Source organism: Amycolatopsis sp. A1MSW2902 (assembly GCF_017312175.1).
Lineage (GTDB): Bacteria > Actinomycetota > Actinomycetes > Mycobacteriales > Pseudonocardiaceae > Amycolatopsis > Amycolatopsis nivea.
In genome coordinates this window covers 4,334,907-5,250,669 of record NZ_QJPO01000001.1, presented here as the reverse complement: position 1 = coordinate 5,250,669, position 915,763 = coordinate 4,334,907, and the positions used below count along the sequence as shown (strand labels likewise).

Here is a 915,763-nt window from a genome sequence, read left to right as displayed (position 1 = left end):
GGTCTCCCACGCACTCGTCGCGGGCAGCACGAGATCCGCTTGCTCCGCGGTCGGGTTGAGGAACAAATCCGTGTGGACAAAGAAATCCAACGCACGGAGAGCGTCCCGGCCTCGCGCGCTGTCACCGTGGGCCATGACCAGGTTGCCGCCGAAGTTGACCAGCGCCCGGGCCCGGTAGGGCACGCCGTCCAGCGCCGCGCGGTAGAGGTCCTCGCCGGTGACGAACTCGAACCGGGCGGGTCCGAGCGGACGCTCCCGCACCCCGATGGTCTTGGCGCGCTGCTCGGGCGCCAGCAGCTCCCGGCCGTCGACCGGGTTGGTCGGCACGGGCGTGAACAGCACGTTCCCGCCGGGCGCGTCGATGCATCCGGTGAGCGCGTAGAGCTGGCCGATGGCGCGTACGGTCTGGGTCGCGTTGCTGTGCTGCTCCAGCCCGCTCCAGGTGTAGAACGCGACCGGGCGGTGTTCCCAGAGCAGCCGGGCCGTGGCGACGATCTGCTCCGCGGGCACGCCGGTGATCTCCTCCGCGACCTCGGGCGGGTACTTCGCGCACTCCTCGGCGATCAGGTCCCAGACTCGGCGCGACGGGCTGACCCGTTTCGCCGCGTTGGTCCACCGTTCGACGAATTCCTTGTCGTACCAATCATTCTCGATCATCACGTGCGTGAGCGACAACGCCAGCGCCGCGTCCGTGCCGGGGCGGACGCGCAGCCATTCGTCGGCCTTGCTGGCCAGCCCGGCGCGCCGGGGATCGACCGCGACGAGCTTGGCCCCTCGCCGCAGCGCGGCGGTGGTCGCGGTGGCGTGCGCGAGCCGCGAGACCGACGGGTTGTAGCCCCAGTAGAGGATGCACTGCGCGTTCTCGAGATCGGGCAGGTAAGCGCCGGGGACCGGCTCGCCCCAGGTGTAGAGCGTGGCCAGGTGGCGGCCCCAGCCGCAGAGTTCCATATAGCTCACGAAGTTGGGACTCCCGAAGGCGCGCCGGAGCCGGGTCAGCCATTCGACGGTGTCCGACATCGCCGACGTCGAGGGCGAGGAACTGCCGAACACCACCGCTTCCGGACCCGATTCCTCCGCGATCGCGGTCAGCCGGGACGCGATCATCGCCAGTGCTTCGTCCCAGCTGACGCGCTCCCATCCGGGGTCGGCCGCACCTTTCGGAGCGGTGCGGCGAAGGGGATGCAGCAGCCGGTCCGGATGCGCGACGATCTCCGGCGCTGCCTTGCCTTTGACGCAGATCGCGGCACCGGTCGGATGGCCGGGCAGCGGGCGGAGCGCGAGCAGCCGCCCGTCCTCGACCGTCGCGGTAGCCCCGCACCTCGACACGCACAGCGGGCAGAACGTCGGCACCTCGGTCGCCATCGCGCACCTCCGGACTCTGCCTGGAAGTCGGGGCTGCCCCGTCCGGCGTAACAGCGGGAGTTTCAGTAGCGACTTTCCGGGGTGAACAACGCCGCGCCGGTGCGGTTGTCCGAGCTGGTCGCCACCCTGTCGCTGGTGGCCGATCTCGGCATGGGCCGCCCGATGGAGCGCGTGCTGCGGCAGACCGTGATCGCCCTGCGGCTGGCCGACGCGGCGGGCGCCGACGACAGCGTGCGCGCGGCGGCTTACTACACGTCGTTGCTGACCTGGGTGGGCTGCGCCGCCGACACCAGCGAGCTGGCCGAGCTGTTCGGCGACGAGACCGAGCTGTACGCCGACAGCCACGACGGCGACCTCGCCGGGGTCGCGATGGCGATGTTCGTCCTGCGGCACCTCGGGCGCGGCGGTCCGCGACTCCGCCGCGCCGCGCTCGTCGGCCGGTTCCTCGCGACGGCGGGCCGGTCGGTGCAGCAGGTCATGCAGGCGCACTGCCAAAGCGCGAGCGAACTGGCCGGACGGCTCGACCTCGGCGAGGACGTCTGCCGTCCGCTGCTGCAGTCCTTCGAACGCTGGGACGGCCGCGGCGTCCCCGGCGACGCCGGCGGCGCGGACCTCGACCCGGCCATCCGGCTGGTGCAACTCGCCGACAACGTCGAGGCTTTCCACGACAGCGCGGGCGTCGACGGCGCCGTCACCGTCGCCCGGGAACGCCGCGGCACCCAGTTCGATCCGGAGTTGGTCGACTGTTTTCTGAACCACCGCGGCGACATCCTGGCCGAACTGGACCGGATCCAGGCCTGGGACGAGGTGATCGCCCTCGACCCGAGGCTCGGCGCGCAGCTGACCGAGGACGAACTCGACCGCGCATTGCAGGCGTTCGCCGACTTCGCCGACCTCAAATCCCCGCCGCGGCTGGGGCATTCCCGCGGAGTCGCTTCGCTCGCCGCGGACGGCGCGACCCGGCTCGGTCTCCCGGCACCGGACGCCCGGCTGGTCCGGCGCGCGGGCTGGGTGCACGACATCGGGATGATCGGCGTCCCGAGCGCGATCTGGAACGCGACCCGGCCGTGGTCGCTCGCGCAGGCCGAACGCGCCCGCACGCATCCGTACCTGACCGAACGGATGCTCGCCGGAATGCCCGGCCTCGCCGCGGTCGCCCGCTGCGCGGCGCACCACCACGAACGCCTCGACGGTTCCGGTTACCCGCACGGGCTTTCCGGCGACGCCCTGCCGATGCCGTCCCGGGTTCTCGCCGCCGCCGACGTCTACCACGCACTCGGCGAACCACGTCCGCACCGCGCGCCGCTGGTTCCCGACGCGGCCGCGCAGGTGCTGACCGCCGAAGCCCGCGCCGGACGTCTCGATCCCGATGCGGTGAGCGCGGTTCTGGCAGCGGCGGGTCAGCGGGTCCGCCGGACGCCGGACGGGTTGACCGCGCGGGAGACCGAGGTCCTGCTGCACCTGGCTCGCGGACTCTCGAATCCGGAGATCGCCGCCGCGCTCACGGTGTCCCGCAAGACGGTTTCGACGCATCTGGAGCACATTTACGCGAAACTCGGGGTGACGACTCGGACGCAGGCCGCGTTGGTCGCGATGCGCCGCGGGCTGACCGGGTGAAAGATCGGGCAGTTGCCCGATCCCCGGCGGTGCGGCGCGCCGTAAACCTGAGGCATGACTACACAACTCCAGGCCTCCCGCATCTCCCGAGCGGGCGCCTTTATCGAAGCATTGAGCAGACAGGACTTCGCGCGGATGTCGTCCGCAATGGACAGTGCGGTGCGGCTGACCGCCCTGCTGCCGCCGGGATTGCGTGAATTCCACGGACCGGCCGAGATCACCGCCGCGTTCACCCACTGGTTCGGCGAGGTCGACGACTTCGAACTCGCCGAGGGCGAGGTGGACCGGGTCGGCCCGCGACTGCACCTGCGCTGGCGGGCACGAGTGCGAGCGGAACGGCTCGGCGAGGGGTGGTTCGCGGTGGAACAGCAGGCCTACGTGGACGACGACGCGGACGGGCAGTTCACGCGGATGGTGTTGCTGTGTTCCGGTTATTGCCCGGAGAGCGGGGCGCGCTGAGCGTGTTCTCGTGAGTGTTTACGCCGGTTCTAACCGGCATGAACACTCACGACCCCGCGCCCCTCACTCGGCCAGAACCGAAGTCTCCCAAGCGAACCCGTCCGGGTCCGTGATCCGTCCCGCGTCCCCGCCGACGGTCAGGAGGTGCGCGCCCGAGCCCTCTTCCGGCACCCCGGCGTCCTTCGCCAACGCCTTCCGGCCGTAAAGCGCCAGCTTGATCGGGCTCGTCTCGAATTCCACGTACTTGCGTCCGTAGCTCTTGCCGACCGCGAGCCCGTGCTGGACGTAGAACTGCTTGGTCGCCGCCACATCCGACGCGCCCAGCAGCAAAACCATCTGGTCGTATTCCCGGACCCCTGCGCCGGAGTCCTTCTTCGTGGAGGTCGCGACCTTCCAGATCGCGCCGTCGGGAGCCTGCACCACTCCGCCGAAACCCCACAGCGATTTGGCCGCCGGCTTCAGCGAGGTGGCACCCGCGGCGAGGGCAGCGTCCAGGTAAGCGACGGCGTTCGCAGGCTGGGAAACGGTGAGCGACAAGGTGAATCCGCGGAAACCGGTGCTCGGCGCGGAGGCCTGCCGGAAGCGGAGACGGTCGCCCAGGTCGAACGCAGCGGTGTAGAAGCGCTCGGCGGCGGCGACATCGGGAACGTCCAGGGTGACGAATTCGAAGGAGGTCATGCGGTAAACGCTAAATCCGGCGCCACCCCGGATGCTTCTTGATTCCTGATCGCTTACCGAGCCCGGGTCCCGGCCAGCCACGCTTCGCGCCGGCGCGGTGACGCTCGGGACAGCCAGGCGTCCTCGACGACCTCGGCTAGCTCCTGCCGCGTCAGCGAGCCCAGCTGCGCGGCGCGGATCAGCACCGACAGGTGGCCGTCGAAGTGCGGAGTGGTGAAAAACGGGCTGTCCGGGTCCTGGACCAGGGCCTGCTTGTCCGATTCGGACGGCACCCAGAACACGATCACGTCCGGATACCGCTCGCCGGTCTCCGGGTCGAAGGCGTCCGGCCGCGGCGTCCGGAAGAACACGAAAGACTTGCCGCCGACCTGGTAGACGGGGTTTTCCTTCGAGCCGCGCACCACCGTGACGTGGGGCATCCCCAGCGCCAGCTCGTGCACGTCCTCGACCCGCGCTCGCATGACCCCCCACGATACGTCAGGTATGAACAGGGCATGGTCACGCTGGATCGGCTCGTCAACGTCCTCGGTGGGTACGGCGCGCGGTTGTGCTGCTGTCCCGTCGCGCGCGAAACGGCGCTGCGGGACGTGGTGATGGACGACCCCGCCGACCCGCGCGAGTTGCGCGGCGACGTCTACCTCGCGGTCGGCGTCGATTCGGTGGCGGAAGCCGTCGAACGGGCCGCTCAAGCACGGGCTTCGGTGGTGCTGGTGCGGGGAGCGACGCCGCCGGGACCCGAGGTGGACAGCCAGGTCGCGGTGCTGCTCGTGGACCCGGAAGTGTCGTGGGGACAGCTCGCCGGCGTCGTCTACGGCCTGGTGCTCGAAGGTCGCGAGACGGAATCCGGTCGCGGGCCGACCGACTTGTTCGCGCTGGCCGACAGCCTCGCCGACGCACTCGGCAGCGCGGTCACCATCGAGGACCAGCTGTCGCGCGTGCTCGCGTACTCCAGCCGTCAGCAGGGCGCGGACCGCGTGCGGCTGGAGACGATCCTCGGGCGGCGAGTTCCGGACCAGGTGCGCGAGCTGTTCGAGCGCCGCGGAGTGTTCGCGCATCTCGCCGTTTCGGACGAGCCGTTGTTCGTCGAGGCCGATCCCGAGCACGGGCTCACCGGGCGCATGGTCGTCGCGGTCCGGGCCGGGCGCGAGACGCTCGGGTCGATCTGGGTGGAGTGCGAGGAGCCGCTGTCCGACGTCCGGCGCACCGTCCTGCACGACAGTTCCCGCACGGTCGGGCTGCATCTGCTGCGGTCGCGAGCGAGCGCCGACCTCGAACGGCAGGTCGAATCGGACCTGGTGATCCGCCTGCTGGAAGGCACTCCGGACGCGGCGGCCGTGCTGAGCAGGCTCGGTTTGCCGCCCGGCCGGTTCCGCGTGGTCGCGCTCCAGGCGCACATCGCCGACGAACGGCACGCCGCGCTGCTGCTCGCGTTCGAGCGCGCGACCACCGGGTTCGGCTGGTCACGGCCCGGCCGGAGCACGCTGTTCAGCAACACCGTCTACACCGTTCTGCCCGGTGAGGACGTCGAAACCGCCCGCGCGTGGATCGGCGGGATCCGCGACGCGCTGCCCGCGCAGGTCACGGTCGCGGCCGGGATCGGCGCGCCCGCGTCCACCGCGGACCTGCCCGCGAGCAGGCGGGAATCCGACGAGTGCCTCGCGCTGCACGACGTCCGCCCGAAACCCGGCGCGACCGTCGCGTACGACGAGTCCTGGGACGACATCCTGATCCTCCGTCTGCGCGCCGCGGCGGCAGCGGGACGAGCCCCGGCGCGCGGTCCGATCGCCGATCTGGCCCGGCACGACGCGGCCAACTCGACCAGCTATGTCGCAACCCTGCGCGCGTGGCTCGAGACCCAGGGCGATCTCACCGAGGCCGCCGAACGGCTCGGCGTGCACCCCAACACCATCCGCTACCGGCTGCGGAAGATGGCCGACGTGACGCCGCTGCGGCTCGATCTGCCCGCGAAACGGCTGGCGATGATCATCGAATTGGCCGTCGCCGATCCGCAGGATTGACCGATCCGGACAAACGGGCTTGATCCGTTTGGCCGAACTCGACAAAGCCCGTCCGCCGGATCCGGGTCATCCTGGCCGCACCAGCACAACGAGCGGCACCGGTTCGACGGAGGAACACATGGGCGATCTCGACCGGAAGGACGGCGGGCCGCGTTCGGCGATCGTGGTCGGCGCGGGCATCGTTGGCCTGTCGACCGCCTGGTTCCTGCAGGAACGCGGCGTGCGGGTGACCGTCGTCGACCGCGAGGGCATCGCGGCGGGCTCGTCCTGGGGCAACGCGGGCTGGCTTTCGCCCGGGCTCGCGATCCCGCTCAACGAACCCGCGGTCCTCCGCTACGGCCTGCGCACCCTGCTCGACCGGCAGGCTCCGCTGCACGTCCCGGCCACCCCGGACCCGCGGCTGTGGCAGTTCCTCGCCCGCTTCGCGGCGAACTGCACCCACCGGTCCTGGAACCGGGCGGTGCGCGCGAACCTGCCGTTCAACGAGGAATGCCTCGAAGCGTTCGACATCCTGACCGCGAACGGCGTGGACGCGCCGACCATCGACGCGCCCATCACCGCCCTGTTCGAGACTGCGGACAAGGCGCAAACGCTGGTCAAGGAACTGGACCGGCTCGGCGACGCCGGGCAGAAGGTGTCCTGGACCCAGCTCGCCGGACCGGAGCTGCGCGAGCACTTCCCGCAGGTCACCGACCGGATCGGGGCCGGCATCCGGCTCGACGGCCAGCGGTACGTCGACCCCGGCCGGTTCGTCGAATCGCTCGCCCGCGCGGTGGTCAGCCGAGGCGGCACGATCCGGCACCGGTTCGAGGTCGCCGCGATCCGCCGGCACGAGTACGCCTACACCGTCCTGTCGGCGAACGGGCAGACCGTCAACGCCAACGCCGTCGTGCTCGCGACCGGCGCTTGGCTGGGAGAGCTGGCGCGCAAGTGGGGCGTGCGCGTCCCGGTGCGCGCCGGCCGCGGGTACTCCTTCACCGTGCCGACCGACGAGCCGGTGCCGAGCCCGATGTACCTGCCCGACATCCGGGTCGCGTGCACGCCGTACCAAGGCGGGCTGCGGGTGGCCGGGACGATGGAGTTCCGCAAGCCGGACGACCCGCTGTACCCCGCCCGCGTCGACGCGATCATCGCCTCGGCCCGGCCGCTGCTCAAGGGCCTGCGCTGGGACGAGCGCACCGACGTCTGGGTCGGCTCGCGCCCGGTCAGCGCCGACGGGCGGCCGGTGATCGGCCGGACCGGCGCGCCCGGGATGTACGTCGCGGGCGGGCACGGCATGTGGGGCCTGTCCCACGGCGCGGTCACCGGGAAGCTGCTCGCCGAGCAGATGGTCACCGGCAGGCTCCCGGAAGCGCTGCGGCCGTTCGACCCGCTGCGGTGACCCGCGCGTGTCCGCCGAACCCGTCCCGCTGACCGGCGACGAGCACGCCGAACTGCTCTTCCTCCGCGCGGAGAACGCCTTGCTGCGCACCGAAAGGGACATCCTGGTGAAAGCAGCGGGCTGGTTCGCCGCCGACGCCGGCGTGCTCGACCGCCGCACCGAGCCCGAGCCCCGCTGACCGCCGCGGGACTCCTCGAAAGTCCGTGGGGGCTGGACGCCTCCTGCTTGCCCGGCCCCCACGGACGTCATCCGAAAGGCACCTCTCATGTCGACGACCTCTTCGCGTCCCTGGCTGACCGCCGACGCGCACGCCCGCCTCGCCGCGGAACTCGCTGACCTGCAACGCGAACCCGACCTCGACGAGGGCGCGGGCGAACACGACCGGCTCGACCGGCAGCAGCACCGGCAGGCGCGGATCCGGCAGCTCCAGGACCTGCTGCAGAACGCGGTCGTCGGCGAGGACCCGCCTGACGACGGGGTCGCCGAGCCGGGGATGGTCCTGACGGTCCGCTACGACGACGGCGGGACCGAGACGTTCCTGCTGGCCGCGCGCGACGAGGTGGGCGGCGGGCTGGAGGTGTACTCCCCGGATTCGCCGCTCGGGCGGGCGTTGCACGGTGCGAGGCCGGGGGAGCAGCGGGAGTACGAGGTGCCGAGCGGCGCGCTTGTGCGGGTGACGCTGGTCGAGGCTTATCCCTACGGCCGCTATCGAAACGACGGCTGAACCCCGCTTTGTGATTACCCTGACAGGTGTGACCGACGAAGAGCTCATCATCGAGTTCGCCCTCGCCCGGCTCGACAACCCGAGCCTCGACCTCGAGGAGGTCGCGGCGCTGCTCGTCCGCCGCGCCGGACCGGACCGGATGCTCGACTTCGCCGCGCGGAACCTCGAGACGCGCGGCGAACTGCGCGCCGCGATGTTCGAGTCGGCGGTCGAACACGTCTTACGCGTCGTCCTGACATTGCGCGGCCCGGCTGACTGAGCCGTGGACAATTCGCTGACCTGCGTGGACAGCCCCGGACATTGACCGTGGACAGCGAGCGGTTGAGGACAAAACGGACGGCGCGCTGGGATGAGTGCACCGGGATTTCCCGGCTGTAATCCATTCCGATTCGTCCGAGGGGAACACCCATGAAGATCGGCAAGACGCTGATGGCCGCCTCCGCGCTGGGGATCGCACTCGCCGGGATCGCCGCGCCTGCCGCGTCGGCGGACACCGCGGCTCCGGCGAGCGCGCAGAGCAAGCACACCGCGAGCATCAAGTGCACGAAGCCGTCCGGGAAGAAGGCCAACTACTCCTGGGGCGACGGGTTGACGAACGTCACCGTCTACTTCAACAACCACTGTTCGCACAAGGTGTCCGCGGGCATCGTGCTCAAGGACATGGACGGCGCGCTGAGCGTCCAGTGCATGACCACGAACGGCGGCACCAGCGGCAAGAAGAAGTTCCACATCGGCGCGGACCACACGGTCGCGCGCATCCAGAAGGGCTGCAAGCTCTGAGCCTCCGCGGCTGATTCGCCGGGCGGGCCCGGGGCTGCGCCGCCCCGGGCCGCCTGGCAACCTCCAAGGGTCGATGTCGATCATTGGAGGTGTCATGAGCGAGCCCGCGCCCGGGCAGCCCGGGGCCCGCCGGGGTCGCAAGCACATCGTGCCCGACGCCGGCTCGGGCCCGGTGGCCCGTTTCGCTTGCGCTCTGCTGGACCTGAAGCGGGAAGCGGGCGACCCGTCCTACGACCGCATGCGCACGGAACTCGGCGCGGCGGCGTCGAAGTCCGCCCTTTCGGCCGCCACGCGCGGCCGCAGCGCGCCGTCCTGGCCGACGACCTGGGAGTTCGTCCGCAGCCTCGCGGTGACCGGCCTCGGCCGCGACGAGGAGACGGTGCGCCGCGAGTGGCTGGCGCGCTGGGAAGAGGCGGCCGAGGGGCAGTCGGGGTGGGGCGCCGACTCGGCAGAAGGCGCTTCGTCCGCCGATCGGCCCGGTACGGGGGAGCGGATGCCGTCGGCGGGCGAACCTTCCTCCGCGCCGGAACCGCCGCCCGATGCCGATCCGGCTGTGCCCGCTCCGTCCGCCGTTCCCGCCGAACCGTCCGCCGTCCCCGCTGCGACCGCCGTTCCGGCTGCGTCCGCCGCCCCCGAACCGGCCGCCGTTCCCGCTGCATCCGCGGCCAAGGCCAAGACCCGCCGCTGGGGTTCGATCGTCGTCGCCGCGACCGTGCTGGTCGTCCTCGGACTCGTGGCCGCCGTCGTCGTCCTGGCCACACCGTCCGCCCGCGACAAGGAAGCCGCCGCCCCGCACTACCCGCTGCCCGGCGACTCGTCCGGCTTCGGCGGCGACGGCCTGCCCGGCGACGTCACCTTCCCGGACGGCGCGAAAGCCCGCTACGGCCAGACGTTCACGAAGATCTGGCGGCTGAAGAACACCGGCTCGGTCCCGTGGCGCAGCCGCTTCTTGCAGGTCGCGGGCGGCACCACCGTGCTGTGCCCGTCGCCGCCGCGCGTCCCGGTCCCGGACGCCGAGCCGGGGCAACTGGTGGAGGTGAGCGTCCCGGTGACGCCGACCGGCACCGGCGTCTGCCACGTCCTGTGGAAGATGGTCGACGAACGCGGCGCGCTCGTGTTCCCGGACCGGACCGGGATTTTCTATCAGGTGACCGTCACCGTGGAGTAGCCGAGAACGCGCCCGAAGTCCTTTTCGGACTGTCCACAATCGCGCGTCGCCGCAGGTCACCGCCCTGGGCAAGAAAATCGTACCCTTTTTCCCGTTCGCTCGTTCCGTTCCCGCTGATTCCATTGTGGACAATTTCCGCCCGCCCGGAACCCGGTCGCGGGACGAATTGGCGAACCGGGAATGGCGGCGTCGGCGACGGTAGCGGTCACATTGCGGAGGGTGGTCAACGAATACCCTCCGCAGGATCACTCCTCCGGGTGGAGCGAAGGGCAATCCGCCATCGGGGCCTCGGTTCCGGTAGCTCAGCGTGAGAAAACCGCGGAGCGAGCGCCGCGTTACATCACTCTTTAGTGGTGAAATTGCGATAATTGTGGTCACCGGAACCGGTGGGCGGGCGCGGTGCGCGACGGATCTTGGTTTGCGTTTCCCGGGCGTCTTGATAATGTCGCGGCCTGCCAGGGACCGACAGTTGTGCTCGGTCACGCGTGGATTCGGGGATCCGTGCGGCGGCTCCATTCTTGATGTTCGGAAGGACAATTCATGCGTTCTGCCCTGCTGCGCGGACGGACCGTCGCGGTCGCCGTTCCCGCGCTGGCTTTGCTCGCCGCCGCCGTCGCCCCGCCGGCGCTCGCCGCCGACGCGCCGGCCGGCTCGGCCTACGGCGCGTCCGCCTCGGTCTCGCTGCTGCCCGGCGTGCTCGGCGACAAGGGAATCACCGTCGACACCGGCAAGATCGCGCCCTCCTCGACCGAGGGCCCGGAGTCCGCGCAGGTGGTGAACGTGCCGCTGAAGGGCCTGGTCACGGCCAAGGTGATCAGCAGCTCGGCGAAGCAGGACGGCAGCAACGGCCCGGTCGACGCGAAGGCCTCGATCGTCGACGCCGCGCTCCCGGTGCTCGCCCCGCTCGCCGGCTCCACCCCCAAGGCCCGCGTGATCAGCTCCGAGTGCAAGTCCACCCCGGACGGCATCACCGCCTCGTCCGAGCTGGCCGGCCTCGACCTCGGCAAGATCGGCAAGCTCCCCGTGTCGACCAAGCCGAACCAGAAGCTCGGCATCGACGGCGTGCTGCAGGTGATCGTCAACGAGCAGATCAAGCACTCCGACGGCAGCCTCACCGTCAACGCGCTGCACGTCAAGCTGCTCGGCGGCGCCGCCACCGGCGCGCTCGGCAAGGGCGACATCGTCCTCGCCTCGGCCACCTGCGCCAAGGTCGCGGGCAACCCGACCACCACGCCGCCGACCACCCAGCCGAGCAAGCCGGGCACCCCGCCCGCCGAAGGCCCCGGACAGGTCACGGTCGTGCCGGTCGGCGCGCCGGAGACCGGCGACGGCACGCTGGCCGCGGTGACCGCCCGGTGACGCGTTCCCGGTTCGGGCTTTTCGCGCTGCTGCTGGCTTTCGTCGCGAACTTCGCCCTCCTCGGCTGCGGTTCGGCGGACCAGGCTCCGCAGGCCGCCGCCCCGGCGAGTTCCGCGGCGGCCGCGCAGCAGGTCGCGGACCCGGTCTCGCTCGACGTTCCCAGCATCGACGCGCATTCGTCACTGGTGCCGCTCGGCCTCAACGACGACAAGACCGTGCAGGTGCCGCCGGTGGACCAGCCGCTGCAGGCGGGCTGGTACCACTTCGGGCCCAAACCGGGCCAGGTCGGACCGGCGGTCGTCCTCGGCCACATCGACGGCAACCACCAGAAGGGCATTTTCTGGCGGCTGCACGAGATGAAGAAGGGCGACAAGGTCGTCATCGGCCGCAAGGACGGGTCGAAGGCCACGTTCACGGTGACCAAGGTGGACCAGATCGCGAAGAAGACGTTCCCCACCGAAGCCGTGTACGGCAACACGACCGACTCGCAGATCCGCCTGATCACGTGCGGCGGCGCGTTCGACGCCGAAAAGAAGAGCTATCTCGACAACATCATCGTGTACGGCACGCTCGACAGCTGAGCCGCACAGATACCGGGGCCTCGTCGTTTCGCGCTCGGGCGAAGCGGCGAGGCCCTTCTGTCATTCCCCGGAGAGCTCCTCGGTCGCGGCCCGGCCCGCTTCGGCGGTGCGGCGCAGAAACCCGGCGATCAGCATGAGTTCGTCTTCGGTGTACCCGGCGCACAGGTCGTCCATCGCCGAGTTCATCCCGCCGTACACCCGAAACAGTTCCTGCGTACGGCCCGGCACCGCCCGCACAGTGACCGCGCGCCGGTCGGCCGCGTCGGGATCCCGTTCGCGCACCACCCATCCGCCGCGCTGCAGGCGGTCGAGAATGCCGGTCACGGTCGCCGGGTGCAAACCAGCGCGGCGGGCGAGCGCGCTCGGGCTCAGCGGGCCGCCGGTCGAGATCAGTTCGAGGCAGTCGAGGTCGACGTCCTTGAGCTTCAGCCGCCCGCCGACCTGGTGGTTCAGCAGCGACAGCTGATTGCGCAATTCCCGCAGCGACTCCTTGAGGGCCACCGTGGTGCGCCGCCTGCGTCGCGCCGTCTCCGTCCCGGATGCTCCGGACGCCATCTGCTCCGCCCTCCCGTTTCTCGCTGGTCAGCGTAGCCGGGTCAGGCGGCGGCGAGCAGCGCTTCCCCGGCCGGGGTCAGCACGGCGGGCACCGGCTGCCCGAACGGCCCGGTTTCCCGCGCGCGCAGCAGACCGGCGCGCGCCAGCGCGTGCGCGGTGAACTGGTCGCTGCACGGCAGGCCGTCCACGAACAGATCCGGCTCGCAGCTGCAGGTCAGCCGCCCGCGCCCGGCGGCGACGGCACGCAGCATCGAGATCCCGCGGCGGGTGACAGTGGTGTCGGTGCTGTTCATGGCTGCCTCCTCGAAGCTCGCTCTCACCGATACGTCGAACGAGCCGCCCGGATTTCGACCTAACCTGACGGGGAAAAGCGGACCGGAAGAACACGGGAGCCCCCATGCTGATCGACGACCTGCACACCGTCCTGCCGGACGACCGGATCGTGCGGGACCCCGATGTGCTGCGCAGCTTCGCGCACGACGAGGCGGAGTGGGCCCCCTACGGCGAACCGGCGGTCCTGGTCCGCCCGCGCACCGCGGACGAGGTGCAGGCGACCGTGCGGCAATGCATCAAACACGGCACCCCAGTGGTCCCGCGCGGCGCGGGAACCGGACTGTCCGGCGGCGCGAACGCGTTGGCCGGCTGCGTCGTGCTGGCGACCGACCGGATGACCAAGATCAAGGAGATCGACCCGGTGGAGCGGCTCGCCGTCGTCGAACCCGGCGTGGTCAACGACGATCTCCGCGCGGCCTGCTCGGAACACGGGCTCTGGTATCCGCCGGACCCGGCCAGTTCGCCGTGGTCGACGATCGGCGGCAACGTCGCGACCAACGCGGGCGGCGTGTGCTGCGTGAAGTACGGCGTGACCCGCGACTACGTCCTCGGGCTGCAGGTCGTCACCGGCACCGGCGAACTCGTCCGGCTCGGCCGCCGCACCGCGAAGGGCGTCGCCGGGTACGACCTCGCGGGGCTGATGGTCGGTTCGGAAGGGACTCTCGGCGTCATCACCGAAATCACCGTGCGGCTGCGGGCGAAACGCGCGGCGGAGGCGACCGTCGCGGGCTACTTCGACTCGACGGTCGCGGCGGGGGAGGCAGCGGCGGCGATCCGTGCGGCCGGGATCGTGCCGTCGGCGCTGGAACTGGTGGACCGGCATTGCCTCGCCGCGGTCGACGCCTGGAAGAACATGGGCTTGTCCGCCGACGCGAACGTGGTGCTGCTCGGCCGCAGCGACGTGCCGGGCGGGCACGAGGCCGCGGTGATGGTGGAGTGCTTCGAGAAGGCGGGCGCGACCTGGGCCGCGCAGTCGACCGACGAGGCCGAGGCGGACGCGTTGTTCGCCGCCCGGCGGCTGGCGTACCCGGCGCTCGAACGGCTCGGTCCGGTGCTCACCGAGGACGTCTGCGTGCCGACGCATCTGGTGCCGGAAATGCTCGCCCGGATCGATCTGGCGGCGCAGCGGCACAATACGCAAATCGCCAATATCGCGCATATCGGCGACGGGAATCTGCATCCGCTGCTGATCACGCCGACCGGGGACGACGACGCGCAGCGCCGCGCGCAGGCCGCGTTCGACGACATCGTCGCCGACGCGCTCGAACTCGGCGGGACGGTGACCGGCGAGCACGGGGTGGGCCTGCTGAAGCGGCCCGGCCTCGAAAAGGAGCTGGGACCAGCGGTCCTCGACCTGCACCACGCGGTCAAGAACGCCCTCGACCCGCACGGGATCCTCAATCCCGGAAAGGTCGTCGGCGGTCCCGTCCAGCGGTAACTCGACCGAGTGAAAGTAAACAGTCCACAAAGGATAGTCATCCGTTTGTGACCCTTGTCTCCCAGTCGTTTTCTTTTGTTGGTTGCCTACCGCAAGCAACTTGCTTAGCCTAGCTAAGGGAACGGCTGGGAGAGGGGTTTTCGACAGTGGCGGAGCGCAGGACGTATTCGATCGCGGAACTCGGTCCGCGGTACAAGTGGATCGCGCTGTCCAACACGACGCTCGGGATGCTGATCGCGACGATCAACTCGTCCATCGTGCTGATCGCGCTGCCCGACATCTTCAAGGGCATCGGCATCAACCCCCTGGAACCGTCGAACACGAGCTACCTGCTGTGGATGATCATGGGCTTCCTCGTGGTCACCGCGGTGCTCGTGGTGGCGTTCGGCAGGCTCGGCGACATGTACGGCCGGGCCAGGATGTACAACCTCGGCTTCGCCGTCTTCACCGTTTCCTCGATCATGCTGGCGATCACCTGGTTCGACGGCGACGCGGCCGCGCTGTGGCTGATCGGCTGGCGGATCGTGCAGGGCGTCGGCGGCGCGTTCCTGATGGCGAACTCGTCGGCCATCCTCACCGACGCCTTCCCGGCCAACCAGCGCGGGCTCGCGCTCGGCATGAACGGCGTCGCGGCGATCGCGGGCTCGTTCCTCGGCCTCGTCGTCGGCGGCGTGCTCGCGCCGGTGAACTGGAACCTGATCTTCCTGGTGTCGGTGCCGTTCGGCGTCATCGGCACGATCTGGGCGTACGTCAAACTGCACGACACCGGCGTCCGCCAGCACGCGAAAATGGACTGGTGGGGCAACATCACCTTCGCGGTCGGCCTCATCGCGGTGCTGGTCGGGATCACCTACGGAATCCAGCCGTACGGCACGTCGCAGACCGGCTGGGGCAGCCCGATGGTGCTGTCCTGCCTGATCGGCGGGGTCGCGGTGCTGATCGCGTTCGTGGTGATCGAGACGAAGGTGCCGAACCCGCTGTTCCGGCTGTCGCTGTTCCGGATCCGCTCGTTCAGCTGGGGCAACCTGGCGAACCTGACCGCGTCGCTCGGGCGCGGCGGGCTGCAGTTCGTGCTGATCATCTGGCTGCAGGGAATCTGGTTGCCGCAGCACGGTTTCACCTTCGAGCAGACGCCGCTGTGGGCCGGGATCTACATGCTGCCGCTGACCATCGGCTTCCTGGTGGCCGCGCCGACGTCCGGCATCCTGTCCGACCGGATCGGCAGCCGCGCGCTCGCCTCCGGCGGCCTGGTCATCACCGCGCTCACGTTCCTGTTGCTGACGCTGCTGCCGGTGAACTTCGACTACTGGGCGTTCGCCGGGATCCTGCTGCTCAACGGCATCGGCATGGGCATGTTCTCCTCGCCGAACCGGGCCGAGGTGATGAACAGCCTCCCGGCCGACGCGCGAGGTTCCGGCGCGGGCATGATGACGACCTTCCAGAACGCGGCGATGGTGCTGTCGATCGGCTTCTTCTTCAGCCTGATCATCGCCGGCCTGTCGGACCACCTGCCGATCGCGATGTCGCAGGGCCTGACCCAGCACGGCGTCCCTGAGGCGGCCGCGCAGCAGGTCGCCCACCTGCCCGCGGTCGCGGTGCTGTTCGCGGCGTTCCTCGGATACAACCCGATCCAGCAGCTGCTCGGCGGCCAGCTCGCCCACCTGCCCGCCGATCAGGCGAGCTTCCTGACCGGACGCAGCTTCTTCCCGAACCTGATCTCGGGCCCGTTCCAAGACGGCCTCGCGGTGGCGTTCGGCTTCGCGATCGTGGTGTGCCTGGTCGGTGCGGTGGCGTCGCTGTTGACGAAGGACACGAAGAAGTCGTCGGAGTCGGTGGGCGAGGAACTGGCCGCGGTGGCCGGGGAATCCGGCGGCGGGCCTAGCGAGCTGGTGTCTCCCCGGAGCGATCGGTAGCGGGCCACAGCACGGCTTGGGCGACGATCACGTTCTCGCCGTTGAAGGTCAACGCGGGGCCCTCGTGCAGGCGATAGCCGAGCGCGAGGGCTTCGCTGACCCGGCGGCAGAAGGCAGCGTCGTCGGGACCGGTGAGGACTCGGTAGACGGGGAGACCGTCCGGGGGTGTGCTCATGCGGTCATGATGTCGTGGGCGGCGATGCCGGTTCTCACCGGAGTGCCGCTCACGAGGCCCTCCGCACCATCCACGCCGTCCCCAGCGCCCCCACCGCTCCCACGCTGATCGCCGCGAATCCCAGCCGGAACGCCGCGTCGACGTCCGGCAGCCGTCCCGCGATCAGCACCGCGAACACCGCGCCCCCGAGCGAGCCGCCCACCCGCAGCAGGATCGTCACCTGCGCGGCCGCGTCCGGAAGCCGGGACGGTTCAACAGTTTTGTAAGCCGCGATCCCCATCGGCATGCTCACCAAAGCCACCGAAGCCCCATACCCGGCAAGCAGAATCTGCACGAGAACACCAGGTGCGTCCACCGGCAGGAACGCGAACGGCACCGTGCACACCACCGCCAGCACCGCACCCACCAACGCGACCGGCGCGGCGCCGTACCGATCCACCGCTCGCCCAGTCACCGGCGCGATCGCTGCCGTAGCACCGGCGAAACCGAGCAAACTCAGACCGGTGTCAACGAAATCCAGGTGCCGACCCAGCTGGAAATACAGCGTCACCACGATCCCGCTGCCGAAGATCAGCGCCCCGTTGAAAGCGGCGGCGAGGCTGGCGGCACGGTAAAGCCGGTTGCGGTACAGGGAAAAGTCCAGCAGCGGACGCGGATGCCGTCGCCGCACGAACCACACCAGCAAAACGAGACCAGGCACCAGAATCGGCCACTCGAGTTGCCCGGTGTCGCCCCACGTCGTGATGGCGTAGAGGACCAACGGCAGCCCGGCAGCGATCAGGGCCAGGCCGACGAAATCGATCCCGCCAGGGTTCTCGCGGGAGCCGCGCGGCACGTACCGGAGGCCGAGGACCAGGCCGACCGCGCCGATCGGCAGGTTGATCAAGAACAGCCACGGCCACGAAAGCCCGTGCAGGATCAGGCCTCCGGCGAGCGGGCCGAGCGCGGGCGCGACGCTCACCGCGATCCCGAGCGTCGCCATCACCCGGCCCAGCCGTGCGGCGCCGACCTGTTGTCCCAGAACGGTTTGCCCGGCCGGGATCAGGACACCGCCCGCCAAGCCTTGCAGGAACCGGAAAGCGATGAGCAGCACGACGTCCGGCGCGGCCGCGCACAAGCCGGACGTCACGGTGAACGCGGCCAGCGCGACGAGCCACACGCGGCCGGCGCCGAAACGTCGCGCGAGCCAGCCGGTCAAGGGGAGCGACAGGGCGAGCGCGAGCAGGTAACCGCTCGCGACCCATTGCGTCACCGAGAGATCCGCGCCCAGATCGCTGCTGATCGAGTCGAGGCCGATCGTCACCACGGACGCGTCGAGTCCGCTCGCGAACGCGCCGAACACGATGATCCAGCAGATCCGCCACGTCGCGCGGTCGATCGGAGCGGCGACGGTGGTCATCGCGAAGCTCGCAAGGTGCGCAGCGCGGTCGACCAGTCGACAAGTTCCCCCAGCATCCGCGTCAGGATGCCTTCGTGGTGCTCGGCGGGAGTGAACGTGCCGGGCTCGGCCATGTCCGGGATGGCGAAGTCGGTGAACAGTCCCAGCGCGACTTGCGAGCGCACGCAGGCGACCTTCACCTCGGCGAGCGTCAACCGCAGGTGTTCCACCGCGCGCGTGCCGCCGTTGGTGCCGTAGCTGACGAAACCGGCGGCTTTGTCGGCCCATTCGGAAAACAGGAAGTCGATGGCGTTCTTGAGCGCCGCGGGCATGGAGTGGTTGTACTCGGGCGTCACGAAAACGAAGCCGTCGAAGCCGTCGATCAGTTCGGCCCAGCGCTGGGTGTGGTCGTTGCGGTAGCCGCCGAGCGCGGCGGGCAGCGGTTCGTCCAGGAACGGGAGGTCGATTTCGGCGAGGTCGAGCACCCGCACCTCGGCCCGGTCGCCGAGGAAGGCGGCGGCGCGGGCGCGGGTCCATTCGGCGACCTGCGTCGCCCGGCGGCCGGGACGGGTGCTTCCGGAGACGACGGCGATGCGAAGCGGAGAAGTCATGCCCCGAAGGTACAACGCTCGTTGTAGTTTTTGCAACGGTCGTTGTACTTCGGCATACTGAGCCGGTGCGGACGGACAAACAACGTGCTCTGCTCGACGGCGCCCTGCGGGTGTTCGCGCGGGACGGCTACTCGCGCGCCAGCATCGACGTGCTCGCGGCCGAGGCCGGCGTCTCGTCGCGGACGATCTACAACCACTACGGCGACAAGGCCGGGCTCTTCCGCGCCGTGATCCTGGACAGCTCGGACCGGGTCGCGCAGCGGCAGATCGCGGTCGCGGACAAGCTCCTCGGCCGGATCGCCGACCTGGAGGCCGACCTCGTCGAGTTCGGCCTCCAGTGGGCGAAACGCGATCCGGAAACCGAACCGCACTGGGCGCTGGTGCGCCAAATCCAGGCGGATCTGGACCACATCGCTCCGGAAACGGTCGCCGCGTGGAAGGAACGCGGCCCGACCCGGGTACGGCTGGCACTGGCCGGGCATCTCCGCAGGCTCGCCGCGGAAGGCCGCCTCGAGCTGGACGACCCGTCGCTGGCCGCGGTGCATCTCGTGCAGCTCACCGCGGGCAGCGCCGCCGCGGCCGAACCGGGGGAGGACTGGGAAGCGCTGGTCCGGTCCGGCGTCGGCGTCTTCCTGCGCGCTTACGCGCCGGGCGTCACCAGCCGAAGCTGACCGAGCGGATCTTCACCGGGTGCGAATCCTCGGATATCGATATGACGAGCTGAAGGGTTTTGCGGGCTGATGCTTACCTGTGCGGAGGTGGAGAAAGTTGTGATGGAGCCGCGTTGCGGGACAGTTTCCGTACCGGCGACTGGGCAAAGTTCTCCTGGTATGTGATAGCGACCGATTTCGCTCCGCGGAACAGCCAACGTGGTCTCTGCGCTTTCAGACCTGGCTTCGCCTGATTCGGTGGGTGCGCTCGCCCGGGCAATCGCTTGGCGGTCGCAGCGGTTTGCGGACTACGACGTCGCGCTGGAGGCGATGGATGCGTTGCTGCATATCGACACGCCTGAGTCGAGGGCGGTGATCGCTTCGTTGGTGGACGATGACCGTGTTCAGGTGCGTGAGCTGGCGCGGGATGTCGTGGCCAACCCCGACCAGTATTGGTGAGGCACGGGGTTTCGGCTCACGTACGCGGCCGGTTCGATCTCGGCCGGTGCGACGGCGTCTTCCTGCGGGCCTGCAGGCTCACCAGCCGAAGCTGACCGAGCGGATCTTCACCGGGTGCTTGGGCGCTCCGTCGAGCGGGCCGTTCGGGTCGGTCGGGATGATGCCGTCGGCGACCATCCGGTCGAGGACCTCCATGCCGCGCACCACCTTGCCGAGCACCGAGTAGTTCGCCGGGATGTGCGCGAACGAATGCACGATGAAGAACTCGCTGCCGTTGGTGCCCGGCCCCTGGTTGCCCATCGCGACGGTGCCGCGCTCGTAGGTCTCGGCACCGGTGACCTCGTCCGGGAACTTGTAGCCCGGTCCGCCCTTTTCGACCTCGTAGATGTCGCCGCACTGCAGGACGCCGAGGCGCGCGGAGTTCGACAGCCGCCAGCACTGCGAACGGTCGTAGAAGTGCTGCAGCACCAGGCTGGTCATGTTCGCGACGGCGCACGGGGCCGCCCCGGTGCGGTTGAGGCGCACGGTGACCGGGCCGTAGTTGTAGTGGAAGGTGACGTCGACCGTCCCGCGGGTGAACGCGAACGGCAGCGGACGCAGCACGGGACGCGCCGCCGGGTTGTCCGGCGTCGGCGTGAAGGTGCAGCTCACCACCGGCGGCTTCACCGAGGGGGCAGCGCTGGCCGGGGCCGCGGTGCACAGGGAAAGACCGGCGATGACGGCGGCCGCGAGCGCGGCCCAGCGTGGCTTCATGAGCCCGGAAACTAGCGAATCCGGGGCCGCCCGCGCCAGGGCTTACTTGCGCCAGGCGGTGCGGCTCTTGCGCAGGTCGAGCAGCAGGAGCAGGACGAGGAACGCGGCCAGTCCGACGAGCCACACGTTCTCGGTGTTGTTCTCGTGGTTGCCCTTGATCATCACCAGCAGGATCGCCGCGGACACCCAGCCCGCGATGCGGGTGGCCTTCGGGAACGAGCCGTGCCAGCCCCACTCCGCCGACGGCTCGTCGCGCGGGTCGACCTCGGGGCGCTTCTCGACCGCCTTGCCTGCCACGACCACTCCTTCAAACCGCCTGACGTTGTGCCCTCGCATGATCCCACACCGCTGGCCGCCACGCGGACACGACCCGGGCCATAATGCTTGCTGATGACTACTTCGCGAAGCATCCTCGTGCTGGGCTCCACCGGGTCCATCGGAACCCAGGCGCTCGACGTCGCCGCACGTAATCCGCATTTGTTCACCGTCTCCGGCCTCGCCGCCGGAGGTTCCGATCCGGCGGCGCTCGCCCAGCAAGCGATCGCGCACGAAGTAGCGGCCATCGCCGTGACGAAGCCCACGGCGGTCGAAGACGTGCAGCTCGCGCTGTACGCCGAGGCCCAGCGCAGGGGGTACGCGAAGGGCGAGTTCCGCCTCCCGCGCATCCTCGCCGGCGCGGACGCGGTGGCCGAGCTGATCGAATCGGTGCCGGTCGACGTCGTGCTCAACGGGCTGCCCGGTTCGCAGGGCCTCGACCCGACGCTGCGCGCGCTCGCCACCGGCGCGACGCTCGCGCTGGCCAACAAGGAATCCCTCATCGCAGGCGGTCCGCTGGTGCTCGCCGCGGCGAAGCCGGGACAGCTGGTGCCGGTCGACTCCGAGCATTCGGCGATGGCGCAGGCGCTGCGTTCCGGCGAGGACAACGAGGTCGCGCGGCTCGTGCTCACCGCGTCCGGCGGTCCGTTCCGGGGAAAGAAGCGCGCGGACCTCGGCGAGGTCACCGTCGAACAGGCGATGGCGCACCCGACGTGGTCGATGGGCCCGCTGATCACCATCAACTCGGCCACCCTGGTGAACAAGGGCCTGGAGCTGATCGAGGCGTCGCTGCTGTTCGGCATCGAACCCTCGCGGATCGACGTGACGGTGCACCCGCAGTCGATCGTGCACTCGATGGCCACCTTCACCGACGGCTCCACGATCGCCCAGGCCAGCCCGCCGGACATGCGGCTGCCGATCGCGCTGGCGCTGAACTGGCCGCATCGTGTGCCGGGCGCGGCCGCCGCGTGCTCCTGGGAGACCGCGGCGAGCTGGACCTTCGAACCGGTCGACAACGAGGCGTTCCCCGCAGTCGAGCTGGCTCGCGAAGCGGGTACCGCGGGCGGTTGCCTCCCCGCGGTCTACAACGCGGCGAACGAGGAATCGGTGGCCGCGTTCCTGGCGGGCAAGGCCAAGTTCCTGTCGATTGTGGACACGGTGACGCAGGTGGTGTCCGACGCGGACGAATGGCGGCGCGAACCCCGCGACGTCGCGGACGTGCTGGCCGCGGAGCAGTGGGCGCGCACCCGGGCCGCCGAGCTGCTGGGATGAGCGCGACCGGTGCGCGAAGCCGCGCCGGTCGATGCAACACTGGTTTCACGCTGGCGGCGGATACTTGAACCCGGAACTTTCTCGGGTGGTCTCACCGCCTGGAGCCGTGGAAGACGACGAACCTGCCGCCACCGCATCGCGGGCCGCGGCTGAGGGGTGAGGTGCAGGGCCCGTGCTTGCCTATGTGATCGGCGTGGTGCTCTTCGCGCTCGCGATCTGTGTTTCGGTCGCGTTGCACGAAGCGGGCCACATGGTCACCGCCCGGATGTTCGGGATGCGGGTCCGCCGGTACTTCGTCGGCTTCGGGCCCACGGTGTTCTCCTTCCGGCGCGGCGAGACCGAGTACGGCCTCAAGGCGATCCCGCTCGGCGGCTTCTGCGACATCGCGGGGATGACCGCGCTCGACGAGGTCACCGCGGAAGAGGCCCCGCGCGCGATGTGGCGGTTCAAGGCCTGGAAGCGGACCGTCGTGATGTCGGCCGGTTCCATCACGCACTTCCTGCTCGGCTTCATCGTGCTGTTCGTCATGGCCGCGACCATGGGCCTGCCGAACGTCGACCAGAAGCCGATCGTTTCGACCATTTCGGACTGCGTGCGCGGCGGCACCACGGTCGAGCAGGTCAACAACCCGGTCTGCCAGCCCGGCGACCCGGCCCCGGCGAAGAAGGCGGGCCTGCTGCCCGGCGACGTCGTGGTCTCGGTGGCGGGCAAGCCGACGCCGACCTGGGACGCGATGGTGACCCAGGTCAAGGCGGTCTCCGGGAAGGTCCCGGTGGTCGTGGACCGCGGCGGGAAGCAGGAGACGTTCGTCGTCGACGTGCCGAAGGTGACCCGCCCGGCCGCGAACGGCGGCACCGAATCGGTCGGCGCGGTCGGCGTCGGGGTCGCGCGGAGCATCCAGTACAGCCCGCTCGGCGCGTTCGGCGGCGCGGCGTCGTTCACCGGCGACATGTTCGCCCGCACGTGGGACGGCCTGATGGCCTTCCCGAAGCGCATCCCGGCGGTCTTCAACTCGATCTTCGGCGGCGAGCGCGACCCGGACACCCCGGTCAGCGTCGTCGGCGCGAGCAGGCTCGGCGGCGAGGCGGTCGAGGCCGGGCTGTGGCAGGTGTTCCTGCTGCTGCTGGCCAGCCTGAACTTCTTCATCGGCGTGTTCAACCTGCTGCCGCTGCTGCCGATGGACGGCGGGCACATCGCGATCGTCTGGTACGAGCGGGTCCGCGACTGGCTGCGCGGCCTGCGCGGCAAACCCGCGGGCGGCCCGGTCGACTACACGAAGCTGTCCGCGATCACGATGGTGTTAGTGGTCGTCGGCGGCGGCGTCACGCTGCTCACGGTGACGGCCGACATCGTCAATCCGATCCGCCTGCAGTAACCGCGCGCACCTGGCGGGTCACGCGCGCGTCCCCGGCCGCCCGACCGGGGGTAACGCTGCTCACCGCGTCGGCTGACTTCGTTGAACCGCGCCCGGGTGGGGTGGGTACGCTGGAAGCGTGACCGTCGCGTTAGGTATGCCCGCTCTGCCCCCGCCCGTTCTCGCCGAGCGTCGCAAGACCCGCCAGCTGATGGTGGGGTCGGTGGGGGTCGGCAGCGACCACCCGATCTCGGTGCAGTCGATGACCACGACGCTGACCTCCGACGTCAACGCCACCCTGCAGCAGATCGCCGAACTGACCGCGGCGGGCTGCGACATCGTGCGCGTCGCGTGCCCGTCGGCCGACGACGCCGAGGCGCTGCCCGCGATCGCGAAGAAATCGCAGATCCCGGTGATCGCCGACATCCACTTCCAGCCCAAGTACGTGTTCGCCGCGATCGAGGCCGGCTGCGCCGCGGTGCGGGTGAACCCGGGCAACATCCGCAAGTTCGACGACCAGGTCAAGGAAATCGCCCAGGCGGCGAAGGACCACGGCACGCCGATCCGGATCGGCGTCAACGCCGGGTCGCTGGACAAGCGGCTGCTGGAGAAATACGGCAAGGCCACCCCGGAAGCGCTCGCCGAATCGGCGATGTGGGAAGCCTCCCTGTTCGCCGAGCACGACTTCCACGACATCAAGATCTCGGTCAAGCACAACGACCCCGTCGTGATGGTCCGCGCCTATGAAATCCTCGCCGAACAGTGCGACTACCCGCTGCACCTCGGCGTCACCGAGGCCGGGCCCGCGTTCCAGGGCACCATCAAATCCGCCGTCGCGTTCGGCGCGCTGCTGCGCCAGGGCATCGGCGACACCATCCGGGTCTCGCTCTCCGCGCCGCCGGTCGAAGAGGTCAAGGTCGGCACCCAGATCCTGCAGTCGCTCAACCTGCGGCCCCGCAAGCTGGAGATCGTGTCCTGCCCGTCGTGCGGACGCGCCCAGGTCGACGTCTACACCCTCGCCGACCAGGTCACCGCAGGCCTCGAAGGCATGGAAATCCCGCTGCGCGTCGCGGTCATGGGCTGCGTCGTCAACGGCCCCGGCGAAGCCCGCGAAGCCGACCTCGGCGTCGCCTCCGGCAACGGCAAAGGCCAGATCTTCGTCAAGGGCGAAGTCATCAAAACCGTGCCCGAACACGCCATCGTGGAAACCCTCATCGAGGAAGCCATGCGGATCGCCGAGGAATCCGGCGAGTCGATCGGCGAGGGCGCGCCGAGCGTCACCGTCGGCTGAGTTTTCCCTGCGAAAGGGCTCCCCGGCTTCGGTCGGGGAGCCCTTTCTTTTTCAGCGGCGTTCCAGCAGGACGACCGGTACCTGCCTCCCGGAAGCGGCCTCGAACTCGGCGAATTTCGGAACCTGCGCGATCTGGTCCGCCCAGATCTTGGCGCGTTCCTCCCCGGCGGTCAGCCGTGCTTCGACCGGGATTTCCTCCGCGCCCGCCTCGATGACCGTCCGCGGATTCGCCATGAGATTGCGGTACCACGCGGGGTCGCGCGGACTGCCGCCGTGCGTGCCGAAGACCGCCCAGCTGTCGCCGACCGGCTGGTAGAACAGCGGGCTGATCCGCGCCTTCCCGGTTTTCGCCCCGACGTGGTGCACGAGGATCAGCGGCATCCCCTTTTCCGGAAACCCCGGCAGATACGGCGGAACTGGCCGGCCCGCGGCGAATTCCTCCGGACTGCTCCAGGCAACGTACCCGGCATTCTCCCGGAATTCGGCGCGAATCCGGACATTCCAGTCGTCGAGGGTGGGCACGGCATCTCCTTCACTAGGCGGAGCACTTGCTCCGCAAAGTAGCACATTAGACGGAGCACGTGCTCCGGGTAAGCGAGTATGCTCGGCACATGGCCGTGGCTGACCCGCAGACCCCCACCCGCCGTCGCGCCCTCCGTGCGGACGCGATCCGCAACCGGGAGGCGATCGTCGAAGCCGCCGCCGAGGTGATGGCGGAGCAGGGAGCCGCCGTAGACGTCCGCGAGATCGCTCGGCGCAGCGGGGTCGGCATGGGGACGCTGTACCGGCATTTCCCGAAGAAGGAAGACCTCGTCCGGACGGTCCTGGACCAGGACTTCTCCCGGTGGGCCGAGTCCGCGCGCCAGGCAGCCATCGAGGCGGACGACCCGTGGGCGGCGCTGACCGATTTCTATCGGCAGGCGTTGTCCGGCTGCGCCCGGCACCGCGCGATCATGGAGAGCTTCGCGCTGACGTGGACCGACCCCGATCCGACGGGGATCCCGCAACTCCGTGCGGTTCTGGAGGAGCTACGGGCGCGCGCGGAGGAGTTGCTGCGGCCCGGGGTGACGACGGATGATCTGGTGCTGCTGCTGATCTCGCTGGGGTACGCGGCGCAGTTCACGGACGCTTGCCGGCCGCACATGTGGAACCGGCTGCTGCGGGTTTCCCTCGACGGATTGCGGGCGGAGCATCGGGAGCCGTTGCCGGAAAGCTAGCCGCCGGGGGTGATTGTGAGCCCGTGGCGCGGATCCGGCACGGCGGCGAGCGCTGTCCTGACTGACGGCTGGGCGCAGAATTCGTCGCGGATCGCCTCGGTTCTGAAGGCGATCTCGAAGACGACGCCGCGTTCGTGCGTCCGCCAGGACCATCGCACGGCGCGGTCGATGATCGCGGCTTTGAGCAACGCGTCGGAGTAGGTGCGTCGCCAATCGCTCGCGGAGGATTCTCCGTCGAGCACTTCGATGGATAACCATGGATCCGACACTGCTTCAGGCCTTCCCCGCTTCGGCGTCGCTCAACAGAAGCAACGCGTAGTAAGCCAAGAAATGCTCCACCGCATACGGCCCCTCCGTAACCTGCGGCAGCCCAGCCTCCGCATGCTCGCGCGAAGCCGCCTCAATCACCGCGATCCGGCCGTCTCCCTCCGGCAACGCCGCTGCGATCCGTTGCCAGCACCACGCGCGGTGGAGGTTGAGCCCGTGCAGATGGGCGATCAACCCGTCGGAAGCGTCGGTCACCACCGCCGGGGTGAAGAGCGCCGCCGGGTTCCGCTCGCCGATCCCCGGCAGGAAACCCTCCAGCCAGGCACCGAAATCGGGTACCAGCTGGCTCATCAGCTCGGCTTCGGCCAGGGCGGGGCTGAGGAAGTCAGCGCCGGACGGTTCCCAAGCCCCGGGGTAGTCGCGGTCCTCCCCGAACCAGCGCCAGGCCGTTTCGGTGAGGACCTGCAGCAACTGCGGCTCGCCCCGGGAGGCCAGGTGCCGAGCGTAGGGAAGCGCACGAGAGAGCCCGAATGCGCCGTTCTCGTGCAGCCCGTACCGAATCGGGTACGTGACCTTCGGCAGCCAGTCGAGGAAGCGGGTCACGAAAAGCCTGCTCAACGGTTGAAGCGCCGCGGACCAGCGCGCGGCGTCCGGGTCGTCCCAGGTGGCGGTCTCGAACGTCAGCGCCAGCAGGATCGACCAGCCATACGGACGCTGGGTCGTACGGTGCTGCTCCGGCGCGAAGTAGGCGGCTTCGGCAGCCAACGCGGGCTCAGTCAGGTGCGCATTCAGCACGGCGCGGATCTCGTCGGCCGGGACGAGCGTCGGGTATCGGCGCAGCAGATGCACCAGCACCCAGAACATTTCCACGCACGAATGCCAGTCGAAGCTGCCGTAGAAGCAGGGGTGCAGCTCGCGGATCGCCGGGACGGGAGTGTCGTCGAGGCGCCAGTGGCTCTCGTAATGCGGATACTCGCGTACGACATTGGCCAGCGCGACTTCCGCCAACTCGCCGGCGTGCGCGACCATGTCAGCCGCGCAGGTGATGTTGGGCGGCTTCGCGGATCTGGATCCGGACGTTCTCCAGCGAAGCCGCGACCTCGTCGATCTGCCGGATCGCGATCTGCACCGAACCCTGGATGGCGGTCGCGGAGCCGGTTTCGCCGAGCAGGCCGAGCACCTGGGCCTGCAGGTCTTCCAGTTCGCCCTTGGTGGCGAGGGCGATTCCGGTCGGCACCTGGTCGGCGAGCAGTTCGAGCTGCTGCGCCTGTTCCTGGATCGTCATCGGGCTTCTCCTCATCGTGGGGACCGCTCTCCCGTGGTAGCAGAATTCGCCCGCATCGGGGCTAGCCTGGTCGCGTGAGTCACAGCTGGGCCGCCCGTCCGCCGCATCCGGTGCTGCGGGGCCTGGTCACGCGCTACGTCGGGTACGCGCAGGAGAACGTCACCCTCGAGGTGCACCGCGGGCTGCCCTCGCGGCACATCACGCTCGTGATCAGCCTCGAAGACCCGATCCGGTACGCCGGGCTGGCCGGGGCGGGAGCGCTGCAGAGCGTGGTCGGCGGCCTGCACACCGAACCCGCGCTGATCACGCAGGACCGGGTGCAACGCGGCGTGCAGCTGGAGCTGGACCCGCTGGGGGCGCGGACGCTGCTGGGCGTCACCGCCGCGGAGCTGACCGGCCGGGTAACCGACCTGGCCGACTTCGGCGGCGACCTCGCCCGTTTGCCGGACCGGCTGTCCGCGGCGGACGACTGGCGCACCCGGTTCGCGATCCTCGACGAGGTGCTGGCCGCGCGGGCGGTCGAGCGCGCCGAACAGCCGCCGGAGCTGGACCGCGCGTGGCACGAGCTGCGCCGCAGCGGCGGGCTGTTGCGAGTCGGCGAGCTGGCGAACGAGGTCGGCTGGAGCCGCCGTCACCTGGGGGAGCGGTTCCGCGCAGAGCTGGGATTGGCCCCGAAACAGGCAGCCCGCGTACTGCGATTCGAGCGGGCGGTGCGGTTGCTGCGTACCGGGCATCGCGATCTGGCTGGGATCGCTTATGCCGCAGGGTATTACGACCAGGCACACTTCTCGAACGAGTGGCGCGCGCTGGCGGGCTGTTCGCCGCGGACGTGGATGGCTGAGGAGCTCCCGTTTCTCGGTTATCAGACCGAGGACAGTTCCCTCTGAGGGAACAGCTTTCGTGACGCTGCCCGTTGTCTTGAAAGAACTTTCAAGACAACGAGTCCCAAGTGCGTCACTGCGTCGTGCTTGGGTCCGAGTTGCCCCGCTGCGGTATCTGCGTCGCGATGGCCGGTCGGCGCACGGCAAGACAGCCAAGCACGACGACCGCCCCGACGCCGACTAGCCCCCAGCTCCACGCTTGACGAGTGCCCTTCTCATCCGCACACGAGTCCGTGAAGTCCTCACTTGCCTGGTTATTGAGCAGCAAATCCGTGGGTACTCCGCCGAACGGAGCGCTCGAAGCGCAAGTGCCGGTTTCCCCGGCAACGGTCACCGATACCGGCACGATGAACAGTACAAGCCCGACGATGAACAGTGCTGCGCCGACAAGACCGGTGAACAACCGAGGGGCCATGACGCCTCCTGAATGGGGTGGTCTTGGCCAATGGGTCGAGTGAACTCGGCCGCGTGTTGCAACGGTGTAGCTGCCGGGGATGGCTGAGGAGCTCCCGTTTCTCCAAGACGAGTCGAAGACCGCCGCCGCAGAATCGGTGGCATGACTCCGCAACCGACAGTCTGGCCCGCTTTTCGTTACAACGACGCGCGCGGCGCGATCCGTTTCCTCGCTGACGTTCTCGGCTTCGAAGAAACCCTCGTGGTGCCCGGAGAGAACGGCGTCGCGCACGCCGAACTCCGCTGGCCCGAAGGCGGTGCGGTGATGCTCGGCAGCTGCGGCGGCCCAGCCGACGGCGTGCACGACGAGATGAAACCCGGCGCCAGCGCGGTGTACGTGGTCTCGGATCGGGTCGACGAGATCTACGCCCGCGTGCGCGAAGCCGGTGCCGAAATCAGCCTGGAGCTGCACGACACCGACTACGGCTCGCACACATTCACCGTCCGCGACCCCGAGGGGAACGCCTGGACGATCGGGAGTTACCGCGGCGCTTAGCCCTCGGGGTAGAAGACGAACAGCGTGCAGCCGGTCGCCGAAGCCGGGACGTGCCACGAACCCGCCGGGGCGTGGATGAACGTGCCGGCCGGGTAGTCGCGGGCGCCGTCGTTGAAGGTGCCGGACACGACGAAGACCTCTTCGGGACCGGGCTCGTGCACGTCGCGTTCGGGCCACGTGCTGCCGGGTTCGAACTCGACCACGTTGGCGTGCGCGCCGTTTTCGCCCTTCCACAGCGGGCGGAGACGGATGCCGGGGAACAGGTCCTTCACCGGGGCTTCGCCGGCCGGGACCGACGTGTAGCCCGGCTGGGCAAGGATTTCGGAGTGCATGACACCCAGGTTGGCTTCCCGTGCCCGCGCGGGACAGTGTCAGGAAAGACGTCATCGGGTACTTTCTTGCCATGCATCGTGTGGTCGCCCTCGTCCGGCCGGTGCAGTCGACGTTCGAACTCGGCTGCGGCGCCGAAGTGTTCGGCACGCCGAGAGACGGCGTGCCGCAGTACTACGAATTCGAGGTGTGCACCGAGAATCCCGGCCCGGTGCCGACGTCGGCCGGGTATGCGATGCACGTGTCCAACGGGCTCTCGAAGCTCGCCACGGCCGACACGGTGCTGATCCCGGGCTGGCTGCCGGTCGAGACGCCGCTTTCCCCGAAGGTGCGCCGGGCGTTGCTGAACGCGCACGAACGAGGCGCGCGGCTGGTCACGATCTGTTCGGGCGTCTTCGCGCTCGCGCAGACCGGACTGCTGGACGGAAGAACGGCGACAACGCACTGGGCGCGCGCCGAACAGCTGCGTCGGGATTTCCCGGCGGTGCACGTGGAACCGGACGTGCTGTACGTGGACCACGGGGACGTCGCGACGAGCGCGGGTGCGGGAGCGGGCATCGACCTGTGCCTGCACCTGGTCCGCCAGGATCACGGAGCGGCACACGCGGCGCTCGTCTCGCGGCACATGGTGATGCCGACGCATCGCGAGGGCGGGCAAGTGCAGTACGCGCCGCCGCAAGCGTCCGCGAACACGTTGGACGGGCTGCTCGACTGGGCGGGGGAGCGGTTGGGCACGCCGCTGTCGGTGGAGGATTTGGCTGCCCGCTTGCGGATTTCCCCGCGGACGCTGGCTCGCCGGTTCGCTGATCAGCTCGGGACGAGTCCGGGTGCGTGGCTGTTGTCGCGGCGGGTGGCCGAGGCGCGGCGGCTGCTGGAGGAGACGGACCTGCCGGTGGACGCGATCGCGGTGCGGGTCGGCCTGGCGTCGGCGGTGAACTTGCGACGTCGGTTCCGGGCGCAGGTAGGGACGACGCCGGGGGCCTACCGAAGGGCTTTCCGGATAGGGTGATCGGCGCGCACCGGCAGGGAGGTCCGGTACGCGCCGATCACCGGTTACGCGGTGGTGGCTTGCACCGTCACCGCGGGGCCGACGCCGTTTCCGGTCACGGCGGCGATGGTGAACGTGTACGCGGTGCCGGACTTCAACCCGTCCACGACGCGGGTCAGGCCCTTCTGGGTGGGCTGGCTGACGATCGTGTCGCGTCCGGTGACCTCGATGGTCCGGCCGTCGGACACGGTGATCCGGTAGCCGATCACCGGGGTCGACCCGGTTTCCGCCGGCGGCGTCCAGTGGATGCTCGCCGCGTCGGTGCTCGGCAGCGCCTTCGCCTTGGTCGGGACAGCAGCGAGCTGGGTGCCCGGCTGCGCGACGGTGACCGGCGCCGAAGGCAGCGACGGCAGGCCAACCCCGTACCGGTTGCGCGCCGCCACCGTGACCGTGTACGTCTGGCCGTCAGTCAGCTTCGGGATCACCGTGTACCCGGTGCGCGCGAAGTCCTTGGCAGACACTGAACTCGTGACACTGTGCTTGCCGTCCGACGCGGTCAGCAGGTAATCCTGCACCGGCGCACCGTTTTCCGCGACAGTCGGGTTCCAGGTCGCGTACAGCTGACCGGACACCGAGAACGTGCCGATCCGCGTCGGGGCCTGTGGAGCGGACGCGCCGTCGATGCGGCGGTTCAGCACCGAGCGGTGGCCCGGCTCGATCCCCGCGTTGTCCACAATGGACTTAGGTGCGGCGGCCGGGTTGTTCAACAGGTGGTTGCCCGAGGTGATGACGCCCTTCTTGTCGCCGTCCGGATCGCCCTGCTCCCAGTAGTTTCCGGAGATGACCGTCGGGTCGTTGTTGCCGAGCGAGTCACGGTAGTCGACGTGCGTGGAGGCCACGTTGGCGTACGCCGCGTGGTAAAGCACGTTGCCGGAAACGGTTTCGTAGGTGCAGCCGTTGTCGGTGTAGACCGACTTGCCGAGGCCCCACTGGTCGTAGATGACGTTCCCGGTCACCTTCTCGCCTTCGGCCTGCGACGGGCCGGTGATGCCCTGGGTGTAGATGCCGCCGCCGTCGTCGAGGGAAAGCATGTAGTCGTGGATCAGGTTGTCCGACACCACGTTGTTGCGCGAGACGTTCGGCGTCGCGGCCTGCTTGATCTTGTCCGGCCAGCCGCCCCAGCCCATCGAGATGCCGGAGTACGCGACGTGGTCGATCTGGTTGTGCGACACGACATTGTCCTGCGAGTACCCGTTGACGATCGGCACCCCGCCGGTGAATTCGCGCGGCATGCCGTACAGGTGGTTGTTGGTCACCTTCACCCGCGTCGTCAGGTCCGCGCCAGCGGCGGTGGGCTTGCTGACCCCGCCGATTTCGACGCCGTTGCCGGAGATGTCGGTGAACACGCTGTCGGACACGCTGCTGTCCTGCGCGCCCTCGCCGAGATCGAGCCCGGCCGCGCCGAGGTGCGCGAACACAGCGTCCCGGAATTCGATCCGGTGTCCGTGCGACATCGAGACGTTGCCGGGTTCCTTCGTCCAGTCCGCGTACGGGCAGGTGCCGCCGGGCGTGAACTGGCACAGGCCCTGCGTGGCCCAGCCGCGCTCGCCGGTGATCCGGTATCCGGCCTGGATTTCGGAGAAGCCTTCCGGCGACGACGGTTCGAGCCAGGTCGCGTAGGAGAACTGGATGCCGCGGAACGAGATGTCGTGGATCGGCGCTTCGGCGGTGCCGCGACCGTCCACGAGCTTCTCCAGCGCGGGCATCTCGACGTCGGCCCAGTGCAGGTTCTCGCCCTTGCGCGGAAGGTAGTACACGGTGTGCGCGGAGCGGTCGAGGTACCACTCGCCGGGCGTGTCCAGCAGCTCGAACGCATTCTCCACATAGGACGGTTGCCGTCCGTTGGTGAGATCGCCCGGGCCGACCATGTTGACCGAACGGCCGGGGATGTCGGCGAACATCACGCGCCGGGTCGAGTTGTCCCAGCACGGCTGCGCCATGGTGATCGTCGTGCCCTGCGCCGAGGCGACCGGGCAGCGCGGCTCGGTCCACTGGCCCAGGCCGTTGCGCTCGACGTTCCACAGCTCCTCGCCGCTGGTGTACACCAGTTCGAGGTCGCTCGGGTTCCGCCAGTGCGCCATGGTGTCCGCGGACGCGGTGTACCCGGTGTCAGTCGCCTTCACCGTGACCGGAAGCCGCCCGGACGCTCGCTGCGCGCGGACGCCGTCGACGTACAGCTGGCGAGTGTTGTCCAGCCCGGCGGGCGCGGGCGCGGAGTAGAGGCCGGGGCGTCCGGCGACCGGATGCCAGCCGGTGACCTGCTTGCCGCCGCTGACCACGGTGCCCGGCGAGCCCTGCCAGACGACCCGGTGGCCATTCGTGCCGGAATCGGAGGCGTCGAGTGCGAGCGGTTTGTCGAGCCGGTAGGTGCCGGAGGCGACGTGCACGGTCAGGTCGGAGTTCAGGTGCGCGGCGCGTTGCCGGACGAGCTGTTGGGCGCGGGGGAGCGTGCGCACCGGCGACCAGACGGCCCCGGAGCCGGAATCGTTGCCCCACGGCGAGACGTACACGTCCTGGCTGCCCGGCCACGCGGCCGCCGCACCGGCGGGCAGCAGCGCGGTCGCGGTCAGCGCCGCGACCGCGAGCCCGAGGGTGCGCGCTGGTCTGAACTTCATCCGGGACCTCCGTGTTCGCCAGTGAACGACGCTGGGGCGCGCCGCAAGAAAGATAGGATCTATTCGCGATCGTGTCGAGAGGTCTCCGACGGATATTCCCAGCATTCACGGTGGTGAACAGGGTTGATCCGGTCGGCGGGTTCCGTCCCGGCTAGCGGTCAGTGATCCGATGAATCATTGCTGCGGCCGCCGCGCCGCTTGTACAACGAAGCGATCCCCGGGAGAGGTGGTCGCGATGAAGCGAAGTCGGATCGGTGTGCTGGCCGCGGCGGTGGCGGTGCTGGCCGGAGCGCTGGCGGGAACAGCCGCCGCGGACAGTCAGTCGATCGAATCCTGGACGCCGGTGGCGAGAACGCCGCCGATGGGCTGGAGCAGCTGGAGCGCGCTGCGCCGGAAGTTCACCGAGGAAACGATCAAGGCGCAGGCAGACGTCATGCACGACCGGCTCGCCGCGTACGGCTACCGCTACATCAACATCGACGCGGGCTGGAACGACCACGTCGACGAATTCGGCCGCGTCGCGCCGGACCCGAAGAAGTTCCCCAACGGCATCGCGTCGCTGGCCCGGTACCTGCATCAGCGCGGCCTGAAATTCGGCATCTACCTGGTGCCCGGCGTCCCGGCGCAAGCGGTCGCGGCCGATTCGCCGATCGAGGGCACTCCGTACCGGGTGCACGACATCGTCATGGCGGGCGCGGGCAACACCGCGGACGACAAATCCGCGAAACTCGACTTCAGCAAGCCCGGCGCGGCCGCGTACGTCCGCTCGCAGGCGCGGCAGCTGGCGTCGTGGGGCGTCGACTACATCAAGATGGACTTCGTCGGACCCGGCGGGGGCAAGATCCCGGCGGACAACCGCGAGGACATCCGGCAGTGGCACGCGGCGATCCAGGCCACCGGCCGCCCGATCCACTTGGAACTGTCGAACTCGCTCAGCATCGCCGAGGCCGCGACCTGGCAGCGCTACAGCAACGGGTGGCGGATCGAGGGCGACATCGAGTGCTACTCGCACTGCGTCGGCCTCACGAACTGGGACGTGCGGGTCAAGCTGCGCTTCGCCGACGCTCCCAAGTGGACTGGCTTCGCGGGCCCCGGTCACTGGAACGACCTGGATTCCATCGAGATCGGCAACGGCGACGCGAACGGCATCACCCCGGACGAACGGCAGAGCGTCATGACGCTGTGGGTGATCGAGGCGTCGCCGCTGCTGCTCGGCACCGACCTGACCAAACTCGACCCGGACGACCTGAAACTGCTCACCAACCGCGAGGTGCTGGCCGTCGACCAGGCGGGACGGGCGGCGCGTCCGGTTTCGCAGGCGACCCAGCAGCAGGTGTGGTTCAGCCCCGACGGCCGCGGCGGGGTCACGGTCGCACTGTTCAACCTGGGCTCCACGGAGGCCCCGGTGACCGCGTCCTGGCAGGACCTGGGTCTGCGCGGCCCGGCGGCGGTGCGGGATCTGTGGACGCACCGGAACCTGGGCGTGAGCCGGGACAGCCTCACCGCGACGCTCGCGCCGCACGCTTCGCGGCTGCTGCACCTGGTCCCGCGGCATCACTGAGCTCCGCACGCGGCGGCCGCCGTCCGTGAAGGGCTCCTTCACGACCGGCTGCGGGTCGTGAGGGGAACCCTGCGGGAATCTGCGTCAGTGAGGGTGGCCCTCACGGACCTTGCCGTGCCCGGGCGTCCGTGAAGGGCTCCTTCACGGAATCTGATTCCCTCGGGGAGCCCTTCACGGATTCCCCGGGGAAGCTCCGGAGGCGCCCGGGCGGGGTGCCTCCGGAGCGCTCTTCTCTCGATTCGGGCACGGTCGGTGGCGGACCTCGCGGGGGCGCCGCCGTTCGGGTGCGAGGGCCGTTCATCTCAGCGTGTCGGCCGGCTCGCGTTCCGTTCACCCGGTTCATCTGGCACTCTGGACCCCGTGTTGCGGCTTGCAGGTGCACGGCTGCTCGATGATCGGGACTATCCGGCGGTGCGCGCTGCACTCGCCGCCGACCCGGTGGGCAGCTGCATGGTCAGCGCCCGGGTCGAGGCGGCCGGTCTCGACCCGTGGCGTCTTGGTGGCGAGCTGTGGGCGGCCGACGCCCGTCCGGTGCGCGCCGGACGGCTCACCGGGCTGTGCTTCGCCGGGCCCAACCTGATCCCGTTGCGCGGCAACGCTTCGGCGCTGCGGTCCTTCGCCGACCGGGCGCTGCGCCGCCAGCGCACCTGTTCTTCGCTCGTCGGGCCCGCGCCGCAGGTGCTCGGGCTCTGGGACGAGCTGTCCTCGGAATGGGGCCCGGCCCGCGAGGTGCGCGGCGACCAGCCGCTGATGGCGCTGGAAGGCGACCCGCTGGTGCCCGCCGACCCGCAGGTCCGCACCGTCCGGCCGCACGAACTCGACCGCTACCTCCCCGCAGCCGTCGCGATGTTCATCGAGGAGGTCGGCGTCGACCCGCGCGCGGGCGACGGCGGGGCCAGCTACCGCGCCCGGGTCAGCGAGCTGATCTCCACCGGCCGCGCGTTCGCCCGGTTCGAGGACGGCGAGGTCGTGTTCAAGGCCGAGATCGGCGCGATGTCCGCGCGGGTCGGCCAGATCCAGGGCGTGTGGGTGCACCCGGACCGGCGCGGCGGCGGGCTCGGCACCGCGGGCACCGCGGCGGTGGTGAACCGCCTGGTCCACGGCCTCGGCCGGACCGCGAGCCTGTACGTGAACGGGTTCAACGCGCCCGCGCTGGCGGCATACCGGCGGATCGGGTTCCAGCAGGTCGGCCAGTACGCGACGGTGCTGTTCTGAGCTGGCTGCGCCGCGGCCGGGCGAGGTCGTAGGCTGGGGGACATGTCCGTTCGCGCCCCGTTGAAGCCCGGCGTCCAGACGCCGCGCCGTGCCGTCCCCGCCGACATCGCCCGTCCCGAGTACGTGGACCGGCCGGCGCCGAAACGGGACACCGGCAACGGAGTGCGCACGCCCGAGGTCATCGAGGCGATGCGGGTCGCGTCGAAGATCGCCGCGCAGGCGCTCGAGGAGGGCGGCAAGGCGGTCAAGCCGGGTGCGACCACCGACGACATCGACAAGGTCGTGCACGAGTTCCTGCTCGACCACCGCGCGTACCCGTCCACGCTCGGCTACCGCGGCTACCCGAAGTCGTGCTGCACCTCGCTGAACGAGGTGATCTGCCACGGCATCCCGGACTCGACCGTGATCGAGGACGGCGACATCTGCAACATCGACGTGACGGCCTTCATCGGCGGCGTGCACGGCGACACCAACGCGACGTTCCTCGCCGGCGACGTCTCCGAGGAGGTACGGCTCCTGGTCGAGCGCACCCGCGAGGCGACCGCACGCGCGATCAAGGCAGTCCGCCCGGGCCGGCAGCTCAACGTGATCGGCCGCGTGATCGAGGCGTACGCGAAGCGCTTCGGCTACGGCGTGGTCCGCGACTTCACCGGCCACGGCGTCGGCCCGGCCTTCCACACCGCGCCGACGGTGCTGCACTACGAGGAGCCCTCGGTGCAGACGCTGATCGAAGAGGGCATGACCTTCACGATCGAGCCGATGATCACGCTCGGCACCATCGACTACGACCTGTGGGCCGACGACTGGACGGTCACCACGAAGGACAAGAAGTGGACGGCGCAGTTCGAGCACACCCTCGTGGTGACTGCTGACGGCGCGGAAATCCTGACGCTTCCGTAAGACGCCTCGTGAGCGGCGGTGCCGGTTCTAACCGGCGCCAGCACTCACGAGCCGCTGCGGGTTGCGTCGAGCTGGGCGGTCATGAGTGGCTATGCCGGTTAGAACCGGGATAGCCGCTCACGAGGCCTGACCAGCCACCGCAGCAGCCTTTGGTCCGCCTCCGCCGCACCGCCGCTCCGTGACAGTGCGTCGGTTGTCGTGAGCGCGTAGGCCGGTTCTAATCGGCCTACGCACTCACAAACCCTCGGCCCGCGCGATCAACTCGTCCAGGAACCCAGCCGCCTCCTCGGCAGCCCGCCCGGCGTCGCGCGCCTCGATCGCGTCCACCAGTTCCCGGTGCCGGATCATCTCCGCGTGCTCCGGATTGTCCGAAGTGGACGCCACGCTCGCGGTGATCGCCTCCATCAGGCCGCGGTAGAGCTCCAGCAGCAGCCCGTTGTGCCCGCACCGGACGACGACCTGGTGGAATTCCGCGTCGCTGCGGGCGAAATCGTCGAGGCGGCCCTCGTCCCAGTCGGTGTCGCGCCGGTTGAGCAGGACGCGCAGCTCAGCCAGGTCTTCCTCGGTGCGCGCGGTCGCGGCCAGCCGGGCGCCCTCGACCTCCAGCAGCCGCCGGACGTGCAGCACCTCGCGCAGTTCCGTCCCGCACAGGCGGCGGATCGCGCCGGACACCTCGCTCGTCGCGCGCACGTACGTGCCGTCACCCTGGCGGACTTCCAGGATCCCGGTGTGCGCCAGCGCGCGCACGGCCTCGCGGACCGTGTTGCGCCCGACGCCCAGCTGCGCGGACAGCTCCGGCTCGGTCGGGATCCGGTGCCCGATCGGCCATTCGCCCGCGGTGACCGCCTCGCGCAGCTGATCGATGACCTGGTCGACGAGTCCGGCGCGGCGGGTGGTGGCCAACGGCACAGCCTGATCCCTTCATCCAATCATCCTACGTATGGAATAGTAGCGCACATGCCCGCCGACTCCCGAGACGCTGCAGCCGTGTCCACCGCCACCTATTCCGACCGGCTCGAGCTCGAGCTGGAAGGCAGCATCGAGGAGGAGGTGCCGGCCGGTCGCCGTCCGGGCGTGGTGGCGGGCGGCGTGCTGCTGGCGGTCGCGGTGGTGCTGACGGCGATGAACCTGCGGCCGGCGATCACGAGCGTCGGTCCGCTGCTCGCGGAAATGCGCGGCAGCCTCGGCGCGTCCGCGGTGTGGGCGAGCATCCTGACGACCCTGCCCGGCCTCTGTTTCGCCGGTGCCGGATTGGCCGCGCCCGTGCTGTCGCGCCGCCTGGGCATCGGCCCGGCGATCGGCTTGGCGCTGGCGGTGCTGACCGCGGGCCTGGCGGTGCGGGTGCTCGACGGACCGTACGTCGTGCTCGGCGGCACGCTCGTCGCGACCGCGGGAATCGCGCTGGTCAACGTGCTGATCCCGGTGGTCATCAAGGATTCGTTCCCGGCTCGCGTCGGGCTCATGACCGGCGTCTACACCGCGGCGCTGCAGGGCGGCGGCGCGGCGGGTTCCGCGCTGAGCCCGCCGCTGGAATCGGCCCTCGGCGGCTGGCGCGCCGCGCTCGGCAGCTGGGGTGTTCTCTCGGCGATCGCGTTGGTGGCATGGCTGATCGCTTCGCGCGGCACCGGCCGTCCGCCGCGTCCGGCCGCGGGTTCCGCTCCCACCCGGTCGCTGATGCGCAGTCCGCTCGCGTGGATCGTCACGATCTTCTTCGGCCTGCAGTCGTTCATCGCCTACGTCGTGATGGGCTGGCTGCCGCAGGTGTTCATCGACTCGGGCGTCAGCAAGGCCGACGCCGGTCTGCTGCTCGGCCTGATCTCGGTGATCGCGGTGCCGATCAGCCTGGTGATCCCGCCGATCGCGGCGCGGCAGAAGAGCCAGAGCCCGTGGATCGTCGGCATGGGCGTCTTCGGCGCGGCCGGCATGCTGGGCCTCGTCATCGCGCCCGGGTTCTCGCCGCTGCTGTGGAGCATCCTGCTCGGCATCGGGATGAGCGTGTTCTCGCTGGCCCTGACGGTGATCGCGCTGCGAGCCCGGACCGGTGCCGAGACGGCGAGGCTGTCGGGAATGGCGCAGGGCTTCGGCTATCTGCTGGCCGCGGTGGGGCCGTTCGTGTTCGGCCTGCTGCACGACGCGACGGGCAGCTGGACGGTGTCGTTGATCGTGCTGCTCGTGGTGATGGTGACGCAGATGATCTTCGGTGCGCTGTCCGGGCGGCGCCGTTTCGTGTGAGGCTGGCGTGACTGTGTCACGCTGAGGCCATGACGGCGCGGCCACGACGGAGCGGCATGGTGAGCCGAGCGGTCTTCTTGTGCCTGATGGCCGTCGCCGGGGTCGCGCTGATGTGGTTCACCATCGACGTCTTTTTCGTGAGCTGGAAGCCGAAGTGCCAGCCCTCGCCGGAGGTGCGCTGCCAATGGGTGGACAGCGGGAAGACCGCGACCGTCGCCGACCAGTGGGATCAAAACGCCTTCATCGTGGCCGTCATGTTCGGTCTCAGCGTGTTTCTCATTGTCGCGCCTGTCTTTCTGGCGATCCGCGACGTCCTGCGCCGCCGGGACGAAAGCTTCGAGGCTCAGCTGCGCGGGTCGGATCCGCCGCGCAGCTGAACCTCTCTCAGCTCGCCAGCGCCGCCTCGGGCAGCTGGCCAGTGCGCCGGACGTCGTCCAGCGCGGCCACCGCGACCGCGAGGCATTCCGCGGCCCGTTCGGACGGCATCGCCCGAAGCTCCTCCAGCAACGCGAGCGTCGCGGCTGTCGTCCCGAGCTCGGCCCGCCGCACGGCGAACACCAGCTCGAGATCCGTCACGTCGGTCCAGCGAGCGGCCAGATTCTCCGCGGCCGCAACGATTTCCCCGGCGATCATGTCGGTCATGTCAGTCCCCGCACCTCCGCGGAGAACAGTAACAACGCGACATCCTTGTTACCCGATTCGGGAATCCCCGCCCCGGGTGATCAACTCTGGGTATCCCCGGAGTCAGTCCAGCGGCAGATTCAGCAGCGCGTTCTCCACCAGTTCCGGCATCGCCGGGTGGATCCAGTACTGCCCGCGCGCCATCGACCGCGCGTCGAGGCCGAAGCTCATCGCCTGGATCAGCGGCTGGATCACCGTCGACGCCTGCGGGCCGATGATGTGCGCGCCCAGCAGCTGCCCGGTCGCCGGATCGGCCAGCAGCTTCGCGAAACCGGAGGTGTCCTCCATCGCCCACCCGTAGGCGATGCCCGCGTAGTCCTGCTTCGAGACCACAAAGGACAGTCCGCGCTCGGTCGCCTGCGCCTCGGTCAGCCCGACCGACGCCACCTGCGGCGAGGTGAACACCGCGTGCGGCACGAACCGGTGGTCGGCCTTGATGCGGTCGTCCGGGTGCGCCAGATTGTGCTGCACCACGCGGGCTTCGTGGTTCGCGACGTGCTTCAGCTCCAGCGGCGACGAGATGTCCCCGAGCGCGTAGATGCCTTCGACGGACGTCTGCTGGTAGTCGTCCACCACGACGTGTCCGCGCTCGGTGGTGGCGACGCCGGTGGCGGCCACGTCGAGCAGATCCGAGTTCGGCTTGCGGCCGGTGGCGACCAGGATCAGGTCGGCCTCGACGGTCTCCGCGCCCTGCGGGCCTTCGAGATCCAGCGCGACCCCGTTGTCCGTGCTGCGCGCGCGAACCGTCTTGCGGTCCAGCCGGACGTCGAACCGCTGCGAAGCCAGTTCGGTGAACCGTGCGCTGACGTCCGCGTCCTCCTGGCGCAGCAGCGCGCCGGAACGGTTCACCATCGTGACCGCGACGCCGAACGACGCGAAGACGTGCGCGAACTCCGCCGCGATGTATCCGCCGCCGAGGATGACGATCCGCTCCGGCAGAGTGTCGAGCCGCATGACCGTGTCGGAGGTGTAGTAGCCGGTTTCGGCCAGCCCCGGCACGTCCGGGATCACCGGCCGTCCGCCCGCGGCGAGCACGAACCGGTCCGCGGTGACGACCTCGTCCGGACGGCCGTCGGCGAAGCTGACCCGCAGCTCCTTCATGCCGGTGAACCGGCCTTCGCCGCGGTAGACGTCGACGTTGCGGTTGTCCTCGTGGTTCTCGCGGTACTCCGCGCCGCCCTCGGCGATCGGGTCGATCCGGCCGAAGATCCGGTCGCGGATGTCCGGCCAGCGCACCGCGGTGAGCTCCTCGTCCACGCCGAAGCGCGAGCTGTGCGCGGGCGTCGCGGCGACGTCGGCGGCGTAGACGAACATCTTCGTCGGGATGCAGCCGACGTTCAGGCAGGTCCCGCCGAACACGCCTTTCTCGACGATGGCCGTCCGGAGGTCGGCGAACTCCGGCCCGAGGATCGAGTTTCCCGATCCGGTCCCGATGATCACCAGGTCGTAGTGCGGCACGGCGGTCCTTCCCGAAAGCGGTCTGCTGCCAGCCTAGTCAACCCCGGATGCCCGCCCCGGTGTTCCCGGCTCACTCGCCGTTGGCTGTGAAATGCATCCGGTCGACCGGCGACTTCCACGCCCCGCCCCACTGCCAGCCCGCCGCGGCGAACGCGCGCACGACCGGGCCGCCCGCGGTGACCATCCCCGGCCGCACGTTCGCGCGGTCGACGTAGGCGGACGCCAGTTCGGGGAGGACGAGGTCGTCCTTGGTGTAGGGGTTGCAGAACGGATTGACGTCCACCGCGAGCCCGTACGCGTGCGCGGACCAGTTCTTCTGCCCGCGCACCGGGCGGCAGACGAACGCGCTGGTGTCGTTGCCGTCGCCGGTCGGCGAGGCGTCGAGTTCGGCGGGGGAGGTGATGCGCATTTCCTCGATGGGGAACTGCTGCGCGTACAGCTCGCTGAACGCCTTGACCACCGCTGGAGCCGCGTCTTTATTCACCAAGAGCTCGCCGGTGTGCACGCGATGATCGAAGCCCCAGAAGGAAAGCGTGACGTAGCGGAGGTCGGCCGACGACACCGGACAGGCGGCTTGCCAGGTGCTGCGCTTGAGCACGGCGTCGGGGACGTCGGCGATCTTCGAGGTGTACGTCGTGCCGGACGGCGGCGGGAGGAAGTCCTGGGTCGGCAGCGAACGGTTCACCAGTTCGGGTGGAGTCGGCCGGATCTCGCCGAAGCCGTCCGGGCGGCGCGGCAGCGGATGAGCACCCACCTGCCAGGTGACGGCGGGCGCGCTCGTCGCTGTCCGAGTTGCCGGAAGTGTCGGACTGGGCGGTGCCGACGGCGCGCTCAACGGGCTCGGCGGGGGAGCCGCGGGGGTGCTGGTGGCACATCCGGCCAGCAGAAAGAGCGTCAGCGCGCCGGCCGTCGCGGCTGTTTTCCGTCGCATGCCCCCAGCTAAGCGAATGCGCTCGGTGTATAGAGACTCCACCCGTTCCAGTGACACCGTTTTGGGCTTGGCCCGTTTAGGGTAATCGCGGCCGTGTGTGCACGCGCCGGAGTCGGTTGATTCCCGTGCGCGTCCAGGCTGTGCCGTCGTAGTGCCGATGAAGGGAAAGCCCATGCCCGCGAAGTTCCGTCGTCCGGTCCTGCTCGCGGCGGGCTCGCTGCTCGCCGCCGCGATCGCGGTCCCGGTCGGCTCGGCCTGGGCGGCGACGCCGTCCGACCCGGGTTCGCACGCGCAGCCCCGGATCGTCGGCGGCAGCGAGGCTTCGCTGGCCGACCACCCGTACGCGGTCTACCTCACCGACCAGAGCGGCTCGCAGTTCTGCGGCGCGGTGATCGTGAGCCCGTCCGCGGTGGCGACAGCCGCGCACTGCGCGAAAGCCCTGCCGAAGTCGTCCGTCCACGTGGTCGCGGGCCGCCAGGACAAGCGGAGCAGCGACGGCGTGGAACTCGGCGTCTCGCGGGTCTGGGTGAACCCGGACTACAGCGACCCGACGAGGGGCGACGACATCGCGGTCCTCACCGTGCGCGGACGGCTGCCCTACCGCGCGGCGAAGGTCGCGGACAAGAGCGACCAGTCGCTGTACGCGGAAGGCACGCAGGCGACCGTGCTCGGCTGGGGACGGCTGTCCGAAGGCGGGGAGCGGTCGGACGTGCTGCGCAGCGCCCAGGTGCCGCTGGTCAGCGACTCCACGTGCAAGACGGCCTACGACACCTACGACCCGTCGAGCATGGTGTGCGCCGGCTACCCGCAGGGCGGCCAGGACGCCTGCCAGGGAGACTCCGGCGGCCCGCTCGTCGAGGGCGACACGCTGATCGGCATCGTGTCCTTCGGCGACGGCTGCGGAAAGCCGGGCAAGCCCGGGGTGTACACGCGGGTTTCGCAGTTCTCCGACGACATCGCGGCCCAGTCCCAGGCGCGGCTGTTCGGCTGAGCTGTGTTAAGCAAGGCGGCGTGACGACTCTGCACCGCGCCGCCGGGCCTGACCTCTCCGCGGCCGACCTGTACGCGATTCTCCGGCTGCGGTCGGACGTGTTCGTAGTGGAACAAGACTGCGTGTACGCCGACATCGACGGGCTCGATCTGCTTCCCGAGACGGAGCATTTCTGGGTGGCCTCCGATACCGAGGTTCTCGCGTGCCTGCGCGTCCTGGCCGAGCCAAGCGGCGGACGGCGCATCGGCCGCGTAGTGACGGCGAAGTCAGCCCGCGGCCAGGGTTTGGCGGCGCAACTGATGGCGGCTGCGCTGGACGGGGCGACCGGCGCGTTCGTACTGGACGCGCAGACCTATGCGCAGCAGCTCTACGCGCGGTTCGGTTTCGTGGCTGAGGGCGAGGAATTCCTCGAGGACGGGATCCCGCACATCACCATGCGCCGCCCGGCTTAACCGCGGGGCGCGGTCGCGGCGATCACCTTCACCGCGCGGTCGATGTCCGCCTCAGACAGATCCGCGCGGGCGGTAAGCCGCAGCCGGGAAACGCCGTCCGGCACCGCGGGCGGGCGGAAGCAGCCGACCTGAATCCCTTGCTCTGCACAGGCTTCCGCCCACGCGGTCGCTGCTTGCGGCGACGGCGTCCGAACCGCGACCACGGCAGCCTCCGGAAGGTCGACCGGCAGACCAGCGTGCTTCAGGCTCATCGCCAGGTTCCCGGCGTTCTCGATGACCTTCGCCGGCAGCTCCGGTTCGGACTTGAGCACCTGCAACGCCGTCAGCGCGGCAGCGGCACTGGCCGGCGCGAGAGCCGTGTCGAAGATGAAGCTGCGAGCCGTGTCGACGAGATGCCGGATCACACGGCGCGGACCGACCACTGCGCCGCCTTGCGCACCCAAGGCGTTGGAAAGCGTGAGCGTGGTGACGACGTCCGGCGCCGACGACAATCCCGCAGCGCTCACCGCGCCCCGTCCGCCTTCGCCGAGGACACCGAACCCGTGCGCGTCGTTGACGACCAGCGCAGCACTGTGCGCACGACAGATCTCGGCGAGTTCGCCCAGCGGCGCGACCTCACCGTCAGCGGAAAACACCGAGTCAGTAACCACAATCGCCCGCGGTTTGCGTCGAGTGGCCAGCGCGTGCTTGATCGCAGACGGCGTCGAGTGCTCGACAGCCGCGATGTCCGCGCGGGACAGCCGACAGCCTTCGACCAGCGACGTGTGGACGTATTTGTCGGTGACAATCGCCGATTCGGACCCGGACAGGGCGGTCACCGCGCCGAGGTTGGCGGCGAATCCGGAGGAGAAGACGAGCGCCGCCTGGGCCCCGCAGAAGCGGGCGAGTTCGTGTTCGAGTTCGACGTGCAGCTCGGTGGACCCGGTGAGAAGACGCGATCCAGTCGCCCCGGCCCCCCACCGCAACGCAGCCGCGGCGGCTGCCCCGGCGACGCGCTTGTCGCGCGCGAGGCCGAGGTAGTCGTTGCCAGCGAGGTCGAGCACGGAGTGCTGCGCAGGCCGAGGATTCATCCGCCGCGAGAGACCGGCTTCCGCCCGCCGCTGGCCTTCGGCTTCAATCCAGTCGAAGACGTTCTCAGGCGGCAGCGGCGGAGTGTCAGTCACTGAGGCAGTGTCGCATCCGGCTGGGCGCCGCGTTCCCCACCCCCGCCCGGGGACGGACGGGAAGCGGGGCAGGGCAACGGAAACAGACTGGTGGGTTGGGCGTGGTGGGCTCGGGCTCTCGTCGGCGGTGATCGGGCTGTCGGGGTGCGGGCTGGCTGGTGGAGCGGTGCTCCGACGAACGAGACCCGTGGTTCGGCTGCTGCTGTGTCGGAGCGGGTGGTCGGGGGTGCTGGCTAGCGCGTGACCCCCTGCTCAGCGGTGGCGGTACGAGCTGGCGGTGCGTGGTTTGGCGAGCGCGACGCCTCCTTGGCGAGGATCGTTGTGGCGGGGCGTGGGCTGGCTGGCGAGAGAGACCGGTGCTCGGCGGCGATCGCTGCGTCGGGGCGTGGCTGCCGGGAGTGCGGTGACCGCTGTGGATTGCCGGTACGCCCGGGGCTGGCCATTACTTGGGCACCATCGGTGTGTCGAGGCGCGCTTTGCGGCGTGGGGCTTTGCGGCGTGGGACTGGCTGCCGCGCGCGACCCCTGCTCGGCAACAGTCGCTGTCCCGGGGTGCGGGTTGGCGGAGCGTGGTTCGGTGGGCGAGATCCGCCCTCAGCGACGGCCGCCGTGTCGGGGTTCGGGCGCGGGCTGGCTGGCGCGCAAGATCCTGCTTCAAAGAAGACCGCTGCGTCGAAGCGCGACTGTCGCGGTGCGATGGCGTCACGGCCTGACGCCGAGCCCAGGCCCGGCCGCGGCATGCGACCTGGTTCAGCAGGCGGAGCCGGTCCGGAAACGAAGAACGGCCCCGCCGAAGCGGGGCCGTTCTCCATGGATCAATCAGGCGTCGTGACCGCGGCGCGGGCCGCGGCTCGGGCGGCCGAAGCCGCCGCCGGAGCGGGACTGCTGGCGGCTGCGGCTGTAGCCGCCACCGCCGCGGTTCTCGCGGGAGCCGTAGCCACCTTCGCGGGCGTAGCCGCCTTCGCGACCACCCTCGCGCGAGTAGCCGCCCTCGCGGGCGTAACCGCCTTCGCGGGAGCCCCGGCCGTCGTTCGAGCCGCGGTTGTAGCCGCCTTCGCGGGGACCGCGGTCCTCGCGCGAGCCGTAACCGCCGCGGTCTTCGCGCGAGCCGCGGTAGCCGCCGCCTTCGCGTCCGCCGCGGTAGCCGCCGCCCTCACGCGGGCCGCGGAAGCCGCCGCGGTCGCCGCCGAAGCCACGGCCGCCGGAGCGGCGCGGGGACTCCCGGCGACGCTCCACGACCGGCTCGCCGCTCGGCTCGCGGGCGCCGGTGATGCGGGACAGGTCGTCGTCGTGGGTGCGGATCATCGTGGTCTCGGCGCGCACGCCGGCCCGGTCGGTCATCCGGCGGACGGTGCGCCGCTGGTCGTGCGTCACCAAGGTGACGACGATGCCGGACGCGCCTGCCCGGGCCGTGCGGCCGGCGCGGTGCAGGTAGTCCTTGTGGTCCGCGGCCGGGTCGACGTGCAGCACCAGCGAGATGTCGTCGACGTGGATGCCGCGCGCGGCGACGTCGGTGGCCACCAGGACCGCCGCGTGGCCTTCCTTGAAGTCGGACAGGACGCGGTTGCGCTGGCCCTGGGTCTTGCCGCCGTGCAGGGCCACCGCGTGCACGCCGCTTTCGCGCAGCCGCTCGGTGAGCCGGTCCACGTGGTGCTTCGTGCGCACGAACATGATCGTGCGGCCCTCGCGGGCGCCGATCCGGGTGATGATGTCCTGCTTGTCGGAGTGCGACACCTGGAACAGGTGGTGGTCCATCGTGGTGACGCTCGCGGTCGACGGCGCGACCGAGTGCGTGACCGGGTCGGCCAGGTACTGCCGGACCAGCTTGTCGACGTCGCCGTCGAGCGTCGCGGAGAACAGCAGCCGCTGCCCGCCCGGAGGGGTGAGGTCCATGATCTCGCGGACCTGCGGCATGAAGCCCATGTCGGCCATCTGGTCGGCCTCGTCGAGCGCGATGAAGTTGCAGTCGCCGAGCGAGGCGGTGCCCTGGCGGACGTGGTCCGACAGCCGGCCCGGGGTGGCGATCAGCAGGTCGACGCCGCGGGCGAGCGATTCCGCCTGGCGGCCGAAGGACATGCCGCCGACCGCGGTGCGGCACCACAGGCCGAGGGACTTGGCGAGCGGCGTCAGCGAGTCGGCCACCTGCATGGCCAGCTCGCGGGTCGGCACCAGCACGAGCGCGCGGGGGCGCTTCGGGCGGGCCTTGCCGCCGTCGAGCCGGGCCAGGATGGCCAGGCCGAAGGCCAGCGTCTTGCCGGAGCCGGTCTGGGCGCGGCCCAGCACGTCGCGGCCGGCCAGGGCGTCCGGGATGGTCGCGGACTGGATCGGGAACGGCGCGTCGATGCCCGCCTCGGAAAGCGCCCGCAGCAGCGGCTCGGGCAGGCCCAGCTGGGCGAAGGTCTTCACGGCGGGGGTTTCCACCGTGTCGTCGTGGAGAACGTCTCCACCGGCCGGCCGGTGCCGCGGCTTGCGCTCGGGGCGGCCCGCGCGGGAGCGGGCGGACTGGCCGGAGTCGTACGTGATCGTCACAAATGCCTCTCGGACGTGGCACGTCGCAAGGAGGCCCGGGCTGCCCGCGCGCAGGCAGGGCAAGATGGTGTGGCGATGGGCGTTCACAGGGACGGACCCGGTGTGCCGAGCCATGGCATGGCACACCGACGGAAATTGCTTCGGATGGCCGCGAGTCCTTCTGCGGACTGTGGAGGCGACGGACACCAACTCATCCACGCCGCCGTTGCGGTCTTGACACACTCTACCTGAGAGAGAGCGGTTGCCCCGCACCCAGGTGCACGGTTGTGGGCGGGGTCGCAGGTGTGGCCTGTCGCACACCCGCGGCCCCGCCCGGGGACTCAGCCGAGACCGGCCGCGTTTTCCAGTTCCCGCACCAGGTCATCGGTGCCGGTGACCTGTTCGGACAGTCCGCGGCTGTGGAACCAGCCGGCGAGATTCGCGACGTCGCGGGCGAGGAATTCCCGGCCGCGCGGGTTCGCGATCACGTCGACCGCCTGGGGCAGGTCGATCACCATCAGGTGGCCTTCGTGCACCAGGAGGTTGTACGCGGACAGGTCGCCGTGCGCGAGTCCTTGCCCCGCCAGGAGTTCCAGCGCTGACACGGCCTGCTCCCACAGGTCGGCCAGCTCGTCCGGCCCGGGCCGCAGCTGAGCCAGCCGCGGCGCGGCGGTGCCGTCGGACTCGCCGAGGAACTCCAGCAGGATCTCGGTGCCGTGCCGCTGCACCGGATACGGCACCGGCGCGCCGATCGTCCACAAGCGACTGAGGACGGCGAACTCCGCCACCGCCCACTGTTCGGCGATCAGGTTGCGGCCGAACGAGGTGCGCCCGGCCATCGCCCGCATCTCGCGGGACCGGCGCATCCGCCTGCCCTCGAGATAACCCGCGTCGCGGTGGAACAGCTTGTGCTCGTCTGAGCGGTATCGCTTGGCTGCCAGCAGAACTCCGTCTTCTCCGGGAAGGTTGCGGCGCAGCAGATGCACGTCGGCTTCCTTGCCGGTCTTCAGCACGCCGAGGTCGGTGTCGACCGCGGCGAGTTCGGTGACCACCCAATCGGGCCGCGGATGCGGACCCTGGTCGGCGTCGTCCCAGTTGGTCCATCGGTCGGCGCCGTCGGGCAGTGCGGTTTCGGTGTAGGCGTCTTCGCGAAGCTGGGCGAGATGGACTCGCTCGGCTTCGGTGAGCCGTCCCCGGCGAGCGGGGGCGGGCCCGTCGTCGAAGCGGGGGCGACGGCGCATCCGGCGGTCGGTGTAGTCGGAAGCGTCGGAAAATTCGTCGAAATCGTGCTCGCGCACTGGTGGGTTCTCCTAGATGAGGGTGCCCACCGGGCGAGCGCGTGCTCTAGCCGAGGCGGGCGGGCGGAAGAAGGCAGGACAGCGCCCGGACAAACTCCACGACGCACCTCCCTTGCTTCCGGCAGCCGACGGCAACCCGCCGGACGCCGACTACCTTGCCGACCGTCTCGCGCTCGCGCAACTGATTTATTTTCGTGCCCGCTCGGCGCGCGAGTGCGGCGTTGGGGGCTTCTGGTTGTTGTTTCCTGGACTGGCCTAGGGGATCACTCCGTCTGGGTGGGTGGGGTGGCTCGTTGGTTGAGCCGCGTGACTGGACTGTTTCGCGCTCGCCTGCCGTGTGAGTGCGGGTCGGGAGCTTCTGGTCGTCGGCCCCGGGACTCGGCTGGGCGATCCGGGCGGGCGAGGGGCTTGGTTTGTCGGCTGGACTTCGTGACTGATCGTTTCGTGCCCTGCCTAGCGGGTGAGTGCAGTGTCTGGGTGTCGTTAACTGGCCCGCGCGGTTAGTCCGTCTCGGTGGTGAGGCGGCTCGGTTCGTCGGCAGGACCGGGTGACCTGTTTCGTTCACGACTGGCCGGGTGTGAGTGCGGTGTCGGGGAGCGTTTGGCGCACGCGGTCGCTCCATCTCGGTGGCGACGCGGCTCGGCTCCTCGGTGGGACCGCGCTACCGGTTCTTTCGTGCCAGCCTCCGTCAGAGTGCGGAGTCGAGCAGGTGTCGGATCTGGGTCTGGCGTATGGCTCGGGGCTCGGCTTGTCGGTTGGACAGCGTGGCTGGTCATTTCGCGCCTGCCCATCGCGCAAGGGCGGCGTCGAGGAGCTTCTGGTCGTCGCTTCCGGAACTTGCCCACACGATCACTCCGTCCGGGCGGACGAGGAGGCTCGGTTCGTCGGCTGGGTCGGCTACGCGGGTGAGCCGGTCGGTCAAGCCGGCGACTGCGAAGCGGCCGTCGGGGGAGCGGTCGATGAGGACGAAGCTGCCGTCGTGGGCGTGGTCGGCGAGGCGGGAGCCGGAGGTCAGGTCGACGTCTCCGGCGATCGACCCGACTGGGGCGGGGGACTCGTCGGCGACGTTGTAGTGCTGCAGGATTCCGGACGACAGCGCGACGATGCGGTTCATCGCGGCGGGCACTCGGAGCAGTTCGCCGCCGACGATGGTGCGGAGTTGTTCGGTGCGTTCGTCGCCGCGGAGGAGCGCGACTTGGGCGCGGGTCCAGTCGAGCACTGCTGCGCCGATGGGGTGGCGTTCGGTTTCGTAGGTGTCGAGCAATCCCGCCGGTGCCCAGCCTTGGACGGTCGCGGCGAGTTTCCAGCCGAGGTTTGCCGCGTCGCCCAGGCCGAGGTTCAGGCCCTGTCCGCCGAGCGGCGAGTGGACGTGTGCCGCGTCGCCGGCCAGGAATACGCGGCCGTGGCGGTAGTGCCGGGCCTGGCGCGCGTTGTCGGTGAAGCGCGTTGCCCGGCCCTGGATTCCGGTGATGGTGACCGGGACGCCGGTGACGTCGCGGACGGCTTCCTGCAGCTCTTCGACCGACACCGGGGCGTCGCGGTCTTCCGGCGGCTGCCGGAAGCGGCTGAGGAAGATGCGGCCGGGGACCGGGCCGTACGCGTAGACGCCGCGGGGTGTCCAGGTCCAGCCTGGGCGCAGGCCGGTCGCGTCTTCGAAGTCGGCGATGGCCTGGTAGCCGGTCATTTCCGGATCCGTGCCGTCGAACTCGATGCCGAGTTGCTTGCGGATGACGCTCCGCCCGCCGTCGGCCGCGACGAGCCAGCTCGCGGCGAACTCGCCCGCGCTCGTTTCGACTGTCACGGACTCGTCGGCGGCGCGCACGCCGTGCACTTCGACGCCGCGCCGGAGGTCGACGCCCAGCGTGGCGCAATGTTCGCCGAGCATCTGCTCGACTTCCTGCTGTGGCACTCCCAGCCCGTTCGACACCGCCCGGTGCGCGGCGAGCACGGGATCGCTCTGGTCGATCAGGTCGTTGTCGAACAGGAAACCCGCGAAGTGCCCGGCGGCCAGGAACCGGCGGCCGCCCCGTTTGGCCGCCTCGACCGTCGGGCCGAATTTGCCGACCGACGCGAGGAACCGCCGCTGCGCCGCCTCCGCCGCGGGCAGCAGGCCGCGCCGGTCGAGCAGTTCGGCGCTCGCGACGTTGACCGACCCGGCCTTGATGGTCGGATCCGGTTCCGGCAGCCGGTCCAGCACCGTCACCGCCACCCCGCGCAGCGCCAGCTCCCCGGCGAGGAACAGCCCGGTGGGCCCAGCCCCCGCGACGATCACCTCAGTCCGCTCCATGTCGTTCTCCCCTCTACCCTTGCCTGACGGCTTAACCAAGTGTGCTTACTGGGTAAGCTTATCAGGTAAAGATAACACGGAAGGGTGGACTCATGCCCAATCGCGGCGATCGAGGCGGAGCCAAGACGCGGGCGCGGATCGCCGAGATCGCGACCGGGCTGTTCCTCGAGCGTGGGTTCGACGTGGTCACGATCGCCGAGGTCGCCGCTGCGGCCGGGGTGTCCAAGGTGACGGTGTTTTCGCACTTCGAGCGCAAGGAAGACCTGCTCCTGGACCGCCTGCCGGAGGCGATCGACCTGGTGCGGTCGGCGGTCCGCGAACGGACTGGCGGCGTGGTGGACGCGCTCCGGCAGCTCGCGCTGACGCTGCAGGAAGAGGGGCACGTGCTGTCCGGCGTGGGCGGCGACATCGAGCCGCTGATGCGGACGGTCGCGGAGTCGCCCGCACTGATCGCGCGGCTGTGGGCGTTCGGGTACGAGATGGAAGCCGAACTGGCCGCGGAACTCGCCGCGGACGCGCGGTTCTCCGGGGACTCGACGCTGCTCGCGGCGTTGGTGGTGGCGGCTTACCGGACCGTGGCGGTGGAGACGATCCGGCGGCGGTTGGAGGGGGAGGATCTGGCTGAGCTGGCGGCGTCGCACCGGGAGCGGTTGACGCGGGCGTTCGACATGGTCGATCGCCTGGTCAGCGGCTGAGGCAGGCCGCTGCGTCCAGGTCTCGCCTCGGTCAGGGGGCGGCTGAGGCGGCGCTGGACGGAAATCCAGCGCCGCCTCCGGCAAATCAGCCGTTGACGAACGCGAGGTGCGCGGCGTCGTAGCGCTCGCCCGCGAAGTTCTCCGGCGCGGCGACCGCCTCGATCGCGGCGAGATCGTCGGTGGTGAGGTCTACCGTCAGAGCCGCGAGGTTTTCCTCCAGGTACTGCTTCCGCCGCGTGCCCGGGATCGGCACCACGTCCTCGCCGCGCGCCTGCACCCACGCGAGCGCCAGCTGTCCGGTCGTGACCTCCTTCGCGGCGGCCAGCTCCTCCAGCTTCGCCACGATCGCGAGGTTGCGGTCGAGGTTGCCGTCGGCGAAACGGGGCTGGTAGCGGCGCACGTCGTTGTCCGCCATCGTTTCGGTGGAGCGGTAGCGGCCGGTCAGGAAACCGCGGCCGAGCGGCGAGAACGGGACGATGCCGATGCCCAGTTCGCGGCAGGCCGGTGCGATTTCCGCCTCCAGGCCGCGGGTCCACAGCGACCATTCGCTCTGCAGCGCCGCGATCGGGTGCACCGCGTGGGCGCGCCGGACGGTCTGCGCGCTCGCCTCGGAAAGCCCTAGGTGGCGGACTTTCCCGGCCTGAACCAGCTCCGCCATCGCGCCGACGGTTTCCTCGATCGGCACGTCCGGATCGACTCGGTGCAGGTAGTACAGGTCGATGTGGTCGATGCCGAGCCGTCGCAGCGAGGCGTCGCAGGCCTGGTGCACGTAGGCGGCGTCGCCGCGGACCTTGGTCGGTTCGCCGAGGCGGTTCGCGATGCCGAATTTCGTGGCCAGCACGACCTCGTCGCGGCGGTCGGCGATCGCGCGGCCGATCAGTTCCTCGTTGTGTCCGGAGCCGTAAAAGTCAGAGGTGTCAAGGAAGTTCACCCCGAGGTCGACGGCGTGGCGCAGCGTCTCGATCGACTGCGCGTCGTCGGTCGCGCCGTAGCCGTGGCTCATTCCCATGCAGCCCAAGCCCTGTGCGGAAACCGTCAGGCCGCCGAGGTTCCGGGTCGGGACGTCGGTCATGGTCGCTCCTTCTGCGCTGGATCCTGTCTCCGGCGACGCTAAATCCTGGAGCGCGCTCCGGGTCAAGCATTAGGCTCGCGACGGTGGACTACGACGCGGTGATCGTCGGCGGCGGGCACAACGGGCTCGTCGCCGCTGCCTTTCTGGCCCGGGCCGGACGGTCGGTGCTGGTGCTCGAACGGCGTGCGGAGATCGGCGGCGCGGCGGTGTCGTTCCGCGCTTTCCCTGGCGTGGACGTCCAGCTTTCGCGCTATTCGTACCTGGTCAGCCTGCTGCCCCGGCGGATCGCGGCCGAGCTGGGCCTCGATGTCCAGCTGCGGAGGCGGCGGATGTCGTCCTATACCCCGGCCGGCGACGCGGGTCTCCTTGTCGACACGGGCGACGACGAGCGGGCCGGCGCGTCGTTTCGTGCGGTCACTGGGTCCACAAAGGACTATGCGGCCTGGCAACGGTTCTACGCCTCGGCCGCACGGGTGGCGGAGGCGACTTTCGATTCGCTGACCGAGCCGTTGCCGACGCGTGCTGAGCTGCGTCGACGGATTGGCGACGACGAGGCGTGGACGACGTTTTTCGAGTGTCCGGCAGGGGAAACGCTGCGCGAGCTGTTCGAGGACGACGTCGTGCGCGGCGTCGTGCTCACGGACGCGCTGATCGGCACTTTCGCCGCCGCGGACGACGATCAGCTTCGGCAGAACCGTTGCCTGCTCTATCACCTCATCGGCAACGGAACTGGCGACTGGGACGTCCCGGTCGGCGGAATGGGCGCGGTCACCGATGCGCTCGCCGATGCAGCCCGCCGCGCCGGGGCGATGCTGGTCACCGGCGCGGAGGTGCTGTCCGTGACGCCGGACGGAGAAGTTCGTTACCGCTCAGGCGATGCGGAACACGTGGTGGCCGGCGGGCATGTGCTGGCGAATGTCGCGCCGCGCACGCTCGCCCGGTTGCTCGGCGAGGAGCCCGCGGAGTCACCGGAGGGTGCGCAGCTGAAGGTGAACATGGTGCTGCGCCGGTTGCCTCGGTTGAGGGACACGGCGGTCGATCCGCGCGATGCGTTCGGCGGGACTTTCCACGTCAACGAATCGTTTGTCCAGCTCGAAACTGCTTGCCGGGAAGCTGCGGCGGGCCGGATCCCGACGGTGCCGCCGTGCGAGATCTACTGCCATTCGCTGACTGATCCGTCGATTCTCGGCCCGGCTGAGCGGGCGGCGGGCGTGCAGACACTGACGTTGTTCGGCCTGCACATGCCTGCTCGGCTGTTCGAGGCGGACAACGACAGGGCGCGGGCGGAGGCGTTGCGGGCGACGGTGGCGTCGCTGGACAGCGTGCTCGCGGAGCCGATCGAGGACTGTCTCCTGCTGGACGGCGACGGAAAACCGTGTATTGAAGCCAAAACGCCGCTGGATCTGGAGGCGGAGCTGGGATTGCCGCGCGGGCACATCTTCCATCGCGACCTGTCGTGGCCGTATGGCGATGAAGAGACGGCGGGGACCTGGGGCGTCGAGACCGGGCACGAGCGGGTGTTGCTGTGCGGGGCCGGCGCGGTCCGGGGCGGCGGGGTCAGTGGGATCCCCGGGCACAACGCGGCGATGGCGGTGCTCGGTCGACGTTTCGGCGGCGGACAGGCAGGGTGAAGACATGCGCGTGATCGTGATCGGCAGCGGAATCGGCGGGGCTTCGACGGCGTACCACCTGGCGCTGCGTGGAGCGGACGTCGTCGTGGTGGACGCGGACCGGGCCGGGGTGGCGACCGATGCCGGTGCCGGGATTGTCAGCCCTTGGACGTCTTCCTGGGACGAAGCGGTCTATCCGCTCGCGGCTGCTGCTGGGCGGTATTACCCGGCTTTGGCAGCCGAATTGAGCGAGGCTGGGCACGAATCGTCGTATGAGGTGGTCGGCGGGATGGTGGTGTCGGCTTCTGAAGGGGAGCTGACTGAGGCCTTTGACCGGCTTGCCGGGCGGGCGGCGGATGCGCCGGAGGCTGGGGTTGTCGAGCGGCTCGACGCCGGGCAGGCGCGGGAGCTTTTCCCGCCGTTGGCACCGGAACTGGCTGCGGTGCATTTGTCGGGGGCTGGGCGGGTGGACGGGCAGGTCCTGCGGCGTGCGCTGATCTCCGCGGCGATTGACCGGGGCGTTGAGTTCGTGACCGCTGAGGCTGCGTTGGAGCCTGGGCTGCGGGTGCGGGCTGGGGCGGAGGAGCTCTCCGGGGACGCGGTGGTGCTTGCCGCTGGGGCTTGGTCCGGGGAGGTGGCCGAGGCGCTGGGGGTGCCGGTGCCGGTTGTGCCGCAGCGGGGGCAGATCAGTCACTTTGATCTGCCGGGGGTGGAGACTGCTGGGTGGCCGGTGGTGTTGCCTCGGAGCAGCCATTACCTGCTGGCGTTTCCTGGTGGTCGGGTGGTGGCTGGGGCTACTCGGGAGAGTGGGGCCGGGTTTGACCATCGGGTGACTGCGGCTGGGCAGCGGGAAGTGCTGGAGCAGGCGTTGGCTGTTGCGCCTGGGTTAGGGAGTGCGGGGTTGGTGGAGACTCGGGTGGGGTTTCGGCCGGTTTCGCCCGACGGGTTGCCGTTGTTGGGGCAGGTGGCACCTGGGTTGTTTTTGGCTACTGGGTTTGGGCCGGCTGGGCTTACGTTGGGGCCGTTTGCCGGGAAGTTGGTGGCGGAGTTGGTTTTGGGGGCGGATGTTCCTGGGGAGTTGCTGGCTGGGTTTGGGGTGGGGAGGTTTTCTTGAATCGTGTTTGGCTCGTCGCCTGGCGGCGACATCGGCCTCTTGGTTGCGTGGGGCACCCCGAAGCTTGATTGTGCTGACGGTCGGTGGGTGCTTGTCAAGGCGGGAAAGATGCCTTGACAAGCACCCACCGACCGCAGATGAGCTTCGTATCGGGGTGCGGGGGAGGGCTGGGTGCCTCGCTCGTTGGGTGCGTCGGTGCGGGTGGTTAGTCGGTTAGTAGTTCTAGGGCGTGGTCGCCTGTGCGTTCTACTGTTAGGCCTGCTTTGGTGATTACGCGTACTAACTGGTCCACAGTGGACGGTTCGGTGCGCGAGGTGGCTAGTACTGCTGCCAGTTTTCCCTTGTAGGCCTTGTTGAAGTGGCTGACTGTGGTGCGGTTGCCGTTGGCGTCTTCGGTTACTACGCGGACGGTTACTGCGTCCGAAGGCAGCTTTGCGAAGGCTGCGTACGTGCCGGAGCGGAGGTCTACCAGCAGGCCTTCTACGTTGTGCAGTACTGGTTCCAGGACTGGCTTCCACAGGCCTCGTACGGTTCCCAGTGCGGGGACCGTGTTGCCGCCGGAGAGGCGGTAGGCGGGGATGGGGTCGGTTGCCGCTACGACGCCGAACAAGGACGACGTGACGGCCAGACGCTGTTGTGCTTTCGCTAGTCCGGCGCGGGTGAAGCTTTTGACGTCTAGTGCGTCGTAGAGGACGCCGGTGTAGCGGCGCAGGGCGGGCATCGTCGGGGAGGTCCAGAGCTGGGCGTTGCGGGTGACCTCGTCCGCTTGGCGCGCGGAGATGCCCAGTGCGGCGAGGCTCGCGGGGACGTCCGCCGCGAGTTCGACCAGGGCGTCGGCCAGTTTGGCGCGCACCGGGTTCAGCTCTCGGAACGACAATGCGTCCAGGTCCAGCGGCGCGCCTTTGCCGCCGTCGGCTTTGGTTTCTGAAGGGGGGAGGAGCACCAGCACCCCCGGAGCGTAACCGCCCGGTAATCCAGGTGCGGCGGCCGTGTGCCGGTCCTTACCCTGGCCGCATGGAACTCACCTGGCGCCCGCTCGCGCTCGCCGACGTCGAGGCCGTCACCCGGCTCTGCGCGGTCGCGGAGGAAACCGACCGGACCGGTGAGCATTGGGACGAGAGTGACGTGCGCCAGGAAATGTCGGGCCCGTCGGTCGACCTGCCCGGCGCGAGCATCGGAGCGTGGGACGGTTCGCGCCTGGTGAGCTACGCGCTGGTCATCCCGCGCGACGCCGCTGACCCGGTGCACCAGCCGCGCGTGGCGTCGCTGACCGACCCGGAGTACCGGACGGACGAGGTCGCTTCGGTGCTGACGGAGTGGCTCGTGCGCACGGCCCGGAGCGTCCACGCGCAGCACTTCCCGGACGCGAAGCTCGAACTCCACGCCGGTGCGCACGAGAACGAGCATTGGTACCTCTCGCTCCTCGAACGCGGCGGGTTCAAGCAGGAACGCACCTTCGTGGAGATGCGTGCGGACCTCACCTCGCTGCCCGCCGCACCGCCGCTCCCGGACGACCTTCCGCTGGTCACCTGCGAAGAGCGCTACGACGCCTTGGTTCTCGACGCGCGCAACGCCGCGTTCGCCGGTCACTGGGGCAGCACGTGGCTTTCGGCCGACGAGTGGAAGCACCGGTTCCGCGACAGCAAGGACTTCCAGCCGGCCTTGTCGTTCCTCCTCCTTTCCCCGGAGCGCGACCGGGTGGTGGCGTTCGTGATGTCGTCGTTCTTCGAGGCGGACGCACAGGCGACCGGGGTGCGGGAACTGCACGTCAACTACGTCGGAACCCTGGCGGAGGCCCGCGGGCGAGGACTGGCGTCGGCCCTGCTGGCCCACACCCTCGAAGCCGGTCGCGCGGCCGGTTTCGAGAGGTCGTCGCTGTCGGTGGACGTGGACAACACCCATCGCGCGCTCGCGGTGTACGAGCGGTGCGGGTACCGGACGGATGCACGCGTTTACGGGTACGTTTTGCCGCTCGACTGACCCGCTGGGGGCGGGGCTGCGGCGAGGGTCGGCGAGCAGGGGAGCTGCCCGACGACCGTTGCCCGCCGCGTGAGCGGACCGGCGGCTGCGCTCGCCCAGCCGCGCGCTCGCCTAGAACTCGCTCGCCCGGATGCGCTCGCCGCCGGTCGCGTTCGGTTCAGCGTGGCTCGTCGCCGTCCACGCCGATCCGTGCCGCCCACACCCGCCGTCGGCGCACCTCAGCCCCGCGCCTTCCAGCACCCGACCCGGGGACCCCTCACCACAGCCTCAATGCGCCCCCTTCGCCGACACGCAGAACACGTTCCCCTCCGGATCCTCCAGCACCGTCCACTCCAGCCCGGGCACCGAATGCCCTCCCCGCTCCACCGCGCCCAGCCCTACGAGCCGCCGGACCTCGGCTTCCCGGTCGTCCGCGCCGAAGTCCACGTGGACGCGGTTCTTCCCGGCCCTCGGCTCCGGCACCCGCTGGAAGCCCAGCCGAGGGCCGCCGGACGCCGGGTCCTCCAGCATCACGAACTCGCCGTAGTCCGCGGCCACCGAAACGCCCAGCGCCGCCGTCCAGAACTCCGCCAGGCGCTGCGGCTCGGCGCAGTCGACGGTGATCATGCCCATTTCCAAACCCATGCCCGCACGCTAACCGCGACCACCGACAAAAACGGCGTCCGCCGATAACCCGCATGCGTCGCGGCCAGGGGGTTGACTACTCTGTGCGAAACGTCTAAGGCCCGCTCAGCGCAGGGAGTTCCCAGTGATCACCAGGATGTCGTCGTTGTTCCTCCGCACGCTGCGCGAGGATCCGGCGGACGCCGAGGTACCCAGCCACCGGCTGCTGGTACGCGCCGGCTACGTCCGCCGGGTCGCCCCGGGTGGTTACTCGTGGCTGCCGCTCGGGCTGCGCGTGCTGCGGCGCGTCGAGGAGACCGTGCGCGAGGAGATGAACGCGATCGGCGCGCAGGAGATCCAGTTCCCCGCGCTGCTGCCCCGCGAACCCTACGAGGCCACCAACCGCTGGACCGAGTACGGCGACACGCTCTTCCGCCTCAAGGACCGCAAGGGAGCCGACTACCTCCTCGGCCCGACGCACGAGGAGCTGTTCGCGCTCACCGTGAAGGGCGAGTACAGCTCCTACAAGGACTTCCCGGTCACGCTCTACCAAATCCAGACCAAGTACCGCGACGAGGCGCGTCCCCGCGCGGGCATCCTGCGCGGCCGTGAGTTCGTCATGAAGGACTCCTACTCCTTCGACCTCGACGACGAGGGTCTCGCCAGCTCGTACCAGAAGCACCGCGACGCCTACATCAAGCTGTTCGACCGGCTCGGCATCGAGTACGTCATCGTGTCCGCCACGTCCGGCGCGATGGGCGGCTCGGCGTCCGAGGAGTTCCTGGCCGTCGCGGAGAACGGCGAGGACACCTTCGTCCGCAGCACCGAATCGGGCTACGCGGCGAACGTCGAAGCGGTCGTCACGCCCGCGCCCGCCGCGCGGCCGCTCGAAGGCCTGCCCGAGGCGCAGGTCCACCACACGCCGAACACGCCGACCATCGAGACCCTCGTCGCGTTCTTCAACGCCGCCGGGCTCGGCCGCGGTTTCACCGCGGCGGACACGCTGAAGAACGTCCTGGTCAAGACGCGCCAGCCGGGCGCGAAGGAGTGGGAGCTGCTCGGCATCGGCGTCCCGGGCGACCGCGAGGTGGACTTCAAGCGCCTCGAAGCCGCGCTCGAACCCGCCGAGGTGGAGCTGCTCGAAGAAGCCGACTTCGCGAAGAACCCGTTCCTCGTCAAGGGCTACATCGGCCCGAAGGCGTTGCAGGAGAACGGGGTCCGCTACCTCGTCGACCCGCGCGTGGTCGAGGGCACTGCCTGGCTGACCGGCGCCGACGAGCGCGACCACCACGTGCTCGACCTGGTCGTGGGCCGCGACTTCACCCCGGACGGCACCATCGAGGCCGCCGAGGTGCGCGAGGGCGACGCGTCGCCGGACGGGCACGGCACGCTCGTCGCCGCGCGCGGCATCGAGATCGGGCACATCTTCCAGCTCGGCCGCAAGTACACCGACGCCTTCGAGGTCGACGCGCTCGGCCCGGACTCCAAGCCGGTCCGCATCACCATGGGCTCCTACGGCGTCGGCGTCTCCCGCCTGGTCGCCGTGCTCGCCGAGCAGAACCACGACGAGCAGGGCCTCGTGTGGCCGCGCGAGGTGTCGCCGTTCGACGTGCACGTGGTCATCGCGGGCAAGGACGAGACGGTGCGCGAGGGCGCGGAGAAGATCGCCGCCGAGCTCGACGCCGCCGGTCTCGAAATCATCCTCGACGACCGCAAGGCCACCCCGGGCGTGAAGTTCGCCGACGCGGAGCTGGTCGGCGTCCCGACGATCCTCGTCGTCGGCCGCGGCCTCGCGAACGGGCTGGTCGAGGTCAAGGACCGGCGCACCGGCGAACGCGAGGAAATCGCCGTCGACTCGGTCGTCGACCACCTCGCGAAGCTCGTCCGCGGCTGAAACCGGTGGGCTGGTTCGGGCGCAACCGCCGCGACGACGGCGGGTACCGGGACAACGCCGCGCTGAGCGGCTTCGGCGGGTACGAGCCGTCCGACGCGCCGAAGTTCCCGAGCGCCGGGTACGGGAAACCGGACCCGGCACCGTCCGAACCAGCCCCGGAGCCGCGGGCCGACCCGATGCGGCAGTCCCTCACCCCGGCGCAGCTGCGGCGAGGGACGCCCCGCAAGACCAATCTCCGCCTGGTCAAGGCGGTCCCGATCGTCATCCTGATCGGGGTGTTCGGTTACAACGTCTTCTCCGCCAACAGCCGCCATTCCGCCCGCACGGACGACACTCCGCGCGCCCCGTACACCTACCAGCCGGACCCCCGCGTCGTCGTGCCGCCGGTGGTCGCGGGATGGCAGTCAGTGGCGGGCAAGGACGGCAGTTACGCGTACGACGTGCCGCCGTCCTGGGAACCGGCTCCGACCACGCTGCACGGCTGGGACCCGGTCGCCGGATCGCCCGGCATCAACCTGTCCACCAGCGCGTTCCTCGGCAAGCGCAGCTGCAAGGACGATCCGGTCGGCCAGATCGGCGGCTCGGGTTTCACTACCGAGAAGACCAGTGACGCCGCTGAAGCCGCCCGTAAGGCCGTCACCGACCTGGGCGTCAGCGCGTACACCGGCGAAGGCGCTCCGGCCGCGAAGGTGACGCCTGGTGCGCCGGAGAAGACCGAAGTCAAGATCGAGAACGAAAGCCGCGAGGGCACGCTCGTGGTCGCCGAGGTCGTCCCGAGCAACGCGCCGTGCCAGCCGAAGAGCGCGCTGGTCGGGGCGCTCGCGCTCACCGCCGGCGAAAAGTCGGCCGTGCTGGTCGCGTATTCCGAACAAGGCCGCCCGGGCTCCGCGTCCCGGGACGACCTCGTCCGGATTCTGCACAGTTACCGCGGCGTCCCGGCCGAGGACCGGTCCACGACCACGCCGCCGCCGACCACGCGCTGACGGCGCAGCGCCAGCTTCGCGAAGTCCATCAGCCCGGCGTTCGGCAGATACGCGCGGCCGAGCGCGATCCCGATCCGCGGCAGATCGGCCTCGTCGCGGTAAGCGAGGTACAGCGGCTCGTGCCGCGGCTGGAACTTCGCCTTGAACGCGTGCAGGGAACGGAATCCGTAGTACGGCTCCATCATCGAGCCCAGCGCGTCCAGCATCCGGTCGACCATCTGCCGCGGCGTGCTGTCGTTGCTGCGGACCAGCGGCGCGCCCGAGAGCGACACGAACTGCGCGCCCTCCTCGCGGAACGCCAGGCAGGCCGAGGCGATCAGGAACTCCATCACCGGCCGGAACCCGCCCGTGCGGCGGCGCATCACGTCGAGCGTCCAGCCGCCGACCTCGCCGTCGCCGGTGTGCACCGGCAGCCACGACGTCACGCCGTGCACCGTGCCGTCGGCGTCGACCGCGAGACCGACCCGGGTCGCCGGGTCCATCGCCTGGTCCACGCCGCCGAGCGTGAAGCCCATTTCCGGCAGGCCCTTGTCGCAGATCCACTCCTCGGACAGCGCGCGCACCTGGTCGCGGATCGACCACGGCTGCTCGGCCAGCCGCACCAGCCGGAACTCGATCCCGTCCTTCTTCGCGCGGTTCAGCGCGGTCCGCACGTCCTGCCACGCCTTGCCGCGGAATTCGAGGTTTTCCAAGTCCACCAACGTGTCCTCGGCGACCTGCACGTGCTGCCAGCCCAGTTTCGCGGTCTGCGCGGCGGTTCCCGCGGTCGCCGAGAAGACGCACGGCACGAGCCCGGTGTTCTCGCACATCGCGGCGAATTCCCGCAGCGTGCGGTCGCTCGTCCCGTCCGGCGCGACCGGGTCGCCGAGCGCCACCGCGACGCCGGCGTGCCGCTGGTAGGCCAGGTACGAAGCACCGTCGGAGGCGACGAAGTAGGTGTTCTGCGGCCACGTCGTCATCCACGAGATGGTGCTGCCGCCGTTGCGGCCCAGCAGAAGCCGGGCGAAGGCCGGGTCCGGGCCGCCGCGGAACAGCTTGCGCCGCCTGCGCCGCGAGGGCACGCGGAACGCGCGCCGCGCGGAGATCAGCAGCACCAGTTCCACGCCCCACAAGAGATTGTCCACAATGAACAGCGGCGGGTTGCTGAGTTCGGCTTCCTGCCGGACGACCTGCGTGATCGCGACGACCCCGGCCAGCACCGCCATCTGCGACGCGGCGAGCACGCACAGCGTGATCGCGCACCGCCAGGCGAACCGCGAACCCCGGCGCAGCCCGTTGAGGATCGGCACCGCGATGAGGCACAGCGGGATGAGTTCGTTGCCGGACATCGAGATCGAGTCGGACGAGCCGAACGGTCCGTCGCCGGGCACCAGCCACATCACCACTTCGGCGACGACCAGCAGCACCAGCCCGGCCGACGCGAGCAGCCGCCATTCGCGCAGCGACGGCTTGTTGGCGTTGCGCGCGGCGGGTCCGGCGAGGCGTCGGCCCAGCGGCAGCGCGAGAACGAGCGCGAAGAAATGCACGAGATCGGCGAGAGTGCCGACATAGACGATCGCCACCCCGGCGTACACGCACAGCCCGGCTCGCAGGCGCAGCCGCCACGGCGTCCGCAGGGTCGCGCTGGTGATGGCGATCGCGGCGAGCGCACCGCCGGAGAAGCCGACGTCGAGCGTGCCGGCGATCCGGTCGGCCCAGGCCCAGCCGGAATTGCGGGAAAGCTCGAGGAACTGCACCGCCACGACCGTCGACACCAATTGCCCGCCGATGGTCACCGCCATCGCGCGCCGGGTGCCGAGGTGCCATTCGGCGAATCCGGCCATCAGCGCGAAACTGCCCGCCATCGGCAGGTAGAACCACGGGCGCAGGGCGTAGAACGGGCCGGTGAACAGCGTCCACCAGCGTCCGTGTTCGAGCGAGGGAAGGCCGTAGGCGTAATAGTGGAAAGCGTGCTGGTGCTCTGCGGCGTGCCAGAGCGAACCGGTCGCGACCCCCACGATCAAGATGGCGAGCACCACGGTCGTCGTGAACGGAATCCGGTGCCACAGCACTGCTAGCCGCCCGCGTGCCTCTCCGGCCGTGAGGCCGGTTCCCCCCTGTGCGATCGTCATGGGGAAAGTTTGGCGCGGCGATCTTAAGCGGTCATCGGCCGTCGGACCTACTTCTCCCCCTAAGGGACTGCTACCCCAGGGGGACCCGACCCTGGTCCCAAGACTGACCCGCGGTGTGCGGCAACGCTCTCACCAGCGGAAAGGGGCTGGCGTTCGGCTAGTAAGCGGCGCCTCCGACCCGGAGTAGGGGTTGACGCCGAAAGCCGCCCGAACGAGTGATTCCGGTCGCTTGCTTCACGGGGTTCCGAGCACTGCCGCGCGGACGGCGGAAAGGTCGGCGAGATTCGGCAAAACCGCGTGCGCACCGGCTCCGGTCAGTTGTTCGGCGGAAAACCGGCCAGTAGCAACGCCGATCGCCACCGCGCCGTAATCGAGCGCGGCCTCGATGTCGTTCGGTGTGTCCCCGAGAATCACTACGGATTCAGCAGGAAATTCCGTGCCATGCTTCGTTTCCGCCGCTTTGACGGCGTGCGGGACGAGATCTGCGCGGCGGGCCGAAAGCGAACCGTAGCCGCCGATCTCCAGGTCGAGATGTTCGTCGAGACCGAGCGCGGCGAGTTTGTGCAGTGAGATCTCCGGCAGGTTCCCGGTGATGAGGCTCTGCACGACTCCCTCTCGGCCGGCGAAGTCAGCGAGCACGGCCGCTGCGCCGTCGAGCGCCCGGCCTGCCTCGGGCAGCGTTTCCCGGGCGCGTTCGACGGCCGCGATCAGCTCCCGCCACATCCGCTGGATGGTTTCCTCGTCCGGTTCGATTCCGTGCATCGCCAACACGTCGGCGGTGATCGCGCGTTCGGTCCGGCCGCCGAAGTCCGGGGGCGTGCGGAACTCCGCGCCGGTCGCGGCGGCGAGCGCCGTGCCGTACCAGCCGATGCCCAGTCCGGTGTAGTCGACGAGCGTGTGGTCGATGTCCCAGAGCACCAGCCGGTGCGTGCGAATGGCTGTCACGTCCGCGATGCTACGGCGGGCTCAGCCGGTGAGGTAGCTGAAGCGGACCCGGCGGACGGGGTTGTCGACGTTCGTGTCCACCAGGCACACCGACTGCCAGGTGCCGAGCAGCAGCACGCCGCTGAGCACCGGCACGGTCGCGTACGGCGGGAGGAACGCCGGGAGCACGTGGTCGCGGCCGTGCCCGCCGGTGCCGTGCTGGTGGCGCCAGCGGTTGTCGCGGGGGAGCAGGTCGTCGAGCGCGGCGAGGAGGTCGTCGTCGCTGCCCGCGCCGGTTTCCAGCACCGCGAGCCCGGCCGTCGCGTGCGGCACCCACACGTGCAGCAGGCCGTCGGTGGCGTCGGCGTCGCGCAGGAACTTCTCCGCTTCCCGGGTCAGGTTGTGCACGACCGCGGTGTTGCCGGTGTGCACCTCGATCTCGGTGGAGTACATCCCGTCAGCGTAGGCGTCAGGAATCGAGATAGCGGAGCACGGCGAGGACGCGCCGGTTGTGCCCGTCCGACGGCGGCAGGCCCAGCTTGCCGAAGATGCTCGTCACGTACTTTTCGACCGAGCCCGCGGACAGGAACGCCTCCGCCGCGATCGCCGAGTTCGACCGGCCCTGCGCCATCAACCCGAGGATCTCGCGTTCGCGCGGCGTCAGCTCGGCGAGCGGGCCGGCCTGGCCAGTGGTCGCGAACAACTGGCGGACGACTTCCGGATCGAGCACCGTCTCGCCGGCGGCGACGCGTTCCAGCGCGGTGAGGAAGTCCGACACCTCGGCGACGCGGTCCTTCAGCAGATAACCGACCGCTCCCGCTTCCCCGGCGAGGAGTTGCTTGGCGTAGTTGGTCTCGACGTACTGCGAGAACACCAGGATCGCGCACCCGGGCCGTTCGGCGCGCAGGTCGATCGCCGCGCGCAGGCCTTCGTCGGTGTGGGTCGGCGGCATTCGGATGTCCACAATGGACACATCGGGCCGGTGCTCGCGGACGGCGGCGCGGAGGTCGTCGGCGTTCTTCACCGCCGCGACTACCTCGTGGCCGCGCAGGCCCAGCAATTCGACGAGACCCTGGCGCAGGATGGCCGAGTCCTCCGCGATCACGATCCGCACGGTTTCCCCCTCATTTCACCGAGTTTAGCGGGGCAGCGGGAGCGTGGCGGTGACGACGGTCGGGCCGCCGGGCGGGCTCGACACGGTCAGTTCTCCGTCGGCGGGGCGGAGGCGTTCGGCGATGCCGGACAGTCCGCCGCCGGGGATGATCGCGGCGCCGCCGGAGCCGTGGTCGATTACGGTCAGGCGCAAGACGTCTTCGCGGTCTTCGACCAGGACAGTGCAGCGTCCGGCACCGTGTTTGGACGCGTTGGTCATGAGTTCGGCGGCGGCGAAGTAGACGATCGTTTCCAGCGAAGGTGGCGGACGGCGGCTCAGTTCCACGGTGACTGTCGCGGAGAAATCGGCGGAACTGGCCAATGTGGACAGTGCGAGGCTCAGGCCTTTGTCCAGTGCCGCGGGGTGGATGCCGCGGGCCAGGTCGCGCAGTTCGGTGAGGGCTTGTTTGGCGTTGCTGTGCGCGGCGTCGACCAGGGTGCGGATCTGGTCGAGGTTGACCTGGTCGGTGGCCAGTTCTTCCTTTGCCAGTCCCAGTTTCATGGCCATGGCGACCAGTTGGGCTTGGGCGCCGTCGTGGAGGTCGCGTTCGATGCGGCGGAGTTGTTCCGCTGCTTCGTCCAGGGCGGTGGCGCGGGTTTCTTCGAGGAAACGGACGCGTTCGCGCAGGCCTGGGTCGGCTACGAGCAGGCGGAGGAGGAGGCGGTCCACTCCGGCGACGAGGTGCACCACGGCGGGCCAGACGGCCAGGATCAGGATGCCGGAGACGCACCAGACCAGGGAGCCGATCCAGTTGTCGCTCTGGATGTTGAAGACGGGGAGGCCGTGGCCGGGTCTGGTCTCGAGGAGCCAGGTGAAGGGGTAGGTGAAGGAGGCCAGGCCGTAGAAGCCGAGGGTGCCGGTGCCCAGGAGGGCCAGGAGGGCGGTGGGGAGGCGGACCAGGAGGTAGGCGACGGAGCGCCAGGCTGTTCGGTCGGAGAGGCGGGCGGTTAGCCAGTTCCAGAGGCCTGGTTTGAGGGTGGTTCTCGGTGGGGGTGGGAGGGGGAGGTTGAGGAGTTTGGCGGCTAGGCGGCGGTGGAGGCTGCCTAGGAGTTTGGCGGTTTTCAGGACTGTGGTGAGGATTAACAGGCCTAGGAAGACTGGGGTTAGGGCTAGGCCGAGGGTTGTTCCTGCTAGGAGGATTATTACGGAGAGTAGTGGGAGTAGGCCGGTGGTGGCTATCCAGGTTGCTTCGGTCAGGGTTTGGCGGGGGGTGGCTGGCCAGAGGTGGCGGAGTTGGGCAGGGGTTGGGTGACCTGGGTGGGGTTGCTTGGTGGTGGTCACCTTCTGAGTTTGCCGGGTTGCGGGGGTGGCTGGTAGCGGGGTGGCCTGTGTTGTTGGGTGGGGGGTAGCCCTACCTCGTCGCCTGGCGGCGACATTGGTACGGGCGTGCGTGGGGCACCCCGAAGCTTGATTGTGTGAGGTTCCCCCGGTGTGCCGGACACTCTGATCCTTGGCTTTGGCCTGGGGAAGGATGTTGTTGTGTCTGGTTCGTCGAGGTATCCGGATGAGTTCCGGCGGGATGCGGTCGCGTTGGCGCGGTCGGCGTCTCGTCCGTTGGCGCAGGTGGCTCGTGAGCTGGGGGTGAATCACGAGACGCTGCGGACGTGGGTGCGGGCCGCCGACCGCGCCGACCAGGCAGCGGCGTCGGGCGGGGACGCGGCCGAGCGTGAACTGCGCGCGTTGCGCAAGCGGGTGGCCGAATTGGAGAAGGAAAAGGAGATCCTGCGCAAAGCGGCCGCCTATTTCGCGCAGGAGATGGATCGTTGACCCGCAGCTACCGGTTCATCTCCGAACACCGCGACGCCTACGGCGTCGCCCGGCTGTGCCGTGTCCTCGAGATCCGCCGCCCGGGGTTCTACGAATGGCTCGCCGCCGCCCCGGCCCGCGAGCAGCGGGCGTGGGAAGAGGAGCGGCTGGCGTCTGAGATCGCGGGGATCCACGCCGCCCATCACGGCGCCTACGGCAGTCCGCGGGTCACCGCCGAGTTGCGGCGGCGCGGCGAAGCGGTCAACCACAAACGGGTCGAGCGGGTCATGCGCGAGCGCGGCATCGCGGGGATCACCCGCCGCCGGTCGCGGTCGCTGACCAGGCCGGACAAGACCGCCGCCGCGCCGGACCTGATCTGCCGCGACTTCACCGCCGGCGCCCCCGGCATCCGGCTGGTCGGGGACATCACCTACCTGCCCACCGACGAAGGCTGGCTCTACCTGGCGACCGTGCTCGACCTGCACACCCGCGAAATCGTCGGGCACGCCCTCGCCCCGCACATGCGCGCCGACCTCGTCTGCGACGCGATCACCCTCGCCGCGGACCGCGGCCTGGTCAACGCGGGCACGGTGTTCCACTCCGACCGCGGCACCCAATACGCCTCCACGGAATTCCGCGCCACGCTGGCCGCGCACGGGATCCGGGCCTCGATGGGCCGGACCGGGTCCTGCTACGACAACGCCGCCGCCGAATCCTTCTTCGCCACCCTCAAAACCGAAATCGGCACCCGCTCCTGGACCACCCGCAACCACGCACGCCAAGCCGTTTTCGCCTACCTCGCCTACTACAACCACCACCGCCTGCACTCCACCCTCGACTACCGCACACCCCACGAAACCCGTTTGAGTTATCGTCACCACCACGCCCACGCGGCATGAAACCCGGTGACCGGTACCCGGGGGAAACCTCAGTGCTGACGGTCGGTGGGTGCTTGTCAAGGCGGGAAAGATGCCTTGACAAGCACCCACCGACCGCAGGGGAGCTTCGTATCGGGGTGCGGGGGAGGGCTGGGTGCCTCGCTCGTTGGGTGCACCGGTGCCTGTTTGGGGAGCTCTGGACGTGCGTGAGGGGAACCCTCGCGGAATCAGGGTTCCCCTCGCGCACTTGGGTTGGTCAGTCTGTTTTGGGGGGTTGGGTCAGGTTGGGGGCGTCTTCTTTTGCGCGTTGGGCTGCTTCGCGCATTTCGATCATGTCCGTGAACCAGTCGCCGGTTTCGCGGGCTATGTCGCGGACTGCTCCCGTGATGATCGTGGCGATGTTGCCGATGTGGGTGGCCGCGGACTCCGTCAGCTCCTGCACGGTGTCCTTGCCACTTTCGAATGGGCCGACCATGGGCTTCCTCAGGCTGCTCGGAGTTGCCGTTCCGGGTCCACGGTAGCGGGCGCCGCCGGTTTTCCGGGGAGGGCCAGCCGCGCGATCTTCTTCGCTACCGACCACAGCTGCTTGCGCAGGGGGCCGGTGTTGTAGGGCAGGCCGTAGCGTTCGCAGATTTCCCGCACCTCGCCCGCGATCTGCGGGTAGCGGCGGGCGGGCAGGTCCGGGAACAGGTGGTGTTCGATCTGGTGCGACAGGTTCCCCGACAGGATGTGGAACAGCGGGCCGCCGGTGATGTTCGCGGAGCCCAGGATCTGGCGCAGGTACCACTGGCCGCGCGATTCGTTCTCCGTTTCCTCCTCGGTGAAGCTCTCGACGTCCGCCGGGAAGTGGCCGCAGAAGATGATCGAGAACGCCCACAGGTTGCGGACCAGGTTGGCGCTCGCGTTGCCCAGCAGCGTCAGCGGCGCCAGCGGGCCGGTGAGCAGCGGGAACAGGACGTAGTCCTTGCCGATCTGGCGCGACGCCTTGCGGACGATCCGGCGCAGCACCGGCACGTTCTCCGCCCAGGTCCGCTCGCCCTTCACGACCCGCTCGACCTCCAGGTCGTGCAGCATCACGCCCCACTGGAACAGCAGCGCGAGCAGCGTCGCGTACACCGGGTTGCCCAGGTAGTACGGATGCCACTTCTGCGCCGGGTCCATCCGGAGGATTCCGTAGCCGACGTCGCGGTCCTTGTCGACGATGTTCGTGTACGTGTGGTGGATGTAGTTGTGCGAATGCCGCCAGTTCTCCGCCGGCGCGACGGTGTCCCATTCGAAGCGCTGCGAGCTCAGCTCCGGGATGCGCGTCCAGTCGTACTGGCCGTGCATCACGTTGTGGCCGATCTCCATGTTGTCCAGGATTTTCGCTGCCGACAGCGCCGCGACGCCGGCCAGCCACGCGGGCGGCAGGAAGCCGGCGAACAGCAGGCCGCGGCCGGTCACCTCCAGCGCGCGCTGGGTTTTGATGATCTTGCGGATGTACTCGAGGTCTTCCTCGCCGAGGTCGTCGACGATCCGCTGGCGCAGCGCGTCGAGTTCCCGGCCGAATTCCTCGACCTGTTCGGGGGTCAGGCGGTCCTGCAGACCGGTCATGATGCTTCCTCCGGTGGTCAGGCGTCGATTTCGACGTCCCCGACGGGGACGCTGACGCAGAGCTGGATTTCTTCGTTCTCCTCGCCGGAGACCTCGCCGGTGCGGGCGTTGCGGACGCGGCCGGCGGTTTTGAGCTGCGTGCAGGAGAAACAGATGCCCATCCGGCACCCGTGTTCCGGCGTCAGGCCCGCGTCCTCGGCCTGTTCGAGCAGCGGCTTGCCGGAGTTGTCGCACTCCCGGCCGCTGCGGGCGAAGCGCACCCGGCCTTCGGCGGCCTCTGCGGAGAAGGTCAGCGGCGCTGCCGTGAACTCTTCGGTGTGCAGTTGTGCACTCAACCCTTCGTTTTCGAAGAGTTCACGCGCGGCGGCCATCAGCGGAGCCGGGCCGCAGAGGAACGTCTCGGCCTCGCGGAACCACGGTGCGGCCTTCTCCAGGTGCTTGACGGAGAACAGGCCGTGCAGGTCGCCGCCGCTGCGGGCGTGGGTGTGCGCGTGGGCCACGCGGAACGCCGGGTGCCGGGCGGCGAGTTCGGCCAGTTCCTCCCGGTAGAGCGCGTCGGCGGGGGTGTTCGAGTAGTGCAGGAACACGATCTCGCCGGGATGTCCCTCGGCGACGAGCGTCCGGGCCATCGCGAGCACCGGCGTGATCCCGCTGCCGCCGCTCATCAGCACGATCCGGTCCGGCCGCGGCGACGGCAGGGTGAACTCGCCGTCCGCCGGCGAAAGGCCGACCACCGCGCCGACGGCGGTGTCCTGCAGATGCCGCGACACCAGGCCTTTCGGGTCGGCTTTCACGGTGAACTCCAGGTCACCGCTGCCCTGCGCGCCGCACGGCGAGTAGCAGCGGGTCCGGCGCACGCCGTCGATCTCCACCTGCATCCGCACGTACTGGCCGGCGCGGAAGCCCTGCCACGCCCGGCTCGGGCGCACCGTGAAGGTGACGGTGTCCGGCGTCTGATGCCGCACGGCGGTGACGCGGCCGCGGATCTCGCGCCGCACCAGCATCGGGTCGACCAGTTCGAGGTACCGGTCCGCGCCGTGCGGGGTGAGCAGCGCCTCGGCGAGCGAGACGAGTCCGCGCACGCGGCGCGGGAGCAGTGCGGTCATCACCCCTCCAGAAGTTGAGTGCACAGTCGTACACTGACTAGTGTGGGGGCAAGGCCCCGGGACCTGTCAACGCGGAAGCGAGGTGATGTGACGTGGGCCATGCGGCGATCGCCAGTACGCTGCTCGACGTGTCCGCAGCCGAGGAGCCGGCCGGCCCGGTGAGCCGGCAGGAGCGCAAACAGCGCACCCGTCAGGCGCTGCTCGACGCGGCGCTCGACCTGCTCGCCGACCGGAGTTTCGCCAGCCTTTCGCTGCGCGAGGTCGCGAAGGGCGCGGGCATCGTGCCGACGGCGTTCTACCGGCATTTCTCGTCGATGGAGGAGCTCGGCGTCGCGCTGGTCGAGGAGACCACGCGCACGCTGCGCGGCCTGCTCCGCGGCGCGCGCACCGAGCAGAGCGGCTACGGCGGGATGATCCGGGCTTCGGTGCACACGCTGCACCGGCACGTCCGCGAGCACGAGGACCACTTCCGGTTCGTCACGCGCGAGCGCTACGCCGGCGCCGGTGCGGTGTCCCGGGCGATCGCGATCGAGATGCGGATGTTCTCCAGCGACCTCGCACTGGACCTGGCGCGCTTCGATCCGCTGCGCACCTGGCCCACCGAGGACCTGCACCTGCTCGCCGACCTCATCGTCACCGCGATGCTCGGCACGGTCGCCGAACTGCTGGAAATCCGTCCCGGCGACACCGCCGCGGACGAGCGCACGTTGGCCGCGGCGGAAAAACGGCTCCGGATGATCCTGCTTGGGGTGCCGCACTGGCAGCCTTAGCGGCATGGCCTTCCTGCACCTGACCGCGATCATCGTCGACGACTACGACGAGGCGATCGCCTTCTTCACCCGCGCGCTCGGCTTCGACCTGGTCGAGGACTCGCCGTCGCTCACCAACGACGGCCGCCCCAAGCGGTGGGTGGTCGTCCGCCCGCCCGGCGGCGAAACCGGCATCCTGTTCGCTCAGGCCGACGGGGACCGGCAGTCCCGCGCGGTCGGCGACCAGCACGCCGGTCGCGTCGGGTTTTTCCTGCGGGTAGACGACTTCGCGGCCAGCTACGCGCGGATGCGGGACGCCGGGGTCGAGTTCCTCGGCGAACCGCGGACCGAGCCGTACGGCCAGGTCGTCGTGTTCCGCGACGTCGCGGGCAACCGCTGGGACCTGCTCGGACCGGCCGCTTCCTGAGCCTGTTCTACGATCCCGGGGTCCAGCAGATCGTGGAGGAACGCTATGCCGAGCGGGTCGGAAGTCCGAGCCGAATTCACCGACCCAGTGCTCAACCTGGCGTTCGACGAGGCGCTGCTGCGCGAGGGGCCGACCGCGCCGGTGGTGTGGTTGTGGCGCAACCCGGTGTGCGTCGTCGTCGGCCGCGGTCAGCGAATCGCCCGCGAAGTCCGCGTGGACGAATGCGCCCGGGACGGCGTTCCTGTGCTGCGGCGGGCCAGCGGCGGCGGCACGGTGTTCCACGACCCGGGCAATCTCAACGTGACGCTCGTGTTGCCCGGCCCCGCGCCGCGTCCGCTGGAGATGCTCGGCCTGGTGATGTCCGCCGCGGTGGAGAAACTCGGTCTGCCGGCCAGGATCGGCGACCGCGGGATCTTCGTCGGCGACGCGAAACTGTGCGGGTTCGCGGTGTTCCGGACCAAAGACGTGCTGCTGGCGCATTCGACGCTGCTGGTCGACACCGACGCCGCGCGCGTCGGCGCTTACCTCACCGGCCCGCCGCCGGACCCGAAGCCGCTGGATTCGCACCGGAGCAAGGTCGCGTCCCTGCTTGACCACGGCGTGCGGCTGCCGCTGGCGGAAGTGGAAGACACCGTCCGCGCGGCCGCGGCGGGACTGCTCGGCCCGCTCCCGCCGCGCGAACCGACGGCGGGGGAGTTGGAGCGGCAGCGGGCATTGCTGTGGAGCCGCTACGAATACCCGGACTGGCACGCCGAGGGACGCCAGCGTTCGTAATCGCTTTGCCCTGGCTGAAAGTGCGTGAGGGGAACCCTCAGGGAATCTGATTCCCTGAGGGTTCCCCTCACGGACGGATCAGGTTGCGGAGGAGGAGAACAGCACCTGCGGCACCGCGCTGGCCGCACGGCGGCGCGGCTTGGCCGTTGCCGGAGCGGCGGTCTTCGCCGGGGCGGTCTTCGCGGGTGCGGAGACCTTGGCGGTGGCGGTCTTCGCGGGTGCCGGTGCCTTGGCGGACGCGGTCTTTGCAGCTGCGGGTGCCTTGGCAGTCGAAGTCTTGGCAGGTGCCTTGGCCGTCGCGGTCTTCGCCGTCGTCGCGGCGGGAGTCTTGACCGCGGCGGTCTTCGCCGACTTGGGCGCGGACTTGGTCGCCGCGGCGCTCGTCGACTTCGCGGTGGTCTTGGCGGCGGCCTTCGTTGGCTTGGCGGCAGTCTTGCGCCCGGTCCCGGTCGCGCCACCCGCTCGGGCAGTCTTCGCCGCGGTCTTCGCGGTAGCGGCGGCAGCGGTCTTCTTGCCAGCAACGGCTTTCCCGCCCTTGCCCGCCGCGGCGGCCTTCTCCGCCACCGGCTTCGCCTCGGCCTTCTTCGCCCCGGCGACGAGCCGCGGCCGCAGCTTCCGCCCGCCCGTCCGGCGGCCTGCCTTGGCGTACCGCTCCAGCAACCGCCGGAGCGCGGCCGCGTTGCGGGCGCCGAGGTCGATGTCGTACTCGATGCCGTCCAGCGCGAACGCTACGGTCTCGGCCGCGCGTCCTCCGGTCAGGTCGTCCTGAGTGCGGACAGCAGTGTTCCTCGCCATGGGAGCCTCCCGTGCTCGATCGTGGTCGTGCGTGCAACCGGCACGGCGACGACCCGGATTTCGCGGTGCCGCCGGTTTCTTGCAGCTCTCGTACGAGAATACCGGCAGGCTTGCGCGAACCTGCGCGGTGGTGTGCGCTGGGGCAATGGCAGCAGAGACTTTCGACGTGGTGGTCATCGGGGCGGGTCCGGTCGGGGAAGTGGCCGCCGAACGGGCCGCCAAGGGCGGGCTGAAGGTGGCCCTGGTCGAACACGAACGGTTCGGCGGGGAGTGTTCGTACTGGGCGTGCATCCCGAGCAAGGCGTTGCTGCGCCCGGGAAACCTGCTCGCCGCGGCCAAGCGGATGCCCGGGGTGCCGATCGGCGACGCGCTCGACGCGGGCAAGGTGCTCGCCCGCCGCGACTGGTTCACCGGCAAGGGCGACGACTCCGGCCAGGTCGAATGGGCGCGCGGCGCGGGCATCGAACCTGTGCGCGGGTACGGCCGGATCAGCGGCGAACGCGAGGTCACGCTTGACGACGGCCGTGTTTTCGCCGCCCGGCACGCGGTGATCGTGTGCACCGGCAGCGTCCCGCGCACGCCGCGGATTCCGGGTCTGGACACCATCAAGCCGTGGGGTTCGCGGGAAGCGACGTCGGCGACCGAGGTGCCCGGACGGCTCGGCGTGCTCGGCGGCGGCGTGGTCGGCGTCGAGATGGCGCAGGCGTGGGCCCGGCTCGGCGCGCAGGTCGACCTCGTGATCACCGGCGAGCGCCCGCTGCCCCGGCTGCCGGAGTTCGCCGGAGACCTGGTCCTGGACGGATTGCGCGAGGCGGGCGTCCGCGTGCACGCGAACTCGGGCCTGAGCGAAGTGTCCAGTGTGGACGGTGGAACCCGGCTGAAGCTCTCCGACGGCGGGGAGATCGTCGTGGACGAACTCCTGGTCGCCACCGGCCGCGCGTCCGCGACCGGCACAATCGGGCTGGACGTCCTCGGTCTGCCCACCGACGGCCCGCTCCAGGTGGACGAAAGCGGCCGAGTGTCCGCTGTGGAGGGTGGCTGGCTGTACGGCGCGGGCGACGTCACCGGCCGCGCTTTGCTGACCCACCAGGGAAAATACGCCGCTCGCGTCGTCGGGGACTCGGTCGCCGCCCGCGCTCGCGGCGAGGAGATCTCGACGGAACCGTGGAGCCGCTACAGCGCGACCGCCGATCATCACGCGGTGCCGCAAGTGGTGTTCACCGACCCGGAAGTGACGTCAGTCGGCCTGACCGAGGCGCGCGACGGATCTGCCGACCGAGTGGTGGACATCGACATCGCGGTCGCCGGTTCGTCCTTGCACGCCGACGGGTACCAGGGCAAAGCGCGCATGGTCGTCGACACCGAACGCGGTGTCGTGCTGGGTGTCACGTTCGTCGGGCAGGACGTGGCGGAACTGCTGCATTCGGCGACCATCGCGGTCGTCGGCGAGGTGCCGCTGGACCGGTTGTGGCACGCGGTCCCCGCGTTCCCGACGATCAGCGAGGTGTGGCTGCGGCTGCTGGAGGCTTACGGACTCTGAATGTCGGTGCGGTCCGGTAGCGTCGGGGCATGACCAGTGCCCCCGTTCCCGGCCGGCGTGAACGCAAAAAGGCGGCGACCCGCCAGGCGCTGGCCGACGCTGCCCTGCGGATGTTCCTGGAGCGGGGCTACGACCAGGTGACCGTGCGCGAGATCGCCGACGCCGCCGACGTGTCCACCACCACGCTGATGAAGCACTTCCCGACGAAGGAAGCTCTCGTGTTCGACCGGGAGCCCGAGGTGGACGAGGCGCTGGTCTCGGCTGTCCGCGACCGGCCGGAGGGCATGTCGGTGCTGGAGGCGCTCCGCGCGCACATCCACGTGCGGGCGACCTCCGGCATCCGCGCGGAAGCCGAACCACTGCTGCGGCTGGTGCGGGAGACGCCCGCGCTTTCCGAGTACTGGCACAAGATGTGGATGGGACACGAGCACACGCTGAGCCGCGTGATCGCCGCGGAAACCGGTGCGCCGGAGGACGACCCGCGGTGCGCGGTGCTGGCTCATTTCGCACTGGAGACGGCCTCGCTGGCCGACCGCTCGGACGACCCGCCGCGGGTTGTCGACGTGGCGTTCGACCTGCTGGAGAACGGGTGGCAGTGAGTTGTTCGCTCGGTGCTGTGGTGGCGGTTGGTTGGTGAGTTGTTGGCGCGGTGCTGTGGTGGCGGTCGGTTGGTGAGCTGTTAGCTCAGTGCTGCGGCGGAGATCGGTTGGTGGGTCGTTCGCTCGGTGCTGCCGTGGCGGGCGGTCGGTGAGCTGCTGGCTCGGTGCTGTGGTGGCGGTCGGTTGGTGAGCTGTTAGCTCGGTGCTGCGGCGGAGATCGGTTGGTGAGTCGTTCGCGCGGTGCCGCCGTGGCGGTCGATTGCTGAGTCGTTCGCCGGGTGCGGTGGTGCCGTCCGGTTGCTGCGTCGTTCGCCGGGTGCCGTGGCGGCGGGCGATTGCTGAGGCGTTCCCTCAGGCCAGAAGTGGTGAACTGAACGCGGTCGGCCGCTGAGGCGTTCTCTCAGGACGGCAGCTGCAAGTCGAGCGCGCCTTTCGCCGCGCGGACGAGACCGGGATCGTCCGCAGTGGACGGTCCGGGCTGCCAGACCGCCTGCACGATCCGGACGCCCTTCCCGTCGATCTTGCTGGCGTAGGCGGCACCGTCGAACTGCGGCGGTCCCGAAGGCCACTTGCCGGTTTCCGTGGCGACGTCCAAGATCCCGCCGCCGCCCGGGTTGTCGGCGATCTGCTTGAGATGATCGGCCTGCCCGGCATCGGAAAACTCGACCACCGCGACGGTCACCGCGGCCGGCCGTCCGTCCACGAGAGCCGTGTAGCTCGCGCGGCGGACCGCGGAGCAGCTGGTCTGCTGGAGACTCGCCTGGACGTCCCCGAACGCGTGCGAGGCGCACTTCTGGTCGGCGCTGCTCGCGCGGGGTTCGAAGGTGAGAGTCGGGGCCGGCGGGGCGCTCGACTGGACACTGCTAGGCGCGGGACTTGGAACGCTGCTCGGCGGCGCACTGCTGACGGGCGCAGTGGCGGTGTCGTCTCCGCCGCTCGTCGCCACGACGATCGCCGACACCACCAGGACGACCAGCAAGACGATCGCCGCGATCGGCACCCACTTGACAGTCCGGGAGCCCGGTTTTCCAGGCCCGGCAGGGGAGTTCGGCCCAGCCGGGGAGTTCGGCCCGGCTCCGGCTGCTCCGGCACCGGTTCCCGCGGCGGTTGTCGCTGCTCCTGCCCCGGTTGCCCCGGTACCGGTCCCCGCGGAGGTTGCCGCTGCTCCCGCCCCGGTTCCCGCGGGGGTCGTCACTGCTCCTGCCCCGGCACGGTTTCCCACGGGGGTTGTCGCTGTGCCCGCCCCGGTTGCCCCGGTGCCGGTTCCTGGCGTGGCGGTTGCGGCTGAGCTTGCCCCGGTGCCGGGTCCGGCCATGACGGTTGCCGCAGCTCCTGCCCCGGCTGTCCCGGTGCCGGTTCCTGGCGTGGCGGTCGCGCGTGTTCCGGTCCCGGGTCCGGCCGCGGAGGGTGCACCTGCTCCCGCTCCGGTTGCCCCAGTCGCAGGTCCTGCCGCAGCGGTTGCCCCGGTCCCGGGACTGACTGCCTGCGATCCGGCACGGGGGCTGGCGGACGCCGTTGCGGCCGGAGCTGGTCGCGGGGGTTGGGGCCGACTGCTTGGCACGACCGGCGGAACGGCTCCGCGCGGACGTCCGGCAGGCTGCGGCTTCGCCGGGGACGGCATCTTCTCGGTCGGCGCCTCAGGCGGGTCCGCGGACTCGGTAGGCGCTTCGGAAAGCGACTCCAGTTCGATCGACGGAATCTCCGGGCGAGGCGGCCGCACCGCGATGATCTTCGGCCTCGGCACCGGGGGAGTGGCGGACTTCGGTGCGGCGGAAGGGTTGCTGGGGGAAGCAGCAGCCTTCGGCGTCGCGGTGCCAGCGGATCCCGACGTGGTCGCACCGGGGAAGACGGGAAGCCCTCGGACATCACCGGCACCGGCTGGAGTTTGCGGCCTCGCAGTGCCGCGGGGGACGGCCTCCGCGGTGGATGGAGCGGTACCGGGAGCGACAGCGTTCGATCCGGCGGCACCGGAAGGTGTTGTGCCGGGAGCGACGGTGTTCGATCCAGCGACACTGGATGGGGTTGCGCCGGACCCGACAGCATCGGCCCGAGCGGAGTTTCCCGGGCCTGGCGAGCCGGAACCGGCGACGGCCCCGGCCGGATCGGGCTTGGCGGCGGTTCCAGCAGGGCCGGATGTCGCCGCGGTGGCCGCAGCAGCTCCGAGCCCTGCAGTCGCAGCCCCAGCGGAGACTCCCGTTCCGACTGCAGCACCGGAGTTCGCGGCGGCAGTGCCATTGCTCGCCGGGCCAGTGTTGGCTGCGCTCGCGGCAGCAGCCGAACTAGCCGAAGCACCGCCAGCCACCCCCGCAGCCGCAGAACCAGCCGAACCCCCGGGAGACCGAGGCCCAGGAGGAACCGGAACGTCGTCCGCGAACCGGACGAACCCTTCCCCTCGCAGGACCTCGTCCGAAAGCTCCGGCGCGTCCGGAGCCAGCGCCGCGATCAGCGCGCGGGCCTGGTCCACCGAGCGCGGATGCCGGGCCGTGGCGAGGGAGACCGTCGCTGCCAGCATGGTCGTCGGCGTCGGGTGCAGGACGCGGACCGGGCCCGCGAGGTCGCCGGGGGGCTGGTCGACCGTCTCCACGTACGGGCCGACCGCCACGATCGTGCCGACTGGGCCTCCGCCTAGTTCCGCGATGCGGCGTTCGCATTCCTGGGACAGGTCGAGCGCTTCGGTGGCGGGGTTGACGTCGTCGCCGTGGACCAGGGGCCAGCCGTCCGCTTTCCACGGGCCGCTCAGCGGGGCTTCGAGGCGCAGGGCCGGGTCGGGCAGGTCGACGCCGATCACGACGAGCACGCCCGCGGGCAGCACCACGACCGCCTCGACCGGACGGTCTCCGGTCGGGCGGGCGCCGACGAGCGCTACGCCGCCGATCACCGTGCTCCCCCGGCCGAGGGAGGCCAGTGCGGCCCGCACGTCTTCCGCGACGCGCGAGGGCTGCTGCCCGAGACGGACCAGTCGCACCGAAATTCTCCTGTCGAATCCGCAGCGTTTCCGGTGCACCACGCTAGCGTGCCGGGCCGCCGGAACCGTGCTTCGCGCCCTCGCGTCGGCGTGGCTCACCACAATGGGTCGTCCGCTGCGACTTGTGGTGTTCATGTGGCCAAACGGCACGGTTGGGGTGCAGAATGTGCTACACAGGTCGGGAACTGCCGTGGAGGCTACGCAACCTGCGCAGGGTTCGAGAGGTCGTAGGGGAAGACGTCCCTCGTCGAACAAGCGGAGGTCAGCAGTGAGCACCCGTGGCAGCACCCGAGGCGTGGTGTACGTCCACTCGTCGCCGTCTGCGGTATGTCCGCACGTCGAGTGGGCGATTTCGGGCACCCTTGGTGCCCGTGTCGAGCTGAAGTGGACGGCCCAGCCGGCCAGTCCGGGACAGCTCCGGGCCGAATGCAGCTGGAGCGCGCCCGCAGGAACCGCGGGCAAACTCGCCGGCGCGCTCAAGGCGTGGCCGATGGTGCGCTTCGAAATCACCGAGGAACCCAGCGCGGGCGTCGACGGCGAGCGGTTCTGCTTCGCGCCCGGACTCGGGCTCTGGCACGGCCGCACCAGCGCCAACGGCGACATCGTCGTGGGCGAGGACCAGCTGCGCGCGCTCGTCAGCATGACCCGCGGCGGCGAAACCCTCGCGCACAAGCTCGACGAACTCCTCGCCGCGGCCTGGGACGAGGCGCTCGAGCCGTACCGGCACGCGGGCGACGGCGCCCCGGTCACCTGGCTGCACCAGGTCGGGTGAGCGGGGGCGGTACCCTCACCCGGGTGAGCGTTCACCCGGCCCCGCCTTCCCGTCAGCGGTGGTTGATCCCCGTGCTCGTGGTGGTCCTGTCCATCACCGTCGCCGGGGGTCTGCTCGCCCGCGAGCTGTACCGCCGCCCCGATTCGCCGCGTGCGGCCGACGGCGAAGCCATGGCTCCGTCCGCCACCACCAGCGGCGGTGCGGCCGACAAGTCTGGCGCGGTCGAGGTCGGGGCCACTCCGGACGCCGAGAACCACCCGCAGGACGACGCCGTCCGCACGGTGCTGAAGTCCTATTTCACAGCGGTGAACCAGAAGGACTACGAGGCCTGGGCGGAGACGGTCAGCGACGCTCGCCGCAGCAAGATGCCGGAGTACGACTTCCACCGGAGCTTCCAGTCCACTAAGGACGTCGACGTCATGCTGTACCGCATCGAACCGGGCGCGCAGGGGACGCTGCGGGCACTGGTTGGGTTCACCAGCACCCAGTCGCTCAACGAGGCCCCGGTCGACTTCCAGGAGAAGTGCATCCACTGGCGGCTCGTGCTGCCGCTGAAGTTCGAGCACGGCTCGTACCGGATCGACACCGTCGACGGCACCGCCACCGAACACGACAAGTGCTGAGAACCCGGTGAAACGCTGAAGGGCCCCGCGGAAGATTTCCGCGGGGCCCTTCAGCGTGAAAAGGACTCAGTTCGCCGGCGTGAACAGCAGCGCGGTGTTGTGCCCGCCGAAACCGAACGAGTTGGACAGCGCCGCGGCGAGTTCGACCTTGCGGTTCTCCCCGGCCACGACGTCGAGCTGCACCTTCGGGTCCAGTTCGGTGAGGTTCAGCGTCGCGGGAACGACGCCCTCGTACAGCGCGAGAATTGTCGCGATGCCCTCGACCGCGCCCGCCCCGCCGACAAGGTGGCCGAGCGCGCCCTTCGGAGCGGTGACCACCGGGTGCTCGCCGATCGCCGACCGGATCGCGGCCGCCTCGCCGATGTCGCCGACCACAGTGGACGTCGCGTGCGCGTTCACGTGGCCGACGTCCGAAGGGGACAGTCCGGCCATCGTCATCGCCGCGCGCATCGCCGCGATCTGCCCGATGCCCTCCGGGTGGTTGCCCGTGATGTGGTAGGCGTCGGACGTCAGGCCGTAGCCGGCCAGCTTCGCGTAGATCCGCGCGCCGCGGGCCTTCGCGCGGTCGGCCCGCTCGAGCACGACGACGCCGGAGCCCTCGCCGAGCACGAAGCCGTCGCGGCTCACGTCGAACGGACGCGACGCCGCGGCCGGGTCGTCGTTGCGCGTCGACACCGTGCGCGCCTGGGCGAACCCGGCGACGGTGATCGGGTGGATGCACGCCTCGGAACCGCCCGCGACCACCACGTCGGCCCGTCCGGACCGGATCATCTCGAAGCCGTTCGCGATGCCCTCGGCCCCGGACGCGCACGCCGACGCGGGCGAGTGCACCCCGGCCCGCGCCTTCAGGTCGATGCCCACGTGCGCGGCGGGCCCGTTCGGCATCAGCATCGGCACGGTCAGCGGCGACACCTTGCGAAGACCCTGCTGGTGCAACAGATCGTTCTGGGTCAGCAGGGTCACCGGCCCGCCGACCCCGGTGCCGATCGAGACGCCGAGGCGTTCCGGTTCGACGTCGGCGTGCCCGTCGGTCTGCTCGGCGAACCCGGCGTCGGCCCAGGCCTGACGGGCGGCGATGATCGCCACCTGCTCGCACCGGTCGAGCCGGCGGGCCTGCACGCGGGGCAGGATGTCGGTCGGCTCGACGGCGAGCTGCGCCGCGATCCGCACCGGCAGGTCCAGCTCCGCCGCCCAGTCCGCCTCGATCGTGCGGATCCCGCTGCGGCCGGCCAGCAGACCGTCCCAGGTGGACGCGACGTCCCCGCCGAGCGGCGTGGTCGCGCCCATTCCGGTGATCACGACGTCGATGTTGCTCATGGGTGTCTCCCCAAGGTCGGCTCCGGACCGGGGCCCGGGTACGAAGAGGACTTACTTCGAGTTGGCGGACACGTAGTTCACCGCGTCGCCGACGGTCTTCAGGTTGGCCAGCTCGTCGTCCGGGATCTTGACGCCGAACTTGTCCTCGGCCTGCACGGCGATCTCGACCATCGACAGCGAGTCGATGTCCAGGTCGTCCACGAACGACTTCTCGGCGGTGACGTCGTCCTGAGCCACGCCGGCGACCTCTTCGACGATCTCGGCGAGGCCGGCGAGAATCTCAGTGTTGTCAGCCATCGGTGTTGTTCCCTTCTCGGTTCTTCTGGAGGTCCGCTCGCGGGCACGGCGCCCGCGGGGGAAGTATCGCTCAGGGCAGGACGAACGCCTGCGCGGCATAGGAAAGCCCGGCTCCGAAGCCGACCGCCAGCACCACGTCGCCGCTTTTCGCCGTCCCCGCCTTGCGCATGTGGTCCAGCGCCATCGGGATCGAAGCGGACGAGGTGTTGCCCGAGTACTTGATGTCGTCGGCCACCACCATGTCCTCGCGCGCCCCCTTGGCGCGCAGCTTCTTGGCGATCGACTCGACGATCCGGAGGTTCGCCTGGTGCGGCGCCAGCACGTCCACATCGGACGGTTGCAGTCCGGCGGCTTCCAGCGCGCGCAGCGCGATCGGCGCGATCTGCGTGGTCGCCCAGCGGAAGACCGACTGGCCCTCCTGGTAGATCCACTGGTGGTCGCGCATGTAGATGAGGTCGACGAGGTCGCCCGCGCTGCCCCACACGACCGGGCCGATGCCCGGTTCGTCGGACCCGCCGACCACCGCGGCTCCCGCGCCGTCGGCGAAGATGATCGCGTTCGCGCGGTCGGTCGGGTCCACGACGTCGGTGAGCTTCTCCGCGCCGATCACGAGGACCTTCTTCGCCGAGCCCGCGCGCACGAGGTCGGAGGCGACGCCGAGGCCGTAGCAGAATCCGGCGCACGCGGCGTTGAGGTCGAACGCGCCGGGAGCGGCGACGCCGATCCGCGCGGCGACCTGCCCGGCCGCGTTCGGGATCTGGGAGGGCATGGTGCAGTTGGGGACGATGACCGTGTCCACTTCGGACGCGTCGAGGCCCGCGTCGGCGAGCGCTTCGGACCCGGCCGCGACGGCGTAGTCGACCAGCACGTCGTCCTTCTCGCCGAACCGCCGCTCGATGATGCCGACGCGGTCGCGGATCCACTGGTCGCTGGTGTCCATGACCTGCGACAGGTCGTCGTTCGTGACGATCCGGTCCGGCTGGTAGCTGCCGAAGCCGAGGATGCGGGCGGCGGGGGCGCCCTGGGCCAGGCGCAGGGTGGGGCGGGCGGTCACTGGGCGTCCTCCTCGCGCAGCGCCGCCAGCTCGGCGGGCGACTTCAGCGCGGTGGTAGTGGTGACGACGCCCTTGAGCTGCCGCTTGACCAGTCCGGTCAGGGTGCCCGCGGGCGCCAGTTCGACGGTGCGGTCCACGCCGAGCGAGACGAGCCCGTCCATGGTGAGGTCCCAGCGGACCGGGCGGGTCACCTGGGCGACGAGCCTGCGCAGGTACTCCGCGCCGCTCGTGACGACCTGACCGTCGGCATTGGACAGCAGCGGGCGCGTCGGGTCGGCCGGGGAGAGACCGGCGGCGTGCTCGCGCAGGGCGTCTTCCGCGGGGGCCATGTAGGGCGTGTGGAAGGCGCCGGCGACCTTGAGCGCACGGATCTTCGTGCCCTCCATCGGCTCGGCGATGATCTTCTCGATCGCGGCGGCGGACCCGGAAGCGACGATCTGCCCGGCCCCGTTGCGGTTCGCGGCGGCGAGGCCCTGGCTTTCCAGCCACGCGGCGACTTCCTCGGGATCGCCGAGCATCACCGCGGCCATCGACGTCGGTTCGAGCGCGCAGGCCTTGGCCATCTCGGCGCCGCGGACCGCGGCGAGCGCGACGGCGTCGGCCGGGCTGAGCACCCCGGCGATCGCGGCCGCGGCCAGCTCGCCGACGGAGTGGCCGGCGACCGGAGCGTCGTCGGCGACCGGGAGGTGCTCGAAGGACAGCAGGGACAGCGCGACGATCAGCGGCTGCGCGACAGCGGTGTCCTGGATCTCCTCGGCGCCGGCCTCGGTGCCGAGCCGGATCAGGTCGAGCCCGCAGCGGGCGGACCACTCTTCGACGCGCGCGCGGGCGCCGTCGAGCTCGAGCCACGGAGCGAGCATGCCGGGGGCTTGGGAACCCTGGCCGGGGGAGAGGACTGCAACTGTCACGCTGTCTATGAGACCACGGGACCCGTCGCGCTTCGGCTGCGGGCGGTCACCAAGTCCGCGCGGCGTTATTGGAGGAAACCTCCAAAGACCCGCCGGAGAACCCGGCCCTTAACCCATCCGCCTTGTGGGATTCAACCAGCGCTTGCCGTGAAGTCTGTCACCCGCCACGCGCTCGCCGTGTCCCTGTCACGCCGTGGTCGCGCCTCGGCTCGGAGGGGCGGAGCAGGATGCTCCCAATGTGGCATTGGGTGCGTCAGACGCACCGAACGCCGCATTGGGTGCGTGACATGCACCCAATGCCACATTGGGGTTTTTCAGCAGCGCGGCGTGCGGCGATGCGCGGGCGGCGTCGACCGGGCCGAAACGGGAGCGGCAATGCCCCGGCGCGCCTTGCTGGCCGGTGCTCGCAGCACCTCTTACTCACCGCGCACCGCGTTAGTGAGAAAACCGCACTGCGGCGATCACCAAAGCCCGCGGGCCCGGGCGAGTCTGCCCACCGTGAGCGCGACCCGCAGCACCAGTGCGTCGCGGGCGTCGGTCGGGTTGCGGCCGGTGAGTTCGGCGGCTTTGCGCAGCCGGTACCGGACCGTGTTCGGGTGCACGAACAGCGTTTGCGCGCAGCGTTCCAGCACCCCGCCGGTGTCCAGATAGGTCTCGACCGTGCGCTGCAGGGCGGCTCCGGCTTCTTCCAACGGCCGGGCCACGAGGTCGACCAGCAGCCGTTCCGCGCCGGGGTCGCCGGAGAGGGCTCGTTCGGGGAGGAGGTCGTCGGAGCGCACCGGACGCGGTGCGGCGGGCCAGCCGACCACCGCGCGCAGGCCGGACAGCGCCTCGGCCGCGCTGTGGTGCGCCTCGGCCAGCGTCGGCACCGTCGGACCGGCCACGACCGGGCCGTCGGCGAACACCGTTGACATCCGGGCCAGGATTTCGCGTTCCTTCGGCCCGCCCTCGGTGGGGCCGCCGATCACGATCACCAGCCGCGAGCCTTGCACCGACAGCAGTACCGCGCGGCCGACGCGGGCGGCGCGGGCGCGGACGTCGAAAACCACCGTCGGCGGGTCGTCCGACGGTGGATTTCCCACCAGCACAGTCGCCGCCGCGGCCGGATCCCACCCGAGCGCCGCGGCTCGCGAAAGGACGGATTCTTCGGCGTCCCCGCGGACGATTCCGTCGACCACGAGCGCTTCGAGCCGGGCGTCCCACGCGCCGCGCGCTTCCGCCGCCGCGGCGTAGGAATTGGCCGCGGCGAAAGCGATTTCCCTGCCGTAGCGCAGAATTCCTTCGATCAACGCGGCACGTTCGGCTTCCGACGCGGCGAATTCGGGGAGCTGCTCCTCGAACACCTCGATCGCGAGCCGCACCATCGCGACGGCCTGGCGCAGGCTGATCCAGCGCGACACTTCGGTCGGCGCGTCGCGGAAGGCCTCGGTGGTGAGCTTCAGCGCTTCTTTCGAATCCCGCAGCCACGCGACGAATCCGCTGGCCCCGGTCTGCGTGATCAGCAGAACGCTGGCGCGCTGGTCGGCGGGAAGCCGCGCGAACCACACCAGCCGGCGTTCCATTTCCGCGACGCTCGCGCTCGCCAGCCGCCCGGAGGCGTGCTCCAGGCTGCGCAGGGTTTTCGCGGACAGTCCGTGGTGCTTGCGCGCTGGGCGTCCCGTGGTGTCGGCCATGTCGGATCCGATCCTACGTGCCGCGCGCGACCCGCAACTTTAGGCGGATGCGACGGCGACCTCGGGCGGTGGGCGGCGCCTGGACGAAGTGCCTAGGATCCGGGGTGGGGTGGTAGGGGATCACCCCGCGCGAAAAAAGAACAGGGGGACGGGCCATGCCAGAGCCCGGACTGGAGATCGACGGGATCTCCAAACGGTACGGCGCCGTGGTGGCGCTCGAGAAAATGACGTTCGACGTGCGGCCGGGGGAGCTTTTCGGATTCGTCGGCAGCAACGGGGCGGGCAAAACGACCACCATGCGCATCGCGCTCGGGGTGCTGAGCGCCGACGCGGGCCAGGTGCGCTACGCGGGCGAGCCCATCACGCATGAAACGCGCCGGCAGATCGGTTACATGCCCGAGGAACGCGGCCTGTACCCGAAGATGAAGGTCGGCGAGCAGCTCACGTATCTGGCCCGGCTGCACGGAATGCCCGCCGCCGCGGCGAAGGCGTCGAGCGAACGGTGGACCGAACGCCTCGGCGTGGCCGCGCGCCGCGACGACGAGGTGCAGAAGCTCAGCCTCGGCAACCAGCAGCGCGTGCAGCTGGCCGCCGCGCTGGTGCACGAACCGCGGATTCTCGTGCTGGACGAACCGTTTTCCGGATTGGACCCGGTGGCCGTCGACGTGATGAGCGACGTGCTGAAGGAGAAGGCCGCCGAGGGCGTTCCGGTCGTGTTTTCCAGCCACCAGCTGGATTTGGTGGAACGGCTGTGCGACCGGATCGGGATTGTCCGGAGTGGACGGATGGAGGCGTCCGGCACGGTGGCGGAACTGCGCGCGGGCGGGACCGTCCGGCTGCTCGTCGACGCGCCGGAGGCTCCGGAAAGCTGGGCCGCCGCGCTGCCCGGCGTGACCGTGCTCGGCCGCAAGGGTTCGGTGACCGAACTGGAACTGGCTGACGGCGCCGACGACCAGGCGGTGCTGCGCGCCGCGCTGGCGACCGGCCCGGTGCGGGAATTCGCCCGCAAACTGCCGTCCCTGACCGAGTTGTTCCGTTCTGTCGTGTCCGAGCAGCAGGAGGCCGCGGCATGACCGGGTCGAACGTTCAGATGAGCCCGATGTCCGCGGTCGGCCTCGTCGCCGGGCGGGAAATCACCACGCGGGTCAATTCCAAGGCCTACCGCATCACCACGCTGGTGATGGTGGTCATCGTCGTCGGGCTGGCGCTGGTCTTCAAGCTCTTCAACGGCGGCGGGGGCGCCGACGCGACGGTCGGCTACGTGCCGGCCGCCTCGCCGCTGGCGCAGCCGCTGAGCGCGACGGCGAAGTCGATCGGCCAGACCGTCGCGACGCAGCAGGTGCCCGACGAGAAGACCGGCCAGGACAAGCTGCGGGACGGTTCGATCGACGCGCTGCTGGTGCAGGACGCGAAGCGGGTGCACGTCCAGGTGAAGAAGGACCTGGACGCGAAGCTGAAGAACACGTTCACCGTGCTCGAGGGGCAGCTGGCGCTCAACCAGCAGATCGAGTCCCTCGGCGGCGATCCGGCGAAGGTGCGCCAGGCGACCGCCGAGGCGACGATCGACGAACTGCCGCCGCTCGAGAAACCGTACGACTACAACGGGCAGCAGCTGGTGCTCGGCATCATCGCGGGAATCCTGATCTACCTCTCGCTGATGCTCAACGGGCAGAGCGTGGCCCAGGGCGTCGTAGAGGAGAAAACGTCCCGGGTGGTCGAGCTGTTGCTGTCGACGATCAAACCGTGGCAGCTGATGGCCGGGAAGGTGCTCGGCATCGGCGTCGTCGGGCTGATCCAGATGCTGGCGATCGGCGTGGCGGGCGTCGCGGCCGGACTCGGGTTCGGGGTGCTGACGATCTCGGTGAACGCCGCGGTCGGCACCGTGATCTGGCTGATCGTCTGGTACCTGCTCGGGTTCTTCATGTATTCGATCGTGTTCGCCGCTCTCGGCGCGCTGGTGTCGCGGCAGGAGGACGTGGGCGGCGCGACGATGCCCGCGCTGATGTTCGTGATCGCCGGGTACGTGGTGGGGATTTCGATCCTGCCGTCGAATCCGGGCAGCCCGCTGGCCGAGGTGCTGTCGCTGATCCCGGTGTTCGCGCCGACGCTGATGCCGATGCGGCTCGCGATGGGCGGCGTGCCGGTGTGGGAGGCGGTGCTGTCGGTGGGCCTGGTGATCGTGCTGATCCCGGCGCTGATCTGGCTGGCCGCGCGGATCTACCGCAACGCGGTGATGCGCACCGGCGCGAAGGTGAAGCTGCGGGACGCCCTGCGCGCGGCCTGACAGTGAAGTTACAGACGGCGGGCCGCGGCGGAATGCCGCGGCCCGCCGTTTGTGTTCCGAAGCCTCTACTCTCGGTGGACGCGTTGTCCCGGTGAGGGACCTGGGCAGCGGAGGCCCTAACCCACGTGGGTTAGCGGCATCGGGTGAGTTGCGTGAACGCCGCCCTCGCGAACCCGCCGTTCCGGCCACCCGGCCGAGCGCCCGTTAATGACCTTCGCGCGGCATCTCCGCCGGGCGCTATTGCCGCCGCGCGGTTATCCGGCACGTGTGCGGAAGGCTCGCGCAATTCGCCGCCGCGGGCTGTCGCGCGACGCGAATTCGCACCGCACAGACCGCTCCCGCACGGGATTCCCGTCCGGACATCTCCGCCGCCGTCCGCTGGTCGGCGCGCAAATCCGTCGGCGACTCGCCAATCGCCCGAACATGAAGGCCAGATGAACGGCGGAGAAAACCCGAACCGCATTCGTCTCGGAAGCGCCCGCGCGCGGCGATAAAGCGCGGAAAATGTTCGAGGCCGCTCGGCGCTTGCGGTTTTCGCTGCGCCGAGCGGCCTCGTCTCCCCGGTCCCCACCGGTAGGACAAGTATGGCGGCGATTGATCTTCCCGCGCCAGTCGTCTCACTCGATCGTGGTGCACAGCACTCGGGCGCAGTGGGTACCTGTCCTGCGACCCGGTGCGACAGGACGGTGCCGGAATCCACGTCGAACCGCGGCGAAGGGAGCCAGCGTGGGTGAACAACTCAAGGACGGACTCGGACAGGCCTGGAATCTGGTGGCCACGTTCGTCCCGAAACTCGTGGGTTTTCTGATCATCCTCTTGATCGGCTGGCTGATCGCGAAAGCCGTGTCCAAAGCGGTCGGGCTCGTTCTCGGAAAGCTCGGTTTCACGCGGATGGTGGAGAAGACCGGGCTGACCGGAATGGTGAAGGGCGCGAATCTCGACGCCACCGCGGTGCTCGTGAAACTCGTCTACTACTTCATTCTGCTGATCGCGCTGCAGCTGGCGTTCGGGGTGTTCGGGCAGTCGAACCCGGTGAGCCAGCTGCTGAACGACATCATCGCGTTCCTGCCGAGGATCCTGGTCGCGGTGGTGCTGATCATCGTCGCGGCGGCGATCGCGAAGGTCGTGCGGGACGTCGTCGCGGGCGCGCTGTCGGGCCGTTCGGCCGGGCGGCTGCTCAGCACGATCGCGTACTGGCTGGTGATGGCGTTCGGCATCATCGCGGCGCTGGGCCAGGTGAACATCGCGACGGCGGTGACCGGCCCGATCCTGATCGCGGTGCTGGCGACCGCGGGCGGCGTGATCGTGGTCGGCTTCGGCGGCGGCCTGATCAAGCCGGCCCAGGAACGCTGGGGCGGCTGGCTGGCGAACCTGCAGGGCCAGGTCGGCTCCGGCAACGGTGCGCGGGAGCAGGGCCAGGTGAGCGGGCAGCACGCGCACGCCGGGCAGGCCCGGACGCAGAGCTACCCGCAGTCGCAGTCGGGCAGCCTTCCGCAGCCGGGTGAGCAGACCCGCCAGATGCCCGCGGACGGCGGCCGCCCGCCGGAGCCGCCGACCCCGCCCGCCGGGTTCGGCCGCGTGGACCGCTGAGCGGAGGCCAGTCGAGCCGGGGATTCCGCTGACAGCGAGCTGATCCGCGGAGGTTCGCCGGCTCCGGGCCGTGCTGCTGACCGGATTCAAACCCGGCCGGCGGCTTCGCTGACGGCCTTCCCCGATCCGCGGGTCGGGGACAGGGGGCCGCGTTGCTTCGGCAGCGCGGCCCCGCGGTCTGCCCGCCGCCATTTTGCTCGTGGCGGTCGGCAAAGACGGCATGTAGGGCTGGGCTCGATCACCACAGTCGGCCCCGCCGCTCGGGCGATGGAGGCCCGGCGCCACCCCGGCGCCGGGCCTCCGCCATGTCCGGCTCCGGCGTCCACTCAGCGGGACTGTCTGCAGTCTCACATCGGCACGGGAATGGCGGCTCCGTGTTGCATGTTGGGAGGCGTAGATCGGAAGGGGTGCCGACGTGGACTTCCTGTTGCATCACGGCGTGACCGTGTTCGGCCAGTGGATCTCGATCGCCGAGCTGGCCGGGCAGGTGTTCGCGCTCGCGGTCGTGTTCCTCGCGCAGCGGCGGACGCTGTGGACCTGGCCGGTGCAGGTCGGCGCGACCGTCCTGCTCTTCTCCGTTTACGCGTCCGCGCATCTCGGCGGCCTCGCCGGACGGCAGGTCGCGATCCTGCTCATCTCGCTCTACGGCTGGTGGGCCTGGAACCGCAGGACCGACCCGGTGTACGGCGTCGTCGTGCGCAAGGGCCGCTGGACCGAGCGGTCCGTGATGCTCGGCGCGTTCGGGCTGGGCACGATCGCGATGGCGCTGACGCTCCAGGCACTCGACGCCTCGTGGGCGCCCTGGCCGGACGCCGCGATCTTCGTCGGGACGCTCGTCGCGTTCGCCGCGCAAGGCGTCGGGCTCGTGGAGTTCTGGGGCGTGTGGCTCGTGGTCGACGCGATCGGCGTGCCGCTGCAGATCAGCTCCGGCCTGTACTTCTCGGCCGCGATCTACATCGTCTTCGCCGCGCTGGTCGTCCACGGCTGGGTCACCTGGAACCGCTCGGCGCGCACCGCGGTGTCCGGCGGGAAAGCCGTCGCCGCGGCGCGCTGAGGTCAGGCGCCGAGCGCGAGCTGCCCGTCCGGGGTCAGCTCGGCCGGCGTCCACTGCCCGACCGGGCCGCCCAGCGCGGACACCGGGCGGACCAGGCCTTCCCGGACGAGATCGTGCGCGGTCGTCTGGTCGCAGCAGGGCAGGCCGTCGACCCTCAGATCCGGTTCGCAGCTGCGGGTGAGTTCGGCTCGGCCGGCGGCGATCGCGCGGAGCATCGCCAGCGCGCGGCGGTTCAGCGTGACGGACATGGTCTTTCCCCCTCGGATCTTCCGAAGGCAGGAGACGTGATGTCCGTCACTGGATACGCGCTTACGCCGACCGCACCAGTCCGCGCCGACGCCCCGCTCAGCGGAGCGTGGCGTGGGTGGGGCGCAGGTCGTCCACCCGCCGGACCCCGAGCAGCTGCATCGTGCGGATCATCTCGGTGCGCAGGATGTCCACGCAGCGCTGCACGCCGCGTTCGCCGCCCGCCATCAGGCCGTACAGGAACGCGCGGCCGATCAGCACCGCGTTCGCGCCGCGGGCGAGCGCGGCCACGATGTCGCCGCCGGACAGGATGCCGGTGTCGACCCAGACCTCGGCGCTGTCCTGGACCGCGTCCAGCGTCGCGGGCAGCAGCTCGATCGGCGTCGGGGCCCGGTCGAGCTGACGGCCGCCGTGGTTGGACAGCAGGACCGCGTCCGCGCCGTGTTTCACCACCTCGCGGGCGTCGTCGACGTTCTGCACGCCCTTGATCACGAGCTTGCCCGGCCAGGTCTGGCGCACCCAGTCGAGGTCGTCGAAGTTCAGCGTCGGGTCGAAGAGCTTGTCCAGCAGTTCCGCGACGGTGCCGCCGAACCGGTTGAGCGACGCGAAGTTCAGCGGCTCGGTGGTCAGCATGTTGAACCACCAGGCCGGATGCATCGCGCCGTCCACGAACGTCTTCAGCGTGATCGCGGGCGGGATGGTGAGGCCGTTGCGGACGTCGCGCAGCCGCTGGCCCGCGACCGGGGTGTCGACGGTCAGCAGGAGCGTGTCGTATCCGCTCTCCCACGCGCGATTCATCAGATCTTCGCCCGCGCCGTGGTCGCGCCACACGTACAGCTGGAACCACTTGCGCGCATCCGGCGCGGCGGCCGCGAGATCCTCGATCGACGTGGTGCCCATCGTCGAAAGCGCCATCGGCATGTTGTTGCGCTGCGCCACCCTGGCCACCGCGCGCTCGCCCTCGGTCTGCATCATCCGCGTGAACCCGGTGGGCGCGAACGCGAACGGCAGCGCCGAGCGCTTGCCGAGGATCTCCCTGCTGGTGTCCACATCGGACACGCCGCGCAGCACGTTGGGCTGGAATTCCACCCGGCGGTAGGCCTGCCGGGCGCGGCGCAGGCTGTCCTCGAGCTCGGCCGCGCCGTCGGTGTAGTCGAACGCCGCGCGCGGGGTCCGCTTGCGCGCGATCATCCGCAGGTCGGCGATCGTGTGCGCGCCGGCCAGGCGCCGGTCGGTCGGGTTGAGCACGATCGGCTTCGGCCGCAGGATCTCTTTGAGCTCGCTGGGCCGGGGCAGGCGACGCTGGGTCACGCTCGACCACCTTTCGTCAGGCATCCGGATACATCCGATGTCTACCTTAAGGCAGAGGCCCCTCCGGGAAATCGTCCCGGAGGGGCCTCCGCGGTCAGGCAGCGGTCACGCGTTGCCGGAGTCGGACGTCTGCGGCCCGGCGGCCGCCACGTCGTCGAGCCGGTAGCGGCGCGCCGCCTCGGCGACCTTCGCCTGGTCGAACTCGCCGCGCTTGGCGAGCGCGGAGAGCGCGCCGACGGTGATCGACTCGGCGTCCACCAGGAACTTGCGCCGCGCGGCCGGGCGGGTGTCGGAGAAGCCGAACCCGTCGGTGCCGAGCGTGAGCATGTCGGTGGGGACCCACGGGCGGATCATGTCCGGCACCGCGCGCATCCAGTCCGACACCGCCACGACCGGGCCGGAAACCTCGGCCAGCTTCTGCGTGACGTACGGAACCCGCGGCGTCTGGTCCGGGTGCAGCAGGTTCTCGTGGTCGATCTCGACCGCTTCGCGGCGCAGTTCGCCCCACGACGTCGCCGACCACACCGCGGCGCGCACGCCCCACTCCTCGGCCAGCATCTTCTGCGCCTTGAGCGCGTCCGGCATCGTGACGCCGGAGACCAGCACCTGGACCTCCGGACCGTCGCCCTCAGGGGCGTCGGCGTAGCGGTAGAGGCCCTTCAGGACGCCGTCGACGTCCAGGTTCTCCGGCTCGGCCGGCTGCTGGTACGGCTCGTTGTAGATGGTGATGTAGTAGAAGACGTTCTCGCCGTTGCCGTCCGGGCCGGTCTCGCCGTACATCCGGCGCAGGCCGTCCTTGACGATGTGGGCGATCTCGAACGAGTACGCCGGGTCGTACGCCACCACGGCCGGGTTCGTCGCCGCCAGCAGCAGCGAGTGCCCGTCCGCGTGCTGCAGACCCTCACCGGTGAGCGTGGTGCGGCCGGCGGTGGCTCCCAGCACGAAACCGCGGGCCATCTGGTCCGCCGCCGCGTACAGGCCGTCGCCGGTGCGCTGGAACCCGAACATCGAGTAGAAGATGTAAATCGGGATCATCGGCTCGCCGTGCGTCGCGTACGACGTGCCGACGGCGGTGAACGACGCGGTGGAACCCGCCTCGTTGATGCCCTCGTGCAGCAGCTGGCCCTTCTCGGACTCCTTGTACGCCAGCATCAGGCTCGCGTCGACCGAGGTGTAGGTCTGGCCGTGCGGGTTGTAGATCTTGGCGGTCGGGAACATCGAGTCGAGGCCGAACGTGCGCGCCTCGTCCGGGATGATCGGGACGATCCGCTTGCCGATCTCCGAGTCCTTCGCCAGCTCGCGGATGAGCCGGACGATCGCCATCGTGGTGGCGACCTCCTGCTTGCCCGAGCCCTTGCGGACGCCCTCGTAGACCTTGTCGCCGGGCAGCACGAGCGCCTTGGCGGTCTTCGGGCGGCGCTCCGGCAGGTACCCGCCCAGCGCCTTGCGGCGGCCGCGCATGTACTCGATCTCCGGCGAATCCGGGCCGGGGTGGAAGTACGGCGGCAGCTTCGGGTTCTTCTCGAGCTCCTCGTCGCTGATCGGGATCCGCTGCGCGTCCCGGAACAGCTTCAGGTCGTCGAGGGTGAGCTTCTTCATCTGGTGCGTGGCGTTGCGGCCCTCGAACGACGGGCCGAGGCCGTAGCCCTTGATGGTGTGGGCCAGGATCACCGTCGGCTGGCCGTGGTGCTCCATGGCCGCCTTGTACGCCGCGTACACCTTGCGGTAGTCGTGCCCGCCGCGCTTGAGGTTCCAGACGTCGGCGTCGGACAGGTCCTTGACCAGTTCCTTCGTCCGCGGGTCGCGGCCGAAGAAGTGCTCGCGGACGAAGGCGCCGTCGTTGGCCTTGTACGTCTGGTAGTCGCCGTCCGGCGTGACGTTCATCAGGTTGACCAGCGCGCCGTCGCGGTCGGCCGAGAGCAGCGCGTCCCACTCGCGGCCCCAGATGACCTTGATCACGTTCCAGCCCGCGCCGCGGAAGTAGGACTCCAGCTCCTGGATGATCTTGCCGTTGCCGCGCACCGGGCCGTCGAGCCGCTGCAGGTTGCAGTTGATCACGAAGGTCAGGTTGTCGAGGCCCTCGCCCGCGGCCACGTGGATCAGGCCGCGCGATTCGGCCTCGTCCATCTCGCCGTCGCCGAGGAACGCCCAGACGTGCTGGTCGGAGGTGTCCTTGATGCCGCGGTCGTGCAGGTAGCGGTTGAACCGCGCCTGGTAGATCGCGTTCATCGGGCCGAGGCCCATCGACACCGTCGGGTTCTCCCAGAACTCCGGCATCAGCCGCGGGTGCGGGTACGACGGCAGGCCGCCGCCCTCGCCCGCGTGGCTGTACTCCTGGCGGAACCCGTCGAGCTGCTGCTCGGAAAGGCGGCCCTCGAGGAACGCGCGGGCGTACATGCCGGGGGAGGCATGGCCCTGGAAGAAGACCTGGTCGCCGCCGCCGGAGTGGTCCTTGCCGCGGAAGAAGTGGTTGAAGCCGACCTCGTACAGCGCCGCCGACGAGGCGTAGGTGGAGATGTGGCCGCCGACGCCGACGCCCGGCCGCTGCGCGCGGTGCACCATGATCGCCGCGTTCCAGCGGATGTAGCGGCGGTAGCGGCGCTCGATCTCCTCGTCGCCCGGGAACCACGGCTCGTTCTCGGTGGGGATCGTGTTCACGTAGTCGGTCGACGTGAGCGCCGGGACGCCGACGTTGCGCTCCCGGGCGCGCTCGAGGATGCGCAGCATCAGGTACCTGGCCCGCTGCTGGCCCCCTCGCGCCAGCGCCTCGTCGAAGGAGTCCAGCCATTCGCTGGTCTCTTCCGGGTCGATGTCGGGAAGGTGCGCCGCGAGTCCGTCACGGATGACGCGTACGCGAGCCGGGGTCTCCTTGCCGGAGGCGCCGTCGTTCTGCGGGGCCAAGGGGTCTCCTTGTAGCTGGTTGTAGCCGTTGTAGCTGGTGGGCGGGAGTGCTCGCCGACGTCCATGGTCGTCCCGGTTGGGGTTCCCGTCACCTGTACTGCCCGGTAACATCGGCCGCCCGAGTGTCGCCACTCCCCGCGCACGGTGTATCGCGCGCGCGTTTTCTCTCCTCCACCCTAAAGGAGGCTCCCGGGGAGGGCTTCGCAGCGGTGGGTACTGAGTGCCACCCGGAGTCGGGCGGGGAGGCGGCAAGCCCCTACGCTGCAGACACGACTTGCCAAAGATCCGGTGTGGACGGTTGCGCGCAGCGCCGCGTCAGTGTTCGCTGTTCGACAACCGTGTATCCGAGTGCGGCGGACCTACCGCCGCGCTCCGTCGTAGTTGGAGGAGTGGAAGCAGTGGTCGCCGCGGGAGACGCAGGCAACGCCGGCGTCGCCGAGAGCCTTGGCATCAAGCCGGACATGGTGGTCCAGGAGATCGGCTGGGACGAGGACGTCGACGACGACGTCCGCGCGGCGATCGAGGAAACCATCGGCGGTGAGCTCCTCGACGAAGACGCGCAGGAGGTCATCGACGTTGTGCTGCTGTGGTGGCGCGACAACGACGGAGACCTCGGGGACGCGCTGGTCGACGCGCGAGGCCCGCTGGACGAGAACGGCGTGATCTGGGTGCTGACCCCGAAGACCGGGCAGCCCGGGCACGTCGAGCCCAGCGACATCGCCGAGGCGGTGCCCCAGGTCGGGCTCGCCCAGACGGCCAACATCAGCGTGGGCCCCGGCTGGCTGGGCACCCGGCTGGTGTCGCCGAAGTCCTCGAAGGCCAAGCAGCGCTGAGGCCGCGATAGGGTGGGCGGCACGCTCGTGTTCGCTCTGGAGAGGAATCGCCGGTATGGCCGTCGAGGTCGGTTCGCAGGCCCCTGACTTCACGCTCAACGACTACAACAAGCAGCCGGTCACGCTGTCGCAGTTCAAGGGCGACAAGCCGGTCCTGCTGGTGTTCTACCCGTTCGCTTTCAGCGGGATCTGCACCGGCGAGCTGTGCCAGCTGCGCGACGAGTTCGGCGACTACGACGGCAAGGGCGTCCAGGTGCTCGGCGTCTCGGTCGACACGCCGTTCTCGCTCAAGGCGTGGGCCGAGGTCGAGGGCTACCAGTTCCCGCTGCTGTCGGACTTCTGGCCGCACGGCGAGGTGGCGCAGAAGTACGGCGTGTTCAACGACCAGGCAGGGCTCGCCGTCCGCGGCACCTTCCTGATCGACACCGAAGGCGTGGTCCGCTTCGCCGAGGTCAACGCGCCGGGCGAGGCGCGCGACCAGGCCGGGTGGAAGAAGGCGGTCGAGGAACTGACCGCCTGAATTCTTTTCGCTCGCCGGGGCGGGGATTCCCCGTTCCGGCGCGCGGGCGCATAGCTCAGCGGGAGAGCACTCGGTTTACACCCGAGCGGTCGCAGGTTCGATCCCTGCTGCGCCCACCGTGCTCGAGCCGACCCCATCCGGTGAAAGCTTTACCGGATGGGGTCGGCTTGTTTTCGCCGCCTGGACTGGTGAGCATCCGGTGCGGTGTCCGCGGACGCAAGAGAAGGCCCCTTGAACCGGGATCCCCCATCGTTCCCGGCCCAAGAGGCCTTCTCGTTCCTCCCCTTGCCCCGTCGGGCCTGCCCCCTCGACAGGCCCGGCCGCAGCGCACTCCGCGGGTGTACGCGAGACAAGAGGCGGCTTCGGCGGCGCTGGATACTGCGCCAACCGGGTGATCTCACCGCGTGAGTGCGGCGACCTCTCCGACCAGCCGGTCGATCTCCTCGTCGGTGTTGTAGTAGTGCACCGACGCGCGCACCAGATCCGGCAATTGGCGGGCGGTGAAGTCGTACTGCGCCGACGGCGGGCGTGCCACGCTCGTGTTGATTTTCGCCGCGTTCAGCCGGTCCTTGATCTCGTACGCGGGCAGTCCGTCGACGCTGAAGGTCACGAGCCCGCATTTGCGCGCGCCCGCGTCGTGCACGGTGACTCGGTCCAGTTCGGCGAGGCGGGAGCGCAGGGTCGCGGCCAGGGCGGTGACGCGTTCTTCGATCGCGGGCAGGCCCCATTCCAGCGCGTAGTCCACGGCCGCGCCGAGGCCGAGTACCGCGGCGTAATCGCGTTCCCATACCTCGAACCGCTTGGCGGTCGGGTCGACGACGTACTCGGTGGGGGAGGTCCACTTGGCCGAGTGCAGGTCGAGCATCGCCGGTTCGAGACGGTCGCGCAGTCGCGGGTGCACGTACAGGAAGCCGGTGCCGCGCGGGCCGCGCAGGTACTTGCGGCCGGTGGTGGTCAGGGCGTCGCAGCCGATGCGTTCGACGTCGAGGTTCAGTTGTCCGGCCGACTGGCACGCGTCGAGCAGGAACGGGATGCCCGCCTCGCGCGCGACAGCGCCGATTTCCTCGGCGGGGTTCACCAGGCCGCCCTGGGTGGGCACGTGGGTCACCGCGATGAGCTTGACGTCGGAGTCGATGCGGCGGCGCAGGTCGGCGACGTCGAGTTGGCCGGTTTCGTCGTCGCCCACGACCTCGACGGTCGCTCCGGTGCGGCGCGCGATCTGGAGGTAGGCGATGGCGTTGCTGGCGTATTCGGCGCTCGCGGTGAGGATCCGGTCGCCCGGCCCGAACGGCAGCGCGTAGAAGATCGCCTGCCACGAGCGGGTGGCGTTGTCGCTGAGCGCGATGTCTTCCGGCGCGGCGTTGAGCAGCCGCGCGATCGAGGCGTACACGCCGTCGATGCGGTCCTTGGTCTGTTCGACCGCTTCGTAGCCGCCGAGCAGGGATTCGGTGCGCAGGTAGTCGATCACGGTGTCGGTGACGCGTGCGGGAGGGAGGGCGGAGCCGGCGTTGTTGAAGTGCGTGACTCCGACGCACCCTGGGGTTTCGGACCGTGCGCGGGCGACATCGAAAGAGCTGGCCATATGAACTGAATACAGTACGAGTGAACTGTGTGCAATACTCACCGCATGGGCAAGAGACTCCTGCGCGGTGAACTCATCGAGGAGATCACCGCGCGCGTCCTCGACGGACGGTTTCCCGCCGAGACCCGGATCAACGAGGTCCACCTGGCGAACGAGCTGGGTGTCTCCCGCACGCCGTTGCGCGAGGCGCTGATCGGACTGGCCGACCGCGGGCTGCTCGTCGCCGCTCCGGGGCGCGGATTCCTCGTCGCGCCACTCGATCCGCAGGAAGCGCGCCGGCTGTACCCGCTGATCGCCGAACTGGAAGCGCTCGCCCTGCGCTGGACGTCGCCGCTGGAACTCGCCTCGCTGCCGGACGCGCTCGACCGGATTTCCGACGAGATAGCCGATTCCTGCGATCTCCCGGCAGCCGACGACCGCTGGCACGCGCTGCTCACGTCTCGCTGCGGCAACCCCCATCTGCTGCGCTTGATCGAGCAGACAAAGCCATTGCTCAAACGCTACGAGACGGCATACTTCGGCGGGCGGGACCGAGCGGCGGAGAGCGTGGCCGAACACCGCGAGATCGCGGCGGCCTTGCGGGCGAACGATTTGCCCGGCGCGTCCGCGCTGCTGGTCCGGAACTGGGTGAAAGCGTTGACGTACTTGCAAGGGAGCTGAGCCGGTGCGGGTTTTCGCGCATCTTTCCGACATCCACCTCGACGGCAGCGAGCGCGCCGACGCACGGGCCGCCGCGGTGACGCAGTACCTGCGAAACCTCGAAGCGCCGGTCGACGCCGTGTTCGCCACCGGCGACATCGCCGATCACGGCCTGCCCGAGGAATACCGTCGCGCGGCCGAACTGCTGGACCTTCCGGTGCCCGTGGTGGTCTGCCCCGGCAACCACGACGTCCGCGCGCAGTTTCGCGAGGCGCTGTTGGGAGAGCCGGCTGGCGACGCACCGGTGAACTCCGCGACCAAGGTGGCCGATGTCCTGCTCGTGTCGTGCGATTCGACGATCCCGGGCAAGGGCGCGGGCTACCTCGCCGACGAGACGCTCGCCTGGCTGGACGACACGCTCGCCGGGCACGACGGTCCGTCGTTCGTCGCGTTCCACCACCCGCCGCTCGACGTCGGGGTGCCGCTGGTGGACGCGATCCGCCAGACCGGCGAAGACCGTCTCGCTGCCGTGCTGAAGCGGCATCCCGGCGTCGTGGCGCTGCTGTGCGGGCACGTGCACACCGGCGCGGCAACGGAGTTCGCGGGCGTGCCGGTGCGGATCGCGCCGGGCGTGGTGTCCGGATCACTGCTGCCGGTGGAACCCGGCGCGGGCCGCGGCTGGGACGAAGGCGGGCCGCTGGACTTCGACAGCCCGCCGTCGCTGCTGCTGCACGTGCTGCACGACGACGGCAGGCTGACGACGCATCAGCGCACGGTCACCGAGTAAAGACCGGCAGCGTGACCCGCGAGGGCCGGGTCTCGTCGTGGAACACCTCGAACCGGTTCGGCGTGCCGCGCACCGCGGACGAAACCCGTTCTCCCGTACCGTGATTGCGCGCGAACCGGGGGAACGCGCCGCCCGCGACCTGAACCCGCAACCGGTGCCCGCGACGGAAGCGGTACGCGGTCGGGTCGAGCTCCACCTCGGCCCGCACCACTCCGTCGGCGTCGGCTTCCGGCAGGCCGGGACGCAGCCGCAGGATCCCGTCGGTGACGTTGCGCGAGATGCCGCCGGGGTCGACGTCGCACAGCCGCACGTACACGTCGGCGTCGGCCAATTCGGTCCGCACGAACACCGTGGCGGACACGTCGCCGATCACGTCGACGTCGTGCACCAGCGGTTCGCCGGTGAACACCAGCACGTCGTCGCGCGCCTCGATCTCGGAATTGTCGCGCTGCTTGGACTTTCCCATCAGCAACGGCCCGCCGACGGCCGGGGTCGGGTCCGCCGGGTCGTAGGTGAAGGGCGTGGGCAGGGCCTCGCCGGGCACCGTTTCGCCGAGACCGCCGACCGGGCGCAGGTGTGCGTGGGTGGGTTCGGAAGCCGGCGGCCAGTGGTCGAAGTCGAGCCAGGTCGACGCCTTCTGCAGGAAGATCCGCACGGGGGAGCGCTGCAACTGGGTGCGGTCGTCGGCGAGGTGCGCGCGCAGGAAGCCGAGCTGGTCCTGGATCAGCACGCGGAAGCTGGCCGGTTCGCCGTGCGACCACGGGCCGACGGTGATCCGCGGCGACCGTCCGGCGTCCTGCAGCGTGCGGAAGTCCCGCATCTGCGCGCGGATGAACAGGTCGTACCAGCCGGTGACCATGCTGACCGGCACGTCGAGTTTCGCGACTTCGGCGCTGTGGTCGGACATCTGCCAGAAATCGTCGTCCGGGTCGGCGTGCTCGGTGACGTCCTGGAGGAACTGCACCGGCTTGCCGATCGCCGCCACGTCCGCGCCCGCGATCGGCAGGTACGCCATCGCACTGCGCGTGCGCCGCGTCTGCAACGGGTTCGGCAGCGCGGCGAACCGCTCCTCCTGCTTCCCGATCATCGCCGACCAGGACACCATGTTGTCGGCCGCGAGCACCCCGCCCGGATAGAACGTGCTGACGAATTCCGACGCGGTGATCCCGAGGCACATGGCTTCCAGCGGCGGATCGAGATACGGGCCGACTGCCCATTGCGTGTGGCCGAGATAGCTCGCGCCCGCCATCGCGATCCGCCCGTCGCACCAGGGTTGTGCTCGCAGCCATTCGACGGTGGCGATCCCGTCCTCGCGTTCAAGGTGGAACGGGCGGAATTCGCCTTCGGAGCCGAAGGTGCCGCGGGTGCTTTGCAAGACGGTTTGCAGGCCGTGGCGCGCGAAGGTTTCGCCGAAGAGCTTGGCGAGGGGGCCGGTGCGGCCGTAGGGGGTGCGGATCAGGACTACGGGGCCGTTCGTCAGGCCCGCCGGGGTGTAGCGGTCGGCTAGGAGGTGCACGCCGTTGTGCATCGGGACGCGGAGGCCCTTGGCTGCGGTCGGGGCCGGACCCTCGGCGGCGGGGAGACCGAGCAGTCGGTCGACGATTCGGTTCAGCACGTAATCGAACGTACGCGAGTCGCTACCGTTCCGCTCCTGCGGAGAAGGCGGTCCGTGAGGGGAACCCTGGGGGAATCAGCGGCTGTGCGGGTTCCCCTCACGGACTTAGGCGGCGAGTGCGTCCGTCACCTGGAGAGCGGGGTTGCGGAACGGGGCGAGCAGTTCCGGATCGACGCCTGCTCGTGCCAATGCCGCCGCGAGTACGGCAGGACGGGCTCGGTCGCCGCCGTCCGCGATCTTCAGCGCCACTGCGGTTCCGTCCGGCAACGCGGCGAGCTGCACGGCCTCGAAACCGTCCTTCGCGATCAGTCCCGGCACGGCCCGCATCAGCCGGGTGACGTCGCGTCGGCTCCCGGCCACCAGATCCGGATGTTGCCGGATCCCGTTGGCCACCAACGATTCCGGCGAACCCTCTGGCGCGGTCGCGATCCGCGAAGCAGCCTTCGCCAAACCTCGCAGAGACAGCGCGAACAGTGGCGCACCGCAGCCGTCCGTGGCTACGCGCGGCACGGTTTGCCCGGTCAGTTCCTCGACGGTTTCCCGGATCGCGCGCTGCAGCGGGTGTGCCGGATCGAGGTAACCGTCGACGTCCCACCGCTGCTCTTGGCAAACGGCCAGCATCGCGGCGTGCTTGCCGGAGCAGTTGTGCGCGAGTCGCGACGGCTGCCGTCCAGCAGCGATCCAGGCGTCCCGCTCGACCGGGTCGTAGGGCAGGTCAGCGGGGTTGCCCAGGTCGGTTTCGGTGAAGCCGCGGCTTTTCAGCACGGCGGCGGCTGCCTCGAGATGCCGCGGTTCGCCGGAGTGGCTGGCCGCGGCGATCGCGAAACCGGACGGGTCGAGGCGCAGTCCGAGCCGGGCCATCGCGGCGGCCTGCAACGGCTTCGCGGTCGAGCGCGGGTACATCGCGACGTCGGGGTCGCCCGCCTCGAACAGCGTCGAACCGTCGGGCGAGAGCACGACGACGGAACCGTGGTGGACGCCCTCGACCATGCCGTCGCGCAGAAGGTGGACCAGCGGGACGTGCCGCGGTTCGCGTTCCTGCGGGATCACGACGCCTCTGCCTTGTCGAACGCGCTCATGTCGATCCGCTTGCGCACGACGAACCAGCCGGCGACGAGCGCGACGACGATCACCGGCAGCGCCATCAGGGTGATCCGGCCGGTCTTGTCGAAGCCCATCAGCACGACGACCGCGGCGAGGAAGGCGAGCGTCGCGATTTCGGTGTAGGGCGAGAACGGCAGCCGGAAGTGCGGCCGGGTCACCTCGCCGCGCTTGGCCTTCCGCACGAACAGCAGGTGGCTGAGCACGATGATCGCCCAGGTGCCGAGGATGCCGACGGCGGCGAAGTTCAGCACGATCTCGAACGCGTCCTTCGGCACCACGTAGTTCAGCCCGACGCCGACCACGCACACCGACGACGTCAGCAGAATCCCGCCGTAGGGCACCTGGTTGCGGTTCATCACGCCGGTGAACTTCGGCGCGGACCCGGCCAGCGACATCGAGCGCAGGATCCGCCCGGTCGAGTACAGGCCGGAGTTGAGGCTCGACAGCGCGGCGGTCAGCACGACCAGGTTCATGATGCTGTCCGCGCCGGGCACGCCCAGTTTCGCCAGCACGGTGACGAACGGGCTCTGGTCGGCCGAGTAGGCGTCCCACGGCAGCAGCATCGCCAGCAGCACGACCGAGCCGACGTAGAACAGCGCGATCCGCCACATGATCGAGTTGATCGCCTTGGGCACGATCTTCTTCGGGTTCTCCGTTTCGCCCGCCGCGACGCCGACCAGTTCGCACGAGGCGTAGGCGAACACGACGCCCTGCACGATCAGGATCATCGGCACGATGCCCGCCGGGAACACGCCGCCGTGGTCGGAGATCAGCTGCGGGCCGGGGATGTGGCCGTCGATCGGATGCTGCGTCACCAGCAGGACGATGCCGACGATCAGGAACAGCACCAGCGCGGCGACCTTGACGATCGAGAACCAGAATTCCATCTCGCCGAACAGCTTCACCGACACAAGGTTCAGCGACAGCACGACCGCCAGCGCGATCAGCGCGAGCACCCACTGCGGGATCGGCGTGAAGAACGACCAGAAGTGCGCGTACAGCGCGATGGCGGTGATGTCCGCGATGCCGGTCGTCGACCAATTGAGGAAGTGCATCCAGCCCGCGACGTACGCGCCCTTCTCGCCCATGAACTCGCGCGCGTAGGACACGAACGCGCCGGACGACGGACGGTGCAGGATCAGTTCGCCGAGCGAGCGCACCACGAAGAACGCGAAGAGCCCGCACACCGCGTACACGATCGCGAGTGCCGGGCCGGCCTGTGCGAGCCGTCCGCCCGCGCCGAGGAACAGGCCGGTGCCGATCGCGCCGCCGATGGCGATCATGTTGATGTGCCGGGATTTCAGCGCCTTGTTGTATCCGGCGTCGCCCGCGTCGGCGGGACCCGCCTCGGCAGTGGCGGGCAGGGTTTCTTCACTCACGCGGTGGTACCTGTTTCTGCTTCGCCGGCGCGCGCCGGTCGGACGATCGTGGTCAGGGTCTTCTCGACGTGATCGAGATGCTCGGTCATCGCGGCCGCCGCCGCGTCTTCCTCGCCTTCGGCGATCGCCGTGACGATGCGCCGGTGCTCGACGTTCGACTGGGTGCGCCGTCCGCCGAGCTGGTTCAGGAACGCCGACTGGCGGGCCAGTGCGTCGCGGATCTCCTCGATCACCTTCGCGAACACCGGATTGCCAGATGCCCGTGCGATCGTGACGTGAAACTGTGAGTCGAGCGCCACCCAGGCGGCGTCCGCGGTCTCGGCGTCCATCCGGTCGACGAGATCGGCGAGCCGGGCGAGCTGGTCGGCGTCGCGGCGGCGCGCGGCGTACGCGGCCACCGGGACCTCGACGTGCCTGCGCACTTCGACCAGGTCGCGGGCCGAGTAGTCGCCGAACGTAGGGTTCTCCGGCGGGCCGCTCGCGGTGACGAACGTGCCGCGGCCGGTGCGGGACACGGTCAGCCCGAGCGCCTGCAGCCCGCGCAGCGCCTCGCGCACGACCGAGCGGCTGACCTCGAACTCCCTGCTCAGCGCGGCCTCCGACGGCAGCTGGTCGCCGATCGCGTACTCGCCGTGCTCGATCGCCTGCCGCAGATGGCCGAGGACGGCCTCCATCGCGCTGACGCGCCGGGGGAGCGGTCCGGCTGCCCGGCTGTCAGACAGGTTCACGCGACGGATCGTCGGTTCCGGCCCGGCCGCTGTCAAGCGGAGCCATGGCCCCTTGCTCGGCGGTTGTGGGCTGGTTCACGCTCCCGGGTGACTCTGGGCGGCCCGGCTGTCCGAGGCGCCGGTTTTTGTCGGTGCCGGGTGCGACCGTGTCCGGGTACTGAGGGGCGCACCGGCGATCACCACGCCGAACGCGCCCGGCGCGTCGGAGCCGCGCCCGGCCTACGAAAGAGAGAGGATCCAGACGGAGCGCTCAGACCGCGGCGGACTAGGGTGGACAGCCCGGGCCCGCCGCGTCGACCGGAGCCGGGAAGCCGTCTGCCTAGGGGAGGTTTTCGCTGGTGTCGAACGATTCTTTCGTCCACCTGCACGTCCACACCGAGTACTCCATGCTGGACGGTGCGGCGAAGATCGGTCCCCTTTTCGCGGAGGCGGCCCGGCTGAACATGCCGGCGGTCGGGATGACCGATCACGGGAACATGTACGGCGGCGACGAGTTTTATCAGACGTCGAAGAAGCACGGGATCAAGCCGATCATCGGGATCGAGGCGTACATCGCGCCGGAGTCGCGGTTTCACAAGAAGCCGGTGTTCTGGGGGCAGGCGTCGCAGCGGGGGTCGGACGAGTTCGGCGAGGGCGGCGACGTCTCGGGTGGCGGTGCGTACACGCACATGACGATGGTGGCGGGGAACGCGACGGGGTTGCGGAATCTGTTCAAGCTGTCGTCGCTGGCGTCGATTCAGGGGTATTACCGCAAGCCGCGGATGGACCGGGAGCTGATCGCGGAGAACGCGTCCGGGATCATCGCGACGACGGGGTGCCCGTCGGGCGAGGTGCAGACCCGGTTGCGGCTGGGCCAGCGGGAGGCGGCGATCCAGGCGGCCTCGGATTACAAGGACATCTTCGGGGCGGGGAACTTTTTCCTGGAGCTGATGGACCACGGGCTGCCGATCGAGCGGTCGGTGCGCGAGGGTTTGCTGGAGATCGGGAAGCTGCTGGACCTCCCGCCGCTGGCCACCAACGATTCGCACTATGTGACGAAGGACCAGGCGGACACGCACTCGGCGTTGCTGTGCGTGCAGGCGGGCAAGACGCTGAACGACCCGACGCGGTTCAAGTTCGACGGGGACGGTTATTTCCTGAAGTCCGCGGAGGAGATGCGCGAGTACTGGGACCGGGAGGTTCCGGGGGCGGCGGACAACACGTTGTTGATCGCGGAGCGGGTCGAGTCGTACGAGGACGTGTACACGCACAAGGACCGGATGCCGGTCTTCGACGTCCCTGAAGGACACACCGACGCTTCCTGGCTGCGCCACCAGGTGGCCGAGGGCCTCAAGTGGCGGTTCCCCGAAGGCATCCCGGACGGGTACGAGGAACGCTGCGACTACGAACTCGGCGTCATCGAGGGCAAGGGCTTCCCGTCCTACTTCCTCATCACCGCCGACCTCATCCAACACGCGCGGGAGGTCGGCATCCTGGTCGGCCCCGGCCGAGGGTCCGCCGCCGGCGCGCTCGTCGCGTACGCGCTCGGCATCACGAACCTCGACCCGATCCCGCAGAAGCTGCTGTTCGAGCGGTTCCTGAACCCGGAGCGCATGTCGATGCCCGATATCGACATCGACTTCGACGACCGCCGCCGCGGCGAGATGATCCGGTACGCCACCGACAAGTACGGCTCGGACCGGGTCGCCCAGGTGATCACCTTCGGCACGATTAAGACCAAGGCGGCGATCAAGGACTCCGCCCGCGTGCACTTCGGCCAGCCGGGCTACTCGATCGCGGACCGGATTTCGAAGGCGCTGCCGCCGCCGATCATGGCGAAGGACATCCCGCTGTCGGGCATCGTCGACTCGAAGCACGAGCGCTACGCCGAGGCCGCCGAGGTCCGCACGCTGGTCGAGACCGACGAAGAGTGCAAGACGATCTTCGACACCGCCCGCGGCCTCGAAGGCCTGATCCGCAACGCCGGCGTGCATGCCTGCGCGGTCATCATGTCGAGCGAGCCGCTCACCGACGCGATCCCGGTGTGGCAGCGCGACGACGGGTCGATCATCACCGGCTGGGACTATCCCTCCTGCGAGGCCATCGGCCTGCTGAAGATGGACTTCCTCGGCCTGCGCAACCTCACCGTCATCGGCGACGCGCTGGAGAACATCAAGGCCAACCGCGGCGAGGAGATCGACCTCGACCGGCTCGGCTTCGACGACCCCGAGGCGTACAAGCTCCTCGGCCGGGGCGACACGCTCGGCGTGTTCCAGCTCGACGGCGGCGCGATGCGCGACCTGCTGCGGCGCATGCAGCCGACCGGGTTCGAGGACATCATCGCGGTGCTCGCGCTGTACCGGCCCGGTCCGATGGGCATGAACGCGCACAACGACTACGCCGACCGCAAGAACAACCGGCAGCAGATCAAGCCGATCCACCCGCAGCTGGAGGAACCGCTGCGGGAGATCCTGTCCGAGACCTACGGCCTGATCGTCTACCAAGAGCAGATCATGCAGATCGCCCAGAAGGTCGCGGGTTACACGATGGGCCGAGCGGACACGCTCCGCCGCGCGATGGGCAAGAAGAAGAAGGAAGTCCTCGAGAAGGAGTACGAGGGCTTCGAAGAGGGCATGAAGTCCAGCCCGCTGGTCGAGGGCGGCTTCTCGCCGGAAGCGGTCAAGGCGCTGTGGGACACGATTCTCCCGTTCGCCGGGTACGCGTTCAACAAGTCGCACGCCGCCGCGTACGGCCTGATCGCGTACTGGACCGCCTACCTCAAGTCGAACTACACCGCGGAGTACATGGCCGCGCTGTTGACGTCGGTCGGCGACAACAAGGACAAGTCGGCGATCTACCTGTCGGAGTGCCGCCGGCTGGGGATCAAGGTGCTGCCGCCGGACGTGAACGAGTCGGCGTTGCGGTTCGCGGCCGTCGGGAACGACATCCGGTTCGGTCTGGGCGCGGTGCGCAACGTGGGCGCGAACGTGGTGGAGTCGATCATCAAGACGCGCGAGGAGAAGGGCAAGTACTCCTCGTTCACCGAGTTCCTGGACAAGTCGGAGCTGGTGGCCTGCAACAAGCGGGTGATCGAGTCGCTGATCAAGGCGGGCGCGTTCGATTCGATGGGGCACACGCGGCTGTCGATGATCCAGGTGCACGAGGACGCGGTGGAAGCCGTCGTCCCGCTCAAGCGCCAGGAAGCGATGGGCCAGTTCGACCTCTTCGGTTCGTTCGGAGCCGACGACGGAGACGCGGCCGAAGCAGCGCCGTCGTCCTCGCCGCTCGCGCACCTCAAGTTCGGCGAGGAGGAGTACCCGCGCAAGCAGCTCCTCGCCTACGAACGCGAAATGCTGGGCCTGTACGTGTCGGCGCACCCGCTCGACGGGGCCGAGCGCATCCTGCGCAAACACGCGCCGAAGCCGATCGCCGCGCTGCTCGCCGACCCGCCGAAGGAGGGCGAGGTCGTCATCTCCGGCCTGCTCACCTCGCTCGAGCGCCGGGTCAACAAGAAGGGCGAGCCCTGGGCGATCTGCACCGTCGAGGACATGGACGCCGCGCTCGAGGTGCTGTTCTTCGCCAAGGCGTACTCGATGTTCGCCGCGGACCTGGTCGAGGACAACGCGGTGCTGGTGAAGGGCCGGGTCAACTGGCGCGAGGACAAGATGTCGGTGTTCGGCGGCGGGCTCGTGCCGCTGGACCTGTCCGAGATCGGCAACGGCGACGAGGAACCGCCGCTGGTGCTGCTGGCCGCCGCGGAGAAGATCGACCAGGCCGTGGTCAGCGAGCTGAAGTCGACGCTGCTGGCGCACAAGGGCGATACGCCGGTGCACCTCAAGCTCGTCGGCAAGAACCAGACGGTCTTCGCGCTTTACGATTACCCGGTGAAGGTCAGTTCGATGCTCATCGGTGAGCTCAAGGGCATCCCTGGGATCACCGCCAACACCTGATGACCGGGGCGGAGCCGGATCCCCGCCGCTGGCGGGCGCTCGCGGTCACCCTCGCCGCCGGGTTCATGACGCTGCTGGACGTCAGCATCGTCAACACGGCTCTGCCCTCGATCCAGCGCGACCTGAACACCGGCGCGGGCACCATCCAGTGGGTGGTCTCGGGCTACGCGCTCGCCTTCGGCCTGGTCCTGGTCACCGGCGGCAGGCTCGGCGACGCGCTGGGCCGCCGCCGGATGTTCCTCATCGCGCTGGCCGCGTTCGTCGCGACGAGCGCGCTCGCCGGCGCGGCTCCGGACCCGGCGACCCTCGTCGCCGCCCGGTTGGCCCAGGGCTGCGCCGCGGGCATGCTGACGCCGCAGAACAGCGGCCTGATCCAGGATCTGTTCCACGGCGCGGAGCGCGGGCGGGCGTTCGGCATGTTCGGCGCGGTCGTCGGCATCTCCACCGCGGTCGGGCCGGTGCTCGGCGGCGTGATCCTCGCGCTGTTCGGCGACCCGGACGGCTGGCGGTGGGTGTTCTACGTGAACGTGCCGATCGGCGCGATCGCGTTCGGGCTCGCGATGAAGCTGCTGCCGCGCACAGACCGGCGAAAACTCCGGCTGCGCACGGAAATCGACTACGCCGGGATCGTGCTGCTGGCCGTCGCGGTGCTCGGGGTGCTGCTGCCGCTCGTGCAATCCGAACGGGGCGGGTTCGGCCGGTTCTGGTGGCTGTTCGGGGTGGCGATCGTCTTCGGCGCGGCCTTCGTGTGGTGGGAAAGGCGCGTCGTGCGCAAGAACCGGCCGCCGTTGCTGGACATCCGGCTCTTCACCGGCACTCCGGGCTACGCGAGCGGCGCGGCGGTCGGGGCACTGTACTTCTGCGGGTTCGCCGGGATCTGGCTGGTGTTCGCGCTCTTCTTCCAGCAGGGCCTCGGCTACACGCCGCTGCAGTCGGGGCTGGCTGTCACGCCGTTCGCGCTGAGCTCGGCCGTGACGGCGGCCGTCGCCGGACGGCTCGTGGCCCGGTTCGGCCGGAAGCTGACCGTCATGGGCCTGAGCATCGTCGCGCTCTCGCTGCTTTCGGTGGGATTGGTCGTGCAGCTGGTGCCGCCGTCGGCCGCGGGATTCGCGGTGGCCGGACCGTTGCTGATCGGCGGGATCGGCGGCGGGATGGTGATCTCGCCGAACACGACGCTCACGCTCGAATGCGTGCCGAACCGGCTGGCCGGCGTCGCCGGGGGAGCGCTGCAGACCGGCCAGCGGATCGGCACCGCGATCGGCACGGCCGTGCTGGCGTCGGTGTTCGAATCGGTGGTCGCGACCGCCGGGCACCAGACCGCGCTCACCGCGGCGATGTGCTGCGCGGGCGGGCTCACCCTGATCGCGCTGGCTTTCGCGACCCTGGAACTTCGCGCCCGCCGGCGGCGTGCCATCCTGACGGAGGACCAGCAAGCGGCGCAGTCCGCGGCGAATATTCACCGTACGTGACCACGCAACGCTGATCCTGCCTATTCGGTGAGCTACTTACCGCCACCAGGTGATACTCCATCCGGGTGACAGGTGACCTTCGCCCCTAGTGCTACTCAGAGCAACCGAGTAGACCTTATGGAGCCTTCAGAACGGCACTTTGGCTACCGACAGTGGCAATTCGCTCGATCGACCGGGGATGGGTCGATCGGTCGGACGGCCCGGGAGTCCGAAGTTCCGGGGAATGGACACCCGGAGTCGCATCCCGGTACGAAATTCGTCGGCGTCCGCGGGGGACCGTACGGCGAATCGCCGGGACACTGCCCGGAGTGGCAGGCCGAGTGCGTGCGAAGGCAACGGGGCGGGCCCGGGCGAGGGGGAACCGGGCCCGCCCGCCTTTCTTCTTCCCCGGCCTTCCCTCGGTTCCGTGAGGCTCCGGAACGCCGGGGCTGCCGCGCGCTTGACCTTCCCCTCGGGGCCGGCCCCACGCTCAGGGTGTTCCGAACGAGGGAGAACCCATGCCGGACCTGCTGACCATCGGCGCGTTCGCACGCCTGGCCCGCCTTTCGCCCAAAGCGCTGCGGCTGTACGACGAGACGAACCTGCTGCCGCCCGCCCGCGTCGACCCGGACACCGGCTACCGCTGGTACTCGCCGGACCAGCTCGAGCGGGCGCGCCGCGTCGTCCAGCTGCGCCGGATCGGGATGCCGCTGCCGCGGATCCGGACCGTCCTCGACCTGCCGCCGGAAGCGGCGGCGGCCGAGGTCCGCGCGTACTGGGACGAGCAGGAGCGGGAGTGGCGCGCCAAGCGGGAACTCGCCGGGTTCTTCCTCGACCGACTGGCCGGGAAGGAAACCCCGATGTACGACGTGTCCGTTCGCGAAATGCCCGCCCGCACGCTGCTCGTCACCTCCGAGCACCTGACCGCCGACCGGATCGGCGCATTCGCCGCCCCGCTGTTCGCGTTCTTCGGCGGCCCGGCGGTCCCGCGTCCGTCCGGTGATGCCGGACAGCCGTTCCTGCGCTACCACGGGGAAATCAGCGATGACAGCGACGGCCTGGTCGAATTCTGCTGTCCGATCGACCCCGACGGCGGGGACATCGCCTTCCCGGACATGACGCTCAGCAGCGACGACGCGGGCCGCGAGGCGTACGTCACCGTGCCGAAGGCGAACATGAATACCGCGCTCGGGGCCGAATCGCTGCACCGCTGGCTGACCGACCGGGACGTGCGGGCCGACTGGAAGCCGCGGCAGATCTTCCTCTGCGATCCCGGACAGGCCGCCCTCGACGATCCGGTCTTCGAACTGGCGGTCTGGCTGCGCTGAGGCGTCCGGTTTCACCCGGTTCCGGCTGCTCGGGATGTCGCGCTCGCGCCGCGCCGTCGATCATGTTGGGATGGCCGCGTTCTGCGGAAAGGGGAGCGCACATGGCCCACGAGTCAGTGCCGGGCAACCGGATCCGGGTGTGGTACCGGCCGATGCGACCACGCGACACCAGCGAAGGGCACCGCGCGTCGACGCCGCTGGAGCTGCTGTTCGACCTGTGTTTCGTGGTCGCCGTCGGCCAGGCTGCCGCGCAGCTGCACCACGCGCTTTCCGAGGGGCACGTCGGGCACGGGGTGCTCAGCTTCGGGATGGTGTTCTTCGCGATCTGGTGGGGCTGGCTGAACTTCAGCTGGTTCGCGTCGGCGTTCGACACCGACGACGTGCCTTATCGGCTGGCCACTCTCGTCCAGATCGGCGGCGGCCTCACCGTCGCGGCCGGCGTGGACAAAGCCTTCGAAGGCGACTTCACGATCGTGGTCATCGGGTACGTCCTGATGCGGTTGGCCGCGGTCACGCAGTGGCTTCGCGCGGCACGGCAGTCACCGGAAATCCGCACGACCGCGTACTTCTACGCGGCAGGCATCACGTTCTGCCAGATCCTGTGGATCGCCCGGCTGGCATTGCCCGGCACCGCGGGGTTCGTCGGCTTCTTCGTCGTGCTGGTCCTGGAACTCGCGGTGCCCGCGGTGGCGGAGGCGCGAACGACCACGCCGTGGCACTCGCACCACATCGCCGAGCGGTACGGGCTTTTCACGCTGATCGTGCTCGGCGAAACCGTGCTCAGCGCCACCAACGCGGTGAAGGAGGGGATCGCGGAGGGGGAGCACACCGGCGAGCTGGTGTCGCTGGCCGTCGCCGGCCTGGTCCTGGTGTTCTCGATGTGGTGGCTGTATTTCGACCAGCCGGGGCACGCCCGCCTCGAACGCGGCAACTCGCGGTGGACCGCGTTGAGCTGGGGGTACGGCCACTACCTGATTTTCGGTTCGGCCGCGGCGGTCGGCGCCGGGCTGGAACTGGCGGTCGGCTTCGACAGCGGGCAGGTGCACGTCAGCGGCATCGTGACCGCGCTGGCCGTGACGATCCCAGTCGCGGTCTTCCTGCTGAGCGTGTGGCTGCTGCACATCGGCCCGACGAACGAATGCCGCCCGATCGCGATCGGCTTCCCGGCGGCCGCGGTGCTCGTGCTCGCCGCGTCGTTCGGCCCGGCGCCGATCCACGTGACGGCGGCCCTCGCGGCAATCCTCGTCGGCGTCACGGTGATCGCGACGCACGGCGAGCGCAAGCCCGGCTGACCGGCTTCCGGCCGTGGCCGCCGTATCGACGCAGGTCAGCGGCTTGGCGCGAAAAAAGGGACCCCCCTGTTCGAGGGCTGTTTCGGGGCGTGTAATGTTCTCTTCGTCGCCAGGGAGACCGGGCGGCCGCCGGGAACACGAACCAAGCTCCCAAAGTAGTGGTAGAGTGGGTGGTCCCAAACCTCCGGAGCTGAACCAGCCCCCGACGAAGCCTTGAGCTTCCCAGGGTGTAGAGTTGGACTCCGGAAAAACAAAAGCTTGAAATAACGCATCGAGCTTGGCCTGGTTGATTCCGGGGCTGGTTCGGGGTGTGTTGCTTGAGAACTCAACAGTGTGCTAGTGAACTAAGCCAGTAGAGCTTATATGAAACCCCCTCGTCGGGGTTTCCTTTGAGAAATGATTGAGAAGTAGTCTCGATCGAACTTGAAGACATTGTTGGAGAGTTTGATCCTGGCTCAGGACGAACGCTGGCGGCGTGCTTAACACATGCAAGTCGAACGCTGAACCGGTTTCGGCCGGGGATGAGTGGCGAACGGGTGAGTAACACGTGGGTAATCTGCCCTGTACTCTGGGATAAGCCTGGGAAACTGGGTCTAATACCGGATATGACCTTTCACCGCATGGTGGGGGGTGGAAAGTTCCGGCGGTATGGGATGAACCCGCGGCCTATCAGCTTGTTGGTGGGGTAATGGCCTACCAAGGCGACGACGGGTAGCCGGCCTGAGAGGGTGACCGGCCACACTGGGACTGAGACACGGCCCAGACTCCTACGGGAGGCAGCAGTGGGGAATATTGCACAATGGGCGCAAGCCTGATGCAGCGACGCCGCGTGAGGGATGACGGCCTTCGGGTTGTAAACCTCTTTCGCCAGGGACGAAGCGCAAGTGACGGTACCTGGATAAGAAGCACCGGCTAACTACGTGCCAGCAGCCGCGGTAATACGTAGGGTGCGAGCGTTGTCCGGAATTATTGGGCGTAAAGAGCTCGTAGGCGGTTTGTCGCGTCGGCTGTGAAATCTGGAGGCTTAACCTTCAGCGTGCAGTCGATACGGGCAGACTTGAGTTCGGCAGGGGAGATTGGAATTCCTGGTGTAGCGGTGAAATGCGCAGATATCAGGAGGAACACCGGTGGCGAAGGCGGGTCTCTGGGCCGATACTGACGCTGAGGAGCGAAAGCGTGGGGAGCGAACAGGATTAGATACCCTGGTAGTCCACGCTGTAAACGTTGGGCGCTAGGTGTGGGCGACATTCCACGTTGTCCGTGCCGTAGCTAACGCATTAAGCGCCCCGCCTGGGGAGTACGGCCGCAAGGCTAAAACTCAAAGGAATTGACGGGGGCCCGCACAAGCGGCGGAGCATGTGGATTAATTCGATGCAACGCGAAGAACCTTACCTGGGCTTGACATGCGCCAGACATCCCCAGAGATGGGGCTTCCCTTGTGGTTGGTGTACAGGTGGTGCATGGCTGTCGTCAGCTCGTGTCGTGAGATGTTGGGTTAAGTCCCGCAACGAGCGCAACCCTTATCCTACGTTGCCAGCGCGTCATGGCGGGGACTCGTGGGAGACTGCCGGGGTCAACTCGGAGGAAGGTGGGGATGACGTCAAGTCATCATGCCCCTTATGTCCAGGGCTTCACACATGCTACAATGGCTGGTACAGAGGGCTGCGATACCGCGAGGTGGAGCGAATCCCTTAAAGCCGGTCTCAGTTCGGATCGCAGTCTGCAACTCGACTGCGTGAAGTCGGAGTCGCTAGTAATCGCAGATCAGCAACGCTGCGGTGAATACGTTCCCGGGCCTTGTACACACCGCCCGTCACGTCATGAAAGTCGGTAACACCCGAAGCCCATGGCCCAACCCGCAAGGGAGGGAGTGGTCGAAGGTGGGACTGGCGATTGGGACGAAGTCGTAACAAGGTAGCCGTACCGGAAGGTGCGGCTGGATCACCTCCTTTCTAAGGAGCACAACACATCCCGGCCACGGTCGGGAGTGGGCACGGTCTAACACCCGCGTGTGGTGTTGCCGGGCTTGCTCAAGGAATTGTGGAACTACTGGTTATCGCCGGCGACGGTGGATGATGTTCCTGCTCAGTACTGCGGCTTGCCGTGTGGAACGGGGGAGCGGAGTCCGGGTGGTCGGGTGTTCACTGCACGCTGTTGGGTCCTGAGGCAACACACGTTGTTTCTGGTGTGGTGTTTGAGAACTGTAGAGTGGATGCGAGCATCTTTGTGGTCAAGTTGTTAAGGGCACATGGTGGATGTCTTGGCTTCAGGAGCCGATGAAGGACGTGGGAGGCTGCGATATGCCTCGGGGAGCTGTCAACCGAGCTGTGATCCGAGGATTTCCGAATGGGGAAACCCAGCACCAGTGATGTGGTGTTACCCGCCGGTGAATATATAGCCGGTGCGGAGGGAACGCGGGGAAGTGAAACATCTCAGTACCCGCAGGAAGAGAAAACAAAAGTGATTCCGTGAGTAGTGGCGAGCGAAAGCGGAAGAGGCTAAACCGTTTGCATGTCAAGCTGTCAGGCGTTGTGCAGGCGGTGTTGTGGGACCCAGCGTCGAGGATCTGACAGTCCTCGGAATGTGCGCGCGTGTTAGTGGAACCGCTTGGGATGGCGGACCGGAGTGGGTGAGAGTCCCGTACGCGAAAACATGTTGCGTGTGTTTGTTTGGTGTTCCCGAGTAGCAGCGAGCTCGTGGAATTTGCTGTGAATCTGCCGGGACCACCCGGTAAGCCTAAATACTTCCTGAAGACCGATAGCGGACGAGTACCGTGAGGGAAAGATGAAAAGTACCCCGGGAGGGGAGTGAAAGAGTACCTGAAACCGTGTGCCTACAAGCCGTCAGAGCGTTTCGACGTGATGGCGTGCCTTTTGAAGAATGAGCCTGCGAGTTAGTGCTGCGTGGCGAGGTTAACCCGGGTGGGGTAGCCGTAGCGAAAGCGAGTCTGAATAGGGCGAAATAGTCGCGTGGTCTAGACCCGAAGCGGAGTGATCTACCCATGGCCAGGGTGAAGCGACGGTAAGACGTCGTGGAGGCCCGAACCCACTTAGGTTGAAAACTGAGGGGATGAGCTGTGGGTAGGGGTGAAAGGCCAATCAAACTCCGTGATAGCTGGTTCTCCCCGAAATGCATTTAGGTGCAGCGTCGCGTGTTTCTTGCCGGGGGTAGAGCTACTGGATGGTCTAGGGGCCTTACCGGGTTACCGAAATCAACCAAACTCCGAATACCGGTTAGTGAGAGCGCGGCAGTGAGACGGCGGGGGATAAGCTTCGTCGTCGAGAGGGAAACAGCCCAGAACACCAGCTAAGGCCCCTAAGTGTGTGCTCAGTGGGAAAGGATGTGGGATTGCCCAGACAACCAGGAGGTTGGCTTAGAAGCAGCCACCCTTGAAAGAGTGCGTAATAGCTCACTGGTCAAGTGGTCCTGCGCCGACAATGTAGCGGGGCTTAAGCACACCGCCGAAGCTGTGTCATTCACACAATACATCCGCAAGAGCTTTCGGGTTCTTGTGCAGTGGTGTGGATGGGTAGGGGAGCGTCCTGCATCCAGGGAAGCGGCCGCGGAAGCGAGTCGTGGAGGGTGCGGGAGTGAGAATGCAGGCATGAGTAGCGAATGCAGAGTGAGAAACTCTGCCGCCGGATGACCAAGGGTTCCTGGGCCAGGCTAATCCGCCCAGGGTAAGTCGGGACCTAAGGCGAGGCCGACAGGCGTAGTCGATGGACAACGGGTTGATATTCCCGTACCCGAGCATGTGCGCCCATGGCGAGGCGGTTGACACTAACCACCCGAAGCCGCGGTTGAAGTCTTCGGACGGAGGCCGTGTGTGGAGCGTGGGACCTGATTCCGTAGTAGTCAAGCGATGGGGTGACGCAGGAAGGTAGCTCCGCCAGGCGATGGTTGTCCTGGTGTAAGCGTGTAGGCCGTCATGTAGGCAAATCCGCATGGCATATAGGCTGAGACGTGATGCGTAGCCGTTTGAGGCGAAGTGGGTGATCCTATGCTGTCGAGAAAAGCCTCTAGTGAGTGCATGCACGGCCCGTACCCCAAACCAACACAGGTGGTCAGGTAGAGAATACCAAGGCGATCGGGTGAACTGTGGTTAAGGAACTCGGCAAAATGCCCCCGTAACTTCGGGAGAAGGGGGGCCAAGCACTGTGATACCCCTTGCGGGTGGAGCGGTGGTTGGCCGCAGAGACCAGCGGAAAGCGACTGTTTACTAAAAACACAGGTCCATGCGAAGTCGCAAGACGATGTATATGGACTGACGCCTGCCCGGTGCTGGAACGTTAAGAGGACCGGTTAACTCCTTTCGGGGGGTGAAGCTGAGAATTTAAGCGCCAGTAAACGGCGGTGGTAACTATAACCATCCTAAGGTAGCGAAATTCCTTGTCGGGTAAGTTCCGACCTGCACGAATGGCGTAACGACTTTCCGGCTGTCTCGACCACAGGCCCGGCGAAATTGCATTACGAGTAAAGATGCTCGTTACGCGCGGCAGGACGGAAAGACCCCGGGACCTTTACTATAGTTTGGTATTGGTTTTCGGTTCGGCTTGTGTAGGATAGGTGGGAGACTGTGAAGCGCTCACGCTAGTGGGTGTGGAGTCGTTGTTGAAATACCACTCTGGTCGGATTGGGAATCTGAACCTCGGACCATGATCTGGTTCAGGGACAGTGCCTGATGGGTAGTTTAACTGGGGCGGTTGCCTCCTAAAGGGTAACGGAGGCGCCCAAAGGTTCCCTCAGCCTGGTTGGCAATCAGGTGTCGAGTGCAAGTGCACAAGGGAGCTTGACTGTGAGACAGACATGTCGAGCAGGGACGAAAGTCGGGACTAGTGATCCGGCACCTCCTGGTGGAAGGGGTGTCGCTCAACGGATAAAAGGTACCCCGGGGATAACAGGCTGATCTTGCCCAAGAGTCCATATCGACGGCATGGTTTGGCACCTCGATGTCGGCTCGTCGCATCCTGGGGCCGGAGTAGGTCCCAAGGGTTGGGCTGTTCGCCCATTAAAGCGGCACGCGAGCTGGGTTTAGAACGTCGTGAGACAGTTCGGTCCCTATCCGCCGCGCGCGCAGGATACTTGAGGAAGGCTGTCCCTAGTACGAGAGGACCGGGACGGACGGACCTCTGGTGTGCCAGTTGTCACGCCAGTGGCATGGCTGGTTGGCTATGTTCGGAAGGGATAACCGCTGAAGGCATCTAAGCGGGAAGCCTGTTCCAAGATGAGGTATCCCACCCCATGTGGGTTAAGGCCCCCAAGAGACGATTGGGTTGATAGGCCAGAAATGGAAGCACAGTAATGTGTTGTCGAGTTGACTGGTACTAATAGGCCGAGGACTTGCCCACGAAGATGTTACGCATCCACTCTACGGTTCTGAAACACCACACCGGTCGCCCCTCGAGGGGTGGGTGTGTGTTGTTTCGGAGTGTTTCGGTGGTTTTAGCGTCAGGGAAACGCCCGGTCCCATTCCGAACCCGGAAGCTAAGCCTGACTGCGCCGATGGTACTGCAACCGAAGGGTTGTGGGAGAGTAGGACACCGCCGAACTTAACTTAAGAAAAAGGGGCGGGGCTCCGGTTGAGAATCTGAAAAGGTTTTCCCGGAGTCCCGCCTCTTTTTTTATGCCCAAAAAACCGGTGGACCGTGAGAACGGCCCGCCGCCCTCACTCCGGCCGGCGCAGCAAATACGTGTCCATGATCCACCCGTGCTGCTCCCGAGCCGCGGCCCGCGTCTCCCGGATCTTCGCCGCCAGCGCCTCGTCCAACGGCCCGGACAGCAGAATCTCGTCCGGGGTTCCGACGTACGCACCCCAGTAGATCCACAGCCCCTGATCCGCGTACTGATCGAACGTCGTGTGCGCGTCGAGCAGCACGAAGACGTCGTCGGCGTCACTCGGCCAGCCCTCGGCCAACCGGCGACCGGTCGTGAGCTGCACGGCGCGGCCGATCTGGTTCATCGTCGTGCGATGCCGGGCCACCAGCGCGGAGATGCTGCTGATCCCCGGCACGACCTCGTAGTCGAACGCCACGTTCCCGCGCGCCAGCACGGCCTCGATCAACGCGATGGTGCTGTCGTACAGCGCCGGGTCGCCCCAGACGAGGAACGCGCCGGTCTCGCCGTCGGCCAGTTCGTCGCGGATCAGCCGCTCGTAGACGTCGGTGCGGAGCTGATGCCAGTCAGCGACCGCGGTGCGGTAGTCGGCAGGCTTCCGGTCGCGATCGGGGTCCTTCGCGCTCACCACGCGATACCCCGGACGGCTCACGAACCGCTCCAGTATCTCCTGGCGCAGCTGCACCAGGTCGGCCTTCGCGCTGCCCTTGTCGAGCACGAAGAAGACGTCGACGCGATTGAGCCGGTCGACCGCCTGCATCGTGAGGTGTTCCGGGTCGCCGGCACCGATCCCGATCGCGTAGATCTTCCGCATCCTTGCAGTCTCTCCCGGCGGGTAACCGGGTTCACGACAGGGTCCCCTGGCATGCCGCTACCCCCTAGGGGTATAAAGGAGGAGCAAGCGGAGAGACGATAGGGAGTGTGGCGATGACCGAAACGACTTACACCGTCGAGGGCATGACGTGCGGGCACTGCGTCGGATCGGTGAAAGAGGAGGTAGGCGGCCTGGCCGGCGTGCAGACGGTCGACGTCGACCTCGCCACCGGCGCCGTGAAGGTCACCAGTGCGGAGCCGATCTCGCGCGAGGCCGTCGAGGCCGCGGTCGCTGAGGCCGGCTACCAGGTCGTCGCGTAAAAAGGAGTGACATGAGCACCACGACACCAGCCCCCGTGCAGTCGGTCGAACTCGCCATCGGCGGGATGACCTGCGCGTCGTGCGCTGCTCGGGTCGAACGGAAGCTCAACAAGGTCGACGGCGTCACCGCGAGCGTCAACTACGCGACCGAGAAGGCGCACGTCGAATACCCCTCCACGGTTTCGGTCGACGACCTGGTGGGCGTCGTCGAAGCGACTGGGTACACCGCGCAAGCGCCGCAACCGGAGAAGCCCGAAGAACCCGAACAGGACGAAACGCGGCCGCTGCGCGACCGGCTGCTGTACTCGGCGATCCTCACCGTGCCGGTGATCGTGCTGGCGATGGTCCCCGCGCTGCAGTTCACGAACTGGCAGTGGCTGTCGCTCACGCTCGCCGCGCCGGTCGTGGTCTGGGGCGCCTGGCCGTTCCACCGCGCCGCCTGGACCAACCTCCGGCACGGCGCGGCGACGATGGACACGCTGATCTCGCTCGGCGTCTCGGCCGCCACGCTGTGGTCGCTGTACGCGCTGTTCTTCGGCATGGCGGGCATGCCGGGCTTGCGGCACGGCTTCGAGTTCAGAGTGTCCGGGGGCTCGGGAACCGACAACATCTACCTCGAGGTCGCGGCGGGCGTCACCACGTTCATCCTCGCCGGACGCTACTTCGAGGCAAGGTCCAAGCGTCGCTCCGGCGCTGCGCTGCGGGCCCTGCTCGAACTCGGCGCGAAGGACGTGACGGTCCGGCGCGACGGCCGCGAGCAGCGGATCCCGGTCGACCAGCTTCGGGTCGGAGACACGTTCGTGGTGCGGCCCGGAGAGAAGATCGCTACCGACGGCGTGGTTACCGACGGTAGCTCGGCTGTCGACGTGAGCATGATTACCGGGGAATCCGTACCGGTCGAGGTCGCAGTGGGTGACGGCGTGACGGGCGCGACGGTGAACGTCGGCGGCCGGATCGCAGTGCGCGCGACACGGGTCGGCGCGGACACGCAGCTCGCGCAGATGGCCCGGCTCGTGGAGGAAGCACAGAACGGCAAGGCCGCGGTCCAGCGACTGGCCGACCGCGTCTCGGCGGTGTTCGTGCCGATCGTGCTGGTGCTGGCTGTGGGCACGCTGGTCACCTGGCTGCTGACCAGCGGAAACGTGACGGAGGCGTTCACCGCGGCGGTAGCGGTGCTGATCATCGCCTGCCCGTGCGCGCTGGGACTCGCCACCCCGACCGCCCTGCTGGTCGGCACCGGCCGCGGTGCCCAGCTCGGGATCCTCATCAAGGGCCCGGAGGTGCTCGAATCCACTCGCCGGGTCGACACCGTGGTGCTTGACAAGACCGGAACCGTCACGACCGGGCGAATGAGCCTGGTGGACATCCACGTCGGCGAGGGTGTCACGGAACGTGAACTGCTGCGCTACGCAGGGGCAGTCGAGCACGCCTCGGAGCACCCGATCGCGAAAGCAATCGCAGACGGCGCCCGCGAACGAGTCGGCGACCTCCCGTCGGCGACCGAGTTCCGCAACACCGAGGGCCTGGGCGTCTCCGGCCTCGTGGACGGCACCGCTGTCCTCGCCGGCCGCGCAGCCTTCCTGGCCGACTGGAGCGTGAAGGTCGACGACCAGCTGTCCTCGGCGAAGACCGCAGCAGAAGAACGAGGCGCGACGGCAGTCTTCGTCGCATGGGACGGCGTCGCCCGGGGTGTGCTGGTGGTCGCGGACACGATCAAGCCGACGTCCGCCCAAGCCGTCGCCGAACTCCGCGCGCTAGGCCTGAAGCCGGTCCTGCTGACCGGCGACAACGCCGGTGCCGCGCGAGCGATCGCCGACGCCGCGGGCATCACCGAGGTGGTCGCCGAGGTAATGCCCGAGGAAAAGGTGGCTGTAGTGAAACGCCTGCAAGCCGAAGGCCGAGTGGTGGCCATGGTGGGCGACGGCGTCAACGACGCAGCCGCCCTCGCCCAAGCCGACCTCGGCCTGGCGATGGGCACGGGAACGGACGCAGCGATCGAAGCCGGCGACCTGACGTTGGTCCGAGGAGACCTGCGCGCAGCAGTAGACGCGATCCGCCTGGCCCGGCGCACGCTGGGCACGATCAAGGGAAACCTGTTCTGGGCGTTCGCCTACAACGTCGCCGCACTGCCGCTGGCAGCGTTCGGCCTGCTCAACCCCATGATCGCAGGCGCGGCGATGGCCTTCTCGTCCGTATTCGTGGTGTCGAACAGTCTGCGCCTGCGGCGGTTCCGGGCTGCGTGATGTGCCTGGACCAGTGAGTGGCTTGGCCGGGCCGTGGTGGTGACTGTTTCGGTCAGCATGGTTTGCCTGCGGACGGGCCAGCGACTGCGATGGCCCCGGTCGGCTTGACCTGGCCGGGACCATCGCAGCGGCCGCGGCGGTCTCAGTCGGCTTTGATGTGCCTCGGGACCGCCAGCGGCCGTGCCGATTAGGGTCGGCGTGATGTGGCTGGGACCGGCGAGTGGCCGTGCCGGTTCGGGTCGGCGCGGTGCGCCTCGGACCAGCCAGCAGTTGTGACCGTTCGGCTTGGCCTGCTGTGCCTGGGATCGGTGAGCAGTTGTGACTGTTCGGATTGGCTTGCTGCGCCCGGGGTAGGCGAGCAGTCGCGACTGTTCGGATCGGCGTGGCGCGCCTGGGATTGGCGAGCGGTTGTGCCGGGTCGGCGTGGTGTGCCTGGGACCGGCGAGCGGTTGTGCCGGTTTCGGTCGGTGTGGTTGCGCCAGGAAACGGCCGACGGCGGTTCCGGGCGGCGTGGTGCAGCGAGGGACCGGCCAGCTTCTACGACGGTCGGGTTCGGCTTGGCTTAACGGCGACGGGCCAGCGGCGGGAGTTACCGCTGCTGGCCCGTTTTGCCGCCTGCCCTTGCTGCTGGCCTGCATGGCTGTCCGCGCTGATCGGTCCGGTCGTGGCAGCAGCCTTGCTGGCTCGCCCTGCACAGCCGGCGGGGAACTACCTCAGAACACCTCAGCCAGCCGGTAACCGCGGCGAGGGTCCGTTCACTCCGACTTCAGCCCATGCTTCTGAGCACCCGGACTTGTTCTCCGCCTGCGGCGGCGAAGCGCTTCTATGTCCTCTCGGCCTGGGAAACACCGGGCCGAGGTCGCGCCGGGGAAAACTACTTCAGGAACGCACCAACCGGGCGATCGCGTCCGAGGCCTCGCGCACCTTCAGGTCCGCTTCCTCCCCGCCCGCAGCCGCCGCTTGGACGACGCAAGTCGCCAGGTGCTCGTCGAGCAGCTCCAGCGAGAAGGACTGCAGCGCCTTCGTCGCCGCGGACACCTGCGTCAGGATGTCGATGCAGTACTTGTCCTCCTCGACCATGCGCTGCAGGCCGCGGATCTGCCCTTCGATCCGGCGAAGGCGCTTGAGGTAGGCCTCTCGTTCACTGCCGTAGCCGGTCATCGCACATCGTCCCTTTTTCTCGGCATCCCCGTTGGTTCACCGTCAAGTATACCCACCCGGCGTATCCGGGGCGGGCGTTCAGCCAGTGGTGGCGCCCTCAACGACTTCGCTCAGCGCAGAGGTCCGGCATCGGTCTGGCGCGGGTTGACGGCATCCTCGGTCCATCATCGCGGGCCACCCGGACGCCGAGACTATTCCGGCCGCTGTCGAGAGGTCGGAGTTTCGCGGTGGTTGCCCGCCGCGCCTGCCGTGCCTGCCGCGCGCGGGGCGTTCGGTCAATCGGGACGGCATCGGCGACGTCGGTGAGCGCACCGGTCCCGCCGTCGGACCAGCTCAAAGTCGGCGTTCGCGGTGGTTGACCGCAGAGCCGCTGTGCCAGGCGGGCCAGTGGTTAGCCCGTCGGGGCGGCCTCGGCGACTTCAGTGAGTGCGGAGGTACGTCGCTGATTCGGCACGGGGGTGCCGTCCGGGGCGAGGTCGGCGTTCGCGGTCGCCAGTAGTTCGCGGGCTCCGCGCAGGGCGGCTTTCACCCGTTGCTGGACAGCGGCGAGTTCGGCGACCCGCTGTTCGGCGTCGGCGACGATGCGGGTCGCGTGGTCGGTGGCTTGGCGGACGTGCGAGTCGGCTTCGGCGCGGGCGGCGGCGGTGCGGTCGGCGATTTCGCGGAGTGCGTCGATGCGGCGGTCGGCCAAGGTGCGCGTGAGGTGTTCTTCGAGCCGCTTGCGTTCCTTCGCCGCCGCTTCGTCTGCGGCTTGGCGTTCTTCGACTGCGCGGCGCAGCAGATCTTCGTGTTCTCGCCGCTGTTGCTCGCGATCCGCGGCGACAGCTTCGACGAGCGCGCGTTCCTTTTCGGTGAGGCGGACGGCTTCTGCCTTGGCGTCAGCGATGATCCGCGCGGCGGTGTCCTCGGCGCGGGCGGTGATCTCCGCGGCTTCCTCGCGCGTCAGCTCGACCATCCGGCGCGAGCGTTCCTGCAATGCGTCCGGCTCGATGGGGGTGCGGCTGATCCGGTCGACCGTCGCGCGCAGTTCGCGATTGCGCTCGGCGAGTTCGGCCGCCTGGTGTGCCGCGGCGTCGCGTTCCGCGGCGAGGCGCCGGAATTCCGCCTCGACCCACGTGACGAATTCTTCGACCTGGCCGCGCTGATAGCCGCGCCAAGCCGAGTCGAAGGACGGCCGGACGGCCATCAGGTCCTCGCCACCGCCAGGGGCCATGCTCTCACCTCCCATTTGGATGGTTTCTCCTCGGCGCTCGTTTTTCTTGCCGCACCGGGGTTTCCGCACTGCCTCCAGTGTGCCTGAAGTCCGGCGATCCGTGGGAGCCTGGGGCGGGTCAATCTTCGAGCGGGTCTTCGGAGCCTGTCGCAGTGCTTCGCACGCCGGGCAATTCGGCCAGTTCCGCGGTGAGGTCGGCAAGATCGCCGCGCCCCTGCAACAGCAATGTGACGACCGCGATCCGTTGCCCCTCTTCGGAAACTGTCTCGCGATCGACCGCCACCCGGTGGACTGCCCAGCCTCGATCGGTGCAAGCCGCGAGTACGGCCCGCAGCACGCCGTGCCCGTCGTTATAGCTCAACCGGAGGATCGGCGGCTGCCGCCGATGACGCGCGACGAACCGGGAAAGCGGCGGGAATCCGCGAGTGATCACGACGAGCCCGGCGGTGGTCGCGACGGCCAGCACCGGCAGTCCGGCACCGCACGCGACACCGACGGCCGCCGCGAGCCAGACGGTCGCCGCGGTCGTGAGGCCGCGCACCGCGTCGCGGCGCACGAAGATCAGCCCCCCGCCGACGAACCCGATGCCGGACACGATCTGCGCGGCGATCCGCGACGGGTCGAGCGCCACGTGCTCGATGCCGAGCAAATCGGCGAAACCGTATTTCGACACCAGCATGAAAACCGCCGACCCGACGCCGACCAGCGTGTGCGTGCGCAGGCCGGCCTGTTTGTTGCCGACCTCGCGCTCGATGCCGATCACCGTGCTCAGCAGCAGGGCGAGCAGCACCGGCGGCAGCAGTTCCCACTGTTCGCCGGTGGACCAGAGAGCATGCACGGACGTACCTCCTCGCCCGTCACAATGCCCGGCCCCCGGAGAGCCCGCGCGCCCGGCCCGGCCGGCACGCCTAAGCTCGGGCAATGGCCCGCTACTTCGACGTGCACCCGCAGAACCCGCAGCGCCGCGCGCTCTCCCAGGTGGTCGACCTGCTGCGCGACGACGGGCTCATCGCCTACCCGACCGACTCGTGCTTCGCGCTCGGCTGCCGCATCGGCAACCAGCAGGGGATGGAACGGATCCGCACCATCCGCAAGCTCGACCACCGGCACCACTTCACGCTCGTGTGCCAGGACTTCGCCCAGCTCGGCCAGTTCGTCCACATCGACAACGCGGTGTTCCGGGCGATCAAGGCCAGCACCCCCGGCGCGTACACGTTCATCCTCCCGGCGACGAAGGAAGTCCCGCGGCGGCTGCTGCACGCCAAGAAGAAGACCGTCGGCGTGCGGATCCCCGACCACGTGGTGACCCAGGAACTGCTCGGCGAACTGGGCGAGCCGATCCTGTCGAGCACGCTGCTGCTGCCCGATTCCGGCGAGCCCCTCACCCAGGGCTGGGAGATCAAGGAAGAACTCGACCACGTACTGGACGCCGTCATCGACTCCGGCGACTGCGGCGTGGAACCCACCACGGTGATCGACTTCTCCTCCGGAGAGGCGGAGGTCGTGCGGCACGGGGCAGGTGACCCGTCCCGGTTCGAGTGAACGGGGTCGTCATCGGTCTTGTCTCCTCCTGACGGGGTTGTGTTCGATCCTGCTGCGGGCGGCGGCTCCGGCCCGCTCGGCGCGACGGTTGTTGACGCGGTTTTGCTCGACTCGACGGTTGCTCCTGACAGCTTCTTGACGCGACGGTTCTTATCTGGGCGGCTATTGACACGGGCTGAATGAACCGACGCCTGCGGTGACGGCAGCTTGGAGCGACTGCCCTGCACATGCAGCGACCGTTCCGCCCGCGCCGCTCGGCTTGGGATGCTCGCGGCGAGGCTGCCAGCGCAGGTCGCGTGGCGGGCGATCGCCGCTCCGGCCTGCTGCGGACACGAGCGCGCACGCCAGCGCATGCCACTCGAAGTGCTGGCCACTCCAAGTCGGTCCGCGCATGCCACGCGAAGTGCCGACCACATCGGGTCGGTCGGCGCACGCTATGCGAAGTGCCGACCACGCCAGGTCGGTCGGCGCACGCTACGCGAAGTGCCGACTGCGCCAGGTCGGCGGACGACCGCGCAGGTCGCTAGCGGGCCTCCACCTCATGCAGGCTGCGGAAGGTTCTCGTCGCCCGAGGCACCGAGCACCCTCGGCGGCGACCCTCACAATCTGTTCGCACACCCAGCGTTCACGCACAGCCGGTAGCTGCTCCAGCGTGTCTGTTGACCCTGGTCCTGGCTCTCTGGACTTCTCTCGCACGCAGGAGCATGCCGTTGGCGTGGGCCGCAGCGATCCTCGCTGTCATCGGCGGCAGCTGCTGCGGTCTCGTTCAGGCACGAGCCGCGGTAGGTGCGGGCTGGCACGGTGGCGCGGTTCGACCTGGTCAGGAGAAGCAGCGGCGGATCGCATCCGGTGGGGTGCCGAAGCGGGCTGGCAAGGTACCGGCACCGAGGGTCCGCGCTCTCAGGTGTGTTCGATCAAGGCTCCTTTCATGCGTCGAAGGTGGGCAGCTTCAGTGCGCGGGGTGGGCGAACCCGAGCACCGTCGAAGAGATCACACAGTTGCCTCCGCAGGGGTGTTGAGCAGGCGAGACAGGGCGTCCGCGAGCGGGACCTCCGACGAGGAATGCCAGCCGACGATGGCGTCCGGCCGGAGCAGCAGCGCGCCGTCTGAAGGCAGTTCCGTCTCGGCCAGCCATGCCTCGTCCGCGACCGGGACGAGGCGGAGGCCTAGCCGGTTCGCTTCGGCCGTCCACCGAGCACTGTCCGGGCCGCAGAGCAAGGTGAGGCCAGGCATCGCCAAGTCCACTGTGGACGTCGTGGCGTCGAGCCAGGCGTGCGGCACCCGGGTGCCTGGGCGACCGGCCGGGGCATAGCGGTCTTCCGGTGCGGGACCGCGTCCGTCCGGGACGAAGGCACCCTGTTCGTATTGCACGCCGAACAGCGCGGCGAGCGGGTCGATGCGCGGCGCGTCGTCGCTGGTGATCGTGGCGAGCATCGTGCCGAGATGGCCGCTGGCCATGCTGGAGAACTCCGCCGTCGCGTACCCGATCGGGTACCGCTCGGTGTGGTAGGTGTCGAGCAGGGCAGGCGTCGCTGTGCCGGCCAGCACTGCGGCGAGCTTCCAGGCCAGGTTGGCTACGTCTGCGATCGCGGTATTCGCACCCGCGGCGGCCATCGGCGGCATGGCGTGCGCAGCGTCGCCGGCCAGGAAGACCCGTCCGGAGGAGAAGCGGTCGGCCACGTACATCCCTGATTCCCAATGCATCCGGCTGAGCACTTCCACCTCGAGGTCCGGCACGCCGACGACAGTGTGCAGCAACTCCCGCCAGCCGTCCTCGCCCAGGGAGTCCGACCCGGGGAAGTCGGAGGTGGAGAAGAGCCAGCGGTCGGTGCCGTTGACCGACACGAACGCGCCGGAGGCGGCCGGGTTTTCGATCCGACACAGGTTGAACGGTTTGTCCCGGACGAGCTCGGCGAGATCGGCGCGGAAACAGACGTCCAGGTTGTCGGCCAGGTGCCCGTGCCCGCTGCGCGTAATCCCGAGCGCGGTGCGGATCGGACTGCGCGCGCCGTCCGCCGCGATCAGATATTCGGCGCTGACCTGGTACGGCTCGCCGTCAGCCGGGCGCAGGTGGGCGGTGACCCCAGTGTCGTCCTGTTCGAACGACACCAGTTCGGTGCCGAAGCGAACCGACACGCCTCGCTCGACCGCGGCCTGCCTCAGCACCGGTTCCAGCACGTCTTGCGGGCACAACACGCTTGGCGCGGGGCTGAGGTCGGGCATTTTCGCGTGCTGGACGAGCCGTTCGCGCAAGGTATCGGTGACCTCCGGCCAGGTCGCGTCGGCCAGCGTGGTGCCGGAGAGCATCCCGGTGAACGACGCGAGCGGTGCGCTCGCTTGCTCGACCTGGTCCATGAGGCCGAGCCAGCGGAACACCTCGGTGCTGCGCGGGTTGAACCGGCGTGCTTTCGGCTGCGGGGACGTGCCAGCGTGCTTCTCGACCAGCACCGGCGCTACTCCCTCGCGGTGCAGCAGCAGCGCCGCGGTGAGTCCGGCGATCCCTCCGCCGCAGATCAGAACAGGAATTCGTGCAGTCATCTCATAACCCCCAGGGTCGTGTACGTCGTACATCTTGTGTACGTTGTACATGACGATGTACTGTGTACGCAAGCGGGCTGGAGACAGGGAGATGAATGGGAGATCAAGGGCCGACACCGCCGATTTGGCTGTTGCCTGAGCCGCCGGAACGCGGATGGGGCCTCGGACGAGTCGACATCGTCAACGCGGCCGTGCGCCTGGCCGACCACGGCGGCGCGGAGGCGCTCACGATGCGAGCAGTGGCGAAGGAGCTGGGCGCGTCCACGCCGATGTCGCTGTACCGCTACGTGCACAGCAAAGACGGTCTGGTGGACCTGATGCTGGACTTGGCGAACGGCGAGGTGCGCACCCCGGAAGTCCCGGGCGAGGACTGGCGGAGCGAGCTGACAGCCGTCGCGGTCGACACGTGGGCGATGACGAAGCGGCATCCGTGGTACGCGCGACTCGTGCACCAGCGACCTCCGGCGGGGCCGAACGCGAGCCGGCGGACCGAGTTCGTGCTGGCGACGTTCGACCGGCTGGGCCAGGACCTCGCGTCGGCGCTCGGGTACGCGCGGCTGCTCGACGGGTACGTCACCGGTCAGGCGCTGCAGTGGGCGGAAGAGCGGGCGATGTGGCAGCGCAACGCGTTCGTCGACGTGGTGGACGTGCAGCGGCAGGCGCGGGCTTGGTTCGGCGACGTCCCGTCGGAGGATGGGCCGTATCCGTTGCTCGTGCGGGTGCTGGAGAGCTTCCTGGCCGAGCGGCACGACGCGGCGGGTGAGACCAGTGCGGACGGTGCGGTTGGTGCGGACGGTGCTGGATCGGACGCGGAACCGGACGCATCGAGCCGGGCGGTTGGTGTCGGTAGTCCGGGTGCCCGGCCGGGTGCGGACGAGGCTGGGGCTGGCCGGGGTGCCGAGGTGGACCGCGAGGTTGCCGGGGCCGGTCGGGCGGTCGAGCCGGGCCGCCGGGGCTCGGGCCAGCAGGGCGTGGGCCAGGACGACACGGGTCGGCAGGACACGGAGCGACAGGCCTCAGACCGGCCGGGCTCAGGCCGGCCGGGCTCGGGTCGGCTGGGCTCAGGTCCGTCGGATTCGGGTCGGCCGGGCTCGGGTCAGGCGGCGGAGGCGCATGCTGCCGCTGACGCGCGGAAGGTCGCTGCGGCGGCGGCCGAGGACGCGCAGTTCGAGCTTGGCCTCGAATGTCTGCTGGACGGCATCGCCGCGCGGCTCCGCTGATCGCCGAGAGCCCGGAGTTGGTGAGTCGGGCCGCTGTCGGGGCCGCTCACGCGCGGAGCGTGCGGCTCACGGCTGCGGATCCAGCCGGGGAGGGTCGGCTGGGCGAGCCTTGGCGAAACGAAACGAAACGAAACGAAACGGAGCGGAGCGGAGCAGGCGGGAGGACCGGCGAATCTGGAACGGAACAAGTCCTGTCAAACGGCTGGGGTTGTGTGTTCCAGGAGGAAGACCCGGATTTCGCGGTGGGCGGCGCGTTCGGCGTAGCGGTCGTAGGCGGGCCAGTAGGAGGCGACTGCGTCCCACATTTCCTGGCGTTCGGCGTCTTTCATGAGACGGCCTCGGACCGGCACGGTGCGGCCGTGGACGGAGACTGTCGCGTCGGGGTGGGACAGGAGGTTTGCCGTCCAGGCGGGGTGGTGTTCGCCGCCCCAGTTGGAGCCGATTACTACGTATCCGCCGGGGCGTTCGACGTACAGCAGCGGGACCTGGCGTGGTTCGCCGGAGGCGCGGCCGATCGTGGTGAGCAGGAGGGTGCGCAATCCGACTGCCGCGCCTACGCCTACGCGGCCGCCGCTGATGCGGAGGAGCAGGCGGTCGGCGGGCATCATCGCTTGGCCGAACGCGGCGAATGCCTTGCTGCGGCCCAAACCGGCGAAGATCCTGCGCAATTCCATGGGGCGCAGCCTACGGGGCGGTGCGGGGGAGGCCGTCGCCCCGGCGGCTTGAGCGGGCCGTGCGGCGGGGTGGCAGTGGTGCCGGATGGACGGGTCGCGGAAAGCCGGCGGGTGGAGTCTTGCTCGCGGTCCGCGGCTATCTAGCAGCGGCGTACACCACCTGACTGCGCGGCTAGCTAGCAGTGTGGTCAGGTGGTGTGCGCGTGCGGCTGGTCAAGAGGTGACGATCGGTGCCTCAAGGTTTGGGTTCTTTCGGCAACCGTCCGGACGTGAGGCATCACAGTGGGACGGAGGCAAGGGGACCAGAGCTAGAACCCGCTCGTGGTCAGTTTCAGCAGGGCGTCGGTCAGCGCGGCCGCGTGTTCCACCAGGTAGAAATGGCCGCCTGGGTAGGTGGTCAAGGTGAAATCCCCGGTGGTGTGGGACGACCAAGCCTGTACGTCTTCTACGGGGGCGTGCGGGTCGGCGTCTCCGGTGTGGGCGTGGACGGGGGCGGCTAGCGGGCCTGGGCTTGGGCGGTAAGTCTCGACCGCGGTGTAGTCCGCGCGCAGGGCTGGCAGGAAGAGTTCTCGCAGTTCGGGGTCTCGCAAGACCTTCGGGTCGGTGCCTGCCAGGCCTTCGATCTCGGACAGCAAACCGTCGTCGTCTTGGAGGTGGACTTGTTCGTTGACCAGGCGGGACGGGGCTCGGCGGCCGGAGATGACTACTGCTTCCGCTGGGGTGCCTCGCGATTCCAGGCGCAGCCCTACCTCGTACGCGAGCGTCGCGCCCATGCTGTGGCCGAACAGCACTACCGGGAGGTCCAGCCACGCCAGCAGGGCTTGGGTGACGCCGTCCGCCAGTTCTTCGATGGTGCGCAAAGCCGGTTCGGCCATTCGGTCCTGGCGGCCGGGGTATTGCACCGCCAGCACGTCGACAGTGGGGGACAGCGCCTTCGACATCGGGTGGAAGAACGGCGCCGCGCCGCCTGCGTGCGGGAGGCACACCACGCGGGCGGGGGCGTCGTCGGCGGGGTGGAAGCGGCGTAGCCACGGGTCCGTCATGCGCGCGATTTTACCGGCGACCCCTGTCAGGAAAGGGGCAAGCGGTGGAATTCGATCTTTTCGTACGCGCTGGTGACGCCCGTTTCGAACAGCACTCCGACGGTGAAACGGTCTGCTTGGACCAGGTCGGAGTAACCGGCGGGGGCGTCGGCGAGAACGGTGGACGGGTGCCAGGTTTTGCCGCGGTCTGAGCTGGTCCTGAGTTGCATTGTGCGACGGGACGCCGGATCCGACGGGCCGGAATAGAGGAGTACGCGGCGGTTCGTTGTTTGCAGGACGCTGCCTTCTACTTTCGGGCCGGACAAGGTTGGCTGCACTTGGTAGGGGCGGGTCAGGGTGGCGCCGCCGTCGGTGCTGTAGGCGTCCAGGCGGTGTTCCGGGGCCGAGCCTTGGTTGCGGCTCGAGAAATACACCGTGCCGTCGGGGAGTTCGGTGGCGGTGGTTTCGTTGGGGGCGAGGACGCCGTCAGTCGGGTCGTCGGTGAAGCCGATGTGCCAGGTGCGGCCGTTGTCGTCGCTGTAGAGGTCGTGGCCGCCGTAGTACTTGGCTTCGGTTCCCACATCCGCGGAACCTGCGGGCGGGGCGCTCGAGTGGTTGGCGGGGACCACGATCCGCCCGGCGTGGCGGCCGTGTTTGAGGACGGTGGCGTGGCCGGGCGCGGTGGCGTACCAGCGCCAGGACGGGAGTTTCGTCGTGGCGGTGATGTCGCGGGCTGGGGTCCAGGTGAGGCCGTTGTCGGGGCTGCGTTGGACGAAAACCCGGCGGGTGTCTTGTGCGGACACGGTGCCGGACATGATGGCTTTTTCGCTGACGGGTCCGTTGTGGACAGTCAGGAGCACCAGGTCGCCGTTGCGGGCTACTGCGGGGGTCGGGTTTCCGGCGGTGGCCTCGCCGTTGCTGTCGACTACCCGCAGGTCGCCCCAGGTGCAGCCGCCGTCGCGGGAGGTTTTGGCTACGGTTTGGATCGCGCCGGAGTCGCCGGGGGAGTCGCGGCGGCCTTCGGCGAAGGCGATCAGCGAGCCGTTCGCTGCGCGGACCACCGCGGGGATGCGGAAGGTGTGGTAGCCCTCGGCGCCTGAGACGAACGGGGTCGACGACGTGCAGCTGCCGCTCGCGTGGGCGGGCGGGGTCGGGGTGAGGCTCAAGAGGGTTGCGGCGAGCGCAAGCGTGACTGTTCTCGGGAGCACCGGGGGACCGCCTCTCGCTCTGGACATGGGATGTCCGACGTCCTATGTCCGGAGAACTTAGATAGGTGGTCGCGCGGCGTCAAGACTCCGGATCGGTGGCGGTGGCGCGGGTGGGTTCCGGCTGAGGTGGTCGCGCGATGTCGAGGCTCTGGGGCGGTGGCGGTCGTGCGGGTGGGTTCCGGTCGAGGTGGTTGCGCGGTGTCAAGGCTCTGGATCGGTGGTGGTGCGGATGGCGTCGGTCGAGGTGGTTGCGCGGCGTCAGGGCTCTGGGTCGGTGGTGGTGGTGCGGGTGGGTTCCGGCTGAGGTGGTTGCGCGGTGTCAAGGCGCGGGATCGGTGGCGGTCGCGCGGATGGATCCGGCCGAGGCGGTTGCGGTGATCCGCAGCGGGGCGGTGCCGGTCGGGCGTACGCGCATGATTTCCGCAGCTACCGGGGCGGCCAGGTGGGTGCGCAGGGTCCGGCGCAGGCCGCGGGCGCCGTATATCGGGTCGAAGCCTTGATTGGCGAGGAGGTGGACGGCGGAGTCGTCTACTTGGAGGTCGACGCCGCGGCGGCGGAGTCTCGTGCGCAGCAGGTCGGTTTCGAGGCGGGCGACTTGTTCGATGGTGGTGCGGTCCAGTTCGTCGAAGATCACCGTTTCGTCGATGCGGTTCAGGAATTCCGGGTCGAAGAACGACTGGAGGGCTTTGTCGACCACGGTGCGGCGGGTGTGGCCGCGGTCCAGGAGCGAGCGCCAGCGGGAACCTCGGCGGCGGGCGAGTTCCTTTGAGCCCAGGTTCGAGGTGAGGAAGACGAAGCTGTTGCGGAAGGAGATTTTCTCCTGACCGTTCGCGAGGCGGAGGATTCCGTTGTCCAGTACGCCCAGGAGGGCGCGCAGAACAGTAGGGTGGGCTTTCTCCACCTCGTCGAAAAGGACGATTCCTGGGGTGTACGGGTCACCTTCCACAGTGGACCGGTCGAAGACGGTGAAGGCTTCCTTGCTTCCCGCGTATCCGGGCGGAGCACCGTTGAAGGAGGCTGCGTAGTGCTCTTGGGCGAGGGAGTTCATGTCCACTCGGCACAGGTCGTCCGGGCCGGAGCGCAGGGTGGCGGCGACCTGGCGGACCAGTTCGGTTTTGCCTACGCCGGTGGGGCCCAAAAGAAGAACTGTCGCGGGGGGACGGTCGGGTTCCGTCGTGCCTGCGCGGGCCAGGGTGATCGCGCGGACGACGGCGTCGATGGCCGGGTCTTGGCCCAGGACGCGGCTGCGCAGGTGTTGTGCGAGCGCTTCGGGAGTGTCCGGAGTGGACGGAGCGGGGGCGGCGGCCGGAGCGGCTGGCTGCCGGTTCCGGTTCTGGTCGTGGTACCTGTCGGTGATGAACGGCATGGTGTCCTTTCCCTGAACCGAAAAACCGGCAGCCAGCGGGGGATCAGGCCTGCTTGGTCTTTTCCGCGGGCAGCTGGCCGACCGGGCATTCGGCCACGCCGATCGTGCTGCGCGTGATGGCCTCGACGTTTTCCTGCGCCTTCTGCGCGTCGGTGACCCACGTGCGGTAGAACTCGAACGGGCAGTCCGCGACGCCCTTGTCGCCGTCACCGGCCGCGTGCACGCCCGAGTAACCGCGGTGCAGCAGTTTGAACAGGTGGTTCTGCGACTGGTCGTACTCGCGGGCGTCCCGGATCGCCGAGAGCGACAGCTGGGCGAACTGGATTCCGTATTCTTCCTCGCCGGTTTCGCCGAGCGTCCGGCCGTCGAAACCGATGATCGAGGAGTGGCCGAAATACGAGTACACGCCGTCGAATCCGGCCGCGTTGGCGACCGCGACGTAGCAGTTGTTGGCCCACGCCATGGCTTTCGCCATCAGCACCTGCTGGTCCTTCGCCGGGTACATGTAACCCTGGCAGCGGACGATCAGCTCGGCGCCCTTCATCGCGCAATCCCGCCAGATTTCCGGGTAATTGCCGTCGTCGCAGATGATCAGCGAAATTTTGAGCCCCTTCGGACCGTCCGTGACGTACGTCTGGTCGCCCGGGTACCAGCCCTCGATCGGGCACCACGGCAGGATTTTCCGGTACTTCTGCACGATCTCGCCGTGGTTGTCGATCAGCACCAAGGTGTTGTACGGCGGTTTGTTCGGGTGGTCCTCGTGCTGCTCGCCGGTGATCGAGAAAACGCCCCAGGTGTCGGCTTCGCGGCAGGCGGCGGAGAAGATCGCGGTCTCCTCGCCGGGGACGGTCGCCGCGGTGTCGTACATTTCCTGCTCGTCGTACATGATCCCCTGCGTCGAGTATTCGGGGAACACGACGAGGTCCATTCCGGGCAGGCCGCTCTTCATGCCGACCACCATGTCGGCGATCTTGCGCGCGTTGTCGAGCACCTCGGCCTTCGAATGCAGCCGCGGCATCTTGTAGTTCACGACCGCGATGCCGACCGTGTCCGGGCTCGAGGAAATGTCACCGTGTCGCATGGGATTTCTCCTTCTGGTGGAGGGTCAGGCCGCGGCCGCGGCGCGGTCGGGGACGGAGCGGGGCTGGCCGCGGAACCCGAGCACCGCGGCGAGGGCGACGAGCAGGATCGCGATCGCCGCCGCGATGAGGGCGGCGGTCGCGGTGGAGCGGTAGCCGCCGGTGAGCGCGAGGAACGCGGGCAGCGTGCAGGTCGGCTGGCTCAGCAGGACGGTCGTCCAGCCGGTGAACCGGGTCAGCTCCTCGCGGCCGAGCCCGAGCACGAGGAAGAACAGGCCCCACAGCAGAGCCCAGGACAGCCAGATGACGCCGAACACCGGATCGTCCTGCCGCCAGAACGCCAGGCCGGCGTACACGATCGCGGCGCCCGCGACGAACAGCGAGAACCAGCCGATGCCCTCGGGTTCGAGCCCGGCGAGGTTCGCGATCCCGACGTACAGGTAGGTGAAGCCGAACAGGAACAGCCCGGACGCGCCGAGGATCGCTTCGGAATCCCCGTGCGCCTGGATGATCAGCACCGTCGGCGTCACGCACTGCAGCCCGCCCACGAACAGATTCAGCGCGGCGGCCGACCGCGCGGGCACGCGCCCGAGCAGCATCAGCCCGTTGACCAGCAGTACCGCCCCGACGTAGAGCAGGCCGACGTTGTTCATCGCACGCTCCTCAGTTGGTACCAGATGAAATACTGTCAAGTGAAAATAAATGGGCGGACGGCGGGCGTCAAGAGCGGAGCGGGACGGGTCAGAGCCGGGTGATCGGATCGAAGTCGCAGCCTTGCGCGGCGGCGAGGTGCACGTGCTGGGCGGCTTGCTGGCCGTGGAATTCGACGGTGCCGCGCGGTCCGTCGTAGGCGACGCCGTCGATCGCGGCGTTGAAGGCGCGCATGTCCGGAGTGCCTGCCCGGCGGGCGAGTTCGGCGAGCGTATGCAAGCCCTCGTAACAGGATTCGGCCGCGTTGTTGAGCGGCGGCGCGGCCGGGCCGTGCAGGCGGACGTAGCGGCCGAGCAGGTCCATCGCGTCCGCGGTGACGAGGGAGCGGAAGTACGCGGCGGACGCGAAGAGGTTTCGGGTCGCTTCGGCTCCGCTGGCCAGCAGCATGTTTTCTTCCATCAGCGGACTGAACCGGAGCATCTGCTCGTGGAGGCCGCGCGCGGCGAACCGGCGGTTGAACCGGACCGCGTCCTGCCCGACGAACAGCATCAGAACGCCGTCGCACGCCGAGGTTTCGACGCGCCGGACGAGCCGGGCCATGTCGCCCGAGCCGAGTCCGACGAATGCTTCGCCGACGATCTGGAGATCGAGTTCCCTTGCGTAGCGCCGGATCGCGTCCGCGGAACCGCGCGGCCACACGTAATCGTCGCCCGCCACGAACCAGGTGCGCGCGCCGCAGTTGTCGCGCAGCCACCGCAGCGCGGGCTGGATCTGCACACGCGGGATTTCGCCGGAACAGTAGATGCCAGAACGACTTTCGCCGCCTTCGTAGAGCGACGTGTACACGTACGGAACGCGGTCGGCGAGGACCGGCGCGAGAGCGTTGCGGACCGAGGAAATGTGCCAACCGGTGACCGCGTCGACCTCGCCCGCGTCGACCAGCCGGCGCACGGCCGAGGCGACCTGGGCCGGGGGAGCGCCGCCGTCGACGACTTCCAGCGCGACCTCGCGACCGAGGATCCCGCCCGCGTCGTTGAGTTCCCGGACCGCGAGTTCGCTGATCGCCTCGCACGAGGGCCCGAAAAGGCCCGCCGGTCCCTGCAGCGGGACGACCAGCGCGACGCGCAACGCGCTCGCGCGGCTGGCGACTCCGAGTCCCATGCCGGCTCCGGGCTTCTTTGCCGGTTGACTTGCTTCCATTTGAAAGTCTTACAATGCGGAGGCATTTGCGCAAGGGCGGAACGAGGGCGGGCGAGATGAGGCAGGCACAGGCGGCCGAGGCGTCGCTGATCCGCGCGCTCACCCGCACCGCACGCGCGGTCACCCTGCGGATCGAGCCGCTGCTCAAACAGGAGGGGCTGTCGCTCGACGGCTGGCTGGTGCTGGACGCGCTCGCCGCCGGCGACGGGCTCACGATGACCGAACTCGCCGGGCGCACGCTGGTCACCGGGCCGACGCTGACGCGGGTGGTCGACCGGCTGGTCACCACCGCGGCCGCGTACCGCGAGGTCGACGCGGAGGACCGGCGGCGGGTCCGGGTGTATCTCGCGCCGCGCGGACGCAGTGCGCATCAGCGGGCGACGGCCCGGCTGGCGGAGGTCGAACGCGAACTGGATCCGGACGGCGGCGTGCTGACGGCGATCGTGAGCGTTGAAACCGGTTAGAACCGGCTTTGCCACTCACGACGGTGCTGGGTAAGGACTTTGATCAGCTCGTCCTTGCGCTCGGCCACTTCGGCGTGGCTGCCCATGATCCCGACCGCGGCGACGGTCCGGCCGTCCTCCACCACGGCGACGGACACGCCGTCCGCCTCGGTCGATGCGCTCGGCGCGGCGACCAGGCCTTCGGTGCGGATCCGGGTCAGGTCCTGCACGAAGCGTTCGACCAGTTCGGCATCCGCGGGCGGCAATGCGCCGATCTGCGGCCACAGGTCCCGGTTTTCCATGGCCGCCAGCAAGATCCAGCCGGTGGACGTGCGGATCGGCGAGCGGCGCACGAAACCTTCGGCGAGATACGCGTACCGCGGGTCGTGCGAGGCGTAGTCGACGTAATAGAGGTCGCTGCCCACCATGATCGCCAGCACCGCGGTCATCCCGGTTTCCTCGTGCAGCGCTTCGAGGTCCTCGTGCGACACCGTGGTGACGGTGGGGCGGCCGACCAGTCGGACGAGCAGGAACGGGGCCGGGCCGAGGGAGTAGCGGCGGTCGTGCTCGTCGAGGTAGCCGGTGGCGACGAGGCCGTTGACCAGGCCCTGGATCGAGCTCATCGGAGCGTCGAGCTCGCGTGCGAACTCGGTGAGCGTGACCCCGTTCCGGGAGCGCGCGGCCCGCTCCAGGATGGTCGACACCCGGTCGATCATCCGGTGGTGCGGCCTCGGGCGGCCGTCCGGCGTGGGGTGCGTCGGCATCGGTGCTTTCTCTCCTCGGGTGATCGGGAACTCTACCCGGACCTGCGGGTTGCGTAAATACGTATTTCGATGCCAGTATGCGTAGCGAGGAGGTGCGCTCGTGAGCATGCCACTGGACGGTGTCGTCGTCGCGGATTTCAGCCGGGTGCTGGCCGGTCCGCTGGCGTGCGTGAACTTGGCCGACCTCGGGGCGACGGTGATCAAGGTCGAACGGCCCGGCTCCGGGGACGACACGCGCGGCTGGGGACCGCCGTGGACCGCGCACTCCAGCTCGTACTTCGAATGCGCCAACCGGTCCAAGCAGTCCGTCGTGCTCGACCTCGGCGATCCGGACGACCTGGTGCTGGCGCGCGAACTCGCCCAGCGCGCCGACGTGCTCGTGGAGAACTTCCGGTCCGGCGCGCTGCAACGGCGCGGGCTCGACTACGAATCCGTCCGCGTGGGTAATCCCGGCATCGTGTACTGCTCGGTTTCCGGCTTCGGCGGCGACGCGGACCTGCCCGGCTACGACTTCCTCGTGCAGGCCATGGGCGGTCTGATGAGCGTCACCGGCACCGACGAACCGGCGAAGGTCGGCGTCGCGCTGGTCGACGTGCTCGCCGCGAAGGACGCCACCATCGGCATTCTCGCCGCGCTGCGGGCCCGCGAGCAGACCGGGCGGGGGCAGCGGGTCGAGGTGAATCTGCTGTCCAGTCTGCTCGGTTCGATGGCCAACCAGGCCTCGTCGTATCTCACGACCGGACGCGCGCCGCAGCGGATGGGCAACGCGCATCCGTCGATCGCGCCGTACGAAACGTTGCGCTGCAAGGACGACGTGCTCGCGTTGGCCTGCGGCAACGACGGGCAGTTCCGCAAGCTCGCCGAGGTGCTGGGCGCTCCGGAGCTGGCCGACGACGAGCGGTTCGCGACGAACGCCGAACGCGTGCGCAACCGTCCGGAGCTGCGCGCCGCGCTCGAACGGCAGCTCGGCACCGACACGGTGGCGGCGTGGGCCGCGCGGCTGACCGAGGTCGGCGTGCCCGCCGGCGCGGTCGGCGATCTCGCGGACGGGTTCAAGCTCGCGGAATCGCTCGGCCTCGCGCCCACCGTGCCGGTCGGCGACTCGCCGCCCCAGGTCCGTCACCCGATCGGCTATTCGGAGACGCCGGTCGCCCGCTACACCGCCCCGCCCCGGCTGGGGCAGCACAGCGACGAGATTCGCCGCTGGCTCGCAGAGGAGAAGAAATGAGCGCCACGAAGTCCCTGCCGCCGCTGGATCCGCGCGACCCCGCCGGGCTCGGCGACCTGTTCACCGAAGACGAGAAGGCGATCGCGGACGCGGTCCGCCGGGTCTGCGCCGACCGGATCGACCCGTACGTCGGCGACTGGTTCGAGCGCGGCGAACTGCCCGACGTCCGCGGTCTCGCCAAGGACCTCGGCTCGCTCGGGGTGCTCGGCATGCACCTGGAGGGCTACGGCTGCGCCGGGATGTCGGCGACCGAGTACGGCCTGGCCTGCCTGGAGCTGGAGGCGTCCGACTCGGGCATCCGCTCGCTGGTGTCGGTGCAGGGATCGCTCGCGATGTTCGCGATCTGGAAGTGGGGTTCGGAGGAGCAGAAGCAGCAGTGGCTGCCGTCGATGGCGGCGGGCGAGGCGATCGGCTGCTTCGGGCTGACCGAACCGGACGCCGGCTCGGACCCGGCGAGCATGCGCACCCGCGCGCGGCGCGACGGCGACGACTGGATCCTCGACGGCCGGAAGATGTGGATTACCAACGGAAGCGTCGCCGACGTCGCCGTGGTGTGGGCGCAGACCGACAAGGGCGTGCGCGGCTTCGTGGTGCCCACGGACACTCCGGGCTTCTCGGCGCCGGAGATCAAGCACAAGCTGTCGCTGCGCGCTTCGATCACCAGCGAGCTTGTCCTCGACGGCGTGCGGCTGCCCGCGGACGCGGTGCTGCCGGAGGTCACCGGGCTGAAGGGGCCGTTGAGCTGCCTCAACGAAGCCCGCTTCGGCATCGTCTGGGGCTCGGTGGGCGCGGCGCGTTCCTGCTTGCAGGCGGCGATGTCCTACGCCGAGGAGCGCACGCAGTTCGGGAAGCCGATCTCCGCGTTCCAGCTGACGCAGCAGAAACTTGTCGACATGACGCTCGAGTACACGAAGGCGTTGCTGCTGGCGATCCACTTGGGACGGCGCAAGGACGCCGGGGTGCTGCGACCGGAACAGGTCAGCCTCGGCAAGCTGAACAACGTCCGCGAGGCGATCGAGATCTGCCGCACCGCGCGCACGATCCTCGGCGCGAACGGGATTTCGCTGGAGTACCCGGTGATCCGGCACATGAACAACCTCGAATCGGTGCTCACCTACGAGGGCACCGTCGAGATGCACACGCTGGTGGTGGGTCAGGCGATCACCGGGCAGTCGGCTTTCCGCTGAGGGCTCCGCCGCGGGACGGCCATGGCCGCCAGCGCGGCGGCCGCGGCCAGCATCCCGAGCCCGGCGAGCGTCCAGCCGAGGAAGCCGAACGTCAGCACGAGCGGGACCAGCACGATCGGTCCGGTGATGCGGGCGAGCGCGGTGCTGGTGGCGAACAGCGCTTGGTACTGGCCCTGATGTCCTTCGGGGGCAAGGCTGAACGCGAGATGCCAGGCACCGGCGGAGGCGGTTGTTTCGGCGAGGGTGAGCAGGAGTGCGCCGACGAGTGCCAGGACTACCGGGTGCGCTGAAGCACTGAGCGAGCCGAAGACGGAGCAGGCGGCGATCAGGAAGATGCCTGCCACGGCAAGGGATCGGCGTGCGGTGCGGGCGTCGCGGACCTGGCGGCTGATCGGCAGTTGGAGCAGGACGACGAGGACGGTGTTGGCCAGCAGCACCACTGCGGACGTCCATTGTGGAGCGGAACTGCGCGTGACTATCCACAGTGGAAGCGTGACGCTGAGGATCGGCATGGTCAGCTGCGTGATCGCGGCCAGCAGCGTCAGGGTGACGTAACGGCGGTCGCGCAAGGCTGGCCAGCCGGTCTGGCGTTCGGTGGGCGCGTCCGGTCCGGCGTGCAGGTACAGCGCGGTGGCGAAGACGAACAATCCGGCGTCGACGAGGAAAACGGTGACCGCGTTGGTTCCGGCGGCCAGGACGAGTGCGCCGACGCCGGAGCCCGCGCCGATGCCGATGTTGACGGCGGTGTGCAGCAGGGCGCGGGCCCGGACGCGGCCTTCGGGAGCCACCACCGTCGCGACGACGGCTTGGCGGCCCGCCGCGAGCGCGCTCTGCCCGCAGGCGAAGAGCGCGCACGCGGCGATGTACAGCGGAACAGTGTGCGCGACGGCGAACAGCAGCAGGCCTGCGACCGCGGCGACGGTCGCCGCGGCGAGTGCGCGGCGGGCCCCGATCCGGTCCAGCAGCGTTCCGAACGGAACGGTGGTGGTCAGGCTCGTCGCGGCGCCGAGTGACAGCCCGAGCGCCACGATGCCCGCCGGCAGGCCGACCCTGGTGGTGAAGTGGACGGCGGACACGGCCAGTACCGCGCCGTCGCCCGCCGAGGTCAGAGCTTGGGCGGTGGCGAGCCGCCGGATCGCCGTGCGCGCGCTGGTCATGCCGGGCTGACCGACCAGCACCGGGTCGAGACGCCGACCGTGTTCCACATGTTGATGGCGGTGATGAGCGCGATCAGCGCGGCCGCGCCTTCCTCGCCGAATGCCGCGACGGCCTCGGAAACGGTCGACTCGGGCACGTGCGTCTCGGAGAGGCGCGTGACGTCCTCGGTGAGCGCGAACGCGGCCCGCTCGGCAGCGGTGAACAGGCCGGATTCCGCCCAGACCGCGAGAGCGTCGACCCGCTGAGCGGTGACGCCTTCCTTGCGCGCGGCCTGCGAGTGCATGTCGACGCAGTAGGCGCAGCCGTTGATCTGGGACGCGCGGAGGCGGACCAACTCGCGCAGGCCCGGGTCGATGCCCGCGTGGTCGAGCTGCTGGGTCGCGGCGTCGTCCAAAGTGCTCATCGCACGGGAGAAAATCGGGGCCAGCGCGTCGAAATCGAGGCGCTGGGGGATCGGGATCGTCGTTGTCATGGACCTAGATTAGGTCTCAAATGGACCGGGTTCCCGGCCAATCTGACGCTAATAACTCAGACCATTTGCCAGCGCGTCGGCGGCCAAAGCGAGGGCGCGCGTGGCGCGGGCGGACGACACCGCGCCGTAGCCGATGACGACTCCCGCGCGGTCCGGGTTGCCGCCGGGGGCGCGGTAGTCGGCGAGTCCTTCGAGGGCGACGCCGAACTGGCGGGCGGCGGCGAGCGCGCGTTCCTCGGCGGCTGCGTTCGGGAGTTCGACCAGGCACTGCAGACCCGCGGCGAGACCGCCGGGCCGCAGGTCCGGAGTGCGTTCGGCGAGGAGCTGGGCGAACAGTTCGCGGCGCGTCCGGAACGTGGCGCGGCGGCGGCGGACGGCGCGGTCGTACTCGTGGGAATCGAGGAAACGGGCGAGGACCTGCTGGTGCAGACCGCTGGGCGTGACGCCGCTGAGGCTGCGCTGCCGGAGCAACTCGGGGAGGAGGTCGGGCGGGGTCACGGCCCAGGCGACGCCGACGGCCGGGGCGAGGGCTTTGCTCGACGTGCCCAGGTACACGACGCGATCCGGCGCGAGGGCTTGGAGCGCGCCGATGCTGCGGCGGTCGTAGCGGAATTCGCCGTCGTAGTCGTCTTCCAGGATCAGCGCGTCGCGCGCATTGGCCCATTCGACGGCGGCTCGGCGGCGTTCCGGGGAGAGCGGGACGCCGGTCGGGAACTGGTGGGCCGGGGTGAGGAAGACCGCGTCGGCCTTCGTGCCGTCGAGGTCCGCGCCTTCCGCGTCCACCGGGATCGGGACGATGTCCAAACCGGACTCGGCGATGATGCGCCGGTGCCGTTCGTGCCCGTACTCCTCGACGGCGATCCGCTTGCCGCCGCGCGCGCGAATACTGCGGCAGGTCAACGAAAGCAGGTCGCCGAAGCCGCTGCCGATCACGATGTCCCCCGCGGTGACGCCGCGCGTGCGGGCCAGGTATCCGGCGAGGGTGTCGCGGAGTTCGGGCACTCCCTCGGGCGGTGCGTAGGCGAACGCGGAGACCGGCATTTCCGACAGCGCCCGCCGGGTTTGCGCGCTCTATTGGCTGCGCGGGAAGTCGCCGGCGTCGGCGAGGCCGCCGCGAAGTTCGTATTCCGGCGGCGATTGTTGTTGCGCGGCAGCCGGTTGCGCCTGCCGAGGGAACCCGGCGATCCACGTTCCGGCACCGACGCGGCTTTCCAGCCAGCCTTCGGCGGCGAGTCGCGAGTAGACCTCGGAGACAGTGCTGCGGGCGATGCCGAGGTCGGCGGCGAGTGCGCGCGAGGCGGGCAGCCGGGTGCCCACCGGGAGACGGCCGTCGACGACCGCGGCGCGCAAAGCCGTTTCGAGCGCGTGCGCTGGGCGGGTGGTGGACACGGGCAGGTAGAGGTCGAGCCCGTCGGCCGCCGATGCGCGCTTCATGGCCGGACTTTAGCCGCTTCGTCAGCGGAGAGCCTGCGCGATCCGCCCGCGCCGGGCGTGACCCGGCTCAAGCGACGAAGCGCTCGGCACGCGGAAACGCCCGGCCAGGACTGCCCGGCCGGGCGTTTCCGTTATGCGCGAACGTGTGCAGCGGTGATCAGCGCTGCGGACCCGGGTCGCTGAAGCTCGGTCGGCCGGTCTCGTTGTGTCCGGCGAACCGGCGCAGGTAGCCCGGCGCGGCGGGGTCGGTCAGCGAGATGTCGAACCAGCCGAACGCGGAGGCCGTTTCGCACGGTACCCGGCGGGTTTCGCCCGGGCCGAGCACGATCGTGCGGGCGGCACCGCGGCTGTAATCGTTGCGCAGCTTGAGTTTCCGGCGCTGCCGGCCCGGGTTCGTGACGGTCAGGGTCAGCAGCGGGGCACCGTAGTTGTTCGTGGACACCGAGACCTCGGGTTCGGTGGTGTCCGCGGTGGTGCCGGTGAACTGCGCGAGGTAACCGTTCGCGCCCGTGACGCGCAGGTCGTAGTTGCCGTGCTCGTCGGTGCCCGGTGCGCCGTCCCAGGTGTCGGTGAGGGTGTCATGCGCGGCGACCGTGTAGCGGCGGGGCGAGTCGCCGTGCGCGTAGACGTAGAAGTGTGCGCCCACGGTGCCGTCGTTGGCGAACCGCACCGAAACCGAGTGCCCGTCGCGCTTTCCGGCGAGCGCGGTGGTGAACCGGTACGGCAACGCCCGTGCGGGACGGACGCCCGGCTCCTGCTTCGGCATCGCCTGCGGCAGCTTCACCGAGAACGGCTGGTTCTTGCTCGGCAGCGGGGCGGGCGTGGGCGTGACGACCGGTTTGGTCTGCGGGCGGGAGAAGTCGAACGCCGAGGTGAGGTCGCCGCAGACGGACCGGCGCCACGCGCTGATGTTCGGCTCCGCCACGCCGAACCGGGCTTCGAGGAAACGCAGCACCGACGTGTGGTCGAAGGTTTCCGAGCAGACCCAGCCGCCGCGCGACCACGGCGACACGACGAACATCGGCACCCGGGAACCGAGCCCGGCCGGGTGCTTGCCGGCCAGCCGGTGGCCGCTCGGGCCGGTTCCGGTGCTCGGGCGCAGCTTGTCGAAGTCGAGGAACTCGTCGGCGAGGCTGGCCGAGAGCGCCCGCGACACGAGGCCGTCCGTGCCCGGCTGGTTCAGCAGCGGCGGCATCGGCGGGACGACGTGGTCGAAAAGGCCGTCGTTCTCGTCGTAGTTGACGAAGAAGACGGTCTTGCTCCACACCTCGGGGTTCGAGACGAGCGCGTCGAGGACGAGGTTCAGGTAGTACGCGCCGTCGCTGGCGGACGCGGCGGCGTGCTCGCTGTACTTGTACGGCGGGACGATCCAGGTGACCTGCGGCAGCTTCCCGGCCTGCACGTCGGCGCGGAACTCCTTGAGCGTGTGCGTCGAAACGCCCTGCTCGACCAGCGGGCCGGACGCCCCCTCCTGCGGGTGGTACTGCGCGAAGAACTCGAGGGAGTTGTCCGTGTAGTTGTCCGTCGGCTCGCCCGGGATGCCGCTGCCGCCCTGGTAAAGCTTCCAGGTGACGCCGGCCTTCTGCAGCCGCTCGGGGTAGGTGGTCCAGGTGTAGCCGTTGGTGTTCGCGCGCTCGTCCAGACCGGGACCGTTCGGCTTGGCGCCGAGCCGGTTCTGCGTGTCGATGGTGCCCGACCAGAGCATGATCCGGTTCGGCGCGGTGTCGGCGGGAACCGAGCAGTGGTAGGCGTCGCAGATGGTGAACGCCTCGGCCAGCGCGTAGTGGTAAGGCAGCTCGGAACGCTGCTGGTAGCACATGGTGAACACGTCCTGCTTCTCGTTCACCCAGCCGTCATAGCGTCCGCCGTTCCAGAGCGGCTCGCCGCTGCCCCAGCTGTGGTCGGTGCCGGCGATGTGCTCGCTGGTGCGCAGGGCGTCGAGCGGGAACGGCAGCACGTACTCGGCGTCGTCGGGCAGACCGCGGCCGTTGTAGCGGGAAGTACGCGTCTTCGCCGGCGGCTGGTAGAACACCGGCCGCCCGTTGGGCAGCAGGTGCGGCCGCGGGTCGCCGTAGCCGCGTACGCCGCGCATGGTGCCGAAGTAGTGGTCGAAGGACCGGTTCTCCTGCATGAGGACGACGACGTGCTCGACGTCCTCGATGGTCCCCGAGCGGCGGGCCGGTTCGACCGCGAGCGCCTTCCCGATGGACCCGGGCAGCAGCCCTCCGGCCGCCGCCCCGGCGAGCGAAGCGCCCGCCATGCCGAGAAAGTTCCGGCGACTCGTACCCGCCATGTCGTGTTCCTCCATGTGCTCGCGGCGAGACAGCGGTCGCCCGGATTTACCGGCCGCCGCTCGCCCGGGGGAGATCATGAACGAGCCGAGTGTCCCGGATCTGGCGCGCGGGTGAATACTTCCGGTTCGCCGCGACCGCGCCGGATCCCGGCAATCCGGACGCCACCCGCCCGTCACGCCGAGGGGCCGGTTGCCGGGCATTCCGGGCAAATGGCGAGTTAACCGCTCATAACGGCTCGGCTATTCGAGCTAACTTGCCCTGCGCGAACCATGTGCCTCGAACGCCGGTGGTTTCCTCTGGTGGGTCCGAAAACCGGGGGAACGGGGGATGCGGGGATGAGCGATCCGCTGTCCGGTGACGCCGGCGACGCGGCGGCGCGCGTGGACCGGATGGTGGCCGAGGCGAAGCAGAAAGCCCAGCGGTACCAAGCGATGCAGTCCGCGGTCGGGCAGGTCTCGGTGACCGAGACGGGCAAGGACGGTCTGGTCACGGTCACGGTCGACTCGGCGGGGAACGTGACCGATCTGCGGATCACCGATCAGGTCCGGGAATGCTCCGGGGCGCAGGTCGCCGCTGCGGTGCTGACGACTTTGCGGCGCGCGCAGGCGCGGTTGCCGGACCGGCTCGGCGAGGTCATGGCGGAGACGATCGGCGACGACCGGCAGACGATGGACACGATCGTCGGCAACTACCGGGCCAAGTTTCCCGAGCCGGAGCCGGAGGAACCGGATCCCGGCGAGGACCGCAACGTCCGGAATCTCGGCGGCCTCGAAGAGGAATCCGCGCCGAAGCCGCCTCCGGTGCGCAGGCCGCCCGGCGACTCCGACGACGGCGACGACGGCTTCGGCCAGTCCTTCATGACACGGGGATGATCCGATGGCAGGTGACGGTTCCGGCGGCTACGAGGTCCATCCGGACGATCTCGCCAAGCACGCGCAAGCGGTGGAGCAGGTCGGCAAAACGCTCGGGCAGGCGTTGGCCGCGGCGGAGCAGGTGACGGTGGGGGTGCAGGCGTACGGCCTGATCACCGGGCCGTTGTTCGTGCCGATCGTGCTCGCGGTGAGCGCGCCCGGGCTGGCGACGCTGGCGTTGGCGCAGCAGGCGATGGGCCAGGTGGCGCAAACGGTGAACCAGGCCGTGACGACGTATCAGACCGCTGAGCAGAACCACACGCAGACCATCAACGGCCTCGGGAAGAAGCTCTCGTGAGCAACCCGTTGGTGGCGCAGCGGCAGGACTCGACCACCTGGCACAGCGGGATCAACGTCCTCGACGACGCCGCGGGCGTGTACGACGGGGTGCAGTCCGGTTCGTGGATCGAAGGCGGGATCGCCGCGCTCGGCACCGGCCTGGACATGCTGACCATGGCGATGAACCCGGTCGGCACGCTGATCTCCTACGGGCTGAACTGGCTGATCGAGCACGTCAAACCGTTGCAGGACGCGCTGAACCAGCTGGCGGGCGACGGCGACCAGATCTCGGCGTACTCGCAGACCTGGAAGAACGTCGGCCAGGCCACGCAGCAGGCGGCGAAGGACCTCGCCGCGACCGTGCAGAAGGACACCGCGAACTGGAAGGGCGCGGCGGCCGACGCGTACCGGGCCAATATCGGCAAGAAGATCGACCACATCAACGCCGCCGCGACGTGCGCGAACACGATCAGCACGGTGGTCGAGGTCGTCGGCGTGATCACCGCCGCGGTGCGCTGCCTGGTCCGCGACATGATCACCCAGGCGGTCGGCGACTTCATCCAGGACGCGCTGGAGGAGGTGTGCTCGCTCGGGCTCGGCACGCCGGTCGTGGTGGCGCAGGTCGTCGAGCAGGTGTCGGCGTGGCTGGAGAAGATCGGCGCGCTGATCAAGAAGCTGATCAACTCGGTCGAGAAGCTGCGGCCGCTGATGTCGAAGCTCGAAGAGATCTTCGCGTCGATCAAGAAGGTGCTGGCCGAACTCCACGGCGGACGAGGCGAAGCCAGCGACGCGACCCACGTGTCGTCGGCCGAGGATCCGCACACTTCCCCGCACGGCAAGGAACCCGGCGGCGACGGAACGCAGGCCGCGCACGCCGACGATCCCGCTGCCGCGCCGGACGGGCACACCTCGCCGAGCGAGGCGCGCACCGGGAATCCGGACGGCGAAGGCTCGGTGCACGAGAACGGCGAGCCGCGCAAGGACGGCCGCTCCAACGATGGGAAATGCGAGGGCGGCGACCCGATCGACCTGGCCACCGGCGACATGCTGATGGTGCAGACCGACGTCGAACTGCCCGGCGCGCTGCCGCTCGTGGTGACCAGGGCGCACCTGTCCTCCTACCGCGCCGGCCGGTTTTTCGGTCCGTCCTGGGCCTCGACGCTGGACGAGCGGCTCGAGTCGGACGGCACGCGGATCTGGTACGCCGCCCCGGACGGCGTGCTGCTTGCGTACCCGGTCCCGCCCGAGGACGGTTCGCCGGTGCTGCCGGAGGAAGGCGCGCGGTGGCCGCTGGCGCGCACGCCGGACGGCGGCTACGCGATCGACTGCCGGGAACTCCGCCGTACGCTGAGTTTCTCGCCCTCGCACCAAGCCGGCGCGATCACCGTGCTGCCGCTCGCGTCGATCGCCGACCGCAACGGCGACCGGATCGACGTCGACCGCGACGAGAACGGCGTCCCGACTCTGCTCCGGCATTCGGGCGGGTACCGGATCGCGGTGGACAGCGGCAACGGGCTGGTGACCGGGCTTCGCCTGCTCGGCCCGGACGCCGGGGCCGGGATCGACCTGGTGCGCTACCGCTACGACGACGCGGGCCGGCTGGCCGAGATCCTCAACTCCTCGGGTCTGCCGGTCCGGTTCGAGTACGACAGCCACGGGCGCGTGGTCAAGTGGACCGATCGCAACGACCGTTGGTATGCCTACGTTTTCGACGAACTCGGCCGCTGCATCCGCACCGACGGCACCGGTGGCGCGCTGGCCTGTTCCATCGGCTACGACTCGGCGGCCCGGACGACGACCTACACCGATTCGCTGGGACAGGTCACCACTTACCACTTCAACGACGCGTGGCAGCTCGTCCGCGCGGTCGATCCCTTGGGACACACGGTTGTCACCGAGCGGGACCGGTACGACCGGCTGCTGTCGCGCACCGATCCGCTCGGGCAGACGACGCGGTTCCGCTATGACGAGGACGGCAGGCTGATCGCCGTCACCGACCCGGACGGCCGGACCACGACCGCCGAATATGACAGCGACGGCCAGCCGGTCGTGCTGACCGGGCCGGACGGGACGGTGTGGCGCAACGAGTACGACGAACGCGGCAATCTCGCCGCCGTCACCGATCCCGCGGGAGCGGTCACCCGGTACCACCTCGACAGCCGCGGGCATCCGGCCGGGCTGACCGACGCGCTCGGCCAGACCCGGCGTGTCGAATCCGACGCGGCGGGCCAACCGGTCGCGGTCACGGATTTTCTCGGCGCGACCACCCGCTACACCCGCGACGTGTTCGGCCGGATCAGCACGGTCACCGATCCGCTCGGCGGGATCACCCGGTTCTCCTGGACGGTCGAGGGCAAGCTGCTGTCCTGCACGCAGCCGGACGGGACCACCGAACACTGGCGGTACGACGGCGAGGGCAACGAGATCGCTTACGTCGACGCGCTCGGCCAGACCATCCGTACCGAGTACACCTTTTTCGACTCGCCGTCCGCGAAGATCGACGTCGACGGGTCCCGGCTGGAATTCGCGTACGACACCGAACTGCGCCTGCTATCCGTCACCGGTGCCCTCGGCCGAGTATGGCGGTACGACTACGACGCGGCGGGCAACCTGGTTTCGGAAACCGACTTCGGCGGGCGGACGTCGTCCTATGCCTACGACCCGGCCCGCCAGCTGATCGCGCGGACGAACGGAGCGGGCGAAGTCATGACGTTCCGCCACGACGCGCGGGGGAACGTCATCGAGAAGAGCGTCGGCGGCCGGGTCACGACGTACGAGTTCGACGCGGCCGATCAGCTGGTCCGGGCGGCCGGGCCGGACGCCGAACTGGTCCTCGAGCGGGACGCGCTCGGGCGGGTGCTCAGGGAAAGCTGCAACGGCCGGGCCGTCGAATCGGGGTACGACCTGCTCGGCAGGCGGATCCTGCGTGTGACCCCGGCCGGGGTGCGGACCGGCTGCGAGTACAACGGGAACGACCAGCCGGTGGTGGTCCGCACCGACGGCCACACGGTCCGGCTCAGCTACGACGCGGCCGGTCGCGAGGTCCGCCGTCAGCTCGGCGGCGGCGCGATGGTGAACCAGAGCTGGGACGCGAACCACCGCCTCGTCGGGCAGCAGGTCACCGACGCCTCCGCCCGGTCGCGTCAGCGGCGCGCCTACCACTACCGCGCGGACAGCGTCGTCACCAGTATTCAGGACCAACTCGCCGGTGCCCGGCAGTACGACCTCGACCGCTGGGGACGCGTCACCGCGGTGCGCGGGGCCGGATGGACGGAACGCTACGCCTACAACGAATTCGGCGATGTCAGCAGCGCCGAGTGGCCGGATCAGGACCCTGCCCCGCAGGGCGGTCGCGAATACGCGGGCGTCGTCCTTCGCCGCGGTGGCGCCGTGCATTACCGGCACGACGCGCAGGGCCGGATCGTCGAACGTTCCAGCCGCACGCTGTCCGGGCAGCGGCGGGTCTGGAGCTACACCTGGGATTCCGACGACCGGCTGACCGGCGTGACGACCCCGGACGGGACCAGGTGGCGCTACCGGCACGATCCGCTCGGGCGGCGGATCGCCAAGGAACGGCTCGGCCCGGACGGCGTGAGCGTGGCCGAAGAAACCGTTTTCGCCTGGGACGGCGTGCATCTCGTCGAACAGAGCACTCGTGCCGTCGACCGTCCGGACGTGACGACCACGACCTGGGACCGCGACGGGGTGCGTCCGGTGAGCCAGGTCGAACGCCGGACGGCGGCGGACGCTCCGCAACATGTGGTGGACGAACGGTTTTTCGCGATCGTCACCGACGTGCTCGGCACTCCCACCGAACTGGTCGACGAGAGCGGCGCCGTCGCGTGGCACGCGCGGCGCACCGTGTGGGGCGTCACCAGCCGGGCCCCGGACTCGACCGCCGACACGCCGCTGCGGTTCCCCGGGCAGTACTTCGATCCCGAAACCGGCTGGCACTACAACTACTTCCGGCATTACGACCCGGCCACCGCGGAGTACGCCAGCGCCGACCCGCTCGGTCTCGCCGGCGGTCCGAACCAGCGTTCGTACGCGATCAACCCGATGGCGTGGCTGGACTATCTCGGATTGCTGACGTGCAAGCAGAACGCCGCGATCCTGCGCAACAACATGGCGGCCGAGGGGCGCGCTCCCGCGCCGGGGGAGGCGGCGGCGCACATCGTGCCGTCGGGCGGGACCAAGAACCAGTGGGCGTGGGGCGCGAAGAGCCGGGATCTGCTGGACGCGCACAAGGTCGACATCAACGACCCGGCGAACGGCATTCCGCTGGGGCATCCGACGCCGCACAATTACACCCACCGCGGCGGATTTCACGAGAAGGTCTACAACCGGCTGCAGGGCGTCGTCGCACAGGGCCAGGCGCGCGGTCTCAGCCAGACCGCGATCGGCGGGCTGCTGCGGAACGAGTTGCGCGGCATCGGGAAATCGGTGCTGGGCGAGCTTTCCAGCGGCGCGCCGGGGCCTGGGGCATACTGGACCGCGTGATGGCCGACATCCCACGTGGCCGGGCGGTGTGCCGCCTGCTGCCGAGCGTGAGCGAAGCCCGCGGGGAGTATCGCGCGCTGACCATCGGGGGCGAGCTGACGAAGGTCGTCCGCTGGATGCTGTCGGGCTCCCCGGACGACTATCCGCGCGGGATCGTCGCGGAGTGGGTCGGCGACCCGGGCTGGCGGCCGGTCGAGTTCTCGCCGGGCGCGGACGAGGCTCCGATCGTCGGCCGCCGCGTCGCCGACGAGTTCCGCGCCGATTTCGAGGCTTCCGGAAGCTTGCTGCCGCTCATTGTCGACGGCAAGGAAAGCGACGAGTGGTTCCTCTTTCTCGTCGAGCAGGTCGTCGACTGCCTGGATCTCGGCGAGTCGTCCGAGCCGGAATGGGACGGGGTGATCCGGAAATCGGTGTTCCGCCCCGACGCGGTGCCCTCCGGCCTCCCGGTTTTCCGGGTTCCGCAGTCGACCAAGCTCTACTGGAACGAATGGGCGGCCGACCGCCTGCGGACCCTGGCCGCTCCCGACGTGGAAACCCGCCTCATCTGGTCGGCGGACCCCACCAGAACCCCGCACCCCGACCCCTGGAGCTTCTGACCGGCCAAGCCGTGCTCGAAGGACGTACGAAGTGACGACGTTGCGAGCCGACCTGAGCGCCTTGTTCGCGGCCGCCGAGCTGACCGACGTCGATGTCGACGCCGCGATCGCGGACGAGCACGTCCGTTCCGCCGCCTACCGCCGCGTCATCGCGGCGGACAGCACCGACCTTCGAGCGCTGGCAGCAGTGCTGGCACGGGACCCGGAACCGCTGACAGCCAAGACCGCAATAGTGAACCTGCTCGACCACATCGCAGAAAAAACCGCAGACCCGACCAAATTCCAGCAGCAAGCGGCAGACATCGTCACCGAAGCAGACCGCCTAGCACCGCCTAACGACCGCGCGTTCGTCCGCCAACGAGTACGAGACTGGCAACTGTGGCTGGACATCGAAAACGGCCAGCCCCCGGACGCCGCCGCCCTGTCCGCAGCGAGCGACTGGATGCAGCGACGCCTAGCCGATTTCTCCGCGTCCCCTCAGACCCTCGCCCTGCTAGCCGAACACGCCCGCACGAAGAAAACCCGACACACCGCCGCAACCAAAACAAACCCCCGCGCCTGACCCACACCAGCACCGACAAGACCGACGGAACCACACGCGACGGGGGGTCCGGGGGGCGAAGCCCCTCCGGGCGGGGCCTGGGGGTTGCACCCCCAGAAAACACGACGAGACGAGCAGGCCCGCGCTTTGTGCGGGCCTGCTCGCCTCGAGTCGAGTGGGCGATACTGGGATCGAACCAGTGACCTCTTCGGTGTGAACGAAGCGCTCTCCCCCTGAGCTAATCGCCCGTTGTGCAACGCACCAGCCTGGGGTGGACTGGAGTGCGCGATACTGGGATTGAACCAGTGACCTCTTCCGTGTCAGGGAAGCGCTCTCCCGCTGAGCTAATCGCGCTTGCTGCTGTGCAACGTGTCGTAAACATTAGCGGATGCCTCGGCGACGTCGCACGGGGGGCCCGGTTTACCGGACTTCGCTGGTCACTGTCCTGCGTGGACAGTCATGCGCACGCCTTCGGCCAGGCGGTAGGGGCGGGTGTCGACGATGGCGCCGAGCAGGCGGCGCAGGCGCGACACCTCGGCGCGGACGGTGACCAGGTGTTCGGCGTCTCCGTAGAGGGCGTGGCTGAGCGCGACCGCCGACAGGCCGTCGCGGCCGGCCTTTTCCAGGCGGACCAGGATTTCCGCGTGGCGTTTGGTGATCGGGCGGCGCCAGCCGGTGTCGCCTGCTTGGAGGCTCAGCAGGGGTGCGGGCGTGAGGTCCAGGTCGAGCCGGACGGTGCGGGCGGTGTCGGCGGGGCGGACGAGCCAGCCGTCGGCTACGGGTTCGGGGAGGCAGGCTCCGAGGCCGGGGACGGCGACGACCTGGCCCGCTTGGGGGGCGGCGATGCGTTCGCCCGCGGAGACGCCGACGCTGTGCGCGACCCAGCCGTCCTCGTCGACGACCAGGGCGGGGCCGGAGGAGAGGACAGGTTCAGCCATTTGGCGCAGTCGTTCGAGGCGCTGGCGGTGGGTGCGCCACAGTTGCGATTCGGCCAGCCGCTTGCCGGTTTCGACGAGGGCTCCGATGGCGGGGTGGAGGGTGAGCGCGGGGCCGCTGACGTCGATGACGCCGAGCAGTTCGCCGGTGCGCGGGTCGTGGATGGGCGAGGCGGTGCAGTACCACGGGTGCTGGTTCTGTTCGAAGTGTTCGCCGGCGAGCAGTTCGATCGGGGCGGCTTCGGCCAGGGCGGTGCCGATCGCGTTCGTGCCGACGCGGGATTCGGTCCATTCGGAGCCTTCGGTGAAGCCCAGCGTGTCCGCCTTGCGCCGGATGGCGGACGAGCCTTCGCGCCACAGGATGATGCCGTCGGCGTCGGTGACTACCAGCAGCATGTGCGCGGAATCGGAGGTCGCGCCGACGACCTGGCGGAGGTCTTCGATGACGTGCCGCAGCGGGGAGCCGTGCCTGCGGCGTTCGATCTCGTCGCCGGGCACCGAATCGCGGGCGTTCATCCCGTCGGCGGTGAGGCCGAGGCTCAGCACGCGGGACCAGGAACGCGAGACCAGCGGACGCGGCGGCACCGCGGGACGGCTGCCGCCGATGACGGCCTCGTGCATGCGGACCAGGTCGCGGGCGTGGGTGGGCAGGTTGCGGCCCGGAGGCACCGCACTGTGCACCACCACAGTCACCTCCCGCACCGTCGCGCTAGCCGCCCAGCGTAGGTGACCTGCGCCGATGTTTCCACGTACCGGGCGCGTGCAACACGCTGCAACCCTTGCCGCGCCCTGCGCCGGAGGAGTGTGATCGGCGCTACACCCACGACAGCGACGTCCGAGGAGTAGCGATGACACAGACAGTCGACCGGATCGCGGAGGCGAGCACGCCGCAGGCCCGGGTCGAGGACTGGCTGGCCCGGTTCGAGGCCGCGCTGGCCGCTCGCGACATCGAGGCTGCCTCGGCGTTGTTCGCCGTCGATTCCTATTGGCGCGACTTGGTTTCGTTCACGTGGAACCTCAAGACCGTCGAGGGCCGCGACGGGATCGCCGGCCTCCTCGGCGGCTGTCTGGAGACGACCGATCCGAGCGGCTTCCGCACGAGCGAACCGGCCACCGAGGCCGGCGGGGTCACCGAGGCGTGGATCGAGTTCGAGACCGCCGCCGGACGCGCGAAAGGGCATCTGCGGCTGAAGGAAGAAGGCGCGTGGACGCTGCTCACCAGCCTGCGCGAGCTGAAGGGCTTCGAGGAGTCGCAGCGCGAACGGCGGCCCAAGGGCGTCGAGCACGGCGTGGTCCGCGGCCGCCGGTCGTGGGCGGAGAAGCGGGCCGAGGAGCAGGAGACGCTCGGCTACGGCCGGCAGCCCTACGTCGTGGTGATCGGCGGCGGGCAGGGCGGGATCGCGCTCGGCGCCCGGCTGCGCCAGCTCGGCGTGCCGTCGCTGGTGGTGGAGCGCAACGACCGGCCCGGCGATTCGTGGCGCAAGCGGTACAAGAACCTCTGCCTGCACGACCCGGTCTGGTACGACCACCTGCCTTACCTGCCGTTCCCGGAGAACTGGCCGGTGTTCGCGCCGAAGGACAAGATCGCCGACTGGCTCGAGATGTACACGAAGCTGATGGAGGTGCCGTACTGGACGCGTTCGGCGGTCACCTCCGCGGTGTGGGACGACGACGCGAAGCAGTGGCACGTCACGGTCGACCGCGACGGCGAGCAGGTGGTTCTCACGCCGCGGCACGTCGTGTTCGCGACCGGGATGTCCGGCAAGCCGAATCTGCCGTCGTTCCCCGGCATGGACGAGTTCGAGGGCGACCAGCACCACTCGTCGCAGCACCCCGGACCGGACGCGTACGCGGGCAAGAAGGCGGTTGTCGTCGGCTCGAACAACTCGGCGCACGACATCTGCGCGGCGCTGTGGGAGCACGGCGCGGACGTGACGATGGTGCAGCGTTCGTCCACGCACATCGTGAAGTCGGATTCGCTGATGGACCTCGGCCTCGGCGACCTGTACTCGGAGCGTGCGCTCGCCGCGGGCGTCACCACCGAGAAGGCCGACCTGATCTTCGCGTCGATCCCGTACCGGATCATGCCGGAGTTCCAGATCCCGGTGTACCAGGCGATCCACGAGCGCGACAAGGACTTCTACGCCCGGCTCGAGGCGGCGGGCTTCAAGCACGACTGGGGCGACGACGGCTCCGGCCTGTTCATGAAGTACCTGCGCCGCGGCTCCGGCTACTACATCGACGTGGGCGCGTCGGAACTGGTCGCCAACGGCAGCATCAAGCTCGCGCACGGCCAGGTCGACCACCTGACCGCGAACTCGGTGGTGCTGTCAGACGGCACGGAGCTGGAAGCCGACGTGGTCGTCTACGCGACCGGCTACGGCTCGATGAACGGCTGGGTCGCCGACCTGGTCGGCCAGGAGACCGCGGACAAGGTCGGCAAATGCTGGGGACTGGGCTCGGAAACGACGAAGGACCCGGGCCCGTGGGAGGGCGAGCAGCGCAACATGTGGAAGCCCACCCAGCAGGAGGGATTGTGGTTCCACGGCGGGAATCTGCACCAGTCGCGGCATTACTCGCTGTATCTGGCGCTGCAGTTGAAGGCGCGCTTCGAAGGGCTTGAGACGCCGGTGTACGGGCTGCAGGACGTGCATCACCTGTCTTGAGCCCGGGAGAAAACCCGGTGGCTGCCTCGGGCGGTCACCGGGTTTTTTCGTGCAGGCCAGCCAAAAGCACGCGCATTCCGTCGGTGAACTCGGTTTCCGGATCGCTTCGCGCGGCGGCTTCGGCGATCTCCCGGAGCCCGGCGAACTCGTCGTGATCCAGTTCCGCGATCCGGTCGGCGGTCTCGGCGGAGCCCGCGTCGCGCGACAGGGGACCGGCCAGTTCGGCCTGGGCGAAGCCGGCCACGAAGGCGGACACCGTGCGGAACGCGACCAGCAGCTCGGCTCCGGATCGTCCGCTGCGGGCCAGTGCCCGGACCAGGGCCTCGGCGGGCCGCAGGGTCGGCAGGTCGAAGCTGCGGCGGGTCAGGATCAGCGGGATGGCGTGCGGATGCGCCCGCACCGCCCGCCACATTCCCTCGGCGACAGCGTGGACGTCGGCGCGCCAGTCGTCGGAGGGATCCGGCCAGGTCGCCGACGCCATCACCGCTTCCGTGACGAGGTGTTCCAGCCCGTCCCGGCCGTCGACGTAGTTGTAGATCGTCATCGGCCCGGTGCCGAGTTCGGTCGCGAGGCTGCGCATGGTCAGGCCGTCCAGCCCGGCGGCGTCGACCAGTGCGAGCGCGGCGGCCTGCAGCCGTTCGCGCGTGAACTTCCGCGGTGCGGGCATGCTTCTCCTTGATTAAGTACAAGGTACGTGTTTAGGCTAGGTTCACGTACAACGTACTTGATGGAGGGATCGTGCGCACTGCTTTCCGTTCCGGTCGCGACCAGTGCGCGGCCTGGCTGACCCTCCCGGACGGGGCGGGGCCGCATCCGGCCGTCGTGCTCGTGCACGGCGGCGGCGCGACCCACGAGATGATGCTCGGCCAGTACGAAACCTGGTTCTCCGCGGCGGGTTTCGCCGTGCTGGCGTTCGATTTCCGGCACCTCGGCGAGTCCGGCGGCGAGCCCCGGCAGCTGGTCAGCCAGCGCCGGTACGCCGAGGACGTCGACGCGGCGCTGGCATTCGCCCGCTCCCGGCCGGAGATCGACGCGAGCCGGATCGCGTTGTGGGGCACGTCGTTCGGGTCTAGTCACGTGCTCGCCGCGGCGGCGCGGCATCCGTCGGTGGCCGCGGCGGTCGTGCAGTGTCCGGTGTTCAGCGGCCGCGCCGTCGTCGCGCGAGCGGGGCTGCGGCACCTCGCGCGGTTCACCGGGCCGATCGTGTCGGACCTGGTGCGCTCCGCCTTGCGGCTGCCGCGCCGGTACGTTCCGCTGGTCGGCCGCCCGGGCGAGCTGGCCTTCGTGAATCAGCCCGGCGCGTTGGCGGGCTGGGAATCGGTGACGCCCGACGGCTATGAGTTCGACAACCGGATCACCGCCGCATCCGGGCTGGACATGGTGTTCTACAACGCCGCCGCGCAGGCCTCGCGGGTGCGGTGCCCGCTGCTGATCTGTGCTTGCGACCGCGAGAACCTCATCGATCCGTCGATCGCCGCCGCGGTGGCCGAGGACGCGCCGCGCGCCGTGCTGAAGCACTACGATGCGGATCACTTCACCGTCTACCATCCGCCTGTGGTCGAAAAGGTCGTCGCGGATCAGCTCGACTTCCTCGCCGTCCACCTGACCCAGTGAGGACGAGCGATGACGCGTATCCACGACCTGCTCCGCACCGCCCCGGCGGACGCTGTCGGCTGGACGGCCGGGTCCCGGGACCTCCGGTTCGGCGAGATGGACGCCTGGTCGGACCGGATCGCGGCCGATTTCCTGCGGCGGGGCGTGCGGCGCGGCGACCGGATCGCGGTCAACGGGCGCACCACGCCGGAATGGCTGGCGGTCTACTTCGCCGCGGCGAAGATCGGCGCCGTGGTCGTCGGATTGAGCCCTCGGTACCGGGAAACCGAATTCGCGCACATCCTGAACGATTCCGGCGCGCGTCTTGTGGTGACCGAACCTTCGGCGGGCGACGTCGATTTCCTTGCCCTGCTGGGAAACCTCGCGCTGCCGGGCGTTTCCGCGGCGACTTTCGCCGAAGTGGGCACTGCGGAGCCGGACGCCGACGCGCTGGCTGCTGCCTCGGCGGCAGTCGAGAAGGACGATCCGGTGATGATCATCTACACCTCCGGCACCACCGGTCGTCCCAAAGGCGCGACGCTGACGCATCGCGGCCAGCTGGCGTCCGCCGCCGCGGAAGCCGATCATCTGCAGTTGAGTGCCGACGACGTGTTGCCGGTCGCCGTTCCGCTGAACCACGTCAGCGGCATCACTTGCTGCATTCTGTCCGCGTTGGTCGCGCGCAGCCGGACAGTGCTGTTGCCGTCCTTCGACGCCGGTGCCGCCGCTGATCTGTTCCGGACGGCTGGCCTCACGATGTGGGTCGGTGTGCCGACGATGCACACGCTGCTGCTGAACCACGAGCGTTTCGCCGGTGTGGACACTTCGGCGATCCGCGTGGTCGTCACCGGTGGTGCGAACGCGGAACCTGCTTTGCTGCAACGCCTTACGGTTGCGTTCCCGAAGGCGACCGTGATGAATTTGTACGGGCTGAGCGAGGTGTCCGGTGCGGTGGTGATGACGCCGTGGAATGCCAGCACGGAAGCGACTGAACGCTCGATCGGCGTCCCTTTCCCCGGTGTGGAAGCAAAAATCGCGTCCCCGTCCGGAGAAGCCTTGCCGACTGGCGAGACCGGCGAATTGCTGTTCCGGACCCCGTCGATCATGGCTGGCTACCACAATCTGCCGGAGGAAACCGCCGCGGCGGTCGACGCGGACTGCTGGCTGCACACCGGCGACATGGCCCGCGCGGACGAGGACGGTTACCTGACGCTGCACGGCCGTGCCAAGGACATGTTCGTCCAAGGCGGATTCAACATTTACCCGGTCGAGGTGGAGAACGTCCTCGCCGCGCATCCCGGGGTGCTGCTGGCGGCCGGGGTCGGCGTGCCCGATCCGGTGCTGGGGGAGATCGGTCGGTATTACGTTGTCCCGGCAAAGGATTCGGCCATCACTGAGGCGGAGCTGAAGGAGTACTGCGCGGCGCAGGTGGCGGATTACAAGGTCCCGCGCCAGATCGTGCTCCGCGACAGCCTGCCGCTGACGCCGTCCGGGAAGGTGCAGAAAGCGGCGCTGCGCGCGGAAAACGGCTAGCGGTCAGACGTTCGCCTCGACCGCTTCTTGAATCACCCGCGCGGCGTCGGCGAACGCGTCCGGATTCGGCCCGGCGTAGTTGAGCCGGATGAAGCGTCCGGTCGGCTCGGCGGGGAACCATTCGTCGCCAGGGCCGATCACCACGCCGGCGGACTCGCAATCGCGGACCACGCGCGGCAGGTCGACCGTGCCGGGCAGCCGCGCCCAGAGGTTCAACCCGCCCTGCGGCACGGATTCCACTTGCACCGCGGGCGCGTGTTCGCGGAGACCGGCGAGCAGGAGGTCGCGGCGGGTCTTGAGCTGGTGCCGGACCCGGCGCAGGTGGGTGCGCCAGGCGGGCTGGGTCACGACGTCGAGCGCGACGGTCTGCAGCACCGTGCTGACGTACATCGATTCCGCCAGCGTGTCGACGAGAATCCGGTCGCGTGCCGGGCCGCGGGCGATCAGCGCGGCGACGCGGATCGCGGGGGAGACGCTCTTGGTGAGCGAGCGGAGGTAGACCACGTGGCCGTCGTCGTCGCGGCCCGCGAGCGGCTGCGGTTCCGCGGTGATGCCGAAATCGTGCGCGGAATCGTCCTCGATCAGGAAAGCGCCGTGCCGGCGGACGGTGTCGAGGACGCGGTCGGCGAGGTCGGGCTGCCACAGCGCGCCGGTCGGGCTGGCGAAGCTGGGCTGCGCGTAGAACGCCCGCGCGCCGGTTTGCTCGAACGTCCGGTCCAGCGCGTCGGGATCGGGTCCGTTCGGGCCGCTCGGCACCGGAACCACCGCGACGCCCGCTTTCGTCGCCGCGAGGATCGCGCCCCAGTACGTCGGGGATTCCAGCAGCAGCGGCTGCCCCGGCCCGACCAACGCGCGGAAGGCGGTGACCAGTCCGCTCTGGCTGCCCGGGGTGATCACGACGTCTCGCGGGTTCACCGGCGCGATCCCGGCCGGGGTCGCCGAGCGCAGTTCCGCGGCGAACCAGGCCTGCAGTTCGGGAACGCCCGCGGTCGGCGGCCGTCCGACCAGCGCCGCCGTCCGCGCGGCCCGGGAGAACGCGCTCCGGACGAGCCGCTCCGGCAGCAGCTCCGGGTCGAGGTATCCCGAATGAAGCGCTACTGTGCCCGTGGAGACCGATTGCAGCGACGCGGGCTGTTTGAGCGGCCCGTGCCCCGGGGTGCCGAGCGCCGCGGTCTGCCAGCCGTAGTCGCCGGACCCGGTGGCGGGCGCGGCGCGGACGAACGTGCCGACTCCCGGCAAACTCTCCACCAGTCCCTGGGAAGACAGGCTGCGCAGTGCTTTCTGGACCGTTACCGGACTGGCCGAATACCGCGCGACCAGCTCCCGCGACGAGGGCAGCTTCGCGCCCGCCGGGGCGGTGGCGATCCACTCGCGCAGTGTCGAAGCGATCCGGGAACTGCTATCGTCGGACATGAAACTGAAGGATAGCGCTACTCTCACCGCGGCACCGGCGCTACCCCGGGCCGGTCTCTGGTGGGGCCTGCTCGGTGTCGTGGCGTTCTCGTTCACCGTGCCGTTCACCCGGGTCGCGGTGGAAAACGGCGGCCTCTCGGCGATGTTCATTGGTTCCGGGCGGGCAGTGGTCGCCGCGGTGCTCGCGAGCGTCGCGCTGATCGCCACCAAACAACGCTTCCCGCGCGGCACGCAATGGTTTCGACTCGCCGTCGTCGCGGGCGGAGTGGTGATCGGCTTCCCGATGCTGACCTCGTACGCCCTCACCACAGCCTCCGCCAGCCACGGCGCCGTCGTCATCGCGCTGCTCCCCGCCGCGACGGCAGTAGTGGCGGTGCTCCGCACGCGCGAACGCCCACCCGCGACCTTCTGGGCCCTGGCCGCCGTCGGTGCCGTCGCGGCGATCGGCTTCGCCGTCCTGCAAGGCGGCGGCCTCAGCGGACTCCAATGGTCGGACGCGCTTTTCTTCGGCGCGGTACTGGCCGCCGCGGTGGGCTACGCAGAAGGCGGATTGCTCGCGCGGGAATTGGGCGCCTGGCAAACGGTTTCGTGGGCGCCGGTGGTCGCCTCGCCGTTGATGGTCGCGTTGACCGTCGTGTCGGTGGCGAACCACCCTCCACATGCGACAGTGGGCGAGTGGGCCGCTTTCGCCTATCTGGCGGTGGTGAGCATGTATCTGGGCTTCTTCGCGTGGTACCGGGGGCTGGGACTCGGGCCGATGACCCGGGTCAGCCAGGTGCAGTTGGTGCAGCCAGTGCTGAATCTGGCGTGGGCAGCGGTCTTCCTCGGCGAGGAACTGACCTGGCAGACCATGCTGGGCGGGCTGGCGGTGATCGTCTGCGCGGGGAGCGCGGTTCGGGTGCGGACTGCGCGGGGTTAGGCCCAGGCGGCCTGGTGACCGAACGGTTGTCGACGGGATGTAGTCCTGCGTACGCGAAGCAGTAGGCGAGTGCGTGGCCTTCGTAGAGGGCGGACAGCAGTACGCCCTGGTTGCCGCTCGTGGGGTTGGCGTACATGCCGTAGCAGGTCGTCCCTGCGGACAAACGCCTTGGTGACGCCGGGCATCTGCGGCGCGTAACCCCACGGCTGCGCGAGCACACACCCGCCGGGCACGTCGGTGGCCCACAGGGTGTGGACGACCGCGGGATCGAACGGGTCTTCCAGCATCTCGTCGTAGTCGCCGTCGACAACCTCGGCGTCGAGTCTGCGCACCGCTTCCGCGACGTCGACGCCCGCGACGCAGACGATGCCCAGCCCCTCGTAGTACGGATCGCCGAGCGCGCCGACCAGCCGACGGCTCTCCTCGACGGTCGCGATTTCCTCCTGCGTCAGCGAAAGTCCCGCGTCCGGCAGCTCCGGCACAGGGCTCGTGAGGCTCAGCCGGGCCGGTGACCAGCCCGACATCATCTCCAGCAACGGATCCGCGCCCGCGGCGACCAGGACGCGGGCATTGTCCGACCGGTGCGCGGCCACCGCCCGCCACAGCGCGGTGCGGCCGTACGACATCGCGTCCACGTCGTCCACCCAGCGCGCCAGTTCGGCCACGACCTCCGCGGAGCCGTACTTGGCCTCGGCGTGCAGTGGCGGGTCGTGAAGAAAACCGACGTTCGGGTCAGCACCCTCGTCCAACCGGGCCCGCACCTTGCCGAGATCCGTCCAGCTTTGCCAGCCGAACCCTCGCCACCCCTCGTCGCTCATGCCGAGCAGCATGTCGGATCAGGCGCGATACGCGCGACCGAGGTGATCCTGAAGCCGCGCATGGCGAAACTGGTAAACCGCCCCCGCCTGTCGCAGCACCCCGCGCTGGTACGCGTCGTCCAGAAACGCCGGTACCGCCCAAGGCAGACGGCCGGTCAGCGGCAGCCAGATGCGCGCCAGCAGCACCCACTGTCCCCAAGCCGTGAACGCCAGTGCATACGAGAGCCCGCCCCCGAGACCTCCGACGGCACCGATCAGCAGGCCCGACGACAGCGGCCACCGGAGCGGACCCAACGGACCCTGGAGAAGCTCCACCAGCAACGCACCACCGAAAGCGATCGAGAGAGCGACCGTCGGCACCAGAATGAGCAACTGCCGCAACGCTGTCGTGCGATTCGTGGCCAGCAGACCGAGCGGGGTGGCGGCCGAGCCGACGTCCAGCGGGATTTCCAGCGCTGCCATCAGCCCGAACACCAGTCCGGCCGCGAGCCCGAAGATGAGCCCGTAAACGAGCGTGGGCACGAGCATTTTCTCGGCGAGCGACTTGCCGTCCGGCGGAAAACCGAAGAGCAGGCCGTGCAAAGCCGTGTTGACCGGGCCGTATCCGAGGCCGATCACGAACCCGCCGAGCAGGGCGGCGCCGAGCCGGGCGGTGTAAGCGCGGAAGAACTGCCTGCCGGTCCGATGTCGTCCGCGCAGCCGGATCTGGACGCGCGACGGTTCGATTTTCCGGCCGCCGCACACGATCATCAGGCCGTGGACCAGCCCGAACGCCAGGCCGACCATCGGGCCGATCAGGAGTCCGTCCATCAACCCCGCGCGGAAGGTGAACGCGGTGCCGCGGTCGATGAGGTCGAGGGGGACGAAGACGAGCCAGTTCAGCACGGCGATAGCGAGCGTCGAAGCCATGACGAGAGCGAGGATTCGCGACGACCGGCGCAGCGAAGCGCCCAGCTGCCACCACGCCAGATCGTGCTCGTCGAGGTGGCCGACGTGCTGGGCCAGATAGCCCAGCCACCGCTGGGCGCGTTCGGGATCCCAGCTCCGGGCCGGGCGGGCGACGTGCGGGGGCCGGTGCTGGTAGACGGTCGGCACGAAGCTGGCGAGCAGGTGGTCTTCCAGCGCGTCCGAGGTCGGGAACCGGGCGGTGTCCAGCAAAACCGCCGGGTCCCGGCCGTCGCGGTAGACGGTTCGCGCGAGGACCACCATCAACGGTGTGCTCAGCGCGGTCGCCAAGGGTCCGTCCGGGCAATTGCGCAGTTCGGCGAGCACTGGGTCCCACCGGTCTCCGGCGCGGGAAGTCGTGCGGGGCAAGTAGTTGGCGACGTCGGCCGGGGTGAGGTCGAGCAGTTCCACGCCCGCGGTCGAGGTCGGCACATCCGTCGCGGCGACCGCGGTCGCGTACTCGGCGGGACGGCTGGTCAGCAGGAACGGCAGTGACGTGGCGCTGAGCGCGGCGAGTGCGGCGGCGTGCAATCCGGCGGCGATCTCGTCGAATCCGTCCAGAACCGGGAGGACGCACCCGGTTTCGACCAGCTCGGCGGCCAGCGGACCGGTCAGGCCGGGGTAATCGGGGTAGTCCTGCGGCAGGCGTTCGATCAGCCAATCCCGCAGCGTGCGGGCCGTCGGGTCCCACGAGCTGACGTTGAAGATCGTCGGCACCGGTTCGGCGGCGGTGCGCGTGCGGAGAAAGCCCAGCACGAACCGCAGTGTCAGGATTGTCTTCCCGGAACCGGCCTGGCCGAGGACCGTCAGGCGTCCGGACGGGATCCGCCGGTAGACGTTCGCGATGTCGTCCAGTTCGCCGTTCAAGTCCAGCGGTTCCGCGGTGCCGCCCGGCCGGACGCCGCGGATGTTGTCCCAGCGATCGGTCAGCCGCGGCGAAGCCGGCTGCCATCGCACCGGCAGCGGGAAAGGATCGTGGACGCGGCGCTGTTCTTCCTCGCGTTGCCAGCGAGAAGCGACCACCCGCGCGAACTGGTCCGCGGCGTCGGACAGCGCGCTCCGGATCCGCGGCGGCTCGGCCTCTTCCGGTGCGGGGGAGACGCCGAACTCGGCCAGCAGCGCGCGCCGTTCGGCCGTCGTGGTTCCCAGTGCGTCGGCCAGAAGTTTCACGGTGCCCATCCGCGGATCGATGGGTCTGCCGTTCTCGAGCCGCCGGATCGTGCTGACGCTCACCCCGGAACGCTCCGCCAACTGCTCTTGGGTCAACCCCGTCTGACGCCGCATTTCGCGCAGCAGAACGCCGGCCCGGCTCGTCACCGCGGAGACCCCTCACTATGCGCCCGCTTACCCCGGAACGAGCTTACCGCGCCGGCCGGTCATGCCTGACCGGCTTGTGCTCTGGTGCGGTGACCTGCGCGAACCCCACGATGATCGGGATCGGGTCACCTCGGCATCGGAGAGACATGGCCGCCGACTTCCGGTACTGGTGCGGCGAATGCGGCTACCGGACACCTTGGCTCACGCAGTCGCAGAGCGCGGAACAGCGAGCTCGGCATTACGCCCGGTGCCATCCCGGCGTTCCGCCAAGGGGGCAGGCGGAGCGCCGGCGGTCGAACAGCGGCGGGGTCGGCTGCTTGGTGCTGGTGGGCGTGCTGCTGCTGATCGTCGTGGCGGTGGCCGTCTGCCGGTACACGGCCAGGTAGTTCCGGAACCCTTTGAGCGAAGGAGAGAGTTTGTGCGCAGACTGAGACAGGCGGTTTCGATTCTGGCGAGCGCGGCTGTCGCCGTGGCGCTGGCCGCACCGGCGTCCGCGGCCGATGCCCACGCCGACACCCAGACTGTTCTCAACGGCTACCAAGCCCACGCCGGACCAGGCGCGGCCGTTTACGCGGGCAACGCGTCCGGGTCGTGGCATCTGTCGACGGGCAGCGCCACGATCACCGGCGCCGCGCGTCCCCTGGGGCCGGACGAGCATTTCCGCATCGCCAGCCAGACCAAGACCTTCACCGCCGCAGTCGTCCTGCAGTTGGTCGACGAGGGCAAGGTCGCGCTCGACGCGCCGATCGAGCGCTACCTGCCCGGCCTCGTCGACGGCAACGGCTACGACGGCAATCGGATCACCGTCCGGCAGCTCCTTCAGCACACCGCCGGAATCCCCGCCCCGGATGTCGTGGCGTGGGCGCAGAAAGCCGCCGGGCTGGTCAAACCGGACGGCAGCATCGGCCTGCACGATCTGGTCCAGGTCGGGCTGCGGAACTTCCCGCCCGCGTCCGCGCCCGGCACCAGCGTGCTCTACTCCAACCTGGGCTACCTGATCAACGGGCTGCTGATCGAGCAGGTCACCGGGATGTCCGTCGGCGACGCGATCACCACCCGGGTCATCGACCGGCTCGGACTGGCCCAGACCAGCTTCCCGCGCGCGGGCGACCGGTCCCTTCCCGCGCCGTACCTCCCCGGCTACCGCGGAGTCCGGGCGGGCCCGTTCTTCTTCTGGACCGAGACGACCTCGGCCCCAGTGATCTCCGAACCGTCGATCGAAAGCTCGGCCGGAGCGATCGTCTCGACACTGACGGATATGTCGAAGTTCTACCGAGCCCTGCTCGACGGCAAGGTCGTCTCGCCTGCCGCGCTGGCCGAGATGCGCCGGACGATCCAGGTCCCGGTGCACGATCCGGCCTACGTCGGCCTGGGCCTCGGACTGCAGGCCATCACGCTGTCCTGCGGCGGCGAAGCCTGGTTCCACAACGGCCTCGCGGCGTCCGGCTACACCTCGTGGACCGCGGCGACCGACGACGGCCGGTACGCCTCGATGATGACCAACGCGTGGGAGGAGACGAGTATCCGGCCCTCGCCTCTCGACGTGATCGACTCCGCTCTCTGCGGCAGCAGGCAGTGAACCCTACGAATCAAGGAGCGTGCGTGCGCACCCGACGTTTCCTCGCCGCGATCGCGGCGGTCGTCCTCGTGGTCACTGGGGCGGCCAGCGCCTCGGCCGAACCCGCCAAACGGGTCTTCAACTCGATGCAGATCCTGTTCGATCTCAACACCCCCGATCATTTCTGCACGATCGGCGCGGTCGGCACCGACAAGTACGACCGGAAGATCGCCGTGTCCGCGGGGCACTGCCTGGTGGACGCCCCCGGACAGCACTACTCCGACCGGGATATCCCGGAGAACATCGCACCGGTCTACGACCGCAACGACACCGGATTCGGCCCGATCGGCTACGTCCGGTACTTCAAGAACCGCGAGGGCTCGATGACGGGCCACCCGACGAAGGACTACATGATCATCGAGCTGGTGCCGTCGGTGACGCCGTCCTCGCAAGGGCCGTACCTCAAGCAGACCGGCGAACTCGAAGTCTCCGACGGGCAGCCCAGCCCGAACGCGCTCAATCCGTCGCTGAACAACGAACGCCTCCTCGGCGCCGCGCTGAACAACACCAACGAACTCGTGGTGTCGGGTCAGCTCGGCGTCTGGTACGGCCGCGTCACCAGCAACGCCAACGGCGTCTACCAGTCCTGGGCCAAGCACCAGGCGAACGACTCCGGCGGCCCGGCGATCTGGCACGTGCCCGGCACCGAATATCCCGGACAGGGCAACAACTTCCAGGCGGCCGGCCCGTGGGCGGGCATCACCAAGGCGATCATCCTCGGCGTCCCGCAGTACGTCTACACCAGTTCGGCGAACATCCTCGCCGACCTGCGCGCCCGCGACGCCGCGCACCCCGGCACCTATGGCGCCGGTTTCCACGTGACCCAGAACCCGTGACCCCGCGACCAGGGAAAGTGACCATGAGACTGTTGCTCAAGCGCGCACTGGTGTCCGCCGCGGCGGCGATGCTGGCCTTCACCAGCCCGGCCGTGCACGCCGACACCCCGGCCCTGCCGACCTTGACCGACGGCTTCGGCCTCACCCAGGTCGGGACCGCGCAGGGCACCCCCACCAACTTCGTCCTCACCGTGACGACCCCGGCGGTCGCGGGACAGCACCACATCCGCGTCATCGTCCCGAGCAGCTACTACGCCGACACCACCACGCGCTACCCGGTGTTCTACTTCCTGCACGGCGTCGGCGACGATCCGAGCAACCCGTACCTGGCCTATCCCGCGATGCTGGCCAGCCAGAAGATGATCACCGTGATCCCGGACGGCGGGCTCCGCGGCTGGTACACCGACTGGGTCCGCCAGGACACCGCGGCCGGGGCGCAGAAGTGGGAAACCTTCCATCTCGACCAGGTGATCCCGTTCATCGACGCCAACTTCCGCACCGTCGCGGCCAAATCGGGCCGGGCCGTCGGCGGGCTGTCCATGGGCGGGTTCGGCGCACTGCACTACGCCGAGGACCGTCCGGAGTTGTTCGCCCAGACCGTTTCGCTGTCCGGCGCGATCGACTTCAACCTGTACTGGGTCCGCACGGCGATCCGGGGCACGTTGTCCAACGTCGGGTTCGCCATGTCGGGCACGTCGGGCTCCGGCGAGGGCGCCGGCGGCAGCGGGTTCGGCCCGGCGGTGCCGACCGACTCCGCGTTCGGCTCGCTCAACGAGGCGGGCGACATGTCCGCGGCGCTGTCCCACGGCCCGGTCGTGAACGCCGGGAAACTCGCCGGCGTCGGCGTTTCGCTCTACACCGGGTCCGGCAACGGCAACCCGATCAACGTGCTGCTCGACGAACCGGCGTTCGCCGAGTCGGTCACCGAGGCCGCCCAGCAGAACCTGAAGGCGGCGCTGGACAAGGCCGGACACCCTTACTACGCCGTGGATTACGGCAACGGCAAGACCTGGGGACCGAACTGCCAAGGCAAGCACACGGCCGGCTGCTGGGGGCAGGACCTGGTGGACTACCTGCTGCGGCTGGAGCGGGCTTTCGCCGCCGCGTGAGGAAATGCTGGGGGTGCCCCGGACGGATCCGCTCCGTCCGGGGCCCTTGCGATCGAATATAACACTAACCGTTGCAAAACACTAACCGTTGTTGTTAAGTTGGCGGCATGAAAGCAGTGCGCTTCGCCGCCTATGGCGGCCCCGAAGTCCTTGAGTTGGACGAAGTCCCCGAACCCCACGCCGGACCCGGCCAGATCCGCGTCGCCGTGCGGGCGGCCGGCGTGAACCCGCACGATTGGCGCACTCGCGAGGGCCAGTTCCAGCGGATCCGCCCGATCGAACTGCCCTCCGGCGTCGGCCAGGACGCCTCCGGCGTGGTCGACGAGATCGGCGAAGGCGTCACCGGCATCGCGGTCGGGGACCCGGTGCTGGGCCGAGGCTCGAATACCTACGCCGAGTTCGCCGTGCTGCATTCCTGGGCGCCGTTGCCGTCCGGGCTGACCTTCGCCGAAGCCGCCGGATACCCGTCGGTGGTCGAGACCGCGCTCCGCGTCCTCCGGCTGGTGGGTGTCCAAACCGGACAGACGCTGCTGGTGAGCGGCGCCGCGGGCGGAGTCGGGTCGGCGGTGCTGCAGGTCGCCCGGGACCGGGGAATCAAGGTGATCGGCACGGCCAGCGCCGCGAATCAGGATTACCTGCGCAGCCTGGACGCCATCGCGACCACCTACGGCGAGGGCTGGGTCGACCGGGTGCGCCAGCTCGGCCAGGTCGACGCCGCCCTCGACCTCAACGGCACCGGGGTGATCCGCGGCCTGCTCGACCTGACCGGGGACCCGGACAAGGTGATCACGATCGCCGATCTGGAAGCCCCGATGCTGGGCATCCGGTTCGCCGGGACAGGCGGGAACATGCAGGAAGCCCTCGCGGAGACCGTCGACCTGATCGAGCGCGGCAAACTCCACATCCCGGTCGACAAGTCCTACCCGCTGGCCGAAGCTTCGGCGGCGCACGCGGACAGCCAGGCAGGACACACCCGTGGACGGCGGGTTCTGCTGGTCTGACTATCGCTCAACCGGCGATGCGCCGCACCTCGCCCGCGATCACCCGGGCGAACCGTTCGTGCGAAGCCACGCTGAAGTGCGTCCCGTCAGCTCCCGTCTCAGCCACGGTGGCCGCGTCGACAAACGTCGCGCCGCGCGCCGCCGCGAGTTTCGCGAGCGATCCGGCCAGTTGTAGCGCTTTCGCGGCCGATGTCGCGTCGTAGAAGGCTCCGTTGACGGCCGCGAAGTCCGGCGCGGTCACGTCGATGTGCGGCGGCGACACCAACACAACCTCCGGCGCGCGTCCGGCATCCGTCCTCCCGTGCGCGGCCACGTCGTCCAGCAGCCCGGCGATCGCGGCGACCACTTCCGCTGCCGTTCGCCCGAACTGGATCTTCAGGTCGTTGGTGCCGAGCATCAGCACGACGACGTCGATCGGGTTGTGGCTCAGCAACGCGGGCAGGAGGTAGGTGCGTCCGTTGCGGCCCGGCCGGTTCATCGATTCCGGGTAGTCGAGGTCGGTGGTCCGGCCGCCGAGGCCCTCCTCGAGCACGTGGTGTCCGCTGCCGAGGAGGGCCGCCAGCTGGCCGGTCCACCGGAGGTCCGCGGGCCACCGTCCCTTGTCCGTTTCCTCGGAACGCTGGCCGTAGGTGTTGGAATCGCCGTAGCAGAGCACGCTGATCATGCAGCTGCGCAACGCTATCGCCGGGCTGTTATTCCCGGGCGAGGCGCACCGAGCACCCGCTCCAGGTCAGCCGCGACGCGGAGCAGGAGCTCGTCGCGGTGGTGCGGAGCGACGAGCTGGACCGCGCACGGCAGGCCGTCCGGGCTGAGACCGGTGGGGACGCTGATCGCGGGATTGCCGGTGTCGTTGAACGGCGCGGTGAAGGCGATCGGGATCGTCCGCCGCTGGACGTCAGGGCCTTCCGCGGGCCAGGCGGTGGTCGGGGTGGTCGGGGTGAGGAGCAGGTCGCAGCGGTCGAAAAGTCCGGCGGCCCAGCGGTCTAGCTGCCCGCGGTATTCCCAGTAGCGCGAGAGTTCTGCTGTGGTGACGGAACTTCCGTGGTCGAGGAGGTCCGCGAACCAGGGCTCGAACCGGTCGCGGTGCGCGGCGAACTCCTCGGCGACCGCGGCGAACCGCTGGTAGGCAAGGACTTTCTGGCGCAGCTGGACGGCGGCCGGGAAGTCTTCAGCGTGTGGATGGACGATTTCGTCCTCCACGACGTCGTGGCCGAGTTCTCGCAGAACCTCGATCGTGCGGTCGACCGCGTGCAGCACCGCCGGTTCGGGCTCGGCGACGCCGAGGGTTCGGTGGACGACGATCCGCAGCGCAGGGGTCCGCTGCTCAAGCCCGTCCACATAGGACTTCGCCGGACGCGGAAGGGAGTACGGGTCTGCCGGGTCGAACCCCGCGGCGAGATCCAGGTGCAGCGCGGCGTCGCGCACCGTGCGGGTCATCGGCGTGAGACAGCTGTGCTGCGTCCAGGACGGAATCGCGGCCGGGCCGTGGGGAATGCGGCCGCGGGTCGGCTTGAACCCGACGATGCCGCAGAGCGCGGCGGGGATCCGGGTGGAACCGCCGCCGTCGCCTGCCGTGGCGAGGGAAACCAGCCCGGCGGCGGCGGCCGCGGCGGCCCCGCCGCTCGAACCGCCCGGCGACTTGTCGAGATTCCACGGGTTTCGGGTGATGCCAAAGGCTTCGTTGTGGGTCGCGATCGCGGCTCCCATCGGGGGAGCGTTGGTCTTGCCGATCACGATGGCCCCCGCCGCGCGAAGCCGGGCGACGTGGACGCTGTCGGAGGCGGCGGGCGGAGCGTCGCGGAAAGCTTTGGTCCCTCGGGTGGTGGGGAAACCTTCGGCGTCTTCGAGGTCTTTGACCGCGATCGGAAGTCCGGCGAGCGGCCCGGGCACGGCTCCGTGCGCGAGCCGGTCGGTCAGCGCCGTCGCCTCGTCGAGCGCGCGTTGGGGGTCGAGCGACACGACCGCGTTGAGGTCGCCGTTGATCGAGGCAATGCGGTCCAATGTGTGGCGCATGAGTTCGAGCGGCGAAAGTTCGCGAGTGCGGATCATCGCGGCGAGTTCGGTCGCGGCGGCGAAGGACAGGTCGGTCACGCGTGCTCCTGAGCCGGGCTGGTCGCTGGGCGGATGTTGGACGCTGGGGAAAGGCCGATGCGCGCGGCGTCGCGTTGCGGCCGGATAGCGAAAGCGGCGTAAGCGCCGGTCAGCACCATGATGGCGGCGCCGACGGCGAAAGCGGCCGGATAGCCGTAGTGGTCGATGAGGCTGCCGGTGACCGCGGGTGCGATGACCCCGGGCAGCGTGCTGATCGCGACAGCCAGCCCGAAAACCGTGCCCCGCTGCCGGACGGGCACGAGTTCGCCTGCCGTCAGGTACCCGAGCGGATAGGCGAGGCTGCCCGCCGCGAACGCGATCATGATCAGCACGACGCGCAGGCCGTCCGACGTCGTGAGAGGGAACAACGCCATACAGACACCGGCGAGCGCGACCGCGATCCCTTGCGTGGCACCGCGGGCCCACCGGCTCGAGACCCCGCGCCGGACGAGCCGGCCGGTCGCCGGGACGACGGTGAGGATCAGCACGATGCTCAGCGCGGCGTGCAGGCTGATCACCGTCGCCGAGGTCTTCGGGCCGAATCCGGCTTCGGTTTGCAGGTACGCGGGCAGCCAGGACGAGCCGAGCGCCAGCGACCAGTAAGCGCCGAAAGCACTGGCGAACCCGCCGAAAACCGTGCCGTTGAGCAGTAATTTGCGGTACGGGACACGTGCTGGTTCGGTGTTCGTGGCAGCCGCCGTCGGTGCGGCGTACGGCCCGTCGTGTCCGATCGGCAGCCACACGAGCGCCCAAAGTCCGGCGACCACCGCGAGAACGACGAACGCGGCCCGCCATCCGTAATCGGTGATGATCCAGGTGAGCAGCGGCGCGGCGACGAAGATCCCGGCCGAACCGCCGGTGAGCTGCAACGCGGTGGGCAAACTGCGGCGCTCGTCGGGAAACCATTTGTACAGTGCGTGCATGCTCATTCCGGACGCCGGGCCTTCGGCGGCGCCGAGCAGGACGCGGCTGGCGAACAGCGTCGGCACCGCGGCGAACGCGAGCACCGGCACCTGCGCGACGGCCCAGCACACCGCCAGCGCGAACAGGATCCAGCGGCTGGCGACCTTCGCGGAAAGCAGTCCGGCGGCGAGACTGGTGATGCTGAACAGCAGGTAGAAACTGCTCGCCAGCAGGCCGTAGGTGCTGTTGGACAGGTGCAATTCGCGCATGATCGGCACCGCGGCGAGCCCGAGCACCGCCTTGTCCGCGAAGTTGATGACCATGAAGACCGCGATGAGCGCGGTGACCGCCCAGGCCCGGCGGCGGATCGACCGGGGCGCGTCCGGGGACGGCGGCGCTGCGAAAGGCATGATCGGCTCCTTTGCCGGAATCAGATGACGCCGTCGCGGCGGAGGGTCGCGAGGTCGTCGTCGCGCAGGTCGAGCAGTTGGCGGAGAACGTCGTCGGTGTGCGCGCCGAGGCTGGGCCCGAGCGAGCTGATGCGTCCCGGGGTGGCGCTGAGCCGGGGGATCGGCGCGGCCATGGAAACCGTGCCGTGCTCCGGGTCCTCGACGTCGACGATGGTGCCGCGCTCGCGGTAGTGGACGTCTGCGGCGATGTCGGCGATCGTCATGATCGGCGAGGCCGGGATGCCCGCGTCGTTGAACACCCGCGTCGCCTCGTCCGCCGGCTGCTCGGCGACCCAGCCGGCGATGATCGCGTACAGCTCGTCGGCGTGCTCGGTGCGAGCGGCGCGGGTGGCGAACCGCGGATCGGCGGCGAGTTCCGGCCGGCCGATCACCGCGGCGAGCCGGCGGAACAACGGGTCGGTGCCGGCGTGGACGGAAATCCGCCGTCCGTCGGCGGTGTCGAAATCGCTGGCGGGCACCACGTGCGGATTGCGGTTGCCCATGCGGCGGCGCACCCGGCCGTTCGCCGAGAAGTCGAGCAACGCATCCTCGACCGCGCGGAACCCGGCCTCGTACAGGCCCAGATCCACGACCTGGCCGTTGCCTCCGTTGACGTCCCGCTCGTACAAGGCGACCATCGTCGCGAAAGCGGAAAGGTACGCGCCCATGTAGTCGATCACCGCGTAGCCGGACCGGACCGGAGCCCGTCCGGGTTCGCCGCTGACGTCGGTCAATCCGGCGAAGGCGCTGGCGATCCGGTCGAACGCGCCGCGGTCGCGGTAGGGGCCGGACAAGCCGTAGCCGGTCAGGTACACCAGCACCGCGCGGGGATTGAGCGCCTGCAGCGTTTCCGGGTCGAGGCCCCACTTCTCCAGCGTCGGCGGGCGGTAATTGGTGATCACGACGTCGAAGTGCGGCACCATCCGGCGCACCAGGTCCTGTCCGGCGGGCTGGCGCAGATCCACCGTGACCGACTTCTTGTTGCGGCCCTCCTGCAGCCACTGCAACGACCGGCCGCCCCGCTCGGCGGCCCGGCCGCGAGTGAAATCGCCGCGGCCCGGTTCCTCCACCTTCACCACCTCGGCGCCGAAATCGCCGAGGAACGTGGCCGTCACCGGCGCGGCCAGCACCGTCGCCACGTCCAGCACCCGCACGCCCCGCAACGGCAGCTCTGCTTCCACCACAACTCCCAACGAAGTGTTATTAACGAAACGTTGGTAACGAACCGTATAGAGTGGCCCGAGGCACAACAAGGCGTACTGACGAGTAACTTACGAGGGGACGGCGTGACCGAGCAGCCGAGCACCGCACCAACCCGACGCCGGCGGCGCAGCCGCGAGGAGACGAAGGCCGATCTGCTCGCCGCCGCCCTGCGGCTCCTTCGCCGCGACGGCGTGCTCGCGGGAATCAACCTCCGCGAGGTCGCCAAGGAGGCGGGCGTCAACCATGGGCAGATCTACGTGTACTTCGGCAGCCGCCAGGCACTGCTGCGCGCGGCGATCGCCCAGATGCTCGAACAAGACCGCCTTGACCCGAGCACACACTGGGAACAGCCCTTCGCTGAACGACGGCGAGCGATGTGGCACTGGGCGCTCCGGCAGCCGGACCTGGTCAAACTCGAAGCGCTGCTCGCCCTCGACGAGGACCCCGAACTAACCCCGTTCCCGGCGCTGGACCTCACCCGCCGCGCCCTGGAACGAGACAAGAGCGACGGCAGCCTCCCCGCCGACGCCGACGGAGAAGTCATGCACGCCATGGCTGCCGCCGCCTACTTCGGCTACTGCATCTTCCGCACGGCGTTCGCCCGGGACCTCGATGTGCCGCCGGAAGAACTCGACGCCCGGGCAGCCCGGGTCTACGACCAGATGGTGTCGGCGCTGGCCGCTCAGAAACCGGAGGGGTGAGCGGAAAGCCAGTCGGCGTGGCGACGTTTCAGTTCGTCGCGTTCGCCGGTCGTGGGCAGCAGGATGTCGGCACCTCCGTCGTACGGATGGTGCACGCGGTCAAACGACAAGCTGGCGATCATCACGTTGGCTGTGCCGTCGTCGGCAACGGTGCGGAGCAGGAGGTCCACCAGCCCCGTACGCCAACGTCGGCGGCCCGCGTAAAGATGGGTGTAGACGATGAATTCCGGGTCGGTCTCGCTCTCGTTCGCGCGCACGGTCGTCCAGTGCTCGGCACCTGGATTCCAGAGCGCGTGTCGCTCGGACAATGCCGGGGGCTCGGACGTCCCTGACCAGTCGGCGGTGACGATCCAGACCTCCTGCCCGCGGAACAATTCGTCCAGAACCGTGTTGTAGCGGTCGAGCACGATTTCGTACTCGGCGTCGGTGCCGGGATAGCGCTGGGATTCAGGCAGGCTGTGGAAACGCACCCATCGGTCGGGGTAGGCGTGCTTCAGGCCGTCGGCCAGCGGACTGCACTGGGGCCACTGCTCCCGCCACAACGCGGACAGCTTCACGCGGGCTCGTCGACTTGAGGCTCGCTGGCCCCGATCAGGCCGAGAATCGGCGCAGGCACGGGATAAACCCGCTCGACCGGCAGTTCCTCCCGCGCAGGATCGAGACGGCCATCGCTGACCTGGCGGTGGACCCGCTCCGCGAACGGGGTGATGTCCGTGATCCTGGTGATCCACTGGTCGAGATAGCGGTCGACAGCCTCGCCGGACAGCCCGATCTGGATAGCACGCCGGTTGAGCGGAGCGAGTGTCACCGATCGGTCCGGATCCCACTGAATCCGCACCGGACTGGCATTTTTGCGCTCAGCCCACTGCTGCTGGCTCGCGTAGGTCCCGGATTCGTAGCTGCTGAGGGCAGCGTGCGCGAGCGCCCATTCGAAGCCGTCCCGGGTGAGCTGGATTTCCAGGATCCGTTCCTGCCCCGGTTTGGCCGCCCACCCGGCGCGGTACATCATCCACAGGAACGAAGGCTTGATCCAGGTCATCCGCTCGCGCTTGAACGGTGCCACGAACGTCTGCGCTTCGACGGCCGCGCCGGCGATTTGCGGTGAGTACGCCTGATAGACGGTGATGGTCTGGTCGGTGAAACTGGCCCGCACGTCACGGCGAGGCATGCTTGGCGCGTCAGGTTTCGTGGGTGAGCGGTCGGGGATGAGCTGGCCGGGCACGTGCTTGCCTCCGTGGTCGTAACGAGAGACTCATTTTGCCTTGCTGGCAAGCGTTATGTCGCCTGAGAATTGGCGCGGGCCAGAAGGAGGGGGTTTGTTCAGTGAGTGAGGTTCGCCGGGTCACGCTTGATCCTTCGCAGGTCAAGCCGGGCTCGACGCTGCGGCCGATCGCGCGTTTCACAGTGGAGCGCGACGGAGTGGAACAGGCGTCGGCGGTGTTGGGACGGGCGGAGATCTTCGAGCGTGAACCCCTCGAGTACGTGGTTGCTCGGCTGTCTTGGCGAGAAGACGAGTCGAATGCGCGGGCCGTCGTGACCGCAGCGGTGGACGCGGCTCCGCCGGACGTTTCGGTCTACTTCCCGGTCAACGCCGCGGTGAGTTCCGACCACGCCGCGCGCCGAGACGTCGCGCAGGCGTGCGGGTTCGAGTTGTTCCAGGAGAAAGAGGGCTTCCGGTGGACCGACACCGGTCAGCCGCTCCCGGATTCCGCCGGAGTGCGGCTGGCACCGATGCCGCAGGTCGGGCGGGAGGCGTTCACCTCCGTGATCGGGCAATGCGTGGCCCAGACCCTGGACCGGACCGACGCCCTCGTGTTCGGCAGATACCAGCCGGAGCAATGGACCACCGCTTTCCTGGACCGTCACGCGTCCGACGCGGATGCCCAGTCGTGGTTGTACGCCGAGACAACAGACGGTGTGCCAGTCGGGTTCGTGGGCTTGGCCGAGCAGGAAGGGGATCCGAGGGTAGGCATGATCGTCCTGATCGGCGTCCTTCCGAAGCAGCGTGGCCATCGCTATGTCGACCAACTGCTGCTGGCGGCTTACCGCGCCGCCCGAACGCGCGGCTTCGCCACGGTCCGCTCTCTGGTCGATGTCGCCAACCACCCGATGATGGCAGCGATGGCCCGCTCCGGGGCGGATTCCGCTGCCGATCCATGGCACAGTTGGCTTTTCCGCACCGCGCCGCGTATTCCGTGATCACCCGCCAGCGAGGTAGGGGACAAGGGCGATGGTGCCAGCAGTGAGCGCCGCCGCGACCCCGAGCATGACCTGACTGCTGACGGTGCTGTGAAAGGCGGTGGCAGCGAAACTCCCGAGAGGGGTGGCTCCGAAAGTCAGGGCCCGAAAAACGCCGAGGACCTGGGCTCGCTGACCAGGGTTGGTGGCGCGTTGCCGCAGATTCATCGCCTGCACAGCCCACATCGCCCCGAACACGCTCCCCACGACCATGACAGGCGCGATAAGCCAAGGAGAGCGCAGCAACGGACTGAGGAACAGCAAAGCCCAGCCGATCCGAGTGAGCCGCATGATGCCGACGACTCCGAACAGCCGTTCAGCCCGGCTCGTGAGATACGCCCCGACGCCTGCTCCGGCCCCGACGAGTCCGGTAAGCACTCCGTAGGTCGCCGGGGTGAGACCGAGGCCGGTGTCGGAGTTGGCGTAGATGGCAAAGGCAGTCAGGTAAATGCCGTTGGCGATGCTGGTGAGACCGCTGATGGCGATAGCGGCTTTGAGGATCCGGCTTCGCCCCACGATCCGCAGGCCGCCCCGGACGTCGATCCTGCCCCTGGCCCCGCGCCGGCGCGGCCAAGGCTGCCGTACCGCGGCGATGCACAACGTCGAAACCCCGCAGAGCGTGCCCGACAGCAGCGACGCGGCCGAAGGCCAAACCGCGTAGGCCAGACCGGCGATCGGCGGTCCGAGGAACTGGTAGAAGACCCGAGTCGACACCGACAGCGCACCATTCGCGTCCGAGAGCCGTTCGCGGTCAACAAGTTCGGGGACAAGCGCTTCTGCCGCACCGTCGACAAACGTTTGGAGCACTCCCGAAGCGAAAACAGCCACGGCGAGAATCACGGCGGAAATGTGCCCGCTGGCGCTGACGACACCGACCGCGAGCATGATCGCCGCGCGCACGAGGTTGGCAACCTGGATCACGCGATGCGCGTCCATCCGATCCACGACGATTCCCGCGGGGATGGCCGCGACAAGCCACGGAATGCTCGCGAGAGTGAACAGGAGTCCGGCGAGGGCAGGGCTTTCCAGGGTATGGATGGCGAGAAGCGTCGCGCCGACAAGGAAAATGCCGTTGCCGGTGTCGGAGAGCGCGGTCGAGCACCACAAGCCAAGGAAACGCGCCCCGAGCCCACCCCTGTTCGGTTTGGCCATGCACTGACTCTGGCCAGAGACGATCAATGCTGTCAACGCTGATTGAGTCCACTATTGTCCGGTCATGGACGGCGAATGGATGACTGCGTCCGAGGCCGCGGAGAGACTGGGCGTCACTGTGCGCACCCTCTACGCCTACGCGAGCCGGGGAGTCCTGACCGCACAGCCCGTGCGCGGCGGTGGCGGCCGCCGTTCCCGTTACGAACGGGCACAGGTCGAGGCACTCGCCGTCCGGACGGCGAAACGAGAACGAGCGGGCCAGGTCGAGATTCGTGTCGAGACCGCTGTCACGGAACTAAAACCGTCGGGTGCGCTGACGTTTCGCGGTTATCCGGTCGAGGACTTGCTGGAGCGAAGTTTCGAGGACGTCGCGGAATTGCTCTGGACCGCGGAACTGCCCGCTGACCCGGTTTGCTGGCCGAGCGAGAACCACCTGGAGGCGACTCGCGTGCTCGCCGCGCTCCCCGAGACCGCGAGGGTGCTCGACAGGATGAGTGCGGTGGCAACGGTTCTGGGCATGGCGGATCCGGCACGACACGACCTCGGACCGGACGCTGTCGCCAACGTCGGCAGGCGGCTCATCCCGGCCATGGCCGCAGCGATCTCGGCGCCCTCGGATCCGCGTCCGCCCTCAGCGTCGGTCGCGGCCGCCATCACCGAGCGGCTCGCCCGCGACGACGGCCTTCCCTCGGCACCGATCGACCTGGCCCTGTGCCTGCTGGCCGACCACGAACTCGCGGCGTCCACCTTCGTCTCCCGGATCGCGGCCAGCGGCGGTGCGGATCCCTATGCCGTCGTGGACATCGGAATTCAAGCCATGCGATCGGTCGATCACGGCGGAACCGCCCGCGAGGTCCACCGAATGCTGCGTCGATGCGCGGAAGAAGGATTGTCCACTGTGGCCCCCGATGGCGTAGGCGAGTTGCCGGGATTCGGGCACCCGGTGTACACCGACTTCGATCCCCGGGCTCCGCATCTGCTGTCTGCTCTCGAGCGTGCCCACGCGGGCAGCGACCGCTGGAACCTCCTGCGAACGGTACTGGCTTCGGCAAGCCAACGCGGTCTGCCTGCACCGAATATCGACTTCGCGCTCGGTGCCATGGCTTGGCTCCACCACTGGCCCGAGGAAGCTCCGGTGGGATTGGTGGTCGTGGCCAGGACGGCAGGCTGGCTCGCCCACGCGGCCGAAGCTTACGAGCGACCGTCGCGGATCCGGCCCCGCGCGGTCTACCTCGGACCGCGGCACGCTCATCGCTGAACCCTGGCCTCGGTCATCGGTCGAGCGCGATTTCGACACCGAGCCCCTTGCTCACCACGCGCCGCAGCACCAACGCCGCCGTAGCGATGTCCTGGACTGCCACCCCGACTGAGTTGAACAGGGTGATCTCACTTTCCCTAGCCCGTCCGGGACAGACTCCCGCCAGCACTTCGCCCAGCTCGGTCGCCAGCTGCTCCTTGCTGATCACGCCCTCGTGCAGCGCGGTGAGCGTGGCACCCGACTCGGTCAACGCGGTATGCCTGCTGTCCACGACGACGCGGGCGCGCCGCAGGCATTCCGCGTCGATTTCGCGGTGGCGGGGGCGGGGCGGGGCGCCGACCACATTCAGATGCTGGCCCGCGCGCAGCCAGGTTCCGTGCACGATCGGGTCCACTGACGGGGTGAGCGTGCACACCACGTCGGCGGCCTGAACTGCTTCGGCAGGGGTGTCCGCCACGCGGATTTCGCACCCGGAATCGGCTGTCTCGTCCCGGAACGCCTGTGCGGTCGCGGGATTGCGGCTCCAGACCACCACTGTCCTGATCGGACGGACGCAGGAAATGGCCGCCAGGTGTGCTCGCGCCAGTGCACCGGCCCCGATCAAGCCGAGCACTGAGCTGTCCGGATTGGACAGTGCTCTGGTCGCTACCGCTGAAGCCGCCGCGGTGCGGTAGCGGGTGATGACCGCACCGTCCAACAGGGCTTCGGCGCGGCCGGTCGCGCTGTCGAGCAGAGTGATCGTCGACTGCTGGCGCGGCCTGCCTGCCGCCGGATTTCCTGGCAGGTCGGCCAGCAGTTTGACGCCCCCGGCACCGTCCACTGTGGCCGTCATCGGGACGAGAAGCCCGTCGTTGCCGGGGATCGGCGCGCACGAGCGGCCGGGCTGGGTGGCTCCGCCGAGCACGAGCTGGCGGTGCGCGTCCTCGACGGCGTCGATCACCTCGCGCAGGTCAAGGACTGCCTCGACATCCGAACGCGTCACGATGCGAACCATGTCTGCCTCACCGTTCGCCGGTCGCCGGAACCGGCTGGACTGTTTTCCTCGCCGGCGAAAGGATTTCGCGCGCCCGGCGGACGATCGGGATCTCGTGGTCGACCGGTTTGCCCGCATAGAGTGCGGACAAGCCCGCCGCGACCGCCGCGTTCACCGCGGCCGCGATCAGGCCGCTGTTGACCACTCCGCCGACCGGAGCCTTGCTGAAGTACAAGAACGCCACGGTGACGCAGCCCGCGATCAGCCCGACAGCCAGCGGGACCGCGCGCAGCTTGCGGAAGAACAGCACGCCGAGCCAGGCCGGCACCAGTTGCGCGGTCAGCGACAGCGCCAGGTTGAGGAACGTCAGCATGATCGAGGACGCGAACGTCGTCAGCGCCGCGGTGCCGACCAGGAACGCCGCCATGATCGGCTTGAGCCTGCCCTGCGCGGCCGCTTGCGAGCGCTTCGGCAGGATGTTGCGGGTGAGCACGCCGCTGAACATCAGCGCGTTGCCCGCCAGCACCAGCACCCCGGCCAGCCCGGCGCCCGCCGCGACGAGGCCCACGATCCAGTCCGGCGCGAGTTCGCGGGTCACCTCGAGAAAGACCGAATCGGCGTTGTGCAGGCCGGGCCTGGTCTGCAGGCCGTAATAGGCGGCGAAGACCAGCAACGGGTACATCAGCATGTACAACGGCATCCAGATCACGGACTTCTTCACCCCGGCCTCGGACCGCGCGGAGAACAGGAACTGCGCGGGAAGCGTGAGGTAGAACTGCAAGGACTGCATGAGAATCGTGGTCATCGCGAAGACCAGCCCGGCGCCGCCGACGGTGGCCAGCCGCGGCGCCGTTTCGACCACGGCGAAAACTCCGGGCACGCCCTTCGCCGCGATCACCGCCGCGATGCCGGCGAGCATGATGCCCAGCAGCATGAACACGTCTTTGACGATCGCGACGAACGCGGTCGAGCGCATGCCCGACGCGGCGACGTAGACGAACGCGATGACCCCCGCTCCGACGATCGCCTCCAGGCGGGTGACCGGGATGCCCAGTCCGGTGAGGACCGTCTGCAGCCCGATGAACTGGAAGATCGCCCACGGCACCAGCGCCAGCACGAACGAGACCGCGGTGAGCCGTTCCAGCAGCCGGTTGCGGTAGTGGCCGTACATGACGTCGGCGACGGTGACTGCGTCGTACGCCTTGCCCGCGCGCCACACGAGCGGAGCGAGGAAGTAGCCGAGGACGTAGCCCGCCAGGATGTAGCCGATGAACCAGATCCCGTAGGAGGCGCCTTTGGCGTAGATGCCGCCCGGGAAGCCGAGCATGGTGCCGATGCTGTAGATCTCACCCACCGCGAGGAAAAAGATCAACCGGCTCGGCAACGCCCTCCCGGCGACCAGCGTGGCGACCGCGCCCTTGCCGGTCCCGCCGCGGCGAGCGGCCAGCGCCACCCCGATCGACAACGCCATGACGACGGCGAATACCGCTGCGATCATTCTTCTCCGCCTTCCACTCGCCGGTACTGCGCACGATCGAAGAACCGCCACGACGCCCACAGGCAGAGCGTCGTCAGCGGCAGCCAAGCGAACAGCCACGCGAACACCAGTGGTATGCCGAATACGGTGGCGGTGCTCTGACTGCAGAGCGGCACGCCGACGAAGATCGCCAGCCCGGGCAGGCCGAGGGCGATCACGAGAGACCAGCGACTTCCGAGCATGAGACCTCCTGAAGCCTGGGACGGCACCCGCCGGGACGACAGCGGCCGGGTCGGTTGCCCGGCTCCGGATGCGGTGTCCCGGAGGCAATTTGGTATACCAGAACTACGGTAAGAGGGCGGCGAGGTCCAGCGACAGGTCCAGTTGTGAGCCAGATCTCAGTGCCAGATGGTAGGCCTGGCTGAGCGTCGCGGGTCTTCTGACTCCGGCGGTCGTCCGAATATTGCGATTCCCCGAAATGCTGCCGCGAGCGTATGGTCCCTCGTCGTCCCAGCCCCCCGGGAGGCTTCTGATGCTCGAAGAAGATTTCGTGCGCGATCTGCGAAAGCTGGCGCATGAGACCGGGCTGGAGGAGGATTCGTTCGAAAGCGGCCATGCTCGCTGGCGCGTATATTCCGCCGCCCTGCGGATTCCTGGCAGAGCCGACCAACTGATCTCAGTGCTCGGCCATGAGCCAGACGAGGCAATTGCTGTTTCGGTTGCCTTGAAGTGCCTGGAGGAGCTTCCCGAGTCGCTTCGCGAGATGGTGGCGAGCGCGCTTCCTGTTGGTAATTCACAAGAGTTCGTCAGAGCGCGCATGGCGGATCTGTCGGTTCTCGATGTGCTCGTTTCGCGGCCTGGTGATCAGGTGGAGCCAGCTTCGATGGAACGCTGGTCGCCGTGGCTGCAACTGCGGGCCGCGACCTCTTCCTCTCGGCAGCAAGTGCTCGAGTACCTGGCTTCCTCGGGGCGCACGAAACGAATCAGACAGACGGCACTAGCTCGGGCGAAGGAATTGAGCAGTTGAGATCAGTGTCGATCGCACTGATGCGTCAGTCTCCCGCAGCCTGGCGGTAGCCGACGAGACGCAATGCGTGATCGTCGTACGCGTACGCCAGCGCGTCCTCCGCGAGGTCGCCGTCCTCCCGGTACCAGACGGAAATGCCCATTCCCATGTCGAGAACCGCGTAAGACGCCAGCTTCGGCGAGCGCGTGTGGAACACCCCGGCCGCGGCGCCTTCTTCGATCAGTTCGCGGAATCCATTCTCGTAGCGGGTTCGCTGTGCCACCACCTGGTCATGCGGTTCCGGTTCCAGGTTACGGATTTCTCGCGTTCCCACGAAGGCTTCGAGCCGTCGTCGGGCGTGGAAGCGCACGTGGGCGTCCACCGCGCGGCGGAAGCGGTCTACTACGTCGTCGGTGCTTGCGGTCGCCTGGTCGAAGCCGTTCTGCAGGTCGCGCATCGTGGCGGTCATGATTTCGGCCAGCAGGTGCTGTTTCGAGGGCACGTGCTTGTAGATGCTGGGGCCGCGGATCCCGACGGCGGACCCGATGTCGGCCATCGTCGTCGCGAGGTAACCGCGTTCGGCGAACAGGGCGAGCGCCGCGTCCCGGATCTGGTCGATCCGCTCTTCGGAGCTCATGCTGCCGGGTAGGCGCGCAGGCCCGCCGCGACCAGTTCGGGGACGGCTTGCCCGACGGTGTCGAACCCGTCGCCGACGGTCTGCCCGGCCAGGTGCCGGGCGTGGATTCCTTCGGCGATCACCGCGATCTTGAAGTATCCGAGCGCCAGGTGGAAGTCCAGATCGGACAGATCGCGGCCGGATTCGCGTGCGTAGTACTGCGCCTGGGTTTCCCAGGACGGCAGGCGGTCGTCGGTGGACGCGGCGCCGCCCGGAAGGACCGGGGCGAAGGCCGGATCGCGGTACACGAGGCTCAGCGCCAGGTCGGCTAGCGGGTCGCCGAGCGTGGCCATTTCCCAGTCGACGACTGCCCGGACCTCGGCCGGGCGGCCGGTGCCGAGGATGGCGTTGTCGATGCGGAAGTCGCCGTGGACGATGGCGGCGCCGGACTCGGCGGGCACCGCGGCGGAGAGGCGGGCGTGCAGCGTCTGAAGGTCGTCGAGTTCGCGGGTCGCGACCCGTCGCCACTGGTCGGCCCAGCGGTCGACCTGACGCCGGAGATACCCGGCTGGCCTGCCCAGCCCGCCCAGGCCGACCTCGGCGTAGGGCACGGCGTGCAGCCGGGCCATGGTCGTCATCAGCGTCTCCGCGATTTCGGCGAGTTCGGCGTCGCTGAGCGGGTTCAGGTCGGCCGCGGTGCGCAGTGCCGGACCGTCCACATGCGACACGATGGAGAACGGCGTACCAAGCACCGCTGGATCTTCGCACAGGGCAACCGTCCGGGCGACGGGGACGGCGGTGTTCTGCAGGGCGTCGACAACCCGGTACTCGCGACCCATGTCGTGCGCGGACGGCGTCAAGCCGCCCAACGGCGGGCGGCGCAGCACCCATCGCACGCCGTCTGCGCGCAGCAGATACGTGAGGTTGGAACGGCCGCCGGACAGCAGTTCCGCTTCCACCGGGCTGGTGAAGCCGGGGACTGTGCGTCGCAGGTATGCCTCGAGCGCGGGTACGTCGAGGCCGACGGGCGAATCAGGCATCCGCGGCCGTCCTCGCCTGCTTGGCCGCGCGCTTGGCGATCGCCCAGCGGTGGGTCTCGGACGGGCCGTCGTAGATCCGGAACGGCCGGACCTCCCGCAGGAACCGGGACAGTGGCACATCGCCGGAAACGCCCAGCGAACCGCAGAGTTGCAGCGCGCGGTCGACCGTCCGGTACACCGCCTCGGCGGTGAAGGTCTTGGCGATCGAGACCGATTGCGCCGACGGCTGGTCCAGGTCGAGTTCCCAGCACGCGCGCAGGATCAGCGCGCGGGCCGCGGCGATGTCGATCTCGTTGTCGGCGATCATCTGCTGCGCCATGCCCAGTTCGGCCAGCCGGGAACCGAACAGCCGCCGTTCGTTGGCGCGCTCCAGCGCGATGTCCTGTGCCCGGCGGGCGATCCCGAGCCACCGCATGCAATGCGTGAGCCGGGCCGGGCCGAGCCGCACCTGCGCGTACTCGAAGCCCCGGTCGACCTCGCCGAGCACGGCGTCGTCCGGTACGAAGCAGTCGTCGAAGACGAGTTCGCAATGCCCGCCGTACAGCGACTCGTCGAGAGTCTCGATGTGACGCACCATCCGCATGCCGGGGTTGTCCGCGTCGACGAAGAACATCGTCGCGCCTCCGCGGTCGCCGGGCGCGCCGGACGTCCGGGCCATGCAGATGGCATAAGCGGCACCATCAGCGCCGGTGATAAACCATTTGCGGCCGTTGAGGACCCAGCCGCCCGCCGCCCGCGCCGCGTGGGTGGTCAGCGCGGCAGGATCCGCGCCCGCGCCCGGCGCCGGTTCGGTCATCGCGAAACACGACCGGACCGCGCCGGTCGCCAGCGGGCGGAGGTACCGCTCCCGCTGCTCCGGAGAGGCGATCCGCTCCAGCATGTGCATGTTGCCCTCGTCCGGCGCGGCGATGTTGAGCGCCAGCGGCCCGAGCAGGGAGTAACCGGCTTCCTCGAACACCGGGGCCCGTCCGCGCATGTCCAGCCCGTGGCCGCCGTACTCGGCGCTGACGTGCGGCGCGAAAACCTCGGCGTCCTTGGCGGCCTGCTGCAGCTTGCCGCGCACGGCTTCGCCCTCGTCGCCGGTCAGGACGCCGCTGGACGCTTTCTCCGCGTCGAGGACGGTGTCCTTGACCAGCCGCCTGGTCCGGTCCGCTAGAGCGAGCACCTCGGGGTCCTGCGCGAAATCGACGGCCATGCGGTCCTCCTGGCTAATTGAGATTAGCTGAGCGAGATCTAGGGCGTTAGTTGTCCGTCAGTGTAAGGCTAACGTACATTAGCTGCTCGCGGCGCCCGTCGCGAGGAAGGCGAAGGAGAGTGGCGTGATGTCGGTACTGGACCTGTTCCGGCTGGACGGCAAAGTCGCGGTGGTCACGGGGGCGAGTTCCGGGCTGGGCGCCGGATTCGCGCTCGCGTTGGCCGACGCGGGCGCGGACCTGGTCCTCGCCGCGCGCCGGACCGAACTCCTCGACCGGACGCGCGCCGCGGTGGCCGAACGGGGCAGGCGAGCGCTGGCCGTGGCGACCGACGTGCGCGACCCGCGTCAGTGCGACCGGCTCGTGGAGGCCGCGCTGGCCGAGTTCGGGCAGGTCGACGTGCTGGTCAACAACGCGGGCATCGGCACCGCGGTACCCGCGCTGCGCGAAGAACCGGACGAGTTCCGCAAGGTCATCGACGTCAACCTGAACGGCGCCTACTGGATGGCCCAGGCGTGCGGCCGCGCGATGGGACCGGGGTCGAGCATCGTGAACGTCGCCAGCGTGCTGGGGCTGATCAAATCCTATGTCCCGCAAGCCGCGTACGCCGCGAGCAAGGCCGGGCTCATCGGCCTGACCCGCGACCTGGCCCAGCAGTGGTCCGGCCGCAAGGGAATTCGCGTCAACGCGCTCGCGCCGGGCTATTTCCAGAGCGAGATGACCGCGGAAGTGCCGAGCGAGGGTCTGGCGGAGTTCATCCGCTCCACGAGCCCGCTCGCCCGGATGGGAGAACAACACGAACTGGACGCGGCGATGCTGTTCCTCGCGTCACCGGCGTCCGGCTACGTCACCGGCACGACACTCGCGGTCGACGGCGGAATGTCCATGCACTGACTGCGTCGCGGGGCGACCAGTCGGCGTGCGTACTGGACGCAGCACTCGGCTGTGGGTGTTCCAGGGGCGGCTGACCGCGGATACGTCCGTCTACTGTGGACGGACCTGCCCGGTGGCCGAGGTGCCTGCGGAGATGGCACGCCACGCCCGATGCGGCGGTCCGGGTCCTCCGCTCGCGGACAAGTCAGCCGCGAATTGGTTCTTCGAGGTTCGGCGCATGCGGACAGAGCGCCTTCACCGCCGCCGGCCTCATCAGCCTCGGGCGGGTCTCGACGATATCGGCGTGGCAGGCCGCGCCTTGTGTGAAGGGCGGGCACAATCTCGATGGTGATCACGGAGACTTCCTCGTCGTCAAGGAGCCCGGATCGCAACCGCGCAGCACTGAAGCTGGGTGGGGCAAGATAATCGCGACACGTTGAACCAGCAGGCTAAGGGAGTCTGAGCACCAGATGCCGCACCGCACCGTCCGACTCGCCACCGCTGCCGTCGCCACGATCGGCTTGCTCGCCGCCTCCGCCTGCGGCGGTGAGACCGGCGGGACCGGAGGAACTGCTCAGCCGCCGGCCAGCAGCCCGGCCGACAGCGGCGGCTCGGGGCCCAAGGTTCCGGCCCCTCTGCCTACCAAGGACTTGCTCGCCGATCCGTGCAGCGTGCTCAACGCCGCGGAGGCAGCACAGGTCGGTCTCAAGTATCCCGGCGAGAAGAGCTCCGGCGTGTTGAACGGGTGCCGCTGGACTTCCTCCGGAAGCAACCTGAACTTCGTCAACAACACGCCGATCGAGCAGAACAAGCGCGGGATCAGCGACATCTACGACCAGAAGGCCAAGCAGGCCTACTTCGAACCCACCACCGTCAACGGCTACCCGGCCGTCTTCGCCGGTACCGAGGACAGCCGCTCGAACGGCATCTGCACCCTCTGGGTCGGCGTCACCGACCAGCTCGCCGTCTCGGTCCTGCCGAACATCAGCATGGGTTCGAACAAGAAGGACCCCTGCAGCATCGCGAAGAAGTTCGCCACCGCGATGATCGGACATCTCCAGGCGGCGTCGTGATCGGCACTCGACCTCTGCGCGGGCTCAGGCGGGAAGCTCAGCTCGTCTTGTCCATGTCGTGGTCGGAGGGGATCCAGCGGTTACGCCTTCCGCTCGGCGGCGTCCGGCTTCTGGTCTCCCCGATGCGCTGATTCGACCAGCCTGATTACCAATCCAGCCCTGTTACGCGCTGGGCAGCTTCGGGTACGAGGAGCGCGGATACCCGCGTTCGCCTCCGCTGATGCGAGAGCGGGAAAGCTGGCTCTTGTCGTCGGAGCGGGCTAGCCCAATGTGGTTGGCGGCTAGGCGGCTTCGTCCGTTGCGGTGGTCTTTGTGGACGGTCGGTGCGATGGCGTTACCGGCTGGCGGGCGAGGTCGATGCCAAGGGTGAGTGCCCGGGTGACCGGCGGACTCTGGTCGGTTGGTCCGGCACCTCGGCGGCGCGCTGGTTCGCGGCTGGTCGCGGGGTGCTCGCGGTCAGTGATCGTGGGTGACGGGCGAGGTAGTGGAGTTTGCGGAGATGCCGCTGGACGAGCCCGGCGCGGCGCGCTTCCTCGAAGAGAACTCGGGCTGCTCGGTTCCGCGTTCGCCGGCTGGGACTGGGACGGTCGGACATAGGGGTTCCTGGCGTGGGTGAGCTGGCTGAGGGCAAGATCACGAGTGCGGTTCGACCTGGTTGAGGCGTCGTGATGCCGAGTGACGGCGGGGTGCTTCTGGACGGGCGGGAGTGCCGACTCGGGGCAATGCCTTGCCGGAGACGTCGGATGCGCTTCGACCGCGTCCGGCAAAGGTATGGGCCGGCTGATTTCCGGCCTTCGGCCGGGCCTGGCCAGGGATTCCCCTGACCAGGCCGTTTGTGCCCCCGGGAGGGCTGTATGCAGACGGTCCCCATGGGACCGTCTGCGGAGTGCCCCCGGCAGGACTCGAACCTGCGACCTAGAGATTAGAAGGCTCTTGCTCTATCCAGCTGAGCTACGAGGGCCCGGGTGGCTGACAGCTGCTGACCTCCAGCATGGGCAGCTTAGTCATCGCCAATCTCTCGATCGTTCGACACCGTCGAATCGTTTCAGCTTCCGTTCGTCGGATTTGCGGGTCTTCGGGGGCGGAATGCCACAGCGTGCGACGGTTCCGGTACGCACTGCGCGGGGGAGCGGCCCGCTGCTGCGGCTGGACTGGGGTTTGTGCAGCTTGCGCACCTGGATCTCCTGAGCGGGGCGGCGGGACGGGGTTCGGGGGCGGGCGGTGCGGCTGGACAGACTGTGGCGATCTTGTGATGTAAGGCGTCTGGCCAGGGCGGGGGCGATTGGGCGGTTCGGCGGTTGCGGTCGGTCTCCAGGGTGTTCGAGCGGTGCTGGACCACCTCGGCCCGGCAGGTGGGGGCGCGCACGAACTCGGACATCACGTCCGCGCACGTCAGGGCCCGTGTGTGAGCTCCTGCCGTCAGGTTCCGCGCGGGAATCTTGGCGTCAGGCAGGTCGGTCCTGCTGAGAGCAGCGGCCAGCCGCAGAGCACAGCAGACCTGCACCCGAACGGGGCCGAACCGCATGGGCCGCGGTGGAGGACAGGGAGCCTCGCCTCCCGCCCCCGGGTCGGGGGCCGGGAGCGGGAGACGAGGGGCCCGTGGGCGCAGTGGTTCCGGGCTGCGCGCCCACGGGCCTGGGGCCGCTCGGGGGTGCGGCCCCCGGGACAGGCGGCACTAAGGCTGCGAGTCGACTCGGCCTGGAGCGGCCTCGTTCGCCTGGCCCGGTCTCGGGAGGGCGGGGCTTATTCCCACACTTTCAGGGCACGCACCGCGAACGGGGACTGCGGGACGTACGTGCCACCGCCCGGATAGGTGATGAAATCGCCTTCCGTCGAACAGTCCGCTCCTTGGTAGATGGTGACGTCGCGGGTCATCCGGTTGACGAAGGAATGGCCTTGGAATCCCTCGGGCAGGGGAATGCAATCACCCGGATTTGCCGTGCGCAGGTCATAACTCTGCACGCCGCCCGAATAGGTTTCGGTATCCCACAGGCAGAACTCGCCCGCACCGCAGGCGGGAGCGGGCGGAACGGCCGGGGCGGCTTGGGCCAGGCCGGAAGTGGTCAGGAGACCGGCGGTGACCAGCAGCAATACCCCGGGCAGGCGGGACGCGGCGGCGGGCCGGGAGCGGCGGCCGGGGAACGGCAGGGACGGCAGCAGACGGCGGAACATCGTGGGAACTCCCCCTCAATCGAAGCGATGCCGGGCGAAGGAGCCGGCGGGTATCCCGGGAAACCGGGCATGTCTCCACCTTGGCGGGTTCCCCGTGATTTGTCTGCCCGCATTCCTACGTCTGTGGACAAGTAGTTTCGCGTCACCCGGACGAGACCTAGTTGTCCACAGATCGCCGAGCGGTCTTGCTAAATCGCGGCGGTGCTTTCCCGGACGGCCAGCGAGACCGGGAGTTCGACAGGCGGCGGAACTGGAGCGGCGGCGAGGAGGTCCATCACCAGTTCTCCAGCCACGCGGCCCTTGCCCGCGAGGTCTTGGCGCACGGTCGTGAGGGGTGGTTCAGACCACGCGGCTTGCGGGGTGTCGTCGAAGCCGACGATCGAAACGTCGGCAGGCACCCGCAGGCCCAGCCGATGGGCGGCGGCGATCGCGGCGAAGGCCAGCTGGTCGGACATGCACAGCAAGGCCGTCGGACGCACGGAAGCGGTCAGCAGGTCCGTCGCGGCGGCGCGGGCGGTTGAGGCGGAGAGCCAGGGGGCTTCGGTAATGGTGACGTCGGTGATTCCGGCGGCGGCCAGCGTGTCGAGGTATCCGGCGAGGCGTTCGCGGGTGCCGTGGAAAGGGCTGGTCACCGCAGAAAGACGCGGGGCGGCCAGGATTCCGAAGCGGCGATGGCCGAGTTCCACTAAATGGTGAGCGGCCAACGAAGCGCCGCCGCGGTCGTCGCAGCCGACTCGGGCCGTGTCGGGGAGGGGCGGCTGGTCGATGACCACCAGCGGCAAACCCCGGGTCCGCACGGCTTCCAGCGCGGGAGTGCCGTCGGCGAGGGAGTACGCCACGGCGATATCCGCTTGTGCGGCCAGCACTCGCGACGCGGGCGGGCCCTCCTGGGCCTCTCGGCCGGGCAGCAGCAACAGCGCGTTGCCGGTGGGTTCCACGGTTTTCGCGAGCGCGTCCAGGGTGATCGACAGCGCGGGGTCCGAGAAGGCCGCCGACAGCGACGAATCCAGCAGGAAAGCGATCGCGCCGGTGCGGCTCGTGGCGAGGCTGCGGGCGGTCGGGTTCGGGCCGGGGTAACCGAGTTCACCCGCCACCCGCAGAATCTGCTCCCGCAACTGCGCCGACAGCTGGTCAGGCCGGTTGTAGGCGTTCGACACAGTGGCGCGCGACACCCCGACCGCCTCCGCGACGTCGTCCAGCGTCGGGCGGCGGCGACGGCTGCTGGTCATCGGCGGAGCATAGAGGAAAGCGTTGCCGTGCACCGGATTCCGTCCGGGAACCCGCCTCGACCAGCGCAAACACCGCAAGCGAGCGTTCCGGCGCGAAACCCGGCGAGCGCCCCGCCCCGCGCACCGCCGCGTGCGCGACCGGCCTACTCTCGTACCGTGAGCTCGGAACCTGTGACGAAACCCGCCCCGAACCGCGGCCGCAAGACGAGCGTGCTCCCGCTGCTTTCGGTCGGAGTCGTGCTCGGCGCGGTCGTCGCGGTCGGGCTCGTCGCGCTCACCGGCGGCGCGGGCTACGTCATCGCCGGGCTGCCGGACCCGGGACTCGTCACCCGCTATGGCGTCACGGTCGTCCGGGTGCTCGCCGAAGCGGCGTCGGTGGTGTGCGTCGGCGGGCTGCTGCTGGCCGCTTTCCTCGTGCCGCCCCAGAAATCCGGCACGCTCGCGCCCGAGGGGTACGCCGCGGTCCGCACCGCCGGGATCGCCGCGTGGGTGTGGTTCGCCGCCTCGATCCTGTCCGTCGCCTTCACCGCCGCGGACAGCGCGGGCAAGCCGTTCGGCGACGTCCTTTCCCCGGACACCCTGCTGAGCCTCGTCGGCGCGATCGAACAGCCCAAGGCGTGGCTGTGGACGGCGCTGATCGCGATCCTGCTCGCCCTCGGCTGCCGCCTGGTGCTCAGCTGGGGCTGGACGGCGGTGCTGTTCTTCCTGTCCGTCGCCGGGCTCGTCCCGGTCGCGGTCACCGGGCACTCGGCCAGCGGCGGCTCGCACGACCTGGCCACCAACAGCCTGCTGTTCCACCTCGTCGCGGCCGCGCTGTGGGTCGGCGGGCTGCTCGCCGTGCTCGCGCTCGGCTGGCGCCGTCGCAGGAACCTCAGCCTCGCCGCGCAGCGGTTCTCCAAGCTAGCGCTGGTCTGCTGGGTCGTGATGGCGGTGTCCGGCATCGTCAACGCGCTGGTCCGGATCAACCTCGGCGACCTCTTCACCACCGACTACGGCCTGCTCGTCGTCGCCAAGATCGTCGCGCTGCTGCTGCTCGGCGTCTTCGGCCAGCAGCAGCGCAGCCGCGGCGTGGCCAACCTCGTCGACGGCAAGGGCGGCAGCCAGTTGCTGCGGCTCGCCGCCGTCGAGGTGCTGATCATGTTCGTCACCATCGGCATCGCCTCCGGCCTCGCCCGCACGCCGCCGCCCGCGGACGCGGTCACCCAGCCGGGCACCGTCGAACTCCTCATCGGCTACGACCTCCAGGGCCCGCCGACGTTCTGGCGGCTGCTCACCGACTGGCGGTTCGACCTGATCTACGGCACCCTCGCGATCGTTCTCGCCGGGCTCTACCTGGCCGGCGTGCGGCGGCTGCGCAAGCGCGGCGACACCTGGCCGGTCGGCCGGACCGTCGCATGGCTCGTCGGCTGCCTCGTGATCCTGCTGGCCACCTCGTCGGGCATCGGCCGGTACGCGCCCGCGATGTTCAGCGTGCACATGGGCACCCACATGCTGATGTCGATGGTCGCGCCGGTCCTGCTGGTGCTCGGCGGTCCGGTCACGCTCGCCCTGCGCGCGCTCCCGCCGGCCGGCCGCGAAGCCCCTCCCGGACCGCGCGAATGGCTGCTGGCCGCCGTCCATTCGCCGGTTTCGCGGTTCCTGACCAACCCGATCGTCGCCCTGCTGCTCTTCGTCGGGTCGTTCTACGCGCTGTACTTCTCCGGCCTCTTCGACAGCGCGCTCAACTACCACTGGGCGCACCTGGCGATGAACGCGCACTTCCTGCTCGTCGGCTACGTCTTCTACTGGCCGGTGATCGGCGTCGACCCTTCGCCGCGGCGGCTGCCGCCGATCGGGAAGCTCGGGATGATGTTCGGCGCCATGCCGTTCCACGCGTTCTTCGGCGTGATCCTGATGAACATGCAGACCGTGATCGGCCGCGAGTTCTACACGGCGCTGAAGCTGCCGTGGGTCGGCGACCTGCTGACCGACCAGCGCCTCGGCGGCGGCATCGCGTGGGCTTCGGGCGAGGTGCCGGTGCTGCTCGTGCTGATCGCGCTGCTGGTGCAGTGGGCCCGCCAGGACGAGCGCGAGGCGAAGCGGCGCGACCGGCGCGAGGAGACCACCGGCGGCGAAGAACTCGCCGCCTACAACGCGATGCTGAAGAACCTCGCCGAGGGCAAACGGGCGGAATGACTCCCCGGATTTGATATCGCCGGAGTGAGGACGACCTGACCCTCGGTAGCGCGGTGGTAACCGCCGTCAGGCCGCCGGAGGAGCCACTCTACGATCGGTGGCATGGCCGAGTTCATCTACACCATGAAGAAGGTGCGCAAGACCGTCGGGGACAAGGTGATCCTCGACGACGTGAGCACCGCGTTCTACCCCGGAGCCAAGATCGGCGTCGTGGGCCCGAACGGCGCCGGCAAGTCGACCGTTCTCAAGATCATGGCGGGGATCGAGCAGGCCAGCAACGGCGAGGCTTTCCTGCAGCCGGGCGCGAGCGTCGGCATCCTCATGCAGGAGCCGGAGCTGAACGAGGAGAAGACCGTCCGGCAGAACGTCGAGGAGGGCCTCGGCGAGACCAAGCAGAAGCTCGACCGCTACAACGAGATCGCCGAGCTGATGGCGACCGACTACAGCGACGCGCTGATGGAGGAGATGGGCCAGCTCCAGGAGGAGCTGGACCACGCCGACGCGTGGGAGCTCGACTCGACCGTCGAGCAGGCGATGGACGCGCTGCGCTGCCCGCCGCCGGACGAGCCGGTCACCCACCTCTCCGGCGGCGAGCGCCGCCGCGTCGCGCTGTGCAAGCTGCTGCTCTCCGCGCCCGACCTGCTGCTGCTCGACGAGCCCACCAACCACCTGGACGCCGAAAGCGTGCTGTGGCTGGAGCAGTTCCTGGCCACCTACAAGGGCGCCGTCCTCGCCGTCACCCACGACCGGTACTTCCTGGACAACGTCGCCGAGTGGATCATGGAGCTCGACCGCGGCCGCGTCGTCGGCTACGAGGGCAACTACTCCACCTACCTGGAGAAGAAGCGCGAGCGGCTCGAGGTCCAGGGCAAGAAGGACGCCAAGCTGGCCAAGCGGCTCAAGAGCGAGCTGGAATGGGTGCGGTCCAACGCCAAGGCGCGCCAGACCAAGTCCCGTTCCCGGCTCGACCGCTACGAGGAGATGGCCGCGGAGGCGGACAAGCACCGCAAGCTCGACTTCGAGGAGATCCAGATCCCGCCGGGCCCGCGGCTGGGCAGCGTCGTGGTCGAGGTCGAGAAGCTGCGCAAGGGCTTCGACGACCGGGTCCTCATCGACGGGCTCTCCTTCGACCTGCCGCGCAACGGCATCGTCGGCGTGATCGGCCCGAACGGCGTCGGCAAGACCACCCTGTTCAAGACCATCGTCGGGCTCGAGGAGCCGGACGGCGGCTCGGTCAAGATCGGCGAGACGGTCAAACTGTCCTATGTGGACCAGAGCCGCGGCGGGATCGACCCGAAGAAGACCGTGTGGGAGGTCGTGTCGGACAAGCTCGACTACATCCACGTCGGGCAGACCGAAATGCCCTCGCGCGCTTACGTGAGCGCGTTCGGCTTCAAGGGCCCGGACCAGCAGAAGCCGGCCGGCGTGCTGTCCGGCGGCGAGCGCAACCGGCTCAACCTCGCGCTGACGCTCAAAGAGGGCGGGAACCTGATCCTGCTGGACGAGCCGACGAACGACCTGGACGTCGAAACGCTGGGCTCGCTGGAGAACGCGCTCGAGCAGTTCCCCGGCTGCGCCGTCGTGATCTCCCACGACCGGTGGTTCCTCGACCGGGTCGCGACGCACATCCTCGCCTGGGAAGGCACCGACGAGGACCCGGCGAAGTGGTTCTGGTTCGAGGGCAACTTCGAGGGCTACGAGAAGAACAAGGTCGAGCGCCTCGGCGCCGAAGCGGCTCGTCCGCACCGGGTCACCCACCGCAAGTTGAAGCGCGACTGACCGGCGCGGGGGTCCCGAGTGGAAACCAGCAGGCACAACCGGCCCAGCCCGTTCGCGACCGCGGACGGGCGGCCCGCCGTTGCCAGTGGCGGGACCCTCGCCGACCTCGGTCGGCTCATCGACCGGGCGGAATCGCTCCGCTTCCGGGCGCCCGAGCTTTCGCTGGTCCTCGGCGAACGCTCGGCCGCGCTCGCGGAGGCGGCGGGCGCGGACGGGCACTGGATCCGGGCGGAAGCGCTCGTGGTGTCCGCGCGCGTGCGGACCGGGGCGCGGACGTCCACGGTCGGCCGCGCGGTCGCGGCTTTGCGCGCGGCCGAGCACGCCGGATACGCCACGACGGCGGCGCGGCTGCGCGTCGACCTCGCGGTGTGCTCGCGCAGCCTCGGCGTTCCGCTGATGGGGCTGGCCGCGCTGCGGCCGGTGCTGTCCGAGGACGTGCCGCCGTCGCTGCGCGCGGAAGCGCTGTGCCATCTCGTCGGGTGCCTCGCCCCGTTCGGCCGCAAGGCGGAACTGGACCGCGTGCTCGTCGAGGCGGACCGGCTGCTGGTGGCCGACGATTCGCTCGACGCGGACGACCGGCTGCTGATGCGGGCGTTGCTGCGCAACGGGACCGCGGCGCACCGGCGCCGGCACGGCGACCTCACCGCGGCCGCGGACGCCGCGCGGACCGGGCTCGGGTTCCTGGAGAAGATGGACCGGCCCGGCGACGACGGCGGTCTCGTCCGGATCCGGCTCGTGCTGCAGCTGGTCAGCACGCTGCTCGACCGCGGCGACGCGGACATGGCTTACGACATCGCCGAACCCGTGCTGCGGGAGCCGGTCCGGGCCGCCGGGGTCGCGCCCGCGGCGTGGCTGCGGCTGGCGGTGGCGACGCGCATTCATCTGCCTTCCGGCGCCGGTGACGCCGCCGCCGAGCTGGTGGGGGAGGCCGTCGCGGCCACCGACCGGCACGGGCTCGCGGCGGTCACCGCGCGGCTGTGGCTGGAACTGGCGCAGATCGAGGAACGGTTCGGCAGCGCGGAAGAGGCCATCGGATGCCTGCACCGCGCGCGGGCCGCGGAACACGTGCACGCGCGGGCCCGGCGCCAGGCGTGCGGGCTGATCGCGGGCGAGCTGGGCGCCGAGTCGGTCGCGTCGATGGACCTCGACGACGTCCTCGCCGCATCCGCCCCGCGCGACGGCCGCCCGGTGTCGATGGAGGTCGAGCCGAGGGTCGCGGCCGAGGAGACCTCGGTGATGCCGGCGATCCGGGACGTCCCCGCCGAGCGGCCGGACCCGGTCGCGGCTCCGCTGCCGGTCGTTCCGGCGCAGGTCGAGGTGCCTGTGGCACCGGTTTCGGCCGCGGCGTGGGTCGAGGCGGCGGAGAAGAAGCCGGCGTGGTCGTTCCGGCGGGCCGCGGCGGAGACGGAGGTCGAGCAGACCTCGGTGCTCCCGGCGATCCGGGAAGAGACCGAGGAGGCTCCGCGGACCGGCGGACGGCGGCGGGCCGAGGACCGCAAGTCGCCGGTGCTGCCGGGATGGGCGCGGCCGTTCGGGCGGAAGAGCGCCGACGCGCCCGCGCCGCGGAAGCGGGCGGCTGCGGAGCCGGTCAGCCGGACGGAGGCTTCGCGAGCGGCGTCGGGACGTCCGGCGCAGGTCGCCGAGAGCGCTGGGGCACGGCCTGCCGAGGTCGCTGAGGCCACGCCGGGTCGTCGCCGGGCGGAGACGGCGCAGCCTGCCGAGGAAACGGCGGTGCGCTGGCCGGAGAAGCCGCCTGCCGCGCGTCGGTCGGCGGAGGACGCGCCCGCTCGTCGGGAAGAGAAGACGAAGTCCGAGGAGCCGGTGCGGGCGGCTGCTGAAACGCGGCCCGAGACTCCTCGGCGCGCGGCGGAAGCGCAGGCTCCGGCCGAGGAGGCGCCGCGGTTCTCGCTGCGGATGCCGGATCTGTCGGACATCCTGCCGGAGCTACCGCTCGCCCCGGCTCCCGCGGACGAGCCCGCCGCGCCGTTGTGGGAAAGCGCCGAGTGGGCCAAGGAGGAAGCGGCCCGCCGCGACACCCGCGGCCGCAAGACCCGGCACGACGCCGAACACGGCTCGGTCGCCGCGAAGTCCGTACTGGACCGGCTGGGCATCACCGCGAGCGGCGGAGGCGGCGGACGGCGCCGGGCCGACGAGCCCGGACGTCCCGAATCCGCCGCGGCGGAACCGGACACCGCGGCGAAGGACAAGCCGGAGCTGGCCCCCGCGCCGCGGCCGGAGGAGCCGGAGCCTGCCGAGGAGCCCTGGCTGCCGCGGCTGCGGATGCCGCCGGCGCTGGACCCGCTGTCCGACATCGACGCGTGGACGCCGTCGGAGCAGCCGTTCCCGGAGGGCTACGCGCGAGCCATCGCGGAGGACGAACCGCCGCCGGACGCCGGACTCGCCGAACTGCTCGCCCGCGCCCTCGCCGAACACCAGGCGGGCACCGCGAGCGCGGCCGCGCTGGTGAAACGCCTCGGCCCGAACGACGAGCCGAAGCCGATCAACGGCCGAGCGACCGCGGACCGCCACCGCAACAACGGCGACTGACGCGCGCCGGAAAGTTCTTGCGCCGCAGGGGAAACGCTGGTTCGGCCGGGCAGATTCCGCAGCGGGACAACGATTCACGCGGACGCGACCTCGAGTGGTCCGTGAAGGACTCCTTGAGGGAATCAGATTCCCCCAGGGAGTCCTTCACGGACCGCTGTGGGAGGGCAGCCTGCTGGCGGAAAATCTCGCCGACGCGGAGAATCCCGCGGCTCCGGCATCGAGAGGTACGTGAGGGCCACCCTCACGTACCTCTGCGGGAGTGCACCGCGCCGGAGCGGAAGATCGTCCCGTTTTCCGCGCTGCGCCAAGCGGTTTTCCCACTCACTGGTTGGACGCGCCGCGACGAAGCAGCACAAGCCGCCCGCCCCGCCGATCTGCGAACGCCTCGCGGGCGCCCCATCCTGAAACCCGGCTCCCTCCGCAGCAACGGAAGAATTAGCCCGTACGGGTGGGAATTCTCGCAGGGGAGGGACGCAACCTTTTCCGTTCCCGCCGCGGGCGATACAGCCACTGAACCGATCCCGAAGCGGCCGCCGTGCCCGCGAAACCGGCGCTCCGGCCTCGTGCCAAGCCTTTTGCCGGAAACCGCCCTCGCCGAACCCGCCGGTAGCTGAACCGATCCCGCGCGAGCGCGGCGCCGGGGACCCCTGAAACGAACCTTAAGTCTTTCCCCGCCGCGCACAGGGGCGTCTCCGGGCGGATTAGGGTGAGGGATGTCCGGCACGTTGTGGTGACGGACGCATCTCGGTCTCGCATACTGGAGAGTTGCTCAATGAGCTCGACGGGAGTTTCGTCCCCGCCCGATGTCGGCACCGAAGCCGGCGCCGCCCGCCGCACGACAGCCAGCCCGGAGCAGATCCGGGACGAGCTGATCGACACCGCCGCGGCGCAGGCGCCGGAGATCGCGGACCTGATCCGCTTGTACTACCGGCACATCCCGGCCGACGAGATCGTCGGCGACGATCCGGTAGCGCTCGTCGGCGCGGTGCGGTCGCACCTGCAGCTGGCGAAGCAGCGCATGCCCGGGCGCCCGGCGGTCCGGCTGCTGAACCCGACCACCGCCGAGGACGGCTGGACGCGCGACGCGACCGTCGTGCAGGTCGTCACCGACGACATGCCCTACCTCGTGGACAGCGTCACCGCGGAGTTCGCCCGCGACGGCGTGCAGGTGCAGCGCATCGTGCACCCGATCGTCGTGGTGAGCCGCGGCCTGACCGGCGAGCTGGAGGGCCTGCACCTCGACGCCGACCCGGCCGATCCGCCGGCTGGCGCGTCCGCGGAATCGTGGATGCTGGTGGAGATCGACCTCGTCACCGACCCGCAGCGGGCACGCGAGCTGGACAACCGGCTGACGTCGGTGCTCGGCGACGTGCGCGAGGTCGTCGAGGACGCCGAGAAGATGGCGCAGACGGCCTGCTCGCTCGCGGAAATGCTGGAGCAGCACCCGCCGAAGCTGCCCAGCGGCGACGAGGTCACCGAGGGCGCGCGCCTGCTGCGCTGGCTCGCCGACGGCCACTTCACCTTCCTCGGCTACCGCAAGTACGAGCTGGTCGACAGCCCGCAGCCGGACAGCGACGAGCCCGCCCTGCGCGCTGTTCTCGCGTCCGGGCTGGGCGTGCTGCGCCAGGACAGCCTCGCCGCGCGCAGCCTCACCGCGGGCCCGGACAGCTCGGTCGACGCGCTCGCGCCGTCGCTGCTCGTGCTCACCCAGGCGAGCGCGCCGAGCACCGTGCACCGTCCGGTTTATCCGTATTACGTCGGCGTGAAGACGTTCGACGAGCACGGCAAGGTCTCCGGCGAGCACCGCTTCCTCGGCATGTTCACCACCACCGCGCTGCACGAGAACGTGCTCGACATCCCGGTGGTCGGCCAGCGCGTGCGCGAGGTGATCCACCGCGCCGGGTTCCCGATGGAGTCGTTCTCCGGCCAGCGGATGCTGGAGGTCCTGCAGAACTGGCCGCGCGCGGACCTGTTCTCCGCGGACACCGATTCGCTCTTCTACACCACCACCGGCGCGATCACCCTGTCCGACCGCCGCCGGCTGCGGCTGTTCCTGCGCCGCGACCCGTACGGCCGCTTCTACTCCTGCCTCGTCTACCTCCCGCGCGACCGCTACACCACGCGCTCGCGGCTGGCGATGCAGGAAGTGCTGCTGGAAGAACTCGAAGGCACGCAGCTGGAGTACAGCGCGCGCGTCGGCGAAACGCTGCTGGCGCAGGTGCACTTCATGGTGCACACCGACCCGTCGAACGCCCTCGAGCCGGACACGCTGCGGATCCAGGAACGCCTGAACACCGTTGTCCGCAGCTGGGACGACCGGCTGGTCGAGGCGATCATCGCCGAACGCCGCGAGCGCGTCGGCGACGGCGGCCCGATCGGGATGATGGGCGAGGAGTCCGCGGTCGACCGGGGCCAGCGCTTCGGCGCGGTGTTCCCCGAGGCGTACAAGGAAGACTTCACCGCCGAGGACGCGCTGGCCGACCTGGCCAAGCTCGACACCCTCGCGGACGAGGGCGACCTCGCGCTGTCGTTCTACCTGCCCGCCGACGCCGAACCCGGCGAGCGGCGGTTCAAGCTCTACCTGCGCGGCGAGGGCGTCACCCTGTCCAAGGTGCTGCCGGTGCTGCAGGCGATGGGCGTCGAGGTGGTGGACGAGCGGCCGTACGAGCTGTTCCGCGAGGACGGCGGGGCCAGCTGGATCTACGACTTCGGCCTGCGCGTCGACAAGAAGGGCCTCGAGGAAGCCGACGAGGCGGCGGCGGTCGAGGTGCGCGAGCGGTTCCAGGACGCGTTCCACGCGGCGTGGCGCGGCGACGCCGAGGTCGACGGCCTCAACGGGCTGGTCCTGCGCGCCGGGCTCACCTGGCGCCAGGCCGCGGTGCTGCGGGCGTACTCGCGTTACCTGCAGCAGGCGCGCAGCCCGTTCTCCCAGTCCTACATCCAGAACACGGTCGTCAAGCACACCGAGGTCGCGACGAAACTGGTGCGGCTCTTCGAAACCCGCTGCGACCCGCAACTGTCCGATGTGGACCGGAAGACGCACGAGGAATCGCTGACCGCCGAGATCTCCTCGATGGTCGACGAGGTCACGAGCCTCGACGAGGACCGGATCCTGCGCCGGATGCTCGCGGTCATCAACGCGACCCTGCGCACGAACTACCACGTGCGCGACGCCGACGGGAACCCGCGGCCGTACCTGGCGCTCAAGCTCGACCCGAGCGGCGTGCCGGAGCTGCCCGAGCCGCACCCGAAGTACGAGATCTTCGTGTACTCGCCGCGCGTCGAGGGCGTGCACCTGCGGTTCGGCGAGGTCGCCCGCGGCGGCCTGCGCTGGTCGGACCGGCAGGAGGACTTCCGCACCGAGATCCTGGGGCTGGTCAAGGCACAGGCGGTGAAGAACGCGGTGATCGTGCCGGTCGGCGCGAAGGGCGGCTTCGTGGTGAAGCGCCCGCCGCGGCCCACCGGCGACGCCGGGGTCGACCGCGACGCCCAGCTCGCCGAGGGCATCTCCTGCTACCGGATGTTCATCTCCGGCCTCCTGGACCTCACCGACAACCGCGTCGAGGGCGAGACCGTGCCCGCGCCGAACGTGGTGCGCCACGACGCCGACGACAGCTACCTGGTCGTCGCGGCGGACAAGGGCACCGCGAAGTTCTCCGACATCGCCAACGAGGTCTCGGCGCAGTACGGCTTCTGGCTGGGCGACGCGTTCGCCTCCGGCGGTTCGGTCGGCTACGACCACAAGGCCATGGGCATCACCGCCAAGGGCGCGTGGGAGAGCGTGAAGCGGCACTTCCGCGAGCTGGGCAAGGACACCCAGACCGAGGACTTCACCGTCGTCGGCATCGGCGACATGATGGGCGACGTCTTCGGCAACGGGATGCTGCTGTCCGAGCACATCCGGCTGGTCGCGGCGTTCAACCACATGCACGTCTTCCTCGACCCGAACCCGGACGCCGCGTCGTCCTACGCGGAGCGGCGGCGGCTGTTCGACCTGCCGCGCAGTTCGTGGGACGACTACGACCGTTCGCTGATCAGCGAGGGCGGCGGGATCTACCCGCGGTCGGCCAAGACCATCCCGATCACCCCGCAGGTCCGCGAGGCGCTCGGCCTCGACGAGGGCGTCACGAAGCTCGCGCCGATGGACCTGATCCAGGCGATCCTGCTGGCCCCGGTCGAACTGCTGTGGAACGGCGGCATCGGCACCTACGTCAAGGCCGAGAGCGAAAGCCAGGCCGCGGCGGGCGACAAGGCCAACGACGCGATCCGCGTCAACGGCAACCAGCTGCGCGTGAAGGTCGTCGGCGAGGGCGGCAACCTGGGCCTGACCCAGCTCGGCCGCATCGAATTCGCCCGCACCGGCGGCAAGATCAACACCGACGCGCTCGACAACTCGGCCGGCGTCGACTGCTCCGACCACGAAGTCAACATCAAGATCCTGCTGGACCACCTGGTGGCCGGCGGCGAGCTGGAGCACGCGCGGCGCAACGAGCTGCTCGGCGAGATGACCGACGAGGTCGGCTCGCTCGTGCTCGCGGACAACTACCGGCAGAACGCGGTGCTCGGCGTCAGCCGGGCGCACGCCGGGCCGATGGTGTCGGTGCACGCGCGGCAGGTGTCCGCGCTGGTCGCGAAGGGCGCGTTCGACCGCAAGCTGGAGGCGCTGCCGACCCCGTCGCAGTTCCGCGCGCTGGAGAAGGCGGGCGAGGGCCTGACCTCGCCGGAGCTGGCGACGCTGCTCGCGCACGTGAAGCTCGACCTCAAGGACGAGCTGCTCGCCTCCGACCTGCCCGAGTCCGAGGTGTTCACCCGCAGGCTGCCGGAGTACTTCCCGGCCCCGCTGCGGGAGCGGTTCGCCGCGGCGATCGCGCAGCACCCGCTGCGCCGCCAGATCATCACCACGCTCATTACCAACGAGCTGGTCGACGGCGGCGGCATCTCGTTCGTCTACCGCCTGATGGAGGAGATGAACGCGACCGCCACCGACGCGGTGCGCGCGTACGCGGTGGTCACGCACGTCTACGACCTGCCGAAGCTGTGGGCCGAGATCGACGCGCTGGACAACGTGGTGCCGACCGAAGTCGCGGACGGGATGGTGCTGGAGACGCGGCGGCTGCTCGATCGGGCCGCGCGCTGGTTCCTCACCAACCGCCCGCAGCCGCTCGCGCCGCTGGCCGAGATCAACCGGTTCGGCCCGGTGCTCGCGGAACTCGGCCCGAAGCTCGGCGAGCTGCTGCGCGGGCGCGAGCTGGAGTCGGTCGAGCAGGACGCGGCCGCGCTGGTCGACCAGGGCGTGCCCGCCGATCTCGCCCGCCGGGTGGCGCTGCTGCTGCACAGCTACGGCCTGCTCGACGTGGTCGAGGTGGCGGAGCTGGCCGAACAGCAGGTCGGGCTCGACGCGACGCACACCCCGGCGGACACCGCCGAGCTGTACTACGCGCTGTCGGACCACCTGGACATCGACAAGATGCTCACCGAGATCAGCGCGCTGGAACGCGGCAACCGCTGGCACGCCCTCGCCCGGCTCTCGCTGCGCGACGACGTGTACGGTTCCCTGCGCGCGATCGCGCTCGACGCACTGCGGCACAGCGACCAGGACCTGTCCGTCGACGAGCAGATCGAGCAATGGGAGAAGGCCAACGCGTCGCGGCTTTCGCGGGCGCGCGTGGCGCTGGACGAGATCACCCGTTCCGGGCGGCTCGACCTCGCGACGCTGTCCGTGGCCGCGCGCCAGATCCGGAGCACGGTGCGGTGACATTCGTTTCCCACGTCCAGCCGCGATGGTCGGACATGGACGTGTACGGGCACGTCAACCACGCGAACGTGGTGACGCTGCTCGAAGAGGCCCGGGTGCCCGTGCTGTTCGGCGAAGCCGAGCGCGCGGGGCTCACCGAACTGCCGAAGGGCGTCGTGGTCGTGAAGCTCGGGGTGCATTACCGCGCGCCGATCGTCGCGGCGCCCGGCCGCTCGGTGCGCGTGGAGATCACGCTCACCGAGCTGAAGGCCTCGACGGTGACGCTCGGGTACGTCGTGCGGACCGGTCCGGACGCGACCGATCCGGTCGCGGTCACCGCCGAGACCGTGCTGGCCCCGTACGACACGGCCAACCTCCGGCCGCGCCGGCTCAGCGACGAGGAATCCGAATTCCTCAAGCGGGTGCTGGCCGATGCCTGAGCTGCGGATTCCCGATCCGGGCGACCGGGAGACGCTCAGCGCGTTCGTGGCCCGCGCGGTGCGGCTGGACGGCACGACCGCCGTCCGGCTGCGCCGCCGGGGCGACGACGTCGTCGAGGCGTGGACGGCCACGCCGTTCGAGGTCCTCGCGACCCGCGCGGTGGCGGGGACGGTGACGCCGTCGGACGTCACGGTGTCCGGCAACGAACTGCTCGCGGCGCTCGCCGTCGCGGGCGGCGAGGTGATGGACCCGGGCCCGGCGCGCGACCTGCTGTGGCACGCCGAGCTGCCGGTGTCCGACCGGTGGCAGCAGGTCGACGAGCTGCCGGTCGACGTGGTGTCGGACCTGGCCGACCGCGGCGTCGCGCTCGCCCGCGACAACGCCGGTCCGCACGGCACGCCGCCCGCCTCGCTGATGGACCAGGCGGTGCTGACCGTCACCGGGGGAGACCTCGAGGTCAAGGTCCAGATGCGGTGCCTGTTCGCGCTGTCCGGGATGGGGCTGTTCGATTCGTCGATCGACGGCGACGTGGTCCGGGTGACCGCCACTGATTCGTGGCTGCGCCTCGACGCCCGTTACGGTGCGGTGCTGAAGCGGCGCCAAGCGTTGCTGCCGCTGCTGTTCTGACGATTCTGCTGGCGGGAGCCGTCCGGCGATGTCATCGTGAACCGCATGACCGAACCGGACGGCGACCCGACCGCGGACTTCCTCGCCGAGGTCCGGCCCGAGGAGACGCCGTGGCGCACCGACCGGCCCGCGGACGCCGATCCCGCGCCGGAAGCCGAACCCGCGCCAGGGCGTGCGCGGTCGGTGGTGCGCGCGGTCGGCGAGGCCGCGCCGTACGTCCAGGCGGGATTGTTCGCCGCGTGGGTGGCGACGTCGATCGCGGAGTCGGCCGACGGCGGCGATTTCGGCGGCCAATCGGGCTGAACCCGGCTGTCCTCAGTGGACAGTGTGCCGGGCGGATCGCCACGTCGAGCAAGGATTTCGCCGGCGGACGCGGCCGATCGAGCGATTTCCGCGGCGGCCAGACGGGTTGATCTCGGCTGCGGGCTTGTCCCAGCGGGTAGAGTCGGAGTCCGGTCCAGCTGCCGGATGCCCGATCCGGTGCGACCCCGATCATCGCGACCGCCGGCCTTCGCGCGAGGCGAAACCCCGGTTCGCTTGCTGCGCGAAGCGGAAGCGGCGGCGGAAGAGGAGACCCATGCTCCTGTCCGGTCCGGAACGCCCGATGTCCCTGCCCACCGCCGACGATCCGCAGGTCCTGCGGCAGGCGCTGGCCGCGTACGTGCGCGAGGTCGCCGCCGCGGTCGGAGTGTCGGTGGAGTGCACGTCGTGCGAGGTCACCGACACGATCACCGCGTACGTCGCGCTGAGCGGCCGGTCCCCGCGTTTCCCCGGCCGGGATCTGATGCTGTTGTGGACCATGCGGCAGGGCTGGTCGGTGGCGGTGGAGACGACGCCCGCCGAATCCCCGCAGCCGGTGGCCCAGCTGGGCGGCGACGTCACGCCCGCGCCGGAACGGGTGCGGCGGTTCGTCGCGGAGGTCGTGAGCTCGGCCGAGACGGCCGGGAAGCCGGGACCGGTGCTGGCGGTGTCCAGTCACGGCGACCTGCGGACCCGGCTCGAGGAGCGAGTCCGCAGGTCCTGACGGGCCCGCGACGCGAGATCAGCGGTCCGTGAGGGAATCGGATCCGTCCGGATTCCCCTCACGGACCACAAGAGACCGGACGCTCAGGCGGCCTTGAGCTTGCGGGCGAGGCGTTCGGGCCGGGGCCAGCGCACGTGCGAGGCCCAGCGGAACTTCTCGAACATCCAGATCAGCCGCGCGGAGATGTCGAGCTGGCCGCGGCCGACGCCGTGCCGGGCCCCGGTCGGGTCGGCGTGGTGGGAGTTGTGCCAGGACTCGCCGAAGGACGCGATCGCCAGCGGCCAGAAGTTCGCCGACCGGTCGCGCGCCTCGAACGGGCGCTCGCCGATCAGGTGGCACAGCGAGTTGACCGACCAGGTCACGTGGTGCAGCGCGGCGACCCGGACCAGCCCGGCCCAGAAGAACGCGGTGAGCGCGCCCCACCAGGTCATCGTGATGAGCCCGCCCAGCAGCGCGGGTCCCAGCAGCGTCGCGACGGTCAGCACCGGGAAGAGCCGGTCGATCCGCTTCAGGTCGGCGTCGTCGAGCAGGTCGGGGGCGAAGCGGCGCGGGTTGGTCCGGTCGCGGCCGAACAGCCAGCCCATGTGCGCGTGCCAGAAGCCCTTCGCGAGCGCGGCGGGCGACGTGCCGAAGCGCCACGGCGAATGCGGGTCGCCGTCGCGGTCGGAGTAGGCGTGGTGGCGGCGGTGGTCGGCGACCCAGTCGATCACCGGTCCCTGCATGGCCATGCTGCCCGCGACGGCGAGCGCGATCCGCAGCCCGCGGCGGGCGCGGAACGCGCCGTGGGTGAAGTACCGGTGGAAGCCGACGGTGATGCCGAGGCCGCTGACGCAGTAGAACGCGGCGGCGAGGCCGACGTCGAGCCAGCTCAGCCCCCAGCCCCAGGCGAGCGGGACCGCGACGGCGACGGCGAGAAGGGGGACGACCGCGAAGAGCTTCACCAGGAAGGCCTCGGTGCCGGTCTTGTGGCCGGCGAGCATGGGCTGCGGCGATTTCGGGGGACGCTGGACGGTGCTCTGGGTGTCGATGGGTAACGCTCCTACTCGAGCTGGTCCGGCCGCCGCGCTCTGCGGGGCCGAGGCCGATGCCGCGGCGCGGACCAGGCGGAAGGGGGCCGCCTCGGGGGTGCGCCGTGCGTTGCGTACTGGCCAGGCAGGGGAGGGCCTCAAGGCCAGTCGCGACCTGCCCTGGTCAACGGGTGATCTCGCGTCCGGGTTCCCGGAACGCGGAAGACCTTGTGCGGCCGGGAAAACTCACCGGGCCGCACCGGGGTGCCGAGCTGTTTCGGCTGCCGTGGGCGGAAAAGTCCGCTTCGGCGCGGGTCCCCTGGTGCGGAAAGCCTTCCGCACCAGGGGAAACACCGGGGAAACTCAGATGGCGCGAACGCCAGTGGCCTGCGGGCCCTTCTGGCCCTGGCCGACCTCGAACTCCACGCGCGCGTTCTCCTCAAGGCTGCGGAACCCGTTGCCCTGGATCTCGGAGTAGTGCACGAAGACGTCGGCGCTGCCGTCGTCCGGGCTGATGAACCCGAAGCCCTTTTCGGCGTTGAACCACTTCACGGTGCCTTGCGTCATAAAAACGATCTCCATCGGACTCACAACAGATGCCACCTCGGCATCCGGGCCTGGCAACCGACGGTGTGCCTTCCGAAAAGAGAAACACCACGCCCGCTACATCTTGCGAGCGTGGCTGCGGGACGTACCCACCGCACGAACACAAAACACGACCGTCTTCAGTAAAGCACGCCCGGGCCGGTCTCACCAGGGCCGTCGCCCGAAGGGTCCACTGTGGACGTCGCGACGCGCGCGGCGGGGACGGCTCGCGGGCAGGTCGGAGGCGGGGAGTAGCGTCAGCACCGTCGAGAAGTCTCATCGTGCGCCGGCGTTCGAGCCGGCGTCGTCCCCGGCGGGCCCGCCCCCGCGGTGCCGCCGGTGGCCCCTTCCACCTCGACGAGGAGCGACATGCGCTCGGAACGACGTCCGCTGTCCGCCGAAACCAGTGAATTCGCCCGTGCCCGGGTGTCCGCCGAACAGGACCTGCGCGTCCAGCAGGAGCACGCCGCCCGCACTGTCGCGGGGCACGCGCACGATGTCGATGACCTGCGGGGATTGCTCGCGATGCTCGGTCTGGAGGCGGGTGCTCGCGTCTGACCTGACCGGGGCGGCCGCCGGGTTTGGGCTATCCAAGCCAGGCGGCTGAATCCGGGGCCAGTCTGCCGTCGATCAGCGGGCTGCTGGTGAGCAGCACCTCTCCCGGCGGCAGGGCGATCGAGCTGGCCGAGGTGTTGAGCGCGCAGATCAGCCCGCCCCGGCCGAACAGGATCTGGGCGACCCTCAGGAACACCTTGCCCGCCCTGCCGAGATGCCGATGACCTGTGGGGATTGCTCGACATGCTCGGGCTGGAGGCGGGTGCGCGTCTGACCTGGGTTACCCGAGCCAGGCGGCTGAATCGGGCGCGAGTCTGCCGTCGATCAGCGGGCTGCTGGTGAGCAGCACCTCTCCCGGCGGGAGGGCGATCGAGCTGGCCGAGGTGTTGAGCGCGCAGATCAGCCCGCCCCGCCCGCGGCGGAACGCGAAACAGCCCGCGGGCGCGCCGAACCACTGCAGTTCGTCGCCGCCGCGGAACGCCGGGTGATGTTTGCGCAGTTCCACCGCGCGCCGGTACAGCGACAGCGTCGATTCCGGATCCTCGAGCTGCCGTTCCACGGTCAGCGACGCCCAGTCCGCGGGCATCGGCAGCCAGGTCTGCGCGGTGCGCGAGAACCCGTACGGCGGGAGCGTGCCCTCCCACGGCAGCGGCACGCGTTCGCCGTCGCGGCTGAATTCCGGGCCCTGTGAGCGGGCGCGCGGGTCGGTCATCGCTTCCAGCGGCAGGTCGGCGTTCGGCAGGCCCAGCTCTTCTCCCTGGTACAGATAGACCGCGCCGGGCAGGGCGAGTTCCACCAGCGCCATCGCGCGCGCCCGGCGGACCCCGGCCGCGCCGCCGCCGTAGCGGCTGGCCGCGCGCCAGACGTCGTGGTTGGACAGCGTCCAGGTCGCCGGTGCGCCCGCCGAACGCGGCACCGCCAGCGACCGCTCGATCGACGTGCGCACGGCGTCCGCGTCGAAGTGGGTGAGCACCAGGCGGAAGTTGAACGCCAGGTGAAGTTCGTCCGGCCGCAGGTACCGGGCCAGCCGCTCCTCGTCCTGTACCCAGATCTCGCCGACCGCCATCGCGTCCGGGTACTCGTCGAGCACCTTGCGGATCAGCTGGTGCACCTCGTGCACGCCGTCGTCGTCGAAGCGCGGGTCGCCCAGCACGCCGCCGCCGTGCGCGGGCGTGTCCGGGTCCATGTCGGGCAGCCCGGCGGGTTTGGCCATCCCGTGCGCGACGTCGATCCGGAAGCCGTCCACGCCCCGGTCGAGCCAGAACCGCAGGGTGCGCTCCAGATCGGCGCGGACGTCCGGATTGGCCCAGTTCAGGTCCGGCTGCTGCGGCGCGAACAGGTGCAGGTACCACTGCCCGTCCGGCACCCGCGTCCACGCCGGGCCGCCGAACACGCTGATCCAGTTGTTGGGCGGCTCCGCGCCGCCGGGGCCGCGGCCGTCGCGGAAGTGGTAGCGCTCCCGCTCCGGGCTGCCCGGCCCGGCGGCCAGCGCGGACTTGAACCACGCGTGCCGGTTGCTCGTGTGGTTCGGCACGACGTCCACGGTGACCCGGATGCCGCGCCGGTGCGCCTCGGTGAGCAGCACGTCGAAGTCGCCGAGGGTGCCGAACATCGGGTCGACGCCGCGCGGGTCGGCGACGTCGTAGCCGTGGTCGGCCATCGGCGAGGGGTAGAACGGCGTCAGCCACAGCGCGTCGACGCCCAGCAGCTCCAGGTAGCCGAGCTTGCTGCGGATGCCCTCGAGGTCGCCGATGCCGTCCTCGCCCGAATCGGCGAAGGACCGCACGTAGATCTCGTAGAACACCGCGTCCGACCACCACGACGGCCGCGGAAGGCGGTCCGGCCGCCGTCCCGCGACCCTGCGTCTCATCAGACGAAGCTGTTCATCATGCTGTGCGCGGCCATTTCCAGGTACGCCCACAGCTGGCTGAGGTACGGCTCGGGCAGGTTCTCCTCGTCGATCGCGATCCGGATGCAGCGCAGCCACGCGTCGCGCTCGATCGGGCCGATCTTGAACGGCGCGTGCCGCATCCGCAGCCGCGGGTGGCCGCGCTGGTCGGAGTAGGTGTGCGGACCGCCCCAGTACTGGATGAGGAACAGCCGGAACCGCTCCTCCGCCGGGCCGAGGTCCTCCTCCGGGTAGAGCGGGCGCAGCACCTCGTCGCGGGCCACTTCCTCGTAGAACCGCTTGATGATCCGGCGGAAGGTCGGTTCGCCGCCCACCGCCTCGTACAGGTTCGCCGGTTCCGGCTCGCTCACAGTCGACACACCTCCATCTTGCCCTGCCTCAGCTGCGCGGCGCGCCCGACTGCTTGTCCTGCATGGACGACAGCAACCGGCCGAGCGGCGGTTCGAAACCGGCCTCCTCCAGCGCGCCGAGCAACTGCCCGCGCAGCTTCCGCTGCACCGCCCACTGCTTGCCCGGTCGCACCTTGACCGTCAGGCGCAACACGATTCCCTCGGGCGTGACCTGTTCGACGCCGAGCATCTCCGGCGGCTCCAGCACGTTCACCGAGAGCGCGTCCGATTCGACCGCCTTCGTGGCCGCGCCGCTGAGCACCTCGGTGGCCTTGTCGACGTCCGCGGAGTAGCTCAGCGGGACGTCCACCACGGCGTAGGCAAAGCCCTGGCTCGAGTTGCCGACGCGCAGCACCTCGCCGTTGCGGACGTACCAGACGGTGCCCTTCAGGTCGCGCAGCGTGGTGATGCGCAGGCCGACCGCCTCGACGGTCCCGGTGGCCTCGCCGATGTCCACGACGTCGCCGACGCCGTACTGGTCCTCGATCATCATGAACATCCCGGAAAGGAAGTCCTTGACCAGGTTCTGCGCGCCGAACCCGAGCGCGACGCCGACGATGCCGGCCGAGGCGATGATCGGGGCCAGGTCGATGCCCAGTTCGCCCAGCACGAGGATGAACGCGAGGCCGTAGATCAGGAACGTCGCCATCGACTTCAGCACCGAGCCGATGGTCTTGGCGCGCTGCCTGCGGCGTTCCACCACAGCGGTGCCGAGCATCTCCGGCGCCCGTTCGCGCAGCGGTCTCAACAGCGACGGGATCTTGCCGTTGCTGCCCGAGGCCGGGAGCGTGGTGACCCGTTCGATGAGCCGCTTGGTGAGATAGCGCACCACGAACGCGATGACGAGGATCATGATGATCTTCAGCGGCTTGGTGACGAGCCAGCCCGCCGACGCGGCGAGCCACTCGTTGTGCGTGACCGAATAGACCTGGGCGCACCACGACCCGGTCTCGGAGATGCAGCTGGGCGGAGCGCTGAGCACGGCATTCACTGGCTGAGCTAGTCCTTTCTCGTTGCTTGTCCCGGCGGCGCGCAGGCGGCCGGCGAGTGGCCGCCGGGTCGCGGGTATGTGACACGTCACAGAACACGCGTGCGCCGGGGCCCTGATGTGTGGTCGACTATGCCTGCACCGGTGGAGGTGGTCGAGTGCCAGACCGACAACCCGTCCCCCTCGGCGGCGCCGGCCAAGCCATGGCCGAGCTGCCGCCGGAGGCGATCCTGCGTGCCTGCCCGGGAGGGTCCGCATCCGGCGGCTCCGTCCCGTCCGGGCCGGGGACCCGTCCAGGGGGAGCATCCCGTCCGCCCGGACAGCGTAGAGCCCGCGATCCGGTCGCCCCGGCGTGGGGGCGGCGCCGGGTCCTCCTGCTCAACGCCACTTTCGAGCCGCTGACCGCGGTGCCCATGCGGCGCGCGGTGGTGCTCGTCATGTGCGGCAAGGCGGAGGTCGTCCACGGCGATCCGGGCGGCGTCGAACTGCACGCCGCGACGGTGTCGCTGCCCGTTCCCTCGGTGATCCGGCTCAGCACGTACGTGCGGGTGCCGTACCGGGCGCAGGTGCCGCTCACCCGGGCCGGGCTGATGCACCGCGACCGGCACCGCTGCGCCTACTGCGGCGGCCGCGCGGAGACTATCGACCACGTCGTCCCGCGCAGCAAGGGAGGTCCGCACAGCTGGACCAACTGCGTCGCCTGCTGCGCGAAGTGCAACCACCGCAAGGCCGACCGGCTCCTGTCGGAGATCGGCTGGCGGCTGCGCGTGGTGCCGCGCGCCCCGCACGGCCCGCACTGGCGGCTGCTGGCGCATTCCAAAGAGGCCGATCCGCTGTGGCGGCCGTATCTCGGGTCGGCGGCCTAGCCGCCCGTTCCCGGACACGCCGGCGCCCCGGCTGCCTGTGCGGCGGCCGGGGCGAGCCGATGGACCGTGCTCGACGTCCCTGTTCCGGTGCTGGCGGTGCTCAGGCGGCGAGGCTGTAGTCGGCCTGGCAGGTGACGCGCGTGCCCATCGTGACCCGGGTGCCGCGCGTGACGCGAGTGCCGCGGGTGACCCGCGTGCCCATGGTGACGCGGGTTCCGGCGGTGACCCGGGTGCCGCGGGTGACGCGCGTGCCCATCGTGACGCGCGTGCCGCAGGTGACGCGCGTGCCGCAGGTGACGCGAGTGCCCCGGGTGACGCGGGTTCCGCGCGTGACGCGGGTGCCCATCGTGACGCGCGTGCCGGCCGTGACTCGGGTCCCGCGCGTAACGCGGGTTCCCCTGGTGACTCGAGTTCCCATGGTGACCCGGGTACCCATTGTCACGCGAGTGCCCGCGGTGACCCGGGTCCCGCGGGCGACCCGAGTGCCGCGCGTAACCCTGGTGCCGGACGTGACCCGCGTTCCGGGCACGAATCCGGTCTCGCTGGGTGACGAAATGGTCTCGGTGATCGCCTGAGTGGGGGGCTGGACGCTCTGCATGAGGTGTCCTCCTGGGACCGGTGCGTGACGGGCTGGGGCTGGGGAGGCGGGCACAAGGCCCGTACAGGTGAAAAAGCTACGAGGATTTCAAGGTTCGGACAAGCCGCTATCGCCCGGTACGGCCGCCTGTACGGCGAGTTGCCATCTTTCGGCCCGCAGCCCTTCGCCCCAACGTTCCAGCGGACGCGGGCCAAGCGGCGGACGGCGCCTCGGCGGCGACGAACGGTCGCCCCCGGTCGCCGGTGTCGCGCGGTGGCTGCCGGAGGCATCCGATACGCTCACCGGCGTGAACGTTGTCGAGACGATCCTGGTCTACGCGGTCATCCCCGGGGCCATTTACTTCGTGGTCGGCGCCGCGACCTTGCGGAAGAAGTTCTCGGGGACGCCGCGGTACCGGCCGGGGCAGCCGTGGGAGTACCCCGCTATGTGGTGGACCGCCAACCCGGACGGCGTAGGAGCCGGCCACGGCCCGGCGGTTGAAGTGAATGCGGCGCCCGCGGGCGCTTCGACGGCCGCAGGAGGCGCTCGTGGCAAGTGGTGAAGTGACCCAGACCGCGGTCGCGGAGAAGGACCTGGCCTTCGGCGAGGTCATCACCAACAGCGGCAGGCTGTCCGCGGCGAAAATGTACGAGCCCGCGGCCCCGACGAGCCCGTTCACGGTGCAGCAGCTCGCCCGCCTGGACGAGGCCCTCACCTTCGCGACGCGCGAAACGGGCCTCGACTTCAGCATCTACCTGGGCGACCTGGGCGAAGACACCCGGGCCGGCGCGGAAAAGCTGCACGCCGCCACCGACGACCCGACGAACGCGGTGCTGCTGGGAGTTTCGCCCGCCCAGCGCGCGATCGAGATCGTCACCGGCGAGCGCGCCCACTCCCGCCTCCCCGACCGAGGCGCGAACCTGGCCGTGGCGAGCATGGTGGCGTCCTTCAAGGAAGGCGACCTGACCGGCGGTCTGGTCAATGCCCTGCGCATGCTGAGCGACCAAGCTGGCCCCGCGCCGAAGCACTGATACATCCCACGCCAGAGCCGTCCCGCACTCAGCGGGACGGCTCTTTTACGTTCTGCCCTCCGGCGGTGCCGCCGTTCGTGAGGGCCACCCTCATTGACTCTGATTCCCCCAGGGTTCCCCTCACGACCCGCCACCCGTGCGTGAGGGCCTCCTTCACGGACTTGGATTCCCTCAAGGAGCCCTTCACGGGCCGCCTGCCCAGCTCGCCAGCCGCCGGATGCCGCCCCAATGCCACTTTGGGGCGCACGCCCCAATCCCCACGAGCTCAATCGCACCTGCCGCCGGAACGCACCCAACGCCACATTGGGTGCATCCCACGCACCGAACGCCACATTGGGTGCATCTGACGCACCCAATGCCACTTTGGGGCGCTAGCCGCACACCGCGAACCCCACCGCCACTAGCCCCAAACCGCGAACCCCAGCCGCACCGGTGCACCCAACCATCGAGGCACCCAGCCCCTCTACCGCAGCCGATGCACCCAACGAGCGAGGCACCCAGCCCCTCCCGCGCACCCCGATACGAAGCTCACCCCCGAACCGTCAGCACAATCAACCTTCGGGGTGCCCCACGCAACCAAAAGCCGATGTCGCCGCCAGGCGACGAGAAGTCAGACCTGACTGTCAAAATCCCGAGCAGCCAACGCCCGGACAATCCCAGCCCGCCCCTCGGAAACAAGCCGCCGCAACGCCGCCGGATGATCCCCTGCAAGCCACTCATCCGAAGCATTAACGGTCGCAGGCTCAACCGCCCAAGACGGATACAACCCAATCGCCGTCGGCTGAGCCCGCTCACTAGACCGCCGAGCCCAGACATCGTCAATAACCTCGAAGTACCGCTCAATATAATCCCCGAGCAAATGCTTCTGCCCCGGATGCGAGAACCCGGAAATCAACGCGTCAGAAACCGCATTAGGAATCTCGTCGTCGTAAATAGCCCGCTGCCAAGTATCCGCCTTAGCCTCAGCAGTAGGCTGCAACGCCCGAGACCGCTCCGCATGCCGCCGCCCAGCCGCAGTGTCGTCCCGCGCCTGCTCGGCATTGATCTCGTCCGCACCAGCCTTGCCGTGCGCCACCAGCGCCTGCAGCAACCGCCACCGCAAATCGGTGTCGACAGTGAGGCCCGGCAACGGCGCGGACCCGTCCAGCCACCCGGCGATTTCCGCCAGCATGTCCTCGCTCAACACCCCGCCGGCCAGCGAGTTCACAAACGCCAGCTGATGGTCCGACCCAGCCTCCGCGGTCCGGGCCAGCTCGAGCAACCGACCGCTGAACGCAGGCCAGCCCTCCGCCGCGGCCCACTTCTGGTCCGCATAAGAGTTGAGCGCCGTCTGCGCCTGCAGCAGCAACCGCTGCACGACCCCGACCTCGCTCTCGGCGTGAATCCCGCGCGCCACGAGCGTCACGAAGTCGCGGGCCTTCAGTTCGGCCTCGCGCGTCATCTCCCACGCGGCCGACCAGCACAGCGTGCGCGGCAGCGATTCGGTGATGTCGCCGATCCGGTCGATCAGCGTGGTCAGCGACGCCGGGTCGAGCCGCATCCGGCAGTAGGTCAGGTCGTCGTCGTTGACCAGCACGAGCTTGCCCGCGGCCTGGCCGACCAGGTCCGGAACCTCGGTGCGCTCGCCGGTGACGTCCAGTTCGACGCGGCGGGTGCGGACGATCTTGCCGTCGGCGTCCTCGTCGTACACGCCGACCGCGACGCGGTGCGTGCGCAGTTCGCCGGCGCCCGGCTTCGCGCCGGTCTGCACGACGGCGAACGACGCGAAGGTGCCGTCGGGTGCGATCTCGTAGCGCGGGCTGAGCGAGTTGAGGCCGGTGGTCTCCAGCCATTCCGCGCTCCACCACGAGAGGTCGCGGCCGGACGCTTCCTCCAGCGCGGCCAGCAGGTCGGCGAGCGTGGCGTTGCCCCACGCGTGCTTGCCGAAGTACACCTTGAGGCCGTCGAGGAAGTGCTCGATGCCCACGTAGGACACCAGCTGCTTCAGCACGCTCGCGCCCTTGGCGTAGGTGATGCCGTCGAAGTTGACCTCGACCGCGTGCAGGTCGACGATGTCGGCCGCGATCGGGTGCGTCGAGGGCAGCTGGTCCTGGCGGTAGGCCCAGGACTTCTCGATGTTCGCGAAGCTGGTCCAGGCGTTCTTGTACTCGGTCGCCTCGGCCTGGGCGAACACGCTCGCGAAGGTCGCGAACGACTCGTTCAGCCACAGGTCGTCCCACCAGCGCATGGTGACCAGGTCGCCGAACCACATGTGCGCCATCTCGTGCAGCAGCGTCTCGGCGCGGCGCTCGTAGGCGTAGCGGGTGACGCGGCTGCGGAAGACGTAGTCCTCGAGGAAGGTGACCGCGCCGGCGTTCTCCATCGCGCCCGCGTTGAACTCCGGCACGAACAGCTGGTCGTACTTGGAGAACGGGTACGGGGTGCCGAATTTCTCGTGGTAGAAGGCGAAACCCTGTTTGGTTTCGACGAACAGCCGCTCGGCGTCCATGTGCTCGGCGAGCGACGCGCGGCAGTAGATGCCGAGCGGGATGGTGCGGTGCTCGTCGCGGAACTCGTCGGTCCATTCCGCGTACGGGCCGGCGACGAGCGCCACCAGGTAGGTGGAGATGCGCTCGGATTCGGCGAACTGCGTGCGGCGCGCGCCGTCCTCGGTGTCCTCGGCGCTTTCGACGAGCGCGTTGGACACGACCTTCCAGTCGCGCGGGGCGTGCACCGCGAGCCGGTAGACGGACTTGAGGTCCGGCTGGTCGAAGCAGGCGAACATGCGCTTCGCGTCGGCGGTCTCGAACTGGGTGTAGAGGTAGACGCCGTCGTCGACCGGGTCGACGAACCGGTGCAGGCCCTCGCCGGTATTCATGTAGCGGCAGTCCGCGGTGACGACGAGTTCGTTCTCCGCGGCAAGGCCGGGCAGCGCGATGCCCTTTTCCTCGGCGTAGCCGCTGACGTCGAGCTCGGTGCCGTTCAGCACCGCGGAGCGGACGCCTTCGGCGACGAGGTCGATCCACGACGCTTCGCCGGGACGGCTGCTGGAGAACCGCACCGTGGTGGTGGAGCGGAACGTCTTCTCCCCGGGACGGCCGCTGCCGTCGGTCAGGTCCAGCTCGATGTCGTAGGACGACACGTCCAGCAGGCCGGAGCGCTGCTTGGCTTCGTCACGCGTCAGGTTGGGGGCGGGCACGGGCACCTCTGGTCTTCGGATCCGGTGGGCACGACGTTCAGCATCCAATCATGACGGGCCCGGAAGGGGCGACCAGGGAACAATGCGGAGGGGCCGCCGCGTTGGCTCGCAGTGCGGGGGTTGGCCCCGTCCCCGGCGAGCGCCGGGGAGCAGCCTCGCCGAGGAGCCCGTGAAAAATGACTGACTCGTCCCAGCCCACCACGGTGGACTTCTACTTCGACCCGATCTGCCCGTTCGCGTGGATCTCGTCGCGGTGGATCCTGGAAGTCGAGAAGCACCGCGAGCTGGACCTGACCTTCCGGGTGATGAGCCTGTCGGTGCTGAACGAAGGCCGCGAAGACCTGCCCGAGCGGTACAAGGAGCTGCTGAGCGAGGGCTGGGCGCCGGTCCGCGTCGCGACCGCGCTGGCGGAGACCCAGGGCCAGAAAGCCGTGCGCGACTTCTACACCGAGTTCGGCACCCGCTACCACAACCAGCACAACGAGGACCGCAAGCTCGTCATCAAGGAGGCGCTGGCCGCGATCGGCGCGCCTGCCGAACTCGCCGAGGCGGGCGAATCGACCGAATACGACGAGGCGCTGCGCAAGAGCCACCACGAGGGCATGGACCCGGTCGGCATGGACGTCGGCACGCCGACCATCCACGTCAACGGGAGCGCGTTCTTCGGCCCGGTGCTGTCGTCGATCCCGCGCGGCGAGGACGCGCTGAAGGTGTTCGACGGCGCGGTCGCGCTGGCGAGCTACCCGGACTTCTTCGAGCTCAAGCGCACCCGGACCGGGGACCTGAACTTCGACTGACGCGCGTTCGCGGGTGCTGGTCGCGGTTTCTCACGCGATCAGCACCCCAGCGCGGCCCTGGTGACGTCCTCGGGATACGGCGAGGTTTTCACCGCTTCCTCGAGCGGCGTCTTGGCGGTCTTCAGCTCGTGCAGCCGCAGCAACCCGTCGCGATGCGTCCGGACGAACGCCGCATCCACCGGGTCGCCGTGGCCGGGCACGACGACGCGCGGTTCGAGGGCGAGCAGCGCGTCCATTGCCGCGGCCCACGCGTCGAGGTGGTCGTCCGGGCCGAACGAGTACGCGGTGAAGCCGTGCGGGCCGTGTTCCACGACGTCTCCGGCGAAGACGACGTCCACGTCCGGCACGTGCACCAGCAGGTCGTGGTCGGTGTGCGCGACGCCGGGGTGCACGAGCGTGACGGTGCGGCCGCCGAGGTCGAGTTCGGCGCGGTCGGGTACCGGACGGTCCGGCGGCATGAGCCCGGTCCGTTCGATGGCGTCGGCGACTTCCGGCTTGCCTTCGTTGCGGTAGTGCGCGGCCCAGGTTTGCTTGTCAGTTTCGCCGTTTTTCAGCATGGCCTGCAGACAGCCGGGGTGGGCCCAGACGTCGCAGGGCAGGAACGGTGTGGTGCCGAAGGCGTGGTCGAAATGCGCGTGCGTGTAGACGACTGACCACGGCAGTTCGGTCAGCTCGCGGATCGCGGCGGAGAATTCGGCGCCCTGGTCGACGTCGCCGCGGGTGTCGATCACCAGGCACTTCTCCTGGCCGAGCACCAAGCCGGTCGTGAGGTCCAGTTCGTCGTACCGGCGGGCGAAAACCCGGTCGGCCACCTCGGTCCAGCTCATTGCCCCTCCAGGATTCCGCGCGACAGCCTCGCCACGCTAGCGCTGACGTCCTGCTGCGCGGCGAGAACGACGTCGTTTCCGTGGCCGGTCGCGGCGAGTTCCCGGCCGGAGGTGCAGGTGCGCAGCGCTGTCGGAACATCGGTGGCCGCGTAGGCGGCCGCGGCGAGCGCGGCTTCGGCGGACCACGAGCCGGGCAGCGCGCTGACGATCGCACCCGCGCCCAGCTGGTCCTCGACGCACGGTCGCAGCGGACCGAATTCCGCGCCTTCTCCGAACATGTCGACGCCCCAGCGTTCCCCGGCGGGAATGACGCCGATCGGCCGTCCGTCGGCGATTTCCCTGGCTTTCGCCGCGGTCGCCGACGCATTCCGCAGGCAACCGGCCAATACGTGCGCGCCGGTTTTCGCCGCGGCCGCGCAGAGCGTCGCACCATTGGGGGAGGGGAGGGCGAGCAGCGTGCCGGACGGGATCTCCGTCACAGAAGACGGCCGGAGCGTCCATTCCTCTTCGCCCGCGACCACCGCTCCCGCTCCGCGCGCCTCGGCGATCCCGCGTTCGTCGCGCCACCGCACCGGAAGCACGCGGCCGCCGCGACCGACGACGAGATCCGTTGTGGTGCTGAAGGAAAGCACGTCGACGATGATCAGCACGGCGCATTCCGGGCCGAGGATTTCGACGCCTTCGCCGCCCCATTCGAGTCGCACGTCCGTGCCGTGCTGCGCTGCGATGTCCACCCCCGGAGCATGCCGGGTCGGCGGCGAGATGGCACACTCCCGCTGTGCGTGTCTACTTGGGATCCGACCATGCCGGTTTCGAGCTGAAGAACCACCTTGTCCGCCACCTCGGCGAACAGGGGCACGAGGTGACCGACATCGGTCCGTTCGTCTACGACGCGGCCGACGACTACCCGGCGTTCTGCGTCGAAACCGCGCGCCGCGTGGCCGCCGACGAGGGCAGCCTCGGGATCGTCATCGGCGGGTCCGGCAACGGCGAGCAGATCGCCGCGAACAAGGTGCCGGGCATCCGCGCCGGGCTCGGCTGGAGCGTCGAAACCGCGCAGCTGACCCGGCAGCACAACCACGCCCAGGTGCTCGGCGTCGGCGCCCGGATGCACACCGAGGAGCAGGCGACCGAGATCGTCGAGGCGTTCCTGGCCACGCCGGTGGACCCGGCCGAGCGCCACACGCGGCGCGTGCAGCAGCTGCTCGACTACGAGCGCACCGGCACCCCGCCCGCCCTGCCGGAGGCCTGATGCCCGAGGGGCACACGCTCCATCGGCTGGCCCGTCTCCACAAACGCCGCTACGCAGGCGGACCGGTCGCGGTCAGCAGTCCGCAGGGCCGGTTCGCCGCGGAGGCGGAGAAACTCGACGGGCTGGTGCTCGTTTCCGCTGAGGCGTACGGGAAACACCTGTTCCACGACTACGGTCCGGCGGGGACAGTCCATGTCCACTTAGGTCTGTACGGCACCTTCGGCGAAGCGCCACTGCCGGAGACCGAGCCGGTCGGCCAGGTGCGGATGCGGCTCGTCGGCCGCACCCACTGGACCGATCTGCGCGGCCCGACCCGGTGCGAACTGCTGGATCCGGCGCAGGTCGACGCGATCAAGGCCCGCCTCGGCCCGGACCCGCTGCGCCGCGACGCGAAGCCGGATCGCGCGTGGGAGCGGATTTCGCGCTCGCGGACGACGATCGCCGCGTTGCTGATGGATCAGGCTGTGCTGGCCGGGGTCGGGAACGTTTATCGCGCGGAAGTGCTGTTCCGGCACGGGATTTCGCCGATGGTCCCCGGTCGGTCGCTGGACCGCGCGCTGTGGGACGACATGTGGGCGGACCTGGTGACGCTGATGCGCGCGGGGGTCCGGGTCGGCCGGATCGACACGGTCGCGCCCGAGCATTTGCCCGCAGCGATGGGACGCGCCCCCCGCGAGGATCGGCACGGGGGCGAGGTTTACGTGTACCGGCGGGCCGGGATGCCGTGTTTGATTTGCGGGACGCCGGTGGCGCAGAAGGAATTGGCGGCGCGCAATCTTTATTGGTGTCCGACCTGTCAGCCTGCGTGAGTTCGGCGGTTCGAAACGAGAGCAGTTCTCGTGTTTCTGCCCGCTTAGTGTTCGTCAACGCTCGATCGAGCGCAGGGCTTCCTGCGGTGTGCGGCCGGTCGCCTCGGCGAGGGCGGTGACCGCTCTCGCAGCCAGTGCGACCATATACAGCGCCGCTCGCAACGCGTCCTGGCGGACGGCGGCGTCGGTGAGGTTGTAGGTATCCGCGTCCTCGTCGGCGAGGTAGGCCGCCACGGCGTCCACCGTGGTCCGGTGCAGGTTCGACTGCTTCTTCCGTTCGCTGTCGGGCATCCGGCCAGTTTCCTCCTGCGGGAACGACAAAGGCCCCGCGGCACGCCTGCCACGGGGCCTTTCACCGGAGTCACCGGTCAGAAGTCGAAGCCTCCGCCGTCAAACCCGCCGCCATCGAAGCCGCCTCCGTCGAAACCTCCGCCGAAGTCCTGGCTTCCGTCGAAGCCCCCGCCGTCGAAGCCGCCGTCCGCTCCGTCCATGCCGCCGGCGTCCAGGGCGTCCGCCTGGCCCGCGTCGTAGCCGGATTCCCAGGCCGACGCGCTGGCGATGCCGCTCATGCCGGAGAACATCGCGCTGAACAGGAACATCGAGCCGAGGCCCCACGCGCCCGCCACGAGCGCGGGCTTCCACCACGGCTCGCTGTACCAGCCTTGCGGCACCGGGCGTCCCGCGACGCGGCCGCCGGGGTAGTAGTACGGCGTGTCCTGGCCGGGGTCGGGCGAGGCGGCGTAGCGCTGGCCCTCGACGTCCACCTCGCGGTGTTCGGTGACCTTGCCCGCGCGTTCGCGTTCGGCCTCGTCCGGCAGCGCCGGGCCGGGGTCCATGCCCATCGCCACGCGCGCGGCGCGCACGTAGTACAGGCCTTCGACGGCGGTTTCCTTCACCAGCCGGGCCTGTTCGACCGTCTTGGCCTGCTCCAGCTGCGAACCGGCGGCGTTGTAGCGCTCGCTCGCGTCGGCCATCGCCTGCTGGGAGGCGGTGTCGGTGCCGGTGATGTTGAGGACCTGGCCGCCGAGGCGTTCGACGAGGCGGCGCGCGTCGGCCTTGGCGTCCTCGAGCTGGCTCTGCTTGGCCGCGGCCTGCTTCCTGGCCAGGTACAACCCGCCTCCGACGATGACGACGACCAGCACGATCAGGAGGATCGCGGTGCCCATGGGTCACTCCGTGTCTCGATCTGACGCGACGGCCGGGCAGCCGTCTCTGAAACGGACAACGCGGACCGTGCGCGGAGAGTTCCCGGCGGCGCCGCCGATCGGGCGGTGGCCGACAAAACTAGAACACGTTATAGTCCGCGGCATGAAGTTCTCCTTGTCGATCGCGATGAGCCCGCTCGACCAGCTGACCGGGCTGGCCCGCGCCGCCGAGGAGGCCGGGTTCTCCTCGATCGTGCTGCCCGATTCGCTCTTCTACTCCGAGAAAGTGTCCGCCGACTATCCCTACACGCCCGACGGCAGCCGGTTCTGGGACGAGAACACGCCCTGGGCGGATCCGCTGGTCGCGACCGCCTCGATGGGCGCGGTGACCGAGCGGATCCGGTTCTACACGTCGGTGCTGAAACTCGGTTCGCGCAACCCGGTGCTGCTCGCCCGGCAGGTCAACTCGGTCGCCGCGCTGACCGGCGGGCGGTTCGGCCTCGGGCTGGGGATCGGCTGGTCGCCGGAGGAATTCGAATGGTGCGGCGCGCCGTATCAGCGGCGCGGCAAACGGTTCGACGAGGCCATCGAGGTGCTGCGGCTGATCCTCAGCGGCGACATGGTCGAATTCCACGGCGAGTTCTTCGACTTCGACAAGCTCAAGATGAGCCCGGCGCCGCCGTCGCGCGTGCCGTTCTACATCGGCGGGCACACCGACGTCGCGCTGCGCCGGGCCGCGCGCGTGGCGGACGGCTGGTCGTCCGCGATGATGACGCTCGACCAGCTGCGCGACACCATCGGCAAGCTCAAGGGCCTGCTCGCCGAGCGCGGGCGCGCCGACGACCCGTTCGAGTACCAGGCGGTGTGCGTCGACCGGTTCGGGCTCGACGGGTTCCGCGAACAGGCCGAGGCGGGCGTCACCGACGCGATCACCATGCCGTGGGTGTTCGAGGGCCACGGATTCGACGCGGACCTCGGCCCGAAGGTCGACGCGATCCGCAAGTTCGGCGACGAGATCATCGCGAAAATCGAGGAGTGACATGGGTGTCGAGGTCTGCTGGGACCCCGCGGCGAAGCAGCCGCCCGCGCGGGAAGCGGCGTTCAAGTCGATGACGGCGGCGACCGCCGGGGACAAGGACGGCTGGCTCGCGCTGTTCGCCCCGGACGCGGTCGTCGAGGATCCGGTCGGCCCGTCGATGTTCGACGAGGAGGGCAAGGGCCACCACGGCCCCGACGGGCTTTCCGCGTTCTGGGACAAGACGATCGGGAACGTCGAGAAGTTCGAGTTCGTGATCCGCGATTCGCACGCGGCGGGTTCGGAGGTCGCGAACGTCGGCACGATCACGACGTACCTGCCTGGCGGCTATCGCGTCGACACTGACGGGGTGTTCGTGTATCGGGTGAACGAGGACGGGTTGGTCGTTTCGATGCGGGCGTTCTGGGAGACGGAGCGGGCGATGGCGACGGCGCGGCAGGTTTGACGTCAGACTGGGTCGGTTTCGGCGAAGTCGAGAACGTGCGTGGTGATGAGGTCGGGCTGCTGAAGCGTTAGCGCGTGCGTGGTTCTCGGCACGATTTCCGTGCTGATGCGAGGATTCAGCTTCGCGACCCGGGCGGCGACCTCGGACGCGCGGTGGATATGGCTGCGTTCGCCGAGGACCAGGCGGACGGGGACTTCGATCGCGCGGAGTTCGTCGTCGGTGAAGACGTGCTGCGGCGGCAGGTGCGCCTTGTACTTCAGGCTGGCGAACAGCAGGGGCCGCAAGGTGCGCCGCACCGTCGGATCGCCGGCGACGATCCGGCGCTGGATCGCGGCGGGCAGCAGCCAGCGGAAGATCTCCCGGAAACTCCACAGGAGGAATTTCGGGACGCTGATCTCCGCGAAGCCGGCCGGTTCCAGGCCGATGACGCCCGCGATCCGGTCGGCGGAACGGGTCGCGAGGTTCAGCGCCAGGTACCCGCCGCGCGAAACCCCGGCCAGGTAAACCTTCTCGTGGCCGAGCGCGGCGAGGACTTCGGAAAGCCATGCGGCGAGGTCGTCGTCGGTGCTGACGGAGACGGTCTCGACCGAGTGGCCCGGTTCGCCGATCGAATCGACGGCGTAGACCGGATGGCGGGCGGCCAGCTCGGCGAGGTGCGGGTACCAGGACAGGGACGAGCCCATGATGCCGTGCAGCAGCACGATCGGCGTGCCGTGCCCGGGACCGCTGCGCCGGACGCGCGTGGGGCCGAACTTCGTCGGGATGTCCAGTTCCTCGGACGGAACCGGCCATTCTCGCAGGACTCGCGCGTAGACGGCGAAGTAGCGTTCTTGTGCTTCGCGGTCGGTGAAAGCTCCCGGCATCGTCCCTCCCCGAGACAGGTGCGCTTCCACCGTAGCAGCCCGGCAAGGGCCTCGGTCAGGAATTGTCCAGGCGCAGCAAGGTGTTCAGCAGGCTTCCGCCGGGCAGCCCCTCGTCGCCGAAGATCCGGTGCTGCACTTCGATCACGAGCGGCATCGCGGCGCGCAGGGCGGCTCCGCCGGAGTCGGTGACCTCGACGCGTTTGGCGCGGACGTCCTCGGCGCTGCGCGCGCGGGCGACGAATCCCTTGCGCTCCAGCGTTTTCAGGATCTGCGACACCTGCATCGGGTGGATGTCGCCGGACGTCGCGAGCCCGGACTGGGTCACCGGGCCGCCGGTGCGGTTGAGCCAGCCGGCGAGCGCGAGCGTCTGGAACTGCAGGTGCGTCAGGTCGAGCGGGGCGAGGGCCTGGTCGACCTCGCGCACGTAGCGGTGCACGACGCGCCACATGACGAATCCCACCGCGTTCTCGGGGGCGCCGAGCGAGGCGGTGGCGAAGAGTTCGGCGAGCGCGTCCTTGTCCATCGGGAGGCATCGTAGCGGTTGCCCGCAGATAGTAAACGCGTTTAGTATGAGACCGGACGGAGAGGAGCACGTCATGACTGACCTGCGGCTGGACTTCGGCCTGTACCGCTACGACAACACCCGCCCGCTGTTCGACGGCCGGGTCCGCTTCGAGGGCGTCGACGCGACCCTGCACACTGCCGACATCGTCTCGGACCTGTTCGAGCGGATGGTGCGGGGCAGGGAGTTCGCTGTCGCCGAACTGGGGCTCACGTTCTATCTGCGCACCCTGGGCCTGCCGGATCCGCCGTTCGTTGCGCTGCCGGTGTTCCCGAACCGGCAGTTCCGGCATTCGGCGATCTACGTCAACGCGCGCAGCGGCATCCGGGAGCCGCGCGATTTGATCGGCAAGACGATCGGCGAGTTCGCGACGTACGGGCACGACGCGGGCGTCGTCGCGAAAGGCATGCTGTCCGACGAGTACGGCGTGCGGCCGGAACAGAGCCGGTGGGTGATCGGCGGATTCGACTGGCCGATGGAGTGGTTCGATTTCGTTCCGCGACTGTATCCCGCGGAAGTGGAGGTGCGGCAGGCTCCGGCGGGGAAAGCGCTCGGGCCGATGCTGGAGAGCGGGGAGATCGACGCGTTCATTACCGCGGATCCGCCGCGCGGCATCCGGGAGGATTCGCCGGAGGTGGCCCGGTTGTTCCCGGATTACGTGCGGGTGGAGCGCGAATATTACCGGCGGACCGGTGTCCGGCCGATCATGCATGCGGTGGTCGTCCGGCGGGATCTGCTGGCGGAGCAACCAGGTTTGTCGGAGCGGCTGTATCGGGGGTTTGTCGAAGCGAAGGAAGTCGCGATGGCGGATTACCGGCGGGGGCGCATTTTCAATCACATGGGCGATGCCGGGATGGTGCCGTGGTTCAGTGCGTTGTACGACGAGAACCGCCGGTTGTTCGGGGAGGATTGGTGGCCGTACGGGATTGAGAAGAACCGGCGGTCGGTCGAGGCGTTCTTGCGGTGGCACTTCGAGCAGGGATTGTCGAAGAGGCTGATGAAGGTGGAGGATATTTTCGTTCCGGAATTGCTGGATACCTAGTCGTTGCGCTGGCATGCTTCCGGAGGTGGCGGACGAATGGTTCGAGTACGACGGCGAACTCGGCGAGACTGAACGCCGCTTTGTCGAGGCGCTGCGGATTCGCGCGGCTCATTGGCGCGCGAGCCCGCTCGACAGCCGAGTGGCTCCGCCCGACGCGGAGCTTCCGCTGATCGCTTCCCCGGACCTGTCCGATCCGGTCGCGCACTGCGTGCTCATGACCCTCGGGGTGCATCTGGACGGCCGGACCCTGCGCGGCGACGAGGTGCACAACCAGTTGTTCACCCTGCCGGACGAGCCGACCAAGCTGGCGTTCGCCGCCACCGGCGGGCCGGAAGAATTGGCGACGCGGGCGGCGAACTGGTTCGAAGCTGTTTTGCGTCGGCCGGTCGTGCGCTGCGAATGGACGCTCACGCGGCAGATCCACCTGTTCGCGGACACCGGGGAGATCGTCGGGGGCGGGGACGGCCGCAGGTTTTGCTCGCCTGGCCAGCTCGACCGGGTGGCCGCCACCGGTCGCCTCGACGGCGGACGCTGGGTCGACGCCGGAGGGTTCCGGCAGCCGGATCTCGTTGTCCGCGTCCGGTGATCAGGGCGGCCGCTGGGTCAGGTGCCGCGGCGCTCCGCGGTCAGCAGGTCGACCGCGCCCGGCCGGATGCTCACCGTCCATCCGTCCAGGGGAAAGCCGCTCGCGACGTTCACCTTCCGCGGCGGGCGGGTGCCCGGCTACGACCGTGACCGGTGCGCAGACGCTGGCCGAAGCGCTCGCAGCGCATCCTGGCGATCACGCCCGGGCTTTTCAGGTCTACGAGGCGAAACACCGGCGGCAGGTGGACCCGAAGCATCGGCGCGTCAACCTTGTCGCCGCGCTGCTCGTTCCGCGGACTCGGCACGGGCTGGCACTGCGCAATACCGTCGGCAGAGCGGTCGGCCTCATCACCCGAAACGCCGTGACTGCCAAGGAGAACAGCTGCCGGGACCTCGGTCAGGCGAGGCCCAGTTCCTCGCGCAACCCTTCCCACGCGATGACGTCGTCCTCGTTCCCGGTGTGTGGCGCGGAAAACCAGTCCGCGTACTCGCGCAGTTCGGAGAGCCGCCAGTCGAGGGCGAACAGTTCCAGCATTGCGGGGTCCAGACCCGGGGTGCCGGGCAGGTCGGCGTAGTCGCGTTCGCGCGGGGCGACGGCGAGGGTTTCCCAGTCGACCAGGCGCAGGCCGTCGGGCGTGGCGACCTGGTTGCCGTGGTGGGGTTCGCCGTGGGTTGGGACCCAGGAGCCGCGCCGGGAGGCGGCAAAAGCGGCCAGTTCGAGGTAGCGGTCGTTCCAGCGTTTGATCGCGTCGCCGCGGGACGCGAGGGCGGTGCGGGCTTCTTCGGCCAGCGGGCCGGACGTCCAGGGTTCGGCCGTGCGGGCGCGCAGTTCGTCGGCGAAGCCGGGGCCGACCTTTGGTGCCCACTCGCGCAGTCCGGCGGGCGGCGGGGTGCGGTGCAGGGCGTCGAGCGCGGCGAGGATTGCCGGTTTGTCGACCTCGTCTTCCGCGGGGCTGCGGCCGTCCAGCATTGGAGTGACGCTGAGCGCGCCGGCTCCGGTGTCGACGGTGAAGCGGCCGGACCGCGTCGGCACCGGGGCGCAGACGAACTCCAGTCCGGCGGCGGCCAGTTCGGCGGCGCTCGCGTAGGTGCTTTCCAGCGACGCTGCGGTGTGCCGGGGTTCGAGCTGGTCCAGCGTGACGAACAGGGAGTCGGCGCGCCAGTGGTGCGCGCCGAAACCCCAAGGCAGGTAAGCGATCTCGGAGACGGGCTGCCACTGTTCGGCGAGTGCGCGGGTGATGGTGTCGTCGGTGGGAAAGGCCGGTCGGGATCGCACAAAACGGATACTAGGCAGCGCTTCGCGGTGGGAGCAACGGAGTTTCTAGAACAGCTCGGTCCGGTAGTTTTCGTCGACCACGTCGTACAGGGCGCCGTTCACGAGGTCGCCGAGGCTGTTGTTGATTTTCTGCGCCTGTTCGGCGATGGAGAGGGTGTAGAAATCGCCGCCGAGGGTCGCCGCCTCGGCGAGTCCGCGGGTGTCGCCCTCCCACAGTTTCGCCCGGATGACGGCTTTTCCGCACTGACCGAACACTTCGCGCACGCGGACGACCGTCGCGAGGACTGCGGGTTTGTTGTCCGCGCTGAGCATGCTCAGCAGTTCCGGGTCGTCGGTGACGAAGGCGTCGCCGTTGACGCGGATCACCTCGCGCAGGCCGGGCACGAAGAACACGAGCCCGATCGACGAGGTGGCGGTGACGTTCTCGAAGGTGTCGGCGAGCTTGTTGCCGGGACGGTCGGGGATGGCGAGCGTCCACGGGTCGAGGACCCGCACCGAACCGGGCGGGTCGCCTTTCGGGCTGACGTCCATCAGGCCGTCCGCGCCGAAGGTGGCGGCGCAGAAGAACGGGCTGTGCGCGATGAACCGCATGGCGAATTCGCCGAGCTGCGGTTCCTTTTTCTCGGCGATGAACTGGTCCGGGAAACCGATGATCTCCCGGATGCGCGCCATGGTGATCGGCGCGTACGCGTCGGCCGCGGTGGTCATGGGCTCTCCCGTCACAGGTCGAGGACGAGGCGTGGGGTGCGGGCGCGGGACACGCAGACGAACATCCGGTCGCCTGCCGCTTGTTCGCTCGGGGAAAGGATGCCGTCGCGGTGGTCGGGGACGCCGTCGAGCACCTTGGTCTCGCACGAGCCGCAGATTCCGGACCGGCACGAGGTCACTGGGCGGATACCGGCCTTTTCCAGCGCGCTGACAATGCTTTCGTCAGCGGCGACGGACACGGTCTTCTTCGAGGCCGCGCATTCGATCTCGATCGGCTTGTTGTCCGCGGGAGGGGCCTGCGGGGCTTTGAAGCGTTCCAGGCGCAGTGCTTCGGCGGGCCAGTTCTCGGCCGCGGTGTCCAAATCGGACAGCAGCGAAGCCGGTCCGCAGGCGTAGACCTTCGCCCCGGCTTCGACGGGCTTTTCCAGTGCGGGCAACGAAATCCGGCCGATGGTGTCCGACGGATGGCAGTGCACGCGCTCGCCGTAGCCGCGGAGTTCGTTGAGGAACGGCATCGACGTGCTGGTGCGGCCGCCGAAGTACAGCTGCCAGTCGGCGCCCTTGGCCGCCGCGGTGCGGACCATCGGCAGGATCGGGGTGATGCCGATGCCGCCCGCCACGAAGACGTACGACTGGGCGGCGTGGAAGCCGAAATTGTTCCGCGGGCCCTTGATCGCGACGCGCTGGCCGGGGCGGAGAAACGCGTGCACGTATTCCGAGCCGCCGCGGCTCGCGCGTTCCCGGCGGACGCCGATCCGGTAGTACGCGCGTTCGCCGGGCGGACCGCAGAGCGAGTACTGCCGTTCGACGCCGTTCGGCAGCACGAGGTCGATGTGCGCGCCGGGCTCCCAGCTCGGCAGCGGTTTCCCGGTGACGTCCGCCAGGTCCAGCGAGACGACGCCGTCGGCTTCCCAGCGCAGCTGCCGGACGAAGACGTCCAGCTGCCCGGCGGTTCCGGCGTTCGAGGTCATCGGCTTCCCTCCCTTTGTTAACGTTGTTACTCCGCGCCTCGCCGAGAGTATTGGTAACATCGTTAACATGTCAACCGACACGAAACGGGCGGGAATCGCCGCGACGCGCGCCGAGCGGGCGGTGGCCGAGGCGCTGGACCTGGTCGACGCGGGCGGACTGGAGGCCCTCACCATGCGCCAGCTGGCCGACCGGATGGGGCTGCACCTGCCCGCGATCTACCGCCTGTTCGACGGCAAGGACGCGCTGATCGACGAGATGGCCGAGGCGATCCTCGCCGGCGCGGTCGCGAAGCTGCCCGCCGGGGACGGCGACTGGAAGAGCCGCGTGCGGAGCATGGCCGCCGGATTGCGCACGGCGCTGCTCGCGCATCGGGACGGGGCTCGGATCGTCGGCGGGAACTACGCGGCCAAGCGCAGCAATCTGACCTTTGTGGACAGTCTGCTCGGCGGCCTGCTGGCGTCCGGGCTGCCGCGCAAGCACGCGATATGGGCGACGAGCGCGGTTTTTTGCTTCGTGCTCGGCGAAACGCTCGAGGAACAGGGCGCGACCGGCGACGAGGTCGAGGTGCTGAAGAGCGTGCTGGGGGCGCGGAAGTACGTGCACCTGGAGGCGGGGCCGGTGGAGTCGATGCTCGATTTCGAGGAGCGGTTCCAGTTCGGGCTGGAGCTGCTGCTCGCCGGGGTGGACGCGGTGGCGGGGCGGCCCTAGTTACCGGCGGATTCCGTCCAGCAGGTAGGCGGTGCGCCGGTCGTAGGCGTCCCGGGCAGGCCGTTCGCCGTGCTTGAGGGCGAGGGCGTTGTCGACGACGAGCGCGTGGAGGTCGCCTGCGGTGAACTCCGGCCGCACCGCGCCAGCGGCCCGCGCCGCCGCGACCAGTTCTTCGTTCGCCTCGCTTCCGACCCGGCAGATCTCCATGAGCTGCGGCGAGTGCGGGTAGATCTGCAACAGGACGTCGTTGACGGCGGGCTGGCGGTACTGGAGGTCGCGCAGTTCGGTGAGGTAGTAGGCGATCTGCTCGCCGGTGTCGTCGATGGCCCGCGTCCGGTCGATGACGGCGAACAGTTCCGTCGCGACGACCTCTTCGATCACCGCCTCGATGAGCCCGATCCGGCCGCCGAACCGGTTGAAGATCGTGGCTTTGCTGACCCCCGCCGCTCGCGCGACCTCCTCCAGCGGGACCGTGAGGCCGCGGCCTTGGAAGGCGCCGATCGCGGCGGCGCGGATCTGCTCGGAATTGCGCCTGGCGTCGGCGCGCAGCCCGGACTCCGAAGGCACTGCGCCCTCCCTCTCGCTGTCGCCTCCCGGCGTAAGTTGACTCGCTTGGTCAGCTTACCTAAAGTCGGGAGAGGAGAAGTTGACCAGTGGGGTCAACTTAGATCTAGGGGCAGAAATGATCGTTGTCACCGGCGCTACCGGCGGGTTGGGCGGCACCACCGTCGAACACCTCCTCAAGCGCGTACCCGCCGACCAGATCGGCGTCAGCGTCCGGGATCCCGCGAAGGCGCAGCACTTCGCCGACCGCGGGGTGCGCGTGCGACAGGGTTCGTACGAGGACCCGGCCGCGCTGCGTGACGCGTTCGCCGGTGCTGAGCAGGTCCTTCTGGTGTCCGGCAACGACCCAGCCGCCGACATGGTCAGCCTGCATCGAGGCGCCGTCGACGCGGCTGTGGCGGCCGGGGTCCGGCGGATCGTCTACACGAGCCAGCACGGAGCTGTCCCCGGAAACCCGTACGGGCCGTCCGACATCCACATCGCCACCGAAGCGATACTGGCCGACTCCGGAGTCGCCTGGACCGCGCTGCGCAACGGCGCCTACGGCCCGCTTGACCAGGTGCTCGGTCCGTGGCAGGGGACCGGAGAGATCGCGCAACCGGAAGACGGGCCCGTCCCGTACACCGACCGTGCGGACATCGCCGAGGCCACTGCGGTTGTCCTCGCTGGAGCCCGCGTCATCGACGGCCCCGTCACGCTCGCCGCTCCGGCCGCGGTCACCTTCGACGACTTCGCCGGGATCGCTTCGCGGCTCACCGGTCGTAGCGTCAAACGTGTTGTCGTGGAAGACGAACGGTGGGTTGCCGACCAGGTCGCGCTCGGCGTCCCGGAACAGCTGGCCCGGCTGATGCTGACCTGGTACCAGGCTTCCCGCGCTGGTTATTTCGCCGAGCCCGGCACCCTGCTGACGGAGCTGCTCGGCCGCGAGCCGCGCTCGGTCGCGGAGCGGCTTGCCGTCAGCCTCGACCCGGCTGCGGGCTGATTCCCGCCACCGCGATCCGGAACAGCCGGCTGGCTTCGGCGGCCGGTTCCGGATGGCGTTCGGTCGTCAGCGTGATGCCGACGATTAGCGCGATCAGATCGCCGACCGTCACCTCCGGCGAGACGGCCCCGTCGCGAGCGGCGCGGGCCACTAGCGGCGCCGCGGACTCCTCCAGCGTCATCGAACAGGAGTTTCCGTGCGTCGGATCCGGCACGTCGTACGCGAGGGCGGCGGCGAGGCCGCGCGCGGTCACGCAGTAACTGACCACATCGTCCAGCCATTCCAGGAGTGCTCGGCGGCTATCGGCTTCCCCCGCTAGTTCTTGCGCACGCGCGGCCAACAGCGCGATCCGTTCCTGCGAAACGGCTTCCAGTAGTGCGTGCCGGGTGGGGAAGTGCCGTCGCACGGTCGCGGAGCCGACTCCGGCAGTGCGCGCGATCTGCTCCAGCGACGCGTTCGCCCCGTGCGCGGCGACCTCCGCCTCGGCCACCTCGAGAATCCGCGCGTAGTTGCGCCGCGCGTCCGCGCGCTGCTGGCCGGGCATGGCGTGACCTCCGGGTTTGCTAAGTGGCGGGCCCCGCCGTATCGTAGCGGACACGAAACGGCGGGCCCCGCCACTTAGCGTTCCCAGGGAGAATCATGAGTGAGGCAGCACCGGTACTGGTCGTCGGCGCGACGGGACGGCAGGGCGGCGCGACGGCGCGCGAGTTGCTGGCGGCGGGAGTTCCCGTCCGGGCGCTGGTCCGGGATCCGGCGGCGGACCGGGCGAAGGCGGTCGAGGCGGCGGGCGCGGAGCTCGTCGTCGGGGATTTGCTCGATCGGGACGGGCTGGCCCGGGCGGTGAAGGGCGTGCGGGCGGTGTTCAGCGTGCAGATGCCGGACATGAGCGGGGCCGAGCCGGATTTCGCCGGGGAGGTGACCCAGGCGGTGAATCTCATCGAGGCGGCGAAAGACGCGGGCGTGCCGCAGTTCGTGCACACCTCGGTGAGCGGCGCGGGATCGCCGGAGCTGGCCGACGAGCGCTGGGCGTTCCTGGCACCGGCGATGGAGGCGAAGGCAGCGATCCAGGATCGGCTCCGGGCGGCGGAATTCCCTCGGTGGACGTTGCTCAAGCCGGGGTTCTTCATGGAGAACTTCCTGCCGTCCATGCAGTACGTCTTCCCGCGCGGCATCGAGGGCGGTCTGGTGACGATCCTGTGTCCGGAAACCCGGTTGTCGCTGGCCGCGACTCGCGACATCGGCCGGGCGGCCGCGGCGGCGATCGCGGAACCGGAGCGGTTCCACCGGGTCGAACTGGAACTGGCGAGCGACTTCCGGTCGATGGCCGAGATCGCGCCGATCCTGTCCCGGGTGCTGGGCGTGCCGCTGCCTGTGCCGGACATGACCGTCGAGGAGGCGCTCGCCGCGGGGATGCCGCCGATGGGCTTCTCCCACGCGATGCTGAACGCGCTCGGGCAACCGGCGCGGCCCGAGTTCGCGCGGGAACTCGGGATTCCGCTGACCAGCTTCGAGGAATGGGCTGAGACGGCTACGTGGGCTTGAACGCTTGGCGCAGCAAGGATTCCAGATCCGGACGGGGCACGGGTCGTCGGTGTTGAGAGCACGGGACCCTCGTCGCCGTTCTGGCACGGCGGGCTGCTTTCCCGGTAGAAAGGAAAGATCATCGGGGAGGGAGTACCCAGTGAAGGTCCTTCTGTGTAAATTTGTCCCCATCGCGGCAGTCGCCGTCTTGGCAGTCACCTTGGCGCCGTCGGCAGCGGCGAGTCCGGCAGCTTCGCCCGAATGGCGCGTCGCCGATGGCCAGTTGCTCTGGACCGCGCCGAAACCGCTGTTCGGCGACGGTGCGGTGGAGTTCTGGTCCGGCGGCAAGCTGCTCGGCCGAGCCCAGCCGCGGGCCGACCTGCGGACGTTCTCGCTGCCAGCCGGCGGGATCCGCGATCTGCGCGGGCTGGAGGTGCGCGTCGGCGGCCGTTCGCTGACCAATCCGCCTCGCGCGACGGCGAAGCAACCGGCTGCGGTGCCGCTGCCCGAGCTGCCCGCTAATGCGGTGGATCCCGGTAAACCCGGGCAGTTCTCGACGGTCAAGGGCGAGTACTCGCTCGACCCGGTGCGGCTGCCGGGGCTGGACGGGCCGATCGAGATGCAGGGCCTGGTCGTCGCGCCCCGGCACGCGCCGGGGAACCGGCCGCTGGTGGTGTTCCTGCACGGCCGTCACCAGCCCTGCTACAACCCGGCCGATCCGGGCGACTACTCGACGGCCTGGCCGTGCAAGGCCGGGATGCTGCCGATCCCGAGCTACCGCGGCTACCTGCAGACCCAGGAATTGCTGGCGTCGCAGGGATTCGTGACAGTGTCCGTTTCGGCCGACGCGATCAACGCGCTCGACCACGCGGCCCAGGACGGCGGCGCGCAGGCCCGGTCGTCGCTGGTCCGGCTGCACCTGGCGCACTGGGCGGACTGGTCCGGCAGCGCGCGGGCGACCGCACCGCAGATCGTCCGGGATTCGCCGGCCGCGGATCTGTCTAATGTGTTGCTGGTGGGGCATTCCCGCGGCGGCGAGGGCGTCAACCGCGCGGCGATGGACAGCCTCTACCCGCCGCCGGGCGACACCGGGTTCTCCGGGCCGGTCCGGTGGAAGATCCGCGGCGACGTGCTCATCGCGCCGACCGTGTTCGGGTTCAACCCGGTGCCGGACGTCCCGTCGGTCACCTTCCTGCCCTCCTGCGACGGCGACGTTTCGAATCTTCAAGGGCAGCAATACGTCGACGGTACGCGCGGCGTCAGCCAGGGCACGGCTCTGCACAGCGCGCTGTACATCTCGGGCGCCAACCACAACTACTTCAACTCGGAATGGACGCCTGGTGTCGCGGTAGCCCCGGCGCAGGACGATTTCTTTTCCCCGCAGCCGGATCCGTACTGCTCGCCCGGCATGCCCGCGCGACTGACGGACGCGCAGCAGCGAGCGGTCGGCGCGACCTATGTCGCCGCTGCGGCGCATCTGTTTCAGAAGCACGATCTGCGCATGGAGCCGCTGCTGGACGGTTCCGGCGTGCGCGCGCCGTCCGCCGATCCGGCGCATGTGCTGGCGCACGCTCTCGGTGGCGCGCGGACCCCGATGCTGGTCCCGGATTCGTCGACCAAGGTCACCGGCAGCGGCGACGTCTGCCAGCAAGTGGGCCCGGACCGGCGGTGCCTCGTCGACTCCGGCGCGTCCAAATCGCCGCACTTCGTCGGGCTGGACGACGCTCCCGATCCGTCGCGGACCGCCGTGCACGTGCGCTCCGCGACGGCCGGGGTACCGGCGAAAATCCAGCTGCCGCAACCGGTTTCGCCGAACGGTGCGCGGGCGCTGGCGATGCGGCTCATCGCGCCGGAGAACGTCCCGGCCGAGTCGTTCGACGTCGCGGTCTTCGACACGCGGGGCAAACGCACGAAACTGGGTGCGGTGACGGTGGCCGGACTGGCCGGAAACGAACGCACGAAATCGTTCTGGGGCCAGGAAGTCCGGGTCCCGCTGCCGCCGCATCTGGAGGTGGCCAGCCTTGAGCTGACGCCGCGGACAGCGGGCGGTGAGGCGTGGCTGCTGGACGCGTACGCCTGGCGTCCCGGCCTGCCCGACCCGAACCCGGCTCCGCTGACCCGGATCGACCTGGGTTCGATAACGGTCAAGGAAGGCGATTCCGGCTCGAAGACGTACCAGATCCCGGTCACCGTGACCGGCGACGGCGGCGGTTCGCTGCGCGTCTTCCGGGCGGACACGGTCTCGCCGATGTCGGTGAAGTGGACCTATCAAGCGGTCGCGCTCGCGCCGGGACAGCACACGCTCGACCTGCCCGTGACGGTCGCCGGGAACACCCGGTGGAGCTGGCCGTACCGGATGCTGGCCGAGGTGCAGGCCACCCGCGGCACGGTGATCGGGTCGGCGGAGGGCTCGCTGAACGTCGAGAACGACGACCCGGCTCCGAAGATCAGCGTCGGGCAGTCCGAGGCGTCCGCGGTGGAGGGCAGTGCGCTGACGTGGCCGGTCCGGCTGTCCACCGCGGCCGATTCGGACGTCAGCGTGCTCGGGCAGGTGAAGGCGCCGAAGACCGGGCCGGAACTGATGACCTCGGACGTCGATCCGGAGTGGCTGATCGAGCACGGCCTCGATCCGGCGAAGAAGCAGCCGTTGTCGGAGACCGGGTTGACGGCGGTGGTGCAGATCCCGGCGGGCAAGACGAGCGGTGAGCTGACGATCCCGACTGTGCGGCACGACGGGGCGGACCCGGCGAAGCACGTGCTGCTGCAGGTGACGGGCGAGCCGAAGGAATCCGGCCCGGACGTGGACGTCACGGGGACGGTGACGGACGCGGGCTGAGGCCGGACCGCTCGGTCAATCCTCCTGCTCCGGGTTTCGGACCAGGAGGATTTTCCGTCCGCGCCTGCCGGTTTCGCGGAAACCGTGCCGCAGATAGAACGCGAGTGCTCGGGGGTTGACCTCGAGGACTTCGAGCACTAGCGGCTGTTTCCGCTCCGCCGCGACGTCGATCAGCCAGCGGAGCAGCCGTCCGCCGATTCCTTGGCCTTGGTAGCGCGGGTCGAGTTCGATCCGGCCGAGCCAGATCTCCGTCGGCCGGTACTCGACCGCGAGCAGGCCCGCGTCCGTGTCGTCGACCGTGATCACCTGCCACGTGCCAGGTGCGAAGGCGCGGTCGTGGTAACGGCGCTGGGTTTCGTCGTCCCAGCCCCAGATCGCGGCGACGTACTCGCCCAATGCGGCCCGGTGGACGCGGAAGCAGAAATCGCTGTCCGGGGCCGTTGTCGGACGCAGGCCGATCTCGCCTGGCATGCGTTCAGGGTAGCGCGGTCACTGGTCCTGGTTGCGCACCTTCGGCAGGATCCGCCGCGACGTCGATCAGCCAGCGGAGCCGCCGCCGATTCCTCGGCCTTGGTATCGCGGGTCGAGTTCGAAGGCGCGGTCGTGGTAACGGCGCTGGTTTTCGTCGTCCCAGCCCCAGATCGCGGCGACGTACTCGCCCACGCGGCCCGGTGCACGCGGAACAGAAATCGCTGTCCGCGGCCGGTCATCGGTCCTGGTTGCGGACCTTCGGCAGGATCCGCAGCATGGCGGTTCCCGCTGCCAGCAAAGCGAATCCCGCCAACAGGAGCCACAGGACGTTCACTCCGGTGAACGCGAGTCCGCCGGTCATTCCCGCGGCCGAGGCCGCGCCGATTTTCTGGTACATGGGTTCCCTCTTCCGTCCGGGTGTTCACCAGTTCTTGCGGGTGCGCAGGAGCGCGTCCGCGTATGCCTTGAGATGGCAGGCTTGCAGGAAATAATCGAGCACCAGCTCGTACATCGACGCGGCGAGCAGCATCCGGCGCCAGCCGCGGTAGCGCACGGTCACTACCCGCTCCACCACGAAGATCGCCGAGATGCCGAGCCACCACGGGTTGAGGTGCAGGCCGCCGTGGAACAGGGCGATCGCGAGGGCGGTCAGGTAGATCCCGCTGACCAGCACGCCCGCGATCGTCATCAGCTGCCTGCCCCAGTACCGCCATGTGACGCGGGTCAGTCCATATTGGACACAGTTCTCCACCGCGCCGCGCTTCCACCGCAGGCGTTGGGTCCACAGTGCACTCCAGCTCGTCATGACCTCAGTTTCCAGCGTGCACGCGCTGGGCGAGATCACCCGGTGGCCGAGGTGCAGCAGGGCGAAAGTGAGCTCGTTGTCCTCGGTGAGCACGGTGGTGTCGTAGATCCCACCGCGGCCGTCGCCCGCAGGCAACCGTTCGGCGAGCCGGGCAGCGGGGACCTCGCGGAGGGTGCGGACCCGGAACATCGCCGCGGTTCCGGTCAGCACCAGGCATTTTCCGCGCAGCCGGTGCACGTCGCGGGCGTAGCGGGCGTATTCGTTGCGCTGGAGGTGTCCGACGAAACCGCCGCCCGGTCCGCCGCGGAAGACTCCGCCTACGCCGCCGTATCCGTGGTCGAGGTGGTGCAGTGCGGTGCTGACGAACTGCGGGTCCAAAGTGGAATCGGCGTCCTGGACGAGGATCACGTCGTCCTCGTCCAGGCGCGGCAGCAGCCAGGCGAGCAGCTGGTTGAGGGCACCGGCCTTCTTGTGCGTGTTGTTTGTGGACGGTCGCACCCGGGCGCCGGCGATCGAAGCCACGGCGGCGGTGTTGTCGGTGCAGTTGTCGGTGACGACGAAAACCTCGTCGACGCTCCGGTCCTGTCCGCGCAGCGCGGCGACGGTGTGCGCGATCTGGGCTTCTTCGTCGTGCGCGGGGATGACGGCGACGACGCGCACGCTGCCGGAACGGTGCCGTCCGGTTCGTGGTTCGGCGAGCGTGGGTGCGGACATGAGCGGGGGTCCTCTGCGCGGAACTGCGACGTGGTGCGTCGCGCTTGACCCTTACTCTGTCGGCGGTCACGGAACGCTACATGAATCGTCCAGAGACCACCCGCGCGGGGGAGAATTTCCGCGAAACCTGTGTATTGCCTAGGGATTCTCAGTCTGCCGACTGGTCACTGTGCGTACCGGCTACTGAGACTGACGGTGCGTCCGCGGGGTCATCAGGCGGGCGATGAGCGGCGTCGAGCCGAGCCCGTGCAGGGCCACGCTGCCGAGGACGCAGACCACCGTCAGGGTCAGGACGAGGTCGCTCTCCTCGCCGGTCAGGCCGTTGATCGCCAGCAGTCCGAACACGACCGACGTCGTGCCGCGCGGGCCGAGCGCGCCGACGAGGAACCGGTCCCGGTGCGGCATCCGGGTCCGGCTCAGCGACAGCATCACCGGCACGATCCGCAGGACGGTCAGCGCGAGCAGGCAGAACACGACCGGCTGCCACGCGATGCCGAAGGACGCCACGACGACCGCGGCGCCGCCGACGACGAACCACATCGCCATGGTCAGGATCCCGGTGACCTCTTCGAGCAGTTGCAGGTCCTCCGACGGCCGGGCGAAGTGCTCGCGGGCGTGGCTGTCCGAAATGCGGAGGTGCCGTGCGGCGAAGGCGCGGTAGACGTAGCGGAAGGCGATCCCGCTGACGAAACAGGCGACGAATCCGTTGCCGTCGATGGCGACTGTCGCCGCGTAGGTCAGCAGGGGAGTCGTGAGGAGGGCGATGCGCCGTCCCTGTCCGGAAGTCCAGCCGGCGCGGACGGCGAGGAACAGCAGGATGCCGATCACCGTGCCGACGACGGCTCCGGCGACAATGGCTTTGATCGCGAACGGCAAAGCGGTCGCGAGCGCTTTCCCGGCGGTATTGGCCGTATTGTCGCTGCGCGCGAGAATGAGCGCGAAAAGGAACAGCGGCGAGACCAATCCGTCGTTGTAACCGCTTTCGACATTCAGCACGCTGCGCACTTGCGGCGTGAGAGTTCGGTCCCGCACGACGCGTTCCGCGGCGGCGAAATCACTCGGGATGACGATGCACGCGACGATCAGCAGCAACGGCCACGACAGACCCGGGAAGAACGCCCAGCCGGCCAGCATGGCCAGGCCGAGGCTCAGCGGCAGCGCGAAGAACAGCACCCGCGCGACGAGGCCCGGCGCGTGTCCCCACAGCCGTCCGCCGCGCACCTCGGTGGCATCGACGAAAAGCAGCATCGCGAGAATGAGTTCGGCGACGTGCTGCGCGATTTCGGTGTCGAAGACCTCGAGCAGTTTCGCCGGACTCGCGAACAACGCGGTCGCGGCCCCGCACAGCACCATCAGCACGGGCGCGGCGATGTTCCACCGGTCGAGTCGTTTGGCCGCGAGCGCGCGCAGCAGAACCGCGGTCGAGAGGACCAGCAGTGCGGTAATCATCGTTCGTGAGGCTCCACGGCTTTTGGTCGCGCCCAGCCGTCTTCGGCCGCTGACGCTCCACAGTGTACCGGCGGGGGCCGGCCGGGCCCGGCATTCCGGGTGTACGTCACGTCCACCCGGATTCGGTCGATGGTTGGACGATTCTGCGGGCTCCGCTCCCTAGCGTCGGGAACGCGGGTGTTCCGGCCCGCCTGACTCCGGAAGAAGGCCGTGATGACTGACGCTCTCATCATGGGCGGGATCCTGCTCGCCCTCGTTCTTTTCACCCAGGTGGGCCGCCATCGGCACAACCTGGTCATGGGCATCATGCCGTTCGTTTCGTGCACCGTCATCGGGGTCCTGTACTTCACCGGCGGGATCTCGCTCACCGCGCCGAACCTGACGGCCGGCCTGGTCGGGGCTGTCGTCGGCGGCGTCGCCGGCGCGGGGCTGATCGCGACCACGCGGGTGGAGCGCAGCCCGGACACCGGGCGCGTGCAGACCTGGGCGGGCTGGCCGTACCTGCTGATCTGGCTCGCCGTGCTGGGCGGGCGGCTGGTGTTCGTGTGGGCGGTGGAGAACGTGCGCCCGTTCGCGGTGAAGGTCGGCGAATTCCTGGTCAGCGCGCATCTGGACAAGGACGGTGTCGGCCTGTTCTTCGTGCTGATGGCGCTGGCGATGGTCGCGGTGCGGGCCGGCGGGGTGCTGTGGCGGTCCCGGCAGCTCGAAGCCGTCCGCGATGGGCAGCCGGTGCGGGCCTGACTACGCTGAGCTGCGAAGAAGCCCAAGGGGAGGGAATGCGATGACTCGGCTGCCGCTGGTCCTGATGCGGCTGCTCACGCCGGTCGCGTTCGTCGCGATTCTCGTCACCGCGCAGCCCCCGGCGGAGTGGGAGTGGGTGCCGCTGGTCGCTTCCTCGGCGAGCGGCCTGGCGTTCGGGGCGCTGGACCTTCGCTGGCCGCGGGCGGCGGTCGTGCTGCTTTCGCTGGCCGCGCTGTTCGGCACGGTCGTGGCGGTCGCGGACCCGAGTCTCACCGGACCGTCGCTGGTCTGCCTGTCCTTGCTCGTGTTGTCCTCGCTGGCGGCGATCACCCCGGCGGAGATCATCACGGTGGCTGCGGTCGTGGGGGTCGCAGCCGCCGTCGGCGGATACCTCGCCGGGCAGCCGGGCGAGCTCGTGGCGGGGAACGCGCTCGCGGTGGCCGTCGTGGTGCTGCTCGGGCTCAACCGGCGGCAGTACCGGGTGCAGGCACGGCAGGCCCGGGACCTGCTGGACCAGACCCGGCTCACCCAGGAGGCCGTCGCCCGGGGCGCGACGCTGGAGGAACGCGCCCGGCTCGCCCGGGAGGTCCACGACATCCAGGCGCATTCGCTCTCGGCGCTTTCGCTGCATTTGCAGGCCGCGGCGCGGTTGGTGGCCGAGTTGCCGTCCCCGGACGAAAAACTCGCCGCGTGCGTGCAGAAAGCCGGGCAGCTGGCGCAGGAAGGACTGATCGAGACTCGGCGGGCGGTCCACGCATTGCGCGGCGATCCGATGGCGTTGCCGGAGTTGTTCGGCTCGCTGCCGGACAACGCGTCGATCCAGGTGACCGGCGAACCGCGCGAACTCCCCGCGGACGTCACCCTGCTGCTGTACCGCACTGTCCAAGAAGGACTGTCCAATGCGCGCAAGCACGCGGCGGGTGCGCCGGTGTCGGTCGAACTGTCCTATCTGGACGGCGAAGTGACGATGACGGTCGTCAACCGGACGGGGTCCGGCAGCGGCCTGCCCGGTGCCGGATACGGGCTGACCGGTCTGCGCGAGCGCGCGGAGCTGGTCGGCGGCGAGGTGACCGCGGGCCCGGATGGCGCGGGCTGGCGGTTGTCGGTGAGGATCCCGGCATGACGATCGTGCGCGTGCTCGTGGCCGAGGACCAGCCCGCGGTGCGGGAGGGTTTGGTGCTGCTGGTCGGGTTGCTGCCGGAGATCGAGGTCGTCGGACAGGCGGGCGACGGGATCGCGGCGATCGAGGAGACCCTGCGGCTGCAGCCGGACGTCGTGCTGATGGACCTGGACCTCCCGCGCTGCGACGGGGCGGCGGCGACTAGGCGGATCGTCGCGGACCTGCCGGGCACCCGGGTCGTGGTGCTGACGACTTACGCGGACAGCGCGTCGATCGTGCGCGCACTGGACGCGGGCGCGGTCGGCTACGTGACGAAGGCGGCGAACGGCGACGAGATCGGCCGCGCCATTCACGCGGCGGCGGCCGGGCAGACCGTGATGGACCTGTCGGTGCAGCGGACATTGCTGGCCGCGGCCCGGCGCCCGGCCGCACCGCCGGAGGACGGGCTGACGGCGCGCGAGGTGGATGTGCTGAAGCTGGTCGCGGCGGGGCGGGGGAACCGGGAGATCGCGCGGGAACTGCAGGTCAGCGAGGCGACGGTGAAGACGCATGTGAACCGGATCTTCGCGAAGACCGGCTGCGGGACCCGGGCGCAGGCGGTGCGTTACGCGCATCAGCACGGCTACGCGGACTGAGCGACGACCTGGGTTCGCGGACAGTCAGCGGGCGAACCAGCCGGAGCGGAAGACCGGAGCCTCGCCCGCCACGGCGCGGCGGCACCAGTCCGCGACCGCCTCGCCGACCTCCGCCGGGCCGAGGGAGGACGTGTCGATCACGGTCATCGCCCAGTCCGGACCCGGGACGCGCCCGACCCAGCGGTCCCAGCGCATCTCCGGCCAGGCGTCCGTCGTGACAGCTTCCGGGAGATGACCCGGGTTGTGAGCGTGCGCGCGCAGCCACGCCGCGAATGCTTGGTTCGCGGGGCTCGGCTCGCCGCGGCGGGCGAGCCGAGCCAGGTGGGCCTCGTCGCTGAGGTCGAGCAGGCAGCCGGCGATGTCGATCCGGTCCGCGCTCGGCGCCGCCAGTGCTTCGCCGACCGGTATCGGATCGCCGGCCAGCAGCAGGTGCCTGCCTTCGGCTTCGAGCGCGATCGCGCGCTGCACCGCGATTTCCACCTGCTCCTGCCGCCACGCGACGGTCGGCACGGCCGGGATCGGGCCCAGCGTGCTCAGTTCGGCGGTCTCGTACGTTTCGCCGAGCAGAGGCCGCGCGTGCATGCGAGCGGTGGTTTTGCCGACGCAGGACGCGCCCGAGACAACCAGCAACATTGCCCTGACGCTAGGGCCTACTGCTCGGAACCTTCCACCGAATTTTCCCGCACGTACCGCGAAAGCGTCGCCGCGCCAACGCGTTCCACCGACACGCATTCCAGGTGCGCGGGTCCGGTGCCGTCCGGGAAAAGGCGGGTGCCGTGGCCCAAAATGGTGGGGAAGGTCAGCAGCCGGTACTCGTCGACGAGGTCCGCCGCCATCAGCGTGTGCACCACGCTCAGGCTGCCGGTGACGACGACGTCCCGCTCTTCCCGTTTCACCGCGTCGACCAGGTCGCCGTCGAGGACCGACGAGTTCTGCCACGCGCTGGTGTCGGTCAGCGTGCTGGTGGCGACCAGCTTGGGCACGGCGTTCATCCGCTGCGAGAACGGGTCGTCGCGGTGCGGCCACAGGTGCGAGAACAGCTCCCAGGTCTTGCGTCCGAGCAGCAGGACCCCGTCGTCCAGCGTGGCGCCGAGGCGGAATTTGTCGCCCGCGACGGACTCCGGGCCGTGCCGGAACGCCCAGCCGGCGTCCGGGGCACCGGAGGAGGCGTCCGGGTCGGACGAAATGCCGTCGAGGGTGGTGAAGGCGATGACGATGACGCTCATGGCGGAGATCCCTTCAATCGGTGTCGCCAGTACTTACCGGCGGCCCCGGCCGAACTCATCGGCGAATCTCAAAAAATCTTCGCCGGCAGGTCGAATGCCTGGAAAACGCGCGGATCGGCGAACACGGCGTTGTGCGAAATCCGCCCGTCGGCGACGGTGAAGACCTGGAGAGTGTGCAACTGGCCGTCGGGGGTGTAGGCGGCGAGCGCGGGCTGCCCGTTGGCGGTGAGGCCGCGGACGGTCCAGCCGACGCCGCGCATTTCGAAGACCCGGTGCATGAACCGGCCGTAGTCGTCGCTGCCGCGGAACCAGAGCGGGACCGGCGGCATTTCCAGGATCGCGTCGTCGGTGAGCAGCCGGACGAGCGCCTCGACGTCGGCGGCCTCGAAGGCTTGCGCGTACCGGTCGATCACGGCCTGGGTTTCCGCGTCGTCCGGTTCGGCGATCTCGTCCATCGCGCCCGCGTCGGCGAGCGCGGCGCGGGCGCGTTGCAGTGCGCTGTTGACCGCCGGAACGGTCGTCTCCAACTGGGTGGCGACCTCGGCCGCGCTGAATTCGAGCACCGACCGGAGCACGACGACCGCCCGTTGCCGCGCCGGGAGGACCTGGGTCGCGGCGACCCACGCCAGCCGCAGTCCGGCGCGGGTGTCGGCATCGCAGCGGGCGTCGGGGAACGGCTGCAGCCACGGGATGTCCATCGCCGGTTGCAGCGGCGCGCCCGGATCGTCGCTGGCGGCGCCGAGACCGGAGGGCAACGGACGCCGGGCCCGGCCTTCCAACGCGGTCAGGCAGACGTTCGTCGCGATCCGGTACAGCCAGGTCCGGACCGAAGCGCGGGCCGGGTCGTACCGGTCGCGGGCTTTCCACGCGCGCAGCAGCGTTTCCTGCACCAGATCCTCGGCCTCGTGGAACGAGCCGGCCATCCGGTAGCAGTAAGCGGTCAGTTCGCCGCGGTGCGATTCGAAGTCCACCGCGTCATCATCCGGCACGTGCGACGCTGAGGAAACGGTCGACCACGGGGTTGTTCTCGTGGTCGGTGCGCGAGATCGCTGAGACGGTGGAGAACGCGCCGGGGTCGGTGAGGGTGAGGTAGCGCAGTCCGGGCAGTTGCAAGGCGCGTAAGGCGTTGGGCACGATCGCGATGCCGGTGTCGGCGGCGACGAGACCGAGCATGGTCGGGAATTGGACGGCTTCCTGGACCACGCGCATCCGGAATCCGGCGCGCAGGCACAGCGTCTCGATGTGGTCGTGCAGCCGCGAGACGCGCGTGCGCGGGAAGGCGAGAAAAGGCTCGTCGGCCAGTTCCGCCATCTCGACGGTTTCCTTGTCCGCCAACGGATGCGTCTCGGACACGGCCACGATCAGCCGTTCGCGGCCCAGGGGGTGCACAGTCAGTCCGGCGGCTTCGCCGACCTCGCGGGCGATGCCGACGTCGAGCTGACCGTCGCCGAGCGCGGCGATTTGCGCGTCCGTAGTCGATTCGGTCAGTTCAAATCGGACGTTCGGCCATTGCCGGCGCATTTCCAGCACCGTGGCGGGCACGATTTCGAGCGCCGCTGAGCTGACGAACCCGATCCGCAGCAGTCCGAGTTCGCCCCGTGCGGCGTGGGCGACCGCGGTGAGGGCGTGTTGGCTGTCCGCGAGCACACGACGGCCTTCGGTCAGCAGCACACGGCCAGGTTCGGTCAGCTCGACGCTGCGGGTCGTCCGCAGGAGCAGCCGCACGGACAGCTCCTTCTCCAGCTTCGCGATCTGCTGGCTGAGCGCGGGCTGGGCGAGGTGCAGCCGTTCGGCGGCGCGGCGGAAGCTGCGTTCCTCGGCGACCGCGACGAAGTAGCGAAGCTGGCGGAGTTCCACGCCGCTGATAATGGTTCCTTATCAGTGAGTAGGCAATAGATACTTCACTCTGTGTTCCGCGCGACTTAGCGTCATGGACGACAAGCACCGTCGCGAACGTCGAGGAGCACCCGTGGATCACGCATTGTCGTTGCAGCACTTCGTAGCGGGACGGTGGGTTCCCGGCGACGGACCGGTCGCGCGGAGTATCGACCCGGCGGATCCCGCGCAGATCGTGGCCGAGTACCGGACGGCCGGTCCGGAACTGCTGGACGAGGCGGTGCGCGCGGCGGTGGCGGCGCAGCCGGAGTGGGATCACCAGGGCACCATCGCGCGCGGTCTCGTGCTGCGGCGGGCGGCGGAACTGCTCGCCCAGCGCGCCGAATCGGTGGCCGCGTTGATGACCCGCGAACAGGGCAAGACGCTGGCGGAATCGCGCGGCGAGGTGGCTGCCTCGGTCGAGACGCTGCACTATCACGCGGGCCGGGCGCGCAGTGCCGACGGCGTGCTCTACCCCTCCGGCAACCCGGACGAGGTCGTGCGGACCGTACGCCGTCCGCTGGGTGTCGTCGGCGTGATCACGCCGTGGAACTTCCCGGTGCAGATCCCGACGTGGAAGCTCGCGCCCGCGCTGCTGTGGGGCAACTCCGTGGTGTGGAAGCCGGCCAGCGACACGGTCGCGCTGGCGGTCGCGTTCGCCGAGATCCTGATCGAGGCCGGGGTGCCGGACGGCGTGCTCAACCTGCTGCTCGCGCCCGGATCGCTGGGCGCTGAGCTGGTGGAACGGCCGGAGCTGTCCGGCGTCACCTTCACCGGATCGGTGCCCGTGGGCCGGGCGATCCAGGCCGCGGTCGTGCCGCGCGGGGCGAAGGTACAGCTCGAACTCGGCGGGCACAGCGCGGCGATCGTCCTGCCCGACGCCGACCCGGCCCAGGCCGCCGCGGCGCTGGTCACCGCGTCGATGAGCGGGACCGGGCAGAAGTGCACGGCCGCCCGCCGGATCATCGCGGTCGGGGACGCCTACGACCGGCTGGTCGCCGAGCTGTCCGCGCGGGTCAAGGGCCTCGTGGTCGGCACGGGCACGACGCCGGGAGTCGAGATCGGGCCGTTGGTGTCCGCCCGGGCGGCGGAAGAGGTCGAGGGCGCGATCCAGCAGGCGGTCGACGAGGGCGCGACGGTGCTGGCCCGCGCGGACTGCCCGCAGGGCGGGGCGTTCGTCGCGCCGACCCTGCTGGCCGGGACGCCCGAACTGACGATCAGCCAGGAGGAAGTGTTCGGCCCGGTCGCCACCGTGCTGCGCGCCGCCGACCTGGACGAGGCGATCCGGCTCGCGAACGGCACCCGGTTCGGGCTCACCGCGGCGGTGTTCACCGACGACGAGCGCGCGGTGCGGCAGTGCCTGCGCGACCTGGACGCGGGCATCGTGAAGGTCAACGCGCCGAACACCGGGTCCGAGGTGCACGCGCCGTTCGGCGGTCTCAAGGACTCGTCGTTCCCGGCGCCCCGCGAGCAGAACGGCGAATCCGCCGCGGAGTTCTTCACCTGGACCAAAACCGCGTACCTGCGGACGTCCGCGCCCCGGGAACAATCGTGACCCGGCCCGCGGACACCGCGCTCGCCCCGGCGGAACTGGGCGCTGCCCGCTACACCCGGCACAGCTTCGCGCGGTCGTTCCTCCGCCAGGCGGCTCGGGAACGCTGGGCAGTGTCCCGCACCCGGTGGGAGTTCGACGGCAGCGGCCACGGCGAGGCGGTGTACCGGATCGATGCGGGCGGCACTCTGCTGCACTTCACGGTGTTTTCCACGGTACTGCAGGAAAACGAGCGCACTGACCGCGTGATCGCGAAGCGGTGGGATGTTACTGCCGCGCTGGTGGAAGGCCCAGTTCCGGACACTCGGATGGCAGAGCTGCGTCGTGAAGTACCACGGCAGGAAGCTGGCCGAGCCGACGCCGCCACGCTCGTGTGGACTCGGGCGAACCGGAGCGAACGGTTCTTCGAGTACGTCGCAGCTCAACTGGCCGCCGGTGAACAGCCAGACTGCGCCACGATGGGCGACAACTGCTACATCCTGCGCAGCACTGCCTTCTACAGCAACGGAAAGTTCGGTCTCGCTGACTTCGACCGGCTTGCCGAAATTCCGCCGCTACGGGTGCCGTATCGCGCGCAAATGCTGGCCGCGTGGCTGCTTCGCGAGTTCAGCTACGACCTGGTCGAGCATTGCGCCGCCCGGCGTAACCCTGCCGCGGCAAAGCTTTCCGGCGACTGGCGGCGGTATCTCGGCCTCGGGAACGCGACCGGACTCGGCATGGTCCCGTTCGTGGTGAACCATCCGCACATCCTCGACGCCTGGTGCTCGGCGAGGGAACTCCCGCTGGCCCATGCCCTCGACGCGGAGGCGGACGCCGGTGCGGTCCGGCGGGCGGGCGAACTGCTCGACCGCGCCCGCCGGTACTTCGCCGAACGCGACACCCTGACGACCGCGCCGTACCTGACCGGCCCCGAACTGGCTGAACGTCTCGCCGGAATCGCCTCGCTGCTCAGCGAATTCCCCGCGGGCGGCTTCCGGTGGCGGGACCTCGACGACCGAGCCGCGGAGTTCGGCGCCGAGGCCCGGGCCGTGCTGCACACCGTCCTGGTCGAACTGGACGACTCGCTCGACTCGGAGATCGAGCACCTGCTGACCTGTGACCAACGACGGCGCGTCGACCTCGCCCAGTCCTGCGGCGAGCTGCGCGACCTGCTCGCCGACCGGTATGACTGGACCCGCGAATTCGACTTCACCGACCCGAACGAGCAAGCGAGGTTCTGGTTCTCCGCCGAGGACAACGAAGAACCCCGGCGCGGCAACCGCGGCCAGGACCCGGGCGAATCGATGGAACACCCGATCGACATCGCCCGCGCCGTGCACGCCCTCCGGCACGACCTGGCCGCCGCCGACGCGGGCCGTTCGGTCGCGGAGTTCCTGCTGGAATTCCCGTGGCACCGGGGAATCGTCGCGCGCGTGCAGTCGGTCGCCGGGCTTCGCTACGGCGAGGTCCGCGCGAACCTGCTCGCCGACGATTTCCTCCCGCTGCACCTGCAGCGATTCCAGCTCGCCCTCTACGGCATGGAGAACTACAGCCCGCAATCGACCGACTGGTTGCGCGTCACGCTGTTCTCCGGCGCGCCCCGGGCGCGCGACGTCGAGTCCGGAGTGGACGACGACTGGCTGTTCACCCGCAAGCCCGGAAAGGAGTCCTGAGTGGACCCCCTGGAGCACGGCGACCTCACTGTCGTCGACGGACTGCAGATCAACAACTGGGACCGCAAAGTCCTGGAGGAACTGAAAGCGGGCGGCGTCACCGGGGTGAACGCGACCTGCGCGGTCTGGGAAGGCCCGCAGGAAACGCTGCGCGCGGTCGCGGACTGGTACGAACTCGCGCGGGACAACGCCGATCTGGTCGTCCTCGCCGGGAACGCCGACGACATCCGGCAGGCGAAGCGCGACGGCAGGCTCGCCGTGCTGCTCGGCTTCCAGAACACCTCGCCGTTCGGCGACGACTACCGGATGGTCGAGGTCTTCCACCGGCTCGGCGTGCGCATCGCGCAGCTGACCTACAACATCCAGAACCTTGTCGGCGGCGCCTGCTACGACGAGCACGATTCCGGGCTCACCGCGTACGGCCGGTTCATCGTCGCGGAAATGAACCGCGTCGGGATGCTGGTCGACCTGTCGCACGTCGGGAACCGCACGAGCCGCGACGCGATCGACGCCTCGGCCGGGCCGGTCGCGATCACGCACGCGAACCCGCTGTCCTTCGCGGATTCGCCGCGCAACAAGCCGGACGACGTCATCGACGCGCTCGCCGCGCGCGGCGGAGTGCTCGGCTGTTGCCTGTACCCCAACGTGATCGGCGGCGAGAAGACGACCCGGCGGCAGTTCTGCGAGATGGTCGCGGGGCTGGTCGAGCGGATCGGGCCGGACCACGTCGCGCTCGGCAGCGACTGCACGCGGAACTGGTCGCAGGACTACGTCGCCTGGCTGCGCAACGGCCGGTGGCGGCCCGCGTCGGCGGTGCCGGTGGAGCCGCAGTGGCCGGTGTGGCCGAACTGGTTCGGCGGGCCGGCCGATTTCCCGGTGCTCACCGAAGGATTGCTGGAAGTGGGCTTGGACGAGACCGTCGTGGCGCAGGTGCTGGGCGGCAACTGGCTCCGGCTGTTCGACACGGTCTTCCCTGGAGCCGGGCAATGACCGCGGCGAGGGCCGAGCGCGTCTCGGCGGCCGAAATCGTGCAGACTAGGGTTTCGGTCCGGGAGATCCACGAGGTTTCCCTGCGCGCCTTGCGGGCTTCGGGGCTGAGCAGCGGCGAGGCGGAGCACCTGGCCGAGGTCGTCGCGACCGCGGAGATCCACGAGGCTGCCGGGCTCGACGCCTTGACCATCGAGACGGCCCGGATCCCGGCCGGACGGGTCGGTCTCCGGCTGGAACATTGCGACGGGTACGCCGTGGCGCACGACCCGGCTTCGCGCGGCCCGCTGCAGGCTTTCGTGCCCGCCTGCGAAACGGCCGCCGTGGTGGGCACGTTGGTCGTGCCGGGAATGGCGGGCAGTCCGGTACTGGACTGGGCTGCTTTGGACATCGCCGAACGGGCCGGGCGGATACTGTCCCTTTCGGACGGTGGACACCGCACAGTCGTCACGCCCGGCGGGGATCTGCTGCGGCTCCCCGCCGCTGCCGAACCACGTCCGCCGGTCGCGGGATTGGTGATCCGCCCGCTGTCCGAGGTGCCGGACGCGCAGGTTATTTCCACCGCGGCGGAACGGAAACAGCGACATCGCGAAGCGGTCACCCATGGCGTGTCCGTGAAAACTCCATTGTGGACTCTCGCGTACTCGATCGCGCGCGGGTTCCTGATTCCGGACCACCGGGAGGGCCGATGACCTCGCGCGAGCTAGTGGCGCATCCGCACGGACCGCGGCCCTACGCCGGAGCCGCCGTGTTCGGCGGGGTGATCTGGGCGTGCGGGCAGGTCCCGGCACGGCGGGACGGCAGCGTCCCGGAAGGAATCGACGAGCAGGTGCGGGTCGCCCTCGACAACCTCGAGGACACCCTGCGGGCCGCGGGAGGGAGCCTGCGCACGCTGCTCAAACTGACGGTGTTCCTCGCCGACCTCGGCGAGTTCGACGCCTACCACCAGGCCTACCTCGACCGTTTCGCCGGCATCGACCTGCCGCCGCGGACCACGGTCCAGGTCGCCGGGTTCCGGGGGACGAAACGCATCGAGATCGACGCCGTGGCGGCGGTCGGCAGCGAGGAGACCAACCGACATGAAGACTGACCGCGCACCGGACAACGCTGTTCGGGCGACCCTGGATTCGGCCCGGCTCAACGGGTTCCACCGCAAGCTCGCGCTGTACTCGTCCGGCGGGCCGTTCCTGGACGGCTACATCCTCAGCATCATCGGCATCGCGCTGGTGCAGATCGGCCCGCAGTGGCAGATGGACTCGCTGTGGTCCGGCCTGATCGGCGCGTCCGCGCTGGTCGGCGTGTTCATCGGGGGAGCGGTGTTCGGCCCGCTCACCGACCGGATCGGCCGGAAGCTGATGTACACGATCGACCTGATCGCGATCATCGTGTGCTCGGTGCTGCAGTTCTTCGTCGCCGACGCCGCGCAATTGTTCGTGCTGCGGTTGCTGATCGGCATCGCGGTGGGCGCGGACTATCCGATCGCGACCGCGCTGGTCACCGAATTCGCGCCGAAAGCGTGGCGGGCGCGGCTGGTCGGCGGGCTGAACGCGATGTGGTTCGTCGGGGCCACCGTCGCCGCGTTCGTCGGGTTCTTCCTGCTGAACGTGGACCAGGGCTGGAAGTGGATGCTGCTGTCGTCGGCGGTGCCCGCGCTGCTGATCGTGATCGCCCGCACCAGCATTCCGGAATCGCCGCGCTGGCTGCACAGCAAGGGCCGCGACGCGGAAGCGCTGGAGGTGCTGCGCACGACGATCGGCGAGCACGCCACACTGGACGATCTCCCGGAAGCCGAAACGAAAACCCCGATGTCCGCGTTGTGGCGCGGCGGATATCTCAAGCGGGTCGTGTTCATCTCGATCTTCTGGACGTGCACGGTCGTCCCGTTGTTCGCGATCTACGCCTTCGGGCCGCAGATCCTCGAACTGTTCAACCTCGGCGGCGGAAACCTGTCGCACCTCGGCTACGGCCTGATCAATTTCTTCTTCTTCGTCGGCAATATCGCCGCGCTGCTGCTGGTGGACCGGCTCGGCCGCCGTCCCGTCCTGATCTGGGGCTTCGCGATTTCCGCGGCCGGACTGTTCTATCTCGGTCTGCAACCGGGCGCCGCGTTGTGGCTGATCGCGCTCGCCTTCGCGGTGTACGCGGTGTTCAACGGCGGACCGTCCATTCTGGAATGGATTTACCCGAACGAGCTGTTCCCGACGGAGGTCCGCGCGTCGGCGGTGGGGCTCTGCACCGGGATCAGCCGGATCGGCGCGGCAGTCGGCACCTTCGCGACACCGTGGGCGCTCACCAATCTCGGATTGTCGGCCACGATGTACATCGCCGCCGGAATCGCCGCGCTGGGCGCGATCGTGAGCGCGTTCATGGCCCCGGAGACCAAGAACGTCGATCTGCACGTGGCTTCTTCGCTCAGCTAGAACGGGAAACCGGGCCCGGCGCCGGGGAGGCGCGCCGGGCCCGGTGGCTTCAGTTCTTGTTGGTGCCCGGGGTGAGGACCTTGTCGATGACGAACACGGTCGCGTTCTTGGTCGGAATGTTCCCGCACAGGATCTTCGCGCCGTTGACGGTCATGTTCTCGCCCGAACCCTCGATCTTCAGCGGGCCGCCCGCGGTGTTGAGCGAGGTCACGGTGCCCGCAGCGGCGAGGCCCTTGGCGTCGTAGCGCTTGCCGACGACGTGGTACTGCAGGATCGGCGCGAGCTGGTTCGGGTTGGCCGCCAGTTCCTTGAACTTCGCGTCGCCGAGCGCGTTGAACGCCGGGTCGGCCGGGGCGAAGACGGTGATGGCCTGCTGGCTGTTGAGGGTGTCGACCAGGTTGGTGGCCTTGACCGCCGCGACCAGCTTGGTGAGCAGCGGGTTCGTCGAGGCCGCGGACGCGACCGGCTGCGGGCCCATCGAGTCGAGCGAACCCGGCGCGCTGCCCTGCGGGAGCTGGGAGCACGCGGGGCCGAACACGTCGGCGTTGGTGGTGACACCGGAGTCGCTGCTGGACATCGGCGCCGAGGACGGCATCGACGAGGGCATCGCCGACGGGGAGCTGCCCGAGGCGTTGTTGTCGGTGCTGGTGCCGCACGCGGTGAGGGCGAGGGCGGCAGCGGCGCCGATACCGGCGAGGCGAAGGGTCTTCACGGCAATTCTCCGTTCACAGTGGATTGTTCGACAGGGATTCGGCGCCGGCCCGGCACCGGATTGGTCAGGAAGCGATAAAAGTCGTGGAATGCCATCCGGTCGCCCCGTCGGGCACGGTTCCGGCGCGGGCTTCGGTCTGGGTGTAGCCGGAGTTGTCGGTCGCGCGCACGAAAACCTGGTGCGTGCCGGGCTTGACGGAAATCTGGGTCCACCACATCCGCCAGGTGTTCCGGTTCACCTCGGCGGACAAGGTGGCCGGCTGCCAGGGTCCGCCGTCCACTTTGGTCTCCACCTTGGCGATCCCGGTGTGCTGGGCCCAGGCGACGCCGGCGATCCGCACTGCCCCGGCCGGAACGGTGGCGAATCCCTTGGGCGTGTCGATCCGGGATTCGGTCTTGACCGGCGCCTGCTCGCCCCAGCCGCGGCGAAGCCAGTACGCCTGCCGGGCCTTCCACGTGGTGACCTCGATGTCGACCACCCATTTGACCGCCGAGACGTACCCGTAGAGCCCGGGAGTGACCAGCCGCGCGGGGAAACCGTGTTCCAGCGGCAGCGGTTCGCGGTTCATCCCGATCGCCAGCATCGCGCCGCGCGAACGGTCCAGCGCGGCCGCGACCGGGGTGCCGGACGTCCAACCGTCCACACTGGAGCAGAACAGCTGCTCCGCGCCCGGCTGGACCCCGGCTTCGGCCAGCAGATCCGCGAGATCGACGCCGACGAAGTTCGAAGTGGACACATAGTCGCCGCCGACCTCGTTGGACACGCACGTCATCGTCACCGTGCGCTCGACCAGCGGCCGGTCGCGGAGATCGCGGTAGCGGTACCGGATTTCCCGGTCGACCATCCCGTGGATCCGCAGGCTCCAGTCCTCGGTGCGCACCTGCGGAACCGACAACGCGGTGTCGACGCGGTAGAAGTTCCGGTTGGGCGTGAGGAACGCCGGGGTGCCGAGTTTGGCGAAATCCGCGTCGGCGGGAATGGGCGGAGCCGAAACCGCGGGCACGAGCGGCCCGACCGCCTCCCGGGACGCCGCGGCATCTCTCGTTCCGCTGATGGCCTGCCCGGCACCGCCGAGAACTCCGGCCCCGACGACCGTGCCGACGCTGCCGAGCAAGAACGACCGGCGCGACGAATCCGTCGCCTGCTGTCGCGCCGCGATTCGGTGCAGCAGCAGGAAAACCGCGACCCCGACGACGAGACTGACCAGCGGAGCCAGCAACGCGACCGCGGTCAGATCCGGCCGCGCGGCCACCGCGACCCCGCCGATCAGTCCAAACGCGACAATGATCGCGACACCCGGCCACGGCTTCCGCCGGGACAGCAGCCCCGCCGCCGCGGAGACGACGACCAGCACCGCCGCCATGCCGCCGAGCAGGACGGCTTTGTCGTAGGTGCCGAAGGTCCGCACCGCGAAGTCTTTCAGCGGCAGCGGCGTCAGGTCGATGGCTCCGTTGCCGACCGCGAGGTACGGCGAGGCGTTGACGTTGCCGAACGATGCAGCCAGGTGCCCGGCGGCCAGCGCCGAGAGCAAGGCGAGCACGCCGCACAGCGCTGCCGGAAGGAACCGCAGACGGGAGGTCATGCCAGGCATTCGCAGCCGGACCGGGCGCGGATGGGTGGGTATGCGTCACCCGTCCGGGGGTCCGCTCGGGCCTGTGGCGCCTTTCTCGGCGCATTTGCGTGATTTCGTGCGCAAGCGGCCGTTCCGTCGGCTAAATTCCCGGACGATCCCGGATGGAGCAGTCATTCGGGAGAATGGGGACACCGATGCGGCGAATGTTGATCACTGCGGCCTGTCTGGGGGTGCTGGCAGCCACGGCCGCGTGCGGCGGCGGGGCGGCCCCGGCCCTGCCCACCGACCAGGCCGGACCGGCCGGGCAGCCGCCCGCGTCGTCCGCCGAGCCGGAAGCGGTCACCGCCGATCCGCCGATGGCGTTCGACATGAGCAAGGGCGTCGCGCTGCCCCGCACGGCGCTGCAGGCCAACATGGGCGGCTCGGTCACGTCGAAGTTCATGACGCTGCGCGACCGCACCGGCTACATCATCGCCCCCGAATCGCTGAGCGCGGTCGACGTCCTCACCGGCCGGGAGAAGTGGAACACCAGGATCGAGGGCCCGGCCGCCGACCCGAACGCGCACAAGGGCCCGTTCGTCGAGCAGAGCGGACCGCGTCCGCCGCTGGTCACCGACCAGCTCGCCGTCGGAGCCGTCCCGCTGCGGATGCCCGAACAGGGCACGACGCCCGGCTACCTCGCGCTCGCCGTCATCGCGGTGAATCCGCAGACCGGGGCCAAGGTCTGGCAGACGAACACCAAGATCGCCGACGACCAGTACGGGATCAGCGGCGACCGTTCGGTCACGCACGTCGTCGCGGCCACCGGCAAGGCCGTGGTCGCCAGCTTCGCGCAGTCGGAGGGCAACCTCACCGTCGCGCTGGACCCGGCGACCGGGAAGCAGCTGTGGGTGCGCAAGGACTACGACGCGGGCAGCGTGAACGGCGACGTCGTCGTCGGGGTCGACTCGAATGTCGCCGAGAACGAGTCGATGGTCCAGGCGACCGCGCTCGACATCGCCACCGGCCAGCAGAAATGGGTCGGCGCCGCCAAATCGAGCGCGGTCGAGATCCTGCCCGCCGATCCGGCGATGGTGGTCCTGAAGGCCAACGAGTACAGCAGCGGCCACGCCTTCCTGAAGTTCCTCGACGCGGCGACCGGCGCGGAGAAGTTCTCCGTGGAAGGCACCCGGAACCTCGGCCCCGATTCCTACGGCGACTGCCTGTACGACGAGCAGTCGGTGCTCGCCTGCACCGACTCCGGCGTGCTGACCGCGTACGATGCGAAGGCCGGGACCAAACTGTGGAGCCTTCCGGACCAGGCCGCGAACCGCGTCGCGCCGGGCGGCCTGACCGTCGCCTGGCACGGCGCGCTGTACGGCTACACCAACGGAAGGCAGCCGATCGTCCTCGACGCCAAGACCGGCAAGGACCTGTCCACCGAGGTGGGCTTCGTGCCGGACTGGGTCAGCAAGTACGCCGCGGCGGGCGTCGACCAGGACGGCTCGCCGAAGGCTTATCCGGTCAAGAAGTAGCCGTCGCGCCATCCTCCGCGAGGATCTGCTCGCGGAGGATGTCTGCGTGCCCGCAGTGCTGTGCGAGTTCGCGCAGCACGTGCAGGTAGACGAACCGCAGCGGCAGCGGGCCGCGGCGGTTGCCGGGCAGGATGTCGGTCAGTTCGAGCGACGCGGTGGCTGCACGGGCGGCTTCGCACGCCTCGCGGTGCGCTTGCTGAATGGACGCGATGGTGTCGTCGTCGGTGAGGACGAACGATTCGTCGGGCGTCTCCGGGATCCCGATCTCGGCGCGCGAACGCCCGGTGACGGCCTCGTCGAACCAGACCTTCTCCACGAAGGTCACGTGTTTGACCAGCCCGAGCAGCGTGGTCTTCGACGGCACGAGCGACCGGCGGGCTTGCTCCTCGGTGAGCCCGTCGAGGCAGTGCTGGAGCGCTTCGCGGTGTTCGTCGATGAAGTAGTCGAACTGGGCCTTGGCGTGGTTGTCGATCGCTGATTCCATGGGCACGGACCCAGCTTGCCGGATGTCGGAATCCAGGTGAAGGAGCAGGCATGCCGTCGCTCGGCCTGTACTACCCGTGGACGCACTTCCAGAACGACAACTGGCTCAAGCTCGCGCTGCTGACCTGGGACCGGCTGGCCCGGATGCGCCCGCCCGCGGCGCCGGACCGCGACGGGGACCTCGTCCGCCGTCTCCGCGGGGAGACCGATTTCCTCGTGGAGACCGCGCCGAGCGCCGCCGTGCTGAACGTCGTCGCCGAGTCGTTCGGCGAGATTTTCGATGCCGATCCCGGCCGCCTGCTCGACCGCTACGGGCTGGACGAGCCGCGGGCGTGCGACGGAGACCCGAGCGGGCCGGGCTGGCGAGGGTACGCGCCGCCGATCACCCAGCACATGGTGATGGGGCCGCCGCCGGTCGAGGTGCTGACGGCGGTCCCGGTCGGCGGGCCGGGCGCGAAAATGACCGGTGGGCTCCGGGACGGGCTGATCCGGCTCGGCCTCGCGGTGCCGATGGACGGACAGTGGGTCGGTCTCGACCCGGAGCTGGCCTCCATCTACCTCGCGGTGCTGGCCGACGCGATGAGCCACCGCGAAGCGCTGTCGCCGGTCACCGACGACCCGCGCATGCATCACGCGACCGGTGCGCTGGACCGATTGGTGTCGCTGGTGTTCGACGAGCACGTTCCGGTGCCGGCGGTGGAGAACGTTTCCAGCGCCTACCTGCAGATCGCGCTCGAGACGGTGCTCGAACCGTCCCATGTGGACCGGGTGCCGGCGGAAAAGCTCATCAGCTTCCGGGAAAAGCACCGGGCCGAACTCGCCGCGTTCCAAGCGCACGTGGCGAGCCTCGGCCCGGAACTGCAAGCCGCCGCGGAAGCGGAGAACCTGGAAGTGGCGGCGGCGCACCTGCGTGCGTTGTACGAAACCCGGACCCGGCCGCAGCTGGACGAACTCCGCAAAGCGTTGCGCGGCATGGGCATCGAGGCGTCCGCGGGAACACTGGTGCAGAAGATCGACCTCAACGCGGCGGCAGGCACCGTGCTCGGCAGCGTCGCCGCGGCGGGCGGACAGCTTGCGGTAGCGGGTGCCGCGGTCGCCGTGACGCTCGTGCCTTATCTCGCGGGGAAGACGAAGGCGCGGCGGCAACAGGTGGCGCAATCGCCGGTGGCGTATTTGCTTGCGGCGGACCGCAAACTCACCGGACGCGCGCTGCTGCGGCGCGATCGCTAGGGGACGCGCGGTTCAGTGCGGCGCGGACCGGGTCTTCCCGGCATCGAGCCGAGCCAGCGCCGTTTCCACCCCGTTGACCTCCGCGAACCGGCCTTGGGCGCGGAAAAGATCGAGCGCTAGCTGCCACACCGAGCGAGCCTCGGCAGAGTCGCCCATTGCGCGGTGGGTGTGGCCGAGGTGTTCGAGGGTGTCGGCTTCCAGATAGGTGTTGCCGGATTCCCGGTACAGCGCAAGCGCTTCGCGATAGTGCTCGATGGCGTCGATGTGGCGGCCGGTGTGGTGGGCGATGTGCGCGAGGCTGTCGAGGACGTCGGCGACCGCCGGGTGGTTCGCAGTCCGGTACAGCTGGAGCGCGCGTTCGCAGTGGGGCCGGGCCTGCTCGTGCTGGCCGAGGAGGGTGAGATACCAGCCGACGCCGTTCTGGGCCTGCGCTTCCCACACCGGATTGCCGAGCGGGCGGAACAGTTCCAGCGAGCGCTGGGCGTGTTCGAGCGCGGCGCGCTGGTCGCCGTGCAGTTCCCAGGTTTGGGCGAGGTCGTGTTCGATGATCGCCCGCACGCGCTGGTCCTCGCCGCGGTCGGCCAGGTCCAGCGCTTCGGCCAGATGGGCGAGGGCGTCGTCGTGCCGGGCCCCGCGGGCGCAGGCCAGGCCGTAGCGGCGGTGCGCGAGGACGCGGGTTTCCGAAGTCCCGAGCGCGTCGGCGGCTTGCACCGCGATGGGCCAGACCGCGAGGTCTTCGTGCAGGAATCCGCGCCGGTAGTGATAGGCGGTCAGCGCCAAAGCGATCTGCCACGCGGGTTCGTGCCACCCGTGTGCGGAGGCGACGCGCTGGGCGTCGAGAAGGCAATCGTGGTCCGCGTCGAACCAGTCGAGAGCTTCGCCGGTGCTCGCCGGCGGATGCGGATAGGGATGGTCGTGTCCGGTGTCGATGCCGGGTGGGAGGACGCCGTGCGGATGCAGGACGCGGTTTCCGGCCAGCGCGGTGCCGGTGTAGTAGCCGATGACGCGTACCAGCGCCGCGGTGCGCGCCTCGGCGGAAAGGCTGGTGTGGGTCCTCGCGAAGAGGCGGACCAGGTCGTGCATCCGGTAGCGGCCGGGCGCGTCCTGCTCCACCAGTGAAACCCGTTCCAGCGCAAGGAGAATCGCCGCAGTGGCGTTCGGGGACAAGCCGGTGAGGTTGGCGGCCGCGCGGACGCTGATGTCCGGCCCGGGGGCGAGACCGAGCAATTCGAACACCTCGGCGTGCTGCGGCGGGAGAGCGCGCAAGGACCACGACAGGACTGCGGCGACGCTGGCATCGCCGTCGTCGAGCGCGCTCACGTCGGTGAGTTCGGCGGCCAGCGCGGCCAACGGGAAATCGGGGTGTTCGGCGGCCCGGGCGGCCAGGATTCCCAGTGCCAGCGGAGAACCGGCGCAGCGGGTGACGAGTTGTTCGGCGGCGTCGGGGTCGGCGTCGAGGTAGTCCGGGCCGAGCCGGTCGATCAGGACGCTTCGGGCGTGTGCCGCGGGCAGCGGCCGGACCGCCAGCGGGGTGGCGCCGTGCGTGGTGGTCAGGCTGGTCATGCGGTTGCGGCTGGTCACGACGACGGCGCAGCTCGGCTCGCCCGGCAGCAGCGGCGTGATCTGGCTGGGGTCGCGGGCGTTGTCGAGGACGACGAGGACGCGTTTTCCGGCGAGAAGGGTGCGGTAGAGCGCGGTCTGCGCGTCGGGTTCGGCCGGGATGGCGGAGCCGGTGACGCCGAGCGCGTGCAGAAAACCCCGCAACGCGACGTCGGGCGCGGTCGGGTCGCCGTCCGGGCTGAAGCCGCGCAGGTCGACGTAGAGGCGGCCGTCCGGGAACGCAGTCGCTTGCCGGTGGGCCCAGTGCAGCGCGAGGGCGGTTTTGCCCATTCCGCCACCGCCGTGCAGGACGGTGATGGGCACCGTGGCGTGTGGTTCGGCGAGGGTGTCGAGGTGCCGGAGTTCGTCTTCGCGACCGGCGAATCGCGGCGGCGGGGACGGGAGTTGCTGGGGGACCGGCGCGGCCCACGCCCGGAGCGGTGCGGGGCCGGGAGTTTGGGCGGCGAGGATTTCCTCGTGCACCGCGCGCAGGTGCGGCGACGGGTCGGCGCCGAGTTCGTCGACGAGCATCGTGCGGGTGCGCTGGTAGCGCGCGAGGGCTTCGTCGGTGCGGCCGCTGTGGTGCAGGGCGCGCATGAGGGCGGCGGCGATGCGTTCGTCCAGCGGGTATTCGTCCGCGCGCCGGGCCAGGAGACCGAGGACGGTGCCGTGCTGTCCGCGACGCAGCTGCCGGTCGGCGTAGTCGAGTTCGGCGGCAGTGCGCTGGCGGGCAAGGGAATGCCGGACGTTGTCGGCCCACGCCGAATCGACCCCGAGCAACGCGTCGCCCTGCCACCTGTCGAGGGCGCGTTCGTACAGCCGCGCGGCTTCGGCGTCGTCGGCGGTCGCGCGGGCTTGGCCGACCAGGTCGGTGAACTGGTGCAGATCGAGCGCGTCCGGACTGGGCAGCGGGATGACGTATCCGCCGGACCGCCGTTCGATCCCGCCGCCGTGCGGATGCAGGACCCGGCGCAGGCGGGCGACATAGGTCTGCAGCGCGTTCGCGACGCGGGACGGCGGATGCTCGCCCCACACCCGGGTCACGAGCTGATCGGCCGGAACGACGCGCCCGGCGTCGAGCAGCAACGCGGCCAGCACGAGCCGCTGCCGCGCGTGCCCGACCGCCAGCACCTCGCCGTCCGCGGTCGCGCCGACCTCGCCCAGCACCCGGAACTCCAGCGCCATCGCGTAGCCTCCCCGGTCCACCGGACGAGGCTAAAGCATTGCCGAGCGGGCATGAATCGAAAATGAGCCAGGCCCTTGTCGCGTCACCGCGATCCGGCGGCCACCAGCTTCGCCGTGATCGGTTCCAGCGCGGCGATCAACTCGTCGAGTTCGGCCGCCGACAGCGCTTCGTACGGCGCGGCGGCAAGCTCGTCGGTCAAGCTCTCGATGCGCTGCTTCACTTCACGGCCCGCGTCGGTGAACCGACCCTCCGCGTCGACGAGACCGCGTTCGCGCAAGCCGTCCATGATCGCGGCCAGCCGCTTCTTCGGCAGGTGATGCACGCGCCCGAACGACTCCGGCGGGTGGATGCCCATCTCCAGCGCGGACAGGATGTGCGCCTCCGCACCGCCGATCCGCGCGCTGACCAGCGCGGCGATGTGCCCGTCCCCGCGATGCTCGCGCAGCATGGTCGCCGAATGCCACAACCGTGCGACCGGATCGCTCGGCATCGGCAGCGTGCGCATCCCGGCGTACATCATCCGACCCACGGTGGGGGCGCTCGTCGCGGCTTTGGCGGTCAGGTCGGCGGCGCGCACCAGACCCGGGGAACCGGCGAGTTCGTCGCCGAGGATCCGGCGCACCGACGCGGCGCTGCCTCGTTCCCGCGCGGCGACGGAAGCCTCGCGCGGGATCGTCTCCCACGCGCTCGGGATGTGCCGCGCGGCCTCGCCTTCGGCGAAGTTGTAGAACGCCGCGTGGACGACCTCCGCCGGCACCCGCCCCAGCGGCGCCGCCCGGCTGGCGAAGTATCCGTCCCAATAGGTGCGGTGGCCGAGCGCGGCCAGTTCTTCGTTGCACTCGTCGGCGAAGAAGGTGACGAGGCAGATCGGCTCCAGGAGCTCGAACATGCGCCGGGCAGTGCTGGTCATCGCTGCATCATGCCAGCGTGGTGAGGAAAATATCGGCGATTTGCTCGCCGAGGTCGACCGACGCGACCGCGCCGTCCGGGCCGTTCTCCGCGGGGGAGCGAAGGACGACCTCCGCTCGGTACAGCCCGCGCCGGGTCATCACGTTGAGCGCGCGGGTCGGCTGATCGAGGGTGACGCTGACCGTGTCCTCCCCGGCGAACCGGAGCTGGTCGCCGCGCTCGAGATCCGTCACGGTCCCGTTGACGGTCAGCCGGAGCGGCCCGAGAGCGGTGAAAAGCCGGTCGATTCCCGGGAAAGACGAGAACGGCGCGTCTTCGAGAAGGTCCGCGACGCTGATCCGCCACCGGGAGGGATCGGCGTCGGCGGCGAGTTCGCGAGTGGTGCCTGCGCCGTTGCGCCAGGGGACCGGGGCGACTTCGGACGGGTTGAGCATCAGGGCATCTCACTCGTTCTCCGCGGCAGATGCAAACTCGCCGGGCGTCAAGCGGGGTTCACCGCGGCAACAGCGTGCGGACCGCGTCCGGGAATCCGGCCACTCCGTCCGGTCCGGACAGTGCCAGGTTGAAGAGAAACCCGGGCAGCAGCGCCAAAATCGCCTGCGCGAGCGCCTCGGCCGGCACACCGGTCCAGGCCCCGGCCTCCTGGCGGCTGCGCACGAGACCGGCCACCTCGGCACTCATCTCGGCCGACGCGGCGGCGAGGCGCTCGGCGAGTTCCGGATTGCGCTGGGCTTCCGACCAGACCAGCACCGCCATGCTCGCCAGTTCCCGGTCGCGGTGCAGGCCGGTGACGGCTTCCAGCAGCTCCGCCATCACCTCGCCGACCCCGCGCTCGCCGCCGCGGGCGAGGGCAGCGCGCAGCACCCCGGTGACGTCGTCGAGGTTCTGCGCGGCGACCGCGACGATCATGTCCTCCTTCTTCGGGAAGTACCGGTAAACCGCGCCCGCGGACTTGCCCGCCTCGGTGAAGACGTCCTGCATCGACGTGCGGTGGAAGCCGTCGCGGAGGAAGCAGCGGCGCGCGGCCGCCAGGATTTCCCCGCGCTGGTCGTCCTTGTACTGCTGACTCACCCTCGGCAACGTCCGCTCCTCGCCTTGACACCCGTCGCCGGGGCAGCCTAGCGTAAAAGAAAAGCGGATGTCCGTCCTCTTTTAACGTCAGGAGAGCCCCGCCATGCCCATGACTCCCGTCCCGGACGTCACGCTGACCCCGGTCGCGTCCTTCCCGGAGAAGTACTTCCCGGAAAACCTCGCCGTCCGCTCCGACGGTTCGGTGCTGGTCACCGTCCTCCTGCAGCAGGAGCTGTGGATCGTGCCGGAGCCGCGGCGACCCGTTCTCGTGCACCGCTTCGACCACCCCGTGACGGGGATCGTCGAGGTGCGGCCGGACGTCTTCGTGCTCAGCCTGACCGAGGGCTACACCACCCACGAATCGCATCTGGTGCGGCTCGACCTCACCGGCTGGACGCCCGGCGAACCGGTCGCCCCGGAGGTCGTCTTCACCTTCGACGACCGGGTACGCGCACTCAACGGCAGCTGCCTGCTCGGCAGTGGAGTGCTGGCCGTCGCCGACTGCTTCGCCGGGCTGATCTGGCGCGTCGACCTCGATGCCGACGCCCGTAGTGCGCGGGCCGGGGTCTGGCTGGCCCACGACACCATGGCCGACGACCCGGACGCCGAGATCGCCCCGCCGCGGCAGCCAGGCGTCAACGGCGTCCGGTACAGCGCGCGGACCGGCTACCTCTACTACACGTCCACCGCGCAGAAAGTCTTCATGCGAGTGCCGGTCGACCCAGAGACGCTAGACCCGGCCGGTGGCGCGGAATTCGTCGCCGCGATCGACAACGCCGACGACTTCGCCCTGGACGACGAGGCCGGATTCGCTTACGTGACAAGGCATCGAGCCAACACGCTCGACCGGGTGCCGCTCATTCCGCGGCACGGCAGCGAAGTCCGGCACATCGCGGGCGAGCCGTTCGACGAACGCCTGGTCGGGCCGTCCAGCGCGGCCTGGGTTCCGGGTCAGGAAGGGCGAGCCTTCTACGTCACCACGGACGGCGGCACGACCGCCCCGCCGGACGGGATCCTTCGCAACGCCATGCTGCTGCGGGCTGACCTGCATCCGTGACGCGCTTGGGGGAGGCGGTTTCGACGTGGATCAAGGCTTGCGCGCGACCCCGGCCAGCATCGCCGCCTCGCTCGGATCCGCGAAGTCGACCACCGGCGTATTGACCCCGCTTTCCTCGGGATGCCAGGCGGCGGTCCAGGTGACCCCCGGGTCCAGCATCTCGAAATCGCCGAACAGCGCGCGGATTTCCGCGTTCGAGCGCAGCACGTGCTTGCTGACATTGGTGTCGTACAGCTGGATCACCGCGCGCAACTGCCTGGCGATGTCCTCGGGCAATCCTTCGTGGGTGATCTGCGACAGCACGAGATACGACCCCGAGGGCAGCATTTCGCGGTACCGCGCGATGGCCTCCGGCCCGAGGTCGCGCCCGTCCGGGCCGGGCTGCTGGATGTGCAGGACCGCAGTGACCAGCAGCGCCAGCGGCTGCCCGGGATCGATGACGCCGGTGTCCGCGACGGACTGCCACAGTTCGTCCGGTTCGCGAAGATCACCCTGGATCACCGCGTGGCGTTCGGGATCCCCGTGGCGCTCCAGCAGGATCCGGGAATGCGCGACCGCCACGGGTTCGCGGTCGATGTAGACGACACGGGAATCCGGCGCGACCTCGTCGGCGATCTGGTGCACGTTGCCCATCGTCGGGACGCCGGACCCGATGTCGACGAACTGGCGCACGCCGAGACGCACGAGATGCCGCACCGCGCGGTGCAGGAACGCGCGGTTGGCCCGGGCGCAGTACATCCCGGCCGGGAAGGCGGAGAGGACCATCTTGCCGAACTCGCGGTCGATGGCCCAGTTGGCCGTGCCGCCGAGATACCAGTCGTAAACCCGCGCCACGCTGGGCCGGTCGAGGTCCACGCCCGGGATGGGCTCTTCAGGTCCTTGCGCCACGCCGCCTCCCCCGCAGTCGTGGCCCAATCGTAGCCAATCCGGCCGATCCCGCCGGACGGGCACGGCGGCGACCGCCGGCCCGGCGAGGGCGGTGGTCTGGACAACGCGGATATTCCTTGCGTGATCCACCGCGTTTTCGTTAATGGGAAACAGCGGTTCAGCGCCGGGGAATCGGCCGGTGATCGTCGTTGAGTAGGCTGCTGCCAACGACTTCATTGGGGGAGCGATGACTGAAGAAATCGAACCGGTGCGCCGGGCCGCCGTCCGTTTTCCGGGAATCAGCCCGAGAGCCTACGAACACCCGGTGGACCGCGGCGCGCTCGCCACGTTGCGCGCGATGCCCGGATTCGCCCAGGTGATCAAGGCCGTCTCCGGTTTCTACAACGAACGCGGCGAACGGCTGATGGCACTGGCGTCGTCGATTCGCGTGGGACCGAAGCAGTATCCGGAACTCGACCGGCTGCGCCACGAATGCGCCGAAACGCTCGATCTCCCCGCGGTGCCGAACCTGTTCGTCTACCAGGACCCGCGGCTGCAAGCGTCCGCGCTCGGCATGGACGAGCCGTTCATCCGGATCAGCACCGCGCTTGTCGACCAGCTGAGCCACGAATCGCTGCGGTTCGCCATCGGCCACGAAATGGGGCACGTGCTGTCCGGGCACGCGGTCTACCGCACGATCATGGTGCGCCTGATCAACCTCCAGATGTCGATGTCCTGGACGCCGGTCAGCGCGCTCGGCATCCGGGCGATCATCGCGGCGCTGAGCGAGTGGTACCGCAAGGCCGAACTGTCCTGCGACCGCGCGGGCCTGCTCTGCGGCCAGGACCCGACCGCCGCGCTGCGCGCGCAGATCCAGCTCGCCGGCGGCGTCGACCCGTCCCGCATCGACATCCCGTCCTTCCTCCAGCAGGGAGCGGAATACGAGGCGGGCGAAGACATCCGGGACAGCCTGCTGAAGCTGAAGTACGTCGAGACCGAAACCCACCCGTTCGCCGTGGTCCGGGCGACGCAGCTGCAGAAATGGGCCGCGTCCGAGGAGTACCGGGCGATCCTGACCGGCGAGTACCCGCGCCGGGACGACGACGCGCCCGCCACGGACTGGAAGGACGACCTGAAGTCCGCGGCGAAGTCGTACAAGGATTCCTGGACCGCCTCGGCGGACCCGCTGACGAAGGTCTTCACCGACGTCGGGGAGACGGTCGCGGACACCGCGAGCAAGGTGTGGGCCAAGTTCGGCGGGGGCTCGGAGAACGGCAACGCCTGAGCTCGGCTTCGCGCGGAAATTCGGAACCGGAAAAGGCCGCGGCGAAATAACTGACAATTCTTGTCTGCTCGGACGCTGACAAAGCACCGCATCTTAACCACGTATCCAGAGCCGGTGGAATGTGGGGTACGTCACCGCGTGCTGCGGTAATGGCGGCCTGATGTGCGCGATGGTATCTGCGGCGCGTCAGGGGATGGGGCGCGTCGGCAAACGGGGGAGGGGCATGCGGCAAACGGAGGAATGGCTTCCCGTGCCGCGGTGGATTCCCCGGCGTGGAGCGGCCGTAATCGGCGAGTGCGGAAAAGCCTCGCTGTTCTGTGGCCGGTAATCGGAGGAATTCAGCGTCCGAACGAAAGGGTTTCTTCATGGTGTTCAACCGGAAAGCTTCGCGCTTGGCCGGCTGTGTCGCCGGGGTGACCGCCGCGGGGCTGCTGGCCGCCGCGGCGCCGGCGAACGCGGTGGCCGGGGGTGCACCGGTCACCGGTGCCGCGGCGTCCTCGCTGGTCCGGCTCGCGATCGGGGGTGACGCGACCAGCGGCGGCCACGCCTGCACGGGAACCCTGGTTTCCTCGCAATGGATTCTGACGACCGCCTCGTGCCTCACCGGCAAGACCGGGGCGCACGCCGGCGACGGACTGGTCGACGGCGCGCCGCCTGCCGTCGCCGTGAACGCCGCGGTGACCGAAACCGGGAAGCCGACCCGGCAGATCGCCGTGGACCGCGTGGCGACGCGGACCGACCGCGACGTCGTGTTGCTGCGGCTGGTCGCGCCGGTTCTCGGGGCCAGCGCGGGGAGTCTCGCCGCGACGCCGCCGCCGTCGAGCGGGCAGGTGACGGTGGCCGGGTTCGGCCGCACGGCGACCGAATGGATCCCGGACGCTCCGCAGTCGGCTTCGCTGACCATCGCGGCCGGCGCACCGGAGCACGGACTGGCCCTCGAAGCGTCCGGCACGAGCGGCGTGTGCCGAGGCGACGCCGGAGCGCCGGTGTTCACTGCCGACGGGCGGATCACCGGCGTCATCACCGGTTCGTATCAGCACAACTGCCTCGGCGAGACTGCGACCAACCCGGCGGTCAGCGCCTCCCGGGTGGACGACCTCGGCGACTGGGTCACGGCGCACACCGTCGCGGGACACCACGGCCTGTACCGCGTCGACGCCAACGGGGCGGTCCTCGCCTATTCCGGCACCGGCAGTGCCTGGACGACCCTCGGCACCGGGTTCGACCGGGTTTACGCCGGGGAAAGCGCGGTGGTCGCGACCCGCGCCGACACCCACGACGTCTACCGCTACACCGGGACCCCCGGCCAGTGGGCGAAGATCGGCGGCCCGGGCGACGGATTCGTGGTCAACGCCGACGGCGTCTACGGCTACAACGGCGGCGGCGTCCTGCGCTGGACCGGCACCGGCTGGGAAACGGTCGGCCCCGCCGGGACCGCGTTCTACGCGGCCGGCCACCTGCTCGCCCGGACCGTGCCCGGCACCGGCGACCTCCACCTGATGACCGCACCCGGCACCTGGGTCAAGATCGGCACCTCCGGCAGCGGCTTCGCGATCAACGACGACGGCATCTACGGAGCCAACGGCGGCGGCGTGTACCACTGGACCGGCAGCGGCAGCGCCTGGGCGAGCGTCGGCAAGGCGCAGAGCGCGCTGTACGCGGGCGCGCACACGCTGCTCGGCATCGAACCGGCCACCAAGGACGTCAACCTGCTGACCGGCAACGGCTGGACCCGCATCGGCGGCTCCGGCGACGCGTTCGCGGCCAACGCCGACGGCGTGTACGGCATCAACAGCGGCGGCATCTACCGCTGGAACGCCCAGTCCGGCGGCTGGGCGGCGATCGGTCCGGCCACCCGGGCTCTCGCCACTGACTGATCCCGCGCACCGGCCGTGAAGGACCCCTTGCGGGACTGGGATTCCCGCATGGGGTCCTTCACAGACCGATGAGAAATCCTCCGCCCGGTCGTCAGTCCTGGTGACCCCCTCTCCGCGGTGGAAGGATCGACGACCATGAGCCCGCCGGACACCGACGACCCAGCGCGGTTCGCGCTGCTGACCGAGCGCCACCGGCGTGAGCTGCAAGTGCACTGCTACCGAATGCTCGCGAACTACGAAGACGCCCAGGACCTGACGCAGGAGACCTTCCTGCGAGCGTGGAACAAACGGGAGTCCTTCAACGGCCGTGCTGCGCTGCGAACCTGGCTGTACCGGATCGCGACCAACGCCTGCCTCGATTTCCTGGAAAAGCGCAACGACCGCACCCCCGTGCCGTCCGACCTCGCGGGCGCTGAGCTGCCGTACCTGCAGCCGTACCCCGACCGGATGCTCCCCGAAGACCCGCAGGAATCGGTGGTAGCACGGGAGACGATCGAGCTGGCGTTCATCGTCGCCGTCCAGCACCTGCCGCCGAGGCAACGTGCAGTCCTCATCATGCGCGACGTCCTAGGCTGGCCAGCGCCGAAAGCCGCGGAAGCCCTCGAGCTGACCGTCGCGTCGGTAACCAGCGCACTGCAACGGGCGCGCGTGACAATGCGCGAGCAACTACCCGCCCGCCGTCTGGACTGGCGCAGCCCGGCCATCCACGAACTGTCGCAAGACGAGCGCGCCGTGGTGAAGTCGTACATCGAAGCCCACGAACGCAACGACCTCGACCGCCTCATGTCCCTTCTCCGCGACGACCTGCGCTTCGCAATGCTGCCCGACCCCGGCACCGTGATCACAACGGCCCGGGACGCCGTCGACGGCTGGGTCTCCGGCGGCCTCTTCCAGCGCTACGACGACTGGCGCTGCATCGCCACGACGGTCAACCGCATGCCCGCCGCCGCGCTCTACCTCCGGACCGCCGACGACCCGGCGTACCGGCTGCTGAACCTCGCGGTCCTGCACATCGCCGACGGAAAGATCGCCGAACTCACCGGATTCGAGGTCGCCGACAAACCATGGCTGGGCCTGGCCGCGACCCTGTGATCACCGCCTGGTCGCGTAGCGGGTCAGCACGACGCCGCCGGGAAACGTCCGCGTCTCCACGAGATTCAGGTTCACCCAGCTGTCCAGCGCGCTGAAGAACGGCGTACCGCCACCCACCAGAACCGGATGGGTGACCACCGCGTACTCGTCGACCAGCCCCGCCCGCACAGCCGCCCCGGCGAGCGTCGCGCCGCCGACACTCAGCGGCCCACCGTCGCCTGCCTTGAGCCGCGCGATCTCGGTGACCGCGTTGCCCGCGAACAGCCGGGCGTTCCAGCCGACCTGTTCGATCGTCGAGGAGAACACCACCTTCGGAGTGTCCCGCCAGTTCCGCGCGAACTCGACCTCCGCCGCGGGTGCCCCCGGCTGCTGGTCGCCGGTCGGCCAGTAGGAACTCATCGCCTCCCACAGCTTGCGCCCGTAGAGCGACATGCTGTTCGCGCGCTCCTGATCAAGCCACCACTGGAACAACTCCTCACTCGGCGGCCCGCTCCAGCCGATGTCGTCTCCTGCCGCGGCGATGTAGCCGTCCAGCGTCAGGTTCATGCCGAAGATCAGTTTCCGGGTCATGTCAGCCTCCCTTGTGTGGCGATCGCACATATACAGACGGGCGGGGCGCGAAAACCTCATCGGGGGCTGTCAGGGCCAAGCTGGATCTCCATCAGCCCCACCACGACCTGGTCGCCGAGCCCAGCTCCGCCGGAGGCTCACCCCGCCCGGCGTCTTGGCGAGCCAGCACAGCCCGAGCCGGGGTGTCCAGTTGACTGCTTGGCAGTCGCGAACGACGCGGTCCACGGTCGTCTTCGACGGCAGCGGGCGGCCAGGGTTCGATGCCGGTGTCGCCGATCTCGCCCACGACCATCAGTCCTTTGCGGAGCAGGTAGCCGAGCACGGCGGCGAAGAACCTGGCGAAGCGATCGCTGTCTTCGGGAACCACCCGTGCTGTGTTGGTGATCAGCCAATCCAGCGAAACCCAGTCGTCGAGACCGTCCTCGATGGTCTCGACGACGAGCCGCTCGACATCATTCCGCGAGAACGGAAGCCTGCGCGCGGGAAACTGTTGCGATGAGCATCGCGACAATCGCAACGACGAGCCCGGCGACGCCACCCTCGACGTACAGCCTGAATGCGGGAGCGCACCCCGTGTCCTACACCCCCGCGGGATCTCGCGGCGGGCAGGGCGATTTGTGTCGGTGCGCACAAACGCTTCAGTGGGCCTCGCGAACGAATGGCGGAAAATTCTGACGGAAAGGCGTGGCATCTGGGCTCACGACATGCACCGATCGCCGGGGTTCCGACTAACCTCGTACCCGATCCTGCTCCCTCCTCTGGAGTGGTTGCGTCAACGGCCAGGTTGGGAGTGAAAATGACTAACTTTTCGAACTTCGACAGCCACGGCGACCTCTACTACGGAGGCGGCGTGGCTCGGTTCTCTTTCGGCTTGCTGGTGGTTTCCTCCCCGGACAGTGTTGACGACCACTCGAGCGGGGACCCCGCACGCGAAAATGTGCACGCTGGCAAGGATTCAGTGCACGTGCCCGTTCGTCAGTCGGCCAGCGGGCTGGTTGCTGTCGCGTGTGTCGAAGAGCCCGTCATTCCGGAGGGGCTCGCGCTGGTGCATCGCGGCGTGATTCAGCTGGCTCGATCGTCGATAGTGCTCTACGACCCCAACGGCCAGCTTCGTTTGGAATTGCCCGTGGAACGCGACTTGAACGCGATATCCGTCTACGGCGACGACCCCGCAGAACCAGCCGAGGTCGTCGTGGTGCTAGGCGTTCCCCGACAACACCGTCCGGTGGCCGCTTCCTGGGGCCCAGGAAATAACTAGACAGCCTTGAGAGAATATTGATGGGAGCGAATATGACGGATATCGAGCAGTTGATGGATAAGCTGTGCCGCGCAGGCGTCACGGTAATCCTCAAGGCGGACGACGACAGAATGAGGGAGGGCGGCAAGCCGTGGACGTTGGTGATGTCAGGCGCGGGCCTCGGAGGGCAGGGATTCATCCGCGCCGAAGCCGCCAGCCTCGACGACTGCCTGGAACAAGGCCTCAAGCGACTGCGCGCCGAGTGCGACGGCTTCGAATGGCTGGCTGAGATCCAGAGATGATCGGCTGTTAGCTTCAAAGATTAGTGGTTGGACTGGAGAAAAATGACCGATCTATTCGCATTGGTTGACGAGGCTGCTGCCTGGATATCCGATCGCCGAGCGAATTTGGAAGACCGTGACATGGGGTAATTGTAGATTCCGGCGGCGACCGCATCAATACCTTAGTATCTATATCAATCGATTACGGACATCGGATCAGTTAATTGATCTTATGGGCCGTCGGGGAGGCATCAGTTGATGCGCGCGGGTATTCTTCAAGGCATAGATCGAGATGACCACAGGGAAATCGGCTCGCGAGATGATCTGCAGCGCACGCTGAGCGAATTTGCGGCGTGGACCTCGTCGGGTGCATAGTCGAAACGGCCGCGGGTCGTCCGTGGACGAACTGAGTGTTCGGCAGGCGACTGGGCTGAGCAGAGAGGGCATCGCCATGGCTGGCGCGACCAAGCGCGAACTCAGGCCGTTGCGGTTTGGGGTGGCCGCTCCGACTGCGTCCGACCTGCCGCGATGACTTCACGGACCATGGCAGGCCGCAGAATAACCCGAATCCTCATCAGCACAACTACGAGCCCAATTCGACCGGCGGTTCGATGTCACGATCGAAGAAGGCGACACCTTTGGAGTATCCGTGATGGAAATAGTTGAGAAGGAGTTTCCGGAAGACGGTTATCCGGATTTGCGTGATATTGTTCCGCTGATTCCGGACAATGACTGGTGTTGGTGGGTGCTGGAGGTCGAAGCGCTGGGGCTGGCTGATTCGGTGATCGAAGAGCTCTTCGGTGAATGCGCGTCATCGCAGCCCGTGCGGCCCGGAATCACCTGGCCTGACGTCGTTCGCCTGGCGGCGGCGATAAGACAGTCGATTGACATGTTGCTGGTCGCCACCCGTTCCGAAGAAGACTATGTCAAGGAGGAGCTGGATCGCGACGATTTCTCGCGTTGCCTGGTGATGTTCCGGATCTTCGATTCCGGCGAAGCTTCTCTTGGCGTCAGCGATGATTTGGCAGGCGGTAAAGAGATCCTCGAGAGCTTCCTGGCATTGTGGGATAAGCGCTGAGCTTCCTGTTTTCGGGGTTGCTCGGATAGTAAAACCATGATGGAATGACCTGCATTCGGCTGGGTGTGGCGTACCTAGTTGAGTTGTTTTACGTATTTCGGCAGCTCGAACTGGACGTACTTGCAGGTCGGCAGTGTGTAGCGGAATCAGCCTGGTCCACGGCATGAGTGTTATGAGCTGAGTGCTACGACGGTCAGTCCATGATCGGAAAGGTGCGTAGGGCAATGGCTTGGCCCGTGCGCGAACGAGGGCTGACTGATTCTCGTAGCTAGGTCCGCGCTCGCTTCTGGAGAAAACCGGTGATGCATCCGGGTTAAGGGATGCATTACCGAGAGACCTAGCGAGGCAACGACGCAGTCGGCGTCGTTGCCTCGTCGGAGGAGCATGACCTTGATGCCGCTCGGCGAGAGCGGCGTGCTGCGGCGGCCGTCTCTGAGCCGCAGTCTGGTGGTGCTGTCGGTGTAGAAGTGGTGCGCGCGGGCATTGCCGGTCGCGGCGCTGAAGGGGCGGGTGCGCCATTTGCCGCCCTTTCCTCCTCTCCGCAAGCCAGTTGAACCACTCGCTCAACGCCAGGTAGTCGTTCGCGTTGCCAGACTGGTTGTGGAGAAGGCGATAGGCGATCCACCGCTTGACGTGGTTTCGGCTCGTAGTCCTCGGGTTCGTTCGGCTCCGGCGGAAAGGACGCGAGCCACGCGTCGGGGTCGTCGGCCTCCGGCGGTGCGACCGGATCGGCGAGCCAGATGTGGAAGAAGCGCACGGAGTCGCAGTAGCCGCGGATCGTGCGGGCTCTTGTTCTCTGCCTCGAGTGACATAGCCCACTCATTGACAACGCCTGCCAGGCCGGCGGAGCGAGAGTGAGGGCTCCGGTGCGCAGGTAAGAATCCTCAAATAGGAGTGTCACTGAGCGCTGTGCTAGCTCCCGCGCCGCGTCGGACGGCACGAAAAAGGGGCTGAACCCGCAGGTCCAGCCCCTCTCGGTCGGGATGACAGGATTTGAACCTGCGACCCTCCGCTCCCAAAGCGGATGCGCTACCAAGCTGCGCCACATCCCGGCACCCCCGAAGCCCGTGGTCCGGGAGCCTCATGAAGGCCTCCGGAACCCAGGTACCCGGGGGGTGTACGACCCACCCTAGCGGGCACGCTAAGCTTGCTTCGCTCCCGGGTCACCGAGGGCGCTGCGGGTGTAGCTCAATGGTAGAGCCCTAGTCTTCCAAACTAGCTACGCGGGTTCGATTCCCGTCACCCGCTCCAAGCACTTCCGAGTTCGAGGACGACGCCGCGTCCGCCTCCAGGCGGGCGGCGATCACGTCCAGCAACAGGTCAGTGTCCACCGGCTTCGTGATGTAGTCGTCCGCTCCCGAAGCCAGCGTGCGTTCGCGGTCTTCCTCCGTCGCCTTCGCTGTGACGGCGATCACCGGCAGGTCTTCGTGGGCCGCTTCGGCTCGGATTGCCGCGATGGTGGCGTTGCCGTCCAGTTCCGGCATCATCACGTCCATCAGCACCAACGCGGTGTCCTCGTGGCGTTCCAGCGCCCGGATTCCGGCCACGCCGGTGTCGGCGTAGATGACTTCCAGGCCCGCTTGTTCCAGGACCGCTGCGAGGGCGAAGACGTTGCGCAGGTCGTCGTCGACGATGAGGACCTTTTCGCCGTTGAAGCGTTTCGGGGCGCTGTTCGGTTCGGCCACGGTGATGGTGCTCGGCAGGACCGGCAGCTTCGGGGTCGGGCGCACGGGGGTCGTCGGGGCGATCAGGTTCGCGGCGCCGACCGGCAGGTACAGCGTGAAGGTGCTGCCCTTGCCGGGGACGCTGCTGACGCGCAGTTCGCCGCTCAACAGCTCGGTCAGCTGCTGGCTGATCGACAGGCCAAGGCCGGTGCCGCCGTACTTGCGGCTCGTCGTGCCGTCCGCTTGGCGGAAGGCGTCGAAGATGACTTCCAGCTTCTCCTCGGGGATGCCGATGCCGGTGTCCTCGACGCCGAACGCGATGATCCCGGCCGCCGAGCGCAGCGATTCCTGTTCGACTTCCTCGGGGTCTGCCATCCGGATGTGCAGGCGTACGCCGCCCTCGTCGGTGAATTTCGCGGCGTTCGACAGGAGGTTCCGGAGCACCTGCTGGAGGCGGTGTTCGTCGGTGTGGACGCTGCCCGGCACCGGCGGGTCGATCATGACGGCGAACTCCAGGCCCTTGTCCGCGGTCAGCGGGCGGCACAGCGATTCGACGTAGTTCACCAGCTCTGGCAGCGTCACGTCGGACATCTGCAGGTCCAGCTTCCCGGCCTCGACCTTCGCCAGGTCCAGGATGTCGTTGATCAGCTGCTGCAGGTCGGAACCCGCCGCCCAGATCGTCTTCGCGAACTGGATCTGCTTCTCCGTGAGGTTGCCCTCCGGGTTCTCCGACAGCAGTTTCGCCAGGATCAGCGCGCTGTTGAGCGGAGTTCGCAGCTCGTGCGACATGTTCGCCATGAATTCGTTCTTGTACTGCGACGCGACCGTCAGCTGCCCGGCCCGTTCCTCGAGCTCCTGGCGGGCCTGTTCGATCTCGATGTTCTTGACCTCGATGTCGCGGTTCTGCTGGGCCAGCAGCGCCGCCTTCTCGGCCAGTTCGGTGTTCGACCGGCGCAGTTCGCCCTGCTGGGCCTGCAGCTGCTCGGACCGCGCGCGCAGTTCCTGGGCCAGCCGCTGCGATTCGGTCAGCAGCGCTTCCGTGCGCGAGTTCGACAGGATCGTGTTCACGTTGACGCCGATCGTGTGCCGCAGCTGCTCCAGCAGGTCCAGGTGCACCGCGGAGAACTCGTTGACCGACGCCAGTTCCAGCACGCCGAGCACCTCGCCCTGGAACAGCACCGGCAGCACGATCACGTTGACCGGCGGGGCCGAGCCGAGCCCGGACGACACCAGCGCGTACTCCGGGGGAGCGCCGTTGACCAGTATCGTCCGCCGGTCCACCGCGGCCTGGCCGATCAGCGATTCGCCGAGCCGGAAGCGCAGGCCGGTGCGCGCCTGGGCGAGGCCGTAGGCGGCGATGCAGTCGAGCAGCTTGTCCGGGTCGCCGGCGTCCTCGTCGTCGTGCGCGATGAAGAACGCGCCCTGCTGCGCGCTCACCAGCGGGGCCAGCTCCGACAGGATCAGCGTCGCCACCGAAGCGAGGTCGCGGTGGCCCTGCATCCGCCCGGACAGCCGCGCCAGGTTCGTCTTCAGCCAGTCCTGTTCGCGGTTCGCGGAGGTGGTCTCCTTGAGGTTCGCGATCATCTGGTTGATGTTGTCCTTGAGGTCCGCCAGCTCGCCGGACGCGTCCACGGTGATGTGCCGCGTCAGATCGCCCGCGGTCACCGCCGTCGCGACCTGGCCGATCGCGCGGACCTGCGTGGTCAGGTTGCCCGCCAGCTGGTTCACGCTCTCGGTCAGCCGCTTCCAGGTGCCGGACACGCCTTCGACCTCGGCCTGACCGCCCAGCTTGCCCTCGGTGCCGACCTCCCGGGCGACCCGGGTGACCTCCGCGGCGAACGCGGACAGCTGGTCGACCATCGTGTTCATCGTGGTCTTGAGTTCCAGGATCTCGCCCCGGGCGTCGACGTCGATCTTGCGCGACAGGTCGCCGCGCGCGACCGCCGTCGTGACCTGCGAGATGTTCCGCACCTGGCTGGTCAGGTTGTGCGCCATGAAGTTGACGTTCTCGGTCAGGTCCTTCCACGTCCCGGCCACGCCGGGCACCCGCGCCTGACCGCCCAGGATGCCTTCCGTGCCGACCTCGCGGGCAACACGCGTCACCTCGTCGGCGAACGCGCGCAGCGTCTCGACCATGTCGTTCAGCGTTCCGGCCAGCGCCGCGACCTCGCCCGCCGCGTCGATGGAGATCTTCTTCGACAGGTCGCCGTTCGCCACCGCGCTCGCCATCGTGGCGATGCTCCGGACCTGCACGGTCAGGTTGTCGGCCATGACGTTCACGTTGTCGGTGAGGTCTTTCCAGATTCCCGCGACGCCCGGAACGCGCGCCTGGCCGCCCAGCCGTCCCTCGGTGCCGACCTCGCGGGCGACCCGGGTGACCTCGTCCGCGAAGGCGGACAGCTGGTCGACCATCGTGTTCAGGATGTTCTTGAGCTCCAGGATCTCGCCGCGCGCGTCGACGGTGATCTTCTGCGTCAGATCGCCGCGCGCCACGGCCGAGGTGACCTGGGAGATGTTCCGCACCTGGTCGGTGAGGTTGTTGGCCATGAAGTTGACGTTGTCGGTGAGGTCCTTCCAGGTCCCCGCCACGCCCGGCACGGTCGCCTGACCGCCCAGTTTTCCTTCCGTGCCAACCTCTCGCGACACTCGGGTGACTTCGTCGGCGAAGGACGAGAGCTGGTCGACCATCGTGTTCAGCGTCGTCTTCAGCTCGAGGATTTCGCCGCGTGCGTCGACCGCGATCTTCTTCGTCAGGTCGCCCCGCGCGACCGCCGTCGCGACCTGCGCGATGTTCCGGACCTGCGCGGTGAGGTTGTTGGCCATGAAGTTCACCGAGCCGGTGAGGTCGCGCCAGATGCCGGCGACCCCGGGCACGGTGGCCTGGCCGCCCAGCTGCCCTTCGGTGCCGACCTCGCGGGCGACTCGGGTGACCTCGTCGGCGAAGGACGAGAGCTGGTCGACCATCGTGTTCATCGTGGTCTTGAGCTCGAGGATCTCGCCCCGCGCGTCCACGGTGATCTTCTGCGTCAGGTCGCCCTTCGCGACCGCGGTGGTCACGTGCGAGATGTTGCGGACCTGGTCGGTCAGGTTGTCGGCCATCTGGTTGACCGAGTCGGTCAGGCCGCGCCACGTGCCGGCCGCGCCGGGGACCTCCGCCTGACCGCCGAGGCGGCCTTCGCTGCCGACCTCGCGGGCCACTCGGGTGACTTCGTCGGCGAAGGAGGAGAGCTGGTCGACCATCGTGTTCAGCGTCGTCTTCAGCTGCAGGATCTCGCCCCGCGCGTCGACGTCGATCTTCTTCGTCAGATCGCCCGCCGCGACCGCCGTGGCGACCTGCGAGATGTTGCGGACCTGGTCGGTCAGGTTGTCCGCCATCAGGTTCACCGAGTCGGTGAGGTCGCGCCAGGTGCCCGCCACGCCCGGCACGCGCGCCTGGCCGCCCAGGCGTCCCTCGGAACCGACTTCGCGCGACACCCGGGTGACCTCGTCGGCGAACGACGAGAGCTGGTCGACCATCGTGTTGATGGTGTTCTTGAGCTCGAGGATCTCGCCCCGGGCGTCGACGTTGATCTTCTGCGTCAGGTCGCCGCGGGCCACCGCGGTGGTGACCGAGGCGATGTTCCGGACCTGCTCGGTGAGGTTGTCTGCGAGGAAGTTGACCGAGTCGGTGAGGTCGCGCCACGTCCCGGCCACGCCGGGGACCTCGGCCTGACCGCCGAGGCGGCCCTCTCCGGCGATCTCCCGGGACAGCCGGATCACTTCGGCGGCGAACCGCGACAGCTGCGCGTTGAGGCCGTTCACGGTCTTCGCCAGCTCGGCGTACTGCCCGCGCAGCGGACGGCCGTCCAGCTGCAGCGCCATCGGCTGCGACAGATCGCCCTCGGCGACCGCGCCCAGCACCCGGTCCAGCTCCACGACCGGGCGGCTGACGTCCTCGATCAGGCCGTTGACCGTGTCGACCGCGGTGGCCCAGCCGCCGGGGCCGATCTCGGTGCGCACGCGTTCGGTGAGCTTGCCCTCCTGGCCCACCTCGCCGCGCACGCGCATGAGTTCCGTCACGAGCCGCTGGTTGCGCTCGGCGATGTCGTTGAACGCCGACGCGAGCCGGGCGGTGATCCCGTCGCCGTGCGCCACGAACCGCCGCCGGAAGTTGCCGTCCCCGAGGTCGTGGACCGCGGCGAGCAGCCGCTCCAGTGCCGCGACCTCGTTCGCCGGGACGGAATCCGGGTCAGGGGCCCCGGAGTTCCGGGGGCTCCCGGAAGCCTGGGGAGTCTCTGTCATCTCTGCCGACCTTCCCACCACGCGTGTGCCAGCCATGGTCGTCGACCCAGCCTGCCACGGTTCGCCCTACACTTCGACCCAGTCCGCCCGCGCACACTGTGCCAACCTGGAAGGACCAGGACCGTCAGGTCGACCCGGAGGCAGGAGGTTCGTGCATGGTGTCACGGCCCGCTCCGGCGTCGGCCCTGCCACCCGGCGCCGAGCTGCCCGGGCACGCCGGTTTCTGGCGCTCGGTGCTCGACGACGTCCAGGAGCCGGTGTTCCTCCAGGACCCGGAAGGCGCCCTGCGCTGGGCCAACGCGGCCGCGCAGCGGCTCGGCCCGGCCGAGCTCGTCGGCGTGACCGAGACCACCGGCAAGGTCGGCCACCGCCCGGCCAAGGTCCGCGCGCTGCCCGGCGGCTGGCGCGCCTGGACCGTGGTCGACGACGGCCGCCGCCGTCCCGAAGAGTTCCTCGCCGAGGCCGGTCCGAAACTGGCGCTCGCGCGCGGACGGCACGGCACCGCCCGGGTGATCGCCGAGCTGGCGGCGTCCGCGTTGGGCGATTGCGCCTTCGTGCTGCTGCCGACGACCCGCGGCCGCTGGGAATGGTGGAGCTGCACCGAGCACGGCGCGGCGGGCCACGGCCGGATCCGGCGGGTGCCGGCCCAGCTCGCACCCGTGGTCTCCGACGCGGTCACCGACGTCGCCCGGCCCGAGGTCCGCGCGGTGCCCGCGACCGAGGTCGCGGCCCTGCCCGCGGCGGTCGCCGAGCCGTTCGAGGGGCACCTCGAGGTGTCAGTGGTCTCGTTCGGCTCCGGCATGGCGGGCGCGGTGCTGCTCGGCAGGCGCGGCGAGCCCGCGTTCGGCCTCTCGCAAGGCGAAGCCGTCGAGGCGTTCGCGGACGCGGCCGGCACGGCGCTGGCCAACGCGCAGCGCTATGCCCGCCAGGAGGAAGCCACGCGCGGGCTCGAATCGACGTTGCTGCCGACGCCGCCCGCGCAGGTCGAGGGCGCGAATTTCGAGCTGTGGTACGAACCCGCGGGCGGGGTGCTGGGCGTCGGCGGCGATTTCTACGACGTCCTTTCTCGCGACGACGGCAGCGCATTCGTGGTGGTCGGCGACATCTGCGGAAAGGGCGCCGAGGCGGCCGCGCTGACCGGCCGCGTGCGGCATTCGCTGGCCGCGCTGCATCTGGTCGAACGCGACGGCCGGACGATGCTGCGGCTGCTCAACGAACTCCTGATCTCCGGCGGCAGCAACCGGTTCGCGACGCTCGTGCTCGGTTCGGTCGCGGCCGCCGAGTCCGGGCTCGACGTCACCCTCGCCTCCGGCGGCCATCCCGCCCCGCTCGTGCTGCGGCGCGGGGGAGGGGTCGAGGAGATCAGCGTGCCCGGCACGCTCGTCGGCGTGTCGCCGCAGGCCCGCTTCGCCGAGGCGACGACGCATCTGGACGAGGGCGACGTCTGCCTGCTCTACACCGACGGCGTCACCGAAGCCCGCAACCGCACGGAATCCACCGAACTGTTCGGCGACGAACGGCTCTACACGGTGCTGGAGGACTGCGTCGGGCAGCCGGCGCGCGAGGTCGTGCGCCGGTTGCGCGAGGCAGTGCGGGCCTGGCTCGGGAATTCCGGCCACGACGACATCGCGGTGCTGGCGATCGAGGCCGCGCCGCGTGCGGAGTAAGCACCGTTTTCCTTGCCCGGCACCGGAAAGCTACTTCCCGGGCTGGGTCTCCGGCTCCGGCGCTCGCTCCGGTTCCGGAACCGCCTCGGCGTCCGGTTTCGGCTCGGCCGTGCGGGCGGGTTCCGGGCGCTCGAAGTGTTCGCGGCACTGCCGTCCGAACCGGCGCGAGTGTGCGGTCATCGGTTCCACCTCCCCGGCTCGCCACCAGGATCGCGCGCCGGGACGGACTTCGCCACCGAATTGCGCCGCGTCAGCCGACCGGGTGGTCCGGTCTGTCTAATGTGGAGTCTTGTCGCTCGGCGGGCCCGTGACGGTGCTCCGGGGCGGTTTCGTTTGTCCCGGCGGGGTTTTCGGCGGCTTGCGGCCCGGCTGGCTCGTCGGGCTGGCCTGGCTTTCCGACGCCGGCGTGGTCTGGGCCGTCGTGCCAGGCGGAACCGTTGTGGTCTGCAGGGGCGGCGTCGCCGCGTTCGTCGAACGGACCGGCGGCGCGGACGGAGAATGCCGCGGAGCCTGGTCCGGCGAATCGGACGGAGCGGACGACGGCGGAGAAACCGGAATCGGTGCCGGGTCGGGGCCGGGCGCGGACCCGGTGCCGGGGCGAAGCGGAGAAACGAACAGCAGCGTCCCCGCCGCGATCAGCACGATCGGCAGGCCCGCCGCGAGCACCGCGCGCCGCCGCGAGACCTGGTGGCGGCGGCAGAAGACCGCCAGTCGCGTGGTGATCGGAAGCCGCAACGTTTCCGTGCCGCGCAACGCACGCGCCACGGCGGTCGCGGAGGGTCTTTCTTCCGGATCGCGCATGGTCATCGCGCGCAGAGTCCTCGCCAGCGGTTCCGGCGTGCCCGGCGGCACCCGCGGCGACCGATGCAGCCGCACCACCGCGGTTTCCGCTGCCGTGCCCGGGTATTCGCGGACGCCGGTGAGGCATTCCAGGAGGACGAGCCCGAGCGCGTACACGTCCGACGCCGGACCGGGGTGCTCGCCGAGCACCTGCTCCGGCGAGAGGTAAGCCGCCGTACCGACGACCGCGCCGGTGTCGGTCACGCGGGTCGCGTCCACGATGCGCGCGACGCCGAAGTCGGCGATCCGCGGGCCGTCCTCGGACATGAGGATGTTGGCGGGTTTGAGGTCGCGGTGGGTCACCTCGTGCGCGTGGACGTGGGCGAGCGCCTCGGCCAGCTGCGCGCCCAGTTCGACGACCCGGTCGGCGGGCAGCGGTCCGGAGCGCAGCCGTTCGGACAGGTTGGGCCCGTGCACGCAATCCATGACGAGGTAGGCGTACCCCTCGTCGACCCCGGCGTCGACGAACCCGACCAATCCCGGATGCCGCACCGCGCGCAGCGCCGCGATCTCCTGGTCCCGGCGGTTGCGGCCCAGTTCGACCGCTCCGGCGTGGAACAGCTTTACCGCGACCTCGGCACCGGTTTCGCGGTCCTCGCCGCGGTGCACGCAGGCGGTCGCGCCTTCGCCGATCCGCTCGCCCACCTCGTACCGGCCGGCCAGGACCAGCGGAGCGGGCCCGTACCGGCCCAGCGCGAACCGTCTCGCGGTCGTGCCCGCGTCCGAATCGCCAGCGCCGGTCATCGGTCACCTTTCCCCCCGGGTAGCAGGACAACTTACTCGCGGTCGGGCGAGGGCAAAAGCCGATCCGCGGTCCGGGTGAGGACGCACGAGGTCACGCCGCCGGGGCGGACCTCCCGGCGTTTCGCGAGTACAGTGGCAGCTGAGTACTACCGGCGCGCGCAATACTTGCAACCACATTGACCTGCGCCGATGCTGCTCGGGGCCCGCGGCCGCCCGCAACCGGGCCGTCTGGAGGAGGTGCACCATGTCGGTGTCGGACGACGCCGTCGAGGCGCGCGCGCAAGGCTGGCGGACGCTGGCGGCGCTGCACGCGCGGATCGAAGACCGGCTGAACCGCGCGCTGGAAAGCGAGCACGAGCTGTCGGTGAGCGAGTACACGGTGCTCGACGTGCTCGGCCGCCAGGACGGCTTCCACCTGCGGATGAGCCAGCTGGCCAACGCGGTGGTGCTGAGCCAGTCGGCGACGACCCGGCTGGTCACCCGGCTGGAGGAGCGCGGCCTGCTGTCGCGCTACCTGTGCCAGGACGACCGGCGCGGCATCTACACCGAGGTCACGCCGTCCGGGCAGAAGCTGCTGGCCGCCGCCCGCCCGACGCACGACACGGCGCTGTCCGCCGCGCTCGCCGAGGCGGAGGAGCTGCCGGAGCTGGCGCCCTTGGTCACCGCGCTGGGGTCGCTCACCTTCGCTGCTCAGTGACGTTCCGTGAAGGGCTCCTTGAGGGAACCAGATTCCCTCAAGGAGTCCTTCACGGACCGCGCATCCCGCATACCAGGCCAGCGGCACCTTCGAGGGGCGATCAGGGCCGCAGGCGGTGCAGGTCCCGGGGGAAGAGCGTCGCCCCGCGCACGTTCGCCACGCCGAGCACGCGCGCGACCCAGCGCTCCAGCCCGATCGCGAACCCGCCGTGCGGCGGCATGCCGTACGCGAACGCGTCGAGGTAGTCCGAGTACTGCCCGGCCGCCTCGCCGAGCACGGCGAGGTAGTCCGCGTGCCGGTGCAGCCGCTGGCCGCCGGTCACCAGTTCCAGGCCGCGGAAAAGCAGGTCGAAACTGTGCGACCGGGCCGGGTCCGCCGGGTCCGGATGGGTGTAGAACGGCCGTTTCGCCATCGGGTATCCGGTCACGAACAGGAATTCCGACCCGTGTTCCCGCTCGGCCCACGCGCACAGCCATCGTTCGTGCGCGGGCGCGAGGTCCGGTTCGCCGCGCGGGTCCTCGCCGGTGTTCCGGGCCAGAAGTTCTTGCGCCGCGGCGAAATCGATCGACGGGATCTCTTCCGGCACCACCGACGCGTCCGGTCCGGCCGAGGCGGCCATCTCCGCCACGACCTCGCGCAGCACGGCCATGACGTCGCGGTGGTCGGCGATGAAGCCCAGTTCCGCGTCGAGACTCGTGTACTGGGCCAGATGCCGTGCGGTGTCATGCGGTTCGGCCCGGAAAACCGGCCCTACCTCGTACACCCGCTCGAACACGCCGACCATGGCCTGTTTGAAGAACTGCGGCGACTGCGCGAGGTAAGCGGGACGGCCGAAGTAGTCGAGCTGGAACACATTCGCCCCGGATTCCGTCGCGGTGGCAACGATCTTCGGCGTATGAATCTCAGTGAATCCCTGCCTGTCCAACACTCGCCGAAACGCCGCGACACTGGCCGCGGCCACCTCGAATCGCCGCCGCAGCACCGGATGCCGCAACGCGACCGCGGCATTGTCCAGCACCACCGGCAAACCGGCGGCCACTTCGGGCCGATAAAGATCGAACGGCGGCCGCTTGTCCGGCGCGGACAGCACTTCCAAAACCGGTTCCCGCAGTTCGATTCCTTGCGGTGCCTGCGGATTGGCGACCACCTGCCCGGTGAGCCGCACGACGGTCTCCTCGGCGACCTCCGGCGGCTCGGCGAACACTGCCTGCGCAGTGCCGGACCGGTCGCGGACGACCAGGAACGCCACGGATTTCAGCACGCGCCGGCGGTGCACCCAGCCGGCGATCGTCACGGTGGAGCCCACGCGGTCACGCAGGCAGGCCACCGGGGTGCGGGTACTCATTCCTTCTCCTGAGCGCACTCGGCGACCCCTTGGGGGTGCGGGCGAGAAGGGACACTCGCGGTGCCACCGCACCTTCGCCGCCGAGTGGGCGGCCTCGTTCTGGCCGGGTGACGGCGGCCGGGCCGGCGGGGCATTTCCTCCCCGCACTCAGGAGTGTCTTCGCGCAGGGCCGCGACGCTGCCTTCTCACCGGCGGCAGCTCTCTGTCCCTCGCGGCGCCCTGCGCTACTCGTCTCCGTCAACGTGTTGCCCGCAACGGTAAAACACCGCCGCCGCCCGCGTCGCCTGATTTACCGGACGCCCAGCAGGTGCTCCAATGCCAGCTGGTTGAGCCGGGTGAAGTGGTAGCCGCGGCGGCCGGCCGCTTCGACGTCGAACTCGTCGGCGGCGAGATCGTCCAGGGTTTCGCCCTCGGACAGCGTCGGCGTCGCCAGCTCCGGCACCCGCGACGCGGCGAGCGCTTCGGCGACCTCCGGATCGGTGCGGAACGCACGGGCTTTCTCGCGCAGGATCAGGTAAGTGCGCATGTTCGCCGCCGCGGAAACCCAGACGTCCTCGGGATCCTCGGTCCGCAGCGGCTTGTAGTCGAAGTGCCGCGGGCCGTCGTAGCCGCCGTGCTCCAGGAGGTCGACGAGGAAGAACGCGCTGGTGAGATCGCCGTGCCCGAAGATCAGGTCCTGGTCGTACTTCGGGCCGTGCTGGCCGTTGAGGTCGAGGTGGAACAGCTTGCCCTGCCACAGCGCCTGCGCGATGCCGTGCACGAAGTTCAGCCCGGCCATCTGCTCGTGGCCGACCTCCGGGTTCAGCCCGAACAGCTCGGGCCGCTCCAGCTGCGAGATGAACCCGAGCGCGTGGCCGATCGTCGGCAGGAGGATGTCGCCGCGCGGTTCGTTCGGCTTCGGCTCCAGCGCGAACCGCAGGTCGTAGCCCTGCGAAACGGCGTAGTCGGCGAGGACGTCGAGCCCCTCCTTGTACCGGGCGAGCGCGGCGCGGACGTCTTTCGCCGCATCGGATTCCGCGCCTTCGCGGCCGCCCCACAGCACGTAGGTCTGCGCGCCGAGTTCGGCGGCGAGGTCGAGATTGCGCCGGACCTTGGTCAGCGCGTACCGCCGGATGTCGCGGTCGTTGCTGGTCAGGCCGCCGTCCTTGAAGACCGGGTGGCTGAACAGGTTCGTCGTCGCCATCGGCACGCGCAGGCCGGTTTCCTCGAGCGCGCGCTTGAACTTGGCGATCGCGGTGTCGCGGTCCGGTTCGGTGGCGAGGAGGTCGTCGTCGTGGAAGGTGACGCCGTACGCGCCCAGCTCGGCCAGCCGGTGCACGCTCTCGACCGGGTCGAGCGGCGGGCGCGTGGCGACGCCGAACGGGTCGGCCGCGGGCCAGCCGACGGTCCACAGTCCGAACGAAAATTTGTCTTCCGGCGCGGGGGCGTAGTCGGCCATGCCCGTCCCTTCATTTAGTTCACGTTGTAGACTAAATACTGCGCTACGGTCGTCCCGGCCGTCAAGAGCGGAGGTCTGCATGGAACCGGTCCGGCACGACGCGATGCGGGCGCGGAACCTCGAACTGGTGCTCGGCGAGATCAGCCGCGGCGGTCCGCTGACCCGCGCCGCGCTGGCGGAGCTGACCGGGCTGACCAAGTCGACGGTGTCCACTTTGGTCGGCTCGCTGCTGGACGCGGGCTTCCTGTCCGAGACCGCCGCCGTGCGCGCGGGGGAGCGCGGCCGGCCCGGGGTCGAGGTTTCGCTGAGCGGCGCGCGGATGGCTTCGCTGGGGCTCGAGGCCAATGTGGACTATCTCGCTGCCTGCGTCCTGGACTTGACCGGCACGGTCCGCCGGTCGGTTCGCATCGAGCGGGACAACCGCGGCGTGCCAGCGGAAACTGTGCTGAAGGCGGTGCGGGAACTGGCTTCCGCGGAGTTGGCCGAAGCGCGCGAGCTGGGCTTGACGGTCGCCGGTGCGGTGCTCGCGGTGTCCGGCCCGGTGCGGGACGGCGTGGTGCTGAGCGCGCCGAACCTCGGCTGGCGGAACGTTCCGGTCGAGCTGGAGCTGCCGGTGCCGGTTTCGGTGGACAACGAGGCGAATCTCGGTGCTCTCGGCGAGTTGTGGTTCGGTGCCGGGGCGGCGGATTTCCTTTACGTGTCCGGCGAGATCGGCATCGGCGCGGGCCTGGTCGTGGACTCGCGGTTGTTCCGCGGCACCGGCGGCGAACTGGGGCACGTGCTGGTTTCCCCGTCCGGGCCGTCCTGTCGCTGCGGTGCGGCGGGCTGTCTGGAGACCTACGCCGGGCAGGAAGCGATGCTCGCCGCGGCCGAAGTGTCCACAGTGGACGCTCTCGCCGCCGCTTTGGCCGCGGGCGACGACGCGGCGTTGTCAGCTGTTTCGGCGGCGGGGGAAGCTCTAGGGCTGGCGCTGGCGTCGGCGGTCAATCTCGTGGATGTGGACCGCGTGGTGCTCGGCGGCGTGTTCGGGCCGCTGTTTCCCTGGCTGGCACCCGCTGCGGAGGCTGTGTTGCGGACGCGGTTGACCGGCCTCCGCGGTTCGGTGCCGGTGCTGAGCCCGTCCGCACTCGGCGATTCCGCCGCGACGCTGGGTGCGGCGGGCCGCACCATCCACGGCGTTTTGGCTGATCCGGGGCCGTTCCTCGCCCGTTAGCCGAGGTTGTCGGCAAGCAGGGTCACGACGTCGCGCCAGGCTCGCTCGGCCTGCACCGGGTGATAGCCGACGCCGGGGAGGAGCCGCTGCTCCGGGCCGATCGGCGGGTGGTGGAACGCGTGCTGGGCGCCGCCGTAGACGGTGAGCCGCCAGTCGACGCCCGCCGCCTGCATCTCGGCGGCGAACGCGTCCCGTTGCGCGGCAGGCACGATCGGGTCCTCCGAGCCGACGCCCGCCCACACCGGGCAGCGGATGTTCGCTGCCTCGCCCGGACGGCCGGTGACCAGTCCGTTGATCGTGCCGATCGCGCGCAGGCCGACGCCCGCTCGGCCGAGTTCCAGCACGATCGCGCCGCCGGTGCCGTAGCCGATCCCGGCGATCCGGTCCGGGTCGTCGAGCAGCGGCAGGCAGCGCGCCAGCATCTCGTCGGGATCGGTGAACCAGCGGCCGCCGTGGATGTCGAACGCGAGGGCCACGTAACCGAGTTCGGCCAGCGCGTCGGCCCGTGCGCGCTGAAAGTCGTTAAGACCGGTGCCTTCCGGCCCGATCAGGACCGCGGGCCGAGGGCCGGTCCCGGCGGGAAGCGCGAGACGCCCGACCATGGTGAGGCCGTCGGCCGGGTATTCGACGGTGCGCGTCGTGACGGTCTCCATGAGAACCCACCGTAATGAGCGCCGGGGTCCGGCGGGGTGCTGTTCACCGTCGGCGGACACGTCCATTCAGGTGACCCTCTCGCGGCGCTCCTGGAAACATGTTAGGAAAGCTTCCTAACTAAAGGAGGATCCGGATGCGCAAGACGATGGTGCTCACCGCGGCCGTGCTCGCGGTGGCCGGAGCGGTGCCCGCGGTCGCGATGGCGGGCGACGGTCCGGCCGCGGATTCCCCTGGCTGGCATCCGAAAGCGCGCAACATCGTCTACATCCAGGGCGACGGCATGGGCGCGGCGCAGCGGGAGTTCGTCCGGCTCGCGACGACCGGCCGCAAGGGCGACCTGGTCATGAACCGGCTCCCGGTCACCGGCATGGTGCACACCGACCCCGACGACCCGGAAGAACTCGTCACCGACTCGGCCGCGGCGGCGACCGCGCTCGCCACCGGGCACAAGACCCGCAACGGCGCGGTCGGCCAGGACGCGCAGGGCCGCCGTCTGCTGACCGTGCTCGAGCAGGCGAAACGCGCCGGGAAGTCGACCGGCCTGGTCACCACCGCGCAGGTCACCGGGGCGTCGCCGGCCGCGTTCGCGTCCCACGTGCCGTCGCGGGATCTGCAGAGCGACATCGCGAAGCAGTACATCACCGAAAGCCGTCCGGAAGTCCTCCTCGGCGGCGGCGAAGATTGGTGGCTGCCGAAGGGCGATCCCGGCGCGTGGCCGGACAAGCCGGGCGAGGAAAGCCGCAGCACGCACGGAAACCTGATCGAGCAAGCGAAGCGCTCCGGCTACACCTACGTGCGGAACGCCAGCGAACTCGCCGCGACTCGCGCGCCGCGGCTGCTCGGACTGTTCGCGAACGAGGACATGGTCGACTACGGCCCGGACGGCAAGGGCGCGTACCAGCCGAAGGTCGCGTTGCCGGTGATGGCGAAGAAGGCGCTCGACACGCTTTCCGCCAACCCGCGCGGCTTCTTCCTGTTCCTGGAAGAAGAAGGCATCGACGGGATGTCCCACGAAAACAACGCCCACGGCGTCCTCGACGCGGGCCGGGCGCTCGACGCGGCTGTCGCCGAGGTGCTGCGCTTCACCCGCTCGCATCCGGACACCCTGGTGATCATCGGCGGCGACCACGAGACCGGCGGACTGGCCATCGAGAACACCGACGGCGCGCCCGAAGGCAACGAGGACGGCCCGTTTCCCGTTCCCGGCACCAAACTTTCGCTGACCGTCGACTGGACGAGCGGCGACCACAGCGGCGTGCCGACCCCGGTCACCGCGACCGGCCCCGGCTCGGACCGCCTCGACGGGACGCTGGACAACACCGACGTCTACCGCGCGATGGTCTCCGCCGCGCACCTTTCATGAGGCGAGATTCGTGACTCCGTCGTAGTCGTCGAGCGCGGCCGCTCCGGTGACGTCGTACTCCAGCAGCACCAACCCGCTGGGCGTGGCTTCGTGCCGGACGAGCCGCAACCCGGTCGCCGACACCGGATGCGGGAACTGCAGCCGTCCCGCCCCGAGCACCGTCGGCGTCATGACCAACCGGACCTTGTCCACGACTCCCGCGGACAGCAGGGTGTTGCCGAGCCGGGCGCTGCCGTGAATCTGCAGCTCCCGGCCCGGCTGCGCCTTGAGCTCGCGCACCGCGGTCGCCGGATCGCCGCGCAACACGGTGGTCGGGGCCCAATCGCCGGTTTCGAGCGTGTTCGACACGACGTACTTCGGCAGGGAGTTCATCCGCTCGGCGAACGGATCGTCCGGATCCGTGACCGCGGGCCAATCCCGCGCGAACGACGTGTACGTGCGGCGGCCGAACAGCAGTCCGTCCGCCAAATCCAGCCACTCCGACGCCCGCTGGACGAACGCCTGGTCGAGATGCGGGACGAACCAGCCGCCGCGGGAGAACTCGCCGCTGGTGTCCTCTGTGGACGATCCGGGCCCTTGGCTGACGCTGTCGAGCGTGACGAACGCGGTGAGGGAGATCTGCATCAGGCCTCGCTTTCCGCGACCCGGGCGAGCTGAGCCGTGACCGTGCCCCAGCCGTCCTCGAACCCGAGATCGGCGTGCCGTTCCCGGGCCGCCGGATCCCCGTGCCGGACGACGACGCGGTAATCCGTCCCGTCCGGATGATCCCGGAGGACGATCTCCGCCGTCATCGCGACCGGCTGCGGTTTCGCCGGCCGCCACGCGCTGTCGAGGGCATTCGTGAAAACGAGCCGCTCGTAGTCCTCGACCACGAGGAAGCACGCGTCGAGATGCGGGACGAAGGTGTCGCCGTCCTCGCTCATCCGCGTGACGAACGCACCCCCAGCGCGCACGTCCAGCTCCTCGACGCGGCACCGCAGCGGAGCGGGAATCCACCACTGGGCGAGGCTGGCCGGGTCGGTCCAGGCGTCCCAGACGCGTTTGCGGGGCGCGCGGATGACGCGGTCGAGGGAAAGATCGAGGTCGGGGTTCACGGCTGGTCCTCCTGGCTGGTGACGAACTGCTCGAGCCGGTCGGTGCGCCCGGCCCAGACGCGCCGCTGCTCGGCGAGCCAGTCCTCGACGAGCGCGAACCGCTCGCGGTTGAGGACGCACGTCCGCACCCGCCCGGACTTCTCGGTGCGGATCAGCCCGTGCGACTCGAGCATCCGCACGTGCTTCATGAAGGACGGCAACGTCATCGGCGCGTCGCCCGCGAGCTCCCCGACACTCGCCGGGCCCACCCCGAGCCGCCGCACGACAGCCCGCCGGGTCGGATCGGCGAGGGCGGAGAAGACCCCGTCGAGCGTGGTCGAATACTGAGCCATGGGGCTAAGTATTGCGGGCGGGGATGGTTAGCGCAAGAGCTAAGTGTTTCGGTCGCGGCGGGGACGGGGCTCGGCTCACGGTCGGAGTCCGACGGGGTGTCGGCGGCGGGGCGGGCGAGGCAGCTGGCCGGGCGGAATGCGAGATCCTGCGCGAAGCGGGGTCAGCTGGTCGCGCTCCGTGCGGAAGTGCCGAAGCTTCCGCTGCGTCAGGTCAAGCCGGGCGGACGATGTCGGCGCTCAAAGCCCAGCCTGCGAGGGGATCAGCTGTGCAACGGCCACCGCGAACCAAGACAACTCCGCCCGACCCGCGCGGTCCAGCGGAACAAAGCGGCAACCGAGGGAGTCGAACCCTGCGCGGCTTGTGAAGGCGGCGCTCCTGACCGGCCCTGACCCTTCGGCGGGCGACGGCTGCCATGCATTGCGTGTACCCGTTTCAACGCCCGCCCCAGCATCAGAATTCCCGCTTCACCCGAACGGGGCCTGCTGGCAGGCTGGGCGCATGGACGATCTTCTCCTCCGCCGCGTCCGGGTCGGGTTGCAGGGGCCGCTGGCCGACGTTCGGGTGCGCGACGGTGTCGTATCGGCTGTCGAGGAACCGGGCGCTGGGACCGGGTTCGCCGCCCGCGTGCTCGACGGGCACGGCGGCACGCTTCTGCCCGGGCTCGTCGACGCGCACGCGCACCTCGTGCAGTGGGCCGGATTCCGCAGGCGCATCCCGCTGGACGGTGCGCGATCCGCGGTGGGCGCGGTCGAATTGCTGATGGAGAAGCTGCTCGGTGCTCCGGCGGGGGAGCTCGTCGTCGGCGTCGGGTTCCGGGACGGGCTCTGGCCGGACCGGCCGCACAAGGATCTGCTGCAGCGCGCGCTCCCGGGCCGCGCGGTGGCGTTGTTCAGCGCGGATTTGCATACGTTGTGGCTCAGCCCGGCCGCGTTGAAGCTGATCGGCCGTGAGCATCCGACCGGCGTCCTGCTGGAGAACGACTGCATGAGCGCCACGGCCGCGTTGCCGTCCGCGCCGGTCGAGGTTCAGGACGCTTGGGTTGCCGATGCGCTGGCTGCCGCCGCGAAGCGGGGCGTGACGTCGGTGGTCGACTACGAATACGCGGACACGGTCACGGATTGGACCCGGCGGGCGGCCACGGCAAAGCCAGCGACGAGGGTTTCCTGTGTGATAGCAAGGTATTTGCTGGACGAGACCATCCAAAGAGGACACCGAACCGGGGACGTGCTCGACGCGGGCGAAGGGCTGCTCACGGTCGGCCCGTTCAAGCTGTTTGTCGACGGTTCGCTCAACACCCGCACCGCTTACTGCCACGATTCGTACCCGGGGTCCGGCGAAAACGGCCTGCTGGAGCTGCCGCCGGAGGAACTGGTGCCGTTGATGCGCCGCGCGCACGAGCACGGGCTGACCCCGGCGGTGCACGCGATCGGCGACCATGCCAACACCATCGCGCTGGACGCGTTCGCCGAGGTCGGCTGCCCGGGCCGGATCGAGCACGCGCAGTTGCTGCGGCCCGAGGACGTGCCGAGGTTCGCCGCGCTCGGGCTGGTCGCGAGTGTGCAGCCCGCGCACCAGCCCGACGACCGCGACGTCGCCGACCGGCATTGGCACGGCCGCACCGACCGCGCGTACGCCTACCGCGCCCTGCTCGAATCCGGCGCCCGGCTGGAACTCGGCTCGGACGCGCCGGTCGCGCCGCTCGATCCGTGGGACGGGATCGCCGCCGCGGTCGGCCGGACCGACGACGAGCGGCCGCCGTGGCATCCCGAACAGGCCATCCCGCTCGCCGACGCACTGGCCGCCTCCTCGGGCGGCCGCCGCGGCGTCCAGGTCGGCGACGTGGCCGATCTGGTCCTGACGGCGGCCGACCCGAGTGGACTGTCCACCAAGGAACTGCGGGAAATGCCGGTGTCCGCGACGATCGTGGCGGGGAGGCCGACGTATCTGGCCTAGACCGCGCGGGCGATGGCGATCGCGCCCTTGAGCCGTTCGCCCGCCTCGTAGAACATGTACTCCTTGCCGTTCATCGTGCCGAACGACGGGGCGGCGCACCGGCCGTTGTCCGGCGCGCCCGCGAGCGGAGCGTGGAAGACGCCGAGGTGCTCGCGTTTGCCGAAGTCGTTGCCGACCTCGGTGATCAGCATGTTCCCGCCGGCCTCGATGTTCTCGTGGTACACGACGTAGGTGGAATTGTTGCGCCGCACCACGGTCGGCGCGCCGATGTTGCTCGCACCGACTTCTTCGGGACGGATCAGCGGCGTCTGCGAGAACGTCCAGTCGCGAGCGTCGGCCGACCAGCCCCATCCGATGCTGCGTTGGTTGGCGGTGGTGTTGATCATGAACACCATCACGTACTTAGCGCCGCGCGAAGGCAGGTCGTGCTCGAACACCTTGGCGTAGGAGGTTTCGGTGGTGCCCTTGGGCAGCATCGACGTCGACAGCACCGTTTTGTCGTAGGTGAAGTGGATCCCGTCCTTTGACCGCGCGAGGCGAGTCGTGGTGTTCTCGCCGTGGAAATACAGCCACAGCTCGCGGGTCTGCTCGTGCCACAGGACGAACGGCGACGACACGTGCGACACGTCGTAGTGCGGCTTCCAGACGTTCTTGACGATCGGGTTGTGCGGGTATTCGACGAACGGCCCTTCGAGACTGTCCGCATAGGACAGACAGATGCCGCCCGGCGCGTCGTGCGGGGCGTAGTAGAGGTAATAGCGGCCGAGCGGGTTGGCGAGTTTGTCGTAGACACCGCGGATGCACGGGAAGATCACCTCGCGCCTCGCCGGCGGGTACTGCAGTTTGCTTTTGTCGAACGCGGTGCGCACGAAACGGTACTCCGGGAACCCGGCGGGCGCGGCGCTCGCGGTTCCGGTGCCGAGCAGGAGCAGCGCGGCCAGTGCGAAGCTCGCTCCGGCTGCGCCGCGCAGGGCGGTGCGGCGGGAAAGTTCGGTCATGCGGACGCTCCCTTTCATCGGCGGTTACCGGGAGCGACTCTTCGGGCGCCGCTGAGGCGCTGTCAAGGTGCTAATACGTATTAGTCCTTCGCTCCGGCAAAACAGGACAGAAACATCCCGGAAGCCTTGACGGTGCCGGGCCCGGCGCAGATCCTCGCCTAATCCGCATTAGCGCTCCTCGGAGGTGACCCGTGCCCGGCCGCAACCGCATGCCTCGCCAAGCCGACATCGCCCGCATCGCCGGGGTGTCCCAGGCGACGGTTTCGGTCGTGCTGGCGGGCAACCGGACCGTGCGGATGGCCGAGTCGACCCGCAGCCGGGTGCTGCGGGTGGCCGAGGAACTGGGCTACGTGCCGAATCCGGCGGCCACCCGGCTCGCGTCGGCGCGGGCGAATCTGCTCGGGCTGTACACCTTCCGCACGGCGTTCCCGACCGACGAGGCCGACGCGTACCACCCGATTCTCTCCGGCGTCGAGGAGGAAGCCGCGGCGCTGGGCCAGGATCTGATCCTGTTCACCGGCACGAGCGGGCCGCACGCGCGGCAGGAGGAGGCGATCCGCCGGACGCGGATGGCCGACGGCTGCCTGTTTTTCGGCAGGCACGTCCCGGAGGGACCGGTTTCGCGGCTCATGGCGTCCGGGTTCCCGCTGGTCTACATCGGACGCCGGCCGGAACTGGACGGACAGATCCCGTACATCGGCGCGGATTACGTCACCGCTTCGGCGCAAGTACTGGAGCGGCTGATCGACCTCGGCCACCGGGAAATCCGGTACGTGCGGGAGGCGGACGAGGCACCGTCCTCTGCGGACCGTCAGCTCGGCGTGCTGCGCGCGGCTCCGGACACGAAGATCGTCCGGCTCAACGGAAAGCCGGTTCCGATCCGGAAATGGCTCGACGAAGGCGTCACCGCGGTGGTTGTGGAAGGAACCGACACCGGTGCCGCGCACCGTGCGGTGCGGGCCGCGATCGACCAGGCCGGACTGTCCACTCCGGACGACCTGTCCCTCGCGGTGCTGGGCGGGACGGCGGGGACGAGCGGATTCGAGGTCCCGATGCGGGAAATGGGCCGGTTGGCCGTGCGCCTGCTCGTGGACCTCGTCACCGAGAAGACGACCACGCGGCAGCAGCTGCTGTGGTGCCCACCGGTGGCCGGCGAGGACGTCGGCGCACCACGATCCGATTAGGACAGAGCAATGGCTGAACTCGGCACGGAGATCCTCGTCGCGGGCGGCGGGGTGGGCGGCGTCGCCGCCGCGCTGGCCGCCGCGTCGGCAGGACACCGCGTCGTGCTGACCGAGGAGACCGACTGGCTCGGCGGCCAGTTCACCGCGCAGGCGGTGCCCCCGGACGAGAATCCCTGGATCGAACAGTTCGGCGGCACCGCGACGTATCGCCGGTTCCGCGAAGGGGTGCGCGACTATTACCGGCGGCATTACCCGTTGCGGGCCGAAGCGGCCGCGCTCACCGACCTGAACCCCGGGGCGGGGCGGGTCAGCAAGCTGTGCCACGAGCCGCGCGTCGCGCTCGCGGTGCTGGAATCGATGCTGGCCCCGCATCGCTCGTCCGGCCGGCTGACTGTCCTTTTGCGACACCGGCCGGTCGCGGCGGACGTCACCGGCGACCGTGTCGAGGCGGTCACCTTCGAAGGGCCGGACGGGAACCGCACGACGGTTCGCGCCGAGTACACATTGGACGCCACCGAAAACGGCGACCTCTTGCCCCTCACTGGAACCGAGTTCGCGATCGGGGCCGAAGCGCAGTCCGAGCACGGCGAACCGCACGCGCCGGAGCAGGCCGACCCGGGCAACCTCCAGGGCATCACCTACTGCTTCGTGCTGTCCCATCACGCGGGCGAGGACCACACGATCGACCGGCCGGAACTGTACGGCGTCTGGAGCGAATACCAGCCGGACTTCTGGCCCGGCCCGCTGCTCGGGTTCCTCGCCCCGGATCCCCGGTCGCTGGAGCCGGTGCCGCGGACCTTCGACCCGAACCCGGAGACGGATCCGCTCGCGGTGAGCGCCGACCAGAGCGCCGACGCCGGGGACAAGGAATTGTGGGGGTTCCGGCGGATCCTCGCGCGCAAACTGCACCAGCCGGGTGCGTTCGATTCCGACCTCACCCTGGTCAACTGGCCGCTCAACGACTACTGGCTGCGGCCCGCGCTGGAGATCGACGGGGTCACGACCGCCGCGGACGTGGCCCGCGCGCACTACGAGGCAAAACAGCTTTCGCTGTCGGTGTTGTACTGGCTGCAGACCGAGGCACCACGGCTGGACGGCGGCACCGGTTTCCCCGGCCTGAAGCTGCGCCCGGACGTGGTCGGCACCGACGACGGGCTGGCGAAGTCCGCGTACGTGCGCGAAGCGAGGCGGATCCGGGCGGTCACCACGGTCGTCGAACAGGACGTGTCGCTCGACATCCTCGGCCCGACCGGCCGCAAGCGGCGCGAGGATTCGGTCGGGGTCGGCAGTTACCGGATCGACCTTCACCCGTCGACCGCCGGGGACAGTTACCTCGACGTGCCGAGCGTCCCCTTCGAACTGCCGTTGGGCGCGCTGCTGCCGCAGCGGATGCGCAACCTGTTGCCCGCGGGAAAGAACATCGGCACCACGCACATCACCAACGGCTGTCACCGGTTGCATCCGGTGGAGTGGAACGTCGGCGAGGTCGCCGGCCACCTCGCCGGTTTCGCGCTGCGCGAAGGGCTGCAGCCGCACCAAATCCGCGAGGACCGGTTCGACGAGTTCGCCCGCGTGCTGGACCGCGCCGGGGTCGAACGGCGCTGGCCCGACGTCCGCGGCTACTGATCACGATTTCCCTCAGGAGGTGCGGACAATGGCGTTCCATCCCGGTCCCGTGCGCGTCGGCATCGACGTCGGCGGCACGTTCACCGACGCCGTCGCCGTCGACGCGCGGACGTTCGAACTGCTCGGCCAGGTGAAAGTGCCGACCAGCCACGACCACGAAGACGGCGTCGCCCACGGCATTCTCGAAGCGCTGGAGAAACTGCGGGCGGAGGTCGGCGCGGAGGACGTGTCGTTCCTCGCGCACGGCACCACCCAGGCGACGAACGCGTTGCTGGAAGGCGACGTCGCCACCGTCGGCATCGCCGGCGTGGGCACCGGTTTCGACGCGTTCGCCACCCGGCGGCTCACTGCGCTCGGCAAAATGGAATTGGCTCCCGGGCGGCGGATGCCGGTGCGGTTCGCCCCAGTCGCCGACCTCTCGGCGGCCGGGGACGCGGTCGACGACCTGGTCAAACAGGGTGCCGAGGTGATCGTCGCCGTCGAACCGTTCAGCGTGGACGATCCCGAGGGCGAGCGGGCGGTGACAGCCGCGGCGAGGGAACGCGGAGTCCTCGCGACGGCTACGCACGAGATAACCGGGCTGTACGGGCTGACCAAACGAGCCCGGACGGCCGTGCTGAACGCCGGGATCATGCCACGGATGGTGTCCACCGCGGACGTGGTCGAGGCCAGTGTGCAGCGGGCCGGGATCACCGCGCCGCTGATGGTCGTGCGCGGTGACGGCGGGGTGATGTCGCTGCCGGAGATGCGTCGCCGTCCGTTGCTGACGGCGTTGTCCGGCCCGGCCGCAGGCGTGGCCGGCGCGTTGATGGGGGAGAAGCTCAGCGAGGGCGTTTTCCTGGAAACGGGCGGGACTTCTACGGACATCAGCGTGATCCGGCGTGGTCGCGTCCAGGTACGGCACGCACATCTCGGCGGGCACGAGACGTACCTGCCCGCGCTCGATGTGCGGACGGTCGGCATCGGCGGCGGCTCGCTGATCCGGTTCTCCGGGCGTGCGGTGACCGAGGTCGGGCCCCGCAGCGCGCACATCGCGGGGCTGCCGTACGCGTGTTTCGAGCCGGTTTCCGCGTTGGCGGGGGCGAAGCTGGTCACGGTGTCGCCGAGGCCGGACGACCCGTCGGACTACGTCGCACTGGAGCTGTCCGGCGGTCGTCAGTGCGCGCTGACGCTCACTTGCGCGGCCAACGCGCTCGGCGTGGTCCCGGATGACGCCTATGCGCTCGCCGAGCGTGAATCGGCACGGCTGGCGATGGAACCGCTGGCCGCGGCGCTGGGGGTGACGGTCGACGAGGCCGCGCGGACGGTGCTGGAGCAGGCGGTCAAACCCGTCCGGACGGTCGTGGACGGACTGGTCGCCGAATACCGGCTGAACCGGCCGACGCTCGTCGGCGGCGGTGGCGGAGCCGCGGCAGTCACGCCGTTCCTCGGCGCGCAATCCTCCCACGACTGGCGGATCGCCGCGCACGCCGAAGTGATCAGCCCGCTCGGTGCGGCGCTAGCGCTGGTGCGGGAATCGGTGGAACGGATCGTGCCGAGTCCGTCCAATGCGGACATTCTCGCCGTGCGCACCGAGGCGGAATCCGCCGTCGTGGCCCAAGGCGCGGATCCCGCGGGCGTCGAAGTGGACGTGACAGTGGACCCGCAGCGCAACCTGGTGCGTGCGGTCGCCACCGGGGCTACCGAACTGCGCACCAAGGATCGAGCCTCCACTGTGGACGAAACAGCGGTACGGGCCGAGGTCGCGCGCAGCATCGGGGTCCAGCCGGGCGAAGTGCGGGAACTGGACGGCACCGCGAGGCACCGCGTCTTCGGCGCGAAAGCGCGACGTGCGGGATTCCTCGGACGGTTCGCCCGGCCCGTCGAGCAGATGCGCGTGGTCGACGGCGAGGGGGTGATCCGGTTGCACGGCACCGGCTCGGTCATCGAGCACACGGACGCCGGCTCCGCGCAAGCGCGCCTGGCGACGCTGGCCGACCAGCACACCCGTTACGGCGACGGCGGTTCCCAGGCGCCGGCGGTGTGGCTGCTGGTCGGGCCGAAGATCGCGGACCTGTCCGGCGTGCTCGACCGGGACCAGCTGGTCGCGCTGGCCGGAGCCGAGGTCAAGACCCGAGCGGCGGACGAGCCGGTCGTCCTGATCCTGGAGGACCGCCGGTGAACACCGATCTGGACCTGGCCGTCGACCTGCTGCGCGCGACGCCCACCCACGAGAACCGCAGCGAGGACCAGCTCCGCGAATGGGCCGCGATCGCCCTCGCCTACGGCGACGAACTGGCCGCCGGAACCGACGAAGACGTGCACGTCGTGGAGCGCGAGGGAGGGGTTCGCCGCGACGAGATCCTGGTCGCCGAACACCACGGAGGCACCGTCACGGTGTACACGGATTCCTTGACCCGACTGGCAAAACTCGCCGCTGAGCACGGGTACCAAGTCTCGCGCGAAGCGTTGCGAAAGGCTGCCGTCGCCCACGAGACGGCCCACCACCGCCTCGACGTCCGCGAGCTGAACCGGCGGCTCGGCCACACCGCGCTGCGGCTCGGCCCGTTCCGCGTGCGCGGCCACGTCGCCGGGGCCGAAGAGATCGCCGCACACCGCTTCGCCCACCGCCGCAGCGGCTTGAGCGTCAGCCCGCTGCTGCTCACCACCGCACTCGCGGGAGGGAACTGACCATGGGTATCGCGATTCTGGTCCTGATGACGGTCGGGGTGGTGCTGATGCTCACCCGGGTGCTGCCGACGGCGTTCGCGCTCGTGTTCCTCGCGATCGGCATCTCGCTGCTCGCCGGCGCGCCGCTGGCCGAGGGGAAGAACAGCATCCTCGCCGGTGTCTTGCAAACCGGCTCCGCGGCGTTGGCGTCCACGATGATCGCTGTGTTGCTCGGCTCGTGGCTCGGCACGCTGATGGACGAGACGGGCATCGCCGGCACGCTGGTGCGCAAGATCGTCGAATTCGGCGGCGAACGGCCGTCCGTGGTGGCGCTCGGCGTGTTCGCGGTGTCGATCCTGTGCGGCAGCATCACCGGCTCGGCCCCCGCCGCGATGCTCGCCGGGGTGGTCGGGATCCCGGCGATGATCGCGGTCGGCGTGCGCCCGGTCGCCGCGGGCGGCACCGTCCTGATGGGCATTTCCGCGGGCTCGCCGCTGGAACTCCCGGTGTGGCAGTTCCTCTCCGACGCGCTGGGCGCGCCGGTCGCCGACGTCAAGTCCGTCATGATCAAACTGTTCCCGATGGCGCTGGTGGTCGGCATCGGCTACGTCCTCGTCCAGACCCGCCGCGGCGCGCGGCACGCGTGGGCGGTGAAACTCGACCGGCCCCAGGCGCGCGTCCGACGCGGCGACGCGCCCTGGTACGCGCTGCTCACGCCGGTGCTGCCGATCGTGCTGGCGCTCGGGTTCGCGGTGCCGATCGTCCCGTCGTTGCTGGCCGGCGTGCTGTACGGGCTGGTCACCACCACGAAATGGGGCGAGCTGAACGGCCGCGCGCTGCGTTCGCTGTACAAGGCGTTCGACGTGGCCGCCCCGCCGATCGCGCTGTTCGTCGCGATCGGGATGCTGCTCGCGGCGGTGAAACTTCCCGGCGCCAAGAACGCGCTGACGCCGATCGTGTCGGCGATCAGCCCGTCCGGAGCCGTCTGGTTCGTGGTGGTGTTCGTGCTTCTCGTGCCGCTGTGCCTGTTCCGCGGGCCGCTCAATGTGTTCGGCCTCGGCGCTGGCGTCGCGGGCGTGCTGGTGACCGGCGGCATCTACCCGCTGTCCGCCGTGGTCGGGCTGATGGCGTCGTACAACCAGGTGTTCGGCGTGTCCGACCCGACCAGCACCCAGACGGTGTGGGCCGCGCAGTACTCCGGCGTGCGCCCGGAGCGGGCGATGGCCTCGACGCTGCCCTACACCTGGGTGGTCGCGCTCGGCGGCATGGTGCTCACCGCCGTGCTGTACCTGTGAATCACTTCCCGTGCGGGTCCGCGGCGTTGAGCATCGCCACCACCTGGTGGTAGTCGCCGCGGGCCTCGCCGTGCCGGAGGAATTTGACGTTCTCGACCTGGATCTCGGTCGCGTCCGGCTGCGTTTCGAGCAGCGTCATGACCTCGGCGACGAACGCGTCCAGCGGCATCGCGAACTCGCTTTCCTCCTGGCCGGGCAGGAGCGCGGTGCGCACGGACGGCGGCTCCAGTTCGACGACCTTCACCGAGGTGTCGGCCAGTTGCAGCCGCAGCGATTCGCTGAGCATGTGGATCGCGGCCTTCGACGCGTTGTAGCTCGGCGTGGCCTTCAGCGGCGCGAAGGCGAGGCCGGACGAAACGGTCAGGATGGTGGCGTCCGGACGGGTTTGCAGGTGCTCGACGAACGCGGCGATGAGCCGGATCGGGCCGAGGACGTTGGTGGTCACGGTCGCTTCCGCGCTGTCCACAAAGGACTCCGGGCGGTGCCAGTCCTCGACGCGCATGATGCCTGCCATCGGCACGAGCACGTTGAGGTCGGGATGCTTCGCGAGCACCTCCTTGGCCGCGGCTTCGATGCTCGCCGGATCGGTGGTGTCGATCTGGACGGTGTCGAGACCGGGGTGGTCGGCGGCGATCTGCGCGAGCAGTTCGGTGCGCCGCCCGCCGACGATGACGGTGTTGCCCTTTGCCCGCAGTTCGAGGGCGAGAGCGAGGCCGATGCCGCTGGTCGAGCCGGGGATGAAGACGGTGTTTCCGGTGATGTTCATGCCACTGAGTTTCGGCCGCCCGGCGTCGCGGCGGCAGAGAGCGCATATCGGGGGATCCGCGATCCCTGGCTGAGGCGCCAGACCGAGCCGATACTGGACCCATGGATCGAGCTGAGCTGGCTGCCTTCCTCCGCAGCCGTCGCGAGGGATTGCGGCCCGAGGACGTCGGGCTGCCCGCGGGCGCGCGGCGGCGGGCGGCGGGTCTGCGGCGGGAGGAGGTCGCGGCGCTGGCGGCGATGTCCACCGACTACTACACGCGGCTGGAGCAGCAACGCGGACCGCAGCCGAGCGAGCAGATGCTGGCCTCGCTGGCGAGGGCGTTGCGGCTCACCGACGACGAGCGCGACTACTTGTTCCACCTCGCGGGCCGCAACGCACCGTCGCCGATCGTCGCGGCCACGCACGTCGCGCCCGCGTTGATGCGGGTCCTCGACCGGCTGTCGGACACGCCCGCGCTCATCCTGTCGAACCTCGGCGAAGTGCTGGTGCAGAACCGCTTCGCGGAGGCGTTGTACGGGGACCGCTCGCAGTACACGGGTCTGGCGCGCAGCGAGATCTACCGGTGGTTCACCAACCCGGACGAGCGGCTCGTCTATCCGGCGCACGACCGGGACCGGCAAAGCCGCGCGCTGGTGGCGAACCTGCGGGTCGTGCACGGGTCGATGGGGCCGCGCTCGCGAGCGGGCGAACTGGTGCGCGCGTTGACCCGCGAGAGCCCGGAGTTCGCGCGAATCTGGGAAGAACACCAAGTGGCGAAACGGTTCGAGGACCACAAGGTGCTCGTGCATCCGCAGCTTGGCGAGATCGAGGTGGACTGCCAGGTGCTGTTCACCGAGGACCAGTCGCAGGCGTTGCTCGTGCTGACCGCGCCGCCGCGCAGCGAGGCGTTCGAGAAGATCCAGCTGCTCGGCGTGCTGGGGAACGAGCAGTTCGCCGGTTAACGCGGCAGCGGGCCGGTGTAGGCGTCGCGGGCTTTCTCCACGGCGGGCAGATGCTCGTCGGTCCATTCGGCGAGCGCGGCGAACACCGGCGACAGGCTCCGGCCGAGTTCGGTGATCTCGTACTCGACGCGCGGCGGCACCTCGGCGTAGTAGCGTCGCTCCACCAAGCCGTCGCGCTCGAGCTGCCGAAGCCGTTGCGTGAGCACCTTCCCGGTCGCGCCGAGCCGCCGTTCCAGTTCGCCGAACCGCACCGGACCGGATTGGCTGAGCGTCCACAGGATCGGGGTCGTCCACCGGCTGAACAGCAGGTCGACGGCAGGGCTGATCCGGCACGCGGCGAGCGGATCGGCCCCGGTCTGCGCGGTGGTGGTCATGCGGCTCCAATACTTTCCCTGGGGAACCTACTGTACGGCGGCTTTTAGCCTCGCTGTGTCGCTTTCGACCCCTAGCTGAGGAGCAAGTCATGATCGTCGTCACCGGTGCCACGGGCAACGTCGGCCGCCTGCTGGTCGAGTCCCTGACCGAAGCCGGGCACGCCGTGACCGCCGTTTCCCGCGGCGTGACGTCCCCGCCGCCGTCGCGGCCCGGCGTGACCCCGATGGTCGCGGACCTGGCGGACGCGGGCAGCCTGGTCCCTGCGCTGAAGGGCGCGGACGCGCTGTATCTGCTGGTCTCCGGCGCGGGCGCGCACGTCGATGGGCAAGCTGTCCTGCGGGCGGCGGCCGACGCTGGCGTCTCGCGGGTCGTCCTGCAGTCGTCGCAGGCCGCGGGAACCCGGCCGGAAGCGGTTTCGCACGCGCCGCTCGCCGCGTTGGAAGAGGCGGTGCGGTCTTCCGGTCTGGAGTGGACAGTCCTTCGCCCCGGCGGGTTCACCACCAATACCTTCGCGTGGATCCCGACGATTCGGGCCCAGCGCAAGGTCTTCTCGCCGTTCGGCGACGTCGCGCTCCCGGCCGTGGACCCGCTCGACATCGCCGAAGTCGCCGTGGCCGCCCTCACCGGGGACGGTCATGCCGGACAGACTTATGTCCTTACTGGACCGGAAGCGACGAGCCCGCGACAGCGTGCGGAGATCCTCGGTGCGGCCCTCGGCGAGCCGCTGGAATTCGTCGAGCTTGACCGTGCGCAGGCACGCGAGCAGATGGTGCAGCAGATGCCGGAACCGGTCGCCGACGGCACGCTCGACATCCTGGGCCAGCCGCTTCCGGAGGAGCTCCGCAGCAGCCCCGATGTCGAGAAGCTGCTCGGTCGTCCGGCGACTTCGTTCGCTTCCTGGGCCAGCCGCAGCGTCGACGCGTTCCGGTGATCAGAAGTCGCGCGAGTGCAGGAGGGAGCGCACGCGGAGTTGCCGGCGGGGCTCGTGGCGACGCAGCCCGTCGACGACCACGGCGACGCCGATCCACGTCGCCCCGGCGTCGGCGACCAGGGCTTGTGCGGCGAAGGCTTGGCCGCCGGTGTCGATCCAGTCGTCCACGAACAGCGCACGGTCGCCCGCTTGGAGCAGACTGCGGCGGAAGCCGAGCCGCAGGTGCCGGTCCTGGTAATCCGGCGGCGAGGTGCGCTGGAACCACCGGTCGGAATCGCAGGTCGGGTACCGGTTCTTGCGCACCTCGACGAAGCCCGCGCCGAATTCCACCGCGACCAGCGGACCGAGCAGGCACCCGCGGGATTCGGGGCCCAGCACGGCGTTCGGCTGCTCGTCGGCGAACAGCGCGGCGAGCGCCGGACCCAGTTCGCGCAGCAGTCCGGGCGCACGCCACCACCCCGTCGGGTCGGGGAAGCGGTGGCGGTCCGGCCCGTCCCCGAGCAAGACGGTGGCTTCGCGGATCCGGTCCGCCACAGTGCTCGTGCGCATGCGTCGATGGTCGCAGCGGCGTCCGCCCGAAGCGAGCGAATTACGGCTTGCGCGCCGCTCCGGCCAGGATCACCGAATGCGCCGGCGTCTCGAACTCCACCTGCGGCGCGCCCTCGCCGGACTCCTCCGGATGCCACGACGGCGTCCAGGTGAGCCCCGGTTCGAGCATCTCGAACGACCCGAACAGCGCCTGGATCTCCTCGCGCGAACGCCAGATCACCGGGCTGCTCGACCGGTCGTACAGCTGCTTCAGCTCGACCAGCCCGGCCTCCACGTCGGAGGGGACGCCCTGGTCGGTGATGTGCGAGATGCCGAGGAACGAGCCAGGGGCGAGCAGATCGCGGTACCGCGCGACGATGGACGGCCCGAGGTCCTCGGTGCCGCCGCTGTCCTCGGCGGGCGGCTGCTGGACGTGCAGCACCGCGATCAGCAGCAGCGCGAGCGGTTTCTCGACGTCGATCACGCCGGTCGCCGCGATCTGCTCCCACAGCCGTTCCGGATCGCGCATGTCGGCGTGGATCACCGCGTGCCGGTCGAGGTCGCCCGCCTCGCGCAGCAGGGTTTCCGAATGCGCGACGGCGACCGGTTCGTAGTCGACGTAGCAGACGTGGCTCTCGCCTGGCGCGAGTTCGTCGGCGACCTGGTGCGCGTGGCCCATGGTCGGCACGCCGGAGCCGATGTCGACGAACTGCCGCACGCCCTTTTTGACGAGGTGCCGCACGAGCCGGTGCAGGAACAGCCGGTTGGCCTTCGCGATGGGGCGGATCAGTGGGAACTCGCGGATCACCTCGTCGGCGAACTCCCGGTCGATCGTCCAGTTCGTGGTGCCGCCGAGGTAGTAGTCGTACACCCGCGCGACGCTCGGGTGGTCGAGGTCGACCCCGGGAGGCGGGAAGGGTTCGTCGGCCACCGGTGGCTGTTCCTTTCGTTCGGGACTGCGGGTCAGCGGGCGGGCGTCGCGCAGCGGCTCGCCCATTCCTTCAGGTACTGCAGGGACTGGTCGCGCGACAGGGTGGCGGCGAGCTGGGCTTCCCACGACTCCTCGTAGGAGGCGAACTCGTCCTGCCCCTGCGGCACGGTGATGAGCTTGACTTTGCTTTCCTGGTAAGCGAAATCGGGCAGGTCGGGATGGCCGAAGCGGAGGATGGTGAAGTCCTCGTCCGGGTAGGCGGCCGCGTCGCGCGGGAGGATCCGGACCTCGGCGAAGGGATGCGTCTCGACGATCCGGATCATGTGCTCGAGCTGATCGGTGGCGATGCTGGCCTTGGTGCCGTAGACGAGTTTCTCGATGCAGCTGTACTCCAGCATGAAGACCGTCCGCGGACCCGGGCAGGCGTCGAAAAGCCGTTGCCGCGCCTTGCGTTCGGCGACCCGGTCGGTGACCCGCTCCTGGCGGCTCGCCTGGAACTGCGCGAGCATGTAATACTCCGATTGGAGCAGTCCCGGGATGCGATTCCCGGTCCAGCTGAGGATTTCCGCCGCCGCCTGCTCGCGTTCGAGGATCTCGCGGAACCACTGCGGCGTGATCATCCTCCGCTCGGCACGCCGCGCGGACGGATCGTTGGCCTGGTTGAGCTCCCGCAGCTGATCGGCCTCGGCGGGCGGGACGGCCAGTACCTCGATGATCCGCTCGAGGTCGTCGGGCCGGGTGCCCGCCTTGCCGGACTCGATCTTCTGGATCTTGGGCTGCTTGCAGCCGATCCCGTCGGCGAGGTCGACCTGGGTCAGCCCGCGAGCGGTGCGCCACTTGAGGATCCGGGACCCCAGCCGGGAACGCTGGGTCCGCAGAGACGGCGGGGGCTGCCGGATCGGGGTGGTCACCAGGGGCTCCGTCATTTCGTCCAGGGGCCGATGTGAGAACCTCCGATGATAATGCGCCGACCCGGCGGGCAATACTCCGGGTCGGCGCCTTTTTCGCAAGGTTCCCGGCTTTTTCGGCAGAGCTGCGTTGTCGTGCCTGGTCAGCCGTCGAATTCCCCGCGCCGCACGGCCTCGACGAACCGCGCCCACTCGCCCCGGTCGAAGACCAGGACGGGAGAGTCGCCGATCTTGCTGTCCCGCACCCCGACCAGCCCGTGCTCGGCCAGGTTCACTTCGACGCAGTTGCCGGAATTAGGCCCGCAAGCAGCGGGTTTCCGCCAGGCATGGTCCGGAAAGCGCGCCGCCGGCCCAGCTGCCGGGGCGTGGGTCGGGTGCTGCTCGTGCTCGTGCGGGTCGTAGGCGTCCACTGCAACCCCTCGTTTTCTCGTTTTCGATGAGTGAATGGAATATTCCGCGAAGTACGGAATGTGTTCGGAATATTCCTGAGGGTAGTGGCCTGGTGGATCAATGGCGCGCTGTGCGGCGGGGATTTCACCTGAATGGACACTTCTCGTGCATTGGGTGGTGCTTTCGCACGTGCAATTTCGGGTTGGTGTTGTGGATTTCGTAGTTGAGGTGGGGTGGGGGGTGCTTTTTTCGTGGTTTTTTGCGGGGTGGAGGGGGTTGGGTGTCTGCAGTTGGTGACAGGTTGGGGGGCGGTTGAGGGGCTGAGCTGTTCGGCGGAGTCGTGTTTGCGCCACTGCGCGCGGTTGTCTTGGGGCGGCCTGCTGGACCGGGATCGTGGGGTCGGACTCTGCGGCCCGGTCGTGTGGGAGCGGAAGGCCGAAGGGGCAATGTTGGCCGCTCAGTGTCGAGGGATCGGGCCAAGCCAGGCGGGCGATCGAGAGCGTGGGGCGGGCAACCGTCGAGCCGGGCGGAGCCGCGTCGAGCAGCCGTGCCCGTGCGAGCCGAACTCGCGTAATCCCGAAGCGGCAGCGATCTCGGCTGCCGAGCCGTCAGCTGTCACCCGTCGCCAGTACTCGGCGCGACCCCAGAGTCAATCCCGGAACGGCAACCTCGTCTCCCGGTGCCCGGCCCTGCCCGACCGGGCACCGGGAGCGCAGAACGCGGGCGGCCCTGAGCCGCCGCCGGCGTCCGCTTCGAGGGTGGTCAGGTGCCCCGGTTCGCGGTGTGCCGCTTGTGCAGCACGGCGCCGGCGACGTGGACGAGGGCGACTCCGCTCGCGGTGGCCAGCCCGGCCAGGACGCCAGCAGTCGCGAAGACGATCGCGGTCGCCCCGGCGAGCAGCACCAGCAGGAGCGCGATCAGCTGCCACGGCTGAGTCCCGCCGTCCCGCTGCGCGGCCAGTTCGACCGCCGTCCGCGCGGTCTTCCACGACGGGTAGGCCGGTCTCGTAGTCGGCCGCGGCGACGGTACGACCGGGGCTGGCTGGGGCATGCCCGGTTCATGAAACGTCACGGTCACCCGGCCGGGGCGTTGACTCACGGCGACGGCATACGGTCTGTCGTCGCGGCTGTCCGGTTTTTCTGTCCGACGGCATGCCTGGCCTGCATTTTCCGCGCCAGGAACGGTCATTGCGCTTCCTTTCTTCTCCGCCGGAAAAGCGCCGGAACACAGTTCCCAGCCCGCCCCCGAGGGGAACTGGTTCCGGCGGCCGCGGCGGGCGTCCCGGGTATGGAATATTCCACCCTTTTAACCCCTCCTGCCTGCGGTGATGCCATCTTTGCATGCCCGTCGCCGATCGCGCTAACCCGGGGCGGGAAATTCTTCGCCGAAGCCGCCGTTCGTGGTGTTTGCGGAACGGGTATTCGCGATCTGCCGGACTATTCCAGGTGTTATCTGTCCGCACATATTCGACCCGATCGGATGAATGTGGCCCGAGGTCCACTTTGGGGTTCGCCGCCTTGATCAACCCGGCGAACGCGACGGGTGCGCTGCTACGGTGAGTGTCCGTCGCAGATGGGGGAGGGCATGGACGTACGGACCCTGGCTCGCGAGGAACGCGCCGACTTCGCGGACTTCCTCGAGACGCTCACGCCAGAGCAATGGGACCAGCCGACACTGTGCGCGGGCTGGAACGTTCGCTCGGTCGTCGCGCACGTCGTGAGCTACGACGAACTGAGCGGACGCCAGCTGGCGCAGCGGCTCGCCCGCGCGAGGCTGTCGCTGAGCCGAGCCAACGAAATCGGCCTCGCCGAATACCGGGTGCGCGCGCCGGAGGAGTTGATCGGCGTCATGCGTCGACACCCGCAGCCGGGACGGCTCCTGGGAAAATTTGGCGGGATGATCGGGTTTCTCGACGGTTTGATCCATCAACAGGACATCCGCCGCCCGCTCGGGCAGCCGAGGACGATCCCGGCGGCGCGGTTGCGCCGGGCACTGGACCTGTCGCTGCGCGCTCCGCCGATCGGGGTGTCGCGGCGGCTGACCGGTCTGCGCGCAGTCGCGACGGATTTGGACTGGACCTCCGGGACGGGCATCGAAGTCCGCGGCCCGGCGGAGGCTTTGCTGCTCGCGCTGGCAGGCCGTCGCGCGGCGGCGGACGATCTGAGCGGCCCGGGTCTCGACGTGCTGATCAGCCGCACCACCGTGGCTTGATCCGGCTGGGGTATCGACGCTGCATGACCACGCGGCCGCTTTCGGCGTGCCGATCAGACTTCGCTGCTGTGACGTCTTGCGCTACGGCCCTGGCCCAGACGCGGCTCCCGGGGTCCTGATCGACCCCCATCGTGTCGTGATCGTGCCCGCATCCTGGCAATTCGCGCCACGGTCGTGTGACAACCCGCGCGCGGGGGTTGCGTATGCGCTTGGCGACAGCAGTCATAGCGGCGACCGCACTCCGGAAAGCGAGGTGATGCCCGCGCGGACGCTCGCCGCCTTCCCCCTCGCGGCGCCCGTGACTGCTGCCGCGCCTCGCATCGCTGAAGCAGCACGGGCGCCGTAACGCTCGCGGCGGCGTCCGCTCTCCCCGGGGGTGTCACCATCTGGTGACACCTAACCCGGCGGTAACCCGCGCTCGCTCCCCGGCGTGCGCGGAAAGCCCTTGTGGCTAAGGGGAAATCCCGGTCCCGATGATCACCCGGAACGGGGGCTTGCGTTACGCGGCGGCGACATCGGAAATGGGACTCCAAGCACCACAAGGGGAGGAGTCCGGTGTTCAGATGGCAGCAGGCGGAAGGAAAACGGCACGCACTGGACGGGCCGTTCGCGCCGCGACCCGGGGAAACGTTCACCGCATTGTGCGGAGCCGAAGTCACGGTCGCCCGCAGCGACGTGCCACAGCTCGGCGGCCACTGGTTCGATCCGACGTGCCCTGACTGCGCGGAGGAATGGCTCCGCCAGGAGGGACAGGCCCGCTCGAGCGAAGAACGGTGCCTGGTGTGAACACTGCGGCGGGGCGGCTCCCGGTATTCGCTGGGGACAGCGCATGACCGGCCACTGGAGCAGACTGCCCGAGCAGCGCACGTCAGCAGTAGGGCTCACCGGCCCCGAGTTGGTTACCTGGATTCGGGACCTCCAAGCCACCCTCGCGTTGGATCTCGGGTTCCTGACCCGTGCGCTCGACGAACGATATCCGCGACCGGACGCGGTGCGGGATCTCGGCGAGCGACTTCTCGACCTCGGGCGGGCCTTGATCCGGCGGGCCGATCACCTCAACGAGATCGTCCTGGCTAGCCTGCCCGCGCACGGCTGGCTGCCGCAGGCGGGTGCGCCGGAGAACGCGGCTCGGCTGGCGCATCAAGTCGGGCGCCGTCCGTTGCGGTGCGGGCCGGTGTATCTCGGGTTGTGCGGGGCCGCGTGTTATCCGGTGTTCGGGCAGGATCCGCACGATCACACGAAACGGTACGCACGCTGCGCGGACTGCCAGAGCAAGGGCGGTGCGGCCATGCTTCGCGAGTGAAGGGGGCGCAACCGCAGCGGAACCGGTGAGCCACGGCGGGCGCGGACCAGAGCAACTCGGCCAGCGGCCGAAGCAGGGCGCGGACCGGAACACCCCGGCCAGGGGTCAAAGGAGGGCGCGAGCCGGAGCAACCCGGTCCGCGGCCGAAGCAGGGGCACGAGCCGGAACGACCCGGCCACCGGAGGAAGCAGGGCGCGAACCGGAACACCCCGGCCAGCGGTCAAAGCAGGGCACGCAAACCGGATCACCCAGCCGAAACCAGGCCGTCAACCCAGCATGTCCCGGGGTTTTCCGGTTTCCTGTACCGATGAGCGAGGAGACCTCCACCCGTTCCACCGAGCGGCTGTTCAAGATCGCGATCACGCTCAAGGGCCTCGACGGGGGCCTTCAGCTGATCGGGGCGCTGATCCTGGCGTTCATCCCCGCGACGGTCGTCACGGGGTTCGTCAACGCGGTCATCACCCGCGATCTGCTGGGCGACCCCTCCGGCACGCTGGCACGGCATCTGGAAACCGCTGCCGAGCACTTCGCCGGAGGGGGGACCAAGACGTTCGCCGTCGTCTACCTGCTGGCGCACGGGTTGCTCAAGCTCGCCCTCGTGTGGGCGCTCGCGCGCAAGTGGGTCCGCGCCTATCCGGTCGCGATGCTCGTGCTCGCGGCGTTCGTCGTGTACGAGATTTACCGCGCCTTCGAAACGCACTCCATCGCGCTGCCGTTCTTCGCGGCGCTCGACGCGGTGATCATCGTGCTCGTCTACCGCGAGTACCGGGCCCTCAAGCGCGAGCGCGCTTAGGCGGCGGTGTGCAGCCTCTCCGTGACCAGTGCGGCCACGTCGGGAGCTTCCACGAACAGCGCCGTCGCGTTGTCTCGGCCGCCCAGGGCGATGGCGGTGGCGACCAGCGCTGAGGCGCCGCGGGCCGGGTCGGCGAGGATTTCGTCGATCGTCGCGGGCGTGAGGACCTTGTGCACGCCGTCGCTGGTGAGCAGGAGGCCGCCGCTCGGGGTTTCCGTCGTGCCGATCTCCTCAGGCTTCGTCGTGCGGACGCTCGTGGTGACCAGGTGCTCCATCCGCGGCGAGTACGGCTGGTGCCGCGAGCGGAAGTACTCCGCCATCGTGTGGTCCCGCGTCAGCTTGTGGATCATCGACCCGTCCCACGCATACGCTCGCGCGTCGCCGACCCACGCGATCCGGTATCCGCCGGCGAACGGCATCGCCACCACGAGGACTGCGTCGCCAGTGCCGCCCAGCCGGTGAACTGCTTGCTGGGCCGCCAAAACCGCCTTGACCGGACCGGCTTCGACGGGAGTCCGTGCGGCGGCCGCGGCGGCGACCTGGGCGGCTCGCCCGGCGCCGGGGTCGTCCCCGACGCCGTCGGCGAGTGCGAAGGTGATTCCGCGCGCCCCAGCGGCCGCGTAGGCGCTCACCGCGTCGGCATTGCGCTCGCGCGGGCCCTGCTCGCTCGCGGTGTGCCAGCGTGGGTATGCGGCCATCGTGACCTCCCGGACGTTCGCGGCGGATGACTCTCCGTGCCTTCCAGAATGCGCCTCGTTCCTGGGAGGAGGCTGAGGATTTCCCGACTTACCGGGTGAGCTGGTAGACAGTTTCGCCACCGACCGTGGTCGCGGTGAAGTTCGCGGCCACCCACTCGGAGATGTCGTTCGACCCGCCGCCGGGACCGCCGCCCCGGCCGCCGTCCACGTAGTACGCCACTTCGCCCGCCGCGACGTACTGCTTGAACTGCTCCAGCGTCGGGGCCGGATCGCTGCCGTCCCAGCCGCCGATGCCCATCACCGACTTGCCGCTCGCCAGCTCCAGGCTCGCCGCCGACTGCGATCCGGTCGTCGCGGCTGCCCACTTCGTCGTCGTGCCGCCCAGCAGCTGGCCGACGGAACCGTTGGCCTCGTCCATCCCGCCGCCGAAACCGCCGCCCATTCCGCTGCTCCGAGGACCCGAAGTCGGGATAGAACCGCTGTGCGGCAAGGAAACCGTCTCCGCGGCGTACCCGGCGGTGCCGACCCCGAGCGTCAGGACGATCGCCGCCGCCAGGCCGACCAAGACGGTCCGCGTCCGCGGCACCCCGACCACCACGATGGTGCTCACGAGCAACCCCAGCACCACGATCACCCAGCGCAGCGCGGGCACCCAGTCCGGCGTCCGGTCGAGCAGGATGAAGTCCCACACCGCGGTCGCCGCGATCATCCCGCCCAGCACCGTCCGCGGCGCGGGGTGCGCCCGGCCGCGCCACAGCGCGTGCCCGGAAATCGCGACCAGCGCGGCGATCGCGGGCGCGAGCTGCACCGCGTAGTACGGGTGCACGGTGCCGCTCATGAAGCTGAACACCAGCCCGGTCACCAGCAGCCACCCGCCCCAGACCAGCAGCGACGCCCGGGTCCGGTCGGTGCGCGCGGCCCGCCGGGTGAACCACAGCCCGGCCGCCAGGCCGATCAGCGCGGCCGGCAGCAGCCACGAGACCTCCGTGCCGAAGCTCGCGCCGAACATCCGCCCGAGACCGGAGCTGCCGCCGAACGCGGTGTTCCCGCCGCCCTGGCCGCCGCCCATCCCGCCCATGCCGCCGCCGTTGCCCTGCCCGCCGAAGATCCGGCCGAGCCCGTTGTACCCGAGCGCCAGCTCCAGCAGGCTGTTCCCGGTCGACCCGCCGATGTACGGCCGCGAAGCCGAAGGCCAGAGCTCCACCAGCGCCACGAACCAGCCCGCCGACACGATTACCGCGATCCCTGCGTAAACCAAGTGCAGCAACCGTTTCCCGAGCCCGGTCGGCGCGGCGATCAGATAAGCCAGCGCGAACGCGGGCAGTACGAGGAACGCCTGCATCATCTTCGTCAGGAACCCGAAACCGATTGCCACGCCAGCGAAAACGAGCCACCGAGGGCTGGCCTTCTCGACCGCTCGCACCGTGCAGTACGCACCGGCGATCAGCAGCAGCGTGAGCAGCGCGTCCGGGTTGTTGAAGCGGAACATCAGCGCGGCGACCGGCGTCAGCGCGAGCATCGCCCCGGCCAGCAATCCCGGCAGCGGCCCGGAAACCCGGCGGACAGTCAGGTACAGCAACCCGACCGACCCGACGCCCATCAGCGCTTGCGGAGCGAGCACCGTGAAACTCGAGAACCCGAAGATGCGCGCGAAAGCCGTTCCCACCCACAACGCGGCAGGCGGTTTGTCGACAGTGATCACGTTCCCGGCGTCCAATGAGCCGAACAGCCACGCCTTCATGCTCTGCGTGCCCGATTGCACGGCCGCGGCGTAGAACGAGTTGCCGAACCCGGAAGCGGTCAGATCCCAGAAGTACAGGACGGCGGTGAGCGCCAGAAGGCCGAACACCGACGGACGGACCCAGCGAGGCTTCGCGCGGTCCGGCGCGTCCGGGACGGCAGGCCGGGCGGACAGGACAGTGCTCAAGACGACTCCTCGGTAGCGGTACGGCGCGGATTGAAGACCCAGCCCCGCAGCAGCAGGAAACGCAGCACCGTGGCGGCGAGGTTCGCCAGCACGAGCACGGTCGTCTCCAGGACGAGCCCGGGATGGGTGGTGTGGTTGAGCAGGGCGAGGGAACCGCTGGTCAGCGCCAGTCCGAGGCCGAACACGATGAGCCCCTCGAACTGGTGCCGCCCGGCTCCGGCCCGGCCGCGGACGCCGAACGTCACCCGCCGGTTCACCGCGGTGTTCGCGATCGCGGTGACGAGCAGCGCGGTGAAGTTGGCCGCCTGCGCGCCGACCATGGTCCGCAGCAGCAGGAAAAGCAACAGGTACGCGACGGTGCTGGCGACGCCGACCGCGGCGAACTGCACGAGTTGTTTGACCAGGCTCGGGGACACTCCGGGGGCCTCCACGCCGATCGGTTCGCGGCCGAGCTGTTCGCGCAGCCGGTGCACGGGGATCTCGCCGGTGAGGGTCGCGCGGGTGACCCTGGCGATGCCTTTGAGGTCTGCGGTGGCGGTCGCGATGAGGTCGACCGACGAGTCCGGGTCGTCGACCCAGTCCACCGGCACCTCGTGGATCCGCAGCCCGGCGCGCTGGGCGAGCACGAGCAGTTCGGTGTCGAAGAACCAGCCGGTGTCGCGGACGTGGGGGAGCAGCGCACGGGCGACGTCGGCGCGGATCGCCTTGAACCCGCATTGTGCGTCGGAGAATCTCGCCGCGAGCGTGCCGCGGAGGATCAGGTTGTAGCAGCGGGAGATGAACTCTCGCTTCGGCCCGCGGACCACCCGGGCGCCGCGGGCGAGGCGGCTGCCGATCGCGACGTCCGAATGTCCGGACAGCAACGGGGCGACGAGCGGGTCCAGCGCGGCGAGGTCGGTGGACAGGTCCACGTCCATGTAGGCCAGCACGGCGGCGTCCGAGGCGGACCACACGGCTTGCAGTGCGCGGCCGCGGCCCTTCTCGTCGAGGTGGTGCACTTCGACTTCAGGGAACTCGCGGGCCAGTTCTTCGGCTACGGCAAGGGTTTTGTCGGTGCTCGCGTTGTCCGCGACGGTGATCCGGTACGGATAGCCGGCGCGTTCGGCGAGGTGCGCCCGCAGTCTGCGGATGCACGGTTCGAGGTCGGCTTCCTCGTTGTAGACCGGGATGACGACGTCGAGCACGGGATGCGGGCCGCCGAGGCCGACCGGAGTCGTCCCGGGCCGCGGGGCGCCGCTGCGGGAGGGGACGGTGGCGTTCATGAGTTCACCGTCGTCCGCCGGGCTTTGGCCACGTTGTGGTGTTCCTGTGCCTGCGCTGTGCGACGTACGCCCGCTCGGGTGATCTTGGCCGCACGGCACGGAATCAGGCAGTCAGGTCATAGACGGTGACACCGTCCACTGTGGTCATTCGGTAGTTCTCGGCCACCCACTGGACGATCCGGGCGGCCGCGTCGCTTCCGCTGCCGGACCCGCGCATCGTCATGCCGTCGCCGAGGAAGTAGCGGATCTGTCCTTGCCGGACGTACTGCTCGAACTGCGCGAGCGTCGGATACGGGTCGGTGCCGTTGAAACCACCCACCGCGAGCACAGGTTCGCCGCTGCCGAGCTGGTATCCGGCGGCGTTGTTGGACCCGACGGTCGCCGCGGCCCACCGGTGGTCGCCGGATTGCCGCAGCAGTGCTGTCAGATTCGCGCCGGGCAGGGTGGTGCCGAGCAATCCGCCGCCTCCGCCGAACATTTGCCGGGTATTCGGTCCGGCGGACGGAATCGCGCCGCTGTGCGGAGTCGCCGCGGTGGCGAGGCTGTACGCGCCGGTTCCGGTGAGCAACACGACCAGGCCCAGCACCGCGGCGATCCGCCCGAAGTGCTGAACGAAAAACAGGGCGATAGCCGCCAAAAGCCCGAGAACGAGCACGGTCGGGGCAAGCCACGGTTGCCAAGAGCCGTCCAACAGCAGGTAACTCGTTACCGTCGTCAGCGCGACACCGCCGCTCAAAAGCCCGACCGCGGCCGGATTGCCGCGGATCCGCCACAACTGGACGGCGGCGGTCCCGACGAGCGCGGCGATCGCCGGGGCGAGCGCGACGGTGTAGTAGGGGTGGATGATCCCGCCCATGAAGCTGAACACCGCGGCGGTCACGATCAGCCAACCGCCCCAGAGCACCAGCGAAGCGCGACTGCGGTCGGTGCGCGGCGCGTAGCGGGTGAACCAGAGACCAGCGCCGAGCCCGAGCACCGCGGCGGGCAGCAGCCACGCGATACCGCCCGCCATCTCGCTGCCGAACAACCGGAACAGGCCGGTGCTGCCCCAACCGCCGCCCGGACTTCCGCCGACGCTTCCGGTCTCGTCGCCGGTGATGCGGCCGAAACCGTTGTAGCCCAAGGTGAGTTCAAACAGGCTGTTGTTCTGCGACCCGCCGATGTACGGCCGGTCCGCGGCCGGCCACAACGCCACGACGGCGAGATACCAGCCTGCCGAAACCACGACCGCACCCAGTCCAGCGAGCAGATGCAGCAGACGCTTGCCGAGGGCGATCGGTGTGGCGACGAGGTACGCGAGGGCGAAGGCGGGCAGGACGAGGAAAGCTTGCAGCATCTTGGCGAGGAAGCCGAATCCGATTGCCACGCCAGCGAAAACGAGCCATCGAGGGCTGGCTTTCTCGATTGCCCGCACCGTGAAGTAAGCAGCGGTGATCAGCAATAGCACCAGCAACGCGTCTGGGTTGTTGAAGCGGAAAATCAGCGCCGCAGCCGGGGTAAGAGTGAGTACCGCGCCAGCGAGCAATCCCGCAGCCGCGCCGGAGGTGCGCCGCACAGTCGCGTACAGCAGCCACGTGGAGCCCACACCCATTAACGCTTGTGGCACCAGGATGCTCCACGCGTTCACGCCGAACAGCCGCGCGGACAGGCTCATCACCCAGAGCGCGGCTGGCGTTTTGTCCACAGTGATGCCGTTGGCCGCGTCGGTGGAGCCGAAGAACAATGCCTTCCAACTCTGGGATCCGGCTTGCGCGGCAGCGGAGTAGAACGCGTTGGCCCAGCCGGAAGCGCTGAGATCCCACAGATACAGCGCGGCCGTGGCGACGAGCAGCAGCACGAGGGCCGGGCGCACCCATCTCGGTTCGGAGCGCTGTACCGGCGCGGCGGGAACGGCGGAATGGGTCGCGACTGCGGTCATGCGGCCAGCCTCGCGGGACGACCTGGGGCCGCGATGTGCCTACCCTGTGTGCCCGCTGTGGGACTTGCGGTCATCCACGGGCGGTGTGCGCTGAGCCGGAACCGCGATCGGCAGCCGCACGGCGAATTCCGTCTGGCCGGGGCGGCTCCGCATCGCGATGGTGCCGTGGTGCGCGGTCAGCACTGCGGACGCGATCGCCAGGCCCAATCCGGTCGAACCGGCTGCCCGCGACCGTGACGAATCCCCGCGGGCGAAGCGTTCGAACACCGCCGGCTGCAACTCCGGCGGGATGCCCGGGCCGTTGTCGGTCACGGTCACTATGGCGCTGCCGTCCGCGGATCTCGCGAGAGCGGTGCTGACCGTGGTGCCGGGCGGCGTGTGGACGCGGGCGTTCGCGAGCAGGTTCGCCAGAACCTGGTGCAGCCGTTGGACATCGCCAAGGACGAGGATCGGTTCGTCCGGCATCGCAAGTTGCCAGACGTGGTGCGGGCCGGCCACGTGCGCGTCGCCGACCGCGTCCGCGACCAAGCGGGTCAGGTCGACTTCGGCGACGTCCAGCGGGCGGCCCGCGTCCAGGCGGGCGAGCAGGAGGAGGTCTTCGACGAGCGCCGTCATGCGGTCGGCTTCGGACTCGATCCGGGTCATCGAATGCGCGACGTTCGGCGGGGCGTGGCTGCCGGACCGTCCGGCGAGTTCGGCGTACCCGCGGATCGCGGCGAGCGGCGTGCGCAGTTCGTGACTTGCGTCGGCGACGAACCGGCGGACGCGCAGTTCGCTGGCGTGCCGGGCTTCGAGGGCGGAGGAGATGTGGCCGAGCATGTGGTTCAGCGCCGCGCCGACCTGGCCGACTTCGGTGCGGGGGTCGGTGTCTTCGGCGGGGACTCGGACGGACAGGTCGACGTCGCCACGGTCGAGGGGGAGTTCGGAGACTCGGGAGGCGGTTTCCGCGACGCGCTCCAGCGGGCGGAGGGTTCGGCGGACGGCGAAGGCGCCTAGGAAAGCTGCGCCGGTTACTCCGGCGGCGGCTACGCCGAAGAGGATCAGGCCGACGGTCAGGAGGGTTTGTTGCATCGCGGCCAGGGGGACGCCGGTGATGACTACGCCGTCGGGGACTGGGAACGCGGTGAGGCGGTAGTCGCCCAGGGAGCCGATGGTGCGGGTGTAGGGGCGGCCGTTGGTGGGGAGGTCCTGCAGGGCTGTTAGTTCGTCTGGGGTGAGGGTTAGGCGTTGGCCGTGGGGGGAGAGCCAGCCGCCGGTGCCGTTGGTGCCGTCCGGGGAGAAGTGGGCGGTGACCGTGCCCGCGCCTTGGCCAGGGGCGTCGAGGGGGTTGCGTTCGCTGCCGGGCGGACCGGGGTGGGTGGCGAAGTCCAGGGCTCGGGCGGTGGCTGCGGAGAGCTGGGTGTCGGTTTGGGTCATGAGGAAGGCGCGGAGGGCGAATTCGCTGATCACGCCGATGGTCAGGCAGACGAGGGAGAGGAGGATTACTACGGAGACGGTCAGTTTTGTGCGCAGGGATTGCCGGGCCGGGCGGGCGGCGGCGAACCTTGCGCGGGGGGGCATGGTTTGAGGGTGCGGTTCGTCGGTGTGGGGGCGATGTGTGCTCGCTGTGAGTGGGCTGTGGGGGCGGCTCGTCGCCTGGCGGCGACATTGGCCCGATCTTGGTTGCGTGGGGCACCCCGAAGCTTGATTGTGCTGACGGTTCGTATCGGGGTGCGGGGGAGGTGTGGGTGCCTCGCTCGTTGGGTGCGCCGGTGCGGTTTGGGTTGGGCGGGGCTAGCGCCCCAATGCCACATTGGGTGCGTCAGACGCACCGAACGCCACATTGGGTGCGTCCCATGCACCCAATGCCGCATTGGGTGCATCGGCTGCGGGGGCGGGGCGGTCCGTGAAGGGCTCCTTGAGGGAATCTGAGTCCGTGAAGGAGCCCATCACGGGCGGCGAAGCCCGGAGGTCAGCCCAGGGAGCGGGCGGCGGCGGTTGCCTGGTCGGCGTACGAGCGTCCGAACAGGACTGTGTGCACCAGGAGCGGGAAGAGTTGATGCAGGGCGATTCGTTCTCGATAACCGTCGGCCAGTGGTGCGAACTCGTCGTAAGCGGCCACGATTCGCTCTAACTGTGGGCAGCCGAACAGGTGCAGCATCGCTAGATCGGTCTCTCGGTGGCCGCCGTGTGCGGCTGGGTCGATTAGTACTGCTCCGTGTGCGTCCCAGAGGACATTGCCGCTCCACAGATCCCCGTGCAGGCGGGACGGGGGTTCTGGTGGGCCAGCTACTGCCGGGATTCGGGTGCAGGCTCGTTCGAAGACGTTCGTATCAAGGATCTCGGCGGCCATTCGGACGTACGGGAGGATTCGGTATTCCGCGTACCATTCCGGCCACGAATCGCCTGGTGAGTTGCGCATCGGCGCGGTGCCGATCCAGGCGTCGGTCAAGCCGTCTGGGGGCGGGGCGCCGAAGGCTGGGGCTCCGGCTGCGTGCAGGCGCGCGAGGTTGCGGCCGAACTCCTCCGCGTGTGACGGCGTGCTCTCCGCCACTCGGTCCAGCACCAGCCACGTGTCGTCCGCGCCATGAACCCGGGGGATCCGGACCGCGTCCGCTTCGGCGAGCCAGCGGAGTCCGGCTGCTTCGGCTCGGGTCGCGCCGGGGGCGTGGCCGCGTTTCACTACCGCTTCGACGCGGTGGGCGCCGTCGGTCAGGGTGATCTCACTGAGGGTGCCTGAGGCGTCGTGTGAGTCCGTGTTCAAACCGGTGAGCCGCGCCGCCGCTGCGGCCGGACCTTCGTTCTGCTGACCGGAAACCACGTCCCGACGCTACGGGCGCGGATCGGAGCGCGCTGAGCGGCAGGTGACCCGCGGCCGGTCTTGTCAACCCTCTGGCCTAGACTCGGATATCCCGGTCAGCAGGTGACCGGGGCGGTCCCGAGGGACTGTCCGCCCCCATCGTTTACCGCTCGAGGAGAAGACCTTGAAGAGCACCGTCGAGCAGCTCAGCCCGACGCGAGTGAAGATCAATGTCGAGGTGCCGTTCGACGAGCTCAAGCCGAACTTCGACGCCGCGTACCGGAAGATCGCCCAGCAGGTGCGGGTCCCCGGTTTCCGTCCCGGCAAGGTCCCCGCTCGCGTCCTGGAAAGCCGGATCGGCCGCGCGCCGGTGCTCGACGAGGTCGTCAACGAGGCCATTCCGGCCAAGTACATCGAGGCCGTCCGCGCGGGCGAGGTCCGGACGCTCGGCCAGCCCGAGTTCGAGGTGACCAAGCTCGAGGACCGCGAGGTGCTGGAGTTCAGCGCCGAGGTCGACGTGCGGCCGGAGATCGAGCTGCCCGACCTCGCCGGCCTCGAGATCAGCGTCGACGACGTCGAGACCACCGACGAAGAGGTCGCCGAGCAGCTCGACGAGCTGCGCGCCCGCTTCGGCACGCTGACCGGCGTCGAGCGCCCGGCCCAGACCGGCGACTTCGTGTCGATCGACCTGTCGGCCAGCGTCGACGGCAAGGCCGTCGAAGAGGCCTCCACCACCGGCCTGTCCTACGAGATCGGCTCCGGCCAGCTCGTGGACGGCATCGACGAGGCCATCGTCGGCGCGAACGCGGGCGAGACCAAGGTGTTCACCACCAAGCTGGTCGCGGGCGAGTTCGCCGGCCAGGACGCCGAGGTCACCGTCACCGTGCAGTCGGTCAAGGAGCGCGAGCTGCCCGAGGCCGACGACGAGTTCGCCCAGCTGGCGAGCGAGTTCGACACGATCGACGAGCTGCGCGAGGACCTGCGCACCCGGCTCGGCCGCGTCAAGACGATGCAGCAGGGCGTCCAGGCGCGCGACAAGGTCCTCGAGATCCTCCTCGAGCGCACCGACGTGCCGCTGCCGGAGAAGGTCGTCGAGGCCGAGATCGAGAACCGCAAGCACGACGCGATTCACCCGTTCGACCACGACGAGGCGCAGTTCGCCAAGGCCCTCGAGGCCGAGGGCCGCACCCTCGACGAGTTCAACGCCGAGGTCAAGGAGGAGTCGGAGAAGGCCGTCCGCACGCAGCTGCTGCTGGACACCATCGCCGACAAGGAGAAGACGTCGGTCAACGACGGCGAGCTCACCGAGCGGATCATCTACCAGGCGCAGCGCTTCGGCGTCAGCCCGGACGAGTACGTGCAGCGGGCCCAGCAGTCCGGCCAGCTGACCGCGATCTACGCCGACGTCCGCCGCGGCAAGGCTCTCGCCTCCGTCGTGCGCGGCACCACGGTGAAGGACGCGTCCGGGTCCGAGGTCGACCTCAGCGAGCTGTTCGGCGCGGACGAGGAAGCCCCCGCCGAGGAGACGCAGGTCACCGAAGAAGCGGCGGCGACCCCCGCGGAGTAAAGCTGTAAGCGAACTTGGGCGGTGTCAGGCATTCTGCACCGCCCAAGTTCGTTAGGGTCGGTTGCAAGATCTCAAGCATCTGAACACGACAGCGGCGGCGCGGCCCTCCGGCCGGCCCGCCGCCGGTGAAAAGGCAGGCAGACGTGAAGCAGCACATGCCCGAGGGGCGGACCGGCACCGCGGGGCTCAACCTCACCGACTCGGTGTTCGAGCGGTTGCTCCAGGAGCGCATCGTCGTTCTCGGCTCCGAGGTCAACGACGAGGTCGCCAACCGGCTCACCGCGCAGCTCCTGCTGCTCGACGCGGACGACGCCGAATCGGACATCCGGTTCTACATCAACTCGCCGGGCGGCTCGGTGACCGCCGGGTTCGCGATCTACGACACCATGCAGCTGATCCGCCCGGACGTGGCGACCTACGCGATGGGCATGGCGGCCTCGATGGGGCAGTTCCTGCTCTCCTCGGGCACCCCCGGCAAGCGCTACGCGCTCCCGCACGCGCGCATCCTGATGCACCAGCCGTCCGCGGGCGTCGGCGGCACCGCCTCCGACATCGCGATCCAGGCGGACCTGTTCAACAAGTGGAAGCAGGAGCTCGCGAAGATCACCGCCGAGCAGACCGGCCAGACCACCGAGCAGATCATCAAGGACGGCGACCGCGACCGCTGGTTCACCGCGCAGGAGGCGAAGGACTACGGCTTCGTCGACCACGTGCTGACCCGCGACAGCGGCCTGACCTCGAGCAACTGAGCCCCGAAGCACCACACAGGAGAGCATCATGAGCAACTTCCGGCTCCCGGGTGACTTCCGGGCTCCGCAGACTCCTCAGTCGCGGTACATCCTCCCGTCCTACGTCGAGCGCACCAGCTACGGCGTGAAGGAGTCCAACCCGTACAACAAGCTGTACGAGGAGCGGACGATCTTCCTCGGCGTGCAGGTGGACGACGCGTCGGCCAACGACGTGATGGCCCAGCTGCTGCACCTCGAGCACGAGGACCCGGACCGCGACATCAGCATCTACATCAACAGCCCGGGCGGGTCGTTCACGTCGCTGATGGCGATCTACGACACCATGCAGTACATCCGGCCGGACATCTCGACCGTGTGCCTCGGCCAGGCCGCCTCGGCCGCCGCGGTGCTGCTGGCGGCGGGCACGCCGGGCAAGCGCATGGCGCTGCCGAACGCGCGCGTGCTGATCCACCAGCCCGCCACCGAGGGCACCTACGGGCAGGTCTCGGACCTGGAGATCCAGGCCAACGAGATCCAGCGCGTGCGCCGCCAGATGGAGGTCATCCTGGCGAAGCACACGAACAAGGAACCGGACGAGATCAAGGCCGACATCGAGCGGGACAAGATCCTCACCGCCGAAGAGGCGAAGGCCTACGGCCTGATCGACGAGGTGCTCCCGTACCGGAAGGCCTCGGCGAACTGACCGCGACGGGCCGGTGCGCGGCGAATCCGCGACGCGCACCGGTCCGCTGGTCTACTGTCGGTCGTCGACGAGCCCGAAGGGGTCGGGTGTTCCCGACCGCGCCTTCGGACGGGTACCGTCGATGGCAATGCGTGTTGGTCCCGGGAACGCCTGGCAGTCCCGGGACCGCCAGGAAGTAGTGCAGGTGCGCCCCGCGCACCGGAGGGGACGAGGTCAACGGCCATGGCACGGATCGGTGACGGCGGCGACCTGCTGAAGTGTTCTTTCTGCGGCAAGAGCCAGAAGCAGGTGAAGAAGCTCATTGCCGGGCCAGGGGTCTACATCTGCGATGAGTGCATCGACCTCTGCAACGAGATCATCGAAGAGGAGCTGGCCGAAGCCGGCGACGTGAAGCTCGACGAGCTGCCGAAGCCCGCCGACATCCACGAGTTCCTCGAGCAGTACATCATCGGCCAGGACGACGCGAAGAAGACGCTCGCGGTCGCGGTGTACAACCACTACAAGCGGATCCAGGCCGACGACAAGTCCGGGCCGAAGGACTCCAAGGACGAGCCGGTCGAGCTCGCCAAGTCGAACATCCTGATGCTCGGCCCCACCGGCTGCGGCAAGACCTACCTCGCGCAGACGCTGGCGAAGCTGCTGAACGTGCCGTTCGCGATCGCCGACGCCACCGCGCTCACCGAGGCGGGCTACGTCGGCGAGGACGTCGAGAACATCCTGCTGAAGCTGATCCAGGCGGCCGACTACGACGTCAAGCGCGCCGAGACCGGCATCATCTACATCGACGAGGTCGACAAGATCGCCCGCAAGAGCGAGAACCCGTCGATCACCCGCGACGTGTCCGGCGAGGGCGTGCAGCAGGCGCTGCTGAAGATCCTCGAGGGCACCACCGCGTCGGTGCCGCCCCAGGGCGGGCGCAAGCATCCGCACCAGGAATTCATCCAGATCGACACCACGAACGTGCTGTTCATCGTCGCGGGCGCGTTCGCCGGGCTGGAAAAGATCATCAACGAGCGGGTCGGCAAGCGCGGCCTCGGGTTCGGCGCGGAGATCCGCACCAAGGCCGAGATCGAGGGCAGCGACGTGTTCTCCGACACCATGCCGGAGGACCTGATCAAGTTCGGGCTGATCCCGGAGTTCATCGGCCGGCTCCCGGTCGTGGCGACGGTGAACCACCTGGACAAGGAATCGCTCGTCTCGATCCTGACGCAGCCCCGCAACGCGCTGGTGAAGCAGTACAAGAAGCTCTTCGAGATGGACAACGTCGAGCTGGAGTTCACCAAGACCGCGCTCGAGGCGATCGCCGACCAGGCCGTGCTCCGCGGCACCGGCGCCCGCGGCCTGCGCGCGATCATGGAGGAAGTCCTCCAGCCGGTCATGTACGACATCCCGAGCCGCGAGGACGTGGCGAAGGTCGTGATCACCGAGCAGACCGTGCGGGAGAACGTCAACCCCACGATCGTGGCTCGCCAGCCGTCGCGCCGCACCCGCAGCGAGCGCGGCGAGAAGTCGGCCTGACCCGGCGGCCGCCGGGCGTTAGCAGGAGTCGGCTGTCCGGGTGTCGGCGGCGGGCGCGATAATGGACAGGATGACAACCGTGCCGCTGACCGCACCCCGGGGGGACGACACTGCCGACCCCGGCGAAGCGGTACCCGCCGAGACCGAGCCTTCCGCCGCTCCGGTCGGCATTGTCGAGCTGAGCGAACGGGTCGCCGCGTCCGTGCTGACGCGCTTCCCGTGGCTGATCCGCGCGTCCGAGATCATGCTCACACTGTTCACGCTGGTCTGCCTGGTGGCGGTCGGCACCCGGCTGTCGGCGCTGCCGCTGCTGCCGATCCCGCTGTTCGCGGTGTCGTGGCTGTTCCTGCGCCGCCTGCGCTCGTCGGAGACCCGGGCACAACAGTTGCGGTGGTCGCTGCTGATGGCGCTGGCGGCGATGGTGGGGTTCTGGGTCATGTCCGTCGTGGCTCGCTGGGTCTCGTAATTTCTTCGCGGTAGGCGTCCTCCGCAGTGGAGGATGGCGCGGTGGATGCGGTCGTGCAGTGGGTGTGCACCTTGTGGACGAAGAAATCCCGCGGCGGTGCGGAGGCGGCTCGTCGCAATGCGGCCCCGATCGCCTGCGGGTGAAGCTGGAAACAAGGCCGCACGGGAATCCTCGCCGCTGGCGTCGCCCTCCGGCGCACCACCTGGCCTGCGGGAATGGCTGCGGTGGCAGGTGAATTACCGCTTGGTCGGTGTCTGCCGCGGGGGAGTGGCACTACCGGCTGGACACGCTGAACGTCGCGTACGGGCCAGTGTCGCCGGAACTGTTCCTCGAACTGGGGATTCTCCGCTGAGAAGGATCACGCCTTCTGTCGCAGATGCTTCCCCAAGAACCCCACCATGCTCGGCACCGTCGTCCGGAAGAACGTGTCGCTGTGCTTCCCGTGCGCCGTATACCCGATTGTCGGGTGCGTTTCCGCGATATACCGCCGCACCCCGGTGATGAACGGGTCCTCCGTGCCGCAGTAAACGGCCGTTGGGATGCCCTGCAGTGCTGACTGGTGGCGCAGCGGATCCAGCGACGTCCAGTCGTTCAGACCGGTGAAAATGCGGCGTTTCGCCATTTCCGGCCACGACGTGATCAGCGCCGGGGCGATCGCGGCGACCGCAGCGGGCGGTTGGCGGCGTTCGGCTCGGCGTCGGGCGTACAGGAGCGCTCCGAAACCGCCCATCGACACTCCGGCGCACGCGAACGGCTGGCCGTCCGTGCCGCCGAAGCCGCGGGCGCGCAGCCATTGCGGGACTTCTTCCAGCAGCATCGCCATCGGGTCGTCGCCCGGGCGGACCTGGTGCCAGTAGTTGTCGCCGCCGTCGACCGCGACGAAACCGTACGCCGGAACGGCTTTGCGGGCGACGTCGCTGCCCAACTGCTTGAGCAGTCCGCTCGGCGCGGCGGATCGCGCGGATCCGTGCAGGCCGTGCAGCATCAGCGACATCGGCAGGCCGGCCGGGGGCTTCTTGCTCGGCAGCAGGAAAACGAGGTCCACTTCCCGGCCGCGGGCGTGCGAATAGACGCGTTCCACCCGCATGCTGCCCAGCTGCGTCACCGGTGTCGACGACGTGACGCCCAGCGCCCGCTGCATGGCCTGGTTGAACGGGCACGACGCCGGTCGCGCTCCCCACCGCGAGCCCGGCGATGCCGAGGCCCGAAGCGCCCGCGATCAGCATGGACCGGCGGCTCACCCGCCTTCGGCCCTCAGTCTCCTCGGTCACCCGATCCCCCTCACCCATATAGCGTAAGACGTGAGGAAAGGACGAAACGTTGCCTTCTGAAGATCTTCACTCGGTTGTTGTGACCAGCCCCACGGACGCCCGGGCGGCGGCAGGGCGGTCTCCGAGCCCGACGACCAGCGTCACGCAGAGTGGTGCGAGCACCTCGGCCACCCCGCGGTCGCCCCGGCCGAAGTGGCCCAGCAACTCGAGGGTGACATAACCGTGCACCGCGCTCCACACCTGTGCGGCGACGGTGAGCGGGTCGCCTTGAAGCCGTCCGGAGTCGATGGTGCGGCCGACTGCGGCGACCATGCCGCGGAATGACGACGCCGCCTCGCTGTCCTCCTGGTCCTTCATCAGCTCGCCGACCGGCTGTCCGTGCGCGCCCGCCTCGCGGAACATGAGCGTGAACAGCTCCGGGTGCTCGACCGCGGTGCGGCGGTAGGCGAGCGCCAGCTGGTACAGATCGGCGACCGGGTCGTCGGTGCGCTCGACCGTCGCCATGTTCGCGATCAGCCGCCGGAACCCTTCTCGCGCAACGGCTTCGATGAGCGCGGCCATCCCGCCGAAGTGCGTGTACACCGCCATGGTGGACGCGCCGATCTCGGCCGCCAGCTTGCGGGCCTGCAGTGCTTCCGCGCCGCCGTCGGCCAGCAGCCGGATCGCCGCCTCGACCAGTTGCGTCCGCGCGTGTTCGCCCCGAGTCCGCTCGCTCATGCTTGCCAGTATCCCATAACCCTGTTATACCGGTGTCCATAACCACGTTATGGACGGAGCGGGTCATGGCGAATCACTTCCTCGAAGGCAACTTCGCGCCGGTCGAGCGCGAGTACACGAGCACCCGGCTGACGGTCACCGGCCAGCTGCCCGACTACCTCGACGGCCGCTACCTCCGGAACGGGCCGAATCCCGCCGACCCGGATCCCGAAACGCACCACTGGTTCCTCGGCCGCGGCATGGTGCACGGCGTACGCCTTCGCGACGGCCGGGCCGAGTGGTACCGCAGCCGCCGCGTCGGCACCGACGAGGGCGGGGCGAACACCAACGTCATCGGGCACGCCGGCCGCACGATCGCGCTGGTCGAGGGCGGGCTGCCGCAGTGGGAGCTCAGCGAGGAACTGGACACCCTGGGCGTCTGCGACTTCGGCGGCACCCTCTCCGGATACACCGCACACCCGAAGCGCGACCCGCGAACGGGTGAGCTGCACGCCGTTTCGTACCAATTCGGGCTCGGGAACCGGGTGCAGTATTCGGTGGTCGGCACCGACGGCCGGGCGCGGCGGACGGTCGACATCGAGGTCACCGGGGCGCCGATGATGCACGATTTCTCGCTCACCGAACGGTATGTCGTGTTCTACGACCTGCCGGTCACCTTCGATCCGGACCAGGCCCCGGTGCCGGTCGACGTGCCCGACCCGCTGACCGCGCGCACCGGCCGCGGTGTGAGTTCCTTGCCGTACCGGTGGAATCCGGACTACCCGGCGCGCATCGGCGTGATGCCGCGCGAGGGGGACAACGGCGACGTCCGCTGGTTCGACGTCGGCCAGTGCTACGTCTTCCACCCGCTCAACGCCTACGACGAGGACGACCGGATCGTGCTCGACGTGGTCCGGCACCCGAAGATGTTCGACCGCGCGCTGCACGGCCCGGCCGAGGGCGAGCCGACGCTCGACCGGTGGACCGTCGACCTCACGCTCGGGAAGGTCGTCGAGGAACGGATCGACGACCACGGCCAGGAGTTCCCGCGGGTGGACGAGCGGCTGGTCGGCCTGCCGCACCGGTACGGCTACGCGACGGCGCTCGACGACCGGTCGCGCAGCGTCGGCGCGGTGTACAAACACGACCTGCGCAAGGGTTCGGTCGATGCGCACCGCTTCGGGCCCGGCCGCGAACCGGGGGAGTTCGTGTTCGTTCCGTCCAGTGTGGATGCGGGCGAGGACGAAGGCGTGCTCATGGGCTACGTGTACGACGCGGCCGAGGCGCGCAGCGATCTCGTCCTGCTCGACGCGGGCACCCTCGAAACCGTCGCCGCGGTCCACCTGCCGGACCGCGTCCCGCACGGCTTCCACGGCAACTGGGTGCCCGCCGAAGCGTGATCAGGTGAGCAGCCGCTGGTCCCCGGTGTAGAGGTTCATGCTGTCGCCGCGCAGGAAACCGATGAGCGTCATGCCGTTCTCCTCGGCCAGTTCGACCGCGAGCGACGACGGCGCGGACACCGCGGCGAGCAGCCCGATGCCCGCCATCGCGGCCTTCTGCACGAGTTCGAACGAGGCGCGGCCGGAGACCAGCAGCCCCAGATCGGGCGCCGGGATCCGGCCCGCCTGCAGGGCCCAGCCGAGCACCTTGTCCACCGCGTTGTGCCGTCCGACGTCCTCGCGCACGACGACGAGCTCACCGTCCGAAGTGAACAGTCCGGCGGCGTGCAGGCCGCCGGTGGACGAGAACACCTTTTGCTTCTCCCGCAACCGATCCGGCATCTGCGAGAGCACGTCGGTCTTCACCGCGAACTCCGACGCGCCGGGGGAGAACCGGCTGCGCAGCTTCACCGCGTCGAGCGCGGCCTTGCCGCAGACGCCGCACGACGAGGTGGTGTAGAAGTTCCGCTCGACGCCGGTGTCCGGCGGAGCTACTCCTTCGGCGAGTGCGATGTCGAGCACGTTGTAGGTATTGCGGCCTTGGTCGTCGACGCCGTCGCAGTAGCGCGCCACGGCCACGTCCTCACGGGACCCCAGCACGCCCTCCGAGAGCAGGAAGCCGTGCGCGAGTTCGACGTCGTGGCCGGGCGTGCGCATTGTCACCGCCAGCGCCTTGCCGCCGACCCGCAGCTCAAGCGGTTCTTCGGCGGCCAGAGAGTCCGGCCTGCGCCGTTCGCCGGCCGCGGAGATCCGCCGTACCGGCCGTCGCACCGTCACTCTGCCCATCGCCTGCTCCACTCGTCCCGGTTGTCGTCTTCGGCGTCGAATTTTGTTGTCATCGACAAGACATTCTCAAGTCATTCGACAGTCATCCGGCGCAACGCCGAGGATCTGGTAAACCATTCCCAGCACCTCGTCACTGTTGGGAGGAGACCGCCGATGGCTGTCCCCGGCTTCCTTGCCCGTTCCCGCATCGTCGCACCGCCCGGCTGGACCCGCTGGCTCGTGCCGCCCGCTGCGCTGTCCATCCACCTGTCGATCGGCCAAGCCTACGCGTGGAGCGTCTTCAAGACGCCGCTGGAGAAGACCCTCGGACTGTCCGGCACGCAGTCCGGGCTGCCGTTCCAGCTCGGCATCGTGATGCTGGGGCTGTCCGCCGCGTTCGGCGGCACCCTGGTGGAGAAAAACGGTCCGCGCTGGGCCATGACCGTCGCCACGGTCTGTTTTTCCGCTGGGTTCCTGCTCGCTGCCCTCGGCGTCGCGACCGGGCAGTTCTGGCTCGTGGTGGCCGGCTACGGCGGGGTCGGCGGGATCGGCCTCGGCATCGGCTACATCTCGCCGGTGTCGACGCTGATCAAGTGGTTCCCGGACCGGCCGGGCATGGCCACCGGGATCGCGATCATGGGCTTCGGCGGCGGCGCGCTGATCGCGTCGCCGTGGTCGTCGGCGATGCTCGGCACCGCGCCTACGACCGGCGACATCGCGACGGCGTTCCTGATCCACGGGATCGTGTACGCGGTGTTCATGACGATGGGCGTGCTGATCGTCCGCGTCCCGGCCGACGACTGGCGTCCGGCGGGCGCGGTGAAGCAGGCCGCGGCCAAGCCGATGATCTCCACGGCGAACGTCTCGGCGGCGAACGCGCTGAAGACGCCGCAGTTCTGGTGTCTCTGGATTGTCTTGTGCCTCAACGTGACCGCGGGCATCGGCATCCTGGAGAAGGCCGCGCCGATGATCACCGACTTCTTCAAGGGCACCTCCGCGCCGGTCGGCGCCGCGTCCGCCGCCGGGTTCGTCGCGCTGCTCTCGCTGACCAACATGCTGGGCCGGTTCGTCTGGTCCTCTGCCTCGGATCTTGTGGGGCGCAAGAACATCTACCGGTTCTACCTCGGCGTCGGCGCGCTGCTGTACCTCGTGATCGCGCTGACCACGAACGGATCGAAGCTCGTGTTCGTGCTGTGCGCGATGCTGATCCTGTCCTTCTACGGCGGCGGGTTCTCGACGCTCCCGGCCTACCTCAAGGACCTGTTCGGCACCTACCAGGTCGGCGCGATCCACGGCAGGCTGCTGACCGCGTGGTCGGCGGCGGGCGTGCTCGGGCCGCTCATCGTGGACGGGATCGCGGACAGCCAGAAGGCGGCGGGCAAAACGGGGCCGGACCTCTACCAACTGTCGTTCTGGATCATGATCGGCCTGCTGGTGGTCGGGTTCGTCGCGAACGAATGCGTGCGCCCGGTGAAGGAGAAGTTCCACGAACCGGCCGGTGCGGCCGCGGTGGGGAGCGAGGCGTGATGACGAGTGCCGAGGGCCGTTCCGGCGGCCGGACCCTTCTGCTGGTGATCGCGTGGCTGTGGGTGCTCGCCCCGTTCGGCTACGGCGTGGTCGAGCTGATCCGGAAGGTGGTCGGGCTGTTCGGCGGCTGAGTCCCGCTGACCGGCACTGCCCGGAAATAAGCTCTGGACAAATGGTCAAGAGTCGTTGACCATTAGCCCCGTGACCGGGGATGACCAAGCGGGCTACGTCCCGCCGCACGACACTGTCCATGTCGAAACGACCGACCAGCTGCGCGCCGTGAGCAACGTCGTGCGGCACCGCGTGCTCGCGGTGCTGCGCGACGGGCCCGCGACGATCACGCAGGTCGCCGACCAGCTGGGGATCGCGAAAGGCAGTTCCAGCTACCACATGCGGGTGCTGGAACGGGCCGGGATCGTGCACGTGGTGCGCACGCGGAAGGTGCGCGGCGTGCTGGAGCGCTACTACGCGCACGTCGGCAAGAGCATCGAGCTGCCCGAACCCGCGGCGGGCCAGCGGGACGTGCTGCTGCAGCACGCGCTCGACGACCTCTCGACCGCGCCCGAGGGCTCGCACCGGTTCGTCCGGCTGCAGCACACGCGGATCAGCGAGACGCAGTTCGAGGAGTTCGAGCGCAGGCTGGCCGGGCTGCTCGACGAGCTGCGGGACGCGCGCAACGCCGACGAGGCCGCCGCCACCGTCGCGGTCGCGTTCTTCCGCCCGGGCCCCGGAGCGGCCCGATGACCAAGACGAAAATGCCTCCCGCGTTCAGTCGCTTGTGGACCGCCGCGACGGTCAGTTCCCTTGGCGACGGCGCGTATACCGCGGCGCTGCCCCTGCTGGCGCTGCTGCTGGACAGCGATCCGCTGGTGGTCAGCCTGGTGACGGTGGCGGTGCTCGCCCCGTATCCGGTGGCCGGGCTGTTCGCCGGGGCGCTGGTCGACCGCTGGGACCGGCGGCGCACGATGTGGCTCGCGGACCTGGCCCGGGCGGTGTTGCTGGCGGCGACGGTGGCCGCCGGCGCGTTCGGCTGGCTCAGCATTCCGGTCCTGTTCGTGGTCGCGTTCCTGCTCGGCACCGGCACGCTGTTCTTCGACACCGCCGCGCAGGCGTACCTGCCGGATTTGCTGGCGCGGGACCAGACCTTGCTTCGCCGCGCCAACGGCTATCTGCGCGGAGCGTCCACCGCGGCCGGGCAGTTCGCCGGGCCGCCGGTCGGGAGTTTCCTTTTCACCGTAGGGAGAACGCTGCCGTTCGCGGTGAACGCGCTGACGTACGTGGCCAGCGCGGTGCTGATCCGGACGCTGCCGCCGGCGCCGGTGCCGGAGCGCACGCCGGGCCGGTCGGTGTGGGCGGACTCGAAGGAGGGTTTCGCTTACGTGGTCAAGGATCGGCTGTTGCTCGGCCTCGCTTTGCGGCCCGCGGTCGGGAACCTGGCCTTCGGTGCGTTCGGGGCGGTCCTGGTGGTGTTCGCGAAGGACGCGCTGGGGCTCGATTCGGCTGGTTACGGCTTCCTGCTCGCGGTGGAAGCCGCCGGAGGACTGGTGGGCGCGATGGTGCTCGCCGGGCCGCTGGAGAAATGGCTGGGCACCGGCACCGCGCTCACCGTCACCGCGGTGATCGAGGGCGGCGCGGTCCTGGTCTTCGGTCTCGCCCGGGACCCGTGGCTCGCCGGGGCGATGTTCGCGCTGTGCGGCTGCGCGATGGCGACGACCATGGTGCTCGGCGGTTCGCTGCGCCAGGTCGTGGTGCCCGCACGGCTGATGGGCCGGGTCGCCGCGGCTTCGCGCCTGGTCTCGGCTTCGGCCGCACCGGCGGGCGCCGCACTGGGCGGCTGGCTCGCCGCGACGGCCGGAGTGCGAGTGCCTTACGTCGCGGCGGCTGGGGTGCTCGTGTCAATGACTTTGGTGACGATGAGCATGACGAGCAACAAGAAGATCGAAGAGGCGCTCGCGCGGGCGAAAGATTCCTTTACAGTTCGATCTGGCGCAGATTAAGAGCGTGCGGAGAGTCTGCGACAGTTGGGCGTTACTCGGCCGGATGCGCTAATCTGCGACGCTAATGGCAGAGCGCAGCCTCGCGTCGAAGATTACTGTGTGCACATGCGGTTGAGGCGTTCGGTGGCACTGAGTGCCAGGCTCTTACTTTGCCTAGATAGTACTTGACAGACTGGCTACTTCCGTCGGGTACGTCGTGGCGCATCGAAGAGAGAGTGGGGGCGGGCAGTGGCTGGTCGAGTTAGCGGAAGTCAGAATCGGGCCGCGGACATATCGATCGAGGTGGTTCCCTCGGGGGAATCCGGTGATCTGGCTCCGAAAAGGAGTATCTCGGAGAACTTCCGTCGACGTGCAGAGGAAGTATCGGACAGTATTGGACAGATTGCCGACGCGTTTCGTGTCCGTCTTGAAGACTCATTTAGCGGATCCGTGGATTCAGGTTGGGAAGTCGAGAAGATCGAGATAGGGTTCAACATCAGCGTCCGGGCTGAAACAGGTGTACTGATTGCCAAGGCGTCTGCTGGCGGAACCTTCTCGGCGAAAATAACCCTCGTCGGCAATGTGGAAAAAAATTGAGCCTCGCAATAGGTCGAATAACGTGCGCTGGGGCTGACAGGGGAACCGTATTCGCGGTAAACGAAAATTTTGCGCTAACCGCATTCCACTGCATAGGGAACAGGCGGAATGGGAAACGCAACCCGGGCCGAATCACTTGCCGATGGGAGCAAGGTGAAAACCGCGCCGTATTGAAAGACGTTAACCTCATCAACGATCTCGCATTGTTGCGCTTGGTTGGTGGTCTTCCTGAAAACATTGAACCGGTGGCGTTGAGCTCGGATGTCGAGGAGGGGGTCCGGTTCGTCGCTCCAGGGGCACCGGATGAGATCGATGGAGTATTCACATATGCTGCGTCCGGAGTCGTTACCTGGTTATCCAGTCTGTTGACGGACACCGGAGCTCGCGCAATACAGCTCTCCTGCACTGATGCGGTAGCCCGCTTGTCGCTCCACGGGCTTAGCGGTGCGCCCGTCCTGGTTGGTCCGAATCACCACGCGGTGGGGATTGTCCGCTGGAGCCCTGAAGACTCCGCGGATCCGGATCTTGCGGCAGGCGGCAGTGTTTTCGCCGCTCCTGTTTCGGCTGTTCTTGACGAATGGCCGATGCTATCGAATCTGAAAGCCGAGGTAAAAAGAAGCGGAGAAGATCAAGTTCGCAAGTTACTTTCGGCAACTGCCAGCGCGCCGTTGTCTGAAAGACTCGACTTAGTAGCCGATGTGCTGGTAAATCTCGATATTGGATTGCATTCGTCCGATATTCTGTCGCATCCGTTAAAGGGGGCAAATGTAGGAAGAATTGATATTCCACGCTGCTCGACCACGATCTGCGTCTGCCGAAATCTGGACCATCCGAGTGATTCTCGAGGAGCTGAATGGCATCTTTCCAGGCACCTCGTCGCACTTGACAGGTCCTCACGCGAGCGCTTTGTCGGGGTCGTCACTGACGGGAAGCGATGGCGTCTCTACCAGAGGCTAATGGACGGACTCCGTGAAGTGTCGTCTGCCAGCCTTACTATGACCGCGACAGGAACCATCGTGCCAGGAAGGCTGCGTAGTTGGCTCGAGGGTGTGCTCGCATCGGATTCGCATGCGACACCATCTCCTCGAGAAATAGCAGATAAATTGGGCGCTACCAGTCCTTCGTATTTAAGTGACATTGTTCAACTGCGCGAACTCTATCAGAAGCACCGGAAATCGCCAGGGGTGGTTCTCAAGCGATCGATGTGGGCAAAACTTCTGACAACTGCGTCTGGCGAGAATTTTCGTGATAATGACGAACTTTTTGTCGACCATACACTTCTGGTCGTTATGGCCGAGATTATCGGGCATGCCGTGCTGGGGTTTACTCCGGGAAATTTAGGCACGTCTGCAGCCGATGTTCTATCTGGAAAATTCTTTGAAGAAGCACAGATCGGCGGCGTTGTTGAGGCGGACTTCTTTGATTGGATTGCGGAGGTGCCCGGAGGCGATCTCTTTGTTAATAGGCTAGTTCGAAAGTTGGGTAGGTTTAATTGGTCAGAAGTGCGACATGACATTCTAAAGGTATTATACGAGTCGATAATTCCGCAAGATGTCAGGCATAGATTAGGTGAATATTACACTCCGGACTGGTTGGCGGAGGAAGTTATTTGCGACCGAGTTTCTGATCCTCTTAGCGAGAAGGTTCTTGACGCTAGCTGCGGTAGTGGGACATTTTTGTTTCACGCGGTGCGCCGTTGTATTGCGGCTGCCGTGGAATCCGGCGCAACAAACGCTGAAGCAATAAAGATATCGGTTGCAAATATAATGGGGTTCGATGTTCACCCGGTCGCGGTTACTTTGGCTCGGGTAACCTACTTGCTTGCGATAGGGGCGGACCGGCTTCGACAGCGTGAGCGTCCGGCATTCTCTGTTCCCGTATATTTAGGGGACTCCATTCGGTGGGGTGATGAAGCCAGCTTGTTCACGCATCGAGGTCTAAGTATACCCACAGACCTCGATCATGCCGATTTTGTCACCGACTCGTCGTTAATGTCCAATTATGAGGCGGCGTCGAAATTGGACTTCCCTGATGAGATAGTGGCAGATGCGGACAGCTTTGACAGGCTGGTAGCTGAACTTGCGCGACTTGCTACCGATAGAAAAAGGAACAGTGCGGTCCCTAGTCTGAAAGGCTTGTTGAAGAGGTTCTCCATTAAGAGTGAAGAGCATCGAAATATTTTGCGTGAAACCTTCTCTGTGATGTGCAGCCTTCACGATCAAGGAAGAAACCATATCTGGGGTTATTATATTAGAAACCTCGCTCGTCCGATATGGATGAATAGAAAGGAGAATCGGGTTGATGTGCTGGTGGGAAACCCGCCGTGGCTGGCGTATCGGTATATGACGGTTGAGCAGAAGCGATCTTTCCGCGCCATGGCGGACCAGCGAGGTTTATGGCATGGAGGAGGATTGGCGAGTAATCAAGACCTATCCGCATTGTTTACTGCGCGATGTATTGAATTGTATTTGAGAACTGGCGGGCTATTCGGTTATGTAATGCCGCTAAGTGTCTTGTCTCGCGGTCAGTACAAGTCTTTTCGGAGTGCCGACTTCTCGACGGCCGCTGCGGATGTTCGGGTAGCATTTGACCGGCCGTGGGATCTATCCCAGATAAAACCTGCCTTTTTCCCGCAGTCTGTTGGGGTCGTACTTGGTCGGCGCGTGGGTGAAATAAGTCCAGCTCGCAGGATGCCAGTTGAAGCAGAAGCGTGGTCTGGTCGATTCGATACGCAGGCGAGCTCGGCGGAGGCGGCGCGCGATCACGTCACTAGGATTCGGTCGGAAAAGATCGGACAATCGACTCCTTCTCCGTATAAGAGCAGTTTTAGAGAGGGTGCAACAGTCGTCCCCCGTCTTCTCTTCATGGTTGACAAAAAGGACGATGGACCGCTTGGTTCAGGGGCGGGCAGGTGTCGTGTGAAGAGCAGAAGGAGCTCGTTTGAAAAACGACCATGGAAGCACTTGCCTGGCATTGAAGAGACTATAGAGAGTCAGTTTATTCGGCCGCTATACACTGGTGAGTTCATTCTTCCTTATCGATCACTTAAGCCTGTGGACGCGATTGTTCCTTGGGATGGGAGTCGCCTTCTGGGGGCAACTGCCGAAGATGTTGATCTCTATCCTGGTTTGGCGAGATGGTGGAGGGCGGCCAATAAACTGTGGATGGAGAACCGGGCGAATGATAATCTTAGCCTCCTGGATCGTGTTGACTACCATCGTGGCTTGAGTCGGCAGTTTTCCGGGCGAAATATCCGCGTCGTTTACACGAAGAGTGGAATGTATATGGCTGCCGCGATGATAGTAGATCCTGAAGCGGTGATAGATCACAAGTTGTTTTGGGCCGATTTCGATGACCTTGACGAGGCGCGATTTCTCGTCTCCATTCTAAATTCGGAAGAGCTTCTCCGGTTGATTAAACCGCTGCAAGGGCGCGGCGAACACAACCCGCGAGACTTCGACAAGCATGTATTCAATGTTCCAATACCGAGGTTTGATCCAAAGAATCCTTTGCATCTTGACCTGGTGGATTTGGCGTTACGCGCACAAAATGTTGCTTCTGAGGTTGACGTTGCGCATGGATCATTTCAGGTAAAACGACGTAAGGTCCGGGATGCCCTAAGCCTTTCGGGGATTTCCGGTGAGATAGATGCTATCGTGAAGAAGGTCGTTTACCGGTAGTCGCTTCGCCTGGTCGAATGCTGTCGAGCAGGCTTTCTCGCGCGGACTCGACGTGGTGCTCGGCCACTTGGGCCAACCGCTCCCGGTCGCCGCTGCGAATCAGTTCCGCCAGTTCGCGATGCTCGGCGACCACCCGGGCCCGGTAATGCTCATGGCCGAGCGAAACCCGTTGCAGCTGAAAGAGAAACACCTGCGATCGCACCGCGTGCCACGCCTCGGTGAGGCGGCCGTTGCCCGCGGCGGCGTACACGCGGTCGTGGAACGCGATGTCCAGAGCCAGCAACTGCGGTCCGGGGGCCTTGATCCGCACCGCCTTCGCCAGATCGGCGACCAGCGCGTCCAAGGCGGCGAGATCCGTCTCGGTCGCGTTGGCGCGCGCGGTGACGGCGGCCAGCCGGTCGAGCGCGGCGCGGACCGAATAGACCTCGGTGACGTCCTCGGCGGTCACGTCGACCACCGTGGTCGGGCGATGCCAGCCGCACCGGACCAGGCCCTCCCGGGCGAGCTGGGAGATGCCCTCGCGGACTGAACCGCGGCTGATGTCCAGCGACGCGGCCAGTTCGACCTCGCGCAACGGCGCGCCAGGCCGGAAATGGCCGACGAAGATCGCTTCGCGCACCCGGTCGGCAGCCTCGTCGGCGAGCCCGCGGCGCGCCGCCTTCCTCAGGGGGGTGACTTCCACGTCCTAATGTTGACATTCGAACATCCGCCAGTCAACGTGGAGAGACCGATCCCCGCGCCGAAGGAGTGCCTCATGGCCGTCCGTCCCGCCTTCCACCTGGCCATACCGGTCGACGATCTGCCGAAAGCCCGCGAGTTCTACGGCGGCGTGCTCGGGCTGGCCGAGGGCCGCTCGGCGGACGCGTGGGTCGACTGGAACTTCCACGGCCACCAGGTCGTCACGCACGTGGTCCCGGGCGCTCGCGCGGAAGCGGGCCGCAATCCGGTCGACGGGCACGACGTGCCGGTGCCGCACTTCGGGCTGGTGCTCGACGTCGACACGTTCCACGACCTGGCCGGACGGCTGCGCGCGGCGGGCACCGAGTTCGTGATCGAGCCGTACCAGCGGTTCGCCGGGGAACCGGGGGAGCAGTGGACGATGTTCCTGCACGATCCGGCCGGGAACGCGCTGGAGTTCAAGGCTTTCCGCGACGAGACGCAGTTGTTCGCGAAATGAACGTCCTCGTCACCGGAGCCTCGCGCGGGATCGGCCGCGCCATCGCCGTCGCCTTCGCCACCCGGGGCGACCGGGTCGCTGTCCACTGTGGATCCAACCGGGAGGCCGCGCGCGAAACGCTCGAGGCGCTGCCCGGTTCCGGGCACGTCCTCGTGTCCGGCGACCTCGGCAACCCCGATGCCGCGCAGTGGATCGCCGACGTGGCCGAGGAACAGCTCGGCGGGGTCGACGTGCTGGTCAACAACGCCGCGGTCGGCACCACTCCGGCCACTCGCACGCCGATCGCTGAAATGTCCTACGCGGACTGGCAGGACGCGTGGCAGCGCACGCTCGACGTCAACCTCTACGGCGCGGCCAACGTGTCGTTCCACGTCGCACGCCACCTCATCGCCCGTGGCGTGCCCGGCCGGATCGTGAACATCGGATCGCGCGGGGCGTTCCGCGGCGAGCCCGAATACCTGCCGTACGGGGCGAGCAAAGCCGCGCTGCATGCGTTCGGCCAGTCGCTGGCGGTCCAGCTGGCGCCGCACGGGATTTCGGTCACCTCGGTGGCTCCGGGCTTCACCGCGACCGAGCGCGTCGCGGACCGGGTCACCGACGAGGTACGCGAGCAGAGCCCGTTCGGCCGGGTCGCCGAACCGGAGGAGATCGCCGAAGCGGTGGTGTTCCTGGCCTCGTCGGAGACGCCGTGGGCGTCCGGTTCGATCCTCGACATGAACGGAGCGTCGCACCTGCGCTGAGTTGTGAGCTGCGTCACGAATGCAGCATTTCGGGGCGGCCAGACGTCCAGAGGGGCGTGCGGATCGCAGGAAAAGTTATCGCCGGGGCGCTGTCGACGGTGGTGTTCGCCGGCACGGCTTACGGGTTCTCGACCCTGAGCGCGCTCGACGACATCACCCGCAGCGACGTCATCGGCGGCGGCGGATCGGTGGACGAGGGGCAGAAGCACGCCGACGGCGCGCTGGACATCCTGATGGTCGGCCGGGACTCGCGCAAAGGCCCGGACGGGCAGATGCTGCCGAAGAGCGTGCTGGAAGAACTGCGCGCCGGCGCGAACGGCGACGACCTCACCGACACGTTGATCGTGCTGCGGATCCCGGACGGGCAGCAGGAGGTCAAGGCGTTCTCCATCCCGCGCGACTCGTACGTCTCGATGCCCGGCGGGAAGGGCAAGATCAACGCCGCGTTCGGCCGGGGCAAGGCCGCCGAGGCCGCGAAACTGCGCGCGGCGGGCGAGACGGACAAGGACAAGATCGAGCAGGAGTCGATGACCGCGGCGCGCAAGGCGACGCGGCAGGCGGTCGAGGACCTCACCGGCGTCACCATCGACCACTACGCCGAGGTCAACCTGCTGAGCTTTTCCGAGATCAGCAAGGCCGTCGGCGGGGTCGAGGTGTGCTTGAAGCACGCCACCAAGGACGAGAACTCGGGCGCGGACTTCCCGGCGGGCAAACAGCGGCTTTCCGGCGGCGCCGCGCTCGCCTTCGTGCGGCAGCGCGACAACCTGCCCGGCACCGACTTCGGCCGGATGCGGCGGCAGCAGGTGTTCCTCGCCGCGATGGCGCACCAGGTGCTCTCGGCCGGGACGCTCGCCGACCCGGGCAAGCTGAGCGACCTCATCGACGCGGTGAAGAACTCGGTGGTGCTGGACCAGTCCTGGGACATTTTGGACTTCGTCAGCAAAATGCGCGGGGTGTCCGGCGGCGGCATCCAGTTCACGACGGTCCCGGTGGTCAACCCGGACTACCGCTACGACAAGTCCCATCCCACGGCGACCGCGGTGCAGGTGGACCCGGCGCAGGTGAAAGCGTTTGCGGCTGGGCTGGTCGGTGCCGCCCCGTCGTCGTCCGCGCCGCCCGCCGCACCGAAGGCAGCGGTGGAGATCTCCAACGCCGGCGGATCCTCCGGCCTGGCCGCGCGCGTCGCGGATGTGCTGAAGGGCAAGGGATTCGCCGCGACCGCCGCGGGCAACGCCCCGTCGCAGCGGACGTCGATCGTGCGCTACCCGGCCGCGCTCGCCGCCGAGGGCGCGGAAGTGGCGAAGGAGCTGGGCGGACTGTCCACAAAGGAATCAGCGGACGTTCCGGCAGGGCACATCCAGGTGGTGCTCGGGAAGGTCTACTCAGGACCGGGGGTGTCGGACGGCGGATCCGCGGCTGGTGTGCCGGTGAAAAGCGACCAGCCGCCGCCCGTCACGTCAGACGGTGACAACTGCATCGACTGACGCCTCGTGCGTGGCGATGCCGATTAGAACCGGCATCGCCACGCACGAGATCGTGGAGTCAGGGTGGTGCTACCGCGCTCGCTTCGGGGAGGCACCGACGGTCGCGTCGGCAGAGGTCGCGCGTGGTGGTGCGGTTCCAGCCGGATCGCCACGGCCTTCGAGGCCAGGCTTTCCATCACGGAATCGAGCGGCAGCAACGCATTCGCCTCGGGAAGCCCGCCGCTGCACACCGGTGATCCGTCGGATCCGCGACCGCGCGGAAGGGGGGCGCGTCGTGAGCGGCGATCGCGGTGCTGACCGGGATCGCCGCTCACGAGCAGGTCACGCGTGGTGGTGCGGCTCCAGCCGAATCACCACGGCCTTCGACACCGGCGTATTCGACTTCTCCGCCACAGAATCCAGCGGCACCAACGCATTCGCCTCCGGGAAGTACGCCGCCGCGCACCCCCGCGCTGTCGGGTAAGCCACCGCTCGGAAGCTGGGCGCCCGCCGATCCCCGTCTCGCCATTCCGAGACCAGATCCACGATCTCCCCGTCCGCGACCCCCAGCGCGGCCAGGTCGTCCGGGTGCACGAACACGACCCGTCGGCCGTCCTCGATGCCGCGGTAGCGGTCGGACAGGCCGTAAATCGTCGTGTTGTACTGGTCGTGGCTGCGCAGCGTCTGCAGCAGCAACCGGCCCTCGGGAACCTCGGGATACTCCAGCTCCGACACGGTGAACGTGCCCTTGCCGGTCGCCGTGCCAGTGAACTCCCGCGAGTCGCGCGGCGCGTGCGGCAACACGAAACCGTCCGGTTCGCGGACGCGGCGGTTGTAGTCGTGGCAGCCCGGCACCACCGCGGCGATACGGTCGCGGATCAGGTCGTAGTTCTTCTCGAACGACCGCCACGGCACTGAGTGGTCGGCGCCGAGCAGCTTCTCCGCCAGGCGGCACACGATGGCGACCTCGGACAGCAGGTCGTCGCTCGCCGGAGCCAGGCGGCCGCGCGAGGCGTGGACCTGCGACATCGAGTCCTCGACCGTCACGAACTGGCGGCCGGATTCCTGCTCGTCGCGTTCGGTGCGGCCGAGCGTCGGCAGGATCAGCGCGCTGCGGCCGGGCACGACGTGCGAGCGGTTGAGCTTCGTCGACACGTGCACGGTCAGCGAGCACGCCCGCAGCGCCTCCGCGGTCCGGTCCGAATCCGGGGTGGCGGAAGCGAAGTTGCCGCCCATCGCGAAGAACACCTTGCCGCGGCCGTCGAGCATCGCGCGGATCGAATCGACGGTGTCCCAGCCATGGTTGCGCGGCACGGTGATGCCGAACTCGCGGTCGAGGGCGTCCATGAACGGCTCGGGCATCTTCTCCCACACGCCCATGGTGCGGTCGCCTTGCACGTTCGAGTGGCCGCGGACCGGGCACAACCCCGCGCCCGGCTTGCCGATCATCCCGCGCACCAGCGCCAAGTTCACGACCTCGGCGATCGTCGGCACCGCGTGCTTGTGCTGGGTCAATCCCATCGCCCAGCAGTAGATCGTGCGCTCGGACGTCGCGATCATCCGCGCGATGTGCTCGATCTGCGCGCGTTCGAGGCCGGTCGCCTTCTCGGTCTCCGGCCAGTCGATCTCGCGCAGCTGCTTGGCCCAGTCCTCGAAGCCGTGCGTGGACTTCTCGACGAACTCACGGTCCACAATGGACCCGGGCGCGGCGTCCTCCCACTGCAGCAGCAGATGCCCGACCGCCTGGAACAGCGCGAGGTCGCCGCCGAGCCGGATCTGCGCGAACTCGTCGGCCAGCGGCGTGCCCTTGCCGACCACGCCGCGCACGTTCTGCGGGTTCTTGAACCGCATCAGCCCGGCTTCGGGCAGCGGGTTGACCGCGATGACCTTCGCGCCGTGCCCCTTCGCCTGCTCCAGCGCGGACAGCATCCGCGGGTGGTTCGTGCCCGGGTTCTGCCCCACGACCACGATCAGGTCGGCCTGGTGGATGTCGGCCAGCGACACCGAACCCTTGCCGATTCCGGTGGTCGCCGACAGCGCCGCGCCGGACGATTCGTGGCACATGTTCGAGCAGTCCGGCAGGTTGTTCGTGCCGTACGCGCGGACCAGCAGCTGGTACACGAACGCGGCCTCGTTGCTGGTGCGGCCGGACGTGTAGAAGATCGCCTCGTCCGGGCTCGACAGGCCGCGCAGCTCGTCGGCGATCAGGCCGAACGCGTCGTCCCAGGAGATCGGCTCGTAGTGCGAAGCGCCTTCACGCAACACCATCGGCTCGGTGAGCCGGCCCTGCTGCCCGAGCCAGTAGTCGGTGCGCTCGTTCAGTTCGGACACCGGATGCGCGGCGAAGAACTCCCGGCCGACCCGGCGTTTCGTCGCCTCCTCGGCGACCGCCTTCGCGCCGTTTTCGCAGAACTCCGCCATCTTGCGCTTCTCGCCGTCGACCTGCCGCGGCTCGGGCCACGCGCAGCCCGGGCAGTCGAAGCCGTCCCGCTGGTTCAGCAGCCGCAGCGTGCGCGCGGTGCGGACCGGGCCCATCTGCTCCACCCCGCGCGCGAGCGAGACCGCGACTCCCGGGATTCCGGCCGCCCAGCCTTTCGGCTTGCCCACTTCGAGGCGGGCTTCGTCCACGTCACCAGTCGGAGCTTCGCGAGTCATGGGCACATCGTCCGCCTTCGCGGCGCGGAACCCAAGATGGGGGTGGTCACACCGCCTCCCGCCGGTCCCGTTCGCGGCGTTCGGCCCGCAGCAGCGCGCGGTCCGCCGCGGTCACGATCAGCAGCAACCCGCTGGTCACGATCAGCACGACGGCCAGCCGGTGCAGCCCGCCGGAGTCGGCGTGCCCGCCATAGCACTGGGCGATGACCGTGGCCGCGACTATCGCGCCGAGGTATTGCGCGGTCCGGAAGAGCCCGCTCGCGGTGCCCATCGTCTCGGCCGGGGTTTCGCGGTAGAGCGTCGTCTGGTTGGCGACGCTGGTGAGCCCCTGGGCCAGGCCGAACAACGCGGCGAGCACGAGCAGCCAGATCAGCGCGGTGCCGTCGTTCACGAACAGCAGCGCGACGGATCCGGCCAAGAGCGCGGCGCCGACCAGCAGCAGCCGCAGCCGGACGCCGGTGGGCTTCCCGGACAGCGCGGCCGCGCCCACGGCGACCCCGGACATCGGCAGGAGCAGCAGCCCGGCAGCGGACTCGGCGAACCCGCGCGCCTCCTCGAGCCACTGCACGTAGCCGAACATGATGGTGTAGATCGCCAGGAAACTCAGTGCCTGCCGCAAATACGTGCGCAGGACCGGGCCGTTCGCGGCCAGCATCCGCAGGTCGATGAACGGCTTCCGGGCGCGCAGTTCGACCCTCGCGAAGAGCCCGCCGAGCACGATCGCCACGGCCAGCAGCCACAGATCGCCGATGCCCGGCTCCATCAGGTAGCACAGCAACACCAGCAGCGCGGCGGAAAACAGCGCGATCCCGGCGACGTCGATCCGCTCGGCCGGCTTCTCCGCCGGAGTGTCCTTGGGCACCCACAACAGGGTCAGCACGAGGGAAATCCCGGCGAGCGGCAGGTTCACCGCGAAGATCGCCGGCCAGCCGAAGAGCGCGATCAGCACGCCGCCGAGCGTCGGGCCGATCACCATGACCGTCTGCGCGGACATCGCCAGCACGGACAACACCCGCGCCGGAACGCCTTCGCCGATTTCGTCGGCGCGCCGGCGCAGGACCGCCATCGCGGCCGGGAACCCGGCGCAGGTGCCGATGCCGAGCACCGCACGGACGCCGGTGAGCCATTCGACCGAGATCGGGATCATCCCGGCGATCCCGGCCACCATCACGACGGACGCGCCGCCGAGCAGCACGCGCCGCGCGCCGTAGCGGTCGACCAGCAGTCCGACGACCGGCTGCCCGACCGCGGTGGCCAGGTACAACGACGAAATCAGCCAGGCCGTGCGGCCCGGGCCGGCGCCGAAGGCCTGTCCGATCGGGACGAGCGCGACGGCGATGAGCGTGGAGTTGATCGGATTGAGCACGGCGCTCGCGACCAGCGGGGTCACCAGGCGCGCGCCGAAACGGGATTTCGCGGGGGCGGTCGCGGTGTTCGTCAGTGCTCCTCGGGTTCAGGGGGTCAGCGCTGGGCGATCCGCTGCAGCAAGGGCAGCGCGCGCCGGACCGTTTCGAGTTCGTCCTCGGTCAATTCGTCGGTCAGCGCGGCGGCGAGCCATTCGTCGCGGTGCTGCCGGATGCCGATGACGGTCTTGGCGCCGAGATCGGAGAGCGAGATCACGACGCGCCTCCCGTCGGCCGGGTCGCGCGTGCGGTTCAGGTAGCCGAGCGAGTCGAGCACGCCGAGCGTCGCGGCCATGGACTGCTGCCGGACGTGCTCCGCGGCCGCCAGTTCGGCCTGGGTACCCGGACCTTCGCGGTGCAGCCGGTTGAGCACGGCGGTCTGCGTCGGCGTGAGGATCTCGGCGTTGTCGACCTGCCGCAGCCTGCGGTGCAGCTGGCCGACGACGCCGCGGATCCAGCCCGCGGACTCGGCGACGCGCGGGGGGACGGGCGGGTCATCGGACATAAGCACAGTCTAGCCTGTTGAGTCCAAGCTGTGCATCCTCGGCCGGAAAGACGTGAAGGGCTCCTTCGGGGAATCTGATTCCCCGAAGGAGCCCTTCACGGACTTCGAGCTAGAGCGGCTGGCTGCTGGTCTCGGCGGGGGAACCGAGCCCGACGATGTACCCGATCTTCTCGTCGTTGACCCCGATCGGCTGAACCTGGTGCACCACGACCGCCGCGGCGAGCAGCAGGACCAGGCCGACGATCGCCGCGATCCCGGGCCAGCGGCTGGGCGCCGCGCCGCCGCGGCCGTAGACAGGCGACGGAGCGTTGCGGCGTTCGCGCTTGCGCCGCTTCTTCATGTCCTTCTTGGCGCCGAGCCACGCGTCCCGCTGGGCGTGCTTGCGCCACTCCGGGTCCATGAGGTCCGGATGGGTTTCCATCCGGTCGTCCGGATCCTCCGGCCGAGTCATCGGCGCACCGCCTTTCCCCCTGCGTAACCCCGCCGCGGCGGGTTCGTAGACTTGTCCATTGTGACCGAGAACGCTCCGCAGCAGAAAACCGACCTTCCGGGTGCCTGGGACCCGGCCGCCGAGGAAGCCCCGATGTACGACCGCTGGGTAGCGGCCGGGTACTTCACGGCTGACGCTTCGTCGGAGAAGCCGCCGTTCTCGATCGTACTGCCGCCGCCGAACGTCACCGGCAGCCTGCACATGGGCCACGCGCTCAACCACACCCTGATGGACGCGATGAGCCGCCGCCGCCGGATGCAGGGCTACGAGGTGCTCTGGCTGCCGGGCATGGACCACGCGGGCATCGCGACGCAGAACGTCGTCGAGCGCCAGCTGGCCGGCGAGGGCCTCTCGCGCCACGACCTGGGCCGCGAGAAGTTCGTCGAGCGCGTCTGGGAGTGGAAGGCCGAGTACGGCGGCAAGATCCTCGGCCAGATGAAGCGCCTCGGCGACGGCGTCGACTGGTCGCGCGAGCGCTTCACCATGGACGAGAACCTGTCCAAGGCCGTCCAGACGGTGTTCAAGAACTTCTACGACGCCGGCCTCATCTACCGCGCCGAGCGGATCATCAACTGGTGCCCGCGCTGCCAGACGGCGCTGTCGGACATCGAGGTCGACCACAGCGACGACGACGGCGAACTCGTGTCGATCCGCTACGGCGACGGCGACGCCTCGATCGTCGTGGCCACCACCCGCGCGGAGACGATGCTCGGCGACACCGCGGTGGCCGTCCACCCGGACGACGAGCGGTACACGCACCTGGTCGGCACCGAGATCGAACTGCCGCTGACCGGCCGGAAGATCCCGGTGGTCGCCGACCGGCACGTCGACCCGGAGTTCGGCACCGGCGCGGTCAAGGTGACCCCGGCGCACGACCCGAACGACTTCGAGATCGGCCGCCGCCACGACCTGCCGATGCTGACCGTCATGAACGAGCGCGCCGAGGTCACCGTGCCCGGTCCGTTCGAGGGCCTCGACCGGTTCGAGGCGCGTCCCGCGGTGGTCGCCGCGCTGCGCGAGCAGGGCCGGATCGTCGCGGAGAAGCGGCCGTACGTGCACGCGGTCGGGCACTGCTCCCGCTGCGACACGGTCGTGGAGCCGCGGCTGTCGCTGCAGTGGTGGGTCAAGGTCGCCGAGCTGGCGCAGGCCGCGGGCGACGCGGTGCGCGACGGGCGGACGAAGATCCACCCGGCCGAACTCGAGAAGCGGTACTTCGACTGGGTCGACAACATGCACGACTGGACGATTTCCCGCCAGCTGTGGTGGGGGCACCGGATCCCGGTCTGGTACGGGCCGGACGGCGAGGTCGTGTGCGTGGGGCCGGACGAGCAGCCGCCGTCGGGCGAGGGCTGGACGCAGGATCCGGACGTGCTCGACACGTGGTTCTCGTCGGGGCTGTGGCCGATGTCGACCATGGGCTGGCCGGAGGAGACCGCGGACCTGGCGAAGTTCTATCCGACCAGCGTGCTGTCGACCGGCTACGACATCCTGTTCTTCTGGGTCGTCCGGATGATGATGTTCGGCGTGCAGGAGATGGACGGGCGGCAGCCGTTCGACCACGTCTACCTGCACGGGCTGATCCGCGACGCCAACGGCAAGAAGATGTCGAAGTCGCGCGGGAACGTCATCGACCCGCTGGAGTGGATGGACGCCTACGGGGCGGACGCCACCCGGTTCACGCTCGCGCGCGGGGCCAACCCGGGTGCGGACATGGCGCTGGCCGACGAGTGGGCTGCCGGGTCGCGGAACTTCTGCACGAAGCTGTGGAATGCCAGCAAGTTCGCGATGATGAACGGGGCGACGGTCGAGGGGTCGTTGCCGGACGCCGCTGAGCTGACCGAGTCGGATCGGTGGATTCTCGGGCGGCTGGCGGCGCTGGTGTCCGAAGTGGACGGGTTGTTCGAGGACTTCCAGTTCGCCAAGGTCGCCAATGCGCTGTACCAGTTCACGTGGAACGAGCTGTGTGACTGGTATCTGGAGCTGGCTAAGGTTCAGTTGTACCAAGGGGATTCCGCGCGGGTCGAGGCTACGCGGAAGGTCCTGGGGCATGTGCTGGACACTGTGCTTCGGTTGCTGCACCCGTTCGTTCCGTTTGTCACGGAGAAGCTGTGGACCGCCCTGACGGGTGGCGAGTCGTTGGTGATCGCGGCTTGGCCTTCGGCGGTTGAGGGGTATGCGGATCCGGTTGCTGATGCGCGGGTCGCTGATGTGCAGAAGCTGATCACCGAGATTCGGCGGTTCCGGGCTGACCAGGGGTTGAAGCCGGGGCAGAAGGTTGCGGCTCGGCTTTCCGGGGAGGCGTTTCCGGAGGGGCATTCTGGGGCGATTCGGTCGTTGGTGCGGCTTACTGAGCCTGAGGATGGGTTTTCGGTGAGTGCTTCGTTGGAGGTCGCGCTCGCTGGTGGCGTGGTGACTGTGGAGTTGGATACTTCCGGCACTATTGATGTTGCGGCTGAGCGGAAGCGGTTGGAGAAGGACCTCGGGGCTGCGCGGAAGGAATTGGCGCAGACTGAGGGGAAGTTGGGGAATGAGGCGTTTATCGCCAAGGCGCCGGAGCACGTGATCGAGAAGATCAAGGTGCGGCGGGAGACTGCGGTGGCCGATATTGGGCGGATTGAGGCTCGGTTGGCTGCGTTGCCTGCGTCTTAGGGGCGGGGGCTTAGGCGGCTCGTCGCCTGGCGGCGACATTGCGCCCACTTGGTTGCGTGGGGCACCCCGAAGCTGATTGTGATGACGGACGGCGGGTGCTTGTCAAGGCGGGAAAGATGCCTTGACAAGCACCCGCCGTCCGCATTTGGGCTTCGTATCGGGGTGCGGGGGTGGTGTGGGTGCCTCGCTTGTTGGGTGCACTGGTGCGGTTTAGGGCCGTGAGGGGCTCCCTGAGGGAATCAGATTCCCTCAGGGGGACCCTCACGGCGTTTTAGCGGAGTTGTTGGCGGATTACCTTTGCTTCGCCTGCCATTCCTGCGTAGAGCGGGTGGTAGGGGGCGGCGGCTAGCAGGTTCAGGTCTTTGCCGTTGATCCAGGCTACGCCTGGGCCTTTGCAGGCGTCGTGGCCGAAGGACGGGGTGTAGGTGTCCACATAGGACGATTGGCCGTCCGCTTCCACTGCGTTGCTCACTGCTGCGTTCAGGGCTTCTTCCACGCTCGAGAGCCAGGCGTAGTCGCCGTTCGCGAAGGGCAGGACGTTCGGGCAATAGCCTTCTGCGGGGGCGATGCGCGGGTAGCCGATGGCCAGCACCTTGGCGTGCGGCGAGCGGGCGTGGATTCCGGCCAGTACTTGCTGGATGGCTGCTTGCGTCTTGGGGAGCAGCGCCTTGATCGTGTCCACGCCGTCGACGGTGAAGTGCTTCTGGCACGGGTTTCCGGTCGGGTCCGAGGCGCGCAAGGTCGGGCAGGTGTCCACCAGTTTGCCGAACAGGCCCGAATCGTTGCCGCCGATGCCGACCGTCACCAGGTCGGTGTCGGAGCGCAGTGCGGAGAACTGCGGGGCGTTCTGGCCCAGCGGCACGCTTTGCGGGGCGGTCATGTGCGAGGTGTTCGCGCCGCCGCAGCTGACGTCGGTGAAGCGGTCCACGTCCAGGGAGGCCGCGACCATCGACGGGTAGTTGGACGTCGAGCGGAAGCAGCCGAACGGATCCAGCCTGGGCAGCGGGATGAGCGGGCCCGACGTGTACGAGTCGCCCAAGGCGACGTAATGACGGTAGTGCCGGGGCGCGGCGCTCGCGGCCGCTGCCGTCGACAGAAGCAGTGCGATGGCCGCGATCGCGGCCAGCACGATTCGGATGGTGCGCATGCGGAACCCGTCCTCCCTAGCGGTCGACCCGCTTTACCTTTCGGCACGCGGGGCGCGAGCGCTCTCCGCCGATCGGGTGGTCAGGGCGGCTTTTCACCCGGCTGCTGGGTGATCTGCGGGTTTCCGCCAGGTCAGCAGGTACCGCCAGAAGACCAGCGGGCGGACCGTGCTGCCGGGAAGCAGGCGGGCGGCGTCGCGGCGGACGTCGGTCAAGGGCGGGAATTCCATGTGCACCGGGGCCTTGGCGACCGGGTCCGGGCCGCCGTTGAGACGGTCGCCGGCGAAGACGATCAGCCTGGCCGCGAGGTTCGCGGGGACGGCGACGAGTTCGCGGGCGTAGTCGCCGGGGCGGCTCGGGCGGGCGCAGCCGAGGACGGCGAGGACGCCGCCGGGGGCGAGGGCGTCGCGCAGTCTCGCGACGGTTTCGAACGGGACGTGGTGCAGGGAGGCCAGGCACGAGATGTACGCGTACGCCTCGGGTTCCAGGGGGTCGGTTGTCACGTCTGCGCGGCGGTACTCCGCGGTGCCTGGTCCTGGCGAACCGGCGGACGTCGCGCGGGTGATCATTTCCGCCGACGTGTCGATGCCTTCGACGGTCATGCCGGCGGCGGCCAGCTTGCGGGCGAACCGGCCGTCGCCGCAGCCGACGTCCAGGGCGCGGCCGGGGCCCGGCGGCAGGAGGCGGAGCAGGGCCGGGTGGTAGTGATGGTTGTGGTCGAAGGGCATGCGCCCGACCTTGCCACGGATCCCTGCGGGCGCGATCACGCCGAAGCCCCGGGGCCGCTGGGCGCGAGGCGGCCCCGGGTACGCTCGACGGTGTGCCAGGCCGAACCTTTCGCCTGGTCTTCCCGGTCGCGCGACCGCGCCGGGACAGCGACTTCAAGGAGTGCACGAGTGCCGCGCGGTGAGGAGCCCGAGGAGACCCGGCGGCCGGATCTCGCCGATCCGGACAGTTTCGCGGGGGTCGACGAACTGGGCGCGCTCGCGCACAGCGACGACGAGGACGACCCGGGGAACGAGCTGGAGCCGGACCTCGACGCGCCGGACGCGGCCTACACCGTCGGCGGCGGTGCGCGCGGCGGGATCGGCGGCATCGGCCAGCTCGGCGACAACCTGGCGCTCGGCCCGGTCCCGGACCTGTCCGTCGAAGAGGGCACTGAGCTGCACGAACTCGACGACGAGGGCGCGCCCGCCGAGTTCGGCGACGAGAACGGCCCGGAGGCCCGCCGCGACCTGATGGCCGCCGAGGCCGAGCTGAACCAGCGCTGGCCGGAAACGAAGCTCGAACCGTCGCTCACCCGGATCCAGGCGCTGATGACGCTGCTCGGCGAGCCCAACCACGGCTACCCGGTGGTGCACGTCGCGGGCACGAACGGCAAGGGCTCGGTCGCGCGGATGGTCGATTCGCTGCTGACCCGGATGGGCCTGCGTTCGGGCCGCTACACCAGCCCGCACCTGCAGCTGGTCACCGAGCGGATCGCGCTCGACGGACGGCCGATCTCCGCCGCCCGCTACGCCGAGCTGTACCAGGACATCGCGCCGTACGTGGCGATGGTGGACGGCGCGAGCGAGGACGGCGTGCCGATGAGCAAGTTCGAGGTGCTCACCGGGATGGCGTTCGCGGCGTTCTCCGACGCGCCGGTCGAGGCCGCGGTGCTCGAGGCGGGCATGGGCGGCGCGTGGGACGCGACGAACGTCGCCGACGCCCAGGTCGCGGTCATCACGCCGATCGGGCTGGACCACACCGAATACCTCGGCCCGACCGCGGTCGACGCGGCCGCGGAGAAGGCCGGGATCATCAAGCCCGGGTCGGTCGCGGTGATCGGCGAGCAGGACCCCGAGGTGCTGAACGTCCTGCTGAAGCGCACGGTCGAGGTCGACGCCGCGGTGGCGCGCGCGGGCAGCGAGTTCGGCGTGCTCGAACGCGAGGTCGCGGTCGGCGGGCAAATGCTGAAGCTGCAGGGCCTCGGCGGCGTCTACGACGAGATCTTCCTGCCGCTGCACGGCGCGCACCAGGCGGCGAACGCGGCCCTCGCGCTGGCCGCGGTCGAGGCGTTTTTCGGGGCGGGCAAAGACAAGCAGCTCGTGATCGAGGCGGTGCGCGAGGCGTTCGCCGAGGTCGAGAACCCGGGCCGGCTCGAACGCGTGCGGGCCGCCCCGGCGGTGCTGGTCGACGCGGCGCACAACCCGATGGGCGCGCGGGCGCTCGCCACGACGATCACCGACGAGTTCAACTTCCGCCGGCTCGTCGCGGTCGTCGGCGTGCTGTCCGACAAGGACGCGCGCGGCATCCTGGACGCGCTGGAGCCGGTGGTCTCCGACGTCGTGGTCACGCGCAGTTCGTCGCCGCGGTCGCTGCCGGTCGAGGACCTGGCGGAACTGGCCGCGTCGATCTTCGGCGAGGACCGCGTGCTCGCCGAACCGGACTTGGAGACCGCGATCGAGACCGCGATCGGCCTCGTGGAGCAGAACGACGACCCGGAGGAACCGCTCGCGGGCAGCGGCGTGCTGGTGACCGGCTCCGTGGTCACCGCGGGCGACGCGCGGACGCTGTTCGGGAAGGAGCCAGCGTGAGCGAGACCCCGGAAACGCCCCAGCCGCCGGTGAAGCCGCCCGCGAAGGACCCGATGAAGGGCTTCCGCGGCGTCATGGCGGGCACGCTGATCATGGAAGCGATCACCGTCGCGCTCGCGCTGCCGGTGGTCGCCAAGCTCGGCGGCGGCATCACGAGCTTCACCGGCTGGACGGTCATCGCGCTGGCCGTGGTGCTGATCGTGCTGTGCGGGATGCTCAAGCACGTCTGGGCGGTGCCGGTGATCCTGCTGCTGCAGCTGGCGATCATCGGGATCGGGATCACCCAGCCCGCGATCGCGATCATCGGCGTCATCTTCCTGGCCGCGTTCGTGTGGTTCCTGTGGCTGCGCCGCGACGTCGCGCGCCGGATGGCGGCGGGCACGTTGCCGAGCCAGCAGCAGCCGCAGGCTTGAGCCGCGCGCGCTCCGCCGCCGCGCTCCCGCGAGGTGCGGCTCAGCGGTAGACGCTGACCTCGATCAGGTTCCGGTCCGGGTCGCGGAAGTACACGCTGCGGATCGGCCCGGTCGCGCCCGTGCGGTCGACCGGGCCCTCCTCGACCGGCACCCCGTGCGTCGCGAGGTCCTCGACGACCTGTTCCAGCGAATCGGCCGTGATCAGGCAAAGGTCCGCGCTGCCCGGCGTCGGCCGGTCCGCCTTCGGTTCGAACTCGTGCCCGGCCTCGTGCAGGTTGATCTTGCTGGCGCCGAACGTCAGCGCCCTGCGGCCGGCCCCGAACGTCACCTCGGTCATGCCGAGGACGCGCGTGTAGAAATCGACCGTCGCACCGAGGTCGGCGACGGTGAGGACGAGGTGGTCGAGCCGGTCGATGCGCATGGTTTCACCCTATTCCGATGTAACGGCCGGGCCGCCACGGCGACGGTGCAAGTGTGATCGTGGTGCGCGAGCTGAGCGTGGAGAACTGGGCGGAGTGGCGCGACCTCCGGCTGGCGGCGCTGCGCGAGGACCCGGGGGCGTTCAGCTCGACACTCGCGGACTGGCAAGGCGAAGGCGACGCCGAACCGCGCTGGCGGGCCCGGCTGCGCGACGTGTCGCTCAACGTCCTGGCCGACCTCGACGGCGTTCCGGCCGGGATGGTCAGCGGGCACCTTTCCGAACGCGGCGACAAAGCCGAGCTGCTGTCGATGTGGGTCGCCCCGCCGGCGCGCGGCAGGGGAGTCGGGGACGCGCTCGTCCGGGCCGTCGTGCGCTGGAGCGAAGGGCGCGGGGCGGGCGAGCTGGCGTTGCGCGTCGCGGGCGGCAACGAGCACGCCATGGCGCTGTACGAACGGCACGGGTTCGTGGAGCGTCCGCTGTCCGGACCGAGCGAGTGCGAGCACGAGATGGTTCGGGAAGCACACCGAGCGTGACGACCGGCTGTGAGCTTCCTCCTGCCGGGTGAGCCGTTCACCCGGCGGTCAGCCCGAGTTGGCCGCTTGGCCGTGGTCGCCGGATAGAACGGCCGCCATGACCGAAACGACCCCATCGCGGCGCTCCGTGCTCAAAGCCGGGATCGCCGTCCCCGCGCTCGCCGCGGCAGGCGGGCTGCTGCTGCCCGGCTCCGCGTCGGCCGCCCCGCTCGTCCGCCGTGACCGTCCGGTGCTCGCCCACGGCGTCGCGTCCGGGGACGTCACCACCGGCTCCGGCATCGTGTGGTCGCGGGCCGACCGCCCGGCGCGGCTGATGGTCGAGGTCGCGCGCGACCCGTCGTTCCGGCACGCCCGCCGGGTGCCCGGCCCGTTCGTCACGCCCGCCACCGGCGGCACCGGGAAGGTGCGCGTCGCCGGACTGGCCCCGGGCACCGAATACCACTACCGCGTCACCGCCGTGGACCTCGACGGCCGCAGCGCGAGCGAGCCGGTCGCCGGCCGGTTCGCCACCGCGCCGGTCGGCCGCGCGAACACGCGGATCCTGTGGAGCGGCGACGTCGTCGGCCAGAACTACGGCATCAACCCAGGACTCGGCGGCATGACGATCTTCTCCGCGATGGCCGACCGCCGCCCGGACCTCTTCCTGCACAGCGGCGACACGGTGTACGCAGACGGCCCGCTCACCGAAACCGTCACGCTCCCCGGCGGCGGGGGCACCTGGCACAACATCGTGACGCCGGAGAAGTCGAAGGTCGCCGAAACCCTCGACGAATACCGCGGCCAGCACGCCTACAACCGGCTCGACGCCAATTTCCGCCGGTTCGCCGCCGAGGTGCCCGCCTACGTCCAGTGGGATGACCACGAGGTGGTCAACAACTGGTATCCGGGCGAAATCCTCAACGACCGCCCCGAATACACCGAAAAACGCGCCGATGTGCTTGCCCAGCGCGCGTTCCAGGCGTTCCACGAATGGCATCCGATCGACCGCCGCCAGGCCGTCGACGGCCGGGTCTACCGGAGCTTCCGCTACGGCAGCCGGGTCGAGGTGTTCGTGCTCGACATGCGCACCTACCGCGACGCCAACACCTCGGACCAGACCAAACCCGGCCACATCCTCGGCGACGCGCAGGCCCGCTGGCTGGCCGACGGGCTCCGGCGCAGCACCGCGACCTGGAAGATCGTCCAGGCGGACATGCCGATCGGCCTCGTCGTGCCGGACGGCAAGGACATCGAGGCGGTCGCCAACGGCCTGCCCGGCGCGCCCGGCGGCCGCGAGACTGAACTGGCCTGGGTGCTGAACCAGATCTCGCGCCACCGCGTGCGCAATGTCGTGTGGCTGACCGCCGACGTGCACTACACCGCCGCGCACCATTATTCGCCCGAGCGCGCCGCGTTCCAGGACTTCGACCCGTTCTGGGAATTCGTCTCCGGGCCGCTCAACGCCGGCGCCTTCGGCCCGAACAAACTCGACCCGACCTTCGGCCCGGAAGCGGTGTTCGTGCACGCCCCGCAGACGCAGAATTCCTCGCCGGTGCAAGGGTTCCAGCACTTCGGCGAGGTGAATGTGGACGGTGCCAGCGGGGCGCTGACGGTCGACCTGCGCGACGCGACCGGGGCCTCGCTGTGGTCCAAGACGCTGCAGCCGCAGCGGCGCTGACCGGCCCGGCAGGCGCGTCGGATAGGCTCAGCGCCGAATAACACGAATCCGCACAAGGAGAAATACCGTCGTGACTGAACGCACGCTGGTCCTCGTCAAGCCCGATGGCGTCGCGCGCGGCCTCGTCGGCGAGGTCGTTTCGCGCATCGAGCGCAAGGGCCTGAAGCTGGCCGCGCTGGAACTGCGCACCGTCGAGCGCTCCGTCGCCGAGGAGCACTACGCGGAGCACAAGGAGCGCCCGTTCTTCGGCGACCTGCTGGAGTTCATCACGTCCGGCCCGCTCGTCGCGCTGGCCGTCGAGGGCCCGCGCGCGATCGCCGCGTTCCGCCAGCTCGCCGGCGGCACCGACCCGGTCGAGAAGGCCACCCCGGGCACCCTGCGCGGCGACTTCGCGCTGGAGACCCAGTACAACCTGGTGCACGGTTCGGACTCGCCGGAGTCGGCCGAGCGCGAGCTGAAGCTGTGGTTCCCGGACCTGTGATCCGGCTGAACCGGCATTGAACCGGCACTGACCCTCGCGGACGCCGGGCAGGGACTGCGGTCCCGGCCCGGCGTTCGTGTTTCCTGCCGCTTAATCCGCTGCCGGGGACTCGGCGCATCGGTTAACCTCCACCGGTGACTGCCCTGCCGCTGCCTCCGCGCGATTACCTGCCCCGCCTGCGCTCGCTCACCGAGGCCTTCGCCGCGGAAGCCGAGGGCGACCTGGACAATCCGGTTCCGTACTGCGGAGACTGGACCAAGCGCGACCTTGTCGCGCATCTGGGCAACGTGCACCGGTGGGCCGCCGGCATCGTCCGCACCGGAGAGCTGAGCAAGCAGGAATTCGACGTCACGCCCAGCGGCGACCTCGTGCCCTGGTACGCCGAGAGCGCGGCCGAACTGCTGGACGCGCTCGACGCGGCCGATCCCGCCGACGCGTGCTGGGTTTTCGGCGCTGCGGAGAAGACCAAGGCATTCTGGTTCCGCCGTCAGGTGCACGAAACTGCCGTGCATTTGGTCGACTTGTTCGGCGCACGCGGCGCAACGACCCGGCTTGATCCGCTGATCGCCGCGGACGGCGTCTTCGAGGTGCTGGGCACGATGCTGCCGCGCGTCGCGCGCTGGAAGCACGAGGTTCCACTGGCCGCGCCGATCACGTTGCGCACCACCGACACCGGGCATTCGTGGACCGTCGTGCCCGGCGAACCGCCCGAGCTGGGCGAGGGCGAAGCGGTGGCCACGGTCGCGGCGCCCGCGCAGGATTTGCTGGTGTCGCTGTGGAAGCGCACCGACGTGCAGCCGGAGATCGACGGCGACGAGGCCGTCGCGAAGGAGTTTCTCGCCGCGCGCATGACCCCCTGAGCGGATAATCCTGCGCCATTCAGGTCCCGTTCACCGCAGGGCCTTCCGGCGGTCGCGCCGATGGATTTGGCTGACCTGAGCCATTTTCGCGATCGTGGGGTACCTGGTGAAAAGATCAAGATCCGTGCTGCTCAGCGCCCTGCTGGTGCTGACGCTGGCCACGCCTGCGCATGCCGACCCGCTCTCCGCTCCGCTCGGCCCGCCGCCGGTCGAGAGCGCCTCCGCCTTCTCCTCGGCCCGGGAGGCCCCGGCGATCGCCGCGGCGCCCGCCGCCGACGACGGCCTCGAGACCAGCAGCGCCACCAACGCGGTGGCGCCTGGTCTGAACCTCACCCAGTTCGACCGCTTCGACCCGAAGGGCTGGATCCGCGGCGACGCGCTGAGCGTCGACCTCACCAGCAAGGTCCTGAAGCCGACTTACCTCAGCCCGGGCACCGTTTCCGCGCGCACCCCGCTGTCTCAGCAGGTCGCTCGCGCTGGTGCGGTCGCGGGTGTCAACGGCGATTTCTTCGATATCAACGCCTCCGGCGCGCCGCTAGGCGTCGGCATCGACAACGGCGAGCTGCACAACGCGCCCGCGTCCGGCCACAACACCACCGCGGCGATCACCGCGGAGGGACGCGCGAAGCTCGCCGACATCTTCCTCGAAGCGTCGGTCACGCTGCCGGACGGCCGAACTGTCCCCGCCACGAACTTCAACAGCCCGGTGCTCGGCAAGGACGCGCTCGGCGTCTACACGCCGCTCTGGGGCGCTTCGGCGCGCGCGACGTCGGTCGCCGGCGCGCAGAAGGTCATCGAGGTCGAGGTCCGCGATGGTGTGGTGACGCAGGTGCGTCCGAAGCCCGCGGACGGCCCGATTCCGGCGGGAAGCACGCTGCTGCTCGGTCGCGAAGCTGGTGCGGACGCGTTGTCGGCGTTGCGCGTCGGTGATCGCGTGGGCGTTTCGTACGCGCCGCGGACCGACGCGGGCAAGATCGCGGTCGCGGTCGGCGGGAACAAGACTCTGCTGAAGGACGGACAGCTCCAGCAGCTTGACGACGTCACCCTCGCGCCGCGTACCGGCGTCGGCTTTTCCGCTGACGGCAAGCGGATGTGGCTCGTCACGGTCGACGGTCGCCAGGCCGACAGCCGTGGGATGACGGAGCTGGAAATGGCCCGGCAGCTGAAGCGGCTCGGTGCCGACGACGCGATCAACCTCGACGGCGGAGGCTCCTCGACGCTGCTCGCGCGCAACGAAGGAGAGGCTGCGCCGTCGGTGCGCAACTCGCCTTCGGACGGCGGGGAACGCTTGGTGCCCAACGGCATCGGCTTCGCGACGGTGGCCGGGAGCGGACGGCTGACTGGCTTCTCGCCCGCCCCCGCGCAGGAGGGCGACAACTCGACCCGCGTGCTGTCCGGCCTGAGCCGCGCGCTCGTGCCGAACGGTCACGACGAGACGGGTGCCGCAGTGGCGTCGCGCCCGTTCTGGACCACGTCGAACCCGTTCCGCGGCACTGTCACGAAGAACGTTTTCACCGCGCAGCCCGACTTCCTGCACCCTGACGCGCGAGCCGACGTGACGGTCACCGCGCACCAGAACTTCGTGAACGGCCGCACGAAGCTGACCGTGCTGGGTAAGCCGGTGCGCCTCGGCGCGAGCACGAAGCAGGTCGCGCTTTCGGGTGCGGAGGCGCGCGGCGAGTTCCAGGTCTACGGCTACGACGCGGACGGTTACGGCACCTGGATCGAACCGTCGGACGTGAAGCTCGAATACGACCCCGCCGTGGTGAAGATCGAGCCGTCGGGCAAGGGTTTCGCAGTCACCGCGAAGACCGCTTCCGGGGCCACCGCGATCACCGTGCACGCGGGCGGGAAGACCATGCACCTGGCGGCGTCGGTGGGCACCGAAGCCAAGGTCGCCGCACCGCTGGCTGGCCCGGAAGGCTGGTCAGCCACGGTGTACCCGGCCGTTGTCGGCGCCGCGCTTTCGTCGGCAGAAGGTCGCAACGGCGGCAAGGGCCTGGCACTCGACTACCGGCTCACTGGCACGACTGCCACGCGCGCCGCTTATGTCAACGGTGCCAACCCGATCGCGGTTCCGGCTGGCACGCAGAAGATCGGCATGTGGATCAACGGCGACGGCAAGGGCTCCTGGATCCGCGCGGAACTCCGCGACGGCGCCAACACCGCGTCCATTGTGGACCTTGCGCTGAGTGTGAATTGGACCGGCTGGCGGTACGTGACCGCCGCGGTGCCCGCCGGATTGCCGGACGGGCAGCGCCTCACCCGGTTCTATGCCGTGGAAACCGCGGCGGGCAAGCAGTACGAGGGCAGACTGGTGTTCAACGACCTCACCTTCGAGGTCGCGCCGACCACGGCCGTGCCGCACGATCCGGCCGTCCCGGACCCGGCGCTGGTCACCAACGGAACCCTCGGCAAGGGCGGCCTGAAGATCGCGGTCGTCAGCGACGCCCAGTTCACCGCTGACGCTCCGGACGGCCCGCTCGTCGCCCAAGCACGCCGGGCACTGCGCGAGGCGGTTGCCGCGAAACCGGATCTCGTGCTGATCAACGGCGACTTCGTGGACCGCGGCACCGCGCCGGACTTCGTCTTGGCCCGCAAGATCATCACCGAAGAATTGGACGGCCGCGTCCCCTGGTACTACGTGCCCGGCAACCACGAAGCCGAGGGCGGCAACGGCCTGAAGAACTTCCAGGACGCGTTCGGGGAAACGCACCGCGTGGTCGACGTCCACGGCGTGCGGCTGATCCTGATGGATTCCTCGCGCGGCTCGCTGCGCGCGGGCGGATTCGACCAGGTGCGCATGCTGCGCGAGGCGCTCGACAACGCGGCGAAGGACCGTTCCGTGCGGGGTGTGGTCGTCGCGATGCACCACCCGGTGAAGGACCCGAGCCCGACCGGCAATTCGCAGCTGGGCGACCGGAAGGAGGCCGCGCTGCTGCAGACGTGGCTGACCGGTTTCGAGGAGAAGTCCGGAAAACCGGCCGCCTCGCTGGCTTCGCACGCGGGAGTGTTCGGCCTGTCGCGCACGGACGGCGTGCCGTATCTGGTGAACGGCAACTCGGGCAAGACCCCCGCCGCGGCCCCCGGCGACGGCGGCTTCGTCGGCTGGACCCTGGTGCGAGTGGACCCCTCGGACCGCGGCCAGCCGGTGCGCTTCGAAACGCGCCCGAACGTCGACGCGCTGACGGTGACCGGGCCGGGCACTCTTTCGTGGGGCGGCACCGGAAAGGTGACCGCCGCGGTGACGCAGGAGGGCCGGTCGATTCCGGTGGCGTACCCGGTGAGCGCGGCTTGGGGCGGTCGCGGCGTGCACATCGGCAGCTGGCCACCGGCGCCGTGGGATGTGGTGTCGCTCGACCCGGCCACCGGGACGGTGCGCGGGCTGCGTCCGGGAACGGCGGAGATCTCGGTGACGGTGAACGGGGTGTCCCGGTCGGTGTCGTTGACGGTGCGCTGAGTTTTTGAGGGGCGGGGCGGTCTTCGGGCCGCCCCGCCTTTTCGCTGGGCCGCGGGCTCGTCGTTTCCCCGTTCCCCGCCGGAGATCCACCCGGATGCCGTACCCGCGGCGGGGAAACCGGTCGAGAATTGTCGGTGCCTCCCTCTACTGTCGTTCCTCGTGGGAGAGTCGGCATCGGAACCAGCCCTCGTGCAAGCGAAGGCGCTGGTCAAACGGTTCGGAGAATTCGAGGCAGTCCGCGGCATCGACGTCGAGGTGCGGCGAGGGGAGGCGTTCGGCTTCCTCGGGCCCAACGGCGCGGGGAAGTCGTCGACGATGCGGATGATCGCGTGCGTGTCCCCGCGCAGCGACGGCGATCTGCGCGTCCTCGGCATGGACCCCAACGCGGACGGGCCGCGGATCCGCGCGCGCCTGGGCGTGGTGCCGCAGGAGGACAACCTCGACGTGGAGCTCACCGTCCGGCAGAACCTGCACGTTTACGGCCGCTATTTCGGCCTTTCCCGCGCCCACGTGCGGCGGAAGGCGGTCGAGCTGATGGAGTTCGCGCAGCTGTCCGACCGTGCCGAGAAACCGGTCGATTCCCTGTCCGGCGGCATGAAGCGGCGGCTCACCATCGCCCGGTCGCTGGTCAACGATCCGGAACTGCTGCTGCTCGACGAACCGACCACCGGGCTCGATCCGCAGGCACGGCATCTGTTGTGGGACCGGCTTTTCCGGCTCAAGGCCCGCGGCACCACGTTGATCGTCACTACCCATTACATGGACGAGGCAGAGCAGTTGTGCGACCGGCTCGTCGTCATGGACGGCGGCCGGATCGCCGCGGAAGGCTCGCCCGCCGACCTGATCGCGCGGCATTCCACCCGGGAAGTGGTCGAGCTCCGGTTCGCGCCGGGGGAGCAGCAGGACGCGGCCGACCGGCTCGACGGGCTGGCCGAGCGCGTCGAGGTCCTCCCGGACCGGGTGCTGCTCTACACGATGACCGGCGAGGCCACCCTCGAGCGCGCGCACGAACGCGGCCTGCGCCCGCTGTCGAGCCTCGTCCGGCGCAGTTCCCTGGAGGACGTCTTCCTCCGCCTCACCGGCCGGACGTTGGTGGACTGATGACCATTCCAGCCACCGGCCGCGTCGTCGGCCGGTTCCACGGCGCCTGGCTGCGCGTCGAGGGCTACTGGACCTGGTACCGCAGGCACTGGCTCAGCACGCTCTACTCCACCGGCCTGCAACCGGTGCTGTTCCTCGCCGCGATGGGGCTCGGGTTCGGCTCGCAGGTCAAGGCCGGTCCGGCGACCGGCGGGGTGTCGTACCTGGTGTACGTCGCCCCGGCGCTGCTCGTCGCCGGCGCCGCGCAGCAGGGCGTCAGCGAATCGAGTTATCCGGTCCTCAGCGGATTCAAATGGCAGAAGGACTATCTGGCGGTCACCGCGACGCCGGTGTCCCCGGGCCAGGTCCTCGGCGGGCACCAGATCTGGACCATGCTGCGGCTCGCCCTTTCCGGCACGGTCTACGCGCTCATCGCGTGGTTGTTCGGCGCCTGGGACAACGCGGGGGCGCTGCTGGTGGTCCTCGTCGGCGTCCTCACCGGGCTCGCGTGCGGATCGCTGATCGCCGGGCTGGCGGCGTGGACCTTCGACGAGGGACAGCGGTTCGGGCTGATCTTCCGGTTCGTCGTCATCCCGATGACCCTGTTCTCCGGCACGTTCTTCCCGATCACTCAGCTGCCGCTGTACCTGCGCTGGCTCGCCTGGATTTCCCCGCTGTGGCACGGCACCGAGCTTTCCCGAGCCGCCACGCTCGGCGGGAGGGAGCTGCTCCCGGTGCTCGGGCACCTTGCGTATCTGGCAGCACTGGTGGCGATCGGCTGGACGATCGCGCACCGCGGCTTCTACCGACGGCTGGTGGCGTGATGACCGACCTGCAAAGCGCCCCGATTCTCCCGCAGCGGCGCGGAATTCTGCTTCGAGTCTTGCCCGCGGGCATGTACAGCGGCCGCGCCACCGCGTTGATCGAACGCGCGCTCACCGTCTACGGACGGTCGTGGACGATGCTCGCGTCCGGCGCGCTCGAGCCGTTGTTCTACCTGCTCGCGTTCCAGGTCGGCTTCGGCAAACTGGTCACCACCGTGCCGGGGCCGGACGGGCAGCCGATGAGCTACGTCGCGTTCGTCGCGCCCGCGCTGCTGGCGTCGTCGGCGATGAACGGCGCGGTCTTCGAGTGCACGTACAACCTGTTCTTCAAACTGCGCTACGCCAAGACGTACGACGCGATGCTGTCGACCCCGGTCGGCCCGCTCGACGTCGCGCTCGGCGAGATCGCGTGGGCGATGATGCGCGGCGGCCTGTATTCGGTCGCGTTTCTGGCGGTCACCGGCGTCATGGGGCTGCTCACGTCGTGGTGGGCGCTGCTGCTCCTGCCCGCCGCGCTGCTCGTGTCGTTCGCGTTCGCGGCCATCAGCATCACGTTGGTCAGCTTCCTGAAGTCGACGTCGCAATTCGACTACATCCAGCTCGTCCTGATGCCGATGTTCCTGTTCTCCACCACGTTCTTCCCGATCACGGTCTACCCGGAGGCGCTGCAGTGGGCGGTCCGCTGCTTCCCGCTCTACCACGGGATCGAGCTGATGCGCGGGCTCGCGACCGGCATCTTCTCCTGGAGCATGCTCGGCAATCTGGCGTACCTGCTGGTGCTCGCCGCGATCGGGATCTGGGGCGCGACAAGGAGGATCGCGAAACTGCTGCTTACCTGAACACTGAACGCTGAACGCGGCTCAGCGAGCCGGGCTGGGCAGTCCGTTCTGCGCGGGCGCCACCGCGGTCCGGGCGTCGACGAGGCCGTGGCCGTAGAAGCCGTTGTATCCGTCGTAGCCGGAGCAGTAGGCGTCCTGGGCGCCGTCGCCGGTGAGGTCGTAGTCGTCCGGGCACGGCATGGACGTCGCGCGGGAGTCCAGCGCACGGCGCAGCTCGGCGGCCGTCCACGTGGGATGCACCGATTTGAGCAGCGCCAGCACCCCGGCGACGTGCGGCGCGGCCATCGACGTCCCGCACATCGGTGCGTAACCGCCCGGAACGGTCGAAACCACGCAGCGGTCGTCGTCGCCGCCCGGGGCCGTGACATCGACCACACCGAGCCCGTACGAGCTGTAGCTCGACTTCACCCGGTCCGGGCTGATCGCCGACGCCGTCACCACGTCCCGCAGCCCGGCCGGCAGCGCCTCGCACTTCCCGGCGGCGGACGGCGAACCCGAGCGGCCCGACGGCGTGAGGTCGACCGCCTCGTTGGTCGCGGCAGCGACGTTCAGCGTGCCCTGGGAAGTCGCGTACTCCACGGCTCGCGCCAGCACCTCGTGCACCACGCCGCGGTCGTTGCCGCGCACGCAGGACAGCGACCACGGGTTCACGAACCAGCTGCTGTTGGCGATCGGCAGATGCCGCGCCGCCGACCACATGATCCCGCAGACCGCCGCCTCGGGATCTGCGTAACCGCGGTCGTCGATCACCTTCACCGACGCGATCCGGACGCCCGGCGCGACGCCGGTGATGCCCTTGCGGTCGTCGGCCGCGGCGATGATGCCCGCGACGTGCGTGCCGTGCGCGGAGGTCGTCGGCTGCCACGCGGCCGGGCTCGGGTCCGGGACGCCAGTGAGACAACCCGCCGAATCGTCCGGGTCGATCGCGGCGGCGAGGTCGGGGTGTTTCGGGTCGACACCGGAGTCCAGGACGCCGACGACCACTGAGCGGCTGCCTTCGGTGACCTGGTGCGCGGCCGGAGCGCCGATCAGGTTCATGTCCCATTGCTGGGCGGACAGGTCTGTCGCGGGCACTCGCGCCGGGTCGCTGAGCGGGAGTGTGGCCCGAGCGGGCTGGGCGGCGGCGCCTGGCTGTTCGGCGGCCGTCCGGGTGGCTTGCGCGCTGAATGCCCGTTCCGGGCCGAGACGGTCCGCGAACGCCCGATCGGCTGACGTGACGACCGCCACGGAAATCTGCGGGTAGTAGCCGACGAGCTGCCCGCAGCCCGCGCTCGCCTGCTGGCGGGCGGAAGATTCCGGGGTCCCGCGGTCGAACGCGACGACGTAGCGCACCGCCCGCCCGCCCGAGGCGCATCCGGGGCTCGCGACGGCGGCGGGGGAGACCGCCGCGCAGCCGGCGAGGACCAGGAAGGAGCACACGGCCGCCCGCAGCGGCCGCGCCAGCACAGACACCGGACCTCCCACCGCGCGCAGGGTTGTGCCGGGCGCCCGCGCGAGCGCCCGAGCCCGCACGCTAACCACCCCGGGCCCGGCGCGACAAGCGAAGCGCGGAAGTTCGCCCGGGCGCATGATCGCGGCACGCCCGGGCGCCTGCCGCGGGACACCGACTACACCGGGTGTCCCCCCGGGTGTGGGATACTCGCGTTGGCCGCTGCGCCGACGGGCATCCCGCTCGCGTCGTGAGCGGCCCGGAGGAGTGCCGGACCGGCACCACGCGCGTCGCCCCCGGGAGGCCGGGTCAAGGTCGATGTCGTGGCGGGTGGCCCGGGGGTCGCGAGCAGGCCGGCACCCCGCCGAGCAGACCAGGAACCGAGCGGCCGCCGACCCGGCGGACCGCACGGCTGCCAGCAGGATTCCCGCCGCTGGTCACCACCACGGCGGGCACGGAACAGAAAGGGCCCCTGCGCGGCCGCGTCACCACCGGTGCGAACCGGCTGACGCGCCCGGGGGCGGAGGAGACATATGTCGAACGCGGACACACCCGCCGATCAGACCGGCGGGAATACCGTCGCACCCACGACCAGCAGGCTGGGCGAGCTGCCGCCGCGCATCCGCGTGCACGCGCTGGCGAAGCTGCTCGGCCTGAGCAGCCGCGACCTGCTCGGCAAGCTCGCCGAGCTGGGGGAGAGCCCCCGCAGCGCCCAGTCGAGCGTGACCAAGGAGGTCGCGCACCGCGTCGCGGTCATCCTCGACGCGGAGGCCGCGGGCGAGACCGGCGAAGCCGCCGAGACCGCCGTCGGCGCTGCCCCGGAGACCGCCGCCCCGGCCGCCGCCGAGCAGGCCAGCGACCAGGCGACCGCGGGAGCCCAGGTCGGCGATGCCGCCCAGACGGCCGCGGCCTCGGACGCCGCCGAGCAGGGCGGCGTTTCGCAGGAGAACGAGGCCCCGGAAGCCACCCAGGGTGCTGCAGCTCAGGCCACCGCGTCTCCGGAAGCGGCCGCCGACCAGGGCACTGCTTCGAGCGAATCCGCCGCCCCGGACGCCGCCGCGCAGGCGACGGGCACCGCGCCGGAAGCTGCCGCGAACGCGACGGGCACCGCCTCGGAAACCCCCGCGCCGGAAGCCGCCGCTGAGCAGAGCACCGCCTCGGAAGCCGCCGAGCAGCCCAGCGCCGCCGCCCCCGGCTGGTCGGCCCGCCCGTTCTCGGCCGAATCCGCCGAACCGGAAGCCGCTCAGGAGTCGGGCGAGAAGCGCACCCGGACCCGTCGCTCGCGCCGCGCCGTCGCGCCCGCGATCCCGGCCGACCAGCAGGAAACCGAGCAGGCCACCCCGGCCCGCGGCCCGGTGCACGTGCCGGTCTTCGCCGCGCCCTCGCCGGTCTTCCTGCCGCCCGAGCCCGCGCAGCAGACGCGGAGCAAGCCCGAGCCGCTGTTCGGCGTCGGCGAGGCTCCGGCGCAGGCCGAGCGTCCCGACCGCACCGCCGAAACCGCTGAGGAAGACACCTCCGGCGAAGCCCGCGACGAGCGTTCCGACGAGGACGGCGACGACGCGAGCGGCCGTCGCCGGCGGCGTCGCGGACGTCGCGGCCGCGGCCGGGGCAAGGGCGGCGACGAGGCCCAGTCCGAGAACGAGGACGAAACCACCGAAGACCAGCAGGACAAGGGTGCCAAAGACGGCGGCAAGGACGCCAAGGACACCAAGGACAAGACCGAAAAGCCGGACGAGGCGGGCGACGCCGAGGCGGAGTCCGACGACGACGCCGAGTCCGACGGCGGCAGCAAGCGCCGTCGCCGTCGCCGCCGTCGCAAGGGCGGGGACGACGACGGGGCCGAGACGACCGGCACCGACGACCCGCCGAACACCGTCACGCACGTCCGCCAGGCCAAGGCCGCCGAGGCCGAGCGCCCGGCGCGCGACGAGGTGCGCAGCGTCCGCGGCTCCACGCGGCTGGAGGCCAAGCGCCAGCGCCGCCGCGACGGCCGCGAGGCGGGCCGCCGCCGCGCCCCGATCCTGTCCGAGGCCGAATTCCTCGCCCGCCGCGAGTCGGTCGAGCGCACGATGGTCGTCGCCGAGAAGGGCGACTCCACGCAGATCGCCGTGCTCGAGGACGGGGTGCTGGTCGAGCACTTCCTGACGTCGTCGGGCACCGGCTCGATCGTCGGCAACGTCTACCTCGGCCGCGTCCAGAACGTGCTGCCCAGCATGGAGGCCGCGTTCATCGACATCGGCCGCGGCCGCAACGCCGTGCTCTACGCGGGCGAGGTCGACTGGGACTCGGCCGGGCTGGAAGGCAAGGCGCGCAAGATCGAGCAGGCGCTCTCCGCCGGCGACAGCGTCCTGGTGCAGGTCACCAAGGACCCGGTCGGGCACAAGGGCGCCCGGCTCACCACGCAGATCTCGCTGCCCGGCCGCTTCCTCGTCTACGTCCCCGCGGGCGGGGCCACCGGCATCTCCCGCAAGCTGCCGGAGAACGAGCGGCGCAGGCTCAAGGACATCCTCAAGCGGATCGTCCCGGAGGACGCGGGCGTCATCATCCGCACCGCGTCGGAAGGCATCGGCGAGGAGGAGCTGGGCCGCGACGTCGACCGGCTCAAGGCGCAGTGGGACGTCATCAAGGACAAGGCGGCGGCCGCTTCCGGCAAGAAGGGCAGCGCGCCGACCATGCTCTACGAAGAGCCGGACCTGCTGGTCAAGGTCGTGCGGGACCTCTTCACCGAGGACTTCGTCAAGCTGGAGGTCCAGGGCAGCCGGTCCTGGGACACCATCAACGACTACGTCCAGCACGTCGCGCCCGACCTCGCCGACCGGCTCAAGCGCTACACCGGCACCGGCGACGCGTTCGCCGACCACCGGATCGACGAGCAGATCACCAAGGCGCTCGACCGCAAGGTCTGGCTGCCCTCGGGCGGCTACCTGGTCATCGACCGCACCGAGGCGATGACCGTCATCGACGTCAACACCGGCAAGTTCACCGGCTCGGGCGGCAACCTCGAGGAGACGGTGACCCGCAACAACCTGGAGTCGGCGGAGGAGATCGTCCGCCAGCTGCGGCTGCGGGACATCGGCGGCATCATCGTCATCGACTTCATCGACATGGTGCTCGAGTCCAACCGCGAGCTGGTGCTGCGCAGGCTCACCGAATGCCTCGGCCGGGACCGCACGCGCCACCAGGTGGCCGAGGTCACGTCGCTCGGCCTCGTGCAGATGACGCGCAAGAAGATCGGCACCGGGCTGCTCGAGGCGTTCTCCACGCCGTGCGAGCACTGCAAGGGCCGCGGCGTCGTCGTGTCCACCGAACCGCAGCGCACCGGCGGCGGCAACGGGAACGGCCACAACGGCGGCAACGGGCACAACGGCCACAGCCACGGCGGCGGCGACACCAAGAGCTCGCGGCGCAACCGCGGCCGCGGCAAGGGCGAGGAGCAGCACCCCGAGCCCAAGCCGGAGCAGGCCGCCCCGGCCCCGACTCCGGTGCAGCGCGAGTCCGTGGTGTCGGCGGTGCAGGCCATGGCCAACGCGTCCAAGGCGAAGCACGAGCACCACGCTCCAGAGGCCGAAGCGGTGAAGCCGGCGGACCAGGAGACGGCCAAGCAGCCGGTCGAGCAGGCCGCCGCGCCGGACAAGGCCGAGGACAAGACGGAGGCCCCGGCCCCCGTCCAGCAGCCGGAAGCGAAGCAGCCGGAGCCCGCGGCCAGCCAGGCCGCGCCGGACGCGGAAGCCCCGAAGGAGGCCGCGGAAGCGGACTCCAGCGAAGAACCCGAGGTCGACGTCCCGGCCCCGGCCGTGCGCAGCACCCGGCGCCGTCCGCGCCGCGCCGCTTCGCGCCCGGCGGGGCCGCCGGTGAAGGCTTCGGACCAGAGTTGATCCACCACGGGTACCCCGGGTGCAGCAGCGCCCGGGGCCTCCCGTAACCTGTAGTACGGCTCATCGCAAGCATGAGTTGCTGCGCGAGCACCTGGACCGTCTTCGGGCGGGCCGGCCGCGCCAGCCCCCTAACCCATTGTCGAGTAATGCAGGAGACATCCGTGTCGGCGTACGCGATCGTCAAGACCGGCGGCAAGCAGTACAAGGTGGCCGTCGGCGACGTCGTCGAGGTCGAGAAGCTCGAGGGCGAGCCGGGCACCGAGCACACCTTCCCCGCCGTGCTGTTCGTGGACGGTGGCGAGGTCACCACGGACGCCGACGCGTTGGCGAAGGTCTCGGTCATCGGCAAGGTCGTCGAGCAGACCAAGGGTCCGAAGATCCGGATCCACAAGTTCAAGAACAAGACCGGCTACCACAAGCGCCAGGGTCACCGGCAGAAGCTGACCCGCGTCGAGGTCACCGGCATCTCCAAGTAGTTCTTCGGATCTTCGGGACTGAAGCTTTCAAGAAGGGGCATGAGCGATGGCTCACAAGAAGGGTGCGTCCAGCTCCCGCAACGGTCGTGATTCGAACGCCCAGCGACTGGGCGTGAAGCGCTTCGGCGGCCAGGAGGTGAACGCGGGCGAGATCCTGATCCGCCAGCGGGGCACCAAGTTCCACCCGGGCGTGAACGTCGGCCGTGGCGGCGACGATACGCTGTTCGCGCTCGCCGCCGGTGCGGTCGAGTTCGGCTCGAAGCGCGGCCGCAAGACGGTCAACATCGTGCCAGTCGAGGCGTAACGAGCTTTTTACGGGCGACGTGTGTCCGCGGAATACGCGGACCACGTCGCCCGTTACATGTCACCCGGGGGCCCGAGCCCCCGGACCCCCACGGTGCGGCCGCTGGCAGACCCAGCGTGGTCCGCACCGTTTTTGTTTCGTATGGCTTTTAGGTGAAGTGAGGCAGAACCATGGCGTCCCGGTTCGTGGACCGCGCGGTCATCCATCTGACCGCCGGGGACGGGGGAAACGGCTGTGCCTCGGTGCACCGCGAAAAGTTCAAGCCGCTCGGCGGCCCGGACGGCGGCAACGGCGGCAACGGCGGTGACGTCACCCTCGTCGTCGACGCCAACGTGCACACCCTCCTCGACTTCCACTTCCGCCCGCACGCCCGCGCCGGCAACGGCAAAATGGGCATGGGCAGCAACCGCAACGGCGCCGCCGGCGAGGGCCTGGAGATGAAGGTCCCGCCGGGCACCGTCGTGTTCACCGAGGACGGCGAACTCGTCGCGGACCTCACCAGCCCCGGCACCCGGTTCATCGCCGCGCAGGGCGGCCGCGGCGGGCTCGGCAACGCCGCGCTCGCGTCGAAGGCCCGCAAGGCGCCGGGGTTCGCGCTGCTCGGCGAGCCCGGCGAGAGCCGGAACCTCGTGCTGGAGCTGCGGTCGGTCGCCGACGTCGGCCTGCTCGGGTTCCCGTCAGCGGGCAAGTCGTCGCTGATTTCCGTGCTGTCCGCGGCGAAGCCGAAGATCGCCGACTACCCGTTCACCACGCTCGTGCCGAACCTCGGCGTCATCACCGCCGGGTCGTCGGTCTTCACGATGGCCGACGTGCCGGGCCTGATCCCGGGCGCGTCCGAGGGCCGCGGGCTCGGCCTGGACTTCCTGCGCCACATCGAACGCTGCGCCGTGCTGGTGCACGTGGTCGACTGCGCGACGCTGGAGCCGGGCCGCGATCCGCTGTCCGATGTGGACGCTCTCGAGGAGGAGCTGGCCCGCTACACGCCGGGGCTGGGCGGCAAGCTCGAGGAGCGCCCGCGCGTGGTGGTGCTGAACAAGATCGACATCCCGGAAGCGGCCGAGCTGGCCGAGTTCGTGCGTCCCGACCTGGAGGCGCGCGGGCTGCGCGTGTTCGAGGTCTCGACCGCGTCGCGCAAGGGCCTGAAGGAGCTGACCTTCGCGCTGGCGGAGGTCGTCGAGACCTATCGCGAAGCGCAGCCGGTGCTGGAGCCGGAGAAGATCGTGCTGCACCCGCTCGCGATCGACGACAGCGGGTTCACCGTCGAACGCGACCCGGAGGAAGAGGGCGGGTTCATCGTCCGCGGTGCGCGCCCGGAGCGGTGGATCCGGCAGACGAACTTCGCCAACGACGAGGCCGTCGGCTACCTGGCGGACCGGCTCAACCGGCTCGGCGTCGAGGAAGCGCTGGCGAAGAACGGCGCCCGCCCGGGCAGCCCGGTCACCATCGGCGACATCCAGTTCGAATGGCAGCCCTCCACCCCGGGCGTCGCGGTGCATCTGTCCGGCCGCGGCACGGACGTCCGGCTGGAGCGCACCGACCGCGTCAGCGCGTCCGACCGCAAGGAAGCCCGCCGGATCCGCCGCGACGGCACCGGCGAGGACGAGGACCTGGTCGAAGAGGAGACCACCCCGTCCATCGATGCCGAACTGGACGACGTGTGGGACGACGAGGAGCAGGCGGAGCGCGACCGGTGAGCGGCACGCGCCAGGAGATCGCGGAAGCCCGCCGGCTGGTCGTCAAGGTCGGTTCCTCGGCACTGACGACCGCGGGCAGCGGACTCGACGTTGCCCGGCTCGACGCCCTGGTGGACGCCATCGCGGACCGCGTCGCCCGCGACGCACAGATCGTCCTCGTGTCCTCGGGCGCGATCGGCGCCGGGCTCGCGCCGTTGAAGCTGGGCAAGCGCCCGCGCGACCTGGCCACCCAGCAGGCCGCGGCGAGCGTCGGGCAGCTCGCGCTGGCGCACGCGTACGCGGAATCGTTCGGCCGCTTCTCCCTGACCGTCGGCCAGGTGCTGCTCACTTCCGACGATGTCGTCCGTCGCTCGCATTACCGCAACGCGCAGCGCACGTTCTCCCGGCTGCTAGCGCTCGGCGCGGTGCCGGTCGTGAACGAGAACGACACCGTTGCCACGCAAGAGATCCGCTTCGGCGACAACGACCGGCTCGCTGCCCTCGTGGCGCACCTCGTCGGCGCCGACGCGCTGGTCCTGCTGTCCGATGTGGACGGTCTGTACGACGGCGACCCGCGAGACGGCGCGACCCGCAAGATCACCGAGGTGCGCGGCGAGTCCGATGTGGAGGGCATCGCGGTCGGCATGTCGTCCTCGGGCCTCGGCACCGGCGGCATGGTCTCGAAACTTTCCGCCGCGCGCACCGCGGCCGGCGCCGGAATCCCGGTGCTGCTGGCCGCCGCCGACGACGCCGGAGACGCACTGCGCGAGGCGAACGTGGGCACCGCGTTCGCGCCCGCCGACACCCGCCTGTCGGCCCGCCGCTTCTGGCTCGGGTACGCCGCAGACACCTCCGGCCGCCTCCGCTTGGACGACGGCGCCGTGCGAGCGATCTTGCGCCGCCGGTCGCTGCTGGCGGCGGGAATCACCGGTTTGGATGGCGATTTCGAGGCTGGAGATGTCGTCGATCTGGTGGATTCGGCGGATGTCCCGGTGGCGCGTGGTGTGGTCGGGTTCGATGCGGGGGAGTTGCCTGCGTTGATCGGCCGGTCGAGTCATGAGGTTCCGGTGGAGCATCGCCGGGAGGTTGTGCACGCGGACGACCTCGTGCCGCTGCGCCGCTAAGACCCCGAGAGGCACTGAGCTGCGCGGGCTGGTTCTGTACGAAGGACGACCACGGTGCCGTGCGAGCGATCCTGCGCCGCCGGTCGCTGCTGGCGGCGGGAATCACCGGTTTGGATGGCGATTTCGAGGCCGGTGATGTCGTCGATCTGGTGGATTCGGCGGATGTCCCGGTGGCGCGTGGTGTGGTCGGGTTCGATGCGGGGGAGTTGCCTGCGTTGATCGGCCGGTCGAGTCATGAGGTTCCGGTGGAGCATCGCCGGGAGGTTGTGCACGCGGACGACCTCGTGCCGCTGCGCCGCTAAGACCCCGAGAGATGCCGAGCAACGCGTGCGAGCTGCTCCGCGTAATACTCCACAAAGGACTCTGACGACGGATCCTCCCCGGTAAGCGCCTCGGCGATCCGGGGGAGCGACGTCGGCGCGCTCGCCGCCGCCATCAGCATCAGCAGCAGCGTCCGAGGGTCCACATCGGACGGGAAGTCGCCCGCTTCCTGCCGTGCCCGCATGTACTTGAGCTGCCCCTGCAGGAACTCGCGTTGCGACTCCGCCCCCGCCTCGCTCGGGGCGCCCTCGGCCATGTTCTCCCGCAGGAACAACCGCGCCTGGTCCTGGTCGGAGAGCCCGCTCCTGGCGAAATCCGTGACCACGTCCGCGAGCGGGCGGTCCGGCGTGGTCATCGCGGAGAACCCGGCGAACGGTTCGCTCGCCACCTCCGCGTACAGGCCTTCCTTGCCGCCGAAGTAGTACGAGATCAGCTGCTTGTTCACCCCCGCGCGCTGCGCGATGTCGCTCACCCGCGCGGCCGCGTACCCCTTGCTGCCGAACTCGGCCTTGGCCGCCTCGAAAATGCGCGCCTTCGTGCGCTCGGGATCGCGCTGGCGCTCACCGGGGCGCGGCGCGCGGCGCGGGGTGGTCTCGGACACCTGGGCAGCCTAACCGACGCAGTAATCATCCTGAAGGTTGACACAATCATCTACGAGGATGATTATGGAGACCGACCGAGAGGGGATGACCGTGAAAAAGATCAAGGTGGCAGTGGTAGGCGGCGGCACCGGCGGGTTGTGCCTCGCGCACGGCCTGTCGCGGGCCGGAGTCGAGGTGGCGGTGTACGAGCGCAGCCGCACCCGGACCGAGCGCCTGCAGGGCTACCGCGTGCACATCGCGCCGATGGGTTCCGCCGCGTTGCACGAGTGCCTCCCGCCTGCGGCGTGGGACCAGTTCCTGGCCACGACGGGGGTCAGCGAGGGCACGTTCGGCTTCGTCACCGAGAAAATGCGCGAGCTGGCGGTCTTCGACGCTCCACCCAGCGCTGACCCGACCGCCGCGCACCATTCGGTCAGCCGGATTTCGATGCACCAGGTCCTGTCGTCCGGATTGGACGGAATCCTCTGGTACGACAAGGAATTCGTGCGCTACGAGACTGATTCGAAGGGCGTCGGCCTGCACTTCGCGGACGGCACCACCGCCGAGGCGGACCTGGTCGTCGGCGCGGACGGTGCGAGCTCCCGCGTCCGTGCGCAACTGTTGCCGCACGCGAAGCGCGTGGATACCGGAATCCGGACTGTCATCGGCAAATTCCCGCTGACCGAAGCGGCTCGCACGCAGCTTCCGCGGCAGCTCGCGACGGCCCCCACGCTCGTGTTGCCCCCGCCCGGCTGCGGGATGTTCACCGCGCCGCACGAGTTTCCAGCGGCTTCGGTCAACGACGAGACCGCGGTCGTCGACCCGGTGCTGTTCGACAACACCGGCAGCTACGTGATGTGGTCCTACGGTGCGAAAGCTGAACGCTTCCCGGCCGATCTCGCCGAACTGGACGCTCCCGCCCTCCGTTCGCTGATCCTGGACCGGATCCGCGACTGGCATCCGGCGTTCAGCCGGCTGGTGCGGGATTCGCCGGACGGCACGGTGAGCATGCTGCCGATCCGCACGTCGGTGCCGGTCCGCGACTGGGAGACCGGCCCGGTCACCCTGCTCGGCGACGCCGTGCACAGCATGACGCCGTTCCGCGGCATCGGCGCGAACATCGCACTGCGCGACGCACAAGTGTTGTGCCGCAACCTTTCCCACGGCGGCGACGTGACCGCTGCGGTCGCCGACTACGAGCGGCAGATGCGGAAGTACGCGTACCCGCAAGTGCGTGGTTCGCTCCGCAGCGCTAAGCAGTTCGTGACGGAAAGCCGGTTCAGCCGCGGGTTGACGCGCGCGTCGATGACCGCGCTGGGAGCAGCCCTCTCGCTGCGACGGAAACTGCGCGGCTGACCTCAGCCCGCGCCATACCAGCGTCCGCCCGGCGGCATGGCGTACTCCGTGTACAGAAGGGCGGCCAGGGTTTGCCAGCCGGCTTTGTCGGCGGTGAACGTCCGGCCGCCCGGCGCGATCAGCACAGCCCGGCCGTTCGCGTCGGCGACCAGCGAGATCGGTATCCGGTACTCGTCGTAGTCGTGTCGCACGAGCCAGCGCCACCCGATCGTGAACCGGCGGCGGGCGGACACCGGATACCGCACGTCGACGTCGGAAACCCCGGTGCCCGCGATCGTCCACAGCGGAGTGACCCGAAGTCCGGCGAGATGCACGAGCTGCGGCTTCTTGCCGTCCGGTTCGAAGCGGTAGTACGGCCGCCTGCACCAGCGCTCCCAGCGAAGCCGCCGTCGTTCGCGGCGGATCGGGCCGTGCAGCCGGGACCGTGCTTCCTCCAGCAACGCGAGGGCACGGGCGTAGTCGGGATCGTTGCGGGACACGAGATCCTCCCCTCTCTCGCGCCCGAAGCTACTGACCCGGCCGGGGACCGGTCCCGCTCTGCTTGTCCACCAGCGACCGGAGCTGGAACTTCTGGATCTTGCCGCTGGCAGTCCGCGGGAGTTCCGGAAACAGTTCCACGCGCTCCGGCCAGTACTGCTTGGCGACGCCCTTTTCGGCGAGAAAACCGCGCAGCTTCTCCAGATCCAGGTGCGCGCCGGGTTTCAGCACGAGACAGGCGCACGCGCGTTCCTGAAGCCGCGGATCGGGGACCGCGACCACCGCGACCGCTTCGACGTCCGGATGTTCGTAAAGGACGTTCTCCACATACGCGACCGGGATGTTCTCGCCGCCGCGGATGATCACGTCCTTGGTGCGGCCGGCGATGCGGAGGTAGCCGTCGGCGTCGATGGTCGCGAGGTCGCCGGTGTCGAACCACTCGCCGGTGAAACTCTCGCGGGCCAGTTCGAGCCGTTCGGCGTAGCCGACGAACAGGAACGGCCCGGCGACCTGCAGGCGGCCCTCCGCGCCCGGCGGCAGTTCGGCCCCGTCCGCGTCGACGGTCCGGATCCGCATTCCGGGCCACGGATAACCGTCGGTGTCGATCAGCTTGTCGTCCGGATCGCCCGGGATGCCGAGCGTGACCAGCGCGTCTTCGCTCTGCCCCCAGCCGCCGAGCACGACGAGACCGGGCAGTTTCTGCCGCGCCTGCCGTACGAGCGCGCGGGGGATCGGTGCGCCCATGCAGCAGAACCGTTGCAGGGAACTGAGATCGTGGTCGGCGAGATTCGGCGCGGACAGCAGGTCGTGCAGGAACGGCGTGGCGGCCGAGGTGTAGGTGATGCCGTGCTCGGCGACCAGTTCCACGAACCGCGCGGCATCCCACACGTCTTGCAGCACGCAGGTCGCGCCGTTCTGCACGCCGAGCCTCGCGCCGTAAAGGAAACCGGTGAGATGCGCGAGCGTCGACGCCATGTGCAGGACGCTGTCGGAGGTGATGCCGAGCCGGTCGGGGAGCGGGTTGTTCGCGGCGACGGCCGTGTTGTGCGTGTGCATCACGCCCTTGGGCTCGCCGGTGGTGCCGGAGGTGAAGATCAGCAGGGTGACGTCGTTGGGATCAGGCCGCCACGACGGCAGCTCGTGCCGCTCTTCCCAAGGGGTCGCGGCGAACTCGTCCCAGGACGACCCGACCACCAGCACGTGCTCCAGGTCCGGCCACCGCGGACGGAGCCGCTCCGCCATCGCCGGATAGTCGAAACCGCGGAATTCCCGCGGCACCACCAGGATTTTCGACTTCGCGAGCGCCACCATGAAGCCGACCTCGCGGTCCCGGTAGATCGGGATGAGCGGATTGCTGACCGCGCCGATCCGGCTCGCCGCGTAGTGCACGACGATCCACTCGATCCGGTTCGGCAGCTGGAAGGACACGACGTCGCCAGGCCGGACGCCCAGTTCCAGCAGCCCGAGCGCGCACCGGTCGACCTCCTGTTTGAGCTGGCCGAACGTGACGCTGCGCTGCGAATCGACGAACGCGGTCTTGTCCGGCGCGGCCGCCGCGGCGTCGTCGAGATAGTCGGTGATGGTGCGGTTCGCCCAGTACCCGGCGCGGGTGTGGGCTTCGATCGTCTCGTCGTCGAGGATCGTCGCGAACATGGCGGGCTCCGGGTCAGCTCATGGTGAGGCCGCCGCTGACGCTGACGGTCTGGCCGGTGACGTAGGCGGCCTCGTCGGAGGCCAGGAAGGCGACCACGTTCGCGATGTCGGACGGCTGCGCGAGCCGCCGGAACGGGATGGCTTTCGTCAGTGCTTCGCGCAGCTTCGGGTTGTCGCCGCCGAGCGAGGCGAACAGTTCGGTGTCCGCGGGACCAGGGCAGACGACGTTGGCGTTGACCGTGCTGCGCGCCAGTTCCCGGGCGATCGACTTCGTGAACGCGATGATGCCGCCCTTCGCCGCCGAGTACACCGCCTCGCCCGACGAGCCGACGCGACCGGCGTCCGAGGCGATGTTGACCACGGACCCGAAACCCTGCTCGACCATCACCGGCAGCACTTCCCGGCAGGTGTTGAGCACGCCGTAGAGATTGATCTGCACGACGCGGTCCCAATCGGCGCGGTCGGACTCGACGAACGGACCCGCCTTGTCCCAGCCGGCGTTGTTGACCAGCACGTCGATCCGGCCGAACTGCGCGCGAACCTGCTCGACCGCGCCGGCGACGGATTCGGGGGAGGTGACGTCGGTCTTCACGCCGATCCCGCCGATCGCGGCCGCGGTTTCCTTCGCGGTGGTCTCGTTGATGTCGCTAACCACGACGGTCGCGCCCTCGGCGGCCAGCTTCTCGGCGATACCTCGGCCGATGCCCTGGCCCGCGCCGGTCACGATGACGACTTTGTCCTTGAGCATGGTGCTCTCCTTAGGGTGCGTAGGCGCGGCCGAGCAGGTTGCGCGCGATGACGAGCTTCGACACCTGCGCGGTGCCGTCGCCGATTTCGAGGCCGATCACGTCGCGAAGCCGTTGACCGACCGGGCTTTCGCTGGAGTACCCGAGGTGCCCGAACGTCAGCAGGCACTGGTGGATGGTCTCGGCGGCGAGCTTCGGCGCCCAGAACTTCGCCATCGCGGCCTCGGTGCTGTGCTCGGCGTCGTTGTCCTTGCGCCACAACGCCTCGTAACAGACGTGCCGGGCGCCGCGCAGGTACGTCGCCTGCTCAGCGAGCGGGAACGCGACGCCCTGAAACGTGCCGATCGGACTGCCGAACGCTTCGCGGTCGCGAGACCACTGCAACGCCTCGTCGACCGAAACCTGCGCTGCGCCAAGGCAGGCGAGCCCGATGATCGCGCGCGAGTAGTCGAAACCTTGCATCACGGAGACGAACCCCTGGCCTTCGCCGCCGACCAACGCTTCCTTCGGGACGGGCAGCCCGTCGAAGTGCAGGGAAGCGCGGCCGATCGCCCGGCTGCCGAGGTCGTCGAACGCTGCCCGCGAGACGTACGCGTCGTCCAGTTCGACCCAGAACGCGCTGACGCCGCGGGCACCGGGGCCGCCGGTACGGGCGAGCACGAGCGCGACGTCGGCGGACATACCCAGCGTGATCGACGTTTTCTCGCCGGTGAGCCGCCAGCCGTCGCCGTCCGGTTCGGCCTTCATCTCCAGCTTCGCGGCGTCGGTGCCGTGTCCGGGTTCGGTGATGCAGAACGCGGGCACGACCTCGCCGGACGCGATCGGCGGCAACCACGCGGCCTGCTGCTCCTCGGTCGCGTTGCGGGTGAGGATGTCGCTGACCAGCGCGCTGACGATGATCAGGTAAGCCGCGTTGAAGTCGCCGCGCGCGACCTCCTCGGCCGCCATCCCGGCGACGACCGCGCTGGCCTCCTGGCCGCCGTGTCGTTCCGGGATGCGCAAGCCGGTCAGGCCCATCGAGGCCAGGTCCGCGACGAGCTGGGGTCGCAGCTTCGCCGCTTTGTCGTCGGATTGGTAATGCGGTGCAAGGACTTTCGTCGCGAACCGGCGCAGCTCGTGCCGGTAAGCGTCCTCGTCGCCGGTGAAGGTGAAGTCCATGGTCAGTGCCAGTTCACGTGCGAGACGAAGTCCGGCTTGCGCTTCTCCGCAAACGCTTGCGCACCCTCCAAGCCCTCCGGCGAGGCAGTGAACAGATCGAGCGCGGACATGGCCAAATTGGACAGTCCGGCCTGGTGGTCGGTGTCCGCGTTGAAGGACTGCTTGAGAAAACGCAGTGCGGTCGGGCTTTTCTCGGCGGCTTCGTCGGCCCACGCCTTGGCGGTCTTGAGCAGTTCGCCCGGCGGGACGACGGCGTTGACCAGACCCATCCGCTCCGCCTCGGCCGCGTCGTACTGGCGGCAGAAGAACCAGATCTCGCGCGCCTTCTTCTCTCCGACGACCCGCGCGAGATAAGCCGAGCCGAACCCGGCGTCGAACGACCCGACCCGCGGACCGGCCTGGCCGAACCGCGCGGTCTCGCTGGCGATCGTGACGTCGCACAGGACGTGCAGCACGTGCCCGCCGCCGACCGCGACGCCGTTGACCGCGGCGATCACCGGCTTCGGGATGTCGCGGATGAGCTTGTGCAGGTTTCCGATCTCGAACATGCCGCTCTAGGTCGGGCCGTAGTCGCCGGTCTCCGCGCGCTGTTTGACGTCGCCGCCGGTGCAGAACGCCTTCTCGCCGGCGCCGGTGAGGATCACCGCCTGCACGTGCTTGTCCGCCCACGCCAAGCGGAACGCCTTGATCAGCTCGTCGACCGTCCGCCCGCGGAAGGCGTTGTAGCGCTCCGGCCGGTCGATCGTGACGACCGCGGCCGGACCGTCGATCTCGTACCGGATGTCCTCGAACTCCATCGTTCGCTCCCGTCTGTCGTCTGACCACGGTGACAAAATTTGACTGTAGAGTCAAGAGTTGAACTTACAGTCAACCGGTAGGCTTCCGGGACAGCGGAAAACCGGGAGGAGCAGGATGGGCGCGGTGAAACCGCCGTCCGAGCGCGTGCGGCGCAAGCGGGGCAAGCGGATCCAGGAGATCCTGACGGCGGCGGCCGAACTGTTCGGCGAACGCGGCTACGACGCGGTGAGCCTGGAGCACGTCGCCGAGCGCCTGGACGTCACGAAGGGCTCGCTGTACTACTACTTCTCCAGCAAGGACGAGCTGGGCACAGCGGCGATCGAGACGCTCGGCGACGAGTGGACGGCCCGGCTGGAGCAGTTGCTCGACCGCACCGAGGGCACGCCGGAAGCCCGGCTGCGCGCGCTAATCCACGAACACGTCACGATCGCGGTCAACGACTATCCGGCGGCGCTGCGGCTGTTCTTGATGCCGCGCGAGTGGCCGAGCGCGCAACGCGAGCGCATCAAGGAACTCCGCCTCCGCCACGACGCGCTTTTCCGCGCGCTGATCGAAGAGGGCGTGGCGAGCGGCGAGTTCACCGTCACCAGCGTCGACACCGTGCTGCAGTGCATGCACGCCGCGATGAGCCAGGCGCCGACGTGGTGCGGTGAACTGCCGTCCGCCGCGCGGGGGAAAGCCGTGGACGAGGTCGCCGATACGTTGCTGGCGCTCGTCCACATCGGACAGTCCGGATAGCTCGGACGGCGTGCTAGAGGCGGCGCGGGGCCTCGATGCCGAGCAACGCCAAGCCCTGCACGAGTGTGCGCGACGTGAGCGTGGCCAGCTGTACCCGCGAAGCGCGCAGCTCCGGCGTTTCCGCGATCAGCACCGGGCACTGTTCGTAGAAGCGCGAGAAGGTGACCGCGGTGTCGTACAGGTACGTACACAGCTTGTGCGGCGCGTACGCGGACGTCGCCGCGCTGATCGCTTCGCTGAACCGCAGCAGCGTCAGCGCGAGCGCGCGTTCCGCAGGCTCCTGAAGCAGGATCGGCGCGTCCTCGACGGGCTCTCCGGCTTTCGCGAGGATCGACTCGATCCGCGCGTGCGCGTACTGCAGGTAGACGGACGTGTTGCCGTCCTTGGCGAGCATGCGGTCCCAGTCGAACACGTAGTCGCGTTCGCGGTCGCTGGAAAGGTCGGCGTACTTCACCGCGCCGATCCCGACCGCGCGCGCGACTTCCTGCTGCTCTTCCTTGCTGAGTTCACTCCGCTCGGCAACGACTTCCGCGGCCTGCGCCACGGCTTCGTCGAGCAGGCTGGAGAGCTTGATCGTCTCGCCGGCGCGGGTGCGCATCACCTTGCCGTCCGCGCCGAGGATCGAGCCGAACCCGATGTGCTCGGCGTGCACGCCGTCGAGCCAGCCGGCCGCACGGGCCACCGCGAAGATCATCGCGAAGTGCTGCGCCTGCGGGGTGCCGACGACGTACAGCAGGTCGGTCGCGCCGCGTTCGGCGGTCCAATACCGGATGGTGGCGAGGTCGGTGGCCGCGTAGCCGTAGCCGCCGTCGCGCTTGCGGACGATTAGCGGGAGACGGTCGCCCTCGCGGTTGGTGAAGCCTTCCGGGAACACGCAGACCGCGCCGTCGCTGATCTCGGTGAGGCCGTCGGCCTCGAGTTCGTCGACGACTTCGCCCAGGTACGGGTTGTAGAAGCTCTCGCCGTAGATGTCGTCGTCGGTGAGCGTGATGCCGAGCTTGCGGTAGGCCGCGTTGAAGTGCCGTGTCGACTCATCGACGAGTTCCTGCCAGAAAGCGAGCGTGTCCGGGTCGCCGCCCTGGAGTTTCACCACCCGCTCGCGGGAGCGGGTCGCGAACGCCTCGTCGGCGTCGAACTTCCGGCGCGCGGCCTGGTAGAACGCGTTGAGGTCGCTGCGGTCGCCGGACGGTTCGTCCAGATGATGCTCGATGAGCATGCCGAACGGCGTGCCCCAGTCGCCGAGGTGGTTGTGCGGCAGCACCTCGTGCCCGACGAAGCGCAGCAACCTGCTGATCGCGTCGCCGAGCACCGTGGAACGCAGATGCCCGACGTGCATTTCCTTGGCGACGTTGGGACTGCTGTAGTCGAGCGCGACCCGGCGCGGCTGCTCGGCTTCGGCCACCCCGAGCCGGTCGTCGCGGGCCTGCTCGGCGACGCGCTGCTCGAGCCATTCGCGGCGCAGCACGAAGTTCAGGAATCCCGGCCCGGCGATCTCCGGCCGGTCGGCGACCCCGTCCAGCTCCAGGTTCTCGACGATCCCGGCCGCGACCTCGCGGGGCGGTTTGCCAAGCCGTTTGCCGAGGCTCATCGCCAGGTTGCACTGGTAGTCGACACCGTCGCGAGTGGACACCGCGATGAGCGCCGCGGACGGGTCGAGGTCGACGTCGAACGCGCGGCGGAGCGCTGCCACCACGCGTCGGGCCAGTTCCTCACTAACCTCGGGCTTGCGCACGGTGTCCCTCCTTCGCGTAGTCGATCGTTGAAGCCTACCGACCGCGCGCGAGCGGGTTTACCGCAGTTCACTGCCCTTCGTTTCGGGCATCCGGAGGATCACGAAGAACGCGATCGCCGCCCCGACAGCGACGTACCAGAAGAAGGCAGTGGCAGCACCAGCCGCGGACAGTGCGCTGAGCACGAGCGGCGCGGTCCCGCCGAACACGGCGACGGTCAGGTTGTACCAGGCGCCGATGCCGAGCCCGCGGAGTTCGGTGGGGAAGAGCTCGCTCATGATCGCCGGGGCGAGCGAGGTCATCGCGGTGTAGAGCGCGAGGCCGACGCAGAACACGATGAGCAGATTCCAAAATCCGGGCCGCACGAGGTAGGAGAGCGGGACGATCACGAGTGCCGTCGCGCCGGACCAGACCAGCAGCTGAGGCCGCCGCCCGTACCGGTCCGCGAGGGCGCCCATCGGATACTGGAGGACGACGAAGAGCGCGGTCGCGATGGAAAGCGCGAGGAAGGTGTCGACGTCGTTCGCGCCGCGCCCCTTGACGGCGAAGGACGTGAGGGCGCTGAAGAAGGTGTAGTAGCACAGCGTCGAGAGCATCGAGAACCCGATGAGCTGCCCGACCGCCTTGGGATGTTGGGTGATCGTGGTGAGCAACGGCCGCTCAACGCGTCGCGCGGTCTCCTTTTTCTCGTGGTACAGCTCGGTTTCCGCGAGACTGCGGCGCAGCCACAGCCCGACCAGCCCGAGCACCCCGCCGAGCAGGAACGGAATCCGCCAGCCGAACGAGCTGAGGTGCGCCTTGTCCATCGTGCGGGCGAGCACGAACCCGAGCACGGTCGCGATGAGGACCGCGGACCCGGTGGAGATGTAAAAGAACGAGGAGTAGCGCCCCCGGCGTTCCTTGGGCGCGACCTCGCCGAGGTACGCGGAAGCGTTGGAAACCTCGCCGCCGAGCGAAAGCCCCTGAGCGATCCGCGCGAGCAGGAGAAGAATCGGAGCCAGCCACCCGACCTGTGCGAACGTGGGCAGCAGCCCGATCGCGACCGACCCGCCCGCCATCAGCGAAATGGTGAGAATCATGGCGGGCTTGCGCCCGTGCACGTCGGCGAACCGCCCGAGCAGCACGCCGCCGAGCGGCCGGAAGAAGAACGCGAGCGCGTAAGTGGCGAACGTGTTGATCAGGGCGAGCGTTTCGTTGCCAGGAGGGAAGAACGCGCCGGCGAAGTAGATGCTGAAGGTCGCGTAGATCGTCCAGTCGAACCACTCGAGCGCATTGCCCGCACTGGCAGCGAACAACTTCCGCACCGGCAACCGATGCCGGGCAATGCCTTCGGTCGTCGAACCGGCCATCGGGCAACCTCCACACGTCCGCACGGGCGGAACGGGACTTTGCCAGAAATGCCCGGAGATCGGTAGATCTCGGGGAAGGATGGCAGTTGGTGCTTGTCCCACTGCGGTGTGTGACGCGGGATCGCCTTTGCTGCACGGGATCGTGCGGTGGCGCAGGCTGCGGAGGATCGTGCGATGGCGGAAGCTGCACAGGATCGTGCGGTGGTGAGGGCGCAGAGGATCGTGCGATGGCGGAAGCTGCACGGGCTCGTGCGGTGGTGCAGGCGTTGCCGCGCGGCAAATGCGCGGTGGCGCGGGCGCGCACGCCGCTTCGCGCGAGGCTGGCAGCCGGGCTGGTTGGCAGATGCTCGTCCCCGCCCCGCCCCGCCCCGCCCCGCCCCGCCCCGCCCCGCTTCGTTCGTGCGGCATCTCGGATCAGCCTGGCAGCCTTCGCTGTGCCTCGACCCGCGCTCGCAACCGCGGCGGGCAGCTCGTCGAGCGCGGGCTCACTTCACCCGGCTAGTCCCGGCCCGCCGCACTCGCCAGCCAGCAGCCGCCTTCGGCCATCCCAGCCAATCCCGCCTAGCCGCGAAGCCAATCTTGCCTAGCCGCTAAGCCGCCACCGCCCGGCCCCGCAGACAAGAGGGCACCCGCCAGCAACCGACCCGGCCGCCCCAGCAACCTCGCCCAGCCGCCCAGACCCAGCGCACCTCAAGCAGTGGTCGCCAACGCGAACGGCAACACCCCCTCCGCCCCGGCCCGGCGCAGCAGCCGTGCCGCCAGGGTCATCGTCCAGCCGGTGTCGATCAGGTCGTCCACCAGCAGCACCGGCCCGCGCGTCTGCGCGACGCTCGCCGCCACGTCCTCCGGCAGGCTCAACCTCCGCCACAGATCCGCCAGCCGCTGGGCGCTGTTCGCCTGCCGCGGCGGCGGTCCGGCCGACGCCAGTTCGCCCAGGTAATCCAGCCTGCCGATCGCCGACAGCTGCAGTGCGAGGCTGTCCACCAGTTGCGGCCGCGTCGCCGACGGGATCGCCACCACCGCCACCGGACGTTGCGCCCATTGCCATCCCGCGAGCACCTTCACGCACGCGTCGAACACCGAGTCGGGGACCTCGGCGTCCGGCGCGCCCGGTCCGAGCAGTTCGCGCAGCCGGCCGCCCCAGCCCACGTCCGTGAGCCTGCCCAGCACCTGCCCTGGCTCGGCCTGCTCCTCGGTTTTGATCCGGCCCGACAGCGGCACGTCGAGCCCTTTCATCCCGCTCGGCCACTGTTTGCGCGGCGCGACCTCGACCCCGGGCCGGTCCAGCCGTTCCCGCGTGGCACCCGCGATCTCGTCGGACACCGCCGTGCTCCAGTGCTCCCCGGTGCAGTTGTCGCACCGGCCGCACGGCACCGCCTCCGGATCGTCGAGCTGCCGCCGCAGATACTCCATCCGGCACCCGCTGGTGCGGATGTACCCGAGCATCGCCTCCTGCTCGGCCGCCCGCGCGACACCGACCCGTTCGTACCGCTCCCGGTCGTACTCCCACGGCTGCCCGGTGCTTTCCCAGCCGCCGCGCACCCGGCGCACCGCACCGTCCACATCGAGCACTTTCAGCACCATCTCCAGCCGGGACCGGGAAAGCTCGACCGACGGCTCCAGCGCGGCTGTCGAAAGTGGACGGTCGGCGTACGCGAGCGCGTTGAGCACCTGCGTGACGCGCAGCTCGTCCGGGAACGCCAGCGACCCGAAGTACGCCCAGATCGCCTTGTCCTCCCGCCCGGGCAGCAGCACCACCTCGGCCCGTTCGACGCCGCGGCCGGCGCGGCCGACCTGCTGGTAGTACGCGATCGGCGACGACGGCGCGCCGAGGTGCACCACGAACCCGAGGTCCGGCTTGTCGAACCCCATCCCGAGCGCCGATGTCGCGACCAGCGCCTTGACCCGGTTCTCCAGCAGGTCGTCCTCCGCGGCCTGGCGGTCGGCCGGATCGGTCTTCCCGGTGTAGGCGGCCACCGGATAACCGCGGTCGGACAGCAGCGCGGTGACGTCGTGCGCGGCGGCGACGGTGAGCGTGTAGATGATGCCCGACCCCGGCAGCTCCGCCAGGTGCTCGGCGAGCCAGGCCAGCCGCGCCTCGTCGCTGGGCAGTTCGGCCACGGCCAGCCGCAGGCTCTCCCGGTCGAGCGGACCGCGCAGGACGAGCGTGTCCGTCTCGCCGCCGATGCCGAGCTGCTCGGCGACATCGGTGGCCACCCGGTCGTTCGCGGTCGCGGTGGTGGCCAGCACCGGCACGCCTTCCGGCAGGTCGCCGAGCAGCGTGCGCAGCCGCCGGTAGTCCGGCCGGAAGTCGTGGCCCCAGTCCGAAATGCAGTGCGCCTCGTCCACCACCAGCAGGCCGGCGCTGGCGGTGAGCTTCGGCAGCACGCTGTCGCGGAAGTCCGGGTTGTTCAGCCGTTCCGGGCTGACCAGCAGCACGTCCACCTCGCCCGCGGCCACCGACGCCTGGACCTGGTCCCACTCCTGCGCGTTCGCCGAGTTGATGGTGGCCGCGTGGATCCCCGCCCTGGCGGCGGCGGAGATCTGGTTGCGCATCAGGGCGAGCAGCGGCGACACGATGACCGTCGGCCCCGCTCCCTGTTCCCGCAGCAGCGCGGTGGCCAGGAAGTACACCGCCGACTTGCCCCAGCCGGTGCGCTGCACGACGAGCGCGCGCCGGTGGTGCGCGACCAGTGCCTCGATGGCGGTCCACTGGTCTTCCCGGAGGGCGGCGTTGTCCCCGGCGAGCGCCCGGAGCAGGGTTTCCGCGCGGGTCCGGAGGTCTGGGGTGGTGTCGGTGATGTCCACGTCCCCCGGTCTACCCCATGCGCCCGACAATCCCGGAGCCGCCCGGACCGGAACGGACGGTTTCCGGCCGGAAACGCAGAGTTATGTGACTCATGTCACAACAGTAACCTAGCTCGCAGTCGCGACGGGGAGCCCTCGCGTGCCCGCGCGTATAGGCTCACCGGCTATGTCACCACGCCGGATCGGGGTCATGGGCGGCACCTTCGACCCCGTGCACCACGGCCACCTCGTCGCGGCCAGCGAGGTCCAGTCGCGGTTCGCGCTTGACGAGGTCATCTTCGTGCCGACCGGGCAGCCGTGGCAGAAGTCCGGCCGCCGCGTCACGCGCGCCGAGGACCGCTACCTGATGACGGTCATCGCCACCGCGTCCAACCCGGTCTTCTCGGTGAGCCGGGTCGACATCGACCGCGGCGGCCAGACCTACACCGTCGACACGCTGCGGGACCTGCACGAGGAATACCCGGACGACGAGCTGTTCTTCATCACCGGGGCCGACGCGCTCGAGCAGATCCTCACCTGGCACAAGGCCGACGAGCTGTTCGACTTCGCGCATTTCATCGGCGTCACCCGGCCGGGCTACCGGCTCAACTCGCACCATCTGCCGAGCGGCAAGGTGAGCCTGGTCGAGGTCACCGCGATGTCCATCTCGTCCACCGGATGCCGCGAACGCGTCGAGCGCGGCGAGCCGGTCTGGTACCTCGTGCCCGACGGCGTTGTGCGCTACATCGCCAAGAAGGACCTCTACCGCAAGGACGCCGAGGCCTGACCGGGTACCCTCATCCGGGCGTACCCGAAATCTTGAAGGAGCACTGTGGCAGCGACGTCCGAGGCACGGGACCTGGCGGTGGCGGCCGCGCACGCGGCGGCGGACAAGCTGGCCAGCGACGTGGTCGTCCTGGACGTGTCCGAGCAGCTCGTGATCACCGACGCGTTCGTGATCGCGTCCGCGGCGAACGAGCGGCAGGTCGGCGCGATCGTCGACAACGTCGAGGAGAAGCTCCGCATCGAGGGGCACAAGCCGGTGCGGCGCGAAGGCGCGCGCGAGGGCCGGTGGGTGCTGCTCGACTACGTGGACGTCGTCGTGCACGTCCAGCACGCGGACGAGCGCTCGTTCTACGGCCTCGAGCGGCTGTGGAAGGACTGCCCGCGGATCGAGGTCGAAGGGCTGGCCACGGTCCCCGCCGACGACACCGGCGACGCGGACGGCCCGGAGGCGTGAGCCCGCGGCGGCTGCTGCTCTGGCGGCACGGCGAGACGGACTACAACGCCGCCGGCCGCATGCAGGGACACCTCGATTCGGCGCTGACCCCGGTCGGCTGGAACCAGGCCCGCTTCGCCGTGCCCGCGCTCGCGCGGTTCGCGCCGGAGCTGGTGATCGCGTCCGACCTGCGCCGGGCCACCGACACCGCGACGGTGCTCACCGAGGCGATCGGCGTGCCGCTGCAGATCGACAAGCGGCTGCGCGAGACGCACCTCGGCGAGTGGCAGGGCCTGACCGGGGCCGAGGTCGACGAGGGCTACCCGGGCGACCGCGAGCTGTGGCGCAGCGACGCCGCGTGGGCCCCGCCGGGCGGCGAGTCCCGCGTCGAGGTGGCCGAACGCGCCGCCGAAGTGGTCGACGACCTGATGCAGCCGAACTCCGGAGCCGGGGAATCGGTCCTGCTCGCCTCGCACGGCGGCCTGATCCTCGCGCTGACGGCGAAGCTGCTCGGCCTTCCGGTCGAGGTCTGGCCGTCGCTCGGCGGGATCATGAACTGCCACTGGGTCGACCTCGGCCACCGCGAGGGGAAGTGGCGGTTGCACGCGTACAACGCGGGCATCACCGGCTGACCCGATGAGCCCGCAGCTGCTCGTCTTCGGCGATTCACTCTGTTTCCACGGCCCCGAGGGCCCTTGCGCGGCCGACGATCCGCGCCTGTGGCCCAACGTCGCCGCGAACGCGTTGTCCGGCCAAGCCGATCTCGTCGCAGGCATCGGCTGGACCGCACGCGACCTGTGGTGGTCTCTCACCGGCGACCCGCGCGTGTGGGCGGATCTGCGCCGCGTCGACGCTGTCGTGCTCGCTGTCGGCCACATGGACACACTGCCGTCGCCGTTGCCGACGTACTTGCGTCAGGGACTTCGCTACCTTCGCCCCGACGGCGTGCGTCGCGTTGTACGCGGTGCCTATCTCGCTGCACAGCCACGGTTGTCTGTCGTGATGCGCGGACGTCCTCGCGTGCTTCCTGCGCGGCTGACCGTGAGCTATCTGGACCAGTCTGTCGAAGCCTTGCGCGCGCTGCGGCCTGAGTTGCCTGTGTTCGGAATGCTGCCGTCGGTGCACCGCGCCGACGCGTACGGACGCGTACACACAGGACGCGCCGAAGCAGCCGCTGCGATCGCTTCGTGGGCCGCGCGCCGCGAAGTGCCGTTGCTCGACACGCCCGGCGTGGTTGGCGAACATGTCTTGAGCGGCGCGGGAAATCCCGACGGCATGCACTGGGGATGGGCCGGACACGAAGCGGTCGGCACCGCGATGGCGAAACTCGTTGCCCCGCACCTCGGCTCCGGCCACGTAGGCTGACGACGTGTCGGTCGCCGTGGTCACGGACTCCACCGCGCACCTGCCCGAAGGCTTCGCCGAGCGGCACTCGGTGCGGGTGGTGCCCCTGCATGTCCTCGTGGAAGGCGTCTGTTCGCTCGACGGCCTCGAGATGGGCCCCGCCGCGCTCGCGGAAGCGCTGGGGGAGCGCAAGATCGTCACGACTTCCCGGCCCACCCCGGCCGAGTTCGCCACCGCGTTTCGGGCCGCGCTCGACGCGGGTGCGGACGCGGTCGTGTCCGTGCACCTGTCGAGCGAGCTGTCCGGCACCTGGGAAGCCGCAGTGCTGGCAGCGGAAGAAGTCGGCTCGGACCGGGTGCGTGTCGTCGATTCCCGCACCACAGCGATGGGTTTGGGATTCGCTGCCCTGCACGCCGCGGACGCCGCCGCTTCCGGAGCCAGCCCGGCGGAAGTCGAAGAGGTCGCGACGAAAGCGGCCGAACGATCGTCGACGTTGTTCGTGGTAGAGACGTTGGAACACCTGCGCCGCGGCGGCCGGATCGGCTCGGCCGCGGCATTGCTCGGCACCGCGCTCGCGGTGAAACCGGTGCTGCACATGTCCGACGGCCGGATCCTGCCGCTCGAGAAAGTGCGCACGATGAACCGCGCGATCGGGCGGTTGGTCGAGTTGTCCGTGCAGGCAGCGGGGACCGGACCGGTCGAGCTGGCGGTGCATCATCTCGCCTCGCCGGAGCGGGCTGTCGAATTGGCGAACCGGCTCGAGGAAGCGATCCCGGGATGCGCCGGGGGATGCGTGGTGTCGGAGATCGGCGCGGTCATCGGCGCGCACACCGGGCCCGGCGTGCTCGGCGTGGTCGTGCAGCGCGCCTAGCTGGTTTCCTGGTTGCCGAATCGCTCGAGCAGGTGCCAGACGCGTTTGAGGTCTTGCTCGTCGTGGCCAGCGACTTTCCCGAGTATCCGTGGATCGAGACGCCCTTCCTCGGCGAGTTCGGCACCGAGCGCGGTGAACTCCCGCTACGACGGTTCCGCTGGCCCACCAGCCGCCATCGTGGCGACGTGGGCGACCGCGCGTTCCCAAGCCTCCACTCGAATCACGGCCAAGACATCGTGATCGTGCGCTCGAAGGTGAGGATCCGGCGCGCCGGAACGCGTTCGCCATCGGGACGTTGCCGAGATCTGTCGCCGTACGGATGCGACGAACGTCTTGTGCAGCAAGAATTCTGGTGCCCTCGGCGAGAATTTCGCCGAGGTAGCCATTGCCGCGATGCTCGGGCAGCGTGGCGACTCGCCATGCGGTAGGGCGCCAATTCGTCCTCGTAGTGCCGGATTACCGCTGCACGGGCGGACATCCGGGTCAGGTCGTCGCGGCTGTGCGCGTCGAGCGTTCCGTCCAAGCCGCGGATCTCTCGGAAGACCAGGCGGTTTGCGGCGGCGCGACCGGAGTCCGTGGCCGCCACTTGAAGCGCAACCGCTCGGCGAGCAGTCGCGCGCGGGTCTGTTCGAGCGCGCCCATCCGGTCTTCGACCGCGCTTCGGGTCTCGGCTTTTCCTCGCCAGTCAACGGGAATCATCCGGTTGCAGACCGGAGACCGGGTGCTGGCGGACGAGCGCGCCGGACGCGAACGCTTTTCGATCACCGGTGCCGCGCGCCAAACCCGCCAGTATGACCGCGTGCCCCGACAAAATCCGGCGCGGCACCTGAGCTGAAGGCCGAGTTGTCCCCAAGGGGCGGGTTGTCCACAGATCGCGCGGAACCCGCTCGCAGTCGGACCGGCCGACGCCTAGCGTCGATCGTGTGTTCGAGCCCTCCGCCCGAGACCAGGGCACTCCCGTCAACGTCAGGCTCACCTGGCTGGCCGACCAGCTGGCCGCGGTCCCGCACCTCAGCGGACCCGGCAGCGGGCCGGTCCGCCGCTGGCTGCCCCTCGGCCGTGCGGGCCGGTCGGCGCGCAGCCGGGCGAGTGTGTCGGCAACTGCAGACAGCCAGGAGGTGCCCGGCGGGGAACCGGATCCTCGCCTGCCCACAGGCATGGACGGCGCGGCGGTCCACTCAAGGCGGCACTCTCGCGCAGCAGGTCCGGAAGCTGCAGTTGCTGACAGTGCACCGCTACTGGGCGGCCAGCTGGCGGACGGTACGCCGCTCTTGCGGCCCACGGGTCGCAAAGCCCGGTTGTCTGCACTGGCCGACAACCCACCCCCGCCGGAAAGCTCCTTGCCCGGCGGCAAACTGGTCCGCAGCTGGCTGCCAGAACACATCGAGCATCGCCTGACCCGGCGCTGGCTCCCCGGTTCGACCGGCCTGCCCGGCTTCCTGGGCCGCCGGGGAATGATCTTCGCCCTGGCATTGCTGGCAGCCGCCGCCGTCATTGCCGGAGGCCTGGCCATCTTCGGCCGCTCGCCCGCAGCCGAGATCGCCCCGCCGCTCCCGACTGCCCGTGCGCAGGTGCCGCACGCGTCGAAGACGAACGAGAATCTGGTAATCAGCGTGGTCGGCCACGTGCGCTCGCCAGGGCTAGTCACCGTGCCGTCGGGTTCCCGCGTCGCCGACGCCCTCCGCGCGGCCGGCGGTGCCAACCCGGGCGTCGACCTGACCACGCTGAACCTCGCCCGCAGACTCACCGACGGCGAGCAGCTGGCGGTCGGCGTCCCAGCCGCGCAAGCGGCACCGGTCGGTTCAGGAGCCGCAGCCAGCAAGATCGACCTGAACTCCGCGACCGCCGAACAACTCGACAGCCTCCCAGGCGTCGGCGAGGTCACCGCCCGGCGCATCACCGACTGGCGCACGCAGCACGGCGGATTCTCGAGTGTGGAACAACTTCGCGACGTCGACGGCATTGGCGAGAGCAAGTTCCAAAAAATCCGCGAGCAGGTGACCGTCGGATGAAGCTGGAAACCGAGGAAACGGCCCGGCGCGACCACGATTTCCGTCTCGTCCCCGCTGCTGTCGCCGGATGGGTGGCCACCCTCGCCGGACTGCAACTCGGCTGGTGGATCGCGACAGCGATCGGTGCCGTAGCGGTGATCGGCGCGGCAGTGCTTCTAGTGCGCGGCCGTGCCAGATACCTCGGTGCCGGGGGAGCGCTGCTGCTGGTCGGACTCATTGCCGCAGTGCCAACCGCTCTGCGGATCCACGACGCATCATCCGACCCGTTGGGAGCCGCTGCCGCACATGGCGTCACAGCGACGCTGCGGGTCGAGATCAGCGAGCGCCCGCGGCCGATCCACCAAGCCGGATACGCCGACCAACAGGCGGGAACCCGGTCAGTGGCGATCCCGGCCCGAGTCGCAACGGCCACAGTGGACGGTCTGCCAGTCGAATCGACCGGCCGGGTTCTGTTGCTGGCACCGGTCGCGGAATGGAATCGTCTGCTGCCCGGCCAGGAGGTGACGACATCCGGTCGTCTCCTGCCCGCACGCGGCGGCGAACTAACCGCAGCAGTCCTCTCCGTGCGGGCCGCGCCAGCAGATATCGGTCCGGCACCGTGGTGGCAGCAAGCCGCCGCAGCTCTGCGGAACAGCTTGCATTCGCTGTGCGCGATCCTGCCGGAGGAACCCGCGGGCCTCCTGCCCGGACTGGTGCTAGGCGACACGAGCGCGTTGCCGCAACGGGTCGAAGGTGAGTTCAAAGCCTCCGGACTCACCCACTTGATGGCAGTGAGCGGTGGCAACCTTGTAATCATCGGCGGAGCCGTACTGCTGCTGTGCCGGTTGGTCCGAGCAGGTCCGAGATTTTCCGCAACAGCGGCTGGAGCCTGCCTAGTGGGATTTCTCGTCCTGGTGGGTCCTGAACCGAGTGTGGTGCGGGCTGGCGTAATGGGCGGCATCGGCCTGCTCGCGCTGGCCCTGGGACGGCGTGGTTCAGCGTTGCCCGCATTGGCCTTCGCCGTTTGTGTACTGGTGGCGTGGGATCCGACGATGGCGGGCAATTTCGGTTTCGCTCTTTCGGTTCTCGCCACGGCAGGGCTGGTGCTGCTCGCGCCGCGCTGGGCAGATTCGTTGGTGCGGCGGGGAGTCCCGCCCGGTTACGCCGAAGGGCTAGCCGTGCCGCTAGCCGCGTTCGTGGTCACCGCTCCCGTCATCGCCGGAATGGCGGGCACGGTCAGCCTGGTTTCGGTCGTGACCAATGTTCTTGCGGCACCAGTGGTCGCGCCGGTCACCGTGCTGGGAGTGCTGGCAACGGTCGTCGGCCCGTGGTGGCCAGGTGCGGGGCATCTGCTGATCCATCTAGCGGATCCGGAAGCCCGATGGCTGATCACCGTCGCCCGGCATGGCGCGAGAGCGCCGGGCGCGGCGCTCTCGTGGCCCGGAGGCTGGTGGGGAGGATTGTGCGCGGCGGTCCTGCTGGTCGCAATCGTGGTGGCGGCGCGGTTTCGCCGGCTGCGGCTGCTAGTGGCGATCGGACTGGTCGTCGTGCTGCTGACAGTCGTGCCGGCCAAAGTCTTGGTGCCTGGCTGGCCGCCGGACGGCTGGGCGATGGTGGAATGCGATGTCGGACAAGGAGATGCGGTCGTCCTGGCCACGGCCGAGCCTGGTCGCGCCGTGGTCGTCGACACCGGGCCGGAGCCAGGGCCGGTCGATGAATGCCTGCGGAGGCTGGGCGTCGAACGGGTGCCGTTGCTTGTGCTGAGTCACCTGCACGCGGACCACATCGGCGGTCTCGCCTCGGTATTCGACGGACGGGCGGTCGGGGCGATCGCGGTAGGGCCAGGGCGTGCGCCCGCGTGGGCGTGGCAGTCGGTCTCCGGCGAAGCGCGGCGTCGCGGCGTGCCACTGGTGCAGTTGAGCGACGGGCAGCGGCTGGAGTGGCCGGGGCTGTCGCTTGAGGTGATCGGTCCGCGCTACGCCACTACCCGTGCACCGGCGTTGCAGGACGGCACGATGATCAACAACAGTTCGGTCGTCCTGCGCGCCGACACCGCGGCTGGCCGGGTTCTGCTGACCGGAGACGTCGAGCTGGCGGCGCAGGCGGATCTGCTTGCCGAGGGCGTCGACCTGCGGGCAGACGTCCTGAAGGTGCCGCATCACGGGTCGAGGTATTCGCTGCCGCAGTTTCTCGCGGCGGTGCGGCCGCGCACGGCGCTGATCAGTGTCGGCGCGGGCAACGGATACGGACATCCGAGCAAGTCCACAGTGGACGTTCTCGGAACGATGGGAGTGCTGGTCACCCGGACCGATATCGACGGGGACACCGCCGTTCTGCCCGGAGGAAGCGGACCGGCGGTGGTGCGCCGGGGCGAGCCGCGGGGTCCGCCGCGGTAGTGCGGCGGACCCCGGGCCGGTGCGTCAGTAGCCGAGTGCCTTGGCGACGGCCGCGGCGGACGGCGGCACGGTGGCCTTCGGGCCGATGTGGTTCTCGACCGCGTCGAGGGTCTTGAGGCCGTCGCCGGTGATGAGGAGGACGGTTTCCGCGTCCGGGTCGAGCTTGCCGGTTTCGACGAGCTTCTTCGCGGTCGCCACGGTGACGCCGCCCGCGGTCTCGGTGAAGATGCCTTCGGTGCGCGCGAGCAGCCGAATGCCTTCGACGACCTCTTCGTCGGTGACGTCCTCGATCGCGCCGCCGGTGCGGTTGACCACGTCGAGCACGTACGGGCCGTCGGCCGGGTTGCCGATCGCGAGCGAACGGGCGATGGTGTCCGGCTTCACCGGCTGGACCACGTCGTGGCCGTTGCGGTACGCGGTGGAGACCGGCGAGCAGCCCGTGGCCTGCGCGCCGAACACCTTGTACGGGCTGGCGTCCACGAGACCGAGCTGGCCCAGCTCGCGGAAACCCTTGTCCACCTTGGTGAGCTGGGAACCGGAGGCGATCGGCACGACGATCTGCTCGGGGATGCGCCAGCCGAGCTGCTCGGCGACCTCGTAGGCGAGCGTCTTCGAGCCCTCGGAGTAGTACGGGCGGACGTTGACGTTCACGAACGCCCACTTCGGGTGCTCGCCGGCCAGTTCGGTGGCGAGCCGGTTCACGTCGTCGTAGTTGCCGTCGACGGCGATCAGGTCGCCGTCGTAGACCGCGGTGGTGAGGATCTTCGCGCGTTCGAGGTTCTTCGGGATCAGCACGACCGACCGCCAGCCGGCGCGGGCCGCCGCGGCGGCGGTCGCGTTGGCCAGGTTGCCGGTCGAGGGACACGCCAGGACCTCGAAACCGAACTCGCGGGCGGCCGCGAGCGCGACGGCGACCACGCGGTCCTTGAACGAGTGCGTGGGGTTGCCGGTGTCGTCCTTGACCCACACGCGCTTGAGGCCGAGCTCCTTCGCGAGCCGGTCGGCGCGCACGAGCCGGGTGCAGCCGGGTTCGGTGTTCGGGGTCTCCTCGACGGTCGAGGGGACGGGAAGGAGTTTCTTGTAACGCCAGATGTTGCGCGGGCCCGCCTCGATGTCCTCGCGGCGGACGCGGCCGAAGTCGTAGGCGACCTCGAGCGGCGAGAAGTCTTCGACGGAGACGAATTCCGGAGCGAGCGGCTGCCGGTGCCCTTCTTCCTTCGACACCAGTTCGACGGCCGGACCGAGGTCGATCGTCTTGTTGGCGGAGGTGGCGCTGAGGGCTGCAGTCATCGCGAGGTTCCTTTCCTCATCTGCCCCGCCGAAGCGGGCCGGAATTGGCACCGTGGTCGTCAGCTACCCCGCGATCGCGGGATGACAGGCTGTACGCCGGTTGCCGGGGCTTCGTCGGGCCGTTCCCTCTGCCCCTCTGGATGAGCGGTATTCGGTTGTCGGAGCGCCGGTGGGCGCGTCCTCGGCTACACCGTACGACATCCCGATCAGCTCGTGCCACGGAGGCGGCCCACATCACCGGAGCGGGCGGCCCGGCGGCCGGGTGAGAAGATGGCCGGGTGACCACCGCACCCGCGCCGCTGCACCTCGTCACGGGCGAGGAAGAACTGCTCATCGAACGGGCTGTGCGAGCGTCCCTCGACGCGGCCAAGGCCGCGGACCCGACGGCCGACCTCACGCGCATGCGGGTGTCCGATCTCACACCGCCTGTGCTGGCCGAGCTGGTGAGCCCGTCGCTGTTCGCCGAGGGGCGCGTGATCGTGCTGGAGTCGGCGCAGGACATCTCGCAGGAGCTGTCCGACGCGGTCCTCGCGTACGTGAAGGCGCCTGCCGACGGCATCGTCCTCGTGGTCGTGCACAGCGGCGGCGGGCGGAGCAAAGCCGCCAAAGCGCTGCCGGGCGCGTTGAAAAAGGCGGGCGCGGAAATCACCGAATGCCCGAAGCTCACCAAACCGGCCGAGCGCGAGGCGTTCGTCCGCAACGAGGTGCGCCGCGCGGGCGGCAAGATCGACGCCGCGGGCCTGATGGCGCTGCTCGACTCGGTCGGCTCGGACCTGCGCGAACTGTCCTCGGCGGCGACGCAGCTGGTCGCCGACACCGGGGGAGTCGTCGACGAGCGGGCGGTCCGCCGCTACCACACCGGACGCGCCGACGTGACCGGCTTCGCGGTGGCCGAGAAGGCCGTCGCGGGCGACCGGGCCGCCGCGATGGAGTCGCTGCAGTGGGCGATGCAGCTGGGCGTCCCGCACGTCCTGATCGCCGACGCGCTGGCCGACGCGGTGCGCACGATCGCTCGCGTGTCCGCGGCCGGGCGCGGCAACCCGAACCAGATGGCGGGCGAACTCGGCATGCCGCCGTGGAAGATCCGCAAGGCGCAAGGGCAGTCCCGCGGCTGGGGCCAGGACGGCCTGGCGACCGCGATGCGCGTCGTGGCGCGGCTGAACGCCGAGGTCAAGGGTGCGGCGGCCGACGCGAACTACGCGTTGCAGCGCGCGGTCCTCGACGTGGTCGCGGCCAAGGGAGACCGCTGACGTCCCGGCGCCGGGAACGCCTTGAGGAGAGCCGAGCCGGTCCCCAGGACACGGAAAGGCCCGGCAGCCGAAGCCGCCGGGCCTTTCCGAAAGACTGCGCTCAGAGCTGGTTCGCGCGCTTCGCGAGAGCCGACTTCTTGTTCGCGGCCTGGTTGGCGTGGATGACGCCCTTGGTGACGGCCTTGTCGAGCTTGCGAGCGGCGTCGCGCTGCAGTTCGAGGGCCTTGTCCTTGTCACCGGCTTCGGCGGCCTCGCGGAACTTGCGGATCGCGGTCTTCACCGAGGACCGGATCGCCAGGTTGCGCTGCCGCGCCTTCTCGTTCGTCGTGATGCGCTTGACCTGCGACTTGATGTTGGCCATGGAGGCGTTCCTCTTTCACTCGGTGAAGGTCGCTGCCGCGTTCGTGTGGCTCCGGATCAGTCCCGAGGGACTGCCGGGTTTCCTCCCTGACGGAATGCCGCACGGCAACAGTCGAAAATCTTAACAGCCCTGTTCGCGGCGTTGCCGACGGCCCCGGAGCAGGCAAACGCTCGGCATCGCGCCCCCGTCTCGGTTACGGTGGGGTCCGGTAGTGCCTAGGGTTCCGTCGCCTGCCCGTGGTCCCGCAGAGCGGGTCGCGAAGACAACGAGGGCGGGCGGGCCTGGTCCGAGCGGCACCTTCGGCGGGAGACAGAGCCCCGCCGTTCATCTGACGGGACAAAAGCCTGGAGGACCCGGTCTTCAGCGTGCGCTGAAAACCTGAAGGGGTCCGGATGAACACCACAGCCCTCGCCATGGTCCTCGTCGCCGCGGTCGTGCACGCCGTGTGGAACCTTGCCGCCAAACGGGTTTCCGGCGGCCCGCGGTTCGTCTGGCTATACTACACGGTTTCCGCGGCGGCGATGCTCCCGGTGATCGCGGTCGCGCTGGCCGTCGAACCGGAACGTCCACAGTGGACCTGGCTGCTCGCCGCCGCGGGCACCGCGGTCCTGCACGTGGCGTACGGGATCGTGCTGCAGCGCGGATACGAGGTCGGCGACCTGTCCATCGTCTACCCGCTGGCCCGCGGGACCGGGCCGCTGGTGTCGGTGCTCGTCGCTGTCACGGTCCTGGGCGAACGGCCTGGCGTGCTCGGGCTGATCGGGGCGTTCCTCGTCGTCGCGGGCGTCCTGGTGATCAGCCTCGGCGGCGGCACCGGCAACGCCCGGGCCCGCCGCGCGGGGGTGTTCTACGGCGTCGCCACCGGCGTCGTCATCGCCGCTTACACGCTCTGGGACGCGCACTCGGTCACGTCGCTCGGCGTGCCTCCGCTCGTCTACTTCGGCGGCGGCGCGATCGGCCAGAGCATCCTGCTTGCCCCGACCGCGGCGCGCGGCCGGTCGGAGATCAAGCGGCTGTGGCGCGACCATCGGCGCGAGGTGCTGATCGTCGGGCTCGCCTCGCCGGCCAGCTACCTGCTGGTCCTGTACGCCCTGCGGATCGCGCCGGTCAGCCTGGTCGCGCCGGCGCGCGAGCTGTCGATCGTCTTCGGCGGGGTCGCCGCCTGGCTCGTGCTCCGCGAGCGCAACGCGGTCCGCCGCCTCGCCGGATCGCTGGTCGTGCTGGCCGGGATCGCTGCGATTGCGGTCGCCTGAGCCGCTCGGGTAGGCAGGAACCATGGACGTACTGAGCAGCCGGGTGCTGATCCACCCCCGCGACCACGAGGTGTCCACCGCGTTCTACCGCGACGCCCTCGGCCTCGCGATCGAGCGCGAGTTCCCCGGCGGCACGCGGTTTTTCGCCGGCGGCGGGTCGATCGAGGTGGTCGGCACGGGCGAGGAGGGGCCCGGTCCGGACGTCAATCTGTTCCTGCAGGTCCGCGATCTCCCGGCGACCCTGGCCGAACTGGCCGGACGCGGGGTCGAACCGGTGCGCGAGGCCCGGCGCGAGCCGTGGGGCACCGACGAGGCGTGGATCGCCGACCCGGACGGGCTGCGGATCGTGCTCGTCGAGGTCCCGGAGGACCATCCGTTGCGCCGCGACAAGCGCTAGCCCGGTTTCACGGCCCGGAGCTGGGCGGCGAGCGCGGCGAATCCGGGCGGATCCCAGGTCCAGGTCTGCAGGTCGGTGAATCCCGCTGCGGCGGCTTCGTCGGCCAGTTCGTGCCGCGTCACCGGGAGCCACTTCTCGTGTGCCGAAAGCAGCAGCCGTCCGCCCGGCCGGAGCACGCGGAACAGCTCGGCGAAGGCCGCCGGGCGGTCTTCCCAGAACTGGACGTTGTTCACGGTCAGCACGACGTCGGCGGACGCGTCCGCGCAGCCGGTCCGGGCCGCGCTGCCCGCGCGCACCTCGGCGCGGTCTCCGCAGCGGTCCGTGCAGAGGTCGCGCATCTGCGGGGAGGGTTCGACGCCGATCACCTCGCCGGCGAGTTTGCTCGCCGCGTCGAGGCCGACCCCGGGCCCGGGGCCGACGACGAGAACGGTCTCGTCGGGTTCGAGGCGCGCCAGGTCGACGATGCGGTGTTCGGTCGTGGCGTTGCCGATCGCCATCAGCTTGCCGCCGAGCCTGCCCAGCAGCCCGCTGGGATGGCCGAAAGCCCGGTCGAGCGCGGCGTCGAGGACGCCGGGGCCGGGCGGCGAGGGGGAGGGTGAAGTGCTCATGCTTCGAGGTCATCACGAGACGGGCGGGGCCGCATCGGGGATGACCCCCACCCGCACCCGGAGGTCCATGGGACGATGGGGTACGGACATCCCCCACCATCCCGAGGACAGCCCGAGTGACAGCGCCCAAGACGTTCGCCGACACCACCTTCACGCCGCCGGAGTTGATCCGCAACTTCTGCATCATCGCCCACATCGACCACGGCAAGTCGACGCTGGCGGACCGGATGCTGCAGCTCACCGGCGTCGTCGAGGAGCGGGCCATGCGCGCGCAGTACCTCGACCGCATGGACATCGAGCGGGAACGCGGCATCACGATCAAGGCCCAGAACGTCCGGCTGCCGTGGCAGGTGGACGGCAAGGACCACGTCCTGCACCTGATCGACACGCCCGGCCACGTGGACTTCACCTACGAGGTCTCGCGGGCGCTCGAAGCCTGCGAGGGCGCGATCCTGCTGGTCGACGCCGCGCAGGGGATCGAGGCGCAGACGCTCGCGAACCTGTACCTCGCGCTCGAGAACGACCTGCACATCATCCCGGTGCTGAACAAGATCGACCTGCCCTCGGCGGACCCGGAGAAGTACGCGGCGGAGATCGCGCACATCATCGGCTGCGAGCCCTCGGACGTGCTGCGCGTGTCGGCGAAGACCGGCATGGGCGTGACCGAGCTGCTGGACGAGTGCGTGCGCCAGGTCCCGCCGCCGGTCGGCGACGCGGACGCGCCCGCCCGCGCGATGATCTTCGACTCGGTCTACGACACCTACCGCGGCGTCGTCACCTACATCCGCGTGGTGGACGGCAAGATCACGCCGCGCGAGAAGATCAAGATGATGTCGACCGGCGCGACGCACGAACTGCTCGAGGTCGGGATCATCTCGCCGGAGCCGAAGGCCAGCAAGGGACTCGGCGTCGGCGAGGTCGGCTACCTGATCACCGGCGTGAAGGACGTGCGCCAGTCGAAGGTCGGCGACACCGTGACGTCCGAGCGGCACGGCGCGACCGAACCGCTGGCCGGGTACCGCGAACCGAAGCCGATGGTGTTCTCCGGGCTGTACCCGGTGGACGGCTCGGACTACCCGGAACTGCGCGAGGCGCTGGAGAAGCTGCAGCTCAACGACGCCGCGCTGACCTACGAGCCGGAAACGTCGGTCGCACTGGGCTTCGGCTTCCGCTGCGGCTTCCTCGGCCTGCTGCACCTGGAGATCACCCGGGACCGGCTGGAGCGCGAGTTCGGCCTCGACCTGATCTCGACCGCGCCGAACGTCGTGTACCGCGTGGTGCTGGAGGACCGCAGCGAGGTCGTGGTCACGAACCCGTCGGACTGGCCGACCGGGCTCAAGATCGCCGAGGTGCACGAGCCGGTGTCGAAGGTGAGCATCCTCGCGCCGTCGGAGTTCGTCGGCACGATCATGGAGCTGTGCCAGGCGAAACGCGGCACGCTGCTGGGCATGGACTACCTGTCCGAGGACCGCGTCGAGCTGCGCTACACGATCCCGCTGGCGGAGATCATCTTCGACTTCTTCGACACGCTGAAGTCGCGCACGCGCGGCTACGCGTCGCTCGATTACGAGGAGTCCGGCGAGCAGGTGGCGGACCTGGTGAAGGTCGACATCCTCCTGCAGGGCGAGACGGTGGACGCGTTCTCCGCGATCGTGCACAAGGACGCCGCTTACACGTACGGAAACCGCATGGCGACGCGCCTGCGGGAACTGATTCCGCGCCAGCAGTTCGAGGTCCCGATCCAGGCGGCGATCGGCTCGCGGATCATCGCGCGCGAAACGATCCGTGCCATCCGCAAGGACGTGCTGGCCAAGTGCTACGGCGGCGACATCTCGCGGAAGCGGAAACTGCTGGAGAAGCAGAAGGAAGGCAAGAAGCGGATGAAAACCGTCGGCCGGGTGGAGGTGCCGCAGGAGGCGTTCGTCGCGGCACTGTCCACTGAGGACAACGGGAAGAACAAGAAGTAGCGTCACTTTCGGGTGAACGGCGGCTCCGGGTTTCCGGGGCCGCCGTTTTTTGTCGGTGGTGGCTGGTGTTCTTGGGTGCGACGGAAAGGACGTACTCATGACACTCACTGGCTGGCCTTCAGATTCACAACCGATGACCGTGCGGGATCTCGCCGCGCTCCCGGAGGACGGACGGCGGCACGAACTCGTCGACGGAGTGCTGTACGTCAGCCCCGCGCCGGGATTGCCGCACCAGCACGCGGTATTCCGGCTCTACGGGTTGCTGGAGTCGGGTTGTCCACCGGGAATGGACGTGGTCGGCGGTCCGTTCGCGGTGCGGTCCGGGGATCAGGTCGAACTCCGGCCGGATCTGGTGGTAGGCCGGGCCGGGGACTTCACCGATGCTGACCTGCCGGTGCCGCCGCTGCTTGTGGTCGAAGTGGTGTCGCCGAGCACCAGGATCCACGATCGCGTTACGAAGAAAGCGGTTTACGAGCGGATGGGCGTGCCGGACTACTGGGTGGTCGATCCGGCAGCGCTTTCTCTGACGGCATTCGAGCTGAGTGAGGACGGTTGTTATCAGCAGGTCGCGGAAATCGCTCGCGGGGAAACGTTCGAGACAGCGCGGCCGTTTCCGGTTCGAGTGGGGTTGGAGGCGCTTATGAACCGACGGTGATTCGGATCCGGCGGACGGGAGGGGAGTGGTGACTTGACGAGACGGTGCTGGTGACGGACCAGAGGTTTCGGCGACATCCGCGGAGGCGGTCGTGCGGAGTGCTGGCGGCGTGACCGGCGTTGGTCTGGCGGTGGGAAGAGGTCTCGCGCGGTCCTGGTGACGTTGTCGCGCGCGGTGGCGTGAGGTGTCTCAGGTGCGGTGCGCGCGGTCGCTTCTGTGCGGTGATGTGGCGTGACTCGGGCCGCAGCGCTGCGTGGTTCGCGTGTGGTGGCGCGGGGTGACTTGCGTGTGGTCGCGCTGCGTGGCTTGTGTGTGGCGGCCCAGGGTGTGTCTCGTGTGCGGCGGCGTTGGCGGCTCGCTTGTCATGGCGCGGGGTCGCTCATGTGGCTGGGCGAGGTGACGTGCGCGCTGTAGCTCTCGCGGGCGAAGCGTCCTGCCGTAGAGCCGGAGTTGGTTCGCGAGTCCGGCGGCCCTCACAGCCTTCGCGGGTCCGGCGGTGCTCGCGCGGGTCGAGCGGCGGGTTCGAGGTTGCCAGGTGACTCGCGGGTCTCCGTGAACGCAGCGGCTCAGCACTCCATGCCGCGATCAACTGCCCGGCGCGTCAACGGTCCCCGCTGGCCGCTCCAGCCGATGCGAAGGCCGTCGCATACCGCGACCGGCGTGACTGGGCTGGCCTGGCCTGGGCTGGGGACAGCTCAACCGTTCCCGATGATCTTGCCCACTTCCACGAACACCGCGGCCCGGCGTTCGGCGGCCATCACGCGGTCGTACTCCGCCCAGTCGTCGTGGGTGCCGGTGGCGGCGCGGAACACCTCGCGCAGCAGGGGCGGGAGGCCGTCGGCCGGGAAGCCGGGGTCGGGATCGTCCGGGCCGATCAGGCGGACCGGGCCGGTCACCGAGAGCCAGCGCCAGCCGCGGCGGAACGTGACGGTCGCGTGGCCGTTGCGGCGGAGCAGGGCGAGTTTGCGTGCGCCGCCGACGGCGACGAAGCCTACGCTCGGCTTGCCGGTCACCGGGTCGTCCAGGACGCCCGCGTTCACGACGGACGCGTGCACGGTGCCGTCGGCGCGGGTCGTGGCCACGGTGGCGAGGCCGTTCTCCTGCACCGTCAGCGCGCGGAGCTGTTCCAGGGTTGCCGTCATGCTTTTCTGCAACGCGGCGGCGGCCCGGCGCATTTCCGGTCCGGCACTAGGCTCGGGACATGTTCGATGATCTCGAGTTCCCGGTGATCGTGGCTCCGATGGCGGGCGGGCCGACGACTCCGCAGCTGGTCGGCGCCGTCACGGACGCGGGCGGGTTCGGTTTCCTCGCCGCGGGCTACCTCAGCCCAGAGACGCTGGACGCCCGGATCGCGCACACCGCCGACCTCACCGGGGGCCGGTTCGGCGTGAACCTGTTCGTCCCTGGCGGCCGGTCGGTGGCCGACCTCAGCGCGCACCGCGAACGGTTGCTCGCCGAGGCCGTCCGCTACGGAGTCGAACTCGGCGAACCGGCCTGGGACGACGACGAGTACCCGGCGAAGCTCGACCTCGTCGTGCGGCACCGGGTTCCGGTGGTGTCGTTCACCTTCGGCGCACCGACGTCCGCCGAGGTGCAGCGGATCCACGAGGCGGGCGGCAAGGTCGCGGTCACCGTCACGAATCCGGAGGAAGCCGACCTCGCTGCCGCGCGCGGAGCCGACGCACTGGTCGTGCAGGGCTTCGAAGCCGGCGGGCACCGCGGGCTGTTCACCGACGACCCGGGCAACCCGGCCGGCGGCGAGGAATACGGCCTGCTCGCGCTGCTGCGGTTGCTCGGCGCGCGGACGAGCTTGCCGCTGGTCGCCGCCGGGGGACTGGTCAACGGCGCCGACGTGGCGGCAGTGCTGGCCGCCGGTGCGTCGGCGGCGCAGTTGGGCACGGCATTCCTGCTCGCGACGGAAGCCGGCACCGGCGACACCCAGCGCCGCGCACTCGCCGAAGCCGGCCGGCCGACGGCGTTCACGCGCGCGTTCAGCGGACGTCCGGCGCGGGGCATGGTGAACCGCGTCCTGAGCGACCTCTCCGCCGACGCCCCCGCCGCCTACCCGCAACTGCACCACCTGAGCAAGCCAGTCCGCGGGGCGGCCGCAAAAGCCGGTGACCCGGAGGCGATGTCGCTGTGGGCTGGCCAGACGTACCCCCTCGCCGGTGACGGTTCGGCGGCCTCGATCGTGGCCCGCCTGCGCACCGAGGCAAAGGCGGCAGCGGAACGGCTCGACCGGTTGCGCTGAGACCTCCGGCGGCGAGGCCTGAGGCCGCGACGGCTTGGCCGGTTGCACTGATTGCCTGCTGCGGTGGGCAAAGGCCACGAGGGCTTGGCTGGTTGCTGCTGCGGTGGCAAGGGACGTGACGGTTTGGCTGGTTCCTGCTGCGGCGGGCAAGAGGCGTGACGGTTTGGCTGATTGCTGCTGTGGCGCGGCAAAGGGCGCGACGGGTTGGCGGGTTGCGTTGAGAGCCTGCTGCGGCGGCGCAGGGGTCACGACGGCTTGGCGGTCGAGTTGAGGATCTGCCGCGGCGAGGGTCGGGGTCGCGATGGCTTGGGCGGTTGCGTTGGAGAGCCCGCCGTGGCGAGGGCAGGGACCACAACGGCTTGGCGGTTACGTCCTCCAGCCGTGAGTCGGAGTTCCTGGCTGTGAGGTTCCAGCGCAATCAGGCCTTTGCGGGCTGACTCGGCAGCGGAGCGGATCGAGCAACTATGCGTGATCCAGCCTCGGAAAACTGTGGAGACGAAGTGCGCTCGTAGACCGGGAACGATGCCCGATCGTGCACGGACACCGCGCGAGTCCCCGAGCGGACGAGGCCCCAGGCCGACATCACCAGCAGCACAAAGAGAAACGCGGGGGACGCCACCAAAAGGCGTCCCCCGCATCACAACCCGCTCAACCAGGCGAAAGCGGTCAGTCCGAAGTGGACTTCAACCCGCCCGGCTCGTCGTCGCCGGAGCCGCGTTCCATTGCGGAGTGGCGTTTGCCGTAGGCGAAGTAGATGGCCATGCCGATCACGAACCAGATCGCGAAGCGCAGCCATGTTTCCGGCTTCAGGAACGTGATCAGCCAGATCGAGAACACCACTCCGATGATCGGGACCACCGGCATGCCGGGCGTCTTGAACGTGCGCGGGAGGTCCGGGCGCTTGTAGCGCAGCACGATCACCGCGATGCACACGACCACAAAAGCTAGCAGGATGCCGATGTTCGTCAGTTCCGCGGCCTCGCCGATGGGCAGCACGCCTGCGATCAACGCCGAAGCGCCGCCCAGGATCCACGTGATGCGGGACGGGACCTTGCGCACCGGATGGGTTTTCGAGAACCACTTCGGCAGCAGGCCGTCTCGGCTCATCGAGTAGCCCACGCGCGTCGCGCCCATCAGGAACGTGAACAGGACCGTCAGGATGCCGATGATCGCACCGACCGCGATGATCGCGCCCAGCCAGCCGAGGCCTACCTTCGCGAATGCGCTCGAGAAGGCCGCTTCCGGGTTGATGTCGGTGTACTTCACCATGCCGGTCAGGACCAGGCAGGCCAGCACGTACAGCACCATCGAGATCGCCAGCGAGTAGATGATCGCCTTCGGCATGTGCTTCTGGGAGTCCTGCGACTCCTCCGCCGCGGTGGACATGGCGTCATAGCCGAAGACCGCGAAGAATACCGTTGCCGCACCAGTGAAAGCGCCGCTCAGGCCGAATGGGAAGAAGTTGCTGTAGTTGCCGCTCTGGATGTGGAAGGCGCCGACCACGATCACCAGCAGCACCAGGCCGACCTTCAGATACACCAAGAGCGTTTCGAAGCGCGCCGCGTTTTTCATGCCCTGGTTGAGAATGAAGGCGATCAGCAGGCAGAGCAGCACCGCGAACAGGTTGACCTTGTAGGACCCGGACGGGACGCCCGCCGGTTCCGTACCTGGTGCGCCGGACATCCAGTGCGGCAGCGACACGTGCAGGAAGCCCAGCAGATCGTTGAAATAACCGGAAATCCCGATCGCGACCACGGACACGATCGCGGTGTACTCCAGCAGCAGGTCCCAGCCGATGAACCAGCCGACGATCTCGCCGAGCACCGCGTAGCCGTAGGTGTAGGCCGAACCCGCGCGCGGGATGAGGCCGGCGAACTCGGCGTAGGAGAACGCCGCCGCGGCGCTCGCGATGCCCGCGATCAGGAACGAGATCAGCACGGCCGGGCCCGCGGTCTTGTTCGCGACCGCCCCGGCGAGCGAGAAGATGCCCGCGCCGATGATGCCGCCGACGCCGATCGCGGTCAGTTGCCGCAGGCCGAGCGTGCGCTGCAGGCCGCTTTCGCCGACGCTCTCGATGGTTTCGATCGGCTTCCGCCGGAAGATCCCGGACCCGGAGCCCAGGTTAGGGCCGCCGCGCGGAGCTGACATCGATGTCTCCTCAGACTGGTGGTTCGCCGGACCCGGGTTCCGGGCCCTGGCAGGGCACCGTACCCGGAGGCGCCGCGCCTGTCACCGACTCCATAGTGTGACGATCTCGGCGGCCCTGCGTCACCCAGTCGCGGAATCGTCCTCGACGTCGCTGACCGTGGGCGCCGGGCGCGCGGCCGAGCGGACCGCGCCCGCGGCGAAGAACGCGAGCAGCTCCGCGACCTCGGCCGGGTCGTCCAGCTGCGGGCAGTGGCCCCAGTCCTCGCGGACGACGAGCCTGCTGTGCGGCACCAGGGTGTGCAGCTTCCGCCCGGACGCGGCCGTCACCAGCTTGTCCTTGCCGCACGCGACCGCGAGCAGCGGGATCTTGATCTGGTCGAGCCGGTAGGCGTCGGCCAGCTCCGCGACGAGCTGCCGGGCCTGTTCGAGCCGGGACGTGGTGGCCCGGTAGTCGGGGAACAGCGTGGTGAACCGCCGGACCTGGCCCGCGTCCGCGTGCCGCGAGTCGGCGTAGAGGATCCGCGGCACGAGCTGTTCGGCGACCGCGCGGACCAGGAAACCCGGCACCGGCAACGGAAGCGAGGAGTACAGCCGCAGCGGCAGCGGATTGCGCCCGACCGTGCGCACCAGCCACGAGTCGACGAAACCGGGCGCGGCGATCGACACCGCGCCGGTGGTCGGCAGCCGGTGGTTCTGCGCCGCGCGCAGGCTCATCGTGCCGCCGAGCGAGTTGCCCGCGAGCACGACCGGGCCGAGCACGGCCTGTTCGCGCACCACCGCGGCGGTGAACGCGTCGAGCTGGGGCAGCATCGGGCCGGGGCGCAGCGGCTGCGCGTCGCCGAAACCAGGAAGGTCGACGGCGATCGCGGCGATGCCCGCGGCGGCTAGTTCTCCGAGTACCGGACGCCACGTGTCGGCACTGTCGCAATACCCGTGGAGCAACACGAGCCGCGGAGCGCGCGGTTTCTCGGTGCCCTTGCGGCGCGTGCGCTTCGGTGCGGGGGCCTCGGCGACGGCGGGCCCGACCTCGAGCACGCGCGTGCGGATCCCGGCGAAGCGCCGGAACGACTCCCGGACGGGCGCCGGGTCGCTGGGGTGCCGGCCGCCCCGGTCGGCGGGTGCGGGCCGCTGCGTCGCGGTCATGTTCTCCAGGTTAACCGCCCAAGGTCGAGTTCTGGTGGAACTTCGGGGGTCACTATCTGATTGCGAAGCAGGGGTGTTGACGATTCACCGGAGAACAGGTAAAAGCGCTGGCCCAGGCTCGTTCGACGAACAAAAGCCCAGGCCAGCGCGGTGCGACCCGGATCAGCGGGTGAAGACGATCTTGCCCGCGGTCTCCCCGGCGGCCATCGCGGCGAATCCCGCGGGGGCCTCCGTGAGGGGGAGCTCGGTGCCGATCTGCGGCTTGATGCCCTTCAGGTCGAGGTAGGCGAGCAGGTCGGCCAGCTCGTCGCGGGTGCCCATCGTCGAGCCGAGGACCCGCAGCTGCAGGAAGAACACGCGCTGCAGGTCGGCCGACGGGTCGGGGCCGCTGGTCGAACCGGACACCACGACCACTCCGCCGGGCTTCAGCGACTTCAGCGTGTGTCCCCAGGTGGCCTTGCCGACGGTCTCGAACACCCCGTCCACCCGCTCGGGCAGCCGCGCGCCGGACTCGAACGTCTGGTGCGCGCCGACGCTCTCGGCCAGCGCGCGCTTCTCCTCGGTGCGCCCGGTGACCCACACGCGGAACCCGGCCGCGCGGCCGAGCGCGATCAGCGCGGTCGACACCCCGCCGGACGCGCCCTGCACCAGCATCGTCTGGCCGGGCCGCAGCCCCGACTTCACGAACAGCATCCGGTACGCGGTGAGCCACGCGGTGCCCATCGTCGCGCCCTCGGCGAAGCTCAGGCCGGCCGGCTTCGGCACCGCGTTGCGGGCCGGGACCACGACCTGGTCGGCGAACGTGCCCTGGTGCTTTTCGGTGAGCAGGGTGCGCTTCGGGTCGAGCGTGTCGTCGCCCTGCCAGCCCGGCGCGTTGATCACCGAGTGCAGCACGACCTCGGTGCCGTCGTCGAGCGTTCCCGCTCCGTCGCAGCCGAGGATCATCGGGAACTGGTCGGGCTTGATGCCGACGCCGCGCAAGGTCCACAGGTCGTGCATGTTCAGGCTGGCGGCTTTGACGTGCACCCGGACCCAGCCTTCGGGCGCCTCGGGTTCCGGCCGCTCGCCGACGACCAGCGAATCGAGCGGGGACTCGGCGTTGGGTTCCTGCGCGTATACGGCGAACATGGCAGCAACCTACCTCCCCTGCCCGACCCGGCGCAGTCGAGCGCGCGTAGGCTCACACTCGTGTTCGAGGGCTTGGCCAACTGGTGGGACGGGGTCGAGCTGTGGCTTGCCCAAGCCTGGTTCCCCGTGCAGTTCGTGCTGGTGATGGCGGTGCTTGTGCCGCTGTGCCTGCTCGCCGCGTGGGCCATCGACAAGCTGGTCGAACGCTTCGGCCGCTGGTTCGGCACGGCCCGTGACGACGACGGTCCCGGCCGCTCCTAAGCTGGCACACCATGGTCAACCGTAGGCGGATCACCGCTGCGCTCGTCGGTCTCCTCGTGCTGGTGCTCGGCGGGTGGCTCGTCAAGGAAACCGCCGGCTCCTCGGATTCGCCGGCGCCCTCGTCCTCGTCGGGCGCTCCCGCCGCCGCTTCCGGGAAGGTGCCGGGGGCGGACTCCAAGCTGCCGGTCAAACCGCTCTCCTCGCTGCCTTCGCAGGCGAAGGACACGTGGAACCTGATCCAAAAGGGCGGGCCCTACCCGTATCCGCGCAATGACGACGTCGTCTTCCAGAACCGGGAAAAGGTGCTTCCCGCGGAGAAGAACGGCTATTACCACGAGTACACCGTGAAAACGCCGGGCAGCCCGGACCGAGGGGCGCGCAGGCTGATCACGGGGGCGGGGAAAGAGTTGTATTACACAGCCGACCATTACGCGTCGTTCGTCGTTGTGGATCCCGCGCGGTGAGCGGGGAGACGGCGCAGGCCGCGGCGGACGCGGCGTTCGCGCGCGGGGCTTATCCGCACCGGGTCGACGGAACGCGGACGCTGGACAAGCTGTCGGCGCTGGACGCGATCGGCGAGGCGCTTTCCTTCCCGTCTTATTTCGGGCGGAATCTGGACGCCTTGTACGACATGCTCACGGATTTGTCGTGGCTGCCGGCCGGCGAGCACGTGCTGATCTGGACCGGGTCGGACGGGTTGAAGGCGGCCGAGCCCAAGGCATATCTGGCGGTGCGGAGCGTGCTTTCGGACGCGCAGCGGGCGATGGGCTCCGGGGCGCATCGGCTGACCTTGGTGCTGGTGGATTCTTGAGAAGCCGTGAGGGGAACCTCGGGGTTCCCCTCACGGGCAGCGTCAGTCCTGTGGGACCCAGTTCGGCTTGCGTTTCTGGGCGAAAGCCTGGATGCCTTCCTGTCCTTCCTCGCTCGCGAAGAAGCCCGCGGACAGAGCGTTCATGTCGGCGAAGCCTTCCGCCGGGGTCGCCGGGCGCGGACGGGCCAGCAGTTCCTTCGTGGCGGCCAGGGCCTTCGGGCCGCCGAGGGTCAGCGACTTGAGGTAGCCCTCGACCGTCTTGTCCAGGTCTTCCGCCGGGACGCAGGCGTTCAGCAGGCCGATCTCCACCGCGCGCTTCGCGTCGAAGACGTCGCCGGTCAGGAAGAGTTCGTGCGCGGCCCGGGCGTTCAGCCGCGGGAGCACCGTCAGGCTGATGACCGCGGGGATGACGCCGATCCGGACCTCCGAGAAGGCGAACGTCGCTTCCGGGACCGCGACCGCGATGTCGCACGCGGCGACCATGCCGATGCCGCCCGCGCGAGCCGGGCCCGCCAGCCGCGCGACGACCGGCTTCGGGCTCGTCCACAACTGGTCCAGGATCCGCGGGAACTCGTTCACGCCCTGGTCGGACGAACCGGCGCCGCGGGCCTCCTTCAAGTCCATGCCCGCGCAGAAGACCGGGCCGGTGTGGGTCAGCTGCACCACGCGCACCGCGTCGTCCTCGCGAGCCTTCGTCAGCGACTCGCTCAGTTCCCGCCGCAGCTGCGCCGACAGCGCGTTGCGGTTGTGCGGGGAGTCCAGGGTGATCGTGGCGATGCCGGCCGCCACCTCGTAGTGCACCAGTTCGTCAGCCATGCCTGACACTTTCGCACACCGTCCGTCCAGGAGCGGGTGTGAAGTTCATGCACGAAAACTCGTGCATGAAAACTCGTGCACCGCTACCTTGGGGGCATGGCAGAACCTCGTCGCGCTGATCTGAAGGCGCTCAAGGCGCTCGCGAACCCGTTGCGGCAGCGGATACTCGAGCTGCTGTCCTCGTCCGGACCGGCGACCTCCACGACGCTCGCCGAGCGGCTGGGCGTGACCAGCGGCGGGACCAGTTACAACCTGCGGGTCCTGGCGGAGAACGGGTTCGTCGAGGAGCTTCCGGAACGCGCGCGCGGGCGGGAGCGCTGGTGGCGTGCCGTGCCGCACGACCTGCGATTGCCGCCTGCCGAGGACGATCCGGCGAAGGCGGCGATCGGCGAGCTGCACCGGCTGTGGCTCGCGGGCGACACCGAACTGTACGAACGGTTCGAGCGCGAGCGGCCGCAGCTGGGGGAGTGGGCGGACGCGATCCCGTACTCGCGCGGCGCGATCACCGTGACCCTGGACGAGCTGGGCGACTTCTTCGAGGCGTATCTCGCTTTGCTGCGGCGGTATCAGCGGCCGGACGACGAGACGCCGGAGGGGGCGCGCCGGGTCGAGACGCGGATGCTCGCGTTCCCGGCTCCGGGCGGAGAGGAGGCAGTCCGGGACTGAATCCGAGGAAGGCCCTGGGTGCCGAGCGGCCACTCGGCACCCAGGAATAAGGGAAAACGCGCACGATCTCCCGAAGCAAGGAGAACACTTCATGCTGCCCTGGGGCAAATCGCGGCTCGCCGCCGCGATCCTCGTGCTGGGCTCGGTCCTGCCGACCGCCCAGCCGGTATCAGCACCACCGTCCGGCGACGTCCTCTTCACCGGTTCGGGCGGAATCACGTTGCACGGCACGGTATTCCGGCCGGACGGTCCGGCGAAATCCGCGATCGTCCTGCAAGGCGGTTCGGATTGGCGGACGCGGGACAACCTCCGCGTGCAGGCCGAGATGTTCAGGCGGCTCGGCGTCACGACGCTCGTGTACGACCGGCGTACCAGCGGTTATTCCAAGACCCAGCGCGATTACGGCGTGCTGGCCGACGATTTGGTCTCGGCGGTCCGCGCGTTGCGGGCGCGTTCGGGCGCCGCCGAGGTCGGCGTCTGGGGCGTCAGCGAGGGCGCGTGGGTCGCGCCGCTCGCCGCGACAAGGACGGCGGACATCTCGTATGTGATCACCGTCGGCGGATCCGGCATGGGTGGTGCCCGGCAGACCTCGTGGTATTGGGGCAATGTCCTTCGCCACCAAGGGATTTCCGGTTCGCTGCTGACGACATTGCCGGTGCGGGGAACGCGGTTCGCCGTCGGAGCGGGGCTGTTTCCCGAGGCGTACTACGACCCGGTGCCGGTGCTGCGACGGCTGAAACAGCCGATCCTGGCGTTGTGGGGCGACCTCGACATCAACCACGTACCGGTCGAGAGCTCGCGGATTTTCGCGGAAGCGTTGGCACAGCACCCGAATCACACGATCCGGTTCATCGCCGGCGGCGGGCCGGATCTGTACGCGACCAGCGACGCCGGGTTCGACCGGCTGCCTCGGGTCGTGCCGGGCTATCCGGCAGCGGTCGCGGATTGGCTGGCGGATCGGCAGGGCGTGCACGTCGAGACCGCGGCCTTCGCGCAGCGGCCGTCGGAAGCGTTCCCGCCGTTGGGGTGGTGGGAATCTGTTGCGGCGCAGGGGATTGCGCTCGCCCTGCTGCTGGCCGGGTTTGCGGTCGGCGGCGTGGTTGCCCTGATGCGTCGCCGGGGGACCAGATCGTCGCGGTGGCTGGCCGGACTGGGGACGGCGACGGTCGCCGGATTCGTCGGGATGCTCGGCTGGGCGCAGATGTCCGGGATGAAGGATCTCGGACCGGTCATCGGCGGACGGCCGTTGCCGTGGCTGGCGGTGCAGGTGCTGGCGGTCGCGACGGTGGCGGCGTGGGCGGTAACCCTTGCCGGGCTACGGAAACCGGACCGGCGGCGCGGGGCGATCGCGCCGCTCGCGGCCGGGCTGGTGTTCGTGCCGTGGGCGGTCTACTGGGGACTGGTGCTGCCGTGAACCGGTCGCGGCCACCCGGGCGCAGCGGGTGGCCGCGGTCCGGGTCAGCCGATGGTCGTGGTGGTGAAAACCGGGCTCGGGTTGGGGAAGCACGCCGTCGGCGCGGTCACGTCGCCGATGATGCTGCTCGCCACGGCCTTGAAGGTCAGGCCGGGGTCGCTGTAGCTGGTGCCGGACAGTTTCGTTTCGATCGTGCCGGAGTCGCCTGCCTTGAGGTGCGCGGTGATGGTCGGCAGTTCGAAGGTCGAACCGCCGGCGATCGGGCCGGGGAAGCTCAGCGTCGCGACGCCGTCGGCCACGCTGATCGTCGGCGCGGTGTCGCCGAGGCCGGAGCCGCCGGCGAGGTCGGCGCTGACGTAGGTCGAGTTGGCCGGGACGGGGAACTTCAGCGCGAAGGTGTTGATGTTCTTGACCTTGTTGCCGCCCACGTCGCTCGGGACGGTGTTGGGCGCAGGGTCGATGACGACGTCGAACGCGCCGCCGGGCGCGACCGTCGCGGGTGCGGTGACGTCGGCGTTCTGGGTCAGCGACACCTGCTGCGGGCCGACGACCGGTGCATCCGCCTGGCAGTCGAAGTTGATCGCGGTCGCGGCGGACGCCGGGGCCGCCAGCGCGAGCGGAAGGGCGGCGGCCGCCGTCAGCGCGGCCAGCCGGTAAAAGTGAGGTGCTTTCATCTGTGTGCTCCTACCTGCGGGTTTCACGGGGGAGAGAGAAAGCTGCGCAGCGATTAGAGAGTTACCGGCAAGTTAAGTAGCGCGTCAAGGATTGACCGTTCACAGCAGCGCACGGTGACGAAAAATGTGAATACTGCTCACCTTGTGGCGGTAACAGTGGGCTGATCGGCCGTTCGGGCCTACCGACGGTGGTCCGACAGGGCGAGCCAGGCCAGTTCCACCCAGCGCTGCCGGTCGGGCTCCGGAACGTCCGCGCCCGGCGAGGTGGCGAGGAGCAACCCGACGTCGTCCGCGGAGATTCCCGGCCGCAAGGCGTGCTCCCGATGGGCGGCGGTGATCAGGGATTCGATCGCGCGCGTGGCGTGCTGGCGCATCGCTTGCAGCGGCTCGGGAGACAGGTCCGAGAGCGCGGTGCGGAGAAGGCGTTCTTCGCTGAGATCGACGACGACGCGGCGGATCAGGCCGAGAAGCTCGTCGGCCGCGGCGGTCTGCTCGGCGGCGACGCGGGCGGCGGCGTTGTCGAGCACGTCGGCGATCGCGGTGCCGAGGTCTTCGGCGATTTCTCGCACCAGGTCCTGTTTGGTCGGGAAATGCCGGTAGAGAGTGCCGACGGCGACCCCGGCTTCGGCGGCGATCTCGTCCATTCCGGCCTCGGGTCCGCGAGTCACCAGCAATCGTCGCGCGGCCGCGAGGATCGCTGCCCGGTTTCGTGCCGCGTCTGCCCGCACTGCTCGCTCCTTGCCGACAAAGGTGAACTGATGGTTCACTATACAACATGAACGAGTGGTTCAGGTTGTCGGGCGGGCGCGTCGCGGTGGTCACTGGAGCGAACACCGGCCTCGGCTTCGCCACGGCCCTCGCATTGGCTGAGCACGGGGCCAGGGTCGTGCTGGCCTGCCGAGACGCGCGGAAAGCCCACGACGCGGCGAACCGGATCGGCCGGGGAGCCCAGGTCGTCCGGCTGGACCTGGCGTCGCTGGACTCCGTGCGGGAGGCGGCCGGCGAGCTGCGCGCCCGGCACGACCGGATCGACCTGCTGATCAACAACGCGGGCGTGACCAATGCGCCCGGCCGGACCGCGGACGGGTTCGAGATGCAGTTCGGGGTGAACCACCTCGGCCACTTCGCGTGGACCGCACTGCTGCTCGACCGGATGCTGGAAGTGCCGGGCTCGCGGGTGGTGACGGTCAGCAGCATCGGGCACCGGTTCGGCCGGATCGACCCGGAAGACCTGCGCGCGGCCAGCGGGTATCCGGCGTCGAAACTGGCCAATCTGTTGTTCGCCTACGAACTCGCGAAACGCTTGCGGGGCACCGAAACCGTCTCGCTGGCCGCGCATCCCGGCGGAGCGACTACCGAGATTTTCCGGCACTCGTCGTCCGTGTTCCGGGGCGCGAACCTGGCGATCGCGCGGCTGTTCGGGCGGACGCCCGCGATGGGTGCGTTGCCGACCCTGCGGGCGGTGACCGATCCCGGCGCGCGCAACGGCGAGTATTACGGCCCCGGCGGGCTTTTCGAGATCCGCGGCTACCCGGAGCTGGTCAAGTCCAGCGCGCGCTCGCACGACGCCGACCTGCAGAAGCGGTTGTGGGAGGCCTCGCTGTGGGCGACCGGGGTGGGCTGCCCGGTGTGAAGGTCAGGCGGCGGTGCGCAGCAGCCCGGAAATCGCGGCGGCGTACCGGCCGATCACCACGTCCGCCACGCGCGGGTCGTCCGCGAGCGGCTCGGCGATGAACGCGCCCGGGTCGGCCTCGCGGGCCAGCGCCGCGATCCGGTCCGGCAGCAGGCCGGGGGCCAGGAACCACGACGCCACCACGAGATGCCGCGCGCCGCGGTCGCGCAGCCGGGCCGCGGCGGCCGGGATGTCCGGCTGGGTCGCGCTGGCGAACGCCTCGCTGACCGGCAGGCCGAGCCGCTTTTCCCAGCGTGCGGCCACTCCGGCGACGACCGCGTTGGCCTCGGGGTTCGAGGAGCCGACCGCGCTCAGCAGCACCCCGGTTCCGCCGCGGCGGCGGGCTCCGGCGAGCCGGTCGAGGGCGACGGCTTCGAGAGCCGGGTCGGCGCCGAGCACGTCCGACACCCGGATCCGGAACCCGGGGCACTCCGCGGTCACCTCGTCGACCAGCGCGGGCAGGTCGACCCGGGCGTGAAAAGCGCTGCCCAGCAACAACGGCACGACGACCGCGGAGCGGTGCCCCTGTGCGTAAAGCCCGCGGAGCACGTCGGTGACCCGCGGCTCCGACAGGTCGAGGAACGACTCGTGCACGTCCAGCCCCGGCGCCTGCGCACGGACGACGTCGACCAGCGCCCGCACCGTCGCGGCGGAGCGGGGATCGCGACTGCCGTGCGCGACGGCGACCAGGGGCGGCGTCACGAGAATCGCTCGCCGACGAGACCGGCGGCGAGCGTGTCGCCGTCCTTCGGGTCGATCACCAGGAACGCGCCGGTGCGCGGGCTCACGCCGTAGTCGTCCACCGGCAGCGGCTCGGCCAGCTGCAGGCTGACGCTGCCGATGTCGTTGAGCTCCAGGCTTGCCGGAGAGTCCACACTGGACAGGGTCTGCTCGTCGAACCGGGCGTGCAACTCGGTGGCGAGCCCCTGCACGGTCCGGGCGCCGTGCTTGATCAGCACCCGCGCGCCGGTCTTGAGCGGCTTCGACGACAGCCAGCACAGCGTGCCGGTGATCTCGTCCGTGACCTCCGGCGACGCGTCGGCGGCCGCGATCAGGTCGCCTCGGCTGATGTCGATGTCGTCGGAGAGCAGCAGGGTCACCGAGGTGCCGGCGCCTGCTTCTTCCAACGGCCCGTCCGCGGTGTCGATCCGCTCGACGCGGCTGCGGATCCCTTGCGGCTGCACGACGATTTCGTCGCCCGGACGCACCGTTCCGGCGGCGATCTGGCCGGCGTAGCCGCGGTAGTCCGGATACTCGGCGGTGCGCGGGCGGATCACGTACTGCACCGGGAACCGCAGCGCCGAATCGTGCGGATCCGGTGCCACCGGCACGTTTTCGAGGTGCTCCAGCAGAGACGGGCCGTCGTACCACGGGGTCCGCTCGGACCGGGTCGCCACATTGTCGCCGACCAGCGCGGAAACCGGGATGGCGACGACGGACGCCGAGTCGTAGCCGAGGGATTCCGCGTGCGCGGTGAACTCCTTGGCGATGACGCTGAAGGTGTTCTCGTCGTAGTCGACGAGGTCGATCTTGTTCACCGCCAGCACCAGCTGCGGCACGCCGAGCAGCGCGAGCACGGCCGCGTGCCGCCGGGTCTGCTCGACCACGCCGTTGCGCGCGTCGACCAGCAGCACCGCGAGCTGCGCGGTGGACGCGCCGGTGACCGTGTTGCGCGTGTACTGCACGTGCCCCGGGGTGTCGGCGAGCACGAACGACCGCTTCGGCGTGGCGAAATACCGGTACGCGACGTCGATCGTGATGCCCTGTTCGCGCTCCGAGCGCAGGCCGTCGACGAGCAGCGAAAGGTCCGGAGTGGACAGTCCTTTGTCGACGGACGCGCGGGTGACCGCGTCGAGCTGGTCGGCGAGGACGGACTTGGTGTCGTACAGCAGCCGCCCGACCAGCGTGGACTTCCCGTCGTCCACGCTGCCCGCGGTGGCCAGCCTCAGCAGGCTCGACATCAGAAGTAGCCCTCCCGTTTGCGGTCTTCCATGGCCGCTTCGGACATCCGGTCGTCGGCGCGGGTGGCGCCGCGTTCGGTGAGCCGCGAAGCCTGGACCTCGGCGATCACTTCCTCCACAGTGGACGCCGTGGATTCGATCGCGCCGGTGCACGAACCGTCGCCGACGGTCCGGTAGCGCACGCTCAGCTCGCGCACGTCCTCGCCGGGACGCGGCCCGCCCCACGGGCCCTCGCTGAGCCACATGCCGTCGCGCTGGTAGACCGCGCGCTGGTGGGCGTAGTAAATCGAGGGCAGCTCGACCTTTTCCCGCGCGATGTAGTTCCACACGTCGGCCTCGGTCCAGTTGGACAGCGGGAACACGCGGACCTGCTCGCCGGGACGGTGCCGCCCGTTGTAGAGGTTCCACAGCTCGGGCCGCTGCCGACGCGGCTCCCACTGGCCGAAAGCGTTGCGCAGGCTGAAGATCCGCTCCTTCGCCCGCGCCCGCTCCTCGTCGCGGCGGCCGCCGCCGAAGACCGCGTCGAACTTGTTCTCCGCGATGGTTTCCAGCAGCGGCGTGGTCTGCAGCGGGTTGCGCAGGCCGTCGGCGCGTTCCTCGAGCCGCCCGTCGTCGATCCAGTCCTGGACCTTCGCGACGACCAGGCGCAGGCCGTGCTTTTCGACGACGCGGTCGCGGAACTCGAGGACCTCGTCGAAGTTGTGCCCGGTGTCCACGTGCAGCAGCGGGAACGGCACCGGCGCGGGCCAGAAGGCCTTGATCGCCAGGTGCAGCATCAGTGTCGAGTCCTTGCCGCCGGAGAACAGGATCACCGGCCGGTCGAACTCGCCCGCGACCTCGCGGAAGATGTGGATGGCCTCGGACTCAAGGGCGGCCAGGTTGTCGACAGCCGCGTCGGCCGCCGGTTCCAAAGTCGTCATGCGTCCTCTCTCAGCCGTGCAATCCGCACTCGGTCTTCGACTGCCCGGCCCACCGGCCGCTGCGCGGATCCTGCCCCGGCTCGACCTTCGCCGTGCAGGGCGCGCAGCCGATCGACAGGTAGCCGATCGACACCAGCGGGTTCTCCAGGATGCCGTTCTCGTGCAGGTAGCCGGTGAACTCGTCGTCGGTCCACGCCGCGATCGGGTTGATCTTCACCAGGCCGTTGCGCTCGTCCCAGGTGACGATCGGCGTGTTCGCGCGGGTCGGCGCGTCCACCCGGCGCACGCCGGTGACCCACGCCGAGTACTTGCCGAGCGTCTGCCGCAGCGGCACGACCTTGCGCAGGAAACAGCACTGCCCGGGGTCGCGTTCGTGCAGTTTCGGCCCGTACTCCGCGTCCTGTTCGGCGACGCTCTGCTCGGCCTGCGCGTTGACGATCCGCACGTCCGGGTACACCGTCTGCACCGCGTCGCGCACGCCGAGGGTTTCGGCGAAGTGGTAGCCGGTCTCCAGGAACAGCACGTCCACCGCGGGCTTGACCTTCGTGGCGAGGTCGATCAGGACCGCGTCCTGCATGTTCGACGCCACGATGAAGTCGTCGCCGAAGGTGTCGGCCGTCCAGCGCAGCGCCTCCTCGGCGGTCGCGTCGGCCAGTTCCTTTTCGGCGCGCTCGGCCAGCGCCCGGTAGTCCGCCACCGCGGTCACTGCAGCACCCCTTCGTCCGCCCGCAGCACCCACTGCGGGAAGCGTTCGCCCGGTTCGCGGCCCGCGACGTACGCGCGCACCACGCGTTCCACGTACTCGACCAGTTCGCCCGCGGTGACCTTGTGGCCGCGCAGCTTCCGGCCGAACCCGGCGTCGGCGCCGAGCCCGCCGCCGAGGTGCACCTGGAAGCCCTCGACCTGGTTGCCGTCGGCGTCGGTGACGATCTGGCCCTTGAGCCCGATGTCCGCGGTCTGCACGCGGGCGCAGGAGTTGGGGCAGCCGTTGAGGTGCACCGTCACCGGCGTTTCGAGCTGCGCGTTGATGTCGGCGAGCGACTTCTCCAGGTCCGCGACCAGCTGCTGCGCGCGCACCTTCGTCTCGACGATCGCGAGCTTGCAGAACTCCAGCCCGGTGCACGCCATCACGCTGCGCCGCCACGGCGACGGCTTGGTCTGCAGGCCCAGTTCGGCCAGTTCCGCTTGCAGCGCCGGGACTTCCGCCTCCGGCACGTCGAGCACGACCAGCTTCTGCAGCGGGGTCAGCCGCACCCGGCGCGACCCGGCGCGCTCGGCCGCGTCGGCGACCGCGACCAGGGTGCTGCCCGACACCCGGCCGGCGATCGGCGCGGCGCCGAGGTAGAACTTGCCGTCCTTCTGCTTGTGCACGCCGACGTGGTCGACCGGGACGGCCGGGTTCTGCACCGCCGGTCCGTCGATCAGCTTCCGCTTCAGGTACTGCGTTTCGAGAACTTCCCGGAATTTCTCCGGACCCCAGTCCTTGACCAGGAACTTCAGCCGCGCCCGCGAACGGAGCCGCCGGTAGCCGTAGTCGCGGAAGATGGAGACGACGCCTTCCCAGACGTCGGCCGCCTCGTCCAGCGGGACCCACACGCCGAGCCGCTGGGCGAGCATCGGGTTCGTGGACAGCCCGCCGCCGACCCACAGGTCGAGGCCGGGGCCGTGCTCGGGGTGGTCGACGCCGACGAAGGAGATGTCGTTGATCTCGTGCACGATGTCCGGCAGCCCGGAGATCGCGGTCTTGAACTTCCGCGGCAGATTCGAAAACCGCGGGTCGCCGATGTAGCGGCGGCGGATCTCCTCGAGCGCGGGCGAGGCGTCGAGCACCTCGTCCTCGGCGATCCCGGCGACCGGCGAACCGAGCATGCCGCGCGGGCTGTCGCCGCAGGCCTCGGTGGTGGTCAGGCCGACCGACTCGAGCCGCGACCAGATCGCGGGCACGTCCTCGATCCCGATCCAGTGGTACTGGATGTTCTGCCGGTCGGTGATGTCCGCGGTGTCGCGCGCGTGCTTCTGCGACAGCTCGCCGAGCACCCGCAGCTGCTCGGTGGTGAGCGCGCCGCCGTCGGTGCGGACGCGCATCATCAGGTACTTGTCTTCCAGCTCCTCCGGCTCCAGCTGCGCGGTGCGGCCGCCGTCGATGCCGGGCTTGCGCTGGGTGTAGAGGCCGAACCAGCGGAACCGGCCGCGCAGGTCGCCCGGGTCGATCGCGTCGAAGCCCCGGTGCGCGTAGATGTTCTCGATCCGCGCGCGGACGTTGAGCGGGTTGTCGTCCTTCTTCGACTGCTCGTTCGGGTTCAGCGGCTCCCGGTAGCCGAGCGCCCACTGGCCCTCGCCGCGCTTCTGGCGCGTCCGAGGCGTGCGGCCCTTCGCGGGCGTTTCACGCGGGGGTGCGGACATGGAGATCCTCCGGGCGGGGTTGTCGAGGCGGCTCCGCCGCGGCGTCGGCGCGGGCGGCAGCGGGCCGGTGGTCCAGGTGGTGGGCTGGGCAGGCTTGGCGCGGGAGTCAGCGAACAGGCCGGCAGAGCGCGCTCGCGACCCGGAGAAGGTCGACGTGGCGGCGCGCCACGAGAAGGACACCGGCAGGACTCACCGGCTCAGATTGCCACGCGGGCCGAACGTCGTCCAAGGGCGTCCGGATCGTGGGAGAAGGCTCACTCCAGCGGTGCGAAACCGTCCCGGATGTGCATGGGGCGGGCGATCTGCCAGGTCTTTCCCGTCTTTCGGACTCTTGGTGAGACGGTATCGGCGGCTTGGCGGCGGAGCGCGCGCCCGGCGTTGCATCGTTCGGCGGCCGAACTTTCCGCCGGGTGGCGCAGGGGCGCGCGGCGACCCGGGCGCGGCGGGGGAGAATGGACGTCGTGCCTGTTGCCGACACCCACCGTCCTTCCGCCGGACTGCCCGAGACCGCGCTCGCGGGCCTCGGCACCCGTCCGTTCGGCGTGTACGTCCACGTGCCGTTCTGCGCGACCCGCTGCGGTTACTGCGACTTCAACACCTACACCGCGGGCGAACTCGGCTCCGCCGCCTCGCCGCGGTCGTGGCTGGACGCGCTGCGCCGCGAGCTGGAGCTCGGTGCGGAAATCCTCGGCAACGCACCGCAGGCCGAAACGGTGTTCGTCGGCGGCGGGACCCCGTCCATGCTCGGCGCGGACGGGCTGGCCGAGGTGCTCGACGGCGTCCGGTCGGTGTTCGGGCTCGCGCCGGGCGCGGAGGTGACGACCGAATCGAACCCGGAGTCCACTTCGCCCGAGTTCTTCGCGGGCATCCGTGACGCGGGTTACACCCGGGTTTCGCTGGGCATGCAGTCCGCCGCCCGGCACGTGCTGAAGGTGCTCGACCGCGTGCACACGCCCGGCCGTCCGGTCGACGCCGCGCGCGAGGCCCGGGCCGCCGGGTTCGAGCACGTGAATCTCGACCTTATTTACGGCACGCCGGGGGAGCGCGTCGAAGACCTGCGCGCGTCGCTCGACGCGGTGCTTTCGGCGGGCGTCGACCACGTGTCGGCGTACGCGCTCATCGTGGAGGACGGCACGGCGCTGGCCCGCCGGGTGCGGCGCGGCGAACTGCCCGCACCGGACGACGACACGCTGGCCAGCTACTACGAGATGATCGACTCCGTCCTCGCCGGTGCGGGCCTGACCTGGTACGAGGTGTCGAACTGGGCGACCGGCGAGGCGGCGCGGTGCCGCCACAACCTCGGCTACTGGCAGGGCGGCGACTGGTGGGGCGCCGGGCCGGGCGCGCACAGCCACGTCGGCGGCGTGCGGTGGTGGAACGTCAAGCATCCCGCCAAGTACTCCAGCCTCCTCGCGCAGGGACAGAGCCCGGAAGCCGACCGCGAGGTGCTCACCCCGGAGGACCAGCACCTGGAGCGGATCATGCTGGAGCTTCGGATCTCCGACGGGCTGGCGCTGTCCGCGCTCGACGAAGCCGGAATGAAGGAGGCTCGGGCGGCCGCCGCGGAGGGCTTGCTCGAACAGTCCGATTTGGACAGTCGGGGCCGCGCGGTGCTCACGGATCGCGGCCGCCTGCTCGCGGATGCCGTGGTCCGGAGGCTCGCCGGCTGAATTTCCGCCCGCCGGGCATAAATTCGTCCGATCGTTTGTTGGACTAACCATACGAGCGAGGGAGACGCGTATGCCGCAGGCGGTCAGATACGGCGAACACGGCGGGATCGAAGTGCTGCAGCTGGCCGAAGTGCCCCGGCTGGTGCCGGAATCCGGACAGGTGCTCGTGCGGGTCCGGGCCGCGGGGATCAATCCGGGGGAAACGAAGATCCGGGTGGGTGCGCTGGCCGAGCGCTGGCCGTCCACTTTCCCGTCCGGGCAGGGCAGCGACCTGGCCGGAGTGGTGGCTGAACTGGGCCCGGACGTCGAGGAAATCCAGGTGGGGGACGAGGTCGTCGGCTTCGTGCACACCCGCTCCAGCCACGCCGAGTACGTGCTCGTCCCGGCGGAGCATCTCGTCCCGAAGCCGGACGGGCTGTCGTGGGAGGTCGCGGGCGGCTTGTTCGTGGCCGGAACGACCGCGTACGCCGCGGTCGGCGCGGTGTGCCCGCGCGAGGGCGAGACGATCGTCGTGTCCGGAGCCGCCGGAGGGGTCGGCTCGCTCGCCGTGCAACTGGCGAAGCTCACCGGCGCGACCGTCGTCGGCATTGCCGGCGAAGCGAACCACGAGTGGTTGCGCGAGCACGAGATCGTCCCGATCGCGTACGGCGAAGGGCTCGAAGAGCGGCTCCGCGAGCTGACCGGCGACCGGGTGGACGCGTTCATCGACACCTACGGCGACGGTTACGTCGAACTGGCCTTGCGTCTCGGCGTCTACCCCGGCCGGATCGACACGGTGGTCGACTTCGACGCCGCTGAGAAGTACCGGGTGAAGACCGAGGGCAACATCGCCGGCGCGAGCGCCGAGGTCATGCGCGACCTCGTCGCCTTGGCGGACAAGGGATTGCTCGAGGTCCCGATCGCCGCGACGTATCCGCTCGCGGAGGTCCAAGCCGCCTACCGCGAGCTGGAACAGGGACACGCGCGCGGAAAGATCGTGCTTACTTTCTGACCATCGCCGCCAGCCCGGCCACGAACGCCTCCAAGGCGAATTCGAGCCGGGCCTGGCTGGTGTCCGCGGTGAAGAATTCCCCGGCCTGCAACAGGTTCGGGAACGCGCTCGCGGGCAGCGACCGCATGTAGTCGGCCATCTGCCGCTCGCGTTCGCTCATTTTCTCCGGGTCGTAATCGCCGAACGTCCAGCCGCTCGCTTCGTAGGCGAATGCCTTGGTGTACGTGCTCAACGCGTCGCCGGCGAACACCGCCTGCCGCAGATCCAGGCCGCCCGCGCGCAGCAGCTGAAGCATGATTTCGCCCTGCCGCAACGAATTCGGGGTCACCGGGATCGGCGTCTGCCACGCGACCTTCGCGATGCCCGGATACGCCATCATCGCCCGGATCTGGTGCCGCACCTGCTCTTTGACCTGTTCGGTCCACCGCTGCGGATCCGGTTCCGGGCACGGCACCTCGCTCAGCGCCGCGTCGAGCATCAGCTCGTCCAGTTCCTCTTTGTTGGCCACGTACGCGTAAAGCGACGCGGGCCCGGTCTCCAGCTGCTGCGCGACCCGGCGCATCGAGACGGCGTCGATGCCCTCGGCGGCGAGGATTTCGAGCGCGGTTTTCACGATCAGTTCCTGCGACAGCATCTGCTTCGCGGCGCGCCGGCGCGGGCTCGGCGTCCGGCGCCACGGCGGGGGCGGTGCGGTCATTCCCGAAGCCTAGACGACCTCCGCGCTTGACGCGAACGGTGTTCGTGAGTACAACTGGACCTCGTACGCGAACGACGTTCGTTAAGGAGTGTCAGCATGTCGCAGCGCGAAGAAGTCCTGTCCGTCCTCACCCGCCTCGCCGACGCGTGGAACAGCGGCGACGCCACCGCCTACGGGAACCTGTTCACCGAAGACGCCGATTACGTGACGTTCTTCGGGTTCCGGTCCGAGGGCCGCCAGGCGATCGCGGACTCGCACCGGGAGCTGTTCCAGGGGCCGCTGAAAGGCTCGAAGCTCACCGGCTTCGGCGAACCGCGGGTGCGCTTCCTGCGGGACGACGTCGCGGTCATCGTGACCGGCGGCGGTTCGTCGCTGACCGGAGACGACGACCCGGCGGCGGAAGGCCGTGAAAGCACGCTGACCTACGTCCTGGTGCGGGGCGACGACGGGTGGCGGATCACCGCGTTCCAGAACACGCGGGTGTCGAAGCCGTGGGAAGCGTGAGGACGATCGTCGAGGTCTCCGGAGTCGTCTCGGCCGCGCCCGCGGAGGTGTTCGCGCGGCTGGAAAAGCGGTTGACCGCGGCGGACCGCTCGATGAAGCTGGAAGCGGATCGCGATCGCCGGTTCCTGGCCGCGCAAGGCGGCTGGTGGTACCGCGGCGAGTACGAGGTCGCCGACGACCCGGCCGGAGCCCGCGTCACGCACCGCGTCCGCAACGCCGCGACCGGGCAGTGGTGGGCGGTGCTGCTGGCGAACCGGTTCTTCCTCGGGTTCCGGGATCAGGTCAGCGCCGGATTCCTGGCGACGCTCGCCGAACTCGGGGACGGCGGCACTGGGCGGAACGGGTGAAGGCGCGTACCGTGGGAGCCGCGACTTAGGTAAACCTTACTGAAACAGGGGTGTTCGATGGCCGAAGGTCCGGCGCGCAAGGGGAGGACCGCGGTGCGGCTGGAGGTGCTGCGCAAGGAGCACCTCACGCCGCACATGATCCGGATCGTGGCCGGCGGCGAGGGGCTCAAGGATTTCCGCCCGAACGAGTTCACCGACGCGTACGTGAAGGTGATCTTCAAGGTGGCCGGGGTGGAGTATCCGGAGCCGTTCGACCTGAACCGGATCCGCGAAGAACTGCCGCGCGAGCACGCTCCGCGGCTGCGCACGTACACCGTCCGCTCGTACGACGAGGCCGCGGGCGAACTGGTGCTCGACTTCGTCGTGCACGGCGACGAGGGACTCGCCGGGCCGTGGGCGCAGCGCGCACAGCCGGGCGACGAGCTGCTGCTGGCCGGTCCGGGCGGGGCGTACGCGCCGCGCGCCGACGCCGGCTGGCATCTGCTGGTGGGCGACGAATCGGCGGTGCCCGCCATCGCCGCCGCGCTGGAGGCGCTCCCGGCGGGGGCGCGGGCGCACGTGTTCCTGCTCGTGGCGGACAAATCGGAGCACCAGCCGCTCGCGACCAAGGCCGACGCGCAGGTCACGTGGCTGCACCGCTCGGCGTCCGACGATCTGGTCGCCGCGGTGAAGGCGCTGCCGTGGCCGGACGAGGACGTGCACGCGTTCGTCCACGGCGAGGCCGGGTTCGTGCGGGAGTTGCGGCGGTACCTGTTCGACGAGCGCGGCGTCGCGCGGGACGCGGTGTCGCTGTCCGGATACTGGCGCGAGGGCAAGAACGACGAGGCCTGGCGCGAGGAAAAGGCGGCGGAGCGGAAAGCGGCCAGCCCGGCGTAAGGTCGCCGCCATGGCGACCGAGGTGAAGGTGGAGGCCGATCCGGCCGACGCGGGTTTCGACGGGGCACGACTGCAGCGGATCGACCGGCATTTCGCCCGGTACGTCGACGACGGCTTGCTGCCGGGCTTCCTCGCGGTGGTGAGCAGGCACGGCCGGATCGTGCACGTCGCGTCGCACGGCTCGCGCGACGTCGAGGCAGCCGCCCCGGTCGAAACCGACACGATCTGGCGGATCTTCTCGATGACGAAGCCGGTCACCTCGGTGGCGGCGATGACGTTCGTCGAGGAGGGCCTGATCGACCTCGCCGACCCGATTTCCCGGTGGCTGCCCGAATTCGCCGAGCCGCGGGTGTACGCGAAGGGTTCGGCGCTGGCTCCGGTCACCGAGCCGGCGACCGAACCGATCCGGTTGTGGCACCTGCTTTCGCACACCGCGGGCCTCACCTACGGCTTCCACCACACGCACCCGGTCGACGCGGTCTACCGGGCAGGCGGGTACGAATGGGGCACGCCGCCCGGGCTGGACCTGGCGGAATGCACCAAGGCATGGGCGCGGTTCCCGCTCGTGTTCCAGCCGGGCGCGGAATGGAACTACTCGGTGGCGAGCGACGTCCTCGGCCGCTTGGTCGAGGTGCTCGCGGGCAAGCCGCTCGACGAGGTGTTCGCCGAACGGATCTTCGGCCCGCTGGGCATGGAAGACACCGGGTTCTGGACTTCGGACACCGACCGGCTGGCGGCGTTGTACCTGCCCGCGCCGGGGACGAAGAAGCTGGTCCGCAACGACGCCTTCGGCGCGGTGGGCACGTCGCGTCCGGCATGCCTTTCGGGCGGCGGCGGCCTGGTCTCGACGGCGGCGGACTACCACCGGTTCACGCAAATGCTGCTGCGCCGCGGCGAACTCGACGGCGTGCGGGTGCTGAGCCCGCGCACGGTGGACCTGATGACGGCCAACCACCTGCCGGGCCATGTGGACCTGGAGGCGTACGGCCGCCCGCTGTTCGCGGAGATGCCTTTCGACGGGTACGGCTTCGGGCTGGGCTTCTCGGTCCTGATCGACTCGGTGAAGGCGAAAACCCTTGCCACGCCCGGCGAATACGCGTGGGGCGGGGCCGCGTCGACGGCGTTCTGGGCGGATCCGGACGAGGACCTGACGGTCGCGTTCTACACGCAGCTGCTGCCGTCGTCGACCCATCCGATCCGGCAGCAGCTGCGGCAGTTGGTGTACCAGGCGATGCTGGACTGATCAGGCGGTCAGCTTAGGGATCACCTGCGCCCCGTACGCGGCCATCGTCTCCTCCCGCTCGTCGTGCATCAGGTACAGCGCGAACTGGTCCACCCCCAGCTCCGCCAGTTCCTCCAGCCGCGCGATGTGCGCCGAGGCCGGGCCGAGCAGGCAGAACCGGTCGACGATCTCGTCCGGCACGAACGCGGTCGACGGGTTTCCTGCGCGGCCGTGGTGGGAGTAGTCGTAGCCTTCGCGCTCGCGGATGTAGTCGGTCAGCTCGTGCGGCACCGGGCCGGACGAGCCGTACCGGGCCACCAGGTCCGCGACGTGGTTGCCGACCATTCCGCCGAACCAGCGGAGCTGTTCCCGTTGGTGCGCCAGGTCTTCGCCGACGTACGCCGGGGCCGCGACGCAGATCGTGATCCCGCCGGGGTCGCGCCCTGCCGCCCGGGCGGCGTCCCGGACCGCGCCGATCGTCCAGCGGGCGATGGCCGGGTCGGCGCATTGCAGGATGAAGCCGTCCGCGTGCTCGCCGACGGTTTGCAGCGCCTTCGGGCCGTACCCGGCCATCCACATTTCCAGCCGTCCGCCGCGAATCCACGGGATCCGGACCGCGGTGTCGTTCATCGTGACTTCGCGGCCCTCGGCGAGATCCTTCACCACGCGCATGCATTCCCGCACCGTGGCCAAAGTGGACGGCGGACGGCCGACCACCCGGTGCGCCGAGTCGCCGCGCCCGATGCCGCACACCGTGCGGTTGCCGAACATGTCGTTGAGCGTCGCGAAGGTCGACGCCATCACCGACCAGTCCCGCGTGGCCGGGCTGGTCACCATCGGGCCCACGACCAGCGCGGACGTCGCTTCGAGGATCCGCGAGTAGATCACGAACGGTTCCTGCCACAGCACGCACGAGTCGAACGTCCAGCCGTACCGGAACCCGGCGTCCTCGGCGGCCTTCATCATCCGCACGACCTCCGCCGCGGGCGGGTCGGTCTGCAGCACGATCCCGAAATCCATCAGGAAACCCTCAATTCAGATACTGATTGAGTTCGCGGGACAAGAACTTTCCGTGCCCAGGGCTCCCGTGGAAACCGTCCGGAGAGACCACGACACGACCGCGCGAGAGGACAGTGTGGACCTTCCCGGTGAGCGAAAACCCTTCGTACGCCGAGTAGTCCACGTTCATGTGATGGGTCGCCGCGGACAGCGTCTGCGGCGCCGAAGGGTCGTACACCACGATGTCCGCGTCCGAACCCGCCGCGATCACGCCCTTGCGCGGGTACAGCCCGAACATCCGCGCGGGCGTCGCCGAGCACGTCTCGACCCAGCGGCCCAGCGAGATCTCGCCCGCGACGACACCCTGGTGCAGCAGGTCCATCCGGTGTTCGACGCCCGGCATCCCGTTCGGGATCGCCCGGAAATCGCCGCGCCCCAGCTCTTTCTGGTCCTTGAAGCAGAACGGGCAATGGTCGGTGGACACCACGGACAGGTCGTTCGTGCGCAGCCCGCGCCACAGGTCCGCCTGGTGCGATTTCTCCCGCAGCGGCGGCGAAGCGACGAACTTGGCGCCCTCGAAATCGGGTTTCGCCAGGTCCTCAATGGACAGATACAGATACTGCGGACAGGTCTCGGCGAAGACGTTCTGCCCGTTGTCCCGCACCTCGGCGACCGCGGCGAGCGCCTGCGCGGCCGACAAATGCACGATGTACAGCGGGGATCCGGTCACCTGGGCGAGCCGGATCGCTCGCGAGGTCGCCTCGCCTTCCAGTTCGGGCGGCCGGGTCAGGCCGTGCTGCACCGGGTCGGTGTGCCCGGCGGCGACCGCCTGCGCGGCCAGTTCGTCGATCGCGATGCCGTTTTCCGCGTGCATCATGATCGTCGCGCCGATTTCGCGCGCCTGCTGCATGGCGCGCAGGATTTCCCCGTCGGTGGAATAGAAAACGCCGGGGTAGGCCATGAACATCTTGAAACTGCCGACCCCGCCGTCGACGCACGCCCGCATTTCCTTGAGCGAGGAGTCGTTGACGTCCGACACGATCATGTGGAACCCGTAGTCGATCGCGCAGTTGCCGTCCGCTTTGACATGCCATTTGTCCAGCGTGGACAGCAGAGACGTGCCTTTGGCCTGCACGGCGAAGTCGATGATCGTCGTGGTCCCGCCCCACGCGGCGGCGATGGTGCCGGTCTCGAAGGAATCGACCGAATGCGTGCCGCCGAACGGCATTTCCATGTGCGTGTGCGCGTCGATCCCGCCGGGCAGCACGTACTTGCCGGTCGCGTCGATCGTTTCGTCGCCGGTCAGCGTGCCGGGCGCGCCGACCGCCGCGATGGTTTCGCCGTCCACCAGCACGTCGGCGGCCACCGCGCCGGACGGCGAAACGACTTGCCCGCCTTGGATGAGGGTAGTCATCAGGCCTCCGCGAGCGGGCCGTAGCTGTCCGGGCGGCGGTCGCGGTAGAACTGCCACAGATCGCGGACCTCGGCGAGCCGGCCCATGTCGAGGTCGCGGACCACGATCTCCTCTTCGGTGTCCGAAGCCGCCTCGCCGACGAGCTGGCCGCGTGGGTCCACAAAGTACGACTGGCCGTAGAAGTCGTTGTCGCCCAGCGGTTCCACGCCGACCCGGTTGATCGTGCCCACGTAGTACTCGTTCGCCACCGCGGCCGCCGGCTGCTCCAGCCGCCACAGGTACTCCGACAGGCCGCGGCTCGTCGCCGACGGGTTGAACACGATCTGCGCCCCGGCCAGCCCGAGCGCGCGCCAGCCTTCGGGGAAGTGCCGTTCGTAGCAGATGTACACGCCGATCCGGCCGACCGCGGTGTCGAAGACCGGGTAGCCGAGGTTGCCCGGCTTGAAGTAGAACTTCTCCCAGAAGCCCTTCACCTGCGGAATGTGGTTCTTGCGGTGCATTCCGAGGTATTTCCCGTCGGCGTCGATCACCGCCGCGGTGTTGTAGTAGACGCCCGGCTGTTCCTGTTCGTACATCGGCACCACGAGCACCACGCCGTGCCGCTCGGCGACCTCCTGCATGAGCTTCGTGGTGGGGCCGTCCGGGATCGCTTCGGTGTAGGAATAGAAATCCGCGTCCTGCACCTGGCAGAAATACGGGCCGTAGAACAGTTCCTGCAAGCACACCACCTGTGCGCCTTGCGAAGCCGCCTTGCCGATGGCGTCGACCGCGTTCGCGATCATCGACTCCTTGTCGCCTGTCCACCGCTGCTGGATCAAGCCGGCTCGGACCGTGTCAGACACTGGTTTCCTCCTCGTTCCGGTGCGCGTTCAAAGGAAGGCTGAACAGGATGTAGGCGACGAAGGCGCCGACAAATCCCATTGCCCAGTTGTAGTCGTACAAAGGTTTCAGGAACGGAATGAGCCCGTCCGCCGGGAACGGACCGCCGTAGGCCCCGCCGACCGCGAGCACCGCGCCGATCAGCGTCGCGACGAGCGCGCGCCAGTGCCAGCCCGCGGTGAACCAGTACTGCCCGCTCGGCAGGTACAGGTCGGCCAGCTTCAGCCGGGTCCGTTTCACGACCCAGTATCCGGCGACGAGCACCCCGGCGACCGCGCCGAGCAGGCCGCCGTAGAAGCCGAGCCAGGCGAAAATGTAGATGTCCGGGTCGGAGTAGAGCCGCCACGGCTGGATCAGGACGCCGATCACGCCGGTGATCAGGCCGCCGAGCGCGAAGGTGATCCGCTTCGGGAAGGCGTTGGAGAAATCGTAGGACGGGCTGACGACGTTCGCCGCCAGGTTGGCCGAGATCGTCGCCAGCACCAGCGCGACCAGCGCGACGACCACCACGACCGGGCTGGAGAACTTGTCCGCCAGCTGCGCCGGGTCCCAGATGTCCTGCCCGTAGAGCACGTGCCCGCCGGACGTGGTGAGGATGGCGACGATCGCGATGAACGTCATCGTCGTCGGCAGCCCGAGGATCTGGCCGCGCATCTGCTTGCGCTGGCTGCCGCCGAAGCGGGTGAAGTCCGGCATGTTCAGCGACAGCGTCGACCAGAACGCGATCATCGCCATCAGCGACGGCGCGAACACCTTCCAGAATCCCGGCCCCCAGCCGAGCTTCCCGTTGTCGTGCAGGATCGGGCCGAGCCCGCCCGCCTTCACCAGCACGTAGCCGAGCAGGATCAGGAACCCGACCGACACCAGCGGCGCGGTCCAGTTCTCGAACTTGCGGACCGCCTCCATGCCGCGCCAGATGATCAGCATCTGCAGCAGCCAGAACACCGCGAACGACAGCCACATCGTCCAGTGCTGCCCGGCGATCACCGCCGAATCGCGCCAGCCGGACCCGGCGAGCCGCCCGACGATCACGTAGATCGCCTCGCCGCCCACCCAGGTCTGGATGCCGAACCAGCCGCAGGCGATGAACGCGCGCAGCAGCGCGGCGAGGTTCGCGCCGCGCAGGCCGTAGAACGCGCGGGCGAACACCGGGAACGGGATGCCGTATTTGGTGCCGGCGTGGCTGTTGAGCAGCATCGGCGCGAGCACGATCAGGTTGCCGATGGTGATCGTGATCAGCGCCTGCAGCCAGTTCATGCCGAGCGCGATGAGCGACGCGGCCAGCGCATAAGAAGGGATGTTATGAGCCATCCCCATCCAGAGCGCGAAATAGTTGTAGGTCGTCCAGGTCCGCTTCTCGACCGGGACCGGAGCCAGTTCGTCGTTGAAGAACCGGCTGCCTCGCAGCGCCCGCACGTCGCCGAGGTCCACCCGGCTGTGCTCACGTGTCGTCGGCTCCATTGCGGAATCCTGCGCGCCGGGCGGGGGCCGGGGGCAGAGACAGACTGTTCACTGTTCGGCCGCCCTTGGCGCAGTCTGTCGATTGCGCCGAACCGCGCCGGGATGCATGACGTACGTCACAACCCGCTCGTGACGTCCGGGCAAAACGGCGGAAACATCTCCACCGGATCTCCACATCTCACCCGGATGGCCTCCACGGGGATTGCTTAAAGTCGGCGGCATGGACAACGGGGGAAGACGGGTGCTGGTCGTCGAGGACGACCTCACCATCGCCGCGTCGATCGATGCCCGGCTGAGCGCGGAAGGGTTCTCCGTGACGGTCGCGCACGACGGCCCCGCGGCGGTCGACGCCGAGGCGGCGACTAGTCCCGACCTGGTGGTTCTCGACGTGATGCTGCCCGGTTTCGACGGTCTCGAGGTGTGCCGCCGGATCCAGGCGCGCCGTCCGGTGCCGGTGCTCATGCTCACCGCGCGCGCCGACGAGACCGACCTGCTGGTGGGGCTCGGCGTCGGCGCGGACGACTACCTCACGAAGCCGTTCTCGATGCGCGTGCTGTCCGCGCGGATCCAGGCGCTGCTGCGGCGGGTGGAGCGGTCCTCGGCGGCGGCGGAGGAACGGATCGTGCTGGGGGATCTGGAGATCGACATCGCGGAACGGCGGGTTCGCCGAGGGGGCGAACCCGCCCAGCTGACGCCGATCGAATTCGACCTCCTGGTGCATTTCGCGCGCCGTCCGCGCGCGGTGCAGCCGAGGGAACGGCTGCTGAGCGAGGTGTGGGACTGGGACGTGCACGCGACCGGAGCCGGCACCCGGGCGGTGGACAGCCACATCAAGGCGCTGCGGAGGAAGCTCGGGGCCGACCTGATCCGGACGGTGCACGGGGTCGGGTACGCGCTGGAGGTTCCCGCGTGAAGCCGTTCGTCGCGAAGGCCGTCGATTTCCTGCCGAGACCGCTGGACCGGATCCGGTCGATCAAGCTGAAACTGGCGATCCTGATGGTCGCGTCCGGCGGGATCGCGTTCGCGTTCTTCCGCTACCAGATCGGCTGGCTGCCGCCGCGGACGACGGTGACCGCGGTGGTGATCGCGCTGCTGACGTCGCAGATCCTGGCGCACGGCATGACCAGGCCGCTGCGCGAGATGACGGCGGCCGCGCGGGCGATGGCGAAGGGCGATTACACCCGCCGGATCCGCGCCACCGCCCGCGACGAGGTCGGCTCGCTGGCCGCGGCGTTCAACCAGATGGCCGCCGACCTGTCCACCGCGGACCGGCAGCGCCGCGAACTGGTCGCGAACGTGTCGCACGAACTCCGGACGCCGATCACCGCGCTGAACGCCGTGCTGGAGAACCTCGTGGACGGCGTCGCTTCGCCGGATCCCGCGACGCTCCGCACGGCGTTGCACCAGACCGAACGCCTGGGGCGGCTGGTCACCGAACTGCTGGACCTGTCGCAGATCGACGCCGGAACGCTGCCGCTGGACCGTTCGCAGGTCGATCTCGAAGACCTGCTCGCCGAGGTCGCCGCGGAAGCGGAAGCCATGGCCGCGGCGGCAGGCCGGGGAGTCCGGTTCGCGATCTCGGTGACCCCGTCCGGCGCGACGGTGCCCGCCGACCGGGAACGGATCTACCAGGTGGTGCTGAACCTGCTGGAGAACGCCGCCCGGCACGGCCCGGCCGGGGGAGAGGTGGCGGTGCTGGCGCGGGTCGAGCCCGGGGAGGCGCGGATCGAGGTGCACGACCAGGGGCCGGGGATTCCGGAAGCCGACCGGGAACGGGTGTTCGAACGGTTCACCCGGGGAGAACGCGCTGGCGGCGGCGGGACCGGGCTGGGCTTGGCGATCGCGCGGTGGGTGGTCGAACTGCACGGGGGGACCGTCGCGGTGGTCGATCCGGTGCCTAGCGGAGGTCTTGCTGCTGGCGGCGGGCCCGGATGCCGGATCCGGGTGACCCTGCCCGCTTGAGCTGCTGGCCGCGCTCCCGCTGAGGTGAGTGAGGGTTCCCCGCACGGAATCTGATTCCCGCAGGGTTCCCCTCACGTACCGCCGAGGCGCGCGTATCGACAGGTGAGAATCCGCGCTCGCCGCACACACTGTGATTTGCTATCGCGAAGAGAGGTTCCATGTCCGAGCAGGTCCAGAATCACCCCGCGCATGCCGTTCCGCCGTGGCTGGTGCGAGTCGTCCGGCAGCCGGGGCCGAGACCGTTGTTCGAGCGGGCCGAAGCCGCGGTGCCCGTTGGGGCGAAGGTGGCCGCGCTGGCGGTCGCGGTCGTGGCGGCGGTCGTCGTGCCGGTGGACCGGCCCGGCATCGGCTGGGTGCTGGCGTTGCTGGTCGCGGCCGTGGTGCTCTTAGCGTGCGCGCGGCTGTCCGGGGCAGGAGAAGGAAAAGCGAGGCGTTGGGGGCAGGCGGGTTGGGCACTGCTGGCGATCGCGCTGCTCGCGGTGGGAGCCCTGCGCGCGGCCGAATGGTTGTTCGTCTTGTGCGGACTCGCGGCGGCAGTCGCGGCGTCGCTTGCCGTCGTCGGGAAGCGGACTGTGCACGGCACGACGTACGACGTGCTGGCCGTCCCGCTCGAAGCGTTCCGCGCGGTGCCGTGGCTGCTGCGCCGGAGCCCCCGGTCCGGTCGGCGACCGGGGCGGGCCCTCGGCGCGGTTCTGCTGTCCGGGCTGGTCCTGGTGGTGTTCCTGCCGTTGCTGATCACCTCGGACCCTCGCTTCGCGGAGTTCGTCGGCGGCCTCGTCCCGGAGGTGCGTCCCGGCTCGGCCGTCCAAGCCGCGCTGGTGTTCGGAGTGGGTTTCGCGGCGATGGCAGCGGTCTTCCTGATCTCCGCGGATCCCTTGCCCACTAGGGAAAACCGGACGACCACGGTCGGCGACCGGCTGTCCTGGACGTCCTCGCTGGGCACCTTGTCGGTCCTGTTCACCGCGTACGTCGGCGTGCAAGCGACCGCCCTTTTCGGCGGCACGGACTACGTCCTCCGCACCGACGGCCTCAGCTCGGCGGACTACGCACGCGGCGGTTTCTGGCAACTCTGCGCCTGCACCGTGCTGACCCTCGGCATCGTCGCCGCGGCCCTGCGCTGGGCCCCGAAAGCCACCCGCGCCGACCGGACGGTGTTGCGGGCACTGCTCGGCGCGCTGACCGTGCTGAGCCTGGTCGTGGTGCTGTCCGCATTGAGTCGCATGTGGACCTACCAGCAGGCCTACGGATTCACCGTGCTGCGGCTGCTGGTGGAGGTGTGCGAGATCTGGCTGGGCGTGGTGTTCGTCCTGATCGGGGCGACGCTGGGCACACTTCGCGCGAACTGGCTGCCCCGCGCGGCGATCGCGACCGCTGCGCTGGCGCTGCTGGGATTGGCCGCGGCGAACCCGGAATCGGCGATCACGACCGCCAACCTGGACCGGGCGGCGCAGGGCAAGCCGCTCGACCTCCGCTACCTGCGCCAGTTCTCCGCCGACGTGGCCCCGGTCGTGGCGGAACGCCGTCCCGACGCGGCGTGCCTGCTGCGCCCGATCGCCCGTGCGCTGCCCGATGATTCTTGGCCCGCCTGGAACCTGAGCCGTTCCCGGGCCCGGGAGATCCTCCGGGCCCAGGCCCCGTGCGAATGACGGGTCAGCTCCGTGGCACCGTCAGCCGCCAGCCGACCAGGGGGTTCTCGTCGGGGTTTTCGGCATCCGGCAGGTGCTCGGAGCGGCGCACCGCGCAGCGATGGCGCACCAGGTCGCGGCGCTCCGCCGGGGTCAGGTCCGCGTCTCCGAACGGGCTTTCCCCGTCGATGTCCGCGTTCGCGTCGACGTTGAACCGGTAGGCGTCCGCGGTCAGGTAGTCGCGGCGGAAATCGGTCTTCCACTGCGAATTGTGCCCCCAGCCGAGCGATCCGTCGCTGGTCGGCCGATGGCGGCGGAGGAACGAATCCTCCAGCGCCGACCGGTCCGCGATCCCCGCTGTCGCGTGCCGTTCCCCGGCCCGCACGACGACCCCGGCCCGGCCGAACAGCAGTTCGCCGAGCATGAGGCACGGCCACTGTTCGCCGGTGAGCTCGATGGGCTCGTCCGGATCATCGCTCTGGTCGACGGCCGCGATCTCGTGGAAGAACGGATCGAACCGGGCGACTTCCATCCGTCGCATGCCCAGCGCGGAGAAAAAGCCGACGTACTCGTCCGCGGTGACGCGCACTTCGTGGTCGGGCAGGTGCAATCGGTGCGCCCACGGCGTTGCGGCTCCGTCCGGGAGGCCGGACTGGAAGCCCAGCAACAGGAGATCGCTGATCCGGTGGAGCGCATACGCTTGCTCGAGCAGATCGCCCCAGACGTATTCCGTCCGCTGCCATTCTCCGCAGACCGCCAGCGGAGCCAGCATCTCGCGCGCGGCGGCATGCTCGCCGAGCCACGGGGACAGCACGTCGGAGAACAACGCCGAGCCGGAGTATTCGTGCACCGCGAAGTACAGCTCGCGCAGGGTCGTCGGGGTCATCACGACGACGCAGCCTACGGAGGACAGTGTCGGCGTCCCACCGAATTTCCCGCTGCGGCAACCGATTCCGGGGCCGCCGGAACCGATCGCGGCCGCCAGGACCTACAGCGCGAAGACCCCGTTCGACTGGCTGTCCGCCGCGCACTTGTTCGGGTACGTCGCCCGGTACGTGACCCGGGTGCCGTGCCAGCTGCCCAGCGCGGTGACGTCCACGGGGGAGTAGATCATCGTGCACTTCTGCCGGTGCGGCGTGATGCGGGCGAAATCGCCGTCGACCGCGGTGAGGGTCGCGCAGGCGGTGTCGCGGTGGCGGTGCGTGCCGCCGGTGGGGTCGCAGGTGAGGGACGCGCTCGTGACGCGCCCGGAGGTCTCGTGCACGGTCAGCTGCAGAACGGACTCCGGGACGTGCGGTGCGGCCAGGCCGCCGAACCCGATCAAGGCCGCTGCGACCGGAGCGAAGGAAGAGAACACCATACGAGGGATATCGGCACCGCGAACCCGATCACTGTGCTCCTCGTCCGGGTGGGTTTTCCTCGCTCGGACGGGTGGTGGCACCGAGGTCGTGCGCGAGCAATGCCACGTACAGCGACAACATCGACTCCGGATCTTCCAGTCGCACTCCCAGCACCTGTTCGATGCGGGCGAGTTGCTGGTAGTACGCCGTCCGCGAGGTGTGGGCAGCGACGGCCGCGGCGGACTTGTTGCCGCCATGCGCGCAGTAGTGCCGCAGCGCTGGGACGAGGCGACTGCCAGACGCAGCGTCGCGTTCGAGGAGCGGACCCAGCTCTCGCGCGGCGAAGGCGTGTACGCGCTCGTCGTCGGCGAGAAGGTGCAGGAGGCCGCGTAGTCGAACGTCCTTGAGACGGTGCAACGGTTGTCCGTCATCTTCGTCGAGCGCGGCGGCAGCGACGTGCGCGGCTTCGACCAAAGTGCGTTGCGCCTCAGCGGGTCCGGTGACAGTCGTGCCTACGCCGAGCGCGGCCGGCGCGGAAGCGCGCGCGTCGTGGATGTCGGTGGCTAGGCGCTGAAGGACGGCGTCCGCGTTGGCTTCCGGTGAGAGCGCGAGAAGCGCGCGTACGGCAGTCTCGTCCGTCGAAACCAGCGCGGACACCTTCGCCCGGCGCGTCGCGAGCGCGGTCGCTTCGGCCAGCTCGCGCAACAGTGGCGGCGTAGACAGCGTCGGGCGCGTAGTCGCAGTGATGCGTGGCCGTACCGCCAGGCCGACCAGCTGTCGTCCAGTCAGCGGCACGGCGAGCGCAGAAGAGCGCGCGAGGATCTCCGCGGTCGGCGCTGGCGAATTGAGCAGCTCGGTCAACACCGCGCGGTGCGCTTGCCGTTCGAGGGTGTCGGAGTCGCGCGCGACCAGACGGTGCACCGCGAGCGCGGACGCGGCTCGTTCGGCGACCACCTGGTACCGATGCGGTGGCGGCTCGGCGCACACGAGCACCAGCCGACCCCAGTCGTGGCCGCGCGCGCCGACCACGGTGACCAGCCAGCCCGCCGCCGAGTGGTACCCGGTGCGCTCGCCGACCTGCACCACTCGCGACCGCGCAGGCCAGCCGATCAGCAATTCGCCCGGATCCGTGCCCGCCGTGTCGTAGGCGAGGACTTCGTGTTCCAGCGTCTCCAGCACGACCGGCTGCTCGGTCAATCGCGCCACCTCGGCCAGCACCGCGGCGGGCTCAGCTCCCGCGACGGTCAATGACGTGAACGTCTCGTGCACCCGCTCCGCCGCCCGCAGCTCAGCGAGCTGCGCGTCCACGATCATCCCGTTCACTGCCTCGGTCACCGCGACGTAGCGCGTCTCGCGGGACAGCGTCACGAGCGGCAATCCGCGCTGCTCAGCCGCCGTGACCAGGGCGCGCGGCAGCCGGTCGTTCCAGTGCCGCACCAGCTCGACCACCAGGCCCGCGACGCCCACCTCGGCGAGATCGGCGACGTACCGGGTCAGCGTCGCGTCGTCGTCCGGGAGCGCGACCCCCGTGGTGAGCACGAGTTCTCCGCCGCGCAGCAGATGCGCGATGTCGGCGACCTCGGCCGCGTGCGCCCAGCGCACCCGCCGTTCGAGCCCGGTGCTGCCCGCGACCACGCGCGGACACCCTTGGCGCAGCACCGGCAACGCGAGCGCCTCGGCGACGGTCGGGTACATCGGTCCCCCTTGCTGGCCGGCAGGGCACAGACTGTACGGCGGAGAGGGGTAGTCCGTACACGTTGTCGATGGCGGACCCGCCCGTCTCGCCCGGAGACTCGGGGGCACCCGACCGGAAGGAGCGGACGTCGTGACCGACCGCATCAGCCATTGGATCGACGGCAAGCCGGTCGTCGGCACCGGACGCACCGGCGACGTGTACGACCCGGCGACCGGCCAGGTCAGCGCGCAGGTGGACTTCGCGGGGCCGGCCGAGGTGGACCAGGCGGTAGCCGCCGCGGCCGCTGCCTTGCCGGGCTGGCGGGGCACGTCGCTCGCCGGGCGCACGCGGGTGCTGTTCGCCTTCCGGGAGCTGCTCCAGGCGCGCAAACACGAGCTGGCGAAGATCGTGACGAGCGAGCACGGCAAGGTCGAATCGGACGCAGCGGGCGAGGTCGCGCGCGCGATCGAGAACGTCGAATACGCGTGCGGCGCGGCGCAAATGCTCAAGGGCGGGTTCAGCGAGAACGCCTCCACCGGCGTCGATGTGTACTCGATCGCGCAGCCGCTCGGCGTGGTCGGCGTGATCTCGCCGTTCAACTTCCCGGCGATGGTGCCGCTCTGGTTCGTGCCGAACGCGCTGGCGTGCGGCAACACCGTCGTGCTCAAACCGAGCGAGAAAGACCCGTCCGCGGCGCTGTTCATCGCGGAGCTTCTTGCCGAAGCGGGCCTGCCGTCCGGCGCGTTCAACGTGCTGCAGGGCGACAAAGTCGCGGTCGACGGACTTCTCGCGCACCCGGACGTCAAGGCGATCTCCTTCGTCGGTTCGACCCCGATCGCCCGCTACGTCTACGAAACCGGCACCAGCCACGGAAAGCGCGTCCAGGCGCTGGGCGGGGCGAAGAACCACATGGTCGTACTGCCGGACGCCGACCTCGACCTGGCCGCGGACGCCGCCGTGTCCGCCGGTTTCGGCTCGGCGGGCGAACGGTGCATGGCGGTTTCGGTAGTGGTCGCCGTCGAGCCGATCGCGGACGAACTGGTGGCCAAAATAGTGGACCGGATGCGGAAACTGCGCGTCGGGGACGGCCGCAAACCGTCGTCGGAGATGGGCCCGCTGGTGACCAGGGCGCACCACGAGCGAGTTGCGTCCTATGTGGACACCGGAGTGGCCGAAGGCGCGGAACTCGTGATGGACGGCCGGGGCGTGGAGGCAGACGGAGAGAACGACGGATTCTGGCTCGGCCCCACGCTTTTCGACCGCGTCACGCCCAGTATGGCGGTGTACACCGACGAAATCTTCGGCCCCGTCCTGTCCGTCGCCCGAACGACGAGCTTCGACGACGCGCTGGCGCTCATCAATGCCAACCCGTACGGCAACGGAACCGCCATCTTCACCGGCGACGGACGCGCCGCGCGCCGCTTCCAGAACGAGGTCGAGGTAGGCATGGTAGGCGTCAACGTCCCCATCCCGGTGCCCGTCGGCTACTACTCGTTCGGCGGCTGGAAGGACTCCCTGTTCGGCGACACGCACGCCTACGGACCAGAGGGATTCCACTTCTTCACGCGGACAAAGGTGGTCACATCGCGGTGGCCGGACACCTCGCACGCGGGGGTGAATCTGGGGTTCCCGAAGAACTCGTGACCCGGGCTCACCACACGCCGTTTTCGCCGACGATGCTCGCCACCGTGCCGCTGTTCCCGAGCAGGCACACCGCGACGACTCGCTCGTCCGCCAGCCGTTTGCCACGGGCCGGATTGACCGAATGAGTGCGGCCGCCCACGCGGAGCTGCCATTTTTCGGTGGTGCCCGGGCCGCGCGGGGTGTGCTTGAACCCGACCGGATAGTCGTCGGTGATCGGACCGGCGCCGAAATCGTGCACCGGCCCGGGCACGACCGTCAGCGGCGCGCGGCAGTCGGCGAACTGCCGCCGCCCGAACCGGACTGCCAGCACGAGGACGACCAGGGCGACCGCCACCGCCACCAACGCGGACGCGGTGAAGCCGGATTTGGCGACCGCGACGACCGCGATCGCCACCTCGATCGCGACGAACACCCAGATCGCCCAGAAGAACCAGCCGAGGACCTCGCCGCGCTGGCTCCGGTGCAGCCTCCCGGCGAGATTGGCGGCGGCGACCTCGCCGGGATCGGCTTTCGCGGTCACGCGGCGACCACGTTGACCAGGATTTTGCTGCGCGGGGTGAGGATCGCGGCGTTCGTGCGGTTGCCGAGCACACGCTGCCGCATGTCGTAGTCGAGCCGGTACGTCTTGCCGTGCACGACGAGATAAGTGAACTTGATCCGGTCGGTCATCTCGTACAGGTACATCGCGTGCTGTCCGCGCGGGGGGATCTTGGTGACGTGCCCGTAGTCGTGCGTCCAGCCGGGCACTACGTCGAGTTTGCCGCTGCGCACCTCTGCCAGTCGTCGCCAGATAAGTCGCCCGGGGAGCACGGCGAGCGCGAGGAAGAGCACCGTCAGCAGGTACACCGGCCAGTTCATCGACCAGTACGAGACCGGCGGGGTGCCGAGGTCGGTGTTCACCGCGTTCAGGCTCCGCAGTGCGTCGCCGCTCACGCCGATTCCGATCGGTGCCAGGACCGCGGCGGCGACGAACAGGACGATCCACACGACAGCCATCGAGAAGCCCGCGTTCAGGATCATTGTCCGCTGAGACGGATGCAGCCGGCCTTCCCGGTTGGCCTGGTCGGCGGCCGCCTGCACGGTTTCGCTGCTCACTCTCCAGTGCCGCCTTCGCCTTCGCCGGAGCCGCCTTCGGCCTTCTCGTGCTCCTTCTTGTAGGCCTCGGAGCCCTCGGCGTACCGGTCGTACTGCTCGTTCTCCTGCCTCCGGACTTCGGTGCCCGCTCCTGTGTAGTCGGCCATGGTGAACGGCGGCCGACCTCCCTCTTTCTGCCATTCCTGGAGCTTGAAGAACTTCCGCCCGTCCTCCGAATACGTCTCACCGGCGTGTTCGAAGTGCTCGCGGCCCGGCACCTTCTCCTTGGCCGAGTTGGTCCAGCGCTCGGCCTTGTCCGCGGCGCTCTCGGCCTTGCCCGCCTGCTTGAGGTCGCCGGCCTTCTTCTCCAGACCGGCAGCGATGTCCACGCTCTTGTCCGTGACCTTGCCCGCCGCCTTGCCGGCCTTCCGCAACGCGTTTGCCGCCTGCTCGATGGCGGCCTTCGACTTGCCCGCGCTCTCCGCGAGCTTGTCCAGCTTCTCCACGACCTTCGCGATCCGGGTGCCGATCTTCTCCGCCAGGATCCCGCCCTCGACGACGGTGTCGGCGATGAACGCGGCGACCGTGCCGCCGAAGGTGCACCACGACGACGCCAGCGCGGCGATGCCCTTGATGATCAACTCGCCGACGAACGACGAGATCATGTCGCGGATCAGCCCACGCTCGGTGCCGACCAGCGCGGCGGCCACGTTCATCCCGGTGGACGCGGCGCTCGCGTGCCCGGCCACGCCCCGAAGCGCGTTTGCGTAGTCCTTCGCGGTCTTCTGGTATGCCTCGCCGCCCTGGCCTTGGAAGTTCGGGGCGACCTTGCTCGCGGCCCGGTCGTACTGGTCCGCGCTCTCGGTCAGCTGCTTCGAGATGTTCGACCAGGTCACTGCCTTGGCGGTGACGGCCTCCGGGTTGCCCGCGAGCTGGTCGAGGCCTTCCTTGAGGAAGCTGATGTGTTCGATCAGCCAGCCCACCCCGGCGCTGGCCAGCGTGCCCAGCGGGTCCATCGCGGCGCCGAGCAGGTCGAGGCCGTCAGTGACGACGTCCACGCCGAAGTTGCCCCAGTCGCCGTGCCGGGCGTCGGTGAGCGTCGCCGCGACGTCGTTGAGCATGCCGGAGCCGGAGGTCTGGGCGTTGAGGTTGTCCAGCTCGTTCGAGGACGACCCCATGTTCGTGGTCAGGCCGCTCGGCGACTCCGACTTCGCGACCAGCGGGTTTTCCTGCGTCTCGGTCATTCCGGCAGCTCCTTGCCGAGGCCGTTGATGTGGCCGACGGTCTGCTTCTCGTGGTTGTCGTAATGATCGTGCGCCTGCTGCAGCCGGTCCGCGATGTCGTCGGCCTTGCCCGCCACGTCCTCGACGAAGGAGGAAGCGATCGACATCCAGATCTGCAGCGGCATCGCGAACACCTGGCCGACGATGCCGAACGCGTCGTCGCCGAACGTCTGCCCGGACTCGGTGGCCTGCGCCGCGGTGTGCACGCCCGCCGCGATGTCCTCGACCTCGCCCTTGTGCGCGCGCAGCGCCGGGAGGTCGACCTTCGATCCGTCTGCCATCAGTTCCTCCCCAGGAACGAGCCGCCGCCGTAGTAGTCGTCGTCGTCCGTCGGGTCCGGCGCCGGGCGGGCGGGGCGCGCGGGACGGGACGGCGGAGCGGTGGGAGGCGCGGAATCGTCCTGTGCGTCGAAAAATTGCGGCTGCGGCGGTGCGGGCGGGGCCGTTTCCTCCGGAACTTCCGGTTCCGGGATCTGTTCTTCGAGGAATTTCATCGCGTCGCTGTTCTCGCCGATCACCGGAGCCATGATCGCGGTCAGCTGCTGCGCCGCCTGGGCCTGGGCGCGTCGGGCGGTGGCCAGGACGGCGGCCGCGAGGGCGGCGCGGGGCATCTCGTCCGCGCGGGAGCCGAACTGGAGTTCCTGCAGCGCACCGGCGGTGTTGACGGTCGCGGTGACCGCGCCGTCCTGGCTCGTCGCGGTCGCCGACACGTGCTTCAGCCGTTCCTGGGCCTCCGCGGCCCGCTGCCGGATTTCGGCGATTTCGGGAGAAAGTGCGTTCATGTCGGCCACTGCTTTCGGATCGAGTGGTTCATAGTCTTTCCGAGGCAGAAAACCGGGTTCCGGTTCCCCGTGCAAGCGAAGTTCCGAGTTGCCCGGTTCGTCGCTATTAAAAATTGTTTGCCAGCCTTTTACTCCCGCTCGCCCGGACCGGAGGGCGCGCCGGGCACCGCCGGGTCCGTAAACTCGTTGTGAGTAGCAGGAGGACCGCGAAGGAGGTGCCGGTGGCGAACACGGACGAGCGTCGCTTCGAGGTGCTGCGCGCGATCGTCGCCGACTATGTCTCGAACCAGGAGCCGGTCGGGTCGAAGACGATCGTCGAGCGGCACAACCTGGGCGTTTCCAGTGCCACCGTGCGCAACGACATGGCCGCCCTGGAAGAAGAGGGGTACATCGCCCAGCCGCACACCAGCGCGGGCCGGATCCCGACCGACAAGGGGTACCGGCTGTTCGTCGACCGGCTTTCGGAGATCAAGCCGCTGTCGGCCGCCGAGCGGCGCGCGATCACCAGCTTCCTCGACTCCGGCACCGACCTCGACGACGTGCTGCGCCGGTCGGTCCGGCTGCTCGCGCAGCTCACCCGCCAGGTCGCGGTGGTGCAGTACCCGATGCTCACCAACACCGTGGCGCGCCACCTCGAGGTAGTCCCGCTCACGCCCGCGCGGCTCATGCTCGTGCTGATCACCGACTCCGGCCGGGTCGACCAGCGCACCGTCGACCTCGGCGACGTGGTCACCGAGGAGACCGTGCTGCGGCTGCGCACCGTGCTCAACGGCGCGCTCGCCGGGCGGCGGCTGGCCGACGCGGCGGCGAACGTGGCGGAGTTGCCCGAGGCCGCTCCGCCGGACCTGCGCGACCACCTCACCCGGATCTGCACCACACTGGTCGAATCGCTGGTCGAGCACCCGGAAGAGCGGATCGTGCTCGGCGGCACCGGCAACCTCACCCGCAACGTCGCGGACTTCCCCGGGTCGCTGCGTCAGGTGCTCGAAGCGCTCGAGGAACAGGTGGTGGTGCTGAAGCTGCTCGCCGCCGCCCGCAACCCCGGTGCGGTCACCGTGCTCATCGGTGAGGAAAATGAGGACGAGCAGATGCGCAGCACCTCGGTCGTGTCCATCGGCTACGGCCGGGACGACATGCTGCTCGGGGGGATGGGCGTCGTCGGGCCGACCAGGATGGACTACCCCGGCACGATCGCGGCGGTCCGAGCGGTCGCCAACTACGTGGGGCAGATCCTGTCCGGCCGCTGACCGGCGGCAGGCCGGGGACGTGGCGGAACACGAAGGAGAAGGCAGAGCAACGTGGCGAGGGACTACTACGGGATCCTCGGGGTGGCCAAGAACGCGAGCGATCAGGAGATCAAGCGCGCGTACCGCAAGCTGGCCCGTGAGCTGCACCCCGACGTGAACCCGTCGGAGGACGCCCAGCACCGCTTCGGCGAGGTGACCACCGCGTACGAGGTGCTCTCCGATCCGCAGAAGCGCAAGATCGTCGACCTCGGCGGCGACCCGATGGACGGGGGCGGCCGCGGCGGAGGCGGCGGCGACCCGTTCGCGGGCTTCGGCGGGCTCGGCGACATCATGGACGCCTTCTTCGGCGCCGCGGGCGGAGGCGGCGGACGGGGCCGCGGGCCGCGCAGCCGCGTGCAGCCCGGCTCCGACGCGCTGATCCGGCTCGGCCTCACCCTCGAGGAGTGCGCGACCGGCGTCGACCGCGAGATCACCGTCGACACCGCGATCGTCTGCGACCTGTGCCGCGGCGCGGGCACCGCCGAGGGCACCAGCACCAAGACCTGCGACACCTGCGGCGGGGCCGGCGAGGTCCAGTCCGTGCAGCGGTCGTTCCTCGGCCAGGTCGTCACCGCGCGCCCGTGCCCGGTGTGCCGCGGCTTCGGCGAGGTCATCCCCGACCCGTGCCGCCAGTGCGGCGGCGACGGCCGGATCCGGTCGCGGCGCGGCGTCACCGCGAAGATCCCGCCCGGCGTCGGCGACGGCATGCGGATCCGGCTGTCCGGCCAGGGCGAGGTCGGCCCCGGCGGCGGCCCGGCGGGCGACCTCTACGTCGAGATCGACGAGGCCCCGCACGAGGTGTTCGTCCGCGAGGGCAACGACCTGCACTGCAACTTCCGCATCCCGATGACCACCGCGGCGCTCGGCGCGACGGTCCCGATCGCCACCCTGGTCGACGGCGACTACGAACTCGACATCGAGCCCGGCACCCAGCCCAACACCGAACTGGTGCTCACCGGCAAGGGCATGCCGCGGCTGCGCTCGTCCGGCCGCGTCGACGGCCGCGGCGACCTGCACGTGCACATCGACGTCGTGGTGCCGACCAAGCTCGACGAGGCCCAGCGCGACCTGCTCGTCGACCTGGCCCAGCAGCGCGGCGAAGAGGTCCCGACGCTCGCCGCCAACGGCAGCAAGCACGGCGGCCTGTTCTCCAAGCTCCGCGCGAAGAACCGCTGACTGTGCCGGACACCACACTGCCGGTCTTCCTCGCCCCGGCGGTGCCCGCCGAAGGGCGGGCGCTGCTCGACGGCGAGGAAGCCCGGCACGCGGCCACCGTGCGCCGGCTGCGCGTGGGGGAGCAGCTCGTGCTCTCCGACGGCGCCGGCGCGATGGCCCGCTGCGCCGTGGACGCCGTCGAAGCGGGCCGGGCGGCCTCGGTCACGCTCACGGTTCTCGAGCGCTGGCAAGAAGAACCGCCCGCGCTGCGCGTCCACGTCGCCCAGGCCCTCGCCAAGGGCGACCGCGGGGAATTGGCCGTCGAACTGGCCACCGAAGCCGGCGCGGACGCGATCGTGCCCTGGCGCGCCGCCCGCAGCGTCGCCCGCTGGGACGACGGACCCCGCGGCGAGAAAGCCCTCGCCCGCTGGCGCGCCACCGCCCGCTCAGCGGCCAAACAAGCCCGCCGCGCCCACGTCCCCGCCGTCGCCGAACCAGTCGGCACCCGCGAGCTCGCACAGCTGGCCGCGACGATGTCCGCGACGCTCGTCCTCGAATCCGGCGTCACCAGCAAACTCGCCGACCTCGACCTCCCCGACGGCGGCGACCTCCTCCTCGTCGTCGGCCCCGAAGGCGGCATCACCGACGACGAACTCGCCGCCCTCGAACAAGCCGGAGCCACCACGGTCCGCCTCGGCCCGACCGTCCTCCGCACCTCCACCGCGGCCGCCGTCGCACTAGGCGCACTGGGCGTCCTCACCGGCCGCTGGCACTGACCGCCCGGCGCCCGCGAAACGCGGCAGAACCCCTAAACATCCGCACCAGGTGATGGCGCGCGGCAGTCCCGCCAGCTACTCTGCTTCGCAACGTGGGAACACGAGGGTTTCAGCCCGCCCCCACGCGGGCATTACCCTTGAGTACGCGAACCCATACCCCGCCGGGCACCTCCCCCCTCGGTCCGGCGGAGCCGCGGCGGCGGTGGAGCGACCCCCAGGCTCCACCGCGCCGCGGCGTCTTCGTATCGCCTGGCGGCGATCCTTCGCCGCCGCTGGTTCCGCCATTACTCCCGGGGGGCCGAGCCCCCCGGACCCCCACGGTGCGGTGGTTGCGTGGCGTGCGTTCGTCGCCTTGGCGAGTGGGGTGGTTGCGTGGCGTGCGTTCGTCGCCTTGGGGAGTGGGGGTTTGTAGGGTGTCGCGTATGAGTGATGCTGGCGCTGCGGAGACGTTGTTCGAGCGGATTATTGCTGGGGAGATTCCGGCGGATGTGGTGTATCAGGACGACGCCACGTTTGCGTTTCGGGACATCAATCCGCAGGCGCGGGTGCATGTGCTCGTGGTGCCTCGGAAGCGGTATCGGAACGTCGGGGAGTTGGCGGAGGCGGATCCGGAGTTGCTGTCCCAGGTGTTGTTGACGGCGCGGAAGGTTGCGGAGATCGAGGGGATCTCCGGCAGTGGGTATCGGGTGGTTTTCAACACTGATGCCGATGCCGGGCAGACGGTGTTTCATGTGCATGCCCATGTGCTCGGCGGGGAGCAGCTCGGGTTGTTCGGGAAGCCGCAGGCCGGGGTGCACTGAAACCGGGCTGCGAGCGGGTGTCGGGGACAAGTAGCATCTATGGGGTCCCTGTACGTCGACTTGCGAAGTGCGCAGAAAGCAGGACCGAGGCCACGTGGCCGGAACTGAGACGGGTGGAGCCGCCCGACCTGACAATCGGGTATCGGCCGAGGCACAGGTTCGATTCCCGATCCCGGAGGCGGCTCAGCTGAGCCTGCTGGGGTCCCGGGACGAGAACTTGCGGGTGGCCGAAGAACTGCTGGCTGCTGACGTGCACGTGCGCGGCAACGAGGTCACGCTGACCGGTGCCGCGGCCGATGTGGCGTTCGCGGAGCGGGTCTTCACCGAGCTGGTGCAGCTCGCCGGCGGCGGGCAGCAGGTCGGGCCGGACACGGTGCGGCGGACTGTGGGGATGCTGTCCAGCGGCGACGCGTCGCCCGCGGAGGTGCTGAGCCTCAACATCGTGTCGCGGCGCGGGAAGACCATCCGGCCCAAGACGCTGAACCAGAAGCGGTACGTCGACGCGATCGACAAGCACACGATCGTTTTCGGGATCGGGCCCGCCGGTACCGGCAAGACGTACCTCGCGATGGCGAAGGCCGTGCAGGCGTTGCAGGCCAAGCAGGTCACGCGGATCGTGCTGACGCGTCCGGCGGTCGAGGCCGGCGAGCGGCTCGGATACCTGCCGGGCACTTTGAACGAGAAGATCGACCCGTATCTGCGGCCGCTCTACGATGCGCTGCACGACATGGTCGAACCGGAGTCGATTCCGCGGCTGATGCAGGCGGGGACGATCGAAATCGCACCTCTCGCATATATGAGGGGTAGAACTCTGAATGACGCCTTCATCATCCTCGACGAGGCGCAGAACACCACGCCCGAGCAGATGAAGATGTTCCTCACCCGCCTCGGGTTCGGCGCGAAGATCGTCGTCACCGGCGACATCACCCAGATCGACCTCCCCGGCGGGCAGCGCAGCGGGCTCCGCGTCGTGCGCGACATCCTCGGCGGCGTCGAGGACCTGCACTTCGCCGAGCTCACCAGCCAGGACGTCGTCCGGCACAAACTGGTCGGCGACATCGTCGACGCGTACGAGAAGTGGCAGGCCGTGCAGGACGCGCAAGAGCAGCAGGCCGGCGGCTGGAAAGGCACCCGCCGATGAGCATCGAGATCGCCAACGAATCCGGCGTCGACGTCGACGAGGCGTCCATCGTCTCCGCCGCGCGCTACACGCTGGAGAAAATGGAGGTCAGCCCGCTCGCCGAGCTGTCCATCCTGTGCGTCACCCTCGAGGTGATGGAAGACCTCCACGAACGCTGGATGGACCTGCCCGGGCCCACCGACGTCATGGCCTTCCCGATGGACGAACTCGACTCCTCGCGCCGCCCCGACGCGCCCGACTCGTCCCCGGCGCTGCTCGGCGACATCGTGCTCTGCCCGGCGTTCGCGAAAGACCAGGCGAAAACCGCGGGCCACCGGCTGATCGACGAACTGCACCTGCTCACCGTCCACGGCTGCCTGCACCTCCTCGGCTACGACCACGCCGAACCCGCCGAGGAACGCGAGATGTTCGGGCTGCAGAAGCGGATCCTCGGCGAATTCCAGGCCGCGGTCGCCGCGCACCAGGCCCGCGACGCGCAACGCGACGTCGACGACCGCGTGCTCGGCATCGCCGGGCTCGACGCGCCGCGGCCCGGGGAAACGCCCTAGGCTCCGACGATGGGAAACCCCCCGGCACAGGTCGTCGTCGCGGTGACGCTGGTGCTGCTCGCGGGCGTGTTCGCCGCCGCGGACGCCGCGGTCGGCACGGTGTCGCAAGCCCGGGTCGACGGCCTCGTCCGCAACGGCCGCGTCGGAGCCCGCCAGCTCGCCGCGGTCGTCGCCGAACGCCGCAGGCACATCAACCTGCTGCTCCTGCTCCGACTGGCCTGCGAACTCACCGCCACGGTGCTGGTCACCGTGTCCTTCGTCGCCTGGTTCGACCGGCTGTGGCTCGCCATCCTGGTGTCCGCGGTCGTCATGGTCGTGGTCAGCTACGTCCTCATCGGCGTCGGCCCGCGCACCATCGGCCGCCAGCACCCGTACCGCGTCGGCACGATCGTCGCCGGGCCGGTCCGCGCCCTCGGCACGGTTCTCGGCCCGCTGTCGCGGCTGCTGATCGTGCTCGGCAACGCGATCACCCCCGGCCGCGGCTTCCGCGAAGGCCCGTTCACCTCCGAGGTCGAACTGCGCGAACTCGTCGACCTCGCCCAGGAACGCGGCGTCGTCGAGGACTCCGAACGCGAGATGATCCACTCGGTGTTCGAACTCGGCGACACCGTCGCCCGCGAGGTCATGGTGCCGCGCACCGAGATCGTGTGGATCGAACGCACCAAAACCGTGCGCCAGGCCCTCGCGCTCGCGCTGCGCACCGGCTTCACCCGGGTCCCGGTGATCGACGATTCGGTGGACGACATCGTCGGCGTGGTCAACATCAAAGACCTCATGCCCGAGTACATGGGCCCGGACGGGCCGAGCACGGTCGTCGGCGCGGTGATGAACCCGGCGAGCTTCGTGCCCGACTCCAAACGGCTCGACGAGCTGCTCAAGGAAATGCAGCGCACGCACAACCACATGGCGATCGCGGTGGACGAGTACGGCGGCACCGCCGGCCTGCTCACCATCGAGGACATCCTCGAGGAGATCGTCGGCGAGATCACCGACGAATCCGACGCCGACGAACGCCCCGAGGTCGAGGAGCTCGAGGACGGTTCGGTCCGCGTGTCGTCCCGGCTCGGCGTCGACGACCTCGGCGAACTGTTCGGCATCGACCTCGAAGACCACGACGTGGAGACCGTGGGCGGGCTGCTCGCCGAGCGACTGGGTAGGGTCCCGCTGCCGGGTGCCGAAGCCGAGGTCGCCGGTCTTCGGCTGTTCGCCGAAGGGGGCAAGGACCGCCGCGGCCGGATGCGCATCACCTCCGTGGTCGTCCGGCCGTCGTCGGCGCGCCCGCGCACCCGCCCGCCCCAGCCCGAAGAGCACGACAGGAGAGTCGAACATGCCTGACCTCGACGCCGAGGACCAGAAGCTGGTCACGCTGGCCCGTTCGGCCCGCGCCCGCAACGGCGCGGACGAAGGCGCCGCGGTCCGCGACACCGACGGCCGCACCTACGCCGCGACCACGGTCGACCAGCCGTCGTTCAAGCTCACCGCCGTGCAGGCCGCCGTCGCCGCCGCGCTGTCCAGCGGAGCCGAAGGCCTCGAAGCCGCCGCCGTGGTCACCGCGGACGCGCTGGTCGCCGAGGCGTCCGTGCACGCGGTCCGCGACGTGACCAAGACCGCGCCGATCATCTTCGCCGACCCGTCCGGCGCCGTCGTCGAGGTGCTGCAGTCGTGACCGAACCGCACCGTTCCGGTTTCGCCTGCTTCGTCGGCCGCCCCAACGCGGGCAAATCGACGCTCACGAACGCGCTCGTCGGCACGAAGGTCGCGATCACCTCCAGCAAGCCGCAGACCACCCGGCACGCCATCCGCGGCATCGTCCACCGCGACGACGCGCAGCTGGTGATCATCGACACCCCGGGCCTGCACCGTCCGCGCACGCTGCTCGGCCAGCGGCTCAACGACATCGTGCACGAGACCTGGTCCGAAGTGGACGTCGTCGGGTTCTGCGTGCCCGCCAACGAAAAAGTCGGCCCCGGCGACCGGTTCATCGCCGCCGAGCTGAAGAAGATCGCCCGGCGCACCCCGGTGATCGGCATCGTCACCAAGACCGACCTCGTGAAGCCGGAGCAGGTCGCCGAGCAGCTGGTCGCGCTGCAAGAGGTGATGGAGTTCGCCGACCTCGTGCCGGTGTCCGCCGTCGACGGTTTCCAGGTGCAGACGGTCGCCGACCTGCTGGTGCAGCGGCTGCCCGAAGGCCCGCAGCTGTACCCGGGCGGCGAGCTCACCGACGAGCCCGAGCAGACCCTCGTCGCCGAGCTGATCCGCGAAGCCGCGCTCGAAGGCGTCCGCGACGAACTGCCGCACTCCATCGCGGTGACCGTCGAGGAAATGCTGCCGCGCGAGGACCGCGACGACCTCATCGACATCCACGCGCTGCTGTACGTGGAACGCCCCAGCCAGAAGGGGATCATCCTCGGGCACAAGGGCGAACGGCTGCGCGAGGTCGGCGCGACCGCGCGCAAGCACATCGAGCGGCTGCTGGGCACGAAGGTGTACCTCGACCTGCACATCAAGGTCGCCAAGGATTGGCAGCGGGACCCGAAGCAGCTCCGCAGGCTGGGTTTCTGACCGGTTGTGGCCGTGCCCGGCGGCGCGGGCGGGTAACGTCGAGCCGAACCGCATCCGATTTGTCCAGGGGGACCGCATGACCGGCCCGTATCCGCCGCAGGGCCCGTACCCGCCGTCGTACGGTTACCCGCCGCAGTATCCGCCGCCGCCGGACAGCAACCTGGTGTGGGCGATCCTGGCGACGGTGTTCTGCTGTCTCCCGCTGGGGATCGTCGCGATCGTCAAGGCCAGCCAGGTGAACACCTTGTGGTACCAGGGATACGCGGCCGAAGCGCACCGCGCGGCGGACGAGGCGCGCAAGTGGGCGATGTGGTCGGCGCTCAGCATCGCCATCCTGATCGGGCTGTACGTGCTCGTCGCGATCATCGTGCTGGCGGTGGCCGGGAACGTGCTCTGGTGGCATTGAGCACCGTCTACACCGGACAGCCGGCGCGCGGAACCCGTGCGGTGGCAAGGGCTCTCGCGGGCCCGGCGGCCGCGGCGGGCGGCATCGGCCTCGCCTGCGTCGCGGTGTGGTTCGGCGATCCGACCACGCCCGGCGGCCCGCTTCCGGTGTGCCCGACCAAGCTGCTTTTCGGGATCGACTGCCCCGGCTGCGGCGGGCTCCGGATGGCCTACAGCGTGCTGCACGGCGATTTTTCCGCGGCACTGCACTACAACGCGGTAGCGCTGGTGTTCGCCGCGCTCTTCGCGTGGAGCGGTCTCGCCTGGACGATGGGACGCCTGCGCGGCCGGACGATGCGGTCCTGGCTGCACTGGCGCTGGACGCCGCACGTCGTCGCGGTCGTGTTCGTCCTGTGGTTCGTGGCGCGCAACGTTCCGTTCTCGCCGTTCACCGGCCTGTACGTCTGAGTTAGCCCCGTTTTCACTGTGCCTGGAACGGCTCCGGCGGCAGTGCCGTCTCACGCGTCACCCGATGCGGACACCTGCTCGGCCCGGCCTCGCCAGACGAGGTACGCTCCCGCGCACTGACGTGTCCACAGCGGACGCGGCCAGGCCCAGCTTGCTGCAACGAGGGGGACACTCGATGACCTATCCCTACGGTCAGTCCGGCGGACCGCCGTTCGGCGCGCCGCCGGGACAGCAGGCACCGGGGTACCCCCAGCCCGCCGGCTTCGGCCAGCCGTACGGCCGGGTCTACGCGGACTGGGGCCAGCGCGCCGGCGCCTATCTCATCGACTTCGCCCCGCTTCTCGGCGGGGTGCTGATCGCCCTGCTCGTGTCGCTGTTCTCCGGCGTCGGGGGCACGATCGTCTACCTCCTCGCGATTCTCGGCAGTCTCGCCTGGACGGTCTTCAACCGCTGGATCAACGGCGGCAACACCGGCCAGTCGCTGGGAAAGCGGATAGTCGGGATCAAACTCGTCAGCGAGGCCACCGGCGAACCGATCGGGGCCGGGATGGCGTTCGTCCGCGACCTCGCGCACGCGCTGGACAGCATGGCGTTCGCGCTCGGCTACCTGTGGCCGCTGTGGGACGACAAGGCGCAGACGTTCTCGGACAAGATCCTCAGCACCGTGGTGCTGCCCGCCGGTTCAGAGCCTTCGGGCGCGGCTGGTTTCGGGCAGGGCGGTTTCGGGCAGCCGGGCGGGTTTTCCGGCCAGCCAGGCGGGTTCGGTCAGCCGGGTCAGCCCGGCGGGTTCGGCCAGCCCGGCGGTTTTCCCGGTCAGCCGGGAGGTTTCCCGGGCACCGCGCCGCAGCCTGGTTTCGGGCAGCCCGCCTCGGGCGGCTTCCCCGCGCAGCCGGCGCCGAACGCCGGTTTTCCCGCCGCACCGCCCGGATTCGGGGCCCCGCAGCCGGGATTCGGTCAGCCGCCGGTCCCGGGAACCCCGCCGCAGCAAGGATTCGGCCAGCCGCAGCCCGCGTTCGGGCAGCCGGGCCAGCCGCAGCCGGGATTCGGGCAGCCGTCCGCGGGAGCGCCGCAGCCGGGCCCCACGCCGTTCGACCAGCCCGAGCCGACCCAGGTCGTGCGCCCGCCCGCGCCCCAGCAACCACCGTCCGAAGCGTTCGGCGCCGCTGAGCGCACCCAGGTCGTGCATCCGGCAGGCGAGCCGGAGGCGACGCAGATGATCAAGCCGGAATCGCCGAAGCCCGGTCCGGCCCAGTCCTGATCCGCACCGGATCACGGTAAGTACGAGGAACTCGGGGGAACCCAGATGACCAATCCCTACGGCCAGCCCCAGCAGCCCTACGGAGGCCAGCCGCAGCAGCCCTACGGCCAGCAGCCGTACCCGCAGTCCGGTGCGACGCCGGCGCAGCCGTACCCGCAGCAGCCCTACGGCCAGCCCGCCCCGTACGGCCAGCCCGCTTTCGGCGGCGCGCCCGGCGGCGACCTGAGCGCCATCAAGGACTACAAGGGCTGGGCGATCGGCTGCATCTTCCTGATGTGGATCCTCGCGATCTTCGCGATCATGAAGTCGAACGAAGTCCAGTCGTACAAGATGCAGGGCAACTACGCGATGGCCCAGCAGGCGTCGCAGACGACGAAGACCCTGTGCCTCATCGCCACCATCATCGGGGCGCTCGCCTGGGTCGTCGCGATCATCATGATCATCGTCGGCCTCGTGGCCGCGTCCGAGGTGCACAGCTACTACTGCACCGGCAGCTACTGCTGAACCAGGGTGTCCCGCCCCGGCGTCGCCCCCGAAGTGGGACGATGTCGGGGTGGTGAACCTCTACCGCGACACCGGGGTGGTGCTGCGCACGCACAAGCTGGGCGAGGCCGACCGGATCGTCACCCTGCTCACGAGGCGGCACGGCAAGGTCCGGGCCGTCGCGAAGGGCGTGCGGCGCACGTCGTCGCGGTTCGGGGCGCGGCTGGAGCCGTTCGGGCACGTGGACGTGCAGTTCTATCCCGGCCGGTCGCTCGACGTCATCACCCAGGTCGAGACCGTCGACGCGTTCGCGCTGCCGCTGGTGGCCGACTACCAGCGCTACACCGCGGCGTCGGCGATCGCGGAAACCGCGGACCGGCTCTCGGCCGAAGAGGGCGAGCCGGTCATGAAGCTGTACCTGCTGGTCGTGGGCGCGCTGCGGGCGCTGGCCGGCGGGCAGCGGGACGCGTCGCTGGTGCTCGACGCGTTCTTCCTCCGCGCCATGGCCTACGCGGGCTGGGCCCCGGCGATCACCGAATGCGCCCGCTGCGGCCTGCCCGGCCCGCACGCCGCGTTCAACGTCGCCGCGGGCGGCTCGATGTGCCCGGACTGCCGGATCGCCGGTTCGGTGCATCCCGCGCCCGAGGTGCTGACCCTGCTGGACGCGCTGCTGCAGGGGGAGTGGGCGGTCGCGGAATCGTCGCCGGGAATCACCCGCCGGGACGCGTCCGGCCTGGTCGCGGCGCATCTGCAGTGGCATCTGGAACGGCAGCTGCGGTCGCTCCCGCTCGTGGAGCGGCGTGCCCGGGAGGCCGCCGGGCCGGGCCCAGTAGGGTCGGCCGGGTAGGAAATCCATTCTTCAGGAGGCCGGGAGTGCTGCGCAGGGGACGGGAGACCCGCTCGGCGGGGTACGAGCTGCGGGCTCCGGATCCGCATCCCTCGGGCGCGAAGCCGCCGGAGATCCCGGCGGACCTGGTGCCGAAGCACGTCGCGCTCGTCATGGACGGCAACGGCCGCTGGGCCAACCAGCGCGGCCTGCCGCGGATCGAGGGCCACAAACGCGGCGAGGCCGTGATGATCGACGTCGCGAGCGGCGCGGTCGAACTCGGCGTGAAGTGGCTTTCGGTGTACGCCTTCTCGACGGAGAACTGGAAGCGCAGCCCCGAGGAAGTCCGGTTCCTCATGGGCTTCAACCGCGACACCATCCGCCGCCAGGTCGACTACCTCGGCTCGATCGGCGTGCGCATCCGGTGGGCCGGGCGGCGGCCGAAGCTGTGGGCGAGCGTGATCAAGGAACTGCAGGTCGCCGAAGAGAAGACCAAGAACAACACCAAGCTCAACATGACCATGTGCGTCAACTACGGCGGCCGGGCCGAACTGGGCGACGCGATGCGCCGGATCGGCCAGGACGTCGCGGCGGGCAGGATCAACCCGGACAAGATCGACGAGCGCACCATCGGGAAGTACCTGTACCAGCCGGAAATGCCGGACGTGGACCTGTTCCTCCGGCCGTCCGGGGAGCAGCGGACGTCGAACTTCCTGCTGTGGCAGTCGGCGTACGCGGAGATGGTCTACCAGGACACGCTGTTCCCGGACTTCGACCGGACCCACCTGTGGCAGGCGTGCCTCGACTTCGCGAAACGCGACCGCCGGTTCGGCGGCGCGGTGGACCAGGCAGGGAGCACGAAATGAGCACCGCGGAAGCCGCCGAGACCGGCGCACTGCTCACCCGGGCGCGCGAAGCACTGGAACGCTACCTGGAGGTCCACGTCGACGACGACGGCGCGATCACGTTCTCCCACGCGGACGTCCCGTGCGTCATCCAGGCCACCCGCCTCGCCGACGGCCTCACGGTGCTCAGCCTGACCTGCGTAGTGGCCTGGGACCTGCCCGACGACCCAGCTCTGGCGGTAGCCGTCGCCGAACGGGCCGGGCAGGGCCTGTTCGGGACCTTGGGCGTGGGCCACACGGAGCGCGGGGTGGACGTGACCCTGCGGTACGCCTTCCCGGCTGAGGGGATGGATCCTTCGCCGCTGGGGACGCTGCTGATGCTGGTGGTTTCGACTGCTTCGCAGCTGCGGACGGAGTTGCCTGGGGTGGAGGCCTGAGCCGGGTTTCGGCTGGGGTTGCGGTTTTCGCTTCGCTGCTGCTGTGGCGTCGGTCTGCGCGGTCTGGTGGCGGGTTGGCTGCCTGATTGGCTTCGCGCTTCCGCGGGTGTCGCTGCTGCCTGGGCTCTTGGTGAAATTCCCTTGGCCACACCACGTTTCGCGCCCTGCCTCGCCCGGACGGAACTCGCTGGCGCCTCGCCCGCACGTGCTTGTGCTGCATCACGGATCTCCTTAGCCGGGCCGAACTTCGCGCCTTGACCAGTTCGCCGTTGGCAGGTGCCCTGCTTGGCTTCCGCGTTCGCAGCCACTCCGCTATCCGTCTCGGCTGGGGTCGCGCGCCGGGCTGGAGTTCTGCCGTCTGTTCGGTGTGCGGCTTCGCTGCTCTTCTCTGCAGGCTGCTGCGCCACTCGTCCCGGCTTGGGCTGCGCTGCGTGCGAGCAATGCCGTTTGCGCAGTGTGCCGCTTCGCCGCCACGCTCGTCCGTCCTGGCTGTTGCGCTACTCGTCTTTGGTGTGGTTTGTGAGCTGGGTGCGGAGCCTTGCCCCTTGCTCGGAGGGCGGTTCACCGACAAGCACTTCGGTTCACGCAGTTCCGCCATTGGGTCGCACGCTTGACTGCACCTCTGTCGCCTGTCCGGTGTGCGGCTTCGCTGCCAAGCTTTCCTGTCCAGGCCACTCCGCTACTCGTCCCGGCTTGGGTTGCGTGCGGAGCCCCGCCACCCGCCCGGTGCGCCGCTTCGCTGCCAAGCCCTTCCGTCCAAGCCCCCCGCCCCGACCCCGCTCTCTCTCACCGCCCGCCCGGTGCGCCGCTTCGCTGCCAAGCCCTTCCGTCCAAGCCTCCCCGCCCCGACCCCGCCATCCCCGCACCGCCGCCCGTTTCCGCCCCTTCCTCCCTCCCAATCGGGTGACATTCACGCAAAACCGGCGCGAGGGGTCCCCTCGCACCACCGGCGGCTGGGGTTCTGTCGGACCCGGCTGGCATCATCGCCTTCGTGGAAACCCTTTCCAACAACGCCGCCGAGGAACGCCCTCGCACGCGGCGCTTCCGGATCAGCTCCATCGAGATCCTGTGCGCCGTCCTGCTGGTCGCGGTCCTGGCGCAAAGCAAGCTCCAAGACCTCTTCGACGTGCCCGCCCTGCGCACCGGATCCACCGTCTTCGTCGCGGTGTGCGTGCAGGCGCTGCCGTTCCTCGTGCTCGGCGTACTGATCAGCGGTGCGATCGCCGCCTTCGTGCCCGCCCGCGCGCTGGAGCGGGTGCTGCCGAAGAAAGCGTCGGCGGCGGTCGGCGTCGCCGGGCTGGCCGGAGTCGCCTTGCCCGGCTGCGAATGCGCGTCGGTTCCCGTCGCGCGCCGGTTGATCGGCCAAGGCGTCGCACCCGCCGCCGCGCTCACCTTCCTGCTCGCCGCGCCCGCGGTGAACCCCGTCGTGCTGGTGGCCACCGCGGTCGCGTTCCCCGGCCGTCCGGAAATGGTGTTCGCGCGGTTCGCCGGCTCGCTCGCCACCGCGATGGTGATGGGCTGGATCTGGGCCCGCTGGGGCAAGCTCTCCTGGATCACCGAACGGGCGCTGCGCCGCTTGCCCGATGTCGAATCGGGACAGCGATGGCGCGTATTCGCCGAAACCGCCCGCACCGACCTCGTGGAAGCAGGCGGATTCCTCGTCCTCGGCGCGCTGATTTCCGCTTCGCTCAACGTTCTCGTGCCTGCGAAGTGGTTTGAAGTGTTGTCCGGGCAGATCATCGTCGGCGTCGTGGTGATGGCGGTCCTAGCCGTGGTCCTCGCGTTGTGCAGTGAGGCCGACGCATTCGTCGCCGCGTCGCTCACCGCCGTGCCGTTGCTGCCGAAGTTGGTGTTCCTGGTGGTCGGCCCGGCCATCGACGTCAAGCTTTTCGCTTTGCAGACTGGCACTTTCGGCCGTTCCTTCGCCGCACGGTTCGCTCCGGTCACCTTCGTGGTGGCGATCGCGTGCGGGACCGTCGCGGGCGTGATCTTCCTCGGAGGCGTCCAATGAGGCGCGAAACCCAAAACGTCCTGCTGATCCTCCTGGGCGGCGCCCTGGTGAAGATCGCGCTCAACGGCGACTACCTGCGCTACGTAAAACCAGCCCAGCAACCATGGATCATCGCGGGCGGCGCAGTGATGCTCGTGCTGGGCGCGACAGCCATTATCCGCGACATCGCAGCCGCACGCGCCGCGGCGAAAGCAGCGAACGAATCCGAAGCAGGCACGGAACATCCAGACGCGCACGGCCACCACCATCACCCCGCGCGCTCAGCCTGGCTGCTCGTCGTCCCGGTACTGGCGGTGTTCCTGGTAGCCCCGCCCGCACTCGGCGCGGATTCGGTCACCCGCACCGAAGCACGCCTTCCCGCCAGCGCCGCGACCACCTCGGCAGCCGCGTTCCCGCCGCTCCCCGCCGGAGCAGTGGTGCCGATGGCGATGAACGAGGTCGTCACGCGCGCGGGCTGGGACGCCAACGGCACCATGAACGGACGCACCGTCGAGATCTCCGGCTTCGTCGTGCACACCGGAGGCCAAACCCTGTTGGCCCGCTTGGTAATCAGCTGCTGCGCAGCCGACGCGGCCCCCGTCACCGTGCACCTCAAAGGCGGCGGAGCCGACCGCTTCCCGAGCGACACCTGGCTGCGCGTCGCGGGCCAGATCGTCCCGGGCACCGCGACCCAGGCCAACGGCTACACGCCGGACCTGGTCCCGGTGACAGTCGAACGGATCACCGCGCCGAAGGATCCGTATGAATACTGAGAGGACCAACGCCGCCGACACGCCCGCCGCACCCGCCTCGGAACGCGGACCGCCGCCTCGGCCCGCCCGGTGCACCTGAGTTTCTTCGGCTGATCCCCGGAGCGTCCTGCTCGTGCGCTGTTTCAAGCCCGCCGCTTGACCAGCTCTCGAACGGACCCCGTCCACGGTCGGCCCGAGTTCCTCAGAGTTGCGAAACCCCGCGGCCCGACGGCCTCGCAGCGGCTCCGCTTGCCGGAAGCCTGCTCCGACCCCTGGACGCCCGCGTCTCCGCCCAGCCCGGAGCGATTCCGCCGCCGGACACCGGTCGGGTCGCCTGCCCGACGGGCCTGGCCGACGAGGGCTACGACGCGAACGTGGGTCACGTGCGGACGAGCCCCGACGCCGATAAGGGCCGAGACGCGAGCGTGGGCCACGCTGCAGACGAGGGCTGTGATGCCGACGAGGGCCGCGACGCGAGCGTAGGTCACGACACGGACGACGCCCGCGGTGCCGACGAGGGCCGTGACGCGGACGAAGGTCAGCTCGCGTGCTCGGCGCAGGTGCCGGTGATCTCCACGGTGTGGCTGATGTCGGTGAACCCGTGGTCCGCGGCGATCTTCTCCGCCCAGCGCTCCACCGCGGGACCCTCGACCTCAACCGTGCGCCCGCACACCCGGCACACCAGGTGATGGTGGTGGTGCGACGAGCACCGACGGTAGATGGCCTCGCCGGAGTCGGTGCGCAGCACGTCGATCTCGCCCGCCTCGGAGAGCGACTGCAGCGTCCGGTAGACGGTGGTCAGGCCGATGCCGTCGCCGCGCTTGCGGAGTTCGTCGTGGAGCTCCTGGGCCGAGCGGAAGTCGTCGACGGTGCTCAGCAGGTCGACCACCGCCGCACGCTGCTTCGTGGAGCGCCGGCCGGGCACCGGGACCGGTTTGGGGGCCGAGGACATCGTCACTTCCCTTCCTGCACGTGGGCGACCGCGTCGACGACGATGTGCGCCAAGTGGTCGTCCACCAGCCGGTAGACGACCTCGCGGCCGCGCCGCTCGCCCTGGACCACGCCCGCGGTCTTGAGAACGCGGAGGTGCTGGCTGATCAACGGCTGGGCGACGTCGAGTTCGTCCACGAGCTCGTGCACGCACCGGTCCGCCTCCCGCAACTGCAGCACGATAGCGATCCGCACCGGAGCGGCGAGCGCCCGGAGCAGTTCGCCGGCGTCGGCGAGCACGCCGGGAGGCATGACCGCAGGCCCGGAACTGGCGGGCCGCCCCGCCGAGCCGCCTGCGTCGACGGGATGCGGCGGGTCCGCGGACAGTTCTGCCTGACCGTCGGCGGCGGCCTCGTCCGCAGAAGTCGCGGGGTTCTCGGTTGCGCTCGGAGCTGGAGCGGCAGAACTGTCTGCCTCGATGTGGTCTGCGGCAACGTTCTTCACTGAGGCCTCGGCGTTCCTGGTCGTCGTCGGTCCCGGGGTGTCGGAGTCGCCCACAGCCGGGCTGTGGTGTTCTGCGAATGCCTCGGTCGTGGCGGAGTGCGGAGCTGCGGCGGTCGTCTCGTCCGCGGCTGCGTGGGCTGCTGAGGCCTCACCGCCGCCGGTCGATGCCGACGCTGGGGCGGCTGAGTCTGCAGCAGTCGCTTCTGCCGGGCCGGAGTGGTTCGCGGCCGAGGTCGCCGCAGTCGCGCCTGCGGCAGCCGAGCCCGCGGCAACCGAACCCGCCGAACCCGGAGACCCGGCCCCCATACCGTCGGACAGGGCGCTCGAAGGTGCCGACGTCATCGCTGCCTCCACTCGCGTCCCGCGTCCGCTCCGTCTCGCCGCGTCCCAGGGCCGGGCGCCGACCAGGGGACGGCGTTTCCGAAGCCGGATGTCATTGCCGATAACCTTCGCCGCCATCGTAGTGTTCCCTTCCCCGGGCGCGGTGATCGCCGGGGCCCGGGGGACCGGCGTTCCGGATTGACCCGATCGGGTGAGTTCGTGAAGATGTGGCTTGTCGGCTTCGCAAGTCGTGACGAACGGTGCAAGGTTGTCTCGGGGGCGATTCGTCGCGTCTCGTACAGTGGCGCATCGCTCGGGGTTGCCGGAGGGCAGTGGGGAGACATGACTCGTTTCGTGACGAAGGCCGCGGTGGCGGCCCTGGTGGCACTGCCGGCGCTGGCCTCGGCCGCCGCGGCGCAGACCCAGGCCGGGCAGGCCGTCGACGAGAAGACCGGTCCGGTGTCGTTCGCCAACGTGGCGTCCGTGCGCCTGGGCGGCGACCCGCAGCACGGCGGCGCGCTGATCACCGAGACCCAGCGGTCCCCGCTCACCCCGGGCCAGTCGCAGCTCGGCACGGACCGCGTGGCGGTGCCGAAGAACGACGGCGAGCGCAATACCTTCGGCCCGAACTACGAGATCGACCTCGGCAAGTACGCGGACAGCTCGGTCAGCCCGTACCCGCAGGGCATCGCGAGCCGCGACCACCAGGTCGTCGCCGCGCTGCAGACCACGCACGTGCCCACCGCCGTCGCGGAGACCAACTACGCGCTGCGCGACAACGGCCGCAAGCAGCTCAAGGCGGTCGGCAACACGATGCTGGTCCTCGAGGGCGCGCGCAGTTCGGTCGACTGCTCCGGCCCTGGCAAGGTCACTGGCACCACGACGGCCGCCCGCGTCTGGGTGCGCGGCGAGGACGACGTGCTGAAGCAGGTCGCGATGCCCGCCACCGGGGCACTCAGCGTCACCGGCCTCAAGATGGGCTCGCCCACCTCCGTGGCACAGAGCGACCCCGGCAAGACCACCTCCGACCTCGTCGTGTCCCGCGTTTCCGCGTTCGACCAGCTGATCAAGCAGGACGGCTGGCGCTCCGGCGACGTCACCGCGCAGGCCGGCTGGCGCGTCGAGATCACCACGCACGCGCGCGACGCCAAGAACACCAAGCTCAGCGACGTGCAGACCACCATGGTGCTCGGCGGCGTCAGCTGCTCGATCCCGAAGAACTTCGTCCCCGCGGCCGGCAACGGCTCGGGCAGCGGCGGCACCGTGCAGCAGCCGACCGTGCCCACCGAGGTCCCGGCCGGCTACCTCGGCCCGCAGGCCGCCGCGCCGTCCGACGACCTGCGCCTGCCGCTCGGCTTCGGCCTGCTCGGCGGCGGGCTGCTCTTCGGAGCCGCCGCGATCGTGCTCGGCCGGCGCCGCGCGGCGCGGGTCGTCCGCTCCCGCGGCGAATAGGGCCGTGCCGCGCACCGTGCTCACGGTCGCGTCGGCGGTGATCGCCGTCCTGGCGATCGCGGCCGGCGTGATCGTCCTGACCTGGGTGCCCGCGCCGAGCCCGGTCGCCGTCGCCGACCCGCCGCCCGGCTCGCTGCCGGGCGAGGACGGCGCGCCCGCCGAACTGCCCGCGGACGGCCAGGCGATCGGCCTGCAACGCCCCGGCAGCATCCGGCTGCCCGACGGCTCCGAGGCCCGGCTGAAGCGCACCGAGATCACCCAGAAAGGCATCCTGCCGATCCCGCGCGGCCTCGGCGACGCCGCGTGGTGGGGCGCCCGTCTCGGCGCGCAGCAGGGCGCGGCGGTGCTGTCCGGCCACGTCAACTGGGCCGGTACGAAGGGTCCCTTCGAGGACCTGTGGCGCGTCCGCACCGGCGACAACGTCAGCATCGTCGACGCGTCCGGCGGCCGCTGGCTCTACCGCGTCACCGGCGCCACCACGATCCCGAAAGAACAGCTGCCCGCGCAGGCCCCCGGCTGGTTCGCCCAGACCGGCCCGCACCGGCTGGTCCTGGTCACCTGCGGCGGCGACTACATCGGCGGCACCGAGGGTTACGACGAGAACCGGATCGTCACAGCGGACCTGGTCTCCCGGCCGGACTGAGCCGCCAGACCTGCGGGACCACCTGGCCGAGCTTCAGCGACCCCGCCCCGTCCAGCACGCCACGACTGCGCCGCCACCGCACCGCCAGACCTGCGGGACCGGCTGGCCGAGCTTCAGCGACCCCGGTCCGCCCCGCCCCGCCCCGCCCAGCACGCCGCGACCGCGGCGCCGCCGTCCCGCCAGCACGCTGCAGCCGCGCCGCCACCGCCCCACCAGCACGCTGCGGCCGCGCCGCGACTGCGCCGCCCAGCACGCCACGACCGCCGCGCGTGACGGGTCCCCTCATCCACGACCGCCCGCGAGCACCAAGATCGCGAACGCATCCGCCGTCCCGGCGAAAATCCGTGCAACCTCATCCCCGCCCCACCGCATGTCTCCCCAGAGAAACCTCCAGACCAGGGGAGCACGATGCAGGGGACACAGGCACAGCCAGCACGCAAACGCGGCGCGGTGATCGTCGTGAGCGCGGTCGTCGCGGTGGCGGCGGTCGTCGCCGCCGTGCTGATCTTCTTTACCGGCAACGACAATTCGGCGCAGCCGCCGCAGCAGACCGGCACCGCGCAGGTCGGTGCCGGCCAGCCCGGAAACAGCCAGGCAGGCAACACCCAGCCGGACCCCGGACAGACCCCAGGCACCGTCAAGCTGCCCGGCGGCGGGCAGGCGAAGCTGATCGCCGAGGAGGTCGGCGCGGACGGCGCGCTGCCGATCTCGAAGAGCCTCGGCGAAGCGGCCTGGTGGGGGTCCGGCCTCGGCGCCGCGCAAGGCGTCACGCTGCTGTCCGGGCACGTCAACTGGGCGGGCAAGTTCGGGCCGTTCCAGGAGCTCTGGAAGATGAAGGCGGGCCAGGTCGTCACCGTCGCCGACACCGCGGGCAAGCAGTGGGAGTACAAGATCGACGAGGTGCGCACGATCCACAAATCGGACCTGGCCGCCGAATCCGCGAAGCTCTTCGACCCCGACGGCCCGCACCGGCTGGTGCTCGTCACGTGCGGCGGCGACTACGTGGGCGGCCAGGAGGGCTACGACGACAACCGGGTCGTGACAGCCTCGCCGGTCACCCGTTCGTGACCTCCGACCTGCGCGGAGGCTCCCGGGACCGGCCGGATACGCTGGACCTTCCGATAACTGTCCCCGCATGCGTCCGGAGCGTGGAGTGCCCGCCAACAAAATCGAAACCGTCGTCAGTCTGTGCAAGCACCGTGGCTTCGTCTTCCCGTCGGGAGACATCTACGGCGGCACCAGGTCGGCGTGGGACTACGGGCCGCTCGGCGTTGAGCTGAAGGACAACATCAAGCGCCAGTGGTGGAAGACCGTCGTGCAGAGCCGCGAGGACGTGGTCGGCATCGACTCGTCGGTGATCCTGCCGCGCCAGGTCTGGGTCGCCTCGGGCCACGTGAACGTGTTCACCGACCCGCTGATCGAGTGCCTCTCGTGCCACAAGCGATTCCGGGCCGACCAGCTCGCCGAGGACTTCGAGGCGCGCACCGGCAAGACCACCACCGAGGACGACCTGTCCGAGGTGCCGTGCCCGAACTGCGGCACCCGCGGCAAGTACACCGAGCCGCGCGACTTCAACATGATGCTGAAGACGCACCTCGGCCCGGTCGAGACGGAGGAAGGCCTCGCGTACCTCCGCCCGGAGACCGCGCAGGGCATCTTCGTCAACTTCCTCAACGTGCAGAAGGCCTCGCGCAAGAAGCCGCCGTTCGGCATCGGCCAGATCGGCAAGTCCTTCCGCAACGAGATCACGCCGGGCAACTTCATCTTCCGCACGCGCGAGTTCGAGCAGATGGAGATGGAGTTCTTCGTCGAGCCGGGCGACGACGAGCAGTGGCACCAGTACTGGATCGACGCGCGCACCGACTGGTACAAGGACCTCGGCATCAAGGCCGAGAACCTGCGCCACTTCGAGCACCCGAAGGAAAAGCTCTCGCACTACGCGAAGCGCACCGTCGACATCGAATACCGGTTCGCGTTCAACGCCGGCCAGGAGTGGGGCGAGCTGGAAGGCATCGCCAACCGCACCGACTTCGACCTGACCACGCACTCGAACCACTCGGGCGTGGACCTGTCGTTCTTCGACCAGGCCTCGGGCCAGCGCTACCGGCCGTTCGTGATCGAGCCGGCCGCGGGCGTGGGCCGGTCGATGATGGCGTTCCTGGTCGACGCGTACGACGAGGAAGAGGTGCCGAACGCCAAGGGCGGCACCGACAAGCGCACCGTGCTGCACCTCGACCCGCGGCTCGCGCCGTTCAAGGCCGCGGTGCTGCCGCTGTCGCGCAACGCCGACCTGTCGCCGAAGGCACGCGACCTGGCCGCGCGGCTGCGCAAGCACTGGAACGTCGACTTCGACGACGCCCAGGCGATCGGCCGCCGCTACCGCCGCCAGGACGAGATCGGCACGCCGTACTGCGTCACGGTCGACTTCGACACACTCGAGGACAACGCGGTGACCATCCGCGAGCGCGACAGCATGAAGCAGGAGCGCATTTCGATCGACCAGGTCGAGTCGTACCTGGCCGGTCGCCTGCTCGGCTGCTGACCGCCGCGCAACCGTCCCGGACGGCCCCTTCCCGCACCCGCAGGGAGGGGCCGTTTGGCGTTTGCCCCCCGGCGCCCCTGACACCTGTCACGGTCGGGTCGTGACGCTCGGCCTGCGTACCGGCCGCCCGTGCGCGGCAGGCTTCATGCCATGGACAACACACAGGAAATCGCGGCGGGGGCGGCGATCCGGCTGGGCGGGATCGCCAAGCGCTACGGGGACGTGCGCGCGGTCAGCCACGTCGACCTGACCATCGCGCCTGGGGAAGTGGTGGCGCTGCTCGGGCCCAACGGGGCGGGCAAATCGACCACCGTCGACATGATTCTGGGGCTCACGAAACCCGACCAGGGCACCGTTTCGGTGTTCGGCCGGACGCCCGCCGACGCGGTGCGCGCGGGGATGATCGGCGCGATGCTGCAGGGCGGCACGTTGCTGGACGACCTGACCGTGCGGGAAACCGTCGGTCTCGTCGCGAAACTGCAACGCCGTCCGATGCCGGTGCGGGACGCGCTGCGTGCCGCCGGGGTCGAGGACATCGCCGATCGGCGGGCCAACAAGCTTTCCGGCGGGCAGAAGCAGCGGGTGCGCTTCGCGGTCGCGCTGGTGTCGAATCCGGATCTGCTCGTGCTGGACGAGCCGACCGCGGCGATGGACGTCGGCAGCAGGCGCGAGTTCTGGAAGTCGATGTACTCGTTCACCGACACCGGCCGCACCGTGCTGTTCGCGACCCATTACCTGGAAGAGGCCGAGGAATTCGCCGACCGGGTCGTGCTGATGCGGGCCGGGGAGATCGTCGCCGACGGGTCCGTCGCGGAGGTCCGCGCGCTCGCGGGCGGGCGCACCATCCGCGCGGTGCTGCCGGCCGGGGTCGACGACCAGCTGGTTTCGACGCTGCCCGCAGTCACCTCCTTCGAACTGCGCGGCGAGCGCGTCGCACTGTCCAGTTCGGACTCCGACACCACCTTGCGCGCGCTCCTCGCCGCGGTTCCGGCCGTGCGCGACATCGAGGTCGGCGCGGTCGGCCTCGAAGGCGCGTTCCTTTCCCTGACCTCCGACGAAACGGAAGAAGCAGTCCGATGAATCCCGCCTACCTGGTCGTCGAAACCCGCAGGCTGTTCCGCTCGCCGCGGTTCCTGATCTTCGTCGTCGCCTTCCCCGTCATCATGTTTCTCTTGCAGGCCACGGTGTTCACCGACAAATCCGCGGCGGACCACGTCGCGGTCGCGGGCGTGCTCATGGTCAACATGATGACCTTCGGCGCCTTCGCCGCGGCCATCACGAACGGTGCCCGGCTCGCCATCGAACGGGCGGGCGGCTGGCAGCGGCAACTCCGGCTAACTCCGCTGTCCGGCGCGGGCTACCTGGGCGGCAAAGCGCTGTCCGGGATGCTCGCCGGACTGCCCGCGCTGATCCTGGTGCCGGTCATCGCCGCCTTCTCCCAGGGCGTGCACCTCGACCCGGCGGGCTGGCTGCGGGTCTTCCTCGGCATTTTCCTGGGCACCATTCCGCTGGTGCTGCTCGGACTGCTGCTGGGCCAGTTTGGCACGCCGGAGTCGATGCAGCCGATCAGCATGATCGTCACCCTCGGCGTCGGCTTCCTCGGCGGGCTCTGGATCCCATTGGAGGGCATGCCGTCCTGGATGCACGACGTCGCGCAGCTCATGCCGACCTACTGGGTCCTCGGGCTGGTGCGGCCGGTCGTCGCGAACCAGCTGCTCGTGAGCCTGCCGACGGCGATCGGCGTGCTGGGCGCCTGGACGCTCGTGCTCGGGATTGTCGTGGTCAGGCGATACCGTAAGGACAGTGCCCGGGTTTGACCGGGCGGGGAGGGGAGAACGACGTGTGGCCGCTGGGACGGGAGGTGACGACCGGCGAGCCCGCCGCGCACCGGTTCGGGCTCAACGCCCGGTCGTCCTGGTGGGAAGACCCGCTGCCGGACCCGGGGCGCGGTCCGCACAAGGTCGGCTGGCCGCTCTTCTCCGCGGCGTTCCTGCTGCCGTTCCTGATCCCGGCCACCCGGGGCCTGATCGTGGACCCCGGGCCGCTGGGGATCCGGATCCTGCTCGGCGTGCTGCTCTACGCCTACGCGGCTTGTTACGCCTGGTTTCCCGCGATGTTCCGCCAGCCCCGGCGGGCGAAGCTCTGGTTCGGCGCGGGCATGCTGGCGCTGGGCCTGGTGTGCGCGCTGGTCACCGACGCCAGCCCGTACGTCGTGCTCTACGCGACCGCGACGCTGGCCTTCCTGTTCCCGGCCGCCTGGTCGGTGATCTTCAACGGGACGGCGCTGGGACTGCTGGTGCTCGTCCTGTGGCTGCGCGGGGATCTGTCCGAGCACCTCTCCGACGTCATCACGGTCGCCTCGGTGACGTCGGCGATGTTCTTCATGTCCAACCTGATCCGGGTGATCCGCAGGCTGGAGCTGGCGAACCAGGAGATCGGCACGCTCGCGGTCGCCAACGAACGCGAGCGGGTCGCCCGCGATCTGCACGATCTGCTCGGGCACAGCCTCACCACGATCACCGTCAAGTCCGGCCTGGCGCGGCGGGTGCTGGAAAGCTCCGGCGACATCGACCGGGCGGTGCAGGAGATCCGCGAGGTCGAGGGGCTCACGCGCTCGGCGCTGTCGGACGTGCGGGCGACGGTGTCGGAGTATCGCGAGGTGTCGCTGCCCGCGGAGATCGCCGGGGCGCGGGCGGCGTTGCGCGCGGCGGAGGTGGACGCCGACCTGCCGCACGCCGTCGACAACGTCCGGGCTGAATTGCAGAGCACGTTCGGTTACGTGCTGCGTGAGGCGATCACCAACGTGCTGCGGCATTCCGGGGCGAAACAGGTGAGAGTGCGGCTGGGGCGCGACTGGCTGGAGGTCGAGGACAACGGCCGCGCGACGGGCGATGTCGTGCCGGGCAACGGACTGCGCGGATTGTCCGAACGGGTGGCCGCGATCGGGGGCACGGTGACGGCGCGGGTGCGGCCCGGGGGAGGATGGGTCGTCCGGGCCGAGGTCCCGGAGCCGAGCCCGGACGGATCCGCCGTCGCGGTGCGGGCCGAACCCGCTGGAGGACTGGCGTGATCCGGGTGCTGCTGGCCGACGACCAGGCGATGGTGCGCGGAGCGCTGGCCACCGTGCTCGGCCTGGAAGCCGACATCGAGGTGGTGGCCCAGGTCGGCACCGGCGACGAGGTGGTGGCCGCCGCGAAGGAAACGGTGCCGGACGTCGCGCTGCTCGACGTGCAGATGCCCGGCATGGACGGCCTCACCGCCGCGGCCGAGCTGAAGACCGCGCTGCCGGCGTGCCGGGTGATCATCTGCACCACCTTCGGCCGCCCCGGCTACCTGGCCAGGGCGATGGCCGCGGGCGCGGCTGGGTTCGTGGTGAAGGACGCGCCGCCGGAACAGCTCGTCGAGGCGGTGCGCCGGGTCCACAGTGGACTGCGCGTGGTCGATCCGGCGCTGGCCGCGGAATCGCTCGCGACGGGAACCAGTCCGCTGACCGCGCGGGAACGCGACGTGCTCAGCGCGGCCAAGGACGGCAGTACGGTCGCGGACATCGCGAAGTCTCTTTTCCTGTCCGACGGAACTGTGCGCAACCACCTGTCGTCGGCGATCGGGAAGACGGGTGCGCGGACGCGCGCGGAGGCGGTGCGGCTCTCGGAGGAACGCGGCTGGCTTTAAACCTCGATCTGACATCGGGGTGCCTTTCCAGTGCCGGGCAGCGCCTCTGCGAGGATGGCCGCCATGGAGGCGTGGACAGGTCCTACTGCGGGAAACTGGGTGCGCCGCATCGTTTTCGGTGCGGTGCTGGCCCTCGTCGCGGTCATCGGGGGCACCGCGTTCCGCGTGTGGCAGGTCGCGCGCGAGAACGACCGGACGCCGGCCGACGCGATCGTCGTGCTGGGCGCGGCTCAGTACAACGGCAAGCCCTCGGAGATCTTCACCGCGCGGCTGGAGAAGGCGCGGCAGCTTTACGCCGACGGCGTCTCGAAGACTGTCATCACTGCCGGGGGCAAGAAGACCCGCGACAACTACACCGAGGCGACCGCGGGAGCGCGCTGGCTCACCAAACACGGCGTGCCGGAAGCCGCGACGCTTCCGGTCGGCGAGGGCAACGACACCCTGCGCAGCCTCCGCGCGGTCGCCGATCAGGTGAAAGCGCGCGGCTGGCGTTCGGTGGTGCTGGTGAGCGATCCGTGGCATTCCTACCGGTCGCGGACGATGTCCGAGGACCTCGGGCTGGAGGCGTGGACCGCGCCGACGCACAGCGGGCCGATCGTGCAGGAGCGCTCGACGCAGGTCCGCTACATCTTCCGGGAAACCGGCGCGCTGCTGTTCTACGAGCTGACCAAGTCGCCCGCCGACGACCTGTTCGGCACGACGATGGGCTGAATTGTCGGTCCCCGCGCCTAAGCTGACGGGGTGAGTGACGGCTACCGCGAGCACGACCGCGCCCGCGTGCTGGCCGAGGAACCCAAGGGCGCGGCGCTGGCCGGTGCGCGGCCGGACGGGCGCAGCGCGTTCGCCCGCGACCGCGCGCGGGTGCTGCATTCCGCCGCGCTGCGCAGGCTGGCGGGCAAAACGCAGGTGGTCGGGCCGGGCGAGGGCGCGGAGGTCAGCGGCGCGCCGCGGACCCGGCTCACGCATTCGCTGGAGGTCGCGCAGATCGGCCGCGGCATCGCCGAGGAGCTGGGCGCGGACCCGGACCTGGTCGACACCGCGGGGCTGGCGCACGACATCGGGCACCCGCCGTTCGGCCACAACGGCGAACGCGCGCTCGACCAGGCGGCCCAGGCGTGCGGCGGCTTCGAGGGCAACGCGCAGACGCTGCGCATCCTCACGAGGCTGGAACCCAAGGCGGTCGGGCCGGACGGCCGCACGGCGGGGCTCAACCTCACCCGGGCGTGTCTGGACGCCACCACGAAATATCCGTGGCCGCGCCGGTCCGGGGAGCCGAAATACGGCGTGTACCCGGACGACACCCCCGTGTTCGCCTGGATCCGCGAGGGCGCGCCGGGCCTGCGCCGGTGCCTGGAAGCGCAGATCATGGACTGGTCGGACGACGTGGCGTACTCGGTGCACGACGTCGAGGACGGGGTGCTGGCCGGGCGGATCCGGTTGCGGCTGCTGGCCGATCCGGAGGAACGCGCGGCGGTCGCCGAGGCCGCGGCACGGCATTTCTCCACGCTGTCGGTGTCCACTTTGGAGGGTGCGGCGAAAGAGCTGCTCGACCTGCCGGTGGTGGCCGAACTGGTGCGAGCGGAGCCGGACGGTTCGCTGCGCGCCCAGGTCGCGCTGAAGCGGCTCACCAGCGAACTGGTCGGCCGGTTCGCCTCGGCCGCGGTCACCGGCACTCGCGCGGGCTACGGCGAGGGCCCGCTCACCCGGTACGCGGCGCGGCTGGCGGTGCCGGAGCAGGTCGGGGCGGAGGTGGCGCTGCTCAAAGCGCTGGCGCTGCGGTACGTGATGAGCGATCGCCGCAGGCTGGCGATGCAGGACGGGCAACGGGAGGTGATCACCGAGCTGGTGGCGGCGCTCTGCCGCCGCGCGCCCGAGGCCCTGGACCCGCTGCTGGTGCCTGCCTGGAACGCGGCGACGGACGACGCGGCACGGTTGCGGGTGGTGGTGGACCAGGTGGCGTCGCTCACCGACGCGCAGGCATACGAATGGCACCGATGGCACACCGGACGGCACGGAACGGCGCCGCCTGCTGAACTGTGAGCTGCGGGAGCGGTGTCGTCTGCCGGACTGTGGGTCGCGGGGCGGTGCTGTCTGCCGAACCATGAGCTGCGTGGAGTGGTGCTGTCTACTGAGCCGTGAGCCGTGAGCCGGGGGACGGTGCTGTTGGACGAGCAGTGGGCCGCGGAGCGGTGCCGTTTGCCGAGTCGTGAGCTGCGGGAGCGGTGCTCGTCTGCCGGGCTTGTGAGTCGCGGAGCGGTGCCGCTTGCCGGGCTGTGAGCCGTGGAGTGGTGCTGTCTGCCGAGCCGTGAGCCGCGGGGCGGTGCCGCTTGCCGGGCCGTGGGCCGTGGAGCGGTGCTGTCTGCCGAGCGGTGAGCCGTGGAGCGGTGCTGTCTGCCGAGCGGTGAGCCGTGGAGCGGTGCTGTCTGCCGAGCCGTGAGCCGTGGTGCGGTGCTGTCTGCCGAGCCGTGAGCAGCGGAACGGCACCGCCTGCCGAACCGTGAGCCGTGGGACCACCCGTTCCGGTACGGTCGCCGCATGGCCCTGGACAGCCACCTCACTTTCACCCTGGCGTTGCACGGTGCGACCGCGCCCCCGGGAAGCGACGCGTGTCTCTCGCCGTACTCGGCGGCGAGTGCGCTCGGCCTCGCCCATCTGGCCGCCCGCGGCCGCACCGCGGACGAGCTCCGCGCGGTGCTGGGCGACGACCAGGGCGAGCTGCTGCGCGCCGCGGCCGAGCTGGGCGACGACGTTCAGCTGGCGGTCGCGAACACGCTCTGGGCGGCGGACCGGATCACCGTCGAGGACAGCTTCCAAGCCGAGCTCGTGCGCTGGCCCGGCGGCAAAGCCGAGACCGCGCCGTTCGAGACCGACCCCGAGGGTGCGCGCGAGCGGATCAACGCCGACGTGGACCAGACCACTCACGGCCTGATCCCGGAGCTGCTGCCCGAGGGCGCGATCCACCCGCACACGCGCGCCAGCCTGGTCAACGCGCTCTACCTGAAGACCGCCTGGCGGCACCCGTTCCCCGACGGGGCCACCGCGGACGCGGACTTCCACACGCCCGACGGCGTGCGCTCGGTGCCGACGATGCACCTGGACGAATCGGTCGGCTACGCGCACGAAAACGGCTGGCAGGTCGTCCGCCTGACGGCCGAGGGCGGGGTCGAGACGGTGGTCCTGCTGCCGGACGGCGACCTCGAGAGCGCTGAAGCCGCGCTCGACGGGCAGTCGTTGCGCGCGCTCGTGGAAAGCCCGAAGCAGCGCAAGATCCAGCTGTCGCTGCCCAAGATCTCTCTCGACGTGCGCGCCGACCTCGAACGGGCGTTGCAGGGCCTCGGCGTGCGCGAGCTGTTCACCGACGCCGCGGATCTCACCGGTCTCACGCCGGACCGTCCGCTGTGGGTGGACAGCATCCTGCACCAGGCCGTGCTCCGGCTGGACGAACAGGGCCTCGAAGGCGCGGCCGCCACCGCGGTCCAGATGCGCACGATGTCGCTCATCTCCGGCGAGCCGCTCGAGGTCCGGGTCGACCGGCCGTTCCTGCTGCTGGTGCGCCACGCCGAAACCGGCGCGGTGTACTTCTTCGCCCGGGTGGTGCGCCCCGCGTGAGCGTGTTCCGGCCCGAAGCAACCCCCGACGCGAAACCCGAAGCACCGCCTCGCGAACCCGGCGCGACCGCGGTCGCCGCCGCCGAACCGCGGATGCGCCGTTCCTGGGCCGACGCCGGGATCATCGGCGCGTACCTGGCGTTCTCCGTGCTGCTGTTCGGCGGCCTGTGGGCCGACCTCGGCCAGGGCTACCTGTGGAACAGCGCGTCGGACCAGAACCTGTGGGAATGGTTCTTCGACGTCACCGCGAAATCGGTGCAGCACCTGGAAAACCCGCTCACCAGCGGCCTGCAGAACTACCCGCTCGGCGTGAACATGATGGCCAACACGGCCATGCTGGGCGTCGGCATCCCGCTGACCCCGATCACGCTCGCCTTCGGCCCGACAGTCACCTGGGCGATCGTGCTCACCGGCAGTCTCGCCGGCAGCGCGGCGGCCTGGTACTGGGTGTTCTCGCGGCACCTCGTGCGGCACCGGGTGTCCGCGGCGATCGGCGGCGCGTTCGCCGGTTTCGCGCCGCCGATGATCTCGCACGCCAACGCGCATCCGAACTTCGTCGCGTGGTTCCTGCTGCCGTTCATCGCGCTCAAGGTGATCCAGCTGGCGCAGGGCAAGCGCCCGGTGCGCAACGGGATCTGGCTCGGCGTGCTCACCGCGTACCAGATTTTCCTCGGCGAAGAGCCGCTGCTGATCTTCGCGCTCGGCTTCCTGATCTTCGCGATCTCCTACTGCGTTTCGCGGCGTCGCGAGGTCAAGGCGATGGTGCGGCCGGTGCTGCTCGGCGGCGGCATCGCGGTGGTGCTGACGCTGGTGGTCGTCGCGTTCCCGCTGTGGTGGCAGTTCTTCGGCCCGGACAGCTACACCGGGCTGGAGCACGGCCAGGTCGGCAACGACACCGCCGCGATGACCCGGTTCGCGACCCAGTCGGTGTCCGGGCAGCCGGAGGCGGCGGCCGCGGTGTCGCTGAACCGCACCGAGGAGAACGCGTTCTTCGGCTGGCCGCTGATCGTGCTGATGGTCGTGGTGACAGTGTGGCTGTGGCGCGAGGTCGTGGCCCGGTCGCTGGCGATCTCGATGTTCCTGATGGCGTGGCTTTCGCTCGGCTCCGAGATCACCGTGCTGCACGAGAACACCGGCGTGCCTGGTCCGTGGAAACTGCTCGCGGACCTGCCGTTGTTCGAATCGCTGCTGGAATCGCGGCTGGCGATGGCGTGCGTGCCCGCCATCGGCGCGCTGCTGGCGATCGCGACCGACCGGGTGTTCTCCGCCGCCGCGAAGGGCGACCTGAAGCTGCCGGTACGGCTGATCTGGCTGGGGGCGGTCGCGGCCGTGCTGCTGCCGATCGCGCCGACCCAATTGCTGGTGCAGAAACGCCCGCCGACGCCCGCGTTCTTCGCCGACGGCACCTGGCAGACCTACGTCGCGCCCGGCGGCACCGTCGTGCCGGTGCCGCTGCCGAGTTCGGGGGAGTCCGAGCCGCTGCACTGGCAGATGGACGCGGGCCTGCGGTACGCGATGCCCGAGGGCTACTTCGTCGGACCGCAGGGACCGGACGACAAACGCGGCCGCTACGGCTCCTACCAGCGGCCGACCTCGACGCTGTTCGACCGGGTCCGCGACTCCAAGCAAGCGCAGGAGATCACCGACGCCGACCGGGACCAGGCGATCGAGGACCTGCGTTACTGGAACGCCAGCGTGCTCGTGCTGATCCCGCGCGAGCACAGCGACGCCTACCGCGCCACCGTCGACCTCCTGCTGCGCAAACCCGCGCAGTTCGTGGACGGCGTGTGGATCTGGGATGTGCGCCCGATCACCGGGCGCCGCTGACGCTGTCACATCTCGCGCGGCTGTCCCGTTCCTCCTTCGAACCACTCAGAAGGAGGACCCGACATGCCTCGTATCCCGGTCAAACGAGCCACCGACGGCGGCCCGGTGCTCAAGCTCTTCTACCGGATCGCCGGCAAGCGGTACGGCGCGGTTCCGGAGCCGATGGCCGTCGTGGCGCACCACCGCGGGCTGCTGCGGACCAGCATCGCGCACGAGCTGATGGCGGAGAAGGCGTCGAAGCACCTGCCCGCCAACGTGCGGGAGCTCGCGGTCTACCGCGTCGCCACGCAGATCGGCTGCTCGTGGTGCGTCGACTTCGGCACCATGCTGCAGCGGCACGAGGGCCTGGACATCGACCGGCTCAAGCACATCGACGAGTACGCGACGTCGCCGCTGTTCACCCGTCAGGAGCGGCTGGCGCTCGCGCTCGCCGACGCGATGTCCGGCCCGGCCGTCACGGTCACCGACGAGCAGATCGCCGAGCTGGTGGCCGAATTCGGCGAGAAGGGCGTGGTCGAGCTGACCTACCAGATCGGCCTGGAGAACTCGCGGGCGCGGATGAACAGCGCGCTCGGCATCGTCGACCAGGGCTTCACCTCGGGCGACGCCTGCCGGGTGCCGATGCCCTGACCGCGCGGCCCGGCCGGAGCGTCACTGCTCCGGCCGGGTGATGCGGGTGAGCTTGTCCGGGTTGACCTGGTCGTAGACGCCGACGATGCGGCCGTCGCGCAGGCTGAACGTCTGGACGCGCTCGTCGAGGGCCAGGTAGCCGTCGACCGCGGGCAGCTGCGGCAGCCACAGGCCGAGGTCGCCGTTGACGAGCACCGGCCGCCCGTTCGCCATCGTGCCCGGCGCGTACTTCGCCAGCACCCCGAGCACGAAGCGGGCGACCTTGTCCGGTCCGACGATCATCCGGCGGCTGGTGCGCGAGCGGCCGTCGGAATCGCCGATCATGACCACGTCCGGGTGCAGCAGTTCGGTGACCGCGCGGATGTCGCCCGCCAGCAGCGCGACGACGAACTTCTCCAGCACCGCCTGCTGCTGCGCCAGTTCGAGCCGGGCGGGCGGGTCGGAGTCCTCGACCGCGCGGCGGCCGCGCGAGGCGTGCTGGCGCGCGGCCGCCGGGCTGCAGCCCAGGACATCGGCGATCTCGGCGAACGGCACCGCGAACGCGTCGTGCAGCACGAACGCCACGCGCTGCTCGGGCGTGAGCCGGTCGAGCACCACCATCGCGGCCATCCGCAGGCCGTCGTCGCGCACCGCGGCCTCGAGCGGATCCTCGCTCGCCGGCGCGCCGAACGGCGTGACGATCGGTTCGGGCAGCCATTCGCCCACGTACTTCTCGCGCTGCACGGCCGCCGACCGCAGCCGGTCGAGGCAGATCCGCCCGACCACGGCGGTCAGCCAGCCGCGCAGGTCGCGGATCCCGGCGCGGCCGGCGTCGTCGAGCCCGGACAGCCGCAGCCAGGCCTCCTGCGCCGCGTCCTCGGCGTCCGCGCGGGTGCCGGTGAGCCGGTAGGCCGCTCTGATCAGGTGCGGCCGGTGGACGTCGAACTCGGCGGCGAAGTCCTCCAGCGCGGTCGTGGTGCCCATGTCCCGAGTGTGCCGCACGGCGCGGCGGCGGGGAGAACTATTGTGGTGCCGTGGCAGGACTGATTCGGGAGAGCGATATCGCGGAGGTGCGTGAGCGCAACCGGATCGACGAGGTCGTGGGGGAGTACGTCGCGCTGCGCCGTGCCGGCGGGGGCAGCCTGAAGGGCCTGTGCCCGTTCCACAACGAGAAGACCCCGTCGTTCAACGTGCGCCCCACTCACGGGACCTTCCACTGCTTCGGCTGTGGCGAGGGCGGCGACGTCATCAAGTTCATTCAGAAGATCGACCTCGTGTCGTTCGTGGAGGCGGTCGAGCGGCTCGCCGACCGCGTCGGGATCCGGCTGACCTACGAGGGCGGCGGCGCGTCGGTGCAGCGCGACCGCGGCACCCGGTCCCGGCTGATCGAGGCGCACCGCGCGGCGGCCGAGTTCTACGTCGAGCAGCTCGTGACCGACGAGGCGCGGGCGGCGCGGGACTTCCTGTCCGAGCGCGGTTTCGACGCCGCCGCGGCCAAGCAGTTCGGCTGCGGGTTCGCGCCCGGCGGCTGGGACAAGCTCACCAAGCACCTGCTCAACCGCGGGTTCGAGGTGAAGGAGCTGATCGCGTCCGGCCTGTCGAAGGAGGGCCAGCGCGGCCCGATGGACCGGTTCCACCGGCGGCTGGTGTGGCCGATCCGCGACGTCGGCAACGACGTGGTCGGCTTCGGCGCGCGGCGCCTGTTCGACGACGACCGGATCTCGGCGAAGTACCTCAACACCTCCGAAACGCAGATCTACAAGAAGTCGCAGGTCATGTTCGGCCTCGACCAGGCCAAGCGGGAGATCGCGAAACGGCACCAGGTCGTCGTGGTCGAGGGCTACACCGACGTGATGGCGATGCACGCGGCGGGCGTGCCGACCGCGGTCGCGTCCTCGGGCACCGCGTTCGGAGAGGACCACATGAAGGTCCTGCGGCGGCTGATGATGGACGACGACGCCTTCCGCGGCGAAGTCATCTTCACCTTCGACGGCGACGAGGCGGGCCAGAAAGCGGCGCTCAAGGCGTTCGAGGGCGACCAGACGTTCGCCGGGCAGACCTACATCGCGGTCGCGCCGGACGGGATGGACCCGTGCGAGCTGCGCATCGCGAAGGGCGACGCCGCGGTGCGCGACCTGGTGGCCCGGCGCACGCCGCTGTTCGAGTTCGTGATCAAGAGCATGCTGAAGCAGTTCGACCTGGATTCGGTCGACGGCCAGGTCGCCGCGCTGCAGAAGACCGTGCCGATGGTCGCCGCGATCAAGGACCGGGCGAGCCGGGACGGGTACGCGTCGAAGCTCGCCTGGTGGGTCGGCTGGCAGGACGTCGCGCAGGTGGTCAACCGGGTGCGCGGCGCGGCCGGGGCGGCGGCGCGGCGCGGTCCGGCCGAACCGCAGCAGCGGCGGTCCGCGGCCCGGCAGGAGGCCCCGGCGCCCGAGCCGGACAAGCAGGATCTGCCGCGTCCCGCGCCGAACGACCCCCGGTTCGTCGGGCAGCGCGAGGCGCTCAAGGCCGCGCTGCAGCAGCCCGCGATCGCCGGTCCGGAGTACGACTCGCTGCCCGAAGAAGCGTTCACGCACCCGGTGTACGTGGCGGTGCACCTGGCCGTGCTGAAGGCGGGCGGGGCGGCGTCCGGGCTCACCGGGCCCGCGCTGCTGGATGCCGCGTCGGCGCACTGTCCGGAAGGGACGGTCCGCCGCGTGCTCAGCGAACTGGCGGTGGAACCGTTGCGCGCCTTGGGAGAAGTGGACTCGCGCTACATCTCCGGCGTGCTCGCGGGCGTGCAGGAGAACCTCGTCGGCAGGCAGATCGGCGAGATCAAGTCGAAGCTGCAGCGGCTGTCGCCGGTCGAGGCCCCGGACGACTACCGGGCCCTGTTCGGCGACCTGGTCGCGCTGGAGCAGTACCGGAAGTCGCTGCGCGAGCAGGCGGCGAGCGGGTGGGAGTGACGTGGGACTGCTGAACCGGTTCTTCGGCGGCGGCGTGCCCCCGGGATTCCCCGGCACGCTGGACAAGGGCGAGGATCCGGTCGCCGCGGCCGCGGTCGAGGGCGGCGGGCACCTCGTGGTGACGTCGCTGGGCCTGTGGATCCCGTCCGGCGACGGCACGACGCGGCGGGTCGGCTGGCATCTGGTGGGCAAGGCGACCTGGGGCGACGGCGTGTTCACGCTGACCGAATCGGAGGAGACCGGGCGCGCGGGCGCGGTCGCGGTGCTGGCCGACCGCGAGCCGGTGCGGTTCCGGCTGCCGCAGCCGGGGAAGGTGCCGCAGCAGGTGCGTGTGCGCGTCGACGGCTCGGTGCGGGGACGGCACCGGCACGAGTTCCCCGAGGGCGGCGCGTGGTTCGTCCAGCGCAAGGTCCCCGGCCGCGACGGGGTGGAACTGCAGGTCCGCCCCGATCCGGGCACCGACCCGGCGCTGGTCGAGGCGGTCGCGGCGGAGGTCGCGGAGAAGCTGGCCAACCGGGGCGAGTAGCAGTACGCTCGTACTCAGTACGTATGTACTGTTTACTGGCGGGAGGCTGCTCATGTGGGATCCGGCGAAGTACCTCGACTACTCCGACCTGCGCGGCCGGCCGTTCTATGACCTGATCGGGCGAATCTCGGCGACCGAGCCCCGCCGGGTCGTCGACCTGGGGTGCGGCCCCGGCACGCTGACCCTCGACCTGGCGCTCCGCTGGCCCGACGCGGTGCTGGAAGCGATGGACAGCTCGCCGGAGATGGTCGCCGCGGCCCGCGAACGCGGGGTGGCCGCCGAGGTCGGCGACGTCCGGACGTGGACCCCGAAGCCGGACACCGACGTGGTCGTCTCGAACGCCGTCCTCCAGTGGGTGCCCGGACACGAAGACCTGCTGCGCCGGTGGGCCGCGGAACTCCCCGCCGGCGCGGTGCTGGCAGTGCAGGTCCCCGGCAACTTCTCGGCCCCCTCGCACGCCCTCAGCCGTCAGTTAGCCACTTCTCCGGCGTGGGCTTCCCGGCTGTCCTCGGTCACTCTGCGCGCCGAAGACGCCGTCGGCGAACCCCGCGACTACGCGAACCTCCTCGCCGACGCCGGATGCCTGGTCGACGCGTGGGAAACCACGTACGTGCAACAACTTTCCGGCCCGCGTGCCGTCCTGGAGTGGATCACCGGAACCGCACTCCGCCCCATCCGCGCCGCCCTGGGCGACGAGGACTGGGCGGCTTTCCAGGACGACCTGGCCCCGCTGCTGGACGAGGCCTACCCGCCACGCGCGGACGGGACCACGTGGTTCGAGTTCCGGCGGATCTTCTTCGTGGCCAAGATTCCCGGCTGATGTCGTACTGGAACACGAACGTCGCCCGTCATGCGGGCATCCTTCGTGCCGTGCCCGCTGGATGCGCGACCGCGCTGGACGTCGGCTGCGGAGACGGCCTGCTGGTGCGGAAACTGGCTGACGCGGTGCCGAAGGTCACCGGCATCGACAAGTCGCCGGAGATGGTGGCTCAGGCCCGTTCGCTGTCCGACGACACCTTCGTCGAGGGAGATTTTCTCTCCGCCGACCTCGGCGCCTACGACTTCGTCTGCTCAGTGGCCACCATCCACCACCTGGATTTCGAAGCCGCCCTCACCCGGATGCGGGACCTGCTGCACCCGGGCGGCGCACTGGTAGTCGTCGGCCTGGCCCGAGACGCGAGCGCGACGGACCGGGCAGCGACGATCGCGGCAGCACCGATCGTGCGAATCGCGAAGACAGTCCGCCGCGCCCACGGCCCGGAGGGCATGCCAGCGATGAAGCCGCGGATGAGCTACCGCGAGGTGCGCACGACAGCGCAGCGGTTGCTGCCAGGCGTGCGCTACCGCCGACACGTGCTGCGCCGGTACTCGCTTACCTGGCAAAAGCCGTCCTGAGCTGGGCTTGCTCAGCCGTTCCCGCGCCCGAACCTCTCGCCGAGCTTCGCCCGCGCCACCCCGGCGGCCCCCTGGACCATCGGATGGTCGGCCAGTTTGCGGTAGGTGCGCACGATCTGCTCGTACCGTCCCCGGCCGGCCTTGGTGCCCAGCACGTACCCCAGGCCCACGCCCAGCAGGAACTTCTTCATCAGCGGCCACACCTCTTCCTCAGCAGGACTTCCGACTGTCCATTGTCCAACACAACCGGCTCCCGTGCGGGGCCGCCGAAAACCCACCCCCCCTGTGCGAGGCGGGAACGGCATGGGCTAAAGTTCTTCCCGTCAGCCCGGAGAGATCCGGACCGGCGGAGCACGATCCCCTGTAGCTCAACTGGCAGAGCATTCGGCTGTTAACCGGAGGGTTCTTGGTTCGAGTCCAAGCGGGGGAGCTCAAAGCCCAGGTCTGAGACCTGGGCTTTTTTACTGCCCATGAGTGGGGGCGATTTAGTGTCGATTTTGACGGTCGTCCAGATGGCCGGCTGTCGAGCCGTTGGTGGTCGCCTGCAGTAGCCGGTGGCGCTTCGGAGACGTGGGACTCCGATGGCGCGCTTACCGCTATCGACACTGGAGTGGTTGGGCTCGCTCGATAGTCGATTCGTTTGTCGATGCGTGCACGCGACGTCCTCGAGCAGCTTCAGGTTGCTGATCGAGCCTTGGAACCGCGCGTGGCGTGGCGGGCGGGTCGTGGCCGCGTGAATGTCCCCGGTGCCTCGCTGCGCGGTTCGGGTGCGATGGTGGTGGGGTTCGTCGCGGACGAGTTGATCCGGCTGTCCGAAGGTCGTAGCCGTGTGGACGAGCCAGAGCCGTGATCGAGCGGTGGACTGGTTCGTCGTTCGGAGATCCCGTGTTGGGAGGTCAATCGCGGTGCAGCACGGCGCAGGGCCAGTAGCCGTCGCGCGGGGTTGCGGGTCATGGTCGCCGCGGTCATGCAGATCTGGGCGCGACGACCGCGCTGTCTGCGCTTGTCGTGCCGTGGTGGTATCGCGACCTGATCCAGCGTTTCTGGGGGTGAAGTCCCGCTCGGCGCTGCGGTTTTGCAGGCTTCCGGATTAGACAGCAGCGGCCTGAAGGCGTCGAAACTGTGCGTTCAGAATACGGGGATGTGTTGTTTCGGATTCGGTGCCGACTGTATTGAGTAAGATTCTTGACGGTCATGGCCTTATTGGTGAATTCAGTCGGCGTGCAGTTAGCTGGAGACGATGCGTCCGTGAGTTGTCCAATGGGTCGCGCAGCTTATGGCGTCGCTCCATACCGGTGGGGACCGCGTTGGCTGAGCGTCTCCGGCCTGCGGGAACAGCACTGCTGACCCTCTCACTGTCAGTGAGAATAGGGTCACTCTAAGTCTGCGGGTTGACGCTGGCAGGTCGAGAATGGCGTGGTCAACCCCTGTCGTTCGCTACCGTTGGGTGCCGTTCGCGGACGTTGCTCACGCACGTCTGCTCCAGGGTTGCTCCAGGAAAATTCGTGAGAATGCGCGCTACAAATCTGCTTGGCGCGGCTGCCGTCAGGCGGCCCATCTGTGCAGGCCAGCGTCTGCAGCAGATGAGGCAAGGTCTCGAACGGTTGAACTTCGAGTCGTTTGCGCTTGGCTTCACTGCGGTTGAGGCGACCTGGGGCGATCAGTTCCCGGGCCTGATCCGGTTCTGCGTAAGCCGATCGATCACCTGGCTCGGCAGGCAGCCGTTCTCGGTCACCCGCGCCGGTTGGGCGCTTGAACAGGTCGAGGTCTCAACGCGCCAGCTCAGTTCCCCGACCGCCGCCGGTCGCCGGCGGGCTGTGCGCGGACCGGAACCTGCACAAAGTGACCCCATGGTTGCTTATTGTGTGGTCCGATAGAGAGGGCGGCCGAGTACGGTGAGTGTTGGAGTGGGTCGTTTCCGTGGTGGACGGACCGGGGTTCCACATTGACGTCGACAAGGTGGCGGAAGCCGGGAGCGGGATCAGCCGAAGCGTCACAGACCAACAGGGGTTCCAGCTCCGCGGCCTCTGCGGTGATGTCGAGCTGTATGGCCACCAGGGTGTGCACGACGGGTTGATGGACTTCTTCACGCGATGGTCCGACGGCCTCGACATCCTCACCGACGACGCCGACAAGATCGGCGTCACCCTCACCAGAGCCGCGAACGCTTACCGCGGAATCGACGATGCGACAGCTCGGACCCTCCGGACCGATCCCGGCCAGCAGGCGGTCAATGATGGCTGAGCTCGGCCAAACCCAGGACCCAGCCGCCCTGATCCCCGGCAACCCGGAGGCGATCGAAGAGAACGCGCGCGTCCTGCAAGCGCGTGCCGGAGAAGCCGGCGGTGCGGCCGACGGCCTGAAAGCGATCGACACCGGCGCGTGGCAAGGCCCGGCCGCAACAGCATTCCACGACAAATTCTCGTACGAACCCGGAAAGTGGTACGCCGCGGCCGACTCCCTGCAGGCCGCCAGCGGGGCGCTGAACGACTACGCCGGCACGCTGCGATGGGCGCAAGCTCAGGCGGCCGAGGCCGTCTCGCTGTGGACTCAAGGCCAAGCCGCAACCCAGCAGGCCAAGGCGTCCTACGACCAGGCTACCGCGCAGGCACAGGCGAACAACCAGCCTCCGCCTGTCTTCGCCGATCCGGGTGAGACACAGCGGCAAGCCGCTCGGGACGCGCTCAACCGCGCTCGCGCCCAGCTCGCGGACAGCGGCAACATCACCGCGCAGACGCTGCGCGACCGTGCCGGTCAGGCGCCGCAGAAATCAGGCTGGCTCGACGACGTCGGGGATACGCTCGCGCAGGCCGGCGCGGATGTCGTCAACGCTATGGCATCGGCCGGGAACGCCATGCTCAACCACCCCCTGGATACCCTCGCGGCCGCGGGCGGCATCGGCCTGACCGTGATCAGCGGTGCGGGGGGAAGGCTTGGGCGGGGTCCTGGACGCGACCGGCGTCGGCGCGGTCGCCGGCGTACCGCTGAACGTCGTGTCTGCGGCGGGCATCGCGGCCGGGGTCTCGATGACGGGGGCAGCTGTCACGGATCTCGCAGGTCACGCCGCTGGCGACGACCGGGTTGAACCTCTCCAAGTCAACAGCAGCAGCGAGAGCGCGGGAAGTTCTGCAGCGGACTCGTCGCCGCCGGCGGGCGCACAGGACGGCTGGGCCTCCCGGCCGTCCAACAATGGCAAGGGAACCGTGTGGCAGAAACCGGGTTCCTCCGGTGACGCGAATTCCGTCCGAGTCATGGAACCCGGAGCGGATCCGCGATACCCGAACGGCTACGTCAAGTTCACCAACGAACACAACCAGCCTGTTAAGCTTGACGGCAAGCCGGGATCCAGGGCGGAAACCCATATCCCACGCAACGCAGACGGATCGTACCCGACCCCGAAAGGATGGTAGCCGTGAATCTCGGCCTTGAGGGAAAGAAGCTGCTCTCCATAACGGTCGAATACAGTGCCGTCCTGCATTTCTCCGACGACTACACGGCGCGCATCGAATCACCGTTCAGCTTCAATGTGCCAGGGAGAGAGTACAGTTTTTCCCCGGAGAGCGATCCGCAAGAATCATTTCAGCCGATGGATGTCTTGGTGTCTCAAGTCGTAGCGAAGTCCGATGCGGACGATTCTGGCACGTTGCGAATAGCGTTCGGCAACGGCGCTGCGATCCAGGCGGAGAAAGACGACGAATACGAAGCATGGACAGTATCCGGGCCTGACGGATTCCTGGTCGTCTCCATGCCTGGCGGAGAACTCGCAACCTGGGACGCCAAGCCCGACGCTCCTTGACGAGGTTCGCCCGCCGCGTGCGACGGCGAGAAGGTGGTCCGCTAAGGCGCGGATGGCGTGACATCGAGATAGCCGGGAGTATTGCGATCGAGTCGCTAGTGTTCGGCCCTGGCGAGCCTTTGCTGGACGACAGCGCCGAGTTCGGCAGATGGACGGATTGGCTCGGCGTCCCCCGGCACACGTTCTCCACTGTCTTGGGCACCGTCACGGCGGCAGGGTTGAACAACGCCGAGGCCTTCCCGATGCTGCGGCCCGGTCTCGGCCTCGCAGCCGAGCGGCAGCGGCGTGAGGTATGCCGGTGCCGGCGAGGCGATCGAGGGGAGCGACCTCTATCCGGGTGCCCGGCCGGCGTTGGCTGCCCTCCGCGCGAGCGCGGCGTGGGTGGGTGTTGCCGACAATCAGACAGAGAAGGCCGCTCGGCTGCTGCGCGCACTGGAGCTTCCATCGGCCGGGCCGTTGCAGGGGCTCGACGATCATGTGCAGGTCAGAATGTCTAGCAGTTGCGGTGTCCGCGTGAGGTGCGGGTTTCGCGATCAACGTCCGGGGCAGGGAGCTCGTGCGGTAGTTTGAGGACGGAGTGATGACGGGGCGTGGGGGCATCACATGGGGAGATCGGGTGACGGTTCTCCGCCTGACGCAGGCGAGGACGTGTCGGCCGGGAGGCACCGGATGCCAGTGCGGCGCGGGTTGGAACGGCTCGTCGGGCCCGAGGTACGCGAGGACGGCGGGTCTTGGGTACCGGTTCGAGCCTGTTGAAGTCGAGCAGTTGCGGCTCGTGCAAACGTCATTGCAGCGCATGGTCGACCACAACGTGATTGTGCAGCGGACCGCATACGCGTACCTCAACGCGCTGAAAAAAGCCAACGGAACGTATGCGCCGCTTGATGCTTGGCAAAGTGAATCCCGGAAAGCCCGCTCTTGGCGGCATGTATTAATAGGATATTGGTGACTCTTTCTCGATTTCGTCTTGCCCTGGCCGGTATCGCAGGCGTGGTGGCTGTCGGGGTCAGCGGGTGTTCCGAACCGACTCAGGGGACGGCAAGCCCGGTGCCTTCCGGTGCCAGCCAGAGTGGTTCGCCCTCGTCGTCGGGGAGCGACAATGTGGAGGCTCCGAGGGTTGCGGCTCCGGTCAATGTGGACAAGTACCTCGCGGATCCGTGCAGCATGTTGACACCGTCGCAGCTGTCCGCGTTGCAGCTGAGCCAGCCCGAGGCTGACAAGGCGTCCAGCAGCGTCGGCTGCGGTTGGCGGTTCAGCGACGGGTACACGGCCGTCAGCGCCACGTTTCTGACCACGGTCAAGAACGGCCTGACGAACACCTATCGGCAAAACGCTTTCGGTTATTACAAAGACGGTTACTTCGAGCCGACGGTCGTGAGCGGTTTTCCGGCCGTGCTGGCCAACACCGCGGACCGCCGCAGTCAAGGACAGGTGACCATGCTGGTCGGAGTGTCGGATCAGACCGAAATGCTGGTGCTGATCCAGGGCCCGCCCGGTAGCAACGCCACGACAGCGGCCACGAACGTGACCAAGGCTGTCCTGTCGACGATGCAAGGCAAGTAGTGAGCTTGCGGGGCGGTCGATGTCCGTGCAGTAGATGTACGACAACTTCGCGACCGGTGGCGGGTCGGACGGGTTGAGGCAGGCGGCCGCCTACGTCGCCTCGTCCAGGCACATTGCGAGGTCCGGGCCGCGACTTGCCGCCCTCGGAGGCACGCACAGGGACGGCGTCGCTGCACTTTGGTCCGGTCGCCGAGTTCTCGCGTCTGAATCATGCCAGCAGAAGGCGCGGCTTCCGCGCTGCCGCTTTTGTCGGTAGGCCGTGGCACGCATTGGCCAATGCATGAGAAAGACAGTCTCGACCCTCGAACGGACGCAGCGCACGAGAACCTCAGCCTGGTGTCCACCCCGGATTTGCTGGGCAGGTATGCGGCGATACTGCGGGAGCTGCGTGACCGCGGGGTCGTAAGAACCCGGAACGCGCTGCTGGGGGACTATGCCGAACACCTCGCGGCCAAGGCCTATGCCGGCGAGCTCGTACCGAATTCGGTCAAGTCCTACGACTTGCTCGCCGCGGACGGCCGCCGGATCCAGGTGAAAGCCCGGGCCATGGGGCCGGACACGCGGTCAGGCGCTGTCTTCTCCGCCTTCCGTTCCTTCGACTTCGACATCGCCGTGCTCATAGCCTTCGACAGCACGACCTACGAGCTGCGGTGGGCCCGTGAGGTGCCGGCCGCCGACATCGAAACCGCCGGACGGCATTCGTCCCATATCAACGGACGGCTGATCAGAATCAGCACTGGCGCCAAGCTCGGCGACGATGTCACTGCCCGGTTCAAGGATGTCATGTCCCATTAGCCGGGTTCCGGCAGTTGGCGGAGTCTGTGCCAGTGCATCCGAGGACGCGCGGCGCGAGCGGGTCGATTCCGGAGTGCTCGATGCGATTGCGATCTTGGGCCGAGTCCGGACGGCCCTGGGTGCCACGACCTCACCGGGGCCCGGTGTACGACGTAAGCACCGGAAATCTCTGCCTCCGCGGCCGCACCGGAACCGATCTGGCCAAAAATCCCCGAACGCCCTGTCGAGTCGCGGCCGATCCGTTCGTCTTCCTCTTGTCAACGCACCCACGGCCGTGGCGGGCACCCGCCGGGAACTCGGCTCCTTCTGGAAGGACACCACCCGATGAGCACCACCTCGCAAGATCCGACCGTCCTGCACTTCGACATCCTCGTCGACGTTCCCCTCGAGCGGGCCTTCCGCGTGTTCACCGAGCGGTTCGACGAGGTCAAGCCTCGCGAGCACAACCTCCTCGCGGTGCCGATCGAACGGACCGTGCTGGAGGCTGAGGCCGGTGGCACCGTGTACGACCTCGGTTCCGACGGCAGCCGGTGCACCTGGGCGCGGGTGCTTGCCTGCGAGCCGCCGGATCGGCTGGTTCTCAGCTGGGACATCAGCCCTCGCTGGCAGTTGGAGTCCGATCCCGGTCGTACCAGCGAGGTGGAGATCCGGTTCGTCGCCGAGGGGGCCGGGCGCACCCGGGTCGTGCTCGAGCATCGGCATCTCGACCGGCACGGCGAAGGCTGGGAGAGCTTCGCGGGCCTCGGCTCCGGTTCTGGCTGGCCGTTGTACCTCGACCGGTTCCGGGCCGCGACGGAGCGGGATGCCGCGGGAAGCTGACAACGTCCTTGCCGGGACTGATTCCGGCAAGGCGCGCGCGACATGGATGGCCCCGGCTGCGACGAGCGGTCGGGGCCATTGACCTTCGGCGTCGATTCCTTGTTCGCCGGTGCGGATTAATCGCGAAAAGAACTCCGGCGAAAGTGTTGATCATCATTCATCGGTCAATTCCGACACCGGCAACGGTAGCGAGCAAAGTCCTTGCTGGACAACGGGTTGCGCCACTCGAATGGGCGACTCCGACTGGTTGAGGAAAGTTTTACCCGCCCTATAAAAAAACGAACTGTTGCACAGTGAAACAGATCACCACCGCTGGATGGATACGGCATTTTTACGGCGATCACCGCTAACGTGAAGCCGTTCCCGCGCCCCGCGCATTTCGCTTCGGACGCGCCGCGCTGTTTCCATTCGGAGGTCGGACGAACGATGGGTGACCAGTCCCGGGCAAGCACTACGCCCGCGTCGGACGCGTTGTTGCGGCTGGGGCGGTATTTGACCCGGTCGAGCACCTCGCCGGACCTGCGCGCGGTGTATCGCACCGGCGGGCGCGAGGGTGACGTGTTCTACCGGGACCGCTGGAGTCACGACAAGATCGTCCCGTCCACGCACGGCGTCAACTGCACGGGGTCCTGCCGGTGGAAGGTCTACGTCAAGGACGGGATCATCACCTGGGAGAGCCAGGACCCGGACTATCCCTCGGTGGGCCCGGACCTGCCGGAATACGAACCCCGAGGCTGCCCGCGCGGTGCGTCGTTCTCCTGGTATTCCTATTCTCCGACCCGGGTGCGGTTCCCGTACGCCCGCGGCGTGCTGGTCGAGATGTACCGGACCGCGCGGGCCGGGCACGGTGATCCGGTGCGTGCTTGGGAGTCCATTGTGGACGACCCGATGAAGCGCCGGGCTTACCAGCGCGCCCGCGGGAAGGGCGGGCTGGTGCGGGTGAGCTGGGACGAGGCCGCCGAGATCGCCGCGGCGGCGCATGTGCACGCGATCGCGCGCTACGGGCCGGACCGGGTGGCCGGGTTTTCGCCGATTCCGGCGATGTCGCTGGTCTCGCACGCGGTCGGGTCCCGGTTCATAGCCTTGCTCGGCGCGCCGATGCTGTCGTTCTACGACTGGTACGCGGACCTGCCGGTCGCCTCGCCGCAGGTGTTCGGCGACCAGACCGACGTGCCCGAGTCCGCGGACTGGTGGGACGCGGCCTACCTGGTCATGTGGGGCTCCAACGTCCCGGTCACCCGCACCCCGGACGCGCACTGGATGACCGAAGCCCGCTACCGGGGCCAGAAGGTCGTGGTGGTATCGCCGGACTACGCGGACAACACCAAGTTCGCCGACGAATGGCTCGCCCCGCATCCGGGCACCGACGCGGCGCTCGCGATGGCGATGGGGCACGTGATCCTCACCGAGTTCTTCGTCGAGAAAGAAATCGATTACTTCGCCGATTACGCGCGCCGCTTCACCGATCTGCCCTTCCTGGTCACGCTGGAGGAGCGGGACGACGCGGCGGTGCCGGGGAAGTTCCTCACCGCCGCGGACCTCGGCCAGGACGTCGCCGAGGCGGCGTGGAAGACGGTCCTGCTGGACGACCGCACCGGGGAACCGGTGGTGCCCGGCGGCTCGCTGGGGTTCCGCTGGAACGACGAGGACGAGGGGCGCTGGAACCTCGACCTCGGCGACGTCGTCCCGCGGCTGACCCTGCTCGGCGAGGGGGAAACGGCCGAGGTCCTGCTGCCGAGGTTCGACGCGACGGACGGCTCCGGGGCGGTGCTGCGCCGGGGCGTGCCGGTGCGGCGCATCGGCGGCCGTGTGGTCACCACAGTGTTCGACCTGCTGCTCGCGCAGTACGGCGTGCGCCGCGCGGGGCTTCCCGGCAGCTGGCCGGAGTCGTACGCCGATCCGAGCCAACCGGGCACCCCGTCGTGGCAGGAGGAGATCACGTCGGTTCCGGCCGACCAGGTGACCCGGATCGCGCGCGAATTCGCCCGCACCGCCGAGGAATCCCGCGGCCGGTGCATGATCCTGATGGGGGCCGGGACCAACCACTGGTTCCACTCCGACACCGTGTACCGCACGTTCCTCGCGCTGCTGACCATGACCGGCTGCCAGGGCCGCAACGGCGGCGGCTGGGCGCATTACGTCGGCCAGGAGAAGGTGCGCCCGCTGACCGGGCACGCGACGCTGGCCGGCGCGCTGGACTGGGTCCGGCCGCCGCGGCACATGATCGGCACCGCCTACTGGTACCTGCACACCGGCCAGTGGCGCTACGACCGGATGCGCAACGACGCGCTGCTTTCCCCGCTGGCGACCGGGAAACTCGCCGGCACGTCAGCCGCCGACACGCTGGCGACCTCGGCCCGGCTCGGCTGGATGCCGTCGTACCCGACCTTCGACCGCAATCCGCTCGACCTGGTCGACGAGGCCGAGGCGGCCGGGGAGGACCCGGTGGAGCACGTCGTCGCGCGGGTCCGCAGCGGCGAGCTGGGGTTCGCCTGCGAGGACCCGGACGCGCCGGAGAACTGGCCGCGCGTGCTGACCGTCTGGCGATCGAATCTGCTGGGCTCCTCGGCGAAGGGGCACGAGTACTTCCTGCGTCATCTGCTCGGCACGGACGCGAACGTCCGCGCGGAAGAGGCGCCGCCGCAGCTGCGCCCGGAAACCGTTGCCTGGCGCGAAGAAACACCCGAGGGCAAGCTGGACCTGATGCTGGCGCTGGACTTCCGGATGACCAGCACCACCTTGTTCGCCGACGTCGTGCTGCCCGCCGCGACCTGGTACGAGAAGCACGACCTGTCGTCCACCGACATGCACCCGTTCGTGCATTCGTTCAACGCCGCGGTCGATCCGCCGTGGCAGACCCGGACCGACTTCGACGCCTTCCACACCATCGCGCGCCGGTTCAGCGAACTGGCCCGGGTCCACCTCGGCGTGCGCAAGGACCTGGTCGCCACGCCGATGCTGCACGACACCGCGGGCGAGACCGCGCAGCCCGGCGGCGTCGTCCGGGACTGGCGCGACGGCGAGACCGAGCCCGTTCCCGGCGTCACCTTCCCGGCGTTGACCGTGGTCGAACGCGATTATCCCGCGGTGGCCGCGAAACTGGCCACGCTGGGACCGCTGCTGGACGAACTCGGCACCGCCACCAAGGGCGTCGCCTACGACGTCCGGGAGGAACTGGCCTGGCTGGGCAAGAAAAACGGCCTCGCCCGCTCCGGTCCCGCCGAGGGAAGACCGCTGATCGACACCGACATCCGCGCCTCCGACGCGGTGCTCGCGCTCTCCGGCACCACGAACGGACGTCTTGCGGTGCAAGGGTTCGAACAGCTGGAGCGGCGGGTCGGGCAAGAGCTGGCGCACCTGGCCGCCGAGCACGAGGGCAAGCGGATCACCTTCGCCGACACCCGATCGCGCCCCGCCGCGGTGATCACCAGCCCGGAATGGTCGGGCAGCGAAAGCGGCGGACGGCGGTACTCGGCGTTCGTGATCAACGTCGAGCACCTCAAACCGTGGCACACGCTGACCGGACGGCAGCACTTCTTCCTCGACCACGACTGGATGCACGAACTCGGCGAGGCGCTGCCGGTCTACCGCCCGCCGCTGGACCTCAACCGGATCTTCGGCGACACCGGCGATTCGCCCGGCGAGGTGACCGTGCGGTACCTGACCCCGCACAGCAAATGGTCCATCCACTCCACCTACCAGGACAACCTGCACATGCTGACGCTGTCCCGGGGCGGCCAGACGATCTGGGTCAGCCCGGCGGACGCGGCGGCGATCGGCGTGCGCGACAACGACTGGGTCGAGGCGGTGAACCGCAACGGCGTGGTGGCGGCGCGCGCGATCGTGTCGCACCGGATGCCCGCGGGCACGGTGTTCATGTACCACGCCCAGGACCGCGCCGTGAACGTGCCGCGCACCGAGACGACCGGCAAACGCGGCGGCACCGGCAATTCGCTCACCCGGCTGCTGATGAAACCCACTCATCTGATCGGCGGCTACGCCCAGCTGACTTTCGGCTTCAACTACCTGGGGCCGACCGGAAACCAGCGCGACGAGGTCACCGTGCTCCGCCGCCGGGACCAGGAGGTGCGGTACTGATGAGGATCATGGCGCAGCTGGCCATGGTGATGAACCTGGACAAGTGCATCGGCTGCCACACCTGTTCGGTCACCTGCAAGCAGACGTGGACCAACCGGGCGGGCACCGAGTACGTGTGGTTCAACAACGTGGAAACCCGGCCGGGGCAAGGGTATCCGCGCCGTTACGAGGACCAGGAGAGCGGCAAGGGCGGCTGGGTCCGCACGCCCGGCGGCAAGCTGAAACTGCGCGCCGGCGGACGGTTGCGCAAGCTCGCCACCGTGTTCGCCAACCCGGATCTGCCGGAGATCGGCGACTACTACGAACCCTGGACCTACGAGTACCGCACGCTGCTCGACGCCCCGCTGGGCGACGACGTGCCGACCGCGGCACCGGTCTCCGCCGTGACCGGGCAGCCGATGCAGCCCTCCTGGGGCCCGAACTGGGACGACGACCTCGGCGGCTCGACCGAGCACGGCGTCGCGGACCCGGTGCTGGAACGCGTGCGGGACCAGGTCGGCGCGAAAGTGAAGATGGAGTTCGAGCAGAGCTTCATGTTCTACCTGCCGCGGATCTGCGAGCACTGCCTCAACCCCGCGTGCGTGGCCAGTTGCCCGTCCGGCGCGATGTACAAGCGCGAGGAGGACGGCATTGTCCTCGTCGACCAGGAACGCTGCCGCGGCTGGCGGATGTGCGTCACCGGCTGTCCGTACAAGAAGGTCTACTTCAACCACAAGACCGGCAAAGCGGAGAAGTGCACCTTCTGCTATCCGCGGGTGGAGGCCGGTCAGCCGACGGTGTGCTCGGAGACCTGCGTGGGCCGCCTGCGCTACCTCGGCGTGCTGCTCTACGACGCCGACCGGGTCGCCGAGGCGGCCGCGGTGCCCGACGAGCACGACCTGTACCCGGCGCAGCTGGACCTGCTGCTCGACCCGCACGATCCGGACGTGGTCCGGGCGGCCGAGCGGGCCGGGATCCCGCGCGACTGGATCGGCGCGGCCCAGCGGTCCCCGGTCTACCGGCTCATCCACGACTACCGGCTCGCGCTGCCGCTGCATCCGGAGTACCGGACCATGCCGATGGTCTGGTACGTCCCGCCGCTGTCCCCGGTGGCGGACGCGGTGTCCGGCAGCGGATTCGACGGCGAGGACGGGCACAACCTGTTCGGCGCGATCGACGCGCTGCGCATCCCGGTCGAGTACCTGGCCGAACTGTTCACCGCCGGGGACCCGGAACCGGTCCGCGCGTCGCTGCGCCGGCTCGCCGCGATGCGCTCCTACATGCGGTCGGTGACCCTCGGCCGGGAACCGGACGACCAGCTGGCCGCCGCGGTCGGCTTGGACGGGGAGCGGATGTTCGCCATGCACCGGCTGCTGGCGCTGGCCAAGTACGACGAGCGGTACGTCATCCCGACCGCGGGCATCGGACAGGCGCACGCACTGGAAAGCATTGCCACGCAATGCAGTCTCGACACCGACGGCGGACCCGGGATGGGCGGCGGCCCGGAGCCGGGGCAGGTCGACCTGCTGAGCTGGCGCGAAGGAGAACGGCCGGACGCGCTCTTCCCGACGCTTTCGCGCGGCGGTGACCGGTGAGGCTGTTTCGCCGCCATACCAAGGAAAACCGGCACCGCGGTGTCCTGCGCGCCGTGGCTGGCTGGTGCCTGCAATACCCGGACGATTCGGTACTGGGCAAGACGGAGTTGTTGCGCGCCGCGCTGAACGAGATCGCCGACGTCCCCGGCCGGGCCGAGCTGCTCCGGGTGCTCGACCATCTCGACGGCCCCGCGCCGGGCGAGCACTACGTCGAGGTCTTCGACCGCAAACCCCGGCGCACGCTGCACCTGACCTGGTACACCGACGGCGACACCCGCCGCCGCGGCAGCTCGCTGGCCGAACTGCGGCAGTACTACCGCGAACACGGCTTCGAACCAGCCGAGAACGAACTGCCCGATTTCCTTCCGGTGGTACTGGAATTCGCCGCCGCCGCCGATCCGGGCGCCGCTGACGAACTGCTCGCCCGGTTCCGCCCCGGGCTGGAACTGTTGCACCGCAACCTGATCAAGCTCGGCACGCCGTACCAGGACGCGATCGCCGCCGTGCTCGCGACGATCGCCGCGGCGGCCGCACCCCCTGTTCCGCAACCGCCGCGCGAACTGGTGGGACTCGACCCCTATCCGACCGGGAGCGCTCGATGACCAGCCTTGACGTGCTGTTGTGGGGAGCTGCCCCGTACGCCACCGTCGCGTTGCTGATCGGCGGCACCGTCTGGCGGTACCGCTACGACAAATTCGGCTGGACGAGCCGGTCCTCGCAGCTGCATGAATCGAAGCTGCTGCGGATCGGCAGCCCGCTGTTCCACTTCGGACTGCTGATGGTGCTCGGCGGGCACGTGCTCGGCCTGCTGGTCCCGAAGGGCCTCACCGAACTGCTCGGCGTCACCGAGGACAACTACCACCTGGTGTCGCTGGCCATGGGCACTGTCGCCGGGCTGGCCGCGCTCACCGGCCTCGGAGTGCTGGTGTGGCGGCGGTTGCGCACGCCAGCGGTCCGGGCGGGCACGAGCCGCAGCGACCGCGCGATGTACCCGGTGCTCGCGCTGGCGCTCCTGGCCGGAACCGCTACGACCGTCATCGACAACGGCTTTCGCGGCGGCTACGACTACCGCGAGACGATCGCGCCGTGGTTCCGGGGCGTCCTCACGCTGAATCCGCACCCGGAGCTGATGGCGCACGTGCCGGTGGACTACCAGCTCCACACCGCGCTCGGCATGGTGCTGTTCGCGCTGTGGCCGTTTTCCCGGCTGGTGCACGCGTTCAGCGCACCGGTGCACTATCTGCTGCGGCCGTACGTGGTGTACCGGCGGCGCGATCCCGGCCAGGTCGGGAACCGGGCCGCGCGGCGGGGGTGGGAGCCGACGGTTCGGCGCTGAGCCAGGTGTGCGCGGCGGGTCACTGGCCTTGCTGGGACGCGGCGGCGTGGGCGCCGAGGTCGTCGAGGGTCAACGGGTGCCGCGGCGGCTGTTCGAGCACGATCCGGCGGGTCGCGGTCAGGTCCGCGCCGACGTGCAGCAGTTCGCCGGGACGGAGGTTCTGCCAGCCGGGGTCTTCGTCCATGCGTTCGCTGGCGACCACGGCGGCGCGGTGCCGGGCGAGACCGCTGGACCGGGCCCGGATCCGGCCCGCCGCGCTCGCGTGTTCGAGGTGCCGGTCGCCGTGCGGGCCGCCTGCGCAACGCTGCAGGACGTAGAGGTCGTGCGTGTCGGGGTAGCGCAAGGCCCACAAGCCGTCCGCGGTAGTGAGAACGAGGTTGATCGCGTAGACCGGGAGATTCAGGGCGGCCCAGCGGGCGGCGGCGGTGATCCCGGCGCTCACGTCGCCGTCATGAGCGTCGATTTCTTGGGTGACCATAGCGAAGAAACGTTCGGAGTCGGTGTCGCCCTTGACGAGCTCCCGGTACTCGCCGAGCCGGGCTTCCAGCCGGGGGAGATCGCCGAGGACGCCGTTGTGGGCGAACAACCGGCCGTGCTGGGCGAACGGATGGGTGTTGGCCGGTTCGAGGCCGCCGGTCGAGGCGTAGCGGATGTGGGCGAGGAAGGTCGTTGACGCGCATTCCTTGGCCTCGCAGGCGAACTGTTTGTCCTCGTAGGCCGCGAATGGCTGTTTCCAGACCCGCGGCGTGCCTTGCTCGTCGAAGATGCCGAGCCCGGTCCCGTCCGGTTCGCGCCGGCTCTGGGCGGCGAGGCTGTCGGGCGCTTCGAGCAGCCAGAACGTGGCGTGCACGCGCTCCGGGGCAGCGGACAGACCAAACAGACGGCACATGCCGATCCCTTCCCGTCGCGGTTCGGTCCGTGGTTACCCGGGGGAATCGGCCTCAACCCTCGCGGGCGGTGGGCGTCCAGTGGCGGCGTGTTTCAGGAGATCCGCAAGCCCCAGCTCGCGATGTCCGTCGCGAGAGAGAGCAGTTCGGCGAGACCGGCTTCGTCCTCGCGCAGGGCATCGGGACGCCAGGCGAGGCTGAGCACGCCGTTCCAGCTCGCCCAAAGCACCGTGGCCGCTTTGCGCGCGTCGAGCGGGCGGATCGCGCCCTCGGCGATGCCGCGCTCGATCGCGTCGATCATGCGCGCGTTCTGCTCGTCGACGCGGTGCGCGAGGCGGGCCGCCGTTTCGGCCGCGGCGGGGTAGTTGCCGAGCGGGGCGGGGAACGCGAGCATCCGGAAGAACTCCGGCTGTTCGAGGTAGAACCGCAGGTACTGCTCGGCCGCGGCCTCCAGCTGTTCGATCGGGGAGCGGTCGGGCGTGTAGGCGCGGTCCATGTACTCGCGGTCGACATCGAGGGCCCGGTCGACGACGGCGGCGTGCAGCCCCGCCTTCGACCCGAAGTTGTTGTAGATCGACCCCACCGCGACACCGGCGCGCTCGGCGATCTCCTCGACCGTCGTCTCCTCGAACGGGCGACCCGCGAAGACCTTCTCGGCGGCTTTGAGCAAGGCGTCGATCGTCCGCTGCTTTCGGGGGTCGCGCGCCTTCGTGCCGCCGGTCGTCATCACGCCATCGTACGGCCGGTTTCTGCATCCATTGCAAGAACTCCCCGGCGCGTGCTACCTTCCGGAGACTTCTTGCAATCGTTACAAGAGTTGCGCGCCCTTCCGGCGGCGGAGGAGGAAACCCGATGTCCGAACTCCGCGAACGCGCCGACCAGGAAGCCGCTGAGCTCGTGGAACGGTTCGCCGAAGCCTGGAGCCGGATGGACCCGGACGCGTTCACCCCGCTGTTCCAGCCCGGCGTCCGGTTGGTCCACCCGCTCGAGCGCAACACCCGAGGCGTCGCCGAGGCGCGCGATTTCATGGCGCGGACCATGCACCTCGTCCCGGATCTGCGCTACGACGTCCAAGGCTGGGCGAGCGGCTCGGGTCAGGTGCTGATCTGGGGCCGCCTGTACGGAACGCTCGGCGGCAGCCCGATCGAATGGCCGCTTGTCGACCGGATCGTGGTCGAAGACGGATTGATCGCCGAGCGGACCGCCTACTTCGACCCGCTGGTGATCATCGGCGCCGTGTTGCGGCGCCCCCGCGCGTGGCTGCCCTACCTGGGCAATCGGCTGCGCAGGTTCGGTGCCGGACGCGGTCCAGGCAATCGCGGCGGCGGGGCATGAGCGACGCCGGATCCGCCCGCTCGGTGACGGTCGAGGGCGCGCGGCTCGCGTTCACCGAACTCGGCGATCCTTCCGCCGAACCGATCGTGCTGCTGCACGGCTATCCGGCCAACCGTCGCTCCTGGCGTCATCAGCTGCCCGGGCTCGCCGCGGAGCATCACGTCTTCGCGCTGGACTGGCTCGGCTGGGGCGAGTCGGAACGCCGCACGGACCTGTCCTTCGACTACGACACCGAGGTGAACCGCGTCGGACGGGTGCTCGACGCGCTCGGCATCGACGAATGCAACCTGTTCGGCCACGATTACGGCGGCTTTCTGTCCCTCGGCTTCGCGCAGCGTCACCCCGACCGCGTGCGGCGGCTCGCGATCCTCAACAGCCGCGCGCACCGCACTTTCGTACCGAAGTGGTACGCCGTGTTCTCGCTCGTCGGCATCCTGGGCCGCAGCCCGTTCGCCGCCGTGCCGCTCCCGCTGGAAACGATCAACCGGAGGGCCCTGCGCGGGCTTTTGCGCGCCGGTGTCTTCGATCGCGCGATACTGGACAGCTACCTGAACTGGATGTCCACTTCGGACGGTCGACGCTGGCTCCTGCACTTTTTCCGCGAATACCGGGTACCTGCCCGCCGGGAACTCGCTGAGGGCCTCGGCAAGATCCAGTGCCCCGCGGCGATTGTGTGGGGAACTGCGGACGAGTATCTCCGGATTTCTATCGCTGAAGAACTCGCCGCGCGGATCCCCGGGGCCGAGCTCACGTTGATTGAAGGGGCTGGGCATTTCGTGATGGAAGAGGCCCCGGACGCCGTGCTTGCCGCCCTGCGTGAGCTGTTGAGTGTCGAGAGTGGCCAGGTAAACTGGGAGAAATGAGTTTCCGGTTAGCGGCGTACGCCGTGTGCATCGAAAACGAATCGGTACTTCTCGCGCGTTACGTTTCGCCGAAGGGCGGAAGCCGCTGGACACTTCCCGGCGGCGGTGTCGAGCACGGGGAAGATCCGTTCGACGCGGTGATCCGCGAGGTTTCCGAGGAAACCGGGTGCGAGGCGGTGGTCGAACGCCTGCTGGGAGTGGATTCCCGGATCATCCCGGCGGCCGAGCGCCTGGTGCCGGATTCGGGTCCGCACCAGAATGTCGGGATTTTCTACCAGGCCCGGATCGTCGGCGGCGAGCTGCGGCCGGAGCCCAACGGCGAGACAGCCGAGTCAGTGTGGACGCCGCTGCCCGCCGTCGCCTCGCTCCGCCGGTCGGGCCTGGTCGACGTGGGCCTTTCCCTGGCCAGGACCAAACCGCCGACGGGCCACGTCGGACCCGTCGCGGTCGGCGGGCTGATCCAGCACTGACGGATCAGCCGCTGCGCGCATACCCCGCCGCAGGAGCGGGTACTGCTTGAGCGAGCGAGAGGGGACGGTGAACATGAACGTCAACAAGCTGCTGTACCGGCCGCTCGGCCTGCTGTTCGGCGTGCTGGGCGGGCTGGCCGCCAACGCGGTGTTCGAGCAGGTGTGGAAGCTGATCTCCGGCACTAAGAAGGCTCCGGAGCCAACCCAGAAAGAACGCGGCTGGGGAGAGGTGCTGCTGGCGGCATCTGTGCAGGGTGCGATCTTCGGAGTGGTCAAGGCCGCTGTCGATCGTGGCGGCGCGACGGGGTACGACAAGCTTACCGGCCAGTGGCCTGGGGATACTGAGAAGCACGACAAGGCTTGAGATCCGAAGACGCGCTAACGGCCACGGCCTGAGCCCGGCTCCCCAACCGGGCCCAGGCCGTGGTCTTTCAGGCGCAGATCACCTTGTCGATCAACGAATAGAAGGCCTCATTCGCGGGTCCGCGGCCGAACGTCAGCGAAGCTTCCACCCGGCGCTTTCCGTCCGCGCTGGTGAACGCGATCGTCCCGTACCCGGGGATTCCGCCGGTGTGCCCGAAAACCGGGATTCCGCACGGCGTGGTTCGGGTTTCCACTCCCAGCCCGTACTCCTCGGCCGCGGAGCGCGGGGTGGTCATCTCCTTCAGCAGCGGCGGCGGTAACAGCCGTCCCGCGGCCAGCGCTTGGACGAACTTGTCCAGGTCCGCCGTGGTGGAGATCATCTCGCCCGCGGCGCCGCCGAAGCTCGGGTTCAGTTCGGTGACGTCGACCAGTTTCCCGTTCATCTCCTGGTAGCCGTGTGCGTGCTTGCCCGGGATCCTGGTGCGGTCCCCGGGGACCAGCGTGTGGTGCATGCCCAGCGGGCGCAGGATCCGCTTGGTCACCGCGTCGCCCCACGCGTGTCCGGTGGTTCGCTCGATCAGCATGCCGAGCACGGTGTAGTTGGTGTTGGAATACGAGAACTTGCTGCCCGGCGGGAAATCGAGCGGCCGCGCGGTCGCGATGGCCACCAGTGATTCCGGCGAAAAGTGCTGGTAGCGGACTTTCTCCAGATCAGCGCCGTCCAACGAGATTGCCCGGAGATAGTTGTAAAGGCCGCTGGTGTGCTGCAGAAGCATCCGCACGGTGATCTCTTTGCCGCGCGGCAGGAGTCCGGGCAGGTAGTGCTCGACGGGCGTGTCGAGTTGGATCCGGTGTTCGGCGACGAGTTGCATCACTACGGTGGCTACGAACGTTTTGGTCGTGCTGCCGATCCGGAATCGCCCGGTGGGCGAGACCGGCCGCCGGGAGTCCAGTTCGGACACTCCGGCGGTCACGGTCCGGGAGTGTCCGTCGTGGACTGTCCGGATCTGCACGCCGGTCGCGCCTGCCGCGACCGTTTCTTCCGCGACGGTGCGGACGGGGTCAGCCGCGGCTGGCGTGGTGGGGGCGAGCAGGGCCGCGGTCAGGGCGAAGGGCACAGCGTTCAGCATTGGTTTCCTCGTTCAGTGTTGGCACTCAGCTGCAAAAGAACTTGTCGAGCACGGCGCGAGTCCAGTCGAAGTTCGGGCCCCGGCCCAACGTGACCGAAGCTTCGACGCGCCGTTTTCCGTCCGGGCTGGTGAACGCGACGGTCTGGAACCCCGGAATCCCGCCGGTGTGGCCGAAAACCCGCACTCCGCACGTGGTGGTCGGGGTGCGCAACCCGAGCCCGTATTCCTCGGTGGCGGAACGCGGGGTGGTCATCTGCTTCAGCAGATCCGGCGGCACCAGCCGCCCCGCCGCCAGCGCTCGGACGAACTTGTCCAGGTCCGCGGTGGTGGAGATGATTTCGCCGGCCGCCCAGGCCATGCTCGGGTTCAAGTCGGTGACGTCGACGAGTTTCCCGTTCATCTCCTGGTACCCGTGCGCGTGCGGGCCCGGGATCCCGGTGCGGTCCCCGGGAACCGACGTGTGGTGCAGGCCGAGTGGCCGCAGGATGCGTTGTGCCGCTTCGGTTCCCCACGCGTGCCCAGTGGTCCGCTCGATGAGCATCCCGAGCACGATGAAATTGGTGTTGGAGTAGGATTGCTTGCTGCCGGGCGGGAAGTCCAGCGGCTTGGCCGTCGAGAGCGCGACCATCGACTCCGGCGAACGGTGCTGGTACCGGATCTTTTCCAGGTCGGGCCCGAGCAGCGGGAGAGAGTCGGTGTAGTCGTAGAGGCCGCTGGTGTGCTGCAGGAGCATTCGCACGGTGATCTCTTCGCCGTGCGGCAGGAGTCCGGGCAGGTAATGCTCGACGGGCGCGTCGAGCTGGACGCGGTGTTCCGCTACGAGTTGCAGGACCACAGTGGACGTGAACATCTTTGTCGCGCTGCCGATCCGGAATCGTCCGGTCGGTGAGACCGGCCGTCGGGAGTCCAGTTCGGACACTCCGGCGGTCACGGAGCGGGAGTGTCCGTCGTGGACTGTCCGGATCTGCACGCCGGTCGCGCCGGACGCGACTATCTCCTGGGCGAGCGTGCGAACCGGGTCCGGAGCAGCGGTATTCGGCGCCAGCAGCGACGCGGCCAGCACCACCGGCACGGCGGTCAACATCGGCGTCAGCCCTTGCGGCGCGCGGCGAAGCGCACGATCAGGATCAGCAGGCACGCCACGGCGATTCCGCCGGAGGTCATCCGGAACATGGTGTCCAGCCCGGTGAAACCGCCGATCGAGTTGGTGGCGGCGCTGGCGGCGAAGATCAGGCAGAGCAGGGCGGTGACGGCCGGACCACCGGCCTGGCGGCTGCGGGAGGCTTCCATTTCCATGCCGACGACATTAGGAACCGCCGACGCACGCCGACATGCCTTCAACACCCGACTTCACGGTAGCGCCAGCGCTACCATGCTCGTTCGGGCCTGCCCGGTCGCGCAAGAACAGTGCGGTTCTCACGGTTCCTTCCTGACGGCCGCGGGCCCGGCTGATTATTCGGGGTTTCCGGTCGGAGGTGTCGCCGCATCCGCGGTCGGTAAAGTGATCCGCATGGCAGTGGGCCGGATCGTTTGTCTGCTTTTCGTCGCGGCCGTGCTGGGGTTCGAGAGTTTCGCGGGCGGCACGGTCCGGTGGGAGGAACTGCTCGCCGGGCTTGCCGGAGTCGGCCTCGCGGCGGCGCTGGTCCGCCGGTTTCCCTCCGCTGTCGTGGCTTGCGCGGTCGCTGTGGTGCTCGTGCTGTCGTTCGTGCCCGCGACGGCGGATCCCGTCCGGTTCTGGCCTTGGGCCGCCGTCGCCGGGTTCGCTTATCTCGCCGGGCGGTGGGGCGAGGATCGGCTGGGCGCGGTCGCCGCGGTGCTCGGCGCCGGTTTGCCGATCGTGGTGTTCGCCGAGGTCGCCGAGCGCGGATTCGGTGTCCTTCACGGTCTCTACCGCTGGTTCCTCCAGGTTCTCGTCGTCCTCGCGGTCGCGGGCGGTCCCTGGCTGACGGGACGCTACCGGCGTCAACGCGCGCGGCTCCACGCTGCCGGGCTCGAACGGGCCGCCTTGCTCGAGCGCAACCGGATCGCGCGGGAGATGCACGATTCCCTCGGCCACGAACTGGAACTTGTCGCACTTCGTGCGGCTGCGCTGGAAGTGGCCCCCGCGCTCGACGAGGACGTTCGCGTCCGCGCTGGTGAGGTGCGGGCTGGGGTCACCGCCGCGACTGAGCGGCTGCGCGAGATCATCGGGCTGCTCGGCGAGCCGGTGCCGGATCTCGATCGTCTCGTCACCCGCGCGCAAGCCGCTGGTCAGGAGGTCCGGCTGACCGTCACCGGTGTGCCGGTGAACGTCCCCGCCGTGTATCGCGTGGTGCGAGAGGGGCTCACCAACGCCGCGCGGCACGCGCCGGGTGCGCCGGTGACCGTGGACGTCGTCGCCGAGGGCGATACCACGACCGTCACGGTCGGAAATCCGGCCGATGTTCCGGATTCCAAGTCCGGGTTCGGCATCGCCGGGCTTCGGGAGATCGGGGAGGTCACGGCCGGGATGCGCGGCGACCGGTTCGTGCTGACCGTCGTCGTGCCGGCGGAGGGCCCTCGCCAGGAGCGGGAGCGGCCGCGGCTGTGGCGGCTCGTGCGGGTTCCGCTCGCGGCCGGCGGCGGGGTGCTCGTGCTCGCGCTCGGCCTGTACTTCGTGACCGGCACCGACAACCGGCTCGACCCGGCCGTGTTCGAGCGGCTGGTCGTCGGACAGTCCCAGGAGGACGTCGAGAAAATGTTGCCCCGCTTCCAGATGCTCGGCGATCCCGCGCCCGAACTGCCCGGGCCGGCCCGGGCGGCGGACTGCCGGCGCTACTGGGCGAGCGTCCAGACCGACGCGCGCCTGTTCTATCGCCTGTGCTTCGCCGACGGGCGGCTGGCGCTCAAGGAAACCGCGCCGCGGGCGGCGGTGTCGCGATGATCCGCGTCCTGCTCGCCGACGACGAACCGCTGACCCGCGCGGGCATCACCGCCGTGCTCGCCGCCGACCCGGAGATCGAGATCGTCGCGGAGGCAGGCGACGGGCGCGCGGCGGTCGAGCTGGCGATCGCGCACCGGCCCGACGTGGTTTTGCTGGACATCGTCATGCCGGTCCTCGACGGTCTCGCCGTGGCGGCCGAGCTGACCCGGACGGTCCCGACGGCAGGCGTGCTCATGCTGACCACGTTTTCCGCCGACGAGCAGATCGCGGCCGCGCTCGACGGCGGCGCCCGCGGGTTCCTGCTCAAGACCGGCGACCCGCGCGAGCTGTTCGCCGGGATCCGCGCGGTCGCGGACGGAGCCGCCTATCTCGCGCCGACGGTCGCGCACCGCGTCATCCAGCGGGTCCGGGGAAAGCGGCTCTCGAACGAGGCGCGGGCGCGCAAGGCGGTCGACGCGCTCACCCCGCGCGAACGGGAGGTGCTCGCCCTTGTCGGCGCCGGCCTGCCCAACGCCGAGATCGCCCGTCGCCTCCACGTCGTCGAGGGCACGGTGAAGGTGTTCGTCACGTCGATCCTGCGACGTCTCGAGGTCGCGAACCGGGTGCAGGCGGCGATCATCGCGCACGAGGCTGGGCTTCTATGACCTTCGGCTAGTCCGTCCGTTGCCCGGAGACAGATGCCGGGGTAGGGCCGCCGCGACGAATCTGGCCGCATGAGGAAAACCCTGATCGCTGTCGCTCTGATAGCGGCGGCTCTTGTCGGACAGGCGGGCGTGGCTGTCGCCAGTCCGGCCGCCATGAAGCTGCCCGCGCCCACCGGCCGGTACCCGGTAGGCACGAAGGAACTGCACCTCGTCGACCGGGACCGCATCGACCCGTGGACCGGCAAAGCCCGCGAGATGATGGTGTCGCTGTGGTATCCGTCAGCCGGGAACGGCAAACCCACCAGCCAGTTCTCGCCCGGCGTCGCGGACTACTACGACCGTCTCATCGGCCCGGGCTCCGCCGATTTCGCGAGCACCGTCACCCACTCGCGCACCGGAGCGATTCCGCTGCCTGTCCGCGAACAGGCCATCCTGTACTCGCCCGGTGCGATGCAATCCCGCTTCCTCGGCACCGCTCTGATCGAGGATCTGGCGAGCCGCGGATATCTCGTGATCGGCATGGACCACACGCCGATCGCGCCCGTCCAGTTCCCCGACCGGGTCGAGCTGCCGCAAGCCGGTCTCGACCCGGCGCAGGTGCTGGCCGAACGAGTACGCGACACGAGCTTCGTGCTCGACGAACTCGGACTGTCGCGGGTCGGCATGTTCGGCCACTCCATGGGCGGCTACACCACCGCCGACGCGATGATCGCCGACCCCAGGATCAAGGCGGGCATCAACCTCGACGGCAGCATGGACCCGCGCTACGGCAACGCCGCCCGGGTCGGCGTCACGCGCCCGTTCCTGCTCATGGGCGGCGGCACGAGCAGCGGGCGGCCCCGCAACCACCGGCACAACGACGACTGGGCCGCGTTCTGGGCCGCGTCGACCGGCTGGAAACGCGACGTGTACCTGCCCGACGCCGAACACATGAGCTTCACCGACGCGCAAGTCATGCTGCCGCAGGTCCCCGGCGACCACACAGCCATGATCGGCACCGTCGACCCCGCCGGAAGCCTTGCCGCGCAACGGAAATACGTCGCGGCCTTCTTCGATCTGCATCTGCGTGGCCGTTCCACGACTGTGTTCGACCGGGCGGCGCATCCGGTCGTGGAGCTGATCCCGTGATCGCCGAGCTGCTCGACGGGCTCGCGTCCTTGCCTCCGGCGGCGGTCACCGCGGTCGCGGGGGTTCTGGTGTTCGGCGAGTGCACGCTGGGGCTTGGGTTTATCGCGCCGGGTGAAACGGGCTTGTTTGTCCTGGGCACGACAGCGACGGCTCCGGACCGGTTCGTCGTCATGTGGCTGGTCACCACTGTGTGCGCCATCGCGGGCGACCTCCTCGGATACTGGCTGGGACGGCGATACGGGCCCTGGCTGCGACAGACCAAACTGGTGCGGCGGTACGGCGCGACGGCATGGGATCGCGCCGCGGACACACTGCGCCGGCGGGGCGCGTGGGCCGTGCTGATCGCGATCTTCCTCCCGGTGCTCCGGACGCTCGTCCCCGCGGCGGCGGGCACGTCGGGCTTGCCGCTGCGGAAGTTCCTGCCCGCCGTGGCTGTCGGGGCGACGGCCTGGTGCGCGCTGCACATCGCGATCGGCGCGGCCGCGGGCGAGGCGGCGCGGCAGATCGAAACCTGGGTCGGCCGGGGGAGTTGGATTCTTCTCGCCGTACTCGTGCTGGGCGCGGCGGGCATGGCGCTCCGCCGCGCTGCTCGGTCACGGGCGAACGTATGAGGCGCGTCTGCCGCTTAGGCTGGTCTGGCGGCAGCTTCGTCAGCCGGGGCGGTGCGCATGGAGGCGAACGCCGACGCCAGTGCGGCCGCGGTGAGTCCGACGCCGAACCACATGGCTCCGGTCAGTCCGACGTTGTTCGCGAACAGGCCGCCGAGCAGCGCGCCGAGGGCGATGGAGATGTTGTACCCCATGGTGTTCAACGACATCGCCGCTTCGAACGCGTCCGGGGCCGCGGCGAGGATCATGTTCACCTGGCAGAGATTGGCCGCGCCGAAGGCAATTCCCCACAACGCCACGGACACCGCGAGACCGGCCGCGTGATTGCCGACGAGGAGCAGTAGCAGCAGCGAGACGACGAGCCCGGCGCAGGAGACGACGAAGGTCGCCTTCATGTTCCTGGTGACGGTGTGGGCGGCGGCGAAGTTGCCCGCTGCGCCGCCGACGCCGAAGACGATCAGCAGGATGGTGATCAGACCGGGCGAGGCGGCCGCTTGGCCTTCCATGAACGGGCGGATAAAGGTGTACGCGCCGAAGTGGCCGAGCACGTATAGCGTGACGGTGATCATGACTGCGCGCAGGCGGCCGTTGCGCACCGGCAAGAGGAAGATCTCGCGGACGGGGATGGCGTCGGTCGAGGGAAGGGACGGAACCGCCGCGGCCACGAGCAAGCACACGACCGCGCTGAGCCCGGCCCAGATCGTGAATGTCGTGCGCCAGTCGGTGAGATCGGCGATGAAGGTGCCCAACGGCACGCCGACCACCGTGCCGATGGACATGCCCGACAGGACGACCGCGGCGGCGCGGCTGGCTTGGTCCGGCACCAGGCGCGTCGCCATGCTGACGCCGATCGCCCAGAAGACCCCGTGCGCGAAGCCCATGATCAACCGGGTCGCGAGGACCACGACGAAATCAGGCGAGTGCGCGGTGATCAGATTCCCGGCGGCGAGGACGACGAGCAGCGCGGCGAGCAGCGCCCGGCGGTCGACCCGGCGGGTCCAGGCCACGATGAACGGGACGCCGACGCCTGCGGAGACGCCGTATCCGGTCACGACCATCCCGGCGATGCCCACCGAGACGGCCAGCCCGCCGCTCATCGGAGTGAGGAGGCCGACGGGCATGAGTTCCGTGGTGACGAAGACGAACAGGCTCGCCGTGATGGCGGCGACGCCGAGCCATGCCCGCGAAGACGAGGGCGAGGCAGTGCTGGATGAGGACATGCTTCTTCCTGGATTCGGTGGTTCGCGGGGTATCCGGCTCGGTTGCGCTTCAGTGCGCCGAGCCCGTCAGTTCCGGAGACCGGGCGCTCCGGTGTCTCGGGAACTGCTTGTGCGAACCAGTCTCGCGACGACCGATTCATGAGTCCAACACAACCTTGTCATCCCATCTATCGTGATTCACGATGGATAGGTGGAGTTGCAGCAGATGCGGTACGTGGTCGCCGTCGCCGAGACCATGAGCTTCACCCGCGCCGCCGAGCGGTGCCTGGTGGTGCAATCCGCGCTGAGCCACCAGATCGCGCGTCTCGAACGCGAGCTCGGCGCCCGGCTGTTCGAACGAACCAGCAGGCGCGTGCGGATCACCCCCGCCGGAGAAGCGTTCCTGTCCGCGGCCCGCGAGAGCCTCAACGCGGCCGAACGGGCTGCCGCCGAGGTTTCCGCCGCCGTCGGCGAGGTGCGCGGGCGGCTGGCCGTCGGGTTGATCCCGACTGTTGCCGCGGTGGACATCCCCGACGCGCTGCGCAGATACCGCATCGAATACCCCCAGGTGCGCCTCGGCATCCGGGTCGGAGCCAGCGAAGACCTCGCTGACCAGGTCCGGCAGGGGATCATCGAGGTCGCCTTCCTCGGGCTTCCGACCTCGATGCGGCCCCAAGGAGTCAACGCACGCGAGCTGGCCCGTGACCGGCTCGTCGCCGTTGTCGCCCCGGATCACCCGCTCGCCGGGGAACGCACTGTCGATCTTCGCCGGCTCGCCACCGAGGTATTTATCGACTTGCCGCTCAACACCGCGGGCCGGAACCAGTCGGACGAGGCGTTCGCCGCGGCTGGTCTGAGCCGCGAAGTCGCGTTCGAGGTGACCACTGCCGACTTCATGATGGCCCGGCTTGTCCGGCAGGGCTTGGGAATCGCGATGCTGCCGTCGATGTATGTGCCCCAGCTGTCCGACCTGACCACGATCGAGATCACGGACGCTCCGACGCGCGTCGAATACCTCATCTGGGCCGATACGGGGTTGACCCCGGCGGCGACCGCGTTTCTCGAGATGCTGGAGCTGCCTCCGGAAAAGGACGGCTGAGCGCGGCTCCGCGCTCGACCGCTGCCGTGCGCGAAGTGACTACGCTGGGGGATCGAATCGACCGTTGACGATGGGGCAGTGTTGGAGAGAGACCCGGAGTGGCCACCCGACCGTCCCGTCGAACGGGTCACCCGGCGCCCGCCGCCTGAGCACCCGCCGTCGGAAGCCGGTCATCGCGGGCAGTTGCCGCAGCCGCCGCCGTCCGCGCCGCGATGGCCGCCGGTCCGCTCGTGGCGGCAGGAGCGCGGGCAGAACAGCATGCCGTTCGGCGCGCCGCCGCTGGCACCGGACGATCCGGACGCGACAGTGTTCATCCCGCGCGTCGGCGGGGTGCCCGCGAGTTCTAAGTGGCCGGTCGTCGATCCGGATGCGTTGCGCCCCTACGACTCGCTCGCCACCCAGATGCTGCCGCGGCTGCCCGCCGCCCCGCCCGGCGAAAGGCCGGGGCGCCCCGGCCGTCCGCCGCGGGTCGAGCCGAAGGCACCATCGATCGCCAAGTCGAGCGGGAAGATGGCCATCGCGTCGCTGGTCAGCCGGGTCACCGGATTCCTGTGGAAGATCATGCTCGTGTGGGCGGTCGGCACCGGCGTGGTCAACGACTCGTTCACGATCGCCAACACGTTGCCGAACAGCGTGTTCGAACTGCTGCTCGGCGGCGTGCTCAGCAGTGTCGTGATGCCGCTGATCGTGCGTTCGCAGGACGATCCCGACGGCGGCGCGGCGTACACGCAGCGCATGCTCACGATGGGACTGACGGTGCTGGGCGTGGGCACCGTCCTCGCCGTGGCGGCGGCACCCGCGCTGACCTCGCTGTACCTGGACCAGGGCGGGCACGCCAACTCCGAACTGACCAACGCGTTCGCCCGGCTGCTGCTGCCCGAGATCTTCTTCTACGGCGTTTTCGCGCTGGTGTCCGCGATCCTCAACGCCAAGCACATCTTCAGCCCGACGGCGTGGGCGCCGGTGATGAACAACGTCGTCGTCATCGCGACCCTGGCGTTGTTCATGCTCATGCCGGGCAAGATCTCGACCGATCCGGTGCGGATGGGCGACCCGAAGCTGCTCGTGCTCGGCATCGGCGTCACGCTGGGCATCGCCGTGCAGGCGGTGCTGCTGGTGCCGCCGCTGCTGCGGACGGGATTCCGCTTCAAGTGGCGCTGGGGCATCGACAAGCGGATGAAGGAGTTCGGCGGCCTCGCGCTGTGGATCCTCGGCTACGTAGCGATCAGCCTGGCCGGCCTCACCGTCAACACCCGGGTGCTGACCAGCGGCGACCCAGGCGGGGTGACCATCTACGCCAACGCCTGGCTGCTGTTCCAGCTGCCCTACGGCGTGATCGGGGTGTCCCTGCTGACCGCGATCATGCCGCGGCTGTCGCGCAACGCCGCGGACGGCGATGTCCGCAAGGTCGTGGCCGATCTTTCCTACGCGTCGCGCATCTCGACGGTGATGCTGGTGCCGATCGCCGCCGTGCTGACGGTGGTGGGCGGGTCGATCGGCATCGCATTGTTCAGCGGCGGCGCGAACTCCGTCGCCCAAGCGGGCAGGCTCGGCGAGGCACTGGCGGTCTCGTCGTTCGGGCTGCTGCCTTACGCGCTGGTCATGTTGCAGCTGCGGGTGTTCTACGCGATGAAGGACGCGCGCACGCCGACGCTGATCATGGTCGTGATGACCGTGGTGAAGGTTCCGCTGCTGTATCTGTGCCCGGTGTTGCTGGACGCGCACAGCATCGTGCTGGGCACCATGCTGGTGAACTCGCTGACGTTCGTGGTCGGCGCGATCCTGGGCCAGGTCTGGCTGTGGGTGAGCCTCGGCCACCTGCGCAGCAAGCGGGCGCTCGGGGTAATCCTGTTCACGCTGGTGGCGAGCGCACTCGGTGCCGCCGCGGCGCTGGCCGTCGGATGGCTCGTGCCGGACTTTGGGGGTCGGGCTACTGCGTGGGTGAAGCTGATTCTGCAGGGTCTGGTCGGGCTGGGGGTGTCGTTTGGGGTGCTGGCGGCGTTGAGGATTGAAGAGCTCGCGCCTGCGCGGAAGAGGCTTGCGCGGTTGGTTAAGCGGGGGGAGCGATCGACGGATGGGTAGTTCGGATTCAGCCGCCGCGCAGGTCGCTTATCTGCGGGAGCTGCGGACCTGTCCGTCCGCGGACGAGCTGGCTTTCGTGCGCATCCTCGCGAGGGATGCGCTGGGCCGCTTGAGCAGATCCTGAGCAATTGTCAGTCAGGGAGAGGCACACCGTAGTAGCTGTGGTATCCCTCTGACCAGCGCTCGACCGAGAACGAGTCGAAGTCTCGGGCTTCCTCGCACTCCGTCAGGTACTCCAGGGCCTCCCGAGCCAGCGTGGCCGGGTGAGCGCGGAGAAACGCCTTGGTTTCGTCCAATCCTGCCCCGCACAATAGTTGCACGTCAATCGAGCAGTGCGCGTCCCAGCCGGACTCTTTGGCCTCCCAGATAAGCAGCACGTCGTTCAGCGAGCCGTAGTGGAATAGCTGTATGCAACAGATTTTCATCAGTTCGGTGTTCGCGTCGAACCCGGCTTGCATCTCTGTCGCGAGGATGCCGCGGATCTCGTCCAACTGGCCGCCAGCGGGATGCAGTCCGTATCGCTCGAGAAGATCGTCCTCGGTCACCTGGCGGATCCTACGGCCGGAGCCGGGAAGGGCGCGCCTGATTTCGGACGGGAAAAGGAATCTCCCGGCAAGACGTGCATTCGCATCCCGTACCTGCGGGGGTGTGCCCGCCCGCCCGTGATCGGCCAAGCTGGGCTCGTGGCGACGTATCGGCAGGTGTTCGGCAGACCGGAGTTCCGGGCGCTGTTCGCGAGCATGGTGGTTTCGGTCGCGGGCGATCAGTTCGCGCGGGTGGCGTTGTCGTTGCTGGTCTTCGACCGGACGCGGTCGGCGGGCTGGACCGCGGGGGTCTACGCCTTGACGTACGTGCCGTCGATTTTCGCCGGTCCGTTGCTGTCGGGCCTGGCGGATCGGTGGCCTCGGCGGCGGGTCATGGTGGCGGCGGATCTGCTGCGTGCGGGGCTCGTCACGGTCATGGCGATTCCCGCGCTGCCGTTGCCTGCGGTCGCGGCGCTGCTGGTGGTGGTCCAGGCGGCTGGGGCACCGGGCAACGCGGCTCGGGCGGCGACGGCCGCGGCGGTTCTGCCGGGGGAGGAGTTCCTGCTGGGCAAAGGCGTGCTGGACACGGTGGTCCAGCTGGCGCAGGTGGCGGGGTTCGCGACGGGCGGGACGCTGGTCGCGTTTCTCGGTCCGGGGCAGGCGCTCGTCGCGGACGGGGTGACGTTCGTGGTGTCGGCTGCGGTGGTGCGGTTCGGCATCCGGGCGCGGCCGGCGCCAGGGGTGGCGGCCGCTGGGACGCGGCTGGGGCGGTGGTGGGCCGATCTGCGGGCCGGGACGGTGCTCGTCGTGCGGACGCCGCGGTTGCGTTCGCTGGTCGGATTGGCTTGTGTGGCCGGGTTTTACGTCACCGTCGAGGGGCTGGCGGCACCGTACGCGGAGTCGATCGGCGGGTCCGCTCAGGCAGTCGGGGTGCTGCTCGCGGCGAGTCCGGCGGGGACGGTGCTCGGGATGCTGATCGTGACGCGGCTGCCGTCGCCGGTGCGGATGCGGTTGCTCGGGCCGCTCGCGGTGGCGGCCAGCGTTCCGCTCGTGGTGTGCGCGATTCAACCGGGGCTGGCCGTGACAGCGGTCTTGTGGGGGCTGTCGGGCATGGCCAGCGCTTACCATCTGCCGGCGTCGGCGGCGTTCACGTTGGCGGTTCCCGACCATCGGCGGGCCCAGGCTTACGGACTCGCCGCGACCGCGTTGACGACCAGCCAAGGTGCCGGGATCGCGCTGGCCGGGCTCGCGGCGACCGCGGCCGGCCCGAGCACGGTCCTCGCCGTCGCCGGGGTGCTCGGCGTGCTGACGGCGATCGCGGCGGGAGCGGCTTGGAACCGCGCCCGCCGCGCTGCCGAACCGGGGTAGCGGATCAGCGGGCCCACTCGTTCCCGCGGCGGCCCCATTCGTTGCCTCGGCGGATCCATTCGTTGCCCTGGCAGCGGGTCCACTCGTTGCCGCGGGCGAAACGGGTCCATTCGTTGCCGGGTGCGTTGCGCATAGTGATGCCTTTCTCGCGGTGGTTGGTCCGACCGGCGTATCGACGGCCGGTGACAATGCGATTACCGTGATTAATCTTCGTTGACAGGGGCGGATACCAGCGTGACGGGAAAGAGTGGCAGACGCATAACGACGTGGGGATTGTGGTCCCTGCGGCGTCCCGCCCTGTGCCTGGTGCTCACGGTCGACGCCGTGGCGGTCGCGATCGCGGTGCTTTCGTCCCTGTCCGCCGCGATCACCCCGACGCAGTGGCTGTGGTTCGCCATCCTCACCGCGGCCGCGGTCGCGCATCTCGAGGCGGTCCGCACGATCGAGCGGCGTCGCGAGCAGGCGTCGAAGAAAGCGCCGTACACGAATCTCAAGAGCCTGTGGGTGTTCGCCGCGCTGCTGGTGCTGCCGCTGCCGCTCGTCATCGGCTTGACCGCGGTGTCGTATGTGTATTGCTGGTACCGGGTTTACGGGCCGACGATCCTGTTCCGGAAGTTCTATTCGGCCGCGACGTTCGTGCTCGCGTCGGCCGTCGCCTCCGCTGTCCTGGACGGTCCTCTGCTGCCGCACGACGTGTGGTCGCTGCTGCGCGTGGCCGCCGCGGCCGGGGTGTGGTGGCTGGTCAACTACGCCCTGGTCGTCGTCGCGATCGGGTGGTCGTCGCCCGAGAAACTGCCGATTCGGCAGGCGCTGGGGCATCCGGGCGACCAGCTGGTCGTCGCGTCGGCGCTGGGGCTCGGCGCGACCATGGCCGTCCTGCTGGTCCACGAGCCGTGGGCGCTGCCCGCTCCGATGATCGCCGTGCTGTGCGTGCACCGCGATCTACTGCTGCCCCAGTACTTGCGGGCGTCGCGCACGGATCAGAAAACGGGCCTGGCGACGCCGGTGTACTGGGCCGACGTCGTCACCGCTGCCCTCGACCGCGCGAAACTCAGCGAGACCGGCCTCGGCGTGCTTTTCCTGGACGTCGACAAGTTCAAAGCCATCAACGACACCTACGGGCACCCGGCGGGCGACCAGGCGATCCGCGCGGTCGCCGACCTGGTGCGCGCGGAAGTCCGGTCTCAGGATCTCGTCGCCCGCTATGGCGGGGACGAACTGGCGATCCTGCTGCCGGGCCTCGAACCGGGCCAGTTGCTGGCTGTCGCCGAGCGGATCTGCTCCCGGCTCGCGCGTACTCCGGTCGTGCTCACCGCCACTACGGACGGTCAGCCTCGCACGCTGTCCGGGGTGAGCACCTCGATGGGGGTGGCGTCGTATCCCGGCGACGGCATTTCGGTCGAACAACTGCTCATGTCGGCGGACGGTGCGTTGCTGCAGGCCAAGCAGAACGGCCGCAACCAGATCAGGGTCGCAGCAGCGGCGCCGGTGCGGGGGATGCATGGGATGTCCGAGATGCTGTCAGGGAAATCTCGGGAAGATCAGGGCAACGCGGTTGCGGATCATTCTCGTCAAATGCCCTGAATGCGACGCGATATGGCCGGCTGACGGTTCCTTCGGCCGGGACAATTTCGTTCAGTTCCAGCTGTTCCTGGACCTGTTGGGGGAATCCGAGATGAGCACCCCGTACGAGGAACTCGGTTCGCTTTAGCCGCCACCTGGAACGGCGCACGCTCCCGGTTCACTGGCTGGTGTGCGCCTCGCCGCGGACGCATGGTGGTCGGGCGGTACCCCGGTTCCCGCACCGTCCGTGGCGGCTTGACCTGCGCGGACGGGTCTCGTCACTCGGAAGGGGCTCTTGTGATGACCGCTGTCGCGCGCGGTAGCCGTTCACGTTGCTTGGCTGGGGACCACGGGGTCGCGCTGCGCTCGCTGCGCGCGGCGGCCGAGCACTACGCCGCGCTGGGCTGGCCGGTCCTGCCGGGGCCGGTGTGCGACGGGTTGACGACCTGGGATCCGGTCAGTTTCGAGCGGCTTGGCGGCCGGGAGTCGACGATGTCCCCGTCTGAGGCCACGGTCGATCGCCGGGTGGTTTCGAAATGGTGGGCCGTGCATCGGCAGGCGATTCTCGCCCCGGTAGGAGAGCATTTTGACGTCGTGCGCGCGCCGACACACCTAGGCTGGCGCGCCCTAGCCGCGTTCGACGGCGGGCGCCCGCTCGGCCCGATGGCGTTGTCGCCGCACGGAGCTTTTTTCTTCATCGAGCCCGGGACTTGCGGGGACTCCGAACTGGCGTCCGGGGTGGAGGTTCTTTCTCCGGGTGACCTCGTGGTACTTCCGCCGAGCCGGGTCGTCGCCGGGGTGGTGTGGTGGCGGATATCGCCGTTGGAGCGCGACTTGCTGGGTGACGGGGCCGGGATTTTACGGAAACTTGCCGAGCTTTCCGGCGAATCCGCGTAGGTCTCGCGCGCCGCACGCCGACTGGATGATTCGCGCCCGGCGCCATCGCCGAAGTCGACGGGGCGCGGGAGCGAGCGCGCTGAACTCCGGCACAAGTTGGGTCACTCGTCCAGGTGGTCTCGCGGTTGTCCTCGCGATGATCGGCTATCCGAGCGCGGACCGAATGCCGCGAGGGAAGCGAGGATAGCCATGACTGCCTGGTGGGGACTGGTGGGCTTGGCCGGACTGCCCGGGATCTTCGGCCTGATCCGCGCGTCGGCCAGACGGGACCCGCTGGCGCGCTATCCGACGGCGCGCGAACCCGCGGTCCCGAACGCCGACGCGGCGCACACCCCGTTGATGACGCCCCGGGTTACGCCGGAGATGCTGCATCGTGATGGGGGTCTGCCGGGTGGCGCGGGGGAGTCTGGCCGGGTTGTGCCGGAGATGTCGCGTCGTGACGGGGGTTCGGCGGGTGACGTGGCGGAGTCTGGCTGGGTCGCGCGGGAGATGCCGCGTCGCGATGGGGGTCTGCCGGGTGGCGCGGGGGAGTCTGGCCGGGTTGCGCCGGAGATGTCGCGTCGCGACGGGGGCCCGCCTGGTGGCGGGGCGAAGTCTGCCGGGGACATGCCGGAGGTGATGCGTCGCGATGGTGGCGAAGCGGAGTCTGCCCGGGGCGCGCCGGAAGTGCTGCGTCGCGACGTGGGCCCGCCGGGCGGTGAGGCGGAGTCTGCCGGGGGCACGGTGCCGCGGGCGAGGGCCGGTGACCACGATCGTCCGGTGCCGACTGCGGGGATTCGGCCGGAAGCGCCGCCGTCGGCAGGGCGGTTGCGTCGGACTGGTGCGCCGAAGTCATCGTCGGGTGGTCGGTCTGCGGTGCGGGAACCGTTGTCTCGCAGGCAAGTTGCCCGGCCTTCGTCTTCCGTAGCGCAGGATCGGGACGCAGCAGGGCTCGTTCCGACGCAGCCGTTCGCCGCTCCTTCGCGGCCGGACGGCGAGCCCGGGAAATCCGGAACCCTCGCTGGCGAATTGCCGCAGGCAGCTCCGGAACGTGCCGATGAGCCGTCGCCCGCAGCGGAGCAAAGGAGTCCGGGCAGGCGGCTGAGTGAGACGGCTCGTCAGTTGGCCGCCTCGGCCGTGCGGACCGTCCGGGAGCGTCGAGGCCAGTTCATCCGCATCATTCGAAAGGGGAATTCCCGATGACCGCTCAAGTACGCCGCCAGATCTGCGCTCTCGTTGCCGCGGCCGCGATCCCGCTCGCCGGGGCCGGGACCGCCGAGGCCGCCGTCGTGGCGCCTGGGACCGCGCAAGCGCAGAACACCGGCGACACCGCCAATGACGACCACGACAACGGCAACAACGGGTTGTGGGGTCTGCTCGGGTTAGTGGGCCTGCTCGGTCTCGCGGGTCTGGTGCGCCGCGGTCCGAAACCAGGCGCGATGGCGGGATATCCGGCCGCGCCGGATCGGCAGGCTCCGCCCGCGAATACCTATCCTCCCGCTGGTCCGCGACGTGAGCCGCCGGGGGTGTGAGGCTGACTTCCGGTTAGGCGGGGAGGGCCGCAGCGGGCTCCCGCCTCGCTGACGAAAGTTGCTGTGCGGGAACGGCTCGATTGCTCGGGCCGTTCCCTTGCGCACGAAGAAACCGCTGTCCGGCACGGTGATTCCGCGCTCGTACCTGGTGAACGCGCCGGCCGGGAGTGATGCGGGCCGCCAGCGCGTGGAGCGGCCGCCGGAAACGAGTTGTCCGCACGAAAAACACTGCCCCGGGCAGCAGTGTCCGTACGAGAAGCACCATCCCGGGCAGCAGCGTCCGCACGAAAAGCGCCGCCTCGGGCAGCGGTGTCCGCACGAAAAAGCGCCGCCCCGGGGCAGCAGTCGCCGGGGCGGCGGAAGTGGGTTACCGTGTCGAACACGCCGGGTGGGACCGGCATTGCCTCAGCCAGGGTCACCGGTCCCACCCGTGCCGACGTCGCGGGGCGTCGGGGCCGTCCGGGGCGCGGAACTGGAGTGTGCAGCTCTTTCCGCGCTCCGCACGCACCTCAGGACGCTGACGCGAACCGTCGGACTCCGTGCCTCGGCCTGCTTTCCGCACACACAGCGGGCGGCCTCGGCAGGAGGCTCAGCCGCCCTGGACGCTGCCGCCGTCGACGACGGCGCCCGAGGCGCAGTTGTACGGGGACTGGCCGGAGGCGCTGTTCTCGCCCGGCGACAGGATCGGCACGCCGATGCCGTTCAGCGAGTTGCGGACCGGGACCTGGACCCCGAGGACGTTCACGTCGTTGCCGCACAGGCCGAGCGTGCCGTTGACGTTGTGCGCCACGTCGGTGTTGTTCAGGTTCACCAAGCCGACCTGGCCGGGTCCGCCGTGGTGGTGCCCGTGGTGGTGGCCGTCCGCGGTGTCGGCGGCCGCGATGCCGCCGAACAGGAACGCGCCCGCTGCCATCGCGCCGGACACGAGACCGATCTTCTTCAGCATTCAGAACTCCTCTGGGAATTTCGGCGACCGGCGATGCCGATCGCGGACTCTGACGATTGCGTCAGCGGTCGCGGCAATGAAGGTGTGTGCTCCGCGGCCGGATGAGGAAAACGTACTGGCATTCCGGAGTCGTTTCCACCTCTCGCCACCATCGTGTCGGCCGCCGATCCGCTGACCGGGCTGCAAGGTCTCTTTCGGGTTTATCCGGGAGCGCTATTGTAATGGGGCCAACAACATTCGCTTCTCCTCGCCGGTCAAACATCGAGCCCAGCGGAATATGCGCATTCTCCGGAGATCAGAATATTCCGTGCACGCGAAAGGGCTCTGCGCCGCCGGGGACGGCGGCGCAGAGCTTCCGGAAACCGTTGCTACCGCGCGGGCCAGGCCTCCGCTTCCGCCGCGAGAGCGGTGGCGACGTCGAGTTCGCTCGAGCGCACTTGCGCGGCGAGCGTCCCCGGCCGCGGCTGGAGCAGCAGCCAGCCGGTGACGTCCTGGTCGGTGTAGCGCGGCGCTTCGTCGTCGCCGATGCCAAGGGCCGCAAAGTATTGCCGCGCGGCCCACGTTTCCGGGACCCACGCCCGTTCCCAGCGCAGCACGATCCGCGCGAGGTCGTTGCGCGGGTCGGCCGGATGGATAAGGCGGTCGCCGGCGATGGCGACCAGGCGCGGGGTGTAGGTGGCGCCCGGGGCGCCGATCATCAGGTGACTGTCCATTCCTCCCCCGAGTCCGCGGGCGGAGTTCGTCCGCCCGCGCGAAAAAAGCTGGGCATCAGCGGGGAAAGACGGCCGAGGGCGACGGCACCTCGCGGGCGCGTCCTTCCGCGGCTCTTGGCTGAACCGCTGCCGATAGTACGGATGCGCCGGACGCGGCGGAAACCGGCCCGGCGCAAGGGAAACCGGCCGTCGGGCGAGGCCGCGCGGCTCCGTCCGGCACGGCCTCCGATGGCTGCGGAAAACGCTGAGAAGGACTGCCGTGGCCACGGGATCCGGCGAAATGAGCGGAAAGCTCGCCGCAATTCTGAACCACGATCTCCTCTGCTTCCGGTGTGTTCCGGCGGAATGTCCGCCAGGCGCGGCCGATGCCGCATCCCCAGTGCCGGGAGCGAAACGGTTCGGGGTCGGTTCGCTCCCGGCAGTCTCGACAATATCGGGCGGTCCGGGGAGAAAGCACGCAATTTCCGGGAAAGCATTCCGAAGAGTGTCTTTTCGGCCGGTCAGGAAATTGCGCTGGTTACCCAGCTCCTTCGGGGGCGAAACTTCACGATCGGAGGGTCCTGAGTTCTGTTTTGTCCGATCAGCAACTACTGTGCGTAATGCACAGCAAAGGGCTGGTGCGCTCGCACCAGCCCTCCGCCGTGATTCCGGTCGTGCTCGACGGATCAGTCGAGGTCAGGCTCCCGGACGTCCGCCGCGGCTTCGGTCGAGTGGCTGTACGCGCCCGTCGGACCGGCCCCGACGTCCCAGGTCCGGTATCCCACTGCTCCGGGCACTGCGAGCGCGGCTACTCCGGCCGAAGTGGCGCTGTCCGGGCCCGCGGCGAGCTCCGATGCGCTGTACCAGGCGTGGTCGCGTCCGGCGTGGCTGCTCACCTGCGCCGAGGCGGCCCCTTCCGGACCGGCTGACGTGGCTTCGTCGTGATACGAGGAACCCCAGTCCCGGGATGCCTCGCGGATTTTGCGCACCGGGGCAGCGTCAGCAGTCCGCGCCGCGGCTTTCTTGGCCCGCGATGCTGGGGCGGCCTTGACCGGGGTCACGACGTGCTCCTTGCCCGGGGTCGCCGAGCGGACAGCGGAGGAAACCGGGGCCGAGGCCTGGGTGTGCACCGCGTCCTGCGCGGGCCAAAGCGGACGGACGACGTCCCCGCTCGTTTCCCGCGACCCGTGCAGCACAGCGGCGCCGCCGATGCCCGCGAGGCTGCCGTCGTGCTCGCTCCACCGGTTGCCCCACTCGTCGACGCCGGACTCGTGGTGCAGCACGCCCGCGCCGCCGATCCCCGCGAACACGGCCGACTCCTCCTCGCTGCTGGACTGGTTGGGCCACCAGCCCGTGGTGAGCGGCATTGTGTCGCCGGGGCCCTCGGCGGCCGCGGCGGTCCCGGGCAGGGCCAGGCACAGCGGAGCGAGGATCAAGCCGGACAGCAACGTCCGTTTCATCGACATGACAGTTCGTTTCCTTTCCAAGGGAAAGCGCCCGAAATGAAAGACGTGGAGCCGCGAACGAGCGCTGGGACGACCGGCGTTGCGCCGGGCCGGACTGACGTTACCCCTGGTCCCGCGCGAATTGCCGGCTCCGGAAAGCGATCCGCCCGCCCGGGTGCCCGCGCTTTCGTTCGGCAGCGGCGAAAAACCGGAGTTAACCTGGGGAAATCCTTTCCCGGCAAGGTAAACCGCCTTTCACGCCAGGGTGACGGAGGTTTCCGCGCGGTTCACCGGATCGGGAGGCGCGGCGTACACCCTTCCCAGTGGCAACCCCGCGACGAGCGGGCGATGTCGTTAGCGGGCAAAGACAATCGAGGGCATGTGTTCCTTACGCCGGGCCGGTGCCGCGCTCGCCGCCGTTCTGCTCAGCTTCGCCCACTGTCCGGCCGCGTCGGCTGCCAGCGCGCCGCAGCTCCTGCTGGGACAGGACTTTCCGGACCCCGACGTCGTCAAGACCGGCTCGGGATACTTCGCCTTCTCGACGACCACCGGGTCCGGCAAGGTCCCGGTGGCGAGCGCGCCCGCGCCGGAAGGCCCGTGGCGGATCGTCGGCGACGCGCTCGCGGCCGTGCCGAAGTGGGCGAAGCCGGAGGGCGGATTCTGGGCCCCGGACGTCACCGAGGCGGCGGACGGCACCTTCGTGCTGTACTTCGCCGCGACGCGCCTCCCGAACGGGCCGATGTGCCTCGGCACGGCGACTTCCGCACAGCCCGCGGGCCCGTACCAGCCGGACGGCGACGCGCCGCTCGTGTGCGTGCCCGAGGACGGCGGCGACATCGATCCGCAAACCTTCCTCGACGCCGACGGCACCCGGTACCTGCTGTACAAGGCGAATGGCTCCGCCTCGGGCCCGCCCGCCGCGATCTTTTCGCAGAAGCTGAGCCCGGACGGACGATCGCTGTCCGGTCCCCGCACCGAACTGCTGCGCGCGGACCTCGGCTCGGAGAAGAACGTGGTCGAGGCACCGACGATGGTGAAGACGCCTTCCCGGTACGTGCTTTTCTACTCCGCCGACACGTTCCAGAGTTCCGGCTATCACACCGGTTACGCCACCGCTCCGACTCTCGCCGGTACCTTTGTCAAGGCGGACGCGCCGTTTCTCTCCACTGAACGGCTCGGCGGCGCTGTCGACGGGCCGGGCGGCGCGGACGTGGTCGGCGGGAATATCTACTTCCACGGCTGGCTCAACGGCGGGCGGCAGGCGCGCGGGCTGTACCGGATGCCGATCAGCTTCCCGGGCGACGTCCCGCAACTTGGCTGAGCACAGCGGAAACGGCCGCCGCGGGGCAGATGCTCCGCGGCGGCCGCTGTCAGGCCGGCGTCAGTGGCCCTGAGCGGAGCCGCCGTCGACAGTTCCGGTTACCACACCGGTTACGCCACCGCGCCGACGCTCGCTGGCACCTTCGTCAAGGCGGATGCGCCGTTTCTCTCCACTGAACGGCTCGGCGGCGCCGTCGACGGACCGGGCGGCGCGGACGTGGTCGAGGGGAACATCTATTTCCACGGCTGGCTCAACGGCGGGCGGCAGGCGCGCGGGCTGTATCGGTTGCCGATCAGTTTCCCGGGCGACGTCCCGCAACTTGGCTGAGCACAGGGGAAACGGCCGCCGCGGGGCAGATGCTCCGCGGCGGCCGCTGTCAGGCCGGCGTCAGTGGCCCTGAGCCGAGCCGCCGTCGACGATCGTTCCGGAGGCGCAGTTGTACGGCGACTTGCCCGCGGCCTCGTTCTCGCCCGGTGACAGCACCGGAACGTTGATGCCCTGCGCGACGTCGCGCACCGGGACCTGCACGCCGAGCACGTTGACGTTGTTGTCGCACACGCCGCCGACGAGGTTCAGGTTGTGCACCGCGTCCAGGTTGTGCACGTTGCCGAGGCCGACCTGGTCGACCGGGTCGCCCGTCGCCGTGCCCCCGGCCGCGGAAGCCGATCCGCCGAGGACGGCCATGCCCGCGGCGAGCGCCGTGGCGACGAAACCGAGCTGCTTGATCACTGGTGAAAACTCCTTGCCAACAACAACCCGCCGCGTTTCGGCGGGAAGAAAACGGGCCGCGAATCCGGGATCGCGGCCGGGCGAACGGGGTTCGTGCTCCGGACGGGGCCGGTGCGCCCCTGGGCAGTGCTGCACCGGTCCCGCCCGGCCGGCGTCGCTCCGCGTCGCGGGCCCGCCGGGGCCGGCCCGGGAATGTCGGGCAGGTCCCGGCCCGAGCGGGCACGGACGACGCGGAGGCGAACTGCCGGACTTCGCGCCTCGGCCGGTTGCGCGTCCGGCCGGGTGCGAAGGATCAGTGGTGCTGTGTGCGGAGCTCGCGCTGTATTCCGAGCGAGCCGGGGGTTGCGGACGCGACTGTGCCCGGCGCGAAACCGGGGTTGTTCAGCATGGGAAGCGCTCCTAGCGGGATGGGCGATCACGTCGGGCGAAGTGCCGGTCCTGGGGTGCGTCGGGAAACCTACTGGCGCGAAGCGGGCGGCTTCCACTTCGTTCCACCATCGTGTCGGGTCGCGATTCTCTGACCGGGATTTCCGTAACCCAATGGGGGAAGCGGTTTTCCGGGCCGGGAAAGCGGACTATCCGGTCTCCTCCGGAAGGTGCCGCGGCACGTGCGCGCCCCGTTCTTCGACCCGGCGCATCACCGGCGCGGCCAGAATCCCGTGTATCAGCACGGAAAGCGCCACGGCCAGCGCGCCCACCCGCCACAGCTGGTCGGCGCCCGGCAGGTTGGCTTGGTGGAGTCCGTAGGCGAGGTAGTACAGCGTTCCGATGCCGCGCACGCCGAAGAACGCGATCGCGAGCGCGGCGCGTCCGCGGGCGGGGGAGCGGATGAGGGAACCGACCCCGGTGAGCGGCCGGATAACGAACACCGCGACGGCCGCGAAGAGGACTTCGAGCAGGGTCGTCCCGCGCAGCAGGCCGTCGCCGAGGGCGAAGCCCAGACCCAGCAGGGTGATGGCGACGAAGAGCCGTTCGAGCTGGCGGCCGAAGGTGTGCAGAACCTCGTGGTAGCCGTGCGAACGCTCACTGGTCCGCACGCACACGGCTGCGGTGAACACGGCGAGGAAACCGTTGCCGTGCAGCAGTTCCGCCACCGCGAACGGCAGGAAGGCCAGTGCCAGCAGCACCAATCCGTCGGAATATTCGGCCAGCCGGAACCGCGACGACGGGATGCGGAAGAACGCCCACGCCAGGAGCCGGCCGAGGGCGAGCCCGACCAGCACCCCGATCGGCAGCGGCAGCAGCACATCGGTGCCGATCGACACGTGGGTGCCCGCTAGCAGCAGCGCGACGAGGACGAACGGCATCGCGAGACCGTCGTTGAGGCCCGCTTCGGTGGTGAGGGTGAAGCGGATCTCGTTGTCCCGCGCCAGATCCGGCTCCACACCGGGGTCGGGGACTCCGACGTCGCCCGCGAGTACCGGGTCGGTGGGGGAGAGCGCGGAGCGGAGCAGCAGCGCGGCGGCGGGCGCGAGCCCGAGCCACCACCAGCCGAGCAGGGCGACCGCGGCGATCGAAAGCGGCATCGCGACGAACAGCAGCCGCCACGGCGACATCCATCTTCGCAGCCCGAACGGCCGGTCCACGGACAGGCCCGCACCCGCCAGCGCGAGCACGATGCCGAGCTGGGTGAAAGATTCCACCACGTCCGCGTGCTGGGCGGGCGAAGCCCAGTCGCCGAGGTAGGGCAGCGGCAGCAGGCCGAGCAGCAGCCCGGCGAGCACCATCACCAGCGGGGTGGAGAACGGGCGGTCGGCGACCAGTTTCGGCAGCACGGCCGCGGCGAGCGCGAGCAGTCCGGCGACGCCGAACAGGACCGGGAGCGGCGGCACCTCAGGCGGTCGCTGAGGTGTCGAAGCGAAGTCCCTCGTCGCCCGCGTCCACGCGCACTGCGGTGCCGGGCGCGACGTCGCCGGACAGCAGCCGGCTCGACAGCGGGTTGTCCACGTACCGCTGGATCGCCCGCCGCAGCGGCCGCGCGCCGAACTGCGGTTCGTAGCCCAGTTCGCTGATCCGCCGCACCGCCTCCGGCGTGAACTCGACGGTGAGGCCCTGCGCGTGCGCCCGTCGTTTCGTGCGCTCCAGCAGCAGTTCCGTGATCCGGTCGAGCTGGCCGGCTTCCAGGCGGCGGAAGACGACGATCTCGTCGATCCGGTTCAGGAACTCCGGGCGGAACGATTCGCGCAGCCGCCGCATGAGGCGTTCGCGCAGCTGGTCGCCGTCGCCGTCGGCGGGCTGGACGAAGCCGAGCGCGCCGTGGGACGAGCTGCCGACGAGGTCCGAGCCGAGGTTGCTGGTCATGATGAGGACCGTGTTGGCGAAGTTGACCGTGCGGCCGCGGCCGTCGGTGAGGCGACCGTCGTCGAGGACCTGCAGCAGCACGTTGAACAGGTCCGGATGCGCCTTCTCGACCTCGTCGAGCAGCACCACGGAGTACGGACGGCGCCGCACCGCCTCGGTGAGCTGGCCGGCGTCCTCGTACCCGACGTACCCGGGCGGCGAACCGATCAGCCTGCTGACGGTGTGCCGCTCGGAGTACTCGCTCATGTCGATGCGCACCATGCTGTCCTGGTCGCCGAACAGCGCCTCGGCCAGCGCCCGCGCGAGTTCCGTCTTGCCGACGCCGGTGGGGCCGAGGAACAGGAAGCTGCCGAACGGCCGGTCGGGCTCCGCGAGCCCGGCGCGGGACCGCCGCACCGCCTCGGCGACCGCGCGCACGGCGTCGTCCTGGCCGATCACGCGGTCGTGCAGGTGCTCCTCCAGGCCGAGCAGGCGCTCCCGCTCGGTCTCGGTGAGCCGCGTCGCGGGCACGCCGGTCAGCCGGGAGACGACCTCGGCGATGTCCGCGTCGGTGACCTCCACCGGGCCGCCCGGGCGCTCGACGGGTTGTTCGAGACGTTTCCGCACGTCAGCTGCCTCGTCGCGGAGCGAGGACGCGCGTTCGAAATCCTCCTCGGCGACGGCCTGGTCCTTCTCGCACTGCAGTTGGTCGAGCCTGGCCTGCAGCTCGCGCTGGCCGTCGGGCTTGGTCCGCGCGCGCAGCCGGACGCGAGCCCCGGCCTGGTCGATCAGGTCGATCGCCTTGTCCGGCAGGAACCGTTCGGTCAGGTACCGGTCGGACAGGTCGACGGCCGCCCGCAGCGCGTCGTCGGTGTAATGGACCTGGTGGTGGGCCTCGTAGCGGTCGCGGAGGCCGTGCAGGATCGACACGGCGTCCTCGACGGTCGGCTCGGGCACCAGGATCGGCTGGAACCGGCGTTCCAGCGCCGGATCGCGTTCGATGCCGGTGCGGTACTCGTCGAGTGTGGTCGCCCCGACGATGTGCAGCTCGCCGCGCGCGAGCGCCGGTTTCAGCATGTTCCCGGCGCCCTGGCCGCCGCTGCCCTCGCTCGCGCCGGCGCCGACGATCGTATGCAGCTCGTCGACGAACACGATCAGCTGGTCGCCGTGCTCGCGGATCTCCTTGAGCAGCGCGGACATCCGCTCCTCGAAATCGCCGCGGTAGCGCGTGCCGGCCACCATCGCGGTGAGGTCGAGCTGCACGACGTGGCGGCCGCTGAGGATGTCGGGCACGTCGTCGTCGGCGAGCCGCTGCGCGAGGCCTTCGACGATCGCGGTCTTGCCGACGCCCGCCTCGCCGATCAGCACGGGGTTGTTCTTGGTACGGCGGGAAAGCACCTCGACGGTCTGCTCGATCTCGTCGTCGCGGCCGATCACCGGGTCGATCCGGCCTTCGCGGGCGCGGGCGGTGAGGTCTTCGCCGTACTGGGCGAGCGTCGGGGTGTCCTGCAGCGGTGTGGGGCTGTCCGCGGCGGAATCCTGCCGGAGGCGGTCGGTGGTCACGCCTTCTTCCCGCAGGATGCGGCCCGCTTCGGACTCCTCGTTGGCGGCGAGCGCGGCCAGCAGGTGCTCGGGGCCGATGAACGGGGAGCCGAGCCCGCGGGCGAGCTGGTGGGCGTCGATCAGCGTGCGTTTCGCACCGGGTGCCAGCGCGGTCGCCGTGGTTTCGCCGTTGGCGGCGTGGTCGCGTTCGACGCGCCCGGCGACCTTGGCCGGGTCGACCCCGGCGCGGGTCAGCGCCTGCGCGGTGGCGGGCAGCTGGGTGGCGGCCCACAGCAGGTGCTGGGTGTCGACGTGCCGCCCGCCCCACGCGCCCGCGCGGTCCGCCGCCTCCGCGACGAGCCCGCGGGCCTGGTCGGTGAGCAGGCGCGCCACGTCGACCGAGTAGCCGCGGCGGCCGGGCGCGGCCTGGCCGAAGAACTGCGACAGGAACTGGTCGAAGGGGCTGTTGCCCTGGCCGGGCGGGAAAAATCCGGTCATCGGAGCGCTCACATCTCGGAATCGGGGTCAGGAGTCCGCTTACCCGCTGCCCGCGCCGGTAAACGGGCGCCGCCGGTCGTGCCTCCAGGCCGCACGTTTCGCGCTCCCGGCGTGCGGGCACCCGGGCGGTCGGAGGTGGTGGGATGTCCTCGAAGGACCGGCTGGCCGCGTACCGCGCCAAACGCGACCCGCGCCGGACCCCGGAGCCGAGCGGGGGCCGCGGGAACGCCGAACCGGTGTTCGTCGTCCAGCGGCACGACGCGAGCAGCCTGCACTTCGATTTCCGGTTGGAGATCGGCGGCGTCCTCGTCTCGTGGTCGGTGCCGAAGGGTCCGTCGCTGAATTCCTCGGACCGGCGGCTCGCCATCCGCACCGAGGACCACCCGCTCGACTACGCCCGGTTCGAGGGCACCATTCCCGCCGAGGAGTATGGCGGCGGCACCGTGATCGTGTGGGACACCGGCCCGTTCGACGTGCTCACCGACGACCCGGCCGACCAAGCCCTCGAAGACGGCCATCTCAAGGTCTGCCTGCACGGCGAGAAGCTGAAGGGCGCCTTCTCCCTGATCCGCCGCGACTCTTCCGGCCAGGAGCAGTGGCTGCTGATCAAAAAGGACGACGAGGGCGCCGACCGCCGCCGCAAACCCGCGAAGACCCAGCTCGAATCCGTGCTCACCGGACGCACCAACCGGGACCTCGAATGACTGGTCCTGGCTGGCGCGAGCCGACCCTCGCCACCCTCACCGACCGCCGCTTTTCCGACGAGGACTGGATCTACGAGCGCAAGCTCGACGGCGTACGCGCGATCTGCGTGCGCGACGGCGGCACGCCCACGCTGTACTCCCGCAACCGCAAGGTGATGGACAACGCGTACCCCGAGATCGTGGAAGCCCTTGCCGCGCAAGGCGGACCGCGATTCGTCGCGGACGGGGAGATCGTCGCGTTCGACGGGGACCAGACCAGTTTCGCCGCGCTCCAGCCGCGCATCCACCTGACCGATCCGGAGCGCGCCCGCGCGACCGGCGTGCGCGTGTACTACTACCTCTTCGACCTCCTGTACTACGACGAGCAGGACACCACGCCGCTTCCCCTGCGCGAGCGCAAGTCGATCCTGCGCGACGCCTTCACCTTCAAAGACCCGCTCCGCCTGTCCTCGCACCGCAACACCGAGGGCGAGAAGTACTTCGAGGAGGCGTGCCGCCGCGGCTGGGAGGGCGTGATCGCGAAACGCGCCGACGCGCCGTACCACCACGGCCGCTCGCCGGACTGGCTGAAGTTCAAGTGCCAGCAGGGGCAGGAGATGGTGATCGGCGGGTTCACCGCCCCGCAGGGCAGCCGCATCGGTTTCGGCGCGCTGCTGCTGGGCTACCACGAGAAGGGGCGGCTGCGGTACGCGGGCAAAGTCGGCACCGGGTTCGACCACCGGCTGTTGACCTCGCTGCACGCCGAACTGGTCCGGCGCGAAACGGACGGTTCGCCGTTCGCCGATCCGGTGCGAGAGCCGGGTGCGCGCTGGGTGCGGCCCGAGCTGGTCGCCCAGATCGGGTTCTCCGAGTGGACCCGCGACGGCCGGTTGCGGCACCCGAGGTTCACCGGCCTGCGCGAGGACAAGAAGCCGTCCGACGTGATCCGGGAGCACCCGTGAAGATTTCCCATCCTGACAAGGTTTTCTACCCCGCCGACGGTCTCACCAAGGGCGACGTCGTCGAGCATTACCGCACGGTCGCGCCCGCGATGCTGCCGCACCTGCGCGGCCGCCCCCTCACGCTGCGGCGGTACCCGGACGGCATCGAGTCCGAGGGGTGGTTCCAGAAGCATCCGGGCGAGCACTTCCCGTCGTGGCTGCGCACCGAACGCGTGCCGCGCCGGGGCGGCGGGACCGACGAGTACGTCGTGTGCGACGACGAGGATTCCCTGCTGTACCTGGCGGACCAGGGCACGGTGGAGTTCCACGTCTGGCTGTCTACTGTGGACGCTCCGGAGAGGCCGGACCTGCTGGTGCTCGATCTGGACCCGCCGGACGGCACCGACGTCGCCGACCTGCGCACCGCAGCCCGCCGCATCCGCGACCACTACGCCGACGCCGGTCTCGCCGCGTACCTCCAGGCCACCGGCGGACGCGGCTTCCACGTCGTGGCGCCCCTCGACGCCACGGCGACCACGGACGTGGTCCTGGAACTCTCCCGAGCCTTGGCGGACCGCATCGCCGCGGCCGACCCGGAGCACCTGACCACCGCCCAGCGCAAGGACCGGCGCGGCGACCGCGTCTTCGTGGACGCGAACCGCAACGGCTACGCCCAGACGTTCGTGGCCCCGTACTCCCTGCGCGCCCGCCCCGGCGCGGCGTCGGCGACCCCGCTGGACTGGACGGAACTCGGCAAGGCCGAGCCGAACGGCTGGGGCCCGGACAAGCTGCACCGGCGGCTGGCGCGCAAGGACGACCCGTGGCGCGGAATGGAGAAGGACGCCGGATCAGCGGAGAAGGCGCTGGAAAAGCTCAGCTGACCCGCCTTTCCCGCCACCGGGCTGTCCGTGAAGGACTCCTTGGGGGAATCAGATTCCTTCAAGGAGCCCTTCACGGACGACGTGCACCAGCGCCCGCGGCGATCAGACCCCGGAGACCTGCTGAATCCAGTCCCGCCCGGCGGCCACGCTGCCGTAGGTGGTGACGCTGGAGCGGTCGCTGGTGGAGCACACCCCGACCTGGATGCCGCCGTCGACCATCGGACCGCCCGAGTCGCCGCCCGCCACCGCGCCGTTCGGGGTGCTCGCCGTGATGGCCGGTCCGCCGGAGTTGTCGCTGTCCTGGGTGTTCGAGATCGTCACCTCGGCCTTTTTCAGCACGCTCGACTGGTGGTGGCCCTCGTCGGTGCTCTGCGTCGCGCCCCAGCCGTACACGGTGGCGCTGTCGCCTTCCTGCGCGTCGTCGGAGCTGCTGGCGAGGCGGGCGTACGTGCTGCCGCCGTCGGTGTTCAGCTTGATCAGCGCCAGGTCGCCGCCGGAGTAGACGTAGGTGGAGGCGGCCTTGGCGTGCACGCCGCCGCTGGCGCTGTTGGAACCGATGTACAGGTCGATGTCGGTGAGGCGCTGTCCGTTGTTGTCGTACATGCAGTGCTTCGCGGTGAGGACCCAGCGGCTGCCGATCAGGGTGCTGGTGCAGAAGAAGGTGTAGCCGTTCGCGTGGCCGTTGAAGCGCGTGATGTAGCCGGGGTTCTGCGCGGTGCTGCCGCCGATGATCGACGGCTGGGCGGCGGGGGCCGTCGGGCTCGCGGACGCGGGGGTCACGGCGAACGCGCCGAGCACCGCGCAGGAACCGGTCAGCACGGCGAGGGCCCGGGTGAGTGCGCGCATGTCGCTCCTTGGGGACAGTTTCCGATGGGGACGCTTCCGAACGTAAGCAGCGCGGCCGGGCGGCGGAATCCGCCGAACCGCCGGTGGCGGGCAAGCGGCGGCGACGCGACTTTCGGCGGGTTGCCAACCGGTGAACGGATGCCGAGAATCCGTCTCGACCGGTCCGTTTTTTCCAGGAGAGGCGAAATGCGGTTGTTCGCCCCGGCTCCGGGCGGGGAGCGGCTGGCCAAGGCACTGGCCGAGGGGCCCTTCGAACGCGCCCTGACGCTGGCGATCGAGCGCAGCGGCCTCGGGCTGGCGCGGCTGCGCGAACGGCTCGCGGCCTCGGGCGTGCCGGTCAGCACGACCACGCTCAGCTCCTGGCGCACCGGGCGCAGCCGTCCGGAACGGCCGGAATCGTTGCGGGCACTGGCTTTGCTCGAGCCGGTCCTGGACGTCCCGCCGGGGACGCTGCGCGCGCTGCTGGACCGGCCGCGCACCGGCTCCCCGGCCCCGCGCGCGGCGCGCTGGGACCGGTTGTGGGAGAACCGCAGCCTGCTTCCGATGGTGCTGAACTCGTTCGAGGACTCTTCGCCGGAATCGGTCAGCGTGCACGAAACCCTGCACGTCGACGCCGCGGGACGGATGCGCGGTCTCCACGTGCGGGAAGTGCTGCGGGCGCTGGACGAACCGGCGTTCGTGCGCATCGTCGCGCTGCGCGGGTTCACGCCCGGGCAGTCGCCGGCGCTGGTGTCCGCGCGGTATTGCCGGCCCGGCGTCGTGCGGACGACGCCGGAACAGGCGTTCTCAGTGACTGAACTCGTCCTCGACCATCCGCTGGCTCCTGGCGAGACGGGGATCGTCGAGTACCGGTTCGCGTTCCGCGACGAGGAACCGGATTCGCGCTACGACCGGCGGTTCCGGCTGCCGATCGCGGAACACCTGCTGGAAGTGCATTTCGATCCCGCGGCGCTGCCCGCGGAATGCGTGGCCTACCGGCAGGACTCGCCGTCCGGTCCGGAGCAGGAGACCGCCGAGGTCCGGTTGCGGCCCGGCGTGCCCGCCCACGTGATCCGGACCGGACAGGCGGCCGGGATTCACGGAATGCGGTGGCGGTGGTGATTTCGTGACCGTCCGCGATCCACTGCGGACGGCCGCGGTTTGTCCTTCTTGGACAGACAGTGCTTTCCGTTGGGAACAGAGCGCTTCGCGCGCGGTCCGCTACTGAGCGTTCGATTCTGCGCTGACTGGTGGGCGGCGCTGCGCTGTTCGGCGCAATTTCGATGTTCCTGGCGAGTAGGCAGTTTTGGCCGGAGCACCCGGGGTAGCCGACTCCACATGTTTCATCGGCCTGGCGAGAGTGGACGCGACGACGGCCGGAGGCGTGATGGCTGAAAACAGCCGGTCGCCCGCCGGGCTCATGCGCGACGCGCGTGCGGTGTTCGAGGAGCTGACCGAAAAGGACATCGAATCCGTGTCGGCGTTCACCCGGGACGGCGACGGATGGAAGCTGCTGGTCGAAGTGCTTGAGCTGGAACGGGTTCCGGACACCACCAGCCTGATGGCCACGTACTGCGTGCGGGTCGACGCACAGGGCGGCTTCCTCGGCTACGAGCAGGTCCGGAAGTACGCGCGCGGCCAGATCGACGCGTGAGGAAGGGAAGGCGATTTCATGACCATGGCGACCGGACGGCAGGGCCAGAACGGCCAGCTGCAACGCAGGCCGGGCACCGGAAACCTCTACGACATCCTCGAACTGATCCTGGACAAGGGTCTCGTGATCGACGCGTTCGTGCGGGTTTCGCTGGTGGGCATCGAATTGCTCACTGTGGACGCACGGATCGTCGTGGCCAGTGTGGACACTTATCTGCGGTTCGCCGAAGCGTGCAACCGGCTGGATCTCACCCGTGCTTCGAGTGCCACGACGCTGCCGGACTTGCTGGGCGAGGTGACCGAGAAAGGCGCCAAAGGGAAGTCCAAAGGCGCGTTGACCGGTGCGGTCGAGACGTTCGCCGAGCAGTTCCAGAAGTCCAGCGACAAGGACGAGAAGGACGAAGAGCCCGAAGAACGGCCGCGCGCTCGCAGCCGGCGCAGCAGTGCGAGGTCGAGCGAATGAGCACTTATCTGTACGGCATCACGTTCGCCGATCATCCCGCGGAAGTGGGCGATCTGCGCGGCGTCGGGCCGTCGCCGTCGCCCGCGCGGGTGCTGGCGGCCGGGGACGAGCTCCGTGCGGTGGTCGGCGATGTCGAGGGTGAACTGCGGGCGAAGCGCCGAGATCTTCTTGCCCACCAAGAGATCTTGCAGGCATTGTGCGAAAAGGGGCCGACGCTGCCGATGCGCTTCGGTGTCGTCGCGGACGACGACACCGCTGTCGCGGAGGAGATCGCGGCGAAAGCCGAGGTGTACACGGCTGCACTGCAACGCGTCCGTGGACACGTGGAGATGAACGTCAAAGTCTCGCACCGGGAAGGGGCCGTCCTCGGCCAGATTCTCGCCGGGGACGAGGAAATCCGGAACTTGGCCGCGACCTTGCGGGAGGACGCCGGTCGCGGGCAGGCGGAGCAGGTGCGGTTCGGCGAACTGGTCGCCGGACGGCTGGAGGAACGCGAAGGCGAGGACGCCAACGCGGTGCTGAGCTACCTGCTTCCGCTGGCGTCCGAGCATGCTCCGGGACCGCGGGTCGACGGATGCTTTTTCAACTGCTCGTTCCTGGTGCCGCAGCAGAAATTGGCGGAATTCCAGGACGCGGTGCAGCGGTTGACGACCCTGGTCGAGGAAGTGGCGGAGGTCCGCGCACAAGGACCGCTGCCTCCGTACAGCTTTACCGAGGACGAATAGTGGGACTGCTCGGCGAGATTCTCCTGCTTCCGCTGGCGCCGGTGCGGGGCGTGGTCTGGGTGACCGGGCAGGTCGTCGACGCCGCCGAGCAGGAGCAGATCGCGCAGCTGCAACGGGAGCTCGTTGCGCTGGAAAAGGAGCTGGTGGCCGGCGGGATCACCGAAGAGGAGTTCGACCGCAGAGAAGACGAAATACTCGATCTGCTCGAAGAATTCGACCGGGGGGTTGCCGGATGAACGGAGCGAACAGATGACACCGGGAATGAAGGTCGCGGCCGCCGTGGTCGGCGGTTACGTGCTCGGGAGACGGAAAAAAGCCAAACTGGCGATCACCATGGGCGCCTGGCTCGTCGGGCGGAAGCTGAACCTGGACCCGAAGAAGCTGCTGTCGGATGTCACGCGCGAGCTGGCTTCGTCGCCCGAACTGGCCGGGGTCCGCGATCAGGTGCGGGACGAGGTGCTGGGCGCGGGCAAGACCCTGGCCGCGGACATCCTGACGCACCAAGCGGGGCGGCTGGCCAGTTCGCTGCAAGAGCACACCGACACCCTGCGGGACAAGGCCGCTGGTCTGCCGGCGGCGGTCAGCGGTCGCGACGACTCGGACGATCAGGAGCCGGAAGACGCCGACGACAACGAGGACGGCGGTGCGGAAGAAAGCGAAACCCGGCCCCGTGCGCGCAAACGTCCGGCGAAACCGCGTGCGACGCAAGGGTCGCGCAAGTCGTCCGGCAGTTCGTCGAGTTCGACTTCGCGGAAACGGACGTCCTCGGGCGGCCGTACGCAGAAGCGCTCCTCGGGCACCTCGGGGGTGAACCGTGGCTGAATCCCGTTCTGACAAAGACGAACTCGGTCCCCTGGCGAAGCTTCGGGAACTGGCCTCGCGCAACCCTGCGACGGAACAACTGCTGCATGCCGGTGAGGAATACGCGCAGGCGAAGGCCGAACAGGTGATGTCCTCGGCGGGCAGCAAACTGGGCGAGGCGTCCCGGCGGCTGGTCGACGCGGGCGGCAGCGGCTCGCTGAAGGGATTGTTCAGCGCGGGCGAGAAGATCGCCGAAGGGAGATCCCCGGTGCGGGCGGCCGTCGAGGCCGGTGGCACCGCTCTCAAGAACTCGGTGTCGGGGCTGTTCGGCAAGCGCGGCAAAGGGTCCGGCGGCAAGAAGATCATCAACATCATCGAGGACATCGACATCGGCGTGCCGGTCCGCGAGGCGTACGACCAGTGGACCGAATTCCAGAAGTTCAGCAGTTTCGCCAAGGGCGTCACGAGCGCCGAGCAGACCGACGACACGACGTCGCAGTGGCGGTTCAAGATCTTCTGGTCGAATCGGTCGATGAAGGCCACGATCACCGAACAGATCCCCGACGAGCGGATCGCGTGGACCACCGACGGGGCCAAGGGCACGATCAAGGGCGTCGTGACCTTCCACGAACTCGCCCCGAGCCTGACGAAGGTCCTGCTGGTCATCGAGTACTACCCGGCCGGGCTGTTCGAGAAGACCGGCAACATCTGGCGCGCGCAGGGCCGCCGGGCGCGGCTGGACCTCAAGCACTTCCGCCGGTTCATCACGATGGCGGGGGAGGCCTCGGGCGACGGCTGGCGCGGCGAGATCCGCGACGGCGAGGTCGTGCGCTCCCCGGAGCAGGTGCGGGACGACGAGGGCGAGGACGGCGGCGAGGACGAACCGCGCGAGGAAGAGGACCGCGACGACGAGCCCGAGGACGAAGACCTTCCCGAGGAAGACGAGGACGACCTCGACGAGGAAGACGAAGAGGAAGACGACGAACCCGAGGACGAACGTCCTCGGGGCCGCCGCGCCGTCGCGGCGCGGTGACGAGGAGGCAGCAGATGAGCGAGTCCAGCCTGGCCGCCGGGAGACCGGCCGCCGTGTCCCGCCCGGGCGGTTCCGGCGGCGGCGCGAACCTCGCCGACATCCTGGAACGGGTGCTGGACAAGGGCATCGTGATCGCCGGGGACATCCAGGTCAACCTGCTCGACATCGAGCTGCTGACCATCAAGGTGCGGTTGCTGGTCGCGTCGGTCGAGCGGGCCAAGGAAATGGGCATCGACTGGTGGGAGCACGACCCGTCCCTGTCTTCGGGCTCGCAGCGCAAGGATCTGCTCGAGGAGAACGAACGACTGCGCGCGCAACTCGAACTCGCGCGGGGAGAGCGAGCGGAACAATGAGCTGGTATTGCTACGCAGTCACGGAATTCGCCGCGGAAAACCCGGCGGAGGGCATTGCCGGGCTCCGCGAGCAGCCGGTTTCCGCCATTTCCGAGGCCGGGCTGACCGCGCTGGCCAGCCCGGCTCCGGACGAAGGGTTCGACGAAGCGTCCTTGCAGCACCTTCCGTGGCTGGAAGAAATCGCCCGAGCGCACAACGCCGTCGTGGACGAGGTGAGCCGTCGGGCGGGCGTGCTGCCGCTGCGGATGGCGACGATCTACCGCGACGAGGGCCGGGTCCGGGAAATGCTCGCCGAGCATTCCGCGCAATTCTCGGAAGCGTTGCGCCGGGTCCGGGATCACGCCGAATGGGGCGTGAAGGTCTTCGCCTCGCTCCGCGCTGCCGAAGAGCCCGCCGCCGAAGCGCCCGCCGACGGACGGTCCTACTTGCGCCAACGACTCCGCCAACGCCAAGCGCGGGACACCCGGACGAACGAGGCGCTCGCGGTCGCCGAGCGAATCGAGCGGGAACTCGCGGAGCTGTCCGCGGACCTCCACCGGCACCGCACCCAGGACCCCGCCCTCACCGGCCGCGCCGACCGCAACATCCTCAACCTGGCCTGCCTGGTCCCCGACGCCGGCCGCGAACGCTTCCTGGAGCGGCTCGCGGACCTGCGGCAATCGGAGGTCGCCGGAGTCGAGGTCGAGGTCACCGGCCCGTGGGCCCCGTACTCCTTCGCGGGGATCTCGTGACGGGCGCGGTCGAGGAAACCGACCGGCTCGCCCTGGTCGACCTGCTGGACCGGCTGCTCGCCGGGGGCGTGGTGCTCACCGGCGACCGGGTGCTGTCGGTCGCCGAGGTCGATCTGGTGCACATCTCCCTGCGCGCGCTGATCACCTCGGTCCGCGAAGACTGCCCGGCGCCCTGGTGAAAGGAGGGCCGATGCCCAAGGCCGACGCGCTGGCCACCCGCCTCGAAACCGACGCGGACACGGTGGAACGCGACCTGATGAAGCTGGTCCTGACGATCATCGAACTGCTCCGGCAGCTGATGGAACGCCAGGCCCTGCGCCGCGTCGAGGAGGGCGGGCTGACCGAGGCGCAGGAGGAACGCCTCGGCCTGACCCTGATGCTGCTCGAAGAACGGCTGACCGAACTCCGGGACCGGTACGACCTTTCCGCCGCGGATTTGAACCTCGACCTCGGCCCGTTGGGGACGCTGTTGTGAGCGAGTGCGTGTGGTCGCGGTCCACGGCGGCAGGGGAGCCGGCAACCTGCCCTCGACCAGGCAGAGGTTTGGGCGCGGGGTGAGCGGGTATGGCGGCGGTATGCGACCGGCCGAGACGGAACCTATCCCGGAAACCGCCAGTGCGGTCCGGACGATCGCGCTGCGCGTCGACGGGACCGAGCACCGGCTCGCCGTGGACCCGCGCCGCACCCTCCTGGATCTGCTGCGGGAGCAGATCGGCAACTACAGCGCCAAGAAGGGCTGCGACCACGGCCAGTGCGGGGCCTGCACGGTTCTGCTCGACGGCCGCCGAGTCCTGTCGTGCTTGACCCTGGCGCTCACCTGCGACGGCACCGAAGTGACGACAGCCGCTGGCCTGGCCGAGGACGGCGAGCTGCATTCGCTGCAACAGTCGTTTGTGGACCATGACGGGTTCCAATGCGGCTATTGCACGCCCGGCCAAATCTGTTCCGCGGCCGGATTGCTGGCCGAGTTCGGCGACGGAGCGCCCAGCCACGTCACTAAGTCGGTGGCCGACACTCCGCAATGGACTGACGAGGAAATCTCCGAGCGGATGAGCGGAAACCTCTGCCGTTGCGGTGCCTACGCGGGGATCGTCGCGGCGATCCGCGAGGCGGGAGAGCAGCGATGAAGCCCTTCGCGTACGGCAAACCGGCGACCACGGCCGAGGCGGTGCGGGCAGTGGCGGCCGAACCGTCCGCGATGTTCCTCGCCGGCGGCACCAATCTCGTCGACCACCTGAAACTGGGGGTGGCACGCCCGGAGCGCATCGTCGACGTGACCGGCTTGATGTCGACCGAGATCCGCGAGAACGACGGCGAACTGGTGATCGGCGCGGGCGTCCGCAACAGCGACCTCGCGGCCGACCGGCGGGTCCGGGAACGGTATCCAGTGCTGGCCGAAGCGCTGCTGTCCGGAGCGTCGCCGCAGCTGCGGAACATGGCCACCGTCGGCGGGAACCCGTTGCAGCGCACCCGATGCGTCTACTTCCAGGACGTCACGACCCCGTGCAACAAGCGTTCACCCGGCACCGGCTGCTCGGCCCTCGGCGGCTACACGCGCCATCACGCGATCCTCGGCGCGTCCGAACAGTGCGTCGCGACGCATTCCTCCGACATGGCAGTGGCGATGGCGATGCTCGACGCGCGCGTCCACGTGCTCGGCCCGTCCGGAGAGCGGACGCTGCCCTTCGCGGACCTGCACCGCCTCCCCGGTGAGCACCCGGAACGCGACACCGTCCTCGAACACGGCGAACTGATCACCGACATCACGCTGCCCGCCACTTCCTGGTCGCGTCGTTCGACCTATCGCAAGGTGCGCGACCGAGCCTCCTACGCATTCGCGCTCGTCTCTGTCGCAGTTGGACTGTCCATTTCAGACGGTGTTATCGAAGAAGTCCGGCTGGCTTTCGGCGGCGTAGCGCACAAACCCTGGCGCGCCCAGCGGGCCGAGGAAGTCCTGCGCGGCAACCGGCCTAGCGCGGACGTCTTCCGCACGGCAGCCGATGCTGAACTCGCGGACGCCAAGGCGCTGGACGGCCTCGACGGAGGGAACGCGTTCAAGATCCCGCTCGCCGCCCGCACCCTGACCGCGGTGCTGCGCGACCTGACCACCGAGGAGCGCGACCGATGACCGGACTGCTCGAACCCCGGGCGATCGGACGCGGGCTCACCCGCCGCGACGGTCCGGCGAAAGTCACCGGAACCGCGCCGTACGCCTACGAACACCCCGCCGAAGCACCGCTGTACTGCCATCCGATTCAAGCAGCCATCGCCCGCGGCCGTTGCCTGCGGATAAGCGGCGTCGAAGCGGAAGCCCTCGACGGTGTCCGCGCGTTGATCACTCCCTTCACCGCCGAGCGGCTCGCCGACACCGACGACGCGGAACTCGCGGTGCTGCAGGATTGTGAAGTACCGTTTCGCGGCAGGGTGATCGGGCTGGTCTTGGCCGAGTCGTCCGAAACCGCGCGGCACGCGGCGGAACTCGTCGACGTCGAATACGAGACCGATCCCTTCGCCGCCGAGCTCAAGGCCGACGATCCCGACCTGTACCAGCCGGACAAGGTCAACCCGAGCTTCGCGACCGACACGAGCGAGGGCGACCTCGAGACCGCGTCCGCAGTGACCGTGGACCAGACCTACACCACGGCGATGTACCACAACAACCCGCTCGAACCGCACACGACGACGGCCTTGTGGGACGACGGCGTGCTGACGCTGTGGGATTCCACCCAAAGCGTCCACTCGGTACGGTCCACCGTGGCGAAGACCTTCGGCCTGCCCGCCGAGCGCGTCCGGGTGATCTGCCCTTACATCGGCGGCGGTTTCGGCTCGAAGGGGATGCCGCACGCCAACGTCGTGCTCGCCGCGCTGGCCGCCCGGACTGTGCCGGGCCCGTCCGGTGAAGCTCGCGCTGACCCGGCAGCAGATGTTCAGCCTGGCCGGGTACCGCACGCCGACGATCCAGCGGGTCCGCCTCGGCGCCGACCGCGACGGACGGCTGGAGTCGCTCGACATGGCCGTCGTCGAGCAGACCTCGCGGATCAAGGAATTCGCCGAGCAGACCGCGGTGCCCGCGCGGATGATGTACGCCGCGCGGAACCGGGCCACCAGTCACCGGCTCGCGCGGCTCGACGTGCCGGTGCCGTCGTGGATGCGCGCGCCGGGGGAGTGCCCGGGAATGTTCGGCCCGGAAGTCGCGATGGACGAACTCGCCGAAGCGCTCGGCATTGACCCGATTGAACTGCGGGTGCGCAACGAACCGGAGGAGGATCCGGAAACCGGCCTCCCGTTCTCTAGCCGACACTTGGTCGAATGCCTGCGCACCGGAGCCGAACGCTTCGGCTGGGACTCCCGGACGCGTGGTCGCCGAGACGGGCGATGGCTGGTCGGCAGCGGAGTCGCGGCTTCGGTGTACCCCGCGAAGCGGATGCCCGGATCGAGCGCGACGATCCGGTACGAGAAGGGCCGCTATACCGTCGAAATCGGCGCGGCCGACCTGGGGACGGGCGCGTGGACGATCCTGCCGCAGATCGCGGCGGACGCACTGGACGTGCCCGTCGATTCCGTCGACGTCCGGATCGGCGACACCGATCTCCCCAAAGCCACGGTGGCCGGCGGTTCGACCGGAACCGCTTCGTGGGGTTCCGCAGTGGTCGCGGCCGCGGAGGCGTTCCGGGACAAATACGGCTCGGACCCCGGTGACGGCGACGAGGCACAGGCCGACACCCCGAGAAACCCGGACGACAAGAAATACTCGACGTACGGGTTCGGAGCACAGTTCGCCGAGGCGCGCGTCGACGCCGACACGGGCGAAGTCCGGGTGTCGCGGCTGCACGGCACGTTCGCGGTCGGCCGGATCGTCAACCCGGTCACCGCGCGCTCGCAGCTGCTTGGCGGCATGGTCATGGGATTGTCGATGGCGCTGCACGAAAACAGCGTCCTCGACCCTCGGTTCGGGCATGTCGTCAATCACGACCTGGCCGAGTACCACATCGCGACCAACGCGGACGTGGAAGACCTGCGCGCGGACTGGCTCGACGAAACCGATCCGCACCTCAATCCGATGGGTAGCAAGGGAATCGGCGAAATCGGCATCGTCGGGACCGCGGCGGCGATCGCTAACGCGGTCCATCACGCGACGGGGGTCCGGGTGCGGGACCTGCCGATCACGCTCGACAAGCTCCTGCCGGGACTGCCCTGAGCAACGGCGTCACAGCGCGAAGGCGTGGTCGCCGCCGTCCGGAAGATGCCGGTCGAACCACGCGGCGGCTGCGTCGGCGACCTGCTCCAACGCGCCGGGCTCCTCGAACAGGTGCCCCGCCCCCGGCACCACCACGAGCTCCCGGTCGCCCGGCAACTGGGCCGCAGCCGCCTTGTTCAGCCTGCGCACGGTGTCGTCGTTGCCCCCGACGATCAGCAGCACCGGGCAACGCACCTCCGCCAAGACGTCCTCGGCCAGATCCGGCCTGCCGCCGCGGGAAACCACCGCCCGCACGACGTCCGGCCGGCTCGCCGCCGCGCTCAACGCCGCGGCGGCTCCCGTGCTGGCCCCGAACAGCCCCACCGGCAATCCGCCCGCCGCGGGATGCTGGCTGAGCTCGTCCAGCGCGCGCAGCAACCGGTCCCGCAGCAGCCCGATGTCGAAGCGCTGCCGGTCGTGCTCTTCCTGGCTGAGCAGGTCGAACAGCAGCGTCGCGTACCGGTGGTCCTGCAGGGTCCGGGCGACCGCCTGGTTGCGCGGGCTGTGCCGCGAACTGCCCGAGCCGTGCGCGAAAACCACCACCCCGGCAGCATCGGCGGGCACAGTCAACTCACCCTCGGCCGACGACGTCCCGGCGCCGACCGCGAACGGTTCCGTCATGGCTTCCTCCTGCCAGCGTCCGGAACCGGATATCCCGGCAGGGCGACGGCCAAACGGACGGCGGGTTAGCGTGGACCGATGCTGATCGAACATCGAGGACAACGCCCGGTGGTCCCGGAGTCGGCGTACGTCGCCCCGACCGCGGTGCTGTGCGGCGCAGTCGTCCTCGGCGAACGAGCCCGAATCCTGCACGGCGCGGTGCTGACCGCGGAAGACGGGGAGGTCCGCACCGGTTCGGACGTAGTGGTCATGGAGAACGCCCTGGTCCGCGGCCGGTCCGCACAGCCCGCGACACTCGGGGACGCAGTGCTGGTCGGACCGCACGCCCATGTCAACGGAGCCGTGATCGAAGACGAGGTGTTCGTCGCGACCGGAGCCTCGCTGTTCCCGGGTTCAGTCGCCGGCGCCGGGTCCGAACTGCGGATCAACAGCGTGCTGCACGTCAACTCCCGTCTCGAACCCGGCACGGTGCTTCCCATCGGCTGGATCGCCGCGGGGGACCCGGCCGAACTGTTCTCCCCGGACCGGCACGACGAGCTGTGGGAACTGCAGCGCACCCTGGATTTCCCGGGCACTGTCTACGGCACGCCGAGAGGCACCCCGATGCGCGAACTCATGCGCCGCCAAGCCGAGTTTTACGGCTCCCATCAAGGTGATCGTCTTCTTGACGAATGACGTCGACCGAAGCGAGCACCGTGCGGGCATCGCGCTGAAAGGCTTCGTCACCAACGATGTCGATGTCATTGGCCAAGCCGTCATCGGATTTGGCGACCCGTTCGACGAGATAGCGGCGCGGCGACGCGAGCGCCTCTCGCAGCAACGGCGCGGCGGGGGCAGCCGCGGACCCGAGTTCGGTGAGGTCTCGCGCGATACCGGGCCAGCGGCGACGGCTGCGCGTCCAGACCGACTGCAGGACGGCGACCACAGGCTCGGGATCGCCGCTGATCCGCCACAACGCGGTCGCGGCGTTTTGGTGCAGCCACCCGTATTCGTCGACACGATCGAGCAGCGCGCGCAACGCCGGAATCGTGGCTGCGGCGGCGGGTCCCAGGTCCCGCACGCCTGCCGCGGCCGCGCTGGCGGTGAAGTTGTCGTCCTTGCGCAACGCCCGAAGGATCACCGGCAGTGCGGTCTCGGCGTCCTTGTCCAGTTGCCACAGCGCCGTCGCGGCTCTGGCCGCGATTCCGTCGTCCGGGTTCTTGAGCAGCGGTCGCAGCAACGGAACAGCCTCGGCACCGGCGCCGATCTTGGTCAGGATCGAGGCGGCCTGCGCCGGATCGGATTCCAGCGCGGCCAGGACCTCCGGTGCTGCTTCGGCCGCGGCGGGCCCGATCTCGGCCAAGGAGTCGCACAGGGCTTCCCGGGCTCGGTCGTCGTTCTCGCCGAGACCTCGCAGGCGCTGCCGGATCAGCGGAACCAGTTCCGCGGCCGTCGGTCCCAGACCGGCGATGTGCGAATTGAGGTAGTTCGGCAGCGGATCCTGTTCGAGCAGCCACCGCAGCACCGGCAAGGCTCGGCTGTCGCCGATGCGGCACAGCGCGCGGATGGCCGGGCTGACGTCGCCGCCGCTGTACGGGGTCGGCATTGTCCACGCCAGGGAACCGGCCGGGGTGTACTCACCGGTGCGGGGAGCCGATTCGATGCAGGCCACGAGCGCGTCCGCGGCCGGAGCGGCGAGTTCGCCGATGATCGACAACGTGGTGGCGGCCCGCATGCGCAGCCTGGGCGGCGAGTCGTCCAGCTGGTCGCCGATCAGGGAGACCAGTTCGCGGTGGTCGCCTCGCCAGCCGAACAGCAGCGTCTGGGCGGCAAAGACAGCGTGGTAGCGCTGCGCCCAGTTCGCGGCGCGCAACTGCGCCGCGATGAATGCGGAGCGCGCGGCAACCCGGTCGCCGAACGCCCAGCTGACGTCCGTGACGAGGCGGTCTAGATGCGGCGCCGGCTCGCTGTTCCCGTAGCTGAGCCCACGCTGATGAAGCATGCCGCGCAAGGTTTCGGTGCTGACCGGATCCGGTCGCGGCGGCGGCGGTTCCTCAGCATAGGCAGCCTCCACCGCCGTGGTGAGTGCGGTGACGACCCCCGCTGGCACTTGCGCGGGCCCGATGCGGACGCGTTCGGTCAGCGCAGCGACCCGAACCCGGGCTGACTGCGCGCCGACGGCCATCGACTCCAACGCGGCACTGATCTCTCCGTCCGTGCCCAGCATGCCCGCCGCCTCGACGAGCGCGACCTGTACCTCGGCGTCGGACTCGATCGGCAGCCGGGCCAGTACCGCGGAGGTCACCCGGGCCAGATCGTCGCGGCAGCCGGGCAGCGCCCCGGCGACCGCCCGGCGCACCTCGCGATCGGGGTCCTCGAGCAAGCTCAGGAGGACCGGACCCGCCGCCGCGAGCGCCCGGGCCGCCTCCGCCGCGGGACCGGTGTTCGGCACTTCCCATCCCACGCCGCCGATGCTGGCGACCAGTTCCAGGACCCCGGCGCGGCCGGGCAACCCCGGCGTCGCCGCGGCTTCCAGCAGGAACGGCAGCGCGGCCACCGTGCAGTCGTACACGTCGAACTGGTGGTGGACCGCGCCCTCCATGCCGTCCAGCGCCCGCTCCCGCACCACCGGGTCAGGCGAAACCAGACCCCGGAGCAGGTCCGGGACATCGGTCGCCGGTCCGTACGCGTGCTTCATTCCCGCCCAGTCGATCTCGTCGAGACCAGAGAACACCGTCCACCCCGTTCCGGGCCGGGACCCCAGCCCGGCCGAGGGTGTGATCGACATCGGCGCATTCCCTGTTACGAGCAGGAGAATCCCTTGGACCCGCCGGAGTTGCCGCGGCTCGAGAAATGCCCTCCCCAACGGTGTGAGCGAATGATGCACTCCCACCCCCGCCCGGGTGGTAGTGATCAACCCCGCCGTCCGAAACGTCTTCGTATGTTGCACCGCAGCCGGGGAAACTCCCAGCCGCGCGGCCAACGCCGCAGCAGAGGACTCCGCCGCCAATGCGCACAGCAGCCGCGCCCGCGTCCGCCTCACCAGGCCGGTCAGCCGGTCCTCCCGGGTTCGACCCGGGCGCGCCTCCCCAGCGCGGCGCTGCGTCCAGGATGTGTCCCGGGCTTCCCAGACCGCGGGCGCTCAGCCGCGGATCACCTCGAACAGGCTGGTCCAGCTGTCCCGGCCGTGCCCGGCGGCGACCGCGCGGTCGTAGTGCTCCTTGACCGCGGCGGGCAGGGCCACGTCGATGCCCGCGTCCCGGCTCGCGGCGAGGATGTGGTCGGCCGTCGCGCCCATCATCTTGGCGTTCGCCTCGTCACCGGGGTGGCTGCCGCTGTCGACGTTCTTCGCCGCCTCGTCCAGCGACGTCTGCACCAGCGTCAGCAGCTCGTTCGCGTACGGCACCAGCGTCGCGGCGGACACCCCGGCGGTGCCGACGAGCGCGGCGGAGTGCAGGAACGCCGACAGCGTCGTGAGGAAAAGATCCAGCAACGACTGGTAATACAGCTGCGCCAGACCCGGATCCGCGCCTCGGTAGTCCGGCCGTCCGATGACGCGCAGGGCCGGTTCGATCCGCTCGAACGTCGGCTGCGCGCCGCTGTAGAACACGAACGCACCCTCGGTGCCGACGACCTGCGCAGGCACCATGATCCCGCCCGCGATCATCTCCGCACCGCGCGCGGCCAGCCATTCCGCGGCCACCCGGGTCCGCTCCGGCGTGTCCGAGCTGAGGTTCACTACGATTTTCCCGCGCAGCGCGTCCTCGGTCGGCGCGAGAATGTCGTACATCGCCTGATAATCAGTGAGACTGAGGATTACCAATTCGTTCGCGGCCAGCGCCTCCGCGACCGTTCCCGCGCGCTTCGCACCAGCGGCCACCACGTCGTCGGCGCGGCTTGCGGTGCGGTTCCACACCGTCACCTCGTGGCCCGCTGCCAGGTAGGACCGCACCATGGCCTGCCCCATCGGGCCGAGGCCGATCACTGTCACACTCACCAGAGTTCTCCTTATTTCTTCAGCAGTTCGATGACGCTCGTCAGGTTTTCCGCGCCGTGGCCGTCGGCGGCCCGGCGCAGGAGCAGCTGGTGCAGCGGCGCGAGCAGTTCGGAGCTGACACCCTGGTCAGCGGCGGCGATGGGCAGGTTTTCGAACGCGGCGGCCTGCATCCCCAGGTTCGAGACGACGTTCTGGGTGTAATCGCCGCTGTCGACCTCCACCGCGGCCTGCTGGACGAAGCTGCTCATCGCGGTCAGCCATCCGCTCAGCAACGGCGCGAATTCGACCGCCGAAAGCCCTTCGCTGCGGATCAGCGCGTAGGCTTGCAAGACGCCGGTGAACTGGCCATACATCCCCGACAGCAGCGCGAGATCGTGCAACGCCGCCAGCCCCGGGTCCTCGCCGACGTAGTTGCTGCCGCCGAACGCGTCGAACGCCGCGCGGTGCGTGTCGAACACTTCCTGGGGCCCGCTGTAGAACACGAACGCGCCCGGCCGCCCGATCATCGGCGGAACCGCCATGATGCCGCCGTCGAGGAACGCCCCGCCCTGCTCCGTTACCCATTTGGCCAGTTCCCGGGCCTGCCGAGGGGTGCCGTTGGTCAGGTTCACCACCGTCCGGCCCGCCAGCGAGGCCGTCTTGAGCACCTCGCGCACCGACGCGTCGTCCAGCAGGCAGACGATCACTAGTTCGCTCGCCGCGACCGCCTCAGCGGCCGCCCCCGCCGCCACCGCACCCCGCTCCACCAGCGGCTTCGTCTTGTCCGCAGAGCGGTTCCAGACCGTCACCGGCCGTCCCGCTTCAAGCAGCGCACCGGCCAGCGCGCTGCCCATCGCACCGAGCCCCAGCACGGTCGCCGAGGTCGCATTCCCGGACATGTCGTCCCTCCAGTTCGTTGATCTGCCGACCACGGTGCCGAGGGCCGCGCACGGTTCGCTGGGGGTCCGCGCACGGATGCGGTTACGGTGGATCCGTGCGATTCGGGATCCTGGGGCCCTTGGCCGTGAGCAGCGACGACGGCCGGCCGGTGCGGGTGCCCGAGGCCAAGGTCCGGACCCTGCTCGCGGTCCTGCTCGTGCACGAGGGCGCTCCGGTGTCGGCGGACCGGCTGGCCGACGACCTGTGGGGCGACCAGCTGCCCGGCAACCCGGTCAACACCCTGCAGACGAAGGTCTCGCAGCTGCGCCGTGCGCTCGAACGCGCCGAACCGGGGTCCGGCAGCGCGCTGGTGTTCCAGGCCCCCGGTTACGTCCTGCGGACCGAACCGGAAGCCGTGGACGTCGGACGCTTCCGGGCGTTGACCGCAGCGGCGGGCACGGCGGAAAACCCGCAGTCGAAGGCCGAATTGCTCACCGAAGCGCTGGCGTTGTGGCGAGGCCCGACGCTTGCTGAGTTCGCGGACGAAGCCTTCGCGCAGCCAGTGATTCAGCGGCTGGAAGAGGATCGCCTTGTCACGCAAGAAAACCTCGCCGACGCGCGGCTCGCGCTTGGCGAACATGCCGCGCTGACCGCGGAACTTGCCGACCTCGTCCGGCAGCATCCGTTGCGCGAACGGCTGCGTGCTCTCCAGATGCGCGCGCTTTATGCGGCGGGTCGGCAGAGCGAGGCGCTGGCCTCCTACGATGAACTCCGCCGCCGTCTCGCGGACGAGTTAGGTCTCGATCCCGGCCCCGAACTGACCGCGCTGCACCGGTCGATCCTGGCGCAGGACCCGGCTCTGACCGCCGTCGCGCCGCAGCTTCCGGTGCCGCTCACCGAACTGGTCGGCCGGACCGCCGCGACCAAGGCGGTCAGCACGCTCGTCCGCGAATCCCGGTTGGTGACGCTCACTGGACCTGGCGGCGTCGGCAAGACCCGGCTCGCGCTGGAGACCGCGCACCGGCTCGGCGGCGACTTCGCCGCGGGCGCGTGGCTTGTGGAGCTGACCGGCATGGACCGGCACGAATGCGCGCTGAGCCAGTGCCCGCCGATCGAATGGGTAGTGGAAGCGATCGCGGCGACGCTGGGCATCCGGGACGCGGCGGCGCCCGCGCAGGCGGATCCGGTGCAACGGCTGGCCGAGTCCTTGCGCGGCAAGGAAACCCTGATCGTCCTGGACAACTGCGAACAGCTGATCGAGCCGGTCGCCGAGACCGCCGCACGGCTGCTGGCGGACGCGCCCGGGCTGCGGATCCTCGCCACCAGCCGGGAACCGCTCGGGCTCGCCGGGGAGACCCAGTTCCCGGTACCGCCGCTGGATCACGACAGCGCCGCGCGGCTGTTCACCGCACGGGTCGCTGACAGTGGGTACACTGTGGACAGTGCCGACGCGGAGGCGGTCGCCGAGATTTGCCGGAAACTGGACGGATTGCCGCTGGCGCTCGAACTCGCCGCGACCCGCGTGCGCGCGTTGGGTGTACCGGAGTTGCTGCGCCGGCTGGACGATCGGTTCCGCCTGCTGGACACCATTCGCCGGGGTGTGCCCGCCCGGCAGCAGACTCTGCGCGCGATGATCGACTGGAGCTGGGAACTGCTGAGCGAGCCGGAACGCCTTGTGCTGCAACGGTTGTCGGTGCACACCGAGGATTGCTCGCTGGACGCGGCCGAGGCGGTCTGCGCGGGCGACGGCGTCGAGGAAGGTGAGGTGCTGGGTCTGCTGGCGAAGCTTGTCGACCGCTCGCTGGTCGTGCCAGCGAACGCGCGGTACCGGTTGCTTGAGTCGGTGGCAGTGTACGGCCTCGAACGGCTGCGCGACGCCGGTGAGGTCGAGAAGACGCGGCGTCGGCACGCGGAGTATTACGTCGAGTTCGCCGGTACCGCGGACGCCGGTCTCCGCGCGGGGGATCAACGGCGCTGGCTGCGGCGCCTCGACGCGGACCTGCCGAATCTCCGTGCCGCAGCGGAGAATCTGGCCGGTTGGGGGAGCGCCGACGACGCGTTGCGCTTGGCGAACCGGCTGGCGTGGTACCGATTCCTGCGCGGCCGGATGGCCGAGGCGATGCGCTCCCTGCGCGCCGCCCTCAGTTTGCCCGGCGGCGACGAGGACCTGCGCGTGGAAGCACAGGCGACGCTCACCGCACTCGGCATCCTCGCTGGCGACCGGCCGGACTGGCGCCCCGTGGCGGAGTTGCCGACGAGCCCTCGGGCCAAGTGGTTCATCGGCTACGCACTGTCCACAGTGGCCGATCTGCCCGGCGCGGAACCGCTGACCCTGGAGGCACTCGCCGCCTTCGAAGCGGCCGGCGACCGATGGGGGATCGCGGCGGCCAGCGGTGACCGCGCGAGCCAGGCCCTGTCGAGAGGCGATATCGCGGGAGCGTGGCGTTACGCCGATCGATGCGCGGAGTTGTTCGCCGAAATCGGCGACAAATGGGGTCAGCTGCAGGCGAACTTCGCACAGGGTGCACTCAGTTCCCTTGCCGGGAATTACGCGCGCGCTGAAGCGGTCCACATCGAAGGATTGCAGATCGCCGAGGAACTGGGCTTGTGGCCGGAAGCGTCGTACCAGCTGTCGTGGCTTGGGCGGATTGCCTTGCTGCGCAAGGAGTACGTCACCGCCCGCGAACTCCATGACCGGGCTCGCGAGGTCGCTGCGGAACACGGCTTCACGCCGGGGGAGATGTATGCGCTGACCGGACTGGCCCTCGGCGCCCGGCGCGAGGGCGACCTCGATCTCGCCGAACAGCATTTGCGGACGCTGCTCGAGTGGAACAAGCAGGTCGATTTCGAACCGGGGAACACGTTGATCCTCGCGGAACTCGGTTTCGTCGCCGAATTGCGCGGAGACGCGGAGACGGCGTTGCGACGGCAGCAGGAAGGGTACGAGATCGCGCACCGGACCGGCGATCCGCGAGCGATCGCGTTGTCGCTGGAGGGGCTAGCGGGTGCGCACGCCCTGGCCGGAGCAGCCCGCGAAGCCGCACGTTTGCTGGGCGCGGCCGCAGCTTCCCGTGCTGGGATCGGCGCACCGCTGCCTGCCGCGGAGCGCACTGACGTCGACCGGATTACCGCCCGCGCGAGCGAGGTCCTCGGCGCGGCGGAATTCGCGGCCGAGTTCCGCGCGGGCGGCGATCGGGAAGCGCTGCCTGCGGTCCGTGAAGGACTCCTTGAGGGAATCTGATTCCCTCAAGGAGTCCTTCACGGACCGTGGCTCGCGGCTCAGAAGACGGGCCGCCGGTTCCCGTGCCCGGTCGCCTGCTCGAAAGCGTGCGCGGCCCGCAACAGTCCTAGCTCGCCCCGCAGCGGCGCGATGATCTGCAGCCCCACCGGACGTCCGTCCTCGGTGAACCCGGCGGGCACCGACAGCGCCGGGCAGCCGGTCGCCGAGATCGAGTACGCCGAGCGCATCCACTCCAGATAGTCGTGCATCGGTTGCCCGGCAACGACTTCCGGGTACTCCCACTCCACCGGGAACGGCGGCACCTGGCTCACCGGCGCGAGCAACAGATCGTACTGCGTGAAGAACTCGCGCATCCCGGTGATGAGCTGCAGCTGCCGCGTCTGCGCGCGGGCGATGTCGGCACCGGAAAGCGTTGCGCCGAAAGCGATGTTGTCGGCGAGCGTCTGCTTCATCTTGTCCGGATGCTCTTCGAGCAGACCGCTGAACCCGGTGTGGAAGAGCCAGCCGCGCAGGGTGCGGAACACGTCGTCGGCCACCGCGAGGTCCGGGCAGGCCGGTTCGACGCGGCAGCCGAGTTCGGCGAACACCCGCACCGCCGGTTCCAGCACGGCGGTGACCGCCGGGTCGACCGGCAGCCCGCCGAGGTCCGGCGACCACGCCACGCGCAGCCCGGCGAGGTCGGCGTCGAGCGACCCGGCGAACGGCGCGGCGGGCTGGTCGAGCGCGATCGGGTTGCGCTCGTCGTACCCGGCGATCACCGACAGCAGCAGCGCGACGTCGGCGACCGTCCGGCCCATCGGCCCCTGCACGCCCAGCGCCTCCCAGGGCAGCGTCGCGGGCCAGGTCGGCACCCGGCCGGGCGACGGGCGCAGGCCGACGACGTTGCAGAACGACGCCGGATTGCGCAGCGAACCGCCCATGTCGCTGCCCTCGGCGAGCGGGTGCAGACCCGCGGCCAGTGCGGCCGCCGCCCCGCCGCTGCTGCCGCCCGCGGACAGCTCGCGCCGGTACGGGTTGCGCGTGGCCCCGAAAACCGGGTTCATCGTGTGCGAACCGGCCCCGAACTCCGGCGCGTTCGTCTTGCCGAGCGTGATCGCGCCCGCGTTCCGGATCCGCTCGACGACGAGCGTGTCGCTGTCGGGGACGTGGTCGGCGAAAATGGGGGATCCGTAGGTGGTGCGGACCCCGGCGACGTCGTGCGTGTCCTTGTGCGCTACCGGAATCCCGTGCAGCGGACCGACCTCCTCGCCGTGCGCGAGACGTTCGTCGGCGGCCGCGGCCTCGCTCAGCGCGCGCTCGGCGGTGAGCGTGACGATGGCGTTGATCTGCGGGTTGACCTGCTCGATCCGGTCGAGATGGGCCTGCAGCACCTCGCGCGCGGACAGCTCGCGGACACGCAGCCGCCGGGCCAGTTCGCGGGCGGGCAAGTAGCAGATCTCCTCAGCGCTCACTGGTTTCCTTCCTGACCCCGGTGTCCGTTCGCGACGTCAGCTTCGCGCGTGGTGCTGGGGTCAGACAAGACGTGCTCGACAAATGACGGAATCAGCCACAGTATTGGCTGATGACCGCACGGCTGGACCCGCTCGACCGCCGGATCGCCGGCGCGCTGCAAGTCGACGGCCGCGCGTCCTGGCGGCGGATCGCCGAGGTGCTGGACGCGCCGGAGCGCACGGTGGCCCGGCGCGGGACGCACCTGCTGCGCACCGGCGTCGTGACGGTTGTCGCCGTTTCGCCGCACGGCGTGCCGCTGCTGGTGCGCGGCCGCTGCCGGGCCGGGCTCGGCCGTCCCGCGGGCACCGCGCTCGCGGGACGGCCGGAGACGAGCTTCTGCTACCTGATCACCGGACAGGGCGAACTCGTCGCCGAGGTCTTCTGCGACCGCAACCGGCTGCCGACCTTCATGTTCGACGAGATGGCGGCAATCCCCGGCCTGCTCGATCTGACGGCCGATACCGTCACGCGGTACTACCGCACCATCCACGAATGGCAGCCCGGGCTGCTGAGCCCGGCCGAGACGGAGGCGATCTCGTCGCTTCCGCAGCCGACTCCGCAGCCCCGGCAGCCGGACGGCGTGGACTTCAGCAGCGACGAACGCGCCATCGTGCGCGCGTTGCGCGAGGACGGCCGGCGCACGCACGAGGAACTCGCCCGTGCCGCCGGGATCTCGGAATCGACCGTCCGCCGCCGGCTGGAGGCGTTGCGGCGGGAGGAAAAGGTGTTCATCCGGGCAGTGGTGGAACCGGCCGTGCTCGGCCTGCCGGTCGAGGCGCTGCTGTGGATCCGCTGCCGCCCGCACGACGTCGACGACATCGGCCGCGCCCTGCTGGGCTCGCCGTACGTGCGCTACGCGGCGGCGATGACGGGCGAGTATCAGCTGCTCGCTGACGTCACTCTGCCCGACATCGCCGCGTTGCACGAGTTCGTCGGCAGTTCCGGCTGGTCCCGGCAGGCGGATTCGGTGCACACCGGGGTGGTGCTGAAGGCGTTGAAGCGCAGCAGCGTCCTCGCACCCGAACTGCGCCCCTGACTGGTTAGACGAGTTCCTCCAGTCCGTTCAGCACCGACGGCAGCGCGCCGCGGTGCAGCACGCCGAGCCGCTGGGTCGCCCGGGTCAGCGCGACGTACAGCTCAGCCGCGCCGCGCGGTCCGTCCTCGAGAATCCGGTCCGGGTCCACCAGCAGCACAGCGTCGTACTCCAGCCCCTTCGTCTCCGACGCCGCGACCGCGCCCGGCACGTCCGGCGGCCCGATCACGACGCTCGTCCCTTCCCGGCCCGCCTCGGCACGGACGAATTCCTCGACCGCGGCGGGCAACTCGTCGTCGGAGACCTTCCGCGACCACGGCCGGACCCCGCACGCGCGCACCGATTCCGGCGGCTCGGCCCCCGGCGCGAACTCGGCCAGCACCGCCGCCGCGACGGCCATGATTTCCGCCGGGGTGCGGTAGTTGACGGTGAGCGAACGGTAGGCCCAGCGGCCCGGGACGTACGGATCCAGCATCGTGCCCCAGTCGAGCGCACCCGCCGCCGACCGCCGCTGCGCCAGGTCGCCGACCACCGTGAACGACCGGCTCGGGCACCGCCGCATCAGCGCCCGCCAGTCCATTTCGGACAGTTCCTGCGCCTCGTCGACCACGACGTGCCGGTAGGTCCAGTCCCGGTCCGCCGCGGCGCGTTCGGCGAGGTCGCGGGTGTCGTGCTCGACGAACCGCTCGGCCAGGTCGGTGTCGTAGAGCAGGTGCTCCGCGGACAGGCCGATGTCCTCGTCCATCTCCTCGCGGTCGAGCCGCATGATGTCCAGCACGCCGGCCGCGTACTCGGCCTCCGCCTCGCGCTCGGCGGCGTCCTCCTGCCGTTTCGCGCGGTCCGGAGCCTTGCCGAGGAGGTCGATCAGCTCGTCCAGGAGCGGGACGTCCGACACCGTCCAGGGCTCGCCCGGCTCGCGCAGCAGCGCCGGGTCGGCACCGGCCGCCTTGAGCCGCGCGGGGGAGGAGTACAGCGTGGTCAGCAGGCTTTCCGGGGTCAGAATCGGCCAGAGGCGGTCGATCGCCTTGACGAACGCGGGATCGGCGAGGAGTTCGTTGACGAGCGTGGAACGGAGGTCCTCCCATTCCTCCTTGTCGTCGCGGGTGAGCCAACCGCGCCCGATGCGGGACATGGCGCGTTCGGTGAGCACGTACGTGACGATCTCGACGAACACCGCCCGCGCCTCGTTGTGCGGCCGCCCGCTCTGCCGCGCCTCGTCGCGAGCCCACTCGGCGGTCGCCGCGTCGATCCGGACGGTGGTGTCGCGGAGCTCGATCAGCACGGGTTCGGCGGGCAGTTCCTGCCGGTCCGCGACCGCCGCGCGCAGGACGTCGAGCATCCGCAGAGACCCCTTGAACCGCGCGACCTCCGGCTCGTCCTCGGCGTGCGCGTGCAGCCCCGGGAGGAGACTGCCCGGGGTGGTGAACACCACGTCGGACTCGCCGAGCGACGGCAGCACGCGCCCGATGTGGTTCAGGAACGAGGGATTCGGCCCGAGAACGAGGACGCCGTGGCGCTCCATCCGCTCGCGCTGCGTGTACAGCAGATACGCGACGCGGTGGAGCGCCACGACGGTTTTCCCGGTTCCCGGCCCTCCCTCGATGACCAGGACGCCGGGATGGTCGAGCCGGATGATGCGGTCCTGCTCGGCCTGGATCGTCGCGACGATGTCCCGCATCCCCTCCCCGCGGGGCGCGTTGACCGCCGCGAGCAGGGCGTCGTTCTCCTCGCCGCTGCCGGGCGCGCCGAAGACCTCGTCGGTGAACGAGGTGACCTGCCGCCCGCGCGTGTGGAATTGCCGCCGTCGCCGCATGCCCTCGGGCGTCGCGGCGGTAGCGGTGTAAAACGCGCTCGACGCCGGCGCGCGCCAGTCGAGAAGAACGGGTTTGTACTCGTCGTCCTCGTCGAAAAGCCCGATCCGGCCGATGTAAGAATGGTCGCCTTCGACGGTGTCGAGCCGCCCGAAACACAACCCGGAGTCGGCAACCGAAAGCCGCCGCGTTTCGCGAGTGAGCGCGCGCACCTCGACGTCCCGCTCGCCCGGCGCCTCGTCGTTTCGTTTGAGGGCAGCGGTGTAGCGCTCCTTGGCCCTCCTGCGCTCCCCGTCGAGCCGCCGATAGAGCCCGGCGACGTAGTCCTGTTCGGACCGCAGTTCTTCTTCGTACCCCTGAGTTGACAAGTGCCCCTCGCTGCTGTTATTCTGAAACCAGATTCGGCGTGAACTTCTGATTGCTTGGTGAAGACGCGTCGATTTTTTATTGTCCACCTTCTGTCAAGTGGGCAGGCGGACTGGTGTTGTGCCGCGGTTTTCTCGCGTGGTGAGCTGAGCGGTCCGGGCTGGGTGGAGCGGGTCGGATCGGTGGGTCTGGCCTGGCGGGTGAAGCGGGCTTGTGCTGGCGGGTGAGCGGACTCGTGGCGGCTGACCTGTGCTGGCGGAGCCGCGCTGCCCGATCCGAGTTCGGCGGCCAGGTTCGCCGGATGGGCCGGGCGCACCGGCCAGAGCCGCGGCCTCGGTCCGCAGCCCGGAGGGGATCAGACCCGGCTCGAAGCCCGATCAGCGCGAACGACCCGCGCCTTTGCCTGACGCGGCCATTCGGTTCCGGCGTGGCGACCTTGCCCAGGGGGCGGTTTCCACCTGTGCTGACGGCTTTGCTCGGCGTGACGACGTGCGTTCGCTTGACGCGGCAATTCGGTCCGGTGTGGCGACCTTGCCCGAGCGGGTGATTCCACCTGCGGTGACGGCTTCGCTCGGCGCGACGACGCGCGTTCTCCTGACGCGGCCATTCGGCCCGGCGCGACGACCTCGCCCAGGCGGCGATTCCACCTGCGGTGACGGCCTCGCTCGGCGCGACGACGCTGCCCGAGGCGTGCGTTCCAGCCGCACGTGTGGCCAGCTGACATCCCTGAGCGCCCTCGCACGCGACGGTCACAGGGCGGCAGGTTGAGCGTCGAAGGCCGAGCCGAATCCCCGGGCTATTCCGTGGCGGGCACCCAGGCGCGAGCGCGCACCCAATTCCGCGCGCCTTCGTGCCCCAGGCGTTGCAGCGGCGGCAAAGGGCCCCGTTTCCGGCACCGGGCCACGGCGACGGCGAACGGTTCGGCCAAGCACAATCGGCCAGCCGAAACCGACCGGACGGCGGCGGTCGCGCCGAGTCGCGCGCATGCGCTCTCGGCAGCTGCGCCGGACGGATTCCCGGCGGCAGGACATCCCCGCACGTCTCAAAGCCCGATCGTGCGCACACCGATCCCACACTCGCTCCCGACAGCCGGATTCTCATGGTCGAGCAGCGATTCTGCGGCATCCCCCGGGGCTTGCGGCCAGCCCCGGGGTGCGCTATATCTTGAAAAGGGCGGGGGAAACATTTCTTGCAGCGCGGAATCCCGCGCGGTTCACGCCTGCGTCGCCGAAGCCCAGTTCCGTACCACCGGCCGATACCCCTCCGGTTTGTCGCCCACCTTCACGCCAGGGTTGATCAGCCACGACTGGTAGTCCGGCGTGAACATCCGGTACGGCCCGGCAGGCGGCACCTCGCTCGCGCGGTCCAGGGCGTCGCGCAGGTCGGCGGGCAGGGTGAAGTCGAGCGCGTGCATCGTCGCGTCCAGCTGCTCCGCGCTGCTCGCCCCAACAATCGCCGACGCGATGCCGGGCTGCGTCGCCACCCAGTTGATCGCGACCTGCGCCATCGTCACGTTCAGCTCGTCCGCGACCGTCTCAAGCGTCTTCAGCAGTTCCCACTGCTGCGCGGTCCAGGTCCCGGCCGCCACAGCGCCCTCGCCGGTCAAACGTCCCTCGCCGCTCAGGCCGTTCGACGAGCTGCGGTACTTCCCGCTCAGGAACCCGCTGCCGAGCGGGCTCCACGCGGTGATTCCCAAGCCCAGCTCCAGCCCCGCCGGGACGTGTTCCGTTTCGATCGTCCGCTCGACCAGCGAATACGGCAGCTGCAGACTGATCATCGGCGGCAGCGAATGCGCGTCGGCGAGAGTCTGCGCGCGGCTCGCGTACCAGGCAGGCACGTCCGACAGCCCGGCGTACCGGATCTTCCCCGCCCGCACCAGGTCGTCGAACGTGCGCAGCACCTCCTCGACCGGCGTGATCCGATCCCACGTGTGCAGCAGGAACAGGTCGAGATAGTCGGTGCCGAGCCGGCGCAGCGACGCCTCCACCGACCGGATCATGTGCTTGCGCCCGTTGCCGCCCGCGTTGGGATCGCCCGGGTCGACGCTGTTGGTGAACTTCGACGCCAGCACGAGCCGATCCCGGTTCCCCGTCTCGGCGATGAACTTGCCGAGCAGCCGCTCGCTCTCGCCCGCGGTGTAGAAGTCCGCGGTGTCGACGAAGTTGCCGCCCTCCTCGACGTACTTGCGGAAGATCGGCCGCGCCTCCTCCTCGGACTTCCCGTAAGCGGCGTGAAACCCGTCGACGCCGAAGTTCATCGTGCCGAGCGCGAGCCTGCTGACCCGCAATCCGGACCGGCCGAGCAGGTAATACTGGTCAAGAGACATCGGGGTCCTCACTCCGTTCCCGAAACACGCGCGGGCCGTGCCCGCCTGGCTCGGCCAGGGTGCCTTCGGAAAAATGGACCAGCAAGTCCAAACTTCAGGACGGCCGACGCAGGGGAAGCGCGGTGCGACCCGCAGGCGCCAGCCGATGCCGGTTGGGGGAGTGATCGTGGTCGAGGAGTTGCGCGGACCACTCGACCTGGAGCCACGACCGGCGACGGTGCTCTGTCCCGAGCTGATCGCGACGCACATCAGAACCACCGCACCGGCGAAGGAACCACCGGCGACCGCGAACTCCAGACCGAATGTTCCGGCCCGAATAATCCAGTCCCGAGACCTCGCTTCTCTTGCCCGCCAGGTATTTCCTCGAACGAGCACCCGCACGGATGGCGAATGCCTGGCACGCCTCGATAAGCGCTTCCCTAAACGAGCACCGCCCACCCCGCCCGCGGAAATCCGCCGTGCGAAGGCTCAGCTCGCTTCGCCCGGTCGAGCGCGCTCCGAACGAACATCGCCCAACCTGCCTCGCGCGATGCTGTTTGTCGATGGCCCGGCCCCACATCGCCGAGCCCTTCCCTGAGCGAAGCACCCCCACCTCCACCCGCCCCGCCGCACCCCTCCCCAGGACGTAGGCTGCGAGACATGCCGTCGAACATGATCAGCCTCCGCGGTGTGCGCACTCACAACCTGGCCGACGTGGACGTGGACATCCCCAAGCACCAGCTGGTCGCGGTCACCGGCGTTTCCGGGTCCGGCAAGTCGTCGCTCGCGTTCGCGACGCTGGCCGCCGAGTCGCGGCGGCAGTTGTACTCGACGATGCCCGCTTTCGTCCGCACGAAACTGCCGCACGATCCGGCTCCCGAGGCCAGTTCGCTGAGCGGCTTGACGACCGTCGTCGTGGTGGATCAGCGGCCGCTCGGGACGAATTCGCGATCCACGGTCGGCACCGCCACCGAGGTGTGGACCATGCTGCGGATGTTGTTCTCCCGCTTGGGCGAACCGTCCGCCGGGTACTCGCCCGCCTACTCGTTCAACGACCCGTCCGGCATGTGCCCGGCTTGCGCGGGGCTCGGCACGGTCACCGACATCGACGGCGAGCGGATGATCGACCGCGGCCGGTCGCTCAACGACGGGGCGATGGTCTTCCCGAGTTTCGCGGTCGGCAGCTGGATCTGGAAGCGCTATGTCTACTCGGGATTCTTCGACAACGATCTGCCGTTGCGGGAATGGCCTGAGGAACTGGTGCAGTTCCTGCTGCACGGCCCGACGCAGAAGCCGCCGAATCCGTTGCCGCGCTTCCCGGCCAGCGCGAAGTACCAGTCGATGGTGCCGCGGATCCGGCGGCTGCTCGTGGAACGCGAGGCCAAGATGGGTCCGGCGGTGCGGGCGGCCCTCGCCGACGTGACCCGGCAGCGGCCGTGTCCGGAGTGCGACGGCAGCAGGCTCGCTCCGGCCGCGCGGGAGAGCCTGATCAACGGGGTGTCCATTGTGGACCTCGGCTACCGCGACGCGGCGGGGCTGCTGGAATTCTGCGCCGGACTGGACCACGAGTGGGCGCGGCCGCTGGTGGCGGCGTTGCGGCTGCGGCTGGAATCGATGATCACGCTCGGCCTCGGGCATCTGCACTGCTACCGCGCGACGCCGACGCTCTCCGGCGGTGAATCGCAGCGGCTGAAACTGGTGCGGCACTTGGGATCGAGCCTCACCGACCTCACCTACGTCCTGGACGAACCGACCGACGGGCTGCATCCGGCCGACGTCGCGTCCCTCGTTGACGTACTACGGCGGCTGCGTGATCACGGCAACACAGTGCTGGTGGTGGACCACCACGAAGCGGTGATGGTCGCCGCGGACCATGTGATCGACCTCGGCCCGGGAGCCGGGGAAGCGGGCGGACGCGTGGTGTTCCACGGGCCGCCGGCGAAGCTGCGGAAGGCGGACACGACAACCGCGCGCGCGTTGCGCACCGGCGTCCGGATCAAGGACACGCTGCGGGAACCCGCCGGCTGGCTGCCGTTGCGCGGGCTGAATCGGCACACCCTGCGCGACATCGACGTCGACGTCCCGACAGGCGTGCTCACGGTGATCACCGGGGTGGCGGGGTCCGGGAAGTCGACGCTGGCGGGCGAACTCGCCGAGCGGCATCCGCGGTTCACGGTCGTCGACCAGAGCCAGATCGTCGCGACGAGCCGGTCGACGGTCGGCACCTGGCTCGGGCTCGCCGATCCGGTGCAGCGCGCGTTCGCCGAGGTGAGCGGCGAATCGCCGAAGCTGTTCAACCCGCGGTCGCAGGGCGGGTGCCCGGCCTGCCGCGGCACCGGCGTGCGGCGGACCGATCTGGCGTTCCTGGAGGACGTCGACACGCCGTGCGAGGAGTGCAACGCGACCGGATTCCGCGCCGAGGCACTGGAAACGCGGCTCGACGGACGAACGGTGCTCGAAGTGCTGGGCACGCCGGTGTCGGCGCTGGCGCGATACGTGCCGCATCCGGACGTGGTCCGGCTGGCTGCGCTGCTCGGCGAACTGGGCCTCGGGCACCTCGCGAGCGGCCGCACGCTCGACACGCTCTCCGGCGGTGAGCGGCAACGGCTGAAGCTCGCCCGCCAGCTCGACTCGACCAGCGACGATCTGCTCGTCGACGAACCCACCGCGGGCCTGCATCCCAGCGACACCACGCGGATGGTGGCGCTGCTGGACCGGCTCGTCGACGAGGGCCGGACGCTCGTCGTGGTCGAGCATTCGCTGCACGTCGTCGCGGCGGCGGACTGGGTGCTCGACCTCGGCCCCGGCGCGGGCGAGAACGGCGGCCAGGTGCTCTACACCGGCACGCCGAAGGGGCTCGCCGAGCACGACGGCGCGACCGGACGCTACTTCCGGGCCGCGCTCAGCGGTTAAGCCGACCCGCGCTGCCCTCCGGTTCCGTCCGTGAGGGCCACCCTGAGGGAATCAGATTCCCCCAGGGTGGCCCTCACGACCCGAAGCCAGGGAACCGGCGCGCCCCGGTCCCGCCCTGCCCGAGAACGTCGTCCGGATTCGAGTACGGACAGGATTTCAGCGACAGGCACCCGCAGCCGATGCAGTCGGAGAACCGGTCGCGCAGCGCGGTGAGCTCCTCGATCCGCTCGGTGAGGCGGTCGTGCCAGCGGCGGGAGATGCGCGCCCAGTCGCGTTTGGTGGGGATGCGCCGGTCCGGCAGTTCGGCGAGCGCGTCCTTGATCTCCTCCAGCGACACGCCGACGCGCTGCGCGGTCCGGATGAAGGCGATCATGCGCAGCGTGTCGCGCCGGTACTCGCGCCGGTTGCCGCTCGTGCGCCTGCTCGCGATGAGTCCGCGGCTCTCGTAGTAGTGCAGCGTCGGGACGCTCACACCGGCGCGTTCGGCGATCTGTCCCGGCTTCAGCCAGACGACCTCGCGCGTGATCTGGGGCATGGCAGCCCTTTCCGTGCTTGACCTCAAGTCCGCTTGATGAAGTCCACTGTAAGCACCGCCGGGCGGAAGGCGGCGATTGCGCGGGAAGGGAATTTTGTGCCGATTGCGACCCTGAGCATGGGGCCGACGTGCTGTGTCCGTGGTGCTGGACGGGAAATCGCAGCCTCGCGCAAACGATTGCGGGGTCCGCTGTCCCGCGGCTGCGGGAGCTGCTCGATCTGTGCGCCGCCGGACACGGTCGCGGCAAGGGGGTGCTGCGGATCGGCTGAGGAGAATTTAATTCGGTGGACGAGGCCCGCAGCGCGCGGTTATCGTTCGCCCGACCGTGACTCGACGCCAGGAGGTGAGCCCCATGAACGCTGTTTCGATGTGGGTGCTCCCCGTGTCGTCACGGTCGGGCGACTGACGTAGGGGTTGCCAGGAGCGCCTTGAGCAAAGGCACTCCGAAAGGTGACCATCATGGACACTGTGCGTTTCACCGCGGGCGAACCCGCGGTGAGCATCACCCGGGTCGAACCGGGACTCTGGCAGGCGTTGGACGACGGCAGGCTGGCCGGTCGCGCCGAAGCCACCACCCGGCCCGACGGACGGGTCTTCCTCAGCGTCGACGCCTGGCATCGCTCAGTCTTCGACCAGCTGGCCCGCGAGATGCTGGCCGCGCTGCCGGACCCGCTCCATACCGTGGTCGACGAAACCGACCGCGAACTGCTGGAGGGCTGGCAACGGGCCGGGCTGACAGTCCGGCGGCGCGAGTGGGAGTACGTCGTGCCCACGGATCCGCACGTCACCGGGCCGGTCGTGCTGCCGCCGGGCGTCACGGTCGTGCCCGCAGGATCCGCCGACGAGGGTCCGCTGCGCGAGCTCGACCGCGTCGTCCGCGCCGAGGTCGAGGCGAGCGTGGGCTGGTCGGAGATGCCGGCCGAGGTGCTGCCTCGACTGGCTGACGACACGATTGTGGATCCGTCGAAGTACGCCGTCGCTGTCGAGGACGGCGAGTACGTGGGTCTGCTCCGGGTGGTTCAGGTGACGCGCCTGCCCCGGATCGGGCTCATCGCCGTCCGCGCGGATCGGCAACGCCGCGGCATCGCACGCGGGTTGCTGCTGAACACGCTCGGCATCCTGCACCGAGCAGGAATCCCGACGGCCTCCGCCGAAGTGAATGAGGCCAACGAAGCGGCGACGGCGCTGTTCGAGGGCATCGGCGCGCGGCGGGCGAACAGCACGGTGGAGTTGATGCGCAATGGCCGGTAAGGGCGGGATCGAAGTCGAGGGAACCGTGGTCGAGTGCCTGCGCGACGCCCGGTTCACCGTCGAGCTGGCGAACGGGCACCACGTGCTGGCCCACATCAGCGGCAAGATCAGGAAGAACTTCATCAAGATCGTCCCGTTCGACCGGGTTTTGGTGGAGCTGAGCCCGTACGACCTCGACCGGGGCCGGATCCTGTTCCGGTACCGGAACTAGTCCGGTCCGCCCTTGCGGTTCCCGCCGGGACCGCAAGGGCGGTCAGCCCGTTTTCGCGGCGGCGAGCCGGGTCAGCGCGTCGCATTTCCGGCCGAAGTTCGCCACGATGTCGGCGCCGATGATCCGCACCATGACCGCGCGCAGAGGCGTGTCGAGGACAATGCGCTGGGTCAGCTCGGCCCCGTCGAGGACGGCCGCGACGCTCAGCCGGAGGTCCATCGTCCCGAGCGGAACCGGCTGGCGGAGCGTGTACTCGTGGCCGGGCCGCCAGCTCGTAAAAGTGAAGTCCTTCGCGATTTTCGCGTGCACGCCGCCGCGGAATCCGCCGCTGGGGTAAAGGAATCCGGTCGATCCCGTCGCGACCGGCCCGTGCAGGACGACGCGCGCGACGTCCGGGTCCCAGCGCGGCCAGTTCTCGACGTCGGCGAGGACGTCCCACAACGCGGCCGGGTCGACGGCGAGGGTGCGGGTGGAGGTTTTGTCCCAGGTCATGCCCCCGAACATATACGGAACTGGCAGTCTCGTAAACTGTGCTCCATGACGCACAACCGGCGCGGACGGCCGCGGGAGCAGGGGATCGACGCGGCGGTGCGAGCCGCGGTCAACGAACTGCTGGAGGAAGTCGGCTATCAGCGGTGCACGGTCGACGCGATCGCCGCGCGCGCCGGCGTCGGCAAGGCGGCGCTCTACCGGCGCTGGAAGTCCAAGGCAGAACTCGTCTTCGCCGCGGTCGTGCACGACGACGCCCTCGCGGCGCCGCCCGACACCGGCACCTTGCGCGGCGATGTAGCAGGCGTTCTCGCCGACATTCAGTCCGCTTTGGACGGACCGCAAGTACGCAACGCCTTGCCTGGCCTGCTCGCCGACCTCCGCGCCGAAGACGCACCCACCGCCCGGCTGGGCGAGTTGTTTTTGGTGCGAGAACGGGCTTACCTGACCGAAGTGCTCGACCGCGCGATCGCCCGCGGCGAACTGGCCCGGCGCCCTGAGATGTCAGTCGTGCACGCGATGCTGCTCGGTTCGGTTTTCGCCTGGCTGCACCTTCTGCGCGAACCAGTCCCGCCCGGCGGCCTGGCCGACGCTCTCGCGCCCGGCCTGTACGCCGCCATTGTCGAACTGGGCAGGTAATTTCCCCACGCGGCCTATCGTCGCCTCGGCCGAGGCGACGGCTTACGCCGGGCCAACTCGTCCGCGATTATCGCTTCCAGGCGCGTGTTCGCACTGCGAAGCACGCGGTATCCCCGAAATGCCACCACGATTACCGCAATCCCGACGACCGCGGCGACCGACACCACCGGCCCGTGCGAGACCAGCGCGTCGCGATAGTCGCGGGCGAGATAACCCAGCCCGAGCCCGGCAGCGAGCGCGTCGAGCAGCGCGAGCGGAACCCGTCCCAGGTTGCGCATGGCGGTTCTCCTCTCGGGACCCGACCCCCAGCAATCTAGGCGACCCCGAGGCCCCCGCGAGCGGTCTCGACCCGATCGGCCTACGCCCCCGGCCCGCGCGGGGCCTGTGCTAAGTTGACGTGAACTGGGGGGATCGACCTGCGGAAGCGAACCCAGGGGCCGGTAGCTCAGTTGGTTAGAGCAGGGGACTCATAATCCCTTGGCCGTCGGTTCGAGCCCGACCCGGCCCACTCTGCCTCCCCTTTTATAGGGTCTGACCTGCGAAAACAGCCTCGAAAACGATCTTGAAGCGAGGCCTCGCGGAGGCGCTGGAGACGAGCACAGCGCTGGTAACCCAAGGGATTGTTCGAGTAAGCCTGTTTTCATGACCGCCGTTGAGGCACCGCTAGAGGTGCTCGAGCCCGATGACATCCGGGAGCTTGTCTCGGACTGGAGAACGCACCTGAGGGCCAAGAACCGCGCCGACTCCACCATCGACGCCTACCTCGACAGCGTGGCCATGCTGGTCAACTACCTCGACGACGAAAGCATCTCGATGGTGGCTCCCGAGGTGGGTCGTCGAGAGCTGGAGCGGTATTTCGAATATCTTCGTCAACGGCCGAATTTCCGAACTGGCGAGTCGCTGTCGCACAGTTACATCGCAAAGCAGTACCGACACCTTCAGCAGTTCTGGCGCTGGCTCGACGATGTGGAAGAGATTGTCGAGTTGTCGCCGTTCTACAAAATGGAGGTCCCGCACGTTCCGGACAATCCGCCGACTGTCTTGCGTGAAAATGAGCTGAAGGCGCTGCTGGCCACTACGAAAGGGAAAGGTTTTGCCGAACTCCGGGACCGGGCGATCATTCTGGTACTGATCGACTGCGGAGTCCGGATCGGCGAACTGTCGCTGCTGACGGTGGCGAATCCAGCAGAGCAGGAGCGCGGCAGCTTTGATTTCGACGTCGACGTCGTCCGTGTTATGGGGAAAGGGCGTCGCGTGCGCGACGTGCCCTTCAACCCGGCGACCGCGGAAGCGCTCCGGCGCTACTTCCGCGCTCGCGTACGTCACCGGTACGGCAGGCGCACAGTGGCAGCCTGGCTCGGCCGCTATGGCGCGCTGAACGAGTGGGGCATCAGGTCGATGCTGGACCGTCGAGCTGAGCAAGCAGGCATCGGCCCGGTGTTCCCGCACCTCTTCCGGCACACGTGGGCGCACCGGTGCAAGCTGGCGGGCATGAGCGACGAGGCGATCATGCGGATCGCGGGCTGGCGCAGCCGCCAGATGCTCGAACGCTACGGGGCCTCCGCGGCGGATGAACGGGCGCAGGCAGCGCACCGCAAGCTGAACCTGGTTGGGGCGCTGCTCTAGCCGTCGGCGTTCCGGCCGTCTTGCTGGGCTCGGTGAGTGCGTCCGCGTGCCCGAGAGCTGCGGTAGGCCAGCCGTTGGAAGTATGCGCGTTTGGCGGCCAGTGCTTGCTTCTGCCGCGTTGCGTCGTCCATGACGCCTTCTGGATCCACCATCCGCTCGAATCGATCGAGCGCGGCTTTCCGCGCCGGCGCGGTCCGTGCTGCTCGGTCGGTGGTACGCGACCAGGACACGTGCGCGGCAGCGCGCGCTCGCATGGATCGTTGAGCAGGGGTCAGTCTTTGGTTCTCTGTTTTATGGCTGCCCATCTGGCCCTCCAGTCGGTGCGGAAGAGGCTGGGGAGGGGCAAGCGACGTGATCGACGGCGTTGACGTCCGCGCGACTCGAAGGCCTGCTTCGCGGGCGAAGCAGATGCCGTGAGGGAAGGGCGACCGGCTCGCCATTCGAATAGGTTTCGCTTGTGGTGCGCAGTATTTCGGCTGGGTGGCAGTTCGGACAGCGTCGGACGTCGCCGTTGTGGTCGGTGGTGGAGCGTGTGGCTATCGGGTCTCCGGGGCGTGCGTCGCACTGGCCGCAGGGCGGTGGAATGCGGATCGCCTCGCGCGGGACCGGATGGTTTATTGACGGTTCATGGATGGTTTGGCGGCAGGGCTTGCCCCTCGCCGGGCCATTGTTTGCCGCCCGTTCGGTCCCGTTTTGCCGCCCGCGCTGTTCTGCGGGAGGCAGTGCCTGCCCCTGGCTGGAGGCTTGGTATTCGTCGCCTGCGGCCCGGTCGGGGCTGTCGATCCGCTCTGGCGTCGTCATGCGCAGGTCGTAGCCGTTGGGCTGACGGTCGGCGCGCTGTACGTGGGCAGCGACGATTCGGGGGTCGGCCGGAACGATCAGGCCGAGCTTCTCCAAACCTCGGAGGGCGTAGCGGACCGAGCGTTCAGAGAGACGGGTGTATCCGGCGAGGGTGGTCAGAGACGGGAACGCGTTGCGACTGTCCGGGTCGGCGTGATTGGCCAGGCCGATCAAGACGACGGCGAGGCTGGACGAGTCACGCCGATCCACGGGGATACGGGCGTGCTTAAGCGCCCAGTTGATTGCTTCGATGCTCATGGCTTGCCTGCTCGCGGTCGCGTTTGGACTGCGCGCGACTGTGCTGTTGCCGCACACAGCTGGGTTAGGCGGATTGAGGAATTTCCCTCCGCCAGGGCGTTCTGAGCGGGGGCGCTTGCGCTCGGACTGAACTGGGTACGCGTTCGATTCGAATAATCGCTGCGGTCCAGGTCATGCCGACGCCTACACCGACGAGGGCGACGTGGTCGTCAGGCTGGACCGCGTCTCGTGCGAGCAGGTGTGTGAGACCGACGATCTGATCATTGGGACCTAGGTGTCCCCATTGACTGCCGACGTCGTGCAGCGTGCGTTCAGCGGGGATGCCGAGCGGGCGGAGACAGTGGGTGTCGAGCAGGTGGCGTCCATAGTGCGGCAGGAGAGTCCAAACCAGCTGATCGAGCGGCACGCGTGCGTCGGTCAGCGCACGGTCCATGACCGCGCGGATGCCTCGGGCATTGCGGGTCCTGATCGAGTCCGTACCGACCGCAGTGACGTACTGGAGTTTGCGTTCTCGGACGCGTTCCGGACCGGATTCGGTGGTTCCGGCGGGAAGGAATCGATGTTGTCCGCGGTGGAGCTGTTCCAGACTGGGGTCCGAGTAGGACGCGGTGGCCAGGACCCGCGCAAGTCCGGGGCGGTCGCCGAGGATGAGTGCTGAACCGCCGTCCCCGTATGCGATGCCGTGGTCGGCGGTGAGGTGGTCGAAAGCTGGCGGGCCGAACACTTCTCCGCCGGTGAGCATGAGGTGGTGGATGTCGTGGCTGCCGGTGAGGATGCGTGCACCGAGGTCGATGCCGCCGACGAGCGAATTCGACATCGCGTTGAGCTCTGCGGTGATGCCAGGACCGGCGGGCAGACCGAGCTTGGCGCGGATGTAGCTGGCGCGCGACCAGAAGTCGATGCCGCGGCTGCCGCGCCAGATGGCGCTGTGCAGATGCAGCTCGGGTACAGGGAGCGGCCCGTTGGTGAACTGCGCCAATGCGGAGAGCGCGGCAGTGCCCGCTTGAACAGCAAGATCCATGCCTGTCGTGCGCTGTGCGACTGAGATGGATTGCTGTCCAGTGGGATGGCCTTGATCTACGGGTACAAGTTCGCCGAGGGCTGCGCCGATGCCTCGGACGTGGAGCGATGGCCACCTCATGAGCGTTCCTCTGCGCGCAGGTCGGCTTCGATTGCGGCCATCGAGGTGTAGTAGGCGCGAAGTTGACTGCGGGTGATGCCTGCCTGGGCCGCGACTTCGTCAAGGCTGACAGGCGGCAGGCCGGGCTGGGATTGAGCGGTGAGAAGTTCGCGGGCGGCACGCAGGATCAGGGTCCGCACGGCTTCCTCCGTAGCGGGCTATTGCGCTGGCGGCACGTTTGTCAGCGCTGGAGGGAGGGGAGGGCGGGGCAGAGTGTGCCGGTTGTGGGAGCGGCTGTTGTTGTCAGCGGCGTCGGCGTGGGTTGCTCGCCCGGCGCTGGGTGATCCGCTCGAGGTGTTCTGCACGCAGGGCGACGGCGCGATCCGCGACAGTGTTCGAATGCTCATCGGCCGCGACTGTTCCGACGTCGAAGTCCGGGTCCGTGGTGATCGCTAGCAGCAGGACGGCGGCATTACGACTGAGGTTGACTACGGCGTAAGGCACTCCGACGGGAATATAGATGAGGTCGCCTATTGCAGGCAGAGCTGCGGCCATGGTCGGGCCGGACAGGACAGCGGCGTACCCGCTGAGCATGACCAAGGCGCTCTCGGCTGTGCGATGCCGTTGTGGCGGCAGGATGCGGCCGCCCGGAAGAAGGACCCGCGTCGCGGACATCCTCTCGACCGGAACTGTTGGTGCGTAGAGAATATGGGTGGTCAGACCTCCATCGGGCAACGGTCGGGTCTCGGCACCACGGGGGCGGCAATGCACGGCGAATATCGGCGCGGTCATGCCGTCCTCCCGGCCTTGTGATGGTGTGCGAACCGGCGGTGAGGTGTGTTGGCGAGGTTGCGGGCGAGCGCGGTGTTGGCTTCGGCGTCTTCCGGAGTGCGGCGGCCGTGGCCGCACGCTGCGGCGACGCTGGTGATGGGGCGTCCGAGGGCGTTCTCGGCGAGTTCGAGGGCTCGGGCTGATTCGGGTTTGTGGTGTTCGTCAACGAGTCCGGCGATGATCTCGACGTCGTCGGGGAGTCGGCGGAGGGCGCGGTAGTAGGCAGCGTTGGTGGAGGGTGCACTAGTTCCGGTGCACATGGGGATGTGCATGCGAGGGATGGGCAGCCGGAGCTGGGTCAGCTGGCGGTGGAGGGCTCGGATGACGCGGACGGCGAGGGCGAGGGTCGGCGGGGTGACCAGCGGTTCGTGGTTGAGGTCGCCGTGGCAGAGGTGGACGATCCAGGTCGCGTCGCGGGGGCTGTCGCGGATCATGCGGGTGATCTGTTCGGCCAGCAGCCCGGCTGCGGCGGATTGCATGGAGCGGGGCACGCGGTCGAGGAGGGTGAGGGTGGCCGGGGTCTCAAGCTGGAAGACGATCTCGTCGCCCCATCGGCGGTGGATGTCGTCGATGTCGTCCAGGAGTGCCTGGCGGAGGACGCCGAGGTTGGCGAGGGTGCGGAACGGGGCGCCGAAACAGATGTAGGCCAGGTCGAGCGGGCCCGGGATCGAGACTTGCGCGGGAGGCAGTTCGACAGGGCTGTCGAGGGAGCGGCGGGCGGCGATGACGGTGGCGGTGTGGCTGGCGCGGCGGAGGGACACGTCTTCGGGAGCGAGGCGGTGACCGGGCGCGATGCGGTAGCGGGGGTAGTCGTCGTAGCTGGTGGCGTCGCCGGTGCGGACGGGTTCGAGGGCCTCGACCTGCTCGAGGACGTAGAGCCAGTCGACGATCCATCGGGGGTCGGCGTCGCAGGGGAGCGTGGCGAGGGTGTAGCCACGGGTCTGGTCGAGCATCCACTGCATGCCTGCTTGCGGAGTTGGTGCCAGTTGCGGCGGCAGGGAGCCGACGAAGTGGATGGCGCGTGGCGTGCTGTCTGCGCTGGTGGTCTGTGTTTCGGGTTGTGTGGCGGTCATGCGTGTCCTCCCGAAGGCGTTTCGATGTGCGGGGTGACGGGGAGGGCGTCACGATGAAGGCGGTGCTGTGGTCCGCCCGGTTGGGAGCGGGGCGGACCACAGCGGGTGGGTCAGCCGGTGACAGGCAGGTGGCCGGGGCGCGGCGTGGGGGAGGGCGCGGGCCGGTATCCGGGGTGGCCGTGGTCCTGCCCGCGGTCGATGGGCTGGCCGCCGGGGCCGGGTTGTTCGGATGGTGCCGGGCGGTGGCCTGGCCGGGTGGGTTTGCCGGTCGGCTCGGGCGTTCCGGTGGGCTCGGGGTGCGTGGTGGGCGGCTGTTCGGTGGGCGGGGTGCCGGTGCCGCAGGAGACTGTCGCGACAGTGACGTTGATTGCCGGTGCTCCGGGGGTTTTCACGGTGATGGTGGCGGCGGTGGCGTGCGGGCCGCCCGACGCGCCGGGGGTGACGGTGAGGTTGCCGGTGGAGCGTGTCGGGGCTTTGACCGTGGTGACGCCGTTGCGGCAGGTGGCCGAGAACGGGCCGACGCTGGTGGTGCCGACTCGGACGCTGCTGACAGTTGCCTCGGCGATGCCCGCACCGGCGCGCAGGCTGATTCCGCTGGCGACTACGGCACCACTGGGGGAGGAGACGGATCCTCCGCCGGTTTTGACGCTGCCGCTGCTGGACACCGAGGGTGCTGGCCCGACTTTTTCTCCGCCGCTGACAGTGATCCCGGACGCGCTGGAACTTGACGTCGCGGCGATCGCGGCAGATTTCTGTGTCAGTGAGGTGGTTCCGAGCGCGATGGCAGTGGCGCCTGCGCCTGCTAACGCGACGCTGGCGGTGAGGATGAAGCGTTGTGACAGTGCGGGCATTTGCTGCTCCTTTGTGCAGGGTGTTCAGTGGATGAGGACGGGAGTGCCCAGCGGCACCTCGGCGGCCAGGCGCTGCAGCGCGTCGGCGGGGACGCGGATGCAGCCGTCGCTCGAGCCGGTTCCGTACGCACGGGGGTCTGGCCAGGTGTGGATGCCGGTCGTTCCGGGTCCGCCGCCGAAGGTTTCGTGGCTGGTCGAGTGGATGCCGAGCGGGAGGATCACCGGGCTGTAGGCCTGTTTCGGGTCGGTGAGGGACGCCATCACGAACGTGCGGCCGGGCGGGGTCGGTGCGGACTTCTTGCCGATGCCGACCGTCCAGGTGCCGACCAGCGTGGTGTCGCGCGTGAGCGTCAGGCGGAACGTCGCCCGGTCTACGTCGATCCGGAAGGGAGTGCGGCTGACAGTCAATGCGGTGTCCTGTGTGGACAGCCAGCCGACTGATCCGTTTGGGCGCGAGGGCAATAGGACCTGTACCCAGCCGTTCTCCCGTGCCACGACGGGAACCCACGTGTCGGAGCTGATCTCTCGCACCGGCAGTATCGCGAATGGCGCTGCCCCTGGGGCTCGGTAGAGCGGGACGGGCCATTGTGGATGCACGACAGTCCCGTCGGGTGCGTCGGCTTCGTTCACGTCTGTCGGTGCGCCTGCGAGTGTGGCGTAGGTGGTGGCCTGAGGGAGCGAATCGAGGTGCGCGACAGCTCGCGGCACGATCATCGGCACCGTCCGCGTGCCCGCTTCTGACGAGCCGTCGTCGGTCGCCGGAGGAACACCGACGAGAACGTTGCTCAGGTACATCGCCAGCAGTTGGCCGCACAGGATCGCGCCCGCCACCGCGAAGAGAGTGCGCCGGGAGATAGGCACGGGAATCGGCCTCCGTGGTGAGATCGGGAAGGGAAGCGGTGCGGGCCAGCCCCCTGACCGGGCCCGCACCGCCGGTTCACTTCGCAGCCAGCGCCGCGACGAAACCGCGGTCGGGCGTGCCGACGCCGGTGACGTTGTCCCAGCCCGGGCCGCTCTGCAGCGTCTGCGGGCGGGCGTCGAAGTCGACCAGGTACTGGCCCTGCTGGCCTGGCACCCCGGTCCCGGGGAGCCCGTGCATCGACGGGGTGAAGACGCCGGCCTTGGCGGGAGTGACGTCCCTGATTCCCTTGTGGAGGGCGTACAACGCGGGCGTCAGCAGCCCGCCTCGCGATCCGCGTGCCTGCTGTGCGTCGGCAGACAGCCCGGCGAGGATGGGTGCAGCGAGCGACGTGCCGCCGAAGGAGTACAGGCCGAACTGTCCTCGCGTCGTCTGTCCGACCAGGAAACCGGTGTAGGAGTCGGCCAGTGCTGCGATGTCCGGCACCGCACGGTGCCCACGGCTCGAGGATGCGGGCACGACGCCGTTCTGCCAATCCGGGGTGCCGTAGAGCGCGGACGTTCCGCCGCCAGCACCTCCGGCGAACGATCCGTCGGTGTTGCGCTGCGGGACCCACTTTCCGCCGGACAGGGTATTACCGCTGTTTTCCCACCCGGTCACGACGACGGGGTTGTTCTGCTGGTCGAGTCCGACGCTGGTGCCGCCGACCGCGGTCACCCAGGGGCTGGACGCGGGGAAGCTTGCGGTTGCGGACCCGGTAACCCCGGCGTTCGTGCCGGCGTCGCCGGTGGAAACCAGGATCGACTGACCTTGGATCGCGGCCTGCAAGGCAATGGAGTTGAACTGGTCCCGCACGGCAGGTGCCATGTTCCGCTCGCCGTCCGCATTGCCCCAGGAGAACGACAGGACGTCCGCGGAGTTCTCGGTCACCGCTTTCGTGACAGCGTCGTACAGGCCACCGAGGCAGGTTTTCGCCGCGTAGTAACGGATTTTCGCGTTCGGCGCGATCGAATGGGACGTCTGGACGTCGAGAGCTTGCTCGCCTGCCCACGAATCCGGATTGCACTGCTGCTGATCGGTGAACCCGCCGTCCGGCAGAACTGCGGTGTACTGGCCGGGTTTCAGCGGCGGCACGCCGACCTGGCTCGCGGCACGGTTGGCATCCTCGGCGACGGAGGATCCGTTGTAGGCGCCAACGATTCCGATGGTGGTGGCAGATCCCTGCTCGCCTGTGCCGAGCCCGTACATGGCACGCAACGAGGTGCCGTTGTAGCCGCACAGCGAGTTCGACTGCGCACCGGCGGGATATTTTTGCGGGACGTCGGTGTTGTTCTGCTCGCCCCACCAGCGAGCGCAGTGCTGGTCGGAGCCAGCGGCGTGCGGAGCGGTGTGCTGAGGCCGGATCGTCTTGCCGCTGTCGTCCAGTCCGATCACTGCCGTCACTGCTCCGTGCAGTGCGCTTGGAATCGTGACAGGAGTTTCCGGTGCGGTCAGCGTTCGGGCTGCACCGCCGACCTTGCTGCGGAACGAGGCCAGACGGGTGCCGAAGGCTTGCTCCAGGTCGCCGGTGCTGCCTTCGGCGTCGACGAACATCCTGTTCGGACTCGTGCCCGTGACCTTCAGTCCGACGCTTTTCAGCCAGTCCTGCACCTTGCGGACGGTGTCGTCGGTGGGGCCGAACCGATCGGTGAACTGCGCAGCGGTCAAGAAGCGGCCTCGTTCAGCTGCGCCCGGCGTCGATACCGCGGCAGCCAGGTGTTCGACGCCGCGAGCGTCTCGCAGCGACAGTGCGACCTGAACGCGGCGAACCGTCGACGCATCGGCCGCCGCGACCTTCGCGGACGGTGTTGCCCACGCTGGAGTGCTCCCGGCGATCGGGCTGCGATCGCCGTTTCCGTCCGGTGTTCCGTCGGCGATTGCCGGTGCCGCGACGGCTGACGCGAGCGTCAGGGCCGCGGCGAACACCGCAGTAGGCGGAGAAAAACGCATGAGTGTCCTTACTGTCGATTCAGAGCATGACAAATACGCGCCGGTCGACGGCGCAGAGCGAAAGAGAAGCGAATGATGAAAGGTGTCGCCGATTCTCGGCGAGATTTATTGATTTCTGTTCAGGCGGGACGGAACCGAAGGTGTTCTTGGTGGAGTCAAAAGGATAGCGGCGAATGACGAGGTGCTCGGCGGCCCTCGTGCACCATGCCAGAGTGGTCGTCGGGTGCTTGAATTCAGGCAGTTGTTCCGCGGATTGACGATGCTGCCGGAGCTCCGGGGAACGGCCGAGAATAAGCGGTAGCCCGATGCGTGCGGGTGCATCGCCGGCGCGACGTAGGTCGGCACGACAACTCCCGGGTCAGCGGTCGCCGGGCCTGGTGCGTCGCACCCTCCCTGATGCGACGGCCGCGACGGCCAACTCGGTGTAAACCTACCCGCCGTCGATCATTTGTCAACGGGTGAAGTCAAAATAACTGACGTAACGAGTGCGGGTCAGTCTCGCTCGTCGGACGACTTCTGGTCCTCGGAGATTGCCGAGAGGATCTCGATGAGCGCCTGCTTGTGAGCCCGTGAGGAGCCGTCGAGGGCGGGGCCGATCTCGCGCGCCTGGACGCTCTGCAGGCCGATCTGATTCATCAGCTCGAGGATCCGCCAGTCCGTCGCAGCGAGCTTTGTCTCGGTGTCCGCGAGGCCGGTGATGCGCTCCGCGGGCGTGGCGGGATCGAGTACGCGCGCGTGGATGCGCCAGAAGTCTGCGAATGCGTTCATCGCCGAGGCGCGCGGCATCGGGCGGATTCCGGTTCCCATGTTGCTGATGTGCTGGCGGCTGATCGAGATGCCACGCTGTGCCAGCAGCCAGTCCGCGATCGTCTGCGCCGAGGCTCGACGCGCCCGCAGCGCGGAGCGGTTTTCCTCGATGGCTCCGGGGTCGGTCACCGGCGCGCGGCCGCGGTCATAGTAGACAACCGATTCTTCGGTCAGCATGTGCGTGAAACGCTCGGCGAAGCTGTCGAGCGATAGAAGCACCCGGTAGAGCTCGGCCTGCTGGTCGGGGGTGCGCCGGGGAATCGGCGAATCCGCGGATCCGCGCGCGCTGCCGTCCTGGCCTGCAGGCTGCTCGTTCATCGGCCCCCTCCGGACGTGCTTGACAAGCTGTGTTGCGTCGCTACGCTGATCCGTGTCGTGACAACAACGCGCGACAAATATCCCATTAGCAGCCCTCCCTGGCAACAGCTGAAGGCGTCATGCCCTCCGAAAGGGGCATGAGGCAGTCAGCCGACGTCCAGGAGCAGCGAGATGGCTGGCTCGTCCGGCGGCACGGCCGCTCAACCCCAAACGCAAAGCAGTTCTTTCGCCACGCAGGCACCGCAGGACGGCATCGGTGTGCTTCGCGCACGGCTCGGACTGGTGGTGCCGATCTTGGGTGCGTCCGGGGGTGCTGGCGTAAGCGTGGTCGCCGCCGCGTTGTCCGATGTTCTGCAGTTGGCCGGGTACTCGGTGCTGCTTGCTGACACGGCGGGTCCGGTCCGGTCGGGACTCGGGCGGGCCGCGCGGGTGGACGGCCGTGTCGTCCGAGTTCCGGAACCGGCGGCACGAGTGCGGTTCTCCTGGCGGGCGCAAGCTCTGGTGGGACGCGTGGAGCATGCGGGACCGGACAAGTCGGTCGCGCCGTCGTTATGGTGGCTGCCTGGCGATCGCAGCGTGCAGGTCACGGTGGTCGACGTGGCGGGTGACGCGTGGGAATTGGCGTCGGACGTGCGGGTGGGCATCGGGCGTTGGCTGACGCTGGCTGTGTGTCCGTTGCTGGTGCTGCGTCCCACTGTTCCCGGGCTGGTGCAGGCGGAACAGGTCCTGGCTCGGCTTGAGCCGTGGATGCTGCGACGGGTGATCCCGCCGGTGGCGAATCTGGTGGTGTCAGGAACGCGGCGGTGGCCGCCGCGGGTTGCAGCGACAGCGGGGAACCGCGTTCACTCCATGTTGGACGGCACGGTCTTCGTGCCGTGCGAGAAGGGCATTGCGACAGGCGGGATCACCGCCGATGTCACGCCCGTGAAAATCCGCTCTGGCCTTGTTTCTCTGGTGCGTCGCTGGCGCGCGGCAGGCTGGCTGCCGCCCCCAGCGTGCCCCGCCAATCCTTCGTAGCACCAACACTTGTCGCCTTCCCCAGCGAAGCCCTCCCGCTTCCGCATCCCGGCCGTGCCTGGGTGCTGAGCAGGAGTCGCGATGTTCGCCCACGTGGTCTGGGGATGGATGGCCCACCTCGCCGATCTTCCGAACCCGGGACCCTCCACGCCTCCGGGTGCCGAGCAAATCCTGGGTCTGGTCGGCAATGTCAAGTGGGCAGCGGGAATCGCTTTGCTGGTGGGCTTCTTCATGGGCCTGGTGGTGTGGGCGGGTGGCCGATGGGTCGATCACCACCGCGCTGGCAAGGTCGGGCTGGTCATGATGCTGTGCGCGGTCGGTGGCGCGCTGCTGTACGGCATCGGCTGGACGGTCATCAACGGCTTCGCGGGGACCCCCAAATGACCGGGGCGGCCGACCGATCTATGGTCCGCGCCCGCAGGCGGCTCGGGGTGTCGGCGGTTCTGATCTTGCTTGGTGTCACTGCGCTTGTCGTCGTCGCGCATTCCCGGACGTCGTCGCTCGGTCAATCCGGCCCGCCGGAGGCATCGGGCATGGTTCGTCCGCAACCCGCGGAGTTGCCGGACAACACCGAGAGTGCACTGGCCGCTCGGCCGATGGTCTGGTTGCCAGCCTCCGCGGCGCAACCGCATTCCCAGGTGACCAGGACCGCCGGGCCCCCGATCGCTCTGCCGGCTCCGGCACTGCGAGCCGGGCGCTGGATCCCTGACGGTTTCCCGCCGAGCCCGGAGGGTGCCCTCGCCCAGCTGGTCGCGTTTAATCAGGCGGGGATGTCCGGCGGCGATCCTGACACCTACGACCGCGCCTACGCGCAATCCGCGCTGCCAGGTGCATCGTCGGTCGCCGATTCGGGCCTGCACGTCTTGCTGCACGAGTTCCGCAAAGCCGCTCAGCTGGCTTCTGGCGACACGACAGACGGGCTTACCGTGCGCTACGACGTCACCCACGGGCTGATCAAGGGCACCGCCGACGCCGGACGATACGTCGTGGCATGCACGCTCGGCCAATTCACCGCGGACTACCAGGGACAGGGAACGAGCGTCGGGGTCGGGGACTGCCAAGCTCTGCGCTGGACCGGAAACAGCTGGCGGATCAGCCCCGGTGCTCGGGCCGCCTACGCGCCGTCAGCCTGGCCTGGCACCACCGAAGCCGTCGATGCCGGGTACCGGCCGCTGAGCGGTGCGCGATGAACCCGATCGACTGGCTCTCCATCCTCGGAAACCTCGGCAAGTCAGCGGGCGACGCCGCGAGCAAGGGATTGTCGATCGTCGCCGGCAACGTGTTCGACTCGATCATGGCCGGGTTGTGGGGTTCCGGGCTGCTCGTGCTCAGGCTCGTCCTCGAGGGAGTCGACTACTACTCGCGCTTCACAGTGTCCAAAACGGACGGACCGATCGGCGTGGTGTGGCCGTTGATGTTGTGGATCAGCGGTGTTCTCGCGCTGGGCCTGTTCTTCTGGCAGATCATGACCGCGGTCTTGCGCGGCGGCAGGGGGTTCAGCCGCCTGTTGCTCGGGCCGATGCAGTACTGCGTAGCCCTAGCGGCTTCCGTCGGGATCGTCGCCGCGGTGCTGGCCGCGGCGGACGGGCTGACGACGGTCCTGCTGAGCTACGGGCTGGGCAGCGAGCGGTTCGCCGACGCGTTGCACGCGTTCAACTTCCCGGATGGGGTGTCCAAGGCGCTGACCGCGGTCGTGCTCGGCGTGTCCGCGGTGCTGGGCACCTTCCCGGCCGGCTTCGGCATGGCGTTCGAGATGATCCTGAGACAGGGCGGTATTTACGTCATCGTCGCGACGATCCCGATCCTGGCCGCCGGCCTGCTCGCCAATACCACCGCGCGCTGGTTCTGGAAGGGCGTCCGCGGGTTGCTGGCGCTGGTCTTCCTCAAACCGGCCATCGCGCTGGTCATCGTCATCGGCGTGGCGACGATGGCCGGTCGGCAGGGGCTGTTCGGACTGCTGTCCGGCGTGGTGACGTTGCTGCTCGCGCTGTTCATGCCGCTCGTGCTGTTCAAGCTGTTCTCGTTCATCGACCCGAACGCGGGCAGCGGGCTGCGCGAGCAGATGTCCGATCTCGGGGCCGACACGTACGGGCCGGACAGCCTTCCCGCCCGTGCATACGGCAGTGCGCTCGACAAGCTGAAAAAGGCCTGGCAGGACTGGAAATCGCCAGGTGACGACGAGGAAGGCGGCGACAACGACCTGCAGGAAAAGGCGAACGCCGATCGGTTCGACTCCGCGGACTTCGAACCGGAATTCGAGCCCGCCGATGACGACGAATCTCGTGACGGGGAAGACGAACAGGACGAAGAGGAAGACGAGCAGGAGCGGGATCCGGACGACGACAGCGGCGAGGGTGAGCAACCGCCGGATGACGACGACCCGCCTCAGGTGGTGGACCCGAGGGATGACCCGGCCGACGCAGCGCCGGACGACATTCCGCCCGGTGATGACGATGACGACGACCGGGCCGACAAGGCGGAAGACGAATGACCGGCGGGTCCCGGCTCTACACCGGACTGGGCCGTCGCGAGCACGACGGCTGGCTGCTGGGATTGCGCCCGGTACAAGCAGTCACCTGCGTGTTGCTCACCCTGCCCGTCGTGCTCCCGCTCGCCGGGGGAGATCTCGCCGGAGCACTCGCCGCCTCCTTGGCCGCATTCCCCGCGATCGCGCTGGTCGCGGTCCCGGTACGAGGACGTCCCGCGGTGCGATGGCTCGGGGATCTGGTGCTGTTCCAGGTCGGGATAGCGTTCGGCTGGTCGCGATGGCAGTCGCGCGCGGTCACCGGTGCCGCGGTCGACCCGGGGACGCCGGACCTGCCCGGAACACTCGCCCGGCTGCGGTTCCCGGACGGGCCGCCGATGCGAGATCTCGGCCGGATCTGCCTGATCCACGACACCCGCGAAGCCAGATGGGGTGCCACCGCGAAGCTGACGCACGGTGGGGTCGGGATGCTCTCCGCCGCCCAATGCCAACGCCTCGCCAACCGCCTGGGCAACCTGCTGGCGACCCTGGCACACCGCGAGGTCGTCGACCGCATGACGTTGCTGGTGCGCACCGTGCCCGACACCGGCAAGGAGTACGAAGCCTGGCGGTCCGCACACGAACGCACCGACGCACCGGCGGCGGCACGCCGTGCCGCCCGTGAGCTCGACCGCACTGTCGGGGCGGTCTCGGTCCGGCATGAGGTGTTCGTGACCTTCACCGGTCCCGAGCACGCTATCCGACGCCCGGCAGCCGCCGCGGGAGGCGGAATCGACGGACGCGCGGTTGTGCTCTACCGCGCTCTCGATGGCCTCGCCGAAGGACTCCGCGCACTCGGTGCCCAACGGGTAACTTGGCTGTCGGGCGCGGGCCTGGCGGAAGCGATCCGGACCGGCTTCAACCCAGGATCCGCTGGTTCTCTGCAGGCGCGGCAACCAGGGGTCGCGTGGGCCGCGGCTGGTCCTGGCCAGGCACCGGTGCCGAGCGCACGGGTCTATCGGCACGATGGCTTCGCCACGGTGTCCTATGCGGTGCTGATGCCGGAGGCCGGAACGACGTTCGGCTCGTTGAGCGGTCTGCTCGCGGTGCGTACGGCTGGGGAGCGGCGCGCACTGGCTATCCACTACGAGGCGCTGTCGCCACGCCGCGCTCGTACCACGGTCCGGGCCGGCCGATTTCGTGCCGGAGCGATACGGGACTGGAAGCGCTCCAAGGGATTCAGCGCCGCGGCCTCCGAGTCCCGCGCCGCAGCCGGGGCGCGTGCGCAGGAGCAGGCCGTCGCCGCCGGGCACGGGCTGGTGCGTTTCGCGGCAGCGACGGCGATCACGGTTCCGGGGGAGTGGAGCGTCGAAGACCACGCCGCACGAATGGAAAACGACATCGCCGGCCGCTTCGAGCTGCTGCGCCTGGACCTTGCGCAGGACGCAGGGTTTGTCACCGCGGTTCTCCCCGTCGGAATCGGGCTGCCCCGGCTGCGCGGAGGTGTCATCTGATGCGGCCACCCGAAAGAACCGCAGCCGACCTGCTCTCGACGTTTGGCGGCACACCCCAGTTAGTTCCGGATCGCTCAACGCCGACACGACGAGAACGCGACCGGCTCAACCGGCCGGTGGCACCGCTGCGCGGACATGCCCGTGCTGGGCACGGGTGGTCCCCGGTGCTGGCTCCGTTGCCCGTGTACCACGCCAGCACGCGTGAGATCGGCGGGCTGTTCCCGCTGCTGGTGGCCTGCCCGGTTCCCGCGGTCGGAGCGCGAATCGGCTACGACGTCCAGTCCGGCGGGGCGTTCTACTGCCACCCCGTCGAATGGGTGCTCCGCAACGGGCTCGCGACCAACCCGAACATCGCCCTGTTCGGCGAACCCGGACGGGGCAAGTCCTCGACGGTTGTCGCCTTTGTGCTGAGGATGCTCAACTTTGGCGTCCGCACCTTGATCAGCGGTGATGTCAAAGGCGAATACACCCCCGTCGTGCGCGCTCTCGGTGCCACGCCGATCGAACTCGGCGCTGGCAACCATGCCAGGGTCAACGCCCTCGACCTCGGACCGCTCACTGCCCGGTGGGACTCCTGGACCGCGCAGCGACAGCGGGACGAGCTTTCTAGCGTGCTCGGCCGCTGGGTGCAGTTGCTGGCGGCGCTGGCCGAATCGCAAGGACACGCACCGACCGTCAGCGACGAAGCCGCGATCGCCGCGGTTCTGCATCGGCTAGTAGGTGCCAGAGACGGCAACAGCCGCCTTCGGCCGATCACGATCCCGGACGTGCACCGCGAACTTGCCCACGCGGATACCGAGCTGTGGCACGACCTCCGCTACGCGCACCGGCACGACTTCCTCGACCGGCTCCGTCCGATGACCGACGCCCTGGCCAACCTCATCTCGGGCGCTCTCTCCGGACTGTTCGACGCGCCGACCACGGTCGCCATCGACTGGGCAGCACCGGTGCAGAGCATGGACCTCTCGCGCCTCCGCTCCCGCGGCGACACCGCCGTCGCCGTCGCGCTGACCTGCCTCGGTGCCTGGTCCTCCCTGGCCACCGACCTCCGCAACGACGGAGAAATTCGCATCGTCGTGCGCGACGAACTCTGGCGACAGCTGCGCCTAGGCCCCCGCTCGGTTGCCGCGATCGACGCGGAACTTCGGCTGTCGAGGCTGGAGCAGATCATCCAGATCCTGGTGCTGCACAAGCTTTCTGACCTGCTTTCTGTCGGAGCGAAGGGTTCGCAAGCTACCGCCATCGCGAGGGACCTGATCGCGCTCTGCTCGACGAGAGTCCTGTTTAGACAGTCAACGCGCGCCGCCGACGAACTCGCCGAAGCTCTGGCGCTGACCGGACCGGAACATCAGCGCCTGATCGGGCCGGTGAACGAACGACGCGGTCGAGCGCTGTGGAAGACGGAGAACCAGCCTGCTCATCTCGTTCAGACCGTGCTGTCCAGCTTCGAAAAACGCCTCTTTGACACCAACGCGCAACTGCGACCAGCGCCGAACGGACGGGGACGTTATGGCTAACAGCCGTATCCGACTGGAACCTTTGTCTGCAGTCCTGCACCGTGACCGCGAGGTCTACGTCGGCTGGGACGACCCATTGCAGACTTATTTCGCCCAGGTGCGCGACGGAACGGATGAGCACGGAGAAGACCGTCTCACCGTCGATGTCGGCGGGGGATTCGGCGACATTACGTACCCGGGTGGAGCGATCGCGGCAATCCGCCCGTACGCCGAGATCCCGGAGGACCTGGGCGAGCTGCTGAACATCAGCCGCGTGTCGACGACGCCGACGTACACCGACCTGCGGCCTGAATCGCGGAGCTACCAGCAAGACCGCCACCTCGAGTCAGAGCTCGGCAGGCTCTACCGCCCCGAAGGCTTCGTCACCGAACTCACCCGCGAGGACGTCACGCCGGTGCTCAACGAGCACGGTTGGACCGCCGCGGACATCCGCGCCACCGATGGCGGTCACGCCGAGACCTACCGCCGCGGCGACCAGGAGCTGTCCCTTTCCTGGACCTGGCCCGACCAGGACTACGACACAGAGCGCTTGCTGAGCCCGATTCGTGTCGACGGAGAGCGTTACGGCGTGGACTCGCGGGAAGCATTGTCCAGCACGCTGGCCGAAGGCAGCCCGGATTCGCAGACTCTCACTCCGGCAAGCGAAGAGCGGGTCGAGTCGCTGCTGACCGACATCTTCGCGGCCGACGAAACACAGACGGACGCCGAGCGGCTGGACAACGAGCGCGATTCCGGGCTGGACGCATCGTGGTTCGACGATCCGCCCTCCGACGATCACGGATTCCACTCAGGACTCGGAACCTAGGCATGGCGCGCGTACGCCGAACGAAGTGGAGGAGGTTCTGGAATGGACGATGAGACGGTACAACGGATTCGCCGATCTGCGCAGGTCGCGTACATGGATGTCTGGGAGAGCGCAGTCATCCCTGCCGGCGTGCATTCCGGAGGGCTGCAGTTCGGCATGGAGGCGGTCGAAGACCGGTCCGAGGCAGCGTATCGGGAGACGGTCATCGCGATGTGCGCCGAATTCGGCGCCGACGAACGCGACTACTATCGGGCTGACCCGGACGCGGCCGAGCGCTACGAGCCTGCATGCATGGCCGAGGAACCCGACTACCCCGGCGAGCACGACGCTTGCGCCGACGAAGACCGGATGATGGACGACCAGCTCCGGTCTGAGGACGACGACTTCGGCCAGAGCCTCGGATACTGACCGTGGCCAGGACGCGTGTGCTTCAGCGGGCCCGATGAACCGCCAAGGGAAAACCGTTGCCGGGGTCGTCGCGGGCATCGTGGTGGTGCTCTGCGGGTTTCTGCTCGCAGCCGCGATGGTCGCCGGCGTCCAGCCGGGCACGGCGATCGCCGCGTCCGGCTGCGGGCCTCCGTCCGGCGGGACTGGACGAATCGTCCGCGATCCGCCGGACGCAGAAGCAGCCAACATCGCCCGCACCATCGTCGGCGTGGTCCAGCAGCGACGGCTCCCTCGGAGGGCGGCCGTCATTGCCATCACGACCGGCCTGGTCGAGTCCCACCTGCACAACCTTGACCACGGCGACCGTGATTCCCTTGGCGTGTTTCAGCAACGACCCTCGCAAGGCTGGGGGAGCCGCGCAGAGATCCTCAATCCCGTGCACGCCACGAATATCTTTCTCGACCGGCTGTTGGCTGTTCCTGGATGGGAGACGCTACCGCCCGGCAAGGCAGAGCAAGCCGTGCAAAACAGCGGCTTCCCCGGCCGCTACGCGCCCCGAGAGCCCGAAGCAGTCCGCATCGTCGCGTCAATCTGGTCCGGCCCGGACAACCCTGCCCCGCACGCTCCCGTCGGAGCGTCGTCGACCGCCTGCGACGACGGCAAATCCAACGTTCCGCTCCCGCCCGGCAATGACCGCAAAACCCGCATGCCCGACGGCTTCGTCCTTCCTTCAGACCCGAAGCAAAGGGCTGCGGTCGGGTACGCCGCGGCGCAGGTGGGGAAGCGATACGTCTGGGGTGGCAAAGGCCCGGACGCCTTCGACTGTTCGGGCCTCATGCTCGCGGCGTGGGCCGCCGCTGGCGTCGGCATTCCAGCTTCCACCGTCGGACAGGTCACCGCCGGGCACGCTGTCCCCGACCAGTCCCAGCTGCAACCGGGCGACCTGGTGTTCATTCCCGGAGCGCTCGGCACGCCCGCTCGGCCGCGTCATGTCGGCATGTACGCCGGAGCCGGGCTGATTATCGACGCCTACGACGAGCAGCACGGAGTGATCATCGAGCACCTCGCCGATTGGTCCGCACGCATCGTCGTCATCCGCCGAGTCGTCGATCCGGCGACGCCCTCCCCGCCGCCAGGAGGGAGCCCGCACTGATGCCTGAGCGCGCGATCCCTCCCCGCACGGGAGGACCGCTACTGTGCCTCGCCACCGTTCTGAAACCGCCGGTGCCGACCGAGACATCGTGCTCGTCGCGCTGCTGGCCGGAGTCGGCCTGATCGCTTGCGCAGCGGTCTTCGCCCTGGCTGCCGCAGCGACGCTGACGACTGGATTCGCCACCGACACCTGGGCCTGGCCGCCCGTGCCACGCATGCTCAGACTCGCCGCACAAGTCGTTACCGACCCCGTCCATCCCGCTGCCGCGCTGACCGACCCGTGGGCATACGGCGTTTCCGGGCGGGAACTGGCTTTCTACGCCTACGCCACGGCCGTGGTGATGGTGCTGGCGAGTGTGACCGTCGGCGTGTCCATCCCAGCATGGCGTCGGCTCGCCCCCGCTCGCCCGGGCCACGCCAGTCGGCTCCAAGTCCGCCGAACCCTCACACCCGCAGCCGCCCGCCGCACTGCCGCGTGGACCCGGCCCGACCTGACTCCTGCGCAACGTCGGCGCGTCCCGGCCACGGAGATTTCCGCACCGCTGCCGCGCGGACCGTATCGGGAGCGCCTGGTCGTCTCGCTGGAGACGCCGACTGGCACGATCGCCCCGACTCGTTCCGGCAAATCCCGCACGGACCTTGTCCACAAAGCACTTGATGCGCCCGGTGCGTTGTTCGCGTCCACCACCAAGAACGACCTCGCCGAATGGTGCCTGCTCGCGCGTTCCCGCCGCGACCATGGTGGCACGGCCTGGCTGCTGGACATGACCGGAACCACCGCCTGGCCCCGCCACGTCCGATGGAACCCCATCGCCGGTTGCCACGAACCCGCTGTCGCGCTCCGCCGTTCCGAAACCCTGATCACGACCTCCGCACTCGGGCTTCAGGACGTCGGCGGCAACGACGCCGTCTTCCGTGGCCGCGCACGGATCGTGCTGCAGGCCTACCTGCTCGCGGCCGCTCGCCACCACCGCCGGATCGACGACCTCATCACCTGGGCCCTGACCAAGCCCGCCGACCAGGAACCAGCCGAACTGCTGCAGCGAGACTTCCCGCAGCTGGCGTACAACCTGCGCTCGGAAACCAGCATGGTCGCCGAAACCGCCGACGCGGTGTGGATGAGCGTGCGCCGCGCGCTGGAGCCATTCATGGACCCCGGCATCCGCGAGTTCTGCACCCCCGGCGGAGACGACCCGTTCGACATCGACACGCTTCTCGACACCGGCGGCAGCGTGTTCGTCATCGCCGGCCAGCACCCAGCGCCACAGGCCAGGCCCGTGCTGAGCGCGTTCGCCGAAGAGTTCCTCAGCCGGGTCCAAGAACGCGCCCTGCACCAGGAACACCGCCGCAACACACCGCCGGCCACCACGATCCTCGATGAACTCTATGAAGCCACCCCGGTTCCGCGACTGCCCGGATTCATCTCCGACATCGCCGGCCGCGGCGGACCTATCCATTGGTCTGCCCAATCCCGAGGGCAGCTCGACGAGCTCTACGGCGAGCACGGTCGCAAGACGCTGATCGACAACACACTCACGCTGTCGGTGTTCCCCGGCATCAAGGACGATCAGACGCTCGAGTGGCTCTCCACCATCAGCGGGCAGCACCGCCGCCGCACCTATCAGCATCACGCAGACGGCCTGCTCAGCACAGGCCGCGGCTCGATCGGCAGCGAAGACACCCCGACCTACCGTCCCGGCGACATCCGCACCCTCGACCGCGACCGGGTACTGATCCTGCACGGCAACCTCAAACCGATCCTCGGCCGCACCATCGACGTCACCCGACGTCCTGACTGGCCCCAGATCGAAGCCGACGTCGCCGCTATCCGCGCCGGGAACGCCCAGCACGAACTCGACCGCATCCAGGGCCGCGAATGAACGCCGACGACGACATTCCTGTCCCGGAAGGCGAGGACGACGGCCCGCAGCGCAGCGAGGCCGAGATCGCCGCCATGGTCGAACGGCTGTGGTCCGCAGCCCAAGGCCACGAGGCGCGGATCGAACATCTCCACGAACGGCTTCGCAAGCTCGAGGCCCAAGACGAATCAGACCCGCAGCATCTCGCTCGCTGGCTTACGTTCCCCGCACCGCCAGCCGCTGAAGACCCCGCCCACCAAGGCGAGACACCGTTGTTCACCATTGCGTGCTTCGTGCAGTACTACAACGAGGTCTACGTCGGACGGCCCGGCAGCCGCGCCGTCGCGATACCCGACTGCTGGCTCAACCACCCTGCGCTTCTCGCCGAAATCGCGACCCTGACCTACACCTGGCGCGCCGCCCACCTTGGTCGGCACGCGAGCGTCCGCGAGGCCCAGTACTGGCACGACCGGTGGCGACCCGCGTTCGCTGAACGCCTCGCGACCGAGTGGACTCACCCGCACTGTCTTACCGCGACGCACAAGCAGGTCGGTTCGGGCGATCTGAAGGACCGGTACACCGTCGAAGCGAGGTCTTCGCCCCAGCGGTCTTCCGACTGACTCGACGCACAGACGGAGTTGCCAAGCTTCATCGGCAGTCGTGTTTATGAGGGACCGGTGCTCCGTCGGGGCAAACGGCGCACCGGCCCTCGGCCCGCCTGGCGCGTAGGCGGGCCATCCGTGCTCCAGGGAGGAGCAGTACGGAAGCTTTGGGACTATGCCGAGCGGCACAGGCGGACGCGGTGCTTTGCTGCGTACTCGTCCACCAGCATCCGAGTGTCCATTTTGGATAGCGAGATGCTCTCCAACTCTTCGAGTATGTCGCTGTAGCTCCCGTCTTCGGCCATGAAAACAGAGGCCCCGTAGTTCGGAACGTGGACGAAGGGCCCGCTGTTGGTGCGGTACAGCGTGAACGCGCCCGCGCGGCCGGAATGTCCACGGGCGGCCGTAGGGACAACGCGGATGCTGACGGTCGAGGTTGGCGCGGCCATCCTGGCAAGGAAGCTGAACTGCTGAGTGACAGTTTCTGGCGATCCGGTCACGTCCGCGAGCGCGGTTTCGCTGACGTATGCCGTGAGTTGCCTTGGATGGACGACTTGCCGGTGTTCCGCACCGAGTTCTCCGATGAAGTGGACTTCGGCCTCTGGCCTCCCCGCAGCGATCAGGGCTTCGCGTTGGTAGTCCTCGTGCTGAACGAGATCGGGTATAAACAGTGGATGCCAGTCGGCCACGGATTGGGCCGTAGTTCCGCAGTCGGCAAGCATCGCGCAGCGGTCGTAGGCATAGTCGCGGCCCATGATGACAACCTCGGACGCAGTCAGTCCTGCCAATGCGAGAACGCGGCGCTTGTCGCTGCCGTGGACACCGAGTGCGCCGAGAATGTAGGCGACGTGGATGGCTGGTGCGGCGCGCAGACCGAGTTCCCAACTAGACAGCCTCGCTGGCGGGACCCCGATCTTTCGGGCAAGTTCGTTGAGGCCCCACGAAGCGCGTTCCCTCGCGGCACGCAACGCGGCTCCGAGCAGCGTCGCACGCGTGCTCCCCGCCATCGGCCCTTTGCTGGCTCTCATCGCGATTTAGCCTTCGCAGTTGTCATCGCCGCCTCCTCCGTTTGGACTTCACGGATCGGTCAGCGGACCTGTTCGGGAGGCTCCAGCCCTGTTGTTCGCGGTACGCCGCGTCGCAGGGCAGGCATTGCGTCGGTATGCAACGCGCCCGGCGTTGCTCATGCGGCGCGAACGCTGCAGCAGCTTCCTGACCGCAGAGCATGGTGATGTGTTCACCTGGCGCGGGGACCCTCGTGAGCCGCACGCGGTGCCACACTCCGTCGATGACCGGATGGACGTGCTCGAGGTAGATGAAGATCAACGCCGCCATTGACGACCGCTCCTCTCCTGGCCGGGCAGTCGCACAACAGTCCTCGCGCCTCGCGATACGGAGTTAAGATCACGAAGCAACGAGCGGAACGGGACCGAAGCACCCTTGCGGTTCAACGGAAATAGCCAGACCCGGAGCAGCCATGAGCAGTGCACCAGGAACATCGCTACCTCCTGCCTGCGACCTGCGGTGGTTTTGCTGTGCTGGGCTCAGAAAACCCCAACGCGAAGGACGTCGACACCGCGCTTGCAGGACTCTTGAGAACGGCCTGGCCGGTTGAAACGTCCCCGGGGACGTTTCCAAACGTGCTAGCCCAGAGGAGGGATTCATGGCGAACGACCGGCTTCGCACCGCCATGCTGGCGGCGAACCTGACCTTCGAGCAGTTGGCCGAGCGAGTCGACGCGCACCCGAAGACGGCAGAACGCTGGATCCGGGACGAGGTTGTGCCGCATCGAACGACCAGGCACCGGGTGCTCACCGTGCTGGAGGCACGTGAAGCCGACATCTGGCCATCCCTCAACGGCGTTGCCCGGCCGACGCCTGCCGAAACCGAGTTCGTCCATCTGTACCCGTCGCGCTCAGCCATTACGGGGGCAGCCTGGCAGGAACTTCTCGCGGGCGTCGAGGACCAGATGGACGTGCTGGTCTTCTCCGGGGTATTCCTGGTCGAACAGTACGACCTGGTGCCGTTGATCCGGAAGAAAGCTCAAGCGGGAGTCCGTTTCCGGCTCCTCGTAGGCGACGAGAAATCGGAGGCTGCCCAGCAGCGTGCGATCGACGAAGGCACGCCTGGCGGCCTCGAGGGCCGCATTCAGCTGATGCGCCGATACCTGGCCGAGGTGGCGGAACTCGATGGCGTCGAAATCCGCACGCACGGCACCACTCTGTACAACTCGATGTATCGATTCGATGACCAGCTTCTGGTGAATCCGCATGTGTACGGAGCGCTAGCCGGGCAGAGCCCTGTCCTGCAGTTCAAGCGCCATCCGAGCGGGACTGTGTGGGACCATTACCTGAAGTCGTTCGAGCAGGTGTGGCGGTGCGCAAAACCGGAGAAAGGGGAGGAGTAGTCATGGCCAGGATTGATTACGTCGACGACCCGGCGGCTCCGGCTGCGAACAGCGTAGTCCCGTCAGTCACTGTGGTGATCCGCAACGATCGCGGCGAAGTCCTTCTGATCCACAAGATCGACAACGACCTGTGGGCGCTGCCCGGCGGTGGGCACGATATCGGCGAGACCATCACGCAAACTGCGGTGCGCGAGGTAAAAGAGGAGACCAGGCTGGACGTCGAAATCATCCGGCTCACCGGCACGTATACGAACCCGCGGCATGTGATGGCCTACGACGACGGCGAAGTGCGCCAGCAGTTCTCGCTGTGCTTCGAGGGGCGAGTGATCGGCGGCGAACCCCGCGAAGACGGAGTGGAGACCAAAGCTGTTCAGTGGGTCGACCCGTCGCGGCTGGAAGACCTCACCATGCATCCGTCGATGAGGATGCGGATCGCGCACGCTCTAGACCCTGACAGGCTTCAGCCTTATCTTGGCTGATCATCGTTCAAGCGGCTATTCGTGCGTTCGACAGCCGCGCGCATGACAGGTGCCGCGACGAGCCAAGCCCGGTGGACCGGGTCGGAAGCGGGATAGCGGGAGAGGATCTCCGAAATTCTCTCGTTGCACGAGACCCGCTCTCCACCGGGGCCGACGGTCAAGTCGGCAGCGACCAGCGCGTCCAGGAGCGGACTGTCACGGAACGGGAATTCCGCGAGCTGGTCCGACATGCCCCTCTGCTCCGCTTCGAACCTCGCTCCGGAGTGATGCGCGACGAGGTTGACCACCACGTCGGACCAGCCGTTGGCCTTGAGATACCGCGCGCCGTCCAGCGGGTGGAACCCAGTGCGCCCGATTTCCGGTGAGTAACCGATGTCGTGCAGCCAGGCTGCGGCGACGAGGGTCGGCCGTTCGGACTCGTCGACCGCGTCGCCAAGCTCCTGCGCACGACTCGCGACGGCTTGCACGTGGTCCCACCGCCGCCCGAGCGGCTTGACGAACCTCTCGCTGACCTGGCGCGCGTGCGTCACGGATTCCATGGCACTCAACGCTACCGGTCGGCCTGGCTCACGCGCTTTCCGCATGCGACGTGATTAAGGTTCCGCCTGTCGGAGGCCCCGGATTGCAAGAGCGCCTTCCTCGCGGCTGTTCACCCGCGTCATGGCCCACGTAATGCGGATGAATAGCGGAAGCCGCGGCGCTGCTAGCGGATCTGTTCGGGTGCTATTGACCAATTACGATAGGCCGATCGCCATCGCCCTGTTTGTCGCTGGGACCCGATGGAGTCTGCTGCGGAACGACGGTTGCGGGGTCGGCGCAGGTGCTTGATTAGCGGGGGTCGTCGCCAGCCTGTTGCGCTGCAACGATCCGCCACCTCGCCAAATCCGTGCGGGCCTCCACTGTGATCAGGTCATCGGGACCCAGAACTCTCACCAAATCTCCGACGAAGCGCTCATAAGCAGCGATTGCCTCTTGCGCATTGCCGGAAAATCCGAAATCGCTCCGGAGCTGGCGGAGCCTGCGTTGCTGAACCAGCGCTCGTCTCGCCGTTTCCGAAGGCTGGCGTGCCTCCAAGGCTTCCATGAGCTGCGTATGCAAGCGGCTCAATCGACGGGTCTCCGAAGACAAGGCTTCAAGAAGCTCACGGACTTCCACCCCCGCCGCCGGTTCATCGGTACCGGCAGTGCTGCTCGTGCTCTCGGAAGCGTGCGCTTCGGTGTGGTCGGTCGCACCGGGCAACTCCAAGACGTCTCCCGCAGTCATACCCGCGATCCTTGCTACGACAGCATGAGAAGTCCGGCCGAGATTCTTGTCCGTGACGAGGCGCAATTCGGCCGCCGCGATCTCTTCTCCGGTAACACGGTGCAGTCGACTCATCGGTTCTCGCCTCCGTCCGCCTCTTGAATCAGTCTATCGAGCAGGTCGTCGGTGAACCCGGAGAGCAGTCGGTTGTCGTCGGCTGTCGCCAGCTCGGATCGCGCCAGCCTGGTCATCACTTTGAGACCGGCCACTCGCTTACTGGGCGAGTCGTCCAGCGCGAGATCCGCCGCCCAGGTGAACCGGCGCCACCACTCTTCTCGTCGGGCAGCGTCCTCGCGCTGCTTGGTGGCCCGATCGTTTGCGCGGGCACCCATTCGTGCACCGAGGAAGGCTCCGGCAACGGTCAGCAGCCCAAGCCCGAGGGTCACTCCCATCTGCAACCCTGACATCGCCCTCCCTCAACCCCTGGTCCGCCGAGCGGCAGACTACCCAGGTCGCAGAGAGCTGCTTCGTGCACGGCGGTCCGCCGCCTCCTGGCCCAGCCGTCTGCGAGTCGCTTCGTTCGCGCCGCAGGCTGTTGATGACGACAACACATAGCGGCACAACGGGGCGCGCACCGTGTCAAGCGACCAGATCGGCTTGCCAGGCGGGGTTGGGAACCGGCGTCACGTACAGCGGAGCTACTGGCAGGTACGGCGCGGCTTAGGCCGTGCCGTACGTGTTGTCGACGCCGATAGGGATCGCTTGCCCGAGATGGTGCCGCAGTGCGGTGCGGCCCGCACGTCAGCGTTCATTCCCAGCGTCGTTCGTCGCTGGAGCTTTCGCCATCGAATCAGCGAACTGGTGGCGGTCGATTGTCGGCAGGAACCCGACGGAACGACGTTCGCTGGTGACCGGGGCGTTGGCGGTCGGCAAATACGGCAGGTAGCTGAGCAGAGTCTTGATTGCATCGGCAGAAGGCTGTCACCGCACACGCGCTCGTTCCGTTGGCGGTGACCAACAGCGCGAGCCGCCTGCGAGCAGGTCCGATGCCCGGTGGCTGCCAGACCGGATTTCCCTGGCGATCCGCTCGTGCGAGCAGAACGCCACGGTCGCCTGGTGCTGTCCAGGACTCCCTCCCTCAGCCCGGTTTCCTGCTTGCAGACACCCTGTAAGGGCCACGGTCCACCTCGACATGCGCGCACAAATCATCGTCTAACATGCCCCCGCCACTCAACCGCCGCTGACGCGCGCGTCGGCACCGGCACCTGCCACACACCTGGCTGCCAGCCCTAGCTGCACCGCCGTGGCCGAACCTGCCCCGTCACAACCCTCTCCCACAGCCACAGCCACAGCCACAGCCACAGCGAGCCAGCCCAGCGCTGCTATCGCGTCACCAACGCCACCACCGCGACTGTCGCCCAGGCAGCCACAACCCAGTCTGGACCCAAACTGCTCGTCGCCGGTTTCGTCACGGCCGTCGCCTTCGGCTGCGTGCTGCTCTTGACGTAACGGAAGGAGTGACGGGCGGCCACCGCACCTTTCGTGAACGCCACAAGAATCAGCTGTCGGCCGGGGTCTTCTTTGCGAGCGCGGCGATGTAATCGAGTCCGGTGGCAGGATCTACCCAATCCAAGCCTGCGTCGCGGACCGTTATCCACGTCGCCCACCATCGCCATCGGTAGGTGACGCCGGCTGGGCGAACGAGCCAGAGTTCATCGTCTCTTTGCGATTCCAGCGACGCCAGGACTGCTCGTTGCCGGGCTCGTCGCTCACTTCGTCGAATCGCGCGGACATCGATTCGCACTACGCCAGGTCGACGAGTGAAAACGCGGCTGTACGCGACGCGCGCCGCGCCGAGCACAGCACGTACGGAGTCCGGCGTGACACGTTCCAGTTCTGACGGGTGGATGTCCGCATCCATAAAGCCAGGGTAGCTCTGCACGCACCAGAAAGCCGTCTCTCGAACTGATTGGCCGAGTCAGAACCCGTCCGGTGGCAAGGCGAGCATGTTGCTGGCGCCTCAGTAGGTGTGCTTGTGGCGCTCTCCTGCCGCGAGATCGCGGGTGTCGTCGTATTGCTCGGCTTCGAGGCCGGCGGAGACCGATTGCTGCACAGTTACGGTGCGGGAGCCAGCGTGGGCCCGCGCGTTTGTTCCAGCCTGGAACTCTTGGTCGAGCTGGTGTTCTCTGAGCCCTTTCTGGGATGGCAGTCCATCGTTGGCGAGGTGGTTCCATTGGTCTGTGAGGTAACGCCACGCACGCGCCTGCGCTCCGTTGGTCGTCGGTGGTTTCCCGAGCGGGCTGCTTCCAGCCTCACCATGGATGCCGAACGTTTCCCGGTAAGCGGCCGCCAGGGTCAGCGTCTGTTCCCATCGTGCTGCCCGCGCTGGCGCGTCCGGACGCGGGCCGAGACTGGCTGCCCACCGCGGTGGCTCTGTGACAACGTGGCGCTTGATGACGGCGGTTCGGTCGCGGATTTCGGCATGGGCGAGTTCGAGCCGAGTCAAGCGGCTTCGGCGTTCGCCCGGCGTGAGGATGTCGGTACGCGCGATCCAGGGGAGTGACGGCAATCCCGCGTCATTCGCGCGCTGGCGGTGTGTGAGTTCGGCGACCAGCGTCGTGGCAACCCGCGCAGGGAGTTCGGATGAGTTCGATGGCTCGTCGAGTGCGACTTTGCGTAACGCTGTGGCGAGAGCGGCCTCCGGATCGAGGAACGCGGCGGTTCCTGCGGCAGCGTGTCTCCAGACGATGGTCCACTCCTCGGCGAATACGGTGGCGTGTGGGAGCTTCTGTGCGGCGAGTTGCTGCCAACGGCGGACCTCGTCTTCGGTCGGGTTTGCCGTTCGGGCTGGCGGCCGACGGTTGGTGCGGTAGTTGCGCAGAGCGGCCAGCAGTGCGAGACCGGGTGCCTCGGCCCAGGTGAAGTCGTTGCCGCGGGTGACTGCTCGGAGCAGGCGTTCTGCTTGCCAGCCTTGGTCTTGGGCGTCGGCGAGGACATTGAGGATCGCGTGTTCGGCACCGCTGTTGACGGTGGCCGGAACGTATCGGGCGAGCAGGTCGAGGTAGCGGTCTTCATCTCCGGCGCGGGCGAGTTGCTCGTAGCGCTTGACCAGAACGTCGAGCGTTTCGGCGTGGTCCTCATGTTGGGCGTCAAGGTAGTCGAGCACGTCGTCGGCGGAGAATTCGGCAGTTTGGCTTGTTGTTGCGGGCCTGGCTGGGGGAGCGGGGGTGCCGTAGCGGGTCCAGCGGAGGTTGAGTTCGTCCCAGCTCTTTGCGCGTGAGCCGTGGGTCTCGGGTCGTGGTCCAAGGGGGCTGTCGGTCTCGAGTTGGTAGGTCTCGCGGTAGGCGGCAGTGAGTCCGACGAGTTCGTCCCATTCCCATGCGATGATGGGGTTGTCGGGCCGGGGGCCGAGGCGGGCTGTCCAAGGTGGTGGGTTGCGGATGGCTTCGGCACGGAGGTGTTCGAGGCGGTCGTGGATGGCGTCGTTCATCTCGGCGAGGTATTCGCGTCGGCCGGGCTGGGTGCGGGCTGCGGCGAGGTCGGGGCGGGATTGCCAGGGGAGCGTGCGGGTGTGGACTTGGCCGCGGTCGTTTTGGGCGTCGAGTTCGCGGAGCAGGGTGTTGGCGGCGTAGGTGTGGTCGGGCATGGGGTCGGGGGAGCCGCGGCCGTCGAGAAGGTGCCGGGCGGCGAGGTGGTGCGCGGTCGTGGTGAGGGCGGCTTCGACGTCGTGGCCGAGTGCGATGGCTCCCGTGGCAATGCGCCAGACGCGGTTCCAGCGTAGGTCTTCCACGTCGGCGTCGGGCGCGATCGCGTCGAAGGCTGTGCGCCATCGGAGGATGTCGTGCGGATCGGGGTGGCCTGCGGGCGGTTCGGTCGTGGCGCTGGAGAGGAATTTGGTGATGCGCGAGGCGAGGACTGCGGCGGGGTCGTCGGTTCCGGTGAGGGGTGATCCGGCAGCGAGGCGGGGGAGGAGTTGTTCGGCGCTCCAGCCGAGGTCGTTGGCGTTGCGGAGGGTCTGGACGAGCGCTGCTTCGGCTTTGGTGTCGAGGGTTTCGGGGGCGTGCCGAGCAAGTGCGTGCAGGTAGGTGTCTTCGTCGAGATAGGTGGCGGCGTAGTTGTAGTGGTCGACGAGCGTCGCGAGCGAGACTACGCGGTTGAGGCTCTCGCGGTACACCTCGGTCGCGGACGGCTCGACGCTGGTGTGTTTCAGGACGCCGACGAGCACGTTGCGCGCGGCCTTGATCGGGTCGGGGTCGACCTCAGGTGTCTTCTGATGGAGATCGATGACGTGGTGGTGGGTGACGACGTAGAGGAAGTTCTCCTCTTGCGCGCGGGTGATCGCAGGGTAGAACTGCTCGCGGGTCATGGTCGGCGGGACGAGGGAGTGGGAGTTGCCGGAACTGGTCATCCCCTGGATCCGGTTCACCGTGGCTGCGTAAGCGAGTTCCACATACCGGCTGACGTAGTTGCGGGGCAACGTGGTCCGGGCACCGTGTTCGACGTGGCGGACGGTGAGTTGGCCGCCTTCGTGTGCTTTGACGACGCGCCACGTGTCGCCGTTCTTGACGAAGTCCGTACCGCCGAAGAGGCTCAGGCGTCGGCGGTTGTGCCGGGTGACGATCGTGTCTCCGGTGCTGGCTTGAGTCCCGTCGTGCAGGTCGATTTCAGGGCCTACGGGCTCGTTGCAACGGCGCAGGCGGATTGCGCGGCCTTCCAGGTTCAGCGCGACGGTGTCTTCGTTGGTGGGCACGATCAGCAGGGACTCGGTTCCGGACCGCAGGTCGCGCCGCCACCGGTTGAGCGCGGCGGCGCGCATCGTTTCGACAGAGCCGGAGAAGACCCGCCCACTGTCCTGGTAGTAGTCGATGCCCTTGTCGTTCCCCGCTCGGATGAGAAGGGACGCCGTGGCTTGTTCCTTGCTGTCGTGGCCTTTGAACCGCACGACTTCCGAGAACCGGACCGCGCCGACGTCGAGCGCGATGAGCCGGATAGCGCCGCCGGCCTCGACTGCGGCGAGTTGCCGGTCGTCGCCGATCAGCCGTACGTCGGCACCGCGGTTCAGTGCGTAGGTGACGACTGTGTGGAGTGTGTGGGTGCCGGCCATCGCGGCTTCGTCGACGAGGACGAGGTCGCCTTCGGCGATGGGGAATTTCTTTTCGGCGACGCCATGTTCGAGCGCAGTGGGGAGTTGGTGCAGTGTGTGCGGGCGGGCTCTGATCGATACGCCGAGCCCGAGCGCCGCCCGCGCGGACGGGCCGAACGCGTAGACCTGTCGTCCTTGGGAACGCCAGAGGTCGGCCAGAACCTTCATTGCGGCGGTCTTGCCTGCGCCCGCGGGAGCGAGCGCCAGTTGCAGTCGTCTGCGTGAGCTGGCGAACTCGGTGACCATTCGACGCTGGCCCTCGTTGAGGTTCGAAGAGCGGAGCGCCTTGCGTACAGCGCGTGCTGGAACCCGGTAACCGCCGCGGCGTTTGGCCCACGCGACGAAGTCGCCTTCCTCCGCCAGAGTTTTCGTGGTGGTGTAGCGAGTGGAATGGTGTTCGTGGAAGACCGACTCTCCCGAACGTCTCCGCAGGAAAGGTGCCTCGGCGACGAGCGTCGCGCCTTCCAGAGCGAGGGTGGTTTGCGCTGAAAGCGCGCGGTTCACGATGCGGTCGATGAGTTCGGCCCGAGTGCTGGCGGGGACAGTAAGCCGGGCTGTCTGGCGGTGTGCTTCTGACTCGAGATGCCACCGGGTGAAGTGCGCGTACTTCGCGTTGACCGCGGCTACGGTGGCTTTGGCGATGGCGTCGAGATCGTGTTCCGTCTGCGATTCTGCGGCTGGAGCAGGGCTGCGGGTGAAGACCCGCTGTCCTAGCTTGTCGACAGCCTCCTGGCCTACGAGGTCGCGGGCGAAGTCGAGCCAGTCGTCGGTGTGCTCGGCCAACGACTTCGGCGGCGGTTTGCCAGGGCGGCCGTCCAGTTTGGCGGCACGGTCGATGGCGAAGATCTCCTTCGGGCGCGGTTCGCGTCCATGGAGATTCCGGAACTCGACGATCCGGCGTGCTCGGGCCGCTTCGAACTGACGCGTTCGTTGCGAGAAGCCTTTGACCAGCGGGAGAGGGACGGCAGCCAGCTGCCAGATTTTGCGGTTGTGGTCGACCCCGTTGGCGGGCCGTTGTGTCCACCGCGCGCCGTGCTCGCGGAACAGGTCGCGGGTGCGGGTGTCGAAAAACTCCGAGGCTGTGACGGTGCCAGCGAGCATCGGACGGCCGTCGAGTGCTGTCCACTTGCCGTCTTCGGAGCGGCGGACCTTGGTCGCGATCAAGGCGTGGAAGTGCAGATGCGGGTCGCCTGCTCGGCTTTCCCAATGCTCGAAAACCGCTACGGTGAGCCCGTCGACGTCGACTTGAGCCTGGCCCTGGTTGCCGGCTCGGGTGAAGGCGAGGTTCTGTTCGACGTAGACCAGGGTGTCCCGCATCGCTTGCCTGACCAGGTTTGCGATCAGTTCGCGTTCCTCCGGCGGTGCCAGTGCCCAGGCGACGGACACGGATTTGTCGGGTGCGAACACGAACTCGAAGCCGGACACTGCTTTGCGGAGCTTTCGTTGCTCCTCTGCCAGCCACGTTTCCAGGGCGGTCGGATCGATCGGGCCTTTGGTGCCAGTTGCTTCGCGGTAGATCTGTTCTTGGACCGCTCGCCTGATCTGATGCCGTGTCTCGGCGTCGATCGGCGCACCGACCGGACGGCCATGCTCGCGGTTGTAGTCCTTGTACGCCTGGGCGGTCTGTACTCGCATGAGGTCCAGGCCGCTGTAGACCGGAAACCCGCGGCCCAGCCTTGTCGCACGCAGTGCTTCGGCTGCTGTGGCACCGTCGGCGATCATTTCGTTCTCGATCGCGTCGGCGTTCGGATGACGGCCTTCGCCGAAGAGCGCCTTCATCTGCGCAGGCTTGATTTCGCCGGTGAGCCCGAAAATCTGCGCACCGGCGCCGAACCATTCGCCTGCCGGGTAACCGTGGGAGAGGTAGTACCCGCTCAACAACTCGCCGGGGTCGAGCCGGCGGTCGTGGCACGCGATCGCGTTGGTGAGGTACTCATGATCACCAGGGCTCAGCTTGCGCGAGCCGATCACTGAGATCGAGCGTACGCCGCAAAATCACTGACGCCCACCTGACTCAGAGGATCTGCAAGATGTCCTGTGAGTGCCGTGGGCCGGTGCGGGCGGCGCGGGGGCTGGGGCGCGGTGGTGATGGTGTCGGCGGCAGGGCGGCGGGTGTGCGGCTGAAGCGTGACGGCGGGTGCTGAAAGGTGGGCGGGCACGGGTGGTGTGGTCAGGTGCCGGCTGCTCCCGCATTGTGAGGCCGGCGCGGAACGCGCCTGCCGACGAGGTGTGGACGCAACGAAAAGCGGCCGCCGGTCAACCGGCGGCCGCTTTTCGTGCTGGCGGGTGGGTTATGCCGCGATCAGCTCGCGGGTTTTCGGCTGCGGGGAGCGCAGCGGTGGGCGGTTGAGCTCGGTGCAGTGCTGGCATCGTCCGACCGGATGGGCTCGGTGTTCTGCCGGTGTCCTCTCGAGGTTGCATGCGATACACAGCGCGCCGTCCGCGAGCGGACGGCGGTGGAGGTTGTCGTAGAACTTCTCCATTCGCCCCCACCCCTCGGGGTACACGTCGTCGCGCTCGTCGAACAGTTCGCCGCGTTCGTCTTCGTACTGCTCTGACACGCGCTCGTCCTTGCGCGCTCGCCCGGTCTGCGGGATGGCGGGCTGAACCTCGCGGTAGTCCTCGTCATAGTCCGTGCGGGGCACGTACTCGACCACCGAGCGGCGGGCGCGCACCTCGAATGGCTCGCGAGGTGCGGAGGCAGGGCGGGGGATCGGTCGTGGCGCGGCGGCGGGCAAGGTGTGTGATTCGGCTTCCCGGCGGCAGGCATCGGAGCAGTACGGCATGTCCGGTGCCATGCTGAGGTTTCCGTCGCAGCTTCCGCACCGGTGGATGTCTCCGGTGTCTGCCTCGCGCTGCTGTTCCTGTGCAGCGCGCTTGGCGCGGATCGCGTCGGCGCGCTGGCGGCTGGCGTAGACGCACGTGGTGAGCAGGGTGCGGTGATCCTGGTCGATAAGCGTCCACACTTTGTGGCCGGTGCGGATTGCGTCGGTCACTGTCGGATGGTCGGCGGTTGGGTTTTCCAGCAGTGCGAGACATGCGCGGAGTGCTTCGCGCGAATGTCCTTCGGCGCGTGCGGCGAGCCACCGCAGAGACTGGCGTGCCTTGCTGCGGTTCCGCCCAGCGTCGGCCAGGAGCGCTGTCACCTCGTTGGGATGTGCGGCGAGTGCCGCGCGGGTTTCTGTGGTGTGCACACAGGCCGCGAACGCGCGTCGAACGTCCGGGGCGAGTTCCGCAACCTGCTCGTGCATCCGGTGGACGCGGGCCAGAGTGTCCGGGTCGGTCGGGTTCGTCGCGTTGAGCAGGTGCGCGCAGGTGAGCAGCACTGCTTGCGGAGCGTCCGAACGATGCTCGAACATCCAGCGCAACGCGGTGAGCGCCGAGGCGACGCGCGGGGGCGCGGCGCTGAGCGCCGTGACTACGTGATCAAAGGTAAACCGGTTCGAGGGATCTGCAATTGCCATGACGGTAAATCCATTCTTGTTTTATTGGGTATTTCGGCGGATCGGGTTTGGCGCCCCGGTCGGCCGGTAATCAACATATTACCGTTTTCGATATTTATTCTCAATGGTCGAACGGCGAAAATGTGTCATCAATGCTGCCCTGACCTGCGGTGATGGTGACCAGCTGCTGAGCGGTGGAGGGATGGCCCCGAAGTCGCCAGGGGCAGGCCCTCGGCCTGCCCCTAATGCCTGACCGAGGCCGTAAGGGGACCCGAATGCAAGGGTGGGGCCTCGCTATTTTTTGACGCGCTTTTTGTCAAAAAATAGTGGGGTGCCCTTGTATTCGGGGTAGCGGCCGATACAATTTCGGGGCCATCCCTCCATCGCGGACGTGACCGGGCCGGCATGGGCGACCAGGGTGTTTCACCTGATCAACGCGCTGGTTCGGCCCGGGTTATCCTGGCCATGTCGTGACGTGATGGGTCTCTTGTCCCTTGGGTGCGTCGCGACGTCCGGCGTCGTTGCTTTGGCGAGCCGTCGCTACGGCGATGTCGGCGCTTGCGCCGTGCGCCGCCGGTTCGGTGGTGCCGGGGCCCTCGAAGGTCCCGGCACCACTCCAGCAGCTGCCCGTGCGGGGCACGCGGGACTACGCTGACGAAGCAGCCCTCCCTGTACAGGGAGGCCGTCATGCCAGAACGCGAACAAGGGCAACGCCGTCGGCGGCGCCGGTCAAGCGCAGAGATCGTCCGGCTGAAAGCGCTGCGCCAAGCGCACGCGGAACGACTCGAACGCGTCCGTGCGGACGAACAGCGAGTGGAAGACGCGCTGGGGCCGTTCGCCGCGGCAGCGGGGGCTATTGCGGAGGCGGAACAAAGGCAAGCGGACCGATTGGCGAAAGTCGAAGCGAAGCTGGAGCGTGAGCTCGCCGACCTGGACAGTGCCCGCGCGAAGGCGATCGACGCAGCGGGAGACGAGCGGCGGAAGCTGAAGGACGCGCTGGATGCCGAGACTGATCGGCTGAGAGCTGAAATGGGTGCGTCAGTGATAGCGATCAGGAATGCCGGCACCGGGATGCCGGAGACGGCCGAACTCCTCGGCATCACGGTGCGCGAGGCACGAAGCCTGGTTGCGGCCGCGAATCGCAACGCCTCGCACGCGACCGAAGAGAAAGCGTCGCCGACCGCCCACACCGCGGCGGCGCAGACAGCAGAGGCTTCGAACGAAGACGACATGAGCGGAGCGCGCGGCGAGTGGCGGCCTGGGGCTGATCCGGCACAGGCCTGACAGAAAGATGGGTGGGGCGAGCGCGCAGCGCTCGCCCCACCCCATCTTGAGTATCGACTTGTCGTTAGCGAGGACGCGCCGGGACGGTGTTCATACCCCCAGCAGAAATCTCGGCGCGCCGATGGATGACACGGCGGCGCGCCAGCGCACGCAGCAGCACACTCAGGCCGGCCCCAGTGAAGAGGACGCCGCCGAGGCGAGGATCGTCCCATCCGAGATCGTGAAATTTCGCGAACGAGAGCGCGCAGGGCATTGCGAGTGCGTGCGCGACAAGGTACGGGCGCGTGTTGCCGCGCCCGGGTGCGGCTGCGCGCTGTCGTGACCGACGACTGCAGAGGAAGCCCACCACGACGCCGAGCCCGGCGTAGACCGGGAGGCGTATCGCGTCGACGGCAGTAGGCGCGGCGATGAGCGCGACGGCACCTAACGGTGCCGCCGTGACGTAGAGGCCGAAGGCGCTGGCGAGGGACAACTCGCGTGCCGACAGCCCGGGAACGATTCGAGCCATCATTTGAGGGTAGAGCGAAATTCCGCCCCTGTTGGGGGAGATTCGCCGCCGCGACCGCCGTGCACGCGTTTGGCTCGGTGCACGCTGCCGCTTTGCGGTACCCGCTGGCTGACGCGGCTCGGTGCGGCGCGTCAGGTCGCGGCGGTCTGCAGCAGGGGCGGGTTGGCGATGGGAACGATGCACCGGTGATTTGAGCACGGCGCAACTCCTCGGTCAGGTGACGTACAAAGCAAAGCGGGGTGGGAGCGGCGATGCCGCTCCCACCCCGCAGGTGTGCGCCGGTGCTGATCAGAACGGCGGAGCGGCAGAACCAGCACCCGCAGTGGTCAACTCGTCGGCCGAAGCGGGAGCTTCGCCCCACGGGTCGGACTCCGCAGGTCGGGAGGCGCTGGCGCGAGTGGCCTTGGTGACCTTGGCGGTGGCGTAGCGGAGCGAAGGACCGATCTCGTCCACCGTGAGTTCGACGACCGTGCGGTTCTCGCCTTCTCGAGTCTCGAACGAGCGCTGGCGCAGCCGACCCTGCGCGACCACGCCTGCTCCGCGCTGCAGCGATTCCGCGATGTGTTCAGCGAGCTGCTTCCAGGCCGTGCAGCGCATGAACAGCGCCTCACCGTCTTCCCACTCGCTGGTCTGCTTGTTGAAGGTGCGGGGCGTCGACGCGATGGTGAAGTTCGCGACGGGCGTGCCGCTGGCGGTGAACCGCAAATCGGGGTCGGCGGTGAGGTTGCCGGTGATGGTGATGACCGTGTCGCCTGCCATGGCGTCCTCCTGTGAGGGGCGTTGGTGTGGAACGCGATCTGCTTGGAGCGCACTGCGGGCGGGGCCGGTACGGCGCGGACTGGCTCGTCCGGCCGGGTTGGACCGGCTGTACGGAACTGGACGTCGCTGGCGAGCCGCGCAGCCGGTTCACCCGGGCGGCCGGGCCGGGGCTCCGCGACGTTCAGAGCCCCGCTCGGGGTGTGCTGGGCTGTGTGCAGTCCACACCTGCCGCTCGGAGAGGGCGCGGCCGGTGGCGGTCAGGCCATTGGCGCTTCACCACGAACGACGTTCCAGTCAGAGGCGAGCTGGTCACGGCATCTGGGCCGGTGGGATGTGAGTCCGGTCCTGTGCACCGGCCTCCTGGACGACTTCGGAAGACCGGACGGAAGCCGATTCGGCTTGCTCGGATAGACGAGCGTTGGTCAGCTGCTCGGGGAGGGAAGGTGTGCGCCGAGGTACCCGACGCATACGCACGCTGCGGCGGTATCGACGGCGTCGAGCACATGCAGGCGCGGGTAAGGAGCTGTCTGTCCGACTCGTACGTGTGCGAGGTAAAGGGATGTTCCGGAGAGGTCGACCTCAGGCGGTGCCGGGCGACGGCGATGTCTGAGGAAGCGCTCGTTGTTCAGGACGGTTTCGGACTCAGTTGGCGCGTACTGGGTGCGGGCGATCTTGCTGTCGGTCGTGGTGGAGTCGAGGTAGATGAGAAAAGTCTGGACGGGCGTGCCGCCGCCCGCTCGGGCCGCAATCTTGGCGGACGCGTAGCCGGAGAACGCTCGCAGCGCCCGCCAAGCGGAAGCCAGCCAATCGTGCCGGGCTGGCAATTTCTTGGCTTCGTCGAGCAGATCGGGTGCGAGCCACAGGTGAGGGATCTGAGAAGCGGCGGCGATCAGATCGTGCCAGTTTCGAAAGGCGGCCTCGGCGGGAGCGTCCGGCTGGGCGGCCGAGGGTGCAGGTTCGGCAGGTGACCACGCAGTTCGGTGTCGTTGCTCCAACTGCTCGCGTGTACGTTGCAATTCGGTGGTCAAATCGGCGATGACGGTGTTCGCATTGGCCAGGTGCTGCTGATGGCGTTCGAGTTGGCGCTGGAGGGCTTGCACGTGGTCCGGGCTCCCGGCGCGGCTGGCTTCAGCCCGGTAGCGCAGCACGGCTTGGACGAGTCTGCGGCGGGAGGAGCTAGCGCGGGCGGACGAGGCTTCGAGCTGGAGGCGCTGGGTGCGAGCGGTAATGAGCTGCGCGCGCAGGCCTTCGGTTGTGGTGCGTTCGATGTGCAGGTCGCGCCGAGCGGTGCGGAGTTGGCCGGTGACGGCGGACAGGCGCTGTTGGAGGGTCTGGCGGGCGTGGTACTCCAGGCGCGGGCAGTGCGACGAGTCGTCGGCGGGCCAGTAGGTCTCCAGATGTCCGGGGACGAGCGGCTGTCCGGGCGGGTACGAGTCGTCGGCGGCCAGGTTCCAGCCCAATGCCTTCCGCGTGCCGCGCTTCGGCTTGTGTCCGACGTGCCGTGCCGATGACGGGGGAAGCACCGTGAGGTCGGCTCCGTCCGCACATGCGTAAAGGCAGCAACTCACCGCGAGGTCGAGCAGTGTTCGCAGGTAGGGTCCGCGTTCCGCGGTGCTGACCGAGTCTGCGTCGGTCGCCTCGAACTGCGCCAGACCGTTATCGACCATGCTGTCTAGGGCCAGCGACGCGGTGGTGTCGATGTGAGTGCGGACCGCGTCGAAATCACCGCCGTGCAGCTGGGTCAGGAACCACAAGCCCACCGCGGCCCGGGAAGGATCGTGGATCGAGCACAGAGACGTGTCCGGACGACGTCCGTGCACCAGGAAGCCCAGCAAGCGACCGGTCCTGCCGCCGGGCACCGCTATCGAGGGCGGGTCGGCGAAGATGACCAGCGGGTCCGGATCTGGAAACCGTTGCCACACTGGTCCCGGCACCTCATCGGAGGTCATCCCGGAGACTGCGGAGACAAGATTTGGGTGGACAGCGTAAACGACGCGGGCGCTGTTCCAGCGATGGAATACCGCGGCCTGGTGGATCTCGCCGGCGGCCTGCGCCCGCCGTGCTGGATCCCAGGCAGGACCGCCGAAGCTCAACACGGTCCGTCCGTCGGCGACCTTCGCGAGCCACTCTCGGCGGCCGTTGCCAATGATCCGATTGCGCGGGCTCATGCCTACGCTGACCACTTGCTCGATGATCTTGCGAGCCCGCGTTTCCAGCACCGATCGACACTATCGACCCCGCCCGATTCACTAATGGGTGAACTGGCTTCTGTCGCCAGCGCGGGCACGCGCTCCCGGACTCTGGTACCCGCGGACTGGCGAGTGTCGGGTGCGACCGGCGTACCGGCCGCACCCGACAACAAGAATTCAGTCCCGTGCCAGGTGTTTGAGCGAACGACGTTCCTCACGCGTGATGGCTGCGATGGCATCGGTCGGCATGGCTGTGTTGGGTGCCACGGTCGCCAAGCGGACCGCCTCGGACAGTTCTGAGGGCGGGTCGATGGAGACGGCGGCGGTCCTTGCCGCGCTGATGTTGCCCTGGGCGAGTTCGCCGAAAGCGACGGCCCCTGCGAGGTAGGTTGCGCACTCGATCGGAGCGACCCGCAGCAGATGGCGGAACAACGCGACTCCCGCGCGCTCGAGGCGGCTCCCAGCGGGCGGGAGAAGGGCTGCGTCGCCGACGCGAGGCGAGCCCATGCTGGCGATGAGGTCGGCGAGTTCTTCGTCGGCGGTGGGCTGATGGCCGTCAGCCCACTCTGCGACCGCGGCATCGATCTTGCGGAGCCGGGCTTGCAGCGCCCGGTCGCCGAGGCGATTGCATTCGGCTTCGATCTGGAGGGCTTTTTCTGCTACGAGCTTGCGCCATTCCGGACGGGGATCAGTCTCTGTGCCGAGAGTCCTGGTGACGGCGGCGGCGCAATCGCGCGCAGAACGGAAGTAGCCGGAAAATCCATCGCCGGGAGCGTAAGGGTCGGTTCCTCGGTGGACGCGGTGCGCGATGAGTTCGGCGAGCGGAGTGAGGGGTTGGACGGACTCGACGGCGAGCGACGCATACAGGTACTCGCCGATTAGGCAGTGCGCGGCGGCGAGCGCGGTGCCGATCTCCGGGCGCAGCCCCGGCGGTGCCAGGCGGTGGAGGTGCAGCAGCAGGTTGAGCCGCTCAAGCTCCGGTTCCGGACTGTTTGCAGGTACGACACACGCGTCGCGGAACAGCGGCGATGTGAAGCTGGCCATCAGGTGCGCGATCTGTTCGTGGTCGTTGGGAAGCAGGCCTTCTCCGGAGGTGGCGACAGCGCTGTCGAAGTCAGCGAGCCTGTTGGCGAGCGACTGCGGCGCTTCCTCCATCCGATTAATGACCTGCTGCGTCGCTGTGCCGATGGGCTCTCGTTCCGCAGGCGACGCATGCGCGAACAAATCCTTGATCGCGTGGCGGCTGGGCTGGATGGCGAACCCGTTCGCCGCAGCGGCAACGGCGGCGGGCGAAGTAGTCGGGTCGGGCAGTACGCACTCGCAGTCCGGCAACGGGCAGTAGCAGCGACACAGGACGCCTTCGCGGAACTCCGGCAGGAAGTAGACTGCCCTGACCGCGTGGCCCGCGGCGGCGATCGAGGACGTGAGGGTCTCGATTTCCTCGCGCCACGGCAGGTCGGCGTCGTCGTTGCCCTGTTGGGACACGACGATCGCCACAACACCTCCGGCGGGCTGGGTCCGCAGCGGGTTGGCCAGAATGTCGCTGCCGGCCTTCGGCTCGTCGACGAAGCGACTGATGTCGAGCCTCATCGTGAGCCCCGCGCGTTCGCGCCCGTCGTTGCGGTGCTTCATATGAATGACGATGAGCGATTCCTCGGGATAGAACCCGCACACTGCTGGGATGGACGAGAGGAACTTGGCCACACCATTGGACAACGGCATCGTTTTCCTCCAGGGAAATGGTTTCGGCCCTGTGCCTGCGCCTGGTGCCGGGTCTGGCCCGGCGCGCGAGGCCGCCGCGGGCGTCGATTGCTGAACGAGGTCCTCGGAGCGCACCCGCGCGGGCCCGAATTCGCGGGCGGCGCCGATGATGCGGACGATCGGGCCCGGGCGGGTGTGCTGAGATCACCGGTGCGGCGATCGGCGGACCGAGGACGGTGCCGTGCGGGTCTTCACTGAACAGAGATCACGCGGGGCAACTGACGGCCGTAGGCGATCCCGTCGCGGATCGCGGTGGTCAATTCGGCCCAGGTGAAGTCGTCGACGCCGAGGTGTCGTCGCGCAGCGTCGACGAGATAGTGGGTGATGGCGGCGTCGGTGATCCAGCCGTTGGCCGCGAGCTGGCCGAGCGACCTCGCGGCAGCGAGCACTGCGTAGTGGCGTTCGCCGATCTCGGCGGTGCGCACTCGCTGGGTCTCTCCGGCCACCGCGGCCCGCACGTACGCAGCGACGCGCGCGTCAGCGGCGTCGGGTACGGGTTGTCGTGGAATGGGCGTTGGAGGCGGTGGTGGCGCGAGCCACTCGACGAGCCATCGAGGGAGCGGAGCGACCGGGAGATCGCGGAGCACTGTGTAGGCCGAAGGGCGGCCGTCGAGCTTCACGAGAGATCCGGGCGCGACGACGAGTCCGCCGTGGCCGCGAGTGTCCACACCTCGTCCCAGTCCGCGTTTCGCGGTTCCGACCGAGTTGCGGAGGAGGAGGTCGGGTGGCTGGCGGAAGAAGCGGTGCTCGTTTCCCTGGCCGCCTGGCGTCGAGACCGTGAACGTCTCGACCGGATCGGGTTGGCCGAGACGGCGGGAGAGGTCGGCGAGGACCTGACGTCCGTGCAGGACCGCTTCGGACGGTGGGCCGCGTGGAGCGTCAAGGTCGAGAACAAGGAGGTTGGACGGGCCGCAGGCGATGCCGATGTTGTCGGCGGGGTGACGGTGCCACCAGCCGACGATGGTGGCTGTATCGCTGGTGGCCCACTGTTGCCAGCCTTCGACAGCCGGAGTCTTGCGCCCGGCCTTGAGCGGGAACACGGACCAGCCCTGCGCCGCGCACCAGAGCGCCGCGGCCAGGAGGTTCCAGGTACCGGTGACTGAGGGGAAGGGCGCGTCCGTCGGGGTTGGTTGAATTGGCGAACGGTGCATGTTCGGCTCCCATGCCTGGTGGAAGCAAGGCCGCAGAGCGCGGGGGCGGGTGAACGGTCCGTCCCCGCGCTGCTCGGCGAGGTCGGTCTCAGTCGGCTAGCTGTTCGTCGGCGGGTTCGCCGGTGTCATCGAGGGTTTCCTCGTCGGCGGGCTCGTTGAGAAGCTGCGTGACAGCTTCGGTCTCGTCGTCCGGAGCGAGAACCTTCAGTTCGATGTCGGACAGGGTGTGACCGAAGTCCTGAATCATCTGCAGGTATTTCTGCTGCAACTCCGTCGGCTCGCGCCAGGGGCTGCGGTCGCGCTGAAGCGCCTCTTCATGGGCGGCGAGGGTGAGGAACGCATCGAACACCGTCGCGTGTTTGGCACTGAGCCGCGCAGCGTAAGCCGCGAGATCGTCCCGGCCGAGCAGGGCCCGCGCCAGAGCGTGGCCGCGCTCCATTGCGCGGACAACGGGCTTGTCCCCGTTCACCTTCTGGACAGCGAGCCAGTTCTGCAAACCAGCCGGAACTTGGCGACGGCTCGCGAAGGCCTTCAGCCAGTCGAGCCGCTTGGGCTTCGCGGCATCCCACAGTTTGTTGTTCTCCCGGACCCACCGGCGCTGCGCACGATTCCACTGTGCCGCGGCAAATTGTTCGTCAGCGTCGGGCGAGCTGGTGACGTTGTCGGTGCGACCGTCCGGTGCCCAGCGGAGCGCGTGCCCGTGCGCACGATAGTCGCGGCACGCGTAGCGAGCGACCATCACGTAGCCGATGCCGTGCGGGTCCTCTTCGTCACTGGAGAGATACCTGCGTCCCACTCGTGCGCAGTGTCCCGGGCAGGAGGCATGCTCGTCGACAGCGAGTTCGCTCCCGCGGCCCGCATCTGCGGTCTGCCGCAGGTCGGCCAAGGGCATCGCGGAATCAGCTTCGTCGGTGACCACCGGAACACCTGCGGCGTCGAGCTCGGCGGCCACGGCGTCAGTGAGTTCCTGCCGGATCTCGGTTTCCCGGATGTCGTTGCGGAACTTCTGCGCGAGCATCTCGAAGTTCCTCGGCCGCTCGTTGGCCGTGACGATCAGTTCCTTAGCCTGGTCGACCAGTCCTTGCTGGTCGAACCACGCGATCTCGGCGAGCTGGGGGAGCGCCAAGCCGTAGCGGTCCCCGGCTTTGGTGGCCAACTCGCTGGCCCCGGCGTCGAGAGTCTCCTGCACCGCCTTGCGCTGCTGACCGCGTCGCCGGGCGATCTTGGTCGGAGACAAGCCCAATTCGAGAAGGTACTGGTACGCCTGGGTGTTCTCCTGGTGCGTGAGCGGTTCGCGGTGGTCGTTCTCGTCGAGCTGCTCGAATACCCGGTCGATCTCACGATCCTGCTCGTCGCCCTGCGGCGGCAGGTGCATCCAGACCGGCACGGTCGTGCCCGCTTCACGCGCGTGCAGAACGCGCCGCTGGCCAGATCGGACGATGATCGTGCCGTCCATCAACCGGTAGCCGTTCGCCGCGGTGGTAACTCCCGCCTGGCGGTAATTGCGCACTGTCGCCGCACGGGTTTTCACCTCGGTGGACCGGACGTTGTTTTCCAGCACGATCTCGTTCGGATCGGCGTGCACGATGGTGTCGACTTCGTGGCCCCACTGGGATTTCCACGCCGCCAGTTCTTCCTCGGAGGTGGGGACGACGGCTGCGGGCTGCGTCGGTACGGCTTCGGTGGTAGTCATTCATGCTCCTTGCGAAGGGATCGCCGCGCCGTCCACGGCGGACGGCGCGGGTGTTCCGGCGGGACGCACGTGACCGGAGCGCGGCCGGGCTGGGCACGGGGCCGGAACGCCCTCGCCCAACCGCGTGGAACCGTCCGGATCGCGTTTTCGGACGCGAGAGGGCGTGGGTTCCACGCGGTTGGTGCGGGGTGCGCGGTCCGGCGTGGGTCCGGCGCGGCTGCGCTACAGTGCGCGGTCCCGTCGGAATGACCGGGACGTCGACCGCGCTACGGCGACGTTGTGGACCTGATCGTGTCGTCGCTGCTCGTCACAGTTGTCGTGAAGAGCGGGCACTCGCACTCGTCGGCTGGCAGCTCGCACTCTCCGCAGAGGGGGATAGCCCAGATGCGGGGGCACCAGCGTGCACAGAAACCGGGAAGAGAAGCGCATTCGACGCAGTGGCCGCAGATCACGCAAACCCCGGCCGGATCGGCCGTGTCCAAGCTCTCGCAAGCGATGCATGTGCCGCGGTATCTGTTGTGAGCGGGGGAAACGAGAGGTTCGAAGTCCGAGTTGGAGTACCAGATACCGTCGGCCCAGATCCCTGCGTTCTCGTTGAACAAGTAGGACTGCTTGGCGTACTGGGGCGCGACGGTCAGAACGACGACCTTGTTCCATGGCCCGAGCCAGCGTTCGAGTCCTAGCCGAACGCCCGCGTCGTCGAACTGCGCGGGGATCGACTTGCCGAGGCAGTCTTCGGCGAAGATCCGAGTGTCGGATTTCTTCTGGCGACGGCGGGGCTGGACACTTGCCGGCAGAATTCCGTTGTGGGCCAACACGGTGTCGGGCTGATGGTTGACCTCGAACGGATGGATGTTTGCCTCCGAGGTCCTTCCGTGGGTGCGGAACCGGCTGTGGAACAGCGCGGGGCCGCTCGGGTGTTCGTGACGGAGGCGGGTGAACTGCTCGAGCGACTCATCGAAATCGAAGGACTTGCCGACGACGATGCCGTTCGCGGTGGCGATGGCGTAGCCGTGACCGTCCGGGTTCATCGCTGCTCCGTTGGCCAGCGCCGCCGCGTCAGGCAGGACTCCCTCCGGAAAGTAGGTCAGCATGCACATGCGAGCGCCTCGCATTCGCGGGAGAGGGAGTCGTACTCCGGGCGGGCACCGGCCCAGGCAAGAAAGGCGTCCCAGGACCAGCCGGCGTCGCGGAGGATGGCTCCGAGCGTCAGCTGCTGGGTGTAGCGGACGCTGGCATCAGCGAACGCGAGCGCGGCTTGCACCTCCTGTGGTTTGACGCTGCTGGCGAACATGCGCAGCTCGAACGTGTCGTCGTTCTGCACATTGATCGCCGAGTAGCGAGGCCGGTTGCGGTCGCCCTTGCAGATGTCCTTGACGTCAGCGCGTTCCTCCGGGGAAAACTGAGCCCAGCTCGAGTCGTGCCTACGTGCGAGCTGCTGTACGTTCGCGGCGTTGCGGTAGATGAACTTCATCCACCGGAAGACGTGGCTGGATCCGGTGAACGCGTCGCGGCTGACGTGGACGTGGAGACCGGCATCGGTTCCGTCGCAGCCGCGGGCCGCCAGTTCGTCGAGGAGCCGCCAGGGAAAGTTCTCCTGCGCCCAGGCCAGCGACATCGGGTGAGTGACAAGCTCGAACCCGATCTCGATCGATCCGTCTTCTTTGAGATAGGCGAGATCTCCGATCCGGTCTTCGCACAGCCGGCAAAGTTCTACATCCTCGTCGGGCGTGTTGATCTCCAGCTCCATGCCGAGAAACAGCGGGCCGGTGCCGCAGAACTCCAGCCGAGGCCGGTAGCTGGCGCAATAGACATGCTCGCCCCAGCGATCTTGCTGGGGTGAGCACTGGCTGCACCTGGCACGGCCGTGCACGAGATACGTGCAGTCGAGGCACTCGTGGTATCCGGATGCTGTGGCGCAGTCTTCGCACAGTTCCTCGCCGTCTTCCTCGACGACGAGCAAGGTGCGGAAAATGTGACCACAGTTCTCGCATTGGCGATAACGCAAGAACACGCAGTCGTCGCAGACGAGTTCGTCGTCGACGTTTGTGCGCGCGAGCTCAGCGTTAACCTCGCGGTTGCAATGGACGCAAACGTCCTCGTCTTGGCTTGTGGTAGCCAATCGTGACTCCTCGGGCGCGAGCCACCTTCCACCCGCCCGTCGTCTAGACAGCGGCCGTAGGAGGCGTGGACCGGCGGTGCCGGCGGCCCACGGGCGTGGGCCGCGTCCCGAAGAGCGCAGACGGTGTGCAGCGGGCCCCGTTGCCGCGTCGATGGGCGGTTGGGAGGAGCCCGCTGCACGCCGCCCGCGCTACCGTTGGTGCGGCCCACGTCAGTTGGCGTCGCGCCGCGGTGCGCAGCCGCTGAGAGCTTGGCCCTGAACTGTCCTTATAGGACTGCCTGCACTTCTTCGACAGCTCGCTCGGCTTTGGAGCGCAACCGATCACACTTGAAAGCGCTATGCCTCGGCATTACCAGGCTTCGAGACGACGATGTCTTCGGCGGAGGTGGCTACTTCGGCGGTTCGCGCGCGGAGCAACTCATTGACACCCACCGACGCTGCCGAGTGGACCGAGCCGGGCACCCCGTAGACCCGGCGGCCAAGCTCGCGGGCTGCGTGCGCGACGGCGAGCGCGCCACTGCGCCGACCGGCTTCGACGATCACGGTCGCCGAAGAGAGGGCGGCCAGCAACCGGCACCGCGCGTGGAACCGGGTACGGGTTGGGCGCATTCCGATAGAGTATTCGCTGACGAGCAATCCGCCTTGGTCGAACACGCTTTGGAAGAGCTGAGTGTGCTGCTGTGGATGGGGCTGGTCGACGCCGTTGGCGAGCACGACGACTGTTGCGCCCTCAGCAGTCAGCGCGCCGTGGTGCGCGGCTTGGTCGATCCCGACCCTTCCTCCGCTGACTATGGTCGCGCCGCGGCGGGCGAGCCCGTAGCTGAAGTCGGCGGCGACGTGATTGCCAACTTCAGTTGAGATTCGAGAACCTGTGATCGTCACGGCTGCCCTGGTCAGGTCGGTGAGGCTGCCGTTGCCACGGACCCAAAGAGCAAGCGGCGTGCCTTGGCCGGCGAGGCCGGTGAGCCGGACGATCGGCCAGTCGTCGTCCTCTGGGGTGAGCAGCCTCGCCGTGCCGTTGTCGAGGGCGCAGAGGTCCTCGTTGATCAGGGCGTCGGGGCGGGTTACCTCGTTGAGCACGGCGGGAGGAGCTGTGCCGCGTCGGATCTGGTCCGCGGCTTCGACTGGTCTGACGTCGGTGACGAAGAAATGGACCGCAGGGGCTGGTGGTTCGACGGCTCGGAGCAGGTAGAGCCGGGCGTGCAGTTCTGGGTGCGTTGGCATGTGCTGTTCCTCCGAACGTGATTTCGGCAGGCAGGGGCGGGCGTCTGCCGGGTCAGGAATCGAAGTCGGATCGGCCGCTGATCACCGCGCGGACTTCAGCAGCCGTGTGGAGGCGGCCGCGGGTGCCGGAGTGGGCGTAGGCGACGCAATCCGGTCTGGTGAACCACAACGTGAGCGTTCGAGCGCCTCGTGCGAATCCACGCCGGTATCCGCGTGCGTCGCCGAGTTCAGCGGGATGCAGAGGAGGCAGAGTGCCGTCGAGTTCGCGATCAGGGCGGGCAATCCATCCATGCGCTGCGAGTTCGTCGAGAATGTTGGGATAAGGCATGTCCTCTGTGCGTGCGTTGGCGTAGCCGATGGCGGTTCGGGTCAACGTGTCCGCGAGGCGATTCATGCGTTCGGTGACGTAGCGCAGCCCCTCCGCCGGGTACGGTTTCGTCTTGAACAGGGTGTGCGCGTCGTCGGCGAGATCGGCGATCTGGCAGTGCAGGTCGCGCGCGTACTTGGCGATCTCTTTGAGACTGGCGTCTCGTACCGCCGCAAGCCTTTCTGCTTCGTTAGCTCGTGCGCGGAGCTGATCGATGGTGTCGGCCGGATCGTCGTTGGATTGCAAGCTCATCAGGATGCTCCCGGGCGGTGATGGGACAGAGTGATCGGGCGGATCCGGAGGGGCTCTTCGCCGCGATACGACGCGGCGAGGTGACCCTGGTCGACCACGATGTGGTACTCCTTCAGCCACACCGAGAACCACTCTTCGGCGGGAGCCCCGCGGCGAACTGCGGAGCTGGCTGTCAGAGGCAGACCCGGTACCGGTGCTGTGCGGTAGGTATCGAGTGTTCCGTTGACCATGGGGCATGCGAGTGCGGTGTAGGCAGCGCATTGCGGATGCAGCGCGGGTTCGCTGGTGCATTGCCGAGGAAGGTCGGACGCGCGCAGGAGAAGCACCGCGGGCTGAGGGGCGAGACGGTGCCCGCATACACCGCACAGCCGATACACGAGGGCGTGTTCAGCGTAGGTTTGCTCGATACTGCCGAAAATGCAGCGCCCATCCGGCAGTTTCGGTGTTATCCAAGGAACTACTAGGCCTCCGGCGAGTGGACGCCCGGCCAGCCAGGCGGGAACGGGAGGGCGATCAGGATTCATCGGAAAGTTTCCTCTTGTGCAAGGCTCGTTCGATCCAGTCGACGAGCGGCATTGACTGCGGCCTGCCGGTGGCATGCCGGGCGCGATGTTGTTGGCAGGAACGCCGCCAGGTGCGGGCCCCTGCGGCAGGAGAAGTTGCCGGATGCGTGGACCCGGCAGGTTCCGTCGGAGGGAATTCGTTGACCCGCCTTGGGATAAGCAAGGAGCAGGAGCGAATCCGTTCTCCGTCCTATTCGGTGGGCGGTTCTCGGTTCACCGACCGGTTCTGGGACAGCAGCCGACGTGCCGGAGATCGCCGGCGCGGGCTCAGCGGCGACACCGCGTGGTCGAGCGAGGCACCCGGCGCGAAGATGCCTACGTGGTAAGCGATCGCGACGGCATGCGCCCGGTTGACGGCGCGGAGCTTGCGGAAGGCGTTGTACAGATGGGTTTTCACCGTTTCAGCGCTGACGTACTCGGCTTGCGCGATTTGGAAGTTGGACAGTCCGCGCGCGACGTGCGTGAGCATCTGAATCTCGCGTGCGCTCAGCACCGGTCGGCGGCTCATCGCGCCCACCGCGTTGTTCGCCGCCACCAGGAAGGCTTTCGGGGGCCTGGTTTCGTGCACGTCGCGATGGAGAAGTGCGGAGGAATTCCAGCTCGACGGGCCTTGCGAGAGGGCTGGCGACACCGACCGAACTTGGTGATGACCGTTTGTGCGGCACGGGCATGCTGGCTTGTGTCGCGGTTCCAATCACTCGGGACAACAGCCAGAAGGTTTCCGCCGTCGCCAAGCAGAGACCAGGCCAGAAGTACGGGCTCGGCCCAGTCGGGTTCGAGCACTTGATGGAGAATCACGGCGTCGAATGGTGCCTGGCGAGCTTCCCTCAGCTGCTTGAGGTCTTCAGCGGAGCGAATGAAGGTGATCGACTCTTGAGGCGCGCTCTCCGCGAGATGCTTCTGTTCCGCCGCGTCGGTGTCGGCGCAGCAGACAAGAACCCGCCTGGGACGCGAGCCCTCTGCGTGCGCTGAGGTTTTGCTGCCGGTGATACCGGGGACGGCAAACGCCGAGCCGGTTCGTTTTCGATGCATGACAGGTTCCTTCGTGCCGGAGGACGGACCCGCGCCGCACAGCAGCCGCACGTTGCGGGCGTGCAAGCCCGCGGCCAGCAGTCGGTGCGAGAGATCGCCTGATCCGGGCTTGCGCTCCGCAGTGCGGATGCTTGAGTGGCTGAGGCCGTCCCGGCACGTCGGAACCGCAAGTGCCTCCTTGCCGCAACGGGTGCACAAATTGACTTCACCTGTTGACAATTTGACGAAGTGTCGGCAAGGTGAAACACAGAAGGTGATCAGTCGCCAGTCCGGACCGGAGTGGCTGCGACTGCACCTTCCGGGCGGTGGCTCTACCCTTTCCCCCTCAGTGGAAGCCGCGGTCCGGCCTGGGAGGCGGTTGTCGGGGAGGGCGCCGCCTCCCGGGCGACCGGTTGCGTTTGACTCTTTTTGAAGTCGCGGATGACCCGGTCTTCGGGATCTGGTCCGAACTGTCAGCAGGTAGGGAACGGGGACAAAAGCACTGAGCCATCTGAGTGAAGTGTTGCGTTCTGCATACACCCGCGCACTCAGCGGTATAAGTTGATCCACTTGGAGGCGGTGGGTGGAGTCGCCTCCAAACGTCATATCGGCAGGGGAGGCCGTATGAATCGCGTTGTCGTGCGCCGAGCGTCGGTGGATGCGCGTCGGGGTGTGCAGGGAAGCTGGCGTCGCGACCGCGACCTGTGATCCGCGCTGCGGGACCTGGACGAAGAGAGCCTGGTCGGCTGGACGTCCGCTGGTCCCGGAGGCGCATGACCGTCGCGGGGGATGAATGTCTGCTGGACGCAAGCTCAGTTTCGTTGAACCATTGCGGAACAGCGAATTCCGGGCACTGTGGCTTGCCGAGCTGAGTTCCGTTGTCGGCGACCAGCTCGCGCGGGTGGCGCTCGCCTTGGTGGTGTATGCACAGACGGCGTCAGCATTGCTTACCGCGCTGACGTACGGCTTGACGCTGGTTCCGAGCTTGCTGGGCGGGCTACTGCTGTCGGGCTTGGCCGACCGACTTCCTCGCCGCAGCGTCATGGTCGTGACGGATGCCGCGCGTGCGCTGCTCGCGACGGCGATGGCGGTGCCCGGGCTGCCGCTTCCAGTGCTGTGGGGCTGTGTCGGTTTGTTGAGTTTTGCCGCGGGACCGTTCAAGGCCGCGCAGATGTCCTTGCTGCCCGAGGTCCTCGGCCGCGGCGAACGCTACGAAGCGGGGCTGGCGTTGCGGCAGTTCACGACGCAGCTCGCGCAACTCGTCGGCTTCGCCGGCGGAGGGCTGCTGCTGGCGTGGCTGGACCCACATGTCGCGATGGGGCTGAACGCGGGCACGTTTGTCGTGAGCATGATCCTGGTGCTCCGCGGCGTGAGTCGGCGGCCTGCTTCGCGTGCCGCGGAGCATCCAGATCCTGCGGAGTTGCCCGAGCCCGATCCTGGTGATGGACGCGCTGTCGTTGTGACGTTGTTCGGGTTGGTGCTGCTGCTCGGTTTGTACATCGTTCCCGAAGGGCTGGCAGCGCCGTACGGTCGAGAGCTCGGTGCCGGTGCGATCGGGATCGGTCTGCTGATGGCGGCGGATCCGGTCGGCAGCGCGATCGGTGCCTGGGTTTCGACGCTGGTGCGGTTGCCGACGAAGCTGCCGGTGATCGTGGTGTTGGCCGTGGCCGCCGGACTGCCGTTGATCGCCTGCGCGGGTAGGCCGAACCTTGGTCTGACGTTGGTGTTGTGGGCTGCGGCCGGTGCGGTGGGGCAGCTTTATTTGATCAAGACTCAGGCGCTGGTGGTGGCCGTGGTGCCGAACCGGAGGCTGGGCGGTGTGATGGGCCGGACGGGAACGGTCATGTACTGCTCGCAGGGCCTCATGATCGTGGTCGGCGGGGCAGTCGCCGACCGAATCGGTCCTTTCCGGGCGACCGCTGCCGCCGGTGCGAGCGCGGCGGTGCTGGCGGTGGTCGTGGGCGCGGGGTGGTGGGTGGCTCGCTCCCGGGGAGCAACCAGGAGCGAGCCGTTCTCAGCAGATCGGGAGCGTGATCACCATTCCTTGCCGCGCACGTTCGGCACCTCCCCCCGGGACCAGGACCGCCTGACCGACCGGGCCGCACGCGGAGAGACGTCGCCGACCCGGTCGGCAACACACGGGAGTCAGTATGGCGGCTAGGCAACCTGACAGGCCAGGCGCTGCGGAAAACGTCGTGCTCAGGCGATCTTCTGACAGAAAAGCGAAACTGAGAGACGCCCCGAGGCCGGTTTTCGCGACGGTCGTCCTCATTGACTTCCTCGCGCTGGCACTCGTGCTGTGCTGGCTGTGGGCCGGACCGCCAGCGGGCGCGAACCTGGGCCGATCGGTGCTCATTGTCCTGGGCGGGCTCGCGAGCGCGGAGCTGACGTGGCGTCTCGAACGGCAGCGTCGGCAGCTGTCCGATACGCCGCACGTCAACATGAGTTCGGTGGCGATCCTGGCGGTCACGCTGGTATCTGGCCCGGTCGCGGGATCGGTGGCCGCCGCGATCCTCTACCTGCATCTCTGGTGGAGGGCATCACGATGGACCAGCGGGATCGACCCGTATCGTGCGGTGTTCAACACCAGCGCGATGATCGTCTCGGCATGCGCCTCCTACGGCGTTGTTCACCCGCTGGCGCCCGGGGGAGTGGCGAGCGCACCGAGCGAGACCAGCGCCGTGGTGCTCCTTGCCGCGATCGCGACGTTCTGGCTTGTCAATTCGCTCGCTGTCGGTGCCGCCATCGCAGCCGCGGAGAAGCTGCGTTCGATCACGGGCCTCGTCGGCGGCTGGAGCGCGAACGCCTTGGAGATCGTGACGCTGTTCTTGGGCGCGATCACCGCGGTCGTCATCCAGCTGCGGCCGTGGCTCACGCTCTTCCTACTGCCGTTGATCTACGTGCTGCACCGCAGCGACTCCGTCAAGCACCTCGAGATCGCGGCCAGCACCGACCGCAAAACCGGTTTGCTAAACATGGAAACCTGGCGATGCCTGGCCGAAGCCGGCCTGAAGAAGGCACGCCGTCACCACGTGCCGGTCGCCGTTGTGATGCTGGACCTGGACTTCTTCAAGCGCATCAACGACACGCACGGCCACCTCTTCGGCGATGACGTCCTGCGCGCGGTGGCGCACGTGCTCAGCAGTGAAGTTCGCCGTACCGATCTCGTGGGCCGCTTCGGAGGCGAGGAGTTCGTGGTCTTCCTCGCCGACGTGGACCTTGTCCGGGCGACTGAGATCGCTGAACGGATCCGCAGCGCCGTCGCGGCGCTCGAGATCTCACCGAGCACAGACGGTACTTCGTCGGCAGTTCCGGTTCGCATCACAGCGGGCGTGGCGTGCGACGACGGGTACAGCGACGATGACGTCGACCTGAGCCAACTGCTGCTTGCCGCCGACAACCGCCTGTTCTTCGCTAAGGGACAGGGGCGCGACCGGATCAACGCCGGGTACACCAGGCAAGCCCGCTGAGGTCCTCAGCTACTGGCTAGGTGCTGTTTCGTATCGGTGCATCCACGCGATCAGCGGGCGAACGGCGCGCAATGCTTCCGCGCCCTTCCTGGTGAGTTCGTACCAGGTCGGCTTGAAGTGGCCTTCGTCGGCGTATAGCCGGACGAGACCGTGGTCTTGTGCTCGTTTGAGCGTTTTGGTGAGGCTCTGGTCGGAGAGCGGGCTGGCGTACTCGCCGTTGTCCGGTCGTACTTCGCCTTCGTTCACCCGGTCGCGAATGTCGCGGTACTGGAGCTTGTCCTCGGTGGCGAGCGCGGCGAGCACGACGATCATCCACCGTCCTCGGAGCATCTCGACCGCCGACTCGAAGGTCTTTTGGTACGACATGTTCTGGCTCGACACGTTGCCAGCTAACACCATCCGCAGTGTGCTGTCTCACTGACTGGCAGATCGAGTGCCGCGTGGGCCGAACGAGTGAATGCGGCCCGGAACACCCCTGCGTGAGTCGACGCCTTTCCCTTGCCTGAGTCGGCAGAGTGCCTGGTAGGCATGCTGCAGCCGGGATTGACCGCCTGGCGCCGCACACAAGCGCGAGGCTTGGGCTGAGGCCAGGAGCAGGCTGTACGCCCAAGCCTCGCCAACGGGCAAAAGGGCGGCCCGCCTTTGCGGCGGGCTGAGTTCACGAGGGTGGGAATGCGCGCGAACCGAGCAGAAGAGCCCAGGCTGGAACCGAGCATGGTCGCGGACGTCGCGAGACTGGTCAGGGAAGTCCCGATTCCTCGGCCGTTCAGCATGAACGCGTTGATCGGCCGGCTGAACCGGCACCGGGACAAACCCATCCGCCTCATGCGCGGCGATCTGAGCGGAACCATGCCGACCGGCTTGCTGCTGAGAACCGAGGCTGCGGACTACATCGTCGTGATCCGCGACGTCCAGCGCGGGCATGCCCGCCACATCCACTTCCATGAACTCGGACACATCCTCCTGGAGGACGCCGAAGTTGCCGGTCCGTGCCTGCCGCGGGGGGACCCTCGCTGTCGTGAGGCCGCCGAGTTGATGGCGGAGGAGTTCGCCCATCAACTGGCCGAGCGGATCGACGCGCACTCCCTGCGCAGCGGCTTCGGCGGCGAGAACCACGCGGTCACCTCGATGGGCAAGACCTTCGCAGCGACGACGGACTTGCGCGGCCTGAATGCGTGAATCCTACGGATTGGTCGCGTTGGCGGCGGGGGCGTTGGTCGCGGCGGAAGGGGGTCGGACGCTGCACGTATTCGCCCGACATCGGGACGCGCAGGGCAAGGCGTACCTCGGAACGATGCTGACATTCTTCGGCGTGTCGCTGGCGCTCCGGGCACCTGAGTTGACTTCGGTCGTGACCGAGACGGCTGGAGTGCCGAACCTGACGAGTTTCGTGCGAGCGGCGTGCTCGCTGGGAACAGTGACCGGGCCGCTTGGCCTGCTCGGACTCAGCGGATGGACCTGGCTGCGGCCGAGATACGTCGTCGCCGTTGTGGCCGTCGGAACTGGTGTGCTTGCATGGCTTGCCTTCGATGGATCACTGTCCCCTGACAAGCTTGAGTCGCTTGGTCCGGTCGTCTGGATCAGCGGTGGCGTGCCGGGGCTCGCCTTCGCAGTTTTCGCTGCGCGATTTGCGAAAATTGTCCAGCATTCTCCATCACGTGTGCGAGTTGCGGGGATCCTAACGATTGTCGGCAGCACAACCTGCGTCGTTGGGGTTATGGCGCGTCTGGTGACAGTGGCTGGAGGTCCGGACCTGAGCGGAGGCAGCGTCTGGCGTGGCCTGCTGGTGCAGAGCCTCGGCGGCGTGCTCATCGCGACCGGGTCGTGGTACGCCGAAGCCGCGGACCTCATCGCTGATTTCCGTCGGGGACTGGAGACCATGAGAATCCGGAGATTGTGGCGCTACGTCGAGCCGATAAGGCGGACGATGACAGATCGGCTTGCTGCGGGCGGCGTGCTAGGGCGAGAGATGATCGACATCTACGATGCGCTGCTCCTCGCCCGACAGCAGAACTGCCGGCGGGTGCGCGAGCGGGCATCGTTGGTCGCGGATGCCGTGGGGCTTGGATCGCGGGACCGGGACGAGTTTCTCGATGCCGTGGACTTGCGCTCCGCAGTAGTCACGCCGAGTCGTTCGCTCGGCGCAGCTACCAGCGCTCGGGTGGCGGAACTGGGCGTCGATCTTGAGGAGGATCCGCTTGATGTCGACGTCGCAATACAGCGCGCACAGGTAGCCAGATTGGCTCGGCTTGTGCTGCGTGACCGGGTGGTGCGGCGTACCGCATGAATTGCCCGCGCCTAGGAGGATTATGCAAGCAAGTGCAGTGCGTGCTCGTCTCTTGCCGTGGCGGACACTCCTGCGTTGAACGGCCCTGGGCGAACATGAAAGCCACGCGCTCCTTGTACTGGCCGGAGCGGCTGTGCGGCACAGACGCGTAGTCGTTCTAAGGCGGTTAGCGCAATCGCCAAATCGACGGAGCCTGGCGCGCATCGACTCGAATCAAATAACCGGAGGGTTCTTGGTTCGAGTCCAAGCGGGGGAGCAAAGCCCAGGTCAGAGACCTGGGCTATTTTGCTACCCGTAAGTAGGGGCGATTTAGTGTCGATTTTGACGGTCGTTCAAGCGGTCGTCTATCGGGGCCGCCGGTGGCCCGCTGCGGTAGCCAGTGTGCGTTCGTCGCCATGTAGTGCCAATGCCGTGTTCGCCGCTGTCCGTCCCGCTGCGGCTGACCCTGCTCGATATGGCGACTCGTCGATCGACGTGAGCGTGCAATGGCCCAAGGCGGCTTCTGGTGCGCTGGGAGGCGTGTCAGAGTGGGGCCCGGGCCGCTGCTGCGGGATGTTCCAGATGCCGCGCTGCGCGGCTCATACCCGGGGGCGTGATGGACAGTGATGCTCTCGGCCCGTTCCGAGCAGCCCACGAGGAATGGCATATCGCCCTGGTGCACGCCTAACTGGACCAGTGTGTCGAGCGGAGTTCCATGACGGCCGGGTTTGACCAGCAGCAGCCAGTTCTGGGCCACTGAGATGACGACGAGAACAACGGCATTCCCGGGGCTCGGCACGAGGTGACTCTGGAGCCGGTTCTGGTGCCCAGGTGTGGGCTACTGTCGACGGTTCCTGGCGGCGATGGCCGCCGCGTATGCCTCTGCCGGGACGAACGAGTGCCCGCGAGCCGGGTACCACTCTCCCGTCGCGCTGTGGGTAAAGGGATACCAATGTCCGTATGTGCCCAAACGGACTTGGACTTGCGCAGCGGCGTAGGTGATCCAATTCCGGTGGATCTCGGCGGTGGCTCCGCGCAAGGAATGCCGTGCGGCGATGTCGTCGACGGCCCGCTGCATGGCTTGAGGTGGCGGATCGAATGCATGAAGTGCCGTCCGTACCCCGTGGAATTGGCCGAATGTGTGCGCGAACCGCAGTCGGCGGAGTTCGCTTGGTCGGATTCCGGCGCGCTCAGTGATCTCTTCGACCGGGCTTGCCGGTGGGTTTTCGGCGAGCAAGCACACGAGATCGACCAGAGGATCGGGATCGTCGGCCAGTCCTCCGGCCAGGAGAGTCGCGGCGCGGCGGGCGGCGTGTCCGGCCAGGAGGCGGAGAACGGCCGGATCAGGGCCGGGAGACGGCGGTGCCGGAATGGCGCGGTCGGCGAAGGGAATGGCATCGCCGGGGAAGTGCATCGCGGTCACCTGTTCAGCCGGATGAGGTCGGTCAGTTGGTCGGGAGTCAGGTTCTGGAGATCGGGCTGCCCGTCGTGGCAGAGCATCAGGCGGGTCAGCCGGTCCTTGCCCTCGAGCCGGGCAGTGATTTTTTCCTCCAGGGTGTTGGCATGAATGAGGTAGTGCACGAGCACGTCCTGTTTCTGACCGGACCGGTAGGCCCGGTCGTTGGCTTGCTCCTCGACGGCTGGATTCCAGCCGCGCTCGTAGTGGACGACGTTGCGCGCCTCGGGGAGGTCAAGACCGAATCCGCCGCATTGAATGCCGATGACCAGCACTTCCACCGAACCGTCTTTGAGTTCGGCGATGGCTTGCTCCCGGTCCTTGGTCTTCGTTTCCCCGTTGAACAGCCGGACCCGGTAGCCGAGCGTGGTGAGGTACTCGGCGACCAGCGACCCGGTGCTGCGGTATTTGACGAAGATGAGCGTGGACTCGTTTCGGGTGCGGGCGGCCTCGATGATCAGGCGAGTTCGGCGTAGTTTGGGCGCTTCCGTTTCCGCGTACTCGAGGTCGGCGAGGATGGTCGCCGGGCTTTGGCCCTCGAACAGTCCGGGGCTGGCGCAGATCATCTGCTGCTTGTAGCAGACGTCTCTGGCGAGTTGGCCGGTGCGAGAGCTGGACGGAAGTGCGTCGCACTGTTCCTTGACGTCGTAGTAGTGCGCTTCCAGCAGCCCGATTTGTGTTCTGGACAAGGGGACGGAGTAGGTGTTCTTGACCTTCTGCGGGAGTTCGAGTCCCAATTCGGGGTCATCTTTCATTCGCCGGATCATGAACGGGCCGGTGGCCCGGTGCACCCGAGACCGGGCGTCACCGAGTTCTGCGTCAGTGGCTGCCTCTTCGACGGGCCGGGCGTAGCGCGAGAGGAATTGGGAACAGGAACCGAAGAGCCGCGGCGTGGCCCAATCGAAGAGCGCCCACAGTTCGCCGGGCCAGTTCTCCATCGGCGTTCCGGTAGAGGCGATGCGCATGGCGGCGCGAAGCAGTCGTGCATACCGAGCACAGAACGTCGCTGGGTTCTTGATTTTGTGCGCCTCGTCAGCGATGACGAGGCCCCACTCGATCGAGCACAGCTTGTCGTGCTCATGGTTCAGCATCTTGTAGGAGGTGACGATCACCGCGTCGCCGTCCATTCGGTCGGGAAGTTGCCTCTTTCGCCCGAAGTAGAGTTTTGTGTTCACTGCGACGTTGTGCTTGTCGGCTTCGTCCTCCCACCGCTTCGCAGTTGCGTGGTTAGGTACCAGGACGAGCGTCGGCCGGTCGCGGTGCGGCCGGCCCGGCAGGAGGTGGAATGCCAGGCAGGTGAGTGTCTTGCCGATGCCCATGTCGTCGGCGAGCAGGGCACCGCATCCGGCGGCTGCGAGGCGCTGGATCCGTGCGACGGCGACTGTCTGGTACGGGCGCGGTTTGACCGGATGCAGCGCCGCAGTGAGCCGATCGAGTTCGGCATCGGTCGGTTGACGGCACAGGCGATCGATGGTGCGGGTGATGCCGTCTTCGGCGGTGCAGGCGAAGGTGCGCCCGTCTTCGGTGGTGAAGCCGTCCATGACGTCGAGGACGGCCTGTGCGGCAGGGATGGCGGGTAGCGGCTTGCGCAGCGTTGCGCGGGTTTCGTTGTCGAGGAGGATCCAGCGGTTGTGCCGGTGCACGATCGGCATGGCTCTGGCGGTCAGTTTGGCGAGTTCCTCGCTATTGATCGGGACGTCGTCGACGGCGAGCTGCCAGCGTCGATCCAGGATCTCGCCTAGCCCGAGCCTGCCGTCGACTTTCCCGGACGCGACGACGACGCGAGGGACCGCATCGGTCAGCCAGTTCTTGTGCCACTCGATGTCGATCCCTATCGCGCGCAAGGCGTCTCCTGCTCGTCCGCGGAGAGTCGCCGCGTTTTCGAGCGAGAGCAACAAGCCGTCCGGCCACGGCTGGTCGGCGAGCGGCTGCAGCGCCGGAGCGGCCCCGGCTCCGCGCCGGAGCATCCTGCACACCTGGCGTCGAAGATCGACGTCGTCGACGGGCGGCGGCGCGTCGCCGTTCCACACGGAGATTGCATCCACCGCGGTGTCGGAGCTGCCGGGAATCCCGCGGAACTGGAGAATCGCGCGCAGCTGGCAGCTCGTGTCGTCCGGCTCCTCGATCTTGATCGCAAGCGCTGGCACGTGCTCGCCGGGATCCGCGTCGTCTTCGATCGATTCGGTCCACGGGCGCAGCAGCGCGTTCTCGGCCGAGAGCGTGACTGGTGCCGCGAAAGGAACCGCCCCGAATGCGAGAAACGAGCCTGGCGACCGGACGAATCGATCTGCCACCACGTCAAGCAAGGTGCGACCGACCTCGTAGGCCGACGGGACTTCTACCTTGTCCGTTTTGCCGGTCGAGGCGTGCAGGCAGCGCGAAACGCCTTCGAGGCGTTCCGCTAAGCCGCACAGCTGATTTTGGCGGAACGGAACCAGGGGTCCGATCTTCCAGGCTGGCTGCCGGTCGCTGTTCCGCATTCCCTCGGAGTACCCGGGCAACACGAAGCCGTTCTGGATTATCTCGATCGCCAGGCGGGCGGTGGCCGCGCACACGCGCGCGGAGTCGCTCCAGCCGGTGTTGTCCGCCTGGACGAGTGTCGGCAGCAGGTCGGCAAGCCGCGTCCGGCCGCAGCGCACGTGCTCGATTTCGCCGGTGCGCCAGCCGATCCAGCGGTTGACGACAGCGTTCTCGTTTTCGCGGAGCAGGACGTCGACGGCAGGCCCGAAGCAGAGCAATTCGGCGGTCAGCGGCGGGGCCTCGACATCGAATGCGAGCTCAGCGCCGTTCTCCAACGCGCCCAGCAGTTCGGCTATCGGGACAGCGGGTTCCGTTGTGCGCAAACGGAAATCGTTGCGTGAGAGCGGTTTGACGGCAGCTGGTCCGGCCGCTGCGGCGGGCGTCGCATCGGGCAGGTCCGTCCGGATGACCCCGGCATCCGCCACCGGATCGGACGGTTCCGGCTCTGGTGCCTGTTCCAGATGCTGGTTCACCAGCAGAAGCAACTGCCGGCTGGCGTTTTCCTTGGCTGCCTTCTTGCTCGGGCCATGCGCGCGGACCACTATTTTCCGCCCGTTGATCTCGCATGATGCCTGATGCGCGTACGGGAGCTGCTTCCGATCGTCGGGCTTCTGATCAAGCGCGGTGATCTTCCCTTGCATCTCGGCGGCGTTCAGCGCGCAGCTCGCCGAGTTCGTCGCGAAGAGCAGCTTGCGATCGCGGGCAGAGGGCACTGCGGGCGGGAACCCCAGCAGCCTGGAAAGAAGCGCGGTTCTGGCGGCCTCGCGAGCGGCCTGCTTGTTCGTTGCCTGACAGGGGCCAGTGCTGATGAGCTTGCGACCGGATCGCATCGCGACTTCGGCGAGGAAGTACCCGTTGCCGTCTTTGTAGTCGCTGACGCTCCATTGGAGCGGGGCCGCACCCGCTCTGATCCGGCATGTCTCAAGAAGGCGGGGCAGTGTCCCCTTGATCCGGGTCGAGGAAAGCAGTCCTTCCTGTTTCACCGCGGTCCAACCCGGCGCGTCGACCGTGAGCAGCAGATACTCGAGGTCCTCGTGCCGAAGGAGTCCGGACCGAGCGCGAAGCGACGCATTGTCGAGCAGTTCTTGCGGTGCCTCGGGTTTGCGGGCCGCGGCCTTGATCCTCGAGAGGAATTGTTGCGGCTCGAGGGCAGGCAAACCGGATGGCGGAACCGGCGGCGTGGAGCCTGTCACTGGTGCGGGCGCCGCGGGCTGTTCCGCCTCGGCAAGCCGCTCCAGGAGGCGAAGCTGTGAGCGTTGCATCGCTTCTTTGCGTGTCCAGCCTTCGGCCCAGGCGCCGTTGATCGTCACGCCGTTGAGGTCGATTGAGCAACGGTATTTGAACGGGGACGGGCCGGGTGTTCCGTAGCCGGCGTCCGGGACCGGGCTGGGGAGTCCGCGCTTCAGACAATACGAGGCCAGCACTGAGGGGGCGAAGTTCAGTTGCCGGCCGATGCGCCGCGCCGCCGCATCACGGACTGCGGGTGGGACAGCAGCACTGTCCTGCATACCGAAGAGCAGGAGGTAGAGGTCCTTTGCGCGCAGGCTGTCGGTCTCGATCCGGCTGATCAGCGCGCGTTGATCAGCGTTGCTCAGTGCGCGATGGGTCAGAGCGCGCTGAACCCATTCGGGCACTGAAGCGTTCATGCAGTCTCACAGCCTTTGCCGGTCCGGAAGACGAAGAGGTCGTCGAGCACGGACAAGCTAGCCCAGGACTGATACCAGCGAGGGGAACGCGACGTTCGCGCGTTCGAGTGAATCTGCGAGATATTCGACAATATCGGAACATGGCCGACAAACGGTGCATGCGGCTCGGTCGCTGTCGCGGACTCGGACCTGGGAACTTTTGAAAATGTTTGCCGCAACGGCAAAGACCTGTGACTTGAGTGCGACGACGACTTTGACCCCGTCCGCAGGGCTTCTCCTTCTTTGTGGACAGACTGCGTGCTGGCGGGCTCCGACGGTGCGCTCAGGACGCTGACCTCGGCAGCGGAGCCTCTGTCGAGGAAGATTCGCGGGCTGGACTGCACACGATCCCAGGTGGGCCTGTCAGAAAGCGACCGACCTGACGATGCGGCGGCAAGAAACGGACTCTCCGTCCAGCGAGATCACTCGGTCGCGCTCCTGCTCGGCGTAACAGGCGTCGGGCCTGCTTGCGATATAGCGGGAGATCCGGCTGGAGTGGCTTCCATCCGGTGGCGTTACTGATAATGAGGAGCGGATGACCTGTGAAGCTCTTTCGTGGCGGCTCGGTGTGGCGCAAATGGGACCTGCACGTCCATGCGCCGGGAACCGTGTTGAACGACTGCTACGGCGGTGCCACGGACGCGAATTGGGAAACGTTCTGCGATATCGTGCACTCGTCCGACGTCGACGTTGTGGGGATCGCTGATTATTTTCGCGCCGACTCGTTCTTCGAGTTCGTCGCCCGCTACGAACAGCGGTACCCGGAGAGTGAGAAGGTGTTCTTCCCCAACGTCGAGTTGCGGTTGAACGAGGCAGTCAATGACGCTGGCGACACTGTTGACATGCACGTTCTGTTCCGGCCGGATGTGAGTGCCGAGACGGTGACAAAATTCTTGTCCTCGCTGCCCGCTCAGCTTTCCGACGCGAATGACCGCAATATTCCCTGTGCGGAGCTGGAAAATGATCAACAGTATTGGAGTGCGTCTGTTGCCAGGGGGGACGTGCTAACGGCGCTGGCCGATACGTTCGGCAAAGCGGCACGATCCGATCAAGTGCTCGTGCTGGTTCCGGCGAACAACAACGGTATTCGCGGGTCTGCGGTCGAGCGCAAGCGAAATCTGACAGTTCAGATCGACAAGATGGTGGACGCCATCTTCGGCAGTTAGAAATCTGTAAACTGGTATCTCAGCACTGACCGGTTTTCCGATCCTCAACAGCCGTCCGTGCCAAAGCCGGTCTTCGCGGGCAGTGATGCCCACTCTTTCGATCAGTTGAGGGCATGGCTCGGAAAGACCGTCGACGAGCCCAGTGTGCGAAAAGAGGTCACCTGGGTCAAGGCGGATCCGACCTTTGAGGGGTTGCAGCAGACGCTTGTCGAGCCAGGGGAACGGGTCCGGATCGGCGCCGACCGGCCCGATTTCAAAGAACCGTACAAGTATCTGGCCAAGATCAGGTTTCCGGAATCGCCCGACTTCCCGGCGGAGGTGTGCTTCAACCAGAATCTTTGCTCGATCATCGGCAGTCGCTCGTCCGGCAAGTCCGCCCTGCTTTCCTATATTGCCCATGCCGTCGACGAGGACTACACGATCAAGCAGCAGCGGGAGGCCTTCGGCGAGGTGAGGGAAGCCGCGCTCGGGCCGGCCGCGGGGAAGACGTGGGCCGAGGTCGCCGGCATAAGTCGCGTCGTCGAGTGGGGCGATCCGACCGTGCGGGCCGGTCGGGTCATCTACATCCCGCAGAACTCGCTGTTCGCGATCAGCAACCGGCCGCAGGAGATCACGGCGAAGATCGAGCCGGCTCTCTACCGGGCGGATCCGGGCTTTCGTGCTGTGCACGAACGCATGAAGTCTGATGTGCAAGGGTGCACCCTGCAGATTCGAAGTGCTGTCGAAGAGTGGTTCAACCTGAATGATCTCCTGACCCAGGAGCGGCAGGAACTTCGGCGACTGGGTGACAAGGAAGCCATTGAATCAACGCGGGACAAGGTCGCTGCGAGAATCGAGAAGCTTCGTGAAGGATCGTCCCTCAGCACGGAGGAGATCGACGCCTATCGGGACCTGATGGCGGCTCTCGAAGGCAACGAGGGCAAGATTCGCGTCGTCGCGGACAAGACGCGCGAGATCGACATATACACCGCACAACTACCGGACGGCAGCTATGCGGTGAACGATGGGGTATCGGTCAACGTCCAGACAGCGCCGTTGGCCGCCACCTTTCCTGAGCCCTTGCGGGGCAGGATTGGCCAACTGGTTCAGCAGGCCGCTGACGCGCTGCTGAGCGGGATCAAGGGCGAGTTCGTCAGCTTTCGTGCGGAGCTAGAGGCCGAGAGGGCAGACCTCGATGCGAAGAACGAGACGCTTCGTCAGCAGAACCGCGAGCTGATCCGGAAGAACCAGGACAACGCCGAGATCGAAGCCGAAGTCCAGCATCACAAGGAGCAAGAGGCGACCCTCGCGGCGATCGATGCCAAAGAGGAGAAGCTCGCCGAGCTAGCGATGCGGCAGCAACATCAGCTGGGCATCATCAAGACGGCCCTGACCCGGCGGGAGGCATGCTTCGAAGCGCTCCATGACGAGTTTGCGGCCAAGCCGCGAACCACCAGCGACGAGGGGATGTCGTTCGGCCTTGAGCATCGGGTGACGAACGATGCGCTCATCATGCTTGCCCGGCTCTTCAACATCCGCGACAGCAGTTATTACATCGATCGCGACTCGCAGCTGCTGCGACTGGATCTGATTCACAGCGACCCCGAGTCGTTCCTGGACAAGGTCGCGACGGGAAAACAAAAGCTCAAGCAGGCTGCGTCTCGCTCGGGCGTCGCCGTCCAGGTTTTCTCGATGACACCCGAGGTGCGGTTCTACGCGACCTTGGAAAACGATCGGATCGGCGGGTTCGAGAGCTCCTCCATGACGCCCGGCAAGCAGGCGTTGTTTGCCTTGACGCTCATCCTGGAAAAGTCCGACGACAAGTGGCCGTTGCTGATCGACCAGCCGGAAGACGATCTGGACAGTCGTTCGATCTACGAGGTGATCGTGCCGTACCTGGTGAAGAGCAAACGAGATCGGCAGATCATCATGGCCAGCCACAACGCCAACCTGGTGGTCGGTGCGGACTCCGAACAGGTCATCGTCGCCAACCGCCACGGCGCGGACCGCCCCAACAACAAGAATCGGAAATTTGACTACGTCACCGGTTCGCTGGAGCACAGCCGGAAGCAGCGCATGTCGAACCATGCTCTCGACGAGTGCGGGATTCGCGAGCACGCATGCCGGATCCTCGACGGCGGCGAAGAGGCCTTCCAGAAGAGGAAGAGCAAGTACCAGATCAACTGACTGCTTGCGTCGGCGAACGGTGGTGTGCGATGGATTTCAGGACCTGGGACCTCGGCCGGCGCGACAAGCAATCCCCGGTCGTCCTGGCAATCCAACTGCGGGTCGCCTGGCACGTGACCGGTCGACCACGGAGCCTCCCGGGCCGCGGTAGTGCGACTCGATGGTCTTTTCCTTGACACCCTTGACGATCCGAGTGTCGTTGGTGACGTCTGCCAAAAGGAGGCCGCAGTAGGTGCTGGCCAGCGCGGCGACCCTCTGAGCGATCGATTCGGCCATCTGCGCCTTGTGCTCGATAGTGGCCGACTCGGAGCCGACTTACGGGTGTCGGTCGGCGGGGCCTGGCCGGGACTTTCGGCGGTGAGACCGGCCTGCTCAACCGGCCCGCCGTACCGCTGGCCCGCCGCGATCCCAGCGTGCGTAGGTGCCGTGGTCGAGCAGCCGTGTCGGCAGCGGACGTTCCCGGTGTCGCAGGTCAGAAAAAGCGCGCGGGGCGATCGTTGATGCGGAGCAGTCCGGCAGACGTCCCGAATCGCAGCGAAAGCGTGGTCGATGCGGCGAGGCGGAGCGCGCCGCAGTTTTGCCCGCAGCGGCGTAAGTTCGCTTCGTGGCTGCGCGTGCCGTGCTGGGGCGCGTTCACGATCCGGCGACGGAGTCCTGCTGCTGGCAGACAGGTCGGCCATTCGGCGCTGCCGGACTCGAGCCAGTCGGGCCGACGGTGCCCGTGCGGCGAAGCTGGGAGTGCGCAGTCCAGGGCGGCGATGACCCAGTGTTATCTCTCAGGCGAGCTGTCGGTTTGCTCGCGCGGCTGGACGCGGTCTGTGGCGGCTGCGATCCGGGCAGCGTGGCGGGAGCGTTGCAGCAGGAAGCCGAGTCGGTGGTCCGGCGTGCGCCCGACTCCGCGTGCGGGGAGCCGGTGTCCGGCGGGACGAAGCCCGGTTCGGCGGGGTGGCGGGCATCGCCGCTGAGTTGTGGGTTTTCGGCAAGTGCGCCCGTTGATCGAGGAGTCCCGACCGTTCTGGACGAGGGCGTTCCCGGTGGCGGCACGCCCGGCAGTCGGGTCGCCGGACGGCCACCGGATCGTTTGATTCAGCAGTTGCTAAGATTTGCAATTGTCGAGTGCTTCGGCGACGAGTTGGCGGGGCTCACGGTGGTGTCCCGGTCCGGCCGGACCGGGTTCCGGCGATGTCGGCCGTGCGGGCTGCGTCGCCGGGCGGATGAGCTGCGGTCGTCTGGCAGGCTCCCCGGCCCCGATACCAGGGCGGGACGGCCGCACCTTCACGACAGCGAGCGCGAGGAGTGCACAGTGCTGAGTTTGTGGCGCAAGATCCGCCGGGTCGGGCTGGTGGCCGAGCCGGCTCCGCCGAGGCCGGAGCGGCTGGAGGTCGCGGCGGGGTTGGGCGGTTCGGTGCAGGTGCGGCATGTGGACGCCGGGTCGTGCAACGGGTGCGAGGTGGAGATCGGTTCGGCGTTCGGGCCGGTTTACGACGCCGACCGTTACGGCGCCCGGCTGGTGGCCGCGCCCCGGCACGCGGACGCGCTGCTGGTGACGGGTCCGGTTACGCGGAACATGGCGGAGCCGCTGCGGCGCACCTATGCGGCGGTGCCGGGGCCGCGGCTGGTGGTCGCGGTCGGGGACTGCGCCCGCAACTGCGGGGCCTTCGCTGGCGCGTACGGGGTGGACGGCGCGGTGTCGGACGTGGTCCCGGTGGATCTGGAGATCGCCGGGTGTCCGCCGCGGCCGGAGGCGATCGTCGAGGGACTGCGGAAGATCAGCGGCCGATGACTCTCGTGGAGTACGCCTTCACCGGCGCGGTGGCTGCGGGCGTGCTCAGCGCCGTCGCGGGAGCGGTCGTGCCGGTGCGGGCGCGGTCCGCGGTGGTCGGTGCGGGCACGGCGATCGCCGGAGCAGCCGGGGTGGCCGCTGGTGGTTCGGCCTTGGCCGGTCAGTCGTTTTCCGTTGCCCTGCCTGCGGTTTTGCCGTTGTCGGGGATGTCGTTCACGCTCGACGCGCTGGGCGGGCTGTTCGTCGCCGTGACCGGCGGGGTCGCGGTCGTGACCGGGGTCTACGGGATCTCGTACGCCCGCGGCGGCCTGGACTCTCGGGGTGTCCAGGCCGCGTTCCCGGTGTTTGTGGCGGCGATGCTGCTGGTGCCGGCCGCGGCGAGCGTGGGCACCTTCCTCGTCTGCTGGGAGCTGATGGCGCTGGCGTCGCTGCTGCTGGTGCTGGCCGAGCACCGGCGGCGGCCCGAGGTGGCGCGCGCGGGCCGCTGGTACGCGGTGATGACCCACCTCGGGCTGATCACGATCCTGATCGGCCTGCTCGTCACGGGAGAGGACAGCTTCGCCGCGCTGCGCTCCGCGCACTTGCCTGCCGCAACCGCGAATGTGGTGTTCATCCTGACGCTGGCCGGGTTCTCGTCGAAGGCGGGGATCCTGCCGCTGCACGCGTGGCTGCCGCGGGCGCATCCGGAGGCACCGAGCCACGTGTCGGCGTTGATGTCGGCGGCGATGGTCAACCTCGGCGTGTACGGGATCGTCCGGGTCGGGTTCGACCTGCTCGGCAGTGGGCCTCGCTGGTGGTGGCTGCTCGTCCTGGCGCTGGGCGCGGTCTCGGCGGTGTACGGGATCCTGCAGGCGGCCATGGGCACGGACCTGAAACGGCTGCTCGGCTACTCCACGACCGAGAACATGGGGCTCGTCCTGATCGGGGTCGGCGCGGCCGGGCTGTTCGCCTCCTCCGGCCGCCGCGATCTGGCGGGCTTGGCGCTGGCGGCGGCGCTGCTGCACGTGCTCGGGCACGCGGCGTTCAAGGCACTGCTGTTCCTCGGGGCCGGGTCGGTCCTGCACGGCACCGGATCCCGCGACCTCGACGCGCTGGGCGGGCTGCGGGACCGGATGCCGGTGACCACCGCGTTGTTCGGCTGGGGTGCGCTGGCCGCCTCGGCGTTGCCGCCGGGGACGGCGTTCGCGTCGGAATGGCTGCTGCTGCAGGCGTTGATCCACGGGTTGCCGGCCGCAGGGGCGACCACCGCGATCGCGATGCCGCTGTCCGTGGCCGCCGTGGCGCTCACTGCGGGTTTGGCGGTCGCGACGTTCGTGAAGGCGTTCGGCGTCGGCTTTCTGGCCCGCCCGCGCAGCACCGCCGCCGAGAACGCCCACGAGAGCCCGCCGAGCATGCTCGCCGGAATGGCGCTCGCCGCGCTGGCGTGCGCGGTACTGGCCATCCTGCCCAGCCTCGTCCTGCCGACGCTCGGCCTGGTCGCCGCGAACGTCGCAGGGTCGGCCGACCCGGTCCTCACGGAGACGGTCACTGTCCGCCTGGCCGGGTTCGCCGGCTCGCTGTCGCCTCTGATGCTGACGCTGGCGTTGCTGGGCGGGGTGCTCGCCACGGTCGCTGGGGTGCGGCTGGCGGCGGTGCGGCGGGCGCGACGCACGCCGCGGCTGTGGGACTGCGGCGGCGGGCCGATGTCCGCGCGGATGGAATACACGGCGACCTCGTTCGCCGAACCGCTGCAGCGCGTGTTCGACAACGTGGTGCAACCGGAAACCGACGTCGACGTCACCCATCACCGCGAGTCCGACTATCTCGTGCAGGCAGTGGAATACCGGCGGCGAATGCCCGACCGGATCGAGCGGCGGCTCTACGCGCCGGTGCTCGCGGCGGTGCATGCGTGGGGGAACGCGGGACGACGGCTGGCTAACGGCAGCGTGCACCGCTACCTCGGCTACGGCTTCTACACGCTGTGCGGGCTGTTGCTCGTGCTGGCGGTGACCCGGTGACCGCGCTCGGGCTGGTCGGCGGGCTCGTGCAGCCGGTCGTGGTCGTCGGCGCGTCGCCGCTGCTGGCCGGGGTGATGCGGCAGGTGCGGGCGCGGCTGGAAGGCCGCGCCGGTGCGGGAGTGCTGCAGCCGTGGCGGGATCTGCGCAAGCTGCTGCGCAAGGAGCCGCTCGCGCCGCGCGGCACGAGCGAGGTGTTCCGGTTCGCGCCGCTGGTGCTGGTGGCGACCACGCTCGTCGTGGCGGTGGTGACGCCGTTCGCGACGACCGACTCGGCTGTCGGGCCGGTCGCCGACCTGTTCGCGGTCGTCGTGCTGCTGGCGCTCGGCACGGTTGCACTCGCGTTGGCGGGGCTGGACACCGGAACGGCGTTCGGCGGCATGGGTGCCAGCCGCGAGATGACGATCATCGCGCTGGTCGAGCCGACGCTGCTGGTCGCGATCTTCGCCCTGTCGGTGCGGGTCGGGTCGACCAATCTCGCCTCGATCGTCACCTCGACGCTGCACTACCCGGCGCGGGTAGTCTCCCCGGTCAGCCTGCTCGCCGCGGTCGCGCTGGCGGTCGTGATCGTCGCCGAAACCGGGCGGCTGCCGGTGGACAACCCCTCGACGCACCTGGAGCTGACCATGGTGCACGAAGCCATGATCCTGGAGTACGCCGGTCCCGATCTGGCGCTGGTGGAGCTGGCTTCGGCGATGCGGCTGTCGGTGTTCCTCGGGCTGCTGGCGAACCTGTTCCTGCCGTGGGGGATCGCGACGTCCGCGGCCCCGGCGGCGATCGCGGTCGGCGTGGTGGCCTGGGTGGCCAAGGTGGCGCTGCTCGGGTTGGTCCTGGCCGCGGGCGAGGTGTTCCTGGCGAAGCTGCGGTTGTTCCGGGTGCCGGAGCTGCTCGCCGGGTCGTTCCTGCTGGCGCTGCTCGCGGTTGCCGCGTCCTTCTTCCTGGCGTAACGCGAAAGGACGGTTCATCGAGTGTCCATAGAGGACTGTCGTGGGTGACACGACGTACGTGCAGTTGGTGGATCTGGCCTGCGGGGCGCTGCTGCTGACCGCGGTGCTGATCCTGTGGCGCCGCGAACTGGCCGTGCTCATCCGCGTCTTCGCTTTGCAGGGCTTGGCCTTGGCCGTGCTGGTGGCGGTGCTGGCTGTCCGCGAGGGTTCGGCCGAGCTCGGCGCGGTCGCCGTCGGGATCGTCGTGTTGCGCGCCGGGGTGCTGCCCTATCTGCTGCGCCGCGCGCTGGCCGGGAGCGGTGCGGTGCGGCGCGAGACCCGGCCGCTGGTCAACGTGGCGTCGTCGTTGCTGGCCGCCGCTGCGTTGACCCTGCTCGCCTACGGGGTGTCGCAGCCGTTGGTCGCGCTCGCGCCGTCGCCGGCGACGCAGGCGATCCCGGTCGGGCTGACCGTCGTGCTGATCGGGTTCTTCGTTCTGGTGACGCGGCGGCGGGCGCTGTCGCAGCTGGTCGGATTCCTGCTGCTGGACAACGGGATCACCGCGGTCGGCTTCCTGACCACCGGTGGCGCCGGGCTGGTTGTCGAGCTGGGCGTGTCGCTGGACGTGCTGCTGGTCGTGCTGGTGCTGCAGATCCTCACCACCCGGATGCGGGAAACCTTCGGCGACGCCGACCTTGACGAGATGCGGGAGCTGCGCGACTCATGACCCCTGTCCTCCTGCTCGCTCCGGCAGCAGTGCCGCTCCTCGGCGTCGGGCTCTACCTGGCGGTCGGCTGGCGCCCCGCGACGCGCTGGGTCAGCGCCGGAAGCGCGGCGGTCACGCTGGCCGCGGCGATCGCCCTCGCCGTGTCCGGTCCCCAGGCCGCGCTCGGCGGGCTGGTGCGAGCCGACGCGCTGTCGGCGTTCATGCTGATCGTGATCGGCGCGGTCGGGGTCCTCGCCACCGCGGCGACCCCGGCGTTCCTGCGCGCCGAGATCGAAGCGGAGCGGGCCACCGCGCGCACTGCTGCCCGGCACAGCGTGCTGGTGCAGCTGTTCCTCGCCGCCATGGCGCTGGCTGTGCTGGCCGCCAACCTCGGCGTGCTGTGGATCGCGATCGAGGCCACCACCATCGTCACCGCCTTCCTGGTCGGGCAGCGACGCACCCGCCAAGCCGTCGAAGCCGCTTGGAAGTACGTCGTCATCTGCTCGGCAGGGATCGCGCTCGCGCTGCTGGGGACCTTCCTGCTCAACTACGCCGCCCGGCACGCTCCCGGCGCCCCCGGTCTGGATATGGCCGCGCTCGCCCACGCCGCGTCCGGGCTCGACCCCGGCGTCACGCGGATCGCCGCGGCGCTGCTGATCATCGGCTTCGGAGCCAAAGCCGGATTGGCACCGCTGCACGCATGGCTTCCCGACGCGCACTCCCAGGCGCCGGCCCCGGTGTCGGCTTTGATGTCCGGGGTGCTGCTCTCGGTCGCCTTCTACGCCATCCTGCGGGTCAAGGTCATCGCCGACGCCGCGCTCGGGACCGGTTTCGCCCGCACCCTGCTGGTCGTCCTGGCCCTGGCGTCCCTGCTGCTGGCGGCGTCGCTGCTGCTGGCCCAGCGCGACTACAAGCGGATGCTGGCCTATTCGAGCGTCGAGCACCTCGGGCTGGTCGCGCTCGGCGCCGCCGCCGGCAGCCCGCTCGCGCTCGCCGCGGCCCTGCTGCACGTCATGGGCCACGGCCTGGTCAAGGGTGTGCTGTTCCTGGCCGCGGGACGCGTCCTGCAGATCGAGCGCACCAGCCGCATCGACGGCGTCCGCGGCCTCGCGGCCCGTCATCCGGTACTGGCCGGATGTCTCGGGCTCGGTGTGCTCGCGCTGATCGGGCTGCCCCCGTTCAGCGTGTTCGCCAGCGAACTCGGCATCGCCCGCACCGGTTTCGCCGCCGGCCTCGGCTGGGCCACGGCCGCAGCACTGGCCATCGTGGTCGTGATCGCCGCCGCCCTCATCACGCACACCAGCCGCATGCTGCTCGGCACCCCGTCGGAGGGGCCCGGCACGGCCTCCGCACCCGTCCGGCTGCCGGGCGCGTTCGCCCTTCCCCTGGTCATCGGCCTGATGGCCAGCGCCGCGCTCGGCGTCACCGCGGGCCCGCTGAGTTCGCTGTTGCACCGGGCCGCCGAAACTCTCACGGGGGCGTCATGACCTACTCGGATTCCTTCAGCGACGAGGCCGGCTACCGCCGCTCCGCCCGCACCGTCACCCCGGCCGAGCTGCCGGACCGGGCCCAGGCCCTGCTCGCGCATGGTTATCGCGTCGCCGTGATCGCCGGCCACGACGACGGCGACCGGCTCCGGGCGGTGTACCTGTTCACCGCCGCCGCTCCGGACCGGCGCGTCGAACTGCACGTCCCGCTCGACCCCGGGCACCCCGAAGTGCCCAGCCTGGCCGGGCTGTCGTTCCCCGCCGGGCGGTTCGAACGGGAGATGCGGGATCTGTTCGGCATCGTGCCCGTCGATCACCCGCTGCCGCGGCGGCTGGTGCGGCACTTCCACTGGCCCCAGGGCTGGTACCCGATGCTCGCCGACGCCGGGGACCCGCCCGGATTCGGCGACGTCGACGGCCCCTATCCCTTCAGGACCGTCGAAGGCGACGGCGTGTACGAGATCCCTGTCGGCCCGGTGCACGCCGGGATGATCGAACCCGGGCACTTCCGGTTCTCCGCCGTCGGCGAGACCATTCTCAACCTCAAAGCCCGGCTCTGGTTCGTCCACAAAGGAATCGAGAAACTGTTCCAGGGCCGCCGTCCCGGCGCGGCGCTCGAGCTGGCCGAACGCATCAGCGGGGACACCGCCGTCGGCCACACGCTCGCGTTCTGCCAGGCCGTCGAGGACGCGTACGGCATCCCGGTGCCCGAGAACGCGCATCGGACGCGGGCGATCCTGCTGGAACTGGAACGGCTCTACAACCACGTCACCGACCTCGGCGCGCTGTGCAACGACGTCGGGTACGGCATCCTCAACAACCACGCCCAGCGGGTCCGGGAACAACTGCTCCGCCTCAACGACCATGTGACCGGCCACCGGCTGCTGCGCGGCGCCATCCGCCCCGGCTCCGCCCAGCTGGCCCACGTCCCGGACCCGGCGAAGCTGACCGCGCTCGGCGCCGACATCGCCGAAATCGTCGACCTGGCCCTGGCTAACACCGTGGTCGCCGACCGGTTCACCGGCACTGCCGTCCTCACCCGCGCCCAAGCTGCCGACCTGGGCACGCTCGGCTACGTCGCGCGCGCCAGCGGCGTGTTCGTCGACGCCCGATACGACCACCCGTTTCTCCCGACGCCGGTCGATCGCGCCGACCATGCCCGCACCGACGGCGACGTTCTCTCCCGATTTCTGGTCCGGGTCGAGGAAATCGCTCACTCGATCGCACTGATCACCCAGCTGACCGACGACCTGGACCCCAGCCGGGCCACGGCGAACGCGCCCGGACCGCGCGACGTCGCCCGGTCCGGCGTCGGCATCGTCGAAGGCTGGCGCGGAACCATCGTCCACCGCGTCGAACTCGCCCCGGACGGCACCCTCAGCCGGGTCAAGATCGCCGACCCCAGCTTCTTCAACTGGCCCGCGCTGCCGGTGGCATTGGCCGACACGATCGTCCCGGACTTCCCGTTGACCAACAAGAGCTTCAACCTGTCCTACGCCGGGAACGACCTCTGAGCGCGGGCACCAGGCCGCTCGGCACAATCCGCACAGGACAAGATCACTTCGCTGCGATACGGCAGGCGCCGGGCGAAGGGCAACCCAGCGGCCGCAACGTCCTGCCCGGCGCCGCCTCCTGAAACCCGGCCCTCCTGCGACCTGGGATGACCGGCCGTGCGGACCAGCGTCTTTCGGACTTGCTAAGATCGGCAATTGTCGAGAGATGGCCCCGGGTGCGGTGTCTGGAGGGAGTGTCGGTGAGCACGCCCTTGTATCAATTGAAGGCGGAGTTCTTCAAGACGCTGGGCCATCCTGCCCGGATCCGGGTGCTGGAGCTGCTCTCCGAGCGCGAGCACGCGGTCGCGGAGATGCTGCCCGAGGTGGGGATCGAGCCGGCGAACCTGTCCCAGCAGCTGGCGGTGCTGCGCCGGGCCGGGCTGGTCACCACGTGCAAGGAAGGCTCGAGCGTGATCTACGCGCTGACCAGCCCGCACGTCGCGGAGCTGCTCGCGGTGGCGCGCCAGATTCTCACCAAGGTTCTCGCCGGGCAGGCGGAGCTGCTCGACGACCTGCGCGAGCCCGCCGCCTCGGCGCGGAATCGCGGCAGCTCGCGACCAGGCCGGTCCGCGTAGCGCGGGCGCGCCGATGTGCCGGGAAACTCGGTCGGCCAGGCCCCGTTTTCCGTGAGGACGTCCGCGGCTCGCCGGGGCGACGTTGTCGAGCCGGTGGCGCGCTGCTGGTCCGGTGGGAGCAGGTGACGAGCGACTGGCGCGCAAATCTGCCCGCCGGGGTGTGCTGGCGTCGGCGTGCCGACCGGGGAGAAGCGTTCGCATTGTATCGGCTTAGCAGTTGCAGGATTGCGCAACTGTGAACATGGTAGGTTCTCTAGGTCTCGGATGGCAGGGAAGAGGGGAACCGATGGGGACTCAGTTCGAGGGCGAGCTGCGGCAGTCGATCTCGGCGGCGCAGGACGCGTCGCTCGCTGCGCTCGATGCGGGACACCCTTACGAGGCGTACCTGCATCGGGTCCGGCTGACCGAGTTGCTGGACCTGGCCGAACGCCACGGCCTGGGTGCCGGCGCGCTGGTGGAACCTGCGGTGCGGGCGGCGCTGGCCGAGGACCGGGCGGCACTGGGTTGACGCTCGACGCTTCGGGGCCGGCCGTCGTCGGCGACGGCAGCGGCCTGCCGGACGGGGCCGGGGACCCGGGCAGGGTGCTGCGTGCGCTGCAGGCGGATGCCCGGTTGCTGCGGGATCACACCTCGTTGCGGCCGTTCCCGGTCGCGGTCAGCGCGCGCGATGCCGGAGAACTGGGTGCCGCGCTTCGCGGTCTTCCGGCGGCGACCTCGATCTTCGTGGCCCGGACCGAGGCCGCGCGAGCGCGTGAGGTTCAGCGTGTCCTCGCGCACGAGGGCGGCGTCCCGGTGATCACCGAGCAGGACACGCAGGCAATCGCGCTCACCGCCGAAGTGCTGGTGCGGCTGCGGCGGGCCCGCATCGCCCCGTTCGACGCCCGCGTCGTGGTGGCAGGGCCGCCGGTCGTGCCGCTGCTTCCGGCGTTGCTCACGGTCGCCGGGATCGGCGACGTCACCTCCTGGAACCGGGACGACGCACACGGATTCCCGCTCTCGAGCGTCACCCGCGAGGCGGACGTCGTGGTCGACCTGCTCGGCCTCGCTCCGGCACCTGGCGAGGCCGGATACCAGCTGGTTGCCCCGGGAGATCCCGCGGCGGCGCTGCTGGCGCTGCCCGGGTTGCTGTCGGCGGTGCACGAGCGGGCCGCCGCCGGGAAGCTGTCGGGTCATCCGATGGCGCACATCGAGGTGCACCGGGCGTGCGCCCAGGCGCTGGCCCGGCTGACCCCGGTGGACCGGGTCCTGCCCGAGATCGCCGATCCGGACCTCACCCGCCGCGTCGCGGACGCGGCGGGCGAGGCGCTCGGCCCCCGCCGGCGGTGAGCAAGCCCTGTCCTGGAACGCGGGTGCGGGTGATCGGCGGACGGCGTCGCGCGAAGGGCGGCATCGGTCTGCGCCGCGGAGGCCTCCGCTCGGAAGAAACGCGGTGCGGCCCCTCCGGGGCCGGGAAAACTGAGGAGCGCGATGGCTGACACCACCGCGCCCACCCGCCGAGCGGGGACTGCCACGAAGCGGATGATGTTCTTCGCCGGCGGCGCCCATCCGGCACTGGGCTCGGCGATAGCTGCCGAACTGGGCGTGCCGATCGCGCCGTGGACCGAGCACGCCTTCGCGAACGGGGAACGGTTCGTGCGGTTCGGCTCGTCGGTGCGCGGCTGCGACGCGTTCGTCCTGCACACCCCGGCCCCGCCGATGAACGCGTGGCTGATGGACCAGCTCGTCACCCTCGACGCGCTGAAACGGGCCAGCGCCCGGCGGGTCACCGCGGTGCTGCCGTTCTACCCCTACTCCCGGCAGGACAAGAAGCATCGCGGCCGCGAGCCGATCTCCGCCCGGCTGGTGGCGGATCTGCTCACCGCTGCCGGTGCGGACCGGATCATCACTGTCGATCTGCACACCCCGCAAACCCACGGTTTCTTCAACGGTCCCGTCGACCATTTGCGGGCACAGCCGCTCCTGGCGGCCGACCTGCTGCGCTGCCACCGCGATCGCGAGTTCGCCGTCGTCGCCCCGGACGCCGGACGCGTCCGGCTCGCCGAAACCTGGGCGGACTTGCTCGGCGGCGCACCGATCGCGTTCGTCCGCCGCCGCGAGACGCTTGCCTCCGAACCCGGGCCCGGGCGGCTCGTCGTCGGCGACGTCGCCGGCCAGGTCTGCGTGGTCGTCGACGACATGATCGACACCGGTGCCACCATGGCCGGCGCCGCCCGGTTGCTGCTCGACGCTGGGGCGTCCGACGTCATCGCCGCCGCCACCCACGGCGTTCTCTCCGAGGGCGCCCCGGCGCGTCTGGCCGCAAGCGGGATCCGGCAGGTCGTCGTCACCGACACCCTGCCTGTCCCGGCTGCGAAACGGTTTCCGCAGTTGCGCGTCCGCTCCGTCGCGTCCCTGCTCGCTCGTGCGATCCACGAAGTGTTCGTCGACGGCTCGGTCACCAGCCTGTTCGACTGACCGGTGCGGATCTGTCGTCGAAACCCGTGTGCGGCGATGTTTTCCAGCTGAGCGTCATAGCTCGGCAGCGGTCAGCGAAGAAGCATCGAGCGCGCCAGACCGACTGGCCTGGCCGACGTACCCCTTCGACGACAAGGCCCTCTTGCCCAGCGTCGCAGTAAGTCTCGTGCTGGCGGTAGGTCGAAGTCCGTTGACAGCGGTGCGGTCGCGTCCGGCAGCCGCTGTGCGGTCAGGTCCGGCATGGGGATGGCGATGACGACGAGGTGCGCCGTGGGTGAACTTCGTGATCAGGACGACGACGAGGACGATCGCGGTGAGGACGGCGCCGAGTGCGTTGATCAGCCGGGAGCGGTGGGCGGCCCGGCGTTCGCGGGGGTCGGTCGCGCCGGCAAGGGCGCGGTTCGAGTGCCGGACCATGCCGGCTTGGCTGAGGGTGAAGGAGGTGAACACCCCGAGGATGTAGAGCTGGATGAGCCGCGTGGTGGAGCCGTCGAAGGCGACGATCAGCAGCACCGCGACGCCGGCGAGCGCGACGATGCCGTTGGAGAAGGCGAGCCGGTCGCCGCGGGTGTGCAGTTGCCGGGGCAGGTACCGGTCCTGGGCGAGGGTGGAGGCCAGCAGCGGGAACCCGTTGAAAGCGGTGTTCGCGGCGAGGATCAGGATGAGCGCGGTGGCGGCCTGCAGGACGTAGAACAGGATCGCGTGGTCGCCGCCGAAGACGGCCGCGCCGATCTGGCTGATCACGGTGCGGTGCGGGTCGGTCTGGCAGTTGCCGGCGAAACCGGTGAGATCGCAGGTGTTTTCGGCGATGTGCACCTTGGAGATCAGGGCGAGTGCGGTGATGCCGCCGAACATGACCACCGCGAGGGCTCCCATGGCGGTCATCGTGCGCGCCGCGTTGAGCGCCTTGGGTTTGCGGAACGCCGGGACGCCGTTGGAGATGGCCTCCACGCCGGTGAGCGCGGTGCAGCCGGAGGAGAAGGAGCGCAGCAGCAGGAACACGAGCGCGAGGCCGGTCAGCCCGGCCTGTTCGGCGCGGATGCCGTAGCTCGCGCTTTCGGCGACCGGGGGATGCCCGGTCAGCACCCGGGCGAACCCGACGACGACCACGAGCAGGACGGACGCGATGAACAGGTAGGTGGGGGCGGCGAAAGCGCGGCCGGATTCGCGCAGGCCGCGCAGGTTCATCGCCATCGGCACCACGACGAAGCCGACGTCGAGGAGGAGCCGGTGGTCGTTCAGCTGCGGGACGGCGGAGATGATGTTGTCCACGACGGAGGAGACCGACACGGCCACGGTCATGATGTAGTCGACCATCAGCGCCCTGGCTACGACCAGCCCCGCCGAGCGGCCGAGGTTGGAGCCTCAGCGCCAGGGGACCCACCCCACAAGCTGAAGGACGGCAGCGACGGCGGCGACCACAGTGGCCAGTCCGATGAGCAGCCCGCGCTTGCGCCATCGCTGCCACCAGGTTTCCTTATCCTGCTTCGGCTGGTCTGCGCTGCCGGTGACCGTGATGGAGGAGTCGCCGTTGGTGCTGGCCTGGCTGCCGACCACGGTGACGGTGTTGCGGTTTCCGGTGACGATGAAGTGCACGGCCGCGTCGGTGGCCTGTTTGCTCGGTGTCGGGTCAGCGTCGGGCGTCGCGGCGAGCAACTCGCCGACCAGTTCAGCCAGGGCGGTGCGCACGCTGACGACGACGCCGGCGATCGTGGCACGGTTCACCTTCCAATACAGCCTGGTGATGTGATCGCCCGATCCTCGCTCGTGGTTCCACAGTGCGACGAGGTCCTGCGAGCCGGGCGGCGACATCATGACCGTCTTACCCGTCCCGCGGCTGATCTCCTCGATCTCCCCCAGCCCATGGGCCAGCACCACTTCCTCGGTGACTGTCTCGCGGGCGAACTCCGGCAGCGACAGCGACGAGATTTCCTGGCCGGTGATCTGGTGGGTGAACGTCACGCCGTCGATGCAGAGCTGAGCTTTGAAACGCCGGTACTCTGGAACCTCATCGCGTCTGTCATACCCTCGGAGTTCCTGCCGGGCCCAATCCCGCAGACGCTCGGACCCAACCTGGCCACCGAGCAGGATGCATTTCTGCAAAAGCGCCGTAGTGCTGCTGCGGTCGTCACGAAGCCCTGCCTCCAACTCGGACAGCAGGCTCGCGTTCCTCTTCGCCATCGGAACATTCTGGCCCCCTCCACCGACAGTTCCGCACATTGCCGGTCGGCACGTCGAGCTTGTCGCCCCGAACCAGCCTTCACCCCGCCTTGCGCAACACCTGTTGCCATCGCTGTTGTTGGTCAACATAGCCGCCGAGCTGCACCAACTCTTCGCGCAGGACTCGCATCAGGCTGCGACCCCCGGAGAACCCGCGGATATAGGCAGGGTGCCTGGCTGGATGAGGTCGTGGAGAACGCGCTGGACGCGTTCGACGCCGAGTTGGCCGTCGACGGTGTGCCGACGGCGGCGCTGAAGCGATTGTCCGAGACTGACTCTGTGCGCATTCTGACGATCCACAAATGCAAGGGCCTGGAGTTCGACAAGGTCGTGGTACTCGGGGTAGAGGAGGAACTCTTCTGGGGAAAGGAAGCGATGTCCGAGTTCTTCGTCGCGATCTCCAGGGCGAAAGACCATCTCGTGCTGACGACCTGTGTTTACCGGGAGCGTCCGGCCGGCTGCACGAAGAGATGGGACGAGAACCGGACCGATTTCGAGAGGTTCCTCGAATTCGCTGACGATAACTGACAAAGATCTGGCCGGGGCAGTGGGCGGCCGCGGATCGGGATCCTCCGAGGCAACACCGGCATCGCGCCGCCTTGCCGAAGAGGCGCAGATCGCCGAGGTGTACGACGCAGATGACCTGCGCGCCGACCTCCGGCTATCCCGCGGGACGACAACGCTGTTCTCGGACGATGCGACGTCGGCCGTAGCTTGGCCGAGTGAGAGTCCTTGTGATAGCTCGGCGAAAACGGCAACCGCGGCGAGAGCCGTGCACTCTGTGCTGGGCGGTCTCATCCGTGATGCCGTTGCCGTCGGGCAATCAGCTATTGACCGCGATCGCACTCGGATCATGGTCACAGACTTGCGTGGACCAGGGTCTCGGCGGGTTCGTTGATGTTGATCACGCAATAAGCAGGCTTCGTCCACTTTGCGGAGATGGTGCGGCCCGTGACCCGGTCAGTGGCTGCGGATCTTGACGACGGCGGTGTTCCCGGAGGAGTACACGACGACGATGCTTGCGTTGTCTGGGCCCACGCCCGAACCGGCGATCACCTGCATCGAGTATCTTCCGAAGTCGATGAGGGCGGCGTTTTCCTCCGGGGTGACGGTAACGGCGCCGAAGTCGGCTGGTCCGGTGTCCGGGATGGTTTGGGTGCCGACGATCTTCACCTCGCAGTTCCCGCGGGCACAGGACGTCAGGTCCGTCCCGTTCGCGGCGGGTGGCTGCGTCGGCTTCGTGGTCGCTGGCTGGGTTGTGGCGGGCTGGCTGGGCGCGGGATCGGGCTGACGGTCGGTGGACTCCGTGCCGCACGCCGCGCTGACGGCTGCGAGCAGGAGCAGGCCGGGGAGCATCCGGTTCACTGCAGCAGTCACCTCGTCAAGTTGGCCTGTCGGTTGTAGCGCCAAGGCGGTCCGCGCACCAGTCCACTGCGGGGGGTACTCGAGCGGGTGTTCGAGGAGCGCTTTGACCACGCGCTGCGGTCAGCGGGCGGCGCTCGTCATCAGCGGGCGGAGGGCGTCGATCAGCGTCGCGGTCCGGACGCCTTGGGCGCGGTCCGGGGGAATGGGGCCTCGGTAGGAGCTGTCGCCAGAGCAGCTCTCCTCGGCGGGGAGCAGGTCGCTGTCGATGTGCACGACTCGCACAGTCCGGCCGGTTCTGGTTTCGTAGAAGGTGAAAGCATAGGTGGCGGGGTAGATGTCGGACGTCGAGTACGTCCAGGTGCAGCGGCCGATGGCGCTCCCGCGCTGGCGGACGTCCGTCAAGCACACCGTCAGTTGGCTCGACGATGAATCCGGGAGAGCGTGAGGGTCCGCGGAGGCACGCCACCCGTCAGGCAGGACCGCGTGGTCGAAAGGGTTGCCCTGCAGCGAGTAGCTGGCGGTTGCCATGATTCCCATGCTGAGCGGATGCGGTCCGGCTCCGCTGTAGGGTGGTGCGTCCGGGTTGGGCATCGCGGGCCTGGCAACGCACAGAGACGCGGCCTCGGCCTCGGTCGTCGTCGGCCGGGCGGCCGGGGCGGGTGATGCCGGCGCGTCGGATCCGCAGCCGGCCGAACTGGTCAGCGCAGCGGCCAGGAGGGTCGCGCTCAGTGCCCGTCGAGCGCCGTTGCCGATCATGGGTGACGTCCTTCCTCGCGATGCGCTGTCCATTCTGCCGTCATCGAAGCCTGGAACTGGCGACGCCAGGCCCCAGCCAGTCACCGATGCGGTTCCACCGTCCGTTGAGCCGACGTTCTGCGAGCCGAGACCTGCACAGGCGACCGGTGCACGCGGCGACGTCTCGCATGAGCGCCATCCCGCCCACTTCATCGAGCCGATGACCGATTCGCCGGATCTCGACGACGTCGGCCAGGCCTCGGCGGGCTCGGTCATCCTCGGCGACGCCCACGAGCGCCCGTGCCGAGTCCGGGTCTGCGTCGGCGCGCACCTCCGGGCGGCCGGCACCGAGCGCGGTCAGCACGCGCAGCCGAGGAGGTTCGGTTGGCAACGAGCCGATTGCGGTGAGCATGTCGGCGAGCCAGGGGTTCCTGGTCTCCGCCCAGACCGCGCAGACGGCGTTGACCACTTCCTGGTCGCTTGAGGCCTCGAACGCCCGTTGTGCGATCGCGCGGACCTGGGCGTGATCGCCCTTTACCCCCACCGCGGCCGCGGCGAGCCGCCTGGCCGCCCATCGGCCACGCCGTCCCGGCCCGGTGATCGGAAGGACCAGTCGGTTCTTCAACTGTTCGATCTTTTCCACGTTCAACGCCCGCACACCTGGATCTGCCGGTTGTCCGCGTGCGGCCCGGGTGACTCGACCGGCTCCGGACGCCGCCTGCTCTCGTTGCCCACGAGATCTCCTTGTCCGTACGCCTTGCGGCACCCGTCGGCCCGCTCGAGCCCGGATGACCGAAGCCGACGGTGAACCCCGGTGTCACGAGGCCAACGGCTCCGTCCCCCTGACGCGGAGGCTAGTGGCCTCGGGCGGGGACCGGTCCCCGCCGCGGTGCGTCGGCTTGCCGCCCCACGGCCATCGGACAAGCAACGAACCGATTGGTTCGGCGGGAGCAGCACACTCGGCAAGAGACCTTGCGCTGCTGCTGCAGGGTGTTGGGAGCGGACGATCGCCTGACCCGCAGCGTGACGATCAATCTGGCCTACGCGTTGTCCGTTCTCGGCCCGCGGCAATTCTGCGAGTTGGCTGACGATAACTCCGCCCGCGCCCGTTGTACCTTCGGTGCAGTCTTCCCGCTGACGCTGACCCGGTCATGATCCTGAGCGCGGAGGGAGAACGTCAGCGCGCGTGAACTCGGCGAGGACACCTCGGCTCGCCGGGGCGGGCTGCCATCGACCTGAACGGTGACGGCACCGCCGGGGATCCTCAAGCGGGCCTTGCGCGGCAGGGAGGCCTGAACTGGCGAAAAACCGGGTCGAAGCCATCGGCGGGGCGGACCAGCGAGGCTCCAAGGATCCTCGTCCATCGATGACTCGTGCTAGGCGATCGCGCGGCCAGGAATCACGGTGTGCTGAGTCGGACGGCGACGTCGTAGGTGGTCTCGCCCAGTTGCACAGTGCAGGCGTCTTCGAGTTCTGTCAACGGCAGCCCGGCGAGGTGCCAGGCGCAGAGCACGGACGGCAGGGCGTCGGCTGGGGCACCGGGTGCGGAGGCGTGCCAGACGCTTCCGTCCCGGAATTCGGCGATCGCCGCGTGCCTGCTGAGGATTGCGGCAATGACCGCGCCCGGGTGCCGGCGGAGCGTGGCGCGTGTCCAGCCGTTGGCCGGGTGGGCGTCGTCGCTCGATTCGGTGGTGACGACTGCGGCCTCCGTTGGCAATGTCCTTTGTGGATGGTCAACGGGACAGAGCAGGTGAGGGGTGCCTTCGGTGGCCGGCTCCGGGTCCCACAGGTCGACCGCGGGACGCCGGGTGAGTCGGATGCTGCGGGTCCGCCGGTCCACGGTGCTGGAGACCTGCAGCGCCAGAGGGGCGGCTTTGGCGGGGGCCCACGCCGGCAACGGGGCCAACGGCGGCTCGCCGGGTGGCGGGTCCAGGTCGAGGAGGCGGTAGAACACGGTGCGGAGCCGGTCCAGCGCCTGTCCTGGGACTGAGGTGATCGATGCCCGGAGACGTTCGAGCCGTCGGGGGTCGTGCTCGCGCAGCGCGGTCTCGATCTGTGGTCGGAGACGTCGCGCGCGGTCCAGGCGGGTCGCGGACTCGGCGAGGTCGGCGAGCGGGGAGCGCGGGTCGATGTCCTCGTCGGCGAAGGTGGCGAGCAGGGTGGGGCGTCCGAGTGCGGCTCCGTATCCGGTGACCGAGCCGTGGTCGCCGATCACGATGTCGGCGGCTATGAGCCCGGTCCGCCAGCCGTCGATCTCGGGAAGGATAATCATGCCGGCTCGCACGCAATCGGCCAGCCAGCTTCGCACCTGCCACGGGCCGTGTCCATGCCAGATGTTGGGGTGCAACGCGAGCGCCACCTGGTAACTGTCGACCGGTAGTTCGGCCATCAAGCGGCGGAGCAGATCCGGCCAGGATCCCAGCAATGCGTTGCGGAACCACGTGCTGGACACGTAGACGAGCGTTCTGTTCCCGGTCCGGAAAGCGTCCCGGTAGTGCGCGCGGTCGTGCACGCTGGCCAGAATCCTGTCGTAGCACGGGTCTCCGACGACCTCGGCGACCGATTCGGCCGCCGGGGCGGCAGCACGGAGCCTCGCCACCTGCTCGTCGTGGGAGAAGGCCAGTGCGGCCGCGATCGGCCGGCCGTCGTAGAGGACCCATTGCGGCGAAAGACCGAAAGTGTCCCGGTTTCCGGTTTCCGGTTTCCGGTTTCCGGTTTCCGGTTTCCGGTTTCCGGTTTCCGGTTTCCGGTTTCCGGTTTCCGGTTTCCGGTTTCCGGTTTCCGGTTTCCGGTTTCCGGTTTCCGGTTTCCGGTTTCCGGTTTCCGGTTTCCGGGTGAGTATTTAGTATAGCCTATTCCGTGGGAAAGGACCACCAGTGGCGCCGTGATGTCGGTTATCCCGCCGTGGTGGCTGGCGGAGATGGCGAGGTCGAACCGGGTGTGCCGGGCCTGGTTCCACCCGATGGCGATGATGCCCTGGTCGTCGAAGAGTTCGGCCAGTCCGTGCTGGAACGGGTCGGACCCGCTCCACGAGGCGACGAGCTGTACCCGGAGGTCGCTGTCGAAAGCCGGCAGAACGTCGAGCAGCCGGGTTACGGTGGTGACGTTGTGCGCGATGAGGAGTATCCGTCGCTGCGGGGAGATGGTGTTCCATTGGTCGGCGCGCAACCCAACGGGTGCCTCCACGGGTTTGTCGTTCATCGCTGCCGTCCGTGCTTGATCGATCGTTGCCGGAGAGACCGTAACCGATGCTCGTTCAGTGCCGGTCGACTTCGAGGTCGACCCGGGTGGTCGAGAGGAAGGCTTCGGCCGCGGTCCGCAGTCTCTCGACGGCCTCGCGATGCCTGGCGGCATCGCGCTGGTCGAGCAGATCCGCATGCGCGGGCTTGCGGTCAGTGCGGATGGCGCGCACGGTCTGGGCGAGGGAGTCCGCGGCTGCGAGCAGTCCGGTGGCCGCGTCGCCAACGAATTCGGGGGCGAACAGGCGGACCCGCTGAGCTGCGCGGTCGATCTCGTCGCGCAGTTCCTCCGGGTCGCCTGCCGAAACGGGCCAGACCGGCGTTCGGGCCAGGCGATGGGCGGCGTACAGCAGTTCGGGATATGTCTCGATCTTTTGCTCCCGGGAGAGGCGGCGGCGTTCGGTACGGCGGTTGAGGATCGCGAGCGCGGACGCGCCGAGCGTGGTGATGAGCACGCCGGCGACGGTGAACATGCCGGAGCCCCACCACGGGTTGGAGGTGGTCATGTCCTGTAGAAGATAGTGTGGCCGATTACCTGTTCCTGCCTTACCTGGCGCACGGACATGTCAACCCGATGCTGGCGGTGGCGGCCGAGCTCGTGCGCCGGGGCGAAGAGGTCGGTTTCGCTGTCAGCGGCGAATTCGCCGGACAGGTCGCCGCGGTGGGTGCGCGGGTGGTGCCGGTGCCCGGACATGACGTGCGGGTGCCCGCTGGCCGGGGAGCGGCGGAGATGGCGGAGCGGGCCGGTTTGCTGGCGGCTCGGTGGCATGGCTGGGCGGTAGCGGCTCGGGTGGTGCGCCGACATCTGGCCGCGTACCGCCCGGACGTGGTGCTGGCCGATGTCCGGATGCCCTGGGCGGGGCCGCTCGTGCGTCGGGCCGGCGTGCCGCTGGTTTCGATGTGCACTACACATGCCGGGGTGGTGCGACGGCGCGGGCTGATGCTGGTGAATGCGCCTCGCGAGTTGCAGCCGCCTCTGGCTAGGTCTCGTGAGGCGCTTTTCGTCGCGCCGCTCGTGCGACCGGCTGAGCCGGAGGCCGCCCTTGACCCGTTGGGATGGGCGGGAGAGCGTCGCCCGACGCTGCTGGTCGCGCCAGGCACGGTGTTCGCTCGCAGTGAGGCGTTCTTCCGGCGCGTGATCGAGGAGTTTGCCGGTACCGAGTGGTCGGTGCTGATGGCGACGGGCCAGACTCCGATGCGCGTGCTGGGACCGTTGCCTCCGAATTTTCTGGCACGGCCCTGGCTGCCGCAGCGCAGGCTGCTTCGGCACACGACTGTGCTGTTCGGGCACGGCGGGATGAATTCAGTGCAGGAGGCGCTGCTCGCTGCGGTGCCGATGATTGTGGCGCCGTGCAGCAGGGAACAGGCCCGCACCGCGCGCCGGCTCGTCCGGCTCGGTCTGGCCGCCCGTGCCGGGACGGACCTCTTGCGGCGTGCCGAGCGGGTCGCTGCGGACGAGCGGATGCGCGCCGCGCGCCTGGCGATGCGCGAGCGCCTGCTCGCGGCACCAGGCGCGGCGCTCGCGGCGGACGTGCTGGGCAGAATCGCCGCAGGCGGAAATGTCGAATCCGTCACGTCGCGCGACCGCGAACCGATATGGTCACACTGACGACGGTAAGCGGTCCAGGGGGTACTGACGGTGACCAGCACTCGGGTTCTGCCGAAACGGCTGACGTGCGTGAACCGGACCGAGACACTCGAACGCCTGGAACGGCAGGCGCTCAGTACGGAGGGATTGCTGCTCGCGATCGTCGGACCGCAAGGGGTCGGCAAGACGACCTTGGGCGTCGAGCTTGCCCACCGCGTCAAGCACGATTACGACGTCTGCCTGCACTACCCGGTGTACGCCTCGATGCCGGGGCGTGCCGTCACCGCCGGACGTATCGCGGAGTTCTTCCTGCGCAGGCTCGGGCTGCCCGAGCAGGAAATTCCGGCCGACGAGATGGAACGTTTCCTGGTGCTGGGGGAGCTGCTCGACGACCGGCGTGTGCTCGTCGTGCTGGACGACGTCCGCGACGCGCCGCAGATTGGCCCGCTGCTGGAGCACGTACCCGCCGACACGGTCATTCTGACCAGCCGGAACCGGATGCCTTCGCTGGATTCCTCCCTGTTCGAGACCCTTGAGCTGGGCATGTTCGACGAGCACAGCGCCGGATTGCTGGTGCGCGAGATCATTCGCGACAGGCCGGCGGTGGACGAGGACTTGGTGCGCAGACTGCATCGGTGGTCCGGCGGGTTGCCGCTGGCATTGTCCCTGGTCGCAGGCCGACTGCGCCATCCGGATGTCACCCCGGCAGATCTGGAACTGCTGCTCGTCGATCCGCCGGAAAAGGACGTCGCGGGAGCGCGTGCGGTAGAGAGCATGTTCGAGACCCTCGACGTCGAGAGCGCCCGCGACTGCGCCACGCTGGCGTTGATCCCCGGGTCCCACTTCGACCCGGCGGCCGCGGCCGCGGCGTTGGGTGTGGACCAGGCCGCTGCGCGCGCAGTGCTTCGCACCCTGCGCGATGCCAATCTGCTGCTGCCGCCAGACGACAACCGGTTCCGTTTCCACGACATGATCCGCCGCTTCGCCGTCGACCGGGCGCTGGCTCTGCTCACCGGCGACGAGCGCGAAGCGGTGATCCGCCGCGTCGTCGAACATCGGTGGCGGTATCTGGTCGCGCTGGACAAGTCGATCTCCGACCGGCCAGCGCCTGTGCCTGCGGGTGCCTGGTACTCCAGTATCGACCGGGCGTTCACCGGTCCGGACGCGGCGCGCGACGCGTTCGGCGAGTTCGACCGGGAATGGCGGAATCTGCTCGCCACCGCCGACGAAGCACGGAAGCTTCCTCGCATCGAGATTTCCCGCCTGTTTCCGCTCGGGCTCTGGTTCTTCGCGTTCCAAACCGCTCGGCACGACGAGATCATCGACGCCTACGACGCCGTGCTGGCCGTGGCCGAGGATCCGTTGCTGCGGTGGCAGTTGCTGCGGGACAAGGCGGCGAGTTGCCTCGGCCTGCGTCAGGACGCGCTGGTCGACGAATGCATCCGCGAAGCGGCAGCGCTGAACTACCGGCCCGGCATGCAGAGTCTCTACGACTGGTACGGCAACGCACTGGAGGCCCGCGGCGACTACGCCGGTGCTTTGCTGCAGTTCGAACGGTCCCGTGCCGCGATCGGCGACATCGATCAGACGCAGCAGGAACGGGCGTCGGCGCTGCTGGACATGCACATCGGCCGGGTGCTGGCGAAACAGCACCGGGCGCGCGAGGCGGAACCGTTGCTGCGCCGTGCGTACGAATTCTTCGCCGGCCGAGCCAGCGAGAGTGTGAACCAGGCGCGTTCCGGGGCCTGGCTTGGCACGGTCGTCGCGAACCCGGACGACGCCCGCACTAGGCTCTCCGAAGCCCTGTCGGTGTTTCTCGAGTTCGGGATGGTCGCACAGGCACAGGAAACCTGCCAGTGGCTGGCCGACGTCGCAGCGTCAGCCGGGCGAGAAGACGAGGCGGAGCGATACCGGCAGCAGGTCCAGGATCTCGCGGCGCGGCTTCACCGACCGCGGCGGAACTGACCGTTTCTGTCCGCGATCCTGACAACGGCCCGGTCAGGAATCCCTTGAACTCCTACCGAGGTCGTGTGCCATCACCGCGACCGCGCACAGATAGCCGGCGACAGGCGCGACCGGGAGATCCGCGACGCGTTCGAACTGGCTGATCGGTGCCTGGACGAGATCTGCCAACTCACCCTCGATTGCTGGGAACGGCGCGAGTACGGCAGGCCGATCCTGATCTAAGGCAGAAGCAGACGGGGCTGCCGGGGCCGACGGTGAATTCCAGTGCCGCAAACGCTTCATCGCTCGCGAACTTTACCAAGTCATCACCGCGCCCGATCCGCGACCAGTACCAGCACATCAAACTGGTTGACGACCATTAGGGGCATCGAGACTTACCTTCCGGTGGCGGCCGTGTCTTTATTTCGACGGTCGGTCGATGCCACCAGACCCGGTGCCCCCGTGCATACCTGCGGTAGGGAGAAAAGTCATGTGGAACCTGGTGACTGCATTTCCTTGAGCAGGAACCACGAAAGACAACGGGTCGTGTTGCCCGACTTTGCGGCTGATACAGCTGCCTGCGTAGATGGCGGGGCGTCGACCGGCGTTGGTTTCCTCCGCCAGCGCGTTGTGGAAGACTCGGTTCCGAGGGTTGCTTGAGCTGGGGGAGGCTCAGAATGATCACCACGACGTCCGGGATGCCACCCGGCTCGGATTCCGGCATCGACGATGATGCTCAGCAGTTCTTGGTCGCTCGCATGTCGCTGCCTCTCGCACGGCGCGGCGGCTGCCGCAGGGATGGCATCGCTACCGGATGGGCCTTCCGGTATCCATTGGGGGAACACGTCGCAGATCGGTGTGTCGTGCGACCGCTGGCCCTGGGAATCGTGTGACCAGGGCGGTGAACCGGGTTTCCGGTGCGTCCTCCGCTGAGAACGAACGAATCGAGGGGCGGGAAGACGGAGGGAAAAACAGACGGTCCACCAGCCCGGTGGCGGGCGTGCGGGTGAACCGCCGATGGCCGCCGTACCCGCGCTTCGACCCCGAATTCGCCGCGGCGCTCATCGACCGGCTGGACGTGCCGGCCGAAATGCGGCAGTACCTCGCCGATGCAGGCCGTCGATACGCGTGGCACCGATGGCTGTTCGCCTCGATGGAAATCTTCTATTTCGCGGCGTACTTGCTCCTGGCCCTGGGGTTCCTGGCTGTGGACGGAATGATCCTGACCAACACTCCATCTCCGCTCCTCCAAGTCGTCGTCGGGTTCTCCGGGCTCGCTGTGGCCTTCGTCCTCGTCCCCGCCGTCTTCTTCCGGATAATCTGGTGGGACCGCTCCACCGCAACGCAGCGCGCGGCCCGCGCGTGCGGGCAACTGCTGCGCCAGGTGAGGTTCGACGAACATCGCATCAGAAACCCCCAGCCGGGCGGCTGGCTCCTTACCCGGCTGGGGGTGATGGCGAAGTCGGCGTTCCTGATCACGCGAGGCGGAAGCTTCACCTGGACCGTGCCGCCAGCCGTCTCCGACCGGGCCACAGGCGTGGCCTTGCCCTTATTGGACATCGCTCTGCCCAGCGACATCGATCTGCCGGGCAGCGAGGCGTACCGGCAGGCATTGGCCGAGTTCGCTGCCGAAGCCGTGTACCTCATCATTGCTCGTCGCCCGGACCTGCTGCAGCGATTGCGCCGGCAGTACAGCCACCGCCTCGACTCGCGCGACGCCGATGTCGCCGACCGCGATGCGCGCTACCTGGATCCCTTGCGCGGCCATACCCCCTGGGAAGTGGCCAAGGATCACGTCCTCCCGATCGTCGCGCTGCTGGTATCGCTGGTCGCGCTCATACGGAGATAGCGAACGACGTGGTGCGGCGCTCGGCATGCCAATGACAAGTGCATTCAGCGACACACGGGGGGAGTGATATGGCTGCAGTACCACGGCCGTCCACCTACGAAGGCGACTTCTGGCTTGCCGTTGAAGCCCCAGAACGGGGTCCGGTTCGGGCACCGGGCAAGTGGATGGTGTTCGTGTATACCGCCGACGTCGATCATTGGTGGGCACTGATCAGCCAGGCCGTCGAGACAGGCGTCCTGGGCCCGTCGGCGAAGGTTGCCACGGCGAAGCCCAATCCGAACGTGACCAATCCCCGCGCGCGGCTGATCTGCGTGTACACGGCCGACTGGCGCGACCGAGGCGACGTCCGACGTGTCTTGCGTGTGCTGCGAGGTTTGGGAGTTTCTTGGCGGTTGTCGTACAAGACGGATGACGCCACGACGGGCGGACAGTACGGGCCCGGTTCGTCGGTCTACGTCAGCCAGCCGGACAGCGACGACTTCGACGATCGGACATGAGCAGGCTGGTTGCCGAGCGACACGGGCATCTCTCGCGGCTGCGTTCGTGAGGTGCGGTAGCGGTCGTACTCCCATCCATTGGAGATATTACGACGACGTGGGTTAGCCAGCGTCCTGGCGAACCGCTGGAGGCGTTCAAACGCATCTGGCGATGGAAGCGCCCTTGAGCAAGGGGCTGGCATCCGGCGACTGCGCATGCGGAGTTGGTCCCTTTAGGCGCTACATCTCCCGTGTGCTGACTTCGAGGAAGGCGATGTGCCAGAATCGGTTGTTGATCAGCATCAGGGGAGCTTGCGTGACCGAGTTCCGCGTGACCGACCGCGAGCCGACGCCGATCACGCCGAAGAATGAGAGCGGCGTACACGCCGAGCAGAGCCGGTCGAAGATTCGTTTCGCACTGGGCGGTTGCTTTCTCGGCGCGTCGAGATCGTCGTGTAGCCAGCGATCGATCACGGGCCGATAGGGATCGAGCCGTGATCCTCGGTTCGGTGGCGGCTTCGGTGGCTTGGGCCACGCCGAGGCGATCTCGATGGAGTTGGCGTACTTCATCGCTCGCTTCCTTCGGGGGCGTAGAACGCGGTGGTGGCTGCTACCGCGGCCGCCACGTGATCCGGGTCGCCGCCGGCGGCCAGGTGAGCTTCGCCCCATGCCGCCGCGCTGCGCCGAGCGAACTCGCGCCCCCGGGCAAGGGTCCGGAACTCGTCGTGATCGAGGGTCTCGCCGTCGGCCAGGAAGCGCGACAAGGAGAGGAGATGCAGATCCCAGCCCACACCGCCGGCACCAGGGCCGTAGGTCGGGAACATGGGCTCCCCGACGGCCGCGGCATGGACCAGCTCGAACTCGGTGCCCCCGGCAGTGCCCGGAGACAGCCTCACCTCGACCTCGCTCGTACCCGGCCACTCATCGGCCCCTGGCTCGAAGAGCCAGGACACCCGCAGTCGCTGCGGCGGGTCGCAGGCGAGGATCTCCCCGTGCTCACCGACGTCCAGCTCGAACGATCCGCCCAGACGCAGGTCACCGGTCACCGGCTTCAGCCAGCGGCCCAACCGCTCGGGGTCGGTGATGGCGTTCCACGCCTCGTCGACCGCCGCGTCGTAGTTACGCCGCAGCTCAATGGTGTACGCGTCGCCGGCCGGCAGGGTCGCTGTGCCCATCGTCCGGCGCGCAGCGGCCAGTTCGTCCAGTATGTCCTTCATGTCATCTTCCTTTCGCTGGCGGACCGGCCTTGCCGCCACCTGAGGTCCGGGATGCTCGCTTGCCGCGGGCCAGCTCAGTGCTCAAGGCATCGAGCCGCTGATTCCAGAACCCGCGAAACCGGTCGAGCCACTCGTCAACCTCGCTCAGCGGCGAGGGGTCGACGGCGTAGAACCGGCGGGCTCCCTCGGCCCGGACCGAAGCGAACCCGTTCTCGCGCAGAACGCGCAGATGTTGCGAGACAGCTGGCTGGGACAGTGCGAACTCGGCTCGAATCACGTCTGTGATCGCGCCCGAGGTCTGCTCACCGTCGGCGAGCAGTTCGAGAATGCGGCGGCGCACCGGGTCGCCGAGAATGTCGAACGCGTGCACTACCCGAATCATACCGGACGTGGCTTATATAAGCTAGAGCCGGTACTTGGCGCCATCCGCTGGTTGTGACAGCGTCAACTGACCGCGGATGTTCCCGAATTTGGACCGCGGCTGGCGGCGTTGGGCTCGCTAAATGTTCGTGAGAAGTGACCGCAGCAGCAGGGATGAGAACTGCGCCGAGGCCGCCGGTCACTCGATCGGGGACGCTGTCAGGTCGCTATCTTCACCGTGTCCTGCGTGCCGGGTGGCGGCGGGCGGCCGCGCCGGTCGGCGGAGGCCAGTAGCGGGGAATCGGAGTGGGTGCGCGGGTGGCAAGTGTTGAGCTCGGTCTGAACCAGCGGGCTTCGGCGGTGGTCGAGCAGTTGGCGTGGTGGATGGCTGGCCAGGAGAAGGCAGTCCGCGATGTGGGCTGCTGGCCCCTGGTGCGGGACGTGGCCGAGGGTGCACCGGGACTGACGGTGCCTCCGAGCGTGCCTGAGCAATGGCGGCAAGCCATCTACAACAGCATCATGGCGTTGGCGGTCAACCGCATCTGGTCGATGTCCAAGCGGACCGTGCTCCCGATTCACCCTTTTCTGGTCGACGAGCTGGAGGACAGTACGTCCGGCGAGCTTCCGGGACCGATCTTCGACCGCTTGCCCCGCCCGAACCCGCTGGTGCTCTTCCCCCAAGCTTTGCCTGTCACCACGCCGGACGGCCACCGCGGCGAGCTTCTCGGGTTCTTCGTCTACGGTCGCCGCGCGGAAACGCAGGGCCAGTTCTGTTCGACCGACGATCCCGGACGTGATGCTTTGGGCATCATGGCCGCCACCAGCCTGGTGGACGAACGCGGCAACGAAAAGGACATGGACCTGACCCGCTTGACCGTGCCGATCGGGCGCGAGCGGTTCACGATCGAGGACGCCACCGAGAACACGCTCAAGGCCTTCGGCGCTGAACCGGCCATGGTGCTGATGTCCGGGGCGATGCACTGGGTGAGCACACTGACGCGCGCCGCCCTGCATGCGCTGCTCTATCTCTGCAGCGACGAACCGGATATCGCCACCCGTCCCGCGCCGCAACGGCGTACGACCAGTCGCAGCAAGGACAAGGCATCGAAGCCGCCGCAGATCTACAACACCGGCTGGGAACTCGGACCGGCCCTGCGCGAGGCACGGCGAAACTCGAACGACGTCGGCCCCGCGACCTTCCGCACCGTCTGGGCCGCAGAATCCGCGGCCGAGCCGAAACTGATCTTTCATCACGCCGACCAACAGCTCGACGACCATCTCGCGTCCACCGCCGCCGAACTCGCCGAGCTGCGACAGGCGCTGCAGGAAGCCCGGCGCACGGCCGAGACGCTGCGTGCCCGCGCCATCGACCTGGAAACGCAGATCACCGTCCAGCAGGACACGATCGCGAGCCTGCGCGCCTCGCGGGTGCGGCTCGTCGGGTCCACGCTGCGATACCGAGCCGAGGCCGCCGCAATCGGCAGCCCACAGCACCTGGAATCGCTGCAAGAGCAGTTGCGTCGCCGCGACGAAGACCTCGCGGACGCGCGCGGCACCGTCGAGGATCTGACCACGCAGCTCCAACAGGCACGCCAGGAACTGGACCAGCGGCCAGCCCGTTACGAGTGGTCGCCCCAAAACGAACTCGACCGCGACGTCGCCACCGGCGCCTCAACCGAAGACGATCAGGATCTCGCCTTCTCGTCGTGGCCCCAGCTGTGCAAGGCCGCCGCGGACCTGCCTCACCTCTGGTGCAGCCCCGAACTCGCCGAACTCGCCGCCCAACTGCCGGTGCGGCGCGACTGGCTCGCCACCACATGGCGGGCCCTGCGCGCGTTGTCCGCCTACGCCGCGACGAAGGAAGCAACTCGCGCCGCCGGACGCCCGCTCACCCCGGTCCGGAACTTCCCTGCCTACCTGCAAGCAGACATCAACGAACCCAAGATCTCCGCAGCGCAACTCGCCACGCGAGAAAGCGAGACTGTGCTGAACAACCCGCGACTGCGCAGCCTGCGCGAACGACCCGTTCCCACCGACATCGACGCAGCCGGCGTCGCCCTGCACCTCGCCCACATCAGGATCAGCCAAACAGCGCCCTACCCGCGGCTGCACTTCCTCGACGCCACCGACAAGGTCGGGCTAATCTGCGTCGGCTACCTCGGACCCCACCTGCTCACCCCATAACGATCAGCCTTTGGCTTGCACTTAGGGCTGGGTGCATTGAGCATGGATCAATGCTCGTTGGGGCGACCGCAGCGGCCGAACCGGCGAGACTCGGTCATCTCTTTCTCCGTTCGCGTGCGGCGTCGTCCTGGACCCGGCGGCTGTGGGCGAGGCGGTAGGACTCGGTTCCGGTTTCGATGATGTTGCCGCCGAAGGTGAGCCGGTCGACGATGGCGGCGCAGAGGCGCGGGTCGGTGAAGGTCTTGGTCCAGCCAGCGAAGGACTCGTTCGAGGCGAGCGCGACGGACGCTTTCTCCTCGCGTTCGGTCAAGACCTGGAACAGCAGCTCGGCGCCGCGGCGGTCGAGTTCCATGTAGCCGAGTTCGTCGATGCAGAGCAGGCCGACCCGGCCGTAGCGGGCGATCGTCTTGGTGAGCATGAGGTCGTCGGCGGCCTCGACGAGTTCGTTCACCAGCTTGGTGGCCAGGGTGTACTTCACCCGGAAACCTGCCATCGCTGCCTCGGTGCCCAGCGCGATCAGCAGGTGCGACTTGCCGGTGCCGGAATCGCCGATCAGGCACAGTGGCAAGCCTTTCTTGACCCATTCGCAGGTGGCGAGGGCGTGGATGACGGCCGGGTCGACGTTGGAGTTCTCGTCGAAGTCGAAGCCCCGCAACGATTTCTCCCGCGGGAACGCGGCGGCCTTGATCCGGCGCTCCGAACGCCTCCGGGCCCGGTCGTCGCATTCGGCCATGAGCAACTCGGCGAGGAAACCGTGGTAGGACATCTGGTCGCGGCCGGCGGTCTCGGCGATGTCGGGGAACTGGGCGCGGATGGTCGGCAGCCGCAGCGCCCGGCAGGCCTGGTCGATGGCGGCGGTGGCAGCCTGCTCGGTCATCCCGCGGCGTCGGGTGGTGGGCATCAGCGGGTTCCTTCCCTGCGTCGGTGGCTGGGCAGAAGCTGGTCGTAGACCGAGACCGAGACCGAGGGCAGCGGCCGGGTGTCCAGCGGCAGCTGCGCGAGCCGGCGCAGCGTCAGCGACGTAACCGCCGCGCCCGGCCCCGGAGCGGGTTCCGGCTCGTGCGCGGTCTCGGTGTCAGCGGATTTGCGGGCTTCCAGCGCGACCGCGTCCGCGGTGAGCGCGCCCGCGCGCAGAGCGGCGGCCAGTCCGGCCACGACGTGCTCGTGGGCCAGGTGCCGGTGCAGCAACAACACTTCGATCAGCGCGTGGGTGCCGTCGGCCTCGCCGTGGGCCTTGCGAGCCGCAGCCCACCACGCATCGTGGACCGGCGTGAACTTCCCGGCGGCGCGGGCCTGCTCGAGCGCGGTCGCGCCGGGCAGCGCTCCGGGTTTGCGCAACAGCGCTTCGAGGTAGTGGTCCAGTTCCAGGCGGGTGCCGCCCTTGGCCAACAGCCGCTCGTGCCGGGCGACCTCGGTCCGGCCGTCGAACACGACCAGCTCGGAGGCGTGCAGCAGGACCCGGACCCGGCGGCCGATCAGCCGGACCGGGACCGAGTATTGGTTGGTGCGCACGGGAATCTGGGCGTAGCGGTTGACCCGCGGGGTGAACCAGCGGCCGGTCTCGAACGGCTCCTCCGGCAGCGGCCGCAGCAGCGGGGCCTCGACCGCGAACATGTTCCCGACGGTCCGCGGGCGGACCCCGATCCGGCGGGCGTCGTCGGCGACGTCGAACGCGTCGATGGCCGCGTTCAGCTCCGCCAGCGACCCGACCTCGGGGACCGGGACCAGGTGGTTGCGGCGGAACCAGCCGATCTGGCCCTCGACGCCGCCTTTCTCGTGCGCGCCGGTCAGCCCGGGCTGGCAGTAGAACGGTTCGACGCCCCAGTGGGACCGGAACGCGACCCACCTCTCGGTCTCGACCCGGTGGCGAGAGAAGCCGATGACCTGGGCGACCGCGGCCTTGAGGTTGTCGTAGCGGATCCGCCCGGCCGGGACCCCGCCCAGCACCCGGAACGCGTGCTCGTGGCCCTCGAAGAACGCCTCCTGGCCGTCCGAGGCGAACGCGCGGTGCACCGACTTGCCCGAGAACGAGCACCGCAGCGCGAACAGCATCAACGTGACAGTCGTGCCGCGCAACCGGACCGCGATCTCTCCGAAGTCGACCTCGGCCTCCATCCCCGGCCGGTGCGCCTGCGGGATGAACGCCGCCGCCCGGCGGCGGCGGCGCGTATCTCCGGTTGCCGAGCCGCGACGTAGGCGCGCACCACCTGGTAGGAGACGTCGGACATGCCGTGCTCGTCGATCAGCCGGTCGAAGATCCGCTTCACCGTGTGCCGCTGTTTGCGCGGCGCGTCCAAGTCCGTGCGGAGGAATTCGTCGATCACCGGCTTGAACGGGTCCAGCTTCGACGGCCGCCGCGGCGGCTTCTTCCGTGCCTCCGGCCACGCCGAGGACAGCGCTTTCACCACGGTCCGCCGCCCGACGTTGTGCTTGCGCTCCAACGCGCGCCCCGACATCCCCGACCGGGCGTCCCGGCGGATCGCGGCGTACAGCTCTACCTTCGACTGTGGAGGCATTCCGTGCTCCCTCGTGAAGCACACGCCTCCTCCCACCGCAAGCCCCAGCTGCGGTCAAAACTCACGGATACAAAGTCCGCCGTCACGCACAGTGCGGTCGCCGCCCACGAACAAGTGCGGTCACATCAGACCAACAAAACCAGCCGCGACGATCGCTGGTACCCCTGCACGCGCACCACCGCCGACTGGGTAGCTGCGCCGGCGCCCGCAGCGGACCCAACCGCTGCGTTCTCCCGCGCTATCGCTGCCGCGCGACGACGACACAACCAGTGAACCGCCGCGGGGATCGGTCCTGATCAGCGCGGGGGGACCTGCAACCACCCGTCAGCAGGATGCTCAACCGATCGAGCGGCCGTCCTGCGGCCCCGTGTCCGGATGATCGTGGTGGGCATCGCCCATGCTCACGGCTTCGTGAACGGGTGCATACTCGGCGAGGATCACGACGGTCACGCGAACCCCGCTGGTTAAGAGCCGGAGCGGCGGCTCGTCGAATGCTGGTCCTTCTTCTTGTGGCGGCTGAACAGTCGCGCATTGGCGAGTACGGCCAGAGCCAGCGCCCAGAGCGTCGCCAGAGACAGCGGCACGCCGGAGGGTCCGAACCATTCGAAGGCGAGGCCGGAGTACGGCGGGCCGATGATTCCGCCGAGCCCCCAGACGACTGCGAAGGCGGTGTTTCCCAGCAGGAGACTCGATCCGTCGAGGTCTTCGCCGACGATCGCGAGAACGAGAGGGTAGCCAGCGAACGCCAATCCTCCCCACACCGCGATCAGCGGCCAGAACAGCCACGGCTGATGCACCGCCGCAGGAAGGGCGGCCGCGCCCACAGCTCCGGCGGATAGAGAAAAGATGAGCGCGCGGCGAGTAGTCAGGCGATCCGCGAGCCATCCCAGGGGGTACTGGAACAGAACCTGCCCGATCAACAGGACGGTCAGGGAAAGTGCCGCCACGCGCTGCGAGAGCCCTTCGCCGAGACCGTAGCTGGGCAAGAACTGCAGGGTGACGCTGTCGAAGACCGAGACCGCCAGGACCGGCACAAGCAGTACGGACAGTGCCGCGAGCAGTCTCCGCACCGGTACAGGGCCGTCCGAGACCATGCGCGGGACCTGGCCTCGCACCGCCCAGAGCGGGACGACTGCGAGCGCCGGGCTCGCGATCGCGACTGCCAGCGGTGCCGTCGGGTTCCCTCCGGACGCGGCCATGACCGCGGGACCGACCGAGAAGCCCAGCGCCAGCACCGATGTGTAAGCGGTGAGGAGTTTCCCGCGGTGCGGTCCCGACGCGATTTCACTGATCCAGGTCTCGCTGAGGACGAACATCACCACGGCGCAGAACCCGACGGCGAATCGCACGACGAACCACACCGCGAGATTGTCGACGGCGGTGAGCAGACCGAGCAGCGCGGTCATCCCGATCGCGGCGGCGACCATCGCGGCCCATGCCGTCGTCACCCTGAGCAGGCGCGGCACCGCCGGCGCGGCGAGGACCATGCCGAGCGGGGTCATCGCGCCGTTGGCCCCGATGACCCCGCCCGGTATCCCGCGCTGCTCGAGCAGCAACGTCAGGAGCGGGTAGCTGATGCCGAGCGTGATGCCGAAGACCCCGATCACCAGGATCGGGGCCGCCGCGGCCAGCCGGGCCCGGGGACCGGCCGGCGCCGCGGTACTCCCGGTCATGTCCGACGCACCTCCGCGGTCGAGCGGCTGTCTTCCTCAGCCATGCGCCTGGCTCCAGATACGGCTCGCCAGCCCGAAAATGTCGATGAATCCTTCGGCGCTTTCCTGCCGGAAGGAACAGTCGGACCCGTAGGTCACCAGGTCGTGCCGGTAGAGCTGACGGGGTGCGCTTCGCGTGACCACGACCGCGGACCCTTTGTACAGCTTGAGCCGGACCTCGCCGGTGACGCGTTCCTGGGTGCGGCGGACGAACGCGTCGATGGCTTGCTTCAGCGGGCCGTGCCAGTGTCCTTCGTACACGGCTTTCGCATAGGCTGTCTCCAGCGGCGCCTTCTGTGCCAGGAGATCTGCGGGCAGCACGAGATTCTCCAGTTCGCGATGGGCTTGGATGAGCACCTGTAGCCCGGGGACTTCGTACAGTTCGCGCGACTTTACTCCGACGACCCGGTTCTCGATCATGTCCACCCGGCCGATTCCGTTGCGTCCGGCGAGATCGTTCAGGCGGGTCAGGAGCGGCAGCGGCTCCAAGGGAACCCCGTCGAGCGCTGTCGGCGCGCCGCGGTCAAAGGAGATCGTGACGAAGGAGGGAGTGTCCGGCGCAGACTCCGGAGCGGCCACGAGGCTCCACACTTCCTCAGTGGTTTCCCACTCGAGATCCTCGATGAGTCCTGCTTCGACGTTGCGGCCGAGGATGTTCAGGTCGATCGCCCACGGCTTCTCCTTCGTCACGTGCGAAGGGATACCGAACTTCTCCGAGTAGGCGATTGTCTCGGCACGGCTGAAGTCCCAGATCCGCGCCGGAGCGATGATCTCCAGCGCCGGATCGAGCAGGGGCACGGCGAGGTCGAGCCGGACCTGGTCGTTGCCCTTGCCGGTGCACCCGTGAGCGACCGCGCCGCAGTTGTGCTCGTGTGCGGCTTCGACCAGGAGTTCCGCGATGAGCGGCCGGCCAAGGGCGGACGAGAGCGGGTAGTGCCCGTCGTAGAGTGCGTTCGCCTGGACCGCGGCCAGTCCGAACTCTCGCACGAAGCGGTCCTTGGCGTCGACCACGACCGCGGCGTCGGCGCCGGCCACGAGCGCTTTCTCGCGGACTGCTTCGAGCTCTTCGCCCTGTCCGAGGTCCGCAGCCATCGCGACGACGTACTCACAGCCCAGTTCGTGGCGGAGGAACGGAATGCAGGCGGTTGTGTCGACTCCGCCGGAATACGCCAGCACGACACGCTTGGACAACTTCATGTCACAGTTCCTTTCCACCCGGTCCGATGTCGTTGTGATGCGCGAACTGTTCGTTCAGCGTCCGCACCGCTTTCGCGGCTTCGAACACGCGCGTCGGTGCTGTGCCGCCGGCCGACGTGCGCCGGGCAACAGCGTTTTCCACCGTCAGCGTCGCGGCGGGCAGGCCGGCGAACCGCTCGTCAGCCGAGGCGAGTTCGGCTGGAGTCGTGCCGTTGAGTTCTTCGCCTTGTGCTTCCAGGTGCTTTACGATCGCGCCGACCACGTGGTGTGCTTCGCGAAACGGCAGGTTCTTGGTCTGCACGAGCCAGTCGGCGAGGTCAGTGGCCACGGTGCCGCCCAGCGCCGCGTCCTGCCGGGTCTTCTCCGGACGGAATTCCATGCCCTCGACCATCGCGGCGGTGGTGCGCAGGCAAAGCTCCAGCGTGTCCGCCGCGTCGAAGAGGGCCTCCTTGTCCTCCTGCAGGTCCCGGCTGTACGCCAGCGGCAGTCCTTTGAGGACGGTCAGAAGCGTGACGAGACTGCCTACGACGCGCCCCGACTTCGCGCGGACGAGTTCCGCGGCGTCGGGATTCCGTTTCTGCGGCATGATCGACGAACCCGCGGACAGGTTCTCGGCGATCGAGGCGAATCCGAACTGCGGGGTCGCCCACAACACGATTTCTTCGGCCAGCCGTGACAGATGGATCGCCAGCGTGGCGCCTGCGGCGAGGTAATCGAGGAGGTAATCGCGATCGGAGACGGCGTCGAGCGAGTTGCGGAAGACGGTGTCGAACCCGAGAGCGGTCGCGACGGCCGACGGGTTGATCGGGTAGGTCGTGCCGGCGAGGGCGGCGGCGCCGAGCGGTGATTCGTTGAGCCGGCGCCGCGCACTGCGCAGCCGGTCTCGGTCGCGCAGGAACATTTCGCAGTAGGCGAGCAAATGGTGTCCGATCGTGACGGGTTGCGCGCACTGCAGATGAGTGAATCCGGGCATGACGTCAGCATGGTGTTGTTCCGCCCGCGCAGCGAAGATGTCGATCGTCTCCCGCAACAGCACGTCAAGCCGGTCGATCGCGTCCCGGACCCACATTTTGTTGTCGAGGGCCACCTGGTCGTTGCGCGAGCGTCCCGTATGGAGTTTCCCCGCCACCGGACCGATCAACTCGTGCAACCGGGATTCGATGTTCATGTGGACGTCTTCGAGCCGGGGGTCGAAGACGAATTCCCCGGACGCGATTTCCTCGGAAATCCGGTCGAGCCCGGCCGTGATCGCGGTCGCGTCGTCGGCGCTCAGTACGCCCTGCTCGGCAAGCATCCGGGCGTGCGCGATCGACCCGTCGATGTCTTGTGTGGCCAGTCGGTGATCGAAACGCACCGAATCGTTGATCGCTTCCAGCAGCGTGCTGGCACCCTCGGCGAACCTTCCTCCCCATAAAGGGTTCACTGAACGGGCGCGCACATCTTCTTCTGACACTGGGGTTCTTCCTCCGTTACGAGTCGAGGACGCCGATCTTGAACGTGAACGTGCTGCCGAGCTCAGCGCGTTTGCGGCGCAGCTCGCGTAGCCGGTACGCGTTGGCGAGCCATTGCGCTTTATAGGAAAACCTCATGAAAAAACGGTCTTTCGGATGCTGGGATAGATAGGCGTGTTCGCTGTCGAACACTGTGAATCCGCAGATCCGGGCGAGGTGTGCCATTGTGTCGTCGGAAAAGAGCAGCAGCTTCCGCCGCCCGTCCGAGGAGAGCGTGCGGAGCGCGAAGCGCAGGATCGTTGTGCCGTGCCCTTGCCCGCGGTGGCCCTCCAACACGAAGACGACCGCGATCTCGCTCCATCCGCCGGACAAGCGGTGCACCAGCACGACGGCGATCAGCTCGTCGGCCGAACGGTCCATCAGCGCGAAAACGTCCCGCTTACCCCGCCATTCGGCGCGGCTGTAGCCGGTGATCGCGGCCGATTGTCCGATCTGGTCGAGCACCACGTCCGCTTCGCGCGGCGTCAGCGGCCGACGTTGCACTTCGTATCGCGCGGCATCCAGATGCCCGATGCCACTGCGCGCCTCTCGTTTGGCAGACAACACAACTCCTTGAACTCTTCGGCAGCTGACGGTGGCGATAGCGCTCGGGTTTCATGTCGTGTAATCGGCGTTGATGCGGATGTAGTCTTCGGTGAGGTCGCATCCGTACACGACCCATGCGGCATCTCCCAGCCCGAGGTCGACGCCGATGTGCACCTCGTCGTCCGCGAGGTGGCTTGCGATCTCGGCCAGCGGCGCGTCGGTGCCGCGGCCCGGGTAGGCGATGTGGCCGCCGAAGGAGACGGTCACCCGGTCCGGGTCGATTGGGCGGTCGTCCTGGCATTTGCCGACAGCCATGAGCACCCGTCCCCAGTTCGGGTCCCGGCCGTGCACCATGGTCTTGACCAGCGGTGAGTTGACGACGGCCTTGCCGACCCGGGCGGCTTGGGCGGTGTCCCGCGCACCGGTCACGGCGACCTCGATCAACGTCGTGGCCCCCTCGCCGTCCTTGGCGATCATTTTGACCAGGTCGGTGCACACCGCCGTGAGCGCGGACTCGAACTCGTCAAGGTTCACGGGGCCGGCAGCGCCATTGGCGATGACGGCGGCCGTGTCGCTGGTCGACGTGTCGGTGTCGATCGAGACCGAGTTGTAGGTTTTGGCGACGACTCGTCGGAAGAGCGGGTCCAGGCGGTCCGAGGGCACGGCCGCGTCCGTGAAGACGAACGAGAGCATCGTCGCCATGTCCGGTTCGATCATGCCGACGCCCTTGGCGATGCCGAGGACAGTCGCGCCGCCGACCCGGCGAGCGGCGACTTTGGGACAAGTGTCGGTCGTCATGATCGCCCGCGCGACCGCGTCGCCCTCCAGCGATCTCGGGCGGTCCGCGATCGCGGCGATTCCCTCCCGGATCCGGGGCATCGGGTACGGCCTGCCGATCACCCCGGTGGACGCGATCACGAGTTCCTCCGGTTCCACTCCGGCGATGGCGGCCGCGCGGGCACGCACTTCGTCTGCGTCGGCGAGTCCTGCTTCGCCGGCGGCTACATTGGCGTTTTTCGCCAGCACGACAACGCCTCTGGCCGCGCGCTCGTCGGTGGCTGCCCTGCTGAGGCGCACGCACGGCCCGGCGAACAGGGACTGCGTGTACACCGCGGATGAGGTCGTGGGACGGGCGGAGACGATCAGTGCGAAATCGTCGCGGTCGGTCTCGCTGAGCCCGACATTGCCGGTCCAGCTCGTATAGCCGGTCGGAGATGGCACAGGTAGCTCCTAGAGATTTCGAGCCCAAGCCAGCAAGGCCTGGCGGTCTGGTTTGCCGACCGCCGTCCTGGGCCAGTCGGTGACCAAGACGACGGTGCAGTCGCAGCCGAACGGCGCGATGGCTTGGTCGACAGCGGGTGCGGACGTCGGCAAGCTCTCCCGCCGCGGCCTTGAGCCGACACAGCACTGTGACGGTGCCGGACGAGCTCGCCGCAGGTGCGAACACCACTGTTTCCGCGACCGTTGCGACACGGGCGAGCGCGTCGGTGAACGCGCTCGCGGAGTGGACCCGGCCGCCCTCGACCCAGACGTCTCCGGCCCGCCCGAGCACCTTGACCCTGCCGGTCCGGTCGTGGAACACCGCATCCCCGCTGGCGTACCAGCCGTCGGAGAACGCCTGCCGGGTCCGCACCGGATCGGCCCAGTAGCCGGCAGCCGAGTGCGCACGGCGGAAACAGGGCTCGCCGACCCCGTGCTCGGCGAGATCGATTCCGGGAATGGGCCGCAATCGCATCTCGACCCCGGTCATCGGCGGCAGGAACGGAGAGGATCGCCGAGCCGGTCGCAAATCCGCGCACATGATCCCGGCCTCGGTGGCACCGTACAGGCGCCGCAGCACGATTCCGCACCGCTCGTATACCTCGTCGGCGGTTGCGCCGGTGAGCAGCGCGCCACCGGCGAGTGCGACGCCGAGATGCCGGCCTAGAGCGGCGGCACCGTCGCTGGCGCGTGCGATAGGCTCGTAATGCGATGGCAAGGCGCTCATGTAGGTGGCTTGCGAAGCGCTGATCGCGTGCCGGATCGCAGCCGGGTCGAACTGGCCGGGATGGTGCACCATCAGTGCCCCGGCGCAGAGGGCGGCGAGCAGGTGGACGTCGACGCCGTGTGCGAAATCCAGTGGATGCATGTTGAACACGATGTCGCTGGGGCCGAGGTCGACTTCGGTTACCCATGCGAGCCGGTCCGCGAGGAGATCGGTTTCCGTCCAGTAGACCCATTTGGGTTCCCCGCTCGAACCCGAGGTCTCCAGGATGCGCCCGCCGCGGTCCGGCGGACAGCCGGTGGAGTTCCGCTCGTTCTTTCCCGCCGCATCGGTCAGCTGACCGTCGGGAGAATGAACCGACGCCGGCGAAAAAGCGCGCTCGCGCGGCGACGCGGCGGTGACCGCGTGCCATGGCCTGCCGATCCGGTGGAGGCGTGCCCACGTGTCGCTGGGCTTGCGCGCCGAAACGTGGATGCCGCCAGCGTCCATCGTGGCGAGCAGCAGCGCGGCGTGGGTGAACGCGTCGTCGGTGTGATCGACGCACACGACTTCGCCTTCGCGGACATGGTCGCGCAGCTGGGCGGGCCACTTCAGGCCTGCGCGGGTTAGCTCCGCGTAGGTCCAGGTCCGGTTTGCCTGGGTGATGGCGGGTCGCTCGCCGGCCTGCTCGGTGAGGAGCAGATCGAGGAAACCGCTCGCGGTGACGGCGGTCATCCGTTGACCTGGCCTCGGAAGAGATGGCGTCGGCCGCCGGCTCTGATGCTGGTCCGGCCGTGCAAGACAAGCTCATTGTCGAGCACCAGAAGATCCCCAGCAGCCCACTCGTGAGTGTAGAACGAAGCTGTCGCGCGCATCCGAGCCTCGAGTTCGCGCAGAGCCTCGCGGCTGCGTTCTGCACTCACCCCCGGCAGCCGAACCTGCCATCCTGCCGGGTCTCCGCCGAATGGCATGGCGAGGTTGAGACGGGGCCCCAGCGAGCCGGGGAGCGTCGCGGGAACACTGATCCAGCGGTTGGCCACGTCGGGGAAATGCGAGGCGTCGGTAACGAAGTATTCCCACTCCCCGGCCAGGACGCGCTGCTGCCCGGGCGTGGCCGTCTGGAGGAAGTCGCGCTGTATGCACACTTCGGTGCACCCCGAACCCTCCGGTTGTTCGAAGGCATGGCAGTACAGGACGATGAACTTCGGGGAGGAGCCGACCAAAGCGCCGTCGGTGTGCAGCGGCAGTTGGCTGCGGCCGGTGATCACCTTCTCGGGGTCCGGGCTCGCATCGAGGTCGAGCAGACCCGCCTCTCCAGTGCCGAAGCGGTGGTCCGATAGATCCCCGATCGCCTTGACAAGCTCGGAAAACGCCGCCTTGTCCAAGTCGGGGCCGCGTACGATCGCGTAGCCGTGCTCAGCAGCGCGCCGGGACGATTCCCGACCCAGCGCAGCGGCTGCCGAACCGGTCTGCCCGGCCGGATGCCCGGTGCTCGGGTTCATGCCTGTCCTCTCTCCGGGCCGGCCGCGTCCGCGACCAGCTGTGCCCACAGGCGCGCGCAGTGGTCGGCCGGTGAAGTCCGCAGATATGCCTCCATCCCGCCGACGAGCCCTGACCCTTCGTGGATCGCGACTTTGGCTCCGAATGCGATGCGGGACGGCAACTGCTCGGCCGCCAGCCGGCGCAGGTAGTACTTGTCGAACTGGACGCTGGTCTTGAAGCGGTCCGGTACCGCGAGCTGCGCCGGAATCGTCCGGGGCGTCCAGTACGGATGTACCATTCTCGGCCCGGCTGCAGGTTCGCCCGTGGCCATGAGACCACTGCTGCTCACCGCGCGAACCCGGTCCGCGAGCCGGGACGAAACCGCGCGCATCCCGGTCTCGCGCCGCGAGTTCAGCAAGTCGCTGCCGAGTCCGGTGACGAGATCGGCTCCCTCCGCCTCCGCGAGGTAAGCGGCGCAGGTCGCGAGCACATGGACCGCGACCAGTTCCGGATCCGCCGACTGGAGCCACCGCATGCACCGCGGAATTTCTTCGGCGATTTGCTCGGCAGTTACGTCGACGATGTCGAGCGCGACACCGACGTGCTCAGCCGTACGTCGCGCGCCGTCAAGCTCGTGTCCCCAAGGTGTGCGGACGCTGTAGGCGGATACCTCGGCGTCCGCCTGGCTGAGATATGCGGCGAGCAGCCCGGAGTCGACGCCACCGGAGAGCAGCAGCCGCACCGGCTGGCCGCGGGTCGCGAGGCAGGCGGCCTCGTGCTGCAGAACCTGGTCCACCCATGTCATGGCGTCCTCGACGGTCATCTCCGACGTGGCTGCCGGGTTTTCGGTGGCGGCCTCGTACTCGGTCACTGCCGGACGCGAAGTCCACGATCCGTCTTCCCGGGCCGTGAACCGAGTGCCAGCCGGAAGCCTCGTAGACGAACCATCGGCGAGTTCGCGCGAGGACACGCCGATGCGGCACAACTCGTTGGACAACGTCCACGAGCCGTCACCGCGCACGGCGAGGAACAGGCTCCACGAGCCGTGCGGAGGCGTGATGAAAGTCCGCTCTGGCGGGTCGGCTAGACCAAGCGTCTCGAAAGGGCGCACGGAACCGGTCTCGTGCAGGCCTGAGTCTCCGCCGTGCAGGACGAAGCCGGCGGACTCGTCGGGGATCACGCGTCCCGCCCGGCGACGATGGACCGCATTTTTTCCTGCGCCGCGCTGCTGGCCGCGAAACCGGCGCGGTGGCCTTCGATCGCTGCTATCCGCGCCTCTTCCAGCCGCATGATGAGGCGGTTGTTGACGAATGCTTTGGTGCGGGAGACAGGTACCTGCTGGTATTCGCCGAATTCGCCCGCGAGGCGCACGGACGTGGGCAGCAGCGGGCCGGCCGCGATTTCGTCCACGAGACCGTCGGCCAGGGCTTGCCCGGCGGACCAGGATCCGCACCCGATGATCATGCGATTGGCCACATGCGCGGATACCCGCTCGTAGAGCAGCGGTGCGCCGAGAATGCAGGAGATTCCCAGTTTCAACTCGGGCATCCGCAGGTCGGCTCGGGCGGTTGCGAGTCTCCAGTCCGCGCACAGCGCGAGTTGGAGGCCGATGCCGATGCAGTACTTTTCCACGGCGGCGACGGTGGGTTTGGGGAATGCCAGAACGCTGCGGTACAGGTCGACGCACGCGTTGATCCAGCGAGCGACTTCGCGGCCGCCGGTAAAAGTGCCGACCTCGTTGAAATCTCCGCCGACGCCGAACGACCGACCCTCTCCCGCGCCGAATACCAGCGCCCGAACCCGAGAGTCTTCGGCAGCTTCTCCGACGAGGACGGTCAGCCGTTCCATTTTCTCGGTCGGAAAGGTATTGCGTCCCGATCCACCGAACTCCACGACAGCGACTCCGTCGGCGACGCTGTAAGCGCTGTCGGTGCCGGACACGGTGCGCGTGGAACCCGCACGCGTAGCGGTCATGACGATTCCCCTCCCCTTAAGACGGCTCGTGGCGTAGGCGGATCGCTAGTGTCGAAACAAGGCTCTCGCTCGGCAGGACGGGCCCAGCCGGAAATCACGGGAGAGTTTCGGTGCGTGCCCGAGAAAGAACGCGCACGCCGACGTGCGCGCAGCTTTGGACTCGATGCTGGAACTGAGGCCTGATCCCTCGGGATCAGACTCAACCGCTATGTGCAGTTCGGCACTGAGGTGCGGATCCGCAGCCAGGCCAACGGCCGCCTCGGGGAAAACGCGTTTCACTGCCTGCCCTTCACCGTGCGGTCGTTCGCCACCCTATGGAGGGACGGAGCGGACATGCAATCGAAAGAATTTACAGCTCGTTTAAAATATCTACATGCGATGGACGACGGGACAGTTGGAGGCGCTGGAAGCAGTCGATCGGCTCGGCAGCTTCACCGCCGCTGCGGCCGAGTTGCATCTGACGCCTGGTGCGTTGAGTCAGCGCATTCAGTCGCTGGAGGCCGAGCTCGGCGGTCCCGCGGTCGTGCGCAAGCAGCCGGCGTCGTTGACGAAAACCGGTGCAATAGTGCTGGGCGTCGCTCGGCGGGTCCTCCTCGCGGAGGAGGAAGCGGAGACGCAATTGAGGGCGCTGCACGGAGGCCCTCCGAACAGGGTGTCAATCGGCATCGCCATCAACGCCGACTCGCTCAGCACCTGGTTTCGCCCGGTGATCCAGCGCATCGCGAACGAAGGACGCTGGTTGATCGACCTGCATATCCAGGATCAAGACTGGTCGGTTGTCCTGCTGCGGGAGGCTCGGGTGGCCGCCGCGGTCACCACCGACCCGACACCGCCGCAAGGCTGCCGCGCCGAACCGCTCGGGGTCATCCGGTACATTCCGGTCGCCAGCCGGACCCTTTTGAAGCGCGCACCCATCACCGTGCCGGCGGACCTTGTCGCCGTGCCCACGCTCAGATTCGATCACCGGGACGCGCTGATCGCCGCTCTGCTCGGCCAGTTCGGAATACGAGAGGAACCGCCGACGCACTATGTTCCTTCGAATCACGAGTACCTCGATGCCGTGTACGACGGGCTCGGCTGGAGCGTGCTTCCCGAGGCGCAGATCGCCGAGCAGCCGTATCAGTCGGAACTCGTGCGGATCATGCGGCCGCATGTGGTCGAGGTGCCGTTGTACTGGCACCGGTGGTCGACGCCGTCCGAAACGCTCGACGACCTCACCGACATGGTCCGGCACGCTGCCCGGCAGCTGAGCCAAAGCCCTCGCAACACCGAAACCGGAGACGCAGGGGACAGGTAAGCTCGGCCGATCAGCAGTGAAATTTCGCAGCTGTGCGGAGACAACGCACTGCCTGGGACGGTCATCGACGCAGGGCGTGACCCGGACCTGCGAATTGCCTCCATGTGCCGCCTGCGGCAGCACCGCCGCCGGATGGCCCTGCGGCACCCGACCTCGAACTCGCGCCCACGGCGTCCGCGGGAGCGACCTGCCGTCAGCTGACACATGTGGCCGCAGCCGTCGGCTCCGCGCGAGCCTCGGGTGCGCCGCCTGCAGAAATCGATGGATACCCCGAGTCCGCGCGACGACCATCACGGATGGCGGTGACGCTTCGGCGTGGTGCCCTGGCCGATGTAGAAGGTCCAAGGCGAAACGTCGGCCGGGCTATGCGCTGGGGCGCTGGTCCGTTCGAGAACCGTTGGCTAGCGCTGTGATGAGCACCTGCTGACTGACATTTCTCATCTCCCCGAGCCGGCTAATGTCGAAATTCGGAACGGTCTGAAACAAGGAGAAAGGCAGTCGACCGAAGGTTTGCTCCCATCTGAACAGGCTCCCCTCATGCCCAGTCGACGAGCGGATCTTGTATGCGACCGTGGCGAAATGCCTGATCTCAGTGTTACTCAGCACAGTTTTGAGGGCCTTGCGGAAGCGTTTCTGCGCCACACCTTTCGGATGGGGGCAGTTAGGTTGGCAGTCGTACGGCGCGTCGTCAACGAAGCGTTTGCCGAAGCTCTCGATCGCCGCTACGTAGGTCAGGTATGCGAGCGATGGATGCCGGCGATGCAGTCGCATCGCTTCGTAGCGGGCGTGTACGGCTGCGGCGAGCCCCGGGTCCGCCTTGAGGAAGCGCCAGGCTTCCGGCATCCAGTCGGGCAGGTCGAACCGAGCCGTATCCGGTGGGATCTGGCCTTGCCACGTCGGCGCCTCGACAGAACCGGGAAGTCCGATCGGTTGTCGTTGCGGTTGGTGCCGGACGAGTTGTGGGCGCTGGCGGAGCCGTTGATCCCGCGCCGAAAGCACCGTCGCCAGCAGCCGGGCCCGGGCTCGCGCTGATCACCTGTCGACCCGCTTCCGCCAGCGAGTCGACCAACGCTTTGACGTCCGCTTTCCCTAGCGCCGAACCGGCCCGGCGACTGTACCTCGCCCGCGTGCCCCGTCTGGCACGAAGGGTAGTTATACGGTTACGTTAAGCAGTTCATCGGATCGCTACGCCATTCGGGACCTCGACGGGTTGCACTGCCGCGCACGCCGAGCACATCGCCAGCTATGTCGCCGCCCGCCTGGAACATTCGTTGCCTTGGACCAAAATGCGGCAGGTCGACCGGCTGCTCGACCTGGTCCGCAGGCACGGCGCCGACGCGGTCGACGAAGCCTGCGGGCGCGCCCTGGAGACAGAGGCGATCAACGTCGGACTGATCGACCGCATGCTCACTCGCGGCCTCGACGGCCAACCCGCCACGCGCCCGCGGTTCCGCTCGGCAAGGCCAGCCGTTTTGTCCGTGACAGCAAGGACTTCGCCGCTCATGAGGCCCTCATGAGCGGCGGCCAATCCTTCGGGTAGGGCGCCTTGTTGCTGGGATGTCCGAACGCCGGTGGCGAGTGCGTCTCGAACCATGGTCTACCGGACGGGCTGCGTCCCGAGGGGGCGCACCCGCGGGTGCCACCGGCACCGGAGTCTAGGTGGATTGCGCGACCGCGAGCGGCCGCCCGACTCCGTCGCGGCGCAAGGCGCGGCTGGACAGATCGATCCAGAACGGGCAGACAGCACGCTCCGATCATCGCTGTCCTGCCTTCCTTGTCGGGGTTGAACCGGCCAGTCGTAAGGTCCGGGAGGCCCAGGGGAACCGGGTGTGGCTTTCATCGCTGTGCCGACCGCGGCTCGAGGCGCTTGGCCGCCCGGTTCCTCGCGACGACCCGGCCGCAGATTGGGATGTGCGAGCAGATCGCTGTGTAGGGCAACGCCGGCGAGGTCGTCCGTGGCACGTGGACGCGACGAGCTGGAGGTATCTATGGCCCGGGTCTGGGCTGGTGTCGACATCGGCAAGACCGCTCATCACTGCGTGGTCATCGACGGGAACGGCAAGCGTCTGCTGTCTCGGCGGGTGCCCAACGACGAGCCCGAGCTGCTGAGCCTGATCGCCGATGTGACCGCGCTGTCGGACGAGACGGTCTGGGCGGCAGATCTCGTCGATGGCGGGGCCGGTTTGCTGATCGCTCACGAACAGCTGGTGCTCCACATTCCCGGCCGCATGCTCAACCGTGCCGCCAGCGGTTACCGCGGCGAAGGCAAGACCGACGCCCGCGACGCGGCGATCATCGCCGACCAGGCACGGATGCGTCATGACCTGCATCCCCTGCGTCCCGGCGACGAGATCACCGGGGACCTGAAATTGCTCACCGCCCGGCGAGCGGATCTGATCGCCGACCGCACCCGCACTGTCAACAGGCTCCGCAGCCTGCTCGCCGGGATCTTTCCAGCCCTGGAACGAGCCTTGGACGACCTGACCCGCACCGGACAGCTGACCCTGCTGACCGGCTACCAGACTCCCGCGGCGCCGTATCGGCACTTCGCGGCTCGAAACCTGGTTGCGCGCAAGGAATGTCCGAGCCGCGGACAAGCTTGCCGCGGTGGCGGTCGCCGCCGCGCACCACCAGCAGATCGCCCTGTCTGGCGAGAACCTGACCGCCGCGATGGTCGCCGACCTGGCGAAGGAGATGATCGCCCTCAACGACCGTATGAGGGAAACGGAAAAGCTCATCGAGGGTCGATTTCGTCAGCACGAATTCGCCGCAGTGATCACCAGCTTGCCCGGAATCGGCACCATCCTGGGTGCCGAGTTCCTCGCCGCCACCGGCGGCGACATGGATTTCTTCGGTACACCGGACCGTCTGGCAGGCTTCGCCGGCCTTGCCCCCGCCCACTGGGACTCCGGATGGATCCGAGGCAATCTGCATCGCCCCAAGCGATACCATTCGCGGGCTCAACCGCGTGTTCTACTACTCCGCGATGATCAGCATCCGGAACTCCCCGGAATCGCACACTTACTACCAGCGGAAGCGAGCCGAGGGAAAGAGGCACACCCAAGCCGTGCTCGCACTCGCACGACGCCGCGTCAACGTCCTGTGGGCACTGTTGCGAGACAACCGGCTCTACGAGCCCTCGCCCCCACTGCCCGCCGCAGCTTGACATCCTCATCGGTCCATCACCACGGAGGCGTCTGGGAGTTGACAACGTCATTGGGAAGCCCTACCTGCACCCGAGTGCTTCTCGGCTGCGCGCTGCGGTGGATCGGGTACCCACGCCCCGCGTGCTGGTCGAGGGGGTCACCCGATGACGACACCCCTGCCTCTGGTGCGAGGCCACGAGGCGAGCACGGACGTCACTGCCCGGTTGTGGGAAGTGATCGAATCCGCGTTCCTTGAGGTGATCGTCTGGGACCATGACCGAAGGATCGTGACGTTCCCGGAGGCTCATCCCGCGCTCGGGTGGAACGCCTGCGCTGTAGCTGGATGCACCAAGATCACCACGTCGAGCAGCAAGATCTGCCCCACCTGCACCCGCCGCTGGAAAGCGACCGGTGGCCAGCCGCTGGAGAGTTTCATCGCGGTCTCCAAGCGTGAGTGGCGCGCGATCGGCATCGGGGACTGCGTCGTGCCGGGGTGTCTGCGGCCCTGGACGACCTCGGCCGCCCAGCTTTGCCTCACTCATGAAGCCCACCGGAAGCGGGCCGGCCAGACCCTGCCGATGTTCTTGCGGACGCCAGGTCTGACCGGGTTCCCCGCGTTCGGGCCGTGTGTGGTCGCCGCGTGCACCCGCACCCGCATGGGCCACAAACCTTCCTACTGCCAAAGTCACCTCCACCGCTGGAACGCCACCCGCCGGGCCGAGCCCGTCACGGACGAACTCCTCTGGCACCGCACCACCTCTGCGGTCGCCGAGAACAACCTCGTTAGCCTGCGCGGGCTGCCTGACTGAGTCGTGGCCGAAGTGCTCTACGGCTTGCAGCAGCGCACTCACCACGATGTCCTGACCAGGCACCACGAACTGCGGCCCTTCGTCGACCGCGTGCGGCAAGCACAAGTCGGCACGTTGGAGGAGTTGGACCCGACGTCGTTGTCGTCGATCGACCGCCGGTTGCGCGCCACGATGGCGAACTACGCTTACCTGGCTTGCGCCACGCCGGAAACCGAGCGACACAAGGACATCTGGAACGCAGCCGTATTCGGCCACTCCGGGGCACTGCGGTTCACGGAACGATCGCCGGTTGCCGATCACCGAGGCCACCGCCGCCCTCATCGTCGGACAGCAAGAACGAGTGCGCGCCCAGTTTCCCGAGACCCCAGCCCCTGAGCTGGTGCTGCTGCCGAAACCGATCACGAACCCACACGGCCGCAAGCCGCTCGGGGCGATGGGGATCAGCGACAGGCACCGAGACTGGGTGAACGCGCTGCCACCCGTGCTCATCCCGCTCACCGTCGAGGAAAACGGCGTCCGGGTGACCAAGACACTTCCCTTCGACAAAGCCAAGATCTTCCCCTATGCCTACCGGCACACCTACGCGCAACGACACGCCGACGCCGGAGTCGATGTCACCGTGCTCAAGGAGCTGATGGACCATCGGCTGACCAGCACGACTCAGCGCTACTACCGTGTGGGCGAGGAACGCCGCGAGGCCGTTGAGCGAGTCACCACGATGCAGTTCGACCGGCACGGCAACCGCATCTGGCGGCAGGCCAAGGCAATGCTCGACTCCGAGCACGCGCGCCGCGCGGTCGGCGAGGTGGCCGTTCCCTACGGCGGCTGCTCCGAACCGTCCAACGTCGCCGCCGGTGGCCAGGACTGCCCGATCCGGTTCCGCTGTGTCGGTTGTGGCCACTTCAGCGCCGACATCTCCTACCTGCCCGACCTGGAGCGCTACCTCACTGATCTGCTGCGCCACCGAGAACGACTGACTGCCACATTGGACGCCGACGAATGGGCCAAGACCGAGACCATGCCCTCCGACGCTGAAATCACCCGCATCCGCCGACTCATCGAACGCATGAAGGGCGACCTCGACGAGCTCATCGAGGACGAGCGCGGTCAGATCGAAGAGGCCGTCACGGTCGTCCGCCGAGGCCGAGCCAAGATCACCAGTCTCGGCATCTCTCGCGTTCGCCAACCTCTTCCCGACCTTCGACCGGAGCGTTCCGCATGACCAGCAACAACCCGATGGTCGAAGGCCGCCGGGCCGACTCCGCGCGTCGGCGTCAGCGCGTCATCAAGGCCATCAACACGGCCAGCGCCAGCGGCGGAGAGATCAGCGTGTCGGCGATCGCTCGCGCGGCCGAGGTCGACCGCACGTTTCTCTATCGCCACACCGACCTGCTCGGCCAAGTCCACGCCGTACAGGCCAACCCCGCAGCGGCCGACCACGGCGGCCCCGCTGTGAGCCGCGCCTCGCTACAAGCCGATCTCGCCAACGCCCACGGCCAGATCACGCGCCAAGCCGCACGCATCCGGCAGTGAGGCAGGAGGTGACGCACGTGCCGGAGACGCCGCCGAGTGCGCTGATCAAGAACAAAGTAACCTACCCGAGACGGCGCAGCACTCGCGCCAACGCCGACTGCGCTGCGGTGAGCGCAACCTTGATCTCTTCTAAGTTGCTGCCATGGACACAAGCCTAAGACCTTCAGACCTCATGAGCAATAGAGGCCTTGTGACCTCTCGGCGACGGCCGGAACAACCACGCGCCTGCGCTTGACAGATTCGGAGGCTGTCGGTTCCCACTCGGTCGGCTGACCGTCCGCTGACCGCCTTGCATAACACCTGTTGCGATTACTATACTCCATCAACATAGCCATTGGGCTGCTGGAACTCCGTCACAGAGTTCGCCTCAGGCTGGCAATCCCCAGAGAACGACCGCGTTGCCCAGGATCTCGTCGAGGACGTAGTGCGCCTCCCGTTTGGTGGCGACGATGATCTTCATGCCGTAGGTGGTGTGCTGATCCGTCACGTGCGCGTACGTCGAGAGCCCTCGTTCGCGAAGTAGCGGCTCAAAGCTCTTGCCGTGACGGACTTCCCGCGCGTGGGGAAGCGCTGACCGTCCGATGAGGACAGTGTGCCTGTGCCGAAAACGGCGGTGAGCGGCAGGCGCTGGTGGTAGTCGACGATCGCCAGGTTCGCCGCGCGCAGCGTTTCCTTCCGCGCGTACCACTCCGAGGTCCAGGCCAGCACGTCGTAGGAGATCCCGCACGCGTCGGCCATCCTGGTCAGGCCGAACTTGCCGGGCGAGTTGAGCCGCGTGAGGTCCACGTCTCCCGTGAGCCGGAGCCGATGGGCTGGCAATCCGCCGACGTGCGTGCGGCGAGGGTCCGTCGCAAGTGCTTCAGCGCGCGCTGCTGGGCGACTCGTACTGCGTCGACGCTGAGTCCGATTGCGGTGGCCGTCTCCCGTATCGATAGATCGTGCATGACCCGTAAGGCCATTATTTTGCGTTGGCTATCCGGGAGTTTCCAGAGCAATTGCTCGACCTGCTCGGCCAGTTCACCGCGCAGAACGTGCTGTTGGGGCCCGATGTCGGCCGAGGGGAGTCCGGCCAGTTCGTCGACCGGTTCTGCTCGCTCGCGTCGCGTGGATCGCCTGGCGTCGACCACCTTGTTCCGTGCGATTCCGTAGACGAAAGACATGAACGGTGGGCCTTCGTCCTGGTAGGTGGGCAGTGCGCCGATCACCGCGATGCACACTTCCTGAACGACGTCGTCAACCGACCCGAGTGCCCGCTCGGTATCGCCGAGCCTCGTTCGGCAGTACGAGGCCACCCGCGGACGGATTGCCCTGATGAGATCGGAAACCGCCCTGAAGTCTCCGTTGGCCGCCGCGACCACGCAAGCCATCTCGCGCGCCCCGTCGAAAACTTGGCCAGAAGAAGGTCCAGGACCTTCGTAGGAAGTGAACTCTGACTTCAATTGCATAGCTCCCCCACGCTCACCCTCGCGTGCATCCACCGGTCTTGTCTGCCGAGGGCCGGGACCGCTGCAACTACCACTTACGATCACCGGATGGCCGAAGGCGGACACGCAGCGCAACATTTATATACGCAAAATACGCATTACAGCTAGAACACCTGTGCCAGTTTCATCCTAAAGGGCGATAAATTGTTAACATTCGGAGTTTAAAATATTTCGTTCGGGTGCACGTCTCGCGAACCTCACCTCCGCCAGTGCCCGGCTGGTGGAGGTGTGCACCGTGGTAAGGGGGCCGGGGAATGGCACAGCCCGCCGTGACTGCCGACACCTGTCCGGTGACCGTCCGCGATCCGGAGGTCCTAGCGCTGGTCGACGCACTCGACGATGACCTGGCCGCATCCGCGTACGCCGAGGGCGAGAGCTTCGGGTACTCGGCGCACGAGTTGGAGGCCGGGTCTGTGCACCTGGTCGGCGGTCGCGTTGGGGGACCGGCGGGTCGGCATCGAGCTTCAGGACGGGGCGGATTCGCCGAGCTCAAGCGGTTCTACGTGGTGCCCGGTCTCCGCGGCCGCGGACTCGCCGACGCGATCCTCGACGCACTCGAACGGCACGCCCGCGACCACGGGGCGGTCGTGCTCAGGCTGGAGACGGGGTACCGGCAGGAAACAGCGATCTCCTTCTACCGCCGGCGCGGCTTCCAGGTGGTCCCTCGGTTCGGACCCTACGCCAACAGCGAGGCGTCGGTCTGCATGCAGCGCAAGCTTTAGACTTCCCGATAGCTTTTGCGCAGCGGGCAACGTGTTAGGTCCTGACCTGCGATGCTGCCGTGCGGTTAGGTCTCAGCCCGTGTGCGGCACTGGTTCGACCGGGCCGTGCTGGACGAGCCAACTCTATCAACTGCTGGTGCCCGGCCTCGTTGGTGGCGACCGTGATACCTAGCTGGCGTCGGCCGGACTGGTCTACGAGCGCGATCGCCAGCGTGTCCTTGTGCCCTCTTAGCCGGAGGATTCGAAGACCCCCAGGTATCGCCGGGCACCAGCGGAACACGAACTCGCGAACGGCCCGAGACGACCCAAGCCGTTCGCGAGTCATTAGGTACACCCCTCAGCGATAACAACAGCCTCTGCATGGAGAGGGGACAGCCGGTGGGTGTGCCCCGCGGCTATCGTGGTCACGGTCGGTGTTGCACGAACAGGCTGCCGCGAAATCCTCGATTTACAAAGCCAACCAGTTTACCCCTAGCGATTTTCGGAGGATCGATGGCTGCATTCTCGAAAACACGCTGTCAATCGAGTAGATATATTCGCATCGGGCCTATGGAAGGCAGGCTGCTGGCAGCGCGTCGCAGTAGCTTTGTATGGCGTGAGTGCTTTTTGCGCTCAGCATGGCATGTGCGACGGTGCGCCCAGCGAGTTCTCTGGCTACGCCGAGTAATTCCTGGAATTGTTCGTCCGATACTTCTACGCGGTCGGTAGCCATCGTGAATACGGAGTCTCCGTCCTCCGCTGCATTGAACGGGGTGATGATACCGGCGTAGCCGTCGTTGAGTGCTTTCGCCAATTCGCGCGCCTGGTGTTTTGTCAATTTTGCGTCTGTTGCGATGACCGAGATCGTCGTATTTGGATGCGCGGAGGATGACTTTGTCGAACCCGCCTCAGATATGCGGGTAGCTGCGGATTTAAGTTTTTCGCATTCCTGTGGGTCCGGTTTCCGATATCCGGAGAACTCGTTGTCGATGTTGATCGATGTTCCTCGCAGGGAGCAGTCGGTGGGGTCAACGGGCGTTCCCAGAGGATTCACGACCGCGATCGCTCCGACGGTGACACTACCGCCGATAACAGCGCTTGAAGTTCCAACACCTCCCTTGAATCGGATATCGCCGTTGGTTTGCGTGCCGATTCCTGCTCCAACGTTGCCTTGTTCGATCTTCCCACCGGATGCGCGAGCGATCGCTTCACGCCCAAAGGTTCCGTCTGGGCGGGCAGAGAAAACACCGCCTCTGTCGAGATCGAAGACCACGGCCCCGGCCACGAGAGGGTCTACATGAGAAGGGGTCGGTCCGACTGAAACGCCTTGCTTGTTCTCTTCCAGCCATCTGATGACCCCGCCGAAGGCATCCAGTCCGAAGTAGCTACCTCCGCTGAGCATCACAGCGTCGAGTTTCTGTTCATTTTTTCCTGGTTGCAGAACGTCCGTGTTGACGGTTCCGGGCCAGCCGCCGCCCACGTAGGCACTGCCGGTAGCGCCCCCGGGCGCCCACACGACAGTCGTCCCGGTGAGATAACCAGAATCAGCCTTCTGGTAGTGTCCAACCCTGATTCCGGGAACATCCGTGATCGCGTTGTTGGGCCCGTGCGCCTTCGTCAAAACAACTTTCTTGTCACGCGCAAGACCTTCCTCTTCCGCTGGCATGCATCCTGACAGCACAAGAGCGGAGAGGCTCCCGGCAAGAATATACGGGACCCTCCGAGGAATTCGACGAAATGGCATGATTCTCTTTCTCTTTTATTACGTCAAGAGTAGTGTGAACGGAGAGGGATTTGTGTAATGATCGTGCGGCGAGCGATTCTTGCCGAAAGGTAGTCAGCGCAGAACGGCCATGGTCAGAAACAGAGACACAACCCGCACGGTAGTCACGTTACAAGACTCCTCCTTTGTCGAAAGAACCGGCCCCCCTCCACACAAATGCCAGCATAAGGAACCGCAACAGGGCACGTCTTGACCGCAAGCGCACAAGGCTTGTGCAGCAATGAACTCCGCAAAGCAGAATCCGGGAGCACGCAAACCACGCTCCCGGATTCAAACTTCTGAACACGGAACTGCCGGGGGCGACGGCGACGAAGCCACATGGCGGAGAGGCTCTTACCGGGTCGGGGGAAGCCTTTCGAGACTCACTAGGCAACGGTTCGGTACGAGACGGTCGGTGTCGGAGGTCCGCAGGGTTACCGCGTCCGGGCGATACGCCGGATCGAGACTACCCGGATTGATTATTCCGCCCGGGTGGCCGAACAGTGATGCGGGCGAGCATGCACTGCGAACGCCTGCGCCTCTGACCGAACGAGAGCAACATTGCCGATTCTTCGGATGATATCCAGAAATCATTTCGTAAGGAGTTCAGGGAACCATCGGTCGCCCGCTGACGGTTTCTCCGGGAATCTCTTGAATGACATCCCAGTGCTCGACAATCTTTCCATTCTTGACACGAAAGATATCGACGACCGCTGCGCGTGAGCGACCCGCCGTCGACTCTGAGTGGACAGCAATCGTGTCTCCGCCGTCAATTATCTGCCCAACCCGCGAACGGGCACCCGTGGCTGTCTGAAGCTTGCTGATCGCGTCGACGAACGCCGCTTTCCCGTCAGCCACGCCTGGATTATGCTGCAGATATGGGTCTCCAATGTACTTGTCAGATGCTCCAGCAACGTTCCCTTCAACAAATGCCTGTCGATAGAACTCGCTGACAATCTGCGCATTAGGACTCAAAGTGGCTGAAGCAGTCGCATTTGAGGGAGCGTCAGATGCGGCAGAGGGGGCGGCGCACGCAGTACTTAGTAGTAGACCTGCGACGGCCGACGCTGAACCGATTTTTGGCAGTTTCATCAAATCTCTCATTGTTAATAGAACTTTAACTTAGAATGTTACGGTCGGCCGGTGCTCGCCGATGCGAACTCATGAAGTTCTCGGATAAACTGTTCGCCCAGAACGCCATCTCGCCAGAAGGCAAAGTGGTCGATCTGGAATGGGCTCCCGAATACGGGGATCTTCTTGGTACCGCTGGGTGCCACGAAGCCGCTGTCGATAAGCGACAGCCCATAATCCTCGCGAACCAACTCCTGCGCCATGAGGAGATCCATTTCGCCGACAACTCGCGGACTCGAACCAGCGCATCCCGAGAGCTTCAGAAATCCTGCTCGCACCGCTGCCGGCGTTGAGGAAGAAAAAACCCACTCTTCCCCGTCTAGGTCGGAGAAGCTAACGCCACCAACTTCTCCCAATCGTTTATTCTCGCTCGCGAGCACTACATACTCACTCCTGCCAATCATCATTTTTTGCGTTTCGCCAAGTTTGATGGGAGATGCGCAATCAACTCCGCTCAATTCTGACAAGACTATAACATCAGCCTGTCCGCGGTACAGCTTTTCTGCCAACTCCTGGATGTTGTCCTCTACAGACAAATGCATCCCCTGTCCTGGCTCAACATTAGAAAGGGCGACCGCAACTGGTGCCACGAATGGCCCAGCAGTGCTCGCCATGCGAATAAATCTTGAAAGGGGGCCAGAATCGCGCGGGGCGGACAATCGAAGACGGTCGGACAAGTCCGCCACCAGTGGTGCCAAATAGTTCGTCGACCGCATCAGAACTCGACCGAAATCCGTCGGCTCCACCCCTCTTGGTGATCGAGTGAAGAGGGGCGCTCCGAGAAAGTTTTCTAACTTGGCGAGCTGGTGTGTCATTGATGGCTGACTGATATTCATTTCCCCGGACGCCTTGCTCAGAGACCCAGAACGAGCGATTGCATCGATCATTTTGAGATGTCGAAGCTCGAGTTCCACTAGTACTCCATGTGGTTTAAGAATAGAAAGCAATCACGCGTGAAAAATTTACTTTGACAGCGGGCTCATGAATGCTCCCTCAGCAACCTTCGCAGCGTCTCTTCACTGCCGATCCCAGTTCTTCGGGCTGTGGAGGCCAGCGTTTCGCCAGTCGCGAGCAAATCGACCGCAATTTCCAATCGGAGAGAAGTAACGTACTTTACCGGACTCAGGCCGACTTCGCTTTTGCAGAGCCTGGACAAGTGGCGAGGGCTGATGCCGACGTGCCGCGCTAGCGCGTCAAGCCGATGATCGGCAGCAGGTTCCAAAACCACCGCTTCGTATAACGCTTGCACTGGATCGTATCGGGGACGGGTGAATTTAGTCGCCAGCGACAACTGCGGATGACCCTCATACCGACGGACAAAGACAACCAGCTCACGCGCAATCTCGTGCGCGAGATACGGATCGACGTCCTCCTCCACCAACGCAAGCGCAACGTCTAGCCCGGAACTCGCACCAGCAGAAGTAAGGAATGGACCGTCGCGCACAAAGGCGGGGCTCTCGTCAATTGCCAGGTCGGGGTAACGCTCCCGAAGCAGTTCGACGAATCGCCAATGTGCGGTCACTTGCCGACCGGCCAGCAACCGGGCCTCCGCGAGCGCAAACACGGCCGCGCAGATGGGCACAATCCGTTTCGCGGTTGTCGCTAGCTTGCGGATAGCACTGATAAAATCAGGGGGAAGCGTTTCGGCGGCCAGGCACTCCCCGCCTGGGATTATCAGCGTGTCTACTGTATCGATGGCATCAACTGTGCAGTCGACCTCGAACTGAACGCCGGCAGAGGTGGTCACCGCGCTCCCGCTCAACGAGCAAAGCTCGACTTCGTAGCGTGCGCCGAGATCATTGGCACTGGACAACACTTCACACGGTGCCGCGACGTCCAGAACTCGGACTCCGTCGAAGACTAGCATTGCAACCCGATGGGGAGCCATCGCCCGTGGCCTCATATCGTTGATCGTAATACAGCAAGCGCCCCTGTTGACAATATGACAACGGACATATGGCTGAATCCGAGGGCTTCTTGGCCAAAATAGACAAGTCGGCATGTACTACCACTCGCCTCCGTCCGCATCGAACGCCTGCCATAACGTAAACCTCAGAGTTTATTATGGCGGAGTGCCTGATCTCCGCGGCGGAAGTCCGGCGAGCGGGAATCTGGTCGACAAACGTCTCAGAGTGCGCCAGAGGCGCTCTGAGACCAGGTCCAGCCGAAGAACGATGCTCATCACGCAGCGTATCTGTCGCCGCAGCCCGGCCTTGGTCCATCGGGCGAAGGCGCGACGAGCCGCGGGGCATTCACGCCGAACGACTGCGGCAAGTCCCGGTCGGCGCAGCCGCTGGTCAACACGAACACGATCGCCGCCGATATCCGCATACGTGATCCCTGCGGAAACTTCCACAATCCTGATTCCGCTGCCGAGGAAGCGGAATCAACGGCTCCGCCGACGCCCGCAACTCGTCGGGCACCAACCGTCGCGACAGCGAGTCGCACTCGGCCGCGAGGCCCGGCGGAATGCGTACGGCGCGCAGGACCTCGACGCGGCTCCCGAATCAGGTCCGAATCGGATGTCTGCAGGCGCTAGCCGACCAGGCCGACCGACGCGCCGAGCAGGTTCCGGTTCTCGGCCAGCACCGGCTATGACACGTACGGGGAACGAACTCCCGCCGGCTAGCTCGCCATTTCTGCTCCTCTCCTCGCGGAGCATCTCCGAGAATCCCCAATGAACCAGGCGGGCGGCCGAAGGGAAACCGCAGTCGGCGTTTGCGCCCTGCCCGGGCAGGCAGAGCGGCCGCCTGGGCATAGTGCGGCTGACGGGGAACGTCATCGGGTCTTGCCGCAGACGGCGACCCGACCGCTTTTCCTGTTGAGGCGATAGAGGCAGCCCGATCGGATCCGGCCCCCTGCGTTGCGCAGGGGGCCGGATCCGTGGTGGCGCATGGACCTGGCCGCTCCGGCCGGTGGGGGAGCGGGTTCTGTGAGCAGCCCTTCGTCAATGGAGGACGGTCGTCGGGAACCTGGTGGTCCGGGCCGGGTACTCTCAACTGTCCCTGGTTCGCCGGGCTATCAATTGTTCGGGTGGTATGCGGGATCCGTCAGAAGCCACGAACGCCAGTTGCGCGCGTGTGTCCGTTTTGCGGTCGAAGAAGTTCGGTGATGTTCCGTCCTCTCGTGGGCGACGTGCGCGGCCCCACTCCGCTAGCGCTGCGATCACGACGCTGAGGCTTCGTCCGGCCTCGGTGAGCAGGTACTCTTCACGGGTCCGGGTGCCCGCCTTCTGGTAGGTGCGCCGCTCGAAAACGCCTTCGTCGACAAGGAACGCCAGCCGCTTGGCCAGGATGTTGCCTGCTACGCCCAGCCTGTCGCGGAAATCTTGAAAACGTGTGGTGTCCGTGACCATGGCCTCCCTGATGATCAGCAACGTCCAGCTGTCCCCTAGGACCTCCACGCTGCGCGCGATGGAACACTTCGAGTCCTTGCCCAGTGCAGCGGCCATGTTTCCAGTCTAACCCGGCTGAGTTGCACAACGGGACCTGAGGAGCGGACGGCGGTCAGCAAGGCGAGTCGAGCAACTGGGCGGCGAGGCGCGCTCGGTCGATGACACGGCCTCGGATGACCACGTCGGAGATCCGGCGTGTGTTCCTGATGTCGCGCAGCGGGTCTGCGTCGAGCACCAACAGGTCGGCGCGCTTGCCGATCTCGATGGTTCCCCGATCCGCCAGTCCGAGCAGCCGGGACGAACGCCGGGTGGCGAATTCGATCGCGTCGAGTTCGGGCAGGCCGGCCTCGACAAGCGCTTCGAGTTCGCGGTGCTCGGCGATGCCGGGCAATTGGGCAAGAAGGCCTGTGTCGGGGGAGAACACCAGCCGGACCCCTGCCTGGTGGAGGATGGTGAAGTTCGCCTGAAGGCGGCGGTAGGTCTCGCTGGTGTCGAACAGCGGCTCGGGTGCCTGCGCTTCCATCCGGGCGCGTAGGTCCTCGATCGCAGAGCCCGGCAAAGTCTCGCGCAGCAGCGGCTCGTCGAGCCAGCCGGTGCGGGCAGGGCTCTGGACGCACATCGATGTGAACACCGCGACGTCCTGCTCGACGAGCCGGTCGACGAGTTTCTGGTCCGGCTCTGGGCTTCGCGGCATGTGTGCGAGGATGTCTGCGCTGGCGTCCAATGCGGTGTTGGCGTCGTCTGCGGTGTAGATGTGCGCCGCAGCTTTCAGCCCGTGCTCGTGCGCTTCGTCGACGATTGCCTGCGCGGCTTGCGGCGACAACTTGGCCGCTGCGCCGCCGCGGTCGTCGATCCAGAACTTGACGACGTCGACCCGCTGTGCGGCGAGGCGGCGCACGAATACTCGCGCGTCGTCCGGGTCGGTTACCTGATGCACGGCGTCGGTCGCGAAAAAAGGCGCGCCCGTCGTCAGTCCGGGGGCGGGTGCGGCGACGAGGCCGGTGCCTGCGGTGAACAGCGTTGCCAGGTCTTGGTCGGCAAGCTCTCCTCGGCGCTGGTCGTCGCGCACATTGATCTCGATGCCGTCGCGGTCGGTGCCGAGGGACTGGAATGTGCTGACACCGTGATAGACGAAACGGTGCAGGTGGTCGATGACGTTCTCGCGGGAGTAGAAGCGCGCGTCGCAGGCCGCTCCGCGCATGTATCCGATGTGGCCGTGTGGATTCACCAACGCCGGGATGACCGTCTTGCCGCGCAGCGAGACTCGATTCTCGGCAGCGTCTTGAGCGGACGATGACGGGGAGACACCGGTGATGATCCCGTCCGTGACGGTGATCACAGCGTCGTCCAACACGGTGGTGCCGTCGCCGACGATCACCCTGGCTTCGGTGAATGTGGTGTTGCCGGTGGGGTCGGAGTGCTGATGGATGCTCATGGGCGAAAGCTGCCTCTCGTTGCTGTGCGCTTCGGTCATTCGTAACGGGTGGCGCGTTGTTCGTAGTCGCGGTAGCCCATTAGGGATTCGAAGGCCTTCTGGCCGAGCAGGAGGTCGCCGAGGTCGGCGACCTCCGCTCCGCGCTTGAATGAGTCGAGCGCAGCGGTGAGGCTCTTGGCGGCAGCGCCGATGAGGCTGTACCACAGCAGGAGAACGTCGGCGCCGGCGTCGGCGTACTCGGCGAGAGTACTGCCAGGACGCTCGCCGCCCGGCGCGTCGTAGAGGTCTGCGGCCACGACTACCGGCACCTCGATGCGCGTACGAACCGCTTTCAGTTTGGAGGCTGGCACCGCTGGTGCGAAGACGATGTCGGCACCAGCCGAGACATAGCTTTCCAGCCGGCTGATTGCCTCGTCATCGTTGCCGTACACCCAGGCGGCGTCGGAGCGGGCGATGATCGCGAAGTTCGGGTCGGTGCGCGCGTCCACCGCGGCGCGAATCCGGGAAGCCATCTGCTCGACGGGAAGCAGTCCCGCCGGGCGAGACGTGTGTTTGCCGCCGAGATTGTCCTCGATGTGGATGCCGACTACCCCGGCCGACTCAAAGGTCTCCACGGTGCGCCAGATGTTCGCAGTTTCGTAGAAGCCGTTCTCGCCGTCGACCAGTACCGGGAGATTGGTCGCGTCCACGATCCGCCGAGCCGCGTCGGCCATCTCTGTCAGCGTGAGAAGCCCAACATCCGGCAGGCCGTACGTGCTGGCGGCCGCCGCGAAGCTGCCGAGGTACACCGCCGGGAACCCGGCCTGTTCGACCAGTCGTGCGCTGAAGGCGTCGTAGGCACCAGGAAGCACCAGCGGTTCAGGTGCGCGCAGAAGTTCGGCGAACTTGGCGCGCAGTTGCGAAGCGTTCGATGACATGGGCAATCTCCTGGACGAGGCACCGGGCTGTGACTGCAACCTGAGTTGCAAATCAGAACCTAGCTATCCGGGTCTTGTTTGGCAACCCGGCGAGCGAGGGCGGGTCCGCCCGGTGCCATGCGGGCGCGGATCTCTGGGGGCGTCTGGTCAGTGCTAACCCGGTGACAACGGGGATCGCGTGCTCTGGTCGCTAGGCCGCGATACCGTTGTTTGACGCTGCTCGCGGTCGCGGAGCCGGTTCAGCCGACTTGAAGGTGCATGGACCCGATGCCTTCGAGTCCGCGAAGAGCGACGGCGATTGAAGCTGGCTCTGCGGACGGGTGCGGCGAACTGGCGGTGGTCGGCGGACGCTTCTGATGCCCGGCCCGCGGTGCCCATGTAGCTGCTGTCGCCGGTGTGCATCCAGCCGTTGCGGAGGGCTGCAGCGGTCCCGTCCGGCTTGTTCCAGCGGCCGAGCACGACATGCGCTCCGCAGGAGACGATTTCGTCGAGCGCGGGCCGCCGATCGCATCAGGCTTCCGGCGTTCGCCTGGGCCCGGGAAGCTTGCGACCGTGGACAGTTCGGTCGTGCCGTAGGCCTGGGTGAATCCATTGCGGGGGTGGGTTTTCATCCCGTTCCAACAGCGTGTCGGTGACCTCGTGTTCGGCAATCGCCGAACACGAGGTCACCGGGTCGAACGTCGGGATGATCACGTGGCTGCCGCCAGCGGCGACCATAACGCCCCTGGCCGCTCTCCGCAGCTATCGCGGCACGGGCCCGGGAGCGCTCGGTCGGCTGTTGGCGCGGGTCGTGATGATGCCAAGGGCAATACTTGGATCGAACCAGCTCTCGAATTGTCAGCCAGTCCGCCTCCGCGGGCAGTGCTTGCTGTGCAGTCGACACCGATGCGGATTCTCCGGCCGACAAGGTGACTCCGCGACCGTTGAGTGAGCACACTCGGGTCCGGCAGCAGGAGCCATAGGTGTTTGCCACGGCGGGCGTTTCGTATGGTCCGGCCCAGTGTTGAGGGCTCTACCGACATCGAATGGGAAGCCAGTCACCTGATGGGGTGGTATCCCAGCGCGTGCCGGTGGCATATCACCAAATCAATTGATACATGCACAGCCTTAGAATCGCCTGATGGTCAGATTTATGGGATACATGTCCATGTCAGCCCGGTTTGAGGCGTGTCGCAGCGGGCGGACCATGGCAGATTCGCAGATAGAGCACATATCGGTGTTGTTGCCCCGGTGACCCCGGATACCGCGCGCCGAAGTCCGGTAGATCATCGGGTGTGGCTCACTTTCCCTCTGGAGATATTTCGGCGGTGGCAGTCTCGGGTATAAACTGCGACGCGCGTGGGCGGATCGAATTGCCCCGGCTTTTAATGTTGTGAATAGCATTGATCAATGCTATCCCCCTGTGCGGTCGACGGGGGATTGCTGCATGTTGGCCAACCGGCAACGTCATGGCGTCAGCGTGGCTTGCTCGGGCCCACTCTCTGCGAGTCGTTCGGTTTTGGTCCACTTGTTGCGTCTTGTGGCGATCCGGAAAACTGCACGCCAGGTGGCAGCGACGCCCAGCAGGAGAAAACCCGGGTACGCGAGGCCAGCGAGCGCGGCACGTCGGAGCGGTTCGTCGCGGCGTCGGATCCAGAACACCAGGGCCCACATGAGGCCAGGGGCGACGAGGGCGGCGAGCCAGAGCCCGGCTGCCAGAGGAGCTGCGCTGGCGGCCGCGACCAGCCCGCCCATGGTGCCGCCGGTGAGCAGCGTGACCGGAACAAGGACCGCGAGGGCGGCTGAGAACAGGGACGCTGGCACCGTCAGCCACGGCATCACCAGGTAGACGAGAAAGTCGAGTAGGCCTGCGCCGGCGACGAACTTCGAAACCGCCAGGGCTCGCAGATGTCTCGCGCATTGCAAATTGCCTTGTGCCCAGCGCGTTCTTTGACGCAACAATCTGCGGATGTCCTCCAGGCCTTGCTGGGTGACCCAGGCGCGTTGCGTGTAGCGGATCCGGATCCCGGCCAGGTGCAACCGGAGGCCGAGCTCCAGGTCCTCGACCAAGCAGTCGGTCCACGGGGAGGGATGGAACTTCTCGAGCACTGGCAGCCGCGTGAACTGGCCGTTGCCTCCCATGCCGACGCTGCCGAGCAGATCACGCAAGGATTGTGAAGCGTCTGCGACGACGCCGAACTCGAGGTCTTGGAGCAGTCCGAGCAGCTTGCGCCGATTGTGGATCCGGACTCGGCATTGGACCGCACCGACGCCTCGTTCGCGCAACAGCGCGGCTACCTCGCGCAGGAGCCCGTCGCTCCCGCGGCCGTCGCCGTCGATGACCCCGACGACAGTTTGCATCCGGGTTTGTTCGCTTCGGGCGACCCCGGCGACGTAGCGGTAACCCGCATTGAGTGCTTCGCCCTTGCCTTGGCGGGCATACGGCGCTTCGCGCCGCATCACATGGAGGTGCGGGTGATCGATGCCGGAGACAACGCGTGCGGTGGAATCGTCTGATCCGTCGTCGACGACCAAGACTCGGACGGGTGTATCTGCGTCGCCCAGTTCGAGGGCACTTCGGACAGTCCTTTCGATCACTCGCTCCTCGTTGAGGGCTGGAATGATGATCCAGAATTGAAGCTGTGTGGTCCGGTCGCTGGCGGCAGTAGCGGTCGACGGCCGTCGCGGTGTGCGCCATGCGAAGAAGGCCAGTGCCAGATTCTGCACCGGCCACCACAGCAGGAGGACCAGCATCGGCCACGATGTCAGCACCGAGCTCATCGGGAATGTCGCCCTTTCCGGTCGCGGTCGGCGTGGCGCAGGGACCGGAGCGAACGCGCGAGGAGAACGGCGGCGGCGAGCGCGCTGACCGACACGAGCAGGTGCCATCCGCTGGCGGTCGCCGCGATCCCGGCCGCCACGGGGAGTGCAACGGGCACGATCGCCCGGTTCACAGACATCGTCTGTTTTCCTTCCTCGGAAGTGGATCAACCAGGTGCGAGCGGGCTTGATCAGCCGTGAGCGACATCGACGGGAGACACGAAGGTGTAGCCCGCGCCGGCGACGCCGTCTACGAGCTTCCGTAGCCCGTCGACGCCCAGGAACGGGTGGTAAAAGAAACTCACCACGCTGTCGCGGACGACTCGGTTCGCTCGCGCATCGGCCAGGATGTCTTCGACGGACCGGCTCGCGTGGTTGTTGAACACCGCCGGTGCGACATTGCCGACGTTCTCCGGGACTACGATCGCACCGTAAATGTCCCGCACAGGATACGGGAAGAACTGCCCGTAAACCTCGTCATACGACACAGAGGTGGAGCCGCACTTCCATTCTAGGCACTGTCCTGCGTAGTAGTTTCCTCGCTCGTACCGGGCAGCGAAAATCGACCCGGCCTCCTGATAATCGACTGCCGAGGCTCCGTAGTGGGGGAATTCGAACATCGTCGGCTGCGGCAACCCGACACGGGTGAATTCGTTGAGGCCGATCGCGATCCGGTTACGGAACCAGGTCGCGGAATCGTCGGGGACGGGGCCTCCCAGCAACACATTTCCGTTGGATTGAACAGATGCCCGGTAGAACTCGTAGTCGTCGGCGCTCACTGCCGAGTAGGGATTCGGCTTGTCGCCGTATTGGTGACTATAGCCATGCATGATCAAGTTTCCGCCGCGGTTGACCGAATCGCGAAGTACGCTGACGAGTTCCGGGCTGTCGACGAGACGCTGATAGGTGGGACGGCCTTGATTCGCCTTGCCTTGCGGATCGGCGTAATACGGGTAGACGGCGAGCGAGAACGGCACACCCCGGGTGATCAGGTAGTCCGTGATCTGACGCAGTTGCCGCGGGTCGGTGTGGGGGCCGACATCTTCGATGCGGACCAGCGAGCGTTTCCGCTCGGCCGTGTTCGGGGCGAGCGCGCCGAGGAGAATGTCTGCGGCGGCCAGGTAGCGGTCCTGAGTTCCGACATACGCGTACGGGAGCTCGGCCATGTACGTCAGATTCTTGCTGCGTACTGCCCATGCGGAGGTAGTCCCGTCGTCTGCACGAGCTACTGCGAGGACGTTGGCCCGCCTGCCGCCCGGTCCCAGCGAAACCCCCATCACGCCAGTGTCGGCGTGGGTATTGCGCTTGAGAGCGACTCCTTTGTAGTCGACGGTCGTCACCAGGTCCGTCCGGTATCCGGTCGCCTGCCATCCTAGTCTGCTCGCGAGTTCGGGCGAATCGGCGAACAATTGCCAGATGTTGCTTCCGATCCATACCACAGGCACCGTTCCGCGCGCAGCATCGCGGAGGAAGTCCCGCGAGAGCTCTCCGTCGTACACCGATCCGACATAGACAATCGCCTGGAACGACTTCGCGTCACCAGGTCGGTAGTCCGCGACTGGTCGCATCTGCCAGGAGGTCGCCCGAGACACGAGGTTCGCGGTGAACATCGCGTAAGCTTGAGCGCGTTGTGCTTCCGCTATCGCAGGAGGATTAGGGCGGTACCGCCTCCCGTCGTCGTAGAGCACCAGAGTGCGCCGGTCATCTCGGCCACCGGGGCCGGCTGCCCCGATTTTGACAGGATGCTCTGGCAGAGCGGCTGGCGATGCTGCGGGAGACCCGGTGTCGGCGTGACTCGCTGCGGTGACGACGGCCGCCGTCACCGCAGCGCCAACCACGACAAGAACGGAGGTCAGCCGCAGCCAGGCTGGCAGTCGCTTCGGTCCTCGTCGTTTCATTTCGCTTCCTCCATGGACGCTGCCGCGCCAAAGGGACGAGGTCGTACCGGAGTCATCTTCAGCAACCAGGCCAGGGCCTGCTCTGCTCGTTCGGCGGCGTGGCCATCGCCGAATGGATTCGTCTGCGCGCTCATCGCCGCATAGGCCAGGGGGTCGGACAATAGTTTCACTGCGGTGTCCACAATGCGCGCTTGATCCGTGCCGACGAGAGTTGCTGAACCTGCTTCGATGGCTTCGACGCGTTCCGTGGTGTCTCGCAACACGAGGACAGGCACTTTGAAGGTCGGTGCTTCCTCTTGGATGCCGCCTGAATCCGACAGCACCAGAGAACTTGCGGCGAGGACTGCGGCGGTTTGCTCATATGGCAGCGGATCGGTGACCACTACACGTTCCCTGCCGTCCAGCGCGGCGGAGACTGCTGTCCGAACTGCGGGATTCGGATGTGCTGGGAGCATGACTCGAACATCGGGTCGGAGCACCAGCAACTCGGCGATCGCCGCCAGGACTCGGTTGAGCGGCTCACCCCACGACTCGCGCCGATGGACGGTGACCAGCAATAGGCGGCATTGCCCGCGGGTGGCCGCTTCGACTGCTTCCGCCACAGCGGGATTGTCGAATTCCACGGCGTGATTCGTGACCCCAAGGATCGCGTCGACGACGGTATTGCCGGTGACAATTATGTCGCTTCCGCTCACCCCTTCTGCGTTCAGGTTGTCCGCGGCGGTCGTGGTCGGTGCCAAGTGGAGGCTTGACATCTGAGTGACCAGTCTGCGATTCATTTCCTCCGGAAAAGGGGCGTGAATGTTGAATGAACGCAGGCCAGCTTCAAGATGGACGATGGGGATCTTGTTCCAGAACCCAACAAGTGCGCCTGCCACCGTCGAGGTGGTGTCTCCTTGCACCACGATCGCGGCTGGTTGGCGCGTGTTCGCTAGCTCCTGGAGTTGGACAATGAGCTGGGAGAACAGTTCTGCCTGTCCTCCGTCTGCCCGGTCTAACGTCAACCGGACGTCGGGCGCAAGCGAAAAGGCCTTAAGTGCCTGGTCGACCATCTTGGCGTGCTGGCCAGTTGCAAGTATCAGTGGTCGCAGTCGCCCGGCGTTGCGGAGAGCGATCGCCATCGGCGCCATCTTGACCGCTTCGGGTCGAGTTCCCATGACCAGCCACACCGTTGGCGCGGAATCCCACTGTCGAAGGGATTCTCTGTCTTTCACCATCAAGCCACTCCCGTTCCAGGGCTGACGGCCCTGAGAGTTCCTTCGAAGAAAGAACGCGGACGAGCGCGAGGGAGCCGATGCGGGCCCTCCGCTCGATTCGCGCGTAACGAGGGAAATTCTAGGAAATACTACTTAATGCAACTTCACCCGCATGGGTGAAACCTACACGAGTGAATTACTTCACTCATACAGGTTGCAATATAGGTAAATTATCGCTCGGAGCACCCCGATGCGCAGTCGAGAATTTTGAGCGTCTTCACGATAGGGTTGGATCGGCACCCTGGGTGAGCTGAAGTCGTCCGGGCTGGCCATGATGCCGATTAACGCATGGAAGCGCTTATCCGGAGCAGGGGCGTGAGGAGCGCCGCGAGTTCGCTTGGACGGCCCGTCCGGCACGCAGGGCCGCTGGAAGCTTTTCCCGCCGACCTCGATGGGCGCATCCTCCGGCCGAGCGCTGCCTGTCCGGGGTGTCGCCGTGCAGCGTCGCCATAAGCTGGTTAATCGTGGTCGACGATATCTGTCAAGGTTCGGTAGGTTGGCGCCGGTCCGGAACATCTGCCCAACTCGAATCCGAGCAGGTGAAGCAGTGTATAACGAACTCGAATCAATTCCGCGATACCTCGCCGGAGACGCCGGTGCGGAGGAAGGGGAATGGGAACAAGGGGTTCGAGCTGGGAGCGTGGAAGCGTTCGAGAAACTTGTCGAACGCTACGCTCCCGCGGCCGCGACGATCATCTCTCGCCGAATCTCAGACGAGTGTGAGGTCGAGCGCCGGGTGATCGGGGCATTCTGCGCGGCCTGGCACGAGTTGCAGCGCCCGGCCTGTCCGCATCGTGATTTTCCTAAGGTGCTCGCCGGTGCTGTATCGCGCGCGGTCGCTGACCTCGAACCACCGGCGCGCGTGAGCCTGACATCGGGGGACGACGACGCGGGTTGGAACGGTGGGGTCGCCAGCGTGCAAATTGAGGACAACCTCGGCGGCAAGCTGCCGGAACCGGCATCACGCCCACGCGCCGCCACTGTGCCACGGTGCGGCTAGCCGTGCTCGCGAGCGAGCGCGCGCAGTTTTCCGCCGGTGGCAGATCGAGCGAGAGCACTGCGCGGCCACACGTTAGCGCTTGCTCCACGTGTCGTTTGGAGAGGCCGTACATCAAGTCCTCTTTGGACTTGATGCGGCAGCAGAGCGCGCCGCGCTGCAGACCGGCGGCGGTTCCCAGTTCGGCGACGCCGGTGGCGTGCTAGCCCTTGCGTGCAAAGATTTCGGCGGCCAACCGCAGGATCCGTTCCTGTGTGGACTCGCCCGAGGTGTCCCGGCGGCGTTCCATGGTTCGTCCCGTCCATCATCCGGCAGTACGAGCGTGTCGATCGGTCCACTAACCGCAATCTTCAGCGCACCGTGCCTGCTTCGAACAGTCTGGTGATCTCTTCGGTCGAGAATCCGTGCGCCGCCAGTACTTCGTTGCTGTGCGCACCCGGCGCGGCGGGAGGTCCCGGCAGAGCGGCAGGCGTGCCGCTGAACCGCGGTGCCGGCGCGGGCTGGCGCAAGCCGTGGGCTTCGGTGAACGTGCCGCGCGCCCGGTTGTGCGGGTGCTCGGCGACGTCGTCGAGGTCCAGCACGGGTCCGAAGCAGACATCGCGGTCACCTAGCAGTTCGGTCCACTCGTCGGCGGTGCGCTCGCGGAAGATCTTCTCCAGGCGGGCCCTAAGGTGCACCCACGCCGACGGGTCCGACCGGCCGCGCGCGAACTCTTCGTCGTCGAGGCCCAGCAGCCGGAGCAGTTCGTGGTGGAACTGCGGTTCGATCGAGCCGATGCTCACGTGCCGCCCGTCCGCGCACTCGTACACGCCGTAGAAGTGCGCGCCGCCGTCGAGCAGGTTCCCGCCGCGGCCTCCGGACCACAGTCCCTGCGCCCGCAACGCGTGCACGAACGTGGTGAGCAACGCTGTGCCGTCGACGATGGCGGCGTCCACGACCTGGCCCCTTCCGCTCTCGCGCGCGGCGAGCACGGCGGAGACGAGCCCGAACGCGAGCAGTATCGCGCCCCCGCCGAAATCGCCGAGCAGGTTCACCGGCAGAGCCGGCGGACCGTCCGCCGGACCCATGAGTCCGAGCGCTCCGGCCACGGCGATGTAGTTGACGTCGTGCCCGGCGCGAGCGGCGAGCGGTCCGTCCTGGCCCCAGCCGGTCATCCGGCCGTAAACCAGCTGCGGATTGCGGGCGAAGCACGCTTCGGGCCCGATTCCGAGGCGTTCCGCGACGCCCGGGCGGAACCCCTCGATCAGCACGTCGGCTGTCTCGGCCAGCCGAAGCGCCACACTGGCGGCACCCGGGTCTTTGAGATTGACGACGATCGACCGTTTCCCGCGCGTGAGCAGGTCGAACTCCGGGGCGAGGGGATTGCCTGGTTGGCCGCCGGGCCGGTCGACGCGCACGGCGTCCGCGCCGAGGTCGGCCAGCAGCATGCCGCAAAACGGTCCGGGCCCGATGCCCGCGAACTCGACCACCCGCATCCCGCTCAGCGGGCCGCGCCGGACCGGCGATGCCTCGTCCATATAGACCTCCAAAGGCCGGGGCGGCGAGCGGCACCACTCATCCGGGTGAAGACGGCTGATCCCCGGCGGTCAGGGATTGACTGGGTTAGCGGCCAGCCTACCGCTCGGCCGGAACAACAGTACTGACTGATCGGTACAAACTCCAGTCGGGCGATACGCGCCCGGCTGGAGCCGGGGGAGCCGCCGGCGATCGAGCGACGGTGGTGCGGGCCGGGGTAGGCGCGCCGGTCCCAGGACAACGCGGTGCCAAGTGACGCCTATTCAACAAATGTGCTTATCTGACAATGGAGTGGCGATGAGCGGAGGTCTTCTTCGCCGGCGACCCACGGTGTTCGCCTAGGCGCCGAAGGAACAGATCGTGCTGATCGTGGTCGTCGTGCTTTTCGCCGTGTTCGGCGTGACGCTCGATGGGTTTCATGCAGTTGTCCATCCTGGTGCGCAGTGTGTCGTCGCTCGGCATCCCCTGGGTCGAGAGGGTGCTGGTGATTTCTCCCAGCAAGGGCTTTGACTCGGACCGGTTCCTCGCGACGGTGGCGCGCAAGCGGGTGACGTCGGTGCTGCTCGTGCCTACGGTCCTCAACTGAGTGCTCGCGCACCGCGGCGATACGGGTCACGACCTGTCGTCGCTGCGGCTGGTTTGCAGCGGCGGCGAACCCGTGCCGCTCGCAGCGATCCGCGACGCGGCAGGGCGGCTGTCGCCGTGTGATCTGGTGCAGGTCTACGGCATGAGCGAGTTTCCGACGATGATGCTCTACCTCGACGCACGGTATTCGGCGGAGAAGATCGGGTCGGCCGGCCGCGCGAGCAGAGCCGCCGCGAGCCACGTGGTTGACGAGCATGGCCGCGATGCTCCGCAGGGGGAGGTCGGTGAGATCAACTGCCGCTCTCCGGCGTCGATGATCGGGTACTGCGGTCAGGCCGCGGCGGTGACGGTCGGAGCCGGGCGGCTGCACGCCGGCGACCTCGCGCACATCGACGAGGATTGGTTCGGCCTCGTGTCGGGGCTGTCGAAGGACATGATCATCACCGGCGGGCTCAATGTGTATCCGGTCGAGGGGGAACGCGCGCTCGCGCAGCACCCGGACGTGCTGGAGTCGGCGTCGAGGACGCGGCGTGGGGCGAGGCCGGCTCGGTGCCGGTCGTGCTGCGCCCCGGAACCGATCTCGATCCCGACGCACTGGTCCCGCATCTCCAAGAGGAGCTGGCCACGTTCAAAGCGCCGCGTAGGTTCAGCTTCACTGGGGTGCCGTTGCCCCGCACGACGTCGGGCAAGGTGCAGAAGTTTCTGGTTCGAGAACGCCTCGACCCGCCGCGATGCCGTCCCCGCGCTCCTTCTCGCCCGGTTCCGGATATCCTTGGATCGTTCGGTCCGCGAGGGTGAAGGCGGTTATGACGGCAACGGGATTCGAGGCGAACCGAGCCCGCGTGATCAGCATCGCGGCCGACCTGTTCGCCCGGAACGGCTACCATGGCACCGGGATCGCGGAACTCGGCACTGCCGTCGGCCTCGGCCGAGGCGCGCTGTATCACTACATCGGCAGCAAGGAGGCCGTGCTCTACGCGATCAGTAAAGAGCAGGTCGATTCGATGAACGCCTTCGCCGAACAGTTGCTCGACCGGGATCTCGAAGCCGAAGAGTTGCTGCGTCAGATGGCGCGTGGGCTGCTGCGCAACATCGCCGAGCACCGCGCGGAGTGGGCTGTGTTCTTCCGCGAGTACACCGCGCTCACGGGGGAGCGGCGTGACCACGTTATCACCGCGCGCGAACGCTACGAGGGGTACTGGCGCCAGGCTCTGGACAACGGTGTGCGCGCGAAGGTGCTCCGCCAGACGCCGCGGCTGTTGGTGAAGGGTATTCTCGGCATGCTGAACTACACCTACCTCTGGTACGAGTCGGGCGGCGAACTGACGCCCGACGAGGTTGCGGACATGTTCCTCGATGCCCTGATCGAGGGCATCCGCGCCTGATGCGCCCCGCTCCGACGAACGCCCGTTGAGCCGGGCGCGCCGAACCTGCGCGCACGTGCCTGCGGCACGGGACCTGAGCCTCGACCGCAGCGAAAGCCACTGTGGTCAGGGTTGCTTCTCTTTTGTGTCCGCCACGCCCGGATAGCGTTCTTTTCCGTGGTGTTCCGGAATTCGTGTGATCCAGTCACGCTTGTACCGACCGGTCTATACAGCGTACTGTCGGTGGTAATCCAACGACGGGTCACGAGAGGGACCATGACGATGAAGCTCGCGTGCGCGCTGGTCGCCGACGGCATCGGCCGGGAAGTGGTGCGGCGGCTGGCCGGGCAAGGACTCCATGTCGCGGACGTGGCCCCGCAGGGTCGCTGCCGAGGCTGGCGGCACGGCGGTGGTGCTGGACGTCGGCGACCCGGCTTCGTGGGACGGTGTCGTGCGCGCGGTCGAGACCGCCGGGCTTCCGCTGGACGCAGTAGCGCTCAACGCGGGAGTCGCATTCGGGGAAGCCGAGCTGCGAGAGGTCGGCCTTGCCGTCTCCCGACGGGCCTTCGCGGTGAACGTCGACGGGCTGCGCGCGCTGGAGCCGGTGCTGGCCGGGGGAGCGAACGTGGTGGCCACGGCTTCGCTGGCCGGACTCCGCTGCAGCGCCCTTCGACCCCGTCTGCGCGGCGACGTAACATGCCGTGATCGGGCTGATCCGCAGTTACGCACCGATGCTCGCTGCCCGCGGTGTCGGCCTCCGCGCCGTGTGCCCGGGGCTTGTCGGCACCGCGTTCTACGGCCCGAACTCGACCGGATGGGTTCCCGCTCCTCGCTGTGGCCGAGGTGGCCGCCGCGCTCGTCGCGTGCACGACCGGTGCGGCGCTCGGCGAGGTCGTGGTCGTGCGGCCCGGCTGGGAGCCACTGCCGCTCCGCTTCCCCGGCGTGCCCGGAAGGGCGTACCGGGGGGAAGCAATGCCCGCCCTGCTGGCCCGGCGGCCGATCGGCACCCGCCGGACCTCACTCTGACCCGGAGGAACCCATGAGTTCACCTCGTGAAGCGGTAGTCGTCGACGTGCTGCGCACGCCCGTCGGCAAGGGCAAGAAAGGGGGCGCGCTCTCGCACGTGCACCCCGTGGACCTGCTCGCCGACGTGCTCGCCGAGCTGGTGCGCCGCAGCGACCTCGACCCTGCGCTCGTCGACGACGTGATCGCCGGCTGCGTGACCAAGGCGGGGGAGCAGGCGGTGAACCCGGCCCGCAGCGCCGTGCTCGCCGCCGGGTTTCCGCTGTCGGTGCCGGCTACCACGGTCGACCGGCAGTGCGGGTCGACCCAGCAGGCCGTGCACTTCGCTGCTCACGCGATCCAGGCCGGTGCGGCTGACGTGGTGATCGCCTGCGGCGTCGAGTCGATGTCGCGCGTGCCGATGCACTCCGACGCGCAGGGAGTGGACCACCTCGGGCCGCGCGTCGCGGAGCGGTTCCCGGGCGGCGGACTGATCGGCCAAGGGCTCTCGGCCGAGCTGATCTGCTCCCGGTGGAGCCTGAGCCGCGCGGAATTCGACGAGTTCTCCGCCGAGTCGCACCGGCGCGCGGTCGCCGCGCAACCGCTGTTCGGGCCGGACCTGCTCACCGTCGCCGAAGCGCCGGACCACGTCGCCGACGAGACGGTCCGCCCGTCGACCACAGCCGAGGGACTCGCGGGCCTTCGCCCGTCCTTCGTGGACGAGCGGGCGCGGCACCGGTTCCCGGAGATCGACTGGAAGATCACGCCGGGCAATTCCTCGCCGCTGACCGACGGTGCCGCCGGGGTGCTCGTGATGAGTGCCGCGAAGGCCCAGGCGCTGGGGTTGACCCCGCGTGCCCGCATCCACGCGACTGCGGTGGTCGGCGATGACCCGATCGTGATGCTCATGGGTGTAGTCCCGGCCACCCGCGCCGTGCTGGAGCGCTCGGGACTCGGTGTCGACGACATCGACCTGTTCGAGGTCAACGAAGCGTTCGCGCCAGTGCCGCTTGCCTGGCAGCGCGAGCTCAAGGTGGACCACGAGCGCCTGAACGTGCACGGCGGCGCCATCGCCCTCGGACATCCTCTCGGCGCGAGCGGGGCCCGGATCCTGACCACGCTCGTCGGCGCGCTCGTACAGCGCGGGGCTCGCTTCGGGTTGCAGACGATGTGCGAGTGGGGCGGCATGGCCAACGCCACGATTATTGAACGTCTCTGATAATGTCACACTCTTCCGTATGGACTGATCGATACAATAATTCTATGAACGCAGAAGACACCACGAATGATCGGGTCGTCTTGGTCACTGGCGCCTCTCGGGGCATCGGTGCCGGCGTCGCTCGGCAACTGCTCGGCCGGGGCCTGCGGGTCGCGGGCACTTATCGCTCCGGCGGAGATCTCGTCGAGAAGCTGGCGGCGGGCGCGCCAGGGCGCGTGCTGCCGGTAGCGTTCGACCTCGCCGCACCGGATATGGCGGAGACGCTCGTCGCGCATGTCGCGGGGCACTGGGGCAGGCTCGACTCGCTCGTGCTCAACGCCGCCGTGTGGCGGGGCGGCAAGCTCGCCCGCATCGATCCAGGCGACTGGTGGCGCGTGATCGAGGACAACCTGCGCAGCACGGCGGCGCTCGTGCGCGCGGCGATCCCGCGGCTGATCGAAGGAGAAAACCCCAGCGTTGTGCTGGTCGGCTCTGCCGTCGGCTCCGTCGGGTTTCCCGGTGACACCGCGTACGCGAGCGTGAAGGCGGCGGCGATCGGCTTCGCGCGCTCGCTGGCCAAGGAGCTCGCGCCGCAGGGCGTGCGCGTGAACGTGCTGGCACCGGGGTTCGTCGAGACCGACATGACCGCCGCCATCCCGGACGGCGCGCGGCAGCGGATCGCCGAGGCCACCCTGCTGGGTCGTTTCGGCACCGTCGAGGAGATCGCCAGCGCGGCGGTGTTCCTCGCCGAGGATGCCACTTTCTGTACCGGCGCGGTGCTCGCCGCCGACGGCGGCTGGACGTTGTGAAACCAAGGAGGAAATCGTGAACGCTGGCGTGCCCGAAGACGAATACCGCAAGCTGCGCGACGACGTCTTCGCGACGATCTGGAACGAGCTCGATCCGCTCGAGGAGCAGATCGAGAACACGGAACACTTGCCGTACGACGTCGTGTTGCCCGCATTGCGCTCGTGTGGCGCGTTCGGGCTGATCATTCCTCGCGAGTACGGCGGCGCGGGCTTGTCGATCGCCCAGTACCTGCCGATTCTCGCCGAGTTCGCCAAGATCCAGGGCGGCATCCGGGCGGTCGTTCATGTGCACAACTCCTTCGCCCACGCGCTTTCGGAGTTCGGCGGGGAGGAGCACAAGAAAGAGATCCTGCCGGGCGCGGCGACCGGCGGGAAGTCGCTTGCGTTCGCGCTCACCGAGCCCGGCAACGGCACCGGAGCCGACCTGTCGACGACCGCACGGCGCGAGGGCGATGAGTACGTGCTCAACGGCCGCAAGTGGCTCATCACCAACTCCGACATCGCGTCGCATTTCCTGGTGTTCGCGAAGACGTCCGAAAAGGACGTCTCCGCGATCATCGTGCCGCGTGAGACGCCGGGCTTCACCATCAAGCCGCTGCCGGAGACCATGGGCTGCAAGGGCGCCGAGCACGGTGAGCTGACGTTCGCCGACGTGCGTGTGCCGGCGTCGGCACTCGTAGGTGCCGAGGGCGAGGGCGGCGCACACTTGGAGCGGGCGCTGGAGATCAGCCGTGTGTTCATTGCCGCATCGTCGCTCGGCACCGCTTCGCGCGTGCTGGAGCTTTCCCTGAAGTACGCGAAGGAACGAGTGACGTTCGGCAAGCCCATCGCGTCGCGGCAAGCGATCCAGCGGTACCTCGCGGAGATGGCGGCGGACGTCTACGCGCTGCGGGGCATGCTCGCCGACACCGCGGCCAAGTGGGACGCCGGCAAGCGGATTCCGGCGGAGTCGTCGCTGCTGAAGCAGTTCGGGCTCGAAGCCGTCGGGCGCGTCACGGACCGGGCGTTGCTGGTGCACGGCGGCATCGGCTACACCCGCAAGTATCCGATCGAACGCCTCTACCGCGACGCGCGGCTGAACTGGCTCGAAGAGGGCACTCCGACGATCCAGTACATGGTCGCCGCCCGGGAACTGCTGGAGGGCTACGAGTTCGCCGACGCCTTTTCGCTCTGAGGTCTCCTCGCGCAACCGGGGCCGGGTGCGTTCGGGCGTCCGGCCCCGGTTGCGTGTGGCGCTGGTCGCAAACGGATGGCCAGGCCGGGTTCCGCCGTTATCTTTGACAGGACTGTCAAAGATAGGCTCGGGAGGCTCGGATGACGAACTCGGTGGAACTGGTCGAATCGTTCTGGGACCAGGTCTGGAACGCCCACAACCCGCAAGCGGCCGACGATTTCGTCGTCGAGGACTTCGTGATCACCAACGCGGGCGTGCGAATCGAGGGGCGCGAGAACTTCAAGACGTGGATCCAGGCGCTCCTCGACCAGGTCGACTGCCTGCGACTGGAGGTTGTCGAGACGTTCCAGAACCACGATGGCAGCCGGGTGGCGTCGCGTTGGCACGTGCACGGGCGAAACAACGGCGTGCTAGGCACCGAACCCGACGGGCGGCCGATCTCCTTCAGCGGCACGGCCGTGTGGGAGATCGAGGACGGCAAGCTCGTGCACAACCATGTCGAGCGCGCTTCGTGGGAACTCCGCCAACGGCTCGATGCCGCCTGACGCCTTAGTTCGGGCCGGATCCCCGGCGGCCTGCGGGCCGGGCGGTGAGCGGCGGGCTGATGGGGATGCGCGTCGTGCCCGAGCCGCCAGCCTCCTCGCTGGCGGGGAGGGATGCCGCGGGAGGCATCGTTCGTTCGCGGTCGGAGTTGCCGGTGCGGGCATGCGCGGCGGGCGGAATGGCCGCGTCGTTCGGGACTCCGCTTGCGCGACCGCTCAAGGTCCTATGGCCTCGGCTGACGGAGACGTCCCCCGCGGCGGCTGTCGGTGCGCTGCGGGGGCGACGAATGCCGCCGGGGCAGCGGGTATGAGTTTCCTGCGCCGTCGTTGCCCGGGGTTCCGTATGCTGCGGCGCTAGCCGAGGTGCTCTGGTGGCGATGTCGTCCGCGGCTGCCGCTGATCGAGTCGGCGGGCCTGCCGTGCGCTCGTGCCTCGGAGATCGTGCTCGCGGTGGAAGCGAATGCGCTTGACCTGCTGGCCCCGGTCCCTCTGGTTGGCGCGCTCGCTTGAGCCGCAGGAATCACCTAGGCACCGCGGCACCTAGGTGCGTAGCCTGATTTTGGAGGTGTACCCATGGCCGGTGTCCGGCAGTTCGACGAACGCGTGGCGCTGGAACGCGCGCTCGACTTGTTCAAGGAGCGCGGATTCCGTGCGACGTCGATGCCCGAACTCGCCGCGGCCACGGGTGTCCAGCGCGGCTCGCTCTACCACGCGTACGGCGGCAAGGAGGAGATTTTCCTGTGCGCCTTCGACGCGTACGCCACGGGCTTCCTTGCCGGTGCCACCGCCGCGCTCGGTCGGCCTAGCCGCCGCGAGGCGCTGCTGTCGCTGTTTGACTACTGCATCGCGACTTTCGCTGGCGGCACCCCCGCTCACGGCTGCCTCTCCACCCGAACCGCCGTCGAAGCCGCCACCGAGTCGCCCCGCGCGGAAACCGCCGTGCGCGCGATGCTCGACCGGCTTGAGGAGATCGTGTGCACCCGGCTCGCGGAACTGCCGGAAACGCCGTCGCCCCTCGACCCCCGTGCCGCGGCCCGTCTCGTCGTCGCTACTACCCGCGGCCTGGCTGTGATGGAACGCGCGACTTACGACGCGGACGAACTGCGGGCTATCGCGCGGACCTTGGTGAGAGCGCTTCTCGGTGCCTGAGCAGGCAGTGGTGGCCGCAACTGGTTTGTACCGATAGGTCTAACGTGGTAAAACCAGTCCGGAACGACCCAGATCCATGGCGTACGCCACGCGGACTGCGCGAGACACGCGGTATGCCGGTCAGTGCGCGACGGGCGCATTTGCCAGGAGGAGGCATCGTTGGCGACCGAACAGAAGACCGCGCTCAGCAGTCGGTGCGACATCCTGCCTTCCGAGTCGGTGCTCTTCGGGCCAGGGGTGTCCGGATCGCTAGCTGCGGAATGCGAAAAGCGAGCGATATTGAGCCTGCTGGTCGTCGCTTCGCCCAGCCTGGCACGGGCCATCGACGTGCGGGGCCGGTTCGACGCCGCGACGGGCGGACGCGTCGCGGCGGTGTTCACCGGCGGTCGGCCGGCTGTCCCGTGCGACGTAGTGCTGGCCAGGGCGCGAGCCGCTCGGGAATCGGGCGTGTCAAATCAGCTCAGACGACAGAAATTCGGCACGCAGAATCGACGGTGGCGAGTGCGCAGTGCCACCGGGTGGTTGCTGTACCGACTGGTCCAATCATGCGCTACGCTTTAGCTATCGGACGAGCGGCACGGATCGAGATGGGATTGACCATGACGGCGAGTTCACCCGACGGCGATGTGGGCGCGGACCTGCATTTCTATTTCGACCCGGTCTGCCCCTTCGCATGGATGGCGAGCAAGTGGGTGCGGATCGTCCAGCGGCAGCGAAACTACGACGTGGACTGGCGCTTCATCTCGCTTCGGCTGGTCAACGCCGATATCGACTACGACGCCCATTTCCCGCCCGAGTACGAGGCGTCTCATGCGGCCGGTCTGAAGCTGCTGCGCGTGGCCGCGCGGATCCGCCAGGAGCGCGGGAGCGAACTCGTCGGCGCGTTCTACCGATCGTTGGGGGAGCAGACGTTCGAGCGGTCGAGCGTGCCTGGCGGGACGGGTGCCGCCGCGCACCTGGGGCCGCGGGTGCTTGCGGCGGAGGCGCTCGAGCGGGGAGGGTTGCCTGCGGAGTACGTCGAGGCGCTCGACGACCCGTCGCGGGATGCCGAGATCCAGGCCGAGACCGACAGGGCGCTCGAGTTGACTGGCAAAGATGTCGGCACGCCGATCCTGCACTTCGACCCGCCGAACGGTACGGCGTTGTTCGGGCCGGTCATCAGCCGGTTGCCGAGCGAAGCGGAAGCCGCTGACTTGTGGGAGCACGTTGTGGCGTTATCCCGTTTCCCCGGGTTCGCGGAGCTCAAGCGCAGCTTACGGGAGAAGCCTCAGTTGGCGTCGTTCGGCGTTCAACAGGGAGAAGCAGGCGCGCAGGAGGATTGGCACGGCGGGAGTCGTCGGCTCAAGAAGTGAGTGTCGCGTGGTCTCGTCGCGTAGGTGTAGCGCTGCTATTGATTTTGAAACCGAGAAGCATGGTCATCCGGATGCCGGGATGTCCGCTGTAGGAGGATTCGATGAGGGGATTGCGCGTCGGGGTCGTGGGTGCCACTGGGCAGGTCGGGCGGATCATTCGCAGCGTCCTCGCCGAACGAGGCTTCCCTGTTGAAGGCATCCGGTTCTTCAGCTCCGTGCGTTCCGCTGGAACGCGGCTGCCGTGGGGCGCGGGCGTTGTTGTGGTCGAGGAAGCCGACACCGCCGACCCCGCCGGTCTTGACTTGGTGCTCTTCTCCGCGGGCGCGGCGACGTCCCGCCGACTTGCGCCACAGTTCGCCGAGGCCGGGGCGACGGTGATCGACAACTCGTCGGCTTGGCGAGACGATCCCGAGGTGCCGTTGATTGTTCCGGAGGTGAACGGTGCTGCCGTTGGCGCGGTCGCCAAGGGGATCATCGCCAACCCGAACTGCACCACGGCGGCGATCATGCCGGTTCTCAAACCACTGCACGACGAAGCGGGTCTTGTCCGGTTGACGCTGTCGACCTACCAGGCGGTGTCTGGCTCGGGGCTTGCAGGAGTGGACGAGCTGGCGTTGCAGATCGGCGCGGCGGGTGCTGACGCCAGGAAGCTCACGCAGACCGGGACGGCGGTGGAATTCCCCGGGCTCAACACCTATCGGGCGCCGATCGCCTTCAACGTCGTGCCCTGGGCGGGCTCGCTGGCTGAGGACGACACCGGGGAAACCACGGAGGAGAAGAAGCTGCGCGACGAGAGTCGGAAGATTCTTGCTTTGCCCGCCCTGCGAGTCGCCGCCACCTGCGTACGTGTACCTGTGTTCACCGGGCATTCCATCTCGGTGAACGCCGAGTTCTCGACGCCGTTGCCAGCAGAGCGAGCACGACGGGTTCTGCAGGGCGTTAGCGGGGTTTTGCTGGCTGACGTGCCGACGCCGCTGGCCGCTGCGGGCAACGATCCCGTTTACGTGGGCCGCATTCGGCAAGATCTCTCCGTCGAGGACTGTCGAGGGTTGTCATTGTTCGTGGCAAGCGACAATCTGCGGAAGGGAGCGGCGCTCAACACCGTGCAAATCGGCGAACTCGTAGCAGCAGCTTCCTTGCCGCTTTAGGAGTGCGGTTGGCCCTTTGCCGGATCGGATAAACAGCAAGTGCCGGATCGAGTGGCTGTGCTGCGGCGCGCGCACTGGCTCGAGGCGGTACCTCTGACGAGCCACTGCAATTGTGCAGTGCATCAGCTGCTCGGCTGCCGCACCTCCGACGTCATCTGGCGACCGGCGTTGGCGTCGCAGGAGGTTTGCAGATGCGACCGCCTCCGCCAACGGCTACGTGTCGATTTCCAGGGGTGGGATGCGGGCCGGTCCCTCAGCGAGACCAGCGCACCCGCAGCAGTTCGGGCCACTTGCCCAGCAATTCGGCGTCGCCCGCTGAGTCCGGCGTGTCGAAGGACGTCCTGTTCCACAGTGCCAGGTACACCTGCGTGGCGGTGCCGCGCAGCGCGGCGTCCGCGCCGCAGTTTTCGTCGACGCGCTCGCTGACCACTGGCTCTGTACCGATCGTTAGGTGCCATGCGGCTGCGACATCGGTTGTCTGGACGGACATCGTCCTCGCCTGCTCGCTGTGCAGATTCCAATGCGTCAGCGGCGCGAACCCGGTCAGCAGCTCGTCGATCCCGTCAACAGCCACCGCAGGGTCGATCGGGGTAAGTTCGCGCGCTGCCAGTTCGGCGTCCACGCGATGCACGGTCGTCTCGTGCGTCTGCCTGCGAACCCAGAAGGACAGCGGCGATGTGGCGGTGAGGAACGACCAGCACTCGACGTCGGCTGGCGCGTCGCGCAGCGTCTTCACCAGTGATGTGTGACCGTCGGCGAACCAGCCCACCAGTTCGTCGTCAGGCGGACGATGCTCGGCATCGCGCAGCGGGTCGCCGCCGACGTTGGGCGGTGGCTGCAGGCGGGCCTCGCGGACCGCCGCGGCGGCCCAGCGGTGCACGGCGCTGGTGTGGAACAGCAGGTCACGGACCGTCCAGCCGGGGCAGCTAGGCACCGAGGCGCCCAGTCCCGCCGACTGTGCAGCGACGGCCAGCCGTTCACCGGCGGACTGCAGGGCGTTGAGCTGATCGGAAATCTCCACGCGCAGAGGATGGCACATCGAACTCGTGGAAAGAAGACGTCCGACGGGTTTGTCCACCCGGCATGGCGCATCGGTCGGGTGTGAGTGACCTGAATGTACTGATCGATACAACGCGAAGTCTGCTTGATCAACTGCCCTGGTGACCTTGCAGGTCATAGGAGAATATGAGAATAAATGGCGAATGTATCAATCAGTACAGTTGGTCTTGTATTATGTCGCGCTAGCGTGGTTCGCTTGGCGTGATACGTCGCCCCGCTGACGTTGTTGGAGGTGATTTGCGAAGACCTCAAATCTGGTCGTGCGGTGGGTGAGCGCACTCACGTCCCAACGTCTGCGGCGTCTGCGGCAAAAGCCTTCCGCAGTGGGCGTGAGCTTCGTGGGTGTTGACCCAACGCAGCCTGCACGGCGGTTCTCGGCGTCGAGTTGCCGTCTGCCGCGGGTTCGCCGGCCGCATCGGTGGCAGGTGCTGAAGGTGCTGACGACAGCGGGTGGCGTCAACGAGTTACCCGTGCGGCGTGAGGCGCGGGCAGGAGGAGAAGTGAGGCATCGATGAGTGTCGACAACGTTTGGCGTGAGGTGGAAGCGAGCCTGTCAGTGAATCCCGCGGAGGCGCTGAACACGGCCCAGGAAGCATGCGGCCGGTACGCAAACGACCGCGGCAGGCTCGCGCTGGTCGTGCGGCACGCGGACGGTTCAAGCGAGCGCTGGACCTATCGCGAGCTTTACCACGCGGCGGCCAGGACTGCGCGGGTGTTCGCCAACGCCGGACTGCGTCCAGGCGACCGCGTTGCGGGCCTATTGTCGCGACAGGTCGAGAGCTGGATCGTGGCCCTGGCCGCATGGCGCAGCGGGTTGGTCTACGTCCCGCTGTTCTCCGGTTTCGGGGCCGATGCCTTGGCTTACCGGCTGCAGGCGTCCGCTGCCAAAGCGATCGTGGCCGGTCATCCATGGCGGGACATGCTCGACGAGGCGATGTCCACAGCCGACGTTGACGTCGAGGTGTTTACGGTCACCGGTCCAAGGGGTGCGGGCCTGGTGCGAGGCGACCGCAGTTTCTGGGCTGATCTGGAGCGTGTGGGGGCGGACGGCCCCGAGGCGCGTACGGCCGCAAGCGACATCGCTACTCTGTTGTTCACCAGCGGCACCACTGGCGACCCGAAGGCGTGCGTCCAGCCGCACGCCGGACTGCTGTCGCTGCTGCCATTTGCCCGGTACGCGCTGGGCGTGACGCAGCGGGATCTGGTGTTCACCGCGGCCGACCCTGGCTGGTCTTACGGCCTATACACCACGGGTGCGGTGCCGATGTCGATGGGCATTCCCCGGGTTGTTTACACCGGCGACTTCGATCCGGACGCATGGCGGACGGTGATGGATGCCGAAGGTGTCAGCTGTGTCGCGGCCGCGCCGAGTGCGTTCCGCAAGCTGCTGGGCCCGGTGCGGCGGCGCGGGGTTCCGCGGGACCTGACGGTCGCTTCCGCAGCCGGGGAGCCGCTGGACTCCAACAGCGCGGCGGCGTGGGCCGAGGCGGGTGCTCCGGCCATCCGCGACGGGTACGGGCTCAGCGAGGTCGGCATGGTGCTGGCCGACCTGGCAGAAGGCCCCGCGCCGGAGCCGGGCACTCTCGGCGGGCCGGTCCCAGGATTCTCCGCCGTCTTGGTAGACCCGGACGGCACCCCCGTCGCCGACGGGGACAGCGGTCTCATTGCCGTCGAACGCCCTCGCTACCAGCTCAGCACGGGCTATGAAAACCGCCCGGAAGCATGGCAAGCGCGCTGGCAGGGCGACCTGTTCGTCACCGAGGACCGAGCTTATCGCCGCCCAGACGGTCGCTGGTGCTTCCTTGGGCGTGAGGACGACATGATCGTGGCTTCCGGCTACAACATCAGCCCGGTCGAGGTGGAACGGGTGCTGTCCGATCACCCTGACGTACTTGAGGCAGCGGCTGTCGCAGGGGCCGGCGAGCGCGGGGGAACAGTCGTACACGCCGTCCTCGTCCGGGCCCCTACCCGGACACCGAACGCTGAGTTGGAACGTCAACTGCGCGCGGAGGTCGGCCGCCGCGTCGGTAAGCATGCGAGCCCCCGCGCCTTCGAATACGTGGACGCCTTGCCTCGGAACGAAGTAGGCAAGTTGCAACGCGTCCGTCTGCGACCGCCTGCACAACCCGCACGCTGAACCCACTTGGAGAACATGTGCGAAGAACACCGCAAAGGTTCGTCGGCCATCGCGCATCCATGCGGGCCGAGGGCGATGTCGTCGCGGGGGACACGGTGCTGCCCAGCACGTCGCTCATTCAGGCCGGGCAGCGAAGCCTGCTCGTCGGACCAGGAGGCACTTGTGGCTAGCTCGCCGAAACAGCCGGACACGAAGGCGTCCGGGCGCGACATCTTTCAGGTCGCAGCAGTCTCGATCGCTGCGAACAGTATCGAGTACTACGACTTCTTCATCTACGGCACCGCCGCGGCGTTGGTCTTCCCGACGCTGTTCTTCCCCGGGCAGAGCGCCACGATGGGTGTATTGCTGTCGTTCGCGACGCTGGGGGTGGGCTTCCTGGCGAGGCCGCTGGGCGGGGTGGTATTCGGGCACTTCGGAGACATCGTCGGGCGGAAGAAGACGCTCGTGATCGCGATGATGCTGATGGGTACGGTGTCGACGCTGATCGGCGTGTTGCCGACCTACTCAAGCATCGGTGTTGCCGCTCCGATCCTGCTGGTCATGCTTCGTTTCCTGCAGGGCTTCTCGCTCGGCGGACAGATGGGTGGCGTGGTGTTGTTCGCAGTGGAGAAGGCACCGGCGAGCCGCCGCGGCCTTTACGGCAGCCTGACCGCGCTCGGCTCGCCGGGCGGGACTTTGGTGGCTAACGGCGCGTTTATCGCCGTGACCGCAGCCCTGTCGCCGCAGGCCCTGACCAGTTGGGGTTGGCGGGTGCCGTTCCTGGCGAGCATGCTGCTGGTCGGCCTGGCGCTGTACTTGCACTTCAGGATCGAGGAGACGCCGGCCTTCCGGCGGCTGCAGGAGGCGGACCTGGCGAAGGTGGCGGCTGCCGCGTCCGCACGGCCGACTCGCTCGCCAGTGCTGACTGCGCTGCGCACGTATCCGCGGGAGATCGCCCTGACCGCCGGTACCTACCTAGGCATCAATATGACGTATTACATGCTGATCGCGTTCGTCATTACCTACGGCACCAATCCCAAGTTCCTCGGGCTGCCGAAGGAGACGCTGCTCATCGCGGTCCTGATCGGGTCGACCGCGCAGTTCATCGGGTTGCCGGCGGCTGGAGCACTGTCTGACCGGGTAGGGCGCCGCCGCGTCATCATGGCCGGAGCAGGCGGGCTCGCGGTGTTCTCACTGGCGTTCTGGCCGATGGTTGACTCCGACTCGTTCTGGATGATCGCTCTTGCGATGTTCATCGCGATGGGGCTGCTGCACAGCCTGATGTACGGCGTGCAACCTGCGTTGTTCGCTGAGACCTTCTCGACTGAAGCCCGCTACTCCGGTGTGTCGTTGGGTATCCAGTTCGGTGCGGTTCTCGGTGGCGCGTTCGCACCGATGATCGCCACGGTGCTGCTGTCGAAGTTCGGGTCGATCAGTATCGGGATCTACATGGCGGTGTGCTGCTTGGTCACGTTGTTGTCGGTATGGAAGCTCAAGGAGACCAGCAAGGTGGAGAGCCTCTCCGAGTTGTCCTGCGCATGAATTTCGAACGCCCTTGATCTTCGGCTGACGCGGGAATACGAACACGTGCGGCCACAGTGCGCGTGTCCTCGGTCTGCGAGGGCGGACGGTCGTCGTTGTTCCGCGAGGCGGAAGCCGGGACTGGAGGCTGGGCGGGGTCGCAGCGGTGTGGATGCGACGCTGAACGGGCGGGTCTTCGAAGATCCGTCCTGAATGGATGGGCCGTTGCGCCGAATGTCGTGTCGTTATGGGGTTCGGGTCGTCGGTCGGCGCAGCATTGCTCGACGCGTCTGGTCATCTGCGCGGTGGTCGCTGCCGGACCGCTTGCGGCCCGGATTCACGGCTGGGTGCTGACTGCCACCAGAGATCGTGCGCAGGCGACAGCGCGTCGTGCGGCACGGTTCACGATGCTGGCGAGCTGCGGATGCGTCAGGGTGGTCGACAGTTCTGCAGTGCGGATCGGTCGCTGCCTGGGCATGTCTCCGGTGAAAGCTCAGACCGGGCTCAGCAAGAGTTGGGGAGAACGATCTGTACACCCTCGATGGTGACGTACATGTCGCTGCTCTCGAATGCGGAGTGCGTCTGCTCTCCTATGTACAGGTCAAGATGCTTGTCGCTGCCATAGCCGGGGGTGAATTCGTCGCGGATCTCCCACGTCGTGCTGGCGAGTAGTTCCGCGACGCGAGGCGGCGGTGGCTCGCCGTTGTCACGCCGCCCCGGGCTGGAGATCCGGAATCGAGTCCCCTTGCGCAGCACGTCCGGGTCGGCAGCAGCCGAGCAGAACGGCCGGAGCGGCCTGCCGTGAGCGTCGCGCGGTGCCTCGTCGAGCCAGTATCCGATATTGTGCGACCAGTTCAGATATCGACCTGCCTGGTCGCCCGAGGTTATCCGCCCGGTGCCTTCCTGCATTACTCGCTCGACAAATTGGCTCGGATAGTCACCGAGGTGAGCACCGCCGCCGTCCTCTGTCAGGCTGACGTTTCCGGTGACTGTCGCGAGGTCGCCGCCGCAGAACTCCTCAACCGGGGTGTAGTAGACAGTCACCAGCCAACCGTCCGAGCGGCGCGGCCCGCGTGAGAAGAGCTTGTGCAGCTTGGAAAACACCCTCACACCTTACCTCTGGCACCCAGGTCGCTCCAGACGTCCCAGCGAACACTTCGTAAGCCTTGGCCCGGCTGTAGTGACGGCCTGCCCATATCTATGAAGTACAGCAGCTGACGCGGTGCCGATACGGCTAGAAATATGCCGACGGATCAGTGGAGTCGAACACTATCCTAAGAGGGTGTTTCGAAACCCGGGCAGCTAATCGTTGAAGCCTTGTGCTATGTGGCGGCTTGCCCAACTCTGCGTAATGGCCTCCACACCTCGCCCATATCACAGCCGACACCCAGCCGCGCTACTGGGTTTCGAAACACCCTCTAAGGGATAGTGTTCGGCTACCTGTACGGGCAGTGACAATCCGCGGACCAGTTCCTAGCTGACCGGAATGCGGTTTCGCTGAGTATGCTCGTCGGCAAAGAGGAGGCAGCGATGAAGCGTGCACCGATGGGAGTTCGCACCGAGTACCTCTTGGACGCCGCCCGGTCACGCTCCATTGGGAACGCCCTCCAGCCGGTGCTTGCCGAGATCCGGGACGTGCTCGGCGCGTCGGTCTGCTTCGTCGGTTACCGGCCCCGGACCGCCGAAGCAGACCTGCTTATGCTGGCGGTCGACGCGCCGAGCGATCCCGATCCGCTACTGCCGAACGAGTCGGTTCGGCTCAGCGCGCTGCCGATGCGGGATCAACCTTCGGTGGTCGTCGACGTGACGGTGAGCTCGACAGCGCGCGCGTCGGCTGGTGCTGCGCTCGGCGCTGGTCGTGCCCTGGGCCGATCCGCACGGCGACGGGTTCGTGATCGCAGGGCGCGCCGGGCGGACTCCAGTGCTGCCCGAGGCTGCTTCGGGCGCGGTTCCGCAGCTCGGCCGCAACGTGCGTCGCCGGGTGTCGGAGGGGCGGCGCCGAGGCGCGGTGGAAATCAACCGGGACCTGCAGTTCGCGATGAAGAACGTGGCATCCGCCGCGGTCGGCTGCGCGGACGTCGCGGAAACCCTGACGACTCTGCTGGTGTCCGCGCAGCGACTGTTTGACACAGACGTCGACTACCTGTCGCTGCCAGAGTTCGACATCGAAACCTTCACGTTCGACCAGACCCTCGGCATCCACACGCCCGAATTCCGGCATCTGAGGATCCGGGACGGCCAAGGCCTCGGCGGGCTCGCGCGCTCGCTGCGCCGGCCGGTGCGCTCTCTCAACTACGCCATCGACTCGCGCCTGCACGCCGCGCCAGTGGCCGAGACCGTGCGCGAGGGCATCGTGTCCGCGATGGCGACTCCGATCATCGTCGACGATCAGGTGGAGGCCGTTCTCTACGTCGGGGACCGGACGCTGCACCCGTTCAACGAGACCGACGAGGAAATCCTCAACGAGTTCGCGGCCTACGCCACCCTTGGTCTGAAGCGACGGGCGGCCGAGGCGTACCGGCGGGACGTCCTCCGCCGTCAGGAACAGGAGCGGCTGGCCTATGACCTGCACGACACCGCGGTCCGCGGCCTCGTGGAGATCGGCTTCGCCGCCGAACGGATGCGAGAGACCCTCAGCGGCGACCCTGCCGTCGAGGCGAGCCTCGCCTCTATCGCCGCCGCGGCCGAGCACAGTATGGAAGCCCTTCGCGGCCAGTTGGACATGCTTGTTCGCCCGAAGCCCGCGCGGACTGCGGGAGATGTCCTCGACGAGATCGCCGAAGCCTCGCTGCGGGCCGACGCTGGCCACCGGTTCCTCGTGGACGCCCGCGACTCGGTGCTGCCGGACGCCATTGCAGACGCACTTGTCCGGATAGGCCAGGAAGCACTGGTCAACGTCGACCTGCATGCGCGGAGCGTTGCCGAAGTCCGGTTGGAGGGGGCGTCCGGCGAGTGGGTCTTGTCGGTGGCGAATGGGGGCGCTGTGACGACTGCGCCGAATGATGCTGACGAGCCGGGCCATCTCGGTCTGCGGGCGATGCGCAACGCTGCTGAACGTGTGTCCGGCCGTGTCGAACGCGAGCCTGCCCGCGACGGACACGGCTTCCTCGTGCGAGCGACGATTCCTGGAAAGGTCGACCGTTGATCCGGTTCTGTGTTGTCGACGACCACGAGATTGTCCACGACGGACTGCGGGCTATGGCGGACCGGGAGGAAGGGCTGGAATTTGCCGGAGCGACTACCACAGCGGGTGGGGTAGCACCGCTGCTCGAAGCTGCGCGGTCGGATGTGCTGCTACTGGACATGCGACTGGCCGGGCGCAACAGCATCGACCTCTGCACAGAACTTGCCGCGGCCTTCCCCGATCTGAAAATTGCGATCCTCAGCGCCTACGGGAACGCTGAACTGCTGGAGAAGGCGATCCTGGCCGGTGCCGTCGGGTACATCCTGAAGGAGACGACCACGTCCAGGCTGCCTGGCATCATCCGCGAGCTCGCCGAGGACGGCAGTTACTTCGACCCGCGGCTGGCCAGCGGGCTGCTGAAGCGGTCGGCGCAGCGGAGCCAGTCCGCGTTCAACGATCGGGAGCTGGAGATCGTGCGGCTGATCGCACGTGGGATGGACAACCACCGGATCGGCGAAGCAGTCAGCATCAGCCCGCACACGGTCAAATTCCACGTCACCGCGATGCTGAGGCGGCACGAGCTCGCCCGTCGCACCGAGCTGGTCCGGCTGGCGATGGACCTCCATCTGCTCGATGAGAGCGAATGACCCCCGCCGCATCGCCGCGACGGGGGTCATTCGCCGGGCTCAGGCGCGCGCCCAGCTGGAATCCGGCGGAGCCTGCTCGACTCCGCGGACGTCCGGCAACGCCATCAAACGCCTGTCCTCGTCGTCATCCACCCATGCCTGCGCGATTTCGTCGCACGTCGCGAACCACACACCGTCGTGTCCGGCGATGTGCTCGATCAGCCGCTCGTACCACAGGATGTTGTGAGCCTGGCCGATGATCTGCGGATGCACACAGGAGGCGAACACGGGGTTCTCGACGCGTTCGTAGGCGTAGTCGAAAGTGTCGCGCCACCGGCGGAAGATCGTCTCGGTGTCCTGCATGCCGGTTGAGGCGCCTGTGTAGGCCAGCGGCGGAAAGTCGTCGAGGTACCAGTTGACCGGGATCTCGATCACCGAGCTGGCAGTGCCGGCGACGTTCGCGTTCTCCCAGTTGATCTGCCAGCGCTGCGGGTGGTATGGCACGAGGTCGCGGGCCATCAGACTGGTGTCGTAGCGGAAGCCCGACTCCTCGATGATGTCAAGGGTGTTCTCGCTGTAGTCCCAGTAAGGCGAGCGGTACCCGGTCGGACGGACGCCGAGGACATTCTTGTATGTCGCGAATGCGAGGTCGACTAGACGGCGTTCGGTGTCACGGTCGATGCCAGGCGGGATCTCGTGGTAGTAGCCGTGGTGGCCGATCTCGTGCCCGGCCTCGACCACCTTGCGGCACTGCTCCGGGAAGGTGTCGACTGAATGGCCCGGCGTGAACCAGGTGGTGGTGACGTCGAAGCGTCGGTAGAGATCTAGCAGGCGCGGCACTCCGACTTCGGCGCCGAACTGGCCGCGCGACATGAACGACGGGCTCGGACGGTTGAACCCGCCCAGCCACAACGCCTGCGCGTCGAAATCGGTGCCCAGGTTGACGGCGATCTTCTTGCCCGGGGGCAGCTGCACATGACCCATGGGTCGTCTCCTTTTCGGGAATCGGTGCGATCTCAGGCGGACGGGTCGAGACGGATGACCTGTTCTGCGGCCTCGTCGATCCGGTCGCGACTGTAGAGCAGCGGGAACGCTTCGCCGCGACTCCACGGGCTGAACAAATCGGTCGCGTGCGGGTCGCCGAGCCGGCCCGACTGGCCGGGCGCGTTCATCGCCAGCGACGCGTCCCACTCGCCGACGTCGATGACGAGCCGGAAGGTCGCCCCGGCGCTCTGCACGAAGTTGGGACCATAGGCAGTGTTGCCGACCGTGTCACCGCTGCCGCCGCGTGGAGCCGGACCAGCGACAAGGTGATCCTCGGGAACTCCCGGCAGGATCGCTGCGAGTGGATGCCGAGCTCGCGCGACGTGCAGCCGCCCCCAGCTCCACGTCGAGCGGTCCGGCCCGAGCAGCTGTTCCAGGTCTGCGACGGCCGCCGGCAGGGTTTCCTCGACCAAAGCAGCCATTGCCTTCTCCGGCTCGGGTCCGAGCCGGTCTCCCGGTGTTTCGACCAGTTCCAGGTCGATTCGGGCATCGGCGAGAAGATCCTCCGCGGGCGAGATCCGGCTCGCAGTTTCTCCCGCCGCCTCGGCACCGACGTGTGGCTCCAACGCTCGGGCCAGCAAGGCTGGTCGCAAATGCCGCCGGTACCAAACCTCGAACAGCGCCGCGCCCGCGGAATCAGGCGCGAGGTCGCCGTCCCAGCCGAGCAGCAACGACAGGCCGTCGGTCTCCTCGGGTACGTCCAGGTCGCGCACCCTGGCCACGATCCGCCGGGCCGGAATGCTGACGAAGTCGCTCTGCAGCGCGACCATGCTCGCCGGTGTCGCGTCGGTCGTCTTCGCGAGCACCTCGTCGAGCCGGTGCCGCCTCGACGGCGCATACCAGTCGTAGGTGATGTGGCGATCAGCCGGGAAGTCCTCCGGCAGATTGCATTCGTTGGCGGTCGCCAGGAACCCGGACTCCGGATTCACCGCGCCGGGCAGCTGGTCGGCGTCGTAGAAGCCGGCCCACTCGTAGCGGCCGTCGCCCGGCACCGGCAGCGTGCCGTCCCAGTTGGGCCGGATCGGGGTGAGCCCGCCGGTCTTCCACGCGATGGTGCCGGACGGGTCGGCGTAGACCTGGTTCTCCGGCGGAGCGCCCCACCGGTTCATCGCGGCGAGGAACTCGTCGTAGTTCTTCGCGCGCATGTAGTCCATGCTCCCCAAATACGGTGCCATGCCCGGTTCCAGCCACGCGGCGCGCACGGCGATGGCCGTGTGCCGCTGCGGATCCTCGTAGATCACCGGGCCGTGCCGGGTGAACCACAGCTCCGTCTCGACCGGGTCGCCGCCTGCGACCTCGATGACCTCGACCCGCCGCTCCATCGGCTCCCCGCGGTCCTGGTAGCGGTAGGAACGCGGGTCTTCCGGTGCCGTCTCGTAGACGTAGAGGTCTTCCTGATCGATCGCGAAAATCGTCAAGCCGAAGGAGATCCGGCCGTTGTGGCCGATCGAAATCCCCGGCAGTGCCGGTTCGCCACCACCGATCACGTCGAGCCCAGGTGCGGACAGGTGCGCGATGTAGCGCAGCCCCGGCAGCGCCGCGGCCGCCCGATGCGGGTCGTTGGCCAGCAGCGGACGCCCGGACCGAGTGCGTGACCCGGCCAGCACCCAGTTGTTGCTGCCCTCGGGAAGCACGTCGCCTTGCGGATCCAGCGGAGTCGCCGGCCCGAAGTCCGGTGCGCTGGTCGCGAGGTCGTAGACTTTCAACACATCGTCGAGAATCAGGTCCAGGTCCAGGTTTTCGGGAACGGCCAGCTCCCGTTCCGGTTCCCGGCGGCGGCGCAGCTCTTCGACCTGCCTCGGCAGGTCCCGCAGGGTGCGGGCGCGAGCGACCTCGTCCCGGACGTTGTAGAACAGGCCGTGGCTGCGGATGCGGGCCACATCCTCGGGCTCCCACAGCGCCGGCTCGTAGCCCAGTTCCCGGAACTCGACCGGCAACAGGTCCGGTTCGCGCCGCGTCAGCTCGACGAAAGCGTTGACGCCTTCTACGAACGCGACGGTCGCCCGCTTGGTGTCCGAACCGTAGGAGAGCCACTCCCGGAGCATCTCGCCGCGATAGAGGAACAACCGGGCCGCGCGGTCCCGTTCGACATGTTCCGCGCCGAATATCTCTGAAAGCCGCCCCAGCCCGCGCCGCCGCCAGAAATCGATCTGCCACAGCCGGTCCCTTGCCGCGTTGAATCCTTGCGCGCGGAAGGCGTCGTAGGTGTCGGCCGCGTAGATGTGCGGCACTCCCCAGCGGTCGACGACGATCTCCGCCGGTTCTTTCAGACCGCGCACGCGGTACTCCGCCCGGTCCGGTCCCTGTCGCTGTCTTGTCACTCTGGTGCCTCCAGCCTCATCGCCGTCGTGCTTAGCCAAGTCAAGCAGCGGCCTCGGTGGCCATGTCGACGGAAACGAGCACCGCTGCGGCCGATTGGCCGCTACCCGAACGGGTAGCGGCCAATCGGCCGCAGTTGAAAGAGTGTCTCTTGCGGGTTGCCGAGACCGCAAGGCGCGTCAGCCATGCCTCGCCGTCACGACGAAATTGCTTACGATCCCCAGCGAAACCCTCCGTCCAACCGCGCGAGCCGGGCCTGCCGGGCTTGAAGCGACGGAGCGCACGAGTAGATGCCTCGGAGGTCAGTCGCCAAAGCCACCTGCGCATCCAGACAACAATTCGAATGGGGCGAAAGGCGGCTCGGGCACGAGATCGTGCTCCCTGACACGTCATGCCTGGGTGATTTGAAGACGTAGCCTGCCAGCCAGACGGTTCGTGAGGTAGCGTCCGAATACTTCGCCCAACCATGAACAGCTATCAACCCAGGTAGGTCATGAGGTTCACAGCTGCGTCAAAGGTTCGTCGCGCTGCCAGTCGAGAGGGACATGCAGCGGGGGAGAACTGCGCTGCGAACCCTGAGACGTCGGTGATGACGTCATCCGAGGGTCCACAGCACCGGATGGCGACCGTTGGCTTTAGACATCTTTTGGGATGGAACGAATGCAGCGATTGTGACAGGCAGACGCGACGGGGCCGGGCAGGTCGCGGCGATTGCACCACTTGGCTCGGCAACGGACAACAGCAACGGGCCGGGACAACATTACGAAAGGTGGCAGGCTCCCACCGAGGGTGTCAGGTTCGGTCCGGCCCCTGCGCGGACTAGACACATCGCGAGTGTGCCGAGTTCTGCGACAGTCTAACCCGCGCCGCCCGGCGAGCGCTTTCCCGCAGGTTCCGCGTTCTCGGCTCCGCCGCCGCAACTGGATCGCGAACTTCGTCGCCTGCTTACTGCCGATCCTGAGGAGATCATTGCATGTTATACCGACAATTCCGGCACGCCGTGCTTGCGGGAATCGTGCTGAGTCTGGTCACGGGGTTGGCACCGGCCACAGCAGTCGCCGTGCAGCAGGCTCGGCCGCCGCACGCTCGCAATGCAGCCGCGCGGCCCGCCCTCGGCAGCCGGACATTGCCGGCCCCTCCGTCCGCGCCTGCGGCGGTTCCACACGTACCGAGCCCGGTTGCGGAGGCACCCGCAGCCACTGTGCGCGCGGGAGACGGGGCGGCGATCGGAGCGGCACCAGGTGCTGACTCCGCGCGGCGCACGCTGATTCTCTACGACACCACTGGACAGTGGGGCTGGCTGGGTGAGGCGTTCGCGGTGCAGACGGCGAACCTGGTCTCGCACGGCAGCGCCTATCGGATGCAGCCGATAGGCGAGTACACCGCGGGTGAGATGAGCGACTACACCGGTGTGGTCTATCTCGGATCCACGTACAACGAACCGATTCCTGCCGCGTTCCTCGACGACGTCCTGTCTGGTGTCCGGCCAGTGCTGTGGGCAGGCAGCAATGTCTGGCAATTGACTGCTCGGGCTGGCGATTTCGGAGCGCGTTACGGCTGGACGTGGACTCGGTTCGACACTGTGCCCACCCCGACGGTGACTTACCGCGGCGTCGAACTGCACCGCAGTGACCTCGCCGCCGACTCGGGGCTGCTCGGAACCACTGTCACAGACCCGGCCGAGGCGCAGGTCCTGGCCACCGCGAGCCATGCCGACGGGAGCACCCTTCCATGGGCGCTGCGCAGTTCCAACTTGACCTACCTCACTGAAGTCCCGTTCAGCTACGTCGGCACCGCCGACCGCTACCTGGCGGCTGCTGACCTGCTGAGCAAGCTCGCTGATCCGAACCAGCCAGATCGTCGGCGGGCGCTGGTCCGCATCGAGGACGTCAGCGTGGACGACGATCCTGCTCAGTTGCGCCAGATCATCGACTACCTGGCCGCCCAAGGCGTCCCGTTCAGTCTCGCGGTGATCCCGCGCTACCGCGACCCGCACGGCTATTACAATAACGGGGTCCCGGAGTCGAGCACCCTTGCCCAGGACAGCGCTTTCGCGACGGTGTTGCGCTACGCACAGAGCAAGGGGGGAACCCTTGTCATGCACGGCGACACGCACCAGTACGACACAGTCGCCAATCCCTACGACGCGGTGTCGGCCGACGATTTCGAGTTCTATCGATCCCAATGCTCCACAACGCCAAACCCGCCGTACCAGTTCGTTTCGCCCTGCACGAACGACGACTGGGTCATCGAGGAAGGACCGGTACCCGGTGACTCGGCGGACTGGGCACGGTCGCGGGTCATCGACGGCAAGCGCCTGTTCGAGGCCGCGGGATTGGCGGCACCCACCATTTTCGAACCGCCGCACTACGCCGCATCCGCGACCGACTACACCGTTTTCGACAGCGAATTCGGCGTCCGATACGACCGTGGCCTGTATTTCGGCGGATGGTGCCCTGCCGGGGCCTGCGGGACAGGAACGCCCGACTATGGCAAGCTCGCTGGCCAGTACTTCCCCTACGTGGTGCGCGACGTATACGGCAGCACTGTCATCCCTGAGAATCTGGGCAACGTCGAGTTGGCGGAGAACAATCACCATCCGCCCCGGCTGCCTGCGGATGTCGTAGCCTCCGCGCGCGCCATGACGGCCGTGCAGGATGGCGTCGCCAGCTTTTTCTACCATCCTTATCTCGGCACTGACGCGCTGAAGGAGATCGTCACCGGGCTCAAGGCGCAGGGCTGGCGATTCGTCCCCGCGCCCGACGTTGCCGCTGGGTGAGGAGCTCGGGCCTCGAGCCTAGAACTGCAGCCTCGATGACGGGGTCGTGTTACGCGAAGCGACATGCACCCTGCCCCGGCCGGTGCTGGATATCACCCGGCCGGGGCGAGGTGTGAGAGGCTCGCGATATCTCCGCTGCCGCAGGCCTGATCCCGGGCAGCATTGCCGGAAGGCCCGAACGCCACGGTGTCGGCGCGTCCTCCATGTCCTTCTCTATCTCGGTGTTCGTACGGGTAATTTCATGGAGGTGATTGTTCGTGTTATTCGCGGACCTGCCGGCCGCGCCCGGCGGTAGGATTCGAAGCACCGAGACATCCTGCGCTGCCCCGCACGCCATGGTGCCGTGTGTTGTCCATGGGGCAGCGCGGGCGTGGTGCCGCGAGTTCGTGGCTGCTGAGCGATCCAGCTGGCTAGCATGTGGTATTCACCGGCGGAAGGCGTGATTCGCGTGGCTGATCGAGTCGTTGCGAAATCGGGAATCGGCGACCGCGCGACGCCGCTGCTGCGCGCGTTGCCTTTCCTTGCCGACACACTGGTCGACGAGCACCACTTGGCCGACCTGCCGCATCGGCTGGTCCGACACTGCGTCCACTTGCTCGGTGCTGTGGGTGCGGCCCTGAGTCTGGCCGATCGGGCGGGCGTTCTCGAGGCGGTCGCGGCCTCGCCGGTGAATGCGCGACTGCGCAGCCTCCTGCAGGTGGGGAACGAGCAGGGGCCGTCAGTCGACGCATTCCGGACTGGCATCACCGTACGGTTGGACGATCTGGAGGCGGTTTCCTCCGCATGGCCGTTGTTCGCGACGGAGGCTCTCGTGCGGGGGTACCAGGCTGCGTACTGCGCGCCTCTTCAGGTGCACAGCGGCGTCATCGGTGTGCTGACTGTGTTGGTTAGTGACCAGGGTTCGTTGCGCCAGCCAGTAGCGAGCGCAGTGCATGCTCTTGCCGAACTCGCCGCGATCGGCGTGACGCAGGAACGCCTCAGTTCCTCGTCCGGGGGCTTCACCGGCCAGACGGAACACGTAGGAGACGGCAGCCCATTGATCGACCGAGCCGCCAGCGAACTCGCCGCTGCCGGACGAATCCCGCGAGAGGAAGCGTTCTCCCGGATGATCGCTTACAGCTGTGATCGACGGTTGTCGCTCACCGAAGTGGCCGACGTAGTCAGCCGCGCCGCCCTGGCGCTTGAGGACGTTCTCGGCGATGCTACGGCATCGTGATTCGCGTGCGAGACCCGATGCCCGCGCGCGATTCTCGTCAGCTGTCACAGGAAGAACTCGATCCGCTTATCCGTGCGGCGGCTGAGCACGACCCGGCAGCGATCGCCGCTTTGCTGGCGATCGTTCGCCCGGTGGCGGTCCGTAGCTGTCAGGCCCGCATGAGTGGGCGCGACCTTTCACACGTCTCGGCCGACGATCTCGCCCAGGAAGTCTGCTTGGGCGTGCTCAAAGCATCACCCACCTTTCGGAACCGCGGGGGCTCGTTCCCGAGTCTTGTGCATGCTATCGCGGCGAACAAGGTCGCAGACGCCTACCGTTTCGCCGCGCGCCTCCGGTGCGACCCGGTGGCGGAGCTGCCCGATCTGTGCCCGAGCGGGAACGAGCCTGAGTCCCGTGCACTGAACCTCGAGTTGCGCGGCCATCTACGGAAGCTGCTTGGTCGCCTTGCTCCGCTGCAGCGGGAAATCCTCGCACCGCGCGTCGTGATCGGCCTGACTGCGGCCGAGACCGCGCAGGTGCTCGGTATTTCAGAGGCAAATGTCCGTGTCGTCCAGCACTGTGCGCTGGTCAAAATCCGGGCCATGATCCAGGATCGGAGCCACCAGCCGCCATGACCGGCTCGGGGACGCCGGAGAACCGGCGAGACGACCGGGTCGGTGCCAGGCATCGGTTACGCGACCCGCCCTCCGCCGATTCTGCCGTATCAGGGACTCGGGAGCTGCTCCGCGAGCAGTCCACGGGGTCGCGGAAACAGGCTGACGAACGGAGATCCGAGATGAATGGCATGCGGCCCCAGCAAACTGGGGCCACGACGGGACAGCCGTTCGGAGCGCGCAACCTTGGGCTGGCGATCGTGGACCCGATTCCGCTATTTCGGGCTGGGGTCGCTGAGGTAGTCGATCGCACGATCGGGCTGAGCTGGGCAGGGCAAGCGGTGGACCACCGTGGTGCCGTCCGGTTGTGCGAGCAGGCGCAACCCGACGTAGTGCTTGTGGATTCGGCGCTTGATCCTGACTGCGACCTGGTTGAACTGCTCTCTGCCGGGAGTCCCGGGCTCGTTCTGATCATGCTGCTGCGGCACCGCCATCGGACCTGGCAGTACCTCGCCGGTGCCCTCGATGCGGGTGCCCACGCGCTGGTGCCGCGTGAGGCTTCCCCATGCGAGCTGGCCATGGCGGTCCGGCTGGCGTACTCCAGGCGTCACTATGTAGCCCCAGAGCTGCCCCCGGTTGCCCCGCAACCGAAACGTGCATGGTCGCGCCGCTCGTCGGCCGGCACTGGGATTTCGGCTCCGCTATCGGAGCGGGAACACCAAGTGCTGTTGCTCGTCGCCGAGGGCCTGCGGAACGCCGAGATCGCACGACTGCTGTTCGTGTCGGTGGAGACAGTGCGCGCCCATGTCCGGGGTGTCCTGCGCAAACTTCACGCTCGCGGTCGGACGCATGCGGTGACCGTCGCGTTCCGGAACGGAATCCTGGTTCGGTCCGGCGAATCGAGCGAAATCAAGACGGTCTCATACGCTGCAGCGCACAGCACATCCCAATGAGATTCCTGTGGCACCCCGGGACCTTCCTGGTGTCAATTCTCGCATTTGCGAGTTGCCGACGACTTGCCCGATTTTGGGCAAAGGCTTGGCTTTGTGGGCCAGGTGTGGTGCATGACGTTCCGCATGCGGGACGTCGGCATCATCGAGCGGGTCGCCGCTTCAACAGGGCCGCTGGCCAGGGCACCGCTCGTGTCCTAGGCGACGTTATGACTTTCTGTTGCGTGCTCAAGATTATCAGACTCCGAAGATGCGCTTCACAGGGTGCTCAAGTCCTCCGGTTTGCGCCAAACAAGGTCCTTTCGCGACGGAAAACCTGAGCCGACTGCCCATGCTCGCTGCTGCAATAGTCAGTCGCCAACTGCGCGCGCCGAACCGAGCTGAGGCGGCCACTGGAACTCGTGTGTGAGACACTTCTCATCCGATTTCCGAGATTTCCACTTGGGGTCTAACGTGGCAGGGAATCCGGGTTCGTCAGAGGGTGGGATCTGCAACGCCGCAGCGCGTGCGACGAACGTGGCTCACCAGGTCATCACATTTGGAGATAGTATCAATGCCTCAAGAACCGGGACCTGCGCGCAGATCTCTCATGGCAAGTAATTAGCCCGAGGTATATCATTGCGTTATAGCTGGTGCTGCGGCAGATGAGGAAGCAGTTTGCAGCGGAGTACTTGTCGAGGAAGACAAGCATTTCAAGCGCCGACTCGGCTGGTTCGGGGGTGCCGCGCTAGTGTTTTCATCGATGGTCGGTTCAGGTTGGTTGTTTGCCTCGTACTTCGCTGTCATGACAGCAGGGCCTCTAGCCATCGGATCCTGGGTGATCGCCGCACTCGCGACCGCACTCGTCGCGCTCACGTACATCGAACTTGGCGTGACACGCCCTCTGGCCGGCGGCAACGTCCGATGGCCCTCCATGATCTCCGGACCCTTCGTCGGAGTCATGATCGGCTGGGTCTTCTTCCTGCAAGCGACTATCGGCACGCCCAGTGAGGCGTCTGGCTTGCTGCAGTATGTGAATCGATGGTGGCCGGGGCTTGTGGTCGACGGCTCCCTGTCGTCGCTCGGTCTTGTCCTGGCAATCTTTGTCGTGATCGCATTCACCGTGTTGAACTGGTTCGGTGTCGTCCTGATGTCGCGTATCAACGCCATGGTGACTGTGTTCAAGATCGGCGTTCCGCTGTTGACCGTGGTCTTGCTGGTCGCGACAGGATTCGATTCGTCGAATTTCAGCTCGGCTGGCGGCGTGGCGCCGTACGGCATCCCGGGCATGCTGACCGCGGTCACCGGAGCGGGCCTGATTTACTCGTTCGGCGGGATCAACGTGGGCGCAGTGATGGCTGGCGAGACGCGTTGCCCGCGCCGGAACCTGCCGATCGGCACCTTTGTGGGGTTCGCTGCAGCTTTCGCGGTCTACCTGATGCTGCAGATCGCATTCGTCGGGGGCGTGCCGCACGGAGTGTTGGCACAGTTGGGCTGGCACGGCCTGAGGTTCGATTCTCCGTTCGCGCAGGTGGCGTTGATGCTTAACCTGCACTGGCTCGCCCAGCTCCTGCTGGTTGACTCCGTGGTCTCGCCTGCGGGATCGCTGTTCCTGGGAATCGGAACGAACTCCCGCAACATCTTCGGAATCGCGAAGAGCCGGATGCTCCCGAAGTGGGTTGCGAAGGTGCACGAACGCTCCGGAATTCCACGTCACGCGCTCGTGGTGAACCTGGTTGTCTCGGTGTTCTTCCTTCTGGGTTTTCAGTCGTGGCAGGACCTGGTCTCGGCGACAGGGATGTTCTTCGCTGCGGGCTACGCGATCATCGCGGTCGCGGCCGGCGCGAACCTGAAGGACCCTGCGTTGAGGGCACGGCCGTGGATGCGAGGTGTCCGTTACGTGGCACCGCCGACCTTCGTGATCTCCGGTTTGATTATGTACTGGGCCGGATGGGACGAGGTATGGCTTGCGCTCCTGCTCTTCCTGGTCTCGGTCCCGCTGTTCGCGCTCATGATGCGCAAGGACCGCAAGATCCTCAACATCAGCACGTTCCGGTCCGGAGTGTGGTTCCTCGCCTTTATGCTAGTGCTCGGCGGAATTTCGGCGATTGGCTCGTTCGGCGGCAGCGGTTGGGTGGGTAGTCCCTGGGATTCCGTCGCGGTGGCCGTCGTCTCGGCGGGGTTCTACTGGTGGGGACATCGCGCATCGGTCGCCTGGATGGTGTCTCCCCAGTCGAGGGCAGCTGCCGGTGTCTACTGCTGAAACGAATTGGGCGATGAGCGAGGCGGACGATTTCAGCTCGATCGTCGACCGGTCTCGAAGCGGCTCTGCGAAATGGCTCTCCATGTTCGAGGGGAAGGCGGACGTGCCGAAGGGGATCGTCCCTTTCTCGGTGGCGGATATGGACTTCGCGTGCGTTTCCGAGATAGCCGGCGGCTTGAGACGGTACTTGGAGGACGCGGTTCTCGGATACACGCTGCCCACCGAGGAGTACTGGGATTCCGTCGTCGGCTGGTTCTCGCGTCGGCACTCCTGGGAGGTGTCGAAGGACCACATCTGCCTGTCGCCCGGCGTCGTCCGGGCTGTCTTCACCGCGGTGCGCGCCTATGCTCGGCCGGGGGACGGGATCATCGTCCAGACGCCTGGGTACTACTCGTTCTATCGCGCGGTCGAACTGAGCGAGCGTGTTCTGGTCCGGAATCCCCTGGCCGAACGTGGTGGCAGATGGAGGATCGACTTCGACGACTTGGCGGCGAAGGCACGTGATCCGCAGAACAAGGTCCTCCTGTTCTGCAGCCCGCACAACTCGACCGGCCGTGCGTGGGAGCGCTGGGAACTGGAACGGGTCGCGCAGATCGCCGTGGACAACGGGCTGATCGTGGTCAGCGACGAGATCCATTTCGACTTGGTGATGCCAGGGCATCAGCACACGGTCTTTTCGACGCTCGGCCCCGAGGCCGCTGACCGGTCGGTCGTCTGCACTGCACCGAGCAAGACTTTCAACTTGGCCGGCATGGCTACTAGCAACATCGTGATCGAGAACGAGCAGCTGCGCGCCGCGTACACAGTCGCGCAGGAGAAGTCCGGATTCTTCTCGCTGAACGTTCTCGGTTACGAGGCCTGCCGCCTCGCGTACACGCAGGGCGAGAGCTGGCTGGAGGGACTGATCGACCTGGTCTCAGCCAACCACGGCCTGGTGGCGAAGAAACTGCGCGAACGCATTCCAGAGGTGCGCGTGTTCGACCTGAAAGGAACTTATCTGCAATGGATGGACTTCCGCAGCCTAGGCCTGGGCGCGGCTGAGTTGGAGCGCATCAACGTCGAGGAGGCCCTGGTTTTCTTCGACGAAGGCACGCTCTTCGGACCGGAAGGCGAGGGCTACGAACGCATGAACCTGGCCAGTCCGATCGGCGTAGTCGAGGCTGCGGTCGAACGGCTGGCGGACGCGTATCGCGGTGTTCGTAACTTATAAACGAACGAGGGAGAAGTGATGTTGGCGGGGGCTGGCCGGGCAAGTCGACCAGGCCCCGCGGCGTTCTTGCGGGAAACTCGTTGGAATTCTTTGCGGGTGCGGGGCGCAGCGAAGGTTGTCCGTCCTGCTGCGTCCCTCGCCGGACGGCGTCCCGCCCGGCGAGGTCGGCGATGGCAGTTGCCGGTCCGATCCGCTCTGCTTCGACGGCGCTGATCGTGCGGGCGGTCAACCATAGTAAAAGTTGATGGTTTCGATGATGACTGGAGTCCGATGCAGATGGAGACGAGCCGAAATGCGCGCCCGCTTGTGCATTTCGGACAAAAATACCTCGGATTCAGCCATTTCCCTGTTGCCATCTTGTCAAGAGGGGCGCGTGCTGTATTATGATCGCGGCCGATAAAGCGACGCTGAACGTTTGCAGGTTTCGAGTGGGTTCTATGATCGGAAATCCGGGGTCCATGGATATTTCTGAGTTCCAGAGGGCGCTGGGGAGGGAATTGAGGTCGGCTCGCGTCGGACAGCGCATGACTCAGGGGCAGCTGCAGGAGCGGCTAAAAACCGAGTTGGGTGTCAGCCTTTCCAGGGATACGATTGCATCGTATGAGGCCGGGAGTAGTCAGTACAAGTTGGCGAGCTTTATTCAACTTTGTTTTGCGTTGAGGCTGTCTCCAGAAGTTTTGCTGGGGCAGGCAGGGTGCAGATATCTGGGAAAATCGCAATTAATTGTTAGCCTGCGATGGACTCAATTTGATCATCCGGTAGAGTTGCGCCCCTTTCAGGATTGGGCGCTTTTGCGTTTAAGGGAGATTTTGCCTGGTCAGGATGACAGAATCTTGCTGTCCTTGTCGACGGTGGAAAACTTGGCTTACTTGTGCGGTGTGAGCCCGAATGATTTGTACTTGTATTTGCGCGGTGCACCTAGGGGGGACTGTAACTCTTTAGGGGGCGACCAAGCGCTGCATTCATGAGCAACTGGGGTTTGCTCGAACCGCTGCTGGGCCTTTAAAGGCGAGCTTAGGGTGGCTTTGGGTCTCGTCGACACTGCTGAGTGGGGAGACATTCTGGCTTCTCCAGCTTGGAGGGAAATCTGTCGCTGTGGCTAGCCTTAGGGGCAGTGTCTCGTCCAGTGCGGAGGCTTGGGGAAACTGTCGCTTGATGCGAAGAGGTGGGCGGCGGCTTTTCGTATTGAGCATTGCGAAGTCAGTAGATCTCACCTGACGGCGGCGTCCGCCGGGCATGCAACCTCCGCCGATGAAAGTTTGCACTAGTCGAGTTCGGTGCGCCCGCAGTCGATTGGTAAAGTCCTCGGGAGGCTCGCTCGGTAGGGAGTAGCTCTATAGCTTCCAGTCGAAGTTCCTTCGCCTGGTCTCGGAGGGCTCGGATCCATGTCTCGACGTTCTCCCGCCCTTCAGCCCGGGAACCTTTGCTCGCGGTCACAAAGTCTTCGACAGCGAAGTTGTCGAACGCATGCGGGTCGCGGCGTACTTTACTTCATTTGGAACGCTCCGACCAGCTTTGCTGGATTCGCCGGAGGATTCCTGCGAAGTAATGGTTGTAATCTTTCTAAGGATGAGAGCAGTAGTATTGCGTGATCTTGCGAACAGCGTCATGCAGGGGCGGAAGAGGTGTCGGGGCGACTGGCCGTGCAGGCGAGTGTCATGACAGGAGCTTCCTTGTAGGCCTTGAGGTCGGTCGGCGGGCGGTGAGGTTTGCGGAATGTCGCCGGTAGCTTGGAGTCGGGCAGGGTGCTGCGTTAGCAGTCTCGTCGCAGCTGGTTTTTCTGAACCGGGTGCGGACCGACGGAGTGTCGGCACGCACGCTGCGAGAGCGATGATAGCGGGATGTCGCCTGGGCCGCGGTCTGACCCATGTTCACGACTGGCCGATGCAGCTTTGCCTGGAATTTGTCGGGTCCAGTTCTTGCGGTCGTGCTGTCAGTCCGATGCGTAGGCGCCTGTGACCGCTTGACGATTGGCTGGCTCGCGGGTTTATCGGCAGAGCCTTCCCCTCGGTTGCTTCATTGTGGTTGCGGCTGGTCGGGGCGATGGCTGTGGGTTGGTCGGGGTTCTGAGGCAGGGGGAGTGCCGTCCGTGCCCGGCGTGGAGGCGGGGGAGCGGGCGAGGGCCTCGGCGGGGTTCATGCCTTCCAGATTGTTCTTCGCCTTTCGTGGCAGACCCTGCGGTTGGTCGCCGAGTTGGTCCGGGGAGCGTCGGCGGTTGTGGACCTGCTGGCGAAAGCCGGTCGGGCACTGGTGGTGCTGCACCTCGCCCGGCGGCCGAGCAGGACGGCGCACACCCGGCTGATACTGGTAACGGTTTTCATTGTAAGGTAGGCCTGGGTGGTCTGGTGAGATCGATCCTGCCTGCGACGTGGCGGCTGGCGGGCCACGTTCGAGGGGCTGAGGGGCTCACGTGTTCCGGCAAGCGAACGAGACTTTTGTGGAGGTGCGGTTGTGTGGTCGACGATCAAGTTGTTCCTGGCGTTGCGTCCGCGGGCCTGGACGGGGATAGTCGGTCTTGTCGTATTGATGTTGCTGATCACGGCGACGTATGTCGGTCAGGGTTTGCTGATCGCGGGGCTGCTGTTCACGGCGTTCTCTTCGGGTGACGTGGGTGGTCTGTTGCCGTCGTTGGCCCTCATCGGTGCGCTGCAGTTGGTGCGCATCGGCGTGATCGTCGCGCGGGATTCGTGGGCGCCTCGGGTCTCGGCGCAGGTGAAAGAGGCGGTGCGCGAAGGACTGACGCTCAAGCTGGTGGAGATCGGTCCAGGTCAGGCGCAGCGTTTGCGCACCGGTGATCTTCAGGCGACGTTGGTGGACTCTGCGGAACTGCTTGACCCGCTCGTGGGCCGGTTCGTGCCCGCTGTGGTGGCGTCTGTGCTGGGGTCGTGTCTGGCTTCGGTGTATGTGATTGCGGTTGATCCGTTGGTGGGTCTGGTTGTGCTCGCGTGTGCTTTGCTGGTGCCGCTGTCGAAGTTGTTCGGGGAGCAGGTGATCAGGGAGCGTGGCGGGCGCTGGATGGTGTCCTACCGCGGAATGTACTCCGAGAGCCTGGATGCTGTGCAAGGGATGGGGACGCTCAAGGCATTCAACGCTAGCGGCAGGCGCGGGCGGGAGATGCTTGAACGGGGCGAGGCGTTCTGCCGGGATTCCATCCGGCTGATGATCGCTTGGTGCGGCACCTCGAGCATCGGCGCGCTGATGGTGCCGATCGGCACCGCAGCAGCCGTGGGCCTGGGTGCTTGGCATGCATCGACCGGCACGGTGACTGTCGCGGGGCTGTTCACGATCCTGCTGCTGACCCGCGAGACCTTCCGGCCGATGACCGAACTGGAGGCAGCCTATCACTCGGCCTATTACGCTATCCCGGCCGGGCGTGCGGTCGCCGACGTGTTGCGCTTGGAACCGGACGCGCGCGACACGGCGACGACGGCCCCGGCGCTGCGGCAGAACCCTCCTGGACTGGAATTCAGCGACCTCCGGTTCTGCTATCCGACTCGGAGTGCGCCGGCTCTCGACGGGTTCAGCCTCACGGTCGCTCCGGGCGAGCGGGTGGCCATCGTCGGACGCTCGGGAGCGGGCAAGAGCACCGTGCTGGGGCTGATGATGAGGTACTTCGACGTTGACGAGGGATCCATTCGCGTCGACGGACGCGACATCTCGGAGTTCCCGCTTGCGCAGTTGCGATCCCTGATCGGCGTCGTGGCGCAGGACACCTACCTGTTCCACGGCACGATCCGGGAGAACCTGCAGCTCGCCAAACCCAACGCCACCGACGAGGAGATCCGCCGCGCGGTGACCGCGGCACAGGCGTCCGACTTCATCACTCGCCTGCCCCGGGGCTTCGACACGATCGTCGGCGAACGCGGCCTGAAGCTGTCCGGCGGCGAGCGCCAGCGCATCGCGATCGCCCGTGCTCTGCTCAAAGACGCTCCCGTACTCGTCCTCGACGAGCCGACGTCGAGTATGGATGCCGCCAACGAAGCGGAGATCACGCAAGCGCTCGGTGACCTGACCCGTGACCGCACGACGATCGTCATCGCTCACCGGCTGTCCACGGTACGCGACGCAGATCGGATCGTGGTGATGGACTCCGGCCGGGTAGCCGAGTCCGGCAGCCACCCGGATCTCTTGGCTCGCAAGGGCCTTTACGCCGAACTCGTTGCGACCCAGACTGGAGCCCCGGCATGACCTCGACCCTCCATATCCACGAGCACGGCCACGGTTACGGCCCCTCTGACGCCGTCGTCAGGCAGAGCGGCCGATCATTGGTCACCAGGTTGCGGAGCCTGATGCCTCTGTTGGGTGAGCACCGGCGCTTGATCACAGTGGCCTATCTGGCAGGCGTGTTGCACCAACTGTTTCTGCTCGGCTCGTCCGGGATCGGCGCGTACGTGGTGGCCCGCGCGGCCTCGGGAGCTTCGCTGGACCGGCTCGCCGGCTGGTTGATCGCGCTCGGCTGTCTGATCCTGCCGCTGGTCGTCCTGAGCGTCGCCGACAGCACCTACGCCCATGTCGCCGCTTTCCGTGCGCTGGCCGATACCCGGGCCAAGGTGTTCGCCGCCTTCGAACGGCTCTCGCCCGGCTATATGCTCGAACGGCGCTCCGGCGACATCGGCTCGGCCGCTGTCGCCGATGTCGAACAGATCGAACTGTTTTTCGCGCACACGCTCAGTCCGCTGGCCGTGGCGTCGACCGTTCCGGTGGCCACTACCGTTGCGCTGGGGTGGTTCCACTGGTCGCTGGCTTGTGTTCTGGTTCCGGTCCTGTTGTTGCTCGCCTCGGTTCCGGCGTGGTTGCGGCGTCAGGCCGAACTGCACGGGCACGAGCTGCGCGACTCCCTCGGCCGGATGAGCGCCGACAGCACCGACACCTTCCAGGGCCTGCGCGAGCTGGTGAACTTCGGCGCACACGCCCAGCGGCTCGGACTGCTGCGCAAACAAAGCGTCCGGCTGGCCAAGGCGAAGTCCGCGCACGGACGCCGCAGCGGCATCGAGTACGCCGCCACCGACACCATCGCCCTGCTGGGCATGCTCGCGGTGCTCGTCCTGGGCGCGCGGCTCGTCGTCGCGGGCGACCTCGACCGCTCCCTCTTCCCGGTAGCCGTCGTGCTCGCCGCGATGGCGATGCTGCCGGTTCTGAAGGTGACCGAGGTGGCGCGCGAGTTGGCCATGGTCGCGTCATCGGCAGACCGCATCAACACGCTGCTCGACGCGCCCGCCCCGGTCGCCGACTTGGTCGACAGGCCGCCCGAAGGGCTGATCGTGCCGCATGTCCGCTTCACCGACGTTACGTTCGCCTACCGCAGCGACCTGCAGTCCGCCGTGAAGAACGTCAGCTTCGAGGTCCGTCCCGGCGAGACCGTCGCACTGGTCGGGCACTCGGGCGCGGGCAAGTCGACGTGTGCCAGCCTGTTGCTGAGGTTCTGGGACGTCACCGGGGGGTCGGTGTCTGTCGGCGGGCACGACGTTCGCGATTTTCCACAGGAAAACCTGCGTAGCCTCATGACCCTGGTGCCGCAGGACACCTTCCTGTTCAACACCAGTCTGCGAGACAACATCCGTCTCGGCCGCTCCGACGCATCCGACGGAGAGGTCGAGGCCGCTGCGCGGGCCGCGCAAGCTCACGAATTCATCACAACCCTGCCGAACGGCTACGACACCGTCGCAGGCGAACTCGGGGCCCTCATGTCCGGCGGGCAACGGCAACGGATCGCGATCGCGCGAGCCCTGCTGAAGGACGCGCCCATCTTGGTGATGGACGAAGCGGTGTCCAACCTTGACGCCGCCAGCGAGCAGGCGGTGACCCAGGCCATGGACGAAGCCCGGTCTGGACGCACCACTCTGGTGATCGCCCACCGCCTCTCCACGATCCGCACCGCCGACCGTATCGTCGTCATCTCCGGGGGGCGTGTCGCCGAAACCGGGACCCACGAAGAACTCCTCGCTCTCAACGGTGCCTATGTCGAGCTGCTTGCCTCGCAACTCGAAGGATTTGTCGAGACCGCGCTCTGATCTGATCGTCTGGTGCAAAAAGCGTCCTGCCCGCGCAAACCGCGGGCAGGACGCTTTTTGCACCAGACGATCAGAGAAAATCTATCACAGGGCCCCCGGGACCCCGCGCAAAAGGATTGCCCAATTTCACCCATCGGGGAACGAGCAATCCTTTTGCGCGGGGGGAATTCAGCGGATTCCGACGGGTGCCTTCCTGGTCGAGTCCGCCGGGGTGGGCTGCGTCATGGTGGCGAGTCGGTCGACGACCTGGGCGTCGAAGAGGCCGTTGGCCGCCATCCACTCGTCGTTGAACACGGTGTCCAGGTACCTCTCGCCTCCGTCGCACACCAGCACGACGACGGTGGTCTCGGGTCCGACGGCCTGGGCCCGTTCCAGCGCCTTGTAGACCACGCCGCCTGCTGAGCCGCCGATCAGGATTCCGAAGTTCTTCGCCAGGTATCGACAGGTCTCGAAGGCTTCTGAGTCACTGACCTTGATCCCTTCGTCGAGCAGGTCGTAGTCGAGGACCTCGCAGATCTCCGAGATTTCCGGTGTTCCGGTGCCGGATTGGTGATAAAAAGCCCCATCGCCGCCGAAGGCGATGGAGCCGACCGGCTCGACACCGATAATCTTCAGGTCCGGGATACGCTCTCGCAGAGCGCGGCCGGTTCCGCAGAGCGATCCGCCGGTGCCGACTGCTCCGTACAGGTAGTCGATGTCCTCGCCCAGGTCGTCGCACAACTCGCGGGCGAGCGGCCGGTAGCCGTTGGGATTCCCGGGATTGCTGTCCTGCCCCGTCAGCCAGGCACCTTGCTCGGCGGCGATGCGGCGAGCCGTGGCGTAGCGTTCGGCAGTGGCCAGCCCGTCCTCGCCGCCGGAGACGTTGAGCAGTTCGGCACCGTAGGCGAGCATACCGCGCAGCTTGTCGATGCTGGAGTGGTTGTCCACCACCGCGGTGAACCTGTAGCCGCGTTCGGCGGCGATGAGCGCCAAACCGAGCCCGGTGTTGCCGGAGGTGGCTTCGACCAGCCATCCGCCGGGAGCGATCAGTCCCTGCTCCTCGGCCTCGTCCACCATGTTCCTGGCCATCCGGATCTTCGCGGTGCCGGTGGGGTTGTACTGTTCCATTTTCAGAAGGACCGTTCCTGCGCCGTCTGCTGCCGCGAGTTGGATCAGCGGCGTTCGTCCGACCAGGTCGGACACCCTGTTCTTGATCATCGCTTGCCCTTCGCGCAGATCGCCGTCAGACACCTGACGAAGACATCGTTTTCTTCGGGGATCGACAGTGAGGCTCGAATGAAGTTCTCGCATCCCTGCTCGCGCCACGCCTTGACAATGATCCCGGCACGGTGCAACTCCTGTGCCACCCGATTCGCGTCGTGGCCCGTGTCTATGAACATGAAGTTGGCCCAGGATGTCACCACACGGAATCCCGCGCCGCGCAACTGATCCGTGACCCTGGCAATTTCGAGCCCGGTCCGGTGGACCGTGTCCGCGAGATGAGCCTGATCGCCCAGCGCGGCGACGGCGGCGTCTTGGGCCAGCTGGTTGACGTTGTAGGGAGTACGAACCCGGTTTAGCGCGTGGGCCAAGCCGGCATCCGAGGCAACGCCGAATCCGACCCGGATGCCCGCGAGCCCGTAAGCCTTGGAAAAAGTGCGCAGCACGATCCACGGCCGGTTGCGCCCGCGCAGAACCGCGAGCCCGTCAGGGTACTCCGGATTGGGGCGAGCGAACTCGCAGTAGGCCTCGTCGAGCACCAGCAAGGCCGACTCCGGTGTGGCGGCCACAATGCTCTTCAGCTCTCCCACGTTGAGCATCGTGCCTGTGGGGTTGCACGGATTGGCGAGAAAGACGAGTTTCGGCCCCTCGGCGAGGGCATCGCGCCAGGCGAACGCGTCGAACCCGAACTCGGCGGTGACAGGGACCTTCTTGACCCGGGCGCCCATCATGCGGGGAAAGATCTCGTGCAGGCTGAACCCCGGTGCCTGCGTGGTGACCAGGTCGCCCGGATCGAGCACGGTCTGGCACAGCAGTTCCAAGATGTTCTCCGAGCCGTTGCCGAGCACAATGCGGTCGGCTGGCACGGCCACGCTCTTCCCGACGGCCTCGGCCAGCCGCTTGCCGGTGGGGTCGGGATAGCGGGAGACGCCGTCGGTCAAGCGCAGGCGCACAGCTTCGGCGACCGCGGGAGAGGCGCCGAACGGGCTCTCGTTGTTGGACAGCTTGATCACGCGGGCGGCACCGCTGAGAGCGGCCACCTCTTCCGCATCGGCGCCGGGGTCGTAGGACGGCAGGGCCGCCACCTCCCGGCGCACCAAGGACGCCGCGATCGCCGGTTCGAGGACGTGATTCATGAGACGACCGCCTTCGTGCATTCGGCCTCCGGTAAAGCGCCGGTCTCGGTTGTGGCGACCCTCACCAGAAGTCGACCCTTTCCCCGCGCCCGGCCGCCAGCGCGAGGTCGGCGATGTACCGGCCCAGCGCGGCGTCGGTGACCGCCATGCCGCTGTTGTAGGCGAAGACGACGTCACCTGGATCGCGCCGGGCCCGCGCCCGGCCGAGCAGGATGTCCGGCAGTTCGGCGTCCACCGGGGGCAGGCTGCCGTCCGCGGCTCGAAGTTTGCCGCAGGTGACATGCATCTGGGTGGTGTTGGTGGCGATCCGGTAGTCCGCGCCGTGGAACACGTCGTGCACGCCGTAGCCGAGCAGCACGGCGATCGATCCCGGTTTCACCCACTCGCGCTGGACGACCTCCGTCACGGACAGACCCGAGGCGCCGATCAGGATGTCCGCTTCGCCCGCGGCTTTCCGGAGATCGTCCACGATCTCGACCTCGCGGCCGTCGACGCTGTCCTGCACGGCGCGCAACCCCTCGGGATAGGTGCCGAACACCTGCAGCCGCTCCAGGTCCGGAAGCGCCGCGAGCAGCATCGGCAGAGCCATCTGCCCCTGGACGCCGGTGCCGACGACCAAGGCGCTGCGGGCGTCGGGGCAGGCAGCGCGGGCGAACAGCGCGCTGGTGGCCGAGGAACGCAAGGGCCCGAGTTTCACGACGTCCATCAGCGCGATCGGCGCCCCGGTGGTGTCGTCGGCGATGAAGATGAACGAGTGGAACCGGTAGCTGTCCCGCATGCGGCTCGGATCGAACTCGTAGACGGCTTTGAAGCACACGGTGTCGCTGGCGGCGTCCCTGGCCACCATCGAATAGCTCAGCGAGTGGTCGTCCGAGTCCTCGATGACGGTTTTCACCGGGCTGTCCGACTCCTTTTCCCGCACTGCGCGGTAGGCCTGCTCGACCACCTCGAGCACCTGCCGGAAGTCGAAATCCAGGCCTTCTTGGTGCGATTGCGGCAGCAGCCACAGCTCTCCAGGCGCGGCGTAGCTCTGTGCCATACGAGACTTCTCCTTCGTGTCGAGGTTGCTCAGATTCCGTCCAGTCGCCAGCGCGGCGGACCGTCTTCGCCGAGTCGGATGACGGCCTTCGCCGGCAGCGGGGCGTCATGGAACCGCGATTCGAGAAAGTCCATGTGGTAGCCGGCGGTGTTGAGGTAGACCAGGTAGTCGCCGGGCCGTACTGGACGGGGGAACCCGATCTTTCGCCAGGTCACCATGTCGTTTTCCAGGCAGGTCGAACCCGCGACACAGGCCGGGAACAGTTCGTCGGCGGCGGGTTCGGCGGAGAGCAGCACGGGATCCGGGAGATAGTCGGTGTTGAACCACGGCTCGCTGAGACTGAGGCTGTTGCCCGCGACGGTGACGATCGCGTACCCGTCGGCCTCCCGCCGGTCCTCGACCTGCTGCACCCGGTAGATGGTGAAGCCGGCTTGGTCCAACAACGCCCGGCCGGGTTCGACAATGAAGCGGATGCCGTTGTCGGCTGCCTTCGCCGCCAGGCTCTTGGTGCCGTCGACGGGGTGGTTCATGAGCGTGCGTGCCGCCTGAGCGGGGGACTGCCCGCCGTACGGGTAGAAGGAGAAGCCTTTGGCGGCTTTGGTTCCGTGGTAATGGTCCGGCTCGTTCCGCTTGAGGAACTCGGCCCAGAGCCGCGGCTCGACATAGCGCATCGGCAACCCGCCGCCAATGTCGACCACGTCGGCAGAGCGCGCGCCACGCCGCCTTGCCTCGAGGCAGTGCTCGATCATTTCATTCGCTGCCGTCGCGCGTTCCTGTGGGGAGTAGCCGTTCAGGTGAAAAGAAAATCCCTGAAACCACACATGCTCCGAGAGGCCCACGCACAGGTCGACGGCCGCGTCGAGTTCAGCGGAGACCATGCCGAAACGGCTGCCCGGTTGTCCGGCCGTCCTGCATCGCAGCAGCACCCGGACCCGCCGACGCGCGCGCTGTGCCGTCGTGGCCAGCCTCCGGAGTTCGCTGATCGAGTCGATCGCGACCGAACAGCTGTGCTGGACAGCAAGGGAGTGCAGAGCGTCGTCCTTCTCGGGACCGGAGACGCCGATCCGGTGTCCGGGCACTCCTCCCGCCAGCGCTTGGACCAGTTCGGGCGCGCTGGCGACGTCAATTCCGGCGTCGAGGGCGGAGGCAGCGGACACGAAGCAGCCTGCTTTGTTTGCCTTCTTGGCGAAGTAGACGTCGACGTCGGCTCCGGTCTCGGCGAACGCCGTCCGGAGGCTGGCGATGTTTTCCTCGAAGACCTCCGGCAACACGACGTGCAGCGGTGACCCCAAGCCGCCCAGGAGGTCGGCGAGCAGGGCCCGGTGATCGTCGAGAAGTGCGGAGACCGCAGGATGACGGAGGGCGGTGAGCGGGAAGGGCGGGACTGTGGTCGCTGGAGGACCTTGTCCTCGGGGAGGCGTGAGCACCCTGGCACCATAAATGAAAACGGTTGTCATGAGCAACGGGCTGTCGGCTGCCCCACACTGTGCCGCAGAGGTGATCGGACGGTGTTGGGGGCAAAGGAAACGGTCTGCAAGGGGGGCGATCGTGAAAGCGGTTGCGGCAGAAGCGATCTGGTTGGGCGTGGTGGGCCGAGCGACTGCGGAACGCCTCCGGGTCGGAGGGCATCCGGTTCTTCTTGTCCGGTTGAACGGCGAGGCGCGATGATCGTTGCTGTCCGCAGCAGGCGGCCGATATCGAATCTCCGTCGCCTCGACGTTATGGCCGGACTCCTGACGGCGACCGCGGGATGTGTTTCCGCCAGATAAAAACGGTGGCACTCGGATGCGACTAGAACAGTCGTCCCGATGGGGTTTTCTCAGTAGCGTCCGTGGTGTTCGTGATGTGGCGAAATGCTCGCGAGCGGGTTTTGAGTATGGCGGCGGCGCGTTCGCCGAGGCAGCGCAGGCGGGTGTGGAGCAGGTTGCGGGTGTGTTCGTCGAGGGTGAGCGGGGGTCGGCCGGTGGTGTTCTTGACCGGGGTGAGGATGCCGGTGCCGGCTGAGTGGTAGGCCTTGTCGGCCGGGGTTTTCAGGCCCTGTGCCGCGGCGGCGGTGAGGGTGCCGGTGATGCCGTGGTCGCGGGCGGCGGACAGGTTGTTGCGGGAGCCGGGCAGATCCAGCGCGGGAATCCGTCGGGGCTGGCGAGGAACTGGATGTTCCCGCCGAAAGCGCGGTGTTTGCCGGAGTACCAGAGGCGGACGGTGGTTCCGCGGTTCTTTCCTTTGGTTTTGGTCGTGGTCGCGGCGACGTGGTCGCAGGCGATGAGGGTGCCGTCGAGGATCACGTGCGTGTCCCCGGCGGCGCGCCGCCGGGCGAGGACCTGGTGCAGGTCGGGGGCTTGGCCGGCGAGCGCGGTGACGGCTCCGTGCAGGTACCGGTAGGCCGTGGCGATGCCGATCGGGTGGTCAGCGCCCGCCTGTCCCGGCGGGTGCAGCGGCGGCGGCGCTCGGCGGACAGCGCACGCGCGACGAACAAGGCAAGCTCGCGCGCCACGTCGAGCGTCGCACCATAGGCAATCACGTGGGGTCTCTGGAATTCCCGGACTTGATCTTCAGCAAATCCAGTCCTACCAGCGGCCCCACGCCTCGCACCCGGGCGATACACGCCCCACCCAGCCCTACCGAGAAAACCCCAGTGTGCTCACCTGTGCTGGACCAAAGGCTGTCGGCCCCTGCGCCGCCTAAACAGTGTAACCAGTGTTGCCCTCATCGGTGACGGTCCGGCGAATCCGGGGCGGCAGCGAGAATGAAGCTTCCGCTGGCGTATCTGCCATGGAGCTAGAACCTCGGTGAATTGTGATGGCGGCTCAGGTGTTGTTTGCCGCCGCTCTGGCGGAGCTTGTGCTTTCGGTCGGTACCGCTGCGTGTGGCGGGGCCAGCGGAAGAGTGGGTCGGCTGCAGCCTCGTGCTGCCTGTGGAGCTGTGCGGTCTGGTCTGCGAGATGCGCTGATCCGGCAGTGTCAGGTGCCCCGAATGCTGCCGGCGGCAGCGCTTGGCGCGTTGCCGCCCGTGCTCGGAACCGTGATGCAAAGAGACGTTCCGACCTGATCAGTGCGTTTACCCTGCCCGCAGCGTGGCTCGGCGCAGTCCTTGCGCGATCTGCTATCTTACGTCTAATGAAAATGAAATCGGGTATCAATGTCATGATCGCGACGATGTTGGTTGTGCTTGCAGGCTGCGCGGGCGGAAGGAGGGATGCCTCCAACGCAGGGGGGCGAGAGGATTCGGCGGGGCAGGGTGCGACGTCCTATCCGTTCAGCATCAAGAACTGCGGCACCGACGTGACGTTCGAAGCGGCGCCGAAGAGAGCCGTCACGATGAACCAGACCGCGGCTGAGATCCTCATCCGATTGGGGCTGGGGGACCGTATCGTCGGATCAGGCTACGAGACCTTCAAACCGCCAGACGATATCGCCGACCGGTACAGGAAAATTCCGATTCTGTCGGGGCGCAAAGAGACGATCAAGCACGAGAAGCTGCTGGAGGCGCAGCCGGACTTCGTCTATAGCAGCTTCGCAAGCTTCCTCACGGCGACACAGGGCGGCGAACGAGATCAGTTGCACAAGCTGGGCGTGCCGACCTACGTGACAGAGTTCGACTGTGCGGAGCACGTCAGCGTGGCGGGCGCGGATTTCCCGATGCTGTACGAAGAGTACCGACGGCTGGCCAGGATCTTCGGCGTGCCTGCTGCCGGGGACAAGCTGGCGTCCGAGCAGCAGGCCGTGGTGGACAGGGCGCTCGGCAACGTCAAGAAGCGGAGTACGCCGCTGAAGGTGATGTGGTTCTACTCCTCCTACGGGGGAACTCCGTGGGCGGCCGGTCCCGGCGGGCTGCCGCAGCGCGTCTCCGAACTGGTCGGTGTCAAGAACATCTTCGACGATGCGTCGACCAAATGGGCCGAGGTGAGCTGGGACGAGGTCGCCGCCCGGAATCCCGACGTCATCATCCTGGCCGACTTGACCCGAGGCGAGCCCAACGACACCGTGCAGGAGAAAATCAACCTGCTCAAGCAGGATCCGCTCACGAGCAGGCTCGATGCAGTGAAGGGCAACCGGTTCGTGACCATGCTCGGTGCGCAGATGGATCCGAGCTACGGCAGCGTGCAGATGGTTCCCGAGCTCGTCGACGGCCTGAACAAACTCCAGTGAGCAGCCGACCGTGATGACGAGAAGCTCGCCGAGAACCGCGAGCGACACCACCCCCCCCTCGACCGGTGGGACAGTCCCGGTGCGACTGCGGCGCACCTCGATCGCGTTTCTCTTCTTAGCGGCCGCCGCCGGGCTGATTGTGTCGATTCTCATGGCGTCCCTGTTCGGGAGTGCCGACATCAGCCCGTTCGACGTGGTTTCCACCATCCTCCGGCATATCGGCCTCGACGAGATGGCCCCTGCCCCGGCGCTGCCTAAACTGCTGGACGCTCTGATCTGGGAGTCGCGCTTTCCGCGGGTGCTGCTCGCCGCCGCCGTCGGCGCGGCGTTGGCTGTCTCCGGTGCGGTCCTGCAAGCGATCACCAGGAATCCCCTGGCAGACCCGTACCTGCTCGGAGTGTCATCCGGTGCCTCCACCGGTGCAGTGGCTGTTCTCCTGCTGGGCATCGCCGGGGGTATCTCCCTCTCGACGGGGGCGTTCGTCGGTGGCCTGGTCTCCTTTGTCCTGCTGCTGGCGCTGCTCGGCGGGGGGCGCGTAGCCAGCCCTTCCCGGGTAGTGCTCACCGGCGTGCTCGTATCCCAGTTCTTCGCCGCGATCACGTCGGTCATCCTCATGGTCAGCGGCGACGCGAACTCCACCCGCGGCTTCACCTACTGGTTGCTCGGCACGCTCTCCGGTTCCCGCTGGGAGGGGGTGACCGTCGCTGTCGTGATCATCTTGGTCGGCATTCTCGCAGTCCTGTTCTTCGCGCCGGCCCTGGACGCCTTCACCTTCGGCTGGGACTCCGCTGCTGCACTGGGGATCAACGTCACTGCGGCCCGCGTCTCGCTGATGGTGCTGACCTCGATCATCACCGCAGCCGCCGTGGCGTCCTCCGGAGCGATCGGTTTTATCGGGCTGCTCATTCCGCACGCTGTCCGCGTCCTAGCGAGCCCAACGCACCGCCTTCTGCTCCCGCTGTCCGCGATCGTCGGCGCTACCTTCCTCATCTGGGTGGACACCTTCGCACGCACCGCGTTCTCTCCCCACGAATTGCCCGCCGGAGTCATCACCGCGCTGCTCGGCGCGCCCGCGTTCGCGCTGGTTCTGAAGCGTCTGGAGTCGTGATGGGACGTATCACCGCCACCGAACTGTCCTGGTCGATCAAGGGGCACCGACTGCTCGACCACATCGACCTGGCAGCCGACGACGGGAAGACCGTCGGGTTGCTCGGTCCCAACGGGTCAGGTAAGTCCAGCCTGCTGCGCCTGCTCGCCGGATTGCGTCGTCCTGACAGCGGGACGGTGCGCTACGGCGACACCAGCCTGCACGCCCTCGGCCGCCGAGTGCTCGCCCGGCGGCTCGCCGTCGTCGAGCAGGACGTGACCGCTCACAATCACGTCAGCGTCCGGCAGATCGTGGAGCTCGGTAGGACCCCCTTCCGCGGCCGCTTCGACGCGCTGACGAAAGACGATCAGCGGATCATCGACGCGGCACTGGAGCGCGTCGACATGACCGACAAACAGCATCAAAACTGGCATACCCTGTCCGGCGGGGAGAAACAGCGTGTCCAACTTGCCCGCGCCCTCGCCCAGGAGCCGAAAGAGATCCTGCTCGACGAACCCACCAACCACCTCGACATCCGCCACCAACTCGAACTCCTCGACTTACTCAGGACACTGGGCCTCACCTGCATCGTCGCCTTGCACGACCTCAATCTCGCCGCCCGCTACTGTCACCACATCGTCATCCTCGATCACGGGCGAGTAGTCGTTGCCGGTGCCCCCGATGCCGTACTGACTACCGAACTGATCGAATCGATCTATGGTGTCAACGCGCTGATCGACCGAGAATCCGCTTCCGGCGCGCTCCGGATCACCTACCTGGCCGCTGCCACATCGAGAACGGCCGAGGCGGAAGCCCGCACGTAAGAAGGGAGGTCGCACAGGCTGCTGGGACGAACTCGCGCTGCGCGCTGGTGACGACTGTCGCCACATCTCAGACAGGGCAACCGAAGCTCGGCAGAGCGGTACGCAGCGCCGGTCCAACGACGCCGCTGCGGACTTCACTCCACGCGGGTGGATATCTCAAAAACCACGCGGTTCATGGGCACTACCCACAGCTGACTTGGCCAGGCCGCACGGCGGGGGACGACGTGGCCGACTTGCCTGTCTCTTGACGGTGCACGGAGTTCTGGCTCTTCCGCCAAGGGACTGTAAAAACGAGCGGCTCTGGCCCGAATCCGGTGGTAGCTGTGCGTGTCGGTGCATGTCGTATGCGGTGCCGCCTGTCAGCGTGACGCCAGTGCAACGTTGATCAACTTCTGAGGTTGGTGTTCTCGGGACTGTCTTCCCTGGTCATCGAGGGCGTTGAGGATGATGCGGGAACACTCGTGGTGTCGGCATCGACGCATCCTGGACCGGTAGCCTGCCCGGGCTGCGGGGCGCCGGTGGAGCGGGTGCATAGCTACTTCGCCCGACAACTCGCCGACGTCCCAGTCGGTGGTCGGCGAGTCCTGATACGGCTGCGGGCGCGGCGGATGCGCTGTCCCTCCCTTGACTGTCCACAACAGACGTTCCGTGAACAGCCCGCCGGGGTCGTCGAGCGCTACCAGCGACGCACTGTGCGGCTGGCTAAGCAGGTGGGCGGCGTGGTCCGGGAGCTGGCCGGGCGTGCCGGCGCGCGGGTGCTGGGCGGGCTCGGCGTCGCGCTGTCACGGCAGACCGCGCTGCGGGCCTTGATGCGGCTTCCGCTTCCCGATCGACCGGTGCCGCGCGTGATCGGGGTGGACGATTTCGCGCTGTGCAAGCGAAAACGCTACGCCACTGTGATCATCAACGCGGAGACGGGCGAGCGGGTCGACGTGCTGGGCGAACGCAAGACCGAGGTACTCGAAGCCTGGTTACGGACCCACCCCGACATCGAGGTCGTCTGTCGCGATGGCTCGGCCGCCTACGCCGACGCGATCCGCCGTGCCCTGCCCGACGCGATCCAGGTCGCCGACCGGTGGCACCTCTGGCACAACCTCGCCGAAGCCGTCATCAAAGAGGTCGCCGCGCACAGCAGCTGCTGGGGCAAGACCGGGCCACCGCCGCGAGAGGGAATCCAAGCCCGGACCACCCGGCAGCGCTGGCGGCAGGTCCATGACCTGCTCGATTCAGGTGTCGGCCTGCTGGAATGCGCCCGCCGACTGAATCTCGCACTCAACACGGTCAAACGCTACGCCCGGATCACGCAGCCAGAGCGGCTGGCCCGGGCGCCGAAATACCGCCCCACGCTGGTCGACCCCTACCGTGAGCATCTACGACACCGCCGCCAGATCGATCCCGCAGTCCCGGTGAAGACGCTATTCACCGAGATCACGCAGCTCGGCTACACCGGCAGCCTCAACCTGCTCCAGCGCTACATCACCCAAGGTCGCGTCGAATCCGACCGGCCCGCGATCTCCCCGCGGCGCCTGGCCCGCTACCTGCTCACACGCCCGGACCGACTCAAAGACCACCAGCGAGAACGGCTCGACGCCGCCGCGGCCTCCTGCCCCGAGATGACAGCCCTGGCCGGTCTCGTCGCCGATTTCGCCGCCCTCCTGGCCCCCACTGCCGGCAACGATGTCCGCCTCACTGGCTGGATCGAACTGGCTCGGGGCGAGGACCTGCCCCATCTGCACGCGTTTACCCGCGGGCTTGAATTCGACCGCCGCGCCGTGAATGCCGCCCTCACTTACTCATTCCACAATGGACGAACCGAAGGCGTCAACACCAAGACGAAGCTGATCAAGCGGCAAATGTACGGCCGGGCTGAATTCCCGCTCCTGCGCCACCGCGTCCTGCTTGGCTGAACTACACGGCGTCACCACCGGAAGTGAGCCAGAGCCGATCTCGGAACAGTCCCCACCCGTCTCGGTGCGACGTTCAGATCACATTCTGTGGTGACGTTCAGGTCGTGTAGGCCGCTATCTGTCGGGTGTTGCTGACGCGCTGTCGACGGCTGCGTGCCGGCGGCACCGGTGAGCTGTGGTCCGACGGTGCCGTAGGTGATCACGAACTCGTGGGCTCGGAGTAGCTGGATCAGCTGGCCTGCCGCTGAGGTGTCGTCGGCGTCGAGATCTGGTGGTAGCCCGAGGGTTTTGTGGACGAGGCGGGGGAGTGCGGCGAGGAGTCCGCCTTCGCGGCAGTAGGTGTTGCGGAGTCTGGTGGGTCTGCTCGAACAATCTCTCTGGATCTGATCAACCACCGCGCCGAGGACCTGTACACGGACGAGGACATGACTGCCGAGTTCGCCGAGGGGCTACCCGAGACCCGTACGACTACGACTTTGACAGCCTCTGCGGCGTGCTGTTCGAAGACGAAAACCACATCGGCTTCCTGTCTTCGGAGAGCGCTCCAGCCGCACCCGGCGAGCTGGATCACCTCGTTGAACCCTTCCATTCACAGAGAGAGCGCGACCCGAACAGCGGCTTCCGCCGCTGAACAGGAACCCTGTAGGCGTGCCACAAGCGCCCGCCTGCAGGGTCGTGCAGTGCGGTCGACGTGCCGCTTGGGGCGGGCGTGCCGGGCGAGACAGAAGTCTGGGCCTCCAAGGACTGAACCGTCCACATCGAACCCCGGCCAGAAATTGTTGTGTGGTGAGGAATCCATCGCATCCCGTTGTCGCGGAACGACTTCCGGCACCGGGTCAGGTGTCGCCGGACCGTCGTGCCACCGTGTCCTCATGGCGATGTGGCCTCGTGTTCGCCGGTCGGGCACGGTCAGCAGCGGTCCGGTCATCGCCGTGGTCACCAGCGCCATCACCACCATCAACGAGTACAGGTCCTGGCCGACCAGGCCCGATTGCAGGCCGATCGTGAGGATGACGAGTTCGGTCAGGCCGCGGGTGTTCAGCAGCACCGCCAGTGTGGTCGCGTCGGGTGCCGGTACTCGTTGCAGCCGGGCCGCGACGTAGGCAGCGCCCGCCTTGCCGACCACCGCGACGAGCAGAACGAGGACGGGGTCGAGCAGTCGGGTGCCGACCAGGTCGGACAGGTCGACCCGTAGGCCGGCGGTCACGAAGTAGACCGGCAGCAGCACCGAGGTGATGGTGCTGACCTGACGTGCCGTCCCGACCTGGTCCGCGTTCTTCGGAAAGACGAAGCCGAACAGGAACGCGCCGAACGCGAAGTGCAGGCCGAGCCACTCGGTGGCCCCGCCGGAGGCCAGTACGCCGACGGTGACGACCAGCAGCCGGGGTGTCGCGGTCGTGGTGAGCAGGCGCGACAGCAGCGGTCGTACCGCCAACAGCATCACCGCCAGGTACGGGACAGCGAACAGGAGCCGTGCCGGGTTGCCGTCGCCGACCAACGCGACGACGCCGGTCAGCACCGTCCACACCACCACGTCGCCGATCGCGGCGATGCCGAGTGACATCGTCCCCAGCGGGGTTCCCCGCAGCTTGCGGTCGGCGAGAATCCTTGCCAGGACCGGGAATGCGGTCGCGCCCATCGCCACGCCGAGGAACAGCACGAAGCCGAGACGGTGCTCGGTCGGGTAGGCGGGCAGGAGGTACCAGGCGAGCGTCGAGCCCAGTGCGAACGGCACCAGCGTGGCGCTCGCCGCGATGGCGACGATCACGCGCCTGCGCTCGTTGATGAGCGACCGGTCCAACTCGAGCCCGATCACGAACATGAACAACGCGACGCCGACGTCGGCCATCGGTGCCAGCAGCGGGCGGACGTCCGGCGGGATCAGTGTCGTGGACAGCTGTCCGGCGAACAGCGTCGGGCCGAGTGCGATCCCGGCGACGATCTCGCCGATCACCGCGGGCTGGCCGAGTTTGCCCGCCGCGGCACCGAAGAGGTGGGCGATCAGCAGGATTAGCGCCAGGTCGACCAGCAGGAGGGCGACCTGATCGGTCATGCCGGCCCCGGTTCCGCCTCGATGCAGCTGGTCATGGTGTACGGCAGCAGCCGGGTCACGCCGGTGACGGTGAAGCCGGCGCGCGCGCAGACCCGCTCGAAGTCGGCCTGGGTGCGTTCGCGCCCGCCGAGGTTGACGAGCATGTTCAGGTCGTTGAGGTAGGCGTACGGGTCGTTGCCGTCGACGGTGTCCGGCAGCACCGACTCGACGATCAGCAGCCGGCCGTCGTCAGGCAGGGCGCGCCGGCAGTGGCGCAGGATCGTCACGACCTGGTCGTCGGGCCAGTCGTGCACGACGCTCTTAAGCAGGTGCAGGTCGGCGCCGTCCGGCACGGCGGTGAAGAAGTCGCCCGTCTCGACGGTGCACCGCCCGGCGACGCCCGCCGCCCGGAAGTTCTCGGCGGCCTGTGCGCCGCCTTCGGCGGTGTCGAAGAGGATTCCCCGCAGCGTGGGGTGTTCGCCGAGGATGGCCGACAACATCGTGCCGTCCCCGCCGCCGATGTCCAGCACGGTCTCGAAGCGGCTGAAGTCGTAGTGTTGCGGCAGGGTGGCTGCGACCTCTCGGGTGCCTTGACCCATTGCCGCGTTGAACAGCGCGGACAGCTCCGACTCGGTCCGCAGATGGGCGAACAGGTCGGTGCCGTGGAGGTCGTCGAACGCCGGTAGTCCTGTGTGGACACTGTCCGGCAGCCGTAGCCAGGCCGCTGTCAGCAGTGGGTCGGTGAGTACCCGGGCCACCGCGTACAGGGACATCGGATGGTCGGCCCGCAGCTGCGCGCCTGCTTCGGTCAGGGCGAACCGGCCGGACGTCGGTTCGCTGAGGATGCCGAGCGCGGCCGCCGCGCGCAGCACCCGGACCGTGGTGTGTTCCGGCGTGCCCAACTCGTCGGCCAGCTCGGCGGCGCCGCGGTCACCGTCGCCGATGCGTTCGCTCAGCCGCCATCGCGTCACCTGCCCGACGACGTGCGCGGCCATGCCGCCAAACACCAGCTGCGCCAGCCTTCCCTGGGCGGCTAACACCTCGGCCATGTCGGTAGTGTCGGCGATGTCGGTCATGCCGTCCTCCGCTGTTGTCGTAGGGGTCGGGGTCAGGCGGTGATGGGGAGACTGAGAAAGCCCCGGACCGACTTCGACGGGCGAAGGCGGGGCGTGCCGATCAACCGGATCCGGGGCAGGCGTTCGCTCAGTGCCCGCAACGCGACCTCGCCCTCGATGCGGGCGAGCTGGGCGCCGAGGCAGTAGTGGATGCCGCCGGCGAAGGCGAAGTGTTCCGGCGTGTCGGTGCGGGTGATGTCGAACGTGTGCGGGTCGATGTAGACCTCGGGATCGCGGTTCGCCGACGCCAGCATCGTCAGCACCGAGCTGTTCGCCGGGATCCGCTGCCCGGCCAGTATCGCCTCGGTGTTGCAGACCCGGGTGGTGACGGGGATCGGTGGGTCGAACCGCAGCACCTCTTCGACGGCCCGGCCGGCCAGTTCCGGGTTCTCCCGCAGCGACGCCCACGCGTCGGGGTGCCGGGCGAACTGGAATACGCCGTTGCCGATGAGGTTGACCGTGGTGACGAACCCGGCGATGAGCAGCAAATGGCAGGTGGCGAGCAGTTCGTCGGCGCTCATCTGACCCTGGTCGGCCGCCTCGACCAGGACGGTGATCACGTCCGAACCGCGTTCGCCCCTGCGCTTATCCGCCAGCTCGGTGAACAGCTCGTTCAGCGAGGTGACGGCCGCAGCCAGTTCGGTGGCCGTGCGGCCGGGCAGCGGCCCGTCGAGGGCCTGCGCGGTGAGGGTGCCGCAGCGCGACACCTCGTCGTACTGGTCGTCCGGCACGCCGAGCAGGTCGCAGATCATCTTCATCGGCAGCGGCGCGGCGAAGTCGGCGATGATGTCGAACGGCTCGTCGGTGCGGCCGATCCGGTCGAGCAGACGATGGGCGGTCTGCTCGATCCGCGGCCGGTACCCGGCGAGCTGCTTCGCCCGGAACGCGGGTGCGACCACCCGGCGCAGCCTGCCGTGTTCCGGCGGGTCGAGTTCGAGCAGCGACGGGGCCAGGCCGAGCGGGAGCCGCTGGTACTCGTTGAGCGTGCCGGTCGAATCACGGAAGCCGAAGTCGGGACCGCGCAGCACCCTGGTGCACAGCTCGTGCGAGGACACCGCCGAGTAGCCGATCCGGCTGCGGTAGACCGGGCCCTGTTCGCGGATCCGGTCGTAGACCGGCCACGGGTCGCCTCCGCACAGGAACAGCTTGGCGACCTGGTCGCCGGACGCGGCCATCAGGTGTCCCGCGGCCCGCGCGACGTAGTTGCGGGCGGTCTTCTTGAAGCTGGACAAGGGTTCTCCCGGTCAGTCGCGGTGTTCGGTCGGCGGTTCTGGCAGCAAGATGGCTTCGCTCGGACACGTGCGCACCGCTCGGCGGACCATGTCCAGCTGGTCCTCGGCGGGTTCGGCGACGAGGAGGATCACGGTGCCGTCGGTCTCGTCCTGGCCGAACACCGCGGGTTCCATGAGCACGCACTGTCCGGCACCGACACAGCGGTCGGTGTCGACCACGATCTACATCGGTCCTCCCAGCCCGGTCCGGTCACCAGGTGACCGGCAGTTCGTGCAGTCCGTAGGTGAGCGCGTCCTTGAACGGCAGTTCGTCGATGCCCGCCGCTAGCCGCAGGCCTGGGATCCGGGTGGCGAGCGTGTCGAAGACGATCCGCAGTTCGGCCCTGGCCAGGTTCTGCCCGAGGCACTGGTGCACGCCGAACCCGAACGCGATGTGTTGGCGGGCATCGCGTTCGATGTCGAGTTCGTCGGGGTCGGCGAACGTGTCGGCGTCGCGGTTGACGATGGAGTTGAGCGCGATCACGCCGTCGCCCGCCCGGATGAGCGTGCCGCCGATCTCGACGTCCGCCATGGCCAGCCGCGGTGTCACCTCGGAGATGCTGAAGAACCGCAGCAGCTCCTCGACAGCGCCCGGGGTCTTGCCGGCATCGGCCCTGATGGCGGCGAACCGGTCCGGATCGGCCAGCAACGCCAGCGTGCCGAGCGAGATCATGTTCGCCGTGCTCTCGTGCCCGGCGATGAGCAGCAGCAGACTCGTGCTCACCAGTGTCCCGGTGTCGACCTCGCCGGATTCGCGCTGCCGCAGGATCTGCCGGCCGAGCAGGTCGTCGCCGGGGTCGGCCGCCTTGGCGGCCACCAACTCGCCGAGATAGGCGTAGAGCCGCATGACCGCATCGAGGCGCTGGTCGGCGGTGACCGACCTGCTCAGCGTGGTGGAGCTGCACTCCTCGAAGAAGACGTGGTCCGCGTAGGGCACCCCGAGCAGGTCGCAGATCACCAGCGACGGCACCGGCAGGGCCAGCGCCCGCACCAGATCGACGGCTGCCGGCCCGGCCAGCATGGCGTCGATCCGGTCGTCGACGATCGCCTGGATCCTGGGCAGCAGGGTCTTCGTGCGCGGCACGGTGAACTCGCTGATCAGCGCCCGCCGGGCCGCGGTGTGCTCCGGCGGGTCCTGGCTCGCCATCGGCAGCGGCGCGTCCGGGTCCACCCGCTCGCCCTCGAACAGCAGCGGAAACGCCGGGTTCTGCCGGTTGGCGCTGAAGTGCGGGCTGGTCAGCATCGCCCTGGCGTCGGCGAGCCTGGTCAGCGCCCAGGCGGACTGTCCGGTCGGCAGGGTGACCCGGCTGACCGGCTCCTCCGCGCGCAGCCTGCGGTACTCCGCGGGCGTGCCGAACGGGCAGGTCCGCGGCAACGGAAAGGTCTGGGGTGCCGCCTCGTGTGTCATGTGGACCGTCCTCCGCACGGTCCGGGCGCGGTCAGCGTAACGCCTTGTCGGACAGGAGTTCCGTGCTGAGTGTCCACAGTCGACCGGCGAGGTCCGGGTCGCTGGCGAGCCTGCCGGGCCGCCACTGTTTCCCGTTGCGGAAGTAGCGGCCGGTGACCGGCTCCAGCTCGGTCGCGGTTGCCACGTGGACGGCGGTCTCCGCGGCCTTGTCCGGGGTGCGCTGGAACGGCCTGGCCAACGTGAGGAACAGGCCGTACGGCCACGGGGTGTCCCTCCCCAGCCCGGAGCGGGTGAAGCACGGGTCGGCCGCGTTGACCGTCACCCCGGTGCCGGCGAGTCGGCGGGCGAGTTCGGTGGTGAGGAAGACGTTGAGCAGCTTGGTCGCCGCATAGGTCCGAATGTGGTGGAAGTCCAGTCCTCGCGGCAGATCCGCCAGGTCGATCCGTTTGACGTGCTGGTGCGCCGTGGACGCCGCGACGACGACGCGGGCGGGCGCGGACGCGACCAGCACCGGTTGCAACCGGTTGACCAACAGGAACGGCGACAGATGGTTGGTGGCGAAGTCGACCTCGAACCCGTCGACGGTGAGTTCGCGTCGCGGCCGGGCCACGCCCGCGTTGAGCACCAGCGCGTCGAGCCGGTCCAGCCGGGCGACCATCTCGCCGGCCAGCCCGTCGACCTGGTCCAGTGCCGCGAGGTCGGCGACCAGGAACTCGACCGCGGCACCGGGTACCCGCCGCTCGATCCTGGCCGCGGCCGCCCGGCCGCTCTCGACCGTGCGGGCGACGGCGATGACGGTCGCCCCCCGGCCGGCCAGCTTCGTCACGATCGCCTCACCCACCCCGCCGGCACCTCCGGTGACCAGGCACGTCATCGACATCGGCACACCTTTCGAAGCGTCGGGGTGGTCACCAGGTGACCGGGAGCCCGGCGAGGCCTCCGGTGAGCACGTCGGTGCGGATGTGGATCTCCTCAACCGGCACGGCTAGCCGCATGGTGGGGAACCGCGGGACGAGTTCGGTGAGCACCGCCCGTAGCTCGACGGTGGCCAGCGACGCGCCAGGGCAGTAGTACGGGCCGTGGCCGAAGACCAGGGGAGCGCCGACCGGCCGGGTCGGGTCGAACACGTCGGGGTCGGCGAAGACGGCCGGGTCGTGGTTGGCGGCACCGATCTCGAGCAGGACCAGTTCGCCTGCCCGGATCAGGGTGTCGCCGATCCGCACGTCCTCGCGGGCGTAGCGGGGGATCCCGGCGCCGCTGCCCTTGACCGAGTACCGTTGCAGTTCCGGGATCCTCGCGTCGATCAGCCCGGGGTCGGCGGCCAGGGCCGTCCACCGGCTCGGCTCGGCGAGCAGCAGCAGGCTCATCGCCAGTTGTGCCACGGTCGTCTCGTGCCCGGCGAAGAGCAGGGTCATCGACAGGACGGCGATCTCGTGGTCGGCGAGATCCTCGTGATCGCACAGCCGCGAGATCACGTCGTCGCCGGGCTCCTGCCGCTTGCGTGCGACGAGCTGGTTGCCGTAGCCGAACAGATCGACCATACCCTGCTGCGACCTGGCGTTGTCGCCGACATCGGCGGCGGCCTGGGTCCACGTCCGGAACTGACCTCGGTCCTCGTAGGGCACCCCGAGCAGCTCACAGATCACCAGGATCGGCAGCGGTACCGCCATGGCGTCCTGCAGATCGGCGACCGGGCCGTGCTCGGCGAGCCGTTCGGTCAGCTGCCGGGTGAGGGTCTGCACGCGCGACTGCAGCCCGCGCATGCGCTTGGGGCCGAAGTGCGGCAGCAGCAGGCCGCGCATCCGGGCGTGGTCGGCCGCCTCAGTGTCGAAGTTGCCGGTCGGGCCGCCGAGGACGACCGAGTCGCTGATCCGGGGGGCGTTGCCCGGATCGGGGTGCGACCGGCCGAGTCGGTCGTCGCCGAGCAGGGCCCTGGTGTGGTCGTACCCGACGACCAGCCACGCCTCGTCGCCGGTCTGGGTGCGGACCCGGTGGATGGGGCCGCTGGACTGCAGCTTACGCAGCGTCGGTGGCATCTGCAGGGGGCTGGTGCGCTCGAACGGCAACTGGGGCAGTTCGACGGTGGCCGTCACGATGTCCTCCACTGTGGTGCGATCCGATCGTCCACTTGGGACGGTTGCCAGCCCATGAGTCGGTCGAGCGCGCGGACGGTGACGGCCGACGGGAGCAGGCCGGCCGCGGCGACACCGAGGTCGCGCAGCGCCACGGCCGGCGCCGCCGTCCAGCATCCGACCGCGCCAATACGCCGCGACTGCCGAGTCAGAGTGACGCTGCGTGGGCGGCGCAGCCGGGTGTAGCGGACCGGTGCGGTCGGCATCCGGTCCACTGTGGACGCATCGGCCGGGCCGACGGTGTGCATCACCGCAGTGGCGTCCTCGAGCGCGAGGCCCGCGGCCCCCAGGTTCGGCGTCATCGCGTGCGCCGCGTCGCCGACGAGCACGACCCGGCCGTGGTGGAACTCCGGCAGCGGGGTCGACAGGTCCTCGATGTCGTTGTGCAGCAGGGATTCCTCGCTGACCATGGCGAGCAGCCGCGGGATCGGCGAGTGCCAGCCGCCGAACCTCGCGACGAGGTCGGCCTGGTCGTTGGCCGACCCCGGTGGTGCGACGGCCAGAGCCGAGCAGTGCACGAGACCGCCGGGCAGCGGCAGGATCGAGAACCGCAGCCCCCGGCCCCAGGTCTCGCCGGCGACCGTGACGTCCGGTGCCCTCAGCACCATCCGCCAGGACGTGTAGCCGGCGTAGCGGGGTTCGGGGTGGTGCGGGAACAGGGCGCGGCGGGTGGCGGAGCGGATGCCGTCGGCGGCGACCACCAGGTCGGCGGTCAGCTCGCCGTCGTCGGTGCGCACCACCGCCTTGCGCGTGGCGTCGCCGCTGCTGCCGATGTGCGCCGTGGTCCCGGTTCGCAGCGTGCCCGCCGGCAAAAGCGCGGCCAGCGCGTCGATCAGTTCGGCGCGGTGGATGGACAGCACCGGGTCGCCGAACCGGCGGCGGATGAAGTCGAGGTCGGTGCGGGAGATCCACCGGCCGTCGGGCCTGCGCACCCCGCCGTGCGTCTGCTCGATCGCCCGCGCCATGACCTGCTGCTTGGCGCCGATCACCGCCAGAGCCCGCACTCCGTTGGGGGTCAGGCCGATCCCGCTGCCGACCGGCCGCAGCGCCGCCGCCCGTTCCAGCACGGTCACCCGCCAGCCGAGTCCGGTGAGCCCGACCGCGGTGGCGAGGCCGCCGATCCCTGCGCCGATCACGACGGCGTCGGTCCCGCTCACGACCGCACCCCGGGCCTGGCGCCTGCCACGCGCCGGTTCGGCTCGTACCGATGGCGCATCGCCGCCTGCCCGGCGATGGTCAGGGCGGCCGTCGGCAGCAGCACGGCCAATGCCGCGCCGAGGCCGTTGTGGCCGGCGATGAACGCGCTCGGCAGGCAGAGTCGTTCGATGACGATCAGCTCGTGCGCGCGCAGTCCGTCGGCGCGGGGGACCGGTCGACCGGCCCGCACCAGGACTCGCACCGAGGACACGGTGAGCAGCACCGCCGGCAGCAGCACGATCGCGTAGGCGGCCGTATCGACGTCGGTAGGCCACCACAACGGCAGCGCGACGGCGAGTGCGAACCATGCGAGGTCGAACAGGGCGATCACCCGGAGAGTGGCGAGATCGCCGTGCCGCACCGGGAAGGTGCGGTACCCGCCCTCGGCGTCGCCCGCCGTGTCGCACAGCGCGCCGATCAGGTTCGACGACGAATCGTGGATCCACAGCAGCAGCGCGACCGGGAGGAGTTCGACCGGCACGGTGCCGGAGACCGACAACGCGCCGAGTATCAGCGCCAGTGCGGTCGGGCCACCGCGCACGAGGTTGCCGAGGATGCCGCGGGCCTTGAGCAACCGGCTGTAGGCGACCCCCAGCGCGCCGGCGAGCAGCACCAGGACGAGGTTGCGCGGATCGAGCGCGACCGCGATCCCGCCGCCGAGCAGGATCGTCACCCACATGCCGGCGAACGCGGCGCGCGGGCTCATCCGCCCGGACGGGATGGGCCGGTGCGGCTTGGCGCCCGCGTCGAGGTCGCGGTCGTAGAAGTCGCCGCCGTACAGCGACGCGACCCAACCGAGCGTGGGAACGAGCCAGACCCCGACGAGCTGCCAGGCCGCGACCGGCGCGCCGGTGAGCAACGCCCCGGCGACGGCGACCGGACCGACGTAGAACAGCGTGTCGACTCGGCACACCTCGGCGTGCGCGAACAACCGGGTGCGCAACGAGTGAATTCGGCGTGTTTCGCCCACCTGTTACCCCCGTATTCGCAAAGGAGCTTGATTCGGACCGTACGGGGCTGTTTCGGGACCGGTCAATGTCGTCAACGGTAGAATTCCGGACTTTCAGGATCGTGCCAGAAGAATGTCGACGGGTGCAGAAACATACCAGGTGGAAGCCAGGATGCTTCGGCTAGAGTCGGTTGCGAACATCGGTCTTACCTGCGGCGATCTCGGGGGTAATTGGTGCTGAAAGCTTCTAAGCCGGCTTCCAAGGAAATGTCGGAAATGCGGGTGGATCGGAGTGTCGTTCGCGAGTTGTCAGCTGTCGTCGTCGACCGGATCCGGAACCGATGGCCGGGCGAAGGAGACACCGACAGGTTGGCCGAGATCTGCGGCTACGCCCTGTCCACGACCGGAAAACTGTTCCGGCCGATGCTGCTCCTCGAATGCGCACTCGCGGTCGGCGGGAACGTCGAGCACGTGCTGCCCGCGGCGGTGGGCGCCGAGTGCGGCCATGTGGCGAGCCTCATCCACGACGACATCATCGACCGCGACGACGTTCGCCGCGGTCAGCTCGCGACGCACCGCAAGTTCGGCACCGAGGACGCCATCGTCGCGGGCGACGCGTTGATCTTCGACCTGTTCGCCGGCCTCGCCGAGTGCCGTGCGGCCGGTGCCACCGCCGACCGGGTCGTGTCCGCGTTGCACGCGGTCGCCCGGTCCGGCATCGACCTGTGCCGGGGACAGACGCTGGAGGCCCAGGTCACCGCCGAGCGGTGGTTCTCCGTCGAGACCTACCTGCGGGTGGCCGAACTCAAGACCGCCGCGTTCTTCCGGGGCGCGTGCGAGAGCGGCGCGATCCTCGGTGGCGGCAGCGAGACGGAGATCGCCGCGCTCGCGGCCTACGGCGGGCACCTCGGTCGGGCCTTCCAGATCCAGGACGACCTGCTGGCGTTCGTCTCCGACGACACCACGACCGGCAAGCCGGGCGACAGCGACCTGTCCAACGGCCGGATCACCGCCCCGGTCGTGTTGGCACACCTGCACGCCGGTGCCGGGGACCGGCTGCTCATCGAGCGGCTGCTGTCCGGTGTGGACGATCCACCTACCGGGCTGCGGTCGCTGCGCGACGTCGTCGAGCGGACGGGTGGGCTGCGCCGGGCGAACGAACTGGCAACCGAGACGGCCCAACTGGCACGCCGAGCACTCGACGCGATCCGGCCGGCGCAGAGCCGCGACCGGCTGCACGAGTACGCCGTCGCCGTGATCGCCCGACAACAGTGAGGGAGCACATGGACCGCGCGAAACTCACCAGCCGCACCGTGGACGCCGTCGAGGCGTCGGTGGACCACCTCTGGGCGCGACAGCGCGCGGACGGCTCATGGGTCGACCGGCTGTCGTCGTCACCGATGACCACCGCCATGGCGGTGATGGCACTGGCCCGCGCCTGCCGCGAGACGTACGCGAAACAGATCGAACTCGGCCTTTCCTGGCTGGAGCACAACCAACGCGCCGACGGCGGCTGGAGCATGGCCGATACCAACCCGCCGAGCAGTCCCGGCACCACCGCGTTCGCCATCGCGGCGTTCGAGTCGCTGGCGCCGGGCACCACCCGATCACGGATCGACGCCGCCCAGGCGTTCATCGAGTCCAACGGCGGCGAGAGCATCATTCCCGGCATGGTCGGGTCGGGGCCACGGACCTGGCCGGCCGCCGCCGCGATCGCCTACGTCCTCGCCGGGCTGCGCGAACCCGACCAGCAGCCGTACCAGCCGTTCGAGGTCATGCTGCTGCCGCGCGCCCTGCGCAACAAGGTGAGCATCGGCCTGCCGGGAGTGCTGGCACTGGGCATCATGCAGTCCCGGACGATGCCGGCCGGCAGGCTGCAACGCCTGGCGCAGCGGCTTTCCGAACCCCGGGCGCTCGCGTGGCTGCGGGCCGTGCAGGGGCCCAACGGCGGTGTCGAGGAATGCCCGATGCTGTCGGCGTTCATCTACATCGGACTGCACGACGCCGGTGTCGGCGAGGACATCCAGGTCGGTTCGCTGTCCTACCTGCTGGAGACGCAGCGCGACGACGGATCCTGGGCGGTGGACCGGGATCTGGAGATCTCGGTGACCGCCTACTCGATCCTGGCGCTGGCCGAGCTGTCCGACGTCGCGGCCGATCCCCGGCTCGAACCGACCAGGGACTGGCTGCTGTCCACCCAGTGGACCGAACCGTTCCGGCCGTTGGGTATCCCGGCGGGCGGCTGGTCGTGGAACGTGCCGTCCGGCTGGCCGGAGTCCGAGGACACCGCCGTCGTGCTGTACGTGCTCGGCCTGCTCGGGCTCACCAAGGAGTACCCCGCCGTCGCCGACGGGCTGCGCTGGCTGCGCGCGCGGCAGAACCGCAACGGGTCGTGGTCGGAATGGGTGCGCAACTCCAACATCCTCAACGACCGGCCGTGCCCCGGGGTGACCGGCCACGTGCTCCTCACGATGAACCTGCTCGGCGACACCGGCGGCGCCCGGTCGCCGGCCGGCAGGGCGCTGGCCTACCTGCGGCGCGTCCAAGCCGCCGACGGCGCGACCCCGTCGATCTGGTTCCGCGACTCGACCCACGGCACCGCCAAGGTGCTCGAGACGTTCGCCGAACTCGGCCGGCCGCAGGATCTCGTTGCGGTGAAAGCGAAGCAGTGGCTGCTCGGCAAGCAGCGCCCGGACGGTGCGTGGCCGTTGGGGGTCGAGGTCGGGGTGGAGGGCGGCACGGTCGAGGAGACCGCCTGGGCGGTATACGCCCTGCTGCTGTCCGGTGTGGACCCGTGGTCGCCCGCGATCACCTCGGCGCTGGAATGGGTGTTGGACAACCAGCGGACCGAGGGCGCCTGGAGCCCGAGCCCGGTCGGCCTCTACTTCGACGATCTCTGCTACACCGACGACCTCATCGCCCACACCTTCACGACGCGGGCTCTCGCCAGGTGGTGCAAGCTCACCGGCACGGCGGTTCCCGTGGGTGGCCGGTGACCGGGTTGCCGCCAGGGCCGAGGCTGCCGTCGGTCGTCCAGTCCGCGTGGTGGGCGCTGCGGCCACAGGGTTTCGCCGAGTCGTGCCGGCGGCGCTACGGCGGACTGTTCACCGCCCGGCTCTACCCGTTCGGGCCGGTCGTGCACGTCGCCGACCCCGAACTGATCAAGCAGATCCTCACCGCCCCGCCCGGGGTGTACCGCGCCCGCGACGCCAACCGGCCGGTGGAGTTCGTCGTCGGGTCCCGGTCGCTGCTGCTGCTCGACGACGTCGCCCACATCAGCAGGCGGCGCGTGCTGCTGCCGCCGTTCCTCGGCGGTCGGGTCGGCGCGTTCGCCGGCGAGGTCGAGACGATCGTTGCCGAGGCGGTCGCCGGGTGGCCACGGGGCCGGCCGGTGCGCCTGCACCATCGGCTGGCGCAGATCACCCTCGAGGTGATGATGCGGGTGGTGCTCGGCATCCGGGACGGCGATCGCCTGCACGAACTGCGCGAACTCGTACCGGAACTGCTCCGGATGCACCCGGCGATCGTGCTGTCGTCGAAACTGCGCTGGGACCTCGGAAGGCGCAGTCCATGGGGCCGGTTCGTCCGGGCGCAGCGTCGGGTCGACGCGGTGCTGCACGCCCAGATCGCCGACCGCAGGCGAGGCGCGGGCCCGTCCGGGCGCGACGTGCTGTCCCTGCTGATGGAGCAGGACGGCGACGCGGCCATGACCGACGACGAGCTGCGCGACCACCTGGTGACGCTGCTGGTCGTCGGGCACGAGACCACCGCGACCGCGCTCGGCTGGGCGATCGAGCGGCTGGTGCGCCATCCCGACGTGTACCGGCAACTGCGGGAAGACATCGACGACGGCGGCGCCGACCAGCTCGACGCGGTGATCAACGAGACCCTCAGGGTGCGGCCGGTCACCATGGACATCGGCCGCACGCCCGCACGGACCACAGAACTCGGCGGCTACCGGATCCCGGCCGACACCATGCTCGCGGTTTCCTTGGGGCTGCTGCATTCCTTGCCGGAACTGTACGACCGGCCCACGGAGTTCCGGCCGGCCAGGTTCCTCGGCGTCCGGCCACCGGCCTACCACTTCCTGCCGTTCGGCGGCGGCCCGCACCGCTGCCTCGGCGCGACGCTCGCCATGCTCGAAATGCGGGTCGTGCTGTCGACTGTGCTGCGCACGGTCAACCTTCGACCGGCCGATTCCCGTTGGGAGAAGGCGAAAGCGTCCGGTCCGATGCTCGTTCCCGCCCGTGGGGTCGAGGTCGTGCTGCTGGACAGGAACCGCCGCGGCGTCGCCGCCACGACACAGGAGGCACAGCAGACGTGACGCAACCACAACTGACCGGGCAGCTGGCCGTGGTGACCGGCGGGTCGCGCGGCATCGGGCGGGCGATCGTCCGGCGCATCGCCGCGGCGGGCGCCGAGGTCGTCCTCACCTACCGGGCCGACGAGGTCGCGGCCAAACAGGTGGTGGCCGAGGTGGCCGCCCACGGCGGTCGCGCACACGCCGTGCAGTGCGACTTCGGCGTCCGCGGCGCGGAGGCTGGGCTGTTCGCCGCGGTGGACGAGCACCTCGCCGCGACCGGCGCCGCCGGTGTCGACATCCTGGTGAACAACGCGGGCATCGCGATGTCCAAGCCGCTGGCCGAGGTGACCGAGGACGACTACGACACCGTGATGACGGTCAACGCCAAGGCCGTGTTCTTCACCCTGCAGCAGGCGCTCACCCGGCTCAACGACAACGCGCGGGTCGTCAGCATCTCCTCGATCAGCACGTCTTGGGCCACCGGCGGGGAAGCCGTCTACGCGGCGAGCAAATCGGCCGTGGAGCAGTTCAGCCGGGCGGCGTCGCGCGAACTCGGCAAGCGCGGCATCGCCGTGAACACCGTCGCCCCCGGCGTCACCGACACTGACATGGTTCGCGGCTCGATCTCCGACGACATGTTGCAGGACGCGGCCTACATGACATCGATGGGCAGGCTCGGGCTGCCGGACGACATCGCGGGAGCGGTGCTGCTGCTGGTGAGCCCGCTCGCCGGCTGGCTCACCGGACAGCACCTTCGCGCGGACGGCGGCCTGATGTGACCGGGCCGCGGACAGCCGCCGAGGTCTCCCTGGACCGGCACGTTGCCCCGTTCGACCAGCAGGCCGTCGACGCGTCGGTCGAGCGGCACGGCGCGACGATCCTGCGGTCGGTGTTCCCACCCGCCCTGGTGGCTCGGGTCAACGCCGAGGTCGACGACTGGCTAGCCACCCACCCCGAGGACGGACAGCCGCCGACCGACTCCGACCCGTATGCGGCCTACCTCGGGCTGAGGACCAAGCGGGTCAACGCCATGATCGCGAAGCTCCCGTCGCTGCCCGAACTTGTGGCCAACGAGCCGACGGTCGCCTGGGCGCGCCGGGTGATGGCCCCACGCTGCACCGCGATCCTGTTGAACACCAGCGAACTCATCGAGATCCAGCCGGGTGAGTCGGCCCAGCCGATGCACCGCGACAGCCAGTGCTGGGCGCACGTGCCGATGGCGGGCGCCCCGGTGATGGTCAACGCGATGATCGCGCTGACCCGGTTCACCGAGGAGAACGGCGCCACCGTGGTGGCCCCCGGCAGCTTCGGCTGGGGAATCGAGCGATGGCCGCAGGACACCGAGCTGACCCAGGCCGTCATGGAACCCGGCGACGTGCTGCTGTTCCGCGGCGACCTGATCCACGGCGGCGGTCCCAACAGGACGGTCGACGAACGCAGGCGCGCCGTCTCGATCAGCTACTGCGCCGGCTGGCTGCGCACCGTCGACAACGGCGTCCTCGCCGTGCCGCCGGACCGGGCCCGCGCGCTCGACCCGACGACGCGGGAGTTGCTCGGCTACGCCATCTACGACGGTCTGCCCGAGTTCGGTGGCGTGCTGGGGCTGACCGCCGACGGCGACCCGCGGTACCTGTTCGAACCGGCCGACGCCGACTAGCCCACCAGAGCAGCCTGTCCGGAGGTCCCATGTCCGTCCCGCGCACGATGCCGCTCGACCGGCCGGTCCTGCTGGACCCCCCGCCGGGCTACGCCGAACTCCGGTCCAGCGAACCGGTGGCGAAGGTGATCATGCCCGGTGGTGGCGAGGCCTGGCTGTTCACCCGGTACGATGATGTCCGGACGATCATGGCGGACACCCGGTTCGGGGTGATCCCGCCCGGCACCGACACCACCGGCAACCCGACCCTGGCCCAGGACGGCGACGGACACCGACGGTTGCGCCGCCTGGTGTCGCGGGTGTTCACCATGCCGAGGATGGTCGGCCTCGAACCGCGCGTGCGGGCGCTGGCCGACGAACTGGTCCACGCCGTGATCGCCGCCGGTCCCGGGGTCGACCTGGTCGCTGCGCTGAGCAGACCGTTGCCGCTGACCGTGATCAGCGAGATCCTGGGCGTCCGGGTCGAGGATCGCGACGAGTTCCAGACCTGGGTCGAGGCCGCCAACGCGCTGGTCGTGCCGGTGGACGACCCGGAGAAGGTCGCCGAGTACGCGGCGCTGGGTCAGGAGCTGTGGAACCACGTCGCCGCACTGGTCACCGATCGTCGCGCACACCCCGGCGACGACATGTTGAGCGACATGATCCGCGGTCAGGACACCGACAGCGACCGGCTCAACGAGGCCGAACTCGTCGTCACCGTGATCACCCTGCTCACCACCGGCTACCTGACGACGGCGAACGCGTTGTCCGCCGGTGTCATCGAGCTGGCCACCCACCACCGGTTCGGTGAACTCGCCGACGACCCCGACCGGATCGAGCACGCGGTGGAGGAGGTGCTGCGGCGGCAGACCGGACCGGGCAACGAGGCGTTGCCGCGGTGGGCGCAGGTGGACCTCGAACTGGCCGGCACGTCGATCAGGGCCGGGGACATGGTGCTGGCCCGGCTGGAGGCGGCCAACCACGATCCGGCGCGTTTCCCCGACCCGGATCGGTTCGACCCGTCGCGCACGGCGAACCCGCACCTGGCGTTCGGCTACGGCCGGCACCACTGCCTCGGGGCCATCCTGGCCCGGATCGAGCTGCGCGCCGCGGTGGCCGCGCTGGCCGCCCGCTGCCCGAACCTGACGCTCTGCTGCGCCCCGCAGGACGTGCCGTGGACGGGCCATCCGTTCGACGACGGCCCGGCGCGCATACCCGTCGCGTGGTGACCGCTGACATGGGGAGGACGTGAATGGAGACTCGTAGGCCTGCGTTGGTCGACCGGTTCCGGCCGGTCGACCTGGAACGGGACTGGGACACGCTGCGGCGTGACGCCCCGGTGGCCCGCGTGCCCTGTGCCGACGGCGAGGCGTGGCTGCTGTCCCGGCACGAGGACGTGCGATTCGTGTTGAGCAGCAAGGACTTCGCGGTCACGCCGTTGACGGTCGCGCCCTCGGAGGGGACGAACAACTCGATCTTCCAGGACCCGCCGGGGCACACCAGGTTGCGCAGGCTCATCTCGCCCGCGTTCACGGTGCGTCGCACCGAGCAGCTGCGGCCGTTGGTCCAGGCGGGCGCCGACCGGCTGGTCGCGGCCACCACCACGCTGTCGGCGCCGTTCGACCTGATGGCCGCGGTGGCCTACCCGCTGGCGATGGACGCGATCTCCGAGGTGGTGGGCATCCCGGTGGCCGGCCGGGAGACGTTCCTGCGGTTGGCGGGCGCCATCCTGGTGCCGGACGAGAACGAGGAGCCAGACGTGATCGTGGGCCATGCCAAGGCTCTCGACGACTACATCCACGAGATCATCGAGGACCGCAGGCGTCGCGGCGGTGGCGGGCAGGACGTGCTCGGTGTCCTGCAGGCCGCGCTCGGCGAGGACGCGCTGAGCGACGACGAGATGGCGCAGTTGGTGCTGGGCCTGCCGATCGCTGGGTACGTGAGCACTACCACCGCGCTTGCCCTCGGCATGCGGTACCTGGTGGACGGTGGCTGGCTGCCTCGGCTGCGGGCCGAACCCGGCCTGGTCGCGCCGTTCGTCGAGGAGCTGCTGCGGTTGCAGTCCGGTGACAACGGCGAGTCGATGCCCCGGTACGCGACGGCGGACGTGACGGTCGGCACGACCAGGATCGCCAAGGGGGACATGGTGATCGCCCCGCTGATCGCGGCCAACCGCGACGACTCGGCCTTCCCCGACCCGCAGATCTTCGACCCGTCGCGGCGCACGGACCCGCACCTGGCCTTCGGCGCCGGGATCCACCGCTGCGTCGGCGCGCCGCTGGCCCGGATGGAGCTGCAGTGCGCCGTGCGCGCACTGATGACAGTCGACGCGGACCTCACGATCGAGACCGACCCGGCGGACATGCGCTGGCGGTCCAACCTCTTCGGTGACGCGTTCCCCGAGGAACTGATGCTGCGCTGGGCGGACGAGGGGAGCGGTCATGGCGCCGACTGACGACGACGCACCGTCCATTGTGTACCCGTTCGCTCGGACGTCACCGATCGAGCCGTCGCCGGACCTGCACCGGGTACGCGAGCAGGCACCGGTGTCCAGGGTCCGGATGGCCGACGGCCGGGACGCGTGGCTGGTCACCCGGTACAGAGGACGTCAAGCTGCTGCTCGCCGACCGCAACTTCGGCACCAGCTACCCGGGAGTGTCACCCGTCGACCCCGACGATCCGATCGCGGCGTTCATGTTCCTGACCGATCCGCCGGAGCACACCCGGTTACGGCGTCAGGTGTCCAGGGCGTTCACCGAACGCCGGATCGCCGGGCTGCGCGAGTACGCCACCTCGACGGCGCAGGACCTCGTCCGGTCGATGCTGGCCGTGGGCGACGGCGCCGACCTGCAGTCCGCCTTCGCCTATCCGCTGCCGATCGCGGTCATCTCCGAACTGCTCGGCATCCCGGACGCCGGCCGCGACAAGTTCCGCCGGTGGGCCGACATCGTCCTGCGGTCGGCGGGCCTGCCCGACGACGAGGTGTACACCGGTTTCGAGGAGCTGCGCCGGTTCGTCATCGACGTCGTCGACGCCAAGCCGGACGGCGCCGACCTGCTCAGCCAGCTCGTCGTCGACTCCGGCGAGGGCGACGGCCTCAGTCGAGCCGAGATCAACGCCATGGCGCTGGGGCTGTTGATGGCCGGCTACATCACCACCGCGCACGCCATCACCACCGGCGTGGTGCGGCTGATGCTGCGGCGCGACTTTTTCACCGGACTGACCGAGCGAACCGTCGATCCGGCGGCCGTGGTGGAGGAGCTGTTGCGTTGCCAGGACGAGGAGATCGGCATCCAACGCATCGCGCAGCGCGACGTGGAGTTCCGCGGCGCGCTGATCAAGCACGGTGACACCATCGTCGTCTCCCGGGTGGGCGCCAACCGGGACCCGGATGTCTTCGGGCAGGGCGACCAGGTGCGGCCCGGCGGCGACAACGGCAGGGCGCACCTGACGTTCGGGTTCGGGCCGCACCACTGCCTCGGTGCCGCGCTGGCCCGGATGGAGCTGACGGTGGCGCTGGTGACCTTGGCGACGATGCTGCCGACCCTCGAACTGGCCGCGCCGCTGACCGAGATCGGCTGGCAGAGCGACGGGATGGACATCTCGTTGCGAAGCCTGCCGGTCCGGTGGTGAGCGGTCGCCCGCGCAACCTAGAAGGGAGCTGACGTGATACGAGAACCCGAAGGCGTGCCCCGATTCGCGCCACCGTACGACGTCGAGGCACTCGACGACGCCGTGCGCACCCGCGGCGCGGCCGTCCTGATCGGAGCGTTCGATCCGGCGCTGTGCGACCGGTTCGTCGCCGAGGTGCACGACTACCTCGACCGGCATCCCGACCGCCGGGAGCAGGCGGCGAAGTCGATCCTGGGGTCGTTCCAGGGCCCGCGGTCCAGGACGCTGCACGCCCTGGTCGGCCGGGTACCGGTCGCGACCGAGATGGTCGCGCAGCCCGACCTGCTCGGGTGTGCCCGGCGGTTGCTGGCTCCGTTGACGGCGAGCGTGCTGCTGACGATCGCCGAGTACATGAAGCGCCATCCCGGTCAGGAGTGCCAGTCCCTGCACCGCGACACCGAGGCGTGGACGCACGTACCGATCGGGGAGCACCCGGTCGCGGTCACCCTGATGTGCGCGATGAGCGATTTCACCGCGGACAACGGGGCGACCTGGGTGGTGCTGGATAGCCATCGCAAGCCCCGGGGCGAGACGCCTACGATGGCCGACGCGGTCCGGGCCACGATGTCCACAGGGGACGCTCTGCTGTTCCGGTCGGACGTCTTCCATGCCGGTGGCGCCAACGACACGGTGGACGACGTCCGGCGGATTTTCTCCCTCGGCTACCAGGTCGGCTGGCTGCGGCCGGTGGAGAACAGCACCCTGCGTGCCGCCCGCGCTGGCCGCCGGTCTGCCCCAGGATGTCCAGGAGCTGCTCGGCTACTCCGCCGAGCTGGTGCTCGGCCTGTACGAGGGCGACCACCCGAGCAGCGCCATGACCAGAAGTGTGCAGCCGGCATGACCGCCGAGCGACCGGCCGGTCTGTTCGAAGTGGTTTTCCTGGCGACTCACACCGAACTGTTCGGCAGCACCCAGAGCGTGATGGCCGCCGAGCTGGACGCCCCGCTGCCGGCCGCCACGCTCGTCGACGGGCTGCGCGTGCTGAGCAGGCGCCAGCCGATGCTGCGCGCCCGGCTGGCGGGCGAACCACCGGACTGGCGATTCGTGTTCGATCGCACCTTCGACGACGTCGAGGTCGGCACGGTGTCGGCAGACACCGGGTGGCTGGCGGAGATCTTCGCCGCCGAGTGCGACAACGTGCTGGACCTGACCAGGGGTCCACTGTGGAGAGTGCTGCTGGTCGACGGCGGCCAGGGTGTGGTGGCCGTGGTGGTCACGTTCGCGCACGCGATCGTCGACGGCGTGTCGGCGATCGCGTTCATCCGGCAGCTCGTCGACTCCGTTGCGGAGGCGGAATCGCACCCGGTGCGGCCGCCCCTGGAGGACCTGGTGCCGGTCGTGCCGGCCACGGCCGAACCACCACCAGCGCCCGCGCCGACCGGGGAGTGGCCGTTCGTCGAGGAGGTCGAGCTGACCCTGCGGCGGACCAACGTCGTACTCGGCCGCATCGAGGAGTCCACTGTGGACCTCATGCGGCGGCGGTGCAGGGCGGAGAACGTCACCGTCGACGCGTTGTTCGTGACGGCCACGCTACGGGCGTTGCGGCAGCGGATTCCGGCGGCCCTGTCGGTACCGGTGATCTGCGCGTTCGACGCGCGGCCCGTGCTGGAGCCCGGGGTGCCGGCCGCCGAGATCGGCATGTACATGAAGGACCTCAACCTGTTCGACCCGGAGTGGGCCGCGGACCGATCGAGCCTGTGGGAACGGGCCAGCCGCATCGCCGGACAGATCGAGAGCAGACGGAACTGGGAACTCGCACACCCGGCGGGCTACACGGCGGCCGACATACACACGCAGATCCGACTGGCCGCGGCGTACCCGATGAAGAGCTTCCCGTTCGGCTTCTCGGTGTCCAACCTCGGCCGGCAGTCGTTCGTCCGGGGCTCGCGGCCGTCGTTCCGGTCGCTGTACCTGAGTTCGACCGACCGGATCGGCATTATGGGCTTCCAGTTGGTGCTCACCGAGATGCGCGGCGAACTGTTCCTGACCTTCGTGCACGCCGACCCGCTGATCGCGCCGGACACGATGGCCGCGTTGCGCGACGACATCATCGCCACGGTTCGCTCGGCGGTCCACGACGACGGCGGGCCGGCATGACCGGAACCAGAACCCCCGTGGCGCGCGCGCCCGGCTTTGCCTGGCCGCGGGACGTCGTCCGGGTGCCGGACGAGGACTGGGTGACCCGCCCGCTCGACGAGTTCGGCGTCCGGTACAACCAGGTCGGCGGGCACGCCTACTACCAGAAGAACCTGGACCCCCTGGTCGCACAGGCCGCCGTCGCCATCAGGGACGGCCAGCTGCTCGTCGACTACTCGGCCGGCACCGGCCTGCTGACCCGGCGCGTTCTCGACGCCACCCCCGCGCGGATCGGGGTACTGAACGTCGACCCGTCGCCGAAGTTCCTCCGGGTCGCCGTCGAGAACCACGCGGACGACGAGCGCGTCGCGTTTCGCCTGCTGCGTCAACGGAAGGAGGAGAAACGGCTGGAGACCCTCGACGACGTGCTCGACCCGGCACTGGCCGGCCGGGTCGACGTCGTCACGGCCGCGAACGCCATCCACCTCTACCCCGACCTGCACTCGACGCTGACTTCGTGGCACCGGGTGCTGCGGCCGGGCGGCATCGTGCTGATCAACTCGGGTTGCCTGCGCAACCCGCACGCCCGGCGGGCGGACTGGGTGCTCGACGACACGGTCGACCGGGTGAACGAGATTGTCGTGGAGCTGGTGCTGCGCGAGCCCGCGTTCGCCAGGTACCGCGAGAACGTCGTCGACCGGGACCGATGGTCGGCCTACCTCGCCGCCCGGCAGAAGGCGTTCGTGCCGCTACGCCCGCTGGACGCCTACACGGATGCGTTGTCCCTGGCGGGTTTCGACGTGCTCAACGTCAGCGACGCGACCATCTTCGTCGACGTCGCACAGTTCGCCGAGCTGTTGGTCACCTACCACGAGAGCGTGCTCGGCTGGGTCGGCGGAACGGCGCGGATCGCCGGTGTCGGCCCGTCCGAGCAGGCGCTGCGGGACCGGTTCTTCCTGATCCGGTACGGCCTGGAGCGGACCTTTCCCACGGCCGACGAGTTCCCGTGCAACTGGACCTACCTGACCCGCCGGCGGAAGGGATGACCATGGAAGCCGTGGCGATCACCGGTCGGGGCGCGCTGTCCCCGTTGGGTGTCGGCGTGTCGAGGACGGTGATCGGCGTGCTGTGCAACGAGATCGCGATCCGGCCCGCGCCGTGGCGGCAGGGCGACGGCCGTGCCGGGCTGTGGTGGGGGACCGTGCCAGGCTTCGAGCCCAAGGAGTGGGTGGACGGCGACGTGCTGCGCGGCACCGACCTGTTCGCCCAGTTCGCCGTCGCGGCGGCACAGCAGGCGGTCGACGAGGCGGGCCTGGTGAAACCGGACCGGCGGCGGACCGCGGTGGTGCACGGCACCAGCATGGGGGGCATGGCGACGCTGCTGCGTGCCCAGCACGCCCTGGACTCGGCGGGGCCCGAGGCGATCGACCGCAAGGCGATCATCAAGTTCTGGCCGAACATGGCCGCGGCCCAGATCGCGATGCGCTGGCAGTTGCACGGGCCGTTGCTGACGCTGGCCGGCGCGTGCGCGGCGTCGGTCGACGCGATCGGCACCGCCGCGCGGCTGATCGCCGACGGGCGCGCGGACACGGCGATCACCGGGGCCACCGAAGGTGGGTTCGCCGTGCCGGACGCCGAGGCCGACGACGGCTTCGTCCCGGCCAACTTCCACAGCCAGGCCCGCTACGGACTGGAGACCACCGAACAGGACCGGCTGCGCGCGGTGCTGCCGTTCGACCGGTGCCGCTCCGGCATCGCCACCGGCGACGGGTCGGCGATGGTCGTCCTGGAGAACGCGGCGCTGGCGCGCGCCAGGGGAGCGACGGTGTTCGGCGAGGTCGTCGGCTACGCGTCACTGTCCGACGGGCACCACCCGTCGTCGCCGCACCCGTCCGGCCGGTGGGAGGCCGAGACCATGCGGGCCGCGCTCGACGACGCCGAGATCGGACCGCGCGACGTCGGCGCGGTTGTCGCGCACGCCGCCGGCACCCAGAAGGGGGACGCGGCCGAGATCCGCGCGATCAACCAGGTCTTCTGGGGCAGGTGCGACCCGCTGCCGGTGACCAGCGTCAAGGGACACCTCGGCCACACCGGCGCCGCGTCCGGGGCGATGAGCCTGCTCATGGCGCTGCACGCGTTGACCGACGGCGTGCTGCCCAATGTCGCCGGCACCGACGACGTCGACCCGGAGGCCGACTTCGAGGTGGTCGTCGGCACCCCGCGCGCACTCGACGCGGAGTTCGTCCAGGTCAACGCGTTCGGCCTCGGTGGGCAGAACGCGTCCATGGTGATCAGGCGCGCCAGGTGAGGCCGGCGGACATCCGCGGTCCGCGCGACATCCGTGGGCTGGACGCCTGCCGGCTCGCCGAGCTGGCCGCCGCGATTCGCGGGCTGCTGGTCGAGAAGGTCCGACGCTGCGGCAGCTATCTCGGGTCGAACCTGGGTGCCGTCGAGCTGACCATGGCGATTCACCGGGTCTTCGACTCACCCCGGGACCCGGTGATCTTCGACACCGGCCACCAGGCCTACGTCCACAAGATCCTCACCGGCCGGGCGGCCGGTTTCGACCGGCTGCGCAAGCGGGACGGGTTGTCCGGCTATCCCTCCCGGGCGGAGAGCGAGCACGACTGGGTCGAGTCGAGCCACGCGTCGGCTGCGCTGGCCTACGCCGACGGGCTCGCCAAAGCGTCTACATTGGACGGTTTGCCTCGGCATGCGGTGGCGGTCGTCGGCGACGGTGCTCTCACCGGCGGGATGTGTTGGGAGGCGCTAAACAACCTCGCCGTCGGACCGCGCCGCCCGGTCGTCGTCAACGACAACGGCCGATCCTGCGCGCCGACGGTGGGCGGCCTGGCGAAGCACCTGGCCGCGCTGCGTGAGCCGGCCGGATCGCGGCAGCCGTTGTCGCGCAACCTGTTCGAGAACCTCGGCATCGCCTATCTCGGCCCGGTCGACGGCCACGACATCGCAGCGCTGGAGACGGCGCTGTGCCGGGCGAAGGACCTCGCCGCGCCCGTGGTGGTGCACGTGATTACCCGCAAGGGCAACGGCCATCCGCCCGCCGAGCGAGACGATGCCGAGCGGATGCACCAGGTCGCCGCCACCGATCCGGCAGCCGCCCCGGTGCGGTCCTGGACGGCGGAGTTCGCCACCGAGCCGGTGCGTATCGGCCACCGCCGCGCCGACCTGGTGGCCATAACCGCGGCTATGCCGGGTCCGACCGGTCTCGTCGCGTTCGCCGACGCCTTCCCCGACCGATTCTTCGACGTCGGCATCGCCGAGCAGCACGTGCTGACCTCCGCGGTCGGGTTGGCACTCGGCGGCAGGCATCCGGTGGTCGCCGTGTACTCGACGTTCCTCAACCGCGCGTTCGACCAGCTGCTGATGGACGTCGGCCTGCACCGCGCCGGGGTCACCCTGGTGCTCGACCGGGCCGGGCTCACCGGCGACGACGGTGCCAGCCACAACGGCATGTGGGACCTCGGCATGGTGCCAGGCATCCGGTGGCCGCCCCGCGCGACGCGGCGACACTGCGCGAGGAGCTGGCCGAGGCGGTCGCCGTCACCGACGGCCCGACCGCGTTGCGGTTCTCCAAGGGCCCGGTCATCGTCTCTGTGCCGGCGCTCGACCGGATCGACGGCGCGGACGTGCTGTTCCGGACCGACCCGTCGAACCGGCCGGACGTGCTGCTGGTCGGGGTCGGCGCCTTCGCCGAACTCGCGGTACAGATGGCGCACCGGGTCGGCGACCAGGGCATCGGCGTGACGGTCGTCGACCCTTGATGGATTGTGCCGGTGCCTCCGGTGCTGGCCGAGCTGGCCGCGGCTCACCGCCTCGTCGTGTCCATAGAGGACAGTGGCCGGCACGGCGGCTTCGGCTCGTGCCTGGCCGCGTTGCTCCGCGACGCCGAGATCGACGTGCCGCTGCGGGACGTCGCCGTTCCGCAGCGATACCTCGACCACGGCACGCGGGCGCAGCTGCTCGCCGATCTCGGGCTCACCGCACGCGACATCGCTCGCCGCACCGTCAGCTGGGCGATGCGCTCTCCGGTGCAGCAAGCTGAACTCGCACGTAGTCCAGCAGCGCCGCGTTCACCAGATAGTTCGGTTCGTCGGAGCCGTTGATCACGACGCTCGCCAGGTTGGCCGCGATCAGGTCCTCCACCACCAGGTGGGCCTGACCGCCGGTCAACTTTGCGAGCGTCGTCACCGTCACCCGCATCCCCGGCCGGGTCACGATCCGGCGCAAGGTATTCTGTGTCAACGGGGTCAGCATCTCGTAACTCAGTCGGACGACACGCTGGAACGGGATCTCCCAACCCAGCAGACCGGCCGTGCGATCGGAGTTGTCGGTCAACCCGTCTGCCAGGTAGCGCACCGGCAGTTGCCGGTGCGTCATGAGGTAGGCGGCCGTCTCGCGTACCGCCATCGGATTGCCGCCGCACAAGGTGATCAGCCGCTGTGACGCGTCGGGCTGCTCGCGGAATCGTTGCCGCCCGATGATGCCGGCGAGCAGGTCGGCCGCCTCGACGTCGGTCATGGGCTCGACCCGCAGCTGCAGGATCCCCGGCGAGGTGGCCAGCCGCCTGCGGGACGTGGCGATCACCGCGCAGCTGGCCGTGCCGGGCAGCAGCAGATCGAGTTCGGGCATGCTCAATACGTCGTCGAGCACCAGCAGCACGTGCTTGTCGGCGACGGCGTCGCGCCACATCGCGGACAGCGCCACCGCGCCGGACGGCAGTTCCCCGTCGACCATCCGGGTCGAGCGCAGGGCGTCGGCCAGCACCGACGCGGCCGTCGCGCCGCCCGCGTTGCTCAGCTGCACGTACCACTGGCCGTCCGGGTACCGATCGCGCAGCTGGTGGCCGGCGCGCCCCGCGAGCGTGGTCTTGCCGATGCCGGGCGGGGGCCGTGCAGGGCGACGATCCCAGGGGTGACCCCGTCCGGTCGCAGCGTGTCGAGGATGGAGGTCAGTGCGTGCTCCCGGCCGACGAAGTCGGGGACGTCGCGGGGAAGCTGACACTGCCGCGCCGTGCCACCGTGCCGGGCGGCCGGGATGGTGACCGGCTCGGCCGCTGCCGTGATCGCCGTGGTCGGTGTCCTGGCCGGCCTGCGGTCGTTGAGGATGTCGTCGTGCAGGGCCTCGAGTTCGGTGCTCGGGTCGATGCCGAGTTCGCCCCGCAGCAGCGCGGAGGCACGCCGGTAGGACTCCAGCGCGTCGGCCCGTCGCTCCGACCGGTACTGGGCGGAGATCAGCTGCTTCCAGAACACCTCGCGCAGCGGATACGCCGAGGTCAGTTCGATCAGTACCGGCACGATCTCGTCGTGTCGGCCGGCGTCGAGGTCGAGCGCGATCCTCCGCTGCAGCAGCGCGAGCCGTGCCTCGTCGAGTTGCCGGGCCGGCCCTTCGCGGAGCACGTCCGACGGCAGGTCCTCCAGCGCGTTTCCGCGCCACAGGCCGAGAGCGGACCGCAGGGCCGCCATCTCGGTCTCCTCGTCACCCGCGGTCCTGGCCTCGGCCGCCTGCGCTCGGTACCGCTCGAAACAGGTGAGATCCAGCTCCGCGGACCTGGCGTCCAGGATGTAGCCGTCGCCGGCCGCGTACAGATGGTTCGGGTCGAACGACGCGCTCGCCAGCGTCTTGCGGACGCGCATCACGTAGGAGTAGAGCGACGCCCGTGGTTTGAGCGGTGGGCTTGTTCCCCAGACGGCCTCGGCCAGGTAGGCCGCCGACACCCGTCGCCCGGTCTGCAGCAGCAACGCGGCGAGCAGAATTTTGGGTTTCGCGGCAAGCCGTAACTCGGTTTTGTCGTGACGAATCTCGAATGGGCCGAGCAGGTTGAAACATAAACAAGGTACCGGCATCGACGACCCCCGTGCGCCCGGATCCCTCCACGTGATGTGAAATCCCCCTTAGCATGGCAATGCGGATATTCTGTCGAAACGCATCGTAGCAGAAAATAATAGCAATTTTTGGCTGATTTAGGACGCCCTGGCCCGCGTTGCGGACGCCCCGAAAGGCCGTGGCCGCGTGCACCACCGGCAACCTTCCGTCAGCAGCTCGCTGTCCGCAGTCGGTCGTCCTCGTCGCACCTCCGAACACTCCGATCAGACGGTATCGTCCCGACCCCACACTGCCCGGATGCAGCCATCGCTACATCGTCCCGTAGAACCCGGAAAATCAGATATCCGAATATCTCGGGACTGGTCCCGAGATATTCGGCTAAACTCAGATCCTTTTTCGCGCACGTCAGTACTCACAGGTGTTTCCGTCGAGTTTCGGTTCACCCGAACAGCCTCTATTCGAGGCCGAGTAGCCTTGTTGTACGTGCTCCACTGTGGATACGGCTCGGTCGGCGCGCAGGGGTCCCGCTTCGGCCAACTTTTGTTCGAAAACGCAGGTACGTGGGTGGTCGGCCCGTGTGGACAAAGGAATGGTGCGATGTTCGACGGTCGATGGAGATGGGTGCGCGGAGCCGCGTTCGTCATGGCGCTGGTTCTGGCGTTCACGGGGCTGACAGCGGTCGCCACGGTCACCGGCGCAGCGGCCGAGGCGGGGTGCGGCCCGGTGCGCGGCGCTGCCGTCCCCTCGGTGCACGACGACGGGGCTCGCCGCGGTGCCGGCGCGCGAGGCGCGGAGCCGGAGGCGTCGGTGGCGACGCAGGTTGCCGCGAGAGCGTCCGCGACCTACTCGGCGCCCGAGACGGCTCGGCGGATGATCTCCGACAAGCAGTACCGGTCCGCAGTGACGTTGACCAACACCACGGCGGCACCGTTCGCGGCCTCGACGCGGGTGTTGTCCTGCCACTGGACCCGCCCGAACGGCGAGGACGCCACTTCGGCGGGCAACCGGGAGGAGGTCCGGCTGCCCGGCGACCTCGCGCCGGGTGCCTCGGTGACGCTGGACGCCCTGAGTCCGACCCGGTGCAGATCGGCTTCGAGTTCTTCGTCTCGGTAGGGCTAGCTCGACAGCAGTTCCGAGCGGGCAAGAACCGACCCGGCCGCATCCAACTGCGCGATCACGATCTCGGTGCGGTGCTCATCCGCCCAGTTCGGCGCGATGTCCCAGCGGTAGACCACGACGGCATTGCGACCGTTGCGGCGGACGAGTCGGTCGCCGATGTCCAGCCGGGTACCCCTGGGCCTCACTAGTTCCCAGGTGCGGGAGGTGAGTACCAGGCGCCCGCCCCGGCGCAGAAGCCGTGACATCGCCTCCAGAGCGGCAACTCTGCCTCGCGCGCCCTCGGCATGGTGCAGCGAGTTGTCGACGCAGAACACCATGTCGAAGGTGTCGTCGTCGAAATGGTCGGGCAACTCGTGCCAGTTCGCCCGCACTGTCCGGACGGATGCCCTGCACTTCTCGGACAACTCCGCGGTCCGACGAACCATCGCCTCGCTGGCGTCGGTTTCGACAACGCGCATGCCACGACCGGCGAGACCAACCGCCAACTGCCCAGTCCCGCAAGAGCAATTGAGGACGTGAGCGTTCGACGGCAGGACACCGAGGACGTCATCGAACGACGACGCGAACTCGACCGGAGCCAGCTTTGCATCCGAGATGAGCCACTCGTACGCCTCGGCAAGCGCGTCATAGCCACCCACAACCACTACTTCCGTCACGCGGCAGACTCCCGGCGGCCATCAGTACATCAGTGGGGCAAGTCGGCCACCGATGGTTTCCGCAAGGCCAACGCCTCCGCGCATGTCGCACAGCGAGTTGCCATGCGCAGTCGGCGGGCGCCGGTTCCGCTGTGTGTCGATGTATATGGTGCGGCGAGCACCCCGAAGCAGTACAGATCGACCGCGTCGACCATGGTCCTGTTATCCTGAAATGATTTCCCGGAAACGTTGTCGAACTGCGCATTCGGATGGTGCTGAGGTGCCGGCAGCCTTCTCCATGGCACGGCCGCCCGGATCCGGCTCCACACTCGTCCGGCGTCAGCGGCTACTCCGGGATCAGCACCATGACGGAGTTGCCGCCAGAGGCGGGCAGGAACCGTTCCAGGCGTAGGCCTGCCGCGGTGTGCAGGCCACTGTGTTCGGCCTCGGTGCGCAGCCGGCCGCCGCTGTTCATCAGCACCAGATCGATGGCGGTGAGCACGTCGTCGGTCGCGGACGTGCCGAACCGTTCCGGCGCAACAGGTTCGGCGACGAGGACGCGTCCGTCGTCGGCCATCGCGGCAGCGCAGTTGCGCAGGATCGCCACGCAGCGCTCGTCGCCCCAGTCGTGCAGGACGTTCTTGATCACGTATGCGTCCGAGCCGGCCGGGACCGCGGCGAGGAAGTCGCCGCCGACGAACTCGGCCCTGTCCTGCAGTGCCCGGTCGACGATGAGCTTCTCCGCGCCGGCGCGGGCGTCCGGGCGGTCGAAGACGATGCCCCGGGTGGACGGGTTGGCGTCGAGGACGGCGGCGAGCAGGGTGCCGTGGCCGCCGCCGACATCGACAACCGTTGCGCACCAGGAGAAGTCGTACGCGTTCGCGATCGCCGGTGCAGTCTGGCGGCTCTGCTCGAACATGGCCTGGTGCAGCAGGTCGAACTCGGCGGCGTGCTCGTCCCTGACGTCGGTGGCCGGAGCATCGTCGAGTTCCCACGCCTGTGGGCCGGTGCGAACGCAGGCGGCCAGTTGTCGCCAGGCGCCCCACATGACGTCGCCGCTCATGAACAGCGCCAGCGACCGGACGCCGTCGGGGGCGTCGGTGCGCAGCGGCTCGCCGACCGGGCTGAGCGTGAACGTGCCGTCGGCGGACTCGGCGACGATGCCGAGGACGGCCAGTCCGCGCAGCAGTCTTCGGGTGCGGTCCGGGTCGGCGCCCACCCGGTCGGCGAGGTCCGCGGCGGTCATGGAGCGTGCGGCGAGTTCGTCCGGGATCCGCAGTTCCGCCGCGGCGTGCACCGCCTGCGGGATCCACGCGCTCATGAACATCCGGTTCAGCCGGAACCATGCCGGTGCCGCGGCGAGATCGTCCGCGCTCGTGCCGTCGTGCACGGCTCAGCCGCCCTGTTCGTCGAGGTAGTAACTCGCGGCACTGAAGTTCCACGGTACTTCCGGATTCCACGGTACTTCCGCGGGTGCCGGCGCGGCCCTTGTTAGTTCGAGCCGGGGCGTGAAACTGAGGTAGATACCGCCGACCGACTGGTCGCGGTCGAGCGGTTCCATCCGGTCCAGGTGGTTGAACGGGTTGCGGTCGTCGGACCCGTCGCCGGACAGCTCCCTGACCGCCAGGTCGTAGGCGGACGTCGCGTCGTCCATGTCCTCGATACCGGAGATGATGCGCAGGAACGCGTCGTGCAGGTTCAGCTGTTCCTTCTCCTGAGCGGACAACCGCTGCGCGTTGTAGAAGTGGTAGTCCTTGTCCCGCTAGCTCTCGTAGAACACCGACACCAGCACCAGCATCCGCTCGTAGGCCCGGCGGTAGATCGTCTGGTAGAACGCGGCCGCCTCGTGTTCGGGGATGTCGCCGCGCAGGACGGTACCGACCGTGGCCGCGGCGACCATGCCGCTGAACGTGGCCAGGTGGACGCCGGTGGACAGCAGCGGGTCGAGGAAGCACGCGGCGTCCCCGCTTAGCAGATGACCGGGTCCGGTGAACGACTCGGCGACGTAGGAGTAGTCCTGCTCGACCCGAACATCGGACACCGCCTCGGCGTTCCTGAGCAGTTCCTGCACGGCGGGGCACTGCGCGATGCCCTCGTCGTAGACCTCCTCGATGTCGCCGAGTTCGGCCCGCCGCGCGTTGAACGCGTCCCGTCCGCTGACCAGGCCGACGCTCAACGTGCCGTCGTGTAGCGGGATGATCCAGAACCAGCCACCGGGCACCGAGTACACCCCGGTCGACCCTTCCGGGCCGCCGTCGAGCGTGGCCCCGCCCTTCCAGTAACGCCACGCGGCGACGTTCTTGAACGTCTCGTGGTAGCGGCGGTTCTTCAGGTAGCGGGCAGCGAACACCCCACCTCGGCCGGATGCGTCGATCACGTGGTCGAAGCCGATCCGACCGGTGCGGCCGCCGTCCTTCGTGTCCACCCAGATCGCCGCCACCGGCCGGTCGCCGTCGAACTCGAGCTCGCGCACCGTGATCCCCTGGTGCACCTCGGCGCCGAGTTCGGCCGCATGGTCGAGCAGGATCTCGTCGAACTCCGACCGCACCACCTGCCAGACGTACGGGGTCTCGTCACCGAGTTCGTTGAACCGCATCGTCCATTCGTCGGGGCCCCATCGGAAGTCGACGCCACGCTTGACCTGGAAACCGTGTCGCTCGATCTTCTCGCGCACGCCGAGCAACTCGAAAATGGACAGGCACGACGGCAGCAGGGACTCGCCTATGTGATAGCGCGGGAAATGTTCGCGCTCGACGACCGTCACGTCGAGACCGTCCCGAGCGAGCAGACCCGCCGCCGTGGACCCGGCGGGCCCGCCGCCGATCACCAGCACCTGAGTGGATTCACGCATCGACAGACCCCCGTCTCGATCGGTGGTGGAACCACAGCGATTTCGTCAGCGGAAACGCAGGTACGGCTGTGGTACGAGCCGACTCTAGCCGAGGGCGGATACACCGAACTGGCATCGTCGCGGCCGGGCTGACAGCAACCTGCCAGCCGGTTGCCAGGCGGCGCGTTCGGGGCCTTTGCACTCGCCCAGTCGGCCGACGTCCGCAACCGCGCTGCCGGCCGCCAGGTCGACGACCAGGTCCTATCGACGTCAGTACAGCACGACTCGGGGCTGCAACCGCTTCACGGCGACGACGAACGTAAATGACGCCCTGTACTGCTCTTCGACCTCGCTACCGCTCAAGCATCGACAGACGCGGCGGCGGCTCTCGTCACCGCCAATGAAGCATGCGATCTTCTGACCGAGGACTTGTACGCCATAGCCGTCGACAGGATACCGGCCATCTACACCGCACTGAGTTCTACGCCTTACGCCGCAGCGCTACGAGATCGGGCCCACGTGTTGACCAGCGAATACGAAGGCTACAGCGATGTAGCGGAGTCGTTGTGACGCCGTACCAGAGCCGGGAGCTCAGCGAGGCTGTCGAGGTGGAACAAGCACTGTTGGTCGATCGCAGGGTCGCTCAAGATGTATCCCCATGGTCCGCGTCTGATCACTGCGGTAGCGATACCAGAGTTCTGCGCCGGACGTACATTGTTATCAAGCCGGTCGCCTACGTACAGTAATGAGCCCGCCGGTACGCCGGCCTCCGCGATCATTCGATCGAAGAAGGCAGGAGAGGGCTTCTCCACCCCCGAGGCTGCTATGTCGTGTCAAGCCGCGATGGTGCGGGTCTGCGATTCGCGGACGGGGTATTCGGGTGTGGTCCGTTCGAGAAGTTTGAAGATCGTGCGGGCGAGGGCGCGTTTGATGCATCGTTGCGCGTCGCGTGACGTCTTGCCCTCGGCGGCGCGTTTGGCGATGTAGGCCTTGGTTGCGGGGTCGACGCGCATGCGGATCATCGTGATCGTGTGCAGCGCCCGGTTGAGCTGCCGGTCTCCACCGCGGTTGAGGCGGTGCCGGTGGGTCATCCCGGATGAGGCCGGGATTGGTGCGGCGCCCGCGAAGGCGGCGAACGCGGCTTCAGAGCGGAACCGGCCCGAGTGAGACCAGCTGATGAGGATCTGGGCAGCGCTGATCGAGCCGACGCCGGCCAGGTTGAGCAACTCGGGAGCGATCCGCTCGACCAGAATCGCGAGTTCGGTCTCCAAGTCCTTCGCCTCGGCGCGCAGGGTCAGGACTCGCCGGGCGGCTGAACGCAGCGCCCGGATCGTCATGCGAAGCTCCAGCGAACCGTCTGGCGAGTCGTTTAGTTCGGCGCAGCAGGCGATCTGGGCCGAACTGGACTTGCCCCGCAACCCCGACCTCAGATCCTCGGGAGCGGAGACGATCAGCGCCTTGAGGTGGTTGATCGCGGCCGTGGCCGCCAGCACCGCGCTGTGACGGGTGGTCAGCAGCACGCGCAAGGCTTCGCGTTCTCCTCGGCGGCGAGGATGGATCAGCTGTTCGCTGGCCAGTGCTTCGCGTGCCGCGCGGACAGCGTCGATGCGATCGGTCTTGCGACCGCCGCGCTGGGCCGGGCGTTTCGGCCTGCAGACCTCGACAACGCGTTCGCCTTCGGCGTCGAGGAACGCCGCCAGGCCGGCACCGTAGCTGCCGGCGCCCTCCAACGCCCAGCACCGGGCGCCCGGAACATGCCGGCGGGCGAACCGGAGCAGTTCCCGGTAGCCGCGAGCATCGGCGGTGACGTCGGCGTGGGCGAGCACGGCGCCGACCGGGGTGACGACGGCCGCGGCCAGGGTGTCGCGGTGGGTGTCCACCCCGATGACGCCGTCGACCTGTTCTGCGAGCATGGTCATGCGGTCGTGGTTCCTCTTCTCCAAGCGGGACAAGCCGTGTGCGCGGCGTCGGCCTGGGCAGAGGTCACCCGGGTGGCAGAACTGTGACGAGTCACGCCGCGAGCGGCGGACGAGCTGCTATCAAGCCAATCAGGTGGGCCAGGCCGACGCCGACGCTCCAGCAGACATCTCGGGGGCACGGCAGATCCTCTGATCGCCAGTTACCGTTTCGAGTCATGCCGGAGCAGTCGACGCCGAGCCTGACAGCAACCAGACCAGGCCGGGCTGCCAGCCCAGAATCACAGTTACCTTCTTCGCAGCTCCTGATTTGATAAATTTGGCGGATGTATGCCACTCTATTGCGTTCGCGCGGACCTCGACGATCGCTCGGCCACCGGGGGGCAGCATCTCCCTCCAACGTGTTCCGGCGAGGTTCGGCACTCACGGTTGCACCAGAAGGCACGCTGCGCTAGCTGTATGAGGTCATGACGTTGGTGACGTGGTGGTGGATCCGGGTGGCTGGTGGCTGGTTTCCGGCGGCGGTGTGTGGTTGATGGTAGTTGTAGTGGATGTTCCAGACGGCGAGGGCTGCGGTGCGGTGTTCTTCGCTGGTCCAGACGTGGGCGTAGAGGAACTCTTCGGCCAGGATCCGTTGGTATCGCTCGACCTTGCCGTTGTGGCGCGGGGTGTAGGGCGTGATCCGCTGGTGACGGGTGTCGTGCAGGACGGTGGCGAAGTCGTGCGCGCGGTAGCAGGCGCCGTTGTCGGTGACCAGGCGGTGGATGTGGGTGATGCCATGGGCTGCGAAGAACGCGCGGGCGCGGTGGACGAACTCGATCGCGGTGCGGGCTTGCTCGTCGGGCAGGGCTTCGGTGTAGGCCAGGCGTGAGTAGCCGTCGACTGCGGAATGCAGGCAGGTTCGGCGGGCATGCTCGCCGCGGCTCTTGCCGCGGCGGGCGCGTTTGTCCTGGTCGCTGCCTTTGCCGTGGATCCGCCAGCCGCCGCCGTCGGGGATCCGGCCGGTCTTCTTCACGTCCAGGTGCACCATGTGCCCAGGCCAGCGGGCGATGATCCGGCGGGGTTCCCGGTTGCCGGCACCGGTGGGGTCGAGGAACCGACGTCGGTTCAGGCCGAACTGCAGCAGGTGCCGGCCGACGGTGCGCGCGGAGATGGCGATTCCGTCGGCGGCCAGTTCCGTGGCGATCCGGCGGGTCGAGAACTTCCGCCCAGTTCCGCCGCAGCGCGGTAACTCCCCGTGAGGTCATACGCCTCGAGGATCTCCATGATCTCCCTGCTGTTCTTCACGCCGTGCAGCCTTGCTGCACGGCAACCCGGATGATCTACCGGGGAGATATCTGGCCGTCCACGGGGAACCCGGTGGCCATCAGCGGAGCCTTATCTGGCCGCCGATGGGGAGTATTCACTGGCCACGGACACCGCTCCTCCTCGCGGCACCGGAGTACACCACCATGATCACGTCGATCACCACACTGCCCCGCCCCTTACGCCTGTCGCTACAGGTCTGTACCGACCAGGAGTAACCTTGCGCGCAGATTATTCGAGACCGTGGCTTGGGGGAACCATACGGAGATCGGATCGCCTGTTTCGCGAGCCGGATCTTCTCCCGGCGAGCAGCCGTTCCCCCGCAAGTGACGATCCCTGGTTCAGGCAACGTCGGATCGGGCGGTCTGCATGATTTACCTCAACAGCTCGTCCGAGTAGCCAGGTACATCGCGCTTGCGTGCGCGCGGAGCCGACAGGGAGCTGACCGGTCAGCAAGTAGTCATGGGTATCTGAATTCAGGCTGTCGCTGGGAAGTTCCATTCTGGTCGAGATGCCCGACGAACCTTCAGCAGCAGAGCGACCTCGGCAGTGTCTCCAGCCGGCGCATCTGGAATGTGCTTGGGTGCGATGAAGTGATCGCGTGCGGGATTTCTGGCGTCTGGGCGCACGGTCGCCAGGAACGTCACGAATCGCCTGACCACGTCCCAGGTGTTGTTGGCACCGGCGAGTGTGTGCAAGATCCCCATCGCGCTGATACGCACGGCAAAGCTGCTGCCAACTTCGTCGCGGGCCCGGCAGCGGCAAGTTCGGCGAAGGCGAACCGCTTGTGGCGTTCCGTCGCCGCTGGCGAAAGACTGTCGCCAGACCGGTTTCGGCTCGCCCGACCGCTGCCGACGCGTCGCAACAGGAAGCGGTTGAGCCGACGGCTGACCAAGTGCCGTAGGAGTGAGGCGAACGCCTTAGCGGTCGCTGCCCCAGGTGCACGACCAGGGCACCCACGCCACCGCGTCCGACGGTGCGCGGGGCACCAGGTCCGCACATTCTACGCTCCGTAGATCAACGGGACTCGCATCCCCCGTCTTTTCTCGAAGTCGTCGCCTGCGACGATAGTGAGCGAGGAGAAGGAGGCCAGCGAGTGAACAACGGCACCGGGCCGGTGCTCGTAGTGGACTTTGGAGCGCAGTACGCGCAGCTGATCGCGCGGCGCGTCCGTGAGGCCAAGGTTTATTCCGAGGTGGTACCGCACACCGCCGCAGTCGACGAGCTGCTGGCGAAGAACCCGTCCGCGATCATTCTTTCGGGTGGACCGTCCAGCGTGTACGAAGAGGGCGCGCCCGCAATGGACCCGGCGCTGGCCGAGGCTGGGATCCCCGTATTAGGCATCTGCTACGGCTTCCAGTTGTTGGCCAGGGCGCTCGGAGGAACTGTGGAGGCGACCGGGGCGCGCGAGTACGGTCGTACCGAGATCAAGGTCGGCGGCGATGGTGGTGTCCTGCACGGCGAGTTGCCCGCGCGACACCCCGCGTGGATGAGCCACAGCGACAGCGTGACTAAAGTACCTGATGGTGCGGTGATTACCGCTACGTCCAAGGGTGCTCCTGTCGCTGGATTCGAGGACACTGAGCGCCGGATCGCCGGCGTGCAGTACCACCCGGAGGTGGCGCACTCGCCGCACGGCCAGGAGGTGCTGCGCCGATTCCTGTACGAGATCGCCACTATTCGTCCACAGTGGACGACAGCGTTCATTGCGGGGAAGCAGATTGCCGCAATCGCTGCCCAAGTCGGTGACGGACAGGCGATCTGCGCGCTGTCCGGCGGCGTCGACTCCGCGGTCGCGGCCGCGCTCGTGCAGCGCGCCATCGGCGACCGGCTGACCTGCGTGTTCGTGGACCACGGGCTGCTGCGAGCGGGGGAGCGCACCCAGGTCGAGCGTGATTTCGTGGCCGCCACGGGCGTCAACCTGGTCACCGTGGACGCGCGCGAGCGGTTCCTGAACGCGCTGGCCGGCGTCACCGATCCGGAGCAGAAGCGCAAGATCATCGGCCGCGAGTTCATCCGCGTGTTCGAGCAGGCCGAGCGCGACCTCAAGGCACAGGGCGACTACCGGTTCCTCGTGCAGGGCACGCTGTACCCGGACGTCGTCGAGTCCGGCGGCGGCGAGGGCACCGCGAACATCAAGAGCCACCACAACGTCGGCGGCCTGCCGGACGACCTGCAGTTCGAGCTGGTCGAACCGCTGCGGCTGCTGTTCAAGGACGAGGTGCGCCGCGTCGGGCTCGAACTGGGGCTGCCGGAGACGATCGTGCAGCGCCAGCCGTTCCCCGGGCCGGGCCTGGGCATCCGGATCATCGGCGAGGTGACCGCGGACCGGCTGGAGACCCTGCGCGAGGCCGACGCGATCGCCCGCGAGGAGCTCACCGCGGCCGGGCTGGACCAGGAGATCTGGCAGTGCCCGGTGGTGCTGTTGGCGGACGTCCGCAGCGTCGGCGTCCAGGGCGACGGCCGGACCTACGGCCACCCGATCGTGCTGCGCCCGGTGTCGTCGGAGGACGCGATGACCGCCGACTGGACGCGGTTGCCGTACGAGGTGCTGGAGCGGATCTCGACCCGGATCACGAACGAGGTGTCCGAGGTCAACCGCGTGGTGCTGGACGTGACGAGCAAGCCCCCGGGCACCATCGAATGGGAGTAGCACCGCCCATGGATTCTATCAAGGGCGGCGGCGGGGTTGACCGGAGTAAGAGAAAGGCCCATCGATCACGGTGCAGACACTGGCGACGAGGACGAAGCTCGCGAGTTTGACACCGCGACCGCGCGCCGGCCGATCGCTGCGATGCAGTGTCGAGAACTGGATCCTTGACCGGATCGGCCTCCTGCCAGGGTCCGGTTGTTCTGATGGCTGTTTGCCGTTGGCTGCGGAATAGTATCTAGATTCTTGGGCGGGCGCAGCAATGCGCCCGCCGCTACCCGACTGATCCGGGGAACGCCGGGGAGGGCGGAAAGCAGCTCCGACAACGTCGGGACGTGCCAGTACTGCCAGATGGCGCGGGTCCGGCTAGCGAGGCCAGAGGGTACAGCGAAAGCGAATCAGTGGTTGACGCCCCGTAAGCGTAGTACCGGCTCCAACCTGGCGGATACGGGCCGGGGTGCAGTGCACGGTTCCCGTTTTGCGAGGGAATCGACTCCGGTGCCTGGTTTTTCGAAGGGCGAGGAGGCCACGTCGAAGGCCTGCGGCGTAGGCGTGGCGATGCTGCCGGGGTAGAGCTGGGTGCCTGCCTGGCCGATCGAACACCGAGCGAACGTGGGAACCGCCCCCGTCCGCCCTCACCGCCGGGTAGCCAGCCCGGCGGCGGGCAGGTCCGTTGCCGACCGATAGGCGTGGGGCGGGGCGGAGGTCTCGTAGTAGTCCGAGCGAGCGAAAGGCGCGTACATGGCGAAGGAGACCAGCAAGTCAGCAAGGAGGAGGCTGGAATGCCGGGAGGCCACGGGTGAATACCCGCGATCCGGAATCGGTCCTGTATTGGGCCGAGCGCCGGGTACTGGAGATCCAGACCAAGCTGCACCGATGGGCGACCGGCGATCCCGAGCGCCGGTTCGATGATGTGTTCAACCTCGTCACCGATCCCGCATTTCTTTTGGTGACATGGGATCGAGTGCGGAGCAACAAGGGGTCGCGCACGGCCGGAGTGGACGGCAAGACCGCCCGCTACATCGAAGCCGTGACCGGGGTCGAGGGGTTCCTCGACCAGTTGCGCTGCCAACTCAAGCAGCGCAGCTTCCGCCCGGTTCCGGTCCGGGAACGGATGATCCCCAAGGCGAACGGCAAGATGCGTCGCCTGGGCATCCCGACCACAGCCGACCGGGTGGTCCAAGCGGCCGTGAAGCTGGTGCTGGAGCCGATCTTCGAGGCGGATTTCCACCCGTGTTCCTACGGGTTCCGCCCCGGGCGCCGAGCCCAGGACGCGATCGCCGAGACGTGGTTTCTGGCCAAACACTCCTACGAGTGGGTGGTCGAGGGCGACATCGAGGCGTGCTTCGACATGATCGACCACACGGCCCTGATGGACCGGGTGCGCCGTCGTGTCGGGGACAAACGCGTGCTGGGATTGGTGAAGGCGTTCCTGAAAGCCGGGATCCTCAATCAGGACCGGCAGTTCAGGAACACCGACACCGGCACTCCGCAGGGAGGCATCCTCTCCCCGCTGCTGGCCAACATCGCCCTGTCGGCCCTGGACGATCACTTCGCCCAGGTCGAGGGCGGCCCGGCCACCAGTGAGTGGGTGCGCCGCAAACGACGGCAACAGGGCCGGGCCAACTACCGGCTGATCCGGTATGCGGACGATTTCCTGGTCATGGTGTCCGGCGACCGCGAGCATGCAGATCAGGCGCGTGACGTGGTGGCGGCGGTCTTGGCGCCGATGGGCCTGCGTCTGTCGGAAGCCAAGACGATGATCACCCACGTCGACGAGGGCCTCGACTTTCTCGGGTGGCGCATCCAGCGTCACCGCAAGCGAGGCACCGACCGGCGGCACATCTACACCTATCCGGCCAAGAAAGCCCTCAGGGCTGTCATGGCCAAGGTCAAGATGCTCTGCTGGCAGAACAACAACGAACCCTTGGCGGTCCTGCTGCGCCGGCTGAACCCGGTGTTGCGGGGCTGGGCCACCTACTTCCGGGCCGGGGTGTCCGCCTCGACGTTCCAATACCTGTCCAAGTACGCCTGGGAACGGGTCATGGGATGGATCAGGCACAAACACCGGAAGATCACCTGGAAGGAACTCCGGCGTCGCTTCTGCGGCGGCGAATGGTGGCCCACCGACGGACAGTCCTACCTCTTCGACCCCGGGCAGATGCGGATCATCCGCTACCGCTACCGCGGCACGAAGATCCCGACACCGTGGACCGCCGCGAGCTGAGGACCACCGGTCGCCCGGTCGGGACTTGTGGAGAGCCCGGTGCTCAGTAATGGGCACGCCGGGTTCGGCGGGCGGCCCGAGGAAACGGACCAGTCGAAAGACCGGCACCGCGCCTCGGGCCGACCCAACCGCGCCGAAGGCAAAAAACACAACGCCGCACTGACCTGCTTGGAACCAGTGACCCTGAGGTACTGCTGTCGGCTCTACCCACGTGCATCGGCACGAAATGGGACGCCAACGCGGCGGCGATTGCAGCGCCGCGCGGCGGAGTCTGCGGGGCAGCGCCTTCCTGGCGGCGCAGCCTCCGGGAAGGCTGTACGCAATACGATCGGGACCCGCGACGGACACGGAGAACTTTAACGACGCGGCACCAAACTCGAACCCGATCCTGAGCTCCGCGACATCCACTTGCTGCCGCTTCGCGAGGACCCGGACCGGTATTTCGAGCAGAACGTCCTGCCCGCCGCTTCAGGTACCCGGGTCGACCAGGTTCGTGCTGTTCGTTCCGCGCCGGTGTTTCTTGCACCTCGCGCAACGGCTCGTCCGGCTGCGGCACTGCGGACCAGCCGCCGGTCAGGGCGGTTGCCGTGTCGATGCTGATGTTCACAGGTCCAGCACCAGAGTCTTGGAGCACGCGCGGGAGCAGCACGGCATGATGACCTCGCCGGATTCCTTTTCCCGCGGGGTCAGATACGAGTCCCGGTGGTCCGGCTCGCCCTCCAGCACGACGGTTTCGCAGGTGCCGCAGGTCCCTTCCCGGCAGGAGGTGGGAATGTGCACCCCGGCGGCTTCGGCGGCTTCGACAATCGACTGGTCCGGTGCGACAGCGAGGGTGATGCCCGAGTAGTCCAGGACGACTTCGAACTCCGTGTTGTTCCCGTCGAGCGCCCCGTCTTTCGGGCGGAAGCGCTCCAGGTGCAGCGCGTCGTCCGGCCAGACGGCGCAGCGTTGCTCCACGGCGTCGAGCAGGCCGCCGGGGCCGCAGCAGTAGATCGCGGTGCCGGCTTCCGGCGTGCCCAGGAGCGCTGCCAGGTCGAGATGACCGCGCACGTTTTGGGGCCAATAGGTGACGCGGTCGCCGTGCGGGGCGAGTTCCGCGCGGAAGGCCATGGATCCTTCCTGCCGCCCGCCGTAGACCAGCCGCCACGGCTTGCCGGCTGCCTCGCATCGCCCGATCATCGGCAGGATCGGGGTGATTCCGATGCCGCCGGCGATGAACAAGTAGCGCTCGGCGTCGGCCAGCGCGAAGTTGTTGCGAGGTCCGCGGCAGAGCACCTGGTCGCCGACGGACAGTTTGTCGTGCACGTACGATGATCCGCCGCGGCTTTCCGGTTCTCGCAGCACGCCGATGCGCCAGTGGTGCCGGTCGTCGGGGTCTCCGCACAGCGAGTACTGGCGCTCCAGGCCGGGGCCGAGGACGAGGTCGATGTGTGCGCCGGGCTCCCAGGCGGGTATCTGGTCGCCGGAAACCGGCGCGAGCCGCAGGGACTTGACGTCGTCCGCCTCGTGCGCGATCTCGGCGACGATCGCGGGCACTTCGGCGGCCTCGCGGGGAGAGGTGTGCGTCATCGGAACCATCCGTTTCGGAACGCGCGGCCGGCATGAAGCGGCCGACGAAGCCTCGCCGGGCCGCGCGGCGGCCGGCCCGGCGAGGCTGAACGACGATCAGGCTTGGGTCTGAGCCCGTGCGCGGGGCCCGCGCGCGGGACGTCGGCGGCTGGTGTCCACGACGACCACGTCGTCCTCGACGGTCACCGCATAGCCCTCCATGACGAACGGGCCCTTCTGCCGTCCGCCGTCGGGGTCGACGACGTCTTCCGGCGAACCGGGAACGACCTCGACCTCGTATTTGCGGACGCGGGCGTTGCGGGGGTCGAAGAAAGACTCGCCGGTGCGGATGTCGTATTCCCAGGCATGCCAGGGGCACCGGAGGGCACGATTGCGCTCGTAGGAGATGTCCCCGTCGGGCTTCTCCGCGCCGGAGACCCCGAACACCGTGCCGAAGCTGCACAGCGCCGCGCCGGCGTGCGGACACTGGTCCAGCAGCGCGAAATACTCCCCGTCGACATTGAACACGCCGATCTTGCGGCCCTCGAGTTCGACGATCTTGCGCTCGCCGGGCCGGATCTCGGAGGCGCCGGCCACCACGTACTTCGACATGCGATCAGCCCTCCATGCCGAAGAACCGGAGCCCGTTGGCGCGCAGGATCTTGTGGCGCAGCTCGTCCGGGAACACGCTCGGGAACACGGTTTCGGGGGAGTCGAAGTCGAAGTGCGGGTAGTCGGAGGCGAAGACGACGTTGTCCGGGCAGAACTCTTCGATCAGCTCGGCGAGGTGCTTCGGGTTCTCCGGCTCGTCGATTGGCTGGGTCGAGGCGAAAATGTGGTCGCGGATGTACTCCGAGGGCTTGCGCTGCAGATCGGCGACCTCGCCGCGCAAGGTTTTCCAGTGGTAGTCCAGCCGTTGCGCCAGCGGGGCGAAATGCACCACGTTGCCCTCGACGAACATGACCTTGAGATCCGGGAACCGGTCGAACGTGCCGGTCAGGATCATGCTGAGCATCTGGGACTGCAGGCTTTGCGTGTGCCCGACGTGGTACTCCGTGTGGTACGAGGTCCACCCGGTGCCGGTGTTGGCGTGCCCGCCGCCCTGGGACAGGTGGAACTGGATCGGCAGGTTGTGCGCGACGGCGGCCTCGTAGATCGGCCAGTACTTGCGGCTGCCCAGCGGCTCCAGGGTCTTGCTCAGCCCCAGGACCGACACGACGCCCGGATTGGAGCCGACCCGCTCGATCTCCTTGACCGCGAACTCGGCGGCCTCGAAAGCGACCGGCGCCGACGCGCGCAGCCGCGGTTCGGGGTAGACCAGGTGCTCGAGCTGCCAGTCGTTGATCGCCCGGGTGAGCGCGTCGGCGACCCTGGGGTCCAGCGCCTGGCTGGCCGGGTTCAGGGTCTGGCCTCCGGGGGCCAGGCATTGCAGCACGCCGACACTGATGTCGTAGGGATCGAGCAGTTGCGAGCGGATCAGGTCCAGCGACGAGCCCGGGTAGGAGCCGTCGTCGGGCCAGGCGTCGTTGCGCATCGCACCGCCGTACATCTGCGGGTATTCGGTGACGTGTGTCAGTCCGTTGGTGGTGCGCACGCCGTACTCGTGGATGTGCTTGCGCCAGCGCTCGGGCAGATAGCCGGCGATCAGGCCCTCGCGCGGCACAGGGTGGATGTCGACGTCGAAAATCCCGGTGCCCAGGACGGCCTTGCCCACCGGCGCGGCGGAGGGGGCGTGGTCGATGGTGGTCATTGCGGTGCCGCCTTTCTCAGTCGTGGCCGGGGACGCTGAGGTGGTAGAGGTCCCAGGCGTTCTGCCGGTAGATGCGGTCGACCAGCTGCGCGTCGCACGTGCCGGCTTCGATCTGACGCGGCCCGGACGCGTGCCGGTGGGGGTAGTCGCTGGAGTAGACGAGCAGCTCGTCGCTGCCCATCCGGTCGACGATCCTGTCCAGGCCGCCGGGCTCCTCGGCGCCGTCGGAGGGCGCGGTCGTGAACTTGAAGTGCTCCCGGATCAGCTGCGACGGGGCGCGGTCCAGCCACGGCACGTCGTGGCGGTAGCTCTTCCAGAGTTTGTCGAACTTCCAGAGGAACGGCGGCAGCCAGCGGAAGCCGACTTCGGAGACGACGACCCGGGTGCCGGGGAACTTCTGCAGCACGCCCTCGGAGACGATCGAGTTGATCTGCGCTTCGAGGTTGGACTGCTGTCCGACGTACCACTCCAGGTACGAGGTCGGCCATCCGACGGATGTCGGAGCCTGGCGGAACACCCCGCCGAGGTGGATCGCCACGGGCAGCCCGGCGGCCTCGGCCGCTTCCCAGACCGGCCAGTTGATCTGACGGCCGTACAGGAGTTCGGACTGGCCTAGCAGCAGCACCTGCACGAACCGCTTGTCGCCGGCCCTGCGTGCGATTTCCTCGGCCGCGAGTTCGGGAGTGCCCTGCGGCACGACGACAGAGGCGCGCAGCCGGTCGTCCTGCGCCAGCCACTCGTGTGCGATCCAGTCGTTGAGCGCGCGGGCGTGGGCCGCTTCGCGCCGCGGCTGGTGCATCTGCTGGATGCCGTAGAGACAGTTGAGAATCGCGAAGTCGGCGTGCCCGTCGGCGAACACGTCTGCCGCCAAGTCCTCGACCCGGGTGGCCGCGCGGCCGTCCGCGTCGGTCCGCAGGCCTGGCCGCTGGGCGATCGGGGAGTGGCGCGGGTGGTAGTTCGGCTCGTAGTTCGGCGACAGCGCGCCGATCAACTGGTCCCCCCAGTACTCGTCGAGGTAGGGGAGGAAGGCCTCCGGAGTGCTGAGGATCGGGTGCACGTCGCAGTCGACGACGGCCGGGCGCGTGCCGGGCGGAGGAGCGGAGCGTTCCTGCTTCCTGGCAACGACAGTGTCAACCATGTTCGGAACAGACCTTTCGAATTCTTGGCCGCGGAGCAGCTGACGAGATCTGCGGCTCGGCAGCGGTCGCGGTCCGGTTCGGGAGGCTCGGCGTCCGGGCCGGTGCGGCCAGAGGCAGAACCATGCCGACTAAGGAAATCCTGGATCCAGGATACGCACACGGAACCAGGAGGGCAAGCCTCGTGGATCCAGGATCTGATGCGGGCTGGATGTGTGCTATTCCGCATTGAAGTCTCCTGGATCCAGGAGCCGGGATTCGGTAGCGTGCGACACGGCTTCGCGACGACGCAGCCGTCAGACCGTTTCGGAAGGAAGTGCAGCGATGACCGCCACCGTCTACTACGACGCCGACGCCGACTTGGGGCTCTTGCAGGAGCTGAAGGTCGCCGTCATCGGGTACGGGAGCCAGGGCCACGCGCACGCCCTCTGCCTGCGTGACTCCGGCGTCGACGTCCGGGTCGGCCTGCCCGAAGGGTCGAAGTCGAGGCCCAAAGCCGAGGAGGAGGGCCTGCGGGTGCTGACCCCCGCCGCGGCCGCGGCCGAGGCCGATGTCGTCTCCGTCCAGGCTCCGGACACAGTCCAGCGGTCGCTGTACGAGCGGGACATCGCCCCGAACCTCAAGCCCGGCGACCTGCTGTTGTTCAGCCACGGCTTCAATGTTCGGTACGGCTACATCAGCGCGCCGGACGACGTGGACGTCGCACTGATCGCCCCCAAGGGACCTGGGCACCTCGTGCGGAGGCAGTTCGTCGACGGGCATGGCGTCCCGGCGCTCGTCGCTGTCGAACAGGACGCTTCCGGGCGGGCATTGCCGGTCGCGCTCGCCTACGCCAAAGCGCTGGGCGGGACGAGGGGCGGCGTCATCAGCACCACCTTCGCCGAAGAGACCGAGACCGACCTGTTCGGCGAGCAGGCCGTGCTGTGCGGCGGGGCTTCCGCGCTCATCCAGGCGGGCTACGACACGCTCGTCAAGGCGGGATACCAGCCCGAGATCGCGTATTTCGAGGTTCTGCACGAACTGAAGCTGATCGTCGATCTCATCTACGAGGGCGGGATCGCCCGCCAGCGCTACTCCTGCAGCGACACCGCGGAGTACGGCGATCTCACCCGCGGCCCGCGGATCGTCACCGACGCCACCCGCGAGGAGATGGCGAAGATCCTCGGCGAGATCCAGGACGGCACGTTCGCGCGCGAGTGGATCGCCGAAGACGACAAGGGAAGGCCGAACTTCCTGCGCCTGCGCGCCGAAGGCAAAGCCCACGACATCGAGCAGGTGGGCGCTCGCCTGCGGGACATGATGCCGTGGGTCGACCGGAAGATCACCGAAACTGCCTGAGCGACTGTGCGGCCCGGCCGGCGATGCTGCCGGCCGGGCCGTCGCTGGCTCCGGGATCCATGGTCCGCTGCTAGATTGGCTCACGACCGACGAGAGGTGTCACATGGTGAACGAGGGCCTGGCCGCGCGGGGGATCGGGGATCCGTCCATGGCGGCTTCGGCGCTGGAGCAGTTGCCGCCCCGCGACAGCACCGCGCTGGTCAGGACCGTCCGCGACCGCCTGCGGCTGGCCATCGCCCTGGAGCAGATCCCGACCGGGAAGCTCAATCAGGTGCAGGTGGCCAAGCAGCTCGGAGTGAGCAGGATGCCGATCCGGGCGGCGATCCCGGAACTCGTCGCGGAAGGGCTGCTCGAGCCGCTCGCCGGCGGGGGAGTGGCGGTGCGGGAGCTGACGGCGTCGGACGTGCGGCAGGTCTACGACGTGCGGCTGGCACTGGAGGCCAAGGCCGTCCGCATCGTCGCGGAGCGGGGGACCGACAAGGACGTGCGGCGCGTGCAGAAAGTGGTCGATCGGCATTTGCCGGTCTTCGCCACCTATGACACCGCGGATCTGCTGGCCGCGGACCGCGAATTCCACATGTCCATCCTCACCGCGACGGACAACGTGCATTTTCAGCGTGCGATCGTGCCGGTCTGGTCCATCGTCGAGCGCGCCATGGTCAGCGTCATGCACATCCGGCACGTGTTCGACAGCGCCTGGAACGAACATGCCGAGGTGGCCAGGGCGCTGGTGGACCGCGATCCCGATGCCGCCGAAGCGGCCATGCTGCAGCACTTGAGCAGTGCGGCGGACAAGCTCGTCACGTCGATCGCGGAATCCGCCGAGTCCTGAACGGCCGCGGCGAAGCGGACCGGGCTCCCGCCGGGGTGACCGCGGAAGCCCGGCCGCTGCCGGCGGACAGCGAGGATCGTCCGCTACGCGCCGGTCTTTTTCCACTGCGCCGCTTGGCCTTGTGCGGTCAGCTTCGCGATTTCTTCGGCCGAATAACCGATTTCGGCCAGGACTTCGCCGGTGTGCTCGCCGAGCATCGGAGCGGGCCGGCGGAGCCACTGCGAGTCGGTCCGGCCGACGTTCACGGACTGGCCGAGAATCTTCATCGAGCCGAGGGTGGAGTGCTCGACGCTGGCGACCATGTCCAATCCGGCGGTGATCGGGTGCTCGAGCGCCTCCGGGATCGTGAGCACGGGCCCGCACGGCACGCCGGCCGCGCCGATCTCGGCGATCCACTGTTCGGTGGTCTTGGCCGCGAGCAGGTCTTCGATGATCCTGCGCAGTTCCGTCCGGTTGGCCATCCGGCTCGCGTTGTCGGTGAACCGCGGGTCGTCCTCCAGTTCCCGCCGGCCCAGGGCGGAGCACAGGCGCTGCCACATTTTCTCGTTGCCGCAGGCAAGGGTCATCGCTGTGTCGCGGGTCTTGAAAGTGCCCTGCGGGAACATGATCGGGTGGTCGTTGCCGTCCTGGACGGGGGTCACGCCGAGGCTCAGGTATTTCTGGGCCTGATAGGACAGCAGCGTCAGCATGGACTGCATCAGGGATCCCTCGACCACTGTTCCCTTGCCGGTGCGTTCCCGTTCGTAGAGCGCGGAGAGGACGCCGACCGCGCCGAAGACGCCGGTGGCGGAGTCGGCGATCGCGATCCCGACCCGCAGCGGACCGGTTTCGGCGGTTCCGGTGACGCTCATCAGTCCGGACATCGCCTGCGCTGTCTGGTCGAATCCGGCCAGGTCCGCGCCCGGCGGCCGCTGGCCGAACCCGCTGAGCGACACGTAGATCAGCCGCGGGTTGAGTTCGCGCAGTTCGCCCGGCCCGAAACCCATCTTCTCGGTGGTCCCGGGCTTGAAGTTCTGCACGAAGACGTCGGCTTCGGCGAGGAGCTTGCGCAGCGCGGTCTTCCCCTCGTCGCTGCGCAGATCCAAGGCGACGCTGCGCTTGTTGCGGTTGGAGGCCATGTAGTAGACGCTTTCGCCGTCCTGGAACGGTCCTGATTGCCGAGCGGGGTCCCCGGCCGGCAGCGTCTCGACCTTGACCACGTCGGCGCCGAGGTCGGCGAGGAGCATCGTGAGCGTGGGCCCGGACAGGTAACGGGTCAGGTCGACTACGCGGATTCCGTCGAGTGTGCCCATGTCACTCTCCCTTCTTCTGCCCGAATACCGGCGTCCGCCGCTCCGAGAACGCCGACACGCCTTCTTCGAGGTCACTGCCCTCGTATGCCTCGACGGTGAGACGCGCGAGCGTGTCGGCGTCCGCGTCGGTGAGCGGGCGGCCGACCATGCCCGTGACGACCTTGGCTGCTTTGACGGTGAGCGCCGATTGCTCACGGATCTGGTCCACGAGGCCGGTCACCGCGTCGACGAGGGCGTCGGGTTCGGCGAGCCGCTGCACCAGACCGATGCGGTGAGCTTCGCCCGCCGTGATCAGCTCGCCGCTGAACAGCAGGTGTTTCAGTTCCGCGGGGCCGATCAGGCGCGCCACCGAAACGGTTTCGGTGTAGCCGAGGGTGACGCCGAGCTTGCCGATCGGAATGCCGAAGCGAGCGGCGGTCGAGGCGATCCGGACGTCGCAGGCGGTGATGAGTTCGCACCCTCCGCCGACGGCGAGGCCGTGCACCGCCGCGATGACGGGCACCGGCAGCTCGGCGACCGCTCGCAGCGCGCGGGCGATCGCATCGTTGTAGTTCGTCGCCGCGGCCGCGGTCATGCGTTCTCGGGGGAATTCCTTGATGTCGGCTCCTGCGGCGAATGCCTTGGGGCCCGCGCCGCGCAGCACGACCGCGCGCAGGTCGGCACAGCGCGCCAGTTCGGTGAAGACCGTCAGGAGCCGCCGCCAGCTGGCCAGCGAGAGCGCGTTGTACGCCTCCGGCTTGGCGAGGGTGACGACGGCGACGTCGTTGACGGTCTGCCGTGCGACGCGGTCGACGACCAGGGCCTCCGGCGGGTCGTTGCGCAGAACGTCGGACAGTTCGTCGGCGCCGGGATCGGTGATCATGACGACGCCTCTCACCGGGACGTGTCGATGGAGACGTGTTTGCGCTCGGTGAAGCTCTCGATCATGCCCTCGAGCGAGAACTCGCGGCCGATGCCGCTCTGCTTCCAGCCGCCGTAGGACTGCCCCAGCACCTGCCCGCCGCCTTGGTTGACTTGGATCCAGCCGGCGTCGATCGAGTGCGCGGTGCGCAGGGCCCGGCCGATGTCGTGGGTCCAGATGAACGCCGACAGGCCGTAGTGGGTGTCGTTGGCCATGCGGACGACCTCGTCCTCGTCGTCCCACGGGATGACGCACAGGACCGGGCCGAAGATCTCCTCCTGGGCCAGCCGCCACGAGTTCTCGACCCCGACGAACACGGTGGGCTGGACGTAGAAGCCTTCCGCCAGCGGGCCTTCCGTCGGGGGCAGCCCGCCCAGAGCCACGGCGGAGTCACCGCGCCGGAGGCCTTCGTCGATGTAGCCGCAAACCTTGTCGAACTGTTTCTTGTTGACGATCGCGCCGATGTCGGTCTCTTCGTCGAGCGGGTCGCCGACCTTGAGCTTGCCGAGGTTCGCGGTGAGCTTGTCCACGAACGAGCCGACGATCGAGCGGTGGACGAACAGCCGCGATCCCGCTGTGCAGGACTGTCCCTGGCGCGCGAAGCGCATGCCGGAGATCGCGCCCTGGGCGACCCAGTCCTCGTCGGCGTCGGGGAAGACGATCTGCGGGTTTTTCCCGCCCAGTTCCAGGGAAACCGGCACGATCCGCTCAGCCGCGGCGGACATCACCCGCTTGCCGACCGCGGTAGACCCGGTGAACGACAGCTTGCGCACGGCGGGGTGGGCGATCAGGGCTTCGCCTGCTTCGGCGCCGTAGCCGATGACGACGTTGAGCACGCCCGCGGGCAGGAATTCGTGGCAGATCTTGACGATTTCGAGAACGGCCAGCGGGGCGTCTTCGGCCGCCTTGAGCACGAGGGCGTTGCCTGCGGCGAGAGCGGAGGCGATCTTCATGACGGCGAGCTGCACCGGGGCGTTCCACGGCACGATCGCGCCGACGATGCCGAGCGGCTCGCGGCGGGAGTAGTCCAGGACGTGCGCGTTGAGCGGGATGGTCTCGCCCTTGGCTTCGCTGGCCACCGAACCGAAGTAGCGGAACACGTCGACGGCGAAGCTGACTTCTCCGCGCGACTGCGTGCGCAGTGCGTTGCCGTTCTCTTCCGAGATCACCCGGGCGATGCGCTCGACCTCCGGCTCCAGCTTGTCGGCGATCCGCTGCAGCAGCCGGCCACGGGCGCGGGGTGCGGTGTCGCGCCAGCCCGGGAACGCGCGGCCGGCCGCGTCCACGGCGTCGGCGATGTCCTTTTCGCCTCCGCGCGGAACTTTGGCGATGAGCTGCTGGTTGCGCGGGCTCTCCACGTCGATCCAAGCGCTGTCGCGCGCTGCGACCCAGTTGCCGTCGATGTAGTTCAGGTACTCGGGAACCGAGGCGGTCATGCGGTGCTCCTGTTGTTCGGTGCTTGTCAGGGTGCGGGGCGCCGGAGTGGTCAGTTCTTGATGCCGATGACCTTCACGACGGCGGAGGAGTCGAGGCTGCCGTCGTGCTCGACGAGCTTGTCGAACTGCGTCTTCGCGCTGGAGCCCACGACGAGTTCGACGCCCGCGCTCTCCGCCGCGCTCAGCGCGAGACCGAGGTCCTTGGCCAGCAGCGCGGCGGCGAACTTGGCCTGGTAGCCGTTGTCGGCAGCCGATCCCTCGACGAGGCCGGGGCGTGGCGTGAAGTTGTGCAGCGCCCAGGTGTTGCCGGAGGAAGCGCTCAGGACGTCGAACACGCTTTGGGGCGTCAGGCCGAGTTGCTCGGCGAGCACGAACGCTTCGGCGGTGGCCGCGAGGCTCGCCCCGACGACCATCTGGTTGCATGCCTTGACCGCCTGCCCGGCGCCCGCGCCGCCTACGTGGAAGATCCTGCTGCCCATGGCGTTCAGGGCGGGCTGCGCCGCGGCGAGAGCCTCGTTCGTGCCGCCGACCATGAACGTCAAGGTGCCCGCGGTCGCCCCGGAAACGCCGCCGGACACGGGCGCGTCCAGGACGAGCAGGCCGGCCTCGGTCGCCGCCGAATGGACGGCACGGCTGGTGGCGACGTCGATGGACGAGCAGTCGAGCACCAGGCCGCCCGGTTTCAGCCGGGCGAGGGGACCGCCCTTCGCGAGCAGGACCGCGCGGACGTGCTCGCCCTTGGGGAGCATGGTCACCAGCACGTCCGCTCCGTCCGCGGCGTCGGCGGCGGAGTCCGCGATCGTGATTCCCGCGTCGGCGGCCCGAGCGCGGATCGTGTCCGCGACGTCGAACCCGTGCACTTCGTGGCCGGCCTTGAGCAGGTTCTCCGCCATCGGCTGACCCATGTTGCCCAGCCCGACGAAACCGAAAACGCTCATCCGTTGCACCCTTTCTCGTTACTGTCCGGATCACTGTGGCCGGGGAAAACGGCACACTCAAGACGAACATCGACACGTCGGGTGTGCAAAAATGCACGACGTGAACCTCGAGGATCTCCGCTATTTCCTGAGCCTGACCCGATACGGACGGCTGAGCACCGCCGCCGAGAGGCTCGAGGTGGAGCACACCACGATCCGTCGGCGGATCGTGGCGCTGGAGAAGCAGCTGGGGGAGCGGCTGTTCGACAAGACGCCGCGGGGCTGGACGCTCACTTCGGCCGGACGCCGGCTGCTGCCGTACGCGCAGCGGATCGAAGCCGAGGCGGACGCCGCTCGCGCCGCGGTTTCCAACAACCGGCACAGTCCGCACGGGACAGTGCGCATCGTCGCGACCGACGGGTTCGGCGGCTCTGTCATCGCCCCGGGCCTGGCTCGGCTGCGGGAGCGGCATCCCGGGATCCAGGTCGAGCTCGTGACCCGGATGCACCTGCTCGACTACGGCGTGGGGGAGTTCGATCTCGCAGTCACGATCCATCGTCCCGAACGCCCGGGATTCCGCGCCGTGCACCTGTGCGACTACGACCTGCGCCTCTACGGCAGTCCCGGCTACCTGGCCGGGCACCCGCGGATCGGGGCGCAGGACGACCTGGCCGACCACGACCTGGTCTGGTTCGTGCCCTCGCTGCTGGATCTTCCCGAGCTGCAGAGCGCCGAGGACATCGCCGCCAAGGCCAATGTCGTGTTCCGCACCACCAATCTCTTCGCGCAGGTCGAAGCGGCGGCCGCGGGGGTCGGGCTCGGCCTGGTCCCGTGCTTTCTCGCCGACGGCGACGCACGTCTCAGGCCGGTGCTGCACGACCAGGTCTGGGCCCGCCGCACGTTTTGGGTCATCACCCCGAACCGTCTGCTCAACACCGAACGTGTCGCTCTCGTGGCCGAGCATCTGGCCGAGACGGCGCAGTCGGCGCACCACCGGCTGATTCCGGCACAGGGCTGATCTGCCTGCTGTCGGAGCCGCTGGTCGGCCGGCTGATTCGGCGAAGCGGAGCCCGACCGGCCCCGGGCGGGCTGATTGACACCCTCCAGTCGTGAAGCTACCGTCCCAACATCCTGGATCCAGGACTCAGGATTCACAACTACTCGGGTTCGCGCCTCGGCGGCCGATCCCGTCTCCGTGCGCACTCCCAGCAGCAAAGGAGCGCTGTGACTGCCGTGCCACGACCACTCGAGTCCGCGACCGCGCGGAACCGTGCTCGCACGGGCGCGTCGTCAGCCCGTCCCGCACACGATTCGGCGCAGAACCGTCCGGAGGTAACCCGATGACCGCCCACCACGACTTCGAGACGGCGGAGAGGATTCGTCTCCGGAAGAAGGTCCTCTGGCGGATCTCGCCGTTCGTCGGCCTGATGTACCTGGTGAACTACCTCGACCGGACCAATCTGTCTTTCGCCGCCCCGGAAGGCATGAAGGCCGATCTGGGGATGACCGCGGCCGGCTTCGGCCTCGCCTCGGGCGTGTTCTTCCTCGGCTACTTGCTGCTCGAGGTTCCGAGCAACCTCGCGCTGCACCGGTTCGGCGCCCGCCGCTGGCTCGCGCGGATCCTCGTCAGCTGGGGTGTTGTCGCCTCGGCCATGGCCTTCGTCCCGAACGCCCCGTGGCTGTACGCGCTGCGGTTGCTGCTCGGCATGGCCGAAGCGGGCTTCGTTCCCGGAGTGCTGCTCTACCTGACCTACTGGTTCCCCAAGAAGGACCGGGTCCGGGCCATGGCGCTGTTCCTGGTCGCGATCCCGCTCACCTCCGTCGTCGGCGCCCCGGTCGCCAGCGCGCTGATCCAGTACGGGCACGACATCGTTCCCGGCCTCTCAGGCTGGCGGTTCATGATCCTCATGACCGGGGTGCCCGCAGTCGTGCTCGGCCTCGTCTGCTGGTTCTGCCTGACCGACAAGCCTGCCGACGCGAAATGGCTGACCAGTCACGAAAAGGCCATGCTCACCACCGAACTGGAGCGTGAGCAGGCATCCGGCGAGCGGACCCACCGGGTCCGCGACGCGTTGCTGCGGCCGAAGGTGTGGCTGCTCGGCCTGGTCTACTTCGGAGTGCTGTACGGCATGTACAGCATCGGCTTCTTCCTGCCCACCATCATCGCTGATTTCCGCGAGCAGTACGGCGTGCGTTTCTCGGCAATGCAGGTCGGGCTGCTGACGATGATCCCCTATGCGGTGGCTGCGGCAGGCATGATCCTCTGGTCGCGGCATTCCGACGCCAAGGACGAGGTTGTCCGGCACGTCGCCATTCCCGCCGCGATCGGCGGTCTCGGCATCGCCGGCGCGATGTATGCCGGCGGCCCGGTGCTGGCCATGGCGGGCATCACCGTCGGGACCACCGGCATCCTGGCCTCGATGCCCCCGTTCTGGGGCATGCCTACCCGGCTCCTGACCGGCGCTGCGGCGGCCGGCGGCATCGCCCTGGTCAATTCGCTGGGCAACGTCTCTGGTTTCGTCGGTCCCTACCTGACCGGATGGCTGTCCGACCTGACAGGGAGCCAGCGGGGCGGGCTGTGGATCGTCCTCGTGTTCCTGTTCCTCTCCGCGATCATCTCGATCCTCGTGTTCCGGAACCGATTCGGCGGTCTCCCACAGGAGCAGGAAACGCCGGAAGAGAAGGAAAAAGTCAAGTAGCACCCGAACCGCGGGCGGGGAGACAGCGGTCTCTCCCGCCCGCGGCGCCGTGTGATCTGTACACAGTGGACGGCGCGGGCCTGCCGCGTCCGCTCATCCGATTCGACGAGGAGATCGATGTTCCGCAAAGTGCTGGTGGCCAATCGCGGGGAGATCGCTATCCGCGCTTTCCGGGCCGCGTACGAACTTGGCGTCGCGACCGTCGCGGTGTTCCCGCACGAGGACCGCAACTCGTCGCATCGAGCCAAGGCCGACGAGGCGTACGAAATAGGCGAACGGGACCACCCGGTGCGCGCGTACCTGGATGTGGCTCAGGTCGTCGAAACCGCCAAGCGAGCCGGCGCGGACGCGGTCTACCCCGGCTACGGGTTCCTCTCCGAGAACCCGGATCTGGCACGAGCATGCGCTGAGGCCGGGATAACGTTCGTCGGACCTTCGCACGAGGTGCTGCATCTGACCGGCAACAAGTCCCGCGCCGTTTCCGCTGCCAGGGCAGCCGGGGTGCCGGTCCTCGCCTCGTCGGAGCCTTCGGCGGATGTCGATGCGCTGGTCCGGTCGGCGGAGGCGATCGGGTTCCCGCTGTTCGTCAAGGCCGTCGCCGGAGGCGGCGGCCGCGGCATGCGGCGGGTCGCCGAACCGAGCGAGCTGCGGGACGCGATCGACGCCGCCTCGCGCGAGGCGGCGTCCGCTTTCGGCGACGGCACGGTGTTCCTGGAGCAGGCCGTGGTGAACGCCCGCCACATCGAGGTGCAGATCGTCGCGGACGCCGAAGGCAACGTCTCGCACCTCTACGAACGCGATTGCTCGGTTCAGCGGCGGCATCAGAAGGTCGTCGAGATCGCGCCGGCCCCCAACCTGGATCCCCGGTTGCGGGACCGGATCTGTGCCGACGCGGTCGCGTTCGCGCGCGCGATCGGATACGTCAACGCGGGCACGGTGGAGTTCCTGCTGGACGAGCGAGGCGACCACGTGTTCATCGAGATGAACCCGCGCATCCAGGTCGAGCACACGGTCACCGAGCAGGTGACCGGACGCGACCTGGTCATCGCGCAGCTGCGCATCGCCGGCGGCGCGACGCTTCCCGAACTCGGGCTGGCCCAGGAGCAGCTGCGAGTGACCGGAGCCGCGTTGCAGTGCCGGATCACGACGGAGGATCCGGCCAACGGTTTCCGCCCGGACACCGGCGTGATTTCCGCGTACCGGACGCCCGGCGGCCCGGGGGTGCGTCTCGACGGCGGAACCGTGCACACCGGCGCGGAAGTCAGCCCGCACTTCGACTCGTTGCTCGTCAAGCTCACCTGCAACGGACACGACTTCTCCACCGCGGCCAGCCGCGCCCGGCGGGCGGTCGCGGAGTTCCGCATCCGCGGCGTCAGCTCGAATCTGGCCTTCCTCGCCGCGGTTCTCGACGATCCGGACTTCCGAGCCGGCGAGGTGACCACGTCGTTCATCGAGGAGCGCCCGCATCTGCTGAATGCCAGCCCGCCTGCGGACCGCGGCACGCGGCTGCTGACCTACCTCGCCGACCAGACGGTGAACCGTCCGAACGGCGAGCGTCCGCGCACGCCCGAGGCCGCGGCGAAGCTGCCGAAACTGCCCGCGGATCTCACTCCTCCGGACGGCTCCAAGCAGAAGCTGACCGAACTCGGGCCTGAGGGATTCGCGCGCTGGCTGCGGGAAACGCCGCAGCTCGGCGTCACCGACACCACCTTCCGCGACGCCCACCAGTCGCTGCTCGCGACGCGCGTCAGGACGAAGGATCTGCTCGCCGTCGCCCCGGTTGTCGCCGCGACGGTGCCGCAGCTGCTGTCCCTGGAGTGCTGGGGCGGCGCGACCTACGACGTCGCGCTGCGCTTCCTCGCCGAGGATCCGTGGGAACGGCTGGAGCGGCTGCGCAAGGCCGTGCCGAACATCTGTCTGCAGATGCTTCTGCGCGGCCGCAACACCGTGGGCTACACGCCTTACCCGACCGAGGTCACCACGGCGTTCGTCGAAGAGGCCACCGCGACCGGCATCGACATCTTCCGCATCTTCGACGCGCTCAACGACGTCGAGCAGATGCGGCCGGCCATCGAAGCCGTCCGCGCCACCGGCACCGCGGTCGCCGAGGTCGCGCTCTGCTACACCTCCGATCTGTCGGATCCGAACGAAAAGCTCTACACGCTCGACTACTACCTCAAGCTCGCCGAGCAAATCGTCGGAGCCGGGGCGCATGTACTGGCTATCAAGGACATGGCCGGCCTGCTCCGCGCGCCCGCCGCGGCTCGGCTGGTGACCGCGCTGCGCAAGGAATTCGACCTTCCGGTGCACATCCACACGCACGACACCGCCGGCGGTCAGCTCGCCACCTACCTGGCCGCCATCCAGGCAGGCGCCGACGCGGTGGACGGCGCCGTGTCGTCGATGGCGGGCACCACGTCGCAGCCGTCGCTCGGCTCGATCGTCGCGGCCACCGACCACTCCGATCGCAGCACCGGCCTCGACCTGCACGCGATCGGCGACCTGGAGCCGTACTGGGAGAGCGTCCGCAAGATCTACGCCCCGTTCGAGGCTGGTCTCGCGTCGCCCACCGGGCGCGTCTACGACCACGAGATCCCCGGCGGCCAGCTCTCCAACCTGCGCACGCAGGCGATCGCGCTGGGCCTCGGCGACCGGTTCGAGGACATCGAAGCCATGTACGCCGCGGCGGACAAGATCCTCGGCCACCTCGTGAAGGTCACGCCTTCGTCCAAGGTGGTCGGCGACCTCGCGCTGCACCTCGTCGGCGCCGGCGTTTCCCCGGCGGACTTCGAGGCGGAGCCGAACAAGTTCGACATCCCGGACTCGGTGATCGGGTTCCTGCGCGGCGAACTGGGCGATCCTCCCGGCGGCTGGCCGGAACCGTTCCGCACCAAGGCGCTCGAGGGCCGTTCGGCGGCCAAGCCGATCGCTGAACTGTCCGAAGAGGACCACAAGGAACTCGCCGAGAACCGCCGCGGCGCGCTGAACCGGCTGCTGTTCCCCGGGCCTACCAAGGAATTCCTCGCGCACCGCGACGCGTACGGCGACACCAGCGTGCTCCCGAGCAAGGACTTCTTCTACGGTCTGCGCCCGGGGGAGGAGTACTCGGTGGACCTCGAGCCCGGCGTCCGGCTGCTCATCGAGCTGGAAGCCATCGGCGAGGCCGACGAGCGCGGCATGCGGACCGTCATGTCCACGCTCAACGGCCAGCTGCGGCCGATCCAGATCCGGGACCGGTCGATCGCCTCGGACATCCCGGCCACCGAAAAGGCCGAGAAGGGCAACCCGAAGCAGATCGCCGCGCCGTTCGCGGGCGTGGTGACGCTGCAGGTGGCCGAGGGCGACCAGGTGGCGGCCGGAGCGACCGTGGCGACGATCGAGGCCATGAAGATGGAAGCGTCGATCACCGCTTCGGCGGGCCGGATCGGTGCGGCGGCTGGCGATCGGCGCGGTTCAGCAAGTGGAGGGCGGAGACCTCATCCTCGAGATCGGCTGACCGGGGTTCGGCGTCGCGGGAGACGGCCGCCTCGTCTCCCGCGACGCCGGTTTCAGCGGCGATGAGTTCCGTTCAGGTGGTCGCGCAGGGCCGACGTGAACGCGGTCTCGTCGCCGGACTCGACGATGGCGATCAGATTCTCGTGCTGGTGGAGAACCAGGTCGACGAAACTCGGGTCCGCGCTCACGACCCGCATGCTCATCCGGCGCTGCCGATCCGCCAGCGAATCGTAGAAGCGGGCGGTCAGCGCGTTCTTGCCCGCGGTGACGATGCTGCGGTGAAACTTCTCGTCCGCCTCGGAAAAGGCGTCGAGGTCGCCCGCTCGCGCGTGCGCGCGCTGGATCTCTAGAGCTTGCCGCAGTTCGGCGCAGGCCTGCGCGATCTCGCCGGGCCGGCGAATCAGCCTGCGAACTGCAGCGGCCTCGATCGCTTCTCGCGCGTCGAGAACGTCCGCCGCTTCGCTCGGGGGCACCGGCACCACGACAGCGCCTCGTTTGGGGATCAAGTCGAGCAATTCCTCGGCCTGGAGCCGAAGAAACGCCTCGCGGACCGGGGTCCGGCTCATTCCCAGCTGCTCGGCGATCTCGCCCTCGCTGAGCAGCTTGCCGCCGGCGAGCTCTCCGGAAAGGATCATTTCCTTGGTCTGCCGGTAAGCGCGTTCGGCAGCGGACGACTCAACCATGCAGACCCTCCGTTGGGTTGCGCGGGCGTGGGCTAGAAGCGGCTGTGGAACCGCCGGACGTGCGATTCCATGAGGTCGGCGGCGCCTTTGTCGTCACCGTCGGCGAGTGCGGCGTAGATCTGGCGATGCTCGGCGCGAAGGCGCTCGCGCAGGATTTCCCAGCCGCCCTGTTCGTCCACGGTGCCGAGCAGCAGGCCGCGGACCGATTCCCTGATGGCGACCGTGAGTTCGTTGACGAGGCGGTTGCCCGCTGCGCCCGCGATAGCGACGTGAAAGGCCACGTCGGCGTCGCTGAACTGTTCCGGGCCGAGGTCGGCGTCCATCTCGTCCAGTTCGGCTTCCATGCGCAGCAGGTCGGCCGCCTTGCGGCGGCGCGCGGCCAGCGTGGCCGAGAACCGCTCGAGCATCACCCGCGCCTCCGTGACGTCGTCGACCGGGAACGAGTCGACAGCCAGGTGCAGGGCCAGCACGCGGCCCAGCGCGCGTGCCGGAGCGGGGACCACGATGGTGCCGGACTTGTCGCCCGTGCCGACCTGGGAGCGGATGACGCCCTGCGCTTGCAGGACTCGCATCGCCTCGCGAACAGCCTGTCGGCTGGCGCCGAGTTGTGCGGCCAGTTCCCGCTCCGGGGGCAGCCGATCGCCGGGCCGCAGCTGGCCGGACGTCAACTGTTTCTCGACGTGGTTCAGGACCATTTCATAGGTGGGCTGCCGCCCTGCGGGCGTGGTCGCTTGCCCCGCAGGCGTGCGTGTCGCCGAAGCGGGCACCGCTTGTTCCGGCTTCACCGCGCTGTGCCGGCGATGTTCCGGTGCTGCTCAGTGAGACTGCGGTACACCTCGGCATTGCGGCGCAGGCCGGCGACTTCTTCGGCGCTCAGCGATCGCCGGACTTTGGCTGGCACGCCCGCCACGAGCGACCTGGGCGGGATCGCGGCGCCTTCGGGCACCAGTGCGTTGGCCGCCACGAGAGACTCCGCGCCGATGATCGCTCCGTTGAGGACAGTCGCGTTCATCCCGACCAGGCAGCCGTCTTCGACAGTGCAGCCGTGCAGAACAGCCCCGTGCCCGACGGAGACGTCCATCCCGATCCGGGCCGGGAAGCCGGGGTCGGCGTGCACTGTCGCGTTGTCTTGGACATTGCTGCCGGCACCGATCGAGACTGCTTCGAGATCCGCGCGGACCACGGCCCCGTAGAACAGCCCGGCACCGGCCGCGACGCTCGCCGAGCCGACGACGACGGCAGTGCCGGCGACCCACGCATCAGGGGAGACTTCCGGCACCCGATCGCCGACGGCCAAGACGTTGTCCCGCATGCCCGATCCCTTTCCGACTTCCCGGTTGTGCTTGGTCGAACCATACAGTTATCTTGGTCGGACCACATCCCCTCCGTCCACGTCTTCTGAACCGGAGGACTTATGTCCGGCGTCGGCCTGATGGTCACGTGCATGAACGACGCGCTTTTCCCGGCTACCGGCCGCGCGGTGGTGGCCCTGCTGCGCCGCCTCGGCGTCCGGGTCGATTTCCCGGCCGCGCAGACCTGTTGCGGGCAGCCGATGGTCAACACCGGTTACCTGGACGAGACGGTGCCGTTGCTGCGCAACCATCTCGACGCGTTCGCCGGATGCGACGCGGTCGTGGTGCCGTCCGGATCGTGTGCCGGGTCGGTCCGTTATCAGCATCGGATGGTCGCCGAGCGGTCCGGGGACCCGGCGCTGGTGTGGGCGGTCGACCAAGCCCCGCCGGTCTACGAACTGACCGAGTACCTGGTCGACGTGCTCGGAGTGGTCGACGTCGGGGCGTATTTCCCCCATCGGGTCACCTACCATCCGACCTGCCATTCGCTGCGGATGCTCGGAGTCGGCGATCGGCCGGTGCGACTGCTGGAAGCGGTCCGGGGGCTGAAGCTGCTGGAGCTGCCCTCGGCCGCTGAGTGTTGCGGGTTCGGGGGCACGTTCGCGGTGAAGAACGCCGATACGTCGGTGGCGATGGGCAGCGACAAGGCCCGGCACGTCCGCGAGAGCGGCGCGGATGTGCTTGTCGCGGGAGACAATTCGTGCCTCATGCACATCGGCGGTCTGCTGTCGCGGGAGCGTTCGGGAATCCGGGTCATGCATCTTGCCGAAACCCTGGCGGCGACCGAGACGGCCGGATCCGGGCACGGCGCCGAGGAGGCGGCGGTTCGATGAGCGGCACCTTTCTCGGCATGCCGAAGTTCCCGGTCGCGGCGAAGAAAGCGTTGTCGGACAGCCAGTTGCGCCGCAACCTCGCCCACGCGACGAGCACGATTCGCGCCAAACGCGCGAACGTGGTCGGAGAGGTGGCCGAATGGGAGCAGCTGCGCCTGGCAGGCGAGGCCATCAAGAACCGGGTGCTGCGGCACCTTCCCGAATGCCTCGAGCAGCTGGAGGAATCGCTCACCGCGGCCGGTGCCACGGTCCACTGGGCCGACGACGCGGCCGAAGCCAACCGGATCGTCGTCGAGGTCGCCAGGCGCCACAATGCCGGCGAGGTGGTCAAAGTCAAGTCGATGGCGACTCAGGAGATCGACCTCAACCGCGCGCTCGAAGCCGCCGGCATCCGGGCGTGGGAAACCGACCTGGCCGAGCTGATCGTTCAGCTGGGCGGCGACCTGCCCAGCCATATCCTGGTCCCCGCGATCCACCGCAACCGTGCCGAGGTGCGCGAGATCTTCCTGCGGGAAATGGGCAAGGCGGGCAAGCCCGCGCCGCCGGACCTGACCGACGACCCGAAGCGGCTGGCCGAAGCGGCCCGGACGCATCTGCGGGAGAAATTCCTGCGGGCGAAGGTGGCGGTGTCCGGAGCCAACTTCGCGGTCGCGGAAACCGGCATGCTCGCTGTCGTCGAGTCCGAAGGCAACGGCCGCATGTGCCTGACCCTGCCGGAAGTGCTCGTCTCGGTCGTGGGCATCGAGAAGGTGGTGCCGACGTACCAGGACCTCGACGTCATGCTCCAGCTGCTGCCGCGTTCGTCCACCGGCGAGCGGATGAACCCCTACACCTCCATGTGGACCGGCGTGACCGCCGGCGACGGACCGCGGGAGGTCCATGTGATCCTCCTCGACAACGGCCGCACCGATGTGCTCGCCGACCCCGTCGGCCGCCAGGCACTGCGCTGCATCCGCTGTTCGGCCTGCCTCAACGTGTGCCCGGTCTACGAGCGGACCGGCGGGCACGCTTACGGATCGGTGTACCCAGGGCCGATCGGCGCGATCCTCACCCCGCCGCTGCGTGGATCCGACCCGCAGGCGGACTCCCTGCCCTACGCGTCGAGTCTGTGCGGCGCTTGCTTCGAAGTTTGCCCGGTCCGGATCGATATTCCCGAGGTGCTGGTGCACTTGCGCAGCCGGGTGGTCGACCAGAACAAGGCGGCATCGTCGTCGCCCTCGGTTCAAGACATGGCGATGAAGGCCGCGTCGTGGACACTGTCGTCGGCCCGCCGGACCAGCGTCGTGGAAAAGGCCGCCGGGCTCGGGAGCCGCATCGTGGGCAAGCGCGGGCGAACCGCCCCGGGCGGGCGCAGCGTGCTCGGCCCCTTGCCGGGGCCGGCCGCGGGCTGGTCGCAGTCCCGCGACATTCCGTTGCCCGCCGCGGAGTCGTTTCGCGACTGGTGGAAACGCACCGAGGGCGGCAGCCGCGCCGCCGGCGACGAACCCGCCGACCGGCGGCAGGGAGGCGGACAGCCGTGAGCGCGCGCGAGCAAACCCTCGGGCGGGCCCGGCGGGCCCTGTCCGACGTTACGATCGAAGACCCGATAGTCGACGTGCCGATCGACCGTCCGCGGCAGAGCAGCGGCAGGTCCCCCGAGCAGATCGTCGACCTGTTCGCAGAGCGCGTCGCCGACTATCGCGCTGGCGTCGCGAAGGCGACAACGCCGCATGTGGCGAGCGCGGTATCCCGCGCGCTGCAAAACGCCGCTGCAGGGGGCAACACGGTATTGCGTGTCGTGGTCCCGCCCGGATTTCCCGTCGAGTACCTTCCGGACAGCATCGAGGTCGTGACCGACGGTCCGGACGTCCCCGTGGCCGTGCTCGACCGCTGCGACGGGGTGGTGACCACTGCCGCCGTCGGCATCGCCGAGACCGGCACTATCGTTCTCGATCACGGGCCAGGCCAGGGCCGTCGCGCGGCCACCTTGGTGCCCGACGTGCATGTGTGCGTGATCGAGGAAGCGCGGGTGATTGCGGGGATCCCGGAATCAGTTTCCGTCCTTGACCCGCGTCGTCCGCAAACCTGGATCAGCGGCCCGAGCGCGACGAGCGACATCGAACTGGACCGAGTCGAGGGCGTCCACGGCCCTCGGACACTGCAGGTCGTGATCGTCACGGCAGAAGGCTAGCCGTGTTCTCTCAAGCCTTCGGTTAGGACTGGGCAGACGCGCCTCGACGCCCGCGGCGCGGGTGATACTGCGCTATAGAAGACCTTGGCGATGATGCGATGGACGGGTTTTTGTTCAGCCACTCTCGGGCAGACGTTTCCTGAGAGCTCGAGCCTGAACGTGTGCTTGTTGGTTTCACCGCGAAAGGTCGGCGACGCAGGGACAACTCGGCGGTCGTCGCGCAGCCTCCTGTCGGCGCGGGACGGTCGAATCCAGGCGTTGCAGGTTCCGCCGGATACCCGCTGTATGTTCGTCAATTGATTTCGCGGAGGCAGATACGGTGGTTCTTTGCTTTTGGCTACGGTCTTGGCCCGGTTGCCGACAGATCGGGAGGTATGAGGCGCAAGACTGACGAGCGTTGAATCAGGAGTTGCTTCGCGCGATTACCAGAAGCGCCGGTCGCAGCGCGATGATGATTCAGGCCAAGCTCGAACTGGGGCGGAGGCCTGGAACTGTACGTCCGCAACCTTGGACGGAGCGGTTCCCCGTTTGCGTATCTTCGGTAGGTCGGTGACTGCGGAGCAGACCCGCATACCACCGTGACGTCTTGTTTCGTGAGCGAGTGCCCAGCCGGCGCGTCCGGTGCGGATGCGGTTGCGCATCGTCCAGGCAGTAACCAGTGCGGCCGACGGCGGCCCATATTTGCCTGCTCGGTAAGGATCATAAAAGGAAACAGCCCTTGCCCGGTCGTGAGAAGGTCAGGCATGGGGCCAATGTTATGCCGGAGACTCCACCACTGTTGCTCGCGCGAATTCCCTGGGGAGGGGATTCCTCATGCTGCTGGCATATCAGATTAGTTCGGTTCGAACTGGAATGCGCTGCTGTGGCGGGTGAGGTTCGCCGGTGGGCGAACACGCGGGCAAGGGAGGCGCGGCCTCGGCTCGCCTTGTTCCGGAGAATCCGGAACAAGGCGAGGAACGTCGGGATCGCTGGCGTGCATGAGCCGGCTGAGATGCAGCCTTGTGCAAAGACCCCGGTCTGGGGCCTGCGCGCGGGGACCGATGGAGGGCTGACACCTGCATCGCCTCTGGAGGGACAGCGGGCATGTGCCGTGCCTAGGCCAGTGGACATCATGGTTGGCGTGACGGGCGGCGTCCGACATAGATGTAGGTGAGCAGGAACGCATTCATGGTCGTGCATATTGGCCAAAAGGTGGTCGGATTTGGCCATAGTCCTGTTGCTATATTGTCAACAGGGGTGCTGACGGTATTACTATCAGCGATATGAGGCCTCGGGCGATGGCTCCCCATCGGGTAGTGATACTGGTGTTTGACGGTGTGCGAACACTTGATGTCGCAGCACCGAGTGAAGTATTTTCCAGTGCCAATGATCTCGGCGCGAGCTATGAAGTAAAGCTGTGCTCGGTGAGCGGGAGTGCGGTGACTACCTCTGCTGGCGTTCAGCTCGAGGTCAACTGCGCGGTTGATGCCATCAGCGCTGTAGATACCCTGATAATCCCAGGCGGGGAATGCCTGGCGGCCGAAAGGCCTCCCTCTGATATAGTTAGCGCTATCCGCAAACTTTCGATAAGTGCGAAACGCATTGTGCCAATCTGTGCAGCCGTGTTTGCGCTCGCGGAGGCTCAGTTGCTGGTCGGTCGGAGAGTGACCGCACATTGGCGATTTGTCGGATTGTTTCGGGAGCGATATCCCGATCTGGAAATTGACGGTAGTGCTGCCTTTGTGCGCGACGGTCGGTTTCTTACCTCTGCTGGTGCAAGTTCCGGGCTGGATGTTGCGCTTGCGTTGGTGGAGGAGGACGTCGATCCGCGTCTCGCGCATGAAATTGCGCGAGAGTTGGTTTTGTTTGTCCGTCGACATGAGGGCCATCCGCAGTTGTCGTTGGCAACCCGGGTTGCCCGTCGCCGGTATGATCCAGTGCAAGCGGTTTACGAAGCGGTGGTTTTGGAGCCTGCTGCAGATCATCGGCTTACCACGCTAGCGCGACGTGTCGGCATCAGCACTCGCCACTTGTCCAGGCTCTGTAATCGGCGAGTTGGCCTGAGTCCGGTAAGGTACGTCACTTCTATTCGACTGGAAATTGTGGTCGATTTGCTTGCGGCCGGTGAAACGCTTGCTTCGGCGGCTCGAAAAACTGGGATTGGCAGCGAAGGGACGTTGCGCAGGTTGCTGAGGGAGCATTCATAAGAATTAGCTTCAATGTAAACGTTTAGCGGTTGATTAGTTTTATTCGTAACCTGCATGGAGTGCTGGTGGAACTTGAGCTCCGACATCTTAAATTGGTCAATTCAATCGCCCGGCTAGGCTCTCTGAGCAAAGCGTCCATAGAAATCGGACTCAGTCAGCCTTCGTTAACGCAGCAGCTCGCCAAGTTGGAAAGGTATCTCGGAGCATCCCTCTTTATTCGAACGCCAACAGGAATGATTCCAACGGATTCCGGTCGGGCGCTGATCCAGTCAACGAACTACTTGGTGCCACTGGTGGCGGACTTGTCCGATCGATTTCGGGTGCGTGCTGCGCGTAGTGCGGGTGTAATTTCGGGATTTATTCGGATGGCAAGCATGCCGGGTCCATTCGTGGCACCGGTCGTGGCCGCCATTTCCGAGATTGAGCCAGAGTGGGGAATGCATCTTTCCGCCGGGGGTAATATTGAGAATTTAACGGAAGGAATCTCTCGTGGGCAGGTTGATATTGCAATCTTATCAGAAGTGAGTGGTGTCGGTTTCGCTCCCCCCGTAAAGATTGACGGAACGCGAAAAATAATGATTGGCAGGAGCGAGTATGTGGCGCTGGCGAGTGATAAGAAGCAGTTGGGGGAGGGTGCCGTCGTTAGCTTTTCCGATCTGGGCGAGGAAAGGTGGATATTCTCTTCCTGTACGCCGGCCGCTGTGCGAGCAGGATTTCTAAAGCTTTCGGTGTGTGCTGGTTCAAGTCCGCGAGTCGTTGGTGAAATGGACCTCCTTATGGCGCAGGAGTTGGTTCGTGAGAACTATGGCCTATCGGTTATCGACAGTGGGTTCGCAGCACCCAGCGGGACTAGGAAGATTCCCGTAGAGGGAAGTCCATTCAAGATTGTCCACTTTATCGTCTGGAGGGATGGTCTTCTGGGTGAACAGTTTATCGGGAAAATTCACGAGTTCTCCTCGGCGGGTGCTGTCGGATCGGAAATTCTAAGTTAAGGTGGTCGAGTAGTTCTTCTCTGGAAATTTTCCGAAACGGAGGTTGAGGGAGCATTTGCAATCTGTTGCATCTAGGGTCACCCGTAAGCTCTCGACGCCAATTTGGGAAACCTGGTGCGGATGCGATTTGCTGTGTGTTGTCCGCGGCTTGACGGTTTTGGAACCTGCTGCGGACCGCTGGCTTACAGTGCCGGTCCGTCGAAGGTGGATTGTGTCTTGAGTGTCAGGTTGACGTGCGTGAGTTCGGCACCCTTTGGCGTACCGGTGGTGTCCGTTGGTCCAGAACGAGTCGGTGTCGACGTTCTCCTAAGTCGCTGGCTGCTGGGTCAACAGGTCCGTAAAGGATTCTTCGCGAACGCTTCGCCCTTCTTGCCGAGTGGCGGGCTTGGACTACCGGGGAAGTGGAAGAACGCCTTCGCTCGGGAGTCGCGCAGGTGGTAGGCGATCTCGTGCGACTTTGAGCAGTAGGTTGAACGGGTACTGTCGTGGTGCCCTTCTTGTGGGCTGCAGTAGACGAGTGGAACCCTGTGCTCAGGGCGGGAGGTTGTGCGGCGTTATGACTAGATTTCCTGGAAGATGGCAGCGGCTTGTATTAGACGGCATCGCCCGGCAGGGAATTATCTCTATTGAGGAGATACTTCGAGCGTATTTTCCAGGGGAACCTACGGGGGTGGCTATTGCTGCCGTGACGCGGTCCATGAGGACCTTGGCTGAGAATTCACGAATTAGGGTCACCTATATTCAACGTTGCCCCTGTGGTGTTTCTCATTTTCGGAACGTTCACGGTGATCGGCACTTTGGAGTTGGTCCATACAACTTTCTGGCCATGCCGACTGATTGTGAAGAGCACATCATTATGGCCCATCCTGGAGTAATCTCCTTATGGCCTAAATGGGTTTGGCATCCAGATAGGCCGCTCAGCGAAAATCCATCTGAGCGGGAAGTGTCTGCGGCAAAAGCTAGAATTCGAAGCTTGAAAGGGATTGGGTGCTAAATCCGTCGGCTTCCGCGTGTGCTTTATTGGGGTGGTTTCTTTTGCTTACCGTCCTGTGTGTGTGCTCAAATGTTTCCAGTATTCCGGGTATGGGGATCATGTGGTCGATCCCGATCGCGGTTAGCTAAAGGAGTCCAACCGGAGGGTGGCGACGAGCGGTGTTGTTTGATGGGACGGTACACAATGTATATTGACGTCGCAGTCGATCGGAACCCCTTTCTTCGGAAGGCACTGGTCGAGTGGAGGCAGCGTTCCGCTGGCTGTGCCGAGGTTGGAGGACTGTGATCCGGGCGGGGGTTAATTCGTCCGAGGTCTTGACTGTCCCCGGTGCGCAGGAGCGCTCAGATCTGGAGGCGTTCCAATTTTGTCACAGAGGTTGAGGGCTGGCTGGTGCCCGACGAGAGTCGCGTCTGCACGTGAGCAGATCGACCACCTGGTCATTGGCAAACGCCGGTCGATCGGGGACCGGACGCTGAGGTCGATGCTGTACTCCCCGCCAGCCCGTGCCAAGAAAGTGCTGTGACTGGGCGTCGAAGACCTCGACCGCGCAAACGACATCCGCATCGCTCACGACGGGGAGTTCGACGAGACCCAGCCGACGGTAGATGACCCCTAACGCACGGCCGATCGGCAGTTGTGACCTGCCACAACCTTGTGCTATTGCCGCTTGACCGACGCCGGAGAAGGCGGCGCTACGGAGGCCAACCTTACGAACCTTCTCCGGTGCCCAACCTGCGGTACCCTCCAGATGGCGTCCCCGTCGGTCTCTGCGCAACTGCCGCGTTGCATGCAGAATCGACGCCTTCGCGGTCGATGTGGGGACCGTCCTGAAGCCGCGTCGGCGGTAGAAGGAGAATTGCTGGGTGCTGCCTCCAGCGGTCTCTGCCCTGGGCGCTATCGCGCCGTGGTTGCGGGTATGGCGCATTCGAGCGCATCGAAGATGGTGCCCGGCCTCAGCAACCGCGGAGATCGGGCACCAGGTAGAAACACTTCAGCTCGGCGGCCCGCTGTCCTGGAGTTCGATGCCCGCCCATGCCAGCCAGCCGGCTTCCGATGTTGGGCACCTGACCAGGTGCACCGTCTCGACCTATAGCTTGTGCGTCGAGCACCTGATGCTCTCGTCCTCGGTGTACCCGGAGCCAGCCAGATCTCTGTCGAGCGCCTTGATCAGTGCGACGACTTCCGGATCGCAGACGGTTACCGGGCGGACCTGCCTGGCATCGGCGGGCTGTGGCATTCCTGGATCCTGCCCTCCGGTGGTCGGCTTGGCACTCCGCCGGGAGCTGCGGCTAGGGCCTCCGCACCAGGCGAGCGCTACTGCGGCGGTGCTGCCGAACGTCAGCGCGTATCCGCCGGTGAGGTCGAACGCGAGGTCGTCTGGCTGCTGAAACCGAGCGCGCTGCCGACCTGCACGAGCTTCGGCGTCCGGCCGAGGGCGGGCCCGGCGAATAGGTCGCCGACCATCCCGCCGACGACAGGGCCCAGCCCTACTGCCAAGGCTGCGACCAGCCACGGCACCGGCAGCTGGTCGCAGCCTTGCGGCTCGCCAGCAGTGGGGTAGCGACTATTATGAGGGTCCGGCGGCCGAGGCATTCGGCGTCTCCTCAGTGACTGGCTTGCGGATCTTCTTCGGCTCGGGGATGAGGATTTCGCCGATCTCGCAGCCGAGCACAGCGCAGATCACGTCTAGGTCGGCGAGCTTGATGCTGGCGGGGTTGCCTGACCAGAGCCCGGACCATTTTGCCCGCGGAGATTGTGAGCCCGTGCTCGGCGAACGTGCGGTGCAGTTCGCTGGCCCTCCAGATACCGCGGTTGGCGGCGGTCAAGCGCAGGTTCCATTTCATGGCAGCAGTCCTTCCTCCTGTCCGGCGATTCGTTGTTGGCCGACGGTCCACGCGACTTCGATGCGGGTGCGGTGAACGTGGATGTATTTCATGGTAGCGGCTTTGATTTCCGGTGCCGAGGGGGATGCCGGCATAAACCGGCCGAACGTACGTACGGAGTTTGCGAGGTTCAAGGCGTCGCCGATCTTGAGCAGGACCCCGGCAAGTGGGTGTGCATCGAATATCCCCGCGACTTCGATCGACCTGTTTGAGCTGCTGAAGAACCGTTTTCAGGTTGCCAGCCAGCCGGGACAGCACGGCGTCGACCGTTGCAGTGCCGGGAGCGGTGGAGATCTGCTTGTCCAGAGCGGCCAAGCCCGCTTATGAACCAAATTCTACCTGTGAGGGCGTTTCGATGAAACCTTTCGCCCCGTCAGGGTGCGCGGGCGGTGTGTGCCGCGGTTATCGCGCAAGACATGACAAACGCCTGAGTCGTTCCAGGTTCGTTCTTTGATGTGCAAGGACTGAACCTGGAACGAGGTGGTTAGCTGTTGAGAGTTCGTGACATCAGGTGGCGGCTCGGTTTGAAACGCGGAGTTCGGGTACCTGCTTATGGATCGTGTGAAATCGCGAGACATGCTTGTCTTCCAGCCATCCTGGTGAGAGGTCGGCAGTATCGCTACCCAGAGTGGTATGGACACGTTTCTCCACGTTTAGAACGTTCGCGCGACCATGTGGTCGGCAACCGCCTCGCAGGCGTCGCGTGCGGGGGAAGCTGGCAACACGGCGAGCGCGGTACGTGCTCGGGAGGCATAGTCGGAAAGGGTGGCCCGCGCACGTTCTAGCCCACCAGAATGCTGCAGTAGCTCCAGCGCCTCGGCTACGAGTGCGTCGTTGGTGATCGCCCCTGAGAGTAGCTCGACCAGCCGGGGGTCCGCCGCCTGGGCGGCCAGCGCGTACAGTATGGGCAGCGTGCGCACGCCTTCCCGCCGCTCGGTGGTCTGTTCCTTGCTCGGCTCGACCGATGGCGTTGCGAGGTGGATGATGTCGTCGGAGATCTGGAAGGCGATGCTGCTGATCTCTCCGAAGCTGTACAGCGCCTGGGTGTGCTCCTCAGACGCGCCAGACATCATTCCTCCGAACCGGCAGGACGTCGCGATCAGCGAACTGGTCTTCTGCCTGACCACGGTGAGGTAGTGCTTGACTGGATCGGTGCCCTTGGCCGGGCCAACGGTCTCGAGCATCTGCCCAGTGACCAGTTCGCCGAATGTCTCGGCGATGATCCGTACCGCGTCTGCTCCGAGTGCAGCGGCGAATCGTGAGGCTTGTGCGAGCAGGAAGTCGCCAGTCAGGATGGTGTCGGTGTTGTCCCGTCGCGTATTGACGGTTGCCGCGCCGCGCCGTGTGGCGGCCTTGCCCACGACGGCACAGTGATACACCGTGGTCAGGTGCACGAGCTCGACAGCTGCGGCCGCGATCAGCACCCGTTTGTCCTGCTTCGGGCCGAACTGCGCGGACAGAAGCGTAAACAGCGGACGGAAACGTATTGCCTCCGTTCCGAGCGGGTACAACGCAGCCTCGTGCACGGCCTGCACGTCGCTCTGCATGACGTCGCGTAGCATCATCTCGACCTCGGCGAGGCCGTCGGCGAGGTTCCGGAGCAGCTGCTCGTCCCCGACTCGCAGCCCAGACGGTAGCGCATCCCGAATCTGGCGGGCGTTCTTCGTCGAAAGGTCGATCCGGGTCGAGGCACCACTGAGATTGAACGCTGCCGTGCTGTCAATCTTTCGAGCCATTGTCATCTCCTGATTGAGTGAGGCGGCGAGTGACTGCTTTCGCAGACTGGCACAGATACACCAGGGGCGGATTCTTGAAGCTTTATCCCGGTAGTCGCCGCGGAGGGTGTATCCAGTGTGAAGCTGAGAAACGATCGCTATCGATAAGTAGTTCTTCGCAGGGCTTGCGTCGTGCGCCGTCGTACTTTGAAAGCGTTCCGTATGACCGGTTCAGAGAGGGCTGCTAACTCGTGCATTTTGGGGGATCCCAATTGGGTCGTAGGGGCATGCCGGAGTGGTATTTGTCGGGCTTGACGGCCAGGATTTGGTGCAACTGGATGTTGTTGCGCTCAAAGGCGAGACGAGAAGCGGCCATGTAGAGGCGCCAGACTCGTGCCGTACCGGTTCCCACCTCGGATACCGCTTTGGCCCAGTTGTCGTCCAGATTGGTGCACCAGTTGGCCAGGGTCATGGCGTAGTGCTCGCGGAGGTTCTCTTCGTGTCGTACTTCGAAGCCAGTGTCTTGAACGAGAGACACCAGGCGGCCAGGACTCTCCAGTTCGCCGTCTGGGAAAACGTACCGGTTGATGAACGGGCCGACACGCACGTTATATGAGCTGTTCGGCCTGGTTATGCAATGGTTGAGCAATCGACCCTCCGCGCGCAGCTTGCTATAGAGGAACTCAAAATACCCTGGTAGCTGGGCGTCTCCGATGTGCTCAGTAAGGCCGATGGAGCTAACCGCATCGAAATTGGTTTCGAGAACGTCCCGGTAGTCGGCGTAGCGCACCTGGGCCAGGTCGGAGAGACCGTATTCGGCGATCTTGCAACTTGCCCACTCAGCTTGCTCCTTCGATAGCGTCACGCCCAGCGCTCTTGCGCCATAGTGCTGTGCGGCGTGTATCACCATGCCGCCCCAGCCGCACCCGACGTCTAGGAGTCGCTTGCCTGGACGCAGCGCGAGCTTGCGCGCCACCAGGTCATGCTTTGCGAACTGGGCTTCCTCTAACGAGGCGTTGTCGGTCGGAAAGACTGCACAGGTGTAGGCCATAGATGGGCCGAGCAGCCACTCGTAAAATGTGTTGGATACGTCGTAATGGTGAGAGACCGCTGCGGAATAGCGGTTCTTGGAGTGTCGTTCTCCCCGCTGGCGGTGCTCTTGTGGAGGGGGGGATGCTGGCCAACGCAATCGTGCCGTCAGCAACCGCAGTGCCACTGTCCAACGCAAGTCCAAGGGAAGTTCGCGAACGGCGATCTTAGGTAGTGCTGCCAGTGCGGTGTACATATCGCCGGTCACCTCTAGCGTGCCGCTCACGTAGGCCCTGGCTAGGCCGAGCTCACCAGGCGCGGAGGCCAAGTGGGATAACGCCAGCGGTGAGCGTATGTCCAGGCGTATCGGGGCTCCCGGCGTGCCTGCTTTGCTGCCGTCATATGCGATAAACTCAATCGGTACGTCGTCACCGACCACCCGTGCCATCCCCTCGGCCACCGACATAGTCCACGTGTTTGATAAACTCATTGTTCGTCCTTTCCTTGCTGCAGAGCAATCTGGCCAATTAATAAGTGTCTTCTCGCGGGTCAACTCTGCGACTTCACTGGTTGTGTACGACTTTCGTGTACAGGTCTGGCAGTCGACCGTCTCGGTCGTACTCGTTCTTCAGTCGGCGGTACGCTGCACCGTTGTATAATTCAGCGAATTCCTCAGGTGGGTAGTACGCATCTGAGTACAACGACTTACGCCCTCCTAATTCGGTAACTACCTGCTCGATCCGCCGGTTGTGGTAGCTCGATTTCTGCTGCGGCCGCTTTGGCACTGTGGACCAAAATCCTACGTTCACGTAACGAGTGTCTATGTCCAGAGGATACAGTGGCCACTGGCGCTGTGCGCGTAGTTGCAGAGGGCACAGCCATATGGGTGAGATACCGATCTCGGAGCGAAAAAATGCCATAAATTCGGGCAGTTGCGCGAGCGGGATTTCCACATCCTGGATAACCGGCTCGGTCGGTGGGCGACCGGCAGCCGCCAGTAGTCGCTGGGACAGCTTGTAGCGGCGGTCCAGCGCTACCAATCGCCGGTATACGTCAGAGCGAAGGTATCGTTTTGGCCACATCTTGCGTAGTGTTGGCCACTCCAGGCCAAATGCTCGGGAACACCAGAACCAGTCGGTATCCCAGCGCCAAAGGTAGTCATATATAGTCAAGTAGTCGACCTCGCGCTGTCGAATCGATCGGTAGAATATGTTCATTCCGGTATAATCGCTCGTGTAAGGCGCTTCACGTACACTGTCGCCGAGAGTGATAACAACTGAATTCGGATCAAGGTGTCGCGAATAATCCCATTCTTTTGGTTCGAACACTGTGCCGTCGACGAAATCGACCGGGATGCCCTCGTATGATCGGTTCATGTAAATATGGTCAAGCGCTGCCGTCGCCATCTTAATGTCCGGAAACCGAATGTGCCGCAATCGTACGTATGGGTTAACTTGCTCGAGTTCGATGCGTGCTCGGAGTACGTAGCCGAGGGTTCCATAGGAATTGGGCAAACCGCGAAACAATTCAGCGTGCTCGTTGTTCTCGCTCACGATAGCTACTCGGCCGTCTCCGGTCAGGACCTCTGCTTCCAGTACTGACTCATGCGGTAGACCGTTGCGGAACGACGTCGACTCGATCCCGAGGCCTGAGATGGCTCCGCCCAGTGTGATCGTCTTCAGTTGAGGGACCACCAGAGGCATCAGGCCGTGGGGAAGGGTCGCTGCGACCAGTTTCTCGTAGGTGGTCATTCCGCCTACCTCAGCCACTCTCGCCTTTGGGTCCACTTGCAGCACCTGGTCAAAGGCGCTTACGTCAAGGCCGGTGCTTCCGGTTGGAGCGCGGAATCGAAACAGGTTCGACGTAGACTTGGCCAGTCGCACTGGCTCCCCCGGTGCGAGTGCACGGTACTGATCCGTTAGCGCGGCAACTGCAGCACGATAATCGCTAATTTTGTGAAGTTTGCCCATGATGTCCAATCATAGCGATCGTGATCGCTAGGTCCAACAGATAGCCCTTCGGCGCATGTGTGATATTAATTTCTGCTTGACATCTCGAATGTCCAACCGCATCGAGGTGTAAAGGGCGATGCCTTGGCAGTCGCCAACGAGGAGAGCGCGCCGGCTGCTCGGGCGATCGCGACGGGCTGGGCCCCGGTGGTGGCGGGCTGGTCGACCACGACCAGCGGTCGGCCGTGTCGGGTGAGCTTATGGAACAGGGCCGCCAGCTTGGGTTCGGTGTTGGGCAGCGGACCGTCGTGCAGCTGTTCGCCGCCGGCGGTCAATCCGGCCGCGTGGTGGACGCTTTTGCCGACGTCCAGGCCGAGGAACACTCTGAAATCGCTGGTCATCCACCACGCCGTTTGGTCGTCGCCGGCGATCGCCGGTCGGGCATCGAGCGCCGGTGCCTACGTTATGGCCGTGATTGTGATGATCACGGGGTGCCGTCCCGGATTGTGGTCTGATCCGCGTTACGGCTGACCGAGCACTGCGCATCTTCACAGTCCTGACCGCTGGGTCGGTTCGGTGTCGGCCAGCTACCGGCGTTTCCGATCAGAGCAGGAGTCAGCAAATCGTGTCGAGGAGTCTTCGCCTCTCCTCCCAGCACGAGGTCCGCGACGGACAGGAGGCGGTCCTGGTGGGGGGTGTCCTTATGGGGTTGTCAAGCCGCGGTGGGCATGGTCGAGGGTTCGGGGTGTCGGTAGTGGGTGGCGTTGCGGAGCATGGCGTAGGGGACGTCGCAGCGGCGTTGAGCGAGGCAGATGAGGGCGGCGTTGTGCTTCTTGCCCTCGGCTCTCTTTTTGTTGTAGTGGGCCCGGCTGGTGGGGTCGGAGAGGGCGGCGAAGGCGGCGAGGAAGAAGGCGCGTTTGACACACTCACAGAGTTTGCGGTTGCCGGTGCGGGCGGGGTGTTCGCCTTTGATGCTGGTGCCGGAGGCGCGGGTGACGGGTGCGATGCCGGCGTAGGCGGCCAGGTGGGCGGAGGACTTGAACGACGAGGCGTCGCCGATCTCGAGGAGGATGCGGGCGGCGGTCCTGACGCCGATGCCGGGCATCGATGTCAGGACCCCGGCAAGAGGGGTGTGCGTCGAGTATCTCCTCGACCTGTTCGGCGACCTGTTTGCGTTGCTGGAGAATGGTTTTCAGGCTGTCGGCCAGTCTGGGCAGCACGGTGTCGGCCGCTGTGGTGCCGGGAACGGTGACGGTCTGCTCGTCCAGCGCGGTCGTGATCGCCGCGACGAGTTTGTCGCCCATGCGGGGCGCGTGGGCCGTGGCGATCGCGGTGAGTTTGCGGCGTCCGGCTTTGCGGATTCCGGAGGGTCCGCCGCAGCGGGAGAGGATTTCCAGCACCGCCGGGTGGGTGATGCGCGAGCCGATGGTGCGTTCGAGGGCGGGGTGGATGCCGGTGAGCAGGCCGCGGACTCGGTTGGACAGGCGGGTGGCTTCGGCGGCGAGGTTGTCGTCGTAGCCGGCCAGCACGTCCAGCTCTGCGAGGGCGTCGTCGCCGAGGTCGACCGGGCGCAGCGTGTGCGGCAGCGAGCGGGCGGCGTCGGCGATGACGAACGCGTCGCGGGCGTCGGTCTTGGCGCGGCCTGGGTAGAGGTCGGCGATGCGGCGCATCGCCAGGCCGGGCAGGTAGGCCACCTGGTGCCCGGCGGCGCGGGCGACCGCGACCGGCAACGCCCCGATCGTCGCGGGCTGGTCGACCACGACCAGCAGCGGCCCGTGGGCGGCGAGCTTGTCGAACACCGCGCGCAGTTTGGGTTCGCTGTTGGGCAGTGGCCCGTCGTGCAGCCGCTGGCCGTCTGGGCCGAGACCGACGGCGTGGTGTTCGCCTTTGCCCACGTCCAAGCCGAGGAAAACCCCGAAACTGCTGGTCATCCACCATGTCCTTCGTCGTGGTGCGGGTGGTCGCCGGTCGGGCATCGAGCGCCGGCACCCACGCCTGCGACGAGACCTGCCCGCAGGCGGCCGTGTCCTTATCAGCGGTTGGTCGACGCCACCAGACCCGGTGACATCACCCCCCCGGATCATGCCTGCGACAGGGGGACAAAGTCATGCCGAGCCTGGCGACCACGAACTCCTTGATCAGGAGCTGCGAAGAAGGCCTCCGATATCGCCAATTGTCAAGCGGCGACGGGTTCTGCGGGTGTCGGCTGAGGCTGGTGGAAGGCTCGGGTTTCGTCGTGGGTCTGTCCTGTGTGTAGGCAGTGGTGCAGCTGGCCGGGCATCCGGTTGAACAGGTGGCGCAGGGCGGTGGAGTGGCGGTCGCCGTGGTCGCGGCGTTTCCGGTAGTGGGCTTTGGCGGGTTTGCTGTGGGTGGCGGCGATGAAGGCCCAGAGCCAGCCGGTGGCGTTGAGGCGGTCGTTCTTCACGGTCCGGTGGGTGACGACGTGGCTGCGCCCGGACGCGCGGGTGACGGGTGCGGATCCGGCGTAGGCCTTGAGCGAGCGGGCGTCGGTGAAGCGGGTGCGGTCGTCGCCGATCTCGGCCAGGACGCGGGCGCCGGTGGCGTCGGCGAGGCCGGGGAAGACATCTCATGGTCGGAAAAGTCAAGCTGCCAACGCGAGCTGTGGTCGGAAAGCTCGGTCTTCGTCGTAGAGTTCGCCGGTTTGCAGGCAGTGGTGCAGCTGCCCGAGGAATCGATTGAACAGATGGCGCTGGGCTTGGGCGTGGCCGTCTCCGTGGTCCCGCCGCCGCTGGTAGTGGGCCTTGGCCGGGGAGGACGCGCGCAGCGAGCTGAGCGCCCACAGGAATCCTGCGTGCGCGAGTCGCTGATTTTTGATGTGGCGGTGGGAAACCACGTGGCTCTTGCCGCTGGCGCGGGTGACTGGCGACGCGCCGGCGTAGGCTTTCATCGCGCGGGCGTCGGCGAATCGCGTTCGGTCGTCGCCGATTTCGGCGAGTACCCGGGCACCGGTGAGCGGGCCGAGGCCGGGGAAACTGAGCAGGATCTTCGCATCGGGGTGTTCAGCGAACTGGTTGCTCGTTTCGGCGGCGAGATCGTCAGCTGCCGTGCAGGCTGTGTCGAGTTGCCGCAGCAGGGCCAGCATCTGTCGCCCCATCGCAGCTTCGACCTGTGGCTTCTGGCGAAGGCAGTCGGCTCGGAATACCGCGTGGATGCGGTCGATGGCGGTCTCGAAGTCGCGGGTGCGACCGGATCGCTTGAGCGCGGCGCGCGGCTGGCTGCGGGTGAGTTTCGCGGCGTGGGCTGGGGTGGGTGCAATGGCCAAAATCGCGCGTGCATCGGCGCGGGTGAGTCCGCCGTTGGCCTGGTGCTGGAAGGCCAGCAGGGCGGCGGGGTAGTACTCGCGCAGGTGCGACCGAAGCTGGTTCGCCAGCTGTTGACGGTTCCAGACCGCGTCCTGCTGGGCGCGTGCCAGCACTGCGATCGCTTGTGCGAGTTCGGTATTCGCCGGCAGCGGTCGATGAGCATGGGCGTCGGTGCGCAGGATGTTGGCCAAGACGATGGCGTCGCCGGCATCGGATTTGCGGCGGCTGACGGTGTGGCGTTCACGGTAGCGCGATGCGGCGAGCGGGTTGATGGCGAAGACGAGACGACCGCTGGCGTGCAAACAGGCAACCAGCAGGCCACGACCGGTCTCGATCGCCACCGGAATGGGATCTTCGGGCGTGTCTCCGTGCTCGGCGAGCAAGTCCGCCAGCCGCCGGTATCCGCCGGCGTCATCGCCGATACGCAGTTGTGCTTCGACGTGGCCATCGCGGTTGACCAGCGCGATGTCGTGGTGGTTTTCCGACCAGTCGATCCCGCAGAACAGCTTGGGCAATCTCGCTCCTTCATCAGCGTGTGCGTGCTCGTTGCGAGCCTGATTGGGACACGCGGCGCGCTAATTCCAGGACGCTAATTCCAGGACTCGGTCGGTCCGCCATCTCATTAGCCGTTCGTGACACCAGCGAACGGCACGGGCCTCGGTCTGTCCCGGCGTTCGCATCGGACGCCGCTGGAGATGAGAGGTCACCGTGCTGTCGGCTCACGCCACGCACTCTTCATGGTCACGACCGGGCCGTCCGTGCCGGGGCTGGTGAGGTGAGCGGGAACCGGACATTGTCCCGGTCTTCCCAAAAGACCTCGCGGGCCTGGCTGGTGATTAGGGTTGTGCCCGGCCCCGCTCGTATCGAATTAGCTGGTGATGACCTCGTAGTCAGGGTGCTGCTGGAAGTACTCGCTGATCGCGGCGGCGAGGTCGTCGGCACCGGTGCAGGCCGCGTCCAATGTTCCGAGCAGCGCCAGGGCCTGCACGCCCATCGCCTTCTCGACCAGCTCCGGTTGCCGCAGCTGCGGTTCGCGCAGCGCCGTCTTGATGTCGGCGGCGGCCCGGTCGACGCAGCGGGTGCGGCCGGCGCGGCGCAGAGCCGCAGCGATACGGGCTTTCGCCAGCGCGGCCCCGGTCGCCGGCGTCGGGGCGATCGCGAGGATCGCGCGGGCTTCGGTGCTGGCGAGGTTCGTCGCTGACTTGCCGGCGAAGGCGGCGAGGAAGCCAGGGTAGTACTCCCGCAGGACCGCGCGCAGTTCGTTGCTTGCCTTGGTGCGCCGCCAGATCGCGTCCTGCTGGGCGCGGGCGAGCACGGCCACGGGCTTGGGCGAGGTCGCTGTCGGCGGGGACCCGGCGGTGCATGTGGGCGTCGACGTGCAGGATGTTCGCCAGGGTCATGGCGTCGGCGTGGTCGGATTTGGTGCGGGAGACCGAGTGCCGCTCGCGGTAGCGGGCGACCGCCATGGGGTTGATCGCGAACACCGGCCGGCCGGTGTTCGCGCAGCGCGGCGACGAGCAGCCCGCGAGGCGTTTCGATCGCGACCGGGATCGGGGCCTCGGCGGTGTCGCCGAGTTCGGCGAGCAGGGTAGTGAACTCGGCGAAGCCGGCGACGTCCTCATTGATTCTCTTTTTCGCCATCAGCGTGCCAGCGCTGTCGACCACGGCCAGGTCGTGGTGGCCTTCCGCCCAGTGGATTCCGCAGAACAGTGTCAACCCGCTACCTCCGGTCGATCAGTGATCTCTGCTGGTCAGAGACCCAGCGAGAACGCGCAGCGCCCTAATGTGCTTCTATGTCAAGCAGCCCCGGCGGGGGGCCGCCGGAGTCGGTGACGAGGCTGCGGTAGACGGCGTCGGAGATGCGGCGTTTGAGGCAGCGCATCGCTTCGCGGCGGCTTTTTCCTTCCTGTTGCTTGCGCAGGAGGTATTCGCGGCCGCAGTGGTCGGCACGGGCCTGGGTAAGCGCGATGATGTAGAGCGCGCGGTTGAGTTTCCGGTTTCCGCCGCGGCTGAGCCGGTGCCGTTGCGTCCGGCCGGATGATGCAGGAACAGGTGCGCTGCCGTTGGCCGCGGCGAATTTGCTTTTGGACCGGAAACGGCGAATGTCGCCGACCTCGCCCATGATCAGCGCGGCGACCAGCGGGCCGACACCGTGGATGTCGGTCAAGGCGGTGCCCGAATCAGTCACGGTGCTGCGGATGCGGCGTTCCAGGGACCGGATCTCGCCGTCGAGCTCGGCCAGGCGGTCTAGGCGTTTGCGCACCAGCTCGACGCGCACGCCGATCTGCTCGCCGAGGACCTGGCGCGCAGTCTCCAAAGCTCTCGCCGAACGCAGGTCGCGGCAGCGGGACTGGTAGCCCGGACACAGGATGGCGAGGTCCGCGTGCGCGCGGTTCGCGATCCGGGTGCGCTCGCCGACCAGCTGTTCCCGATAGTCGACCAGCAGCTTCAGGTCGTCCGCGACGCCGCCGGGAGCGACGCGCGCCAGGTCGTCCTCGCGGGCGGTGATGCGTGCGATGGCCAGTGCGTCGGCCGGGTCGCTCTTGCCCGGCAGTCGGCTGCGCCGACGTTCCCGCATCGTCAGCACCGGCGGAACGTCCACCACCAGAACCTCGGCACACGCCAGCGCGAGCGCGACGGCGCGGCCGTAGCCGCCGGCACCTTCGATGCCGAAGCGTTCGACCGGGCCCTGCTGGACAAGCCACTCGATCAACTGCTGGTGACCGGCCTCGTTGTTGGCGACCCTGACGCCTTCCTGGCGTCGGCCGGACTGGTCTACGAGTGCGACCGCGAGCGTGTCCTTGTGCGTATCCATACCGCCGAACAACAACTGTAAAGGCTCCTTTTCGACCGGTCAGGTGCGATCGAACGGCGCGCATTCATGCGTTGGGGCGTCCATGCTTCTATCAAGCGACCCCGCTCGACCCGAGGCGCTCTCGCGGGGGGCACACATTAGGAAAGCCACGCCACGAAGCGGCGGGCATGACGAGACAGGGCCACCCGCGAGAGCACACCGGCATCCTCGCAAGATCCACGAGGAGCGCGGAGCACAGTCCAACACGCATGACGAGGCTCGATGGCCTTCCCTCCGATGAGCTGTTCGCGATCCCAGCGACCCGCACGGCCAGCCAGTCTTCGCGTCAGAGCTCACCGGCTCCCGAAAAACAAGGCATCCACCGTGCGGACGGGCTCAAACCACGAGCACCAACCTGACTCAGCGAGATCGCGGTGGTGGTCCGACACGCCGAGCCCGCCGGTCTTGCACGAGGGCTCACCGGCCCCAGAGGTGCTCAGGCATGGCCCTTGCGCGGGCGGACCACCACCGCCGACACCGCGCCGACCGGCCTCCCGTCGGGGACAAACCCAGAACAGGGCAAGGCCAGCACAATGCCGAGCAGGGTGAACAGCCCACCGGAACCTCGACTTGCCGATCTTTTTCGAGACCTCAGCCGGGTCAGGTAACGGGGAGGCTTTCACCAGTCCCAGCGAGCCGTTCGAGATTCATTAGGTAACGGGGAGCGACGCCCACGAGGTTTTCCATGTCGCGGCGATCGTCACCGCGCTGGGCGTTGTGCTTGCCAGCAAGGCATTTCCGACTATGTGGGCCGGGTATCGGGCTCTGGTGAGGTGGGCGTGTGGGAGTGGAATGCACGGAATCCGCGTCGGTGTCGACTGCACAGTAAGCGCTGCCTGCAGTGCCAACTGGCTGGCAATTCGAGAACTGTTTCGATCCGACTATTACCCTTGTCGTCATCGAGACCCGCGCCGACGACCGACCGAGCGCTGTCGGCTGATGACGGGTCCGAACAACGTCGTACCGTCCGGCGGGTCGAAGTGCAGAATTGGCGTGCCGACATCCTTGCCGGTCAGTTTGAGCGCCCTGTTCGTCTCAGCTTGGATCACGGCGTCCCATGACGGATCGTTGAGCGCCTCGACGTACTCGGCAGGCAACCCTCGTCGCTCGAGCGCCTCCGCCGCAAGCACCCGCGGCCCCAGGTGAGTAGCGGTGCCGGTCCCGCCCCATACGATCGATTGTTCAAAGGTCTGTTCCCCCAACGACTGGTAGAACGCGCCAATCGGCTCACGCCCGTGCTGCTGGCGGATCAGTGCAGCCACGCGCAGCAACTTGAGGCCAGCTGTGTGGGACACTTCGTATTCGGGCGGGAAATGGGCGGCGTAGTCGATATCGGCGTTGACCAGACGAAGCGAGATGAAGCGCCAGTCGACATCGTAATTTCGCTGCCGCTGCACGATTCGCACCCACTTGCTCGCCATCCAGGCGAAGGGGCAGACCGGATCGAAGTAGAAGTGCAGGTCCACGCCTGCATCATTGTCGGAGGAACTCGCCGTCATGGTTAATCCTATCTCAATCCGTACCGCTCACCCGATTCCGGCAGCCTAACGCACCTGATGGACCATTCAGTAGAGGGCCTGACGGTGACGCTACGCACCCCGGAGACTCGACCACGACAACCCTCGCGACACTAACTGTCCACCGGGTGCCAATCCCGTAAATGCTTGGCCTCCCGACAGGCCGTCACCGTTTTCGCTGCCGACCCGGCGTGTCAGGACACCGACAGATTCTGGGCCGACGACCGTGGCGGTGAATCCGCCACCGTAGCCTGTCGCCCTCTCTGACTAGGCGTATGCATATGGCCCGAGGGGTGCAGCACGCATCGATGCGGCTAGGCAAGCGCGCGAATCTCCTGGTTCCTGGACGCGGCCCTACTCGGCAATGTCAGGAGCGCAAACCGAACCTCCGATGTGACGAGCGACGTCCCCGTACCAACGATTGCCCTGCTCGCTGAAGAGCGACCCGTTCGAACGGCCGGCCAACCGTGGGACTGGTGCCCGCGGGCTTCACTGTCACCTCGCCTGAAAACAACTCGTCTTCGGCCAACTGGACCACGAATCGCAGCTCGCTGCACACCCTGCGCCCGGTCGGCATCGGCGACGACGCCCTGGCCGAGCTGGACGTGCTGGCCGGCTTCGACGACAACCTCGCCGCCGAAGCCACCCGCATCAGCAACCGCATCCGCGGCCTGCTCACCGGCACCCGCCCAGCCCTCGAATGCGCCATCGGCCCGCGGATCAGCCACCCCGCGGTCCTGGAAATCCTGTCCCGGTCCAGCGGACCAGCCGGCATCGCCAAAGCCGGCCGCCACAAAATCACCACGAACGCGAAAGCCCACGCACCCCGCATGGGCGACAAGCTGATCAACACGATCATCGCCGCGCTCGCCGAGCAACCAGTCACCGTCCCCGGCACCCAGCACCAGCTTCAACGGTGCGAACACCTCCGCCCAGAACCGGCACCTCGCCCTCAAACGCGCGTTCATGCTCGCCGCATTCGCCGCCCTGTCCGACCCCGCCGCCAGGACCTACTACGACCGCAAACGAGCCGAGGGCAAGAAACACAACGCCGCCCTCATCTAATAGGCATGGTCAGCGCCGGCGCTCGTGAATCCAGATCACCCCTGGCTCGGCACTGACTGTCAGGCCAAGCCGGCCTGCTGCCGAGTGAGGACCGGAGATGATTCCTGTGTCCAGGAGGCCTCGATGCAGGCCGGGACGTCTCCGGTCCTCACTCGCTCCCGACCACCGGTTGCGACGCTCGTTGATCTTCGTGGTTCGGGCCATCCGCATGGAGTACCGCTTGCTCGATCGGGAGTCCTTGAGCTCTTGGCCAGACAGCGGTCCGTGTGGGCTGCCGGGGTCATGAACGGCTACTGAGAGGTCGGGCCGCAGAGCCCTGCTATTAGGTCGCACGCATGGTCCTGCACAGGCTCTGATCAGCACAGGTGATTCATACAGCGGAGGATGACTTGGAGTTGGCAACTACGCCGCGTCGGGTGTTCTGTGGGATCGACTGGACCGATGGGCATGTGCGCCACGAGGCGCTTGAAGTCGGTCGGAGGTGAGAGACCTTCGACTCCTGGTCGTCGCAGCGGCCGGGTGAAGCTGAGGGCAGCCTGATCCGGGAGTCGCCGGGGAGAGCGGGAGCAGCCCTGACAACGCCGGGAGGTGTCGGCGCTGCCAGACGACGCGGGTCCGGTGAGCGAGGCGGGAAGGTGTACGTGAGGAACCAGTGTCTGACGCCCCTTAACCGCCCACCAGCTCCGATGGGGATTTTTCATCCTGTTGGTGCTGGTCAGGTGGGGTTGACGGTGGCGGGAGTGGTTGTGCGGCAACGGGTCTGCCGGTTGCCTGCCCGTGGCCGGGAACGTGGCGGAGCCCCCGGATGTTGATCAAGTCGTGACTCGAGAAAAACCGTCCGGGGGCTCCGCTCCCACTGTCTCACAGCAGGTTCTGGCCTCGTATCGCAGCGTGTTGCCGGTGTCGCCGCCCACGATCGCGATGCTGGCCGGGTTGATCGGCCGGCGCCGTCGCGCGATCGGGTCGCGGTGGCGCAAGGCGTCCCCGGCCGAGCAGGCGGTGCTGGTGCTGGCGATGCTGCGCCACGACCAGCGGCTGCTGGACCTGTCCCGCGCCAACGCGGTGTCGGCCGCCACGCTGCGCCGCTGGCTGCTGGAAGCCGTCGACCTGCTCGCCGCCCGGGCACCCCGGCTGGACCGGGTGCTGCGGCGGCTGGCCGCCCGCGGCGCGGTGGTGGTGCTGGCCGACGGGACCCTGATCCGCACCCGCCGCCGCACCGGCGTCCAGAACCGCCGCAACTACAGCGGCAAGCACAAACCCACGGCCTCAACGTCCAAGGCCTCACCGACGAGGACGGACGGCTGCTGTGGGTCTCGGCGGCACTGCCGGGCAAGACCGCCGACATCACCGCCGCCCGCCGCCACCGGCTGCGCGACCGCATCCACGCCCGCGGCCTGACCCCCGTCGCGGACAAGGGCTACCAGGGCTGGCACAAAGACGTCCGCTCAACCCGCGCCTGCGACCAGTGCGACGGGCCGTGCGCGCAGATCGTGCTCACCCCGTACAAAGCCGAAACGAACCGCCCGCTTACCGACGCCCAGAAAACCGCCAACTCCGCGCTCAACGCGATGCGCTGCGCGGCCGAGGGCGGCTTCGCCGCCCTCAAAACCTGGCGCATCCTCGACAAACTCCGCCTCCACCCCCGCCACGCCACCACCCTCGTCCGCGCCCTGCTCGTCCTCACCCAGCACGAACAAGCCGTCCGCGACACCGCAGCCTGACAACTACCACACCCCCTCAACCCAGCACGACCAGCACAAACCAGGATGAAAAATCCCCAATATGGCGGATATGGGCTGGGTGCGGTGCGTACCCACCCTCGTGGTGGGGAACTTCCGTTCGTCATCTGTTTAGCGACCGGGAGGCCACGGTGAAGGCCTGCGGAGTGGCCGTGGCGATGCCGTAGGGGTAGAGCTGGGTGCCTCACCCGTCGACCGACTGTCAAGTGAACGTGGGAACCGTCCAGTGCCGCCGCCCTCGCCCCGCGCGTCCAGCGCGGCGGAAAGGCGCAGGCACGACATCAGCTGAGGATACCGGGCGGGGCGGAGGCTCCGTAGTAGTCCGAGGCTGGAAAAGCCGGTCATAGGCCAAAGGGGGCCAACAAGTCTGCGAGGAGGAGACTGGAATGCCGGGAGGCCACGGGTCAACATCCGCGATCCGGAATCGGTCCTGTACTGGGCTGAGCGCCGGGTACTGGAGATCCAGGCCAAACTGCACCGTTGGGCGACCGACGATCCTCATCGCCGGTTCGACGATCTGTTCAACCTCGTCACCGATCCCGGCTTTCTTTTGGTCGCATGGGATCGGGTTGCGTGGAACAAGGGCGCACGCTCGGCCGGAGATCTTGCATCCGGCCCCTGATGGACTGGCTGCGCGATCGGATCGGGGACAAGCGCGGCTCATGCTGGTGAAGGCGTTTCTGAAGGCGGACATCCTCACCGAGGTCGGCACGTCGAAGGAAACCGTCACCGGCACCCCGCAAGGCGGGATTCTCTCGCCGCGATGGCCCCGCGAGGTACCGGTGACCCGGGCGAGCCTGTCGTTCGTGGTCTGTTCCGCGTTCATGGAATGAATGTACCGATCGGCGTAATTATAGGGATCGCGGATCGCTTCCGACGGTTCTCCATGCAGACCGATCGGCGCAAAAATGGCCAGAAAATCTCACCCAGACTAGGAGGTGCCTGGGAAAAGAACGTCTGAGATAGATGGGCGCACCGAATTCACAGAAGATGCCGAGGCGCACGGCCGCCGCGCCAACGGACTCTCGGCTGGTGCCGACATCGTCTTCGCACCAGCGGTGCCAGCCTCCAAACTGAAAGCGGTTCGTACGCGCATCGAGGTGCCGGTAGTCGTGGCCGCAGACCTCTACGACGCGCCGGGCGGCGAGCGTCCTGGCAGTACTCTCGCCGAGTACGCCGACGCCGGCGCCGACGTTCTCCTGCTGTGGTACAGCCTCATCGGCGCTGCCGCCAAGAGCCTCACCGCTGCGCTCGACTCATTCAAGCGCGGAGCGGAGGTCGCCGACCTCGGCGACCTCCTGCTCGGCCAGAAGGCCTTCGAATCCCTAATGGGCTACCGCGACTACGAACAACGCGCCACCCGTTACGAATGACCGAAGCGCACAGCAACGAGAGGCAGCTTTCGCCCATGAGCATCCATCAGCACTCCGACCCCACCGGCAACACCACATTCACCGAAGCCAGGGTGATCGTCGGCGACGGCACCACCGTGTTGGACGACGCTGTGATCACCGTCACGGACGGGATCATCACCGGTGTCTCCCCGTCATCGTCCGCTCAAGACGCTGCCGAGAATCGAGTCTCGCTGCGCGGCAAGACGGTCATCCCGGCGTTGGTGAATCCACACGGCCACATCGGATACATGCGCGGAGCGGCCTGCGACGCGCGCTTCTACTCCCGCGAGAACGTCATCGACCACCTGCACCGTTTCGTCTATCACGGTGTCAGCACATTCCAGTCCCTCGGCACCGACCGCGACGGCATCGAGATCAATGTGCGCGACGACCAGCGCCGAGGAGAGCTTGCCGACCAAGACCTGGCAACGCTGTTCACCGCAGGCACCGGCCTCGTCGCCGCACCCGCCCCCCGGTAGGTGCCGACGGGGAGGCTCGCTGGCGGGCGGCGGTGTCGGCGACGGTCAGTGTCGCCAGTAGTTGGTATTGATAGTCGTTTTCATGTAGACCTTACGGGTATCACGACGACTGGAGTGCGCATGCGGTATGGGCTGTCCCTGTTTCCTGTTCTCGGTCCGGGGCGCAAGAGCGCCCTCGACTACTTCGACGAGAGCTTGCGGCTGGTCGAGCAGGCCGAGCGACTGGACTTCGAGCACGTTCAGATCGTCGAGCATTACCTGGGCGCCTATGGCGGGTACAGCCCGGACCCGACGACGTTCCTGGCCGCCGCTGCCATGCGGACCTCGCGAATCCGGCTGGTGACCGGTGCGGTGATTCCAGCCTTCACTCACCCGCTGCAGCTCGCCGGCAAGCTCGCCATGCTCGACAACCTCTCCCGCGGACGGGTCGGCGTCGGGTTCGGCCGGGCGTTCCTGCCGGCGGAGTTCGTGGCGTTCGACGTCCCGATCGACTCCAGCCGGGAGCGTTTCGTGGCCGGAGTCGAGGCGTGCCGCAGGCTGTGGAGCGGCACCGAGGTGAGCGTCGACGACGGGTTTCACCGGTTCGGGCCGGTCACTTCGCTGCCGCGGACCGTCCAGCGTCCGCATCCGCCGATCTATCTCGCCTCGGCGATGAGTCCCGAAACCTGTGCCGCGGCCGGGCGCGAGGGATATCACCTGCAGGTCGTCCCTACGGTCAGCTCGGCCGAACGACTGGCCGAGATGCTGGCCGCGTACCGGGCGGGCTGGGCGGAGGCCGGGCACCCTGCGGGCGGCGGGGAGATCCAGGTGAAGCTCACCTGCTACCTCGGCGCCGACCGGGCGGAGGTGCTGCGCGTCGCCGAGGAGCTAGAACGTCATTACGTCGCCAAGATGGCCGAGGCGGTGGCCGGCTGGGCCGGTGCTCGCAGCGCCGCGTACCCGGGTTACGAACAGCTCGCGGAGAAGGTCGCGAAGTACGACTTCGCCGCCGCGCTTCGCGACGACAAGGTGCTCGCCGGCACCCCCGACGACGTGACGGCGCAGATCCGCCGGATCAGGGCCCGGCTGGGCAGCGACATCGTGCTCAGCTGCGTGTTCAACCCGGGGTACCTGCCGATGGACTCCGCCGCCGCGGCGCTCGAGCTGTTCGCCGGGACCGTGGTTCCCGCCGTGGAGGCCGCCGAGGCCGGGGCACCGGGCGAGAACTACGCGGGCAGCCCGGCATGACGGGGCTCGACGCCGACGTCGCGGTCGTCGGGTTGGGGGCGTGGGGGTCCGCGGCGCTGTGGCAACTCGCCAAGCGGGGCGTGGACGTGATCGGAATCGAGCAGTTCTCGCCCGGGCACTGCTTCGGGTCCTCGCACGGGGCAGCCGGATGTTCCGCACCGCGTGCGCGGGACCCGCCGGCCTCGTTCCGCTGGCCCGCCGGTCCGGGCAGCTGTGGCACGAACTGGAACAGGTCTCGGGCGAGCGGCTGTTCGAGCCGACGGGCGGGCTGCTGATCGGGGAACCGGACGGGCACCTCGTCTCCGGCACGCTCGAGGCGGCCCGGCGATCCGACCTGCCGGTGGAGGTGCTGACGCCAGAACAGGTGCGCCGCGAGTACCCCGCGCACCGATCGCTTCCCGACGGCCACGTGGCGATCCGTGAGGCGGGTGCCGGGCTGGTACGGCCCGAGGCGACGGTCAAGGCGACTGTGGAGGCCGCGCGCGCGTCGGGGGCGCGGGTGCTCAGCGGGACCGCGGTGCACGGAATCGACTTCGACTCCGCCGGTGCCGTCCTCCGCACCGCAACCGGTGATCTGCGGTTCGGGCAGGTGGTCCTCACCGCGGGCCCATGGCTCGCCGCTCTCGCGCCCGAGCTGCCGCTGGAGGCTGTGCGCATGCCCACGACCTGGTTCCGCGAGGAGAGCGCGAGCCGGGGTTCGTTCACGCTCGAGCGCTTTCCGCCGTTCCTCCGCGAAACGGGCGACGGCCGGGTGATCTGGGGTCACGGCACGGGATCGGGGTTCGGTCCGGACGGCGAGGTCAAGCTCGGCCTCGAAGACGACGGGCGGACGTTCGCGCCGGTCGACGCGGACACCGTCGACCGGACAGTCGGGGAGTCCGACTGGTCCGTGCTGACCGGGCTGCTGCCCGCGGCGGTGCCCGGTCTCGGGGCGGCGCCGTCGCGGGCGGTCGTATGCCTGACCACCCGCACTCCGGACCGGCAGTTCGTGCTCGGCCGCCCGCGCGGCGACCGCCGGGTGGTCCTCGGCGGCGGGTGCAGCGGCCACGGGTTCAAGCACGCGCCCGGGATCGGCGAGGTTCTGGCCGATCTCGTCTGCGGCAAGGAGCCCGCGATCGAGCTGGGGTTCGCGCACCCCGATCGGTTCGCTTAGCGAGGGCGGCGCGCATCGGAGACGCGCCGGGAATGTCTTGCCGCGGAAGGGGAAGCGGCTTTTCAAGGGAACAGGTCCCTGTACGGCCGGGCGAGCGAAACGGCACCGTGCCGAACGGGGTTGAAATGGCGAGGAGACAAACGGTGAGTGATCGCACGGACGTCATTGCCGAGAGGCCGTCGTGGCCTGCCGAGGCCGCTGAGCGCTATCGCGCCCGCGGCTACTGGCGCGGCCGGACTTTCGGCGGCAGGCTGCGGGATTGGGCCGCTGACTGGGGTTCCCGGGAAGCGGTGGCCGACTCGCGGGTCCGGCTCACCTACGGCGAACTCGACGCCGCCGCCGACCGGATGGCGGGCGGCCTGCGCAGGCTCGGGATCCGGCGCGGCGACCGGGTCGTGGTCCAGTTTCCCAACCGCGCGGACTTCCTGGTGGTCTGGTTCGGCCTGGTCCGCCTCGGCGCGGTACCGGTGCACGCCCAGCCCGGGCATCGGGCGAGCGAGCTGATCCACCTCGCGCGCACCAGCGAGGCCGCGGCGCTGGTGCTCCCGGAGCGGCTGGCCCGCTTCGATCACCGCGCGCTCGGCGAAGCTGTCCGGGCCGAGGCACCCTCCGTCCGGCACGTCGTCATCGCCGGGGAGCCGTTGCCCGGCCAGGTCCCGCTCGCGGACGTGGCAGCCGGTCCTGCCTTGCCCGCTGACGAGTCGGCCGACCAGGGCGACGCCGGCGACACCGCCCTGCTCCTGCTCTCCGGCGGCACCACGGGTGCCCCGAAGCTGATTCCGCGAACCCACGACGACTACGCGTACAACGCCGACGCCGCGGCCGAGATCTGCGGGCTGGGGCCGGACAGCGTTTATCTCGCTGCCCTGCCCATCGCGTTCAACTTCACGATGTCCTGTCCTGGCGTGCTGGGAGTGCTCTCCGCCGGCGGCCGCGTGGTGGTGGCGCCCAGCGGGGATCCGGGCTCGGCCTTCCCGTTGATCGAACGCGAAGGCGTGACGATCACGGCGATCAACCCGCCGCTCGCACCGATCTGGATCGACGAGGCCGCCGCCGCGCACGACCTATCGACCTTGGAGATCGTCCAGATCGGCAGCGCGCGGCTGGCCGACGACGTCGCCCGCCGCGTCGAGCCTGCTCTGGGGGCGAGACTGCAACAGGTCTTCGGCATGGCAGAAGGACTGCTGTGCCTGACTCGGCTCGACGACGACAACGAACTGCGCTGCACCACCCAGGGCAGGCCCGTCTCGCCGGACGACGAGATCCGGGTGGTCGACGGCACCTCCGGGGACGCCGACCGCCCGGTCACCCCTGGCGAACCCGGCGAGCTGCTGACTCGCGGGCCTTACACGCTGCGCGGCTATTACCGCGCGGCCGAGCACAATGCGCGCGCCTTCACACCGGATGGCTGGTACCGCACCGGCGATCTCGTCCGCCGGCTGCCGAGCGGCCACCTCGTCGTCGTCGGACGGGCCAAGGACCAGATCAACCGCGGCGGAGAGAAGATCGCCGCGACCGAGGTCGAGGGGCATCTGCTTGCCCATCCCGCGGTCGGCGGGGCCGCGCTGGTCGGCGCTCCCGATCCGCGGTGGGGCGAGCGGTCGGTGGCCTTCCTGCTGCCCCGCGCGGGGACGGTCGCGCCGGCGCGCGGCGACCTGCTGGCTTTCCTGCAAGAGCGCGGCGTCGCCGCCTACAAGCATCCCGACCAGGTCGAGGTGCTCGAGGAATTCCCGCTGACCGCCGTGGGCAAGATCGACAAGAACGTCCTGCGAGCGCGCCTGGCGGAGCGGTGATGACACGCGAGTACGCCGTTCCCGCCGCTGCTCGTGGCAGCGTCCTGGGCCAGGCCGAGATCGACGCGGTGGCGGCCCTGGTCCGGTCGGGCGCGCCGCTGTCGGCGGGCCGGAGCAGAACGGAGTTCGAGGAGCGTTTCGCCGAGCATCTCGGGGCGGCGCACGCGCTCACCGTGACCAGCGGGACTGTGGCGCTGCGGCTCGCGGTCGACCTGCTCGACCTGCGCGAGGGGGACGAGGTGATCGCCACCCCGCAGACCTACCAGGCCACCGTGCAGCCCCTGTTGGAGCACCCGGTGCGGGTCCGGTTCTGCGACGTCGACCCCGACTCTCTCGCCCTCGACGCGGGCGCGCTCGAAGCCTTGCTCACCGACCGCACCCGGGCGATCATGCTCGTCCACTACGGCGGTTATCCGGCCGATCTGGCTCGGATCCTGGAGCTGGCCCGGGCCCGCGGCGCGGTGGTGGTCGAGGACTGCGCTCACGCGCTCGGCGCGACGCGCGACGGCCGGCACCCCGGCTCGCTCGGGGACATCGGCTGCTTCAGCTTCCAGGGAAGCAAGAACATCACCACCCTCGGCGAGGGCGGGATGGTGACGGTGCACCGGTCCGACTGGGCCGAGCGGATCGAACGCACGCGCGGCAACGACATCGACGGCGAGTTCGTCCACACGACGCCCGGTGCGGACGTGCCGGCTGCTTTGCCGTGGATGAAGTACGCCGAGCACATCCACCGGCGGGAGGTCGCGGCACTGCGCCGGGGCGGAACGAACGCCACCATGTCCGAGGCGTCCGCCGCGGTGGGGCTCGTGCAACTGGCGAAGCTCGACACCCTGGTCGAACGCAGGCGTTCGATCGCCGCGCGGCTCGACGCCGCGCTCGCCGCTTTCGCCGGTCGGGTGCGGGTTCCGGCCGTCCCGCACGGCGTGCGGCACAGCTACCACCTCTACACGTTCTTCGTCGAAGATCCCGGCGCGCGCGACCGGCTGCTCGCCGCGTTGGACCGGCGGGGCGTGGAAATCCAGCTGCGTTACTACCCGCAGCACCTGCTTCCCGAGTGGCGCGCCCGGGGACACCGGCGCGGCGAGTGCCCGGTCGCGGAACGGCTGTGGTTCGACCAGCACGTCAACCTGCCCTGCCACCCCGGCCTGACCGACGAGCAGGTCGATCATCTCGTCGGCGCGCTCGTCGGCGGGCTCCGGGAGGTGCCGCACGGGCCGGGCGCGCCATCCGGGGCGACGCGTGCGACAGGAGGAGCAACATGCCCTATATCGACGTGAAAATCTACGAGGGGCGGCTCGATCCGGACAGTTCCCGCCGGCTCATCGCGCGGCTCACCGACGCGGTCGCGGAGGTGTACGGCGAAGCGATCAGGGAGCAGACCTGGATCGTGCTCACCCCGGTGCCGCCGCAGCGGTGGGGGATCGGCGGCCAAGCTGGCGAGGGGTCCTGATCGCGCGGCCGGACACGCACCCGTGCTCCGGCCGGGCCCTTCGTCCGGGTGCCACCTATCTTGGGAGACCAGGCGACGGCACCGCCCGGCCGCACCGGCTCCTGGAAACCCGAGGGCGCGTTTCAGCTCGGCGGCCGGGCGACCACCAGGTCGCCCTCGACACGCGCGCTCAAGCCTGCCGAAGCGAGCTCGTCAGCGATCCGCTCGGGGGAGTGGACCCACCATTCGTACTCCGCCCGCGTGGTTTCGAGCACCTCGTCGCCGATGCGGGTGGTGTAGTCGCTGGTCCAGCGCACGGAGTCCGGGCCGCTGGGCTCGGCGCGCGCGGTGACCTCGTAGGTCGCCTCGCCCCGGGCGACCCGCATGGGCTCGATCGGCCCGGTGGCCACCGCTTCGGCAGGCGGGAACGTGCTGATCACCACAGGCGCCCCCGGAGCGAGGCGCTGGGAGAGGCCGGCGAACAGGGCTCGCCGATCGTCCGGCCGCAGGTGGCCGATCATGTGCATGCCGACCACCGCGGCGATCCGGTCGGGCAGCGCCAGCCGCTGGGCCGACACCGGGTGCACCGTGACCCGGTCGCCGCCGGGGAGATCGTGCAGCCGCGCCAGCAGCACGGCACGCAGCGCGGCCGACGGCTCCGCCACCACCATCGGGAGCGCTGGAACGGCGGCCAGGATCTCCGCGGTCGCGAGGCCGGAACCTGCGCCGAGTTCCACCAGCGTTCCGTCGCCGACCTCGGCGAGTGCCGCGACGAGCCCGGGTGCGGCGGCGGGCCACATCGTCGAGCTGAACACGTGCACGTATGCCGCGGCGTCGGTGTATTCGTCCCGGTATCCGTTGTCGCGCGGCGGTTCCCGCCGTGGCGGCATGTCCCGGTCGATCTCGTTCTCGGTGTCCACACGACAGTCGTACACGAAAACGGTGATCATGTTCAATAAATGGTGCCGCACGGTGATCTTTGCGTGGCCCGGGCGGTTGACGGGTCCCCCGGAGGCGTGATTGCCTCTTGTCGGTATTGATAATCATTTTTAAAGGAGCGCTGATGTCGGCTACCGGTGGTGGGGACGTCTCGGCGGACAAGGTGCCCACCCGTGCATCGGTGCACGACGAGGTCGCCTCGGCGCTGGGGCTCGACGAGGTGCCGCCTGACGTGGACTTGTTCGAGTTGGGCCTCGATTCGTTCGTGGCCATCCAGCTCGCGGCTCGCTGGCGCCGCAGCGGTGTGCGGGTGACGGTGGAGCAGCTGACGTCGGCCGCGACGCTGGCAGAATGGGTCCAGTTGCTCGGGGCGGACACCGAGAACGCCGACGGCCCGGACGAGAGCGCCCCGTTCTCCCTTTCCGCGATGCAGCGCGCTTACCTCGTCGGACGGGGCGACGGCCAGCCCTACGGCGGCGTCGCCGCGCACTACTACGTCGAACTCGACGGCACCGGACTCGACGTGGGCCGGCTGCAGGCCGCCTACGACCGCGTCGTGGCGCGGCACCCGATGCTGCGGGCCCGGATCGACGAGGCCGGGGTGGCCCGCCCGGCCTCGTCGACGGGCCTCCCGGAGATCCGGACCGCCGACCTGAGCGGACTGTCCGCGGCCGAGCGCGCGGCCCGGCTGGCGGCGACCCGCGCCCGGCTGGAGAACGCGCGCCGCGATCTCGCCCGCGGCGAGATGATCGAGCTGGCGGTGTCGCTGCTGCCGGACGGTGCGCACCGCATCCACCTGGACGTGGACATGATCGCCGCCGACGCGTGGGCGTTCGGCGTGCTGCTGGAGGATCTCGCGCGCGGCTACGCCGATCCCGGCGGCCCGTCGGCCGAGCCGAGTCACACCCCCGGCGAGTTCCGAGCCGCCCAGGACGAGTTCCGGGGTGCGGCGCGCGAGGAGGACTCCGCCTGGTGGGCCGGGTGGATCGACGCGCATCCGGACCTGCCGTCCGCCCCGGCGCTACCGCTGCGGGAAGACGGCGACGGCGAAGGCGCCCGGCTGCTCCGCTGTCACGATCGGCTGGACACAGAAACAAGCTCACCCCGGCTGCCGCGCTGACGGCCGTGTTCGCAGAGGTCGTCGCGGCGTGGAGCGGCGGCGGGAGGAGTCTGCTCAACGTCCCGCTGTTCGATTCGGCGGTCGGGGAGGACGAGCGGGCGGAGGGCCTGGTCACCAACGTGACGTCCTCAGTGCTGCTCGCCCCGGACCCCGCCGCGACGGCGTCTTTCGCCGAGAACGCGCGAGCCGTCCAGCGCGAGCTGCACGCGGCGATGAGCCATGCCGGCTACGGCGGGGTCGAGGTGCTGCGGGACCTGACCCGACGGGCCGGGGCTCCGGTGCTCGCCCCGGTCGTGCACACCAGCGCGCTGGGGCTAGGCGAGGTCGCCGGGCCGCTGGCCCGTGCCGAGTTCGGGACGCCGGTGTGGGTGAGCACGCAGAACCCGCAGGTCTGGCTCGACGCCCAGGTCCGCCAGCTCGACGGCGGGTTGCTGCTCAACTGGAACGTGCGCGCCGACGTGCTCGCCCCGGGCGTGCCGGAAGCGATGTTCGGCGCCTATCGGGGCCTGCTCGCGAGGCTGGCGGCGGATCCGGGCCGCTGGGACGCGCCGGTCGGATCGCTGCTGCCGGAGAGCCAGCGGTCCGCGCGCCGGGCGGCTGAAGCCACCGATCTGGTCCCGGTGGTCGAAGGGCTGCACGAAGCCGTGTTCCGGCATGTCCGGGACAGACCCGGGGCCACCGCGGTTCTCGGTGACGCCACCCTGACCTACGGCGAACTGGCCGCCGCCGCGCTGCGAGTGGCGGGCGCGCTCGTCGCACACGGCGTCCGGCCCGGAGACCCGGTCGTAGTGAGGCTGCCGCGCGGCGCGGACCAGGTCGTCGCGGTACTGGGCGTGCTCGCCGCCGGCGGCTGCTACGTGCCCGTCGGGCCGGACCAGCCGGCTGCCCGCCGGACGCGGATCCTTGCCGGGGTCACCGCGGACGCGAACCTCCCGGTCGTGATCCTCACCGGTGCCGCTCCCGACCGGGCAACGATCGGCGACGACGGCACCACGGTGCTCGGGCTCGACAAGGCACGGCACTATGCGCCGCTCGCCGAGCCGGTCGCACACGGTGCACACGCGCCCCGCCGCGCTGCTTATCTGCTGTTCACCTCGGGCTCCACCGGAGTGCCGAAGGGCGTCGAGGTCTCCCACGCCGCGGCGGTGAACACTGTGGAGTCGCTCAACCGCCGATTCGCGCTGGGACCGGACGACCGGGCCCTGCTCGTCTCGGCGCTGGACTTCGATCTGTCGGTATACGAACTCTTCGGCCCGCTGCGCTCGGGCGGCGCGGTCGTCGCGTTGCGCGAAGGCCAGCAACGCGACGCGAGCCTCTGGCTGACCGAAATCGAGCAACACCGGGTGACCGTCTGGAACTCCGTCCCGGTCCTTTTCGACATGCTGCTCACCGCGAGCGAGGGACCGGCCGGTCCGGCGGCCCTGCCCCTGCGTCTGGTGCTGCTTTGCGGCGACTGGGTCACTCCCGATCTGCCCGGGCGCACGCGGGCGGTGGCGCCCGCGGCGCGTTTCGTCGCGCTCGCCGGCATGACCGAGGCCGCCATTCATTCCAGCGCCTGCGAAGTGACCGGCCCGGTCGACCCGGGATGGCGCTCGGTGCCGATCGGGTCGCCGCTGGATCACCAGCGCGCCCGCATTGTCGACACACGGGGGCTGGACTGCCCCGACCGCGTCCCCGGCGAGTTGTGGATCGGCGGGGCGGGGGTGGCATTGCGCTACCGCGGCGATCCGGAGCGTACGGCGGAGCGGTTCGTCGAGTTCGACGGCACCCGCTGGTATCGCACCGGCGACGTGGCCCGCTACCTCGGCGGGGCGACCATGGAGTTCCTCGGCCGCGCCGACCACCAGGTCAAGGTCCGCGGACATCGCATCGAGCTGGGCGAGATCGAGGCCGCGATCGAGGAGCATCCGGCGGTGTGGCGGGCGATCGCGACGGTGGTCGAGCAACCCGCCCGGCGTCTCGTCGCCGCAGTGGCTCCGGCACCCGGCGCCGAGGGCGTCGACGTCGGCGAACTGCGCTCCTGGCAGCGCGACCGGCTGCCCGCCGCGATGGTGTGCGAGCAACTCGTGGTCCTGTCTGAGCTTCCGCTGTCGGCCAACGGCAAGGTCGATCGGACGGCGGTCGCCGGGCGGGTGGCCGAAGCGCTCGCCGCGTCCGGCCCGGGCGGCGGCTCGGTGCCGGCAGGGCCGGTGGAGGAGCGCCTCGCCGCGGTGTGGGCGCGGCTGCTCGGGCGTGCGGCCATCGGCCGCACCGACAGCTTTTTCGCATTGGGCGGCGATTCCCTGCGCGCGACGCGCATGGTCGCCGAACTGCCCGCCGCGGGGCTCTCGGGCGGTACGCTCGGTGCGTTGTTCGGCGCGCCGAGCCTGGCCGACTTCGCCGCCACACTGGCCCTCGACGAGCCGGCCCCGGCCGAGCCGTCGCCGATCGTGGCCGCGCCGGAGGCACGTCACGACCCGTTCCCGGCGACGGAGGTGCAGGAGGCCTACCGGATCGGCCGCGACCCGCGGTTCACCCTCGGCGGCGTCGGCACGTGGCAGTACCACGAGTTCGACGGCTCCGAGGTCGACCTGAACCGGATCGAGTGCGCCTGGAACCAGCTGGTGCGTCGGCACGAAATGCTGCGGGTGGTCTTCGACGACGACGGCCGGCAACGGATCCTCGCGCACGTGCCGCCGGTCGAGATCGAGATCGCCGACCACGCTGACGACCCGCCCGCCCTCGCCGACTCCGCACTGGCCGCGCTGCGGGACGACCTGTCGCACCAAGTGCTGTCGCTGCGCGAGTGGCCGTTGTTCGCCTTGCGCGCCGTGCGTTACCGGGACGGGGCCGGGCCGGTCCGCACCAGGCTCGCAGTCGGGCTGGACTACACCGCGTTCGACGCGTTGTCGGTGATGACCTTGTTCACCGAATGGGATCGCCTGGTCGCCGACCCCGCCGCGGAACTGCCTCCGATAGAGGTGTCGTTCCGCGACTACTGCGAACAAGCGCGCCCGGCCGGGGCATCCGTCGAACGGGCCACGGCTTATTGGCGCGACCGGCTGGCCGAACTGCCGGGACCGCCCGAGCTGCCGTTGGCCGCCGACCCGGCGACCATCGCCGAACCGCGCTTTCGCCGGCGCAAGTTCCAGCTGTCGCGGTCAGCCTGGACCGCATTGCGCGCACGGGCCGGCGCGCACGGGCTGACCGCCTCCAGCGTGCTGCTCGCCGCATTCGGCGAGGTGCTCGGACGCTGGAGCGAGCACCCTGCCGTCACCGTCGCGGTCACCCTGTTCCACCGCCGCGACGTCCACCCCCACATCCGCCGCGTCCTCGGCGACTTCACCTTGTTGTCGCTCGCGGACCACCGCCCCGGAGCCGACGGCTCGTGGCTGGAGGCGGCCGCCGCGACCCACCGGCGGCTCGGGGCCGCCCTCGACCACCGCGACGTCCCGATCGCCTGGCTGTGGCGGGAATTCGCGCGGCGCACGAGCGCGGAGACGGGAATGCTCGACCTCCCGGCCCCGGTGGTCTTCACCAGCGCGGTGGGAGTGGGCGGCGACGAGGGGGTCTCGCTGGACCCGTCGCCGGCCTTCCCGGAACGGGTCGACGGGCTTTCCACGACCCCGCAGGTGCTGCTGGACAACCAGGTCTCGGAATCCCGCGGCGGTTTGACGGTCACCTGGGACGCCGTCGACGAAGCGTTCGCGACTGGAGTGCTCGACGCGATGTTCGCCGGCTACCGCTGCCTGCTGGAGGATCTCGCGACCCGGCCGTGGAGCGAGCCGCTGCCGGAGCCGGCGTCGCGAGCCCGCGAAGTCCTGAGCGCGCGTCCGGTGGCCGAGCTCCCGGCTGCCGGCACCCTGCACGGGCCGTTTTTCGACGGCGCGGCGGCGCGCGGCGGCGCGCGGCGACGCGCCCGCGGTGATCGCCGGGGACGAGGTGACGAGTCACCGTCAGCTGGCTGCACTCGCCTGCCGGGTCGCCGCGGGCTTGACGGCCGCGGGGGTCGTCCCGGGAGACCTCGTCGGGATCAGCCTGCCGAAGGGACGCGACCAGGTCGTGGCGGTGCTGGGCGTGCTGGCCGCCGGAGCGGCCTTCGTCCCGATCGCGCCCGACGCGCCCGCCCGGCGACGAGAGCGGATCCTCGCCGCGGCGAGTCCCAGGTTCGTCGTCTCCGACATCGGGCCGCTGCTCGCGGCCGCGCCGGCGGCTCCGGTCGCGGCGGATCCGCACGACCTCGCCTACGTCATCTTCACCTCCGGGTCGACCGGCGAGCCCAAGGGGGTCGAGATCGAGCACGCGAGCGCGGCCGGCACCGTCGCCGCCGTCCTCGACCGGTGCGCTCTCGGAGCCGAAGACCGGGTGCTCGCTTTGTCGGCGCTGGACTTCGACCTGTCGGTGTTCGATCTGTTCGGGCTGCTCGGGATCGGCGGGGCGGTGGTCCTGCCCGCCGAGCACGAGCGGCGGGACGCGGCGCGGTGGGCGGAGCTGGCCGGCGAGCACGGCGTCACGGTCTGGAACACCGTCCCGATGCTGCTGGAAATGCTGCTCGCGACCGGGCAGGGGACACTCCCGGCGAGCCTGCGCTGGGCATTGGTGTCCGGCGACCACGTGCCCGCCGATCTGCCGGGCCGGGTACGAGCCGGCGGCTGCCGGTTGCTCGCGCTGGGCGGCGCGACCGAGGCGTCGATCTGGTCGAACGCGTTCGAGGCCGGGGCCGACGGGATCCTGGAGCCGGACGCGCCGTCGGTGCCCTACGGGTTCGCGCTGCCGGGCCAGCATTACCGGGTCGTCGACGAGCTGGGCCGCGACCGTCCCGACGGCGTCGTGGGCGAGCTGTGGATCGGCGGTGCGGGAGTCGCCCGCGGCTATTGCGGGGACGAGGAACTCACTGCGAGCCGGTTCGTCACGGCGGGCGGCGCTCGCTGGTACCGCACCGGAGACCGCGGCCGTTATCGCCCGGACGGCGTGCTGGAGATTCTCGGCAGGCTGGACGGACAGGTGAAGGTCCAAGGGCATCGCCTGGAAGTCGGCGAAGTCGAGGCAGTGCTCGGCGAACACCCGGAGGTGGCGCGCGCGGTCGTGGTCGCGACGGGGACGGCACCCGCCCGGAAGCTGCACGCCTTCCTGGTCCGCGCCGACGGCGCGACCGGTCCCGCGGCACGACCGGCCGATCTCGACTCCTTTCTCCTGGAACGGCTGCCGGTGCACGCGATTCCGGCCGGGTGCACGGTTCTGCCGTCGCTGCCGTTGTCGGCCAACGGCAAGGTCGACCGGGCGGCACTGGCCGAAACGGTCCCGGCGCGCAGCGCGCCGCCGGACCGTGGCGGGAATCCGGCCGGCCTCGACGGGACACGGCTTCGGGACGACCTGGCTGCGAGCTGGGCCGGACTGCTGAACCTGCGCGACGCGTCGGCGCTGGAGCCCGGCAGCAACTTCTTCACCCTCGGCGGAACGAGCCTCGTCGCGCTGCGCCTGGTCACCGGCATTGCCGAGCGGTACGGAGCCGAGATCGGCCTGCGCGACGTGTTCCTGCACCCGACCCTCGCGGAGCTCGCGGACCGGGTCACGGCTGCGGCGGCAAGCGGCGGTCACGATCACGAGATGGGCGAAATATGACGGCTGGAACGGATCAGCGCCTGGTGGAGCCGGGCGCGATCATGGAGATGCTCGCGCCGGTGCGCGGGCGGCTGAAGCTGGGGGTGCTGCTGGCGGCGTTGTCCGTGCCGTGCTCCACGCTGGCCTACGTCGCGACTGCCGAGATCATCGCGGCTTTGCTGCGCGGCAGCAGCGCGGGCACGGTCTGGCTCTGGGCCGGCCTCGGCGTCGCGGGCGCCGTGGCCCGCGTGGTGATCTACAACGTCTCGTTGTCGGTCTGCCACTACGCCGACGCGGACTTCCGCCACGCGACCCGGACCCGGATCGCGCGGCATCTTTCGCGGGTCGGTCTCGGGTGGTTCGAACGGGTGGGCAGCGGCACCGTGAAGCGGACCGTGTCCGACGACGTGCACCGGATGCACACCATCGTCGCCCACGTGGCCACCGACCTGACGACCGCGGTACTTGCCCCGGTGCTGGCGCTGGCCTACCTGTTCGTCGTCAACTGGGTGTACGCGCTCGTCCTTCTCGGCTGGCTGCTGCTGGTCGTCGCGTGCACTGTCCCGGCGATGAACCGCGACCACGAGAAGCACGTCGAGGAGTGGAATCACGCGATGTCCGGGCTGACCCGGGCCACCGTCGAACTCGCCGACGGCATCGAGGTCGTGAAGACCTACGGATCGGCGGCCCGCCCGGTCGGCCGGTTCGCCGCCGCGGTGGAGGCGGTGACGACGGCGTGCGTGCGCTGGATGGCCGTGGCCGCCCGGCCGACGACGGTCCTGACGATTCTCGTAGCGCCCGCCACGATGATCGTGCTGTTGCTCGCGACCGGGCTGGTGCTGGTGTCACAGGGCGCGGCCGATCCCGCGGCGGTGGCGGCTTTCCTGGTGGTGGGCGTCGGGATCCCGACCTCGCCGCAGCACATCGCTTCGCTGCGCAGCCTGGTCCGCGAAGGCCAGCTCGCGGCCACGCACGTCCAGCGGGTGCTGGCCGAGCCGTGGTTCCCGGAACCGGCGAATCCGAAGGTGCCGGAGGGGCATCGGATCGAGTTCAGCGAGGTCCGGTTCGGCTACGACGAGGGCACTGAGGTCCTGCACGGCATCGACCTCACTTTGGAACCGGGCACGGTGACCGCGCTGGTCGGGCCGTCGGGTTCGGGCAAAACCACGCTGGCGCGCCTGCTGCCGCGTTTCTTCGACGTCGGCTCGGGCGCGATCCGGGTGGGCGGGGTCGACGTCCGCGACATCGGGACGCCGCGGCTGCTGTCCTCGATGGCCATCGTGTTCCAGGACGTGGTGCTGCTGCGCGACACCATCCGGGAGAACATCCGCATCGGCTGCCCCGGAGCCACCGACGAACAGGTGCTGGACGCGGCCCGCCGGGCACAGATCCACGACGTCGTCGAGAACTGCCCGGACGGCTACGACACCGTGCTCGGCACCGGCTCGGGCGGCCTCTCCGGCGGCGAAAAGCAGCGGCTCACGATCGCGCGGGCGATCCTGGGCAAGCCGCCGATCGTCGTGCTCGACGAGGCGACCGCGCACGCGGATCCGCACAGCGAGGCCGCGGTGCAGCAGGCGCTCGCCGAACTCGCCAAGGGCAGTCCCGCCAAGAGCACTGCGGAAGACGGGCCGACGATGCTCGTGATCGCCCACCGGCTGCACACGATCATGCACGCCGACCAGATCGTCGTGCTCGACGAGGGCCGGATCGCCGAACGCGGCCGCCACCAGGAACTGCTGGCCGTCGACGGGCTCTATGCCCGGCTCTGGCGCGCGCAGCAGCCGGCGCCTCGCGCCGCGGACGAGACGCGGGCGGCATCCGACGGGCACCGGGAGGTCCGTTCATGATCATCGCCGAAGCCGATCGCCGGATCGGGGGCCGCAGCGGGCTGCGCGGGCAAGTCGCCGGGTACGTCGTCGTCGCACTCGCCGAGGGGGTGTGTTTCGGCACTCTGGTCCCGATCCTGCGCGAGGTGTTCGCCGGACGGGTCGCCGCCGCGGTGCCGTGGGTGATCGCCGCCGCAGCCGCCGCGGCAGTGGGCGCGGTCGCCTACCTGATCACCGACAGCCGGTCGCGGATGGTCGGTGTCGAGCGGTTCGCGGGCGGATTGCTGAGCCGGATCGGGGCGCACGTGACGCGGATGCCGCTCGGCTGGTTCACCCGGGCGCGCAGCGGGCGGCTGGCCGAGGTGGTCACCGGTTCCGCGCTCTCGGTCACGATCCTGCCCGGCCTGGTGGTCTGGCGGCTGGTCGCGGTGATCGTGACCCCGCTGGTGATGCTCCTCGTGGTCCTGTTCGTCGACTGGCGGATGGCGCTGGCGATGGCTGCGGTGGTCCCGGTCGGCCTGGTCGCCTATCGCGGGGTGCAGCGCACCGTGCGCCCGGAATTCCACGCCCAGTCGAACGTCGACGAGGAGCTTTCCTCGCGCACTATCGAGTTCGCCCAGGCCCAACCGGTGCTGCGGGCCGCCGGTCAGACCGAGGAAGGCTGGGAACAGCTGGAGAAGGCCATGCGCGACTCGCGCGCGGCGACGGTCTCGAACCTGTCCCGCACCGCCCGGCCGATGCACCGCTACCTGGCCGTGGTCGAACTCGGCTTCGCGCTGATCGTGGCCGTGGGAGTGCTGCTGGCCACCGGCGGCGAGCTCGACGCCGCGAACCTGGCGGCGATCCTGGTGCTGGCGGTGCGGTTCGTCGAGCCGTTCTCGAGCCTGGCCGGCTTCGGCGAGGGCGTCGAGCGGACCCGGGTGGCGCTGCAGAGCATCGGCGGGATCCTCGACGTGGCCCCGTTGCCCGAGCCGGACTCGCCCCGGGTGCCGCGGGGCACCGCGATCGACCTCGACGACGTCCGGTTCGGCTACAGCGAGCGCCCGGTCCTCGACGGCTTGAACCTGACCGTGCTCGCCGGATCAGTGACCGCGCTCGTCGGGCCGTCGGGTGCTGGGAAGACCACGGTCACCCGGCTCATCGCCCGATTTTGGGACGTCGACGGCGGCGCAGTGCGCATCGGCGGCGAGGACGTGCGCGCGCTCGGCACCGAGGCCGTGCTGTCGCGCATCGCGATGGTCTTCCAAGACGTGTACCTGTTCGACGACACCATCGAAGAGAATATTCGGGTGGGACGGCCCGATGCCACTCTCGAAGAAGTGCACGCTGCCGCGAGGTCCGCGCGCGTCGACGAGATCGTCGAACGGCTGCCCGGCGGCTGGGCGAGCCGGGTAGGCGAAGGCGGCGCGCGGCTGTCGGGCGGCGAGCGCCAGCGCGTATCGATCGCCCGGGCGTTGCTCAAGGAAGCGCCGATCGTGCTGCTTGACGAGGTCACCGCAGCTCTCGACGGCGAAAGCGAGGCCGCGGTCGTCGAAGCGATCCGGGAGCTGTCCCGGAACCGGACGGTGGTCGTGATCGCGCACCGGCTGTCCACGATCGTCGGCGCCGACCAGATCGCGTTCCTGGACGGCGGTCGCGTCATCGAGGCCGGGAGCCACGACGAGCTGCTCGACCGGGGCGGCCGCTACTCGGCGATGTGGATGGAACGGGCTCAGGCCGAGGGCTGGCAGATCCGCGCCGGAGCATGAGAGCCAGGCCGGCTCGGCGGCTGGGGAACGAAGAGACCGATGGGGGTGGGAGCCAGGTGGGAACCGAGTACGCGGAGACCGTCATCATCGGCGGCGGTCAGCAGGGATGCGGGACGGCCGCGGCCCTGCAAGACGCCGGGCTGGACGCGGTGCTGCTGGAACGGGGCGAAATCGGCCGGGCGTGGGCGGAGGAACGCTGGGACAGCCTGCGCCTGCGCGGCACGAACCGCCTGCTCCGGTTTCCCGGATGGCGCTACGACGGAGACGAGCCGGACGGCTTCATGTCCGGCCCGGAGCTGGCCGGACACCTCCGCCGGTACGTGGCGCGGCGGGGTCTCCGGGTGCGCCGGCACGCGCACGTCCGGGCCGTCGAGCGCGTGGGGGAGGACACCGTCCGGTTCCGCAGCCTGCTGTCCTCGGGCGAGGTCGTGGAGTCGCGCAACCTGGTCGCCGCGCTGGGCGGCTACACCAGTCCGCGCGTCCCGGACCTGTCCGTCGCCGTCGACCCGTCGGTCAAGCAGGTGCACTCCCGCCGCTACCGGAATCCGGAAGAGCTGCCGGACGGCGCCGTCCTCGTCGTCGGAGCGGGGATCAGCGGCCAGCAGATCGCCGACGAACTCGCGGACGCCGGTCGTCGGGTTTTCCTTTCAGTGGGCCGCCATCGCGCCTTTCCTCGCTGCTACCGCGGACGTTCGTTAGCGGAATGGATGTACGCGCTGTCGCTCTACGGCGAGTTCGCCACAGGCAATTCGCCGTCCGGCGAAGGCGAGCGGTCCGCCTTGCCCGGGCTGCCGGTGACCGCGACGAACGACGGCCGGGCGGACCTGAACCTCGGCACCTTGGCGCGCAAGGGCGTGGTTCTCGTCGGGTCGGTCCGCGGCGCGGACGACGCGGTGGTGCGCCTGGCGGAGAACGTCGTGACCGTCGCCGAGCACGCGGCGAAGTCGTTCGACCGGCTGCTCGAACTGATCGACGAGGGGGTGCGGGAACGGGGCCTGCCGGTGCCGGAGCAGCGCCCCGCGCCCCGGGCGGACACCGAAGGGCTCGTCGATTTCGGACCGTCGCTCGATCTGCGCCGCCACGGCATCACGGCGATCGTCTGGTGCACCGGTTTCGCACCGGACTACCGCATTCTGCCGGCCGAGGTCCTGGACGAGCGGGGAGCTCCGCTCCTGCGGCAGGGGGTCCGCGGTGCGATTCCCGGGCTCTACTTCGCCGGGTTGCCGGACGGGGCCTCGCTCGCGCCGGTCGGCATCTCAGCCAACGTCGAGAACGGCCGGTTCATCGCCCGGCAGATCGGCGTCGACCACTTGCTGCGCACCGGATCGAAGGCGTCCTTCCTGGACGCCTGACCTCCCGGCCGGAGGCGCGCGCCGGATCCCGGCCGTTGAACGACAATGACAATCGTTTGTAGTGAAGTGAAGGAGTTCGGGTGCGCAACGTGAGCACGCTCGGTTCAATCGATCGCGGCGGCGGCCTCCCGCAACACCTCGACCGGAACGGTCGGCGGCGTCTCCGGCGCGATCAGAGCGGGCAGGCCGAGCCGGCGCGTCAGGTCCTGCCACGCCTGCGCGACGCCGATGGCGTGCTGCCCGGCCCTGATCCGGCGGGCGGGATCCGCGGCGTCGGCGCGCAACTCGTCGAGCGCCGAGGAGATCGCCTCCGGCCAGCGGGCGGCGAACACAGTGTGGAAGCTCTCCGCGGGCGGGCCGATCAAGCTGGTGCTCTGCGCGGCGAACCGTTCGGTGCCCTCTCCGGCGGTGCGCAGCCGTCCCTCGGCGTCGCGCGGGGCGTGTTTGCGCGGATGCCAGAGCACCGGGCCGTGCGTGTCGGCGAGCGTCAGCACTCCGGCGTCGGTGCCTGCGGAGATCCGGTGGATCAGGTGCGAGTGGTTGTCCGGGTCGGCGGGGTGGACCTGGTTCTGCACCCGAAGGGTCGCGGGCACTCCGCCGATGACGGCGGGAAGCGCGGTGAATGGCGCCTCCGACGAGGAAAGCGCGGCCAGGCGCGGCTCGGCGAGGACCGGGTCGCCGAAGGCCCACGGGGCGAGCCCGCCGGCGGTGCGCGCGAGCATGTCGATCAGGGGCAGGGCTACCTGGCTGTTGGTCGCCGCGTCGAGGAAGCGCAACGGCCCGCGCTCCCGCAATGCCGTGGCGGCCGCGAGGAAACGGCGCACCGGCAGCAGCGCCGGGTAGAGGGTGTTCACCCGGTAGGCCACCGCCGTCTGCCGCGCCGCGCGGACGCAGGCCAGGATGTCCGCGGGGGCGACCGGATGCTCTTGCAGGACATGGTGTCCCCGGCCGATCAGCTCCAGGGCCAGCTCGGTCCCCGGCCCGCCCAGCACGGTCGAGCCCACCACCACGCACATCGCGTCGACCTCGGCGGGCACCTCCTCGGGCCGCGTCCAGCACGGCACGCCGTACCGGGCGGCGAGCCGGCGCGACGCCGGGCGTCCCCGGGAGAGCAGCCCGGCGAGCCGGCAGCCCGGCATCGCGGCGACGGCCTCGGCGTAAAACCGGCCGAATGCGGTCCCGGCAATTCCCACCTGCCATTCTCTTTCCACTGGGCGTGCCTCCATGCTGTGGACGAAATGAACTTTACGCGTTCGACTCTTCTGTTTTTTGCTAAGGTGCGCAAGGGGGGCCGGTGAACATGGCAAAAAAGTTGTTGTGCAGTCACCTCATGGTGCGAGTGGTCGATCTTTCGGCTGCGGTCGAAGATTTTCGCGCCGACGGATTCCGGGTGCAGCGGCCCGGCGGGGAAGCCGCCTCACGCAACGCTCTGGTGTGGTTCGACGACGGGCCGACAATCGAGCTTTTCGTTCCGCCAAAGGGGAGCGGCTTGCTCGGGCTGGTCATCGACCTGCGGTACGGGCGAGGTGCGGGACGTCGGCTCGTCCGGTGGTCGCGCACCATGGGGATATGCGACATCGTGCTCGCGACAGAGGGGGAAGATTTGCAGTCGCGGATCGCCGATCTCTTCGCCGGGGGCGTTTCCTTCGCGGCTCCGGTGGCATTTTCGCGCCGCGGTTCGGACGGAAATCTGGTGCGCTTCCGGTGCGGTTATCCGCGGAACGACCGGCTGCCGTTTCTCATGACGCCGTACGATCCGCCGCAGGCGCGCGGCGAGACTGACCACCCGAACGGAGCCCGCGCCGTCCGGGTCGTGGACGTGGAAGTGGCTCCCGCCGACCGCGCGGCGTTCGATCTGCTCACCGGAGCCGACTGGCGGATCCGCCTGCGGCCAGGCGCGATCACCGCGGTGCGGAGCCTCGAGATCGAGGGGCTTGCCGTCGGGCCCGGCTCCCGGGCGGCCCGTCACCTGGGACTCGCCCCCGCGCGATGACCCTCTACTCCTTTCGTGCCCCGGGGCCGGCGGCCGGCCCCGGGGAGAATGACCGCGGTCCCGCGCCGAGCGGCGGCCGCGACCCAGCTTTCGATCGCCGAGGAGCGCAATGACCTCATCCACGACCTCATCCACCGCCCGTCCTGACGGTGCCCGCGCGCTGGTCGAACAGCTGCGGGCGCTCGGGATCGTGCTCTGGTCCGCCGACGGGCGGATCCGGTTCCGCGCGCCGAGAGGGCTGCTCACCGAAGAGCACCGGGCCGCCCTGCGCGCCCAGCGCGACGAAGTACTGCGGGTGCTCGCCGACGAGCCCGTCCCCGAGCAGCCTCGCCTTCCGGCCCGCGACGCCGCGGCAGACAGCGAGCCGTTTCCCCTGACCGACGTGCAGACCGCCTACTTGCTCGGGCGGGACGATTCCTTCGGCTACGGAGGCGTCGCCTGCTGCGGGTACCAGGAACTGCACTACCCCGAGCTCGATCCCGGCCGGCTCGAGCAAGCGTGGAACCGGCTCATCGGACGGCATGCGATGCTCCGCGCGGTGGTGCGGCCCGACGCGTCGCAGCGGATTCTCCCGGAGGTCGAGCCCTACCGCGTGGCGGTCGCGAATCTGCGCTCGGCAGAGGCGAACGCCATGCAAGAGCATCTGAAAGACGTCCGTGCGGCGATGGACCACCGCATGCCGGATCCGGCCCAGTGGCCGCTGTTCGAGCTGCGCGTCACCTTGACCCCGGGCGAAGCGATCGTGCACCTTTCGCTCGACTCTCTGGTCTGCGACTGGGGCAGCGCCGCGGTGCTGCTCGACGAAACGGACCTCCTGCTCGCCGCCCCGGGCCCGGTCGCCGACGTCGCGCTGCCCCCGGCGGCGGAGCGGACCTTCCGCGACCACGTGCTCGCCCAGCGCCGGATCCGCGACGGCGCGCGTTACCGGCGCGATCGTGCGTACTGGTGGGACCGGCTCGCTTCGCTGCCGCCGGGACCCGAACTGCCGCTGGCGCCCCGGGCGGGCGAAGGGCCGGCTCGGTTCGGCCGGCACCGCGTCCGGCTCGACGCGCAGCGCTGGTCGGCGCTGAGACAGCGGACCCAGGCCCGCGGGCTGACCGATTCGGCAGTGCTGTTGTGCGCGTACGCCACGGTGGTGGCGCAGTGGAGCCGCCACGACCGGTTCACCCTCGACCTGACCGTGTCGGCCCGCGAGCCGGCATCGGCCCGGGTCGTCGGCGACTTCACCTCGGTGACCCTCGTCGAGGTGCCGGCCCGCGGCGGACGCCCGTTCGCGTCGCGGGCGGCCGAACTGCACGGGCGGGTGCTGGAAGACCTCGATCACGGCACCTGCTCGGGCATCGAGGTGCTGCGGGAGCTGTCGCGCCGCCGCGGCCGGGAAGCCGCCCGGATGCCGGTGGTGTTCACCAGCGGGATCGGCGTCGGACCCGGCAGCATGCCCGATCGCAGCCTCGGCCGCCGGTTCGGACGGGGGCTGACCCAGACCCCGCAGGTGCTCCTCGACTGCCAGGTCAGCGACGACGGCGACGAACTCGAGATCGACTGGGACGTCCGCGAGGGCGTGTTCCCGGCCGGAATGGTGCCCGACATGCTCGCCGCGTACGAGGAACTGCTGACCAGTCTCGCGGAGCACGACGAGGCGTGGACGGACACCGCACCGCCGCGCTTGCCGCCGTGGCAGGCCGCGGAACGGCGGGACGCGGGCGACACCTTCGGACGGCCCACCCCGGTCCCGGACGGGACTTTGCACGGTCCGGTGCTGGCGCGGGCCGCCGCGGTCCCGGACGCGCCGTGCGTTGTCGACGCTCGTGGTGCCACGAGCTACGGCGAGGTTGCCGCCGGGGCGGGCGGCGTAGCGGCGGCTTTGGGCGAACTGGCCCCGGGGAGCCGGGTCGCCGTCGTCATGGAAAAGGGCGTCGAGCAAGTCGTGGCCGTGCTTGGCATTCTCGCCGCCGGCGGGGCTTATGTGCCGGTCGACATCGCCCAGCCCGCCGCCCGGCAGGCCCGGATGCTCTCCGACAGCGGTGCGGTGGCGGTGCTGACGCAGTCGTGGCTGGCGGCGGAGGTTCGCGAAGCGGCCGGCGATGTGCCGGTGCTGGCCGTCGACACCTTGGGGGCTGCGCCGCTGCCCGACCTGGCGGTCGACGCCGACGCGCTCGCCTACGTCATCTACACCTCCGGGTCGACCGGGGCGCCCAAGGGCGTGATGATGAGCCACCGGGCGGCCCGCAACACCGTCGACGATGTGCTCGCCCGCATCCGGCTCACTGCCGCCGACCGGGTGTTCGGGCTCGCGGAGCTGAGCTTCGACTTGTCGGTGCAGGACGTCTTCGGGACCTTGGCCGCCGGCGCCGCCCTCGTGCTCTCCGATCCCGCGCGGCGCGCGGATCCGTCGCACTGGCGTGCCGCGGTGCAGGAGCACGGCGTGACCGTGTGGAATTCGGTTCCGGCACAGCTGGAGATGCTGGTCACCCACCTGGAATCAGAGGCAGCGCCGGAAGCGCTTCCGCTGCGCGTCGCGCTGGTCTCCGGCGACTGGATCCCGGTGACGCTGCCCGGTCGCGTGCGCGCGTTCGTTCCCGAGCTGGAAATTCTCGGCCTCGGCGGGGCCACCGAGGCCGCCATCTGGTCGATCGTGCACCGCATCGCCGACGTCGATCCGGAGCGGACGTCGATCCCGTACGGCAAGCCGCTGGCCAACCAGGGCTTCCGCGTGCTCGACACCGCCGACCCGGTGATGGCCGACCGCCCGGTGTGGGTCACCGGCGAGCTCTGCATCACCGGTGCCGGGCTGGCGCAGGGCTACCTCGGCGACGCCGAACTCACCGCCGCGCGCTTCGTGCACCACCCCGTCGACGGGCAGCGGCTCTACCGGACCGGGGATCTCGGCCGGTACCTGCCCGGCGGAGAGATCGAATTCGGCGGACGCGAGGACGGGCAGGTCAAGATCCGCGGTCACCGGATCGAACTCGGCGAGGTCGAGTCGGCGCTGCTTTCCCATCCCGAGGTGGCCGCGGCCGCCGCGGTGGTCTGCGGGGACCGTGCCGAGCGCAGCTTGCTCGCGGCGGTCACTCTCGTTCGCGGGCGGCCCGCTGCGGAGCTGACCGACGGCTTGGCCGCAGCCGCCGCGCGGGCCGGGGAGCGCGCTCTGGGCGAAATCGCCGCCGCGGACGCCGCCGCGCACGCCCGGGCGGTCGCCGACGCGGCGACCGCGACGATGTTGCACGCGTTGGCCGGCCGCGGTGCTTTTTCCGGTGACGAGGAGCCCACCGCCGCCGCGATCGTGCGCGCTGTCGCGCCTGCTGCGCGTCACGAATGGCTGGTCCGCCGCTGGCTTGACGTCCTCGTCGACCATGGTCTGCTGCACCGCGATCCGGCGGGGGAGCGTTACCGGCTCGGCAGTGCTCCGGCGACCGAAGACGAGGTCCGCGCGCGGTGGCAGCGGGTCCGCGAGGGAGTAGCGGCCGGGATGTGCTCCGACGCCTGGGTCGACTACCTCACCGCCCACGTCGAGCGGATGGACGAGCTGCTCGACGGGGAGCAGGATCCGTTCGCGCTGCTGTTCCCGGAGGGCGGCCTGGAACTCGCGCGGGCGGTCTATCGCGACGACATCGCCGAGCGCTATGTCAACGCCGCCGGGGCGGCGGCGGTGGCCGCGCTCGTCCGGGCCCGTCCCGGTGCCGAGGCGCCGCGGCTGCTGGAGATCGGCGCGGGCACCTGCTCGCTGACCGAGCCGGTCGTGGCCGCGCTCGGCGAGCTGCCCGCGGACTATCTCGTCACTGACTCGAGCGCGCTGTTCCTGCCCGACGCCCGGGACCGCGTCGGGAACCACCCCGGGACACGGTTCGGCCTGTTCGACGTCGACGCTGATCCGCGTCCCCAGGGCTTGGCTCCCAGCGAGGCCGACATCGTGGTGTGCGCCGGCGTGCTTTCCAGCACCGCGGACGCCGCCCGCGCGGTCGAAGCCGTGGCCGGACTGCTGGTGCCCGGCGGGTGGCTCGTGCTCACCGAGCCGATGCGCGACGAACCCCACATCCTGCTGTCCCAAGGGTTCATGCTGCCCCCGGTCGGCGGCGACCAGGTGGACGGAGACACCCCGTTCCGGTCGGCCGCGCAGTGGCGGGAGCTGCTCGAGGCGGCCGGGATCGAGGTGGCGGCCGGTCTTCCCGACGACGGGCACCCGCTTGCCGCGCAGGGCCTGCGGATGCTCGTCGGGCGGGCCAAGCCCGACCGCGCCGCGCTGCGGCCGGGACATCTCGCCGAATTCGCCGCCGCTCAGCTGCCGCCGGCGATGGTGCCGGCCCAGCTGCAGATCGCCGACGCGCTCCCGGTGACCGCGAACGGCAAGATCGACCGGAAAGCGCTCGCGACGTGGCGGCTCGGTCCGCTGCGCGGCGATCCGGCGGCCGGCCAGGGCGGCGGAGACGGTCCGGCCGGATCGTCCGATCTGGTCCGCAGGCTGACCGGGGTGTGGACGGACGCGCTGGGGCTGGCCGCCCTGCGACCGGAGGAGAGTCTCGTCGAACGCGGTGCCGACTCGCTGGTGATGGCGCGCGTCGCGGGCAGGTTGCGCACCGAGATCGATGAAGCGGCCGAAATCTCCTACGACGTCCTGCTGCGCGCGATGCTCAACCGGCCGACAGTCGCCGCGCTCGCCGAGCTGATCGGGGCCGGGGCGCTTCCGTCCGGCGGCCCGGCGGACGCGGTACCGGCGGCCGCGATGGTGGCGCCGGACGAGTCGAACGCGTTGTTCGTGCCCTTCGGCGGCGGTGCCGACGGGCCGACCCGCGTGCTGCTGCACGCCGCGCTGGGCACCATGGACTACTTCCGCGGGATCGGCGAAACCCTTGCCGCGCAACGGCTGGGCCCGGTCGTCGGGATCGCGGTACGCGACGCCGAGCGCTACTGCGCGGTGGAGCCGGGCGAATTGCTCGACGTCGCCGCCCGCGACTACGCCGAGGCGCTGCTGTCCGCCGGGCACACCCGGGTGCAGCTCATCGGCTACTGCCTCGGCGGGCTGCTGGCTACCGAGGTCGCCCGGCACCTCTCTGAACGCGGGGTGCCGCCGGCGAACCTCACTCTGGTCGACAGCGTCCCGATGCTGGTTCCCAGCGACGAGGAACTGCTGCTCGAATCGGTGTTCGTGCCGAACCTCGGCCTCGATCCGGCCGCCGCGGTCTTCGGGCCGGACGTGCCCGCGGAGGACGTCTACCGGGCGATGGACACCGTCCGCGCCCGGCACGGCGGTGCGGTGCCGTCCGGGGCGCTGGCCGCGCTCGACGACGAAGCCGGTCCCGGACTCGCCGCGGTCGCCGAGGCCGCCCGTTCGCGCACGGCGCTCGGGCAGCCCGCCAGGCTGGCGGGATACGCCGAAGCGGCGGCGGCGAACTCCGGGCTGCCGGTCGGCCCGGAGCTGGTGCCGGCGCTGTTCCGGGTGTGCCGGCACAGCACGCTCGCGGCGATGGGCCGCCCCGCTCCTTACTTCGGCGACATGACGTTCCTGCGGGCCACCGAGCACCAGTCGTTCGGGCTCAGCGCGCAGGGGATCACCGATCTCGTGGTTCCGTACTGGGAGGAGACCTGTTTCGGGCAGCTCGCCGTGCACGATGTGCCCGGCAATCACCTGACGGTGATCGAGCCGCCGCAGGTGGACATCGTCGCCGAGCACCTCGCCCGGCCGCTGCGCGGAGAGCGGGAGTGAGCCCCCCGGCCGGAACGGTCGCGGTGCTCGGCGGCTACGGCGACGTGGGCGGCGCGGCGGCGCGGGCGCTGTGGCGGACGGGGGTCCGGGACGTGCGCCTCGGCGGACGGGACGGTTCCCGCGCCGCGGCGGCGGCCCGTGCCTTCGGTCCGGAGGCAACGGGCTGGCCGGTCGATCACCGGGACGCGGTGTCGCTGGCCGCCTTCGTCGCCGGCGCGAACGTCGTCGTCGATGCCGCGAGCACCGATGCGGACCCCGGAGCCGGGCACCGGATCGCCGCGGCGGCCCGCGAGGCGGGAGCCGACCTGGTGACCGCGTCCGACGCCGACCCCGCCGCGTTGGGCCCGGTGCCTTCGCCGCGGGTCGTCGTCACCGCCGCGGGGCTGGAGCCGGGACTCACCGCGTTGCTTCCCCGGTGGCTCGCCCGCGAGTTCGCCCGTGTCGAGACGCTCTGGTCCTGTCTGGCGGTCCTCGACCGGCTGTCCTCCCTCGCCGCTCGCGACTACCTGTACGCCGCTTCGGCGGGCCACAGCGTCTCGTCTGCCGCATGGCGCCACGGGCCGCGTCGCCGGGCCCTGACCCGCCGCACCGACGTGCACCTGCTCGGGCTGTCGAGGCCCGCCGAACTGCGCCCCCACCTCGACGCCGAAGGCCAGCGGACCGCAGCGGCCCTGGGGGTGGCCCGCGGCGACTGGTATGTCGCGGTGCTCGGAGAACACGTCAGCGCTGCCTTCGACCGGGTGGGCGGCTTGACGGCCGCGGAAGGCGCTGCGCTGCTGGAAAACGCCAGTGCGCTCGACCTCGCCGGGCGGGAGCCCTCGGTGACCCTGTTCGTCCGTCTCGGCGGTGTTCCGTGCACGGGGCCGGACGGCTTCCGGCAGCACGGCGCGGTGCTGCGGGCCGGCCGCGCCGCCGAGGTGACCGGGGCAGTAGCGGCGCTTGCCGGGTTGGCGGTGCTGAACGGGTCCGTCGCCACCGGTGCGTGGCGGGCGGGGGAGACCCTCGATCCGGCGTGGGTGCTCGACCGGTTGCCGTCCTTGATCGGCGCGACGCTGTGGACGACCGCCGAGCCGTTCGAGACCGCCGGCCCGGTCGAGTTCGCGTTCGTCGAAGAAGGTGCGCTGTGACCGCGGTCGTCCTTGCCGGGCTGGAGCCGGCGGCAGGGGCCGGCGAGGTGGCCGGGGCGTCGGCGGTGCTGGACGCGATCGGGCTGCGCGCGATGCGCCGGGTGCTCGGGCCCGAGGGCCGCTTCGACGGGGCTGCGCCGCGCCACGAACCTTTGCTTCGCCGGTGGCGCGTGGCTCTTGCCTCGCCACCGGAGCGACAGCCGGTGGACCCGCGCGAGGAGGATGCCGCGCTGGAGCATGCCTATGCCCAGCTCGGTTTCCGTCCGCGGATGGCCCAGTTCCACCGCGCGGCGCTCGCCGTGCTGCCCGCTCTGCTCCGAGACGAGATCTCTCTGCACCGGTTGCTGTTCGGCGAGGGTGACGTGCTGGAGGCGCTCGCCGCCTACCAGAGCGGGCTGGTCACCCGAGCCCTCAACAGAGCGCTGGCGGACACTGTCGCCGGGCTGGCTGATGGTCGTCGGACACCGCTGCACGTCCTGGAGGTCGGCGCGGGCGCCGGTCTGACCACCGACGCTGTCCTCGCGGCGGTAGACGACCGAGTCGACGGCCATGCCGTCGACTACCGGGTCAGCGACCTTTCCGCTGTGTTCACCCAGGATGCGCTCGTCCGTTACCGGGGCAGGCGGGGGTTGCGGGCCGATCTCGTCGACCTCGACCGCGATCTGCCCGCACAAGGCGTGCCCGCGGGTTCGGTGGATGTGCTCGTCGCCGGGCATGTGCTGCACAACGCCGTCGATCTGCCCTGGACCCTGCGTGCCTTGCGCGCCGCTCTCGGCCCGGGCGGAGTTCTGCTGTTCACCGAATCGGTCGGGGAGCCGCCCGCCGTGCTGACGTCGATGTCCCTGCTGCTCTCGCCCGCTCCCGGCCGTGCGGGCGCTGGCAGCGGCGACGGACGGCTGGCCGCCGACCGGCTTTTTCCTGACCTGCCCGGCTGGGCGAGGCTCCTCGAAGCCGCCGGGTTCGCCGCGCCCGCGTTGGCGCCCGAACCCGGCTCCGCGCTGGCGCGTTCCCTCGCACCGGCTGGCCAATACCTGTTCGCCACCACCGTTTCCGGGAGGTAAGTCCATGTGCGGTATCACCGGCTGGGTCGCGTTCGAAGAGGACGTGACGCGCCGCCGAGACATCGTCGAAGAGATGACGGCCACGATGGCGTTGCGCGGTCCCGACGAGGGCGGCACCTGGTTCGACACCCACGTCGGTCTCGGCCACCGTCGCCTCGCCGTCATCGACCCGCCGGGCGGGAAACAGCCGATGACCGCCGCCACTCCGGCGGGCGAGGTCGTCCTGGTCTATTCCGGCGAGGTCTACAACTTCGTCGCGTTGCGCGAGGAACTGGTCCGCCGCGGGCACCGGTTCGCCACCCGCAGCGACACCGAGGTCGTGCTCCGGGCCTACCTGCAGTGGGGCGAGGCGCTCGCCGAGCGCTTGGACGGGATGTTCGCCTTCGCGGTGTGGGACGGCCGCGACAACCGCCTGGTGCTGGTCCGCGACCGGTTGGGGATCAAGCCCCTGTTCTGGCACCGCACGCGCGACGGCGCCGTGTTCGGCTCCGAGGCCAAAGCCGTGCTCGCCCACCCGGCTGTTCCCCGGGTCGTCGACACCGCCGGGCTGCGCGAGCTGGTCGCGTTCACCAAAACGTCGGGCTGGGTGCTCTGGCGCGACGTGACCGAGGTGGAGCCGGGCACGGTCCTGACGATCACCGCGGACGGGGTCCGCGAACGGACCTACTGGCGGCTGTCGTCCGCCGAACACCGCGACAGCCCGGCCGAGACCGTCGAACGGGTGCGGGCCCTGCTCGGGGACATCGCCGCTCGTCAGGTCGTCGCCGACGTCCCGCAGTGTGTTCTGCTTTCCGGCGGGCTCGATTCCAGCGCGTTGACCGGCCTGGCCCATGCGGCGCTCGCCGACGACGGCGAAAAGGTCCGGTCGTTCTCGGTCGATTTCGGGCACGAGGAGGACTTTGCCGCCGACGAACTCCGGGGCACCCCGGACGCGCCGTTCGTTCGCGACGTCGCTGCGCATGTCGGTTCACAGCACCACAACGTCCTCGTTGACACTTCGCGGTTGCTCGACCCGGAAGTGCGTCGTGCGGTGGTCGCCGCCCGCGACTTCCCGGCCGGGCTTGGGGACATAGACACCTCGCTCTACCTTTTGTTCTCGAGGATCCGCCAGGAGGCGACAGTCGCCCTCTCGGGCGAAGCGGCGGACGAGGTTTTCGGCGGCTACGCCTGGTTCCATCATCCGGCGCTGCGCGACTCCGGCACGTTTCCGTGGCTCGCCGCGCAGAACACGTATACCACCGACCGCACCGGGCTGTTGCGGCCGGAGTTGCGCGAGGCGATGGATGTCGCGGGGTTCATCGCGGACGAGTACGTCACGGCGGTGGCAGGAGTGGAGCACCGCGACGGCGAAGACGCCGCCGAGCGTTCGTTGCGCACGGCTAGCCACTTGCACCTGACCCGGCTGGTCCGGGCGATGCTCGACCGCAAGGACCGGTTGTCCATGGCGGTGGGACTGGAAGTGCGCGTTCCGTTCGCCGACCATCATCTGGTCGAATACGTCCACAACGCCCCGTGGTCGGTGAAGACCGCGGACGGCCACGAGAAGAGCCTTCTGCGCGCCGCGGTCGCGCCGTTGCTGCCGACCTCGGTGCTGGAGCGGCGCAAGAGCCACTATCCCTCCACTCAGGACACTGGCTATGTGCGCACCCTGCAGCGCCAGGCCGCGGAGGTCGTCGCCGAACGCGAGCACGCCGTGTTCTCCGTAATCGACCGCCAGTGGGCCGCCGCCGCGACGAGCGCCCCGGTCGAGCAGCTGGCCGTGCCTGCCCGGAACGGGATGGAGCGGCTGCTGGACCTCTACCACTGGATCGACCTCTACCGGCCTGAACTGCGGGTCGCTTGATGCCGGGCACCGCGAAGCGAGGAGATTCCGTGTCTGAAAGTGCCAAGCCGCTGGTGCTCGACGAGCGTTTCGTCCAGGACGCCCACGCCGTCGCCGCGGAACTGCGGGCGGCGTCCCCCGTGCGGCACGTGTTCTTGCCCGGCGGCCTGCCGGTCTGGCTGGTCACCGGCTACGAGCAGGCCCGGCGGGCAGCGACGGATCCGCGGCTGTCCAGCCACCGGGTCTACGATCGGATGGAGCGCATGATGCTGCCCCCCGGCGTCGACAGCCCGTTCTCCCCGGAGGTGGGCAACAGCCTGCTCAACCTCGATCCCCCCGACCACACCCGGATCCGCAAATCGGTCGCGCTCTCGTTCACCTCGCGCTCGGTGGCCCGGCTGCGCCCGCGGATCGAGGCGACCGCCGACGAACTCCTCGACGCCGCGGTGCTGGCCCAGGAGACGGCGGAGGACGGCGCGTTCGACCTGATCACCGGCTACGCGCAACCCCTGCCGGTCCGGATCATCGCGGAACTGCTCGGCATTCCCTACGCCGACCGCGAACAGTTCGTCGCCTGGTCGGATACCCTGGCCTCCGGTCCGGATCCGTTCGCCGTCGGTGCCGCCTCGGCAGAGATCGCGGACTATCTGGGCGGCCTGATCGAAGACAAGCGGGCCGCGCCCGAGGACGACCTGATCAGCAAGCTGGCGTCCGCCGAAGACCTGTCGCGACGCGACATCGTCTCCACTTCCGTCGTGTTGCTCATGGGCGGTTTCGAGACGACCGCCAACCTGATCAGCAGCGGGACGCTCGCGTTGGTGCGGAACCCCGCGCAGCTGGACCTGTTGCGCGCGAAGCCGGAGCTGCTGGCCGCGGCGGTGGAGGAACTGCTGCGCTTCGACACCCCGAACAACCTCTCCTCGCCCCGGTACGCGACCGCCGACGTCGAGCTGGGCGGAGTGACGATCCCGGCCGGGGAATTCGTGATGATCTCGTGGCTGGGCGCGAACCGGGCCGGGGAGCGCTTTTCGGATGCCGACCGTCTCGACATCACCCGGCGCAGCGGCGGGCACTTGGCGTTCGGCCACGGTCTCCACTACTGCGTCGGCGCGCCGTTGGCGCGGCTCGAGGGGGAGATCGCCTTCGGCCGGCTGCTGTCCCGGTTCGCCGACGTCGAGCTGGCCGCTGCGCCCGAGAGCCTGCGCTGGCGTGCCAGCATGGCCATGCACGGACTGGAGGAGCTGCGTGTCCGGTTGCGGTGAACCCGGCCGGAAGCCCGCTGTCCGTCGATATTCCACTGGAGGAATCATGTCCCGCTCCGATCACGAATTCAGGACTGGGCCGCGTGGCCGCCGGACGACGGTGTGCGCGGTCGTCGGCCTCGTCGCGGCGGGCGCAGTCGTCGGCGTGCGGCGCCGGTTGACCGAGTCCCTGGTCGACCGTGCGTTCCGCAAGCCGCGCGGCGGCTTCGCCCGCCGGTGGTACCGCCGCGCGGAAGCACATCAGGCCATCTTCCTCGAGGTGCTGGACGCCGCCCGGTTCCGACCGGACGACCAGGTGCTGGAGGTCGGCTGCGGCGGCGGCGCATTCCTGCGGCACGCGCTCGAAACGGTGGCAGGCGCGGCGGCGATCGACCACAGCCCGGACATGGTCGTTGCAGCGGAGAAAGCCAATCAGCGCGCGGTCGAGCACGGTCGCTGTCGCATTGTCCGCGGCTCCGCCGAGTCGCTGCCCTTCGGCTCCGCGGAGTTCACCGCCGTGGTCTCGATGAACATGTTCTTCTTCGTGGCTGATCCAGTCGCTGCGTTCGCGGAGTTCCACCGGGTGTTGCAGCCTTCGGGCCGCTTGGTGCTGCACACCGTGTCGGCCGACCCGCCGCCGAGCCTGGTGCCTGCCGTGTTGGCCCGCCGGATGCACTGCTACTCGGACGAGACGATCGGCGCATTCGCGGCCGACGCCGGATTCGCCGAGGTCGCCGTCGAGCACCCGGGGTCTCCGCACTACCAGATCGTGACCGCGACCCGGCGCGGCTGACCGGGTTTTTGCCGCCGGACAGGACTATCGACAGGGGACGACCGTGGACGTGAACGGATTCAGGTGCGTGGTGACGGGGGCGGCTTCAGGCGTCGGCCGGGAGGTCGCGGCGCGCCTGCTCGCCGGAGGCGCCTCGGTCGTCGCGCTCGACCGGGCTCCATGCTCCGAACGAGTACGGACAGTCGAGACCGACCTCGCCGACCCGGCGAGCATCGACGCCGCGCTGGCTTCCCTCGACGGCGAGTTCGACGCGCTGCTCAACGTGGCGGGCGTGCCCGGAACCCCGCACCGCTCCGACGAATCGGTGCTGCGGGTGAACTTTCTCGGACCGCGGCATCTCACCGAGCGCATGCTCGACCGGCTGCGTCCCGGCGGCGCGATCGTGAATGTCGCCTCGCTCGCGGCGTCCGGCTGGTCCGAGCGCCGCGAAACGATCGCCGGGCTGCTGGACACCGGGTCGGTCGGGGAAGGCGTCCGGTGGTACGCCGCGAACCGGCCGGACGGCCTGGCCTACACGTTTTCCAAGGAAGCGCTCGTGGTCTACACGATGGCGGGAGCGCTGCGCCTGCGCGAGCGCGGCTTGCGGATGAACGCGGTCCTGCCCGGTGCGGTCGACACCCCCATGCTGGCCGAGGTTTCCGAGACGATGGGCACGGAAATGCTCGACGGGGTCCGCGCCGTCGTCGGCAGGCACGCGACGCCCGCCGACATCGCCCCGGCCGTGGTGTTTCTGGCCTCCCGTGACGCCCGCTGGATCGTCGGCAGCACGCTGGTCGTCGACGGCGGGCTGCACGGGGCGATCTCGTCCGGGCTGGTTCCGGCGCCGACTGTCCGGTGAAGGCGCGCCCGATGAGCACGTCGCTGCCGCCGGGGCCGTCGCTCCCGATGCCGCTGCAGACCGCCGCCCACGTCACGCTGCCCGTGCGCTACCTGGAGTTCTGCCGTCGCCGCTACGGCGACACCTTCACGATCCGCATCGTCGGCACCGGGCCGATGGTCTACCTGGCGAATCCCGCGGACGCGCGCGCGGTCTTCCGCGGCGATCCGGAGGTGTTCCGCGCGGGCGAGGCCAACGCTCCGGCGGCACCGCTCGTCGGCCCGCGTTCGGTGCTGGTGAGCGACGGGGAAGCGCATACCCGCGCTCGCAAGCTCATGGTGCCGGCTTTCCACGGCGACTCGGTGTCCCGGCTGACCCGGGTGATGGCCGAGGTCGCCGCGGCGGAGATCGTGACCTGGCCGGCGGGCGAGGAGTTCGCCGTGCATCCGCATATGCAAGCGATCACCCTCGAAGTGATCCTGCGCGCGGTGATCGGGGCGGATCGGCCTGACCGGATCGCCGAGCTGCGGCGTGTGCTCCCGCCGATGATGGGGGTGGGCCCGCTCGCCGCGATGGCGCTGCTGCGGCCGGGGCTGCTCCGGTTCTGGCCGTGGAGCAAGCAGTTGGGGGTGCGCCGGGAGGCCGATCTCGTGCTCCACGACGAGATCGCCCGCGCACGGGCCGATCGCCGGCTCGGCGAACGCCACGACGTCCTGGCCGCGCTGGTGCAGGCCGCCGGCGACGCGCCCGAGGGAGACCTGGAGGTGCGTGATCAGCTGGTCACCCTTCTGCTGGCCGGGCACGAGACGACGGCTACGGCGCTGTCGTGGACCCTCGAACAATTGGTGCGCGCTCCAGCCGTGCTCGAGCGCGCACGCGATGCCGCCGACCAGGACGACCACGACTACCTCGACGCTGTGATCGCGGAGAGCCTGCGGCGGCGCCCCGTGGCCGCTGAGGTCGTCCGGCGGGTCTCCTGCCCGACCGAGGTCGCGGGGTTCACCCTGCCCGCCGGGACCACTGTGGCTGTCGGGACGGCTCTGGTCCACGGCGACCCCGGCAACTACGAGGACGCCGACGCGTTCGCGCCGGAGCGCTATCTCGGGCACCGCCCCGACCCGGCGGTGTGGTTCCCCTTCGGCGGCGGGACGCGCCGCTGTGTCGGGGCCCGGTTCGCGGCCGTGGAGATGCGCGTCGTCCTCGGCGAGATCCTGCGCCGAGTCGATCTCGCGGTGAGCACGGCACCCCCGGAGACACCGCGGCGCCGGCACGTCACCGTCGCGCCGAGCCGGGGCGCTCGGGTGACGGTGACACTGCGCGAGCCCTCCTGATCAGCGGGCCTTCAGCGCAGGGAGAACGTCGCAGCCAAGTGTCGGGGCAACTGCAAGTCGGGTTCAGCCAGGTAGAAGTGGTCGCCTCGGAACACCGCCGGCGGATGGACGCGATGGGCGCAGGCATGCCAGTCGTCGAGCGTCTCGGGGAGCACTTCGCCGTCCGAGTCGGCGCGGCAGACGAGGATCTCGGGGAGCTTGGGGAACACCGTCGTCGGGGGCGCGTACGTCTCGAGCAGCCGGTAGTCCTCACGCACCGGAGGAAGGAAGATGTTCCGCAACTGCGGGTTGGCCCAGACCTCGGCGGAACCGGGATTCTGGCGGACGATGTCGGCGACGAGTTCGTCGTCGCCGGCGCGGTGCAGCAGGGTCGCCGGGCGGTGTGCGGGCGGGTTTTGGCCCGACACCACGAGGCGCACGCCGGTGTCGCCGCGCCGCAACAGCTCCGTCGCGGTCTCATAAGCAAGGTAAGCGCCGAACGAGTGGCCGACCAGTACCGGGGCGGCCAGTCCGATGGCCCGGATCGCGTCCGCGGCGGCGTGCGCGAGGCCGAGAAGGTCGTCGCCGTGGGGGTTGTCGGCATAAGTCTCGTTCATCCGCGTGTCGCGCCCCGGGTAGGTGACGCCGAGGAGCGGGGTCCGGCTCAGCGCCTGTGGCCAGTGACGGAAGAACCGCGGGCTGCCGCCCGCGTGCGGGAAGACGACGACGGGGGAGGAACCAGGCGCGCCTTCGTGCAGAGAAGTCAGCATCGATCAGTCGATCTCTTTTCCGGTTGCGTGCTCGATGTCCGCTTCGTCGTCCGCATCGGGGTGTTCTTGCTTTCCGGGGTGCGGAGGGCCTTGGGGCGGTCGGCGGCGAGCTGCTAGGTTGACGAGAGGTGAAGATGATAATCGTTATCGATAATAGTCGGTGGGGGGTCCTGTGGCCAAGAAGCCGTCCGATAGCCCGGTGCGCAAGCCCGAGCGCGGCACCGGGGAGCCGACAGCGGACGGCGGGCAGCGCGTCCTTGCCCCACCGCTGCTGGCGACAGTGGTCATCGTGCAGTTCCTGGCCGCGTTGGATCTGTCGTTGATGAACCTGGCGGTGCCCGAGATCCGCGGCGCGTTCGGGCTGGACGAGTCCGCCGCGGGCTGGGTGATCGCCGCGTACACCCTGGTGTTCGGCGGGTTCCTGCTGGTCGGCGGACGGCTGGGGGACCTGTGGGGACGGCGTCGTGTGCTGGTGGCCGGTCTCGCTGTTTTCGGGCTCGCGAGCCTTCTCGGCGGGCTCGCGGGAAACGGGGCCGTCCTGATCGCCGCGCGCGCCCTGCAAGGTCTCGGCGCGGCCGCTGCGGTGCCGATTTCACTCGCGCTGGTCACCGCCGAAACTCCGGAGGGGCCGATGCGCCGCAAGGCACTCGGCGCCTGGGCTACCGGCGCCATCGCCGGATCAGCGGTCGGGGTGGTCCTCGGCGGTCTGCTGACCGCGTCCCTGGGCTGGCGTTCGGTCTTCCTGGTCAATCTTCCGATCGTGGCTGCGGCGTTGTTCTGCGCCATCCGGTTGCCCGGCCGCGCGCGGGACGGCGCGGCGCGCCTCGACCTCGCCGGCGCGGTGCTCGCCACGGCGGGGACGGGACTGCTGGTGCTCGCGGTGGGGGAGGCTCCCGACGCCGGATGGGACTCGCCGCTCGTGGTCGGCGGACTCGTGGCCGCGGTGGTGCTGCTGACCGGGTTCGTGCTCGTGGAGCGCCGGGTGGAGGCTCCGCTGCTGCGTCTCGGGCTCTTCGCCCGGCGGGAGGTGCTCGCTGCCAACATCTTCGGCTTCTTGATCACCGCGGGACAGCTCGCCGCCTTCTTCTTCGTTTCGCTTCAGGTCCAGATCGTGCTCGGCTATTCGCCGTTGTGGACCGGCATCGCCTTCCTGCCGTTCTGCTTGGGTTCGGTGGCCGGCATGCGATTCACCGCCCATGTGCTGCTGGCCAGGTACGGCGCGCGGACAATCCTGGTCGTCGGCGGCACGGTCGGCACGCTGGGCATCGCCTGGTACGGCCTCGGCGGACCGGGCGGCGGGTTCTTCGCCGACGTGCTCGGCCCGTCGCTGGTGACGAGCATCGGCATCGGCGCGAGCTTCGTGGCGATGGGCTCCGCGGCCACGAGCGGAGTCCCGCCGGAGGAAGCCGGCATGGTCTCCGGGATGCTCAGCAGCTTCCGCATGGTCGGCGGCGCGATCGGCCTCGCCGTCCTCAGCACCGTGGCGGTCTCGGCCAGCCACGGCCCGGACCCGATCGCGGCCGCGTCGGCGGGACACTCCGCCGCGTTGTTCGTCGCGGCGGTGGCGGTGCTGGCAGGCTCGCTCTTCTGTCTGGTCATCCCGCGGCGTGCGAAGACCGCGGACACCGAAGAAACCGCAGTCGGCTCGGCCGCGGACGACGAGTAGCTGCACTCGGGCAGAGCGCGGCGAGGGGGTCAGGGTTCCGCCCGGCTCGCCTCGCCGCGCTGCCATTCGAAGCCGTCGAGAAGGGCGGTCAACGTCAGCTCGAGATGGGCCTGAGTGGTCTGCCGTTCGTCGTTGTTGCTGGCGAAGTCGTCGAGGTAGGGGAGCAGTGTCGCGAGCTCCGGTTCGTCCTGCGCCTTCTTGGTGATGGCGGCCATCATGGTGGCGTGGTCGCGGACGGCCTCGCGTTGGTGCGGGCCGCGTTCGTCGGCGATCATGACGATGGACATCGCGGTCGTCACCGCCGTCGCGAAAACGCGGGCGGGCGCGGCGAAACCGGCGGCCTCGACACAGCCGATGAGCGCACCGATCCCGGTCGGCGGCACCGGGAACGCGGTGGGCCCGCCGTGCAGGGTGAGCCACTTCGCGACGCCAGGGTATTCGTAAAGGTGGCGGCACAACGGAAACAGCCAATCGCGCATGGCCGTCCGCCAGTCCGCGCCGGGTGCCGGGACCGGGATGGGAATCTTTTCGAATACCCGTTGGGCGACAGCGCCGCACAGCTGGTCGCGGCCGCCGACTTTCTCGTAGACGACCGAGTGCGAGGTTCCGAGCTCGGCGACGAGATCGCGGATGGACCAGTCGTGGAGACCCTTGCCCGCGGTCATGCGGACCGCTTCGTCGATGATCTTTTCGGCGCTGATCCCGGTGCGGTACTTGTTCGCCATGGCGCCGACTATGGCAATCGAGCTGGGGCGTCGGTCCGCCGGGTCTTCGGCACGATCAGCGGCCCTCCCGCGACGGGGTCCTCGACGACCTCGGCTGCCAAGCCGAAGGACTGCCGCAGCAGCTCGGCGGTTAGGACGGTCCCGGGGGTGCCGGCGGCGACGATCTCGCCGGCGCTCATCGCGATCATCCAGTCGCTGTAGCGCGCGGCGAGATTGAGGTCGTGCAGGACCATGACGACGGTCTTGCCCCGTTCGTCGCGCAGTTCGGCGACGAGGTCGAGAACGTCGATCGCGTGGGCGAGGTCGAGGTAGGTGGTGGGCTCGTCCAGCAGGATCAGATCGGTCTGCTGTGCCAGGGTCAGCGCGATCCACACGCGCTGGCGCTGGCCGCCGGAGAGGGTGTCGACCGGGCGTTCGGCGAAGGATTCGGTGCCGGTCAGCCGCAGGGCTTCGCCGACGGCGGCGTGGTCCTCGGGGGTCTGCTGGCGATACCAGCTCTGGTGCGGGTAGCGGCCGCGGGCGACGAGATCGCGCACGAGCAGCCCGTCGGGGGCGACCGCGCTCTGCGGAAGGAGGCCGAGGGTTCGGGCGACGAGCCTGCTGGGGAGGTGGGCGATGTCGTGCCCGTCGAGCAGCACCGTTCCGGACCGCGGTTTCAACGACCGGACGAGCGCCCGCAGCACGGTGGACTTCCCACAGCCGTTGGGGCCGACGATGGTGGTGACCTTGCCGTCGGGGATCGTGATGTCGAGGCGATCGACGACGGTGCGCTCGCCGTAGCCGAGCCGGAGGTCTTCGGCGCGCAGCCGGTCCTGCGGTCCGCTGCTCATACTGTGGCCTTCCTGGTGGTGCGGATCATCAAGCAGACGAGGACGGGTCCGCCGACGCCCGCGGTCGTCACCCCGACCGGCAGACCGGCCGGCAGCAGGGTCCGGGTGAGCAGGTCGGCGGCGAGGATCAGGGCGCAGCCGACCAGTCCTGAGGCGATCGGGGGCGGGGTAGGCGCGCCGGTCAGGGCCATCGCGATCGGAGGTGCGAGCAGGGCGATGAACGCGATTGGGCCGGCGGCCGCGACGCTGAACGCGGCCAGCGCGACGGCGAGAAGGAGAATCCAGGTGTAGGTGACGGAAACGCGCATGCCGAGTCCGCCCGCGAGTTGTTCGCCGAGAGCTGCCACGGAGAGCCGGCGGTTCACTGCGGCGGGTACGAGCACGACGGCAAATGCCACGATGGCACCGAGCGGCCAGAGGGCGTCCCAGGTGGCTGCGTCCACGGAACCCACGATCCATTGCTGTGCGCGGGCGGCGTCGGTGATGCTGGCCCGGGTGAGCAGCAGCGAGACGATTGCCTGGGTGGTCCAGGTGAGTCCGAGGCCGACGATCACGAGCCGGATCGGGTTGATGCCGCGCCGCCAGGCGAGGAGGTACATCACGATCGTGGACGCGGCGGCGCCGAACAACGAGCCGACCGGGACGGGTACCGCCGCCCCGTGGTCCTGCGCGGCGGGCACGAGGGTGATCACCAGTACGGCACCGACCGAGGCTCCGCCGGTGATGCCGAGCAGATCCGGGGTGGCGAGCCGGTTGCGGGTGATCGACTGGGTGAGGGCACCGGCGAGGCCGAGTGCGAACCCGACGAGGGCGGCGGTCAGCGCTCGCGGGAGCTGGGCGTCGAGCACGACGGCGTTCTCGATCCTGGTCCCGCCTCCGAGCAGGACCCGGGCCACACCGGGCAGGGTGAGCGGGTAGTCGCTCACCGCTGCCGCAGTCAAGAACAAGACGAGGTTCGCCACCGACAGCACTGCGGCGACGCCTGCCGGGCGGGAACGAAACCGGCTGCGCCTCTTAGTTGCGGCGGCGACCGGCCGGGCCGGGCTCTCGGCGCGGGTCTTCATGGCGTGCTCCGGCCACGGCCGACGAGCGCCATCAGGAACGGCGCGCCGACGAGTGCGAGCACGATGCCGGTCTGCAGTTCGCCGGGTCTGCCGATGACCCGGCCGACGATGTCGCAGGCTAGCAGCAGGACAGCGCCGAGCACCGCAGAGTAGGGCACGATCCACCGGTAGTCGGGTCCGACGATGCGGCGGGCCAGATGCGGCGCGACGAGGCCGAGGAACGCCACCGGTCCGCTGGCCGCGGTGGCCGCACCGGCCAGGATCGTGATCGTCACGATGCCCAGCAGCCGGGCCCGGCCTGGCCGCACGCCGAGCGACCGGCTCAGCTCGGAGCCGAGGCCGAGAGCGTTGAGCAGCACTCCGCAGGCCGTCGCCATGGCCAGCCCCACGGTGATGAACGGGGTCACTGTGGCCACTACGTCGAGTCCGCGGTCGGCGAGCGATCCCACGTTCCAGAACCGCCACGCGTCCAGCGATGTCTCGTCGCTGAGCACGATTGCCGAGGTGACGGCCAGCAGCGCCGCAGACAGGCCGGTGCCGAGCAGAACGAGGCCGACCGGGCTGGTTCCGGTCAGCGCGGAGATGCCGAGCACGATCCCGGTCGCGACCGCCGCACCGAGAAGTCCGAAGAGGACATGTTGCAACTGGCTGTCGGCGCCGAGCAGGTAGACCCCGGAGACCACCGCGCACGCCGCGCCGCCGGTGACGCCGAGGATGCCCGGATCGGCCAGCGGGTTGCGGGTGAATCCCTGCGACAGCGCACCGGCGGCGCCGCCGGCCGCGCCGACGAGCAGCCCGAGCAGTGTCCGCGGCAGCCGCAACGGGAGCACGATCGACGAGGCGTCCGATCGCGCTCCCGGTGCGGTGACCGCGTTCCATACCTCGGCGAGTGACAACGGCCGCGAGCCGACCGCCATGGAGACCACCACGCAGGCGATCAGCACCAGTGCCAAAAGCGCCAGCACGGCACCCCGGTTCACGCGCGGGGGAGAGGTCACTTTCATTCGCTACTTGATCATCTCGGTGAACTGCTGGTACCGCTCGTTCGCGTTCTTCTCCTTCGCCACGGCGGCCCAGTCGCCGCGTTCGATGGCAGCGAGGTCGGCAGCGGTCCAGTAGATGGCGAACGGGAAGGAGCCCGACCACATGTCGCCGTTGACGTCGACCGGATGGCCGCGCAGGCGGGCGAAGGTGGGCTGTCCGCGCACTGCATCGGCGTTCCAGACGCCTTCGGCCAGTACTGCGGTCACATTGGCCTCGTGGTCGACGAGGTTCTCCGGGGACAGCGCCAGATAAGGCTGGTGGTTGCTGTCGGTGCGCTTTTCCGCGCCCGGAGTGTCGAACGCGGCGTCGGTCAGCAAGGAACGCAACTGGGCGTCGCCGGACAGGCTGGCGAGTTTGCCTGAATAGGACATCAGGACCGCGATGCTTACGGGCGTTGATGCGGCGTGCCCAGTCTTCACTGCCGCCAGTTGCCGATCCAGTGCGTCGACGATGTGCTTGGCCTTGTCCTCCCGGCGGAAATCCGCGCCGATCGTGGTGAGCCGGTCGCGCCATTTGGTAGTGATGGAGGTCAGCGGGAGGGTGGGTACCGTCGGAGCGAGCTGGTTGTACATCGTGCGGTCGCCGATCGAGCTGAACACCACGAGATCAGGGTGGTAACTGAACACCGTGGTGCTCTTGATGGTGCTGCCCACCGGGATCTTGACGAGTTCGCTGCCGGTGGTGCCCAGGATCTTCTGCGAGATCGCGGAACCGTAACCGGTGAAGACGACCTTGGGCACGATGCCGAGCGCGAGCAGATCCATCGCAGAGTATTCGTCGAGGGCGACCACCACCTGGGGATCGTCGGGAAGGGCGGACGTACCGAACTCGTGTTTCACGTCGTGCGCGGCTGCCGCGGCGCTGCGGTCCCCCGATCCGCACGCGGTCGGCGCGGCCATCAGCGCCGAGGCGGCGATCGCCAGAAGAAGCCTGCGGAGGGGTCGGGAAGTTGTCACGGGCATGAGCTTTCTCATCGGGACGGGGGCATTGCTCGCAGTGGCGGGCTGCCGGTGCCGGACGCCGAAGCGGTCCGGCTACTGTCCGAACACTGTTCGGACAGTAGCCGGACCGCGAGACGCGGGCAAGGCCTGGCCCGTCTGCTCGCGGGTTCGGGCACCCGGACGGGGGAGCGGTGGGTGGCCTTGGACACTTATCGCCGTTCTGCGATGTCCGGTTCCCGGCGCTGTCTATGCATGCGGCATGCGGCTTGGCCTTGCCGGGCACGGGGCGGGCGTATCGGGTCAGCGAATGTGGCGATCGTCCTCGTGCCGCTGCTTGCCGGACGGCTTGGTGGCCGCTAAGGAGCCACGTCTGCCGGGAAAGTCGCGAGAGGGACATCGCCGAGGGAGACCGCCGGGGCGGAGTGGTGCACACGACGTCGCGGACTGCTGCCGAGCGGTCCGCGCGGCCGAACGGCTTCGAGAGTCCGCGGACATCGTCCGTGCGGTAGGGCTTGCTCGTCCGCGTCATCCGCTGATTCCGGTTTTTAGCCGAGTGCCGGCATGGTGCTGTGAAGGCGCGGAGAGTCGCGGGCTCGGGCCCTCGGCGCTGGTGGGGATCGGTGCTACCCGACGTCTCGCGGTTGGTGAGCGGGGTTCCGGCCTTCCCCGTCGACGGGAGGGCAACGGCGATCGTTCCGGCGGTCCGGTCGAACTCGATCGGACTGGCGCTGGACGTCCTCGATCGCGATTTTCCCGTGAGGTCAGGGGAGGTTGTGGGTTCCGGAAGTCTCGGCGGCCCGTCTCGCGTCGAGCCGCCGCGGTTCTGGCTTGAACGCGGTGACAGCCCGCATTTGCCCGGTCGCCTCGCGGGCTGCGGAAATTCTGGCCGCCAATTAGTTGCAAACGATTATCGATAGCGGGTAGCGTGCCGAGCACGTGCGACCTGGCTGGGGGGTCTTTCATGTCGGTTTCGCTCACGCCAGTGGATGAGTCAGGAGGTTTTTCGGTGTTTGCGCCTGCCCGGGCCACGCTGATCGGGTGCGGTGGGCTGACTGCGGCGGCTGGGATGGCCCCGTTGATCGTGGCGGTGGAGATCAGCCGCATGCTCCTGAACGGGGGAAGAGACGTCTAGCCAATCATTCGTAGTCGCTCTGGTTGCGTTGGGTCGTGAAACAGCTGGCCACGTTCGGCACAGAGGTGCTGACGCACCTGGCGGACCTTCGCGTCTCGTTCGAGATCCGCCGTCGTGCTCGCTCTCGATGGCGCGGTAGCCGTCAGCGGAGTGTGACCGTAGTCGTCGGCCCCTCCGGCGCGGGCAAGAGCGCTCTGCTCAAACTGATCGACCGGTTCTTCGACGTCGACACCGGCGCGGTCCGCATCGGCGGGCGCGACGTACGCGAGTTGGGCTTCCCGGCCGGTCGGCGTTGGCGGCGAGGTAAACGAATCGCAGCTCGACGCTCCACGGCGGAAAGCGGACCGGCAGGAGTTGGATCTGCGGGGATTGCGGCGGTGTCGATCGTCGCTGACATCGTGTCCCCGGCATTGGCGGTATCTCATGTTCCAGCCGTCGGGCGGCGAATCCGGTCGGGCCCCGGTGCTGGACGAATGTCCAGCTGTCGGCGGTGCGCAGCGAAGTCCGCGCGGCTGCCGGGTACTCGCGAGCCCCTAGTCGAGGCGTCTGGATAAGAACGCTTTGAAAGCCGGTGTTTTCGTCGCCGATGGTTTCGTGGTCGTAAACCGCGGTGTTCACCGCCACCAGAATTTATTCGTTGCGCCGAATGCCGGACCTTGGGCCCGGCGAGGGCTGCGGGCATGACCTGGTCGCGGAACTGGAGCATCTGGTGATGAGTATCGCGATGATTCGGTCGTGGCTCTCCGCCTTCATCGGTGATTGCCACGGACGCTTTCTCTTCGTGTTCGGTGAGTACCTGGAAGAGGAGTTTGGCTCCGCGGCGGCCGAGTTGCATGTAGCCGAGTTCATCTATGCAGAGCAGGTCGACGCGACCGTGGCGGGCGATGGTCTTCGACAGGGTCTTCTCGTCGGCGGCCTCGACGAGCTCGTTCGCCAGCTTCGTTGCCAGGGTATACTTGACTCGGCAGCCGGACATCGCGGCCTCTGTGCCGGGTGCGATCAGCAAGTGCGACTTGCCGGTGCTGGAGTCGCCGATGAGGCACAGGGGCTGGCCCTTCGTGACCCAGTCGCACTTGGCGAGGGTGCGGATGGTGGCGGGGTCAATGTTGGGGTTGGCGTCGGTGTCGAACGCCCGCAGTGACTTCTCGCGGGGAAACTCGGCGGCCTTGATTCGTCGTTCTGAGCGGCGTCGGGCGCGGTCGTCGCATTCGGCGAGGAGTAGTTCGGCGAGGCACCCCCCGGTAGGACATCTGCTCGGCTGTGGCACGGTCTGCTCCGTCGGCGAAGCCTGGCGGATGGCCGGTAGCCGCAGCACCCTGGATTCCAGGCTGGCAATAGAAGGCTTCGATGTCGTAGTGCGACCGGAACGCGGTCCAGCGATCGGTCTCAACCCGCTGCCGGGGCAACCCGATCGCCCTGGCCACCGCGGCCTTGAGATTGTCGTACCGAATCTTCCCCGTCGGTACCCCGCCCAGGACGCGAAAGGCGTGGGCGTGGCCTTCAAAGAAGGCTTCTTGTCCAGCCGAAAGCACTGATGCGGTGGACAGCCTTGCCCGAGTACGACAGTCGCAGGCTGAACATTGTGCAGGTCGCCAGCTCGCCACGAAGTCGGACTACAACTTCGCCGAAGTCGACTTCGGCCTCACGGTCAGGCAGATGGATTTGTGGGATGAACGTGTTCGCGGGCTCGCGGCCGGCTTCGATACGGATCTCTCGGCGGCGGGTCGCGACGTAGTCCCGAACCATCCCGTAAGAGACCTCGTGGGCGTCGTGCTCGTCCAAGAGTCGATCGAGGATCCTTTTGGCGGTGTGACGCTGTTTCCGCGGGGCATCGAGATCGTCGCGCAGCCAGGAATCGATCATCTCGAGGTGGGGATCGAGCCTCGATCCACGCTTCGGTTGTGGCTTGCGAGGCTTTGGCCACGCCGAGGTCAGTGCGGCAGCCACCGTCCGGTACCCCACGCCGTACTTGCGCTGTAGCGCACGGTTGGACAAACCAGCGCGGCCATCGCGCCGGATCGCGGAGTAGAGGTCAACCCGGGACCTACCTGTCGGCAAGGACGCGCCCGTCTGGGGCTGGACCAGAGGGCGTCATTGGCGCTCGCCGGCAGTCAGGTTTCCGAGGCGCGTCGCGATGCCGTCGAGGATCAGGCCGATACCGCTCTGATAGGCACCTTCGGGATCGTTGGCTTTGCCGGTCTCTTCCCCGAGGCTGCGTGAGACACGTGAGGCGGTAGGGAATCGAGTCTGGTCGCCGATCGCCGCGGTCAGAGCCGGCTCGATGTTCGACCACCAGTCAGTGTCGCGGTCTTCGCCCGGTTCGCGGGAATTTTGTGCGGCGAGGGCGGCGCGGGCGGTGCCTTGCACCAACGATAGTAGGGCGGTCAGGGCGTGTTCCATTTCGACGTCGCTGAGCCCGATTCCGTCGAGGGCACGCAACTCGGTCTCGTACTTCGTCGAGGCTCCTGGTCCGGGGACGGGTCGCCCGGTGGCCTGATCGGTGATCCAGGGATGGGCTCGGCAACTCGTCCAGTTCGCTGCGGCGATCGCGCTTACCCGTTCCCGCCAGTGCGTGCCTTCGGGGACCGCGACGTTCCGATACGTCTCACCCGCGACGAGGTCGAGCATGAGCTCGACGAGTTCGGCGCGACCGCCGATGTGGGGATACAAGGCCATCGCCGTGACACCCGCATCCTCGGCGAGTCGTCGGATCGTCACGGCGTCCAGGCCTTCGCGATCGGCGAGAGCAACCGCCAGTGCGGTGATGCTGTGCGTGCTGATTCCCTTGCGTGGGCTCGCCGGCGCGTCGCGCCACAACAACCCGATCAGCTTGAACTCGCCAACTCCTGTGCGTTTGACCATTCCCGCCCTCCGCAGCTCTACATTGTACACTACATAGTAGACCACGAGAAGGGTCACCATGGTTGCTGAGATGAGTTCACCCGGATCGATCCGGGTGAACGGGCGCGCAAGACCTTCCCGAAGCGGGACAAGCCCGCGTTGGGCGGGGTTGGATCTGCGGGTCGAGGCCGGTCGGGTGTGCGCACTGCTGGGAGGCAACGGCGCAGGCAAGACGACCCTGGTGCGGATCCTGACGACGCCCACGGCCAAAGACGCAGGGATCGTGCGCGTCAACGGCTGGGACGTCGACCACGATCCTGCACGGGTACGGGCGTCGATTGGCGTCGTGGGACAGTACGCCGCCCTGGACGAAGTCCTCTCGGCCAGCGAGAACCTAAAACTGTTCGCGCGGCTGATCGGACTCTCACGTGGACAGGCGCGTACGAGGACTGACGAACTCCTCGAGCAGGCTGGGCTGAGCGAGCACGCAGACCAGGCTGAGCGAGCACGCAGACCAGAAGGTGTCCGGGTTCTCGGGCGGTATGCGGTGCCGCCTGGACCCGGTGACCTCGATGATCACCCGCCCATCGATCTTGCTCATTGACGAACCGACGACCGGCCTCGACCCGGTCGCACGACGCAGAATCTGGGATGCCGTGCGCGCTCTGGTGTCGGACGGAACGACCGTGCTTCTCACGACCCAACATCTCGACGAGGCCGACGCGCTCGCCGACGACGTTGTGATCCTTCGCGAGGGAGCGGTGCTGGCGACCGGAACACCCACAGACCTCAAAGCTCTCGTGGGTGAACCTCGAATGGAGCTGCGAGAGCCCACACTCGAAGACGTCTATCTGCACCTGCACGAGAAGGGGCAGGTGGCATGACCACGACCAGCTACGAAGTCGAGTCCCGCGATCGCGGACTTCTGTTTCAGGAGTCGGTGATCCTGACCGGGCGGGCTATCCGACATTGGCGTGCGCGCCCCGTCACCTTCAGCATCCAGCTGCTGTTCCCGGTCCTGGTGATGCTGCTCATGGGCGGGCTACTCGGCGGGGCGATCGCCGGCACGACCGGCGAATACATCTCGTTCGTGGTGCCTGGCATCCTCGCCTTCACGGTGCTGTCCGGGATCGAGACAACGATCAGCGCCGTCACGAACGACGCGGCCAAGACGGTGACCGATCGCTTCCGGACACTCCCCATCTCACGGGGACCAGTGCTGCTCGGACGCGTGTTCGCCGACATGCTCACCGCCGTCATGGAACTCACCGTCGTCACCGTCGCCGGGCTCGCACCGGGGTGGCGACCAGACACCGGCCCCAGCTCGATCGTCCTCGCCTACCTTCTGCTGCTCTGGCTCCGGTTCGGGATGCTGTGGGCCGGGGTCTGGATCGGGCTGAAAGCGGGAACCCCCGAAGCAGCCACGACCGCACAACTCGCGATCTGGCCAGTCGCATTCCTGTCCACGGTGTTCGTCGACCCCCGCACGATGCCGCCATGGCTAGGCGCGATCGCCGAATGCAACCCACTGTCGGCCACCGCATCCGCCGCTCGTGAGCTGTTCACCGGCGCACCCGCACCAGGGCTCACGATCGCCGCCGATCACGCTGCGCTGCTCGCGTTCGGGTGGCCACTGATCCTGACCGTGGTGTTCGTCCCCCTGTCGGTCTACGCATACCGGAGGCTCTCATGACGCCCATAGAACGTGACGTGATCCGTGTCCGAGGGGCGCGGCAGAACTCGCTCAACGACGTCGGCCTCGACGTACCGAAGCACTGCCTGGTCGTCGTGACCGGGGTATCCGGTTCCGGGAAGTCCTCGCTCGTGTTCGACACGATCGCGGCAGAGTCCGCCCGGCAGCTCAACGAAACGTTCACCGCGTTCGCGCAGGGCCGACTCCCGAGCTACGCGCACCCAGACGTGGACGTGCTGGAAAACCTGCCGGCGGTCATCGTGGTCGATCAGCAACGCCTCGGCGGAGGTCGCCGCTCGACCGTGGGCACGATCAGCGACATCGGCGCACGACTGCAGCTGCTGTTCTCCCGGCTCGGCGAGCCGTCCGCGGGGTACTCCCACGCCTACAGCTTCAACGACCCGGCCGGGATGTGCCCGAACTGCCAGGGCCTCGGCGTCGCGGCCTCAGTGGTCGAGTCCGAGCTGGTGGACGACGACCGCTCACTCAACGCCGGAGCGATCACGTTCCCGACCTTCATGCCGGGAACCTGGCTGTGGAAGGCCTACGCCAAGTCCGGATTCTTCGACCCGGATATGAAGATCCGCGACTACACCCCGGAGCAGCGCGAGCTCTTCCTGCACGCACCGGCAGGCAAACACACCCCGCCGGCCGGCATGGACGCGGTGGGCACCGCCTACGAAGGACTGGTGACACGCTTCAACCGCATCTACCTGCAACGCGAACCCGAATCGTTCAAAGGCGCGCAGCGCACCGCGTTCGAGCGGATCGTCGCACGAGGAGCATGCCCCGACTGCGGCGGCAGCCGCCTTGCCGACCCCGCGCGGGCCAGCCTGATCCACGGTCTCTCCATCGCGGACTGCAACGCCATGCAGGTCAGCGACCTCCTGGACTGGACAGGCGGCATCGACGGAAAGACGGTCGCCCCGCTCGTCGCGAGTCTGCGCGTCCATCTGGAACGCATGATGACGCTCGGGCTCGGCTACCTCAGCCTCGATCGCGCGACCTCGACCCTCTCTGGCGGGGAGGCGCAGCGGATCAAGATGGTCCGCCACCTCGGCAGCGCCCTCGCGGACATGCTCTATGTGTTCGATGAGCCGACAGTCGGACTGCATCCGCGCGACGTGGCCGCTCTCGGGCGCATGCTGCAAGCGCTCCGCGACCGAGGCAACACCGTACTCGCGGTCGAGCACGACCCCGACATCATGGCGCTGGCCGATCACATCATCGACCTCGGCCCCGGAGCCGGCCCCGCTGGCGGACGCATCATCTACCAAGGCGACTACGACGGCCTCACCCGAGCCGACACACCCACCGGGCGCGGACTGAGAGAGCACGAGAAGGTCGAACGAGTCCGACGCGAGCCGACGGGATGGATCGAGATTCGCGACGCCAACGACAACAATCTCCACAACGTCAGCACGCGCATCCCCCGTGGGGTGATGACCGTGGTGACCGGCGTTGCGGGCTCCGGAAAGTCAAGTCTTATCCTCGGCAGCCTCCCTCCAGTCGAGCCGGAGACTGTGGTCATCGACCAGCGTGCGATCCGTGGTTCCCGGCGATCCAACCCCGCAACCTTGACCGAACTGCTGAACCCCATCCGCACCGCGTTCTCCAAAGCAACCCGGCAGCCGATCGGCCTGTTCACTCCGAACTCCACCGGCGGATGCCCGGAATGCGAGGGCAACGGCGTCATCTACACCGACCTGGCCCTCATAGAAGGTGTCCTGACCCGCTGCGAGGTCTGCGACGGACGCCGCTTCACCCCCGAAGCCCAGGCCCACACCGTCAAGGGCAAAAGCATCGCCGACGTGTTCGAGATGAGCGTCACCGACGCCCTCGGCTACTTCACCCAACCGCCCATCCTGCGCATCCTCGAACGACTCCGCGACGTGGGACTCGAATACCTCACTCTCGGCCAGATGCTCTCCACCCTCTCCGGCGGGGAGCGTCAACGACTCAAACTCGCAGCAGAACTAGGCACACCCGGCCGGACGATCATCCTCGATGAGCCGACCACCGGCCTGCACATCGCCGACATTGCACGACTCATCACCCTCCTCGACCAGCTTGTGGCTGCCGGTTCCACGCTCGTTGTCATCGAGCACAACCTCGACGTCATCGCCGCCGCCGACTGGATCATCGACCTCGGCCCCGAAGCCGGACACGACGGTGGCCGGGTTGTCTTTGACGGCACCCCCGACCAAATGATCGCCAACAGCGATACCCATACAGCTAAACACCTGCGAGCCCACGCACGGTTCTGAGGCGAGCCTGCCCCCCGCTGGCTGCATGCCGCACGACCGATCCTGACGCCAGGTATCGAGCGGTGTCAGCTCTGGCCGACACCCCTCCGAGTCCACGGTCAGGTGGTGCTGGACCTGGACGACAATCGGTGTCGAAGGAGACCACCGTAGCCACTCGGTCATCCGAAGAGGCGCGCGGCGGTGAGGGCCGGTTATCCATCCTCACTCACGAGCATCCTCCTCTCGCGACAGTTAAGTGTTCCGTGCAAGGTCTTCAACGGAGGCCGGAGTCTCGTGGGCATGCAGGAGCCGGAATCCCGCCTTTGTGAGCAGGGGCAGCACTTCGGCGGCGTATTTCTGCGCATGCTCGGTTCTGGCCTGCAGGTAGGCGCGTTCGGCGGCTTCGTGTGCCTCCTCGTCGCCATCGGGGTGGGCCCAGCCGTAGAGGCTGTCCGCCTCCTACCAGATGCAGGTAGACGTGGCCGTTGGGTTCGAGGTCAAGACGGACCGGGCCGAAGTGGAACGGGCCGAGGTACGGTCGGTCAGCGTCTCGAGGACTGTCGCCGTACCCGGCGCTGTACCAGATGCCGGACCGTCTCCGATATATAGATCTGTTGCCCGGAAAGGACTGCAGCGTCTCCCGGATCGCTTCGACCAGATCGAAGCCGGTCAGCAACTGCCAAGTTCAAAGACAGGCTCTTAGGGGTGTGTTCCGTCTGGTCTGCTTCGGTGGTGGCCAGGTCGGTCGTCCGGCGAGCCAGGTCCGCTCGATTGTGATCCGATCGATCCGTTCTGGCGGTACCGTCCGCGGGTCGGCCGAAATCATTGTGAGGTCAGCCAGTTTGCCTACCTCGAGTGACCCGACTTCGTGTTCCGAACGGAGCTGCCATGCCGCGTCGAGAGTGACGGCGCGAAGCGCCTCGTCGACGGTGATCCGTTCGAGAGGTCCGAGGACCTGCCTCGACTTCGCGGTTTGCCGCGTGACCGCAGCGTGGACGTTTGCTAGGGGTTCGCTCGGCGTGACCGGAACGTCATTGTGCAGGGAGATTCGCACACCGGCGTCGAGTGCGCTCCGGGCTGCGGTCCAGCTCTCGGCGCGTTCGCCGAACAGTTGCTCGACCATGACGTCGCCCCAGTACCTGACGTGTGCGAGAAAGAGTGAACACGTGACACCTAGTTGCGCTGCCCGGCGGTACTGGGCGGGTGTCATGAGGCAGCAGTGTTCCAGGCGGGTGCGGTGGTCGGGGTTGTCTGGAACCTCGGCGAGTGCACTGGCGATGGCGTCGAGCACGAGGTCTATTGCATCGTCACCCTGTGCATGCACGGCGACTTGCTCTCCCGCTCGTAAACCCGCGACGCATAGTTCCTGCACCTGTTCGGCGGTGTAGTTGCAGCAGCCGCGTCTGCCTGCGAACCCGAGTTTGCGAGTCACCGGTGTGTCGAGATACGGGAACGAGGCTGCGAACGAGCCGACCCACGGGGAGCCGTCGGCCCATAGCTTGACACCGATCTGGCGGAACAAGCTGGTAGCGCGGTGGCTGCTTGCTCTCTCACCGGTTTTGTTCGACATGCGGTAGGCCCGCACACGGACTGTCTGCTCCATTTCGCACGCCGCAGCGAGTAGTTGTTGGTGTGCCGGGTCCAGGGCTAGCTCGCCGACGGTGGTGACACCTGCCTGTGCGTACGCGGAGAACTCCTTCGCGAGCAGTGACGGCACTTCTTCCGGTGGTGCGACAAGCGGGGTACCCGCCATGATGAGTGTGGCCGGGAGTTCCTCAGCCCTGCCGGTGAGCCGCCCGTCGGCGTCGCGAATGAACCGGGAACCCTCCCAGTCTGGAGTGGACTGGTCGAGTCCGGCAGTTGCGATGGCACGGCTGTTCCCCCAGGCGCTATGAGTGCTGTTGTGCAACACCGCGAGAGGGTGGGCGGGAGCGAGTGTGTCAAGCCATTCCCGTGTGGGTTCTGGCAGACCCGGACGAAGCAATTCTTCCCAGCCGATGACGGTCAGTGGTTGTCCAGCGGGCGTTCGTGCGACTCGTTCCTTGATCGCTCGGATGACGCCCTCGGGCGTCGGGCACACAGGTGCCCGGACATCGATGACGCCGTCACCCCGGAAGGACATCCCGATCATAGGATGTCCGTGAGCTTCGACGAAGCCGGGCAGCAGGGCACGACCTTCGAGGTTTACCACTTCAGTGCTGGGGCCACGCAGGGTGAGCACGTCGGCTGAAGAGCCGACCGCGACAATCCTGCCGTCCTTGACCGCGAGAGCCTCCGCCGTTGGCCGGTTGTCATCCATCGTGATGACAGGTCCGCCCACAAAGATAGTATTGTCCACCGAGTTCACATCCTGATCAGAAGTGCGGAACCTGCAGAGAGCGCGCACGCAGTCGCGACGATTGCAAACACGAGTCCAGCCTGCCCGGTGACATCGATCAAATAGCCGACGGCAGGTTCGGCGAGGCCGGCGAAGCCGTAAGCAAACGTGTTGAGCACGCCCGTTGCGGTTCCCGTCAATTGAGGGCCGACCAGGTCGGGCACAAGCGCCCAGACTGACGCGGCAGGGCCGTATACGAGTAGTCCCGCGACGAATAGCAGCGGGATCGCCAGCAAGGTTGCTGGCGGCAGTATCCACAGCACGATCGAGACAATCGCGCCAACGGTCATGTACGTCATGATCGCGGACGAGCGTCGCGCACCGAAGATCTTGTCGGATACCCATCCGTTGGACAGCGTGCCAACGGCCATCCCGAGCGGGAGAGCAACCGCGGTCCACACAGTGCCTTCCAACACGAAATGGACTGGCGCCCAGATCAGCAGGCCGTACCTGCCCACATTGAGGAATCCGATACAGAGCCCGACCGCCCAGATCTTCACAGTACGCAGTACCGAGAAGTATCCGCGGAGAGTCCCCGCGCCCTCCGGGACAGTAGAGGCGAGCGCCGGAGGAGCGGAGACTGCAGGTGCTGGAGCAGTCGGTTCGTCCTGCGGTCGACGCGTCAGCAGCCAGACCGTAGCGCCGCCGACTATCATGAGCAGGACAGGCATACGGAACAACCAACGCCAGTTTAACGAGAATACGTCAACCAGCAAGATCGATGCCACAAAGGCGACTACGCTCGCCGAGGCTGCCGAGAATGTGTAGAAGCCGAATGCCCGGCCACGCTGCTTGGCTACGAAGGAGTCCGAGAGGAGTCGGCTCCCGCTCGGCCAGCCGAACGCCTGCAGGTAGCCGTTCGCGGCCCAGGGCAGCAGCAACGTCACTAGTCCAGTTCCAAAGCTTGTCACCCAGTTCGCCAGTGTCGAGCCGACCGCGCCGATGAGCATCCCTCGGCGTCCGCCGAATCTGTCGACTAACCCCCCGTTGACGAACTGGCCAAGTGCGTAGGCCCACAGCATCGCGGCGCTGACCCAACCGAGCGATTGTTTCGAAAGCCCGAGATCGGCTTCGATGCCGGGGATAGCGAAGCCGAAAGCTTGACGCCCGGTGTACATGAACAGATAACAGATCATGACGCCGACGAGTACGCTGGTCGCCTTTCTGCTGCGCGTCGGCCGATAAGTTGACGAAACCGGGTTCTCGTCCGGTGCCGGGCTGCCGGAATAAAGGTCCTGGGGCATGGTGACTCCTGGGATAGGACTGACACAGCCGTAGGCGCATCGCGCGCAAGCTTCACTTCGGCTGCGGAGCCGTACTTACTCCTCTGACGGTGCTGGATGATCGGACTCTGCCCTGCCGACGATCCCAGGACAGGGCCGAGCCGTGATCACGGTTTGACCGGCGCGGCGATCGGATGTGCCGCGCCTGCTCCGGCAACTGAGCTTCCCGCCCGGCTGGAGTGCCAAGACAGGGCGAGCCCGACATCGTCAGACATGCCCAGGACGGTGCCGCAGCAACGCTCGCATGTGATCACAGTTGTGGACTGTGAGTGCGATCGCCACTCTTGTCAATACAAGCCGCAGTTGTATTTAGATGTTGTTCCGAGACCTGTTATTTTCGCAGCTTGCCAAGGTCCGTGCGTCGCTGGTCAACGCGTTTGTGATGCTGAAGGTGACGAGGTCGGGGCGATAGCGGTCATCGGAGTACTCGAACGGACGCCCTGACCGATCAAGGCTCGTCCTGCGCTCTCTCAGCAGCGGCGCTCCGGTTGCGACCCTGAGTGCCTCAGCGTCGGTTTCGTCGGCTGCCACTGCGTCAAGGACGTGGCGCATGCTGGTGAACTCCACCCCTCTGGAAGTCAGGAAGTCCGTGATAGAGCCGCTGTCGGTGTCGAAGTCGAACAGCATCCGTCCGACCAGCTCGTTGAACGTGCTCCGCTCCAGCATTGTCGGTACACCGTTCAGCAGTCGTATCCTGACCAGTGAGACGATGAACTCATCCGGGTTGATGTCGAGCATCGCGGCGGTTGCCACTCCGGCTGGCTTGCGCGAGACTTCCAGTGTGCGGCTGCCTGGCGCGCGCCCCGATCGTCGGGCCCAGTGTGAAAATGGGGTGAACGTCGACAGTGTCTGGGGCGGCGTCGGACTACTGACTACGGGCGGCTTTCCACGGCTGGTCTCGATGAGGCCCTCGGTTCGAAGCATGGCAAGGGCCTGTCGTACCGGTCCGCGGCTGACCGACCACTCCCTGCATAGCGCGGACTCCGACGGTAAAGGCTCCCCAGCGGCGCGCTCGCCGGAGAGGATGTCGGCGCGCAATGCGGCCGCCAGCTGCTGATAGCGGGGAGGGAACACGCGGAGAGTCTACGGATCATGGTGCCGTGGCGGAATCAGGCTGCGTCGGCGGGCTCGTGCGAGAGGCGGCAGGCGGTGATGGCACGGAGCAAGAGGGCTGGTCACCCTCGTGGTGGTCGGCTACCTGGAAGAATGGCTTTATTGCTGGTTCGCCCCGCCGAGGCTCCGGACCGCGCGGTTCCCGGGCACTGGGAGGGAGACCTGATCATCGGTGTGGACAGTTCCGCGATCGGCACGCTGGTCGACCGGAGCACCAGGTTCACGATGCTGCTTCACCTGCCTCGCATGGACGGTCACGGCGTCGAAACGCGAGTGCACATACGGTCCCGCTTTCGCCGGCTGCGGTGCCGAGGCCGTCCGGGACGCGATCGCCTCGGCCATCGCCACGCTGCCCGAACCGCTGCGGCGGTCGTTGACGTGGGATCGCTGCAAGGAGACGGCCCAGCACGCCCGGCTGCGCATCGATACCGGCATCGAGGTCTACTTCGCCGACCCGCACAGTCCCTGTCAACGCGGTGCCAACGAGAACACGAACGGCTTGCTGCGCCGGTACTTTCCCACGGGCACCGATCTGTCCTGCTGGAGCCGTGACGAACTCGACGCTGTTGCTCCCGCTCTCAATAGCAGGCCCCGCAATGCACTTGGCTGGAAGACGCCTGCCGAAGCCCTCAACGATCAGCTGCTGTCGCTCCAGCAAGCCGGTGTTGCGACGACCGATTGATCTCAAGTTGGGTGCCACTGTCGGAGTGGAAGACCGCGCCCGGGCCGGTCAGGCCGCGGTCCGCAGCCAGGGCGATCGCGTCGCAGACGAGATCGCCGCGCATGTGCGGTGCCATGGCGTGCCCGACGATCTCGCGGGTGTGCAGGTCGAGCACGGTGGTCAGGTTGAGCCAGCCTTCCTCGGTGGGCAGGTAGGTGATGTCCCCGACCAGCCGCCTACCGGGGGCGTCGGCGGTGAAGTCGCGGCAGATCAGGTCCGGCGCCGGTGCCGGGGCCGTGGCCTTGTCCGGTCTGGTCAGCGAGCGGGGCCGGCGGCGGGTGGTCCCGGCGATGCCGCGTTCGCGCATGACCCGTTCGACCCGTTTGTGGTTGACCGGTTCGCCGCGGCGGCGCAGTTCGGCGGTGACCCGCGGGCTGCCGTAGGCGCCCTGGTGGGCGGCGTGGATCCCGGCGATCTCCCCGGCCAGCCGCTCCTCCTCCCGCGCCCGCTGTTCGCGGGCCGGGGCGGCGGCGAGCCATTCGTAGAACCCGGGACGGCGCACGTCCAGGACACGCCCGCAGCCGGGCGACGCCATACGCGGCGCGGTGTTCGGAGATGAACTGGTAGCTGCGGGTCAACGATCCATCTCCTGCGCGAAATAGGCGGCCGCTTTCCGCAGGATCTCCTTTTCCTCCTCCAGTTCCGCCACTCGCTTGCGCAACGCGCGCAGCTCCCGCTCCGCGGCGTCGCCGCCCGACGCGGCCGCCTGCTCGGCGCGGTCGGCGGCCCGCACCCACGTCCGCAGGGTCTCGTGGTTCACCCCCAGCTCACGAGCCACCCGCGCCAACGGACGAGACGACGACCGCGCCAACGCGACCGCGTCCCGCCTGAACTCTTGCGGATACTTCGACGAACCAGACACAACAACATCCTTCCACCAGGCCAAAGGCCAAGGATCAGAGTGTCCGACCCGCCGGGGGGTGTCTCTAATGACTACCGAACGAGTTGATGGGGTTCCTTTGGTCGGCCGTGTGATCCGGCGACTGGTGCTCCTGCCGCTCGTTCGGACGGGTGGGCCGGACGTGCTCGGTGGACGTCTTGGGTGTCCCTGGGCTGGTGAGCTCTCCTGATAGAGCGGCGCGACCGGCGTGTCCGCGTCCCACCCGTCCACCTGATGGGGCAGTTTGTTCGTCGTCCGAGCCCGTTCGCGCGGAGGACACCTCAGTGGCCGGGAACAGGAAGTGGGGCTGACCCGTTTTGACGGACAGGGTCGTTGAGGTGGTCAGGCTATCCGGTGGGTGGATTCGTAGGTGTTGGGGCTGAGGTAGCCGAGGCTGGAGTGCAGTCGGCGGGTGTTGTACCAGCCCTTCGATATAGCCGAAGATCGCCTTGTGCGCGGCAACCCGGGTAGGCCAGCCGCGCCGGTCGAGCAATTCCGCTTTGATGGTAGCGAAAAACGATTCGGCGACGGCGTTGTCCCAGCACTGTCCCTTACGCCCCACCGACAAACGCACGCCGTGCTCGTCGGCGAGGGCACCGAACTGGGCAGACGTGTATTGACAGCCGCGATCGGAGTGGAAGATCACCCCGGGTTCCGGTCGGCGCTGGGCGACGGCGTTGTTGAGCGCGTCGGCGATCAGGTCGGTGCGCAGGTGATCGGCGGTGGCCCAGCCGACAACGCGGCGGGAACCGAGGTCGATCACCGTGGCCAGATACAGCCAACCTTCCCAGGTGCGGATGTAGGTGATATCGCCGCACCAGCGAGTGTTGATATCGCTTGTGCTGCAGGAGAAGTCCCGCTTGATCAGATCGGCCGGAGTGTGCGCGGCCGGGTCGGGGACGGTGGTGGTGCGCCACCGTTTCGGAGCTCGTCCGGCGCGGTCGGCGGCGCGCAGGAGCCGGGCGATGCGCTTGCGGGAGTGCCGGTGCCCGCGGTGGCGCAGTTCGGCGTGCAGCCGGGGCGTTCCGTAGGTGCCGTTCGACTCGTCGTGGATCGCGGCGATCACCTCGGTCAGTTCCGCATCCTGCCGTGCGCGGGCAGACGGTCCGGCGGCGCGGTGGGCGTAGTAGGCGGCTCGGGAGACCTTCAACAGGGTGCACGCGCGCTTGACGTTGCCACCGTCGGCAGCGTTCTCCGCCTCGATGAACGGGTACACGTTCACCGGATCTCCTTCGCGAAGAAAGCTGTCGCTCGTTTGAGGATCTCCACGTCCTCCGAGAGGCGGCGGTTCTCCCGCCGCAACCGGGCCAGCTCGTTTCGTTCGTCGCTGGTCAGCCCGTCGGTGCGGGTTCCCGCGTCCAGCTCGGCCTGGGTGACCCACTGCCGGACTGCGGTCTCGGTCAGGTCGAAGTCCTTCGCGACCTGCCCCACCGAACGCTCGCCGCGCTGGCACAGCTCCACGATCTCGGCCTTGAACTCCCGCGTGAACGAACGACGAGGCCGAGGCTTCTTCTTGCCCATGGCGTCCATGATGAGGGACATCCTTCCGGAGGCACACGCCCCCTGATCTCAGGTGTCCGCCAAAACGGGGCATCCCCAGACATCAACTTCGGCGGCTGACCGGACCTGTTTCAGGTCGAACCAGGCCGAGCGTTGTCGTCAGCTGGCCTTGGGCGGCGGTGCCGGGATGGATCCGGAGCCGGCCAGTGAGCGCGCTACGAGTCAGGGCCGAGGAGCACCTGGTGTTTCCGCCGCGGTCTGCACCGTTGCGGCCGGGGGCACAGTCGTTTGTCGCGGTCGCGGAGTGGTCCTCCGGCCTCGCGGTCGTGCTCGGCGCCGATCGGTGCTGTCTGTTGGAGTCGACGATCCGCCGCCTGCTTGGCCGGCTGGATCCCGACCGGTTCGACGCCGCGATCGGCGTGTTCGTGCAGCGCTGGTGCGCTGGCGGCGCGCCTGCGGGGCGCCGCCAGCGTTCGCAGTGGATGGCGAGACCCTGCGCGGCTCGCGTCACGTCGGCACCGATGGTGTCGAGGTCGCCGTCCGGCTCCTGCTCGTGGTGATCGGCCGGCGGACCCGGGTGGGTCCGGATGTGACCGGCAACGACCCGTTCGTGAGACAGGCCCGGTGTGGTCATGCTGGGGGTGTCTGGTCATGGGCGCACGATTTCGAAGGTGCGTGCGGGTTGGTCGGTGTATCCGGCGAGTTCTGCGAGGGCGGTGAGGTCGCCGTGGGCGGTGATGCGGTTGTCGCCCAGGGCGTCGAGGAGAGGGACGGTTCCGTTGATCAGGCCGATGAGGGTGGGCCGGTCGAGTGTGATCGTTGCGTTTGCCTCTGTGTCGCGGGTCTTCGGTCGTCGTTGGATGAGGACGCCGTTGCGCAGTTCGGTGCGGACGGTTCGGTCTTCGTCGCGGATGACCCAGTCGAGGACGAGGTGCGCCTTCCACGCGCGCGGGCCGTTGACGCGGATCGCGACGCTGTCGAATATTTGTTCGATGGTCAGTGCGGACATCAGGTCGGGTGCGACTGTGTTGGTGGGCGCGCTCATGTTGTCGTTGCGCAGTTCTGTGGCGCCGGTGAGGTAGGCGCAGCGCCATGTGGCGTTCTCTGCGCCGAACGCGAGTTGCTCTAGCGCGTCGGCTTGCAGGGCGGTCGCTTCGCTGTTGTGGGGGTCGGCGAAGACAAGGTGGTTGACCACCTCTGCGACCCATCTGTAGTCGCCTTCGGCGTAGGCCTTGCGGGCGTGAGCCAGCAGCTGGTCGGCGCCGCCGGCAAGTTCGACGTAGCGCTGGGCCGCTTCGACGGGCGGGTGGGTCCACAGGTGTGCGGGGTTGCCGTCATACCAGCCCATGTAGCGCTGGTAGATGGCTTTGACGTTGTGGCTGAGCGATCCGTAGTAGCCACGGGTGTGCCATTGCGCCTCCAGGGCCGGTGGCATCTGGAGTATTTCGGCGATCTCGCTGCCGGTATGGCCCTGGTTGAGCAGGCGGACGGTCTGGTCGTGCAGATAGGCGTAGGTGTCGCGCTGTTGTTGCAGGAACTCCACGGCATGCTCGCGGCCCCATGTCGGCCAGTGGTGCGAGGCGAACAACACGTCCAGGTCGTCGCCGAACAAGTCGATCGTTTCGGTGAGGTAGCTCGCCCACATGTGGGGGTCGCGGACCGGGGCACCGCGCAGGGTGAGGATGTTGTGCATCACGTGGGAGGTGTTCTCCGCGGTGCACAAGGCCTTGTGGTCGGGGAGGTAGAAGTTCATCTCTGACGGTGCCTCGGTGCCGGGGGTGAGCTGGAAGAGGAAGTCGACGCCGTCGAGGACGATGTTCTGCCCGGTGTGGGTGATGTCGACCGTCGGGGAGACGAGGCTGATCGTTCCGGTGGAAATGGTTTGGCCCAGACCTGCACCGATCTGGCCGGTGGGCCCTTTGTCCAGCAGCGTCCCATACATGTAGGCCGACCGGCGGGCCATCGCCGGGCCGGCGAAAATGTTCTCGGCGACGGCGTGGGCGAGGAAACCGGCCGGCGCGATGATCGGAACACCGGACGCGACGTCGTCGTGGGTGACCACGCCCCGGACACCGCCGAAGTGGTCGACGTGGCTGTGGGAGTAGATCACGGCGGTGACTGGCCGGTGACCCCGGTGCTCGCGGTAGAGCGCGAGAGCGGCGGCGGCCGTCTCGGTGGAGATCAGCGGGTCGAGCACGATGACGCCGGCGTCGCCCTCGATGAAGGTGATGGTGGACAGGTCGAACCCGCGCACCTGGAAGACGCCCTCGACGACCTCGAACAGACCATCGATCTTGACCAGCTGCCCCTGTCGCCACAGGCTGGGATTCACGGTGCCAGAGCACTGTTGATCGAGGAAATCGTAGGAGCCCAGGTCCCAAACGACGCGCCCGTCAGCGGCTCGGATCTGCCGGTCAGCGCGAGTTCCGACGAAACCCCGCTGGGCGTCGCTGAAGTCCTGAACGTCGTGGAACGGGTATCTCTCGTGCGCTTGGCTGATCCGCGCCTGGGTCGCGGCGCTCGCTCGGGGTTCGTACATGTCGATTCCGCCTCCATGCGTTGTTTCCTGTCGCAAGCAACCCGGCTGCGCTACAGGCCCCACTATTTGATCATGATCTCAGCGCGTTCCACCATCGTCGATCGCCCAGGCCGCGGGGACCACTCCGGTAGGTCAAGGCAGCGTGTCAACGGCCAAGCTGCCATGGCCATGGGCACAGCGGCCGAGAGGGCCGTCGCGTTCTTGGTTGCCAACCTCGACCCTTCCGGTCGGAGCGGCCGCCGACTCCGGCATGGTCGAGATCACTTGCCACCCGCAAGATCATGGACTGTCCCCGCTTCGTTGCTGGTAGCGAGGCCTCTGCGCCCCTGCTTCGGTGCTGTTGGAGGCACGTCCGCCCGCCACCTCAATTGAAAATGATGTCGGTTTTCAGGTACGTTTCTCGGGTGCTCACGTCACAGCAGCTGCTGGCCCCTGGTGGGTGGCTGGTGGAGGCCACCTCCGGCACCACCGGACTCGGCCTAGCCCTCATCGCCGCCGAACGGGGATACAAGTTCACGGCCGTGGTGGACAACCAGGCGAGCCAGGACAAGCTGCGGGGAATGCTCGCCTATGGGGCGGAGATTTTCAACATCTCGGGCGGGCGGGATGGGCTGGCCAGCGCTGAGCGCTATGCCGCGGCCCGTCGGCTCGCGGCCGATCGCGGTGCCTACCTCACCGCGCAGGACCGCAACCCGGGCAACCCCAACGGCTGGCTACCGGGCGCTCGCCCTCGAACTGCACGACGACCTGGGCGAGAACATCCAGTACCTGTACGGGGCCGTCGGCACGGGTGGTTCGCTCTGCGGTACGGGCCGGGTCCTGCGGGAACGCATCCCGGACCTGAGGATCATCGGGGTCGAGCCGGTGGGCTCGGTCAACTTCGGCGGGGACGAAGCACACTACCACCAGTCCGGTACGGGGACCCCGGAGGTCGGGGAGATCTGCGACACCCTGGACTACAGCCTGATCGACGAAGGGATCAAGGCCGGCGACGCGGAGGCCTTCGAGACCTGTCGCTATCTGGTCCGCAACTTCGGCATCCTGATCGGCGGTTCGGCGGGGAACAGGCGATCCGGGAACGCGGTCGCCGCTGGATGGTGTCCTACCGGGGTATGTACTCGGAGAGCCTGGACGCCGTGCAGGGGATGGCGACGCTCAAGGAGTTCAACGCCAGCCGCCGGCGCGGCCGTGAGATGATCGAGAGAGGCAACGCCTTCTGCCGGGACTCGATCGGGCTGATGATCGCCTGGTGCGGTACGTCGAGCATCGCTGCGCTGCTGGTGCCGATCGGCACGACGGCTGCGCCGGTGCTCGGTGCCTGGCACACCACGATCGGCGCGGTCATCATCTCCGGGCTGTTCACGATCCTGATGCTGACCCGCGAGACCTTCCGGCCCATGAACGAGCTGGAGATCGCGTATCACGCGGCCTACTACGCCATCCCGGCCGGCTAGTCGATCGCCGACGTGCTGTGCCTGGAGGCAAAGGCGCAGGACACGGTGACCACCGCGTCCCCGCTGCGGCACAGCCCACCCAAACTGGAGTTCGCGGACGTCCGGTTCTGCTACCCGACCCGGCGGACACCGGCGCTGGACGGGTTGAGCCTGTCGGTCGCGCCCGGTGAGCGGGTGGCCGTCGTCGGCCGTTCCGGGGCGGGCAAGAGCACCTTGCTCGGGCTGTTGATGCGCTACTTCGACGTCGACGCGGGCTCGGTTCGCGTGGACGATCGGGACATCCGGGAATTCCCGCTGGTCGATCTGCGGGCGCTGATCGGCGTCGTGTCGCAAGACACCTATCTGTTCCACGGCACGATCCGGGAGAACCTGCTGCTGGCCAAGCCGGACGCCACCGACGAGGAGATCGATCGTGCGGTGGCCGCGGCGCAGGTGAGCGACTTCATCGCCCGGCTGCCGCGGGGCTTCGACTCGGTCGTCGGCGATCGTGGGCTGAAGCTGTCCGGTGGCGAGCGTCAGCGGATCGCGATCGCGCGTGCCCTGCTCAAGGACGCCCCTGTCCTCGTCCTCGACGAGCCGACGTCGAGCATCGACGCGGCGAACGAAGCCGAGATCACCCAGACGCTGACCGAGCTGACTCGCGGCCGGACGACGGTCGTGATCGCCCACCGCCTGTCCACGGTGCGCGACGCCGACCGGATCGTGGTCATGGACTCCGGCCGGGTGGTCGAGTTCGGCAGCCATCCCGACCTGTTGGCGCGCAGGGGCCTCTACGCCGAGTTCGTCGCGACCCAGACTGGAGTGCCCGCATGACGGCGACCACCCACACCCACCGGCTTCGGACACGGGCACGGTCACGGGCACGGCGATGACGCGTCGATGGTCGGGACGGTCGCTGGTCACCCCCGTCTGCGGAGCCTGTTGCCGCTGCTGGGGGAGCACCGACTGCTCATCACCGTCGCCTATCTGGCCGGGGTGCTGAACCAGCTGCTCCTGCTGGCCTCCGCGGGGATCGGCGCGTACGTGGTCGCGCGGGCGGCCGCAGACGCGACGATCGACCAGCTCAGCGGCTGGCTGATCGCGCTCGGCGCCCTGATCGTTCCGGTCGTCGTCATGAACATCGCGGACAGCACCTACGCCCACGTCGCCGCCTTCCGGGCGTTGGCCGACACCCGGGCGAAGGTGTTCGCCGCCTTCGAGCGGCTCGCCCGGTTACATGCTCGAACGCTGCTCCGGGGACCTCGGCTCCGCCGCCGTCCCCGATGTGGAACAGATCGAGCTGTTCTTCGCCCACACCCTCAGCCCGCTGGCCGTCGCCTCGGCCGTCCCGGTGGCCACCACGGTCGCGCTCGGGCTGTTCCACTGGTCGCTGGCGTGTGTCCTGCTGCCGATCCTGGTGTTGCTCGCCTCGGTCCCGGCATAGTTGCGGCGCCAGGCCGAACGGCACGGACACGAGCTGCGCGACTCCCTCGGTCAGATGAGCGCCGACAGCACCGACACCTTCCAGGGCCTACGGGAGCTGGTGAACTTCGGCGCGCACGCCCAGCGCCTCGGGCTGCTGCGCCGCCAGAGCGCCCGGCTCGCCGACGCGAAGGCCGGGCACGGCCGCCGCAGCGGTATCGAGTACGCCGCTACGGACACCATCGCGCTGCTGGGCATCCTCGCGGTGCTCGTCCTCGGCGCCCGGCTGGTCCTCGCGGGCGAACTCGACCGGGCGTTGTTCCCCGTCGCCGTCGTCCTCGCCGCGATGGCGATGCTGCCGGTGCTGAAGGTGACCGAGGTCGCCCGCGAGCTGTCCATGGTCGCCTCCTCCGCCGACCGCATCAACACCCTGCTCGACGCGCCCGCCCCGGTCACCGACCTGGTCAGCGCGCCGCCCGGCGGTCCCGTCGAGCCGTACGTCCGCTTTGACGCCGTCACCTTCGGCTACCGCAGTGACCTGCGGCCCGCCGTGCGCCACGTGAGCTTCGAGATCCGCCCGGGCGAGACCGTCGCGCTGGTGGGGCACTCCGGTGCGGGCAAGTCCACCTGAGCCAACCTCCTGCTGCGGTTCTGGGACGTCACCGACGGCACAGTGTCGGTCGGCGGGTACGACGTGCGGGACTTCCCGCAGGAGGATCTGCGCGGCCTCATGACACTGGTGCCACAGGACATCTTCTTGTTCAACACCAGCCTGCGCGACAACATCCGTCTCGGCCGGGCCGATGCCACCGACGACGAGGCGGAGGCCGCCGCCCGGGCCGCCCAGGCGCACGAGTTCATCACATCGCTACCGGACGGGGACGATACGGTCGCGGGGGAACTGGGCGCACTCATGTCCGGTGGCCAGCGGCAGCGGATCGCGATCGCGCGGGCGCTGCTGAAGAACGCCCCGATCCTCGTGATGGACGAGGCGGTGTCCAACCTCGACGCCGCGAGCGAGCAGGCGGTGACTCTCGCGACGGACGAGGCCCGGCACGACCGTACCACCATGGTCATTGCGCACCGGCTCTCGACGATCCGGACCGCGGATCGCGTCATCGTCCTCTCCAGTGGCCGGGTCGTCCAGACCGGGACGCACGAGGAACTCGTCGCCGCCGGCGGAGCCTACATCGACCTGCTCGCCTCGCAGCTCGACGGATCCGCGGTGGCGGATTCTTGACCGGTACACCGAACATCAGGACCTCTGAACGTCACGACAAGGAGCGGATCGTGGATCCGACGATCTCGAACACATCGGGCTTCCTCTACCGCAGCCCGGAGCTGTACGACGTGGTCTATCGATTCGACCCCGTCGGTATCCGGTTGATGAAGATGTGCCACGACATGCTGGTGCAGAACGGCAAGGAGGCGCCAGGCTCGGTTCTCGACCTGGGCTGTGGCACCGCGTTCAAGTCGGCCTACCTGCATGATGCCGGGTATGAATGCGTCGGCGTCGACTACCTTGAGCCGATGATCGCCTATTACGCGGCGCGAGTATCCGCTGATGCGGTTCGAGGTGGGCGACATCCGCGACGTCTGGGTGGGGCGCGAGTTCGATGTGATCACCTGCCTGGGGTGGGTGCTCGAGAACGTTCACCCGGTGGCCGACATCGAACGGTCGATGGCGACGTTCGCAGCGTACGCGACGGAGGGCACGCTGCTGGTGCTGGGCCTGCACAACCCCATCGGTGACCTGGCGGGGCTGGGCGCGCGGAGCACGTTCACCATCGATCAGGAGAACTTCACGGCAACAGGGGAGGCTTCGTTCACTGTCGATCGTCGCCGGCAGATCCTCACCCGGCATCTGACCTGGACGTTGTCGACGGGCGCCGCGGAGGAGGAGGTGACCAGCTATCGCCTGTTCTTCCCGATGGAACTCGAGCACTATCTGGTCTCGCACGGATTTGGGGATGGCACCATGTACGACAACATCGAGATGGATCCGTCGAAGCTGTACCCCAACTGGCCAGCACGCAGCGCGCGATGGTGGCCGACGCGGAGAAGACGGCCGCGGCGCGCCCGACGAAGCCCACCATCGCCTACCTGTACTCCGTCTTCAACGGCTAACCCTGGGTCGCGGGCGGCACGGGGATCCCCGCCAACATCAGCCACCTGCTCGGCACCACGAACGTCTTCGACGACATCCCGAGCGACTTCGCGCAGGTCAGCGGGGACCAGGTCACCGCCCGCGACCCGTCGATCATCGTGCTCGCCGACCTGCCCGACCGGGGCGAGCAGGGGGACTCCGCGGCAGAGAAGATCCAGATGCTGACCTCTGACCCGGTGCTCAAGCAGCTGGGCGCGGTTCGCGCCGGACGCTTCGTGACCGTCCCCGGTCCTGAGCTCGAGGCGACCGTCCACAGCGTGAAGGCACTCACGGTGATCGGCGACGGTCTGGAGAAATTGGGATGACCACCACCGAGAACACGACCGCCGCTCCAACGACCGAGCTGCGGCGCGCCGCGACACCTGCGTGGGTGCTGTTCGCCGGCGGTCTCGTCGTGCTGGTGCTGTCGGTCGGGGTCGCGGGCGGTGTCGGCGCCAACGGTGTCGGTCTGCCGGAGCTGGTGCACGCGGTGGGTGTCCGGTTCGGGCTGTCGGTGGAGCCGCTGCCCCGGCTGCTCGACTCGCTGATCTGGCAGTTGCGCGTACCGCGGGTGCTGTTGGCGGCGCTGGTCGGCGCGATGCTGGCCGTGTCCGGCACCGTGTTGCAGGGCCTGACCGGCAACACGCTGGCCGATCCGTACCTGCTCGGCGTGTCCAACGGCGCCTCCGCATGTGCTGTCGGGGTGACCGTGCTCGGCCTCGGTGGTACCGCGCTCGGACTGTCGGGCGGGGCGCTGCTGGGCGCGCTGCTGTCTTTCGGGCTGATGATCCTGTTGCTGCGCGGCAGCATGCGGACGGTCCGCATCGTACTCACCGGTGTCGTCGTCGGACAGCTTTTCGCCGCGCTCGCCTCGCTGCTTATCATGGCCTCGGCCGACGCCGAGACCACCCGCACCATCACCTACTGGCTGCTGGGCTCGATAACCTCCGCCCGCTGGGACTCGGTCGTCCTCTGCGCGCTCGCCTGCGTCGTCGTGCTGGTGGGCTGCTGGTCCCGGGCCCAGGCCCTCGACGCGTTCTCCTTCGGGGAGGACACCGCCGAGTCGCTCGGCATCAGCGTGCGCGCCACCCGCGTATCGCCGCGCTCGTCCTCACCGCGCTGCTGACCTCGGTGGCGGTGGCGTCGGTCGGTGCCATCGGCTTCGTCGGCCTCATCGTCCCGCACGCCGCCCGGTTCGTGGTCGGGCCCCGGCACCGGGTGCTCATCCCGTTCGCCGCCATCGTGGGCGCATTGTTCCTGGTGTGGACCGATGCGTTGGCGCGGGTTGCGCTGGCCCCGCGGGAGGTGCCGGTCGGTGTCGTAGTGGCGAGGTGCTGGGGCTGGTGGGGCCGAACGGCTCCGGAAAGTCCTCGCTCCTGAGATGCCTGGCAGGTCTTCGCAAGCCGGAGGGAGGTGCCGTTCGCTACGACGGAGTCGACATCAAGGACTGGGGAAGTCCGCGGATCGCGCGCCAGCTCGCGTTCGTGGACCAGTACGCGATCTCAGAAAGCGACCTGCTCGTCGCCGATGTCGTTGAGCTCGGCCGGACACCGTTCCGCGCCACCTGGCGCGGCCACGACCACCGCGACGCCGCCATCGTGAACGGCGCGCTGGAACGCATGGGCCTGAACGACCTGCGCGCCCGCGCCTGGAACACGCTCTCCGGCGGCGAGTGCCAACGCACCCACATCGCCCGTGCGCTCGCCCAGGAACCCTCCGCCATCCTGCTCGACGAACCGACCAACCACCTCGACATCCGCCACCAGCTCGACCTCATGCGCCTGCTCGCCAAAGCCGAATGGACCGCCGTGGTCGTCCTGCACGACCTATCATTGGCAGTCCGCTTCTGCGACCAGCTGGCACTCATGAACCACGGCACAGTGGTGGCGGCGGGCAGCCCGAGCGACGTCCTCACCCCCGACCGGGTACGCGAGGTGTTCGGTGTCGAGGTCGAGGTCGGACCTGAGGTTCCCCCGTCGGGTCGGACACTCTGATCCTTGGCCTTTGGCCTGGTGGAAGGATGTTGTTGTGTCTGGTTCGTCGAAGTATCCGCAAGAGTTCAGGCGGGACGCGGTCGCGTTGGCGCGGTCGTCGTCTCGTCCGTTGGCGCGGGTGGCTCGTGAGCTGGGGGTGAACCACGAGACCTTGCGGACGTGGGTGCGGGCCGCCGACCGCGCCGAGCGGGCGGCGGAGTCCGGCGGCGAGACGGCCGAGCGGGAGCTGCGCGAGTTGCGGAAGCGAGTGGCGGAGCTGGAGAAGGAAAAGGAGATTCTGCGGAAAGCGGCCGCGTATTTCGCGCAGGAGATGGATCGTTGACCCGCAGCTACCGGTTCATCTCCGCCCACCGCGGCGTCTATGGCGTCGCCCGGCTGTGCCGTGTCCTCGATGTGCGCCGTCCCGGGTTCTACGAGTGGCTCGCCTCCGCGGCGGCCCGCGAACAGCGAGCCGTCGCGGAGGACCGGCTGGCCGGGGAGATCGCCGGGATCCATGCCGCCCACCAGGGTGCTTACGGCAGCCCGAGGATCACCGCGGAGCTGCGCCGCCGCGGCGAAACGGCCAACCACAAGAGAGTCGAACGGATCATGCGCGAGCGCGGCATTGCCGGGAACACCCGGCGCAAACCCCGGTCGCTGACCCGCCAGGACAAGACCGCGGCCCATGCTCCGGATCTGATCGGCCGCGACTTCACCGCCGACGCTCCCGGCCGGCGGCTGGTCGGGGACATCACCTACCTGCCCACCGAGGAAGGCTGGCTTTACCTGGCGACCGTGCTCGACCTGCACACCCGCGAAATCGTCGGACACGCCCTCGCGCCGCACATGCGCGCCGACCTGGTCTGCGACGCGATCGCCCTGGCCGCGGACCGCGGCCTGACCGTTCCGGGCGCGGTGTTCCACTCCGACCGCGGCACCCAATACGCCTCAACAGAGTTCCGCGACACCCTGACCGCACACGGGATCCGGGCGTCGATGGGCAGGACCGGGTCCTGCTACGACAACGCCGCCGCCGAATCCTTCTTCGCCACCCTCAAAACCGAAATCGGCACCCGCTCCTGGACCACCCGCAACCACGCACGCAAAGCCGTTTTCGCCTACCTCGCCTACTACAACCACCACCGCCTCCACTCCACACTCGACTACCGCACACCCCACGAAACCCGTCAGAGCTATCGTCACCACCACGCCCACGCGGCATAAAACCCGGTGTCCGGCCCCCGGGGGAAACCTCACAGAGTGGTCAACTGCGGGCGTTGCCATTCGCCGACGCCGATCCCGTCGCAGCCAACGATGGAAAGGTCGTCGGGAATACGGATTCCATGCAAGTCGGCAGCGGACAGCATGCCAATCGCAACGATATCGCTGCCGACGAATACCGCGGTCGGAGATTCACCAGAACGTACCAGTCGCGGGAATGTGCTCGCACCGAACTGCTCGGTATACGGACCGTGGAGAACAAGTTCTTCGTGCATGCACAGGCCGGCGTCCGCCATCGCGTCCCGATAGCCGTGAGCACGATCTCGCGTCGTCGAGAGTTCGACTGGACCGGCGACGTGCGCAATTTTGCGGTGTCCCAGCTGCGCGAGGTAGGTAGTTGCCTGGTAGGCACCTCCGTAGTTGTCGACTGAACTTGTATCGGCCGTCGAAGTGCCCGATATCTCCTCGCCAACCACGACGACGGGCAACCCGTTTTCGATCGCCCGGGCTAGGTTCTCGTTCTCTCGATGCATTCCGACGTAGATCAGGCCGTCGATGGTGTTGCTGCCGGCTACGAAATAGCTCAAGGCGGCTTCACGCCGGGATTCGAGACCACTGACGCCGATAAGAAGCGAAACACCGTTCGCCGCGGCCGCGGTCGCGGCCGCTTCGGTCAACTCGGCGAAGAACGGGTTAACCAGTTCGGGCACTATCATCGCAATCACAACGTTCTGCGTTGCCTTCAGCGGCTTACGATCACGGACCGTTGCGGACACCTCGTAGGGGAGCTCACGCACCGCCTCGTCGATCCGCGCTGCGGTCTCAGGGTTGACGTTCAACTGTCCACGCAAGTATCGAGACACGGTGGATACGGACACCTTGGCGCGTTGCGCAACGTGGCTCAGTGCCATTGGTGCACCTCTTTCGTGGTTTGCGAGCTCTAGCAACGACGACTTTTGTGTTCACGGGGCCGGGCGATGACTGGGCTAGTCTTGATGTTGCGCAACTGTTTGATTACCGTTCCGCAACGGGTGTCTCAGTGCTGTCAGGAGGGGGCAGGAGTGGTCCAGGTCGAGTCTCCGCCGGAGCGCGCACATCTTGTCGCGCACCGGGGTCCACGCCCTACCGAGGCCGACTTCTGGAAAACCTTGCGCAACACGGATGTATGCGATGTGGAGGCCTCCTCCGGCATCGATGCCGACTTCGGACCTTGTCCGCTGCGGGCCGAATGGGTCTGGACTGGCGGGCAACTGAGTTCTCCGGGTCTGCCAACAATCACCTACGACACAACACTCGCCGAAAAGGATAGCCTTCCGGCCCCGACCTTGCCTTATCCGCATCCAAGCCGCATGCCCCGGATGCGGATCAACCGAGCTGTCTACGGGTTCTCTTCGGCACCGTCCTGGCAGGTACGTGAGGTCCGAGACGGCGCTACGGTCGGCATCGTTGGCCCGGAGTGGTGCACTGGTAGTGATCTTCGTCTTCGCCTCGGACGGCACGCTCAGCGACCCGCCAGAACAGGCTGCTCTTCGGAGGCTGCCGAGGGGTCGTCGGCCGATCTCGTATCGCCTGGCTGCAGCACCCCAAGGTTGGCCCTCACCGCCGCGACCATTCAACTGGGGCCTGATAATCCAGCCCGGACGTTGTCCGGTTGACCGGTAGAAATCTGTGTGTCTTGGCCGTGAGGCGAGCGCACACGGTTCGATGAATCGGGGAGGGTTCATGAAAGACGAAGCCACGGGGCCGCCCGTGAACAGGGAAACCGAGTGGTTCGAGCTCAGCAGCGTGCGAGTGGTGCAGATCGCCGACCTGCATCCAGCGGATTCGCCCCGGGTGAACGGCGAAGACGATGACCATGTCCGCGCGATCTCTCAGCTCAGGTGTTCGTGGCCGCCTATCGTGGTCCATCGGCCCACCATGCGGGTGATCGACGGGATGCACCGGCTGCGCGCGGCGGCTTCGGTCGGCCGGGCCACCATCGAAGCAAGGTTCTTCGACGGAACGGCGGAGGACGCGTTCGTCGTGGCTGTCTGCGCGAACGCTGCCCACGGACTCCCACTCTCGCGTGCAGACCGCGCAGCCGCTACCGCTCGGATCCTCGCTTCTCATCCGCAATGGTCGGATGTGACGATCGCCGCGAGGGCAGGTGTGTCGGACAAGACGGTCGCCGCACTTCGCAAACGCCTGGAGCTCCCGGTGCCCCGCGCGGCCCGCGCGGGTCGGCCGCGATGGTCGTGTTCGGCCGGTGGACCCGGCCGAGGGGCGACTGAGTGCGACTGAGTACCTGTCCACGGAACCGTCGGCGTCTATCAGGAAGGTAGCGGAGGCCGCCGGGATCACCCCAGCGACGGCGAAGGACGTCAGGGATCGCCTGCGTCGGGACGAGAATCCCCTGCCGCCGCGGTTACGCACCGGATCGCCGAAGGAAAACCGGACGAGCGAGCGCGGCTCTGACCTGGTTCCCTCGAACGTGGCCACCCTGCCCCCGCCGTCTGCTCGCGTGTCGAGCGACACGTTCGCGCAGCTCTTGCGCGATCCGTCGTTGCGGTTGACCGAGGGCGGCCGGGCAATTCTGCGGCTCCTGCACCTGCACACTATTGACGAGTCTGACTGGCGAACGGTGATCGACGGGGTGCCCGCGCACTGCAGCCGTGCAGTGGTGGACGCGGCTCGTGCCTGCGCGACGGCTTGGCACCGCGTCGCGGAGGAACTGGAGCGCCGCAAGTCCGACCACGAAGGCGTCGCGGCTGCGCGATGACCATCTCTCTGGGCGCGCTCAAGCGAGCGCGCCCAGCCGTGTCAGGAGATCAACCTCGGAATCTCCGAGCTCGAACTCACGCTTGCCCGGTCCGGGTGAACAGAGTTCCCGCGCTCCACACATGGTCCACCCGGCCCCAGCGAATCGCTGACAATACATCGGGAAAGAACCCACGTCCGTTGAAGTTCGCGCTGGTGTTGCACAACACCGGAACTCCGCTGAGCCGTCGATAGGCGTGAAGAATTTCCGCGAGGACGGCATCGTCTGTGTCGGAGACCGTTTGCAGCCGAGCACTGCCGTCCAAGTGTACGACCGCGGGGATGCGCTCCCGCCACTCCGGACGGACGTCGTGATCGAAGAGCATGTACGGGTCGGGTGTACCTGGGTCGAACACCGCCGGTGCCTCCTTCTCAAGGCAGATGGGCGCGACAGGCCGGTAATTCTCCCTTCCCTTGAGCGTATTGAGTTTGTCCTTCATGGCTGGCGACGTGGCCGGAGCGAGAATGCTGCGCCCGCCAAGAGCACGTGGACCGAGCTCAGCGCGGCCATTGAGCACCACGACGGGCTCGCCTGATTCGTGGATCAGAGCGGCAAGTTCGGAGGTGCTGCACCGCACTTTGGTCCATCCGGTCGGCAGTTCAACGGTCGGCCGCAGCTCCGGGCCAGATCGGACATGCCACGAAAAAGCCTGGAGACCGGAAGTTCTCGCCACCGCCAGCGCTGCTCCGCCGATAGCTGATCCCGCGTCGTTGGGGAACGGCGGAACCCACATTTCGCGGACGCAATCGAGTGATCGGATGCTGCTGTTCCACTTGATGTTCAGCGCGCAGCCGCCGGCAAAGCAGAGGTTCTGTGGCACCCCACCGATTAGCTCTCCGAGCCGCTCGGTCAACCGTCGGGAAAGCTGTCTGCCGAGGAACTCGTGGATGCTGGCGAGCGCGTCGGCGTCGGAATATCCGAGCGCGGCGACCTCAGCCTCGACCGCGTCGAAGAACCCGTGCAACGGCGGCATGGACGGCTCGAACAAACTGCCGAATCCGCCGACCCGGTCGCGATAGGAACGCGCCGGCTCTCCGGTGCCGGTGAAAAGGTGCTCGAATTCCCGGGCCAATACGGCCACTACCTGCTCGCGGGGTTCCCCTAGCGCGATATATGCCATCAGCTTTCCAGCGACTGTGAGGTCGTCGACGGTAGGTGACTGGACTTGTCGCCGGAACGGTCCGAAGTGGTGACCGGCTGTGGCATAGACGTGTCCGATTACGGGGAACAGCGCACCGAGGTTCTCGACACCTGTCGCCGGATCGACCCGGTACAGCCGGGGAAACAACCCGCCGTCCCAGACGAGCACGAACGATGCCTCGCCCCTAGCAGCGAAGGGGCTCGAGCAGTACGCGCTCACCACATGGCCCGCGACGTGCTGGTGGCTTGAGTAGGAATAGAATTTTCCGCCGAGTTGAAACTTTCCGGTCGCGCTCGGCATCAGTAGGTGCGGGCACTGCTCTGATTCGCGATAGGGACCGACCGCGAGGGAAATCGGCGATCCGTGGCTGAGAACCTCGACTGTTCCAGGGCGGTCGCCATCCCAGCCATCCACGACCCAGTCGTCCACATCAGATGGGCGAAATCCGAAGCTCTCGAGAATCTCGGTGACAATTTCGAGATCAGGGACTTCGCTGTACCTGGAACGGTTGTCCAGCTTCTCGATCTCCACACTGAAAACGAGATCGCCGTCGTCGATCAGTGCCACGGATGCGTCGTGGGTGAGCTTGAGCCCGCAAGTGATCACAGGTCGGTTCCTTTCGCTGTGCCGGTTGGCTCAGTTCGCGGTGGCACGAAACCGAGGCTGAACGGCTGGTCGGTAGGCATGATCTCGATCATGGTGATGTTCACGTGCGGAGGGCGGGAAAGGCACCAGGACACCGCTTCGGCGACGTCGTCCGCGTCGAGCGGGGTTATCCCGCGGTAGGTTTCCCGCGCTAATTCTCGATTTCCCCCGTGGCGTACGAGCGCGAACTCGGTCTCCGCTTTGCCCGGTGCGATACAACTGGCACGCACACCGGTTCCGTGGAGATCGGCTCGCATGTTCAGGGTCAACTGGTGCACGAAGGCTTTGGTAGCGGCATATACGTTCCCGCCGAGGTACGGGTAATTGCCGGCGATCGACCCTACGTTCACGACGTGGCCTGAGCCGCGTTCGACCAGGCGAGGAAGCAGCAGGTTGGTGACGTTAAGCAGGCCGACAACGTTGGTTTCGACCATCTCACGCCAGTTGTCCCAGATACCGGACTGGACCGGTTCGAAACCCTTCGAGAGACCGGCGTTGTTGATCACTGCGGAAACGTCCCGGAATTCCGCAGGGAGTCGATGAACTGACTGTGCGAGTCCTTCCCGATCTCGCACATCGACTTCAAGCGGGAATACCGCCAAGTCCGTGTTCTTGGCACAGAGGTCTTCCAGTCGGTCGCGGTGCCGAGCGGCCGCGATGACGTGGTAACCCTCAGTCGCAAGCAGCGCTGTGGTGCGCATCCCGAAACCAGATGACGCGCCGGACACAAAGACCACACCACGGTTTCCGTTGTTCATTGTGTGCTCCTCGACAACTTGACGGTACTCGAGCCGCCCGCTCGGCCATCGGTCGCCTTCCCGGAGACGAGGCGCAAGAACCGGCCGAGGAATCCGTTGCCGTCCTTGCTGATCACCGATTCCGGGTGGAACTGGAACGAGCCCCAGTGCGAACCAAGAACTCCGTTGACTTCGCCGGTTAACGGATCGCTGCTGACCTGAAACTGGTGGCCCGGGACAGTTCTCCTGCCATCATCCATAGCGACGAAGGTGTTGTAGAAACCCATTTCGAGAGGAGTGCCGAAAAAGGAAATGTTCTTCTGAACGCCTTGGTTCGGATTCTCCTTGCGCAGAACCGGAAGGCCGAGCTGCACGCATAGCACTTGGTGACCGAGACACACCGAGACAAACGGGAGGTCGCCGGCAAGCCGTGCCCGGGTGAGCCGGTGAACTGCAGCGATCCGGGTATCGCTGACGTCCCGCGGGTCACCCGGCCCTGGGCCGACGATCATCAAGTCCGTGCCAGTCTCGACCCGAGGGTCCGACCAGCGAGTAATCCGCACGTCGTAGCCGAGTGCGGTGAGCTGGTGGCCCATCATGTCTGTGAACGAGTCCTCGGCGTCGACCAGACACACCCGAAGCCTGGCTGCGCGGCCTCGTGCCGTGACACGTGCGGTCGGTTCATTGATCCAGAAAGAAGACAACCTGCCCCGACGGTGTTCGAGCGCCGCGCAAACTCTCGGGTCCGCTGCCATCGCCGGCGCAGCGCCAGGCGCTTCCCCGCACGGCAGCTCCTGGCCGCCGCTGAACGCCGCGAGCAGCCCCGTGACCTTCGACCGCGTCTCGGCCGCTTCGGAGTACGGCCGTGAACCGCGGACGATGGTGGCACCGACGCCGATCTCGACGTCGCCGCGGGGACTGATCTCCGCTGTGCGGATCATGATGCACGAGTCGAGTGTCTGCACGCCTGCAGCGCTCCGGTCGAAAAGAGCCAGCGGCCCGCTGTAATACCGTCGACCTGTTTTCTCGTGCCGCATGATCGCGGCTAGTGCGCTTGTCAGCGGGCTGCCGGTTACCGTTGGCGCGAACAGGCTGCGCCGAAGCACTTCAGGGAGGGAAAGCGCGGTCCGGCCGCGGAGGAGGAACTCGGTATGCGTGAGCTTCTGCATTTCCCTGAGAGGGTGTTGTGGAACCTGGTGATCGGTTCGGTGTGTCGGTGGTGGTAGTGGCGTGGTGTTGATCATCGGGTCGGGTGTGTGTCTGTGTGTGCAAGCCGGTTTATGCGTCGTCGTTGACGGATGCGCAGTGGGCGGTGATCGAACCGCTGCTGCCCAGAACGCATCCGAGCGTGGGCGGGCGGCCGCGGGTGCATGCGCGTCGGCTGGTGATCGACACGATCAGTTATGTGCTGGCCAGCGGGTGTGCGTGGCGGCTGGCGCCGCGTGATCTCGCGCCGTGGACCACGGCGTATCGGGTGTTCGCCGCCTGGACCGCGGACGGCACCTGGGCCCGGGTGCACGACGTGCTGCGCGGCCGGGTCCGCGAACGCGACGGCCGCGACCCGCAGCCCTCGGCCGGGGTGCTGGATTCGCAGTCGGTGAAAACCGTCGAGGGCGGCGAGGAGATCGGCTGGGACGCGGGGAAACGGGTGCGCGGCCGCAAACGGCACTTGCTGGTCGACACGCTCGGGCTTCTGCTGAACGTGGTGGTGGGGTCGGCGTCGGTGCAGGACCGGCCCGGGGCCCGCCGGATCCTGACCGGGATCCGGCGGGTCTTTCCCCGGCTCGGGCTGGTGTGGGTCGACGGCGGCTGCGTCAATTCCAAAGACGCCACCCTCGTGGACTGGGCCCGGCAGCGGGAGAACCTGGAGATCGTGGCGGTGCCCCGCAACGCCGATGTGGCAGGCTTCCAGGTGCTGCCCCGCAGGTGGGTGGTGGAACGAACCTTCGGCTGGCTCACGAGGTGCAGACGCTTGACCCGCGACTACGAACGCAAAACCGCCCATGCCGAGGCGATGATCCAGTTCGCGATGATCCGGCTCATGGCCGCCCGCCTCGCCGACGAACACATCGAACCCCGCGGCCCCATCGAAACCGAAGCAGCACGCCGCCTAGCAGAAGAGCACAACGACTACCCACCCAGGTTCCACAACACCCTCTGAGGAACGGGCCCTGTACAACCACACCTCGTTCGCAGATGCGAGACATCATCTTGAGCTCCTCGTCGACGACCATGAAGAGCTCGTCCGTCTCCTTCGAGTCTTCGAGAAAGGAAAGGAGACCGGTGAGGTCGGGCCCGGTGGACGGATGTCGGTACGTGCCGCTGATGGGGTTCATCGTGACGGTACGGTCACGGACACTGATATGTCGCTCGGGCGTCGCACCGACGAACGTCGTTCCCGCTACGTGTACCAGGAACGTCCAGTAGGCACCGCGTTCGCCGACAAGAAGGCGTTGGAAGATTCCCAACGCCCTGGCGATGCGGAAGTCGGCGATCCGTGCGGTGAGCGACCGTTTGACGACGAAGTTCGAGCCCTGGCCGGTTCCGACTTCAGTCCTGATCACCTCTGTGACCTCTTGGCGTATTCGTCGTCGTCCTGGCTGAAGCGGACGTCAGTCAGCTCACCGGATGTCATGGGCAGCCGCTCGACGGCGATATCCAGGGGAAGGCTTTCCCGATAGGCGACGCGCAGAGCGAGAAGCGCGGCGTCGTCCCGATGACACGGGTGGCCGAACTCGCCGATCACGTTGTAGGGCAAGACCGCAAGCACGCTCTGCGAACTCTCTTGAACGAGCTTCGTCAGAGCGGAGAAGCTGGCGACCGGGAAGGAATCTCCTGCTAGAAGTTCGACCTGCGGGCTGGGGTGCGCCTGCGGTCTGTGCAGCAGCGCGAAATCCTTATGTCCGAGACCGGTCAGCGCGCCGAAGTCGGGCCACCCCCGTACGGAAGCAGTGCTCATGAAGCCGACTTCGTTGTTGCGGTGAGTGAGCGGAGCACGGATACGGTCGGCAGCACGAGGGCCGAGCGTTCGGCGAGGTAGCGCAGCGCCATTTCGTGATAGTCGGCGGTGAAGTCGGCGACCGCGTCACCGACGAGAAAAGGTTGAACGTCGTGGGTGAAAGCATCGATCGCGGTCACCATGCAGCCGACATGGGCATAAACGCCGCAGATGATGAGTTGGTCGCGTCCTTGCTCGTGGAGAAACTCCAACAGGTTCGACCGGAAAAACGCGCTGTAGCGCCACTTGGTGAACACTGTTTCGGTGGCCAGGGGAGTCAGCGGCTCCACGATGGCCCGGTCACCTTCCGCGGAAGACATTCCCGCACCCCAGAAGCCCTGGAGAAGCCCCCGTTCGGCGGGACTCATGCCGCCCGGCTGAGCGGTGAACGCCACTGGTACCCCCACAGAGCGGCATTGCTCGACGAGGAGCGCGCAGTGATCGACCAATTCGACCACCGGGGATTCGCCAGCGGGGAAGAACCGAACGAAGTACTCCTGCATGTCATGGACGAGAAGCGCTGCCCTTTCGGGATTGAGCACCCAGTCGACGTACTGGCTAGGCAGGTCTGATGGATCCGGCATTGCATACGCGGCAATCGAAGGAACGGTCATGAAAAACCTCGTCCGGGCAGGTTGCGGGCGGGAGCCAGCGGATGTCACTGAGCGAGAAAAGGGCCCGCCAGCTCGGGAATGATCGGGAGCGGACGCTACGTACGACCAGGTAAAGCCGTCAAGCCAGCGCCCGCCCTGCGGGGAAGTGACCAGAATCACGGTAGATTTCGTAGTTGATCGTGCTGGCGACGCGCTTGACTTCCGGATGTCCTAGATTTCGAACCGGCAGCGATGACGAGGAGTTCGGTGATCCGCAAGTTTTCGGTGATTCATGCGGCGGACAAGGCACCGGATGCGGTCGAGGCCGGTCGCGTCCTCGGTCTGGCGGACCTCGAGATCTTTCGCGCCTACTACATCGAGTTCGACACTGATCCCGGCGATACGCAGATCGCTGAGGTTTGTGCGGTGCTGGGAGCGGCCGCCGGCGTGATCGCGGAACCAGACAGGCCGTTACGGGACGACGAGGTGCAGATCACCTACCGGAACGGGGTGGTGGACAACGAATGCCAGTCGATAGTGACTATGTGCTCCTTGCTGGGGATCTCCGCCTGCGCCGGGAAAATGGCGACCATTTACCGTTCATCGGCACCGGACCTCGCAAGCCGGCTTCGGGAAACACGGGTGAACCCGACGATCGAGGAGCTGCACGTCGAGGAGCCCCGCTACGAGACGTTGCTGCCTGCTGGGTACCAGGACCGGGCGGAACACTACGACCTCCGTGCTGCTGACGAGGAAGGGCTGCGGGAACTCGGTACGGCGAGTGGGCGCAACCTTTCGCCAGAGCAGATGCGGCGTATTCGGGATATTCAGGTGCAAACCGGTGCGGCGTGGACCACTGACGTCTTGCTGGAGGCGCTGGACGCTCGCTGGAGCGACCACTGCGCGCATACGACCTGGAAGTCGCTGGGGAACCTGCTGAAGAAGCTGGCTGACGCCTCGGCGGCTACCCGCAACCCGAATATCATCAGCATGTTCCATGACAATGCCGGGGTGTGGTCTTTCTACGACGGACAAGCGATCGTAGTCAAAGCCGAGACGCACAACGGTCCCTCGGCGATCTCCGCTTACTTCGGGCAGCTCACGAAGGTCGGCGGCGTTCTGCGCGACATTCTTGGCACTGGACTGGGGGCCGATCCCATCGGCAATTTCGAGTACACTGCGCTGGGCCTTCCCGGATCCGCGGCCCCAATCGCGGGCAGGCCGGCGGCACGAGAACTGGCGAGGGACACGATCCGGGCTGTCAAGGAGTACGGCAACACCTTTGGCGTCCCGATGATGTCTTCGCGGATGTCTTTTCACCCCGCTTATCGGGCCAAGCCGTTCGCTTTGGGCGGCAGCTTGGGGATCCTTCCCTCGGAGCTGGCCGATAAGCGAACGCCGCAGGCGGGAGACTTGGTAGTGCTCATCGGGGCGCTGACCGGAAACGAGGGGATTCATGGTGCGTCGGCCAGTTCCGCGGGCGCGACAATGGACGTCGGTGCCGTCCAGATCGGAGCACCGCTGGAACAGGTCAAGTTTCGCAAGGCGCTGATCGACCTGCGAGACGCGGGGTGCCTCCGCGCTCTCACCGACGTTGGCGGTGCGGGCCTGAACAGTGCTGTGGGCGAGATCGGGGAACCGACGGGGGTATGGATCAACACCGCGCTGGTTCCGCTGAAGACCGCTGCCCTCCCTATGTGGCGCATCTTGTTGTCGGAATCGCAGGAGAGGATGCTGCTGGCGATTCCGCCTGAAGCCCACGCAGCGGCGAAACGGATCCTCGATCGCCACCAAACCCGGAGCGCGGTCATCGGCCGGTTTTCCGGTAACGGGCGGTATTGCGTTTTCCACAACCTGTCGCAAACCGAAGATGACATCCTGGCGTGTCAGCACGGTGACATGCCTGACGAAGTCGGTGACCGCGGGTTCGACGTTCCCTACGCGCTGCTTGAGTTCGATGTACCGCACCGCGCCACGTCTGGTACCCCCGTCCGTCGATTGCCGGACGTGCAGTGGCCCACGATGGGCATCGGCGAGATGGGCAGGCTCTTGGCGGAGGTCGTAGCCGACGGCGAGGTCTGTTCCCAGCACTACGCCGACTCGCAATACGACTCGACAGTTCAAGGGAACACCCGGCATGGCCCGAGATACGGAGATGCCCACCCGGCGCGGAGCGGATACTGGGCAGGCACCCCGATCGACGGGTGCCCGGCCGCGGCGGTGGTGACGACAGCCTTCAACCCATGGTTGTTCGAGATCGACCCGGTTGCCGCCCTCCGGCATACATTCTGCGACGCGGTCGCAGGTCAGGTGCTGGCGGGCGTCGACCTTGCTGACATCTGCTTGTGCGACAACTTCTACACGCCGCATCAGTCCGAGAGCTGGGCCGAGTGGCTTGTCGCGATGGTCGACGAGCTCGCTGCGCTGGTGCGCCGCTTCGGGGTGCCGGTGTTGTCAGGCAAGGACTCTTCAGCGGGGTCCATCGCGACGGACGAAGGCATGGTGCACGTGCCACCCGCGGTGTTCCTGACCGCGCTGGGGAAACTCCCGAACGCCGACGGACTCGTATCAGAGCAATGGCGCGGCCTCGGCAACGTGGTGGCACTCATCGGGCCTCGCACGCCATCGCCGGCTGGAACCGTCGCGGCGCGCAAACTGGGTCTTCCCGACAGCCAGCTGGATCCGATTGGCCTGGAAGCCTTCAGCCGGTATCTGGGCGCGCTCGCCGGCCACCGCGGCCGGTTCGCCAGCGGTGTCCGGCTGGGACCAGGCGGCCTCATGTCCGCACTTGTCCAGGCTTCGCTCGCGAGCGGACTCGGCATCGATGTGGTCGAAGGCATGTCCGGCATCGGGTCGATGTTCGCTGAACACCGTGCGGGCGCTCTGATAGAAGTCCCCGCCGATGTGTTCGCCTCGCTGCCGCCCGAGCTCGACGCGATCGAAGTCGGGCGGGTGTCCGCCAGCGCGGGGGTTCGCGTCGGCGGCGAAGAGCTCTTGACACCGCTCGTCCGTGAGAACTGGCTGGAATCATTCGCCCGGAGTCTGGCATGACCGTTACCGTCAACGTTCTCCACTTCCCCGGCACCAACTGTCAAGACGAGACTATGCGAGCTTTCGCTCAGGTCGGTGCGGCACCACGGCTGCGCTATCTCGCCGATCTCATGTCCGCGGACGAACGACTCGACGACGCCGATCTCCTCTGCGTCCCGGGCGGATTCTCGTTCGGGGACCACCTCGGCGGTGGCCTCATCGCCGCGCTGGCCTTGCGCACTCAACTGGCCGAACAGTTCCGCAACTGCCGCTCACGGCCGATGATCGGCATCTGCAACGGCTTCCAGATTGCTGTGCGCCTCGGGTGTTTCGGTTCTGACGTGGCACTCAGGACCAATCGGCAGGGCACCTTCCTCGACGAACCTTCCGCTGAACACATCGTCGAGCACACCGCGGACAATGTCTGGCTGGCCGGGCTTGAGGGGCAGAAACTAGCGTTCCCGCTGGCTCACGGCGAAGGCCGGTTCGAGTGCAGCGATCCGAAGGGCGGTGAGCAATGGCGCCCGGCGCTCCGCTACGCGAAGGGTGCGGAAGTCGACGGCTCCGCCGGTGCGATCGCCGGCATCGGCAGCGTGGACGGTCTGACATTGGGCTTGATGAACCACCCGGAGCGGGCCGCTGATCCCGCCGTGCGGCTGGCTTTTTTCGAGAACGGAGTGCGCGCGGCAAGGTGACGGTCGCTTGCCAGGGCACGAACGCGCGGAAGGCAACGGATGGCAGAGGGACGTACTACGCAGCAGTTCCGCTTGTCTCCTGGGCAGGAACGGCTGTGGTTGCTGCACCACCTGAAAACGGACAGTGCGGCCTACCATGTCGTCTTGCCGCTGGAGTTCCGGTCTGTCGTCGATGAGCACGCCTTGCGCTCGGCCCTGCGTTCGCTGATCGAGCGCCATCCGCAGTTGCGCACCACGTATCACGATCATGACGTCGAAGGTTTTGCCTATCAGGTGGTGGGCGGCCCGTTCACTGTTCCGTTCGAAACGGTGAAACAGCCGGTCGGCGGCTGGGAACATGCGGCCAGGGCTGCTGCGGCGCAACCGTTCGACCTGACGTCCGTGCCGCCGCTCCGATGCGAGTTGGTGCGAGGCGGTCTTGAACGGGACGTGTTGCTGTTGGTGATGCACCACTTGCTCGTAGACGGCGAGTCGCTGTCGATCATCGAGAGGGATTTGGAAAGGTTCTATGGCGCGAGTTTAGGGAACCACGCCACCGGGTTGTCCAAGCTGACGACGACCTACGCCGACTACGTAGCCGGGATCCGCGATGACGGGAGCCTGGAATATTGGGCCGGACGGCTACGCGGTTTCGAGAGGACGACACTAAACGCGGACTTCGTCCGGCCCGCTGAACCGGACGGTGCAGCCGCGCATGTCGCGTTTGGGTTGCCAGCCGAACTGTGCGGCGCGCTACAGGACCTCGCCTTCCGGGAACGCGCGGCTTTTTCCAGCGCAGTGGCGGCCGCGTTCATCGCGCTGTTGTCGTGGCGGACCGCACGACGGGACATCACCATCGGCTCGGCGCTGATGGGCCGACCCGATCGCGGCTTTCAGGACGTTGTCGGTTTCTTCTCCCAGACCGTCGCGCTGCGCGCTCGAGTCGGTGAGGATGTCTCGTTCCGCCAACTGATCTGCCACGTGAACGATCGGCCGCTCGAGGCACATGAGCACCAGTCAGCACCCTTCGAACGAGTGGCGGCGGTCGCGGAGCCGAAGCGTCCGCTCGACCGCAATCCCATCTTCGACGTGGCATTCGTACACCAAGGAGCGCGGCCGGACCGTGATGAGGCGCTTTTGCGGATGCTGGATTGGCAAGAGCCAGAACTCCGGTTCGATCTCGAACTCGACACGCGGGTCACCGCGGACGGCCAACTTGAGGGAACGCTCGGCTACCGGCGCGACCTCTACACGAACGCCACGATCACGGTACTTGCGCAGCAGTTGGTCATGCTGCTTCGCACTGCGACTGCTGCTCCGGATCGGCCGCTCGCCGACCTCGACCTGCTGTCGGCTGCTGATCGGGCAACGTTGCTGAAGTGGGGGAGCGCCGCCGGTGCAGTGCCTCTGCCGCAGTCGTTCAATGAGCTATTCGAAACTCAGGTCGCTGCGACGCCAGACAACATCGCAGTGATCAGTGCTGGTTCGGAGGTTACGTACTCGGAGCTGAACGCCCGTGCCAACCGCCTGGCGCGGTGTCTGGTCGATGCTGGTGCCCGCCCAGAGACGTTCGTCGCGGTTGGAGTGCCGCGTTCGATCGACATGGTCGTCGCTGTGCTGGCGGTGTTGAAGTCTGGTGCCGCTGTGTTGCCGATCGACCTCACGTACCCCTGGGACCGCGTCTCTGTCATGCTCGCCGACGCGCGGCCGATTGCGCTGGTCGGCACCGCGCCCGGGCAGACTGGGCTCACCGCCGTTCCGCTGCACGGAGAGCAGCAGCGAGCGGATTCGAATCTCACGGAGGCCGATCGCCTGAGCCCGCTGGAACCGTCGAATGCCGCGTTCCTGTACTACACATCCGGATCAACCGGCCGGCCCAAGGGCGCCGTGATCACCCATTCGGGATTTTCGAGTATCAAGGAAGCCCAGAGCTCGCATACCGGAGCGGGGCCTGAGAGCCGGATTCTCCAGTTCGCGTCGCTGAGTTTCGACGTCTCGCTGTCGGAGTTCTGCTTCGCGCTGCTTCATGGCGGTGCGCTGGTGCTGGCGCCGACCGAAGAACTGCTGAACCCCGAATCGTTGCGAGAACTGACCCACCGCACTGGGGTGACCCATTGCAATTGCACCCCTTCGCTCCTCGCCACTTTGCCGGTCGACGTCTTCCCGCCCGACATGACGCTGATCATGGGAGGCGAGGCTCCTAGTCCCGAACTAGTCCGGAAGTGGGCGCCGGGCAGGAAGCTCTTCAATTTCTACGGCCCCACCGAAGCCACCATCTTCGTCACGGCGAGCGAACCCCTCGTGGTGGGCGAGACAGTTCAGATGGGCAGACCCGTATGCGCTCGGCGGGTCTTCGTTCTTGACAGCGAGCTCCGTCTGGTGCCCATCGGTGTAGCCGGCGAACTCTACCTCGGGGGCGAGGGGCTCGCCCGCGGGTATCACGGCCGTCCCGCCCTCAGCTCGGAACGCTTCGTCGCGAATCCCTTCGGCCCGCCTGGATCTGTGCTGTACCGCACCGGCGACCTCGTCCGCTGGACCGCGCACGGTGAACTCGAGTTCGCCGGCAGGTGTGACAACCAGGTCAAGGTCCGTGGTTTTCGTGTCGAACTCGGTGAGGTCGAATATGTCATCGCGAAGCACCCGGGGGTCGGCCAAGCGGTCGTTGTCGTCCGGGAAGAAGCCCGGGCGGACCGCCGCCTCATCGCCTACTTCGTCCCGGCGTCGGAGCCCGGGCCGACAGCCGGCGATCTTCGGCAAGCGGTCATGCGGGAGCTTCCCGCCCACATGGTTCCTGCCGCGTTCGTCGAAGTCGGGCAACTGCCACTCTCGCCCAACGGAAAGTTGGACACGTCAGCGCTGCCATCGCCGACCTACGTCGAACAGCGCTCCAGCAGGCCTCCTCGGAACCGCGAGGAAGAAACGGTCTGCACAGTGTTCGGAGCCGTCCTCGGCATACCCGAGGTAGGGGTCAACGACAACTTCTTCGAAATAGGCGGAGATTCGCTGCTCGCTACGAAGGTGGTGGCGCGGCTGCGTCAAGTCTGCGGGAAAGCCCCAGTGATTCGTGACTTCTTCCGCGAACCGACGGCGGCCGCGATCGCGGCAAAGATCATGCTCGACGCCACTCGATCAGAACCGGTAAAGACTGCGCCCAAACGAATTTCGGGCGTAATTTAGGCTGTCGGGGGTGTCGGCGGCGAGGCCGCCGACACCCATTCATTCCGTCAGTTGGCGTTCGCCAATGCGCCGGACGATCGGACGGCGCTCTTGACGGCGTTCGCCAAGGCCCCCGCCGACTGCACGGATTTCTTGACGGTGTTCGAGCTGAGTCCTGCCGGTTTGACCGTGCTCTCGATGCTGTTCGCCATTCTGCACCTCATGGTTTCTTGATGCGAAATTTACCTTATCTGACAGTGCCTAGGAAGCCGTAGTGATTTCCGCCGACACCGTTTTGAGGCTAGCATGGCCGGTAAATGAGTCAAAGGGACGAGGTTAGATGATTGGCGGCTTTCCATTCTCTTCGGAAATAACGCAGCATCACGAGGGTGACGATCTCGTCATACGTTTCCGGTCGGCCGCCGAGCGCGCGGGCATAACCCGGCTGGCTGACGTTACCGGGCTGGATGATGTTGATGTTCCGGTGTATCTTGCTATCCGGCCGTTCGCGAAGTCTTTGACGGTCGGCATCGGCAAAGGCATGGAACGATCACAAGCACGGGTCGCGGCGATGATGGAGGCGATCGAACTCTGGCACGCCGAAGAGATCGATCTGCCGACCAGGACGCTGCCCTGGTCCGCAGCCGGGCGGCCGGGGACGGTGAATCCCGGTCGGCTGCCCGCAGCTCTGAATGCGGAAGCTGGCTCACCGTCCGGGGCAACTGAGTGGATCAAAGGCATTGACCTGGTCACGGGCATGCGGACCTGGGTGCCCAAGCTCGCAGTCTCCATGGATTTCGTCGACTTCGACGCACACACCTGTCCGGTAGCGCGAAACTCCAACGGGCTCGCCTCGGGTGCAGTGCGTGACCAGGCGATTTTGCACGCGCTCGACGAGGTTATCGAGCGAGACGCGGAGTGGCGGTGGCGGAACAATGACGTCAGCGCTCGCGTCGCACTGAATACGGTGGATGATCCTCGCTGGCGAGCGCTTTCGGCGAAGCTCTCAGCAGCGGGTCTCGTTTGCGCGGTCTGGGATGTTACGTCCGAGGTGGGCGTGCCGGTGTTCGGTTCGGTCGTGGTCCCCGACCCGGACCACGCGCCGTGGCGCAAGGTCGGCGCTCACGACGGGTTTGCCGCGCATCCTGATCCGGTCAAGGCGCTGTTGGCGGCAGTCACCGAGGCCGCGCAGAAACGCCTGACCTACATCTCCGGCAGCCGTGATGACCTGAGCAGACAGGAACTTGCCCGAGCCAACGACCAGCAACTGACCGCGGCAGTGCTGGCTCAACTGGCTGAAGAGCCTGAAGTCGTCGACTTCCGATCGGTGGAGTCGCTGGCGACCAACGACTACCGCAGCGACGTCGAAACGGTGCTGACCCGGCTCGCCAATATCGGTTACGACCAGGTCGTACTCGTGGATCTCACGCGTGAGGACCTCGGCGTTCCTGTGGTCAAGGTGCTGGTGCCGGATATGTTAGGATCGGTTGGTGCGTCTGCGCCACCCGCGTTGATGTCGGTCGCGGAAGAGGCGGGCGCGTGATCCAGATGCGTGAGGACGCAGTCGTTTTTCTCGGCCCGAGCCTCGCCCGCGACAAGGCCGAGCAAATCGTTTCGGCGCGGTTCCTCCCGCCAGCCGCCATCGGCGACGTCTACCGGGCTGCACTCACCCAACCGTCGGTCATCGTCATCGTCGACGGGTACTTCGAAGGAGTACCCGCAGTTTGGCACAAGGAGATCCTCTATGCGATTGACCAGGGTATTGACCTACACGGGTGCTCAAGCATGGGGGCGTTGCGGGCAGCTGAGCTCAAGCAGGCAGGCATGACCGGGTCAGGGGCCGTCTACGATCAGTATGCCTCGGGGCGGCTCACCGATGATGACGAGGTCGCTGTCGCGCACGGAGACGCGGAGACCGGTTACCGATCGATTTCTGACGCAATGGTGAACATCCGCCACGGACTTGAAACCGCGCAGGCGCTTGGCCTGGTTTCGCAGTCGGCCGCCGAGGTTCTCGTCAGGAAGGCGAAAGAGCTCTTTTATCCGGAGCGGCATTGGTCTGCGGTACTGCAGGCGGCTGAGGAAATTCCCGAGGTGCCAGGCATCGAGGCCATGGCACTCCGCGAATTCGTTATGGCGGGCGCACCGGATCTCAAAGCCCAGGATGCGATTGACACTCTGACGGCCTTGGCCGCCGGGCGGTTGCCGAAGGGGCCCCGGTTCGAAGGCGGTTTTCCGCGAACTCAAGCCTGGACGGAATTCGTGCTGCACGAGCGCGCTCGCTAGCTGCCGGAGCGGTGCCTCACCGCAGTTGAGGCACCGCTCCGAAGAAGACCTGTCGCGAGGTCAGATCTCGAGATACTGGCCTGTCTCACGCCACCAGTCCTGGCCGGCCTCGTCGAGCGTAGAAATCGGGTCGTAGTAGGGATATCGGCGGCGCAGGATTTCCTCGTCGCTGGTGTCCTCGGTGCGCTCGGTACCGGTCCGGTAGTTCTTGGTCCAGTAGGAGATTCCCTTGTCCCGGTCGTACTCGTCGACCTGGTGGACCCACCGTTTGCCGACGTAGGGGACGTCACAGACGACCCGGGGGGTCGCGTAGCCGGGGAGGTAGCCCATGATGCGGTGCTGCAGTTCCTGCGCTTCCCACACAGAAAGCCTCCAGTGCTCCGCGTTCGGGATCATGTCGCACATGTAGAGGTAGTAGGGGAGAATGTTGGCTTCGCCGTGGAGCGCGAAGCACAGCGACAGAAGCGTTGCGGCGGAGTCGTTGATTCCGCGCATCAGGACTCCCTGATTGCGGATGTCGCGCACACCGCGGTCGAGGGCGGCGCGGCTGGCCTCCGCCACGAGCGGGGTGACCGTGTGGACGTGGTTGATGTGTGTGTGGATGGAGAGGTTCACGGCTCGCTGGCGGGCGAGCGTAGCCACCCTTTCGATGCCGTCCAGTACCTTCGGCTGGAGCCAGTGCTGCGGCAGCCCCGCGAGTGCCTTGGTGCCCATTCCGATGTCGCGGATGTGGTCGATTTCCAGTAGTCGCAGCAGGAAAGACTCGAGCTGGGGCCAGGGCACGTTGGCGACGTCGCCGCCGGAGACCACGACCCCGCATACGCTTGGCGTCCGCTGGAGGTAGCCGATCATCGCGTCCTGACGGTCGACCGGGCGCAGCTCCAGCTTGTTCTTGGCCACCTGCGGCGTCGAGTTGCCGACGAGGTCCATGCGGGTGCAGTGCCCGCAGTACTGCGGGCAGGTGGAGGTGAGTTCGGCAAGGACCTTCGCCGGATACCGGTGAGTCAGCCCTTCCACCGCCCACATCTCGGCCTCGTGCAGCGAATCGCGTTCCGAGTACGGATGGCTCCGCCAGACAGTGTTGCGGTCCGACGCGACTGGGATCATGTACCGGCGGATCGGGTCGGCGAGGAACGCCTCGGTGAAGTCGTCCGGGTTCGCCGAGGCGAAGGGCGCCATCGTGTTGAGCATCTGCGGCGTGACGAGCATGGACATCGTCGCACCGGTCCGCTGGTCCTCTACGAGGTCGGTGTAGAAGGACTCGCGGAGCAGAGGGCCGGCCAGCGCCCGCAGCTGCGGGACAGAGCGCACGCAGTGAACCCGTTGCCACTGAGGGTCGCGCCACTGCGCTTCGGTCACGTCGGCCCAGCCCGGCAGCCGTCGCCAGTCCGGTTCGACGAGCTCGCGTCGGCGGTAGCCCAGCTGGTCCTCGTGCACGACCGGTGCGTCACCGGTGTTCCCGTCGGCGGTCGCCAGGGCCGATTCCTGCAGCGAAGTCATTCAATGATCTCCATTCGATTCCGCGGTAGATTCGCGGCGAGAGTGACGCCCTGAAAGTTTTCTGGCGCTATCGACGATGATCGCTGCAAATAGGAACGTCAATGCCGCTCAACCGGCACGGCGGATTTTGCGTGCGAACGCCAAGAGACGGCGAGGGCCGTTGCGATCAGGACACCGACGGCCCCGGCCCCGCCGATCACGACGCTCACGGCGAAGTGGCCGGCGAACAACCCGCCGAGCAGCACGTCGCCGCCCTGGAACAGGTTGAGCACAGTCATCCGGAGCCCGAATGCCTGCCCCCGTGCGGAATCAGGGACTTCCATGACGAATGCCGCGCCCGCGGGCAGGTCGTAGCAGGCCGCGACGCCGGACAGGACGTAGGCGGCCACTACGACGGGGAACGGAGGGGAGAACAGGCAGACGGCCAGCACGGCGCACGAGACAACGGCTAGCGGCCCCATCCACTGCAACCGGCGCGAGGGTGGCACGAGGCGCACGAACAGCCACATTCCGATCACTGTTCCAGCCGGCACGAGAGGAAAGAGGACCGCCGCCTGCCAATCGCCGCCGCCGAGCTCGGCGGCGTACGGGGCGATCAGTCCTTCTGGGACGATCAGGAACCCTGGCAACACAGCCAGGAGCCACAGGGCGCGAAGTCTCCCTGAGCGCCAGATCAGCCGCACGCATGCCGTCATTGAGGTCCAGAGGGTGCCGAGGCCCGATCGTTCGTGTTCGGTCTTCGCCGCAGGCCGGGCATGCACACCTCTTCGCAGCACCAGGGCCGACAACAGGAATGTAATCGCGTTCAGCAGGAGCGCGACGGTCGTGCCCAGCCAGATCACCAGGGTGCCGCCCAACGCGTATCCGGCGACGAAAGTGAGCTGGACAGTCATGGTGCCTATTGCGGAGGCGGCGACGTACTGCTCCTTCGTCAGAGTCTGGGCGATCACCCCCACTCGCGCGCCCGTGAAGGGCGCCTGCAGCATCTGGACCAGTACGACCAGGGTGCACAACAACCAGAGGGCATGCCCGGCACGACCATCATCGTGACCAGGCCCGCGCGGACGAGGTCGGTGACGATCATCACCGCGCGCCGCGGAAACCGATCGGCGAGCCCGGACAGCAACGGACCGGAAACAAGGTCCGGGAGCAGGGTGAGTGCGTAGGTCAGCGCAGTCAGGCCCGCGGATCGGGTCCGCTCGAAAACCAGCAGCGTTAAGGCGACCCTGGCAAGCTGATCTCCGATTTCGGACAGGACCATGCTCGCGTAAACAGCACGGTACTCGCTGATGCGGAGAAGCTCAGCGAACTTCACCGGGCGCTCCGAGGTGTCCGTTGACAACAGTTTCTCCTGCTGGTCAGGGTGCCGTAACGCGGGTCCGGACCAGCGGCAGAACGGGCGCGGGAAGCTGCTTGCGGTCGATCTTCCCGCTGGTGGTCCTCGGGAACTCGGTGACGACGTCGAGGTAGCTCGGGATCATGTAGACCGGAAGGCGGGATGCGAGCAGGCTCAGGACCGAGTTCCGGTCGACCTCCCGCTCCGGGGCGTCAGCGACCGCGAACGCGATGAGCTCGGAGTAGCCATTGCCTTTGTACACCGCGACGCATGCGGACCGGATGTCGCCGTGCTCGCTCAGCACCGACTCGATCTCGGCGAGCTCAACCCGGAAGCCGCGCACCTTCACCTGACCGTCGATACGGCTGAAGAACTCGAGCTCCTCGTCGTCGTTCCACCGGACGAAGTCCCCAGTCCGGTAGCTACGCTTCGGACCGCTCCCGCCCAAACCATCGACCATCGGGAACCTCTCCGCGGTGAGGGTGGGATCGTTGACATACCCGCGGGCGAGGGTGTCCCCGCAGATGATCAGCTCGCCCTTCTCCCCGTGCGGAACAGGAACGAGGTTCTCGTCCACGACGTGCAGTTCGTAACCGGCAAGCGGTCGGCCGATGGTCACCGGCCTGCCCGGCACGCACTCGGCCGAGGTTGAGTTGATCGTCGCTTCGGTGGGGCCGTAGACGTTGAAGATCCGCAGGCCCGGCCGAGACCAGCGGTCGACGAGCTGAGCGGAGCACACCTCGCCGCTGAGGACGAGCGTACGCAAGGAAGGGATCGGCCGGGACATCGTGGCGAGCATCGTCGGGACCGTCGAGGAATACGTGATGCCCAGGTCTGCCACATATTTGGCGAGATCGTCGCCATACCGCGGAGCGTCAGCCTCCGGGACGACGAGAGTCGATCCGTTCGAGTATGCCATCCAGATCTCTTCGACCGAGCCGTCAAAGCTCATCGGAAACCCTTGGTAGACGCGGTCGCCCACGCTTGTCGCGCACACTTCGTTGAACGCGTCAACGTATTCGCTGACCTGGCCCTGCTCGGCCATGACGCCCTTGGGACGCCCGGAGGTGCCGGAAGTGTAGATGACGTAGGCCAGATCGGTCGGGCAAACGCCGACCTCATCGTCGCGCAACCGCGCAGTCGACGCCGCCGACGGCTCGTCAGCCGACAGTGCCGCGATGCCCCCGAACGTGGCTGACCATTGTTCCTCGAGCGCTGATTCGGTTACGCAGAGGAAAATCTCCAGTTCGTCGACGATGTGGCGGATTCGCTCGGCGGGCCAGCCTCGCTCGAGCGGCACATACGTCACGCCTGCCTTGTGACAGGCGAGGACGGCGAGGACGGGCAGTTCGGAGCGGTTGAAGTAAAGCCCGACCGCACGGCCGCGTCGGCCACCTGCCCGCCGGATGCGCAGCGCCAGCTGATTGGCTCGGGCATCGACCTCCCGGTATGTCAGCCGAGCAGCGCCGCATTCGAGAGCCACTGCTTCTGGCGTCGAGTCAGCCTGGCACTCGAAGACTTCGTCGAGGCAGCGGGCATATGCCTTGGTCAACAGTAAGGGTCCTTTCAGAGATTGGCTTGCGGCCGGGTCACTCGGACGGCACAGCTGTGCGCAGAGCTACGACCGCCTGCCAGAGCGAACCGGCCGTCGAGAACGTCGCGTCGGTCAGATCATCGGGTGCGAATCTGACCTCGAAGCCGGATTCCAGGGCAGCGAGAAGCTTCAGCCGACGGATCGAATCGAGGCCGTACTCGACGGTGCGCAGTCCGTCCGTGATTGGTTTATCGTCGCCGAGCACCGGAAGATGTTGGGACAGGATTTCGTCGAACTTCGCACGGGAGGGTTCGGATGTCATTTCGGATTTCCAGTCGTCGTAGCGGTCAAGCGCTGTGGAATTCTTCTTCCAATGCGGTCGCGAACTCCGTTGCTTCAGTCGCTGAGTTCCCGATCGCGGTGTATTCGAACTTTTGGCTCGGTGTCACTGCCATCGTCACGATGACCCCGGTTTTCGCGGCGTGGTCGAAATCGAGGCCGTTGGCCTCGATACGCTTTCGCGTGTCAGAGAAGTTGTGGTCGGTGTGGCGGACCTTCGTGACTATGTGCTTGCCGCCTTGCGCGGCAATGCCGAGCACGCGCTCGGCGAGGTGGTGGACATGGGTCGAACCCCCGTCACGGACATTGATCTCGTTGACGAGCACCGGGCCTGACGGCGTCGCCATCCCGTCGACGCTCATGAAGCCTCGATAGCCCAATGACCGGACAGTCTCGGCGAGCTTCAGCGCGTCGGTCCTGAAGCCTTCGTAACCGGATATTTCGGTGATGCCCCCGGGAACGGCGATGCCGTCGTTGGTCGGCGACATCAGCATCTCCCCGCGGCCAAATTTCTGAATTCCGTCATGGGAAAGGTTGAACTCCAAGTAGACCGGAAGGCATCCCGGTACGTACGACTCGATCACGACACGCTCGCGGCCCCCGTCGGAATATCGGGGCCAGTTGCTCGCAAGGTGCCACAGCACCTCGTGCTTGCTGCTCAGATGCACGGCGGTTAGCGCGCCGATCGCTTCGTCGTCCGGCAGCGGGTGCAGGACTTCGTTGCCATTGCCGCCGCATTGGCGGTGCTGCTTGACGATCACCGCTCGCCCGGCCGCTATCTCCTGGGCCGCGTAGTCGGCTGCGTGATCGGGATCGGTTGTCACGACGCCCTCGGCGATCGGAATGCCCGCAGCCCTGGCGATCGCCCGGAAATGTGCCTTGCTGTTCAGCATCCGGACTCCGCCCTCGTCGGCGAAGCCAAACCCGGGTGTAGTTTCCGCGACTCTCGCCGCATGGGAGATCGCAGCCGCGACCTGGTCGAAGTAATAGGGAGCGACCTTGCTGACTTTGTGCTCAACCGCCAGTTCGCCGAATTGGGCGAGGAAACTCCGGTTACGCGCGCACGCGGCGGAAACCGTCCCTCGGCCCGGATAGCCGACCGGAGTCTCCACGAAGGCCAGCGACTGCAGGTCGGTCTGCGTCAGATCGGTCACGTATTCGGCGAACTCACGGGCTGGGGCGATGGGAAGGACGACGATGTCGAAGTCGTCGGCACCCCAGAGCACCCGCTGGCTGCAGATGCCAATCCCTTCCAGTCCCTCAGACGGGTACCTAGCCCCTTCGCCGACAAGTTCAGCGGTGAGGATGTTTCCCAGGAGGATTTTGCTCATCGGCTCTCTTTCAGAAGGGGGACGCATCCGGTCGCGTCAGGCGACCCATTGCGCAATCGGTGCGGGGAAGCTGGCATCGACCGAGCACAGCGGATTCTCGAACCGGGCCAGCCACGCACTGACGGTCTGTTCGTCGAGGACATCCGTAGAGTACTCGACCTGGAGTACCAGGCCTTCCTGTTCTTCGACACACACGACCATCAAGTCAGTCCTAGCCGCGTCAATCGGAACGTCGAGGACCTTGGCTTCAACTCCAGGAAGTTCGAGGTCCTCGGACACGTCGTGGTTCATGGAGAACCCCACCACTGTCCCGCCTTCGACAGCAGTCACCAGGCGACGGTCGAGTGCCCGGACGAGCGGCTGGGGCAGTTCCTGGTGATCTAGCGCAGACGATATCTGCCGAGCGACTGCTCTCAAAAGAGAACCTACGGTCTCTTCCTGTGCGAATCGAACACGAATAGGAAGAGGATTGGTGAATAGCCCTGGCAGTATTTCTGCAGCGGAGTCTGATCGGTTTGCAAAACTTCTGGTTATCAGTACGTCGTTGTTGCTGCTCAGAATTGACAGGAGTCGAGTGAACGCCACCGTGAATACCGTTACGCCGGCCCGGTGCGCCGTTTGGCTGAGTTCAGCGCGAAGGGCGTCGCCAAGGCGATGACAAACCAGTCGACCCGCCCCGGAGGGCAGGAGGGGGCGAGCCTTCGGAAACGGCAGCCGGACACCCGCACGCGCGCCGACGAGCTGCTCATGCCAGTGAGCGGTCGCGGCCTTTGAAGCATCGCCCGTATTCCGTCGCACGTAGTCGATAAACTGCTCTGGCGAGTCCTCGTCAATTCTTCCTCCGCGGACAATCTTGCGATAGAGGGAGCTCAGGTCAGCGAGCAAAGCGGATACGGACACCGCATCCGTCAAGATGTGATGCTGCAGGAGAATCAATGTCCACTGGTCGGGACCAGACCTCGCGAGACCCACCCTCATGGACGCATCGGAAAGGAGCGAGAAAGGGATGTGCGCAATTTCAGTGCACCATTGGTCCAGGGCAGCGCTGATCTCGTCTCTCGTTGACACCGGATCGCGTAAATCTGTGGTGATAATATTGAGTCGTTCGAAGCGAAGGACTTGTTGAGCGAGCACTTCGCCGAGCCATGCGAATCTCGTGCGCAACACCTGATGACGCTTGACCAGTTGAGTAAGCGATCCAACCAGCGCTGCCACATCGAGAGTGCCGGAAAGATCGACGCGAACAGGTACGTTCCAGACCTCGGGTCGAGGGGCCGCATCGTGACGCAACGCTACCTGCCGCTGGATCGGTGTCGCGGGGCCAGTTCTCTCGACCAAGCGCAGGGATTCGTCGTCGAGATAACGGAGAATTTCCTGCTTGTGCATTGTCAGCTGCGCTGCGAGTTCCTTGGTCAATACCTCTTCGGGTGCGTCGAACGCAAGGTCGTCGCCCTGGATCGTAAGCTGTACGTCCAGAACGGCAAGCTGTCCAAGCAGCTCACCTACGTCCATCTTCGATTCTCCGAAGTATTATCTCAGGCGGGGTTCGCGCTGTGCTCCATGAAGTTGAACATCCAGGCGACTGAGTTCAGGTCGGTGTGGTCCTAGCCTACTCGGGCCTGTTCGATCTCGGGATTCCGAGGTTGAACACTGCAACTGTTTTGACGGCATGGTCCACCGATTCGCGGGATGCGTACTCCATCGAACAGCTCCACCGCAGGCTGCCTGCCGACGCCGTCTTCGTCGAGGTTCCGGTTGTCCCCGATTTGGCGAATAGTCTCAGACTTCGCTGTTTCCTCAGAGTTCGTCCCACTCGGCTTCTCGCTAGCCCGGCCTAAGAGTGCCTCGCTTGGCTGTACGAAGCCTGTGGGTGACAGCATCCGCAAGCCTCGGTGCGGGTGCAAGGCGAAGACCATCCCACATCCGAACCCCTTGGAGGCTGTCAAGGGGCACCCGAAGAGCCGCGTCGAGCGTCACGGTGTTTGTGCCGAGACTGTCACGCAGATCGCGAACTGGGGACGGCGTCGTCCTGAAGCCAATAATCGTGGCCGCCCATACCGCCGCCCCGGGTGTTGCCGCCGCGGACTGTCGGTGGTGACCTTACTGTGGGTACCGGCGGCCGTAAGTGTGCACGTCGTTGCGTGTTTACGACCACCGCTGGAGGGATGTGAATGGGTGACAGATCAGGAGTTGTTCTCGCGTAGTTTCCTGCGAACGTGGCTGGAGAAGCGACAGCGCGACGCGCTTGCCGAGGTGCAGCGGGTCAGTGCTGATGAGATCTTGGTGCGGCCGCACGAGCAGGTCGCCGAGGAGATCATCGACTGCTACCTGGTGCCCGAACCCTGCCTGGATCGGGACGCGATGACTGGTGAGGTCGGCGACCGGCAGGTCGATATCTCCGGCGACCCGATGCGGGTGGTGTCTAACCGGTCCCGGTCGTTCCACGTTCCCGGTAGCCGGATCGTGTTCCGGGTGCCCTACACCGGATTGACGGACGTGCTGTTTATGCAGGCCAGCACGTACTCGTTGGCTCCTCCGCACGCCAGTGTCACCGACGGGTACGTCTGCGTGTCCCGTGACGTCCCGGCCGACGTCCTGGAGCGTGATCGCGACAGCGTCGTCGCCGCGCTGAAGGCCGAGATTACGAAAATCGGCACGCACCTCGACTACAGCCGCAATGACATCGCCGCAGCGAACGAGCAGCTGCGCGCCAGCGTGGCCAGGGCCGCGCAAGCCCGGCGCGCGAAGGTGCTGGCCGACCGGGACACCGAAGCCATCCTCGGGGTTCCGCTGCACCGCGACCAGGAGGTGGTGAAGACCTACCGGGTCCAGCCCGTCTCCCGGCGGCAGGTAAAGCCGACGCGGCAGGCTCGCCCGCATCAGCCGTTCGCTCCAGAGCCGGCTATCACCGCAGACGACTTCGCGTACATCATCGGCGACATCGTCACCACCACGCGCATGTTCGAGCGGCTCGCGCTCACCTACGTTGACCAGCGAGAAGAGCGTCTCCGGGACCAGATCCTGACGGCGTTGCACAGCATCTATGGCACCGCGACCGGGGAGACGTTCAGCAAACGCGGCAAGACCGACATTTACCTGCCCCGGGACGGCGGGGCGGTGTTCCTCGCCGAGTGCAAGTGGTGGTCGGGGCCGAAGAACTTTGCTGAGCACGACCTGCCGCAGTTGTTGGATCGCTACGTCACCTGGCGTGACACGCTGGCTGCGGCGATGGACTCGCGCGGTTACGGGCAGCGCTGGGAGCTGTCCGCGGCGGCTCGCCGTACCGCGGCGGTGTTGATGCTGGCCGGTCTGCTCGGGTTGTGCGTGGGCAGTTACGGGTTGCTGGCCGCCGAACAGCACGGCTATGGGCCGCCGATGCTGGTCGCCGGTGCGGCGGTGTGCTGTCTGGGGCTGTACCTCGGCGGCAGGCGGGTCCGGCGGACGCGCTATCGGCCGGATGCCTGGTCGGTGCCGGAGTGGGCGGTCGCCGCGTCCGGTGTCGTGGTGGCCGTGCTGGTCGCGGTGGCCGATCCCGTCGTGCTGAACCCGCCGCTGCTGGCACCGGGGATGGACCTGCTGGCCTTGGCCGGGATTCTCGCCGGGTTGCTGCCCGCGGTCGTCGCACCGCCCCCGCCCGCGCTGACCGCGCGGTACCGGCCGGGAGAGCTGCGGTGATCGAGTTCTCCGAGGTGAGCATCGCCTACCGGGGAACGCCGGTGCTGCGCGACGTCTCCTTCCTCATCGGAGAGGGGGAGCTGGCACTGGTGGTGGGCCGCACGGGCTCCGGGAAATCGACGCTGCTGGGCGCGGTGAACGGGCTGGTGCCGCATTTCACCGGCGGGCGGCTGGCCGGCCGGGTCACCGTTGCGGGACGGGACACCCGCACGCACCGCCCGCGGGAATTCGCCGCGACGGTCGGGGTGGTCGGGCAGGATCCGGTCGCCGGGTTCGTCACCGACTCGGTGGAAGAGGAACTGGCCTACGGCATGGAACAGCTGGGCGTCCCGGCCGGCGTGATGCGCAAGCGGGTCGAGGAGACGATGGACCTGCTGGGCATCGCGGAGCTGCGGGACCGGCCGCTCCGCGCGCTTTCCGGCGGACAGCAGCAGCGGGCGGCGATCGGCGCGGTGCTGGCCGCCGGGCCGCGGGTGCTGGTCCTCGACGAACCGACCTCCGCACTGGATCCCGGTGCGGCCGAGGAGGTCCTGGCCGCGGTGACCCGGCTGGTCCACGACCTCGGGATCACCGTGCTGATCGCCGAACACCGGCTGGAGCGGGTGCTGCAGTACGCCGACCGGGTGCTGACCGTGGACGACGGCCGGGTGACTGTGGCCGAGCCCGCGCAGGCGATGCGGTCCGCGCCGATCGCCCCGCCGGTGGTCGCGCTGGGGCGGCTCGCCGGGTGGGATCCGTTGCCGCTGTCGGTCCGCGACGCCCGCCGTCGGGCTTCGGCCTTGCGCGCCGAACTTCCCGACGCACCAGCGCCGGTGCTGATTGAGCCGGGAGCCGGGACATTGACGAGCCGAGACGTCGTGGTCCGCTACGGCGACACGGTCGCGGTGCGGGAGGTGTCGCTGAACGTGGCAGCCGGGGAAACGGTCGCGTTGATGGGCCGCAACGGCTCGGGCAAGTCGTCGCTGCTGTGGGCGTTGCAGGGCAGCGGTCCCCGCCACCGCGGCGTGGTCACGATCCGCGGGACGGACCCGGCGGGCCTGAAGCCGGTGCCGCGGCGGGAACTCGCGGCGCTGGTCCCGCAGTCGCCGGCGGATCTGCTGTACCTGCGGACCGTCGGCGAGGAACTGGGCACTGGCCGGGCCCGCGGAATCCTGGACGAACTGGCTCCCGGCATCGACCCGGACGCGCATCCGCGCGACCTGTCCGAGGGCCAGCGCCTCGCCCTCGCGCTCGCCGTGCAGCTCGCCGCCGACCCCGCGGTGCTGCTGCTCGACGAACCGACCCGCGGCCTGGACTATCCCGGCAAGCAGCGGCTCACCGCGCTGGTGCGCGCCTTCCCCGGCGCGGTCCTGATCGCCACGCACGACGTGGAATTCGCGGCCGAGACGTGCGACCGGGCGGTGGTGCTCGCCGACGGCGAAGCGGTCGCCGACGGACCGACCGCGGACGTGGTGGTGTCTTCGCCGCTGTTCGCCCCGCAGGTGGCGAAGATCCTCGGCGGCGGGTGGCTGACCGTCGGCCAGGTAGCCGAGGCGCTGCGATGAGCCCGGTGCGGATCGGCCGCTGGTCGACGGTCATGCTGGCGGTGTCCTCGCTCCTGGGCGTCGCGGCGTTCTGCTGGCCCTTCTTCGTCGCCCCCGGTGCGCTGCTGGCCGACGCGGCCGCCGAGGCCCCGTTGCTGTTCGGCCTCCTTCTGGTGCTGGTGCTCGGGGTTCTTCTGGCGCAACTGGCCGACGGCGGGATCGACGCGAAGGTGCTGGCGCTGCTGGGAGTCCTGGCCGCGGTGAACGCTGCCCTGCGCCCGCTCGGCGCCGGCGCGGGCGGCATCGAGACGGTCTTCTTCCTGCTGGTGCTCGCCGGCCGGGTGTTCGGCCCGGGATTCGGCTTCACCCTGGGCGCGGTCTCCCTGTTCGCCTCGGCGCTGCTGACCGGCGGGATCGGGCCGTGGCTGCCGTTCCAGATGTTCGGCTGCGCCTGGGTCGGGCTGGGCGCCGGACTGCTTCCGCGAGCGAGCGGCCGCCTGGAAATCGTGCTGCTGGCGGCCTACGGCGCGGTGTCCGCGTTCGCCTACGGGCTCGCGTCGAACCTGTCGTTCTGGCCGTTCGCGCTCGGCGCGCACACCGCCCTTTCCTTCGACCCCGATGCTTCCACGCTCGCCAACCTCAGTCGCTACCTGCTCTTCGACGCGGCGACCTCGCTGGGCTGGGACACCGGCCGCGCGGTGACCAACGTCGTGGCGATCACCGCGTTCGGCCCGCTGGTCCTGGCGACGTTGCGCCGCGCCGCGCGCCGAGCCGCGTTCGAGTCACCGGTCGAATTCCGCGCCGCCCAGGGGTGAGCAGCTTCCGGGTCAGGCGCGGCTGAGCGCGCGCTGTGCCGGACCGCTGTACGTGCTCGACGGCCGGATGAGGCTGTTCGACGCCAGCTGTTCGGTGATGTGCGCGGTCCAGCCGGTGACGCGCGCGGCGACGAAGATCGGCGTGAACACCGGGGTGTCGAAGCCCATCAGGTGATACGCCGGTCCGGCGGGGTAGTCGAGGTTGGGGTGCAAGCCTTTCTCCGCGTACATTGCCCG

At 68.6% G+C, this 915,763-nt stretch carries 807 protein-coding genes, 8 tRNA genes, 3 rRNA genes, 23 pseudogenes and 1 riboswitch (2 of these 842 only partly in view); of the genes and pseudogenes, 453 read left to right on the top strand and 388 right to left on the bottom strand.

What is annotated here, in order from left to right:
- Positions 1 to 1,362, bottom strand: the 5' portion of a protein-coding gene (locus tag DMP23_RS24035) for a molybdopterin-containing oxidoreductase family protein (protein ID WP_337822583.1). It extends 810 nt beyond the left edge of the window; 1,362 of the gene's 2,172 nt are visible here — the first part of the coding sequence; the start codon lies at positions 1,360 to 1,362; its stop codon lies beyond the left edge, outside the window.
- A gap of 81 nt (positions 1,363 to 1,443) precedes the next feature.
- On the opposite strand from DMP23_RS24035, the gene DMP23_RS24030 reads away from it, so the two are divergent.
- Both DMP23_RS24030 and DMP23_RS24025 read left to right on the top strand, forming a co-directional pair.
- Positions 1,444 to 2,979 carry an HD domain-containing phosphohydrolase gene (locus tag DMP23_RS24030; RefSeq protein ID WP_337822582.1) on the top strand — a complete coding sequence of 512 codons (1,536 nt, stop codon included), beginning with the start codon at positions 1,444 to 1,446 and terminating at the stop codon, positions 2,977 to 2,979.
- 54 nt (positions 2,980 to 3,033) lie between these two features.
- The gene (locus DMP23_RS24025; RefSeq protein ID WP_336160136.1) at positions 3,034 to 3,438 is read left to right on the top strand and encodes a nuclear transport factor 2 family protein; all 405 of its coding nucleotides are present in this window, start codon (positions 3,034 to 3,036) and stop codon (positions 3,436 to 3,438) included.
- Between the two features lie 63 nt (positions 3,439 to 3,501).
- On the opposite strand, the gene DMP23_RS24020 is transcribed toward DMP23_RS24025, so the two are convergent.
- Positions 3,502 to 4,116: a glyoxalase gene (locus DMP23_RS24020; RefSeq protein ID WP_238607768.1), complete on the bottom strand. Its 615-nt coding sequence runs from the start codon at positions 4,114 to 4,116 to the stop codon at positions 3,502 to 3,504.
- A 53-nt stretch (positions 4,117 to 4,169) separates the two neighbouring features.
- Complete coding sequence (locus DMP23_RS24015; protein ID WP_337822581.1) at positions 4,170 to 4,577, bottom strand: MmcQ/YjbR family DNA-binding protein; 408 nt, start codon at positions 4,575 to 4,577, stop codon at positions 4,170 to 4,172.
- A 33-nt stretch (positions 4,578 to 4,610) separates the two neighbouring features.
- Here DMP23_RS24015 and DMP23_RS24010 point away from each other — a divergent pair, with 33 nt between their 5' ends.
- The 9 genes from DMP23_RS24010 to DMP23_RS23970 all read left to right on the top strand — a co-directional run bounded on the left by DMP23_RS24010 (position 4,611) and on the right by DMP23_RS23970 (position 12,127).
- On the top strand, positions 4,611 to 6,134 hold the full coding sequence (locus DMP23_RS24010; RefSeq protein WP_337822580.1) for a PucR family transcriptional regulator: 1,524 nt from the start codon (positions 4,611 to 4,613) through the stop codon (positions 6,132 to 6,134).
- A gap of 19 nt (positions 6,135 to 6,153) precedes the next feature.
- Entirely contained in the window at positions 6,154 to 7,515 is a 1,362-nt protein-coding gene (locus DMP23_RS24005) for an FAD-dependent oxidoreductase (RefSeq protein ID WP_337822579.1), read from the top strand.
- Positions 7,516 to 7,522: 7 nt separating this feature from the next.
- Positions 7,523 to 7,693: a hypothetical protein gene (locus tag DMP23_RS24000; protein WP_037810387.1), complete on the top strand. Its 171-nt coding sequence runs from the start codon at positions 7,523 to 7,525 to the stop codon at positions 7,691 to 7,693.
- Positions 7,694 to 7,780: 87 nt separating this feature from the next.
- Positions 7,781 to 8,239 carry a GreA/GreB family elongation factor gene (locus tag DMP23_RS23995; protein ID WP_043827743.1) on the top strand — a complete coding sequence of 153 codons (459 nt, stop codon included), beginning with the start codon at positions 7,781 to 7,783 and terminating at the stop codon, positions 8,237 to 8,239.
- Between the two features lie 28 nt (positions 8,240 to 8,267).
- Positions 8,268 to 8,498 carry a hypothetical protein gene (locus DMP23_RS23990; RefSeq protein WP_067590978.1) on the top strand — a complete coding sequence of 77 codons (231 nt, stop codon included), beginning with the start codon at positions 8,268 to 8,270 and terminating at the stop codon, positions 8,496 to 8,498.
- Between the two features lie 149 nt (positions 8,499 to 8,647).
- Positions 8,648 to 9,019, top strand: a complete 372-nt coding sequence (locus DMP23_RS23985; protein WP_051728743.1) for a hypothetical protein — start codon at positions 8,648 to 8,650, stop codon at positions 9,017 to 9,019.
- Between the two features lie 94 nt (positions 9,020 to 9,113).
- Positions 9,114 to 10,187, top strand: coding sequence for an NBR1-Ig-like domain-containing protein (locus DMP23_RS23980; RefSeq protein WP_337822578.1), 1,074 nt, complete (start codon positions 9,114 to 9,116; stop codon positions 10,185 to 10,187).
- Between the two features lie 540 nt (positions 10,188 to 10,727).
- Complete coding sequence (locus tag DMP23_RS23975; protein WP_337822577.1) at positions 10,728 to 11,546, top strand: choice-of-anchor P family protein; 819 nt, start codon at positions 10,728 to 10,730, stop codon at positions 11,544 to 11,546.
- On the top strand, positions 11,543 to 12,127 hold the full coding sequence (locus tag DMP23_RS23970) for a class F sortase (protein ID WP_337822576.1): 585 nt from the start codon (positions 11,543 to 11,545) through the stop codon (positions 12,125 to 12,127). Before DMP23_RS23975 ends, DMP23_RS23970 begins: the two co-directional genes overlap by 4 nt.
- 60 nt (positions 12,128 to 12,187) lie before the next feature.
- Here DMP23_RS23970 and DMP23_RS23965 read toward each other — a convergent pair whose 3' ends face one another.
- On the bottom strand, positions 12,188 to 12,682 hold the full coding sequence (locus DMP23_RS23965; protein WP_043827741.1) for a MarR family transcriptional regulator: 495 nt from the start codon (positions 12,680 to 12,682) through the stop codon (positions 12,188 to 12,190).
- Positions 12,683 to 12,723: 41 nt separating this feature from the next.
- Positions 12,724 to 12,975, bottom strand: coding sequence for a hypothetical protein (locus DMP23_RS23960; protein ID WP_043827740.1), 252 nt, complete (start codon positions 12,973 to 12,975; stop codon positions 12,724 to 12,726).
- A gap of 104 nt (positions 12,976 to 13,079) precedes the next feature.
- On the opposite strand from DMP23_RS23960, the gene DMP23_RS23955 reads away from it, so the two are divergent.
- Together DMP23_RS23955 and DMP23_RS23950 are read left to right on the top strand one after the other, a co-directional pair.
- The gene (locus DMP23_RS23955; protein WP_337822575.1) at positions 13,080 to 14,453 is read left to right on the top strand and encodes an FAD-binding oxidoreductase; all 1,374 of its coding nucleotides are present in this window, start codon (positions 13,080 to 13,082) and stop codon (positions 14,451 to 14,453) included.
- Between the two features lie 146 nt (positions 14,454 to 14,599).
- Positions 14,600 to 16,366, top strand: coding sequence for an MFS transporter (locus DMP23_RS23950; RefSeq protein ID WP_337822574.1), 1,767 nt, complete (start codon positions 14,600 to 14,602; stop codon positions 16,364 to 16,366).
- Here the strand turns inward: DMP23_RS23950 and DMP23_RS23945 are convergent.
- The 3 genes from DMP23_RS23945 to DMP23_RS23935 are packed head-to-tail and all read right to left on the bottom strand — an operon-like array spanning position 16,332 to position 18,530.
- Positions 16,332 to 16,541 (bottom strand): DUF1737 domain-containing protein, encoded by a 210-nt coding sequence (locus tag DMP23_RS23945; RefSeq protein ID WP_134734563.1) that lies wholly within the window; start codon positions 16,539 to 16,541, stop codon positions 16,332 to 16,334. The two genes, DMP23_RS23950 and DMP23_RS23945, sit on opposite strands and share 35 nt — an antisense overlap.
- 49 nt (positions 16,542 to 16,590) lie before the next feature.
- Complete coding sequence (locus DMP23_RS23940; protein WP_275294274.1) at positions 16,591 to 17,940, bottom strand: DHA2 family efflux MFS transporter permease subunit; 1,350 nt, start codon at positions 17,938 to 17,940, stop codon at positions 16,591 to 16,593.
- Complete coding sequence (locus DMP23_RS23935) at positions 17,937 to 18,530, bottom strand: NADPH-dependent FMN reductase (RefSeq protein ID WP_337822573.1); 594 nt, start codon at positions 18,528 to 18,530, stop codon at positions 17,937 to 17,939. Before DMP23_RS23935 ends, DMP23_RS23940 begins: the two co-directional genes overlap by 4 nt.
- 65 nt (positions 18,531 to 18,595) lie before the next feature.
- On the opposite strand from DMP23_RS23935, the gene DMP23_RS23930 reads away from it, so the two are divergent.
- Together DMP23_RS23930 and DMP23_RS23925 are read left to right on the top strand one after the other, a co-directional pair.
- A complete protein-coding gene (locus DMP23_RS23930; protein ID WP_275294272.1) occupies positions 18,596 to 19,201 on the top strand; it encodes a TetR/AcrR family transcriptional regulator in 606 nt (201 codons plus the stop codon).
- A gap of 237 nt (positions 19,202 to 19,438) precedes the next feature.
- The gene (locus DMP23_RS23925) at positions 19,439 to 19,639 is read left to right on the top strand and encodes a hypothetical protein (RefSeq protein ID WP_337822572.1); all 201 of its coding nucleotides are present in this window, start codon (positions 19,439 to 19,441) and stop codon (positions 19,637 to 19,639) included.
- Between the two features lie 78 nt (positions 19,640 to 19,717).
- Here DMP23_RS23925 and DMP23_RS23920 read toward each other — a convergent pair whose 3' ends face one another.
- Both DMP23_RS23920 and DMP23_RS23915 read right to left on the bottom strand, forming a co-directional pair.
- The gene (locus DMP23_RS23920; protein WP_337822571.1) at positions 19,718 to 20,392 is read right to left on the bottom strand and encodes a peptidylprolyl isomerase; all 675 of its coding nucleotides are present in this window, start codon (positions 20,390 to 20,392) and stop codon (positions 19,718 to 19,720) included.
- A 42-nt stretch (positions 20,393 to 20,434) separates the two neighbouring features.
- Positions 20,435 to 20,689, bottom strand: coding sequence for a DUF2631 domain-containing protein (locus DMP23_RS23915; protein WP_037810410.1), 255 nt, complete (start codon positions 20,687 to 20,689; stop codon positions 20,435 to 20,437).
- Positions 20,690 to 20,782: 93 nt separating this feature from the next.
- Between DMP23_RS23915 and dxr the strand changes: the two genes are divergently transcribed.
- The 3 genes from dxr (at position 20,783) to ispG (ending at position 24,624) form a co-directional block, all read left to right on the top strand.
- On the top strand, positions 20,783 to 21,979 hold the full coding sequence (gene dxr / locus DMP23_RS23910; RefSeq protein ID WP_337822570.1) for a 1-deoxy-D-xylulose-5-phosphate reductoisomerase: 1,197 nt from the start codon (positions 20,783 to 20,785) through the stop codon (positions 21,977 to 21,979).
- Between the two features lie 172 nt (positions 21,980 to 22,151).
- The gene (locus DMP23_RS23905) at positions 22,152 to 23,354 is read left to right on the top strand and encodes a M50 family metallopeptidase (RefSeq protein WP_337822569.1); all 1,203 of its coding nucleotides are present in this window, start codon (positions 22,152 to 22,154) and stop codon (positions 23,352 to 23,354) included.
- Positions 23,355 to 23,472: 118 nt separating this feature from the next.
- On the top strand, positions 23,473 to 24,624 hold the full coding sequence (gene ispG / locus DMP23_RS23900) for a flavodoxin-dependent (E)-4-hydroxy-3-methylbut-2-enyl-diphosphate synthase (RefSeq protein ID WP_337822568.1): 1,152 nt from the start codon (positions 23,473 to 23,475) through the stop codon (positions 24,622 to 24,624).
- 51 nt (positions 24,625 to 24,675) lie between these two features.
- Here ispG and DMP23_RS23895 read toward each other — a convergent pair whose 3' ends face one another.
- Positions 24,676 to 25,146 (bottom strand): nitroreductase/quinone reductase family protein, encoded by a 471-nt coding sequence (locus tag DMP23_RS23895; RefSeq protein WP_337822567.1) that lies wholly within the window; start codon positions 25,144 to 25,146, stop codon positions 24,676 to 24,678.
- An 89-nt stretch (positions 25,147 to 25,235) separates the two neighbouring features.
- Between DMP23_RS23895 and DMP23_RS23890 the strand changes: the two genes are divergently transcribed.
- Positions 25,236 to 25,841, top strand: coding sequence for a TetR/AcrR family transcriptional regulator (locus DMP23_RS23890; RefSeq protein ID WP_037820326.1), 606 nt, complete (start codon positions 25,236 to 25,238; stop codon positions 25,839 to 25,841).
- Here DMP23_RS23890 and DMP23_RS23885 read toward each other — a convergent pair.
- The 3 genes from DMP23_RS23885 to DMP23_RS23875 are packed head-to-tail and all read right to left on the bottom strand — an operon-like array spanning position 25,838 to position 27,393.
- Positions 25,838 to 26,083: a hypothetical protein gene (locus tag DMP23_RS23885; protein ID WP_337822566.1), complete on the bottom strand. Its 246-nt coding sequence runs from the start codon at positions 26,081 to 26,083 to the stop codon at positions 25,838 to 25,840. The genes DMP23_RS23890 and DMP23_RS23885 overlap by 4 nt on opposite strands.
- Positions 26,084 to 26,114: 31 nt before the next feature.
- The gene (locus DMP23_RS23880) at positions 26,115 to 27,137 is read right to left on the bottom strand and encodes a DUF2891 domain-containing protein (protein WP_337822565.1); all 1,023 of its coding nucleotides are present in this window, start codon (positions 27,135 to 27,137) and stop codon (positions 26,115 to 26,117) included.
- A gap of 1 nt (position 27,138) precedes the next feature.
- Positions 27,139 to 27,393 (bottom strand): hypothetical protein, encoded by a 255-nt coding sequence (locus DMP23_RS23875; RefSeq protein ID WP_037820327.1) that lies wholly within the window; start codon positions 27,391 to 27,393, stop codon positions 27,139 to 27,141.
- A 74-nt stretch (positions 27,394 to 27,467) separates the two neighbouring features.
- Between DMP23_RS23875 and DMP23_RS23870 the strand changes: the two genes are divergently transcribed.
- Positions 27,468 to 28,280 (top strand): helix-turn-helix domain-containing protein, encoded by an 813-nt coding sequence (locus DMP23_RS23870; protein ID WP_337822564.1) that lies wholly within the window; start codon positions 27,468 to 27,470, stop codon positions 28,278 to 28,280.
- A gap of 67 nt (positions 28,281 to 28,347) precedes the next feature.
- Here the strand turns inward: DMP23_RS23870 and DMP23_RS23865 are convergent, their stop codons facing one another.
- Positions 28,348 to 28,689: a hypothetical protein gene (locus DMP23_RS23865; RefSeq protein ID WP_337822563.1), complete on the bottom strand. Its 342-nt coding sequence runs from the start codon at positions 28,687 to 28,689 to the stop codon at positions 28,348 to 28,350.
- A 141-nt stretch (positions 28,690 to 28,830) separates the two neighbouring features.
- Between DMP23_RS23865 and DMP23_RS23860 the strand changes: the two genes are divergently transcribed.
- Positions 28,831 to 29,223, top strand: a complete 393-nt coding sequence (locus tag DMP23_RS23860; RefSeq protein WP_337822562.1) for a VOC family protein — start codon at positions 28,831 to 28,833, stop codon at positions 29,221 to 29,223.
- Here DMP23_RS23860 and DMP23_RS23855 read toward each other — a convergent pair.
- Positions 29,220 to 29,555 carry a cupin domain-containing protein gene (locus tag DMP23_RS23855; RefSeq protein WP_337822561.1) on the bottom strand — a complete coding sequence of 112 codons (336 nt, stop codon included), beginning with the start codon at positions 29,553 to 29,555 and terminating at the stop codon, positions 29,220 to 29,222. The two genes, DMP23_RS23860 and DMP23_RS23855, sit on opposite strands and share 4 nt — an antisense overlap.
- Before the next feature lie 71 nt (positions 29,556 to 29,626).
- Here DMP23_RS23855 and DMP23_RS23850 point away from each other — a divergent pair, with 71 nt between their 5' ends.
- Positions 29,627 to 30,562: a GlxA family transcriptional regulator gene (locus tag DMP23_RS23850; protein ID WP_037820331.1), complete on the top strand. Its 936-nt coding sequence runs from the start codon at positions 29,627 to 29,629 to the stop codon at positions 30,560 to 30,562.
- Positions 30,563 to 30,606: 44 nt separating this feature from the next.
- On the opposite strand, the gene DMP23_RS23845 is transcribed toward DMP23_RS23850, so the two are convergent.
- Positions 30,607 to 33,216 (bottom strand): fibronectin type III domain-containing protein, encoded by a 2,610-nt coding sequence (locus tag DMP23_RS23845; RefSeq protein ID WP_337822560.1) that lies wholly within the window; start codon positions 33,214 to 33,216, stop codon positions 30,607 to 30,609.
- 235 nt (positions 33,217 to 33,451) lie between these two features.
- Between DMP23_RS23845 and DMP23_RS23840 the strand changes: the two genes are divergently transcribed.
- The 3 genes from DMP23_RS23840 (at position 33,452) to map (ending at position 36,892) form a co-directional block, all read left to right on the top strand.
- On the top strand, positions 33,452 to 34,777 hold the full coding sequence (locus tag DMP23_RS23840; RefSeq protein ID WP_337822559.1) for a glycoside hydrolase family 27 protein: 1,326 nt from the start codon (positions 33,452 to 33,454) through the stop codon (positions 34,775 to 34,777).
- A 360-nt stretch (positions 34,778 to 35,137) separates the two neighbouring features.
- Positions 35,138 to 35,992: a GNAT family N-acetyltransferase gene (locus DMP23_RS23835; protein WP_037820337.1), complete on the top strand. Its 855-nt coding sequence runs from the start codon at positions 35,138 to 35,140 to the stop codon at positions 35,990 to 35,992.
- 42 nt (positions 35,993 to 36,034) lie between these two features.
- Positions 36,035 to 36,892 (top strand): type I methionyl aminopeptidase, encoded by an 858-nt coding sequence (map, locus tag DMP23_RS23830; RefSeq protein ID WP_037820338.1) that lies wholly within the window; start codon positions 36,035 to 36,037, stop codon positions 36,890 to 36,892.
- A gap of 234 nt (positions 36,893 to 37,126) precedes the next feature.
- Here the strand turns inward: map and DMP23_RS23825 are convergent, their stop codons facing one another.
- Positions 37,127 to 37,801 (bottom strand): FadR/GntR family transcriptional regulator, encoded by a 675-nt coding sequence (locus tag DMP23_RS23825; protein WP_037820340.1) that lies wholly within the window; start codon positions 37,799 to 37,801, stop codon positions 37,127 to 37,129.
- A 48-nt stretch (positions 37,802 to 37,849) separates the two neighbouring features.
- Between DMP23_RS23825 and DMP23_RS23820 the strand changes: the two genes are divergently transcribed.
- Positions 37,850 to 39,124, top strand: a complete 1,275-nt coding sequence (locus tag DMP23_RS23820; RefSeq protein ID WP_443111283.1) for a CynX/NimT family MFS transporter — start codon at positions 37,850 to 37,852, stop codon at positions 39,122 to 39,124.
- 86 nt (positions 39,125 to 39,210) lie between these two features.
- Entirely contained in the window at positions 39,211 to 39,501 is a 291-nt protein-coding gene (locus DMP23_RS23815) for a hypothetical protein (protein ID WP_275295666.1), read from the top strand.
- A 7-nt stretch (positions 39,502 to 39,508) separates the two neighbouring features.
- On the opposite strand, the gene DMP23_RS23810 is transcribed toward DMP23_RS23815, so the two are convergent.
- The 3 genes from DMP23_RS23810 to DMP23_RS23800 form a co-directional block, all read right to left on the bottom strand.
- Entirely contained in the window at positions 39,509 to 39,766 is a 258-nt protein-coding gene (locus tag DMP23_RS23810) for a hypothetical protein (RefSeq protein WP_043830355.1), read from the bottom strand.
- A 102-nt stretch (positions 39,767 to 39,868) separates the two neighbouring features.
- Positions 39,869 to 41,263, bottom strand: coding sequence for a mycothione reductase (locus tag DMP23_RS23805; protein ID WP_134733682.1), 1,395 nt, complete (start codon positions 41,261 to 41,263; stop codon positions 39,869 to 39,871).
- A gap of 70 nt (positions 41,264 to 41,333) precedes the next feature.
- On the bottom strand, positions 41,334 to 42,194 hold the full coding sequence (locus DMP23_RS23800) for a M15 family metallopeptidase (RefSeq protein ID WP_337822558.1): 861 nt from the start codon (positions 42,192 to 42,194) through the stop codon (positions 41,334 to 41,336).
- A gap of 172 nt (positions 42,195 to 42,366) precedes the next feature.
- Between DMP23_RS23800 and DMP23_RS23795 the strand changes: the two genes are divergently transcribed.
- Together DMP23_RS23795 and DMP23_RS23790 are read left to right on the top strand one after the other, a co-directional pair.
- Positions 42,367 to 43,185 (top strand): S1 family peptidase, encoded by an 819-nt coding sequence (locus tag DMP23_RS23795; RefSeq protein ID WP_134733686.1) that lies wholly within the window; start codon positions 42,367 to 42,369, stop codon positions 43,183 to 43,185.
- Between the two features lie 20 nt (positions 43,186 to 43,205).
- The gene (locus DMP23_RS23790; protein WP_134669598.1) at positions 43,206 to 43,637 is read left to right on the top strand and encodes a GNAT family N-acetyltransferase; all 432 of its coding nucleotides are present in this window, start codon (positions 43,206 to 43,208) and stop codon (positions 43,635 to 43,637) included.
- Here DMP23_RS23790 and DMP23_RS23785 read toward each other — a convergent pair.
- From DMP23_RS23785 to DMP23_RS23770, 4 genes are all read right to left on the bottom strand, one after another.
- Complete coding sequence (locus DMP23_RS23785) at positions 43,634 to 44,800, bottom strand: 8-amino-7-oxononanoate synthase (RefSeq protein WP_337822557.1); 1,167 nt, start codon at positions 44,798 to 44,800, stop codon at positions 43,634 to 43,636. The two genes, DMP23_RS23790 and DMP23_RS23785, sit on opposite strands and share 4 nt — an antisense overlap.
- Positions 44,801 to 45,618: 818 nt before the next feature.
- Positions 45,619 to 47,328, bottom strand: a complete 1,710-nt coding sequence (locus tag DMP23_RS23780; protein ID WP_275295671.1) for a DEAD/DEAH box helicase — start codon at positions 47,326 to 47,328, stop codon at positions 45,619 to 45,621.
- A gap of 320 nt (positions 47,329 to 47,648) precedes the next feature.
- The gene (locus tag DMP23_RS23775) at positions 47,649 to 48,605 is read right to left on the bottom strand and encodes a serine protein kinase RIO (RefSeq protein WP_337822556.1); all 957 of its coding nucleotides are present in this window, start codon (positions 48,603 to 48,605) and stop codon (positions 47,649 to 47,651) included.
- A gap of 772 nt (positions 48,606 to 49,377) precedes the next feature.
- The gene (locus DMP23_RS23770) at positions 49,378 to 50,892 is read right to left on the bottom strand and encodes an FAD-dependent oxidoreductase (RefSeq protein ID WP_337822555.1); all 1,515 of its coding nucleotides are present in this window, start codon (positions 50,890 to 50,892) and stop codon (positions 49,378 to 49,380) included.
- 92 nt (positions 50,893 to 50,984) lie between these two features.
- Between DMP23_RS23770 and DMP23_RS23765 the strand changes: the two genes are divergently transcribed.
- Complete coding sequence (locus tag DMP23_RS23765) at positions 50,985 to 51,587, top strand: TetR/AcrR family transcriptional regulator (RefSeq protein WP_337822554.1); 603 nt, start codon at positions 50,985 to 50,987, stop codon at positions 51,585 to 51,587.
- Between the two features lie 85 nt (positions 51,588 to 51,672).
- Here DMP23_RS23765 and DMP23_RS23760 read toward each other — a convergent pair whose 3' ends face one another.
- Entirely contained in the window at positions 51,673 to 52,659 is a 987-nt protein-coding gene (locus DMP23_RS23760; RefSeq protein ID WP_238607745.1) for an aldo/keto reductase, read from the bottom strand.
- 83 nt (positions 52,660 to 52,742) lie between these two features.
- Here DMP23_RS23760 and DMP23_RS23755 point away from each other — a divergent pair, with 83 nt between their 5' ends.
- Positions 52,743 to 54,290, top strand: coding sequence for a phytoene desaturase family protein (locus DMP23_RS23755; RefSeq protein WP_337822553.1), 1,548 nt, complete (start codon positions 52,743 to 52,745; stop codon positions 54,288 to 54,290).
- Positions 54,291 to 54,294: 4 nt separating this feature from the next.
- The gene (locus tag DMP23_RS23750) at positions 54,295 to 55,383 is read left to right on the top strand and encodes an NAD(P)/FAD-dependent oxidoreductase (protein WP_337822552.1); all 1,089 of its coding nucleotides are present in this window, start codon (positions 54,295 to 54,297) and stop codon (positions 55,381 to 55,383) included.
- A gap of 205 nt (positions 55,384 to 55,588) precedes the next feature.
- Here the strand turns inward: DMP23_RS23750 and yaaA are convergent, their stop codons facing one another.
- Positions 55,589 to 56,332: a peroxide stress protein YaaA gene (gene yaaA / locus DMP23_RS23745; protein WP_337822551.1), complete on the bottom strand. Its 744-nt coding sequence runs from the start codon at positions 56,330 to 56,332 to the stop codon at positions 55,589 to 55,591.
- Between the two features lie 65 nt (positions 56,333 to 56,397).
- Here yaaA and DMP23_RS23740 point away from each other — a divergent pair, with 65 nt between their 5' ends.
- A complete protein-coding gene (locus tag DMP23_RS23740; protein ID WP_337822550.1) occupies positions 56,398 to 57,363 on the top strand; it encodes a GNAT family N-acetyltransferase in 966 nt (321 codons plus the stop codon).
- Between the two features lie 267 nt (positions 57,364 to 57,630).
- On the opposite strand, the gene DMP23_RS23735 is transcribed toward DMP23_RS23740, so the two are convergent.
- Positions 57,631 to 57,987 (bottom strand): VOC family protein, encoded by a 357-nt coding sequence (locus DMP23_RS23735; RefSeq protein WP_043834320.1) that lies wholly within the window; start codon positions 57,985 to 57,987, stop codon positions 57,631 to 57,633.
- Positions 57,988 to 58,111: 124 nt separating this feature from the next.
- Here DMP23_RS23735 and DMP23_RS23730 point away from each other — a divergent pair, with 124 nt between their 5' ends.
- On the top strand, positions 58,112 to 59,860 hold the full coding sequence (locus tag DMP23_RS23730) for a proline--tRNA ligase (RefSeq protein ID WP_337822549.1): 1,749 nt from the start codon (positions 58,112 to 58,114) through the stop codon (positions 59,858 to 59,860).
- A 5-nt stretch (positions 59,861 to 59,865) separates the two neighbouring features.
- The gene (locus DMP23_RS23725; protein ID WP_337822548.1) at positions 59,866 to 60,843 is read left to right on the top strand and encodes a hypothetical protein; all 978 of its coding nucleotides are present in this window, start codon (positions 59,866 to 59,868) and stop codon (positions 60,841 to 60,843) included.
- Here the strand turns inward: DMP23_RS23725 and DMP23_RS23720 are convergent.
- The 5 genes from DMP23_RS23720 to DMP23_RS23700 all read right to left on the bottom strand — a co-directional run bounded on the left by DMP23_RS23720 (position 60,783) and on the right by DMP23_RS23700 (position 66,312).
- Positions 60,783 to 62,954, bottom strand: a complete 2,172-nt coding sequence (locus DMP23_RS23720) for a bifunctional lysylphosphatidylglycerol flippase/synthetase MprF (protein WP_337822547.1) — start codon at positions 62,952 to 62,954, stop codon at positions 60,783 to 60,785. The two genes, DMP23_RS23725 and DMP23_RS23720, sit on opposite strands and share 61 nt — an antisense overlap.
- A 234-nt stretch (positions 62,955 to 63,188) precedes the next feature.
- The gene (locus DMP23_RS23715; RefSeq protein WP_337824441.1) at positions 63,189 to 63,890 is read right to left on the bottom strand and encodes an HAD family hydrolase; all 702 of its coding nucleotides are present in this window, start codon (positions 63,888 to 63,890) and stop codon (positions 63,189 to 63,191) included.
- Positions 63,891 to 63,920: 30 nt separating this feature from the next.
- Positions 63,921 to 64,331, bottom strand: a complete 411-nt coding sequence (locus DMP23_RS23710) for a YjbQ family protein (protein WP_337822546.1) — start codon at positions 64,329 to 64,331, stop codon at positions 63,921 to 63,923.
- A gap of 16 nt (positions 64,332 to 64,347) precedes the next feature.
- A complete protein-coding gene (locus DMP23_RS23705) occupies positions 64,348 to 64,992 on the bottom strand; it encodes a response regulator transcription factor (RefSeq protein WP_337822545.1) in 645 nt (214 codons plus the stop codon).
- A 24-nt stretch (positions 64,993 to 65,016) separates the two neighbouring features.
- A complete protein-coding gene (locus DMP23_RS23700; RefSeq protein WP_337822544.1) occupies positions 65,017 to 66,312 on the bottom strand; it encodes a sensor histidine kinase in 1,296 nt (431 codons plus the stop codon).
- A gap of 198 nt (positions 66,313 to 66,510) precedes the next feature.
- Here DMP23_RS23700 and DMP23_RS23690 point away from each other — a divergent pair.
- A protein-coding gene (locus DMP23_RS23690; protein WP_443111243.1) for an IS3 family transposase occupies positions 66,511 to 67,676 on the top strand; the annotation gives its coding sequence in 2 pieces (ribosomal slippage) (positions 66,511 to 66,777 and positions 66,780 to 67,676; 1,164 coding nt in all).
- Between the two features lie 235 nt (positions 67,677 to 67,911).
- On the opposite strand, the gene DMP23_RS23685 is transcribed toward DMP23_RS23690, so the two are convergent.
- Genes DMP23_RS23685 through DMP23_RS23675 form a run of 3 tightly spaced genes read right to left on the bottom strand, consistent with a single transcriptional unit; the run spans position 67,912 to position 70,354 of the window.
- Positions 67,912 to 68,130, bottom strand: coding sequence for a hypothetical protein (locus DMP23_RS23685; protein ID WP_134733710.1), 219 nt, complete (start codon positions 68,128 to 68,130; stop codon positions 67,912 to 67,914).
- Positions 68,131 to 68,138: 8 nt separating this feature from the next.
- Positions 68,139 to 69,248, bottom strand: coding sequence for a fatty acid desaturase family protein (locus DMP23_RS23680; protein WP_037820458.1), 1,110 nt, complete (start codon positions 69,246 to 69,248; stop codon positions 68,139 to 68,141).
- 17 nt (positions 69,249 to 69,265) lie between these two features.
- The gene (locus DMP23_RS23675) at positions 69,266 to 70,354 is read right to left on the bottom strand and encodes a ferredoxin reductase (protein ID WP_337822543.1); all 1,089 of its coding nucleotides are present in this window, start codon (positions 70,352 to 70,354) and stop codon (positions 69,266 to 69,268) included.
- 92 nt (positions 70,355 to 70,446) lie between these two features.
- Here DMP23_RS23675 and DMP23_RS23670 point away from each other — a divergent pair, with 92 nt between their 5' ends.
- Genes DMP23_RS23670 through DMP23_RS23660 form a run of 3 tightly spaced genes read left to right on the top strand, consistent with a single transcriptional unit; the run spans position 70,447 to position 72,304 of the window.
- Entirely contained in the window at positions 70,447 to 71,124 is a 678-nt protein-coding gene (locus DMP23_RS23670) for a TetR family transcriptional regulator (protein WP_443111282.1), read from the top strand.
- A 4-nt stretch (positions 71,125 to 71,128) separates the two neighbouring features.
- Positions 71,129 to 71,530, top strand: a complete 402-nt coding sequence (locus DMP23_RS23665) for a VOC family protein (RefSeq protein ID WP_337822541.1) — start codon at positions 71,129 to 71,131, stop codon at positions 71,528 to 71,530.
- Positions 71,531 to 71,575: 45 nt separating this feature from the next.
- Positions 71,576 to 72,304: a lipoate--protein ligase family protein gene (locus DMP23_RS23660; protein ID WP_037820464.1), complete on the top strand. Its 729-nt coding sequence runs from the start codon at positions 71,576 to 71,578 to the stop codon at positions 72,302 to 72,304.
- A 78-nt stretch (positions 72,305 to 72,382) separates the two neighbouring features.
- Here DMP23_RS23660 and DMP23_RS23655 read toward each other — a convergent pair whose 3' ends face one another.
- On the bottom strand, positions 72,383 to 73,099 hold the full coding sequence (locus tag DMP23_RS23655; protein WP_337822540.1) for an Lsr2 dimerization domain-containing protein: 717 nt from the start codon (positions 73,097 to 73,099) through the stop codon (positions 72,383 to 72,385).
- Between the two features lie 145 nt (positions 73,100 to 73,244).
- On the opposite strand from DMP23_RS23655, the gene DMP23_RS23650 reads away from it, so the two are divergent.
- On the top strand, positions 73,245 to 74,639 hold the full coding sequence (locus DMP23_RS23650) for a dihydrolipoyl dehydrogenase family protein (protein ID WP_337822539.1): 1,395 nt from the start codon (positions 73,245 to 73,247) through the stop codon (positions 74,637 to 74,639).
- A gap of 29 nt (positions 74,640 to 74,668) precedes the next feature.
- Positions 74,669 to 75,238: a TetR/AcrR family transcriptional regulator gene (locus DMP23_RS23645; RefSeq protein WP_337822538.1), complete on the top strand. Its 570-nt coding sequence runs from the start codon at positions 74,669 to 74,671 to the stop codon at positions 75,236 to 75,238.
- A 400-nt stretch (positions 75,239 to 75,638) separates the two neighbouring features.
- Here DMP23_RS23645 and DMP23_RS23640 read toward each other — a convergent pair whose 3' ends face one another.
- Entirely contained in the window at positions 75,639 to 76,238 is a 600-nt protein-coding gene (locus tag DMP23_RS23640; RefSeq protein WP_337822537.1) for a hypothetical protein, read from the bottom strand.
- Positions 76,239 to 78,471: 2,233 nt separating this feature from the next.
- On the opposite strand from DMP23_RS23640, the gene DMP23_RS23635 reads away from it, so the two are divergent.
- Both DMP23_RS23635 and DMP23_RS23630 read left to right on the top strand, forming a co-directional pair.
- On the top strand, positions 78,472 to 78,975 hold the full coding sequence (locus tag DMP23_RS23635; RefSeq protein WP_093576929.1) for a DUF3145 domain-containing protein: 504 nt from the start codon (positions 78,472 to 78,474) through the stop codon (positions 78,973 to 78,975).
- A gap of 23 nt (positions 78,976 to 78,998) precedes the next feature.
- Entirely contained in the window at positions 78,999 to 79,598 is a 600-nt protein-coding gene (locus tag DMP23_RS23630; RefSeq protein ID WP_037820478.1) for a hypothetical protein, read from the top strand.
- Positions 79,599 to 79,664: 66 nt separating this feature from the next.
- Here the strand turns inward: DMP23_RS23630 and DMP23_RS23625 are convergent, their stop codons facing one another.
- The 5 genes from DMP23_RS23625 to DMP23_RS23605 all read right to left on the bottom strand — a co-directional run bounded on the left by DMP23_RS23625 (position 79,665) and on the right by DMP23_RS23605 (position 84,847).
- The gene (locus DMP23_RS23625; RefSeq protein WP_337822536.1) at positions 79,665 to 80,915 is read right to left on the bottom strand and encodes a beta-ketoacyl-[acyl-carrier-protein] synthase family protein; all 1,251 of its coding nucleotides are present in this window, start codon (positions 80,913 to 80,915) and stop codon (positions 79,665 to 79,667) included.
- 51 nt (positions 80,916 to 80,966) lie between these two features.
- The gene (locus DMP23_RS23620) at positions 80,967 to 81,212 is read right to left on the bottom strand and encodes an acyl carrier protein (protein ID WP_037820481.1); all 246 of its coding nucleotides are present in this window, start codon (positions 81,210 to 81,212) and stop codon (positions 80,967 to 80,969) included.
- 70 nt (positions 81,213 to 81,282) lie between these two features.
- Positions 81,283 to 82,266 carry a beta-ketoacyl-ACP synthase III gene (locus DMP23_RS23615; RefSeq protein ID WP_037820483.1) on the bottom strand — a complete coding sequence of 328 codons (984 nt, stop codon included), beginning with the start codon at positions 82,264 to 82,266 and terminating at the stop codon, positions 81,283 to 81,285.
- Complete coding sequence (locus tag DMP23_RS23610) at positions 82,263 to 83,174, bottom strand: ACP S-malonyltransferase (protein WP_078870821.1); 912 nt, start codon at positions 83,172 to 83,174, stop codon at positions 82,263 to 82,265. The genes DMP23_RS23615 and DMP23_RS23610 overlap by 4 nt, the downstream gene beginning before the upstream one ends.
- Before the next feature lie 461 nt (positions 83,175 to 83,635).
- Positions 83,636 to 84,847: a PucR family transcriptional regulator gene (locus DMP23_RS23605; protein WP_037820487.1), complete on the bottom strand. Its 1,212-nt coding sequence runs from the start codon at positions 84,845 to 84,847 to the stop codon at positions 83,636 to 83,638.
- A gap of 155 nt (positions 84,848 to 85,002) precedes the next feature.
- Between DMP23_RS23605 and DMP23_RS23600 the strand changes: the two genes are divergently transcribed.
- The 4 genes from DMP23_RS23600 to DMP23_RS23585 all read left to right on the top strand — a co-directional run bounded on the left by DMP23_RS23600 (position 85,003) and on the right by DMP23_RS23585 (position 89,775).
- Positions 85,003 to 85,920: an ABC transporter ATP-binding protein gene (locus DMP23_RS23600; protein WP_337822535.1), complete on the top strand. Its 918-nt coding sequence runs from the start codon at positions 85,003 to 85,005 to the stop codon at positions 85,918 to 85,920.
- The gene (locus DMP23_RS23595) at positions 85,917 to 87,131 is read left to right on the top strand and encodes an ABC transporter permease (protein WP_107051249.1); all 1,215 of its coding nucleotides are present in this window, start codon (positions 85,917 to 85,919) and stop codon (positions 87,129 to 87,131) included. The genes DMP23_RS23600 and DMP23_RS23595 overlap by 4 nt, the downstream gene beginning before the upstream one ends.
- A gap of 726 nt (positions 87,132 to 87,857) precedes the next feature.
- A complete protein-coding gene (locus DMP23_RS23590; protein ID WP_078870822.1) occupies positions 87,858 to 88,721 on the top strand; it encodes a mechanosensitive ion channel family protein in 864 nt (287 codons plus the stop codon).
- A 415-nt stretch (positions 88,722 to 89,136) separates the two neighbouring features.
- Positions 89,137 to 89,775 carry a nicotinamide mononucleotide transporter family protein gene (locus DMP23_RS23585; RefSeq protein WP_337822534.1) on the top strand — a complete coding sequence of 213 codons (639 nt, stop codon included), beginning with the start codon at positions 89,137 to 89,139 and terminating at the stop codon, positions 89,773 to 89,775.
- A 2-nt stretch (positions 89,776 to 89,777) separates the two neighbouring features.
- Here DMP23_RS23585 and DMP23_RS23580 read toward each other — a convergent pair whose 3' ends face one another.
- The 3 genes from DMP23_RS23580 to aceE form a co-directional block, all read right to left on the bottom strand.
- Complete coding sequence (locus tag DMP23_RS23580) at positions 89,778 to 90,023, bottom strand: hypothetical protein (protein ID WP_337822533.1); 246 nt, start codon at positions 90,021 to 90,023, stop codon at positions 89,778 to 89,780.
- Positions 90,024 to 90,120: 97 nt separating this feature from the next.
- Positions 90,121 to 91,332 (bottom strand): alpha-hydroxy acid oxidase, encoded by a 1,212-nt coding sequence (locus DMP23_RS23575; protein WP_037820496.1) that lies wholly within the window; start codon positions 91,330 to 91,332, stop codon positions 90,121 to 90,123.
- A 105-nt stretch (positions 91,333 to 91,437) separates the two neighbouring features.
- Positions 91,438 to 94,233 carry a pyruvate dehydrogenase (acetyl-transferring), homodimeric type gene (aceE, locus tag DMP23_RS23570; protein ID WP_275295081.1) on the bottom strand — a complete coding sequence of 932 codons (2,796 nt, stop codon included), beginning with the start codon at positions 94,231 to 94,233 and terminating at the stop codon, positions 91,438 to 91,440.
- 398 nt (positions 94,234 to 94,631) lie between these two features.
- On the opposite strand from aceE, the gene DMP23_RS23565 reads away from it, so the two are divergent.
- From DMP23_RS23565 to DMP23_RS23555, 3 genes are all read left to right on the top strand, one after another.
- Positions 94,632 to 95,066, top strand: a complete 435-nt coding sequence (locus DMP23_RS23565) for a DUF3052 domain-containing protein (RefSeq protein WP_009074710.1) — start codon at positions 94,632 to 94,634, stop codon at positions 95,064 to 95,066.
- A gap of 55 nt (positions 95,067 to 95,121) precedes the next feature.
- The gene (locus DMP23_RS23560) at positions 95,122 to 95,586 is read left to right on the top strand and encodes a peroxiredoxin (protein ID WP_020657595.1); all 465 of its coding nucleotides are present in this window, start codon (positions 95,122 to 95,124) and stop codon (positions 95,584 to 95,586) included.
- Positions 95,587 to 95,630: 44 nt separating this feature from the next.
- A tRNA-Val gene (locus DMP23_RS23555) sits at positions 95,631 to 95,702 on the top strand.
- Between the two features lie 281 nt (positions 95,703 to 95,983).
- On the opposite strand, the gene DMP23_RS23550 is transcribed toward DMP23_RS23555, so the two are convergent.
- Positions 95,984 to 97,168, bottom strand: coding sequence for an aminotransferase class V-fold PLP-dependent enzyme (locus DMP23_RS23550; protein ID WP_337822532.1), 1,185 nt, complete (start codon positions 97,166 to 97,168; stop codon positions 95,984 to 95,986).
- Between the two features lie 45 nt (positions 97,169 to 97,213).
- Here DMP23_RS23550 and DMP23_RS23545 point away from each other — a divergent pair, with 45 nt between their 5' ends.
- Together DMP23_RS23545 and DMP23_RS23540 are read left to right on the top strand one after the other, a co-directional pair.
- A complete protein-coding gene (locus DMP23_RS23545) occupies positions 97,214 to 97,828 on the top strand; it encodes a GntR family transcriptional regulator (RefSeq protein WP_337822531.1) in 615 nt (204 codons plus the stop codon).
- Between the two features lie 4 nt (positions 97,829 to 97,832).
- Complete coding sequence (locus DMP23_RS23540) at positions 97,833 to 98,594, top strand: metallophosphoesterase (protein WP_337822530.1); 762 nt, start codon at positions 97,833 to 97,835, stop codon at positions 98,592 to 98,594.
- Here the strand turns inward: DMP23_RS23540 and DMP23_RS23535 are convergent.
- The 4 genes from DMP23_RS23535 to DMP23_RS23520 all read right to left on the bottom strand — a co-directional run bounded on the left by DMP23_RS23535 (position 98,584) and on the right by DMP23_RS23520 (position 103,366).
- The gene (locus DMP23_RS23535; protein WP_337822529.1) at positions 98,584 to 100,209 is read right to left on the bottom strand and encodes a CocE/NonD family hydrolase; all 1,626 of its coding nucleotides are present in this window, start codon (positions 100,207 to 100,209) and stop codon (positions 98,584 to 98,586) included. The genes DMP23_RS23540 and DMP23_RS23535 overlap by 11 nt on opposite strands.
- A 105-nt stretch (positions 100,210 to 100,314) precedes the next feature.
- Complete coding sequence (locus DMP23_RS23530) at positions 100,315 to 101,259, bottom strand: asparaginase (RefSeq protein WP_337822528.1); 945 nt, start codon at positions 101,257 to 101,259, stop codon at positions 100,315 to 100,317.
- Positions 101,256 to 102,692: an amino acid permease gene (locus tag DMP23_RS23525; protein WP_037820504.1), complete on the bottom strand. Its 1,437-nt coding sequence runs from the start codon at positions 102,690 to 102,692 to the stop codon at positions 101,256 to 101,258. Before DMP23_RS23525 ends, DMP23_RS23530 begins: the two co-directional genes overlap by 4 nt.
- Positions 102,689 to 103,366 (bottom strand): FadR/GntR family transcriptional regulator, encoded by a 678-nt coding sequence (locus tag DMP23_RS23520; RefSeq protein ID WP_043835998.1) that lies wholly within the window; start codon positions 103,364 to 103,366, stop codon positions 102,689 to 102,691. Before DMP23_RS23520 ends, DMP23_RS23525 begins: the two co-directional genes overlap by 4 nt.
- Positions 103,367 to 103,758: 392 nt before the next feature.
- On the opposite strand from DMP23_RS23520, the gene dnaE reads away from it, so the two are divergent.
- From dnaE to rrf, 7 genes are all read left to right on the top strand, one after another.
- Positions 103,759 to 107,349, top strand: a complete 3,591-nt coding sequence (dnaE, locus tag DMP23_RS23515) for a DNA polymerase III subunit alpha (RefSeq protein WP_134733743.1) — start codon at positions 103,759 to 103,761, stop codon at positions 107,347 to 107,349.
- Positions 107,349 to 108,818 carry an MFS transporter gene (locus DMP23_RS23510; protein ID WP_337822527.1) on the top strand — a complete coding sequence of 490 codons (1,470 nt, stop codon included), beginning with the start codon at positions 107,349 to 107,351 and terminating at the stop codon, positions 108,816 to 108,818. The genes dnaE and DMP23_RS23510 overlap by 1 nt, the downstream gene beginning before the upstream one ends.
- 497 nt (positions 108,819 to 109,315) lie before the next feature.
- Positions 109,316 to 110,125: a MerR family transcriptional regulator gene (locus tag DMP23_RS23505; protein WP_337822526.1), complete on the top strand. Its 810-nt coding sequence runs from the start codon at positions 109,316 to 109,318 to the stop codon at positions 110,123 to 110,125.
- Between the two features lie 101 nt (positions 110,126 to 110,226).
- Entirely contained in the window at positions 110,227 to 111,417 is a 1,191-nt protein-coding gene (locus DMP23_RS23500) for a low temperature requirement protein A (RefSeq protein WP_337822525.1), read from the top strand.
- Between the two features lie 432 nt (positions 111,418 to 111,849).
- Positions 111,850 to 113,369, top strand: a 16S ribosomal RNA gene (locus DMP23_RS23495).
- 276 nt (positions 113,370 to 113,645) lie between these two features.
- Positions 113,646 to 116,765, top strand: a 23S ribosomal RNA gene (locus DMP23_RS23490).
- 84 nt (positions 116,766 to 116,849) lie between these two features.
- Positions 116,850 to 116,966 (top strand): 5S ribosomal RNA (gene rrf, locus DMP23_RS23485).
- The 16S, 23S and 5S rRNA genes sit together here, the layout of an rRNA operon.
- Before the next feature lie 116 nt (positions 116,967 to 117,082).
- Here the strand turns inward: rrf and cobF are convergent.
- Positions 117,083 to 117,844: a precorrin-6A synthase (deacetylating) gene (gene cobF / locus DMP23_RS23480; protein ID WP_337822524.1), complete on the bottom strand. Its 762-nt coding sequence runs from the start codon at positions 117,842 to 117,844 to the stop codon at positions 117,083 to 117,085.
- 113 nt (positions 117,845 to 117,957) lie between these two features.
- Between cobF and DMP23_RS23475 the strand changes: the two genes are divergently transcribed.
- Both DMP23_RS23475 and DMP23_RS23470 read left to right on the top strand, forming a co-directional pair.
- Positions 117,958 to 118,164, top strand: a complete 207-nt coding sequence (locus tag DMP23_RS23475) for a heavy-metal-associated domain-containing protein (RefSeq protein WP_037814153.1) — start codon at positions 117,958 to 117,960, stop codon at positions 118,162 to 118,164.
- Positions 118,165 to 118,175: 11 nt separating this feature from the next.
- On the top strand, positions 118,176 to 120,407 hold the full coding sequence (locus DMP23_RS23470) for a heavy metal translocating P-type ATPase (RefSeq protein WP_337822523.1): 2,232 nt from the start codon (positions 118,176 to 118,178) through the stop codon (positions 120,405 to 120,407).
- A gap of 879 nt (positions 120,408 to 121,286) precedes the next feature.
- Here the strand turns inward: DMP23_RS23470 and DMP23_RS23465 are convergent.
- The 3 genes from DMP23_RS23465 to DMP23_RS23455 all read right to left on the bottom strand — a co-directional run bounded on the left by DMP23_RS23465 (position 121,287) and on the right by DMP23_RS23455 (position 123,619).
- Entirely contained in the window at positions 121,287 to 121,568 is a 282-nt protein-coding gene (locus DMP23_RS23465; RefSeq protein WP_009081418.1) for a metal-sensitive transcriptional regulator, read from the bottom strand.
- Between the two features lie 391 nt (positions 121,569 to 121,959).
- Positions 121,960 to 122,781 carry a DivIVA domain-containing protein gene (locus DMP23_RS23460; protein ID WP_337822522.1) on the bottom strand — a complete coding sequence of 274 codons (822 nt, stop codon included), beginning with the start codon at positions 122,779 to 122,781 and terminating at the stop codon, positions 121,960 to 121,962.
- Between the two features lie 118 nt (positions 122,782 to 122,899).
- Positions 122,900 to 123,619, bottom strand: a complete 720-nt coding sequence (locus tag DMP23_RS23455; RefSeq protein ID WP_037814149.1) for an MgtC/SapB family protein — start codon at positions 123,617 to 123,619, stop codon at positions 122,900 to 122,902.
- 83 nt (positions 123,620 to 123,702) lie between these two features.
- Between DMP23_RS23455 and DMP23_RS23450 the strand changes: the two genes are divergently transcribed.
- Positions 123,703 to 124,323, top strand: coding sequence for an L-threonylcarbamoyladenylate synthase (locus tag DMP23_RS23450; RefSeq protein ID WP_037814148.1), 621 nt, complete (start codon positions 123,703 to 123,705; stop codon positions 124,321 to 124,323).
- Positions 124,324 to 125,313: 990 nt separating this feature from the next.
- Here DMP23_RS23450 and DMP23_RS23445 read toward each other — a convergent pair.
- The gene (locus DMP23_RS23445) at positions 125,314 to 126,861 is read right to left on the bottom strand and encodes an FAD-dependent monooxygenase (RefSeq protein ID WP_337822521.1); all 1,548 of its coding nucleotides are present in this window, start codon (positions 126,859 to 126,861) and stop codon (positions 125,314 to 125,316) included.
- A gap of 95 nt (positions 126,862 to 126,956) precedes the next feature.
- Between DMP23_RS23445 and DMP23_RS23440 the strand changes: the two genes are divergently transcribed.
- A complete protein-coding gene (locus DMP23_RS23440; protein ID WP_337822520.1) occupies positions 126,957 to 128,081 on the top strand; it encodes a TetR/AcrR family transcriptional regulator in 1,125 nt (374 codons plus the stop codon).
- A 194-nt stretch (positions 128,082 to 128,275) separates the two neighbouring features.
- Here the strand turns inward: DMP23_RS23440 and DMP23_RS23435 are convergent, their stop codons facing one another.
- The 7 genes from DMP23_RS23435 to DMP23_RS23405 all read right to left on the bottom strand — a co-directional run bounded on the left by DMP23_RS23435 (position 128,276) and on the right by DMP23_RS23405 (position 135,242).
- Positions 128,276 to 128,755 carry a nitroreductase family deazaflavin-dependent oxidoreductase gene (locus DMP23_RS23435; protein WP_337822519.1) on the bottom strand — a complete coding sequence of 160 codons (480 nt, stop codon included), beginning with the start codon at positions 128,753 to 128,755 and terminating at the stop codon, positions 128,276 to 128,278.
- A 308-nt stretch (positions 128,756 to 129,063) separates the two neighbouring features.
- Positions 129,064 to 129,798, bottom strand: coding sequence for a thioesterase II family protein (locus DMP23_RS23430; RefSeq protein ID WP_337822518.1), 735 nt, complete (start codon positions 129,796 to 129,798; stop codon positions 129,064 to 129,066).
- A gap of 26 nt (positions 129,799 to 129,824) precedes the next feature.
- Positions 129,825 to 130,985, bottom strand: coding sequence for a sialidase family protein (locus DMP23_RS23425; RefSeq protein ID WP_337822517.1), 1,161 nt, complete (start codon positions 130,983 to 130,985; stop codon positions 129,825 to 129,827).
- A gap of 319 nt (positions 130,986 to 131,304) precedes the next feature.
- Positions 131,305 to 132,351, bottom strand: a complete 1,047-nt coding sequence (locus DMP23_RS23420) for an AAA family ATPase (protein ID WP_337822516.1) — start codon at positions 132,349 to 132,351, stop codon at positions 131,305 to 131,307.
- Between the two features lie 43 nt (positions 132,352 to 132,394).
- On the bottom strand, positions 132,395 to 133,432 hold the full coding sequence (locus DMP23_RS23415) for an aliphatic amidase (RefSeq protein ID WP_037814141.1): 1,038 nt from the start codon (positions 133,430 to 133,432) through the stop codon (positions 132,395 to 132,397).
- A 24-nt stretch (positions 133,433 to 133,456) separates the two neighbouring features.
- Complete coding sequence (locus tag DMP23_RS23410) at positions 133,457 to 134,083, bottom strand: AmiS/UreI family transporter (protein ID WP_037814139.1); 627 nt, start codon at positions 134,081 to 134,083, stop codon at positions 133,457 to 133,459.
- A gap of 88 nt (positions 134,084 to 134,171) precedes the next feature.
- Positions 134,172 to 135,242 (bottom strand): substrate-binding domain-containing protein, encoded by a 1,071-nt coding sequence (locus DMP23_RS23405; RefSeq protein ID WP_134663163.1) that lies wholly within the window; start codon positions 135,240 to 135,242, stop codon positions 134,172 to 134,174.
- Positions 135,243 to 135,337: 95 nt separating this feature from the next.
- On the opposite strand from DMP23_RS23405, the gene DMP23_RS23400 reads away from it, so the two are divergent.
- Complete coding sequence (locus DMP23_RS23400) at positions 135,338 to 135,745, top strand: MarR family winged helix-turn-helix transcriptional regulator (RefSeq protein WP_337822515.1); 408 nt, start codon at positions 135,338 to 135,340, stop codon at positions 135,743 to 135,745.
- Here DMP23_RS23400 and DMP23_RS23395 read toward each other — a convergent pair.
- Positions 135,742 to 136,488, bottom strand: coding sequence for an IclR family transcriptional regulator (locus DMP23_RS23395; protein ID WP_037814136.1), 747 nt, complete (start codon positions 136,486 to 136,488; stop codon positions 135,742 to 135,744). The genes DMP23_RS23400 and DMP23_RS23395 overlap by 4 nt on opposite strands.
- A 106-nt stretch (positions 136,489 to 136,594) precedes the next feature.
- Between DMP23_RS23395 and DMP23_RS23390 the strand changes: the two genes are divergently transcribed.
- Positions 136,595 to 137,716 (top strand): CaiB/BaiF CoA transferase family protein, encoded by a 1,122-nt coding sequence (locus tag DMP23_RS23390; RefSeq protein WP_337824440.1) that lies wholly within the window; start codon positions 136,595 to 136,597, stop codon positions 137,714 to 137,716.
- The gene (locus DMP23_RS23385) at positions 137,713 to 138,903 is read left to right on the top strand and encodes an acyl-CoA dehydrogenase family protein (protein ID WP_037814134.1); all 1,191 of its coding nucleotides are present in this window, start codon (positions 137,713 to 137,715) and stop codon (positions 138,901 to 138,903) included. The genes DMP23_RS23390 and DMP23_RS23385 overlap by 4 nt, the downstream gene beginning before the upstream one ends.
- On the opposite strand, the gene DMP23_RS23380 is transcribed toward DMP23_RS23385, so the two are convergent.
- From DMP23_RS23380 to DMP23_RS23360, 5 genes are all read right to left on the bottom strand, one after another.
- Positions 138,870 to 140,108, bottom strand: a complete 1,239-nt coding sequence (locus tag DMP23_RS23380; protein WP_337822514.1) for an MFS transporter — start codon at positions 140,106 to 140,108, stop codon at positions 138,870 to 138,872. The two genes, DMP23_RS23385 and DMP23_RS23380, sit on opposite strands and share 34 nt — an antisense overlap.
- A complete protein-coding gene (locus DMP23_RS23375; RefSeq protein WP_337822513.1) occupies positions 140,057 to 140,533 on the bottom strand; it encodes a carboxymuconolactone decarboxylase family protein in 477 nt (158 codons plus the stop codon). Before DMP23_RS23375 ends, DMP23_RS23380 begins: the two co-directional genes overlap by 52 nt.
- A gap of 48 nt (positions 140,534 to 140,581) precedes the next feature.
- Positions 140,582 to 141,574, bottom strand: a complete 993-nt coding sequence (locus tag DMP23_RS23370; protein WP_337822512.1) for an aminotransferase-like domain-containing protein — start codon at positions 141,572 to 141,574, stop codon at positions 140,582 to 140,584.
- Between the two features lie 30 nt (positions 141,575 to 141,604).
- Positions 141,605 to 141,967 carry a winged helix-turn-helix domain-containing protein gene (locus DMP23_RS23365; RefSeq protein WP_337822511.1) on the bottom strand — a complete coding sequence of 121 codons (363 nt, stop codon included), beginning with the start codon at positions 141,965 to 141,967 and terminating at the stop codon, positions 141,605 to 141,607.
- Between the two features lie 157 nt (positions 141,968 to 142,124).
- Positions 142,125 to 144,260 (bottom strand): phosphocholine-specific phospholipase C, encoded by a 2,136-nt coding sequence (locus DMP23_RS23360; RefSeq protein ID WP_337822510.1) that lies wholly within the window; start codon positions 144,258 to 144,260, stop codon positions 142,125 to 142,127.
- 336 nt (positions 144,261 to 144,596) lie between these two features.
- Between DMP23_RS23360 and DMP23_RS23355 the strand changes: the two genes are divergently transcribed.
- Genes DMP23_RS23355 through DMP23_RS23335 form a run of 5 tightly spaced genes read left to right on the top strand, consistent with a single transcriptional unit; the run spans position 144,597 to position 151,109 of the window.
- Positions 144,597 to 145,133: a YbaB/EbfC family nucleoid-associated protein gene (locus DMP23_RS23355; RefSeq protein ID WP_337822509.1), complete on the top strand. Its 537-nt coding sequence runs from the start codon at positions 144,597 to 144,599 to the stop codon at positions 145,131 to 145,133.
- A gap of 4 nt (positions 145,134 to 145,137) precedes the next feature.
- Complete coding sequence (locus DMP23_RS23350) at positions 145,138 to 145,470, top strand: type VII secretion target (protein WP_134729508.1); 333 nt, start codon at positions 145,138 to 145,140, stop codon at positions 145,468 to 145,470.
- A complete protein-coding gene (locus DMP23_RS23345; RefSeq protein ID WP_337822508.1) occupies positions 145,467 to 149,951 on the top strand; it encodes a DUF6531 domain-containing protein in 4,485 nt (1,494 codons plus the stop codon). Before DMP23_RS23350 ends, DMP23_RS23345 begins: the two co-directional genes overlap by 4 nt.
- Positions 149,951 to 150,547 (top strand): hypothetical protein, encoded by a 597-nt coding sequence (locus tag DMP23_RS23340; RefSeq protein WP_043829480.1) that lies wholly within the window; start codon positions 149,951 to 149,953, stop codon positions 150,545 to 150,547. The genes DMP23_RS23345 and DMP23_RS23340 overlap by 1 nt, the downstream gene beginning before the upstream one ends.
- Positions 150,548 to 150,578: 31 nt before the next feature.
- A complete protein-coding gene (locus tag DMP23_RS23335; protein WP_337822507.1) occupies positions 150,579 to 151,109 on the top strand; it encodes a hypothetical protein in 531 nt (176 codons plus the stop codon).
- A gap of 155 nt (positions 151,110 to 151,264) precedes the next feature.
- Here the strand turns inward: DMP23_RS23335 and DMP23_RS23330 are convergent.
- The 3 genes from DMP23_RS23330 to DMP23_RS23320 form a co-directional block, all read right to left on the bottom strand.
- Positions 151,265 to 151,336 (bottom strand) — tRNA-Val (locus DMP23_RS23330).
- Positions 151,337 to 151,370: 34 nt separating this feature from the next.
- Positions 151,371 to 151,442, bottom strand: a tRNA-Val gene (locus DMP23_RS23325).
- A gap of 83 nt (positions 151,443 to 151,525) precedes the next feature.
- Complete coding sequence (locus tag DMP23_RS23320; protein ID WP_337824439.1) at positions 151,526 to 152,710, bottom strand: transcriptional regulator; 1,185 nt, start codon at positions 152,708 to 152,710, stop codon at positions 151,526 to 151,528.
- 161 nt (positions 152,711 to 152,871) lie between these two features.
- Here DMP23_RS23320 and DMP23_RS23315 point away from each other — a divergent pair, with 161 nt between their 5' ends.
- Positions 152,872 to 154,689, top strand: a complete 1,818-nt coding sequence (locus tag DMP23_RS23315) for a flavin-containing monooxygenase (protein ID WP_134663155.1) — start codon at positions 152,872 to 152,874, stop codon at positions 154,687 to 154,689.
- A 34-nt stretch (positions 154,690 to 154,723) separates the two neighbouring features.
- On the opposite strand, the gene DMP23_RS23310 is transcribed toward DMP23_RS23315, so the two are convergent.
- Positions 154,724 to 155,356, bottom strand: coding sequence for a TetR/AcrR family transcriptional regulator C-terminal domain-containing protein (locus DMP23_RS23310; protein WP_337822506.1), 633 nt, complete (start codon positions 155,354 to 155,356; stop codon positions 154,724 to 154,726).
- Between the two features lie 71 nt (positions 155,357 to 155,427).
- Here DMP23_RS23310 and DMP23_RS23305 point away from each other — a divergent pair, with 71 nt between their 5' ends.
- Together DMP23_RS23305 and DMP23_RS23300 are read left to right on the top strand one after the other, a co-directional pair.
- Positions 155,428 to 156,303 carry an alpha/beta hydrolase gene (locus tag DMP23_RS23305; RefSeq protein ID WP_337822505.1) on the top strand — a complete coding sequence of 292 codons (876 nt, stop codon included), beginning with the start codon at positions 155,428 to 155,430 and terminating at the stop codon, positions 156,301 to 156,303.
- 9 nt (positions 156,304 to 156,312) lie between these two features.
- On the top strand, positions 156,313 to 157,815 hold the full coding sequence (locus DMP23_RS23300) for a class I adenylate-forming enzyme family protein (RefSeq protein ID WP_337822504.1): 1,503 nt from the start codon (positions 156,313 to 156,315) through the stop codon (positions 157,813 to 157,815).
- Positions 157,816 to 157,818: 3 nt separating this feature from the next.
- Here the strand turns inward: DMP23_RS23300 and DMP23_RS23295 are convergent, their stop codons facing one another.
- The gene (locus tag DMP23_RS23295; RefSeq protein WP_337822503.1) at positions 157,819 to 159,228 is read right to left on the bottom strand and encodes an aminotransferase-like domain-containing protein; all 1,410 of its coding nucleotides are present in this window, start codon (positions 159,226 to 159,228) and stop codon (positions 157,819 to 157,821) included.
- On the opposite strand from DMP23_RS23295, the gene DMP23_RS23290 reads away from it, so the two are divergent.
- A complete protein-coding gene (locus DMP23_RS23290) occupies positions 159,227 to 160,147 on the top strand; it encodes a DMT family transporter (RefSeq protein WP_337822502.1) in 921 nt (306 codons plus the stop codon). The genes DMP23_RS23295 and DMP23_RS23290 overlap by 2 nt on opposite strands.
- On the opposite strand, the gene DMP23_RS23285 is transcribed toward DMP23_RS23290, so the two are convergent.
- On the bottom strand, positions 160,144 to 160,965 hold the full coding sequence (locus tag DMP23_RS23285; protein WP_337822501.1) for an ankyrin repeat domain-containing protein: 822 nt from the start codon (positions 160,963 to 160,965) through the stop codon (positions 160,144 to 160,146). The genes DMP23_RS23290 and DMP23_RS23285 overlap by 4 nt on opposite strands.
- Before the next feature lie 18 nt (positions 160,966 to 160,983).
- A complete protein-coding gene (locus DMP23_RS23280) occupies positions 160,984 to 163,227 on the bottom strand; it encodes a helix-turn-helix domain-containing protein (protein WP_337822500.1) in 2,244 nt (747 codons plus the stop codon).
- A gap of 146 nt (positions 163,228 to 163,373) precedes the next feature.
- Here DMP23_RS23280 and DMP23_RS23275 point away from each other — a divergent pair, with 146 nt between their 5' ends.
- The 5 genes from DMP23_RS23275 (at position 163,374) to DMP23_RS23255 (ending at position 167,791) form a co-directional block, all read left to right on the top strand.
- Entirely contained in the window at positions 163,374 to 163,613 is a 240-nt protein-coding gene (locus DMP23_RS23275) for a hypothetical protein (protein ID WP_337822499.1), read from the top strand.
- A gap of 32 nt (positions 163,614 to 163,645) precedes the next feature.
- On the top strand, positions 163,646 to 164,806 hold the full coding sequence (locus DMP23_RS23270; protein ID WP_337822498.1) for a serine hydrolase domain-containing protein: 1,161 nt from the start codon (positions 163,646 to 163,648) through the stop codon (positions 164,804 to 164,806).
- Positions 164,807 to 164,829: 23 nt separating this feature from the next.
- Positions 164,830 to 165,681, top strand: coding sequence for a hypothetical protein (locus DMP23_RS23265; protein WP_337822497.1), 852 nt, complete (start codon positions 164,830 to 164,832; stop codon positions 165,679 to 165,681).
- A 23-nt stretch (positions 165,682 to 165,704) separates the two neighbouring features.
- The gene (locus DMP23_RS23260) at positions 165,705 to 166,790 is read left to right on the top strand and encodes an alpha/beta hydrolase (RefSeq protein WP_337822496.1); all 1,086 of its coding nucleotides are present in this window, start codon (positions 165,705 to 165,707) and stop codon (positions 166,788 to 166,790) included.
- Positions 166,791 to 166,897: 107 nt separating this feature from the next.
- The gene (locus tag DMP23_RS23255; RefSeq protein ID WP_337822495.1) at positions 166,898 to 167,791 is read left to right on the top strand and encodes an NADP-dependent oxidoreductase; all 894 of its coding nucleotides are present in this window, start codon (positions 166,898 to 166,900) and stop codon (positions 167,789 to 167,791) included.
- Between the two features lie 7 nt (positions 167,792 to 167,798).
- Here the strand turns inward: DMP23_RS23255 and DMP23_RS23250 are convergent, their stop codons facing one another.
- The 4 genes from DMP23_RS23250 to DMP23_RS23235 are packed head-to-tail and all read right to left on the bottom strand — an operon-like array spanning position 167,799 to position 172,415.
- Positions 167,799 to 168,455 (bottom strand): GDSL-type esterase/lipase family protein, encoded by a 657-nt coding sequence (locus DMP23_RS23250; protein WP_337822494.1) that lies wholly within the window; start codon positions 168,453 to 168,455, stop codon positions 167,799 to 167,801.
- A gap of 14 nt (positions 168,456 to 168,469) precedes the next feature.
- A complete protein-coding gene (locus tag DMP23_RS23245) occupies positions 168,470 to 169,882 on the bottom strand; it encodes an amidase (RefSeq protein ID WP_337822493.1) in 1,413 nt (470 codons plus the stop codon).
- On the bottom strand, positions 169,879 to 171,195 hold the full coding sequence (locus DMP23_RS23240) for an MFS transporter (RefSeq protein ID WP_337822492.1): 1,317 nt from the start codon (positions 171,193 to 171,195) through the stop codon (positions 169,879 to 169,881). Before DMP23_RS23240 ends, DMP23_RS23245 begins: the two co-directional genes overlap by 4 nt.
- 20 nt (positions 171,196 to 171,215) lie before the next feature.
- Positions 171,216 to 172,415: a CaiB/BaiF CoA transferase family protein gene (locus DMP23_RS23235; protein WP_337822491.1), complete on the bottom strand. Its 1,200-nt coding sequence runs from the start codon at positions 172,413 to 172,415 to the stop codon at positions 171,216 to 171,218.
- 105 nt (positions 172,416 to 172,520) lie between these two features.
- On the opposite strand from DMP23_RS23235, the gene DMP23_RS23230 reads away from it, so the two are divergent.
- Positions 172,521 to 173,138 (top strand): TetR/AcrR family transcriptional regulator, encoded by a 618-nt coding sequence (locus DMP23_RS23230; protein WP_337822490.1) that lies wholly within the window; start codon positions 172,521 to 172,523, stop codon positions 173,136 to 173,138.
- On the opposite strand, the gene DMP23_RS23225 is transcribed toward DMP23_RS23230, so the two are convergent.
- Both DMP23_RS23225 and DMP23_RS23220 read right to left on the bottom strand, forming a co-directional pair.
- Positions 173,120 to 173,695, bottom strand: a complete 576-nt coding sequence (locus DMP23_RS23225; RefSeq protein ID WP_337822489.1) for a DUF3885 domain-containing protein — start codon at positions 173,693 to 173,695, stop codon at positions 173,120 to 173,122. The genes DMP23_RS23230 and DMP23_RS23225 overlap by 19 nt on opposite strands.
- Complete coding sequence (locus tag DMP23_RS23220) at positions 173,692 to 174,360, bottom strand: DUF4291 domain-containing protein (RefSeq protein ID WP_443111281.1); 669 nt, start codon at positions 174,358 to 174,360, stop codon at positions 173,692 to 173,694. Before DMP23_RS23220 ends, DMP23_RS23225 begins: the two co-directional genes overlap by 4 nt.
- 101 nt (positions 174,361 to 174,461) lie before the next feature.
- On the opposite strand from DMP23_RS23220, the gene DMP23_RS23215 reads away from it, so the two are divergent.
- Positions 174,462 to 175,337: a GNAT family N-acetyltransferase gene (locus tag DMP23_RS23215; protein ID WP_337822488.1), complete on the top strand. Its 876-nt coding sequence runs from the start codon at positions 174,462 to 174,464 to the stop codon at positions 175,335 to 175,337.
- Here the strand turns inward: DMP23_RS23215 and DMP23_RS23210 are convergent, their stop codons facing one another.
- Entirely contained in the window at positions 175,338 to 176,564 is a 1,227-nt protein-coding gene (locus DMP23_RS23210; protein ID WP_337822487.1) for an MFS transporter, read from the bottom strand.
- 28 nt (positions 176,565 to 176,592) lie between these two features.
- Between DMP23_RS23210 and DMP23_RS23205 the strand changes: the two genes are divergently transcribed.
- On the top strand, positions 176,593 to 177,786 hold the full coding sequence (locus DMP23_RS23205; protein WP_337822486.1) for a citrate/2-methylcitrate synthase: 1,194 nt from the start codon (positions 176,593 to 176,595) through the stop codon (positions 177,784 to 177,786).
- A gap of 13 nt (positions 177,787 to 177,799) precedes the next feature.
- Here the strand turns inward: DMP23_RS23205 and DMP23_RS23200 are convergent, their stop codons facing one another.
- From DMP23_RS23200 to DMP23_RS23190, 3 genes are read right to left on the bottom strand one after another with little or no spacing between them, the layout of a single operon-like run.
- Positions 177,800 to 178,768, bottom strand: a complete 969-nt coding sequence (locus DMP23_RS23200; protein ID WP_337822485.1) for an ornithine cyclodeaminase family protein — start codon at positions 178,766 to 178,768, stop codon at positions 177,800 to 177,802.
- 19 nt (positions 178,769 to 178,787) lie between these two features.
- On the bottom strand, positions 178,788 to 180,257 hold the full coding sequence (locus DMP23_RS23195; protein ID WP_337822484.1) for a sodium:solute symporter family protein: 1,470 nt from the start codon (positions 180,255 to 180,257) through the stop codon (positions 178,788 to 178,790).
- Positions 180,254 to 180,478 carry a DUF3311 domain-containing protein gene (locus tag DMP23_RS23190; protein ID WP_037814089.1) on the bottom strand — a complete coding sequence of 75 codons (225 nt, stop codon included), beginning with the start codon at positions 180,476 to 180,478 and terminating at the stop codon, positions 180,254 to 180,256. The genes DMP23_RS23195 and DMP23_RS23190 overlap by 4 nt, the downstream gene beginning before the upstream one ends.
- Positions 180,479 to 180,768: 290 nt before the next feature.
- Between DMP23_RS23190 and DMP23_RS23185 the strand changes: the two genes are divergently transcribed.
- Positions 180,769 to 181,263, top strand: a complete 495-nt coding sequence (locus DMP23_RS23185; RefSeq protein ID WP_337822483.1) for a hypothetical protein — start codon at positions 180,769 to 180,771, stop codon at positions 181,261 to 181,263.
- A 25-nt stretch (positions 181,264 to 181,288) separates the two neighbouring features.
- On the opposite strand, the gene DMP23_RS23180 is transcribed toward DMP23_RS23185, so the two are convergent.
- Genes DMP23_RS23180 through DMP23_RS23170 form a run of 3 tightly spaced genes read right to left on the bottom strand, consistent with a single transcriptional unit; the run spans position 181,289 to position 184,093 of the window.
- Positions 181,289 to 181,879 (bottom strand): TetR/AcrR family transcriptional regulator, encoded by a 591-nt coding sequence (locus DMP23_RS23180; RefSeq protein WP_337822482.1) that lies wholly within the window; start codon positions 181,877 to 181,879, stop codon positions 181,289 to 181,291.
- A complete protein-coding gene (locus DMP23_RS23175; RefSeq protein WP_337822481.1) occupies positions 181,876 to 182,898 on the bottom strand; it encodes a phosphotransferase family protein in 1,023 nt (340 codons plus the stop codon). The genes DMP23_RS23180 and DMP23_RS23175 overlap by 4 nt, the downstream gene beginning before the upstream one ends.
- Positions 182,891 to 184,093, bottom strand: coding sequence for an acyl-CoA dehydrogenase family protein (locus tag DMP23_RS23170; RefSeq protein WP_238605035.1), 1,203 nt, complete (start codon positions 184,091 to 184,093; stop codon positions 182,891 to 182,893). The genes DMP23_RS23175 and DMP23_RS23170 overlap by 8 nt, the downstream gene beginning before the upstream one ends.
- Positions 184,094 to 184,220: 127 nt before the next feature.
- Here DMP23_RS23170 and DMP23_RS23165 point away from each other — a divergent pair, with 127 nt between their 5' ends.
- Both DMP23_RS23165 and DMP23_RS23160 read left to right on the top strand, forming a co-directional pair.
- Positions 184,221 to 184,985, top strand: a complete 765-nt coding sequence (locus DMP23_RS23165) for an SDR family NAD(P)-dependent oxidoreductase (protein ID WP_337824437.1) — start codon at positions 184,221 to 184,223, stop codon at positions 184,983 to 184,985.
- A 449-nt stretch (positions 184,986 to 185,434) separates the two neighbouring features.
- The gene (locus tag DMP23_RS23160; RefSeq protein WP_037814078.1) at positions 185,435 to 186,037 is read left to right on the top strand and encodes a DUF3558 family protein; all 603 of its coding nucleotides are present in this window, start codon (positions 185,435 to 185,437) and stop codon (positions 186,035 to 186,037) included.
- Positions 186,038 to 186,924: 887 nt separating this feature from the next.
- Here DMP23_RS23160 and DMP23_RS23155 read toward each other — a convergent pair.
- From DMP23_RS23155 to DMP23_RS23145, 3 genes are all read right to left on the bottom strand, one after another.
- Positions 186,925 to 186,998: transfer RNA gene (locus tag DMP23_RS23155), tRNA-Arg, on the bottom strand.
- Between the two features lie 782 nt (positions 186,999 to 187,780).
- The gene (locus DMP23_RS23150; protein WP_205669918.1) at positions 187,781 to 188,209 is read right to left on the bottom strand and encodes a peptidase inhibitor family I36 protein; all 429 of its coding nucleotides are present in this window, start codon (positions 188,207 to 188,209) and stop codon (positions 187,781 to 187,783) included.
- Positions 188,210 to 188,397: 188 nt separating this feature from the next.
- Positions 188,398 to 189,438 carry a LacI family DNA-binding transcriptional regulator gene (locus tag DMP23_RS23145; RefSeq protein WP_337822480.1) on the bottom strand — a complete coding sequence of 347 codons (1,041 nt, stop codon included), beginning with the start codon at positions 189,436 to 189,438 and terminating at the stop codon, positions 188,398 to 188,400.
- A 156-nt stretch (positions 189,439 to 189,594) separates the two neighbouring features.
- On the opposite strand from DMP23_RS23145, the gene DMP23_RS23140 reads away from it, so the two are divergent.
- The 8 genes from DMP23_RS23140 (at position 189,595) to DMP23_RS23105 (ending at position 203,765) form a co-directional block, all read left to right on the top strand.
- A complete protein-coding gene (locus DMP23_RS23140; protein ID WP_337822479.1) occupies positions 189,595 to 191,613 on the top strand; it encodes a cytochrome c oxidase assembly protein in 2,019 nt (672 codons plus the stop codon).
- 102 nt (positions 191,614 to 191,715) lie between these two features.
- Positions 191,716 to 193,392, top strand: a complete 1,677-nt coding sequence (ettA, locus tag DMP23_RS23135; protein WP_037814074.1) for an energy-dependent translational throttle protein EttA — start codon at positions 191,716 to 191,718, stop codon at positions 193,390 to 193,392.
- A gap of 18 nt (positions 193,393 to 193,410) precedes the next feature.
- Positions 193,411 to 195,939: a hypothetical protein gene (locus DMP23_RS23130; protein WP_037814072.1), complete on the top strand. Its 2,529-nt coding sequence runs from the start codon at positions 193,411 to 193,413 to the stop codon at positions 195,937 to 195,939.
- A 772-nt stretch (positions 195,940 to 196,711) separates the two neighbouring features.
- Positions 196,712 to 201,694: an NAD-glutamate dehydrogenase gene (locus DMP23_RS23125; protein WP_337822478.1), complete on the top strand. Its 4,983-nt coding sequence runs from the start codon at positions 196,712 to 196,714 to the stop codon at positions 201,692 to 201,694.
- Positions 201,691 to 202,113 (top strand): acyl-CoA thioesterase, encoded by a 423-nt coding sequence (locus DMP23_RS23120; protein WP_037814068.1) that lies wholly within the window; start codon positions 201,691 to 201,693, stop codon positions 202,111 to 202,113. Before DMP23_RS23125 ends, DMP23_RS23120 begins: the two co-directional genes overlap by 4 nt.
- Positions 202,106 to 202,741 carry a hypothetical protein gene (locus DMP23_RS23115; protein WP_134729562.1) on the top strand — a complete coding sequence of 212 codons (636 nt, stop codon included), beginning with the start codon at positions 202,106 to 202,108 and terminating at the stop codon, positions 202,739 to 202,741. Before DMP23_RS23120 ends, DMP23_RS23115 begins: the two co-directional genes overlap by 8 nt.
- Before the next feature lie 45 nt (positions 202,742 to 202,786).
- Positions 202,787 to 203,044: a hypothetical protein gene (locus tag DMP23_RS23110; protein WP_037814249.1), complete on the top strand. Its 258-nt coding sequence runs from the start codon at positions 202,787 to 202,789 to the stop codon at positions 203,042 to 203,044.
- A gap of 274 nt (positions 203,045 to 203,318) precedes the next feature.
- Complete coding sequence (locus DMP23_RS23105) at positions 203,319 to 203,765, top strand: DUF6292 family protein (RefSeq protein ID WP_199817689.1); 447 nt, start codon at positions 203,319 to 203,321, stop codon at positions 203,763 to 203,765.
- A gap of 83 nt (positions 203,766 to 203,848) precedes the next feature.
- On the opposite strand, the gene DMP23_RS23100 is transcribed toward DMP23_RS23105, so the two are convergent.
- Both DMP23_RS23100 and DMP23_RS23095 read right to left on the bottom strand, forming a co-directional pair.
- Positions 203,849 to 204,745, bottom strand: coding sequence for an acyl-CoA desaturase (locus tag DMP23_RS23100; RefSeq protein ID WP_043829466.1), 897 nt, complete (start codon positions 204,743 to 204,745; stop codon positions 203,849 to 203,851).
- Between the two features lie 390 nt (positions 204,746 to 205,135).
- Positions 205,136 to 205,339, bottom strand: a complete 204-nt coding sequence (locus DMP23_RS23095; protein ID WP_037814060.1) for a cold-shock protein — start codon at positions 205,337 to 205,339, stop codon at positions 205,136 to 205,138.
- 387 nt (positions 205,340 to 205,726) lie between these two features.
- On the opposite strand from DMP23_RS23095, the gene DMP23_RS23090 reads away from it, so the two are divergent.
- A complete protein-coding gene (locus DMP23_RS23090; RefSeq protein ID WP_009081303.1) occupies positions 205,727 to 205,915 on the top strand; it encodes a hypothetical protein in 189 nt (62 codons plus the stop codon).
- 28 nt (positions 205,916 to 205,943) lie between these two features.
- On the opposite strand, the gene DMP23_RS23085 is transcribed toward DMP23_RS23090, so the two are convergent.
- The 4 genes from DMP23_RS23085 to DMP23_RS23070 all read right to left on the bottom strand — a co-directional run bounded on the left by DMP23_RS23085 (position 205,944) and on the right by DMP23_RS23070 (position 209,201).
- Positions 205,944 to 206,108 carry a hypothetical protein gene (locus DMP23_RS23085; protein ID WP_167754159.1) on the bottom strand — a complete coding sequence of 55 codons (165 nt, stop codon included), beginning with the start codon at positions 206,106 to 206,108 and terminating at the stop codon, positions 205,944 to 205,946.
- Positions 206,109 to 206,192: 84 nt separating this feature from the next.
- Positions 206,193 to 207,782 carry a glycoside hydrolase family 13 protein gene (locus DMP23_RS23080; RefSeq protein ID WP_134729564.1) on the bottom strand — a complete coding sequence of 530 codons (1,590 nt, stop codon included), beginning with the start codon at positions 207,780 to 207,782 and terminating at the stop codon, positions 206,193 to 206,195.
- Entirely contained in the window at positions 207,782 to 208,171 is a 390-nt protein-coding gene (locus tag DMP23_RS23075; protein WP_369806064.1) for a globin, read from the bottom strand. Before DMP23_RS23075 ends, DMP23_RS23080 begins: the two co-directional genes overlap by 1 nt.
- Positions 208,172 to 208,199: 28 nt before the next feature.
- Positions 208,200 to 209,201, bottom strand: coding sequence for a mechanosensitive ion channel family protein (locus tag DMP23_RS23070; RefSeq protein ID WP_167754160.1), 1,002 nt, complete (start codon positions 209,199 to 209,201; stop codon positions 208,200 to 208,202).
- Between the two features lie 410 nt (positions 209,202 to 209,611).
- On the opposite strand from DMP23_RS23070, the gene DMP23_RS23065 reads away from it, so the two are divergent.
- The gene (locus tag DMP23_RS23065) at positions 209,612 to 210,064 is read left to right on the top strand and encodes an HNH endonuclease (protein WP_050788293.1); all 453 of its coding nucleotides are present in this window, start codon (positions 209,612 to 209,614) and stop codon (positions 210,062 to 210,064) included.
- Positions 210,065 to 210,164: 100 nt separating this feature from the next.
- On the opposite strand, the gene DMP23_RS23060 is transcribed toward DMP23_RS23065, so the two are convergent.
- Positions 210,165 to 210,410, bottom strand: coding sequence for a hypothetical protein (locus DMP23_RS23060; RefSeq protein ID WP_337822477.1), 246 nt, complete (start codon positions 210,408 to 210,410; stop codon positions 210,165 to 210,167).
- Between the two features lie 55 nt (positions 210,411 to 210,465).
- On the opposite strand from DMP23_RS23060, the gene DMP23_RS23055 reads away from it, so the two are divergent.
- From DMP23_RS23055 to DMP23_RS23045, 3 genes are all read left to right on the top strand, one after another.
- Positions 210,466 to 210,639 (top strand): hypothetical protein, encoded by a 174-nt coding sequence (locus DMP23_RS23055; protein WP_337822476.1) that lies wholly within the window; start codon positions 210,466 to 210,468, stop codon positions 210,637 to 210,639.
- A 309-nt stretch (positions 210,640 to 210,948) separates the two neighbouring features.
- Entirely contained in the window at positions 210,949 to 211,203 is a 255-nt protein-coding gene (gene ctaJ, locus DMP23_RS23050; RefSeq protein ID WP_337822475.1) for an aa3-type cytochrome oxidase subunit CtaJ, read from the top strand.
- On the top strand, positions 211,190 to 211,672 hold the full coding sequence (locus DMP23_RS23045; RefSeq protein WP_043829473.1) for a DUF5130 family protein: 483 nt from the start codon (positions 211,190 to 211,192) through the stop codon (positions 211,670 to 211,672). Before ctaJ ends, DMP23_RS23045 begins: the two co-directional genes overlap by 14 nt.
- A 610-nt stretch (positions 211,673 to 212,282) precedes the next feature.
- Here DMP23_RS23045 and pepN read toward each other — a convergent pair.
- A complete protein-coding gene (gene pepN, locus DMP23_RS23040) occupies positions 212,283 to 214,850 on the bottom strand; it encodes an aminopeptidase N (RefSeq protein ID WP_337822474.1) in 2,568 nt (855 codons plus the stop codon).
- Between the two features lie 176 nt (positions 214,851 to 215,026).
- Between pepN and DMP23_RS23035 the strand changes: the two genes are divergently transcribed.
- Positions 215,027 to 215,647 (top strand): mycothiol-dependent nitroreductase Rv2466c family protein, encoded by a 621-nt coding sequence (locus DMP23_RS23035; RefSeq protein ID WP_337822473.1) that lies wholly within the window; start codon positions 215,027 to 215,029, stop codon positions 215,645 to 215,647.
- A 38-nt stretch (positions 215,648 to 215,685) separates the two neighbouring features.
- Here the strand turns inward: DMP23_RS23035 and DMP23_RS23030 are convergent, their stop codons facing one another.
- Positions 215,686 to 216,474, bottom strand: a complete 789-nt coding sequence (locus tag DMP23_RS23030; protein WP_337822472.1) for an MBL fold metallo-hydrolase — start codon at positions 216,472 to 216,474, stop codon at positions 215,686 to 215,688.
- Positions 216,471 to 217,208, bottom strand: a complete 738-nt coding sequence (locus tag DMP23_RS23025; protein ID WP_037814046.1) for a 2-phosphosulfolactate phosphatase — start codon at positions 217,206 to 217,208, stop codon at positions 216,471 to 216,473. The genes DMP23_RS23030 and DMP23_RS23025 overlap by 4 nt, the downstream gene beginning before the upstream one ends.
- Before the next feature lie 44 nt (positions 217,209 to 217,252).
- Here DMP23_RS23025 and DMP23_RS23020 point away from each other — a divergent pair, with 44 nt between their 5' ends.
- Together DMP23_RS23020 and DMP23_RS23015 are read left to right on the top strand one after the other, a co-directional pair.
- Positions 217,253 to 217,726, top strand: coding sequence for a ribose-5-phosphate isomerase (locus DMP23_RS23020; RefSeq protein ID WP_275293618.1), 474 nt, complete (start codon positions 217,253 to 217,255; stop codon positions 217,724 to 217,726).
- On the top strand, positions 217,726 to 218,535 hold the full coding sequence (locus DMP23_RS23015) for an Fpg/Nei family DNA glycosylase (RefSeq protein ID WP_337822471.1): 810 nt from the start codon (positions 217,726 to 217,728) through the stop codon (positions 218,533 to 218,535). The genes DMP23_RS23020 and DMP23_RS23015 overlap by 1 nt, the downstream gene beginning before the upstream one ends.
- 54 nt (positions 218,536 to 218,589) lie before the next feature.
- Here DMP23_RS23015 and DMP23_RS23010 read toward each other — a convergent pair whose 3' ends face one another.
- Both DMP23_RS23010 and DMP23_RS23005 read right to left on the bottom strand, forming a co-directional pair.
- The gene (locus DMP23_RS23010; protein WP_337822470.1) at positions 218,590 to 218,826 is read right to left on the bottom strand and encodes a hypothetical protein; all 237 of its coding nucleotides are present in this window, start codon (positions 218,824 to 218,826) and stop codon (positions 218,590 to 218,592) included.
- Positions 218,827 to 218,903: 77 nt separating this feature from the next.
- The gene (locus DMP23_RS23005; protein ID WP_337822469.1) at positions 218,904 to 219,701 is read right to left on the bottom strand and encodes a hypothetical protein; all 798 of its coding nucleotides are present in this window, start codon (positions 219,699 to 219,701) and stop codon (positions 218,904 to 218,906) included.
- A gap of 142 nt (positions 219,702 to 219,843) precedes the next feature.
- Here DMP23_RS23005 and DMP23_RS23000 point away from each other — a divergent pair, with 142 nt between their 5' ends.
- Both DMP23_RS23000 and DMP23_RS22995 read left to right on the top strand, forming a co-directional pair.
- Positions 219,844 to 220,719: a TIGR03619 family F420-dependent LLM class oxidoreductase gene (locus DMP23_RS23000; RefSeq protein WP_337822468.1), complete on the top strand. Its 876-nt coding sequence runs from the start codon at positions 219,844 to 219,846 to the stop codon at positions 220,717 to 220,719.
- Position 220,720: 1 nt separating this feature from the next.
- Positions 220,721 to 221,161 carry a nuclear transport factor 2 family protein gene (locus DMP23_RS22995; RefSeq protein WP_037814033.1) on the top strand — a complete coding sequence of 147 codons (441 nt, stop codon included), beginning with the start codon at positions 220,721 to 220,723 and terminating at the stop codon, positions 221,159 to 221,161.
- A gap of 2 nt (positions 221,162 to 221,163) precedes the next feature.
- Here DMP23_RS22995 and DMP23_RS22990 read toward each other — a convergent pair whose 3' ends face one another.
- Both DMP23_RS22990 and DMP23_RS22985 read right to left on the bottom strand, forming a co-directional pair.
- Positions 221,164 to 222,024, bottom strand: coding sequence for an alpha/beta fold hydrolase (locus tag DMP23_RS22990; protein ID WP_337822467.1), 861 nt, complete (start codon positions 222,022 to 222,024; stop codon positions 221,164 to 221,166).
- A gap of 55 nt (positions 222,025 to 222,079) precedes the next feature.
- The gene (locus tag DMP23_RS22985; RefSeq protein WP_037814027.1) at positions 222,080 to 222,547 is read right to left on the bottom strand and encodes a MarR family winged helix-turn-helix transcriptional regulator; all 468 of its coding nucleotides are present in this window, start codon (positions 222,545 to 222,547) and stop codon (positions 222,080 to 222,082) included.
- A 73-nt stretch (positions 222,548 to 222,620) separates the two neighbouring features.
- Here DMP23_RS22985 and DMP23_RS22980 point away from each other — a divergent pair, with 73 nt between their 5' ends.
- Positions 222,621 to 223,628, top strand: coding sequence for a 4,5-dihydroxyphthalate decarboxylase (locus DMP23_RS22980; protein WP_337822466.1), 1,008 nt, complete (start codon positions 222,621 to 222,623; stop codon positions 223,626 to 223,628).
- Positions 223,629 to 223,653: 25 nt separating this feature from the next.
- Positions 223,654 to 224,214, top strand: coding sequence for a hypothetical protein (locus DMP23_RS22975; RefSeq protein ID WP_337822465.1), 561 nt, complete (start codon positions 223,654 to 223,656; stop codon positions 224,212 to 224,214).
- A gap of 396 nt (positions 224,215 to 224,610) precedes the next feature.
- Here DMP23_RS22975 and DMP23_RS22970 read toward each other — a convergent pair whose 3' ends face one another.
- The 3 genes from DMP23_RS22970 to DMP23_RS22960 are packed head-to-tail and all read right to left on the bottom strand — an operon-like array spanning position 224,611 to position 227,168.
- Entirely contained in the window at positions 224,611 to 225,489 is an 879-nt protein-coding gene (locus tag DMP23_RS22970) for a phosphotransferase family protein (RefSeq protein ID WP_337822464.1), read from the bottom strand.
- Positions 225,490 to 225,534: 45 nt separating this feature from the next.
- Positions 225,535 to 226,197, bottom strand: a complete 663-nt coding sequence (locus DMP23_RS22965) for an MSMEG_1061 family FMN-dependent PPOX-type flavoprotein (protein WP_337822463.1) — start codon at positions 226,195 to 226,197, stop codon at positions 225,535 to 225,537.
- A gap of 11 nt (positions 226,198 to 226,208) precedes the next feature.
- Complete coding sequence (locus tag DMP23_RS22960) at positions 226,209 to 227,168, bottom strand: PDR/VanB family oxidoreductase (protein WP_337822462.1); 960 nt, start codon at positions 227,166 to 227,168, stop codon at positions 226,209 to 226,211.
- 67 nt (positions 227,169 to 227,235) lie between these two features.
- On the opposite strand from DMP23_RS22960, the gene DMP23_RS22955 reads away from it, so the two are divergent.
- Positions 227,236 to 227,877, top strand: coding sequence for a TetR/AcrR family transcriptional regulator C-terminal domain-containing protein (locus DMP23_RS22955; RefSeq protein WP_336158498.1), 642 nt, complete (start codon positions 227,236 to 227,238; stop codon positions 227,875 to 227,877).
- Here the strand turns inward: DMP23_RS22955 and DMP23_RS22950 are convergent, their stop codons facing one another.
- Positions 227,878 to 228,444 carry a TetR/AcrR family transcriptional regulator gene (locus DMP23_RS22950; protein ID WP_337822461.1) on the bottom strand — a complete coding sequence of 189 codons (567 nt, stop codon included), beginning with the start codon at positions 228,442 to 228,444 and terminating at the stop codon, positions 227,878 to 227,880.
- A gap of 115 nt (positions 228,445 to 228,559) precedes the next feature.
- Between DMP23_RS22950 and DMP23_RS22945 the strand changes: the two genes are divergently transcribed.
- A complete protein-coding gene (locus DMP23_RS22945; protein ID WP_337822460.1) occupies positions 228,560 to 229,423 on the top strand; it encodes an NAD(P)H-binding protein in 864 nt (287 codons plus the stop codon).
- Here the strand turns inward: DMP23_RS22945 and DMP23_RS22940 are convergent.
- A complete protein-coding gene (locus tag DMP23_RS22940) occupies positions 229,398 to 229,967 on the bottom strand; it encodes a TetR/AcrR family transcriptional regulator (RefSeq protein ID WP_037814012.1) in 570 nt (189 codons plus the stop codon). The two genes, DMP23_RS22945 and DMP23_RS22940, sit on opposite strands and share 26 nt — an antisense overlap.
- A gap of 95 nt (positions 229,968 to 230,062) precedes the next feature.
- Between DMP23_RS22940 and DMP23_RS22935 the strand changes: the two genes are divergently transcribed.
- The gene (locus tag DMP23_RS22935) at positions 230,063 to 230,965 is read left to right on the top strand and encodes an NmrA/HSCARG family protein (RefSeq protein ID WP_337822459.1); all 903 of its coding nucleotides are present in this window, start codon (positions 230,063 to 230,065) and stop codon (positions 230,963 to 230,965) included.
- A gap of 187 nt (positions 230,966 to 231,152) precedes the next feature.
- Positions 231,153 to 233,780 (top strand): hypothetical protein, encoded by a 2,628-nt coding sequence (locus DMP23_RS22930; RefSeq protein ID WP_337822458.1) that lies wholly within the window; start codon positions 231,153 to 231,155, stop codon positions 233,778 to 233,780.
- A 15-nt stretch (positions 233,781 to 233,795) separates the two neighbouring features.
- On the opposite strand, the gene DMP23_RS22925 is transcribed toward DMP23_RS22930, so the two are convergent.
- The 5 genes from DMP23_RS22925 to DMP23_RS22905 all read right to left on the bottom strand — a co-directional run bounded on the left by DMP23_RS22925 (position 233,796) and on the right by DMP23_RS22905 (position 237,219).
- The gene (locus DMP23_RS22925; protein ID WP_337822457.1) at positions 233,796 to 234,251 is read right to left on the bottom strand and encodes a GNAT family N-acetyltransferase; all 456 of its coding nucleotides are present in this window, start codon (positions 234,249 to 234,251) and stop codon (positions 233,796 to 233,798) included.
- 66 nt (positions 234,252 to 234,317) lie between these two features.
- Positions 234,318 to 234,443 (bottom strand): hypothetical protein, encoded by a 126-nt coding sequence (locus DMP23_RS22920; RefSeq protein ID WP_337822456.1) that lies wholly within the window; start codon positions 234,441 to 234,443, stop codon positions 234,318 to 234,320.
- A gap of 43 nt (positions 234,444 to 234,486) precedes the next feature.
- On the bottom strand, positions 234,487 to 234,648 hold the full coding sequence (locus DMP23_RS22915; RefSeq protein ID WP_158691359.1) for a hypothetical protein: 162 nt from the start codon (positions 234,646 to 234,648) through the stop codon (positions 234,487 to 234,489).
- Between the two features lie 24 nt (positions 234,649 to 234,672).
- On the bottom strand, positions 234,673 to 235,770 hold the full coding sequence (locus tag DMP23_RS22910; RefSeq protein ID WP_337822455.1) for a glycosyltransferase: 1,098 nt from the start codon (positions 235,768 to 235,770) through the stop codon (positions 234,673 to 234,675).
- A 180-nt stretch (positions 235,771 to 235,950) separates the two neighbouring features.
- On the bottom strand, positions 235,951 to 237,219 hold the full coding sequence (locus DMP23_RS22905) for a cation:proton antiporter domain-containing protein (RefSeq protein ID WP_337822454.1): 1,269 nt from the start codon (positions 237,217 to 237,219) through the stop codon (positions 235,951 to 235,953).
- Positions 237,220 to 237,432: 213 nt separating this feature from the next.
- Here DMP23_RS22905 and DMP23_RS22900 point away from each other — a divergent pair, with 213 nt between their 5' ends.
- Genes DMP23_RS22900 through DMP23_RS22890 form a run of 3 tightly spaced genes read left to right on the top strand, consistent with a single transcriptional unit; the run spans position 237,433 to position 239,715 of the window.
- Positions 237,433 to 237,960, top strand: a complete 528-nt coding sequence (locus tag DMP23_RS22900; RefSeq protein WP_043828319.1) for a hypothetical protein — start codon at positions 237,433 to 237,435, stop codon at positions 237,958 to 237,960.
- 40 nt (positions 237,961 to 238,000) lie between these two features.
- Entirely contained in the window at positions 238,001 to 239,083 is a 1,083-nt protein-coding gene (locus DMP23_RS22895; protein ID WP_337822453.1) for a sensor histidine kinase, read from the top strand.
- Positions 239,080 to 239,715 carry a response regulator gene (locus tag DMP23_RS22890; RefSeq protein ID WP_037814000.1) on the top strand — a complete coding sequence of 212 codons (636 nt, stop codon included), beginning with the start codon at positions 239,080 to 239,082 and terminating at the stop codon, positions 239,713 to 239,715. The genes DMP23_RS22895 and DMP23_RS22890 overlap by 4 nt, the downstream gene beginning before the upstream one ends.
- Before the next feature lie 24 nt (positions 239,716 to 239,739).
- On the opposite strand, the gene DMP23_RS22885 is transcribed toward DMP23_RS22890, so the two are convergent.
- From DMP23_RS22885 to DMP23_RS22870, 4 genes are all read right to left on the bottom strand, one after another.
- Positions 239,740 to 240,348, bottom strand: a complete 609-nt coding sequence (locus DMP23_RS22885) for a hypothetical protein (RefSeq protein ID WP_337822452.1) — start codon at positions 240,346 to 240,348, stop codon at positions 239,740 to 239,742.
- A gap of 17 nt (positions 240,349 to 240,365) precedes the next feature.
- Positions 240,366 to 240,941: a dihydrofolate reductase family protein gene (locus DMP23_RS22880; RefSeq protein WP_337822451.1), complete on the bottom strand. Its 576-nt coding sequence runs from the start codon at positions 240,939 to 240,941 to the stop codon at positions 240,366 to 240,368.
- A 68-nt stretch (positions 240,942 to 241,009) separates the two neighbouring features.
- Positions 241,010 to 241,912 carry an RNA polymerase subunit sigma-70 gene (locus DMP23_RS22875; protein WP_337822450.1) on the bottom strand — a complete coding sequence of 301 codons (903 nt, stop codon included), beginning with the start codon at positions 241,910 to 241,912 and terminating at the stop codon, positions 241,010 to 241,012.
- A 7-nt stretch (positions 241,913 to 241,919) separates the two neighbouring features.
- Positions 241,920 to 242,798: a LysR family transcriptional regulator gene (locus DMP23_RS22870; RefSeq protein WP_043828316.1), complete on the bottom strand. Its 879-nt coding sequence runs from the start codon at positions 242,796 to 242,798 to the stop codon at positions 241,920 to 241,922.
- A gap of 112 nt (positions 242,799 to 242,910) precedes the next feature.
- On the opposite strand from DMP23_RS22870, the gene DMP23_RS22865 reads away from it, so the two are divergent.
- Genes DMP23_RS22865 through DMP23_RS22840 form a run of 6 tightly spaced genes read left to right on the top strand, consistent with a single transcriptional unit; the run spans position 242,911 to position 249,427 of the window.
- On the top strand, positions 242,911 to 244,371 hold the full coding sequence (locus DMP23_RS22865; RefSeq protein WP_337822449.1) for an aldehyde dehydrogenase family protein: 1,461 nt from the start codon (positions 242,911 to 242,913) through the stop codon (positions 244,369 to 244,371).
- Positions 244,368 to 246,020 carry a hypothetical protein gene (locus DMP23_RS22860; protein ID WP_337822448.1) on the top strand — a complete coding sequence of 551 codons (1,653 nt, stop codon included), beginning with the start codon at positions 244,368 to 244,370 and terminating at the stop codon, positions 246,018 to 246,020. The genes DMP23_RS22865 and DMP23_RS22860 overlap by 4 nt, the downstream gene beginning before the upstream one ends.
- Positions 246,021 to 247,010 carry a membrane dipeptidase gene (locus DMP23_RS22855; RefSeq protein ID WP_037813984.1) on the top strand — a complete coding sequence of 330 codons (990 nt, stop codon included), beginning with the start codon at positions 246,021 to 246,023 and terminating at the stop codon, positions 247,008 to 247,010.
- On the top strand, positions 247,007 to 247,699 hold the full coding sequence (locus tag DMP23_RS22850) for a hypothetical protein (RefSeq protein WP_337822447.1): 693 nt from the start codon (positions 247,007 to 247,009) through the stop codon (positions 247,697 to 247,699). The genes DMP23_RS22855 and DMP23_RS22850 overlap by 4 nt, the downstream gene beginning before the upstream one ends.
- Positions 247,696 to 248,097 (top strand): RidA family protein, encoded by a 402-nt coding sequence (locus DMP23_RS22845; RefSeq protein WP_134663108.1) that lies wholly within the window; start codon positions 247,696 to 247,698, stop codon positions 248,095 to 248,097. The genes DMP23_RS22850 and DMP23_RS22845 overlap by 4 nt, the downstream gene beginning before the upstream one ends.
- Positions 248,087 to 249,427 (top strand): MFS transporter, encoded by a 1,341-nt coding sequence (locus tag DMP23_RS22840; protein ID WP_037813975.1) that lies wholly within the window; start codon positions 248,087 to 248,089, stop codon positions 249,425 to 249,427. Before DMP23_RS22845 ends, DMP23_RS22840 begins: the two co-directional genes overlap by 11 nt.
- A 49-nt stretch (positions 249,428 to 249,476) precedes the next feature.
- Here DMP23_RS22840 and DMP23_RS22835 read toward each other — a convergent pair whose 3' ends face one another.
- Both DMP23_RS22835 and DMP23_RS22830 read right to left on the bottom strand, forming a co-directional pair.
- Positions 249,477 to 250,139: a fasciclin domain-containing protein gene (locus DMP23_RS22835; RefSeq protein WP_337822446.1), complete on the bottom strand. Its 663-nt coding sequence runs from the start codon at positions 250,137 to 250,139 to the stop codon at positions 249,477 to 249,479.
- Between the two features lie 64 nt (positions 250,140 to 250,203).
- Entirely contained in the window at positions 250,204 to 251,721 is a 1,518-nt protein-coding gene (locus tag DMP23_RS22830; protein WP_337822445.1) for a molybdopterin-dependent oxidoreductase, read from the bottom strand.
- A 185-nt stretch (positions 251,722 to 251,906) separates the two neighbouring features.
- On the opposite strand from DMP23_RS22830, the gene DMP23_RS22825 reads away from it, so the two are divergent.
- Entirely contained in the window at positions 251,907 to 253,226 is a 1,320-nt protein-coding gene (locus tag DMP23_RS22825) for an outer membrane protein assembly factor BamB family protein (RefSeq protein WP_337822444.1), read from the top strand.
- On the opposite strand, the gene DMP23_RS22820 is transcribed toward DMP23_RS22825, so the two are convergent.
- Positions 253,216 to 253,710 (bottom strand): DinB family protein, encoded by a 495-nt coding sequence (locus DMP23_RS22820; RefSeq protein ID WP_337824436.1) that lies wholly within the window; start codon positions 253,708 to 253,710, stop codon positions 253,216 to 253,218. The genes DMP23_RS22825 and DMP23_RS22820 overlap by 11 nt on opposite strands.
- A gap of 50 nt (positions 253,711 to 253,760) precedes the next feature.
- On the opposite strand from DMP23_RS22820, the gene DMP23_RS22815 reads away from it, so the two are divergent.
- Positions 253,761 to 254,939 carry a DUF6236 family protein gene (locus DMP23_RS22815; RefSeq protein WP_337822443.1) on the top strand — a complete coding sequence of 393 codons (1,179 nt, stop codon included), beginning with the start codon at positions 253,761 to 253,763 and terminating at the stop codon, positions 254,937 to 254,939.
- Positions 254,940 to 254,951: 12 nt separating this feature from the next.
- Here DMP23_RS22815 and DMP23_RS22810 read toward each other — a convergent pair whose 3' ends face one another.
- The 4 genes from DMP23_RS22810 to DMP23_RS22795 form a co-directional block, all read right to left on the bottom strand.
- The gene (locus tag DMP23_RS22810) at positions 254,952 to 257,744 is read right to left on the bottom strand and encodes an AfsR/SARP family transcriptional regulator (protein ID WP_337822442.1); all 2,793 of its coding nucleotides are present in this window, start codon (positions 257,742 to 257,744) and stop codon (positions 254,952 to 254,954) included.
- A gap of 62 nt (positions 257,745 to 257,806) precedes the next feature.
- On the bottom strand, positions 257,807 to 258,634 hold the full coding sequence (locus DMP23_RS22805) for an SCO6745 family protein (protein ID WP_337822441.1): 828 nt from the start codon (positions 258,632 to 258,634) through the stop codon (positions 257,807 to 257,809).
- Between the two features lie 7 nt (positions 258,635 to 258,641).
- A complete protein-coding gene (locus DMP23_RS22800; RefSeq protein ID WP_337822440.1) occupies positions 258,642 to 259,067 on the bottom strand; it encodes a HutD/Ves family protein in 426 nt (141 codons plus the stop codon).
- A 58-nt stretch (positions 259,068 to 259,125) separates the two neighbouring features.
- Positions 259,126 to 259,704, bottom strand: a complete 579-nt coding sequence (locus DMP23_RS22795) for a TetR/AcrR family transcriptional regulator (RefSeq protein ID WP_337824435.1) — start codon at positions 259,702 to 259,704, stop codon at positions 259,126 to 259,128.
- Between the two features lie 103 nt (positions 259,705 to 259,807).
- Here DMP23_RS22795 and DMP23_RS22790 point away from each other — a divergent pair, with 103 nt between their 5' ends.
- Positions 259,808 to 260,761: a hypothetical protein gene (locus tag DMP23_RS22790; protein WP_134663101.1), complete on the top strand. Its 954-nt coding sequence runs from the start codon at positions 259,808 to 259,810 to the stop codon at positions 260,759 to 260,761.
- Between the two features lie 30 nt (positions 260,762 to 260,791).
- Here the strand turns inward: DMP23_RS22790 and DMP23_RS22785 are convergent, their stop codons facing one another.
- Positions 260,792 to 261,616 (bottom strand): SAM-dependent methyltransferase, encoded by an 825-nt coding sequence (locus DMP23_RS22785; protein WP_337824434.1) that lies wholly within the window; start codon positions 261,614 to 261,616, stop codon positions 260,792 to 260,794.
- A gap of 259 nt (positions 261,617 to 261,875) precedes the next feature.
- On the opposite strand from DMP23_RS22785, the gene DMP23_RS22780 reads away from it, so the two are divergent.
- The 3 genes from DMP23_RS22780 to DMP23_RS22770 all read left to right on the top strand — a co-directional run bounded on the left by DMP23_RS22780 (position 261,876) and on the right by DMP23_RS22770 (position 265,882).
- On the top strand, positions 261,876 to 262,913 hold the full coding sequence (locus DMP23_RS22780; RefSeq protein WP_337822439.1) for a M48 family metallopeptidase: 1,038 nt from the start codon (positions 261,876 to 261,878) through the stop codon (positions 262,911 to 262,913).
- Between the two features lie 365 nt (positions 262,914 to 263,278).
- Positions 263,279 to 264,790: a S1 family peptidase gene (locus DMP23_RS22775; protein WP_337822438.1), complete on the top strand. Its 1,512-nt coding sequence runs from the start codon at positions 263,279 to 263,281 to the stop codon at positions 264,788 to 264,790.
- A gap of 135 nt (positions 264,791 to 264,925) precedes the next feature.
- A complete protein-coding gene (locus DMP23_RS22770; RefSeq protein ID WP_337822437.1) occupies positions 264,926 to 265,882 on the top strand; it encodes an RNA polymerase subunit sigma-70 in 957 nt (318 codons plus the stop codon).
- On the opposite strand, the gene DMP23_RS22765 is transcribed toward DMP23_RS22770, so the two are convergent.
- Both DMP23_RS22765 and DMP23_RS22760 read right to left on the bottom strand, forming a co-directional pair.
- Positions 265,883 to 266,452, bottom strand: coding sequence for a dihydrofolate reductase family protein (locus tag DMP23_RS22765; protein WP_337822436.1), 570 nt, complete (start codon positions 266,450 to 266,452; stop codon positions 265,883 to 265,885).
- A 91-nt stretch (positions 266,453 to 266,543) separates the two neighbouring features.
- The gene (locus DMP23_RS22760) at positions 266,544 to 266,990 is read right to left on the bottom strand and encodes a hypothetical protein (protein WP_238605096.1); all 447 of its coding nucleotides are present in this window, start codon (positions 266,988 to 266,990) and stop codon (positions 266,544 to 266,546) included.
- Positions 266,991 to 267,248: 258 nt separating this feature from the next.
- Here DMP23_RS22760 and DMP23_RS22755 point away from each other — a divergent pair, with 258 nt between their 5' ends.
- The 3 genes from DMP23_RS22755 to DMP23_RS22745 all read left to right on the top strand — a co-directional run bounded on the left by DMP23_RS22755 (position 267,249) and on the right by DMP23_RS22745 (position 269,048).
- Complete coding sequence (locus tag DMP23_RS22755; RefSeq protein WP_134729642.1) at positions 267,249 to 267,710, top strand: hypothetical protein; 462 nt, start codon at positions 267,249 to 267,251, stop codon at positions 267,708 to 267,710.
- 32 nt (positions 267,711 to 267,742) lie between these two features.
- On the top strand, positions 267,743 to 267,991 hold the full coding sequence (locus tag DMP23_RS22750; RefSeq protein WP_337822435.1) for a hypothetical protein: 249 nt from the start codon (positions 267,743 to 267,745) through the stop codon (positions 267,989 to 267,991).
- Between the two features lie 628 nt (positions 267,992 to 268,619).
- Positions 268,620 to 269,048 carry a hypothetical protein gene (locus DMP23_RS22745; RefSeq protein ID WP_337822434.1) on the top strand — a complete coding sequence of 143 codons (429 nt, stop codon included), beginning with the start codon at positions 268,620 to 268,622 and terminating at the stop codon, positions 269,046 to 269,048.
- 978 nt (positions 269,049 to 270,026) lie between these two features.
- Here DMP23_RS22745 and DMP23_RS22740 read toward each other — a convergent pair.
- Positions 270,027 to 270,100 (bottom strand) — tRNA-Pro (locus DMP23_RS22740).
- Positions 270,101 to 270,225: 125 nt separating this feature from the next.
- Here DMP23_RS22740 and DMP23_RS22735 point away from each other — a divergent pair.
- Positions 270,226 to 270,299, top strand: a tRNA-Gly gene (locus tag DMP23_RS22735).
- Here the strand turns inward: DMP23_RS22735 and DMP23_RS22730 are convergent.
- Complete coding sequence (locus DMP23_RS22730) at positions 270,251 to 274,906, bottom strand: HAMP domain-containing protein (RefSeq protein WP_051729026.1); 4,656 nt, start codon at positions 274,904 to 274,906, stop codon at positions 270,251 to 270,253. The genes DMP23_RS22735 and DMP23_RS22730 overlap by 49 nt on opposite strands.
- A gap of 320 nt (positions 274,907 to 275,226) precedes the next feature.
- On the opposite strand from DMP23_RS22730, the gene DMP23_RS22725 reads away from it, so the two are divergent.
- A complete protein-coding gene (locus DMP23_RS22725; RefSeq protein WP_337822433.1) occupies positions 275,227 to 276,660 on the top strand; it encodes a PP2C family protein-serine/threonine phosphatase in 1,434 nt (477 codons plus the stop codon).
- A 30-nt stretch (positions 276,661 to 276,690) separates the two neighbouring features.
- On the opposite strand, the gene DMP23_RS22720 is transcribed toward DMP23_RS22725, so the two are convergent.
- Together DMP23_RS22720 and DMP23_RS22715 are read right to left on the bottom strand one after the other, a co-directional pair.
- A complete protein-coding gene (locus DMP23_RS22720; protein ID WP_337822432.1) occupies positions 276,691 to 276,840 on the bottom strand; it encodes a hypothetical protein in 150 nt (49 codons plus the stop codon).
- 96 nt (positions 276,841 to 276,936) lie between these two features.
- Positions 276,937 to 278,244, bottom strand: a complete 1,308-nt coding sequence (locus DMP23_RS22715; RefSeq protein ID WP_337822431.1) for a serine/threonine-protein kinase — start codon at positions 278,242 to 278,244, stop codon at positions 276,937 to 276,939.
- Between the two features lie 244 nt (positions 278,245 to 278,488).
- Between DMP23_RS22715 and DMP23_RS22710 the strand changes: the two genes are divergently transcribed.
- Positions 278,489 to 278,941 (top strand): MarR family winged helix-turn-helix transcriptional regulator, encoded by a 453-nt coding sequence (locus DMP23_RS22710; protein WP_037813922.1) that lies wholly within the window; start codon positions 278,489 to 278,491, stop codon positions 278,939 to 278,941.
- A 100-nt stretch (positions 278,942 to 279,041) separates the two neighbouring features.
- Here DMP23_RS22710 and aspS read toward each other — a convergent pair whose 3' ends face one another.
- Both aspS and xylA read right to left on the bottom strand, forming a co-directional pair.
- On the bottom strand, positions 279,042 to 280,286 hold the full coding sequence (aspS, locus tag DMP23_RS22705) for an aspartate--tRNA(Asn) ligase (protein ID WP_337822430.1): 1,245 nt from the start codon (positions 280,284 to 280,286) through the stop codon (positions 279,042 to 279,044).
- Between the two features lie 289 nt (positions 280,287 to 280,575).
- A complete protein-coding gene (gene xylA, locus DMP23_RS22700) occupies positions 280,576 to 281,724 on the bottom strand; it encodes a xylose isomerase (protein WP_337822429.1) in 1,149 nt (382 codons plus the stop codon).
- 79 nt (positions 281,725 to 281,803) lie between these two features.
- Between xylA and DMP23_RS22695 the strand changes: the two genes are divergently transcribed.
- Complete coding sequence (locus DMP23_RS22695) at positions 281,804 to 282,937, top strand: ROK family transcriptional regulator (protein ID WP_337822428.1); 1,134 nt, start codon at positions 281,804 to 281,806, stop codon at positions 282,935 to 282,937.
- Here the strand turns inward: DMP23_RS22695 and DMP23_RS22690 are convergent.
- Positions 282,934 to 283,590: a dienelactone hydrolase family protein gene (locus DMP23_RS22690; RefSeq protein WP_337822427.1), complete on the bottom strand. Its 657-nt coding sequence runs from the start codon at positions 283,588 to 283,590 to the stop codon at positions 282,934 to 282,936. The genes DMP23_RS22695 and DMP23_RS22690 overlap by 4 nt on opposite strands.
- 134 nt (positions 283,591 to 283,724) lie before the next feature.
- On the opposite strand from DMP23_RS22690, the gene DMP23_RS22685 reads away from it, so the two are divergent.
- Positions 283,725 to 284,954 carry an alkaline phosphatase gene (locus DMP23_RS22685; protein WP_238605106.1) on the top strand — a complete coding sequence of 410 codons (1,230 nt, stop codon included), beginning with the start codon at positions 283,725 to 283,727 and terminating at the stop codon, positions 284,952 to 284,954.
- Here DMP23_RS22685 and DMP23_RS22680 read toward each other — a convergent pair.
- Genes DMP23_RS22680 through DMP23_RS22670 form a run of 3 tightly spaced genes read right to left on the bottom strand, consistent with a single transcriptional unit; the run spans position 284,949 to position 286,380 of the window.
- Positions 284,949 to 285,578 (bottom strand): dihydrofolate reductase family protein, encoded by a 630-nt coding sequence (locus DMP23_RS22680; RefSeq protein ID WP_337822426.1) that lies wholly within the window; start codon positions 285,576 to 285,578, stop codon positions 284,949 to 284,951. The genes DMP23_RS22685 and DMP23_RS22680 overlap by 6 nt on opposite strands.
- Complete coding sequence (locus DMP23_RS22675; protein ID WP_337822425.1) at positions 285,578 to 286,048, bottom strand: SRPBCC domain-containing protein; 471 nt, start codon at positions 286,046 to 286,048, stop codon at positions 285,578 to 285,580. Before DMP23_RS22675 ends, DMP23_RS22680 begins: the two co-directional genes overlap by 1 nt.
- Positions 286,045 to 286,380, bottom strand: a complete 336-nt coding sequence (locus DMP23_RS22670; protein WP_134663085.1) for an ArsR/SmtB family transcription factor — start codon at positions 286,378 to 286,380, stop codon at positions 286,045 to 286,047. The genes DMP23_RS22675 and DMP23_RS22670 overlap by 4 nt, the downstream gene beginning before the upstream one ends.
- 499 nt (positions 286,381 to 286,879) lie before the next feature.
- Between DMP23_RS22670 and DMP23_RS22665 the strand changes: the two genes are divergently transcribed.
- Complete coding sequence (locus DMP23_RS22665) at positions 286,880 to 288,334, top strand: amidohydrolase (protein WP_337822424.1); 1,455 nt, start codon at positions 286,880 to 286,882, stop codon at positions 288,332 to 288,334.
- Here the strand turns inward: DMP23_RS22665 and DMP23_RS22660 are convergent.
- On the bottom strand, positions 288,331 to 289,332 hold the full coding sequence (locus DMP23_RS22660; protein WP_337822423.1) for a hypothetical protein: 1,002 nt from the start codon (positions 289,330 to 289,332) through the stop codon (positions 288,331 to 288,333). The two genes, DMP23_RS22665 and DMP23_RS22660, sit on opposite strands and share 4 nt — an antisense overlap.
- 191 nt (positions 289,333 to 289,523) lie before the next feature.
- On the opposite strand from DMP23_RS22660, the gene DMP23_RS22655 reads away from it, so the two are divergent.
- The 5 genes from DMP23_RS22655 to DMP23_RS22635 are packed head-to-tail and all read left to right on the top strand — an operon-like array spanning position 289,524 to position 296,086.
- Positions 289,524 to 290,516, top strand: coding sequence for a LacI family DNA-binding transcriptional regulator (locus tag DMP23_RS22655; protein WP_240690630.1), 993 nt, complete (start codon positions 289,524 to 289,526; stop codon positions 290,514 to 290,516).
- A gap of 9 nt (positions 290,517 to 290,525) precedes the next feature.
- Positions 290,526 to 292,142 (top strand): FAD-dependent oxidoreductase, encoded by a 1,617-nt coding sequence (locus tag DMP23_RS22650; RefSeq protein ID WP_134663082.1) that lies wholly within the window; start codon positions 290,526 to 290,528, stop codon positions 292,140 to 292,142.
- Positions 292,143 to 292,170: 28 nt separating this feature from the next.
- Entirely contained in the window at positions 292,171 to 294,303 is a 2,133-nt protein-coding gene (locus tag DMP23_RS22645) for a hydantoinase/oxoprolinase family protein (RefSeq protein ID WP_134663081.1), read from the top strand.
- Complete coding sequence (locus DMP23_RS22640) at positions 294,300 to 294,812, top strand: hypothetical protein (RefSeq protein WP_134663080.1); 513 nt, start codon at positions 294,300 to 294,302, stop codon at positions 294,810 to 294,812. Before DMP23_RS22645 ends, DMP23_RS22640 begins: the two co-directional genes overlap by 4 nt.
- A gap of 2 nt (positions 294,813 to 294,814) precedes the next feature.
- The gene (locus DMP23_RS22635) at positions 294,815 to 296,086 is read left to right on the top strand and encodes a transporter (protein WP_337822422.1); all 1,272 of its coding nucleotides are present in this window, start codon (positions 294,815 to 294,817) and stop codon (positions 296,084 to 296,086) included.
- 1 nt (position 296,087) lies between these two features.
- Here the strand turns inward: DMP23_RS22635 and DMP23_RS22630 are convergent, their stop codons facing one another.
- Positions 296,088 to 296,852: an SDR family oxidoreductase gene (locus DMP23_RS22630; protein WP_337822421.1), complete on the bottom strand. Its 765-nt coding sequence runs from the start codon at positions 296,850 to 296,852 to the stop codon at positions 296,088 to 296,090.
- 101 nt (positions 296,853 to 296,953) lie between these two features.
- Here DMP23_RS22630 and DMP23_RS22625 point away from each other — a divergent pair, with 101 nt between their 5' ends.
- On the top strand, positions 296,954 to 297,793 hold the full coding sequence (locus DMP23_RS22625; RefSeq protein WP_336158539.1) for a helix-turn-helix transcriptional regulator: 840 nt from the start codon (positions 296,954 to 296,956) through the stop codon (positions 297,791 to 297,793).
- Here DMP23_RS22625 and DMP23_RS22620 read toward each other — a convergent pair.
- Complete coding sequence (locus DMP23_RS22620; protein WP_337822420.1) at positions 297,790 to 298,167, bottom strand: winged helix-turn-helix transcriptional regulator; 378 nt, start codon at positions 298,165 to 298,167, stop codon at positions 297,790 to 297,792. The genes DMP23_RS22625 and DMP23_RS22620 overlap by 4 nt on opposite strands.
- An 89-nt stretch (positions 298,168 to 298,256) precedes the next feature.
- Here DMP23_RS22620 and DMP23_RS22615 point away from each other — a divergent pair, with 89 nt between their 5' ends.
- Positions 298,257 to 299,099, top strand: coding sequence for an NAD(P)H-binding protein (locus DMP23_RS22615; protein ID WP_337822419.1), 843 nt, complete (start codon positions 298,257 to 298,259; stop codon positions 299,097 to 299,099).
- Here DMP23_RS22615 and DMP23_RS22610 read toward each other — a convergent pair whose 3' ends face one another.
- The 5 genes from DMP23_RS22610 to DMP23_RS22590 form a co-directional block, all read right to left on the bottom strand.
- Positions 299,100 to 299,648, bottom strand: a complete 549-nt coding sequence (locus DMP23_RS22610; RefSeq protein ID WP_337822418.1) for a phosphoribosyltransferase family protein — start codon at positions 299,646 to 299,648, stop codon at positions 299,100 to 299,102.
- A 40-nt stretch (positions 299,649 to 299,688) separates the two neighbouring features.
- Complete coding sequence (locus tag DMP23_RS22605; protein WP_337822417.1) at positions 299,689 to 300,558, bottom strand: SAM-dependent methyltransferase; 870 nt, start codon at positions 300,556 to 300,558, stop codon at positions 299,689 to 299,691.
- A 32-nt stretch (positions 300,559 to 300,590) separates the two neighbouring features.
- Positions 300,591 to 301,469, bottom strand: a complete 879-nt coding sequence (locus DMP23_RS22600) for a helix-turn-helix domain-containing protein (RefSeq protein WP_337822416.1) — start codon at positions 301,467 to 301,469, stop codon at positions 300,591 to 300,593.
- Positions 301,470 to 301,609: 140 nt separating this feature from the next.
- Positions 301,610 to 301,876: a DUF397 domain-containing protein gene (locus tag DMP23_RS22595; RefSeq protein WP_043828224.1), complete on the bottom strand. Its 267-nt coding sequence runs from the start codon at positions 301,874 to 301,876 to the stop codon at positions 301,610 to 301,612.
- A gap of 742 nt (positions 301,877 to 302,618) precedes the next feature.
- A complete protein-coding gene (locus DMP23_RS22590; RefSeq protein WP_336158544.1) occupies positions 302,619 to 302,906 on the bottom strand; it encodes a hypothetical protein in 288 nt (95 codons plus the stop codon).
- A 534-nt stretch (positions 302,907 to 303,440) separates the two neighbouring features.
- On the opposite strand from DMP23_RS22590, the gene DMP23_RS22585 reads away from it, so the two are divergent.
- The 4 genes from DMP23_RS22585 to DMP23_RS22570 all read left to right on the top strand — a co-directional run bounded on the left by DMP23_RS22585 (position 303,441) and on the right by DMP23_RS22570 (position 306,163).
- Positions 303,441 to 304,067, top strand: a complete 627-nt coding sequence (locus tag DMP23_RS22585) for a maleylpyruvate isomerase family mycothiol-dependent enzyme (RefSeq protein WP_167754165.1) — start codon at positions 303,441 to 303,443, stop codon at positions 304,065 to 304,067.
- 555 nt (positions 304,068 to 304,622) lie between these two features.
- Positions 304,623 to 304,853, top strand: a complete 231-nt coding sequence (locus DMP23_RS22580; protein WP_037813880.1) for a zinc finger protein — start codon at positions 304,623 to 304,625, stop codon at positions 304,851 to 304,853.
- 43 nt (positions 304,854 to 304,896) lie between these two features.
- Positions 304,897 to 305,370: a hypothetical protein gene (locus DMP23_RS22575; RefSeq protein ID WP_078870497.1), complete on the top strand. Its 474-nt coding sequence runs from the start codon at positions 304,897 to 304,899 to the stop codon at positions 305,368 to 305,370.
- Positions 305,371 to 305,677: 307 nt separating this feature from the next.
- Positions 305,678 to 306,163 (top strand): DUF2127 domain-containing protein, encoded by a 486-nt coding sequence (locus DMP23_RS22570; protein ID WP_134729670.1) that lies wholly within the window; start codon positions 305,678 to 305,680, stop codon positions 306,161 to 306,163.
- Here the strand turns inward: DMP23_RS22570 and DMP23_RS22565 are convergent.
- The 6 genes from DMP23_RS22565 to DMP23_RS22540 all read right to left on the bottom strand — a co-directional run bounded on the left by DMP23_RS22565 (position 306,160) and on the right by DMP23_RS22540 (position 314,768).
- Positions 306,160 to 306,861, bottom strand: a complete 702-nt coding sequence (locus DMP23_RS22565) for a PP2C family protein-serine/threonine phosphatase (protein ID WP_037813877.1) — start codon at positions 306,859 to 306,861, stop codon at positions 306,160 to 306,162. The two genes, DMP23_RS22570 and DMP23_RS22565, sit on opposite strands and share 4 nt — an antisense overlap.
- Positions 306,862 to 306,949: 88 nt before the next feature.
- Complete coding sequence (locus DMP23_RS22560) at positions 306,950 to 308,788, bottom strand: ArnT family glycosyltransferase (RefSeq protein WP_337822415.1); 1,839 nt, start codon at positions 308,786 to 308,788, stop codon at positions 306,950 to 306,952.
- Positions 308,785 to 310,050 carry a bifunctional glycosyltransferase family 2/GtrA family protein gene (locus DMP23_RS22555; RefSeq protein ID WP_337822414.1) on the bottom strand — a complete coding sequence of 422 codons (1,266 nt, stop codon included), beginning with the start codon at positions 310,048 to 310,050 and terminating at the stop codon, positions 308,785 to 308,787. Before DMP23_RS22555 ends, DMP23_RS22560 begins: the two co-directional genes overlap by 4 nt.
- Positions 310,051 to 310,153: 103 nt before the next feature.
- The gene (locus DMP23_RS22550; RefSeq protein ID WP_037813869.1) at positions 310,154 to 311,968 is read right to left on the bottom strand and encodes a glycosyltransferase family 39 protein; all 1,815 of its coding nucleotides are present in this window, start codon (positions 311,966 to 311,968) and stop codon (positions 310,154 to 310,156) included.
- Positions 311,969 to 312,007: 39 nt separating this feature from the next.
- Positions 312,008 to 313,528, bottom strand: a complete 1,521-nt coding sequence (locus DMP23_RS22545) for a sensor histidine kinase (RefSeq protein WP_337822413.1) — start codon at positions 313,526 to 313,528, stop codon at positions 312,008 to 312,010.
- A 391-nt stretch (positions 313,529 to 313,919) separates the two neighbouring features.
- Positions 313,920 to 314,768 (bottom strand): fructosamine kinase family protein, encoded by an 849-nt coding sequence (locus DMP23_RS22540; protein WP_443111280.1) that lies wholly within the window; start codon positions 314,766 to 314,768, stop codon positions 313,920 to 313,922.
- A 163-nt stretch (positions 314,769 to 314,931) separates the two neighbouring features.
- Between DMP23_RS22540 and tig the strand changes: the two genes are divergently transcribed.
- The 5 genes from tig (at position 314,932) to DMP23_RS22515 (ending at position 319,729) form a co-directional block, all read left to right on the top strand.
- Positions 314,932 to 316,314: a trigger factor gene (gene tig / locus DMP23_RS22535; protein WP_037813864.1), complete on the top strand. Its 1,383-nt coding sequence runs from the start codon at positions 314,932 to 314,934 to the stop codon at positions 316,312 to 316,314.
- 143 nt (positions 316,315 to 316,457) lie between these two features.
- Positions 316,458 to 317,063 (top strand): ClpP family protease, encoded by a 606-nt coding sequence (locus tag DMP23_RS22530; protein ID WP_037813861.1) that lies wholly within the window; start codon positions 316,458 to 316,460, stop codon positions 317,061 to 317,063.
- Between the two features lie 28 nt (positions 317,064 to 317,091).
- Positions 317,092 to 317,745, top strand: a complete 654-nt coding sequence (locus DMP23_RS22525) for an ATP-dependent Clp protease proteolytic subunit (RefSeq protein ID WP_009081146.1) — start codon at positions 317,092 to 317,094, stop codon at positions 317,743 to 317,745.
- Between the two features lie 222 nt (positions 317,746 to 317,967).
- Positions 317,968 to 319,263 (top strand): ATP-dependent Clp protease ATP-binding subunit ClpX, encoded by a 1,296-nt coding sequence (clpX, locus tag DMP23_RS22520; RefSeq protein WP_037813853.1) that lies wholly within the window; start codon positions 317,968 to 317,970, stop codon positions 319,261 to 319,263.
- A 70-nt stretch (positions 319,264 to 319,333) separates the two neighbouring features.
- Positions 319,334 to 319,729, top strand: coding sequence for a hypothetical protein (locus DMP23_RS22515; RefSeq protein WP_337822412.1), 396 nt, complete (start codon positions 319,334 to 319,336; stop codon positions 319,727 to 319,729).
- Between the two features lie 358 nt (positions 319,730 to 320,087).
- Here the strand turns inward: DMP23_RS22515 and DMP23_RS22510 are convergent.
- Together DMP23_RS22510 and DMP23_RS22505 are read right to left on the bottom strand one after the other, a co-directional pair.
- Positions 320,088 to 321,018: pseudogene (locus DMP23_RS22510) on the bottom strand (alpha/beta hydrolase).
- Positions 321,019 to 321,066: 48 nt separating this feature from the next.
- Positions 321,067 to 321,717, bottom strand: coding sequence for a TetR/AcrR family transcriptional regulator (locus DMP23_RS22505; protein WP_337822411.1), 651 nt, complete (start codon positions 321,715 to 321,717; stop codon positions 321,067 to 321,069).
- A 65-nt stretch (positions 321,718 to 321,782) separates the two neighbouring features.
- Between DMP23_RS22505 and DMP23_RS22500 the strand changes: the two genes are divergently transcribed.
- On the top strand, positions 321,783 to 323,096 hold the full coding sequence (locus DMP23_RS22500; protein ID WP_337822410.1) for a carotenoid oxygenase family protein: 1,314 nt from the start codon (positions 321,783 to 321,785) through the stop codon (positions 323,094 to 323,096).
- On the opposite strand, the gene fdhD is transcribed toward DMP23_RS22500, so the two are convergent.
- Positions 323,097 to 323,921 (bottom strand): formate dehydrogenase accessory sulfurtransferase FdhD, encoded by an 825-nt coding sequence (gene fdhD / locus DMP23_RS22495; protein ID WP_037813836.1) that lies wholly within the window; start codon positions 323,919 to 323,921, stop codon positions 323,097 to 323,099.
- A 153-nt stretch (positions 323,922 to 324,074) separates the two neighbouring features.
- Here fdhD and DMP23_RS22490 point away from each other — a divergent pair, with 153 nt between their 5' ends.
- The 6 genes from DMP23_RS22490 to DMP23_RS22465 all read left to right on the top strand — a co-directional run bounded on the left by DMP23_RS22490 (position 324,075) and on the right by DMP23_RS22465 (position 331,680).
- On the top strand, positions 324,075 to 325,427 hold the full coding sequence (locus DMP23_RS22490; protein WP_134729688.1) for an OFA family MFS transporter: 1,353 nt from the start codon (positions 324,075 to 324,077) through the stop codon (positions 325,425 to 325,427).
- Positions 325,427 to 325,558, top strand: a complete 132-nt coding sequence (locus DMP23_RS22485) for an MFS transporter small subunit (RefSeq protein WP_255409770.1) — start codon at positions 325,427 to 325,429, stop codon at positions 325,556 to 325,558. Before DMP23_RS22490 ends, DMP23_RS22485 begins: the two co-directional genes overlap by 1 nt.
- Positions 325,559 to 325,628: 70 nt before the next feature.
- The gene (locus tag DMP23_RS22480) at positions 325,629 to 326,171 is read left to right on the top strand and encodes an ArsR/SmtB family transcription factor (protein ID WP_337822409.1); all 543 of its coding nucleotides are present in this window, start codon (positions 325,629 to 325,631) and stop codon (positions 326,169 to 326,171) included.
- Positions 326,168 to 327,424: an MFS transporter gene (locus DMP23_RS22475; RefSeq protein WP_337822408.1), complete on the top strand. Its 1,257-nt coding sequence runs from the start codon at positions 326,168 to 326,170 to the stop codon at positions 327,422 to 327,424. The genes DMP23_RS22480 and DMP23_RS22475 overlap by 4 nt, the downstream gene beginning before the upstream one ends.
- Before the next feature lie 429 nt (positions 327,425 to 327,853).
- On the top strand, positions 327,854 to 328,000 hold the full coding sequence (locus DMP23_RS22470) for a hypothetical protein (RefSeq protein ID WP_337822407.1): 147 nt from the start codon (positions 327,854 to 327,856) through the stop codon (positions 327,998 to 328,000).
- A complete protein-coding gene (locus tag DMP23_RS22465; protein WP_337822406.1) occupies positions 327,997 to 331,680 on the top strand; it encodes an N-6 DNA methylase in 3,684 nt (1,227 codons plus the stop codon). Before DMP23_RS22470 ends, DMP23_RS22465 begins: the two co-directional genes overlap by 4 nt.
- Here the strand turns inward: DMP23_RS22465 and DMP23_RS22460 are convergent.
- Positions 331,652 to 332,362 (bottom strand): GntR family transcriptional regulator, encoded by a 711-nt coding sequence (locus DMP23_RS22460; protein WP_337822405.1) that lies wholly within the window; start codon positions 332,360 to 332,362, stop codon positions 331,652 to 331,654. The two genes, DMP23_RS22465 and DMP23_RS22460, sit on opposite strands and share 29 nt — an antisense overlap.
- A gap of 72 nt (positions 332,363 to 332,434) precedes the next feature.
- Here DMP23_RS22460 and DMP23_RS22455 point away from each other — a divergent pair, with 72 nt between their 5' ends.
- Genes DMP23_RS22455 through DMP23_RS22445 form a run of 3 tightly spaced genes read left to right on the top strand, consistent with a single transcriptional unit; the run spans position 332,435 to position 335,081 of the window.
- Positions 332,435 to 332,857: a VOC family protein gene (locus DMP23_RS22455; RefSeq protein ID WP_037813822.1), complete on the top strand. Its 423-nt coding sequence runs from the start codon at positions 332,435 to 332,437 to the stop codon at positions 332,855 to 332,857.
- Complete coding sequence (locus tag DMP23_RS22450; protein ID WP_043837271.1) at positions 332,854 to 333,597, top strand: SDR family NAD(P)-dependent oxidoreductase; 744 nt, start codon at positions 332,854 to 332,856, stop codon at positions 333,595 to 333,597. Before DMP23_RS22455 ends, DMP23_RS22450 begins: the two co-directional genes overlap by 4 nt.
- 56 nt (positions 333,598 to 333,653) lie before the next feature.
- Entirely contained in the window at positions 333,654 to 335,081 is a 1,428-nt protein-coding gene (locus DMP23_RS22445; protein ID WP_134663058.1) for an LCP family protein, read from the top strand.
- A 321-nt stretch (positions 335,082 to 335,402) separates the two neighbouring features.
- On the opposite strand, the gene DMP23_RS22440 is transcribed toward DMP23_RS22445, so the two are convergent.
- The 4 genes from DMP23_RS22440 to DMP23_RS22425 form a co-directional block, all read right to left on the bottom strand.
- Positions 335,403 to 337,715, bottom strand: coding sequence for an FdhF/YdeP family oxidoreductase (locus DMP23_RS22440; RefSeq protein ID WP_337822404.1), 2,313 nt, complete (start codon positions 337,713 to 337,715; stop codon positions 335,403 to 335,405).
- Positions 337,716 to 337,761: 46 nt separating this feature from the next.
- On the bottom strand, positions 337,762 to 339,105 hold the full coding sequence (locus tag DMP23_RS22435) for an MFS transporter (RefSeq protein ID WP_337822403.1): 1,344 nt from the start codon (positions 339,103 to 339,105) through the stop codon (positions 337,762 to 337,764).
- Between the two features lie 71 nt (positions 339,106 to 339,176).
- On the bottom strand, positions 339,177 to 339,623 hold the full coding sequence (locus DMP23_RS22430) for a MarR family winged helix-turn-helix transcriptional regulator (RefSeq protein ID WP_037364487.1): 447 nt from the start codon (positions 339,621 to 339,623) through the stop codon (positions 339,177 to 339,179).
- Between the two features lie 109 nt (positions 339,624 to 339,732).
- On the bottom strand, positions 339,733 to 340,074 hold the full coding sequence (locus DMP23_RS22425; RefSeq protein ID WP_037364485.1) for a hypothetical protein: 342 nt from the start codon (positions 340,072 to 340,074) through the stop codon (positions 339,733 to 339,735).
- Positions 340,075 to 340,134: 60 nt separating this feature from the next.
- On the opposite strand from DMP23_RS22425, the gene DMP23_RS22420 reads away from it, so the two are divergent.
- Positions 340,135 to 342,762, top strand: coding sequence for a valine--tRNA ligase (locus tag DMP23_RS22420; protein WP_337822402.1), 2,628 nt, complete (start codon positions 340,135 to 340,137; stop codon positions 342,760 to 342,762).
- A 271-nt stretch (positions 342,763 to 343,033) separates the two neighbouring features.
- Here DMP23_RS22420 and DMP23_RS22415 read toward each other — a convergent pair whose 3' ends face one another.
- Together DMP23_RS22415 and DMP23_RS22410 are read right to left on the bottom strand one after the other, a co-directional pair.
- Positions 343,034 to 343,909: an SGNH/GDSL hydrolase family protein gene (locus tag DMP23_RS22415; protein ID WP_336158563.1), complete on the bottom strand. Its 876-nt coding sequence runs from the start codon at positions 343,907 to 343,909 to the stop codon at positions 343,034 to 343,036.
- Between the two features lie 93 nt (positions 343,910 to 344,002).
- The gene (locus DMP23_RS22410; RefSeq protein ID WP_337822401.1) at positions 344,003 to 344,635 is read right to left on the bottom strand and encodes a class I SAM-dependent methyltransferase; all 633 of its coding nucleotides are present in this window, start codon (positions 344,633 to 344,635) and stop codon (positions 344,003 to 344,005) included.
- A gap of 168 nt (positions 344,636 to 344,803) precedes the next feature.
- Here DMP23_RS22410 and folC point away from each other — a divergent pair, with 168 nt between their 5' ends.
- The gene (gene folC, locus DMP23_RS22405; RefSeq protein WP_337822400.1) at positions 344,804 to 346,483 is read left to right on the top strand and encodes a bifunctional tetrahydrofolate synthase/dihydrofolate synthase; all 1,680 of its coding nucleotides are present in this window, start codon (positions 344,804 to 344,806) and stop codon (positions 346,481 to 346,483) included.
- Positions 346,484 to 346,536: 53 nt separating this feature from the next.
- Positions 346,537 to 346,896, top strand: coding sequence for a DUF4233 domain-containing protein (locus DMP23_RS22400; RefSeq protein ID WP_051172901.1), 360 nt, complete (start codon positions 346,537 to 346,539; stop codon positions 346,894 to 346,896).
- 40 nt (positions 346,897 to 346,936) lie between these two features.
- On the opposite strand, the gene DMP23_RS22395 is transcribed toward DMP23_RS22400, so the two are convergent.
- The gene (locus tag DMP23_RS22395) at positions 346,937 to 347,317 is read right to left on the bottom strand and encodes a VOC family protein (protein WP_337822399.1); all 381 of its coding nucleotides are present in this window, start codon (positions 347,315 to 347,317) and stop codon (positions 346,937 to 346,939) included.
- 53 nt (positions 347,318 to 347,370) lie between these two features.
- On the opposite strand from DMP23_RS22395, the gene DMP23_RS22390 reads away from it, so the two are divergent.
- From DMP23_RS22390 to DMP23_RS22355, 8 genes are all read left to right on the top strand, one after another.
- Positions 347,371 to 347,850: a GNAT family N-acetyltransferase gene (locus DMP23_RS22390; protein ID WP_238605149.1), complete on the top strand. Its 480-nt coding sequence runs from the start codon at positions 347,371 to 347,373 to the stop codon at positions 347,848 to 347,850.
- A 97-nt stretch (positions 347,851 to 347,947) separates the two neighbouring features.
- Positions 347,948 to 349,507, top strand: a complete 1,560-nt coding sequence (locus DMP23_RS22385; RefSeq protein ID WP_337822398.1) for an alkaline phosphatase D family protein — start codon at positions 347,948 to 347,950, stop codon at positions 349,505 to 349,507.
- 70 nt (positions 349,508 to 349,577) lie between these two features.
- The gene (gene ndk, locus DMP23_RS22380; RefSeq protein ID WP_020660996.1) at positions 349,578 to 349,988 is read left to right on the top strand and encodes a nucleoside-diphosphate kinase; all 411 of its coding nucleotides are present in this window, start codon (positions 349,578 to 349,580) and stop codon (positions 349,986 to 349,988) included.
- Between the two features lie 134 nt (positions 349,989 to 350,122).
- Entirely contained in the window at positions 350,123 to 350,848 is a 726-nt protein-coding gene (locus DMP23_RS22375) for a maleylpyruvate isomerase family mycothiol-dependent enzyme (protein WP_337822397.1), read from the top strand.
- A gap of 124 nt (positions 350,849 to 350,972) precedes the next feature.
- Positions 350,973 to 354,308 (top strand): phosphodiester glycosidase family protein, encoded by a 3,336-nt coding sequence (locus DMP23_RS22370; protein WP_337822396.1) that lies wholly within the window; start codon positions 350,973 to 350,975, stop codon positions 354,306 to 354,308.
- A gap of 159 nt (positions 354,309 to 354,467) precedes the next feature.
- Positions 354,468 to 355,409 (top strand): ABC transporter ATP-binding protein, encoded by a 942-nt coding sequence (locus DMP23_RS22365; RefSeq protein ID WP_043837293.1) that lies wholly within the window; start codon positions 354,468 to 354,470, stop codon positions 355,407 to 355,409.
- Entirely contained in the window at positions 355,409 to 356,212 is an 804-nt protein-coding gene (locus DMP23_RS22360; RefSeq protein WP_037813768.1) for an ABC transporter permease, read from the top strand. The genes DMP23_RS22365 and DMP23_RS22360 overlap by 1 nt, the downstream gene beginning before the upstream one ends.
- Positions 356,212 to 357,051, top strand: coding sequence for an ABC transporter permease (locus DMP23_RS22355; RefSeq protein WP_337822395.1), 840 nt, complete (start codon positions 356,212 to 356,214; stop codon positions 357,049 to 357,051). The genes DMP23_RS22360 and DMP23_RS22355 overlap by 1 nt, the downstream gene beginning before the upstream one ends.
- Before the next feature lie 21 nt (positions 357,052 to 357,072).
- Here DMP23_RS22355 and DMP23_RS22350 read toward each other — a convergent pair whose 3' ends face one another.
- Positions 357,073 to 358,503, bottom strand: a complete 1,431-nt coding sequence (locus tag DMP23_RS22350) for a S8 family serine peptidase (RefSeq protein WP_037813765.1) — start codon at positions 358,501 to 358,503, stop codon at positions 357,073 to 357,075.
- A gap of 510 nt (positions 358,504 to 359,013) precedes the next feature.
- Between DMP23_RS22350 and DMP23_RS22345 the strand changes: the two genes are divergently transcribed.
- From DMP23_RS22345 to DMP23_RS22320, 6 genes are all read left to right on the top strand, one after another.
- The gene (locus DMP23_RS22345; protein WP_337822394.1) at positions 359,014 to 362,355 is read left to right on the top strand and encodes a translation initiation factor IF-2 N-terminal domain-containing protein; all 3,342 of its coding nucleotides are present in this window, start codon (positions 359,014 to 359,016) and stop codon (positions 362,353 to 362,355) included.
- Between the two features lie 161 nt (positions 362,356 to 362,516).
- Positions 362,517 to 362,831, top strand: coding sequence for a 50S ribosomal protein L21 (rplU, locus tag DMP23_RS22340; RefSeq protein ID WP_037813760.1), 315 nt, complete (start codon positions 362,517 to 362,519; stop codon positions 362,829 to 362,831).
- A gap of 46 nt (positions 362,832 to 362,877) precedes the next feature.
- Entirely contained in the window at positions 362,878 to 363,135 is a 258-nt protein-coding gene (gene rpmA / locus DMP23_RS22335) for a 50S ribosomal protein L27 (RefSeq protein ID WP_009081082.1), read from the top strand.
- Between the two features lie 170 nt (positions 363,136 to 363,305).
- Positions 363,306 to 364,829, top strand: a complete 1,524-nt coding sequence (obgE, locus tag DMP23_RS22330; protein ID WP_037813748.1) for a GTPase ObgE — start codon at positions 363,306 to 363,308, stop codon at positions 364,827 to 364,829.
- Positions 364,826 to 365,932, top strand: coding sequence for a glutamate 5-kinase (gene proB, locus DMP23_RS22325; RefSeq protein ID WP_037813746.1), 1,107 nt, complete (start codon positions 364,826 to 364,828; stop codon positions 365,930 to 365,932). The genes obgE and proB overlap by 4 nt, the downstream gene beginning before the upstream one ends.
- Before the next feature lie 59 nt (positions 365,933 to 365,991).
- Positions 365,992 to 366,234 (top strand): PUA domain-containing protein, encoded by a 243-nt coding sequence (locus DMP23_RS22320; RefSeq protein ID WP_443111279.1) that lies wholly within the window; start codon positions 365,992 to 365,994, stop codon positions 366,232 to 366,234.
- On the opposite strand, the gene DMP23_RS22315 is transcribed toward DMP23_RS22320, so the two are convergent.
- Positions 366,231 to 366,854: a TetR/AcrR family transcriptional regulator gene (locus DMP23_RS22315; RefSeq protein ID WP_134663043.1), complete on the bottom strand. Its 624-nt coding sequence runs from the start codon at positions 366,852 to 366,854 to the stop codon at positions 366,231 to 366,233. The two genes, DMP23_RS22320 and DMP23_RS22315, sit on opposite strands and share 4 nt — an antisense overlap.
- 64 nt (positions 366,855 to 366,918) lie before the next feature.
- Here DMP23_RS22315 and DMP23_RS22310 point away from each other — a divergent pair, with 64 nt between their 5' ends.
- Positions 366,919 to 368,190, top strand: a complete 1,272-nt coding sequence (locus DMP23_RS22310) for an FAD-dependent oxidoreductase (RefSeq protein WP_337822393.1) — start codon at positions 366,919 to 366,921, stop codon at positions 368,188 to 368,190.
- A 2-nt stretch (positions 368,191 to 368,192) separates the two neighbouring features.
- Here DMP23_RS22310 and DMP23_RS22305 read toward each other — a convergent pair whose 3' ends face one another.
- From DMP23_RS22305 to DMP23_RS22285, 5 genes and pseudogenes are all read right to left on the bottom strand, one after another.
- On the bottom strand, positions 368,193 to 368,669 hold the full coding sequence (locus DMP23_RS22305) for a hypothetical protein (RefSeq protein WP_037813741.1): 477 nt from the start codon (positions 368,667 to 368,669) through the stop codon (positions 368,193 to 368,195).
- 28 nt (positions 368,670 to 368,697) lie between these two features.
- On the bottom strand, positions 368,698 to 370,320 hold the full coding sequence (locus DMP23_RS22300; protein ID WP_275294777.1) for an AMP-binding protein: 1,623 nt from the start codon (positions 370,318 to 370,320) through the stop codon (positions 368,698 to 368,700).
- A gap of 13 nt (positions 370,321 to 370,333) precedes the next feature.
- Complete coding sequence (locus DMP23_RS22295; RefSeq protein ID WP_134732980.1) at positions 370,334 to 371,068, bottom strand: SDR family NAD(P)-dependent oxidoreductase; 735 nt, start codon at positions 371,066 to 371,068, stop codon at positions 370,334 to 370,336.
- A gap of 10 nt (positions 371,069 to 371,078) precedes the next feature.
- On the bottom strand, positions 371,079 to 372,224 hold the full coding sequence (locus tag DMP23_RS22290) for an acyl-CoA dehydrogenase family protein (RefSeq protein WP_337822392.1): 1,146 nt from the start codon (positions 372,222 to 372,224) through the stop codon (positions 371,079 to 371,081).
- 2 nt (positions 372,225 to 372,226) lie between these two features.
- Positions 372,227 to 373,021: pseudogene (locus DMP23_RS22285) on the bottom strand (enoyl-CoA hydratase-related protein).
- A 115-nt stretch (positions 373,022 to 373,136) separates the two neighbouring features.
- Between DMP23_RS22285 and DMP23_RS22280 the strand changes: the two are divergent.
- Positions 373,137 to 373,760, top strand: a complete 624-nt coding sequence (locus DMP23_RS22280; protein WP_037813729.1) for a TetR/AcrR family transcriptional regulator — start codon at positions 373,137 to 373,139, stop codon at positions 373,758 to 373,760.
- A gap of 13 nt (positions 373,761 to 373,773) precedes the next feature.
- Here DMP23_RS22280 and argS read toward each other — a convergent pair whose 3' ends face one another.
- From argS to DMP23_RS22265, 3 genes are all read right to left on the bottom strand, one after another.
- A complete protein-coding gene (gene argS, locus DMP23_RS22275) occupies positions 373,774 to 375,492 on the bottom strand; it encodes an arginine--tRNA ligase (RefSeq protein WP_337822391.1) in 1,719 nt (572 codons plus the stop codon).
- 57 nt (positions 375,493 to 375,549) lie between these two features.
- Positions 375,550 to 376,839: an MFS transporter gene (locus DMP23_RS22270; protein ID WP_043837322.1), complete on the bottom strand. Its 1,290-nt coding sequence runs from the start codon at positions 376,837 to 376,839 to the stop codon at positions 375,550 to 375,552.
- Positions 376,840 to 377,529: 690 nt separating this feature from the next.
- A complete protein-coding gene (locus DMP23_RS22265; RefSeq protein WP_337822390.1) occupies positions 377,530 to 379,647 on the bottom strand; it encodes a RecQ family ATP-dependent DNA helicase in 2,118 nt (705 codons plus the stop codon).
- 166 nt (positions 379,648 to 379,813) lie between these two features.
- Here DMP23_RS22265 and nadD point away from each other — a divergent pair, with 166 nt between their 5' ends.
- The 8 genes from nadD (at position 379,814) to DMP23_RS22225 (ending at position 387,447) form a co-directional block, all read left to right on the top strand.
- Entirely contained in the window at positions 379,814 to 380,413 is a 600-nt protein-coding gene (nadD, locus tag DMP23_RS22260) for a nicotinate-nucleotide adenylyltransferase (RefSeq protein WP_078870493.1), read from the top strand.
- Positions 380,414 to 380,458: 45 nt separating this feature from the next.
- Positions 380,459 to 380,866 (top strand): ribosome silencing factor, encoded by a 408-nt coding sequence (rsfS, locus tag DMP23_RS22255; RefSeq protein ID WP_037362547.1) that lies wholly within the window; start codon positions 380,459 to 380,461, stop codon positions 380,864 to 380,866.
- Positions 380,863 to 381,477, top strand: a complete 615-nt coding sequence (locus DMP23_RS22250) for a histidine phosphatase family protein (RefSeq protein WP_043837324.1) — start codon at positions 380,863 to 380,865, stop codon at positions 381,475 to 381,477. Before rsfS ends, DMP23_RS22250 begins: the two co-directional genes overlap by 4 nt.
- 4 nt (positions 381,478 to 381,481) lie before the next feature.
- Entirely contained in the window at positions 381,482 to 382,210 is a 729-nt protein-coding gene (octT, locus tag DMP23_RS22245) for a diglucosylglycerate octanoyltransferase (protein ID WP_037813716.1), read from the top strand.
- A 4-nt stretch (positions 382,211 to 382,214) separates the two neighbouring features.
- On the top strand, positions 382,215 to 383,060 hold the full coding sequence (locus DMP23_RS22240) for a DegV family protein (protein ID WP_037813714.1): 846 nt from the start codon (positions 382,215 to 382,217) through the stop codon (positions 383,058 to 383,060).
- 448 nt (positions 383,061 to 383,508) lie between these two features.
- Positions 383,509 to 383,895 carry a hypothetical protein gene (locus DMP23_RS22235; RefSeq protein ID WP_134732984.1) on the top strand — a complete coding sequence of 129 codons (387 nt, stop codon included), beginning with the start codon at positions 383,509 to 383,511 and terminating at the stop codon, positions 383,893 to 383,895.
- Between the two features lie 322 nt (positions 383,896 to 384,217).
- Positions 384,218 to 385,072 (top strand): helix-hairpin-helix domain-containing protein, encoded by an 855-nt coding sequence (locus DMP23_RS22230; protein WP_205669925.1) that lies wholly within the window; start codon positions 384,218 to 384,220, stop codon positions 385,070 to 385,072.
- Positions 385,069 to 387,447, top strand: a complete 2,379-nt coding sequence (locus tag DMP23_RS22225) for a ComEC/Rec2 family competence protein (RefSeq protein ID WP_134663032.1) — start codon at positions 385,069 to 385,071, stop codon at positions 387,445 to 387,447. Before DMP23_RS22230 ends, DMP23_RS22225 begins: the two co-directional genes overlap by 4 nt.
- 24 nt (positions 387,448 to 387,471) lie before the next feature.
- Here the strand turns inward: DMP23_RS22225 and thrC are convergent, their stop codons facing one another.
- Positions 387,472 to 388,737, bottom strand: coding sequence for a threonine synthase (thrC, locus tag DMP23_RS22220; RefSeq protein ID WP_037813711.1), 1,266 nt, complete (start codon positions 388,735 to 388,737; stop codon positions 387,472 to 387,474).
- Between the two features lie 13 nt (positions 388,738 to 388,750).
- A riboswitch (SAM riboswitch) is annotated at positions 388,751 to 388,884 on the bottom strand.
- A gap of 131 nt (positions 388,885 to 389,015) precedes the next feature.
- Here thrC and holA point away from each other — a divergent pair.
- Positions 389,016 to 389,987: a DNA polymerase III subunit delta gene (holA, locus tag DMP23_RS22215; protein ID WP_037813709.1), complete on the top strand. Its 972-nt coding sequence runs from the start codon at positions 389,016 to 389,018 to the stop codon at positions 389,985 to 389,987.
- Positions 389,988 to 390,087: 100 nt separating this feature from the next.
- On the opposite strand, the gene rpsT is transcribed toward holA, so the two are convergent.
- Positions 390,088 to 390,348, bottom strand: coding sequence for a 30S ribosomal protein S20 (rpsT, locus tag DMP23_RS22210; protein ID WP_009081037.1), 261 nt, complete (start codon positions 390,346 to 390,348; stop codon positions 390,088 to 390,090).
- A gap of 392 nt (positions 390,349 to 390,740) precedes the next feature.
- Between rpsT and DMP23_RS22205 the strand changes: the two genes are divergently transcribed.
- Positions 390,741 to 391,601, top strand: coding sequence for a DMT family transporter (locus DMP23_RS22205; RefSeq protein ID WP_037813707.1), 861 nt, complete (start codon positions 390,741 to 390,743; stop codon positions 391,599 to 391,601).
- Positions 391,602 to 391,623: 22 nt separating this feature from the next.
- The gene (locus tag DMP23_RS22200; protein ID WP_037813704.1) at positions 391,624 to 391,998 is read left to right on the top strand and encodes a VOC family protein; all 375 of its coding nucleotides are present in this window, start codon (positions 391,624 to 391,626) and stop codon (positions 391,996 to 391,998) included.
- Here the strand turns inward: DMP23_RS22200 and DMP23_RS22195 are convergent.
- Positions 391,995 to 392,606, bottom strand: a complete 612-nt coding sequence (locus tag DMP23_RS22195; protein WP_037813703.1) for a class I SAM-dependent methyltransferase — start codon at positions 392,604 to 392,606, stop codon at positions 391,995 to 391,997. The two genes, DMP23_RS22200 and DMP23_RS22195, sit on opposite strands and share 4 nt — an antisense overlap.
- 116 nt (positions 392,607 to 392,722) lie before the next feature.
- Here DMP23_RS22195 and lepA point away from each other — a divergent pair, with 116 nt between their 5' ends.
- Together lepA and DMP23_RS22185 are read left to right on the top strand one after the other, a co-directional pair.
- Entirely contained in the window at positions 392,723 to 394,573 is a 1,851-nt protein-coding gene (gene lepA / locus DMP23_RS22190) for a translation elongation factor 4 (protein ID WP_037813702.1), read from the top strand.
- A 133-nt stretch (positions 394,574 to 394,706) separates the two neighbouring features.
- Complete coding sequence (locus tag DMP23_RS22185) at positions 394,707 to 395,228, top strand: Uma2 family endonuclease (RefSeq protein ID WP_240690628.1); 522 nt, start codon at positions 394,707 to 394,709, stop codon at positions 395,226 to 395,228.
- Between the two features lie 695 nt (positions 395,229 to 395,923).
- Here the strand turns inward: DMP23_RS22185 and DMP23_RS22180 are convergent.
- A complete protein-coding gene (locus DMP23_RS22180; RefSeq protein ID WP_134663029.1) occupies positions 395,924 to 396,370 on the bottom strand; it encodes a pyridoxamine 5'-phosphate oxidase family protein in 447 nt (148 codons plus the stop codon).
- 59 nt (positions 396,371 to 396,429) lie between these two features.
- Here DMP23_RS22180 and DMP23_RS22175 point away from each other — a divergent pair, with 59 nt between their 5' ends.
- A complete protein-coding gene (locus DMP23_RS22175; protein ID WP_337822389.1) occupies positions 396,430 to 397,479 on the top strand; it encodes an NAD(P)H-dependent flavin oxidoreductase in 1,050 nt (349 codons plus the stop codon).
- Between the two features lie 666 nt (positions 397,480 to 398,145).
- Here the strand turns inward: DMP23_RS22175 and DMP23_RS22170 are convergent.
- The 3 genes from DMP23_RS22170 to DMP23_RS22160 form a co-directional block, all read right to left on the bottom strand.
- A complete protein-coding gene (locus tag DMP23_RS22170) occupies positions 398,146 to 399,627 on the bottom strand; it encodes an amino acid permease (RefSeq protein ID WP_337822388.1) in 1,482 nt (493 codons plus the stop codon).
- 120 nt (positions 399,628 to 399,747) lie between these two features.
- The gene (locus tag DMP23_RS22165) at positions 399,748 to 400,770 is read right to left on the bottom strand and encodes an alpha/beta fold hydrolase (protein ID WP_134663028.1); all 1,023 of its coding nucleotides are present in this window, start codon (positions 400,768 to 400,770) and stop codon (positions 399,748 to 399,750) included.
- A gap of 162 nt (positions 400,771 to 400,932) precedes the next feature.
- Positions 400,933 to 401,898: a zinc-binding dehydrogenase gene (locus DMP23_RS22160; protein WP_037813695.1), complete on the bottom strand. Its 966-nt coding sequence runs from the start codon at positions 401,896 to 401,898 to the stop codon at positions 400,933 to 400,935.
- A 60-nt stretch (positions 401,899 to 401,958) separates the two neighbouring features.
- On the opposite strand from DMP23_RS22160, the gene DMP23_RS22155 reads away from it, so the two are divergent.
- The 3 genes from DMP23_RS22155 to DMP23_RS22145 are packed head-to-tail and all read left to right on the top strand — an operon-like array spanning position 401,959 to position 402,970.
- Positions 401,959 to 402,159: a hypothetical protein gene (locus tag DMP23_RS22155; RefSeq protein ID WP_037813693.1), complete on the top strand. Its 201-nt coding sequence runs from the start codon at positions 401,959 to 401,961 to the stop codon at positions 402,157 to 402,159.
- An 11-nt stretch (positions 402,160 to 402,170) separates the two neighbouring features.
- Complete coding sequence (locus DMP23_RS22150) at positions 402,171 to 402,623, top strand: ribonuclease domain-containing protein (protein WP_134663027.1); 453 nt, start codon at positions 402,171 to 402,173, stop codon at positions 402,621 to 402,623.
- A complete protein-coding gene (locus tag DMP23_RS22145) occupies positions 402,620 to 402,970 on the top strand; it encodes a barstar family protein (RefSeq protein WP_037813689.1) in 351 nt (116 codons plus the stop codon). Before DMP23_RS22150 ends, DMP23_RS22145 begins: the two co-directional genes overlap by 4 nt.
- A 42-nt stretch (positions 402,971 to 403,012) precedes the next feature.
- Here DMP23_RS22145 and DMP23_RS22140 read toward each other — a convergent pair whose 3' ends face one another.
- On the bottom strand, positions 403,013 to 403,786 hold the full coding sequence (locus tag DMP23_RS22140; protein WP_134732992.1) for an enoyl-CoA hydratase-related protein: 774 nt from the start codon (positions 403,784 to 403,786) through the stop codon (positions 403,013 to 403,015).
- Between the two features lie 96 nt (positions 403,787 to 403,882).
- Here DMP23_RS22140 and DMP23_RS22135 point away from each other — a divergent pair, with 96 nt between their 5' ends.
- Together DMP23_RS22135 and DMP23_RS22130 are read left to right on the top strand one after the other, a co-directional pair.
- Positions 403,883 to 404,452 (top strand): ArsR/SmtB family transcription factor, encoded by a 570-nt coding sequence (locus DMP23_RS22135; protein ID WP_337822387.1) that lies wholly within the window; start codon positions 403,883 to 403,885, stop codon positions 404,450 to 404,452.
- Positions 404,453 to 404,543: 91 nt separating this feature from the next.
- On the top strand, positions 404,544 to 405,866 hold the full coding sequence (locus DMP23_RS22130; protein ID WP_337822386.1) for an alpha/beta hydrolase family protein: 1,323 nt from the start codon (positions 404,544 to 404,546) through the stop codon (positions 405,864 to 405,866).
- A gap of 44 nt (positions 405,867 to 405,910) precedes the next feature.
- On the opposite strand, the gene DMP23_RS22125 is transcribed toward DMP23_RS22130, so the two are convergent.
- Complete coding sequence (locus DMP23_RS22125; RefSeq protein ID WP_037813684.1) at positions 405,911 to 406,540, bottom strand: hypothetical protein; 630 nt, start codon at positions 406,538 to 406,540, stop codon at positions 405,911 to 405,913.
- Positions 406,541 to 406,719: 179 nt separating this feature from the next.
- The gene (locus DMP23_RS22120) at positions 406,720 to 407,268 is read right to left on the bottom strand and encodes a TetR/AcrR family transcriptional regulator (protein ID WP_337822385.1); all 549 of its coding nucleotides are present in this window, start codon (positions 407,266 to 407,268) and stop codon (positions 406,720 to 406,722) included.
- 47 nt (positions 407,269 to 407,315) lie between these two features.
- On the opposite strand from DMP23_RS22120, the gene DMP23_RS22115 reads away from it, so the two are divergent.
- Entirely contained in the window at positions 407,316 to 408,173 is an 858-nt protein-coding gene (locus DMP23_RS22115; RefSeq protein WP_337822384.1) for an oxidoreductase, read from the top strand.
- 3 nt (positions 408,174 to 408,176) lie between these two features.
- Here the strand turns inward: DMP23_RS22115 and DMP23_RS22110 are convergent, their stop codons facing one another.
- The 6 genes from DMP23_RS22110 to DMP23_RS48080 form a co-directional block, all read right to left on the bottom strand.
- Entirely contained in the window at positions 408,177 to 408,914 is a 738-nt protein-coding gene (locus DMP23_RS22110; protein WP_134663021.1) for a sirohydrochlorin chelatase, read from the bottom strand.
- Positions 408,911 to 410,173, bottom strand: coding sequence for a sulfate adenylyltransferase subunit 1 (locus DMP23_RS22105; protein WP_134663020.1), 1,263 nt, complete (start codon positions 410,171 to 410,173; stop codon positions 408,911 to 408,913). The genes DMP23_RS22110 and DMP23_RS22105 overlap by 4 nt, the downstream gene beginning before the upstream one ends.
- Positions 410,173 to 411,093 carry a sulfate adenylyltransferase subunit CysD gene (gene cysD / locus DMP23_RS22100; RefSeq protein ID WP_037813676.1) on the bottom strand — a complete coding sequence of 307 codons (921 nt, stop codon included), beginning with the start codon at positions 411,091 to 411,093 and terminating at the stop codon, positions 410,173 to 410,175. The genes DMP23_RS22105 and cysD overlap by 1 nt, the downstream gene beginning before the upstream one ends.
- Positions 411,094 to 411,103: 10 nt before the next feature.
- Positions 411,104 to 411,799: a phosphoadenylyl-sulfate reductase gene (locus tag DMP23_RS22095; protein WP_037813669.1), complete on the bottom strand. Its 696-nt coding sequence runs from the start codon at positions 411,797 to 411,799 to the stop codon at positions 411,104 to 411,106.
- Positions 411,796 to 413,496, bottom strand: a complete 1,701-nt coding sequence (locus DMP23_RS22090; protein ID WP_134663018.1) for a nitrite/sulfite reductase — start codon at positions 413,494 to 413,496, stop codon at positions 411,796 to 411,798. Before DMP23_RS22090 ends, DMP23_RS22095 begins: the two co-directional genes overlap by 4 nt.
- Positions 413,497 to 413,602: 106 nt before the next feature.
- Positions 413,603 to 413,689 (bottom strand): putative leader peptide, encoded by an 87-nt coding sequence (locus DMP23_RS48080; RefSeq protein WP_350540000.1) that lies wholly within the window; start codon positions 413,687 to 413,689, stop codon positions 413,603 to 413,605.
- Between the two features lie 268 nt (positions 413,690 to 413,957).
- Between DMP23_RS48080 and hemW the strand changes: the two genes are divergently transcribed.
- On the top strand, positions 413,958 to 415,166 hold the full coding sequence (gene hemW / locus DMP23_RS22085) for a radical SAM family heme chaperone HemW (RefSeq protein ID WP_337822383.1): 1,209 nt from the start codon (positions 413,958 to 413,960) through the stop codon (positions 415,164 to 415,166).
- A 70-nt stretch (positions 415,167 to 415,236) separates the two neighbouring features.
- Positions 415,237 to 416,157 (top strand): NADP-dependent oxidoreductase, encoded by a 921-nt coding sequence (locus DMP23_RS22080; RefSeq protein ID WP_337822382.1) that lies wholly within the window; start codon positions 415,237 to 415,239, stop codon positions 416,155 to 416,157.
- Here DMP23_RS22080 and DMP23_RS22075 read toward each other — a convergent pair.
- Complete coding sequence (locus DMP23_RS22075; protein WP_107051056.1) at positions 416,147 to 416,854, bottom strand: TetR/AcrR family transcriptional regulator; 708 nt, start codon at positions 416,852 to 416,854, stop codon at positions 416,147 to 416,149. The two genes, DMP23_RS22080 and DMP23_RS22075, sit on opposite strands and share 11 nt — an antisense overlap.
- A 96-nt stretch (positions 416,855 to 416,950) precedes the next feature.
- On the opposite strand from DMP23_RS22075, the gene DMP23_RS22070 reads away from it, so the two are divergent.
- From DMP23_RS22070 to DMP23_RS22055, 4 genes are read left to right on the top strand one after another with little or no spacing between them, the layout of a single operon-like run.
- A complete protein-coding gene (locus tag DMP23_RS22070) occupies positions 416,951 to 417,358 on the top strand; it encodes an SgcJ/EcaC family oxidoreductase (RefSeq protein WP_337822381.1) in 408 nt (135 codons plus the stop codon).
- A complete protein-coding gene (locus tag DMP23_RS22065) occupies positions 417,346 to 417,705 on the top strand; it encodes a hypothetical protein (RefSeq protein ID WP_337822380.1) in 360 nt (119 codons plus the stop codon). Before DMP23_RS22070 ends, DMP23_RS22065 begins: the two co-directional genes overlap by 13 nt.
- 57 nt (positions 417,706 to 417,762) lie before the next feature.
- Positions 417,763 to 418,581 (top strand): siderophore-interacting protein, encoded by an 819-nt coding sequence (locus DMP23_RS22060; protein ID WP_043837376.1) that lies wholly within the window; start codon positions 417,763 to 417,765, stop codon positions 418,579 to 418,581.
- A 10-nt stretch (positions 418,582 to 418,591) separates the two neighbouring features.
- Positions 418,592 to 419,824: a serine hydrolase domain-containing protein gene (locus tag DMP23_RS22055; RefSeq protein ID WP_337822379.1), complete on the top strand. Its 1,233-nt coding sequence runs from the start codon at positions 418,592 to 418,594 to the stop codon at positions 419,822 to 419,824.
- Here DMP23_RS22055 and DMP23_RS22050 read toward each other — a convergent pair whose 3' ends face one another.
- Genes DMP23_RS22050 through DMP23_RS22035 form a run of 4 tightly spaced genes read right to left on the bottom strand, consistent with a single transcriptional unit; the run spans position 419,825 to position 424,556 of the window.
- On the bottom strand, positions 419,825 to 420,823 hold the full coding sequence (locus DMP23_RS22050; protein WP_337822378.1) for a TIGR03842 family LLM class F420-dependent oxidoreductase: 999 nt from the start codon (positions 420,821 to 420,823) through the stop codon (positions 419,825 to 419,827).
- A 10-nt stretch (positions 420,824 to 420,833) separates the two neighbouring features.
- A complete protein-coding gene (gene hydA, locus DMP23_RS22045; RefSeq protein WP_337822377.1) occupies positions 420,834 to 422,216 on the bottom strand; it encodes a dihydropyrimidinase in 1,383 nt (460 codons plus the stop codon).
- Positions 422,216 to 423,058 carry a nitrilase-related carbon-nitrogen hydrolase gene (locus DMP23_RS22040; protein WP_037813646.1) on the bottom strand — a complete coding sequence of 281 codons (843 nt, stop codon included), beginning with the start codon at positions 423,056 to 423,058 and terminating at the stop codon, positions 422,216 to 422,218. Before DMP23_RS22040 ends, hydA begins: the two co-directional genes overlap by 1 nt.
- Entirely contained in the window at positions 423,051 to 424,556 is a 1,506-nt protein-coding gene (locus DMP23_RS22035; RefSeq protein ID WP_337822376.1) for an NCS1 family nucleobase:cation symporter-1, read from the bottom strand. Before DMP23_RS22035 ends, DMP23_RS22040 begins: the two co-directional genes overlap by 8 nt.
- A gap of 241 nt (positions 424,557 to 424,797) precedes the next feature.
- Here DMP23_RS22035 and DMP23_RS22030 point away from each other — a divergent pair, with 241 nt between their 5' ends.
- The 3 genes from DMP23_RS22030 to DMP23_RS22020 all read left to right on the top strand — a co-directional run bounded on the left by DMP23_RS22030 (position 424,798) and on the right by DMP23_RS22020 (position 428,164).
- Positions 424,798 to 425,469, top strand: coding sequence for a response regulator (locus DMP23_RS22030; RefSeq protein ID WP_043837387.1), 672 nt, complete (start codon positions 424,798 to 424,800; stop codon positions 425,467 to 425,469).
- The gene (locus DMP23_RS22025; protein WP_134733018.1) at positions 425,466 to 426,518 is read left to right on the top strand and encodes a HAMP domain-containing sensor histidine kinase; all 1,053 of its coding nucleotides are present in this window, start codon (positions 425,466 to 425,468) and stop codon (positions 426,516 to 426,518) included. Before DMP23_RS22030 ends, DMP23_RS22025 begins: the two co-directional genes overlap by 4 nt.
- A gap of 158 nt (positions 426,519 to 426,676) precedes the next feature.
- Positions 426,677 to 428,164 carry a DUF4153 domain-containing protein gene (locus DMP23_RS22020; RefSeq protein ID WP_337822375.1) on the top strand — a complete coding sequence of 496 codons (1,488 nt, stop codon included), beginning with the start codon at positions 426,677 to 426,679 and terminating at the stop codon, positions 428,162 to 428,164.
- A 4-nt stretch (positions 428,165 to 428,168) separates the two neighbouring features.
- On the opposite strand, the gene DMP23_RS22015 is transcribed toward DMP23_RS22020, so the two are convergent.
- The 3 genes from DMP23_RS22015 to DMP23_RS22005 all read right to left on the bottom strand — a co-directional run bounded on the left by DMP23_RS22015 (position 428,169) and on the right by DMP23_RS22005 (position 431,178).
- The gene (locus DMP23_RS22015; RefSeq protein ID WP_337824432.1) at positions 428,169 to 429,029 is read right to left on the bottom strand and encodes a hypothetical protein; all 861 of its coding nucleotides are present in this window, start codon (positions 429,027 to 429,029) and stop codon (positions 428,169 to 428,171) included.
- A 102-nt stretch (positions 429,030 to 429,131) separates the two neighbouring features.
- Positions 429,132 to 429,503, bottom strand: a complete 372-nt coding sequence (locus DMP23_RS22010; RefSeq protein ID WP_337822374.1) for an SSI family serine proteinase inhibitor — start codon at positions 429,501 to 429,503, stop codon at positions 429,132 to 429,134.
- Positions 429,504 to 429,531: 28 nt separating this feature from the next.
- Positions 429,532 to 431,178 (bottom strand): PucR family transcriptional regulator, encoded by a 1,647-nt coding sequence (locus tag DMP23_RS22005; RefSeq protein WP_337822373.1) that lies wholly within the window; start codon positions 431,176 to 431,178, stop codon positions 429,532 to 429,534.
- A gap of 130 nt (positions 431,179 to 431,308) precedes the next feature.
- Here DMP23_RS22005 and DMP23_RS22000 point away from each other — a divergent pair, with 130 nt between their 5' ends.
- Positions 431,309 to 432,802, top strand: a complete 1,494-nt coding sequence (locus DMP23_RS22000) for a CoA-acylating methylmalonate-semialdehyde dehydrogenase (protein WP_238605196.1) — start codon at positions 431,309 to 431,311, stop codon at positions 432,800 to 432,802.
- Positions 432,803 to 432,809: 7 nt separating this feature from the next.
- Here the strand turns inward: DMP23_RS22000 and DMP23_RS21995 are convergent, their stop codons facing one another.
- Genes DMP23_RS21995 through DMP23_RS21975 form a run of 5 tightly spaced genes read right to left on the bottom strand, consistent with a single transcriptional unit; the run spans position 432,810 to position 435,940 of the window.
- Positions 432,810 to 433,322 (bottom strand): hypothetical protein, encoded by a 513-nt coding sequence (locus tag DMP23_RS21995; RefSeq protein ID WP_337822372.1) that lies wholly within the window; start codon positions 433,320 to 433,322, stop codon positions 432,810 to 432,812.
- Positions 433,319 to 433,897: a hypothetical protein gene (locus DMP23_RS21990; RefSeq protein ID WP_134663011.1), complete on the bottom strand. Its 579-nt coding sequence runs from the start codon at positions 433,895 to 433,897 to the stop codon at positions 433,319 to 433,321. The genes DMP23_RS21995 and DMP23_RS21990 overlap by 4 nt, the downstream gene beginning before the upstream one ends.
- Positions 433,894 to 435,120, bottom strand: a complete 1,227-nt coding sequence (locus tag DMP23_RS21985) for a hypothetical protein (RefSeq protein ID WP_337822371.1) — start codon at positions 435,118 to 435,120, stop codon at positions 433,894 to 433,896. The genes DMP23_RS21990 and DMP23_RS21985 overlap by 4 nt, the downstream gene beginning before the upstream one ends.
- Positions 435,117 to 435,440 (bottom strand): type VII secretion target, encoded by a 324-nt coding sequence (locus DMP23_RS21980; protein WP_134663009.1) that lies wholly within the window; start codon positions 435,438 to 435,440, stop codon positions 435,117 to 435,119. The genes DMP23_RS21985 and DMP23_RS21980 overlap by 4 nt, the downstream gene beginning before the upstream one ends.
- Positions 435,440 to 435,940, bottom strand: coding sequence for a YbaB/EbfC family nucleoid-associated protein (locus DMP23_RS21975; protein ID WP_134663008.1), 501 nt, complete (start codon positions 435,938 to 435,940; stop codon positions 435,440 to 435,442). Before DMP23_RS21975 ends, DMP23_RS21980 begins: the two co-directional genes overlap by 1 nt.
- A gap of 221 nt (positions 435,941 to 436,161) precedes the next feature.
- Between DMP23_RS21975 and hrcA the strand changes: the two genes are divergently transcribed.
- The 18 genes from hrcA (at position 436,162) to DMP23_RS21885 (ending at position 451,672) form a co-directional block, all read left to right on the top strand.
- Entirely contained in the window at positions 436,162 to 437,187 is a 1,026-nt protein-coding gene (gene hrcA, locus DMP23_RS21970; RefSeq protein ID WP_134733033.1) for a heat-inducible transcriptional repressor HrcA, read from the top strand.
- A 51-nt stretch (positions 437,188 to 437,238) separates the two neighbouring features.
- Positions 437,239 to 438,402, top strand: coding sequence for a molecular chaperone DnaJ (gene dnaJ / locus DMP23_RS21965; protein WP_037813614.1), 1,164 nt, complete (start codon positions 437,239 to 437,241; stop codon positions 438,400 to 438,402).
- A gap of 2 nt (positions 438,403 to 438,404) precedes the next feature.
- A complete protein-coding gene (locus DMP23_RS21960) occupies positions 438,405 to 439,157 on the top strand; it encodes a 16S rRNA (uracil(1498)-N(3))-methyltransferase (RefSeq protein WP_337822370.1) in 753 nt (250 codons plus the stop codon).
- A gap of 422 nt (positions 439,158 to 439,579) precedes the next feature.
- The gene (locus tag DMP23_RS21955; protein WP_275294379.1) at positions 439,580 to 439,957 is read left to right on the top strand and encodes a histidine triad nucleotide-binding protein; all 378 of its coding nucleotides are present in this window, start codon (positions 439,580 to 439,582) and stop codon (positions 439,955 to 439,957) included.
- A gap of 94 nt (positions 439,958 to 440,051) precedes the next feature.
- Complete coding sequence (locus DMP23_RS21950; RefSeq protein WP_037813601.1) at positions 440,052 to 441,098, top strand: PhoH family protein; 1,047 nt, start codon at positions 440,052 to 440,054, stop codon at positions 441,096 to 441,098.
- The gene (gene ybeY / locus DMP23_RS21945) at positions 441,095 to 441,646 is read left to right on the top strand and encodes an rRNA maturation RNase YbeY (RefSeq protein ID WP_043837412.1); all 552 of its coding nucleotides are present in this window, start codon (positions 441,095 to 441,097) and stop codon (positions 441,644 to 441,646) included. The genes DMP23_RS21950 and ybeY overlap by 4 nt, the downstream gene beginning before the upstream one ends.
- Before the next feature lie 9 nt (positions 441,647 to 441,655).
- Complete coding sequence (locus DMP23_RS21940) at positions 441,656 to 442,981, top strand: hemolysin family protein (RefSeq protein WP_337822369.1); 1,326 nt, start codon at positions 441,656 to 441,658, stop codon at positions 442,979 to 442,981.
- Complete coding sequence (locus DMP23_RS21935; protein WP_043837413.1) at positions 442,974 to 443,312, top strand: hypothetical protein; 339 nt, start codon at positions 442,974 to 442,976, stop codon at positions 443,310 to 443,312. Before DMP23_RS21940 ends, DMP23_RS21935 begins: the two co-directional genes overlap by 8 nt.
- A complete protein-coding gene (era, locus tag DMP23_RS21930; RefSeq protein ID WP_037813591.1) occupies positions 443,309 to 444,208 on the top strand; it encodes a GTPase Era in 900 nt (299 codons plus the stop codon). Before DMP23_RS21935 ends, era begins: the two co-directional genes overlap by 4 nt.
- Before the next feature lie 76 nt (positions 444,209 to 444,284).
- A complete protein-coding gene (locus DMP23_RS21925; RefSeq protein ID WP_043837415.1) occupies positions 444,285 to 444,614 on the top strand; it encodes a CD225/dispanin family protein in 330 nt (109 codons plus the stop codon).
- Positions 444,605 to 445,060, top strand: a complete 456-nt coding sequence (locus DMP23_RS21920) for a DUF2752 domain-containing protein (RefSeq protein WP_162473062.1) — start codon at positions 444,605 to 444,607, stop codon at positions 445,058 to 445,060. Before DMP23_RS21925 ends, DMP23_RS21920 begins: the two co-directional genes overlap by 10 nt.
- Positions 445,061 to 445,235: 175 nt before the next feature.
- Complete coding sequence (locus DMP23_RS21915) at positions 445,236 to 446,318, top strand: RDD family protein (protein ID WP_337822368.1); 1,083 nt, start codon at positions 445,236 to 445,238, stop codon at positions 446,316 to 446,318.
- Between the two features lie 45 nt (positions 446,319 to 446,363).
- Positions 446,364 to 446,822, top strand: coding sequence for a CD225/dispanin family protein (locus DMP23_RS21910; RefSeq protein ID WP_238605214.1), 459 nt, complete (start codon positions 446,364 to 446,366; stop codon positions 446,820 to 446,822).
- A 49-nt stretch (positions 446,823 to 446,871) separates the two neighbouring features.
- Positions 446,872 to 447,648, top strand: coding sequence for a DNA repair protein RecO (gene recO / locus DMP23_RS21905; protein WP_037813585.1), 777 nt, complete (start codon positions 446,872 to 446,874; stop codon positions 447,646 to 447,648).
- A 26-nt stretch (positions 447,649 to 447,674) separates the two neighbouring features.
- Positions 447,675 to 448,493, top strand: a complete 819-nt coding sequence (locus DMP23_RS21900) for an isoprenyl transferase (protein WP_337822367.1) — start codon at positions 447,675 to 447,677, stop codon at positions 448,491 to 448,493.
- On the top strand, positions 448,490 to 448,909 hold the full coding sequence (locus DMP23_RS21895; protein WP_037813576.1) for a YbjN domain-containing protein: 420 nt from the start codon (positions 448,490 to 448,492) through the stop codon (positions 448,907 to 448,909). Before DMP23_RS21900 ends, DMP23_RS21895 begins: the two co-directional genes overlap by 4 nt.
- A gap of 991 nt (positions 448,910 to 449,900) precedes the next feature.
- On the top strand, positions 449,901 to 450,920 hold the full coding sequence (locus DMP23_RS21890) for a permease (protein ID WP_167754346.1): 1,020 nt from the start codon (positions 449,901 to 449,903) through the stop codon (positions 450,918 to 450,920).
- Positions 450,917 to 451,672, top strand: coding sequence for a TIGR03943 family putative permease subunit (locus DMP23_RS21885; protein WP_337822366.1), 756 nt, complete (start codon positions 450,917 to 450,919; stop codon positions 451,670 to 451,672). The genes DMP23_RS21890 and DMP23_RS21885 overlap by 4 nt, the downstream gene beginning before the upstream one ends.
- Positions 451,673 to 452,189: 517 nt before the next feature.
- Here DMP23_RS21885 and DMP23_RS21880 read toward each other — a convergent pair.
- Together DMP23_RS21880 and DMP23_RS21875 are read right to left on the bottom strand one after the other, a co-directional pair.
- Positions 452,190 to 452,603 carry a Fur family transcriptional regulator gene (locus DMP23_RS21880; RefSeq protein WP_162473063.1) on the bottom strand — a complete coding sequence of 138 codons (414 nt, stop codon included), beginning with the start codon at positions 452,601 to 452,603 and terminating at the stop codon, positions 452,190 to 452,192.
- Between the two features lie 2 nt (positions 452,604 to 452,605).
- Positions 452,606 to 452,968 carry an ArsR/SmtB family transcription factor gene (locus tag DMP23_RS21875; protein ID WP_337824431.1) on the bottom strand — a complete coding sequence of 121 codons (363 nt, stop codon included), beginning with the start codon at positions 452,966 to 452,968 and terminating at the stop codon, positions 452,606 to 452,608.
- Between the two features lie 780 nt (positions 452,969 to 453,748).
- Here DMP23_RS21875 and DMP23_RS21870 point away from each other — a divergent pair.
- The 13 genes from DMP23_RS21870 to DMP23_RS21810 all read left to right on the top strand — a co-directional run bounded on the left by DMP23_RS21870 (position 453,749) and on the right by DMP23_RS21810 (position 467,780).
- Positions 453,749 to 454,858: a hypothetical protein gene (locus tag DMP23_RS21870; protein WP_337822365.1), complete on the top strand. Its 1,110-nt coding sequence runs from the start codon at positions 453,749 to 453,751 to the stop codon at positions 454,856 to 454,858.
- A 4-nt stretch (positions 454,859 to 454,862) separates the two neighbouring features.
- Positions 454,863 to 455,501, top strand: a complete 639-nt coding sequence (locus DMP23_RS21865; protein WP_337822364.1) for a class F sortase — start codon at positions 454,863 to 454,865, stop codon at positions 455,499 to 455,501.
- Between the two features lie 408 nt (positions 455,502 to 455,909).
- Entirely contained in the window at positions 455,910 to 456,569 is a 660-nt protein-coding gene (locus DMP23_RS21860) for a class F sortase (protein WP_337822363.1), read from the top strand.
- 85 nt (positions 456,570 to 456,654) lie between these two features.
- Positions 456,655 to 458,043: a glycine--tRNA ligase gene (locus DMP23_RS21855; RefSeq protein WP_037813558.1), complete on the top strand. Its 1,389-nt coding sequence runs from the start codon at positions 456,655 to 456,657 to the stop codon at positions 458,041 to 458,043.
- Between the two features lie 150 nt (positions 458,044 to 458,193).
- Positions 458,194 to 459,123 (top strand): ABC transporter ATP-binding protein, encoded by a 930-nt coding sequence (locus DMP23_RS21850; RefSeq protein ID WP_337822362.1) that lies wholly within the window; start codon positions 458,194 to 458,196, stop codon positions 459,121 to 459,123.
- Entirely contained in the window at positions 459,120 to 459,860 is a 741-nt protein-coding gene (locus tag DMP23_RS21845) for an ABC transporter permease (RefSeq protein WP_337822361.1), read from the top strand. Before DMP23_RS21850 ends, DMP23_RS21845 begins: the two co-directional genes overlap by 4 nt.
- Positions 459,861 to 459,883: 23 nt before the next feature.
- The gene (locus tag DMP23_RS21840; RefSeq protein WP_337822360.1) at positions 459,884 to 461,113 is read left to right on the top strand and encodes a sensor histidine kinase; all 1,230 of its coding nucleotides are present in this window, start codon (positions 459,884 to 459,886) and stop codon (positions 461,111 to 461,113) included.
- Complete coding sequence (locus DMP23_RS21835; RefSeq protein WP_337822359.1) at positions 461,110 to 461,715, top strand: response regulator transcription factor; 606 nt, start codon at positions 461,110 to 461,112, stop codon at positions 461,713 to 461,715. Before DMP23_RS21840 ends, DMP23_RS21835 begins: the two co-directional genes overlap by 4 nt.
- 63 nt (positions 461,716 to 461,778) lie before the next feature.
- Positions 461,779 to 462,426: a YdcF family protein gene (locus DMP23_RS21830; protein WP_106961477.1), complete on the top strand. Its 648-nt coding sequence runs from the start codon at positions 461,779 to 461,781 to the stop codon at positions 462,424 to 462,426.
- 30 nt (positions 462,427 to 462,456) lie between these two features.
- Positions 462,457 to 463,755 (top strand): deoxyguanosinetriphosphate triphosphohydrolase, encoded by a 1,299-nt coding sequence (locus tag DMP23_RS21825; protein ID WP_337822358.1) that lies wholly within the window; start codon positions 462,457 to 462,459, stop codon positions 463,753 to 463,755.
- Between the two features lie 495 nt (positions 463,756 to 464,250).
- On the top strand, positions 464,251 to 465,324 hold the full coding sequence (locus DMP23_RS21820; protein ID WP_337822357.1) for a serpin family protein: 1,074 nt from the start codon (positions 464,251 to 464,253) through the stop codon (positions 465,322 to 465,324).
- Between the two features lie 92 nt (positions 465,325 to 465,416).
- A complete protein-coding gene (locus tag DMP23_RS21815; RefSeq protein ID WP_240691556.1) occupies positions 465,417 to 467,150 on the top strand; it encodes a YfhO family protein in 1,734 nt (577 codons plus the stop codon).
- 63 nt (positions 467,151 to 467,213) lie between these two features.
- On the top strand, positions 467,214 to 467,780 hold the full coding sequence (locus DMP23_RS21810) for a carboxymuconolactone decarboxylase family protein (RefSeq protein WP_037813540.1): 567 nt from the start codon (positions 467,214 to 467,216) through the stop codon (positions 467,778 to 467,780).
- A gap of 21 nt (positions 467,781 to 467,801) precedes the next feature.
- Here the strand turns inward: DMP23_RS21810 and sigJ are convergent, their stop codons facing one another.
- Positions 467,802 to 468,743, bottom strand: a complete 942-nt coding sequence (gene sigJ / locus DMP23_RS21805; protein WP_337822356.1) for an RNA polymerase sigma factor SigJ — start codon at positions 468,741 to 468,743, stop codon at positions 467,802 to 467,804.
- A 50-nt stretch (positions 468,744 to 468,793) separates the two neighbouring features.
- On the opposite strand from sigJ, the gene dnaG reads away from it, so the two are divergent.
- The 4 genes from dnaG to DMP23_RS21785 are packed head-to-tail and all read left to right on the top strand — an operon-like array spanning position 468,794 to position 472,628.
- Positions 468,794 to 470,707, top strand: coding sequence for a DNA primase (dnaG, locus tag DMP23_RS21800; protein ID WP_037813536.1), 1,914 nt, complete (start codon positions 468,794 to 468,796; stop codon positions 470,705 to 470,707).
- 1 nt (position 470,708) lies between these two features.
- On the top strand, positions 470,709 to 471,233 hold the full coding sequence (locus DMP23_RS21795; protein WP_051728993.1) for a hypothetical protein: 525 nt from the start codon (positions 470,709 to 470,711) through the stop codon (positions 471,231 to 471,233).
- Between the two features lie 52 nt (positions 471,234 to 471,285).
- Positions 471,286 to 472,053, top strand: a complete 768-nt coding sequence (locus DMP23_RS21790; protein WP_337822355.1) for a trans-aconitate 2-methyltransferase — start codon at positions 471,286 to 471,288, stop codon at positions 472,051 to 472,053.
- On the top strand, positions 472,053 to 472,628 hold the full coding sequence (locus DMP23_RS21785) for a class I SAM-dependent methyltransferase (RefSeq protein ID WP_337822354.1): 576 nt from the start codon (positions 472,053 to 472,055) through the stop codon (positions 472,626 to 472,628). The genes DMP23_RS21790 and DMP23_RS21785 overlap by 1 nt, the downstream gene beginning before the upstream one ends.
- Before the next feature lie 11 nt (positions 472,629 to 472,639).
- Here DMP23_RS21785 and DMP23_RS21780 read toward each other — a convergent pair whose 3' ends face one another.
- Positions 472,640 to 472,819, bottom strand: a complete 180-nt coding sequence (locus DMP23_RS21780; RefSeq protein ID WP_037362580.1) for a hypothetical protein — start codon at positions 472,817 to 472,819, stop codon at positions 472,640 to 472,642.
- A gap of 166 nt (positions 472,820 to 472,985) precedes the next feature.
- Here DMP23_RS21780 and DMP23_RS21775 point away from each other — a divergent pair.
- The 11 genes from DMP23_RS21775 to narI all read left to right on the top strand — a co-directional run bounded on the left by DMP23_RS21775 (position 472,986) and on the right by narI (position 486,609).
- A tRNA-Asn gene (locus DMP23_RS21775) sits at positions 472,986 to 473,058 on the top strand.
- A gap of 1,490 nt (positions 473,059 to 474,548) precedes the next feature.
- Positions 474,549 to 474,872: a hypothetical protein gene (locus DMP23_RS21770; protein ID WP_337822353.1), complete on the top strand. Its 324-nt coding sequence runs from the start codon at positions 474,549 to 474,551 to the stop codon at positions 474,870 to 474,872.
- Positions 474,865 to 475,713, top strand: coding sequence for a putative T7SS-secreted protein (locus DMP23_RS21765; RefSeq protein ID WP_337822352.1), 849 nt, complete (start codon positions 474,865 to 474,867; stop codon positions 475,711 to 475,713). Before DMP23_RS21770 ends, DMP23_RS21765 begins: the two co-directional genes overlap by 8 nt.
- A 327-nt stretch (positions 475,714 to 476,040) precedes the next feature.
- The gene (locus DMP23_RS21760; RefSeq protein ID WP_337822351.1) at positions 476,041 to 476,424 is read left to right on the top strand and encodes a DUF6188 family protein; all 384 of its coding nucleotides are present in this window, start codon (positions 476,041 to 476,043) and stop codon (positions 476,422 to 476,424) included.
- Between the two features lie 945 nt (positions 476,425 to 477,369).
- Entirely contained in the window at positions 477,370 to 477,987 is a 618-nt protein-coding gene (locus tag DMP23_RS21755; protein WP_337822350.1) for a DUF3558 domain-containing protein, read from the top strand.
- A 210-nt stretch (positions 477,988 to 478,197) separates the two neighbouring features.
- Complete coding sequence (locus DMP23_RS21750; RefSeq protein WP_337822349.1) at positions 478,198 to 478,782, top strand: DUF6998 domain-containing protein; 585 nt, start codon at positions 478,198 to 478,200, stop codon at positions 478,780 to 478,782.
- Positions 478,783 to 479,106: 324 nt separating this feature from the next.
- On the top strand, positions 479,107 to 479,601 hold the full coding sequence (locus DMP23_RS21745) for an SRPBCC family protein (RefSeq protein ID WP_134662991.1): 495 nt from the start codon (positions 479,107 to 479,109) through the stop codon (positions 479,599 to 479,601).
- Positions 479,602 to 480,027: 426 nt separating this feature from the next.
- Positions 480,028 to 483,699, top strand: a complete 3,672-nt coding sequence (locus tag DMP23_RS21740) for a nitrate reductase subunit alpha (protein ID WP_337822348.1) — start codon at positions 480,028 to 480,030, stop codon at positions 483,697 to 483,699.
- The gene (narH, locus tag DMP23_RS21735; protein WP_337822347.1) at positions 483,699 to 485,273 is read left to right on the top strand and encodes a nitrate reductase subunit beta; all 1,575 of its coding nucleotides are present in this window, start codon (positions 483,699 to 483,701) and stop codon (positions 485,271 to 485,273) included. The genes DMP23_RS21740 and narH overlap by 1 nt, the downstream gene beginning before the upstream one ends.
- A gap of 53 nt (positions 485,274 to 485,326) precedes the next feature.
- Entirely contained in the window at positions 485,327 to 485,875 is a 549-nt protein-coding gene (gene narJ / locus DMP23_RS21730; RefSeq protein WP_240690625.1) for a nitrate reductase molybdenum cofactor assembly chaperone, read from the top strand.
- Positions 485,872 to 486,609 carry a respiratory nitrate reductase subunit gamma gene (gene narI / locus DMP23_RS21725; protein ID WP_134662987.1) on the top strand — a complete coding sequence of 246 codons (738 nt, stop codon included), beginning with the start codon at positions 485,872 to 485,874 and terminating at the stop codon, positions 486,607 to 486,609. Before narJ ends, narI begins: the two co-directional genes overlap by 4 nt.
- Positions 486,610 to 486,628: 19 nt before the next feature.
- On the opposite strand, the gene DMP23_RS21720 is transcribed toward narI, so the two are convergent.
- Together DMP23_RS21720 and DMP23_RS21715 are read right to left on the bottom strand one after the other, a co-directional pair.
- The gene (locus DMP23_RS21720) at positions 486,629 to 487,498 is read right to left on the bottom strand and encodes a class II glutamine amidotransferase (protein WP_337822346.1); all 870 of its coding nucleotides are present in this window, start codon (positions 487,496 to 487,498) and stop codon (positions 486,629 to 486,631) included.
- Between the two features lie 92 nt (positions 487,499 to 487,590).
- Positions 487,591 to 488,223 carry a TetR/AcrR family transcriptional regulator gene (locus DMP23_RS21715; RefSeq protein ID WP_337822345.1) on the bottom strand — a complete coding sequence of 211 codons (633 nt, stop codon included), beginning with the start codon at positions 488,221 to 488,223 and terminating at the stop codon, positions 487,591 to 487,593.
- Between the two features lie 125 nt (positions 488,224 to 488,348).
- On the opposite strand from DMP23_RS21715, the gene DMP23_RS21710 reads away from it, so the two are divergent.
- The 4 genes from DMP23_RS21710 (at position 488,349) to DMP23_RS21695 (ending at position 490,528) form a co-directional block, all read left to right on the top strand.
- Positions 488,349 to 488,831 (top strand): nuclear transport factor 2 family protein, encoded by a 483-nt coding sequence (locus tag DMP23_RS21710; protein WP_337822344.1) that lies wholly within the window; start codon positions 488,349 to 488,351, stop codon positions 488,829 to 488,831.
- Positions 488,828 to 489,694, top strand: coding sequence for an alpha/beta fold hydrolase (locus tag DMP23_RS21705; protein ID WP_337822343.1), 867 nt, complete (start codon positions 488,828 to 488,830; stop codon positions 489,692 to 489,694). The genes DMP23_RS21710 and DMP23_RS21705 overlap by 4 nt, the downstream gene beginning before the upstream one ends.
- Positions 489,691 to 490,164 carry an NUDIX hydrolase gene (locus DMP23_RS21700; protein ID WP_134662982.1) on the top strand — a complete coding sequence of 158 codons (474 nt, stop codon included), beginning with the start codon at positions 489,691 to 489,693 and terminating at the stop codon, positions 490,162 to 490,164. Before DMP23_RS21705 ends, DMP23_RS21700 begins: the two co-directional genes overlap by 4 nt.
- 73 nt (positions 490,165 to 490,237) lie before the next feature.
- Positions 490,238 to 490,528, top strand: coding sequence for a DUF4235 domain-containing protein (locus DMP23_RS21695; protein WP_037818566.1), 291 nt, complete (start codon positions 490,238 to 490,240; stop codon positions 490,526 to 490,528).
- Positions 490,529 to 490,595: 67 nt separating this feature from the next.
- Here DMP23_RS21695 and DMP23_RS21690 read toward each other — a convergent pair whose 3' ends face one another.
- Genes DMP23_RS21690 through DMP23_RS21680 form a run of 3 tightly spaced genes read right to left on the bottom strand, consistent with a single transcriptional unit; the run spans position 490,596 to position 492,953 of the window.
- Entirely contained in the window at positions 490,596 to 491,657 is a 1,062-nt protein-coding gene (locus DMP23_RS21690) for a serine hydrolase domain-containing protein (RefSeq protein WP_337822342.1), read from the bottom strand.
- 25 nt (positions 491,658 to 491,682) lie between these two features.
- On the bottom strand, positions 491,683 to 492,741 hold the full coding sequence (locus DMP23_RS21685) for a serine hydrolase domain-containing protein (RefSeq protein ID WP_337822341.1): 1,059 nt from the start codon (positions 492,739 to 492,741) through the stop codon (positions 491,683 to 491,685).
- A 5-nt stretch (positions 492,742 to 492,746) separates the two neighbouring features.
- Positions 492,747 to 492,953, bottom strand: coding sequence for a hypothetical protein (locus DMP23_RS21680; protein WP_037818497.1), 207 nt, complete (start codon positions 492,951 to 492,953; stop codon positions 492,747 to 492,749).
- Positions 492,954 to 493,167: 214 nt separating this feature from the next.
- On the opposite strand from DMP23_RS21680, the gene DMP23_RS21675 reads away from it, so the two are divergent.
- The 4 genes from DMP23_RS21675 to DMP23_RS21660 all read left to right on the top strand — a co-directional run bounded on the left by DMP23_RS21675 (position 493,168) and on the right by DMP23_RS21660 (position 496,942).
- Positions 493,168 to 494,559 carry a sensor histidine kinase gene (locus tag DMP23_RS21675; RefSeq protein ID WP_337822340.1) on the top strand — a complete coding sequence of 464 codons (1,392 nt, stop codon included), beginning with the start codon at positions 493,168 to 493,170 and terminating at the stop codon, positions 494,557 to 494,559.
- Complete coding sequence (locus DMP23_RS21670; protein WP_337822339.1) at positions 494,556 to 495,203, top strand: response regulator transcription factor; 648 nt, start codon at positions 494,556 to 494,558, stop codon at positions 495,201 to 495,203. The genes DMP23_RS21675 and DMP23_RS21670 overlap by 4 nt, the downstream gene beginning before the upstream one ends.
- 69 nt (positions 495,204 to 495,272) lie before the next feature.
- Positions 495,273 to 496,331 (top strand): alpha/beta hydrolase family protein, encoded by a 1,059-nt coding sequence (locus DMP23_RS21665; protein WP_337822338.1) that lies wholly within the window; start codon positions 495,273 to 495,275, stop codon positions 496,329 to 496,331.
- The gene (locus DMP23_RS21660) at positions 496,328 to 496,942 is read left to right on the top strand and encodes a VTT domain-containing protein (protein WP_037818493.1); all 615 of its coding nucleotides are present in this window, start codon (positions 496,328 to 496,330) and stop codon (positions 496,940 to 496,942) included. The genes DMP23_RS21665 and DMP23_RS21660 overlap by 4 nt, the downstream gene beginning before the upstream one ends.
- A 14-nt stretch (positions 496,943 to 496,956) precedes the next feature.
- Here the strand turns inward: DMP23_RS21660 and DMP23_RS21655 are convergent, their stop codons facing one another.
- Complete coding sequence (locus DMP23_RS21655) at positions 496,957 to 498,159, bottom strand: MFS transporter (protein ID WP_337822337.1); 1,203 nt, start codon at positions 498,157 to 498,159, stop codon at positions 496,957 to 496,959.
- Between the two features lie 190 nt (positions 498,160 to 498,349).
- Between DMP23_RS21655 and DMP23_RS21650 the strand changes: the two genes are divergently transcribed.
- Both DMP23_RS21650 and murJ read left to right on the top strand, forming a co-directional pair.
- A complete protein-coding gene (locus tag DMP23_RS21650; protein WP_134667935.1) occupies positions 498,350 to 499,237 on the top strand; it encodes a LysR family transcriptional regulator in 888 nt (295 codons plus the stop codon).
- A 258-nt stretch (positions 499,238 to 499,495) separates the two neighbouring features.
- A complete protein-coding gene (gene murJ / locus DMP23_RS21645; RefSeq protein ID WP_337824430.1) occupies positions 499,496 to 501,319 on the top strand; it encodes a murein biosynthesis integral membrane protein MurJ in 1,824 nt (607 codons plus the stop codon).
- A 131-nt stretch (positions 501,320 to 501,450) separates the two neighbouring features.
- Here murJ and DMP23_RS21640 read toward each other — a convergent pair whose 3' ends face one another.
- Entirely contained in the window at positions 501,451 to 501,864 is a 414-nt protein-coding gene (locus tag DMP23_RS21640; protein WP_134734066.1) for a hypothetical protein, read from the bottom strand.
- Positions 501,865 to 502,002: 138 nt separating this feature from the next.
- On the opposite strand from DMP23_RS21640, the gene DMP23_RS21635 reads away from it, so the two are divergent.
- Positions 502,003 to 503,211 (top strand): MFS transporter, encoded by a 1,209-nt coding sequence (locus DMP23_RS21635; RefSeq protein ID WP_238605245.1) that lies wholly within the window; start codon positions 502,003 to 502,005, stop codon positions 503,209 to 503,211.
- A gap of 4 nt (positions 503,212 to 503,215) precedes the next feature.
- On the opposite strand, the gene DMP23_RS21630 is transcribed toward DMP23_RS21635, so the two are convergent.
- On the bottom strand, positions 503,216 to 503,344 hold the full coding sequence (locus DMP23_RS21630; protein WP_255443806.1) for a hypothetical protein: 129 nt from the start codon (positions 503,342 to 503,344) through the stop codon (positions 503,216 to 503,218).
- Positions 503,345 to 503,445: 101 nt separating this feature from the next.
- On the opposite strand from DMP23_RS21630, the gene DMP23_RS21625 reads away from it, so the two are divergent.
- From DMP23_RS21625 to DMP23_RS21615, 3 genes are all read left to right on the top strand, one after another.
- A complete protein-coding gene (locus tag DMP23_RS21625; RefSeq protein WP_337822336.1) occupies positions 503,446 to 504,795 on the top strand; it encodes a GGDEF domain-containing protein in 1,350 nt (449 codons plus the stop codon).
- Positions 504,796 to 505,074: 279 nt separating this feature from the next.
- Complete coding sequence (locus DMP23_RS21620; RefSeq protein WP_337822335.1) at positions 505,075 to 505,671, top strand: bifunctional DNA primase/polymerase; 597 nt, start codon at positions 505,075 to 505,077, stop codon at positions 505,669 to 505,671.
- 1,178 nt (positions 505,672 to 506,849) lie between these two features.
- The gene (locus DMP23_RS21615; protein ID WP_337822334.1) at positions 506,850 to 507,182 is read left to right on the top strand and encodes a WGxxGxxG family protein; all 333 of its coding nucleotides are present in this window, start codon (positions 506,850 to 506,852) and stop codon (positions 507,180 to 507,182) included.
- Between the two features lie 589 nt (positions 507,183 to 507,771).
- Here the strand turns inward: DMP23_RS21615 and DMP23_RS21610 are convergent.
- From DMP23_RS21610 to DMP23_RS21600, 3 genes are all read right to left on the bottom strand, one after another.
- A complete protein-coding gene (locus tag DMP23_RS21610; RefSeq protein ID WP_037818485.1) occupies positions 507,772 to 508,128 on the bottom strand; it encodes a hypothetical protein in 357 nt (118 codons plus the stop codon).
- Positions 508,129 to 508,496: 368 nt separating this feature from the next.
- A complete protein-coding gene (locus DMP23_RS21605; protein WP_037818484.1) occupies positions 508,497 to 508,841 on the bottom strand; it encodes a hypothetical protein in 345 nt (114 codons plus the stop codon).
- A 665-nt stretch (positions 508,842 to 509,506) separates the two neighbouring features.
- Positions 509,507 to 510,286 (bottom strand): hypothetical protein, encoded by a 780-nt coding sequence (locus DMP23_RS21600; protein ID WP_337822333.1) that lies wholly within the window; start codon positions 510,284 to 510,286, stop codon positions 509,507 to 509,509.
- A gap of 358 nt (positions 510,287 to 510,644) precedes the next feature.
- Between DMP23_RS21600 and DMP23_RS21595 the strand changes: the two genes are divergently transcribed.
- Together DMP23_RS21595 and DMP23_RS21590 are read left to right on the top strand one after the other, a co-directional pair.
- A complete protein-coding gene (locus DMP23_RS21595; protein WP_337822332.1) occupies positions 510,645 to 511,586 on the top strand; it encodes a glycoside hydrolase family 43 protein in 942 nt (313 codons plus the stop codon).
- 63 nt (positions 511,587 to 511,649) lie between these two features.
- On the top strand, positions 511,650 to 511,913 hold the full coding sequence (locus tag DMP23_RS21590) for a hypothetical protein (RefSeq protein ID WP_337822331.1): 264 nt from the start codon (positions 511,650 to 511,652) through the stop codon (positions 511,911 to 511,913).
- Positions 511,914 to 511,973: 60 nt separating this feature from the next.
- Here the strand turns inward: DMP23_RS21590 and DMP23_RS21585 are convergent, their stop codons facing one another.
- The 3 genes from DMP23_RS21585 to DMP23_RS21575 all read right to left on the bottom strand — a co-directional run bounded on the left by DMP23_RS21585 (position 511,974) and on the right by DMP23_RS21575 (position 516,635).
- Positions 511,974 to 512,315 carry a hypothetical protein gene (locus DMP23_RS21585; protein ID WP_037818481.1) on the bottom strand — a complete coding sequence of 114 codons (342 nt, stop codon included), beginning with the start codon at positions 512,313 to 512,315 and terminating at the stop codon, positions 511,974 to 511,976.
- A gap of 575 nt (positions 512,316 to 512,890) precedes the next feature.
- Entirely contained in the window at positions 512,891 to 514,147 is a 1,257-nt protein-coding gene (locus DMP23_RS21580) for a cation:proton antiporter (protein ID WP_337822330.1), read from the bottom strand.
- Position 514,148: 1 nt separating this feature from the next.
- Positions 514,149 to 516,635: an ATP-dependent Clp protease ATP-binding subunit gene (locus tag DMP23_RS21575; RefSeq protein ID WP_337822329.1), complete on the bottom strand. Its 2,487-nt coding sequence runs from the start codon at positions 516,633 to 516,635 to the stop codon at positions 514,149 to 514,151.
- 143 nt (positions 516,636 to 516,778) lie between these two features.
- Between DMP23_RS21575 and DMP23_RS21570 the strand changes: the two genes are divergently transcribed.
- Genes DMP23_RS21570 through ligD (DMP23_RS21560) form a run of 3 tightly spaced genes read left to right on the top strand, consistent with a single transcriptional unit; the run spans position 516,779 to position 519,140 of the window.
- Positions 516,779 to 517,339, top strand: coding sequence for a DNA polymerase ligase N-terminal domain-containing protein (locus DMP23_RS21570; protein ID WP_337822328.1), 561 nt, complete (start codon positions 516,779 to 516,781; stop codon positions 517,337 to 517,339).
- A complete protein-coding gene (gene ligD / locus DMP23_RS21565; protein WP_134734073.1) occupies positions 517,336 to 518,280 on the top strand; it encodes a non-homologous end-joining DNA ligase in 945 nt (314 codons plus the stop codon). Before DMP23_RS21570 ends, ligD (DMP23_RS21565) begins: the two co-directional genes overlap by 4 nt.
- Complete coding sequence (ligD, locus tag DMP23_RS21560; RefSeq protein ID WP_275294078.1) at positions 518,277 to 519,140, top strand: non-homologous end-joining DNA ligase; 864 nt, start codon at positions 518,277 to 518,279, stop codon at positions 519,138 to 519,140. Before ligD (DMP23_RS21565) ends, ligD (DMP23_RS21560) begins: the two co-directional genes overlap by 4 nt.
- 102 nt (positions 519,141 to 519,242) lie before the next feature.
- Here the strand turns inward: ligD (DMP23_RS21560) and DMP23_RS21555 are convergent, their stop codons facing one another.
- Positions 519,243 to 519,986, bottom strand: a complete 744-nt coding sequence (locus DMP23_RS21555; protein ID WP_043834229.1) for a trypsin-like serine protease — start codon at positions 519,984 to 519,986, stop codon at positions 519,243 to 519,245.
- Positions 519,987 to 520,172: 186 nt separating this feature from the next.
- On the opposite strand from DMP23_RS21555, the gene DMP23_RS21550 reads away from it, so the two are divergent.
- The 14 genes and pseudogenes from DMP23_RS21550 (at position 520,173) to DMP23_RS21485 (ending at position 529,922) form a co-directional block, all read left to right on the top strand.
- The gene (locus tag DMP23_RS21550; protein ID WP_134667924.1) at positions 520,173 to 521,087 is read left to right on the top strand and encodes a hypothetical protein; all 915 of its coding nucleotides are present in this window, start codon (positions 520,173 to 520,175) and stop codon (positions 521,085 to 521,087) included.
- 265 nt (positions 521,088 to 521,352) lie between these two features.
- On the top strand, positions 521,353 to 521,619 hold the full coding sequence (locus DMP23_RS21545; RefSeq protein ID WP_037818560.1) for a gas vesicle protein GvpO: 267 nt from the start codon (positions 521,353 to 521,355) through the stop codon (positions 521,617 to 521,619).
- Positions 521,620 to 521,637: 18 nt separating this feature from the next.
- Complete coding sequence (locus DMP23_RS21540; RefSeq protein WP_337822327.1) at positions 521,638 to 522,081, top strand: gas vesicle structural protein GvpA; 444 nt, start codon at positions 521,638 to 521,640, stop codon at positions 522,079 to 522,081.
- Complete coding sequence (locus DMP23_RS21535) at positions 522,078 to 522,806, top strand: GvpL/GvpF family gas vesicle protein (protein ID WP_337822326.1); 729 nt, start codon at positions 522,078 to 522,080, stop codon at positions 522,804 to 522,806. Before DMP23_RS21540 ends, DMP23_RS21535 begins: the two co-directional genes overlap by 4 nt.
- A complete protein-coding gene (locus DMP23_RS21530) occupies positions 522,806 to 523,042 on the top strand; it encodes a gas vesicle protein GvpG (RefSeq protein WP_037818472.1) in 237 nt (78 codons plus the stop codon). The genes DMP23_RS21535 and DMP23_RS21530 overlap by 1 nt, the downstream gene beginning before the upstream one ends.
- A 13-nt stretch (positions 523,043 to 523,055) precedes the next feature.
- On the top strand, positions 523,056 to 523,628 hold the full coding sequence (locus tag DMP23_RS21525; protein ID WP_275294054.1) for a hypothetical protein: 573 nt from the start codon (positions 523,056 to 523,058) through the stop codon (positions 523,626 to 523,628).
- On the top strand, positions 523,621 to 524,640 hold the full coding sequence (locus tag DMP23_RS21520) for an SRPBCC family protein (RefSeq protein ID WP_337822325.1): 1,020 nt from the start codon (positions 523,621 to 523,623) through the stop codon (positions 524,638 to 524,640). Before DMP23_RS21525 ends, DMP23_RS21520 begins: the two co-directional genes overlap by 8 nt.
- 14 nt (positions 524,641 to 524,654) lie before the next feature.
- Complete coding sequence (locus tag DMP23_RS21515; protein ID WP_037818467.1) at positions 524,655 to 524,993, top strand: gas vesicle protein; 339 nt, start codon at positions 524,655 to 524,657, stop codon at positions 524,991 to 524,993.
- The gene (locus DMP23_RS21510) at positions 524,990 to 525,724 is read left to right on the top strand and encodes a GvpL/GvpF family gas vesicle protein (protein WP_337822324.1); all 735 of its coding nucleotides are present in this window, start codon (positions 524,990 to 524,992) and stop codon (positions 525,722 to 525,724) included. The genes DMP23_RS21515 and DMP23_RS21510 overlap by 4 nt, the downstream gene beginning before the upstream one ends.
- Complete coding sequence (locus tag DMP23_RS21505) at positions 525,691 to 525,903, top strand: gas vesicle protein (RefSeq protein WP_337822323.1); 213 nt, start codon at positions 525,691 to 525,693, stop codon at positions 525,901 to 525,903. The genes DMP23_RS21510 and DMP23_RS21505 overlap by 34 nt, the downstream gene beginning before the upstream one ends.
- A gap of 11 nt (positions 525,904 to 525,914) precedes the next feature.
- Positions 525,915 to 526,199, top strand: a complete 285-nt coding sequence (locus tag DMP23_RS21500; protein WP_037818464.1) for a gas vesicle protein K — start codon at positions 525,915 to 525,917, stop codon at positions 526,197 to 526,199.
- A gap of 100 nt (positions 526,200 to 526,299) precedes the next feature.
- Positions 526,300 to 526,851, top strand: coding sequence for a (2Fe-2S)-binding protein (locus DMP23_RS21495; protein ID WP_134734078.1), 552 nt, complete (start codon positions 526,300 to 526,302; stop codon positions 526,849 to 526,851).
- On the top strand, positions 526,848 to 527,852 hold the full coding sequence (locus DMP23_RS21490; protein ID WP_337822322.1) for an FAD binding domain-containing protein: 1,005 nt from the start codon (positions 526,848 to 526,850) through the stop codon (positions 527,850 to 527,852). Before DMP23_RS21495 ends, DMP23_RS21490 begins: the two co-directional genes overlap by 4 nt.
- Positions 527,849 to 529,922 (top strand): annotated as a pseudogene (locus DMP23_RS21485) (xanthine dehydrogenase family protein molybdopterin-binding subunit). Before DMP23_RS21490 ends, DMP23_RS21485 begins: the two are co-directional and overlap by 4 nt.
- Before the next feature lie 9 nt (positions 529,923 to 529,931).
- Here DMP23_RS21485 and DMP23_RS21480 read toward each other — a convergent pair.
- A complete protein-coding gene (locus DMP23_RS21480) occupies positions 529,932 to 530,582 on the bottom strand; it encodes a dienelactone hydrolase family protein (RefSeq protein WP_037818460.1) in 651 nt (216 codons plus the stop codon).
- Positions 530,583 to 530,660: 78 nt separating this feature from the next.
- Here DMP23_RS21480 and DMP23_RS21475 point away from each other — a divergent pair, with 78 nt between their 5' ends.
- Positions 530,661 to 531,257: a gamma carbonic anhydrase family protein gene (locus DMP23_RS21475; RefSeq protein WP_337822321.1), complete on the top strand. Its 597-nt coding sequence runs from the start codon at positions 530,661 to 530,663 to the stop codon at positions 531,255 to 531,257.
- On the opposite strand, the gene DMP23_RS21470 is transcribed toward DMP23_RS21475, so the two are convergent.
- The 3 genes from DMP23_RS21470 to DMP23_RS21460 all read right to left on the bottom strand — a co-directional run bounded on the left by DMP23_RS21470 (position 531,196) and on the right by DMP23_RS21460 (position 535,436).
- Positions 531,196 to 533,349: a HEAT repeat domain-containing protein gene (locus DMP23_RS21470; protein ID WP_337822320.1), complete on the bottom strand. Its 2,154-nt coding sequence runs from the start codon at positions 533,347 to 533,349 to the stop codon at positions 531,196 to 531,198. The two genes, DMP23_RS21475 and DMP23_RS21470, sit on opposite strands and share 62 nt — an antisense overlap.
- A 354-nt stretch (positions 533,350 to 533,703) precedes the next feature.
- Positions 533,704 to 534,528 carry an NAD(P)-dependent oxidoreductase gene (locus DMP23_RS21465; RefSeq protein WP_439098638.1) on the bottom strand — a complete coding sequence of 275 codons (825 nt, stop codon included), beginning with the start codon at positions 534,526 to 534,528 and terminating at the stop codon, positions 533,704 to 533,706.
- A 41-nt stretch (positions 534,529 to 534,569) separates the two neighbouring features.
- A complete protein-coding gene (locus tag DMP23_RS21460) occupies positions 534,570 to 535,436 on the bottom strand; it encodes an imine reductase family protein (RefSeq protein ID WP_037818456.1) in 867 nt (288 codons plus the stop codon).
- 95 nt (positions 535,437 to 535,531) lie between these two features.
- Between DMP23_RS21460 and DMP23_RS21455 the strand changes: the two genes are divergently transcribed.
- Positions 535,532 to 538,657, top strand: a complete 3,126-nt coding sequence (locus DMP23_RS21455) for a BTAD domain-containing putative transcriptional regulator (protein ID WP_037818455.1) — start codon at positions 535,532 to 535,534, stop codon at positions 538,655 to 538,657.
- A gap of 38 nt (positions 538,658 to 538,695) precedes the next feature.
- Here DMP23_RS21455 and DMP23_RS21450 read toward each other — a convergent pair whose 3' ends face one another.
- On the bottom strand, positions 538,696 to 540,108 hold the full coding sequence (locus DMP23_RS21450; protein ID WP_037818454.1) for an amidase: 1,413 nt from the start codon (positions 540,106 to 540,108) through the stop codon (positions 538,696 to 538,698).
- Positions 540,109 to 540,218: 110 nt separating this feature from the next.
- Between DMP23_RS21450 and DMP23_RS21445 the strand changes: the two genes are divergently transcribed.
- Complete coding sequence (locus tag DMP23_RS21445; RefSeq protein WP_037818452.1) at positions 540,219 to 541,184, top strand: Lrp/AsnC family transcriptional regulator; 966 nt, start codon at positions 540,219 to 540,221, stop codon at positions 541,182 to 541,184.
- Positions 541,185 to 541,188: 4 nt separating this feature from the next.
- Here the strand turns inward: DMP23_RS21445 and helR are convergent, their stop codons facing one another.
- Together helR and DMP23_RS21435 are read right to left on the bottom strand one after the other, a co-directional pair.
- Positions 541,189 to 543,360: an RNA polymerase recycling motor ATPase HelR gene (helR, locus tag DMP23_RS21440; protein ID WP_337822319.1), complete on the bottom strand. Its 2,172-nt coding sequence runs from the start codon at positions 543,358 to 543,360 to the stop codon at positions 541,189 to 541,191.
- Between the two features lie 1,211 nt (positions 543,361 to 544,571).
- The gene (locus DMP23_RS21435) at positions 544,572 to 545,684 is read right to left on the bottom strand and encodes an aldo/keto reductase (RefSeq protein ID WP_337822318.1); all 1,113 of its coding nucleotides are present in this window, start codon (positions 545,682 to 545,684) and stop codon (positions 544,572 to 544,574) included.
- A gap of 639 nt (positions 545,685 to 546,323) precedes the next feature.
- Between DMP23_RS21435 and DMP23_RS21430 the strand changes: the two genes are divergently transcribed.
- Entirely contained in the window at positions 546,324 to 548,576 is a 2,253-nt protein-coding gene (locus DMP23_RS21430) for an ATP-binding cassette domain-containing protein (protein ID WP_275294067.1), read from the top strand.
- Positions 548,577 to 548,649: 73 nt separating this feature from the next.
- Here DMP23_RS21430 and soxR read toward each other — a convergent pair whose 3' ends face one another.
- A complete protein-coding gene (soxR, locus tag DMP23_RS21425) occupies positions 548,650 to 549,111 on the bottom strand; it encodes a redox-sensitive transcriptional activator SoxR (RefSeq protein WP_037818450.1) in 462 nt (153 codons plus the stop codon).
- Positions 549,112 to 549,570: 459 nt separating this feature from the next.
- Between soxR and DMP23_RS21420 the strand changes: the two genes are divergently transcribed.
- Positions 549,571 to 550,362: a GNAT family N-acetyltransferase gene (locus DMP23_RS21420; RefSeq protein ID WP_037818540.1), complete on the top strand. Its 792-nt coding sequence runs from the start codon at positions 549,571 to 549,573 to the stop codon at positions 550,360 to 550,362.
- Positions 550,352 to 550,573 (top strand): translation initiation factor IF-1, encoded by a 222-nt coding sequence (gene infA, locus DMP23_RS21415; RefSeq protein ID WP_037818449.1) that lies wholly within the window; start codon positions 550,352 to 550,354, stop codon positions 550,571 to 550,573. Before DMP23_RS21420 ends, infA begins: the two co-directional genes overlap by 11 nt.
- Positions 550,574 to 550,615: 42 nt before the next feature.
- Here the strand turns inward: infA and DMP23_RS21410 are convergent, their stop codons facing one another.
- Positions 550,616 to 551,065, bottom strand: a complete 450-nt coding sequence (locus tag DMP23_RS21410) for an SRPBCC family protein (RefSeq protein WP_158714559.1) — start codon at positions 551,063 to 551,065, stop codon at positions 550,616 to 550,618.
- Between the two features lie 45 nt (positions 551,066 to 551,110).
- Between DMP23_RS21410 and DMP23_RS21405 the strand changes: the two genes are divergently transcribed.
- On the top strand, positions 551,111 to 551,701 hold the full coding sequence (locus DMP23_RS21405) for a TetR/AcrR family transcriptional regulator C-terminal ligand-binding domain-containing protein (RefSeq protein WP_037818446.1): 591 nt from the start codon (positions 551,111 to 551,113) through the stop codon (positions 551,699 to 551,701).
- 14 nt (positions 551,702 to 551,715) lie between these two features.
- Here the strand turns inward: DMP23_RS21405 and DMP23_RS21400 are convergent, their stop codons facing one another.
- Positions 551,716 to 551,979 carry a hypothetical protein gene (locus DMP23_RS21400; protein ID WP_037818445.1) on the bottom strand — a complete coding sequence of 88 codons (264 nt, stop codon included), beginning with the start codon at positions 551,977 to 551,979 and terminating at the stop codon, positions 551,716 to 551,718.
- A 156-nt stretch (positions 551,980 to 552,135) separates the two neighbouring features.
- Here DMP23_RS21400 and DMP23_RS21395 point away from each other — a divergent pair.
- Positions 552,136 to 552,209: transfer RNA gene (locus DMP23_RS21395), tRNA-Ile, on the top strand.
- Positions 552,210 to 552,343: 134 nt separating this feature from the next.
- Positions 552,344 to 553,327, top strand: coding sequence for a tyrosine-type recombinase/integrase (locus tag DMP23_RS21390; protein WP_337822317.1), 984 nt, complete (start codon positions 552,344 to 552,346; stop codon positions 553,325 to 553,327).
- A 291-nt stretch (positions 553,328 to 553,618) separates the two neighbouring features.
- Here the strand turns inward: DMP23_RS21390 and DMP23_RS21385 are convergent, their stop codons facing one another.
- From DMP23_RS21385 to DMP23_RS21345, 9 genes are all read right to left on the bottom strand, one after another.
- On the bottom strand, positions 553,619 to 554,425 hold the full coding sequence (locus tag DMP23_RS21385; protein ID WP_337822316.1) for a helix-turn-helix domain-containing protein: 807 nt from the start codon (positions 554,423 to 554,425) through the stop codon (positions 553,619 to 553,621).
- A 64-nt stretch (positions 554,426 to 554,489) separates the two neighbouring features.
- A complete protein-coding gene (locus DMP23_RS21380) occupies positions 554,490 to 555,446 on the bottom strand; it encodes a 3-oxoacyl-[acyl-carrier-protein] synthase III C-terminal domain-containing protein (RefSeq protein ID WP_337822315.1) in 957 nt (318 codons plus the stop codon).
- A gap of 116 nt (positions 555,447 to 555,562) precedes the next feature.
- Complete coding sequence (locus DMP23_RS21375; protein ID WP_337822314.1) at positions 555,563 to 555,745, bottom strand: hypothetical protein; 183 nt, start codon at positions 555,743 to 555,745, stop codon at positions 555,563 to 555,565.
- Between the two features lie 103 nt (positions 555,746 to 555,848).
- Positions 555,849 to 556,337: a cupin domain-containing protein gene (locus tag DMP23_RS21370; RefSeq protein ID WP_337822313.1), complete on the bottom strand. Its 489-nt coding sequence runs from the start codon at positions 556,335 to 556,337 to the stop codon at positions 555,849 to 555,851.
- Positions 556,334 to 557,449 carry a hypothetical protein gene (locus tag DMP23_RS21365; protein WP_337822312.1) on the bottom strand — a complete coding sequence of 372 codons (1,116 nt, stop codon included), beginning with the start codon at positions 557,447 to 557,449 and terminating at the stop codon, positions 556,334 to 556,336. The genes DMP23_RS21370 and DMP23_RS21365 overlap by 4 nt, the downstream gene beginning before the upstream one ends.
- Positions 557,450 to 557,559: 110 nt before the next feature.
- On the bottom strand, positions 557,560 to 558,300 hold the full coding sequence (locus DMP23_RS21360; RefSeq protein WP_337822311.1) for a hypothetical protein: 741 nt from the start codon (positions 558,298 to 558,300) through the stop codon (positions 557,560 to 557,562).
- 24 nt (positions 558,301 to 558,324) lie between these two features.
- Positions 558,325 to 559,161: a L,D-transpeptidase family protein gene (locus tag DMP23_RS21355; protein ID WP_337822310.1), complete on the bottom strand. Its 837-nt coding sequence runs from the start codon at positions 559,159 to 559,161 to the stop codon at positions 558,325 to 558,327.
- Between the two features lie 76 nt (positions 559,162 to 559,237).
- Entirely contained in the window at positions 559,238 to 561,148 is a 1,911-nt protein-coding gene (locus DMP23_RS21350) for a S53 family peptidase (RefSeq protein WP_337822309.1), read from the bottom strand.
- 492 nt (positions 561,149 to 561,640) lie between these two features.
- Entirely contained in the window at positions 561,641 to 562,273 is a 633-nt protein-coding gene (locus DMP23_RS21345) for a hypothetical protein (protein ID WP_337822308.1), read from the bottom strand.
- A 171-nt stretch (positions 562,274 to 562,444) separates the two neighbouring features.
- Here DMP23_RS21345 and DMP23_RS21340 point away from each other — a divergent pair, with 171 nt between their 5' ends.
- From DMP23_RS21340 to DMP23_RS21290, 11 genes are all read left to right on the top strand, one after another.
- Complete coding sequence (locus DMP23_RS21340) at positions 562,445 to 563,290, top strand: hypothetical protein (protein WP_337822307.1); 846 nt, start codon at positions 562,445 to 562,447, stop codon at positions 563,288 to 563,290.
- 81 nt (positions 563,291 to 563,371) lie between these two features.
- The gene (locus DMP23_RS21335; RefSeq protein WP_337822306.1) at positions 563,372 to 563,674 is read left to right on the top strand and encodes a hypothetical protein; all 303 of its coding nucleotides are present in this window, start codon (positions 563,372 to 563,374) and stop codon (positions 563,672 to 563,674) included.
- A 254-nt stretch (positions 563,675 to 563,928) separates the two neighbouring features.
- On the top strand, positions 563,929 to 564,480 hold the full coding sequence (locus DMP23_RS21330) for a hypothetical protein (RefSeq protein ID WP_337822305.1): 552 nt from the start codon (positions 563,929 to 563,931) through the stop codon (positions 564,478 to 564,480).
- A complete protein-coding gene (locus DMP23_RS21325) occupies positions 564,477 to 565,781 on the top strand; it encodes a hypothetical protein (RefSeq protein WP_337822304.1) in 1,305 nt (434 codons plus the stop codon). The genes DMP23_RS21330 and DMP23_RS21325 overlap by 4 nt, the downstream gene beginning before the upstream one ends.
- A complete protein-coding gene (locus tag DMP23_RS21320) occupies positions 565,778 to 567,268 on the top strand; it encodes an SCO6880 family protein (protein WP_337822303.1) in 1,491 nt (496 codons plus the stop codon). The genes DMP23_RS21325 and DMP23_RS21320 overlap by 4 nt, the downstream gene beginning before the upstream one ends.
- A 164-nt stretch (positions 567,269 to 567,432) precedes the next feature.
- Positions 567,433 to 568,785 carry an ATP-binding protein gene (locus DMP23_RS21315; RefSeq protein ID WP_337822302.1) on the top strand — a complete coding sequence of 451 codons (1,353 nt, stop codon included), beginning with the start codon at positions 567,433 to 567,435 and terminating at the stop codon, positions 568,783 to 568,785.
- A gap of 22 nt (positions 568,786 to 568,807) precedes the next feature.
- Positions 568,808 to 569,590 (top strand): hypothetical protein, encoded by a 783-nt coding sequence (locus DMP23_RS21310; RefSeq protein WP_337822301.1) that lies wholly within the window; start codon positions 568,808 to 568,810, stop codon positions 569,588 to 569,590.
- A 42-nt stretch (positions 569,591 to 569,632) separates the two neighbouring features.
- Entirely contained in the window at positions 569,633 to 569,998 is a 366-nt protein-coding gene (locus tag DMP23_RS21305; protein WP_337822300.1) for a hypothetical protein, read from the top strand.
- A gap of 115 nt (positions 569,999 to 570,113) precedes the next feature.
- Positions 570,114 to 571,130, top strand: coding sequence for a C40 family peptidase (locus DMP23_RS21300; protein ID WP_337822299.1), 1,017 nt, complete (start codon positions 570,114 to 570,116; stop codon positions 571,128 to 571,130).
- 43 nt (positions 571,131 to 571,173) lie between these two features.
- Positions 571,174 to 573,009, top strand: coding sequence for a type IV secretory system conjugative DNA transfer family protein (locus tag DMP23_RS21295; protein ID WP_337822298.1), 1,836 nt, complete (start codon positions 571,174 to 571,176; stop codon positions 573,007 to 573,009).
- Entirely contained in the window at positions 573,006 to 573,608 is a 603-nt protein-coding gene (locus DMP23_RS21290) for a hypothetical protein (RefSeq protein WP_337822297.1), read from the top strand. Before DMP23_RS21295 ends, DMP23_RS21290 begins: the two co-directional genes overlap by 4 nt.
- A gap of 155 nt (positions 573,609 to 573,763) precedes the next feature.
- On the opposite strand, the gene DMP23_RS21285 is transcribed toward DMP23_RS21290, so the two are convergent.
- On the bottom strand, positions 573,764 to 574,597 hold the full coding sequence (locus tag DMP23_RS21285) for a helix-turn-helix domain-containing protein (RefSeq protein WP_337822296.1): 834 nt from the start codon (positions 574,595 to 574,597) through the stop codon (positions 573,764 to 573,766).
- Between the two features lie 43 nt (positions 574,598 to 574,640).
- A complete protein-coding gene (locus DMP23_RS21280) occupies positions 574,641 to 574,925 on the bottom strand; it encodes a zinc finger protein (protein ID WP_337822295.1) in 285 nt (94 codons plus the stop codon).
- A gap of 328 nt (positions 574,926 to 575,253) precedes the next feature.
- Between DMP23_RS21280 and DMP23_RS21275 the strand changes: the two genes are divergently transcribed.
- Together DMP23_RS21275 and DMP23_RS21270 are read left to right on the top strand one after the other, a co-directional pair.
- On the top strand, positions 575,254 to 575,997 hold the full coding sequence (locus DMP23_RS21275) for a helix-turn-helix domain-containing protein (protein WP_337822294.1): 744 nt from the start codon (positions 575,254 to 575,256) through the stop codon (positions 575,995 to 575,997).
- A 2-nt stretch (positions 575,998 to 575,999) separates the two neighbouring features.
- Positions 576,000 to 576,476: an NUDIX hydrolase gene (locus DMP23_RS21270; protein ID WP_337822293.1), complete on the top strand. Its 477-nt coding sequence runs from the start codon at positions 576,000 to 576,002 to the stop codon at positions 576,474 to 576,476.
- Here the strand turns inward: DMP23_RS21270 and DMP23_RS21265 are convergent.
- From DMP23_RS21265 to DMP23_RS21240, 6 genes are all read right to left on the bottom strand, one after another.
- Complete coding sequence (locus DMP23_RS21265; protein WP_337822292.1) at positions 576,464 to 577,015, bottom strand: HD domain-containing protein; 552 nt, start codon at positions 577,013 to 577,015, stop codon at positions 576,464 to 576,466. The genes DMP23_RS21270 and DMP23_RS21265 overlap by 13 nt on opposite strands.
- Positions 577,016 to 577,304: 289 nt before the next feature.
- The gene (locus DMP23_RS21260; protein WP_337822291.1) at positions 577,305 to 577,853 is read right to left on the bottom strand and encodes a hypothetical protein; all 549 of its coding nucleotides are present in this window, start codon (positions 577,851 to 577,853) and stop codon (positions 577,305 to 577,307) included.
- Positions 577,850 to 578,185, bottom strand: coding sequence for a hypothetical protein (locus DMP23_RS21255; protein ID WP_337822290.1), 336 nt, complete (start codon positions 578,183 to 578,185; stop codon positions 577,850 to 577,852). Before DMP23_RS21255 ends, DMP23_RS21260 begins: the two co-directional genes overlap by 4 nt.
- A gap of 1,091 nt (positions 578,186 to 579,276) precedes the next feature.
- The gene (locus DMP23_RS21250; protein ID WP_337822289.1) at positions 579,277 to 579,639 is read right to left on the bottom strand and encodes a hypothetical protein; all 363 of its coding nucleotides are present in this window, start codon (positions 579,637 to 579,639) and stop codon (positions 579,277 to 579,279) included.
- Positions 579,640 to 579,738: 99 nt separating this feature from the next.
- Positions 579,739 to 584,832, bottom strand: a complete 5,094-nt coding sequence (gene mobF / locus DMP23_RS21245) for a MobF family relaxase (protein WP_337822288.1) — start codon at positions 584,830 to 584,832, stop codon at positions 579,739 to 579,741.
- Positions 584,833 to 585,152: 320 nt separating this feature from the next.
- Positions 585,153 to 586,325, bottom strand: a complete 1,173-nt coding sequence (locus DMP23_RS21240) for a hypothetical protein (protein WP_337822287.1) — start codon at positions 586,323 to 586,325, stop codon at positions 585,153 to 585,155.
- A 666-nt stretch (positions 586,326 to 586,991) separates the two neighbouring features.
- Here DMP23_RS21240 and DMP23_RS21235 point away from each other — a divergent pair.
- Complete coding sequence (locus DMP23_RS21235) at positions 586,992 to 587,588, top strand: hypothetical protein (protein WP_337822286.1); 597 nt, start codon at positions 586,992 to 586,994, stop codon at positions 587,586 to 587,588.
- A gap of 64 nt (positions 587,589 to 587,652) precedes the next feature.
- Here the strand turns inward: DMP23_RS21235 and DMP23_RS21230 are convergent, their stop codons facing one another.
- From DMP23_RS21230 to DMP23_RS21180, 11 genes are all read right to left on the bottom strand, one after another.
- The gene (locus DMP23_RS21230) at positions 587,653 to 588,096 is read right to left on the bottom strand and encodes a hypothetical protein (RefSeq protein WP_337822285.1); all 444 of its coding nucleotides are present in this window, start codon (positions 588,094 to 588,096) and stop codon (positions 587,653 to 587,655) included.
- Positions 588,097 to 588,384: 288 nt separating this feature from the next.
- Positions 588,385 to 588,855, bottom strand: a complete 471-nt coding sequence (locus tag DMP23_RS21225) for a single-stranded DNA-binding protein (RefSeq protein WP_337822284.1) — start codon at positions 588,853 to 588,855, stop codon at positions 588,385 to 588,387.
- 422 nt (positions 588,856 to 589,277) lie between these two features.
- The gene (locus tag DMP23_RS21220; RefSeq protein WP_337822283.1) at positions 589,278 to 591,074 is read right to left on the bottom strand and encodes a hypothetical protein; all 1,797 of its coding nucleotides are present in this window, start codon (positions 591,072 to 591,074) and stop codon (positions 589,278 to 589,280) included.
- A 147-nt stretch (positions 591,075 to 591,221) separates the two neighbouring features.
- Positions 591,222 to 592,766 carry a DUF4192 family protein gene (locus DMP23_RS21215; protein ID WP_337822282.1) on the bottom strand — a complete coding sequence of 515 codons (1,545 nt, stop codon included), beginning with the start codon at positions 592,764 to 592,766 and terminating at the stop codon, positions 591,222 to 591,224.
- Positions 592,767 to 592,996: 230 nt separating this feature from the next.
- On the bottom strand, positions 592,997 to 593,956 hold the full coding sequence (locus DMP23_RS21210) for a bifunctional DNA primase/polymerase (RefSeq protein WP_337822281.1): 960 nt from the start codon (positions 593,954 to 593,956) through the stop codon (positions 592,997 to 592,999).
- A gap of 88 nt (positions 593,957 to 594,044) precedes the next feature.
- Positions 594,045 to 595,649: a ParB/RepB/Spo0J family partition protein gene (locus DMP23_RS21205; protein WP_337822280.1), complete on the bottom strand. Its 1,605-nt coding sequence runs from the start codon at positions 595,647 to 595,649 to the stop codon at positions 594,045 to 594,047.
- A 266-nt stretch (positions 595,650 to 595,915) separates the two neighbouring features.
- Entirely contained in the window at positions 595,916 to 596,743 is an 828-nt protein-coding gene (locus DMP23_RS21200) for a hypothetical protein (RefSeq protein ID WP_337822279.1), read from the bottom strand.
- On the bottom strand, positions 596,737 to 597,771 hold the full coding sequence (locus DMP23_RS21195; RefSeq protein ID WP_337822278.1) for an amidoligase family protein: 1,035 nt from the start codon (positions 597,769 to 597,771) through the stop codon (positions 596,737 to 596,739). The genes DMP23_RS21200 and DMP23_RS21195 overlap by 7 nt, the downstream gene beginning before the upstream one ends.
- Positions 597,772 to 598,107: 336 nt before the next feature.
- Positions 598,108 to 598,851, bottom strand: coding sequence for a DNA-processing protein DprA (gene dprA / locus DMP23_RS21190; RefSeq protein ID WP_337822277.1), 744 nt, complete (start codon positions 598,849 to 598,851; stop codon positions 598,108 to 598,110).
- 196 nt (positions 598,852 to 599,047) lie between these two features.
- Positions 599,048 to 599,614: a hypothetical protein gene (locus DMP23_RS21185; RefSeq protein WP_337822276.1), complete on the bottom strand. Its 567-nt coding sequence runs from the start codon at positions 599,612 to 599,614 to the stop codon at positions 599,048 to 599,050.
- A 753-nt stretch (positions 599,615 to 600,367) separates the two neighbouring features.
- Entirely contained in the window at positions 600,368 to 600,745 is a 378-nt protein-coding gene (locus tag DMP23_RS21180) for a response regulator transcription factor (protein ID WP_337822275.1), read from the bottom strand.
- A 1,236-nt stretch (positions 600,746 to 601,981) separates the two neighbouring features.
- Between DMP23_RS21180 and DMP23_RS21175 the strand changes: the two genes are divergently transcribed.
- On the top strand, positions 601,982 to 603,349 hold the full coding sequence (locus DMP23_RS21175) for an MFS transporter (RefSeq protein ID WP_337822274.1): 1,368 nt from the start codon (positions 601,982 to 601,984) through the stop codon (positions 603,347 to 603,349).
- 34 nt (positions 603,350 to 603,383) lie between these two features.
- A complete protein-coding gene (locus tag DMP23_RS21170) occupies positions 603,384 to 604,658 on the top strand; it encodes a GGDEF domain-containing protein (protein ID WP_337822273.1) in 1,275 nt (424 codons plus the stop codon).
- Between the two features lie 9 nt (positions 604,659 to 604,667).
- Here DMP23_RS21170 and DMP23_RS21165 read toward each other — a convergent pair whose 3' ends face one another.
- Positions 604,668 to 605,024, bottom strand: coding sequence for a winged helix-turn-helix transcriptional regulator (locus DMP23_RS21165; protein WP_337822272.1), 357 nt, complete (start codon positions 605,022 to 605,024; stop codon positions 604,668 to 604,670).
- 348 nt (positions 605,025 to 605,372) lie between these two features.
- Between DMP23_RS21165 and DMP23_RS21160 the strand changes: the two genes are divergently transcribed.
- Positions 605,373 to 605,837: a hypothetical protein gene (locus tag DMP23_RS21160; protein WP_337822271.1), complete on the top strand. Its 465-nt coding sequence runs from the start codon at positions 605,373 to 605,375 to the stop codon at positions 605,835 to 605,837.
- Between the two features lie 115 nt (positions 605,838 to 605,952).
- Positions 605,953 to 606,945, top strand: coding sequence for a hypothetical protein (locus DMP23_RS21155; RefSeq protein WP_337822270.1), 993 nt, complete (start codon positions 605,953 to 605,955; stop codon positions 606,943 to 606,945).
- An 817-nt stretch (positions 606,946 to 607,762) separates the two neighbouring features.
- Here DMP23_RS21155 and DMP23_RS21150 read toward each other — a convergent pair.
- Both DMP23_RS21150 and DMP23_RS21145 read right to left on the bottom strand, forming a co-directional pair.
- Positions 607,763 to 608,347 carry a hypothetical protein gene (locus DMP23_RS21150; RefSeq protein WP_337822269.1) on the bottom strand — a complete coding sequence of 195 codons (585 nt, stop codon included), beginning with the start codon at positions 608,345 to 608,347 and terminating at the stop codon, positions 607,763 to 607,765.
- The gene (locus DMP23_RS21145; RefSeq protein WP_337822268.1) at positions 608,344 to 612,546 is read right to left on the bottom strand and encodes an SNF2-related protein; all 4,203 of its coding nucleotides are present in this window, start codon (positions 612,544 to 612,546) and stop codon (positions 608,344 to 608,346) included. Before DMP23_RS21145 ends, DMP23_RS21150 begins: the two co-directional genes overlap by 4 nt.
- A 581-nt stretch (positions 612,547 to 613,127) precedes the next feature.
- Between DMP23_RS21145 and DMP23_RS21140 the strand changes: the two genes are divergently transcribed.
- From DMP23_RS21140 to DMP23_RS21085, 12 genes are all read left to right on the top strand, one after another.
- Positions 613,128 to 613,751: a hypothetical protein gene (locus DMP23_RS21140; protein WP_337822267.1), complete on the top strand. Its 624-nt coding sequence runs from the start codon at positions 613,128 to 613,130 to the stop codon at positions 613,749 to 613,751.
- Between the two features lie 57 nt (positions 613,752 to 613,808).
- Complete coding sequence (locus DMP23_RS21135; protein ID WP_337822266.1) at positions 613,809 to 615,917, top strand: TrlF family AAA-like ATPase; 2,109 nt, start codon at positions 613,809 to 613,811, stop codon at positions 615,915 to 615,917.
- Positions 615,918 to 617,220: 1,303 nt separating this feature from the next.
- Complete coding sequence (locus DMP23_RS21130) at positions 617,221 to 617,700, top strand: NADH-quinone oxidoreductase subunit B family protein (protein ID WP_337822265.1); 480 nt, start codon at positions 617,221 to 617,223, stop codon at positions 617,698 to 617,700.
- Positions 617,697 to 619,697 (top strand): proton-conducting transporter transmembrane domain-containing protein, encoded by a 2,001-nt coding sequence (locus tag DMP23_RS21125; RefSeq protein WP_337822264.1) that lies wholly within the window; start codon positions 617,697 to 617,699, stop codon positions 619,695 to 619,697. Before DMP23_RS21130 ends, DMP23_RS21125 begins: the two co-directional genes overlap by 4 nt.
- Positions 619,694 to 620,641, top strand: a complete 948-nt coding sequence (locus tag DMP23_RS21120) for a respiratory chain complex I subunit 1 family protein (RefSeq protein WP_337822263.1) — start codon at positions 619,694 to 619,696, stop codon at positions 620,639 to 620,641. The genes DMP23_RS21125 and DMP23_RS21120 overlap by 4 nt, the downstream gene beginning before the upstream one ends.
- Before the next feature lie 40 nt (positions 620,642 to 620,681).
- Positions 620,682 to 621,347 (top strand): hypothetical protein, encoded by a 666-nt coding sequence (locus DMP23_RS21115; RefSeq protein WP_337822262.1) that lies wholly within the window; start codon positions 620,682 to 620,684, stop codon positions 621,345 to 621,347.
- A complete protein-coding gene (locus tag DMP23_RS21110) occupies positions 621,344 to 622,813 on the top strand; it encodes a proton-conducting transporter transmembrane domain-containing protein (RefSeq protein ID WP_337822261.1) in 1,470 nt (489 codons plus the stop codon). Before DMP23_RS21115 ends, DMP23_RS21110 begins: the two co-directional genes overlap by 4 nt.
- Complete coding sequence (locus DMP23_RS21105) at positions 622,810 to 624,327, top strand: hydrogenase large subunit (RefSeq protein ID WP_337822260.1); 1,518 nt, start codon at positions 622,810 to 622,812, stop codon at positions 624,325 to 624,327. Before DMP23_RS21110 ends, DMP23_RS21105 begins: the two co-directional genes overlap by 4 nt.
- Before the next feature lie 239 nt (positions 624,328 to 624,566).
- On the top strand, positions 624,567 to 624,941 hold the full coding sequence (locus DMP23_RS21100) for an ArsR/SmtB family transcription factor (protein ID WP_337822259.1): 375 nt from the start codon (positions 624,567 to 624,569) through the stop codon (positions 624,939 to 624,941).
- Between the two features lie 286 nt (positions 624,942 to 625,227).
- On the top strand, positions 625,228 to 625,449 hold the full coding sequence (locus DMP23_RS21095; protein ID WP_337822258.1) for a hypothetical protein: 222 nt from the start codon (positions 625,228 to 625,230) through the stop codon (positions 625,447 to 625,449).
- Positions 625,446 to 626,267: a hypothetical protein gene (locus tag DMP23_RS21090; protein ID WP_337822257.1), complete on the top strand. Its 822-nt coding sequence runs from the start codon at positions 625,446 to 625,448 to the stop codon at positions 626,265 to 626,267. The genes DMP23_RS21095 and DMP23_RS21090 overlap by 4 nt, the downstream gene beginning before the upstream one ends.
- A 141-nt stretch (positions 626,268 to 626,408) precedes the next feature.
- Positions 626,409 to 627,395: a ribose-phosphate diphosphokinase gene (locus DMP23_RS21085; RefSeq protein ID WP_337822256.1), complete on the top strand. Its 987-nt coding sequence runs from the start codon at positions 626,409 to 626,411 to the stop codon at positions 627,393 to 627,395.
- 54 nt (positions 627,396 to 627,449) lie between these two features.
- Here DMP23_RS21085 and DMP23_RS21080 read toward each other — a convergent pair whose 3' ends face one another.
- Positions 627,450 to 628,712, bottom strand: a complete 1,263-nt coding sequence (locus DMP23_RS21080) for an APC family permease (RefSeq protein ID WP_337822255.1) — start codon at positions 628,710 to 628,712, stop codon at positions 627,450 to 627,452.
- Between the two features lie 48 nt (positions 628,713 to 628,760).
- Complete coding sequence (locus DMP23_RS21075; RefSeq protein ID WP_337822254.1) at positions 628,761 to 629,576, bottom strand: AbiTii domain-containing protein; 816 nt, start codon at positions 629,574 to 629,576, stop codon at positions 628,761 to 628,763.
- Positions 629,577 to 629,804: 228 nt separating this feature from the next.
- Here DMP23_RS21075 and DMP23_RS21070 point away from each other — a divergent pair, with 228 nt between their 5' ends.
- Positions 629,805 to 630,143, top strand: coding sequence for a 3'-5' exonuclease (locus DMP23_RS21070; RefSeq protein WP_337822253.1), 339 nt, complete (start codon positions 629,805 to 629,807; stop codon positions 630,141 to 630,143).
- A 432-nt stretch (positions 630,144 to 630,575) separates the two neighbouring features.
- On the opposite strand, the gene DMP23_RS21065 is transcribed toward DMP23_RS21070, so the two are convergent.
- From DMP23_RS21065 to DMP23_RS21045, 5 genes are all read right to left on the bottom strand, one after another.
- Complete coding sequence (locus DMP23_RS21065; protein WP_337822252.1) at positions 630,576 to 630,992, bottom strand: hypothetical protein; 417 nt, start codon at positions 630,990 to 630,992, stop codon at positions 630,576 to 630,578.
- A 108-nt stretch (positions 630,993 to 631,100) separates the two neighbouring features.
- Positions 631,101 to 631,382, bottom strand: a complete 282-nt coding sequence (locus tag DMP23_RS21060) for a hypothetical protein (RefSeq protein ID WP_337822251.1) — start codon at positions 631,380 to 631,382, stop codon at positions 631,101 to 631,103.
- A 394-nt stretch (positions 631,383 to 631,776) separates the two neighbouring features.
- Entirely contained in the window at positions 631,777 to 632,364 is a 588-nt protein-coding gene (locus tag DMP23_RS21055) for a hypothetical protein (RefSeq protein ID WP_337822250.1), read from the bottom strand.
- A gap of 750 nt (positions 632,365 to 633,114) precedes the next feature.
- A complete protein-coding gene (locus DMP23_RS21050; RefSeq protein WP_337822249.1) occupies positions 633,115 to 634,314 on the bottom strand; it encodes a hypothetical protein in 1,200 nt (399 codons plus the stop codon).
- A gap of 657 nt (positions 634,315 to 634,971) precedes the next feature.
- Positions 634,972 to 635,460, bottom strand: coding sequence for a hypothetical protein (locus DMP23_RS21045; RefSeq protein ID WP_337822248.1), 489 nt, complete (start codon positions 635,458 to 635,460; stop codon positions 634,972 to 634,974).
- A 17-nt stretch (positions 635,461 to 635,477) separates the two neighbouring features.
- Between DMP23_RS21045 and DMP23_RS21040 the strand changes: the two genes are divergently transcribed.
- From DMP23_RS21040 to DMP23_RS21025, 4 genes are all read left to right on the top strand, one after another.
- Positions 635,478 to 636,563, top strand: coding sequence for a glycosyltransferase (locus DMP23_RS21040; protein ID WP_337822247.1), 1,086 nt, complete (start codon positions 635,478 to 635,480; stop codon positions 636,561 to 636,563).
- 30 nt (positions 636,564 to 636,593) lie between these two features.
- The gene (locus tag DMP23_RS21035) at positions 636,594 to 638,507 is read left to right on the top strand and encodes an NB-ARC domain-containing protein (RefSeq protein WP_337822246.1); all 1,914 of its coding nucleotides are present in this window, start codon (positions 636,594 to 636,596) and stop codon (positions 638,505 to 638,507) included.
- A gap of 868 nt (positions 638,508 to 639,375) precedes the next feature.
- A complete protein-coding gene (locus tag DMP23_RS21030; protein WP_337822245.1) occupies positions 639,376 to 640,335 on the top strand; it encodes a hypothetical protein in 960 nt (319 codons plus the stop codon).
- A gap of 68 nt (positions 640,336 to 640,403) precedes the next feature.
- Positions 640,404 to 640,832 (top strand): putative phosphothreonine lyase domain-containing protein, encoded by a 429-nt coding sequence (locus DMP23_RS21025; RefSeq protein WP_337822244.1) that lies wholly within the window; start codon positions 640,404 to 640,406, stop codon positions 640,830 to 640,832.
- 219 nt (positions 640,833 to 641,051) lie between these two features.
- Here the strand turns inward: DMP23_RS21025 and DMP23_RS21020 are convergent, their stop codons facing one another.
- From DMP23_RS21020 to DMP23_RS21010, 3 genes are read right to left on the bottom strand one after another with little or no spacing between them, the layout of a single operon-like run.
- Complete coding sequence (locus DMP23_RS21020) at positions 641,052 to 641,381, bottom strand: hypothetical protein (protein ID WP_337822243.1); 330 nt, start codon at positions 641,379 to 641,381, stop codon at positions 641,052 to 641,054.
- Positions 641,378 to 642,028: an SRPBCC domain-containing protein gene (locus DMP23_RS21015; protein ID WP_337822242.1), complete on the bottom strand. Its 651-nt coding sequence runs from the start codon at positions 642,026 to 642,028 to the stop codon at positions 641,378 to 641,380. The genes DMP23_RS21020 and DMP23_RS21015 overlap by 4 nt, the downstream gene beginning before the upstream one ends.
- A 1-nt stretch (position 642,029) precedes the next feature.
- Positions 642,030 to 642,398, bottom strand: coding sequence for an ArsR/SmtB family transcription factor (locus DMP23_RS21010; RefSeq protein WP_337822241.1), 369 nt, complete (start codon positions 642,396 to 642,398; stop codon positions 642,030 to 642,032).
- A gap of 296 nt (positions 642,399 to 642,694) precedes the next feature.
- On the opposite strand from DMP23_RS21010, the gene DMP23_RS21005 reads away from it, so the two are divergent.
- Complete coding sequence (locus tag DMP23_RS21005) at positions 642,695 to 644,572, top strand: hypothetical protein (RefSeq protein ID WP_337822240.1); 1,878 nt, start codon at positions 642,695 to 642,697, stop codon at positions 644,570 to 644,572.
- Positions 644,573 to 644,666: 94 nt separating this feature from the next.
- Here DMP23_RS21005 and istB read toward each other — a convergent pair whose 3' ends face one another.
- The 7 genes and pseudogenes from istB to argJ all read right to left on the bottom strand — a co-directional run bounded on the left by istB (position 644,667) and on the right by argJ (position 653,254).
- The gene (istB, locus tag DMP23_RS21000) at positions 644,667 to 645,473 is read right to left on the bottom strand and encodes an IS21-like element helper ATPase IstB (protein WP_337822239.1); all 807 of its coding nucleotides are present in this window, start codon (positions 645,471 to 645,473) and stop codon (positions 644,667 to 644,669) included.
- Positions 645,473 to 647,088, bottom strand: a pseudogene (gene istA / locus DMP23_RS20995) (IS21 family transposase). The gene istB and the pseudogene istA overlap by 1 nt, the downstream one beginning before the upstream one ends.
- A gap of 464 nt (positions 647,089 to 647,552) precedes the next feature.
- Entirely contained in the window at positions 647,553 to 648,761 is a 1,209-nt protein-coding gene (locus DMP23_RS20990) for an MFS transporter (protein WP_337822238.1), read from the bottom strand.
- 36 nt (positions 648,762 to 648,797) lie between these two features.
- The gene (locus DMP23_RS20985; RefSeq protein WP_337822237.1) at positions 648,798 to 649,997 is read right to left on the bottom strand and encodes an argininosuccinate synthase; all 1,200 of its coding nucleotides are present in this window, start codon (positions 649,995 to 649,997) and stop codon (positions 648,798 to 648,800) included.
- 1 nt (position 649,998) lies between these two features.
- Positions 649,999 to 651,450 carry an argininosuccinate lyase gene (gene argH / locus DMP23_RS20980; RefSeq protein ID WP_337822236.1) on the bottom strand — a complete coding sequence of 484 codons (1,452 nt, stop codon included), beginning with the start codon at positions 651,448 to 651,450 and terminating at the stop codon, positions 649,999 to 650,001.
- Positions 651,451 to 651,466: 16 nt separating this feature from the next.
- On the bottom strand, positions 651,467 to 652,051 hold the full coding sequence (locus tag DMP23_RS20975) for a GNAT family N-acetyltransferase (RefSeq protein WP_337822235.1): 585 nt from the start codon (positions 652,049 to 652,051) through the stop codon (positions 651,467 to 651,469).
- A 51-nt stretch (positions 652,052 to 652,102) separates the two neighbouring features.
- Positions 652,103 to 653,254, bottom strand: coding sequence for a bifunctional glutamate N-acetyltransferase/amino-acid acetyltransferase ArgJ (argJ, locus tag DMP23_RS20970; RefSeq protein WP_337822234.1), 1,152 nt, complete (start codon positions 653,252 to 653,254; stop codon positions 652,103 to 652,105).
- 194 nt (positions 653,255 to 653,448) lie between these two features.
- On the opposite strand from argJ, the gene DMP23_RS20965 reads away from it, so the two are divergent.
- Positions 653,449 to 653,682 (top strand): hypothetical protein, encoded by a 234-nt coding sequence (locus tag DMP23_RS20965; RefSeq protein ID WP_337822233.1) that lies wholly within the window; start codon positions 653,449 to 653,451, stop codon positions 653,680 to 653,682.
- Between the two features lie 53 nt (positions 653,683 to 653,735).
- Here DMP23_RS20965 and DMP23_RS48075 read toward each other — a convergent pair.
- From DMP23_RS48075 to DMP23_RS20945, 4 genes and pseudogenes are all read right to left on the bottom strand, one after another.
- A pseudogene (locus tag DMP23_RS48075) lies at positions 653,736 to 654,731 on the bottom strand (AMP-binding protein); the annotation flags it as partial.
- On the bottom strand, positions 654,728 to 655,498 hold the full coding sequence (locus DMP23_RS20955; RefSeq protein WP_337822231.1) for a TauD/TfdA family dioxygenase: 771 nt from the start codon (positions 655,496 to 655,498) through the stop codon (positions 654,728 to 654,730). The pseudogene DMP23_RS48075 and the gene DMP23_RS20955, both read right to left, overlap by 4 nt.
- On the bottom strand, positions 655,495 to 656,658 hold the full coding sequence (locus DMP23_RS20950) for an asparagine synthase C-terminal domain-containing protein (protein WP_337822230.1): 1,164 nt from the start codon (positions 656,656 to 656,658) through the stop codon (positions 655,495 to 655,497). Before DMP23_RS20950 ends, DMP23_RS20955 begins: the two co-directional genes overlap by 4 nt.
- Positions 656,655 to 657,452: an enoyl-CoA hydratase/isomerase family protein gene (locus DMP23_RS20945; protein ID WP_337822229.1), complete on the bottom strand. Its 798-nt coding sequence runs from the start codon at positions 657,450 to 657,452 to the stop codon at positions 656,655 to 656,657. Before DMP23_RS20945 ends, DMP23_RS20950 begins: the two co-directional genes overlap by 4 nt.
- 394 nt (positions 657,453 to 657,846) lie before the next feature.
- Between DMP23_RS20945 and DMP23_RS20940 the strand changes: the two genes are divergently transcribed.
- Positions 657,847 to 658,749 carry an ArgP/LysG family DNA-binding transcriptional regulator gene (locus DMP23_RS20940; RefSeq protein WP_337822228.1) on the top strand — a complete coding sequence of 301 codons (903 nt, stop codon included), beginning with the start codon at positions 657,847 to 657,849 and terminating at the stop codon, positions 658,747 to 658,749.
- 363 nt (positions 658,750 to 659,112) lie between these two features.
- Here DMP23_RS20940 and DMP23_RS20935 read toward each other — a convergent pair whose 3' ends face one another.
- Both DMP23_RS20935 and DMP23_RS20930 read right to left on the bottom strand, forming a co-directional pair.
- Positions 659,113 to 659,748, bottom strand: coding sequence for a hypothetical protein (locus DMP23_RS20935; protein WP_337822227.1), 636 nt, complete (start codon positions 659,746 to 659,748; stop codon positions 659,113 to 659,115).
- A gap of 161 nt (positions 659,749 to 659,909) precedes the next feature.
- On the bottom strand, positions 659,910 to 660,179 hold the full coding sequence (locus tag DMP23_RS20930) for a hypothetical protein (protein WP_337822226.1): 270 nt from the start codon (positions 660,177 to 660,179) through the stop codon (positions 659,910 to 659,912).
- A gap of 558 nt (positions 660,180 to 660,737) precedes the next feature.
- On the opposite strand from DMP23_RS20930, the pseudogene DMP23_RS20925 reads away from it, so the two are divergent.
- From DMP23_RS20925 to DMP23_RS20910, 4 genes and pseudogenes are all read left to right on the top strand, one after another.
- Positions 660,738 to 661,915 (top strand): annotated as a pseudogene (locus DMP23_RS20925) (IS110 family transposase).
- Positions 661,916 to 662,128: 213 nt separating this feature from the next.
- Positions 662,129 to 662,704 carry a hypothetical protein gene (locus DMP23_RS20920; RefSeq protein ID WP_337822225.1) on the top strand — a complete coding sequence of 192 codons (576 nt, stop codon included), beginning with the start codon at positions 662,129 to 662,131 and terminating at the stop codon, positions 662,702 to 662,704.
- A gap of 289 nt (positions 662,705 to 662,993) precedes the next feature.
- Entirely contained in the window at positions 662,994 to 663,926 is a 933-nt protein-coding gene (locus DMP23_RS20915) for a hypothetical protein (RefSeq protein ID WP_337822224.1), read from the top strand.
- A complete protein-coding gene (locus tag DMP23_RS20910; protein ID WP_337822223.1) occupies positions 663,923 to 664,237 on the top strand; it encodes a hypothetical protein in 315 nt (104 codons plus the stop codon). The genes DMP23_RS20915 and DMP23_RS20910 overlap by 4 nt, the downstream gene beginning before the upstream one ends.
- Positions 664,238 to 664,631: 394 nt before the next feature.
- Here the strand turns inward: DMP23_RS20910 and DMP23_RS20905 are convergent.
- Positions 664,632 to 664,990, bottom strand: a pseudogene (locus tag DMP23_RS20905) (Tn3 family transposase); the annotation flags it as partial.
- Positions 664,981 to 665,604 (bottom strand): RNA polymerase sigma factor ShbA, encoded by a 624-nt coding sequence (gene shbA, locus DMP23_RS20900; RefSeq protein ID WP_337824429.1) that lies wholly within the window; start codon positions 665,602 to 665,604, stop codon positions 664,981 to 664,983. The gene shbA and the pseudogene DMP23_RS20905, both read right to left, overlap by 10 nt.
- A gap of 371 nt (positions 665,605 to 665,975) precedes the next feature.
- On the opposite strand from shbA, the gene DMP23_RS20895 reads away from it, so the two are divergent.
- Positions 665,976 to 666,443 (top strand): GNAT family N-acetyltransferase, encoded by a 468-nt coding sequence (locus DMP23_RS20895; RefSeq protein ID WP_337822222.1) that lies wholly within the window; start codon positions 665,976 to 665,978, stop codon positions 666,441 to 666,443.
- A gap of 547 nt (positions 666,444 to 666,990) precedes the next feature.
- Here the strand turns inward: DMP23_RS20895 and DMP23_RS20890 are convergent.
- The 11 genes from DMP23_RS20890 to wecB all read right to left on the bottom strand — a co-directional run bounded on the left by DMP23_RS20890 (position 666,991) and on the right by wecB (position 680,975).
- A complete protein-coding gene (locus DMP23_RS20890; protein WP_337822221.1) occupies positions 666,991 to 668,088 on the bottom strand; it encodes a P1 family peptidase in 1,098 nt (365 codons plus the stop codon).
- 702 nt (positions 668,089 to 668,790) lie between these two features.
- Complete coding sequence (locus DMP23_RS20885; RefSeq protein ID WP_337822220.1) at positions 668,791 to 669,276, bottom strand: nuclear transport factor 2 family protein; 486 nt, start codon at positions 669,274 to 669,276, stop codon at positions 668,791 to 668,793.
- A gap of 38 nt (positions 669,277 to 669,314) precedes the next feature.
- Positions 669,315 to 670,229 carry a LysR family transcriptional regulator gene (locus DMP23_RS20880; protein ID WP_337822219.1) on the bottom strand — a complete coding sequence of 305 codons (915 nt, stop codon included), beginning with the start codon at positions 670,227 to 670,229 and terminating at the stop codon, positions 669,315 to 669,317.
- Positions 670,230 to 670,294: 65 nt separating this feature from the next.
- Positions 670,295 to 671,182 (bottom strand): GlxA family transcriptional regulator, encoded by an 888-nt coding sequence (locus tag DMP23_RS20875; protein WP_337822218.1) that lies wholly within the window; start codon positions 671,180 to 671,182, stop codon positions 670,295 to 670,297.
- A 1,128-nt stretch (positions 671,183 to 672,310) separates the two neighbouring features.
- Positions 672,311 to 672,766: a winged helix-turn-helix transcriptional regulator gene (locus tag DMP23_RS20870; RefSeq protein WP_337822217.1), complete on the bottom strand. Its 456-nt coding sequence runs from the start codon at positions 672,764 to 672,766 to the stop codon at positions 672,311 to 672,313.
- A gap of 55 nt (positions 672,767 to 672,821) precedes the next feature.
- Positions 672,822 to 674,144: an amidohydrolase family protein gene (locus DMP23_RS20865; protein ID WP_337822216.1), complete on the bottom strand. Its 1,323-nt coding sequence runs from the start codon at positions 674,142 to 674,144 to the stop codon at positions 672,822 to 672,824.
- Positions 674,145 to 674,179: 35 nt separating this feature from the next.
- Positions 674,180 to 675,061, bottom strand: a complete 882-nt coding sequence (locus DMP23_RS20860) for an isocitrate lyase/PEP mutase family protein (protein WP_337822215.1) — start codon at positions 675,059 to 675,061, stop codon at positions 674,180 to 674,182.
- Positions 675,062 to 676,507: 1,446 nt separating this feature from the next.
- The gene (locus DMP23_RS20855) at positions 676,508 to 677,821 is read right to left on the bottom strand and encodes a glycosyltransferase family 2 protein (protein ID WP_337822214.1); all 1,314 of its coding nucleotides are present in this window, start codon (positions 677,819 to 677,821) and stop codon (positions 676,508 to 676,510) included.
- Positions 677,818 to 678,000, bottom strand: a complete 183-nt coding sequence (locus tag DMP23_RS20850) for a hypothetical protein (protein ID WP_337822213.1) — start codon at positions 677,998 to 678,000, stop codon at positions 677,818 to 677,820. The genes DMP23_RS20855 and DMP23_RS20850 overlap by 4 nt, the downstream gene beginning before the upstream one ends.
- A gap of 51 nt (positions 678,001 to 678,051) precedes the next feature.
- A complete protein-coding gene (locus DMP23_RS20845; protein WP_337822212.1) occupies positions 678,052 to 679,470 on the bottom strand; it encodes a DUF2334 domain-containing protein in 1,419 nt (472 codons plus the stop codon).
- A gap of 284 nt (positions 679,471 to 679,754) precedes the next feature.
- Positions 679,755 to 680,975, bottom strand: coding sequence for a non-hydrolyzing UDP-N-acetylglucosamine 2-epimerase (wecB, locus tag DMP23_RS20840; RefSeq protein WP_337822211.1), 1,221 nt, complete (start codon positions 680,973 to 680,975; stop codon positions 679,755 to 679,757).
- 586 nt (positions 680,976 to 681,561) lie between these two features.
- Between wecB and DMP23_RS20835 the strand changes: the two genes are divergently transcribed.
- A complete protein-coding gene (locus DMP23_RS20835; protein ID WP_337822210.1) occupies positions 681,562 to 682,014 on the top strand; it encodes a hypothetical protein in 453 nt (150 codons plus the stop codon).
- Positions 682,015 to 682,361: 347 nt separating this feature from the next.
- On the opposite strand, the gene DMP23_RS20830 is transcribed toward DMP23_RS20835, so the two are convergent.
- Positions 682,362 to 683,528 (bottom strand): CaiB/BaiF CoA transferase family protein, encoded by a 1,167-nt coding sequence (locus tag DMP23_RS20830; protein WP_337822209.1) that lies wholly within the window; start codon positions 683,526 to 683,528, stop codon positions 682,362 to 682,364.
- Between the two features lie 416 nt (positions 683,529 to 683,944).
- Between DMP23_RS20830 and DMP23_RS20825 the strand changes: the two genes are divergently transcribed.
- From DMP23_RS20825 to DMP23_RS20770, 13 genes and pseudogenes are all read left to right on the top strand, one after another.
- A complete protein-coding gene (locus DMP23_RS20825; protein ID WP_337822208.1) occupies positions 683,945 to 684,112 on the top strand; it encodes a hypothetical protein in 168 nt (55 codons plus the stop codon).
- Positions 684,113 to 684,376: pseudogene (locus DMP23_RS20820) on the top strand (AMP-binding protein); the annotation flags it as partial. It abuts the gene before it with no gap.
- Positions 684,377 to 684,660: 284 nt separating this feature from the next.
- Positions 684,661 to 684,909 carry a hypothetical protein gene (locus DMP23_RS20815; protein ID WP_337822207.1) on the top strand — a complete coding sequence of 83 codons (249 nt, stop codon included), beginning with the start codon at positions 684,661 to 684,663 and terminating at the stop codon, positions 684,907 to 684,909.
- 44 nt (positions 684,910 to 684,953) lie between these two features.
- On the top strand, positions 684,954 to 685,496 hold the full coding sequence (locus tag DMP23_RS20810) for a TetR/AcrR family transcriptional regulator (RefSeq protein ID WP_337822206.1): 543 nt from the start codon (positions 684,954 to 684,956) through the stop codon (positions 685,494 to 685,496).
- Between the two features lie 337 nt (positions 685,497 to 685,833).
- Positions 685,834 to 686,073, top strand: a pseudogene (locus tag DMP23_RS48070) (SDR family NAD(P)-dependent oxidoreductase); the annotation flags it as partial.
- A gap of 236 nt (positions 686,074 to 686,309) precedes the next feature.
- Complete coding sequence (locus DMP23_RS20805; RefSeq protein ID WP_337822205.1) at positions 686,310 to 686,501, top strand: hypothetical protein; 192 nt, start codon at positions 686,310 to 686,312, stop codon at positions 686,499 to 686,501.
- Positions 686,502 to 686,514: 13 nt separating this feature from the next.
- On the top strand, positions 686,515 to 687,696 hold the full coding sequence (locus DMP23_RS20800; RefSeq protein WP_337822204.1) for a thiolase family protein: 1,182 nt from the start codon (positions 686,515 to 686,517) through the stop codon (positions 687,694 to 687,696).
- Between the two features lie 44 nt (positions 687,697 to 687,740).
- Positions 687,741 to 688,484, top strand: coding sequence for an SDR family NAD(P)-dependent oxidoreductase (locus DMP23_RS20795; protein WP_337822203.1), 744 nt, complete (start codon positions 687,741 to 687,743; stop codon positions 688,482 to 688,484).
- A gap of 16 nt (positions 688,485 to 688,500) precedes the next feature.
- The gene (locus DMP23_RS20790) at positions 688,501 to 689,658 is read left to right on the top strand and encodes an acyl-CoA dehydrogenase family protein (RefSeq protein ID WP_337822202.1); all 1,158 of its coding nucleotides are present in this window, start codon (positions 688,501 to 688,503) and stop codon (positions 689,656 to 689,658) included.
- Between the two features lie 140 nt (positions 689,659 to 689,798).
- Positions 689,799 to 690,203: an ester cyclase gene (locus DMP23_RS20785; RefSeq protein WP_337822201.1), complete on the top strand. Its 405-nt coding sequence runs from the start codon at positions 689,799 to 689,801 to the stop codon at positions 690,201 to 690,203.
- Positions 690,204 to 690,773: 570 nt separating this feature from the next.
- Positions 690,774 to 691,349, top strand: a complete 576-nt coding sequence (locus tag DMP23_RS20780) for a TetR/AcrR family transcriptional regulator (RefSeq protein ID WP_337822200.1) — start codon at positions 690,774 to 690,776, stop codon at positions 691,347 to 691,349.
- 587 nt (positions 691,350 to 691,936) lie between these two features.
- Positions 691,937 to 692,701, top strand: coding sequence for a DsbA family protein (locus tag DMP23_RS20775; RefSeq protein WP_337822199.1), 765 nt, complete (start codon positions 691,937 to 691,939; stop codon positions 692,699 to 692,701).
- A gap of 101 nt (positions 692,702 to 692,802) precedes the next feature.
- Positions 692,803 to 693,849: an aspartate-semialdehyde dehydrogenase gene (locus DMP23_RS20770; RefSeq protein WP_337822198.1), complete on the top strand. Its 1,047-nt coding sequence runs from the start codon at positions 692,803 to 692,805 to the stop codon at positions 693,847 to 693,849.
- Between the two features lie 253 nt (positions 693,850 to 694,102).
- On the opposite strand, the gene DMP23_RS20765 is transcribed toward DMP23_RS20770, so the two are convergent.
- On the bottom strand, positions 694,103 to 694,870 hold the full coding sequence (locus tag DMP23_RS20765; RefSeq protein WP_337822197.1) for a maleylpyruvate isomerase family mycothiol-dependent enzyme: 768 nt from the start codon (positions 694,868 to 694,870) through the stop codon (positions 694,103 to 694,105).
- Between the two features lie 549 nt (positions 694,871 to 695,419).
- On the opposite strand from DMP23_RS20765, the gene DMP23_RS20760 reads away from it, so the two are divergent.
- Both DMP23_RS20760 and DMP23_RS20755 read left to right on the top strand, forming a co-directional pair.
- Positions 695,420 to 697,045, top strand: a complete 1,626-nt coding sequence (locus DMP23_RS20760) for an AMP-binding protein (RefSeq protein WP_337822196.1) — start codon at positions 695,420 to 695,422, stop codon at positions 697,043 to 697,045.
- A 162-nt stretch (positions 697,046 to 697,207) separates the two neighbouring features.
- Entirely contained in the window at positions 697,208 to 698,566 is a 1,359-nt protein-coding gene (locus tag DMP23_RS20755; protein ID WP_337822195.1) for an MFS transporter, read from the top strand.
- 483 nt (positions 698,567 to 699,049) lie between these two features.
- On the opposite strand, the gene DMP23_RS20750 is transcribed toward DMP23_RS20755, so the two are convergent.
- A complete protein-coding gene (locus tag DMP23_RS20750; RefSeq protein ID WP_337822194.1) occupies positions 699,050 to 699,649 on the bottom strand; it encodes a hypothetical protein in 600 nt (199 codons plus the stop codon).
- 733 nt (positions 699,650 to 700,382) lie between these two features.
- Between DMP23_RS20750 and DMP23_RS20745 the strand changes: the two genes are divergently transcribed.
- Entirely contained in the window at positions 700,383 to 701,690 is a 1,308-nt protein-coding gene (locus DMP23_RS20745; RefSeq protein WP_337822193.1) for a GAF domain-containing sensor histidine kinase, read from the top strand.
- Positions 701,687 to 702,316 (top strand): response regulator transcription factor, encoded by a 630-nt coding sequence (locus DMP23_RS20740; protein WP_337822192.1) that lies wholly within the window; start codon positions 701,687 to 701,689, stop codon positions 702,314 to 702,316. The genes DMP23_RS20745 and DMP23_RS20740 overlap by 4 nt, the downstream gene beginning before the upstream one ends.
- A gap of 39 nt (positions 702,317 to 702,355) precedes the next feature.
- Here DMP23_RS20740 and DMP23_RS20735 read toward each other — a convergent pair whose 3' ends face one another.
- Both DMP23_RS20735 and DMP23_RS20730 read right to left on the bottom strand, forming a co-directional pair.
- Positions 702,356 to 703,279, bottom strand: coding sequence for a polysaccharide deacetylase family protein (locus DMP23_RS20735; RefSeq protein WP_337822191.1), 924 nt, complete (start codon positions 703,277 to 703,279; stop codon positions 702,356 to 702,358).
- A 32-nt stretch (positions 703,280 to 703,311) separates the two neighbouring features.
- Positions 703,312 to 705,618, bottom strand: coding sequence for a penicillin acylase family protein (locus tag DMP23_RS20730; protein ID WP_337822190.1), 2,307 nt, complete (start codon positions 705,616 to 705,618; stop codon positions 703,312 to 703,314).
- Between the two features lie 1,241 nt (positions 705,619 to 706,859).
- Between DMP23_RS20730 and DMP23_RS20725 the strand changes: the two genes are divergently transcribed.
- The 9 genes from DMP23_RS20725 (at position 706,860) to DMP23_RS20685 (ending at position 720,659) form a co-directional block, all read left to right on the top strand.
- Complete coding sequence (locus tag DMP23_RS20725; protein WP_337822189.1) at positions 706,860 to 708,437, top strand: polysaccharide deacetylase family protein; 1,578 nt, start codon at positions 706,860 to 706,862, stop codon at positions 708,435 to 708,437.
- Between the two features lie 415 nt (positions 708,438 to 708,852).
- Complete coding sequence (locus tag DMP23_RS20720) at positions 708,853 to 709,653, top strand: GAF domain-containing protein (RefSeq protein ID WP_337822188.1); 801 nt, start codon at positions 708,853 to 708,855, stop codon at positions 709,651 to 709,653.
- Positions 709,654 to 709,658: 5 nt separating this feature from the next.
- Entirely contained in the window at positions 709,659 to 710,267 is a 609-nt protein-coding gene (locus DMP23_RS20715) for a sigma-70 family RNA polymerase sigma factor (protein WP_337822187.1), read from the top strand.
- A gap of 161 nt (positions 710,268 to 710,428) precedes the next feature.
- Complete coding sequence (locus tag DMP23_RS20710) at positions 710,429 to 711,199, top strand: response regulator transcription factor (RefSeq protein ID WP_337822186.1); 771 nt, start codon at positions 710,429 to 710,431, stop codon at positions 711,197 to 711,199.
- 622 nt (positions 711,200 to 711,821) lie between these two features.
- On the top strand, positions 711,822 to 713,438 hold the full coding sequence (locus DMP23_RS20705; protein ID WP_337824428.1) for an APC family permease: 1,617 nt from the start codon (positions 711,822 to 711,824) through the stop codon (positions 713,436 to 713,438).
- Between the two features lie 13 nt (positions 713,439 to 713,451).
- Entirely contained in the window at positions 713,452 to 714,648 is a 1,197-nt protein-coding gene (locus tag DMP23_RS20700) for a MalY/PatB family protein (RefSeq protein WP_337822185.1), read from the top strand.
- Between the two features lie 524 nt (positions 714,649 to 715,172).
- A complete protein-coding gene (locus DMP23_RS20695) occupies positions 715,173 to 715,616 on the top strand; it encodes a hypothetical protein (protein ID WP_337822184.1) in 444 nt (147 codons plus the stop codon).
- A gap of 1,483 nt (positions 715,617 to 717,099) precedes the next feature.
- A complete protein-coding gene (locus DMP23_RS20690; protein WP_337822183.1) occupies positions 717,100 to 718,836 on the top strand; it encodes an ABC transporter ATP-binding protein in 1,737 nt (578 codons plus the stop codon).
- A complete protein-coding gene (locus DMP23_RS20685) occupies positions 718,833 to 720,659 on the top strand; it encodes an ABC transporter ATP-binding protein (RefSeq protein ID WP_337822182.1) in 1,827 nt (608 codons plus the stop codon). Before DMP23_RS20690 ends, DMP23_RS20685 begins: the two co-directional genes overlap by 4 nt.
- Positions 720,660 to 720,827: 168 nt before the next feature.
- Here DMP23_RS20685 and DMP23_RS20680 read toward each other — a convergent pair whose 3' ends face one another.
- From DMP23_RS20680 to DMP23_RS48065, 5 genes are all read right to left on the bottom strand, one after another.
- On the bottom strand, positions 720,828 to 721,889 hold the full coding sequence (locus DMP23_RS20680; RefSeq protein WP_337822181.1) for a PLP-dependent cysteine synthase family protein: 1,062 nt from the start codon (positions 721,887 to 721,889) through the stop codon (positions 720,828 to 720,830).
- A complete protein-coding gene (hisC, locus tag DMP23_RS20675; RefSeq protein WP_337822180.1) occupies positions 721,853 to 722,995 on the bottom strand; it encodes a histidinol-phosphate transaminase in 1,143 nt (380 codons plus the stop codon). Before hisC ends, DMP23_RS20680 begins: the two co-directional genes overlap by 37 nt.
- Before the next feature lie 61 nt (positions 722,996 to 723,056).
- A complete protein-coding gene (locus DMP23_RS20670; RefSeq protein WP_337822179.1) occupies positions 723,057 to 724,034 on the bottom strand; it encodes an ornithine cyclodeaminase in 978 nt (325 codons plus the stop codon).
- 29 nt (positions 724,035 to 724,063) lie between these two features.
- Positions 724,064 to 725,326 carry an alanine racemase gene (locus DMP23_RS20665; RefSeq protein WP_337822178.1) on the bottom strand — a complete coding sequence of 421 codons (1,263 nt, stop codon included), beginning with the start codon at positions 725,324 to 725,326 and terminating at the stop codon, positions 724,064 to 724,066.
- A gap of 499 nt (positions 725,327 to 725,825) precedes the next feature.
- Entirely contained in the window at positions 725,826 to 726,149 is a 324-nt protein-coding gene (locus tag DMP23_RS48065) for a transposase family protein (RefSeq protein ID WP_443111352.1), read from the bottom strand.
- A 1,001-nt stretch (positions 726,150 to 727,150) separates the two neighbouring features.
- On the opposite strand from DMP23_RS48065, the gene DMP23_RS20660 reads away from it, so the two are divergent.
- The 4 genes from DMP23_RS20660 (at position 727,151) to DMP23_RS20645 (ending at position 732,000) form a co-directional block, all read left to right on the top strand.
- Positions 727,151 to 728,182: an ABC transporter substrate-binding protein gene (locus tag DMP23_RS20660; protein ID WP_337822177.1), complete on the top strand. Its 1,032-nt coding sequence runs from the start codon at positions 727,151 to 727,153 to the stop codon at positions 728,180 to 728,182.
- A 79-nt stretch (positions 728,183 to 728,261) separates the two neighbouring features.
- Positions 728,262 to 729,290, top strand: a complete 1,029-nt coding sequence (locus DMP23_RS20655) for a FecCD family ABC transporter permease (protein WP_337822176.1) — start codon at positions 728,262 to 728,264, stop codon at positions 729,288 to 729,290.
- Positions 729,290 to 730,093 (top strand): ABC transporter ATP-binding protein, encoded by an 804-nt coding sequence (locus tag DMP23_RS20650; protein ID WP_337822175.1) that lies wholly within the window; start codon positions 729,290 to 729,292, stop codon positions 730,091 to 730,093. Before DMP23_RS20655 ends, DMP23_RS20650 begins: the two co-directional genes overlap by 1 nt.
- 392 nt (positions 730,094 to 730,485) lie before the next feature.
- Positions 730,486 to 732,000 (top strand): ISL3 family transposase, encoded by a 1,515-nt coding sequence (locus tag DMP23_RS20645; RefSeq protein ID WP_443111351.1) that lies wholly within the window; start codon positions 730,486 to 730,488, stop codon positions 731,998 to 732,000.
- Between the two features lie 589 nt (positions 732,001 to 732,589).
- Here DMP23_RS20645 and DMP23_RS20640 read toward each other — a convergent pair.
- Genes DMP23_RS20640 through DMP23_RS20600 form a run of 9 tightly spaced genes read right to left on the bottom strand, consistent with a single transcriptional unit; the run spans position 732,590 to position 742,098 of the window.
- Entirely contained in the window at positions 732,590 to 734,053 is a 1,464-nt protein-coding gene (locus DMP23_RS20640; RefSeq protein ID WP_337822174.1) for a cation:proton antiporter, read from the bottom strand.
- Positions 734,050 to 735,108 carry a methyltransferase gene (locus DMP23_RS20635; protein WP_337822173.1) on the bottom strand — a complete coding sequence of 353 codons (1,059 nt, stop codon included), beginning with the start codon at positions 735,106 to 735,108 and terminating at the stop codon, positions 734,050 to 734,052. The genes DMP23_RS20640 and DMP23_RS20635 overlap by 4 nt, the downstream gene beginning before the upstream one ends.
- A 32-nt stretch (positions 735,109 to 735,140) precedes the next feature.
- Positions 735,141 to 736,379, bottom strand: a complete 1,239-nt coding sequence (locus DMP23_RS20630; RefSeq protein WP_337822172.1) for a cytochrome P450 — start codon at positions 736,377 to 736,379, stop codon at positions 735,141 to 735,143.
- Between the two features lie 12 nt (positions 736,380 to 736,391).
- The gene (locus DMP23_RS20625) at positions 736,392 to 736,601 is read right to left on the bottom strand and encodes a ferredoxin (RefSeq protein ID WP_337824426.1); all 210 of its coding nucleotides are present in this window, start codon (positions 736,599 to 736,601) and stop codon (positions 736,392 to 736,394) included.
- Positions 736,602 to 736,629: 28 nt separating this feature from the next.
- Complete coding sequence (locus DMP23_RS20620; protein ID WP_337822171.1) at positions 736,630 to 737,826, bottom strand: cytochrome P450; 1,197 nt, start codon at positions 737,824 to 737,826, stop codon at positions 736,630 to 736,632.
- 31 nt (positions 737,827 to 737,857) lie between these two features.
- Entirely contained in the window at positions 737,858 to 738,706 is an 849-nt protein-coding gene (locus tag DMP23_RS20615) for an SDR family NAD(P)-dependent oxidoreductase (protein ID WP_337822170.1), read from the bottom strand.
- A 28-nt stretch (positions 738,707 to 738,734) separates the two neighbouring features.
- Positions 738,735 to 739,919, bottom strand: a complete 1,185-nt coding sequence (locus DMP23_RS20610) for a cytochrome P450 (RefSeq protein WP_337822169.1) — start codon at positions 739,917 to 739,919, stop codon at positions 738,735 to 738,737.
- Positions 739,916 to 741,115: an FAD-dependent monooxygenase gene (locus tag DMP23_RS20605; RefSeq protein WP_337822168.1), complete on the bottom strand. Its 1,200-nt coding sequence runs from the start codon at positions 741,113 to 741,115 to the stop codon at positions 739,916 to 739,918. The genes DMP23_RS20610 and DMP23_RS20605 overlap by 4 nt, the downstream gene beginning before the upstream one ends.
- Positions 741,112 to 742,098, bottom strand: a complete 987-nt coding sequence (locus DMP23_RS20600) for a UbiA family prenyltransferase (protein WP_337822167.1) — start codon at positions 742,096 to 742,098, stop codon at positions 741,112 to 741,114. The genes DMP23_RS20605 and DMP23_RS20600 overlap by 4 nt, the downstream gene beginning before the upstream one ends.
- Positions 742,099 to 742,473: 375 nt before the next feature.
- Here DMP23_RS20600 and DMP23_RS20595 point away from each other — a divergent pair, with 375 nt between their 5' ends.
- The 12 genes and pseudogenes from DMP23_RS20595 (at position 742,474) to DMP23_RS20540 (ending at position 757,915) form a co-directional block, all read left to right on the top strand.
- Entirely contained in the window at positions 742,474 to 743,379 is a 906-nt protein-coding gene (locus DMP23_RS20595; protein WP_337822166.1) for a polyprenyl synthetase family protein, read from the top strand.
- A gap of 8 nt (positions 743,380 to 743,387) precedes the next feature.
- Positions 743,388 to 745,100, top strand: a complete 1,713-nt coding sequence (locus DMP23_RS20590) for a prenyltransferase/squalene oxidase repeat-containing protein (RefSeq protein ID WP_337822165.1) — start codon at positions 743,388 to 743,390, stop codon at positions 745,098 to 745,100.
- Entirely contained in the window at positions 745,097 to 746,428 is a 1,332-nt protein-coding gene (locus DMP23_RS20585) for a cytochrome P450 (RefSeq protein WP_337822164.1), read from the top strand. Before DMP23_RS20590 ends, DMP23_RS20585 begins: the two co-directional genes overlap by 4 nt.
- Entirely contained in the window at positions 746,425 to 747,186 is a 762-nt protein-coding gene (locus tag DMP23_RS20580; protein ID WP_337822163.1) for an SDR family oxidoreductase, read from the top strand. Before DMP23_RS20585 ends, DMP23_RS20580 begins: the two co-directional genes overlap by 4 nt.
- On the top strand, positions 747,183 to 748,064 hold the full coding sequence (locus tag DMP23_RS20575; RefSeq protein ID WP_337822162.1) for a phytanoyl-CoA dioxygenase family protein: 882 nt from the start codon (positions 747,183 to 747,185) through the stop codon (positions 748,062 to 748,064). The genes DMP23_RS20580 and DMP23_RS20575 overlap by 4 nt, the downstream gene beginning before the upstream one ends.
- Before the next feature lie 29 nt (positions 748,065 to 748,093).
- Positions 748,094 to 749,272, top strand: coding sequence for a cytochrome P450 (locus DMP23_RS20570; protein ID WP_337822161.1), 1,179 nt, complete (start codon positions 748,094 to 748,096; stop codon positions 749,270 to 749,272).
- 23 nt (positions 749,273 to 749,295) lie between these two features.
- Positions 749,296 to 750,498 carry a cytochrome P450 gene (locus DMP23_RS20565; protein WP_337822160.1) on the top strand — a complete coding sequence of 401 codons (1,203 nt, stop codon included), beginning with the start codon at positions 749,296 to 749,298 and terminating at the stop codon, positions 750,496 to 750,498.
- 200 nt (positions 750,499 to 750,698) lie between these two features.
- Entirely contained in the window at positions 750,699 to 751,676 is a 978-nt protein-coding gene (locus DMP23_RS20560; RefSeq protein WP_337822159.1) for a cytochrome P450, read from the top strand.
- Positions 751,677 to 751,709: 33 nt separating this feature from the next.
- Complete coding sequence (locus tag DMP23_RS20555; protein WP_337822158.1) at positions 751,710 to 753,812, top strand: phytanoyl-CoA dioxygenase family protein; 2,103 nt, start codon at positions 751,710 to 751,712, stop codon at positions 753,810 to 753,812.
- Positions 753,809 to 754,837 carry a class I SAM-dependent methyltransferase gene (locus tag DMP23_RS20550; protein WP_337822157.1) on the top strand — a complete coding sequence of 343 codons (1,029 nt, stop codon included), beginning with the start codon at positions 753,809 to 753,811 and terminating at the stop codon, positions 754,835 to 754,837. Before DMP23_RS20555 ends, DMP23_RS20550 begins: the two co-directional genes overlap by 4 nt.
- 2 nt (positions 754,838 to 754,839) lie before the next feature.
- Positions 754,840 to 756,099, top strand: a complete 1,260-nt coding sequence (locus DMP23_RS20545) for a beta-ketoacyl-[acyl-carrier-protein] synthase family protein (RefSeq protein ID WP_337824425.1) — start codon at positions 754,840 to 754,842, stop codon at positions 756,097 to 756,099.
- Positions 756,096 to 757,915 (top strand): annotated as a pseudogene (locus tag DMP23_RS20540) (1-deoxy-D-xylulose-5-phosphate synthase). Before DMP23_RS20545 ends, DMP23_RS20540 begins: the two are co-directional and overlap by 4 nt.
- On the opposite strand, the gene DMP23_RS20535 reads toward DMP23_RS20540, so the two are convergent.
- Together DMP23_RS20535 and DMP23_RS20530 are read right to left on the bottom strand one after the other, a co-directional pair.
- Positions 757,818 to 758,648, bottom strand: coding sequence for an NB-ARC domain-containing protein (locus DMP23_RS20535; protein ID WP_337824424.1), 831 nt, complete (start codon positions 758,646 to 758,648; stop codon positions 757,818 to 757,820). The pseudogene DMP23_RS20540 and the gene DMP23_RS20535 sit on opposite strands and share 98 nt — an antisense overlap.
- Positions 758,606 to 759,655, bottom strand: a complete 1,050-nt coding sequence (locus DMP23_RS20530; protein ID WP_337822156.1) for an AfsR/SARP family transcriptional regulator — start codon at positions 759,653 to 759,655, stop codon at positions 758,606 to 758,608. The genes DMP23_RS20535 and DMP23_RS20530 overlap by 43 nt, the downstream gene beginning before the upstream one ends.
- 577 nt (positions 759,656 to 760,232) lie before the next feature.
- Here DMP23_RS20530 and DMP23_RS20525 point away from each other — a divergent pair.
- On the top strand, positions 760,233 to 760,748 hold the full coding sequence (locus DMP23_RS20525) for a hypothetical protein (RefSeq protein ID WP_337822155.1): 516 nt from the start codon (positions 760,233 to 760,235) through the stop codon (positions 760,746 to 760,748).
- Positions 760,749 to 760,750: 2 nt separating this feature from the next.
- Here the strand turns inward: DMP23_RS20525 and DMP23_RS20520 are convergent, their stop codons facing one another.
- From DMP23_RS20520 to DMP23_RS20490, 7 genes and pseudogenes are all read right to left on the bottom strand, one after another.
- Positions 760,751 to 761,410 carry a class I SAM-dependent methyltransferase gene (locus DMP23_RS20520; protein ID WP_337822154.1) on the bottom strand — a complete coding sequence of 220 codons (660 nt, stop codon included), beginning with the start codon at positions 761,408 to 761,410 and terminating at the stop codon, positions 760,751 to 760,753.
- A 325-nt stretch (positions 761,411 to 761,735) separates the two neighbouring features.
- Positions 761,736 to 762,779 (bottom strand): methyltransferase, encoded by a 1,044-nt coding sequence (locus tag DMP23_RS20515; RefSeq protein ID WP_337822153.1) that lies wholly within the window; start codon positions 762,777 to 762,779, stop codon positions 761,736 to 761,738.
- A gap of 3 nt (positions 762,780 to 762,782) precedes the next feature.
- Positions 762,783 to 763,115 carry a hypothetical protein gene (locus tag DMP23_RS20510; RefSeq protein ID WP_337822152.1) on the bottom strand — a complete coding sequence of 111 codons (333 nt, stop codon included), beginning with the start codon at positions 763,113 to 763,115 and terminating at the stop codon, positions 762,783 to 762,785.
- 36 nt (positions 763,116 to 763,151) lie between these two features.
- Positions 763,152 to 764,240: an NAD(P)/FAD-dependent oxidoreductase gene (locus tag DMP23_RS20505; protein ID WP_337822151.1), complete on the bottom strand. Its 1,089-nt coding sequence runs from the start codon at positions 764,238 to 764,240 to the stop codon at positions 763,152 to 763,154.
- Positions 764,241 to 764,761: 521 nt separating this feature from the next.
- On the bottom strand, positions 764,762 to 765,031 hold the full coding sequence (locus DMP23_RS20500; RefSeq protein WP_337822150.1) for an HAD family hydrolase: 270 nt from the start codon (positions 765,029 to 765,031) through the stop codon (positions 764,762 to 764,764).
- A 21-nt stretch (positions 765,032 to 765,052) separates the two neighbouring features.
- Positions 765,053 to 766,138, bottom strand: coding sequence for an IS110 family transposase (locus tag DMP23_RS20495; RefSeq protein WP_337822032.1), 1,086 nt, complete (start codon positions 766,136 to 766,138; stop codon positions 765,053 to 765,055).
- Between the two features lie 448 nt (positions 766,139 to 766,586).
- Positions 766,587 to 767,342: pseudogene (locus tag DMP23_RS20490) on the bottom strand (integrase core domain-containing protein); the annotation flags it as partial.
- 1,194 nt (positions 767,343 to 768,536) lie between these two features.
- On the opposite strand from DMP23_RS20490, the gene guaA reads away from it, so the two are divergent.
- Both guaA and ltrA read left to right on the top strand, forming a co-directional pair.
- Positions 768,537 to 770,093 (top strand): glutamine-hydrolyzing GMP synthase, encoded by a 1,557-nt coding sequence (guaA, locus tag DMP23_RS20485; RefSeq protein ID WP_337822149.1) that lies wholly within the window; start codon positions 768,537 to 768,539, stop codon positions 770,091 to 770,093.
- A 796-nt stretch (positions 770,094 to 770,889) separates the two neighbouring features.
- Positions 770,890 to 772,317 (top strand): group II intron reverse transcriptase/maturase, encoded by a 1,428-nt coding sequence (ltrA, locus tag DMP23_RS20480; RefSeq protein ID WP_337822148.1) that lies wholly within the window; start codon positions 770,890 to 770,892, stop codon positions 772,315 to 772,317.
- A 603-nt stretch (positions 772,318 to 772,920) separates the two neighbouring features.
- On the opposite strand, the gene DMP23_RS20475 is transcribed toward ltrA, so the two are convergent.
- The 4 genes from DMP23_RS20475 to DMP23_RS20460 all read right to left on the bottom strand — a co-directional run bounded on the left by DMP23_RS20475 (position 772,921) and on the right by DMP23_RS20460 (position 776,753).
- Positions 772,921 to 773,886 carry a PDR/VanB family oxidoreductase gene (locus DMP23_RS20475; protein WP_337822147.1) on the bottom strand — a complete coding sequence of 322 codons (966 nt, stop codon included), beginning with the start codon at positions 773,884 to 773,886 and terminating at the stop codon, positions 772,921 to 772,923.
- Between the two features lie 96 nt (positions 773,887 to 773,982).
- Positions 773,983 to 774,477 carry a Rieske (2Fe-2S) protein gene (locus tag DMP23_RS20470; RefSeq protein WP_337822146.1) on the bottom strand — a complete coding sequence of 165 codons (495 nt, stop codon included), beginning with the start codon at positions 774,475 to 774,477 and terminating at the stop codon, positions 773,983 to 773,985.
- Between the two features lie 4 nt (positions 774,478 to 774,481).
- Positions 774,482 to 775,615 (bottom strand): amidohydrolase family protein, encoded by a 1,134-nt coding sequence (locus tag DMP23_RS20465; protein WP_337822145.1) that lies wholly within the window; start codon positions 775,613 to 775,615, stop codon positions 774,482 to 774,484.
- A 16-nt stretch (positions 775,616 to 775,631) separates the two neighbouring features.
- The gene (locus DMP23_RS20460; protein WP_337822144.1) at positions 775,632 to 776,753 is read right to left on the bottom strand and encodes an amidohydrolase family protein; all 1,122 of its coding nucleotides are present in this window, start codon (positions 776,751 to 776,753) and stop codon (positions 775,632 to 775,634) included.
- A 322-nt stretch (positions 776,754 to 777,075) separates the two neighbouring features.
- Between DMP23_RS20460 and ilvC the strand changes: the two genes are divergently transcribed.
- Positions 777,076 to 778,089: a ketol-acid reductoisomerase gene (gene ilvC, locus DMP23_RS20455; protein ID WP_337822143.1), complete on the top strand. Its 1,014-nt coding sequence runs from the start codon at positions 777,076 to 777,078 to the stop codon at positions 778,087 to 778,089.
- Between the two features lie 103 nt (positions 778,090 to 778,192).
- Positions 778,193 to 778,921, top strand: a complete 729-nt coding sequence (locus DMP23_RS20450; RefSeq protein WP_337822142.1) for a GntR family transcriptional regulator — start codon at positions 778,193 to 778,195, stop codon at positions 778,919 to 778,921.
- A gap of 83 nt (positions 778,922 to 779,004) precedes the next feature.
- On the opposite strand, the gene DMP23_RS20445 is transcribed toward DMP23_RS20450, so the two are convergent.
- Genes DMP23_RS20445 through mmsB form a run of 4 tightly spaced genes read right to left on the bottom strand, consistent with a single transcriptional unit; the run spans position 779,005 to position 783,488 of the window.
- Complete coding sequence (locus tag DMP23_RS20445; RefSeq protein ID WP_337822141.1) at positions 779,005 to 780,213, bottom strand: CaiB/BaiF CoA transferase family protein; 1,209 nt, start codon at positions 780,211 to 780,213, stop codon at positions 779,005 to 779,007.
- 1 nt (position 780,214) lies between these two features.
- Positions 780,215 to 781,075 carry an enoyl-CoA hydratase/isomerase family protein gene (locus DMP23_RS20440; RefSeq protein WP_337822140.1) on the bottom strand — a complete coding sequence of 287 codons (861 nt, stop codon included), beginning with the start codon at positions 781,073 to 781,075 and terminating at the stop codon, positions 780,215 to 780,217.
- 11 nt (positions 781,076 to 781,086) lie between these two features.
- The gene (locus DMP23_RS20435; RefSeq protein ID WP_337822139.1) at positions 781,087 to 782,550 is read right to left on the bottom strand and encodes an aldehyde dehydrogenase family protein; all 1,464 of its coding nucleotides are present in this window, start codon (positions 782,548 to 782,550) and stop codon (positions 781,087 to 781,089) included.
- Positions 782,551 to 782,600: 50 nt separating this feature from the next.
- A complete protein-coding gene (mmsB, locus tag DMP23_RS20430; protein ID WP_337822138.1) occupies positions 782,601 to 783,488 on the bottom strand; it encodes a 3-hydroxyisobutyrate dehydrogenase in 888 nt (295 codons plus the stop codon).
- Positions 783,489 to 783,579: 91 nt separating this feature from the next.
- Between mmsB and DMP23_RS20425 the strand changes: the two genes are divergently transcribed.
- The 3 genes and pseudogenes from DMP23_RS20425 (at position 783,580) to DMP23_RS20415 (ending at position 789,662) form a co-directional block, all read left to right on the top strand.
- Positions 783,580 to 784,485, top strand: coding sequence for a LysR family transcriptional regulator (locus DMP23_RS20425; protein ID WP_337822137.1), 906 nt, complete (start codon positions 783,580 to 783,582; stop codon positions 784,483 to 784,485).
- A gap of 322 nt (positions 784,486 to 784,807) precedes the next feature.
- Positions 784,808 to 786,166, top strand: a complete 1,359-nt coding sequence (locus DMP23_RS20420; protein ID WP_337822136.1) for an MFS transporter — start codon at positions 784,808 to 784,810, stop codon at positions 786,164 to 786,166.
- A 117-nt stretch (positions 786,167 to 786,283) separates the two neighbouring features.
- Positions 786,284 to 789,662: pseudogene (locus DMP23_RS20415) on the top strand (pyruvate carboxylase).
- 52 nt (positions 789,663 to 789,714) lie between these two features.
- Here the strand turns inward: DMP23_RS20415 and DMP23_RS20410 are convergent.
- From DMP23_RS20410 to DMP23_RS20400, 3 genes are all read right to left on the bottom strand, one after another.
- Positions 789,715 to 790,344 carry a GntR family transcriptional regulator gene (locus DMP23_RS20410; protein ID WP_337822135.1) on the bottom strand — a complete coding sequence of 210 codons (630 nt, stop codon included), beginning with the start codon at positions 790,342 to 790,344 and terminating at the stop codon, positions 789,715 to 789,717.
- A 32-nt stretch (positions 790,345 to 790,376) separates the two neighbouring features.
- Positions 790,377 to 791,039, bottom strand: a complete 663-nt coding sequence (locus DMP23_RS20405; protein ID WP_337822134.1) for a FadR/GntR family transcriptional regulator — start codon at positions 791,037 to 791,039, stop codon at positions 790,377 to 790,379.
- 86 nt (positions 791,040 to 791,125) lie between these two features.
- On the bottom strand, positions 791,126 to 791,656 hold the full coding sequence (locus tag DMP23_RS20400) for a gamma carbonic anhydrase family protein (RefSeq protein ID WP_337822133.1): 531 nt from the start codon (positions 791,654 to 791,656) through the stop codon (positions 791,126 to 791,128).
- A gap of 102 nt (positions 791,657 to 791,758) precedes the next feature.
- On the opposite strand from DMP23_RS20400, the gene DMP23_RS20395 reads away from it, so the two are divergent.
- The 5 genes from DMP23_RS20395 to DMP23_RS20375 all read left to right on the top strand — a co-directional run bounded on the left by DMP23_RS20395 (position 791,759) and on the right by DMP23_RS20375 (position 797,877).
- A complete protein-coding gene (locus DMP23_RS20395) occupies positions 791,759 to 792,529 on the top strand; it encodes a (Fe-S)-binding protein (protein ID WP_337822132.1) in 771 nt (256 codons plus the stop codon).
- On the top strand, positions 792,526 to 794,049 hold the full coding sequence (locus DMP23_RS20390; protein ID WP_337822131.1) for a LutB/LldF family L-lactate oxidation iron-sulfur protein: 1,524 nt from the start codon (positions 792,526 to 792,528) through the stop codon (positions 794,047 to 794,049). The genes DMP23_RS20395 and DMP23_RS20390 overlap by 4 nt, the downstream gene beginning before the upstream one ends.
- Positions 794,046 to 794,699, top strand: coding sequence for a LutC/YkgG family protein (locus DMP23_RS20385; RefSeq protein ID WP_337822130.1), 654 nt, complete (start codon positions 794,046 to 794,048; stop codon positions 794,697 to 794,699). Before DMP23_RS20390 ends, DMP23_RS20385 begins: the two co-directional genes overlap by 4 nt.
- Positions 794,700 to 795,961: 1,262 nt before the next feature.
- The gene (locus tag DMP23_RS20380) at positions 795,962 to 796,885 is read left to right on the top strand and encodes a GlxA family transcriptional regulator (protein ID WP_337822129.1); all 924 of its coding nucleotides are present in this window, start codon (positions 795,962 to 795,964) and stop codon (positions 796,883 to 796,885) included.
- A 59-nt stretch (positions 796,886 to 796,944) separates the two neighbouring features.
- On the top strand, positions 796,945 to 797,877 hold the full coding sequence (locus tag DMP23_RS20375; protein WP_337822128.1) for a LysR family transcriptional regulator: 933 nt from the start codon (positions 796,945 to 796,947) through the stop codon (positions 797,875 to 797,877).
- 2,332 nt (positions 797,878 to 800,209) lie between these two features.
- Here the strand turns inward: DMP23_RS20375 and DMP23_RS20370 are convergent.
- Both DMP23_RS20370 and DMP23_RS20365 read right to left on the bottom strand, forming a co-directional pair.
- Complete coding sequence (locus DMP23_RS20370; protein ID WP_337822127.1) at positions 800,210 to 800,464, bottom strand: hypothetical protein; 255 nt, start codon at positions 800,462 to 800,464, stop codon at positions 800,210 to 800,212.
- A complete protein-coding gene (locus DMP23_RS20365) occupies positions 800,439 to 800,576 on the bottom strand; it encodes a helix-turn-helix domain-containing protein (protein WP_337824423.1) in 138 nt (45 codons plus the stop codon). Before DMP23_RS20365 ends, DMP23_RS20370 begins: the two co-directional genes overlap by 26 nt.
- A 220-nt stretch (positions 800,577 to 800,796) precedes the next feature.
- On the opposite strand from DMP23_RS20365, the gene DMP23_RS20360 reads away from it, so the two are divergent.
- Positions 800,797 to 801,081: a hypothetical protein gene (locus DMP23_RS20360; protein ID WP_337822126.1), complete on the top strand. Its 285-nt coding sequence runs from the start codon at positions 800,797 to 800,799 to the stop codon at positions 801,079 to 801,081.
- A 326-nt stretch (positions 801,082 to 801,407) separates the two neighbouring features.
- Here DMP23_RS20360 and DMP23_RS20355 read toward each other — a convergent pair whose 3' ends face one another.
- From DMP23_RS20355 to DMP23_RS20305, 11 genes and pseudogenes are all read right to left on the bottom strand, one after another.
- The gene (locus DMP23_RS20355) at positions 801,408 to 802,490 is read right to left on the bottom strand and encodes a polyprenyl synthetase family protein (protein ID WP_337822125.1); all 1,083 of its coding nucleotides are present in this window, start codon (positions 802,488 to 802,490) and stop codon (positions 801,408 to 801,410) included.
- A 223-nt stretch (positions 802,491 to 802,713) separates the two neighbouring features.
- Positions 802,714 to 803,964: a cyclopropane-fatty-acyl-phospholipid synthase family protein gene (locus DMP23_RS20350; RefSeq protein ID WP_337822124.1), complete on the bottom strand. Its 1,251-nt coding sequence runs from the start codon at positions 803,962 to 803,964 to the stop codon at positions 802,714 to 802,716.
- A gap of 97 nt (positions 803,965 to 804,061) precedes the next feature.
- Complete coding sequence (locus tag DMP23_RS20345; RefSeq protein WP_337824422.1) at positions 804,062 to 805,468, bottom strand: FAD-binding oxidoreductase; 1,407 nt, start codon at positions 805,466 to 805,468, stop codon at positions 804,062 to 804,064.
- A 149-nt stretch (positions 805,469 to 805,617) separates the two neighbouring features.
- Positions 805,618 to 805,848, bottom strand: a pseudogene (locus DMP23_RS20340) (IS110 family transposase); the annotation flags it as partial.
- Between the two features lie 311 nt (positions 805,849 to 806,159).
- Positions 806,160 to 807,378: pseudogene (locus DMP23_RS20335) on the bottom strand (IS110 family transposase).
- 245 nt (positions 807,379 to 807,623) lie between these two features.
- Positions 807,624 to 808,028, bottom strand: a pseudogene (locus DMP23_RS20330) (transposase); the annotation flags it as partial.
- A gap of 21 nt (positions 808,029 to 808,049) precedes the next feature.
- On the bottom strand, positions 808,050 to 809,285 hold the full coding sequence (locus DMP23_RS20325) for an IS110 family transposase (RefSeq protein ID WP_337822123.1): 1,236 nt from the start codon (positions 809,283 to 809,285) through the stop codon (positions 808,050 to 808,052).
- Between the two features lie 353 nt (positions 809,286 to 809,638).
- The gene (locus DMP23_RS20320; protein ID WP_337824517.1) at positions 809,639 to 810,091 is read right to left on the bottom strand and encodes a hypothetical protein; all 453 of its coding nucleotides are present in this window, start codon (positions 810,089 to 810,091) and stop codon (positions 809,639 to 809,641) included.
- Positions 810,092 to 810,155: 64 nt separating this feature from the next.
- Positions 810,156 to 810,236: pseudogene (locus tag DMP23_RS20315) on the bottom strand (hypothetical protein); the annotation flags it as partial.
- A gap of 314 nt (positions 810,237 to 810,550) precedes the next feature.
- Positions 810,551 to 811,585, bottom strand: coding sequence for an IS110 family transposase (locus tag DMP23_RS20310; protein ID WP_337822122.1), 1,035 nt, complete (start codon positions 811,583 to 811,585; stop codon positions 810,551 to 810,553).
- 935 nt (positions 811,586 to 812,520) lie between these two features.
- Entirely contained in the window at positions 812,521 to 813,123 is a 603-nt protein-coding gene (locus DMP23_RS20305) for a DsbA family protein (protein WP_337822121.1), read from the bottom strand.
- A 554-nt stretch (positions 813,124 to 813,677) separates the two neighbouring features.
- On the opposite strand from DMP23_RS20305, the pseudogene DMP23_RS20300 reads away from it, so the two are divergent.
- The 11 genes and pseudogenes from DMP23_RS20300 to DMP23_RS20250 all read left to right on the top strand — a co-directional run.
- Positions 813,678 to 814,203: pseudogene (locus DMP23_RS20300) on the top strand (IS110 family transposase); the annotation flags it as partial.
- 903 nt (positions 814,204 to 815,106) lie between these two features.
- Positions 815,107 to 815,604 carry a hypothetical protein gene (locus tag DMP23_RS20295; RefSeq protein WP_337824516.1) on the top strand — a complete coding sequence of 166 codons (498 nt, stop codon included), beginning with the start codon at positions 815,107 to 815,109 and terminating at the stop codon, positions 815,602 to 815,604.
- Complete coding sequence (locus DMP23_RS20290) at positions 815,508 to 815,927, top strand: transposase family protein (RefSeq protein ID WP_337824421.1); 420 nt, start codon at positions 815,508 to 815,510, stop codon at positions 815,925 to 815,927. Before DMP23_RS20295 ends, DMP23_RS20290 begins: the two co-directional genes overlap by 97 nt.
- Positions 815,928 to 816,613: 686 nt before the next feature.
- Positions 816,614 to 816,778, top strand: coding sequence for a hypothetical protein (locus DMP23_RS20285; RefSeq protein ID WP_337822120.1), 165 nt, complete (start codon positions 816,614 to 816,616; stop codon positions 816,776 to 816,778).
- 279 nt (positions 816,779 to 817,057) lie between these two features.
- A complete protein-coding gene (locus DMP23_RS20280; protein ID WP_337822119.1) occupies positions 817,058 to 817,318 on the top strand; it encodes a hypothetical protein in 261 nt (86 codons plus the stop codon).
- Between the two features lie 35 nt (positions 817,319 to 817,353).
- Positions 817,354 to 817,818, top strand: coding sequence for a hypothetical protein (locus DMP23_RS20275; RefSeq protein WP_337822118.1), 465 nt, complete (start codon positions 817,354 to 817,356; stop codon positions 817,816 to 817,818).
- Positions 817,819 to 817,938: 120 nt separating this feature from the next.
- The gene (locus DMP23_RS20270; RefSeq protein ID WP_337822117.1) at positions 817,939 to 819,045 is read left to right on the top strand and encodes an LLM class flavin-dependent oxidoreductase; all 1,107 of its coding nucleotides are present in this window, start codon (positions 817,939 to 817,941) and stop codon (positions 819,043 to 819,045) included.
- 148 nt (positions 819,046 to 819,193) lie between these two features.
- Entirely contained in the window at positions 819,194 to 820,198 is a 1,005-nt protein-coding gene (locus tag DMP23_RS20265) for an FAD-dependent oxidoreductase (RefSeq protein WP_337822116.1), read from the top strand.
- A gap of 143 nt (positions 820,199 to 820,341) precedes the next feature.
- A complete protein-coding gene (locus DMP23_RS20260) occupies positions 820,342 to 821,991 on the top strand; it encodes a (2,3-dihydroxybenzoyl)adenylate synthase (RefSeq protein WP_337822115.1) in 1,650 nt (549 codons plus the stop codon).
- Positions 821,991 to 823,271, top strand: coding sequence for a DegT/DnrJ/EryC1/StrS family aminotransferase (locus tag DMP23_RS20255; RefSeq protein ID WP_337822114.1), 1,281 nt, complete (start codon positions 821,991 to 821,993; stop codon positions 823,269 to 823,271). Before DMP23_RS20260 ends, DMP23_RS20255 begins: the two co-directional genes overlap by 1 nt.
- Complete coding sequence (locus DMP23_RS20250) at positions 823,253 to 823,444, top strand: tautomerase family protein (RefSeq protein WP_337822113.1); 192 nt, start codon at positions 823,253 to 823,255, stop codon at positions 823,442 to 823,444. The genes DMP23_RS20255 and DMP23_RS20250 overlap by 19 nt, the downstream gene beginning before the upstream one ends.
- A gap of 122 nt (positions 823,445 to 823,566) precedes the next feature.
- Here DMP23_RS20250 and DMP23_RS20245 read toward each other — a convergent pair whose 3' ends face one another.
- Positions 823,567 to 824,373 carry a class I SAM-dependent methyltransferase gene (locus DMP23_RS20245; protein WP_337822112.1) on the bottom strand — a complete coding sequence of 269 codons (807 nt, stop codon included), beginning with the start codon at positions 824,371 to 824,373 and terminating at the stop codon, positions 823,567 to 823,569.
- Positions 824,374 to 824,486: 113 nt separating this feature from the next.
- Here DMP23_RS20245 and DMP23_RS20240 point away from each other — a divergent pair, with 113 nt between their 5' ends.
- The 6 genes and pseudogenes from DMP23_RS20240 to DMP23_RS20215 all read left to right on the top strand — a co-directional run bounded on the left by DMP23_RS20240 (position 824,487) and on the right by DMP23_RS20215 (position 835,991).
- Positions 824,487 to 825,482, top strand: a complete 996-nt coding sequence (locus DMP23_RS20240) for a phosphopantetheine-binding protein (RefSeq protein ID WP_337822111.1) — start codon at positions 824,487 to 824,489, stop codon at positions 825,480 to 825,482.
- Between the two features lie 212 nt (positions 825,483 to 825,694).
- Positions 825,695 to 828,904, top strand: a pseudogene (locus tag DMP23_RS20235) (amino acid adenylation domain-containing protein); the annotation flags it as partial.
- 409 nt (positions 828,905 to 829,313) lie between these two features.
- Positions 829,314 to 831,083 (top strand): non-ribosomal peptide synthetase, encoded by a 1,770-nt coding sequence (locus tag DMP23_RS20230; protein ID WP_337824420.1) that lies wholly within the window; start codon positions 829,314 to 829,316, stop codon positions 831,081 to 831,083.
- Positions 831,080 to 832,912, top strand: a complete 1,833-nt coding sequence (locus DMP23_RS20225; RefSeq protein ID WP_337824419.1) for an ABC transporter ATP-binding protein — start codon at positions 831,080 to 831,082, stop codon at positions 832,910 to 832,912. The genes DMP23_RS20230 and DMP23_RS20225 overlap by 4 nt, the downstream gene beginning before the upstream one ends.
- The gene (locus DMP23_RS20220) at positions 832,909 to 834,639 is read left to right on the top strand and encodes an ABC transporter ATP-binding protein (RefSeq protein ID WP_337822110.1); all 1,731 of its coding nucleotides are present in this window, start codon (positions 832,909 to 832,911) and stop codon (positions 834,637 to 834,639) included. The genes DMP23_RS20225 and DMP23_RS20220 overlap by 4 nt, the downstream gene beginning before the upstream one ends.
- Positions 834,640 to 834,695: 56 nt before the next feature.
- A complete protein-coding gene (locus tag DMP23_RS20215) occupies positions 834,696 to 835,991 on the top strand; it encodes a flavin-containing monooxygenase (RefSeq protein ID WP_337822109.1) in 1,296 nt (431 codons plus the stop codon).
- 104 nt (positions 835,992 to 836,095) lie between these two features.
- Here DMP23_RS20215 and DMP23_RS20210 read toward each other — a convergent pair whose 3' ends face one another.
- The gene (locus DMP23_RS20210) at positions 836,096 to 837,184 is read right to left on the bottom strand and encodes a Gfo/Idh/MocA family oxidoreductase (protein WP_337822108.1); all 1,089 of its coding nucleotides are present in this window, start codon (positions 837,182 to 837,184) and stop codon (positions 836,096 to 836,098) included.
- Positions 837,185 to 837,291: 107 nt separating this feature from the next.
- On the opposite strand from DMP23_RS20210, the gene DMP23_RS20205 reads away from it, so the two are divergent.
- The 9 genes from DMP23_RS20205 to DMP23_RS20165 all read left to right on the top strand — a co-directional run bounded on the left by DMP23_RS20205 (position 837,292) and on the right by DMP23_RS20165 (position 851,877).
- On the top strand, positions 837,292 to 837,984 hold the full coding sequence (locus DMP23_RS20205; protein WP_337822107.1) for a VOC family protein: 693 nt from the start codon (positions 837,292 to 837,294) through the stop codon (positions 837,982 to 837,984).
- A gap of 109 nt (positions 837,985 to 838,093) precedes the next feature.
- Positions 838,094 to 843,685 (top strand): amino acid adenylation domain-containing protein, encoded by a 5,592-nt coding sequence (locus tag DMP23_RS20200; protein WP_337822106.1) that lies wholly within the window; start codon positions 838,094 to 838,096, stop codon positions 843,683 to 843,685.
- Positions 843,682 to 844,812 (top strand): saccharopine dehydrogenase NADP-binding domain-containing protein, encoded by a 1,131-nt coding sequence (locus DMP23_RS20195; protein WP_337822105.1) that lies wholly within the window; start codon positions 843,682 to 843,684, stop codon positions 844,810 to 844,812. The genes DMP23_RS20200 and DMP23_RS20195 overlap by 4 nt, the downstream gene beginning before the upstream one ends.
- The gene (locus DMP23_RS20190) at positions 844,809 to 845,873 is read left to right on the top strand and encodes a class I SAM-dependent methyltransferase (protein WP_337822104.1); all 1,065 of its coding nucleotides are present in this window, start codon (positions 844,809 to 844,811) and stop codon (positions 845,871 to 845,873) included. The genes DMP23_RS20195 and DMP23_RS20190 overlap by 4 nt, the downstream gene beginning before the upstream one ends.
- A gap of 4 nt (positions 845,874 to 845,877) precedes the next feature.
- Entirely contained in the window at positions 845,878 to 847,716 is a 1,839-nt protein-coding gene (gene asnB, locus DMP23_RS20185) for an asparagine synthase (glutamine-hydrolyzing) (RefSeq protein ID WP_337822103.1), read from the top strand.
- Between the two features lie 29 nt (positions 847,717 to 847,745).
- On the top strand, positions 847,746 to 848,957 hold the full coding sequence (locus DMP23_RS20180; RefSeq protein WP_337822102.1) for a cytochrome P450 family protein: 1,212 nt from the start codon (positions 847,746 to 847,748) through the stop codon (positions 848,955 to 848,957).
- Between the two features lie 46 nt (positions 848,958 to 849,003).
- Positions 849,004 to 849,729, top strand: a complete 726-nt coding sequence (locus DMP23_RS20175) for a class I SAM-dependent methyltransferase (protein WP_337822101.1) — start codon at positions 849,004 to 849,006, stop codon at positions 849,727 to 849,729.
- Between the two features lie 49 nt (positions 849,730 to 849,778).
- On the top strand, positions 849,779 to 850,567 hold the full coding sequence (locus DMP23_RS20170) for a coniferyl-alcohol dehydrogenase (RefSeq protein WP_337822100.1): 789 nt from the start codon (positions 849,779 to 849,781) through the stop codon (positions 850,565 to 850,567).
- Between the two features lie 11 nt (positions 850,568 to 850,578).
- Positions 850,579 to 851,877, top strand: coding sequence for a cytochrome P450 (locus DMP23_RS20165; RefSeq protein WP_337822099.1), 1,299 nt, complete (start codon positions 850,579 to 850,581; stop codon positions 851,875 to 851,877).
- A gap of 11 nt (positions 851,878 to 851,888) precedes the next feature.
- Here DMP23_RS20165 and DMP23_RS20160 read toward each other — a convergent pair whose 3' ends face one another.
- Positions 851,889 to 852,626, bottom strand: a complete 738-nt coding sequence (locus tag DMP23_RS20160) for a thioesterase II family protein (RefSeq protein WP_337822098.1) — start codon at positions 852,624 to 852,626, stop codon at positions 851,889 to 851,891.
- Between the two features lie 199 nt (positions 852,627 to 852,825).
- On the opposite strand from DMP23_RS20160, the gene DMP23_RS20155 reads away from it, so the two are divergent.
- Positions 852,826 to 854,292 carry an MFS transporter gene (locus DMP23_RS20155; protein WP_337822097.1) on the top strand — a complete coding sequence of 489 codons (1,467 nt, stop codon included), beginning with the start codon at positions 852,826 to 852,828 and terminating at the stop codon, positions 854,290 to 854,292.
- 29 nt (positions 854,293 to 854,321) lie between these two features.
- Here the strand turns inward: DMP23_RS20155 and DMP23_RS20150 are convergent, their stop codons facing one another.
- From DMP23_RS20150 to DMP23_RS20130, 5 genes are read right to left on the bottom strand one after another with little or no spacing between them, the layout of a single operon-like run.
- Entirely contained in the window at positions 854,322 to 855,017 is a 696-nt protein-coding gene (locus DMP23_RS20150; RefSeq protein ID WP_337822096.1) for a TetR/AcrR family transcriptional regulator, read from the bottom strand.
- An 8-nt stretch (positions 855,018 to 855,025) separates the two neighbouring features.
- Positions 855,026 to 855,847 (bottom strand): ABC transporter ATP-binding protein, encoded by an 822-nt coding sequence (locus DMP23_RS20145; RefSeq protein WP_337822095.1) that lies wholly within the window; start codon positions 855,845 to 855,847, stop codon positions 855,026 to 855,028.
- Positions 855,844 to 856,911: a FecCD family ABC transporter permease gene (locus DMP23_RS20140; RefSeq protein ID WP_337822094.1), complete on the bottom strand. Its 1,068-nt coding sequence runs from the start codon at positions 856,909 to 856,911 to the stop codon at positions 855,844 to 855,846. The genes DMP23_RS20145 and DMP23_RS20140 overlap by 4 nt, the downstream gene beginning before the upstream one ends.
- The gene (locus tag DMP23_RS20135) at positions 856,908 to 857,909 is read right to left on the bottom strand and encodes a FecCD family ABC transporter permease (protein WP_337822093.1); all 1,002 of its coding nucleotides are present in this window, start codon (positions 857,907 to 857,909) and stop codon (positions 856,908 to 856,910) included. The genes DMP23_RS20140 and DMP23_RS20135 overlap by 4 nt, the downstream gene beginning before the upstream one ends.
- A gap of 9 nt (positions 857,910 to 857,918) precedes the next feature.
- Complete coding sequence (locus tag DMP23_RS20130) at positions 857,919 to 858,911, bottom strand: ABC transporter substrate-binding protein (RefSeq protein WP_337822092.1); 993 nt, start codon at positions 858,909 to 858,911, stop codon at positions 857,919 to 857,921.
- 1,152 nt (positions 858,912 to 860,063) lie between these two features.
- Here DMP23_RS20130 and DMP23_RS20125 point away from each other — a divergent pair.
- Positions 860,064 to 860,330 (top strand): annotated as a pseudogene (locus DMP23_RS20125) (ATP-binding cassette domain-containing protein); the annotation flags it as partial.
- Positions 860,331 to 860,449: 119 nt separating this feature from the next.
- Here DMP23_RS20125 and DMP23_RS20120 read toward each other — a convergent pair.
- The 3 genes from DMP23_RS20120 to DMP23_RS20110 all read right to left on the bottom strand — a co-directional run bounded on the left by DMP23_RS20120 (position 860,450) and on the right by DMP23_RS20110 (position 862,890).
- A complete protein-coding gene (locus DMP23_RS20120) occupies positions 860,450 to 861,295 on the bottom strand; it encodes an ATP-binding protein (RefSeq protein WP_337824418.1) in 846 nt (281 codons plus the stop codon).
- Between the two features lie 233 nt (positions 861,296 to 861,528).
- Positions 861,529 to 861,975 (bottom strand): hypothetical protein, encoded by a 447-nt coding sequence (locus DMP23_RS20115; RefSeq protein WP_337822091.1) that lies wholly within the window; start codon positions 861,973 to 861,975, stop codon positions 861,529 to 861,531.
- A gap of 144 nt (positions 861,976 to 862,119) precedes the next feature.
- On the bottom strand, positions 862,120 to 862,890 hold the full coding sequence (locus DMP23_RS20110; protein ID WP_337822090.1) for a TetR/AcrR family transcriptional regulator: 771 nt from the start codon (positions 862,888 to 862,890) through the stop codon (positions 862,120 to 862,122).
- 58 nt (positions 862,891 to 862,948) lie between these two features.
- Between DMP23_RS20110 and DMP23_RS20105 the strand changes: the two genes are divergently transcribed.
- The 4 genes from DMP23_RS20105 to DMP23_RS20090 are packed head-to-tail and all read left to right on the top strand — an operon-like array spanning position 862,949 to position 866,829.
- A complete protein-coding gene (locus tag DMP23_RS20105) occupies positions 862,949 to 863,473 on the top strand; it encodes an ATP-binding cassette domain-containing protein (RefSeq protein ID WP_337822089.1) in 525 nt (174 codons plus the stop codon).
- The gene (locus DMP23_RS20100) at positions 863,442 to 863,753 is read left to right on the top strand and encodes an AAA family ATPase (RefSeq protein ID WP_337824417.1); all 312 of its coding nucleotides are present in this window, start codon (positions 863,442 to 863,444) and stop codon (positions 863,751 to 863,753) included. The genes DMP23_RS20105 and DMP23_RS20100 overlap by 32 nt, the downstream gene beginning before the upstream one ends.
- Positions 863,750 to 864,562 (top strand): ABC transporter permease, encoded by an 813-nt coding sequence (locus tag DMP23_RS20095; protein WP_337822088.1) that lies wholly within the window; start codon positions 863,750 to 863,752, stop codon positions 864,560 to 864,562. Before DMP23_RS20100 ends, DMP23_RS20095 begins: the two co-directional genes overlap by 4 nt.
- A complete protein-coding gene (locus tag DMP23_RS20090; RefSeq protein ID WP_337822087.1) occupies positions 864,559 to 866,829 on the top strand; it encodes an excinuclease ABC subunit UvrA in 2,271 nt (756 codons plus the stop codon). Before DMP23_RS20095 ends, DMP23_RS20090 begins: the two co-directional genes overlap by 4 nt.
- Before the next feature lie 664 nt (positions 866,830 to 867,493).
- Here DMP23_RS20090 and DMP23_RS20085 read toward each other — a convergent pair.
- The 3 genes from DMP23_RS20085 to DMP23_RS20075 all read right to left on the bottom strand — a co-directional run bounded on the left by DMP23_RS20085 (position 867,494) and on the right by DMP23_RS20075 (position 871,542).
- Complete coding sequence (locus DMP23_RS20085; RefSeq protein WP_337822086.1) at positions 867,494 to 869,155, bottom strand: amidohydrolase; 1,662 nt, start codon at positions 869,153 to 869,155, stop codon at positions 867,494 to 867,496.
- Positions 869,152 to 870,429 (bottom strand): MFS transporter, encoded by a 1,278-nt coding sequence (locus tag DMP23_RS20080; RefSeq protein WP_337822085.1) that lies wholly within the window; start codon positions 870,427 to 870,429, stop codon positions 869,152 to 869,154. Before DMP23_RS20080 ends, DMP23_RS20085 begins: the two co-directional genes overlap by 4 nt.
- A 348-nt stretch (positions 870,430 to 870,777) precedes the next feature.
- Positions 870,778 to 871,542, bottom strand: coding sequence for a GntR family transcriptional regulator (locus DMP23_RS20075; protein WP_337822084.1), 765 nt, complete (start codon positions 871,540 to 871,542; stop codon positions 870,778 to 870,780).
- A 150-nt stretch (positions 871,543 to 871,692) separates the two neighbouring features.
- Here DMP23_RS20075 and DMP23_RS20070 point away from each other — a divergent pair.
- Positions 871,693 to 872,263, top strand: a pseudogene (locus DMP23_RS20070) (IS30 family transposase); the annotation flags it as partial.
- On the opposite strand, the gene DMP23_RS20065 reads toward DMP23_RS20070, so the two are convergent.
- The 5 genes from DMP23_RS20065 to DMP23_RS20045 all read right to left on the bottom strand — a co-directional run bounded on the left by DMP23_RS20065 (position 872,211) and on the right by DMP23_RS20045 (position 877,221).
- Entirely contained in the window at positions 872,211 to 872,837 is a 627-nt protein-coding gene (locus tag DMP23_RS20065; protein WP_337822083.1) for an IS3 family transposase, read from the bottom strand. The pseudogene DMP23_RS20070 and the gene DMP23_RS20065 sit on opposite strands and share 53 nt — an antisense overlap.
- Positions 872,838 to 872,876: 39 nt before the next feature.
- A complete protein-coding gene (locus tag DMP23_RS20060) occupies positions 872,877 to 873,164 on the bottom strand; it encodes a transposase (RefSeq protein WP_337822082.1) in 288 nt (95 codons plus the stop codon).
- A gap of 64 nt (positions 873,165 to 873,228) precedes the next feature.
- Positions 873,229 to 874,404: an IS3 family transposase gene (locus DMP23_RS20055; protein ID WP_337822081.1), complete on the bottom strand. Its 1,176-nt coding sequence runs from the start codon at positions 874,402 to 874,404 to the stop codon at positions 873,229 to 873,231.
- Positions 874,401 to 874,712, bottom strand: coding sequence for a transposase (locus tag DMP23_RS20050; RefSeq protein WP_443111278.1), 312 nt, complete (start codon positions 874,710 to 874,712; stop codon positions 874,401 to 874,403). Before DMP23_RS20050 ends, DMP23_RS20055 begins: the two co-directional genes overlap by 4 nt.
- Positions 874,713 to 875,331: 619 nt before the next feature.
- Complete coding sequence (locus DMP23_RS20045; protein ID WP_337822080.1) at positions 875,332 to 877,221, bottom strand: alkyl/aryl-sulfatase; 1,890 nt, start codon at positions 877,219 to 877,221, stop codon at positions 875,332 to 875,334.
- A 281-nt stretch (positions 877,222 to 877,502) separates the two neighbouring features.
- Here DMP23_RS20045 and DMP23_RS48060 point away from each other — a divergent pair.
- The 4 genes and pseudogenes from DMP23_RS48060 to DMP23_RS20030 form a co-directional block, all read left to right on the top strand.
- A pseudogene (locus tag DMP23_RS48060) lies at positions 877,503 to 877,871 on the top strand (pyridoxal-phosphate dependent enzyme); the annotation flags it as partial.
- The gene (locus DMP23_RS20040) at positions 877,792 to 878,418 is read left to right on the top strand and encodes a pyridoxal-phosphate dependent enzyme (protein WP_337822079.1); all 627 of its coding nucleotides are present in this window, start codon (positions 877,792 to 877,794) and stop codon (positions 878,416 to 878,418) included. The pseudogene DMP23_RS48060 and the gene DMP23_RS20040, both read left to right, overlap by 80 nt.
- A complete protein-coding gene (locus DMP23_RS20035) occupies positions 878,367 to 878,675 on the top strand; it encodes a hypothetical protein (RefSeq protein WP_337822078.1) in 309 nt (102 codons plus the stop codon). Before DMP23_RS20040 ends, DMP23_RS20035 begins: the two co-directional genes overlap by 52 nt.
- Before the next feature lie 45 nt (positions 878,676 to 878,720).
- A complete protein-coding gene (locus DMP23_RS20030) occupies positions 878,721 to 879,488 on the top strand; it encodes an ABC transporter ATP-binding protein (RefSeq protein ID WP_337822077.1) in 768 nt (255 codons plus the stop codon).
- A gap of 149 nt (positions 879,489 to 879,637) precedes the next feature.
- Here the strand turns inward: DMP23_RS20030 and DMP23_RS20025 are convergent, their stop codons facing one another.
- The gene (locus tag DMP23_RS20025) at positions 879,638 to 879,796 is read right to left on the bottom strand and encodes a hypothetical protein (RefSeq protein WP_337822076.1); all 159 of its coding nucleotides are present in this window, start codon (positions 879,794 to 879,796) and stop codon (positions 879,638 to 879,640) included.
- Positions 879,797 to 879,891: 95 nt separating this feature from the next.
- Here DMP23_RS20025 and DMP23_RS20020 point away from each other — a divergent pair, with 95 nt between their 5' ends.
- The 3 genes and pseudogenes from DMP23_RS20020 to DMP23_RS20010 all read left to right on the top strand — a co-directional run bounded on the left by DMP23_RS20020 (position 879,892) and on the right by DMP23_RS20010 (position 881,828).
- A complete protein-coding gene (locus DMP23_RS20020) occupies positions 879,892 to 880,098 on the top strand; it encodes a hypothetical protein (RefSeq protein ID WP_337822075.1) in 207 nt (68 codons plus the stop codon).
- Positions 880,099 to 880,152: 54 nt separating this feature from the next.
- Positions 880,153 to 881,316, top strand: a pseudogene (locus tag DMP23_RS20015) (ABC transporter ATP-binding protein).
- 50 nt (positions 881,317 to 881,366) lie between these two features.
- A complete protein-coding gene (locus DMP23_RS20010) occupies positions 881,367 to 881,828 on the top strand; it encodes a methyltransferase domain-containing protein (RefSeq protein ID WP_337822074.1) in 462 nt (153 codons plus the stop codon).
- Between the two features lie 371 nt (positions 881,829 to 882,199).
- Here the strand turns inward: DMP23_RS20010 and DMP23_RS20005 are convergent, their stop codons facing one another.
- Entirely contained in the window at positions 882,200 to 882,340 is a 141-nt protein-coding gene (locus tag DMP23_RS20005) for a hypothetical protein (protein ID WP_337822073.1), read from the bottom strand.
- Position 882,341: 1 nt separating this feature from the next.
- Between DMP23_RS20005 and DMP23_RS20000 the strand changes: the two genes are divergently transcribed.
- The 5 genes from DMP23_RS20000 to DMP23_RS19975 all read left to right on the top strand — a co-directional run bounded on the left by DMP23_RS20000 (position 882,342) and on the right by DMP23_RS19975 (position 885,419).
- Complete coding sequence (locus DMP23_RS20000) at positions 882,342 to 882,548, top strand: hypothetical protein (RefSeq protein ID WP_337822072.1); 207 nt, start codon at positions 882,342 to 882,344, stop codon at positions 882,546 to 882,548.
- The gene (locus DMP23_RS19995) at positions 882,545 to 883,348 is read left to right on the top strand and encodes a FecCD family ABC transporter permease (RefSeq protein ID WP_337822071.1); all 804 of its coding nucleotides are present in this window, start codon (positions 882,545 to 882,547) and stop codon (positions 883,346 to 883,348) included. The genes DMP23_RS20000 and DMP23_RS19995 overlap by 4 nt, the downstream gene beginning before the upstream one ends.
- Before the next feature lie 5 nt (positions 883,349 to 883,353).
- On the top strand, positions 883,354 to 883,602 hold the full coding sequence (locus tag DMP23_RS19990) for an iron chelate uptake ABC transporter family permease subunit (RefSeq protein ID WP_337822070.1): 249 nt from the start codon (positions 883,354 to 883,356) through the stop codon (positions 883,600 to 883,602).
- Entirely contained in the window at positions 883,566 to 884,216 is a 651-nt protein-coding gene (locus DMP23_RS19985) for an ABC transporter ATP-binding protein (RefSeq protein WP_337822069.1), read from the top strand. The genes DMP23_RS19990 and DMP23_RS19985 overlap by 37 nt, the downstream gene beginning before the upstream one ends.
- Positions 884,217 to 884,250: 34 nt before the next feature.
- A protein-coding gene (locus DMP23_RS19975) for an IS3 family transposase (protein WP_443111277.1) occupies positions 884,251 to 885,419 on the top strand; the annotation gives its coding sequence in 2 pieces (ribosomal slippage) (positions 884,251 to 884,517 and positions 884,520 to 885,419; 1,167 coding nt in all).
- A gap of 29 nt (positions 885,420 to 885,448) precedes the next feature.
- On the opposite strand, the gene DMP23_RS19970 is transcribed toward DMP23_RS19975, so the two are convergent.
- Entirely contained in the window at positions 885,449 to 886,327 is an 879-nt protein-coding gene (locus tag DMP23_RS19970) for a LacI family DNA-binding transcriptional regulator (RefSeq protein WP_337822066.1), read from the bottom strand.
- A gap of 1,334 nt (positions 886,328 to 887,661) precedes the next feature.
- Between DMP23_RS19970 and DMP23_RS19960 the strand changes: the two genes are divergently transcribed.
- A complete protein-coding gene (locus tag DMP23_RS19960; protein ID WP_337824515.1) occupies positions 887,662 to 888,174 on the top strand; it encodes a hypothetical protein in 513 nt (170 codons plus the stop codon).
- A gap of 76 nt (positions 888,175 to 888,250) precedes the next feature.
- Here the strand turns inward: DMP23_RS19960 and DMP23_RS19955 are convergent, their stop codons facing one another.
- From DMP23_RS19955 to DMP23_RS19945, 3 genes are read right to left on the bottom strand one after another with little or no spacing between them, the layout of a single operon-like run.
- Positions 888,251 to 889,960 (bottom strand): carbamoyltransferase N-terminal domain-containing protein, encoded by a 1,710-nt coding sequence (locus DMP23_RS19955; protein ID WP_337822064.1) that lies wholly within the window; start codon positions 889,958 to 889,960, stop codon positions 888,251 to 888,253.
- Positions 889,957 to 890,757, bottom strand: coding sequence for an SDR family NAD(P)-dependent oxidoreductase (locus tag DMP23_RS19950; RefSeq protein WP_337822063.1), 801 nt, complete (start codon positions 890,755 to 890,757; stop codon positions 889,957 to 889,959). The genes DMP23_RS19955 and DMP23_RS19950 overlap by 4 nt, the downstream gene beginning before the upstream one ends.
- The gene (locus DMP23_RS19945) at positions 890,754 to 891,905 is read right to left on the bottom strand and encodes an anthranilate synthase family protein (RefSeq protein ID WP_337822062.1); all 1,152 of its coding nucleotides are present in this window, start codon (positions 891,903 to 891,905) and stop codon (positions 890,754 to 890,756) included. Before DMP23_RS19945 ends, DMP23_RS19950 begins: the two co-directional genes overlap by 4 nt.
- A gap of 83 nt (positions 891,906 to 891,988) precedes the next feature.
- Here DMP23_RS19945 and DMP23_RS19940 point away from each other — a divergent pair, with 83 nt between their 5' ends.
- Positions 891,989 to 892,897: an IS5 family transposase gene (locus DMP23_RS19940; protein WP_337822061.1), complete on the top strand. Its 909-nt coding sequence runs from the start codon at positions 891,989 to 891,991 to the stop codon at positions 892,895 to 892,897.
- A 28-nt stretch (positions 892,898 to 892,925) separates the two neighbouring features.
- Here DMP23_RS19940 and DMP23_RS48055 read toward each other — a convergent pair.
- The 3 genes and pseudogenes from DMP23_RS48055 to DMP23_RS19930 form a co-directional block, all read right to left on the bottom strand.
- Positions 892,926 to 893,300 (bottom strand): annotated as a pseudogene (locus tag DMP23_RS48055) (chorismate-binding protein); the annotation flags it as partial.
- Positions 893,297 to 893,695, bottom strand: a complete 399-nt coding sequence (locus tag DMP23_RS19935) for a hypothetical protein (RefSeq protein WP_337822060.1) — start codon at positions 893,693 to 893,695, stop codon at positions 893,297 to 893,299. The pseudogene DMP23_RS48055 and the gene DMP23_RS19935, both read right to left, overlap by 4 nt.
- Positions 893,692 to 894,348: an isochorismatase family protein gene (locus DMP23_RS19930; RefSeq protein ID WP_337822059.1), complete on the bottom strand. Its 657-nt coding sequence runs from the start codon at positions 894,346 to 894,348 to the stop codon at positions 893,692 to 893,694. Before DMP23_RS19930 ends, DMP23_RS19935 begins: the two co-directional genes overlap by 4 nt.
- 246 nt (positions 894,349 to 894,594) lie before the next feature.
- On the opposite strand from DMP23_RS19930, the gene DMP23_RS19925 reads away from it, so the two are divergent.
- The 6 genes from DMP23_RS19925 (at position 894,595) to DMP23_RS19900 (ending at position 903,473) form a co-directional block, all read left to right on the top strand.
- Positions 894,595 to 897,378: an AIR synthase-related protein gene (locus tag DMP23_RS19925; RefSeq protein WP_337822058.1), complete on the top strand. Its 2,784-nt coding sequence runs from the start codon at positions 894,595 to 894,597 to the stop codon at positions 897,376 to 897,378.
- Positions 897,375 to 898,052, top strand: coding sequence for a phosphoribosylformylglycinamidine synthase subunit PurQ (locus DMP23_RS19920; protein WP_337822057.1), 678 nt, complete (start codon positions 897,375 to 897,377; stop codon positions 898,050 to 898,052). The genes DMP23_RS19925 and DMP23_RS19920 overlap by 4 nt, the downstream gene beginning before the upstream one ends.
- Positions 898,053 to 898,091: 39 nt before the next feature.
- On the top strand, positions 898,092 to 901,208 hold the full coding sequence (locus DMP23_RS19915; protein WP_337822056.1) for a non-ribosomal peptide synthetase: 3,117 nt from the start codon (positions 898,092 to 898,094) through the stop codon (positions 901,206 to 901,208).
- 51 nt (positions 901,209 to 901,259) lie between these two features.
- Positions 901,260 to 901,421 carry a hypothetical protein gene (locus tag DMP23_RS19910; protein WP_337822055.1) on the top strand — a complete coding sequence of 54 codons (162 nt, stop codon included), beginning with the start codon at positions 901,260 to 901,262 and terminating at the stop codon, positions 901,419 to 901,421.
- A 106-nt stretch (positions 901,422 to 901,527) separates the two neighbouring features.
- On the top strand, positions 901,528 to 902,730 hold the full coding sequence (locus tag DMP23_RS19905; RefSeq protein WP_337822054.1) for a YcaO-like family protein: 1,203 nt from the start codon (positions 901,528 to 901,530) through the stop codon (positions 902,728 to 902,730).
- 5 nt (positions 902,731 to 902,735) lie between these two features.
- Positions 902,736 to 903,473 carry a TfuA-like protein gene (locus DMP23_RS19900; protein ID WP_337824416.1) on the top strand — a complete coding sequence of 246 codons (738 nt, stop codon included), beginning with the start codon at positions 902,736 to 902,738 and terminating at the stop codon, positions 903,471 to 903,473.
- A 60-nt stretch (positions 903,474 to 903,533) separates the two neighbouring features.
- Here DMP23_RS19900 and DMP23_RS19895 read toward each other — a convergent pair whose 3' ends face one another.
- From DMP23_RS19895 to DMP23_RS19865, 7 genes are all read right to left on the bottom strand, one after another.
- On the bottom strand, positions 903,534 to 904,973 hold the full coding sequence (locus DMP23_RS19895; protein WP_337822053.1) for a KamA family radical SAM protein: 1,440 nt from the start codon (positions 904,971 to 904,973) through the stop codon (positions 903,534 to 903,536).
- A gap of 98 nt (positions 904,974 to 905,071) precedes the next feature.
- On the bottom strand, positions 905,072 to 905,959 hold the full coding sequence (locus DMP23_RS19890) for an MFS transporter (RefSeq protein ID WP_337822052.1): 888 nt from the start codon (positions 905,957 to 905,959) through the stop codon (positions 905,072 to 905,074).
- On the bottom strand, positions 905,920 to 906,315 hold the full coding sequence (locus tag DMP23_RS19885) for a hypothetical protein (RefSeq protein ID WP_337822051.1): 396 nt from the start codon (positions 906,313 to 906,315) through the stop codon (positions 905,920 to 905,922). The genes DMP23_RS19890 and DMP23_RS19885 overlap by 40 nt, the downstream gene beginning before the upstream one ends.
- A gap of 16 nt (positions 906,316 to 906,331) precedes the next feature.
- Positions 906,332 to 907,861: an amino acid adenylation domain-containing protein gene (locus DMP23_RS19880; RefSeq protein ID WP_337822050.1), complete on the bottom strand. Its 1,530-nt coding sequence runs from the start codon at positions 907,859 to 907,861 to the stop codon at positions 906,332 to 906,334.
- 37 nt (positions 907,862 to 907,898) lie between these two features.
- Entirely contained in the window at positions 907,899 to 908,165 is a 267-nt protein-coding gene (locus DMP23_RS19875; protein ID WP_337822049.1) for an acyl carrier protein, read from the bottom strand.
- Positions 908,166 to 908,190: 25 nt separating this feature from the next.
- Positions 908,191 to 909,513 carry a peptide ligase PGM1-related protein gene (locus tag DMP23_RS19870; protein ID WP_337822048.1) on the bottom strand — a complete coding sequence of 441 codons (1,323 nt, stop codon included), beginning with the start codon at positions 909,511 to 909,513 and terminating at the stop codon, positions 908,191 to 908,193.
- Between the two features lie 36 nt (positions 909,514 to 909,549).
- A complete protein-coding gene (locus tag DMP23_RS19865) occupies positions 909,550 to 911,025 on the bottom strand; it encodes a condensation domain-containing protein (RefSeq protein WP_337822047.1) in 1,476 nt (491 codons plus the stop codon).
- Between the two features lie 663 nt (positions 911,026 to 911,688).
- On the opposite strand from DMP23_RS19865, the gene DMP23_RS19860 reads away from it, so the two are divergent.
- The 3 genes from DMP23_RS19860 to DMP23_RS19850 are packed head-to-tail and all read left to right on the top strand — an operon-like array spanning position 911,689 to position 915,526.
- Positions 911,689 to 913,188 carry a hypothetical protein gene (locus DMP23_RS19860; protein ID WP_337822046.1) on the top strand — a complete coding sequence of 500 codons (1,500 nt, stop codon included), beginning with the start codon at positions 911,689 to 911,691 and terminating at the stop codon, positions 913,186 to 913,188.
- Positions 913,185 to 914,732: an ABC transporter ATP-binding protein gene (locus tag DMP23_RS19855; protein ID WP_337822045.1), complete on the top strand. Its 1,548-nt coding sequence runs from the start codon at positions 913,185 to 913,187 to the stop codon at positions 914,730 to 914,732. The genes DMP23_RS19860 and DMP23_RS19855 overlap by 4 nt, the downstream gene beginning before the upstream one ends.
- Positions 914,729 to 915,526, top strand: a complete 798-nt coding sequence (locus DMP23_RS19850; protein WP_337822044.1) for an ECF transporter S component — start codon at positions 914,729 to 914,731, stop codon at positions 915,524 to 915,526. Before DMP23_RS19855 ends, DMP23_RS19850 begins: the two co-directional genes overlap by 4 nt.
- A 12-nt stretch (positions 915,527 to 915,538) precedes the next feature.
- On the opposite strand, the gene DMP23_RS19845 is transcribed toward DMP23_RS19850, so the two are convergent.
- Positions 915,539 to 915,763, bottom strand: partial view of a bifunctional 2-methylcitrate synthase/citrate synthase gene (locus tag DMP23_RS19845; protein ID WP_337822043.1) — the 3' portion only. It continues 894 nt past the right edge of the window; only the last 225 of its 1,119 coding nucleotides appear in the window; its start codon lies beyond the right edge, outside the window — the gene reads right to left on this strand; its stop codon occupies positions 915,539 to 915,541.

Bases quoted from the DNA above. Each gene is read 5' to 3' on its own strand.
- DMP23_RS21940 (WP_337822369.1), top strand. From the start codon at position 441,656: ATGGGAAACCCCCCGGCACAGGTCGTCGTCGCGGTGACGCTGGTGCTG.
- DMP23_RS21380 (WP_337822315.1), bottom strand. From the start codon at position 555,446: ATGGATCTTGCTGTTCAAGCGGGCACTGCCGCGCTCTCCGCATTGGCG.
- DMP23_RS23385 (WP_037814134.1), top strand. From the start codon at position 137,713: ATGAGCGCCACGAAGTCCCTGCCGCCGCTGGATCCGCGCGACCCCGCC.
- dxr (WP_337822570.1), top strand. From the start codon at position 20,783: ATGACTACTTCGCGAAGCATCCTCGTGCTGGGCTCCACCGGGTCCATC.
- DMP23_RS21230 (WP_337822285.1), bottom strand. From the start codon at position 588,096: ATGGCTCGAATCGTTCCCGGGCTGTCGGCACGCGAGTTGTCCCTCGCC.
- DMP23_RS19930 (WP_337822059.1), bottom strand. From the start codon at position 894,348: ATGACCGTTCCTTCGATTGCCGCGTATGCAATGCCGGATCCATCAGAC.
- DMP23_RS23465 (WP_009081418.1), bottom strand. From the start codon at position 121,568: ATGACCGGCTACGGCAGTGAACGAGAGGCCTACCTCAAGCGCCTTCGC.
- DMP23_RS22060 (WP_043837376.1), top strand. From the start codon at position 417,763: ATGGCCGAAGGTCCGGCGCGCAAGGGGAGGACCGCGGTGCGGCTGGAG.
- DMP23_RS20200 (WP_337822106.1), top strand. From the start codon at position 838,094: ATGACCTCATCCACGACCTCATCCACCGCCCGTCCTGACGGTGCCCGC.
- DMP23_RS21710 (WP_337822344.1), top strand. From the start codon at position 488,349: ATGTCCGAACTCCGCGAACGCGCCGACCAGGAAGCCGCTGAGCTCGTG.
- DMP23_RS23960 (WP_043827740.1), bottom strand. From the start codon at position 12,975: ATGAACAGCACCGACACCACTGTCACCCGCCGCGGGATCTCGATGCTG.
- DMP23_RS22455 (WP_037813822.1), top strand. From the start codon at position 332,435: ATGGCCGTCCGTCCCGCCTTCCACCTGGCCATACCGGTCGACGATCTG.
- DMP23_RS19870 (WP_337822048.1), bottom strand. From the start codon at position 909,513: ATGAGCAAAATCCTCCTGGGAAACATCCTCACCGCTGAACTTGTCGGC.
- DMP23_RS21075 (WP_337822254.1), bottom strand. From the start codon at position 629,576: ATGGCGAAGAGGAACGCGAGCCTGCTGTCCGAGTTGGAGGCAGGGCTT.
- DMP23_RS21285 (WP_337822296.1), bottom strand. From the start codon at position 574,597: ATGGCGGGGAGCACGCGTGCGACGCTGCTCGGAGCCGCGTTGCGTGCC.
- cysD (WP_037813676.1), bottom strand. From the start codon at position 411,093: ATGACGACTTTGGAACCGGCGGCCGACGCGGCTGTCGACAACCTGGCC.
- DMP23_RS23810 (WP_043830355.1), bottom strand. From the start codon at position 39,766: ATGACCGACATGATCGCCGGGGAAATCGTTGCGGCCGCGGAGAATCTG.
- DMP23_RS23285 (WP_337822501.1), bottom strand. From the start codon at position 160,965: ATGAGCGACGAGGGGTGGCGAGGGTTCGGCTGGCAAAGCTGGACGGAT.
- DMP23_RS20445 (WP_337822141.1), bottom strand. From the start codon at position 780,213: ATGGGCACACTCGACGGAATCCGCGTAGTCGACCTGACCCGTTACCTG.
- soxR (WP_037818450.1), bottom strand. From the start codon at position 549,111: ATGCCCCAGATCACGCGCGAGGTCGTCTGGCTGAAGCCGGGACAGATC.
- istB (WP_337822239.1), bottom strand. From the start codon at position 645,473: ATGCCCACCACCCGACGCCGCGGGATGACCGAGCAGGCTGCCACCGCC.
- DMP23_RS21335 (WP_337822306.1), top strand. From the start codon at position 563,372: ATGTTCGCCCACGTGGTCTGGGGATGGATGGCCCACCTCGCCGATCTT.
- DMP23_RS20825 (WP_337822208.1), top strand. From the start codon at position 683,945: ATGCAGTTGTCCATCCTGGTGCGCAGTGTGTCGTCGCTCGGCATCCCC.
- DMP23_RS22805 (WP_337822441.1), bottom strand. From the start codon at position 258,634: ATGACCAGCACTGCCCGGCGCATGTTCGAGCTCCTGGAGCCGATCTGC.
- ligD (WP_134734073.1), top strand. From the start codon at position 517,336: ATGACTGGTCCTGGCTGGCGCGAGCCGACCCTCGCCACCCTCACCGAC.
- DMP23_RS23800 (WP_337822558.1), bottom strand. From the start codon at position 42,194: ATGCGACGGAAAACAGCCGCGACGGCCGGCGCGCTGACGCTCTTTCTG.
- DMP23_RS21740 (WP_337822348.1), top strand. From the start codon at position 480,028: ATGGGTGACCAGTCCCGGGCAAGCACTACGCCCGCGTCGGACGCGTTG.
- DMP23_RS23500 (WP_337822525.1), top strand. From the start codon at position 110,227: ATGGCCCACGAGTCAGTGCCGGGCAACCGGATCCGGGTGTGGTACCGG.
- DMP23_RS20270 (WP_337822117.1), top strand. From the start codon at position 817,939: ATGCGGTATGGGCTGTCCCTGTTTCCTGTTCTCGGTCCGGGGCGCAAG.
- DMP23_RS22430 (WP_037364487.1), bottom strand. From the start codon at position 339,623: ATGTCCGATGACCCGCCCGTCCCCCCGCGCGTCGCCGAGTCCGCGGGC.
- DMP23_RS21430 (WP_275294067.1), top strand. From the start codon at position 546,324: ATGCCGTCGAACATGATCAGCCTCCGCGGTGTGCGCACTCACAACCTG.
- DMP23_RS22525 (WP_009081146.1), top strand. From the start codon at position 317,092: ATGAGCAACTTCCGGCTCCCGGGTGACTTCCGGGCTCCGCAGACTCCT.
- DMP23_RS20475 (WP_337822147.1), bottom strand. From the start codon at position 773,886: ATGACGCACACCTCTCCCCGCGAGGCCGCCGAAGTGCCCGCGATCGTC.
- DMP23_RS22685 (WP_238605106.1), top strand. From the start codon at position 283,725: ATGCGCAAGACGATGGTGCTCACCGCGGCCGTGCTCGCGGTGGCCGGA.
- DMP23_RS20620 (WP_337822171.1), bottom strand. From the start codon at position 737,826: ATGACACACGAGGCGGCACCCCAGACCTTTCCGTTGCCGCGGACCTGC.
- DMP23_RS22175 (WP_337822389.1), top strand. From the start codon at position 396,430: ATGTTCGATGATCTCGAGTTCCCGGTGATCGTGGCTCCGATGGCGGGC.
- DMP23_RS21510 (WP_337822324.1), top strand. From the start codon at position 524,990: ATGAGCTGGTATTGCTACGCAGTCACGGAATTCGCCGCGGAAAACCCG.
- DMP23_RS21685 (WP_337822341.1), bottom strand. From the start codon at position 492,741: ATGTTGACCGCCGTGCCGGTGGTGCTGGCCGCGTCGCTGCTGGCGCCG.
- DMP23_RS23365 (WP_337822511.1), bottom strand. From the start codon at position 141,967: ATGAAGCGCGCATCGGCGGCCGACGGGCTCGACCTCTACCTGCCCGTG.
- DMP23_RS23875 (WP_037820327.1), bottom strand. From the start codon at position 27,393: ATGACGATCCAGGAACAGGCGCAGCAGCTCGAACTGCTCGCCGACCAG.
- DMP23_RS20420 (WP_337822136.1), top strand. From the start codon at position 784,808: ATGACCGCCCACCACGACTTCGAGACGGCGGAGAGGATTCGTCTCCGG.
- DMP23_RS23355 (WP_337822509.1), top strand. From the start codon at position 144,597: ATGAGCGATCCGCTGTCCGGTGACGCCGGCGACGCGGCGGCGCGCGTG.
- DMP23_RS24010 (WP_337822580.1), top strand. From the start codon at position 4,611: ATGGTCACGCTGGATCGGCTCGTCAACGTCCTCGGTGGGTACGGCGCG.
- DMP23_RS20090 (WP_337822087.1), top strand. From the start codon at position 864,559: ATGACGCCCATAGAACGTGACGTGATCCGTGTCCGAGGGGCGCGGCAG.
- DMP23_RS20425 (WP_337822137.1), top strand. From the start codon at position 783,580: ATGCACGACGTGAACCTCGAGGATCTCCGCTATTTCCTGAGCCTGACC.
- DMP23_RS21630 (WP_255443806.1), bottom strand. From the start codon at position 503,344: ATGCGCAACGCACCCGGCAACGAATGGACCCGTTTCGCCCGCGGCAAC.
- DMP23_RS23430 (WP_337822518.1), bottom strand. From the start codon at position 129,798: ATGACGGACCCGTGGCTACGCCGCTTCCACCCCGCCGACGACGCCCCC.
- DMP23_RS20370 (WP_337822127.1), bottom strand. From the start codon at position 800,464: ATGCCTCGGCCGCCGGACCCTCATAATAGTCGCTACCCCACTGCTGGC.
- DMP23_RS21675 (WP_337822340.1), top strand. From the start codon at position 493,168: ATGGCAGTGGGCCGGATCGTTTGTCTGCTTTTCGTCGCGGCCGTGCTG.
- DMP23_RS21225 (WP_337822284.1), bottom strand. From the start codon at position 588,855: ATGGCAGGCGACACGGTCATCACCATCACCGGCAACCTCACCGCCGAC.
- DMP23_RS22360 (WP_037813768.1), top strand. From the start codon at position 355,409: ATGACCATTCCAGCCACCGGCCGCGTCGTCGGCCGGTTCCACGGCGCC.
- DMP23_RS22005 (WP_337822373.1), bottom strand. From the start codon at position 431,178: ATGTACCCGACCGTCGCCGAGGCGCTCGCGTTGCCGGTGCTGCGCCAA.
- DMP23_RS21015 (WP_337822242.1), bottom strand. From the start codon at position 642,028: ATGAAGGACATACTGGACGAACTGGCCGCTGCGCGCCGGACGATGGGC.
- DMP23_RS21475 (WP_337822321.1), top strand. From the start codon at position 530,661: ATGCTGATCGAACATCGAGGACAACGCCCGGTGGTCCCGGAGTCGGCG.
- DMP23_RS21790 (WP_337822355.1), top strand. From the start codon at position 471,286: ATGTGGGATCCGGCGAAGTACCTCGACTACTCCGACCTGCGCGGCCGG.
- DMP23_RS19970 (WP_337822066.1), bottom strand. From the start codon at position 886,327: ATGGCACTGAGCCACGTTGCGCAACGCGCCAAGGTGTCCGTATCCACC.
- DMP23_RS22645 (WP_134663081.1), top strand. From the start codon at position 292,171: ATGGCGTTCCATCCCGGTCCCGTGCGCGTCGGCATCGACGTCGGCGGC.
- DMP23_RS21400 (WP_037818445.1), bottom strand. From the start codon at position 551,979: ATGCGCAACCTGGGACGGGTTCCGCTCGCGCTGCTCGACGCGCTCGCT.
- map (WP_037820338.1), top strand. From the start codon at position 36,035: ATGTCCGTTCGCGCCCCGTTGAAGCCCGGCGTCCAGACGCCGCGCCGT.
- DMP23_RS21845 (WP_337822361.1), top strand. From the start codon at position 459,120: ATGAATCCCGCCTACCTGGTCGTCGAAACCCGCAGGCTGTTCCGCTCG.
- DMP23_RS21780 (WP_037362580.1), bottom strand. From the start codon at position 472,819: ATGAAGAAGTTCCTGCTGGGCGTGGGCCTGGGGTACGTGCTGGGCACC.
- DMP23_RS20505 (WP_337822151.1), bottom strand. From the start codon at position 764,240: ATGCGTGAATCCACTCAGGTGCTGGTGATCGGCGGCGGGCCCGCCGGG.
- DMP23_RS21265 (WP_337822292.1), bottom strand. From the start codon at position 577,015: ATGGAATCCGTGACGCACGCGCGCCAGGTCAGCGAGAGGTTCGTCAAG.
- DMP23_RS20140 (WP_337822094.1), bottom strand. From the start codon at position 856,911: ATGAAGACCCGCGCCGAGAGCCCGGCCCGGCCGGTCGCCGCCGCAACT.
- DMP23_RS23940 (WP_275294274.1), bottom strand. From the start codon at position 17,940: ATGACCACCGTCGCCGCTCCGATCGACCGCGCGACGTGGCGGATCTGC.
- DMP23_RS23095 (WP_037814060.1), bottom strand. From the start codon at position 205,339: ATGACGCAAGGCACCGTGAAGTGGTTCAACGCCGAAAAGGGCTTCGGG.
- DMP23_RS22880 (WP_337822451.1), bottom strand. From the start codon at position 240,941: ATGAGCGTCATCGTCATCGCCTTCACCACCCTCGACGGCATTTCGTCC.
- DMP23_RS20615 (WP_337822170.1), bottom strand. From the start codon at position 738,706: ATGTCGATGACGTGCCTGGTCACCGGAGGTGCCGGCGGGGTGGGTGAG.
- DMP23_RS20700 (WP_337822185.1), top strand. From the start codon at position 713,452: ATGAGCGAGGCGGACGATTTCAGCTCGATCGTCGACCGGTCTCGAAGC.
- DMP23_RS22395 (WP_337822399.1), bottom strand. From the start codon at position 347,317: ATGCGCATCGACCGGCTCGACCACCTCGTCCTCACCGTCGCCGACCTC.
- DMP23_RS21545 (WP_037818560.1), top strand. From the start codon at position 521,353: ATGGCTGAAAACAGCCGGTCGCCCGCCGGGCTCATGCGCGACGCGCGT.
- DMP23_RS22295 (WP_134732980.1), bottom strand. From the start codon at position 371,068: ATGCTCAAGGACAAAGTCGTCATCGTGACCGGCGCGGGCCAGGGCATC.
- DMP23_RS21020 (WP_337822243.1), bottom strand. From the start codon at position 641,381: ATGAAGTACGCCAACTCCATCGAGATCGCCTCGGCGTGGCCCAAGCCA.
- DMP23_RS23655 (WP_337822540.1), bottom strand. From the start codon at position 73,099: ATGGCGAGGAACACTGCTGTCCGCACTCAGGACGACCTGACCGGAGGA.
- DMP23_RS20110 (WP_337822090.1), bottom strand. From the start codon at position 862,890: ATGGTCAAACGCACAGGAGTTGGCGAGTTCAAGCTGATCGGGTTGTTG.
- DMP23_RS20670 (WP_337822179.1), bottom strand. From the start codon at position 724,034: ATGGCACAGAGCTACGCCGCGCCTGGAGAGCTGTGGCTGCTGCCGCAA.
- DMP23_RS23890 (WP_037820326.1), top strand. From the start codon at position 25,236: ATGGCCGTGGCTGACCCGCAGACCCCCACCCGCCGTCGCGCCCTCCGT.
- DMP23_RS23160 (WP_037814078.1), top strand. From the start codon at position 185,435: ATGCCGCACCGCACCGTCCGACTCGCCACCGCTGCCGTCGCCACGATC.
- DMP23_RS21670 (WP_337822339.1), top strand. From the start codon at position 494,556: ATGATCCGCGTCCTGCTCGCCGACGACGAACCGCTGACCCGCGCGGGC.
- DMP23_RS23100 (WP_043829466.1), bottom strand. From the start codon at position 204,745: ATGCTCGCCGGCCACAAGACCGGCACCGAGGCCTTCCTGGTGAAGCTC.
- DMP23_RS21300 (WP_337822299.1), top strand. From the start codon at position 570,114: ATGGTCGCCGGCGTCCAGCCGGGCACGGCGATCGCCGCGTCCGGCTGC.
- DMP23_RS23170 (WP_238605035.1), bottom strand. From the start codon at position 184,093: ATGGCCGTCGATTTCGCGCAGGACCCCGAGGTGCTCGCTCTAGCGGAC.
- DMP23_RS22345 (WP_337822394.1), top strand. From the start codon at position 359,014: ATGTCGAACGCGGACACACCCGCCGATCAGACCGGCGGGAATACCGTC.
- DMP23_RS21080 (WP_337822255.1), bottom strand. From the start codon at position 628,712: ATGGTCGACTACATCATGACCGTGGCCGTGTCGGTCTCCTCCGTCGTG.
- DMP23_RS20250 (WP_337822113.1), top strand. From the start codon at position 823,253: ATGCCCTATATCGACGTGAAAATCTACGAGGGGCGGCTCGATCCGGAC.
- DMP23_RS20795 (WP_337822203.1), top strand. From the start codon at position 687,741: ATGAACGCAGAAGACACCACGAATGATCGGGTCGTCTTGGTCACTGGC.
- DMP23_RS23840 (WP_337822559.1), top strand. From the start codon at position 33,452: ATGAAGCGAAGTCGGATCGGTGTGCTGGCCGCGGCGGTGGCGGTGCTG.
- DMP23_RS23420 (WP_337822516.1), bottom strand. From the start codon at position 132,351: ATGCCGTTCATCACCGACAGGTACCACGACCAGAACCGGAACCGGCAG.
- DMP23_RS20220 (WP_337822110.1), top strand. From the start codon at position 832,909: ATGATCATCGCCGAAGCCGATCGCCGGATCGGGGGCCGCAGCGGGCTG.
- DMP23_RS22140 (WP_134732992.1), bottom strand. From the start codon at position 403,786: ATGGCTGACGAACTGGTGCACTACGAGGTGGCGGCCGGCATCGCCACG.
- DMP23_RS22010 (WP_337822374.1), bottom strand. From the start codon at position 429,503: ATGGTGTTCTCTTCCTTCGCTCCGGTCGCAGCGGCCTTGATCGGGTTC.
- DMP23_RS20780 (WP_337822200.1), top strand. From the start codon at position 690,774: ATGGCCGGTGTCCGGCAGTTCGACGAACGCGTGGCGCTGGAACGCGCG.
- DMP23_RS22925 (WP_337822457.1), bottom strand. From the start codon at position 234,251: ATGCCAGGCGAGATCGGCCTGCGTCCGACAACGGCCCCGGACAGCGAT.
- DMP23_RS22490 (WP_134729688.1), top strand. From the start codon at position 324,075: ATGGCTGTCCCCGGCTTCCTTGCCCGTTCCCGCATCGTCGCACCGCCC.
- DMP23_RS22425 (WP_037364485.1), bottom strand. From the start codon at position 340,074: ATGACTCGGCCGGAGGATCCGGACGACCGGATGGAAACCCATCCGGAC.
- DMP23_RS21720 (WP_337822346.1), bottom strand. From the start codon at position 487,498: ATGTGCCGTCTGTTTGGTCTGTCCGCTGCCCCGGAGCGCGTGCACGCC.
- DMP23_RS22050 (WP_337822378.1), bottom strand. From the start codon at position 420,823: ATGGATTTCGGGATCGTGCTGCAGACCGACCCGCCCGCGGCGGAGGTC.
- DMP23_RS23290 (WP_337822502.1), top strand. From the start codon at position 159,227: ATGAAACTGAAGGATAGCGCTACTCTCACCGCGGCACCGGCGCTACCC.
- DMP23_RS21420 (WP_037818540.1), top strand. From the start codon at position 549,571: ATGGACACTGTGCGTTTCACCGCGGGCGAACCCGCGGTGAGCATCACC.
- DMP23_RS21665 (WP_337822338.1), top strand. From the start codon at position 495,273: ATGAGGAAAACCCTGATCGCTGTCGCTCTGATAGCGGCGGCTCTTGTC.
- DMP23_RS20545 (WP_337824425.1), top strand. From the start codon at position 754,840: ATGGAAGCCGTGGCGATCACCGGTCGGGGCGCGCTGTCCCCGTTGGGT.
- DMP23_RS20650 (WP_337822175.1), top strand. From the start codon at position 729,290: ATGGGACGTATCACCGCCACCGAACTGTCCTGGTCGATCAAGGGGCAC.
- DMP23_RS22765 (WP_337822436.1), bottom strand. From the start codon at position 266,452: ATGACCCGGAAACTGATCTTCGGCATGAACCTGACGCTGGACGGCTAC.
- DMP23_RS23865 (WP_337822563.1), bottom strand. From the start codon at position 28,689: ATGGCCCCTCGGTTGTTCACCGGTCTTGTCGGCGCAGCACTGTTCATC.
- DMP23_RS20855 (WP_337822214.1), bottom strand. From the start codon at position 677,821: ATGAGCTCGGTGCTGACATCGTGGCCGATGCTGGTCCTCCTGCTGTGG.
- DMP23_RS23010 (WP_337822470.1), bottom strand. From the start codon at position 218,826: ATGCCCGACAGCGAACGGAAGAAGCAGTCGAACCTGCACCGGACCACG.
- DMP23_RS20850 (WP_337822213.1), bottom strand. From the start codon at position 678,000: ATGTCTGTGAACCGGGCGATCGTGCCCGTTGCACTCCCCGTGGCGGCC.
- DMP23_RS21515 (WP_037818467.1), top strand. From the start codon at position 524,655: ATGAGCGAGTCCAGCCTGGCCGCCGGGAGACCGGCCGCCGTGTCCCGC.
- DMP23_RS22080 (WP_337822382.1), top strand. From the start codon at position 415,237: ATGCCGCAGGCGGTCAGATACGGCGAACACGGCGGGATCGAAGTGCTG.
- DMP23_RS23435 (WP_337822519.1), bottom strand. From the start codon at position 128,755: ATGGAATTGCGCAGGATCTTCGCCGGTTTGGGCCGCAGCAAGGCATTC.
- DMP23_RS20435 (WP_337822139.1), bottom strand. From the start codon at position 782,550: ATGACCGCCTCGGTTCCCGAGTACCTGAACTACATCGACGGCAACTGG.
- DMP23_RS22720 (WP_337822432.1), bottom strand. From the start codon at position 276,840: ATGACCGCACACTCGCGCCGGTTCGGACGGCAGTGCCGCGAACACTTC.
- ettA (WP_037814074.1), top strand. From the start codon at position 191,716: ATGGCCGAGTTCATCTACACCATGAAGAAGGTGCGCAAGACCGTCGGG.
- DMP23_RS23820 (WP_443111283.1), top strand. From the start codon at position 37,850: ATGCCCGCCGACTCCCGAGACGCTGCAGCCGTGTCCACCGCCACCTAT.
- DMP23_RS21680 (WP_037818497.1), bottom strand. From the start codon at position 492,953: ATGGAAATGGAAGCCTCCCGCAGCCGCCAGGCCGGTGGTCCGGCCGTC.
- DMP23_RS21370 (WP_337822313.1), bottom strand. From the start codon at position 556,337: ATGACCGCGCCGATATTCGCCGTGCATTGCCGCCCCCGTGGTGCCGAG.
- DMP23_RS22900 (WP_043828319.1), top strand. From the start codon at position 237,433: ATGACTGACGCTCTCATCATGGGCGGGATCCTGCTCGCCCTCGTTCTT.
- DMP23_RS23955 (WP_337822575.1), top strand. From the start codon at position 13,080: ATGCTGATCGACGACCTGCACACCGTCCTGCCGGACGACCGGATCGTG.
- DMP23_RS23150 (WP_205669918.1), bottom strand. From the start codon at position 188,209: ATGTTCCGCCGTCTGCTGCCGTCCCTGCCGTTCCCCGGCCGCCGCTCC.
- DMP23_RS23185 (WP_337822483.1), top strand. From the start codon at position 180,769: ATGCTCGAAGAAGATTTCGTGCGCGATCTGCGAAAGCTGGCGCATGAG.
- DMP23_RS22615 (WP_337822419.1), top strand. From the start codon at position 298,257: ATGATCGTCGTCACCGGTGCCACGGGCAACGTCGGCCGCCTGCTGGTC.
- DMP23_RS21325 (WP_337822304.1), top strand. From the start codon at position 564,477: ATGAACCCGATCGACTGGCTCTCCATCCTCGGAAACCTCGGCAAGTCA.
- DMP23_RS23315 (WP_134663155.1), top strand. From the start codon at position 152,872: ATGACACAGACAGTCGACCGGATCGCGGAGGCGAGCACGCCGCAGGCC.
- DMP23_RS22590 (WP_336158544.1), bottom strand. From the start codon at position 302,906: ATGCCCCAGCCAGCCCCGGTCGTACCGTCGCCGCGGCCGACTACGAGA.
- DMP23_RS20345 (WP_337824422.1), bottom strand. From the start codon at position 805,468: ATGGGCAAACTTCACAAAATTAGCGATTATCGTGCTGCAGTTGCCGCG.
- DMP23_RS20785 (WP_337822201.1), top strand. From the start codon at position 689,799: ATGACGAACTCGGTGGAACTGGTCGAATCGTTCTGGGACCAGGTCTGG.
- DMP23_RS20400 (WP_337822133.1), bottom strand. From the start codon at position 791,656: ATGCGGGACAACGTCTTGGCCGTCGGCGATCGGGTGCCGGAAGTCTCC.
- DMP23_RS23935 (WP_337822573.1), bottom strand. From the start codon at position 18,530: ATGACTTCTCCGCTTCGCATCGCCGTCGTCTCCGGAAGCACCCGTCCC.
- DMP23_RS21745 (WP_134662991.1), top strand. From the start codon at position 479,107: ATGAGCACCACCTCGCAAGATCCGACCGTCCTGCACTTCGACATCCTC.
- DMP23_RS22635 (WP_337822422.1), top strand. From the start codon at position 294,815: ATGGGTATCGCGATTCTGGTCCTGATGACGGTCGGGGTGGTGCTGATG.
- DMP23_RS20910 (WP_337822223.1), top strand. From the start codon at position 663,923: ATGACCAGCAACAACCCGATGGTCGAAGGCCGCCGGGCCGACTCCGCG.
- DMP23_RS21595 (WP_337822332.1), top strand. From the start codon at position 510,645: ATGTGTTCCTTACGCCGGGCCGGTGCCGCGCTCGCCGCCGTTCTGCTC.
- DMP23_RS23375 (WP_337822513.1), bottom strand. From the start codon at position 140,533: ATGACAACGACGATCCCGATCCCCCAGCGCCTCGATTTCGACGCGCTG.
- DMP23_RS20800 (WP_337822204.1), top strand. From the start codon at position 686,515: ATGAGTTCACCTCGTGAAGCGGTAGTCGTCGACGTGCTGCGCACGCCC.
- DMP23_RS20635 (WP_337822173.1), bottom strand. From the start codon at position 735,108: ATGACCGACATCGCCGACACTACCGACATGGCCGAGGTGTTAGCCGCC.
- DMP23_RS22960 (WP_337822462.1), bottom strand. From the start codon at position 227,168: ATGACCTCGAACGCCGGAACCGCCGGGCAGCTGGACGTCTTCGTCCGG.
- DMP23_RS21575 (WP_337822329.1), bottom strand. From the start codon at position 516,635: ATGACCGGATTTTTCCCGCCCGGCCAGGGCAACAGCCCCTTCGACCAG.
- DMP23_RS20550 (WP_337822157.1), top strand. From the start codon at position 753,809: ATGACCGGAACCAGAACCCCCGTGGCGCGCGCGCCCGGCTTTGCCTGG.
- DMP23_RS20770 (WP_337822198.1), top strand. From the start codon at position 692,803: ATGAGGGGATTGCGCGTCGGGGTCGTGGGTGCCACTGGGCAGGTCGGG.
- DMP23_RS23250 (WP_337822494.1), bottom strand. From the start codon at position 168,455: ATGATCAGCGTGCTCTGCTACGGCGATTCCAACACCTACGGCCAGCGT.
- DMP23_RS21165 (WP_337822272.1), bottom strand. From the start codon at position 605,024: ATGTCGTACCAAAAGACCTTCGAGTCGGCGGTCGAGATGCTCCGAGGA.
- octT (WP_037813716.1), top strand. From the start codon at position 381,482: ATGAGCCCGCAGCTGCTCGTCTTCGGCGATTCACTCTGTTTCCACGGC.
- DMP23_RS20025 (WP_337822076.1), bottom strand. From the start codon at position 879,796: ATGTTCATGACGACGACCGGAACGATCAGGGCGCCGAGCGCGATCAGC.
- DMP23_RS23000 (WP_337822468.1), top strand. From the start codon at position 219,844: ATGAAGTTCTCCTTGTCGATCGCGATGAGCCCGCTCGACCAGCTGACC.
- DMP23_RS20265 (WP_337822116.1), top strand. From the start codon at position 819,194: ATGTTCCGCACCGCGTGCGCGGGACCCGCCGGCCTCGTTCCGCTGGCC.
- DMP23_RS22225 (WP_134663032.1), top strand. From the start codon at position 385,069: ATGAAGCTGGAAACCGAGGAAACGGCCCGGCGCGACCACGATTTCCGT.
- DMP23_RS21045 (WP_337822248.1), bottom strand. From the start codon at position 635,460: ATGACCACCTCCAACCCGTGGTGGGGCTCCGGCATGTTCACCGTCGCC.
- DMP23_RS21870 (WP_337822365.1), top strand. From the start codon at position 453,749: ATGACTCGTTTCGTGACGAAGGCCGCGGTGGCGGCCCTGGTGGCACTG.
- DMP23_RS23165 (WP_337824437.1), top strand. From the start codon at position 184,221: ATGTCGGTACTGGACCTGTTCCGGCTGGACGGCAAAGTCGCGGTGGTC.
- DMP23_RS20890 (WP_337822221.1), bottom strand. From the start codon at position 668,088: ATGCCAGCGGAAGAGGAAGGTCTTGCGCGTGACAAGAAAGTTGTTTTG.
- DMP23_RS22565 (WP_037813877.1), bottom strand. From the start codon at position 306,861: ATGGCCGCATACCCACGCTGGCACACCGCGAGCGAGCAGGGCCCGCGC.
- DMP23_RS21385 (WP_337822316.1), bottom strand. From the start codon at position 554,425: ATGAGCATCGAAGCAATCAACTGGGCGCTTAAGCACGCCCGTATCCCC.
- DMP23_RS20080 (WP_337822085.1), bottom strand. From the start codon at position 870,429: ATGCCCCAGGACCTTTATTCCGGCAGCCCGGCACCGGACGAGAACCCG.
- DMP23_RS22935 (WP_337822459.1), top strand. From the start codon at position 230,063: ATGAGTGAGGCAGCACCGGTACTGGTCGTCGGCGCGACGGGACGGCAG.
- rpsT (WP_009081037.1), bottom strand. From the start codon at position 390,348: ATGGCCAACATCAAGTCGCAGGTCAAGCGCATCACGACGAACGAGAAG.
- DMP23_RS22150 (WP_134663027.1), top strand. From the start codon at position 402,171: ATGGTCAACCGTAGGCGGATCACCGCTGCGCTCGTCGGTCTCCTCGTG.
- DMP23_RS22905 (WP_337822454.1), bottom strand. From the start codon at position 237,219: ATGATTACCGCACTGCTGGTCCTCTCGACCGCGGTTCTGCTGCGCGCG.
- DMP23_RS22850 (WP_337822447.1), top strand. From the start codon at position 247,007: ATGACCGCGGCGAGGGCCGAGCGCGTCTCGGCGGCCGAAATCGTGCAG.
- DMP23_RS23750 (WP_337822552.1), top strand. From the start codon at position 54,295: ATGCGCGTGATCGTGATCGGCAGCGGAATCGGCGGGGCTTCGACGGCG.
- DMP23_RS21525 (WP_275294054.1), top strand. From the start codon at position 523,056: ATGACACCGGGAATGAAGGTCGCGGCCGCCGTGGTCGGCGGTTACGTG.
- DMP23_RS22015 (WP_337824432.1), bottom strand. From the start codon at position 429,029: ATGACCCCGACGACCCTGCGCGAGCTGTACTTCGCGGTGCACGAATAC.
- DMP23_RS22825 (WP_337822444.1), top strand. From the start codon at position 251,907: ATGCGGCGAATGTTGATCACTGCGGCCTGTCTGGGGGTGCTGGCAGCC.
- DMP23_RS20760 (WP_337822196.1), top strand. From the start codon at position 695,420: ATGAGTGTCGACAACGTTTGGCGTGAGGTGGAAGCGAGCCTGTCAGTG.
- DMP23_RS21160 (WP_337822271.1), top strand. From the start codon at position 605,373: ATGGTCGCGGACGTCGCGAGACTGGTCAGGGAAGTCCCGATTCCTCGG.
- DMP23_RS23860 (WP_337822562.1), top strand. From the start codon at position 28,831: ATGACTCCGCAACCGACAGTCTGGCCCGCTTTTCGTTACAACGACGCG.
- DMP23_RS20255 (WP_337822114.1), top strand. From the start codon at position 821,991: ATGACACGCGAGTACGCCGTTCCCGCCGCTGCTCGTGGCAGCGTCCTG.
- DMP23_RS21655 (WP_337822337.1), bottom strand. From the start codon at position 498,159: ATGTCCTCATCCAGCACTGCCTCGCCCTCGTCTTCGCGGGCATGGCTC.
- DMP23_RS23440 (WP_337822520.1), top strand. From the start codon at position 126,957: ATGGGAGATCAAGGGCCGACACCGCCGATTTGGCTGTTGCCTGAGCCG.
- DMP23_RS20165 (WP_337822099.1), top strand. From the start codon at position 850,579: ATGAGCACGTCGCTGCCGCCGGGGCCGTCGCTCCCGATGCCGCTGCAG.
- DMP23_RS21200 (WP_337822279.1), bottom strand. From the start codon at position 596,743: ATGCTGACCTACTTTCCGGAGGGAGTCCTGCCTGACGCGGCGGCGCTG.
- DMP23_RS20175 (WP_337822101.1), top strand. From the start codon at position 849,004: ATGTCCCGCTCCGATCACGAATTCAGGACTGGGCCGCGTGGCCGCCGG.
- DMP23_RS22830 (WP_337822445.1), bottom strand. From the start codon at position 251,721: ATGACCTCCCGTCTGCGGTTCCTTCCGGCAGCGCTGTGCGGCGTGCTC.
- DMP23_RS23115 (WP_134729562.1), top strand. From the start codon at position 202,106: ATGCCTGAGCTGCGGATTCCCGATCCGGGCGACCGGGAGACGCTCAGC.
- DMP23_RS20395 (WP_337822132.1), top strand. From the start codon at position 791,759: ATGTCCGGCGTCGGCCTGATGGTCACGTGCATGAACGACGCGCTTTTC.
- DMP23_RS20990 (WP_337822238.1), bottom strand. From the start codon at position 648,761: ATGACCGGGAGTACCGCGGCGCCGGCCGGTCCCCGGGCCCGGCTGGCC.
- DMP23_RS21915 (WP_337822368.1), top strand. From the start codon at position 445,236: ATGACCTATCCCTACGGTCAGTCCGGCGGACCGCCGTTCGGCGCGCCG.
- DMP23_RS23310 (WP_337822506.1), bottom strand. From the start codon at position 155,356: ATGCCCGCACCGCGGAAGTTCACGCGCGAACGGCTGCAGGCCGCCGCG.
- DMP23_RS22035 (WP_337822376.1), bottom strand. From the start codon at position 424,556: ATGGAGCCGACGACACGTGAGCACAGCCGGGTGGACCTCGGCGACGTG.
- DMP23_RS22195 (WP_037813703.1), bottom strand. From the start codon at position 392,606: ATGAGCACTTCACCCTCCCCCTCGCCGCCCGGCCCCGGCGTCCTCGAC.
- DMP23_RS23295 (WP_337822503.1), bottom strand. From the start codon at position 159,228: ATGTCCGACGATAGCAGTTCCCGGATCGCTTCGACACTGCGCGAGTGG.
- DMP23_RS21185 (WP_337822276.1), bottom strand. From the start codon at position 599,614: ATGAGCTTGCAATCCAACGACGATCCGGCCGACACCATCGATCAGCTC.
- DMP23_RS23595 (WP_107051249.1), top strand. From the start codon at position 85,917: ATGACCGGGTCGAACGTTCAGATGAGCCCGATGTCCGCGGTCGGCCTC.
- DMP23_RS22125 (WP_037813684.1), bottom strand. From the start codon at position 406,540: ATGAAAGCACCTCACTTTTACCGGCTGGCCGCGCTGACGGCGGCCGCC.
- DMP23_RS23180 (WP_337822482.1), bottom strand. From the start codon at position 181,879: ATGAGCTCCGAAGAGCGGATCGACCAGATCCGGGACGCGGCGCTCGCC.
- DMP23_RS23945 (WP_134734563.1), bottom strand. From the start codon at position 16,541: ATGAGCACACCCCCGGACGGTCTCCCCGTCTACCGAGTCCTCACCGGT.
- DMP23_RS22075 (WP_107051056.1), bottom strand. From the start codon at position 416,854: ATGACCGCACCGCCCCCGCCGTGGCGCCGGACGCCGAGCCCGCGCCGG.
- DMP23_RS20005 (WP_337822073.1), bottom strand. From the start codon at position 882,340: ATGATCGACGGGTCGCGGGCGGTGACCTGGTCCCCGCTGACCTGCGCG.
- DMP23_RS19905 (WP_337822054.1), top strand. From the start codon at position 901,528: ATGATTGGCGGCTTTCCATTCTCTTCGGAAATAACGCAGCATCACGAG.
- DMP23_RS23770 (WP_337822555.1), bottom strand. From the start codon at position 50,892: ATGGAGCGGACTGAGGTGATCGTCGCGGGGGCTGGGCCCACCGGGCTG.
- DMP23_RS21260 (WP_337822291.1), bottom strand. From the start codon at position 577,853: ATGAGTCGACTGCACCGTGTTACCGGAGAAGAGATCGCGGCGGCCGAA.
- DMP23_RS21095 (WP_337822258.1), top strand. From the start codon at position 625,228: ATGGGGACTCAGTTCGAGGGCGAGCTGCGGCAGTCGATCTCGGCGGCG.
- DMP23_RS21600 (WP_337822333.1), bottom strand. From the start codon at position 510,286: ATGTCGATGAAACGGACGTTGCTGTCCGGCTTGATCCTCGCTCCGCTG.
- DMP23_RS22070 (WP_337822381.1), top strand. From the start codon at position 416,951: ATGTCGCAGCGCGAAGAAGTCCTGTCCGTCCTCACCCGCCTCGCCGAC.
- DMP23_RS21610 (WP_037818485.1), bottom strand. From the start codon at position 508,128: ATGCTGAAGAAGATCGGTCTCGTGTCCGGCGCGATGGCAGCGGGCGCG.
- DMP23_RS23645 (WP_337822538.1), top strand. From the start codon at position 74,669: ATGACCAGTGCCCCCGTTCCCGGCCGGCGTGAACGCAAAAAGGCGGCG.
- DMP23_RS21715 (WP_337822345.1), bottom strand. From the start codon at position 488,223: ATGACGACCGGCGGCACGAAGGCGCGCGACCCCCGAAAGCAGCGGACG.
- DMP23_RS20775 (WP_337822199.1), top strand. From the start codon at position 691,937: ATGGGATTGACCATGACGGCGAGTTCACCCGACGGCGATGTGGGCGCG.
- DMP23_RS21910 (WP_238605214.1), top strand. From the start codon at position 446,364: ATGACCAATCCCTACGGCCAGCCCCAGCAGCCCTACGGAGGCCAGCCG.
- DMP23_RS20020 (WP_337822075.1), top strand. From the start codon at position 879,892: ATGCTCGAACGCTGCTCCGGGGACCTCGGCTCCGCCGCCGTCCCCGAT.
- DMP23_RS22965 (WP_337822463.1), bottom strand. From the start codon at position 226,197: ATGACCACCGCGGCCGACGCGTACGCGCCGATCACCATGGCGCGCATC.
- DMP23_RS23795 (WP_134733686.1), top strand. From the start codon at position 42,367: ATGCCCGCGAAGTTCCGTCGTCCGGTCCTGCTCGCGGCGGGCTCGCTG.
- DMP23_RS23740 (WP_337822550.1), top strand. From the start codon at position 56,398: ATGGAACTCACCTGGCGCCCGCTCGCGCTCGCCGACGTCGAGGCCGTC.
- DMP23_RS21615 (WP_337822334.1), top strand. From the start codon at position 506,850: ATGACCGCTCAAGTACGCCGCCAGATCTGCGCTCTCGTTGCCGCGGCC.
- ilvC (WP_337822143.1), top strand. From the start codon at position 777,076: ATGACCGCCACCGTCTACTACGACGCCGACGCCGACTTGGGGCTCTTG.
- DMP23_RS22610 (WP_337822418.1), bottom strand. From the start codon at position 299,648: ATGCGCACGAGCACTGTGGCGGACCGGATCCGCGAAGCCACCGTCTTG.
- DMP23_RS23255 (WP_337822495.1), top strand. From the start codon at position 166,898: ATGAAAGCAGTGCGCTTCGCCGCCTATGGCGGCCCCGAAGTCCTTGAG.
- DMP23_RS21880 (WP_162473063.1), bottom strand. From the start codon at position 452,603: ATGTCCTCGGCCCCCAAACCGGTCCCGGTGCCCGGCCGGCGCTCCACG.
- DMP23_RS20145 (WP_337822095.1), bottom strand. From the start codon at position 855,847: ATGAGCAGCGGACCGCAGGACCGGCTGCGCGCCGAAGACCTCCGGCTC.
- DMP23_RS21320 (WP_337822303.1), top strand. From the start codon at position 565,778: ATGACCGGCGGGTCCCGGCTCTACACCGGACTGGGCCGTCGCGAGCAC.
- DMP23_RS21105 (WP_337822260.1), top strand. From the start codon at position 622,810: ATGACCTACTCGGATTCCTTCAGCGACGAGGCCGGCTACCGCCGCTCC.
- DMP23_RS23445 (WP_337822521.1), bottom strand. From the start codon at position 126,861: ATGACTGCACGAATTCCTGTTCTGATCTGCGGCGGAGGGATCGCCGGA.
- cobF (WP_337822524.1), bottom strand. From the start codon at position 117,844: ATGCGGAAGATCTACGCGATCGGGATCGGTGCCGGCGACCCGGAACAC.
- DMP23_RS23965 (WP_043827741.1), bottom strand. From the start codon at position 12,682: ATGGCGTCCGGAGCATCCGGGACGGAGACGGCGCGACGCAGGCGGCGC.
- DMP23_RS22710 (WP_037813922.1), top strand. From the start codon at position 278,489: ATGTCGGTGTCGGACGACGCCGTCGAGGCGCGCGCGCAAGGCTGGCGG.
- DMP23_RS24020 (WP_238607768.1), bottom strand. From the start codon at position 4,116: ATGACCTCCTTCGAATTCGTCACCCTGGACGTTCCCGATGTCGCCGCC.
- DMP23_RS23125 (WP_337822478.1), top strand. From the start codon at position 196,712: ATGAGCTCGACGGGAGTTTCGTCCCCGCCCGATGTCGGCACCGAAGCC.
- DMP23_RS23580 (WP_337822533.1), bottom strand. From the start codon at position 90,023: ATGTCCGTCACGCTGAACCGCCGCGCGCTGGCGATGCTCCGCGCGATC.
- DMP23_RS20985 (WP_337822237.1), bottom strand. From the start codon at position 649,997: ATGAAGTTGTCCAAGCGTGTCGTGCTGGCGTATTCCGGCGGAGTCGAC.
- DMP23_RS23275 (WP_337822499.1), top strand. From the start codon at position 163,374: ATGGCCGCCGACTTCCGGTACTGGTGCGGCGAATGCGGCTACCGGACA.
- DMP23_RS22400 (WP_051172901.1), top strand. From the start codon at position 346,537: ATGAAGGGCTTCCGCGGCGTCATGGCGGGCACGCTGATCATGGAAGCG.
- DMP23_RS22550 (WP_037813869.1), bottom strand. From the start codon at position 311,968: ATGACCGCAGTCGCGACCCATTCCGCCGTTCCCGCCGCGCCGGTACAG.
- DMP23_RS22995 (WP_037814033.1), top strand. From the start codon at position 220,721: ATGGGTGTCGAGGTCTGCTGGGACCCCGCGGCGAAGCAGCCGCCCGCG.
- DMP23_RS22620 (WP_337822420.1), bottom strand. From the start codon at position 298,167: ATGACCACCACCGCGCAGACCGGGGCCGATCCGCTCGCCGCGTGCCGG.
- DMP23_RS20495 (WP_337822032.1), bottom strand. From the start codon at position 766,138: ATGACCATGCTCGCAGAACAGGTCGACGGCGTCATCGGGGTGGACACC.
- DMP23_RS23460 (WP_337822522.1), bottom strand. From the start codon at position 122,781: ATGGCCCCTGGCGGTGGCGAGGACCTGATGGCCGTCCGGCCGTCCTTC.
- shbA (WP_337824429.1), bottom strand. From the start codon at position 665,604: ATGGCTTGCGTGGTCGCGGCGGCCAACGGAGACTTCAGGGCGGTTTCC.
- DMP23_RS23110 (WP_037814249.1), top strand. From the start codon at position 202,787: ATGACCGAACCGGACGGCGACCCGACCGCGGACTTCCTCGCCGAGGTC.
- DMP23_RS22690 (WP_337822427.1), bottom strand. From the start codon at position 283,590: ATGGAGACCGTCACGACGCGCACCGTCGAATACCCGGCCGACGGCCTC.
- DMP23_RS21620 (WP_337822335.1), top strand. From the start codon at position 505,075: ATGACCGCTGTCGCGCGCGGTAGCCGTTCACGTTGCTTGGCTGGGGAC.
- DMP23_RS20695 (WP_337822184.1), top strand. From the start codon at position 715,173: ATGACTCAGGGGCAGCTGCAGGAGCGGCTAAAAACCGAGTTGGGTGTC.
- DMP23_RS21215 (WP_337822282.1), bottom strand. From the start codon at position 592,766: ATGCCGTTGTCCAATGGTGTGGCCAAGTTCCTCTCGTCCATCCCAGCA.
- DMP23_RS23390 (WP_337824440.1), top strand. From the start codon at position 136,595: ATGCCACTGGACGGTGTCGTCGTCGCGGATTTCAGCCGGGTGCTGGCC.
- DMP23_RS20710 (WP_337822186.1), top strand. From the start codon at position 710,429: ATGAATGGCATGCGGCCCCAGCAAACTGGGGCCACGACGGGACAGCCG.
- DMP23_RS22515 (WP_337822412.1), top strand. From the start codon at position 319,334: ATGACAACCGTGCCGCTGACCGCACCCCGGGGGGACGACACTGCCGAC.
- DMP23_RS23620 (WP_037820481.1), bottom strand. From the start codon at position 81,212: ATGGCTGACAACACTGAGATTCTCGCCGGCCTCGCCGAGATCGTCGAA.
- DMP23_RS22820 (WP_337824436.1), bottom strand. From the start codon at position 253,710: ATGGAATCAGCGATCGACAACCACGCCAAGGCCCAGTTCGACTACTTC.
- DMP23_RS23560 (WP_020657595.1), top strand. From the start codon at position 95,122: ATGGCCGTCGAGGTCGGTTCGCAGGCCCCTGACTTCACGCTCAACGAC.
- DMP23_RS20305 (WP_337822121.1), bottom strand. From the start codon at position 813,123: ATGACGGCGAGTTCCTCCGACAATGATGCAGGCGTGGACCTGCACTTC.
- DMP23_RS19950 (WP_337822063.1), bottom strand. From the start codon at position 890,757: ATGAACAACGGAAACCGTGGTGTGGTCTTTGTGTCCGGCGCGTCATCT.
- DMP23_RS23625 (WP_337822536.1), bottom strand. From the start codon at position 80,915: ATGAGCAACATCGACGTCGTGATCACCGGAATGGGCGCGACCACGCCG.
- DMP23_RS22205 (WP_037813707.1), top strand. From the start codon at position 390,741: ATGAACACCACAGCCCTCGCCATGGTCCTCGTCGCCGCGGTCGTGCAC.
- DMP23_RS21810 (WP_037813540.1), top strand. From the start codon at position 467,214: ATGCCTCGTATCCCGGTCAAACGAGCCACCGACGGCGGCCCGGTGCTC.
- DMP23_RS21240 (WP_337822287.1), bottom strand. From the start codon at position 586,325: ATGGCAATTGCAGATCCCTCGAACCGGTTTACCTTTGATCACGTAGTC.
- DMP23_RS23395 (WP_037814136.1), bottom strand. From the start codon at position 136,488: ATGCCGACGCACCCCACGCCGGACGGCCGCCCGAGGCCGCACCACCGG.
- DMP23_RS22670 (WP_134663085.1), bottom strand. From the start codon at position 286,380: ATGGCTCAGTATTCGACCACGCTCGACGGGGTCTTCTCCGCCCTCGCC.
- DMP23_RS23370 (WP_337822512.1), bottom strand. From the start codon at position 141,574: ATGCCGGTCTCCGCGTTCGCCTACGCACCGCCCGAGGGAGTGCCCGAA.
- DMP23_RS23475 (WP_037814153.1), top strand. From the start codon at position 117,958: ATGACCGAAACGACTTACACCGTCGAGGGCATGACGTGCGGGCACTGC.
- DMP23_RS22355 (WP_337822395.1), top strand. From the start codon at position 356,212: ATGACCGACCTGCAAAGCGCCCCGATTCTCCCGCAGCGGCGCGGAATT.
- DMP23_RS23520 (WP_043835998.1), bottom strand. From the start codon at position 103,366: ATGGAGGCCGTCCTCGGCCATCTGCGGCAGGCGATCGAGCACGGCGAG.
- DMP23_RS20105 (WP_337822089.1), top strand. From the start codon at position 862,949: ATGGTTGCTGAGATGAGTTCACCCGGATCGATCCGGGTGAACGGGCGC.
- murJ (WP_337824430.1), top strand. From the start codon at position 499,496: ATGCCGTTCGGCGCGCCGCCGCTGGCACCGGACGATCCGGACGCGACA.
- DMP23_RS23400 (WP_337822515.1), top strand. From the start codon at position 135,338: ATGAGGCAGGCACAGGCGGCCGAGGCGTCGCTGATCCGCGCGCTCACC.
- DMP23_RS23300 (WP_337822504.1), top strand. From the start codon at position 156,313: ATGACGCGTATCCACGACCTGCTCCGCACCGCCCCGGCGGACGCTGTC.
- DMP23_RS21470 (WP_337822320.1), bottom strand. From the start codon at position 533,349: ATGTCGATCACACCCTCGGCCGGGCTGGGGTCCCGGCCCGGAACGGGG.
- DMP23_RS22290 (WP_337822392.1), bottom strand. From the start codon at position 372,224: ATGGACTTCACCTTCACCGGCGACGAGGACGCTTACCGGCACGAGCTG.
- DMP23_RS19890 (WP_337822052.1), bottom strand. From the start codon at position 905,959: ATGCTGCAGGCGCCCTTCACGGGCGCGCGAGTGGGGGTGATCGCCCAG.
- DMP23_RS23660 (WP_037820464.1), top strand. From the start codon at position 71,576: ATGCCGAGCGGGTCGGAAGTCCGAGCCGAATTCACCGACCCAGTGCTC.
- DMP23_RS20205 (WP_337822107.1), top strand. From the start codon at position 837,292: ATGGCAAAAAAGTTGTTGTGCAGTCACCTCATGGTGCGAGTGGTCGAT.
- nadD (WP_078870493.1), top strand. From the start codon at position 379,814: ATGTCACCACGCCGGATCGGGGTCATGGGCGGCACCTTCGACCCCGTG.
- DMP23_RS22625 (WP_336158539.1), top strand. From the start codon at position 296,954: ATGGATCGAGCTGAGCTGGCTGCCTTCCTCCGCAGCCGTCGCGAGGGA.
- DMP23_RS21820 (WP_337822357.1), top strand. From the start codon at position 464,251: ATGGCCCTGGACAGCCACCTCACTTTCACCCTGGCGTTGCACGGTGCG.
- DMP23_RS21290 (WP_337822297.1), top strand. From the start codon at position 573,006: ATGAACGCCGACGACGACATTCCTGTCCCGGAAGGCGAGGACGACGGC.
- DMP23_RS21850 (WP_337822362.1), top strand. From the start codon at position 458,194: ATGGACAACACACAGGAAATCGCGGCGGGGGCGGCGATCCGGCTGGGC.
- DMP23_RS20955 (WP_337822231.1), bottom strand. From the start codon at position 655,498: ATGAACCCGAGCACCGGGCATCCGGCCGGGCAGACCGGTTCGGCAGCC.
- DMP23_RS21270 (WP_337822293.1), top strand. From the start codon at position 576,000: ATGGCCAGGATTGATTACGTCGACGACCCGGCGGCTCCGGCTGCGAAC.
- DMP23_RS22105 (WP_134663020.1), bottom strand. From the start codon at position 410,173: ATGTCGAGCCTGCTGAGGCTGGCCACCGCGGGCAGCGTGGACGACGGG.
- DMP23_RS22715 (WP_337822431.1), bottom strand. From the start codon at position 278,244: ATGACCGGCGCTGGCGATTCGGACGCGGGCACGACCGCGAGACGGTTC.
- DMP23_RS21690 (WP_337822342.1), bottom strand. From the start codon at position 491,657: ATGCTGAACGCTGTGCCCTTCGCCCTGACCGCGGCCCTGCTCGCCCCC.
- DMP23_RS22475 (WP_337822408.1), top strand. From the start codon at position 326,168: ATGACCAAGACGAAAATGCCTCCCGCGTTCAGTCGCTTGTGGACCGCC.
- DMP23_RS22280 (WP_037813729.1), top strand. From the start codon at position 373,137: ATGGGCGCGGTGAAACCGCCGTCCGAGCGCGTGCGGCGCAAGCGGGGC.
- DMP23_RS23815 (WP_275295666.1), top strand. From the start codon at position 39,211: ATGGCCGTCGCCGGGGTCGCGCTGATGTGGTTCACCATCGACGTCTTT.
- DMP23_RS22990 (WP_337822467.1), bottom strand. From the start codon at position 222,024: ATGCCGGGAGCTTTCACCGACCGCGAAGCACAAGAACGCTACTTCGCC.
- DMP23_RS21255 (WP_337822290.1), bottom strand. From the start codon at position 578,185: ATGTCAGGGTTGCAGATGGGAGTGACCCTCGGGCTTGGGCTGCTGACC.
- DMP23_RS22310 (WP_337822393.1), top strand. From the start codon at position 366,919: ATGGAGACCGACCGAGAGGGGATGACCGTGAAAAAGATCAAGGTGGCA.
- DMP23_RS23340 (WP_043829480.1), top strand. From the start codon at position 149,951: ATGGCCGACATCCCACGTGGCCGGGCGGTGTGCCGCCTGCTGCCGAGC.
- DMP23_RS23600 (WP_337822535.1), top strand. From the start codon at position 85,003: ATGCCAGAGCCCGGACTGGAGATCGACGGGATCTCCAAACGGTACGGC.
- DMP23_RS22055 (WP_337822379.1), top strand. From the start codon at position 418,592: ATGGCGACCGAGGTGAAGGTGGAGGCCGATCCGGCCGACGCGGGTTTC.
- DMP23_RS23760 (WP_238607745.1), bottom strand. From the start codon at position 52,659: ATGACCGACGTCCCGACCCGGAACCTCGGCGGCCTGACGGTTTCCGCA.
- DMP23_RS22780 (WP_337822439.1), top strand. From the start codon at position 261,876: ATGACTGAAGAAATCGAACCGGTGCGCCGGGCCGCCGTCCGTTTTCCG.
- DMP23_RS23350 (WP_134729508.1), top strand. From the start codon at position 145,138: ATGGCAGGTGACGGTTCCGGCGGCTACGAGGTCCATCCGGACGATCTC.
- sigJ (WP_337822356.1), bottom strand. From the start codon at position 468,743: ATGGGCACCACGACCGCGCTGGAGGACTTCGCCGCCGAGTTCGACGTC.
- DMP23_RS20310 (WP_337822122.1), bottom strand. From the start codon at position 811,585: ATGGATACGCACAAGGACACGCTCGCGGTCGCACTCGTAGACCAGTCC.
- DMP23_RS23240 (WP_337822492.1), bottom strand. From the start codon at position 171,195: ATGCCTTTCGCAGCGCCGCCGTCCCCGGACGCGCCCCGGTCGATCCGC.
- DMP23_RS21605 (WP_037818484.1), bottom strand. From the start codon at position 508,841: ATGGACAGTCACCTGATGATCGGCGCCCCGGGCGCCACCTACACCCCG.
- DMP23_RS23065 (WP_050788293.1), top strand. From the start codon at position 209,612: ATGCGGCGCGCGGTGGTGCTCGTCATGTGCGGCAAGGCGGAGGTCGTC.
- DMP23_RS21490 (WP_337822322.1), top strand. From the start codon at position 526,848: ATGAAGCCCTTCGCGTACGGCAAACCGGCGACCACGGCCGAGGCGGTG.
- DMP23_RS21955 (WP_275294379.1), top strand. From the start codon at position 439,580: ATGAGTGATGCTGGCGCTGCGGAGACGTTGTTCGAGCGGATTATTGCT.
- DMP23_RS22940 (WP_037814012.1), bottom strand. From the start codon at position 229,967: ATGCCCGGCCAGCAGCGCGCGGACGCGCGGCGCAACTACGCGCGGATT.
- DMP23_RS23920 (WP_337822571.1), bottom strand. From the start codon at position 20,392: ATGAAGCCACGCTGGGCCGCGCTCGCGGCCGCCGTCATCGCCGGTCTT.
- DMP23_RS20660 (WP_337822177.1), top strand. From the start codon at position 727,151: ATGAAAATGAAATCGGGTATCAATGTCATGATCGCGACGATGTTGGTT.
- DMP23_RS24025 (WP_336160136.1), top strand. From the start codon at position 3,034: ATGACTACACAACTCCAGGCCTCCCGCATCTCCCGAGCGGGCGCCTTT.
- DMP23_RS21405 (WP_037818446.1), top strand. From the start codon at position 551,111: ATGACGCACAACCGGCGCGGACGGCCGCGGGAGCAGGGGATCGACGCG.
- DMP23_RS23985 (WP_051728743.1), top strand. From the start codon at position 8,648: ATGAAGATCGGCAAGACGCTGATGGCCGCCTCCGCGCTGGGGATCGCA.
- DMP23_RS20160 (WP_337822098.1), bottom strand. From the start codon at position 852,626: ATGCTGACTTCTCTGCACGAAGGCGCGCCTGGTTCCTCCCCCGTCGTC.
- DMP23_RS20565 (WP_337822160.1), top strand. From the start codon at position 749,296: ATGGAGACTCGTAGGCCTGCGTTGGTCGACCGGTTCCGGCCGGTCGAC.
- DMP23_RS22180 (WP_134663029.1), bottom strand. From the start codon at position 396,370: ATGACGGCAACCCTGGAACAGCTCCGCGCGCTGACGGTGCAGGAGAAC.
- DMP23_RS23665 (WP_337822541.1), top strand. From the start codon at position 71,129: ATGGCCTTCCTGCACCTGACCGCGATCATCGTCGACGACTACGACGAG.
- DMP23_RS23545 (WP_337822531.1), top strand. From the start codon at position 97,214: ATGGGCAAGAGACTCCTGCGCGGTGAACTCATCGAGGAGATCACCGCG.
- DMP23_RS22585 (WP_167754165.1), top strand. From the start codon at position 303,441: ATGGACGTACGGACCCTGGCTCGCGAGGAACGCGCCGACTTCGCGGAC.
- DMP23_RS20350 (WP_337822124.1), bottom strand. From the start codon at position 803,964: ATGTCGGTGGCCGAGGGGATGGCACGGGTGGTCGGTGACGACGTACCG.
- DMP23_RS21765 (WP_337822352.1), top strand. From the start codon at position 474,865: ATGGCTGAGCTCGGCCAAACCCAGGACCCAGCCGCCCTGATCCCCGGC.
- DMP23_RS21860 (WP_337822363.1), top strand. From the start codon at position 455,910: ATGCAGGGGACACAGGCACAGCCAGCACGCAAACGCGGCGCGGTGATC.
- DMP23_RS20860 (WP_337822215.1), bottom strand. From the start codon at position 675,061: ATGTCATCGAACGCTTCGCAACTGCGCGCCAAGTTCGCCGAACTTCTG.
- DMP23_RS21280 (WP_337822295.1), bottom strand. From the start codon at position 574,925: ATGGCGGCGTTGATCTTCATCTACCTCGAGCACGTCCATCCGGTCATC.
- DMP23_RS21700 (WP_134662982.1), top strand. From the start codon at position 489,691: ATGAGTTTCCGGTTAGCGGCGTACGCCGTGTGCATCGAAAACGAATCG.
- DMP23_RS22980 (WP_337822466.1), top strand. From the start codon at position 222,621: ATGACTGACCTGCGGCTGGACTTCGGCCTGTACCGCTACGACAACACC.
- DMP23_RS23880 (WP_337822565.1), bottom strand. From the start codon at position 27,137: ATGGTCGCGCACGCCGGCGAGTTGGCGGAAGTCGCGCTGGCCAATGTC.
- narH (WP_337822347.1), top strand. From the start codon at position 483,699: ATGAGGATCATGGCGCAGCTGGCCATGGTGATGAACCTGGACAAGTGC.
- DMP23_RS20405 (WP_337822134.1), bottom strand. From the start codon at position 791,039: ATGGTCCTGAACCACGTCGAGAAACAGTTGACGTCCGGCCAGCTGCGG.
- DMP23_RS21815 (WP_240691556.1), top strand. From the start codon at position 465,417: ATGCGCCGTTCCTGGGCCGACGCCGGGATCATCGGCGCGTACCTGGCG.
- DMP23_RS23650 (WP_337822539.1), top strand. From the start codon at position 73,245: ATGGCAGCAGAGACTTTCGACGTGGTGGTCATCGGGGCGGGTCCGGTC.
- DMP23_RS21550 (WP_134667924.1), top strand. From the start codon at position 520,173: ATGCGGTTGTTCGCCCCGGCTCCGGGCGGGGAGCGGCTGGCCAAGGCA.
- DMP23_RS22790 (WP_134663101.1), top strand. From the start codon at position 259,808: ATGCCCATGACTCCCGTCCCGGACGTCACGCTGACCCCGGTCGCGTCC.
- DMP23_RS21210 (WP_337822281.1), bottom strand. From the start codon at position 593,956: ATGCACCGTTCGCCAATTCAACCAACCCCGACGGACGCGCCCTTCCCC.
- DMP23_RS23550 (WP_337822532.1), bottom strand. From the start codon at position 97,168: ATGGCCAGCTCTTTCGATGTCGCCCGCGCACGGTCCGAAACCCCAGGG.
- DMP23_RS19945 (WP_337822062.1), bottom strand. From the start codon at position 891,905: ATGCAGAAGCTCACGCATACCGAGTTCCTCCTCCGCGGCCGGACCGCG.
- DMP23_RS22385 (WP_337822398.1), top strand. From the start codon at position 347,948: ATGACCGAAACGACCCCATCGCGGCGCTCCGTGCTCAAAGCCGGGATC.
- DMP23_RS22660 (WP_337822423.1), bottom strand. From the start codon at position 289,332: ATGACCGAACTTTCCCGCCGCACCGCCCTGCGCGGCGCAGCCGGAGCG.
- DMP23_RS20035 (WP_337822078.1), top strand. From the start codon at position 878,367: ATGGCGACGCTCAAGGAGTTCAACGCCAGCCGCCGGCGCGGCCGTGAG.
- DMP23_RS22815 (WP_337822443.1), top strand. From the start codon at position 253,761: ATGCCGTCGCTCGGCCTGTACTACCCGTGGACGCACTTCCAGAACGAC.
- DMP23_RS19935 (WP_337822060.1), bottom strand. From the start codon at position 893,695: ATGAGCACTGCTTCCGTACGGGGGTGGCCCGACTTCGGCGCGCTGACC.
- DMP23_RS21125 (WP_337822264.1), top strand. From the start codon at position 617,697: ATGACTCTCGTGGAGTACGCCTTCACCGGCGCGGTGGCTGCGGGCGTG.
- DMP23_RS21435 (WP_337822318.1), bottom strand. From the start codon at position 545,684: ATGTCTCTTGACCAGTATTACCTGCTCGGCCGGTCCGGATTGCGGGTC.
- DMP23_RS22800 (WP_337822440.1), bottom strand. From the start codon at position 259,067: ATGCTCAACCCGTCCGAAGTCGCCCCGGTCCCCTGGCGCAACGGCGCA.
- aspS (WP_337822430.1), bottom strand. From the start codon at position 280,286: ATGAGTACCCGCACCCCGGTGGCCTGCCTGCGTGACCGCGTGGGCTCC.
- DMP23_RS21250 (WP_337822289.1), bottom strand. From the start codon at position 579,639: ATGGATGCGGACATCCACCCGTCAGAACTGGAACGTGTCACGCCGGAC.
- DMP23_RS23015 (WP_337822471.1), top strand. From the start codon at position 217,726: ATGCCCGAGGGGCACACGCTCCATCGGCTGGCCCGTCTCCACAAACGC.
- DMP23_RS21555 (WP_043834229.1), bottom strand. From the start codon at position 519,986: ATGCGCGCACTCACCCGGGCCCTCGCCGTGCTGACCGGTTCCTGCGCG.
- DMP23_RS22545 (WP_337822413.1), bottom strand. From the start codon at position 313,528: ATGCCCCCCCGCGCAAGGTTCGCCGCCGCCCGCCCGGCCCGGCAATCC.
- DMP23_RS22200 (WP_037813704.1), top strand. From the start codon at position 391,624: ATGGACGTACTGAGCAGCCGGGTGCTGATCCACCCCCGCGACCACGAG.
- DMP23_RS22575 (WP_078870497.1), top strand. From the start codon at position 304,897: ATGACCGGCCACTGGAGCAGACTGCCCGAGCAGCGCACGTCAGCAGTA.
- DMP23_RS20390 (WP_337822131.1), top strand. From the start codon at position 792,526: ATGAGCGGCACCTTTCTCGGCATGCCGAAGTTCCCGGTCGCGGCGAAG.
- DMP23_RS22885 (WP_337822452.1), bottom strand. From the start codon at position 240,348: ATGTTGCTGGTTGTCTCGGGCGCGTCCTGCGTCGGCAAAACCACCGCT.
- DMP23_RS22750 (WP_337822435.1), top strand. From the start codon at position 267,743: ATGACGGATATCGAGCAGTTGATGGATAAGCTGTGCCGCGCAGGCGTC.
- DMP23_RS23175 (WP_337822481.1), bottom strand. From the start codon at position 182,898: ATGCCTGATTCGCCCGTCGGCCTCGACGTACCCGCGCTCGAGGCATAC.
- DMP23_RS21705 (WP_337822343.1), top strand. From the start codon at position 488,828: ATGAGCGACGCCGGATCCGCCCGCTCGGTGACGGTCGAGGGCGCGCGG.
- DMP23_RS20865 (WP_337822216.1), bottom strand. From the start codon at position 674,144: ATGAGCATCCATCAGCACTCCGACCCCACCGGCAACACCACATTCACC.
- DMP23_RS19900 (WP_337824416.1), top strand. From the start codon at position 902,736: ATGCGTGAGGACGCAGTCGTTTTTCTCGGCCCGAGCCTCGCCCGCGAC.
- DMP23_RS19920 (WP_337822057.1), top strand. From the start codon at position 897,375: ATGACCGTTACCGTCAACGTTCTCCACTTCCCCGGCACCAACTGTCAA.
- DMP23_RS20895 (WP_337822222.1), top strand. From the start codon at position 665,976: ATGGCACAGCCCGCCGTGACTGCCGACACCTGTCCGGTGACCGTCCGC.
- DMP23_RS21980 (WP_134663009.1), bottom strand. From the start codon at position 435,440: ATGGCAGACGGATCGAAGGTCGACCTCCCGGCGCTGCGCGCGCACAAG.
- DMP23_RS20045 (WP_337822080.1), bottom strand. From the start codon at position 877,221: ATGTACGAACCCCGAGCGAGCGCCGCGACCCAGGCGCGGATCAGCCAA.
- DMP23_RS22775 (WP_337822438.1), top strand. From the start codon at position 263,279: ATGGTGTTCAACCGGAAAGCTTCGCGCTTGGCCGGCTGTGTCGCCGGG.
- DMP23_RS22410 (WP_337822401.1), bottom strand. From the start codon at position 344,635: ATGCCCTTCGACCACAACCATCACTACCACCCGGCCCTGCTCCGCCTC.
- DMP23_RS21785 (WP_337822354.1), top strand. From the start codon at position 472,053: ATGTCGTACTGGAACACGAACGTCGCCCGTCATGCGGGCATCCTTCGT.
- DMP23_RS24015 (WP_337822581.1), bottom strand. From the start codon at position 4,577: ATGCGAGCGCGGGTCGAGGACGTGCACGAGCTGGCGCTGGGGATGCCC.
- DMP23_RS23080 (WP_134729564.1), bottom strand. From the start codon at position 207,782: ATGAGACGCAGGGTCGCGGGACGGCGGCCGGACCGCCTTCCGCGGCCG.
- DMP23_RS22555 (WP_337822414.1), bottom strand. From the start codon at position 310,050: ATGAACGCCACCGTCCCCTCCCGCAGCGGCGCCCCGCGGCCCGGGACG.
- DMP23_RS21175 (WP_337822274.1), top strand. From the start codon at position 601,982: ATGTCTGCTGGACGCAAGCTCAGTTTCGTTGAACCATTGCGGAACAGC.
- DMP23_RS20240 (WP_337822111.1), top strand. From the start codon at position 824,487: ATGTCGGCTACCGGTGGTGGGGACGTCTCGGCGGACAAGGTGCCCACC.
- DMP23_RS22230 (WP_205669925.1), top strand. From the start codon at position 384,218: ATGGACGGCGCGGCGGTCCACTCAAGGCGGCACTCTCGCGCAGCAGGT.
- DMP23_RS20225 (WP_337824419.1), top strand. From the start codon at position 831,080: ATGACGGCTGGAACGGATCAGCGCCTGGTGGAGCCGGGCGCGATCATG.
- DMP23_RS23855 (WP_337822561.1), bottom strand. From the start codon at position 29,555: ATGCACTCCGAAATCCTTGCCCAGCCGGGCTACACGTCGGTCCCGGCC.
- clpX (WP_037813853.1), top strand. From the start codon at position 317,968: ATGGCACGGATCGGTGACGGCGGCGACCTGCTGAAGTGTTCTTTCTGC.
- DMP23_RS22165 (WP_134663028.1), bottom strand. From the start codon at position 400,770: ATGACCGCGACGCAGCGGCCCGCACCCGCCGACCGGGGCGGCCGGCAC.
- DMP23_RS20275 (WP_337822118.1), top strand. From the start codon at position 817,354: ATGAGCATCCATCAGCACTCCGACCCCACCGGCAACACCACATTCACC.
- DMP23_RS21830 (WP_106961477.1), top strand. From the start codon at position 461,779: ATGGAGGCGTGGACAGGTCCTACTGCGGGAAACTGGGTGCGCCGCATC.
- DMP23_RS19915 (WP_337822056.1), top strand. From the start codon at position 898,092: ATGGCAGAGGGACGTACTACGCAGCAGTTCCGCTTGTCTCCTGGGCAG.
- DMP23_RS21205 (WP_337822280.1), bottom strand. From the start codon at position 595,649: ATGACTACCACCGAAGCCGTACCGACGCAGCCCGCAGCCGTCGTCCCC.
- DMP23_RS23605 (WP_037820487.1), bottom strand. From the start codon at position 84,847: ATGGCCGACACCACGGGACGCCCAGCGCGCAAGCACCACGGACTGTCC.
- DMP23_RS23195 (WP_337822484.1), bottom strand. From the start codon at position 180,257: ATGATCGCAGCGGTATTCGCCGTCGTCATGGCGTTGTCGATCGGGGTG.
- DMP23_RS23845 (WP_337822560.1), bottom strand. From the start codon at position 33,216: ATGAAGTTCAGACCAGCGCGCACCCTCGGGCTCGCGGTCGCGGCGCTG.
- DMP23_RS21340 (WP_337822307.1), top strand. From the start codon at position 562,445: ATGGCTGGCTCGTCCGGCGGCACGGCCGCTCAACCCCAAACGCAAAGC.
- DMP23_RS23360 (WP_337822510.1), bottom strand. From the start codon at position 144,260: ATGGCGGGTACGAGTCGCCGGAACTTTCTCGGCATGGCGGGCGCTTCG.
- DMP23_RS23190 (WP_037814089.1), bottom strand. From the start codon at position 180,478: ATGCTCGGAAGTCGCTGGTCTCTCGTGATCGCCCTCGGCCTGCCCGGG.
- mmsB (WP_337822138.1), bottom strand. From the start codon at position 783,488: ATGAGCGTTTTCGGTTTCGTCGGGCTGGGCAACATGGGTCAGCCGATG.
- DMP23_RS19875 (WP_337822049.1), bottom strand. From the start codon at position 908,165: ATGACATCCGAACCCTCCCGTGCGAAGTTCGACGAAATCCTGTCCCAA.
- DMP23_RS20440 (WP_337822140.1), bottom strand. From the start codon at position 781,075: ATGATCACCGATCCCGGCGCCGACGAACTGTCCGACGTTCTGCGCAAC.
- hisC (WP_337822180.1), bottom strand. From the start codon at position 722,995: ATGAATCACGTCCTCGAACCGGCGATCGCGGCGTCCTTGGTGCGCCGG.
- DMP23_RS22680 (WP_337822426.1), bottom strand. From the start codon at position 285,578: ATGCAGATCTCCCTCACCGCGTTCGTCACGCTCGACAGCGTCAGCCAA.
- DMP23_RS23005 (WP_337822469.1), bottom strand. From the start codon at position 219,701: ATGGGCACCGCGATCCTCCTGATCGTGCTGGTCGTCGTCATCGTCGGA.
- DMP23_RS21445 (WP_037818452.1), top strand. From the start codon at position 540,219: ATGACCGCACGGCTGGACCCGCTCGACCGCCGGATCGCCGGCGCGCTG.
- wecB (WP_337822211.1), bottom strand. From the start codon at position 680,975: ATGGTGAAAGACAGAGAATCCCTTCGACAGTGGGATTCCGCGCCAACG.
- DMP23_RS22020 (WP_337822375.1), top strand. From the start codon at position 426,677: ATGTCCGAGCAGGTCCAGAATCACCCCGCGCATGCCGTTCCGCCGTGG.
- DMP23_RS22135 (WP_337822387.1), top strand. From the start codon at position 403,883: ATGGCAGAACCTCGTCGCGCTGATCTGAAGGCGCTCAAGGCGCTCGCG.
- DMP23_RS20640 (WP_337822174.1), bottom strand. From the start codon at position 734,053: ATGACCGATCAGGTCGCCCTCCTGCTGGTCGACCTGGCGCTAATCCTG.
- DMP23_RS21925 (WP_043837415.1), top strand. From the start codon at position 444,285: ATGACCGGCCCGTATCCGCCGCAGGGCCCGTACCCGCCGTCGTACGGT.
- asnB (WP_337822103.1), top strand. From the start codon at position 845,878: ATGTGCGGTATCACCGGCTGGGTCGCGTTCGAAGAGGACGTGACGCGC.
- DMP23_RS22300 (WP_275294777.1), bottom strand. From the start codon at position 370,320: ATGTTCGCGACGATCCTCGACGACGAGACGATCGAAGCCCACACCCGC.
- DMP23_RS23765 (WP_337822554.1), top strand. From the start codon at position 50,985: ATGCCCAATCGCGGCGATCGAGGCGGAGCCAAGACGCGGGCGCGGATC.
- DMP23_RS23685 (WP_134733710.1), bottom strand. From the start codon at position 68,130: ATGGTCGGCCCATTCGAAAGTGGCAAGGACACCGTGCAGGAGCTGACG.
- DMP23_RS20945 (WP_337822229.1), bottom strand. From the start codon at position 657,452: ATGACCGCTACGCGTGCGGGTTCCACGCGCACCGTGTCCGGCACCGAC.
- DMP23_RS23470 (WP_337822523.1), top strand. From the start codon at position 118,176: ATGAGCACCACGACACCAGCCCCCGTGCAGTCGGTCGAACTCGCCATC.
- DMP23_RS21360 (WP_337822311.1), bottom strand. From the start codon at position 558,300: ATGCCCGCACTGTCACAACGCTTCATCCTCACCGCCAGCGTCGCGTTA.
- DMP23_RS22505 (WP_337822411.1), bottom strand. From the start codon at position 321,717: ATGAGCGAGCGGACTCGGGGCGAACACGCGCGGACGCAACTGGTCGAG.
- DMP23_RS22845 (WP_134663108.1), top strand. From the start codon at position 247,696: ATGACCTCGCGCGAGCTAGTGGCGCATCCGCACGGACCGCGGCCCTAC.
- DMP23_RS21085 (WP_337822256.1), top strand. From the start codon at position 626,409: ATGGCTGACACCACCGCGCCCACCCGCCGAGCGGGGACTGCCACGAAG.
- DMP23_RS20735 (WP_337822191.1), bottom strand. From the start codon at position 703,279: ATGGGTCATGTGCAGCTGCCCCCGGGCAAGAAGATCGCCGTCAACCTG.
- DMP23_RS22915 (WP_158691359.1), bottom strand. From the start codon at position 234,648: ATGTACCAGAAAATCGGCGCGGCCTCGGCCGCGGGAATGACCGGCGGA.
- DMP23_RS21460 (WP_037818456.1), bottom strand. From the start codon at position 535,436: ATGTCCGGGAATGCGACCTCGGCGACCGTGCTGGGGCTCGGTGCGATG.
- DMP23_RS21935 (WP_043837413.1), top strand. From the start codon at position 442,974: ATGCCTGACCTCGACGCCGAGGACCAGAAGCTGGTCACGCTGGCCCGT.
- DMP23_RS20885 (WP_337822220.1), bottom strand. From the start codon at position 669,276: ATGAAACTGCCAAAAATCGGTTCAGCGTCGGCCGTCGCAGGTCTACTA.
- DMP23_RS19850 (WP_337822044.1), top strand. From the start codon at position 914,729: ATGAGCCCGGTGCGGATCGGCCGCTGGTCGACGGTCATGCTGGCGGTG.
- DMP23_RS23260 (WP_337822496.1), top strand. From the start codon at position 165,705: ATGAGACTGTTGCTCAAGCGCGCACTGGTGTCCGCCGCGGCGGCGATG.
- DMP23_RS20380 (WP_337822129.1), top strand. From the start codon at position 795,962: ATGAGGCCTCGGGCGATGGCTCCCCATCGGGTAGTGATACTGGTGTTT.
- DMP23_RS20410 (WP_337822135.1), bottom strand. From the start codon at position 790,344: ATGGTTGAGTCGTCCGCTGCCGAACGCGCTTACCGGCAGACCAAGGAA.
- narI (WP_134662987.1), top strand. From the start codon at position 485,872: ATGACCAGCCTTGACGTGCTGTTGTGGGGAGCTGCCCCGTACGCCACC.
- DMP23_RS20100 (WP_337824417.1), top strand. From the start codon at position 863,442: ATGATCACCCGCCCATCGATCTTGCTCATTGACGAACCGACGACCGGC.
- DMP23_RS21410 (WP_158714559.1), bottom strand. From the start codon at position 551,065: ATGACCTGGGACAAAACCTCCACCCGCACCCTCGCCGTCGACCCGGCC.
- DMP23_RS19895 (WP_337822053.1), bottom strand. From the start codon at position 904,973: ATGACTTCGCTGCAGGAATCGGCCCTGGCGACCGCCGACGGGAACACC.
- DMP23_RS23675 (WP_337822543.1), bottom strand. From the start codon at position 70,354: ATGACCGCACTGCTCCCGCGCCGCGTGCGCGGACTCGTCTCGCTCGCC.
- DMP23_RS22650 (WP_134663082.1), top strand. From the start codon at position 290,526: ATGGCTGAACTCGGCACGGAGATCCTCGTCGCGGGCGGCGGGGTGGGC.
- DMP23_RS20460 (WP_337822144.1), bottom strand. From the start codon at position 776,753: ATGGTTGACACTGTCGTTGCCAGGAAGCAGGAACGCTCCGCTCCTCCG.
- DMP23_RS23975 (WP_337822577.1), top strand. From the start codon at position 10,728: ATGCGTTCTGCCCTGCTGCGCGGACGGACCGTCGCGGTCGCCGTTCCC.
- DMP23_RS20870 (WP_337822217.1), bottom strand. From the start codon at position 672,766: ATGGCCGCTGCACTGGGCAAGGACTCGAAGTGTTCCATCGCGCGCAGC.
- DMP23_RS23105 (WP_199817689.1), top strand. From the start codon at position 203,319: ATGCTCCTGTCCGGTCCGGAACGCCCGATGTCCCTGCCCACCGCCGAC.
- DMP23_RS22160 (WP_037813695.1), bottom strand. From the start codon at position 401,898: ATGTTCGCCGTATACGCGCAGGAACCCAACGCCGAGTCCCCGCTCGAT.
- DMP23_RS21895 (WP_037813576.1), top strand. From the start codon at position 448,490: ATGAGCACCGCGGAAGCCGCCGAGACCGGCGCACTGCTCACCCGGGCG.
- DMP23_RS23710 (WP_337822546.1), bottom strand. From the start codon at position 64,331: ATGTACTCCACCGAGATCGAGGTGCACACCGGCAACACCGCGGTCGTG.
- DMP23_RS21465 (WP_439098638.1), bottom strand. From the start codon at position 534,528: ATGGGGCAGGCCATGGTGCGGTCCTACCTGGCAGCGGGCCACGAGGTG.
- DMP23_RS23720 (WP_337822547.1), bottom strand. From the start codon at position 62,954: ATGACGATCGCACAGGGGGGAACCGGCCTCACGGCCGGAGAGGCACGC.
- DMP23_RS22450 (WP_043837271.1), top strand. From the start codon at position 332,854: ATGAACGTCCTCGTCACCGGAGCCTCGCGCGGGATCGGCCGCGCCATC.
- DMP23_RS20875 (WP_337822218.1), bottom strand. From the start codon at position 671,182: ATGCTAGTCTTCGACGGAGTCCGAGTTCTGGACGTCGCGGCACCGTGT.
- rpmA (WP_009081082.1), top strand. From the start codon at position 362,878: ATGGCTCACAAGAAGGGTGCGTCCAGCTCCCGCAACGGTCGTGATTCG.
- infA (WP_037818449.1), top strand. From the start codon at position 550,352: ATGGCCGGTAAGGGCGGGATCGAAGTCGAGGGAACCGTGGTCGAGTGC.
- fdhD (WP_037813836.1), bottom strand. From the start codon at position 323,921: ATGGGCAGAGTGACGGTGCGACGGCCGGTACGGCGGATCTCCGCGGCC.
- xylA (WP_337822429.1), bottom strand. From the start codon at position 281,724: ATGGCCGACTACGCCCCCGCGCCGGAAGACAAATTTTCGTTCGGACTG.
- DMP23_RS23450 (WP_037814148.1), top strand. From the start codon at position 123,703: ATGGCCCGCTACTTCGACGTGCACCCGCAGAACCCGCAGCGCCGCGCG.
- DMP23_RS23145 (WP_337822480.1), bottom strand. From the start codon at position 189,438: ATGACCAGCAGCCGTCGCCGCCGCCCGACGCTGGACGACGTCGCGGAG.
- DMP23_RS20050 (WP_443111278.1), bottom strand. From the start codon at position 874,712: ATGGACGCCATGGGCAAGAAGAAGCCTCGGCCTCGTCGTTCGTTCACG.
- DMP23_RS23680 (WP_037820458.1), bottom strand. From the start codon at position 69,248: ATGACCGGTCTGCAGGACCGCCTGACCCCCGAACAGGTCGAGGAATTC.
- DMP23_RS21985 (WP_337822371.1), bottom strand. From the start codon at position 435,120: ATGACCGAGACGCAGGAAAACCCGCTGGTCGCGAAGTCGGAGTCGCCG.
- DMP23_RS22755 (WP_134729642.1), top strand. From the start codon at position 267,249: ATGACTAACTTTTCGAACTTCGACAGCCACGGCGACCTCTACTACGGA.
- DMP23_RS23090 (WP_009081303.1), top strand. From the start codon at position 205,727: ATGCGCTCGGAACGACGTCCGCTGTCCGCCGAAACCAGTGAATTCGCC.
- DMP23_RS21975 (WP_134663008.1), bottom strand. From the start codon at position 435,940: ATGAACGCACTTTCTCCCGAAATCGCCGAAATCCGGCAGCGGGCCGCG.
- DMP23_RS20355 (WP_337822125.1), bottom strand. From the start codon at position 802,490: ATGGCTCGAAAGATTGACAGCACGGCAGCGTTCAATCTCAGTGGTGCC.
- DMP23_RS21750 (WP_337822349.1), top strand. From the start codon at position 478,198: ATGCCAGCAGAAGGCGCGGCTTCCGCGCTGCCGCTTTTGTCGGTAGGC.
- DMP23_RS21275 (WP_337822294.1), top strand. From the start codon at position 575,254: ATGGCGAACGACCGGCTTCGCACCGCCATGCTGGCGGCGAACCTGACC.
- DMP23_RS22170 (WP_337822388.1), bottom strand. From the start codon at position 399,627: ATGTCAGCTCCGCGCGGCGGCCCTAACCTGGGCTCCGGGTCCGGGATC.
- DMP23_RS23035 (WP_337822473.1), top strand. From the start codon at position 215,027: ATGACTGACTCGTCCCAGCCCACCACGGTGGACTTCTACTTCGACCCG.
- DMP23_RS22630 (WP_337822421.1), bottom strand. From the start codon at position 296,852: ATGAACATCACCGGAAACACCGTCTTCATCCCCGGCTCGACCAGCGGC.
- DMP23_RS21350 (WP_337822309.1), bottom strand. From the start codon at position 561,148: ATGCGTTTTTCTCCGCCTACTGCGGTGTTCGCCGCGGCCCTGACGCTC.
- DMP23_RS20845 (WP_337822212.1), bottom strand. From the start codon at position 679,470: ATGTTCACCGCGAACCTCGTGTCTCGGGCGACCTCCTGGCAGATGCGA.
- DMP23_RS20570 (WP_337822161.1), top strand. From the start codon at position 748,094: ATGTCCGTCCCGCGCACGATGCCGCTCGACCGGCCGGTCCTGCTGGAC.
- DMP23_RS23415 (WP_037814141.1), bottom strand. From the start codon at position 133,432: ATGCGACACGGTGACATTTCCTCGAGCCCGGACACGGTCGGCATCGCG.
- DMP23_RS22770 (WP_337822437.1), top strand. From the start codon at position 264,926: ATGAGCCCGCCGGACACCGACGACCCAGCGCGGTTCGCGCTGCTGACC.
- DMP23_RS20470 (WP_337822146.1), bottom strand. From the start codon at position 774,477: ATGTCGAAGTACGTGGTGGCCGGCGCCTCCGAGATCCGGCCCGGCGAG.
- DMP23_RS22130 (WP_337822386.1), top strand. From the start codon at position 404,544: ATGCTGCCCTGGGGCAAATCGCGGCTCGCCGCCGCGATCCTCGTGCTG.
- DMP23_RS21025 (WP_337822244.1), top strand. From the start codon at position 640,404: ATGGCTGCAGTACCACGGCCGTCCACCTACGAAGGCGACTTCTGGCTT.
- DMP23_RS22570 (WP_134729670.1), top strand. From the start codon at position 305,678: ATGAGCGAGGAGACCTCCACCCGTTCCACCGAGCGGCTGTTCAAGATC.
- DMP23_RS21570 (WP_337822328.1), top strand. From the start codon at position 516,779: ATGTCCTCGAAGGACCGGCTGGCCGCGTACCGCGCCAAACGCGACCCG.
- DMP23_RS21365 (WP_337822312.1), bottom strand. From the start codon at position 557,449: ATGACCGCCACACAACCCGAAACACAGACCACCAGCGCAGACAGCACG.
- DMP23_RS21155 (WP_337822270.1), top strand. From the start codon at position 605,953: ATGCTGACATTCTTCGGCGTGTCGCTGGCGCTCCGGGCACCTGAGTTG.
- DMP23_RS20465 (WP_337822145.1), bottom strand. From the start codon at position 775,615: ATGACCACCATCGACCACGCCCCCTCCGCCGCGCCGGTGGGCAAGGCC.
- DMP23_RS22665 (WP_337822424.1), top strand. From the start codon at position 286,880: ATGGACGATCTTCTCCTCCGCCGCGTCCGGGTCGGGTTGCAGGGGCCG.
- DMP23_RS23980 (WP_337822578.1), top strand. From the start codon at position 9,114: ATGAGCGAGCCCGCGCCCGGGCAGCCCGGGGCCCGCCGGGGTCGCAAG.
- DMP23_RS21540 (WP_337822327.1), top strand. From the start codon at position 521,638: ATGACCATGGCGACCGGACGGCAGGGCCAGAACGGCCAGCTGCAACGC.
- DMP23_RS20720 (WP_337822188.1), top strand. From the start codon at position 708,853: ATGTGGTATTCACCGGCGGAAGGCGTGATTCGCGTGGCTGATCGAGTC.
- DMP23_RS22695 (WP_337822428.1), top strand. From the start codon at position 281,804: ATGGAACCGGTCCGGCACGACGCGATGCGGGCGCGGAACCTCGAACTG.
- DMP23_RS20590 (WP_337822165.1), top strand. From the start codon at position 743,388: ATGGACCGCGCGAAACTCACCAGCCGCACCGTGGACGCCGTCGAGGCG.
- DMP23_RS23995 (WP_043827743.1), top strand. From the start codon at position 7,781: ATGTCGACGACCTCTTCGCGTCCCTGGCTGACCGCCGACGCGCACGCC.
- DMP23_RS23205 (WP_337822486.1), top strand. From the start codon at position 176,593: ATGGACGGCGAATGGATGACTGCGTCCGAGGCCGCGGAGAGACTGGGC.
- DMP23_RS19865 (WP_337822047.1), bottom strand. From the start codon at position 911,025: ATGGACGTAGGTGAGCTGCTTGGACAGCTTGCCGTTCTGGACGTACAG.
- DMP23_RS21235 (WP_337822286.1), top strand. From the start codon at position 586,992: ATGCCAGAACGCGAACAAGGGCAACGCCGTCGGCGGCGCCGGTCAAGC.
- DMP23_RS22440 (WP_337822404.1), bottom strand. From the start codon at position 337,715: ATGACTCGCGAAGCTCCGACTGGTGACGTGGACGAAGCCCGCCTCGAA.
- DMP23_RS20685 (WP_337822182.1), top strand. From the start codon at position 718,833: ATGACCTCGACCCTCCATATCCACGAGCACGGCCACGGTTACGGCCCC.
- DMP23_RS23410 (WP_037814139.1), bottom strand. From the start codon at position 134,083: ATGAACAACGTCGGCCTGCTCTACGTCGGGGCGGTACTGCTGGTCAAC.
- DMP23_RS21495 (WP_134734078.1), top strand. From the start codon at position 526,300: ATGCGACCGGCCGAGACGGAACCTATCCCGGAAACCGCCAGTGCGGTC.
- thrC (WP_037813711.1), bottom strand. From the start codon at position 388,737: ATGACTGCAGCCCTCAGCGCCACCTCCGCCAACAAGACGATCGACCTC.
- DMP23_RS22910 (WP_337822455.1), bottom strand. From the start codon at position 235,770: ATGTCCGCACCCACGCTCGCCGAACCACGAACCGGACGGCACCGTTCC.
- DMP23_RS20245 (WP_337822112.1), bottom strand. From the start codon at position 824,373: ATGATCACCGTTTTCGTGTACGACTGTCGTGTGGACACCGAGAACGAG.
- DMP23_RS22985 (WP_037814027.1), bottom strand. From the start codon at position 222,547: ATGGACAAGGACGCGCTCGCCGAACTCTTCGCCACCGCCTCGCTCGGC.
- DMP23_RS21535 (WP_337822326.1), top strand. From the start codon at position 522,078: ATGAGCACTTATCTGTACGGCATCACGTTCGCCGATCATCCCGCGGAA.
- DMP23_RS20525 (WP_337822155.1), top strand. From the start codon at position 760,233: ATGTTCGACGGTCGATGGAGATGGGTGCGCGGAGCCGCGTTCGTCATG.
- DMP23_RS22115 (WP_337822384.1), top strand. From the start codon at position 407,316: ATGAACGAGTGGTTCAGGTTGTCGGGCGGGCGCGTCGCGGTGGTCACT.
- DMP23_RS23060 (WP_337822477.1), bottom strand. From the start codon at position 210,410: ATGGGCACCCGCGTCACGCGCGGAACCCGCGTCACCCGGGGCACTCGC.
- DMP23_RS20530 (WP_337822156.1), bottom strand. From the start codon at position 759,655: ATGCCGGTACCTTGTTTATGTTTCAACCTGCTCGGCCCATTCGAGATT.
- DMP23_RS21390 (WP_337822317.1), top strand. From the start codon at position 552,344: ATGACCGCCGTTGAGGCACCGCTAGAGGTGCTCGAGCCCGATGACATC.
- DMP23_RS20150 (WP_337822096.1), bottom strand. From the start codon at position 855,017: ATGGCGAACAAGTACCGCACCGGGATCAGCGCCGAAAAGATCATCGAC.
- ybeY (WP_043837412.1), top strand. From the start codon at position 441,095: ATGAGCATCGAGATCGCCAACGAATCCGGCGTCGACGTCGACGAGGCG.
- DMP23_RS22955 (WP_336158498.1), top strand. From the start codon at position 227,236: ATGTCAACCGACACGAAACGGGCGGGAATCGCCGCGACGCGCGCCGAG.
- DMP23_RS21500 (WP_037818464.1), top strand. From the start codon at position 525,915: ATGCCCAAGGCCGACGCGCTGGCCACCCGCCTCGAAACCGACGCGGAC.
- DMP23_RS22415 (WP_336158563.1), bottom strand. From the start codon at position 343,909: ATGCGCACCATCCGAATCGTGCTGGCCGCGATCGCGGCCATCGCACTG.
- DMP23_RS20360 (WP_337822126.1), top strand. From the start codon at position 800,797: ATGTATTTCATGGTAGCGGCTTTGATTTCCGGTGCCGAGGGGGATGCC.
- DMP23_RS22840 (WP_037813975.1), top strand. From the start codon at position 248,087: ATGAAGACTGACCGCGCACCGGACAACGCTGTTCGGGCGACCCTGGAT.
- DMP23_RS22500 (WP_337822410.1), top strand. From the start codon at position 321,783: ATGGCGAATCACTTCCTCGAAGGCAACTTCGCGCCGGTCGAGCGCGAG.
- DMP23_RS21885 (WP_337822366.1), top strand. From the start codon at position 450,917: ATGAGGCGCGAAACCCAAAACGTCCTGCTGATCCTCCTGGGCGGCGCC.
- DMP23_RS20830 (WP_337822209.1), bottom strand. From the start codon at position 683,528: ATGGACGAGGCATCGCCGGTCCGGCGCGGCCCGCTGAGCGGGATGCGG.
- DMP23_RS19995 (WP_337822071.1), top strand. From the start codon at position 882,545: ATGACCACCACCGAGAACACGACCGCCGCTCCAACGACCGAGCTGCGG.
- DMP23_RS23735 (WP_043834320.1), bottom strand. From the start codon at position 57,987: ATGGGTTTGGAAATGGGCATGATCACCGTCGACTGCGCCGAGCCGCAG.
- DMP23_RS22270 (WP_043837322.1), bottom strand. From the start codon at position 376,839: ATGGCCGGTTCGACGACCGAAGGCATTGCCCGGCATCGGTTGCCGGTG.
- DMP23_RS22890 (WP_037814000.1), top strand. From the start codon at position 239,080: ATGACGATCGTGCGCGTGCTCGTGGCCGAGGACCAGCCCGCGGTGCGG.
- DMP23_RS23850 (WP_037820331.1), top strand. From the start codon at position 29,627: ATGCATCGTGTGGTCGCCCTCGTCCGGCCGGTGCAGTCGACGTTCGAA.
- DMP23_RS22185 (WP_240690628.1), top strand. From the start codon at position 394,707: ATGACCGTGCGGGATCTCGCCGCGCTCCCGGAGGACGGACGGCGGCAC.
- DMP23_RS23510 (WP_337822527.1), top strand. From the start codon at position 107,349: ATGACCGGGGCGGAGCCGGATCCCCGCCGCTGGCGGGCGCTCGCGGTC.
- DMP23_RS22895 (WP_337822453.1), top strand. From the start codon at position 238,001: ATGACTCGGCTGCCGCTGGTCCTGATGCGGCTGCTCACGCCGGTCGCG.
- DMP23_RS21110 (WP_337822261.1), top strand. From the start codon at position 621,344: ATGACCCCTGTCCTCCTGCTCGCTCCGGCAGCAGTGCCGCTCCTCGGC.
- DMP23_RS22090 (WP_134663018.1), bottom strand. From the start codon at position 413,496: ATGTCCGCACCCCCGCGTGAAACGCCCGCGAAGGGCCGCACGCCTCGG.
- DMP23_RS23405 (WP_134663163.1), bottom strand. From the start codon at position 135,242: ATGGGACTCGGAGTCGCCAGCCGCGCGAGCGCGTTGCGCGTCGCGCTG.
- DMP23_RS20095 (WP_337822088.1), top strand. From the start codon at position 863,750: ATGACCACGACCAGCTACGAAGTCGAGTCCCGCGATCGCGGACTTCTG.
- DMP23_RS20450 (WP_337822142.1), top strand. From the start codon at position 778,193: ATGGTGAACGAGGGCCTGGCCGCGCGGGGGATCGGGGATCCGTCCATG.
- DMP23_RS21480 (WP_037818460.1), bottom strand. From the start codon at position 530,582: ATGACGGAACCGTTCGCGGTCGGCGCCGGGACGTCGTCGGCCGAGGGT.
- DMP23_RS21345 (WP_337822308.1), bottom strand. From the start codon at position 562,273: ATGAACGAGCAGCCTGCAGGCCAGGACGGCAGCGCGCGCGGATCCGCG.
- obgE (WP_037813748.1), top strand. From the start codon at position 363,306: ATGGCGTCCCGGTTCGTGGACCGCGCGGTCATCCATCTGACCGCCGGG.
- DMP23_RS22485 (WP_255409770.1), top strand. From the start codon at position 325,427: ATGACGAGTGCCGAGGGCCGTTCCGGCGGCCGGACCCTTCTGCTGGTG.
- DMP23_RS21145 (WP_337822268.1), bottom strand. From the start codon at position 612,546: ATGAACGCTTCAGTGCCCGAATGGGTTCAGCGCGCTCTGACCCATCGC.
- DMP23_RS20040 (WP_337822079.1), top strand. From the start codon at position 877,792: ATGGGGCGGAGATTTTCAACATCTCGGGCGGGCGGGATGGGCTGGCCA.
- DMP23_RS23030 (WP_337822472.1), bottom strand. From the start codon at position 216,474: ATGAGCTGGACCGAGGTGGCCGACCGGGTTTTCGCCCGCCGGTACGAC.
- hydA (WP_337822377.1), bottom strand. From the start codon at position 422,216: ATGACTACCCTCATCCAAGGCGGGCAAGTCGTTTCGCCGTCCGGCGCG.
- DMP23_RS23505 (WP_337822526.1), top strand. From the start codon at position 109,316: ATGCCGGACCTGCTGACCATCGGCGCGTTCGCACGCCTGGCCCGCCTT.
- DMP23_RS20065 (WP_337822083.1), bottom strand. From the start codon at position 872,837: ATGGCGTCGCCCGGCTGCGGGCGTGTCCTGGACGTGCGCCGTCCCGGG.
- DMP23_RS21305 (WP_337822300.1), top strand. From the start codon at position 569,633: ATGGACGATGAGACGGTACAACGGATTCGCCGATCTGCGCAGGTCGCG.
- DMP23_RS22945 (WP_337822460.1), top strand. From the start codon at position 228,560: ATGATCGTTGTCACCGGCGCTACCGGCGGGTTGGGCGGCACCACCGTC.
- DMP23_RS21695 (WP_037818566.1), top strand. From the start codon at position 490,238: ATGAACGTCAACAAGCTGCTGTACCGGCCGCTCGGCCTGCTGTTCGGC.